A 922,746-nucleotide genomic window follows, 5' to 3' on the forward strand; every position below is an offset into this window, starting at 1 on the left:
AGACTCCATACTCTCTCTCATTTGAGAGAGAGTATGGCAAAGAAGGCTTGATGCTTCGAACTATAGAGTTTAAAGATTCAATTAATTGTCTAATTTCAAATAAAATCGTCTGATTAAATAATCAATTGATAATTTTCCTGGGCCGGTACATAAAAGCATTAAAATCATGATTCCCCATTGCATGTGATCGATAAGGCCAACTGCACCTTCTGGTGTCCATAAAAATTGATAAGAGAAAACGGCAAATAAGTTAAATAGAAAAAGTCCAAATAAAACAAGTCTGGATCCAATCCCTAATGTAATCAATACAGGGAAGCCCAGTTCACAAGCTGTTCCCAGATAAGCGGCAAGAGTAGGCGACATGACAGGGACCATGTATTCGTTTTGGAATAAAGAAAGAGTGGCTTGCCAATTACTGATTTTGGTTAAGCCAGATAAAAAGAAGACTTGTGCCAGATAAAGGCGGGTTATAAGGATAAAAATTGGGGCAAGGAAATCAAAAATTTTATCAGCCAATAGATAGGTTTTTGCTATAAGTGTTTTCATATAGCCTCCAGTGAAAAATGATTAATCCATTGATAACGAAGAGCCTTAGTTAGAATGTCACCAATTTTTTCTTCGTTAATCCATTTACTTAATTCTGTTACCACTTTTTGCCATGGTCTCTGGTTTCCAGAGGATAAATGTTCCAGAAAAAGATATTCCTCCTCACTAATTAGCATAATACAAGGTAAATCATTATGCTGATAAATAACAACTTTTTCAGGGGAACCTGATATTTGTATTTGCTTATCCTGCTGAAAATAGTTCATAGCCCAAATTTGGTAAATAGGGTATTGAGAATCAAGTATTTTTAAATTGGGAGTCAGATGAAAACATAAAGCTTGAAAACTAATCTCGTCTAGGCAAGCAAAAGATTCAAAATCAAAAGATTTGGCCGGTGAGGCAAGTTTTAATGTGTGCCAGTGCCATTCAATAAAGCATAATTCTTGTAAATAAGGCAGTTCTTTAGCTGGTTCAAAATTCGCAATAAATTGAGTAAGGCTATCACCGTATTGATTGATGTCGTATTGAGTAGATTCGTAATGATTGATATAGCGATGCAATAAAGCATACCAGAATGCATCTCCTACCAAACGCATACAGAGAGGAAAAGTTGATTTTAAATGATTGAATAAAGTAGCATGGTGGCTTTCCATGTAGACACTAATGCCATCAAAATTAGAAAGAACGAGCCTGTTGTTTAAGGAGTTTGATAGTGGCTCCTCTCTGAATTGTGCTATCCATTCCTTTTGAATTGTTTCAAGCAGAGTATTACGCATAATGATTGATACTCCTCTCTGCCACACGTTTTATTATCGTTTTTGCTTTACACATTTCCTCATACAGGAGTGAAAAATCCGGTAAGTCATTATCCCACTCGATAACTGTTGGTGTGTTTATAAAGAGATTTTGAGCCTTTTCATAAAGTTGCCAAACGTCTTGGTATACTTTATCACTATGGCTATCCAGCAAATATCCCTCTTGTTTTGAAAATCCCCCCAGATGCATCTGCCAAACGTTTTTGGTATTCATCGAATGAAGATACTTATCCGGGTCATCACCATGGTTATACCAATTCACGTACAAATTATTAACATCCAATAAGATGCCACAACCTGTAGCAGCGCTTAACTCATTGAGAAACTCGGCTTCAGTTAATGTGTTTTGCCGATAAGTAACGTACCTTGATACGTTTTCATACATTATTGGCTGGTTTAGATAGCCCTGAACGCGGTTTGTTTTTTCAATAATGAATGAGAGCGTTTCTTCAGTATAGGGAAATGGTATCAATTCATGGGTAAAAAATTGATTGGCATGGGTCCAGCATAAATGGTCTGATATTAGTTTGGAGTTTAAACAATGAGCCAAATCTTTTATTTGTTGCAAATATCGATAATCAGGTTCAGCGGATGTGGCGATAGATAAACCAACACTGTGTAAACTCAATGGATAAAATTCTGCAATCTTGAGCAATTGTTTAAAGTGGGTTCCCGATTGTTTCATATAATTATCAGCCAGGACTTCAAAATAATCGACTGAGGGATGCTCCTTTAAAATATCGTCGATATGCTCAAGCCGCAATCCAATGCCTGAACATCCAGAAAAAGGCGCGGCTTGATCGATAGAATGCTTTGGATACATTCTAATTAGCTTTTAACTGTGCCGTTAACAAGCTTTTCACAAGTGCCTTTGGGTAGATAAATCCAGTCAGTTGCCGAACCATCTGTTTTGGATTGGCCAGCACAGGCATGTTGAGCTGTACCACAATCATTTTTTCCAGCTTTGGCTACACCTTGGCATTTTTCCATATCATTTGGAGTATCTGCATTAGCAGGTATGGTAGCCATTGAAAGTCCAGCAGCCATCACGGCAGCCATTGTTATTTTAGAAATATTATTCATGATACCTATCCTTTGTTATGTGTGATTAATCCATATGTTATTAAATAAACCTCTTGCCTAACCTGGCTCTTTCATTGCATTGCTGCATTGCAAACATTTTTGCGAAGCTCATTAACTGCGCGCAAATTTAGCCTCTTAAAACGTTTTTTTCTTGCCCTAAAAAACAAGCAGGTTAGGCAAGAGGTCTAATAAAATAACGTAGTTAGTATAGTACCATTTTTGGATTTGTGACAGGACATCAATTCATTTATCAAAGATAGAAAAACTTTTAACATGGTTTTTTTATTCCAAATAGGATAGAAAACATTTCTTGCATCTTTGCCTTATACTTAAATAAATTACAGAAAAGGGAAGAGGAGTATTTTATTATGGCAAAGGATACCAAAATGATTAATCTTGCTTTACAAGGAGGTGGTGCTCACGGTGCTCTTGCCTGGGGTATTATTGACAGACTTCTTGAAGATGGTCGTATTAATTTTGATGCCATTTCTGCAACGAGTGCTGGTGCTATGAACGCTGCCGTACTTGCCTATGGATTTGCAACGGGTGGAAAGGAGGGGGCTCGAGAAGCTCTGTATCAATTTTGGAAAATGGTGAGCGATGCCGGGCAGATATACAACCCGCTTAAAAAAACTCCTTTGGAAGAACTATTGGGCATAGGGATTGAAAATTCAATGTCCTTTTTTATGTTTGATTTAATGACCAAAATTCTCTCTCCCTATCAATTTAATCCCTTAAATTTTAACCCACTTAAGGAAATATTAGAGAAAATTGTGGATTTTGAAAAAATTAAATCCTGTAAAAGCATTAAAATATTCATCTCAGCTACTAATGTTCGCACAGGTAAAATTAATGTATTTGATAATAAAAAAATTTCTGCCGATGCGGTTATGGCATCTGCTTGCCTGCCTTTCATGTTTCAGGCAGTAAATATTGGTGAGGATTATTTTTGGGATGGTGGTTATATGGGAAATCCAGCTATTTTCCCTCTGATTTATAATTCCGAGTGCAGAGATATTTTAATTCTTCATATTAATCCTATTTATCGAGAGCATGTCCCTGACACGGCAGCTGAAATTCTAAACCGAGTGAATGAGATCAGTTTTAATTCTTCATTAATGCGCGAAATGCGGGCAATTGCTTTCGTCACTAAATTGATAGACAGCGGTTGGATTAAAGAAGAGTATAAAAATAATCTTAAAAAACTTTATATGCATGCCATTCGCGCGGATGTATCAATGGAGTCTGCCTCTGTAGCGAGTAAACTTAATCCTGAGTGGTCGTTCATTAGCCATCTTTATGAGGAAGGACGCCAAAAGGGAGACGAATGGCTGAAGAGTAATTTTAAACATCTTGGGAAAATGACCAGTATTGATTTGGATGAATATTTATAAGTTTATTATAAGAATGATAGTTCATAACATAATTTGTAATTTGCAGCTATAATTAAATCCAAAGTTATTAGAAATACAAAGATATTTTAAAAACTTTCTTGAAAGGGATTTTGATATGCAGCAAGAAGATCAGGCACCGATACATCAAAACAATCGTTCGTTTTCAAGAAACACGGCGAGGTGTTTAGACACCTTTATGGACGCCATTGACTTTCTTGCCCGGATTGGATGGCCTGTCATTGATTTGGCATTTCGCATATGGATAGCCCAGCAATTGTTAGTTTCTGCAATACTTCTAACTAATCACTGGGATACCGCTGTCTATTTAGCTAAAAATGAATATCCGGTTCCATGGCTATCTCCTGAATGGGAAGCTTTGTTAGGTATATTGGCCCAGTTTGTTGGGGGGATTTCCCTTCTTTTGGGTTTGTTTACTCGATGCGGGGCAGCAGTTATCGTTGGATTCGCAGTCATGACGCAAATCTATTACCAGCCTATCGATCTTAATTTGCTTTGGATTGCATTAATGTTGGGTTATGTGTTGCGAGGCCCAGGCCCACTTTCTCTTGATAATTTGTTTGAGCATGGGTTTAGTCGCAGTCCTTTGCCGTTTGCCATGTTGATTGTGACATTTGTAGATAAAACGAGAGAGTTTTTTTCAAGCTTGTATTTATTTTCTTTACGCATATGGTTAATGATTTCACTTTTACTCATTAATCAAAGCATACAACTCATTTCTTCTGATAAGGTACCGCTATTGATCTCATGGTTGCCGTTAAATTCAGCTTCGATCGTTTTTAACCATGTTTCACTATTCCTGGCCATCTTTTTGGGGCTTGGCTTAGCAACTCGAGTTGTTGCAATTTTTGGATTAATTGTTGTTCTATTTAGTTTTACGCCTGGAGTAACCGGTTTTTATTTATACTGGATGATGGTGATGGCTATTTTATTTGTTTCAGGCCCTGGAATCTTGTCATTGGATCATTTGATTTTTAATGCTTTGAAGAAACGTTATCCCCAGCTTTCTGGAAAACCGGCATTTAGTCTGGATGGTTTACCTCGAGTGGTCATTATAGGTGCAGGTTTTGGAGGGATTGCTTGTGCTAAGGCACTACGCCATCTGCCAGTAAAGATCACCTTGATTGATAGACATAACTATCATCTTTTCCAACCTTTTTTATACCAGATAGCCACGGGAAGTTTATCGCCAGCTGATATCGCTATTTCGATTCGCTCTATATTTTTAGAGCAATTTAATGCGGAAATATTATTGGGTAATGTGACAGATATTAATAAAGAGGAGCGTTTTGTCATAGCTGATAATTTTACAATTCCATACGATTATCTGGTGATAGCGACAGGAGCAACGCACAGTTATTTTGGGAAAGATAATTGGGCTCCTTATGCTCCAGGATTAAAAACAATTAATGATGGAACTTCTGTTCGTAGCCGTATAATAAAGTCGTTTGAACTGGCTGAGATCGCTCAAAGTGATGAAGAACGTAAGCAATTTTTAAATTTTGTCATTGTCGGTGCGGGACCTACTGGAGTTGAACTGGCAGGCGCCATAGCCGAACTTGCCCGATTTGGGATAGTAAAAGAGTTCCGCCATTTTGATCCGGCGTCAGCTAATATTATCCTGGTTCAGGCAGCACCGCGGATTTTACCTGCTTTTTCAGAACAGATATCACAAAAAGCACAACGCTATTTGGAAAGTATGGGGGTCAAAGTTTTAGTGAATAGCATGGTTGAGCAAATTGATAGTGATGGCGTGATTATCAATAAGGAAAGAATTTACTCAAAATCAGTTTTTTGGGCGGCCGGGGTTGCTGCTTCTCCTGCATCCAAATGGCTTCAAGTCGAAGCTGATCCTGCGGGTCGTGTGAAAGTAAATGATGATCTCACAGTAGCTGGTTACTCCAATATTTTTGTCATTGGAGATACAGCTGCTTCGAATGCCTGGAATGGTAAGCCGGTGCCTGGTATTGCCCCTGCTGCAAAACAAGGTGGTGCTTATGTAGCTAAAGTCATATCGAAAAGAGTTTATAATAACAATTCAAGATATAAACCGTTTAAATACATTCATTACGGTAGTTTGGCTACAGTGGGTCGTAAAGCGGCTGTTGCAGAATTTGATCGTTTTAAAATCAGTGGGGAATTGGCGTGGTGGTTTTGGGGAGGTGTCCATGTCTTTTTCCTAGTTGGTTCTCGAAATCGTTTAAGTGTGATTTTAAATTGGCTTTGGTCTTATTACACTTTTCGCGCCAATAATTTGCTGATTACCGATGATTCATTGAATAAAAAAAACAAATCCGGGACGAGCGAGGTTTAGGGCTAATTGAATATAATAAGGAAATACAAAGGGAGTGATTAATGGACAAGTATCTTTCAGCAAATTCTCTAGAAGGTGTTATCGATAATGAATTTAATATGCCAGCTCCACGATGGTTAAATACTTACCCGGCTGGTCCATATCGATTTATTAATCGTGAATTTTTTATTATTGCCTATGAAACTGATCCAGACCTTTTGCAAGCTATACTGCCTCCTGATATGGAGTTATTAGAGCCGGTAGTCAAATTTGAATTTATACGTATGCCTGATTCAACAGGGTTTGGTGATTACACCGAGTCAGGGCAGGTGGTTCCTGTGAGATATAAAGGAGAAGAGGGTGGATTTACCATTTCAATGTTTCTTGATTGCCACGCCCCAATTGCTGGTGGTCGGGAAATATGGGGTTTTCCAAAGAAGCTGGCCAAACCCAAATTGTTTGTTGAAGAAGATACGCTGATTGGTATTCTTAGGTATGGAAGTATTGATATTGCTATAGCAACTATGGGATATAAACATCGTCCGCTGGATGCAGAAAAGGTATTGGAGGCCGTTAAAAAGCCTGTATTTTTGCTTAAAAACATTCCTAATGTAGATGGGACTCCTTTAGTGAATCAGTTGACCAAAACTTATTTGACTGATGTTACAGTGAAAGGAGCATGGACCGGACCAGGCAGCTTGGAGCTTCATCCTCATGCGCTGGCCCCTATCTCTAATCTTTATATTAAAAAAATTGTATCCGTTTCACATTTTATTACTGATTTGACTTTACCGTATGGAGAAGTTGTTGCAGATTATTTGGCCTAAAATAAAAAGGGACTCCTAAAAATGGCGGGAAAATCATATGAACAAACGCCCGATACAAAACACGGCTGTCATTGCAGCTGCTTTGGGAGCTGCTCTTGCCTCTATATACGTCTATACTGATTGGCTTTCATTAGATGAAATCACAGTAAAAAGAGAGCGTTGTTATAATGTGGCAAGAGCGGGGAAAAATGATTGTGCTACCTCCCAACATTCTTGCGCCGCACAATCAACCGCAGATCGTGATCCCGAAGCATTTATCATGTTGCCTAAAGGGTTATGTGAACGCATAGTGGGGGGAAGGAGTGGATAGTTACTCTAAGCTACCTCTTCGCATCAGGAAAGAGATAGAAGCCCAACAATACACTGGCGAATTATTGGTTGCCGGTGTGCAGTTGGGTGTCATTGTATTATTAAGCATTATTAATTTTTTTTCTTCGGCTGGCTATTCGCCTGGCGCCCCGGTGCAATCTTCATCCCTGGGTTTGTGGCTATTTGCTATTTTGGTATTGTTAAGACTGTGGTTTGTCTATACTAATCAATTAAAGCCAATATTCTTGGGATTTTTTATAGTTGTCGAAATGGCTTTGTTATTATTTATTATTTGGACTTATTATTTGCAGTTTGAAACCACACCTACCATTAATCTTAAAAATCCGCATATTAACTATGTTTATATTTTAATTGCTTTGCGTGCGCTTCGATTTGAGCCAGTATGGGTAATTCTCTCTGGCCTCACTGCAGCTCTTGGCTGGGGAATTATTGCCTGGCAAACTTTATCCAGTTCAGGTATGAATGTTATTACATGGGATTATGTGACATTTGCGTCAACTCGAAGTGTCTATTTGGGAGCTGTATTTGATGTCATATTGTCCGTTTTACTGGTTACTACCATCATTGCCTTGGTATTGACGCGTGCAAAGCATACTCTTTTTCAAGCGGTAGAACAGACCAGTGCTGCAAAAGATCTATCACGTTTTTTTGACACAAGTGTGGTCGAAAAGATAACAACATCAGAAAAGTCATTGCAAGCTGGATATGGTGAGCTTCGTCAGGCTGCAATTATGTTCATTGATATGCGAGGATTTACCAAAGCGTCAGTGAAACTGTCTCCCAGTGAACTAATTGGATTGTTAGCGGAATACCAACGTTTACTGGTTCCGATTATTCAAAAGAATAATGGCAGTATTGATAAGTTCATGGGAGATGGTATTTTGGCAAGTTTTGGCGCTGTGACCCCTTCCAATACTTATGCGGCAGATGCATTAAAGACTGTGGATGAGATTGTAGGAGCAGTAGACGTATGGAGTGAAAATCGCCGTAAAAAAAAACAAATAGTGGTTGGTGTAGGAATCGGTCTTGCCTCAGGTGAACTAGTAGTTGGTGTCATTGGTTATGAAAATCGTTTGGAATACACTGTAATTGGAGAAGCTGCCAATTTGGCTGCGAAGCTTGAAAAACATAATAAAGAAGAAAAAACCCAGGCTTTGACTACCCGGGATACATTTTTAGAAGCGGTGAAGCAAGGTTATGAGAACAAGATACCTAAAAAGGAATTGGATGCAAGGAATGTAGGTGGTGTGGGAGAACCATTGGATTTAGTGGTTTTGGCAAAATAACCTGTATTGATCTTCACCCTCATTCAGGGCAATTGTTAGTGTGAGTCAAATGATAATTAGAATTAATAAAAGAATCTTCCAATAATTCATTTCTTAGTAAAAATTGTAATGCAGTGAGCAAATCAAAATCGGGATTATTTTCCAGAGTATTTTCGTAGGCAAGCCCAAGTGAGGCCCCTGCTTTTATATGGCATAAGAAATGAAATAGGTCTTGAGTAATCCAATGAGTCATTGTTTGATTTTTTTGACGGGATATCACAGCATAGCTTGGTATTTGTTGAAAATCGATGGAATCTGTTTCCAGGGGATTTTCTATCAGCGTAAAAATATTTTTTAAGTAATAAGGGGATGAATATAAAAATACAGAAGGATTAAATATCAACGTTAATTTTTCTACTCGATCATTTAGGTGGTTTTGCAGTTTTTGAGGATTAATAGCAAGATAATCCCGTGAGCAATAGCTTAAATGCTTCAACCATTCTATTTCTGCGATATTTTTCAAATAAAGAAGATGACTAACGGTTGGGTTACTTTTTAAAAACAGAGGAAATTTTGCACCCCAATCATCCAAACAATTGGTTGTAGGCAAATTATTTCTATCCTGGATAAAGCGTAATGCCAAACCATCCGCACATTCTTTTCCAACCAATTTCCAAATGGCTGGGAAAGTAATTTCCAGGGAATGGCGTAGATTTTGCAAAATGGTATTACGATAAATGTCAAAACGGAATGTATTAGTAATCTCATTATGGGAAAAGTACTCAAAAATGGCAGTATCTTGTTGATTTAATACTGCATTCAGAAAAAATTCCTGTATTTGTTTAATTGTAGGCATAACAGGTAGATTTCCTGGCTTCATTTAATAAAATATCTAACGTGGGGATTTCTGTATCCCATTCTAACAAAGTGGGAACAATACCTGTGTAATTTATTGTATATCGGTATAAATCCCACACTTCGGGACACACATAATTATTGTGTGTGTCTATCCGCAAGAAATTCATATTATCCTGATAGGCAATAGAATGGCCTGCTAGATGAATCTCTTGTACCGCCTCATGTGGAATTTTTTGGATATATTGATAAGGATCCCGATTGTGATTTGAACAGGAAACATAGATATTATTTATATCCAATAAGAGCTTAGCATCAGTCCGCTTGATTATTTCTGCTAAAAAATCAGGCTCTGAATACGATGAAGTCTGATATTCCAAATAAGAAGCGGGATTTTCAATTAATAAGGTTCTCTTTAAACAATTTTGTACTTTATCGATGTTATTGCTAATAATGGTCAAACTTTCCTCATTATAGGGAATAGGTAATAAATCGGGTAAATAAGTATTTGCTATGGTACTCCAGGACAAATGATCGGAAAGTAAAACAGGTTGAAAGCGGTCGATGAGAGTTTTAATTCGATTTAAATGTGTTGTACAGACTCCCTCCGCAGACCCTAAAGATAATCCGACTCCATGAAAGCTAAGTGGATAATGTTGACTTATAGAAAATAGAATCTCTAATAAGTCCCCACCCTCGAGCAGGAAGTTTTCCGTGTGTACTTCCAGCCAATCAATATCAGGCTTTTCTTCTAATATCTGGGCATAATGTGGCGCTCTGAGGCCAATGCCTATCATAGCGCCATTTATGATTTTATGCATGATGTTTCTTCATCTTAAATTGGTATGATCTTGCTCTATAACGCATTAATGTACTCTTGAGAAGTTTTGAACGCAATGGTCTTGGCAAAAGCTATTTTTAATAGGTATTTTAAATCACAAATGTTTTTTAATTCAGTGTAAAAATTAACCGCAATATTGAGTATTTAGTCACTTTATGAGATAATATTTTTTTATTTCGCAACTTGCAATTTTAAAAATTGCCTCCATGTTGTAGAAGTAATAACAGTCTTGCTCATGTTTTTAGGGAGTGTCTTATGAGTCAAAATTGGCCTACCAGAGATAAAGATTTGCAAACGGCGCGAGTCATAATGGAAGAGTATGCTAATGAACGTGATAGTGATTCATTAGGTCTTTTCGAGATTGTCGTTGATCAAAATGAAAAACGCATGAATTTCCGTTTATCTGGTTGGGTAGTTATTTTGGCAAAACATTTTACTTCTTTATATGGGGTTAGTCAGGGTGATTACGTTACCAGGCAAGTGATTAGCCGCTGCATTACTCAGGGTCAGACTCTGCATTAAAAGTTAGAGATCAGACCCCTACCTCGAACGGCTGTATTTGGTTCAGGTTCGATGATACTTAAACATAAGGGTACTAACCTATTACGCATTAAAATGTTCATTCAGCTATTGATGAATGATTAAGAGCAATTTTTTCGGTAATTGCCAAACATTTAACTCTTAAAAGTTCATCATGTATTTATTGTAATTTTCCTTGTATTTATCAGAACGCTGGTATTCTATCAATGCGTCATTTAGCGATTTGAGTAATTCAGCGTTTTCCCGATTGACTGCAATGCCCAAACCATAACCAACCAGCATGGGACTACCAGTCACCAGAAGCCTCCCGGACGAATTGGCAGACCAGTATAAAGCAGCAGGATTATCCATCAGAACAAAATCAATTTCATTTGTACTCAAGGCTTCCAGCATTTCTTCAGTTCTGTCAAATTCTACTATCACAGGGTCTATTATCCCCATTCTTCTAATTTCCTGGCTAAAGACAGTATTTTCTTCTACACCGATTCGTTTACCTTTTAAGAGCATTAAATTAAACGGTTCATGAGTATTGTGTATCTTATTTGTAAGAAACCTGGAGTAACTCAATAAATAGGGCATACTGAAATTAACCAGGCTAGCACGTTCTGAAGTAATAGACATGGCGCTGATTGCTACATCAATTTGTTTGTTAATCAGAGCAGGAATTAATTGTCTGAATCTCATGACTCGAAAATTACACTGGCGTTTCATTATCTTACACAGCTCTGTCATGGTCGCGATATCATAACCAAAGAGCTCATTATTGGTTCCTTGCATGACAAAGGGGGGGTAAAAGCCTCCTACACCTACTATTAAAGGTAAAGGCTCATCTTGGGCATGGAGAGGTGAAACCAGAAAAAAGAAAGAAAGCAATAATCCCTGAATAAATTTCATTGGCATCTTCACTAAAATATTATTAGAGTCCTTTATAAGAGTATAACGCTAAATAGGAGTTTTAAAGTATTAAATGTAAAATTAATTGATTAATCCTATGATATGGTTAGGTTTTTATATTAAGAATAGTATATTTTATGTCTCCACAAAGTGATATTGAAACATTGATTTCTACAAAATCCTGGATAATTGAAAAATACGTTACTCCTTTGCAACATCCATTGAGAGAAAGTGCGGAAAAATTGATACTGGTAAGTGACTATGCTTGCAGACAAATTAAATTATTGGCTTCTCTTTTGGAATGCGATTCCTGTCGTTCCTTATGGCCGCGAGAAAACTATTTTTATGCAATTCAGCAAATAAGTCTGGAATTATCCCAAGCCCAGTATATGCAGGAATTGCGACGGTTTCGTCATACCCATTTTTTGCGCTTGTTATTACTTGAAATAGCTGGTTTGGCTTCTACTGAAGAGGTTATGCAATCTTGGTCTGATCTGGCAGATTCTATAATCTTACGTACTTTAAAATATATTGGATTTTCCTTGTTGAGTCGTTACGGGGTACCCAGAAACAGTGAGGGTAGAGAGATGCAATTGTATGCTCTCGCCATGGGAAAACTTGGGGGAAGAGAACTTAATTATTCGTCTGATATTGATTTGATTTTTGCTTACAATGAAGTGGGTAGCACTGATGGTGAGGAGCAGATTGCTAATCAGCATTATTTTAGCAAGATGGTGCAAACATTTGTTCATTTATTACAGAGTGTAACGTCTGATGGTTTTGTATTTAGAGTGGATTTAAGATTACGACCTAATGGAGATAGTGGTCCTTTGGTTTCCAGTTTCGCAGCCATGGAAACCTATTACCAGGAACAGGGACGTGATTGGGAACGTTATGCTATGGTTAAAGCACGAGTTGTTGCTGAATCTTTGAATGAATCATTTCCATGGTTTGATCGTTTAATCATCCCATTTGTTTACAGGAGGTATGTGGACTTTGGTGTGATAGAGTCCTTGCGAGGGATGAAGGCAATGATCGAGCGCGAGGTGCAGCTTAACCCCCTATTGAATGATATTAAACGGGGACGGGGCGGTATTAGGGAGATAGAGTTTATTATTCAGAATATACAATTAATTCGCGGAGGCAGATTACCTCAGTTGCAAGTTCAAAATGCCATGTTAGCGTTGGCCGTGATAAAAAAGGAAAAATTACTACCTAGGTGCGATGCTTTAAAACAAGCGTATCTTTTTTTGAGAAAATTGGAAAATATTCTACAGAGCCTGAATGATCAACAAACTCATTCTATACCTGAAGATAAGTTAAAAAAAATACAGATAGTTTATGCCATGGGATTTACTGATTGGGAGCAATTTTTCAATAAATTACAACAATATCAACGCATTGTTAGCAATTTCTTTCATTCCATTCTTGGTAAGGTCGATGATTATGAGGACGAAAAGAGACTATTGAGTAATCAATTATTTAGCCTTTGGCAGGGTCATGTTGAAAGTAATATGGCAGTGAATTTATTGATTAGTCTAGGCTATGAAAATGCACAACATTGTTACCAAATGCTCCATGCTTTTCGACATGGACCACGTTGCAGAAGATTACCACAGGGAGCTCGAATTCGCCTGGATCGTTTTATGGTTTTATTACTTACAGAATTGACTTATTGCCCTAAAACGGATGAGGTTTTATTACAAGTAATTCATTTGCTTGAAAATATTGTGGGGCGCAGCGCTTACCTTGCTTTACTCACTGAAAACCCTTATGCGCTAAGAGAATTATTATTTTGGTTTGTGAATAGTCCTTTTATTTCTTCACTGTTTGTTAGCCAACCTTTTTTGTTGGAAATCCTGTTGGATCAGGAAAAAGATTGGCATCCTGATTCATTGTCTCAACTGGAACAAACAATAATTGAAAAATTAGAGCATACTAATGATGTAGAATTGCATGAGGAAATCCTGCGCCAGTTTAAATTGACGAATTGGATGGTGGCTGCCAGAGCGGAATTATATGGATTATGTGACGCTGTGCGCATAGGGAAATTTCTGTCTGATGTGGCACAAGTCATTGTCAATCAAGTTTTAATTATTGCAAGCAAACAGCTAAGTGGCCGTCATCCTGAAATGGTTCAAATTCAATCACTGTTTGCCATTATTGCTTATGGAAAACTGGGCAGTCGAGAAATGAGTTATTCTTCTGATCTCGATTTGGTTTTTTTACATTCTGCCAAACCATCTGAAGAAGCATTAGTTACCCGATTAACGCAAAAAATATTGCATATGCTGACTACTCGTACTCAAATGGGAGTTTTGTACCATGTTGATACGCGTTTAAGACCTTCTGGAGCAGCTGGCTTGTTAGTCAGTCATGTTGATGCTTTTGTTGAGTATCAAAAAACACAGGCTTGGACATGGGAGCATCAAGCTTTGTTAAAGGCAAGGATATTATCGGGAAATTCGAAAATAAAAAATAAGTTTTCCCAACTAAAAAAGTCAGTCTTGTTGCTAGAGAGAGATAGTAAATTATTGCAGCAGGATGTATTAACCATGCGAGCTAAAATCGATCAATTTCAAGAGTCAGATGAAGTAAAACTTGCTCGGGGTGGATTATTGGATCTGGAGTTTTTGGTTCAATTTCTTATATTGAATCTCGGGGATCCCAAGTTTTCAAGTTATACCAATACCTTAAGTCAACTTAAACATTTGTTTTTATCGAATGTATTAACGAAATCTCAATTCATAACTTTAAAGAAAGCGTATCAGTATTTTCATTATTTGATGCATCAGAAAATTGTACAACCCGATGTTATTAATGATGACGAAATGCAAAACTCAGTGTCTTCAGTTTGCAAAGATCTTTATCAGTATTAGATTGTTTTTTGACAACTCAACCCTGAAAATGAATCCTAATATCATTTAAGATCATTCATAGGCTTATGGGTGATATGCTTTGGCACATGGTAATCCATTTTACTTTCAGTTACTCTGTAATTTTTAGGGAATTTTTTTACTATTATGCAAGCTAATTATTATGATACGTATCAAAAAACAGGAGTTTTCAGTGATGAATTTTTCGGACAGTTTTTAAGAACTCTTGGTAAATGTTATGTGCAGTGTGCTGATGTTGGTGAATGTTATACAACCTTGTCCAAAATAACTGATAAAGACGGTGAAAGTTGGTATAAGGCATGGCATGAAATGGCTAATATACTTAAGACCAAAGCCAATATCAGTTGGGAGGCTAATCACTTTTTAACGGCAGCATACACTTACCTGCGTGCTGCGGAATATTACCGTGCAAGCGAGTTTTTTTTACGAGCCAATCCTGATGATCCGCGCGTGATTCCTTGTTTTGATCAATTGCAATTTTGTTTTGAACGAGCAATGTCTCGCTTGCATCCTGCATCTCAAAAAGTATCGATACCTTATGATGATCAAATATTGGGTGGTTATTTATTTTTCAGCGATCTATCTCCTAAAGCAACTTTGATAGTACCAGGAGGATACGATAGTACTTTTGAAGAAAATTATGCTCTCGTTCCTGCTTCACTTTTACATGGATATCATATTTTGATTTTTGATGGTCCGGGACAAGGACATGCTTTGCGTCGGCAAAAGCTGTATATGAGAGCAGATTTCGAACATGTTGTCTCCCAGGTTTTAGACTGGCTAGATGAGCAAAATGGACTAGAGACATCCAATTATGTACTCATTGGCAGGAGTTTTGGCGGTTATCTTGCACCAAGGGCGGCCTGTAGTGAAAAACGATTGGCCGCATTAATTTGTGATCCAGGGCAAATGGATATTGCAGGCTCATTGAATAGAATGTTACCTCCAAACCTCATGATGTTATTAAAAGAAGGAAGAGCTGAAGAACTTAATGCCTGCTTTTATCAATTGTTCTTGGAAAATCCAATGAAAGAATTTTATTTCAAATCAAGAATGTATACACACGGTTTGACTTCTTCTTTTGATTATTTGCAGGCATTATCCGCCTACACTTTTGTCGATAGGGTGCAAGAGATCACCTGTCCCACACTGGTCTGCGATAATCCCAGCGACAGGATATCCAACCGTGGGAATACACTATATGAAGCTTTGCGTTGTGAAAAAACCTATGTGATGTTTGAAGCCAAATTGGGGGCAGGTATGCATTGTGAAGCAGATGCCAATGGCCAGTTTCAACAAGTTATTTTTGATTGGCTGGATGAGAGATTTACCAATTAGCGGATATCCCAATCGTTATTGTTTTGCTGATAGGATGACTAATACTGATGACAAAAGGATAAGAGGTATGAGAATAGGGATTGCAATCCTGGTTGTATTAGTTTGTTGCACATTGCAGAGTTGTAAAAAAGAAAAATCACCGTATCAAACGACAAGCTATGTTGAGTCTCAGTTATTTATTGTATCAAGCCCGGATGGTGGATATATAAAAGAATGGTATGCTAATGAAGGTCAATTACTGCATAAAGAGGATAAAATTGTAACCCTTGATGGGATAAATTCAATCAAAGCGCCCGCAGATGCTGTTGTGACCGAGCGTTATTACTTAAAGGATGAATACGTACCTCCTAATTTCCCCATTGCAAGTCTCTCCTTGCCCTCTCAAATGAAAATCCTGTTTTATGTTCCCGAAAGCCATTTGGATAAAATTAAATTAGGTAAAAAAGTTCAAATTTTGCTTAATGAAAAAAAATATTCGGGCAAAATTAGCTTTATATCCAATCAGGCTGAATATACTCCGGATGCTGTTTTTAGTGACAAAAATCGTTATAAATTAGTATACAAAGTCAAGGCGGATCTATCTCATGGATTAAGGGATTTATTAAAAATAGGTCAGCCTGTGGAAGTCAATTATGAGTAGATGGAACTCAAAGCAAATCATTATCGATGTGTTCGGATTAGCTAAATCATTTAATGGCATCAACGCAGTAGTGAACTTGAATTTACAAATCCAGGAAGGAACAATTTTTGGTTTTTTAGGGCCCAACGGCAGTGGCAAAACGACCAGTTTACGATTATTAAGTGGATTAGTGGTTCCTGATAAAGGCCAAGGTAAATGTCTTAATCTGGATTTAAAGACTCAAACCAAGTTGATCCAGGCTCAAATTGGTTATATGCCACAGAATTTTTGCCTTTATCAAAATCTGACTGTTTATGAAAATCTGGACTTTATCGCAAGAATATATCAATTAAAAAACAGGAAAGAGAGACTGAAGGAAATCATTGAATTGCTGGCGTTAAGTGACAACCAAAAGCGGATTACTGCTACTTTATCAGGAGGTTGGAAGCAACGGGTCGCTTTGGCCGCTGCTTTGTTGCATAAGCCCCGTATACTTTTGTTAGATGAGCCAACTTCAGGCATTGATCCCCAATCACGTTTGTTAATTTGGGAGCATATACAAAGTATAGTGTCCAAAGGAGTGACGGTTTTACTCAGTACACAACATATGGATGAGGCAGAAAGATGCCATCAATTGGTTTATATGTCTGCGGGAGAAATCATAGCCCGTGGATCGGTTATTGAAATTATTCAATCGACAGGCATACACTCCTGGAGTGTTAAAGGTGAGAATTTCTCCAGAATAAAGGACATGTTAGTAAATAACCCCGCAATTCAAATGATTGAAAAGGGTAATGAAATGCGTATCAGTTCAATAGTTGATGATATACATCAACTATTGGATCCTTTCGTGTTGAAACATTATGAAATCAAAAAAACAGAGACTACTTTAGAAGACGCTTTCATTTATAAAATCATGAAAGAAGGGAATCCAAAGTGAAGAATCATTTTTCAATGCAGCGTCTGTGGGCTATTATCCGCAAAGAATTCATATTAATGAAACGTGATCCTGCTACTATCGTGATTATGGCTATCTTGCCTTTGATTTTAGTCTGTATTGCCGGATATGCCATAAATACCTATCCCCAAAAAGTTCCTACAGTGCTAATCAATTTTGATAATACTGATGTAACGCGTGAACTGATTCGAGAGATACAAAATACAGGGTATTTTTCATTTGTGGCTTCAACGAACGATTCAGAGTCAGCCCATCATTTCTTGAAGACAGGAAAGGCGATCTTAGTATTGACTATTCCTGCGAATTTTACTAAAGCACTTCGCCGAAACCAAAAACCGGCTCTTTTATTGGAGGACGGCAGTATTGATGCTCTTGCTTCAGGTAGGGCTATCATTGCCTTAGCGGGATTGAAATCATCGTTTTTAGAGAAAATTGGTCAAAAGGGTATCAATATTCCTCTGCAGAGGCCTGATTTTCAAATCATAAACCACCGATTATACGATCCGGATCGTGTGACTCAATTTTATGTGGTTCCCGGGATGATAGGTTTAGTGCTCATGTTAACGATGTTGCTGATAACTGTAGTTGTAGCATTTAGAGACGTTCAGGGCGGTACGATTGAATATTTATTAGCCTCACCGACTCGCCCATCAGAAATTTTATTAGGAGAAATTCTTTCCTATATTATCATCGGTTATTTACAATTAAGTTTTGGTCTTATCCTGTCTTACTATTTATTCCACGTTCCATTCGTTGGTACCCCTCTTCTTTTATATTTATGCACCTTACCTTATATTATGGCGGAATTATCGTTGGGTTTAACTATAGCCACTTTTTGTACATCCCAGTTTGAAGCGGCGCAAGTGATCAATGTTTTCATTGCTTTCTCTATTTTGTTAACCGGATTTACTTTTCCGATATTTGGAATGCCTGAATGGGCACAATATTTAGGATTATTTTTGCCATTGACGCATTTTTTTAAAATTATGTTTGGCATTATGTTAAAAGGAAACAGTTTTGGTGAAATTTGGGCTAATTTATGGCCACTACTAGCGTATTGCTTTGCAATGATTGTTTTGGCAACATGGCGATTTAAGAGGCATTTTGTGCGATAGAAGATACATCGAGAATCATATTGGCAAATGCTTGATTCATAATCCAAGCCGCGACCGTGAGGAAGCGGACTTTTCAGACATAAAAAATTTTAATTTAATGCAATTTCCTCAGATTAAAGAGGCATATAAATCATAATCGTCGCTGTCAGTGATAACAACCTCAGCGAAAGATCCTACAGTAATCCCGGATGTTTTAGGCAAATAAACCAGACCATCGATTTCAGGAGCATCGCTTTTACTGCGGGCTATGATTTGATCGTCGTTTATCTCATCAATTAAAACGGTTTGAGTACTGCCAATTTTATTTTTTAATTTATTACGGCTGATTTCTGCTTGTACTTGCATAAAACGATGATAACGTTCTTCTTTAATGTCTTCAGAAACAGGATTATCCAAATCATTTGCTTTGGCTCCTTCAACAGGGGAGTATTTGAAACAGCCGACTCTGTCTAATTGTGCTTCCTTAAGAAAGGCTAACAACTCGGAAAACTCCTCTTCGGTTTCACCAGGAAAACCTACAATGAATGTGGAGCGTAAGGTAATATCAGGGCAAATTTCTCTCCATGAAGCAATCCGCAATAAGGTATTTTCACTACTGGCAGGTCTTTTCATAGCTTTTAATATGCGTGAATTGGCATGTTGCAATGGTATATCCAGGTAAGGCAAAATCAGGCCATCGCGCATTAGAGGGACAATATCATCAACATGGGGGTAGGGATAGACATAATGGAGTCTCACCCAAATTCCTAATTCCCCTAATTGTTCGCATAGATCGTAAAAACGAGTATTGACTGTTTTTCCCTGCCATTCGACCTGCTGATAACGTGTATCTACGCCATAAGCACTGGTATCTTGCGAGATAACCAGTAATTCTTTCACTCCAGCTTGTTTTAATTTTTTAGCTTCAGTAAGAATTTGAGTCATTGGATAACTTTGCAATTTTCCTCTCATCGTAGGGATAATACAAAAGGTGCATTTTTGGTTGCATCCTTCTGATATTTTTAAATAAGCATAATGCCGAGGTGTCAGTTTTATTCCCTGTGGGGGAATCAATTGTGTAAATGGGTCTGCAGGAGGAGGAAGGTGTTGGTGTACCGCATTGACTACTTCTTCGTAGGCATGAGCGCCACTGATGTGCAGGACATCAGGACAGGCATTTTTAATTACATCCGCTTTTGCTCCCAAACATCCTGTAACGATCACTCGCCCATTTTCAGCCATAGCCTCTTGAATGGTGTCCAGGGATTCCTGAACAGCACTGTCAATGAAGCCGCAAGTATTAATTACGACGACTCCGGCATCCTGATAAGTAGATACCAGCTCATAGCCTTGTGCTTTCAGCTGAGTAATAATTCGTTCTGAATCCACTAATGCTTTGGGGCATCCTAAACTCACAAATCCTACTTTATGACTCATAAATCTCTATCTGTAAAAAAAATGAACTAATTATACTGCTTAATCGTTTGAGTGTCGACTGGTTTTACACAAAAGTATTAATGATTCCTCTAGTCCACACCTACGTGATTTATTGTTTGCATGAATTCATCGGCATTAAGCTCGCCGACTTTTTTCAATTTATCGAGTTGTATGCCCTGAGCATTAAAAAAGATAAAAGTAGGGGGAGCTACTACACGGAAATGCTGCATTAATGCTCTGTCGTTTTGATTATTGGCAGTTACATCCACTTTTATAACGATAAAATGGCTTAATGCTCTTTGTACACGAGGATCTTTGAACGTCGTGTTTTCCATCACTTTACATGAGGCACACCAGTCAGCATAAAAATCAAGCATCACTGGTTTTCCAAACGCTTGTTTTATAGCCAGTTCAACACTTTTGACAGATTGGGCTTTGGCTGATTCAAAAGCGTTGGTTACAGTAGGAGCTGCTTGCAAGTTGGCTAAAGGCTGTAAAGGGTTGGAAGATCCCATGCTAGCCCCAATGAGAATTAGCAATCCATAGGTTAATAGAATGATACCGATACCTTGACAGAGCTTTTCCTGGTTTGTATTCGATTTGGTTAAGGCACCTGAGTAAATACCAGAAAAAATCAGGAGACAAGCCCATAGTCCCATGACCAGGCCTGCTGGTAAAATGCGTGCCATCAGATAGATAGCAACAGCAAGAAGCAATATGCCAAAAAAAGCTTTAACGGCATTCATCCAGCTTCCTGTTTCGGGCAGCCATTTACCGGCAGAAGTCCCTATCAGCAGCAATGGAGTACCCATGCCTAGGCTTAAGGTAAATAGAGTGACACTGCCGAGTAATACATTTCCGGTTTGTGCTATGTAAGTTAATACTCCAATTAATGGGGCTGTGACGCATGGTGACAGAATGAGTGTGGACAAGCATCCCATGATGGCTGCTCCAAGATAGTGTCCGCCACGTTGTTCACGACTTGAGCCTACAATTTTACTTTGCCATGCATCAGGTAGTCTGAATTCATAAAAGCCAAACATGGACAACGCCAGCAAAACGAATATCAGACTGAAGAGACTGATAGCCCATGGCGATTGCATACTGATTTGTAAATTGGCTCCAAGGAGGGCAACGACAGCACCCACAACGGCATAAGTGACAGACATGCTGAGCACGTAGCTTAATGACAGGAAAAACGCTTTTTTCGTGGTTGCAGTCTTTCCATGGCCAACAATAATGCCTGAAAGGACAGGAACCATTGGAAGTATACAAGGCGTGAAGGACAGGAGCAGGCCAAACCCGTAAAATATAAGCAAAATCATTATCCAATTATGATTCGCAAAAATAGCAGCAATATCTTGTTCCGATTTTTCAGGCTTTTCAGGGGTGGCTTCCGCTGGTGCCTTCAATGTTTCCAAATCGACTTGGGAAAGGGCCAGTTTGTCATCAATTGCCAGTTTGATTTGCCTTGCCTCCGGGGGATAACAAAAACCATCGTCAGCACATCCTTGAAAACGCAAATTGACTATTGTTTCTCCAGGGGTAATGCCAAGGACTCCCACAGGAAGAGTTAGTTGATTGCGGTAAACCTTAAAGGTTCGTCCTTGTTTATCCGTTTTGGTTAAGGGGGTAGGGAAGCGAAGGGTTCCAAGCTGTGCAATGTCATCATTATCGGAATTTAATTGAATACGGTCGCTATATAAAAAATACTTGGGCAAGATATCCCATTGTATGGCAAAGGTATTAGGATCTATTTTTTTTACATTAACCTTAAATACTTCAGAAGCTGGCAAGGGCTCAGCATGAACAAAAAGGGAAGTTAAAAATAATACGGATAATAAGAGCCATTTTTTCATTCGATATCTTTTACTGTTACTAATAAACATTATTGTAGACGCTGTAATCCCAAATCCAAAATTTTTTTTGATTTTACCCTTGAAAGTTTGTTTCTTGTCCCCATATGGCTTTCATCGGTATTGTTTGACCTAAGGAAAGCAATACTTAAATGATTTAAAGTTTAATTTAATCAGGAGAGAAAAGTATGAAAATTCGTCCTTTACACGATCGCGTTGTTGTTCGTCGTATGGAAGAAGAGCGTACCACTGCTGGTGGTATTGTTATTCCAGATAGTGCTACCGAGAAGCCTATGCGCGGCGAGATCATTGCTGTTGGCGCTGGCAAAGTATTAGAAAACGGTGATGTCCGAGCTTTAGCAGTTAAAGTAGGTGATGTGGTATTGTTTGGCAAGTACTCTGGTACTGAAGTTAAAGTTGATGGAAAAGAATTAGTTGTGATGCGCGAAGACGACATCATGGGTGTAATCGAGAAGTAATCTAATTGTTTAAAGGAGACAATGATAATGGCTAAAGAATTACGTTTTGGTGATGACGCTCGCCTACAAATGCTTGCTGGCGTTAATGCATTAGCAGATGCAGTTCAAGTTACTATGGGTCCACGTGGCCGTAATGTTGTATTGGAAAAATCTTATGGCGCTCCTACTGTAACCAAAGATGGTGTGTCTGTTGCCAAAGAAATTGAATTTGAACATCGCTTCATGAACATGGGCGCCCAAATGGTTAAAGAAGTGGCTTCTAAAACTTCTGATACTGCTGGTGATGGTACTACTACTGCGACGGTATTGGCTCGTTCTATCCTTGTTGAAGGTCACAAAGCAGTTGCTGCTGGTATGAATCCAATGGATCTCAAACGCGGTATTGATAAAGCAGTATTGGCAGTTACCAAAAAATTACAAGCAATGTCTAAGCCATGCAAAGACAGCAAGGCTATTGCTCAAGTTGGAACTATTTCTGCTAATTCGGATGAAGCGATTGGTGCTATCATTGCTGAAGCAATGGAAAAAGTTGGTAAAGAAGGTGTTATTACCGTTGAAGATGGTAATGGATTGGAAAATGAGCTTTCTGTTGTTGAAGGTATGCAATTTGATCGTGGTTACATTTCTCCATACTTCATCAACAACCAACAAAACATGAGCTGCGAACTCGAGCATCCATTCATTTTATTGGTTGACAAGAAAGTTTCCAGTATTCGTGAAATGTTGTCAGTATTGGAAGGCGTTGCTAAATCTGGCCGTCCTTTATTGATCATTGCAGAAGATGTTGAAGGCGAAGCGTTAGCTACCCTGGTAGTCAACAACATGCGCGGTATTGTAAAAGTATGTGCTGTCAAAGCGCCTGGTTTTGGTGATCGTCGCAAAGCGATGCTGCAAGACATTGCTATTTTGACTAAGGGTCAAGTTATTTCTGAAGAAATTGGCAAGAGCCTGGAAGGTGCTACTCTGGAAGATCTTGGTAGTGCTAAGCGAATCGTTGTTACCAAAGAAAACACTACTATCATTGATGGTGAAGGTAAAGCAACTGAAATTAATGCTCGTATTGCTCAAATTCGTGCACAAATGGAAGAAACCACTTCTGATTACGATAGAGAAAAATTACAAGAGCGTGTTGCTAAATTAGCTGGTGGTGTTGCTGTCATCAAAGTTGGCGCTGCTACAGAAGTTGAAATGAAAGAGAAGAAAGCTCGTGTTGAAGATGCTCTTCATGCTACTCGCGCTGCAGTAGAAGAAGGTATTGTTGCCGGTGGTGGTGTTGCCCTGATTCGTGCTCAGAAAGCTCTTGATTCATTGAAAGGCGATAATGACGATCAAAATATGGGTATCAATATTTTACGTCGCGCTATTGAGTCTCCAATGCGTCAGATTGTTACTAACGCAGGATACGAAGCTTCTGTTGTAGTGAACAAGGTAGCGGAACACAAAGACAACTACGGTTTCAACGCTGCAACTGGTGAATACGGTGATATGGTTGAGATGGGTATTCTTGATCCAACCAAAGTAACCCGTATGGCTCTGCAAAATGCGGCTTCCGTAGCCAGCCTGATGTTGACTACTGAGTGTATGGTCGCTGATCTGCCTAAGAAAGACGAAGGTGTTGGTGCCGGAGATATGGGCGGCATGGGCGGAATGGGTGGCATGGGCGGAATGATGTAATTTTCTCCCGGTTATCCAATAAAAAACCCGCTGTAAAGGCGGGTTTTTTATTGATGTCTATTTTGTTCTTTAACTATTTTGAACTATCCTTAATAACGTGAATAAATAACAAGGAAAGAATAATGAGTAAAGTAATTAAAAAGCTGGAAGTTGCTCTTGCTGATACTTATGCGTTGTACCTGAAAACACAAAATTACCATTGGCACGTTACCGGACCTCAATTTAAAAGTTTGCATGAATTATTTGAGATGCAATATAAAGAACTGGCGGAAGCAGTGGATCAAATTGCAGAACGAATTCGAATCATGGGTCATAAGACTCCTGCTACCTTTACTGAGTTTAATCAATTGAAAACGATTAAAGATGGTGATTCCGGATTGAGTGCTAATGAGATGGTCAGTGAGTTAGCAAAAGATAATATGATGATAGTAAAAGATTTGAATCAGGCAATTAAAATTGCTCAGGAAAATGAAGACGAAGGTACGGTGACTATTCTAAGTGATCGAGTTGCTGCTCATGAAAAAGCTCATTGGATGTTATCAGCCTCAAAGGAAAAGAAATAAAGTACTCATTTTATGTATCAGCTGATATGGAATCAGTGTCTGTCTTCAAATAATGGGATGTTTACAAAAATTTTCAAAGGCCATAAATGGATTTTGTCATCCGTTGATATGGAATAATGTGTATTTGTAAACACCCCTGTTAATGATGCTTTTAAATTGTAGTGCAGAGTAATAATTCATCCTTGTATGAATGAGAGTGTAGTCGTAAAATGATCGATTCATTGATTTGGCAGCACCATTGGCTAAGGATTGCTTTGTGTTTCGATTTTTATTTCCCGTCAGTCTTTTTATAAGTTCCATTCTCCTGTTCAGCATTCAACCCATGGTTGCAAAAGCAATACTCCCAATTTATGGGGGGACACCGGGTGTGTGGACTGTTTGCGTGCTTTTTTTTCAGTTTATTCTGCTCATTGCATATGGCTATGTATGGCTTTTAAGTCAGATTAAGAAACCTGCAGTTTGGCGTTTAATCCATATGGTTTTGGTTGTCTTAAGTTTTACAACTTTTCCATTGTTGTTTCATCCTGCAGTGAGGGATGGACAACCTGAGTGGGTGATTCTACATAATTTGTTGATGCAACTGGGTTTGCCTTTGTTAGTGATTGGCGCTTCTGCTCCTCTATTACAATTTGCCTATAGCCAGACAAAAAGCAAAGGGGCCTCAGATCCTTATTATTTGTACATATCCAGTAATCTTGGAAGCTTGAGTGCCTTGCTTTTTTATCCATGGGTTATCGAGCGATTTATTGGTTTGACTCATCAATTTTATTTCTGGAACCTTGGATTTGCCATTTATTTGCTACTTTTGGTAACGGTCTTATTTTTTACAAAATACCAACCCTTAATGTTAACTGAAAAAAAAGAGGTAGATTTTTTGTCGTGGCGAGAGATAACCTATTGGATTTTTTTGAGTTTTGTCCCTTGCAGCTTGATGTTAGGAGTTACTTTATATATAACAACTGATGTTGCCGCAACGCCATTGTTCTGGGTTTTGCCTTTAGCACTTTACCTTTTGTCATTTGTATTTACCTTCACGGCTAACCCCCTTATTTCACAAAAATGGATTTCTCGTAATTGCCTGTTTTTTCTGGTTTTTACAATTCTTGGGTTCATTTTTGGGGTTAGCCAAATCAGAGTGTGGCAATTGGTGTTATTTAATCTATTAAGCTTTTTTATTTTGGCTTTACTGTGTCATGGCCAGTTATTTGCACGAAGGCCTAAGCCACATAAACTCACGTTGTTTTATTTTTGCTTGTCCATCGGAGGAGTTTCAGCAGGGATTTTTAATGGAATTTTAGCGCCTAATTGGTTTAATTATGTTTATGAGTACCCTTTAGCCATTTTATTAAGTTTATTCGCTCTTCCTCTGCCAAAAACTAACCGGGGATGGTGGGTGCCATTAGTTGTTTTGGTTTTGCTGTTGCTGCATTATTTCATTCCTACTGTTCCTTGGTTTAAAAGTATTACAACTTTTCACATCCTTGCTATTTTGGCGCTTGGAGTTATTGTGATTTGGCATCGCAATAAAATGAATCTTGTACTATCCATGTTTATTTTATTTGTTTTCCTTTATTTTCCTCCGTTGCAAGACAAACAGATTTTGCTCAAGGAAAGAAATTTTTACGGTGTCAAGCAAGTCTTCAAAAAGGATGATGTGCATGCATTAATAAGCCAATCAACCCTTCATGGGATGCAAGTAATGAATGGGGAAAGATCAAGTTATGGAACAAGTTCCTATTATGGGGCCATAGCTCCGATAGTCGATATTCTGAAGAAAGAGTTTCATCCGCTTTCTGTGACGATTATGGGATTGGGAGCAGGAACGCTGTTGTGCCAATTTCGGGCAACTGATTCCGTAAAGGTTATTGAGATTGATCAACAAGTAATTGATTTAGCTAAAAATAATAAATTATTCACATACATACGTGACTGTTCTCCATCAGCCGAGATTATTAAACAGGATGGTCGATTGGCCTTGGTTAATATGCCAGATGCTTCGCAGAATTTGCTAATTTTGGATGCATTTAATTCAGATGCTATTCCTGTCCATCTGATGACACTTGAAGCATTCACATTATATAAGAGGAAAATTGTCGAAAATGGAGTTATTTTGGTTAATCTAAGTAACAGACATCTGCAAATGCTCCCGGTCATTAATGCAATTGGACGTTCTTTGGATATGATAACTTTATTTTTAGCGCATAAGGGGGATAAGAAATTAGGGCAATTTAACTCAGAATGGGCTTTGCTTACCTCAAATCAATCCTTGGCGTTTCAAGTGATGAAAGGAACAAACTGGAAATTTGTAGCAGATGATGATCAGTTTTTATGGACTGATGATTATTCTAATATTATTCCATTGCTGAAATGGTAGGGTAAAAAGATAAGCTATCAAATTCATTTGTAGTCTTGTTCTATCGTGATGCGGGCTGTATATTGCCAATTGTCAATACACCCTGACTTATATTTCAGCAAGGTTTCCTTTTGTTTCTAGCCAGATCTTTCTATCGGCTGCTCGTTTTTTGTTGAGCATCATATCCATAATGGCTTCCGTTTGCTCTTCATCATCAAGAGTAAGTTGCACCAGACGTCTTGTATTGGGATCCATTGTGGTTTCTCTAAGTTGAATGGGATTCATTTCACCTAATCCTTTGAATCGTTGCACATTCACTTTTGATTTTGTGGTTTGAGTGAGATGTTGAACGATTCTATTTTTTTCTTCATCATCCAGGGCATAATGAATCAGCTTCCCTGCATCGATTCGATAGAGTGGGGGCATAGCTACAAAAACATGACCTGCTTTAACCAGAGGTTTGAAGTGTCTTAAAAACAAGGCACATATCAATGTTGCAATATGAGCTCCATCAGAGTCTGCATCAGCAAGAATACAGATTTTTCCATAGCGAAGACCCTCAAGATCACTGGAGCCAGGATCGACGCCTATAGCAACAGATATATCATGAATTTCCTGGGAAGCCAGAACTTGTGAAGAATCTACTTCCCATGAATTAAGTATTTTTCCACGTAAGGGTAAAATGGCCTGATAATCTTTATTGCGGGCTTGTTTGGCTGACCCCCCAGCCGAATCTCCTTCAACCAGGAACAGTTCCGCTTGACTTAAATCCGTTTGCAAGCAATCGGCTAATTTTCCAGGTAAAGCTGGCCCCTGGCTGACGCGTTTGCGTGCCACTTGCTTGGCTTGTTTTAGTCTTTTCTGTGCGCGTTCTATTGCGAGGGCTGCTAAGGCTTCGCCTTGGTTGCGATGCTGATTCAACCAAATTGCAAAAGCATCTTTTATAACATTACTAACTAATCCTGAGGTTTGGCGTGAGCTCAATCGCTCTTTGGTTTGTCCTGCAAATTGAGGCTCTTTCATTTTGACTGACAAAACGTATTGGCATGATTCCCATAGATCATCTGCAGTCAATTTTACTCCGCGAGGAAGAAGGTTTCTCAGCTCACAAAATTCAGACATGGCTTCAAATAATCCTGAACGTAATCCATTGACGTGAGTACCGCCTTGTATTGTCGGGATTAAATTCACATAACTTTCATTTAAATTGCCATTAGCAGAGTCTGACCATGCCAAAGCCCAATCAACGGTTGCTTCATCACTTTTGAATGCGCCGGCAAAAGGTTCTTCAGGCAAATAATCTTCAGGCAAGGTTTGCCTCAAATAATCAGTTAAACCTTGTTCATAACACCAGTTCATTTCTTCATTGGTGATTTTATTGATAAAGGTCATGGACAAGCCACTACACAATACCGCTTTTGCTCTCAATACGTGAGTCAGGTGTTTTACAGAAATTTTTGTGGTATCAAAATATTTGCCATTAGGCCAAAAACGTATAACAGTACCAGTCTCTCTTTTTTTTGTAACCCCGGTTTCATTTAATTCACATAATTTGTCACCATTAGCAAAGGTCATTTGATAAATGATCCCATTGCGCTTTATGGTGACGTCAAGTCGTTCTGACAAGGCATTTACCACGGACACCCCAACGCCATGCAAGCCACCAGAAAAGCTGTAGTTTTTATCTGAAAACTTACCTCCGGCATGAAGTCGAGTCATAATAACCTCGACACCACTTAAGCCCAGTTGAGGATGCAAATCGACTGGCATACCTCGGCCATCATCCTCGACTTCAATAGAACCATCTTCATGTAACGTAACAATAATACGGCTAGCAAATCCAGCAAGTACTTCATCTACGCTATTATCAATCACTTCCTGAGCCAAATGGTTGGGGCGTGTCGTGTCGGTATACATACCGGGACGTCGTTGAACAGGCTCAAGACCACTTAAGACTTCAATCGCTTCCGCAGTGTAGTTTTCTGACATGGGTATTCACTCAAATATTAATTGTAATTATTCTATCACAAACATTCTTTTGCTCAGAGTGGTATGGTATTTTTATTGCTACTATCACCTCTCTCTTGTTAGAGTGTAGTTATCATTATTTGTGGCAAATTCCATGCAAAACACCGCTGAAATTAATCAACTATCAGTTGCTTTTAAAAGCCCTGATAATACAGTTCTGGCTTTGGATAAATTAAGTTTTAGTCTAAATCCAGGGGAGACTTTGGTTTTACTTGGGGAGTCAGGATGTGGTAAATCGTTAACCTCATTGGCCATGATGAGGTTGCTGCCCAGAGCAGGAGTCTATGGGATTGACAGCCAAATCAATATTCACGATGAAGACATCTTAAATTTACCTGAGAAAATGATGAGGGAGTTAAGGGGGCGCAGGCTTGCGATGATTTTTCAAGAGCCGATGACTGCCTTAAATCCTGTACTAACAATCGGAGAGCAGATCGCTGAGGTTTTAAAAAGGCATCGGTCTTTGACAAAAGAGCAACTAAAAGAAAGAGTAATATTGTTATTGAATGAGGTAGAAATGCCTCAACCGCACATGAGAATTTATCAATACCCACATCAATTGTCTGGTGGTCAAAAGCAGAGAGTGGTTATTGCTATGGCCTTGGCGTGTGAACCAGATATCCTTATTGCTGATGAACCTACTACGGCTTTGGATGTGACTATCCAGGCTCAAATACTGGCGTTACTAAAAAAAATACAAAAGAAACATCATATGAGTTTGTTATTAATTACTCATGATCTGGGTGTGGCTAAAACCATGGCTGATAGAGTTTGTGTGATGTACGCAGGACAAGTAGTGGAACAAGCATCAGTGCAAGATTTTTTTTCAAAAGTGAGTCATCCCTATGTACAGCAACTTTTGGCATCCTTACCTTCATTTGCAAAAAGAAATGAGAGACTATCTATTATTAGCGGTATGGTGCCTTCTTTAGAGTCTATGCCTTCAGGGTGTCGCTTCCACACACGCTGTATTTATGCTTTTGAACGATGTCATCATGAGGAGCCTCAATTACAAGAAGTTGAACAGCGTCTATTGAGATGTCATTTGTATCCTGATATCAAAGAATTGCCATTACTGGATAAAAATAAAATCAGCTGGGTTCCTTCGGTTGAAAAACAAGAGATCGTGTTCACAGTAAATGATTTATCAGTTCATTTTATACATAAGAAGGGATTTTTGAGCCGTAAAAATACCATTTTCAAAGCCGTTGATGGTTTATCATTCACTCTTTCCAGAGGTAAAACCTTGGCTTTGGTTGGTGAATCGGGCTGCGGGAAAACAACAGCAAGCCGTGCTTTGCTGAGGTTATTGCCAGTTGCCGGGGGGAAAATCAGATATAAGGATAGAGATGTATTGTCTATGACAGGAGGTGTGTTAAGAAGATACAGAAAAAAAGTACAGATTATTTTTCAAGATCCTTTTTCTTCTATGAATCCACGCATGACTGTTGGAGAGATCATAGCAGAAGGGATGCATGCACAAGGGATGAAGTCTTCTTACATCAGAAAACAACAAAAATCCCTAATTGAGCAAGTTAACTTACCAAGTGCCAGTCTGCATCGATACCCCCATCAGTTTTCCGGTGGACAAAGACAACGGATCTGCATTGCGAGAGCTCTGGCAACAGAACCCGATATTTTAATCTGCGATGAGCCAACCAGTGCTCTTGATGTATCGGTTCAGGCACAAATTCTTAATTTGTTAAAGGAATTGCAACAACAAAGAGGTATTTCTTATTTGTTTATAACCCATAACATGGGGGTTGTCTCTTATATCGCTGATGATGTATTAGTCATGAAAGACGGCTTGGCTGTCGAATATGGATCATGCGAAAAAGTACTTCGGCAACCCGAACATCCTTATACCAGGCAGCTGTTAAATGCTGTCTTGGATATTGAGTAATATTTCAAATTTTCTTTCACATTTATCTGCTACATTTTATGCAGCTTATATATAATGAGGGCATTCTATTTTTCAGGGAATTCAAGGCATGAAAATCACTCGAAATCAATTAAATTTCAAAGGTATAAAGGAATTTACGGGTTGTTTGGCAAGAAATGATGAACAAATTGAATTCATTAATAATGAGATCAAACTCTTGAAGGAATTAATCGAATTCAATATTCTGAAGGGAATCGATGAAAACAAATCACAATCCTTATTTGATGCAGTGATTGAGGCAGTAGAAAAAGCTGGTTTGGATGTCGAGAATGATTTGCTTATACAATTTATTCGAGCCACATCAGCGATTATCGACTCCAAATCGACAGACCTTCCTGAGTTGGTTTCCTTATTAACGGTACTCATCAAATCAAGTAATAATTGCGACAAATCAGAATTGATGAGATATTGCCGTCTTATCAATAAGCTTGAAAAAACGGATGACAAAACCTTAGAACAATGGATAAAAATACTGACCATACTTGGAAGAAATGTTGAGTCTGTAAAGGCTGATTTATTATTCAATGTTCAGTCTTGGCTTGAGATCCATAGTGTCTTATTAGACGATATTTCTTCTTTATTTGACTACCCTCCTTATCCCACATTAGATGTTTTTTCTGAGAAATTACGCGAATACTCAAGAGAGTTAAAATTATATATTGATTCATTTGATAGAGATCCAACAGGAGCCAGAGCTTCCAAAGTGAATCAAGAGGGCATTTTGCTTAAAACAAGAGAGCAAATTCTTAATGAGCAATTTGATGCAAGTCAAATTCAAGAGGTTGTTGCCAGGATTCAAAGTGTTGATAATGGGGCGGGTTTATCGTGTAAAGAACAATATGAATTGGCTCAACAAGTTGTATTTATCAATGCGATAGGCAGGGATTTTCCTCTAAAAATAGCGAATGCAACCTATACTGATTTAACTCAATTAGGCAGAGATAAGTTGCAGGAGTTGTCTGATTTTTTAATTATAGAGATGAGAAGACTGGATATTCGCAAAGAGGATAAATTGCGAACTCAATTGAAGTTAGTCGCAGTAATGCGAGAGCAGTATTTTCGTAGTACCGGCTTACTCTTTGATACTACACAAATGATTTCTCTTTTATTGTCTTTACATCATCAAGAACAAAATGTGTTGCTGGAAGTCAGTTCTAATGAAAACTCGAGTGCTCCACCTGCAGCAGTCCTTGCGGCTATGCAATGGGTGCTTGCGGCGGGTGGTACAGTCGACGTGTGTTTTGCAAATCACAGATTAATAGCTCAGGGTTATCTTGAAAAAGGTGATAGAGATTTCTTTACCTGTTTGGGTATACCTTCCTCTGTGGTAGAGGCGAATTCTGAGTTTGGTACTTACCGGGTTGGGGGTATTAATTACTCGACACTTTCTGATTTGACCTCCTATCGCTCTCACGCAGCGGTAGAGGATGAAGAACTGTCTATAGATAGATACGGCCATCCTGTTTCCAGCCATCTCATTCTTAATGACATTGATTTTTCTAATGTAGACGATAGAATTTTATCTCATTTTTTTTCACTGTTTGATGATTATAAAGGAAAAGGACGTGTCCTCAGGATCACCGAAACAGAGGGAACTGCTGGTGAAATGGTTGGGCAAACCAGACGATTCGATATGGATGTGGGTTATCGGATTTTTCCAGCCAGGAAGAATTTGCGAGAAGAATTAAATACGCAAAATTCAGCTGATGCACGAAGAGAAGAAGCAGTTAAACAGTATATCATTCAATCTGTTTCTAATATTCAACAGGTGGTGTTAAATCAATTGGAAGAATGGCAAGCATTTTTGCATTTGATTTACCCCAAGTCAGAATGGAGACAGCTGGATAATGAATTATTTGCGCAAAGAAACGATTTGATTGATTCGCTAAAGAAGCAATGGACAAAGTGTTTGGAAGATTCTGATCCTAAAAAAATGTATCCAAACCCCTATGTCCGCAGGGATGTTTTTCAGCGCTTACAAACCAGGGAATTGGAAAAGGCAATTCAAGTCTATGAGAAATCCGTTTCCAGCATTTGGAGTCTAAACCGAAATCAGTTGAAAGCAAAAACAGAAAATAAATTCTCCAATGACTCTGTCAATGCATTACGTTGTAAATATTTGGAAGAGGTCAATTTAAGTGAGCAAATACAGTGGAGTAAATTATCAGCTCGTTTAAAGAAAAAGGAAGTAGCTCAAGAGAAAAAGCGCAGTCATCGTCACCTTGAATCAGCAGTAGAAGTAACTGGCGCTATGTTAAGCTACCATGATGGTGATTCAGAGCCCTATCGATTAGCTTTTGTGAACAGCCAACTGAAATTGTGGATCAGGGATATTAGCAAAGAAATCAATAACTCCTCGTTACCGGCCAGTGTTAAACAAGGTCTAATAGAGAGGGCTAATAATGCAGATAACTTTCTTGCTCTCGAGTTGTTATTAATTGATTATGAAAGCAGATGGTTAGACAAGGAGAAATTGAGCGAAAAATTCCGCATGCAGCCAATCATCAGTGACATGCTGAGAGTCTATCAGCTAGCGGGTTTTGAAGAGCATAAAGAACTTCAGATTTTAAAAGAAACCTATCTGGATAATACTGCAGAGCAAATCATTCATCATCTTGACAAGACATTGGCTTGGGCTAAGCCTGAAAACAGAGGTCCGTGGTATTGGATTGAGCGGTCAGCGGTAAAAACAGCAGCGAATGAAATATTGGCTTTGGTTAATGAAGTAAAACAAGCGAGAGATTCTTCATCCAAACAGGTAGCCATCAAAAAATTATATAAAACTTTATGCAAACATCAAGCTCAATTGGACGATGTTTGGATCTTTTCATTTGGCCACAAAAATACACGTGATTTGATTCATCAAACATTAAATACCATGGATGGTTTAGCTGTTCTGGGTAGAGACGAAGGGGTGCTGGATATTAATTTTATTCAGGAATGTAAAGAAGAAGCGCAATACTATTTGTTACAAGAGAAATTCAGTTCTATTTTAGAAGAATTTGAAAAGAATAACAGTCAGATCTTAAATGCCAATTCTGAATGGCAAGAGGTTAAAAGGCAACTTCAGCAAAGGCAAAATGAGAATTGCAAGGTTTATACATTGAATGAAATGTATTATGTTCTTTGCAAAAAAATCAATGAATTATCCATTTCATATTCCTTATTGCGTGAGCCTTTGGTGCAATTACGAGGGATGATTCGCACTCTTTGGAATAGTTTTCAGGAAAAACACCAGGATATCATTGATGAGTCAAAATATTTTGATTTTAAAGCGCAAAAAATTAAAGAAGAGCTAGAGGGGATAGAAGGATATTCTGTTCTTAACGTGAAAGTAAAAAAAGGATATACAGGATTTAATGAGTATGTAGAGTTAATTATTGAAGGAGAAGGGACATCCCCATTATTCGAAGGATTTATGCAATATAAATCCCGGTTAACTGAATTAACAGAGGCGTACCGTCAGCTCGAATTTTCTATTAAACAAAATAAATTAGAGCTTCACAACTTGAATAGAATCCATGCCAAGCAGTTACCTTTTTTGAAAGACCGCATCAAGGGCAATACCGAAGTAGAGTTGTTTCCAGAGCAATGTCGAAGCAAAGTGAAGGAGATTCTAACATTAAAGGAGTGGCTTAATGGACAAATACCTGAAGACCTCAGCCAGTTTCCTGAAAACATGCAAAATCATTTTCTTGACAGAAATACGTTAAAAAACATCGATAGAAATACGATGACTTTGGAGCAAATCGCTCAGATAAAAGATGGGCAGTTAAAAGCGGATCTTGCCGAATTATATAATAAAATGCATAAGCTCAATGAAGAACAGCCCAAATCATGGTTTTCTGCGATGACTCACAGGATTGTTCATTTGATTCCCGATATTTTCGGTCAGGAAGAGACCGAGGATGATTGGAGATATCAATTTAATGAATTGCATGGACGCCCAGATAGCATTTTACAATCATCGCTAACTAAAAAAATAATGACAAAATATGAGACATTGGTTAATGAATTGGTTTTGATTCAACACAATTTGGTACAACAGCTGGACTCTAATAACAAAAAAATTCAATTTTTAAGAGATAAGATTCTTGAAGAAGAAAGGAAAACCAATACCATTATCAAGCGTTTTGATGACCTCAATGATTTTTATGATTTTGAGACTAAACTAAAACGTTTTAAAGCTGTACCTCCAATAAATCCAGTAAATGAGGCTCCGATAGAGTCTAAAAAAAGGATACTTTCTTATGATGAAGAGGAATTTTTCAATCCTGAAGCAGAGTTGCAGACGGATACTTTAATGCAACCTCAAATGGTTTTTAATATTTAAGGTGAGTGATGGATAAGTATCGTCTCGAAATCTTGACACGAAACATGAAATCCCATACGGAGCTTCGAGACGGCATACATGCCTCCTCAGCTCGAACAGTTCGAGATAACGACCTATCTTATCCATAACTTACGTTATTTAATGAATACCAAAAGAGATATGGTGAACCTGGGCAAAGAACTTTATTTGTGATTCTTTAAATACAAGTCCTGTATTATTGGCTTTTCTTTAATGCTGTTCGGGTTATTTTTAATCCGAACAGCATTGCTGGAATGCAGATAACGCAGCGTCAATAGGGTAGAAAATATTATTTATTAATTAATTCAATAATAAAATTCATCACATTATCCAAATTGATCAGTTGTGTTTCGCTTGAAATTCGAGCTTTGTACTCAACACAACCTTGCTCCAGGTTTCTCTCACTGACCACTAATCTATGAGGAATTCCTATTAAGTCATTATCAGCAAATAATACACCTGCTCTTTCATTACGATCATCGAGTAATACATCAATGCCATGAGATTTGAGTTGCTGATAAAGTGACTCCGCCTGTTCTTTAACCGCTTGTGATCTCGCACCATTAAGAGGAATGATATTGACTTGGAAAGGTGCTAAAGCTTGAGGCCAGATGATTCCGTGCTCGTCATGGTTTTGCTCAATCGCGGCAGCGACTACACGAGTGATCCCTAATCCATAGCAGCCCATGATCATGGTTTGTAATTGCCCTTGCTCATTGATAACAGATGCATTCATGGCTTTGGCATATTTATCACCCAATTGGAAAACGTGCCCTACCTCTATTCCACGACAGCAGTGAAGCATTCCTTTTCCATCAGGGCTTGGATCACCTTCCTTAACATTGCGTAAATCATAGGCATCATTGTATTTTGCATCGCGCTCCCATGCAGCGTTCATAAAGTGTTTATCTGCCTGATTGGCACCACAGACAAATGAAGACATGGCTAATGCATGATGATCAACAATGACAGGAATGTTTAATTTGATTGGTCCTATGGAACCCAAGGGAGTTTTTAGCGTTTTTAAAATCAGTTCCTCATCAATAAAAGACAAAGGAGAGTGGACTAAGGGATGTTTTGTCGCTTTGACCTCATTGAGTTCATCGTCTCCTCTTAAGACCAGAGCCACCATAGGATGTTCCTTGCCTTTGACAATCAAGGTTTTGATGGTTTGATTACTGGCGATACCAAGAAAGTTTGCCACTTCATCAATTGTTTTTTGATTTGGGGTATCGACCAATGCAATTGTTTCATCACATGGCTTATTCGTTTTGGGTGGTTTTAAGCTGGTCGCTTGTTCAATATTCGCAGCATAGTCACTGGAGTCACTATAAAAAATCAGATCTTCGCCCGATTCAGCCAGTACCTGAAATTCATGGGAAGCAGAACCACCAATTGCTCCTGTATCGGCTTCAACCGCTCGATATTTGAGTCCCATTCTATCAAAAATCCTGCAATAGGCCTGATACATATCTTTGTAAGTCTCTTGCAGACTTTCTAGGCTGAGGTGGAAGGAATAAGCATCTTTCATAATAAACTCACGGGCTCGCATTACCCCGAACCGTGGCCTTATTTCATCGCGAAATTTGGTTTGAATTTGATAAAAATTGACTGGCAATTGTTTATAGGATTGCAATTCATTACGCATGATATCGGTAATGACTTCTTCATGAGTTGGCCCAAAGCAGTACTCTCTTTGATTGCTGTCTTTCATGGTTAATAATTGACCACCAAAGGATTCCCAACGTCCTGTTTCTTGCCATAACTCAGCAGGCTGTACCGCTGGCATAAGCAGTTCCATAGCATGAGTTTTGTTCATCTCTTCCCGAACTATGTTTTCAACTTTACGAAGTACTCTAAGGCCAAGTGGCATCCAGGTATAAAGTCCTGAGCCAAGCTTACGAATCATACCTGATCTTAACATTAATTGATGGGATGCTATTTCTGCATCGTTGGGAGTTTCTTTTTGAGTGACTAAAAACCATTGAGATGCGCGCATGTCTATTCCTGGATTTCTATAAATAATCAAGGTGGATATTATATACTTATCACCATTCAATTTGCGATATGTTTAGTTTAAGTCCTTGGCTTCTCGACTCCCCTTAAAAACTCTCCCCCTAAAAGACCATGTTTAGTCCATACTGTCCTATAATTATTAATAATCAGTACTTTTAATTGGTAAAAATCATGCCAAATCTGCCTGGCTTATATTTTCTTCAAGCCTATCCACGCGAAGAAATATGGAGATTATTTGTTGATGGACGTTTCTGGTCAAAAGAAAATGGATGGAGGGGCTATGAATCGCGAGAACCAGGATGCCTTAATGCTGCTCTGGAGAGTTTATGCTCAATTGCGTTGCAAGTTGAGAAATCAGGTGAGACATTTGAATTAAACGTTGATTTAATAAAGAAGATACACAAGAAGTGTGGAAAAAAAGTAGAGGAATTACAGGAAAAAAATCCAGGTGAAATCAGAACAAATGAGCCTGTTTCATTTGGTATTCCAGCTGGCCGGGCCTCAATTAAGGGCATTGAAGAATTCCTGAGCTTTGCCTTTCTTACAGAAGGAGAAGCTGAATTTGGCCCGGGCAAAGCCGGCCCATTTGGCCCAAGCTTTAATAAGAACTATTTTAAAAATCTGAATCCTGAACAAATACACGAGCTTGCCAAACAAATCTATGTCGATATGTGCAAATATGGGCATAGTAATACCAATCATTTCTATCTTGCAGTAATGAAAAATGTGGATGTCTACCTGGAAAAAATTACCCAATCTTACAATCAGGAAATAAAAACCGCTGAAACGCTTGATGAAAAACTTAAAATTATCGTTAAGCACATTCGAATGTACGAAGTATTGCATCCCTTTAGAGACGCTAATGGCCGAACTTTTGTCAATAATTTATTAAATATTCTTTTAATGCAACAAGGTTTACCGCCAGCAACGTTTTATGAGCCTAATGTTTTTGATTTATATAGCGCGGATGAGTTGGTAGTTGTTGTAAAGGAAGCCATTTTTAATACGGTAGAAATTATTGAAAAAAGTAAAAAAAAGGATCCTATTTTTTTATATGGATATCATTCAAGCTTGGAAGATCAAACCAAATTTCGGGACATGCTGGATAGTCCATCTTACGAAAAAATCACACACATGGATTTTTCAGATTTAAATCCGAAGAAGCTGCAATCGAACGTTCAAAAATGTTTATCGTCATTAAATGAGCAATATCCATTACACAGAGGCGCAATCTATCTTAGTGAGCCTGATGATGTAAAATTATTAATGTCAAATTGCAATGAGTCCGACATTAATCAACGGATAGAGCAAGGAGCTCCACCTCTTTATGTAGGTAAAACTCCCGCTCATTTGGCTGTGCTATCAGGGAATATGGCAATGATTGATGAGCTTATTGCAAAAAAAGCGGATTTGTCACTTCAGGATTACGATGGCAAAACAGCTCTTCACTATGCTGCAGAGTATGGAAATATGCAAATCATGGGCAAAATACTAAAAATTGTATTAAGCCAGGAGAATGCAATCAAGATTTTAAATATAAAGGATAATCATGGCAAAACAGCATTCCATTATGCTGCTGAATATGGAACTCCGGAGTTAGTATCAGCTTTGACAACAACAGCAGTTATTCAGATCAATGAACCCGATAACAGCGGTTCTTCAGCAATAACCTTGGCATATAAAAATCATAAATTGAAAATTTTTGATGAACTATTAAACTCAGGAGCTGATATTAGTGATGAACTTTTGGACGCAATATGGGCCCGGAAGGATAAAGAGACATTAGGTAAAATTATTGCTAAAAATGAGAAAATTCTTTTGAATAAAGAAGCCCTGAGAATTGCTATTTCTATGGGAAGCATCAGTCTGGTTAAAAAATTCTTACATGCCGGTATTGAGATTGATACGCCGCTAACTAAAGAAAAAGCGACGCTTTTAATGTTATCTACAAATTCCGGTAATCCAAAATTGGTCAGTTACTTATTGAAAAAAGGGGCTAATACGCGTTTAACCGATACCAGTGGCAATACGGTTCTACATTATGTTTTTTATACAAAGCCCGAAAACAGGCAGGCCTTGATTAATATTATCATAGAAAAAGATAAGGAATTAATTAATCAGCCCAATACCAATGGAAATCCACCTCTTTATAATGCCGTGGTAGTCAATGATTTGAAAATGGCAAAAATCTTATTGGAAAAGGGGGCAAGGGTTGATTTCGAAGACAGGCTTGGGAATAATATTTTGCATAGTGCCATGAGACGATGTGATTTGCCGATCATATTGGATATTGTCAAGAAAGACCGTAGCTTACTTCATAAAAGAAACTCTGAAGGAAGAAATCCCTTTCACCAGGCATTGCATGAGATGCCTACATTTCCATCCTCAAAAGAAACAGAAGAAATCCATTTTATGAATTTAAGTGATTTTCTTTTAAAAGAAGGAGTAGATTTAAATAAAAAAGATATTCAGGGAAAAACAATATTAGATATTGTGTTATCCAAGCAGTATTTTCACTTAGGTGTCAAACTGATGAAGGCAGGTGCTCATACCAATATCTCTTCCTCATCCAAATTTCTTAAAAATTCTGATGCCAATTCTATTTTGGAACGTCCTTTTAAATTTAAGAACGATTTAAAGAAAGAACTCGATGAAAATCCGCTAATTGCTATGGCACAAATTAATGATTTGTACGTCCAAATCAAAAATAACAGGATTAGGACTCCCACAGGTTATGTCCTGAAAGAAGGAGTATCCTTTTTTAAAGGAAAATCAAACGATGCCAAAGCACATGATGAGGTTTTATCGGTTTTAAAGGAACTCTACGATAGTAAACTTACAGAGATACTCGGTAATCTTCCTGGCGAAGGAGTGGAGCAAATCAAAAGAAGTCAGAAACTTTTTGACACCGAACTAAAATTATTAATTAAAAATCAGGACATTTCGAGGAAAGTCGATAAAAAATCCATTCAGGAAGCAGTTGGTACATCCTTGAAAATAAAATGGTAAGAACTGCTATTTGAATTCCTTTTTATTATCTATTTCGCCCTCCAATAATTGCAAATCGATGTTTTTGTGAAATGCCTTGTATAGCTTATTTTGGTTTTCCCCAAACAATGTTTGGAAAACTCCGGTTTTTGGTTTTATTTCACTATCCAGCATAGACAATAGCAATTTAATATCATTTTTTTCCAGAGAGGATTCCTTGAATAAATAAGAGCTCAGATCATTTAAGCGTTCCTGATAACTCTTTTTACTATCTAAACCAGTGGAAATACGAAAATAGTGAGTTAAGACAGCCTGAGTTTTATCAAGGGTTTCTTTTTTAAAAGCTCGCTCAAAATGAGCTTCAGAAATTGGGCACTCGATTTCAGGTTGTATCATTTCAAGTGATAGACGATGAAATGCTTCTTCTAAATCAGCCTCAGATTTTATCGTTGCTTTAAATAGTGGGGCCAGGATTTGATGTTTCTCGGGGTAATTGATAAAACCTCGTATGAGCTCATCTAAATGATAGGGAATGCGCGTTACATTGATGGTTGAACAATCCCCGACGGTACGACTTTTTAAATCTTGCATGACCATCTCCAGCGGGATTTCAATGTTTTCAAAATAAGTTATTCCATCGCTCAAACCGTCTTCAAAGAGAATTGCTTTTAATGTCTGTGCTGTTTCCGTATTACCGGTCTTAATAAAATGTTTCAGGACTTCATTAATGGTTTTGACAGATTTTTCCTGGAAGTGTTGTTGTTCTATTTCATGAATTAATTTTGTTAATGTTTTTCTGCGCTCTAAACTGCGAGACATAGCACGATGGGTAATGATACGAGCGATATCATATGAAGAGGGGTAGGGGGCATCTGTCAATTCGTCAAATAGCGTTTTGAAATATTCTTTATCCACTCCTATATCCCGACGGTCATTGGTTTGAGCAAACAAACTGGTTTTCAACTCCCCCCAAATCCCATCTGTCATGGATATTATAATATCGCCTTCTGCAAGTTGAAGTGTTTTCCTGACAAGCAGTGCGTCTTTATTCGCAGTTATTGCCAGGGCTTGCAGGGATGGTGGAGTCCAGGTACCAAATCCTCGATATATGTGGCATGCGGGTAACATATGTTTTATCTTAAAACGTTTATCCAGGATAATAATTAATCCATCACCAATATTTGCAAATTCACCGATGAATCCTTTTCCCTGATTATGTTTATAGATAAAAGCAGCCATCGAAGCTTCTGAAAGTTGCGATTTTTTTGGTGCTGTTTGTTTTTTCTCAGAGGCTTTTGGTTGGGTAATCAAGCTTAGAGTTGCATCAATATTTTGGTCGCAATTCAAAAAAATCTCACAACTGGAATGAGATACTCTGTATATCTCGTCGTCTTCTTCCTGATCGCCATTTCCACCACCCAGACCGTCAGTAATTGCGACTCTTGCCCCGTTAATAATACCATTTGTATCAGTAGTCACTAACACGCCGGAGGAATCGAGTATGGTATCATGTTCGATATCCTTCTCTTGGTGAGAAAGGCTGGAACCAATAATAATGGCATGATTATGACTTTGATTTACAGAATAAAACCGTTCTGATAAAAAGCTTGATAAACCTTTTGTTTGGTCTTTTGCAACGGATTGTGAAAAAATAATTTTTTTCCCGGTGATAATTTTATCTCTCATATTGCAACTCGTAAGAACAAGCTTATTCTCATTAATAATATAGCGTAACTTCATATGCCAAGCTTAATGGCTTGTAGAAAATCTTATGCCTGGCTTGAGAAATTGATTTCTTTCCAGTGTTTTTACAATTTCAAAAAAATTTAACTTGCTTTGGCTTCCAAAAGAATGGTTTCAAATTTTTGAGCCAGGAGCTTATTTTCGTCTCCATCCAAAGTGGATAACTCCTCGGTATATGTTTTACAGCTCACTTTTCCGCTGCTTACATCATAAATAGCACCAACCATCCCTATCTCATTACTGTCTATCATAGTCCGTAAAATATCACTTTTTTTATAAATGTTCTGTAAGGTATTTGCAACATTTAATTCAGTGACATGATTTACAAAAGTTTGATTTTTTCCGTTACGTTCTGTTGTAGTTTCTTTTTCTGCGTTAACTGCAGGCTTAATTTTAGAGAGCAATTGGGTGATATGACCCTTTTCAATACCATCACAGGCAGATTGAATGGCGCCGCATCGGGTATGTCCCAGAACCATGATAAGCTTTGCACCAACTACGTTACAGGCGTATTCTATGCTGGCCAAAATATCGTCATTAATCACATTGCCTGCTATGCGGACACAAAAAAGATCACCGAAACTCATATCAAAGATGGTTTCTACAGGAACCCTTGAATCGATACAGGCCAAAACCACAGCAATTGGATGTTGTGTTTTTGCAGTGTATTTTATATCGATTTGGTTTGATCGATGAATCCGGTTATCGCTTAAAAAGCGCTGATTTCCCTCAAGCAGTATGTTTAATACTTGTGCGGGCGTCAGGTTAGTTTGAACATCATAGGTTGTAACCGTAATGAAATCGATGTAGTTATGAATTTTATAGTGTTCCTGAAATCCGGTGAAATTTAAAGAAATTTGTTTACTGCCTGCTAACTCTTCTTTCAATTCATTAAATAAGTCAAGGATCTCTTTATCAATGTATTGAGAATAACGTGCATCGATAATCAGTTGAGAACGTCTGGGTAATGTATCCAATTCAGCGACCAATGCAGCTTTGTTAAGAAAAGTCATTTGTTGAGGAAGCATCAAACGGTATGTTGAACCATTTGGATAAATTTCCTTGATGATATCAATACGAGCCTGACTATTGGATTTTAATATATAAAAGAGGCTGATAGCCAGACCTATCAATATACCTGCCAAGAGGTTGAAGGTAATAATACTGATCACAGTCACTATAAACGGAATAAATCGATCACTGCCTTGGGAAAAGATATTAATATAGATTGCCGGTTTATTTAATTTATAACCAGTGTAAATTAAAATTGCAGCGAGAGAAGATAAAGGGATTTTATTCAATGCGCCTGGTATCAACATGACAGCAAATAAAATGAAAAAACCATGGAGTACGGCTGAAAATTTGGTTTTTGAGCCGGCATGGATATTAATGGAAGTTCTGACAATGACTGATGTAACAGGTATACCTCCAACCAGGCCCGCTGTTATATTGCCTAAGCCTTGAGCAACCAATTCCTGGTTAGTTGGACTGTGCCTTCTTTTTTTATCCAATCGTTCTGACGCTTTGAGATTAAGCAACGTTTCCAAAGAAGCAACGATACATATGACTAGTGCATAGAGATAGACTTTAGGATTAGTCCAGGCAGACCAGTCAGGGTATTCAAGATGGCTAAAAAATTGGAAAAAACCATTGGTATCTGGGATATTAACCAGTTGAGGCGAGTTTTGTGCCAGGCTGGAGTTTGTCCAGATAAAAAGCTCATTTAACAGTATTCCTGCCAGAACTACAAGGATAGGGGCTGGGATTTCCTTCAGAATTTTATTCTTGGTTATATCAAAATAGATTAAAATAGCCAATGAAAGAGTAGTAATTATGAGTGCGCCTTCATTAATATGCTGCGACAAAGCCAATAAAGGGCTTACTGTAAACCCTTCTGTTGTTTCCAATAAATGCGTTTTAAGTTCATCAAAGTCTGATGAAAGTGTGAATGCGAGTGGTAATTGCTTAATGATTAGCAAGATCCCGATTGAACACAGTAAGCCTTGAACTACGTTCGAAGGAACATAATCTGCAACGAATCCTGCTCTTAATGCACCTATTATCATTTGTAAAAGGCCTGCAATCGTAAGAGCCAATAAGAAGGTATTAAAATCACCAAGTTGAGAGATTGCCGCCAATACAACGGCTGCCATACCCGCAGCAGGTCCGCTGACACTAACCTGTGAGCCGCTAAATATACCCACAACAATACCGCCAATGATTCCACTTAAGATACCAGAAAAAAGAGGTGCGCCAGAAGCCAGGGCAATACCTAAGCATAAAGGAATCGCCACGAGGAAAACGACAATTGCAGCAACAAAATCAAATTTTAAATAACGTTTAGAGTAGATACGAAATAGACGCAGGTTAACTATATTTCTGTTAATCATAATCTAAAAGTTCCTTTATTTTGAGTTCAACATCAGGTTAATAAAAAAAGCCATGGGTGGGCTGATAATTTGAGAGCCTATTTTTGTATATTTCACGCCATTTGTCAAAATAATAATCTTATTTTGCATGCAATTATTTCACTATATTGCAAAAATGCAAAGAAATATTAGATAATAATTTTCAGAAGTCAAATTGTTTCATCCTCGAATTCAAATTCCTGTGCATTAAAAACTTCTTCACATTGAATTGACAGCGCGGTTTCAAGACCATCTTCCAAATTTTTAAAATTCCAAAGACTTTGATCCATTAATTGACTTGGCTTCAAACTTTGCAGCGCATGAAGCATGTTGCTTGGGACTTTCGGGTTCTCAATTGCCAGTTGATCAATGAGTGAGGCCACTTTTTTGCGCATTAGATTTTCTTGGGAGCCACAAAGATTACATGGGATAATTGGAAATGCTTGTTCTGTTGCAAACGTAATAATATCTTTTTCCTGTACATAACACAGTGGCCGTATGACTATGTGCTTTTTATTATCGCTTAATAATTTGGGTGGCATGGAACGTATATCGCCATTATATAGAATTGACATCATCAAGGTACGAATAAGATCATCACGATGGTGCCCTAATGCTATTTTATTAAAACCGTTCTCTTCAGCATACCTATAGATGATCCCCCGTCTTAAACGAGAACACAAAGAACAGTAGGTTTTGCCTTCAGGAATTTTTTCCTTCACTATACTGTATGTGTCTCGGGTTAATATTTCATGAGGAATGGATTTTCCAGCTAACCATTGACGTAAACAGCTGTCATTCCATCCTGGTTGGGCTTGATCCAGAGTAAAAGCAAAAATTTCAAATTTATTTCCTGATTTGATTCTGAGCTGGTTAAGAATTGTTAATAGTGTGAATGAATCTTTTCCACCGGAAAGGCATACCATGACCCTGTCACCACGCTGGATCATATTAAAATCAGCTATGGCTTTACCTGTATAATGGAGTAATTTTTTTTCAACTAAAGAAGGATTGGAAGACATAAAAAAACCTAAATTTGTTATTTGGAGGTTTTGTTATCTACTGGTGAAAATCCATTGACACGTGTAGTTGCTAACCATGAGTTAATCTGTTCGAGATCATTAACGTTTAATGTCCCTGCAAGGTATTTCAGTGTAAGTATGGAGTTAATCAAGTCGTATTGATCCCGTGCTAATTGTTCCTGTGCTTCAAACAGTCTTTGTTGAGCATTGACCACATCCACCATGGTTCGAGTTCCCACTTCAAATTGAGCTTCAGTACTTTGCAAAGAATTTTGCACAGAGATGACCGTTTGTCTGTCCGCCTTTACCTTACTTATCCCATCAGTGATGGTATTGAAAGCGATGCGGCTGTTTACAACGACGTCTCGATATGTTTGTTCCAGTTTTTCACTCGTAGACTGAAAATTATATTGAGCTTGTCGAGTCTGAGCCTGGACTAGACCTCCTTGAAAAACAGGAAAATTCATCGCGATTGCAATATTAGCCTGGGTTTGCTTTGATGGAATAAAAACAGTATTGCCGGATGCATTATTATGTACCTGGCTGGCGTTGCTCTGTAGTGAAAAAACTGGCCAGTTACCCGCAGAGATTGCCTTTACATTGTCTTTTGCCACCTCAAGATTATATTTTGCAGCATACAATTTGTAGTTTTGCTTAAGTCCGGTATCTATCCATTGATTCACGTCATTCGGCTCTGGTTTAACAAGAGGAATTTTACTGTCTTTGAGTGGCGCGAGTGTTTCGTATACGTGATTAGTAAGTTTTCGCAAATTTTCACTCTGATTAATCTGATTATTGCGGGCGGCGATAACTGTCGCTATCGACTGATCATACGCTGCTTTCGCTTCATAGACAGAAGTGATGGCATCCAGGCCGACTTGAAAACGTTGAGTTGCTTGATCATACTGTCTTTTGTTTGCCCTTTTTTTTGCTTCGGCAAAATCTAAAGTATCTTTGGCAAACAGGACATCAAAATAAGCTTTGGCTGTTCTTAGAATTAAATTCTGCGCTGCGTCATTGAAAGAGGCTTGTGCTGCTTTAACAGAAGCTTTAGCTTGGGCAACTTTGGCCCATGCCTGGTAGTTAAACAGTGCTTGAGATGCATTGACTTGCCACAAATAGCTTCCATAGTATTGATTGGCACTGAAAGCTCCAGCAACAGCATCCTGATAATTGCGGCCGGCTTGTGAACCGAGACCTACTTGAGGGTAAAGAGCAGCACGAGCTTGAGGAATGGCTTCGGTACTGGACATATAGGTATCATATGCCTCTTTAAAAATGGTATCGTTCTCCAGAGCTTGTTGATAGATATCCATTAGGTCTGTTGCAAACACATGGCTTGAAACACCTAAAGTTAAAATCCAACAAAACAGAGATTTTCTCATTCGAGTTTTCCCTAGAAAACAAATTCTTTCGGCTTCAACTGATCTACCAGAGGAGGTATATCCGTTTCAAAAAGCATGGATTCTGACCAGATTGCATTGTGATCCAACTGAAAAAGATAAGCTTTCATTACAGGGGATTTACCAAGGATCGCGAACAACTTGCCACCAGGTAAAATTTGTAGTTTATGGGTATCTGTCAGTTTTTCCATGGCACCAGTGAATACCATAACATCGTATGGTGCACTTTCCAACCATCCGCGACATGCGTCTCCGGTAATTAATTCAACATTATTACAATTATGCTCTTCGAGTTTGCGCTTTGCATTGGCAGTAAAGTCAGAATAATAGTCAATACTGATTACTTTTTTACATAATTTACTGAGTAAAGCAGTCATAAAACCGGTTCCTGTTCCTACTTCCAACACGGTTTCGTGGCCTTTAAGATCAAGGGCTTGTATAATTGTTCCTTCTTCCAATGGAGTTAACATCCTTTGGCCATGTGCCAAAGGAATTTGCATGTCTGAATAAGCAAAATTAGAGAAAAGCTCAGGAACAAACTCATGTCGTAAAATCTCATCATATAAGTCGAGGATGGATTCATTTAATACATCACCAGTTCGTAACTGTTGTTTGATCATATTTATGCGTGCACTGTGATTCATTTGTTCTACCGTCTTAATAATCATTGGATAGGTTAAAACTTTGGAGCAATTTTAGCAAGAATTCAGCTTATGTCTAAGCATTAATGTTTGAAAGTGAATTTTTCTTGATAATATCTCATGGTGAGAATGTTTAAAATTTGGTATTATTTATGAATTTATCCAGAAATACAGGAGATTATAGTGCTTGAGCGATTCATTAATTATTTGCAAAATGAACTTGAAACACTCAAGGCAGACGGATTGTACAAATCAGAGCGCGTTATTTCCAGCCAGCAGCAAGCTGACGTGAAAGTTAATGAAAGAGAAGTCATTAATCTTTGTGCAAATAACTACCTGGGTTTGGCCAATGATCCTGAATTAATAACTGAGGGACAGGCTGCTTTAGCCAAGTACGGATATGGCATGGCTTCTGTTCGTTTTATTTGTGGAACACAAACCCCGCATAAGCAACTGGAACAAAAAATCAGTCATTTTTTAAGTAAAGAAGACACTATATTGTATTCTTCCTGTTTTGATGCCAATACGGGGTTATTTGAGACATTATTGACGGAAGAAGATGCGATTATCAGTGATGCCCTGAATCATGCAAGTATTATTGATGGAGTCAGGCTGTGTAAGGCAGCACGATATCGCTATGCCAATAATGATATGAAGGCTCTGGAAGAACAGTTAATTGCAGCAAAAAACGCGAGATTTCGTTTGATTGCAACGGATGGCGTTTTTTCAATGGACGGTATATTGGCTAACTTACCTGCCATTTGTGAACTGGCTGACAAGTATGACGCCATGGTGATGGTTGATGATTCTCATGCTGTTGGTTTCATGGGCAAGACAGGCAGGGGAACACCAGAACATTTTGGAGTGAGTGATAGAGTTGATATTGTAACGGGTACTCTTGGCAAAGCCTTGGGAGGCGCGTCGGGAGGATATACTTCGTCAAATCAAGTCGTTATTGATTGGTTGCGTCAACGATCCAGGCCTTATCTGTTTTCCAATACATTGGCGCCCGTTATTGCACATACTTCTTGTGTGGTACTCGATAAATTGTCTGCAAATAATTCCCTTGCTGAAAAATTAAAGCGCAATAGCCATTATTTCCGTGAAGGGATGACGCAGTTAGGCTTTGAGTTAATCCCGGGAGAACACCCTATTATTCCAGTCATGTTAGGGGACGCCAGTTTGGCTGGGCGAATCGCTAATCGCTTGCTGGAACTGGGTGTTTATGTTGTAGGATTTTCCTACCCAGTGGTACCCAAAGGCTTGGCCCGGATTCGTACCCAAATGTCTGCAGCCCTCGAATTGCATCATTTGGATAAAGCCTTGAAAGCGTTTGAAAAGGTGGGTAAGGAATTTTCTGTAATCTAAAACTACATTACTCTACATTTCACAACCTGATATTTTAGGATGAATTGCGAAATGGTGGTATTACCTATTAATTTGAGGTATGACAATGAAATCATTGGTTAAAGCAAAAAAAGAGCCTGGAATTTGGATGCATGATATCCCAGTTCCTGAATATGGAGTAAACGATGTTTTAATAAAAATTAAAAAAACTGCAATTTGTGGTACAGATATCCATATTTATTCCTGGGATGAATGGGCGCAAGCGACAATTCCTGTTCCTATGACAGTAGGACATGAATTTTATGGTGAAATAGTAGAGGTTGGAAAAGAAGTTCAAGGTTTGAAAGTTGGGCAAAGAGTTTCCGGTGAAGGTCATATCACCTGTGGTTTTTGCAGAAATTGCCGTGCTGGTAAGCGCCATTTATGCCGCAACACGCTGGGAGTTGGAGTAAATAGACCAGGATGTTTTGCAGAGTATCTCGCGCTTCCTGCGACCAATGTGATTGCTCTCCCTGACAACATTACAGAAGAGCAAGCGGCTATTCTCGATCCGTTTGGAAATGCTGCTCATTGTGCGTTGGCATTTGATGTTGTCGGCGAAGACGTTTTGATTACTGGCGCAGGTCCCATAGGCATCATGGCTGCAGCCATCGTAAGGCATATTGGTGCACGACATGTTGTTATCACCGATGTTAATGATCATCGATTGGAACTGGCGAGACAAATGGGTGTCAGCCGAGCGGTCAATGTCAAATACCAAAAATTAAGTGATGTGGCTAATGAGTTGGGAATGCTCGAAGGGTTTGATGTTGGTCTGGAAATGTCAGGGAATCCTATGGCATTAAACGACATGATGAAAGCGATGAATCATGGTGGCCATGTGGCTTTATTAGGTATTCCACCACAAGAAACCCCGATAGATTGGAACCAGGTTATTTTCAAGGGATTGGTTATTAAGGGTATTTATGGGCGAGAAATGTTTGAAACCTGGTATAAGATGATTGCTATGCTACAAAGTGGTTTAAATATTTCCCCTGTTATTACTCATAATTTCCCAGTAGATGAATATCAGTACGCATTTCAAATTATGGCATCGGGTCAGTCAGGAAAAGTCATACTGAACTGGTAGTATTGTTTGATAAAAGGCTGATTATAGAGAGTTGGAGCGATTATGGCGCAGTATATATTCACTATGAATAGAGTGAGCAAGATTGTTGAGAACCAAAGATTTATTTTAAAGGATATTTCATTAAGTTTTTTTCCTGGAGCAAAAATTGGTGTATTAGGACTAAATGGTTCTGGAAAATCTACTCTATTGCGGATTATGGCAGGTGTTGATACACAATATGAAGGCGAAGCAAGACCTCAACCAGGAATTAAAATCGGGTATCTTGCTCAAGAACCTGAGCTTGACTTGAATAAAACTGTGCGTGAAATCGTCGAGGAAGGCGTCGCTGAAATTAAAGAAAAACTGTCTCGTTTCGATGCCATTAGTATGCGTTTTGCAGAACCAATGAGCGATGATGAGATGAATGCCTTGTTAACAGAGCAAGGTGAGTTACAAAATGAGATAGAAGCTTGTGGCGGTTGGGACCTGGAGAGAAAGCTTGATGTGGCTGCTGATGCATTAAGATTACCTGAGTGGGATGCCATAATAGAAAAACTGTCTGGTGGTGAACGCAGGCGTGTTGCTCTTTGCCGATTATTGCTATCAAGTCCTGATATGTTGCTTCTTGATGAACCTACCAACCATTTGGATGCAGAAAGTGTTGCCTGGTTAGAGCATTACCTTGAAGAGTTTACTGGCACTGTAGTTGCAATTACCCATGACAGGTATTTCCTGGATAATGCGGCGGAATGGATTTTGGAATTGGATCGAGGTGAAGGTATCCCTTATAAGGGGAACTACAGTTCCTGGCTCGAACAAAAAGAAGCACGGTTGAGTATGGAGAAAAAGCAGGAGGATGCTTTGCAACGTGCCATTAAAGCAGAATTGGAATGGGTTAGAACCTCACCCAAAGGTCGTCATGCAAAAAATAAAGCCCGCTTGGCCCGATTTGAAGAAATGAATTCCAAGGAATTCCAAAAGCGTAATGAAACCAATGAAATATATATCCCGCCCGGTGAACGGTTAGGTGATTTGGTTCTGGAAGGTGAAAAAATATGCAAATCTTACGGCGACAGGATATTAATAGATAATTTTGATTTCAAACTTCCCAAAGGCGGTATTTTAGGAATTATTGGTCCTAATGGAGCAGGTAAGTCTACTTTTTTAAAAATGTTAACCGGGCAGGAAGAGCCAGACAAAGGTGTCATTCGTATTGGAGAAACAGTGAAGTTGGCTTATGTTGATCAGATGCGGGACAATCTAAACCCCAACAATTCGGTGTGGCAGGAAATTTCAGATGGTCATGACATTATGCAGATAGGTAATTTCCAAATGCCTTCGCGAGCCTATGTTGGGCGTTTTAATTTTAAAGGGACGGATCAACAAAAGAAAATTTCTCAATTGTCTGGTGGAGAGCGTAACCGGGTTCATTTGGCAAAATTGTTGAAAAGTGGCGGGAATGTTTTGCTCCTCGATGAGCCCAGTAATGATTTGGATGTTGAGACATTGAGAGCATTGGAAGAGGCCATTCTTAATTTTCCAGGTTGTGCTATAGTGATTTCTCACGATAGATGGTTTTTAGATAGAATTTGTACCCATTTGATGGCTTTTGAAGGCGATTCACAAATAACCTTTTTCGAAGGTAATTACACTGAATACGAAGCAGACAGAAAGCGTCGGTTGGGTGATGAGGCTAACAGACCATCACGAATTAAGTATCGAAAGTTAAGTGATTAATTAAGGCCACCGGGTTTTACTATTGTGGAGATAAAATCTAAATGAAAAAAATTTATTGGGCAGTCATTTTAATGTGCCTTGGGTTAACTTCGTGTGTTGAGTTTGATGAATCAACCTTAATTACCGACGATGCGGGTTATGTACATAGGACCGTTCATTATTTAAGGGATAAAAGAGGACGCAATTATTTCCCAATGCAAATTAAAGCGCCAGGAGAAAGATTATTTGTTTTTGATCCTAAAGCGTCTGCCTGGGCGGCCTACGATGAAGAGGGTCATCGTGTAATGACAGGGGCCGGTTCTGGTGGAATAGATGTTTGTGAAGAAAATCCAAATCAATCTTGCAGGACGATAACCGGAACATTCAGGATTTATAACAAGCGAGGTATTGACTGTCGTTCGGGTGAATACCCAGTCGATACGAAAGGCGGGGCTAAAATGCCTTACTGCATGTATTTTTACAGAGGATTCACTATTCACGCAGCTTATGAAGTTCCAGAGCACCCATCAAGCCATGGTTGTGTCAGGGTTTTCCCCAGCGCGGCCAAATGGTTGAATGAAGAGTTCTTGCGAGTTGGAACGAAAGTCATCGTATTAGCCTACCCTGATCAAAACGGGGTGAAAACCATGTCCTCATTGGAAAAAGTGAATTAAAATTTGGACTGTTGTTTTAAAACATTAATGTAATTTGAGAGACACTTTAATTTTTAAAGTGTCTCAATTCAGTAGTTTTTGATTGTCAATAAAACGGAAATTTAAGTAATGGATTATATAACTCCTTTTACTCCCTATCTAAGTGCCGTTGGTGGATTACTGATTGGCTTAAGTGCCGTACTTTTTTTATGGTTAGACGGCCGTATAGCAGGTATCAGCGGAATGATACACGGACTCTGTCCACCTGAAAAACCATTCACAGTATGGCGTATTGCTTTTTTATTTGGTTTGGCTGCTGCCGGATTATTCTATTTCGTGAGCCCTGTTGTTCAGTTTCCTTTAAGGACACATTATCCGGTTTTACTATTATTAATTGGTGGGTTTTTGGTGGGTTTTGGAACCCGAATGGGTCAAGGCTGCACTTCTGGGCATGGGGTATGTGGATTGGCCAGATTTTCCAAACGTTCATTCATAGCGACATTGCTTTTTATCTTATCTGCAGTGATTACTGTGTATCTGATAAGACATGAAGGAGGATTGTATTAATGTACAATATCATGTCATTTCTATGTGGTTTGTTATTTGGACTTGGGTTAACTCTTTCAAACATGATTAATCCTAACAAGGTATTAAATTTTCTTGATATTACTGGATTTTGGGATCCAAGTTTACTGATTGTAATGGCTGTTGCGGTCATTGTGACTTTTCTGGGATATCAATTGGTAAAGAAATTTGATAAACCAATATTTTGCAATCAATTTTATTTACCCGAGAAGAAAAAGATAGAGAAAAAATTAATATTGGGCAGTATCATTTTTGGAATCGGTTGGGGGGTTGCTGGATACTGCCCGGGTCCATCCATTACTGCCTTGGCTACCTTGAATTCAGATCCGGTTTATTTTCTGATTGGGCTGATAGCAGGCTCATGGTCTTATTACTGGCTATTTAAAAAGAGAAATATTCAAAAATAAAACTCTCAGAGGAAGTGCCAGGTGGCCACACCTGAGGCTCACCCCTCGATTTTGACTTTAAGATCCAGAATATTGGCATTAATTGTCACCCGGCCTGTAGTAAAGGGGACTGGTACATTGTTTACCTTGGCTTTGTTTTGAATGCTGGGGTTAGAGTACACATGTCCCAATATAAGCTCCATGGAGGCGTTTTCCGTAAAGCGGTAGTCACCAATCAAGCCAAGAAAGTATTGAGTATCAGAAGGGAAAACAATAGTTCGAAGGCCATCTTCTTCAGGACCATCATCTATCATGCCTGCCAGCGCAATGCCTAATTTATCTGAAACTTGCTTACGTATTGCAGCAAGATAAGCATAAGAGGCATCAAAATGCATATCAAAAATAAAGTTGGTAAATGGCGGTGGTGCTGCTGTGTTATAAAGTCTCACTTTTTGATTAGCGTTCCATTCGCTTTGAAACACTTGCAAATTGATGAGCCATTTGGGATTAAAAATATGGACATAACTTACAACTGTTGTTGCTGGCATATAAAAACCAAATTGGAAATCAGGGTTGGCGGTTAACCCCAGATAACTGGTTCCTGAAGTATTTTGGCGAATTCTTGAATAATAAGTGATACCAAGGAAATTGGTATCATTCACAGCATAGTTGGCTCCTAAATTATAACCAACACCAAAACTGGAGGATCGATTAATTAAATTCGCATAAGTGGACTGGCCTGTAGGAAAAGCCCAATTGACTTCATTCTTTAGTAGTACATTAAAGTTTATACCGCCACCAATGTGCAGTTTCTTGCTAATCGCGTAGGAGATTTTGGGGCTTAAATCCACATCGGTCAGGTAATTTTGGGTCGCAGCATATCTTGTAAATGCATCGTTGCCCCAATCAAGATTGGAATTAAAAGGTTCAGTAAGATCAACTGCGACTACAGTCTTATCATTGAGGCGCTTGGCAACCCGTCCATATGGCCAAACAATATAAGTACGCGAGTGATTAACTCCCGAATCGTATTGAAACGTATTAAAATTTAAGGCGCTTCCCTTAAATTGCAAATCAGCATAAGAGCCGGTTCCTCCAACAAGCAAAACGCCATTTTTTACTTTGAATAAATCAGCCGGGTTGTTATAGCTAATTCCTGCAAAATACTGTATCACATTCGCCTGGGTATTGAGAGTCAACAGGCATAATACTCCTGTAAATATTAATCGCATGATTTTTCCGTGATTTTGGCAGCATTCTTAATGGAATGCCGCACTAATTGTTGAATTTAATTCTGGATATTTGTTGTAGAGCCGCTCGGAGGTGAGCTGGTTGATGTCCCAGTCTGTGTTTGTGTATTAGTTTGAGTAGCATCATTTGTTGTGTCGCCAGGTGTTTGAGCCTGAGGAGTTGTAGTATTTGTAGTTGATGGGGTTGCATTAGACGGTGAATTGGTTTGTGGCATACTGGTTGCTGTGCGTGGCATGGCAATCATTTGGTTGATGCCTAAATCACCAGTAATTTTTCGTCCTACAGTTACATTGACATTAAGTAATTGGGTTACCTTTTCTTTGTCATTTTGATAAACAACTTGTAATGGTATGGTAATTTTCCATTGATTTTCTATGGCTTCGGTGACTTGTGGCTGACCATCAATTTGGCTGCTAACATGCAGTTTTTGCGACTTAATGGCATCAAGATTGCCTGATTTTTGCAAAGCTGAATTGAAGCTTAGCCATCCTTGATCTGTGAAACAGGCTTGTAATTTTTGTAATTGAGCATCTACAGTGGCTGGATCAAAATCAAATGACTGGATTATTGCTTTCTCCGCCCAGGTTAAAACCAAGGATTGATCTATTGCCTTTGTTTCGGCGGGAATTTTGTAATCACAATTAACAACTGGCGCTGTTTGTTGTGAGGGTACTTGTTGTTGAGCAGGCTGCTGTGTGGTTTGTTGCTGTGCTGGTTGATTCTGCTGATTATTCTGGATGTTTGGGTTAGATTGTTGTTCACCTGACTGGGTCGGTTGATTTTGTTGATTGTTTTGAGTCGGTTGTTGCCCACTTGTCTGTACAGGCTGGTTCGCCTGATTTTGTTGAGTGTTTTGATTTGTAGCAGGTGCCTGATTCGTTGACTCAGAAACTACATTAGTGCCAGTAGAAGCAGAATTTTGAGTGGATATCGCTTGTTGAGTTGCATCAGAGTTCGCTTGAGTAGTGATTAGAGTAAATAAAGCACCCCACAGCACAGTTTTCTTCATGAAATATACTCCTCAATTAGTATCTAACAATTCTGCGATAATAAGTGCCGCTAGTCTAGCAGTTTTTTGTTCTGAATCTAGTGGCGGCGAAAGTTCTGCTATGTCTAAACTTACTACTTTGCCACTTTGTATGAGGTATTTCAACAGGGGCATTATTTTCCATGGAGAAAGGCCCAGTGCTTGTGGAGCACTTACACCCGGAGCATAGGATTCAGCAAAAACGTCAAGGCATATCGTCAGGTAAATATAATCCAGATTAAGGATAAAATCATCAAGAAATGCAATTTGCCAAGCCTGGCTTTGTTCATAAAGGTCTTCTGCCGACAAATAGCTCATATTTAATTCTTTTGCTTTTTCAAAAAGGGAAGGGGTATTGCCAAATTTTTGCACCCCAATACAACAATAATGAAAAGGCATTTTTTTTTCTTCGCAATAGGTAGCAATTTGAGAGAATGGGGTTCCTGAGTTGCCCAATTCTCCCTTTTTATAAGGGCGTAAATCAAAATGAGCATCGAAGTTGATAATCCCTAATTTCGGATAGAGTGGGGATAATCCTTGATAGTGCGCCCAGGCTATTTCATGCCCACCTCCGAAGGCACAGATCTGATGACCATTTTCATGGCAGAAATGAACTATTTGAGCAAATTGAGATTGGGCTAATTCCAATTCATCGTTTTCACATACTACATTTCCAAGATCAACATAACGTTTGTTATTATGACATGGTAATTTGGCAAGTTGGGTTTTAATTTGATCAGGACCTAATTTCGCCCCTGTTCTGCCTAAATTACGTTTAATTCCTGCATCACTGGCAAATCCAAGAAATATCGTTTTTTTGTCTTTAGCCATTAATTCATTTTGATTGTCAATAAAAGTGATTTTTTGAAAAAAACGTTCCTGATTGGCTGTGTCCTTCCTGCCTTGCCAAAGAGCAGGATTGGCCGGGCGATAGTTACTTAAATCGTCAAACATCAAGTTCTCCTTTTAATAGACCTCTTGCATAATTTGTTTCTTTAGTTTTATTGCCGCGTTGCAAACGTTTCTGTGGTGCTCATTTACTCCATGTAAACTTCGCTCCTCAAAACGTTTGCGCCTTGTCCTAAAACAAAATAGTCAGGTTATGCAAGAGCTCTAATGATATGGCTAGTTTCCAAGAGAAATGCTAAATACTCAAGATCTTCATTTATTTTTAATAAAATTAGCCAGTTCAGTCGATTTTTTCTTGCTCTAAAATAAAACGTGCAGGTTATGCAAGAAGTCTAATGTCTGGTATTATTTCACCTATTATTTTCTATATTGATGAGGAAATTGTGTATCTCATTACTGGCGGTGGTAGTGGCATAGGAAAAGCTTTGGCATTTGCTTTGGCAAAGCGCAATAAGCAGGTGCTCATAGTAGGGCGCAGGGAAAATTTATTGCAAGAAACTGCTTCTTTGTCTTCAAATATTAATTATTTATGTGCCGATGTTTCTACTCCTCAAGGCAGAGAGTTAATCAAATCCAGTTTAAGTACCATTCCTCAAATTAATGGCTTGATAAACAATGCGGGAACGCTGGAGCCTACACTTCTTTTAAAGGATGTTTCTTTTGCTGAGTGGCATCAGGCATTAAATACCAATATAGACGCGGCACTTTTCTTGCCGCAACTCCTGTATGATAAATTGTCAGGAGGCCGAGTGTTAAATGTTGGATCAGCTGCTGCTTATTTTCCTATCAAAGGATGGGGAACCTATTGTGTATCGAAAGCGGCCTTGTCTATGTTAACACGATGCTGGCAGCTTGAATCCGATTCACCTGTCTTTACTAGTGTGATGCCTGGAATTATCGATACTCATATGCAGGCAATAGCTAGAAACGGGCTTAATCTTGACCCGGAACAGGTCAATTTTTACAGGCGCTTAAAAGAACATAATCGTTTGATATCACCCGAGACAGTAGCAGAATTTTTTATTTGGCTGCTGTTGGATATTGATAAAAAAACGTATGTATCCAAAGAGTGGGATATATATGACACAACTCACCACTCTGCCTGGTTGAAACCGCCTCACCAGGTACTTCATTGGGAATTTTAATGTTTGCCTGTGATGAATTATTGCTCAATGCCAGCACAATCGATACCAAAGGGTTACAACTTTCTAATCAGGCGATTGCTATAAGAAAAGGCAGGATAGAGTGGTGTGGCTCTGAGGATCAATTACCTGTCCATTTTCAGGAAAGTGCCAAATCAAAAAAGGATTGTTACGGCCAATTAATTACACCAGGATTAATTGATTGTCATACTCATTTGGTTTATGCAGGCCACAGGGCGGCAGAGTTTCGATTAAAATTGCAAGGCGTTAGTTACGCTGATATTGCCAAATCAGGTGGGGGCATATTATCAACAGTACAAATGACGCGAGATGCTTCTGAAGAAGAATTAATTAGTCAATCATTGCCAAGACTTCTTGCGTTAAAAAATGAAGGGGTTACTACTGTTGAAATTAAGTCGGGCTACGGCCTTGATTTGCAAAATGAATTGAAAATGCTCAGAGTGGCCAGGCAGTTAGGGGAAATGGCTGGAGTACGGGTAAAAACCACGTTTCTGGGGGCACATGCTGTAGGTCCTGAGTTTAAAGGAAATAGCCAGGCTTATGTCGATTTTCTTTGTAATGAAATGTTGCCTGCAGCTAAAAATATGGATTTGGTGGATGCGGTGGATGTTTTTTGTGAGTCTATCGCTTTTTCCATACGGCAGACCGAGCAAATTTTTCAAGCTGCTAAAGATTTAAATTTACCGATAAAATGTCATGCTGAACAATTGTCTAACATGGGGGCCAGCACTTTGGCTGCACGTTACGGCGCATTATCCTGTGATCATCTGGAGTTTTTGGATGAAAATGGCGCATTAAGTATGATAAAAGCCAATACGGTTGCAGTTTTACTTCCTGGCGCCTTTTATTTTCTTAGAGAAAAGCGAAAACCACCTGTTGATTTATTGCGTCAGGTTGGTGTTGGTATGGCCATTGCCACGGATTCTAACCCGGGTTCCTCTCCAACGACTTCTTTGTTATTGATGATGAGTATGGCTTGCCAATTTTTCGCTATGTCTATACCTGAAGTTTTATCTGCAGTAACGTATCAGGCTTCCAGAGCTTTAGGAATGGAAAAGGATATTGGGAGCATTGAAGCAGGCAAGATTGCTGATTTGGTTTTATGGTCTATAAAAGATAGCGCTGCGCTATGTTATTATTTCGCTTATCCGTTACCTCATCAAACGATGGTGGCTGGTGAATGGGTATCCTGAGAGGATTACTTGATTGGAGATAAACAATGCCGATACAAATGAATTTAATCAATAAAATTGGCCTGATGTTTGGGCTATTATTTTATTCGTTTCTTGCTTCTGCGATTACAACAGAAGTTATTAAAAAAGAAACAGCGGAGTATTTGCTGGATATAAAATACCCTCAGGGATTTCAAAGTAACGGAGTCAATCAGGCGGTAAAGGAATTTATCACTAATCAGCAAAAGAGTTTTATGAATGAATTATCTGAAGATGCTGATACTCCTGCAGATGCTCCAGGTAAAACCGGTTTAAATATTACATATGCTATTCCTTACCAATCAACTAATGCCCTAAGTGTTCGATTTAATATTTCCATCTATCATCGAGGAGCTGCTCATCCCTCAAATGCAGTAAAGGTACTTAACTTTATCAAGAATCAGCCTGTACAATTGTCTGATTTATTTGTTCCAGGTTCCGATTATTTGCAGCCAATCGCTGATCTGGCTAAAAAAGAAATCACAGCCAAGAAGATTTCAGATGAAAACTGGATTAAAGAAGGAACGAAACCGACACAGGAAAATTATAGTATTTGGCATTTTACCAAAAAAGGGATTGCTATTGTTTTTAATACATACCAGGTGGCAGCTTATGTTTATGGAGAGCAAACAGTGGATATCCCATTATCACTAATTTCTGCTATGGTAAAACCAGAAATTTCCAAAGCAGTGTGGGGTAATTGATGTCTGATACTCCATTTATTGCAGCGAATAAAAAAGTAGCTGAACTCACTTTTAGAGTGATTATTCTGGCGATAATTTTGACCGTTCTACTGGCGATGTCTAATGCTTATCTGGCGCTTAAACTCGGTATATTAACTTCCGCTTCAATTCCCGCCGCTATTATTTCCATGGGGATTTTGCGGTTTTTTAAAAATTCAACCATTCTTGAAAACAATGCCGTACAGACAGCAGCATCTGCTGGTGAGGCTGTTGCAGGCGGTATCGTTTACACTATTCCTGCGCTCATTATCATCGGGTTTTGGAACCACTTTGATTACGTCACTAATTTTTTTATTGCTGTTTGTGGAGGAGTACTGGGAGTTTTGTTTTCTATTCCTTTGCGTCGCATTCTTGTTAATGATCAAAGCCTCAAATTTCCTGAAGGAAGAGCAATTGCAGAAGTTTTGAAATCTTCAGCAGACAAGGTGGGTATTAAAGACATTTTTCTTGGCGGGCTTGTAGGTGGGCTTCTCGAGTTATTACAAATTGGTTTCAAAGTAATCGCCAGCAGCTGGAATTATTGGTTTGCTGTAAAACGTTCTCTATTTGGTTTGGGCGCTGGCTTCTCTGCAACCATGATAGGCGCAGGCTATCTCGTTGGTCACGATATGGCAATAAGCATTTTTCTTGGGGCAGTCATTTCATGGTTGATTGCTTTGCCAATAGCCAGTCAATTTTATCCTGATTTTTTAAACCAGTACCCCGCAGAACAAGCAGCCACTTTGTTATGGAATAGTGAAATGCGCTATTTAGGGATAGGAGCCATGCTGTTTGCCGGTATTTGGACCTTTATAAAATTAGTGAAACCACTCACCAGAAGTGTCAAGACATCATTCAGAACTTATATTTCCAAGAGCAAGTTCAGAGAACAATATCCTCGCACTGAAAAAGATATTCCCATGCCATTTATATTGATGGGCGTTGGTCTGATGGCTGGAATACTGTTTTTGTTCTTTCAAATCATTTTTCCATTAGGGCAGGTGGGACTGGATAATGATTTTTCACCAACCATTGTATTTATTGGTGTTATTTATGTTCTAGTCGTCGGTTTTTTATTCTCAGTGATTACAGCTTATTTTTCCGGAATGGTAGGAGTCACTGCAAGTCCCGGGAGTTCAGTGGTTATCTCGGGTATGCTTTTTGCTGCATGGCTATTGGTTTCAGCAGTTAATCATCTATTGCCCCTTCCATTAAGTCCACAACAAATTCAAGCTGCGGAAGCTATTACTATTATTATCGGTGCGGTAGTCACAGGCATAGCTGCTATCGCTAATGACAATACCCAAGACTTAAAAGTAGGTCAATTAGTTGGGGCTACCCCATGGAAACAGGAGGTGATGTTGCTACTTGGTGTTGTTATATCTGCTTTGGTTATTCCTCCTGTGATGCAGATTTTATTTAATGTCTATGGTATAGCCGGAGTAATGCCACGTGCTGGAATGGATGTAACGCAATCGTTGCCTGCCCCGACTGCCGCATTAATGGCAGCCATCACTGAAGCAGTATTTAGAAACTCATTGCCCTGGAATATGATGTTGGCTGGTTCATGTATTATTTTATTGGCTATTTTTCTCAATCGAATTTTAAATATCAAACGCTTTCTTAATTTATCTATTTTAGGTATTGCCATTGGCATGTATTTACCTCTTTCTTCTTCGGTCCCTTTATTTATTGGAGGAATGATTGCTTTATTTGTTCAAAATCGTTTAGTGCGGGTGAAAATTAACTCGGAAGAATCTACCAATAGAAAGCAAAAAGGCACTCTTATTGCCTGTGGCCTGGTTGCTGGATCAGCGATTATGGATGTGCTACTGGCTATACCGTTTTCTATTTTTCATAGCCCTGATGCTTTACAGCTGGTAGGAGCATCATGGAAACAATGTGGAGTGTATTTAGGAGTATTTTCTACTTTGCTTTTAGCATGGTGGATAAGTCATCGTGTCTGTAGAAGCAAAATTTGAGCTCAATGATGAGGTCATTTTGATCGTTTTACATCTTTTGTCATAGGTTGTGCTGCACTCGTGAGCAGCCTACCTTAAAGGTGTTTCTTTGGATATTTATTGAATCCCAAACCATCCCCCAGTATCGCCGCCTGCCCAACAACTGTTATTTTGACAGGCAGGAATCTTTTCAGCACAAAGCTGTTTAAATTGATAGGCAGCACTGATGTCTTGATTTTTATATCCATCAGGTTGGCAAATTCGGGCATCATATTGTCCTTTGACTCGAATTTGTCCCATGACAGAAATGGTTGGGGAAATGGCGTAGACACCTGTATTATGGGAATAACAAGCAATATAGCATCCTGGATAATCTGCATAGCTGTTGTCGGTTGGTAAGAGTACCTTTTTTGCTCCCGGGTAAGGATGATTGACAACTCCAGATCCCTCAATGACGTAAACAGGAAATGGTGAAGGGAGCAGATTTTTATTTGAGTCGGGAATATTCTCAGATAGATCAATAGCGAAAGAGCTCGTAATTAATAAAACACCTGGAATAATATACAGCATTTTTTTCATTACTATTCTCTCCAAAGGCAATGGCTTAATATTGCGTATTCAGGATTATAAAAGTTTAATATGTGATTTTTGTATTAAACATATCTTAGATTATAGGTTATTTTCATGTGAGGATATGAGAAACCAATTTTTACCTTCGACCAGACGTGCAATCATCATGCCGCAAGCACTGTTGCTTGTTACGTTGACCATTGTCGCTATGGGATCAATGATTATACTAATGGCAGCAACGGCAATTAAGACAGAAGGTGGAAAACCATACACTGACAAAATTAACAATTCTCCCAGCATCCCTCCGCTAGGAATAGCTCCCATCACTGTTCCCACCAGCAAAGAAACCCCCAATGCCATCAAAAGAACGGGCAAGCTGGTAAAAGGCAAATGAAATATCCCAAATAAAAAGGCAATTTTAAAAATACCACCCATGACTGATCCATCTTTATGAATTATGGAGCCTAAGGGGATTGATGTTTCATAGATTTCAGCCGGAATACGCATGGATTTGGTTGCTATTAAATTGGCAGGAATACTGGCAGCACTACTACAAGTTGCTATGGAGGTTGCTGCAGGCAGGAAAATGTTTTTCCAGAATAGTTGGACACCCTGGAATTTTCCCGCCAAATAAGCATAGGCAGTTAACGCAAAGAAAAAGTAGAGCACTGAAGCGGTATAGTAGAGTATGGCAATGCGTAAATAATTTCCCATTAATTGGGGGCCAATTTCACTTACTATCACTGCAAAGTAGGCAAAAAAACCGATAGGAGCGTAATACATAACCAGCCGAAATACTGACATGAATACCTCTTCTCCTGCTTTTAAGAAGGAATTAAAAATGCTTCCTTTGTCTTTGGAATGGGCTACTGCTAGTCCTACCAAGATTGAGAACAGGATTAATGCCAGAATATGCTCATGAGAGAATAATTTTGAAAATTCAGGTACAGTAAAAATTTCTATCAATCGATCCGGGAGATTTGTCGGAGAGAGTTGCTTTGAACTTTCCAAGAGAACAGGCATGTTTTGTTCCGGAGGGAAAAGTAAAACTACGAAAAGGGCATAAACTGCAGCGATTATGCCTGTAAATAAGAATACTACTGTCATTGAGTAGAATATTTTACCTAACTTGCCAATGGAACCAGTTCTTGCGATGGCTGAAGATACACTGAAAAAAATAAGAGGGACGATGGTAGTAAAAATCAAATTAAGAAAAATATCGCCAAAGGGTTTTAACCAGGCAACGTTTTGATTAAAGGCGTATCCTGTTAAACCCCCAAATAAAATAGATAACAGCAAAATGATAGGGAAAATATAGGATTTAAGCGTATTGAATTGAGTTGCCACGAGAAGACGTCCTTTCTTTAAAATAATCTGGTTTGTGCCATTTGTTCCTTACAGTCACGTATAGAATGATGATTTAAGTTGAGCCATGACTGTAAGGAGGATGTTACCAAGGATCATTGAGTTATAATGACTCAATCCTGACTTTATGTTGCAAAAGTTTATCTTTAGCGAGTCGAGCCTGAGCTAATTTTTCTTTTTCTTTGGCAATGATTTCTTCAGGTGCTTTATCAGTGAATTTAGGGTTATTTAATTTACCCTGAGCCAGATCGATGTCTTTATTCAATTTGGCAAGTTCTTTATTCAGTCTTGATAACTCTGCTTCCTTATCAATCAAATCTGCCATTGGAATCAACAGCTCAATTTCACCCAATACCGCAGTTGCTGAAACAGGAACCTTCTCATCAGGAGCAAGATAATTAATGTTGTCTATCTTGCTTAGCGTCTTGAGTATTTTTTCATATTTTGCGATACGCTCCTTTAATTCAGGAGTGATATTGCGTATATATAAAGGTATTAACTTGGCGGGTGAGATAGACATTTCACTGCGGATGGTTCGTAGTGATTGAATGGCTGACTTTAACCAATCCAACTCTTCCTCTATAGCGGGATTTATGAATTCCTCGTTGACTTTGGGATAAGCGCTCAGCATGATACTGATCCCATTTTCACTGGTAAATTTGGTGGTTTTTTGCCAAATTTCTTCTGTAATAAATGGCATCAGAGGATGAAGAAGCTTTAATATTTGATCCAGAACATGAATTAAAGTTCTTCGCGTACCTCTTTTCATGGCGCTTAAAGCCTGTTCATCTTGTAATATAGGCTTGGATAATTCTAAATACCAGTCGCAGTACTCGTGCCAGACAAATTCGTATAGCGTATTAGCCAGAAGATCAAACCGGTAGGTTTCAAAATAATGATGCACCTTACTCACTGTATTTTGCAGACGGGATAGTATCCATTGATCAGCTGGGCTGTACTGAAATGCTCCATCCCCAAAATCAATTTGCTCTTCGTCTGTATTTAATAAGACATAGCGGGCTGCGTTCCATAATTTATTGCAAAAATTTCTATATCCTTCAACTCGCCCTAAATCAAAACGCACATTACGCCCTGTTGAGGCAAGAGAGCAGTAAGTGAATCGCAGTGCGTCTGTTCCATAAGCACTGATTCCTTCAGGAAATTCTTTACGAGTGGCTTTTGTGATTCTGTCACGAACCGAGTTTAACATCAGGTTAGAAGTTCGTTTGGCTATTAAAGAATCCAGATCAATTCCATCTACAATATCTAGTGGATCCAGGACATTTCCTTTGGATTTGGACATCTTATGCCCTTCACTGTCGCGAATCAAACCAGTTATAAAGACTTCTTTAAAAGGAATTTTTCCGGTGAACTTTAGTCCCATCATGATCATACGGGCAACCCAGAAAAATATAATGTCAAATCCGGTGACCAGTACAGAAGTAGGATAAAATTGATCTAATTCCGGAGTACGTTCAGGCCAGCCTAATGTTGAAAAAGGCCATAGAGCCGATGAAAACCAAGTGTCCAGAACATCTTCATCTTGCTTCAGGGGAGTAGATTGATCAATTTTATATTTGAAACGAACGTCATTTTCACTGTAACCTACATAAATATTACCATGATTATCATACCACGCAGGAATTCTATGTCCCCACCATAATTGGCGGCTGATACACCAGTCTTCGATATTATCCATCCATTGAAAATAGGTTTTATCCCAAGTCTCGGGAATAAAGCGGATATCTCCCTTTTTTACAGCGGCGATAGCGGGTTCTGCCAACGGTTTGGTTTTGACATACCATTGATCAGTTAATAAAGGTTCGATGATCACATTCGATTTTTCACCTCGAGGCACTTTTAATTTGTGAGGTTCTGTTTTCGCCAGTAGGCCTTCGTTTTCCAAATCTTTAATGATTTGTTCTCGGGCAACAAATCTATCCATCCCTTGATATTTTAAGGGAGCGTTTTTATTGATTGTCCCTTTCTTTGTTAAAATATTGATTTGTGGTAATTGATGACGTTTGCCTACTTCATGATCGTTAAAATCATGTGCAGGGGTAATTTTTACACACCCACTGCCAAATTCCTTGTCAACGTATTCATCCGCAATCACGGGTATTGTTCTACCACATAAGGGCAGATGAACCTGTTTTCCAATAAGATGTCTGAAACGTGGATCATCGGGATGAACGGCAACAGCGCAATCACCGAGTAAAGTTTCGGGGCGTGTGGTGGCAACTATTAGAAACTCTTTGGAATCAACAACAGGATAACGAATGTGCCAAAGAAAACCATCTTCTTCTTCAGAGAGAACTTCAAGATCTGAAACAGCGGTGCCCAGTTTGGGATCCCAATTCACCAGGCGGGTTCCTCGGTAAATAAGACCTTCTTCATAAAGCTGTACAAATACCTTTTGTACGGCAGCAGACAATCCTTCATCCATGGTGAAACGTTCTCGACTCCAATCTACGGAAGCGCCTAAACGTCTCATTTGTTGGGTGATGGTGTTACCGGACTCTTCTTTCCATTGCCACACCTTATCCAGAAATTGTTCACGAGTGAGATCTTTTCTGGATATGCCTTGGGCTTCCAGTTGACGCTCTACAACAAGTTGAGTTGAGATGCCAGCATGATCGGTTCCTGGTTGCCATAATGTTTTATCACCAAGCATGCGATGATATCTGGTTAATGCATCCATTATGGTGTGTTGAAAACCGTGTCCCATATGAAGGCTTCCTGTTACATTAGGAGGCGGAAGCATAATACAAAATCGTTTACCCTCACCACGTGGTTGAAAGTAATGATGACTTTCCCATTTTTTATAAATGGCTTGTTCTATTGCTTCCGGAGAGTAAGTTTTGTCCATTATCGTATAGCCTGTACTGGTAAAAACTCACAATTTTATCATAGAGTATGGGAATTTAGCCATTTTAAAAAAACAGGAACTCAGGAAAAAAAATCGTTATAGTCCCTTCAGTTTTAAATGGCCGATTTTCTATTGACTGCTGCTTGTCAGTTGCATCTGCAAAGTCTTCGGACGAGCCGAGTCATGCAGCCGTTTGACGAGTTATTTAAAGATTAATAAGACTTACGAAAAAATCCAAGGTCTAATACTGTATCTCCGCAGGTTCGTTTGGCTTATGTCGATGATCTTCGGCTAAATAGGTATATAGAGTAGGTACTACGAACAGGGTGAAACAGGTACCTATTAATAAACCTGTAGAGATAACGAGTCCTATATCGAATCGACTTGCTGCCCCAGCACCGCTGGCAATAAGAAGAGGTATTACTCCAAACACCATGGCAGCTGTTGTCATTAATATAGGTCGTAATCTAATTCCAGCAGCTTCTTCAACAGCAGCACGTTTATCAAGATTTTTTTCACGTTGCAAATGATTAGCAAAATCTACTATCAATATTCCATGTTTACTGATGAGTCCAATTAAAGTAATCAAACCAACTTGAGTGTAGATATTAATAGTCGCTACTCCAAGGTTAAGCGGGATAAGCGCGCCACAGATAGACATTGGTACGCTGATTAGAACGATTAATGGATCACGAAAACTCTCATACTGCGCTGCCAGCACTAAAAAAATGACAACAATAGCAAAAAGGAATGCAAAGATGAGAGCACTCCCTTCTTGCATAAATTGCCTGGATTCTCCTCCATAATCATAAGTAAATCCCTTGGGCAAAACTTCCTGGGCTGCTTTTTGTAAAAATTCCAAACCCTGGCCTAATGTTTTACCTGGCATCATGACAGCCTGAATTGTTGCAGAATTGAGTTGTTGGAAATGGGTAGCTGCATTAGGTTGAGTTTTTTCGGTTGGGGTTATCACAGTGGATAATGGAACCATAGTGCCGTTTAGTGTTTTTACATAAATTTGGCCTAATTGTTCTATAGTAAGACGGAATTTGCGTGCCAGTTGTGGGATGACCTGGTAGCTGCGACCTTCCAGATTGAAGTAATTGATGTAGTTGCCGGACAAAGCACTTGTCAGGCTACTTCCAAGCGCTCTCATATCCAAGCCCATTTCGGAAGCTTTTGCTCGATTGATGCTAAACTCCACTTGTGGTTGGTTAAATTTAAGGGAATTGTCTATGTATATGAATAACCCACTACTCCTGGCTTTTTCAGTTAACTTGTTCGACACATCCATTAAACTCTGGAAATCATTCGTTGTCTTAACCACAAATTGTACGGCAGGACCACCACCGCCGCCAGGCAGGGGAGGTGGGACAATGGCGAAAGCATTAAGTCCTGCAATTTTAGATAACTTTTTTTGTAAAGGTTCTTTTAGAGCAAACTGACTTTTTTTCCTTTGATCCCATGGTTTTAAAACCATTCCTGAAATAGGTTGGCTCATGTTCACTGTAAAATAGTTTTCTGTTTCAGGAAAACTTTTATAAATGGCATCAAAGGGCTTTGTATAGGCTTCTATGTAGTCTAAGGTTGCATATTGTGGAGCAGTAGCCATTACAAAAAAGAAGCCTTGATCTTCATCAGGCGCAGTTTCAGCAGCCGTGTTAGAATACAAGTAGGGCAACATTAAAATCACTACCCCTGCTAACAGCAACATCATTTCTCGGGTATCTAATAAGCTATGAAGTGCATTCTGGTAAATGCGTTTCAGTTTGTTAAAAAACTCATCCAGAAAAATAGCAAATTTTCCACTAGTGGCTTCTTCGGATAGAATTTTTGAACACATCATGGGGGACAGCGTTAAGGCAATAACCCCTGAAATAATAACCGCACTTGCCAATGTAAAAGCAAATTCCTTGAACAAAGCGCCAGTCAGTCCACTCATAAACCCTATTGGTGCATAAACAGCTGCTAGGGTGATTGTCATCGCAATAACCGGGGTGGCAATTTCTCTGGCACCTATAATTGCGGCTTCAAAGGGGGTTTTTCCTTCTTCCAAATGGCGATGTACATTCTCTACCACTACAATGGCATCATCCACTACCAATCCTATTGCTAACACAAAGGCAAGAAGGGTAAGCAAGTTGATGCTGTAACCCAGTATGAGCATCAAAGTACAGACACCAACCAATGACAGCGGGATGGTGACAACAGGAATAAGAACTGAACGAATAGAGCCTAAAAATAAAAAGATAACGATGATTACGATGACTGCGGCTTCAATGATAGTTTCCATTACCTCATGGATGGATGCTCGAATAAATGCTGTGGCATCGTATACAATTGTACCAGTTAATGATGGCGGGAATTCTCTGACTATAGAAGGAAACAGTTTTCTAGCATCATTGATTACAGTCAGTGGGTTAGCAGTTGGTGTTGGAGTGATCGATATAAAGACGGCCTTTTTACTGTTGAAAGTCACCGAGCTATCATAATTCTGTGAACCCAGTTCCACTTTAGCGATATCCCTGAGTCTAATTATTGATCCCTTATCGCTTTTTACGATCAGTCTTTCGAATTCCTCAACATTATTCAAATCAGTTTTAGCCGTGACATTGATGGCAACATATTCACTTTTAGTACTCCCCGCTGCAGTTAGGAAGTTGTTACTGGCTAAAACAGCTGACACATCAGCCGGAGTGACGTTAAGCGCAGCCATTTTAATTGGATCCATGAATATTCGCATGGAATAAGTTTGACCACCTAAAATATCAGCCTTGGCTACTCCATCCACTGTTTGCAACTGGGGTTGAACGACTCGGGTAGCGTAGTCAGTAATTTGCTGAGGAGTCATATCCTTACTGTCCAGACTAATGTACATCAGTGCGGTTGATGAGTCTGATTTTTTCAAGATAACTGGTTGTTGTGATTCTTTAGGTAACTGATTGAGCGTTTGCTGCACTTTACTCATGACATCAGTAAAAGCAATTTGAGGGTCGAAATTCAGCTTGATGTTTAGGGTAATTGTGCTAAGGCCTTGCTGACTTGATGAGGTCATATAATCTATTCCCTCAGCACTGGCAACAGCACTTTCAAGAGGAGTAGTGATAAATCCGGCTATGAGTTCAGCATCAGCGCCGGGATAACCGGTCATTATGGTTATGACTGTATTCTCCATTTTAGGGTATTGGCGAATTTGCATTTTATAGATGGAGTTTATCCCGAATAGAAAAATCAACATACTGACCACTATGGAGAGAACCGGGCGCTTGATGAATAGATCTGTGAATTTCATAAGTTATCCTGCAAAAAACTGACCATGATCCTAGTCGGTAGTAAAGAACAATAAGCCATATTATTAGAGCATGCTAATGTTATAAAATGATTTAAATACCGAGTTGTCAACACGATCTATTGTCCCAGTTGGTTGGGATTACTGTCTGTGTCGAGTTTGACACTGTTGTTAATAACAACAGGGGTACCATTTTGTAATTTCAAGTCACCAGTACTTACGACCAATTGACCTGCTTTAATGCCTTTCTTGATAACTGTGTAATTTCCTTGTTGCTCTCCGGTAGTGACGAATACCCGGTTTACAATCAACTGGTCAGTACCATCCTTATTTTTCTTACCTTCTTTGCTTTTTTCAATTATATAGACAGCATTTCCATAGAGACTGTAAGAAATTGCTGTGGAAGGAACGATAATAGTATTAGGCTCTGCAGGTTGATCCACTTCAATGGAAGCAAACATACCTGGGATAAATACAAAATTTCGTATTTTATTTTGTTTGTTTAATTCTGTACTGCAGGCCACAATCATTTTATCCCCTCTGACTTGTTTACGTGTTTTGATAAGAGAAGATTTGGTCGGATCTTGAATTGCATCAGCAGGGCAGTTCGGTAATAGGGCTTGTACCTGAACATTATGAGTAGTTAGATCTACTTTAGAGTTTACTGCATGAATGACTCCCTCAAAGAGAATATTAGGAAATTCCTCTACGCGAAAGGTCACAGGTTGGTTAAGATGAATTCTTTTGTAATATTGCTCTGGTAAGTAAAATTCCAGATAAAGAGGATCCAGTGATTGTAAAGAAACTATGGAGGTTTGCCCTGGAGTGACGTATTGCCCCAGGTTTACCTGGCGGATACCAAGGCGACCAGAAAAAGGGGCTCCTATGTGTTTTTGTTTAATTTGTGCTTGAATCTGCTCTACTTTTGCTTGAGCCTGTTGTAAGTTGGCTTTGGCTTCATCAACACTGGAGCTTGGTGTGGCGCCACGCTTGAAGAGATCAGTTTGTCGTTTATAGCTGAGTTCTTTAAGCGTTAATTCCGACTGGTTAAATTTGAGCAAGGCTTGATCGATGCTGTCGTCAATGGTGATCAATGGTTCATCTTTTTCTACGTATTGCCCTGATTCAAAATGAATTTGAACTACATTCCCAGAGGCTTCTGAGTTGACATCAACTCCGTTGATTGCAACGAAATTACCTACAGCGTCAATGGTTGGCTTCCAATCCACTGCTTGAGCAACGGCGGAAGAAACGGTAACAGCAGGAGGCGCATAACTGGCGAAGAATTGTTTAATCATGTAAGCCTTAATTAGATTAAAAGCTATGATTCCACCGAAAACTACCAACAAGATTATTCCCATGATAGTCAATCGTTTATTCATTATCTTCCCCTGTTAATGCTTGAAAAAATTTTAATTTAGCAAATATAACATAAACATTTACTTTATCATCTTATTGTTTGAGATGACTTATTATTTTTAATATTTTCATGATTGATTCTGCTTCCTCTCTAACAAAATTGAATTGTAATGAACTTTGATTTTATGGGTACAAAAAAATCCTATTGACTAAATTGAAGACTTTGATACTATGCAGCTTCCATCTTACTAAGGGGAAGCTCATGAAGTTAAAATCATTGTTATTTGTTGTATGTTTCAGTTTGTTTTCTAACGTTTTTGCTGCAAATCTTCACTTACATCCCAAGGCTGATAATGCAGACAAGAAATCAATACAAAAAAGCGTAACTTATCCTGGTTACTGCCAAATTGAAATCATTAACCAAAGCTTCACAGATGTCCGTGTATTCGGTACATTTGATGATGGCACAACTATAGATTTCAATATCTATCGTTATGAGTCACCTCATTATATAAGCCTGTTCTATAATTTCTATTGCCATAGTGGTATGTACATTACTATTACATCACCTTATTATACTATTTATTCCGGTTGGACAAACGTTAATAGTACCATCCGTGTTGTTCCTTACTTGAAAGAAGCTAAGGCTGAGTTATCAACCAGATAATTCATTAAAATTCGGGAAAGCTTTCAATGATTCGAGAGCTTTCTCTTCCTTTGAGGAGTTGTATATGAAATACCTCATTCCCTGCGTTTTATTGTTTCCTTTACTTTCTTCCTGCACAGTTATCCAAGAAGACTTTTATCAACCAGAATATTTGGGGCCTGCTCCTCGCGTAGAGGTTACCCCCTTCTATCCTCAAGGGCATTATCATCGTCATTACAATCAGAGATATCATGGTAATAATCGATACTACAGTGCGCCAAGGGGGCAGGTTCATTATGAGCATGCGAAAACTCAAGGTCATGCTGCTGTAGTTACTCCGCCACCATCACAAGCCAGAGTTGAAGTTCAGAAAAATGTTCACGGACACAATGCAAATAATGGTCAGGTGCATGGACATGCTCATGATAATGGCAATGTGCACAGCCATCCTGATTCTTCTAATGTACATGGACATGATACTTCCAGTTCTGAGGAACAGAAAAAAATTCATGGTCATAGTTAATAATTTAACTTGTTTCTCAAAGAACTAAAATTGTACTATTATCCTCTTCGTATCTGGGTAGTTTTTATGATACTCTAATAACGTTTTTATCTTTAAGGAGCCTCTATGCGCGACTCACTTAAGATGTTATTAGTGGGATCCATATCCATGATAATTATTGCGTGTGCTGCTTCTCCTCTGTCGGAAAGTACAGGGGAATATCTTGATAGTTCAACGACTACTGCCAAAGTGAAGGCCAGTTTGGTTGACCAATTGGGGACTACTGGATTTGCTGTAAAAGTAAAAACATATAAAGATCAAGTGCAGTTGAGCGGTTTTGTCGATTCTCAAAGAATAAAACAAAGAGCCGGAATCATCGCGGCTGGCGTAGATGGTGTAAAGAGCGTTCGTAATGACCTTATTATAAAAACAAGGTGAATATAACCTTCCAACCAAGGAACATTCATGTTTGACGAAAGTTATACTATAAAAAATTTTGATGATGTTCTTTTTAAAGCAATTTCTGATGAAAAACGACGTCAAGAAGAGCACATTGAATTAATAGCATCAGAAAATTATGTCAGTCCAAGAGTATTGGAGGCTCAGGGTTCTGTGTTGACTAACAAATATGCTGAAGGATATCCGGGCAAGCGATATTATGGTGGTTGCGAGTTTGTTGATGTCGCTGAAGATTTAGCTATTTCAAGGGCAAAATTACTTTTTGGCGCTCATTATGTCAATGTACAACCCCATTCAGGATCACAAGCAAACGCAGCGGTCATGATGGCATTATTGTCCCCAGGTGATACTTTTATGGGTATGGCTTTACCTCATGGTGGACACTTGACTCATGGGTCAAAGGTTAATTTTTCAGGTAAATTGTACCATTCTGTCGAATACGGAGTTGATAGCAATACGGGTTTAATAGATTATGATGCTCTGGAGAAACTTGCTCTTCAACACAAACCAAAATTAATAATTGCTGGTTTTTCAGCTTATTCCAGGATTCTGGATTGGGCTCGATTCAGAGAAATTGCCGATAAGGTAGGCGCTTATTTAATGGCGGATATCGCTCATGTGGCTGGCCTGGTTGCTGTAGGATTATATCCTTCTCCTGTCCCATATGCTGATGTGGTGACGACGACAACGCATAAAACGTTAAGGGGACCTCGTGGTGGTTTAATTCTTTGTAAGGAAAATGAAGAAATTGAGAAAAAATTAAATTCTTCTGTATTTCCTGGCATGCAAGGTGGGCCATTAATGCACGTTATTGCAGCCAAAGCAGTCGCTTTTGCAGAAGCTCTGTTACCCGAATTTAAAACCTATCAGCAACAGGTTTTAGTCAATGCCAGAACGATGTGCAGCGTATTACAAAGCAGAGGCTATGATATTGTCTCTGGTGGAACTGATAATCATCTTTTACTAGTGGATTTGATTAATAAAGGAATTACAGGTAAAGACGCTGATGCTGCTTTAGGCAGAGCCAATATAACAGTCAATAAAAATTCGGTTCCCAATGACCCTCGCTCACCTTTTGTAACGAGTGGTCTACGCTTGGGTACGCCTGCTGCAACCACAAGAGGCTTTAAAGAAAGAGAGATGACTTTATTATCTAACTGGGTAGCGGATGTCCTTGATAATGTTCATGATGAAACCAATATTTCAAGAGTGAAAACCCAAGTATTGCTTCTCTGTCGTGAATTTCCGGTTTATGCCTAATTATGTATTGTCCATTTTGTCATGCGGAAGAAACAAAAGTAGTGGATTCACGTCTGGTTGCGGATGGCGCTCAAGTTCGCAGAAGACGTGAATGCTTGGAATGTCATGAGCGGTTTACTACTTTTGAAACCGCCGAATTGATTATGCCATTGATTATAAAACGCGATGGCAGGAGAGAGCCATTTCATATTGATAATTTACGTTCTGGCATGTTGAGAGCTTTGGAGAAACGGCCTGTCAGTGTTGATGATTTGGAAAAGGCTATTATTTCTATTACCGAGGAAATTCGAAGAAGAGGTGAACGAGAGATCGACTCCCAAGTGGTTGGCGAGTTGGTAATGAAGGAGTTATTCAGGCTTGATCATGTGGCCTATGTGCGTTTTGCATCAGTATATAAACGCTTTAAAGATGTGAGTGATTTTAGACAGACAATTGATCAAATGAAAAATGAAGATAAGGAAAAATCTTAGATAAAAAAATGTGAAGGGCTCACTTTTCTTGTTGTTATTAGAATAATATGAGGTAATTGTGGAAAAACAATCAATTCGTGGTAAAAGACGAGCTCGAAAATTTGCATTGCAAGCCCTTTATCAATGGCTAATGTCTGGTACAGATCTTCATGAAATTGAGGCTCAATTCAGAACAATTAATAATATGGATAAAGTAGATGGAGAATATTTCTGCCGCTTGTTATATGGCATTCCAACCCATGTAGAAGCTTTGGAGGCAAGTTTACTACCTTATTTAGACAGAGAAATCAATGCATTGAATCCTATAGAGCTTACTGTATTGAGAATTGGGGCTTTTGAGTTGTTTCATTGCCCTGAGATACCTTATAAGGTCATTCTTGATGAATCAGTATCTTTGACTAAAGAGTTTGGTTCGCAAGAGGGATATCGTTACGTTAATGGGGTATTGAATAACTTGGCAAAACAGGTCCGCTCTGTTGAAGTCAGTCTTGATAATGAATGAATTTACCCTGATTGATCATTATTTTAAATCCATCCCATGCACGAGAAATGATGTGCTTTTGGGGATAGGAGATGATGCCGCTTGCTTGCAGATTCCAGAGAGAATGCATTTATTAGTCAGCACCGATACTTTGGTTTCAGGCATTCATTTTTTGCCGCAATGGGATCCCTATGATATCGCCTGCAAAGCGGTAATGGTCAATATTAGTGATATGGCTGCCATGGGCGCACAGCCTTGTTGGGTTACTCTTGCATTGACCTTGCCCGAATTGAATCAGAGTTGGCTTGATTCCTTTGCTAGAGGGATAAAAAATTCTCTTGCTTTATATAATGTGGATTTGATTGGTGGAGACACGACCAAAGGCCCGTTATCAATCACTTTGACCATCATGGGGCTTACACCTCAGGGGCAATCAATCAGACGTTGTGGGGCAAAAGCAGGTGATGTGATTATGGTTTCAGGTCAATTGGGGGCTGCGGGCCTGGCTGTAAAATTGCTGGATGAACATAAAAAAGTGAATGCAAAAGATAAAATAGAATTAATGAATAAACTATTGCATCCTAAGCCACGTGTGGACTTATGCCATTTGCTTAGAAAATATGCTACTTCAGCGATTGATATCTCGGATGGACTAAGCTCTGATTTAAATCATATTTGTGTCGCGAGTGGCGTTGGGGCCAGCTTGTTTGAAGAAGCAATACCCATGCATCCATTATTAAATAAATATTGTCCTGAACAAGCCCTTGACTTAGCTCTTTCAGGAGGTGATGATTACGAATTATGCTTTACCGTTTCAACACAACAGCTGGATTCTTTTAATCGGGATCTTCTAAAAGAAAATCTGATTTGTTTTCCCATCGGTATGATAGAGGAGAAACCAGGATTAAGAATACAATCGGCTGGTAGTCCAAGTAAAGAATTGCAACCCAGAGGCTATTCACATTTTTAAATCCCGCCTCTATAGTATGATAATAAAAATTAAAGACAAAATTCGATTCTAAAGTGATGTGATAGCGATATTTAGGTTGAGGAGCAAACATGAACCAGGTCAATTTGGCAAATCGAGTATGGCAAGATCCCATTTACTTTATCGCTTTTGGTTTTGGCAGTGGATTGATGTCAATTGCTCCAGGCACGTGGGGGACATTAGCTGCTATTCCACTTTATTTGCTGATGATAGATGCTCACTGGGGCATTTATTTATTATGGACTGTCCTGGCATTTGCCTTGGGGGTTTGGGTCAGTGATAAAGTGACAGAAGAGCTTGGGGTACATGATTACAAAGGGATTGTCTGGGATGAAGTGGTTGGCTATTTATTCACTATGTTTTTAGCCCCCAAAGGAATTTCGTGGATGTTAACCGGTTTTATTTTATTCCGAATTTTTGATATTTGGAAACCACAACCAATACGTATGATCGATCAAAGAGTTCAGGGTGGGTTAGGAATTATGCTGGACGATGTTTTAGCAGCAGTTCCTGCCTGGTGTATTATGCAAATCCTCGTTTGGAGCTTTGCTTAATGAATGAAAATCATAAAGAACTGATTAGCATAGGGTTAACAGTCAGTATCGTTCTTTTCTCGCTTTATATCGTTCATAAGTTCATTCCTTCCATGATATGGGCTGCTATTATTGTTATAGCTACTTATCCCTTATACACCAGATGGCGTAAATTATTTGGTAACAAACACAACACATCAGCGTTCTTATTTACAACACTGATGGGCCTGCTTTTCCTTATTCCCTTGAGTTGGCTTATAGGGATCCTTATCAAAGAGTCGCAATTATTTATTAATTTTTTGCAGCATATTAATAAGGAGGGTGGATCCGCTCCTGAGTTTTTTAAAAATATCCCATTAGTTGGGGATGATTTAATTCAATATTGGGATGTAAATATTGGTAAGCCGGGAAGTATCAAGGAGTTTTTATCTAATTTGCATTTGACTTTAACCCCGACCAGTTATTACATCAAGCAGATTGGGGTCAATTTGGCGCATCGCAGTTTTCAAGTAGGGTTCACCCTTTTAACGCTCTTTTTCTTCTATCGCGATGGGGATAAATTACTATTACAAATTCAGCATATAGGAGAATATTGTTTAGGTGACAGATGGTTCCGTTATTCTGACAGGCTTCCCAGCGCGTTGCGGGGTACAGTGAATGGAACTATTGTTGTAGGCATGGGGGTAGGTATATTAATGGGCATTTGTTATGCATTGGTTGGATTCCCAGCACCCACATTGACTGGATTTATTACCGCATTGGCCGCTATGATACCTTTTGTTGTTCCCATTGTTTTTATCATAGTCGCTTTGATTTTACTCTCCGTTGGCAGTTTGATTGGAGGCATCATTGTTCTCGTTTGGGGAACTTTGGTTATGTTTGTTGCCGATCATTTTGTAAAGCCAGTTCTCATCGGTGGGGCGATACAATTACCTTTCCTGGCTGTTTTGTTCGGTATTTTGGGAGGAGTGGAAACTTTGGGTTTGCTCGGCCTGTTTCTAGGACCTATGGTGATGGTTTTATTTGTGACCTTGTGGCAGGAACCCCAAGGTCACAAGAAGTCATCAGGTTGACTTGTCAAAGGTAAAGTTGACACCCACATTGAATGTGCTGAGTGTATATCGGCTGTTGTTAAAGTCAGACAGACTGCTGGTCGTGAGAAAGCGGAAGTCCATAGCAAACCAGGCAAAATCATCCATCAGATACCCTACGCCTACAATGCCTTGTCCAGCTCCTGAGACCATGGTAGTGCTAAATCCAGCAGAAGCCGGCAGATTGCGGGGTGTTGTTTTTACAAAATTATTTCTGTTTTGAATACGTACCTGTCCTGCGCCTATTCCAATATAGGGGACATAAGTACTTTCGTGTACAGAACTGAAAAAATCATAGTAAAGATTGAGCAAGCCATAGAGAGCTGCACTACTGCCATCATAACCTAGTCGGTTAACTTCAAAAGCAGAAGGACAAACACCTGTTGGAGTTAGAACATTAGGACTTTGTAAAGTACAGGAACTTATTGTGAAAGGACCAGTTGAAATCCGGTTATAGAGTAGCTCCCCCTCAATGCGGTAGTGATTTATTTTATAACCTAAAACGGCGCCTCCACCTCCAGAAACAGGACTATATTCTACATTGGCAGTAATAGTTCGATTGGGCTCGATAAATATGAGATCTTCACCGGAAGGGCCATGGCTGATTTCACCAAATATCCCCACGTAGAAGCCTTGAGGCTGGTTAAAAGCAAAAATTGAACCGCTTAATAACAAACCGGATAATACCGAGAGTTGAATTAACTTCTTCATTGCGTATCCTTACTTATAATTTCCTTGATCAAAACGGTAGATTGCTCCCACGCTGGCCAAATGAGCCTGGTACGTTTTTCCAAAATTACTCGAATTATCGGTTGCGATATAGCGGTAAGCCAAATTTGCCGCATAATTCTCGGAGAAATTATAAGTTATTCCCACAGTTCCCTGGTAGGCAAAGGCGCTGTCGCTAGTGGTAAAGTAAGACGGTCTAAAAGGACCTATGCTGTCAAGCTCTGCTCTAAGAGAGGCATAACCAATTCCCAATCCAATAAATGGCGCTATGGCTGGTAACATATCAGGGCAATCATAGTAAATATTGGCCATGATAGTGTTAGCGGAGGTAAAACCGGTAACACCGAGTTGTGTAATAAAGTTAAGATTAAACTTTCTGGCTTCACCTCTGAGATAGGTGTATTCTACTTCATAGCGGATTGGGTTACTTTGGTAGCCGACCCGTCCACCGGCGTTATAGCCGTTGTTGTACCCCACTTCATCACGGAATACCCCATATGCGAAATTGTATATGTTTGGGGGGATATAGGTATAACCTCCAAATGCGCTGGCATACCACCCGTCTACAGGCACTGCGGCAGAAGCAATACCAGTAGCTAATATAGCTGTTGTAAGTAATGTGATTCTCATGACATCCCTTTTTATTATTATTATTTTTTAACTGAATCATGTTAGCGGTTTGTCTTAAATTTGCAAGTTTTCTATTGTGCTTTATTGAGCAATTTAAATTTTAAATTTCAGTTAGCTCAATGATTTTGTTGCTTGTATAAAATTCTGATTAAGGTAAGATGAAATTTGGACAAGGAACAAGGAGCGTATATGCCACCAAAGGATGGAAAAGAATTATTGGATATAATCGACAATTTAAACGAATTTGCTGAAAAATTATTAAGTCGCATTGCTGATGAATCCGATGAAGGATGTAAGCAATTAGTTCATGTCTTAGAATCTGCCCGGGCACGATATAACAAACCCATTGAATCATGGCTTAAAGGTTGGTTTTACCAGTTTACCAGAAAACGCGGACAAGAAATTGATATGGCAATTAAAGGCATGGAAGCTTTCCCTGATGCCTACACTCGCTTGCAGGAGTTTAAGTTATTGGTTGGGAAAGGAGAGTGGGAACATGGTTCGTTTAATTATTATTTATTTGATGAGCTTATCAAGTCAGTTCCTGGCTATAAACCATTAGAAAGTGAGTTAATCCATCCAATTATTTTGAAGCTCAGACAAAAAATAAATAAAAGAATTGACGAGTTTATGTTGCAATATCTGGCTACGCAAAAATTAATAGAAGCTCGAAAACAGGAATTGTTACAGACACATCAGAGTGCTCAGAAATTTATCGATAATGTTTCAATTACCAATGACCTGGAAGCAGCTAAAAAATCAGCCAAAGAAAATAAGAGTGTTATACAATTTTGTTTGATTTTTGAAAGTGATATTTGGAAGCTTTCCTGGATAGATGCAACAGGAAAAGCGTATGCTTTGGAACCCGGAGAAGAGTTAATCCAAATCCTGATAGACGGAAAGATTAAGGATATCGTTAAGGATATTGATAATCTAAGTGCCTTGCATTTGAAGCAGCTTAAACAGGAATGTGTAAAAGCCAGAGAAATGCTTTTAGGACGAGTTCAACTGCTCATCAATCCGAAAGATCTGAGAACTCAAGTTGAGTTGACTAATAATGTATTAAAAGAAAATGGTATTTCTGCTACTTTTGTTTTGCGCGGTAAACCTAATGAGTATTCGCTCTGGTGGATAAACACATTAGGTCTCGCACATGAAATTTCATTAGAGTTCTATTCATCAATGAAAACATGGTTAAATGAGCAAAGTTATCCGTTAAAGGAAGAACACATTTCTCAACTTAAAACTTATTTATTGAGTGTAAATACTATCAAGTCCATTGATGTCAAGGAAGACATGAAGGAATTTAAGGCTCAATTGCAAGAATGTTTAGCTGCCGGACCAAAATCTAAAATACCTCCTGTCAGTAGCACAAGCAAAACGACAAATGCCAAAAAACTGGATTTGCGTTTATTTGGAGACGTTGAACGGTGTTTGAAGAATCAGTTAAGTGAAAGGCAAGAAGAAAAGGTTGCTACACCAGAACCTGGTAAAATTAATTTAGATAAATATGAGAATATTGCTACCTTGTTTGGTAACAGAGCTAAAAACATGGAGCAACACGAAGGACAATCATCAAAACCAAATGATAGTCTCGCTATAAGATCTATTTAATGAATAAATGCAGTAACTGCCTTGAATTTTATTTCAAGGCAGTTCAAATTTATTGATTAAAACCATTGGTAATAGGATATCTCCAGTCTTTACCAAAGGCCAGATTGCTTATCTTTATTCCTGGTGCAGCCTGACGTCTCTTGTATTCGTTACGTTTAATCAATTGAATGATTTTATTGACCACTTGTGGTTTAAAACCTTTGGCAATGATTTCAGAAGGGCTTAAATTCTGTTCCATGTAAGCCATGATAATGGCATCCAGTTCACTGTATTCGGGTAAACTATCCTGATCAGTCTGGTTTGGTTTTAATTCAGCAGAAGGAGGTCTGGTAATGACCCGCTCGGGAATAATTACTGAAATCTTGTTTCTATACTTCACTAATTCATACACTTGGGTTTTCAGCACATCCTTTAATACGGCAAATCCGCCTGCCATATCGCCATATAAAGTGGCATAACCTACGGCCGTTTCACTCTTATTGCTGGTTGTAAGCACCATTTTCCCGGTCTTATTTGACAAAGCCATGAGCAGCATGCCGCGTATTCTTGCCTGAATATTTTCTTCTGTGGTATCGGGTGGCAACCCTTTAAAAACAGGATGAAGCGATTCAATCATGGATTGAAACATAGGTTCAATCGGTATAATGGAATGTGCAACTTTAAGGTTACTCAATTGTTCCAGCGCATCTTCATTGCTAATTGATGCGGTATATTGTGAGGGCATCAGCACCGCATGAACTTGTTCTGCGCCGAGCGCATCGGCAGCTATCGCTAAAGTTAAGGCAGAATCAATGCCTCCAGAGAGCCCAAGCAATACACCGGGGAAATTGTTTTTTCTGACATAATCTCTAGTGCCACAAACCAGTGCCTTATATATGAGCGCTTCTTTATCCAGATAAGGGGTGATTGATCCGTTTACTTTGTTACCGTCTATATAGACAGTGCATAAGCTTTCTTCAAAGGCGGGAGCCAGGGCACGGATGGTGCCTTGATTGTCCATAGCCAAGGATTGTCCATCAAAAAGCAAATCGTCCTGACCACCAATTTGATTGACATAAATAATGGAAATACCCTGTTGAGCATAAGATTTTAAAAGCTCTTCTCTCTGCTGGTATTTACGATAATCAAAGGGAGAGGCGTTTAAACTGATTAAGATGGAAATACCACTGTTAAGTAAATCGTCTACAGGGCCTTTTTGCCATAAATCTTCACATATGCAAAACCCTAATTTATGATTTTTAATTGATAAAACGCAAGGATCTTTTCTACCAGGTTTAAAATATCTTGCTTCATCAAAAACTCCATAATTTGGCAATTTTTGCTTGTGATATTCTCTAATTTTTTGTCCTTGATAAAAAATGCTAAGGCTATTGTAGCAATTGCCTGTGTGCATCATTGGATGTCCGACAATGACATAACAATTTCTGACTATATCCTGAATATTCTTGAGGTTGAGCATTATTTTATCATGATATTCTTTACGAAAGAGCAAATCTTCTGCCGGGTAACCGGACAGAACTAGTTCAGGAAAAATAATCACATCATGGTTTTCCTGATGGTCTTGGATGGCATCAATAATTTTTTTTGCATTTGCGTCAATAGCTCCAACTGTCGGATTAATTTGAGCCATCAGTACTGTCAAAGGTGCGTTCATGAAAATCTGTCAATTAATTTGCATACTGGAATTGTAGCTTAGGGGGCATTGATATGGCTACAGATGGAGATCATGGTATTCATTTTAATTGAAGAATTGTTTTTTCCGCTCCCTTATGGTCGCGGCTCGGATTATGGCTCACTCTGAGTCAGATAGGATCATGGTTAAAACCGAGCCGCAACCGTAAGGGAGCGGATAGAACAACCCATTCTATTGTCAAAAAGCGTAAAAAATGACTACAATATACGATTTTTCCTGGACAAACCCGCAGCATGTTAAATGAAGCAATATCAAAAATGCCAGAGGCTTTTGAAGCTAAAATATTGCTTCGGGGTGAAGAGTACTTTCAAAAAGGCCAGGTACTGAATATTCGCTTAAGTGACGGCTTGTTGAAAGGGAGAGTGAAGGGTAGTTCGAGTCAAATTTATGATGTCCATATGGATTTAAAATCATGGCCCGCGAAACCTTCTCGATGTTCATGTGCTTATCAATACAATTGTAAACACGCTGCAGCTTGTCTTTTTGCATTACGAGACAGAGAAAAAGTAAATCTGGATTCACTGCCTTCTAATAAGCTGGACAGGAAATTGGATGTTTGGCTAAAAAATTTACGAGCACAAGAAGCATCCGAAATAAAAAGGGAAGAAGCGACACACCATCTGACTTATTTGATTGATCTCAAACTTCGGGGTCATGAGCACAAGGTGAGCATTAAGTTAGCTTTGGCCAAGTTATTAAAGCGAGGCGGTTACGGGAAAAAAATAATCTTTAATACTCTGGCTAATTCAAAAAAACAACATTTTATGGGCGATGATAATGACATTGTGGCTCAATTGTTATTTAAATGTAATGTATCCGGCTGGTTTGATAATCTTTTAATTCGGAACACCGAGCTTCTTGATAAGATCATTGCAACCGGAAGGGCATTTTTTATTGAAAATGAAGATAGCCCTATACAAAAGGGAGAGACTTTAACTGGCGAATGCCAGTGGATTTTATCCTGGAATGGCAATCAGATTTTAAAGTTAAGACATGATAATCAGAATATTGAGCCATTATTACTGGATGAAAGTTGGTATTTTGATATTAAAAATGCAGTAATGGGCCACTTAAATTCTCCATATCCTATCAGGCAACTCCGCCATTTGTTGGAAGCACCACCTATTCCTCTTGATCAAGCGGAGTTATTGGCCAAAAAAATGTCTAAAAATTGCCCTGAATTCCCCATGCCCAATGTGTACAATCAAAAGGAAACGAAACAATTAAAACCAATTCCTGTGTTAATGCTCGATGCGGTCACCGAACAGGAAGAAGACAGATGGATTGATGATGGAGAGCAAAGTAATTCTCTTTATATAGCAAAGATCTTTTTTGATTACGAAGGATTACTTGTCCCTTTTGCGGAAGAGTGTGAAAAAGTTGTGTCTTTAAAAGGAGATATATTAGTTGAATACCAACGTGATCAGGAATTTGAAGATTTAAAAATTGAAGAGTTGAAAAGTTCTATTGATTTGAGACCATTTCATCAATGGGAAAAATATCATTGGAGTTTACCCGACCACTCTTTTTTTATTTTAAAAGATGTGCAAATTGTTTCAGACTTGGAAATTCTTTACCAACAATCGCTACCTTATTTAAAAGGTCATGGATGGCGTGTAGAGTTTGCCAGCCCGTTTTATCAAGAGATTGTTTCTGCTGATGAAGTGGAGTGGTATTCCGATATACAGGAAAGTACAACCGATTTTTTTTCCTATCAATTGGGCATTTTGGTTGAAGGCAAACCAGTGAGTATTGTGCCTCTGGTTGCAGATTTGATTCAACGTTACAAAGGGAATGATTTAGATAATTTGCCTGATGAACAGCTGGTCAAACTTCCATTGTTGGATGGTCGTTTATTGCAATTACCTATGGGGCGAATTAAGCCTTTAGTGCGTTTGTTATTACAGTTTGGCTTGCGTCAAATTGATCAAAATCAGCAATTACAGATTAATAAATATCAATTGGTATTAATGCAGGAAGTGGAATTGGCTATTGCTGCAACCAAATCACGTTGGCAAGGTGCTGAATTATTAAGAGAAGAACTAAGGAAGCTGGTCAGATTAAATGATCTGCCAGAGATAAAAGTTCCATCTGGTCTTCAAGCTCATTTGAGGGATTATCAACACTATGGGTTAAACTGGTTACAATTTTTGCGGGTCAGTCGTTTTAATGGCGTATTAGCCGATGATATGGGGCTTGGCAAAACAGTGCAAACCCTCGCCCATTTACAATATGAGAAAGAGCAATCAAGATTAACTAGAGCCAGTTTAATCATAGCGCCTACCAGCCTTGTTGGTAACTGGTTTGCTGAAGCCAAGCGATTTACGCCAGAGATCAGGGTATTGGTTTATCATGGAAGTGACAGACATCAGGATAATTTCGATGACTATGATTTAATTATTTCTACCTATGGATTAATTCACAGGGACAAAGAAAAATTTGTTGGTTATCCCTTTTATTATCTTATTTTGGACGAAGCGCAATTCATAAAAAATGCACGAACAAAAACGACACAAATCATTCAACAATTAGAGGCCGCACACCGTTTATGTCTTACTGGAACTCCGCTGGAAAATAATTTAGGCGAACTCTGGTCTTTGTTTCATTTTTTAATGCCGGGCTTATTGGGTGATGCCAAGCAATTCAGGCTTTGGTTCAGAACGCCTATAGAAAAATATGCTGATATGGGAAGAAGGGATTTGTTAGCGAAAAGAGTACAACCTTTTTTACTACGTCGGACCAAAAATCAGGTGGCCAATGAACTGCCACCCAAAACGGAGATAACCCGTACTATAGAGTTGGTTGGTGCTCAGCGAGATCTTTATGAGGCTATCCGCATGAGCATGGAGAAAAAGGTAAGAGATGCTATAGCAAGGCAGGGATTGGGGAAAAGCCATATATTATTACTTGATGCCTTATTGAAATTACGACAAGTGTGTTGTGATCCAAGATTGTTATCCATGTCTGAAGCGGAGATTGCTCACGGTACTTCATGCAAGCTCGATGCATTGATGGAGTTGCTTGATAATTTAGTTGAGGAAGGAAGGCGAGTACTGGTATTTTCACAATTTACATCGATGCTCAAGTTGATTGAGGAATTATTAATAGTCAAGCAATATGATTATTTGAAATTGACGGGACAGACCCAAAACAGACAAGCCTTGGTCGAGCAATTTCAGCAAGGTGATACGCCAATATTTTTAATTAGTTTGAAAGCAGGAGGCACAGGGCTTAATCTGACTCGTGCTGATACAGTAATTCATTATGATCCCTGGTGGAATCCTTCTGTTGAGGATCAGGCTACTGACAGAACTCATCGAATAGGCCAGGAAAGCCCTGTTTTTGTTTATAAGTTGATTACATCAGGTACTGTAGAAGAGGCAATTCTTGGTATGCAAGAGAAGAAAAGACAATTAGTGGAGGGAATTTTGTCTGCGGATGCTTCCAGGTCAATGATTTTGAGTGAAGACGATTTAAATCAATTTTTTATGCCTTTATGAAAAAATAACGGTTGATTATCCGCTCCCTGACGGTCGCGGCTCGGATTATGGATCAAACCAATCCTCAACCATCAAACCGAGCCGCGACCGTCAGGGAGCGGATAATCAAACCACAAATATTTATTTAAAGATTTCTGTAGCAAAGTTACCTGTCATGGCTTATGCTTTATTACAAGCTCTTGTATAACTTGAACTTTGTAACCCAACAGAACGCACAGTTTATACAAGAGGTATACTGATTCAATTATGGAGATTAATTATGAAATTATGGAAAGTGTTATGTAGTTTTGTAATTGCTGTATGTTATTTACCATTAGCCTTTGCAGCATCACAGTCTCCTGCAGGTACCTGGACAACCATTGATGATAAAACCGGAGCTAAAAGAGCTGTAGTTAACCTTAAGGTAACAAATGGTACTTTAAGTGGTACTATCGTTAAAGTATATCCACAACCAGGTGATACCGGAATTTGCTCTAAGTGCCCAGGTGCATTTAAGGACAAAAAAATTCAAGGTTTGACTTTTGTTTGGGGATTAAAAGATGAAGGCAATGGTGTTTGGAGTGGCGGTTCTATCCTCGATCCCAAAACAGGAAAAATTTATAAAGCCAAGATGACCATGCAGGGCAATAAATTGTATGTCAGAGGGTATTTTGGAGTATCTGCTCTGGGACGTACTCAAACCTGGATTCGATAAGTAGTTTTTAAGAATGTTTTTATATATAATGCGGGGCGGTGCTTTCTCCCACCTTTATGGCGGTTCGCACTATCCTGCATTTTATTTTTAGTGTTATTATCATTTGAAATTAGATTAAGAATGTCTTTAAATAGATTGTCTTCCCTATAAATAATTTCTCGAATAAATTGTTATTACCATGCTTGATTTGCAAACATCTAAAAAAACAGTCGACCCGCTAAAGCGTCCTCCACATTCTGTAGAGGCTGAGCAATCCATCATTGGTGGTTTGATGCTCGATAATCAAGTTTGGGATAAGGTAAGCAATAAATTATGTGAAACCGATTTTTATCGCACCGAGCATCGTATTCTTTTTAGAGCCATTTCTGCTCTAGCCAAAAAAGATCAACCCTTTGATGTGGTGACCCTTCTTGATGCTTTGAAAACACACAACGAGTTAGATGATGCTGGTGGAGAAGCCTATTTATTTGAGTTGGCAAATAATACACCAAGTGTCGCGAATGTGACCGCTTATGCGGATATTGTGCGAGAAAAATCAGTCCAGAGGCAACTGATAGCGGTAGCAACAGAAATTGCTGATTCTGCTTATAATCCTGCTGGAAGAGAAGTACCTGAGCTATTGGATATGGCAGAAACCAAAGTATTTGCCATAGGTGAACAAACCGCGAGTGACGGTGGGCCAGAAAATATCAAATCCATTTTGGTTCGTGCAGTAGAGAAAATAGATGCCCTCTATCATAATGGTGATGCGATTACAGGTCTTGCTACAGGTTTATCTGATTTGGATGAAATGACATCGGGTTTGCAGCCTTCTGACCTGATTATCGTTGCTGGTCGCCCATCGATGGGAAAAACAACTTTGGTGATGAACATGGCAGAGCATGCGGCAATCAAAGCCGGTAAGCCAGTATTGGTTTTCTCTATGGAAATGCCTGCTGATTCCCTGGCAATGAGAATGATGTCTTCCTTGGGGCGAATTGATCAGCATCGGATTCGTACTGGTAAATTAGATGATAATGATTGGCCGCGAGTGACTTCTGCTGTGCACATGCTTTCTGAGGCTCCTTTGTTTATAGACGATACTCCTGCTTTAAGCCCCGGAGAAATGAGGGCACGTGCCAGGCGTTTAGCAAAGGAACATGGCTCTTTGGGGCTTATCGTTGTCGATTATTTACAATTAATGAAAGTCCCTGGGTTTAATGCTGACAATAGAACAGCAGAAATCTCCGAAATTTCTCGCAGTCTTAAATCATTGGCAAAAGAGTTACAAGTTCCGGTAATTGCTTTATCTCAGTTGAATAGAAGCTTAGAGCAGCGAGCAGATAAGAGGCCTGTGATGTCAGATTTGCGAGAATCAGGAGCAATCGAGCAAGATGCTGACTTAATCTGTTTTATTTATAGAGATGAAGTATATAATGAGGACAGTCCTGATAAAGGTACTGCTGAAATCATTGTTGCCAAGCAAAGAAATGGGCCCATAGGCAAAGTCAGGGTAGCCTTCTTGGGTAAATACACACGATTTGAAGATTTGGCATTTAATGGTTATCAAGGGGTAGAATAGGGTGTCAAGACCTACACGTTTAGTGATAGAGCCCAGTGCTTTATTGCACAATTTATCTCAAATAAAGCATTTGGCTCCAGGCAAGAAAGTTATCGCTATGGTAAAAGCCAATGCCTATGGATGTGGAGTCAGAGAAGTTGCACCTGTTCTTGATGGGCGTATCGAGGCTTTTGGAGTAGCTTGTCTTGAGGAAGCGATGGCTATTCGAGCTTTAGGCGTTGAGACCCCCTGCGTACTCTTTCAGGGCGTCTTTAGTTCTGATGAATTGTTAGTAGCTGTTGAGAACGATTTCGCCTGTGTTCTTCATCACCCACAGCAGTTAGGATGGCTAATCAATACTCCACTACCTTATCCAATAAAAGTATGGGTTAAGGTAAACACAGGCATGCACAGACTTGGATTTAAGATCCATGAATTGCAAAAAGTGATGGAGGCATTGCAAACCTGTACCTGGGTTGATAAAAATATAGGGTTAATGACTCATTTGGCTTGCGCGGATGAACCCCTCCGCCCCGAGAATCAACAACAAATCTCTTTGTTTCAAGAGATATCCATACCTGGATTTTACCAACGCAGTATCGCTAATTCAGCAGCAATTATTTCATTCCCTGATTCCCAGGCTGATGTGGTGAGACCAGGGATTATGTTATATGGCGTTTCCCCATTTGCTAATCAAAATGCTCAGGATTTAGGTTTAATCCCTGTGATGCGTTTTATGTCAGCCATCAGCGCGATTCATGATAATCCATCTTTTGCTCAGGTAGGCTATGGTGGAACCTGGAAAAGCGATAAACCTTCGCGAATTGGTATTGTTGCAGCAGGTTATGGTGATGGGTACCCACGACATATTTCCGAGAAAACGCCGGTTTGGGTTAGAGGGAGGGAAGTGTCTATTGTTGGCAGGGTTTCTATGGATATGCTGACTGTCGATTTGACAGAGCACCTTGATGTTCAGATAGGCGACGCAGTTGAGCTTTGGGGAACACATGTTTTAGTAGAGCGCATTGCCAAATCAGCAGGTACAGTAGGATACGAATTATTATGTCAAATTTCAGAGAGAGTGCGTTACAAATAAGTTATGGATAATAACTGTTCGTGATGGTAGAATGACAACCGATTTTGTAACTCTTTAAACAGGTGAACTGTAATGAAAAAATTAATTGTTGCATCATTATCCCTATCATTTATGCTAGGTGGCTGTGCCTCAATGAACAAAGAAGGTGTAGGTACAATTACCGGTGGTGTGGTAGGTGGATTACTTGGTAGCCAATTTGGTGGTGGTTCAGGTAAAGTTGCAGCTGCAGGAGCAGGAGCATTATTAGGAGCTTACCTGGGTGGTCAAATTGGAAAAACGATGGATAAGGTAGACCGACTTGAAATGCAAAGGGCCCTAGAAACAGCTCCAACGGGTAAAGCAGTTGCATGGTCAAATCCGGACACTGGCTACCGTTATACTGTCCAACCTACGAGAACTTATTATAATGCTCAACAACCTTGCCGTGAGTACATTACCAAAGCCATGATTGGTGGCAAAACCCAACAAATTTATGGTAAGGCCTGTCGCCAAGCTGATGGTTCCTGGCGTGTTGTGAATTAATTTAATTGATTAAGATTGTTGGGGGAAAACCCAACAATCTCATTCTAAAAATCCCAATCTCTTTGTTAAAAAAAGTTTTTAACTCGATCATTTACTTTATCTAAACTCCCTTATTAAAATCAATTTTTGCCTCGACCTTGGGGTTTTTCGTAAGTCCCGCGGTGATCTTTTATAAAATATTTCCTGACTAGTTGCCTCATTTATTGAGCTTAACCCCTCCTTTTTGTGCTATATTTATACAGCAAGTTACTAATTTAGTATTAATCAGGGAGAGTGAAATGGCTCACTTAATTCATAGCGTACTGCCGGTTCCACCAAGGAAAATCGCTTATATTCATCCTGATGATAGTGTCAAAGAATGTATTAAACAGATGGTTGAAAAAGATATAGGTGCTTTAGTCGTTTTCGATAATGATACCAACCTGATTGGTATTGTGAGTGAAAGAGACATACTTCGTTGTTATTTTCATAAGAATCTAAGTTTGGAAACTGCAAAAGTATCTGATGTTGTTTATACCAATGTCACGATATTAAGCCCCCATGATTCGGTAGAAAAGGCCATGCAAGTGATAACTGAAACGAAAAGACGACATGTATTAATTAAAGAAGAAGGTGAGTTGTTAGCTATATTGTCAATAGGGGACTTGTTGTACCACGTCTTGGAAGATAAATTGCGAGTAATAGAGCATCTGGAAAATTATATTCATTCCTGATGTTTAACTTCTCATTTCAGGTTTACATTTTATTACTTTAAATGAGGTAGTCTTGTTTGAGCTATTTCATACAATCGATCCTAAGTGCTATAGTATTCATTTAAAAGAATTATAATGAAAACCATGAAGCAAATGATTCGCTTGACAATGTTACTTCTAATGCTCAGTTTTAATTTATGGGCGATAAATTCTTCATCTCCCTGGTATACAGAAGAAAAAGGGAAAGGGCTTATAATTAACGTGGAATTGTATCTTTCTTCTACTTGCCCTCATTGTCATAAGGCCGATGAATTTTTCAAAGAAATTGAATCACATTATCCCTGGTTGCATGTACAGCGTTATATTATCGATAAAGACAAAAACGCTTTGAAACGTTTTGGTGATTTATTAACAGAGCTTAACCGATATGATTTTGCGGTTCCATCCATATTTTTTTGTAATTCTCGTTGGGTAGGATTTGCCTCTGCACAGACAACCGGAAAGGATCTGCTCAATGGCATAAATTATTGTAAAGAAGCAATCATTAAAAATGGAAGATTGACTCCTGCGACCGAGAGTGTTTTAAACAGATGGGGAAATGCTAACTTGTTTGATGCGAATATCACAGGAAGCCCTTCCTCAAATGCATTTATTTTTGTTGTAGCCTTAATCGATGCAATCAGTCCATGTGCTTTATTTACTATCGCTGCATTTTTTGGCCTTTTATTCATGATGGAAAAACGAAAGCTGCAATTTATTTGCGTTTCTCTATTTATTTTAACCGTTGGTGGTGTTCATTATTTTCAACAGGTTTATCCTACTCTGTTTTTTGAGTCGCTTTCATGGTTCCGTGTTCCGGCCGCATTGGTAGGCCTTTTTGCTTTTTACTTCGCTGGTCAGTATTATAAAAAGCGTTCTATCCAACCATTATTTATTGTTTTAGCTTTTTTATTGGCATTAACAGTGCCGATGTTTCAACAAACCTGTTTGATGAATTGGTCTTATGTTTTTGAACAATGGTTACATAACCAAAATGTATCAGGAGTTCAGATGGGGCTATATCAATTTGCGTATCAGCTTATCTATATCTTTCCTTTAATTATCTTGATGTTTCTCTATTGGGTTCTGATGAAAATTCATTTTTTCAAAAAATTTAAGGAAAAATTATCCACTGTAGGTTTCTTATATATTTTAGCTATCGCACTCTTATTAATCATTTATCCCTATGCCTTGTCTAATTTGGCTTTATCATTATTTTTGATTATCTCATTGGGTATCTCCGGCCTGCTACTGAATTGGTTTAATGCTTCTAAAATGACATGAGGATTCTATCGACATAAAATAAATTATAAATTCTGAATATCTTTCACTTTATGACATACAATTAAAGTTAAGCCAGGCTTTGAAGTTAATCGCTTATGGAGAAATTCTCATCATGGATGATAATAATTCAGAATTTAAGCATTTATTTCCAATAGGTGTGGAGGTAACAGAGGGATATACTTACAAATGGTGTGGTTGTGGCAAAAGCAATACCCAGCCTTTCTGTGATAAAGAGAATTGTGGAGATAAAGCAGTCTCTTTCATAGCAGATTTGACTGAAGAAGTTTATTTTTGCAATTGCAAACAAACCAAAAGCCCTCCTTTTTGTGATGGATCGCATGCAAAGGTTTTGCTTGAAGTGCTTAAAAACAGGCAAAATAAATGAACAGGAAAGGAAGTCTTAAATGATAGATCAAGAATTAAAGAAAAAAATTGTTAACACAATTAGCCAATATGAGCATAAGTGTGACAAGATGCAAAATCAAATTAATACACTCAGAAGTGTAATTAATCAATTGATCATTAATCCTATTGGAATCAATTATGAATTGGATGATCGCCTTTCACAATTAAGAAATTATTTAGATACGGAGTTTGAACCGGCTGTCATAGAAAAAAAAGTGAAACGTTTGGCAGAAATGCTTTCCAAAATGCAAAAGAAAAAAGCGGAAAATTCTCGTTTAGTCAATGGGCTAATCAAACAGGGGGTGGAGTCCATTGGCCGTATTGCCAATAAATCTCAGGATAAGAGGGCAGTTACAAAATTACAAAAAATGCTGGATACCGAGATGGAAAGCCATGCCATTTTGGTTCATTTTAATCAAGTTTTAACTCAATGCATTTCTTCCGTGATTAAGGAATTGGAGGAGTTGCCGCAAATTACTAAAGTCGATAGCCCCAAAAAGAGTTTTCAATATGAGATTAGTTTAAAAGTAAATGACAGTTTACAACAATTACTTAACCATTTATCCATCCCTCAGGATTTGGATTCCAAGAGAGGAAGCATCAAAACCAATTTGGAACATGCGCTCAATGATGAAGAGCTTAGCTCTATCATTGACAGTTTGACGGAATTGGTCGTTGAGGCATTTAATGTTGAGCAGAATCGATTCAAAGGGTTTCTTCAACAATTAACCAATCAGCTCAATGATTTTGAACTCTACTTAAGAGCAGCGGGGAATACTCGCAGAAAAGCTTCTGAAGACAGTCGTCAATTAGAGTCCGGAATTCAGGATAACCTGGATCAAATCAAAAACCATCTTGATACTTCTAAAACAATTGAAGAATTATCCTCAAAGGTAAGTCAGAATATAAAAATGATTGGCGATCGGTTAAAAGAGTATCGACATAATGAAGAAATTCGAGAGAAAGAGTATGCAAAACAAGTATTGGAATTGCAGGCAAGATTACAGGAATCCGAGCAAAATGCTGAAGAAATAAAAAATTTGCTTTCATTTCAGAAATACAGAATTAACCACGACAGTTTAACAGGCTTGCCGAACCGGGAATCTTATGATGAGCATATCCTGGATTCATTCCATCGCTGGAAACGAAGTTCAAGCGTATTATCTCTTGCTGTATGTGATATCGATCATTTTAAACGTATTAATGATAATTTTGGTCATCTTGCAGGAGATAAAGTTCTTAAAAAGGTAGCTATGATTTTTAAATCGTCAATCAGGACGGTTGATTTTATTGCTCGAATTGGTGGTGAGGAATTTGTGTTTATTTTTGAACAAACCAACAGTAAAGAAGCCCTGGGAATTTTGGAAAAATTACGTAAATTAGTTGAAGATTGTTTGTTTTATTATCATGACAAAAAGGTCGATGTTACGGTTTCATTTGGGCTTACTACTGTGACTGAAGGCGATGATATTGAATCTTTATTTATGCGGGCAGACAATGCCATGTATAAAGCTAAAAATGCAGGAAGAAACAGGATTGAAGTATTGTAGTGGAATATATTTCCAACATTTTTTTAATGACACTGCTTTCAGGGTAAGTCTGAATTAAAAGATGATTTTCCTCTGATACTGTTTTTAAATGAACTTGATCTTGTCCTTATGATTTGGGATCATCATAGTTCTTTGTATTTCGGATGGTGTCATGAGCAAATTGATCGATATTCCAATCGTTGTGGAAAGTGGACAAAAATATAAAACATCTCACGGTGTGACAGCTATTAAAGATGGAATAAAATCTTCGGGTCAAAATCATGAAAGACTCCCAAAACCGAAGTGGCTGCGCATAGTCAATCATACAACTCCAGCTTATAGCCAGGTTAAAGAGCAAGTGCAAAAACATCGCCTGGCAACAGTTTGTGAAGAAGCGAAATGCCCTAATATCTCGGAATGTTGGTCTCATGGGACTGCGACTATTATGTTAATGGGGGCAGTATGTACCCGGGCTTGCCGATTTTGTTCTGTGGATACAGGAAATCCTCATGGCTGGCTCGATGCACAAGAACCGGAAAATACCGCGGAAACGGTTGCTTTAATGAACCTGGATTATGTGGTCTTAACTTCAGTTAACCGGGATGATTTACCTGATGGAGGGGCTAATCATTATGCCAAAACCATTAGAGCAATCAAAAAACGTTCTCCAAGAACCAAAGTCGAGGCGCTAACTCCCGATTTTCAAGGAAGTGAAAGAGATGTTGCTGTCTTGCTGGATAGCGGTGTTGATGTCTTTGCCCAAAATGTAGAAACCGTTGAGCGCTTGACTCACCCGGTAAGAGACAATCGAGCGGGTTATCAGCAAACCTTGAACGTTCTGGCTTTTGCCAAGAAATATCGACCTGATGTTCTGACCAAAACCAGTTTGATGCTGGGATTAGGTGAAACGGATGAGGAAATTATACAGACTATGGATGATCTGCGTGCTCATCACGTGGATATTTTGACTCTGGGGCAATATTTACAACCTACTAAAAACCATTTGCCTATAGCACGTTATGTAACTCCAGAAATTTTTTCAGAATTAAGGCAAATTGGATTGAAAAAGGGCTTTTTTGAAGTGGCTTCAGGCCCACTGGTTCGATCAAGTTATAGGGCTGACCGAGTGTTCAAACGGGATAATTTGGGGCTGGATGTTTGAGATTAGTGCGCCGTTAGTATTTTTCTAATTCTATTAATCCGTACATGCTTAGGAGGTGCGAAGCACCGTCTCGAAGCATCATCCAATGTAACATTGCCCACCTTAACTTTTACGTTTTGAATAGTCTGATAATGCTTGCCAATCTCCCTTTATTAAAGCCTCTTTCTTTTTCCGACTCCACCCTTTGATTTGTCTTTCGGCAATCAAGGCTTCCTCACGAGACATAAATTCTTGGCTGTATTTTAATTGAATTGGTAATCTTGTGCTTGTATAACAACCAGGAATCATTTTATCCTGATGTTGCATCAGGCGTTTTTCCAAATTATCCGTTTGTCCTGTATAATAGCTCTTATCACTGCATCGAAGAATATAAACCCAAAACATTTAGTTAATCCCTTATGCTATGTTTTTAAGCATGCTTCGAGACGGTGCTTCACACCTCCTCAGCATGAACGGATTAATATAATAACTAATTTATCCAATTAACAAGAAAAATTTATGGATAATCGGAAGATGGTTTGCATAACACCCCAAGGCTGATTATAAAAATCGGATTTTCCCATCAGGTTGTTCATGCTTCGAGACGGTGCTTCACACCTCCTCAGCATGAACGGATTAATATAATAACTAATTTATCCAATTAACAAGAAAAATTTATGGATAATCGGAAGATGGTTTGCATAACACTCCAAGGCTGATTATAAAAATCGGATTTTCCCATCAGGTTGTTCATGCTTCGAGACGGTGCTTCACACCTCCTCAGCATGAACGGATTAATATAATAACTAATTTATCCAATTAACAAGAAAAATTTATGGATAATCGGAAGATGGTTTGCATAACACTCCAAGGCTGATTATAAAAATCGGATTTTCCCATCAGGTTGTTCATGCTTCGAGACGGTGCTTCACACCTCCTCAGCATGAACGGATTAATATAATAACTAATTTATCCAATTAACAAGAAAAATTTATGGATAATCGGAAGATGGTTTGCATAACACTCCAAGGCTGATTATAAAAATCGGATTTTTCCATCAGGTTGTTCATGCTTCGAGACGGTGCTTCACACCTCCTCAGCATGAACGGATTAATATAATAACTAATTTATCCAATTAACAAGAAAAATTTATGGATAATCGGAAGATGGTTTGCATAACACTCCAAGGCTGATTATAAAAATCGGATTTTTCCATCAATCCGTTCATGCTGAGGAGGTGTGAAGCACCGTCTCGAAGCATACTCGAATGCAACAATGTCCATTGAAATTATGCTAACTCAATACCTCGTCGTTTCATGATCTTGTGTAAATAATAAGCTAGGAAATACATCAGAATACCAAGCCCCAAAGCACTAATGCCCATAATCAAATAATAGTTTTTATAATAGGGCAAGCTTTCAAGAGCAGAATTAATATTCTCTGGTATGGCGACCCAACCTGCAATTCGTCCTGAAATGGCATTGGACATGGAACTGGCCAAGTACCATACGCCCATAGCAAAGGCAATCGCACGCCCATCACAATACAAGCCAATCATGCTAAGGCCAATAGCGCTGACCCATAATTCAGCAATTGAGATTAAAATGTAGGTCAAGGCAATGTAGTTACCATTCACTAACCCGTTGATTGCATTTTGGGCAGCAAAGGCCATGATCAGTAGGGCAATACCAGAGAGAATCGTGCCGGCTGCAAACTGATAGGGAATTGTGAAACGTGAAAAAAATCTGTAGAAACGAGGGAGTTGACTTCCAATCAGTAAAATGAGCAAAGGATTTAGCATTTGGTATTGAGCAGGAGAAATTTTAAACCAAAGAAAACTTAGATCAGAATTGTTTTCTGCAAATAATACCAAAGTACTGTTCATTTGATTGTATATAATAAAAAATACGACGGCTTCTATTATCAGCAATACAGCGATCATTTGTTTACTGCGAGTTTCGCCTTTAAGCATAATGGTTTTAACCAGAAACCAGAAAATTCCTAGAGCACATCCTGCGCCTATTAGTGTGCTGGCGATATAAACATGAGTATAAGCATATAAAGTAAGGGAATAGATAGCCGCTATATAAGCGACAAGGCGTAATAGACCTTGATTGGAGAATTTGGATTTATCCATTCCCCAAATGACATTACTATAAATGGAGTAACGCTTAGCAAAATTCAAGGCAGCTATGGATTTGCCGATAAAAGTCAAAGTGAGTACTGAAAGTGGGCCATAGCGACTTTCCAGGAGAACTGGCGCGATCATAGTTGCCAGCAGTGCTCCCACATTAATGGCCATATAATAATAAGTCATAGCGGATTTGGCCTTAATGGCATCATCGGAATAAATGTGAGAAACCATACTTGATGCTGTTCCCATTAATAGGGAGTTGGTTGCTGGAATAAAGGCAAAAGCAATGATAAATAATTGATCCCCAAGAGAACTGATGGTGTACCCACTTAACATGACCAGTAAATAAGCACATGCTAGCATGATGCTGCCCAAAAGAATGGATCTTCTGACACCAATAATATTATCGGCCATATACCCACCCAAAATAGGCATCAGGTAGCCTGTAGCTTGAGTTACACCTATGAAAGCGTAGGCTTTGGCTTGACTGTAACCCAAACCCTGAGCAATTAAGGGTCGAGTTAAAAATAAAACCAGAACTGTATTCAGAGCATAGACAGAAAACTGGCTCCAAAAAGTAATAAAAATAATGTTATTGGTTTGTTTCTGGCGAAGACTTAGTTCTGGAAGATAATTTTTAACTGCTTGAGAAATCAATTTCACACCTCATTCCGTTTTTTCTAACCTACGGTTCAAGATTATCACTTCCTGGCGAGAACTACATCAATAATATGAGTATCATGGTAAGGAAAAGTAAAAATCTTGCTGAAAAGCCGTTTAAGACGCTGAATTAAAAAGTACTTTGGCAGCATACGTATTGATAGAGTATTAAGAAACCAGGTGCCTTCTATTCCAAACAGTGCCAATTCATCAATGTTATTAAGGGTAATGGGTATTTCAATACGTTGATGATCCAATATATTAAATTGGTGTTGTTTAAATGCCAGCATGAGTTCGTCGAGATTTGCAGCAACGGTCGTATTTTTGACTATGGATTTATAGTAGTGGCCAACAACTCGGCTTAAAATAGTATCCTGAGCAATAAAGTTGGCCAGTTGTTGTTGTGCTACAGGAAAAGAATCGTAGGTTGTTGTGATTAAAGAAAAGTGCCCATTGGCGCGCGTCAAGTATTTGGCTTCATCAAAGAGAACATTGATAGGGATGTAAGCATTAATAAAATGAGCCAGAACCAAGTCCTGGCTATGTGCGGGCAAAAATTTATTAGCTTCTGCAGCACTACCTTCAATGGTTGTTAAAGGAAGGGCTTCACTAGCTCGTTTTAACATTTCTGATGAAACATCAATGCCTGTGAAATTGGCCTTGGGCATTAAGTGATGTAATTTTTGCAGAAAAGATCCATTGCCAACGCCCAGATCAAGGATTTTATAATGAGGCTTCAGCCCCAAATGAAATTTCCTCATCTGTTCTATGGCAACGTGATGGCTTTCGCTAATTGAACCAAAACGATTAGCTGTCGCGTAATTTTCAGCGATTTGGTTATACATGGCCTTCAAGGACATGCAAAATTCCTATTTAATACGATTTATCAAGTATATCCTTAAATGGGGGCAATTGGCGACTGTTGATTTTGAGAAATCTTTTGTTGTTGTATGACTTACTCAGTAAAAATATGATTTGTTTAATACCTGTGATTTTTATTGTATACTCCCGTATTTATAGAAATATACAAAGTCGCGATAGGAATTGATATGAGCAAAATTTATGCACCAAAGTCCATTGATTTATCAAGTTTTCAGCTTCCAGATGAAAAGCTTCAAACAAAGTATGGTCTACCACATAAGGTGGAATTTTGCAAAAGCTGTGTTATTTCAAATCAAAGGCCTAATTCTGCTGTAGAGTATGAACACAAGAAAGAATCAAAAAAAGATACTATTCATTTTGACGAGCACGGTATTTGTGATGCCTGTCGAGTTGCTGAGCGTAAAAAATCAACTATCAACTGGGAAGAGAGAGACAGGCAATTGAGAGAGCTTTGCGATCGGTTTAGAAGCAAAGACGGTTCCTATGATTGCGTTGTTCCCGGTTCTGGAGGAAAAGACAGTTTTTATGCTGCCCACATTTTAAAATATAAATACGGAATGAATCCCTTGACTGTAACTTGGGCTCCTCATATGTATACACCATGGGGTTGGAGAAATTTTCAATCCTGGATACATGCCGGATTTGATAATTATTTGTTTACTCCCAATGGCAGAGTTCATAGATTGTTGACACGACTTGCTGTTGAAAATCTGTTTCATCCATTTCAACCCTTTATGATTGGTCAAAAAGCTTATGCTCCTAAAATGGCTTTGTTGCATAAAATTAAACTGGTGGTTTATGGAGAAAATGAAGCGGAATACGGTAATCCCATAGGGGATACCGAATCTGCCAAAAGAGACTGGAAATATTTTACCGCAGAAGATAAAAGCAAAATCTTTTTAGGTGGTACATCTGTTCAAGAGTTAAAAAGCGATTTCGGTTTAAATGACAATGATTTGGATGCTTATCTACCTGCTGATCCACAGCAAATTGAGAAACAACAGGTCGAGGTTCATTATCTGGGATATTATCTGAAGTGGCATCCACAAAGTTGTTATTATTATGCTGTGGAACACGGCGGTTTTGAGGCTTCCCCTGAACGGACCCCAGGAACTTACAGCAAATACAATAGTATTGATGACAAAATTGATGATTTTCATTACTACACCACATTAACCAAATTTGGCATAGGAAGAGCAACATACGATGCCTCTCAGGAAATACGTTCTGGCGATATTACTCGTGAAGAGGGTGTTGCCTTGGTGAAACGTTTTGATCAAGAGTTTCCTGAGCGTTTTGCTGAAGAAATTTTTAAATACTTGAGTATTAATCCCAAAGAATTTCCAATTGCTTCGCAAATGTTTGAGCAGCCAATTATGGACAGGGCTTATTTTATGGCTTTAGCGGATACCTTCAGATCTCCTCATTTATGGAAAAAGGAAGGCGAACAATGGATGTTGAGACATCAAGTAACTAATCGCGAAAAACAAACTAGAGATTATCTGGAGACGGTTTAATGGGTAATATCCGTTTGATTGCACGACTAGATATTAAAGGCCCTAATCTAATTAAAGGAGTGCATTTAGAGGGTCTAAGGGTTGTCGGAAATCCCAATGAATATGCTATGGCATATTATGCGCAAGGCGCTGATGAATTGATCTACATGGATACAGTTGCTTCCTTGTATGGACGTAATAATTTATCAGAAATTGTAAAAAATACGGCTGAAAATGTGTTTATACCTATCACTGTTGGAGGAGGTATTCGCAGTGTCGATGATGTAAAACAATTGTTGCGTTGTGGTGCCGACAAAGTTGCTGTTAATACCGCCGCAACCAAAAATCCTGTTCTCATATCTGATATTGCCAGAAGATTTGGTTCCCAATGTATGGTCTTATCAATCGAGGCTAAGCGAGATACAAATGGACGATGGGAAGTCATGACCGATAATGGTCGTGAACACACAGGAATGGATGTTGTCGATTGGGCTCGTAATGGACAGGAGTTTGGGGCAGGTGAGATTCTTCTGACTTCTATTGATCAGGAAGGCACTCGTAAAGGCTTTGATCTGGAATTAGTGAAACAGGTTTCTCAAGCAGTTTCAATTCCAGTGATTGCAAGTGGTGGAATGGGATGCTTGGACGATTTGGTTGATGTTGTTTGTAGTGCTAACGCTGATGCAGTTGCCATGGCTGATGTATTACATTATAAGCGACTCAGTTTGTCAGAGATACGAAATCATGCGTTAGCTAAAGGTATTCATGTGAGAACAATATGAGTTCAGTTTCAATTGTAGATTATGGCATTGGTAATTTATTAAGCGTAGCAAGAGCGTTTTATTATTTTGATGCTCAAGTAAGTTTTGTTAATACTCCAGAAGAAATTATACGCGCTGATCGTCTAGTTTTACCAGGAGTAGGTGCTTTTCAAGATGGGATGAAGGGATTAACTGAACTGGATTTTATAGAACCCATAAAGCAATTCGCACATAGTGGTAAACCTTTTCTTGGAATATGTCTTGGAATGCAGATGATGTTGACTAAAAGCATGGAGTTTGGTGAACATGATGGACTTGATTTAATAGCAGGGGAAGTAGTGAGTATTCCAGTGCATGGAACTGATGGCCAACGACATAAAATCCCTCATATCGGATGGAATAAATTGATTCCAACTCCTTCTTGTGAAGATTGGTCTGGCACGATATTAAAAAATGTCCCTGTCAATTCATCGGTATATTTTGTGCATTCTTATATGGCTGTACCAAGTGACCCTACCAAGCGATTAGCTGATACTGTATATGATGGCCAGGCGATCAGTGCTGTGATAAAGGATGAAAATATTTACGGTTGCCAGTTCCACCCTGAAAAAAGCGGGGAAGTAGGGTTGGAAATTATCAAGCAGTTTTTACAAATTTAGGATGCAAGAATTGAGAATTTTAGCAATAATACCGGCAAGAGCAGGCTCAAAACGACTCCCCGGAAAAAATATTAAATTGCTTGCAGGAAAGCCGCTGATTGCTCACACCATCGACGCTGCTTTACAATCCAATTGTTGTGAGCAAGTTGTTGTTTCTACGGATAGTCAGGAAATAGCAGATATCGCAATTCAACATGGTGCTTCAGTTCCTTGGTTAAGACCAGCAAATCTGTCAGATGACTCCTCTAATGTAGAGGATGCAGTGATTGATTTGTTAAATAATTATAAAAAAATTAATGTGTATTTTGACAGTGTCCTTTTATTACAGCCTACTTCTCCTTTTAGAAAACCGGAAACTATTAGAGAGGCTGTTTTAATGCATAAAGATATTGGTCATAGTGTTGTATCTATCAATAAAGTATATTTTAAACCTTCCTGGTACAGAACAGTTGATGCTCAAGGTAATTTGTGTTCTCCCAGTGTTTTTAAAACGATTGATATTTCTGAAAGTGAACCAATTTATAAATTGAATGGTGCGATTTATATAGCTACTACCAAACAATTAATTACTAACAAATCATTTTACAGTGATCCAACAAAAGCTCTGCTTATGGATAGTCCAATTGAATCGATCGACATTGATACGCCAATCGATTGGGCTTTAACAGAAAAATTAATGGAATTAAACCAAGAGGCTCTAGTATGACTTGTTTTATTATTGCTGAAGCAGGAGTAAACCATAATGGTGATCTTCAACTGGCCAAAGAATTAATTTATGCGGCCAAAGAGTCAGGAGCTGATGCAGTAAAGTTTCAGACTTTCAAAGCAGACACTCTGGTGAATAAAACAGTTGAAAAAGCGGAATACCAAAAAAATAATGCACCAGAATCGACCACCCAGTATGAGATGCTCAAGGCACTGGAACTTTCAGAAGAGGATCATCATGTATTAAGTGAATTAGCCAATTCACTCGGCATTGAATTTATGTCAACTGGTTTTGATGAACACAGCATCGATTTTCTTATTTCCTTAGGGGTAAAACGATTAAAAATTCCATCTGGCGAAATTACTAATGTTCCTTATTTACAGCATTGCGCCAGTAAGAAATTACCCTTAATCATTTCAACAGGAATGTGTGATTTGCAAGAAGTAAGAGTGGCCATAGACACAGTAAAACCATATTATGGAAACTCTTTATCAGATTATCTTGTTTTATTGCATTGTACCTCTAATTATCCCGCAGCTTATCAGGACGTGAACTTGAAAGCCATGCAGACATTAGCTAACGAATTTCAATTGCCTGTAGGCTATTCCGATCATACTTTGGGTATTTTGGTGCCAACAATAGCAGTTGGTATGGGTGCTTGTGTGATCGAAAAACACTTTACAATGGATAAATCTCTCCCAGGACCAGATCATCTTGCTTCCATGAACCCAGAGGAAATGAAGAATTTAGTCCAATCCATCAGAGATACTGAAACTGTTTTGGGAAATGGTGAAAAAAAACCATCGGATAATGAGCTACCGATAAGAGCTTTGGTGAGAAGAAGTGTCACTTTAAAGCGTGATTTGACTAAAGGTTCTCAAATCAGCAACGAAGACTTGATCCTGCTAAGACCTGGAACTGGAATAGCACCGTCGGAAATATCAAAAATTGTAGGCGCTCGATTAAGTATGAATTTGTCTGCGGGTACTACTTTATTATGGGAACATATTGAAGCGTAATGGCCAGAAAAATAATTTATGTTACAGGTACTCGTGCTGATTATGGACTGATGCGAGAAGTATTAAAAAAATTGCACCAATCAGAAGACATTGATTTATCCATTTGTGTCACTGGCATGCATCTTGATGCTTTGTATGGAAATACAATTAACGAAATTAAGGCAGATCAGTTCTCAATATGCGGCATTATTCCAGTCGATCTTGCCAATACCCAACATGGTTCTATGGCAAAAGCTATTGGTCATGAGCTTTTGGGATTCACGGAGGTATTTGAACGTGAAAATCCTGATGTCGTTTTATTGCTGGGAGATAGGGGTGAAATGTTAGCTGCAGCCATAGCTGCGGTGCATTTAAATATCCATGTTGTGCATCTGCATGGAGGAGAGCGCTCTGGAACCGTTGATGAAATGGTAAGGCATGCCATTTCGAAATTATCACATTATCATTTTGTTGCGACAGAGGCATCTAGACAACGCTTGATTAGAATGGGTGAGAAAGAGGAAACCATTTTTCAAGTTGGTGCTCCGGGTTTGGATGAAATCATGCAGTATAAAACATCTGCACGTGATGTGTTTAATCAGCGTTATGAGCTTTCTCCTGATAAAAAAACCTGCTTATTAATCTATCACCCAGTTGTTCAAGAAGTTGGCTCGATTAAAATCCAATTTCAAAGTGTGGTTCAGGCAGCACTTGCGGCTAATTTACAGATTATTTGCCTTGAGCCGAATTCCGATACAGGTGGCCATTTCATTAGAGAAGTGATTCAGGAATATATTCATCATTCTGATGTTAGAATTATCAAACACTTACATCGCCCGGAATTTATTGATTGTCTTGCAAATTGTGATGTGATGCTGGGAAATTCCAGTAGTGGGATAATAGAGGCAGCTTCATTTAACCTGATCGTAGTTAATGTTGGAAGCAGGCAAAATTTAAGAGAGCGAAGCGATAATGTCATTGATGTTGGTATCACTTATGATGCTATTTTGGCCGGCCTAAGAGAGGCACTAAGCAAACCCAAAATGAAATACTCGAATTGTTATGGGGATGGAAAAACAAGTGAAAGATGTTATCAATTGTTAAAAGCTATCCCTTTGCATTCACAAATATTGAATAAATGCAATGCATACTAAATTGAAAATAATAGGATGTGGTGGGCATTGTAAAGTGGTGATTGATGCCTTATCACTGACTCAGCACTCTTTGCAAGTTTCACTTTGCGATAGTAATAAGAGTTTGCTGGGTCAAGAAGTGTGTGGAATATTGGTTGATTCGACGATGGATGATTTAGCTGACTATGTTGGCTATGCGCACGTCAGCATTGGAAATAATCAGGTCAGAAAGAATGTTATAGATTTGATGAATTCCAAAGCAAACTTGTTTACAATTACTCACCCGGCTGCCATTATTGCAAAATCAGCGAGCGTAGGTGTTGGCTCTTTTATCGCAGCACAGGCAATACTGGGACCTGATTGTGAGGTGGGGGAAGGATGTATCATCAATCACAGCGCTGTTGTGGATCATGAAGTGAGAGTTGGTTCGTATTCGCATATTGCGCCTAATAGCACCTTAGGTGGGCGAGTCAGGATTGGTGAGCGAGTTCTGATTGGAGCAGGAGCTGTTGTTTTGCCTGGTGTGGCTATTGGCGATGGGGCAACAATTGGGGCTGGCTCAGTCGTTGTGAAGGATGTAAAAGAAAATGCTGTTGTGAAAGGTGTACCTGCAGTCTAAAAGGAATAAAATGATTACTATCAAAGAGCTATATATACAAAAACAAGAAAATCTGAAAACTGCCTTGAGTAAGCTGGATGCTACAGCTCAAGGTGTGTTATTTCTGGTAGATAGTGATGAACGTTTAATAAGGACGGTTACTGATGGCGACATTCGAAGATTGTTATTGAAAGGATTCGCATTAGATTCCACTTTAGAGGAGTTATCAGAGCATTCATCAAAAGCTTTACCTGTATCTGCTACTGTTCAGGATGCCTACCATTTAATGCAGGAATATGAATTAGATCATATTCCGGTTATCGATGAGAGTAATCGCCCAATACGTTTGATCCACCGGAGAGAACTTTCTTCCAATATCCTGCTGTCCTCACCTCATATTGGTGAGCATGAGCAGCAATATGTGCAAGAAGCTTTCGCGACTAACTGGGTAGCTCCTTTAGGCCCCAATGTGGATTCTTTTGAAAAAGAAGTAGCCGAATACATTAATACAAAATCAGCTGTGGCTTTAAGCTCAGGAACAGCGGCTATTCATCTGGCACTCGTATTACTCGATGTGAAACCAGGGGATATTGTCTTCGCATCCAGTTTTACTTTTGTAGCGACAGTGAATCCTATTTTGTACCAAGGTGCGACCCCGGTATTTATTGATTCTGATTTGGACACCTGGAATATGTCCCCAGTTGCTCTTGAGCGGGCATTAAGAGAAAGTAAAGCAAAAAATCAAATGCCGAAAGCAGTGATCATTGTTAATTTATATGGACAAAGTGCCAATTATGATGCTTTATGCCAATTATGTAATGAATACAATGTGCCAATTATAGAAGATGCGGCGGAGTCTTTGGGGGCTACTTATAACAACAAGTACAGTGGGACTTTCGGCAAGTTAGGTGTGTTTTCATTTAATGGCAATAAAATCATTACCACTTCTGGTGGTGGCATGTTGGTGTCTGAAGACGAGAATCTGATACAAAGAGCAAGATTTTTATCAACTCAGGCTCGTGAGCCAGTGCCTCATTATGAGCATACTGTGGTTGGGTATAATTATAGAATGAGTAATGTGCTTGCTGGCATAGGCAGAGGGCAGCTGAAAGTATTGGAAAAACGGGTTAAGGCAAGGCGAGCTATTTTTGATCGATATAAGCAAGCCTTGGAATCTTACTCATTTGTTGACATGATGCCAGAGATAAACAATGGATACAGTACTCGTTGGTTATCGACATTAGTTATTAAACCAACGCCATACATGATAAGACCGGAAGAAGTCATAGAGCAATTAAAGCCGTTTAAAATCGAAGCAAGAAGAACCTGGAAACCAATGCATAAACAGCCTTTATTTGCAGGCTGTAAATACTACCCTCATGATGAGCAATTCAGCGTTTCAGATTACTTGTTTGATCATGGCATTTGTCTTCCTTCCGGGTCAAATTTAACTCCCAGAGATATTGATAGAGTCATTCATTGTTTGAATGATATTTTCAAATCTAAACAAAATGTTATAGAGGTTGTATAACTATCATGAATGAAAATAAGGTATTAAAGGAAACGGTTATTAAAGCAGGGGATATCCAACCTCTGAAAACTTATTTGAAAGATTTATGGCAATACAGGATGTTACTATGGGTTTTCACAGCAAGAGATATTAAAGTCAGATACTCTCAAACACTTTTAGGTTTTGGTTGGATAATTTTATCACCATTAATCACCGTTGGTGTGTTTACGTTTGTATTCGGATTTATGATAAAAATTCCCACGGATGGGTTACCCTACCTCTTATTTTATTTAGTAGCTATTATTCCCTGGTATGCCTTTATGGCAATGATCAATTTAACTATGGGGTCGGTAGAGGGTAATTCCGGATTAGTGTGCAAAATTTATTTTCCGAGGCTGTTATTGGGAGGAACCTATACTTTGTCTGCGGGGGTTGATTATCTTGTTGGATTTGGTTTAATAATAATTTGTGCCATGATTTATAACCAACTTAATTATCACTTATTCATACTATTCCCACTTCTATTTGTTATCCAAGCGATGTTTGCAATGGGTTTAGGCTTGATGTTGGCTCCTTTCAGTACTCGATATCGTGATTTGAAATTGTTTGTACCTTTAGCCCTTCAGTTTTATTATTTTGCGAATCCAATATTATATCCAATATCAGCGAGCCCATCCTGGTTACGTCTTTGGTATGAATTTAATCCTATGAGTATGGTTATTTGTGCTTATAGAGATGCCTTGAAAGGGGGGTGGCCAAACCCTGAGCAATTTGTATTTGGTTTCTCAGCTGCGATTATAGTATTTATACTTGGGTTTAACACTTTTCGTAAACATGAACAATCATTAGTAGACGCATTATGAGTTGGATTTTAAGAGTAGATAATTTAAGTAAAGTTTATAGACTGGGTGCTGGCGCTTCGCAACATGGAACTATATATGAGCAAGTCTCAAAAAAGATTAAAAAGGCTCTGGCGGGAAAAAAAGGTAAATCGAGTATTGATGAAGAAACGGAACAACAGTCATCTGCCAAAGCAGTTATTTCGGATGAACAAACAATAGGTTTACCCTCAGGACATTTTTGGGCTTTGAAGGATATCAATTTTCAAATTTCTCCTGGTGAGCGTATAGGATTGATAGGTCAGAATGGCTCTGGTAAGAGTACTTTGTTAAAAATTCTATCAAGAATTACTACGCCTACTTATGGTGAGTTTAGATATAAAGGCCATTTGATTAGTTTGCTTGAAGTGGGAACCGGATTTCATCCAGAATTGACTGGACGTGAAAACATCTACTTAAATGCGGCCATTAATGGCATGACCAGGCAGCAAATTAATCTTCGTTTTAAGGATATAGTTGAATTTTCAGAATTAGGTAGCCAGATAGAGACCCCGGTAAAACGTTATTCTTCAGGAATGTATATGCGGCTTGCATTCTCTGTGGCCGCTTTCCTTGAGTCTGAGATATTGCTGATTGATGAAGTCCTGGCTGTAGGTGACCAGGATTTTCAGAAAAAATGCAAGGAAAAAATGCTGGAAGTGGCTAATGATGGACGGACAGTTATCTTTGTAAGTCATGATATGAATGCTGTAGAGTCTATTTGTAAAAAAATTATAAAATTGTCACATGGATCAATTGTTGAATTTAAAGACATCGAAATTAATCAAACTGATAATTCAAGTTTAGATAAAAGCAAAAATTTGTCCATTGCAAATGAGCAGAAACAATCCACTCCAATCGCATTAGATTTGTCACCTAATCCAAATGAATCGTTGTGTGCAGAGAGAAATTGGAATAATAATTTAGCTAATGCACCTCAGATAAAAGATACAATCCAAATTTATTCCCTGAAACTGTTGAATCATGATGGGCAAATTTGCGATAAATTTACAGTCAATGAAGATATCACTATTCAAATTCAATATGAGATTAAACGAAATAATTCCAGGGTAAATATTAGATTAGATATATCTTCGTTGAGTGGTGTTAATTTATTTTCGACAATGAATAATTCATTAAATCCTCAACATAAATGCAGGAAAGAAGGATTTTATTCTGAGACGCTTGTTATCCCAAAAGAATTCTTAAATGAAGGTCAATTTTTAATTTCACTTGTTATAACAGATTTGGAAAATAATAGACCAGCAATCGTTCGCTCAAATTGTTTATCAATGAAAGTCATTGACGATAAACTACCTATTGGTGTAAGAGGAGATTGGTTAGGTTGTTGGCCAGATAGCTTACTAAGACCAAAATTGACTTGGAGCATTAAATCAGAGGAATCTTCTTCTGAATTAATTAATCAGGAGTTATTAACAGAAGAATAGTAGTTATTTGAATAGTAGATATCGTTTAAATTTTCAGGATGTAATATACATTGAATGAATAAAATTAGTATCCCCAAAAATACCTTATTATTTGTCCATATCTCTACTCATTTTAAAGAAATGATGCGTGTTGCTCGACTAATGAAGCAAAATGGAAATTTTCAACCTTACTTATTTTTTTATGCGGGATATGAAGGAGTTAAACGAGATATCAAGCAATGTCAATCAGAGGGAATTCAGTATATTACTTATTTTGATTCTCATGTATTTCAATCTAAAAATAGTATTAAACAAAGAATAATACGACGGTCGTTTAAACTGATATTTAAAATTTTAGAAATTATCATTTATTTATTAAAACCTATTTTTTGGATTTTTAATGGTATTTCCCACTTACACAGAAAATTGGTTAGCATCTCAAACAATAAGATTTATTTAAAAAATAACAAATGGCTCATAATATTATTGTCCCCTTTCTACTATTTATTTAAGTCTATTGCTTTGGTTTTTAATGGTATTTTTCAACCCTATAGAAAATATATTAAGACTAAAAAAAATAAATTATTTTTTAAAAATGAGAATTGGCTTGCCTCTTTATTAATTTCTGTATACAAATTGGTATGGGACAAAGTACCGTTTTTTTTACCAACAATTTCACGCTCTGCATACAAGTACAGTAAGTATATTGATGAAATTTTAATGCAGTATGAAGTTAAATTATTAGTGTACCCTGAGCATAATTTATTTTATTTTACTCAACTGACTTCACACATTGGGAAAAAATACAATATTCCCTCTATTATTGTGCCATTCACAATTGCAAATACTAAGGAATGGGCAGAGGCTTTTTATAATGAACCAGCATGTTCTCTGTCTAAGTTTTATAATAAAATTATGTCCATCGCATTTCCTCATTGGGTATTTTCCTATAAAAACAAGCAAATTATTCTGCATGCTGACTTAATATTGCTTCATGAAATGTTTGGAGCTACACCTAAAAATCCTTGGTTGTTGAATAGTGGTATGATTGATTTTCTTGCCATAGAGAGCAATGCTATGAAGGAGTATTATATTGCTGCAGGATTGGAGGAAAACTTCTTAAGATCTACTGGTGCCTTATATAATGATGAATTGTACTTAAAATTACAAAATGTTGACTTATATAGATCGAAATTATATCAATCGCTTGATGCGCAGCCCAATAAACCAATGATTCTGTGTGCGCTACCTCCGAACCAATGTGAGAGCAGACTGGATGTCATTGAATTTACAGCTTATTCAGATCTGGTAAGATATGTACTAGGGGAATTGGAACAATATGCCAATGAATATAATATAGTCATTAATTTACATCCAAGGATTAATCCCTCTACTGTAGAGTTTATAAGCGATTATCCAGTCAAAGTATTTTATGGCGATGTAGCTGAAATAATTCCTTTAAGTTCTGTTTATGTAGCAACTTGTTCTGCAACTATTAGAATGGCTATTACCTGTGGGATTCCAGTTATTAATTATGATTTATATCAATATCGATACGATGATTATGACGATTTGAAAGGGGTTATTACCGTATTTAGTCGAATAGAGTTTGCAAGCACACTGAAAAAACTAATCAAAGAAGCAAATTATTATGAAGAGATAAGAGCAGCTCAGTTAAAAGATAGTACTAAATGGGGTTTGTTAGATGGAAAATCAGGCGAAAACTTATTGAGCGAAATTAACTTGCTCTTCACATAGCAGTGATATAAAGAATGTATTGGCGAATGTATGAATGTCATAGATACTAAAATAAGCGAAATTAAAATTATTGAACCAAAGATTTATGGTGATGAAAGGGGTTTTTTTTACGAATCTTTTCAAGCCAAGCGATATGAGAAGTTATTAGGAATAACCGATCATTTTGTCCAGGATAATTTTTCAAGATCACAAAAAGGAGTGCTAAGAGGTTTGCATTATCAAAGTCAACAAACTCAGGGAAAACTGGTTTCAGTTTTAGCTGGTGAAGTTTTTGATGTTGCCGTGGATATTAGGTTAGACTCACCTACTTTTGGGCAATGGGTTGGAGTGATTCTTTCCGGAGAAAACAAAAGGCAATTTTGGATTCCTAAAGGGTTTGCCCATGGATTTTATGTTTTGAGTGATGTGGCTGACTTTGCTTATAAATGCACGGATTATTACCATCCTGAAAGTGAATTTTCCATTCATTATCTTGACCCGCAACTAGCAATTGATTGGCCATTAGGAAATCAGGTTCAATTGTCTCCAAAAGACGCTGCAGGCAAGCCTTTAAGTGTAATAGATACTCAACTTTTACCGAGATATCAAACCTAAATGAAAATAATGGTTACAGGTGCTAATGGGCAAGTTGGTACCGAGATTGTCAAATTTTTTTCTTCTGAGTATGAAGTATATGCATGTACCAGAGATATTCTTGATTGTTCCAAACCCGAACGGGTTCATGATGTGTTATCAGAAATCCAACCGGATCTTGTCATTAATGCAGCAGCTTACACGGCTGTAGATAAGGCAGAAGATGAACCTGATTTGGTTCATATCGTGAACACCCAGTTTGTCTGTCGCTTGGTGAATTATTGTAGCCTGAAAAATATCCCCTTGATCCATTTATCAACTGATTATGTATTTGATGGAGAAAAGGAGGGTTCCTATCATGAAAATGATATTCCTCATCCATTAAGCACCTATGGACGTAGCAAATGGGAGGGGGAACAGGCTATTTTATCTCAACTTAAAAAGTATATTATTTTACGAGTTAGCTGGGTATTTGGTGAACAAGGGAAAAATTTTGTAAAAACGATTTTAAATTTGGCTTGCAGCAGAAAGGAATTGAATATCGTTTCTGACCAATGGGGAAGACCTACTTCAGCTCGAGATATAGCAAGGGTACTATTTGAAATAGTGCAGAAAATCAGCCGCTCTTCCTTTGAATCTTGGGGCCTATATCATTATGCAGGGCAGGGTGTCACTAATTGGTACGAATTTGCCAGCACATTTCTTAAGATAGCAAAAGAGAAACAGCTTTCTTTGACTTTAAACAATCTAAATCCGATTAAGTCAGAAGAATATCCTACAAAGGCAATAAGGCCAAAAAATTCGGTACTTGATACAACAAAGATAGAAACAATATTGGGTATAAAAAGCTGCAGCTGGAAAAATGATTTGCCAGATGTCATCGACAATTTTACTAAAAAATAAGAATCACACTATGAAAAATCAAATGAACAATCTTTTGGTAACTGGGGCTGCAGGCTTTATAGGAAGTAATTTTGTTAAATTTATGATCGATAAATACCAGGAAATCAAGATAGTTAGTCTGGATAAATTGACCTATGCAGGAAATAAAGCCAATTTGAGCGAAATAGAAAAATATCAAAATCATCTTTTTGTGCAAGGAGACATATTGGACAAAAATCTGGTGTTATCCTTACTAAGGGAACATGAGATAGATACTCTTGTCCATTTTGCAGCCGAATCCCATGTGGATAATTCCATTGATAACCCGCAAATATTTCTTGAAACCAATGTGATTGGAACTTTTACTCTGTTAGAGGCAGCAAGGATTTATTGGTTGAATGAAAGGCAATGGGATAAATCATTGTGTCGGTTTCATCATGTATCCACCGATGAAGTGTATGGTTCATTAGAAAAAGAAGAGGCTGCGTTCACTGAAAAAAATTCATATCAACCTAATTCCCCCTATTCAGCGTCCAAAGCAAGTTCTGATCATATAGTCAGAGCTTATTATCATACTTATGGATTACCTGTTACCACTTCCAATTGTTCGAATAATTACGGGCCTAATCAACATAAAGAGAAGTTGATTCCTAAAGTAGTGTATGCTTGCGTCAATCAGCTGCCTATTACTGTCTACGGTAATGGATCAAATGTTCGCGATTGGTTGTTTGTCATGGATCATTGCGAAGCAATTGATACGGTTATTCAAAAGGGAATGGTTGGAGAGGTTTATAATATAGGTGGTAATAAAGAACTGGATAATTTAAGTTTGATAAAAATGATTTGTCAGATGATGGATGATTTAAAGCCTATGGAAAAACCATATGACTCATTGATTACCTTTGTTGAAGACAGGAAGGGTCATGACAAGCGATATGCCATAGACAATAGTAAAATTCAAAAGGAATTGGGTTGGGTTCCACAAGGTGATTTTTCCCATAAACTATCAAACACTATTGAGCATTATTTAAAGAAATATTTATAGGGCATATCAATACGATTGACTTAAGCAGGGAGAGGTATGTTTGGAATCTACTTATGTAGGTTGTGTTTTTTTTGTTTAGTGCCGCTGACCGTAACCTCTGTATTATACGCAAGTCAGAGTTGTATTCCTATCAACAAAATCCCGGTTGTTATTAACAAATCAGGTTATTATTGTTTGGGAAAAAACCATTATTATTCGGGTAATCAAAATCCAATCACAATAAAGACTTCTTGCGTAACATTGGATTTCAAAAATCACAAAATTGTGTTAATTCCACGTAATTCTGCTAATCAGGTATATGGAGTTTACTCCTTGAACTCTCATCATATTAGTGTGATGAATGGACAGATTAAGGGGTTCATGATGGCCATATACCTTGCCGATAGTAGAGGCTCAAAGACGAGTGAAGGAAGTCATTCTGGCCATTATCTTATTGAAAAGATGACCTTAAAAAATAATTTTTTTCGAGGGATCAGACTAGAAGGGGTCAATCAGAAAATTAGCAATTGCCGAATACTTAACACAGGTGGCAGCACAGTCTATGAAAATGCATTTGGCATGGGTATTGAAGTTATTGGCCCAGGTTCAGTAGTTGAAAATAATTTTATTCAGGATACTAAAGCCTTAGGGGAAGGAGAAAATATTGGCATTTCATTTTCAAATAACAATGCTAACTCTGTTGCAACAGGCAATCATATTTTCAATCATTATGGTTTTTTAGAAAAAAGAGCTCATTTCAGAGGAGATTCTGGACATAGTTTTGGGATTTGGGTTGGTGGAAATGAAAAATACAGATCAAATGTTTTAGTTCATGATAATTGGATAAAAAACACGTACTATGGCATTGTGTTTTCGTCCGTTACAAAAGGGAAAGTGAAAAACAACAGAATAGTGAATGCGGATAAAGCATTATTAATCCACAGTTCCCAAATTATAAATTAAGGATGAATTTTCATTATGGGAAAAATTTTTTATAAGAGTGCCAGTATTCGAGTATTTAGAATTTTTTTAGATGGATTAGGTTTACAACTTTCTTAATTATGGTAATTTATTACTCATTTTAATCATTAGAAACAGCATGAAGCGTCAGACAGAATTATTATCATGGAATTTGCTTCAAATGGAAGCAAATAGAATTCGTTCAAATTCAGGTTCACAACCATACTTCGTTGTGGATTCCAACAATTATGAATCCAGAAAACAGCTCAATGGTATTGAGTACGACTATTCCAGACAGCGAGTCAACGGAGCTATCATTGATTTGCTTATCAATTTAGCGGATGAAGTTAAATTATCAGAAAAAATTGATAACTTGATCAAGGGTAAAAAGGTTAATACCAGTGAAAACAGGGCGGCTCTGCATACTGCACTGAGAGATTTGGGTAATAAATCAATACTGATTGACGGACTGGATATCATGTCCGAAGTGATCAATACGCGTGAAAAAATTAAAGTCGTGTCTAATCAGATTAGGGAAAAGAAGTGGCTGGGTTATTCAGGATTACCAATAACTGATATTGTAAATATAGGCATTGGCGGCTCAGATTTAGGTCCTCGTGTGTGTATCCATGCCCTATCTAATTATATTTCCAAAGAGTTTAATTACCATTTTATCTCAGATGTTGACCCGGCCAGTTTCAACGATGTGATTGCAAAAATTAATCCTCAAACCACCTTATTTATTGTTTCTTCCAAATCATTTACTACAAAAGAAACTCTATTAAATGCCAGAAAAGCTTTTGCATTGTATGAGGATATGACTTCTATCGATCAACATTTTATAGCTGTAACCGCTCATCCGGAAAGAGCTTATCAAATGGGTATTAAAACTGCGTTATCGATTTGGGATTGGGTTGGTGGTCGATTTTCTTTTTGTTCCGCAGTGAATTTAATTACTGCCATTGCAATTGGTTATGAACAATTTGCTGAATTGCTGGCGGGTGCCCATGATGTCGATACTCATGTTCAGTTTACTGATTTTAAAAATAATATACCTGTGCTTATGGCTTTAATCGGTGTATGGAATAACAATTTTTTGAATATTCATAATTTACTTATTCTTACCTATTCCAAAAAACTGGAGTACTTTGTTCCTTATGTACAACAGCTGGATATGGAGAGCAATGGAAAATCTATTGATGTGAATGGAAGAATGGTAGATTATGCCACTGGACCTATCGTTTGGGGTGGATTAGGTAATCAGGCACAACATAGCTATTTTCAATTATTGTGTCAAGGTACACATCGATGCGTTGGCGATTTCATTACTTTGAAAACTAATGATGATCATGAGATTAATTCCATGTGCCATTATAAAATGAAAGTGTTAAGTGAAGGAATTCAAACAAATGAAAATCCTTATGGATACATTCCTGGCAATATGCCAATGAATCATCTTATTTTGTCAGATTGTTCTCCTTATACATTAGGGGCACTGGTAGCACTCTATGAACATAAAATTTTTGTACAAAGTGTGATATGGAATATTAACCCATTCGATCAGCCTGGTATTGAAAGCGCCAAGAGTGCTCACAGAGAAATCACATTATCAAGCGAATCATAAAGGGTCGCTAAATGCTATAAGATAGTTTAATAATTAAACTAAATTTTATATTTTATTGACATTATCAACGTATTTTAATGTATTACTGCAATAAACTTGATAATATTTAAGGCTATTATTTGTTCGAAGAAAAATAGAGAGTAGGCTCAATATAATGAAAGGTATTATCCTGGCAGGTGGTTTTGGCACAAGACTGTATCCTCTGACAAAATCCATTAGTAAGCATATGATTCCGGTTTATGATAAACCAATGATTTATTACGCCATCTCTACATTAATGTTGGCTAATATCAGGGAAATACTGATTATTTCAACGGAAGAGCATCTTCCTTTATATAAAAATTTATTAAATGATGGCTCCCAGTGGGGGGTTTCATTTAACTACATTGTGCAAAATGAACCAAGAGGGATTGCGGAAGCATTCATTTTAGGCGAAAAGTTTATTGGTAGTGATTCTGTTTGCCTGGTTTTGGGAGATAATATCCACCAGGGCAGAGGCTTTTCTGAATTATTACAAAACGCAAAGTCAAAATTAAATGGCGCAACAGTTTTTGCCTATTATGTCGATAAACCCCAAGCCTATGGTGTGGTGGAGTTCAATGAGAAACAACAAGTCCTATCTATAGTGGAAAAACCAGCGCAGCCCAAATCCAACTATGCGGTAACCGGATTATATTTTTATGATAATCAAGTCATAGAAATTGCCAAGAGTTTAAAACCCTCTGGCAGAGGGGAACTTGAAATAACCGATATCAATCAGTTTTATTTATATGAAAACAAACTGGATGTCCAGATTTTGGGAAGAGGTTTTGTCTGGCTGGATATGGGTACACCAGAAACCCTGTTATCAGCAAGTAACTATATCTGTACTATCGAACAGCGGCAAGGTTTAAAAATTGGATGCCCTGAAGAAATAGCGTGGCGTATGAATTTTATTAGTGATGATGAGTTACTGTGCAGGGCTAGAGAGCTTAATAAAAGTAGTTACGGTCAATATCTTGCAGAGCTACTCAATCATAAACGGTTTTAAAAGCCATAGGTAATATAGTGACAAAAGTATTAGTGACAGGCGCAACAGGTTTTATTGGCAGTAGCTTGGTTCCGGCTCTTATTGCTGCAGGGTATGATGTTCGTTGTGCTGTGTGGCAAAAAAATCAATACATGTCTGTTGAGCAAGTCGAAATTGATAAGCTGGAGCAAGTAACGGATTGGTCAGAAGCTTTGAATGGAATTGATATTGTCATACATCTGGCTGCGCGAGTCCATGTTATGAAAGAGAATACCTCCTCCTCTCTGGAAGAGTATTGTAAAATAAACAGCATCGCCACAAAGAATTTTGCTGAACAAGCTGCAAAACACAAAGTAAAGCGATTTGTATTTTTAAGTACTATTAAGGTGAATGGAGAAGTAAGCTTGCCTCAGAGCCCATTTTCTGAGAAAAATTCTGCTCAACCAAAAGATTCTTATGCTCAAAGCAAGTTGAAAGCAGAGCTCTATTTACAAGAGGTTAGTGAACATAGTGAAATGGAAGTGGTTATCTTGAGGCCTCCTCTAGTTTATGGACCAGGGGTAAAAGCTAATTTTTTAAAATTATTAGGTATGGTGGAAAAAGGATGGCCATTGCCTTTTGCCAGTATAAAGAATAAGAGAAGTTTTATTTTTATTGATAATTTGATTTCGGCTATTCTAATGGTAATGACACATCCTAAAGCAGCAAATCAACTTTATCTTGTGGCAGATAATGAATCTTGGTCTTTAGCAGATTTGTTATCCTTGCTAGCCCAAAATATGAAAATCAATTTAAGATTATATCACTTCCCTGCTACTTTTTTAGCCTGCCTGTTCAAGATCACAGGAATGGGCAGTTTAAATACTCGTTTGCTGAGCTCTCTGGAAATTGATAATTCAAAGATTATTTCAGACTTAGGCTGGACTCCACCGGTTGATTCATGTGAGGGCTTAAAAAAAACAGCAGTTTGGTATCAATATGAATATAATGCTTAGTGTTTTTTTTATACTGTTATCTTTTGTTTGTACCAAACTATTTTGTGTTATTGCACAAAATTCAAAGTTAATCGATAAACCCAATGACAGAACTCTGCATTTGAAACCAACGGTTAGAGGGGGAGGCATTGTATTTATTGGTTTGTCTTTATTAATTTTACCTTTTATTTGGTACTTTACAGGTACGCTCTATAAAGAATCGGTGTTTTTATTGCTGTGCATTCTTTTAATAACCGGGGTCAGTTTTTTTGATGATATATACGATCTCCCTATCAAGATTAGGCTGGGAGTACAATGTATTGTCGCTTTCATTTTGGCTGTATCCATGAGACCAGAAAAACTGGATTTTATACTTTTTTCGTTGAATCATAGCTATATCATAATTCCGTTCATTTTTTTCATAGTCATCTGGGCCATAAATCATTTTAATTTTATGGATGGTTTGGATGGCTTTTGTGCGTTACAGGCTATTTATTTACTTGCCTCCTATTTCATTTTATTTAATATGCATCATGCTTTGGTTTACCAGGATTTTTGTTGGATTTTAATATGCAGTTTGATTGGATTTTTAATTTTTAATTTTCCTCCAGCAAGATTATTCATGGGGGATGTAGGTAGTGCTTCATTAGGACTAATCATTTTCTCAATGGCCTTGATTGCCCAACAAAAATACCAAATTCCTATCGTTTATTGGTTTATGCTAAACAGCCTTTTTCTTTTTGATTCTACAGTCACTTTATTGAGACGAATCATGAATAAAGAGCGGTGGTTTGCTCCACACAAAAAACATGCTTATCAGAGATTAAAACAATTTGGAATGGATACCCGTTTCATATTGCTTGCTCAATTACTAATGAATGGATTCATTGGATGTTTGGTGTTCTTGAGTTGGACACAGAAATTGACGATATTATGTGCATTATTCATGTTAACACTGATTTTATTTAGTTATTATTTTATTGTTGAAAGAATATATCCGATGCATTTTCAAGCGCCTTAACACAACTATATCCGCTTCCTTACGGACGCGGCTCGGTTTCGTGTCATTGTAATCCGAGCCGCGACCGTAAGGAAGCGGATGTGGAACCCGGCATGAGAGTAAATCAAACGCAACTCTGGTATTTCACTATGAGTACATATTATCAAGACATCAGTCTTAATTGTCTAACCCCCTAGAAAACAAAATAAATAAAGGGTTTTGTTGGTGAGAACATGAATATCATCAGCATCAACATGCCGAAGATATAACCGCATTTTTTAATCCAAAGTGGCTGAAGTGAGGAAAGAGTTTGAGTTTCAAATTTTTTTAACTGTGGTCCAATAAAGCATAATGCAGATAATGCAAGTAAACCTAATACCGAATCAGTGTAACCAGTTGAAGAACGATTGATAGCAATTTCTTTTGCAATTCCTATTGGATTAAACATTTTTGTAATTAGCGTGTAAGCTTGGTCAAAAGAATTGGCTCTAAAGATAACCCATCCAACAACGACACATAAAAATGTAAAAGCAATAGATGCTATTCGATAATAGCTATTTGCCGGGGCAATATTTTTGTTTTTAAATTTATTACGATAGATGTGGTATATAGACAACAACATCCCGTGATAAGCTCCCCAGATGGCGTAATTCCAGGAGGCTCCGTGCCATAATCCGGCAATGAACATTGTGACTATTAAGTTATTAACTGTTTTAATTAAAGTTCCTCGACTACCTCCAAAAGGAATGTATAAATAATCTCTAATCCAGAGTGAGAGACTGATATGCCATCGTTGCCAAAAATCACTGATATTAACTGCATTGTAAGGATGATTGAAATTAAGTGGCAGCTTTATATTGAAAAATAAGGAAACCCCTCTTGCAATATGGGTATAACCCAGAAAATCAAAATAAATTTGTACGGTAAACGCAATGGCAGCAAGCCATGATTCAAGATGAGTCGCGTTTTGATAATTGTTAAATACGGAATCTACAATAGAGGCGACTCCGTCTGCTATGACTAATTTAAAAATAAAACCGTATAAAACCAGTCTTAATCCTTCATTAATTCGGGAGAACTCTGGTAGCTCAATAGTGCTTTCATATTGTTGATAAATTTCTTTATAACGGACAATAGGCCCTGAAATCAGGTGGGGGAAATACATAATATAAAAATTATAATTTAACCAGTTGCTTGCTGGTTTTTCTCCTCTGTAGATATCTACAATGTAACTGATCGCTTCGAAAGTATAAAATGAAACGCCTAAGGGCAGGATGATATGAACCGCTTTGGGTATTGGTAAATCGATACCAATAAGAGCGCCTAGCGTATTCGCGTTGTCCAAAAAAAAGTTGGCATATTTGAAATAGATCAAAATCGAGCAATTAATAAAAATAGATAGAGTAAGAAACAGCTTTTTTAATTGCTTAGACGTCGTATTATGAATTCTGTTCCCTAAATAATAATCTACAGAGGTAGAAAAAAGTATGATACTAATCAGCGGAACACTCCATGTGCCATAAAACACATAACTGCAAATCAATATAAAATATTTTCGATAATAAGCACTTATCAAGAAGAAGACAGTCAATGAGAGGCCTAAAAATATAATAAATTGAAAGGTTGCAAAGTTCATGATTTATCCTCATGAGATTTTTTCATGTAATCATATATTTCTGCATCCAGATAACCCTCCGGATAGATATAATCCTTGTTTAGGATTTTATTTGCCAGAAGTTTGGTTACTTTTGATGCACCGAGAACATTCATATGAACCGGATCTTGAAAATTCTCCGGGTCTTGTAATTCTTCGAATAAATTGACGAAAGCAATTTTTTTCTTCTCCGCAAACCGTTTAATTTTGTCAACGATCAACTGATTTTGGGGCACATTGAGCTTGTCATGAACTTTACGCATTAATGGTTGGTATAAGGGCATTAGAACAAGAACTACTTTAGTTTGATGGTTATTGAATTCATCTATGAAACTCTCTAGCCTGTCTGTACCTAACTGATAATGAATGTAATCTCTTTCATAAGTTTTCACCATGGCATTGTATAAATAATCAGAGTTAGCAGACTCAGAAGTCATGACATTAAAAATAGGTGAAAAACCTACTACAGACACAGGTTGATGATTATAAATTAAATTGGTTAATCGTGATTTTGATGTATGCAATAATGTCTTATCGCTGTTATTAATTTGCTGATGGTAAAAATTCAGTAATCGTAAAAAGTAGAACTTGCTTGCCAATTTACAATATATTTTTGTAGAAATCGCATGTGTATCCTTTATTTCACAGCGAGTATAGTAATCAGAAACATTATCATCCCATAACTTTAAAGGTGTTTTGCCTGCAGAAGTGGGCATAGAAAAGTTATCAACATTAAGTATATGCACAGGTACATCGATAATAACCAGTTTTGGATTTACCTTTCTTTTTAGGAGATATTTATAGAGCGCTAATTGCTCTTCCAGATTTCCTCCTTCAAGCCCTAAATTATAAGTAGGGTATGCTATAGAAAGCTTCTCAGCCAGGGATGAGGAAAAAAGTTCTGGATAAAAATTTCTGGCAATAATTGAATCACCTATTCCAACAATACCACCATAGATTGTGTCCGCTATTAGAAATTTTTGATCGCGATTAAACCAGCTTCCAAATGGGGCAATAGATGTGACTGCTACCCATCTGGAAAATAATTCAATTGGGACAAATACGAGGACAAATAAAAATGAAGTCAACATTAATCTTTTTAACAGGTAATTACGATAAATTTTTGATTTATTCATGTTATAGAAGTAAGCTATTATTAGTCATTATACTCAAATCATTGCAATTGTATTCTAATAAAAATGTTCAATTTATTCGCTTTGAATGTTTTTTAAATATTAGTTGCCGATGAATTTTATCAGATATTAAATATTTAGCTACAAAGTCACAGTTTGTTTCGAATATAGTTAGATATTCCAAGATTGATCTAGTACTCGAATCAATTTTTTTGCCAAACTGTATCCTTGAATAGGAATATGAGCGTCGAGATGGAATTATTCAGAGTTAATTTATTTTGTATAGGGCAATCAACAAACTTCCATTTTTTACAGTGTAATCTTGAGAATAACACTATCGTATATCCTTATTGAGATATTGCTCGCAAAACTGCAAGTGATCATTTTGATATTCGGATTTCCCTGAACCAGACGCTTTACAAGCTTTAAGAAATATGAAAGTATGCCTAGTTATTTTAAAGCTAACAATCGATATGAATATTTCTCATGATCAACCCTCTAAAATATTACTCGTAGTTCAACGATTGTCTGATTTTGTTGAGATGAAGAGGGCAGCTACCGGCTTGAAACAATTTGGTTATAAATGCTTTATTCTTTTTTGTGGAGTTGAGTCACCACACCATGATTCAATCGTATTGAAAGAAATTGAAAAAAGCATTGTTATTGGGGAAGTAGACGGAGTAGAAATATTTGAAAACAAATCGTTAGTCACTGCTAAAAAATCAAGAAATAATACTCAGGAGTCAAATCCACAAAATATCAGAACAAAATGGAATGCTATTAAGAGTATGAGTCCCAAATTGGGTGTTTTAGGGGGGGGGGAGCATAAAGAGAAAGGATATAAAAACTCTAGAGGTAAACTAGCAAGATTAAAAATTAAAACACTTAAAGCTCTGATCATAAAAGCACATATTTTGTTATTAAAGATTAAGAAATTTAAAGTTTTATTGTTTCCTTTATTTCTGATAGTTAAATGTATTAATTTTTTTAAACGCAATCATTATAAACTATATTCCAGAATTCATGGGTATTTTAATTGGGGTTTGAATTTAATTAACTCACCTATGGTCTATGTGCCCAGAATCTATAGATATAATTATTGCCAATTCCAAAATATACTAAAAGCAGGCCAGTATAATTTAATTATTTTACCTGAAGATATTGTAGGTAATATCACCCCGCTAATAATAAAATCTGGCCATTCATTAAAAATTCCCAGTTTAATTCTTCCTTATACCATTGCAAATCAAAGTGAAGCATTTCAAGCACTAAAAGATCGGGATGAATTTCAAGTAAAGTATCATACTTTTAATAAGATAATTGGGCTTTTTTGTCGTTCTTGGGTAATGAAAGATGATACTCGAAAAGTTTTAAGATTACCTGCGGAGCATGTACTCGGCCATCTGATAACCAGAGCTTCACCTCCCGACCCATGGATGATGAACAGCGGATATGCTAATATAATCGCCATCGAAAACGAGAAAATGTTTGAGTACTATCGTAACAGTGGAATACCTGCCTCAAAAATGAAAATTACCGGCGCTTGTTATGATGATAACTTAGCTTATTATTACTTGAATAAAAAAGATGAAAGAAAAAAACTATACAGGGAGTTGGGTATAGAAAATAATAAACCTTTTTTCTTGCTGGGTGGTTTTCCAAACCAAATTACGGCAAATCCCCCTCGATTTGATTTTAAAGATGCGGAAGATGCAGTAAATTTTATTGTGGATTGTATTGAAGTATTTAAACAGGACTATGAAATTATTTTTCGACCACATCCAAATTATTTAGAATTGTCTGATCTTTTTGCGAAAAAAAATATCTTGGTAACCCAGATAGATACCGCTCGATTGGTGGCTTTATCTGATATCTATTTGGCTTTTGCTTCAGCAACGATTCGTTGGGCCATAGCATGTGGTATTCCAACTATTAATTACGATATGTTTTATTATGATTTTTCAGATTATAAAAACGTTAATGGTGTGCTGAATGCATGCACTAAAGAAGAGTTCAAGCTAGCTGTGAATACTATGAAACAGCTGGAACACTTTATGGTTATTAAGAAACAACTAGACACAGAAAAGAGAAAATGGGGTAATTTGGATGGAAAGTCCACCCACAGAATTAATGATTTGGTTAAGGAATTAATTCATCTTAAAAAAGTACATCGAAAAGCGTCTTAACTTTTTAGCAAGGGTGATTATGAAGAATTTAAATGTTGCAATAATTGGTGCCGGTCGAATGGGGCGTGAGCATATTAAAGCGTTTCAAGCTGTCCCTGGAGTTCAAGTAACTGGTTTATTAAGTAGAACATACGAAAAGGCTGCTGCTTTAGCGAATGAATTTGATATTCCTTATGTTGCAAATTCCATTGAAGAACTAAATAAACATACTAAAGCTGATTTGGTAGTGGTTGCAGTTCCTGAGCTTGAAGCCAATCAAGTGGCTAAAAAATGTTTTCAATATCATTGGGCTGTGCTGTTGGAAAAACCAGCCGGATATGATTTGATGGATGCTCATGATATTGCTGAAGCAGCATTAACAGCAAACGGCCCAATCTATGTGGGCTTGAATAGAAGATTTTATTGCAGTTCAATACAAATTCGTAAAGATCTTGATTCAAAGAGTGTTGATAAGAGATTTATCCATATTCAGGATCAACAGAGTTTTGAAGAAGCAAGAGCTTGCCTGCACCCAGAAAAAGTTGTTCAAAAATTTATGTATGCTAATTCAATCCATACCATCGATTTAATTCGATTTTTTGCAAGAGGTGAAGTAACCAAAGTAGTTCCGGTTGCGCCCTGGAAAAAGGAGCAAACAGAAATCGTAATCAGTTATGTTGAGTTTGATAGTGGAGATCGTGCATTATATGAATGCATTTGGAAAGGGCCAGGTCCTTGGGCATGTAGTGTAAGTACACCAAGTATCCGTTGGACAATGCAGCCACTTGAAAAGGCTCGCTATCAAAATGCCAATGAAAGAATCGTCCATGATTTAACATTGGATGATATCGATCAACAATTTAAAGCAGGATTTTATAAACAGGCTGAAGAGGTTTGCAAAGGGGTGCGTGGTCAAGAGAGTCATGCGATATCATTGGCAGACAGTTTAAAAACGATGGATTTGATTCATCAAATTTATGGTGAATAACTACAAAACTGTTAAGAATTGCCTTACAAATTTTAAGTGTTATCCCCGGCTTTGAGCTGGGGGGAAACAATCTTACCCAAAGATCTTGAAAGTAGTATGCGTAAAGAGTTGCATGAAGATTTTTGAAATCTCACTAGAATTATTAATACATACCAAATCTAATGAAAATAGTTTGATTAATATCGATGATTTTATGAGATTATGCATTGATTTTGTGCCCAGCCCAAATTACTTTACTAACAATTTAATACATGCAAATCCGCGTTTTGTTAGGATAAAATTAGTAAATTGTATTAGCACAAATTATTAATGAATATTATTGGAGATTCCCTTTAATGATTACTTATCCAGGAGAGGTTAACCTTGCTAAATACAAACTTGATAGTAAACCGGAAGAGGTATTTTATGGTTTACCGAGTGATGTTATGTTTTGCAGTAAATGCACATACAGCAACCAAAAGCCTAATTCTGAAAAAGAATACAAACACACGATTGACGCGAAGAAGCCGACTATCAATTTTGATGAAGAAGGAGTTTGTTCAGCATGCCGAGTAGCGGAGAAGAAAAAGGCGGTGGATTGGGATCAAAGAAAGAGGGAATTAAAAGAGTTATGTGATAAATATCGGAGCAAGACGGGTCATTACGATTGCCTTATTCCTGGTTCAGGCGGGAAGGACAGTTTTTACACGGCGTATATGTTGAAATATGAATATGGAATGAATCCCTTGACAGTGACTTGGGCTCCCCATATTTATACGTCCTGGGGGTGGAATAATTTCCAGGCATGGATACATGCCGGATTTGACAATTATCTGTTTACTCCCAATGGTCAAGTGCATAGATTGCTTACCAGATTAGCACTGGAAAAGTTATATCACCCGTTTCAACCATTTATTCTTGGTCAAATGTACTATCCGCCAAAAATTGCAATGGATTTGAATATACCATTGGTGTTTTATGGAGAGAATCCATCAGAATATGGTAATAATGCCAAGGAAAATGAAAAAGCGACGAAGGACATCAGTTATTTCACGGCGAATGATATTTCCAATATTTATCTTTCTGGGATATCAGCGCTTGAGTTGAAGGAAGAGTTTGGTTTAACTGAAGTAGAGCTACAGCCATATATACCACCTAATCCCAACAGACTTGTTGAGAAAAAGATAGAGGTACAATATCTGGGATATTATTTACCATGGCATCCGCAAGAATGTTATTACTTTGCTGTAAATCATGGTGGATTTACGCCTTCTCCTGAGCGGACAGCGGGTACCTATAGTAAATACAGTGGCATAGACGATAAGATTGATGATTTGCACTACTACACCACCTTTATCAAATTTGGAATTGGTCGAGCCACTTACGACAGTTCTCAGGAAATTCGTAATGGGGAGTTAGTCCGTGAGGAGGGAGTTGCTTTAGTAAGGCGTTTTGATGGTGAATACCCGGAGCGTTTTGAAAAGGAAAATTTTGAATATTTAAGCATTGATTCAAAAAAATTACCCATAGCGGCTAAGCAATTTGAGCAACCTAAAATGGATAGGGAATATTTTGAGAGATTGACTAATCATTTTAGATCACCGCATCTTTGGGCTTTTGATAATGGACAGTGGGTGTTGAGACATAGAGTTTCTTAATGGGAAAAATATGAAAAATTGTTGAATTACAAAAGATGATTACAATATATGCAAATTGAAATTACTATTAATCAACTTATGTCTCTAGTAATAAAGCAATTAGAGACCTTGTTTTTTCTTGAGGATGAAGAAAAAAAGATTGTTTCTGATGTGATTGGATATGCACTTAAACGTTGTGAGTTTTGTTTTTCAAATACAGAGAATAAGTATTACAAAAAAAACGATAAAACATACTTTAATCCATACCACTCTGGCCAGTATACTATTTTCTTATATTATTTATCTAATTCATTATTTGAATATTTCCCTAATCTTACCTCGCTTGCTGATCGGATTTACTATTTAAATAAAGCCCTCAATGGATTGGATTTGTTTTATGAAGTTAAAATGCCAGCAATTTTTATGTTGGATCATCCTGTTGGTAGCGTTTTAGGACGAGCAAGGTACGGTGATTATTTTGAGTTTAGTCAAAATTGCACTGTTGGAAATAATAAAGGTGTTTATCCAATAATCGGTAATCATGTGCGTATGCAGTCGGGGGCCAAAATTGTGGGTGATTGTAACATAGGTAATAATGTGGTGCTGGCGGCAAACACATATGTTAAAGATACAAACATCGAAGATAATTCTGTGGTTTTTGGAAGTTCACCTAATCTGATTGTTAAGCCCATATCCACAATAAATCAATTCTAAATTTTAACATCATGATATTCTTTTGTTTACTTTTAGTTAAGGTTTAATCGTGCTAATCTCTAGTCTTTATCCGTAAGTTATCTAAAATGCAAGAAAGAATAGCGGTGATAGCAGCGCATCCAGATGATGAGGCATTGGGATGTGGTGGTTCCTTATTAAAATACAAACACTTTGGTCATGAAATTCATTTATTATTCATGACGGATGGTATTTCTTCACGTTCAAACTCAACAGATTCGGAATTTTTAAAAAGAAAACATGGCTATCAAAAAGCATTAGATTTCTTAAAACCAACATCTTATGAAAATCTCTCATTTCCAGATAATCAATTAGATCTTGTTTCTATATTAGAAATTACCAAACAGGTGGAAAAATTTATTGCAAGAACTCAACCTACTCTTATATTGACGCATTTTTGGAACGATTTAAATATAGATCATTGTATGACACATCGAGCAGCCTTGACCGCTTGCCGGCCAGGAGCAAATAATTGGGTAAAAAAGATTTTGTGTTTTCAGATCCCATCAAGTACTGAATGGGCTATTGGAGAGCAAAAATTCAATCCTAATTATTATATTAATATTACTGACTGGATAAGTCATAAGTTAGAATATTTAAAGTGTTATGATGATGAAATGCGTGAATTTCCTCATGCACGTTCCTACAAAAATATTATCAGCATGCACGAATATCATGGAGCTTGTGTGAATGTAAAAAGTGCAGAAGCGTTCTATCTGCTTAGAAGCCTGGATTCTTATTAGTTACTATGAAAATATCCTTTCGAGTCGATGCTTCAGATAATATTGGTATTGGACATTTAAAACGTTGCCAAGTATTGGCAAAACAATTTATTAAAAAGGGCAGTGAAGTTACATTTTTTAGTACTAGAGAAACACAGCAATTCTTACCAGCCAATTCAAATGATATCCAATATCAATTTATAGAAGATTTTTGCTCCACATCTTTTTTGCAACAAGCACTAAACTCCGATTTATTTATTATTGATCACTATGCATTAGGTATTGAATTTGAACAGGAAGTTTCTCAAAAATTAAATACTAACATTTTAGTAATTGATGATTTTAATCATAGGCCTCATTACTGTAATTATTTATTAAATCAAAACTATGGTTTTTCTCCCGAGAGCTACAAAGGTCTAATACCTGAGTTTTGTAAACTATTTCTTGGCCCCACTTATGCTTTATTAGATGAAATATACAGTCAATGTCGTCGGGATAAATTTTTTCCAGGAAATAAGATAGAAAATATATTAATTAATTTTGGAGGTACTGATCCTTATTATTTATGCACTTTTGCATTTGAAGCAATTAAGGATCTCGGTTACAAGAGCCGGATAGATATTGTTTTGGGACATTCTTCAGAGCAAAAAAAAGTACTTGAAAGACTTATTCAAAACACAACTCATCAAGTAGTAATACATGATTATATACCATTGGCACCGTTAATTAGCAAATCAGATTTAATTATAGGGGCAGGTGGAAGTTCTTGTTGGGAGAGATGCTGCCTTGGAAAACCATCGGTTATTATTAGTACAAGTCCAGATCAGGTGTTAGTAGCAGAGAGCTTAGATAATGAGAGCGCTTTAATTTATTTAGGGCATTATGATATGATTAGCAAGCAAAAGCTTGCCAATGCTATTTCTGAAATATCTAATAATCATATACTAAGGAACCTTATTGCTGCTAATGCTCACAAATTATGTGATGGGCTAGGGACTCAAAGATTAGTTGAGGAAATTTATGCAGAGTATTAAGATAGGTAATCGTTATATAGGTTCAAAAAATCCATGTTATCTGGTAGCTGAAATTGGAATAAATCACAACGGAGATATGGAACTTGCCAAGCACACAATTCTTGCCGCTAAAGAGGCAGGAGCTGATTCTGTTAAGTTTCAAAATTATAAGGCCGAAGATTTCGTAATTAATAAAGAAATAGAGTATGAATATATATCTCAGGGTAAAGTGATTCGGGAATCACAGTATGAGATGTTTAAACGCTATGAACTCGATGCTACCCAGTTAATTGAACTTAAAGAATTTTGTGATAAAGTTCATATTGATTTTCATTCAACGCCAACGAATAGAGAAGGTATCGAACTTCTTAAATCAATAGGTACAAAAGTTTTAAAAAACGGTTCTGATTATTTAACTAATCTGGAGCTAATCAGAGATATGGGATTTTCAGGATTACCTACTGTACTTTCTACCGGAATGGCTTATGCCAGTGAAATTGATGAGGCGGTAAGAGCTTTTAAAAATACAGGTAATACTCAGCTTATTCTTTTGCACTGTACTTCTCAGTACCCAACACCTGCTCAGGATGTAAATCTTTACAAAATTCAATCTTTAAAAAGTGCATTTGATTGCGTGGTTGGATTTAGTGATCATACCGAAGGTTCTTGTGCAGCGATTGCCTCTATTCCCATGGGGACAAGCTGGATTGAAAAGCATTTTACTTTAGATAAATCTTTACCAGGACCCGACCATCGTTTTTCAAGTTCACCTGCTGAATTTAAACAACTTGTTGACGGTATACGCTATGTAGAACAAGCTTTGGGGACTACTCAACTTGGCCCTACATATTCTGAACATCAATCGAGAGATAATTTTCGTTTGTCTTGTGTAGCAATAAGGAATTTATCTAAAGGTGATTCTATTAAAAAAGAAGATATTCAGTTCCAACGTCCTGGCAATGGTATTCCACCTAAAAATATCGACATTATTCTTAATAAAATATTAAAAAAAGAAATATTAAAAGGACAATTAATTTCTTATGAGGACTTTGCATGAAGTATACCATACGGGAATTTAATCAGAATGATGCTGAGCTGTTATTTTCTTGGCGGAATGATCCCGTAATTTATTTGAAATCTTCTGGAAAAAAACCAGTCACATTAGACGAACACACCAAGTGGTTCAATGAAATGCTTAACTCTGATAAATCACAGATTTTTATTATGGAATGTGATAGAAAGCCTATCGGTCAAATCAGATATAATCGTAATGAAGACGACAGTTTAAAGTTATCAATATTTCTTATTCCAGAATTTCAACATCAAGGTATTGGGTCAGAACTTCTGTTGGATTCTTTTACTTTATTGAAGCAACACGATAAGCCTATAAAAATTGTAGCAGAGGTCTTGGTTGAAAATACCCCGTCACATCTTTTTTTTCAAAAACATAGTTTCACTTTAGATACTACTTTCATTAATAAGAGTATTATTCGTTATGTCAAAATTATTTAAGGTTTTTATGTTATGCATGTTGTAGTCATTATCCAGGCAAGAATGACCTCCACAAGATTACCTAGCAAAATTATGCTTCCTTTAGGTGATAAAACTGTACTAGGACAAGTACTTACACGTTGTAAAAAAATTAAAGGAGTCGATGAAATTTGTTGTGCTATTCCAATTGGTAAAGAGCATGATATTTTGATAGATGAAATTAAAAAATACCAATGTACTGTTTTTAGGGGTTCAGAAAGTAATGTGCTGGAAAGGTACTACCAGGCAGCGAAAGTTACAAAAGCAGATATTATTATGAGGATTACCAGTGATTGTCCTCTTATTAATCCAGAAGTTTGTTCACAAGTATTAAAAAGGCATATTGAAAATAACTCACAATACACCTGTAATAATATGGTGCCTTCCTGGCCCCATGGTTATGACTGCGAAGTATTTGGTATAGAACAATTAGAAGATGCAATGAAATATTCCGCTCTAACAGAAGATTATGAACACGTGACTGAATGGATGCGCCGTAGCCTCAAAGTAGATAATTTTATAAATCCTGCTGGTAATCAATATCATCATCGACTGACTTTGGATACGATGGAGGATTATATTAGGCTACAAAAGATTTTTGCGGAATCATGGAGTGCCGAGGAAATAATAGAATTATCATAATTTGTTTTTGTCTTGTTAACTGATGGATTTATTTGAGTAGGTTTTATATGAACACGATGATCTGGGATAATAAATATGCTGCGGGAGAATCACTTAACAAATATCCATGGGATAAAGTAGTTAGTTTTATTTTTCGATATTACCCGCGCCATAAAAAAAGAAATGAAATAAAAGTATTAGAAGTTGGATCAGGATCAGGTTGTAATCTTTGGTTTTGCGCTCGTGAAGGTTTTGAGTGTTATGGTGTGGATACCTCTATAGTCGCTGTTGAACATGCCAAAAACTGGTTTTCAAGAGATGGGCTTAAGGGAGAGTTTATGCAAGGTAATTTTTATCCATTAGAATATCAAGATAATTTTTTTGATTTAGTTATTGATAGAGGTTCGTTAACTTGTGTTTCTAAATCAGACTGTGAAATTGCGCTTAAAGAAATTTATAGAGTATTAGAATCAGGAGGGTATTTTTGTTTTAACCCTTACTCTGATTTACATACATCCTTTAAGGAAGGCATTACTTTGGAAGATGAACTGACTGAAATTTCTTCCGGAACACTTACAAATGTTGGAAAACTGAAATTTTATAACGAACAAGAAATATATGATTTAGTGCAATCAATTGGTTTCCAGATTGAATCGATAAAACACATAAATGAAGATTATTTTGAGTCAAAATCCATAAAACATGTTCATGCTGAATGGTTTTTGATTTTAAGGAAATAATAATGTTTAAAAACTATCATGAACGAAATCGTTTAGTCTATCTTGAAAGCCTAAGAGTTCATCGTGAGGGTCACCGGGCTGTTAATTGGGGAAGCGAAACTTCACAACAAAAACGATTTGATGTGTTAACCAAAATTGCAGATGATGTATTTGAATCCAGTATTTTAGATGTAGGATGTGGAATTGGTCATTTGGTTGATTTTATTCTTGCTCGAGGTTTTAGTGGAACATATTTGGGGATCGATCTGCTTGAAGAAATGATAGTGAAAGCCCAATCCAGGCATCCAAAGATGAGTTTTGAAAATAATAGTATTCAGGATTACAAAGAGAAATCTTTTGATTATGTATTTATGAGTGGTATTTTTACAGTCGCAAACGAAGAGGCACTAAAATTTCTTATCATGGAAGCTTTTAGAATAGGCAAGAAAGGAGTTGCATTTAATACGTTGAGTGCGTGGGCAAATGAAAAGGATCCTGATGAATATTATGCTGAGCCTGGGAAAATCCTGAAATTTTGTTCTACACTCACCAGTAAAATAGTGCTAAGACATGATTATCTTCCACATGATTTCACAGTTTATTTATATAAAAGTTAGATCATGAAAGGAATGATTAGCCAACCCAGGTATTTGCCTACATTCAATTATCTGCAAAGAATTTACCAATCTGAAATATTTGTGATACTTGATGATGTTCAGCATCAGCGTCGTTGTGTAGAGCACCGAAATAAAATAATTAATAATGCAAAGGAGTTTTGGCTTTCAATCCCTATTGAGCGCAAAAAGACAAGTAGGCCTTTAATTCAAGATATGATTATTCAATCAGACTTCATTGACGAACATCATTTAATAATAAAACAAGCCTATTCTAAATGCAGATATTATGAAGATGATTTGTTTAAAAAAATTTATAACTTGCAGCAATTGAATTTTGTTGCTTTTTTTCAAGACAGTATAAAGAATATTTTTGATTTATTTAATTTGGCAATGCCTGAAATTATTTTAAGTTCTACTTTGAATACAGAATCTAGCGGTTCAAAAAAATTGGCTGATATATGCAAAAAAACAGGTATTGATTTATATATCTCAGGGCCGAATGGTAGGAGCTATCTTAATGATTCTGATTTTCAAAATACTCAGGTATTATTTCATGATTTTTTATTTCCAACCTACTCACAAACATCAAAAATTTTTATTCCTTGGATGTGCTGGTTAGACGGATATTTTAATGAGGGAAGAGAGTTTGTTTATAAGCAAATTACGAAGCCACTGCGTCTCGTTAACTAATTAGTTACCAATATTGATTTGATTCACTAGACGACTAGGATTATCATTTGCTTTTTTAAGGGAAGTGTCATGAAAATTAATTGCATTATATTTGGACTAACCGGTAAAGATACATCTCCCATAGTAAGATCTATGAAGAGTCATCCTGATTTTAATAATGTTATTTGGTATGGGGTATTTGAAGGCAACGACATTAATATTAATGAAGCTTATAAGTATGATACTGACTATGATTATTCCCTTTCACTTCCAGAGGCTTATCTCAACACCATGCAAGAAGCCTTGGGAGACTTTTTAATTAGTTCCTCAAGAAGATCAGAAGCTCAATTTAATTCGAGAGAATATATTTTAAGTTTTAATTCAAATTATGAATATTTTCATCAATTTGCCCGTTATTGCTATCTTATCTATAAGCTAATTACAGAAAATCATATTAATCTTATCATTATAGATACTTTTCCTCATACTAGCATCGATATTTTACTTACCCAAGCGGCCAATTACTTTAATATAAAAACGCTTTTTCTATATCAGGCGAATATACCTAATCGCTTTTTCTATTTTTCTGAATTGAAAAGTAAGAGACCTGATTTTTCTCTCTATTATTGCGATGAAGCAAGGCCTGTGAAAAATGAGGAAAGTAAATATAAAATCAATGAACCTAAGCAGCCTTTTTATATGGTTGATTACTCGCATTTGTTCTATGATGAAAAGAAATTTTATGACGATATAAAATCCGTATACAGATTAGAAAAAACTAAAGGTATTTTTTTCAGGATTAAAGCCCAGCTTAAACCCCAGCTTAAACCCCTTATGCAGAAGGTTAATTTCTTATTAAATCGCTTTATGCCTCGTTTATTTTCAAAGCTGTATACAAAATTATTAGAAAATCTCATCAGAAATCTTTCAAAAGATCAAACAATTAAAAACCCAGTTCATTCAGTGAAGTTGTTTGCAAAATATTTAACAAAAAATTTTTATGATTTACCTAAGGCGGAAGCAGCGACTTCTGCCTTGCTCAAAAGTATTAAATACAGAACTTTTATTGAAACCTTGAATGCAATTTCTCATAAGGAAGTTGATATGCAAGTGCCATATGTTTATTTTCCTTTGAATTTTCAACCTGAATTAACTACAGAATGTTTAGGTGGCTTTTACAAGGATATCATTTCGGCTATAGAGAAAATACGTGTTTTAATACCAAAGGATTGGTCAATTTATGTGAAAGAACATTGGCCACAGTTTGAATTTGCAAGAGATCCAGTTTTTTTCAAGCGCCTGCAATCAATACCTAATTTAGTTATGATAGATCGTTATTTTTCATCTCTTGATTTGATTAAAAGTTCTCAATTTGTTGCGACAGTTAACGGAACAGCTGGTTGGGAAGCCTTACATTTAGGGAAAAATGCAGTAATTTTTGGAACCATATATTATCAAGGATTACCAGGAGCTTTTCTGTATTCGCCTGATTTAAAATTGAAAGATATTCTGCAGTTTAAAATAGATAAAGCAACACTTGAACATTCCATTAATAAACTTATTAACAGAATGGAATATGGTGTCGTTAGCTCTGATTTGTCGGCATTTGTAGAAAATTTTGATGCTTTAGAAAATGCAAAATTAGTTCGAGATTTTATTCGTAACTTTTTCTATAAGTCGGTCAAGGAAATTCATCATCATCAAGAGAATTTAATATATGAAGCTTAAAAAAATAGATTTTTTAGAGTCTGCTGCTTATTCTGCTTGGCCTAAACGATTATTAGGTTTAGATAATTGGCAAAAAAAGGAAAGAAATAATAATCAAATCTTAGATGAATATGAAAACTACTGGTATAAAAAGGCATTGTTGCTGTGGGGTAAATATAGCGAATCAAGTAAAAATCTTTCATTAGGACGGTTTTTTAGGTTTCTTGATGAAGAAATAAAAAATCAAATAATTCAAAATAGCGAAATTTATGGTGTATCAAAAGATGAACATTTAATCAGTATTAATCAAGAACTTTATATTACAAACTGGTCGACTTTAAATTCACTTTATGAAAACTTGCTTATTGATACTATAGCTAGCTACATCAATCAGTACCCATCATATAGTCTCGTGGAATTAGGATGTGGTACTGGAAAAAATCTTTTTGGTCTTTATCAAAAACTTCCTATAAACCAAATTATTGGCGGGGATATTTGTGAAAATGCATTAAAATTAGCGAATGCAGTTGCGAATCATTTTAATATCTCGGGCTGTTTTAAATTTTTTGATTATTACCAACAGGATTCATTATTTAAATTAGTCGATGATGTGAATGATAAGTATATTCTTTTTACTTCTCATTCAATTGAACAAATACAATTAAGTAAAACAAATTTGGTTGAGCAAATTAGAGAGTTGAAATACAAACCTGAAATCATTATTCATTTTGAACCTATTCTTAATCCAGAGGATTCATCATTGTTTCATCAATTACAGCATAAATATAATAACCACAATTTATATAATTCTGATTTATTGGATACTATGCTAAGACACCAAAACAATGGTGATATTAGAATTATTGATTATAAGAAAGATGTATTGGGAACTAGTGCCTTTAATTCAACAAGTATTCTTGTTTGGCAATGCGTCTAGAATTTAACTATTTGAGAGCTTGTTATGATAAAAAATTTTTTTTCGCATGTTCCTGATTTAAATCAAAAAACTATATTAATCACTGGTGGAACAGGATCCTTTGGTGTTGTTTTCTTAAAAAGAATTATTGAACGTTTTTCTCCAAAAAAATTAATTATTTTTTCGCGGGATGAATTAAAGCAATATGAGTTGGCTATTCAATTTCCAGAGAAAAAATACCCTTTCATTCGTTATTTTATAGGAGATGTGCGTGATTATAATCGTCTCGAAATGGCTTTCCGAGACGTGGATATTGTAGTCCATGCAGCAGCCTTAAAACATGTTTCTATCGCGGAATATAATCCCTATGAGTGTATTCATACGAATGTAATAGGTGCAGAAAATATTGTAAGAGCAGCTCTGAGAAATCAGGTAAAAAAAGTAATTGCATTATCAACTGATAAGGCGGTAAACCCCATTAATTTATATGGTGCCAGCAAATTGGCCGCAGAGAAGATCTTTGTTGCAGCAAACAATATTCGAGGAAGTGATCCTACCATTTTCTCAGTTGTGCGTTATGGAAACGTCATAGGATCTCGTGGGAGTGTGTTACCACTTTTCAGAAAATTAATTCAGGAGGGGATAAAATCCTTACCTATAACAGATCCTCGCATGACACGTTTTTGGATTACTCTTCCGCAGAGTGTAGATTTTGTATTGTCTTCAATAGCGATGATGCAAGGGGGAGAAATTTTTATTCCTAAAATCCCAAGTATGAAAATTATTGATATTGCACAATGGTTTTCAAATGATATTGATACACACACTATTGGAATTCGTCCTGGCGAAAAATTGCATGAATGGCTTTTGACAGGTGATGAATCGAGTCAGACTGTTGAGTTGCCCGATCGATATATCATTGAACCATTTTGTGAGGGTCCATACAAGTCTAATGAACAGAATCCAAGGGTAACAAAAGGATATATTTATTCAAGTGAAACCAATTCAGAATGGATTGAGCAAAGTCAATTCCAGGAGTGGTTAAATGAATGATTGGATTCCTTATGGTCGTCATGCAATTGATGAAACTGATATAAAAGCCGTTATAAATGTTTTAAAAAGTGATTGGCTTACATGTGGCCCGGCAGTTGAGCAATTTGAAAATAAAATATGTGAAGTGACACAAGCTGATTATGCTGTTGCATGTTCTAATGGGACTACTGCATTGCATCTTGCTCTTCTAGCGCTTGATATTAAAAAAGGGGATCAGGTTATTGTTCCAGCTATTACTTTTCTTGCAACAGCAAATGCTGTGCGTTATGTTGATGCGGAAGTCATTTTTGCTGATGTGGACCCGGAAACTGGTTTGATGACAGCGGAAACGTTGGAAACAGCTATTCGAAATTCAGAGTCCAGAGATGATATAAAAGCATTAATCAATGTGCATTTTGCAGGTCAATGTGAAAATTTAGAAGAAATTGCGGCAGTTGCCAAAAAATATAACCTAAAAATAGTGGATGACTCTGCACATGCCATAGGGACAAATTATGTTAACAATGAAGGAGTGATTAGTCCAATTGGGTCGGGTCTGTATTGTGATCTGGCTACTTTCTCATTTCATCCGGTTAAAACAATAGCTCTTGGAGAAGGAGGAGCTATCACAACAAAAAATTCGATTTTGGCTGAAAAAGTAAGAATGTTAAGAAGTCATGGCATGATTAGAAATGAAAAGAATTGGGAGAATAAAATCCAGGCATATGATGAATATGGTAATGTTAATCCTTGGTACTATGAGATGCAGGAAATTGGATACAACTATCGTGTAACTGATATTAGTTGTGCTCTAGGCTGCAGTCAGTTACAAAAAATAGACAATTTCAAGGATGCACGTCAAAAAATTGTTAACTATTATGATGAGCATTTTAAGAATAGTTATTTTCAGGGGCTCAAAAAGAATATTTTTTCTCAAACGGCTTGGCATTTATATGTACTACGTATTAATTTTAAACTTCTAAATAGAAGTAGAGCTCAGGTGATGAAGTATTTAGCCGAGCATCAAATTGGCACACAAGTTCATTACATCCCTGTTTATCGACAACCTTATTATGAAGCAAGGTATGGAAAACAAAGTTTGCCGGGAGCGGAAGCCTATTATGAAACGTGCTTGAGTATTCCTTTATTCGTTAACCTCAGGAATGATCAACAAGAATTTATTGTTCAGAAAATAAAATCACTTACTAAGTAACATTATATTACTGGTATAAATAATGCCGCTATTACAGTGGGGAAAAGTAAATAGTTGTAATTTTATTAAAACAATTTTAATTAAAATTTAGTTTAGTTATTTATAATAAAGCAGGATTTTATAAACAGCTTATTGAAGTTTGTAAGAGCGATAGGGCAAAGTTAATATGGCTATAACCCTTGAAGCATAGCTTAAAAACTATGGATTTAATACATAGGGTTTATGGCAAATAATCAAGGCAAGTGAATATTTTAGGAGAATCTATTTAATGATTACATATCCAGGAGAAATTAACTTTTCCCAATATAAGCTTGGTAGTAAACCAGAAGAAGCATTTTATGGTTTGCCGAATGAGGTGATGTTTTGCAAAAAATGCACCTATAGTAATCAAAAGCCTAATTCTGAAAAAGAATACAAACACACGATTGACGCGAAGAAGCCGACTATCAATTTTGATGAAGAAGGTGTTTGTTCAGCATGCCGAGTAGCGGAGAAGAAAAAGGCGGTGGATTGGGATCAAAGAAAGAGGGAATTAAAAGAGTTATGTGATAAATATCGGAGCAAGACGGGGCATTACGATTGCCTTATTCCTGGTTCAGGCGGGAAGGACAGTTTTTACACGGCGTACATGTTGAAATATGAATATGGAATGAATCCCTTGACAGTGACTTGGGCTCCCCATATTTATACGTCCTGGGGGTGGAATAATTTCCAGGCATGGATACATGCCGGATTTGACAATTATCTGTTTACTCCCAATGGTCAAGTGCATAGATTGCTTACCAGATTAGCACTGGAAAAGTTATATCACCCGTTTCAACCATTTATTCTTGGTCAAATGTACTATCCGCCAAAAATTGCAATGGATTTGAATATACCATTGGTGTTTTATGGAGAGAATCCATCAGAATATGGTAATAATGCCAAGGAAAATGAAAAAGCGACGAAGGACATCAGTTATTTCACGGCGAATGATATTTCCAATATTTATCTTTCTGGGATATCAGCGCTTGAGTTGAAGGAAGAGTTTGGTTTAACTGAAGTAGAGCTACAGCCATATATACCACCTAATCCCAACAGACTTGTTGAGAAAAAGATAGAGGTACAATATCTGGGATATTATTTACCTTGGCATCCGCAAGAGTGTTATTACTTTGCTGTAAATCATGGTGGATTTACCCCTTCTCCTGAGCGGACAGCGGGTACCTATAGTAAATACAGTGGCATAGACGATAAGATTGATGATTTGCACTACTACACCACCTTTATCAAATTTGGAATTGGTCGAGCCACTTACGACAGTTCTCAGGAAATTCGTAATGGGGAGTTAGTCCGTGAGGAGGGAGTTGCTTTAGTAAGGCGTTTTGATGGTGAATACCCGCAGCGTTTTGAAAAGGAAAATTTTGAATATTTAAGCATTGATTCAAAAAAATTACCTATAGCGGCTAAGCAATTTGAGCAACCTAAAATGGATAGGGAATATTTTGAGAGATTGACTAATCATTTTAGATCACCGCATCTTTGGGCTTTTGATAATGGACAGTGGGTATTAAGGCATCAGGTTTTTTAGTGCCTTAAGATTAAGAAGATGCTCTTTAGTCTCGACATTCTGCGGCTTATCTGCAGGATGTAGGGATAATAAAAAATTTATGGATTCCTCGAACAAACCGTGGAATGCAGGCAAAGAAAGAGTAAAAACATAGTTTACTTCTCCAATGCCTTTGTTACAAAATATCAAGGACAAGAGTTGATTAATCATTTCAATAAGCCAAGCATTTTGGCAATTATTCCAGCACGAGGGGGATCGAAGAGATTGCCCCGTAAAAATACATTGAATTTAAGAGGTAAACCTTTGCTGGTGCATACTATACTTGCTGCCAGTCATTGTGATTTAATTACTGATGTTGTGGTATCAACTGAAGATGATTTAATTTGTGAGATAGCTCTTGATGCGGGGGTAAGCGTTATCAATAGACCATTGGAATTAGCTGGTGACAAAGTGTCCAATGAGTTTGTTGTAAAACATGTAATAGAAACATTCAGTGAAACTGATTATTTCCCTGATTATATTGTCTTGTTACAACCCACTTCTCCTCTAAGAACCGATTTACATTTACAACAATGCCTGGCGCAATTTTTAGCCTCTGAGATGAAGAGCGTTATGAGTGTTTGCAAGGTTGAACACCATCCCGGGAAGTGCGTTCGAATCAAAGATAATGAGGTTTTACCCTTCACTTGTATAGAAGATGTCGAAAGAAGAATTCAGGACCTGGAAGAAGTATATAGGCAAAATGGAGCAATTTACGCTTTAAAAACAATGGATTTTCTTGAGCAATTAAAATTTTATCAGACTCCTTGCCTACCCTATGTGATGAGTATGGAAGACAGTATTGATGTTGATAACAAGCTTGATTTGCAATTTTGTGAATTTTTGCTTTCGGAAAAAGAAAAACACGATAAGGTTAATAATCATGTCTGCTAACTATCAAAATTTTCAACATTACATCACGGAGGGATGGTCAAAAAATCCCAAGGAAATTTTTAAATTCCTTGATTTCTTTATTTCCCAAGAAAAAAGGAATGCATCCATTTCTTTGCTCGATGTAGGTTGTGCTACTGGTGAATTAATCTATTTTCTTTCTGATCGCTATCCCCAATTCCGCTATACAGGAATTGATGTTTTTGATGATTTGATAGCACAGTGCAAAAGATTACAACCGGATAAAGAATTTTTGAAGGCTTCAATTCTGGAGTTACCTGATAGTTTACACCATCAATTTGATATTATTACTGTAGTTGGGGTTATGTCTATTTTTGATGAATCGGAATTACAAATATTTTTCTCCAATTTATTTAAGGCTTGCCGACCCGGCGCAACAATTTATATATTGTCACCCTTCAACGAATTTGGCGTCGATTGTGAAATAACTCATAGAAAAAGAAAGAAAGGTGTCAAAGGAGAGTGGGAAAAAGGGTGGAATGTATTTAGCAAGGAAACCATTGGAGAATTGATACAAAACCAATGCAATCAATGGAGCTTTCATCCTTTCAGAATTCATTTTGATTTAAAACCCAAAGAAGATCCAGTTCGGACCTGGACTATGAGAACTGAAACAAATGAAAGACAACTTACTAATGGTTTAAAGCTATTAATTGATCACTATTTATTAAAAATATCACTCTAAATTTATGAGGATACTATTGTGGAAAGAGAATTTAAACTTGGGAATTTTAATGTCAGTACTCAATGCCCACCAATTTTTTTAGCTGAAGTTGGCAGTTATTTCAATGGTGATTATCAACTTGCCAAAAACATGGTTGAATCGATTATAAAAGCAAGCGCGATGGTTCCAAAACAACCTGTTGTCCTAAAAACAGAAATTTTAAATGATCCTGAAATTTGTCTTCCCAGTGATCTTTTGGAAACTTATACTTCCAAAGATGGTCAAGTTAAAAAAGAGAATTATAGAGAGCTGATTGAGCGTAAGGCGATGCCTTTGGAAAAATATGAACAATTATTCTCTATTGTTAGAAAGGCATCCATGCCGTTTATAGTGTCTGTATATGATTTTACTGCAGTAGATTTTGCAACTCAGCACGGTGCCTGTGCGTTAAAAATTGCATCTGCTAACATAGTACATATCCCTTTAATTCGTTACGCAGCACAAAAAGGCTTGCCTTTACTTATTGATACGGGCAGATCAACTATTGCTGAAGTATTTAATGCGGTCAATACGGCACGAGTTGCTAGTTGTGAAGATATTATTATTCAACACAGCCCTGATGGGCATCCTGCGTTACCTGAAGCACATAATCTCAGGCTTTTACAAACTTATTCGCGGGCATTTAATCTCCCTGTTGGTTTGTCTGATCACCATAATGGTCTGGAAATGTTGTATGTCTCTGTTGCATTAGGCGCTTCAATTTTGGAAAAAGGGGTTCATGTATATCCTGAGGAGCTTGATCAAGATATTTCTCATTCGATGAGTCTGGATGACTTACCTGATGTTTTGCAAAAAGTATACGATGTTTGGGAATCTTTGGGTAGCACTGAGCGTAATCCAAGACAGCAAATCAAAGGGGTGATTGGTAGCTCACAACGCCAATGTGTTGTAGCAAAAAGAGATATCCAGCCTGGTGAAACACTTTCATTAGATAATGTAAGATTTGCTTTTCCATGTCTAGGTATACCTGTACAACACTGGGATTTAGTTAATGGAAGTTGTTTTACTTCATCAGTAAAAGCAGATAAACCCATTCAATGGTCTGATATTAAAAGAAATGATTCTTAAAAACCCGACTTGGCAGACCCTAATTCCTGGCCTGCCTGATTATGTGCCTCTCGATTCTAATCAGGCAGAGAGCCTATTAGGAAAAGTGCAGTTGAGTGGCGTTGTCTATCAGGCATGTTTTGAAGATCAGTTATCTAACTTTTATTTGATTAAAGAATGGCAAAGCGGAAAAATGTATTTTGTTAAGTGCTTTCAAGAGGAACATTTTGAGCATTATCAACAAGCCGAACATTTAGCTCGATGGTTACAGATACAAGGGGTAAATACAAACTCTGCTTTGTCATCAGATTTGAAGAGTTATTACCTCTATCCATTTCTTGATGGGGATCGATTAAATTCGTCAATTGTTGTTCTCAAAAAACTGGGCGGTTCTCTCGCTAAAATGCATATGGCACTCAGAAATTATCCATTGCAAGAGAGTATTATCGCTAAAACAAATAACCGAATATGGAAATTAAATGAAATACGTGAACAAATTGCGAAAGGGACAATTAAAATTGGTCCATTTCCTGATTATGTAAGAAATTTGGCTTTAAATAGTGATTTGAATTTTAACCAAGGTGCCTATTTTCAAGCTATACATGGGGATTTACATCCCGGGAATATGTTGATGGTTGATGGGGATGTCTATTTTTTTGATTTTGAGGATGCTCTCCACAGTTATTTGCCATTAATTTATGAATTAGCATTGATATTAGAGCGCATGGTGTTTATAAGATATGAATCGATTGATTATATTCTGGAATTAGGAAAACATTTTATGCTTGCCTATCTTGAAAACGGTGGTGCTTATTCCTATCAGGAAACAGACAGGTTTGCGTTATCAACAATTGCTCTTCGCTCATTATGTGTTCTGACATTATGTGAAATGGAGGGTAATATCATATATGAACAGGAGTGGCGCAAGTTTTATACGCTATCTGAACTAGCTAAAAAGTTGCAAACTACTTTTAACAAAATTCTACAGGTGTAAATTTATGTCCAGAAAGCGAATTCTGGTATCATCCAGGGATGTCGGGGCTGCTATTAATATTATCGAAATTGTAAAATTAGCCAAGTCTAATCCTGACTGCGACTTTTTTTTATATATTCAACCTCCTGCAGCTCAATATTTTAGTAATCACAATTTAGAATATGAGTTAGTACCGAATTATATTGCAAAGCAGCAAGACAGCGAGGAAGCGAAACTTATTTTGAATTATGCTGGCGAAATATTGGAAAAAATAAAGCCTGATGTTATTTTATGTGGTTTATCTACACCAGGTGACGCAGGTATTGATGAAGCATTGATTACAGTTGCCAAGAATAAAATTCCAACAGTAGTAATGCAAGATTTCTGGGGGGAAGTTAATGATTTTTTCGGTGCTTGTGCAGATTATTATTTTTGCTTGGATCAGGAGGCAAAAGCATTAACAGAGCAGCGATATGATAGTAAAGGCCTAGTCATAGGCTCACCACGACATTCTTGGTATAAATCATTAGAACTTATTCATCTTAGAAAAGAATTAAGGAAAAAAGCTGATTTATCAACGGAAGATATAGTCATTGGTTTGTTTGGTCAGTCATTGCACCATATTCCAGGATATAAAGAAACATTGTTGGATTTTTTATCTCTGGTACCTCAAGCCTGTCCGGAAGCTACTATTGTATACAGGCAGCACCCGAGGGAAAGCAATGAACAAGCGCTGAATACTATTCGGTTACTGGACAATGCAAAAATCTCATTTCGATTGATGAAAGATGAAAAAGTTGAACACACATTGATATTATGTGATGCGGTTTGCAGTATTTTGTCTAATTGCCTTTATGATGCAAGTTATCTAAATTTCTTTTCACCGACTCCTTTTATTAGTCCAATTGCATTATGTTACAAAGAAGACATATTAAAGCATTTGAATAACTATAATATGTTAAATGCATCTCCATATAGAGTTAAAAATATTGCATATATGTTTGATAATAAGAAACCTGGCAAGGATGATTTAAAATTCTTGTTTTCAGAAAATGGAAAAAAAGAATTTTGGTTGGGGAGCCAAAAATTAGAGAATCCTGAATACGCCGCCCAAAAAGCTTTTATAAGTTTATTAAATATTTCTGATTTAACAATAGACTATTTAGAACAAACTGTCGTGTAGCGAAGACCTATATGGTAAATCAACATTGCGTTGTACCTTAAAATAACTAGATGTAAAGTATTACGTAATCGTTCACGCCCCTTGTCATATAACCATAAAAAATTTAATAATTTTTGTGACGAGGTGTTTTTATTTTCGCAGAAAATTGCTATAAGGAGTTTAAAAGGTAACACATTGATTTTATGAATGATTTAACGAAAATCAATTTAACTCCTAAGAATTTGGAAGAAGCTTTAGAGACGATGGCTCATTTAGCGAAAATAATTATTGAGCTAAAGGAAGAAAATACTCAACTTAAAGAAGAAAATGCTCGCCTTAAAGAACAGTTAAATATTAATTCGAAGAACTCTTCATTGTCTCCATCACGAGACCTTAAAAAGAAATAGCGGAGTAAACCAAAGGGTGGTCGCTCACGAGGAGGCCAATCAGGACATAAAGGACATCAACGCGCCTTAGTACCTATAGACCATGTTAATTCAGTGATTGTTTGCTCCCCTCAAAGCCATTGTGATTGTGGTAAGGCATTAAAAATTTTAGAGCATTTTGAACGAAACCAAGTTTTTGAAGTACCCGTTCCAAGGTATGAGGTGATTGAATACCAACTTCAAACAGGATGTTGTAGTGCATGCCGACGGCGTTATCAAGGTAACTTGCCAATGGGGTTAGTCGTAAAGGATTTGGGCCAAGAGCCCAGGCACTGGTGAGCTTATTAACGAGTAAATACCGGTTGAGTAAACGCTTAGTTCATGCTTGGTTTTCTGATTTTTATCAAATGCCTATTTGCTTGACCATATATGGACCCCGCCCGGTTTTGCAACAGATAAATTCAGATTTTTTAACAATTCAGGATTAGATGCAGTCATATATTCGGTCTCTAGCTGAGTGATATACGTTCACTCGGACCCTGATAGTTTCTGCGCTCTTTTTCCTCATCACGTCAACGGTCTCATATGCGACCCTGGTCAAGTATAGGTTTTAAAAGAGCTGGTCTTACCTGTTTTGCTATCAATCGTGATTTACCTTAAGCAATCTTTAAAGCGTGTCTTCTTTTCTTTGCTTTTTTCATGTCATCTGATTATGGTGAATGTGTTTTTTACATTCATCATAATCAGATGAAACCAATAATTTTTCCCGTTAATATTATTTTCATGCTGCTATACTTTCTTGAATGTCCGAGGCGCGATAACATTCACCATGTGCCATTAACGCCCAAATAGTGCGAGCATTTTTATTGGCTAACGCTACGGCTGCTGTGTTAAATCCGCAGCGCTGCTTTACATCAGCCATCCATTTGCTTTTTTTGTCCTCTTTGTCTTCGCAGCGAGTGAGAGCCGATCGTGCACCATGAATCAGCAATGTTCTTAAGTAACGATCGCCTCGTTTACTAATACCCCCAAATCGTACATTATTCCCGCTGGAATGTTGTTTGGGTACTAATCCAAGCCAGGCAGATACTTCTCTACCATTATTAAACACACTGGCATCACCAATTGAGGCCACTATTGCTGATGCTATCAGAGGGCCAATACCTTCTATTTTTTGAACTTCTATGCACATTGGATCTGTGTCTGCTTGGTATTGAATTTCTTTATCGTAAATCTTCACCTGCTCATCATAAACTTTAAACTGTTCATATAAACGAATAAAAATAGCTTCTGATTTTACCGTTAATTTCAATTTGTTATTTTCTAAAATTTCTGTCATTTCTCGTATATGACTAATTCCTAATGCAATAACAATCCCATATTCAGCTAACAAACCACGTATTTGGTTTGCTTGAGCTGTTCGTTGTTTTATGACGAGTTCTCGTGCCCGATGAGATAACAATACATCTTGTTGCTCAATTTTCTTTACTGGAACGAATTTCATGTTAGGCCGTGTGACCGCCTCACAAATACCTTCAGCATCGTTAGCGTCATTTTTATTCGATTTCACATATGGCTTTACAAACTGAGGTGCCATCATTTTTACGGTATGCCCCATTCCTATAAACATACGAGTCCAATAGTGTGCGCCGCCACACGCCTCCATTCCAACCAAGCAAGGAGGCAGCTGTGCCATAAACTCAATTAGCTTTTCCCTGGTTAATCTTTTTTTAAGAACGCATTTACTTTTTGCATTTATTCCATGTAATTGGAAAACATTCTTTGCCAGATCGATGCCTAATACTTTAATATCTTTCATTATGGATCCCTCACCTTGATTGAATGACTGTTAACATATTCATTCTGGCTCAAATAGAAGTCTTTCGATGGGTGGCTGGGTCCATACTATTACGTCAACCTTCTTCTATATACGATAGGACTCTTTCTCTTATTTCTGTTGTATGACTCATTTTAAAAAGTCAGTATACTAACACAATTTATAAGTCAATTTAAAATCAAAATACTATACCTCCAACGAATAACCATGCTGAACGTCAGCTAAGGCCGCTGGTTATTTCTAAAAAACTCACTTTTGGAACTCAATCAGAACGAGGCAGTCGTTTTATTGAGCGAATTTTTTCTGTGGTTGCGACTTGTAAACAACAACAAAAAGATGTCTTGGTATTTATTATGGATGCTCTTCAAAGGTGGGGTGTAACTCATCAAAACTTAAACGTCCCTTTACAAGGGGCGTGAACGTTTACCAGGCGATAGAGGAGGTACTAAGTTGCTTAGATATTAGTAGAATTAATCACTCCTGGCTTTCTTTTGTTAAAAGCTCAGGTACTTTTGACTCTATTAGTTTGGAATTAATAGGTTTAGGCTTTACTTTTGATGCCCTGATGCAATTTGCACATAGTGTACCATCCATTTTGTTGCTAAGGTGTTTCTCTCTTAAACCCTGGAATTTTTCTCCATTCCAAGCTTCTAACATACTCATTTTATTAAGATCTTCAATAGCCAGTAAGTTTTCATAATCATTACAACATGCCTTAAGATAGCCCTCTCTGCTGATATGTAATTTGTTAAAAGGTAAATGGCAATCTCGGTATGGAGGGAGTGGAAGATGATTCATTTGCCCTGACTGATTACTAGCTTCATAATAGATTATTTCATCTACGTAGTCTCTAACAAGTTCCTGTAATTCAGAGTAGCTATTTTTACTCATTTCCATGCCAACAAAAGAAACACCTATGTATACCTTATGCGGAACCTTCTTTCTATAATCACTTACAAAACGAATATTGCTAATTACACGATCAAAATGGTCATTCCCATGTACTTTTTTATAAATTTCTCGATTACCACCATTTACAGAAAATTTTATCGAATTGAGTCCTGCATCAATAATTTGTTTAAAACGATCTTGATTTGGTATTGAGCCATTTGTAGAAATATACATATACTCATAACCTATTGTTTTGCAATAGTGTACATATTCGTCTAGCCATTTGCATGTAAGGGGCTCAGCGCCAGCAAATAATCCTATTTCTCTGGCGCCGTTATCATATGCTTCTTTCACTAGTCTCTTAAATAGTTCCGGCTTCATTTGACCTTTTGTTCTTTCCATTAATGTATAAGCACAAAATGAACAACCATGATTACAAATATTTGTAGTTTCAACTTGTATTTGTTTAGGAAATGGTGGTTTAAGAGTACGCTGCGTACTTTTGATTGTGTTAACTAACCGAGTGCCAACATGACTGCCTTGAGTGTTATGTTCTGTAAAGATATCAGTAAGATTCGCGTAAATTATTGACTTTGTTTTATCCTGATGCATTGTAAACTTAACTCCTATTTCTACTGTTCTACATGCTACTTAAGCTAATGTGAATTTATTTTTTTCTGAATAACATTAAAGATAGATAAAGTAGCTTCTCCATTAATTTTACCCATTTTATCAGATTCAATTTTTGATCTTAACAAGATATCCTTATACCAGGTTTGTTTTTGATTAACCTTGTGTATTAATGCTTTTAATTGCGTCATTTCATTAATTTGAATATATGAAGGCACGTGTGGGAAATCGTTTACACCAAAATGATATATATCAAAATTAACTACTAGTTTTCTAGCTGCTAAAGCCCATCGAGCTAAACTTGAGCCACAGGAAATCATAATGTCACAACGAGGAATAGCATATAGTGGGAAACCTGGGTAATCTATAACGCCCAAAGCTATTATTTCTTGTCGATCGGTTTCCTTCATTCTGGGATGAAATGAATAAGTTACATTCAAGTGACTAAATTCATTAAATAATTTTAACAATGAGGAAATAAAATCTGCTACTGAGCTATATTCACATTTATGACCCCATCCCTCATGATCACTTGGTGGTATACATACCAAAACATGTAGTTGTTTTTCATCCAGTCTCTGAAAATTATTAAAGGCAAATTGCAATGACATGTCTTCTTGAATTACATCATACATAACATCACAATACACTGATCCAGATAGTTGCATTTTTCTTTTACTTATTCCTTCATCTGTATAACGTTGATACATAGCATCACTTTCAAGTAATAAAATATCTGCTTGACCACCTTGAAAACACCAAGGGTTTGGAATCTGTATTTTTAGAGCCTCTAATGCCAATATATATTCAGGTGGAAAATAAATAACGTTACCATACACGGTTTTTTTGATCCATTTTGGATACAAGTCCTTGATTAGTGCAACTGCAGGATCCGCTGTAGTTAATAGCTCGCCGTTATGATGGCGCTCTTCTATGCCTTTATAAATCAGAGACGAAGAGTCTGCAATACCATAAGGTAATACGGCAACTGGAATGCCTAACTTTTTTGCTGTTGAGATCATCCAAAAATCAGAAGCGATTCCATCTTCTCCAATGATAATAACATCGGGTTGAAAATCTTGGAGAATTTTTTTTGCGGATAATAGTCTTGAAAAATGAATATTCCTAAATAAATCAAATTTTACCTTTGAAATATGAGCCTCAAATCTTTTGGCATTTTTAGACTTGGGGAACACTTTATATTTATAAAATTTATCAATCACTGATCTGAGAAGACTAGGAGTGTAAACTATAGAGTCCCCTGTTTCCATGTGATGATAAAAATTCATATGATATTTTGCTGCTACATCAGAAATTGCTTGGGCAACACCAGGATCATCACGATCACAGCAAAAACCTAATTGGCAACCAAAGGTTTTTAAACGACGAGCTACTTCTTCGTAATAGCGTAATTGCCCTAACTCGCCTGTAACGATAAGACCCTTAAACATTTTAACTTGGACCTCTTATGCTCTCTTATTTTTCTTATAATTCTTCCATTCTAAGAAACCATCTCTGGAAAAGCGTTTGTATTGTTTATTGTGTAATTCCCATTGTTCGCCACGCAGCCATTGCCTTAAGTACTTTCTTATTTTATCTCCACTACCAGGAAGTTGATAACCAGGGTAGGTATGTCCTCTTATAATTTTTCTCTCTCTTCCTTCTTTTAGATAACTTCCTCGATGAAATACATCTGTACTAAATATGATCATACTTCCTGCAGGAGCAAAGATTTCTATGCATTCGCCTAATTCGTCTGGAATTTCTTCATTGCCCATCCCGTAAAACTCAGGTGTTCCTATTTCTATTGAATTGTTAGAACAATTTTTTTGGAACCAATTTTTGAATTTTCTTCGAGCCAAATATTGACTTCCTGGATGAACTGCAAATGCGCCATATCCTGGTCCCAGAATATCATGCAGGTAAATCATACATTTTATATTCCAGGTTTTATCAAAGTGTGAAGATGCTATTTCTTCTCCTTTACCTAAATCATAAGTAGCATAAATTTCTTCATTTAATAGGTTTGGCCGGCCAACTATACGATTTACCAATTCAATAATTTTAGGATGATTAAAAATTTGATTTACGGCTTGAAATTGTTCTGCATTAGGTTTACTACGATATAACGCTGCATAGTCTGCTACATTCCCACCTACTCTATGAACACAAAGACAATCCTCATTATAACGTTGATTACGAATTGCATGCCAATCATCGGATAATTTTTTTAAATCTTCTTTTGTAAGCCAATTTGGAATAAGGACAACACCATATTTTCTTAAAATTAAAACAACTTCGGTTACTTGAAAATTGGGAGAGGCTGTAAAATCCTTCAGCTGTATTGGCATAGATTTAGTCCAATTTATCTCGAATAGCCTGAAGAATAAAAATATTTTATCGAAAAATCAAGTTAAATATGGTCGGAAAAAATTAATCCGTGCTTATTGGTTCGTATATTGGCAGATAGGTATTGGGTTTGGATTTTGATTTTAAAAAACAATCAGTACATAGCGGATTTACTCCACAGATAATGGTAGCCTAGCAAATCATGTTAATCCTTAATCATTATTTTTCTTATTGCTAAAATGTTAAAGTCTTTGTGTTGTTCTCGTTCTGAGGCTTCATCCCATGGGCGATAATTTTTTATGAAAGCACTTCTATTGATTTTTTGAAATAATAGAATTCCTCAATTTATTTATTTCAGTGAAATATTTGAGCTTAGAGCAATTTATAGACTTTTGCTTTGAAATTTAATATTATCCCCTTATATTTTTTTAATAAATTTGACATCTCTCGAGACAAAATCACTATACTAAGTTGAGATTTTTATGGAAGAAACAACCCTTGAGTTAGCTGGATCCCGTATTGCTGATGATGATATTTATCTTAATGAAGATAGAAGAAACCAACCAAAAGATTGTTTTAAGCAATCCTTAAATCTTATTGATGTAGAAAAATGGCCAGCTAATTCAACATGGTTGGATGTTGGTTGTGCTACGGGAGACTATATAGATTTTCTTAAAAAACGTTTTGGGCATTTTAATTTTATCGGCTTGGATATTTCCGAGCAAATGCTCAAAGAGGCTAGAAAACGAGATCCAGCCAGTCATTATATAAGTGGAGATGTGCGCGATTTTAATCTTCTACCTAAGGCCAGCGTCGATATCATTACAATTTTTGGTGTGATTGATTGTTTTGATGAAATTAAATCTACATTTACTAGCCTGATGCATTGGATTAAACCAGGGGGGCTAGTTCTTGTTTTGGATATTGTAAATCCTTTTCCTATAGATACAATAATGCGTTATCGTCGTACAGTTGAGTTAAATGCGCCTTGGGAAATGGGATGGAATACATATTCACGTCAGACCCTTGAACGTCAGATAACACAATTTCAGCAAGTGGAGTCTTTTGATTTTATACCCTTTGAGATTTCTATAGATTTATTACCGAGAACAGAAGATCCTATGAGGACTTGGACGATAAAAACAGCGGCAAAACCACGTCAGTTGATTAATGGTTGTGGTCAAATGGTAAATCTATATTTTATTCCTATTAAAATTAAGCATCGCAAATGATCGTAATTAGTATCAATTCATTATCCCAGTTAAAATTGTTTGAATGTTTATGTAAACGTATTAAAGATCGCTATGCTGATATTATATTTGTTGCCTTTGGATGTAATGATGCTCAGATAGAGTCTATCAAAACATCGGCTCAAAAATTAGGTATTAATTTTGCTATTCAACAAACTGGGACGTTATCATCAGAAAATGTAAAAACAGAACAAAATTTTCCTCCGATGACTTGGTTTGAGAAAGTACTCTATCGTTTTAAACCAGAAGAATATATGCATTTGACTAATGAATTATTTTTAAGAAAACAGATATATTTAGATGAAATCACTGCAAATTTAAATGCTGCACAAAAAATTATTGAAAGATACAAACCTGATCTTGTGTTGGTTGCGGAAGATGGTATTTCAGGAAATGTATATTTAATTCAAGAGGCTCGAAAGCAAAAGATTACTATCATTGATATACCTTATGAGGCTAGTGGTAAAGAAGATTTTGTTAATTTAATTAATGAAAAAATTGAAGAGAAAAATATTATTAAATGTGATGCCAATGCTTCTCATTTTCATCATTACATTCATAAAAAACTTAAAAAATGGATAATTACTTCTAGTGAGGGCGATTTATTGCTGTTCCCGCCTGAATTAATTATAGCTAGGTTGGAAATGAAACTTGACCTACCTGATCCTTGGACAACTCATGGAGGTAATGCTTCAATATTAGCTGTGGAAAGTAAAGCTATGCTTAATCATTATAAAAAAGAGCGAATTGATCCTACTAAGTTAAATTTAGTAGGTAGTGTTTACTGCGATGCTCTATACGATAGTTTATACAGTGCTCAATCTTATCAGGACGCTTATGAGAGAAAAACAAAGATAAATGCTGGGCAAACTTCAATTCTGGTCTCTTTACCACCTAGTTATCATCATTCTAGAAGAGAAAAAAATGAATTCCCTAGCTACAAGGAAATGATTGAGCAGTTAATGTCAATTTTAGTATCTAAAGGCTTAGTTATCTCAGTTTCATTGCATCCCGCTATTCCCCCAGAAGAGGTCGCACTGATTAAATCTTTTAATGTTAATATTGTTGATGATTGGGTTATTAATTTAATTCCTAAACATGATATTTTTTTCGTGACCAGCTTTTCATCAACCATCCGTTGGGCATTAGCCTGTGGTAAACCTACCATTAATTATGATGCTTATAATCACAATTTAAAAATCTATGATGGCGCATCAGGTTTATATAATAGTCAGCAATTGCATGATATTGATCGTCATTTAAATCATTTACTTGACGACAAACAATATCAGGCATTAGCTGTGCAATTGGCAAAAGAACGTGACGAATGGGGCATCATTGACGGAAAAAATACAGTGCGATTGTGTCAAATATTTGATAAATATATATCCAATTGCTGAGCTGTTAGCATTTGACGTAATAGTATGGACCCCGCCACCTATCGAAAGGCTTCTATTTGAGCCAGAATGAATATGTTAACAGTCATTCAATCAAGGTGAGGGATCCATAATGAAAGATATTAAAGTATTAGGCATCGATCTGGCAAAGAATGCTTTCCAATTACATGGAATAAATGCAAAAAGTAAATGCGTTCTTAAAAAAAGATTAACCAGGGAAAAGCTAATTGAGTTTATGGCACAGCTGCCTCCTTGCTTGGTTGGAATGGAGGCGTGTGGCGGCGCACACTATTGGGCTCGTATGTTTATAGGAATGGGGCATACCGTAAAAATGATGGCACCTCATCCATATCTGGTCAAGCAAATTTGTACACCCCAGTTAAGCCACTTTTTTCATTAACCCCCAGTACCGATTTTCAAATTGATTCGGACTTAGATAATCCAAAGACGAATGCAATCTTTGATTGTTATAAAACATAGTCATGTAATCTAGAATATCTTGTTTTGCCTCCCGTCTGGTTTGATAATTACGCCAATGAACTAATTCATCCTTCAAGCGGCTGAAAAAACTCTCAGCAACGCTATTGTCCCAGCAGTCACTTTTTTGCTCATGCTGCCCACAAGGCCATGTTGATTGAGAAGGCTGCGATATTGTTTACTGGCATATTGTGAGCCCCTGTCGGAATGCACAATAAGGCCTGCTTTTAGCTTTCTCTGCCAAATGGCCATTGTTAATGCATTGCAAACTGTATCAGCTTTCATTCTCGAACTCATGTTCCAACCAACCACTTTTCGGGAAAACAAATCAATTACCACCGTCAGGTATAACCAGCCCTCATGGGTTGGGATATAGGTCATATCGGACACATAGGCACGATTGGGTTCATTGACCTGAAATTTCCTGTTTAAAACATTATCAAAAATAGGTTGCTTGTGATTGCTGTTTGTTGTCACTTTGTATTTCTTTTTATAGCGAACAAAAATACCCGCTTCACGCATTAAACTACGGGTTTTTCTGCGGCCAACCGGATAACCAAGAGCATTCAGTGCTTTCCTTATCCTGCGATTTCCATACGAAAACTTGCTGGATTCTGAGATTTTTTTAACCCACTCCAATAGCTCTTCATGTTCTGGTTCATTGTTCGGTTTTGTGCTCTTCCGTTTTTGATAGCTATAGTATCCAGAAGAAGTAACGCCCATGAGATGGCACATCATGCCAACCGGCCAGGTCTTCTTATGTTGGGCGATAAACGAATATTTTATTTCGCTTCTTTCGCAAAGAAGACCGTCGCTTTTTTTAGTATTTCTTTCTCCATTGTCAGCCTTCTGACTTCTTCTCGTAACTGACGAATTTCAAGTTGCTCTTCCGTCAATTTTCCATTTCCACGAAAAGCATTTTCATTATTCTCCGCTGCCACTCGAATCCAGCGACTCAAAATATTCGAATTAATTCCCAAGCTCCTTGCTGCTTCTGGACATGTGTATCCTTGCTCAGTTACTAAACTAATCGCATCCAGTTTAAATTCCTTTGTATATTTTCTTCTTGTAGACATTGTGACCTCCAATTAAACAAATTATCTCTTAACTGGTGTGTCTAAATCAATTGAACCACATCAAACTAGTGGGAGTCAGTAGTTCTAAGAAGATTCTGCTTAAGCTCAACGATTTCATTGACATGAGCCTTTTCCCATTCGACTAGTGTTACTCTATCTCGCTCTAATTTTTCCTGAATATTAGCTTTTGTCAGTAAAGTCGAAAAATGACTAATCCCAGATTCATCTTTTAGCCTCAATACCATTGATAATATTAGATTTCCCAATTCATTTTTGAAGTGTTGGGGGTCCCAAAACCAATGCATTTTGGTTATGACATCATCTTTATCTGGAAGTTGTTCGGTTGTAATGGAGTTAATATTATTAAAACCCCATAAAGCAAATTTTAAATTGGGGTATTTTTGATTATGAGCTGCTATTATTTTCATTAACTCCTTTTGCCATTGTTCATAAGTATCCCATAAATCTAACAATTTATAAGTTTCCAAAAGCCTGACATGTTCCGGTGCAAGTATAAGAATTAATTCCGTATGGTTGTTTTCGCAAATCGTTATGATTTTTTGTAAATAGGCAATGGTATCAATTCCTTTTTCAGGATTAGTAAAATCATATTGATTATGTGGTGAGGGCAATAAGGAGGCTTTACTATAACTTTCTGTATACAAAAAATTATTCTTATAACCTTTTAACTGTTGTATTTGCTCTTCTCTATAATCATGGACGAGTTGCCCGTTGCTTAAAAATGCGTTTCTTTTGTGCTGGTTTTTTATGGTTTCTAGACTGGCTTTTAAAGCATCAAAAGAAAGCAAAGTAGAAAAAAAAGTATTTACAGTACGCGGGTTTTTATTTCCATTCATATCGACATTAAGCATTGACTCATTAAAATCATCTCTGTTCTCGACATAAGCATTAAACATAAAGAAATTCACTACTAAAATGACCTTTTTTACAGGTTTAATTGCTTCAGCATGTTGTAGATAGCGCATTACTTCGTAAATATTTGCACCGCTCAAACCAAGGTTATAAACGTGAGAATTATCCCATGCAGCAAAGTCCGGGTTGAGGCCTGTTTCAGCAGTAGATGAACCCATTATTAAATATTCTGGTTTTTTCCACTCTGTTGCTATTGCCTTGGTAAGGCGCAGGTGTGATGTTACTTGAGGTTTTTTACTAAGTTTCTGAATAGGTATTGATTTGTAAATATCGTACGGATTAACTAGCCAGTTAAATAATATAATAATGAAACCAAAAAATAGAATAAATGTCAGATAATTAATGGAAAATTTTTTAAAGCGATTCAATTAAATTCACCTTAGAATTTATAATATAAAAACTCACTGATATGCCCCAATGAGAGTAGTGAAATCAAGGTTAAAATAGCACAAACTGCTGCGGTGAACACTGTGGGTAACCAATACAGTTTCTTAATTGGATAGGGCTCAATTTCCCCAGGGTAAGTTTCAAGTGCAGGATTATATTTATAAAGTAATTGTTGAGTATTAGGCCCTAAAAATACGATTAATCCTGTTATGAGTAAAAGTACAAACAAATGCTGTAATTGTTCAAAATGAAACAAGGTACTGGATAACGAAACATTCTGAAATAAGGCAATAATAATATGATTACTGGTTGTAAAATCTTCAGCTCGGAAAAATATCCAGGCTATCATAACAGCCAGAAAGGTAATGATTTGAGCAAAAGAATTACCTATACATTTCTTTATAGAGAAGAATTGAAAATAATGAGTTTTTAACAGCAGCCATAAATGATTTATCACTAAATAAAAACCATGTAATAAACCCCATATGACAAAAGTCCATCCGGCCCCATGCCAAATGCCGCCTATAATCATAGTTATCATCAGATTAATGTATCGATTAATATGGCCTTTGCGGTTTCCACCTAAAGGGATATAGATATAGTCCCGCAAAAAACGAGATAAAGTCATATGCCAGCGACGCCAGAAAATAATAATATTAGGTGCTTTGTAAGGTGAGTTGAAATTCAGAGGGAAAATGATGCCAAAGAGGCGTGCTAAACCTATTGCCATATCAGAATAGCCCGAGAAGTCAAAATACAATTGAAAAGTATAGGAGAGACTTCCGCACCATGCTTCTATAAATGTAATGGATTCTTTTGATGCCGCGCTAAAGACGGTATTTGCGTAGGGTGCCAAAGAATCAGCAATAATAGTTTTTTTAAAAAGACCAATAGAAAAAATAGTCATGCCAACTGCACAATTTTCCCAGCTGAGCAATTTTTTTCTTCTATTTTCAAACTGAGGCATTATTTCCTGATGATGAAGTATTGGTCCTGCCATTAAATGAGGAAAAAATGTGACGAATAAACCGTAGTTTGTAAAGTGAGGCACCTTAATTTGTTTTCTATAGCAATCTGTGAGATAAGCAATTTGAGTAAAGGTAAAAAAAGAAATGCCTAATGGCAAGTCTCCATTAATTAACTCAAGAGGTTGATTAAGCAATAGGTATATATTAGCCACTAAAAACTGGCTGTATTTAAAGTAAATAAGTAAAGATAAATTGCCAATAAGTCCTGCATAGAAGAACTTTCTATTGATGCGCTCAATCAATAAGCTAATGAGAAAATTAAATAATATTGAGATTAATAAAAGTGGCAAATAGTAGAAATTCCAATATCCGTAAAAAATAATAGATGCAAGAAATAGAAATGTGATTGTTTTTGAACGGATTTGACTAAGCTGAAAAAAGGAAAATAGAGTAAAACTAACAGGCAAAAAGAAGAAGAGAAAAGAATATGAATTAAAAAGCATTATTTAATTTTGTATAAAAATAAAGACATCATTATACAATATAATAAACTTGGAATTAAATTATCGATGCAAATTGATCATTTGCTTTTGGATTTTAAAATATTTTTGCTCCTATCATCCTTTAAGCTAACATTATATTCGGTTTTTTAGGATAACTATAACAAGCAATTTGGTGCTTGCTTCCGTGCAAATATTAAAAGAATACCCGCAATAATGAATGGAAAATGTTGATTAAAAACCAGAGTTATTATTTACCAACAGGTAAATCCTCCGTCTACTATGATGTTTTGTCCTGTCACATAAGATGAAGCATCTGAAGCAAGGAAAACCAATGCACCTAGTAACTCGTGAAACTTTCCCATTCTTCCTAAAGGTACTTTACTTGAATAATTTTTAATAAAAACATCATTTTGCCCACTTTCAATACCGCCGGGAGTTAGGGTATTAACACGAATGTTGTATTTAGCCAAATAAGTTGCCAGATATTTAGTCAGGCTTAGAACTGCTCCTTTTGATACAGAATAAACAGCTGGAGTGTTGATTTCTACCCCCAAGTATTCTGAGCCCTTATAGATACCTTGATCTGGTGCAACAACACCATAAATAGAGCTTGTCTGAATGATACTCCCACCGGTGTTCTGAGAGATCATTTCTCGACTCACTGCTTGAGCTACAAGAAACATTCCGTCCAAATTGACTTCCATTACTTTTCGCCAGGTCTCTAAACTATATTCTTCAAAAGGGGCAAAGAATTGATATAAATCATTTGTCTTACTGGCTGCATTATTTAAAAGTATATCAATAGAATTGAATTGAGTCTTTACCGTTTCAACCATATGAGCAATATTCGCTTTATCAGTGACATCACATCTCAAAGGTATAACCCTGGCATCTGGGTATTCATTTAGAATTGATAGGCATACTTGCTCAGCCTTTTCATAGCAAACATCAGTTACCGCGACTTTAGCACCATTTTTTGCGAGCTCTCGACTAAAACCTTTACCAAGAATTCCAGCTCCACCCGTGATAATTGCAGTTTTATTTGTAAGATCAAACACTCGCTTTCCTTAATTATTTATTATTAAAAGTAATTTGCTCCATAGGTTTTAATGAAGACAATTGCGTTATTAAATGCATGGTATTTATTGTTTCATGCGGTGGTATAACAGGTCTTTTTTTCTCAACCATTAGTTGCATATTTTTAATGGTGCGTTTAAATGCTGTAAAATTATCATGCAGATTATAATGACAGTGACCATTGGTGCCATAAAATGATAAATGAAAAGTTTTTCCGACAGCCCCCAAGCACGACAAGTTAAATACAATGTTATTTTCCAGTGTGAGATTATATGATTCGAATAATGTAGGTAGACGCATTGCAGAAATTACTTTTCCCAGTCCTAAACCATTAATTGCATCAATAAGATGAATTCCATATTTTTCCAAATGATTTAAAACAACACCTTCTATTAATTTTAAATCTCCAAGATCCAAATCGTTATTTCTTAACAGGTCTAACTCTTGAGCATATCGCATTCCAGAAGTGCTCATGAGCAAGCCATTATTTAAATATTTTTCAAAATAATTTAATTCATCAGTATTTAAGGTCAGTGGCTTGTCAATAAAAACAGGTATACCATGTTCGAGGAAGGGCTTGGCCATTTTGTAGTGAGTTTGATAATCATCTCTGGCTATGAAGACCAGATCTATTTTGCCTATCATCTCTTCATAATCATCAAGTGCATATGTAATTTTACTTGCTGCACATAATTGTCGGGTTAAGTTTTTGTCTTGGGTCCATGCACAAGTAACTTGCAGATCATGAAAATCAAAAGCATCTCTAGGCTGTTTTTCCAGATAATTTAGAATAACAGGCCAGCCCGCTGCAATAAAGGCATCAGGATCATATCCATTAATAATAGCGGAGAAAGAAAAAGGGTGACCGTTTCCTTCACTGTATCCTAAAATACCCGCTTTCATCACCATACACCCCAGCCACCATCAACGCATATGTTTTGACCTGTTATATAAGATCCTGCCTCTGAACATAATAATATTGCGGCACCTTTTAATTCATGAGGTTGCCCAATCCTATTAAGTGGGTTTTTGCTGTTTAGACGTTGAATAAAATCAGGATTTTCTTTTTGAGTACTTTCAAATGGAAATGGGCCGGGGCTTATGGCATTGACCCTGATTTTGTGGGGTGATAAAAAGCTTGCCAAATATTTGGTGAGTTGAATTAAACCTGCTTTAGCGGCTCCGTAGCTTGGGGGATTAGCAAATCGCTCACTATCGTATAACCTATAATCAGGCGCAACATGTCCATACATAGATGCTATGTTAAGAATATTCCCCTTTTTCTTCTTTAAAAGAGGATAAGCTCGTTTGATAGTCCTGAATACTCCATTTAGACATATTTCTATATCCAGATTCCAGTCCTCATCAGAAATGGATTCAAAAGTATTTTTTCGACCTGACCAGCCACAATTAACTAGAATATCCAGTCCATCAGGAAATAACTCATTAACTGTATGCATGAATAGATCTATAGATTCAGGATTAGAAATATCTACGGATAGGGGGGTGAAAATGCTATTTTTAAAATTTTCAGTTAGATAATTAGTATAATTTTGACATTTTTCCAAACTACGACTAGCGATGATAACATTAGCTCCCTGTTCAGCAAAGGCATGAGTTATTTCACTGCCTAATAACCCTGCTCCTCCTATCACTAAAGCGGTTTTACCATGTAGTGAAAAAAGGTCAGTTAATCTCGGTGCTGTTTCTGGTTTCGAATAAGACATTTGCAATCACCAAATCTTTTTTTGTATCAATATCAATTACAGAATTTCCATCTAGAATTTCTGCACCCATTTTTCCAAAAAGGACATTCGGTCCTTCATTAGGAAAGGTCTTTAGGCTAAACGCATAAACAACTCCATTTAACTGATAAGCCTTTGGTAAATTTTGTCTTGAAATCCATGGTATAGCACCTTTAATAAAAGGCTCGGGTTGGCCATTTTCAACAGACCAAATCCTATGCGGATTTATTTCAGATTCATTAAAAGTAGCAATGGAATCCAGTTCTTCATGAACTAAGCGGTAAAGGCATTTTTGTATGATTTCTTTAGTCCGAAAAGGGGATGTTGCTTCTAGCAATATCATGTAATCAGGTAGATTGTTTTCAGAAGACAGAACTGTCCGACAATATCGAATTGCATCAGCGACTAATGCTGTGTCTGTAGCTAGATAATCCGGTCTGTGCTGGATAGTAACATTATAGGATTTAGCAGTATTTGCAATATTTTGATCATCCGTTGATACTATAATTTCATCGATTTCAGGAACTTCTGAAGCTACTTCAATAGGCCAGGCAACTAAAGGTTTTCCACCAAGTAGGGCGAGGTTTTTATTGATAATGGATTTACTTCCTCCTCGCACTGGTATAAAGGCAACAATCCTTTTGTTATTTATCATTATAAAATCATTTGTTATTTTTTTATTGGTCGAATTATAATCTCGCAGAAATTTTAAAGCAATAATGGGCTTTTCATATTTTTATTTTATTCTTTTGCATAGAGTTTTATAGATTTGTTAATGATTACCCATAATTTTTTTGATAAACATATATTGCTTAAAACAAACAGGCGACTGAGTATTCCAACTCTTACCAACAAGGTGCTAAAAAAAGAAGAGTCATTTTTAAAAAACTTATTATGATATCTCCACATTCCTTTTGCTTTATACCCTAGGACTCTAATAGGAATTTGTTGAGTGCTATAGCTTTTTATATGGGTAACTTTTGTTTGAGGGGTAAAAATAATTTTCCATCCTCCTTGAATCACTCTATAAAACCAATCGTAATCTTCGCAATAAAGAAAGTATTTTGCGTCAAGAAGACCTATATCATCTATAGTTTTTTTTCTAACAAACATACAGGAGCCCGAAATCAATTCTACCTCTACGGGATGATCTGGCAAGGGCTTATCAGAGAGCAAGTAGCCTGAAAACTTGGGATTGTCTGGAAATATTTTTCCTAATTTGCACATTTGATTAAATACTCGGGCGGGGCTTGGTGTAAGTCCTCTGCATCCTGCTTGTTCTGTTCCATCCGGATTGGTTACGAGACAACCTGCCATTCCTGCGTCCGGGTAATTATTCATCACTTGAAGCAGATGCTCAATGGTGTTCTCGTCAATAAAACAATCTGGATTTAAATAGAGTATGAAGGGTGTTTCTATCATAGGATATACAGCATTATTGGCTGCTGAAAAACCAAGATTGGCATGGTTTTTATGAATATGAATATTTGGATTATCCCGGTATGCGACAGTTAACAGGTGCAAGCTATCATCAGATGAGGCGTTATCGGAAACAATTATTTTTACTGGGACGGTACTAGCCAATACTTGTTGTATACATTTCAGCAACATTTCGCCTGAATTGTAATTAACTATAACGACTGTGACTAAATTTTTTACCATGGTAAACCTTTATTCAGGATTTTGAGCAGATGGATGGTATTTATTTTTCGCGATTTTTGGATTATTTTGCGTTGTCTTAAAACCCTTTGCAAACCTTTCATTGCGTCAATTTTTGATTTTAAAATCGTTGATGTCTGTCCTCTGAAAATAAATAACAGAATGGTAACGATATTTAATAAGAGATGTAGCGGGAAACTTAGAACTAATAGGAAAATAGGCATATTTTTAAAGTAAGTCCAAACCAGGTTGCGATGCCCATGATAGGTATAAAAATCGCTATGCCTTTTTGTTGTTGCAGAACCGGTATGTTCAACAATGGCTTTAGGAACATAAGCGCCTTTATAACCAGAAAGCCATAAGCGAAAAGCAAGGTCGATGTCTTCATAATAGCAAAAATAATGCTCATCAAATCCCTTTACGTCATGGTATGCATCCCGTCTGTATAGGGCTGCTGCAGCACAGGGAGAAAATATCTCTGAAATACTGCCGGGATCCTGATGAAGTGGCTTCCTGTGATTTCTACGCCAGGCTTTTCCGCTGATATGATAGCAATCTCCGGTGCCATCCAATAAATGGGGTTCTTGCTCACAAATTAATTTTGAGCCCAGGAAAGCAAATTGTGGATATTCACGAATGGTATTTACCATTTCCTCAAGCCATTCTTTATGGGGATAGGCATCAGGATTAAGTAATGCAATCCAATTGATTTCGGGGGATAAATATTCCATCGCGCGGTTATTACCAGACGCAAACCCAAGATTTTTGTCATGTTTAATGATTGTTAAGGATAAATTCAGACTAACAATCTCTTGGGGGATGTCTTCATGGCTTGCGTTGTCAAAAATGATAACCTGAGAAGGTTTATAGGTTTGATCAGCTAGTGCTTGCACTGCTTTTAACAGATATTTCCCAGAGTTATAGTTAATAATGATGACTCCAATATTAATAGAGTGATCCATATTATTGTTAAATAAGTAACTCACGATCCTGTTTCCAATTTGGGAGAGCATTGATCATACTGATGTATAAATTATTGCTTTCTATAAACCAACTCATTTTTTGAATTAAAAAATATTTATTCACAAGCTCTTGTGTCAGCACATGATTTACCTGTTTATCATAGAGGTATGGAAGAGAAATAGAGGAATACGATACGGATAACACTTCACAACCTTGTACTAAACTTTCGGCTAATTCAATAGGTAGATGATAATATTCCTGGTCTATTACCTTTATATTGTAATTTTCTTTTAGAGTATTAATGATTAATGAAAATAAATCCGGGTCATGTGCGGGATGGGGTTTTAAAATAACAGTACTGCCTACAGTAGCGTATTTTGATAGAATGTCTTTATAAAGTGCTATTTCATTATCTATCGTGGTTAATTTGGACTCTGTAAAATTGCTGAGCATAAGCAGATAGCATGGATTTGGGCTATTTTTAATTAAGTCTTGCATATGGGTCTTAAAGTCAGGGATACAATTAGCAAGATCAGCAACACATTTTTTTAAATCACCTTTGGGAATAATAGAGAAATCGCATTGGGTTAAAAAATCTTTCCCAGGATCACAAGGTATAGCCAATATAGCCTGTTGAGCCTGCAATTGATATTTTTTTCTCGGGTAGATTAATTTTCTTTTTAATCTCGCAAGTATATTGTGCAGTATAATTCCATTTTTATTAATAATTTGGTACATAAATCGAGAGAAATAGGTTTGAGTATAGACTAATCCCAAGGCATCACCATAACATATACATTTCGCATGGGGAAAAGCATGCATCAATGCCTGGTTCCAAAAATCACTACTGATGTCATGGGAAAAGAAAAGCTCATCAAATTCATATTTTTTTAGTTTACGGCGTAATAGTTTTGCTCGTAATCTTACTGGTAAGTAAGTGATGAATTTGGGGTGTTTGAATAGAGAGTAACCCGATAAAACAATTGAGTTAGGTTCATTACTGATTAATGCTTGAATATGTGAGATTTTAAGGGAATTAAATGGAATATGTGGTTTGGTAAGAATTATCAACGGCTTTAACGTGGACTTGTTTATTATTTTATTATGTCGATATGCAGCAATAGCAGGTATTAATTGATTAATATGATCAATACTGATTAAGGTTGGTTTATTCATATTATGATTAATTCATTCATTAATATCATACAAGTTTTTGTCAGCATTATCTGCTCCCTTACGGTCGCGGCTCGGTTATGATCGTGGTTCTTTTTTAACAGCAATCCGAGCCGCAACCGTAAGGGAGCGGATAGAATCACACTCCATAGACCATAGGCAAGGAACTAGGTAAATGGATAATCCATCTCGCTATTTAATTTGTTTTCTAATAAAAATTCCTTTAAGGGGCCTAATAGTTGCAAATGATGCTGCATGGAAATTTCATAACTTGTCAGGTTGCAACTGCCAGTTTCTAGCAGGGTAGTGACTAGCTCAGCAGTAAGCATGCTTTGGTAAGGTATAGGTGCATTGACCTCTTCCCATTTCCAGTCCTTTTCCAGGCTGGTCTGCCATGCTTTTTGTTCCCACTCTCTGGAAATTACTCGTAGTTTATGGTTGTAAATTTCAATTTGAATAGGCGCCATGCCGCACTTGTCACAATGTAAAAAGGCAGTACTCCCATTTTCAAATCGAGCGACTAAAGCTCCGGTTAACTCAAAATAGCCATTTCTTTTACTCGGTATAATTTGCTTATCAAGATATCGGGTATCAATCTCGAATTGGTCGCTTCCGGTGATATAGGCTAAATGATCAAGATAATGGATTGCATTCGTGACCAGACCATATTGACTTCCATTGACATGGTATTGGACTACTTCATTTTTAAATGCAGTATTTAAATGCTGATAATACGGCATCATTCTCATAGTGCAGTTAACCCAGACTTTCGTATCTTTTGAAGATAATTGTTTAGCAATATTGTAATAATCTTGCTCTTGGGTAAATAATAACTTTTCAAGAACCAGATGTCTCACTTCTGTTTTATTTAATAAATTTTCTATGATAGTTCTGCGGCTGTTTGCCGTGCTGGCAATAATCGCTATGTCTATTGTTTGATGATTGGTTAAGCTTTGTGAATAATTAATTTTATGTTTTACATTTTGGATAGTGGCATCAAAGCGGTTTTTTGCTGTTTCAAGTGACTCAAGACTGGAATCAATAACGTCTATTTCTATTTCTTGATTAAGTAAATTAAGTGATTGTAAATGTCTGCTGCCAAGTTGACCTGCACCAATGATTACTATTTTTTTCATGATAGAGTATTTTAATTAGTTATAAATAGGTTAGCATTTTAGCTGACTTGTTTGTTTAATTCCACAGTTGTTATTTGTTGATTCTGCGTTTTAGATATTTGCTCTGATAACCATTTGGCTAATACACGGTGTCCTTGCTCGTTAAAATGTGAGAGGTTCATAAAGTTATTTTTTGAATAGTTAAAACTGGGTGTCAGGCAATGAATTTTGGGAAATTTCTTACATATTTGAAAAATATCATCCAGTTCATTCTGAATATCAGATACTTTAAATTGAGTTTGTTTTATACCATTTTTATAGATTGGGGAAACAAAAAAATAGACATGGTCAGCAACAGATGAAGCAGATGAAAATAAAGAATTGAGGAAAGCTGTGTAATTAGGCAATTTTCTTTTAAAGTTGGTGTATTTCTCTGAAAAACTATCAGGAAAAGGTAGAAATGAATATTGATATTCCATCTTTTTATCAGGGGCATATATTCTGTTCAATTCTAGGTTGATAAGTAGATTAATTCCACGCGGATGAAGCAAATAAAAACGACTATACGAGGTATTAATAAAATCAAACCAGGGCTTGTTTGTATCTTGAGCAGTGTAATATGAGGAAGTTGAGGTAAAATTAAATAGATTGATTTCTATTATCAAGGAATCTATATGTAACTTGTGATCTTTTAAATAATTGATATGAGTCAGGGTGTCTTGACCGCTTTCTCCAATTCGTGAAGCATTGAGAACAGTATAATTTGGAAAATAATTGGTCATGAAGTAAGTATAAGTTTCTTTAGCAAGTAGGTTATATCCATAAGAAAATGATGAGCCAAGCACTAGCATGATGGGTTTGCCGGACGACTTTAATTTTTGATTCAAATAAGCTTGAATAAGGAAAAATTGTTCTTTAGGTTCAAAGTTTCTAACATTGATTAAATTTTTATTATAAAAATAGGAAGTCAATCCCCCAAGAAAATAACTCCAAAATAAGTGGGTAAAAACTAATCCAACAACAATTGTGATAATGTATTTGTAATAAATTCTTTGAATCATTTTGTTATAATCACTATGAGAGATTTCCCTTGAAATGTATGTCGGCCTCACACCAATTATTAGAATTTTTTCATGTGAAAGTATATTAATTATAAATTGGTGAGTCTTTTAGGTTAATTGCTTATTTGATTCTCCCATTTTTAATTGTTGTTTATGAGTTTTAGCTATTTGGTTTGATAACCATTTGGCTAATACACGGTGTCCTTGCTCGTTAAAATGTGAGAGGTTCATAAAGTTATTTTTTGAATAGTTAAAACTGGGTGTCAGGCAATGAATTTTGGGAAATTTCTTACATATTTGAAAAATATCATCCAGTTCATTCTGAATATCAGATACTTTAAATTGAGTTTGTTTTATACCATTTTTATAGATTGGGGAAACAAAAAAATAGACATGGTCAGCAACAGATGAAGCAGATGAAAATAAAGAATTGAGGAAAGTCTCGTACATAGGCAATTTTTTTTTAAAATCGCTGTATTTTTCAGAGAAACTATCTGGAAAGGGACTAAAAGAATATAAGTTTTCAATTTTTTTACCGGGGTTAAATATTCTATTCAATTCTAAATTGGTCAGTAGGTTGATTCCGTGTGGGTGTAGTAAATAAAACTGGCTATATGAATTATTTATATAATCAAACCAGCGTTTTGGGCTTGTGTCTGCTGCTACTATACTTTTTGAAGAAGTAAAATTAAATAAATTTATTTCTATTATCAAGGTATCTAAATGTATATTTGTAGCTTTTAAATAATTAATATTAGTTAAGATGTCTTCACCACTTGACCCAATTTGGGAAGCATTTAGAATAGTATGGTTTGGAAAGTATTTAGCCATATAATGAGTGTAAGCTTTATTAGCTAGCAAATCATATCCATAAGAAAATGATGAGCCAAACACCAGAATGACAGGTTTTTTGGGTGATTTTAATTTTTGGTTCAAATATGCATTGATAAGAGGATATCGCTCCGTATCAATAAAATTTCTAACATTAATTAAATTTCCACTATAAAAATAGGAAGTCAATCCTCCAAGAAAATAGCTCCAAAGTAAGTGAGTAAAAACTAATCCAATAACTATTGTGATAATATATTTGTAATAAATTTTTTGAATCATTTCGTTCTATCACTAAGTTAAAAATTGAAATATAGGAAAGTACTAGGTGTTTGAGAAATAGTGGTTATTGCGAAATAAGTTAATGCTCCTAAACCAAAACCGTACCAGATACTAGGAACCCACAAAAGTTTATCTGTAAGTGAGCTTATAGCTGGACCAGAAGTATTTTTAGCTGGATTATCTAGTATAGCATTGGTCTTTTTCATAATTTCAATAGTATTTGGCAGGATAGAGCAAATTGCCAGGCCTGCTAATAGAAATAACCCAAAGAAGATATAATTTAATAAAGTAAGCAATCCAGCTGTACTGTAGAAATAATGATTGATATGAAACATACCTTTATAAAAATTTTCGACGGTAGCGAAATTGTCGGCACGAAATAACACCCATCCAAGGACTACAAGAAAGAATGTGAAGGCAATAGAAAGGTATCGCAATATTTGTAAAGTTACTTTTGAGTTTATTTTAAAATGGAAGCTTTCTGAAAGCTTGTTTTTGCATGCATGCCACCCATGATTCAAAATAAGTAAGCTACCATGATAAGTTCCCCATAAAATGAACGTCCACCCTGCACCATGCCAAAACCCAACGATAACCATTACAATGAATAAATTCAGGTATTTACGAAAGGCCCCTCGTCTTCCTCCACCAAGAGGTATATACAAATAATCTCTGAAAAAACGGGATAAACTCATATGCCATCTTCGCCAAAAATCAATGATATTGATTGCTTTATAAGGAGAGTTAAAATTTACTGGTAATTTAATCCCTAGCATATAGCTGAGGCCTATTGCCATCTCGGAATAACCTGAAAAATCAAAGTAGAGTTGCAAGGTATAGCCAATGGCACCAATCCAGGCGTCTACAAAAGAAAGATCATAACCTTTCCCTGGCAAATCAAAAATATAATTGACTTTGGGGGCAATGGTATCTGCCAAACAAACTTTCTTAAATAAACCGATTATAAATATAGATAATCCTATTATAAAGTAGCGTATGAAGGGGAACTGTTTTATCGCTACAATTTTTTTAAATTGAGGCATGACATCGGAATGATGAATGATTGGGCCTGCTATTAAATGTGGAAAATAGGTAACAAATAATGAATAGTTAATAAAATTAAATTCCTTTACTTTTCCCTGATAAGTGTCAACCAAATAGGCTATCTGTGTAAACGTGAAAAAGGAGATGCCCAGAGGTAAAATAATGTTTAAGTAATTAAAGTTAGTATGGGCAACTGTATTGAAATTCTGTATAAAAAAATTCATGTACTTGAAATAAAAAAGTGCTCCAAGGTTACAGGCTATTCCAAGAATTAAAAAAGTTTTTTTGTGGAATACTTGTTCATTTTTAATAATTAACTTACTGATTAAATAATTAAAACTTATCGAGGCGACCAACAAAATAAGATAGTTCGGGTTCCACCAACCATAAAAAATTAAAGAAAAGATTAATAACCATGGAGTGACGCCTGATTTAAAGTAATGAATGAGAAAATAGCTTCCAATTAGGGCAATAGGTAAATAAACAAATAAAAACAAATACGAATTGAATAACATGATCCCTGTTTTAATGGAATTAAAAGGCAAATCATAATTTAAGTTTCCATAAATTGCCACATAAAGTATACTGATTTAATCATATTGCTCCTGATTATTTTCATCAGTTTTTTCAAGTAATTGTTTTTTTATGGTTAGTGTGGAGATTCAATGATTTTTCATCAGTTATTTGATCAGGATTCTTGTACTTATACCTACCTCATAGGTTCTCCTGATAGCAAGCACGCAATAATCATTGATCCAGTAAAATCCCATGTTCCAGGTTATATTAACTTGATTAACGAGTTGGGATTAAATTTGGTTGCCGCTATAGATACCCACCTGCATGCTGATCATATTACCGGGTCTGGTCCATTAGCTCATTTAACTGATTGTCAATCCATGATGGGCATTGAGACAGAGGCTAAATTTGTGCAACTTAAATTCTGTGATAATGAAATTCTCAATTTTGGGAATATTAAAATAAGAGCGATGCATACTCCAGGTCATACTCCAGACTCCTATTCTTTCATACTGGAGGACAAAGTATTTACTGGCGATACTTTATTAATTAACGCCACAGGCCGCACCGATTTTCAAAATGGCAGTGCTGGCGAACAGTACGATAGTCTGTTTAATAAGCTTCTAAAATTGCCTGATTTTATGAAGGTTTATCCGGGGCATGATTATAACCAGAAACATTACAGTACTATTGGGCAGGAAAAAAAATATAATCCCAGATTGCAAGTAAAATCCAGGCAAGAGTATGTTGAAATGATGGGTAATCTGAATTTGTCTTTTCCTAAAAACATGCATTTTGCAGTCCCTGCCAATTTGAATAACGGACTAACTGAGCAAGAAATTAATGCTTTCGTTTAAACGGTAGTATGTTTTATTTATTCATTGGTAGCTCAATAGCCCTTGTTGCTGTGTAAATAGCGAATGATTTTAAAAATGGAATTTTATTAGCTGGCTCATTATTTGAATTAATAAACTGGAAGTTTTCCGAATTTCACTGTAAATTCATTCTTTTAATATCGTATCTATTTGATTTTAAATACGTATTTTTATATTGTTTGAGTTTATTGCAGGAAAATAAACTTGTTTTTCTTTTTGAGCCCGGTTTATTTATAATTGAGAGTTTTTGATATTAGGGGATGTTGAACGGTTTTATGATGAATTTATGACAAGGAATTTATTAATTTTTCAATTCATTTTTGCAAAAATTAAACGCAAATTTATTTGTTACTTAATATTCCGTTAATAATCAGAGTGTACAATGTGATCCAAGCAATAAATTTTGCTTAAAATTTGTTCATATTGTAGTTGCCAAGAACACCATGGAAGCGTTCTATGGAGAAGTAGGTAGCTGCTATGTTAGGGAGATTTTAGTCATGTTGATTTTGACTCGGCGTATAGGTGAAACATTAATCATAGGTGATGATGTCAATATTACTGTTTTAGGTGTAAAAGGCAATCAAGTTCGCTTGGGGATTAATGCTCCAAAAGATGTTTCTGTTCATCGTGAAGAAATTTATTTGCGCATACAACAAGAAAAAGAATCTGATGATTCGGAACAAGCAGTATAAATCGATTTCCACGCAGCTCATCCAGTTCCGAGTACTTAAAAATACTCGGGACGAACCTTAAATCCTTTCTTATACCATATTTTCAATGTAGCTTATTGGCTCTTACCAGTTTGCAGTGAAGTATCGCCTGATGAAAGATAATGACAGATTCCTTTGTCATCTTTTAACATCAATTGTCCTGAAGGATTCACGCCACAAGCAATTCCTGATAGGAGGCCTGAAGATTGTGAAACGGTAATGTATTTTCCTGCCAGATAATCAACGGCATTCCATTCACTCATAAAAATATCAAGATCAGCGTTCATAAACTTATTTAAATATTGTTCCAGGTGAACAATAAGGCTGGCAATTAAAAAATTACGATTGTATTGTTGTTTATAGATTTCATACAAAGAACACCATGGTTTATCTGGTAAAGGATGATGTTCTGTATCTGTATTGACATTTAGGCCTATTCCAATGATGACTTGTGCACTACTATTGGATTCTGCTATGATTTCAATAAGACTCCCGCACAATTTTTTGTTACCCCAGAGTATGTCATTGGGCCATTTGATTTTGATATCTTTTGAATTGCTTAAGGTATTTAAAAAGGCTATCAAGGCCAAACTTGAAACAAGACTTAAACCAGAGAGTCGAGAAAGATCACAATTAAAACTCCATCTGGTAGAGCAGTAAATATTCTCTCCAAAAGGAGAGTGCCAGTGTCGTCCAAAGCGCCCCCTTCCTTGAGTTTGCATTTCGGTACAGCAAATTTCGACTGCTGAGCTTGAGGGGAGGTCTTTCAGGTATCGGTTGGTTGAGTCAATTGATGTAAATAAATGCAGTTTAAAAGGTTGGCGGAATCCTGTGCTGTGTAATTTTTTGCTGATTTGATCGGAGTCCAACAGGATTAAAGGCTTTGCCAATTGGTATCCTTGATGTGCTAGGCGGATAATAGGTATGCCTAAATCATTAAGCTGATTGATTTGTTTCCATACGGCTGAGCGACTGATTTTTAATGCGTTTCCTAATTCGCTCCCACTATGGCATGTCCCATCACCCAGTATTTGCATTAAAGTATGTTGAGATGGATTAAATTGGAACATGATTTAAAATTTTAAACTAATATTTTGTTGAAGCTGGACGATCCCATGACGAATTTCTCTAACAGAAGGGTGGTAGCATAAAGCCCCACTGCAGCATACTTCAGGCATGAATGAGCGTAATTGCCAGGTCATATTATGCAAGGGATCGTCAACCAATTGTTTTGTAGGGAAATTGGTGGGAACATGAAATTCTTTGGTTGGATAGGAGAGACCTAAACCACTGGCTTTGATGAATGCTTCCTTTTGCGCCCATATATGAAAAAATAAGGCCGGTTTGAGTGATTGAGGTGCTTTTTTCAGTTCCTGGTATTCTTGCTCTGAAAACAAATTTTTACCTATCCCTTCATAAGGCCGGGCTGAATATCTTTCAATATCCACCCCGATCGGATAGGTTTTACCTACTGCCAACATAGCCATTTCACCTGTATGACTGATGTTAAATTGCAATTTTTGCGAGTTAATCACATTGGGCTTGCCATGATTATTGTAAGTAAATTCCAATCGTTCAGGGGGCGAATTAAGGTATCGAGCCAGGATAATTCTTAAAGTCGCTCTGGCGTTGGTAAAGCGTCTTTTGTGGCGATTAAAATAAAAGCGATCCGCACGGGAACGTTCATCAGTATTCAATAACTGATAGGCGCTATGCAATTCATAGTCTAATGAGAACTGCCAAAGATCAATACGTGACTCATTTAAAATGCAGTTTTGTGTGTTTAATGGAGTAAATCCTGTAATTATCATCTGTTGTATCTGAAATCTGGCATCAATTAACGGTTAAGAGTATCATATACCAAAGATGTTTAATTCACCAAAGAGTAATCAATGACCCGACAATTTTTGGACTTTGAACAACCGATTGAAGAGTTGAATCAAAAAATTGAAGCACTGCGTATGGTTGGCAGTGATAATGAAGTTAATTTAAGTGAAGAAATAGCTCGACTTGAAGCTAAATGCTCCGAGTTAACAGAGAATATATTCTCCAGGCTCGAACCATGGCAAATCGCTCAGATGGCCAGACATCCTTTAAGGCCACAGACTACTGACTATATTGAGCGAATTTTTACTGATTTTCAGGAGTTGCATGGTGATCGCAGTTATTCTTCAGCCCCTGCCATTATCGGAGGCATGGCGCGATTAAACGGGGAGCCTGTCATGGTGCTTGGTCATCAAAAAGGTAAACGTACCAAGGAAAAAGTATACAGAAATTTTGGTATGGCAAGACCTGAAGAATACAGAAAAGCGCTGCGTTTGATGAGAATGGCTGAAAAATTCAAAATGCCTGTCGTCACATTTATTGATACAGCTGGAGCTTATCCTGGCATAGGTGCTGAAGAACGTAACCAATCAGAAGCCATTGCACGGAATCTTTTTGCTATGTCTCGCATTAAAACACCAATTGTCTGTATTGTTACAGGAGAAGCCGGTTCAGGTGGTGCCTTGGCGATTGGGGTCGGTGATAAGATTATTATGCTGCAATTCAGCATTTATTCAGTCATTTCTCCTGAGGGGTGCGCCTCAATCCTTTGGAAAGACGCTTCCAAAGCGAGTGAAGCCGCGCGAGCTATGGGGATTACTGCAGACAGAATATTCGAAAATGAATTGGTTGATATGGTAGTTCCTGAGCCTTTGGGGGGCGCACACCGAGACGTTGATGAGATGGCAAGTCGCTTGAAGAGATTATTAACGAGTGAACTCCAGGCTTTGAAAAAGGTGCCTCTGGATCAATTAATTGAGTTAAGGTATCAAAAATTTATGGCAATGGGTGCTTGTGACTAGGCCTTTACTAAGTCCCGAATGGGTAGCTCGCCTTAAAAAATTCAAGAAGTTGCTAGTAGGGTTCAGTGGTGGCTTGGACTCTACAGTACTCCTACATGTTCTTGCCTCATCTCCTTCCTTATGTGAACAACTTTTGGCTGTGCATATTAACCATGGAATTAGTAGAAATTCTCTAAATTGGCAAAGGCATTGCGAGCAATTGTGCCTGGATTTAGGTATTGCTTTTATTGCCAAAGCGATTGAATTTGATCGTACTGCAAATGTTGAAGAAGCAGCACGTAATGCGAGGTATGATTTTTTTTCCTCTTTATTAGAGGATAATGATTGCCTGGTTTTGGGTCATCATCTGGATGACCAGGCTGAAACAGTTCTTTTGCAACTGTTTCGTGGGGCAGGAATTGATGGGTTGGCAGCCATGCAGGAATGCAGTAACTTGGGTACAGGACAATTAGCAAGACCGTTTTTGACCTGGCCGAGGGGGGAATTAGAGCATTATGCCCGTATTCATGGATTAAAATGGATAGAAGACGAAAGCAATCATGATATAAAATATTCTCGCAATTATCTGCGTCACCGGGTAATGCCATTATTAGTTGAAAAGTGGCCAGGAGTAGTAGGTAATATTTCTCGAGCCGCAACTCATTGTCAGCAGGCAAAAGCAAATCTTGATGCATTGGCTATAAAGGATTGTCCTGATTTGCTAAACGCTACTGATCATCTACTCATTGAACCGTTAAAAGGACTTGAGTTTGAGCGTATTACCAATGTTTTAAAGTTTTGGCTAAAAAAAAATCGAATTCAATTGCCATCGTCGAAGACGTTTCATCGTATCATTTATGAAATAATTTTTGCAAAGCTCGATGCCATGCCAACAGTGAGTTGGGGGCAAATACAAATACGTCGTTTTAAACAACATCTTTATCTGCTTAAAGCAGACAAGGGCAATTTACCAAAAGTTATTGAATGGCGACACTTTCCAGTTTCTTTAATGTATCCAGATGCCAATATTGATTTGTCTGCAGTAAAGGCAAAAGAGGGATTCAGGGTCCCAAAAGATGCGCAAATAGAAATTCGATTCAGGAAGGGGGGCGAAGAGTTTTATTGGCATGGACAAACCAAAAATCTAAAAAAATTATTTCAGGAATGGCAAGTCCCTCCGTGGGTAAGGGATCGAGTTCCATTGATTTACATTAATGGACAATTGGTTTGTGTAGTAGGTTATGCACTGAGCGATTTGTTTTTTACTACTAATCCGCTGGAAGCTTGGTCTATAGTTAATAATTCTTAATATAACAATCTCCGCTCCCTCACGGTCGCGGCTCGGTTTTAGCCATAATTTCATTTAATCCGCTCCCTCACGGTCGTGGCTCGGTTTTAGCCATAATTTCATTTAATCCGCTCCCTCACGGTCGTGGCTCGGTTTTGACAATAATTCAATTTAATCCACTCCCTTACGGTCGTGGCTCGGTTTTGACAATAATTCAATTTAATCCGCTTCCTTACGGTCGCGGCTCGGTTTTGACAATAATTCAATTTAATCCGCTTCCTTATGGTCGTGGCTCGGCTTTAATCATAATTCAATTTAATAATCTGATTAATCATCCGAGCTGCGACCGTGAGGGAGCGGAAAAATTTGGATGTTTTACCAATTTTCCATAACAAAATTTATTTCAAAAATAATTAGTTAGTGTGGTATTCTTTTATTCCATAAACAAGTCCTAAACCAAATGGAAATGGTTGAATAATGATATCTGAATCAGTGATCCCACTCGCCTATTTTATTACCTTTACATGTTATGGAACATGGTTACATGGAGGCAAATCAACTTCAGTTGATCACTACAATAATATACCAGGAACTGAATTTATCCCTTATGATCCAATGCGGGTATATCAGGTAAAAAAACTCATGCTGGAAACACCTTATTCTCTCGATGAATTAAAACGTAACATTGTTTTGCAAGCGATTTGTGAAGTGTGTAGATATTGTCAATGGGTGTTACTGGCTGCTCATGTCAGATCTAATCATGTACATCTTGTTATTCATGCCCAACGATCTCCTGAACAAGTGATGAATACAGTAAAAGCATACGCATCGCGTGATTTAAATAAAGCAAGACTGGATGGTGATAGAAAGAACAGATGGACTCGTCATGGAAGTACACGTTATCTTTGGAGCAAAGAAGAAATCGAAGCGACGATTCAATATGTTGTCTATGAACAAGGTTCACCGATGGCTGTATTTGAAAATAAAAATAGAGTATTGAGTGTTGAAATTTGAGCTATCCGCTCTCTTATGGTCGCGGCTCGGTTTTGGCTATAATTCAATTTAATCATCTGAGCCGCGACCGTGAGGGAGCGGATTACGTTTAAACCAAACTAAATTATCCCTTCCGTTTTTTTATAGCTTTTATTACTATACATCAGGATTGAATAGGTTTATTCTGCGCAAATTCAAATATTGTGCAATTACGTTCTATTATTTATGTCTGATACCCATTGCGAAAAAAGCTACAGAACAAAACTTCTAAAACAGGGTTTGCTTGGTATATTCATCTTATGCCTGGTTTTTCTGTTTCTCGAATCTTTTTCAAGATGGATAGCATCTACAAGTACAGCACCTTTTGGTGAGAACATTAGAAACGATCAGAAAATGATTGTGAGTGACTCCATCAGACAAGGCATCGTTGCTATTGGTGATTCCATTATTGCCAGAAGTTTTTATCCCGAACTTTTTTCTTCTCTGTTAACGAAAAATTTTTCCAAATCTTATGAAGTGTATAATATAGGAGTAGAAGGTTCAGGAATTCTCCATCATCGGGCACACTTAAGATATTTATTGAAAAGGAATGTCAAACCAGATTTTGTGATTATGAATGTTTCTGTTCACAATCTTAATTTGAATAATCTTGCCCATGATAGTAATGACCACATTATAGAGCCAGCATATCAAGATAATAACTCGTTAGATTATTATACTCGTTGTTTTGTAGTGGACAAACCAACAATAGCCTCAAAAATGTATTGTAAAATTGCGGAATATTCTTATTTTTTTCGTTTAATCCGTTATTATCATCAACAACTAAATAATAGTTTACAAGCCCTATTGCACACTCAGCGCTTACGTGTTGATAATTTATTCATTAAATATCCTGCAGTTTCAAAACAGGGTTTTTCACCTAATTTTGGGAGTCTTACTGAACAAACAGTGAATACACCCAGAATGCTTGAATTTTTAAGATATGAATACAGACATGTGTTTGCCAATTTTAATTTGGGTACCGATGGATTAGACAGTATCATTGATGATCTGAATAACAATTCAATTAAAGTGATTTTAGTTTTGGCGCCAGTTTATCATCCAGTAACTCGTAAGGTATATGATGAATTCAACTTGCCATCTAATAGCACTATAGCCAGTGCGCTTGAACATTATGCTCTAAGGAAAAATATCGCTTTTATTAATTTATTTGAGGAATGTCAGGATCCTGTTTATTTCCAGGATCCAGTACATCCTAATATCTATGGTGCTGTAAAGATAACCACATTGCTAGCGCAAAAAATTATCAAGAAACAATTTGTAGGACCTGATGGGTATTTGGATCAGGAATTGTTTCAATACCTAAAAAACAATAATGAGAACAAAGCATGAATTTTGTCACTTTTCAGTTCGTTGTTTTTTTAGTTATTACGGTCATTGTCTTTATGATGATGTCTCCCTATTATCGGAAATATTTTATTTTGCTTTGCAGCTATTTTTTTTACGGTACCTGGAGTATGCCCTTAATCAGCGTCATCTTGTTTTCAACCTCAGTTGATTACTATCTGGGGAAAAAAATCTATAAAAGCCATTCCAAAACTCATAAAAAGCTCTATTTGACTTTATCTATTTTGGTTAATTGCTCCATTCTGATTTATTTCAAATACATGAATTTTTTTATTTCCAGCATTGATGCTATTGGCTTTAGTTTAGGGGCTACCCATCTTTTGTTAAATCCTATGCATATTATTTTGCCTCTCGGTGTTTCTTTTTATACTTTTGAGGCGATCAGTTACATTGTAGATATCTATAGAGGGGAAAAACCGGCAAGTAGCTGGTTGAACTACAATTTTTATATTATGTATTTCCCGCATCTGATTTCAGGACCGATTGTTCGTTATAAAGAACTGCACGCTCAATATGAGAAGAAAATGGAATTACCTGAAACTTCGCGTTTAAAAGAGGGATTTCAGTTATTACTTTATGGTTTTATTTTCAAACTGATCATAGCCGATTCAATGGCTTCTATCTCAGATCCTTTGTTTGATAAGTATCAGACAATCAGTCATTTGGAATCCTGGTTAGCCAGTATTGCCTTCACTATACAGATTTATTTTGATTTTCTTGGATACACCCACATTGCACGGGGCGTATCATTATTTTTTAATATCAAATTACCTGTTAATTTTAATCATCCTTATAATGCGCGCAACATCAGTGAATTCTGGCAGCGTTGGCATATCACTTTGTCCTTATGGATTCGGGATTACTTATATATTCCTTTAGGGGGCAATAGAGGTCGTTTGTATCAAACGGTGAATAATTTACTAATTACTATGTTTATTGCTGGTTTATGGCATGGCGCTTCCTGGAATTATGCGATTTGGGGCATATATCATGGTTCTCTATTAGCTATTTATCATGTTTTCCGGTTTTATTGCATTAAAAGAAATTTACAAACTGAAAATCAATTGATGAAGATTGGTTCAATTATAATGACTTATTCATTCGTCGTGATAGGTTGGGTGATATTTAGATCCACTTCATTTGAACAAGCATTCACTATTCTCATCAAGATGTATGATATTCCCGGATTTGTGCGGGAATTTGTAATGAATCAACGTGCTTCGGCTTATACCGATTCATTGTTTTATCTCGTGGGAATGTTCGTCCTATGCTTTATAGGGCCGACTTTTAAATCAATTGAAACGAAAATCTTGTCAGCTCTCCAGCCATTCTGGATTAAAAAATGGCTCTATTCGCTTTCAATTTTTACCGTTTTAATTTTTATGTTTTCGCCTGTGAAACCATTTATTTATTTTGTTTTTTAATTAGATAATTTGTTATCCGCCTCACGGTCGCGGCTCAGTTTTAATTACCATTTGATTTAATCATCCGAGCTGCGACCGTGAGGGAGCGGAGATAGGTTATAGATAACTAACACTCAGGCAAGTTAACAGCCAATCCACCCATGGATGTTTCCTTATAGATGCTTTGCATATCCATGCCGGTTTGTTTCATCGTTTTGATGACCTTATCCAGAGAGATTTGATGTTGGCCGTCACCTATAAGAGCCATTCGGGTTGCATTAACAGCTTTCACGGCACCCATGGCATTTCTTTCGATGCAGGGGATTTGTACCAGACCCAAGACTGGATCACAAGTCATTCCCAGATGGTGTTCCATGGCAATTTCCGCAGCATTTTCAACTTGCTCGATAGTACCGCCAAGAACTGCTGTTAAACCTGCAGCTGCCATAGAAGAGGCAACTCCAACTTCACCTTGGCATCCTACTTCAGCGCCAGAAATTGAAGCGCCTTTTTTATAAAGGATCCCAATAGCGGCAGCAGTCAGAAAATAAGTGTAGATGTCTTCATTACTCATCCTGTCGTGAGCTTGTTGACAATATTTAAGAACAGCAGGAATAATTCCGGCTGCACCATTTGTCGGGGCTGTAACAATTCGTCCTCCTGCTGCGTTTTCCTCATTGACAGCCATGGCATAAAGATTCAGGTGATTCATAATATCTGATTGTTCAAAAATACTTTTGACGCCTTTTTGTTCTATTAATTTTCTATACAAATCAGGTGCCCGTCGTTTTAAGTTAAGGCCACCAGGTAGAGTTCCATCATGTTTGCAACCGTTGTTAATACAATCATCCATTACTTTGGCAATATCAAGAATTCCTTTATGAATTTCTGCTGTACTTCTCCATGTTTTTTCATTGACCAACATCAATTCAGCAATCGTCAAATGGTGTTTTTTACATAATTTCAATAATTCGGTCGCTGTTGCAAAAGGGTAAGGTGGTGGATTGGTATCGGCTGTGGATTTATCAAAGTCTTCTTCAGTCGTAATAAAACCGCCGCCAATAGAGTAATAGACTTGTTCAATCAGTAGATTAGCGTTTCCATCAAAAGCAGAAAAGCGCATCCCATTACTGTGTTTGGGTAATAATTCTTTTTGTAAAAATAAAAAATCAGTTGCTTCATGAAAAGAAATCTCTTTCTTGCCGGCCAAATTGAGTACATGAGAATTAAGGATTTCATGCATTCTTGGGATCATAGAGGCCGGATCAACTGTCTCTGGCGCTTTGTTTTCAAGGCCATTTAAAATGGCTTTATCAGTACCATGCCCCTTGCCAGTCAGCGCCAGAGAACCATAAAGTTCTACTTTTACTCTTTGAGTTTTATCAAACAGATTTTTTTGTTCCAGCAATTGCAAAAAAGCATTGGCAGCTAACATAGGGCCTACTGTGTGTGAGCTTGAAGGTCCAATTCCTATAGAAAATAAATCAAAAACACTAATGTTCATCGCCATTTAAATCTCTTGTTCAATATTAGGGGCAAGTGTAGAAGGATATTACCTTTTTGTCCATTATATAATTAAATGATAGCTTATGACTGGTAATTTTACGCAAATTTAGGCAGAATTAGTGGGCGATTTGTTTTTGTTTTATTTTGCTCAATTTATTGTGCAGTATGAAAACTTAAGTGTAAGACTAAAAGGGGATTGTTTATGAAGATGAAATTGGTGACTGCAGCTGTTATGGGGCTTGCAATGTCAACAGCAATGGCTGCAACCGATGCCACATCATTAGCTACAGACAAGGATAAGTTGTCTTATAGCATTGGTGCCGATTTGGGAAAGAACTTTAAGAATCAAGGCATTGATGTTAGTCCGGAAGCAATGGCTAAAGGCATGCAAGACGCTATGAGTGGCGCTCAATTGGCTTTAACCGAACAGCAAATGAAAGACGTTCTTAACAAGTTTCAGAAAGATTTGATGGCAAAACGTACTGCTGAATTCAATAAAAAGGCGGATGAAAATAAAGTAAAAGGGGAAGCCTTTTTAACTGAAAACAAAAACAAGCCAGGTGTTGTTGTATTACCAAGCGGTTTGCAATACAAAGTAATCAATGCTGGAAATGGTGTTAAACCCGGTAAATCGGATACAGTTACTGTCGAATATACTGGTCGTCTGATTGATGGTACCGTTTTTGACAGTACCGAAAAAACTGGTAAGCCAGCCACTTTTCAGGTTTCACAAGTGATTCCAGGATGGACAGAGGCTTTACAATTGATGCCAGCAGGATCAACCTGGGAAATTTATGTTCCTTCAGGTCTCGCATATGGTCCACGCAGCGTTGGCGGACCCATTGGCCCAAATGAAACTTTAATATTCAAAATTCACTTAATTTCAGTGAAAAAATCATCTTAAGCTTTTGTGAGTTAAAGTCATATACAATGCATCCTTCTCATTGAGAGAGGGGTGCTGTTTTATAATGAATATTGAGCTTCATAACAGGTGTCAGCCTAACGTCGCCGCTGAGGAAATTAGAATATGTCTGCTTTTAAAGGCCGTGACTCATACTGAGTGAACAAAGGAATGAACAAGCGCCTGTTTATTGTTTTCATTTTAGGTTTTTCTTCCGGGTTACCTATGGCATTAATCAGCAGTACCTTGCAAGCATGGTACGCTAATAATGGCATGTCAGTACTTGCGACTGGAGCTCTAAGTTTAGTCAGCCTGCCTTATGCTTATCGCATTTTCTGGGGTCCCATTCTGGATCGCTATTCTTTATTTCATTTAGGTAAAAGGCGAAGCTGGATTCTCACTATGCAGGTGCTGCTGCTTTTGGGTTTTAATCTCATGGCTTGGTTTATTCCATCTCAATATCCTAAGTTGATGGCATTTTTAGCTTTAGTTTTAGCTTGTTTTTCAGCCACACAAGATGTGGCAATTGATGCTCATAGAGCAGAATATCTTCCCCCTCAGGAATATGCATTGGGCGCGTCTTTGGCTGTGTTTGGGTATCGATTGGCTCTTTTATTATCTGGTGGATTGGCGCTGGTAATGGCAGAAAAACTGGGTTGGGCATTTACTTATCGCTTTATGGGATTCGCAATGGCGATAGGCATGTTGGCAATATTTACCAGCAAGGAACCCTCTACTGAAACAAAAAAAAAAAGTAATTTTCTTATTTCATTTATTGCGCCAGTTAAAGATCTTTTAAGCCGTCCCGGGATTATTTATCTTTTATTATTTATATTTTGCTATAAATTGGGAGAAGCATTCACTACAACAACGAGCGGGATAGTGATGCCGTTTTTGATTCAAGGCTTGGGTTTCTCCCTCGATACTATTGGCTATATCAATAAGATGCTTGGAATAGTTTCTATCTTGTTAGGTGGTTTAACGGCGGGTTTTTTATTAATGCGATATTCCTTGTATCGCGCATTATTTTTCTTTGGCTTACTACAAGCATTGACCAATGTCCTTTTTGTCATACTGGCAATGTCAGGAAAAAATATTGTGCTATTAGCAATCGCAGTGTTTTCAGATAATTTCGTCGCAGGGATGGGTTCCACTGCATTGGTTGCTTTGTTTATGCGTTTGGTGAATAAACAATTTACTGGAACACAATTTTCAATGCTAGTCGCATTATCGACTTTACCCAGAATCATTTCAGGTCCAGTAGCCGCAACGATTCAAATGCATATCGGCTGGGTCGGTTTATATCAGTTATCTATCATTTTCGCTTTGTTTTTTATCCCTTTTTTAGTGTTGATAAAGGAGCAAACAAAAGAGAGGTTACAAAGCGAGACGGCCGCCACCCCAATTGGCGCAGCTTAATTCCTGTTTTAATTAAATCAAATCTGATATTTTAAGACCGAGCTTCTACACTGACTGTAGTTAAAGAGCCTTGAGCGTATAGTAACTGTTGTATTGTAATTGTTTGATAATTTATTGATTGGTACCGAGGGTGGGACTCGAACCCACACGGTGTCACCACCACCGGATTTTGAATCCGGCGCGTCTACCAATTCCGCCACCCCGGCACGCGCGGTCATTATAGCAAAGAAATAAATTCAAACAATGGTTTAGTGAGTTTATTATTTAAAAATTACATGGGTGATTGCGTTTTTGACTATTAATTTGACAATTGCTTGGGCTTTATTAAATAATGAGATCATATCAACAATGAATTGGGATTATCGGGATTAGAATGGATGGAGTATTTATGAAAAAATATTATTCTGCAGTGTTAGTTTTGGCTTTAGCTCATACCAGCTTGAGCGCTTATGCCCATACATGCCCTGATCCTCAAACCACGTCATTGCAATGGGGAGTTCCTCCCTCGCCATGGGTAGAAAATCCTTTTTCTCCCAATAGTCCTCAGGGGGAAGAAAATACTCGTTTCCTGCGGGCTAATATTTTAGTCGCTGGTTATGGTCAGGGCGTGACTTGTACTTACAGAAACTCTGTGGGTGATTATTCTATCTTATGGCAGGTGCGAACCAAAATACCCGCTCGAGCTGATTATAGCTGGATAGAAACTATGGGAGGGTATGTCTGTACACGGGGTTTGAATGAATGTCAGTTTTATGTTGCTGATCCTTCAGTTTAATATGGTTTGGGCTAGGTATTAAGCCATAATAGAATAAATTTTAGAGCTATGATTTAGAGGTAAGTTTAATATACCCGCTTCCTTACGGTCGCGGCTCGGATTTGATAAGCACTGTTGATGCAAATCCGAGCCGCGACCGTAAGGAAGCGGACAATACAATAGCTAACACGTATTAAACCCTGTCTTCTGTGATATTAATCATCATTTCCAGGGCTTTTTTGGCATTATTTATAACCCATTGTTGATCGTTGACTGGCAGTCTGTTTCTGGTTCCTGTGAATTCATTGACCACATCACCTGCTTTTACTTCATTGTAAGGCATAGATTTGCCCTGGCGAAGTAAATCGAGGAGAGCGACCAGATGTGGCGGATCATTGCGAGACATGGTAGCACAACCACATCCGATTCCTTTTTCAGTGTCTTTTTGAGGGGCTTCAGCAAGATTTACAACACGAATTCCAAGGCTTTTACAATATTGCTTTAAGTTTTCTACCATGTGGTTTTCAGTTCCAATGGCATAATTTTTTGTGCCTGCTTTGTCATGGACTACCAGATCCCATATGAATGCAGTAGAACCTGAGTAATCAGCTACTTTGATGACATCATTACGACATTCTGGATGTACAATGGTAGTGTATCCCTGGCTTTTCCAATAATCACACATTTCAGGTTGATAATGGGTATGAACCGCGCATTGGCTTGCGAATAAAATCAACTCTGCTTTGTCAAATTGCTTGAGTGTTTTTTTGTCTTGCTCTGGTAGTGAATAATTAGCGCCGGCAGTTCCTCCAGGCCAATAAGCGAGATTTTTAATTCCCAACCAGTAAGCGACATTTTCTCCCATGTGTTGATCAGGAATAAACAGGATTTTTTTGTTTTGCTTTTGAGCCCATTGAAAAATTTTTTTGACATTGGAACTTGTACAAACCGCTCCTCCCTGGGCACCGGTCATGGCTTTCACACGGCCAGAGGTATTCATGTAGCAAACGGGTAAAATATTTTCAGCACCATAGCGCTCATTTAAATCAAGGAAAGCAGGCTCGACCATAAAGTCTTTGGCAAGCATTTCCATCGTGCATCCTGACTTGGGGTTGGTGATGTAGACGTGTTGATTTTCATTAGCCAAAATGCTTATAGACTCTGCCATAAAATGTACTGCTGATTCTATTATGACTGATTTTTCAGGGTTATTCGCAGCCATCAAAGCCAATTGGTAGGAGTCACCAATTTTACCTCCGAATTGCTCGATTAATCGAACAATTTCTCCACCCATGTAATAATGAGCAAGAAGTAACAGCTTGTTACCGAAATGATTTTGGGCTTTAGTAAGATAAGGTTTCATCCAATTTAAAACAGTCGTCAGCTTTCTATCAGGTAAAGCCTGATATTCCTGGGCATAAGGAATAAAATCTTCTTGATACCAATCTAATGGATAATCGCTTTGGCAGATAGCCATATCATTACGAATGGCCATCAGGGTCGCTTCGGGTTGGTAAATAGTTGAATTTTTAAACATTAAATCTACCTCTAGTCATTAGGGATCTGTGGGAAGGTTTTCTATCATTATCGTTAATCGGACAGCTTTTACCTGGCTATCCTAATGAACTGTCTGCCTGGCCCAGTTTTGCTATACTTTCCTGGGCTTTGAAATTTTTATTGGGGAAATCTTCACGAAAATGTCCGCCACGTGATTCCCTTCTGGAAAGTGCTGCTCTAACAATCAATTCTGCATTAAGGATGATGTTCCTTAATTCAATAAAATCTCTGGTAATGCAATGTTTCCAGTAGTATTCTTCAATAATTTTCTTACGTTTCAATATTAATTGTAGTAGATCTTCAAGGCCTGCCTCAGTACGCACAATACCCGCATAGGAAGTCATTTCCCCTCTTAATCCTCTCCATTGAGCATTGATTTGACTGGCTCTTCTTGCATTCACTTCGCCCGGAGAGCTCCAACTGGGAACATGATCGATAAGTTTCAACGGGGTAGCAATGTCTTTGAGTGTACAGCGTGCCGCATTGGATCCCATGACCAATGCTTCAAGCAAGGAATTACTTGCCAGTCTGTTCGCACCATGCAATCCAGTAAAAGCCACTTCTCCTATAGCGTATAATCGCGCCAGATCAGTACGGCCGTCCACATCAGTAAGAACTCCACCGCATTGATAATGAGCAGCCGGAACGACAGGAATTAAATCCTGGCTCATATCGATTCCAATGGATAACAATGTGGAATAAATTTGTGGGAAACGTTTTTTCAGAAAAGATTTGCTTTGGTGCGAAATATCCAGATGCACATATCCAGCCTGACCTTGTTCAATTTCACTAAAAATAGCTCTTGCGACGACATCTCTGGTTGCTAATTCAAGTTGATCAGGTGCATATCGCTTCATAAAACGTTCGCCTGTTTCAGGGTTTTTAAGTAAAGCGCCTTCGCCTCGAACTGCTTCAGAAATTAGAAAATTGTTGATCGAATGATGGTGTAAAAGAGTAGGGTGAAATTGATAAAACTCCATATTGCCTACACGAGCTCCAGCCCTGTAAGCCATAGCAACACCATCGCCTGTTGCAACCATAGGGTTAGTAGTATACCTGTAGGTTTTTCCGGCACCACCGGTGGCTAAAATAACGCATTTGGCAAGAAATGTGTGAATGCGATTACGTTGGCAGTCGAGTATATAGGCTCCTAATACTTCACCCTGGTTATCTGTCCGGTGAGGATGATATTGGGTAATCAGATTAACAGCCACGTGATGTTCAAAAAAATGAATTTGTTGATATTCCCTTGCCAAATGATTGAGGGTTTGCGTTAGCGTCAAGCCCGTTTGATCGCCACAATTAAAAATGCGGCGGTGTGAATGGCCACCTTCTTTGGCAAGATGAAAGCGACCGTCACTTTCTCGTTTAAATTGAATTTTATACTGATCAAGTTGTTTTATAATATCTGGCCCCTGGCGGATAATAAATTCCACCGCAGGTAAGTAGCACAGCCCATCTCCAGCCAATAAAGTATCTGAAATATGAGACTCTAGGGAATCTTCTGGCAAAATGGCAGCAGCAATCCCTCCTTGGGCATAGCGACTGTTACACTCAATGGACTCTGCTTTGCTGATTAACGCAATGTTTAGTCTGGGTTGGATAGCTAAAAGCTGCAGACAATAATGTAACCCTGCTAACCCTGTCCCAATGACAAGAACATCGAATTCGAATGAATGGCCTTGTTGTGAGAGCTGATCATCAGTCTTCTTTCCAAACTCTACTGCGATGGGAAATTGCTTCGTCGATACGGTGCTCGAATCCTCATGTACTGATGTGTACACTCCGGTTCTGTGCTCCGTTTCTCCTTGCACTTCCCTCATCGCAGCGAGTTTAGAAAGAAGCCTATTCATGAAAAAGCCTTGACCAGTTGGGTTGCAAGACCTGTGTAAGTCTCTGGAGTTAATTTCATTAACTCTGCTTTTGCTTCCTCGGGAATGGATAGGGCTTTAATAAATTGTTTAAGGTTTTCAGCATCTATCATTTGTCCTCGCGTAAGCTCTTTTAATTGTTCGTAAGCATTGGGCTCATTGTAGCGGCGCATGACAGTTTGTATGGCCTCTGCCAAAACTTCCCAGTTTTCGGATAAATCTTTTTGTAGAGCTGATTTATTGATTTGTAATTTGTCATTGCCTTTGGCTACTGAATAATAGGCAATCAAACTGTAAGAGAAGGCAACACCCAAATTGCGTAAGACAGTCGAATCGGACAGGTCTCTTTGCATGCGCGATTGAGTTAATTTATTGGCAAAATGAATAAATAAAGCATTGGATAGACCTAAATTGCCTTCGGCATTTTCAAAGTCTATAGGATTTACCTTGTGCGGCATGGTTGATGAGCCTACTTCTTCGGCAATTGTTTTTTGTTTAAAATAGCCAAGGGAAATGTAGCTCCATATGTCTTGGGTATAATCCAGAAGAATATTATTAATTCTCACCATAATCTGGGAGACCTCTGCTATGCCATCATGTGGTTCAATTTGAGTAGTATAGGCGTTAAAGGATAAACCCAACGATGTAACAAAATTAGCACAATGCTTACGCCAGTCCACTTCAGGATAGGCTGCTACATGAGCATTGTAATTGCCAACAGCGCCATTAAATTTGGCGGGGATTAATACTTCCGCCAATTGTTGCTGGGGTCGTTTAAGGCGAGCCACAAAATTGACCAATTCTTTGCCCATGGTAGTTGGCGTTGCTGGTTGACCATGCGTTCTTGAGAGCATCGCAACGTCAGCATGTTGTTTTCCAAGAAGCGTAATGCTTCCCATGATCTCAGCTATGGTAGGTTGTATCACTTGAGCTATCGCTTGTTTGATCATTAAAGCGTAAGCCAGGTTATTGATGTCCTCTGAAGTGCAGGCAAAGTGTATGAAAGCAACGTAAGATTTGAGTTGTTCATTTTCCTGAAATTTATCTTTCAGGTAATACTCTACAGCTTTAACGTCATGATTGGTTTGTTTTTCAAATTCTTTTATTTTTTCAGCTTCGGATTCATTAAAATTGGAAATAAGGTCAGATAAAAACTTACGAGCCTTGTTATCTAAAGCGGGGACCTCTGGAATGGTATCGTTAGCTGCCAATGATTCAAACCACTTGATTTCGACCATTAAGCGATAATACGTTAATGCAAATTCACTAAAATAGGGACTTAATGCCCTGGTTTTATTGACATAACGGCCATCTATGGGTGAAATCGCGTTTAATGCAGTAAGTGTCATGATAGGTAGCTTATTCCGATATTAAAGCGTATATAATATTAGATGCAGAACAAGATGTGAATTAAAGCAATAAATATTATAGAAAATTAGCGTAAATTTGTTCAAGGTGTGTATAATAAAGACCAAGTTTTTGATGGGTCAGGTTATTATTTATGAACACGATCATAGAATCGTATCGAGCCGGTTTATTTCAAAAAAAATATTGGCTACAAAATATTATTTCCGGGTTAATTGTTGGTGTGGTTGCCCTGCCTTTGGCAATGGCTTTTGCAATAGCCTCTGGGGCTAAACCAGAGCAAGGATTATATACCGCTATCGTTGCCGGATTAATAGTCTCAATTATGGGCGGCAGCAGAGTTCAAATCGCCGGTCCTACTGGTGCTTTCATTGTCGTTCTTTCCGGGATAACAGCCCAATATGGTATTTCAGGGTTACAAATAGCGACTTTAATGGCTGGCTTTATCCTGGTTCTGTTTGGCTTTGCCCGTTTGGGATCGATTATTAAGTTCATTCCCAGTCCAGTAATCATTGGATTTACTTCAGGGATTGCTGTCGTTATTTGGGTGGGGCAATGGCAATATTTTTTTGGTTTACCCGCAGCTGGAAATGGGCATTTTCATGAAAAATTTTGGTATTTACTTCAGTCTTTTCCTCACCTGAATATCGCGACTACTTTTTTAGGTATTTGTGCTTTAGTTATTGTGCTGTATTCCAGCAAATTACCAGGACTAAAACGTATTCCCGGCCCTTTGGTAGCTTTGGTACTGGTTACAATCGTACAGTCAGTTTTGCACTTTGAGGGAGTGGCTACTATAGGCAGCCTGTTTGGAGGAATACCACAAGGCTTGCCGGCTTTCACCTGGCCTGAAATCACAATGGGTGGGCTGATTAAGTTGACTGGGCCAGCCTTTGCAATTGCAATGTTAGGAGCAATAGAGTCTTTATTGTCTGCTGTGGTTGCTGATGGGATGAGTGGAACCAGACATAATTCGAATAGAGAATTAGTCGGTCAAGGGATAGCTAATATTGTAGCGCCTTTGTTTGGTGGTTTTGCAGCCACCGGAGCGATTGCCCGCACGGCCACGAACATTCGCAATGGGGGTAATAGTCCTCTGGCAGGGATTATACACAGTATTACTTTAATTTTAGTCCTATTGTTCCTGGCTCCTTTGGCAGTGGATGTGCCTCTGGCGGCACTGGCTGCTATCTTGTTTGTGGTTTCGTGGAATATGAGTGAGGCCCGTCATTTTATTAAATTAATTCGAGTAGCTCCTCGTGCTGACGTAGTCATCTTATTGGTTACTTTTTGTCTGACAGTGTTCGTTGATTTGGTTGTTGCTGTCAATGTAGGGGTTATCATTGCCGTCTTGCATTTCCTGCGCCGAATGGTTAATAGCATTCAAATTCAGCGTATGTCAGAAGGGCAATTATCTCAAGAGTTGGTACAAGAAAAGAATTATGATTTGCCCGAAGGGGTCATGGTGTATGTTATCGAGGGTCCGTTTTTCTTTGGTGCTGTCGAAACATTTCAGAGTGCGTTGGCTAATACCCATACTGATCCCAAAGTTTTGATCATCAGAATGCGTTGGGTTCCGTTTATAGATGTCACTGGTTTGCAGGCTATGGAAGAAATTATTTTGAATTTGCAGCAGCGTGGAGTCAGAGTTTTGCTCAGTGAGGCTAACCCGCTGGTTGATGCGAAACTCCGTAAAATGGGAATTGTTCAATTGATTGGAGAGCAAAATTATTATAAGGAATTTTCTCAGGCTCTTGATGTTTGCCGAATTAATGCTTCTGACAGAAAGAGTCAGCCTCCCTATGAAGTTGCAAAGCCTCTGGCTTCAGTTGCTCAGTGAGCGAAGCTGGTTATCCGTTCGAGCTGAGGAAGCGCTTCTTCAGCTCGAACGGGTAGAATTAAAGCGATAATCGAAAAACTTCAAAGATTGCCAAGCCTGTTTTTATATATAATTCAATTTTTTAAACTTAAAATCTATTTTCTTTGTTTGACACTTCGAATAATTTTTACCTGGCCTGCTGGTTAATGCATTTACAGAGTGAGCTATCCAATTATTTTATTTAGTATTTTCATATAGTCGTCGTGTTTGAATAAACAACTTGCTATATGTTCATGAATAAATAAAGTTAATCCCGCTTGTTTCGCTTCTGGTGACTGACCTTGTTGTATCTCTATAGCCAAACATAAAGCGGCAAGCAAAGAGGCCATATGTTCGATGATTGTTTTTATAAGTAGATTTTGCTCCTCATGATTGACTGATTTCATGGCTTTTATTGTTGTATCTAACTCATTTATCTTTTCGAAAAACAATGCCTTATGAGGATTGATATCCTGAATTTGTTCCAAAAGTTGTCGCAAATGGGTAATGAATAATTCATCAATTGCAAATTTATGCATATCTCTGAGTGTTTGCATCCATAGTGTAAAGTGCGTCCCTTCCCAATTTTCACAAACGATACAGTCTCGTAATAGTCTTGGTAGGGAAGAAAAGTTCTCTATGGTGCCGTTTCCAGCCAATAAATCGAGACAATGATGTATATTTTCCACTGAACGTTTGGCTGTATAGTACTTGTTGATATTCGCCAGAGTACGTAACAAGAGTTGTTGTGATTTGGTTTGTTGAGGCTCCGGAATTGTATCCAATTCATCCTGACAACGAACCATATGAAACACACTGGCTAACATAGCCAGGTTTTCTGATTTTATTTTAGCCAAACTTTCCTTTACCAGAGGATATTCAATAACAGGATGGTTAAATGCTCGGCGGTTTTTAGCATAATAGTAAGCAATCTGACAGGCGCGGCGAGACATACCTAAGACTGAGAAGGAATTGAATATCCTTGATAAATGCAACACATTTTCCATAACCAAATGTATTCCTTCCTCCACACCACCCATAGGGTAGGCTAGCGCCCCTTCAAAATCTATTTCTGCAGTTGCCATGGAGCGGGTACCAATTTTTTGTTTTAATCGACGAAGATAATAGTGATTAGGGCAGCTATCGTCCAGGCGGCTGGGTACTAAAAACAAACCCAATCCTTTGGTTCCGCGAGTTTCCTCATCGAAACGGGCGGTCATTAAAATTAAATCAGCATTAGCGTTGGAGCAAAACCATTTTTCACCCGAAATGCGCCATTGATTTTGCTCATCCAGATAGGCTCGGGTGGCATTGGCGCCAACGTCAGAACCACCTTGAATTTCAGTTAAAAATTGGGCGCCAGTAAAATTGTTACTGAAAGAAGGATGAGTGAGTTTATCGAGATAATATGGCGTTTTCTCCAACTGTGAATAATGACTTAAAACACGTATTACTCCCGCAGAGCAGGCAATAGGGCAGTTGTGTCCCGCTTCTCCAGCATGGGATGAGAGCAGAAACAAGCTCAACGTCTTTTTCATTTGCCCTGGCTTTAGCAAATATTGCATGAGATTGGAACCATAAATAATATCCCCACATCGAATATAGGCAGGATGGTGGATTACCTGATCATCACGTTGTCCAATTGCATTGTATTGTTCGATTTTAGGCAAGTTGGCATCCAGGTTATTTTCCATAACGCTTGGTTCTAATTCTTCGGCTACTGTTTTGGAAAATTGACTCAATTGATGAATAAAATCCGGTTCATCGGGAAAATAAGCTTTGTACGTGTGCATTAAGCAAGACTGATCGAGCAGTATATTGTCTTTGAGTTGTTTGCCCCATAACCTGAAATGGTTTCTTGCTGTTTCATACTCATTTTTTATGTTCATTCCCTGTTCTACCTGTTCTACTTAAATGTTTCTTAACAAATTGTAAAAGAAGTTATTAATCAAGCATTTCCCGGGTTTCGCTTGCGCTCAACCCAGGCGGTTTTACCAGATGAATACCAATTTACCCTATCATGGGTTGAAATTTATCCGTGACGTCCCCGGACAAATGTTGATAAACATTCAGGGCGATTGGTTGATAAAGATAATCAAAATCAATACCATCCATTGAAATCACTCTTAATGCAGCCTCATTAATGCTGCGGAAATAAATGGTTTTGGTAGGGATATCAAAAACCATACTCAGCTGGGTTGGAGAAGAAGTACCAGGTGCTTGTGTAACAACATTGAGACCGTTGAAGGCATAAGCAATATGTTCTTCTTTAGCAATAAAGCTGGGAAGTTTTTTTAGATAATGTGCTGCTCTTACAAAACGGGAATTTGAATCATATCCACCTGGCAAAGTCTTGGAGCCACCATGATCCTGGTATTCTTCAAGAAGAGCCAAAGACGATTTATAGTCCGTATTAGTTAGTACTGGTGTAGTCAAGTTGTCCTGAGTATGAATCACCAGTTTACCATCCAGGTACTCAAAAACAGCAGATTTTCCTTCAGTATCGCTCACCATCAAGTGAACGTTCATGGTTATTCCCCGGTAGGTGTCTGCAACTAATTGATAATTTGGGCTGTCATCTATGACTTCTTGTACCGTTTGAAAATTATCTAAAATATACTGAACCCATTCAGTAGTTTTTAAAGCGGGAAGCTCAGAATGACTGGGATAACTTGAGGAGTCAAGCATCAATATCGAAGCGGTAAGCCCTTTTTCATTCATCCCATCTGCAGATGGTCCTGCTTTAAATCGATCTCCGCCGTGAAATATGACACTCCCGTATTGGCTTTTCCAGATTAATGGATGCATGCTGTGATAATCTACACTGGAAACCATCATGGCATTACGAGGATGAATCACAAAGGCTCCCTCCCGGTATTTCCAGTCCAAATTGACTGCGACAGTTGCGGGCTTGCTTTTATTGAACACTAAGGCAGAACAGGCTTCGCTGGTGAAGGAGATAGTATTTAAAGATAAGGCAATCAATATTAGTCCTATGCGTTTAAACATTTCAAATCCTTTTGCTGATTATACTTTTGGAACAGGTGAGCTTACCCGTTCAACCCTAAAACATCGACAGCAAGATATCTTACCGCATAGTACATATACTTGTCATTTTTTGTGAAAATGTTGATATTTTGACCTCTATAAAAATGAAATACAGCACAAGTTCTCATTCCAATAAAGTAACAATTTAAGTAGAATGTTGACTATTTTATGAATTTGGGGCGGTTATGACTGTTAAAAGACATACTATAGATTTGGCACATCTTGGCATGCGCGATTTGGATCAGGTCGGTGGTAAAAACTCTTCTCTTGGTGAAATGATTAGTCATTTGTCATCAGCAGGCGTTTCTGTGCCGGGAGGGTTTGCTACAACTGCTGATTCTTTCAGAGAATTTTTGTCCCAAAACGGTCTTGATAAGAAAATTTACGACAAGTTGACTGCTCTCGATACAGATGACGTATGCCAACTGGCAATGGTAGGGAAGCAAATCAGGGAAATGATTATTGATACGCCATTCACTCCAGAGTTTGAACAATCAGTTCGCTCATCCTATCAGAAACTTGCTCAAGCGATTGGCCATGATAATTTTAGTGTTGCAGTAAGATCTTCTGCTACTGCTGAAGATTTGCCCGATGCCTCTTTTGCCGGTCAACAGGAAACCTTTTTAAATGTGAAGGGAGAAGAGGCGGTATTGGCTGCAATTAAGCAGGTATTCGCCTCTTTATTTAATGACAGGGCAATAGCTTATCGTGTGCATCATGATTTTGCTCATAACGAAGTGGCTTTATCTGCTGGTATTCAACAAATGATTCGTAGTGATTTGGCAGTCAGTGGTGTCATGTTTACTATGGATACTGAATCTGGTTTTGATCAAGTAGTATTTATCACGTCATCTTATGGCTTAGGTGAAATGGTTGTTCAAGGCGCTGTAAATCCAGATGAATTTTATGTCCATAAACCATGCCTTGAAGCTGGTAAACCAGCAATCATTCGTCGAAATCTGGGCAGCAAGGCGTTAAAGATGGTTTATTGCGATGATCCTTCTCTTGAAAGGCGTGTTAAAACAGTCGATGTAGACCCCGCTGAACGATTATTGTTTTCCTTATCCAAAGAAGAAGTCGAGCAACTGGCGAATCAGGCGCTTATTATTGAAAAGCATTATGGCCGTCCCATGGATATTGAATGGGCGAAAGATGGGGTCAATGGTAAATTGTACATCCTGCAAGCTCGTCCAGAGACTGTAAAAAGCAGGGATAACAAACAAGTGCTCGAACGGTATACTTTGCAAAAAAGAGGTGACATATTGGCTGAAGGCCGCAGTATAGGTCAAAGAATAGGTCAGGGTAAGGCAAAGGTTATTAAAGATATTAATGAAATGCACAGGGTTCAACCCGGCGATGTTTTGATATCCGATATGACTGATCCTGATTGGGAGCCTGTTATGAAGCGTGCTTCTGCAATCGTTACCAATCGTGGAGGCAGAACTTGTCACGCAGCCATTATTGCTCGTGAATTGGGGATTCCTGCAGTTGTTGGATGTGGTGATGCAACAAAAACAATTAAAGATGGTGATGAAGTGACTGTAAGCTGTGCAGAAGGCGATACAGGGTTTGTCTATTCCGGTCTGTTGCCCTACGAGCAAGAACGTCTTGATGTAGAAACGATGCCTGAATTACCCATGAAAGTGATGTTGAATGTTGGAAACCCTGAAAGAGCTTTTGCATTTCAATCAATACCTAATTCCGGAGTGGGTTTGGCCCGTCTTGAGTTTTTGATTTCCAACACGATAGGTATTCATCCTAAAGCACTTCTCGAATTTGATAATTTAAAGGATGAGGAACTTAAGCGATACATTAAAGAAAAGACAGTAGCGTATGATTCACCCGTTGAATATTACATTGAAAGGTTAAAAGAGGGTATAGCGACTATTGCAGCCGCTTTTTATCCCAAACCTGTCATAGTCAGGCTTTCAGATTTTAAATCGAATGAATACGCCAATCTTGTTGGTGGCTCATTGTATGAACCTCATGAAGAAAATCCTATGCTTGGTTTTCGTGGTGCCTCTCGTTATGTTTCTTCAAGTTTTTCTGAGTGTTTTGCTCTTGAATGCAAAGCAGTAAGACGAGTCCGGGAGGAAATGGGCTTAGATAATGTTGAGGTGATGATTCCTTTTGTCCGAACAGTTTCTGAAGCCAGTAATGTCATCGAAGTATTAAAAAAACATGGTCTGGAAAGAGGAAAATGCGGGTTAAGAGTGGTTATGATGTGCGAGTTACCTTCCAATGCTTTGCTGGCCAGTGAATTTTTGCAGTATTTTGATGGTTTCTCCATAGGATCGAATGATTTAACTCAGTTGACATTAGGCTTGGACAGGGATTCAGGTTTGGTCGCTTCACAGTTTGATGAACGCAACGATGCGGTCAAAGCGTTATTGCATATGGCTATTTCAGCTTGTAAAAAGGAAGGCAAATATATAGGGATTTGTGGTCAAGGCCCTTCAGATCATCAAGATTTTGCTCAATGGCTGATGAAAGAAGGGATAGAGAGTATTTCTTTAAATCCGGATTCTGTTTTACAAACGTGCCTGTTTTTAGCTAAACAATCGATGAATTGATGAATTAGAGTGTGCGAGCAATTCGGTTTTGAAATAGTTAAGCTGATGATTTGGGAACTATCTGAGGTATTCCTATGTTTTGGGGAGGTAGCAGATAGTCCTCGATAATAGAGTTTTTTGAACAATAAGATTATTTTAAGATTATTTTGGCTGTTAGTAATGGAACTACTTGTGATGGTAAAGTGTTGCAACTCAAAATTCCCTCGCATTTGGGAGAAGGCAACCTATTAAGCTTATAGGATAAAGCAGTATGAGTAATTCAAAATGGTGGTTTCTTTTAGTCAGTTTCATTCCTGCTATTACTTTTGCGTCTGAGGGGGGAGAACATTCAGATCCAGTCACTTCTGTTCTTCTGGGTGTTACTACTATTTTATTTTTAGCTATTATTGGTCGGTATTTAGCCAGACTTCTTAATCAACCTGGCGTTCTTGGCGAATTGCTGATAGGGATGATAGTTGGGAACCTCTCTTACTTTTTCGGAAGTGAATTGGTGGTGATCCTTCGCGAAGGTTCTGCTATTTATGATGTTGTGAAAGAAATGTTAGCAGGAGTTTCTCTAAATCAGGCGGTAACTCATGTTATCCATAATTCCTATTACGCTAACCAGGTAATACATGCCTTGAGTGGAGCAGAGGGAACGGAATATCTTAAGATTGCCTATGTTGTTGATATTTTCTCACGTTATGGCGTCATATTTCTTCTGTTTATGGTTGGTCTTGAGACGTCGCTTTCTGATTTAAAAAAAACTGGCAAAGAATCCATTCTCGTTGCTGTGATCGGTATCGTTGCACCAATGATTTTAGGATTTGCAGTGGCTTGTTTTATTATACCCAGTTCAAATTACAAGATTAATTTGTTTATCGGGGCTACCTTGAGTGCTACCAGCATTGGTATTACAGCAAGTGTACTTAAAGAGATGAATAAACTCAGTACTCGGGAAGCAAGGACAATTCTTGGTGCGGCCACTTTGGATGATATTTTAGGCCTGATTATTTTGGCGGTTGTCAGCAGTATCATTATTAGCGGTGCTGTAAGCATTATGGTGGTAATGAAAATTATCATTTTAGCGCTGCTATTTTTTATTGGTACCTTGTTTATGGGGCCTTTTATACTTCGTAAGGCAGTCGATTTATTTCGCTTTTTGGAGCCTTGGGAATCCAAGTTGTTTATCTCATTCCTCTTTATTATGGCATTAGCCTGGTTGGCTTCATTTATTCAGTTAGCAGCTATAATTGGTGCTTTTGCTGCCGGAGTAATTTTGCATGACGATTATTTTGGAGAGCAAAAAGCTCACCATAAAGATCATCGCAGCATTCATCATTTGGTCTCTCCATTGGAAACCATATTGGCTCCTATGTTTTTTACTCTGATTGGGATACAGGTTAAATTAGAAACTTTTTATGATTGGAATGTCATTGTTTTAGCGGGAGGGTTATCGGTGGCAGCCATTCTTGGCAAGCTGCTTAGTGGTTTGGGCGCTAATCGACGGGATGACAGATTGCTCATTGGTATAGGAATGTTACCTCGCGGGGAGGTGGGATTGGTTTTTGCTTCTATTGGCAGAACTTTAGGAGTAATAAGTGATAATTTGTTTACCGCAATTGTATTGATGATCATGGTTACAACCTTTATTGCACCACCTTTATTAAAGATGCGATATGCCAAACCAAAAGAGGATAAGAATGCATGAATAATGTTTTATCGCAGGTTATATTCGATGTAAAACATGCTTTGCAGGAGGATGTAGGCAATGGTGATGTGACTGCAGCTTTGTTGCCTCAGCAGCTGATTGTAGAAGCAGAAATTATATCAAGAGAACCTATGGTTGTTTGTGGGCAGCCATGGGTTAATGAGGTTTTTAAGCAAGTTGATAATACAGTTGAAATGGAGTGGCGGGTTTCTGAAGGGGATTTTTTAAGTACGCCAGCTACTTTATGTATCATTCATGGTATTGCCAGCAGTATTTTAACCGCAGAACGTACTGCATTAAATTTTTTGCAAACCCTTTCAGCTACTGCAACACAAACTTATCAATATGTCCAGAAATTAAAAGGTACCAAGGCAAAGCTGTTAGACACACGCAAAACAATCCCAGGACTTCGAGTAGCGCAAAAGTATGCTGTTCATTGTGGTGGTGGGTTAAATCATCGCATGGGACTTTATGATGCATTTTTAATCAAAGAAAATCATATTAAAGCCTGTGGTTCAGTCGCTCATGCTATCAATTTGGCAAGGAAAGCAGATAAACATTTACTGGTTGAGATTGAAGTGGAAACCCTCGAGGAGTTGCAAGAGGCTTTGGATGCTCATCCTGACAGGATATTATTGGATAATTTCACTCAAGATATGCTTGAACAAGCAGTCAAAATGAATCATCCCAAGTACTGTGAATTGGAAGCTTCTGGCGGCATTAATATCAATAATATCGCAGAAATTGCCCAAACCGGAGTAGATTTTATTTCAGTCGGATCCATTACCAAATCAATTAAAGCAATTGATTTGAGTTTATTGATTAGGGAAACATTATGAGCCCAAGTATTGTTTTTACCGGGGGAGGCACTGCAGGACATGTGACTCCTAATATCGCGTTGATTAGGGAGTTTCGAAAAGAAGGCTGGAATGTAGAGTATGTCGGCTCTGTTTCCGGAATTGAAAAGGAAATGATTGAGCCGCTGGACATTCCTTTTCATGGAGTCAGTAGCGGTAAGTTGCGCAGGTATTTCAGTTTGAAGAATCTGCTTGACCCTTTCAAAATTATTCTGGGCATTATCCAATCTTTTTTTCTATTTTATAAAATCAAACCGGATGTGGTTTTTTCAAAAGGTGGCTTTGTAGCCTTTCCTGTGGTTGTAGGTGCCTGGTTAAATCGAATTCCTATCGTAGCTCATGAGTCCGATATGAGTCCAGGACTTGCGAATCGCCTATCCTTTCCTTTCGTAAATAAAGTATGCCTTACTTTTGATGCCGGCAAAAAGTACTTTAAACGCCAGGAGAAAATAGAAGTGACGGGTACTCCAATTCGTGAACAGCTATTAACTGGAAATCGAATGAAGGGATTGGAGTTGTGCGGATTTAATTCTTCCAAACCTTGCCTGCTTGTAGTGGGAGGAAGTTTAGGGGCTGGTTCAATTAACAGTTGTATTCGAAGCGCATTGAAGCAATTGACATCAGAATTCCAAGTCATTCATCTTTGTGGCAAAGGAAAACTTGATTCTTCATTGGTTGGCGTGGAGGGATATTGCCAATTTGAATACGCTAATGAAGAGTTGGCTGATCTGTTCGCGGCTTCTTCAGTAGTGATCTCTCGAGCAGGAGCCAATTCTTTGTATGAAATATTAGCATTAGGAAAACCACATATTTTAATTCCAATCTCTTCACAAGTAAGCAGAGGAGATCAAATTCAAAATGCAAGGTATTTCCAGGGGTTAGGAATAAGTGTTGTGATTCAGGACGAGTTATTGAAAGCGGATGTTCTATTACAGGCAGTACAGGAAGTAATGCGAAAAAAAGATGAAATAGATAATAAAATCAAAGCGTTAAAAATTGAGTCTGCCACTGATAAAATTGTGGCAATTATCAAGGAGCAAGCACATGTTCAAACCCCAAGGATTGTATGATTACATATGCCAACAATGGCAAGAAGAGATATTGCCAAGTTTATGTGACTACATAAAAATCCCTAATAAATCTCCTCACTTTGATGCAAAATGGGAAGAACATGGTTATATGGAACAGGCAGTTAATCACATTGCCAATTGGTGTAAGGAGCATGCACCCCAAGGAATGACACTGGAAGTTGTTCGTCTGAAAAATAGAACCCCATTGCTATTTATGGAAATACCAGGCCAAATTGATGACACTGTGCTACTTTATGGCCACTTGGATAAACAACCTGAGATGTCAGGCTGGAGTGACGATTTACATCCATGGAAACCTGTATTGAAAAATGGATTGTTATATGGGAGAGGAGGAGCAGATGATGGATATTCTGCTTATGCCTCACTCACGGCTATTCGCGCCTTGGAACAACAAGGTTTGCCGTATCCTCGTTGTGTATTAATCATTGAAGCGTGTGAGGAAAGTGGCAGTTACGATTTGCCTTTTTATATTGAGTTGCTAAAGGAGCGTATTGGTAAACCGTCATTGGTTATTTGCCTTGATTCCGGAGCAGGTAATTATGAGCAGTTATGGATGACTACTTCATTACGTGGTAATTTGGTGGGTAAATTAACGGTTGAATTGATTAGTGAAGGCGTTCATTCGGGGAGTGCCAGTGGTATAGTAGCAGACAGTTTCAGAGTAGCTCGGCAATTGATCAGCAGAATAGAAGACGAAAGCACAGGAGAGATTAAATTGCCTCAGTTGTATTGTGATATTCCTGATGAGAGAATAAAACAAGCGAAACAATGTGCGGAAATTCTAGGTGAGCAAGTTTATAGTGAATTTCCATGGAAAGACTCTGTCAAACCCGTTATTCAAGACAAACAGCAATTAATATTAAACAGAACATGGCGACCCGCCTTAACGGTGACTGGTGCGGATGGTTTTCCAGCTATAGCCGATGCAGGGAACGTGATGCGCCCTGTTACGTCTTTTAAATTATCCATGCGCCTTCCACCCCTGGTTGACCCGGCAGTAGCTTCAGTTGCCATGGAGGAAGCCTTGACCCAAAACCCTCCCTACAATGCAAAGGTTGATTTTAAAATACAAAATGGAGGCTCCAAGGGATGGAATGCTCCCTTGCTTTCTGATTGGTTAGCGAAAGCGGCATCTGAAGCATCAATGACTTATTATGATAAACCTGCTGCCTACATGGGAGAAGGGGGCACCATTCCATTTATGAGTATGTTAGGTGAGCAATTTCCCAAAGCACAATTTATGATAACCGGTGTTTTAGGCCCTCATTCCAATGCTCATGGCCCGAATGAGTTCCTGCATTTGGATATGGTTAAGAAACTGACTTCTTGCGTATCGTATGTCCTTTATAGCTTTTCACAGAAAAAATAATTTGAAATTGGCTAGACTCTTGTTTGAAAAATTGAGATACTCGCTTGCGGCTCTGGAACGAGCCGTTTAGTCCAACAATTAGGAGAAATTTATGAAAGCAAGACTCATTGCTATTTTGTTGTCATTTATAGTTATCCCTTTCTCTTCTCAAGCTGAGAACGAGCCTCAAAAAACTCCAGCTAAACAAGTCCTTGTTAAGGGCAAGATTAATCTTAATTCAGCGGATGTGCATTCTTTAACAGGCTCTTTTAAGGGGATAGGAAAAAAACGGGCTGAAGCTATTATTACTTATAGAGAAAATCATCAAGGTTTTAAATCTCTGGAAGAACTTGCAGAAGTCAAAGGTATTGGCCAGCGTTTTGTAGATAAAAATAGAGAAAAATTGAAAGAAATTTTCGTTATTAATTAATTCAAGTGCAATATAAAACGTAAATCATGTTTTATAAAGTAAATGAGATTGATCCCATATGAAAGCATGGCTTTTACTATGGGATCCGGTTAAAAACAGTTGTAAGGTGTATAAAATTCTTATGCGGCAACTGTCGATTTTTATCCAAATATAGGATAAAGTAGCAATCAAAAAAACAACGGGGTAGTACTGCGTATGTTCAGGAAATTAAGAGGCGTGTTTTCTAGCGATTTGTCAATCGATTTAGGAACGGCTAATACATTGATTTACGTAAGAGATAAGGGGATTGTTCTCAATGAACCTTCTGTAGTGGCATTGCGTAATGAATCAGGCCAGAAGCGTGTCGCTGCTGTAGGTCTTGAAGCCAAACGCATGCTGGGAAGAACCCCTGGTAATATTAATGCGATAAGACCCATGAAAGATGGAGTTATTGCTGATTTTTTTGTCACCGAGAAAATGTTGCAGCACTTTATACACAAAGTGCATGAAAATAAATTTTTGCGCCCCAGTCCGCGAGTTTTGGTATGTGTTCCTTGTGGTTCTACGCAGGTGGAACGCAGAGCAATTCGTGAATCTGCAATGGGTGCTGGTGCTCGAGAAGTGTTCCTTATTGAAGAGCCTATGGCTGCGGCATTAGGTTCCGGAATGCCTGTTGAAGAAGCTAGTGGCTCTATGGTGGTTGATATAGGCGGTGGTACTACAGAAGTCGCGATTATTTCTCTAAGCGGAATCGTTTATCATCAATCAGTGCGTATTGGTGGCGATAAATTTGATGACGCAATCGTATCCTACGTACGCCGTAATTATGGTACTCTCATCGGAGAAACAACTGCTGAACGCATTAAGCATGAAATTGGTTCAGCTTTCCCAAGTCGGGATTTATTTGAGATCGAAGTACGAGGTAGAAATCTTGCGGAAGGTGTACCACGTAGCTTTACTTTAACAAGCGCTGAAATTTTGGAAGCACTACAGGAGCCTTTATCGGGGATAGTTGGTGCGGTTAGAGCTGCTTTGGAACTTGCTCCACCCGAATTAGCTGCAGATATTGCTGAAAGAGGTATGGTTTTAACAGGCGGAGGCGCTCTGTTGAAAAATATAGACACCTTGTTGATGGAAGAAACCGGATTACCTGTATTAATAGCTGAAGATCCATTAACCTGCGTTGCGCGTGGTGGTGGTAAAGCTCTAGAAACCATGGATTTGCGCGGCGGTGATTTCCTCTCAACAGAATAATAAACATAATAGATTATTTGCCAAGGGCGGACACAGTTCTCTAGGATTTGTGTTTGCCCTTACTTTTTCTATTCTTCTGATGTTTTCTGATTATCATTATCGATACCTGGATTTTGTCCGTAGCGGTTTTTCACTAATAGTTTCCCCCTTGCAATACGCAGTAGATTATCCTGTTCGAGTCATAGGCTGGGTTCAGTCATTGGTTAGCGCCAAAAAGGCACTGATAGACGAAAATATGCGTTTAAAATACAAGCAGACAATGCTGGAAGCTGAATTGCAAAAATTAATCGTTATCCAAAGGGAAAATTCGCAATTAAAAGAATTATTATTGACTTCATCCAAGGCTGATATGAGAGTCATGGCTGCCCAGATACTTGCTGTTGATACAAGCCAGGCAAGGCAGGTTGTTGTCTTAAACAAGGGCACACGTGATGGTGTCTACGTGGGACAACCAGTACTGGATGCCAAGGGAGTGATGGGGCAGGTTATTGATGTAGGACCAATGACAAGTACTTTATTGTTGATTTCAGATTCAAAGAGTGCTGTGCCAGTAAGAAATAATCGAACCGGAGAGCGCGCAATTCTTGTAGGCACTAATGATATTGAGGAACTGTCTTTGATTAATTTACCGAAAACGTCTTCTATTCATCCAGGTGATGTGCTGGTAACGTCCGGTTTAGGCAGAAGATATCCTGAGGGTTACCCTGTAGGCCGCGTTGAGGAAGTTAAGAGTATTCCCGGTGAAGATTTTGTCAAAGTCACAGTGAGTCCTGTCGCATTGCTCAATCGCAACAGGTTGGTGTTATTGATTTGGACGGATAGTGAACAAGAGGAGTTAACTACTCAAATTAATGAGCGCTTGAATGCTGAGGAGACTACAGCATGAGTGCGATTCATATTCGTTTAGGGTTGGGGTTTCTGGCCGCGCTTGCTTTATCAATACTACCGATGCCGGAGTTAATCTCAATTTTTCGCCCTCCTTGGGTATTATTGTTAGTTTTGTATATTGAATATTATTTACCAGGTAAATTTAAACTAACTGCTCTGTTGATAGTTGGCTTATTACTGGATGTGCTCTTATCAACTGTGATCGGTGAACATTCATTCGCATTGCTATTGGTAACCTGGATAGCGTCAACCAAATCCAGGCGAGTTCAATTTTTCTCACTAATCCAGCAAGTTTGCCTGGTTGGGTTCTTTTGTTTTCTATATCAATCGATTATTTTATTTATTGATGCTCTGTTAGGTTTTAATTATAACCTGATAATGCCTGTGACAAGTGCCATTCTGGGTATGATTATTTGGCCCTGGATCCGGGTCTTGGGCGACTCTTCCCTGTTGATTCGTTCCGTTTATCGTTAATCAGGTTGATTAGCTTATATTCCCCAGGCTGGAGTTCATCTAACTGCCAATCACCAATCCGGTGTCTGATTAAACGTAGAGTAGGGAAGCCGATGGCAGCGGTCATTTTTCTTATTTGATGATTTTTTCCTTCTCTTAATATAATTTCCAACCAGCTAGTTGGTATGTTTTTCCTTTCTCTAATGGGTGGAGTTCGTGGCCAGATGTTTGGCCCTGAAATCAACTTGGCTTCGGCAGGTAAAAAAGTAATGTCCTTGATTACCAGGCCTTTTCTTAACGGTTGTAAATCGTTGTTAGTAGGAACTCCCTCTACTTGAACCCAGTAATGCTTCTTTTTCTCAAATTTAGGATGGGTTAACCGATGTTGCAGTTTTCCATCGTCAGTTAAGATAAGTAAGCCTTCACTTTGTTTATCCAGACGACCAGCCGCATAAAAGCCCGGAAATTTAATAAATGCCGAGAGAGTTTGTTCGGGGAGTTCGCCAGTAAATTGAGTCAGGACTCCATAAGGTTTATTAAAAAGTATTAATTGCGGCATTTTGTGATTGCGTTGATTGTGGAAATTAATGATAAATTTTTTGGTTATTGACAGCAACTATTTCAGGGCTAGCTCATACCCTAAAGTACAATAAACAGCGCAAATAATTGTTCATATTTTGATATTCCCGCCTGCTCTGGAATGGCATATGCGGGCATTATTTAATAAAAATATGATTTTGCCTTGATTGTAACGAAAGCCAAGATTGATTTTTTATGGCTAATCACTATACAATTACACCATTTTATTCGTTGCGGTGACTCTTATTCATGAAATGGGTATTGGTTGTTATGGCAATTATCGCTCAAACAAGTTGTGCAGTGAATCATAGAGTTATGGTTGGGGATGAACCTGTAATAATTCAACAAACCAAAGGCCAAGGTAAGACATTTGTACATGTTCATCACAATGAGCAAACAGCATTAAAAGCTGCAAAAGCTGTGATCAGAAAAGAGGGTGGAAGTCTGATTACACTTATTCATTCCGGTGGTCGAAATATAGTATTTCATTTACATAACCAACGCTATGAATTTGATCCCAACCGTATTTTTACCGATAAAGGGATCAAAAAAACTTTGACGCAATACAGTTATTATACTCCTGAAGCGCATCAAGAAGTGAAGAAACTTGCAGACAAAATTAAGGCATTACTACCGGAGGGTAAAGTAATCGCTGTTCATAATAACTCATCCTATTCCTTAAAAGATTATTTGCCAGGGCATGAACTTGCCAAGGATGCAAAAGCTTTATATATGAATCCTGACAATTATTTTAGAAACTTTTATCTGGTCACTAAATTAAGCGATTATCTACGTTTAAAAATGCAAGGTTTTAATGGGGTTTTGCAAAAACCTTCGGCTACAGATGATGGATCTTTATCAGTATATCTCGCTAAGCGTGATTATATTAATGTCGAAGCTGGCTACGATCAGTTGACAGAACAAATTAAGATGTTGCTTCATGCCTAGTTCCAATCTGAGCTAATTTAGCTAAAAATAATTAATAGTCGTAATTGATATTTGGGAAACCTGATTATCACATGCTATCATTAATTTCTCTAAATTTATGGAGTCGTCAATGACATACGATAAAATCAAAGTGCCTGCCCAAGGCGAAGCTATTACTGTTGCTGCTGACCATTCACTTCATGTTCCTGATAATCCAATTATTCCTTTTATTGAAGGTGATGGTATCGGTGTTGATGTAACACCTCCAATGATACGTGTTGTTGATGCTGCAGTTCAAAAAGCATATGGCAACAAGAGAAAAATTTCCTGGATGGAAGTTTATGCCGGGGAAAAGGCTACTAAGGTATATGGTAGCGATCAATGGCTTCCCAAAGAGACTCTGGATGCCATGAAAAAATATGTGGTTTCAATAAAAGGTCCCTTAACTACTCCTGTTGGTGGTGGTATACGTTCATTGAATGTTGCGATTCGTCAAGACATGGATCTTTATGTTTGTTTACGCCCAATTCGATATTTTAATGGTGTTCCAAGTCCAGTTCGGGAGCCATGGAAAACCGATATGGTTATTTTCAGGGAAAATTCTGAAGATATTTATGCCGGTATAGAATGGCAGGCAGATACTCCGGAAGCTAAAAAAGTGATTCAATTTTTAACTCAGGAAATGGGTGTTAAAAAAATTCGTTTTCCTGAGCATTGTGGCATAGGCGTAAAGCCTGTTTCCAAAGAAGGTACCACCCGACTTGTCAAAGCGGCAATTCAGTATGCGATAGATAATGACCGCAGTACAGTGACTCTGGTACATAAAGGCAATATCATGAAGTTTACTGAAGGGGCTTTTAAAGATTGGGGATACCAGGTTGCGCGTGATTCTTTTGGTGCAAAAGAATATCAAGGTGGACCATGGATGGAGTTTAAAAATCCTAAAACCGGTAAGCAGATTATCATTAATGATGTGATTGCCGATGCCTTTTTGCAACAAATCCTGTTAAGACCTGAGGACTATAGTGTCATTGCTACATTAAATTTGAATGGTGATTATATTTCTGATGCTTTGGCTGCTCAGGTTGGTGGAATAGGCATAGCTCCTGGAGCGAACATTAGTGATCAAATGGCTGTGTTTGAAGCAACTCATGGAACAGCGCCTAAATACGCTGGCCAGAATAAAGTGAACCCCGGTTCTATTATACTTTCGGCTGAAATGATGTTACGCCATATGGGGTGGTATGAAGCGGCAGATTTGATTATCAGAGGTATGGAAGGCGCGATAGAAGCCAAAACCGTAACTTATGATTTTGAGCGTGGTATGCAAGGAGCAAGGTTAGTCAGCAGCTCTGGTTTTGCAGATGCTATGATTAAGCATATGTAAGCTAAGGAATTATCACATGTTCTTCCTGAACAACGCGTATTGACTATTCAGTGTCTATAGCTTTACTGAGTGTCAATACCTTGTTCATGAAAGACTGAGATCATCCTTTCAAGATTATTGGTAGTATCTTTACTGTCAGGTTTATAAATCTTACGAACTCATAAGAATTGAGTAGGAACTTTATCCATGGTAATTATGATGCTACGCTACTGATTAGAGGCGGCTTAATCTCTTGAGTAAAACCTGATGGTAAATAACAAATAGTATACATTTGAGTGAATCATATCTAATCACTATGCTATTGATTATTTCAATGACTAAATTTTTCATTAAAATTAGCTAAATTTACTGGCCAAATGCGTGCAGGGAGTCTATAAAAATAGTAAGAGGTTGTTAGTTATGAGCAGGCAAAATTTAGAGGAAATAATACAAACAGGGATAGCTGATACAGAGCTTAGCACAGAAATTAGCACAGCTATTAAACGACCAAGAAAGTATAAGGTTTTATTGCTCAATGATGACTATACGCCAATGGATTTTGTGGTAGAGGTACTGAAGCACTTTTTTCATTTAAATGAGGAGATTGCGATTCAGGTGATGTTACAGGTTCATTTTCAAGGGAAGGGGGTTTGTGGAGTGTTTACAAGAGACATAGCAGAAACAAAAGTCGCCCTGGTAAATGAATACGCCAGAATGAATCAACATCCATTATTATCTAGTATGGAACCGGAGTAAACTGGTGGTGGGTTGGTAAGGAGCAATGACAATGTTAAATAAAGAACTAGAATTCACCTTGAATCTAGCTTTCAAGGAAGCAAAAGAAAAGCGTCATGAATTCATGACTGTTGAACATTTGCTGTTGTCTTTGCTTGATAATCCAGCAGCAGGAAATGTATTGCAGGCTTGTGATGCTAACATCGAGGCATTACGTCGTGATTTAATCGAATTTATTGATGAAACAACTCCAAGAATACCTGAAGATGAACTGGACAGGGAAACTCAACCAACATTAGGTTTTCAAAGGGTTTTACAGCGTGCAGTATTTCATGTGCAATCAGCAGGTAAAACTGAAGTTACTGGAGCTAATGTATTAGCCGCGATTTTTAGTGAGCAAGAAAGTCAGGCTGTGTATTTTTTACGACGTGAAAATATTACTCGTCTTGATGTTATTAATTATATTTCTCACGGAGTGTCAAAATATCAAAACAATGATATGCATGAAAACATGAATTCATCTATGGATGAAGACATGATGACCCCTGAGGGTAATGAATCTCCACTCGATAGTTATTGTACCAATCTGAATAGACGTGCAAAACAGGGCAAGATAGATCCGTTGATAGGGCGCCATGAAGAGATACAAAGAACTATTCAAGTGCTTTGCAGACGACGTAAAAATAATCCTTTATTAGTTGGCGAGGCAGGTGTAGGTAAAACGGCTATCGCAGAAGGTTTGGCTAGACGCATAGTGGATGGTGAAATTCCAGACTCCATAAGAGGTTGCGTAGTCTACTCCCTTGATTTGGGCGCGTTATTGGCAGGAACGAAATACAGAGGGGATTTTGAAAAACGATTGAAGGCTGTTCTGAAACAGTTAGGTCAGCAAGAGGGAGCTATTTTATTCATAGATGAAATTCATACCATTATTGGTGCAGGTGCTGCATCTGGTGGAGTAATGGATGCTTCCAACCTGATTAAACCATTATTGGCAAATGGTGAATTGAAATGTATTGGCTCAACTACTTATCAGGAATATCGTGGAATATTTGAAAAAGACAGAGCCTTGGCAAGACGATTCCAAAAAATTGATATTTCAGAACCAACAATAGATGAAACTTTTGAAATATTAAAAGGATTAAAAGGCAAATTGGAAGCTCACCATGGAGTAAAATTTTCAATTCCTTCATTAAAAGCAGCAGCAGAATTGTCTGCAAAATACATCAATGATCGGTTTTTGCCTGACAAAGCGATTGATGTGGTGGATGAAGCAGGCGCATATCAGAATTTATTGACGGCAAATAAACGTAAAAAAATTATTAGTGTGACTGAAATAGAGAGCGTTGTCGCAAAAATTGCTCGTATCCCAATTAAAAAGGTATCTGCACGCGATAAAGATACACTGCGTAACTTGGAACGTGATTTAAAATTATTAGTATATGGGCAAGACCAGGCAATTACTGCACTGGCTTCAGCAATCAAATTAGGTAGATCCGGACTTAGAGAACCTCAGAAGCCAGTAGGTTGTTTCTTGTTTGCCGGACCAACTGGTGTAGGAAAGACAGAGGTAACAAGGCAGCTGGCTAATGTGTTAGGTATAGAATTGTTGCGTTTTGATATGTCAGAGTACATGGAAAAACACACTGTTTCACGTTTGATTGGAGCACCTCCTGGCTATGTAGGGTACGATCAAGGTGGTTTATTGACCGAAGCCGTGACTAAGAACCCGCATGCCGTTCTGTTACTTGATGAAATAGAAAAAGCACATCCCGATGTTTTTAATTTGTTGTTGCAGATAATGGATCATGGCACTTTAACGGATACTAACGGTCGTCAAGCTGATTTCAGGCATATCATACTTGTAATGACCAGTAATGCAGGAGCAAGTGAAATTGTTCGTAACTCCATAGGCTTTTCAACGCAAGACAATACCAATGACGGGTTGGAAGCAATTAAAAAGCAATTTAGCCCCGAGTTTAGAAACCGTTTGGATGCTATTATCAATTTTGCTCCGTTGGATACACAGACTATAGGATTAGTCGTTGATAAATTCATTATGGAGTTAGATGAACAATTAAGTCACAAAGGTGTTACTTTTACAGTTGATAAATCAGCCAGGGAATGGTTGATGGAGCATGGTTATGATAAAGCCATGGGAGCAAGGCCTATGGCAAGATTGATTCAGGAAAACATCAAAAAGCCTCTTGCTGATGAACTGTTGTTTGGTAAATTAATGCATGGTGGTCATGTCACTTTGCGAGTGAAAGACGGTAAACTACATTTTGACAGTCATGATCATAGAGAAGGTGTTTGTTAAACGAGAACCATCTTCCGTTCTGTACATGACAAATTTTTGTTATGTACAGACAAAAATCTCAATAATCGTGAGATAAAAATTGTCATTAACAAGTTAATTGCATAACAGGTAATCGTCATCACGGTTTCTTTTTGTTACCACTAAACGAATATTATTCCATTTTATCTTGTTACAATCTCGCTTAATTATCGATATAATATTTATTTTGAATTGATATAGAGCCATGCTATCCGTAATCATTATCACTAAAAATGAAGAAGCCAACATAAGGCGGTGCTTGGAGTCCGTTCATTTTGCAGATGAAATCATTGTATTGGACTCTGGCAGCACAGATAATACATTAGCTATAGCCAGGGAGTATACGGATAAAGTATTTTCAACGGATTGGCAAGGCTATGGTATCCAAAAGGACAGGGCTTTACGGAAGGCTAAAGGAGATTGGGTCTTAAATCTTGATGCTGATGAATCAGTCAGTCCAGAATTGCGTCAGGAAATATTACAAGCCATTTCATTGGATACAGCAGATGCATTTCGTATTCCTATACAAATGATTTTTTATAACCAAGTTTTAAAATATTCTGGAAGTCCTAAAAGGCATATACGATTATTTAAAAGAGAGAATGCTTCTTACAGTAAAGACATCGTTCATGAAAAAGTATTGATTCCTGCCAATGCGAGGGTAGGAAAACTAAAAAAACCGATATGGCATCATTCTTTTAGCGATGTACATCACGTACTTTACAAACTTAACAAATATTCTTCTTATAGTGCGAAAATCCGTATAGAATCCAATGAAAAAGTTGGATTAGTAAAAACTTTTTTTAGTGCCTTATGGATGTTTGTCAGATGCCTTTTTTTACAGAAGGGATTTTTAGACGGTAGGGCAGGTTTTTTGTTTGCGGTGTTTGGGGCGCAAGGCGCTTTTTATCGCGGAGTCAAACAAATATATAAAGACAAGGATATCAATAAATTACCCAGTGTAAATCACATAAAAGAGGAATAATCGTGCGATTAAACATAATGGAGACCAAGGGTATTTTATTAGCTCCTTTTTTCTTTATTTTATTTATGTTTTTTATTCCTATCAGTCCTACGATAAAGTCTATTTGTTTTATTTGCAGCTTAATTGCAGTACTGATTACTCCACAATACAGAAAACATATTTTTTATGCCTATAATACGTTTTGGGGACGCGCTGCTTTTTGTTTGTTTCTTTTTGTCGTTATTGCAAGCTTATGGAGCCCTGCTCCTTATTCAATGCAATGGATGGTCATTGGCAAATATTGTAAATTAATTTATCTCCCTATTTTAGCTACAGGTTTTATTAATCCTAAAGTAAGGACTTGGAGTATCAATAGCTATTTGGCTGCTATTTTTATTACTTGTGTTATTTCCATCTTAAAGGCTAAAAATATTATTGCATCAGAAGATCCTGGCGAGGTTTTCTATAATCATATCATTACCGGTTTTATGGTGGCATTGGCAGCCTATTTAACAGGATTGCTGGCTTTTCAAAATTCGGGCTGGTTACGAGCTATTTATATTTTCATGATGCTGCTAACCAGTTATCAAGTGCTTTTTATAAATACTGGAAGAACTGGTTACTTAGTTTACTTTATTTTGATGTTATTGCTTTTGATACAAAAATTAAACTTCAAACAGGCTTTGGCAGGGATTATTCTCTTCAGTGGCATTATTGCCTTGGCGTATCACCATAGCCCTGTGATGCAAACCAGAATTTATGATTTAATTCAGGATATCAAATTATTAAAGCAACATAATAAAAATACATCGATAGGCTATAGAATGCAGTTTCATCATTATGCCAAGCAATTGATGATGCAACATCCTTTTATTGGAATAGGTACAGGTGGATTTAAATACAGTTATTCACAAGACGTGCCTGTCCCCAGTTGGGGGAAAGAGCTGACGGACCCACACAGTCAGTACTGGATGACGCTAGCTGAACAGGGTTTAGTTGGCTTGGCGCTTTTAGTAATATTTTTAGCGAGTTTGTTTATTACATCGTTTCAATTGACTAGCTCCCGACCTATTCTTTTAGGCGTTTTATTTTCTTTTTGTATCGGTTCCATTTCCGATACTATTTTATGCTATTCAACAGCAGGTTATTTGTTGATAGTGATGAGTGCCTTATGTTTTGGAGAGTTAATTGAGAAGCGCAGAGTCAACGAGGTAGAAGAAGACCATCATGTTCCTTCATCAGCCCATACTACAACAGCTGTAACCCAGAGCTAATCAATAAACAGAAATTTGCTCTACAGGTTTTTGTAATGAGCATTCTTCCGAAACATACCCATCATTACAAACCACAAGACCTGATGAATTTAATTGTGGGTAGACTCCGCCATGCCATAAACAACATCCCATAAGAAATTGTAAATCCATTACAGCATGACGAGTGCAATAACAAGTTGAATAGAAACCATTATTGCAAACAAGACGGCCAGCAGAGGAGTCACAATAATTTATTCCTCCCATTTTACTGCAACAACCATCAACAGCAAATGCAGGAGATGCTGATAAAGCAAACACACTGGCTAGTAAAAATGCTTTTGGTTTCAATATCTTCATCGTGGTTCTCTGATTCGTTTTTATTTTTAAGAATAGCATAGAGTTGAATGGATTATTAGTGGAATATAACTAAATGATTAACAATAATCGGGGATAGATTTCTAATAAATAACTGGTGAGAAAACCTGATAATAGCCCAAACAAGTGACCTTGCCAGGATACGCCTTTTTCACCTGGAAAAATTCCCAGAAAAATACCCGCAAAATAATACAGGCTAAGCAAACCAAGAATAATAGTAGTCAAGGTACCGGTTTGGTAAATGTTATATACCAAAAATCCCCAATAGCCTGTAATTAAACCACTGGCGCCTATGTGTATACCGCGTTTAGCAAAACACCAAATCATTGTCCCGCTAAAAAAAGTTATCATTATTGTGACAATCAAATAATAGCGAACTCCATTAATGAGAATAAAATTACTTAGAACCAGCAAGGGGATGGAGTTAAAAAATAAATGATTAAAATTAGCGTGAAGTAAAGGTGCCAATAGAATTCCCGGGAGACCCAAAATATGTCTTGGGATAATGCCAAGAAGCAAAATTTTATTACTTATAAAATGACTAATAAAAAATATTGACCAGGGAATTAGTAGTATTACTCCCAAAACTTTCAGATTATTTTGTGTCTGAGTGACAATGACATTCAAACTGGTCGTTAATTCGTTAATCATGATTTTGCCGTTGCATCTTGTGTGGATTTGTTTGATTTTTTATCTGGTGTAATCGGAGTAACTGTGATTTTACGAAACGGCACAAAAAGTAAAGGCTCAACCAGAGTTTGGTTAACTACCATAGTCCAGTGAAGATGGGGGCCTGTTACTCTTCCTGTCATACCAACTAATCCAAGTTCTTGGCCTTGTTTGACGGATTCTCCTGTTTTAACGAGGATTTTGCTGAGATGAGCATAAACCGAGAATACCCCCATGCCATGATTAAGGATAACCGTATTGCCTGTGAAAAAATAATCACCAGTGTCTGCTACAACTCCTTGATTTACCGCATACACAGGTTTCCCCTGGTCAGCAGCTATGTCCAGTCCAGAATGTGGATCTCTTGGCTGTTTATTATAAACTCTTTTTAAACCAAACAAGCTGGTTATAGGTCCTCTCAGTGGCGCTGTGAATTGTTTCTCAAATGGATTGGCATTTGAATAATTAGCAAAAATTTGGGTTAACTTTTGGGTTTCTTTTTCAATCCGGATTAAATCTTCAGGCTGAGGATCAACTTTACTTATGTCTTTTATGTTTAAAAATTGGGTATTGTAAAATTTTTCACTAACATGGAAGGGGATAGACGCTTTGATGGGTTTTGTCACGTTGATGTATTGAACAGAGTTGGTATTTTTAAGAGGGATTGCAACAATTAATAACCATTGATGAGGTTGGGTACTAGGAAGAACCGGGATACGTTTCCCTTCGAAATAAGCTTCCGGCTTCTGATTTATATCGATAGGAATAATAGTGAGTCCGCCATTCACAGAATGGTTTTCTGGCAGAACCAGGGCATAGGATAGCTTGACTGAATTCACCAATATAAATAGACAGGCTAATGAATATAATAGTTTCTTCATGATTTTAATCAATCCTTAATTTGGGTGACCTCACAAGCAAGACTACCTTGTGCTAAACGGATATCAATCGTATCCCCAACTTGTGCTTGTTGGGTAGTAAAGAGTATTTTTTGGTTTTTGCTGACAATCGCATACCCTCTATCTAGTGTAGCCAAGGGGCTTACAGCATGCAAAGTGGAGAGATTAGTGGACAGTTGATTTTTTAATTGATTTATTTTTATCCGGATCTCTTGGATTAATTGCATTATTAATTGCCGTAGTTGGGTTTTAGTGCGTTCAATTTGTGTTTTTGGATTGTTAGCTTGCAATTGTGTTAAAAAAAGGTTTAATTTGTTAGTTTTTAAGTTAATAAATTGATTCATAGCAGAGATTAACTGTCTCTCCAGATAATCCAATGTTTGCCAGTAAGTTGAGATGGTATGTCTGGGTGAGGCAATTTTATCCATCAAATGATGAAGTTTTAATTGCAATTCTTTGAGTAGTCTGATGATGGCATCATGCAATCGAGAAATAGCCGTATCAAGAATATTGAATAATTCGATGCGGTTTGGAGTAACAGCTGTAGCGGCAGCGGTAGGCGTTTCCGCACGATAATCCGCTACAAAATCAGCAATTGTGAAATCTGTTTCATGACCAATCCCAGAAACAACGGGAATTGTGCTGATTGCGATTTGTCGAGCAAGGGATTCATCGTTAAATGCCCACAAGTCTTCAATGCTGCCACCACCACGTGCCAGGATGAGAACTTGGCATCGTTTATGGGTATTAGCCAGTTTTAAGGCCTTGATAAGTTGTTGAGAGGCTGTTTGCCCCTGAACTTCACTTGGATAAATAATAATTTTGGCTATTGGAAATCGACGAGTCAGAGTCGAGAGAATATCCTGGATAGCCGCTCCAGTGGGTGACGTAATGACTCCAATTGTCTCAGGTATTCTGGGCAGTGGTTTTTTTCTTTCAGGATTGAATAAGCCTTCGCTTGCCAGTTTGATTTTTAACTCTTCAAATCGTTGGTAGAGTACTCCTATTCCTGCCTCAACTATTTCTTCAACAATCAGCTGATATTCTCCTCGGGCTTCATAAAGACTTAATTTACCGCTGGCAACAATTTGTTGACCATCATTAAAATTTCTAAGCACAGAACCGGAATGTCGATTTTTAAAAAAGGCACAACGAATTTGCGCTGTACTGTCTTTCAAGGTGAAATAGCAGTGTCCTGAAGAGGGTTTGCTTAAGTTAGAAATTTCACCTTCGACATGCACAAGACCTATTTCATTCTCGAGAAAACCTTTCACTTGTCTATTCAGTTGACTCACTGTCAGTATTGGCAATTGACTACTCATGGTGACAAAAATCCCATCAAATAAAAAAGCTTATTAACATCAATAACTTATTAAAAGAAACAAAATTATATTGTAGTAAGATGTTATTTCATTTAAGGTTATACGTTACTATATAGATAATTAACAAAATAACAACAATAAGGAATGAGGAATGAGAAAGGCGCTGTTTGTAGCTGCATTGCTAACTTCTTCCTACGCTGCTGCGGATACCCTTTATGAAGCAGTGCAATATGGCATGATTGCTAACCCAGATATATTACTGAATACGGCAAAAGGTTTGTCAGCAAAACAGGCAATTGATAAAGCAAAAGGTGGTTTATATCCTTCGATTGATGTAACGGGGGGATTTGGACGACAAAGAAGTGTAAACCCAACCACTGCAGCGATCGATGATACTCCCAGCGCTACCCTCAATATAGTTGAATCATCTGTGGAATTAAGGCAGCGCTTGTTTGCTGGCGGTGGGATAATTAATGAGGTTAAGCGTAACCAATACCTTACTCAAGCGCAGAAATGGAAGACACAGGGTATTGCTGAAGATTTGGCATTGGAAATTACCAAGAATTATTTCGCTGTATTACTGCATGAACGTTTGTATGCTTACTCCATCGAAAATCTTAAAGCACATAAAGCGGTTTTTAAGATGATAAAAGAACGGGCAACTGCTGGAATTACCCGAGCGGCAGAAGTCGATCAGGCTAATGCGAGGTTGGCTCTCGCTGAGGCTAATAAAATAAGTGCATTGGCTGATTTGCAAGAGGTGAAGATTAATTATGCAAAAACAGTAGGTAAATGGCCAGAGAATCTTCAAATGCCTCGTGTTCCAGCAAGAAAAAGTTTACCTAATAATTTAGCCAGGATTATAGAAAAAGGACTGGACAATCACCCAACAGTGAAATCAAGTTACGCTGATATTAAGGAAGCAAAAGCTCAGTATGATGTCGCCAGAGCAGCTTATTACCCAGAGGTTAATTTGGTTTTGAATAGCTCAAAAAACAAGAACTTAGGTGGCCTGGTAGGTCCCAATGACTCCGACACAGTGGCTTTAAGAATGAATTATAATGCATTTCGTGGAGGAGCTGATGCTGCTCATATAAGAGAAACCGCGTACCAGGTACAGGAAGCTTATGAAACTAAAAATAGAACCTTACTGGAATTGAAAGAGACTATCAGATTAGCCTGGAATGCTTATGTTGCTTCGGCCTTGCGCATACAACCTTTGAAGCAACACGTTATGGCATCAAGAAAAACACGTACTGCCTATCAAGATGAATTTAAGGTAGGGAAAAGAACACTCCTTGATTTACTCGACTCTCAAAATGAATATTATCAATCACAAATTGAACTGGCTCGGGCAGAAAATGATGAGATACTTTCCCGCTATCGAATCTTGAATGGTATGGGTTGTTTATTAAAATATTTGAATTTGAGATTGCCAGTCAATGTGGTTAACAATGACGTGTTCTCGTCAGCTCAGACCAATATTTTATTGAATAGAAAAATGGATGAGATCCCTTACCCTAATAATACGGATAATCCTATGGTTCTCACTCATCCTGTGAAAAACATGGAGAAAACACATTTAACCAAGGCTATGGTAGATAAAAACACTACTTATCCTCAGCAAATAACGCCCAAGTTATGGTATATATCAGCAGGCTCCTTCAGAGATAGAAATAATGCTGTTGCTTTGGTTAAACGGTTAAATGGATTAGGCTTTACTGCCTTCATGAGCCCTTATAAAGATCTTCTATCCGTTTTCGTTGGTCCTTATGAATATAGAGGTCATGCTGGTAATGGAATGGAAAGACTAAAGGAATTGGCTCATGTTCAAGGAGTCTTGGTTACTTTCAAAGAGGCCCCCAAAAAAGCTTAGTGCTATAGCTGGGAGATTTCAGAGTGTTATTTTGGAATCTCTTCGCTACTGGTCAGTTTTATCCATCTGGGTTGGTTTGATACTTTTGTATGTAACAAGTTTTTCCATTCAAGCCGCGCCTTTAATCAGTGTGGAAAAAATTCAGAAATTGGCGCAATCCTATCAGGGAGATACCCGGAAACGGTTTAACGCATGGGCTAATTTAATTGAATCGCTTAAAAAAAAGCCAGTAAAAATACAACTGGAAAAAGTAAACTCTTTCTTTAATCAATTTACCTATGAAACTGACCCGATAACTGGTGCAAGTGATGATTATTGGAAATCACCAGTAGAATTTATTGTAGATGGGGGAGGTGATTGTGAAGATTTCGCCATCATAAAATATTTTACATTAGTTGCTGTTGGTGTTCATTCTGACCAGTTAAGAATTACTTATGCCGCTTCTCTTACTCTAAACCAGGCCCATATGGTGCTGTCTTTTTACCCAACTCCTGAATCCGAACCACTAATCCTTGACAGTTTGGAAAGTAAAATTCTGAAAGCTTCTGCAAGGCCTGATTTGAAACCAGTTTATAGCTTTAATGCAGAAGGTTTATGGCTTGCGAAAACAAGAGGAGAGAGTTCATTGATGGGGGATTCAAAAAGTTTGGGCAAGTGGGATGCTCTGATGAAACGTATGGAATAAAAAAGGTGATAGACCATGACATTAACTAAGAAAATGGCTGTAAGTGTGTTGATTATGTTGTTATTCGTTTTTATCGGAACTTATTTGATCACTATGAATAACGCGCGTAATTTTTTTATCCAACAACTTGAAAGCAATGCTCAAGATACTGCGACATCATTGGGTCTGTCTTTATCCCAATCTTTAATTAATCATGATGTACCTACCATGGACTCTATGGTTAAAGCTGTTTTTGACAGAGGATATTTTTCATCAATTAAGGTAAAAGACATAAAAGGGAAAGTGATCATTTTAAAGAAACAATTGCCACAAGAAAGCGATATACCACAATGGTTTGTGAACTTGATAAAATGGCCATCAACTGAGAAGTCATCCTTAATTATGGATGGATGGATGCAAGCAGGAGTTGTTTTAGTAACCAGTGATCCGAGCTATGTTTACACCTCTTTGTGGCGTAATGCTGTAGAAATGGTAAATGCTTATCTGATTTTTGCGGTAGTCGCTTTGGTTTTATGCTATTGCTTTATAAAATATTTATTACAACCTTTAAAACGGGTAACTGCCCAAGCGTTAGCCATTTCAGAACATGAGTTTCCTGTAGAAACAAAGATTCCCAAAACCCCTGAATTGAGGCAAGTTACCCTGGCTATGAATCAAATGGTTACTAAGATCAAATCGTTATTTCAGGATCAGTTGAAACAAACAGAATCCCTTAGAACACAGGTTTATCAAGATGCACTAACAGGAATGAGCAATCGACGTTATTTTTTACAGCACTTGGCTCTGATTCTGGATAATGAAGATGAATTTATTCCTGGTTATGTTGTGATGCTGGTCATAGATGGCTTGGATGAGCTAAATCAGAAGCAAGGGTATCAGCAAGGGGATCAATTGGTACTAACTGTAGCTAAAACATGTAAAAACTATTGGAAACAATCGTCTGTTAGCGCGCTGGCAAGAATTAACGGCACGACCTTTGCCTTGATTAGCCATGAAAGGGATCCTTTGGTTTTTGAAAAGGAGTGCAGGGAATTTGAGCAAATTTTGAATCAAACTATTACTGATATCAAAATTTGCAAAACACACATGGGGGCTGCAAGTTATTTTCTCCATCAACCTGTCTCCAATCTATTGTCTATGGTAGATCAAGCGGTTAAAAAAGCTCGCGAAACAGGCGTATTTTATTGTCAGAAAGAGCATGATACCTATAAATATCCTCAGTTAATCAGTGGAGATGAGATTAGAAATTCTTTAGAACAGAAAAAAATAAGTTTGTATGCGCAGGCAGTCACTGATGGTAAGAATTGTTTGCATAAGGAAGTGTTTGTTCGAATTCGCAATCAGGAAGGGGAGGAGTTAGGCGCTGGTTATTTTATACCAGTTGCTGAGAAGTTAGGATTGGCCTATCTTATTGATCAGTATGTGCTCAATGAACTAGCCGCCCTCGATGTTGCGACGCATACCCATTTTGCTCTTAATATTTCAGAAGATACTTTGATAAATAAAGTCAATAGCACTGGCTATTTGCGGCAACTGGAAGATATTCCTCAAGCGGTCTTGAAAAATCTCTCACTTGAAATCAATGAGGCTCACGTTTTGTCACATTTTTCAAACTCTAAGTCCTTTATCAAACAAGCCAAAAAATTGGGGGTGACAGTTGGAATAGATCGTGTGGGTATTAAATTTTCTCCGTTGCATTATCTGAGTGATTTAAACATAGACTATTTAAAATTGCATGGAAGTCTAGTGACAGATATTGATGAAAATGAAAGCAAGCAGTTTTTCATACATTACTTTAATGAAATGGCTAAAACGATGGATATTGCGGTTGTAGCAACTCAAGTGGAAAGCCAGGCTCAATGGCAAGCATTACAAATAGTCCACGTACCTTGGGGGCAGGGACGCTTTTTGTCTTCAGTAGAATTAATTAAATAACGAGATGAAAAACAGATTATTGTCAGTGCATTGAAATGACTTCGTGAATGGACTTAAACCCGCCAGGTGCCTCTGTAAAATGGTATAAGAATAAGGTATGATAAAAATTCAAATAATTACAATAATAATATTAATATGAACTATTTTGGCAATCTGCAAATACGTTTTTTCAAATCATTTTTATTGTTGTTGATTGTTAGTAGTTTAACAGCTTGTGTGGATTTGACGGGCTCACGAAATACTTATATCAAGAAAGAAGAGCAACCTGCAATTTCTAATGTCCCTGACAAGAAGTCCAAAGCACAAAATATGTCATTAAAAAAAGGCGAAGTCCATACTATGCTTGGCGGTTTGGGAATTTTCAGTAAGGGGATGTACACACTTCGTGATAAAGTGTCTGAAAAGTACCATATCACAGCTCATAGCACGATGTGGTATAACGCTGGAGCAGTAAGCCGATATATTATTGACCATTACTATAAAGAGAAAGACCACAAACCAATTATTTTAGTAGGACATTCTTTAGGCGCAAATGAACAAATCAAAGTGGCGCGAAATTTGAATACCGCCGGTGTACCTGTTGCTTTGTTAGTGACAGTCGATGCGGTATCACAAACTATTGTGCCTCCCAATGTTAAGCAAGCCTTGAATGTATATAAACCTGGTTTTGTACCGATGTTTAGCGGGTTAAAACTCAGGGCAGTTGATCCTCAATTGACCAAGATTGACAATGTCAATGTTGATTCGATAAAAGGAATAAAAGTAAATCACTTCACAATTGATAAAGACGAAATTTTACAAGCGATGATAATGGATAAAGTTGATAAGGTGTTAGTTGATGGAAATAAAAAGGGTGCTTAAAGACCGTTTGTCTGCTCGTGTCTGCGTTATTGGTGCCGGTCCTAGCGGCATTGCCGCCATTAAAAATTTGCAAGAACAGGGTATTACCAATGTTACTGTTTTTGAAAAAAACAATCAAATAGGCGGCAATTGGGTTTATGATGAGCAAAATGAGCATTCCAGTGTTTATGAAACGACGCATATCATCAGTTCAAAACGCTGGTCTGAGTTTGAAGATTTCCCTATGCCTGCTGATTACCCGGACTATCCTTCACACGCCCAGCTTTTAAAATATTTTCAAAACTATGTGGATCATTTTCAATTAGCTCAATACATTCGTTTTAACACAGCAGTACAAAAGGTACATCGATTGGATGATAATACATGGCATGTTATCTATGAGGATGGCGAAGGAATTCATGAAGCCTGTTATGATTATTTGTTGGTAGCAAATGGCCATCATTGGGATCCCTTTATGCCGGTATATCCTGGAGTGTTTGACGGAGAGACACTTCATTCTCACCAATATAAAAAAGCTTCAATTTTTAAAGACAAGCGGGTATTGGTTGTTGGTGGTGGCAATTCAGCTTGTGATGTAGCAGTTGAAATATCGCGAGTTGCACCTGGAACTTGCATTAGCATGCGTAGGGGATATCATATTTTCCCCAAATTTATTTTTGGTAAACCAACGGATGTGGCAGTAGCTAAAATACAATGGATGCCATCCTGGTTAAGGCAGAAGTTTATAAGCCTGGTTATTAGAGGATTGCAAGGCCGATATGCCAAGTATAAATTAATGAAACCTGATTGTGGTCCGTTGGAAATTCATCCTACTATTAATTCCGAGCTCTTGTATTTTATTCGCCATGGCAAAATACACCCTCGTCCCGGTATATTGAGATTTGAGGGCAACACAGTTCATTTCACTGATGGAAGCCAGGGGGAGTTTGATACGGTTATTTTCGCTACGGGCTATCAAATCAGTTTTCCATTTTTTGATAAAAGTTGTATTGATTTTAGTAACTCTACCACCATTCCTTTATATCGAAAAATGATGCACCCCGAGTTTGAAAATTTGTATTTCATTGGCCTATGCCAACCTCAAGGTTGCATTTGGCCTTTGGCTGATTATCAATCAAAAATAGTGGCTCGTATTATTGCGGGAATTTTAAAACGACCTGATCAATTACATCGAAAAATAGCCAAAGAGATCAATAAACCCCATCATCGATTTAAATCTCATATGCGCCATGCTTTAGAGGTGGATTATCATATTTTCAGAAGAGAATTGTTAGAAATGCTAGGCCAAAAACATAGGAGACTGAAGTTCTATCCCTAGCTTCTGAATGATTATATGAATGTTAAAGCGCGGATGATCACATCAGTTATAAGCCAGCATACACTTATTCTGTTTTGAAAATCGGATATAATTTACAGATTAACTTCTTATGATTGTCGCTTTAATAAAGAACACATTAACTGTTCGACACTGTTACGATGAGGATTTTCCTGTAACACTATGGCTTTGGTTCTGTCTTCACAATATCCTTTCACTTCTTTATCGGGCAAAATGTAAAATCTCTTTTGTTCCACTTCCCTTACTATATGTTCTGCAACTTCAATGGCTGGTCGAGAATGCGCTAGCAAGTTGTTTAATTGGCTGTGGATTGGAGAATGGTTTAATTTTCCATTACTCGCTAATAATGAAGTATCTGTAAAAGAAGGAAATACCACGGAAACATCTACAGGTTTTTTAAGGCGATTGAGATCAAAATATAATGACTCCGATAAGGCTAGCACAGCATGTTTTGACATGGAATAGGCAGCCATTTGTGAGCCTGTACATAAGGCATATAGGCTGGCTATATTGATAATATGAGAACGGAAATTCTGTTTGAATAAATAAGGCATGAATGAGCGAATCATATTCAGCATCCCGTGCAAATTCACTTCCATTACCTGATTAATATCACTTGCTTGTAATTCCCAGGCTGGAAGTAAATTGCCGATGATTCCTGCATTATTAAATATCCAGTCTACCTGGCCTAGTTGTTTACAGGAATATTCCGCGAGTCGTTCTACTTCTGATGGTTTGGTTACATCGCAGGCAAAGCAAATAACATGTTCAGGAGAAAATTTTGTCATGAGTGATTGGGCTTCTGTATGTAATTTGTCCTGATTCTTATCAACCATGACTATAGTTTTTCCATTGCTAAGACAAACTTGACTTAAGGCATGTCCAATGCCACTTGCTGCACCAGTGATAATTACTACATTCATATAAAATACCTTACAAAAGTTTAATGCCCTCTTCTTAAGGACTTACGAAAAACCCCAATCTCTTCGTTAAAAACTTTTTTTGCCTTGACCTTGGGGTTTTTCGTAAGTCCTGTTCCTGTGGCGCTAGGGAGGCATTGAGGTTTCTAATGTGGATTTTATGAAAAAGTGTATCATGGGCAAGAGTATTTACCAAAATGATTGCTAAAATTGATTTTGCTATACTTTGAATAGAACTATCAGAAGGAGGCGATACTTTGAATACAACTGAAACACCAGAACAACCAATTGAGTATCCAGAGGAGCCATCAGAGTACCCTGAACAACCTTTAGAGTACCCTGATAATCCAGAGCCTCTGGAGCCGGGTTATCCCGAGCTGCCTGAGCCTGAGCCGAGTCAAACTCCGGAGCCAGGTTTTGAGTAGTTTATTTAGTCAGTCATTAGTTTCTGTAATGCTTTCCCGATGTTATCGGCTCTCATTAAACTCTCTCCAATCAAAAAGGCATTAATACCATGGGATTGCATTAATTTTATGTCTTCACGGGTATTAATTCCGCTTTCAGTAATAATAATTTTATCTTTAGGGACCAATTGTTTTAATTGGATACTCAATTGAATGTCTGTTTTAAAGGTGTGAAGGCTGCGGTTGTTAATACCTATAAGAGGGGTAGGTAAGCGTAAGGCTCTTTCTAATTCATCTTGCGTGTGGCTTTCAACCAAAACAGACATTTTAAGTTCTTGAGCCAGTTGGCAAAAATCCATTAATTGAACATCATCTAATAATGCGACAATCAGTAAAATGCAATCAGCGCCCAAGACAAGGCTTTCATAGATTTGATAAGAATCAATAATAAAGTCTTTACGCAATAAGGGCAAAGTGGTTTTTGATTTTGCCAAAGCCAAATAATCAGGATGACCTTGAAAAAACTTAATATCCGTTAAAACAGATAAGCATCTTGCGCCATTTTGGGTATAAATCTTGGTAATTTCTGCAACGTTAAAATCTTTTCGAATTAAACCTTTGCTTGGAGAAGCCTTTTTTATCTCAGCGATGATTGCAGGTGAGGTATTGGATTTTAAAGCAGTTATGAAGTCACGTATTTCACCCGGTTGTTGTTTTGATAGAACATGTAAAGGCTTATTTTTTTTTGCAACTGCAACTTCTTCCAGTTTATGTTTGGCTATGCGTTCCAGGATACTATTCATGATTTGATTCTTTATTTAAAGTTTGAGTCAATAATCGGAGTTTGTTAAAACAATGATTTGCCTTACCACTATCAATCGCAATTCTTGCTTCCTCTATGGATGCATCAAACGATATGTCATCTTTGGCACAATAAATGGCTGCAGCAGAATTGAGAAGGACTATATCTCGAGCTGGGCCAGAATCCCCTGAAAGTACGGATTGAATTAAATGTAGACTTTGTTCTGGTGAATCCACTATGATTGCATCTAAAGAAGAATGCTTTAGGCCATAATCTTCGGGATAAATGAACCATTGCTTAAAATTTCCATCACGGTATTCAACTACTTCACTTTTCGCAGCAATACTAATCTCATCCAGTCCATCTTGAGAGCTTATTACTAATGCTCTTTCACTACCTAAGTTGGCCAGAACAGTGGCTATTGTTTTGAGCCAACTCGTTGAAAATACGCCAACCACTTGTCTTTTTACCTGAGCTGGGTTAATCAGTGGACCAAGTAAATTAAATAAAGTTCTTATTCCTAATTGTTGTCTCGCTGCTCTCGCATGTTGCATGGCAGGATGATAATGTGGCGCAAACAAGAAAGCCAATTGACATTCGTTGATGCAGTTTTGTATCTGCATGTCAGAAAGGTTGAGTATAAATCCGGCTTGTTCTAATAGATCAGCGCTGCCACTTCGGCTTGAAACGGAACGGTTACCATGTTTTGCAACCTTTATTCCTGCTGCGGCCACAACAAAACTACAGGCTGTTGATACATTAAAAGTATTTCTTCCATCTCCGCCAGTGCCAACTATATCAATCAGGTTATTTCCTAAGTCTATTTTGTGGGCTAATTGTCTCATGACTTTGGCCGCTGCAGTAAGTTCATTGACTGTTTCACCTTTCATGCGCATTAACACCAGAAAGGTTGCAATTTGCACATCACTAAACTCGCCTGTCATACAAGCATGGATGACTTCTTGCATCTGGTCTGCGCTTAAATCCTGTCGGGATAGAAGTTGTTCAAATAGAAGTTTGGGTTTCATAACGTAAAAAATTCTCGAGTATTTGTAAGCCAAATTGACTTAATATGGCTTCAGGATGAAATTGTAGACCAAAAAGAGGAAATTGACGATGTGATATTGCCATTATTGTATCGTCTGCCCATGCATCTATCGAAAAGCAATTGGGCAAGCTCATGATATCCACGGCTAAAGAATGATATCTCGTCGCTTGAAAGTGATTTGGTATTCCTGTAAATAAGCCCTGGTAATGATGGGTGATTTCTGAGGTTTTACCATGCATGATTTCTGGGGCTGGGATGATTTTGCCTCCAAATGCCTGAGCTATGCACTGATGGCCAAGGCAAATACCCAATATCGGAATATGCTTGTGAAACTCTTTAATGACTTCTATAGAGATTCCTGATTCATCAGGAGAGTTGGGTCCCGGTGAAATGACCAGGTATTGCGGAGCTGATTGCCTGATAGTATCAATTTGAATTTCGTCATTTTTAAAAACTTCAACTTTTTGATTTAAGCTCTGGAAATACTGTACCAGGTTGTATGTAAATGAATCGTAGTTATCAATAATTAGCAACATAATTATAATTAAAATGTATTCTTTCAAATGAGGCTACAAAGCAAATTCTTCACCCAAATAAACCTGTCTTACTTGCTGATTGGCAAGTATGTCTTTGGGTGTTCCTTCGCAAAGAATTTTTCCCTGACTGACAATATAAGCGCGTTCACAAATGTCTAAAGTCTCTCTCACGTTATGATCTGTAATTAAAACCCCTATACCTTTATCACACAAATGCAGGATAATTTTTTTGATATCGATTACAGAAATTGGATCAACCCCCGCAAAAGGCTCATCAAGCAAGATAAAGGATGGTTCTATTGCCAGGGCTCTTGCAATCTCAACGCGTCTTCTTTCGCCGCCAGATAATGCCATGCCCAAGCTGTTTTCTATGTGAGAAATATGAAACTCTTGTAATAGAAGATCGAGCTTTTCTTCGCGCGTTTGATCATCTAAATCTTTTCTTAGTTCCAGAATTGCCATGATATTTTCGGCAACAGTAAGTTTTCTAAAAACAGAGGCTTCTTGCGGAAGGTAACTAATACCATGCCTTGCTCTCAGGTGCATGGCATCTTGAGTTATGTCTTTTCCGTTAAGAATAATGTGACCTTCATCACAGGGTTGCAGACCTACAATCATATAAAAACAAGTGGTTTTGCCCGCTCCGTTAGGACCCAACAAACCGACACACTCACCTTGCTTAATGTGAATGCTAACACCATTCACAACTGTTCGGCCCTTAAATGATTTTTTTAATTGCTTGGCCTCTAGTAAACTCATGATTTTTTTTCAGGATAAATAATTATTGTCGTTCTTGTTTTTTCGTCACTATGTGATAAAACATGTTGTTGCTGAGTATCATAACTAATTTTGGCTGCTGAAAGAGAGTTGGGTCCCTGTTCTATGCGAGCATTCCCTATTAATTCGATTAAATGTTTTAGCGGGTAATATTTTATAGTATCAGCATAGGCATGGAATGGGGGTTTATCGGGGGCTGTTATAGTCCAATAATGAGCCTGTTTATCTTTAGAGCCTTCAGCGATGGCTAAAGTGAGCTGATTTTTGGCATCTCCTTGCGTAATGGCTTTTGCTGCACGTAAATTGGTTGATCCTTGAACGAACTCAACATTTCCTATATAGACTCCCTGATGATTTTTCTGATTTAAATCGGCTGAATCAGAAACTACTTGCACCATTTTTTCCTTATCAAACGGAAGAGCATTTCCTGAAATGGAGCACAACATCAACAATAATAGTATAATGTATTTAACCTTTAGCTGGGTCATAACTACCTCTGGCTTTATGGAGTAATTCTACTCTTTTTTCATCCAAATAGGCATTCATTCCAGTAGACTGTATGATATTGCCTGGTTGTTCAAAGGTTACAAAAAGACTTGTTGTTGCTTTTTTTTCCTTGGGATAATAAGTAATCTCTTCAGTTTTTAAAGTGCTTTCCCTGGTGCTTTCTCCCGGATTTTGATGAACTACTACTTGCTCTATAAAAGTAATTTGCTTACCACCATCAAACGATTTTGCCCGTAATGAATTGATTTCCCACGCGGGTTGATTGTCTTGCTTAATAATAATATGAGGTTTTTTAAGCAAATGAAGATTATTGTTAGGAATATATTCTACCTGTGGAGTAGTTAATAAGTTAATTAACACACCTTCTGAATTAAATTGTTTGACGGTAAGCTGTGAAATTGTTGTGTCAACTTCATTTGAGAGCATTTTCTTATTGATAATAGATTGATTAAAATGAGCATAATACCAACCGGAGCCTGCTAAAATAAGCAAGGTCAAGAATAGCCAAATTGCTTGCTTGGTAGTATTCATTGTTTTAAATAGCCTGTGATTGCTAATTCTGCTTTATTTTGTGCGTTAAGAATTAAGTCACACAATTCCCGAACCGCACCTCGACCACCAGTTCGCTCTGTTCTCCAATCAGCAAATTCCAGAACTTGTGGTACAGCATTACTGACTGCAACCCCTAATCCCACTTGTTGTATTAAGGGTAAGTCAGGCAAATCATCGCCAATATAGGCGAACTCTTCATCATTAAGTCCCAATATTTTTTTTAGATGTTGGTAAGCGTTACGTTTATCAACCTGACCTTTATAATAATGAGTTATACCTAATTGCTCCATTCGATGGTCAACTACAGCGTTTTGAGCAGTAGTAATGATTGCAACTTGTATCCCGGCGGCCATTAGTAATTTTAATCCCATTCCATCTTGTACATGGAATGATTTCAGTTCATTACCATGATTATCAATGTGAAGAAGACCATCACTGAGCACTCCATCAACATCACAAATAAGACATTTAATTTTTTTCGCTTTTTCCAATAAGTCGTTCATTTTTTTCTCTATATTAAAAAACACCTGCTTTTAGCAAGTCATGTAAATGGAGTACCGCATAAGGTCTATTATCATTTTCAACCACCACCAGGGATGTGATGCTATATTTTTGCATAATTGCTAAAGCTTCGGCGGCCAACATGCCTTTAGGGATAGTTCTGCAGTTTTTAGTCATGACGTCCTTGATTAGAGTAGTGTTGATATTAAATTGACGTGTCAATGTCCGGCGGATATCGCCATCAGTATAAACACCTACTAAGTAGCCATGTTTGTCTACAACACAAGTCATTCCCAGTTTCTTATTCGTGACTTCAATTAAAGCCTCACTCACTGTTGCGTTTTCATTCGCTAATGGAAGTTGCTCTCCTGTATGGCATAAATCATCTATTCTTAGCAGGAGCTTCTTGCCAAGTGTTCCTCCGGGATGGGAAAGGGCGAAATCCTCTGCGCTAAATCCCCGTGCTTGTAAAAGAGATATAGCCAATGCATCTCCCATAACCAGCGATACCGTAGTACTGGTTGTTGGAGCAAGACCCAGCGGGCAGGCCTCTTGTTTAATACTGACATCCAAATTGACATCGGCAGATTTAGCCAGAGTTGATTGTTTATTGCCGGTCAATGTAATTAAGGGGACTTCAAGCCTTTTTAATAATGGAAGCAAAGTAACTATTTCATGGGTATTGCCCGAATTGGAAATGGCAACAACTATATCCTGGCGGGTTATCATACCCAAGTCTCCATGACTTGCTTCTCCAGGATGCATAAAAAAAGCGGGGCTTCCAGTACTGGAAAAAGTAGAGGCCAGTTTATTAGCTATATGACCAGATTTTCCCATGCCTGTGACAACAATACGCCCTTTGCATGATAAGAGTAATTCACAAGCTTTTTCAAAATGTTCATCAATTCGTTGAGTTAGCTCAAATACAGCTTGTGCTTCAGTTTCAATAACTGCTAGTCCAAGTGTGCAAAAGTTCATAGGTCGTTGAGTCGTAATTTTGTTTGGTTTTCATTCTAACATAATGCATTTAAATGATGTACCCTATATTTGAGTAACTGAAACATATGGATAGCTTATAACATTATTATTTATCCAAAAAACATACATATTGAGCTTTAATTTTTAAAAAAGATTTTTATTTGCATTTTATGAGTGATTATTGAGAAATTGGTGTTGTAAAAAAACTTTAAAAAAGTTTTTTTTTAATGGAAACGCAATTATTAAACACATTTTTATTTATCCAGTATATACTTCTTAATTAAAGATATAATAAAGCATTACCTGTCTTTGATGGATATCAAACTGGACATCATTACCCGTTAAAATAATAATTGGATAATAAAACATGCCTGATAATTGGGTTGAAATAAAAAATCTATTCTTTAGCCTTGATGATCACTGCATTTTTGATGGCATTGATATGGTAGTTAAGCAAGGCAAGATTACCGCTATTATGGGACCCAGTGGTTCTGGAAAGACTACTTTACTGCGGTTAATAGGTGCGCAATTAAGGCCTGACAGTGGTGAAATTTATGTTAATGGACAGAATATTCATCAATTATCCCGCAAATCACTTTATGAAACCAGGCGAAACATGGGATTACTTTTTCAAAGTAGTGCCTTATTTACACATCTTTCAGTATTTGAAAATGTTGCTTTTCCATTAAGAGAACATACTGAATTAAATGCATCCATGATAAGAAACATTGTATTAATGAAACTCGAAGCAGTTGGTTTGCGTGGAGCCGCCCATCTAATGCCCGCTCAATTATCAGGTGGAATGTGCAGGAGAGTTGCATTAGCCAGAACTATTGCCCTTGACCCTGTATTAATGATGTATGATGAGCCTTTTACGGGGCAAGATCCAATTTCTATGGGGGTATTGGTCAGATTAATACAACGATTGAATCAATTATTGCATACCACTACTATTATCGTATCTCATGATGTTGAAGAAACTTGTTCAATAGCAGATTATATCTACTTAATATCAGGGGGTAAAATTATAGGTCAAGGTACTCCGGATGAATTAAAGCGATCTATTGAGCCTCAGATAAGACAGTTTATGCATGGAGAAGCGGATGGGGTGGTGCCTTTCCATTATCCGGCAAAGCCGTATACAGAGGAGTTATTAAATGCTTGACACAATCGCGCGTCTGGGGAATCGAGGTGTACAAGCCTTACAAGGTATTGGCAGTTCAGGACTGTTTTTATTTTCTATGTTGTTCAGGAAGCCTAATCTTTTAAGGTTATGGCCATTATTACGTTATCAGCTTTATTTTATCGGGGTATTGTCTTGTTTAATTATTGTGGTATCAGCCTTGTTTATTGGTATGGTTGTCGGACTTCAGGGCTATAATACGTTACAAAAATTTGGTGCTTCAAGTCAATTAGGTCAATTATTGGCTTTAAGTGTCGCCAGAGAATTAGGACCTGTGATTAGCGCTCTGTTGTTTGCAGGGCGTGCTGGGTCTGCTCTTACAGCTGAAATTGGTTTAATGAAAGCAACAGAACAGTTATCCAGTATGGATATGATGGGAGTAGATCCTTTAGGAAGAGTGGTTTATCCGCGTTTTGTGGCAGGATTTATTGCGTTACCGATACTTGCTTTGATTTTTTCTGCAGTAGCTATATATGGCGGTTATTTTATTGGTGTTTACTGGTTAGGTGTGGATGCAGGGAGTTTTTGGTCTAATATGCAAGCTGCAGTAAATTTTCGTATAGATATCTTAAGCGGGATTATAAAAAGCTTGGTTTTCGCATTTGTGGTCACCTGGATTTCTGTATACCAAGGTTTTGAGTGTGTGCCAACAGCTGAAGGCATCAGTCATGCTACAACTAAAACTGTAGTATACTCGTCGCTTGCTGTATTAGGTCTTGATTTCTTGTTGACTGCAATGATGATTGGAGATTGGTAAATGAAAAAGCAACGTTATGTAGACATTAGTGTAGGAATATTTATGTTGCTTGGGCTGCTTGCATTATTAGTAATGGCGATGAAAGTGAGTAACATTACTGATTTTATGTCTGATAAAACTTACCGTGTCACAGCAGACTTTACTGATATCGGTGGTTTAAAGGTGCGAGCTCCAGTAACCGTTGCAGGTGTTCGTATTGGTGAGGTCAGTCGAATTGAGTTGCAGCCAGGTGAGCTCAATGCAAGAGTCACTATGACTTTGAATAGTGATAAAAAGATTCCTTATGAGGATGCTTCTGCACGAATTTTGACCGAAGGCTTGCTTGGTTCGAATTATATTAGTATCGTTCCCGGTTTTGACGAGGACGGTGACACAGATCATCCCTATTTACGTGATGGAGATACCATTGCGAAGACTCAGGAAGCAATTATCCTTGAAAATCTTATAGGCCAATTATTATTTAATATAAAAAAATAGGTGAACCATGAGAGTTTTTAAAACAATTTTATTAGTTGTGTTGATGACATTATCTCAATCAATGGTTGCTCAAACCTCTCCTATCCCTATGTTGGAACGCGCTGCTAATCAAATTATTTCTATTCTCAAAGAAAATAAAGCGCGTTTAAAAAGTAATCCTGAGATTATTTACAAAGCGGTTGAGGAGAATCTTTTACCTAACGTTGACGTTGCTGGTATGTCTCGTTCAGTCCTGGGAAGGCAAGCCTGGAGTAAAGCCACTGAAGCAGAAAGAGTTCAGTTCTCAAAAGCATTTACTCGCTTGGTAATTCGTACATATTCCAGCCCATTGGCCCAATATTCCGATGAAACAGTGCAATTTTTACCTTTACGCGGTTCTTTAAATAGTCGGTTTATTCGTGTAAATAGTGTGATTGTGCGTTCTGCGGGACAAAATATACCATTAAGTTATAGTCTTGTGTCCAAGAATGGGAAATGGAAAATTTATGATATAAGTGTTGAAGGTGTTAGTTTGTTGCAAAGTTTTAGATCGCAATTTGCTCAGGCACTGCAACATTCCAGTATCAGTCAAGTGATTAAGGAAATGCAACAAAAACAAATTAAAAAGGCTTCCTGATTGTGGAAATTAATAACTTTAAACCTGGCGCTGAGCTTACATTCAAATCAGTGGTATCGGTTCGTGACAAGCTGTATAAAGCTTTAATGGAAGATACCAAAGAGAAATTTTGTCTTGACTTAAGCGAGGTGACCCATTGCGATAGTGCTGGACTTGCTTTAATTATTGAAGCTAGAAAATTATGTAAACAAAATAATAAGGTTTTTGATGTAATAGGAATATCTCCTGAAACTCAATCCCTGGCTGAATTCTGTGGAGTGAAGACTATTTTACAAACATCTTGAAATAATTCAGAGCTAGAGCTATTTACTATTCCATAGAACTTATCCCTTTAGAGCGCTAGGATCTATCGACATTACTACTATCTTGGCTTTAAAACGCGGGTTTTCTGTGCTCCGTTGCTTAAAAATCAAGGTCTTGGGTTTCAAGTTAACAGACTCTAGTTGTCCTCCTGAATTGATAAATTCCCATGAATTTTGAAGTAATGTTATGGCTGGTTAAACAATCTAAATTATAGAGAATGAGGGCGTAGACACGGAATTTTTGATAATCATTTAGTCATATCCATTAATTTTTATCAATAAAAGTATAAAAAATTTGTATTTATTTTAATTAGTGAGCTAAGTTTATGTTAAGTAATGAAGAAATTGAACAAAGACTTAATGAAATTGACGATGTATTTTATGTCAAGGTAGAAGGGGATGGTTATCAATATCAGGTAACTGTAGTGACCGATATCTTTCTTAATAAGTCTAAAGTAGCAAGACAGCAATGGGTTTATGCCCAGCTTAAAGACTTTATTACCACCGGAAGGCTTCATGCTATCAGTATGAAGACATGGACAAAAGAAGAATGGGGGAAGCAACATGGATAAATTATTGATTAATGGTGGTAAAGCATTACATGGTGAAGTGGTTATTTCGGGAGCAAAAAACGCTGCCCTTCCAATCATGGCTGCCAGTCTATTAGCTAGTGATCATGTCACAATATCTAATGTACCTCATCTTAAAGACATCACTACCATGATGGAACTGTTAGGACAATTAGGTGCTCATTTAATCGTTGATGAAAAGATGAATGTTCAGGTTGATTCCAGTCAAGTCAATGAGTTTGTTGCTCCTTACGATCTGGTCAAAACAATGCGCGCTTCCATTCTGGTATTAGGTCCAATGCTGACTCGCTTCGGTAAGGCAGATGTTTCCTTGCCCGGTGGATGTGCCATTGGAACAAGACCAGTTGATCTGCATTTAAAAGCATTAAGAGCCATGGGGGCAGACATTACTGTTAAAAATGGCTATATTAATGCCCGTTGCAAAAAGGGACGTCTGCAAGGTAAACGCTTGATGTTTGACACAGTTACTGTCACAGGAACTGAAAATGTATTAATGGCTGCTGTGTTGGCAGAAGGCATTACCACGATTAAAAATGCTGCGCGTGAACCTGAAGTGGTCGATTTGGCTAACTTTCTGATTCAAATGGGGGCGAAAATACGAGGAGCAGGTACTTCAACTATTGAAATAGAAGGTGTGGAGTCATTAAGCGGAGGGACTTATTCAGTCATGTCCGATAGAATAGAAGCGGGCACTTATTTGGCAGCCGGAGCACTTACTCGTGGTCAAGTTACTGTTAAGAAAGTACGTCCTGATACTTTATTGTCCCAATTATGTAAATTCGAGGAGGCGGGCGCGGAATTAACTATTGGTGAGGATTGGGTCAGTTTAAATATGCATAACAAACGCCCTCAGGGAGTTAATATTTCTACCGCCCCTTATCCCGCATTTGCGACAGATATGCAAGCTCAATTTATGGCAATGAATTCTGTAGCAGAAGGTTCATCAACTATTATAGAAACTATTTTTGAAAACCGATTTATGCATGTCCAAGAGTTACAGAGAATGGGAGCTAATATTCAACTCAATGGAAATACAGCTATCGTTCATGGTGTTGAAAAATTAACTGGTGCACCGGTAATGGCTACTGATTTAAGGGCATCAGCCAGTTTGATTCTCGCAGGCTTGGTTGCTGAAGGGGAAACAATAGTCGAGCGAATTTATCATGTTGATAGAGGTTATGAGCGAATAGAAGAAAAGTTATCTCTATTGGGAGCGGACATTAAGAGAGTTTCTGACAGGTGATTACAAGAGATGAATTAAACCTTTTTTTACTGGATTTCTTGAATTGCTCTCAATATCAGGATTATGCACCTAATGGAATTCAAGTTGAAGGTAAAGACAATATCAAACGTATCTGTACGGCAGTCAGTGCATCAGAGGATGTGATTTCCCAGGCTATTGAACGGCAAGCTGATGCACTGTTAGTTCACCATGGCTATTTCTGGAGAGGTGAAAATCCTGTTATTTCCGGAATGAAAAGGCGAAGGCTTGCTAAGCTACTAGGCCATAACATGAATTTATTTGCTTATCATTTGCCTTTGGATTGTCATCCTGAGTTAGGAAATAATGCCAGCTTGGCGAATTTGTTGTTAATAGAATCCCCTGAGATGAATAAGATCAACAATACGGCCAATCTGCTTTGGTCTGGAAAATTATCAAAGGCAATGAATAGCGACCAGTTTTCCATTTTCTTAGAACATAAACTTGGTCGGTATCCTGTACACATTGCGGGAAATGAAAAAATGATCCACTCCATAGCCTGGTGTACAGGAGCAGCACAGGACTTTATAGAGGAAGCTTATCAACTTGGCGTTGATGCTTATTTAAGCGGTGAAGTTTCTGAACGAACGTTTTATCAGGCTATGGAATTGGGTATACAATATTTTTCTTGTGGTCATCACGCCACGGAGCGTTTTGGCATTCAATCCCTTGGGGCTTATCTTGCAAACTATTTTGACTTGCAACATTGGTTTATAGATAGTCCTAATCCGATTTAAAAAAACAGGACTTACGATAAACCCCAATCTCTTTGTTAAAAAATGTTTTTAATTCGGTCATTTAGTTTATCTAAACTCCCTCATTAAAAACATTTTTTTCCTCGACCTTGGGGTTTTTCGTTCGTCTTGAAGAATAGATCATGATGAAATTGATGGAGTAAGTATTGACTGGAAGGAAGTCAAGAAAACTATACTTGCATTTTACCATCTACAATGTGAATTACTCTGTCCGCTGTCGCAGCAAAATTAATATCATGGGTTACAATGATCACTGCTCTTTTGTATTCATGAGCAAGTTCTTTTAGTATATTTTGCACATTGGTACTTGAAGCGGTATCAAGATTTCCAGTTGGCTCGTCTGCCAAGAGCAATATAGGATCATTGGCCAGAGCTCGTGCAATAGCTACTCGCTGGCTTTGGCCTCCTGAGAGTTGTTGAGGTAATTTTGATAATTGATCCTCTAAGCCTAAGCTGGTTAAAAGTTTGGTAGCTCGGTTTTTCATTTCCACCAGACTTAGTTTGCCTAAACGTTGCATAGGCAACATCACATTCTCCAGTGCTGTAAATTCAGGTAATAGAAAATGGAATTGAAAGACATAGCCAATTTGAGTTAAGCGCAACCTGGTCAGTTTTTCTTCCTCATAAGTTGAAACATCTTCATCATTCAGCCAAATGATTCCTTGAGAAGGTCTGTCAAGCAAGCCTAGCAAATAAAGCAATGACGATTTGCCAGAACCTGAGGGTCCAGAGATTACTAAAAACTCACCTTCTCTGACCTCGAGATTGATATCTTTGACTAAAGTGACGGGAACCTCACCTGACAGTTGGCGCGAAAGCTCTTTTGTTTTTATGACAATCTTGCTCACATTCCCCCTCCACGTAGGATATCAACAGGATGAACAAGCGCTGCTTTATGAGCAGGAAGAACTGAAGCTATGATTGAGGCGAACATTGCAAAAGCTGTTGCAATGGCAAATTGTAAGTAACTCCAATCGAGTGGCATATTAATCAATTCAGAACTTCCAGGTGGTTTGAATTGGACTTGCATAAGACTGTACATCAGTCCACTTCCCAAAGGCAGTCCTAACAAACATCCAACAAGTCCGAGAAGAAAACCTTCTATGATAAAAATAAATTGAATATCATGTTTTTGAAAACCGATTGATTTAAGTATGGCAATGTCTCTGTGTTTTTCCATTACTACAGTCGAAATAACATTATATATTCCAAATGCTGCGACAATTAAAACAGCACTAACCACGCTATACATAATGATATTTCGAATGACCAGTGTATTGAGCAAATCTTCCGATTTTTCCTGCCAGGAAATAGTTTTATAACCTATCTGTTTTTCAATTTGAGCGGCAATTTCATAGGCCTGATAGGGATTGGGAAGTTTTATAATTACGTTATTGGCGCGGTTAGGTCGGTTTAATAATGCTTGAGCGCGTTTGATACTAATGAACGCCTGATTGGTATCAAAATCTGAACGGCCAGTGCGAAATACACCAAGAATTTTGAAAGTACGTATTTGACCATTAGGTGTTGTCACAGTGATGTTATCATCTTTTGTCAGGGATAATTTACGCAAGAGCTCGCTTCCCAAGACAATACCATCGGGATTCACTATGAGATCATCAATCGAACCTGAAGTCATATAATTTTCAATAGTAGAAACTTTTTTTATCTCTTCAGGAATCATACCATTCAGAGTGACCGAATAATCTTTCCCTGCATAACTAATTAAGCTTTGCCCAATTAGAACAGGAGAAATAACAATCCCCGGGATGGTAAGCGATAAATTATTTATTGTTTGTTCATAGCCGCGAATCCCGCGAGGTTCTGTTAATGGTTTAACACTGCGAATTTCAATAGCACCCTGTTTGTATAGCTGTTGAATAGGCTGTATACGAGGGTTGCGATATTCATCGATAATCGTAATATGAGGTGAATTATCCACTAAGCGTCTAATAAAATCTTTTTCAGATCCCTGCATCAGTGAAGAAATTGTTAAAAAGAAGGCTACTCCCAATACAATGCCCATCAAAGAAACCAGGCTTTGTCGTTTGCGTGCCAGTAAATGTTTTAAAGCGATCTTTAAAAATAGCTTCATTATTCTTCCTGTTTCACAAGAATGAAACGTACTTTTTGCCCTTTTTTTAGCTTATTATCAGGTTGTAATACAACCAGATCATGAATACTTACACCTTTTAAAATCTCGATTTGATTCAATCCTTTTGCACCAATAGTCACTGTATTTTGAGAGAGTTTCCCATCATCCTGTACAAGCCAAACTTTGTTTTCAGAAATACTACTCACAGGCAGCAATAAGGCATTTTTCTTTTCATGGATAATAATATTGGTTTCAGCTGTCATGCCAATTAATAAAGGGTTGTTTTCTGTAAAACTAATACGAACTCTATAACTTCTGGCTATTGGATCGCCTTTTGGGGTGATGCTTTTGACGTGGCCATAAAAAACTTGATTTGGAAAAGCATCTGATCTTATCAACACTTTTTGCCCGACTTGGACTAATATAATGTCTTCTTCATCGACTTCAGCTGAAATTCTTAGCGGAGCGCAGCATGAAAGCCAAAATACAGGTTGATTTGCTGGGATTAGTTGTCCAACTTCACCGTCACGTTTAATGATACGACCATCGGCAGGGGCTACTAGTTGTAAGTAACTGATTTGAGCTTCAATTCTGTGCACTGCGGCACTGGCAGCTTGCCATTCAGACAAGGTGCGATCATATTCATCTTTGGAAATGACCCCTTTTTTAACTAATTGAGCATTCCGTTCATATCTTATTTTTGCTAATTTTTCATGTTCTTTCAGCTCTTTTAGGTTATGTTGCAGGTGTTCATCTTCCAGGCTGGCTAATATCTGTCCCTTTACGACTTCAGAACCCTCATCTGCATTCAACTTGATAAGGCGGGCTGTGTTTTGTGAGGCAATTGGCATCATGATGGTTGGTTCGACTGTTCCTGTGGCATAAACAGCTTGAACTGCAGTTCCATAAACAGGATGTACAACTTTGACAGTTCCAATTATCCATAAGTAGCGAATAAACCATATTATTGCAATGAAGGCTAAGCCTGAAACTACAAAAGTTAAGTATTTTTTCATAAACGACTAGCCTATGATATGGGCTTTTAAAGTGCTGGTTGATAATCTCATTTTATTTCCTATTTATAACATTGTTTATAACCTTTGAAAAATTATCTTGGTATAGTGGTTTTGCCTTTGGTCATCTTTAAATCATAGGCAGATATAAAAAACTCAGTAAGACAATCGTTCATTGCAGTACTGTTAAAAGAAGAATAAATCTCTCTTGTGCCTTCCAGTCATCCTAAGCTAACATTGTGCTAATACTTGGTAATGGATTGTTATAATGAGCAATTTTAGAAATTTCCTGGTTTTTATACTTTTATTTTTTTCTTTTTGCGGTCAGTTAACAGCTTCAAGTAAGCAGAATTTGGCATTTAGGAATTTTTGGCATCCTACTTATTTGGGACAACGTCTTGATTACTGTACTTTAGATGGGAAGGAGTGTGGAAAGGATGTAGCCAATCGTTATTGCCAAATGTTGGGTTATGATTACTCTACTCAAAATGTCATTGCCTATAACGTAGGTTTAACCAATTATTTGGGTAGCAGGGCTCAGTGTAAAGGATGGCGTTGTAATGGTTTTATGACGATAGTTTGTGCTATTGGTTTATCACATACTCCTCCCCAACCTTATCATTATCGAGAGAAGAAATTTGCCGTACCCCGTTACAATGATTACCGGGTCGATTGGTGTTTGGAACGTAATAAAGGTTGTGGTAAACAGGCAGCCAATTCTTTCTGTAATCGTATGGGATATATGCAAGCCAAGGATTTCGTTAAGCAGACTCAAGTGAGTGCTACGAAAACCATAGGAAGTCAGGAATTATGTTTTGGCAATCAGTGTAATGCGTTTAAGATGATTATTTGTTATAGATAAATCAAATGATTAGGTGGGCGATGGCTATGAGTTTTTAATTAGCATCAGGATAGATTGGTAATTTTTTAATTACAGCGATATGGCCTAATTTGATAGATTTTATGACGGTTAAAATAAATTGTGACAATTATTTGACAGTTATTCATTATGTGTCCGATACTTTAAATTAAATGACTCAAACTTAAGGATAGGTTTATGAGGAGCAATGACAGGATTTATATTATCGATGATAATAAAGAACGTTGTGACAAGCTTCGGACTATTTTTGATTTTATAGGTCAATCCTCTGAGGTCACTCAATATGACAATTGGCAGTTGAGTGTTAACCCTAATCCAAGTGTGATAGTGCTTGGAGCATGTGCCTCTTTTGAAAAAATGATGGATGAATTGGATGCATTAGTTAAACGGTTTCCAAAAACTCCTGTATTGGTTATTGACGCCGTGCTTTCTACATCTGAATGCGCGGATCGAAATGTGGTTGATTGTTTATCATTTCCGTTCAGCTATGCAAAAATGCTTAAGTCGCTTCACAGGTGTCAAATAGCTAAAGAAGCAGTTAAATTTATCACTGCAGGTACCCACAGAACCCCCTTGTTTAGAAGTTTGGTTGGGAATAGTGAAGGCATTCGTCAAGTACGCAAATTAATCGAGCAAGTAGCAGATACCGAGGCCAGTGTGTTGATTTTGGGTGAGTCAGGTACGGGTAAAGAAGTTGTTGCTCGCAATATACATTCCCTTTCATCCCGAGCAAATAAACCATTTGTCCCCATAAATTGTGGAGCAATCCCGGGGGAATTATTGGAGAGTGAATTGTTTGGTCATGAAAAAGGGGCATTTACAGGAGCGATTACATCAAGGCAAGGGCGTTTTGAGTTGGCTAATGGAGGAACTCTATTCCTGGATGAAATAGGCGATATGCCATTAGCTATGCAGGTTAAGTTATTAAGAGTATTACAAGAACGTTGTTTTGAAAGAGTAGGTTCCAATAAAAGCATCGAGGTAAATGTTCGTATTATTGCTGCTACACATAGAAATTTAGAAATTGCTATTCAAGAAGGGAAATTTAGAGAAGATTTATTTTACAGATTGAATGTATTTCCCATTGAAATGCCCCCACTTCGTAATAGAAGTAGTGATTTATCACTTCTTTTTAATGAACTGGTTTCTCGAATAGAAGGAGAGGGCAGACCTACCGTTCGATTAATGCCTGATGCTATGGATGCTTTATGCGAATACAGTTGGCCAGGTAATGTGAGAGAGTTAGCTAATCTAGTGGAGAGACTATCCATTCTTTACCCTAATGGTATTATTGGCAAGAATGATTTGCCTCATCGATTTCAAGGTGAATACAAGCCATCCTCTATAGAGGCTTCTGGGTCGGAGCGTGAAACTCTGTTGCAAATAATAAAACAGGAGTCAGTAGCTAATGCAGAAGGCATTGATTTAAAAGAACATTTAGTCAAGACTGAACTTGCCTTGATTAGCCAGGCCTTAGATGAGTCAGATTGGGTTGTTGCTCATGCAGCTAGTTATCTCAACATGAGAAGGACAACTTTAGTTGAAAAAATGCGCAAATATGGCTTAACTCGACCAGAAAGAATGGAACGATAGAGATTCAGCTTACTTCATATCACTTATTGGCTAGCACAGGATTATTTCTCTTTTTCCTGTGTTTCTTCTATTTTTGATTCAGGTTTGCTTTCTGTTTTTGGTTCGGGCTTACTTTCAGCTGCTTTACCTTCTGTGGGTTTCTCTTCAGTACTAACTGGCTGCGCTCTTTTTTGCTTGTAATCCTGAATTATTTCGCTGACACTGTTTTTAATTCCTTTGAATAATTTCGCAGTCATTGATGTTAACTCATTAAGATCTGGTAACTTCGATTTGAAATCACTCATGTCTTACTCCTCAGAAAAAATTGTTATTCTTTAATTATATACCGAGATTCAACTTTTGGTTAATGGCAGATTTTGAAAATTTTTTCTAAATAATTCATTAAGTTCCTTGGCTATCATCTATCTTTAAGCTCATGATAAATTGCTCTCGTTTCCTATTGCATCAGCCTAATTTAATGGTATTGAATTTCAATAGCGCTCTTAGACTGTTTCAGTACTAATTTTTAAATCCATGGATGGATCAGTCTCATTGCCGGTTTTAGTAACTTGCTGATAATTGGCAATTTGGCATGGACGGTTAATTTAAATGCATTAAACTCAGCCATTTTTTCTATTAAATACTCATCACTAGTAGCTAACTTATCGACGAGCCGGAGATCAAAAGCGTCTTTTGCTATCCAATGTTCACCAGTTGCAACCTTATCTATATCCAGTTGACTTCTATTTTTAAGAACATACTCTCTAAATGCGGTATGAATTTTTTCCAAATCTTCCTGAAACTTTTTTCTACCTTTTTCGGTATTTTCTGCAAAAAGTGTTAAGGTGCGTTTGTATTCTCCTGCAGTTAATAACTCAACATCAATGTTATTTTTCTTTAACCAGCGATGAAAGTTAGGAATTTGAGCAACTACGCCTATAGAGCCAATTATTGCAAATGGGGCAGCAATTATTTTATTTGCTACGCAGGCCATTAAATACCCACCGCTGGCTGCCATTTTGTCTATACTGACAGTCAAAGGAATTTTTTTATCACGGATTCGCTGTAATTGTGACGCAGCAAGTCCATAGCCATTGACGGCCCCTCCAGGGCTTTCTAATCTCACTAAAACTTCATCTTCAGGCTTTGCTATACTTAATATCGATGTGACTTCATCTCTTAGTTGTTCAACTTGAGTTGCTTTAATATCACCACTAAAATCAATGACATAAAGAACCGGGCGCTTGGTTTTATCTTTCTTCTTTTTTCCAGGTTTTTTTCCTAAAATCTCTTTATTCATTAAGGCATTCAGGTGCTCATACTCTTCATTAAGAGAGGTAATTTCCAGTTTGGGTTTGGTTTTGCGACCCATAGAAAATATGCCTGCCAGAAGAATGAGTAATGCGATGACGAGAGTGATGCATTTTAAGAGAAACATGCCATATTCACTAAGGAATTCCATCATATACCTTTGCAAAAAATAAAGCAGATTATGGCGATCATCCACTCACTTCGCAAGTAAAAATTAAATAACTTTTAATGAAGGCATTGGGGATTTTTCTTATGTCCTGTTATAGTTAGCTGAGTGTATCTAATAATAAAGTGTTTTATGCTTGATGTGATTGAACTTGATTTTGACTACCATGATCAGCTGTTGTTGCAACAAATTTCTTTTCATCTTCCTGCTGGGGGCTTATTGCATTTAAAAGGATCCAATGGAGCGGGAAAAACGACTTTACTTAAATTAATCGCAGGTTTGCTTAATCCTGAAAACGGAGAAATTCTCTTCGAAAGACAACCTATAAAAAAGGATCTGTGCACCTATCAAAAGCAATTATGTTTTGTGGGGCATAGATCAGGGATCAATCCCTATCTTACTCTAAGAGAAAATTGTTTATTTGATATACACTTTTCTCCTGGTGTATTGAATATTACAGAATTATGCAGGTTATTCAGTTTAGAACATCTTATTGATTATCCATGCGGATTACTATCCTCAGGACAAAAAAGACAAGTTGCTTTATTAAGATTATGGATGTCAAAAGCAAAATTATGGTTGCTTGATGAGCCTCTGGTTGCTCTTGATGAGTCATCATTGGTTACGATTATCACAAAAATTCAGGAGCATAGGGCAAAAGGTGGCGCTGTATTATTGACTTCTCATCAGGACTTGCCTTTAAACAAGGCAGATTATGAGGAGTATCATCTATGAATTTCACACTTCAATTATTCGGAAAACAGTTCAGGCGTGAACTATTAATCCAGGTGCGGCAAATCAGATATTTAGTTAATTCGTGTTTATTTTTTTTAATGTTGTTGTTTATTTTTCCTCTTACCCTAAGACCAGAATTAATGTTGATGCGTATGTTTGCCCCCGGATTGGTGTGGATGGCCATTTTATTATCTATGCTTCTTTCATTAGAGCGTTTGTTTCAACAAGATTATGAACAAGGGGTCCTTGAGCAGTGGCTGGTTTCAGGACAAGCATTAAATCTCCTTGTGACGGCTAAAGTTTTGGCACACTGGTTGGTATCCGTAACCCCTTTATTGATCTTATCTCCTGTGATTGCGATATTATTTTCATTCAATGTTTGGGAAACTTGTATATTATTATTGAGCCTTATTTGTGGGACGCCTGCCATATTATTTTTATGTGCGCTGGCGGCAGCTTTTAGTGTAGGGATAAATCAGCGCGGTGCTTTGATGGCATTGATTCTATTGCCATTAACTTTGCCTTTACTGATATTTGGTAGTGGTACTTTGAGTGTTGCCATGCAAGGTTTGCCGGTTAGCGGTTATCTGGCTTTATTATTGGCAATGTCTCTATTGGCAATTGGTTTTCTACCTTATGCGATTGCTGCGGTGATTCGTATTAGTCATATCGACTAAGCCTGGAACTAAATTTTGTGATTGTTTTGATGCGTGGTAGAATCCTTCTTTTTGATTTTATTGTTTCCTATGTGGAAGATATTGTATCAGTTGGCATCGCCAAAAAATTTTTATAACTACGCAGGACGTATCATTCCATGGTTGGCAGTCAGTGCTTTGACTACCATGGCTATTGGTATGGTTTGGGGATTGGTATTTGCCCCACCGGATTATCAGCAGGGGGACGCATATCGAATTATTTATGTTCATGTACCCAGCGCTTTTTTGTCAATGGCATTGTATGCCTGGATGGGGTTTCTAGCCATTTTATTGTTGGTGTGGCGTATCAAAATGGCAGGACTTTTGATTCATAAAGTCTCGCAATTAGGAGCCTGCATGGCATTTCTTGCTTTAATTACAGGGAGCATTTGGGGCAAACCCATGTGGGGTGCCTGGTGGGTATGGGATGCTCGCCTGACCTCGGAATTAGTGCTTTTGTTACTCTATCTGGCAATTTTGGCTACTTACCAAGCAGTAAAAAATAAAGAAGATGGAGATAAAATAATAGCAATTTTAGCCTTGGTCGGTTTAATTGATTTGCCAATAATTCATTATTCAGTTTATTGGTGGAACACTTTACATCAAGGCGCGACTTTATCTGTGTTTACCAAGCCCAAAATTGCCCTCAGTATGTTGTATCCTTTGTTACTCACTTTGCTGGGTTTTTTCTTGTATTCCTTATGGATTATTTTGGAAAAAGCACGTAATGAAGTCTTATTCAGGGAGAGAAAGCAATCATGGGTTAAGATTCAATTTGAGGAAGAATCTGATGAATCAGTTTTTTGAATGGTTGGCAATGGGCGGTTATTCTCTCTATGTTTGGCCTGCTTATGGTTTGGTTTGCGTGGTTTTAGGCATGAACATTTTAGGAATAAAGTGGCAAAGAACCCGTACGCGCAAAAAATTACAACGTTGGTTTAAGAGATAGGTTAAATGACCCCTGTACGGCGACGCAAATTATTTATCTTACTGTTTGCCCTGTCTGTTTTATCTGCAGCGGCTGCGCTGGTTCTATATGCCTTAAGACAAAATATCAGTTTATTTTACACTCCCACACAGATTGTTGCAGGAGAAGCACCAGCAAAACACCACATTCGAGTTGGGGGCATGGTAGAAGCAAACAGCATAGTACGTGCCAAAAAAGGTTTGGATGTCCAGTTTAAAATTACGGATTTTGAGAACACGATTGTTGTTACCTATTCAGGGATACTTCCTGATCTATTTCGGGAAGGGCAAGGAATAGTTGCAGAAGGAGAAGTCACTGATAATCATCATTTTCGTGCTGTACAAGTTTTGGCAAAACACGATGCCAATTATATGCCACCTCAAGTAAAGTCTGCTTTAGCTGATAAGGTGAAAAAATGATAGCGGAATTAGGGCTGTTTTTTTTGATTTTGGCTTTAGTGGCTTCTTTGATGTTGGCTTTGATTCCATTAGCTGGTTTGAAGTTCAATCGGGAAGACTGGATTGAATCTTCCAGGAACTATGTCGTGTTGCAATTTATATTTGTGACGTGTGCTTACTTATGTCTCACAGCCTGCTTTTTAACGGACGATTTTTCAGTAATCTATGTGCTGAATAATTCCAGTTTGCTGCTCCCATGGTTTTATAAGTTTTGTGCTGTGTGGGGTGGCCATGAGGGTTCCATGCTGTTATGGGTCGCCATCCTTAGTTTTTGGATGATCCTAGTTTGTTTTTTTAGCTCAAGCCTCGATACGGAAATGCGTGCTCGGGTATTAGTTATTTTAGGTTGGCTAAGCATTGGTTTTATTCTTTTCTTGCTAATCACTTCCAATCCTTTCTTACGCCAATTTCAAGTATTGAATACACAGGGTCGTGATCTGAATCCATTGCTGCAAGATCCTGGCTTTTTATTTCATCCTCCTATGTTGTACATGGGGTATGTAGGGTTTTGTGTCGCTTTTGCTTTTGCTATTGCCGCCTTATGGGCAGGAAAAGTGGAAACAAGTTGGTCTAAATGGACCAGACCTTGGACTCTGGCTGCCTGGTGTTGTTTAACAGCGGGAATTACTTTAGGAAGTTGGTGGGCTTATAGAGAGTTAGGTTGGGGTGGTTGGTGGTTTTGGGATCCTGTAGAAAACGCCTCTTTTATGCCTTGGCTGGTAGGTACGGCACTATTGCATTCTTTGGCAGTTACGGAGCAACGCCAGCAATTTAAAGCGTGGACCATGTTGCTTGCAATCGCTGCTTTTTCTTTAAGTTTAATTGGCACTTTTCTTGTTCGCTCTGGAGTTTTAACTTCAGTTCATGCCTTTGCGGTTGATCCACAGCGGGGATTATATATTCTGGGATTTTTGTTATTCGTGATTGGGGGTTCTTTAACGTTGTTTCTTTTTAGAGCTCAAACCTTACAAGTTAATAAACATCCTGGCTTATTATCCCGAGAAAGTGCGTTGTTATTAAATAATGTGTTTTTAGTAGTTATTATGCTGACGGTATTAATGGGTACAGTTTATCCATTGCTGGTGGAAGGGTTAGGGTTAGGCAAATTATCCGTTGGAGCACCCTATTTTAATGCAGTATTTGTTCCATTGATGATTCCTTTATTGTTGTTAATGGGCTTAGGTGTCCATTTGAAATGGCAGAATGACTTTTGGAAGAATGTTTTCAGAAAGCTTAATCGTATTTTTTTACTCAGTCTGACATTGCCTGTCATTTTATTATTCTGTACTTCAAGTGAAATACACCTCACAGCCCTTTTGGGATTGATTTTGGCATTCTGGGTTTTGCTGAGTACTGCCAATGCGGCTTATCACAAAATCAGGGATAGAGGTGTGGCAGGAGTTGGGCAGGCTTATTGGGGGATGGTATTAGCTCATTGTGGTGTCGCGGCAACAGTGATTGGTATTGCTGTTTCTACAGCTTATGGTGTACAAGATGATGTACGTATGTCTCCTGGCAAGCAAGTGAATCTGCTGGATTATCACATTGGATTCATTAATCAGACTCCGTTGAACGGCCCAAATTACAAAGGGACAAGGGCTGAGTTTTCAATACAATATCGGAATAAAACCAGGCAAATTTTTCCTGAAAAAAGAGTGTATACCATTGGGCAAATGCCAATGACTGAGTCTGCGATTGATGTAACTCCTTTTCGTGACATTTATGTTGCTTTGGGGGAACCACTGTCTGAGGATGCCTGGTCGGTACGTATTTATTATAAACCGTTGGTCCGCTGGATTTGGGCTGGCGGATTTATGATTTTAGCCGGGGGTGTTTTGGCGTTAACAGACAGAAGGTATTACAAAAAAAGGCAAGTATCGGCAATGGCAGGTGAGGAGATCAAGATATGAAAAAAATAGGATGGCGTGTTATTCCTGTCACTGTTTTTTGTCTTTTATGTTTTTTCCTCTGGCGAGGACTATCTTTGGATCCTCATCATTTACCTTCAGCTCGAATTGGCAAGCCATTACCAGACTTTACCTTGCCAGAGTTGCAAAATCCCAATTCTACTTTTAGCGCAATGAACTTTCATAATCAGGTCGTTTTGCTTAATGTTTGGGCAAGTTGGTGTGAGGCTTGCGTTGAAGAGCAAGTGTTTATGTTGCAACTCGCAAGAGACGGTGTACCTATCTATGGTTTAAATTATAAAGACAAACCAGAGCACGCAAGGGCATGGCTTACACAATGGGGGAACCCTTATCGACTCATAGGCCAGGATTCAGAAGGTAAAGTCGCTATTGACTTGGGGGTGTATGGAGCACCTGAGACTTTTGTCATAGATAAGAAAGGAATAATTCGATACAGGCATGTTGGGGTAATGAATCAGAAAACCTGGCTAAATGATATTTTACCTTTAATGAGGAATTTGGAGAAATCATAATGAGAGTATTCCACTTCTGTTTTAAGGTGATTTTATTACTGTTTTTCATTTCTGTTGCGTTTGCAAATAGTATGTATCCATTGGACTCAGCAAGAAAAGAAGCGCAATTTAACCATCTTTTAAAAGATTTGCGTTGTCTGGTATGCCAAAATCAGGATTTAGCGGATTCAAATGCTGAATTAGCGAAGGATTTACGTTTCCAGGTTTATGAATTAGTGAAAGAGGGCAAAAGCGATAGTGAAATAATGGATTATCTAACCGTGCGTTATGGGGATTTTATACTATTTAAACCACCTGTTAAGAGCGTGACTCTTTTATTGTGGTTTGGCCCATTTCTGTTTTTATTAGTTGGTTTTTTTATTTTTTGGCGGACATGTTTTAAGCGAAATTCTCATGAATGAATGGTGGTTAATTATTTTATTGGTTGTTTTAGCTGTTTTTGCATGTGCTCTTATTATTTATCCTTTGCGACGTAATCGTTTGGCGAGTTTGCTGCTAGCTCCTGTTATTTTTATCATGGTTTTTACCGGGTATTATTTTTGGGGAGATTTTGCTCAGTGGCAAGAATATCTCCATCGAAATGAGGCTCAGGAGTTAGCTCAATCCATGCTAAAATCGATTAAAAGCCCTCAGGAATTAATTGACAAGCTAAAGGCCAAGTTGGATGCTTACCCTGAAAGTGCCAAGGGTTGGTATTTGTTAGGCAGATTATACAGCAGTCAAAAGGATGACCAAAATGCTTCCCTCGCTTTTGCAAAAGCCTACCAGCTTAAACCCGAAGACGAACAATTTGCGGTCAACTATGCACACAGTTTATGGCAATTGAGCAATCAGCAGTTCAACCCTGATATTTTAGATATTTTTCATACTTTGTTAAAAAATAATCCCAAACAACCGGATGCTTTAGCCATGCTTGCGATGCATGCTTACTTAAGTCATGATTATGAGGCTGCGATTGATTATTGGCAACGGCTACTCCAGTTGGCACCAGAGCAGTCTGAAGAAGCATTGGCCATTCGCAAGGCAATAGCAAAAGCTGAGAAACAAATTAATAGAGGGAGAAAGAACAGTGACAGATAAAGTTTACCAAATCGTGGAATTAATTGGGACTTCGCAAGAAGGAATTGAAAAAGCGATTGATAATGCAATAAAGCAAGTGGCTAAAACGCATGGAAAATTGGATTGGTTTGAAGTAGTAGAAACAAGAGGTTTCATTGATGATAATAAAGTGAAATATTATCAAGTGCATTTAAAAGTGGGCTGTAATGTTTAATCAAACAGGAGTTGTTAACATTTCATTGTTTTGTTGATAACAAAAAGGTGTAAATATGAAAAAACTACTATCGGCGTCTGTTATTACATTGATGATCACCGGATGCGCAGCTATTCCAGCAGATCCTCAAGCTGAACGTGTCATTGCAAGCCCGAATCCTGCACCGAAAGGGTGTAAGTATGTGGGCCAAGTCGTAGGTAATCAGGGTAATTTCTTTACTGGTGGCTTTACTTCCAATCGCAATTTGGAAGAAGGAGCAATGAATGATCTTAAGAATAAAGCAAGCAAAAAAGGGGCAAACTATATTCAATTGGTGACAAACCGAGCGGGTGTGACTGGTTCCATGAGTGGTTCATTTGATCGTCACGGTGGTTTTATGAGTGGAGGTTCAGAACAAACTAATGTGACTAATCTGGGTAATGCCTATATCTGTCCGCCCAAGGCAATTGGCTTAGAGTAGAATGATTCCAGGAGATTTTATTTTTATACCCCGGACTAGGCACAAAGCCTGGATCCGGGAATTGACAAGATGTGAATGCAATCGTTCTGATTAAGTTTTCGAAATATAAGGATTATCTTTAATATAAAATCTTAATAATTCATTAGCCCATTCTTTTGCGTAATGCACACCAATCCTCGGTTTTTCTATGATGGTAAAATCAGTTGTTGTGTTTGGTTCAGCAATATAAAAATCATTGCTTAATAAATCACGATGATTCAGTTTAGAGTCAATGCGCATGGCTTTGGATAATAGCCCTGGTCCTTGAGTTCTGTCTTGAATGTTTTTAACAGGCTCCAGGGCACGTATTAATACTGCAGAACCTATGCCTTCCTTTTCTGTGACTACGTTCATGCAATAATGCATGCCATAAATTAGATAAACATACGCATATCCTGCCGGACCAAACATGACTTTAGTCCTTTTGGTCAAGCCTTTTGATGAATGGCAAGCCAAATCATGTTGCCCAAGGTAGGCTTCGACTTCTACAATGCGTCCAATCTTCTCTTCCAATCCATCATGATGAACCAGATATTTACCTAAAAGTTCTTTTGCAACCAGAATAGTATCACGCTCATAAAAAAATCTTGGTAATTTACGCATAACGGGATCTCACTCGACTTCTGAAAATTCGTTTAAGGCTTCGAGAAAATAATGGCCATAACGAGCTAATTTATGTTGTCCAACTCCAGATATATTCAATAGCTGTCTATCGTTTTTGGGTTTTAATTGGGCCATTTCATGTAATGTAGCATCACTGAATATCATAAATGGTGGTTTGTTTTCTTCATCTGCCAACTGACGTCTTAACGCGCGAAGTTTTTCAAATAATGGGTTACTTTCGGGTTTAAAGGAAGCATTCTGTTTTCCCTTTCTTTTACCGCTATTCAGATCATTGTTAGGAATGGTTAATGAAATGCGCTCTTCGCCTTTTAGAAGAGGGATTGCTTTTGGGGTCAAGCGTAACACATTGAAATGACTCATATCCTGTAAGCAAAAATCTTTATGAATTAATTGCCAGGCAAGATGTTTCCAATAATTGGCAGATTTCTCTTTGCCAATTCCAAAGGTACTTAAGTGCTCATGTCGAGACTGCTTGATTTTTTCAGTTAAACTGCCTCTCAGTACATCGATAGTATGAGTTAAACCATAGCTTTGTTTTAATCGATAAATACACGATAAAAATTTTTGCGCATCTTCTGTCACATCGGCTGTTTGCGGTGGGTTATCGCAGACATCACAGTATTTGCATTCTGTATCACAGGGTTCGTCAAAATAGCGTAATAAAATTTGACGACGACAATGTGACGCTTCAGCAAAAGCAAGCATATGATTTAATTTATTGGTTTCTATCTGTCTTTGTTCATCAAGAGGAATATTCATGATCCAGGATCTCAGCCGAGCGCTATCCGAAGCATCATAAAGAAGGAGTGCTTTAGCTGGTAATCCGTCACGTCCTGCACGACCTGTTTCCTGGTAGTAGCTTTCGATGCTTTTGGGTAAATCATGGTGAACAACAAAGCGAACATTAGGCTTGTCAATACCCATTCCAAAAGCAATAGTTGCTACCACAATATCAATACGATCATATCTGAAAAGGTTTTGCACCTCACGCCGCTCTGTATGAGACAGCCCAGCATGATAAGCACGTGCTTTAAATCCAAGTTCTTGTAATTTCTCCGTAAGATGTTCGACGGTGTAACGGGTCCCACAATAAATAATTCCAGAGTGTTGGATATTCGATTGTAAAAACTGGTTTAGTTGTTTTACTGCATTTATTTTAGAAATTACTTTGTAATGGATATTAGGTCGATTGAATGAAACAACGTATTTTTTGGGTTGATAATTCAACTTGGTAACAATATCTTCACGTGTTTGATTATCTGCAGTCGCTGTCAAAGCAATCATTGGAATATCAGGAAAATTGGTTTTCAGTAAACCTAAACAAGCGTATTCGGGTCGAAAATCATGCCCCCATTGCGAGATGCAGTGCGCTTCATCAATGGCAAATAATGAGATAGTACATTCAGACAGCCTATCTAAAAAAGAGGTGCTAATCAGGCGTTCTGGAGCAATATAGAGTAAATCCAATTCATTATGATGTAGTTGATTTAGTACATTTCTTGCTTCTTCGGCAGTTAAGGATGAATTGTAGTAAGCGGCGCGAACACCTTGCAGTTTCAGTGCGGCGACTTGATCTTCCATTAACGCGATTAAGGGTGACACTACAATGCCAACACCGGGGCGGACGATAGCGGGAATTTGATAGCAAAGAGACTTCCCGCCGCCAGTGGGCATCAAAACCAGTACATCTTCGCCAGAAATGACATCCTCAATTATTTTTTCCTGCGGAGGTCTGAAGGAATCAAATCCAAAATATTGTTTTAAAACAGCCAATGCTCTTGGATTTATAATTGATGGTTGCGCTGAAGTTTCCATGTAATTATTCTTATTGTCTTTCCCAGGCGCTAAAAATTCGCAATAATATCATTTTTTAAGAAAGCGTCATAAATAAATCCAATGACTAAAATTAATAAATCTAAGGATGGTCTATGCATTTTAATTTCACTGATGAACATTTGGCATTTCGAGAAATGGCCTCCGAGTTTGCTCGTAACAAACTGGCTCCAATGGCAGATTTCTGGGATGAACAAGGTTACTTTCCAATCGAAATTTTAAGAGAAGCAGCTCAATTAGGTATGGCGGGAATGATAGCCCGGGAAGATATAGGAGGTGCTCAACTCTCTCGTCTGGATGCAGCGCTCATATTTGAACAATTAGCTACTGGTTGTATTCCAACAAGTGCTTATCTTTCCATTCATAATATGGTTACTTCATTGGTCGACCGCTATGGCAGTCAAGAGATTCGCAAGAAATGGGGGCCAAAATTAACCGGTATGGAAGTGATAGCCAGTTATTGTCTTACAGAACCCGAATCTGGGTCTGACGCTGCCTCTTTAAAAACCCGTGCGGTAAAAGAGGGTGACTATTATGTTCTTAATGGTGCGAAAGCATTCATATCGGGTGGAAGTGTTAGTGATTTGTATTTATGCATGGTACGGACAGGTGATGAGTCCCACCATGGCATCAGCTGTTTGTTAATTGAAAAGAATACCCCTGGCCTGACATTTGGAAAATTGGAAAAGAAATTAGGTTGGCGAAATCAGCCAACTTGTATGATATATTTTGAAAATTGTCGTGTGCCAATTGCCAATCGCGTTGGTGAAGAAGGCATGGGTTTTAAAATTGCGCTGAATGCCTTAAATGGAGGGCGAGTTAATATTGCTTCCTGCTCATTAGGAGGGGCTCTTGCTTGCCTGCGAATGAGCCAAGCTTATATGCATGAGCGTAAACAATTTGGTAAACCTTTAACTCAAATGCAAGCTCTTCGTTTTTATTTTGCGGATATGTTAACAGATTATGAAGCAGCAAGGTTGATGGTTTATAGGGCTGCAACAGCAATGGATAATGATGACCCCAATGCGCCAATGTATTGTGCGATGGGCAAGAGGTTGGCTACCGATGTCGCATTTCGTATTAGCGATAAAGCCATGCAATTGCATGGAGGTTATGGCTACCTGCGAGATTATCAAATTGAAAGAATATTTAGAGATTTAAGAGTTCATCAAATTCTTGAAGGGACTAATGAAATCATGCGTGAAATTATAGCGAAAGCAAGTTTGGATGAAGAGTATTTTATAGAGTAATCACAGGGGATTATTGATGAATTTAATTGAACAGGACATAGATAGTAACGGGATCTTAACTTTAACTTTGAACAGACCAGAGAAACTTAATGCTTTAAGCACTGATGTTCTGAGTGCATTAAATGAATTATTCTTTCAAGCGAAATCCAATCCAAAAGTGAAAGCATTATTGTTAACAGGGAATGGTAAAGCATTTTGCGCTGGGGCTGACATTAATCGACTGGCTGAATGTAATGCGCAAACTGGTTATGAATTTGCTTGTCAGGGACAAGAAGTTTTTCGACTTTTGGAGACGATGGGAAAACCTTCACTTGCGGCAGTGAATGGTTTTGCTTTTGGTGGCGGATGTGAGTTAGCGATATCTGCAACCCTAAGAATTGCTTCAAATAAGGCGATGTTTGGCCAGCCTGAGGTAAAACTCGGCGTTATCCCCGGGTATGGTGGTACACAGCGATTGGCTCGACTAATTGGCAAAGGGCGAGCGATGGATTTATGTTTGACTGGGCGCTTTATAGATGCTGGCACTGCCTTAAACTGGGGTTTGGTGAGTGAAGTAGTCGAACCAGAGAATTTATTAACCCAAGGAAAAAATATTCTAAACGGAATATTAAGTATGGCTCCTTTAGCAGTTGCCAGCGTTATGGAAGTGATAGATCATGGTTATGATTTATCACTCACAGAGGCACTGCATTTGGAAGCAATACATTTTGCAAAAGTGTGCTCTACAGAAGATAAGAAGGAAGGAGTAGCTGCGTTTCTTGACAAGAGAGCTGCAGATTTTAAAGGAGTTTAATTATGACGGAAGAGGTGCTGTTTTCTCAGGAAGGTCAATTGGGATTCATTACTTTAAATCGACCCAAAGCTTTAAATGCTCTAACTTTAACAATGATCATGGCACTTCAAAAGCAATTGTCAATTTGGAAAGAAGACCATTCTATTAAAGCAGTTGTCGTACAAGCCGTTCCGGGTAATGCTTTTTGCGCAGGTGGCGATATTCGTTGGCTATATAATGCGGGTCGGAGTAAAGATTCTGAGCAGATGCAGTTTTTTTGGCATGAATACAGGTTAAACCATTTTATTCATCATTTTGGTAAACCTTATATTTCTTTGCTGGATGGGATTACTATGGGAGGAGGAGTTGGTATTTCCTTGCATGGTAGCCATCCTGTTGCCAGTGAGCGTTTTGTATTTGCAATGCCTGAAACAGGGATTGGTTTTTTTCCTGATATTGGTGCCAGCTATTTATTAAACAAATGCCCAGGGTTTTTAGGAATCTATTTGGGGTTAACCGGAAATAAATTGGGTCCTCATGATGCCAGGAAAGCAGGATTAGTGAAACAGGTTGTCTTTGCAGAGCAAATGCAATCAATGATTGATGCATTAAAGCAAGAAGATTTATCAGAAGATGCTTTCAATCGTGTCGATCAATGTATTTCTTCTTTTGCCAGTAATGCTATGCCCACCGAGGCTAGTCAAATCAAACCCTTAATTGATGTTTGTTTCTCCAGGCCTACTGTCGAGCTAATAAGAGAATCCTTACAAAGCACAGAAGGTGTGTGGGCTCTTGGAGTGGACAATACCTTGCTGCAAAAATCGCCTCTGAGCCTTAAGATCACTCTTGCGCAAATCCAAAAAGCCAAAGGTTTATCTTTAGCAGAATGTTTAAAAATGGATTTCGATCTGGCCAGTCACTTCATGAAAGGCAGTGATTTTTATGAAGGAGTTCGCTCTTTATTGATTAATAAAGATAAGAGTCCTCAATGGAAACCATCCAGTTTGGAGCTGGTTACTGACGCCATGGTAGTGAGTTATTTTGAAAGCTCATCTTGCGGGTTGGAATTAATGGTACTTTAGTATGTATTGATTATCTCCTTTAGGGTTGTATCATAGTTTAAAGGATAATCTATGATGCAGCCTAAAGGAGCAGTTAAAAATAATCATGCAAATACGTTATCTCCAAAATATCCCCTGCTTCCAAAGAATTTCAAGCTTCCGGTTGTAAGCAACGGTGATTACTGTACCTATTACAATTATGAGTGAAATAATATTTTAGATTAGACACAAATATCTGCTCACCATTTTCCATAAGGAAAATTCGCTCAGGTTGCAGTTCGACGAAATTCGAATCCATTAATATGGCTTCATAAACGCTTGAGGCATTAACGAATATCCACTTGTCCAGGAAAGGTAGAATTTTATTGGGATCATTGGTAAAGAAATTTTGATAGACATCAGTAAACAATTTATTTCTCATTTCATAATTGCTTTTGAAGTAGAAATTGCTGCGATCTTGCTTATATTCTACGAAGGGCGGTTTATTAGGATTTTTTTTCATTCCTGCCGAGATGGTTAAGGCAACAACAAGAGCTTTTGCGGGTTCAAAAGTCAATGGTGTGCCTAACAGAGTGGAACCATTATTTTTTGCCAGGTAAGTTTCTAATAATTCAACGGCATCATCCGTTAGTGGATCTAAATAACTGTTGATGAGGAAGCCAGTAGCCATATTGGTATCCGGATTATAAGTGCAGCTAATATAAGTATTGTAGGTAAATTTATCAGGAGCAAAAGGAGCTACGATTTTTTCAAGGATTTCTTCGTGTACTTGATCGCAGTCTAATTGTTGTGATTCCAGCGAACCGGAGATACGAATAATTTGAGTCGGGTAGTCAATGCTTCTGACATTAGGTTGAAGTAAATTCAAGTAAGTCGATTCACTGGAATAGGATTTAACAAGAGCATTTTTACTTGGTGGAATATTCGTTAGAAAGACATCTCCTTTGTCATTTTCAGGTTGGCTGAATGCACAAACGGGGAGTAAAACCAGTGGAGCAATAAAATGATTGAATCTCATAGCAAACTCCTTTTTAAATTAAATCCTTTAATTTAAAGAACCAGTTTAGCAGGGAACAGAATGGATCAAATTTTAATCATAAGTGCTCGCATGAAAACAGGCCCTAATTTTGAGTATACAGCAATGATTCCAATTGGCTATATCATGGATAAGGAAAGTTTTTTGCAATGACTAAGGTAGCGTTCTCCTGGTAATAATAGAGCGCTACTAACTGATTGCTAGAGTGTCCTGGATCAGTTCATTTAGGATGACTAAGTTCCAGTAGGATGCAATAATCGTCCTGCTTGAAATTCTTCCTGTTTTGTATTTGGCATTGTTTGTTTTGGTTTTTTATCAAAAAGGAAACTATAATTTTCAGTATTGATAACTTCTTGTTGAGGTTCAACCGTCAGATCTTTTTGAGAGTAGGTTTTTGCAATTTTTCTAATATACTCCATGTCTTCGTCGAGATATAAATCAGATTCAACCTCATCATGCTCAAATTCCAAACGGTAACGGTCATCCAGTTGTGTATTGCGATTGATATGCATATAGATACCGCCAACGGTTAACGCAGCACACGTAACAGAAGAAAAGGCGGCGGGAATCGCTATTGCTATAACTGGCGATACAAAAAGTACAGGAGGCAGAAACATGCTAATACCGCTTAAAACAATTAATCCAACCAATGCTCCCAGACCAATAAGCGGTACCTTAGTAAAACCAAATAAATTTCTATCAGAGTTCGCATATCATGCTGCTCGCTATTCATTAGTCGGGCACATGTAGTTTAAACCCGTTCTTTGATAGTCATTAGACCCTATCCAATAAAAATCTTCCTCAGCATCTATATAGTCGTGTGCTTTTTTACGAGCATAAAACTCCGCACCAACTGCAATTAATGGCATTGCAATCATCATTGCTGGTAATAAGAAGGTCGCCATTGGTACAAAAAAAGCCGTAATCGTAGCCGCAACAGTAAATAGCAAGGTTGCTAGTACCACTGGGCCGAAAGTTGCAGCTACACCCCATGCTATTCCTTGAGCTACTTTATCGTTTGTTCTTAACAAACTGGTTTGTTGGGGTTGGTGGCCTAATAGAAAATAGGGCAAGTTGGCATGCGTTGCAAAAATATCGTTCACCACACCATAAAGAATTCCACTTAAATAGGCAGAAGCACCCACAAATAAACCAGTTGTGATGGCTGTTAACCAAAAGGGAGCGGTAAAAAAAGCTGTGTAGATAAATAATAGAATCATTACAGCAGAAATACCAACACCAATAAATCCATAGCGCAGTAATTTCTGCAACACATCGTCCTGTGCTAATTCTTGACCTATAATAACCTGGGATGACGGTACAGTATTCTGTAAAAACCATGTTGTTTTAAATAGTTGACTGTAGAACTCTCTGTATCTTTTGATTCTAATTCAATAATAAATTTATTAACGAGTTGAATGGCTTGACTTAAATTACTTTCATTACTTAGTTTTAATTGGTAATTTTCTATTAATTGATAGATTTCATGTTCTCTGGAAAGCTGTTTTTTGGCATCCTCAAGTAACAAATTCAAAATCTTTATTTGTTGTGATTCATTGAATGTCTGTTTTCCATATTGTTGCATCGATTTTCTTAATTCTGATTCTGACGTTGACATGTACGGCTTCACAAAAAAACGGTAATTTTATCAATAAAAATCAAATTGATCAATAATTGATTTTTAAGTTTAAAATTTGAGTGACACGCCTGAACACTATAATGAAATGGATAAACACCAGCGAGACTTTAATTTATAACGAAAAAATTGTTAGTTTTGTACTTTTCCTTTACAATTCACAGCAATTAATTACTTACTTAGAGATTCACATGTCTGATTTTTATCAAGACTTTAATAAAAGGCGAACTTTTGCAATTATTTCTCACCCTGATGCAGGAAAGACCACTGTAACTGAAAAATTATTGCTTTTCGGAGGAGCTATTCAGCTGGCAGGTACGGTTAAAGGCCGTAAAGCAGACAGGCATGCCACTTCTGATTGGATGGAAATGGAAAAAGAAAGAGGGATTTCGATTACTACTTCAGTAATGCAGTTTGTACATAATCAACATGTCATCAATTTGCTTGATACACCCGGCCATGAAGACTTTTCTGAAGATACGTATCGTACTCTGACAGCTGTAGATTCTGCTTTAATGGTCATTGATGTGGCCAAAGGGGTAGAAGAGCGGACTGTAAAATTGATGGAAGTTTGCCGTTTACGTGATACACCTATCATGACTTTTATCAATAAGTTGGACAGGGAAGGGCGAGAGCCTATTGATTTGCTCGATGAAGTAGAGTCTGTTTTGGGCATTCAATGTGCCCCAATTACCTGGCCAGTTGGAATGGGAAAACGCTTCAAAGGAATTTATCACCGCTATCAGGATATTATTTATTTATATCAGCAAGGAAGTAATGCAAAAAAAATAGATGCTACGCAGATTAAAGGTTTGGATAATCCTCAATTAGATGAATTGATCGGTGACAGTGCAAACGAACTCAGAGAAGAAATTGAATTAGTCAGGGGGGCATCCCACGAGTTTAATTTGCAAGATTATCTCGCAGGCAAAATGACTCCCGTGTATTTCGGTTCAGCAATTAATAATTTTGGCATTAAAGAATTATTGGATGATTTTGTTGAGTATGCGCCGGGTCCTCAACCGCGAGCTACACAGGAGAGGACTGTTTATCCGAATGAAGAAACCTTTTCCGGCTTTGTTTTTAAAATTCAAGCCAATATGGACCCCAAACACAGAGACCGAATTGCTTTTGTGAGAGTTTGTTCGGGTTCTTATAAGAAGGGAATGAAATTAAGCCACTTGCGTATAGGAAAAGAAGTGCAGATTTCCAATGCATTAACTTTTATGGCAGGCGATCGATCACACACAGAGCTTGCTTTGGCTGGTGATATTATTGGTTTGCATAATCATGGCACCATTCGTATTGGTGATACTTTTACACAGGGTGAGCAATTGAAATTTACTGGAATTCCTAATTTTGCTCCCGAATTGTTTAGGCTTGTCAGGCTGAGAGACCCACTAAAGAGTAAAGCCTTACTCAAAGGATTAATTGAATTATCTGAAGAAGGCGCAACCCAGGTATTTAGGCCATTGAACAGCAATCAGTTAATATTAGGGGCTGTTGGGATATTACAATTTGATGTGGTAGCGCATAGACTCAAACATGAATATAAAGTCGATTGTATTTATGAATCAGTCAATGTGACTTGCGCTCGGTGGGTTTATTCTGAGGATGAGAAAGCAATGAGCGAGTTTCGTACCAAAGCGTATGATTATTTGGCTTTGGACGGAGGAGATATGCTTATGTACTTGGCGCCTACTAAAGTGAATTTGACAATGGCAGAGGAACGCTATCCCAAGATTAAGTTCTGCGCTACTCGAGAACATTGATGAACAGGATTTGAATTTTCGCACCCCATTACTGTTCAGTGTTGGGGTGCGGTTAGCTCAATTCTTTATGCAGTACAAGTTGCTTTGAGAGTATGCGGTCCAAAATTAGTAATTTGAACTTTTGCTCCAGATTCTGCGCTTAGTTTTAAAATGTCGCCGGAATGGACAGTCACTTTCATGGTGTTTCCTTTAGAGAGCGTAACACCATTAATTTTACCTGCTTTTGCGAGCGCCTCTGCAAAAAGTTCATTCGATGGATCTTCACTGGTAATTTTACAATCGGCTGCTACTTCCCAATACAAATAATTAACAAAGACTAGAGGTTCGTTAGGTGGAAACTCGTATTCAAGAGTTACTCCAGCCTGGAGCGCGTGAGTCACACTGGAATAAGTGTTTGAACTAAATGTTGCCACTGCGCATAACAACGTAAAGCCGATTTTTCGTAGCATAGATATATCTCCATTATGAAAAATTAACAGGCTAAGATACATTTATTTTGCTTCATTGGCAAATTAAAAGGCATTTGCGTGGATTGAACCGGGTACCCACCCCGTCAGAAATTATTGTTTTTATTTTGAAAGGGTTATATTTCTCCCAGAGCCTTAGCTATTGATTCAGTCATTACTTTGGCATCACCAAAAAGCATATAGGTATTGTCATGAAAAAATAAATCGTTTTCCACCCCTGCATAACCAGGAGATAAACTGCGTTTGACGAATAAGACCGTTTTGGCTTTTTCAACCTCCAGGACAGGCATTCCATAGATTGGGGAGGCGGGATCGGTTTTGGCCGCAGGGTTGGTGATATCATTTGCTCCAATCACGTAAGCGACATCACAGGCAGTAAAGTCTCTGTTAATTTCACTCTGCTCAAAGACTCTGTCATAGGGGATATTGGCTTCAGCAAGCAATACGTTCATATGGCCAGGCATGCGCCCAGCAACTGGGTGTATTGCAAAACGAACACGAATAGAACGAGATTCCAGAGCATCAACAAGCTCTTTGACGGCATGTTGGGCATGTGCCACTGCCATTCCATATCCAGGAACAATGATGACATCCTTGGCATTACTTAAAAGGAATGCAGCATCTTCGCCGTTGGCTTGTCTTACATTGCGTAGCTCATTGCCGGAATGAGCTTGTTTCGTGTTCCCAGAACTGCTTATTCCACCAAAAATGACATTAAAGATAGAGCGATTCATGCCAACACACATGATATAGCTTAAAATTGCCCCGCTGGCGCCTACGAGAGCGCCTGTGATAACTAACAGATGATTGCTCAGAGTGAAACCTATTCCTGCTGCAGCCCAACCTGAGTAGGAGTTCAGCATGGAAATAACGACAGGCATATCAGCTCCGCCAATAGGAATAATGAGTAAAACACCAATAAGAAAAGCCAATCCCGCCAACAGGTTAAAGAGAAGCAGGTTTTGATTGACTACAAATAAAATGAGTAAAACCAGGATTGTTAGTCCTATTAGTAAGTTGACATAGTTTTGAGCATAAAATCGAATTGGAATACCTGATATGATTCCTTGTAATTTTAAAAAGGCAATGACTGAACCAGAAAAAGTAATGGCTCCGATGATTAACCCCAAGCTCATTTCAATAAGACTTGCAGTAGCAATCGCACCAGGTGTGCCGATTTGAAAAGACGCGGGGGATAAAAAGGCGCAGTAGGCTACCAGAACGGCCGCCATACCTACTAAAGAATGAAAAGCGGCAACCAGTTGTGGTATGGCCGTCATGTTAATCTTCAAAGCAATGATAGTTCCTATTATTCCGCCGCCTGCTATTAATGCGATTAATAGAATATGATGGTAGGTGGTGGGCATCATCAGGGTGGATCCCACTGCCAGGATCATACCCAGAATACCGAGAAGGTTCCCTCTTCTTGAAGTAGAGGGACTGGCTAGTCCTTTTAAAGCCAATATAAAGCAAATGGCTGCCAATAAATAAAAGAGTGGAACTATTGAATTCATTACGGATTCCGTCCTTTAAATCATTATTTTTTATACATGCGAAGCATGCGTTGAGTTACTACAAAGCCACCAAAAATATTGATTGAAGTAATAAATATGGCTATACCGCCTAGCCAGGTGATGCTTCCAATCAATTCACTTCCCGCTGCAATTAAAGCACCAAGTATAATGATACTGGAGATGGCATTGGTGACTGACATTAGGGGGGTATGCAAAGCTGGTGTTACTTTCCAAACCACATAGTAACCTACAAAACAGGCCAGTATAAAAATGGTTAATATTGTAATATAAGGATTACCAAGTGTATGAATCTCAGGCATTTTGCTTCTCCTTTACTCCCTGAAAGGGTAGATAAGTTCCTTTATGGCAAAGAACGGCTTGCTGGATAATCTCATCATCAGGATTTAAGTTTAACTCAGCCGGATTTTTTGCTAAAAGGTTTATAAGATGAACCAGATTATTAGAATAAAGGTCACTTGCCGTAGCAGGGACAAGGCCAGCCATATTACTCAACCCCACTATAGTAATTTCACCATGCTTGATGATTTTATCGGCGACACTGAGTTCACAATTTCCACCTCGGGAAGTTGCAAGATCAACAATGACAGAACCTGGTTTCATTTGCTCGACAGTTTTTTTATAAAGTAAAACCGGGGCTTGACGCCCGGGTATCAATGCTGTGGAAATAACGATGTCAGCAGTTTTTGCATATTGATCAATCAGCTCAGCCTGAAGTTTTTTATATTCTTCACTTGTTTCTGAGGCATATCCCCCGGCTGTTTCACTATCTTGCTCCTGCATTACCTCTATGAATTCAGCGCCTAAACTTTCAACCTGTTCCTTGGCAGCCTTTCTTACGTCAAAGGCATAAACTACTGCACCTAAACGTTTCGCAGTTGCTATGGCTTGTAAGCCCGCAACTCCAGCACCAAGAATGAGTACTTTTGCCGGTTGAATCATTCCTGCTGCTGTCATCATCATGGGTATAGCTCTATGAAATGTTGCCGCAGCTTCCAAAACCGCCCTGTATCCAGCCAGATTAGCCTGAGAAGATAGGCTGTCCATGCTCTGAGCACGACTTATCCTGGGAATAAGATTCATTGAAAATAATGTCATTTCCTGATCCAGACACCACTTAACAAGCGGGCTAAGTGGATTATTGTCTATGTGACCGATTATTAGAGAATCAGAGGGTAAGCCTTTCAGGTTCTTGGGATCAGGTTCGTTAACACATAAAAGAATTTGAGCTTTTTCGAGTAATGTACTTTTACCGTCGAATATTGTTGCGCCAGCTTTTTCAAATTCTTCATTGGCAAAATCTGAGCCAAGCCCCGCGTTTTTTTCAATCCCTACGTCATAGCCTAGTTTTATGTATTGTTTGGCCGAGTTGGGAGTAATAGCTATTCGCGATTCCTGAGCTGATTCCATTAAGGTTGCAATCATCATGGGAAAATCCTTATTACCGTTATTATTCTATCCTATTGTAATTTAGAATAATTTTCTACAGCATAAAATACCAATTTTAGATCTTCGAATTTGGAAAAGCGAGGAATGAACATATGAAAAGGGCGTATTGAATACGCCCCTGGTGTTAGTATGTTATAGACAGCAAGATTGAGTGCAGTCCTGTTCAAAAATGTGGATTCCTCCGGAGTGCTTTTGGCTTCTCAGTCTAAGCTGAGCGTGCTCACCACACTCTCAATCTGGCCTCCAAAATTGTACTGTTGGCTGAACAATGATTGCCGTCTATGTTTCAATATTAGGCTAACGTTGTAATTAATTCCACTCAATTGCACTTATAAATTGCAAAAATTTTGTTAAAAACACTATTTTAATTTTTATGCTTTCTTACTGAAGAGAGCACCACTAAAAATTGATGAAAAGGGTTTTCTGGAAGCATAGTTACTATTTCCGGTTTTTAAGAATATTTGAGTAAAATATATTTTTCCTTTTTCATCTCGAGCTATGCCTATTCCGGTAAGGTCATAGTTACCAACAATATTTCTTTTGTGTCCTGGGCTACGTAACCAATTTTTGACGACGTCCTGGGCATTTTTATAGTTGTAAGCCACATTTTCAGCCCCGGCATTTGAGTTTTTAATCTGTGTGTGTAGTTTATCAATACGCTTATTAAAATATTTGTGGCCAAAAGGTATTGTGTGTTTTGCCATATCCATGGAATGAATTTTCGCTTCTTTTACTATGCGGTTATCCATTTTGAGAGGAGATAGGCCATGTTGTTGTCTGTAATTGTTGATATAAACTAAAATTTCATTTTGAATGGCAGTGTCATTCACTGTATTTTTGGAGTGTGGGGCAGCATAAGCTGATGAGATTAAACTGTATACAAGCGCAATAAAGAAGGTTATTGATTTAGTTTTTATCAGATTCATAGGAAATCCTCATAAATTTATTATTAAGAATAAAGGAATTATTTTGATCTGAATGGTTACTAAAAAACGCACTTTTGTCCAGTGATTGATAGAACTAAAAATTTACTAAAAGTATTTCATTGGATTTTTTTGGTCTTAATTTATATATTATGGTGTGTTTTTATATTTGATTTCATATAATATGTTTTCAATCCATGTTTTTGAAATATATCTCTACACAATGAAATGTGATGTTTCTTTAGGCACTTTTAGACTTATATTTTTTTACTTAGTTTTTCAATAGCCTCATCAATTTCTTCAACTTCACCAGAATAATGGTAATAAATACGATTTTTGGCGCAATCGATAATCCCCAGTTGCTCTTTAGGCTGGTTATCAAATTGTTTAAAGATCCAGAAAATGGCTTGGGAATCATCGCTTTTTATTTCTTTTAACAGATCAATCATCCTGTTTTCTTCAATTTCAGAATGTGTACAAACCAGGCCTGTTGAAGAAAGAGTAATTTTATAGGCAAAATGTTTTTCTTTCATGATGATACTCCATTTAATTCATCATCAGTACTTACGAAAAAAACAATCTCTTAGTTAAAAACATTTTTTTCATTCATCTTGGGGGTTTTTGTCCTTGATCTTAGTAAAACCATTTTAAAAGCAAACTAAAAGACCTGATTGATCAAATTATAGTCTCTAATAGATAAGAAGGATAAAAAATTTTGAATAGGCTAATTTCAAAATTTCAAAAAGAATCGAACAGTGATGAACACCAAAACAAAAGTATAGCAGGAGGTGAAATAAGGCAGATAAAAGAAACTGTATGTTTTAAGAATGCCAATGTTCTATAATTTAATAGAGTGGATATTAATTAATGGACATTGGATAAAATGACTTCATCCAAGCATTACAAGGAAAGTATGACCTTGCTGTTTGAGGGATCTCTAAGAGCGATTCCGTTCAATATTATATTGGCTACATTGCTTGCTCTTGACCTGGTTTATAATGATATGCCTGCATTAATAATAGGGGCATGGTTTTTCGGTATTATCTTTATAAGCTTGGTAAGAAGTTTTTTCTGTTGGAAAATAATTAAACGAGGAGTAGAAAAAAATAGCATACAAGCCACTTTGCTCAAGTTTTTCTTTCTTACATTTGTCACGGGTAGTATATGGGGCGCATGTTACTTCATTACTCTACCTTATTTAAATGATCTTCACGAATTTATTATTATTTTGGTGTTTGGAGGAATGTGTGCAGGTGCAATTGCTTCTCTCTCTATTTATTTACCAGCCTATTATGCCTATGTTTTTCCAATGCTTTTTCCAGTCATTGTTTATAATTATGCGTTGTTAGATGTCGATAGAACGATTTTAGCAACCATGTTTTTAATTTTTATTGCCATGCTTATTATTTCTGCAAAGATTAACAATAGATTACTCAATGAAAATTTTCGATTGTTCAATGAAAAAGAACTATTGATTAATGAATTGAAAGTGATGTCAATAACTGATTCTTTGTCAGGGTTATATAACAGGCGATATTTTGACAACATATTCCCGCAAGAGTTTAATCGAGCAAGACGTAATCAATATTTTTTAAGCCTGCTTTCAATTGATGTAGATAATTTTAAATTAATCAATGATAATTTGGGCCATCCTTTTGGTGATAAAGTTCTTATTAGCATCGCTGATTTATTAAAAAAAATATTTAGACGTTCAAACGATATACTGTTTCGGCTTGGTGGAGATGAATTTGCAATAATCATCGCTAATCAGCCGATTAAAGACACAATATCTATTTGCCAAGCAATTAAAAATCCTTTTAAAACAGGAATATTGAATCAAAATTGTGATTCAAACGAACAATTACTCATGAGTCATGTCACTTTAAGCATCGGGATTGTTTATATTCATTTTGAAAGTTCAGCCAGTGTAGAACACGCAATTACTGTAGCGGACAAGGCATTATATCAAGCTAAAAAAAATGGAAAGAACCAAATTGTAGTAAAAAAACTTCTTTAAAATGATGATATTTTATCTTTAATTTCCAATTTAATTGGATGACATCCTGAACGCTGGGTAGTGCGTTAATGGATTATAAATTGACAGTAAATCCTAATAAAATTCCATGTAAAACCGGGATATTTGAAACACTGCCAGTTTTTGAGTTCACATTTAATTTGACATTAGGATCGTTACCAAAAACTCCCTGATACAGCAAACTCAAACTGGCTAAAGCAGTGATAGGATAACCAAAACCTGCTTGAATTTCTCCGGCTAATTGTGAAATTTCATTGATGGGGTAGAGATCAACTTGCCATGATCTGTATGCTACACCACCTTTTAATTGTGCAAAAAAAGAACTTCCAAATAAGGGGTCACTCTTGGCGGTGACTAGTAAGTCCAGCATGGGGCTGAGGTTGGTTTCTACTGGTAGCCAGCCAAGTACTGATAAGGTTTCTCGGGGAATATTCAAGCGCATTTTATTGCCATTTTGAACCCCAAGCTCTAATCCCAGAGCTATATCTCCACTAAGCATTAGTTCATTAGCCAGAGCCAATCGACCTAAAGCGGTTTTGCCATCTTTTGAGTACATATGCTGGTATCTGCCACTTCCAAAGCTGGCAATAATTGTCCATGGTTGGTCTTGAGAGGTGGGCTCAGGATAGTAACCATCAGCAAATACGTTGATTGATAATAAAATTCCTATTGCAATTAGTTGTAATTTCATTTTCATCTTTCATATCCCTGATTGAATTGGTTAGTTCTGAAAGCAGTTTTACCAAAAGAATCTTACTATGAGCCAGCTGTAGTCTTTACACAATGGATATAATTTACTGCTTTATGCTACTCAATGAAAGCGACAATTATAACCTTATACCCTGTGAAGGATAACCAGGAATTGTAATTTGGCGGAGAGAGAGGGATTCGAACCCTCGATACGTTGCCGTATACACACTTTCCAGGCGTGCGCCTTCGACCGCTCGGCCATCTCTCCAACCGGGCAAGCTTATACTTGTCGGCAAATAAAAGCAAGACTGTGATAACTATTAAAGAGGTTTTCCATCACACAGATAATATATTCTATTTTTTTATGGTAATAAATTGGATTGTTTTATTTGAGTTTTAATCCGGTTTATTCGATACTTGAGTGTTCAAATAGTGTTGATTATGTTCAAAATTAAATGTATTATCATCCCTTTTTTTAGGAGTAAGATTTATGACATTGCAACATTCCGTACAAAAAGGGGTATCTGATTTTAGTTTTATTATTGGCACAGGTCTAAAGTATGGTGGTGCTGGCGGTCTTTTAGTGATGGCTGTTGTAGGAACTGTTGCTATTGATCTTGTCTTGCTTGCTGCTGCAGAAAAAAACCATAACAGTTTTTTGACAGGATTTGTGTTAGGCTCCATGTTTTCCAGAGGTAATTTGGATCCCGTTCCACTTTTGATCGCATCTCCTATCACATCAGCTGTTGCTGTTGTGTTATCTGTTGCCTTGGGTGTTCCTGGCGTTGGTCTTGCAATACTGGCTGGATGGACTTTGGCTGGCACTTTATTGGCTGCTGGTATGGGGTTGGAGGCGCTTGCCAAATCCATTGATCCTGAACCGTCATCAGAGTCAGATTATAGTTCTGGTTTGTGCTTTAACTAATAGAACCAAGAGGGGAGTTCAGATTATTTCCCCTCTCAAGACAGTTTATCGGAAAATTATTTTTATAAATATTGTATATACTATATAGTAATAATGGTTCATTAAATCTTAGGATTGAATCATGTACTTACGTTTATTCGCACTATCTGTATTGTATTTAGTGACTTGTCCAACTTGGTCTTTTACTTGTATCTATACCTTGGTTAAAGACAGTTGTTGGACCGATTATGATGTTACTGTCGATGTCATTGAAGATTCTACGTCAAAAACTTTGCTGACAGTTACCGCTCCCAAAGGAAAATCATGGGCTAGAGGTACTTTCAATTGTGAGGCCGCTGAGGGATTGAGATATGTTGCTCAATTTTCACCTGTCTTTTGGCAAAATGATGTCGGCAAAACCTACCCGGCATTAAGGAATTGGTATTTACCAGCAAAAGTTAATCCTGGGGATTTGGCTTGGACTATACCTGTTTGTTTTCCAGCAGATTTTGCTCAAGTTCCCTTTCCGCCTAATGTAGCAGGAAACTGTAAATGTGACTTCAAGAGCATTCCTGATCCCAAGCTTTAATTTTATGAGAATCATTTTTTATTTGAACACATTTTTATACTGTTTATATTTAATGCATAATGGAGCATAGCCAGAAAGTATATCTTTGTGTATGATTTTATGCTTATTTTGTAATGGAGCAAGTGATTGATTACAATAAGAAACAAAATTGGACAAATGCTGATTATGGGATTTCATGGTTCCGATCTGCATGATAATAGCCCAGTTGCTCAATGGTTATCTACTGATGGTCTCGGGGGAGTCTTATTATTCGACAAAGATCTCTCCACAGGGATTTATGGCAAGAATCTAAAGAATCAGGCCCAGATAAAGCAATTAATTCGACAGCTTAATCGTTATGCATCAATGATTTCAGGAGGCAATGACAATCTGCCTTTATTTACTGCGATTGATTATGAAGGTGGAATGGTTGACAGATTAAGCAAAATAGAAGGTTGTGCCCCTACCATGAAAGCCAGGGAGCTTGCAAAATTATCTAGTGATGATTTTGATGAAGAAGTAACCCAAATGGCTATGACGTTGAAGTCATTAGGTTTTAATTTAAATTTTGCCCCGGTTGTTGATTTAAATTTAAATACTTGTGCAGGAATTATTGGAAACTTGGGAAGAAGCTTTTCTACTAACCCAGAGGTCATTATTCGTTTGGCCAGACAGTTCGTTGATGTTTTCAGTCGTTATGGTATTGCTTGTGCCTATAAACATTTCCCTGGCCATGGCAGTGCCAACGGAGATACGCATGAGGGTTTTGTAGATGTTACAGAAACCTTTCAAACAGATGAACTAACGCCTTATCGTAGCTTATTAAAAGACCAGTCTAATCCTGTCATGGTAATGACGGCGCATGTCATTAATAAGCATTTGGATAGTAAGGGATTACCAGCTACTCTGTCCTACGATATTTTAACATTATTGTTACGTCAAAGCATAGGTTATGACGGGGTCATTATCAGCGATGATTTGCAAATGCATGCCATTTCAAATCACTACTCATTAGAGGAGGCTCTTTGTCTTACCATTAATGCCGGGGCTGATATGGTCATATTTGCCAATCAGCTTGGAACTATTACTGCACCGGAAGTTATAGCTGTGATTGAGAAACTGGTAATTGACAAACAAATTCCTGCTCAACGTATTGATGAGGCGTATAGAAGAATAGTACGCTTAAAACAACAGATTATATGCAGTGAATTAATCAATACGTAATGCCTAGTCAGGTGGTAACTGACAGATTGATGAAACATCCAGTTGCCACAAAAATCTCACCTATTTGGAGAGGCGCGGTCTTCTTTTCAGCATCAACAGACACAGTTGTTTGAGATGGAGTGTGAGGAATTTAAACGGCATCTGTATGGTGTGTTCTGCGAAGGATATAATTGACTCAATTTATTTATCCTATTGACTAGAAGAAAAATCGTGTTACAATATGTACTCTAAATGAACAGTTTTAGCTATGGGTGATGACTTTTATGTCAATTCAATCATTATATCATTACAATTCCTCATTATTTCACTCCATATATCAAGTCATCTGTTGTTGCTGCTAATCATACTTTGCTTAAATAAATAATTAATTAATGTTTTAAGGATTCAGCTATGTGTGCAGCACATCACCAAAAGAATAAATATATTTTTAGTACTCCGCTAATTTATGCATTGATGATTGGACTTGGGATACTAAGTGGATTATCCGATTTACCTTTTTTAAAGGAAACAGGGCTTTTAATTTCTGATTTATTTATTAAATTGTTTAAGTGCATTAGTTTACCAATTATTTCCTTGTCGATTATTGTAACGCTGGCAAATTATCAAACGGATAGTTTGATGAAAAGTGTATGGCAAAGAACAATTAAATATACTTTTGCAACCACTCTGGTTGCAGCATTAATCAGCTGTTTTTTATATATTTTGATTCATCCAAGCACTGTTCAAGTCAATTTAGATGCTGCCAACCCAAAATCTACCAGCAGTTTGGGATATCTTGGGTATTTGAGTAACATGATACCGACTAATTTATTATCTCCATTCCTGGAGCAACAGGTTATGGGTGTATTGTTGCTTAGTATTGTTATAGGTTTTGCTGTTCGTCAAATACCGGAGACAGAGCCTCGAGAAACTATTATTCGATTTTTCCGTGGTGCTCATGGTATGTTTTTAGTGATGACCCGATGGATAATTAAATTAATACCTTTAGGATTATTCGGTTTTATTACTTCTACTGTAATTCAGTTACGATCAGGTATGGATATTAAAGGGATAGGCCAATACTTGATGATTATCGTTTTAGCTAATTTGATACAAGGATTAGTCATTCTGCCTTTATGGCTGAAATCGAATGGGATTAAACCATTCTCTTCGATGCGGGCAATGTTACCTGCGTTATCTGTCGCTTTTTTTTCCAAGTCATCTGTTGGAACTTTGCCTGTTACAATGAATACGGTAGAGGCTAATTTAAGGGTTAATCCTCAAGTGAGTCGTTTTGTTTTACCATTGTGCACAAGTATTAATATGAATGGATGTGCAGCATTTATTTTTGCCACGGTTATTTATCTTATGCAAAGTCATGGCATCCAAGTATCTTATGCTACTATGGGGATATGGGTCTTAGTATCAACCATAGCGGCAATAGGGAATGCCGGTGTTCCAATGGGATGCTTTTTCCTGAGTGTGAGTTTACTCTCCAGTATGAATGTGCCTATCACTCTAATGGGAGTTATTCTTCCCTTCTATGGTTTGATTGATATGTTGGAAACTGCCTTAAACGTATGGTCCGATGCTTGTGTTACAAAGGTTGTTAATGATAAAGCCGAAGGTGGTTTTGAAGTAGTGGGTCTTAAATCAAAGGATCGCTCACTATTAAATGCAGAGTTAGGTTAAAGCCAGTAAATCTTCAAGTGCAAATGACTATTGCTCACATATAAGTCTCCAGAAAATTTATTGGAGACTTATATCTATAATAATCCTTCAAAATGTTCACATAGCCATCAATACTGTGCTTTTTCAGGATTATTTTAGTCCAATATGAACTAAAATACGATCGTTAGAACATATTTAAACATGAGGACGCCGATCTTACTGTAATTTTAACTGTTGGTGAGAATCCTCTTTACAGTATTGGCTTGATTAATCGATTAACAATTTCTCACAGATTGAAAAATACATGTTTTCAAGCATATTCAAATCCTTTAGAAAAGTGCATTCGTTAACCTGATGAATGGTAGCATTTACCAGTCCCAGTTCTATGACTTCAACCCCATAAGGTGCTATAAAACGTCCATCTGAAGTCCCACCACTTGTTGAAAGCTCAGGGAGAGTCCCAGTCTGTTCAAGCACTGCTTGTTTGCAGCTTTCCAGCAATATGCCTTTATTCGTTAAGAATGGTTCGCCATTTAATCGCCATTCTATAGCGGGGTTAAGATTTTGGCGTTCAAAGGCATTAAGTACTTTCGTTTTTAATGACTCGTCTGTTTGTTCGGTCGAATATCTAAAGTTCAAATGCAGATTTAATTCGCCTGGGATAATATTACCCGCATGTCCTCCACAATGGATATAAGTTATTTGCATTGATGTGGGAGGGAAATAGGCATTGCCATTATCCCATTGTATTGAAGTTAGCTCAGCTAATACTGGGCTAATTCTATGAATTGGATTGTCAGCCAAATGCGGATAGGCAACATGCCCTTGCTTTCCACTCAGATGTATTTTGGCACTTAATGATCCACGTCTTCCAATCTTGATGACATCACCTACTTTCAAGCTGCTTGAAGGTTCACCTACTATGCAATAATCAATAACAATCCCTTGCTGATCCAGTTTTTGCATCACAAATGGGGTACCCAAATTAAACTCATCGCCTTCTTCACCACTGGTTATCAGAAATCCTAGTCTGCCTGGAAAGGAAGGATAAGTTTTAATGAATCTCCTAGCCATATGCAACATACAGGCCAGGCTCCCTTTCATATCAGCAACTCCACGACCATAAAGTAGGCCATTTTTTTCTTCGAGCGAGAAAGGGTTGGTATCCCATTTTGATAATTCACCAACAGGAACGACATCGGTATGGCCTGCGAATACCAATAAAGGTCCAATTTTGCCATAGCAGGCAAAGAAATTGGATACGGGTCCATTATCCAGTTGTTGACAAGTAAATCCCAATTGTTCCAGAAATTGAATCATGTATTTTTGGCAGCCAGCATCTTCTGGTGTAATAGAAGGAAAACCAATGAGTTCAGTCAGAATTTCTTTAATATCAGTCATCTTAATTGGCTCTTAGTAAATCATTAATGCTTACTTTCGCACGAGTTTTTTCATCAACTTGTTTCACAATGACAGCACAATATAAACTGTGACTTCCATCATGACTTGGCAAATTGCCTGCAACAACTACTGAGCCAGCGGGAATTCTGCCATAGCTTATTTCGCCGGTGATTCGATTGTAGATTTTAGTACTTTGACCTAAAAATACTCCCATCGATATGACGGAGTTTTTTTCTACGATAACTCCTTCCACTATTTCGGAACGAGCACCAATAAAACAATTGTCTTCAATGATGGTTGGGTTGGCTTGCAATGGTTCTAAAACACCCCCTATACCTGCGCCACCAGATAAATGGACATTCCTGCCTATTTGGGCACAAGAACCAACCGTTGCCCAGGTATCAACCATTACTCCTTCATCAATATAGGCGCCTATATTGACATAAGAAGGCATTAAAACAGTATTTTTGGCAACATATGCTCCACGCCGTACCATGGCGTGAGGCACGACTCTTACTCCTGATTGTTGAAACAACTCATTACTACAATCAGTATACTTTAGCGGTATTTTATCGTAAAACTGGCAAAACCCCGCATCTATGATCTGATTAGGAAAAAGTTTAAAGGATAAAAGAACTGCCTTTTTAAGCCATTGATGAACCATCCATTCGCCATTTATTTTTTCAGCGACTCTGAATTGACCATTATCAAGACCATTTAAAACTTCATTAATGGCATTGAGCAGATCTTGGGAGGCTGTGTTGGGCGATAAATTTTGACGGTTTTCAAAGGCTTGTTCAATTAGAGCTTGCAGTGAGTTCATGTTTTATTCCTGTAAAGAGGCTATTAAATTATCTTTTACTGCCCATTGTTCATTTAACCATTCTTTGAATGCATTTTGTGCCTGGAAATCATTAACGAGATTTACCGATGTAAATTGCGCAGGGATAGGGAGTTGACGAATAATGATTTTAACCTTTTTCACACGTTTGCAAAGAAAATCCCAAAGAGAATGGTTTTTTTCTGCATAAACGATAGTGACGTCAATCAGGCTTTTTATTTGTTGTCCCATCGAATTAATGATAAAACTGATGCCGCCTGCTTTGGGTTTCAATAAATAATTATAAGGAGATTGTTGCTGTTCCTTTTTTACTTTAGTAAAACGAGTACCCTCTACAAAATTCATAATAGAAGCAGGGGTTCTTTTAAAAGTTTCTATCGCTTTTCTAGTAGAAATTAAATCTTTTCCTTGTTTATGAGGTTTTTTAGCCAAATACTCCTTACTATAGCGCTTCATGAATGGGCAACCCATAGCCCACCAGGAAAAACCAAGTAGAGGAATCCACTTTAACTGATCTTTGATAAAAAATTTTAAAACGGGTATTTTTCTGTTAAACAAACGTTGAAGAATAACAATATCTAACCAGCTTTGATGATTGGCAACAACTAAATACCAATCTTTAGGCGTTAAATTATTTAACCCAGAGATTTCCCAATGTATTTTTTGTGCCTTATCCACATAAAGGTTATTTATTCCACACCAAAAGGTAGCAATCTTATCAACACAACGAGTGCAAAGGGATTGCCAGTTTTTATTAGGAAATAATTTTAATAATCCAACAAATAATATGGGGATAAAACAAAGAGTAGTGGACACGATCAGGGCGAAAATAGCGACAATCGCATGGAGTTGCCCGCCATTTTGTTTATTTTTTTGCATGAAATACTTCTCCTATACACATCTGCCTTGGTTCTTTGTAACAGTCAGAACCAAGATTTACATCTTTTAACTTAAAGCATGCTCCAGATCGGCACGCAGATCATCAATGTGTTCAATACCTACAGATAATCTTATGAAGCCATCTTCTATGCCTAAAGCTTTGCGTTGTTCGACTGGAATAGAGGCATGGGTCATAATTGCGGGGTGTTCAATTAAGCTTTCCACACCTCCCAGGCTTTCAGCCAAAGTAAATAATTCGCAGCGAGCTAAAAATCGTTTGGCATCTTCAAGATTACCCTTAAGTACGATGGATATCATACCACCGAAATCGTTCATTTGTTCCTTGGCCAGAGAATATTGCGGATGACTTTTTAATCCGGGATAAATGACTTTTTCAATCTTGGGGTGGGTGCTAAGCCAGTTAGCCAGTTGGTTAGCGTTTTCACAGTGTCTTTGCATACGAAGAGATAATGTTTTTAAGCTTCTCAGAACCAGGAAACTGTCGAAAGGACCAGCTATAGCTCCGCATGAATTTTGTAAAAAGGCAATTTTATCAGACAACGCTGGATTGTCACCGACTACAACGACACCACTGACCACATCAGAATGTCCGTTGAGATATTTAGTTGCTGAATGAAGAACAATGTCAAACCCGAGCTCAATGGGTCGTTGAATCCAGGGCGTTGCAAAAGTGTTATCAGCAACTGTAATCAAATTATACTTTTTTGCAATAGCAGCGATTTTTCGTAAATTGGCTAGTTTTAGCATGGGATTAGAAGGGGTTTCCAACCATAGTAATTTGGTTTTCGGAGTTATTGCGGCTTCAACATTTTCTGGTTCTGACATATCAATAAAAGAAAAGGATAAATTGGAAGTTCGTGTTTTTACTTTATCAAAGAGCCGGAAAGTTCCGCCATAAAGATCATCCATGGCAAGAACATGATCTCCGGAATCTAACAAATCAATAACCGTATTGATGGCAGCCATACCCGAAGCAAAAGCAAATCCTTTTTGGCCTGATTCAAGACTTGCTATGCAATCCTCATAGGCCTTTCTGGTGGGGTTTTGGGTACGTGAATATTCATAGCCAAGATGTTCCCCAGGAGCAATTTGCTTATAGGTAGAGGTAGCATAAATAGGGGTCATCACTGCCCCTGTACTTTGACATGGTTCTTGTCCAGCATGAATTGCACGTGTATCGAAATGAGTCTTATTCATTTTTTATTCCCATAAAAATATTTAAATTCAAAGAAATACCAATAGGCAACCAAGGAATTGGTTAAAAATTATACTTTTGGATCTTTTTTTGCTAAAGTTCATAGTATAAATGCCGATATTTTTATAGAGCCATTCTAGAGAGGGATGCATGCGTAGGCAAGAAATCAATTATGAAAAAGTTGCCAAGGCCGCAGAAAAAATAAAAAAAAGAGGCATAGAGCCGTCTGTAAATGAGATTCGTGAGGAACTTGGGTTAGTTGGGAACCATCCGCAATTGTCAATTTTGTTGGAGGAGTGGTATCACAATCAACCAGAATTTAAACGAATAAGTAACACGCCTTTGACTAATAATATTAATTTAAATACCGATGAAATTCGTGAAAAGAATATAGAACTCGAAAAATCAATTTCTCTGTTACGGGCAACACTCGAATCCACCGCGGATGGAATTATGATGGTTAATGGACATGGGGCTGTTGTGGATTGGAATCAAAAGTTTGTAGAAATGTGGCGAATTCCTTCTTATATGATGGAGTCAGGAAAAGAAAGTATCAGTTTTGAATACATACTTGAGCAACTTATTGATCCACAATCTTTAATTGCTGATGTGCAATATCTTTATCAAAATCCTGAGTGGCAAGGTGAATTACCTGAGCTTCATTTCAAAGACGGTCGGATTTATGAGCGTTTTACTCAGCCACAGCGTGTGGGCTCACAAATTGTGGGGCGAGTATATAGTTTCCGTGATGTTACTCAAAAAAGGATGGCTCTGGATGAATTGAGAATACGAGAACGTGCTATTGAAGCCAGTACACATGGAGTGGTGATTATTGATGTAACAAAAAATGAGAACAAAGTCATTTATGTCAATCGAGCTTTCGAAAGAATCACAGGGTATATGGAGCAACATGCTTTAGGGAAAGGTTTGCTTACCTTGCTAGGTTCAAATTTAGAGGAGGTAAACCATAAACGCATTGAACTGGCGATTAGGGAAAGTAAAGAAGAAACAATTGAAATGGAAAGCATAAAACGAAATGGAGAACTCTATTGGTGTGAAATCAGCGTTGCTCCTGTTAAAGATTCTTTTGGCTATGTGAAACATTATATTTGTATTTTAAATGATGTGACTCAAAGGCGTGATATGGAAGATCAATTGCTGTTGCAAGCAACTTACGATTCCCTGACTAATTTACCGAACCGTGTTCTACTGATGGATAGAGTTGAGCAAGCCATTCTACAGGCAAGAAAGAACAAGACAATTTTGGCGTTTTTATTTTTGGATTTAGATCGGTTTAAACTGACTAATGATACTTTAGGACACAGCATGGGGGATAAATTATTACAAGCCATTGCCAATCGATTACTCATTGTTACAGAGGATTTTGATACTGTTGCCAGGTTGGGGGGAGATGAGTTTGTGATATTACTCACAGACATAGATAATATGCTGGAAGCTGAAACAATTGCACAAAATATTTTAAAAGCTATAGAAAAACCTATTCAAATAGAACAACATAGTTTGAAAATTACAGGTAGTTTGGGAATCAGCTTTTATCCCAGAGATGGCGATGATTACGAATCTTTGATGAAAAGTGCTGATTTGTCTATGTATCATGCAAAAGATACTGGAAGAAACAACTATCGTGTCTATGAACCTGAAATGAATAGGCGAGTCATTAATCATATGCAATTAGACAATGCGTTAAGGGATGCTTTAAAAAATGATGAATTATTTCTTGTTTATCAACCATTGATAGATTTAAAGCAATCCAGAGTAGTCGGATTTGAAGCTTTAATGAGATGGCACAGCAAGATACTGGGACTTGTTAGCCCGGCAGATTTTATACCCATGGCAGAAGAAAATGGCATGATTTTGGAAATGGGTGAATGGGCAATGAAGCAAGCCTGTATTCAAGTAAAAGAATGGCATAAGGCTGGCTTTAAAAATTTAAGCATAGCAGTGAATCTTTCTGGAAGGCAGTTTCGACAAAAAAACTTGCCGGAAGTTGTCTCGCGAGTATTAAAAAGCACTGGCTTGCAATCGAGATTTTTGGAACTTGAATTAACTGAAAGTTTGTTGATAGAAGACATTGATCATGTTGTAGATACCATGTATGCATTGAAAGACATGGGGACTAAATTAGTCATTGATGACTTTGGCACAGGATACTCAAGTTTGTCTTATTTAAAGCAATTTCCCGTAGATAAACTGAAAATTGATCGTTCGTTTATTACGGAAATGGCAAGTAATCAGAACGATGCGGCTATTGCCAAAGCGATTATTAACCTGGGCCACAGTTTAAATCTTCAGGTTCTCGCGGAGGGAGTTGAAAATGAATTTCAAAGAGACTTTATAACATCTCATGGATGTGATTATGCCCAAGGATATTTTTATAAGGCTCCTGATACTCCCGAAAATATATTAGAATTTTTAAAAAGTTTATCTGAATCGAAAATAAAATAATGACTAATTCTTTAAGTGAAGAATTCTTGGTGTCTCTCAAAACTCAAATCCCATCATAAATCTTTCCAAATCGGTATGTTTTTTGCAAGAAAGTGTTACGTTAATCGAGTAGTTTCTATCGACTTTGTTTATTTTATCTTTCATGCTGTTTATATGAAGGGCAAATATATTGAACGACTTAAAACACAGGTTGAGCCTGAGAATTACTTTTATTTGAGCAATATTTTGATTGAATTTGTGTATTTTTTAAGGAGATTCGGAACAGATGTAGTGAAGATATAAAATGGGTTGGGAGGATAAATGAAGCACATTACCATAATTGGGGCCGGGTTAGCGGGAACTTTGTGTGGTTTATATCTTGCTAGAAGAGGCTATCAAGTAGAGTTGTTTGAATCAAGATCAGACATTCGTAATAGTCCGACTGATTATGGACGCTCCATTAATCTTGCTTTGTCGTGCAGAGGAATTACCGCTTTAAAAGCAATGAACCTGTTGGATGAAGTAAATAAAATCATGGTTCCAATGCGGGCAAGAGCTATTCACGAAGCCAATGGTGAAGTTCATTATCAACCATTTGGACGCCACATTGATGAATATATCAATGCTATTTCTCGTTCTGATCTCAATGCTTTGCTTTTAAATAAAGCGGAATTATACCCTAACATTAAATTACACTTTAATATGAAATTGCACTCTTTTGATATTCATAATAAAAAAATTAGATTTGAAAACAAAAATGGTGATTTTGTTGAAGCTTCATATCATAGACTAATTGGCGCGGATGGTGCGCCATCTCATGTAAGAGATGTGCTGAAAAATGAGGGGATAGTTAGCGCAAGCAGAGATTTTTTATCTCATGGATACAAGGAACTTTCAATTAGCAAAAAACATACAACAGGGATGGCCAGAGAGCATTTGCATTTATGGCCACGTGATTCGTTTATGCTATTAGGTAATCCCAATCCCGACGATTCAATTACAGGTTCTTTGTTTTTAGCTAATGAAGGTAAAGACAGTTTTGCTGAACTGAATAATGAAGAAAAATTACATTTATTTTTTAAAACGCAGTTCTCTGATGCTTATGCAGCTATGCCAAATTTGGTTCAAGAATTTTTTGGTAATCCTACTGGACATTTGAGTACTATCCAATGCTCACCCTGGTACTATAAAGATGAATGCTTATTAATAGGTGATGCGGCACATGGGATAATTCCATTTTTTGGACAAGGAATGAATAGCGCATTTGAAGATTGTCGCATTCTTGATGAATTACTGGATGAATATCAGGATGACTGGTCGCAAGTAATCCCTGTTTTTTATGAACAAAGAAAAGTGAATACTGATGCAATAGCAAAAATGTCTATGGGTAATTATCATGAGATTCATTCTGACATTAGAAATCCAAAATTTATTTTACAAAAGCAGATTGAACGGGAGCTCATGTTGCGATACCCGGAACATTATGTTTCTATGCATGTTCTGGTTATGTTTACCAATACCCCGTACGCCAAGGCAATGGCAATAGGCGAGTTGCAATCCGGTCTTTTAGAGCAAATTTGTTTTCCAATAACTGATATTAAGGAGATAAATTGGCAAGAAGTAGAAAAACTCCTTAGCGCATATGACAAAAATTTGGCGAAAATTATTTGATTTAATTTAGATCATTCATTTTAAATGAAATTTATAGTCAAAGTTTTGTCAGTAAAGATGGATTCAGGGACATTTTTCTGTCGCTACCTGAGGGTTATTAGCGCAAAGAATAAAAAAACAGCTCCATTTTTGTTTAATTAATGTACTATTTGTCAAAAAAGATGGCACGCCTTCTGCAGTATAAACTTGTCAAAACAAAGTTTATATGGAGTCTGTTATGAAAACTGTTCAAGCCTATATTGATTCAAAACAACATGAGTTTATGAATCATCCTTTCTTCAATATTTTAGAAGAATTAAATAGTATAGAAGAAATCAGTTATTTTGTCCCGGAATTAACATTTTGGGCAATGACTTTTCAAGATATACTTCGAATTAATGAAGAAAGAGTAACTGATCCTTATTTAAAGAAAGTAGCTCGACATCACAGATTAGAAGATGCAGGACACGAAAAATGGTTTTTAAGTGATAAAAAATACATGGGTGAAATATGTAATAACAAGGCCTGTGATCGCGATGATGTTGCCTGGCTATACAGTAAGGATTCCCAATTAGTACGCGATGCCGCTTATTCTATTATGTCTGAAATTTATAAAATAGAAGATGAAAATCTGAATATTGTCTTGCTGTTGACCTTGGAGTCATCAGGACATGTATTTTTTGAAAAAGTTGTCAAACAAGTTAAAAAGACGGGTGAAGATAAAAATCTGAAGTATTTTTCAAGTTCTCATCTGGAAGTAGAATTAGCGCATGCTTTGTTTGAGGAGGAAATGGAAAGAAAAGTCTATTCCAGAAGATTGCCCATTAGCACTCGTAGAGAAGCACTAAGGATGGTAGATCGTTGCTATGATGCATTCAGCAAGATGTTTGATGGATTGATTCTTGCTTGCAATAAGCGATTGGAACTGGCGAAAGAAAGGAATCAACATGTCACAAAATCAGTGGAGCTTAGAGAAAATCAAGCAGTATAAGGAAGATACCGGACAAGCGTTGCTCAGTGATGAGCAATCGCTTGTTTTATTTGGGCAGGATTTTGGCAAGCTCATTCAATCAAAGCCGGTAGCCGTATCCGTTCCTCAAAGTATCGAGTCATTGCAGTCGTTAATTCTATTCGCCAATCAATATCGTTTACCTGTGACTATTCGCGGTAATGGTTTAAGTCAAGGTGGCCAATCATTACCGGTTCCTGGTGGATTAACAATTTCTATGCAGTCTTTCAACAAACCACTTGATTTGAGTGAAGATCTCATTTGGGTTGAAGCCAATACCAGTTGGAAGAATCTGCTTGAAAAATCATTACTGAAAAATAAAGCTCCCTATGTACTGCCTTATAACTGTAATTTGTCGGTTGGGGGTGTTTTATCTGCAGGAGGAATAGGGGCTTCTTCTTTCAAATACGGTGTTATTAATGCTTATGTTTCAGCATTGGAAGTGATTGATGGCTTGGGGAGAAAGCAAATCGTTGAAAAAAACTCACCACTATTTCAAGCCTGCCTTTCAGGGCAAGGTCGATTTGGTGTCATTACCAAAGCATGTATTCAGTTACGATCGGTTCGGCCTCGTGTCAAAACTTTCTTTCTGGTTTATGCTGATCAGAATCAATGGTTTGAAGATATTTATAAAATACAGGGGAAAGTAGATTATATGGAGTTATTTTGCACTCCTTCAATTCAGGGAGCTCGATTGAAAGAAGGCAAACGTGTTCCCATGGCTTATTGGTTGTATGGTTTGCATCTTTCTATTGAATATGATCAGCATGCAGAAGATATTTTAGGGCAGCTTAAGCCATGGAATGTTCTAAACATACAGGAAGAGAGCATTTTATCTTATTTTTTAAGACATAACTCTCGTTTTGACATGATGAAGTTGACAGGACAATGGGATTTGTTACATCCTTGGTATGAATGTTTTATTCCTACCTCATTTTTAACAGGAGTACTTCCTCAACTGTTAGAGGAATTACCACTTCATTATGCCAGTTTGGTCCATGTTGTTCCAATTGCCAAGCGAAAGGCCGGGTTTATGATGTTACCAGATAGCGACTCAATTTGTGAGTTTATGATTTTAAACCCAGGAGTACCTTATTCTTTAGAGGATAGTTGTCTGAAGGCAATTGAGACTCTCGATAAGTACTTGCTGAAAAATAATGGTAAACGCTATTTATCAGGATTCTTAGGTACAGAATTACCAGACAATTATTGGTTAAAGCATTTTGGAGAAAAATACGATTCGTGGGTAGGTTTGAAAAAACAGTATGATCCAGCAGGGATTTTTTCATCGATATTACATCAAGTATAAAGAGTATTGTGCAAACCCATCCTTTGTAACAGATACCGATGTGAGGTGGCCGATCTGATGTATAAAGGTATGAATTCAACCTGGATAAAGATATATTATCTACAGGGCTTACGAACCCCTTAATCTCTTTGTTAAAAATGTTTTTAATTCGGTCATTTAGTTTATCTAAACTCCTTCATTAAAAATATTTTTTACCTTGACCTTGGGATTTTTTGTAAGTCCTGATCTAGTGATCTTGAAGTGAGGATGATAAAGATCTATTTTGTGGTAGGATGCTATATATCGATATTATTTAAAGAGAAGGATGAATTTGTTTTGATAGGTTTAACTGGGATTGGAAACGTATGAAATTTGACATTCAATTTTTGTTTTCAGCCAATTATGCTAAATGGATAATCATTAGTTTAATCTCCCTGTTTGGTATTTTGATTATTTTTGAATGGATTACCTTTTTTTATCCATTGACTTCTGTTAAGGCTATCCCAGTTTCAAATACAAAATCTATTGCTGGAATGAAAGAAGAGAATCTAAATTATATTTTCAATACGTCATTATTTGGAGTTTATGTACCTGCAGACTTGAATGAGGATAATGTAAAACAATCGATGTTGAATGTTACTTTGGTCGGTATTCTTTTTGCAGACAAGATAGAAGAGTCTCAAGTGATTATACGTTCTGCCAGTGGGGAAGAAAAAACCTATAATGTAGGAGATAAGATTCCAGGTGGCGCAACAATTAAACGTATTATGCCAGGAGGAGTGCTTGTTGAAAGAGATGGCACTTTAGAAAGTTTAAGTCTTCCGAAAAATGATTTAACCTTTGAACCTGTCGCTAAGCCTTTAAAAGAGGAATAAATGGCATGCAACGCATCATTAAGTTATTCATTCTAATAATTTTTATTCCTATGATGGCTGCCTGTATTAATGGTACCTTAAATTTACGAGAAGGGATCCAATGCTTTAAAGCACAGGATTACAGGAAAGCATTCATTCGCTTAAAACCGGAGGCTGAAAAGGGAAATCCGGATGCTCAGTATGCTGTAGGTTACATGTATTATTATGGTAAAGGTGTAGTAGAAGATAGAAAAAAAGCCCGTTTCTGGATAACCTGTGCTGCAAGAGCGGGCCAACCAGATGCCATAGTTGCTCTTGGAATTCTTGATCGTCAAGCTAGCCGGGATAGAAAACTATTTCAAGATAATAATTTGCAACATTTTCCCGTTGATAATGGTTTGTAAATTTTTTCTTACTTTAAGCTAATTTCTTTTCTTCGAGTGCTTTCTTAAAAAACATGGGTAAAACCCGGGAGAGGTTAGTTTTCGCTAACTGTACGCGTTAATAATCAAAGAAGCCATGTAACAAAAATACACAAGTAAAAGTACCCCCCCAGGCCAGGAGGATGTCTTTTTTTGATAATAGTAATTTAAAAACAATAAAAGTAAGGTAATGGAAAGCATCACTGGCATGTCACGCCATAATACCACGCTGCTAATTTTAGTTGGGTTTAGTAATCCCGGGATGGCTAAAATTAACATGAGGTTATAAATATTTGAGCCAATTATCGTACCAATCGCTATAGAATCTTCTCCTTTGATAGCGGCAACAAGGGCTGTTGTGAGTTCTGGCAGGGAGGTACCTATAGCAATAATGGTCAAGCCAATGGTGAGTTCACTTATACCAATCCATTTCGCAATTTCAGATGCATTATAAACTATGTATTTTGAACAAATAGGCAGAATCAATAAACCTATTGCGATACTCAATAAATTAGAGGCTGTTGAACGATAGGAAAGTATAGCAGGTCTAAATTCATTAACTGATAAATTTTTTTTATGTGAGTGATTAGCCAAATAAATGAAATAACAGAGTACTGCTATACATCCGATCAAAAAAAGGCAACCATCTATAGTCCCCAAGTAACCATCAAGTATTAAACTGTATGCAAACAGCATGGCAATTATCAATATTGGGTATGCTTTTTTTAGTTTATTGTAATCGAAAGAGGTTGGTTTGATAAGGATTATAATCCCTAAAATCAAGCCAATATTCGCAATGTTTGAGCCAATGGCATTTCCAATTGCCATATCATCTTTGTCTTTTAAAGAAGAGATGATAGAGATAAATAATTCGGGGGCACTTGTACCCAAAGCAACAATGGTCAAGCCAATGATAAGTGGCGATAATTGAAAACGAATAGCCAGCCCTGAGGCACCAACAACCAGATGATTGGCAGCCCAAAGAAGGGCAATAAAGCTGATAATCAAATTCAGAATAGGATTCATTTTTGTACTCGATATTTTTTAGTGATAATAATACGAGAATGGTTTATAGGATATACTTATAAGTATTAAGTTTAATTTTATATTTAGGTTCTGTCAGGACGCAAAACCTTTATTTTTGTGCTCCTTAGCATCTTTCACTACGGTACTGGATCTTTAGTGCTTACGGTCCCCAAGGCCAAGGCAAAAAATGTTTTTAATGAGGGAGTTTTGATAAACTAAACGACGGAATTAAAAACATTTTTTAACAAAGAGATTGGAGAGGGGCGTAAGTCCTGGAATAATCATCGTGATGTTAAACAGGCAAGACTAACACTTGAAAACTCTACCAGGAGCTAGCGTAATCACCGTGCTAATAAAAAAAGTGCTCGGTTTTCATGAAAAGGGCAAATGCGATAATCAAAACAAATAATTAAGGAATTTATAGAATGTATTGACAATTCCCCAAGCAACGTGGCGTAAACTATTCGCGCTACGTAGCTTGAGGGAACAAGTTGCCAACAGGTCTTAATGAATAGCTAAGGAAGGCGGTTGAATTTCTTCAGTTGGCAGATGTTCTATCTCTAGAGTTTTCTGTTCGGGTAATTTGCTTTGAGATACAAGCATCAGCATACCCATGGTTGCAAGAATCAGTCCCAGGATTTGTACGGCACTCTCAAGCCTGAATGATATGTTATTGTCACTGGACTCAGGGTCTACTTTGAGAGTGTTGCCGATTAAACCATTAATACCCTTTATTACATCTTCCGGCTGTATACTTTTGATCTTTTCACATACGGCTTCATTTGCAGCCTTTGAAACATCCTGGGTAAAACGCTCAACAGCACCATTAAAATGTTTGGACAATACTTCTATACTTTGTTCAGAATTGAGGCCAATATTACCCAACAATTTCTGCATTATACCTGTACTGCCAGCCAACGAGGTACTTGCCTCTGTTTTTTTCTTTGAGTTTAGAGTAGGGCTAGATACCTCTTCAATGTCAGGGTTATTTGTGGATAAATCATTACCACCATCTTTGATGGTGTCATCGGAAGGAGACAAAGCATTCAGCATTCCTTGTTTCAAACGATTAACAGCAGCTTTTATGACTACCTCGCCAATAAACTCTTCTGTTGATTTCTTCAAATTACTTCCTACTTCAACAACTCTATTTTTAATTTCAGTTGAAAAATTATTAATGACACGCGAAACAGTGGATAATATAGACATAATGTTTACCTCTCTTGTTAAGTGCAAATAAATAATAAGGAGAGAACATTAAGTGAGCATTAAGGAAATGTTAAGTTTGTAACATTTCTTTACAAAAAAATGTAAATTAAAAGTAATTGTTCATTATTTATTAAATAATGAATAAATAAACTCTTTGTAAATTTTTTGTTAGATTGTATTGGTTTATCCGGATTTAACAGCTAATACACCACTTGGTGTTTTTTAAATACTTCTTCATTAGGCACCACCCAACATTAATTTGGATAGTATCAAGGTGGTTGGTTTGGCAAGACCCAGTGTTGGCAATGTTTCTTTTGTAAACCATTGTCCGCTGGATTCAGAGATAAAATTACTCGTAGACTGTATTCTTATACTCAACGCAGTTATTTCCAAATGAAAATGGCTGAAGCTGTGTTTAAACCGGGTAATTAGCTTCGGGTTTTCTCCCTGCGACCTGTAGAAGAGTTGGATATGCTGAATCGGGCAAGTTTGGTTATTTATACTGGGTAAACACCATAAGCCTCCCCATAACCCTGTGGGGGGCCTTTTTTCCAGATAAACCTGATTTTGTTGATTATGCAACACCAGGAACTGTTGTGATAACGTTGGCCGTTGTTTCTTTATTTTTTTTGTTGGATAAAGATGTTGTTTTTTATTTTGAAAGGCTTGGCAATGATTTTTAACAGGGCAACGCAAGCATTGAGGATTTTTACTTGTGCAGCATGTTGCTCCTAAGTCCATAATTGCCTGGGTATAATCTGCACATCGTTCATTGGGCATACAGGAAGATGCAAGCTCCCATAGTTTTTTTTTAACCAGGGCTTGTTCTGGCCAACCTTCGATTAAAAAAAATCGAGATAAAACTCGTTTCACATTCCCATCTAAAATAGCAGCTGGTTTATTAAAAGCTTGTGAGAGTATCGCTGCTGCTGTCGACGGTCCTATTCCTGGCAGTTGAACTAAAATGCTCAGATCTTCAGGAAATATACCGTTATACTCGTCGCTAATTATTTTTGCTGTGTTGTGAAGATTTCTGGCGCGACTGTAATAGCCTAACCCTGACCATAGAGAGAGCACCTCATCTTCCACTGCATTAGCAAGTAAAAAAATATCAGGGAAATGTTCTATAAAACGATTAAAATAAGGAATAACAGTTTGAACTTGAGTTTGTTGTAACATGATTTCCGACACCCAAACTCTGTAGGGAGAACGGGGTAATTGCCATGGTAAATCCTTGCGTCCATGCTGGTCATACCAATCAAGCAGTAATTGACTGAAAAGTTGATTTAAAGAGTTTGTACTCAATGGATTAACTCTTTAAGTGGTTTTTGTATTATTTTTAAAGGTTTTGTCAGAGCCGATTTGATCGCTAATGAACTTAATACAGGACTAATTGTTTTAAAATCTGGCAAAACTATGGGATGTTCAACTGTGCCAGATACTACGAGTGGGAAATAGCCGCCCAGTGCTTGTTGAATTTTTTGTAAAGTATTGTCAGTACTATTGTCGTTTAATGTGGCCTTAATATTGGAATTTATTTCCTGATTTAGCAGATTAATTCGACCTTCTCCATTCACCTGGAGTTTGTCAGTCTGCAGCAAAAATGAATCGCTGCTAATCGTTCCGGATTGTAGCTGAAATTTAAAATTTGCTAATTTAAATTTGGTATTACCTTGTGTGTTTTTATTTTGATCCCAATCCGCTGATTGAGTCAGTTTTTTTATGTTATCTGGAGTTTCAGTGATAAGTGAATTAAGTTTTATTTTTAGATTGTTAAGTAATTGATCAAGATTAATATTATAGACCTCTCCATCTTTGAGCGTAATGGTTCCCTTACTAATAAGGTTCTCAACATTGAGTGTTTTCAAGGGTATTGCGGCATGAATTGAGTAATCTAAATTACCACTAATTGCAGGATGTTTTAATAAAGAAGTGATTAATTCTTTTCCATCTAAATTGGTTGCCGTTTGATTAAGTAATAATTGTTGGTTAGCGATTACATACTTCATGTCTCCTATCGACTCACCATCATAGAGTGATAAAGTCAGAGGGTTAAATTGGATGTCTCTTTTATGAGTTTTAATGGTGGTATTGATTTTTTTGATGGCGAATTGATTCAATAAAATATTTTGTATTTGTAGTTGTCCTTCTAGGGAAGAGTTATTTATTCCTGAATTGAGTTCATCAATAATTGAGGGAGATAGGCTAACTCGACCTTTAAAATTAATATTAGCTTTGGCTATCTGTAAAAAAGCAGCATCAGTCAACTTAGCTTTAACTTGTAATGAAAAGGGCGAGTTTCTTAAATTAAATTGTTCCGCCCCGATTTGAATATTTTTTAAGACAGTAGAATGTCCTTTATTGTTAAGGGTAATTTGTCCATGGCTTAATAATAATTTTTGAATGGCAAATTGCTCATTGGAGTACGTTACTGTGTTGTATTGATTAGCATTTTTTTCAGAAGAGTAGCGTTTTTCATTATTTTCTTGATTGATAAATAATTTTAGTCCATCAATGTTAATTTCACTAAATACAAAATCTCCTCTCAACAAAGGAGTAATTTTTAAATTTAATAGCAAGGTATCAATCTGAAGAGAATAATGGTCATTTAAATTTTCATTACCTATATGTATCTTACTGAATTTGAGTCCAGGTCTTGGGAACAATTGCCAGGAAATACTCCCATCAATTTGACTTTGCTTATGAGTGATTGCTGTGATTTTATTGCTAACCAACTGTTTAATGGTTTCGGGTTTAATATTTTTTGCTAAAATCCATAAAGTAATCGATACGAAGATCATTAAAGCAGTAAAGGCAAGTAGAATTTTTCCTAGCAATTTCATGGGATAGAACCAGAGTTTAAAAACCAAAGCATATAGATAAAGGAGTTTCTGTCAAGAAAGATTTAAGACTATATTTGTCCATTCTAACAAATTGAGAAAATATTCTCAAAAAAATTCTGTTTAACTATTGAAACTATCATATAGGCAAATTAGACTGAATAAGAGAGGTTTTTTTTTGGACTTTTGAGTTAATGAATTACCAGTTCATTTGTTCATGTACTAGTCCTGGTTCTAAATTTAACAATATCAGAGACTTTTTAAGTCTTTGAAGGTCAAATATGACTTCATGCGTGTTTGTGAAGAAAACTCTGTATCAGTCAAAATAATGACTAAGATTCTAAATTGAGATGAGACGTTGATTTTAATAGTTGAGATGTAATCAGGAGGAGTTAATTAAATCAAGGAGAGCCTCATGCATCAAAGACAATCCGAGATAGTAGTGTTGAAGCCTACTAATTTATTTTTATCTTTTCTAGCGTCACAATTACCGGAAGCTAATTTACCCAGTTTAAAGTTATTGCATACTGATAATACGGCTTATGTTATTCCCAAGCATGATTCTGACGATGATACTCTTAACGAGATCGAAAAGCATTTTACTACAATGTTCAGACATGAAATTTGTCGTTGGTTAGGTCGTTCTGCACATAATGAAATTGAAACAAGTTTTCTTGATTTTTTGTGTTGTTTTAAATTTGAGTTGCATTCCCATATTATTTTAATGGAACCCTCTTTAAAAGAGGGACACCAGATGTTAAATATCAAGCCTCGTTCAGCGCTTTTAGAATGGATGAAATGTGCTGTTGAAGATCAAGAGGAGCTTTCTGATGTTATGAGTCGGGTAAACTTGGCTCAGATAGCAGAAAATTCAACGGTTATTGTTAAAAACTTTACAACTATAAAAGATGTAAAGCCATTTATAAAACATTATTTTAAGCCAATATTTGAAACGACTATGAGCCGGATAAGCGGTCAATCAATACAATGGCCACAAGTCAATTCATTTCAATCGTTCAGTCGGTATTTTGCTGTTGAAATACACACCCAATTGATACATTTGCACTATTAAGGAGTTGACTATGGAACCAGTGACTATAGCCCTCATCTGTGCTGCGTCGTTTGGAGCAGTTGTAGCATTATCCGCATTTATCAGACAGCTATTATTAAGTAGAGATAAAAATTTAAATGACGAAGCTCAGAGAAAAGCAATAAATCAGGAAGCCGGCGAACTGGAGAAAATGAGAGAACAAATGCAAAGCAATAAACGATTTGATTCTCATTATAAAGTTCTTGGTGCGAATAAAGATGCGATTATCTATCTGGATAATAAAATTGAGGATATTTTACGTAAAAAAGCTCAATTAGTGGAACGGTATGCACAAGTATCTCTCAAGGAATCAGGAGCCATAGTTGAGGGGGGAATCTCGACAGAACGAAAGGACGCCTGTGACAGGTTAAAGAAGGAGATAGATGAAGAAATAAAATTCTATGACGGTGAATTGCTCCATCTGCAACAAAGGCGAACTTCATTGTGGGATACTCATACGGATTTACAAGAATATTTGTTGGGTCAGGAAAAGTCACGTAATGAGAGTCTGGATCATCTTTACAAGCAACATACAGCACTTTTAGAAAAAATATATATTCGGCATACTGATGACAGTGAAAATATTGCTAAACAAAGTATCGATGCTGGAACTGCCTCATTTAAGACAATTATTTTGGCACCTATACAATTCTTGCTGCAATATTTTAATATTTCATCAGGTATTAATTTTGACCAATCCAAATTGGAGAATGCTGCGCGAGATGATGTTGATAAAACGGAAAGTGATATCAATGATTCTGAAAATAACGACGATGAGATTTATAGTGATACCGATGTCAATTCTGACGATGAGTCTAATCGTTCAGATAATGAAGATTCTCGAGATGAATCAGATTCTGAAAATGACTCGAGGCTAATATTTGCATAAAAATTACTCTTTTGAGTTAATTGATGACATCTATGAAAGGATATATTACAATACCATGTTTGTACTTAATGATATTTCTTGAATAATTCATGAAAGTCTTTTGTTTAGGTTTGGGCTTACAATTAATATAGAAGACTTGAGTTTAGAGATAGCAGACATAAGGTTTATGTGTCTGTTTTTTCTAAATTTAAGTATTAGCTAAAAAAAGGATGAAAAGTGGTCTACATAAAACGAGATAAGGATGGTCGGATTTGTGCCGTATATAGCCAGAAGACCTCAGATGTAACGGAGCAAATTGACATTAATGATGCAGAATTTGTTGATTTTTTGTTGCGTTGTGAAAGCGATAAAAAATTAAAATTTCTACAATCCGATTTGCAAATGATTCGTGTACTTGAAGATTTGATTGATGTTTTAATAGATAAAAATATCATTACTATTACAGATTTTCCACAATCAGTAATTGATAAATTATTAGCGCGACAGGCATTTCGCAAGAGATTTGCAAGCCGTGCAGGTATGGAGTTAAATGGAGATGATGAGACAACAACGTAACTTATTACTTATCCCTTTTGTTTTATGTTTTATCCTGGCAAGACCCGTTTTTAGTTTAAATCTGGATGCGCTTCTTCCAGATGAACGAAATACAGTTGAAGTATTTCAAAAAGCCTCATCCAAAGTTGTTTATGTTCATCGATTGGCAAATGCTACTGTTCAGCGTCGTTACGCGTTACAGAAAACGCATATTCCTGATGGTGCTGGCTCCGGTATTATTTGGGATAGCAAGGGCCATGTTGTAACCAATTTTCATGTCATTAATGGTGCAGATGACATAGCAATCACCTTGGGAAATATGACTGTCCCTGCGAAAGTGATTGGTTCAGAGCCCCGCAAGGACATTGCTGTCCTTGAAATTAAATCACTCAAGGCTTTGAATTATTTGAAATCATTTCAACCCTTTGAAATAGTCTCTCTTAATGATCTGATCGTTGGTCAAAAAGCAATTGCAATTGGGAATCCTTTTGGGTTGGATCATAGTTTATCAAAGGGCGTGATTTCTGCCTTAGGTAGAAAAGTACCTGGTATAGGTGGTGTAACAATTTATGATATGATCCAGACGGATACCCCCATCAATCCCGGTAATTCCGGAGGTCCTCTATTAAATAGCGCAGGCCAATTAATTGGTATGAACACCATGATTTATTCACGATCGGGTTCTTCTGCAGGTATTGGTTTCGCTGTTCCCGCGGAAGATATTCAGAAAATTGCATCTCAAATTATTAATCATGGTCGAGTGGTATTATCTGGTATTGGTATTCAACGAGTTGAGCCACATCTTGCTCAAAGGTTGGGTGTTAAAAAAGGTATTTTGATCGCTGATGTGGTGCCTGGAACTCCCGCAGACAAATTGAAGTTAAGAGGCACTCATAGAGATCAATGGGGACGCATTGTTTTAGGAGATGTTATTGTGGGGGTGAATGCCCATCCTGTTCCAAACTACGACGCCCTATATAATTTGCTAACAGAAATCAAGGTGGGAGAGCAAATTACTGTTTCAATAATAAGAAATGGTAAGAAAATGGATGTCAAAATGAAAACTATTGATATTGCAGCGCTTTAACTCTCTTCATTTTTTCCTGTTTATGATTCCCCCGGAATGGATAATACTTCAAACCGGGGTTCACTCATTTTTCTTAATGCTATATGATATAGATCAATAAATAGAATGAGGCTGTCAGGATGTTACTAAATAGAGCGGATTCTCTCTTGGTCTTGATTGATGTACAGGAAAAATTAACTCCGGCAATATTAAATGTCGAGCCTTTTTTAGCACGATGTGAATGGTTAATAAAATTAGCCAGAAAACTGGATGTGCCTGTTCTTGCTAGTGAACAATATCCTAAAGGTTTAGGTCGAACCGTATCTCCTTTAAGCTCTTACATTAATCAAGAAGAATGCATTGAAAAAGTTCATTTCTCATGTATGCAAGAACCGCAATATATTAATCTCCTGAAAGGATATAATAAAAACCAGCTTATTCTTATCGGAATTGAGGCCCATGTATGTGTGCTTCAAACTGCGTTAGAAATGAAGGGCCATGAATTGGATGTCTTCGTTGTTGTCGATGGTGTGAGCAGCCGTTCTGAGTTTGATTTAAGATACGGTTTAAAAAGGATGAAACAGAATGGGATCCATTTGATAACTGCTGAAATGGTACTGTTTGAGTGGTTAAGAAAAGCGGGTACGCCAGAATTTAAAGCGATTAGTAAAGAGTTTTTGCAAGAGGCCTAATAAAATAATGCTTTTAAGCGGAATAATAAAATTGGAATTTAAAGCGGTAGAACTTTGGAGAGAAAATGAATTTCGATAATCAGATTGCTCTGGTAACTGGTGGTGCCTCAGGTATGGGTAAGGCTTGCGTACAATATTTACAACAGCATGGCATGAAAGTTGTGGTCTGGGATAAACAGGAAAGTTCCTCAAATGAAGCGCAACTTTATGTTAGTTGTGATGTAACCAGTGATGAATCTGTTGAAAAGGCAATGCGACAAACCATCTCTCAAGTAGGAGTACCAAGGGTTTGTATCAATTGTGCAGGAATTGCTCCAGCAAAACGCATAGTAGGAAAAGAAGGGCCAATGCCTTTGGAATCATTTAAGCAAGTAATAGATGTCAATTTAATAGGTACATTCAATGTTATGCGAATAGCTGCACATGCTATGTCAGGATTGGAGTTGGAAAACAACTCTCGGGAGCGAGGTGTCATAATCAATACAGCTTCCATTGCTGCTTTTGAAGGACAAATAGGGCAGTCAGCTTATAGTGCGTCAAAGGGTGGAATAGTATCAATGACCTTGCCAGCAGCACGTGAATTAGCTCAATTTGCAATAAGAGTAAATACCATTGCGCCGGGGTTAATAGCAACTCCTTTACTTTTAAATATGCCTCAAGAAATTCAAGACAATTTGGTTGCAACAGTGACTTTTCCCAAACGTCTGGGTAGACCAGAGGAATTTGCTTCCTTAGTGGGGCATATTATTGAAAACGAGATGATTAATGGAGAGGTAATTCGTTTGGATGCAGCTCTCCGTATGCGTTGAGTAGTTATGCTCGACGCATCATAATAGAGAGCTATTTTAAAAAATACTAAGGCTTATATTTCTTATGCTTCTTCATGGTGGCTGCTTTCAGAAGGACTTTCTAAATTCCCGTTAGAAGTGTAAACACTGACAGCATCAGATTTATTTCCTGACAAGGCATTGACAATTTGTTGACGGGTATACATGTTATTCGCTATGACTTGTCCATTAATGGTATTTAATTCACGACATAGATTTAATTTTTCTGCAAGAGTGTTATTTAAATGATTAATTTGAATGCCATCTGCTGTAGTACAATTTTTGAGAAAATCAGATAACAGGTGTCCATGAGGTTTGTCGCCGGGATTTGATTCTTTTATCAGATCTATGCGTTGTTTTGCACTTGCTTCTAATTTATTTGATAATTCTTGTTTTTTCTCGGCTAATGTCTCAAGCTGATTGAATTGGCGGGTAGAAAGTATCTCTTTTTCTTCAGATAATAAAGTATTAAGTTCTTCTACCCAGTTTATTTCCTGTTCTAATTGGGTTATTAATGTTTTAGCTTTGTTGTTATTATTCATCAAGTCGTCCTGCAGTTTAAACCATCTCTACATTATTTAACATGCTATGAGCAATCTTGCTACTATCAATTTCGTACTGCCCAGATTCAATTTCAGCTTTGAAATATAATACACGTGCCTCATTGATTTCAGGTAAATCTTTAAGAGATGCTTTTAAAGCTTCCAGTTGTTTCGATGTACTACTTAAATTGACGCTATCAGCGGAATTATTTTCCAGAATAGGACTTTTGGCTTCCTTTTGTTTTGCATTGATACGATTGTCCATATCGATATGCCTTAAATTGGCTGAGTCATTAATTTGGTTAACCATATGAATATCCTCAATCGTATTTATCATGTTTATCGGCTCCTTTTGCAATTTCTTTAGTGAATTAAGGTTGATTTTTAATCTTTTTTTTAAAGTTTTTCTTAAAAATTAAAGTATTAGTTAAAAAGTAACTTTCACAGTTTTATTTCCCGTGACTTGAGCTTCAATAATGCGTTTTGAGGAAAGATTTTTTACTTTTACAGAGTCGCCTAGGGCTCCCTCATTCATTGCAATTCCATCCATGCTCACTGTTAAGTTGTCATTAGAGGCTATTATGGATACCTGTTCTCCTTTATGAACCAGTTTGGCTAATTCAATATTGTAAGGATTAAGGGGGCTGTTAGGTGTGATGTCATGTTTGCAAACCAATCCAATAAGCTCTTTACTGTCAGTAAAATATCCTTGTTTCAGTTTTTGAACATCAAGCTCAGTTTGATATATATCTGAATGACTGATTTTCGTGCCTTTTAGTAAAGCTCGTTTTGCCACAAGTACAGATTTAAATATGGTTACTTTGACAGGTATGTATAAGGTCCAGTGGTTGTTTTCCTCCAAACATTTGATGCCCATTGTATTGGTATTGAGCATGGGTGTTTGATAAGGATTGAATACCTCAAGTTTATTATCATCACAAACTTTTAAGTTTAGGCGAGGATCAATATTATCCGCTGTAACCTGAATTTTGCCTTCAGTATAATTTGATAATTCATTGAGGACGTATTGTTCTATTTTATTTTTTAATAATTCGAGAGACTGACTTGATTCTGGAAATAAACTGGTGCTTGCAAAAAATAAGAAAAAGCTTAGTATGCACTTTTTCACGACATAAACTCCCTTAGTCTATTGAATTTTTATATTGAACCGTACTGTGTCCAAAGCAAGTATTGCGCCAATTTTTAGGAGTATATCATGAGACCTTGTTATTTTGTTTGTATATTGATTTTATTTATGATTGCGATGCCAGGGTACTCTGAAAGCCACCATCCTCGAGAGTTTCTAAAGTCTATTGCCGGTGCAAAAGATGAAGGAAAAAAAATTTTTAATCATTTTTGTATTAATTGCCATGGAAGGAAGCCATTGATTTCTTTAGGCGCCCCTGAAATTGGAAATGAAAAGGCATGGGAGTCAAGATTGAAACAAGGGATGGATGTGCTTTTTAAACATACCGATGAAGGGTTTAATGCCATGCCTCCCAGAGGAGGATGCTTTGAATGTACTGATAAACAGCTGATTTTAGCTATCATTGCGATGGTTCCCAAACAGGCTCAAAAGAAGCCATTAAATAACCTATTAGATCATAAAGAATACAAGTAGTAAAAATTTTTTATAAAAAAGCCTAAACTTATTCAAATTGCTCCCGATATAGTTAAAAAGATAAAGAGGGAGATAGAAAGTGAAAAAACAAATACTGTTAGTTCCAGTTTGTGTCTTGGCTGCCTCTTGTGCATCCATGGATAGATCAACGGCCATAGTCGATGATGCTGGCTATACACATTACACTATGAGTATGGAATCCGATAGAAAGGGTTCTAGTTATTTTCCTGAGAAAAGACAAGCTACAGGTAAAAAGGTATTTATTTTTGATCCTAAAGCTACTGCCTGGGCAGCTTACGATGCCCAGGGTAATCGAGTTAAAACTGGTAGCGCTTCAGGAGGAAAAGATTTTTGTGAGGATGTTGGCAGACCTTGTCGGACTGTAACAGGCAGCTTTAAAGTTTATTCCAAGAAAGGGGAGGAGTGTACCTCGAGTATTTATCCAATAGAAACTGGAGGTGGAGCAAAAATGCCTTATTGCATGCATTTTCATGGCGGTTATTCAATACATGCTGCCTATGAAGTTCCAAACTATAACGCAAGTCATGGCTGCATTCGGGTTTTACCAAGCGCTGCAAAATGGTTAAATCAAAACTTTATTGATGTTGGAACTTCGGTAATCGTTAAACCTTATTAATAAGTAAAGATTCTCCACTACTCCCCCGCTTATTGCGGGGTTTTTTTATTGGATGATTTTATTATCTTGTTCAGACAAAAAGACAATGGTTTTGTGTAAGAAGTCCAGCTAAATTTGGGGTTGGGAGCAAAGCTGATTCAACAATAATTTGAAGCAATAATTATAGAATGCCCTTAATATAAGGCTATTTCTTTCCGGGATTGCTGAAATAGTGTCTAAGACCTATAATCACAAATCACTTAATTATGCCATTTAAAAAGTAGATCTGAATAATGATTCTGTGTATTGATGTAGGAAACTCGCATATATATGGTGGAGTATTTGATGGAGACGAGATTAAACTCCGGTTTCGTCACACTTCCAAGGTAAGTACTTCGGATGAATTGGGCATCTTTCTTAAAAGTGTTTTACGTGAAAATAATTGCTCTCCTGAGACAATTAGAAAAATTGCTATTTGTTCAGTAGTACCCCAAGTGGATTATTCATTGCGGTCAGCCTGTGTGAAGTATTTTTCAATTGACCCGTTTTTATTACAGGCAGGAGTTAAGACTGGATTGAATATCAAATATAGAAATCCGGTTGAGGTTGGAGCAGACCGAATTGCAAATGCTATTGCTGCCACTCATAGTTTTCCTAATCAAAATATTATTGTTATTGATTTTGGTACAGCAACTACTTTTTGCGCTATTTCTCATAAAAAAGCATATTTAGGTGGAGCTATTTTGCCAGGTCTTAGGTTATCTGCTGACGCTTTGTCAAAAAACACTGCAAAATTACCTTCCGTTGAAATTATCAAGACTGACAGTGTGGTAGGGCGTTCTACTATAGAAAGCATTCAGTCTGGAGTCTACTACGGTGTCCTTGGTGCATGTAAAGAATTAATTCAAAGAATTCATCATGAAGCGTTCAATGGTGATAAAATACTAATTTTGGCAACAGGAGGATTTGCGTCTTTATTTGATAAGCAGGGGCTTTATGACCATCTTGTGCCAGATTTGGTTCTCCAGGGGATAAGATTAGCGGCTATGATGAATACTGCCTGAGCAATAAAAGGTTTTGGTTTATATCAGATATACTTCTGTCTATTCTCAAGGAATTTATGGAATGTTTCGTATTCTGATAAGTTAATCAAAAAAGAGGACTGCAAGTCTTATAAGTCCGGAAACCTTTTTGTTTTTGTCTGGATTTCCATTTTTAGTTTTTGCCTTTCGCTTTCTATTAGAAAAACTCTGGACTCTTTCTGCTGTTTTGTTAATTAATTCAAGTTCAAGGCATGAGCCAAACAATTCTAAATCGCTCACTTGCATAATCCGCCTCTTTCATTTTATTACCGCTTTGCAAATGTTTCTGCAGTGCTCATTTGCTCTAAGTAAATAACATCTACAATTTACCTTGAAACAAAATAATCAGTTTATGTAAGAGCTCTAATGACAGTGGCAGGACTTACGATAATCCCTCAATCTCTTTGTTAAAAAATGTTTTTAATTCGGTCATTTAGTTTATCTAAACTCCCTCATTAAAAACATTTTTTACCTCGACCTTGGGATTTATTGTAAGTCCTGAGTGAGCACATATTTGTTCATAAATTATTCTTCTGGATCAAATTAATTGCAAATTTTGGGTTTGCTTCTTTAGTTCATAAAAAAAATTACTCCAAAAGTGGTATTTCAGCTTGACGTGTGTAGAAATGTGTTCCTATAGTGTAGAAAAGTGGGTTAAAATAATAAAAAAGTGGAGAATTGTGGGAGAGTAATTCTCCTTCACTTGGGAAAAAATATGTTTCGTGGAATTAATGCCATCACTATAGACACTAAAGGACGCCTGGCTATTCCTACGCGTTACAGAAGTGCCTTGGGTGCTGAGGATAAAATACCTCTTGTGGTGACTATTGATACCGAAGAAACCTGCTTACTCCTTTATACAGCAGCGCAATGGCAAATTATCGAAGACAATTTGCAGAAGCTACCAAGTTTTAATGCCGCAGCAAGACGAATTCAACGTCTGTTAATCGGACATGCCACTGACGTGGAGGTTGATGCGAATGGACGAGTACTTTTACCCACAGTTTTAAGAAATTATGCGAAGTTAGAAAAAGATGTCGTGATGATAGGCCAGGGAAATAAATTTGAAGTTTGGAATAAAGAATTATGGGAATCCAAACGTGAGCAATGGCTGGCAGAAGAAGCTTCCATGACGGATGGGTTACCCGAGGAAATGAAAACGTTTTCTTTATAACGGAAAGAGAAATGGCAAAGCATCAATCTGTTTTATTACATGAATCAATCAAAGGTTTGGCTATAAAAGCTGATGGTATCTATTTTGATGGAACTTTTGGCCGAGGAGGCCACAGCCGCGAGATTTTAAATCATTTAAGCGATAAAGGTAGACTGTTTGCAATAGATAAGGACCTCGATGCGGTTCAATATGCCAAGGATTATTTTGGTTTGGATAAACGATTTCAAATTTTTCACGGTTCATTTGCGCATATCAAGGAATTTGCATCACAAGCAGGAGTACTTGGAGCCGTCGATGGTATTTTACTTGATCTGGGTGTGTCTTCGCCTCAGTTGGATAATCCAGAAAGAGGCTTTAGTTTTATGCTGCAAGGTCCTCTTGATATGCGCATGGATTTAACTCAATCGATTAATGCTGCGAATTTTGTCAACGAAGCAGAAGTCCACGAGCTGGCTCATGTATTCAGGGCTTACGGTGAGGAAAGATTTGCAGGAAGGATTGCAAAAGCTATTGTTGATGCAAGAAAACTAAAACCAATAACAACCACTTTGCAATTAGCAGAAATTGTTAAAGAAGCAAATCCCAAATGGGAAAAACACAAACATCCTGCAACCCGTGTATTTCAAGCGATTCGAATACATGTCAATCAGGAATTAACAGATTTGAGTAATTGTTTAGAACAATGTCTGGAGGTCTTGGGCCCAGGAGGACGCCTTGCAGTTATCAGTTTCCACTCTTTGGAAGACCGAATAGTCAAACAATTTATGAGAGATAAAGAGCAAGGCAACAGGCCGCCTGTTGAAGTTCCAATCAAATATGAAGCACTAAAGACCAATTTTAAAAAAGTAGGTAAAGCAGTGAAACCACAGAGTGGCGAAATAAAGGAAAATGTTAGATCTCGAAGTGCAGTACTTAGGATAGGGGAGAAATTAGCATGAACGCTGCAGCGAAAGTCATTAATCAAGGTAATTTATTTAATGGTCAATTGGCAGATATGCAAATGTCAAAATCACTCTATATGTTGATAGTATTGTTAGCTGCCGTGTTAGTCAGTGCTTTTGCAGTTATATATAGCACTAATTCCTACAGATTAACTCTCAGTCAAGTACAACAAGAGGAACAGCAAACCCATTTTTTACAATTGCAATGGGGGCAATTATTATTGGAACAGGCCAGTTTGGCAACTCCAGCTCGAGTTGAGGAATTAGCCAGAGAAAAATTGGGAATGACTTTACCAACTTCAGCAAATACTTACTTACTGCATCCTCAATAAGTGAGTCATTTTGGAGGGGTTAAAGTGTTTCCAGATTTTGCATTATATAATCAAAGCTTGATTTTGCCCTGTATTGCGGAGGAAATCACCTCGAAAAAATTGAAAGCTTCATGTACACTTACACGTCATTAATCTTCTTTCCAGGGTGTCATGGAAGACTAAGTGTAAAATAGCCTGATAAATACCAGGCAGGTATATGTGCCTTATGTTTAAGCCTAAGGTAATTTTGAGGAAGAGGCTTCAAGTATATTTTCACTAATTTATTGTTGCGTGCATAGTTAATACTATTTATGAGTAGTCATATATGAAAAAAACACACCATTTTGCCAGGCTGGTTACTGTCGCTGTTTTTTTCTCTTTGATTTTGGCTGTTTTGATATGGAGAATGGTTGATCTCACTGTTCTGCATAGACAATTTTTGCAGGGCCAGGGTGATGCGCGCAGCATCCGAGTTATAGATATTCCTGCCTATCGAGGTATGATTACCGATAGAAATGGTACTCCGCTTGCTGTGAGCACACCTGTTGAATCGGTTTGGGTCAATCCAAAGGAATTTTCTCCGGATGAAGAACAATTTATGCAGTTAGCTAAATACCTGAATTTGGCACCTAAAGAATTAAGTAGAAAAATTGTCCGAGCTGAAAATCGGGAGTTTGTTTATTTACAAAGACAGTTACCTCCACCCCTTTCGAAAAAGATCGAAGCTTTAAAAATCCCAGGTGTTAATTTTCAAAAAGAATTCAAACGTTATTATCCAGATTCAGATAGTATTTCCCCATTAATTGGATTTACCAATGTCGATGATCAAGGATTGGAGGGGATTGAGCTGGCTTATCAAGATTGGCTTATGGGAGTCGTTGGTAAAAAAAGAGTAATCAAAGATCGATTAGGACGAGTTGTCGAAGATCTGGGGGTTTTGAAGGAACCACGCCCGGGACATGAGTTAACTTTGAGTATAGATAGACGACTACAATATTTAGCTTATAGCGAATTAGGTAAAACAGTCGAAGAGTTTTCTGCCAAATCCGGGTCTGTAGTTGTAATAGATGCTGAAAATGGTGAGATCCTGGCTGTGGCTAATGTTCCATCTTATAATCCTAACGCACGTGGGCATTATGATAAGGAAACCTACCGCAACAGAGCCTTCACCGATACTTTCGAGCCTGGGTCTGTCATTAAATCATTCAGTATCGCCAGTGCATTGGAAACAGGCTTATTTACTCCGGATACCATTATTGATACTAATCCAGGATGGATGACTGTCCATGGCAGAACAGTAAGAGATATCCATAATTATGGTGTTTTAGATGTTACCGGAATATTACAACATTCCAGTAATGTGGGTGTTACAAAAATGGTATTATCCACTCCAGCTGAGCAATTAATCGGGTTTTTGCAAAAATGTGGTTTTGGGCAACGCTCTGAGTTGGCATACCCGGGTGAAAGTGAAGGAGGCATAGTAAAAGCCAAGGATGCAAACCCATTCGTTTTAGCCACATTAGGTTTCGGTTATGGCTTGTCTGTTACTGCACTGCAATTGGCTAAAGCCAATTTAATTTTTGCAAATAAAGGACGATTAATACCTGTGACTTTGATTCACAATGATACCCCCAGTAATGGCATTCAAGTGATGCAGCCTAAAACCGCTGAAAATGTACTATTAATGATGGAAGCGGTAATGAATAAGGGTACAGGTAAGGGAGCAAGGGTTCCTGGTTATAGGGTAGCTGGAAAAACTGGAACAGCACGAGTTGCCGGAAAGAATGGATATAAAGACAGGAAATACACAGCCAGTTTTATTGGGATAGCACCAGTTTCCAAACCAAAATTTGTAGTCGCTGTCATTATTCATGAACCTTCACGAAAGGGTTATTATGCTGCCTCTGTGGCAGGACCCTTATTTGCGAAAGTCATGTCAGGTGCTTTACGCTTATTCAATATTCCTACTGATGAGCCAGTTAGTTAAAGAGAATAGGAGCCAATTTTGTGAAACTAACCCAATTATTAGAACCGTGGATTAAAAGGGACATTATTGATGGCACTGTTAGTGACATAAAAAATGACAGTCGTTTGGTGAAAGAAGGGGATTTATTTGCAGCCTATCCAGGGGCAGCTTCCGATGGTCGATTATATATAGAAAAAGCTGTGGCATTAGGTGCTGTCGCTGTGGTTTATGAGCCCAATAATTTACCGCAGGGAATTACTTTGCCAACAGCAATTCCCTGCATAGCCATTCCCCAATTAGCTGAAAAATTAGGAGAAATAGCGAAACGGTTTTTTAATAACCCATCCCAATTTCTTGGTTTAACTGGGGTAACTGGCACAAATGGCAAGACGACTATTGCTTATCAGTTGGCACAGGCACATGATTTACTCGGGCAGCACTCGGCTTACATTGGGACTATAGGGCAAGGCAGGGTGGATTCCTTAAAACCTTTGGAAAATACTACGCCAGATGCTCTTTGTTTGCAGAGGTTGATGCATCAATATAAAGAAGGGGGAATTAAACAGGTTTGTATGGAGGTATCCTCTCATGCGTTGAGCCAGCATAGAGTCGACTCTCTCGAATTTAGTCAGGCTATATTTACCAATTTAACGCTCGATCATTTAGATTATCACCAGACAATGCAAGCTTATGGGGCTGCAAAGTCGAGGTTGTTTGAACGAGCAGAGTTGCAATGGGCTATTATTAATCAGGATGACGACTTTCAAGATCTCATGAGCAATGTGCTAAAGACTCATGTAAAAAAAGTGACTTACGGTATGCATCAAAATTGCGATGTGAAAGCGCTCCAATGGAATATGGATATCACCGGAACAGAAATTGAAGTCAAATCTCCTTGGGGGCACCACCTTCTAAAGATTAAAGCACTGGGTAAGTTTAATATTTATAATAGCCTGGCTGTTTATGGCAGTTTGCTTGCCAGCGGGTATAATCCAGAAAAAGTAGTGCAAATTATGGCTGAATTAAAAGCGGCTCCTGGCCGAATGGAAATTGTCGCTCAATCCCCATATGTTCTTGTTGATTATGCTCATACTCCTGATGCATTGGAAAATGTTCTTATCACCTTAAAACAAATAAAAAAAGGGAGATTGTGGGTTGTATTTGGTTGTGGCGGCGACAGGGATAAAACTAAGCGGCCTATTATGGGAAAGGCAGCCAGCATGTACGCCGATAATATTGTCATTACCAGTGATAATCCAAGAAGTGAAGATCCGGAAATTATTTTAAATGAAATTGCTTGTGGCATTCCTGCCTCTGCACCGGTTTCTAAACTGGTGAATAGAGAAGAGGCAATTGCTTATGCTCTAAGGAAGGCTGAACATAACGATATCATATTAATTGCAGGAAAAGGACATGAATCGTACCAGCAGATAGGGAATACAAAACATGCTTTTTCTGATCAAGAGGTAGTAAGACGTTTGATGAATAATTAAAATTCCAGGATAGGGGGTTAATTATTAGAAACAGACATCTACTCCTTGACCTAATAATGGATATTTTTTTATTGAATCAGAACCAAAATAAGTTGCAAAATCATGACGATAATGATGATTCTTGCGAAGAGTCAAGAACGCGGAGGATAGATTTTCAGCTTGTTTTAACAGTAATGTTTCATGAATTGGGTTATATATTGATAAAGCCAACTCTCTCCAGTCGCTGTTTTCATTTAGTCTATAAGGTTTTTCAGGGCTTGCAAATTCGGGGTATGGAAGACCAAGCATTTGATGTAATTTACGACTTACGATTGTGACGGCAGCAAATTTAGCTTCGAGGCTGTGTCCTGCAATATGTGGTGTGCAAAGTGTTGCTTTGGAGACAATCCGCTTATCTATATGAGGTTCGTTATTGTAGACGTCAGTGCAATACAATATGGTGGAGCCAAGACGCAACAGGGCTTCTTCATTAACGATACCTCCTCGAGAAGCATTGATAATAATGCAGCCAGGTTTTAATTTCTTGAGAAAATCCTGATTCATTAAATTAAGGCTGGGATAGAGAGAATCGTTATTTAATTCAGCATGGACACATAAGAGGTCACATTCGAAAAGATCTTCAAGAGAGCAGCTTTGAAAAGAAGTATCTCTGGTCATTTTGGGTGGATCATAAAGGCATAACTGAAATTCGGCGGCATTTAATCGTTCATAAACTTTAGTACCTACTTGCCCTAAACCTATAATTCCTGCTGTTTTACCTTGAATAAATTGCTGTTTATCTAAATAGGCAAGGCAAGCAACAACATAGTCAGCAACTGATATGGCATTACATCCTTTGGCATCAATAATAGATATGTTTTGCGATTCTAGAAAAGAAAAATCAATATGATCGGTTCCACTGGTTGCGGTTGCGACAACTCTTATTTGATGGTTTTTTAGTAAAACACTATTGATTTTTAGTGTTGAACGACAAAGAAGAATGTCCTTATGATGAAGTAACTCTGGAACTTCATCAGCATTATGATACAAGGTCAGGTTAAATGGCGGTGGAAAAGCACTATCCAATCCTGGCAATAAAGCATCTGCTAAAATGTTCATAAATTAAAAATCGCGCTTAAAATATATAATGAACCGTAGATGAGGGGAGTGAGTATATATCCCAATACATTAGTAAAAATTAATACAATCAATATTAGAAAACCAAATGGTTCTAATTTGGCATAGGCGATAGCTTGTCTTGCTGGCAATAGATTTATTAAGACTTTGCTGCCATCAAGGGGAGGAATAGGGATTAAGTTTAAAAAGGCAAGAATTAAATTGATCATCATTCCCGCTCGAGCTGTAACAAGCAAGAATAAAGCAGCCATTGAACTTTGAGGATTTAAGAAAGTTGCAATTTTAAAACATCCAGCCCATAGGAATGCCATTATCAGATTAGTCAATGGCCCCGCAAGCGTTACCAATATCATATCTCGTCGTGGTTTTCTCAGTTGACTTTGGTTAACTGGAACCGGTTTTGCATAGCCAATTACGAAATTGAAGTTTGTTATCACGCCAATTAAAAGGGGCAATAGAACGGTACCGATTGGATCAATGTGTTTGATAGGGTTTAATGTCAAACGACCAAACATTTTAGCTGTGTTATCACCGCAGCGGTAGGCAACGTAACCATGAGCTAACTCATGAAAAGTAATAGCTAATAATACTGGTAAAGCCCAAATACATATTTGTTGAATTAACGTGAATTCTGGCATTAATATTCTGATGTATTTAATAAAGATCCTGATTTTAACGAATTCTACTCCTTAATAACAAGAGTTGATGAAAAATTGTATGATTCATAATTTCTAATTAATGACAAGGGGATCTTGGCTAAATCGAAAGCATCTTATATGATTCCATTTGATATGAGGATTTATAAGGCTTGGTTTTGATGACGCAATTCGAGAAAACTTTTAATTTCATGACAAAAATCTGGGTAATAATAATCTATATTACCCTTGTTGTTCTCTCTTATTATTTTTTGGATAGAACATTGGCCATTTATTTCCACAACCTGGATCTTCGAGTAAATGTTCATGCATTAACATACTTGACAGCTTTGGGAAAATGGAAGATTTATGTGGCATTGTTTTTAATCACCGCATTATACTTTCGGTACATTCAGCAAAATAAGCAATATGAAATCAGGTCCTGGTATTTATTGGGCTGTGTTTTGCTACCTAATTTATTGACTTTTGTATTAAAAATTAGCCTTAGCCGCGCTCGACCAGATCTCTTGTTTGATAATAACCTCTACGGGTTCTATTGGTTTCAACGCAATGACAATTATTGGTCATTTCCGTCAGGCCATTCTATTACTATAACTGCTTTGGCTGCGGGACTCGGATTTCTCTTTCCAAGGTATTTTTTCCTCTTTATCGGAGTAGCCTTGCTTGTCGTTGCTACCAGGGTTATTTTATATCATCATTATTTAAGTGATGTTATGGCTGGATTTTATATCAGCATGTTGCTTGTTGGTTTATTTACGCGCTATTTGCAAAGGAATCACTATCTCAATAAAGTAAATTAGACTCTATAAATCGTAGTCAAGTTTATTAAGGGAGTAATTATGACTATAGAAAGGGAATTAAAAAATTTTGTAAGATTGTATGCGGAATGGGACACAACTAATAATTGTTATAAGTCCCAATTAGATAAGGATACCTTATTGAGATTGGAAAGAGATTTCGCAAGATTTATTAACCAGCAATTATTGATAGATGGACCAGAAAAAGAAAAAATTGTTAAAAATTATAAAAGACTAACTCTCTGCTTTCACCCCGATCATTCTTCAGGATTTTCGCCAGAAATGGTTTGGCTGGAGAATAATTTATCTCAGAGCAACAGTAATGGAGCGTGTTTTAAGATACTTGGCTTGTGTTACGAAAAATTAATTTCACCTGAAAAATTCAAAGATAGTAGTTTAGGAGATATCAAAAGCAAGGATGATTTTAAACAATGGCTGGAAAGTTTAAGAGCCAAGACAACGACCTATTCTGGCCAGAGCTTTTGTAACAGTTTAATTGATTTATTAGATCAATCCAGTGGTTTTTTTGATGACACTGGCAAAATAAAACCTAGGGGACTTAGAGTTTTACTTCGATTTATTCCAGTAGTATTTGCCAGTTATGGTACTTTTCTTTTTGCAGAAGAGTTGTTTGCTATCTATGCGCTCTATTTTATTTTATTGAAAGGAGGGCAGTACCTGGAGAGCACTGAATCCAGTCAATTAAAAAAAATAGGCTGCACTTTGCAAGAAATCAGTATTATTACTGCAACTGCATCGACCACTCTATTGGTTCGCTTGCTTGAAATGACTTTTTGGGCTTCGCGCCAATTTCTTGATGTGAGTTTGCAAATTGGTTCTGCGCTTTTAAAACCCATGTTACCCTCGCCTGAGACTAAGGAAAAATCAGAGTTTGATACAGCTGCCAATTTATGTAGAGATTTAATATTGGCTAGCCATAATACCAGTGAGGGAATGCGATTCAAGACACCGGAATTAAAAGTCATTACTGCTCCTTTGGAATCTTATCTTGGTTTAAATGCGCAGCAATTTTTTGGTGACTTGAGAATAGGTCGAGAGAAACGTTTAAAGGTGGAGGCGTTTTTATTCAAGATGAGAGTGTTGGATTCTCTGCCTGGGCCTTTGGAAGAGAAATTGATAGAAGCTCAAAAAGAACTGGATAAGATAAAGAAGGACACCAAGGTGTTCACAAGTAATACAGCAAAAGCAGTAAAAGAAGCAGAACAAGTTATCTCTATGTTACAAGACCCAGATTCTATGCAATTGGTGGTTTATAAGGGAACTTAACAGCTGTTTATAAGCAAATATCTCATGTTTATTTTTATATGAGTTGAGTTTTGTACCAACCAGCGCCCAATGATTAGGTAGATAAAAATCGAGAAGGGTTTCATTTAGCAGGACTTAATTAGGATAAATTAGCTTTTGTTCTAATTAAAAACAACCTCTTGAATTTATACCCCTATCTCTGGCAAGATGCAGACTGATTTGATATTCCAGTGAGGAACCATGAAAATACTCGTGGCTGTAAAACGTGTGATTGACCCTTATGTCAAGATTCGAGTGAAATCGGATAATTCAGGAGTTGAAACTCAAAACATCAAGATGGCAATGAACCCATTTGATGAAATAGCCATTGAAGAGGCATTGCGCTTACGAGAAAAAAATTGGGCAACGGAAGTGATTGCTGTCAGCATTGGCTCTGATAGCTCTCAGGAAACTTTAAGGCACGCTTTAGCTTTGGGTGCGGATAAAGCTATTTTAGTGCGAACAGAAAAATCCTTCGAAAGTCTTAATATAGCCAAGATATTAAACAGTATCATAGCTAATGAAAAACCTGATTTGGTTTTGATGGGTAAACAATCGATAGATGGTGATAATAATCAAACTCCTCAAATGCTGGCTGCATTATTGAATTGGCCGCAGGCTACCTATGCGTCGAAGCTTATTCCCGATAATAATAATCTTGAAGTGGTGAGAGAAATTGATGGTGGTTTGGAAACGCTTAAGGTGCAGCTGCCTGCAGTAATCAGTACTGATCTTCGCTTAAATGAACCCAGATATGCCAGTTTGCCAAATATTATGAAGGCCAAACGTAAGCCTCTTGATATCATTGAGCTGGATTCACTTGGCTTATCTCTTAAACAACACGTTGAAATATTAAAGGTTAATGCCCCGGCAACGAGAAGTGGTGGTGTCATACTTGATTCTGTGGCTGCATTGTTGGATAAACTACAACATGAAGCCAAAGTGCTTTAATTAAGGAGATGAGATGAGCACTTTAGTTTTAGTTGAACATAATAATCAGCAGTTACATCCAGCAACCCGAAATACACTGTCTGCTGCTTTAGAGCTCGGTAATAAAATTACATTGTTGGTGGCTGGTTATCAATGCCGTCCAGTAGCAGAGGAGGCGGCTAGACTGGAAGGAGTGCATGCTGTTTTGCATGTAGATAATCCATGTTACGAACATCAACTGGCTGAATCAATTAGCGATTTGGTTGTGTCTTTTGCGAATTCATTCAGTGCTATTTTAGCTCCTTCCAGTACTTTTGGGAAAAATATATTGCCCAGAGTTGCTGCGCAACTTGATGTGGCCCAGATTTCTGATGTGAGCAAGATAATTAATTCAGACACATTTGAGCATCCTGTTTATGCTGGTAATGCTATAGAGACCGTACGTGTTTTAGATTCATTAAAAGTAATGACTATTAGAACTACAGCTTTTGACCCCATCACATCAAGCCAGGAAGCATGTTGTATAGAAAGTATTGATAAGGAATTTCAAGACAAAGGAAGTCAATTTGTTCGCCATGAATTAAGTAAATCCGAGAGACCGGATTTAGGTAGTGCAAAAATAGTTGTTTCTGGCGGTAGAGGGTTACAAAGTGCAGAAAAATTCAAATTAATCGAAGAGTTAGCTGACACTTTGGGTGCAGCAGTAGGGGCATCCAGAGCCGCAGTCGATGCCGGTTTTGTTCCTAATGATTATCAGGTTGGTCAAACCGGGAAGGTAGTGGCTCCTATGCTTTATATTGCCATAGGTATTTCTGGAGCAGTTCAACATTTGGCAGGTATGAAGGATTCCAAGGTGATTGTTGCAATTAATAAAGACGCAGATGCACCTATTTTCCAAATTGCGACTTATGGGTTAGTAGGTGATCTGTTTGAATTAGTTCCACAATTAATAGAACAATTAAAGAATCGATAAGAGGTAACAATATGTTAGTAGGTGTTCCAAAAGAAATCAAATCGCACGAAAACAGAGTAGGACTTGTTCCCTCCAGCGTTAGGGAAATTATCAGAGCAGGAAGTGAGGTATTGGTAGAGAAGGGAGCTGGGCTTGGTATCGGCATATCGGATGATGATTACAGAAATGCCGGAGCCGAAGTGGTTGATACTGCTGATGACGTATTTGCCAATGCGGAATTAATAGTCAAAGTAAAAGAACCTCAGCCTATCGAATGTAAACGGTTACGTGAAGGGCAAACATTATTTACTTATTTACATTTAGCCCCTGACCCTCATCAAGCGCGTTTATTAAAAGAATCTGGGGTTACAGCGATAGCTTATGAAACTGTAACACAGGACGATGGAGGATTACCTTTACTTACTCCCATGTCTCAAGTGGCTGGTCGTATGGCAATCCAAGCCGGTGCACATTGTTTGGAGATGGCCCAAGGTGGTAGCGGCATATTGTTAGGCGGTGTACCGGGTGTTGCTGCAGCCAATGTCGTGGTTATTGGTGGTGGGGTTGTTGGAACAAATGCTGTTCGCATGGCGATGGGTATGGAAGCTCGTGTTATTGTGCTAGATCGTTCACTGCAACGTTTGAATGAATTGGATTTTCAGTTTGGCTCTAAACTTAATACAGTCTATTCAACTGCAGATTCCATAGAAAAATATGTATCCAGTGCTGATTTAGTGATTGGTGCTGTATTGGTACCAGGTGCTGCAGCCCCGAAATTAGTGACTCGCTCTATGTTGAGCTCAATGCGTCCTGGATCTGTTTTAGTCGATGTTGCTATTGATCAAGGGGGGTGTTTTGAGACAAGTCGTGCAACAACCCATCAAGAACCTACTTATGTAGTCGATAATGTAGTGCATTATTGTGTGGCCAATATGCCTGGTGCTGTACCAAGAACATCTACATTTGCTTTAAATAATGCCACATTACCTTTCATTTTAAGTATTGTCACCAAAGGGGTTAAGTTGGCTTTATTAAGTGACCCGCATTTACTCAATGGCTTGAATGTTCACCAAGGTAAAATCACTTATGAGGCTGTTGCTCGTGATTTGGGATATGAATACACGCCAGCTTCAGCTGCTTTATCAGGACGATAATTAGTATAAAACCCGTATTATACAAATTGAATACGGGTTTTTGTCCTCATCAGAATATAAATTCTCAAATTAAAACAGACTTTCTTCTACTGGAGCTAGTTCTTCTTCCGGTTGATCATTATGTGCATTATAGACCGGGCCTTGATCCTCTTCAGATGGAACCTCATTTTGTCGAAAATACTCAATGATTCCATTTGCCTGGTTAGGTTTAGCCAGCAAACCACTTACTGGATCTATTCGAACAGCTATAACATTTTCAGGTTGCTTTAATTCAGCTTCAGGTTTGTCTTTTAATGCTACTTTCATAAAATCAATCCATAGCGGAAGAGCAAGATTTGCAGCATATTCATGCAATGATTTGGGATTATCAAAACCAATCCAGGTTGTTACTACCAAATTAGGGTTAAAGCCGGCAAACCATGCATCTACTTGATCATTAGTAGTTCCGGTTTTACCAGCGATATCTTGACGGTTTAATACTCGTGCTGCACGTCCAGTGCCATGCTGTATTACATCGCGTAATGCCGTATTCATTAAAAAGGCGATGTCTTCAGAAATAACGCGCGGTGCCAAGGTAGAGGCATCAACTTTGTCTTTATCACAAGGGTCACATACAATACTTGGTTTGGCTTGTAACAGAATTTTACCATCAGCATCTGTAATATGATCAATGAGGTAGGGCTCTACTTTATAACCACCATTAGCAAAGACTGCATACGCCGTGGTTAAATCCATAGGGCTAATGGACAAACTTCCTAAAGCAAGTGATAAGGCTCTAGGCAATAATTTTTTATTAAAGCCAAAACGAGTTAAGAAATCTATCGTATAATCAATACCTATATCATCAAGAATTCTTATGGATACCAAATTTTTAGATTGAACTAGTGCCTGTTTCAGGCGTGTAGGCCCATTGAATTTTAGATTCACATTGTGTGGTCGCCATAAATTCGGTTGGCTGGGATCGTCCACTACGATGGGGGCATCATTAATTAAAGTAGCAAGATTATAACCATTGTTCAAAGCCGCAGCGTAAACAAATGGTTTGAAACTGGAGCCTGGTTGTCTGCTGGATTGAGTGGCTCGGTTGAATTTACTTTTTGAGAAGTTAAATCCTCCAACCAAAACTTCAATGGCCCCATTTTTAGGATTCATAGCAACCATTGCGGATTCTGCTTCAGGAATTTGGGCGAGTTGCCAGGATTTTTCCGTGGAGTGTACATAAATTATATCGCCTGCTGCCACCACTTGTTGTGCTTTGGTTGGTGATTTCCCAACCCAGCCTCCTCTTTTCAGTGCCGGCCTGGCCCAGGACATACCCTCCCAGGGAATAATAATTATTTGACCGTTTTGCAATGCCGCAGTCGCTTCTTTTTCTCTTACTTCAGTAACAACTGCTGGAATCAGGCTATTCAGCTCTGGATATTGCCGCAAGTATTTTTGCCTAATTTGGGGAGATTGGCTGTCTTTTTCACCTATATTAGCAATTGGACCTCTGTAACCATGTCGATGATCATAAGCAACCAGATTTTTTTCTACCACTTCATTAGCGGTATTTTGTAGTTTGCCGTCAATGGTTGTATATACCTTATAGCCTTTAGTGTATGCATCGGGGCCAAAATTATCGTATAAAGATTGACGAATCATTTCAGCAACGTAAGGTGCTTTTACCTCGATATTAGTTCCATGGTATTTTGCAGTAATGGGTTGATTGACTGCATTTTGATATTGTTCTTCATTGATATAATGCTCTTCCAGTAATCGCTCCAATACATGGTCACGGCGTTTTTTTGCAGCAAGCGGGTTAGCAATGGGGTTTTGAGTTGAGGGGGCCTGAGGGAGTCCTGCTATCATAGCCAGTTCAGCCAGATTAAGATCTTTAAGGGATTTTCCAAAATAAACCATGGCTGCAGCTCCAACACCGTAAGCCCGATTTCCCAGATAAACCCTGTTTAAGTAGAGTTCCAAAATCTTTTCTTTACTTAATTCTCTGTCAATTTTGATAGCAAGCATAATTTCATTGAATTTCCGTAAAAATGTTTTTTTACGGCTTAAGAAAAAATTACGAGCTACTTGCATGGTGATTGTACTACCACCTTGAGATTTGGTTCCAGTTTTGAGCATGCTTACTGCAGCTCGACCCAATCCCATAACGTCCACACCAGGGTGTTCAAAAAATCGTTGATCTTCTGTGGCAATTAATGCGTGGATCAGGGTAGGGGGAATTTCATCATAAGTTACGGGGATGCGTTTTTTTTCACCGTATTCCTGAATTAATAAACCTTCTTTGCTGAAAATCTGTAATGGTACTTGTAACTGTACAGTTTTTAATGAATCAACATTAGGCAATTGACTTTCGAGATAAAGGTATATAAGACTGGCAGCCACTATCAGGAGAAAAAACAGGCTCATCAGCGCCCAAAGACCTTTACGCCAGAAGTATGCCATTTTTTTCATAGAATTTCGTTTTCGTTAAATGTGAATAGTGCAATATTATACAGCGAATCTATATAATATTGCGAGGTTTGCAAGGGAAAAAACCGGATTTAAATGCTATTTTGCGCCTCACAACTATGGAGATAATCATTGATGAAGCGCCAATAGACATTAATCTCCATGGCCATTACCCATAGAAAAAGATTGATTAGGCTGGGTATCCGTTGTTTCAGAGGATTTTACCATTGGTAAATCGGTCACATCGATCGTTGTTTGTTGTTTAGCTTGAGTGCCCAGCCTGGTATTGAAAAACAGAGAGCTGTATCCCAGAGGCAGAACAGGATTGAAAACTGGGCGAGGCATGCTGCGAGTTAGCTCACTGATTCTCTCTTGCAGTTTTTCTATTTCTTTGTCTTTCTCCAGAATTGTAGCTTGTTGTTCTATGATTACTTTTTTATCTGTTTCGATTTGTTGTGTTTTTGTTAAGAGTTCTTTTTCTTGCTCTTTGCTACTTTCACTCAATATTTGGGCTTTCTCCAATAGTTCAGGCACCAAGAGGGCATTTTGATGTTCTAAGCATAAAGATTCTGCAAGGGCTTTAATTTCTTCATCTGAAGAGCATTCTGCTGTATTTTTAGAATTAATGTGAATGTTCAGTGCTTCTAAAACTTCTTCCTTGATCAAATTACCTGAATTACAAAATTCTCCACCGACGTATCCATCATTTTTCACTCCTGAAAGAGAAATGCTGGTTTCAGAGTTCTCAGTAGCAGAAGTATATTTTACTTCATAAGTTTTACTTTTAGGGGTGATCATTAATTGTTTGAGATCAATTAAAAGCTGAGCGATCTGTTTTTTATATTCTTCCAGTTTAGCTGGCTCAAATGAGCTTTTCCTATCCAGCATGGATTTTAAAAAGAGAACTTCATTTAAAATAAAATACAAGAATGGTTTTCTGTCAGGATAACCCTTGGTGCAATTTTGTATTAACTCATCAAGGCGCCCCTTACATTCAACGTCTTTATCCTGGATAATTTCTTTAGCCAACGCCAGTGCTTTTCTTCTTAAGAGAATGGGATTGCTTTCAACTATTAATTTATTTAATACCTTAGGCTGGCTGTCATGATACCGAATGATTACAGAAGTCAGTGTATAGAGTAACTCTTCTAACCTAGTCATATGTAAAGCTCCTTTTTATAAAGCTAAAAATCTAAATGTGGAAATCCCCTACAACTTGGTATTTCACTATATTGAATGTTTTGCATAAGTGCAAGTGCCTATTAACTGGTACATTATTTGGAAAAATCATACAAGTAGAGGGGTTGTTTTACAGTTTTATTGAAAGAATACAAAACCTGGTTTGATTGTAAGATCATGATTGATATCATGAAATTTGATTGGGGATTGATTGAAGACAGAAATAGAAATCCGCAGATCAATTTTTAGATGGATGGTATGGGGTTAACTCCATGCAACAAGTAAAGTGATTCCAATTTATAGTGGCTTACGTTAACATTAATTATTTAACAGTTAGGATAAGCTCTAAATAATTGGAGTGCTTTTGGGCTGCAAGGAAATATACAGGGAGATTATATAAGTGCTCAAATTGCTTAAACCTAAGCATCGTTCAATTCTTGGCATTGATATCAGCTCTTCAGCAGTGAAAATTTTGGAAATATCAGGTTCTGGAGAACACCTTTCTGTGGAGGGATATGGTCGTGAAGAAATCCCTGCCTCTGCTCTTGAAGGAAATATGATCAAAGATGTTGATGTAGTAGCGAATTGTATCAAAAAATTGGTAGACAGGTTGAAGTTTACATCTAAAAATGCGGCACTAGCTGTACCTGATTCCGCTGTTATCAGTAAAGTAGTACAAATTAATGAGGGTTTGACTGACCTTGAAATGGAAGAGCTTGTCGTTATTGAAGCAGATAAATACATTCCTTACCCAATAGATGAAATAAATCTGGATTTTGAAGTATTAGGCCATTCAGCCAAGAGTTCATCACTGCTTGATGTTTTAATCGTGGCTTCAAGAGCAGAAAACGTTAATACCCGTGTTGAAGCAGCGCATAGAGCGGGACTGGAACCCAAAATTGTTGACGTTGAATCTTATGCGGTAGAGCGTTCGGTACAACAAATTGCACAAGAATTGCCAGCAAGTGGACAAGACAAAATTGTAGCAATAGTAGATATTGGAGCCAATTATACCCACTTATTTGTTTTACATGGTATGCGATTAATCTTTTCAAGAGAAGAAAAGTTTGGTGGTATGCAACTTGTTGAAGCTATTGCAGAACACTATCATATGAATTTGGAGCAAGCTATTGCCCTAAAAAATCAGGGTAAATTACCGGAAGACTATGAATCTGCTGTATTAGAGCCTTTTAAGGACATGATTCTTTTGCAGATCAAACGTACTTTGCAGTTTTTTTATTCTACCAGTCAACATGGATTTGTAGACCATATTTTATTAGCAGGTGGAATGGCAAGGCAACCAGGGTTGGCAGCACTTATTCAAGAGCAGTTAGGAGTGACTACTACCGTAGCAAATCCACTATCCTATATGTCTTTTGGTAGAAAAGTGAATTTGGACGCCATTAACAATGATGCACCTACACTGATGGTGGCTTGTGGGTTAGCTCTAAGGCATGTCGAGTAAAAAATGACTGAAATTAATTTATTGCCATGGCGTGAACAAAAACGTGAGCAGGAAAAGAAATTTTTTACAAGCATGCTATTGATAGGGATTATCGTTGCTGCGGCAGTTGTTTTTTTAATGAATTCTTATGTTTCTCATTTAATAAGTAATCAAACGAGCAGAAACCAGATTTTACAGAAAGAAATCACCGCTTTAGATCAGCAGATTAAGGAGATCAAGGCATTAAAACAAATCAGGGAAGGTTTGATTTCGAGAATGTCTATTGTGCAGAATCTGCAATCAACAAGAACTTTGATGGTTCATTTATTTGATGAGTTAATAAAAATTACTCCTCCAGGAATTTACATAACCAAGATGCAAAGAGAACACGATGTGATAACACTCTGGGGGTATTCCGAATCAAATACAAGTATTTCTATTTTGATGAGAAATATAGAGGCTAATGTGTGGATACAGAATCCAGTACTGACTGAAATTAAAAAAAATGATGAAATGAAACAATCTCCAAACAATGAATTTAAATTAAGTTTTGTGCTTAAACCCAAATATTAGGCTGATAAAAATCATGGACACAGTCAATTTAAGTGAATTAACTCTGGAGAATGTCGGGCAGTGGCCAATGCCGGTTAAAATCGGAGTCATTTTAGGCATCAGTATACTGATCATTGGATTAGGATATTGGCTTATTGTTAAGCCCAATTTTGAGCAATTGGACACCCTTGAAGCCCAGGAAACCGCATTGAAAACAGAGTTTGAAAAAAAGCAACATCAGGCAGCAAACCTACAAGCCTATCGTAATCAGTTACAGTTAATGAATGAACGCTTTGGGACTATGCTAAAACAACTCCCGGCAAAAAATGAAATGCCTGGGCTTTTGGAAGAAATATCTAAAACGGGGATAGCATCGGGTTTGAAATTTGAATTGTTTGCACCACAACCGGAAGTAGTGCATGATTTTTATGTGGAGTTACCTATAAAAATTACGATTGTCGGATCCTATATGCAATTAGCAAGATTTTTAAGTCGTGTAGCTGAAATGAACAGAATAGTGACTTTGCATGAGTTTAGCGTTGAGGGGGTATCCTCCAGGGATGGTAAAACGGTCTCTCAGGATGAATTGATGATGGGCATCACTGCGAAAATATACAGATATCGGACACAATGACAATTAAAAATAAGCAGACTCTTATATTAGACTTTTTCGGAAATTCTCTGCGGTGTATAAAGTGCGCAGAAAATTTCCGAAAAAGTCTATTGATGGGGTTATTGGTTCTATTACTTAGTGCCTGCTCCGGTGATAACAGTGATCTTGTTAAGTACATCAACGAAGTGAAATCAAGGCCAGGAAGACCTATCGAGCCTATTCCTAAATTTGCCCCTTTGCCAATTTTTAGATTCCCAGAAAACGACAATAGGCGAAATCCATTCAAGCCTATTGATCAAAAAAAGAGAAATGATATTTATGCTCCGGATAAGAAAAGGCCTAAGCAGCCTTTGGAATCTTTTCCTCTGGATGCTTTAAAATTTGTAGGTACTTTAAAAAAAGACAACGAAATTTGGGCTCTGATTAAGCAACCTGATGGACAGATTAGCCGTGTGAGGGTTGGAGATTATATGGGACAAAATTATGGACGTATTGTTTCGATTAAAAATGATCTCATCAAATTAGAAGAAACTGTAAAAAAATCAGGGACTTGGGAAAAACAGTCCACCACAATTAATTTGGATACTGGCAAGCAGGAGTGAGGCGTGAGAAAAATTATCGCGATTTTGATATTAATTAGTGCCAGTTTGAGCATGGCTTATTCTAAAGATAATTCACTCATTTCAGTAAAAGTATTGCCATTGCCTGAAAACAGAGTTCGTATTGATTTTCAATTTTCCAAACCTTTAAAACAGCTACCCGCAAGCTTTATTACTCAAAAACCCCCACGTTTAGTGTTAGATTTTATCAGCACTGATATGCAAATTCCTTCAGATCAGAAAACTAAAACCATTCAATTAGGATCATTACATAGTTATAACATTGTTGCTGTTGGGGATAGAGTAAGAGCCATATTGGAATTGGATCGTTCAGTGTCTTATTCTGGCAGTACGGCGGGTTCCGTTTATAGCCTTGTTCTGAATGGCAAAAGCAATGATTTATTTGAAAATAGTAAGGAGGTATTCATAACGAATCAGGTTGTGAATGCAAAGCATGAAATTAAAAGAATTGATTTTCGTGGTATAGAAAAGCAGGGTGGTAGAGTTTTAATTGATGTTTCTGATACTGGTATTCCAATTGATGTGACTCAAGTTGGAAAAGAAATAGTCGTTAATTTCCTGAATACCAGGATCCCTTTGAATTTAATGAAGCGTTATGACGTTTCTGATTTTCACAGCCCTGTGCAGATTATCACGATGCAACAGGAAGGAAAAAAAGTTCGTATGACCATACTCAGTAAAGGGGATTATGGACATTTTGTTTATCAGGTCAATAAACAATTTATGGTCGATGTATTTCCTTTGACTGCGGAAGAAATTCGCCAGGCTAAATTGAAGAAACAGGTATTTACTGGCAAACGGATTTCTTTGAATTTCCAGAATATTAGCATTAGAGCTGTACTTCAACTGCTCGCAGATTTTACCGGAATCAATATGGTTGTTAGTGACAAAGTGCAAGGAGATATTACGCTTAGATTAAATGATATTCCCTGGGATCAGGCTCTGGATATCATTTTAACAACACAAGGGTTAGATAAGCGTAGAAAGGGCAATGTCATGTTGATAGATACCAAAGCTTCCATGGATAAAATGGAGGAAGAACAACTTAAAAGTCAACAGACAATTGAAAAACTTGAGCCTATCCGTTCTGATTTAATACAGATTAATTACGCAAAGGCAGCAGATATTGCTGTTTTGATCAAGGATAAGCAAAATTCCCTATTGTCAGACAGAGGAAAAATAAGTGTTGATGCCAGAACGAATACAATCTGGATTCAGGATACTGGCACTAAAATTGAGGAGGTAAGAGAACTTATAAAGCAATTGGATATCCCTGTTAAGCAAGTACTTATTGAGGCAAGGATTGTTGAAGTAACTAAAGATTTTAGCCAAGATATTGGGATACGCTGGGGGGTATCAAGACCAACGCACTTAAGTGGTACACTGGAAGGTGCTAACGAGTTGGCGAGAGGCACGGCACCAGCTAATGTTGTTCCCTTGGAAAGGCGGTTAAACCTTGATCTGGCCGCTGCCCCTTTAACTGGAGCTACGCCGGCCTCGGTTGGTATCGCGTTAGCCAAACTTAATGATAACATTCTACTTGATCTGGAATTGTCTGCTTTGGAAAGTGAAGGACGTGCTGAATTAATATCCAGTCCTCGCCTGATTACTACGAATCAACAGGCGGCAGTCATCGAGTCTGGTGAGGAGATTCCTTACCAGGAAGCGACATCGAGTGGAGCGACTGCCGTAGCATTTAAAAAAGCGGTGTTGAGTTTGAAAGTTACCCCGCAAATTACGCCTGATGGTAAAATTTTGATGGATTTACAGATAAATCAGGATACTCCTTCCCCACAAACATTCCTTGGTGTACCCGCAATTATAACTAAGGAGATTCAGACGAATGTTCTGGTTAATAATGGACAAACGATAGTACTTGGGGGGATTTATAAGCAAGATAAGAACAAGGTAATCAATAGAATTCCTTTCTTTGGTGAGCTGCCTGTTGTTGGTATTTTATTTAGTAATAGACAAATCACCTTGAAAAATGAAGAATTACTTATTTTTATTACACCAAGAATAATAACGAATGCTTTATCGATTACAACGATAGAAGGACGTGAAAAAGATGTTTATAAATAATTAAAATTGGATTAACTTTATCTCATTAATAAAGATAAAAAACATTAATTTAATAAAAGTGCCTCTACACGGTGAACATGTTATAATTAAAATATAACCCATTCAGATGTAATAGCATTTTGAAAAATATTTGCTCATCAGCGATGGGTTAGGTAGAGTTGAAGTATCAACTTCTGTGATGGCAGAAAAGTGCAATAAATAATTATTTTATATGGGTAATTAATGGTTATCCGTTGTAGAATATCAGAAGTATTTTAGATAGTAATTGGATGTATTCCTAATTTGTGTTATTTACTTTAAATTCTTCAAATTTAAGGTCTTGTGTTATTCTATTGAGGCTGGTGGAGAAGTAAATATCATGAAATCAACTAAGACGTGTATCTAATTTGTTGTTATAATAGCACGGCTAATTATGACAATTCAGTAGAAGAGGTAAGTAAAAAAAAATGAGCATAGTTAAAGTACGAAATATTTTTCTTATTGGTCCGATGGGTGCTGGTAAAAGTACTATAGGACGTGCTTTGGCAAAGGAGCTCAAACTAGAATTCTATGATTCAGATGAAGTAATTGAAGAGCGTGCGGGGGCAGATATATCATGGATCTTTGATATAGAAGGTGAGGAGGGATTTAGGCGCCGAGAGCAAAAGGTCATTGACGAATTGACTCAAAAAACCAATATAGTATTGGCAACAGGTGGCGGAGTCGTCATTACACCTGAAAACAGGAATGCCCTGGCAGGTCGTGGTACAGTGATTTATCTCAAAACCTCTTTGCAACAGCAATTTGAAAGAACAAAGCGTGATACCAAGCGCCCTTTATTACAAACAGAAGATCTTGAAGGGCGGCTTGAGTTGCTCAGAGATGAGCGAGAGCCTTTTTATGACGAATTGGCAGATGTCAGTTTTGAAACAGATAAATTGACTGTAAAAGCTGTTGCAAACAATATAATAAAATACTTATATGGCGAAGTTTGAACTTTATGCCGAAGTTGATGTTTCGATTTCAGGGCATCAATATCCAATAATTATTTGCCGCAATGGATTAATTGATCCTGATTTCATTAATCGTTTTATCACTTCAAAACAGGTGCTTATTGTTACTAATCGAACAGTGGCACCTTTGTATCTAGGCCGTTTACAATCTGTTTTACAATCAAAACAATGCGATATTGTTATTCTGGAAGACGGTGAAGAGTATAAAAATCAGCGCAGTTTATTTACCATTTATGACTCTTTGATTCAAAACAAGCATCATAGAGATACCTCAATCATTGCTTTGGGAGGGGGGGTAATTGGTGATATGGCTGGTTTTGCAGCTTCTACTTACCAACGAGGTGTGCAATTTATTCAGTTGCCTACTACGTTACTAGCTCAGATTGATGCTTCAGTTGGTGGTAAAACTGCGATTAATCATCCTGCCGGGAAAAATATGATTGGTAGTTTTTACCAACCTCAAGCAGTCGTAATTGATTTAAATACCTTAAAAACATTACCTGAACGTGAGTTTCGTGCGGGTATTGCAGAGATGATAAAATACGCCTTGTTGGTTGGTGGTTCTTTTTTTGAACGAATCCAAGAGGTTTTGCAACAAGGATTAACGATAGGTAGTCCCGAGTTACCACTGCTGATAGCAGAATGTTGTCAAATTAAAGCGAAAATTGTAGAGCAAGATGAAAGGGAATCCGGATTGCGTGCTTTGCTTAATCTGGGGCATACTTTTGCTCATGCGTTGGAAACGTATACCGATTATAAAAAGTGGCTACATGGAGAAGCCGTTGCCATAGGTTTATATTGTGCGGCTGTATTATCAGAGAAGAAGGGCGTACTGAATAAACCAATTGTTGACCAGGTGGAAAAAATGCTCATACATGCTGGTTTGCCTCATAAAATTCCAAACTCTATAGATTTAATTCAATTAAGAGAGTTGATGAGTTTAGATAAGAAAATTAAAAATAATTGTTTACGTTTCGTAATGATTAAAAAACCAGGTGCTTGTTATATTGATGATTCAGTTACTGAAGATTGTTTGCACAATACACTGATTAATGTGCTAGAAGGAGAATAAAAATGATAGATGGAAAGGAGCCTCTTGATGATGGAGTTGCCAATCAACCCAGAACCCTGTTTAAACCAGGAGCGTGGCTTGCAAAAATTGATTTCATTAATCATTTAATTCTCTTTAATAATGTACTAATAACCATTTTGTCAGAGAAAGAAGGTGGAAAAACTTGTTTTAATTCTTTGTTGAAAAGCAATTTGAATCAGCAAATTAAATCAGTATCATTTAAGGCAAAACCACCATTTGACAGTCAAGATATTATCAATGAGTTTGCAAGGCAGTTGCATCTTAATAACAAGGATAACAATATTGGTTCTCTTGCAGCACAAATTAATGAAAGAAAAGCACATGTTTTGCTGATTATTGATGACGCACATCACTTGCCTGAAAATTTTATCAAGGAAGTGATGATTATTATAAAAAATCAGGAAGATTTTGGATTTTTTCATGTTTGTTTAATTTCTGATTATTCTATCGTTGCCACATTGAATAATCTTGCTGTTGAGCCATTTAATAATTTAATACATACAATAGAACTGGGAACATTAAGCGAGACTGAAACCAGAACTTATGTATTACAACGAGCGATGGCGTCTCGTTTAATTAACAGGCCACTCACAGATGCGCAATTTAAGCAGTTCTATCACTTAACCAAAGGGAATTTATCAAAAATCAATGCGAGTTTGGAATCATTTTTATCCAGGTGCTCTAATGAAAAACGAAATAATAAAGCAGCGATTTTAAAAAAGGTAAGTTTGGTCGCAAGTTTCGCTATAGTTGCAGGATTGTCCTATTTTTATTTTGATAATTTATATAAAGTGCCTGATAATGCTCCTAAGTTACCGGATTTGGCTTTGGTAACAACACTTCCCCCTATAAAAGAGCTTATAAAAAACACTCCCGTGCAACAATCCGCAAGCTATATCGCTTCATGGGAAGACTCTTCCACGAGACAATTAGTCCATTATGGCTTACCCAAAAAACAAACATTAGATGATTTTATGGATGAAGAGGATAATCTTAATACAGTTGCTGTTGTAGATAAGGTTGTTGTCATTCCAAAACTGAAAGCTAAAAGTATTTCAGAGCAGGTCGGACAAGCGGTAGTTAGTCAGTCAAAATTACCTCCTGTTTCCCATTCATTACAAACAAAATTAGCCAGTGAGCAACCAAGTATCAAGAAAATTAATAGTAAGCTGTTTACTATACAATTGGCCGCCAGTCATAAAGTAGAAGATATCAACAGGTTTAAGAACCAAAACAAATGGTTATCTCAGGCAAAAATAAGACATTTTACCAATGCGAAAGGTAGTTGGTACATATTAACTGTCGGTGAATATGAGAATAGGAATCAAGCTCTGCTGAATATAAAAAAACTACCAGGTGAATTAGCCAAATTAAATCCGTGGATACGATCTGTGGAGGGACTTTCAAACATTGGTTAGACTAAGATAATCAGCTTGGCTATAGTCGATATTTATTGATTCTGGGAAAATAGGCTTAAATCTGCTAATCTTAACTTAGCTATAAGAATTTTAAGGAGAAAATGATGTATAAAAGGGTATTGTTTGCTACTGACTTTGATGAGGTTGGGGTGCGAGCAGCTGAGAAAGCCAAAAAAATTGCTGACGAGAATGGTGCTGATTTAATTTTAGTTCATGTTGTTGAGCCTATTCCAGCTTATGCTTACCCAGGTTTTGCCGGATTTGCAGAAGTAGAAATGTCTATTCGTGAGCAAGCTGAAAAAGAGTTGAATGAATTGGCAGAAAAACTTGGTGTAGATGAAAAGCATCGTTTTATAGAGTTTGGTTCAACTAAAAATGAAATCCTAAGGGTAGCAAAAGAACATAAAATTGATTTAATTGTGACAGGAAGCCATGGGAAACATGGTCTTTCTTTATTATTAGGTTCAACCGCTAATGCAATCTTGCACGGTGCCGAATGTGACGTCTTGATTGTAAGACCCAAAATAAACCACTAAGAGCCCCATAATTCAACAAGTTCCGTACTACCTGTTAGTACGGACAATGCTTTATAGATTTCTCAATATCTCAGAAAACCAGTATACTATGTGTTTTTTATTCTTTTGATTAAAACGATTCATGAAATTGTTACGTGGTTCTACTGATTTTGCCATATTTGATAAGGGTGCAGTTGCCACTATTGGTAATTTTGATGGCGTGCATTTAGGCCATCAGCATTTGATTAAGATGCTAAGAGCAAAGGCTGATGAGATGAACTTACCTTTAGTTATTTTATTGTTTGAACCTCAGCCTAAAGAGTATTTTCATAGAGAGAATGCACCTGCGCGACTTTCTACCTTGAGAGAAAAAATAGATGTCTTAAACTTGTGTCAGGTGGATTACATCTATTGTATCAAGTTTGATGCAAGATTGGCTCAAACTAACGCTTTGAATTTCGCTCAATTTTATTTATTTGAAGCATTGAAAATACGCTACCTTTTGGTTGGCCAGGATTTTCGTTTTGGTAAAAACAGAGAAGGTGATGTTAATTTACTCAAAACAATAGGTGCCCATTATTCCTGTGAAGTGACAATGCAATCGGATTTTCTTATAGAAAATGAAAAGATTAGCTCAACGAGAATTAGAGAAGCGTTGCAAGAGGGGAATTTGCAGTTCGCAGCCAAGTTGTTGGGAAGGCCATACAGCATGTGTGGACGGGTCATAAAAGGTGATGGTCGTGGCCGTCAATGGGGGATACCGACAGCAAACCTTGGCATGCATCGTTTATCGATTCCTTTGCAAGGTGTTTATGTGGTGCAAGTTCATATCAATTCGAAGGCCTATTCTGGCGTTGCAAATATTGGGAAGAGGCCAACAGTCGCTGGAACCAAAAATATTTTGGAAGTCCACTTGTTTGATTTTCATGGGTCTCTGTATGGTCAGTTATTACAAGTAATTTTCTTGCACAAACTTCGAGATGAAGTTAAATTCTCAAGTGTGGAGTCGTTAATCACGCAGATCAATAGTGACATCATATTGGCGAAGACCTATTTAAAACAGAATTGGCTTGATAGTGAGATTGACTCATCGAATGATGTTGTGAATGGAGTCAGTGATACAGTGTAATTTACCTATAATCGGGGTATTTTTTTGTAAGCTCCCTTTTGGCTGTGTAGATGAAACAGAATAAGGGCATTTAAAATTATCAAAAACTTAATGATTTGGCAGAGTAGGCACCTATGGCAGAATATAAAGATACTTTAAACCTTCCAAACACTGCATTTCCGATGAAAGCAAGTTTGTCAGTGCGAGAACCTGAAATGTTGGCAGATTGGCAAGCAAGGGGAATTTATCAGAAAATTCGTAAAGCTCGTGTTGGAAGTAAGCGCTTTATTTTACATGATGGTCCGCCCTATGCCAACGGGCATCTTCATTGTGGGCATGCGCTCAATAAAATTCTTAAAGATATTATTATTAAATCAAAAACCTTTAGTGGTTTTGATGCGCCCTTTGTCCCTGGTTGGGATTGCCATGGATTACCTATAGAGTTGAATGTAGAAAAAAAAGTAGGTAAAGCAGGGGGCAAGATTACACCCAGAGAGTTTCGTGCTAAATGTCGAGAATATGCCGCAAGTCAAATTGATATACAAAGAGAAGAGTTTCAACGTTTGGGAGTCTTGGGAGACTGGTATAATCCTTATGTGACTATGGATTATCACTATGAGGCCAATATAGTACGAGCTTTAGGTTTAATGATTAAAAATGGTCATTTACAGCAAGGTTTTAAACCTGTTCATTGGTGTATCGATTGCGGATCTGCCTTGGCTGAAGCTGAGGTAGATTATGAGGATAAAACTTCTCCGTCCATTGATGTGGCATTCGCAGCAGCAAATCCATCCGAGTTCCTTAATTGCTTTGGAACTCAGCCAGCGGTGAAACCATTAATTCTGCCGATTTGGACCACGACTCCATGGACATTACCAGCCAACGAAGCGGTTTGTTTGCATCCTGAAATTGATTATTCATTGATTGATACTGGTGATTCTTATTATATCGTGGCTACTGATTTAGTTGAATCGGCTATGGCACGTTATGTGATTAGCCATTACAAAACATTGGGTTTCGCCAAGGGGCGTGTCTTTGAGCATTTTAAACTGCAGCACCCATTTTATAAGCGCCAGGTTCCCGTAGTTCTTGCTGAGCATGTGACAACAGAATCTGGTACAGGTTGTGTGCATACTGCACCTGCTCACGGGCCAGATGATTATTTGGTAGGTCAATCATATCAGCTGCCATTAATAAATCCTGTCATGGCTAATGGATGTTTTGCTGAGGATGTAGAGTTATTTGCTGGTATTTCTGTATTGAAAGCGAATGAAGCTATTCTGACAGTTTTATCGGAGCGTAATGTTTTGTTAGCTAATCAATCTATCAGACACAGTTATCCGCATTGTTGGCGACATAAATCGCCAATGATATTTCTGGCTACGCCCCAGTGGTTTATCTCAATGGATAAATCCAATTTGCGGCAAGCAATAATTAACGAGATAGATAAGGTTAACTGGGTTCCTGACTGGGGTAAGGCTCGCATTAGTAATATGGTTGAAAACAGGCCGGACTGGTGCATATCAAGACAGAGATCTTGGGGAACGCCTATGCCATTGTTTGTACATAAAACCACCAGAGAATTACATCCTGACACTCTTGAGTTAATAGAGAAAGTGGCTGTAATGATTGAAAAGTCAGGCATAGATGCCTGGTTTGATCTGGATAGTTCCGAGTTGCTTGGCGATGATTCCAAACACTATGATAAAATTACAGACACCATGGACGTTTGGCTAGATTCCGGAATATCACACTATAGTGTTTTAAAACATAATCAAGATTTGGATTTTCCGGCTGATGTCTATTTTGAAGGATCCGACCAGCATAGAGGTTGGTTTAATTCCTCATTAACAACCGCAGTCGCTATGTATGGAGTTGCTCCCTACAAAACCGTATTGACTCATGGGTATACTGTTGATGCCGAGGGGAAAAAACTATCAAAGTCTAAAGGAAATTATGTTGCTTTAGATAAATTAGTGAATCAGCATGGTGCCGATATTTTAAGATTATGGGTAGCGTCAACTGATTATCGTCATGAGGTCAGTATTTCTGAGGAAATCATTAAACGTAATGCGGATGCTTATCGAAGAATTCGTAATACAGCACGATTTTTATTGGCTAATTTATTTGACTTTAATCCAGCCAGTGATTGTATTGATGACAGGGAGTTATTAGAACTGGACAGGTGGGTTCTAAAGCGTTGCCAACTTTTACAAGAAGAAATAATTGCTGCCTATGAAAATTACCACTTCCATTTGATTTACCAGAAAATCCATAATTTCTGCGCAGTGGATATGGGTAGTTTTTATTTGGATTTGATAAAGGACAGGCAATATACCACAGCAAAAGACAGTATAGCGAGACGCTCTTGCCAAACAGCAATGTACCATGTGGTCAAAGCCTTCACTATTTGGTTAGCACCTATTCTATCCTTTACAGCTGAGGAAATATGGCAAACAATACCTGGTAACAATAGCGAATCTATTTTTATTGAGCATTGGTATGATGCCTGGCCAACTATTGACGCAGTGAACATGGATGATTGGGAACAACTGCATATCATTCGTGATGAAGTGAACAAGGCTTTAGAGGAAACCAGACAAAGAGGTGAAATTGGTTCTGCTTTGGCAGCAGAGGTAACTGTTTATGCCGATGCTAAGGTATTACCAAAATTAACGCGTTTAGGTGAGGAGTTACGTTTTTTATTGATTACCTCAGGAGCGAAAGCTTGCCCAATCAGTCAATCTCCCAAAGGATTATCTATTACCGATTGTGGGGTATCAATACAGGTTACAGCCAGCGTTCACGAAAAATGTGCTAGATGTTGGCATAGACGGGAAGATGTTGGCCAAAATCAAGAGCATCCTGAACTATGCTTGCGCTGTGTAGGAAATATCAGCGGATATCATGAAGAGAGGCATTACATATGAAAAAATGGCCTTGGCTTGCACTTGGTATTTTAGTAATTATCTGCGATCAGGCAAGCAAGTATTGGATTGGAGTTTGGCTAACTCCGTATAAACCCATGCCAGTTATGCCTATGTTGAATTTTACTTTAGCTTTTAATACAGGCGCTGCTTTTAGTTTTTTAAGCGGTGCTGGAGATTGGCATAGGTGGTTTTTTGCAGGGTTTAGCTTTTTAATGAGTATTATTTTGCTGATCTGGTTGTTGCGGACTCCAGAACAGGCACGATTCCAATCTGTTGGGATAAGTCTTATTCTGGGAGGCGCTGTAGGCAACTTGATTGACAGAGGGCTTCATGGTTATGTGGTTGATTTTATTGATGTTTATTATAAACATCACCATTTCGCTACGTTCAACTTGGCAGATAGCGCAATATGTATAGGGGCTGCAATTTTAATTCTGGATTTATTGATTCATAGAGAATAGATTGAAAGACCTGGTTAGGAAGTAATAGTGTTGCGAGGCTTAATTTCTTAAATCTGTTTTAAGTCAAGATAATATACAGTAGCTTGTCGTGCATTAATGGAAAACAATGCTTTCAAATTAGGCTCAATTTACTTTCAGATAATTGATTGTGTTAACCTGGCCAATCCTTTCAGTTGCTTTTGGTCAGGGTTATGAATAATTACTGCTGCTACAGCTGGCAAATTTAGGAAAAGCTCGGCTTCATTCCAGTCAATGTCAGCAGGTAATAAATTTAATCCTGGCAAATATTTACTTAGAGAATTACAGAATGCCAGATTGGCAGGGTAGGGTCGTACTTGTTTAAATCCAATATTCGTCGCTGCCATGGCTTCAGAAATAGTGGCTACACTTGGAAAATAGCACATCGAATAAACACTTGCAGTTTGAGCTATAGAGCTTAAAAAGCCGGGGCTGGACGCAAAACATACACCCGCTTGGTAACATTGTTCTAATTGTTGAGTATCAATTATGCCGCCGGCTCCAATTTTTAGGGATGGATATCGGGTTTTAATATTTACCAATAGATTGGTATCTGCCGAATTGATCTCTACCAAATCTAGATCGGAATTTGCAATTTGATCGAGCCTGTCAAATAAAAAATTATTGATATCCAGTGATATGATCACAGATTGATTACCTAACATTTTTTCAATAATCATGTTTTATTCCGAAGAGTCTGCAATAATCTTTCAATGTTAGAAGACTTGTTGATTGTTGGCAAGTGTATTGATAAGAATAACAACAATTTGTTTGATGATGAATAGGGGAGTTAGAGTACCCTGAATTATGATTTTCATACAATCCAGGGTAAGTGATGAAAGATAATTTTAACTTATGAGGTCTTGAATGGAGACAAAGACGGAGTAGGGTTAAATCGTTGCTCAACGACCTCATCTGTTTTACTTCTTATAGAAGTAACACTGGGTTTTGTAGTGTCTACTCCATATTGCTCCAATGTTTGCAGCATACGTTGCATGGTTTGAAACGGTATTGATCCGGAGCGTGGTACTTCCTTAAGTAACTCACCAGTAAAATAAGTACGTGCTTTTGGATCGGCAATTTTAATACTAAGGGCCAGAAGATCATTAAAGGTCACTTTAACGTCTTCATTTTTTCTCATTTCATCTATCTTCGTTTTGAAAAATGTAGTCACTGACGCCAGGCTTTTGGTTGGTTTCGGTGAAACAGTTGTACTTCCTCCAGAAGGCGTTAAGACAGGCGATTCTGTGTCTAAAGTTGGTTGGTTTAGTTGATTTAAAGCTGCGCCAACGGTAGATTGAAGTCTACTTAAGTCATTAGCTATTTCCGTTTTTTCTTTTGCGTGGTCTTCCAATTGCTGTTTTGTCTCTTCAATTCGTTCTTTATGAACGGTTGATTCTAAACCTTTATTATGATGTACTAATTTTTTCACTGTCATTGGTGTTTCATACTGAAGTCTATGAAAATCATGTTCAGCCTTTTTTTGTTTTTCTGGGCTGTCTTTGATAGATTCCCAGTCTTCACCTTGTTTTAAAAGATAAAACTTGCCGTCTTTTTCAAGTATTTTTTGTTCTTTATGGATAGGATAGAATTTACCATTTAAATTAAACAGTTGTTGATCTTTTCCTATCACGTAATGTGCATCATTTAATGAGGTCACTTCCTCTCCTTTCTCATTGAAAAAGGATTTTTCTTTTCTGTGCACTGAAAGCATATCGTGCAGATTTGCCAATTTTAAATTTAAGCCATTATGTTTATGCAGTAATTTGGTGGCTTCCTCATTGTCTTTTGGATCTGGGCTTATCACAAGATCGTTTATTTTTTCCAGTTGTTTTTCCATTTCCAGACTAAGTTTATGAATTAACGCTTCCATCTTGATGGCTGCCAGATCATGTTTGGATTGGTTATAATCCTTTTGTGCTTTGTCTAATGCAGCGGGATCATTTTTAATGGCATCCCATTGACCTTTTTGTAAGAGATAGAATTGTCCTTCATGTTCTACTACTTCCTGGTTTTTATTAATGGCCAGGTGGGCGTCTTTTAATGAATTAACCGGTTTACCTTTTTCATTAACATACGATTTTTCACCTGTATGAGCATCATGCAATACTTGCAGGTTAGCCATCTTTGCTTTTACATCTTGGTGTTCGCGCATTAAAGATTGAACGGTTTTCTCATCGCCTTTATGTTTTTCCATCAGTTGTGTGAGTTTTTCACTGTCTTTGTTGAATGCTTCCATTTTTTCTTTAATTTCGGATAGTGATAACTCTTCAGAATCAGTGAGAAGTTTTTCAAATCCTTCCAGGTTTTCTTCATAGGTATTGTACTTGTCTTCAAGATCCTTGCCTTGACGTTCCAGCTTATCCAGTTTTCTTTCTAATTCTTCGCCTTTCTTAACATGTTCTTGAGCACGTTTAATGGCCTGTTCATATTCATCCAGCATTTTCTGAAATTCTTTATCGGCTTGCGAAGTGGATGAAGTGGACTGCTGGGTTGGCTTGCTTGCTTTTTCAGCATTTTTTATGGCTTTTTCATTGTATTCGCGAATAGTTTCTTTAACTTTTTCCGCTGCATGAGATTTTTTAGATAAATACCACAGGAATAAAGCGGCCATTAATCGGCGTTTAAAGAGTTCATGCTCCATTCTGTCCTGTTGATTTTGTAGATTGATATTTCTTTGCAGAGCCATTTGGGCACCTAACTCAGCCATTACGTCTTTACCTGCTGGAGATAAAAGAAATTTTTTGACTTGGGATGCATTTTTTAAACCTTCTCGACCCAGATTAATGGTGGAACCACTGTCTTCCTTAGCCTGTGGATCGAGCAAACTGGATTCTATCCATTTCTCAAAAGAAGTTTTAAAAGGCTTAACTGGTTCATTGAGTTTAGATTCTTTTTTGCTGGTGGGCATTTTGTCTTCTTTCTTACTATCCTCAACGCGCATTTTTTCTACAACAGGTTCCTTTTCCTTGGTTTTTACGGATTCAACATTCCCTTCTGATGTTTTAACTTGATGTGATTTGTTATCTTTTGCCATAAATAGGATCCTTAATCAATCGCCCCCAGTTATCTTATATTATACACAATGTTGACCAATAAAGCATCAGTTTATTCATGTTTTAGCAAGATAATGCCACTGACAATCTTTGCTATCTTTAGTCTAAAACTCGCTCCTGATGGGAGCTGTTTTTTGCTGAATATCAGTATTTCATCTTAGAAGTAAGTATCATAATTTGCAAACAAAAAACCATAACATCAATACGATGAGAGTTAAAAGTACTGAGTTAAATTGTCAGTGAATGTTCTTGAGGTATTGTATCCAATGTTTGTGTGACATCACTAAACAGACCTGGAAAATGCAGTTGTTGGGATTCTGGATTGTCTTTGGCTTTATTGATGGAATGTCTTTCATCCAATAATAAATTGTGCAACAGGCAGTGACTGTCTGAATGGGGAATTAATTCGCAACGTCTGGGATCATTGAAATAGTATTGGTTATCATGCACAGTTTTGTGTGCCAGTATATCTTCATCATGGAATGCCCATTGGTATACTTTTCCTCGATTTATTTCTATTAAGGAAAGCAAATATTGTTTTAATTCACCTGCTTTGATATCTATGTAGTTGCATAATGTAGTCAATCCATAAGCGCTTGCCGAGAACAAAATTCCTGCTGAATGATCCCAAATCTGTCCGAATTGATAAAGCATAGTACCCGTAGAATAAGCAGTTAGTCGGGAAATTGGATTAATAACAGATAAACTTATTCTTATTGTTAGTGAAAGGGTATCTATTAGAGGGAGAAGCAAAATATTTTTAATCAACTGAAGCGCGGGTAAAAAAATCAACCTTATGCCGTTAATGCCTATGTTTGTGATTGGATTATCAGAGAAATGGCCAAAAGGTGAAGTAAATCCATAAAGAGGGGAAAGTGTAAATTCAGATATGAAGTTATTTGTGGACGGACGTTCTGCTATATCGATGAGTAATTTTCCAATAGCACTGAAGTTACCTAATACCGACAGTAATTTGCGGAAAAAATTGGTAATTCCTCTAAAAGGGACGTGAATTAAAAGCGAACTGGCTTCAAGCAAGGGGATAGTTAAAATAGCTAAAACAAGATCAACACTTGCAGCTAATGTTTGTTTACCCAATTGTTTTATCAACTGCCCACTTTTTTTCCATCCACTAATAAATCCATCAAAAAAACCATAGTAAAAACCTTCAAAAAAAGGTGCAACCAACAATTTTCCAATATTAATAATATTCTTGCAAAACCACTTGCAGGTTCCAAGGAACCAGTCATCTCCCGGGTGCATAATAGTATCATAAATAGCAGCTCCTCCTTTACCCCCAAGAGCAGCATAGTTGGTATATGGAAAATCACCCATTTCATGTTGCAGTGAAGGAATCGCCTTTGTTAAACCATAGCCAAGACTAAGCGCTAAAGAAACAATAATAGCAATTTCTGCAGGATCTTCTTTCAGGACAGAAACAGCATCAACAAAAAATTTATCCAAATTACCGCTCACTACCATACCTTGCCAGAGGGTTGCAGAGGCAGAAATAGCTTCTGAAGTCTTGCCATGATTCATTAAGCGAGCTAACTTTTGAACGGGCTCAATTCCATAAATCAAGCCACTTAAGTGTAGTTTTTTTAAGACATCAGCGAGCACATTGGGTGCAAGTACAGCGCCTGCGCCATAGACATAAGCTGCCATAGCAAGAGTTCCTATCATGGGGTTACGCTCGCTTGTATCTATAAAAAATCCTGCTAAATGGCGTAATACATCCAAAGCTCTGTGCAAAGGATTTTCATAAGTATGCAGGGCAGGGGGATGATTCGCTCTTGCAATGACATAGGGGCTGTTGTTGATCTGGTCATTAATGAATTCTTCTAGAGTTTGGCCATTCGCGAGAAGTCCGTGATTCTGGAGCGCTTCATGCAAAGAGGTTCTTTTAATTTTTTTGGATTTTGGATGTTGATCCATTTCTGAAAGATGTTTTTTCGGGGCATGAGTTGCGTGCACATGATTAAAAAATTCTTCATGCAGGTCATGTATGATGAATTGGCTCATGCTGTTGTAAAAACCTTTGAAAAAATCAGGTATACGGGAAATAAAAGCCTTGAATCGTAGGCTGATTCTTTCAGGCAGGTAAAGATGTCTTTTGCTGATTTGACTTAAAGCATATAAATCCTCTCCATCCGGCAAAGGATAAAAGAGTTGATCATGAATAAAATATTTGAGATGAACCAGTTTATTTTCGAGTCTTAACAGGACAGTATTTTTCTTTGGCACAATAACCCAATTACCATTAGGTAAGTGGCTTAGCAATCTTTTCGCCTCTTTTATACCGTTTACCTCTGCCTGTTGGGCGGAATTCTCCACTAGATGATTTACCATTGCAGTCAGACTGTTATAACCTCGTTGAGGAAGTCCTTTGAGTTTGTAGTATGGCGTTATTTTGGTAATGGATACTCCATCAGAGCGTTTTTGTACTTCAGTTTTATGACCAGGTTTTGTTGTGATTGCCAGATAATTAATCCAGTCGCGACCGTCATGCCAAAGTTTACTTATGAATCGTTCCAGTTTTGCAAAGCGATTGGCCGGGATGTTGTTTAATGCTGGTGCAGGGCAGAGTTGGTATTGCTGACAAATTACCCTGAGTGCATCGTCAAGATCACTGCTACTGTGCCCAATATGGATTTCACTATCCCAAACAAAACAAGGAGTAATTGGTTTTCCAAGTTGAGTTTTAGTAATTTTGGTAAAGTCCATTTGATCCTGGCGAGAAACAGCAAAAACCCGGTTAAACCGATAATGCTGTGCTGTTTTGTGCGCATCATATAATATATAACCAAAACTTCCTTCTGAAACGACAGGATTATTGGCTATCATTCGATTGCCGTTCTGGCAATGTTCAATAATGGAAATGACTTGTCTTCTTAACTCTTCCTGCCCAGCATGATCATGGGGTTTTAATTGTCTTTCCTTTTTCAAGAGATGGCTTAAGGAACGTATGCAAGCATTAGCCAGATTAATTTTTTCTTGTTGCTCCGGGCTTATGGGTTTTTTATAGCTTTCAGCTTGAATTTTATAGCGATTAACGTGATTTATAACATCCGCAACTAGCGAGGATGACCTGTCTCCCGGAAGAGTTTTTAACAGTTCGGGGTTATGGGTGAATAGCATCAGCTGAACTGTTTTCTTATTGTGGTTGGCTATTAAGCGTAGTCTGTCTCCTCCAGGAAGGAGATATTCCATATTATAATTACCATAAAATACTGTTCCCGCTTCGTGGCTGAAAATACTTCCGGTGATAGTTGGCATCTCTTTGTGTGTGTACGGAGTAACTCTTAGCGGAATAATAACTTGAGTTTGGCCATCAGTAGTTTCAAAATCAGGCATAAAGATTTATTTGGTTTAATATAAGATAAAAGGATACTGTCATTAATTTAGTGATTTTTTATCGCTTAAGTTGGTGTTGAAGAAAAGTAAAGCCTATTTAAGCTAAAATAATACAAAATCGTTTAATTTAATGCCATTATTGCACAGGGTACTCGAATTGGAACAGAAATAGCAAGTCTATTTAATGAAAAATTTGGTATCTCTGGAAGTTTTATGGTATGGCTGTTAGAATGTTTTAAAAATAAACAGGAATCAATATTAATGAGTAGTTATTGTGGTTATATTGCTTTAGTTGGCAGACCAAATGTTGGCAAATCAACCTTATTAAATCGTATTTTACAGCAAAAATTAAGTATTACCTCCAGAAAGCCACAAACCACGCGCCATAGTATTTTAGGAATTCGCACAGAGGGTGAATTTCAGTTTGTTTATGTAGATACCCCGGGTATTCATCAGGGTAATGCGAAAGCAATTAATCGCATGATGAATAAAACAGCGATTAGCGTATTACGTGACGTGGATGTGATTGCATTTCTAGTTGATGGAACGCATTGGAAAGATGAAGATGAGTATGTATTGAATTTAATCAAACAAGCTAATGTCCCTTGCATTCTGGTAGTTAATAAGGTGGACAAGATAACTGATAAAACACAACTTTTGCCCTGGATAGAGCAAATAAGTCAGCGATATCAATTTGCAGCTATTATTCCTTTGTCGGCGAAAACTGGTTTGCAGGTGGATGAACTGGAGGGCAAATTAAAGGCCTATCTGCCAGAAGGACCTCATTTGTTTCCTGATGATCAATTCACCGATCGGTCTACAAAATTTTTATGTGCCGAATTGCTCCGTGAAAAAATTTTCCGCTTTTGTGGACAAGAATTGCCTTATTCTGTAACAGTAGATATTGAATCATTTAAGGATGAGGGAAATTTAATTCGTATTCATGCCTTGATTTTAGTAGATAAGGATAATCACAAGCGCATGATCATTGGTGATAAGGGTCAAAAATTAAAAGAAATGGCAACCAATGCCCGCTTGGACATGGAAAAAATGTTAGACAAAAAGGTTTTTTTACAGTGTTGGTGTAAAGTAAAGTCAGGTTGGTCTGATGATGAGCGAATACTGAAGCAATTGGGATATGACCACTAAATCGCTGAATGCCTGGGTGATTCATAAGCAATGGTCTGGAGATACCAGTGCCAGACTAAAGCTTTTTACTAAAGAACTGGGATTAATTAGTTGCCTTTGCAAGGGCGGGCGAACTCCTAAGAAACAGTCGTTACTTCAGGCTTTTATCCCTCTCTGGGTTAGTATCGAAGAGCGTTATGATCAATATTACACACGAAGTATTGAAAGTACTTCTTCCAGACTTAACCTTGAGGGGCATTCTTTGTTTTCAGGCCTGTACATCAATGAGTTAATCTACTATACGCTGAGCCCGGATTTCCCTGACCCGGATTTATTTGATGCATATTTGTTCACCTTAAATGGCATAGCGCTAGCTAGAGAAAGAGAGGCGATAGAAGCTTTGCTGCGTCGCTTTGAATGGGCTTTGCTTAAGGCTTGTGGATACACCTTTTCATTTCTTCATGAGGCACGAACGGGAGAGTTAATTGTCCCCGGTTCTCATTACCAGTTTGTAGCTGGGGAGGGCTTTATTTTAGGTGGCGATAAAAAAATACCCGGTGAGCATTTGCTTGCTATAGCAACAGATAATTTAAGTGAAGCAGCCTATCTAAAATCAGCAAAATTTATTATGCGTCAGGCAATAGATCATCTTTTGGGGGGACGGGAAATCAAGGCTAGGTCCTTGTATGGACCGGCTTGAGATAGTGGGATGACTGCCAAGTACTTCTTTGCTATCAAATCTCTCCAGGCATTATTATGTGATGTTGGGCCTGGACAGATTCTCGATTTCTTCCACAGGATTTTGCTCCTGAATTTTAATAAAGCCAATTTGCTCTTTTAAAGTACCTTTAGGATTGAGTTTACTTCCCAATGAAGTGGCAAGATTATCTAATCTATCAACCAAAGCTCGTGAGGTAGTGAAATTACCAGCGTCAATCTCCTTGACTATGTCATCAACTACCTTGACATGGTGTCTATTCCAATGAAAGGTGAAAATTCGTTTGAATTTGGCCCACCAGGTGTCGCCCCCTTTAGTATAATCATCAAGAACAGCTCTAATAGCATGTATCTTTTTGTATTCCACATCATCTCTATGGAGCTGATGGCGAGGGTCATTCATAATTTCTTGAAAAGCATTTCGCCATAATTCATGATAAGCAGCATAATTTCTGGGGATCGTCGTAGAAAAAGTTCTTCTTCGAGCAGGAGGCTGGTTTTCTGCACGTACTTCTTGTCTGTCAGTTCGTGCAGGTGCAGTATAGGGAGTTAGCTGGCCTGTTCGGGTTGAAGTAAGACTCTCGTCAAGAGCTGACTGATAATTCACTGTGGCGGGAAAAAGACTGCGGTTATAAGCAAATTGCTCTTTGGGAACCGCCAAGGCTTGTTCAGGGGGGTGCCCCATGCCAACGGCCCAAGGATCAACGATTAGCGTACCAGTTGGAAAAGTGTCAGCTGTTAATTGTTGTGGAGGTTGAGGGAGTCTGCTTCCTTTAGGAACGAGCAAGGTAATGTTATGTAGATACCGGCCATTACTGTGCATACTTCCTATAACGGCAACATCATATTGAGTTCTTATTTGTAGATCATCTAACAATACTCCTGCAGAGTGGTAAGCAAAATTGCTGCATTCAGAGACACGAACAGCCTCACCATCAATTTTAAAACTTGATTTTTTATTTCTTTGCTGAGCGAATTTAATATATTCCTGAGCTGATTTAGGGGTTAAAAGCTGGGGAACTCCCCATTGACTAAAAGGTGGTGTTCTGGATAAGGGGTTTATGCTGTATTTTTGGTATCTTTGCCCGCTAGCTATGCCTTCGGGAGTCCGAGCAAGGCAGTGTGGAAAATTCCCAATATCAGCAACAACAAATTTTTGATATTGTTCTTGCTTCAGTCTCTCTTGTATCTGTTGGGGGGCAATAGCCATAAATTACTCCGATAACTGATTTGAGTTTGTTGTGGTGGTTATTTCTTAACTATGGTTTCTTTAAATTAAATATAGCAACCTTCTTATAGAAATGGTTAAAATTTAATATTTTTGGTTTATTTTTACTTTTTCTGAATCATTATAATCATGCTTTCATGATTAATTCGGTGCTTTATTTAAGTCTTTATCGCTTTCTGGGGTCTCTTGACAATTTGACATACAACTGAGAAAAGTAAATTTTTGCAAAAACTTAAATACACTATGGGGACTTGTGAATTTCTTAGAATGATTTAGTTTATCTGTTTCTTGCACTTCAATTGGATTGCCGATTAAATCGAGGTCCGTTATCCTGGTATTGGTTTCAAGTATTTTTTTACCTTTTGCTGTAATTTGATTACCGCCAAGATGAAGAATACTCAGAGAAGTATTGTTAGCAAAATGAGGTGTTGCATTATCGCTTATCGTGTTTTTTCCCAAAATAAGTAAGGTCAGTTGATTTTTTTTGGCTAACTCAATAGCTCCAGCATCAGAGATAGCGCAAGCGCTTGCAATCAGTTCTTTTATATTTACGTTGGTTGCTAATGCTATCGCTCCCTCGTCTTCCAGACTATTGAAGCAGAGATCGATTTTTTTAAGATTGGATTGAGCAAGATAGCCTGCCCCTAATTTGGTTATCTTATTATAAAGTGCATAGAGGGTTATCAGCCTAGCGTTGGTGGCTAAAGCCTTAATTCCATCGTCACCAATGCTGTTAAAACTGACATCTAAAGTAGTAATGTGATTGTCTTCTGATAGCGATTGAGCACCCTCAGGGCCAATATTATTATGACTAATATTAAGGGAGGAAATCGATGTTTTATTAACAAAAAGCTTTACACCGCTGGCTGTAATATCATTATGCGATAGGTCAAGACTGGTTATGGCAGGGTGATTTTGAAGAAATTCGCATAGCAGTGGGACGTCATTATCTGTAAGATTTAAAAAGGATAGTGTGAGTTGATTATGATTTTTATCATAGCTTTTTTCTAACTCCGATAATGTTAACATCCTACACCATGTTCAATTATAATTAAATTTGTTTAATATCTTACATAGGCAAGAGAATGATATCAAGATTTTTATTCACCTTATGATGATTTAGGGAAATGTGATCTGTGCCTATTATTCATGTATCAGTTTGAATTCAATATTGTAATTTCTTTAAAGTGTTAGTGAATAAAGAATAGTATGGAAAGTATGTTTAAATGCTTTACGTGGTATCGTTTAAACTGATTGAAACAAGGTAGCGTGAATGGCAGTTTGTCAAGAACTGCATTATACTCTTCATTTTATATTTTTTGGTGCAAAATGAATAAAGAGTTATTGTTAGGTGTTAATATTGATCATATAGCAACCCTACGGCAAGCACGAGGAACTCGTTATCCTGATCCTGTGCAGGCAGCAATGGATGCTGAAGAAGCAGGGGCAGATGGAATCACTTTGCATATGAGAGAGGACTTACGGCATATTCAGGCCCGTGATGTTCGATTGATTAAACAGGTTCTGCAAACACGTATGAATCTTGAGTTGGCGGTTACTGAAGCCATGCTGGATTTTGCGGAGGAAATCTCTCCTGAGCATGCTTGTTTAGTGCCCGAAAAACGGGAAGAATTAACTACAGAAGGTGGGTTGGATATTTTGACTCACCGCAAAGTGGTGGAAAGGGCGGTACGTCGCTTACAATTAATAGGAAGTGAGGTTTCTTTATTTATTGACCCGGATAAAGAGCAAATAAAAGCAGCTGTTGATGTTGGCGCACCGGTTATCGAATTGCACACGGGTTGCTATGCTGATGCTGCTTCAGAGGAAAAGCGGCATTATGAATTACAACGAATTAAAGAGGCGGCTGAATTTGCTGCCAGTTTGAATTTGGTAGTGAATGCCGGTCATGGGTTGCATTATCATAATGTTAAACCGATTGCAGCAATTAGAGAATTAAATGAACTTAACATAGGACATGCTATTATTGCCAGAGCTTTATTCTGTGGATTAAAAGAGGCAGTAAGACACATGCGCCAATTAATGCAGGAAGCGAGACTTTATGTCAACGACTGATGTCATTGTTATCCGTATCACAGGCGATTCTGGTGACGGAGTACAATTGGTAGGCGAACAATTAACCATTAGTGCGGCACTGACAGGACGTGATGTGCGTACTATGCCTGATTTCCCAGCGGAAATCCGAGCTCCTGCTGGAACAGTTGCGGGTGTCTCAGGATTTCAATTGGCGATGGCGGAAAGAGCTATTTTTACTGCCGGAGAGTCATTGGATGTGTTAGTGGCTTTAAATCCTGCTGCATTAAAAAACTCGCTTCAACATTTGAATCAGGGCGGTTTGTTGATCATTAATGAAGACAGTTTTCAGGAAAGAGATTGGCAAAAAGCAGGTATCGATAAGAGTTTCCTGGATAGTTGTCGAGAGCATTATCACATTGTTGCTTTTCCATTAATTACTCAAACTATTCAGGCAGTTGAATCCATTAACCTTACAAAACCTCAGGCTGTCAAAACTAAGAATTTTTATATTTTGGGATTGGTTTTGTGGTTATTTGATTTGCCTACAGACACTTGCCAGGCTTTTATCGCCAAAAAGTTCAAAACAAATCAGGCCATAGCAAAAGCCAATGAATTGGCTTTGTTAGCAGGATATAATTATGCCATGACTCTGGAGCTTTCCCGTCGGGATTATATGTTGGGGGAGGTTAACAGGCATTCAGGTGAGTACAGGCAAATCACTGGAGTTGAAGCAGTAGGATTGGCTCTGGCTACTTTGGCTACTCAAACACAAGTTCCTGTGTTAGTGTCAGGTTATCCAATTACACCCGCTTCCGCTATTTTGCATGAATGTGCTCGATTATCGGATTACGGCGTACAGTTAATACAAGCTGAGGATGAAATTGCCGCTATTTGTTCATGTATAGGCGCTGCTTATGGCGGTCGTTTGGCTCTGACTTGTACTTCAGGACCCGGCCTTGATTTAAAATGTGAAAGTCTTGGTCTGGCTGTTGTGACGGAGCTACCCCTGGTGTTGGTGGATGTGCAAAGAGCGGGGGCTTCAACAGGTTTGCCCACAAAAACCAGCCAGAGTGATTTAAAGCAAGCTTTGTATGGTCGCCATGGTGAAGCCCCTTTACCAGTGATTGCAGCTCAATCTCCTGCTGATTGTTTCAATACAATTATTGAAGCGTTCAGGATAGCTATCAAGTACATGACTCCAGTTATTGTATTACTTGATGCTTATTTGGCGAACGCGGCAGAGCCCTGGGAAATTCCTGCTTTGGATTCACTTAACATACCAAAACTGGAATTTAATCGCTTTACCAAACCCTATCATCGAGATGAATTTTTAAGTCGAAGCTGGAATGTTCCAGGTACTTCTGGTTTTATTCATCAAATTGGAGGCTTGGAAAAACAAGGCGATGAAGGACGAGTTAGTTATGATGCTGAGAATCATCAAAAAATGGTGATTACACGTGCCGAGAAAATAAAGGGTATTGCGAGAGATTATCCTGCTTTGGTTGTTGAGGGTGATATGGCTGCTTCCACGCTTGTTATAGGTTGGGGTAGTACTTTTGGCAGTTTAAAGTCTGCTGTGCAACAATGTCTTGAACAGGGATTACCTGTTGCCTATCTGCATCTGCGTCATCTTAACCCTTTACCTGATAATTTGGGTTCTTTATTGAAAAAATATGACAAGGTATTGGTTGCTGAATTGAATTCTGGCCAATTATGTCAACTCATCAGAGCGGTTTATCTGGTCGATGCGCAATCAATTAGCCAGTGCAATGGTCAACCTTTTAGTGTTAATCATTTGGTAAGTGCCATTAAAGCGGAAGCCAACTATGAACAGCAATTATAAGCGTGAAGATTTTGCGAATGAAACAGAAGTTCGCTGGTGTCCTGGTTGTGGTGATTATGCCATTTTGGCTGCTTTGCAAAGAGTACTTCCTGAATTAGGCTTGCCTCCTGAGCAGCATGTTTTTGTCTCAGGCATCGGGTGTGCTGGGCGGCTTCCCTATTATATGAATACTTATGGATTTCATACTATCCATGGCAGGGCTACAGCAGTAGCAACTGGTTTAAAGGCCATGCGAGAGGATTTATGTGTCTGGGTTATCACCGGAGATGGGGATGCTCTAAGTATAGGCGGCAATCATTTGCTGCATATTTTAAGGCGTAATGTCAATGTCAATATCCTTCTGTTTAATAATCAGGTTTATGGGTTAACCAAGGGGCAATTTTCTCCAACGTCTCAGAAAGGGCAGGTAACTAAAACATCGCCCAAAGGAGTGACAAGTGAGCCAATTAATCCAATCATGATCGCGTTGGCTTCGGGAGCCAGTTTTGTGGCCAGAGCGGTTGATAAAGATCCTGTCCATTTGGCTTCTGTGCTTAAAAATGCTTATGAACATAAGGGATGCTCTTTTGTTGAAATATATCAAGATTGCAATATTTTTAACCATGGCGCTTTTGATGATTTTGCAGTTAAAAGTAACCGGGCTGAAAACACCATAATATTGGAAGATGGCCAGCCACTCATGTTTGGTGCTCAAAAAGAAAAAGCGCTGCAGTTGGACAATGAGCAATTTGTCCAAGTTTCAGTTGAGGAAAAAGCGCTTTATAAGCATGATGCGAAAAATGTAATTAGCGCTATGCGTCTAGCGCGATTGACGTTCCCTGATTACCCAGTACCTCTGGGCGTCTATTATCAAAAGGAACGCGAGCTTTTTACTCTGAACCAGGAAGTAAAGAAAAAACCGGAAGATTTGCCAGAACTTTTTAAAGCCAAGGCAAGTTGGAAACAAAGCTAATTTCACATCGATTAATAATTTCTCTGGATTTTACAATGTAATTATTAATCATTGTCCAGGGTATAAGAATTTTTCTTTTTATAAGCCTATTTATTTGAGTTGTATTTTCTGCGAAGGCGGGAATATAACTAAAAATCAACCCGTATGTTAACTTTATGGATAGATTCCCGCTTCGCGGGGAAGAAAGAGGATTTAATATTCCTTAATTACATAGCTGTGAACGGTTGACAATTAAAAGGCTCAGGTCGTCTCAGTATAGATAAATTGCCTTGTACCAGACCAGTGCCTCCATGTTGAAATATTCTCTTACATTTCCTTTAAACAATTGATCGATAAAAAAATCCCGGCATACAGCCGGGACTCAGGTAGAGGAGACGATATTCAGTTAGTCGCGACCTGAAAATGCGCTTAACAGGTTCAGCAGGCTAACAAATAAGTTATAAATGGAAACAAACAAACCAATCGTAGCCATGATGTAATTGGTTTCCCCTTCATGAATTATGGCGCTGGTTTGTAACAGAATTAAGCCAGAGGAAATCAATACAAAAGCAGCAGAAATCACTAATTGCAGGGCTGGTATTTGTATAAATATCCCAGCTATCATCGCCAATAAGGCAACCATAATGCCAACAAACAGAAATCCACCCAGATAGCTAAAATCTTTTTTCGTTGTAAGAGCGTATCCTGATAGGGCAAAAAATATCATTCCAGTACCACCTAAAGCAGTAGCTACTATTTGTGGGCCATTTGAAAAACCTGTAATGTAATAATTCAGTAATGGGCCAATGGTATATCCTAAAAACCCTGTAAAAGCAAAGACGCTTACCAATCCCCAAACGCTATTTCTTAAGGCTTGAGTTAGAAACATCAAACCATAAACGCCAACTATCATTAATAGTGGATTCATTGGGCGAGCTCCACTAATAAAAGCTACGTAGGCAGTTAATGCGCTAAATATGAAGGTTAAACTTAGCAGTAAATACGTGTTTCGCAGTACTTTATTGGTTGCGAGCACAGATTCTCTTTGTTGACTAAGTATTGTGATATCATTTCGGTTCATTGTTCAGAACTCCAGTTATTTATTATCAGTGTAGCATATCTATGGTCAAATTTCCTATTTTTCAAGTCGCATCACTTGAAAATTTTGTAATAAAATTTACATATAGACCTATAGACAATTTATTATTAAGGCGAAAAGGTTTTCGTGTCAATTTTGTTTTGGGCTTATGTGTAACGATATAGTAAGATGAAAAACATGAATGTCATATAGGAAAAAGGATGAATCGAGTAGCGCTTGTACAAATGGTATCATCAGCCAAAATAGCAGATAATTTGCAACTCATTGAACGATATTTAATTGAAGCCAGGGAACAGGAGGCCAGTTTGGTTGTATTACCTGAGAATTTTGCTTTCATGGGGATGAATGAACGAGAGAAGTTGCACATTGCTGAACATTATGGTCAAGGGCCTATACAACAAAAAATCAGTGAGTTAGCGAGAGATTTACGGATATGGATAATAGCAGGAACAATCCCGTTGAAAAGTATGGGTTCAAAGGTACGGGCAAGTTGTATAGTTTATGATGATAAAGGCTCAAATGTTGCTCGCTATGATAAAATTCATTTATTTGATGTCAGAGTTTCCGATCAGGAAAAACATCAGGAGTCGTTAACAATAGAAGCAGGAAAAGATATCGCGCTTGTGGATACACCCGTGGGGAAAATTGGGTTAACGGTCTGTTATGACTTGCGTTTCCCGGAATTGTACCAGTATTTAACGCAAAGAGGCGCACAATTATTTTCAGTTCCCTCTGCTTTTACCGCGATAACTGGAGCTGCGCACTGGGAGGTTTTACTAAGAGCAAGAGCAATCGAAAACTTATGTTATGTATTAGCTCCCAATCAGGGTGGAATTCATGAAAACGGGCGTCATACCTATGGGCATAGTATGTTGGTGGAACCATGGGGTAAGGTGTTGGCTCAAAAAGAAGAAGGGCAGGGAGTAATTCTGGCGGATATTGATTTAGAGAGATTGTTACAGTTGAGAAGACAATTTCCGTGTGTTGAACATCATGTTTTAATGTAAAAGGTATATAAATGACAAAATCTCTTGCGATAGCAAAAAATATTTTATTGACACCAGCATCCCTGGATGAAGTCGGCATAGAAAAATTATTCAAGACCATGTTTAATCGTAACGTCGACGATGCTGATCTTTATTTCCAAAGTTGTAGTTATGAATCCTGGTATTTGGAAGATTCAGAAGTTAAAAGCGGTAATTTTTCTCTGGATAAGGGGGTAGGGATAAGGGCTGTAAGCGGTGATAAAACCGGCTTTGCCTATTGTGATGATATCATGCTGCCTTCCATGCTTCGTGCTGCAGATGCGGCGCGTTCCATAGCCCTTTCTGGTTCAAAAACAATACCGGCTGTCAAGATATTAAAGGCTCCTGTCAATCGATATGACAATTTAAATCCTTTGGAGGGAATGAGTAAACAGGAAAAAATCGCTTTATTGGAAGCCATTGACAAAGAAGCTCGTAGTCTTGATCCTCGAGTGATACAGGTTAATGCCTCCTTAACCGGTTGCTATGAAGTAGTGATGGTCGCCAATATGGACGGGCAGATGATGGCTGATGTGAGGCCATTGGTTAGCATTAATGTCAGTGTCATTGTTGAAGACAGTCATGGCAGAAGAGAATCGGCGCGTTCCGGCGGTGGTGGACGAGTAGCTTATTCCTATTTTACCGAGAAAGAAAACGCCTTGAGTTACGCGCGTGAAGCGGTACGGGAAGCATTAACCAATTTGCAGGCTGAACCAGCTCCTGCCGGAACCATGTCAGTTGTTTTGGGCCCAGGATGGCCAGGGGTACTTCTACATGAAGCCGTTGGGCATGGTTTGGAGGGTGATTTTAATCGCAAGGGATTATCTGCTTTTTCAGGTCGATTGGGTCAGCAGGTTGCTGCTGCGGGCGTTACAGTAGTGGATGATGGTACTTTAGAGAATCGACGTGGTTCTCTGACTATAGACGATGAAGGGACACCATCACAATGCACGACTTTAATCGATAATGGAATTTTAGTGAATTACATGCAGGACAAGTTGAATGCCAAACTCATGGGAATGCAATCAACAGGTAATTGTCGTCGTGAGTCCTATGCCCATGTCCCTATGCCGAGAATGACCAATACTTATATGCTGGCAGGGCAGTATGACCCTCAAGAAATTATTCGCACGGTAAAAAAAGGATTGTATGCGGTGAATTTTGGAGGTGGACAAGTTGATATTACCTCTGGCCAGTTTGTATTTTCTGCAAGTGAGGCTTACTTAATAGAGAATGGCAAGATTACAAAACCTGTGAAAGGAGCCACTTTGATTGGTAATGGCCCTGATGTGATGAAAAAAATAAGCATGATTGGTAATGATTTGGCATTGGATAGAGGGATTGGTGTATGTGGAAAAGAAGGACAATCTGTTCCTGTTGGCGTAGGACAACCGACCTTGAAAATCGATGCTTTGACGGTTGGCGGGACCAAGTAGAAAAATGTCAGTTTAGCATTGTGCTTCATTTGGTTTTTGGATTTAGTGACATCCCATGTTAAAGAACATGAAATTGATTCATTTAACGAGAATGTAACCAACTATTTCCAGGAGTTATTCTTGACAAATCAATATCCTAAAATCGGTTTGGCTTTAGGTAGTGGATCAGCGAGGGGCTGGGCCCATATCGGGGTAATTCAAACGCTCAAACGATTGGGTGTAAGGATTGATTGTGTCGCTGGATGTTCTATAGGCGCATTGGTTGGCGCCATTTATGCCTGTGGCACCTTGGATCTGTTTGAACAATGGGTGTTAAAGCTTAATAAAAGAGAAATGGCTAAACTCATTGATGTGAATTTTTTAGGTGGCGGAGTTATCTCTGGCAGTAAGTTGATGACTTTTTTCAAGGATTTCGGCCTTGAAAAAAATATTGAGGAGCTCTCTTTACCTTTTAGTTCAGTTGCTACTGATTTGAGCACAGGACGTGAGATATGGCTAAGTAAAGGTTCTCTTGAGGTTGCTATTCGCTCATCCATGTCTTTGCCGGGGTTATTTACCCCTCAGCGTTATAAGGATTGTTGGTTAGTCGATGGTGGTTTAGTTAATCCGGTGCCCATTACATTGTGTCGTGCTATGGGGGCAGATGTTGTGATTGCCGTCAATTTAAATCATGACTTGTTAAGAGTACCTCCAAGCACAACAGAACACCCGGGTTTTTTTTCAGTTCTCTCTGGTCAGTTTGATAAAATGATAAAAAGAATAATGGGAATCAGTGATGGGCCTGGATATTATGATGTCTTGACCAGAAGCATCAAAATAATGCAAGACCGCATAACCCGAGCAAGAGCGGCAGGTGATCCTGCTGATTTGACTTTGGTTCCTCAATTAGGAAACATCATGCTTTACGATTTTCATAAAGCAAAAGAGGCAATTCATGAGGGTGAAAATTGTGTTTTGCGAGAAAAAAGTAATATTTTACAACTAGTTGGTCTAGAATAGTAATTAAACAAGCTTAAGGAAGAGCCATGCAAAAAGAATCCAATTCCAATTCATTATTTGACTTGCTGTTGAAAAATGAAAAAAATTCGGCAGATCGAGTGTATTTAAGACAACCAAAAAATGGAGTTTGGCATGAGTACACCTGGTCGGCAGTGATGCTGCAGGCCCGAAAAGTAGCTGGTTTTTTACACCATCTGGGGTTAAAAAAAGGCGACCATATTTCGATTATCTCAAAGAATTGTGCGGAATGGTTTATCACAGATTTTGGAATTCATATTGCTGGCATGGTCAATGTTCCATTATTTGCCAATCAAAATGAGGAAAGCGCGCATTATGTTTTAGAGCATGGGGATGTGAAACTGGTTTTCGTGGGAAAACTGGATGATCATCAACGAGTCAGACAATTTATCCCTAAGAATTATCGCACAATTGGTTTTGATTACCATAAAGATTTGCAAGTTGATTACGAATGGTCTGATGTTCTGAAAAGTGACCCTATGATTAACCTGGTAGAACCAGAGCCGGATGCATTATATACCATCATTTATTCATCCGGGACTTCAGGGGCGCCTAAAGGAGCTATGTATACCAATCGGTCAATAGCCAATTATTTGGCAGTTTTCCCGAAAGACTTGCTCAGAATACGAGAATTGGAACATTATAAATTAATATCCTATCTTCCCTTGGCTCATGTCTATGAACGCTCTGCAATCCAATTAGGCAGTGTTACTATTAATGCAACGGTATCTTTTGTGGAAAGTCTGGAGAAATTCGCAGAGAACTTAAGGGAAGTGAGCCCGACCTTTTTCACTGCGGTTCCACGTATTTGGGGGGTATTTAAGCAAAAAATTGAACAAAAATTACCACCAGCCAAATTGAATTTTTTATTAAAAATTCCTCTTATATCCAGTTTGATAAAAAGAAAGATCATTCACAGTTTAGGATTAAGTGAGTGTACTAATTGTTTTAGCGGAGCATCTCATCTGCCAATATCCATTATTGATTTTTTTGAAAAACTGGGAATTTATATTCAGGAAGGATATGGTCAATCTGAGAACTTGGCTTATGCCACCTTATCGATGTTAAATGAGAGAAAACGTGGATACGTGGGTACCCCGAGGTTGGAAGTTGAGATAAAAGTAGGCGAAGAGAATGAGTTGCTTATGAAATGCCCTTGCTTAATGACAGGTTATTATAAAAATGAACAAGCGACTAAAAATGCTTTTACCGAAGAGGGTTGGTTGCGAACTGGTGATGTCGTTGATGTTGATAATGAAGACAGAGTTAAAATATTAGGAAGACTTTCTGAGAATTTTAAAAATCAGACAGGAGAGTTCATTGCTCCTTCGCCAATAGAAAAACTGTTTTCAGTGAATCCTATGTTAGAACAACTGTGCCTGGTAGGTAGAGAGCTACCTAGTAACGTTTTGTTGGTCACCTTGAATGAAGGAGTGCGCTTGGCTATGCCAAAAGAGGAAATTACTCACTCATTGCAGGAAACATTAAAGCAAGTCAATTCCAAGCTGGTTAAATACGAAAAAGTCAGTCATATCCTTGTGCTAAAAGATGCATGGACTACTGAAAATGATAAATTAACTCCTACACTGAAAGTAAAGAGAAGGGTAGTTGAAAAGGATTATGCCGCTTTAATCCAAAAGGCACTACAGCAATCTCAGTCAATCGTTTGGGAGTGAGGAGACAGTTTATTTAATAAAGAACTGATTTCAAATATTCGTTCCTCTGCTGACGTGCTGTCTAAAGTAAAACGCAGACGTTGCGGTCCTTCCATTTGATAGCGTTTGGCATGTACTTGTATTAAGCTAATCAGTGTTCCAGGGTCAATCGATGGTTTTTCACTAAAATCCAATTTACCTTGTTGAGCACTGGAACTGATTTTTTGAATGCCGAGCTGTTCTGCTTTTAATTTTAATTCAGTAATCAAAAACAGATGTTTGACTGGTTGGGGGAGTAAACCAAACCGGTCTATCAGTTCTATTTGTAGTTCTCTAAGTTGTTGGGTGGTTTTTGCATTAGCAATTCTTTTATACATGATGAGTCTATTGTGTATATCACCTATGTAATCTTCAGGAATAATCGCACTAATTCTCAAGTCAATTTCTGGTCCTTGATGCATGGGTGCTGATAACTCTGGAGTTTTGCCGGCCTTTAAATCATTAACAGCGCGGTCGAGCATTTCCATAAATAAAGTAAATCCTATGGCATGCATATTACCACTTTGTTCTTCACCAAGGAGTTCTCCTGCTCCACGAATTTCCAGGTCGTGAGTTGCCAGGGTGAACCCTGCTCCCAAATCTTCTAAAGACACAATGGCTTCGAGGCGTTTCACCGCGTCTGGTGTTAATAGTTTTTCATTTGGAGTTAACAAGTAAGCGTAGGCTTGATGATGAGAGCGTCCAACACGACCACGTAATTGATGCAGCTGGGCTAATCCAAATTTATCGGCACGATCGATAATAATGGTATTGGCGGTTGGAATATCGATCCCTGTTTCAATGATGGTTGTGCAAACCAGGACATTAAATCGGTGATGATAAAAATCAGACATGATGCGTTCTAATTGCCTTTCTCGCATTTGCCCATGTGCGCTTTGAATTTTTGCTTCGGGCACTAAAGCTTCCAGATCCTGGCAAACTCCTTCTATAGTTTGTACATTGTTGTGCAGGTAAAATACTTGCCCTCCCCTTAATATTTCACGCAATATCGCTTCTCGTATGGTGAGATCATTTTTTTCTTGCCAAAATGTTTTAATTGCCAAACGCTTGGCAGGCGGTGTTGCAATAAGTGAAATATCTCTGATTCCCGCCATTGCCATGTTCAATGTTCTGGGAATTGGAGTAGCAGTCATGGATAAAATATCAACATGAGTACGAAGCGATTTAATATGTTCCTTTTGTTTCACTCCAAATCGATGTTCTTCATCAATAATCAGTAATCCCAGGTTTTTGAAAGAAATATTATTTTGGAATAATTTATGGGTTCCAATCACAATATCTACTTTGCCTGATTGTAATGCGGCAAGGACTGCTTCGGACTCTTTATTACTGCGAAAGCGGGATAATAATTCAATATTAATGGGAAACTCTGCAAATCTATCGCGAAATGACTCAAAATGTTGTCCTGCAAGCAGTGTGGTTGGGGCAAGGATACAAACTTGTTTTCCATTTTGTACTGCCACGAATGCAGCACGCATGGCGACTTCGGTTTTACCAAATCCTACATCACCGCAGATTAGGCGATCCATGGGTCTTGGTGATTGCATGTCCTTAATAATTTGTTCAATGGCCTGAAGTTGATCTGGTGTTTCTGTGAAGGGGAAGCCACTGGCAAATTTTATATATTCGGATTGATTGAAATCGTATTGGTGCCCTGGCTGGGCTTCTCTTTTAGCATAGAGGTCCAATAATTCAATAGCTACATCATGAATTTTCTCGGCTGCTTTCTTTTTTTCCTTTTGCCATTGATCAGAACCCAGTTTGTGCAAAGGGGCGTGTTCACTGTCGACGCCAGTATACCGGCTTATCATATGCAGAGAAGTGACTGGTACGTAGATTTTGTCATCCCCTGCATAAGCAAGAACCAGGAACTCACTGGGGGTGCCATTGGAGTCGATGTATTGCAAACCTTGATAGCGACCCACACCAAATTGAAGATGTACCACTGGAGCGCCTAATCGGAGTTCGGCCATATCTCGTATGATTAAATCAGGGTCAACTGATTTTTGGGTGCTTCGACGTTGAGGTGTACTTTGTTCACCAAATAATTGCGATTCGACAATGATGACAATTTGTTTGTCGGTTAATTCACAGCCATAAATCAGTGGGCCAGTAGTTATGTTGATGGAGGACTCATCCTGAATGAAGTCTAGCCAGGAGTTTTGTATTTTTGGAATGATATGGCTTGATTTGAGCAGATCCAGTAATACTTCACGACGCCCTGCGCTTTCAACGACAATAAGATAGCGCTTAGTTGGATCAGAACAATATTCACTTAATTGGCGAAGTGGTTCAGTATTTTTTCTGTCAATGGGTAGTTGCGGAGCTTTGGCGATATTGAAATTTAAGGCTCCTTTTTTTTCTGAAGGTTTATGATACAGGCGTACTTGTTCATAATGGTTTGCTTTGGTTAATAACTCGGTGGGATTAATAAAGCAATGATCTGGGGGTAAAATAGGGCGGCTGACATCATGGCGCCGTTGTTCATGGCGTTCGTTTAATTCTCGCCAGAATTTCTCAGCATTCTCCTGGATTTCTTCAATTAAGCAAATTTTGGCATTGGCTGGCAGATAATCAAAAAAGGTAACTGTTTTATCAAAAAATAAGGGCAGATAATATTCTATGCCGGCTGGAAATTGACTGTTACTAATTGCTTCGTATATTGGGCAATTACTCGGATTTCCAGGAAAAGACTCTCTGAAAGCTCGTCGGAAGTGTAATTGACTTTGTTCATTTAATGGGAATTCACGAGCGGGCAATAAATGGATTTGATTGATTTTTTCAATCGTGCGTTGTGTTTCCGGATCAAATTCTCTGAGACTTTCAATTTCATCATCAAATAGCTCAATACGAAAGGGTAAACCACTACCCATAGGATACACGTCAATAATGGAGCCGCGCAGCGTGTATTCACCATGTTCGAGTACTTTATTAACACAATGGTATCCAGCTTGTTGCAACTGATTCCTGAACGAGTTCAGATCGAGTTTTTGTCCTTCTTTAAGCATTAAAGCGTATTGATTTAAAAACTCTGGTGGAGAAAGCCTGTGCATTAAAGTGCTGGCTGAAGAAATGATGATTCCATTGGTAATTTGTTGAACTCTGCTTAAGGTGTAGAGTCTTTCTGAAATAATATCTTGATGAGGAGAGAACTGATCATAAGGCAAGGTTTCCCAGTCGGGAAAAAATAATAATTCTTGGGTATTTTGGTTTGGATTTAGAAAAAAGTGCAGTTCATCCTGCAATTGACTGGCACATAGGTTGTCTTGCGTAATAAGTAATTTGATCCCGGGTGTTTGTTGGCAATATTCAGCTAAAGCCAGTGCCAGACTGCTACCATAGAGTTGTCCCCATATTTGTTTGTTTTTTGTGGGTTGGTAAAGTAGCGTTTTTGTATTCATTGGAATTTAATGACTAAAACTGAAAACCGCTTAGTATACCGCTAAATTAGGTATTCTGCACTATAAAGAATTTATTTTAGATTGATTCGGGCTCGACCAATTCTAAGTGAGTGACCTCCTGTTCGTCTAATTCGATATCGACCGATTCAATTTTTTGGAATCTGGAAGTTATCTTTTTGGCTGAGGTATTGACTTCATTGACGTCCTGATGTGCCAAGTCAATGTGTTTGGATAATTTATCCATTCTCTTTTCAAAGCGTTGAAAATCATTGGCCAAGGCTTGAAGATGTTTTTGAATGATATGAACTTGTTTGCGAGTGGCATCATCTTTAAGTACTGCCCTTGCTGTAGTCAGTACGGCCATTAATGTGCTTGGCGATACCAGCCAGACTTTTAGCTTTTGAGACATGGCAATTAAATCAGGATAGTTTGCATGAATTTCAGCAAATATGGATTCTGCAGGAATAAACATCATAGCACCATCTGTTGTTTCATTAGGCACGATATACTTTTCAGCGATGTCCTTGATATGTTTTTGAATGTCTTGGCGAAATTGTTGTTGTAATGACTTTCGATCAGTTGATAAGGCATCACTGTTGATCAATCGTTGATAGGTTTCCAGAGGGAATTTGGCGTCTATGACAATATTTCCAGTGGGCTCAGGCAAGAACAAAATGCAGTCAGCCCGTTTTTGATTACTGAGTGTATATTGCATTTGGTAACTTGCGTTGGGAAGCATATTGCTAATGAGTGTTGACAATTGAACTTCACCAAAGGCACCGCGAGCTTTTTTATCAACTAATACGTCCTGAAGGCTGACCACATGATTGGAGAGCTCGGTGATTTTCTTTTGTGCCTCATCAATAATGGTTAATCGTTTGACTACGTCAATAAAAGTAGACGAAGTTTTTTCAAAACCTTCGGTCAATTTGTGATTAACCTGCTGAGTTAGTGTGTTTAAATGATTACGAATCTCCTCGGTAAGTAATTGTAAGTGAGAAGTAAGGGAGCTCGCATGATGTTTGAAGCTGTGTGTCATTTGTTCTCTGACGTCAGTCATTTGTTTTTGTATAGCATCACTAATGAGTTGTTGTGTAACAAGTTGTCCTTGAGCTATCTTTTCATTAATAAATTGCTGGCTTGTTTGATAAGATTGGCTCAAATCAATATGTAACTGGTGAAGCTGAGTGATTAGCGTTTGCTGCGTTCTTTCGCCAAGTTGCTCAGTCAGTTTTTTTTGTTGTGTTTGTTTTACTAAAACCCAGAGAAGCAATAAGAATTGAAGGGCAATAGCCAGCGCTATGCCCTCAAACAAAGTGACAGAAGAAAATAATGCCATTCATTAATCCACTAACTGGCTAAGCTTGACAGGTTGGTTGTATTGATAAACAGTTTTTAACTGCCCATAGTCTATCAAGCGTAAATAACCCAAATAGAGGTTATCGTCCGATAATTGATTGTGATTGTCAAAGGTAAATTGCAAAACATGCTTGCCAGGTTCAAGCCATTGTGCTCTTTGCGAGGTCTGAATAGGTCTGGCTTCACCTTTGCCATTTTTTTGGAACAACACACTTTGTAAAGCATATCGGCTTGCAGTTGCAACATCGACAGTGACAACAAAAGTCAAAGGTTTAGAGGACACTTTTTTTACATTCATAAGGCTGGCTGAGGGAATGGAGTATGAAAAGGCTGTGTGGCCAGATCGTCTGATGATTTCTTGCCCGTATTCTGTTTGAACATCGGTTTCTAAATACCAGTTTTCACCGCGATCATTTAACTCAGAATCCAACGTAGCGATTCCTTCAAATACATTGGATTTTAACTTGGTCAAATTGAGCGCAATAACTTGACCTTTAGGGCCTACAAGTCGAGCATCAACGTCATTGACGTCATACTCAGTGATATCATTGTGAAGCGATATAGTCGCTTTTAGCTTATCTCCATACTGATAATGGAGAGAATCGGTTTCAACCTCCAGATATGTGATAGAAAACTTATCAAGGACACTGATCATATAGGCATCAGCATTTTTGTCATTAATGTCCTTACTTTTTAGTATGAATTTTCCATACCCCAGTTCAGGTTTTATTTGTAACATAGTCTGGTGTTTTGTAATGGCTAAAAGATTATTTCCAACTTCATCGTCTTGATTATAGAGAGAAGAGGCTTCTTTCAGGGGCAAGAGTTGGTTTTTGGGTGTTTTAATAAGTAATTCCGGAATGGATTTATTCTGCAAAGGGGTAATGCGAACGACAGCTCCAGGAGCCAAAGTTGATATAATAACTCCTCGTTGTAATTGCTCCAGAGAAATACGTTCTTTGTAACCATAACTTCTACGAACATTACTGATTTTTTTGTTTAATGGTTCATTGGTAATTTCCCATTTATCGTGAAGATTTTCATGCGATAATTGACTGCAATTCTCACATTCATAAGATTTGGTTGGTTGTCTTGGTAATGTAAACGCATGAGCTTGAGCAATACAAAATGCGGATATCCATATAAGGTGAGCAGTTTTCATTTCACAACTCCTTGATTAACTAGGGCACTGATAAGTATTTGATCCAAACCAAAACAAGAATGTCGACTTTGATTATGGCTTAAAGGCAAATTGTAATCAGTTTTGTCTATATCATAGAACCATACTTCTCCTGCTTGAGCTTGTGACTCACAATCCAGAAAGCCATCAGCACACTGATTAAGATAGAGTTTGGCGATTTTTAGCCCACTATTGAGCATGTATCCATTGCAATAGCTTGATGTTGAAAATGGTGAAGCATAGACATCAGTACCCACTATGACTTTAAACGGAATCGATAGAGAGGGTCGACCTTTGCTTCCCAAGAGCAATTCTTCATTATAGATCAACATGTCGCCTACACGTTGTTGTTTCACTGCATCTGAAAGATAACCAAGTAACCAGGCCAAACTCGTTTCAAATATGCCTCCATTTAATACTTCATCAGCAAGAGGCGTCCCTCCACTGGAAGGTGCAATGGCAATAACTTGATTGATTTTGCGTTTGAGAGTCATATATCGACCATCATAAGTTGGATTTGAAAGAATCCAACGCATGATGTTGGCACCATCAGAATGGGTGTAGACAGTGAGAGAACTCACATTTTTGTCATTGATAAATTCCAGAAGTTGATTGGCAACACAATTGGCTGCATCTTCATGCCACATATATTGGCTAAAGTCACAATGAACTACGTAGTGATTTTCAGGTTTTGCCAGAGTTTGGGAGATACTTTGTATGAAATCAATTTTCCAATACCCTCCATAGGCATCTTCTCTGTGATCTCGAGTACCATGTACAAAAGCAATGCCTTGATTAGAATTGGTATCAGAATGAGAATGGATAAGGGTTGAAAACAATAAAACAATAAGAGTGGATAAAATGCGTAGAAGTTCCATTTTCAAAATATCTCCTTCAATACAGAGACGTATCTATATCATGGTTCTGGCAAAAGATTCAAGAGAGGGGATTGATCCGCTTTGAGGTATCCCAAAAAGGATTTTGTCTTCAATGATTAAACTACTCATATTTTAAAGGGATAAAAAAATGATAAACTGTTGTTTTTATTTTGGGATTCTTCATTAATGAGTGATCAAGCGATTAAGGAAACGATAGAAGCGCTTAAAGAGCAAATAAGAAAATACGATTATCACTATTATGTTTTAGATGAGCCTTTGGTTCCTGACGCGGAATATGATCGATGCTTCAAGGCATTACAACAGTTTGAAGAGCAATATCCACAATTTTTATCACCAGATTCTCCTACACAGAGAGTGAGCGGTACTCCTTCGGATGCTTTTATGCCGGTAGCCCACAAGCAACCCATGTTGTCTTTGTCTAACGTATTTACTACTGATGAATTAAAAGCATTCATTAAGCGAGCAATTGAGAAATTGGATGAACCAAATCAACAACTGGTGTTCGCTTGTGAACCGAAGCTTGATGGGTTAGCAGTTAACATGACTTATGAGAGTGGAATCTTGACTCATGCTGCAACTCGTGGAGATGGTGCTGTAGGAGAAAACATCACAGCAAATATTAAGACTATTGCTTCAGTTCCATTAAGACTAAGGGTTAATAATCCTCCAAAATTGATTGAAGTGCGGGGTGAAGTCTATATCCCCAAAGCCGATTTTGAAGCATACAACGCAAGAGCCAGAGAACTGGGTGAGAAAACTTTTGCCAATCCGAGAAATGCTGCTGCAGGTAGTTTAAGACAATTAAATCCTGAGATTTCTGCCAACCGCCCACTGGCTATTTATTGTTATGGTATAGGGGCTTGTGAGGGTTATAAGTTACCTGACAGTCATTTGGAACAATTGAATTTATTAAAGGAATTTGGATTCAGAGTATCTCCAGAAACGCGAAAAGAGTTTGGAATAGAAGGTTGTTTAAATTATTATCAGTATATGTTAGCGAAACGGAATCAATTGCCTTTTGAAATCGATGGGGTTGTTTATAAGATTGATAGTATCCCCTTGCAACAGCAATTAGGCTATGTTTCTCGTGCACCAAGATTTGCGTGTGCCCATAAGTTTCCTGCCACAGAAGAAATGACTCGTCTGATAGCTGTGGATTTCCAGGTAGGCAGAACAGGTGCTGTGACGCCCGTTGCGCGTTTGGAGCCAGTGAGTGTTGGTGGTGTTACAGTGAGTAATGCGACTTTGCATAATTTTGATGAAATTACCCGGAAAGACATTCGTATTGGTGACACGGTTATTATTCGTCGTGCTGGTGATGTGATCCCTGAAGTGGTTTCTGTCGTTTTGGAAAAGCGTCCCGATAATGCCAGGAAGATTGAGCTTCCTAAAAATTGCCCAGTTTGTGGTTCTGAAGTCGTAAGGGAAGAGGATGAGGCAATTGCCCGTTGTGTTGGAGGTTTATATTGTAAAGCCCAATTAAAAAGGATGATGTGGCATTTTGCTTCTCGAAAAGCAATGTACATTGAGGGGCTTGGTAGTGTTTTGATTGATCAGTTAGTGGATGAGGGCATTGTCCATCATTTGGCGGATCTTTATGAACTCGATTTGCAAATTTTAGCTAATCTGCCCAGGATGGGAGAGAAATCAGCAAAAAACTTGTTATCCGCTTTGGAAAAAAGTAAAAAAACGACTTTCAATCGCTTTCTATATGCTTTGGGAATCAGAGAAATAGGTGAGGCCGGAGCAAGGGTTTTAGCGGAGCATTACTTCGATGTGGAGAGCTTGAAAGCGGCAACGATTGAGGATTTAATGACTCTGAATGACATAGGTCCAGTAGCGGCTTCTCATATAGTCCATTTTTTTGCCCAACCGCACAATCTTGAAGTGATTAACCGCCTTCTTGAGTTGGGTATTCATTGGCCTAAGCCTGAAAAAATACAGGTTAATCCACAAAATCCATTTTATGGTAAAACAGTAGTATTAACTGGAACTCTAAGTACTATGGGGCGGGAAGAGGCAAAGGCAAAATTATTAGCCTTGGGCGCAAAAATAAGTGGAAGTGTATCTTCCAAAACGGATTATGTGATAGCAGGGAGTGAAGCCGGTTCAAAGCTAATTAAAGCGACAGAACTGGGAGTAGCGATTATAGAGGAAGAGGAGTTTTTAAAACGGGTTAATTCATGAGTAGCTAGATCTTTGCTATTTGGTTTATGATGGGTATCAATGAATCGGGTGAAGTAGGTATTTTAAACCTGTAATAATGACTGATTGGCACGAGGGAACTAAGTGCGGCGATATTTGTTAATTCAATTCATGTTGTTTTTAATGCCTTGCTGTGTCAATTTGGCTTATGGCAGTTCCTGGGTATTCAATAATCCTTACCCCGAGAGCGAGGCCAATGAAAATATTTATTATTCTTCTTTTAATGAACAGCCCAAAACCCTGGATCCGGCGCGTTCCTATTCTTCCAATGAATATCTCTTCATAGCCCAAATCTATGAGCCACTTCTGGAATATGATTACTATAAAAGACCCTATGAATTAATTCCTTTAACGGCTACCTGGTTACCCAAGATTCGATATTTGGATGCTCAGGGAAATCCTGTCCCAGCAGGAGATAACACGAAACCAGCTTACAGTGTCTATACCATTCAGATAAAAAAAGGAATTTTATATCAACCTCACCCTGCTCTTGCCCGGAAGAAGGATGGTTCTTATCGATATCACCACTTATCAGAAGATTATTTGGAAGATCATGATATTAGCAAGTTGTCAGATTTCAAATACACTGGTACAAGGGAACTGATCATTGATGATTACATTTATCAAATTAAAAGATTGGCTAATCCGGCTGTGAGTTCTCCTATATATGGGTTGATGAGTTATTATATTCTAGGCTTCAAGGAGTATGGAGGTAGTCTTCCTAAAGGTGCAACCAATAAAAATTCTTTTATAGATTTACGTCAGTATCCTTTGCAGGGGATTAAAAAATTAGATGATTACACTTTTGAAATTACATTAAAGGGGCAATATACACAATTTTTGTTTTGGTTGGCCATGCCTTTTTTTGCCCCAGTTCCTTGGGAAGCGGATTTATTTTATTCGCAAAAGGATATGGATGATAAAAACTTATCTTTTGGTTGGTATCCTATAGGCACAGGGCCTTTTATGCTGACTGAAAATAATCCTAATAGAAGCATGATATTGGAGAAAAATCCTAATTTCAGAGAAGTGTATTTTCCTGTTAATGGTTCAGACGCTGATAGACGGGCTGGTTATTTAACCAATCAGGGAAGGCGCTTGCCATTAATTGACAAAGCTGTTTATACCCTTGAAAAAGAATCTATTCCTCGATGGAATAAGTTCTTGCAAGGCTACTATGATATGTCAGGAATAAGTGCTGACAGTTTCGATCAGGCTATTCATATCAATCGCTTTGGAGAGCCTATTCTTAGCCAGGAGATGAAAGATAAAAAAATATATTTAAGACAAAACCTGGAGCCCTCTATCTATTACGTAGGCTTTAATATGCTTGACAGCGTTGTTGGAGGCAATAGTAAAAGAGCGCGAAAATTACGTCAGGCGATTTCTATCGCGGTGAATTTTGATGAAAATATTGCCATATTTTTTAATGGTCGAGGTATTCCGGCACAAGGCCCTATTCCACCGGGTATCTTTGGGTACAAGGAAGGAAAAGAAGGTATTAATCCCTATGTTTATCAATGGGTGAATAATGCCAGGAAACGAAAATCATTGAGAGATGCGCAAAAATTAATGATTGAGGCAGGGTATCCTGGGGGGATAGATCCGAAAACTGGTAAACATTTAATTCTTCATTATGATGTCATGACGACAGGAGGGCCTGATGATAAGGCAAGGCTTGACTGGATGCGCAAGCAATTTGCAAGTATAGGGATAGACTTGAATATTAGGGCAACGCTTTACAATCGTTTCCAGGAAAAGATGCGGATAGGTCATGCTCAAATATTTAGCTGGGGCTGGAATGCTGATTATCCTGATCCGGAAAATTTTTTATTTTTGCTTTATGGGAAAAATGGAAAAGTGAAGTATGGTGGTGAAAATGCATCAAATTATGAAAATCCTGAATTTGATAGATTATTTAATTTGATGAAGAATCGTCCTAACGACCAACAAAGACAAAAACTAATTGATAAGATGTTAGCGATTGTCCGGTATGATGCTCCATGGGTATGGGGTATGCATTCTGAAGACTTTATTTTATCGCAAGATTGGGTGTCTAATGTAAAATCCAATACGATTTCCCTCAACACTCTAAAATATGTTTCTGTTAATGTACCTGAACGTAACCAATTGCGAAGAGCCTGGAATCAACCGGTATTTTGGCCTTTAGGCGTGTTGTTTGGGCTATTGATTGCTTTGATAATCCCTTTATTCATTACTTATTTAAAAAAAGAAAAACAGGCAGCACAAAGAGTAAAATTAAAATGATTAAATACATACTCCGCAGATTTTTATATGCGATTCCAATTTTGTTTGGTATTAATCTGATTACTTTTGCATTGTTCTTCATGGTTAATTCTCCGGATGATATGGCACGTATGCACTTGGGTAATAAACATGTAGAGCAAAAAGCCATTGAAGACTGGAAAGCAGTTCATGGCTATGATTTACCATTATTTTATAATGAAAAACAGACTGGATTTAATCAATTCAGACAGACTTTGTTTTATCAAAAATCGCTGATGCTGTTTACCTTTAATTTTGGTGTCTCGGATGCTGGAAGAGATATTAGCCACGATATATCCTACAGAATGTGGCCAAGCCTTGCCATTGCCTTGCCAACTTTATTATTTGCTGTTTTGATGAATATTATTTTTGCTATGGCTATGGCATTTTTCCGTTCGACTTATCTTGATTTATCTGGGGTAGTTATTTGTATTATCCTGATGTCGATATCCAGTTTATTTTACATCATTGGCGGACAATATCTTTTTGGGAAAATACTAAAATGGTTTCCTATTTCCGGCTATGATGATGGTCTGGATGCTTTGAAATTTACTATTTTACCAGTCTTGGTGGCTGTTTTGGGACAATTAGGTGCGGGAGCGCGTTGGTATCGAACTTTGGTTTTGGAAGAAATTAATAAAGATTATGTAAAAACCGCAAGAGCAAAGGGACTCTCTGAGCAAAGGATTTTATTTAAACATGTATTAAAAAATGCCATGTTACCCATTTTGACCGGAATTGTAGTCATCATTCCTACTTTGTTTATGGGAAGTTTGGTTTTAGAGTCTTTTTTTGGTGTGCCAGGCTTGGGTAGCTATATTATTGATGCGATACAACAGCAAGATTTCGCTATTGTAAGGGCTATGGTTTTTCTGGGGTCGGTTCTTTATATCATAGGATTGGTTCTGACTGATTTTTCTTACATTCTCGTTGATCCCCGAGTACGATTATCCTGATAACCAAGGAGTATGCGGCAAAAATGACATTTGAATTGCTTTGGACTGACAAATGTTTTCTTACTTTACTGGCGGTGGTTTTATTTACCGTTTTGCTGAGTCTTAGAAAACAACACATCAAATTGTCATTTGCAATCATTTTACAAAGGCCATTGGCAATTAGTGCTGGTATTGTGTTGTTGTTGTTTTTAACCATCGGGGTATTGGACTCCATTCATATCAAATTCATCAATGATAAAACAGAAAAAACTCAGTCTTTATTGGATAGAGTCCTTGCACCTATAGGAAATATCTATGAGAAAACTTATTCGGCTCCCTTGGCTTTAAATCAATTTATGAGCGAAACGAAGTTGATTAATGGGGTCACAACTCAGGTTTACCCTCGCTTGAAATATCCACCAGCCTCTATTAAGAATGAAAAAGACAAAGCCCTCATTATCAAGTCTGTGCTAATGAAAGCTATAACATATAGTGCTTTGGTCATTTTCGGTGGGTGGTTATTACTTGTTTTAATAAAATTTAGTTTTGGATATAACCATATTTTTATTTTAAGCCCTACTCAAATTACCGTTATAGCGACAGTGGCTGTACTTACTTTTGCAGTCGTCATTGGTTATGGATTATCAAGATCCTTTCATGTATTGGGCACAGGGCAAATTGGACAAGATATTTTCTATTTCAGTTTGAAAAGTGTGCGAACTGGTCTAATTATTGGATTTTTAACAACCCTGTTCATGTTGCCACTGGCTTTATTTTTGGGGGTTGCAGCAGGGTATTTTGGTGGGCTCGTCGATGATATTATCCAGTATGTTTATACTACTTTAAGCTCCATTCCAGGTGTTTTACTCATCACGGCTTCTGTATTGTCCTTACAAACTTATATCGCAAACCATCCGGAGAAATTTACTACTTTAGCCAAGAGTGCTGATGCGCGCTTATTGGCTCTTTGCTTGATTCTTGGTGTGACCAGTTGGACAAGTCTGTGCCGTCTTTTGAGAGCAGAAACTTTGAAATTGCGAGAAATAGATTATGTCCTGGCTGCCCGCGCCTTAGGCAGTAGTTGGTTTACCATCGTGCGCAAACATTTGGTGCCCAATGTCATGCATATTGTTATCATTACCTTGGTATTGGATTTCAGTTTTTTAGTCTTGGCAGAAGCTGTATTGACTTATGTGGGGGTCGGGGTTTCACCCATGACCATTAGTTGGGGAAATATGATTAATGGAGCACGGCTTGAATTGGCGCGTGACCCTGTTGTATGGTGGCCTATGTTTGCAGCCTTTCTATTAATGTTTTTATTGGTTTTGGCAATGAATTTGTTTGCAGATGCAGTACGGGATGCTTTTGATCCACATCAATCTCATTTATAGGCAATATCTGTTAGTTTCCTATTTCCGGGATTTAGGTTAAAGTTTCCCAATTATCGTGAATGGGTTAATTCTCTATGCGACAACGTTTTGTTCATTTAAGAGTACATACGGAGTTTTCATTAGTCGATGGTTTAGTACAGATTAAATCTTTGATGAAGGCTTTACCTGCAAGGGGTATGAGTTCAGTTGCTGTAACAGATTTTTGTAATTTATTTGCTGCTGTCAAAGTATTTAAAAGTGCGATAGAAGCGGGAATTAAACCTATCATTGGTAGTGATTTGCCGTGTCACGATTTGGAAACCCCGGATAGCATTTTTTCTTTGGTTTTGTTATGTCAAGACACAACAGGCTATAAAAATTTAACTTGTCTGGTTTCCAAAGCATATCAGGAAGGGCAATATCATGGCCAACCCAGAATACAACTACAATGGATTCCGGAATTTTCACAGGGATTAATTGCTCTGTCTGGGGGAAAGTTTGGTGATATTGGCCAAGCATTACTGGCAAATGATGATGCTTTGGCAAGAAAGCGTGCTTTGCATTGGATGAGTTTGTTTCCGAATCGTTTTTATCTCGAAATTCAGAGAACCGGAAGGGCTGATGAGCTGCATTATAATGAGAAGTTGATCGCGTTAGCGGACGAATTGCAATTACCCCTTGTTGCAACCAACGACGTACGGTTCATCAATGAGGATGATTTTGATGCTCATGAAGCTCGGGTCTGTATTCACCAAGGGTACACGCTGGCTGATCCCAGGAGGATTCAACAATACAGCTCCCAGCAGTATCTGCGTTCAGCAGATGAAATGGAGCTTTTATTTTCGGATCTTCCCAGCGCATTACATAATACAGTCGAAATTAGTAAACGCTGTAATGTGAAACTTGACCTGGGCCACAATTATCTACCTAATTTCCCTATTCCGGATGGCTCAACAGTAGAGGCGTATTTATCACATCTTTCTGAAATTGGCCTGGAAGAGCGTTTAAAGCAATTATTCAGAGGCAAGTCTGAAGAGGAATTGCTTGCCGTCAGAGGAGAGTACGACAGACGTCTTAAAATTGAACTGGATGTTATTAACAACATGGGGTTTGCTGGTTACTTCCTGATTGTTGCCGATTTTATTCAATGGGCTAAACAAAATGGGGTTCCAGTAGGACCAGGTCGCGGTTCCGGTGCTGGTTCTCTGGTTGCTTATGCCCTTAAGATTACAGACTTGGATCCTCTGGAGTACGAGCTGCTTTTTGAACGATTTTTAAATCCAGAACGAGTTTCCATGCCTGACTTTGATATTGATTTTTGCATGGAAGGCCGTGATCGGGTTATTGAATATGTAGCAGAAAAATACGGCAGGCAGAGCGTTTCCCAAATTATCACTTTTGGTACTATGGCTGCAAAGGCTGTAGTGAGGGATGTTGGGCGTGTTTTAGGTCATCCTTATGGTTTTGTTGATAAGCTGGCGAAATTAATTCCGTTTGAGTTAGGAATTACTTTAAGTAAAGCGATGGAGCAGGAGGAGGAGCTTCGCAGGCGATATGAAGAAGAGGAAGAAGTAAAGGAGCTATTTGATCTTGCCCTGAAACTGGAGGGAATTACTCGTAATGCAGGCAAGCATGCTGGGGGAGTAGTTATTGCACCATCTCAGCTGACTGATTTCACGGCAATATACTGTGAAGAAGGATCAACACAAATAGTTAGCCAATTTGATAAAGACGATGTTGAGGCGGTTGGATTAGTTAAGTTTGATTTTTTAGGATTAAGAACACTAACCATTATCGATTGGGCTCTGGCTACAGTGAATAAGCAATGTGAAAATGCCGGGCTGTCACCAATTGATATTAGCCAAATACCAACGGATGATGATGCTACTTTTGAGTTATTAAAAGCATGTAAGACCACTGCTGTGTTTCAGCTGGAATCTCGGGGTATGAAGGAGCTGATAAGCCGGCTTCAACCGGATTGCTTTGAAGACATTATTGCGTTGGTTGCTTTATTCAGACCAGGTCCTCTTCAGTCAGGGATGGTGGATGATTTTATCGACAGGAAGCATGGCAGGGCTCGAGTTGATTATCCACACCCAGACTTGGAACCAATTCTTAAGCCTACTTATGGGGTTATCCTCTATCAAGAACAAGTAATGCAAATCGCCCAGGTCTTGGCCAATTACACGCTTGGCTCTGCTGATTTGTTAAGACGAGCCATGGGGAAGAAAAAACCAGAAGAAATGGCAAAGCAAAGGGAAATTTTTACCCAGGGTGCGGTTGCGAGAGGAGTGGATGAACAGGTAGCAACCCATATTTTTGATTTAATGGAGAAGTTCGCCGGATATGGATTTAATAAATCACATTCTGCCGCGTATGCTTTGGTAGCTTATCAAACTGCTTGGTTAAAAGCACATTACCCTGCGGCTTTTATGGCTGCAGTGATGTCCTCTGATATGGATAACACGGATAAAGTTGTGACTTTTATTGATGAATGCGCGCACATGAAATTACAAGTGCTGCCTCCTTCCATTAATAATTCCATGTATCATTTTACCGTGTCCGATGAAAGGACGATTATTTATGGTCTCGGAGCAATAAAGGGAGTTGGCGAGTCTGCGATTGAGTGTATTATTCAGGAGAGGAACCAGAATGGGCCATTTTTGGATTTGTTTGGTTTTTGTCAAAGATTGGATTTACGCAAAGTCAACAGAAGAGTGATTGAAGCTTTAATCAAGAGTGGTGCTTTTGATGTTTGGAAAGTGGAAAGGGCTGTATTAACAGCGTCCTTGGAAAAAGCACTGAAAGTTGCCGAAAAAGAACATCAAAACCAATCGAGCGGGCAATTTGATTTATTCTCACTTTTAGAGGACAAAGCGGATGAACAAAATTATGTGGAAAGTAAATCCTGGTCTGAAGCTCAAAGATTAGAAGGCGAAAGAGAGGTATTAGGTTTTTACCTCACTGGCCATCCTGCTGACCAATACAGACGTGAGTTGGGAGATTTTATTGTCCCTGTTAGCCAATTAAATCCGTCCTTACATAAAAAAGCGATTATTTGCGCCCAGGTTGTAGCGATTAGAAAAATAATAACCAAACGTGGTAAGAAATTAGTGATTATCGGAATGGATGATGCGACTGCCAGGATTGATGCTGTAGTTTTTGGTGAGATTTTTGAACAGTTTTCTGAACCATTAATGACGGGCGACATGCTGGTGATTGAGGGGGAAGTTGCAATTGATGATTACAATGGTGGTGTTAAAATGACTGCCAATCAGCTTTTAAGTATTGCTTCAGCTCGAACAAAATTCGCTCGTTGCATGGAGTTGCGTTTAAATCAAAACAATGTTGCCATACTGCCTTCCATCCAATCCTTACTAAAGACTTATTCAGGGAGGTGTGCAGTGCAACTGGCTTATTCCAATAATGTTGCCAAAGCTAATTTAAATCTTGGCCAACAATGGTGTGTGACCCCTAGCGATGAATTAATAGGGCTATTGAGTAATCTTTTAGGGGAAGAGCAAGTGGTAATGCGTTATTAGAAGTGCTGTTAATGTCAGTATCTGTGGAGTTGAGCATATAGCACTGCTCAACTCGCAATGGCACAATGACTGTTACTCTATTTACATTAAATAGTTGTTAGCAATGTGGACGTGGAAGAGTCTTCTTCACTAACTTTTTTCTCCTGCAGCTTCAATTGAGCTTTTAATTCATTAATTAGCTCAAGAGGAAGTTGAACTCCGCCGTCAGGAATCGTGACTTCTTTTCCATTGATAAGAAGTTTTCCTTCTTCAGTAATTTCAACTGTTTGTTGCCCTTCTTCAGTTTTTAAGTCAGAGCTTGGTGTGTATTCAATCACTATTCCATTAATTATGGATTTACCATCAGCAATACGAATACCTGTCATCTGAGAGGTATTAGGGTAGTTGCTGTAGTAATTTATGATAGTGGCGCTGGCTTTCCATAACAGTCTATAGGCATAGTCCAAAGGTAAACCGATGCCCATTCCTACGCCCTGTCCGAGAATACCCATAGTCGTTCCTAAAACATGAGCCAAACTGATACTGAAAAAAGCAGTAACTAGTTTGCTTGCTATGACCTGAGAGAACAATGCGACACCCATAGGCCCTGTTGTGCCGAGCATCAAAAGGGTACTTCCTACCATGGTCGTAATTTGTAGTTTGGTTGACATTGCTTTTGACGATTGACTAATGACATCCCCCCCAAGATAACCAATTGTTGCTCCCGTGTATGAAAAAGCGGCCCCAAACATCGGTTGGGTAATGGATGTAATGGGATAGTCTTTGTAGGGGTTGGTAGATACTTTTTTTATACTCACACTGGCAACATATTTGGAAAATTCACTCCATTCCTGTTCAGTAAATGGGGGTAAATCTTTCACATTCGCTTTACGTATAGCAGCATTGGCATCACTGAATGCGGACAAAGAGGAATTAATTACTCGATTAGCGGCTAAAAAGCATATTTCCTTGTCTTCATCATCTAAATAGTTAGTATCCGTAATGCCTAAATCTTTATTAATTAAATTGTATAATTTTGAGTTGCTTTTCGGGGATGAAATTTGCGATTGAATATATAAACAAGCTGCGATCACTACTCTTGAGGCAGTTAAATTCGCTTCCCATTGCTCGGGAGAAGTGATCTCTTCCTCTTTCGCCAGATTTGCTCTAAGAACGAGAATCATTTTTTTTATAAATTTGGTTTGCTTATCTCTGGATACGACATCAGTGCCTCCAAAAAAAGTGGGTACTCCGATTAAAGAGGGGGGTTGATCCAAATCTACCTGTTTTTCTGTTTTATAGTCCTGGCGTAAAAAGTTAAGGCTGGTAAGAGCTCCTGCTGGCAGTATATAGCGCATAATAACCTCATATCCATTGAAAATTTATTTGTATGTTTTTTATCTTACCGATTCACTGGTTAAATGCAATCTGATTTGATTAATTTTTACTAAATTGTTGCAATCGGGTAAGGCAGCAGATTTTATTTATAATTTAATTCTTTAAAATGATGGTTTTTTTGCGATTATAATATTTTTAGCCTTGAGTTAGATATGTTAATCTTAATAGGGTTTAAATTAATTTAAAATTAAAACAAATCCATGTCCTGTAGCCTGATTGAGGCGGTCATTAATACTTTGATTAGAAATGACAGAACTGTTTTAGCTGTTTTTGAGAGAAGGGTAGATTTGTATGATGGAATTAACAAATAAAATCATCAGGATAAGTTACATGGATAAGTTATACCAATATCTTTTACTTCTTCGTTTATCGCACTGGAGTAAAGCAATTTTTGTTATGCTCGGTTTTATTTATACTCCTGTTCCGGGGTATTTGTACCCGGCATTACTGGCTTCATTATCTTTTTGTCTTATTGCAAGTGCCGTTTATATTTATAATGATATTCAGGATAGAACGGAAGACAGTTTACATCCTTTTAAATGTAACAGGCCTATTGCCAGTGAGCAGGTTACTTTGTTTGACGCGATCATTGTAATGCTTTTATTGATGATTATTGGGCTTGCCCTGGGTTGGCTTATTTCAAAAACATTGGTGGTCATTTTAATTGTTTATTTGATAATCAATCTTGCATATAACCATGTCTTAAAATTGATTCCAGTTTTTGATGTTGCGTGTATTGCTCTGGGATTTATGCTCAGAGTTTTGGCTGGGACAATAGGAATTGATTTGGCTATATCGGGCTGGTTAACTGTTGCAGCGACTTTGCTGAGTTTATTTATTGCACTCAATAAAAGACAACTGGAAATGCAGTTGGGATTGAAAAATTCAACTCGCAAGGTTCTGCGTCGATATAATCCGGTTTTTCTGCAAAGACTTATCGTTATTACTGGAATAGCTTGCTTTATTACGTATCTGTTTTACACTGTTTATGCCAGAGCAGAATCGTTCTTTTTCATTTTAACCTTACCTTTTGCAGCTATTGCATTATGGCGTTTTGCCTGGCTTGCCACTCAGGATGTAGAGAATGATGATCCGGTCAATGTTTTTTTAAGTGATCGATTATCTCGAATAAATCTTTGGTGCTTTGCTATCTTGACTTTCAAGGCATTGAATTGATGAGTATGAACTGGCGCTGGTATGACAGCCTGTTTATCCTTTTGTTTGTTTATTTGCTGATTTTACAAATCCAGGCCATATGGCCGTTCACTATTGATGACATGTATATTTCTTTGCGGTATGCCAAAAACTGGGCTGCAGGAAATGGTTTGTTATGGAATTTAAACGCTGAACCAGTCGAGGGTTATTCCAATTTCAGCTTTGTTGTTTTGGGGGCAATATCAATTGCTCTGCACATTAATCCGGTTCTTAGCCTAAAAATCGCTGGGTTTGCTGGATTACTTGTGACCTGCCTTTTTCTTTTTCTTATCAGCCGATTTTGGTTTGCTAAACGCGAATCCCTTATCCCCTGCATATGGCTTTTATTATATAAGGGACAAATTATTTGGTCAGTGAGCGGCTTTGAAATGACTGTTTATCAGGCGCTGATTAGTGGTTCAGTCTATTTTATCTTTCGTGGGTTGGGATACCATTTTTACCCTGTGCCTCGAGGTGAGTTTAAGACAAGTGGTTTTATCATAGGAGGATTATTCCTTTCATTTGCAGGAATGACGAGGCCTGAAACACCAGCCCTAATGCTTCTCTTTTTTCTTTTAATCAGTTGGGATCAAAATAAATTATCAGGTAAGAGACCATGGAGAGGGGCAGCATTTTTTGCGGCTACTATCTTATTGGTCTTTGCGCCTTATTTTCTTTGGCGTTGGCACTATTACGGGTTACTGTTCCCAAACTCAGTGTATTGTAAAGGCTTTAATGGGATATCCTATTCACTGGATTTAAACTATCTCAAATTAATTTGGCCATTTGCTATTCTGGCTTTCCCTGCCTGTTTTTATGATCAGGACAGAAAACATTACTTTTTATGGTCCCCCAGTATTATTTATTTATTCATGCTTGTGAATGCTGATCCGATTGTAGCTTTTGACAATCGATTGTTCTTGCCAGCGTTTGCTCTTATGTTACCTCTGGCCTTGAATGGTATCAGTTATCTTTTATTAAGATATTTCAAAAAAAGAGACAATTACTTTAAAGCGGCATTGTATGTGAGTGCTTTTTTTCTGGCGTTGCTGTTTATACCTAAAATGTCCCTTGGTGATTATCGCTATTTTAGCCAAAATCCGGTATATGGAGGGCAATTACGAATAAGTGTTGTTCAATGGTTAAATACTCATGCCAGGAGGCAGGATAAAGTAGTATTGGCAGATTCTGGTTTGATTCCATTTTTAAGTGAATTGACTTTTATTGATTCCTACTGTTTGAATAATAAAAAAATGGCTCAATTTCCTGTTGTGAATAGATATGAATTATTTTGTCAGCAGATTTTAGAGGAAAAACCACAGATAATTATTTTGACCTCACTTATTGATAAAGGAGAAATTATTTATACTCCTGGTGATGCTTGTTTAAAGCCATTGCTTGATGACAATAAAAAATACAAATTGAGAGGAGCTTTTTCTTTTGGTAGTACTGATTCACAATACCGATATGAATTGTTTGCTAATTTTTGATGCGGGAAACTGTAACATAGTGTACCATCTTTCCTTTATAAAGGATTACAGACTGCGGTTTTTATAATGCAAAAAATAATCATATTGACGAAAAAAATCATTGCAAAACTACCAGTAATTTTGTTTGATGTGGCTGCTATACCAGTTGCCTGGTATGCTGCTTACTGGTTGCGCTATAATATGCAGCCATATCCTAGCAGCCTGACATCCGCACATTCTTTTATTGCTTTGGCTTTATTATCAATTGTTCAGATCAGTTGTTACTATTATTTTAAAATTTACAGAGGATTATGGCGTTTCTCTTCTCTAAATGATGTCATCAGGATACTGAAGGCTACTATCACAGCGATGGTTTTAGTAATACCTGTGTTTTACTTAACTTCAATTCTTCAGCACCTGCCCAGATCAGTATTTCCTTTGTATTGCATTATCCTGGCAACCATCCTTTGCGGGGGAAGATTGGTGATCCGTCTGCATTGGGATAAACCTGGCAGAGGAAACAGAGAATTGGAAACGAAAAGAGTTTTGGTGGTTGGCGCCGGACAGGCTGGGGAGGGCCTGGTGCGTGATTTGAAAAGAAGCAGTTATTACCAGCCAATAGGTTTTGTAGATGATAATAAAAGCAAGAGGGGATTAGAGGTTCATGGAGTACGGGTGCTAGGGACGACTAACCAAATTACCGAGTTAGTCAATCAATACGATGTGGATTTGATCTTCATTGCCATACCTTCTGCTAAATCGGCAACCATGCGAAGAATTGTAACGCTTTGTGAACAAAGCCATGTGCCTTTTAGTACTTTACCCAGTATTTCAGCTTTGGCTTCAGGCCGAGTTGAAGTGAATGCGCTGAGGCCTGTGAACATTGAGGATTTGTTAGGAAGGGATCAAGTGACGCTCGAATGGGAAAAAATTGCCCGTTCAATTGCAGGAAGACGTGTATTGATTACAGGTGGTGGTGGTTCAATCGGTTCGGAATTGTGTCGTCAGGTTATGGCTTTAGAGCCTGCAACTATAGCAATCGTTGAGAATAGTGAATTTAATCTTTATCGCATTGAACAAGAGTTGTTAAAGAACTTTCCAGGCATCCCTGTTGAGTTAAGCTTGATCAGTGTAACAGACGAAATTGCGATCAATCACTTATTTCGTCGTTTTCAGCCTGAAATCGTATTCCATGCGGCTGCATACAAACATGTTCCCATGCTTCAGCATCAAGTGAGGGTTGCTGTGTTTAATAATGTCATAGGTACTCAGGTGGTTGCCAAAGCCAGTGTGACATTCGGAGCTGAGAAATTCATTTTAATATCCACTGATAAAGCAGTGAACCCAACGAATATCATGGGAACTACCAAGAGAGTCGCTGAAATTTATTGTCAGAATTTAAATACGCGAGTTAAAACCCAGTTTATTACGGTTCGTTTTGGAAATGTCTTGGGTTCGGCTGGTAGTGTGGTGCCTTTGTTCCAAAAACAGTTGCAGGAGGGCGGCCCACTGACTGTGACTCATCCCGATATGCAAAGGTATTTTATGACTATACCCGAAGCTTGTCAGTTGATTTTGCAAGCTATGGTGAATGGGGAGGGTGGAGAAATTTTTGTCCTTGATATGGGGGAGCCTGTTAAAATCAGCTATCTTGCAGAGCAAATGATTCGCTTGGCAGGTAAAGAGCCAGGAAGGGACATCATGATCGAATACACAGGGTTACGTCCTGGTGAAAAAATGTATGAAGAGTTGTTTCATGAGACTGAGCAGTTAACCTCAACAAAACATGAAAAATTATTCAAAGCAAGATTTCGTGAACTGGATTGGAATGATTTGACGCAAACCATACGAATGTTACAGGCGGCCTGTATTGAGCACCAGGATGAAGAATTGCTTGTTCTGTTAAAAAGTTTAGTACCTGAGTTTCAATTGGAACCTATGGTTGAAGCTTAAGCAATAGACCTAATGTAGTCAATCAAGATCGAGTGTTATCACAATTACTTAGGATGATTTTGAAACTGCATTTTCTCATAATTTGATGGTAAAATGAAAACAGCAAGATAATTTCTTAGCTTCTTGAATCTTCCTGTGTCCTTGTTCTAGAACCTGGGGCCGTGATTTGGCTCTTCCGGTTCTTCCAATTTCTCTGCATGTATTAAATTTGTGGCTGCATCACGAAATGCCAGCTTAGCCTGATTAAAAGCTTGTATGCAACGCTCAGACTCAGGCAGACACTTAGCCACTTCTATAGTTTTATATTCTGCTCCCTCGTGGATTGTGTGTTGAAAATCTTCCCATGCCGAACCAGATGGTCCAGAGGTAAGAGAACCAAGTTCTTTATTTGCAGCAGCTATAATACTCTGTCTTGCGGGCTCCAATTTTTTTTCCAATACATCAAGCGCAAAATCAACGTAGCCATCTATCGTTAAACCCATTTCGTCTTCGAAGCGCTCATCGAATTCATCTTGTGTTTCGTTAGGCCGGATCTTTACCCCGCTTGAGTTTATTATAGCTTGCTTCATACTCCCATCTACTGGAGTTTCGCTCAGTAATGCCCTTGCTTTGTCATGTACGTCCATCATTGCCATACAATACTCTCTCCTTGCTTGAAGGTAATGTTCCTCCAGTTGTTCGCTATTTGACCTTGTCATGATATCTATCCCACTCATATACCTATATCTAAAAGGTAGCATTAGAATTAAAATTATTCAAAAAGTAATTAAATTAACCAATAGTGTATATTATATTTACCAGTCAACGTCCCTGAAGTTTTATTAAACATTTAATCTTGAACTGAGCACAGATTTTTAATTTCACCTCGAGATGCTCTCTCCAGATCTAGAGGCTTTGGTAGTATGATGATGCTTTTCGCAGGAGATTGTTGGATAGAGGGAGTAGAAAAATCTGAGCTAATCCCGCCTGACCTATTACATATATGATGTATAATCTAATCATAAAGAGCGTCCCGGATTAGAAGAAAGTTGTAATCCGGGGGAGCCTATTTGATAACGGCTATATTCCATGTCAAATATTTTTTTAATTCCGCTTTAATCTTTTATTAAAGATTAAAGGCTTAGGCTTTCTTCCTGTACTTTTTGCAAGCTTCGCAAAGTATCTTCAAGCTTGACTTTAATTTTAGTGATTTCATCGGATACCTGATCCACACAGGTTCTGGTTGGAGCTAAAAACTGTGGCGGCGTGTTGAAACCTATTAAACTAATCGCCCAACGGGCAATGGCTGTCAAAATATCGGCTATTTTTGTCAATACTGGACGATTGTCAGCCAGCTTTTCAGCTGCTTCTGCACCGTATTGACTACAGTGATTAAAAAATTTCTCTACATCTTGTGGAGCAATGTCTTCAATCAGTTTATTGCTTAACAATTGGTTTTTTGCATTTTTTATATTCGTGTAAAACTCCTGAGCTATAGCCAGAGTTTCATTATCCTGAGATTGGGAGAGATCGGTCATAAGTGTCTCAATTCCCTTGAAGGTTGGAATTTCAAAGCCCATAAAAGTTAATAGCTCAACTCGTTCAGGAATTTTGTCCAGGATTGATTTGGTTTTGATTTGAATGTATTCCTTGATTTGTTCCAGACTCATCCTGGCAAAAAGATGGATCTGTTTATCCATGGTTCTTCCAAGGAGCTGATACAATTCTATCGCGGCTTGTAGCTGAATTTTCTGATTGGGATCAACTTGTTTAAAAACTTCTGTCTTGATGATTTGATAAATAAGTTCTTTGCCATGAATGATTTCAGCAATAGCATTGGCTTCTTTATTCGATATGGATTGAATAATATGCTGTTCAGAATCAGGAAAAGCCATGCATAACAATCGCACATCACATCTTTGAGCAGTATATTGCAAAGCATTTTGTGGTGATATTTCCAGTGCTTGAGAATAAATCTCTTCAATTTCCCTGGTATCAAGTCTAAACTCACCTAATTTGACTGCGCTCAAAGCATTTAATTTTGCGTTTTCTTCAATAATCCTGTCGATGCTGTCAAGTAATGTTTTTGTTAATAAACCAGGATTGGATAGTGCGGATAATTTATCTTGCAGGGCTTTGTTTGAAAGCTTTGGCAGGCAAATCTCTATTATAGTTTTTACTAAATTTTTCTGACCTTCAGGGGGTAAAATGCCTTCAAAAGGTGATTCTTCAGGCTGTTCTTTTACATACCTTTTAAACAAGAGATATTGCTCATCTATCTTTTCGTTACCCATGGCGAGCAAATGCAATGCCTGTTTAAACAATAGGTTGATGCAGTCATTATCTTGTGTAATTCCATATTGGGCTATCTGCATTTGCAAAACGGAGGTCATTGCTCTTAGAAAATGATTTTTAGGGGTAGACTCTGCATTTTTGATGTAGTCTGTTAATCGAGTGAGCTCATTGAGTTTGCTATAATAGTCACTTTTCCATAAATTCGCATGGCTTTTCATCTTTTCATATTCAGACTCAATCAGGTCTATTTTCATTTTGAAAGGACTGGTTAATGAAACAAGCCGCTTTAATTCTTGTAATACCAGAGATCTTCGGCTTAATGCATCCAGATCATTAGGGCACTTTCCTGATTTACTGGCTTCCAAGATTTCCTCAAAACGATAATTTTTTTCTGTCCATATCAATATATCCTGGTAATCATCCCTTATTTTTTTCAAATTATTCTCAGGATCAATGTCTTGCATGCATCTGGCGATATATCCAATTTTGCCAACTACTTGACTGTAATATTGTTCGCTAGTTAATCCACCCATGTTTATACCTACCTTGATAATGCCAAAAGATAATAAATTGCCCAAATAGTATCAATAATGAGTAAAAAACTCAAGGTCTAGTCATTAAAAAGTTTCTATTTAGTAAATAATGTGTGAATTATGTTAAGAGCACAGATTTGCAATTGATTAGAGCGGTCTATGTGGGTAATAAAATTAACTTCATGAATAAAGATTTTATTAATTCAAAAATTTATTTCCATTGAGTAAATGGAAGTGCCATACACACTCTAAATTTACCTTTAAGAGAAAAGTATATTCAAACAATTCACAAAAAATCTTGACTGAATAATTTTAATACCAAATAATGAATTGATTGAAACATATTTTGATCAGTTTGCTATCTTTGATTTCTTTATGATTGCAGGGATTTCTTACAATAAGGAGGGGTATTATGGTAAGTCTGGAGCATATACAAAAACTTATTTCGGAATGTAGGAAGTTGGGTGAAGGTGGTCTTGATAATGGTACTAATGGGTTGATTCCTGAGTTAGAAATCGATGTTGTCCCTCCCAGCGAGTTTTTAGGAGTAGGTAATAATCCGGCAATTTTTGTGAATTCTAAAACATACAAGTTAATGCGTACGACTCATGAAAAATGGGTTGAAAATAGAACAATAGTTTTTAAAAGTTATTTACTGTTCCAGCCGGTAATCAAAATTATTGGAGCGATTGTTCATGAAACTGGTCATGCTTTTAATGTCGCTGCCAAAATTCCCAATACTGAAGCCAATGCCTGTATTTTTGAAATCGAAGTCCTAATGAGATTATTTGAAGTTAAAAGCCCCTTGTTATTAGGATGTACGGAACTGGATATGCAATCTTATTTTAAATCGCGATTAGCTGATTACGGTAAATGTTTGAAAGACTGCCAATGTCTAACTGATATGGTCAAATTGATTACTCATCAATTTAAGCTGGACGAGGTATCCAGCTCAGAGAAAGAAAATCTACAACCACTTCTGCCCATTTCAAATAAATGGCCCGGTTTATTCGCAAAGAAACAGACTGTTGCCAACAAGGATAAATTATTAACTTCTCCTGAGACTATCACACCAGAGGTTAAAATCCTGTTTTATCAATTAATCAAAGAGGGTTTTCATTCTCCTGATACAGCGATAAAGCTTAGTATGTAACAATGATTTTGATTGATGCTGGTTGCTGCTATTGTAGGAATGGGGCATGCAAAATGAATTTTGGCATGCCCTGAAATACTTCAAAAGTAATGTTTAATTTACTGTGGCGGAAATAAATCCTGGAATTTGACACGGCTTTTCACATGCAAAGCTTTTTTCCTGATTTTTGATAAATCAAATACCTTATAGATAATGACAGGTATAATGAAGCTGACCACACCAATAATAAATGATAATTTATAGATGGGATCTTTATTTAGCAGTAAGAAAAACAAGGATCCAACCATCAAAATAACAGCAAGAATTCCGGTATAAGGTGAGTAAGGTGTTACATAACGGAGATCTTTAATGGAGTAACCGGCTTTATACAAACGATTTCTAAAGCTGATTTGAGCAACACACAAAGAAAGCCATGCCAGAGTACCAGTAAAGCCAGACACCAGTAATAAAGCGATATAGAGTTTCGTTTGGCCAAAAAAGTAACCCACACCTAAAAGAATCCAAACTCCAATAAGTGTAGCAATCACGGCATTTTGAGGGACCGAGTTTTGATTAAACTTGGCAAGGACATGTGGAGCCATACCATCACGCGCCAAAGCATTTAAAGATCGCACGGCACCATAGAATCCTGAGTTAGCGCAGGATAAGGTTGCAGATAGAGTAACAAAACTCGTTACTGCTCCTGCCCATTTCAATCCGTAGAAATTAAGTGCATCAGCGAAGACTGAGTTGGATAAACCCGCCTTTTGCCACGGAAAAATTAAAACCAGGCAAAATACCGGAATGATGTAGAGAAACAGGATTCTGAAAGTAACATTGCGGATGGCGTGAGGGATCATACGGGCGGGGTTTTCTGATTCTCCCGCTGCAAGTCCTATGATTTCAGATCCTTGATAATTGACCAGCAAAAGAACCATGGCTGTCAATAATGACATTGCCCCATTAGGTAACAAACCTCCATCACCTAGCAGGTACTTAAATCCTATCATACCGGGTGGTTCTGAGCCATGAATGAGGCCAAAGAAAATGAGTATTGCCAGGAAAACAAAGGCTAGCAATGAGATAATTTTGATTAAAGCGAGCCAGAATTCAATTTCACCAAACGTATCGACTTTGGCAAGATTAATATAGGTAATGATTAATCCAAAGCATACTACCCAGATGTAACCACTCACCCCTGTAAACAATTCCATAATGATTCCGCCCGCAACACATTCTGCGGGGATATAGGCAACCCAGGTAATCCAATATGACCACCCGACGCCACAAGCCACAGTTGGGGATATAAAATCAGAAGTGTAAGTAACAAAAGAGCCGGAAATTGGTATAGCGACCGCTAATTCACCCATACATAACATGGTTAGGTAAATAATTAACCCACCAAGTAAATAGGCAATAAAAACAGAGGGGCCAACCAGATTAATTACTTCACCGGTTCCTAAAAAATATCCTGAGCCGATAATTCCACCTAGTGCAATCAGTTGGACATGGCGATCTTTTAAACCGCGTCTGTAACCACTGTCTTTAATGGGTTTTGATAGGGTTGGAATATTAGTCTTCACGGGCTGTTTTTTCTCACTATGTTAGTAAAAAATAATAGAGCTAATGTTATATTTATCCATATAAATTTAAAACTGCTCCGGATTAAAAAATATTTTTCATCTAATTGATAACTATCATTTTTGCTATATGGAAGTAGCTGATAATGACGCCCTAAAATGAAAAATTTCGCGTTTATAGCATAAATTTTGAACTTTTAAAAGAAACAATTTCATTAATTTTTAATTTTTTATCTCTCTCCATTTTGATGAAAAAATGAGGTTCACATTGATACGGATTTCCAGGTGTTTCACTTATATTTGCAAATTCAGTTCCTGTTTTGACCAAAAAAGCCAATTAATGTAGGATAAATGCGTTATTTGATGTGAATTAAGGAAAGACTATGTTTCGATGGATCGTGTTAATTTGTATCTCTTTGTTTCTGCCTTTATCTGTTTATGCAGACAAATCCGAATGTATTAATCATCATTGCATTGCAGTAATTGATGCTGGAAGTTCCAGTTCACGATTGCGTATTTACGCTTATGATTTGGATGAAACAAATACGCCAATTGCAATTAGAGAGATTTGGAACCGAAAAGCTGTTCCTGGATTATCTACAATTGAGCATGAAAACAAATCGGTGTCGGCTTATATGGAGAAATTGTTTTCAGATGCCCCAGCTGTTTTGATGCCAGTTTATTTTTATTCCACCGCGGGTATGAGATTGTTACCTAAAACTCACCACAGAAACGTCAATCAATTGGTAGCTGATTGGTTTGACAGACAATATTATTGGCGACTTGTGACAGCAAGAACTATTTCTGGTACAGAGGAAGGTATTTTTGCCTGGCTTGCAACCAATTATCAACTAAACCTGTTTCAACAAGAGTCGCAACCTTTAGCTGGCGTGATGGATATTGGTGGAGCTTCTGTTCAGATTGTTATTCCTGTTTTAAATCCCTCTTTGGTGGATCATGAGCATACAACCACAATTCGCCTCTACGGCAGAGAGTATACGGTTTTCTCGCATAGTTTTCTCGGTCTTGGTCAGAATGAAATGGGTCACCAGTTTTTTGATTTAAAATTCTGTTTTCCAGAGGAATACGAATTACCAAGTGGGCGGCAAGCTCGAGGCGATGCCTATGCTTGCAAAGATGAAATTGCCATTTTGGTCAATAGTGTTCATTCTGTAAGCCGAAAGATTAAATCGGTACTGGCTGCTAACCCTATTGAAAAATGGTATATTTTGGGTGGCATTACCTTTATGCTGAACGACAAACTATTTTCTCTGGACAACCAATATTTTACCAATCGTGATCTTATTTCCTTTGCTGATCAAAGCATTTGCCATCAAAAATGGTCAACTCTTGAAGACCTTTATCCAGATAACCTCATGGTTTTCAACTATTGCATGCTGCCTTCCTACCTCTATGCTTTATTAGTTCACGGTTATGGACTTAAGAGTTACCAGAAAGTTAATTTCATGCCCAATAGCAAGAATATTGATTGGACCTTAGGTGTAGTATTGCAACATAAGCAATCTTAAGTATACTTTTCTTTATGCCGTTGTAGCTCAGTTGGTAGAGCAATTGATTCGTAATCAAGAGGTCGGAGGTTCGACTCCTCTCAGCGGCATTGTAAAATCAATATGTTACGTAACCTTAAAATTTTATTTTGGTTACGTGTCGAATATGTGTCGAAGTTTCATTTACTAGAAGTAGCAATATTTTGTTCTTTTGGAAGGTGTCTCAATACACATATAAGCCGTAAGTGACAAAACATGACAAATGAATTAAAAAGACCATGTTGGTATAACGAGGACTTTTACAACAAAATCAGAGAGCCAGAAGAGTGGTTATATGAACTTTGGAAGAGATATCAATTTAGTCAAGATGAAATTGGCTTACCCAATTCAATTTATACTTATCCAATAGAACAACAAGAAAAATATTTTAATGAATTTATTTTCGCTCAACAAATTGAAAAATTTCTAGATACTTTCTTAGACGCTGCCCCACCTCAGCCAATTAGAGACCCTTCTGTCAGTGATATATTTTTAATGTATCACCAGATTATCAATTCAGACTGGTATAAAAGCGTTCCCAATCGTGAAGCATTTGAAAGTGCCATCTCTTCTGTTACTAATGAAAGGAACTTGTCTAGGGAACAAAAAATCGCTTTTGATGAAATGTATAAGATACCGTGGTACGTATACAATGAAAATCACCATGATGATTGGTGTCCAAAAAATGAAATGGAATATTTGAGTGGCATACCCCTATCACTTGATCCAGGATATGCAAGAGAGGACGTCGGTAAAATTTTAAATGAGAAACTGAATTTATGGGTTGGTAAGCTTCAAGGTATCCACAAGCAATTTGATCGTTGGCATGCTAGAAAAATATTAGCAGTTTTTGATCTAACACTATGGTTTCAGATACAAAAAATCGAAATTAAGAAAATAGATATTCATAGACTTATATGGCCTAACGGTCGAGTTTCGAATTCTACTGGTGAGGGCGTTAATCCATATGATGATATTGATCACAGCTTTGATTTAGTAAATAAAGTAATTGATAAAAGTCCTATATACTCGCTTTTAACTTTCTGTAATGCCAGAAAATTTAAAAAAGAAACAGCAACTGTCTGATTAGACATTATTCTTTCGGAATGAAATCTTCCGGATTTGATTCCGATACAAATTTATTATTTTTTCTCAAAATTGCCATATTTATCATCTTAAAGGAAATATCATGGCGATTATCGATTTAGAGGACTTCAATCAGTTAGAGAAATCTTTAACAAAAAGATCTCTGCAATATGGGTGGGGAGCTAAATATTATTTCCCTTGTTGCCCTTATGAAATTGCAATAGCTCCTCTTGATGATTATACCAAGAGGCTTAAAGTTGGATTTGTGTTTGCTTATAACGAGAACTCTCCAAAATTAATAATACTTGAGGTTAAAAGATATAATTCTTCAATTTTGGTAATGTGCGAGAGAGAGGGACTTATGTGTGAGCGAGAGGGCTATCCACCATTTTTAATCTCTGACATTACATTTGAGAATGCTGTTTTTGTTCATTCTAAAATAGGATCTTATTTTGAAAGGGACGATGCAGACAAAGAACTTGGTATTAAGTGAGGATAGGCAAGTGTAGCTAGTTTGCTTGAAAACAAGATTTTACTTCCATCAAGCAATTTGCATTCTAATGGGCTTGCATCTCATATAATGAGAAATAGAGCTAGCAAGCATAGGATGGGTTGAAAAGCCCAGTGTTCGCTTTAGTAAATAGCATTGGGAGATAAAGTAAAAGAAAGTTACTATTTTGTTATCTTTGGTTGTTATAGTTTCTCAAGGTTCGATTCATTGCGTTTTAAAAATTACGGTAAATCGTAAGATAAGGATGCTTTTTAGATTAATTGTATTTATGGTGATAAATGAAGCCGTAGTTTTTAGTCTAATATTGTAAGGATATGTATAAAAGCAATTTTTATTATGAGGGAATGATGGAAACTAAATCTATATCTTTATCAGCATTGTTCTTGTTGTCGATTTTTATTACAAATAATGCTATAGCTGATGATTTTTGTGAAGGATTTGAGCAGGGGTATAAAACTGGTTATAAAGAAGCAAATGATTCAACGATTGATCCTTTGGTTCCGTTGTGCCCTTTAGAGCCATTAAAAAAATTGAGTGATCCAGTTTCTGACTATGAATTTGGTTATACAATTGGATATAAGAAAGGTTTGAGTGAAAGATAGTCTATACATCTTGTTTCTATGAATATTATTTACGTTTAATTAGTAAAGGTAACGCGGATTATTTGGAGCTGTTATATAGGACTTAACACCAAATTTAATAAAAACTAATTTCTTGCGACTTTTAGTTGGGGGTTGAATATGTGGTGAAGTTTGAATTTATAATCCAATATTTTTAATTTTTTTAACGGGGATATTTTTGAGAAATATAACACCTGAGGATTTAAAAACTTTTGAAAAGTATCGAAGTATAGAGGATGCATGGAGAGCAGCACGTGATCTTTGGCTTGATCAAGTGAAAAGAGTGCACTCTGGTGAAATAGATTATCAAGATACAAGACCTATGTACGATGAATATATGAGGCTATGTAAAGAATGGGAAGAGTTTAGACATAAACATGCTGATATCCTTCTAGTCAAGGTATTATGAATAAAATCCCAATAATTCTTGTAAGTTGCTTTAACAAAATGTGGAAGGAAGGAGTCAAGTCATGGAGAGGCAAGAGTCTTTGGATCAAAAGCTACATGAACACGAAGTTAAATCGAATAAAGATTTTGAAAGTAAATTAAAACTCTTTATGACCGCATTAATTTTCGCCATATTGTCTTTTGCTATTCAGTACCCAATTAAATCCAGTAGTGGAATTTGTTTGAAATTAATGGAAATTTTCTCATGGGTGATTTTATTGCTTTCCGGATATTTTTCTTTAGTGGTTTGTAGTAAATTTCCAATAGGCGTTATTAGTAAACTGGCTGATAAAATTAACGTTTTTTGGTCTAAAAACTGGACTGATGAAATATTGATGTGGAGGTTGTTTTATTTCTCCTTATTTTTGCTATTGCTTGTTAAAGCAATAGAAAGATTCTGACTGGTTAAAAATAATATCTGAAAAGCAATATGTAGAATGTTCAGCGGTACAACTGGGACAAGTAGGATCCCCTTATGACTACTGGGATAGAGGCGCTCCACTACCAAAATTGGCGGTGGAACAGGTGGGTCAACTAATACTCGTCAGACCAGACTTTTTCGGTGAACACATAGCTAGCGTAGCCCGTATTAGACGAAGTCGTAATACGGGAAACCATCTTCATAAAAGCCGATACAAACTTAGCTTTTTTTCCTAGACATCAAAAATAAGTGGAACTACTGGGACAAGTGGATCATCCCTGTAGTTACTGGACTTTAGATGTTCCACTATCAAAATCGATAGTGGAACGAGTGGGGCAATTAATAGTCGTCAGACCAAACTTTCTCAGTGAAAATATAACATCTAGGAATACCAACCCCTTTAATTCTTCGTTTTTGAGAGGCTTTGCCATCATTCCCAGGGACAATCCAGCCAGCATTAATAAGCACTTTATTCACCATTTTAGGCTCAAACCCTTGGCAAATCTCTTTCCTGTAAACTTCAGATAAAACCATAAAGATACGATAACCCTGGTTATCTGTTTGAAAAAATCCTGCTCGGTTATAAAGGCGTTCACTATTGGGATGATTTTCGCTCTCAAACCGGCTTGCTCCTTCTTTTTCAAAGAAAGCTCGAACTTGCGACAATATGGCTCGGTCTTCTCGGTTGCCATGCTCGCCAAAATCCTCCAACCAAGCGTTAAAGCATTTTTCTGTTGCATTACATGCTGTACCACGTTTCCATCCCGTTAGTTCATAATGAGTCGCTATTTCTCCAGCCATGGCAACCAAAGCAAAACGTCGGGCTACTCGTTGAATTTGCCCAGAGTGTTCTGGTTTAGTGACTTTAGCAACAAATTGCTGAATTTTATTAGTGAGTAGGGGGATTAATTCGGCGCGATGCTTCACTATTTTATGAAGCCAAGCTAAGCCAACGGCACCATGATATTGACTAGCTGCTTCTTTTAACGAGAGTGCCATAGACGCTGGGTTTATATGATCATGTAACTGTTCAAATAACCCCGTCTGTGCACCAGCATCCGCTTCTATATCTGCTAATCGAATTTCTTGCCCTGCATTACATCGCTGCCCAGCCTTTGCCATTAATGAAGTTAATGATTCCTCACCAGCAGATAAAAAGAGCAATGACCAACGCGTGGATTGTCTTGCGGTGCCACATCGAGAGGCTCTTGTTTTACCTTGACCATTAGCAAGTAGATAAGCACATTCGCCAGCTTCTTTAGGATCCATCTGGCTTAGCTCATCTAGGATTAATAATCCATCATTATGAAGTGCTGCTAACCCTTCTAACCCATTCGCTGTACTTCGCCACAAACGGATATAACTATCTGGTTTACCCCAAACAGAAGCCGCTACTTTTAACGCGGTTGTTTTGCCAGAAGATGAGGCACCTCTGAAATGAAAGCCACCAGAATCTTCACCAACAAGATTGGCAAGGCTTGGTGCAAAGGCTGCGGAAATAGCGAATACCAAGCGAGAATTACCATCAGCCAACCTTGAGATGGAGTTTCGCCAATCCTCAACACTTCCTGCTATAGAAAGGGCAGGTTCGAGGCTATTTGCATTTTGAAAAACGATTTGGTCACTGGATTGCCCTATGGCTTCATTAGCAGTAACAAAGACGTCTTTATACCAACCCAGTTTATCAACACAACGAGCACGCTCCTCGACTGGAAAGACTTGGATATAGGAAGCTAATAAATCACGAGCAGTTTTACTGGGTGAAATGGTCAAGCCTAATCGTGCTAGCTCTCGCCGTACATCGCTAGAATCGCCTTGCAATAAAGCCAAAGGCATAGCCCATTGATGTTTGATGCCATCATCATCAACCCACTCAAGCAATCGACCCCATTCACCACTATTGGCATCACGAGTTTTAGCTACCACGTACAAAGAAGAGGAAATCCATCGAGGAGGCAGCTCATTGTTGTCTTTATCCTTACCAACAAAAATCACGCCATCTGAGGTTAACTGGAATAGTCCACCTGCATACTGAAATGATTTAATGCGTTTAGACTGTTTAAAATCAACATGATATATTTGTTCTGAATTCATTTTCATTTTCTCCAACAACTGTCGCAGGAAGGTGAGGCACCACCTTCCACGTATTCAATAAGCTCAAAAAAGAAAGACTAAACCGCTTCTTGAAGTGTGTTATGAACACATTGGTGTTGAAGATAATTAAGAATATCCAATTTGCGATAACGAACGGTACGACCAATTTTTAAGTAGGGTACACCCTGACCAGCCCAACGATTACGTTCAAGCAATTGAACGGAGCAATCTAAAACTGCAGCTAAGGTATTTTGATTAAATAGAGTGGATTCGGGAGCAGATTCGAATTCATTGATAAGTTGCAAGCGTGATACGTTATTTTTAGACATATTAATACCTCGTCATTAAAAGAATTTTCAATCGGCAATAAAAATGCCGATAATGTGGCTTTTTCCGTAAATCCATCATTTGAAAATCCCAGTAACACTGGTACTTTCTATCCAAAAATCCATGTAGCTTTATAGCCATTTTCATAAAGCTATTTCAAAACAACGAGTAGATTATTACGTGCTTTGAAAATTAAAGTCAACAATTGAAAACAAATTCAAAGAAATTGTAACTGGAGTGAACAAATACGGGTTATTTGTCCCACGTGTGCCATCAGAAAATTTGATGGTGGAACGCTTAAAGCTCAGTAAAATCAAGATGTCCCATTGGTTCCACTTGTACCACTCAAAATTATTAAGAGTATTTCAGTATACATTATACTATCCTTAAAATATCATCAGGTGATATTTTTTGTGGGGCATAAAAAATGAAAACATTACAAATTGGCATTATGTCACGAGAAAAATTTCAAAAACGGGTTACTGATATTGCTGCGGGTCGTAATATCCCTGAGAAAAATGAACCAAAAATCTGGTTTAGCTCTATTAAATCACTTTCCGAAGTATTAAATGAAAACAACATGAAACTATTAAAAATAATTGATGAGCAAAAGCCTGAATCAATTAAAGAGCTTGCTGCTTTAAGTAAACGCCAACCAGGTAATTTGAGCCGTACATTAAATACAATGGCTCGTTACGGAATTATAGAAATGAAGAAGATTGGCAAGAGTTCTAAGCCAATTGTTATGGCTTTAGAATTTAATATTCAATATAGTATTTCTCGTTAGAGTTATATTTTTACTCAGTGTTTTGTCATTTATTTAAGTTGTCAGTTTCTTTTCTCATGAATTTGGCACTCACTGAGTGCCAAATTCACATGCTCTAAATAAAAAGTGAAAATAAACTTTCCGGAAATTCCGGATTGTTCATTTTGTTTTAAGTCGGTTTAGAGAAAATGTAATATAATTACAGGTATGAAAACATTATCAGAAACAAATCCTTATCTTCAGGATAAAGAACAGGCTAAGCGCTTAAATGCCCGCTCTACGAGAACTTCTTGTGGGGTAGAAGGTATTGTTAAACATAATTTACCTCCAATGGAAATAGATCATTCCAGATCTGATAAAGTACTTAAAGAAATGAAACAAAGACTCCAAGACTCTTCTGAAAAATCAAAAAACTCTTAATCGTCTCATCATCCATAAGCTAATCGATGTAGGATATTTGCGCAAATATTTGCAATTGTAGTGAAATTTAACTACAATTTAAGTAAATCTAATTACAGAGTTAACATATGTCTACAAAAACCGTACAGGCTAGAGTGGATAGCCATTTGAAAGAAGTAGGGGATGGCATTCTAAAAATGCTAGGTGTCACGCCTTCCCAAGCCATTAATGCCTTTTATGCACAAATCGTTTTATGTAAGGGATTACCCTTTGAAGTAAAACTTCCTAATAATCTAACCCTTGAAGCAATTGAGGAATTAGAAAGTGGTGGAGGAAAGAAATTTTCATCTTTTAAATCAATGATTGATGATTTAGAAGAGGATGAGAATGCTTGAGATTGTTCGCTCAACCCAGTTTAAAAAAGATCTTAAGAAAATTATTAAACAAGGAAAAGATTTAGATTTATTAGAAGAGATTGTTAATAAGTTACAAAATTCTGAAAAATTACCTCCTAAAAACTGCGATCATCTTCTTTCAGGAGATTGGAAGGGATTTCGGGAGTGTCACATTTCCCCTGATTGGTTACTGATTTATAAAAGTGAAGATGAACTAAAACTATTAAGGTTAGTTCGAACAGGCTCCCATTCTGAGTTGTTTCGGTGAGGAAACGTTATTTATGTGTCCAAATGATCGAGAAAACTATTTAACCCTTCAAATGGCAGCTAATATTCTTAACTTGTCAGCTTCTTATTTTCTTAAGTTACTTAAAGATGGGGTAATACCCTCTACTCAAATTAATAATGAAGATTTTGTTTTAATGAGTGATTTAATGGCTTTTAAGAAATTAAAGGCAGATGAAAGTAAGCTGCTTCTTCAAAAGTTAGTTGATGAGGCACAAGAACTTGATATGGGATATTAATCAATTAATTTGGATCGCACTGCGTTCCAAATTGAGCTAGTCACGTTTTAGTTTCAAAAATTTAATTTATAAAAATTCATATTTTATAAATGCATTCACTGGTCAAGGATTACTTGAAAACTGAGCTCTCTCTTAAATTTATTGTTTCAAATCAAAATTTATTAATTGATACTTTTTTCATATTCAGTTTATTGTCCTCCCGAAGAAAAGAATTTTCCAAGGGCGCAATATACATTGCTTTGCAATGATGAAATTAAGAACAAAAATAGCCAATATTCTTTTCATTAAACCGATTTATTTGCTTCGGTATGTATGTATTGAAATTCACATTTATAACCTATCATTTCCAATGTAAGTTCAACCGCATCTTTAAAACTGACTTTACTGAAAAAAGGTATATTCTCTGTTTGATTCTGTTCAAGAATTATGGCGAATATAATTTTATAATCAGAGGGGTTATAAGTATTAGGAATTACCTCTTGCTTACAGCCACACTCAGCTAAATAGCCTTTGAACAAATTAAACTGATCAATATCTGCTTTCAAAGCTCGTCCGCTAAACACGCCTTGCCGAAAAAGATGACTAATGTCGGCTGATGCTTTACCACACTTAATATGAAAGAAGCTGTTTGTAGATGAGTCGAATATATCGCATATCTCATTCCGGTCTTTGCCTATTGATCTATGTTTAGAATCTGAATGACCCAAATCAAAAAGGTGCAAGTTAGTATCTTTGGCACAGGTCATATAATTATATTTTGATTCTCTTAATTTTTCAGCAGGCATTAAGGGAAGTCGTGTATTTGGTTTTACATGTTCATTGAAAAAGATATTTATTGAATTATAAAATTGTTCATCAACTTTATACCATGTTCCTTCTGATAGGATATATTTGGTAATGCCCTTATTAGTTTCCCAAACTAGACATCTATTGAGTGGCCAACCAAATTTGGCTTCTCCTTCATTGTCTTTTAACCAGACCTTGCATGTTTTAGATAGGGCATCCTGGTTAAGAGAATTAATAAAATCTTGGTCCAAATCATTAACAAGGTCAGCTACAGAGGGAAAGGGATAAACAGTTTTACTACTTTTTCTTTTTCGAGTACCGGTAAATATGAATCCTTCGTATTGATATAAATCTTCGACAAATTGAGGAGTTGAAATAAACATGTGATCAAAAGAGCCTTTTTTTATTGCAGCAATTAGTTCTTCATATAATTCGCTCACAAGCAATGGGTCAGAAATAATCGCCATGTTATCGATCCATGGATAGTCATTCCTATAATTAACCTCAAGAGAGTAGTCTAATAACTTTTCACATAATTGAATTAGCTCTGCTAAATTTCGGACTTTTAGATGGGTATGTATTGAATCTTTTCCCTCAATACGGGTGCCAAGGGGATGACCTTCCGGCAATTTGCCAGCTATGCCACGTAGGATATCTTTTTGTTTATTTATAGCAAAATCATCAGTGGTTGAACCTTTTATAGCTTGTTTTTTAGTTTTTTGTGAGTTCGTTTCAGGTGTTGTCAAATCAATCTGTATAAGCTCATTTTTAGGAATACAGTTAAGTGATATCTTTAGACCAAAATTATAATCAATCTTAGATAAATTTATGAGATGACTTCCCATACCAAACGGAACAGCAAAAAATCGTCCCTTTACTTTAAGAATAATTACGGCATATGAGGAGGCATTAAAGATTTTGGTTGCATCTATTTGAAAAGCCGAAGAAATAAATGGTAACCATTTGGGATCATGTGTAGTACTATCTTTATAATAAAGCCAAATTTCTTCGCTTATTTTCTTGCTTAATGAATTTGCTTCTTTAAAAATTTGATCAGTGCAAGTAATTGTGTTTTTAATCAAATAAACAGTGGGTTTGATATCCATAATTCAATGTTTCATCCTAGATTCAGCAAATGTTAGGCTAACTCTAAAAAGAGCGAGTTTTATATCAATTATAGTTTACGATCAGCTCTAGCCATTCCCATACACTTTAAAAAATAATCAGTAATCAATTGCATAGGTTTTCTAAGACGTTCTACATCAGTAATAATATACCCTGCAGTGACATCATTAGACATTTTATGGTTCATTAACCTCTTAAGTGAATAAGAAGAGATATCTAAACTTTCGGCAATAGTTATAAAGGTTCGTCTCAAATCATGTACTGTAAAATGAACACCAGAAGCCTTGGTCACATGAGCCATTTGCTTACGCGGTTCAATAATATGGCCGGCAGCACCGGTACCCGGAAATATATAATCATTAACTTTTTTCTCATAACGAGCAATCAATAACTCATAGAGAAAATCAGAGAGGGGCAGAGTATGTGGTTCATTATTCTTTGTTTTAAGGATAGTAAAAGTTTTCGCTGCTAAATCGACATTTTCCCATTTTAGAGTAGCTGCCTCTTCTCTTCGCAGACCAGTTAGTAAAATCAATAGTAAATAATCTCTAAGAGTACTATTTTCTATTTTGTTAAGCCCTGCATACCAAGCCTCTAATTCATGGGGTTTAATATATGTTTGGCGACGTTCTACCCGATACCATGCACGAGTTTGTGAAAGGCGCCTTACAGGGTTTTCCATAATGAGTGATTTGCCTTGTGCATCTTCATATTGACCAGCAGCAAAATTGAAGAGGGCGCGTAAAACACGCATTGCAAGATTGGCATAGGCCTCACCATGCTCCGTTCCTAGCTTTTCATGATGCTTGCTAATGCGATCTTTGGTGATTGACAAAATAGGTTTATTTTTCCAAGTAGGGAATGCTTTATCAATCATATGAGTGTAATTATTAATGGTTTTAGGTTTTAAGGTTTTCCGGGTTTGTAGGTATTCTTGAAAAACTTCGTTTAAAGTAATTTCACGCATGGATTGCGCTCTTTTCTCAGCAACAGGATCTTTACCCATAGCTATTTGGCCAAGCAGCTCTGTCGCTTTCTTTCGTGCCATATCAGGACTAATTTCGGGGTAACGACCAATAGTTATCCGATTAAGTTTTCTATTGATGAGCTTTTCGACAAAGAAGGCTTTAGTCCCACCCGAGGTGACGCGAACTCCAAATCCTTTGAGGTTGTCATCGTAATATTTCTTTTGAGCACTTTGTCCGGTTTTAATCGGTTGGGGGATAGCCAAGTTCTCAATATTTGTTTTGTTGATTCGCATATAGTTCTCACTATTTAAATTGAGCGTGTCGTAGCGTGTCGAATATGTGTCGAAGAATCAGGTCAAATTCATTAAAAGAACTTATAACCTAATATGGCTGTAATATCAAATAAATAAAAGGAATTTAAAAGAAAATCATATCGTGTCGAACCAGATAAAAACCGCTGTTTTCTAATTCGTAATCAATAGGTCCGCGGTTCGATTCCGCGCAACGGCATTGTGAAATCAAGAGGTTAGTTTATACTAACTTGATTAAAGTGCCCCTTTGTTGGGGTAGAGCCTGGTTTTCTTAAGATTTTTGCTATGTATCTTTGTAGTTTTCATAGAGAAATTTATTTAGATATTATCAATGACATTTTTAATGTTAAGCAATTAATCGGTATTTTTGGAGTTACAACTGTAGAAATTATAGATGAGCACTCTTGGCCTTCATATGCTCAAGGTTATGCTGCAGTTCTAATGCTTGCCGGAGATCCTGAATTTAGCAAAAGACCAGACATCGAGTTTTGGAAAGAAAAAATTGGTCAGCTATTTTATAGGCCTAATGTCCTTCAGGATAAAAGGTTAAATTACTTAAAAAGGTATATTTATAAATTTTTGTATTTAATTTAAAAGTTTCTTTTATAATCGCCCGTTTGCTTGCAAACGGGATTCAACTGACCTTATTTATATTGAAAAAATATAAGGTTTTAAAAGCTCAACCAATCGATGTCTATCAGCAACCCCTGAAGCTGATTGTTCAATAATATCTGGTAATTCACTATTTTCCTCCAAGGCATAACCATTCACGTCAAGAAAATAAGTAGCGCTCAGGAAGGCAGTTCGTTTATTACCATCGGGAAATGCATGTGCTTTAGCTATGCCAATGATATAGATAGCTGTTAACTCAATAATATCATTGATGTGTTCATAATGATGATACTGTTCAGCACGTTTAAGCGCTGATTCAAGTTTTCATATATCAGTAACAGAAGCATTAGATAATATTTCACTTTGAATAAAAACCACATCTTCTACAGTTAAAAAAGTTAATTCCATTATTTATCCGCTAAAACTTTAATAGTCGTAGCATGTCTCTCTTTCAGTTTGGCAATGGTCTGAGCGCGTTTGTTATGTTTTGCTTCTTCAAGTTGAGCCTCAGTAGGGGTACCCACTTTAGCGATAATAAAAGGTTCTTGTCCTTTGCGAGTAAAGCAGATTTGCTCGCCATTGGCGATTTTTTCCATGATTTCACATAAGTGTTCGCGCATATGAGTATAAGACACTGTTTGCATGGTTTTCTCCATATTTCCTGTACATGTACAGTATAGTTGATTTTATATACTTGTTTCAAGTTAACTTGGCTAAACAGAGTGCAACCTGACAAAACCTACTAAATCAGCGGATCTGAGTTTTATCAAATTTGAGTACCATATTTTGCTGTAAATAGTTGTATTAGTGTCTTAGATGTTATGGTGTTCACTCATGCTTATTTGTTCATTTTTAATAAACGTTCAGGGGCAGGTCTTGCTTTTTGCCAACTTCTAGTCAGAGGCCAAAAATCAGGACTTGCTACCAGATATGCTCTCAATTCAGAATCTGATAATGCTAGGTTGTTCACCCTGTTTAAAAACAAGCATTGATTAGTAAATCCATACTTTATTAATCATTAATATGCCATATTTTGATTAATAGAAAGTGAGGTTATTCATCATGACATGGAATTGGGAGCTTGAGAATTGGCCTAATTTTACTTGGGATTCTGATAAATTAGTTGTGTTTGAACAGTCTTTTACTGAGGGTGACGGTATTATTATTGGTTCTTCGCAACATATTTCTCAAGAAGGCAAGCAAAATTTGTTTATCGATTTAATGTGTACTGATGCTGTGGATAGCTCTGAAATAGAAGGAGAACATTTAAATAGAGACAGTGTTCAATCTTCTATTAATAAAGAGTTAGGCTTGTCTGCAGAAGCTCCTGGAGCCAGCTTGGCGGAGCGTGGGATCGCTAAAATGATGGTTAATTTATACCAAACGATTTCTAGTCCCCTAACACATCAGGTTTTATTTGAATGGCATCAATTTTTAATGGGTAAGAGCCATCATTTGGAAAATATTGGTCAATATCGTAGCCATGAAGAAGCAATGCAAATTGTTTCTGGATCTGATTATGATCGAAAAGTCCATTTTGAAGTGCCTCCTTCAAAATGTATTCCTGCTGAAATGGATCAATTGATTAATTGGTTTGAAAGGAGTTCTCCAGCTGGCTCAGCACCTTTACCTACATTAACCCGAACAGGGTGCAACGATCGCTACAACAACCAGAGATCTAAATGACTTGGTTAAAAAATATATTCTCAAAAGAACTGGTGAGCTTAAAGCGACTCGTTATTTTTTAAATCTCGAAAAGTTTTAAATAGGATTTTTGAGCTTTGTGCGCAGTAAGTTCCAAAATGGAACTTACTAAAACTTACAATTTGTCAGGTATTGTAACATGTTTAGGTGATCTCCTTATTTTTAAATAAGTCAAAAAATTAAGTGAGATAAATTAAGAAACTCTATTTTTCTCTAAAGAAATTAACTCCCTTAATAGTGATTTAAGGTCAGCTCCTGATGAACTACGATGAAATCCCGGTCTTTTGAATCACTTATGCTGTACATTTGGCGGGTTATGTATTTAAATATACGCCATCCAGGTCGCCAATGTTGCAATTTATGTTTTTTGATGACACTTATTTGAATTATAAAGCAAGAGTTAGTTACTCTTTGTTTTGCGCTAAAGATTTTAATGAAACCGCTGCTTTTATCAAGGCTAATCGAATTTTAATGACTAGCACCGAGTTAGCCGCTTATATGCTAAAACCAGAGAATTACAAATATGCCATTATTGCTAGAATAAAGAATAATATTGTGGGCATTGTCTTATTCACGGATTTTGAATCGGAAGTATTCATTAATCATCTCTATGTAAGTCCTATACATCGTTTTAAAGGTATCGGCTCAAATTTATTGAAAGAATTAAAAGCTTTTATGGGACAAAGAACAGTCTCTTATATAGATACAAGTAACAACTATATGCCTTGGATGGAAGTTTTGGATGTTTCCAAGAAAGCTGCGGTTATTAATCAATTAGGCTCATTTTACAAATGTAGTAGATGACAGCCAAAGTAATTCCTTATAAAAACATATTCGATTTTACCATCAAGAGATTTAATTGTTTGTAAATTCATTTGCATAATGTTTTGGATGGCTATTCCAATTTCAAACTAAATGTCTTGCCTCGATTGAAGTTTTCTTTTGTAAGTTTTCTATGCTTTTCTTAACTCATGTAAGAATCATTGCGTGTATTGAAGGGCAGCGGCTGATTCACAAAATTTTGGCGCACATGAATCAACAGCAAAAATCGCAAGCATCAATTAAAGCATCATTAGTTATTCGTGCATCACCAACCAAGGTAGTTAGCCAAATGACACTATAAGCAAAGAGTAAAAGGCCATGAAATCATTATGAGGCTTGTTGTCGACCCGGATTTATAAATGGGCACAAATAGTACATAAAAATGAAGTAGTGCTGGGAAAGTATGAGAAATTGTTCATGAAAATGGTCTGGGTGTTAATAAAAAATAATAGTTTCTTGTTACTATTTTAAGTTCTTTACTTTTGAAAAATAGGAAATAGGTGGTTTAAAAATTCCTATACCACTTTTGATTAAGCAGACAAATACAAGCAATTTTAAGAATAGTTGTCTAAAATAAAATGAAATATCCCTTTTATCAAGCGTCCAGCGTGAAAGTAATTTCTCTTGGGTAATTGACAATATATATGTTTAACAATGTCAATTTACTGAGGCAATACATGATAGATACGATAATCTTTGATTTTGACGGTGTAATACTTAACAGTGAACCCATGCATTTTGAAGCGTTAGTCCAGGTACTGAATCAATCGGGGATTAGTCTTGATTATGAAGAATATACGACCCATTACCTGGGATTAAGCGACATCAGTGTGTTTCCCAAAATACTCAATGATAAGGGTCTTGCCTTCTCTTCAACTGAAATACATCAACTTATAGAACGCAAGGTCACAGTTTATAATGAGTTAATCGAGAACAGTGAGCAATTGCCTATGACACTGGATCTGGATTGGTTTTTAGTTCGAGTAGCTAGACAATATGGAAAAATCGGTATCTGCAGCGGATCCAATCGCTATTCCATAATAAAAATTCTTGAAAAAATTCATTGCGGTCGCTTGGCTTGCTATTTTAAAACCATTGTAAGTTGTGAAGATGTAAGCTTGGGTAAACCTTCTCCAGAAGGTTATTTGCTGGCAGCGCATCGTTTGCAATCCAATCCTGAAAACTGTTTGGTTATAGAGGATTCGGAACACGGTGTAGCAGCTGCGAAAGCGGGAGGAATGCGGGTTGCGGGTTTACTGACAACCCTGAGCAGGGATCAGCTGGCCAATGCAGATATGATTGTGCATGATTTTAAAGAACTGGCTCATTTGTTGATCCCCCACTAAAAAGAGACAGGTTACACTGATTTGAATTAGGGTCAAATCCTGATCAATCCCGTCAAATTTTAAAAAAAAGATATATAAAACGGTAGATTGTAAAATATGAAGAATAGACATGCATGGTAGTTCGTGATCTAATTCATTAGAAGCATTTAACTTTAGAAGCATTTAACTTTTTATAAAGTGAGTAAAAAACTACTGATACAAACTTTTTCTTATATCAGTAATTATGCCTTAGATTGGGGAAATTATAATTGTGTAAAATTATGACGGTATCGTTCAGGCTCTGACCCGAACTCATATTCATGATCCTGATGTATACAAGCTTGCAGTATATAAATTAATGGAGTGAATAACGGCAATTAATAATTATGAGTAATTATGTACGTATTTGGTGTAGAGCCAAAAACTGGCGATACTTCAGAGTTTGACACTGTTGATTATTTAAAACATGCCATTGTTATTGGCTGCTTCATCAGGAATAGGTTGTATGACATCCCAGTGTTCATAAATTTTGCCATTTTCCAAGCGGAAAATATCAATAATGGCCCGTCCTTTAGTATTCGGCTCCAATACAGAATGAACATGTATCACAACATAATCTCCATCAGCAATGATGCGTTTTATCTCGCCATGAGATTGAGGGTAGGTATTTTTTAAATAATTAAGATAATTTTTAAATCCATCCAAACCATCTTGAGCCATCGGATTATGTTGAATATACCAGGATCCCAGATAATTTTGTGCTTCATCAAAATTTTTGTCATTCAATGCTTTTTGATAAAACTGCGTTACGATTTGTTTATTCGTTTCCTGAACGGAACCTGCGACTCCCAAAGCGGCATGACTCATTAAATAACTGGCCAAGGTCAACATGACTCGTCGTTTCATTGGTACTCCTTGTTGTTAAAATCATTTAAAAAGTACCCTAGATCACTTCAATTAACAATTAGTTACTAATTGGTAACTAGAAATCAATCGAGCCTGACCCCATTGATTGTTGTGTCCGAAGCTTTTAATTTTAATTTACAGTCAGGAAGGGAACGATCACCTGAGAAGGCAGAGGCGTTTTTGGAAGTATGGCATGACAGCTAGCGTAGCCCGTTTGCTTGCAAATGGGATTTTACTTTAATCATTGGATTCTCGTTTCATCATTTTAAGCATAGATACACCCATCTCATAATCAATTTGAGGCTGAGTGACTGAAATTGCCAGCTTATCCATTAATACCTTGTTCTTAAAGAATTCTTTAAGACGATTTTGAGTTTCTAAAGGCAACTCTTTAAAGTCGCGCCCTAAAAGACGGCAACCGCTTAATACATAATCTAAATGCTCATTTAAAATAATGATCTAAGTATTATTTTGTCAGATTAAGGAGGCTAAATGCTCAATGGACTCATGCGTTTTTAATATGGATATATTATGCTAGCCCCAAAAGCTACCAGGAAAGCTCCAACCCACTGGTATTGAGATATCTTTTCACCAATAAAGTAAGCAAATATTTGCGCAAAGACTACTGAGGTGTTTCTGAGAGTAAGGGCAAGTCCCGCTTCCGAATGACGCAACCCGATTAAAAATAGTAAGAAGGATAATGCGCTTATAATTCCTCCTAGAGAAGTTATTTTCCAATTTGATTTGACTTGTTCTTTGAATACTTGCCTTTGTTTTTTCTTCATCAAAAGAAAAACACAAGGTAAACCTATCCATAAAGCTGCAGAAAAAAGTGCGGCTGGGTTTGCGCCATATGCTAAAGAACGACCATAGCATAAATGATAGCCCGCAATACATATACCACATAGAATGGGGAATAATAATTGCCTTGATTCATCACTGTTAAAGGTTTGACTTGTAAGAATCAATCCAAAAAGGACAGAGGATACGCCCAGGATATTAAATAAATTTATATTTTCACCAAGGAAACATGCCGAGATAAACCAGACAATTATCATGGCACTCCCTCGCATAATAATGTAGGCTTTTCCAAGTGAAGACTGACTAAGACTGATAGCTAATGTGATTATATAACCTCCTTCAAATAAACCAGAGGTTAGCGCCCATAACAAGGAATCAGATGTTTCAAACAAAGGGCCAGAGAAAAAAGGAATAAATAGAAGTGAAAATATGGTTGCAAAACTCATAATTCCCAATACTTCGTAGTAGGGTGTTGAGTTACGTTTGGCAAAGGTATTCCATGCGGCATGGAGTATTGCCGATAAAATTATAAATACACCAGAACTCATTTCAGTTCATTTTGAGTTAAATAATCAATTATTGTAACATTCAATCAATAGGCTATAGCATAATTTATTTAAAGCTAATAGAAGTTTAACGTAGTAAAAAAGCATCAAAAAGGGGCTTAATAGCTTGAAAAGACTATACTTAATGTCATTAGAAAAATAATGAACTAAAAAATTCTGAGGATAAGAAGAGTAAGATAATTTTTTGTAAAACACTTATAAATTTTATCAAAATGCAATAGGAGTTTTACGATGCTTGATGATGGAGGATTGAAGAAAGTTAATGCTTTGATGTTATCAGTGGGTGCAATATTTTTTTTGCTGCTTGTACTTTATCATCAAGTGCGGATAATGTTTTACAGGCTAATGGGCAATCGGCTGCACATGAACACGAAAAGCATAAAGGGCATGGCGGATATTAATTTTCAAAAATTTGCTTAAATTATATCCTGTTATATTATGGATGCTGATATTCTAAAATTTAAAAAAGAATAATTTTAGTTAATTGGTCACTTTATGGAAGGAACCTATGGAGAATAGTTGGTATGATAACAATAGCAAATTATCTTTAATGGGGATAATTTGTTTGATTATTTTTTTAGTTCTCTTTTTCTTTAGTGTGTTTATAATGCCTTTTTTAATCTGGGAATTGCATTATAATGTTCCCGATTTTGTTAGCAGCATGATAGCATACCTGGAAGATACATATTATTATTCTTCACCTGTAAGTAAAATTCTTGTCTGGTTGACTTTTTTTATACCTTGCTTAATTACAGGATATTTTTCCTATTACATTTCTCGCTCTATTGATAAGAAAAATTTGCTTAAAGACGAAAACATTGATGAAAAACAATCAAAAGAAACTTCCTCAGAAACTAATGAGCAAATTAAGGAATCAGCGAGTTTAGGATTTAAAATTCTTATTCTAATGGCGGCTATTATTTTAATCATTTTCTTATTACAAGAATTCGTTAAGTTCACATCATAACTTGAAGTACTCCTGCGTTTTCTGCAGAGCAGAGTTAGAGAAAATGTGCGCTTCAAAAATTCTTAAGGTAAAAAATTTCCCCAAACAGTCGATAAATTAACGTTATGTATTTTGACCTGGATTTTTTATGAAAAAAAGCATTAAGCGCTCTTCTGATACCCTTTTAGAAATCGCAAGTCATCAGGAGTTAAAGGGGGACGTCACTTATCAAAGCATTTTACAAGTGCTTGGAGAGCGTGCCTTTGGAATTGTGCTGTTATTTTTTGCATTGCCCAGCGCGCTGCCTTTCTCATTTATTCCTGGCATCTCCCTGGTTTTTAGTGTTCCAATATTGCTATTTGCATTTCAAATGATTTTTGCCAGAAAAACAATGTGGCTACCAAAAATGATTGCGGAACGAACCATTCACCAGGAAACAATGGCCAGGTTTATACATAAAACCGTTCCTTACTTAATTAAAGTTGAATATTTTTTAAAACCCAGATGGCTGTTTATGACTTCCCGCTTTATGGAAATAATCCATGGAATTGTTATTTTCTTCCTTTCTCTATTATTGATGTTGCCAATTCCATTTAGTAATTTTATTTTTGCCACTTTGTTAATTATTTTTAGCTTGGGATTGATAGAAAAAGATGGATTATTTCTCATTATAGGGTATCTTGGGGTTATGATTTATGCAAACTTTGTCTATCTGTTTGTCTTGACAGCGGTGAAGCATTTGTTTGGTTGATTGATAGAAAGCTTGTGTTACTAACCATTAGGTTTCATCTTTTTTTCATTGATAGTTTAATTAACTATATGTGAATAAATACAAAAATCCATTTAATTCACCAGTATAGCGTTGATGCACTAACACATTCTCGGGGTCAGCATATTCTCAGAACTTGATTTCAGATACAGATATGTACTCAAACTTACCTGAGAGTCATTTCATAATGGTGGATAAAATAAATTGCCATACATTTTAATTTAATAACCTCATGATGTTCTTCCTTTTAATTTGGTACCGCTGATTAATTTCATATTTAGCTGAACGCAAGCGCACGAGCAATCATTAACCTATTGAAAAACAATAGATATTATTAGAAACAATATGACTTATGAAAACAATTAATTGTACATTAAATGTTCATGGTGGTTAAATGTATGCATAGGGTGGTTTTACGAGGAAATAATCATGACTAAATCAGTGTCTTTTGGTGAAACTTCAAAAAGAAATGAAGGTATGGTAAAGAACATCGTTTATCTGGATTTCGATGGAACAATAACTGGTGTACATGGCAGAGAAGTGATTAGTTCCCCCCTATGTGAAGCTTTGAGTAATAAAGAGACTTTTGATGAAAGGATGCATTATAAAAATGAGTATGATGCATCCGACAATAAGGTTAAAATAACAGAAAATGCCAAGAAATTTCTACAAGATGTCAATAAATTACATCCACAGGTAAAAATTGTAATAATCAGCCGTAATCATGAAAATTATATTAAAGCTCTTTTAGAATTCGAAAATATTGATCATCGAAATATTACTATTTATCCTCGTGGCGTAGGAAATAAAATAGGACCAGGGGAAGATAAGTACAATGCAGTGGTATCACACGAAAAAAAACCTGAATGTTTACCAGGATTTCGTTTGATTTGTGATGATGATGAGATAGATGGAAAGGAGATGTATAATGGGCTTAAAGATACTGGACGTTCCCAACTTGTAAAATATCATTCTGAAAAACCAGGTCAATTTAAATGGAGTGAATATTTTAAAGAAATATTAACTAATTGCGATATTGCTGTGAAAGAATACCTGAACGGGAAAATAGGATCACGCTTCCATCTTTTTACAGCAAAGGTAGATGAAAAAATAGGTGACCAATCTTTTAAAGATAGATACAGTCAAGTAAAAGGAGATATATTAAAACGCGCAATAATTAATAATTTAAAAAATGATATAGAAAAAATTGATAATTTAGATGATTTAAAAGACTTTATAAAGAAATTTAAAGAAAGCTCCGAATATATGACCCTTAGCAAAGCTCAAGGATTATTTAGTAAAGTAACCGGGATAAAAACTGATTCGCAACGGGCAGTAGAAGATATTTTTAGTAAGGCACTCAAAGATTTACAATCACCTAAGCTTGCAATGAAGTAGTTCAAATTTGATCGGACAGTTGCTATTTAGGAGGTGACTGCCAGATCAAACTCAATTTAAACTTTTGAATTTGACGCGGACTGTAGCAGTACAGGTTGTTTTCATAGCCATGACCCTTTTCTACCAGTAATGTTTAATAACTGTGTTATGTTTGTCTTGATGGCGGTGGCATTTTCTTGGTTGATTTATTGAAAGCTTATGTTATTAACCATTAAGTTTCATTTCTTTAGCAAGATTTCTAATTGTTTGGCTCCAAGTGGTTAAGCTCATCAGTACATCGGCTTATATAGGCTCTTTTTTCGGTTTTATTGAAAATGGGTTTGGAGTAGTGTAAGTATTTTCTTGCGGAGTTATTCCTCCTTCAGTGAAGTCTTTTTCTTTTTTGGGTAACGCTAAATTAGGTTTCATAAAAATTTCACTTTCAATTCTTCTCAAACCAGTTTTCATCCGCTCATTTTCAGGATCCTTTTTTAGGTCAAGCGCTAACTGCATACGGATTTCTGATAATGAACCTTTATAAAAACGCCCATTACCACAAGATAGACAAGCATCTTCTTTTGAGTTGGGCGGGATAAAAAACGGTTTACCGCTCTTAGCTATCTTTTCTAAGTCTTCATAAGCAATAAAAGTATTATTACCGATGGCTGCAAGATTCATAAGTCTTTTGCTTTCTTTCTCTTCTTCCTCTTCAGAGCGAGGTGCTTCTTTGTATCTATCTAATATCTTTAACCGACGTAAATTTTCTTCAGAAATTTCGGAGTCAGATATTGGTTTTTCTGTTTGTTCATTCGTCATTTTATGGTTCTGTGCGGGATCAATTTGGTACTGTGTACACCTTTGTCGCATTTGATCGATAGCAGCCCATTCAGCCGGGGTTCGTAGTATGGGTAAGTCTCCATGTCCTTCTTGTTGAGCTTTCTGAAGGTCATCAAGGAATTCGCGAAGAGTCTTTGCGTCTTTTTCGGCTGAGAGTGCTGTGCTGTCGGCAGGCTTTCTTCGTACTCGTTGTTCACAAGCATGTAACATATTACTGAATTCTCGGATATAATCATCTACAGTACTTCTGATAAATTTATCTTCCTGTACTTTATCTTCTTCTAATTTTTTCTTAGCTTGCTCTTCTTCTCTGGACATTGTGATTACCATAAATTCCTTGAAAATCAATTCACTGTGGAATTGAAAATAAATTTATCTTATAAAATTAATGATAGTATATTTCTCTGGAGAGTTGTCGAAAATTTAACATAAAACAGGCTTGTTATAAGAGTTCTGGCCGCACCTTATAGTGAGTTTTAGCGATATGATCAGATGCCTGTATCAGGACTGCTCTTTCTGGATCTTGTTATGCCTTAGTCAATCGATATCAATTTTGTCATCAATTCTTTCAAGGGAATGCTTGGTCTTCCATGTCTTTGAAATGATGATGTAAAGCTTGCTTTATCACAAGCTCTCATCAATCGGTAACAGCACAATGATCCATAAATAAAAAATAATAGGCGTGCTATCGAAAACGCCTCTAATAAGTGTTTTTTAGATTCAAAATTCATATAATTTTTAAAACAAAAATTCTTGAGCTTTAGATAGGCATGATCTTTGTCTGCTAGTGCGTGATGTTTTTTTATTTGTTGTAACCAATTTAGCAAGGAAAAAAATGGATGCGAAATCACTATTTCACCCAAATCAATGATTGTGATATCTTGCGATACATCATCTATGAGCGTGTTGTTGTCATTAAAATCAGGTTGGACAATCGTTTGTTTGATGGAATAGCCAGATAATTTTTTACATAAATTAAAAACCTTCGGGCACAATGCTTCCAAGTTGCCAATTTCTATTTCTGATAGTCCATCTGCTATTAATACGTCTTTTTGAGACAGCAATTGCATATATAAATCTGGTAATTTATCCAGGCGCCAGTCAGGAACACCAATATCAAGAAAAACATCCACATGATCTGCAACAGCCAACTGAATTAATGTAAATTGATTAACAGCTTTGTGAAGCAATACCATATCGAATTTCTTTTTTAGAATTTCTCTCAAAGATTGGCCTGCATCCTTCATTAAAAAACAATTTAATTCAGCATTGTGTGCGATAACCTTTGGAACAGAAGCATGAAATTGATTTCGTAACGTTTGGATAATGGCTGCTTCCAGTGCAAGCCGTTCTGGCGTATGTTTCAAATAAATGTAACCATCAGATGTTGCAAAACGAGCAACATAAGACCAAGGTGTATCTTGCACAGTTTCTGGCAGATTGCTTTTTAGTTTATAACCATGCGATGAAAGGAATTGGCAACCCCATTGGATAATTTCTTTATTCAGATGAATTGCCATAAATAACCTTTTATCTGATTCTAACTTTCTATGTTCTCTAGCAGAACATTTATTTTTACCAATAATCGAAATATTCTTCTGTTGATTTCCAACAGGAAAGATCTGTTTTATTTAAAGAATCTGGAATAATTGCCAGCCATACATAATTAGAAAATTGTATCATTAGCAGTAAAGCAAGTAACCGCTTCATTTGATTCTCCTTATTAAACATGTAATTATCTGCATCTTTTTTAACGATGGTTATGAAACAATGCGTGTATTGAAAGGGATTCTTTTTACATTTTGTGGGATTATATTTTGCTTTAACTCTCATGCTGCTCTGGAGCATGAGAAGCTGGTTAATTATATTTCTCTAGGTGAATTCCCCAGGGAAACAGCAGAAATTGCTTTAAAGAAAATGCCGCCTTTAGACACGCTTTCAGTACATTATGATCTGCAATTATATAAAATTAATTATAAAACCCAGGCACCAGATGGAAGCTTGACTATTGCCTCAGGATTAGTTGCAATGCCAACTCATCCTGTGGGGCAAGTGGGAATTGTTAGCTATCAACACGGCACCCGATTCGAACGCAATGATGTACCTTCCAGAAATAATGAAAAAAACTATATATACCTTGCTGCCTATGGCAATAGTGCAGGTTACATGACGGTGATGCCTGATTATCTTGGTTTGGGCGATAATGAATTAACACTTCATCCTTATGTTCAGGCAGAAACTCTTGCCAGCAGTAGCATTGATATGTTGCTTGCCGCTAAGGAGTTAGCCAACAGGCTACATTACCCAATCAGTGATAAGTTGTATCTGGCAGGCTATTCAGAAGGCGGATTCTCAACGATTGTTATGTTTGAAATGCTTGCAAAAGAGTATCCTGATTTACCTGTCACTGCGGTTGCCCCAGGTTCAGCTCCTTATGGTTGGGAAGAAACCATGCATTTTGTGATGTTGGAACCAGGACCTAGAGCTACAGCCTATCTGGCTTATTTTTTTTATGCACTGCAAACTTATAAGAATTATTGGTCTAATTTTGATGAAATTTTTGTTCCACCATACAATACGCTTATTCCAGAATTGATGGACGGATATCATACTGTTGCCGAAATTCTTCAAGCCTTGCCACAAAATCCCCTACTTATTTTTCAACCTGATTTCTCTAATGGAATTATTAGTAAGACAGATCGAAATACCGAGGTTTTAAAAATTAATTTCAACCACTACGACTTTATACCCACAGCCCCTTTGTTATTGGTAGGTACTAAAGGCGATCGTGATGTACCTTATGCTGGAGCTGAAATGGCTTATCATTCTTTTAGAAAATATAGTGATTTTGTGTGGATTAAATCCGTCAGTGACACATTGGATCATGTCCAGGCTCATCCTTTTGTACTTAAAGAACAGGTGGATTTTTTTAAACAATTTGAGTATCAAGAAGCGGTGAGTCAATAAGATCACTTAGCGAAACTCAGCAAACATAGCCTTGATGTAGCAGTCAAGCTAAATGAAAATGGTTTAAGAATGATCTTAGGCAGCCAGCTATGGAGCCAGGATGCTCCTGTTGTACGGTTAGTGATTGATCCATAGTTGCGTCATAAATTCGCTTATAACTTAATGCCGCAAAAACTCCATTGAGTTGGTTGGCAATTTTTAGCGCATCTATTAAATCAGTTTCGTCATGCAGATCTAACCAACGAGTAATACATTGCCGTTGCAATGTTTCATATATTTTATCGGTTTGTTTTATTTGATAAAAGTAAGTCATGTTCCACAAGCAACTATTCAGAGAAAAAAACGGATGGCTGATAACGGTTTCTCCCCAGTCAATGATGCTTATGGTTCCTGTCTTTTGATTAAGAACCATGTTATTTTCATGAAAATCGCAATGATTAATCGTTTCTGGAATTTGGTATTTGGAGAGTGACTCACATAAATTAAAGCAAATTTCATATGCTCTGTTTAGGAGGATAATTTCATTTTTTGATAGACCATCACTTAATAAAAGTTCTTCTTGTTCTAACAGCTGGTAATATAATGATGAAAATTTTTCAAGCCGCCAATCAGGGATACCCAATTTTATGAGTTGTGGGAGTTTATTCTCTACTATTCGTTGAATTTTCGTATAATTAAGGATACCTGCCTTAAGCATTTCCAAATCAATTTTTTCTTTAAACAGATTCCGTAAAGTGTCATCGCCACAAGACAGCATCAAAAAGCAATGTAAATGCTTGTTTTTCGCAATTATTGTTGGGATATGGCGGCATCGTTGTTCATAAAGACAGGTTATTGTTTGGGGTTCCAGATACAACATTTCCGGTGTTTGCTTCAGATAATAAACATTGCTTTCGGAAGAGGTGATTCTATGTACTGTTGAATAAGCGGTTTCAATAATTTTCTGTTGATCAATGATTTTAAATTCATCGTTTAATGCCAGATGCTCAAGAGCCCATTTTAAGGCGAGCTGATTTTTTATTTGCTTTTGATTCACAGTTGGCTCGTAACTAACAGTCTTTAATATGAATTTAATGGATATAATAGTTTAAGTCCAAGCACCCTGCCTGTCTTGTTTTTTGGGTATGAATATTAATTCTGGTGCAAACACAGATTTCTTACTCTCTTCGCTAATATCGGGTGCTCTTGCTACACTATAAGTAAGCATCATCAATGTGGGCATGGGCGGTGCATGTGGAGTTAGGACATGACGAGATTAATCAGCATTTTATTTTATCTATTTATAATTCCAAACGTGATGGCCTATACCCCTCAATTTAACAAATCAGAGCAGCTTAAGAAACTGACTCCATTGCAATATCAGGTAACCCAAAATGGGGCAACGGAAAAATCATTTGATAATGCTTACTGGAACAATAAAGAGGAAGGTATTTATGTTGATATAGTATCAGGAGAACCTTTGTTTAGTTCTAATGATAAATACGATTCAGGAACGGGTTGGCCCAGTTTTACAAAGCCAATCGATACATCCTATTTGGTTTTCCATACTGACAGAAGCTATTTTTTTATTGTGCGTACTGAAGTTCGCTCTAAATACGCTAACTCTCATTTAGGCCATGTCTTTAAAGACGGCCCAGAACCAACCGGGTTGCGATATTGCATGAATTCAGCTGCCTTGAAATTTATTCCAAAAAATGAAATGGAAAAAGCCGGGTACGGAGAGTATCTTTATCTGTTCAATAAAAAATAAGCTGCCCTTGTTTTTTCAGCAAGTTAGCCTATGGAACTCATTGAGCTCAAATCAATGTTAGAGCTTAAATGGGCTGAACTTGCCGTATGTTCCTCAAATTATAGCTTGGCTGAAGGGAACGTGCTTAATGATCCAAGTTTAGTATCAATTAAATCAATGAGATCATGTGTTAATTGGTTGGCTCTTTGATTTTTATTGAGTAAAGTCCATTTCTTCTCGGCCAAATGTCTGGATTCAGTGCGGTAATAATCTGAGAACAAACCATTACCTACGTTCTCTTGCCGAATGCGTAAAAGAGCATATTTTTGAATCAACGGATGATCAATTTTCGCTTCATTCTGACAAAAATCACGAAATGAAATAAACATCTTATCCTGATAATTTTCTATGTAGTCTTTCTGTATCATGTCAAAGAGAGAAGAATGTCCAGTATCAAGTTTCGAATCTTCCTGAAGGGAACGTAATACTCTTGTCAGCATCTCGTTGTATTGTGCCGGACTTGCTTTTTGCAGAGAATTTTTTCCTTCAACTAAATCCGTTTCATTCAACTCAACAGAATTCATCAAGAATTGAATGCATTCCATCGCTTCTTCGTAATAAATGGTGGTGCCATAACTGGAGCATGCCAGTCGGAATGCTTGTACAGTCGGTTGAGCTCCCATCCTGTATAAGCGTAAAGCCAAATCTTCATGTCCTAGCCGCAATAAAAATTCAGCCGGTCGCATCGCTTCGAATTCAAAATTGTCTTGATTGTTGATAATCAATAATTCTTCATCGTGAGGGGTTTTATTTTCAATATAACTAATGAAGTCATGCAGTAAGTGGATAATTTCAGGATCACCTAAACTGGCTGCTATCAAACTTTTGAGAGGGTTATTGCCAGATTTGGGGTGTATTAAATTGAGGTAAGGAGATTGATCTATGGCGGTAAAATCGACTCCCTTAATCATTAACTCTCTAAACAAGGCAACCATTTGAGGAGAAGAAAAATTTAATTCATTGGTAGCAATGATATTTGCCAGGGTTGTCGTCAATTCAATGTCTTTATTTCCAGGATTTAGGTAACCATATTCTCGTTTGGTTGTGACAGTTGTCCAATGGGGAGGAGTACGTTCATCGCCTTCAATTATCGTGTGGCTTTTCACCTTGATTCTTTGATTTAAATAGTCGCGGCTGTGACTGCGAATGCAGGATATGAGCAGGTGATATTTCTCATCCCTGTCCACTGGGACATTTAACAGGTCCAACAATTCGCTATCTTTAATGATTAATGGAGCGTCTACCAATATTTGAGGTGAGTTGGCTTTATTATCATGATGAAAAAAACTTGGAATCTTTTCTCCCATTTTATTATTTCGCATAGTTAGGAACCTATTTAAAAAAGTTTAAAAGCGATAGCTAATGCAACAAAAGCTTCGAACCCATGTTTTGTTTGTAATAATCAATAGATCCTTTTTACTCCTATTTTAGCCATGATGATTTCATCTTGATTAGATTGTTTATATAAGTCAAGAAGATTTTCATGCTATCTGATTAAAAATTGGGGTCTTCCAATCCCCTAAATTGATTCGTCAACCCCTTGAAATACTTGGCAAGCAAGAGTTTCTTATTCCGTTGAAAATAAAACTAAGGCAATCAGTGCGAAAACCATCCCCAATCCTTGTTTTAAACTTAATTCTTGTTTGAGAAAAATCATGCAGAATATTAAAGTAATCATGGGATACATAGAGGTGACCAAAACTACCGGCATGGTGGGACCATTGCGTAATGCCAAAATAAAAAAAATACAAGCAATCCCGTTAGCCAAGCCATTTAGCAAACCATAAGTGCTCCCTTTAACAGAAAGCTCAGGTTTAAAACCCAATAAAATCAAAGCAATAATCCCAGAAATTAAAACCCCTATACTTGAATAAAAAGTGATGGAAAGGGGATTAATAAAATTAGCAGCTCTTGTCCCCCAATATCCCCAGGCACCATAAAGAAATAATGCAGCCAAAGAAGGAAAGTACCAAGTACTAAAATTCATAATTTTATCTTATCAAGCAATTTGTTTGAGGTTTGTTCAGGATAACTGTTCATTAGTGAAAATAATACTGTTTATTACTAAATTTTACTTATTATCATAATGAGCTGTGGTTTACAAAAACGCTAATTACCAAAGTAGTTTATTTTTCTGAATAAATAATAACCAAAAAATCCATGACTGGACATTTATGGATTGAAAGAGGAGTCTTGTTCAGATTTTACAGAAAAATAGTCTTCAATTAGTCTGAGTTCCCCTAATTTAGAAATTTTTATTTCTTCTTCTGCATGAGTTTCACTGTGATCAATACAATCGTGGAGCAAACCGGCAATATGTGATACCAAACGATGGGAGGACATGATGGAAAGGTGGCCGTGGCGATCTAAAATGTGTAGTGATTCAGGGTATTTATCGACGTATTCTTTAATATATCCTGATTCTCCTGGTACGATCGCATCTTCCTTTGCAATAAAAAAATGGTAGGCGCTAATGGAGTGTTCTACTATCTCTTGTTTAAGTTGTGCAAGAAATTCACTATCAATTTCCATTTCTCTAACGGAATCAGAAAACCATGATAATGGTTGTACAGCAAGGTAAGAGCCATTAAATGGAGTCCCCACTGTAATTATCAGCGGGACTTCAATGCAGGCTTCTTTAGCTAAAAACTCTGCAAAATAAGAAGCAACCAGCCCACCTCTGGAGTGTGCTATTAAAATGATTCGTTGATGATGATTGGCCTTTATTTTGTTTTTGAGTTGTTCAGCAAAAAATTTGATACTTTTTCCCTGGTAACGTTGATCAAAGCCCAGTAAATTCAGAGAGCAAATTTCATCAGGAAGTCCAGTCGTAATCAAGCGTTCAGCAACACGCTTAAATGCCGCAGGCTGATCGGCTGTACCATGGATAAAATAGAGCGCTGTCCCTGTATTATTATCTGGTTCATTTTTGTAATTAGGATTTTGATAGGATTGATCACCAGCAGGAGAAGTTAACCAATAATAAGTATGAGCAAATATCCCCGTGGTGGAGATGGGTTGTTTGGCTTTTGCAGTATTGAGAGCGCGCTTCAACATGGTTTAATTCCTTTTTTATTGTGGAGCGTTGGATTCCGAAAGTCGGATACTGTCAATAATTTCTCATCAATATAGCGTAACATGGGACAATTTTAAACCATGTTTTAAAGAGTTATCAGAGTCACTTATTCAATGAATTGGGATTCAGTTAAAAATTCATTCCTATTCTCTATTGATTTGTTTTCATCGTTGTATTCCCAGTAAGGAGCAAAGATTTTAATAAAAAAGCAGGCGTATCTTTTAAAGACCAAAAGATGTTTTATAAGAATTTTCAAATGGTTCCGCCAGGAGATGAGAAATGGCATGTCTATTTAGACTTCTGTCTCTTCTGTATTTTAAACTAACTTCGGGTTTTTCCAGGGATTGACTGAGGGATTTTTTTAAATCATTGTTAAATTTCTCAAACAGGGATTTATCACTTGCCAATAAACCTTTTATTTGGAGTTCTAAAGCTAAGGCAAACCATGGAGTAGTGTGGGGAATGATTGCCTCTATAATTTTTTTCAGTCTTTCTTTGTCAGCGCTGTTGTCTTTTTTAATTTGAGAAATGATTACTGCAAAATCGGAATGCCTTTCGAGTGTGGCATTAGAAATGATTATTTCAAATTGCCTGGGGGATAATATTTTGGCAGCCATTTTACAATAAGGCTCTTGGGTGTTTCTAAAAATATCCCAAAACTTGTTGTCTTCTATGGAATTTTTTAATTGAGATTCTGATAAATTTTCTAGAACAATTTTTAGGCGGTTTTTTCTGTTCTCTATGAAAGATTTATGATTTATTGTCTTGGACTCGATCATCCAAAGGTGCTTCAGTATATCCTTATAATCGGGTGAAGAGGCTTTTTCTACAATCATTTTAATTCTGTGATCTGGTAAACTGTTTAAATCATTAATTATTTTTTTCTCATGGATGATGTACGTTGTTGCATTCAGTTCACGCAGGAATGCATCAAACGCTTCATCAGTCCAATCTTCTTTTCCTACAGGTATGTTAGTATATATTGGTTTGGAGATAGCGGTTACAGAAGACCATTTTGAAAGGGGCGGTTTACTGTGGGTTGTATTGGATGGGAGGGCAGGTAGGGACTGGTAACGTTTTATATGTGTTTGAGTATTCATAACAATATAGTGTTCAGCTAATTTCGCAAGTTCAATCTTAAAAGAAGCGGAATGAGGTAAATGAGCAATCTGAGCGATTAGGGCTATTTTAATTTTTGTAGTGGCATAAGGCATAACAGAAACAAGTTTACCTAACAAATAAGCGCTTGGTTTCAGTTTTTTTATCATTAAATTCAGAATGTCATGTCTTTTGCTATTTGAAGCAAACAATGCCAATTGTTTCCGATGTAGTGTGTTAGCTGCGGCTTCAATATAAGAATCTTTATTTAAAAGGTTCAAAAAATCAGGTGAATCAAAAGATGCTTTTAACTGTTCTTCTGAAAGGGCTTCTAGCATAAATGCAAATTTATTTTTTCTATTTTCCCTTTTTGAAGGTTCAAATTCAAAACCATTAAAATAACGCCATAAATAATCCAGATCGCTTGAGCCAAACTTCTCTTTTTCTTTAATTGGACTGAGTCTAGTGACAAATAATTTAATGTCTTTATAAGTCATCTGGTCCAGTCTATTCCAAAATTCATGTTTTAATAATTCTGAGTTTTTCATTATCTCAATTAATTTTTCAATATATTTTTCCTCTACTGTAGATAAGTTCTTATCCTCCTTTTTCGGGATAGCTATTGCCTCGTCTTGTGCTATGAGTTCATTGATTTTTGCCATAAAAGCCATAAGTTCTTCAGAATTGTTGAAATCATGGGCTTCAACTGCTTTAAATGGTTTTGTTTCTGATTTCTCTTCAGATTTTGTGAAAAAAACATTCTGCGTATGCGTAGTATTGGGTTTGATAGTTGGCTTCGTGTGGGTCGAAATAGACGGTTCTTCAGACATTTTTTCTAATAATGATTTTTTGGGAGTTATTTCTTGTATCTTCTGAGCCGCTTTTGTTAATCTTCTTCTGACTGTAATGATGTCAATTGGACCTGTAAGGCCAGTTTTCGTTCTATTAAATACAAAATCAAAAAGGTTTTTTCGGGAAATCGGACTAGTGAGCAAACCAGCAATCGCTCTAAAACAAAATAATGAAAAGGTGAAGATAAACCTTACGCTGCCAACAAAGTCAATAGTAATAGTGCCAAATTGAGGCTGACGAACTCTTAAACGGCTATCGTCAAATTGAGCGGTCTGGGTTCTTTTTTTTTGATTTGAGGAGTGCTGGCTAGACAGTTTTAAAAAATGTTTCATTATATTAACTAATATCCGTATGGTTAAATGTAATGTAAAAGTAATGGCTTATTCTATTAACTAAACCATCCTGAGAATTCGTTAATAGAATTGACCTCGTACACAACATGTATATTGATAGATTAATACTAAAACATCAAGCAAACCTCTCAATGGCCTATTTTAAAGGGCTATTTTAAAGGTAATATGGTCTTTTTTTGTCTAAAAAGCAATCTCAAGCCAATTACTTAATGGTGATTATTTTTTAGGTTTTTTTTGTGATTTTGGCTTGCTATGTTCACCAATGGTTGTTCCAGGATGTTTTTTTGCGAACTCTTTGGTGACGTATCGGCCGGTTCCTGCGCTTCTATATTTTGTCATTTTAAACTCCATTTTTATATATGCCGATTGAAGTATAGCAAATACAGTTAGCAAGAGTAGTTTTGGTGAAAAGAGACTGTTCTACTTGCTCATCCCATACTTGTATGTAAACTAAAATCCTTATTGGATATAAGGGATTAGACATGGTCAGATTTTTCAAAGGCAGGGAAATTAAATTCAAAGACTTACCAGAGGAATATTACAAAAAACTGTGTAATGCTCTAAAAGCCACTATGTCAGTTTGTATCGCCAGCACTTCTGCATTAGTTATTAATGAACTAAGCGCAAAAATTCATAAAGATAGAATGACTCAATATGAGGAAAATAGCTCTGTTGCTATTCATGGTATCGGTGAGATAAGAGTTTTCCTGCTCAGGATATTTAAGCATCTTGAGAATAACAAGATTGATTTTCTGGATGGGAGGGCGGCAATAAAAAATACAATGTCAAAGGGGATGGCAGGAAATTGTGAACACCAGGCTTTTTATCTTGCTGCATTACTGAGACAACAAAATATCCCTGCGCTTATTTATGATATTGAAGACATTAATCATACTGTAGTTATCACTGAAAATTATCTCCTTGATCCATGGATAGGTGAGATTTTTGTGCTTGCCGATACGGATCTCAAGCAGTTTTACGGATCGCCACTGAATATGAAAGCCTCATGGCTAAATCGATTATTAAGTAATAAAAAATTCAGTTATCCTGATGAACTCACTCTTCAAACATTAAAAGAATATTTTGTACAACAAGAAGACCAATACAAAATCGGACTTAACATTTTAGATAATAAAATGGATATGGAGCATCAAATGTCTTGCGAACTACCTTATTAAAAAAGCATTGCCGCCTGAGCACACCTGTCAAAATAGAAATGTCGGGCGTTGTGCCCGACTTAATCTTGTTGGAAATGCAAGTTGGGTTTGATGTCAGTGCCCATTAGAAGGAGCATGCTCGCCTTCATTTTCCTGCTCAGGTTCATGGCCTTGATCCTGTGGTACCAGGAGTATGTTAAAAAATAATAATGTCATTTGTTGTTGGTTATTATTATTCATAGGTGGTATCAAGGAAAACATCAGGAGTGGGAGAGGAATTGGCATTGCATTATCCTGTTGTTGACCAGGATTATTTCCATGTTGTGCAAAGAACAGCGGTTGATAAAAAAAGAGATGGGGGTTTTGCCCTGCGTGAGCAAATTCATCCTGTAGTACCTCTCGTGCCCAGTTTTCAGTTAACTCTCTCTTAACAGAATCACTAAATTGCTTGGGTTCAGTTTTATCAGGATCAATTGCAAAAAACTCTATTACCTGTTCTTTGGTTATGGGCTGATTGGTTAACTTATCCTCTTCAAAAAGGGACTTGTTACTCGAATGATCAATTAATGATTTGGCAGGGATTGGCCAGTATTTCTCCGCGTGGGTAGTTGGATCGCTGGGGAGATGTTCCAATCCTGATGAAATTGCTTTAACGCTGAATTTATTATCACCAATCCGAACCAGGTAAACGATCGTGTTTTCATCCAGCACAGTATCTTCTTGCATAATAGGATCAAAATAAGTTGGCATAATAATAGTCCTTTAGCTGTTATTTAATCTCAATAGTAACTTATAGGATCAAATTGACTTTTGCAATACTTTTAATCCATTATTTGATCACATGCGAATAACAAGTGCTTTAAACCAGGAGAAAAAATTATGTGTAAAACGAATATTTTTGAAAGATTATTTATTATTTTCTGAGTATCGAAAATATGGATTAATCGAGTTTCCTGGAAACCTGTTGATTCAGGTAAGAGCTGACAGTTCACCTATGTCAATTGCATTCAGCACATTTGAGTGACAAATATTAATCTTTTAGCAATTCTATTGACATCAATTGCCCCTCAGACAAAGGTTTTCCCTGTGTTCCAGCACAAGAATCTATGGTTAAATTTTTTCCTGCTGTTGCAATACAATAATACATGTATCCTGTTTTATCTACCATCAGTATGGGTACTTTTTCTTTAGAGTTTTTTTCAGGGTTTTTAAATTTTATGCGTATTTGCAAATTTTGTAAGCTGTGTATTTTCTCTGCCTCTGTTTCAACACATGGGACATAGTTTCTAAGATCCGTGGTTTTGTCATAACATTCCTCCAATACCTTAATAGCAGTATTCATAACTTGATTAGCCATTAAAAATTTATGGGGGAAAATAATCAAATAAAAAGTAAAGATTAATCTTAATATCATTATAATTAACTTCCAAGAGACCCATATAAGTTAATTATAATGCAATATTTATAAAATGTTTGTCATTTTACCTTGGCTTGCTAATTATAGGTTTTATAGATGTTTAAAATTACCATGAATACGTTCATTAATGGTATTTATTAGTCATTCAAAAATAGTACAAGATTGGGCGGGTTTATTTTTCATCATAATGGATTTTTATTGGGTATTTTGTGGCTGACCAAGATTATGCCATCAGCTCCAAAGTAGAAGATCGATTGGCAACGTGTACTGATCTTATGACCTATGAAATTAACCAATTATCAGCTGAATTTATTTCAGGAAATCATGGCTGGCTTTTTGATAGGTATTCAAAAAATTATCCTGGACAACGACGGCTTTGTTATTGACAGCTTGAATTGTTTCTGGCTTGTTAAGCAGACCCGTTTTAAATTTCCAACCTTTGGGAAGTTGAAGTTTATTACCTAGTTGCGTGAGGGCATCCATTGTTTGCGGATATTTTTGAACACTATAGGATTGCATTACAAAAACTTGCCCAGTGGGGTCAATCAATTCAAAGACAGGTTTTCCCTCTTGATAGATCCATGTTGTTTTACGGTCTACTTCGTGGGATTGATATGGTTTGTTTTTAAATAAATCTATTAAACTAAGACGCAAGATACCTGCTTCCCTCATGGGAATTCCACTGATTGTTTTGATGGCAGGATTTATCAAAGAAGTGTTTTTAAATCCATCAATTACCCAGTATCGAGGACCATTAAGATGAACAAAAGAAGATCCAGTTTCCTTTTTTACTGCAGAAATAGAAACTTTACTCCATAATTGCTCCGGGCAATCATTTAATCCCCAAGTATTATAAACAGCATAACTAGAGATGGTTTTTGATAGGATGATTTCACAATATCGTTTGCCACGCATATTGGATGTCTCAGCGCCATAGGATAGCAAGGGAACAAAAAATAAAATGAATAAAAATAAAGAAATCCCCATAAAAAAGGGATGAGAAAATTTTAGATTACGCACGACTATCTCCTTGTCATTATTTATATCTATTTACACTTTAATTTATAACTCATTGAAAGAAAAAATATTTTTGATTGAAATTCATTCTTCAATATTTTAAATGGTAATTGAATTAAAAAATTAAATTCATTAACTCTTTCAAGAATTTATCTCTTAAGCTATCAAGCTTTGCAAGTTGTTTTGCCGCTTGTTCTTTTTGCCCTGTCTGAATTAACTGAATTATTATATTTCCCAACTTATGTTCCTTGTGATGCAAATCACACACTATTTTAAATCGTTTTTTTTCTTTGATTGTTTGTTGATTTTCAAAAAGCCATTGTTCTATTAGACATACTTCAAGTGATAATTCAGGTTTCGGAGATTGATTATTCTCTAAATAAAGTCTGATTGATTGAAAGGTAAGATAGTGTTTTATGGAGATTTCGACTAATTTATTTAATACGGTTTGCGAAAACGGGCTTTCCCCCCATTCTGGACCAAGTTTCCAATTTTTTATCCATGGAATTAATTTCTTGGGAGGCATGGGTTTGGCAATAGCGTGTCCCTGGATTAGATTGCAACCAAACAAGCTTAATAATTTCCCATGAGCTACTGTTTCGACCCCTTCTGCAACCAAGACACGCCCAATGACCCTGCAAAACTCAATCATTATTTTCAGGATTGCCAAATCTTTAGGATTATCAAAAATATTGATGATAAAACTTTGATCAATTTTAACTTCAACGGTACTGAATTCTTTAAGAAAGGTTAAAGAGGCATAACCTGTCCCAAAATCATCCAGAGAAAAATTAATTCCTTTAGTTTTGCACTCGGCTATTATCCGGGAAACTAGCGCCAAATCTTCAATAGCTTCTGTTTCGAGAATTTCAAGCATGATTAGATGATGCGGAACACTTGGGTATTGTGCCAATGTATCAAGCAGTTTTTTGACAAAAATGGGGTTCTGCAATTGGTAAGCACTCACATTAATATTGATGGGTATTTTTATGTTGTATGCCATTAATTTTTCAATTTGCTGCAATACCTGATGCAGAACCCAATCACCAAGCTGTAGAGAAATAGGGTGATTATTAAGATCAGATAAAAATTGTTTGGGAAGTAAGAGGCCCTTTTCTGGATGCTGCCAGCGCAGCAATGCTTCCAAACCTGCTACTTTAGCTGTCTTTAATTCCACGATAGGCTGGTAATAAATTTTCAGTTCATCTAATTGCATCGCTTTAGAGACAGATTCAATGCGTTTATTAAATTCTATAATTCGCTCTTCAACATGTGGATCAAAAAACTCAAAAATATTAACACCATTGATTTGAGCTTTATGGCGGGCAATTTCTGATTGTTGTAGCAAGTCCTCGGCACTGAATGCGCTATTTTTATAATATGCGGTTAATCCAATGATCGTTTGCAAAATAATAGTTTGGTGATCAATGTAATAAGGACAAGCGAGTTTTTCTATCATTCTTTGTGCAATGGAAGCCATCACTTCAATTCTGCTTTTGATAAAGTAAACAACAATAAACTCACCTAAACCAATGCGTGAGTAAAACATTTTTTTAGGTGAGGTTCGATCAATACGGTTAACTACTTCCAATATGATTTTATCGCGAATATTGGGAGGAAAATCCAGCAGAGAGTTTTTGCTATTTGAGTCAAATACTCTAATATTAAAAACGATGAGTTCTTTGTTTTCTTCAGACAATCCGCTGATAAGCATCTGAAGTCTTTGGGTGAGTAAAAATTTATTTGGTAAACCTGTTAAATAGTCATAATATTTGAAATTCTCAATTTGTTGTTCTTGTTTTTTTATTAGTGTTAAATCATGGTAATAACCAATGTAGTTTATTACATCCCCGACAGAATTTTTGACAGCTGAGATGGCTAAAAAGACAGGAAATAACCTTTTGTTTTTCTTTTTAGCCCAAAGCTCACCACTCCACTGTCCTTTTTCAGCCAATATCTTCCAAAGTTCCTTGTAAAATTTCTCATTTTGCTTTCTTGAATGCAAAATGGCAGGTTTTTGGCCTATGACTTCCTGTTCTGTATATCCGGACATTTTCATAAAAGCGTTATTCGCTTCAAGAATGGCGCCTTCCGGATCGGTGATAATAATGCCTTCAAAAGCTGAACTGATACCCTTACTTGAAATAGTTAAAAGTTTTTCCTTTAATTTGAGTTCTGTAACATCAAAGAGAGAAATAATCCATACCAGACGATTTTCCCAGACACTTTTCCTGACATTCATATGTGCTGTTAAAACTTCATTATTGGATTTTAAAATTTCAACTTCCTGTGTTTCATCTGCAGCCATAGGATATAAGAAATTAGAACCAATGAGTTCTGTACGGATGACGCCAAATAATTGAATTACATAATCATTCGCATAAAGAATCTGACCTTCATTATTAATCACCAACACTCCTATAGCCATTTTTTCAACTAATTGATACCAGAAGTTTTGAGTGTTTACAGGGTGGTTTGAAATCACGATATCACCTAATCCATTTCCAGAGCAGCGATAACTTTTTGTGTATCGGATAAATCACCGATGATTCGACGTTCAGGCAAAGGCTCTTTTTTAATTAATATCGGAGTTGCGAGAATTTTTTCTTCTTCTGCTATCCCCTTGTTTTTACATAGATCCACCACATCAACATCGCACAAATCAGCAAGCTTGGGGTGTGAGCATATTGATTGCAAATTAATAATGGCACGTTTTGATATGGCACTATTGCCAATCACAAACAGTTTTAGCTTAATTCGAGTCATTCAATTACTCTCTTAGCAATTTATTCGATTCCATTCGTGTAATAATCTCTTGCTCTTGGGCAAGCAATTTATTTTTTTTAGACATTAATGCATTCCGTTTAGCCAGATAACCTATTTCCTGAATTTTTTGCTGGGCAAGCAGTTCCTCTTCAAGAACTTGTATTTCACGTTCAATGCGTTTAATTTCCTGTTTTCTCAGATGGTGTTCTTGTTTTTCTCTCAATATACAGGCTGATTTTTGCGAGCCAAATACCATTTGGTTATCACCAATATAAGGTTCTTCAATGCGAATTCCCTTATCAGTTACATAAAATTCCTTGATTTGATTGGATGTTTTTATGCCACGTGCTTTGGCGATGTGGATTAATCGATTGAACTCCCCATTGCTTTGCATGTTCGTTAAGCGAATCCAGATTTCTGTTAAGCTGGATAAACCAAGCTCACTTTTTTCTTCAAAATAATCAGGTATTAATTCAGTAAAAAGTAGGGTTTTATTGTGAGATTTCATATAAGAGACGAAACGTATGAACAATCTCTTAACTTCTATTTGACTCCCTAAATCCAAAAGCGAAGAAAGAGGGTCCAATATGAGGACATCAAATTGCTTTTGTTCTGTTAAATTAATGATTGATATAATATGATCTTCCAGCCCCATTTCTACAGAGCGTCTGGAGTTGATTTGTAACTTTTTTTGAGTGATGCATTTCATTAAATCAATGTTAATGGATTTGGCATGGTGAATTAAATCACCAGGGGTTTCTTCAAATGAAATGAACAATACTTTCTTTCCTTGTCGAACGGCTGATTGGGCGAAACTTGCTGCAAAAAGGGTTTTTGCGGTTCCAGAACGTCCAGTGATTATTCCCTGAGCTCCAATCGGATATCCCTTGTCACCCAACATTTTATCCAAGGATTTTATGCCGGTACTTAGATATTCACCCGAAGCTATTGTATCTAATTTTGTATTGGTTATAGGAAGTAATGAAATGCCATTATGAGTAATAGAAAAGGGATATTCATTAGTGCCATGAGATGAACCACGGTTTTTAATGATTCGCAAATAGCGCGTCATCAGGTCGTTCTTAACTTTTTGTTTCAGTTCAATAGCACAATCGACAACATATTCGTCATAGAGGTCTGTTTGTAAAATCGTTTGGGTTTCAGCAATTGTTGTGAGAACGGTAAGTTTTTTTTGCCGCGCCCACTGAAACAATCTTAAAAGCTCATAGTTGGGATCATAGTTTTTAATACCTAAAAGAATGGACTGAAGTGAATCGATAATTAAGGTATCGGCTTTGATTTTCTGTTGCGCCTGTTCTATACGAAGTAAAAGGGCATTGATATCGAATTCTCCAGCCACTTCATCTATCAATATAGGTGTAAAATCAAGAATTAACAGCTTACCCTCTTGCAAAAATTTCTTACTTTCAATGTTGAATCCATCCATGTGAGAAATAATTTGCTCTGGCGACTCTTCGCAGGTGACATAAATGACGCTGTTGTTTGACTTGAGTTGTTCGTAGGTAAAAAAAAGGGTGAAAATTGTTTTTCCTGTGCCAGGACTACCTTTGAGGAGAGTTGGTTTGTTCTTCAAATAGCCGCCATTTAAAATATCGTTTAATCCCTTAATTCCTGTGTTTACTTTATTAATATTCACATTTTTGTCCTCAAAGGAATTCGTATCTTCCAATAGGCCATTTAAGTCGCGATTGAGATACTGACTATTAAATTATAGTACAACTTGTTATCTAAACTGAGCTCTCTTACTTAATATTAAATCGAGTCTTTACATGATTGATTTGGCATCTCTTTGCTATCTAAGAACATCTCATTTGTGGATAGCTTTGGTCTTCCCTTGCATTACCATCTTCAAGAATCAATTGTTTTGATGTGATTTAAGGATGAAAAACCAATTGTAAAAAATTGACAATTTTTATATAACTTATCGTTAAATAAGAAAATTGGAGAATTGGCCAGCAACGGTTAATGGTCGTCCTACAGGATTCCAAACTTAAGACCTTCCCAGGTTGTCATTGGTTATCCCTCGCCAAATGCTAATGCTCACCGGTTACTCCGACAACTACAATCAAACGGGCCATTCAATGCCTTAACACGGCGATTGCAAGCAATACCAGTTGCGGTGCTTACACTCCGCCAAGAGCTTATGGGAATATCGGTGGTGTATTTAACTGGGAAGTGACTTATGATAAAAACACAGGACTTATGAAAAACTCCAAGGTCGAGGCAAAAAATGTTTTTAATGAGGGAGTTTAGATAAACTAAATGACCGAATTAAAAACATTTTTTAACGATGAGATTGGGGTTTTTCGTAAGTCCTGAAACAATCAATTCAAATTTGCGAGATAATTGAAAAATTGTGTTATTGATGGTGTTTGTAAGTAATCCAATTGGCCAAGTCAGGCTTGAGAGCCTGACACTTAATTAGAGAGTTTGGTGCAGATTCTTTCCATATCTCGATCACGCAAGTGTTTATCTTGAGGAAATTTGTAATTGGTAACCAGACTTTCTTTAGAAATTTCAAATACTTTTCCATCAGCTAAATTAGTATTTAAAGCTTCTCCACCAAACAGGGTAATGCGTTTTCCATCAAAACGAGAATTAAAGTATTTTTTCCAAAACACATCTGAGCCTGGTTGAATCATCATATGAATGCCTTTGTCCATTTTAAGGGCATATTTAATGGCTCTTGAGGCAAGTTCACTTCCTAATCCATGTCCTCTGGCATTATTGTCAACATAAAGCTGGTCTATTTCTAACAAATTTCTGCTTTCTAACCTGTCCGATGAGGCGAGTTGAACATAGCCATGAATCTCTCCTGTTGATTTATGCCTTGCTGATATCTGTATATTACCGTTTTGCATGGTCGAGATTTCAAATTTATAAATGGCCATATTTTGCCCCCATAAAAGGTCATATAATCTCCATTTAGTATAACATATAATCTACTTTGCGGATTTCTATTAGTTGAGTACGGACAAGTAGTTATTCAGAATTGTCAATCGCACTGAGAGTCTGAGATGCTATGTCTTCTATGATATCACTGTCAAAATAGTTTGTTAAAATGACAACAGTCAATTGCCGATCTGGAAAATAATAGTACTGGCCTTGATATCCTGAACTTGCTCCATTATGGGACCAGGCTATCTCCCCATCAGTTTCTTCACGTCCTATTCCAAAACCATAATCATCTGGAAAGGTAAGCATCATTTTTAAATAACTTGGAGACAAAAGTATTTTATCTTTTAACAATGCCCGAATAAAGAGATTAATATCTTCAGCTGTACTAATTATTCCGCCATCAGCTAGGCCGAAACCATCATCATAGTCTGTTACGTCAACCACTTTACCATCTTCCAGGGTATAGCCATGTGTTGACAAATAATGATGGTCATCATCAAATTCTTGTTTTTCTATATAAGTATTTTTGAGATGAAGAGGTTTCAGGATGTATTCCTTAATTGATTCAGCATAGGATTCTCCTGTCAAGTTTTCAATAATTAATTGCAGTAGCAAATAATTAGTATTACTGTACTCATAATCTGTTCCCGGCTTAAAGTTAGGTTTTTGATCGTAGACTAATTTAATGCATTCCTCGGGTGTCCATTCCTTGTCTACCATAGTATCAATGAGATCACTGTATGAAGCATAATCCGTATAATTAGGAATGCCGCTACGCATTTGCAGTAATTGTTGAACTGTTACCTCATCTCCATTCGGTGTGCGTTCAATATCTATACTATCTGGTAATAAATCCGCAATATTATCATCAAGATTTAACTGTTTATCTGCAACCAGTTTTAAGACAGTTACAGCCAAAAAGGTTTTACTCATGCTTGCAAGACGAAAACTGTCCATAATATTCATTGGAGTTTTATTGTCCTTATCGGCAAACCCTGCCGCGACAGAAATTGTGCCTATGTCTGGACTTGATATCAGTAATACAGCTCCGGGAGTTAATGAGTCTGCGAGATTGTTTTTTAATATGGTGTGTAATTGCTTGGTTAGGGAAGGGCTTGTAAAAGCAAATGGACAATTATTAAAGACAATAAAAATGAAAAAAACATAAATCAATTTCCAATTGCACGCATAACAGCTCATTGCTACTCCAATATGGCAAGGGATTTCTCACCCAACAATTGAGCGATATCTTAATTCTAGCTGATTTCAGGACAATTTCTTTACTTCCTGTGTAACACATAGAGTGTTCTTCCAAGTTCAAGATGAATCGAGGCATACAAAAGGCTATGTCTTGATTTTTATTTGTGTCTTCGTCATAGTGCGAAACCCAAGTTAACCAATGGCCGCAAGATATAACAAGAATTTTTTACATAACCTCTCGTTTACTTTATCTCAAGGAGTATGAATACATGGTCAACAAGATTTGCCTGAGTTTCGCACTATTAATTAGCGTACCTTCGATTTTATTGGCAGAAGACAAGCTGATTTTTGCTGTGGATATTATTCGTCATGGTGACAGAACGCCGATTGTTGCTTTGCCTACTGTAAATTACCAATGGCAAGAGGGGCTTGGCCAGCTTACGGCAGAAGGTATGCAACAAGAATACAAAATGGGTGTGGCATTTCGCAAAAAATATATTGAAGAGTCACCTTTGTTACCTGAGCACTATGAATACGGAACCATCTATGTCCGCTCTACGGATTATGCACGTACTTTGATGAGCGCCCAGTCATTGTTAATGGGGCTATATCCACCTGGAACTGGACCGACAAATCCTGCAGGGACTTCCGCTTTACCTCATGCTTTTCAGCCTATTCCCGTATTTAGCGCACCGTCCAAATACGACGAGGTTATCATTCAGCAGGTAGATCGTAAGGAACGTGAAAAGCTAATGGAGCAATATGTTTTTTCTACCAGTGAGTGGCAACAAAAAAATAATGAATTGAAAGCGAAATACCCATTATGGAGCCGTCTGACTGGTATTAATATTGATAATCTGGAGGATCTGGAAACAGTTGGTCATACCTTATATATTCATCAAATCCATAATGCTCCTATGCCGGAAGGATTAACTCCTGGCGATATTGAAACGATTATCAATTCCGCTGAGTGGGCTTTTATGGCGCAGGAGAAACCTCAACAAATAGCGAGTGTCTATAGTTCAAAGCTGATGGATAACATAGCAAATTATCTTAATTCCGGAAGCTTGCAAAAATCTAAACTGAAATATGTTTTACTTTCTGCCCATGATACTACAATAGCCAGTGTATTGAGCTTTTTAGGCGCTCCTTTGGAGAAATCCCCACCTTATGCTTCAAATGTTAATTTTTCTCTCTATGATAATGGAGCAAATTATTACACAGTAAAAATTACCTATAATGGTAATCCGGTACTTATTCCTGCTTGTGGTGGCTCAGTATGTGAGTTACAACAGCTTATAAATTTGGTACATGATTCTAAAAATTCAGTGTAATTACTCATCTTAGCGGTATCTGGCCGGAGTGAGTCTAACGGCCTTAAACTATTTGTTGTTACAAGGGGGCTACAGCAACTGGTTTGAGGCAATTCGCGATATAGCCCATTTTTCTTAAGTTAAGATTATCTTAATGTTTTTGTTTTATAATTAATCACTGTTTGAAAAAAATATCACTAAATTGGGAATAGTTATGTCTAAATTAAGAGCACTGGAAAAAGAAGCGAATGAATTGGCTCTCATTCTTGATCAGGCCCTGTTGAGTCAGTCAACAGAAGTTAAAAGGAGAGCATTATCTCAATTTGAAAATTCAGAATTAATGCAAAACAAAGATCAATTGCGGGTTTTTATTGACCCAGAGCACCCTATTGTGAGCTTAATTATACTTGCTACAAAGACCTTACCTGAAAAAATAGAAAATCTGCAAAAAAAGGTGCGTTTGCTCGAGATCCAATTGACTGCTGAAAATGAGGAAACCCTTGATGAATCCATTTCTGATTCTGAAAGTGTTGATTACGATAAAGATATCGAAGAAGAGAATGTTGTTCCTGTTACTGTGACTCATCAAGAGCATGTTAGTGAGCCTGACACAAGATCTGTGGCTATTGCACGATTGAGAGAAGCGTTGAAACCTTATATCAATTCTACTCAAGAAAGAACATATGAACATTATTATGGAATGGCTGGAACTTTGTTCAGTTTTTTTGGAGCGGCAGGTTACAGTAAGACGGACAAACTAAACACCATCACCAAATTATTTCAAAATCTTGAAACGGAAGGCGCTGAGCCACTCAATGATACGGATAGAGATATACTAACTACCGGAGTCCTTGGTGCTACCCTGAAGCCGTGGTTGGAGGATGAGCATATTGGTGGTGAATTGAAAGATTTGCTATCAATAAAAACCGATAAAGTAAATACAATTTAAAAACTCATATTTGATCAGGAGCTTTCCTGTTCATTCGATGTCGGATCAACGATCCGACATCTTAGGCAAAATTCCTGACATATAAAAATCTCTTAACGAGATTTGATTTTAAAGTGTATCTTTTTATCTGGGCTTTTAAATTATTGATTTTAGATCAAATAGTTAAGCCTATTTAAGGGTAAGAACAGACTGCTCAAGGCTATGTTCTTGATTGTCCTCGGAAAATGCTTTGGAGTTTGCATTTCGTGCAAAATGTAATGCTAAATATCCACCTACTAAAGGTATCAAGTAGCTCAAAAGTCCTATGGAATTATATACCATAGTGTATAAACCAGTTTCAACTTCACATGCGTCAACTGTACCGCCCCATCGAGGAGGCTCTCCCCAATAGTATTTATAGCAATCTGTCCTAAACGCATCTGGGTTCTTATCTAAACCTACTTCTCTGGGAAACCATTCAAAAAAAGTGCCCATAATTTCCAATCTCCTGAATATATTAATACTTATTATTGCTTGATGCTTCATACACACAACCAGCCATCCCATTTCCATATGAAAATAAGCACTCACCGCGCTGATAAAAATCAGTCTGTCATAAATAGTTGCTGGAGGAGCCATCAGCATATACCGAAACAAATGTTAGAGCAATATTAATAAAAACGTTAAATAGACAGGGTGTTAAATTTTCTCTATAGAGCAGATGATCACCGTTTCATTTCGTTGCATAATGGGGATATATGAAATAGCTATAACAACTGTTAGGTCGTGTTTAAATAAAACATTTATAGATTCTCTAATTAATTTTATACTAAACAGGCACAACATAATTAAACAAAATTGGCCTAATCTGACATAATAAACCAATTGATGTCTTATTTTACCCAATAAAAAATTAGATAATAAATACAATTTGTGATAACTAATTAGTCATGTTTGATGTGATGGCTGAACTACCAATACCCAATTATATCGCTGGATAAAGACGAAAATCTGTATTTATTATATTTGCAATATCATGGTTTTATGTTTCGAAGTGCTTTATACAAGATACTAAGAGGAGTATATTTTATAAGACCCTCTCAGGGCTAGTTCAGGCGAATAGAAATAATGCATTATAAATGGACTCCAGATAAGCTTTGTAGAGCAGGAATCGTAATTTGATTAAGACATTCATCGATAAAAAAATCCAGATACTAGTCAGTTGCCTTATTTTTTTTATCTTCAGTACTCATGCTAAAGCATTTGAAACACGTGATGTCTGGGATGTTTTACGTAGTGAATTTAAGATGAATCATGAAATCCATCGCCCAGAGGTTCAAGAGCAAATACGCTGGTTACTGGATCATCCGGGCTTTGTAACTAAGGCCTGTAAACAGGCTGAGCCTTATCTCTATCATGTAACACGAGAAATACAAAGAAGAAATTTACCCGGTGAGTTGGCATTCCTCCCAATGATAGAAAGTGCTTACGACCCTTTTGCTTATTCAAAAGTTGGTGCTGCAGGTTTATGGCAAATCATGCCATTAACGGGAAATCAATTAGGTTTAATACAGGATTGGTGGTTTGATGGAAGACGAAGCATTAATCATTCAACTGACGCAGCTCTGACTCACCTGATGCATTTAAATAAAGTGTTTAATGGAAACTGGATACTCTCCATCGCAGCTTACGATGCTGGTGAAGGAGCCATAGGCAGAGCTGTAAAAGCAAATAACCCTAATGGAGGTAATGTCAGTTTTTGGAATCTGGATGTACCTAAGGAAACACAAGTTTATGTCCCTCGGTTTTTAGCTCTGGCGGAAATCATGGGCAATCCTCGGACTTATAAAATAAACCTGCCCGCGATGCCATTTCGACCTTATTTTGAAGAGGTGAATATTGGCAGTCAAATTGACTTAAATCATGCGGCCAGATTAGCAGGTATATCAGTTAATGAATTAACTAAATTAAATCCGGGTTATAATAGATGGGCTACAGCGCCGTATAAACCCTTCACTTTGCTTATTCCTATAGCAAAAGTGACTCAATTTTATTTCAATTTATCCCGTTCACCTGTAGATAAACGAGTGAGTTGGAGAAAACATCTTGTCCTTCCGAGAGATAGTTTGCAAAGTATTGCCAGACAATACCATACGACTGTTTCATTAATAAAAAAATTAAATCGTCTGTCAGATCAATACATAAGACCCAATCAGGTTTTGCTAATTCCGAGTGCCAAGAATACTCCTGTATTACCTTTCCACGAAATTTCAAAGTCAAAATTCTTAAGTCAGACGTCGATAAAAGGTAAAGTGTACAGAGTCATACATATTGTCCAACCCAATGAAACGTATGGTACACTTGAAAGGCTTTATAAAGTTACAACACAAAATATTATGAAATGGAATCATATTAGCTCGGGAGCAGCACTAGTAAAAGGGCAGCAGTTAATTATTTGGAAAAAATCAAGCAATCTTAAAGAGAGGGAGACTTTCAAAAAAACGTGATTTTTCTATTTTACTCGAAAATCTAAATACGCCTCATATATAGCCATTTTCACAATAACTAACTAATGATGCAGATTATATGTGGGGTTTGTACCAAAATATTCGTTGTAGATTTGAAGGTAGGAACCATCTTTTTCCATCTCCAACAAAATGTGATTGATTTTATCAAGCAACGCCGATTGGTTTTTAAGGGCTATGATCCCATAGCCGCTTCCTATTGGTATTTTATCGCCAATCAATTTTAACTGATCGTTTTCAGTGGGGTTGAGATTATTAACAATGAATCGTGACGCTTGATAGTTGATTAAAATAGCATCAATCTTTTTTGCTGTTAATGCATTAACTAATTCTGCAGGATCGTTGAACTCTATAAGGGTATTGGTAGTTTGGTATTTTTTTAAAAGAGGGGATTGCTGAAAATTAATTTTAAAGAAACCAATTTTTTTAAAATTGATATCGTTCAAGGTATCAATCGAGTTGTTTTTTAATGTCAGAAACTGACCATCACTGGGTAAATAGGGCAAGCTGTACCGATAATTGTCAGGTAATGATGTCGTGATAGGGGTTGAACTAAAAACAATATCATAAACACCTTGATCCAAGCCTTTTAGCTCTCCTTCTTTAGTAATAGGTATGTATTCGCATTTTTCCTGCAAACGATTGCATATTATATTCATGAGGGCGACAACAAAACCATAATAATGATTCGCTTTGTCTGATTTTGATGAAAAAGGAGGGGCAAATTGTAAAATACCTACCTTGAGTGATTCACTATGAACAAGAAAATTGCTTATAAACAAAAGTATAAATACTATCCGTTTCATAAATTGGGTCTCTTGTTAATTAGTCCATTTTGCTGAGAGGTGTATTCTTTTTTAAATTATAGGGCATTAGTTTTAGTTTTGGATCTATTTTGCAGAGCAATTCGAGTGGAATAAAATTTAAAATATTGTTAGTCACGCAATCAAGAGCCTTTCCAAGGCAGGATTTGAAAGGCATGGGGCAGTATCAAGTATAGAGATATGGTCAAAAATCCAGTGTTACTGCCCTTAACTGTGTTCCACAATCTATGAATTACAATAAGAAAAACCTTCTTCGTCTTTGTGATCTAATAAAAATGGTTGTATTACAATGTCACTAATTGTTTTTATATCATTCCACATGGTGCTTTCTGCACAGAAATTAATGGTGTAACCGATTAAAACCTTTGAATCCTTTTTGCTAAGCTTAGGATGATCCCCTTTTGAAATATCAGATATTAGAGTTGAAAATTTATGGCTTCCCCTGATCCTTCTTAAATTGTTTTTCGCTACCGGCTGCTCTTCTTTAAGTTGCTCCTGGTAGTAGCCTAAAATGACTTGGAGATATTCTTTTAAAAAACACAGATCGCCGAATAATAAAGGGTAAGGCTCATGATTTTCTACTGCCTGATTGAGGCGATTATAACGAGCATTGAGATCCTGAAGGAATTCTTGATTGTTACTTACCCTTGAGTTGAATTTGTGATGAGAAAGAAGGGTACTTCTTTCAACATTAAACAATTGTTGAAAATTAAATATTATCTTTGAAATTTTTTCAAGATAATCTGTTGTACATAATATTTGATAGGCTTCCTGGCTGGTTAATGGAATTGTTTTAGAAAACAGTTTCATACGCATGATGTGATCTCTGGTTGATTTAGATTTAATTTAAATCTAAATGATTAAAATTCAGCATTATATAACATTGAGTTAGACAAATAAATAAACACAATGATTTTTTTATGTTCTTTTTGGCTTTTGTAATTTTAGCTGCTAGTTGCATAACCAATCCTAGCCATTTTGCTCTAATGAGCATGGAGAAATTATTCATTTAAATCAATGGCATATCAAATATTTGGCTGAATTTTTTTCTGTTTACTCTATACTAAATAAATCGATTCCAACAAGAGTTTATATCTATGATTCTAAAGCCGGGAAAGTTATTGGTGGCTACTGCTTATCCGGATCCACCGTTTGATATTGAACAAGATGATGGTTTTGATGGTGATTTAATAAAAGAAATTTGTCGAATTTTAAATTTGCAGCTAGTCCAGATCAAATATGAGGGAGAAAATTTTAATGATATTTTTTCAGGCTTGGCTAATAAAGAATACGATGTTGTAATTTCAGGAACGACCATCACACCAAACCGCTCAAAGCAAGTGCTCTTTTCGAACCCTTATCTAGAGTTTAATCAGGGTATCGCAGTTAATACTGCATTAAAGCCAAATGTTTCTTCTTTTGAGGATTTGAAAGGTTTGGTTGCTGGCATACAGAAAGGGAATACCTCAGACGAAGTAGCTAAGGATTTATTACGTAAGAACATACTCAGCGATATTAAATATTATGCATACAATGAAATAGAATTAGCCATACAAGATCTGGCTGCTGGTAAAATTGGTTTAGTCATTAAATTATATCCTGTTATTTCCTGTTTAATTCAAAACCATCCAAACCTGGCTGTCCCTTTGCAGGCTGAAACACACGAAAAACTTGGTATCGCGTTTGCTAAAGATAATTTTAAACTCCGGGATAAAGTCAATATTATCCTTGCCGATCTTGTGCAAAATGGTACTTTAAGTCGCTTACAACATAAGTGGATACGTACCACCTAGGGTAAATGAGGCCAATGTCAGTTACAACTCATGAGATAAGCTTATTTAAAGAATCTTATTTTTCTTGAATCGTGCTGCAAATATTTTTTTCAAATCCTCTTGCACTTTTACAGAGATAAGTTAATTATCAGGTTGAGCTCTAAAGATCCAATAGAGTGTTATTGGTGCACAAAAGGATTTATAACATGAAGATATTGAAAACCACCGAAAAAAAATCGCGAAAACCTACTCCTAAAGGGAACAGAGCTTTACCATTTCAACTGGTACAAAATACTGAGCCGGATCGAACCTATTATCTGAGAAGTACTGTAGAAGGAATAGGGAATTTTCTTTCTACCCGCATCAGGGAACTTTATAACACCTTAGCAATGACTTTTTCTTTAGACTCTATGGATTGGAGCAGTTTTAAAAAATATATTTGGCCAACTATATCTTCTGGGGCAGCATTGCTTCTTGGTGATTATCTAACCCGATCCATGAGCGAATATCAAACGGGAAGTCCGGAATATGATTTTATTTTTAAATTTCTTTTTGGTACAGCGATATTAGGTTATTGTGCTTTAAACCGGATAACAGACAGGAAATTTACTTCCCAGATTGAATTGTCTGCTGCTGTGGCTAGTGAGGTAATGGCAATAACTTACATGTACAGTTCCGTTTTTAAAGGGACTACCTATTTATTGAATGATAGTATTTCTGATGAATATTCATTAATTGCCGGGCTGGGAACCAGTGCCTTGCTTGTTCCCAGCGGGATTTCTTATCTAACACAAAAAATACAAGAGATTTTGGTGCGAATCCAATACAATCGAGGAGCACAGCGTTCAGATACAGCAGTGATTTCAAGCGGGCTTACACCGATATCCAATCTGTATTTTCAAATCAACCACTTTATCGCCAGTGAGCTTATGATAAGTTCGCGGGCATTTCAATTGGGTCTCATTTCTCACAATATTCGTTATGCGGATAGAATAATGCAGAAATTTCGTAACTTACCTGCATTGTTAGCAGATTTGGCGCCATCAACTATAAAAAAAATGCGCATCCAGCAACAAAAACTTGAGCATGATTACGAATACAATCATAAGTTACATCAGGTTTTACGATTTACCGCAGACGGTCCAATGTTTATAAGTATCCCAAGGTATCGATTACGCACAGGGGATTTGGTTTATTGTGATAGCAGTATCGATTTGGCTTGTGTACCGCTCTCTGGAGAGTTGGTTGCCCTAAAGCGAAATTTAAAAGGGGAGTTTACGCAAGCGCTCGAACAAAAAAAATTCAGCGTTAATCTTAAAGCACAAAATGGAGAAGATGTTTGGATAGAGCATGAAACCAAGCCGGATTTTACTTCACATTATAACAAAGTGGATTTGCATGCAGTCAGAGATGGCAAACAGGCGGGAGTATTGGTAGGTGATAAGTTAAACTTGTATGGTAATGACAATATTTTTATTCAAATTAAACCTGAAAAAGAACTTTTATTAAGCAGTAACTATGAGAAAAAAGCGGTCATTAATGAAATTATTGCCGAACGAAAACAAAGAAGTGTTTTATATTCTATTTTAGGCTCTATCATTATGGCTGCCTTTTTACAAAGGGATATTACTGCAATGCCTGCAGAGACATTAAGGCTTATGTTCACACTCTTTCAGACTATGATTCCCTTTTCTGAAGCTTTTTTACGGGAAACTGTGAATAGCCGTTTGATGAAAAAATTGAATAGTAACCTGAGGGAACAACCTTTTGGGACCATAGACGCCCTTCGTGTGGTTGATTTATGTAATGCTCTTGGTGGTTATTATCGTGATAGATTTCCCCATGGTGTTGTCATAATTTCAGATAAAACCGGAACTCTTACAACGACAAGAATGGATGTATTGGGGTTGTGGACTACTGATATGCTTCCTCAGGTACAGAAGACATTAAAGGAAAAAGAAGGCTTGCTCCTGCCAGAAGAAACACAATGGCTGCAATCGTTTGAAGTGTTTTGTAATGCTTTTACAAACAATAAAAAGGAATTGGAACCTGAAGAGCATGCCATTTTGGAATTATTCAAATCCTTATTAAATAATCAGCAATGTTTGGAAGTTGCTATTCATGGCAATAATCATTTTAAAAAAGTGATTACCATTAGAGAAACCCGGAAAGAAATTGAGACTTTTCATCTGGGGTTATACCGTACTTTTGGTGGACGCTTGACTCTGGTTCAGGATGGTTCAAATTATTATCTGGTCTTTTGTGGGGTTCCTAAACAAGAAGCATTTAAAGAAACTCCTTTATTAAAAGCCTATACCACTATGCAAAGTCGCACAGGTGTATTATCTCGTGATTGGTGTTTGGCTCGAGGTAAGCTCAGTGAACATGAGTTTGCTGATCTAAAAGAATTATTTGACAAGGATGATAAAAAAGAGATTGAGCATTTTATTTTGGAAAAGAGAACCTTACTCGAAAGTTTGGGGTATTACGGTACTTTTATTATTGATAATCCTGTAAAAAAAGGGGCAGAAAAATTTATTGCCCAATGTCGGGAAATATCCGTTCCAGTTTTTGTAGCAACAGGAGATACGACTAAAGCAGCAGAAAATATTGCGAAAGTATTGTGCCCGGCTAATGCAGGAAAAATTCTTACTCTGCGTGCTGATCAGGTTGATGAAAAAGGTATGGAACTTTTAAATGAAGAACATTATCCATCTGATTCCACGGTCATATTTTCAGGTATTAATGAAGCGATATTGACTAGATTCCAAAAACTGATGGAGAGAGAGGGAACAAAACGTCCTGTCATTATTTTTGCTGAAATGAGCACTGAGGGAAAAGGTATTTTAGCTCGTTATCTTAAGGATCATCATTATTTTGTTGTTGCCAATGGAGATGGTACCAATGATGTCATGATGATGAAAAACTCGAATGTGGTGATAGCTCATCATTCAGATGATGGAACTTTTGCTCCAGGTGTGGATGGTTTATCCAATATTAGTGAGGAGCAGCTAAGGCGCTTGTTTGGTTCCCAGAAAACTTTTTATGAACTGTTTGACATTAATCTACCCAAAAGTCTGTTTGTTCAAAAATTTGCTCCTCTAGCCAACTCGCAGGAAAAGCCAACCATGGCTCTGGCGCTCAAAAGTGGAAAAATGACGTTTGATTTGGCTAAAACAGTTGGAGCAGATGTCACAGAAATGAATCAGCAGCATTGGTATAGTGTCGTTTTTGACTTATTGTGGTTGTGGATTGCTTTTTATGAGATAAATGAAAGTTCTGATTTGCCAATGGATAATCGGAACATTAATGCTTCAAGACTGATTTCCAATACCATGGGGATTGCTTTGATCATTGCTGTTTTTCAATCCCTGGCCAATTATGCTCTGTTTAACGAATCTACGAACTTAAGCAGCATGCTGATTATGTTAACTTTTTTGCCTTTCATTCTTAAAAGTGTTTTTTCAGGTTTTAGAATGGTTCAGGACAGTTTGTACCCAAAGGTGGAAATAGCAGAAGTTGAAGACGAGGTTGAGACAAGTTCTAATAGATCCATTTTGAGTTATTTTGGAACTTTTTTTTCACGCAAGCCTGCAAAGCAATTGGAGGGTTTAAACTGTGCTCCCGCATTAAAATAGCTCCCTTGCATAACAGAGCTGTTTCATTTTGTCGCTCGGTCGTAAATAGTTCTGTGATGCTTATTGACCTCGTGCAAACTGTGCTTTTTTTAATTTTAAAGATAATCATACAGTTTCTTATGATTAATTTTTCCACTATTGGTCAAGGGCATCTCATCAATAAAGTATATTTTTGCAGGTATTTTATATTGAGCAATTTGCTCAACTAAAAAAGAATATAATTCTTCTCTGGCCAATTGTTTACTCTTTTTCATGACTACAAAAGCAATTGGTACTTCTCCTTCTTCCTCGTCAGGTACACCAATCACAGCCGCTGCGCTAATAGATGGATGTTTATAAATTGCTGCTTCCACTTCTCCAGGCATAATATTGGACGTATTGCGAATAATAATGTTTTTAATCCGACCCTTATAATAAAAATTACCTTGCTCATCCTGAGTTCCGCAATCCCCTGTTTTAAACCAACCTTTTAAGAATGCTTCGCGGGTTTCTTCAGGATTATTCCAATAGCTATGCATGACCATATCGCCTTTTACCTGAATTTCTCCTGTTTCACCACAACGCACTTCCTCTCCAGCCGTGTTGGCAAGGCGTAATGTTACCCCTTCAACCGGTTTGCCAATACAGGATTTTTGAGTCACATCAGGGGTTCTGCAGACAGTTAACCAAATGGCTTCAGTCATTCCATAGCCCACTTGAATCGGTTTACCAGCGCAAGCCAGAAATTTGTCCTGAACTGCTACGGGTAGTGTATCTCCACCTGTATAAATTCCGCGATATGATTTAAAAGTTTCTGTATTACAGCACCCAGAGTCTAATAATTTTATATAGGTATCAATGTGGTGTACGGCGAGTGTTGGCTTTTCATGCCGTACGGTTGCAAGATACCAATCCATATCAAAACCATCATTAACTAAAGCTGTGCCTCCTCGTGATAATGCAGAGAATGTTTCAATAAATCCACTCACATGGCATTGTGGCTCACAAATTATCATTTTGTCTTCAGCTGTAATGTTTTCCAGAGCTAATGAGGTTGAGTCGAGCATTGCATCAATCGAAGAAAGTGTGTGCACAACTCCCTTAGGTTCTCCGGTTGAACCAGAGGTATAAAAAATCACAGCAGGCGCTTTATAATTTATGCGATGTTTTGGGCAATTCGCTGGTGCATTTAATAATTCATTAAAGGATAAATAGGGATGATTATGATTTTCACCTGGCACAAAAATTTTTTTAATTCCTGTCGCCGACCAATTGACTTTCTCTAGCAAAAATAATTTATTTGCTTCGATGATTAAATAAATTGGTTGGGCATCTTGCAATACCTGTTCAAACTCAGGTGGTGCATAGCGACGATTAACTGGCATGGCTATACATCCCGATTGGAAGCAGGCCAGGTAAATGGCTATGATTTCAAGACTATTGGGTAACATAAAAGCGATGCGCTTTCCTGAGAGTGTTTCATTTTCAAAGTGAGTTGCGATGCGATTTACAGTATCAAACAATTTTTCATAGGATATAGGTTTACCTGAGATAGCCATAGAACATTTTTTCATATCGTATTCAACCTCTGAAAAAATAAGCCGCTCTATTCCTCTTTTAGTCATGATGCTTGCCTGCTTGATTTGTTACTTTTTATATTATGGGTAATAATTAATAATTATGGGCTAAAAATGGGAAAAAATGGATTTTATAAAGCGCACTATCGAGCTGGCTCGAGAGAATGTGGAAAATGGTGGTAGGCCATTTGCTTGCCTTATAGTTCAGAATGGGAAAGTTCTTGCTGAGGCTGCCAATACGGTGGCGCAAACCCATGATCCTACAGCTCATGCCGAAGTGAATGCAATACGCCTTGCTACAGCGAAATTAGGCTGTGAGCATTTATACGATTGCGATTTTTATATACTTGCCCATCCTTGCCCGATGTGTCTGGCCGCAATGTATTATTGTAGTCCAAGGAAAGTGATCTTTATCACGACGAGAGATGAGTATAAAACCTATTATGTTGATGATCGAAAGTATTTCACTCTTGAGAATTTTTATCAGGAGATTAATAAGCCATGGAGAGAGCGTAAGATGCCTATGGAGCATAGACCAGACAAAGAGGCGATAGATGTGTATAAAATGCACCAGAAGAAAAACTCTTCGTCCAAATAACAGTTTAATATTTAAAAAATTTTTATTTTTCAAAGCATTAGGCAATGTCTCCTAAATTTTTTTTACACACACTTAATCTTAGATCAAGCCCAGAACTGAAGGCATACTCCGAACTGCCTCCTCTCCCGCGCAAGGAATTTGAATAGTATGATGATGCTCTGCGCGGGAGAGGGTTGGGGAGCGGGAAATGGATAAATCTATTTTGAGGCAGCGTGCTAAAAATTTACGAAGACAAAGCACCGATACTGAGAGGCATCTTTGGTATAACCTTCATGCAAATCGACTTGAATTTAAATTCAAGCTACAAGTCCCGATAGGAACATACATCGTTGATTTTGTATGCTTGGAAAAGCACTTAATTGTTGAACTAGATGGTGGTCAGCATCTGGATAATCAAAAATACGATATGAAACCTACGGTTTGGTTAAAAGAACGTGGTTTTAAAGTGTCACGCTTTTGGAATAATGATGTATTGCAACAAACCGCATCGCTTATCGAAATAATCATGCAAGCCTTAGGTGAGACATAGATTGGACACAAAAGGGATTATTCTACTTTAATTCCAATAATTAATCCTAAAGTGTATAAACTTTTACTTTATGAATTCTTCCTTTAATAGCAATTTCTCCTAACTCTATAAATTGAAATGCCGTATGGTCTGTCGCAATATAAGTATATTCACTGATTAAGATATCTGTGTTGAGTTTTTTGGTGGCATTTTCTATTCGTGACGCCAAATTAACAGTATCGCCAATGGCTGTATATTCCATATGTATATCAGTGCCAATATTCCCAACAATGGCACTACCTGTATTGATACCAATACCAATTTGTATTTCAGTGCCTAATATTTTTGCCCAATCGGCATTGAGTGATTTTATCGCTTCTCGCATTTTTAATGCTGCATGAATAGCATGGTCTTCTTGATAGGCGTCATCATCAGGTGAACCAAAGATCGCCAAAAAACCATCCCCAAGATATTTATCCAATATTCCATGTTGCGAGGTAATGGCTTCTATCATTTTCTCAAAAAAATGATTTAAAAAATCGACTACCAATTCAGGTTTTATACGCTCCGAAATGGTTGTGAAATCGCGTATATCACAGACCATAATAGTGACTTTACGTCTCTCGCTAAATACTTGCGGTAACTCACCGGATTTCACAATTTTTTCTGCTAAAGCATGAGAAATAAAACGTGTTAAGCTCACTTGCAACATGTTACGCTGTCTCAATCCTTCAGTCATTTCATTGATTACTTGACCCACTTCCGCGAATTCATCTTTTGTCCTAATGTCGAGATGTTGTTCAAGGTCACCCTGAGCGATATTTTTGAGCGCGGTTGTAATTTTTAATAAGGGTTTATTGAACCACTGAAAAAGTAACCAGCCTAAAAACATGGCAAATAAAAATGTTGAGATAAAGACGGCAATACCTGAGTAAAGCAAGAAATGAAATCTTTGGTTAACCGAATCAGCGTCTACGTCCACTCGGATATTTCCAAGATATTTCCCTTGTGCGTCTTTTATTGGGTATAAAGCGGTCAGCCATGTACCCCAGATGTCTTCAACAAATTCAGGCAGAACGATAGGGGATTCATAATTTACATTAATTGTTTCCCCTGATTCAGTCTTAAGTTTCATGACAGTTCCCAATTCAGTTTTATCTATAATGTTTTCTTCGGGATCTACAGCAAAGCGAAGTACCTTAGGATTATTAGAGTCGGGAAATAAACTATATATGAAATTCACATACACATCTTTGCGACGATTTGCGTTACGTACTTCAAGAAGTTTTTTTTCAAGATCTTTGTAAAGAGGTGAGTTTGCAGACGTATCCAGATTAAATTTCTGAATATCCTCCGGATTCATCAGGACAGCTGTTGCCGCAGCTATGGATAGAGCTGATGAGCCTACTTCTTTGTATACTGTTTCTTTACCATATTGATAAGATAAAAACAGAAATATGCCGTTAGTAATGATTACAATGAGAAGCAGGCCAAGAAATAACTTAGTTCGAAATTTCATTATTTATCCACCATGAGCAGATTAATTATAAGTATTGGATAAAGGCAGTGAGAAGTAAAGACAACGTCATTCTGGAGATTTTTACCAACCTCCAGAATGACGTGGTATTGGATGAAATAATACTTCCCCAAAATATAATTTATTATAAGACAGGATACTGATTATTTCGGGCCATTGGAGCCAGGAACAAGCCAATCATATATCTCAGCAGCACCTGTGACTGTATTATTAAAAGCATTTTCAATTTCAGCATTACTGGCTCCACGCTGCTGAAAGAAACCAAGTCGCGTCACTGAATTTTCAACTGGCCGTTTACTTTCCCCTACTTCGTGAGAAGCATAAAGTACTGCGGAAGTAGCGAATATGGATGCAAACAATCCCCATCTCGAATCGGCATAATAAAATGGCCATAAAAGCAAGTTTGTTATTCCTACCACTATACCTGCTTTTTTAAGCTCTTCTCCACTTGGTTCATTTTTTTTTGGCATATTAATTCCTTTTTAGACAAAATTTCAGTTCAAACTATATTCCAGATAATAAAAATTGCAAGCAAAATTAACGGAATAGATGAATCATCTTGCCAATTTCATGGAATGGAAAACCAGGTTTGCTGGTGAGGGTATTACGATGCAGAATAAATCGTTTAAACCACTTATCTAGGTGCAGAGTATCCTCCTTGAACTCCCTTCTTGGAAAACACAATCTGCCATAATTGTAACATTCTGGCATCAAAAGCGCCAGCACAAGAGAGTAAATAATAATTCCACATACGAAAGAATTTTTCATTGTAGTGTGATTTAATTTGCTCCCATCCCTGGTTAAAATTCTCATGCCATGCCATTAAGGTTTTATAATAATCAGCTCCAAAATTATGCCAATCCTCCATAACGAATAATTTTTCGGAAGCTTCGCCTATTTGCATGATGGATGGAGTCATTCCATTGGGGAAAATGTATTTTGAAATCCAGGGCGTGGCTTTTGTAACACTTTCATTTGATCCTATAGTGTGTAATAAGAACAAACCATCATCCTTTAAACATTGATGGACAATCTCCATGTATTTTCGGTAATTCTTGTAACCAACATGTTCGAACATCCCTAAGGAAACTATACGGTCAAATTTTTCATTTAAATCCCTATAATCCTGAAATCGGATTTCAATTGGCAAATGGGCACAGCGTGTTTTAGCTAACTCGTATTGTTGCTGTGATATGGTTATGCCGACTACGGATACTCCATAGTTTTCAGCAGCATATTTTGCCAGTCCTCCCCAACCGCACCCGATATCCAACAATTTCATATCGGGCTTAAGGCAGAGCTTTCTGCAGGTTAGATCGAGTTTATCGAGTTGGGCTTGCTCCAAATTTTCAGCCTTTTTCCAATAACCGCAAGTGTAGTTCATATTGCTATCCAGCATAATTTGAAACAGATCATTGCCTCTATCGTAATGATGTCTGCCAACTTGCAGGGAGCGTTTTGGGGTTTGCAGATTCAATATTTTGGATAAAAAGACTTTAAATGCCAGTTTAAAATTGACTTTAATTTTCGATTCAAGATTTGCATTAATCAGTTTTGAAATAAATAAATCAATTCGTTGACAATCCCACCAACCATCCATATAACTTTCACCTAGACCCAAATCGGCATCACGTAATATTCTGGAATAGAACTCATCATTATAAATTTGTATATCCCATGGTGTCTGGCCATTGATATTGATATTGGCTAGCTGAAGCATGTAATTGACAAACGTTTTTGCTTTGTTTTTTTTAATATCCATATCAAATTCCCTTTTTCTAAAGGATGTTTAAACATTCACAGAACGTAACATAATCAGCCACTCAAAGCGTCTATAATAGCTGTAACAAGATAATAAATAATAATCAGAAAAAACAACACAATCGAAATCAAGGGCAAAACAATCGTAAAGGTACGAATCAAAACTGCTGAAATTTTATTTGAACAAAGATTGGCTGATCCCCAAAAGGCTTTAATTAACCAGATGTATAAGACTATGCCATAGGAGAAGAGAGCCAAAGCTAATATATTATGCAGGGATAATGGTTTAGTTGTCATTAGCAAAATGGCAAATAAAATATAGAATCCAATATACGCCAGGCCGCCTTCAAGCAAAAAATAATCACCACCTGAACCAAACAGAACTTCAGAAAATTTAAGTTCTCCATGCCATCCCTGCTTAAAGTAACGAAACATAAGGATCCTGTTATGCTGTTTATAATTTTTATTATAAGCCAAGCCTGGAAAATAGATTAAAGAATTTTTGTAATCATTAACTTCTCTTTTACTTCATTTCTGTCTCAATAATTAAACTATTTATTAAGTTACTTGCCGACATAGATCGACATAAATGAGCCGATTGTCCAGCCCATAACGACATAAAATCAATATTATCTTTTTCCCTGGCTTTTTGTCTCATTACCTGGGTTAATGCATTTTGAATGGGGTAGTCGAGGATATTTATTTTCCGATTATCCATGCAAGTAATGAATTTATTTCGAATTCCACGAGCAAGCTTTCCCGAAAAAGCACGTGTTAGTACAGTATTGTCTTGTTGCTGTGATAACAGGGTTTGTTTGTATTTATAAGTGATGCCAGCTTCAAAACAACTTAAAAAAGCGGTTCCCATTTGCACACCAGAGGCACCTGCATTTATGGCAGAAACTATGCCTTTACCATTCATGATTCCACCGGCAGCTATCACTGGTATTTGTATTGTTTCTACTAATTGGGGTACCAGTTCAGATAGTTTAATCAAAGCATCCTCTGCATTGCCGATAAAAGTACCTCGATGCCCTCCGGCTTCACTTCCTTGTGCAACAATGGCATCAATACCACTTGCTTCAAGTATTCTTGCTTCGTGTATAGTGGTTGCTGTTCCTATTAGAAAGGTTCCACTTTTCTTCAATTGTTTTATCCACATTGGTTCTAATGTACCGAATGCATAGCTAAAAACAGGGATTTTTTCTTCAATCAGGATTTGCATTTGGTCAATAAAAGATTGGGAATAGGGCGTACTCACGGGACTGATTTCAATATTTAGCTCAGTACAGCACAGATTGATATCATCACAAGCTTTTTGAATTTGTTCTGGTGTTGCATGATGCGCTTCGGGTATAAAAAGATTAACTGCAAAAGGTTTACTTGTTAATTGGCGAATTTTTATAATAGCTTGTCTGATCTCATCAGGTTTCATATACCCTGCGCCCAGAGAGCCCAAACCACCAGTGTTAGAAACTGCTGCAACCAACTCTGGCGTAGTGGCTCCTCCTGCCATAGGTGCTTGAATGATAGGAAATTGAATACCAAGTTTTTCAGCTAATTTTGGATGGTGCATAGTAAGTAAAACCCCAAAAATTGGATAAGTTTTTTGCCATATTTAATTTGTGTTCCAAAAAAAGGCGGGTTGCGAGATGTTCTTTAGAGTTATCTAATAACCAATAACTAAAGGTGGCCAGATAAATGATGGTTAATCCGGTTTCTTGTATGGCACGTTGAATAAAGGTCTCTCTAAGACCAGCTGCTTCACGCCACCATTGAACAGTTTGGCTGATGCGTTTGATTGCAGGCAATTGAAGATGAAGATGACCAGGCTCTAGCTTATGAAATATCATTTGCCGGATTACTTTTTGTTGTCCTTCGAAAGTACTTAGCCAAGTCATTAATAAATCATGCAGTTTTTCTTTGGCAGTGAGTAAATCAAATTTCGGTTTGGAGGGCGCATTGAGCATGGCTTCATCAGCACGATCAAAACAGGCATCAATAATTTGATCTTTTTCAGCAAAGAAATATCGTATTGTGTTTAAATCAATATTTAATGCTTTAGCGATATCAATCAATCTCACTTTTTCCCAAGAGCTATCCTGGGCAATATCTATTGCTGTATTGATGATCTCATTTTTTAGTATTGGTGCTACTTTTTTCATGGAACACCTCCTTGTCTCCTATTAGTTTATTACTAATTTTATGATCAAGATTAATTTTTCATAGTTTTGGTAGTTAAATTAACTATAATTTCAATATACAAGTCCTGTTGGTTATTTCAATTAGTCTATGCCACACTTATTTTTATAATGTCGGAGTATTGAATTAAAAATGAAGAAAATCATTTTATACTTGTTTGTCGCTATTGGAGTTTACTCTGTCGTTTTATTTGCGTACAACATGCTAATCAATCGAGCCGGGCAAACATTATATGGAGGGGCTCCAGTAGTGGGGAGTGCCTATCCAACTGTTGAAAAAGTACATTCAGTACAAGATAGCTTTGGAGCTACCAACAACAATCCCTCTGCTTCAGCTCAAGTCATGAGAGGAATGATAATCCGTAATGCGAATATCACTCTGGAGGTCAATGATCCGGCAAAAGTTATCGATGAAATTATGCAGATGGCTGAGCGAGAAGAAGGATATGTGGTTAACTCCAACTTAAGACAGGATAGTTTCTATATTGGTGGAAATATAGCTCAAATCAGTATCAGAGTACCAAGTAATCGTTTAAACAATGTGTTGCAAAATTTAAAATCTTTAGCTGTTAAAGTCATTGAGGAATCAATTACGAGTGAAGACATCACCCAGCGATATGTTGATCTTGAAAGTGAACTGAAAAATTACAGGGTTGCTAAAGATCAATTAAATAAAATTATGCAGGGTGCTAAAAACACTTCGGATGTACTTTCTGTTTATCAACAACTGAGTGAAACGCAGAGAAAAATTGATGTTATAGAAGGGCAGATAAAGTACTATAAAGAATCTGTTGCTTATTCACTCATTACAATTTACCTGCAAATCAATCCAGCAATAAAAAATGCACAAAACTCAACATGGGAAATATCAGAAATTGTAAGGAAATCTTACCGGGCTTTAATCGATAACTTACGACAGTTTACTTATGGTTTCATTGAATTTGTTATCTTGTTTGTCCCAATGATTTTATTGTGGGGGATTATTGCTTTATTAGTATTTTGGATAGGTAGGGCTTTTTATTCTCGTTTTAAACAATAGAATTGACAGTGTATCTCAGATTTAGAATATAGGAGAAAACCAAATGCTCCCAACAGGATAGTTGGGAGCAGAAATAACCTTTTAGTTTAAATTTTGGGACGCATATAACTCTCATTAGCCAATTCAAGGTTTATTGGTTTGGAAGTATTTTTATCAAATAGTCCATAATTTCTAGTTACTCTGTCATAGAGGTAAAAGCCACCCAAGACTAACCCTGTTGTTGCTGTTACTCGCGCACTATCAAGTGCCGCTGTCTTGGTTGCTCCGCCTAAGGTCTTTAACATACATTTTCCAAAAAATGATAACATATTTTCCGTCCTGATTAGTTAATTAATAATCCTGTTAATTATTCATCATTCATTCTAAATGAATTTCGGCCTAATGCAATACATTTCCCTATTTATTTGCTTAAAATTAAATCAATTGTATATTTTTTAATGTAGTGTTGATTAAATAAGTACAATTTATACTGTAAAAGGTATTGTTGGTTGTTAAGGCACAATGATGAAAAATAACATCCTTGTTACTCTGAATTATTTCTTGGTGGGGGATGATGGAGAGGTGCTTTCTGAATCAACCTCTTGAATTCGTCCAGGCCAAATCTTTTTCAAAGGATCAGGACCCAAATATTCATCCATACCAAAAATGAGGGCAAATGTGATGGCTGCTTGAGGAGCTCTTACCGCTACTTGTTGCAAATAACTCACTTTAAAAAAAGTCATGAACGCATCTTTAATACCAACCGCTTTTACATTTGATTTCATTTGACCAAACATGGTATAGGGTGACACGGTAATTAAACGGTTATTTTCAGCCACTTTAGTTTGCAACAATTTATTATCAGCATAGGCGTTAGGGACGGTTGTAAATAATGTCGCAATGACACCAGAAGTAGCGCCTCCTAATATTTTGTTATACAAGTCTTTATCAAACTTATAAAATGAACTGACATAATCCCCTGCAAATCCAATCAATGCGAAATTGACCCCACCTGCAAAAGAGCGAGAGCCCCAGTTGACTGTAGTTAATTTCCAAAAATTGGAGAAGGACCATTTAAAGTTTTCAGCATTAATCACGCCTACATTTTGCAATCTTGCCTTGCCGCTTAAACCATTACTAACCAACAGATCAGCCTGAGAAAAGAATATTGTTCCCAACCAACGTTGACGGAATGGGGCTTCGAATTCTTCTTCTTCTGTTGCTTTGTTAGTTTGTTTATGGGTTACAGCCACAGCACCGCGTTTTTGACCTGCAATAGCATAAGGAAGGAACCCACGGTACATTCCTCGGAAAAGTCCTCCACTCAATCCAGATGGAGTTCCAGCTTGTGAAAATTGCAATTTGTTTAGCAAGTATTGAAATGGTTGAGTTCCTGCAGAAACAGTGAAAGAAATAGCTCCTGTTTTAAAAACTAAATTGGCCATTTCATAGGGAGTCAACAGATATGGAGAGTTATTACCCTTTTTCTCTCTACGTTCTTGCATTGTAAATCCTCTCTGAATCACTTAAATCAATGTGTCGTAATGATAACAATTTATTATTAAGCAAATATTAACTTGCATGAAAAAAAAATATTAAGTATGAAAATAATATGCAAAAAGTGCGATAAATAAAGACATTAAATAGATTTAATTTATACAAATTAGGCATAATTATTTTCTTTTCGAGCATTAAATACGCAAATGGCTTTGCTGTCTGAATTTTAATTCGTTCAGTTAGTGAAGTACTTCATCTGAATATTTGGCACTACTTCACAATAGAAAACTAAAAAGCAAGTTTTAACTGTTCCCAATATTGATTATAAAGAGCCAGTGTTTCTTCGCCGATGTCGCGTTGAAAATAACCCTTCTTTAGTATTTTGTCTGGCGGATAAACCACTGGGTTATTTTTTATAGCTAATGGCAATAAGGACCTTCCTGCGGCATTGGTAATCGCATGTCCTTCCTTTAGTGCAATTTGAGCGCTTGTCTCTGGTTTCAGAATAAAATCAATAAATTGAAGGGCTTCTTTCAGGTGAGGTGGATTTTTAGGGATAGCCAAACAATCTACCCAAATCACAAAGCCATCCTGAGGATAAATAAACTCAATGGCTTTATTTTCTGTATGTGCTTTGAAAGCATCGCCATTCCATGCTGATCCAATAAAAGCATCCTCATCTATCATGATGGCTTGAATGCTATCACTGGCAAATAACTTAATATTAGGTACCAATTGCAATAGATGTTCATAGGCTGCTTTTATGTGGCTTGGATTTGTGTCATTGGGATCATACCCCAAACTCATCAGAGCTATGGCAAATATTTCGCGTGAATCATCAAGTAACATTAGCTGATTACGCCACTTTTTATCCCATAAGCCTTGCCAGGTTTCTGGTGGGTTTGCTACAGAATTATGATTAAAGAAAATCCCGGTTGCTCCCCAGATGATGGGTATACTATAACGGTTGCCCGGATCATAATCATTTTTAACAAATTGTTCATCCAGATTATGAAGATTCGGGAGTTGTTTGTGATCGAGTAATTGCAACATACCTTGTTTTTGCATGCGCTCTACAAAATAGGCGGAGGGGAGGATGACATCGTAAATAGTTTTTTGACTGGCTCTTAACTTGGCGTACATGGTTTCATTGCTATCATAAGTCGAAAAATTAACTTTAATTCCTGACTCCTGTTCAAATTGTTGAATGACTTTTTTAGGGATTTCACCTCCCCAGGCATAGACATTGACGACTGGATTGGAGAATGCCTTAAATGTAAGAAGAGCAAACAACAAAGAAATAATTTTCATATCAATTTACCTGACAGGCGATGAGAGATAATAACGAGAATCATTGATAAACCAAATGTAATAGAGCACAGTGCATTGAGCTCAGGAGTGACTCCAGCACGGACTAAAGAGTAGATGGTCAAAGGCAAGATAGTAAAATCAGGACCTGCCACAAAATAACTGATAATGACGTCATCAAATGACAAAGTGAAACTTAATAGAAAAGCGCTTAAAACAGCAGGCCACAATAAAGGGAGTAAGACTCTCGTTAAAGCAAAATAACGGCTGGCGCCGAGATCGAGGGCGCCAAAATAAATGTTAGGATTTAAAGTGTTTATTCGCGAATTAATGGTTAGGATAACAAAAGGAATTGAGAAAGTAATATGGGCGGCTAAAAGACTTAAGAAGCCAAGCGGCACTTGGGTAATATTAAAGAAAATCAATAGGGCAACACCCAGGACTATGTCGGGAATAATGATAAGCAATAGTAATAAGGTGTACAGGATCTGGCGGTGTTTTGTACGAAATAAAAATAAGTTGATTGAAGCCAGTAACCCCATTGTTGTGGCGATTAAGGAGGAGGTAAGACCCAGGATGATGGAATTGAAAACGGCAGACCACAAGCCGCGGTCATGAAATAGTTCTCTGTACCATCGCAAAGAAAAACCATGCCATTGTAATGAAAATTTAGCATCGTTCACTGAATAGAGCACTAGTATTGCTATGGGAATATAAAGAAAAGCATAAACTAAAAAAAGAAACAGACGTTGTGTCATTGTTTTCATCGAATGACCTCATTGTTCTGTCGCCGAAAAATGAACATTAAAATAAGCAGGGCGGAAGTTAATAGCACACTGGTAGCGGCTCCCTGCGGCCAATCGCTTAGGACAAGAAATTGATTTTGAATTAAATTACCTAATAAAATGGAACGAGCACCGCCTAATACATTAGGTATGTAAAATAAAGTCATTGCTGGCAATAGGACTAGCAAGCAGCCTGACAAGATTCCTGGAGCGGTGTTAGGCAAAAATACTCGAGTAAATATCGACCATTTGTTTGCCCCTAAATCTTTGGCTGCCTCGATTAACCTGAAATCGAACCGTTCCATGTTAGTAAAAATGGGTAGAACCATGAAAGGAAAAAGATTGTAAACCAAGCCAATAACGACCGCAAAATTGGTATAGAGTAGTGACAAGGGAACATCAATCAAGTGCAATTTCAGCAATAGGGCATTTATCACTCCTTTATATTTCAGAATTGCAATCAGTGCATAAGTTCTTATTAATGAGCTTGTCCAGAAAGGTATGATAATTAACAGTAATAAAACAGATTGATGCTTTGATTTAATCATTAAATAACTAAAAGGATAAGCTATGATCAGGCAAAGCAGGGTAGTGATAGAAGCCATCAGCAAGGAGCGGAAAAGGATTTTTGCAAAAACAGGGGTGAATAAGTCAAAATAATTTTCCAATGTCAATGGCAAGGTAACGAGATGAATGCTGTCTTTTGATAAAAAGCTGGCAACCAGAACCATCAACAAGGGAATGAAGCCAAAAATAATTAACCAAAAATACAATAAATACAGGGCGAATGATTTAGCCTTCATAAGGTAATAAAACCTCCCAGCCAGGCAACCATTGTACCCAAACGGTTTCATGGAGTGTGTATTCCAGCTTATCATCGTCTTCGTCAAAAAACTCCGAAGCATTGATGATTTTGCCTGATGACAACTCCACTTTGAGATCAACCGTAGAGCCTTTATAAATGATATCAACAATACGACCAGGTAACATTCCTTCTGTCTTTTCGACCTCAGATAAGCTCCAAACTCGAATGTCCTCTGGGCGCACGATCAAATGAAGTCGGTCGTTAACTTGATAATTGCCAGTGTTTTTACAGAATAGTTGTATTCCTTCAATGCTCGTTATGATGTCTTGCTCTTTTACTGACTGAACCTGAATATCGAATATATTTGCTTCGCCAATAAACATGGCAACATGCAGGTTGGCAGGTGTTTCATAGACTGCTTTAGGTGTTCCGATTTGTTCAATGTGGCCGTGATTAAAGACGACAATACGGTCAGACATTGATAAGGCTTCCTCCTGATCATGTGTTACAAAAATAAACGTCATATTCAAGGTTTTTTGTAATTGCTTCAATTCGGATTGCATCGCCTTTCTAAGCCGATAGTCAAGGGAACTTAAAGGCTCATCCAATAACAGTACTTGAGGTCTGTTGATGATAGCTCGGGCAATGGCAACACGTTGCTGTTGGCCTCCACTTAATTGTTTCACATTGCGTTCTGCTAACAATTCAAGTTGCACAAGTTTTAATGCATCAAGGACGCGCTCTTTGATTTCCTGGTTAGGAGTTTTTTTGCAGCGCAAGGCAAACGCGACATTTTCGAAAACGGACAAATGAGGGAAAAGAGCGTAACTTTGAAAGACAGTGTGCACATCCCTTTTTTGTGGTGGTAACTGATTAACACATTGACCATTAATAAAAATGTCACCTTGTGTTGGTTGCTCAAAACCGGATATAAGGCGAAGAAGGGTTGTTTTTCCACAACCTGAAGGGCCAAGCAAGGTTAAAAATTCACCGTCATTGACGTTTAACGATACATTATTCAAAATTGGCATATTGCCATATGATTTATAAATCTGACGGATTTCAATGAGGGGTGTTGTCATCTGCTTTATTAAATAAAAAACTGCAATTATGTGCGCTGCGACTTATCTTGTCCAGTCAATCACAAACTTTGTTCCCAATATTAAAAAATTAGTCAATTATTATCTATTTTTGTGCTTTGTACATGAGCAAAAAAATCGATCATGCCCGCACAAGCTTATATGGCCGGTTTTTTTGTTATGTACAGAGATTTTGCTGTAGATATCATGACTTTATCTAGTAGTTCATTTATTGAATTTTCCAATCATCAGGATTGTCATGGGGTAAATTTTTGAAGTGCTCCAGAAGTTCGTTCATTCCCTCATGCCCTGTTGTATCTCTTTTATTTTTTGCAACAAATTGCCTTCCAAAAAGATTGCTTTGATAACATAAATCCGGATTCTCCATATCAATGACTTCAGCAAATACCTTGGCCACTTCGGCCGCAGTTTGAAAAACAGTATTCTGATGGAACCATTGATAAGCTTGTTCAGTAAAGGTTTTATAGTATTTCTCAACAATATCGGGGCGAGAGCCTTCAAATCGAGTCAATTCTGTTGCAATTGGCCCAGGTTGGAAATTAATTACTTTGATATTCCATGGAGCCAGTTCAATTGCCAAGGATTCTTGTAATCGTTCAAATGCTGCAAGTGCTGAAAAATAGATTGCGACTCCTGGAATATTAACGGGAACAGAGGTGAAAATCGTTGAGGTTGTTGTTAATAAGCCCTTTTTTCTTTCTCTCATTACAGGGATGAATCCCCTGATTAAAGACAATGGGCCAAATACTTTGGTTTGATAAGTTGTTAATATATCTTGAGTGGTTGCGCATTCAACAGGGCCAATAACCGCATTCGCTGCATTGTTAACTAATACGTCAATATATTGATATTGAGATAAAACTTCTTTAATAAAGCGGTCAATTGAATGTTCATCGCAAAGATCCAATGTTTTTATATCTAAATGGCTGGAGTTTGTAATGTTTACTTTGTCAATTTGGCTCGTTTCAAGATTTCTCACTGTTGCAATGACTTGATATCCACGATTTAGCATTTCACATACAAGATTATATCCTACACCGGATGTTTTTGAGCAACCTGTGACCACCGCTATTTTTTTACCCATCTTCGTCATATCCCTATACTGATGTTTTTCTTCAGCGATAACCTGATTATAGCCCTTTTATTTATTATCGATTTTCCAAATTCTTAACTGATTTATTGAAAAACAGAAAAATATTGGTTGAGAAAATAGGGGATAATCAATTGACATATGGTTTACTGACAAGATTAATTGTTCTCGTTTGATTATTTGGACATTTACTCTGGCAAGAATTAACAATAATGAGAGGCTGGGGGTTTAAAAATAATGAGAGGCTGGGGGTTTAAAAAAAGCCCGTATTTACTTAAAGTAAATACGGGATGTCCCTTCAAAAGAGGGCGAGCATATTACATTGTAAAACGGCTTGACTCTTCTTTTTCTTCTTCTTCTGTTTCTTCATGACTATGTTGATCTTCGTCTACTTTTTCTTCGCTCTCAGATTCAGAAGATGAAAATTCTGATTCTTCTGATTTTTCTGATTTTTCTGATTTTTCTGCTTCCTTCGCATCTGTTTCTGCCGCCAATTCATTGTCAATATTGATGTTCAGGCTTTGCATCATGAATTGCAGTGCCAATAGACCCATTATTTCTGGGCTGCCATTCAATGTAGCAAATACTAATGTATCATCTGCTTGAGTATCCATAACATGGAAGTGGTTGTGGCCATGTGGGCATGGCATGACCATGGCATTAGGAGTAAAACCAAAAAGAGTCAATATACTACTTCTTGGCAGTTGATTTCCCTGCTGGTTTCCCTGTTGATTTGTTTGTTGATTATCTTCTTCAGAACGTTTTTCAGTTTTTGGTGAAGCTGGGGGGGTTAAAGGCATAATCATTACTCCTAAACTAAAATTAAATCCAAAAAATACTGCCCAAAAAAGATAATCTAATTAAGAATCTATCTTTTCGGCGACAAGTTTACAATTAATTTACAGAGTTTGGTAGAGTAATTAAACAATTTTTTCGTATTGAATAAAAAAACAAAATTATTTTTGCAATATGTATGAAAATTATAAAAAACGCATTTAATAATTTTTTATGATTATATAAATAACAAAGAAACCTCTGGTTAGTCATTTTTTGATTATACTTAAAAATAACAATCAAGAGGAGATAAGATTTTGGCTGATTCCAGATCATCAATTCAAAGTATTTTGGAAGTCGATAAACGATTTGATGAAAAATATTATAATTATTTGGTTGGTGATAATTATTTAATTCCAGCAGAGGCTGCTGTTATAGCCAATGGCTTATCAATATTCAAAAAAGAGTTTGAGAGTAGAAACTTATTCACACAGAGAAAAGACAATCATGATTCTTTCACTCCTGAACAAATCCTTCAGTATTATTTGGAATTGGCTCTTACTTGCGGACGTCTTGATATTATTCAATACATTATCGATGAACTTCATGTTTCTTTATCTCAGGAAAAATTATTGCATTTTCTATTTTTGCACAGTCCTTATGAAGGAAATAAATATTCTCAAAATATCGTAGAAATTTATAATTATTTGAAAAGTAAGCAGGAAATTAGAGACAATAATCAGCTGTTAGAAGAGATTTTTTTAAGGGAAGCTAAAAAAGGCCATTTCAACGCAGTAAAAGCGATTATAGAACTTGATATTATACCTGATATCAATATTACCGACTCCGATGGGCATACGGCATTTTTTTACTGTATTTTAGAAAGCAAGAAAAAGCGATTTTCCTTTAATCTTAAAGAATTAGGAGATGTGGATATTGTTTTATCAGTTCACGATGAGGAAATTCTTGAACTGATGGATCTGGTTGATGCAGCCATTTTGGCGATGGAAGGTCGAGATGAAGAAAAACTGATGAAAATCAGGAAAGCGCTTGCCGAATCTATAAATAAAATTCCTGAGACATTGATAGAGGATTGTTTGTCGCGAGCAATTGAGTTGAGCGATGTCAAGATGATTCAACTTCTGTTACCTGTTTGTAATCCTGAGCTAAAGTTCTTGATGTTAGATAAGGCCAACTCCGTTGAAGCTGGTATGCTGCTGATTGAGTATTTTTTAAGAACTGGATTTATTGTACCCGAAGCAAGACGCTTAGAAGGTTATGCACACAGGTTGGGGTTAAATGAATACAGTGCTGGTGCCGAACAGGCAAACAGGTTTTTGCTGCATGCAGTAAGCAAATATGCCAGTCAGACAGATACTAGTGAAGATTTCAAACCTATTTTAAGGGCACTACAAAAGACAGTGCTATTAAACGCCATATCGAATGTGGAAGTAGCGCGAAAAATTTTATATCAAAGCTATATGGAAGGAGAACCTCTATTGCTCACCGTGGGGTGGACTCAACATGGCGTTGGTTTATCCATATTATGGGATAAAGAATCAGATAAAACGTATCTTGTATTTTCTAACCGAGGGCAAGGAGGAATTGCCTCATGTCTTACTGAACACGATTTAATTGAGAAGAAAGCTCCAAAAGCTGGTTCCGTTATCTATGAGATAGAGGGTAAGTTGGACGAAGACTTTTTCTCTCATTTTGAAATAGGTGAAAATAAATTGGGTCTTTTTCGATATGGGCAGAAATCATTTGAAAAAGACATCGGAAAATGTCTTAAAGAGGCACGGGTTTTACAACCCTTTATTTTGGCTTCGGCACAGAATTACGCCACCTGTGGCTATGTTAATACGAAACAATCCATACGCGGCTTATTATGCATCTACAGTATGATAAAAGGTGAACCTTTATCTGAAGAGTTGGTTGATTTAATTAGCCGTCAATATAAGGATTTCACCGATCATGATAGAAATGTAGCTTGTTCGGAGTTAATTGAAGATTTTCAGATGAAAATCAAGTTTGATTCCAAGCATATTCAGAAGGAATATCAAGATTTCATTGTCAAATTGATTTTATCGCATTGTACATCGGATAAACCAGAAGATATTGAGCGAACCAGGCGGTTATTTGCAGTGTTACCAGAAGAGATACAGGAAAAGCTGGCTTATCTGATACCTTACCATATCATAACACAGAAAGTCGATAAGTCATCAACGCTGCAAAATCTCAGCCTGTTTAGACATCATGAAGAACCCTCCTCCCAAAATGACTGTTTTTTATATAGCCCGGTTACAGTAATTGCTGATTCCGTGGATAACTTACTGGATAAATATCGTGAGATGAATACACTGCTTAAATTTTTAGAGTCTCAGGGCTATACAGAAAAAGATATTCCAAAAATTGTTTTGGAAAATAATTCAGTCCGTATTCATACAAAACCGGATAGAGATTTTAAATATGAAGTAAAAGAGCTTTTTCCCAAAGATATCCAGGTTGTTAATGTCCAGGGAAGATATGAATTTGTTCTCAAGGATTTAAAAGAAGTAAATTGTGTGTTAAACAACTTAAAAAGCAAGGCTTCAGATAACCAAAGAGATTTAGATCTTGGAATATAGGACTTGAGAGAATATTTGGTTTAACTGTTTTATTCTTTATATGAATCTTTGATAAAGTTCTTAAGTACCACCAGGAAGCAATATTTTAAAGAATTACCTAAGGACCTCTCATGAACCCCTACCAACAATTAGAACAACATTTTAAAAAATATTACGATTTTGAAAATTTAGCAGCCATTGCTTCCTGGGATGAAGCAACGATGATGCCAATCGGTGGTGGTCAGGCTCGTGCTGAGGCTCTGGCCACTTTAAGTGCTATACAACATGAGTGGTTAACCAATAAAAAAGTAGGTGATTGGATAAAACAGGCAAAAGATTTACCGGGTTTATCATTATGGCAGCAAAAAAATATTTATTGGATTGATAAGCAATATCAGCAGGCAACCTGTATTCCAGCGCAACTGGTAGAAGAGTTTACGAATGAATCTTTGATATGTGTTCAGGCATGGCGAGAATTACGGGCTAAAAATGATTGGCGTTCATTTAAACCGTATTTAAAAAGGTTATTTGAAAAATTAAAAATGATTGCTGATATTAAATCACAACGATTTAATAAGCCATGTCTGGATGTTTTAATTGATGAATATTCTCCTGATTTAGATTGTGAGACCATAGCTCCTGTTTTTAATGTTTTAAAACAAGAAATACCTGCCTTTATTCCCAGGATTATCGAAAAGCAAAAAATACGGGAAATTAAAGCAATTTCAGGTGGTTTTTCCGCTGAAAAACAAAAGCAACTTGGAATTGAAATCATGTCCCGACTGGGGTTTGACTTTAATCGTGGCCGATTAGATGTTAGCCACCATCCGTTTTGTGGGGGTATTTCAGATGATGTTCGAATGACTACCCGTTATAACGAACAGGACTTTTTATCTTCCTTAATGGCAATTACCCATGAAACAGGTCATGCTCTGTATGAACAAGGCTTGTTAACAGAATGGAGTCGGCAACCTGTTGGCCATTCATTAGGAATGTCTGTGCACGAGAGCCAATCGTTGCTTATTGAAATGCAAATTTGTCGAAGTTTGGACTTTATAAGCTTTTTGGTTCCTATTGCAAAAAAATATTTTAAAGAAGCTCAAAATATAACCGAAGAAAATCTTTATTTTCATTGTACGAAAGTACAGCCTGATTTAATTCGAGTTGAGGCAGACGAAGTCACTTATCCGCTTCATGTAATACTGCGTTACGAAATCGAACAACTATTGTTTTCTTCGGAGATTACCATTGATGATTTGCCAGAGGTTTGGGATAACTTCATGAGAAAATATTTGGGCTTATCAACGAGAGGGAACGACAAAAATGGCGTGATGCAAGATGTGCATTGGCCGTCTGGAAATTTTGGCTATTTTCCCGCTTATACGTTTGGTGCGTTAATTGCCGCTCAATTGTTTTCGGCGGCCAAAAAGGCAATCCCAGATATCAATGATCAAATCAAATCAGGTGACTTTCAATCGTTGTTAATTTGGCTTAGGGAAAATGTTCATCAAAAAGCAAAGTTATTTTCTTATCAAGAGTTATTACGTCAAGCAACAGGCGAGGAGTTAAATCCGCAATATTATTTGGCTCATATCAGACAGAGGTATTTATAAAACAGGGTGGTTTTAGATAAAATTTGCAGGTTGTATGATTTTAATCAAGAGGGTTATCAGATGTTACTTTTTAGTTTAGCAATGTCCAAACACAAACTTACTTTTACTAAACTGTCTGAGTGTATGGAATATTTAGATCTTGTTGCAAAATGGGCAGAAGACGAATGGGGATATATTCGTAATAAAGGGGTAGAGTTTCGTAAAAAAATCCTGTCTGATTTGAAAGAGCATACTTATATAGGAACTTTTAATGGACAACCCATTGCCATGTTCGTTTTATTCGATAAAGAGATGAGTCCGGAATTTAACCATGGAAGATTTAAACCTCCGGTAGTGAATGAGTTGATGTATGTCTATATTGATGAACCTTATAGAGGACTGGGTTTTGGAAAGCAAATTATTGATGAGGTGAAACAATTAGCAAGCCATTCAAAATCGGAATACATTATGCTGGATACCTTAAAACCTGGCTTGAATCGATTTTATGAAAAGAGCGGGGCAAAAGTGATTGCAGAAAATCAATTGTTTTCGCATCCAACTGATGTATTGACAATAAAGATATAAGCCATGATCTCTATCATGGGTAAGTAATGCTCTTTTTTATATGGACATGAGCGTATTATCGTGTTTAAGTAATCATATATTCAATGGGTACAATAATTAATCATAAGAGTAAATTTCTTTTCGATTAATTATTTCTTATTTCATTAGACCTCTTGCCCTAAAACATAAGAGACAAGTTGGGCAAGAGGTTTATTTTAGAATCAAAAGCGTTGTCGAACCGCTTCAGATGGAGCATACATTATTAAAGAGGAGGGAAGAGGAGACTTCATTTTTTCTTAATTGTTTTATATAGCATCTGTATAGGGATTTTGGGAGCGATAATATGGCATTAAGTAAAGAAATTCAGAATAAAAGTTTAAGATCATTAATCCAAAAATACGCCAGACATCTTAATGAAACAGGCAGGAAGCTCATAGAACTTATCAATAATCTCGCTGCAGCAGATGATATTCCTTTGTATGTCCAAAACCAAAATGTTATCGATTTGTTAATTAAAACCATTAAAGACAGCCAGTCCGAACACAATCCGGATTTGGAGGGAACTTCTTATTTCATTTATGGATTGATAACTGAAAAAATGGAGGCTCAATCTGAAATAAACCGCCAAAGACATCTTATGCAGGGACGTTTTGATGAAACAGCACTTCATTTAAGAACAGAGCGTGATCAGATGCAAGATCATGACATGACTCTTCTCATGCCAAAATCTCAAGGTCATATCGTCGTGATGGCAGTTCTCAATCGTCATGATCCTCATTCCGCTAATGCGATTATAGACACTTTGGCAAGTGATGTATTCAATCCCGAAATTCATCACATTATGATACCTCTTGGCCCCGGGCATTGGCGAGGAGTCTATTTAAGCAAATCGCAAGGGAGAATTAGCGATAAAATTTATGATCTTGAATTATTTGATCCTTATGGGCCTGCAGGCGCTGCTGTACTTGATGATTATGTACTTGATTTATTCAACCAGTGTGGAGTTCCCAAAGAGCTCGTGAACATCCGTCATACGGGTCCGAAACACCCACAAGGCGACGCTTACTCTTGTGGGGATTTTACTTGTGCCTATAGCCATAAGAAAATGAAAGAATTTGGAGCTCCAGAGGGTAGCTATAATCCAATTCTTATCGATACACTGGACAATTTAGGCAATGTAGATAATGTGCTTCGTATGGCAACACGTGAAGAAACGCGAGCTCTTGTTGAAAAAGACAGAGGAAGACAACACATTCATCCTGTCCTTCAGTCTACGCAGGCTGCAGATAAAAAAGAGCCAATATCGTCCACTGGCAAACCTAAAGCAGGAGCACAAGGGATATCCTCCGAAATTGAAAATGCTAATAAATCAAAAAAAACAACTATTCAGCAAACTGTTAAAGATAAAGAAAGTCAATTATCACCAACTATGCGAACAGGTCTTTTTATAGGTGGGGGTACATTTACCTCAGGAGGAGTAGGGGCGATTATTGGCGGCCTCATAGGCTTTTTCTTTTTACCAGGATTGGGTGTATTGATGGGAGCTATAGCTGGGGTTTTTATCGGTGCAGGAGCAGGTTTGTTGATATCAGGTATTATAGCCAGTGCATTTTGGAATAGTACTCCATTAAATATTATAAAAAACCATGAGAGTAACACTGAGACGCAAGGAATCGATTTAAAATCCGACTCTGTAGGTAAACCTGATAAACAATATTCGGAAAAGGATGAGGAACCTATCCACAGTCCTCCTTTGTTTTCCACTCCCGCTACGCAAGAGAGAGCGGCAAATGACATTACCGATGAATTGAATTCAATCGGCCCTAAAACTTAGTAAAACCAGTCAAACATTTATTTTATGGATACCGCTGACAAGCAACGGTAGGTAGTGAGGGTGAATTATTAGCATACCCTATAAAAGTTTCAATTCAGCATTTGTGAGCATTCTTTTAACTATGAGATTAACGTGCTAATATAAATCATTTAATATAAATAGTGTCCGACAATTCATGACTCTGCAAAAATACTTCCCCTGGTTTAATGAGGCATGGCAATCTTACTCGCTTTGCCGATCATCCCTATGGTGGCCTTTAAGCTATCTTATATTAACACCGCTTGCTGTCTTTATTGTTTTTGGATTAATTATTCCATTAGGGTTAAATCAGTTGGGTTGGATTGGTTTTGACCATGCGTTGATTAATTATCCTTATCTTTTGCTAATAGCAGGACTGCTTTATTTCGCTCTTGTCCCTTTTCTTGACGCATTATATCAGATGATTAAGGCTCATCTGGATGGCAAACCCATCAAAATGAATACGGATGATATCGATTTTATTAACCCCAATACTTCCAAAGTAATGGGCATGTCTATGGGTCCCATTCTATTGACCATTATTATCATGGAGCTTGCTGGTTCTTTTTTTAAGCCATTTCGATTATTGGTGCTGTTAGCCTATGTATTGGCTATTTTTACGCCTATTTTGAGTGTAAACACTCCGGAATCACCTTTGAAAAAGGGTTTAGAATCCTTGCAATTCGCTCTTAATAATAAAAAATTGGTTAGCAAGGTTTGGGGGTTACGACTTTTGATTCTTCTGTCTTTGCTCTTTCCCTGGGTTATTATAGGGATTACTGGTGAGCATGCTATTTTAAAGATTATTACCCTAATGGCAGGATTGCCTTTCTTTGTTTATTCTTTAGTTAAATTATTGCCTTTTTATTTCTTTTATCCAGCCTATGTTTATCATCAGACAAAACATCAAAACAGGTATGGGAATGTTTCTCATGGATAACAGGCTCCTTTTCTAATTTTAAAAATTCTCTGTCTGATTTTCGGCTTCACCATTTTAAAGAAGATTTATAATAATTAGTAAGAAAGTTTATCAGGAATGGTGATGTTTGAAATTAACGATCAAAGAAAAAAGGAATATTATACTGCTTTGCTGAGTAAAAATACCTGCTATGAAGGGATTTTTTATGTTGGAGTGAAAACAACAGGTGTTTTTTGCCGACCAACTTGCCCTGCAAGAAAACCAAAATTGGAAAATTGTGAATTTTTTCATACCGCGCAAGAGGCTCTATTAGCCTCTTACAGACCCTGTAGACGTTGCCAACCTCTGTCACATCCAAATCAAGTATCTGATTTGGTCAAATATTTAGTTGATGCAGTTGAGGCTAATCCTGAAAAAAGATGGAAAGACAGTGATTTTGCGGCCTTATCAGTTGATGTTGCAACAGCAAGGCGCCAATTTAAGAAAAGATTTGGAATGACATTTGTAGCATACGCTCGTGCCAGAAGAATGGGTATGGCAATGAAACAAATCAGAGAAGGTGATTTAGTGATTAATGCGCAAATTGATGCTGGATATCACTCAGGCAGCGGGTTTAGAGATGCTTTTACGAAGATTATGGGAGTTGCACCTTCTCATTTTAATGAACAGCACAAAGTACTTAAGGCTTCCTGGTTCGATACACCTTTAGGTCCTATGCTTGCTGTTGCAGATGAAAACGCTTTATATTTACTTGAATTCGTCGATAGAAGAGGATTGGAAAGAGAGGTTGAAAGGCTGAGAAATAAAACCAAAGCGGTAATTATCCCGGGAGATTCCCCAGCCTTAAAGGCCATACAAAAAGAGTTGGGTCTTTATTTTTCAGGAGAACTAAGACAGTTTAGTACGCCTATACATTTTATTGGCAGCCCTTTTCAAAAAAGGGCATGGCTCGCGTTAATCAATATTCCTTATGGCGAAACAAGAAGCTACCAGCAACAGGCACAAGTAATAGGTAATCCTTCGGCTTACAGGGCGGTGGCTAATGCCAATGGCGCTAATCAACTAGCTATAGTGGTTCCTTGTCATCGGATTATCAACGCTAATGGCGAACTGGGAGGATATGGGGGTGGTGTAAATCGTAAACAGTGGTTGCTTGAACATGAGAGACGACATAGTTGAGATGAATAGATTGATAAGTTAATCCTGTGCTTGAGAGTTTTGTTTATGAACTCTGAAATTTTTTCCGATTATTTTGTCCCAAGCACGTGAAGCAGTGGGTTCTTTTTAGCAGGAATCCCATAGTAATTCATAAAATTTTTGCGGTGAATTATCACGAGATTGTTTTTTGTAATATGTTCTCTTGTTCCAGTTCCTCTTTTTCAGGTTTTGAAGAAAAAAATCTGTTACGCACAAATTGATAGGATGATTGTGTTATTTTGCTGGTTAATACACTGACTCCAATAGAGCTTGCCATTACAAGGGAGGTATTGAGTAAATTAAAAGGAGAGCCTAATATCCCCCAAGCTATGACTGAGCCTGTTGTGAGATAACTGACATTCTGTTTATCAAATCCCAAATGCTCGGTCAGTAACACTGTGCTTATCGGTAATCCCAAAGCGATTCCAGGTGCAGTACCAATAGTGATTAAAGTTAAAGCTCGAATGCCTTGAGAAATCCAGTATATCTGTTGCTGTGAATAATGATGATTTTTTAGATAGTCATTTATTATTTCATCAGTGAGCGTGAGCAGGAACGAGATAAGAATGCCTTGTTTTGCGGCCTCAAGCATCATTTGATATAACTCATCTGGAATAAGTCCACTCCAATCATTAGAACTATTTTCTTCTTTTTCTGGGTGCCCAGGTTCCCTATTTGTAAACTGTGTTTCGGTTTTAATAGTTTCTTCTGAAACTTTAAATACTTGTCCATAAATCTCAGAGTTTGTAGGAGTTGTTTTGAAATGCAATGAATCAGGTCTTGTATAGCCTTTAGCTGGAGCATAGGGATTATTTAAAGAGCATTGATCTGCCGTACAAAAGTAGCTTTGAGTTTCAGGAAGAGCCAAACTGTTTGTTTGAGGGACAAATACGGTATTTGGGTTCTCTTCTTGTTCTTCGTCTTTATTAATTAGCAAATGATTACTTCTTTTGGCGTACATGACTTTCTCCAAAATCAAAATGGGTTTATGAATTGACAGCTTTATCTTTTTCTCTATTTTTTCCAGGGTGTTTGATGCTGGCCAGTACTTCTTCTGCTGCGCGTATGCCGGATAGATAAGCACCATGTACTGTACTGGGATCTGTGGTTGAGGTGGCTTCTCCAGCAAAATAGAGCCGGTTAGCTACAGGTTGAGCAAGGGTGCGAATGACACTTTTATCAACTTTTACTGGTAAGTATGAATAACTGCCACGTGTGAATGGATCACTGCCCCAATGAGTTTTTTTATTTTTAATTGGTTTAGGGATATTACTTCCATAAATTCGTCTTAAATGCTGCATCACCCACTCTGTTAAATGTTCTTTTTCCATATCACGTGCCAGTTTGCCACTGGTAAATACGATGAGTACCGGTTTTTTTGTGTATTTGTAATAATTAAAGATATTGAATGCTTCTTGTTTATCTTGGGGCAGCATGCCAATCCATTCACTGTCTTTATCCCAAAAAACCTTGTCAAATAATAAATACAATTTCTCATAACTTCCCATCCCTAACTTGGATATCGCGGTGCGCTTATCCATAGGTAAGTCGGGATGAAATTTGATTGTATTGGCTTTGAGTACGCCTAATGGTACGGTAATAATGACTTGATTGGCATGGTATTTCTCATGTTGAGTTATGATGTTGACACCATCAGGCCCGTAATTAATTTGGCTAACTATTTGGTTTAAATGAATGGGAACATGCTGTGTGAATTGGCGGAAGAGTTGGAAATAGCCTTCAGGTACAAGGGCATTTTTTCCAGAAGCGATGGATGCCTCGGATACTGAATGGACGTTGCGTGATAATTTAGTCAAATTATCAGCAAATTCATAAGTATAGATGTTTTCCAATGCATAATTTAATAAGGCAAGTTGTTCTACAGTAAGTTTTTTTTGTTTTGCAAAGGTGGTGAGGTTTTGCGCAAACGAGATCATTTCACTGCGAGTTTGGCAATATCTTAAGAACTCTCTGGTTAAACTTGAAAACAAACGCCGTGTCTGTTTTGATACTGGTTTCCCTTCACTGTCATATAAAGCATAATTGGTTAGCATAGCTACTGGATCAGAGTTGCTATAACTATTGATAATAATCGACTGTTTGCCAATCAACGGCATTAATGGGTTATTTTCAATGGCATGAATCCAGGATGCCCCCAAATCAGTGGCGAAACCCCAATCATAGCTGGTATATACTCTGCCTCCAAGGCGGTTTTTTGCCTCAATAATCAGCACTTTTTGCTGTGCCTTATGTAAATGATGTGCTGCGGTTAATCCGGATACCCCAGCACCTATAATTATTGTGTCATAATGATGAGTTGCCCAGGACAATTTTATAATTAAGAGTAATACAATGGAGCAGATAATTTGTTTCTTTGCTAAAGGCAAACTGGCAAATTTTATTTTTGATTCATAGGGAGTTTTTTGTTTGCACAATTTTTTGATGCAAATAAACTGTAATAATTCGGTTTGCATGTCTTTTATTCCTACATCACTATTTTATTTATGTGCTGGACTGGACAAATTAATTTGTCCAATCCGGCTACGCATTTAGCCTGGACTAGCTAAAATTTTGTATTTGCTTGATTGCATGCGAGTGCACAAGATTGAATTATGATGATCAAGTCGAGAAAAAACGTCTGGTATGACACGGTAAATCCTTGTTGTTGAATTGGTGAATATTAAAAAAAGTATCAATATTTGTAAATAATAATCAGCGTAGCAACTAAATTGTCTTCATGAAGCGTCCAGTTATTTGGTTTTTATCTAAAAAATGATGTCTGGGCAGGATGAATTAATTTTGTTGATATACAATTAATGTAATTCTCGGATTTTTTTAATTTTAGAGCATAGCAGCCAAGAGTATAGCGTTCATGAAAAATAATAAATCCTCATGGTTAAAGTGGGTGTCAGAAATTCAGGCTATTGCACAAAATGGTTTAACTTACTGTGGAAATGAATTTGACAGGGAAAGATATATAAGGCTCAGAGAAATCGCTGCTGAAATTGCTGCTTTGAATTCGCAGGGCTCTTTTCAGCAAATTAATGAAACCTTCTCAATAGAAAGAGGTTATGCGACTCCCAAGTTAGATGTTCGAGCATTTATTCTCAAAGAGAATAAACTATTATTGGTCCAGGAAAGAGCGGATTCTCTATGGACGCTTCCTGGAGGGTGGGTGGATATCAATGAATCACCCTCTGAGTCTGTTATAAGAGAAACAAAGGAAGAAACCGGGTTTGATGTATCAGTGATCAGGTTATTGGCTCTCTGGGATAAACAAAAACATGATCATCCCCCGCAATGGCCACATGCATATAAATTCTTTTTTCACTGTGAAATCATATCAGGGGAAGCAAAAGAAAACTTGGAAATTTCTAAAATTGATTTTTTCGAGGTCAGCAAGTTACCCCAATTATCAACTCATCTTGTTACAAAGAACCAACTTGAGAAATTATATGAAATAATCTTTTCTTCGGAAAAAACTTTGTTTGATTAATTAATCAAGGAGTTTTCTTGTGCTGGTGATAGGATTCTGTATGAATAAATGTGAGAGAAAAAATGCGCATAGCTGTGTCAGGAACACATTCAGTAGGTAAAAGTACTTTTGTTTGGGATTTTATAAAAGCGTACCCTGATTATATCAGAGAGGAAGAACCTTATCGGGCATTGCGTGCTAATTACAATATTAAATTTGGTAAGGATTCAACTCGATTTTGTAACGGGATTCAGCTTTACCAAAACATCAGCAGGGTCAAACAGTATCCTAATTCCTCCAGTAAAGTCATATTTGATCGCTCGCCAGTTGATTATATTGCTTATTCCTTATATACCGAAAATTACCATAAAACGGACTTGGATATGGCATTTGTGGAAAGTTTAATTGAACCTGTAAAAGAATCATTGGAATTTATTGATCTTTTAATATTTGTTTCCATCAATGAAAAGCACCTTGTAGAAATTGAAGATGATGGTATTCGTCCACTTGATGAATCATATCGTTCTGAAGTAGATGCTTTTTTTAAACAAATCTATTTTGAAAATAGATATCAAATCATGCCAATAAAGAATACTCCCAAGCTTGTTGAGTTGTGGGGATCACGAGAAGAGCGAGTAGAAAAGATTTCTCAACTATTAAAATAGCTATAAAGTGGAAAATATTATAGCTATTCTTCAGATTGTGTTCCTTGTCTCTCAGTTATTCATTATAAATTTATTTTAATGTTTGCTTTTTAAAAGATTATTATGTACTGTAAAAAGACAGTATATGTTCTGACTTAGGCAGGGAGTTGGTTTTGAATATCTTCTGGATTGTAAGCTCCCGCTAAGTAAGTTTAAGTGTCTTTATGGAAAAACAGACTCTTGACGCTTTGAGCAAGTACTGCGGTGACATAATGGCTATTAAGGGAGAAGACCATGATGAGAATGTTTAGTACTCGTAGAAACCCTTCCGCAATAATGCGCAAAGATCTTTCATTAACTTCCCGCCCCTCACTACAGGCACCTCTGCTTAAGAGTACCGTTAACCCTCAAAGCACTCTGAAAAGCAAAGAGTTATCGGAACGTAAATATACTGAAACTTTACCGGATTCAAGGTTTTTTTCAAAATTAAAATTGGCAGAACAGGATCAATTCAGTCACAGAAAACGTAAGCGATTTAATTATCAAAAAAATTTTAGTGCGGCACTCTCTTTGCCTTACTCAAGAAAAGAGTTAGATGTAAATCAGGATGAAGAAAATACACTGTTGTCAATGGTGAAACAGTATGTGATTGAACATGCTAATCGTCGTGTTGACTTATTTTTTTATACATTGATAGCTTATTATAATACAGAAATTATTCCAACAAATGGTTATACCGACCTTCAGCATGGTAGGGGACGTAATACCAACAGGGGTATAAGTATCACTGAGGCCTGTCACAGCAGTCTTATCCCATCACTACTTGATAGTACTATTTATCAAAATAAAGGAAGATTAAAACATAAAAGTCTTCTTTCCGGAACTCACTTCATGGACAGTTTAAATGCTACGGTAGAATTACCTCCCTTTGTGAATGATTTTGATGATATCCTGGAAAAGACTTGCAGGAAAAAATGCCTGAAAATCCTGCATGAAGTATCGCTTGGAAGAATCAATCCAATGGAAGGTTTAACTCTTTTCCTAAAAATGATGCAGGATATTTTAAAAAAATTTAAACAGGAAGCAGAAAGTGAAAGTCAATCCGTACTATTGCAGAATTCATTGATAAGAAAAAAACTCATTAGCCCAAACCTGATTGATTTGGTTATTGATGGCACGTTATTAACTACTTTTTCGGATAGTACACAGAGTGTTTCTGATGATTACATTCAACTGTTACTTAGAATGACATCAGAAGAAAAAACGCTTTGCGAAAAAGATGAAAAGGGTAAAGTCAAATTGTATTTGGCAAAAATAATGGAAATACAAAATGAGATTTTGACATCGAAAAATGGTGAGTTTGTCCCTCGATATTAAGATGGAATATTAAATTGTCATTTGAAATTTGATGCCAGGTGAACTCTTGTTTTAACAGATATTCACCTGCCAACTAGTGATTTCTGGCTGTGCTATAATTAAAAAACTTCTTATTTAATAAGGGATTAACATGTGCTCAATTGGAGAGTATTTGGCAAAGCGGCTGGAGGAATTAAATATTTCTGAATATTTTGCTATACCGGGTGATTACAATCTTATTTTACTCGATGAAGTCCTGAAAAACGAAAAATTAAAAATGATTAATTGCTGTAATGAGTTGAATGCAGGATATGCTGCTGATGGCTATGCCAGGGTAAAAGGCGTCTCCGCTTTATTCGTTACTTATAGTGTTGGTGGACTTAGTGTTGTTAATGCAGTTGCAGGAGCGTATGCCGAAAATCTCCCCATTTTGGTTATATCGGGTGGCCCAAATACTAATTCCATACAGGATGCTGAAATTCTCCATCATACGCTGGCGACTGAAGATAATTTGTATGTAAGAGACATTTTTTCTCGAATTACTGCCCATGTCGTTTGTATTCGAAAGCCAGAGCAGGCTGCCATGCAGATAGACGAGGCTATAGCAATCGCAATCGCTAAAAAAAAGCCGGTCTATATTGAAATAGCGTGTAATATTGCTAACTATCCTATCTCCAAGCCTACTCAACGCGCATTCAACACCTATAAAATTAGCGACAGTTCGTCTCTGGCTGCAGCAGTAGAGCATGCTGCTGAAAAATTAAACTCCGCTCTAAAGCCCAGCTTGATTGTAGGTAGTAAGGTTAGGCATTGTAATGCAATCAATTCTGTCAGCGAGTTGGCAAAGTGTACTGGATATGCTATGGCGGCTATGCCTGATGCGAAAGGATTTATCTCAGAACAGCATCCGAACTTTATAGGTATCTATTGGGGACCAGTGAGCTCTTCTGGATGCGCCGAAATTATCGATTCCAGTGATGCCTATCTGCTTATTGGGCCTAATGAGAATGACTATACTACAGTTGGGTATGTATGGGGAATCAACCCCCACAAATCAATAAAGACCACCAAGGGAGGGGTTATTATTGGTGAAACAGTTTATACCAATATCTTCATGAATGATTTTCTCAGAGAATTAAGTAAAAAATTAAAATTTAATGATGCTTCATACAAAGCTTATAAACGAATTGCTGAAGAAACTGTCGTTTATCCAGAGTTAGATCAACCAGACGCTCCATTAAGCAGCCGTTATTTGTTTGGTCAAATTCAGAAAATGCTTTCTGACAAAAAAGCTTTGTTGGCTGAAACAGGGGACTCCTGGTTTAATTGTATGCGCCTGTCTTTGCCTGAAGGTTGTCCTTTCGAAATTCAAATGCAGTATGGTTCTATTGGTTGGTCAGTAGGTGCTTTGCTAGGCATGCAGGCTGCTTTGCATAATCAAAAAAGAGTGATTGCCTGCATAGGAGATGGCTCATTTCAAATGACTGCCCAGGAAGTATCAACCATGATACGTTACGGGTATAAACCAATTATTTTTTTAATGAATAATGCTTGTTACACTATTGAAGTACAAATTCATGATGGTCCTTATAATGTCATTAATAATTGGCGTTACGCTGAACTGGTTAATGTATTCCGCGGGGAACAGAGTAATGCAAAATCTTTTATAGTTAAAACCAACAAGGAACTACTCACTGCAATTAAACAGGCAGAAAAAACAGAAGCGCTTTGTTTTATTGAAGTGTTCCTGGACAAGGATGATTGCAATAAAAACTTGTTGGAATGGGGCTCAAGAGTGGCAAATTATAATAGCCGTCCTCCTCGTAGATAGATCTTGGGTAGGAATTATAAGAATTGCCTACCCTGATATTAATGATTTGACGAGTTTTTATTTGGATCCCAGCTCTATTGAGAAGGCAATGGCCAGCTTTGAAAAGTTAGCTATATGTTCCAGATTCAAAAAGTCCATTGTATCTGAAGAGCTGCCGATATAGGGGTTAAGGTTTTTAAAGTCAGATTCAACTGCATAGGTTACGGGTATATTTTCTTGACTCCAGGAAATATGATCACCGCATTCGTAATTACACTGCGAAAAATTAACTGGTGTATGGATGTAATTTTTTATTAATTTTGCAATATATTGGTTCAGATCATTGTTTGTATTGTCGGTAAACACCCACATGGTTGAATCATCTGAGTTAGCGCGAAACCCTGTCTTGTTGAGTTGCAGTACGGCTTTAACAGGAATAGATTTTTCTTGAAAATATTGGACTACATATTGAGACCCTGCCAAATTTCTATCGCTGGCAGCGTACCAGATAATATAAATCGGATGCTTGAATTTCAGCTTCGAGGCTAACAAAATACGAGTGCTTTCCATAATGGCAGCAGCACCGCTACCTTCATCAGCGCCAGGCATGCTCCCATCTAAAGTATCCATTGGCGCACCAATGACTATGGCGGGTGTTTTCAGTTCTTTACCAATGACTGTCACCAGGGAGGGTTGTTTATACCAACCTGCTTTCACAAGGAATGCGGCAGTATCTCTGCGATTGTACTCCATTGCCATTGTTTCGAATTCAGACTTTAACCAATTCGCTGCAGCAACTCCTGTGTCTTTGGTTGCTGAACGATTACTATAGGAGGTCAAGTGATTTAATGTTTGCCAAATGTTGTCTGCAACTACCTCTTTTATTGCAGCATTGACTTCTTTTTGGTGTTTAATCTCATAGATGGTTTTGTTTTCTTGAGATTTTTTAAGGGCTTTTAACGCGCTGTTTTGCAGAATGTTTTCCGCTGATTTTCTTTTGGCGGTCAACAGGGTATCCGAGAACTTATCCGTTACGTCGATAAAATCACCACAATTCACTTGTTCTGCTAAAAGAGTCATATTTTCCATATCGTTGCCAGGCAGATCAATGATTTTGAATTGCTCATTTTCAGCCAAGACATCATGTGCAATAGTCATTTTTGTAGCAAGGCATTGAGGTACTTGTAATTGAGCATGAGCTGGATGCGGTGTTCCGAAAATGGAATTACTCACTAACACAATATTTGCAGTAATCCATGTCAAATATTCAAGCATTTACACTCCTAAACAGCTGTAGAATCCATATCGATTCATGGGTAAAACACATTATTTTAAGTATTAAAAAATAATTTTGGAGAGTTCGTTATTTTTTCCCATTGTAAATGACTAATTTACTTGTCATATGTTTTATCTCCAAAATACTGTGGGCAAATATACTACAAAATTGGCAAAATTAACACCTTTATTCTTGAAAAATTTCTCAGTTTTCAGTTGGGGAATATGGGGTTTATTTTATCTCATGAGGTAATGATGAGCTTGTTTGTTGGTTTTATTTTCATCCTGAATAAGTTTACACTAAAATCAATGTAATAATTGAATTGATATTCTTGATTAATAATCATTTTAAGTTTATCTATAGAAAGAATAACTTTAATCAAATCAATAATAGAGATAATAGTGGGTCATTCCATTATCAATAAAAATCGAAGTATAAAAATAATTCTGATGATATTTTTTGGAATAGTTACCTTTGCCAAGGTTTATGCCTATTCCCCAGATACCAGCAATCCAATACAGATAAATCGTTCTTCAGGTGAAATGAACTCCAGGCATCGTGGAGAGGTCATTGTACTAATTCATGGTTTAATGCGTACCTATGTGAGTATGAAGCCATTAAAAGCCTATCTGGAGGCTCAGGGATATCAGGTCTATTTGTACAAATACCCTTCCGCCAGATACAATATTCAAGAGCATGGAGTGTATTTAAATCAATTTATTGCATCAATACTTGAGAATAATCCGGCAATAAAAATTCATTTTGTTACTCACAGTCTTGGTGGCATTATTGTAAGGGAAGCGTTATCTAAATTGTCTCAGAAACAATTAAAACACGTAGGTTATCTCATTATGTTGGCTCCTCCTAATCAAGGCTCTAAGCTAGCAAAGTTATCCATTAAATTATTTCCGATGATTACCTACTTCATAAAACCTTTGGCTGAATTAAGTTCCGAGCAAACATCCTATGTGCACCGTGTTCCTGTACCTGATATCAAAATGGGGATAATCGCTGGACGGTTTGATGCCAAAGTTCCACCAGATTACGCTCGTTTGCGGGGACAAACAAAGCAAGTCATTATTAACAACACCCATACTTTTATTATGTATGATTCAAAAGTAAAAAAACTTGTCCTGAGCTTCTTAGAAAAAGGGAAGTTTGAATAGTTTTTTTGGTTTTAGTCAGGGGCTAATATTAGCTTATAAAGTATGCTATCTAGCTTTTGTGATCCAGTCATAAATCTTGACATCATAATTAATTATTACTAAATTGTACATATATAATACAATATGGTTGGTAATTAACATGAAAGAATTAATAGCTTTTATCCATGACTTGTATAAGGATCGTACTGAGAAATCTGTAAAATTTGAATCCAAGGGGAGGGTTATTGTATCTCCTTTGATGAGTAAAGATGATGCCCAGGAATTATTTAAATCGTTAAAACAAATACTCCCTAAAGAGGCGCGATTAAAGGTACGTGAGTCAAAGCAAGAACCAGATCAGTTTCGTGTCGTTCTCTTTAATCCTGAAAAGGTTTTTTCGTTTTATGCCGAGCATGCTGCAGAACTGTTAAATCGATTTAAACCATTACCGACATCTTCTTCAGGAGAGGAATATTGTAAATGGAAATATAATCCTCTATCACATCTAATAGAATACACTGTTCCGTTTTCAATTCTAGATTATGATACAAAAGCGAAAGTTACAGATACTCATGAAGAGGCTATACAATCAAAAGTGAATCAATATAACGAGAAGTTACGGTCGATTTACCCTGATCTCAAAATTATCGGAACTAATTCAGTTGAAGACTCTAGTCCTGATAAATTTTTCTTAGCATCTTTTAATTATAATGATTATAAAATCATTAAGAATCTTAATAATCCTGTAAGTTTGCGTCAATTAGCAATTGGGTTTTTTAAAGAACATCCTGAACATTATACGACAGAAATTGCTAAAAAAATCCCAGGAGATATGACTGATGAGTTTACTGATATTGAACCATCTTCCACTAAACCATCGTCAACCGGCAGCTAATTTTTTATTGAGTATATAGGGTCAGTGGTAGAAAGAGAGACGGATCTTTGTCTTAAGCTTGTTATGAAATATACATGGATTTAAACCATGTCATTTTATCTCCTTCTTGGTTATGACAATTGAGTGGGCTGAAATATAGCTTTGCCATTTCTTTTTGCTAAATCCTATGAAATATTTGCTTTGCTTTGTATAGTATACTGAGATTTTAGTATCTAACTAAGTTGATAAAAACTGATACTTAAATTAAAGAGGAATCAAAGGAAGAGAAAATGATTTCACCCAGATATAAGGGAATATTGTATTTGTCTTTAAGTGCTATCATATTGAGTGCGGCCAATCCAATTATAGCAAAACTGATCATACTTGGTAATGAGCATTTGGTGAATGGCCATAATCCAATATCCTTTTGTAACGTGCTTTTTGCAGGAAACCTTGTTGCCTTACTCACTTTAATTGTCATTCATTTTAGAGATCTCAAGAATTTTAAACCAGAACATTTAACAGGAAAAAATTGGTATTTGCTCTCCATTGCAGCTTTATTGGCTGGGTTTTTAACTCCTACTTTATTTTTCTTTGGATTGATGTATGCCAGTGTGATCAATGTTATTCTTATTTCAAATTTGCAGATCCCCATGACTTTATTGTCTGGCTGGCTCTTTTTTGGTGAGGTGCCTAATACTCGAGTTACTGTAGGGGCTTTTTTGGCCACTTTAGGTGTATTCGCAATAGTTTTTCTGCAATATTGGTTAGCTGCTTCAGTAAATCATGCTCCACCCCATGGAGTTAAAACAGATACTCTTTACGCCTTATTTAGCTCTATTCCTCATGCAGGTGAAATTTGCATCTTTTTGGCGGTAGTTTCCAGTACTGCTTCAACTGTTATTGGTTTTCATGCACTTAGAAGATTACCGGGGTATGTATTTGGCATTCTTCGAATGTTGTTAGGTGTTACTTTTTTCTTTTTTATAGCGATTAGTTTGTTTGGCTGGAATCATTTTTCTGATCTGTTCTCACCATTTTTATGGAAGTGGATGTTGTTCTATGGAAGTATTATTGTTGCTCTGCGATATCATTTTGATATGCTAGGGACGAAGTATGGAAATGTTGCCGAAGCCGCAATCAGTTCATCATTAGTTCCCTTAATATCTATAATTTTTACCTATTTGATTCTGGGAGAAATTCCGGGTATTTCTCAAATCATTGGAGGAAGTTTGATTTTGTTTGGTATATATGTTGCTTTACGAGGAAAATTACAATCCCTCGAACAAAGCAAAGTATTGGAAAAACCTTCAGGTTTTTCTGGTGTTTAGAATATCTATTTTACTGTAATTAAAGCCTTACTTCTGCTATTACACCAAGTAATAAAGGCAATAAGTAAGGCTTATGCTTAACCGCTTCAAATTAGTATCTATAGCAACGCAATTGTCCCCACATATTACGCCAGCATCCTGGATGCGCTGGTGCAGGAGTTGCAAAAGGGCCTGGATAGTTTAGAACACAAGTGCCATTATGAATGGCCCTATGATAACCTTCCCCGCATCCCTGAGCTGCATTTGCCGCTGATGTAAAAGACACAGCCATAAACAGAAGGCTTGTCACAACAGCATAACGTAACATCCTCGAAAAACACATGGTATGCACATTCATTGTACTCTCCTTATGTTGCTTCAATTATTTTTTAGCATACAGCATAAGTATAGAGTCAATTTTTAAATTATGCCTAAAATGTGATCATATTTTTTGGTTAGTAATATTTCGACTCTATAGATTAATCCATTCTTTATATTCCTTGATGCGCCATTTTGAGGTACACGGCTATTCACTGTATTTGAAGTCGATTCTAATGACGAAATAGTGTACAGGTAGTTATTCATCTAAAATTCAGAGAAGATTAATAATACGCTCTTGCTGACAACAAGATAATTTTCAGATCTGGACTACAATAAAAGTAGCAGGACAGAGAATTGAGTAGAGAAATGGAACGCTTTCAAGATCGTTATCAGGCTGGACAATTATTAGGAAGAAAGCTTAAATCTTATGCGAACCGAAATGATGTCATAGTGCTTGCACTACCTCGTGGGGGAGTGCCTGTAGCAGCAATGATTTCCGAGGTAATAAATGCTCCATTAGATTTAATGATTGTACGCAAACTGGGTGTTCCTGGGCATGAAGAGTTAGCTTTTGGTGCTTTGGCCAGTAATAAAATAAAAGTTTATAATGAAGAGCTGTTGCAATATTTGCAACTTTCTCAAAAAGACATTAATCAGGTCATTTCTCAAGAAGAAAACGAATTAGCAAGACGGAATAGAGCTTATCGTGGTGACAAACCTTTTCCTGATTTAAAAAATAAAATTATAATTCTGGTTGATGACGGTATTGCCACAGGAGCCAGTATGCGTGCAGCTGTTCTTGCTCTACGCAAGGAGTCACCTAAAAAAATTATTGTAGCGGTTCCTGTAGCGCCTGAGGATATGAATGACATGATGAAAAATGTTGCGGATGAATATGTTTGTCTGATATCCCCCCTGTCTTTTAACGCGGTAGGTCTTTGGTATGAAGATTTCTCCCAGACAGAGGATGAAGAGGTATTATATTTGCTTAGTAAATCATACGGTAGATCATTATAAAAATAACAAGTTCTGCTGTTTCAAAAATAGAACAGGACTTACGCAAAACGCCAATCTCTTTGTTAAAAAATGTTTTTAATTCGGTCATTTAGTGTATCTAAACTTTCTCATTAACAACATTTTTTGCCTTGACCTTGAGGTTTTTCGTAAGTCCTGTAGAAATTACTTCCCATGCATATTTTAATGATCATGAGAGTTACTTTACTGTGTTCATTCATATGCTTTGTTTGTTGATGAGTGAATTACGAGCATATTGTGAGGTCAAGGTGTTTTATCAAAATTCAAAAGTCTTAAGACTTTATGTCCATTTGCAAACACCTGACTTCATAAAAAGGTTACAGATTTAAATAATATAGAATTAAGCAGTATATTGAACCCCAAACAAAATAGCATTCATCATGGGGTTTTCATCGTCAATGCTCAAACTGGATCTTAGTGTGTTAGGATTGAAAACTGCAGTTGTTCCTGGATTTGCGCCAAGCGCGAACAAATAAGAGCCAGTAATAGCCCAGTTAGAATCAAAGTTATAGGCAACTCCCAACTTTGCTGCTGGCAAGACAGCAGTCCTGTTCGTTTTCATATCAAAATTATCCACTATAGGAAATATTTGAGGAGTGAAAAAGGCGCTAGTGTCTACTTGCATATTTTGAATAAGCGCACCTGCCTTGGCAGACCAGCTAAAATAGTTTTGAAAATAGGTAACGCCGAGCAGAGCATCAAATCCGCTCAAGGTATGCTTGATCGTCAAGGCAGCTGGAACCTGTCCTAAAGCTCCTGCAACACTTGGATTAATAGTAGTTCTACCATAGTAACCCCAGCCTACTTCGCCTGTGAATCCATATTGATCATCTATCATACTCAGCACACCGACAGCCAGGCGACCACTATAGCCTTGTTTATCTTCTGTCGAGGTGAGCGTATTGTTGGTACCGACTATAGTGAAATTGTATCCATCAATAGAACTCCAGGTGTATCCACCCTCAAGTGACACAAAAGTAGAGCAACAAGAATTGGAATCACCCATACCACCAGCATGGACAAAAGTACTGGACAGGGCAGAAATTAAGGGGAACAGGATAAATTTTTTCATGATTTAGTAACTCATTCCATGTTTATTATTATAAAAGTGAATAATTTAAATCAGTTAGAAAGGAATTACCAGTAAAATTAATATTGATGTTGGCTTCTTATAAATCATGGCAATTTTTTTTGTATTCTACTAGTATGTGTTTTTCTCTAAATTTACTCTTGTAAGGAAACATGAATACATCGAATACCTCCTTTAAAACTCTGGGAGCAATATGTATTGGCAATGCTATGGAATGGTATGATTTCATGATCTATAACTTCATGCTGCTTTTTATTGCCCAAGCTTTTTTTCCAAGTCATAATCGTGTGATTTCCCTATTAGCTACAATGGCAAGTTCTGGAGTAGCTCTGGTAATAAGGCCTCTGGGTGGTGTTTTTTTAGCAGTTTGGGCAGACAAACATGGGCATCATAAAGCCTTAATGCTGGTTTTTTATTTAATGGCTGCCGCAACCATGCTGATTACTTTTACACCAACCTATACCACAATAGGTTTGGCAGCTACTTGTGTCATTGTCTTTGCACGATTGTTGCAAGGCCTTGCAACTGGCGGGGAATTTGGAATCTCCAGCTCTCTATTGGTTAGCTTATCCCCAAGCGATAAAAAAGGGTTTTACACTTCCTTACAAATGGTAGGCCAGCTCTTGGCAATATTAATGGGTTCTTCAGCGTGTCTTATTTTAACTCTCTATTGTTCCAATGAAACCTTATATCAATTTGCCTGGAGAATACCTTTTGCTTTAGGGCTTTTGATTCTACCTTTAGGATGGATTTTAAGGCGTCGATTGCAACGAGAGTTTGTATGGAAGAAAGAGCAAAAGGGCACAAGACAATTCTTTACTTTAGCAAAGCAACAAAAACGTTCCTTATTGATCGCTTTTAGCCTCGTAGCAGGTTGCACAGGCTCGATTTATACTTTATTCAGTTATATGCCTACCTATTGTAAATTGTATTTGAATTTATCGTTGACAGAGGCGTATTTAGGTGCTGCAGTTGGAATTTTAGTCAGTATTCTTACTATTCCTTTTTTTGGAGCGCTGTCGGATAGAATAGGCAAAAAAATAATTATGTTATGTGCTTTGGCTTGTTATTTTGGATTAATTTATCCTTTGCTTTTCTTGCTGAACCAACATCCTGGTGTAAGTATTCTCATTTTGGTTGAAAGCATTTTAGGTTTGTGTATTGGTGCCTATTTTGGGGTGTTGACCATTACGGTGAGCTCTTTATTTCCACCATCAATACGATCTACCTGTTTAGCTGTCAGCTATAATTCAGCTGTCATGTTGTTTGGTGGTTTTGCTCCATTTATTATCACCGCATTGATTGAATATACTAAAAACCCTATGGTTTTTACTTATTATCAAATGACAACAGTTTCTATCAGTTTGCTGGCAGTTCTTTCTTATCAGGAAGAGAGGGAGACATCTGAGCATCATCGAGAACATCTCGTTGCAATTTAAAAGGTATGAATATGACGACTTTAGATTGGTTAAAACATCTCATTTCTTTTGATACTACTTCGCGGAACTCTAATCTATCACTGATTGAGTATTTAGCGAACGGGTTAAATGATTTTAAAATTAATCCTGTCTTAATTCACGATAGTAAAGAGCAAAAAGCTAATCTATTAGCCACGTTACCAGGAAAACAGAGGCATTTGGAGGGAGGAATCATTCTCTCTGGTCATACTGATGTTGTTCCTGTTGATGGTCAAATATGGGATAGCGATCCTTTTCAAGCCACTCTCAAAGATAACAAAGTGTATGGTCGTGGCGCGTGTGATATGAAAGGATTTATTGCGGTCGTGATGGCGTTAGTCCCTCAGTTGAAAGAAATGAATCTGGATTTTCCAGTTCATTTTGCATTTTCTTATGATGAGGAAATTGGTTGTCTTGGTGTACCTTCGTTGATCGATAAAATATTGGAACTCAATTATCAACCTCGTGCTTGTATTGTAGGTGAACCAACTTTAATGAAGCCTGTTGTGGGTCATAAAGGCAAATATTCTTATCGCTGTCAAATACACGGTGTTGCTGCTCACTCTTCATTAACGAATCAAGGATGTAACGCGATCGAGCATGCCGCGGCTTTTATTAGCTACCTTCGAGAGATGGCTAATGGATTTAAAAAATATGGAAATCGAGATTTTTCTTATGATGTTCCATATACAACGCTTACCACCAATCTTATCAAAGGAGGTAATGCTTATAATACTATTCCAAATTTATGTGAGTTTGTTTTTGAATTTAGAAATCTGTCTTCTGATAGTTCTGAGGAATTAAATCAGAAAATTATGTCCTATGTTAAGGAACAGCTTGTTCCTAACATGCATCATGATCATCCTGACTCTATTGTTAATCTTGATATCATTGCAAAAGCTCCTGGTTTGGATACGCCGATTATAGATCCTGTTGTCAGAGCAGCTCAAACAGTTTGCCAGAGTGATAAATTGATGAAAGTAGCTTACGCTACAGAAGCCGGACTATTTCAACAGGCAGAAATTCCCACTATTGTGTGTGGTCCAGGTAATATCGAACAAGCCCATAGAGCGAATGAATATGTTGAGGTAGAGCAATTACGTTTGTGTGAAGAATTTATAATCAATATGCTGCGATCTCATTTTTGAGCCTTATCAGATTGGTAAGTAAAGAATCATCGGTATTTGATACTGATTTTACTAGCACTTTTACAAGGTATTCACAAAGATATACACAGTTTTTGTGGATAACATGATTAGATGAAATTTGATTGGTTTTAAAGAAAAATACTTTTTTATCAATTGGTTATTACAATAAATGTTTTTTATGCCAGCATTTACCGTAATCATTTTATCTATAATCTTTAAAATAGTTTGCTTTGTAAGCTTTGGAGTACTGGACTTGGCTCGAGAGCTTATCAAGGTACAGATTGATTGGTTCTCTTGTAATTTGTTCCTCAGTTATTATAATGCCTTTTTTGACCGCAAGAGAAAATTACGTGTCCAAATTTATTTTTGTCATTGGAGGAACTGGGACCGGAAAAACGACTGTTTCAGAAGAAATTAAATCAATAGCAGAAGCGCAACATTTAACGGCTGCGATATTGAATCTGGATCATTATTACTTGCCCAAAAGTATGATAGATCCGAACAAGCCAAAGAATTTTGATGTGCCTGAAGCTCTGGAACAAACATTAATTCAACAGCATTTGCAGGATTTAGAAGCTGGTAAAACCATATTTAGACCGACCTATGATATGGCAAGTAGTGACAGGGTATTGAATGGGGAAATGAAGATTATTCCTGCTGATATCATTATTGTCGAAGGAATATTTGCTGGTGAGTATTTATCCTTTTTAAGGAATCAAACAGAAAAAATGAAAATTTATTTACAATCCAACCAAATAAATGACAATTACACCAGAAAGGAAGACAGGGATATGGTTGAAAGAAAAAGATCATCGACTCATGTTAATGTTGTGAAAAAGAATCAAATGGCAGGATTTTTTAGATATGTCGCTACCCATATGATTTCTTCAAATATGGTCATTGATAATCCTTGGCTTCCTCAACAAAATATGACCAGTAACGAAAAAATTCCTTTGATTGCAGGCGGTAACTTAATAAAATTAAATGAATTTTTATCTTCAACAGAGAATCATTTTTTATATAAAACATATAGTTAAGATATAGTTTATTGCCCCTTGGTGTAGACAGAGGGGCAATATAATATTTAAAATAGAGTTAATATTTCAGTGATTCTTTGTTAGAGTCACAATGCTCTTCATAGAGATCTTCTAATTCATGATAAGTATCTTGTAATGCTTCTACATCATAATGGTTTGATTTTGCTTTTTTTATTAATTCCTCATAATCTTGCACAATGAAATAATAGTCATCTGAGAGATCAATACCTTCCGCATGCTCGAAGCCTTTAATTTCGGCTAATAGATCTTCAAATTTTTCTTTTATCTTATTGAACTCTTCTTCTGTGCCAGACACTGGTGCTTGAGCTTCTTTTTTATTCATCCATTTAATAACCAAATATAAGGCTATGACGCCGATAGGTATAAGGGCAATTAATCCTAAATAACCCAAAGAATTTTGTGTGGGTGAGTTAAGGGTTGTTGTGCATTGATTATTATCAGGTGTACAAGGAGTTGTTGTATTGCCAGGCAGGGAAGTAAACAGTGGTTTATATGCATTGAGTGAAGGCGGAGGAGAAGAGAACATATCAACTGTTGGTATAGGGGTTGGCATTATCTTGAGTGGTTCAGGTGGCTGGGGAAGTGGAAGCCCTTTCAATTCATGTTGGATTTTCATCCAATCATGCATTGACAACATCAATTTATTAAGTGCCTGAGTTTGTCCGGCTATTGCTTCGAAAGACGTTTCTTTTAATTTAGGTTGATTTAAATGGCTAACGACTTCATTGACCCGGCTTTTTAAAGCCTTATTCGTTTTTTTGAGATCAGAAGAGCTGGATGGAAATTGAGAGAGTGTGTCCTGATTTTTAATGAAAATTTTTAGTTTCTCTTTTTCATTAGTCAGCCAATTTTTCCAGAAGGATAAATTTTGTTCCTCTTGTATTGCTTTATGATAAGCTTGTGTGTTCGCATCAATTATTTCATCAATATGTTCTGACGATGTGTCAATAAAGCTGTCAATTTGTGTCAGCAGGGATTGCATTTGATGTTTGAATTGATGGACAGTATAGACTTCGCCAGCTTGCCCCAGAAGATCCATGATTTCCTGGATGACCTTCTGAAATCGTTCCAATTCGTTAAGATCAGAGACTGCTTTGGCATAATGATCAAGGATCTCATCTTTCATAGTGATTAATTTGAAGTGAGGACAATCGCTTAATTGTTCTTTAGTCAAATGAAGTATAGGCAGGGGATCTGCGACTAATTCATTTGATTTTTGTGCACAATGTTTAGCTGCTTGGGTTGGATAGGAAGCGGAGTCACTGATTTTATCCAGCTCAAATTCATAAGAGTGGGGATTGACCGGATTGGCATTCAGAGCATAATGCAAGATTCTATTTCGTTCACTGGATAATTTTCTGATGTCTTTTGATAGCTCTCCCAGTTTGTCTCTTAGAAGTTGAGTTTCCAGCATGTGGTCCAGATGTGGGTGAATTTTATTATCCACTGTTTTGCGAAAATTGGCTAAAAATAACCGGTCCGATCCAACCAGGGGCGAAATATTTTTTTCAATAGTACGCAGGTAGCGAGTGACTGACTCAAGTTGATCTTTTACTTGTTGTATGTTGTTGTTCTGACTTAGCCCTTTTAAGATATTGTTCACATCAAGAAGGACAAAATTCATGGGTTGGTTTAAATGTTCAGGAGGTAACTCCTTATTTCTTAATAAAAGATAGTCACCCACTTTTTGCATTAAGTCATAAAGTTGTGGCCATTGGAGGCGCTGATTATCAATGGGTTGTACATGGAAATCATCGAAGCTTAACACATGTCTTGGCTTGTAGGCATTTGAATAGAACCAGGCATGTTCATAAAGATTAACCAAAGCTTGATCGTCGCTGGCAAACCAGGAGCTGGGATTATTAAGATAATCAGGATGAATCCCTGAGTTCGAACGAATTTTTAAAATCCACTCTCTGAAGTTTAATTCTTCTTCCGTGTAGCAACTTTCAGAATGGATCCAAAAGCGTCCTTTTTTAGGTAACGGTATATATGAAGCTTCCAGCTCTCTCTTTTCCTTTCCCATACTTCTCACTCCTTGAGAAAGCAAAAAAAAACTTAAGGTAATTCCAGATCAATACTAGATTAGCAATAGCTTTTTTTGCTGCCGATTAATAATATCCATAACCAACTGGGTAATTTTTCTTCCAATTTATTTGATAACACTCTTTGCGGAATTAAGCAATAGTTAGTCAATTGATTTGTTTTGAAACAAATTTAATTCTTGCACCAAGGAAAATGGAGGTGCTATTTCTTTCACCTGCTCCTGTTTTTTGATAAATTACAATTTTAATTTTAACGGATTGGTTATGCCTTCTTTTGATATTGTTTCTAAAATGAATGAAGTGGATTTGCGCAATGCAGTAGATAATGCAGTTCGGGAAGTGAGTACTCGATTTGATTTTCGAGGGGTTGAGGCTACTATTGAGCTTAAAGACCTGACCGTTACTTTGCGTTCTGAATCTGATTTTCAAGTGAGGCAACTTGAGGATTTATTCCGAAATCATTGCTCAAAACGTAACCTCAGCACATCAGGAGTGGATATAGAAGATGAACCTGTGCATAGTGGAAAATTCTATACTCTTACCATGACTTTTAAGCAAGGCATTGACCAACCTACTGCTAAAGAGATAGTGAAGTACATAAAAGACACTAAAGCCAAGGTCCAAACTTCTATTCAGGGGGATAAAGTGAGAGTGACTGGGAAAAAGCGAGATGATCTTCAAGAAACCATTGCTTTGCTAAAAAAATCAAATATTGAATTGCCTTTGCAGTATGAAAATTTTCGTGATTAATAAATATGAATTCGATATAAAAGGCGATGAATTGCCTTTTATATCTCTAAATGAAAGATATCAAGTAAAATAAATGCATATTTTATATGAAATTCACTTTCAAAGAGCCAGTATATGGTTCCAATTAAAGTCTGTTATTGTTAATTAATGAAATTACTTTTGCGTTAGATTTGGTTTTTCCGAACTTGGTATAAGCCATTGAAGTGAATTCATCTGCAGTCAAGGGTTTGCTCAGGAGGAAACCTTGTCCAAAATGACATTTTCTTGACACAAGATATTTTAATTGAGGTATGGTTTCAATACCCTCGGCAACAATACTCATTCCCAACTCATTAGCTAATTTAATAATGATGTCTATGATGACTACTTTTTCATGTTCGTTATGTATATCAGAGATAAAGGTTTTATCAATTTTTAAGCTGTCAATGGGGAGAGTTTTTAGTCTGTTAAGAGAGGAGTATTCTTTGCCAAAATCATCCAATGACAGCTTTATTCCCAAGCCAGAAATTATATGAAGCATTTTGGAGATTTCATCTTGATCTCCCATTAAAGCATTTTCAGTAATTTCAAGTTCAAGATATTCTGCAGGATATTGATATTCCAGTAATATTCTTTCAAGAATTTTAGGAAATTGTGGATTTGTTAATTGCACAGGAGAAATATTAATGGAAAAAGAAAGCATCTTGTTGTATTGATTAGCCCAATTCATTATTTGTGTGCTGGATTTTTGTAATACCCATTGACTCAGTTCTGTTATTAATCCCGTGTTTTCTGCTACTGGTATAAACTCATTAGGAGACACATTTCCCAGGGCTTCATTATTCCAGCGTAAAAGAATTTCTGCGCCAATAATCTCCATATTAATCAGGTTAAACTTGGGTTGGTAATACAGTTCAAATTCATCATTTTGCAATGCTTTTCGAAGATGAGATTCCAACTCGGATTCCCTATGCTGTGAATAACCTAGCTGTTCGGTATAAAATTGATAGGTATTTTTCCCGGAATTTTTTGCTTTATACATAGCCAAGTCCGCTTTTCTTAACAGATCTTCTGTAGTGTTTCCATCATCAGGAAAAATAGAGATGCCTATACTGACGGTTACTGTGATTAATTTGCCATTGATGGTATAGGGATTGTTTAATTCATTTAAAATTCGTTCTGCCAGATGACGTGCGCTGGAGGCGGACTCTATATTTAGAGAGATTAATGTAAATTCATCTCCACCTACTCTGGATAACAAATCACCTTTTCTAACTAAAAAAACCAGGCGATTGGCAAATTGTTTTAAAAGTTCATCGCCATGAAAATGACCAAAAGTGTCATTTATTGCCTTGAAATTATCTAAATCAATAAGCAGTAAAGCCAGAGAGGAGTTATTTCTTTGGGCATTAGCAATGGATTTATCAAGCAGATCTTCAAATTCCCTACGATTAAACAGATTTGTCAGAGGATCATGAGAGGCCATATATTTTAATTCTTCCTGTTTTATTTTTAAGTTTTTTTGCCCTTCCAGTACTGCTGAGTACGAAAAAACGTAATTAATTACAAAACAGGTGCATGGGATGAAGTAAACAACCACTTTAAGAAAATAAGCGATATTAAAGGCACTGTCATACGGAGTGGTAGATAATAACATGATGTATATAGCCAAGACGACTTGGGTGAGTGACATATAGAATACAGAATCAGATAAAATAGTTGGGTAAGATGCATAGGTTTTTGGGTAAACAATAATCATCAACATAAGATAGATAAAGACAGATATAAGTTCAAAAGGTCTTGAAACATAAGAATCATAAAACCACATATCAGGAATTTGTATTATTACAGCGGCATAATAAATGACTGCGATAGCAGCCAATACCAAAAAAGTAGTCAGTAGAATAAAAGTCACCAATCTTACTGGTTTATTAGAGCTTGCATGTACAAGTAAAGAAAGTCCGATAATCAGAATTAAGCCACTAACACTGTTTGAAAAAACCCAAATTAAAGCATCCAGATTATTTTTTTCAGGAGCTTGCAAAGCCAGACCATCAATGACCAGGGTATGAAGCGCTTCAATGGAGCCAGAGAATAGAATGGCAAGACCAATAATTAAAGCAACTTTATCATTACTCAATCGATATTGAGTAAATGCTAATAATACTGTTACTGCAGCGAGAGAAAATCCTGACCATTGTAAGAGAGTTTGTCGGAAGTAACCTCTAATTTGAGATTCAATGAGTTGAGAACCGACTATATTCCCATTATTTATTGTAATTGCCAAATTACTAAAATCTAAACCCCAGTTTAAACCTATGTAAGGCAGACCCAACAGCAAAATAATAATTAATACTAAAAAATGGGGTACACGTTTTAGAGTGGTTTCATTGAATACAAATGAATTATCCATTTTTTGTATCTCAAAATTCTTATATTTTAAAATTAGCATAAAATATGCCTGATATCTGGTTATTGGCAAAATTGCTAATTTTATCTCCTGTCCATGTTAGGCAACCTGAGGCTTTTTAAAATATTTTGAATCAGGGTATATTTTGGGCTGGATTTCTACTTGAGCATTATTAATGAGTTTTTCAATTTATTTGATTATTTCTGTGGCGTAGCGAAGTGCCCTCATTTCTGAAGACCAGAAATTTTCTGAAAGCCCCATTTTTAATTTTAAATGATTAATAAATTCATCTTTTGTTTTAACAGATTCCCAGACAGAAGGTAAAAAAGTAGCTTGATAAGGACCACAAATTAACACTAAACCATCGAGACCAATTTGCAGTTGTGATTTGAGATCTTCTTCACTGTTAAAGTGTAAAGGAGATAATGGTTTAATTAACGAAATAGTTAGTGACAGCTCTTTTAGTTCACATGGCTTTATTTGGGGGAAACGTGGGTCAGCACTTGCTGCCCGAATGGAATTGTAAATGACGTTATCTGCTAATCGCTCTTTAGCTATCAGGCTTCCCATGCAACCTCTTAGCATGCCATTCTTTTTTAGAGTAATAAAAGTAGGAACTCGTATCTGTAATAATTGACTATAATCATTGTAATTAATGGTTAATGCTTTATTTTCTTCTGTTTGTAATCGTATTGTTTCTTTTGCAATGTACTTCAATTCGTCTGCGCAATGTTCTGAAAATTTAAGTTTTTGGTAGAAGTGATAAGCGGCATAGCCTACTACTCTTTCCTTATCTCCAGCCGTATCGCCTGAGTTGCGTAAATCGAGCAGACGGCTGTAAACATGATTTTGGCGAGCAAAATACAGGAAACCACGCAGTGGAAAATAACCACAAGCGGCATCGTGAAGTATTTCTTCACCATTTAAAGTGTCTATGGAAAGGCAAGTCTTTTTATCTTCTCTTTGGGCTATATGATAGGGAAGATAATGGCTTAAATCAGAGCTGATAATCAGGAGGGTATCATCACCACCCCATATTCGGGCTATTAGACGGGCTACGTCTTGAGGATTTGTTTCTCCAACAACCAGGGGGAGTATTTTAAATTTGGAGAATATCATTTGGCAGAAAGGTAATTGTACTTCCAGACAATGTTCGTTTTGGTGAGCTTCAGGAAGTGAATAGACATAGGGTAAATCTATAATTCGAGTTAGTAACTCTTTATCTTGATCAACTTCTCCCAACGGTGTGGCAAATTTATCAACAGGATCATAGGCAATGCCTTTGAAATACAATCTATGCGCAGGGCCTAATATTATGATTTTATTGATGATATCTTTTTTATCGCGTAAAGAGGCATAAGCAGAAGCGGCTACAGGTCCTGAATAGACATAACCAGCATGTGGAACTAGTATTGCTTTTGGAGCAGGCTTATGAATTGGCGCTTTGTCCAGAAAATTCAATACGCTTTGTTTTAAAGTCAAGGGATCGTCGGGATAAAAATACCCAGCTACGGCTGGTTGACGGACGCTCACAACAACACTCCGGAACAACTGCAGATACTATACTTATAAATATAGACCAAGAGTTGATTGAGAGCTATTTGATGTTTGATACTATTCCAACCAAATACTGGCATAAGCTGGAAGATGGGCGTATACAATGTGATGTGTGTCCTCGTAATTGTAAATTGCGTGAAGGGCAAAGAGGGTTATGTTTTGTCCGCGCTAACCTGGATAATCAAATAAAATTAACTACCTATGGCCGATCCAGCGGTTATTGCATAGATCCCATTGAAAAAAAACCACTGAATCACTTTTTGCCGGGTAGCCCTGTATTATCTTTCGGAACTGCAGGATGTAATCTGGCTTGTAAGTTTTGCCAGAATTGGGACATTAGCAAATCCAGAGATATTGATACATTGGCGGATGCTGCGATGCCAGAAGATATTGCAAAGGCAGCGCAAAATTTACACTGCCTAAGTGTGGCATATACATACAATGATCCGGTGATTTTTATGGAATATGCCATTGATGTTGCAAAGGAATGTCATAAGCTTGGCATTCATTCAGTGGCAGTTTCTGCAGGTTATATTAATCCTGAGCCGTGTAAAGAGCTTTATTCATACATGGACGCTGCCAATATCGATTTAAAATCCTTTAGTGAAGATTTCTATTACAAAATTACTGGCTCTCATTTACAACCTGTTTTGGATACGCTCATTTATTTAAAGAAGGAAACCAGTGTATGGTTTGAAATTACTAATTTGGTGATTCCAGAAGAAAATGATTCTGATGCTGAGTTTGAGAGCATGTCGGAATGGATTATGACTCACTTGGGGCCTGATATTCCTTTGCACTTCACTGCGTTTCATCCAGATTGGAAAATGATGGATAAGCCGCCGACCCCATTTTCAACTTTACAAAGAGCCAGAGAAATCGCTATTAAGACAGGCTTGCATTATGTTTATACAGGAAATGTTCACGATACAACAGGCAGCAGCACCTATTGTCCTCATTGTAAATTACCTGTGATCGTAAGGGATTGGTATCGAATATTGGATTATCGTTTGGATGATGCCGGATATTGTTTAAATTGTCATACGCAAATTGCAGGAGTATTTAAAGGAGCAGTTGGTCATTGGGGTCCAAGAAGAGTAATGGTTAAATTAGGTTGTTCTTAATCTTCACATAATAAATTTTTAGTATTATATGTCATGTTTTTATACATGGTGGATTAATATGAGATTTCAAGATTCTGACTTTGAAGAACGTTATAATACAATGTGGAACAAAATTGCAGTCTCTGCTGATGTTCAAATAAGGCAATTATTTGGCGCCAAAGGATTCTTTAGTGAACAGCAGCCAAATTACTATCAACTCCTTGTAAACTATGCTCAAGCGGCCAAAAATATTGTCGATAATTTAAATCGTCAATCTCCAATGTTTGATGACAAAGAATATGTTGAAGGCTATATGATTGCTACTCTCCAATCGGTATATAAAGATTTTTCTCAATATAAACCGAGAATTGCAGGGCGTTATGGAGAGCGATCAAGCTGTGTTGAACTGATTAACAAGACCTTGGATTGGGTACAATCCTTTGACTTAAAATTAGAAAATCTCTCTGAATCTGATGATGAGATGAAAATTACTTTCTAATTCGTATCCTATCCTGTATTACGAGAATTCTGTAATGCGGGATAGCAGCATTTCCCTATTATATCTTACTCCTAATAGATGCCTCTGTTTATATGGAACCAGGGCATCAACGTTTATTCATCATTAGTTGTGCTATAATTGAACAATGATTACAGGGAGGTATGATGAAACAATTGGTTGTTCTAGGATTTTCCATATTACTTCTAACTTCCCCTTTATCAGCGCTGGATGTTGATACCTATCGTAGTTCACAAAAACAATTAAATACAGAGGATAAGGCGGAACAGGGTGATGCTCAAGCACAATTTGAATTAGGGCTCCAATATGAAAAGGGTGATGGTGTAAAAAAAGATTTAAAAAAAGCGATTTATTGGTATCAGAAAGCTGCAGATCAAGGACAAGCTGAGGCACAAAATAATCTTGGTGTATTGTATCTTAAAGGAGAAGGTGTGCCACAAAACAATCAGCAAGCTATGTATTGGTTTAAGAAGGCTTCGGAACAGGGTTTGGCAATTGGTCAAAATAATATAGGAATTCTATATGAAAATGGTCTGGGGGTTAAAAAAGATCTAAGCCAGGCTTTTCTCTGGTATCAAAAGGCTGCTGAAGGCGGAAATTCAGACGGCCAATATAACCTCGCCGTTATGTACATGTATGGCAATGGTATACCAAAAGATATCAAGAAGGCGATTCACTGGTATATCAAAGCAGCGGAGCAAGGAGATCTTGATGCTCAAAATAATCTTGGTGTTCTTTATGAGCGAGGCGAAGAGGTTCCAAGAGATTTAAAAGCTGCTATTAGTTGGTATACCAGAGCAGCAAATGAAGGTTCATTGATTGCTCAAACTAATCTTGGTGTGTTGTATATGACTGGTGATTCTTCCATTCAAGATGGCAAGAAAGCAATATATTGGTATGAAAAAGCAGCGGCACAAGGTGGGGAAAAAGCACAAAATAACCTTGGATATATTTATGAACAAGGAATTGGTACAGAAAAGGATATGAAAAAGGCTATTTATTGGTACGAAAAAGCCGCAGAGAATGGATTTACTCTGGCTCAAAATAATTTGGGTGTTCTCTATTCAAATGATGGCGAGCTGCAAGATTACAAAAAGGCTTATTTATGGTTCAAAAAAGCGGCAGATCAGGGATTTGCCGAAGCCCAAAATAACTTGGGTTTAATGTATATGAAAGGTCGTGGATTGCCAGTTAATTTTCACCAAGCAGTCTCGTGGTATAAGAAAGCAGCGGAACAAGGATTGCCTTTAGCACAACATAATCTGGCGATTATGTATATGAAGGGGTTGGGTATAAAGAAAGATAATAAACAAGCCAGCAAATGGTACCAAAAAGCTGCTGAAAAAGGGTTGGATTTGGCGCAAAACAATTTGGCGGTTATGTATATACGAGGCGAAGGGGTGAAAAGAGATTTTAAGAAGGCGATGTATTGGTATCAAAAGGCAGCTGAACAAGGTTTGGATTTGGCGCAAATTAATCTGGGTATTATGTATCTTGACGGCATGGGTGTTAATAAAGATTTAGCTAAAGCAAAATACTGGATTGGAAAAGCCAAGGACAGTGGATCTCAAGATGCACTGACCATATGGAATGAAAATAAACTGTGGAAATATTAGTGATCATTGGTGTGGATCTTGGTTGATGTATTGTGCAAAATGATCAAGTCTGGTTATATTATTAAAATAAGCTGAATAACCTAATGGATTAGAAAAGGATGTCTGCTGCTCGCCAAATCAACAATCCGAAAATGAGACAATGGCGAATATTGTTGGTTTACAACATTTACAGAATAGTAAGTATTTTTCTATTTTTAGGCATTTATTACTTCAGTTATATCAAAAAATATTATCCCTTATTATTTCTCTGCATCGCTTTTTCTTATTTAATATTTGCTTTGATTTTTCTTTATTTTTGGCATAGAAAAATTTTAAGTTTTGATAAGCAGGTGTTTTTATCGGGTACGATTGATGTCATAGCCATTTCCAGCATGCTAGGTATCATTGGTAATTTGGAATCCGGTTATGGCATATTATTAAATGTGACTATTGCTGCTTTAAGCATTTTAGTTCCTGGGCGGTTGGCCATCTATTTTGCATCACTGGCCAGTTGTTTATTGCTATGTGGGAATGTGTTGCAATTTTTTATTTATAATCAAAAGGACTTAAGCACTTTTTTTTATAGTGGAATCTATGGGGCTGGTTTTTTTGCAACGGCTATCACTGCCTGGTATTTATCCAATTGGGTCAGAATGTCTGAGAGCCTGGCCAGACATCGTAGTTACGAATTAGCAGGGATGCAAAGACTCAATGAATATATTGTTGAACGATTGCATTCAGGCATTATTTATGTTGCAGAGGGGAAGCGAATCCGGTTGATGAATACTGCTGCTCGCGAATTCTTTAATGTGAGTAAACATCATGCAATTCAAAAATTGGATCAGCTATCTGATTCACTTGTATCCAAATTTGATGATTTTCTATTAAAAACAACGAATAATGAACGTACGGCTCAAACTATTATTGAAGAGCCTTATCTTAGAGTACATTTTTTTTCTACTTCTGTTGGGCATAAGTTTGAAGTACTCATTATTCTGGAAGACATGACTTATATTGCACAACAAGCACAACAACTCAAATTAGCAGCTTTAGGGCGTTTTTCGGCAAGTATTGCTCATGAATTACGTAATCCCTTGGGTGCGATTGCTCATGCTATCCAATTGTTTGGAGATAATGAGGATTTAGATGAAGAGAATACTCGTTTAAAACAATTAATCATGAACAATTGTGAGCGAATGAACAGGGTGATTAAAAATGTATTGCAACTTTCAAGACGTCAGAAATCTCAACCACAGGTTAATGAACTTTCAACATTTTTAGAACATTTTAAACAGGATTTTACTCACAATAATCCCTGTAATCTTACGATAAAATTACCTGTCAATAAGCCTTTATCGGTTGTTTTTGATAAAAGTCAATTGGAGCAGATTTTGGTCATATTGTGTGAGAATGCCATTCAACATGGACGGGATCATGAAGGTTATGTGGATATAATCATTGCTGCCAAATCTTCTTCGAATAAAATAACTTTGACGGTATGTGATTCTGGACCGGGTGTACCTCCTGAACACAGAGATAATATCTTTGAACCATTTTTTACCACCTTGCGAGGCGGCACTGGGATGGGGTTATTTATTGCCAGAGATTTGTGTGAAATTAATCAAGCCAGGCTAAATTTGTTAAAATCAAATAAGGGATGTTGTTTTGCGATCACTGTTAATCCATCGGATGAACTTTTAATATGACTAAAAGCAAAGTGCTTGTTATAGATGACGAACCAGACATAAGAGAGTTATTAACTCTTACTTTATCGCGCATGGGCTTGGCTTGCGATGCGGTGTCTGATTTTAAGCAGGGCGTAGAACATATAAAACAAAATTATTATTCTTTGGTTTTAACCGACATGCGTTTGCCTGACGGAGATGGTATAGAAATTGTTAAATTCATTCAGAAATACAAACCACAGTTGCCAGTCGCTGTTATTACTGCTTATGGAAATGTCGAGGGTGCGGTCAATACTTTAAAGGCTGGCGCATTTGATTATGTATCCAAACCTGTCGACTTGAAAATGCTGAGAGATCTCGTCAAGACGGCACTATCCATGCAAAATCCGTCTACCGAGAGTTCTGATGAAGGTCTGTTGGTTGGTGAGAGCCTTGTAATGCAACAACTTCGTGAGAGCATTCATAAATTAGCTCGCAGTCAGGCACCGGTTTTCATTCAAGGTGATTCAGGTGTTGGGAAAGAACTTGTTGCTCAGTTGATTCATACTAATGGTCCCAGAAAAGATAAGCCATTTATTCCTGTCAATTGTGGTGCCATACCTGGTGAGTTGATGGAGTCAGAGTTTTTTGGTCATAAAAAAGGCAGTTTTACAGGAGCGATTTCTGATAAAACAGGATTATTTGTTGCAGCTCATGGTGGTACTTTGTTTCTTGATGAAATTGCCGAACTTCCTCTTGCCATGCAGGTTAAATTACTACGCGCTATTCAGGAGAAGGCAATTAAACCAATAGGTGAGTTATATGAAATTCCGGTGGATGTTCGCATTCTAAGCGCGAGCCATAAAAATTTGATTGAAGAAATCAAGGCAGGGAGGTTTCGTCAAGATTTGTATTATCGAATTAATGTGATTGAGCTGCGTGTTCCAACTTTAATGGAAAGACTTTCTGATATCCCTTTCCTGACAGAGGCAATATTAAAAAAATTATCTAAAAATCAAAACAGAAGCTTGGTTAAAATCAATCCAGATTGTTTTGAAATATTGAGCTTTTATCATTTTCCAGGAAATGTCAGGGAGTTGGAAAATATCCTCGAGCGTGCCATGGCTATGTGTGAAGGAGAGGTCATAGAACCAAGCGATTTACATTTGCCCAGAACAACGATAACCCCAGCTATTGCAGCATCCTCCGTATCAACTAACTTAAATGGCTATCTTCAGGATCAGGAAAAGGAATTAATTCTTGATGCCCTTGAGAAAACAAAATGGAACAGGACAGCTGCTGCGCAACTATTAGGTATCAGCTTTCGCACTCTCCGCTATCGATTAAAAAAACTGGGTCTTGATTAGATGTTGTGCTATGAAGATTTTCAGGAGTTAAAATATCAGAAAATTGTTTTTCATCTGTGTTTGAAATCTGATAATTCATAGTCTAAGTTTATAGAACGCAATGAACTGTTGTTCAAAGCGAAAAAATATAATTGATTAAAATTAAGGAAGAAACAATGAACTCATGGAATAGTGTTGTTTTTTTAAAAACTAAAAATGCCTGGTCAGATTCTGCTGCAATAGCAAAGATGAACGGTGTTCAAAGTCTTTGGTCTACCTCTGGGGATTGGGACTGGTGTATAAAACTTGACTCCAAACACTCAAGCCCTGAGGAAACTGCTTTGTTTGTTAAAAATTTAAGAAATGCTGATTGGGTTGCAGATACCAAAACCAGTTGGTGGAAAGAAGTTGCTGTAAAGTAATTTAATAAGATGGACCGTTTGGGAAGTTACAATGATATTTATTGTAATTTCCCATCTGGTTATCAATAATTCCATGATAGAACCCACTGCCACTTCGTTTTCCTGGAGTTTTTCAACAACAAACCTGTTTAGGCATGTTTTATTATAAATTCCTGGAATTTTTGTTGTGCCTCACGTGCGAAGAAAAATCCAAAATGAGTGCCATATTCAATCCAGAAACGTTCTTTTTCTTTCGATGCCAATCGCTCATAAGCGAATACGCCATTATAAAATTTTACATCAGCATCATGTGTCCCATGGATTATTAATGCAGGGCAGCTAATTTTAGCAAAATCATACCAGCTGGTTTTTACACCTTCTGCCATATCATTCATGGTTCCTATTTTACGAGCCTTATAGTCTGCTATGCTATACATCAGCTCAGCAATGATTTCCAGGTGCTCCCGACAATTTAATATCTCTTTCACTCTGTTATCTACACGAGCCGGATCGAGGTAACCTTCCAGTTTAATTAAATTCTTAATAAACGTTTTTGGAAAATAAATCATGCTTTTTTTTGTCAACCATAAACCAAAAGCAGTCATAAATAGGGTTTGAGCCAATTTGCCGGATTGTTCAGGCATTAAATATTCCCCAGCTATAGCATCTATTGCAATGATTGCTTTAGTTTTTTTCGGGTGACGAATGGCAAAAGGATACAGAAAAAGTCCGCCAGCTGATATGGCTACAATAACTGCGCTGGGAATATTCAAATAATCCAGTAATCCGGCCAAGGCATCTGCCTGCTCTTCCGCTGTTTGTCCAGTGTCAATCGGTGTTCCCAAATAACCAGGACGAGAAGGACAAATCATTTGGTAACCTTCAGGAATATAGCGCTTGAATAAAAGTACAGCTTGATCATAACCACCACCTCCACCATGAATAATCAGTACAGGTTTTCCATCTCCATAAGTAACATACTCCATATTACCCATGGGTAGCCTTACCAATTGAGGTTGTGAAATATCTAACCCTGAATTCAGTTTTTGACGCAAAAATACTTGAATTTCATTCATGGTTACTCCCTATCCAACTTGAAAGCAAAGTAATACCAGGTTGTTTAGATAATCCAATCTACTAGACTAATTTTCAACCATAAATTTTATTTCATCAATTTTTGCCGAAATTCTTGCGGATAAATAAGCATCTTTTTTGGCCAGTTTCTGCGCCACTTTTAATTGAGCAATAGCTCCTCTTTTTTGTCCCTCAAGTAGTAAGCATTGTGCTTGAGTAAAATAGGCATAACTTTTCTGATGAGATTCCGCTTGAGCTCTTGCAAGCTCCCGGCAAAGGGGTAAGTCTTCCTTGTATTGTCTACTGCCCTTAAGAAGGACGGCTGTAGCTTTTTCAGGTTGATTTGCGGTTAACAATCCTTGGGCATAAGCCATTAGAGCTGCATAATTGTCAGGAAAATTATTTTGTAATTCTGCAAGACGAGCGAGTGCTGATTGATATTGTGATAAACCTAACTCAGCCTGAGCCATAGCAATTTGAAAATTGAGATTACCATTATCCTGTAACAGTAAAGGGTTTAATTTTTCAGCTGCTTTCTGAAAATTGTTATTATTTAACAAGGCGAGTACGTACCCATACTGGCAAGCAGTGGCAGGATTTTTTTTATGACAATGATGTTCATAATAATCTAGAATTTGTTTATTGTTAGATGCGACAGAAACTCTGATTAATTCTTTAAATAAGGCATAGTCCAAAGAATCGGTATAATGTTTTTTAGGCAAACGGCTGGTTCTATTTTCAGCCTCAGCTATCCTGTCAGCATCCAAGGGGTGAGTCCGCAGTATGGCTGGAATATTGGCAGTGTAATAATAACGGGAATTTTCTTGCATTTTATTAAAAAATGCGGCCATACCTTGAGGATTGAAGCCTGCCTTAATAAGCATATCTATACCAATTCTGTCGGCTTCTTTTTCTTTTGAGCGTGTAAAATTAATGTTGTCCTGGGAAAATCCGGAAACGGATGCCATCATGGCGCCCATTCCAACAGTCGGATTCAAGACTCCTAATGCTGCAGACGCCAGAATAGAGGCTAATAATGGAACACGCATCTGCTTTTGATGTTCTATAATGCTGTAAAGATGATGTAAGCGAACATGTGCGATTTCATGAGCCATTACAGCGGCGAGTTCACTTTCATTGCTGCTCGTTAAAATGAGTTGGGTATTAATGCCTATGTACCCTCCTGGGCCAGCAAACGCATTGATTTCTTTGGATTTAACAATAAAAAAATAAGGTGTTTTGATACGACCATAATGTGCCAGTTTTTTACCTATGGAGTTGATGTACTGACTGGCCAAAGGATTGCGCTCTACGCTGTCCGATTGATTAATGAGTTGAATAAATTCTCTTTCCAATTGTTCCAGTTCTTTGGTTGTATAGGGTGAAAGACTTCCAGCATTAGTTATAGGTGCTAAAAAAAAGAATGCAATCCCCAATCCCCAGTAAAATAGTTTAGGTAACATGTTTTTCGTGATTAACTTATAATTTAAGTTCAATTTAATCATTAGGCTACTCAATAATTGAATAATTTGTTATCATTCGACCACATTAAGAAGGTGGTTAATATATGCACGAACAGTTTCTGCTTGCAGCACTTGAACAAGCCAAACTGGGGAGAGGCTTTTGTGCCCCCAATCCCAGTGTTGGGGCGGTTGCTGTGCAAAATGGTAATATTATAGCACAGGCATGGCATAGAGGTGCAGGTACACCGCATGCAGAACAATTATTGTTATCACAAATTCCACCCAAAACACCAGGGGTTACACTCTATGTTACGCTGGAACCTTGCAATCACTGGGGCAAAACTCCCCCTTGCGTTGACGCTATTATCAATCATGGTATAGAGGAAGTTATTTTTTCCTATTTTGACCCAAACCCCATTGTTGCCAAAAGTAATTCTTCAGAAAAATTACGTGAATATGGAATACAAGTCAGGCATATTCCTATAACGGCAATTGATGCGTTCTATAAAAGCTATGCTTATTGGACTATGACCCATAAACCAAGAGTCACTGTTAAAATAGCACAAACTTTTGATGGTAAAATTGGAAAACCTGAGGGAGATCGAGTGGTTTTGTCCAATGCTTTATGCGAACAATTCACTCACCAAATGCGTGCTGCCAGTGATGTTATATTAACCAGTGCCAAGACAGTTCAAATGGATAATCCAAGGATGAACGCCAGATTAGATAGTAGGGTGGTAGCAAAACCAGTTGCCATTGTTGACCGCAATTTAAGTTTGTCTGATGACACAATCATTTTTTCGACAGCAAAACATTGCCATATTTATCATCAACCACAAGCAAATCAGGCCAAGACTTATCCCAACAGCACTCATCATGTGATGCCTTTGCAAAATGGATTGATGGACTTGGGCGCAATAATAACTCACCTTGGTCAACTGGGATACCATGACGTATGGGTTGAAGCCGGTGGAGCTATTTTTTCTGCGTTACATAGTAAAGGATTGGTGCATAGAACCTATTTGTATTTGGTTCCCGGCAGTTTAGGGCATCAAGCGATATCAGCTTATCAACAACAGGGGATTTTTGAAAAAGCTCATACGGTAAGTTGGCAAGCTATGGGTGACAATATGATAGCATGTTTGGATTGGCAGGAGGATGAGTGTTTACCGGATTGATAGAAAATACAGGCAAAGTATTAGTGAACAGGCAAGGGCGAAATTCTAGTCGTTTAGTCATTTCCTCAAATTATCAGGATTTGAAACCTGGTGAGAGTATCGCTGTAAATGGGGTTTGTTTAACCTTGTTACCATCCGACTTGCCTGATCTGTGTTTTGATGTTTCACCTGAAACCCTGCTGGTTACGACATTGTCCAATTTATCATCTGGCGACATGGTTAATCTTGAAAGAGCTATGCTGGCATCTACCCGCTTTGGTGGTCATTATGTATCAGGCCATGTAGACACCAAGGCTAAAGTGAAATCCATTCGGGCTGTTAATGAATTTATCGCGATGGATTTGGAGGGTTTTACTTCGGAACACAAGCATTACCTAATACCCAAAGGCAGCATCACAGTAAATGGCGTCAGCTTGACTATTAATACTGTGTCAGAACAAACTATCGGACTCATGCTGGTACCACATACACTTTTAATGACCAATCTTGGTTCGTTAACAGTGAGTCAGCAAGTCAATATTGAATTTGATTATCTTACCCGTATTGTGGCTCATCAGCTTCAAATCATCGGGAAATTGAACCATGAGGTAGTGTCATGAAACATTCATTAGCAACAATAGAAGAGGCAGTGGCGACACTTAAAGCCGGTAAAATGATTATTCTAATGGATGATGAAGATAGAGAGAATGAAGGTGATTTGGTGATTGCTGCTGAGCACGCTACTCCTGAAGCCATTAATTTCATGTCGCGTCTTGGTTGTGGTTTAATTTGTTTGCCTATGGCAGAGGAATTGATAGACAAGCTCCAATTGCCCATGATGGCACGACATAACAAATCGCCGTATGGAACGGCATTTACTGTTTCGATTGAAGCAGCTAACGGTGTCTCCACAGGTATCTCAGCAAGAGACAGAGCTCGAACAATTCAAGTGGCTATTGATCCACAAAGTGGACCATCTGATATCATTTCGCCTGGGCATGTATTTCCTTTACGGGCTAGGAAAAGAGGAGTTTTAGAAAGACCGGGTCAAACAGAAGGCAGTGTTGATTTGGTAAAACTTGCCGGATTGACCCCGGCCGCAGTGATTTGTGAAATCATTAATGAAGATGGAACAATGAGCAGACGTGATGAATTAGCCCTTTTTTCAAAAAAACATCAAATACCTTTGGTCACCATTAAAGATTTAATTCATTACCGAATACGGCATGAAAACCTTATTCATCCCGTTGCAACCACTCAGATTCCTCTGGAGGAGAACGGTGTTTTTACTATGACAGTTTTTGAGAATCAGATTGATTCTGGTGAACATTTTGCCTTGGTTAAACCTCCTTTGTATGGTAATCAAGTGCCCTTGGTTCGCATTCATTCCGAGTGCATTACTGGTGATGTTTTTGGTTCCAGAAAATGTGATTGTGGAAAGCAACTGGAGTTGTCTTTATCTCAGATCGGAGCTGAGGGTGGCATATTAATTTATTTGCGTCAGGAAGGACGTGGAATAGGTTTGGCAAACAAATTAAAGGCGTATGCTTTGCAAGAGCAGGGGCTGGATACAGTCGATGCTAATCTGGAATTAGGATTACCTGCTGACGATAGAGATTATGCTGTAGCATACCAAATACTGAAACATTTGGGGGTTGACGCATTAAGGTTGCTAACCAATAATCCTTTAAAAATTGCTTCTCTTGAGCGTTATGGAATGAAGATTACTCAACGTATTCCTTTGGAAATTGAGCCCTCCAGGGAAAATCATAGTTATTTAAAAACCAAAAAAATAAAGCTGGGGCATTTATTAGCCATTGATTAGGATAAACATGAGAGAGATAAAAACAATTGTTAATGATGGTGTCACGTTTCCAATAGCGATAGTTGTAAGTACCTTTAATGAATTGATAACCTCTGCATTAAAAAAAGGGGCGCTAGATAGATTGACTGAACTGGGTTTTAAATCAGATGACATTACTTTAGTTGAAGTTCCTGGCGCAGTAGAGATTCCGTTTGTTGCACAGTTATTAGCGAAAAAACAAAAAGTAGAAGTCATAGTGGCACTTGGAGCAGTTATCCGAGGTGAAACCTCTCACTATGATTACGTTTGCGATCAAGTCAGCCAGGGGTGCCAAAGGGTTATGTTAGATTATAATATCCCTGTTGTCTTTGGGGTGTTGACTACTGAAAATGATGAACAAGCTTTGGACAGAGCAGGAGGAGCTCACGGCCATAAGGGGAGAGATGCAATAGATTGTGCAGTTTCCATGCGTTCTATTAAGCAACAATTGCAATAATTCTATTAATTTTGCTCAAATTTCTGTTATTTATATTTTCATTTTGATAGAATTGAATCCCGTTTACATGCAAATTAAATTGAACACCAAATTGGTGGATTCGGCATTTTGAGCGGGGTCAAAAAAATGACAAAATATATTTTTATTACTGGTGGTGTTGTGTCTTCTTTAGGAAAAGGCATAGCAGCCGCATCTCTTGCAGCTATTCTTGAAGCTCGTGGTCTTCGCGTTACATTGATAAAGCTTGATCCCTACATTAACGTTGATCCTGGTACTATGAGTCCCTTTCAACATGGTGAGGTTTTTGTAACTAATGATGGGGCAGAGACCGATTTGGATTTGGGACATTATGAGCGTTTTGTTAAAACAACAATGACCAAGCGTAATAATTTCACATCGGGAAAAATTTACGAAAATGTAATTAAGAAAGAAAGACGGGGAGATTATTTAGGGGGAACAGTTCAGGTTATTCCTCATATTACTAATGAAATCAAACGCTGTATCAAATTGGGTGCGGATGCATTCGATGTAGCTATGGTTGAAATAGGAGGAACTGTTGGTGATATTGAATCACTACCGTTTCTTGAAGCAATCAGGCAGATGCGTATTGAGTTAGGTTCACAACGCGCAATATTTATTCATCTTACTTTGGTTCCTTATATTGCTACTTCTGGGGAAACAAAAACTAAACCAACTCAACATTCGGTAAAGGAGTTGCGCTCTATTGGTATTCAGCCAGATGTATTAATTTGTCGTTCAGAAAAACCATTATCTATGGCGGACAGGGCTAAAATCGCATTGTTCACTAATGTTGAAAAAGAAGCTGTGATTTCTCTTGAGGATGCGAATAGTATTTATCAAATACCCATGATTTTACATGCGCAGCATCTAGATGAAATTGTCGTTAAGAAACTAGGCCTGGAGGCTAAGCAAGCTGATTTGAGCGAGTGGCAAAGAGTAGTTGATATGCAAGCCGTTCAAACGATGACAGTGAAAATCGCTATGGTAGGTAAATATACAGAGTTGAATGATGCCTACAAATCGATTAATGAAGCTTTATTGCATGCAGGAATTCATACTGAAACAAAAGTAGAAATTATCTATTTTGATGCTGAGTTGATAGAGAAACATGGTGCTTTATTGCTTGAATCCATTGATGCTATTTTGGTGCCTGGTGGTTTTGGTGAGAGAGGAGTCGAAGGTAAAATCAAGGCTATTCAATACGCTCGGGAACATAAAATTCCTTTTTTAGGGATATGTCTGGGGATGCAAACAGCCGTTATTGAATTTGCCAGAAATGTAGTCGGTTTGACAGGAGCTAATTCGACTGAGTTTAATAAAGAAACATTATATCCAGTACTTGGTTTAATTAGTGAGTGGATGGATGCTGATGGCAGCAAGCAGATCAGGGATGAAAATACTGATTTGGGTGGAACCATGCGTTTGGGTGGACAATACTGCCATCTTGCTGCAGGCACTCTGGCAAGAAAGGTTTATGGCAAACCACAAATTGTAGAGCGTCATAGACATCGATATGAAGTCAATAACAAGTATGTGGATAGTTTAGTAAAACATGGCTTAATTATTTCAGGACGATCAGCAGATAATTCACTGGTTGAGATGATAGAATTAGCGGATCACCCATGGTTTTTAGCCTGTCAATTTCATCCTGAATTCACATCAAATCCAAGAGATAGTCATCCTTTGTTTAAGGAATTTGTACTTGCAGCTCGTATTCATCATCAAGAGAAGGACAAAAAATGAGATTATGTGGTTTTGAAGCAGGCTTGGATAAGCCATTGTTTTTGATTGCTGGCCCTTGTGTTATTGAAAGTGAAGAACTGGCTTTAGAGACCGCAGGATATTTAAAGGAAATGTGCAGCCAATTGAATATCCCTTTCATCTATAAGTCTTCTTTTGATAAAGCAAACCGTTCGTCTATTTCCAGTTACAGAGGGCCAGGTTTTGAAAAAGGGTTGTCAATTCTTGAAAAGGTCAAATCGCAAATTGGTGTTCCTGTTTTGACTGATGTTCATGAAGACACACCTTTATTTGAAGTATCCAGTGTCGTTGATGTGTTACAAACACCAGCCTTTCTATGCAGACAAACCAATTTTATCCAAAAAGTTGCTGCCATGAATAAACCGGTTAATATTAAAAAAGGACAATTTCTTGCTCCCTGGGAAATGAAACATGTTATTGCGAAAGCAAAGGCGCAAGGCAATGAGCAAATTATGGCTTGTGAGCGAGGAGTGAGCTTCGGCTACAATAATTTGGTGTCTGATATGCGTTCCCTGGTTATCATGCGCGAAACAGGTTGCCCAGTGGTTTATGATGCAACCCATTCAGTTCAATTACCTGGGGGTAATAATGGTGTATCCGGAGGGCAGAGAGAGTTTATTCCGGCTCTTGCAAGAGCAGCCGTTGCTGTTGGTATTTCCGGGTTATTTATGGAAACTCACCCTGATCCGGACAAAGCATTAAGTGATGGCCCCAATAGTTGGCCTTTAGACAAAATGAAACAGCTTTTGGAATCATTGAAGGCAACGGATGAAGTCTACAAAAAATATAGAGATGACTTTTAAATTGAATAAAATCCCGTGCAAAAATAAATACAGCACGGGAGTACTCCTCGTTTGAGCTCCTGAGTTTATTTAATTAAGTAATACTGGTTTTAATTTGATTTAAAAGAAATATGATTGGTTTAAATAAAATCATGTTGATCTTAATGTTTTCTTGATGGATAAAATGTTATAATATCCACATTATGAAAATATTGGAGCCAGTTGTTATGCCCGGTATTAAAAAATTCAATTTAACTTATCAACAAGTACCTAAAGTATTTTCATTGCCTGAAAGTGTCTTTTTATCCAAAGATGCCGAATTAATTCCTGAAGAAGTATTGAAACAAACCAAAATACAAAAAAATGCTGTTACTAAAACAATTGAGCAAATCGATAAAGATCTTGACAGAACCTGTTACGTGGATTTTGATGGATTTACTGTTGCGCAATTAAAATCGGATTGGTTAACTATCAATTTTCAAGGTAAGTTAGTACTATCAGAAGGTGTTTATCCATCTTTTTCTCAGGGAGACAATACCGGTGCGGTAATAGGAGAAATTCTTCAAACCAAACACTTTTCCTTACCTTTGTCAGAAGAAGATCCTGAAGCATTCATGGACGTAACAAGAGACACATCAAGAATTTGTTTTTCTTATAAAAACTCTGCTGGACAACCCTCAGGATTTTCCCTGGTTGCTGCTCCAAATGGTGGTAGTGAAGGAAAACATAAAGGCTGGATTATTTCAGTGATTCAAAATACCGTTGGGAATTACAAGGACAGGAAAGTAGCAGTTCTTGCTTCTCCAAACTATGTTAGGTCTGAAGCTCAAACTTTAGTTGACATGGATAATCCTGATGCTATTGAAAAAGAATTAAAGACAATTATTAATAATGATAAAGTCGCCAGTTTAATAAAAGGCATTTTTAATGAAGATGGAACACTTAATGCTGACTATATTCGACAGTTGGCTTCACGAATCAAAGCGAATCGAAATATAGACAATCGTGATCGAAAGTCTGCACAATTCAATATCCTCATCGAATTGGCAGAACAATTGGATGATGAAAAATTAAGGCACTATATCAATTCAATAAAAGTTAATATGGCTGCAGATATTGAATTTTTCAAAGACGGAATCTATGAGCAGCATCTAAGCGAGTTATCGAACAAGATTGCCTTATCGTTCAGTAAAATGCCTTCTGTAAATAAAAACACTACTGATGTAAGCAGAATATTAAATAATATTTCCGAGCGTTACGCACAGATTAAAATGATCGAGGATGCAGAGAGAAAGAATCCCGAATTAGCGCATATTTTTAAAGCAATGGCTCAAAAAATACAATCTGATTTGCATGGTATAAAATTTGATGGAACACGTCGGGATAATCGAAATATTTTGCTCTTAAGTCAATTTGAAGTCGCAAGTGTTGAACAGAAGATTAGAAACTATTATCAAACCAATCCTTTGATAAAACAGTATATTATAGATAGAGATAAAGCGAATCACGATTTAGTCATTGAATTAAGCAAGTTATCTCCTCCCGGAAATGAGGGTTTTTTCACTAGAAATAGAGACTCATTTGGATTTGGTGTCTTTATGGGTCTAATAGTTGGAGTCAGTGCGGCATTGTTTTTGACTGGCGTTCTTGCCCCGATTGGAGTAGCTCTCATTGCTGTTGGGGCAGCCCTGTTTACTACAGGATTGGTAGGGGGGATCGACATTTATATCAATGAAAAAGAGCGTGCTAAAGAAATATCGCGTTATTTTGATGAAGTAAAATGCTTAAGAACTGCTCATACAGAGCATTTGGTTCGTTTAGAAAACAGTTTACATGAGCAAATCAATTTTTCTGATTTCCTAACTCCTGATAAACCAGAGTTTTTATCAGGCATCAAAGTCAATAAGAAAAAACCGCTGACTCCAGAGAGAGTAGCCCACGCTTTATGGCTACAGGATAAAAGCGCTCGAGATACTTCAGTAGCAAAAAGTCGATTTTCAATATGGGCTGCCAAGCAGGGAAACCTGAATTTTGGTATAGAAGAAGTGGAAAGTGTAATCAAACAAAGATATGTAATGAAATCATAAAAAATATTGAGAACGCAACGAAGCAAAAATTTATGATTCTTCTGCAAAACATAGCAAACGACTCAGCTGATTGGATAATAGGGTAAGAAAATATGTTGACTGATGCTCAAATGCAACAAGCTATTAATAATCTTAATGTTTTCATTGCAAACTATAACACACCACTATCCTGCTTTTCTTTGGAAAATGAACGAGTAACAAGGAACTGGTTTTTCAAATCAGATGCAATGCATACTGTTGCTCTGAGTACTTATTTAAAGAAAATTATCGATGAAGTTTCGAGCGATGAAGTAGATAAGACTAATCATTTGTATGCCAGCTTGTTTATTACCTTACAGAATTTTCTTCATTTACAACCGAACCGGATAATTGAAGATTTAAATTTGAATTTGGAGAATAAAAAATATCTCAAACGCAAAAACTTGATTATCAGCCGATTGGGTCATTTGCACGCTGAGAATCAATTCAAAGATGATCTGAGACAGCATCTTCTTCCTGAGATTCAATACGATATGAGAACAGGGCATTATACCTCGCCAGACGATAAGAAAGCACACCAACATGGCTCAGAAGCCCAGAGAATTTTCTTCTCTACTCAATGGGAAAGAGTTAAGGCTTTGTGCAATTGGTTTTTGGCTAAAATGGGTATTCATGTTTTTGAAACTGCTCGTTATAAAGAACATGATTATTTGGATAGCGAGGTCTATGCCAATGATCCAGCGATTGAACCAGGGGTAACTCAACAACAAACAGCCACTCATTACTGGATTGGTCATGCGTCAAATCTAATGACCATACCTGCTAATGATTCGCCATTGCATGTAGTCACTGATCCTGTTGAAGGTGATTTGGCTCCATTCTTATATCCCCGTATGACAGAGGAAGGTTGTTTAATTGATGGCACGGGCAGTAAAAAATTACCAAAAATTGATATCGTAGTGATTTCGCATAATCACCATGATCATGTCAGTCAGTCCACATTAAAGCGTCTTGTAAAACAGCAACCGAAGATGATAGTTCCGGAAGGTGATGAATCATTCTTTATAGGTATGGGATTTACCGATGTTGTAGGGCTGAAATGGTGGGAACAAGCAAAGATTGCAGATTTCCAAGGGAACGAATTATTAAGGATAACTGCAGTCCCTGCCAGGCATTGGTCGGGTCGATCACTGACCGACGCCCATCGCTCAGCATTTAATGGCTATGTGTTGCATGCAAATCAATTAGAAGGAGATATTTATTTCGCTGGTGATACAGCCTTAATGGATGACATGGTATCACAACCCATTTTTGAAAAGTTCAATATCGTTACTTCTATTCAACCTGGTGGCCCTGATGAGCGGCGTGAAGATATGGAGTCTACTCATCAATCTTCTGCTGATGCAATCCTGATGCATTTTAAAATATTGGCCGCACAATATCAAAAAATGAAAGAGAGGAATGACAATTTATCTCTTGATGAGTTTTTAATGAAAAACCAGTATCTTAAAACTCTGTATAACCATACGGCTACCTTCAAATTAGGAAATTTACGTCTGAAAGATACTTATTTCAGTTATCAGAGAATGGTTGCTGCTTTCAGGGAAGACGCTCAATGGCGGGCTGTTCATTTACCGAAACATGAGCAAAAGGTCTATGATTATATTCAACTTTTGATGAACAGGATGAGTTTTAAAAATAATCAACGGCTTAATAATCAGCAAATTGCAGATTTGATTCTAAGTAGGGTTGTGATTCCCAAAATTGGTCAAAGACAACCACTTTACTTTAACGAAAAACCAACAAAGGCAAGAGCATTTCAATACCGTGATCTGATTACCAATCGTCGTGCTTTACTTGAGTTTGACATGCTGCTGCAAGAATCGATAGATCAATCGAATAAACTCTTTAATGTCAAGCAACTTATTTTAAATCTATTGAAGGCATATCAAAATCCCTGGCATGCCTTTTTTTCCAGAACGCATCTTGGAGTAAGGAACTACGAGCAGGATATCCGCAATTGCCAGAGTAATAGTGATTTGCTCGATGTGTTAAACCATATGGAAATAAACATGGGTAAAAGAAATCATCATGGCCATATGCAGAGCCTAATTTATTATGCTAAATGGGTAATCGATTTTTCCAATCAACATCAAAATCACACTTTAATGAAATTTAAAGAGTATTTTGCTTGCCAACAGGTAAGAAAATTGGCTGATCAAGAAATTCATCATGCTGGCGCTTTCGTGGGTTTTGGAGATCGTGCAGCGAAGCAAGAGCAGTTTAAAATACTTTCAAATGAATTGGCTAATTTGCCTGAGAATGTTACAGAATATAGAAAAGCTATCGATAATTGGCTTGTCACACGAGTTAATGATGGACAATCTACCCAACAATTGCTTAGTGAAAATCGCTCATCTATTTTTGCAAAAAAAGTAACCCGTGCAGCAAACACCATGCTCCACATCAAAACAACTCTTGATATGGCACTATTAAGTTAATAGATACACTATATCCCTAGTCTTTTGTATTCAAGGTCTGGATGTTATGCACTTATTTTTTTACTGAAAATAACAGAAGAAATTTCAAGGCAAAATAGTTTTTTTGGGGGATATATCGGGGTAGGGTTGTTTGGCGGAGAGACAGGGATTCGAACCCTGGGAAGGTTGCCCTTCAACGGTTTTCAAGACCGCCGCAATCGACCGCTCTGCCATCTCTCCGGTCGAGAATACTATATGAACATCTATCATTTTGCAAATCTTTTTTTATAGATAAATAAAAGAATGATAGGTTGTTCGCAAATTAACTGGTCCTAGGTATAATGTCCCAAATTTTCCAGTTGCTGTTCTTGTAAATGCAGCAGATATAATTGATAGGTGTGCTTTATGAAACGAATTCATGTGTTATTTCTTATTGGGTTGGTTGTTGGAATATCGTCCTGTGCGAAATGGGGAAAAGATGATGAAGATAATAACCCATATAAAGGTATGACGGCTAAACAGCTCTATACTGCGGCACAAACCTCCTTAAAAAAAGAGGAGTATGCTACCGCTGCCAAACAGCTGGAAGCTATGGAGTCTATGTATCCTTTTAGTGATTATACTGAAAGCTCTCAGATGCAACTTATCTATGCTTATTATAAAGACGAAGACTATCCTTCTGCTGCAGCAACAGCTGAGCGTTTCATTCATCTGTATCCACGAGCAAAAAACGTCGATTATGCCTATTATATGAGAGGCTTGGCTAACTTCCAGCAAACACGAGGTGTATTTGCCAAAATGCTTCCTATGGACGAATCCTGGAGAGATCCTGGGACACAGACTCAAGCCCTCGTTGATTTTGCTACTCTAATCCAGAAATTCCCTGACAGCAAATATAAGGCTAATGCCTTGCAACGCATGATTTATTTACGAAATATGTTTGCTCAGCACGAACTCAATGTTTCTCTTTACTACTTCAAGCGCAAAATGTACGTGGCGGCCACTGAACGTGCGAGTTATCTAGTGAAAAACTATCCTCAAGCTCCCAGCGCTCAAAAAGCTTTAGTTGTAATGTACGAAGCCAATAAGGCTTTAGGGCTTAATAAGGCAGCAGAGGATGCTATGGCTGTTTACAAGGCTACTTACCATACCTCCAATATGGTAAGAATTAATTCTTGATGAGTATAAAAATTTATAGAGTTTATTCTGCAAGCCGGGTTCAACATGTGATATGTAATTCAATCGTTTTCTCTTGAGTAAAGATTAGAGGGAACTCTGTTAACAAACGAGTTCCCTCAATATGTTCCGGGTTAAAATGACACTACTTTATACAGTCTAATCTTCGGCAGCTTTTTCAATTTGAGATGGCTTCATTTCAGCAGCATTAACAGTATTAACAAAGATCTTCATTAATCCGTTTATAAGTTCTCTCAATTCTCCACTTAATAAGGTCAACGCAGCATCTTGTCTTTGGTATTCTTCTTCAAGTTGCCTGATTTCATTAAAATCGTCGATCAGATAATCAAGGCTTTTCAATTTTTTGAAGGTGAAATCATGCGTCAAGGTGAACTGAATGCGCTCTTTCCAAATTAATGAGATTTCTGCAGTCCCCATGCCTTGAGCTAGTAGAGTCAGGATTTCTTCGGCGGGTAATTCGTAGCCTTTGCAATGGACTCGTTTTTTCTCATCCTCAAGAGAAAAGAGCAAACAATCGGAGGCTAATTGAAAATCATCAGGAAGAGTTGCTGGAGAATGGAGCCATTCTGCGAATCGCAAAGCAAGGTTTTCAGTAAGATTTAATGGTTCTATCAGAATACCGGGGATTGATTTACGTAAAAATGAGGTCAATTGAGACGCCTGATTGTTGCTTGAAGTGTTAATAATTAATCTCTGACTGACACTATCAAGAATCGCTAAAAGTTTTTTTTGCACACAAAAAGATTTAGGCAATAGTTCAAATTCAAGATCTTCAGCCATTTGAGCTCTTTCTGCCCGTTTTACCGGTCGACCTTGAGTTGTTTCTATTTGCTGAATTTTTTCCTTGAGCATTTTATTAATGACTCCTCGTGGAAGGATTCGTTCTTCTTTACCAAGGCAAATCAGCGTGCTACCAGCTGCTTCATGAACCATTTCCTGTTCAAACGCAGGGACCCAACCATAGGTGAAGCGAGCATGAGGTGGGCAGGGTTTAAGTGCTTCTTCAGTCAAGAAGCGGTTTAAATCACACTCATCGTCTAGTTTGTATTGAAATATCAGTGCATTATTGAACCACATAATCAGTCCTTAAAATAAATTTGGGATGTTATCACGTATATAATTTTACTGCGATGATCAGAGTCTGTTGACATTTCGACGCAAGAGAGCAAAATGTCAACGAACCCTGGCCTAATCTTATAAAATGCAATAAGTACCTATTGCTATAGTTCTATTGTAAGGTAATTTATAGAATTCAATATTTAAATTCGCTGAGTAATTGCGCATCAAGAAAGCAAACAGTTTTTCTTGCCAATAAAAACTTAGAGATCTTTTTTCTTTTGAAGCCATAATATTGGGGATTTCAACCATGAACGTTGCTGTATCAACGTTAAACTTGAAAGGAAGTAAATTTTTATTACAAGCTTTCTCCAGGCTTCTGGGGATATTAATTGTTTCCATAAAGCCATAATGTATAACTAATTTACAAACTTTTTCGTCAAGACAAACAATTTCATAGCGCTGGGTGTAATGAACATAAGGAATGTTATCAACTATATAATTTACAATTAAGACATTTTCTGGCATTGAACGGTTTAGTTTAAGAAAATGGAGAAAACTACCACCACTTTTATCATAAACATCAGTAATAAAAATCGCCGAGACGCCAGGCAGTTGATTTAAGCTTTTATATTGTAATTGTTTTAAAATTTTAGAGATATCTTCTTTGTTCATATAAAAATTATCTCTTAAATACTCTAAACCATAGCGCCAACTGTACATAATAAAGGCTATAAAGAAAGCTAAAACAATTGGAACCCAGCCACCTGTAATGAATTTATGAGTATTTGCTCCTAGAAAAGCTAAATCAATCAAAAGGAATAGGCCAAAGAGGAACATCACGCTGAATGTTGACCATCTCCATATTGAAACAGCGGCATAAGCAACCATGGCATCAACCAAAAGCATTTCAAGATTTACAGCAATTCCATAAGCATGAGCCAGGTTATCCGAGGTTTTGAAAGCCAGACAAAATGCCATGGTACCGATAAATAAAATAAAATTGATTTGCGGGACATAGATTTGTCCTGAATGCAGCATGGATGTCTGGACAATTGGAATTTTGGGGCATAAACCTAACAACACGGCTTGTTTGGTTAATGAAAAAGTTGCTGAAATTACGGCTTGAGATGCGATCACTGTAGCAACAGTTGCAATAATGATTAAAGGCAGATAAAACCATGGTGGCGCAATCATGAAAAATGGATTACTTATTTCTTCTGGGCGTACTATCAGGTTAGCGCCTTGGCCAAAATAATTTAATAAAAGGCAGGGAAGGGCCACAAAAAACCAGCTGAATCGTATTGGATTTTTACCAAAATGACCTATGTCTGCAAATAAAGCTTCCCCTCCTGTTACTACAAGGAAAATACCCCCCAGCAAAAAGTATCCGCGCAAGCCTTCATCAACCAAAAATGCAATGGCGTAGTAGGGATTGATCGCTTTCAAAACTGTTGGATGTTCGACAATTTGCAGTATTCCTAATATGGCTATGGTTATAAACCAAACAAGTATAAGCGGGCCAAAAAGGTAGCCTATTCTTGCTGTGCCTTTGGCTTGTAAAGAGAAAAGCAAAACGAGGATTAAAGAAGCTATGGGAAGAACATAAGGGTAGAGCTTGTCTGAAAGAGTTCCAAGACCTTCTACCGCACTAACAACGGAAATGGCAGGCGTTAGCATACCATCACCCAATAACAAACCGGCACCAAATATGGCGACTATGTAAAATAGAGGTTGATATTTGGTGCTCTTATGCTTCATCAAGGCAAGAAGTGCTAGAATTCCTCCTTCCCCATCGTTATCCGCTCGAAAAATAATCATTAAATACTTAAAAGAAACAACAATGATTAACGACCAAAAAATGAGCGATAATACGCCTAATATATTGAATTGATTGATAGGAATACCTGATAAGGTAACTTTTAAAGCATACAGCGGGCTAGTACCAATATCACCAAACACAACCCCCAGAGCTCCAAGGGCAAGGCCATAAGTGAATTTATTTTTTTTCATTTCATAGGATGAGTAACGCATTGACTATCACCAAAAGGCATTAATCGCCAGTACATAGGTCATATAATGTGAAGTATTGATTCCACTTACAGGGAACCAAACCCCACCAATTACTCCAATGTTTTCATTGAAGTTGTATTCTATTGCCGGAGCTAGTGCTTCTTCTCTAAATGAGCCGTTGCCAATGACTACGGGGGCAGCATCCAAATCACTGACATTGACTGGAGGGCTTCCAATGCTGTTAAAGTTTAAAATACCGTTAAACCGAGTGGCTTTACCAGTTGCAATATAACCTTCCATTACGGCAACCCAGTGTTGAGTAAGAGTAAATTCAAAGGCTAAGTCTAAGTTATTTTCGATGCCGGGTTTAACCGTCCCATGAGTATTTATTGAACCACCATAACTGCTTAGCCCATCAACATGAACATTGCTGGAAAAAAGACGTGATGCAATAAATCGTGTTCTTAGATAATGGGTTTTAAAAACTTGTAATAAATATTGAAAGTCTAAGCCCACTAAAGTTTGGTAGCTTCCAAGACCAGTGGCATCAGTGCCAAGTAAAGCCGGATTCAATTGGTCATAACGTCCAGTCGGTATTGTTTCCTGTAAAAGGACACGAAAATCGATTCTTTTAGGAGAGCCTTTTTGTTCCAACACTTGTATTCCCAATGCAGTTGAAACATCAGCCAAATGGTTCTCATGGACTCCGCGTGTCGAGTTGAATAAATAAGGTACAGTCAACTGCACATCCAGCCAGTCAGTAAAACCATGGGTGAGTATTGGGTTAGCTGCAAAGGTTTTAAACTTGGGTGTGGATATCCGTTGTCCAGATGCGTTGTATTGGCCATTAGTAAAGACATCAATCCCATAGACTTCTAGGTTGGTATGACCCTTGGCAACGGTATGGCCAGCGGGTGCCAATAAAGGTCCGGTGAACCAGGGGTCGGCATAAGAAAGGTTTACCAAAGATGAAAATAGAAAAATGGCTAGGTATTTTGTAAATTGCCGCATATTTGTCCTTCTTTCCATTGCAAGTATAATTCTTGATAGTGTAGATTAACTGACTTTTAGGTTTTGGGAAATAGAGAATGAAAGCGAAAGTTATTTTAGTAAGTGGGAAGCAAAACACTGTATTAAGAGGTCATCCATGGATTTTCCCCAAAGCCATAGCCCAATATTCGGGAAAACTGATTACAGGTGAATTGATTGAGATAATAAGCTCTGAAGGAGAGAATTTGGGTGTTGGAGCTTATAATGAGCACTCTTTATATAGAGTAAGAGTTCTTGCTCTCTCCAATGAACAGATAAATCGCTCGGATTACAAATCTTTAATTACTCATAGAATCAAACAAGCCAGTCTGGTTAGACGATGTCTTGATTTGCCAAATGAACAGACTAATGCTTATCGACTGTTCAACAGTGAAGCGGATGGACTTTCTGGTTTAACGATTGACTGCTTCAATGAATATTGTGTTATAGCGAGTTCTGCTTATTGGGTAGAATTGAATAAATCGATTATTGTTCAGGTGTTGCAAGAGCTATTCCCGCATAACCATATCATTTGGCTTCCTCAAAACAAACCGTTATCTCAAGATGGTTGGAAAGAAATCCATATGGAGAAAAGTCAGGATAGCACGCAGGTTATGGAAGAAGGTGTTCTGTATCATGTTGAATTTGCGCATACCCAGAAAACTGGATTGTTTCTTGACCAAAGAGAAAATCACAAGAGGATAGCAAAACTATCCAGGGGAAAAAAAGTCCTGGATCTTTATACTTTTACCGGAGGGTTTGCTTTGCACGCAGCGAAAGCGGGCGCTCTTCATGTTACTGCTGTAGATAGCTCCGCACAGGCAATAGAGCAGGCTAAAAATAATGCTGTTTTAAATCACTTAAATAATATTGAATTTATTAAAGCAGATGCCAGAGAATATCTGAAAATGGCCGGTGAATATGATGTGGTGATTCTTGACCCACCAAAACTGGTTCCTTCACAGAAACATTTACAGCAAGCTAAAAATTATTACCGATTTTTACACAGAGAAGCATTTAAATATATGAAAACAGGATCTTTAATGATGACCTGCAATTGTTCTTCAGCACTTTCATCTCAGGATTTTTGTTCTCTGGTAAGCGCTCAGGCTGTTGCGATGGGAAAGCAGGCGCGTATTTTAGGCGTATACGGGCCAGCAAGCTGTCATCCCACTTTGGCAGCCTTCCCAGAAGGAAATTATTTAACAGCAATTTTATTTGCATTGGTGTAAAAGGACCTTGATTTTTAAATCATGAATGTTATTGGGTTGATTTTTATTGTATAATATTTGATTGGTTTGGTCTTAATATGTATAATCAGTGTTTGTTGCAACAGAATAAATTAATCATCATTTAATGGGTATAGCATTGAAAATCAAGTCAATTATTTTATCTTTTTTTCTTATTTTGGTGACTAATGTAGCTTGCGCTGCTGAAGTGAGTTTAAGAGATAAAATTGGACAGATGATAATATTAGGATTCCAAGGCAAAGTGGTTGACGAGAAATCACCTATTGCCCAGGCCATTGAGAAAGACAATATTGGTGGTGTTATTCTTTTCGATTTTAATCAGCAGTCACAAACTTTTGATAAAAATATAGAAAGTCCAGAACAAGTCAACCAGTTAAATAATCAGTTACAAGTACTAACACAAAAAGCCAATCATAAGTATCATAGAGATAATTTACCATTGTTGGTTTCAGTTGATTACGAGGGAGGAAATGTAAATCGATTACATCCACGTTATGGATTCCCCGAAATGCCTTCGGCAAAAGACGTTGGTTCCATGTCGCTGGAGAGAGCTAATGCGTCAGCAAAATTGATGGCAAATACTTTAAAATCAACAGGATTTAATTTGAATTTCTTCCCTGAATTAGATGTGAATATAAATCCTGATAATCCTATCATAGGTAAAAAAGACAGGAGCTTCTCTTCGATACCGGAAGTTGTCACTCAATACGCACAACTTTATACAGAGCAGTTTATAGAACATCAAATACATTGTTCTTATAAACATTTTCCGGGACATGGCAGTTCATTATCTGATTCACATTTAGGTTTTGTAGATATAAGTGATACCTGGAGCGAGCAGGAGCTAATCCCTTTTTTACAACTATTGTCTCAACCCAAGCATTGCGATATGGTGATGATAGCTCATATTGTCAATAGAAAACTGGATATGACAGGACTTCCTGCCAGCCTTTCTTACCAGATCATTAACGGATTATTGCGTCGTGATTTAAAATTTGATGGGGTTGTGATCACTGATGATATGCAAATGAAAGCAATAACAAATTATTATGGATTAGAGGCTGCTGTTACACTTTCAATTAATGCAGGAGCAGATATGCTAATATTTGGTAATCAATTAGTAGAAAAATTTCAAGGCTCGAAAGAAATTATTGACATGATAGAGCAAAAAGTTCGCTCTGGGGAAATTTCTGAACAAAGGATTAATGAAGCTTATCAGCGAATTGTAAAAATGAAGAGGTCTTTTAGTTATTAGAGGTTCTCTGGTGAGAGTGTCTTGATTATCTGGGTACTACGGACAAGCTGAGGCTGGTAAGCGATGTGGGTTAATGATCAAAAAACAGATATTAAAAATAGGATTTTTCAAATTAAGGTGGCATTCAATGAAAAAAGTGCTGAAAAAGGAAGATGCAGCGAATAAAAAATTGGGAGTTTTGATTTATGAAAACGTCCAGCCCATGGATGTGATTGGACCGTGGGAAGTGTTTGCAACCTGGAAAACTATTCTTGATGCCCCTATTGACATGTTTCTGGTGGCAGAAACCAGTAATGAAGTTTGTTGCGCAAATCAAATAAGTCTGAAACCTCATTGTGAATTTAATAATGCCCCACAATTTAATTATTTACTGGTTCCAGGTGGGGTTGGTAGAAGAGAGCAAATATATAATTCAAACTTACTTCTTTTTTTGAAAAAACAGGCTGAAAACAGTGAGTATTTGCTTTCTGTTTGTACTGGAGCATTTTTATTGCATGCGGCGGGGCTATTGACTAATCATCAAGCAACAACTTATTGGCGTGCCATTCCTGAATTAAAATCTTTTGATGATGTCCAATTGGTTGAAAAACGCATCGTTAAGTCAGATAAAATTTGGACTACTGGTGGAATTTCCAGTGGTATTGATATGGCATTTGAGTTTATTTCAACCATTGCTGGCAATGATGTTGCAGGAAAAGTACAGTTGCTTTTTGAATATTTCCCTCATAATAAGCTGTATTGTCAGCCTGCTATGGTGAGTGAGTTGCCTTCTTACTATGCAACTAAAAAAGAGGGGGCGGTGTTGGCAATGAATTTGCCTGATTACATTAAAGAGTATTTCAAGAAAAGTTAATTTCTTAATAGTAGTTTAAAAAATTAACTAGTCATGATTGATAATTACTGGAGATCCTGGTTAGAGAGATCTCCCATGGAATAGACAGTTAAGTATGTACACTTCTGTCCCTTGCCTGTAGACACAATAAAACATCATAAAAACTTAATTCACAAGCTTTTAAAAGCACTAATAAATGATAAATGAAATCAGCTGTTTCGTTGATAAGTTCTTCTTTATTGTTACTAACAGCAGCTATCACTGTTTCTACCGCCTCTTCTCCTAATTTTTGAGCACATCTGTCCACCCCAGAATCCAAGAGTTGGGCTGTATAACTGTTTGGATTTTTTTCCTCAGCACGCTCGTTAATTAATTCAATCAAACCATCAAGAAAACCAAGGGTATAATTATTATGTGGTTGATAGCAGGTTGAGTAACCTAAATGACAAGCTGGTCCTTTAGGAATAACCTGGATCAAAAGACTGTCATTGTCGCAATCGGCACTAATATGTTGCAGAGCCATACTATTGCCGGAAGACTCTCCTTTACGCCATAGTCTTTTTCGACTTCTGCTGTATAAGGTCAGTTGTCCTGTAGTTAATGTGGCAATCAGTGCCTCCTGGTTCATGTAACCCAGCATCAATACTTTACCATTTTCTGCGTTTTGGATTATTGCCGGCAATAGTCCATTCATTTTTTGCCAATCAAGAGAGTTAATGTCCAAGTCACTCATAGTCTTACCTCAATATTTTCTGTTTGTAATGCCAGTTTTATGTTATTGATTGCCAGTATTTTGTCATGAAAAACGCTTGCTGCCAAAGCCCCGCTGACATGAGATTTCTTAAATAATTCAACAAAATCATCAAGTTTTCCAGCACCGCCTGATGCGATGAGGGGAACTTGGCACAGGTTTATCATTTCTGATAGCTGTGCAATATCATATCCCATTCGAACGCCATCTGATTGCATGCAATTAAGGACTATCTCACCAGCGCCGCGGTCTTGAATTTCATGTATCCATTCTCGAGTTTTACGTTTTGAATTGATACTTTTATTTTCATTGCCTGTATACTGATAGACATAATAATCATCAACTATCCACTGACTATCAATCCCTATAACCACACATTGTTTTCCAAACTCTTTGCTCAATTCGTTAATCAATGAAGGGTTTTCCAATGCAGGGCTGTTGATTGAGATTTTGTCTGCACCGGCATTTAATATTGATCTTGCTTGGTGCAAGGTTCGGATGCCTCCAGCCACTGTGAATGGAATATTGATAGTAGCCGCCACTTTATTGACCCAGCCAGGACAAACAGATCGGTCATCGCTACTTGCTGTAATATCATAAAATACCAATTCGTCTGCACCCGATGCTGAGTAGTGAGCAGCCAAGGGGAGTATGTCTCCAATTATTCTATGATTGCGAAATTTTACTCCCTTGACAACCTGATTATCTCGAACGTCAAGACAGGGAATGATTCGCTTGGTTAACATAATAATTCCTCGAAATTTACATTATCTTGATAAAGCATTAAACCAAGGATTACGGCGGATATTCCTAATGAATCGAGCGTTGTAATATCCTGCAAATGACGAATTCCCCCTGAGGCTTGCCAGGCAATCTGAGGAAAATATTTAACTGCTTGTTGATACAAATCGAAATTAGGTCCACTCATCATGCCATCGCATGCGATATCTGTACAAAGTATTTGCTTTATCCCAAAGTTTTCGTAATAGGACACTACTTCCCAAAGATTGTTTGTACTACTATTTTGCCAGCCATTAATTGCAAGAAGCGGAACTTTTGCATCAACACGAACGTCCAGAGCAAGAATAATATTTTCGGGTTTAATCCTTTCAATGATTTGTATTGTCAAATCACGATTTGTAATAGCTAGGCTGCCAATGACCAATTGTGAAATTCCCGCGTTAGTACATTCCAAAGCTTGTTCTACACTCCTGATTCCACCTCCGGCCTGAATCGGTATCCCTGTATTTTGCATGGAACAAATGAGCTCCAATTGTTGCATTTTCCCACTACGTGCACCATCCAAGTCTACGACGTGAAGACGTTTTGCCCCTAATTTGGCAAAGTACAAGGCTCTTTCTGTGGGAAAAATGCTAAATTGCGTTACTTGATCAAATCGTCCTTGTTTTAAGCGAACACATCGCCCTGATTGCAAATCAATAGCTGGAATAACTAACATGCAGACTCCAAAGATAAAAAATTATTTAGTAATACCATGCCAACATCAGCTGATTTTTCTGGATGAAATTGCATGCCATAAAAATTGTCTTTTTTTACAACCGCAGTGAACTCTTCGTGATATCGACATCGGGCCAAGGCATAAGCATCTGCTTTTAGAGCATAGCTATGAACAAAATAAACATAATCATTTTCATTTAATCCCTGTTGTAATGATGATGTTTTTTGCCAATGAAGATTGTTCCATCCCATATGAGGAACAGGATGATTTTTTTCTGTTTTTAATAACTCTGCAACCCCAGGAATCAAACCCAGACAAGGTACGTCGTCTTCTTCACTGTATTCAAACAATAATTGCATTCCAAGGCAGATTCCAAGAAGCGGTTGGGTTAATGTTCTTAAAATGTCTATTAGTCCATTTTGCTGCAAAGCCTTCATACCAGAACGCGCTGTTCCAACCCCAGGCAAAATGACATGGCTTGCTTTTTGTATTTCTTGAGCATCATGGGTCAGCGCAAAATGACCTCCTAATCGAATCAAGGCATTCGTTAGAGAAGTTAAATTATTCCCACTGACATCAATCACAGCAATCATAATACACCTTTGGTTGAAGGTAGATAATCATTTGTTCTTGAGCATGCCTGTCGTAAGGCTCTGCCTAAAACTTTGAAGCAAGCTTCAATCATGTGGTGATGGTTGGTACCTGTTACCTGGATGTGGATAGTTGCCCCCAACGCACTGGATAGCGATTGGAAAAAGTGAGGAACCATTTCTGTTGCCATACCGCCAACAAATTCACGTGTAAACTGACCTTTGAAATCACAAAAATTTCTGCCACTGATATCGATTGCAATGGTAGCTAATGATTCATCCATAGGAAGGGTATAACCATAACGATTAATCCCCCATTTGTCACCAAGCGCTGTTCTAATTGCTTCCCCCAACGCAAAGGCTGTATCCTCAACCAAGTGATGCTCATCGACCTCCAAATCCCCAGAAGCTTGCAATCGCAAATCAAAGCCCCCGTGTTTTGCTACTTGTTCCAACATGTGAGTGAAGAAGGGGATAGGAGTGTCTATGATACTGATTTGATCGCTATCCAGTTGAACTGACAAATCTATTGCAGTTTCTTTTGTTTTTCTCTGCACAGAAGCTTTGCGAGAATTGTTGATGATCGCAGCAGCCACCATTTCCCAAGTATTTGTTTTTGAAATAGGCAAGAAATTAACACCCAGATTATCAGCAAATTCTTTATCAGTATCTCGATCGCCAATTACCCATGAATAATGTTTAGCAAATGCAGCCTCTTTTAAGTAACGCTCGAGCAGGCCAGTTTTAGGTTTTCTACAAATACAGTTGTCCTCAGGGGTATGTGGGCATATCAAAATCTCATCAAAAATAATGCCTTGAGAGGAAAACAGATCCAGGATGAATTCATGGCAAACTGCAAAATCTTCTTCTGGAAATGCCGCAGTTCCTATGCCATTTTGATTGGATACCATAATGAAGGTAAAGCCGGCTTTTTGTAATTGCAACAGCGCTGGTATTACACCAGATGTTAATTTAATTTTATCCAGAGAATCGACTTGAAAATCAAAAGGTTCTTCAACTAAAGTGCCATCGCGGTCAATAAATAAAATCTTTTTCATAAGTTAATCCTGCTTCATCAGCGTTAAATGAGGATAAGGCATTAATCAATAATTGATTTTGTTCATCATGACCCACGGTAATGCGAAGGTGATCATGCAATAAAGAGGTCGAAGGAAAATCTCTTACTGCTATGCCATGATGGGCAAGCCAAGTGGTCAATTGTTTTGAGTATCGTGTTTGAATAAGAATAAAATTGGTTTCCGTAGGATAAATTTTTTCAATGATTGGATTCTCGGCGAATTTTTTTATAACCCAGGCACGAGATGATTTGATCTGCTCAATATTTTGTGTGAACCAATTGCTATTATTCAAAGCTTTTTTAGCTAGTTCCATGCCAGGAGTGGCAATAGCATAGGGAGCAATGATTTTATTAAAGGCTTGAATAATATGGCTCTGAGCTATAATGCAGCCTAAACGTAATCCCGCCAGCCCATAGGCTTTTGACAGAGTTCTTAAGACAATCAGATTTTCAAACTCTCCAATTAAGGACGCAGCGCTTGGCGCATTTGCAAACTCTATATACGCTTCGTCCACAACTATAATAGATTGATTCGCATACAGTTCGCATGTTTTGGCAATTAGACTTAAATCCACTAAATTACCAGTCGGGTTATTAGGACTACAAAACATGATAACTTTGCAGTTCGGCTTCCAGTTATTTTTAATTTGATCCAAGGTGAGGCGAAAATTAGTCTTTATATCCAGAGGGCATTCGATCAATTCTGCTTGTTGTAGCCGAACATAAAAAACGTACATCGGGAAAGTAGGGGGAAATTGCATGAAAGCGTCTTTTCCTGCAGTTAGAAAAAGTCTGGTTGTCAAATCAATCCCATCATCACTCCCTCTTGTAAGTACTATTTGATCGGAATTGATGTGGTAACCTTTTGCCAATTGCTTTTGCAGATCCATTTGTAAACCGATGTTTGGATAATAATTTAAATTATGTCCATCCATAGTAACTGGTGACCAAGGCAGTTCATTGGCATGTGAACGGTAGCGAGCACTCTCTCCACCGGGGATATAATTTTGGCTATTTAATAAATCTGGGCGAACTAGATTAAGTATGGGCATTTAAACCTCCAGAGCATTAAGTCTTACCTGAACCGCATTGGCATGAGCATCCAAACCCTCTATTTCTGCTAAAGTCATTGCTGATGGACCTAAATTACGGATACCCTCCTGATTTATGGCTTGCACGGTAAATCGTGTCATAAAATCAAAGGTAGAGAGCCCACTATGGTTTCTGGCAAAACCACAGGTGGGTAACACGTGATTACTTCCGGTCACATAGTCTCCCATTGTTTCTGCTGCCCAAGGACCAAGAAATACTGTTCCGGCCGCTACGATTTTCTCAACCCAGGGTTCGGGTTTTTTTCTGTTAATGATCAGGTGTTCCGGAGCGTAGGAGTTAATAATATCCAGTTGTTCCGATGGATTAGTACATATAATAATCATGCTATTGACGAGTGATTGTTTAATAAATTTTGTTCTTGACAAATAACTCATCTGAATTTCCAGCTGTTGATTAACGTGGTTTGCCAATTCACAATCATCGCAAATTAAAATAACCTGCGAATCCGGACCATGTTCAGCTTGGGCTAATAAATCTGCAGCAATAAATTCAGAGTTTGCTTGATTGTCTGCAAGAATCATCACTTCAGATGGCCCAGCGGGCATGTCAACCGCAGCTCCGTCGGCGTCAATTGCAACTAAAGTTTTTGCCTGAGTGACATAGCTATTACCCGGTCCGAATATTTTATCCACTTTGATGACACTTTCAGTGCCATAAGCCATAGCTGCTATGGCTTGAGCTCCACCTATAGCGTAAATCGTGTCGATACCACATAATCTTGCAGCTACGAGTATATGTTCGTTAATTTCCCCTTCCACATCAGGGGGAGTACAAAGCACTTTTATTGGGCAACCCGCTACCTTTGCCGGTATTGCCTGCATGAGAAGTGAAGAAACTAAAGGTGTTTTATTTCCTCCAGGCACATACAAGCCGACTTTTTGGATTGGTCTGTAGACATTGCGGATTGTAATTCCTGATGCAGTCGAAATCTCGGTATTTTCAGGTAACAAAGACTGGTGATATGACGAGATTGTTCCAATGGCTTGTTTTATAGCAGTGAGGGCATTTTGCGGTATGTTTGCCTGTTCAATTTTTTCCTGAGGAACCTGTAAATATTGTAAATTGACTCTATCAAACCGTTTGGTTAAATCATAAAGTGCTTTATCTCCTGATAATTGAACCTGATTTATAATTTCCAGCACATTTTCTTTTATTGCAGAACTCTGTCGCGGTCTTGAAAGGCATAGCTTTTTATCGTTTTCAGACAGTAATTGCCAGTTTTTAATTGTTAACATATGAATTACTCCAGCATTTTTTCAATGGGTAATACCAGGATGGAGCTGGCACCTAAATATTGAATTGTCTCTAACGTATTCCAAAACACACCTTCACTGGAGACGACATGCACTGCAACCTTCTCATTGTTGCCTGGTAATGGAAGAATGGTTGGGGATTCAGCGCCTGGTAATTTTTGAGCAATTCGCTCAAGGGCGGATTTGGGCGCGTGAAAAACAATGTATTTTCTTTCCTGAGCTTGCTGGACAGCCTGTATTCTTCTGGCAAGCATGGCAAACAACTCTTGAATATCAGGATCCAATTGCCTCTGAGTTTGAATAAAGACGGCCTGACTATTGAGAACAGTATCGACTTCTTTGAGTTTATTATCTTCGAGTGTTTGGCCAGTGGATACCAAATCGCATATGACATCAGCCATTCCCATTCGTGGTGCTACCTCAACTGAGCCAGATAATGTCAGAATTTCCGCACTAATTTTTCGTTCAGCAAGATAATTGTTGAGTAAATTTGGATAGCTCGTGGCAATTCGCTTCCCATCCAAACTACCGGCTCCTTGATAGTCGAATGCTTCTGGTACTGCTATCGATAAACGACAAGTACAACTGCCTAATGCCAATATTTTTCTATAGACTTTGTCTGGTCTGTTAAAAGAAGCTTCCAGCAGCACATTTTCTCCCACGATGCCACCATCACATAAACTGTCGAATACGAGAGTAGGGATGTCATCATCGCGAACAAATAGTAAATCGATTGGAAAATTATCAACATGAGTTAATAATGCGTTTGGTTTAATACGAAACTTTAAACCACAGCGTTGCAGGAGATTTAAAGATTCATCTGATAATCGGCCTTTTTTTTGTAAGGCCAGACGTAAACGATTTTTCACAACTTCTCCAATCTTTCAGCTATTAAACGATAACCGCCTGTACCAAAGCTTAAACAACGAGCAACTCGCGTGATGGTTGTTACACTGACCCCTGTTTCTTCATGAATCGTTCTGTATGGGATGCCCTGGCGTAGCAAAGGAACTACTTGCCATCGATCAGCCATAGACTCTAGCTCGGCAGGAGTACATAAATCTGTAAAAAACTGCATGGCCTCGTCTTCGTTTTTAAGCAAACTGATGGCTTGCATTAAGTTCGGGAGTGCAGAATTCTTAAAAGAGCCATGTATTTTCATATTAATGTATTAATGTGATGTAACATTTTATTGATGATAATGATTATCTTTAGCATTGTCAATAATTTAGTGAAAAAAAATTCTGGATAGGGTAGAGTATACAGGTCTATTTCCGGGAAACTGGATTGACCGAAAATCAAAAGGCAGAAGTAAATATTTTTATCAGAGACTGTCAATATGATAAATCCTGAGGACATGTCATGAAACCACTTACCAGAGATATTGTATTTACCCTTTCATTTAAAATGATATTGCTCGTTTTATTATGGTATTTCTGTGTCAGAGGAATGCATCCTGAGCTGTCTAGTAATAAAGAATGGTTGTTAGGAAAAGAAGAACAAACAGTACTTACCCCAAATAACAAGAGGTAGTTTTATGATTCCAGCTGCTGAAGTTGTTGATTTATCAAGGTTACAATTTGCATTAACTGCACTATATCATTTTCTATTTGTACCCCTTACGTTGGGGTTATCGGTTATGTTAGCTATCATGGAGACAGTTTATGTAATGACTGGCCGTGATCTCTGGAAGAAAATGGTCAAATACTGGGGTATTTTGTTTGGGATTAATTTTGTTTTGGGAGTTGCAACCGGTCTGACTATGGAATTCCAGTTTGGCACTAACTGGGCTTACTATTCACATTATGTTGGAGATGTATTTGGTGCTCCATTGGCGATCGAAGGACTAATGGCTTTTTTTCTGGAAGCTACCTTTGTGGGTTTATTTTTCTTTGGCTGGAACAGATTGTCAAAATTGCAGCATCTGACCTCAACATGGTTATTGGCTTTAGGCACTAATCTTTCAGCATTATGGATTTTAATCGCTAATGGTTGGATGCAACACCCTGTAGGTGCCTATTTTGATTACCAAACGATGAGAATGGAGGTCAGCAGTTTCTACGAAATGATGTTTAATCCTGTAGCTCAGGCCAAGTTTGTGCATACCATCAGTGCAGGATATGTAACAGGAGCTATGTTTGTCTTATCCATAAGTGCCTATTTTCTTTTGCGGGGACGAAATAAAGCGTTTGCTAAACGTTCAATGACAGTTGCTGTTTCTTTTGGTCTAGCTTCGGCCTTGTCTGTTGTTGTTCTGGGAGATGAGAGCGGTTATGTTGCCAATGAAAACCAAAAAATGAAGCTGGCTGCGATGGAAGCGATGTGGCATACCGAAAAAGCTCCCGCCAATTTGACTGTTTTCGGGATACCAGATGAGAAAACTTTCACAACAAAATATGCAATAGATATTCCTTATGCCCTGGGTATCATTGCTACTCGTTCGTTTAATACCCCTTTACAAGGCATTATTGAATTAATTGAGGAAGGAAAATTAAAAATCAAAGATGGAATGATCGCATACGATGCATTGAAGGTTTTACAGAAAGATCCAAAGAATGAACAAGCCAAGGCTGTTTTTACAAAACATAGTGAAAATCTTGGTTATGCTTTATTGCTCAAGAAGTACACTGAGAATGTGACGGATGCCACTGAGGAGCAAATAAATCAAGCTGCCAACGATCTCAAGCCTAAAGTCATGCCTATGTTCTTTTCTTTCAGAATTATGGTCGCGTGTGGAATATATTTTATACTTCTTTTCGCAACCGGATTTTATTTATCGGTAAGGCATAAGCTGGAAAAAACAACCTGGTATCACAGGGTTGCATTTTATTCTTTGCCTTTACCATGGGTAGCGGCTGAATTAGGTTGGATAGTAGCGGAATATGGTCGTCAACCTTGGGTTGTTGAGGGTATCCTACCTACTTTTATGGGAGCCTCCTCTTTAACATCAGGGCAAGTAATGACATCAATCGCGGGCTTTGCATTGTTTTATACTGTTCTTGCAATTGTTGAGATTTACTTGATGGTCAAATACATACGTCTTGGCCCAGATGGTATGAATCATCATTGATGAAAGGAGAATTAAATGCCTTTGGATTATGAAACACTTAGAATAATTTGGTGGTTGTTAATAGGTATTTTGCTTATTGGTTTCGCCATTATGGATGGATTTGACCTTGGTGTGGCTATGTGGCTTCCCTGGTTAGGCAGAACAGATATTGAGAGACGGATTTTAATTAACAGCATTGGCCCAACATGGGAAGGTAACCAGGTTTGGTTTATATTAGGTGGAGGTGCTATTTTTGCAGCTTGGCCTACTCTCTATGCCTTATCTTTCTCGGGCTTTTATATGGCGATGCTGGTTGTTCTTTTAGCCTTGATTTTAAGACCCGTTGGTTTTAAATACAGGTCAAAGTTGGATAATCCTACATGGAGAGCATTTTGGGATTGGGCTTTATTTGTCGGGGGATTTGTTCCGGCTTTAATCTTTGGGGTAGCGGTTGGAAATGTCATACAAGGTGTTCCATTTTATTTTGATGAGAGTTTAAGAGTATTCTATACGGGAAGTTTTTTTGAATTACTCAATCCGTTTGCTTTAGGTTGTGGATTATTATCTGTGCTCATGCTTGCCATGCATGGCGCTTTTTTTATTCAAGTAAAAACGGTTGGGGCTTTGCAAAATAAAGCAAAAGATAGAGCTCGATGGAGTGCTATTTTAGTTATTCTGCTATTTATTGGATTAGGGATTTGGGCTTATTATGGTATTGATGGTTATGTTTTAAAAGGAATGGTTCCTCATGATGGGCCATCAAATCCTTCCTATAAGGATGTTAGTATTCAAGCTGGGGCATGGTTTAACAATTATAAAGAGTATCCTGTGTCACTGTTAGTACCTGTTTTATGTGTAGTATCTGCTTTTTTAGCGATCATCTTTGCAAATAAAAGTGTGTTTGCTTTTGTGCTGAGTGGATTGAGTGTTGGAACTTTGATTGCAACGGTAGGGGTTAGTATGTTTCCTTTCATATTGCCTTCTTCCTCAAATCCTAAATACAGTTTAATCGTTTGGGATAGCTCCTCCAGTCAGGTTACTTTGTTTATTATGTTGGTAGCAACGGTATTGTTATTGCCTGTTGTGCTTGCATACACGGCTTGGGTTTATCGAGTGTTACGAGGTAAGGTAACGGAAAGTTCTATTAAAGCAGAGCAAGATTCTGCGTATTAGGAGGTTTTGCTATGTGGTATTTCTCCTGGATTTTAGGCACAGGGCTGGCTTGTGTATTCGCGGTGCTTAATGCAGTATGGTTGGAACTTAGAGAAGAAGATGTGAAGCAGTAGACGAAGACAATCTAAGTGTAAGTCGCTGAGTTTCATGGATAGCTCAGCAACTTAAAACACAATGAGTATGGCTTTTTTTACTATTTTTTGAGGAAAATCTGTAATCCTAATATGCGCCATAACGCTCGTGATAGGACTCCAGTTTTTGTACCTGTTCGCATTGATTGTCATTTTTCAGGAATTCTATTAGATCAAACAAATTGATAATTGAATAGACTTCAATTCCTTGCGCCCTGATTTCGGACAGTGTTGATTTCTCGGTTAATCCTCGTTCACATCTGTCCAGAGCAATAATGACACCATGAAGAATCCCTCCATTTTCTTTAATCAGGGTTTGTGATTCTCTGAATGCTGTGCCGGCTGTAATCACATCGTCAATGATCACTGTTCTTCCAGTTAGCGGTGAACCAATTAATTGCCCACCCTCTCCATGAGTTTTTATTTCTTTACGATTAAAAGTCACCGTGATGTCCTTGCCCAACTCAGCCAAGGCCACTGCAGTTGAGGTAGCTAGTGGTATACCTTTGTATGCTGGTCCAAACAAGTGTTCAAAAGAAACTTCTTGTTCTAAAAGTGTTTTTGCATAAAATTGACCTAACTGACGTAAGGAATTACCATGATAAAATAAACCAGCGTTAAAGAAATAGGGACTTATTCTTCCTGATTTTAAAGTAAATTCACCAAATTTAAGTACTTGACACTCCAGAGCTAATTTTATAAAAGATGATTTGGTATGATTCATTCTGGTTTCCTAATACAAAATTTTATTGAAAACAATCACATATTTTAAAAAAATCCTTAACAATCAACAAAAAACTGATATGCTAATCATAGTGCAGGATTTATCCTTGCATGGAAAAGGGTTTATTATAGCGTAAATAGTTAATTAGGGAGTGATTTATTTTTTCACTTTAAGTTGCGCTAAAGTGAACTTTTATTTATTTAAATAACAATTTTGATGTATCTGTGTAAGTCAAAGGGGAAATGCGAATGTCGCAAAGAGAAACAGGCCATGTTAAATGGTTTAATGAAAAAAAAGGATTTGGTTTTATTGTTAATCAAAAAGGCGAAGATATTTTCGTGCACTACAAAGACATTCAGGGAGTTGGTTTTAAAACGCTGCATGAAAATGATCCAGTTACCTTTGAACTTGATCGAGGACCTAAGGGCTTGAAAGCACAAAATGTAGTAGTGGCCAGCGAATCAGTACACACAGAAGAATAAGCTGGATGATTTTATCTGGTGGAGGCTGATCTTTATTTTTTTAAGCCTCGTTAAAGTACTTAAGAGCATGTTTATAGTAAACCTGAGAGTTTGACATAAAACCTGGTAATTTTATAGTCTACTACCGAGTCAAAAAGTACAGCTGCTCCAAATCTAAAAATAAATAAGGGAGGTGGCTGACTTGAGGACGAGTGTAAGTTAAAGAGAATGGTCTGGAGCAATCTTGCTTTGGAATGCAGCGTCGAACTCTTAGGCTTATCAACTTATACAACCACTACCAAAAAAGTATCAGTAACCTGTTGTTATATGCTCATTAAGCTTCAGACGTTTTGTCAACTCAATTCATTTTTCATACCATTTTTAGTCCCAGTTTTAATAATTTTATTTTTGTTGTTAATTCAAGTGCTTATCATTTTTCTATTGAAAGCAACATTTTTTTTGTCTATAGATAAGTAAATAAGATCTAAAATTATTCATAATCAAAACATAAGGGAGGTTAAAAATGTTACTTCCTATTCAGGTGACATTCCGAAATATGGATCCATCAAAAGCTGTTGAAAGCAGGGCTATAAAACTCGCTAAAAAGCTTGATTGCCTTTATGACAAGATAATGGGTTGTCGGGTAGTTATTGAGTCTCCTCATCGCCATCATAACAAAGGAAAGCTTTATCATGTCCGCATTGATCTTACGGTTCCTGATGCTGAGTTAGTTGTGAGTCGTGAATCATCAGACAAGCATGCGCATGAAGATGTTTATGTCTCTCTGAGAGATGCTTTTAATGCAATTGAGCGTCAGCTTAAAAATTATGCAAATCAACGGCGAGGCCATGTCAAGCGTCATGAGGATTCCATTCGTGGGGGGAGAGTTCTTGAAGTATGCCCAATAGCTGATTATGGTTACATAGAAACAATAGATGGGCGCTTGATACGATTTACAGGTCAAAGTGTCGTTGATTATGACATTAATAAATTAGAAGTTGGTGACCGAGTCCGATTTGTTGAAACGGTTAAAAATACACAAGAAGCTGCTGCAAGTACGGTTTACGTTGAGGGTAAACGTCATATTATGTGAATTAGCAGGGGGTATCAATGCTCTATTGGTAATTTTCAGTTTACTGCGGGGTAATTCTTTAAGTGAAGTGACTGCTTGCAGACAAATGATTCAAAATTTTAAATAAACGTGATTGAGAGGGGGGCATTTTGTGAATGATTTAGTGTCGAAAAGGAGTTTGTCATGCCAGTTACAAAGCTTAAACAATTTCTAGACAGTCATAAAATAAAATATTTGTCTATCGCTCATTCTCCAGCATATACTGCACAAGAAATCGCCGCTTCTGCTCATGTTTCAGGAAAACAATTAGCAAAGACAGTTATTATAAAAATGGATGGATGTTTAGCCATGGTAGTATTGCCTGCAAGTGACCATATTACCTTTATGAAACTTAAAGAAGTTATTGGCGCTTCGGCTCTTGAGCTTGCTACTGAATCAGAGTTTGAAGGGAAATTTGCGGAATGTGATGTTGGCGCTATGCCCCCATTCGGTAATTTGTATGATTTACCAGTATTGGTATCTACTAAACTCAGTGAACAGGACAACATCTTATTCAATGCTGGTTCTCATTCTGAATTGCTGCAGCTCTCTTTTAGTGATTTTGAAAAATTAGTAAAGCCCACATTGGTGAAGCTATAGCATGAAGCGGTTTGAAGTATAATTGCAAATTATTCAGTGGGACTTCTTAAATTATTAAGAACGCGATGAGTTAGTTCTTGTAATTTTGTTTTTTCATCTTCTGAAAAACCAGCCAGAATCTCGTGGTTAAGTATTCTGGAACATTCATCTAGTTTTTTTTGCAAAAGCCTGGCTTTTTCTGTAAGAAAAATATGAACGACTCTTCTATCCATCGAACTTGGTTTTCGAGTAATAAACCCATCTCTTTCCATTCGATCCAAAGTTCTTACAAGGGTAGGTTGTTCCACTTCAATCAATTGAACTAATTCAGATTGCGTCAACCCATTTTCATTATACAGTTCCATCAATATATATGTGTAGGCATGATTCAGAGCATAGGGTTTAATTAATTCATTGGCTCGCTTGATTAACAAACGATTTGTTTTTTTTAGCAGAGAAGAAAGATACATAAATTTCCCGCAATTAAATAGCTTGCTATATAATAACAAGCTATGTTATTATTCGCAAGTTGTTTTAGGAGACATCTATGAAAAGCTTACCAATCTACCAAGTGGATGCATTTGCCTCAAATTTATTCAAAGGTAATCCCGCTGCTGTTTGCCCGTTAGATAAATGGTTAAGTGATGAGACTATGCAAGCCATTGCGGCTGAAAATAATTTATCTGAAACAGCCTTTTTTGTTCAAGAAGATGAGGGATACAGGCTCAGATGGTTTACCCCCAATGAAGAAGTGGCATTGTGTGGGCATGCTACTCTTGCCAGCTCTTATGTACTTTTTAATCAATTGGGATTTTCTGGGAAAGAAATTTTATTTAATAGCTTGAGCGGTAAACTATGGGTTAAAAATACAGAGCAAGGCTTGGTTATGGATTTTCCGGCTCTACCTTATGAAGAAATCGATTTTAGAAGGGAACTGCAGCATTTGAATTTAAAAAAACCATTTAAGGTACTGCAAAGTCAATTTGATTTGATGTTTGTTTATCAAAATGCAGAAGATGTGAGTGAGGCCAAGCCTGATTTGAATGCTGTGGCTCATCTTGACTATAGGGGGTTGATTTTAACTGCTCCAGGAACATCAACAGATGTTTATTCTCGTTGTTTTTATCCTGGTTGTAATGTACCAGAAGACCCGGTAACAGGATCTGCTCATTGTGTTATTGCTCCTTATTGGTGTGAACAGTTAAGGAAGAATCATATAACTGCTTTACAAGGAGGCCTCAGACAAGGTGATCTTTATTGTGAAGTGAAGGAAAATAGAGTATTGCTTTATGGAAATTGCCATCTTTATTTGGAAGGAAGAATATATTTGCCATGAAATATTTAACAACCCCAAGGCTTTTGCTAAGAGCGTGGGATGAAGAAGATACTATCCCCTTCTATAGAATGAGTCAGGATCCTCGGGTCATGAAGTATTTCCCCGGGTTGTGGTCTATGGATATGGTCAAAGATTTCATTATCAGAATGAATGAACAATTATCTCAAAAAAACTTTACTTTGTGGGCGGCTGAAGTAAAGGACTGTAAGAGGTTTATTGGTTTTATAGGATTAAATGCTCCAGCCTGGGATGCTCACTTCACTCCTTGCGTAGAGATAGGATGGCGTTTGGCAACTGAGTTTTGGGGGCAAGGCTATGCTACAGAAGGGGCAAAAGCAGCTCTTGAATATGCTTTTCTGGAGATGCATATTCCCGAGATAGTTTCTTTTACTGTGCCTGATAATTCCCGCTCAAGAAGTGTTATGGATAAACTTGGGATGATCAGAGATATTGCGGGAGACTTTTTACATCCCAAATTAGCCTCTGATCATAGGTTAGCAAAGCATGTTTTATATCGTATACAAAATTCCTTAATAAAAGTTTGATGGATTTTGTATATGCTTCTATCCGGGCATTAGACCAATTGGCTTAACAATAATTTTAATGCCAATGCAATTAAAATGACACCTGTAATACGCTCAATCCAATAGCTAATTCTTTGAAATTTCTCACGCGTATTTTTTCCAGAAAGACTGAATGCAACAAAAGAAAACCATAACAATGTTTGCAAAAAGAGGACAATTGCAAGAAATAATTTGGTGGAGATTGAGATTTCTCTGGGCATAAGCACTGAAAATAAACTGATAAAAAAGAGCATGGCTTTGGGATTCAATAAATTCGTTATAAACCCATTGAAAAAAGCTTCACTTGGTTTTAAATCGTTGTACGTTGTATAACTTCCTATTTTGTCAGCATTTGGCCTGGCAACTAGATTTTTTAGGCCGATATAAAAGAGGTATCCAGCGCCTAGATATTGGATGATATGCAGTATTATAGGCGTTTTGGTAATAAACAAGCCTAATCCCAGAAGAGTGTAACTGATATGAACCAAACTGCCCAAAGCTATTCCTAACGCAGTTAATAAACCACTCCTTCTGGAATAAGCCAAGCTGTTTTTGACTGTGATAGCAAAATCTGGCCCAGGACTGATTAATGAAATAAAAACTAAAATAATTAAAGGAAATAGTAGAGTAAATTGATGCCATTGTTCCATAGAGACTCCAAGTTTTTTACTAAGTTTTTCAACCAATATCATAGCTAATTTTTAAGTGCTCTTTTTGGGTTTTACATTTAGTTAATACGACATTATTTATATTACTTAAACTCTCTAAATGTATCCCACCACAAGGTTGGAAGAGGTGGTTTCTTATCCGCATAAAACAGATTTACTCACTTTCTAACCAAGTAATTTAATAAAAATATATAAAATATAGAATTATTTTAATGTTAATTTATAATGTGTGCAATTATTAATATGCTTTTTATAGTGAGAGAGGCAATATGATTGATGATCAAATTGATTTGCTCAGGCAATATTCAAGAAAATTGGTACGAGAACTAGGTATATTGCAATTAAATAAGTTAGTTGCAAAGGAGCAGCCGTCTTATTGGCATACTTTAATTGAAATAAATAAAGAACCCAATATGACTATTTCCAAATTAAGTCAATCGCTATTAGTTTCATTACCTACTTTGTCGCGAATAGTGACTTCTTTAATCAATGATGAATTGGTAACGGTAAACGAAGGGCTGGATAAGCGAGAGCGCTTTTTAAGCATTACTGATAAAGGTAAGGAAAAGATAAATTATATTGATGAATATTCTAATACTAAAATTAAAAGAGCATTCCATTTTTTAACTGATGAAGAGAAGGAACAAATAATTACTGCGATAGGAAAATATGCTCAAGCTTTAGAACAAAGTCGTTTAATTCGTGATCAGGTTAGGATTTTACGCTTGTCAACCTCCAGAACTTTACGTAAGCAAATTGTTAATATGATTGAAAATATTCAAGTGAATGAGTTTCACTTCTCGGTTACTCCTGAAATCAATGCATCAATTTTAAAGGCCGAAGAACAGTATTGTTATTATAACAGTTGTAATTTTTGGTATGCGGTTGATGAACAGGGAGGGATTATCGGTTCTATCGGCCTAAGGAAGTTAAATAATACTGAGGGGGAAGTAAAAAAATTTTTTATTGCGTCAAAGTATCGAGGGTTAGGGTTAGCTCAAAAATTAATGCTGATTTTAGTTAGAAATGCCACGAAACATGGATTTAAAAAGTTATTTTTGGGGACAGTAGCCCAGTTAAACGCAGCAAGACGCTTTTATGAAAAGAATGGATTTGTTCTTGTTAACAAAGAGTCTTTACCAAAAGAGTTCGAGTTGTGTCCTTTGGATACTCATTTTTATTATTGCGAAACAGATAAGCTGGATAAAAGCTTAAGAGAATTGATATGAATACACTAAAAGATTTGTAATTTAATATGTGAGCAATTTCTAAGGTATGACATGCTATGGTAGTGGATTCAATGCTATGCACTAATTTTTTTATACTTACAGGAGGACCTGGTTCTGGCAAAACTGCCGTATTAAATGAGTTAAATACTCGAGGCCATTTAACAGTTTCTGAAGTAGCGCGTTCTATTATTCAAAAACAACAGGCTGATGGTGGTGATGCCATACATACAGGAAATAGAAAAGCATTTCAAGACTTGATGCTTGAGCAATCGATTGCTGATTATTGCAGGATGCAATCAGAGGGAAAAATTGTATTTTTCGACCGGGGAATCCCTGATGTGTATGGTTACTCCAAAGCATTTTGTGGGGAGGCGAGTAAGGCGGTAAATGATGCTGTTTTACGATTTCGCTATAATAAAACAGTCTTTATTTTTCCTCCCTGGCCTGAAATTTATGAAAATGACGTTGAACGTCAACAGGATTTTCACGAAGCATTGCAAACTTATTATGCTTTAAAAGAGGGATATGTTGATTGTGGGTATACGTTAATAGAGGTACCCAAATGCCCTATTAAAGATCGGATTAATTTTATTCTTCAAATAATAAGTAAAAATTGATGAGCCTGTCGAGGTACTGGCTAATGCAAATCCCCTGTATGTTCTTATGTCATTCCAATGCCTAGAATCAATTCGGCCAAAATTAATATCGTAAAATAATAATCACTATGTGCTGTATTTGCAAATTAAACTGCAGGAATTGTATCCTATAAGCGTTTCTCTGGTGTTTATCATTTACTTTCACTCAATACATCAATATTCTTGTTTACTTTAATTTTAAAGCACAAATGGAACTTTAATGGCAGCAGATTTTATTGGTCTTCTCAAGCAAAGAAAATTTTTTCCCCTTTTCCTGACCCAATTTTTTGGTGCTTTTAACGATAATGCTTATAAGTTAGCGATGTTGACTATGATTAGCTATCATTTAAGCCATACACAAGAGCAATCTGAATATTATCAGGCTATTGCAGGCGCTTTATTCATAATGCCCTTCTTTATCTTTTCCGCTACCTCTGGACAATTGGCAGATAAATATGACAAGGCTCTGTTGACCCGTCTGGTTAAGGTGCTCGAAGTATTATTAATGATTATTGGAGGTATTGGGTTATACAGTGGAAGTATTTTCTTGATGATGTGTACTTTGACCGGTATGGGGGCACATTCTGCCTTCTTTGGACCTATCAAATATGCAATTTTACCAGACCACTTACCCAGGAAAAATTTATTGGCTGCTACGGGGTTGATAGAGGCCAGTACTTTTATGGCTATTTTATTAGGCACTACATTGGGTACTTTAACTGTTGGAGGGAAGGGGGCTACTCCTTATATCGCGATTATTATGACCTTAAGTGCCGCTTTTTCTGGCTTGGTTTCCAGTTTATTTATACCTCCAGCCCCATCAGCACTTCCTGAGTTAAAAGTGGATTTTAATTTATGGCGCGCTACAGTGAAGATGCTAAAGGAAGCGAAAAAAGAATATGGAATTTTTCTATCCATATTAACGATTTCCTGGTTTTGGTTGATTGGCGCTGTCATGCTAACCAAATTACCTGATTATACCCATTACGTTTTGGGAGCCAGTGCTCATGTTTTTGCTCTATTTCTTGCCTTATTTTCAATAGGTATTGCTCTGGGGTCGATTACAATAAATTGGTTATTGAAAGGACAAGTTAATCTTTCTGCAGTCCCAATGGCCATGCTCGCTTTTACTCTTTTTGCTTTTGATTTGTATTGGTCATCTCCTGCTGATCATGATTTAAAGACCCCATTATTCAACTTACTTAATTTTTTTACTTCTTTTACTCATTGGCGAATTGCTTTTGATTTATTTATGTTAGCATTTTGTGCAGGATTATTTGTAGTTCCCTTGTATACTTATTTACAAATTATAAGTCCAGTTGAGAACAGGGCTAGAACGATTGCGGCGAACAATATTTACAATGCCTTGTTTATGGTGATGGGAACTTTGTTAGTAATGCTGTTGTTGTTTTTTAATTTTTCAATCCCCCAGGTTTTTTTGGTACTTTGTCTTTTAAATTTGGTTGCCGCTTTGTTCTTGTTTCTTGGGTTAAGAACCTTGAGAAGAAACTCAGAGGAGATGGCTTAGCAATAGCTAGCTTTCTTGCACAACCTGTCTCTTTCACTATATTGCTGCGTTGCAAATATTTCCGTGGCGCATATATACTGCGCCCCTCGAAACATTCCAAGTAAAGGGAGAAGGGCAATATTTATTTTTGAGTTTGATGTTTTATTCCTGTTTTAACCAATCTTTTGCAGGTAAAAAATCCGTGTATAATTTTTCTTCATCACTGCCTTTTTCAGGATGCCAATTGTATTCCCAATGGACAATGGGAGGGAGGGACATCAATATGGACTCCGTCCTTCCGCCAGATTGCAGGCCAAATAAAGTGCCTCGATCATAGACCAAATTGAATTCTGCATAACGACCTCTTCGGTAATTCTGAAACGCTTTTTCTCTATTACCAAAAGGGATATCTTTACGACGATCCACTATGGGTTCATAGGCAAGAATAAAATGATCACCTATGCTACGCATGAGATCAAAGCTGTGATCAAAGCTGATTTCATTGTAATCATCAAAAAATAAGCCGCCAATACCGCGTGCTTCATTCCTATGTTTAATAAAAAAGTAATCATCGCACCAATGCTTGAATTTTGGGTAAATAGTTTCTCCAAAGGGCAAACAGGCATTTAATGCCGTTTGATGCCAATGCATACAGTCTTCAACAAACCCATAATAGGGTGTTAAATCAAAACCTCCACCAAACCACCAGACTGGTTCTGAGCCTTCCTTTTCAGCAACAAAAAATCGAACATTGGCATGTGTTGTTGGCACATAAGGATTATCTGGATGGATGACCAGAGATACTCCTAATGCGCTGAAATATCTTCCTGCCAATTCCGGTCTTTGTGCGCTGGCTGATGCTGGTAATTGCTCCCCTGAGACATGCGAAAAGTTGACACCGGCTTTTTCAAATACATTCCCATGAGCCATAACTCTGGTTTTTCCTCCACCTCCAGCAACTCGCTGCCAGGAATCCTCATGAAATCTGGCTTTGCCATCCAGTGACTCCAGAGAAACACAAATTGTATTTTGGAGCTGAAGCAGATAAGATTTAATTTGTTCTATCGCATGAGAAGGAAGTGTCTTCGGGATTGACATGATGAGACTCCACATTGGGGATTACCGCTTGGATGCCTCATTTTCTCATTTTTTAGATATTGGCACAATGTTTGCTTTGTTTAAACAAGATGTTTTTATCATTTTTATGTTTCTGTGAAGTTTGGAAACAAGCATGAAGCCATATATGGCTTTGGAAAATTGGCATAATGTCAAATGATGATTAAGACTTAAATAACAATAAGACAGGAGTAAATATGGCCATTAATCTTGATTCTTATTTTGGGATTCATGCCAAGGCTTTGATTGCAAGAGATCAGAGGGCATCCGTTCTTGCTAATAACATAGCCAATGTTAATACACCGAATTTTAAAGCCAGGGATGTTGATTTTAATGAAGTACTGACTGCGACTATGGCCGGTAACAGCCAGCAGTTAAGGGTAACTTCGGATCAGCATATTAATACGAATGCCGATTTTATGACTCATTTGAAATACCGAATGACACATCATGCTTCTTTAGATGGTAATACTGTTGATAAAGATATGGAGACTACCGAGTTTGCTCGAAATGCATTGAACTATCAGGCCAGTTTGAGTTTCTTAAATGGCAAAATAAAGTCCATGTTAACTGCTTTGAAAGGGGAATAATCATGTCATTAAATGCAATTTTTGACATTGCAGCTTCTGCAATGACCGCAGAAACAGTGCGTTTGACTACCAGTGCTGGTAATATGGGCAATGCGAATGTTGAAGCAAGCAGCCCAGAGGAAGTCTATCAAGCCAAATATCCTGTTTTCAAGTCAGTCCAGGAGAACGCAAATCAATGGATGGGGGAGCAAATTAAGGCTGGGGTGAAACTGGATGGTATTTATGAGAGTGACGCAGAACCGCACAGAAGATACGATCCAAATAGTCCAATAGCTGATAAAGATGGGTTTGTCTATACATCAAATATCAATTACGTTGAAGAAATGGCAAATATTATTTCAGCCTCTCGTTCTTATCAAATGAATATTGAATTACTTAATACAACCAAACAGCTTATGCAAAGGACGCTGCAATTAGGCGAATAAGGGGAAGGGAATGACTACTAATTCAGTAAATGGTTCCAATTCGGCAGGTGGTTTAGGTTTGAATCAAATTGATTCAGGTAAAAGACAAAACTTGGGGCAACAGGATTTTTTGCGTTTGATGGTGGCACAAGTTCAAAATCAAGATCCTCTACAACCACAGGCAAATGGGGAGTTTTTATCACAACTGGCTCAATTTAGCACCAATGATGGAATCACAAAAATGCAAGAGTCATTGCAACAGCTGGCTTCTTCTCTACAATCCAATCAAGCGCTTCAAGCATCCGCTTTGGTCGGCCGCAAGGTGTTAGTCAACAGCAACACGCTGAGCCTGGGTCCAGAAGGAGATGTAAAGGCTGCTATAGATATGGCGCCTGGTGTTTCTAATCTTCGTGCCGCAATCTACACGGAATCTGGCGAGTTGATAAAAACTATTCCCTTGGGGCAACCAGAACCAGGATTTTTCCAATTCAGTTGGGATGGTACTGATCAAAGCAATCAGCGCCTGGCATCAGGACGATATACTATAAAGGTCAGCGGTACTTATGGCGGACAAGAAGTGGCATTGAAAACTATGACGTCAGCTAATGTCGATAGTGTCAGCCTTGGTCAAAATGGGGAGGATCTAAAGCTCAATGTTGCTGGTGTAGGTTCAGTCTATTTAAGTCAGGTTAGGCAAATATCAGTATAAAGTAAGGATTTCGGTCACCGTGGCCTTATCAAAACGAAGACTTAAGTCATTAACGCATTGCTTATAAAGCAGTCAAGGGCAAATGCTAAAAAATTATAAAGCAGGAGGCTATTATGGTTTTTAACACAGCATTAAGTGGAATCCAGGCATCAACCAGAGATTTGGAGGTTATAGGTAATAATATTGCGAACTCAGCCACAGTAGGATTTAAAGGCTCAAGAGCTGAGTTTGCAGACATTTATTCATCCAGCGCTTATGGCTCTGGCGGCAACGCAGTGGGTGGAGGCGTTAAACTGTCGCGTGTACACCAATCATTTGCTACAGGAACATTGAGTACTTCAAACAATACTCTTGATCTGGCTGTTAATGGTTCAGGTTTTTTTATATTAAGTGATCAAGGAGCCAAGATATATACTCGAGCCGGGCAATTTAAGTTGAATAATGAGAACTATATAGTCAATGCAAATAATCAACGGTTGACTGGTTTACTAACTGATTCTAACGGTGCCATTACAGGGGCTTCAGGTGATTTACGAATAAACACCGCGAATATTACTCCCAGAGCCAGTTCAAATGTCTCTGTAGGTGTTAATTTGTATTCTCAAAGCAAAGCACCTAATGTGGATTGGGTAGGAGGTGCTACTCCGGCAAGTGATACATATAATAATGTCAGTTCGTCAACAATCTATGATAGTTTAGGAAATTCACATGTATTGAGCATGTATTTTATTCATGCGGATTCTACAGCTTTAGCTGGCACACCTAATGCCGCATCACCTGCTGGAACAGAAAATCAATGGTATGTGGCATTCCAGATAGACAATCAAAACGTTCCTCCTAATGTGGGACCTCAAAATACAAATAATTTATTCCGAGCAAACTTTAACTCCGATGGCTCTTTTGCGGGAGTATTCGATACTTCAAATGCTGCGTTACCCAATAATTTAATTCCTTTGTCATTCAATTTAAACAATGGTTCCAGTCCTTTAAATTTAAATATCGATTTATCGGACAGTACTCAATTTGGCAGTCCTTTTGCCGTTCAATCGACTTATAATAATGGCTATACTACCGGAAGTCTAGCAGGGCTGGATATTGATGACTCAGGAATGATCTACGGCCGTTATACTAATGGCCAATCTTTGGCAATGGGCCAGATTCAGTTGGCTAATTTTGCAGATCCAGAAAGTTTACAAAATATAGGCAATACCAGCTGGGCTGAAACCACTTCTTCAGGACAACCATTAGTTAGTGCTCCTGGGAGTGGTGGTTTGGGATTAATTAACTCAGGAAGACTTGAAGAATCGAATGTGGATTTGACTGGTGAATTGGTTAAGTTAATTAGTGCTCAGCGCAATTTTCAGGCGAATGCGCAAACCATTCGTACTGGCGATGCAATTACTCAAACGATCATCAATATTCGCTAGGAGATAATTCATGGAACCGATCCTGTATAATGCTATTTCTGGTGGTCGCTCAGATTTTAAAAGACAGGAAATAATCGCCAATAATTTGGCGAATATTAATACCCCAGGATTTAAGGCGGATTTATATCAGGCACAGACGATGTATATGAATAATGCTAATGGAAATAATCAATTCAATGTGCATTCATTTGTAACTCAAAATGCTAATGGAGTGGATACTTCTCCTGGAGAGATTATTACGACAGGCAGAGATTTGGATGTGGCTATTGATGGAGAGGGGTGGATGGCTGTTCAGGATAGCCAAGGCCGTGAAGCTTATACCAGAGGGGGCAGTTTGCGTTTGAATCCTAATGGACAGTTAATTACTGCCTCGGGTAAGGTGGTTTTAGGTGATGGAGGCCCAATTTCTATTCCTCCTGCTCAATCCATCGAGATAGGTTCGGATGGAACCATATCGATTGTGCCTTTAGAAGGTGATGCCAAATCCCTGGCTATATTAGACAGGATTAAATTGGTTACGCTGGATAGAAATAATATCTATAAAAATGATGAGGGTTTAATCCAGCTGAAATCAGGTGCTGCTGTTGCTAATAGTAACATTAAATTGCAAAGTGGTGCCTTAGAGGGAAGTAATGTCAAAGCAATTGATCAAATGGTAGCAATGATCAGTGCTGGTCGGGAATTTGATGCCCAAATGAAACTATTATCAACAGTTGATGATAATGGACAAAAATTGGCACAACTATTGCAGGAATAAACGTAATTAATTTAGTTATTGTTTCAGTCAAGGTAAGCTGCTCTCCAGTTGTTAGAAGCCATAGATGCTTGTAAAGCGGAAGATGTTTTTATGCACTTGCGAATCTGAAATGATAATTAGGGCCGAAATAATAATAAGAAGAATAATAGCAGGAGGCCGTTATGGAACCAGCATTATGGGTCAGTAAATCAGGTTTGGAAGCCCAGGATAAGAATATTGCTACTATTGCGAATAATCTTGCTAACGTCAACACAACTGCTTTTAAAAAGGGTAGAGCCTTATTTGAGGATTTAATTTATCAAAATCTTCGCCAGGCTGGCGCACAATCCTCACAAAATTCGCAAATTCCTACCGGTATAAATATGGGGACTGGAGTGCATCTGGTTGCTACAGAAAAAATATTCAGTCAGGGCAGTCTTCAGAATACGCAAAATGCTTTGGATGTCGCTATCGAAGGACGTGGCTTTTTTACAGTTTTAATGCCAGATGGCACACAAGCTTATACACGTGATGGAAGCTTTAAAACTGATAGTACAGGCCAGATCGTTAATAGTAATGGGTATCCTCTGCAACCCAACATTACGATACCGCCGCAAACGACAAAAATTACTATTGGAACAGATGGCACAGTTAGTGCTTTAGTCGCGGGAAATAATGCACCATCCGTTATAGGCAATATCCAATTAACTGATTTTATAAACCCTGCCGGATTGCAACCGATTGGACAGAATTTGTATACGGAAACCGTAGCGAGTGGTACACCAATTACAGATAACCCGGGTAATTCGGGATTGGGTACTTTATTGCAAGGTTCATTAGAAGCTTCTAATGTGAATGTGGTTGAAGAATTGGTTAATATGATTCAGGCTCAAAGAAGCTATGAAATAACAGCAAAAAGCATTCAGACCGTTGACAGTATGTTGCAATATTTAACCCAAACTCTGTAAGTGAGATAGGTTATGAATCGATTTAATATAGCTACCACTTGCTTGGCTACAGCCTTGTTGTTTGGGTGTGAAGCCTTACATCCACCAGCACCAGGCGATAATCCTGATTATGCTCCAACCTATCCTGTAACACCGGATCCCAAGGAGTTAAGAAAGGTAAGTGGTGCTATTTATAGTAGTGAAACGGCTCTCCCTTTATTTGAAACGCCCAGGGCAAGGCATCCAGGTGATATATTAACAGTATATTTGATAGAAAAAACAGATGCCCAGAAAAATGCGACTACCACTCAGAGAAAAAATGATACGGAAAAAATCACAAATAAACTCTTTTTAGGTAGGCCAATTTCTTTGGGAAGTGGTTACAGCATGGATTTTGATTTGGATAACCAAAGGCAGTTTAACGGGGAAGGCAGATCAATACAAAACAATAAATTAGCTGGCAGTATTTCAGTAACGGTAGCTAAAGTGTTGGCGAATGGCAATATGGTTGTTCAAGGCGAGAAGTGGGTCAGAATTAATCAGGGCAATGAATTCGTTCGTCTTTCAGGGATAGTTCGTCCCCAGGATATAAAAGCAGATAATACTATTACCTCTGATAGAATTGCCAATGCAAGAATTTCTTATGGTGGAACTGGCCAAATTAATAATACGAATGCTCAAGGATGGTTATCAAGAATTTTATGGGGGCCTTTATTCCCGACGTAATTGGTAATTATCGAGATTACAAAGGACAAGGAATTAAGATGCGGCGAATGCTGGTTATTGGATGGTTGTTGGCATTTCATTTGATTGCAACTCAAGTTTTTGCTGAGCGAATCAAAGATATCGCTACTTTGGCTGGTGTTCGTATTAACCAACTGGTTGGTTATGGATTGGTGGTTGGGTTAAGCGGTACAGGAGATAAAACTGGCACGAAATTTACTGAAGACAGTTTCGCTAATATGTTGACTCAATTAGGAATTAACGTTCCTCCAGGAGTTAGACTCAATTCCAAAAACATTGCAGCAGTGATGGTCACTGCTAATTTGTCCAGCTTTATGAAAAAAGGACAAACTATGGATGTCAACATTTCATCCATAGGCGATTCTAAAAGCTTATTAGGTGGAACTTTATTGCTTACTCCTTTAAAAGGCGCGGATGGACGTGTCTATGCCATGTCACAAGGAAACGTCGTAGTATCTGGCATTAGTGCTTCCGGGAGCGATGGTTCAAGCGTCACTGTTAACGTACCCAGCGGGGGAAGAATTCCTAATGGCGCTACGATTGAGGCTGATATTCCTAATCCATTTTATTACTCAAATTCATTAACTTACAACCTGCATACCCCAGACTTTACTACAGCAAAACGAATGAGCGATGCTATCAATGAGCTAATGGGGCCTGGCACAGCAAAAGCTATCGATGCTGGATCTGTGGTAGTAACAGCTCCTAAAAAATTATCCCAACGCGTAGACTATGTTTCAGTGCTTGAAAATATTGAATTTAAACCAGGCGAAGCCATGGCAAAAATTATTATCAATGCCAGGACTGGAACAGTGGTTATCTCAAGCAATGTGATTGTTAAATCTGCTGCTGTCTCTCATGGTAATTTGGTCGTTAGCATTACAGAGACTCCCGTTATCAGTCAACCGAATGCCTTTGCTTCTGGGCGCACAGTGGCTACGCAGCAATCACAAGTTAATATTCAACAAAAAAATAACCGTGCCTTTATCTTGCCCAAAGGCACCACTTTGAAAGATATAGTAAGAGGAATCAATGCTGTTGGTGCAACACCTGCCGATGTAATCTCTATTCTGGAAGCCTTACAACAGGCAGGTGCGTTGAGTGCTACATTAATAGTCATATAAAGGTGATGGATATGACCATACAAAGTATTGTTACGAGCGATTTTCAAGGGTTAAATGAATTAAAAACTCAGGCAAAAAACAATGCAAAAGAAGCGTTGCCTGAAGTAGCTAAGCAGTTTGAAGGGATATTTTTGCAATCCATGTTAAAAAGCATGAGGATGGGACAGCATTTCCTTGATGAATCCAGTCCTTTTAGTGGTAAGAATGAAGCGACTTTCCAAGAGATGCTGGATGCACAATATGCCAGTACTATTGCCGAGTCTAAAGGGATAGGCTTGGCATCTCTGCTGGCAAAGCAACTGGAAAATTCAGTTGGGCACAAAGCAAATAACCCGGTTAATTCCTCTGCTGAGGTTAACAATACTAAAGGTATTAATTCAGAAAAGTCGCTATCCGTTGTTGATGATTTCGTAAAATCAATATGGTCCACGGCAAAACAAGCTGCGTCTTTAATTGGATTAGATCCCAAACTGTTAGTAGCACAGGCAGCATTAGAAACTGGCTGGGGTCAATTTGTTACAAGAGATGCGGATGGCTCGAGCAGCAATAATTTGTTTAATATAAAGACTGGGTCGAATAGCAAGGCAGACTCAATTCAGGTTAAAACAACAGAATACATTGCCGATACACCAATTAAGATAAATGCTTCCTTTAGAAAATATCCATCTATAGAGCATAGTTTTCATGATTATATTTCGTTAATTAAAGGAAGTGAGCGTTACCAGACTGCTTTGGCCAATGCAGCAAATCCTGAACTTTATGTCAGTGAGTTAAATAAAGCAGGGTATGCTACTGACCCGAATTATAGCAGTAAAATTTTGTCTATATATCATGGTGATGAATTGAATCAGGCAATACAACGATGTGAGTTTTCCGAAAAAATTTGATAATTATGCCCGAGCAAAGAATAAATTAGTTCAGGGAGTGAACAAAATATGTCAATACTTAATATTGCCTATTCAGGACTGAATGCCTTTCAGCGTGCCTTGGACGTTACTGGCAATAATATTGCTAATTTTAAAACGAGGGGTTATAGCAGACAATCTATCCAATTTACACCTATTGCCTCGAATCGCTATGCCGGTTCATACATAGGAGCAGGGGTATCTGTTTCGTCGATTTACCGAAATGTTGATCAGTTTGCCAATGCTCAGGTTCGAAGCACCTTGAGTTATAGAACTCAGTATGATGCGTTTTATAATCAGGCAATTCAGATAGATAAACTGCTTTCACAAGATGGATCTAGTATTTCAGTTCCTTTGCAAACTTTTTTTGATTCAATAGGACAATTGAATAGTATACCTGATAGTATAGCGACAAGAGGTGTTGTATTAAAACAGAGTCAGTTATTGGCTCAGCAATTTAATTCGCTACAAATAAAACTTGAAGAGTATCAGCGTAATTCTACATTACAAGTAACAGAATCAGTAAAACTAATTAATCGAATAACAAAAGAGTTGGCGGAGGTCAATGGAAAATTATTAGGCAATAACAATATACCTGAATTACTTGACCATAGAGATGAGTTACTAAAACAATTATCTGGTTATACCGATCTGAGTATTTTTGATCAGGGTGATGGCACGATTAGTGTTGGAATTGCCAGTGGAGATATGCTAGTGGCAGGAACTCAGCAACGCGATTTGGTGGTGGGTACAGGTAATGATTCTATTTTTGGAACAAAGATATTCCTAAGTAATGGCGGAAATAATCAAGTCGATATTACAGACAGGCTGACCACCGGTATGTTAGGCGGTCTTATAGATTATGAGAAAAATGTTCTGGGACAGGCCAGTCAATTAATAGGTCAAATGGCTATTGGTTTGGCTCAGACCTTTAATGCCCAACATAAGTTGGGAATGGATATGAATAGCCAAATTGGTAAGGATTTTTTCACTGATTTTAATTCCCCTGCGCAAATGCTGAAACGCTCTACAGCTTCAGCTGGTAATAGTGGAACCGCTGTTTTATCCGTCAATATCTCAGATATATCCCAAGTGAAATTAAGTGATTACGATCTGATAATTAGCGATACCGGGGCTAATGAGTTACGATTGATACGGAAATCAGACGGTACTTCTACAACCTTAACCTGGTCAAGCACGCCACCAGCCCCACCAGCAGGGCAAGTGGTTATAGATGGAATGACAATTACGGTAAACGATTTATCGCAACTGGCAAATAATGATCATTATACCCTGACCCCTACCAGAGGGGCTGCGAGAGATTTTGCCTTACAAATAAAAGATGCCAATGAAATTGCGCTGGCCTCTCCGGTAAAAACGGCGGCGTCATTAAATAATACCGGACAAGGTCAAATTATTTTAGGCTCTGTATTGGATACGTCTGCTGTTAATAAACAATTCAGAATAGATTTCATTTCGGATACTCAATACAACCTGGTTAATGTAACGGACAGTACAACAACCGGTCCGTTTGCTTTTGTACCAAATACAAACAATGTCATTCAAATTCCCGATGGGATAACTCCTTCTTATTCAGTTGTTTTATCTGGAATTCCTAAATCTGGAGACCAATTTACTGCTGATTACAATATTGGTGGATTTGGTGATAATCGCAATGGTTTGATCCTTGGAAACATACAACAAAACAAGATTTTTTCCAATGGCAGCGAAACCTTATTTGACAGATATGGTAATTTGCTTGCTGAAGTGGGAGGCAGAACTAATCAAGCTAAAACCAGCTTTGAATCTGCCGATATACTTCATAAGCAGGCATTGGATTTTCAGGATAGCAAAAGTGGAGTCAATCTGGATGAGGAGGGAGCCAATTTGCTTATCTTTCAACAGGCCTACCAGGCAGCGGGAAAGTTGATGGAAATATCCAATCAAATTATGAACTTGTTGTTCGATATCATGAGGTGATGAATGCGCATTTCAACCAATCAGATATATCAGCGGGGTTTGGATAATTTGTTGACTCAACAAGAGAGATTGGCAAGGCTTCAGGATCAACAAGCCAGCGGTATAAGAGTTCGGATTCCATCTGATGATCCAGTCGCATCAGCACAAATTGAGTTGGTTAAACAGCGTATCAGCAATATAGAGTTATTACAAACTAATCGTCAAGCGGCGGACAGTGCATTACGTTTAGAGGAAGGAATATTATCCAATGCTGTTAACTCACTTCATCGTTTACGTGAAATACAAATTCAATCTGGAAACCCCAGTCTTTCTGAAGAGGACAGAAAAACCCTCGCTGTTGAAGCTCAAGCCTTGTTAAATCAATTACTTGATTATGCTAACACAAAGGATAGTAATGGAAGCTATATGTTCAGTGGTAGTAAGTCCTTAACACAGCCAGTATCATTGAGTTTGTCAGGACAATATGTTTATAACGGTGATAATACGCAGCGTTTTCAAGCGGTTACAACGAGTTTACTGGTAGCAGTGAATGACACAGGCGACAATGTGTTTATGCGTATCCCAAATGGAAATGGGCGTTTTACTATAAGAGAAACGCTAACCCCTAATACAGGAACAGCTTCAGTCAGTTCTGGTTCCGTGACTAATGAAGCAGCTTTTGTACCTGATGATTACACAATGACTTTTGCTTTAAATTCTCAGGGTAACTTGGTTGTCATGGTGAGTGGCACACTCAGTGGTAATGTGATACCACCAAGCGGTTTACCGGATGATGCCCCATTATATCAGGAGGGTAGTGCCATTAGTTTTAATGGTATGGAAATGGTGGTATCTGGCTTGCCCAAAGCAGGAGATTCATTTTCAATTAGTCCCGCAAAAAATGAATCTATTTTTTCTACTGTGCAACGTATGATAAATAACTTGAATAAACCCTATACTACCGCTGTAGAAAAAGCAGCTACTCAAACTGAAAATAATCAATTATTAGCTCAGATTGACAGTGCTTTAGTTCATATTTTGAGCGTACAATCTGATTTGGGAGCAAGGCTCAATCAATTGGAAACTGCTGAAAAAGCGAATAATGATTATCTGGACATCAGTACCGCGGCATTAAAAAAACTTAGAGAAATTGATCCTGTCGCTGTTGCAACGGAATTGAATTTACAACTAGTCAATCTGCAGGCAGCTCAGTTAAGTTTTACAAGAATTCAAGGATTATCCTTATTTAATTTTTTGTAAAAGTACATCAAAAATAGAGTTTCTCATCTTGTATACTGAGTCGTGTTGAATAATCTCATGTAGACTTAGCCATTGCTGTAAATCAACCAATATAACTATAAGTTATAACCTATAGAAAGAACTCATAAGCATGTCACATCCTGTTCATATTCACTTGTTATTATGTATTTAAACCCAAATGAGCAGGTGAAATTATGAAAACGTCAAATAGTCAAAATGGTACATCAAATAAGCCGTCTGTAAACCTGGGAAAATTGAGTACTGCAAAAAATCTCGTATTTCGTGGAGGTGGCTCCAAAGGGGTGGCTTATGTTGGAGCGCTGCAATCCTTGTCTGAACAAGGAGTATTGGAAAACATTGAAAATGTTGCAGGAAGCTCTGCGGGTGCAATGACCGCAGCGATAGTCGCTTGCGGTGGATCAGCCGAGTTAATGGAATATTTTTGTAGTGCGAATAGTTTAGCGGATTTTGTTGATAACCGATTGACTAAAAAATTGCTTCCTAAAAGCGATAAAAGTCCACAAGCTGACTCTTCTGCCGATTATTCTTCAATAAGTCATGAGCAAACGAGTGAACAGCGAAATACTGAATCCAGTCTTGCAGAAGCAAAACTGGTCACGAAACCCTCCAAGTTAACTGGTCTCATTGCTTCTAAAGGAACCAAGTTAGTTGAAGCGATGGAACATGTGATGAGGATGGCTATTTTCACGCATTTTCCTGAATCTCTGGATAATGAATTGAAAAGTCTTGATGAGAAACTGAATGCAATTGAGGATAAAGAGAGCGCTGAATACAGCAATCTTGCAAACAGAAAACAGATTGTAGAAGACACTCAAAAAATTATAAACGGATTGCATGATCCGAATTTTGATTTAACTTTTGGTTATTTACACACGCTACATCAATACGATCCTCAGCAATTCAAGGAATTGTACATTACCGGAACAGATGAAAATGGAGAGTTACGGATTTTTTCTCATGAGAAAGACGCTGATATGCCTGTTTCCATAGCAGTTCGTATCTCTGCATCATTACCTGGAGTGTTTGATCCGGTAATCTACCAAGGAAGAAAATACATTGATGGTGGTGCTGCCAATAATTTACCTGTCAATATCTTCTTTAAAAAGGAAGAAGCTTATACTCCAGGTGTTGTAACTACAATTGGAGTTTCTTGTGAGAATAAATTGGACATTACAGAAAAGGAATTTAAAAATCCATCCTTTATGGAAAGGATTATGGGGTATTTAGGAGATTTTGTTAAAAAAATATTATGTAAACTTGATGTTGAGGGTGCTGTAAAAGAACAGAAAAGAGAAATGCTGAAATACATAGATAATGGAAATCTCTTTGTTATGGTCGCACCTCCCATTTCCATAACGACTGCTCAAATGCATATTGAGAAGGAAGAAAAAGAGGGCGTTATCAAGGTAGGTAAAGCATTTTGTGACATGCAACTGAAAAGTATGATTGATGCAGATTATAAACCACAGCCATTTGATGAAAAAACAGCAAGAGTATTGGCAAACAGTGGTGAGCAACAAGAGCAATCAATACAAAAAACCATTGATTTTAAATCAAGATTGCAAAATTTTAAACATCCAGACAGACCTTGGTCTCAGCACGTAGAAAAAACTATTGATAGACTAATGTTGGTCAAAGGAGCGGCTACTCAAGATCAAATAGATCTGTGTTTGCAATGGCAGGAAATCAAATCAGTGCATACTAACTCTGCAGATAGATTGAGAGAATTTGCCTATGCTTTCCTTGCTTCGCCATTGGCAGAGCCAACCAGTAATCAACAGGAGATTAATTTCAGTAAAGAAACAAGAAAAGAAATCAATCTATTAAAAAGTCTGCCAGGATTATATGACACCACTCCTGATTTTACAGAAGAGTTTAATAATCAGAGAACGTCATCCCTACAAAGAGCATAAAAACACTAATTCAATTAATTTGAGTTCGTTTCATTTTTTAGAAAGTGTCCAACAACTTGTTATGGTGGCAGATGAAACAATTTCTATTGCTCAATGTACAAAAGCCTTTATGATTGATGCTGCTTCGATGTATGGATTCGACAAACAAATAGATATTATTGTAGTTGGCAAAAAAGCAAACTTTGTCTTTCTACCTGAATGATCCATTAAATATGGAAAATAATACTGATAATTTACAAAATATTGGTGTGTTGGCAAATGGTGTATCGTAGCCAATATCATGCTAACCCTCATTCATTGAAAGTGCTTATATGGCCAAAAATAGAGAGAAAGTACTTACTATAATTGGCTCTAGCCAACAAACTTAATTTTCTCTACATAACTTGTTTATTCGAAATAAAAATGATCAAATTGAGATATGTATCGATTTAGTACTTGAAGGATCTACAGCATGGTCGAAAGCTATTTTTCGTTCAGTTAGTTTAGGGGTTAACTTACCACAAATATAATGGCTATTATTTGGACAATTATGTCGAATCCTCATTAATCAGCACGATTATAGCATTCAAGGACTTTGCCTATTTGAATTCAAGTTTTTTAGTTATTTCTTCTTTATCACTAACAGATAGTACAAGGTTCGTTTCTTTACCTGTTGGTTTTTGTATTCGAAACAGGGTGTTCGGATTTTTAACAGTAACCACGGTTTTATGCGGCTTACTCTCAAGGTAACCAAATTCATTATTTTGGGTGTGTTTTTTAATATGTGCATCCGCATCAGTTTCGTTTGTAAATAATGTCACCCTTTTTTCAAACGATTTGTTAATTTTTTTCGAGCCAGGTTCTTTCGGTTTACCGTAGAAATCAGAAATTCCGTGTTTTCTATGCATGACATTTTCACCTACAGCAATCAAATCCTGCAACCCTAAGTTTACTAACCCAGTTTTTTTTGCTACCTCGAGATCGCTTAAAAAATAATGAATTTTTTCTAGATGGTCTTTTGAAAGGGTTCGAACGTTAAGCACTGATTTTGAATCCAAATAGCTTACTATGATTTGCAAAACTTCAGGAGGTAAACTTGATAAGTCTCCATTGTTTTCAATTTTTGTAACATCATCAGATCCTTTAAATATATTAAACAGGTTTTTCAGTTTCATTTTTACTCACAATGGCTAGATGTAGATAGTTATTTTAACATGCTTACATTAAGTTAATATTAATTGATAAAATTTCAATCAATTTATGAATTGCCTCAAATTACCTGTTGCCGAAAGGAGGAAAGCCAAAATGGGGGAAGTGCGCATGGATTTATATTTGAAAACACAGCGTTGACTTTACCACCGAGGTAATCGAGAGGTGAAGAAACGCATATTAGATGAGTTTTGCGAAACGCATGGCTATTATTGTAAGGGGTGGCAGCAAGGTTGACCTAAGCGTATTATTGAAACCGCTGTGGTCAATTGAGTGCCGCAACATTTTTGGCTGGTTTAAAAAATTGTTGGATTTTCTCGCCGTTTTGCCATTAAGGAAACGTGGATTTAATTTTATTTCATTAGTCGATGCTATAGATTATGTATTGAGAGGATCAATTATATCAGTGCTGACGTTAATATAGATAATGCACCACAAGATGCGGGGAGTTCAACTTTTTAAATATAGATTTTTTACCTGTTTCTTTATAAATAGTAAGCTACCTATAATTGTGAGTTAGCAAGACAAATCACTAAAAAATCCCCGCCAAAAGCGGGGATTTCAACACTTAACCTAACAAAGTCCAGGCTTGCGACCAGGCAAGACCTACACCGGGCTCATAGTAGGCTGGGGATTGCGAGCACCAACCAGAAAAAGGCCAGGGTTTGCATTGATAGCGTTTGTGGTCCAAGCGACCGAGGACAATCGTACCAGCTTTATAATTATTAATCCCATCAGGATAAACCAAATCCGCAGTATTGGAAGGCTCGGTGAAATCAATCATCACATGGTAATTGCTAATATCAGTATCGCTTAGGTAGATTTTATTGGCCTGATTGGCTGCCAGAATCACTTGGCCACTTTCCGGATCAAGTTGACCAATACGCACTAGTGAGGAGGACATGTTAACCTTAGTCCCTAAAGCCAAAGGCCATTGCTCAGCCATTCGGTTGCTGTTGTTGACCGTAATGCTGTTGTTTTCCACTTCCACTTCGTGCTTGAAAACTCGCAAAGTGACTTTGGTATCGGCGGCGATATCGCCCGTGCCATAAAGATCCTGGAGTTCATACCAGGTTGGTGCTTGTGCCACGCCGTCAATAAATACATCGCTGCATCCATAGAAAGCTTCAGGACTGTCTTCGCGTTGCCAGATCATGTAAAAAATATGTTTACCTGTCATATTTGCAGGCATTGGGCAATCCATCTGATAACGCCCATTGGCTAAGGTAACACTGGTAATGGTACAAAATGGGCTTGCGTCCAGATCAGACCATTTTAAAGGGTTATTGAAATCATAGCTGTCTTTGGTGGCATAAAATTTGAAATATTTGGTTTTATGAGGCGCGGTAGCATGGAAAATAAATTGAAAATGACCATTAGCATCGGGATGTATAATCGTTGTTGTCCAATCTGTTCGAGCTAAGTTAAATCCTTTAAAAAAGTCTCTGCCGCCAGAACACAATTGACCATCGGCTATTAATTCACGATGCTTATCGTTGGCCGCACCCTGGTTCACTTCATGCCAGTTGTACAAGGGTTGTGTGCCTCCTACCTGCACTGCCGCCTTACACGCGGCGGATTTTGGGTTTTCTGGCCCTTCTTTGTAGCATTGATACGTTCTGGAAATAGGAATTTCCAAAGCTCCATGGGCGAACAGAGAGAAACTGGCCATTGCAAGACCAATACTTCCTATTAATTTTTTCATTATTCATCCTGTTATGATATTAAAAAAAGAACAATGCGCCTCGGACGAGGCGCATACTTACATCAACTACATACACCGTTGATAACACAGTTTCTGAGGTCAGTAGCAAACCTGAAGTTGTTACTCTGATCAAAGGTAACTTCCCAGTTAAATACCCCCCCAATGTTTCCATAGGCGCGAGGAGGAACATACGATCCGCAACTGTTACTACTAACCGTTGCTGTTTTCAGGCACTGGATGGCACGTTTAATGGTGCTTGTTGGAATTACAGGCGAGCCGTCACCGTTGCCACTGGCATTAGCTGCGAGATACCCGATGACTACCTGGGATGGGTTTAAGTGGCTGATATAGGGTTGGAAGCCTGTATTACTGCCATTGGGTAATTGAGCTGGCCAGTTTTCCAGCAGATCAGTGGCCATGGCGACACTGAAATCAGGATTGCTGGTTGGCGTTGGGCCGTAACACACCATATCAATGCCGAACATGCAGCCTGTATTGTAAAGTTGTATACCGACCCAGGCCAAGGCATCATGAGTTTGCATAATCAAAGAAGCATAGTTACCCCAGACCCCGTCAAAACCATTGGTTGCTGCCACATTAGCTGTCTGTGGTGCCATGGTAATCAGCAAATTAGTATTCTGGCTGTACATCGTGTTGATAATATTGGCTAAAACCGCGATGTCGCCTTGTGGGTTGACAAAGGTACCGCTGCCATTCAAACCATGCTCAATGTCGATGTCAAACCCATCAAACTCGTATTCATCCATTAAACTACGTAAGGAATTTATAAAGGTTTGCTTAAAGGCATCGGGTGATGTGGCAGCTGTCAATGCCTGATGAAAATCAACCGTGGTGTTCGGTAAGCTGGTTAATGCACCGCCTAATGATAAGATGACCTTAATGCCTTTCTGATGCAAGGACTGAATGTAGGGCTTGGTTATAGTATCAAACGCCGGTGTGATCTGTCCTGGTTTGCTGGTGCTAAATACGCCGAAAGCAACCATCATGTGGGTATAACCCGCATCAGCCAGTGCTTGTGGAGTCGGTGGTATTTTCCAGCCAGGCAGGTAACCAATGATGCGACCATTACTGGCTGGATTAGCTGATAAAGTCACTGTTTCAATGGCATTAGCCGTTGCAGTCAGCGGTTGGGGTGAAAAATTTAAGGTGTAACCTGAAACAGCTTGGCCTGACACCGTGTAAATAACTCCATCAATCAAAGAAATAATCGCAGAGCCACTTCCATTCGCTAAATCGACAGTTTGCATAATCGGTGCTGTGTTATCATTAGGAGTGAAGGTAATATTAATTGTTGCTAATGAAGCAGGTGCCCCTTGCACTTTTACAGTGACTGAATCCTGGACGACCTGAACGCATTGGTAAGTGAGATTAGTGGTTGGCACATTGGTTTTATTGGCAATAACTGTAGTTGGTGTAAACAAAGGTTTGCACTGGTAGTTATTGAAATGGATAGGTGATGTTGAAAACTGATAAGACGCACCGTCTTTTAATTGGGTCACTGTGGTCGAATTGCCCCAGCTCACAGTTTGCAATTGGGAGGCGCCAGTTTGAGGAAGAGTTAACAATACCGAGGGGTTATCAGTATAGCCAGTTAATTCACTAGGCAGTGCTTGCAGATTGATACTAATCTTTCCAGTTTGGGGAGCTGATGCATAGTTAATGGTCGCATTGATTGTCTGGTTAGCATTCACAGTGACGGTACTAGGAACTGCGCTACCCTGATAAGTATTGCCGTCGGTGCTTGTAACCGTTTCGGCAGCAAGCCCATAAGTTCCTGCAGCAAGGCCGGTTATTAGTTGTGTACTATTCCAAGGCAATTGGACATCACTGACAGCTTGGCCATTTAATGTGATATGAACCAAAGCATAATTCTGAAGCACATTGGTGGGTTTTACTGTATTATTAGTCAGCTGGATGTTTCCGATATTAACGGGTGTTCCTAAATAAATATTAACTGTATTTTCAATATAGCTGTCAGTAAAATCACCGTATTTAAGAGTAATTGAACTTCCAGCTGGTAATTTGCTGTTGGCACCTGGGAAGGTAGGGAAATGCAAGGTCAATGTGGCCAGGTAATTTCCACCCGGTTGTGGTTGGGAACTAATGTTTAATGTATTATCAGGATAAGACAAAGGCCAGAAATCACCCCAAAACGACGTATTAAGCGACGCTTTTGTCTGAAAAGTCACGGTCGAATTCTGAAAATCAACTGCTTGGCCACAACTGTTGGTTAATTTTAGATTGATGGATCTCCAATGTTGATTGCCGGTGGAAGTGAATTGAGAGGTAATGCAGGATACTGGCTGTATAATTCCCAAGGGAGGAGAGGAATAAACTGTTGTCGAAATGGTGGTAAGCGCTCCCAAACCTAATAATAAGTATTTCATTCTCAACTCCCTGTAATAATAAGATTTTTAATCTAACATGAATTTTCCCTATTTAACAAATAGTTAGATTTAAAAATATTTTCATAGAAATAGTTAGCTCTTGATTATTGCAGAAGTTCTGGTTTAGTGGATATCTTTTGAATAATCGCACTAAGTATCAAAGCGTTAGCCCAATGATGGGGCTCTACCCCAACAAAGCACATCATTACCCATAAGTATTAATTACGGTTATTCAAATTAGAAAGGGTAAATAGCAGGATGATTAAAAATTAGCCTATACCCTGATTATCCTTATTGAGACATAGGTAACAGCTGGCGTCCCGGGCAGGATTCGAACCTGCGACCTGCCCCTTAGGAGGGGGCTGCGCTATCCATCTGTGCCACCGGGACTTTGACTTTATTTATCAAACGCAAGTCTACCTTTATAGCCGGAAAATGACAACGGGAAAGCAAACTTCTTATATGAAAATGTAAAGATTATTGATAGGGCTGGTTGGATTGGAATGTGTTCAACTATCCTGTCATTTCTCAATTCTGGATATTGATAAGTCAATTTTTATTAAACTTACTGAATGTTTTTTGGTTGGCCGTAAAGATGCTATAAGCTGATAGCAGCATGTTATGAAAGAATATCTATTGACCAAATATTAGTAATTAAGCTAACTTGCGCTAGTTGATATTGGATTGCAAAATTTGAGTCATTAAAGGAGATGTTACACTATGAGAATTTTTAAAGGATTAATGAAAAGTACTGGTCTTAAGAAGTATCCAAATGATCAAATAATAAATAATCCATCTCTTCAATCATCCTCCGCTTCTTTATCTAGAGATGTCAGACAAGCTCGGTTTGATTTTTTTCCGATAAACAATACAGGTGAATCTATATTAAAAGACTCCTCGAGCAATCGTGTGAATTCAGAATTTCAGCCAATGATGCTCAAGAGAGATATAAACTCTGTTCTGATTAGATTACCGATTAAGCATAGTGTTTATCGAAATCATGGCAATAGTAATTTGTCGAGTGACTCAGCATTAATAATGGACTCGTCTAATCTACAAGATCATATTTCCTATTTACAGCTTTGCTTTACTCATAAAGAAGGGAAGTGGTATTTGTTTTTAAAATGTTTTACTGCTTTGGATGTTTTTAATTATGATTTTGCACCATTATTGAAAATATTGAATAAACCAGACGTAAGAACTTATCCCATGAGTTTTGGTTACCCAGGTGTTATTGATAGGACAGAGCTCATTGACATGGATAGAAAAACTTATGCCAGACAGTTTATTATACATGGCCCTGATGATGAGGCTAAAATCTTGCAAGATGTTCATGATTTCAATTTGAATTGTTTGAGGCGGTTTGAAGAGTTAACCTACGGTAGAGATAATAGTGCTTATAGAAACTCTCAAGCGTTAGGAAGAATTTTGCATAAAATTGTCACTGCTTATCAAGAAGTAACTGTAAATGAATATGATATAGCATTGAACAGGCTTAAGATTGTGTTTCAAGATCAAGTATTTCAAAATGATCCACAAATTTGTTTGTCTTTGACTCACATAGTCAATGCATTAATTGTTTTAAGTCAAAAAAAGGAACTTACTAACAAGGGAATGGAAATTGATGAATACCAATTACACCTCATTTTAAAAGAACTGGCAAAACATGAAGGTAAAAAATTTAAAAATAATCTATGGTTTCCTATAGGGACTGTTGAGGCAATTAGCCAAGAGGTAGAAGAACTGTTTGCTTTAAAGCAAACAACAGCTGCAGCATCTATAATGAGTTAATAGTGGTTTAAACACTACCATTTATAATTTAATTAAGGACGATAAAAATGAAACAAATTAAGGGAAGGCTATTATCAATAATATCTTTATTATTCTTGCCGTTTCTGCTGTTTGCTTCTGATGCAGCGATTAGTCTGGTTGGCGTTCAAGGTTATGATTTGGTTTCTTATCATCAGAAAAATGGTCCTGTCCGTGGTAGCGGTAACCACACTGCCTATCATAATGGAGTAGCTTACCTATTTGCTACTGATGAAAACAAGAAAGCTTTTCAGGCTAATCCTGAAAAGTATTTGCCAGCTTATGGTGGTTATTGTGCTTTTGCAGTTTCGGTTGGGCGGAAAGTAGTGAGTGACCCATTGGCGTGGAAAATTGTTGATGGCATTTTATATCTCAATCTTAATAAACAGGTACAAGAATTTTGGTCAAAAGACATTCCCGGTAACATAAAAAAAGGCAATATCCAATGGGAAAAAATTAAGGATATTGACCCTCAAAAAATTTAATGTGTTTGGAATACAGAGTTTCTAGCTATTCAAGTATCGCTAGCCCGTACCATTTTGTTTTGTTTGTTATGGTACAGGCTTCTCCAAATTCGTTTCTATTTATATAAAGGCCACATCCATAAAATTGTTGGAATAGAAACTGCTATAACAATAAGTTCTAATGGTAATCCCAAACGAAAATAATCAGAAAATCGGTATCTTCCTGGCCCCATAACCATGGTGTTGTTTTGGTGGGCAATTGGGGTAAGAAATGAACACGAGGCACCAATAGCAACTGCCATTAAGAAAGAATCCACATTAACATGCGATGACTGAGCAATCTTGATTGCAATGGGAGCCATAATTAATGCCGTTGCTGCATTGTTTAATAGATCAGACAAGGTCATAGTTATAACCAGAATCGCAAGCAAGGCAAAGATAGGTGAATATTGGCCAGCAATTTTCATAAATCCATTTGCAATCAAATCTGCTGCACCAGTCGTTTGCAAGGCTTCTCCAACAGGGATAAGAGCTGCTAGTAACAACAGTACTGACCAGTCAATAGTACGATAGAGATTGTGTGTTGGTATCGCTTTGAATAGAATGAGTACAAGCACTGCTAACATGAAAGAAAAATCAAGTGGCAGTATTTGCAGGGATGCCAAAATGATGGATAGTGCAAAACAAATGATTGGTAGAAATTTTTTTTGTGTCAAATGGAGATTAATATCTCTTTCTGCAAGCGGCAATAATCCCAAGTCGACAATTGTTTCGCGAAGTGTTGCAGCATTTCCCTGAAGTAATACCACATCTCCTGCTGCAAAACGAATATCAATTAATTTTTTTCTGAAAGATAATTCTTCTCTTGAAATAGCCAACAAATTAATCTTATAACGCGAACGAAATCTCATCATGGAAGCGGATTGCCCTTCAATACTTGTATCAGGCAAGACAACGGCTTCCATGGTAATGATATCACTGTCATAGAGCTCTTTTGAGGTTAATGGCTTGTTGCCAGCAAGGATTAGGCCATTTGAATCCAAAATGTTTTTCAAATCTTCTGGAGATGCTTCAATAATCAAAATATCGTTACAATGAATGATGGTATCTTCAGTGTATGCAAATTTCTTTTTACCATCATGGACTACAGCAATCAGTTCAAAATTAGCTTTAGTCATCTCAAGAAACTCTTTAACAGTTTTTTCACACAGAGAAGAGGTTTCCGGAACTTTTACTTCCGTCATGTAATCAGAAATCTGGAATGAATCTCCAGATTTACTATATTTGGCCCGTACTGGAATTAATTTCCATCCAATCAATGAAATAAAGAGAACCCCCATTACTGCTACTGGAAGACCTACAGGGGTGAAATCGAACATATTGTATGGTGCACCCAGGACTTGATTGCGGAAGTTGGAAATTAACAAATTGGGGGGGGTGCCTATAGCCGTAATTACTCCTCCCAGTACTGAGCAAAAGGCAATAGGCATCAAGATAATAGATGGTGATTTTTTAAGTTCTGTAAAAGAATGAATGGCTATAGGCATCATTATCCCTAACGCGCCTACATTATTCATAAAAGCGGACAGGAATGCACTGATCCCGCTATAAAGACCTACTTGAAGTGATGTTTTTTTTGAAAATTTTTTTAATTTTACAAAGGGATTATTTAATATACCTGATTGGGTGATGGCATAAGTTAACATCATGACACAGCCGACTGTGATTACTGCTGGGTTACTGAATCCTGAAAATGCCTTGTTAAATGGAACAAGGCCGGTCAGAACTGATAGGGCTAGTGCAAACAGGGCAACGAAATCGTATCTCCAATAATTCCAAATAAATAAAACGAGAGAAAGAATTAAAATGCCAAATAAAAGATAAGGCTGGTACATGCAATAATCCTTATTTTCATGTTCAAGATATCAACATCCCTGCTAATAACTACAGGACTCTATCCAAAAATATTATTTAAGTTTGATTGATTACATTCCTGAGTAATTTGGTCCACCCCCACCTTCTGGTGCTTGCCAAACTATATTTTGACGAGGATCTTTAATATCGCACGTTTTACAATGAATACAATTTTGGGCATTAATTTGTAATCGAGGTCCTTTTTCAACGTCCTCAATGATTTCATAAACAGCAGCCGGGCAGTATCGACTTTCTGGAGAAGCGTATTGGTTGAAATTAACTTCAATGGCCAGCTTGGGTTGTTTTAATTTAAGATGACAGGGTTGATTTTCCTCATGAAATGTATTTGATAAAAATACAGATGAAAGTTTATCAAACGTGAGCACGCCATCTGGTTTGGGGTAGTTAATTTTTTTAGCTTTTTCTGCTGGAATTAAAGACTTATGGTCAGCATGATTTTTTAAGGTCCATGGAGAATATCCTCGAGTGACATAAGTTTCAAAGGCAGCATTAATTAGACCTGGAAATAAACCGTATTTGAATCCTGGTCGAATATTTCGCACTGCATAGAGCTCTTGCTTTAGCCAGGATTGATTGATTTTCTCAGGGTACGCACTTAGTTCAAATTGACCACTCTTTTCCTCGCTGAACCTTTCAAAGCAAGCTTGTGCAGCAAGCATTCCAGATTGCATTGCTGTGTGAATTCCTTTGATTTTAGGCACATTTAGAAAACCGGCAGCATCTCCAATCAAGGCGCCGCCAGGAAAGGTAAGTTTAGGGAGAGATTGCCATCCTCCTTCATTAAGTGCTCTGGCTCCATAAGCAATGCGCTCTCCACCTGTCAGAACAGATTTAATAAGAGGATGCGTTTTAAATCTCTGAAATTCGCCAAAAGGATTGAGCCATGGGTTCTTGTAGTCAAGTCCAACAACAAAACCTATTGCAACTCGTTGTTCTGAGAGATGATACAAAAAGGAACCTCCATAGGTGGCATGATCAAGAGGCCAACCGACAGTATGTATGACTTTGCCTGGTTCATGGCGTGATGCATCAACTTGCCAGATTTCTTTAATCCCTATACCATAAGTTTGTGGTTGCGAATGATCTCTTAAATGATAGCGACTCATTAATATTTGACTTAATTGCCCACGGCATCCCTCAGCAAATAAAGTTTGCCTGGCTAATAAATGCATGCCAGGTTGATAATTATCGGTTTTTTTCCCTTGTCTATCAATTCCTACATCTCCAGTAGCAACACCTATGACTTGATTTTTATCATTATAGAGAATTTCTGCTGCGGCAAATCCAGGGTATATTTCACAGCCTAAAGCTTCAGCTTGTTCTGCAAGAAACTTACATAGTTCTCCTAAACTGATAATAAAATTTCCTTCATTATGCATAGGTTTTGGAGTAGGGAGTTTAAATGATTTATTTTGAGTCAAAAAATAGAACAGATCTTTGTTAACGGGGGTATCCAGTGGTGCTTGTTGCCAATTATCTGGTAGTAATTCTTTTAAGCTTCTAGGCTCTAAAACTGCGCCAGAAAGAATGTGAGCGCCAACCTGAGCTCCTTTTTCCAGTATACAAATAGTAATTTCTTTTTGTGAAGCTAAAGCCAGTTGCTTTAATTTAATTGCAGCGGATAATCCAGAAGGCCCTGCACCGACTATGATAACATCAAATTCCATCGTTTCGTGTTCCACACGTACTCCTCTAACTTACAAATTAAAAAATGATCGCTTTTATAAGACTTAAGATCAAGATTAAATTTTATATTTTCAATTTTTGAAGGGCTAATTTTATTTTATGGCAATGCAAATCTGAAAGAATAGCTAAATTGATAGGACATATAATTGTTTTTTAACCATAAATTCTCCAATTGACAAATATTAGGTTAGAATAATCAAACCTTGTCAAAATTCATTGAAGGTATGATTTATGAATAGCGATAATAAAAAATCTGAAGAGTTGCCAAAGACACTGGGTCGATTTTTCTGGCATTTTATAAAGAAACAGCCCTTGGCTTTCACTGTGTTTTTTGTAGCACCGATTGCTATGGTGCTTGAAAATAATGCTATTCCCTATTCTTTGAAAATGATCATTGATGCTCTTGGGATGCACTCAAGGGAAGATAATATTTTTTCAGTGGTTGCTCCGGCTTTATGGTTAGGTGGAGGTGCCTGGTTCGCTTTAATTGTGATTTTACGTCTGCAAAATTGGTGGCAAGGTTATGTGATACCAAGATTTCAGGCCGACGTCAGAATGTCTGTCATGGAGCATTTGAGTCGCCAGTCTTATCATTATTTTTCCAATCAAATGGCGGGTGGTTTAGCTAACAAAGTCAATGACTTACCCCGTGCTCTGGATTCCATATTCAACATCATAACCTGGTATGCAATCGCTGCATTCGCTTCTATCATTGTGGCATTAATTTTGATGTGCACCATTAACTATTGGTTTGCGGTCATTTTGTTGAGCTGGATTATTTTTCAGCTTTATACCAGTTATAGATTGTCTAAAAAAGTTGATCAATATGCAAAAGAAAACGCGGAGGATAAAAGTCAGTTAAGCGGTAAAATAGTTGACAGTTTGAGTAATGCCAGTGTGGTGAAGCTTTTCGCTCGTTCTCGCGATGAGCTGGCTTATATTTCCTCAAGTCAGAATATGGAGGTACAAAGCAATAAAAAGCTGACGATTTATATGAACATATTTCGTTTGTACCTCGATATTCCAGTCACAGTGATGTTAGTGGCTATGGTGTATTTCTTGTTGACTTTTTGGAATAAAAAACTCATTACAACAGGAGATTTGGTCTTTATATTCAATGTATCGTTTTCAATCATGACTCAAATTTGGTATTTGTGCCATGCTATTGCCGAGTTCTTTCGAGAGATAGGCATAGCAAGACAAGCTATTGCTTTGCTTAGTGCACCGATAGAGGTAGACGATGCTCCTGATGCCAAGCCATTGATTGTTAAAGAAGGAAAAATAGAGTTTGATAGCGTAACTTTTCATTATAACCAGGGTAAGAAAGTATTTGAAAATAAATCAGTGATCATTAAACCTAGACAACGTGTTGGTTTGGTTGGTTTTTCGGGAAGTGGTAAAACGACCTTTATTCATTTAATTTTACGCCTATTCAATGTGGAATCTGGAAAAATTTTGATTGATGGTCAGGACATCAGCCAAGTGTCTCAAGATTCCTTGCGTTCAGCTATCAGCCTTATCCCTCAAGATACTACATTGTTTCATAGGACTCTGATGGAAAACATCCGTTATGGTAATCCTGATGCGAGTGATGATGAGGTTGTGATGGCATCAAAACAGGCATGCTGTGACGATTTTATTTCACTTTTACCCGATGGCTATAATACTTTGGTGGGTGAAAGGGGGATTAAACTATCAGGGGGGCAAAGACAACGCGTTGCAATTGCTCGTGCTATTTTAAAAAATACGAAGATTTTGATATTAGATGAGGCTACTTCACAGCTGGATTCCCTAACCGAAGAAGCCATACAAAATTCATTGTGGCAACTCATGGAATCAAAGACTACAATTGTTATTGCACATCGGTTATCAACACTATTGCATATGGATAGAATTTTAGTTTTTGAAGCAGGAAAAATAATTGAAGATGGAACTCATGAAGAGTTGTTAGCGAAGGACGGTTTATATAAATCCATGTGGGATGCTCAAGTCGGTGGATTCTTGCCCGAATCTGATCGAGACAGAGATAATTGGGATGAATAATCAGATACCAAGTGCTATGCTATAAAAATAGGCTTTCTGAAAAGTTTATTGAAAGGAGCATTGGGTTCTCAAGGGGTAGGGAATGATCATCCGGAATTATGTATTGGTTATTATCTTTTTAATGATTGTATATCCCAATGCCTATGCAATGCGGTGTGGAGATAAATTGGTCTATGAAGGGGATAGTAAATACACTGTTTTGTCTAAATGTGGGGAACCACTTGATAAATTGGTCTATGAGGAGAACGTGCCATTATATAACGCGGCTGGCTATCAGATAGGTTATGGTACTAATACAGTAGAAACCTGGATTTATCAAAAATCTCCTGTTGATTTTCAATACGAATTAATTTTTGATTATGGGAAATTAAAACAGATCAACGTAAATCGTAACCCATAATGGTAATAGTGTAAGAAGCTTTGTGAGGAAAAAAATATGAAAAAATTATTAAGCGGATTACTTATGGGTTTCTCTGCTCTGGCTTATGCAAATAACGATGTTGTCATCAATGTCAGCCCCAAAAACCCCAGTTTCGTTGTTAGCCTCGCAGCTAACCCAACTACGGGTTATCAATGGTCTGTAGTAAAATTTGACAAAGATTTGCTTACCTTAAGCAATAGCATTTATGAAAAGCCCAAGACTAATTTGATAGGTGCGGGTGGTAAAATGCTATTTGTTTTTAACTTGAATAAAGGTAAAACCTATCCCGCACAAACCAAAATGGTCTTTAAATACGCTCGATCCTGGGAGCCAGAGAGCGGAACTATAAAAAATGTAACGATTAATTTTGCCAACCCTTCAGACTAAGAGTTAAGAAAATTTATTTTTCAATAATATAGTCATAGTGCTTTATTCTATTCACTACATGCCTTTTTTTCTAAAAGGCAGATATCTAGGTTCCCAAAAGAGTCCATCAATTAATCGAGGTAGATCCTTGTCTTGATTTTTTTGAGCATAACCTGAGTCTATTGCACACTGAGCTACTGCAATAGCTATTTCTTTAGCTACAATTTGTGCATTGTCTAATGAGGGTAAGAGGGGCAAAAAGCTGTCTTTTTTACTTGGCGCAAATTTACTTAATGTCTGAGCGGCAGCTAATATCATATCTTTGGTTAAACGAGAGGCACTTACCGCCAAAACACCTAATCCAATTCCCGGGAATACCAAGGCATTGTTGCATTGAGCTATCTGTACCATTCGGTTCTGATATTCAATGGGGGCAAAAGCAGTTCCAGTAGCAATTAATGCCCGTCCTTTACTCCATGCCAATATATCTGAAGGCTGTGCTTCACATTTTTCATCAGGATTTGATAAAGGAAAAATGATTGGTCGCTCACAGGCTGTCGACATAGTTTCCACAATATCTTGTGAGAATGCGCCCGTTTGAGCTGAACAGCCAATTAAAATGGTAGGTTTGACATGCCTGATAGTGTCAGTAAAAGAAGGATGTTGTTTATTATTGATTTCCCAGGATTGTATATCTACAGAATTACGTGCATAGGGTTTTTGAGCATCAGTCAGCTCCTGGTCAGTTGCAAGTAATAAACCTTGTTTGTCTATTAACCAGAATCTGTCATAAGCATCAGTATAGCTCAATCCATTTTTTACCATCGCATCAACAATTTGATCGCTAATACCAGTACCTGCTGAGCCAGCTCCAAATACAACGATTCTGTGTTCATGTAAAGGCAATCCGGTCACATCACATGCTGCCAAAATTGCCGCCAGAGTTACTGCACCAGTTCCCTGAATATCATCATTAAAAGTACACAATTCATCTTGAAATTGATCCAGGATTCGTCGAGCATTGCCTCGGCCAAAATCTTCCCAATGTAAAAAAGCATTTGGAAATTGCTTATGAATTTCATTGACAAAAGTTTTGATAAAATCGTCATATTCAGAGCTTTTAATTCTCGTGTGACGGCAACCAAGATACATAGGGTCATTTAATAATTCCTGGTTGTTGGTTCCTACATCAAGAAATATAGGTAATGTGCGTGTCGGATCAATTCCACCACATAAACTGTAAACCATCAGTTTGGCAACAGGTATATCCATTCCTCCTATCCCTTGATCTCCAATGCCTAATACTCCTTCGCCATCAGTCACTACGACAAGGTCTATTTCTGGATTTGAGCGGTTATTAATTATTTCCTCAAGCTGGTTTTTATCTGAATGAGCGATATATAATCCTCGTGGCTGTCTGTATTCATGGCTAAAACGCTTGGCAGCAGCACCAACGATTGGTGTATAGATGATGGGAAGCATTTCCCCTAAATGACGACTTAACAGTTTGTAAAATACTATTTGGTTTTTATCATGTAAATTATTTAAATAAATATGTTGCTGCAAACGCGTCGTATAACTTGAATATTGAAGATAGGCGCGCTTTACTTGTTCATCAAGAGTTTCTACGCGGTGTGGTAACTTGCCTAAAAGACCGAAATCTTTTCTTTCTTCCTGAGTGAATGCTGTTCCTTTGTTTAATTGTGGTGTAGTAAGTAAAGGCTTCCCACATAATGTGGTTTCTATGTATAACTCGCCCGTTTGGGGATCACGATTCAAACTAAAATCAAGCATATGGTATTCTCATAAGATAGCGTTACTTGCTGACTGGTGATAATATCGACTTTTTGTAGTTTACATCAAGAGGGTGAGTATGAATAAGTACTTAGTGATAATATTAATAACTTTGGGATTGGTTTCATGTCAGTTTAAAAAAGATGAATCCTATTATCGTTCCCACCCTGCTGAACTGCAAAATGCTTTAAAATTGTGCCCTAATACAAAACCCGATGGATTAAGCTGTCAGCAACTTGAGGTAATTGGCAGGAGGATGAATAGTCTTGCTTATCAATTACAATACAATCCACAAGAGTTTGGCAACAAAATTTTGGCTTTGCAGCAAGTTATTGCCAATCAACAAAGGGAAATACAGAGTAAAAAGGATAACGCTGAATTACAAGATTCATTGAAAAGAAATCAAGATGATCTTGCTTACTATTTAGCAGTCGTAAAATGGTTAGAATCCCCTGAGAGTTAAATATGAAAATATTAGTAAGCAATGATGACGGAGTTTTGGCGCCCGGGATCAAAATTTTAGCTAATGAGCTGGCCACTTTAGGAGAAGTTAAAGTGGTTGCACCTGATAGAAATAGAAGTGGCGCCAGCAATTCTTTGACTTTAACACAACCTTTACGAGTTAAACAACTGGACAATGGTTACTATAGTGTGGATGGAACACCCACTGACTGCGTCCATCTGGCGTTAACCGGATTTTTAGAGCCTATAGCAGACATAGTCGTATCAGGCATTAATGAGGGGGCTAATTTAGGGGACGATGTACTTTACTCGGGTACGGTGGCAGCAGCTATGGAAGGTCGTTACTTGGGGTTGCCTGCTATTGCAGTCTCAATGGTAGGAGATAACATACAACATTATGAAACAGCCGCGATTATCGCCAAAGAATTGGTTATGAAATTAAGTCTTAACAAATTACCTTCTCAAACCATATTAAATGTAAATGTCCCTGATTTACCTTTGAATCAAATAAAGGGGTTGCAGGTCACCCGATTAGGAACTCGCCATAGCGCTGAGCCTATTATTAAAGAATATGATCCCAGAGGAAGGCCAATTTATTGGGTTGGGCCACCGGGCATAGAAGCAGATGCTGGAGCTGGCACGGATTTCTTTGCAATTAAAACAGGTCATGTTTCCATAACACCGCTTCATTTAGACATGACTCATTATAAACTATTTGATCATTTATCTAACTTGCTTAACGAAATTTGCATGGAAAATTAATAAATTATAAATGAGATAATGATGCGCCTATTTCGCAAACAATTAATTTGTATTTTTTTTATCTTAAGTGTTGCTGGTTGTGGGACAAGAAGTGATTTGGCTCCTGTGACTGAGTTAAAGTGGCAGCCTTATTCAAAATATCAGAAACTCCATACGGTGCGATCAGGTGAGACTCTTTATGCTATAGCATTTCGCTATGATACTGATTATAGGAGGCTTGCGATCATCAATCACTTAAAACCACCTTATTCCTTGCGAGTAGGACAAGTTTTAAGTTTAAAAGGCATTGTGCCAAAATCAAATCACTTTCATTCAGCCCCCAGGCCTAACTTACATATTCTCTATAAGCCAAAACAAAAAATTATTTATTCTCCAGCTTATAATGTACGTTCTTCTTCTGGTTGGTTATGGCCAGTTACTGGTCGTGTTGTTACAACATTTATCCCTTCTCAGGGGAAAAAAGGCATAAATATTGCATGTAACAGAGGAGATAAAGTAAGAGCTTCAGCGAGTGGAGTTGTGGCTTATGCTGGCAGCGGTTTGGCTGGGTATGGTAATTTAATTATTATTAAACACAGTAATGAATATTTAACTGCATACGGCAACAATGCCAGAAACCTAGTGACAGAAGGACAGCGCGTTAATGCAGGGCAGGTAATAGCAGAAGCTGGTTTAATAGATAGATCATACTGGGGTGTGCATTTTGAAATTAGAAGAGCAGGAGTGCCAGTTAATCCATTGAATTATCTACAAAAAGGTTGACATATAACTTATAGTTATAGCAACAATAAGCTTGTTAAGAAGTAAAAAACTATTTCAAGGCATAGCTCAACATATAGGTGATACAATGCAAGATGAAGAAGAGCCAATTAAGGACAAGGAATTTAAAGAAGAGGAATGGTCTGAGCCAGACGATGATTCTCTGCTGTCAGAAGAGGATGTTGAACCAGATATCGAGAAAATGGAAGAAGAGCTTGATGAATTTCCAGAGTTTATTGATGAGGAAGCTTTTCCTTCATTCCAACGCGGGAAAAATATTGCCAAGGCTTTAGATGCGACTCAACTTTACCTGGGTGAAATTGGTTTTTCTCCTTTGTTAACTGCTGAAGAAGAAATCCATTATGCGACTCTTGCCTTGAAAGGTGATATGGAAGCACGCAAGAAAATGATTGAGTCGAATTTGCGCCTGGTGGTTAAAATAGCCAGACGTTATCTTAATAGAGGATTACCCCTTCTGGATTTAATCGAAGAGGGTAACTTGGGTTTAATGAAGTCCGTTGAGAAATTTGATCCCAAGCGAGGGTTCCGTTTTTCAACTTATGCGACCTGGTGGATTAGGCAAACCATAGAACGCGCGATTATGAATCAAACGAGAACTATCCGCTTGCCTATTCATGTGGTGAAAGAACTTAATGTTTATCTCAGAGCGGCAAGACAATTGACGCAAAAACTGGATCATGAACCATCCCCTGAAGAAATAGCAGAAATGGTTGATAAGCCTTTGGAGGATGTTCAAAAATTATTAGGATTGAATGATAAAGTTGCTTCAGTTGATACCCCAATTGGATTTGATGAAACCAAATCTTTATTGGATACGATTGCTGATGAAAACAGTTTAAATCCAGCAGAACTGTTAACCAATGAGAATTTAAGACAACATATAGAATCTCTTTTGGATAAATTAACTGAGAACCAACAGCAGGTTATCGCAAGACGCTTTGGGTTAAGAGGTTTTGAAAAAGCGACGCTAGAAGATGTTGGTAAGGAAATTGATTTGACCCGTGAACGCGTTCGCCAAATTCAGGTTGAAGCTTTGAAGACACTAAGGACTTTGTTAGAGCGGGTTGGGCTAACACAAGAGGATTTGTTTTGATTTATTATCAGGTTGATTAATCATTTTTCAGTTAGGTCAAATTTGACCTAACTGAAATTAAATTAATTATCGACAATTTTTCATCTTAAAAAGCAGTCAATTTATTGGCTAAACTCTGTTTTAAAGCCTTGCCAACAATTAAGATAATCCATTTGCCTACTGGGATGCCGATAGGCTTGCTCAGTAACTTGCCAGTAGTCTTTGGTTTCAAACATAAAGGCCAAGGAGTTGATGTAATTTGGTTTTAACTCCTGTGATGCAGCAATTTCGTAGGATTCATAATCGGGGCCATGTGGAGTCATGCAGTTATGGATGCTGATACCACCCGGTGTGAATCCTTCCTTCTTGGCGTCATATTCACCATAGACAAGCCCCATCAGTTCGTTCATGTAATTTCTGTGAAAATAAGGTGGTCTAAATGTATGTTCGGCAACCATCCAGCGAGGTGGGAAAATGACAAAGTCCAAGTTAGAAACGCCGGATATTTCGCTTTCTGAAGTTAATACGGTAAATATGGAAGGATCGGGGTGATCGAAACTTACCGTGTTAATTGTATTGAACAAACCAAGATCATAACAATATGGTGCATAATTGCCATGCCAGGCTACGACATTTAAAGGAGAGTGGTTGCAAACTGCAAACCATAATTTTTTCTGGTTTTTACAGATTATAGTATGCTCGCCTTTTGATTCTTCAAATGCGGCTATGGGGTATTGAAAATGTCGGGGGTTTGCCAAACCATTGGCTCCAATGGGGCCTAATTGTGGTAAGGTTAGGGGATTTCCACTATTTTCACAAAGATAACCTTTCGCTTCCTTACTGATCACTTCCACTTTAAATTTAACGCCGCGCGGTATCACCGCGATCGACCCGGGAGAGAGCATTAACTTGCCAAATTCAGTATGCAACTGGATCTCACCTGTGTATGGAACAAATAACAACTCGCCATCATTGTTGGCAAAATATTTATCGCTCATGGAATGGTTGCAATAATAAGTATAGGCATTAACTAACTGGCTACCGGCAATATGAAACAGTCCTTCAACAAAATCACATTTGATTTGAGAACTATTATAAAGAGGTGACCAACGCATGGCATTGGGTGACAACTCCTCAACAAAAGGTTGCGTTATATTAATCTCATAAGGGTAATAGATTCCCTGAGTAACAGTAGGAAGTATTCTATATAGCCAGCTCCGAAGATTATTATGTCGGGGACGGGTGAATGAGGTTCCACTTAATTGTTCTGCATAAAGTCCCAAGTTGCAGCGTTGGGGTGAATTTTGATTTGGAGGTAATGCTCCTTTAACAGCTTCGCTGTGGTGATAATTACCAAATCCTTGCAAATACACTGTTCAATCTCCTTCAAGATTTTTTTGATGGTGCTAGGATAGTCCAAAAAAGTTCAGATTGTCGAGAGCATCGATGACTTTAGTCATTCTTTTTGGTGTTAGAGCATTGTATAATCTCCAAATAAAAATTCATTTAGAGGTGATGTAATGGCAGGTCATAGTAAATGGGCTAATATCAAATTCCGTAAAGGTGTTCAGGATGCCAAAAGAGGAAAAATATTTACTAAATTAATTCGTGAAATTACTGTAGCTGCGCGTATGGGTGGGGGAGATGAGTCAAGTAATCCGCGCTTGAGAGATGCTGTTAAAAAAGCCCTGAACGCCAATATGAAGCGTGATACCATCGATAATGCTGTCAAGCGAGGGGTGGGAGGAGTTGATGGTGATGCTATGATCGCCATGCGTTATGAGGGTTACGGACCAGGAGGTGTTGCTATACTGGTAGATTGTTTGTCTGACAATAAAAATCGAACAGTTTCGGAGGTTCGACATGCTTTTTCAAAACATGGAGGTAATTTAGGTACCGATGGTTCAGTATCCTACCTTTTCACTAACCAAGGTGAAATTCTGATGGCTTCCAATCAGCCGGAAGATAAGGTGATGGAGATTGCAATTGATGCTGGTGCTTCTGATGTTGCTGCAGAGGATGGTCAGATAGAGATCATCACCCCAGTGGAATCTTACCATACTGTCTTAAATGCTTTGCAAGATGCTGGTTTAGAGGTTGAGCAGTCTCATTTAACTATGCGCGCACAAACTTTGGTCCCAATCAGTGATGAAACGGCTGAAAGTTTAATTAAACTGATTGATATGCTTGAAGACCTGGATGACGTGCAAGAAGTTTACAGCAACGCTGAATTCTCTGAAAAAATACTAGAATCAATGAATTAATGACGATTATATTAGGGATAGATCCAGGCTCACGAGTTACAGGATATGGGTTAATTAAAGAATCTGGCCGTAAAATCGAGTACATCGATAGTGGCTGTATTCGCACATCAAATGATGCAGAATTAAGCCATAAATTATTGCAAATATATGATGGAATATGCGAACTAATGGATCATTATTCGCCAACTGAAGTTGCTATTGAGCAGATATTTATGCATAACAATCCTAATTCAGCTTTAAAGTTAGGACATGCGCGTGGGGTTGCTATGGTAGCAGCAGCCTCGCATCGTGCGAAAATTTGTGAGTATTCAGCGAGAGAAATAAAGCAAAGTGTAGTTGGTTATGGGGCCGCTGAAAAAGATCAAGTGAGTCATATGGTTGTAGAGCTTCTTCAGCTCAATCGAGCTCCTCAAAAAGATGCTGCCGATGCTTTGGCAATAGCAATATGTCATAGCCATATGAGAAATGGTTTGTCAAAATTAATCGGTTCAAGAGGAACAAAACGAAGGAGAATGAGACTATGATAGGTTGGCTCCATGGTCAAATTGTAGATAAGCATCAGCCAGGAAAATTGGTTCTTGATGTCAATGGAGTGGGGTATGATGTAGAAACCTCTTTGAATACTTTTTTTCAGATAGAAAATGATAATCATCCTGTTGGATTACATATTCATACCATAGTTCGAGAAGATGCCTTGTTATTGTATGGCTTCCTGGATAAAGAGGAGCGTTCCTTATTCAGAGCTTTAATTAAAGTGAATGGGGTAGGCCCAAAACTGGCTATGGCTATTTTATCCAGTATTTCTCCTAAGGAATTTATTCAGTGTATTCATCAGGAGAATGCTGCTTTGTTAACCAAGTTACCTGGCATAGGTAAGAAAACTGCAGAACGCTTAGTAGTTGAAATGAGAGACAGTATAAAGCAATTTGATGGTTCGGTTTCTGATACTTTCCAAAAACAGGAAGGTAGTACTCATAGTCAACAAGAGGCGATCAGCGCGTTGGAGGCATTGGGCTATAAGCCACAAGAGGCTTGGAAAGTTGTGAATAAAATTGATAATGGTAATAAGAGTTGTGAGCAGTTGATTCGTGAGGCTTTGCAAATTCTTTCTTCGCGATGATATTGTAACTGCGAGCGATAAAAAGATATCAAATTCTCGATAATCAACAGGAGCATTTATGAAAAAAATGATCGGTTTTGTGGTAAGTGCGATACTAAGCTTTGTTGTCAATGCGGCTGATTCTCAAGACAATACTTATAAATATCCAACTGATAAAGGTAAAGTGACTCCGAGTAGGCCAATTCAGAGAAATGCAGAACAGTCTAAGGCTATTACAGCTGATGCAGCCTCTTCAAGTACCACAGAAAAGGTAACTTCTCAACAGATGAAAGAGAATAAAAACAGTGTAAAGGAAGCGAAATATCATGCTCAAAAGAAGGAAGAAGAAGCAAAGACCTCTACCGACACCCAGAAGCATGAAGCAGACTCTCCAAGCTAAAGGCGGTATTAATTGAATTAGTTGAATTAGTCAGATTAAGTTGAAACTAATTCAGATGAACACTCTATAAGTGTTTTTTAAATAGGAAATCTTCTGCCATCTTTGCTTTGCTCTTCCTCAATTTTCTCATTTTTTTCAGTTTTCTCACTAATTTGTGTCTTTATTTGAGGAGGATTTTTTTCTATTTCTGATGACAAACTTTGTGCTCTTTGTCTCTGAGGAGTAGGTTGTGGTGCTTTTTCACAGAGTTCATCCAAGATATGGGTGTAGGAACATGGATAACACTTGGTTTCATAAGCAATGCTCTTAAGTTTCTCTTTTACATGTCTATCATTTAAGTAATAGGTTAAAAACTCTTTAAAACTCTTGTCGTCTTTAAACTGCATCCAACCTGCATTAGCATCAAAATAGTCGATGAGGAAACCTTGAGGTGTCGGTTTAGTTCGTTTGTGGATAGCAACAACATGTCCGGAATTACTATTAGTATAACTAACAAAGGTAACAGATTTACCATACTTGTTTAATTCAGACATTATTCGATCAATGAATTCTTCAAACTGTTTTTCTGGTTCAGACTCCACTGTATCCTCATAATTCAGAGAGATATGTTCTTTTTGAGACTGTTGAGTTTCATAGATTTTAGGATTAAGACGGACAAAATCATTAAAACTTGGTATTGCCTGTAGTATTTTATCCGTTGCTTTGGTTGGCTGAATAGATACCTCTTGATTACCTCGAAAGCCCATAAATCTGTCTTTCTTTATCACGTCTTTTGCCCAATGCCTGGATAAGCCGTAACACATCCCACTTTTTAAACCCATGCCTGGAAGCATTGCCTGACTACAATGGAGAACAATCCGACCACCTAGTTCACGACATTTATCTTGATGCCGATAGGCCTGCAAATTTGTACCATGCTGAACTATGATTTTCTGTAACTCCTTCGTTTTCGCAGCCGTTGTAGTGCATCCAATCGATAAATATTTTAACGCGTGAGCTAAGGGCTCTTGTCCATCAATAATGGCTATCATTCGTTGCTTTTCAATTTCTCCTTCCAATTGAAGCAAGGATACGTCTTGTGACAAGTTTGGAGTAACCACTGGATTTGAAATATGTTCGACTTTTAATTTCATCAACAAAATCAATTGACTAAGTTTTTGATAATATTTATCTTTACAATACGAGTATTCCAATTCATATTCAATTAGATACAGGATTGATGGATTATCTTGTTCTAAAAGACTGTGAATTTTTTTAAGAAAGGAGTCTTCGCTACTAGCCTCGTCTAAAAATTGTAAAAAACCCTTCTTTAGATTTTGATAATTCTTTTCAAAATCCCCGTTTATACAACTCTCTATGAGTTTTAAATCACTCTCAATTTTTTGAATCATTTCATGCCGACGTTTATCTTTGTCTGGTGCCATCTCTGAATTTATTTTTTTCAATGAAGCAGATAATTGTTCGAGTTGCTCTTTCATGGTTTTTACCGCTAACTCAAATGTGCGTGGTTGATGAGCTTTATATTGAACATTTAAGAGTTTTTCAGAGTATTTATCAATAATCTTTTTCTGCTCTGGATTTAGCTTTACCAAGTCAGCTTCAATGACAGCCGCTATTGCATTTGGGATTTGAGGCATTTTGATTAAAAATTAGACTGCATATTTATATTATGGACTATATGTATTAATTTGTATAGATAAAGGCTTACAGCAAGTTACCTCAAAAGAAATATTACCGAAAATAGGAAATTTTAGATTCATTGCCTCATAATTAGTATTACCGAAAAAGAAAAATAAGAAGGGACAATTTTTATGGGGAAGTTATCAATCTGAGTTATAGTAAAAATTGTGTATGTTATTAATTGAAAAAAAGAAAGGGCGGTGTAGTTATTATTAACTGATGAGGGTTATATTTAATTATTGAGTTTATTTTGGTTTTGATTTGATGGGTAAGTAAACTCTTACAATCAGGCCTGTGCCAATTTTAGGTGAATCAAGCACGACTCTTCCGCCGTGAAGTGCGCAAATTTGCTGTACGATAGCCAAACCCAGACCACTGCCCGGGCTTTTGTTTCCTAATACCCTAAAGAATCTTTCAAAAACTCGTTTTTGTAATTCAGGCGGGATCCCGGGGCCATTGTCACATACTTCGAGTATGATTTCGTTATTATGTTTTAATAATCGAACAATGACTCTTCCATTTTCCATCGAGTATCGAATGGAATTGTCAACCAGATTGCGTATTAATATTCCTAAGGCGGTTGGATTTCCATAAATTTTAGGCATTTTCTCATCGGTTTCAAATTCCAGTTCAATTTGTTTTTCAACTGCAGACGGAGCCAACATGGCTAATATTTCACGAGTTAATTTACTTAGATTGACTTCATCTTGCTCATGTAGTTCTGTAGCCTCTGGTACAAGTTTACTCATGGTTAGTAACTGCTGCACTATATGTGTGCTTCGATTAACGCTGGCAATTAATTTTTGTAAAGCCTGATTTTTCTCTTCTATATCATTGGAGTTCAAAGCTACTTGAGCTTGGGCTTTAAGTGCTGCAAGAGGAGTTCTCAACTCATGTGCCGCATCGGCAGCAAATCGTTTTTCACGCTCAAACCCTTCCTTGAGCCGAAAAAATAATTTATTTAATTCATCAATTACAGGTTTAATTTCTTCAGGAACTTCTTGTAAATCAACGGGTTCCAGGTGACTTGGCGCACGGTTAGCAACCTCTTCTGCTACTCTATCCAGACTGTCTAGTCCTCTTCCAATAATGATCCATATCAATAGTCCTGATAATGGAAAAGTAAGCAACATAATATAGAGATCATCTTGGGCAATTCTGTGACCCAGCTCATTTCTGGTATCGTAACGTTCTGCCAGTACAGTACGAATTCCTGCTTTGTCATTATAGGTTGTGAATACTCGCCAATCTTGGTTAGAGATTCTTTTATCGCTAAAGCCGTCTGTCTCTGCTGTTAATGGTATTTTAGGGGCTGTAGGTGAATGTAATAGTAATTTACCTCCATTGGTCCAGACTTGAAAGTTAAATTTATCCAAATAATTTTCTTGGGGTTCGTCATTTAAATATCTTTTTTGATAATAAGTATTAATTTTTTGGGGAATAGATTCTAGGGCATTTTGAATTTTTGCAAGAGGTCTTTGATGAAGATCATCCCCTAACAAGGCTTGATAGGATAGTGCAGAGATAGCCATCAGTGTATCGAGGTGGTCTTGAATATCTTTTTGATCAAGATAATAGTTACCAATAGCAGTCAATGTTGTAGTAATAGTAATTGCAAGGAGCAGATTAATTAATAAAAATTTTCGAATGGATGATTTCACGATAGAAGTACACTGTCATTTTTTTCAGCCATATATCCCACACCACGTATCGTGCGGATAAAGTTTGCATTAAGTTTTTTACGTAAATTATGGATATGAACTTCGAGAGCATTACTGTCCACGTCTTCTTCCCAGCCATAAATACTCTGCATTAATTGCTCTCGAGATAAGACCTGACCACTGTTTTCAAGTAATTTCTGCAATAGAGCAAATTCTCTTCTTGGAACATTCACGAGTACATCATCGACAAATACAGAATGAGCGGCTGGATCAAGAGTAATATTTTTATATTGCAACACTGAATCAGCTCTACCCTGAGATCGCCTTACCAAGGCTCTAATTCTTGCACTTAATTCATTTAAATCAAAAGGTTTAATAAGATAATCGTCAGCGCCACTATCTAAGCCTTTTACCCGATCTTCTATTGATTCTCGAGCTGTCAAAATAATGACAGGTGTGGCATTTCCATCATGTCTGATGTTTTGCAATAATGATAAACCGGTTAATTTAGGTAATCCCAAATCAAGAATAATTAATTCAAAAGACTCTGATTTGAGAGCTGCCCGTGCAGCTTCGCCATCTTTTAGCCAGTCAACAACATACCCAAATTGTGTTAGTCCGGCTTTTACTGCGTCACCAAGCAGCTCATCGTCTTCAACAAGTAATAATCTCATCGGTGCTCCTACTTTTTCTCTTATTACATGCCATATTTTCTGCAGATACAGAGATGTCACTATTGTTTTTCAAAGCTTTTTTCATCGGTGTGTTTTGTTAAATAAAAAGCTTGAATCAAAACAAAAAGTAAAGTAAACCCAACACCACCAAATAATTTAAAATTAACCCATACATCCGTATCATAATGATAGGCAACATATAAATTTAATGCCCCCATCACTATAAAAAATAATGTCCACGCCAAATTAAGTCGATACCATATTTTTGTTGTTAAATTGATGTTTGTTTCCATCATTTTTTGGATTAGTGGCTTAGATCCTATATAACCTGAACCATAAAATACAAGTGCAGATAACCAGTAGATTCCTGTTGGCTTCCATTTGATAAACCAAGGGTTTTGAAAGAATAACGTTGCTCCTCCCAAGACCATAATGATAGCCAAACTAAACAAATGCATTTTTTCATAATGCTGAAATTTTAATCTGTAGAGCGCGACTTGAGTTAATGAGGCTACCATAGCAACAGCAGTAGCGGTATAAATGCCAAAAAATTTATAGACTATAAAAAATAAAACGATAGGAAAAAAATCAAATAGTAATTTCATATATTGTTTAATTTATCAATTAATTATTATCATTATAACACAAGTTTTAGAACTCACCTGCAAGCTTCATACCGTATTAACAAAATAATTTGCACAATTTACATACTTATCACAGATCTCTTATTAAATAATCTTTAAGCGTTTAGCAACATACCGGTAGCTCGGATATTTCCTCAAAAACACGTTTGTGTTTTAAACAGATACATTAGTAAATCCAGTATACATTGTGATAATGTACAGAATCTAGCCAATTAATATCTTTTGTCCCAAGCGAAGGAGCATTGATTTTTTAAGCCCTGGATTTAAGCTGATAATAGTATTAACTTTTGTTTGGTGTTTTTTGGCAATAACGCTCAAGCTATCTCCTGATTTTACTATATATTCAATAGGTTGTTTGACTCTTTTCCATATGACCAGCCGCTGGCCTTTACGTAATGGCGTGTTCATTGCCAATTTATTCCAGTTTTGTATATCTTTAGCTGCAACCCCATAAGTTTTTTGAATTTTCTGATAGCTATCATTATTTCGTACGATGTGAATAATGCGGATATTTTTCATTGGTACTGGTTGTTTGACAGCAGGTTTTTTTTCTTGTGGAGGCATTTTAGCTACGACTGGGGAATTTTTGCTGCTAGGAATAAGTAAAGATTGATTAGGTTTCACTTGATTGCTGGTTAGTTGATTGAGTTGTTTTATCAGGTTCGCTGTTGTGTGATATCTCTTTGCAATAGCATCCAAACTATCACCTCTTTTTACTTGGTGTTTAGTCCAGCTTACGCGCTTATCTTCAGGTATATTTGATAAATTCAAGTTAAATCTTTCGACTTTTTCAGCAGGTATTAATAATTTGAATGGCTTATAAGGTGCAGTTGTCCATCGGTTATAACCGGGATTTAATTTAATCAACTCCTTATAACTGATGCCAGCAAGTTTAGCGGCATGATTTAAGTCAATTTGACTGCCAATATTAACTTCTTCGAAATAGGGAAGATAGGGAATATTTGGAAGTGTTATTTTATACCGTTTTGGATTGTTGATAATTTCTGCCAAGGCTAATAAACGCGGTACGTAGACTTTAGTTTCTCTGGGAACCGGCAGATTCCAGAATTGAACATAACGTCCGTTACGTGCAGTTGATTTGATCGCTCGTGAAATCGTTCCTTCCCCTGAGTCATAAGCAGCGATGGCTAAAATCCAGTTGCCGCTAAAATATTTATTTAGGTAGACGAGGTAATTCAAAGCTGCATCGGTTGAAGGGCCAATGCTACGTCTTCCATCAAACCACCAGTCTTGCTTTAATCCCAGATCGCTTCCAGTCCGAGGCATGAGTTGCCATATACCAGCAGCTCCTGCTCCTGAATAGGCGAAGGGATCGTACGCGCTTTCTATCATAGGGAGTAGTGCCAACTCTCCAGGCAGTTTTCTTTTCTTTATTTCACCTAACACGTGGTAAATGTAAGGTTCGGATTGACTGCTTACTTTGTTAATATAGCTAGGGTGAGCAATTAGCCATCTGATTTGCTCTTGTACCTCTGGGCGGGTTACCTCATGGCTTAAGGTAAATTCACTACGTAATACATCCCATACATCTGGGGTTGTGCCAGAAATTGCACTGCTGGAAATACCAATAAAAATAAGGATGAAGAATGAAAATTTCTTTATAATCAATAAATTACAATTCAATGGTCTTACCTGTTATTATAATTGGCTAATCAGTTTACTAAAAATTAAAGAAGGATTAAACCCTTTTTGATTTAATTTAATCCATATGGTAATTAATTTAATCTTTTTGGTTTATTATTTGAATAAATTTTTTTGATTTCTCAGTACTTTAAAAACATCCAGAGAGTCTGAAGAACGCGCACCATGTGAGAGGGCATACTGTTTCACTTGCTCTTCATCAGTGCGTAAAAAAGGATTAATTGATAATTCCAAGCCTATAGTAGACGGTAGAGTACAAGGCGATGGTTGTTTCATAATTTGTTGCATGTAATTGATGACTAATGAATTGCAGGGCTCAACAGTATGAGCAAATTTTAAATTTTGTAAGGTGTATTCATGAGCACAAAAAACTTTAGTATTTCGCGGGAGTTTTTTAAATAAGAGCAGGGATTCATGCAATTCCTCTATAGTTCCATCAAACACTCTACCGCAACCAGCAGAAAATAAAGTATCTCCACAAAATAACCATCCTTGTTGTGGTTCATAATAGCTTATATGGGTAGATGTATGCCCTGGATTAAATAAAATATGGAAGTGAAGAGAGCCCACTTGAACGGATTGTCCTTGTTTAACTGGGTTGGTTACATTATTGATTCGTTCATCTATGGGGCCATAGACCTTAGATGATGGCCATTGTTTAACTAGCGAATCAACGCCACCTATATGATCATAGTGGTGGTGAGTTAATAATATCGTTCGTAGAGTCAGTTGTTTGGATTGGGCAAAACGTATTATTTGTGCCGCTTCTCCCGGATCGACACAATCGAATGCACCAGCTATTTTATCAATAAAAACCCAAATATAATTGTCTGAAAAAGCTGAAATTGGCAAGACCGTCATGATTTATAACTCGTGGCATAGTTTTGAACCTAATTCAATGATATAGGAAGATGAGCCAGGGTTAAAATAGGTTTTTAAAGTCTCTAAAACGGCTTTGATTTCTGACGGGAAAGTATAGGGAGGATTAATTATCCAAAGACCACAACCAGTCATCCCTTCCTTTATGAGTGGATTTAAGTGAAACTCAATCCTTACTGAATTAGTGCTAATCTCTTTCATTTTTCTTAGGAATTGTTCAGTCCATGTTGTTTTTACAACGGGATACCAAACGCAATATACACCGGTAGAAAATTTTGAGTAAGCGTTTTTTATAGCGGTTGGAATTTCTTTGTATTCTTCTTTTCTTTCATATGAGGGATCAACAAAAATTACCCCGCGCTTTTCTGGTGGCGGTAAAAGAGCTTTCAACATTGAAACGCCATCTGTGTGGCTAACATGAGCTTTCTTATTAAGATGAGGGAGCTTTAATAAGGCGTTGTGTTCTGTTGGGTGTAATTCACATAAGTATAATCGGTCTTGGGAGCGCAATTGACTGATTGCAAAATAGGGCGAACCCGGATAATAACGCAATGTCGCACTAAGATTTATTTGCTTGATTACACTAATATATTCGAGAAATAGGGAGGGTAGATTCTCTCTATTGAGCCACACTGGATTAATTCCTTCCTTATATTCCTCTGTTTTTAAAGACTGTTTGTCTTTTAAATCATATATCCCTCGTCCGGAGTGGGTTTCAAGATAGAATAAGGGCTTATCCTTGTGAGTCAGATAAACCAAAAGTCGAGTCAGGGTGATGTGCTTGATTACATCAGCAAAATTTCCGGCATGATAGCCATGTTGATAACTGAGCATGAAATAAGGCTTCGAAAGGTATTTTCCAAATTATATCAAAATAATAGTTTATACTGTAGTTGCGCATTAGACCTCTTGTATAACCTGTCTCTTTTATTTTACTGCTGAGTTGCAAATGCTTCTGCGGTGCTCATTTAATGCATCTAAACTCCGCTCCTCAAAACGTTTACGCCTTGCCCGGAAACAAAATAAGCAGGTTATACAAGAGGTCTATTTTGCCTTTAGTTACTTTATTCCTTAATTTATGCACTATACTTTTTTTGAGGGGAGTAAATTGGGAGACTGAGATGGGTTTACATGAAGAATTTGAGGATCAATCATTTTCGGATTACAACTATGATGAAGAAATTGATGATCATATCGATGATTTAAGTCAAAAAAAGAAAATCAGGCGTATGCTTGAAGATAGGCTTGAACGCAAGCGTCTAAAAGAAGAATTCAAAGACGATTTTGATGAGTTAAGCGGCGAATTTGACTGGGACGAACTGGATAAATAATTTTCATTCTCTTAATCTTGCTGCTGACATCATAGTATTTTCAAGCAAAGTGACAATAGTCATTGGGCCAACTCCCCCTGGAACTGGTGTGATCCAGGCCACTTTTTCGACTGCCTTCTTAAAATCAACATCACCTCTGATGCTGCCATCGGGCAAGCGATGCATTCCTACATCAATCACCACCTGATGCTCTTTGAGCCAGTCAGTGGCTATGACGTCCATTTTTCCAGTGGCTACTATTAGAAAATCAGCAAGCTCAACAAATTTCTGTAATTGTTGGGTAAACTTGTGGCATATTGTTACAGTAGCGCCAGCTAATAATAACTCCAAGCTCATGGGTCTTCCAACAATATTGGATGCCCCAATCACTACGGCATGTTTTCTTTTTACATTGAGCTCATAGTGATGTAATAAATTCATAATCCCCAAGGGGGTACATGGTCTTAAAAAAGGGTTTCGTTGAGCAAGTCGGCCTAGATTATAAGGATGAAATCCATCCACGTCTTTCTCAGGCTTTATGTGTTCGATTATGGTTCTTTCGTTAATATGTTTGGGCAAAGGTAATTGAATTAAAATACCATCAATTCTATCCGATTGATTTAGCTCGTTGATCAGCTGAATTAATTCTTCCTGAGTTGTTTCAGCAGGTAAATCGTAAGAATGAGAGGTGATCCCTACTTCTTCACAAGCTTTTCGTTTATTACTGACATAAATTACTGAAGCAGGGTCATTGCCAATTAAAACAACAGCAAGTCCTGGCGCCCTTCGCCCTTGCTCCACATGGTATTGTACTCTTTGTTTTAGTTCATTTCTGCGAAGGGCAGAGATTTCTCTTCCATCGATTAGTGATGCAGGCATTTTCTTCTCACAATTTTTATGGGGTACATTATGAATTACAGGCTGTTCTAATGCAATATGGTTCATATGCAACAAGGAAAATACACTTATTCTTCCAGTTTTCTTAAATAATTTTGAGCCAGTTGATAAGCTTGTGATAAATTATGATGCACCTCAGGATGCATGTTCTGATCTTGAGCTTCCATTTCATTCTTACAATCCAGAAGAAAATCCTGTAACAATTTGCATTTTTCCTTTTTGCTGATATCCATTAGAAATATTTCGATAACTTCATTTTCTCTGTTCATCGCTATTCCAAATTTAATTTTGCTAATCCTCAATAATAATTATAGTTGAAGGCCTATTGGAATTATGAATTTTGTCTGATTTGACCTTAAAAAGGTCACAATTGATTTGGCTTGTTAAATTAGATGAAATATGTGATGCAATTTTACATATTATCTTATGATTTTTAGGGAATAATTTCGTGTTTTCTTGAATAGACTAACGGATAATGATACTTTTTACTTAGGCAATTAAATCATCAACATCTTATATCACAGGTGCATGGAGCTCTGATTGAAAAAAACTGTTCTGCATGCGGCTATATTCTCATTGACTATGCCAATATCTCTTTATGCACTTGGCTTAGGGGAAATGAAGGTACAGTCCTCATTGGATCAGCCTTTTTCAGCCGAAATTGAATTAATAGATGTAGGAGCAGATCCTCTTGCTAGTATCAAAGTAAGTTTAGCTGATCCGGAGCAATTTGAACAAATTGGACTTGAACGAGCAGCAGTCTTGTCTTTGCTACGGTTTCAGATTGAGAGAAATCAAAAAGGTATTCCTGTCGTAAAAGTATCGTCTACAGAAAGAATGACTGAACCTTATATGGAAATTGTAGTCGATCTAACCTGGCCAAAAGGTCAATTATACAAGGCCTATACAGTATTATTAGATCCTCCTGGATATCAATTGGGAATTACCACCGCTCAAAGCAGGCCAGTTTATTATAAGAAGAAATCTGCAAGTTACAGTAATGAGCCTGGCGTTATTGAAAAGACTGTGATTACTACAGTAGAGCATAGCCCTGTATCGAGAAATGATAGCAAAAAGAAAACGACTTATGGCCCAACTGTAACCCATGAAAACGTATGGCAAATTGCTCAAAGATATAAAACCTCAAAATTGATTTTGCCTCAGGTTGTATTAGCTATAGTTGGTGCGAATCCTGAAGCATTTAAAGATGGAAATCTAAATGGTTTAAAAGTCGGTGTTCGGTTAGTTATTCCATCAACTCAAGAAATTGCAAAAGTGCCTTCTGATTTGGCTATTGAAGAGGTGATGGCTCACGATAAAGCCTGGAATGAACATGCATCTATTAACCATGTATTAGCCCCACCATACATCAATAGTCCAATAGTGGATATGACTCCAAAACAGACTAAAGCTTCTTCAATCCCGGTAATTCCAAAGTTTACTATTGGAGTAAACTCTAACATTCCGACACTTCAACAATTAATTCCCGATAGCACTTCAGTTTCGATAGATACATCTACCCAACAGCAACCTGTGCAAAACAACAATACAGTACAGACATCGGAGCAAAATGAAAAAATTAAGGCAGAAATTTCAATTACAACAGCAGCAGTTGAATCAGTTCGAGAATCAAATGCATTATTGATGGAACAATTACGAATTCTACAAGAGCAAAATAAAAAATTGCAGGAAAAGCTGGATAAACGTGAGAAAGAAATAGAGCTAATGCGTAAGCAGGTTCAAACTATGTTGAAGGAGCGCCAAGCTGTTGCGTCCCAGGCCAGTTCACTTCCCACGAATGAACAAGGAGTGAGCATTTGGCCGTATATCATTTTATTGATATTTGCTGCAGGAGGGGCTGGGTTTGCTTATTGGTACCTCAGGCAACGTCAACATAGAGAAGGCATTTCTCCTTACAAAACAGATTCTGATTCAAGCCTCAAGCCATTTATGCCTTTAGTTGAACCCGTGAAATATGGACTAAATACCCAGACAGATGATAAGGAAACTTCCATATCCTCAACTCAAGAAAAGGTATTTGATAATGAAAAAGAAACTGGAACTCCCTTTGCTAAAGCGGATTTGGGTGAGTTTCAACCTAAAGAAAGGGATAAAATACAAAAAATTGATGCGGTAGAGTCTGAATCAGTTGAGGATGTGACTTATCTTGGAGATATAGAACAGTTAAGAGTAAAAGAAGATATAGAATTAGAACCAGAAGTTCAGGTTAAACCAGAGGTTCAGGTTAAACCAGAGGCCCAAGCTGGAGAAAATCAAATTATGTTTGAGCCTGTTATGGAACCTGAGCAATTCGATGTTAATAGAGATGATGAGGGTGATAATTCTCAGTTAAGTGAGGATGAAACTCAGCAAACTGAAGACCATCAAAGTTCTGAGGTAATAGAGTTTGAGTCTGGTTTACATGAATTAATCAAAGATAAGCCCAAAGCTAAAATAAAAGAACCAACAGATGAAGGAGATGATAGTGATAATGGAATAGACTTCATTCCTTTGACTATCAGTGATGTTGACAAAACGTTAAAGAATGAACAAAAAATTGAGAAATCAGATAAAAATGAAGATAAAAAATCAGAAGAATTTTCTACAAAGGAAAATAAGTTTAATTTGGATAATTCAGATCTTGATATGGAAGATCTGGAATCCGAACCTGAAATAAGACAGGAGGAAAAGGAAGGCTATATTATAGAAATAACAGAATTTGGCCAGAAGTCTACTCAGGAAGAAAAAACAGAAAAAGGTATTTCTACATCTCAATCGGTTGATGAGGCCGCATTCACCAAGTCATCCAGTGAAAGCAATGAAACCTCCAATCCATTGAAGAGTAAGAAGGCATTAGATACTTTGTTAGATTTGGCAAAAACCTATATTAGTATGGGCGATATAGAAACAGCAAGAAGTTCTCTTGAGGAAGTGATTGAGCATGGAAGTGCCAGCCAAAAAGAGCAAGCCTGGCAGTTACTGGATCAATTAAAGCAATAAATAACACAGGACTTACGACTACCCAATCTCTTTTTTAATTCCGTCATTTCATTTATCTAAACTCCCCATTAAAAACATTTTTTGCCCTTGACCTTAGGGTATTTCCTAAGCCCTGTAATATTTATCTTCGTTATTTAAAAGGCGGGCTTATTAGTCATCAAATAAAATACTCCAATAAGACTTAAGAATGCTGGCCAACCCAGAATAAACCAATATAGGAAATATTGGTGATATTTCTTTGGTAAGGTCGTATTATTTTTTACGGCCTCTATGGATAAATCCCTCATTTTGATTTGCAGGTAGACGACAGGAAACCAACAACATGCCGCAACGACATACCCAAGAATTGACCCCAGTATCCAGAAAGAAGTCCAGGAAAATCCCGCAAGATAAATCATGGCAAATCCTGTAAGTGGTTGCAGTATTCCAGATGTACCAGTGAATATCCAATCAGCAAAAACCACATATTTTGAAATGGCAGCAATAACAATCGGATTTTTTGTTCTATGGCCATAAATCATCACAGTCGCTGTTCCTATACCTGTACCAAAAAGTATTGTTGAACTCAGCACATGGATAAATTTTAAATAGAAATAGAGCATTATTTATCAGACTCCAAACCCAGACCTATTAAAATAGCTATTAACAAAGGAATATTCTTGGCTATGGGAGCAAATGGATCCAACCAAAGGTAAGGCAGTTTGATGGTAATAATAACCATGTATATCGAAATCGTAATCAGTTGCATTATACTGGTCAATTTAAATCGATAATTAAACAACATGGTTATGCCCAAAAGGCCATCCCATAAAGCGGAAGTATAAAATAAGAATAACTGCCACAAGGATGAAAAACCTATTTGAGCAAACAAAGATAGCGAATCACTTTTAGGATAAAAAAACAAACAACATAAGGCTGTCCAAATCCAGACAAAGGATATTCCGAGTCTTAAGGGGAGTTTAAGAAAATATAATCGCGCATGCCAATGGTCTTGTACCGAACTCGGTTGACTATAGAGACCTTCTTCATAGTCTCTTGGGGTAAAGTTAACATAATCAGCGAATCGCTGTGTTTCTTCCTGAGTAGTAATATTGTCGCTGGCAAGCATTTTATACGAAACAGTGTTAATAGTTGAATAAGGGAGTAAATCACCAAATCGGGTCAATAGGCGAATAAATGCCAAGGGAATATATATTATTCTGTTTTTGCTCAACCCAAGCCAGGAACGCAGTTTTATTATTATTTCTTTTAATGTGATTATTTTTTTGCTTACCGCATGCAAAATAATAGTTTCGGTTACAGGTGCACTCACCAATCGTACTATTGCTTGGGATAAGTCATTTAGAGAGATAGGTTGAAATTTTTGTGTTCCCTCCCCAGGTATGGTGGTAAAAAAAGGTGTTCCAGCAATTCCTCTAAATAAAGAGGACCCTCCATAAGAGCCTTTTCCATACACATATGAGGGTCTTACTATAACTGATGGGATAGGGAGAGTCAGTAAATAATCATCTATCGCTTTTTTGCTCGCAGCATAACTCACATCAACTTTATCAATTCCCAAAGCGGATATTTGAATAATTTTTTTTACACCAGAGCTTATACACGCATCAAAAAGTGCTTTTGGAGTTTCATAATGAATATTCCATATGATTCTCTCATCAGGGTGGTATAAAATCCCTACACAATTGATAACTACATCAATTCCCTGCAATCTTTCTGACCAGAGTTCAGGTTTGGTATCATTAATAAAATCACAAAAGATAACTTTTGCTCTAGGGAAAATCCTTTGTGTGTATTTGATATTCCGTACACAACAAATGATTTCATGTCCATCAATAATTAGATCGGTAACAAACTGTGAAGCGATAAAACCAGATGCGCCTGTTACCAAAATTTTCATAAGGATCTCTTATTTTTGATTATAACTAGAATAGAAGTACTATAACGAATTTAACTCCTACTATTCAAATTTCCTCACCAGGATTAATTTTAATCAACTCCAGTTTGGCATATTTAGGTTGAATAAAATAGTTTGAGTCCATAAAAAATGATGAAACCCATACAGGCAAGGAGTTAATACTCTAAAAATTATAGACAAAACAAAGAGGGTGTTATAAATTGACCCTTTTATCAGGAAAATTGAATGCGTATTGCCTTAGTGGTTGAATACGATGGTAGCCAATATCATGGCTGGCAAGCTCAAACGGGTTTGCATACTATTCAACAAGCTGTTGAATTTGCATTATCTAAAGTTGCAGACAGTTCTATTTCTGTTGTCTGCGCAGGTAGAACAGATACTGGGGTCCATGCGACCAATCAGGTGATTCATTTTGATTGTCAGAAAGAGCGTAGCATACGAGCCTGGATACATGGCGCTAATACCTTTTTACCTAAAGACATCTGCGTCAAATGGGGTAAGGAAATGCCAGAAAATTTTCATGCCCGTTATTCTGCTATTAGTCGACGGTATCGCTATGTCATTTATAATGGAGCTATACGGCCAGGTTTGTTACGCAGCAATGTAACATGGCAATATCGGCAACTGGATCATCGTTTGATGCACCAGGGGGGGCAATGTCTTCTGGGGGAAAACGATTTTACTTCATTCCGTTCCGTCGAATGTCAATCTAATACACCAATGCGTAATATTCATCAATTGCAAGTTACAAGACATGGTGATTTGATTGTTCTTGATATTACAGCGAATGCTTTTTTACATCATATGGTAAGAAATATAGCTGGTGTATTGATTGCTGTTGGATCGGGAAAACACCCTGTTGGTTGGGTTAAAGACGTTTTAAATGCAAAGGACAGAAAATTAGGCGCTGAAACCGCACCGTCGTATGGTCTATATTTGGTTCAGGTTACTTATCCCAAGGAATTTGGATTGTTGCTAAATAGTCCTGGCCCTTTGTTTCTTTGGGAGAAATAATTGAATCCATCTCGTATAAGAATCAAAATGTGCGGAATGACGCGTTCAGAAGATATTCAATATGCCATTGATTTAGGGATTGACGCCATTGGCTTAATATTTTATCCCAAAAGTTTGCGTAATGTCTCACTGGAAAAAGCCAAGATAATAGTCAATAATATACCTCCATTTGTTGATATTGTTGCAGTTTTGGTAAATCCAGAACAATCTTTTGTTCAACAGATAATTAATGAAATTCCTGTGCAGTTATTGCAATTTCATGGCGAGGAATCTTCAGAATTTTGCAGGCAATTTAATAAGCCTTTTATCAAAGCTATTCATCCTAAGACAACAATGCAAATCCAAAGTGCTGTTGATGAGTTTTTTGATGCAAGCGCTCTATTATTGGATACGCCATCAGACAAGGAGCGAGGAGGAACGGGATTAACTTTTGACTGGAATATAATTCCTGAGAATTTATCCAAGCCTTACATATTGGCAGGTGGTTTGAATGAATCTAACATTTTAGAGGCAACAACCACATGTCATCCTTATGCAGTGGATGTATGCAGTGGTATAGAAGCTTCACCTGGAGTAAAAGATCATTTGAAAATGAGCCGATTTATAAAGGCAATATGGGGATAGTATGAGTAAAAAAGAGCTTCCAGATGAGTTTGGCCATTTTGGCCCCTATGGCGGTATGTTTGTAGCCGATACCTTAGTTCATGCTTTAAAGCAATTAGAGCATGCTTATACCAAATATCGCAACGATCCGCATTTTCTGGCTGAACTACAGACAGAATTAAAAGATTATGTGGGGCGACCTAATCCTCTGTATCACGCGGTACACTTAAGCAAAAAAATAGGTGGTGCACAAATTTATCTCAAGCGCGAAGATTTAAATCATACGGGTGCTCATAAAATCAATAATACTATTGGACAAGCTTTACTCGCCAAACGCATGGGGAAAACTCGAGTGATCGCAGAAACGGGTGCAGGTCAACATGGTGTTGCCACTGCTACAGTTGCCGCTAAATTTGGGTTTCAATGCGTTGTGTACATGGGGTCTGAAGATATCAAGCGTCAATCCAGTAATGTTTATAGGATGAAATTGTTAGGTGCTGAAGTAGTGCCTGTCACCTCAGGATCAAAGACCTTGAAAGATGCTTTAAATGAAGCATTGAGAGATTGGGTGAGTCATGTCGATGACACATTCTATATCATTGGTACGGTTGCAGGTCCCCATCCTTATCCTCAAATGGTAAGAGACTTTCAAGCGATTATTGGTGTCGAAGCTCGTGCTCAACATATGGAAAAAACAGGACGTTTGCCAGACGCTCTGGTAGCTTGTGTCGGAGGTGGATCCAATGCAATAGGTTTGTTTTATCCCTTTTTGAATGATCAATCTGTCATGATTTATGGTATTGAAGCTGGGGGTAAGGGTATAGAAACCGGGGAGCATTCTGCCTCTCTCATCGCTGGAAAGCCTGGTGTGTTGCACGGCAATAGAACCTATTTACTGTGCGATGAGTATGGACAGGTGAAAGACACCCATTCCGTATCAGCTGGGCTGGATTATCCTGGGGTTGGGCCTGAGCATGCTTATTTAAAAGATACTGGACGAGTCATTTATAAAGCAATAAACGACTCCGAAGCCTTAGATGCGTTTCGCCTGTTAACTCATACGGAAGGGATTATTCCAGCATTAGAATCTAGCCATGCGGTAGCCTATGCCATACAATTGGCTAAAACCATGTCAAAAGAACAGAGTATCATAGTCAATCTATCTGGTCGTGGTGATAAAGATATGCATACAGTAGCTGCTATTGACGGTATAACAATTTAATTTTGATAAATTATTCAGGTACAACATGAACCGAATTGATAAGACTCTGGAAAATTTAAAAGCCAATAGAAAAAAAATGTTAAGTCCTTATATTACTGCAGGTGATCCGCACCCTGAGATAACAGTAAGTTTAATGCATCAATTGGTTAAATCGGGAGCGGATGTATTGGAGCTGGGAATACCATTTTCTGACCCTATGGCCGAAGGTCCTGTGATACAAAGAGCAATGGAACGAGCTTTAGCGCATTCAATTCATTGCGATGATGTATTGAATATGGTTAGGCAATTTCGTAAAACGGATACCGAAACGCCTGTGATTCTTATGGGATATTTGAATCCTATAGAACAATATGGCTATGATCTTTTTGCCCAGCAGGCAGTAGAAGCCGGCGTTGATGGAACAATATTGGTTGATTTGCCTCCTGAGGAAGCTGATGGAGTATCGCGAGTTTGGCAAAAACACGGTTTGTACAGTATTTATTTATGTTCACCAACCACCTCAGCTGAAAGAATGAATTATATCAATCAGCATGCCAATGGCTATCTGTATTATGTTTCATTAAAGGGAGTTACTGGTTCTGATGCGCTTAAGTTGCCCGAATTAAAAGCCCAATATCTGCAACGAAAGGCACAATCAAAGTTACCTCTAATGGTTGGGTTTGGAATAAAAACGCCGGAAATGGCTGCACAAGTTGCTGAATTTGCTGATGGGGTCATTGTTGGGGCGGCACTAATAAATGAAATCATTGAAGCCTATGAGGCCAAGAAAGATCCGCTGCAAGCAAGCGGGGCTCTATTGAGTTCTATGAGGCAAGCAATCGATAATATTGGAAGTATGGTATGACAGAACAAACTGAAAAAAGAGCTCACTTTATTAGACAACTTATTATAGATGATTTGGCAAATGGAAAACATCAAGGAGTCGTAACTCGTTTCCCTCCTGAACCCAATGGATATCTCCATGTTGGACATGCCAAGTCTATTTGTCTTAATTTTGGCTTGGCAGAAGAGTTTAAGGGAAAATGTTTTTTACGTTTTGATGATACCAATCCAATTAAAGAAGAGGAAGAATATGTAAACGCGATCATTGATGATGTTCGTTGGCTGGGATTTGAATGGTGTGCCATGACACATTCATCCGACTACTATCATGAGCTGTATGAGTTAGCCATTTATCTTATTAAGAAAGATATGGCTTATGTCGATAGCTTGAGTATGGAAGAAATTCGTGCTTTTCGCGGTACTTTACAAGAACCAGGGCGTGAAAGTCCTTATAGAAACAGAACAGTCGAAGAGAATCTGGATTTGTTCGCTCGGATGAAAGCGGGTGAGTTTCCTGATGGAACTCATGTTTTGAGAGCAAAAATAGATATGAAATCAGGTAATTTGAATATGCGTGATCCGGTTTTATATCGTATACGCCATGCGTCGCATCAGCGCACAGGAGATGAATGGTGTATTTATCCTATGTATGATTATGCTCATCCTATTTCTGATGCTTTGGAAAAAATAACACATTCTTTATGTACGTTGGAGTTTCAGGATCATAGACCTTTATATGATTGGCTGGTTGATAATTTACCTTTACCTGCCAAACCAGTACAAACCGAATTTGCCAGATTAAATTTATCCCATACCGTCACGAGTAAGAGAAAGTTACGTGAATTGGTTGAAAAAAAGATAGTTACAGGATGGGATGACCCACGATTGCCCACATTACGAGGTATGCGCAAAAGGGGGTATCCACCTGCTGCAATTCGACAATTCTGTGAAATAATTGGCATATCAAGAAGTGATTCCGTCATTGATATGACTTTACTTGAGGAATGTGTTCGCGCTGAATTTAATAAAACTGCGAAACGGGCTCTTTGTGTTATGGAACCCTTAAAGGTTGTTATTGTAAATTACCCGGAAAATAAAGTAGAACAACTTCAAGCAGCTTTCTACCCTCAAAATCCTGAATCAGAGAGCAGGAATTTACCCTTTTCCCGTGAAATTTATATTGAAAAGTCTGATTTTATGGAAAATCCGCCTAATAAATATTTCCGATTATCTCCTGGAGCTGAAGTACGTCTGCGTCATGCCTATGTTATAAAGTGCCAGGAAGTTATCCGTAATGACCAAGGTGAAGTAACAGAATTGCATTGTACTTATGATGAAAATACTCTCGGTAAAAATCCGGAAGATCGTAAGGTGAAGGGCGTTATTCATTGGGTGTCTTCTTCACATGCTTATCCTGTCACTATTTATCAATATGACCGGTTATTTACAGACCCCAATCCTGCACGGGAAGAAGATTATTTTCAGTTTCTGAATCATAACTCTTTACAAACCCTCCAGGGATTCTGTGAACCGGCAATGGTGCAGCAGGCAGAAGGTGATGTTTTTCAATTTGAGCGTTTAGGCTATTATTGCGTCAATTCGGTGGCTGAGGGCTGTGTTCAAGCCTTTCATCGGGTAGTGGATTTAAAGGACACTTGGGGTAAAGTGAGTTGAGGGGCAGACATGTTACATTTATATAATTCTTTGACCAGAAAAAAAGAACCATTTGTTTCCTTGAGGCCCGGAAAGATAGGGATGTATGTTTGCGGAATTACTGTATATGACCACTGCCATTTAGGGCATGCACGTTCAATGGTTGCTTTTGATGTAATAGTTCGCTACCTGCGCTCACAAGGTTTTGATGTAACTTATGTCAGAAATATTACGGATATAGATGATAAAATCATTGCCAGGGCCTCAGAGAGAGGTGTATCCATCAATGAGTTGACTGCACAATATATTGAGGCAATGAATAATGATACTCATGCATTAAATATTTTGCCTCCTGATCATGAGCCAAGGGCAACCGGACACATTGAAACTATCATTCGCTTGATTCAACGCTTACTTGATAATGGCAACGCGTATATCAGTGAGAATGATGATGTGTGCTATGAAGTAGATACTTTTCCCGAATATGGGAAATTATCGCATAAGGATATTGAAGGTTTGGTTTCGGGTTCTCGCGTAGAGATTGTAAAAGAAAAACGCTCACCACTTGATTTTGTGTTATGGAAAAAAGCAAAGCCAGGTGAACCCAGTTGGCCTTCACCTTGGGGGGAAGGGCGGCCTGGATGGCATATTGAGTGTTCAGCTATGGCTATGCATGAATTAGGTGAGCAATTTGATATTCATGGAGGTGGATTGGATTTGCAATTTCCACATCATGAAAATGAAATTGCTCAAAGTGAAGCGGCTACGGGTAAACCTTTTGCTAATTATTGGCTACATGTTGGCATGTTGCAGGTCAATGGCGAAAAAATGGCAAAATCAATAGGGAATTTTTACACTATTGCCGATGTTTTAAAAGAACATCACCCGGAAGTCATCCGCTATTTTCTATTAAGCAGTCATTATCGCAGTCCTTTGAATTATTCAGAAGATAATTTATTAAATGCCAAGAAAGCTCTTATCAGACTTTATCAGGCAGTTAAAGATGTTCCGCCACAAACTGCAGATAGTAAACTGGATGATTATTGGCAAGAACAATTTAATCAGGCAATGAATGATGATTTCAATACCCCTATTGCTTTATCTGTTCTTTTCCAATTAGCTCATGAGGTAAATAAAAGTAATTCACCCATATTGGCTAATACTCTGAAGAATCTAGCTGGTATTCTTGGAGTTTTACAAAAAGATCCCGAATCATTCCTGCAATCTGGTTTGCCAGAGGAAGAAAAATTGGCTATAGAGCAACTGATTGCAGAGCGTCTTCAGGCGCGAGCTGAACGCAACTGGACAAAGGCAGATCAGATTAGGGCTGATTTATTGAGCAAAGGCATAGAGCTGGAAGATGGTGCAACAGGAACAACATGGCGGAGGATTGCTGAATAATTGTTCCTTCTATGCGGTTTTATTGAATCAGAATGGACATCTACCAAATGCTTAATTTAATATAGGATGCAATTACCTTTCAAAAATTTTAAAACAAGTATATTGAATAAATTAACTGCTATTTATTGACTAGATTGTTCATTAAGATAAATTCGAAATTAAATTTGAATTCGCAATGAATATAAAAAAATATCTAAAAAAAAATGATTTAATCTTGCGATTTGCTGGATGGTTCTTTTTAATAAACTCATTCATATTTTGGCTTGTTGGCTTGGGGTATTTAAAGTCCATTTTATTAAATGCCTCTTTATTTAAAAATTATATCGCCGATTATTCAAGTTTATCAGGAAAAATTCTCATTCTGGTTTTCTCAGTTTTAAATTATCTTTCTTACATGATGTTTTTAGCTTTTGTCCCTGCAATACCAATAATAATAATGGCATTTTTTTTACCCTATAAACGAATGATTTGGATTATCAGTGTTATTGCGGCTACCACAAGTCTTATTTTTTTATTTGTTGATAGTCAAGTTTTTTCAATGTTTAAGTTTCATCTTAACAAAACAATTTTATCGTTTGTTTTTAATTCGGAATGGAGTGTCATTTTTACCTTTTCCAGATATGAGCTGATTCTGTCTTTTTGTATGATAGTCTTTATATTCTTTCTGGAATCTATTATTGCCTGGTTGGTATGGAAAAAAATAGTTTTAAAAGAATGTTTAAAAATTGGTAAAACTATTTCATTATTTTGGCTTGGTGGCGCTTTAATAAGTTATTTTATATTGCTCTTATCGATAGCACAAAATAATAATTTGTTTGCTCAGCAAATACCTAATTTGCCACTTTATAATCAACTCATTGCTTATACTATCCCTGATAAAAACGCTGATGATATATTACGCCGCTACAGTGAGCATTATTTTACACAGCCTCTTTTCCCCAATTATCCATTACGTTATCCCTTACATCCCTTACAGTGTAAGAGGCGTGAAAAACCTGATAACATTATCCTCATCATGGTAGACTCACTTCGGTTTGATTCCCTAAAAGAAAAATATATGCCGAATACGGCACAATTTGCAAAAAAAAGTTGGCGATTTTTTCAGCATATGAGTGCTGGAAATGCTACGCATCCAGGATTATTTTCATTATTTTATTCGATTCCCAGTAATTACTCGACGTCAGTCTTCGAGCAAAAAAAATCACCAGTTTTAATCGATTTATTATTACAACATGATTATCAGACAAAAATTATTTGGTCTGGCTCTATGGCTCCACTTCCATTACATCAGACTATTTATAAAAAAATTGCCAATCTCAATGTCAATGGAGCACCAATAGATGATACCGGAGAAAAGGACAGATATTCCACGAGAGAAGCTATCCAGTTTTTAAGAGATCGTAAAGCAAATAACCCTTTTTTTCTTCATATTTTTTACAACGCGCCTCATGACTATTGTAGATATCAAAGTTTTCCGCAGTTGTATAAACCCGCAATAGAAGAATGTGCACGAATCGGAATGACAAATCATGTCGATCCATTACCTTACTACAATCGCTATTTGAATACAGTTACATTTATTGACCACGAAATTTCGAAAGTATTAGAGGTAATCGAAAAAAAAGGGTATTTAAAAAACAGTATCATTATAATTACCTCTGATCATGGTCAAGAATTTAATGATAATCGTCAAAATTATTGGGGACATACCAGTAATTTTACTCCGATTCAACTTCAGGTTCCTTTGATTATTCATTGGCCTGGGGAGTTAGCTCGTCGTTTTGACTATCTCACTAGTAGTTATGATATTATTCCTACAATATTACAGCGTTTATTTGCTTGTAAAAATCCTGTTTCTGATTACAGTATCGGATATAATTTGCTGATTGAGGGCAAGCGAGCCTCATTTCTACTGGTAGGCAGTTATATTAACATGGGAATTCTTGAAGCAGATCGCACTACAACATTAGAAACCTCCGGAAGAATTACAATTACGGGTGTGAAGGCAGAACCGCTTAATGATGCGGTCCCCAGAATGAATGTTGTAACACAGGCATTGGATTTGATGCGCAGGTATTATGGCAAATAAAAGATTGTCTTTAAAAATAAATTGGCAATTAACCTTTTTATTCTCAATTTACGTCATACAGCGGATATCTCTAAATTTGTAGGCAAAATATAGCTATAATTATATATAATTTGCTTAGGAATTAAGTCATGGTAAACCAAACACGTGAAAATTTAATTAATAAAGTCAAGGATGGTTCCGATTCTATCGCTTTAATCTATTCTCCAATCGAACTTCATGAATATATTGTTGAAATTATTTCTAAAGATTCTGATCAATTTATCTATAAAGGAAAGGAAATATGTCATTTTAATTCGATTGATGAAGCAGTGTCTCGTGCTACAGAATTAGGAGCAAAAGAGTTTTTTCTTTGTGCAGATAATACATATGATGAATGTGGTTCTTTAAATTCTGTGCAACACTTTGATTATATGCCTATTTATTCTAAATTTAAGCGCACTTGAGTTTGGCGTATCAATCTTGGTTGCGAGCTTTTTGCATTTCTTTTTTGGTTCAAATTCTATAAGCCGATGAATAACACTGGCTTTGCCTACTTTAAATCTTGTACCCACCTCTTGGATAGTTAAATTTTTTTTGCTCTTACTTTTTAATACTTGTTTGCAAAAATCTAAGTAATCCATCATTAGTTATTATTAATAATCAATTACTTATATGCTGGTCATAGAAGGTTAGGCAAACGCTCAATGAACCTCAAATACGATGCTATCTCTCAATACATAAAAACATGCTTTGGCTACATTGTTTTAATCTGAAATTCCTTTATACCTCGATTCAAATGGCGAGTGTCTCAGCGTACATGTAGAGCAAGCGCTACTAGTAGCTTGTATCAAAAAGGCTACTTTTCATAGTCTTTTGTCGCATTTACGGCGGTTTTCATCATTTTACTTTAATCATTCGTTCATAAAATAAAAACTAACTGATTGCAAAATGATCAATTAAGTTAAGAATTGACATTGGAATTTTTTGAGGTTGTTTTGATTATGAAATCTATTGAATATTTTAGAAATGAATTAAATGAATTATTTAAGAGCAAAAAAAATGTTTATAAATTTAAACAAGAAGCAAAATCTCCGGAAAAAAATACAGAATCTGATGAATATGTATTATCTTTTGACACGGTTCCTGATGAAGGGATAGATAGAGATAATAACACTTTTTATTATACGCTCTCTGTTGATGAAATATGTTATGAAATTAAAACATCCTCGGGATGTTTGAGTACGGGAAGCTTTCACGCCAATAATCACAACAATCTTGAGGAGCGGATTTTTCTTAATGCAGCTGAAAAAGGGTTTGTCGAAAATTTAGAAGTTTTAAAAAATCTAGCAACGATAGAAAGACTTATAAAAGAATTAGAAAAAAAAGGGACCGAAGACGAAATTAAGAAATATAGCTCTGAGTTAAATCATGAAATTAGTTTATATAATGATAACTTACGAAAAATAAGCAACATATTCCCTGATATTGATAAGAAAATTCTAAAAAAATTAGAAATAAACAATAGCATTCTTCCTTTGCCTTGTCCATTTGATACACGGGCAGTACAAGTTGCTAGTCATGTTCCAAATCAAGAAGGCACTTATCGTCGTTCTCAGAGCTCTAACGAGTATCATCATACTAATAAGAGAGGTAATGTAATAACTTATAAAGATTTAAATGAGTTGAAAAATAATGACCCCAATTTAGGAGAGATTTTTTTAGCGACTGATAATAATTCATTATATGTGAAGTGTAAATTTAAAAAGTCAGAACCTGCTAAATTATTACCTATCAGTTTATATTCAGAGACAAAGAATAATATTATTAACAAATTGAATAGTAAAAGAAAATTAACCAACAACGAATTATTAGCAATTATTTCTGCCATTCAAAGTAAAGATACTTTAATTTTAAAAAATCAATTAAACAAATTTGGCTGTAATGTTGAAGGTGTAATTGCAGGGAATGGAGAAGCTTATAACTTAGGGGGAAATGCTACACGAGTAGATAAGATTATTGAATATCAGAGTAATGGTATTTCTTATAAAAGAGGAAATCAATTAACCCTTAAATTAAAAGATAGGATATTGGAACATAAAACAAATGTGGTAGAAACCCTGGTTCACCATTTAAAAGACGAAAATTTTAAGTGTCTAAAGGTTGATAGTAACCAACTTAAAGCCAAATATCCTTGTTTAATTGTTACCTTTAAATATGATGAGTATAGGAATAAACCCGAAAATATCCCTGAAGGATACTCTGAGTTTGTTACCCATATGATGATTGCTCAGATTAATTTAAAATTAAAAGAAAAAAATCTGTCCCCATTGATAGATAGACGACAAAGTTTTGGGTTCCTCACCCCTACATTAACCGATGTTCATACGGGTGTTAGATTATCACTTGGCCTTACGCCAAATAAACAGTGGATAGAGTGTGTTGAAGAAGGAATAAAACAGACAGATAAGTCCTTAGCAAAATTTACGCTGAAAGACAAAGATGATTTACTCAATCTATTTAGAGCTGGAGAGTTTTGTGGGGATGGACACAAATACCTTTATGACTTATATAAAACAGGAGAAAAAACACAAGAAGAAGTGAAGAAGTTTCTACAAGAATCAAAGGTGAAATCAGAATGTAAGGAAATTTATTTTTCAACAAAAGACATAACGCGTATTGATAAAGATAAATTAAAAAAAGGCGTATTGAAAAGATTTTATTACTTTGATAGTAAAAATGGAGCAATTACTCTTTATGATAAACAGCACCAACATGGATCTTCTTTAAAAGTTAATGCAGAGTTTATTCATTATTTTCTTTTAAAAAATTTTTCCTCTAAAGATTTGATAAAATTGACTGAAGTACAGGAGTGTTGGTTAAAGGAAGCAATTGATGATGCACAGAGGAATAATCCGTTTCAATATATCGACCGAAAATATCTATCTCTATATAGAAAGATTACTCGTCTTTACGCGCAAATACTTGGTGTTGAACAGAATCGTGGAGAAGAAAAGGATCTAGCTAAGTTAACGAGGGACTTGATTAATCTTCAAAATGAGGTTGTCACTTCATTATTGAAAACAATGCCCTTGATTACGGATGATACCAGTGATGATGAGCATGCCAATAAATATGCACAAAAAAATTTTTACTCACCAGCAGGTATGAGCGCTCTATTTGCGCCGCTTTATGCAGCAGCAAAAGTGTTTAGTTATCATAATGAGATGCCAATTTCTTATGGCAGTGATCCTTATGCATACTTTGAGTTATTATTATCTTGGAATAAAACCTTAGACGAGTCACAATTTGTGCGTTCTGAAGTTGTTAAAGAAAAACTTGAAAATCGCGCTTTTAAGATGCTGTTAGAGAATTTTGCAAATGAGTCAAATAAAACTGGCTTGGTCAAAATGGGAAGATCTGAAGTAACGATCTGTTTTAAAAATATTTATACTGAAATTTATAGCAATCAAATTAAAAGAAAAAAACTTGATGCAGATTCAATTATTAATTCAAATTTGACAGCAATTAAAAATGCTTTGGAAATAAATACTGAAAACGATAGAGGGGCAATCCAATTTAATGAGGAAAAGCTTAGGTCAATATTAAAACAAGGAATAAATATTATCCAACAATCTTTTCCAAAGTATATGGAGCATGTAAATAGCCTGGAAAACAATCCTACAGTGTATTTTGCTGATAACAATCCTTGTGTTAACAAAGATCATCTGGAGGTAAGAACTGCCATAGAAGTTTTAAAAGATCTTTGCACCAAAGATCTTTGCCCAAAAGTGTTCGTCCTGGACACAACTTCTGCAACTGAAGCCCAAATAGAAGATTTTTTAAATGTGTTTAATCAACAAGATAAAATTCCAATTCTTGTGACTGCTTCAAGTATGGTTAAACACAGTGAATTTGGATTAGATTTATGGCAGGGAGGAATCAACAAAGCCTATTTATCAGAAAAAGCGGAGAAAAATGAAAATTCGCAAAATGAGTTTGCACGCTTTACAACTGAATTTAAAAATGTTACCAAAGGAACCGAACCAGGCTTTACACGATTTGCAAGACGACATGTTCGAGAAGCAATGAATAATATAAATGTGGCGATAAAAGATTCACAAGATAATAGTGAACCTCAAGATGCAACATGTAAAGATGATGTGCAAAACATACCTACTAACCCTATTTCTGAAGAAAGCAATAGGACAGAGGAAGGACAGATGATTAATAGAGAGCTTGATGAATATGTGCCCCTACTTACAAAGAAAGGATTCTTTGCTGTACAAATTGAAAAGGTGCCAGAAAACAATGTTAATCAAAATAATAAACAAAAGTCTCCTGAGGAAGGCGAGCCGCCTTGCTGCACAATAATTTAACTTCCGAGATTTTGTTTTTATTTGTAGTCGTTCAAAGAAGTAAAGCAAAACGTTATTATGCCTACTAATAGTCGAATAGCGGGATTTAGAGTAGGTACTGTAGCTTCATATCCTATCAAGGTATTTTTCACTGATTTGAATGATAACTTGTATACCTTTGTCGTCAATACGAAGTTTGCCCCATGTTCCGCAGAAATGGATCCATCTCAATGTCCAACGAATAAGGCAGAAATTATCAATACAAAATCTTGTATTGTTACCAAGAGTAATGGAGAAAAGCATCCCAAGTCGAATGATTGGTGTCAAAATGCTAATCCAAACCAACAAAGAGAAAAGCAATTGACTAAGAATTTCATCAGTTTCCCACAGCCGTTAGATTATATGGAGTAAGTGCTGAAGTATAATGCTACTTTAGAACTTCTTCTTAGGCTAATTACTTTATTTAAGTAAGCTGATAAGTTAAATGATTAATATCTTGAAGACGTGGTGTGACCGTTTAAAATTGCAGAGTAGGTAGTTTAGTTTTGTGAGGTTACTCTTAAAATTTCTGCAAGTGACGTATCGCCACTTAATACTCTTTTAAAACCATCTTCACGTATGCTAGGCGTGGTGGGTCGTAAATAATTTTCTATCGTTTGAATATTTTCATTACGATGAATCATTCCTCTCAGGGTTTCATCTACGATAATTAATTCATAAATTCCGGTTCGGCCTTTATAACCCAAGTGATTGCAATAGTCGCATCCCTTGGGTTCAAAGACCTGGGAGAGATCAGCATCAGGTTTAAGACCCATTAACTCCTTTTCTTCCTCTCTTAATTGATGGGGTGTTTTACAATGAGAACATAATTTTCTTACCAAACGTTGCGCGATGAGGCCGACTATACTGGACGACAATAAAAAAGACTCAACTCCCATATCATGCAGGCGAGTTAATGCCCCCAATGCAGTATTGGTATGAAGGGTGGATAATACCAAATGACCGGTTAAGCTCGCTTGAACAGCAATTTCAGCCGTTTCCAAATCACGGATTTCTCCTATCATGACAACGTCCGGATCTTGACGTAATATAGCCCTTAATCCTTTGGCAAAAGTCATTTGAACTTTAGTATTAACTTGCGTTTGTCCGACACCAGGCAAGTCATATTCAATGGGATCTTCAATGGTTAAAATATTACGAGTCACCTGATTTAATTCAGTGAGCATAGCGTAGAGAGAGGTTGTTTTACCCGAACCTGTGGGGCCGGTGACTAAAATAATGCCATGAGGTTCTGCAATCATTTGTCGTACTGTTTTTAGTGTATGTTCAGGCATGCCCAAAAGATTTAAATCCAGTTGAGCAGCTTGTTTATCCAATATCCTTAAAACCACTCGCTCCCCATGGTTTGAGGGTAAAGTTGAGACTCTGACATCAATATTGTGTCCTCCTATACGCAATGAAATTCGACCATCTTGAGGAATTCTTTTCTCGGCGATATCTAATTTGGCCATCACCTTAACTCTGGAAATGACCAAAGGAGCGATAGCTCGTTGAATTTCAAGGACTTCTTGTAGAACACCATCAATTCGGTTGCGCACCAATACTCTGTCTTCATACGTTTCGATGTGTATATCAGATGCTTTTTGTTTAATGGCTTGAGTGAACAGAGCATTCAGTAAACGGATAATTGGAGCATCGTCTTGATTTTCCAATAAGTCTTCGCTGACAGGAAGTTGACTGGCCAACATAGATAAATCCATATCTTCTTCCATGCCTTCAGCGGCATCCAGTATAGAAGATTTAGATTGGTAAATATTGGCTAAATGTTGCTGAAAAGTAGATTCATCGACTTGTTTTAGATCAAGTTCGCATTGCAATAATCGCTTTATCTCAGCGAACGCTTGCAGAGTTGTGCTAGGTAAATGATAGACAATAGCCAGATTTTCTTTTATTTCTCCCACAACAATTCCATTGCTTTTGGCAAAACTGTAAGGAATTTTAAGTGACTTTTCTTCATTTTCCATGATTTATTTGGTCATTTTTGATGAGTACTGGGGAGGATTACTAAAAGGTACTGGTAGATTACCTTGAGTTAATGGGGGCAATACTGTTTCATCATCTGTTTGTTCAAAAGCTTCTTGAGATCGAATCCAATCCAGCTGATATTGGCGGACATAATTGTATTTTTCACCAGTGACATGTAAGTTATCTCTTTCGTTGCGTAATATGATAGGTTTAATAAATACCATGAGCACTCGCTTGTCTCTGTTACGAATGTTGCGTTGGAACAATCTGCCTATTCCAGGTATATCTCCTAAAATGGGTAATTTATTATTGTCATTTCCAATACTGTCCTGAATTAATCCTCCAAGTACTACAACATCACCACTTTCTACATGAACTGATGTCACAATACTGCTGATATTAAAAGTGGGGGTTGTTGTGTTTTCTGTTGTAGCAGTTGCGGGATCCAAAGTATCATTCCCCTGATCAATTTGTAATTGAATTCCTTGTCCGCGAGTAATCTGTGGTCTCACATAGAGATGCAAAGCAACGTTAACCCTGTCAAATGTTGTAAAAGGACTTGCAGTAGTAGTGCCCCCTGCATTATTGGGGTAACTGGTTGTTGCTACTGAAACCTGCTTACCTATGAGTATTTTTGCTTGACGATTATCAAGGACTACTACGGAGGGTGTTGATAAAATATTTGCTTTTTGCTCCCTTGCCAAGGCATAAATTTGAGCCTGGAAGTCATCTATCCTGGTTTTGCTGTTTATAATGGCAAAGCCTGGTCTAAAATCCTTGGGATTACCCGTCTGTTGATTGGAGCCCCACTCAATTCCCAGATTGTTAACGTCCTTTTCATCCACTTCAGCAACGAGTGCCTCAATTAATAGTTGGGCTGGTTTTATATCTAGTTGAGAAATGACTGTTTTTAGAATGCGTATAATTGAAGCAGGGGCATTAAGAATAATAGAGTTAGTATTTGGTTCTCCTATTATCTGTACAGTAGGCTTGGTAGATCCTTCATTTTGAGTACTTGCTGACGTTGTATTTGCTGTCGCTCCCGAGGCACTCAAAGGGGCAGAGCTGGTCGAAGATAAGTTCGATGTCGAGCTTTGTCCATCAGCAGATGTATTTGCAAGACTGGAAGCAGGATTTGTGCTGTCTAATGCCGGTCTTGTAATGGTTCCAATGGTTGTTCCTACATTGCCACTGAAATTGGCTTGGGCTATCCCTGCCAGTATGGGGACTAAATCTTCAGCTCTTAAGTAATTCAGGTAAACAACTTGTGTATTTGAATTGACTCCAGCTGAGCTTTCTTTATCTAGTTTCAATATGAGCATTCGCAAACGAATTCTATCTGTCTTGCTTCCACTGACTAAAATTGAGTTGGAACGGTCATCTGCGGCAATGGTAATTTGTGTTCTGCTGCCAATACCTGGCTGAGTTTTAACCAAATCTTTTAAAGTATTTGCAACATCCATAGCCAAAGCATGATGTAAACGAACCATGTCTATGCCGTTTGCACTGGAGCTATCCACTTGTTTGATAATTTCCGCAAGGCTTTTAATATTATTTGCTCGACCAGACAGGATCAACATGTTAGAAGGAGCATAAGCAGATACGCTGCTCCATTGAGGCATTAGTGGCCTTAGAACCGGTACCAGTTGTTCAGAAGGAACATAATGAACAGGTACTACAGCGACCATCATATCGTCACCTCGTGGAGGACTCTTCATTCCGCTTAGTAAATCAGGTGACTGAGTTTTTGCATCAATATTGGGAATAATTTTGATAATTTCTCCATTAGGTATCGCGGCATAACCTGATACCTGTAGTACTGAGAGAAAGACTTGATATAGTTCGCGGTTGGATAATGGCGTTGATGAAACAATTGACACTTTTCCTTGCACTCTGGGATCTATAACAAAATTTTTACCTGTAATTCGAGAGACTTCTGCGATTACAGCTCTAATATCAGCATTACGTAAGTTCCATAATTTACTGCCCGGAGGAGATGTTTGCGATTGTTCCATATTTTTAGGAAATTGGCTTACCTCAAGCGAAGAAGTTTGATTTTTGTTAATTTGATTAAACTGTTTTTCTGTTTTTTGAGATAATTTTTCTTTGAGTGCTCTTGCAGTTTGGTAATCATCAATTGGTCCAATTTGCACAAGGTAAAGATGCTTATCGTCCAGGTTTTTAATTTCAACTTTTTGATCTACTAATTTGGCAAGTTCATTTTGGCGTATTTTGGCGTCTTTTTCGAGATTATAGGCACCTGCTTGAAGATAAAAAAAAGTATTGCCATCCTTGGTTACGGTTGAAATATTGACATCATTAGCATGTACTAATGAACAAAAAACGAAGGCTAAAAGTATAATTACTATCGAGCGCATTTAAAAACCGTAAAATAATGGATAATGACATAATAACCAAATTTGACTGCTTACCATAGCTTTTTTAATAACTTAGAGCAGGAAATTTAAGTGGTTTTTACTAGTGTGGATTTACTCGAATCATTTATGCGTTTTAATATACAGTAAACAATTTTCTAGCTGGAAGGAATATATGGATAATGTGCCAATAAAATGGGGAATTTTAGGAACAAGTTTTATCTCTGAAGTGATGGCTAATGCAATTCAGGAATCAAATACCAGTGAGCTAGTTGCTATTGGGAGTCGAACACTCGAGATAGCCAAACGATTTTCTGAAAAATTCGCTATTCCAAAATTTTATGACAATTATCAATCATTAATTCTAGATGATGATATAGATACTGTTTATATAGGATTGCCCAATCATCTGCATAAAGAATGGATTATTCGTTGTGCGCGGGCAGGAAAAAATATTTTGTGTGAAAAACCTTTTGTTATTGGTGTAGAAGAAATCCATGAGGTTACGTCAGTAATTGAGAAAACAAATGTTTTTTGTATGGAAGCTCTGATGTACCGGTATCATCCCTTTATAAAAAAACTACAAGAGGTCATTAAAAGCAACATAATAGGTAGGATAAGGTTATATAATGCGGCATACACAGCAAATATTGCAGAAATAGCCAATCCTGTTGCAGGTGGAAGTATACGTAATCTCGGATGTTACCCAATATCCTTGGTGAGATTGCTTGCTAACGCAGAACCTATCGAAATCCATGGTATAGGAAGAATGAACTCCAGGAATAACACCGATAGTCAAGCTAGTGTTCTTTTAAAATTTGAAGACGATTCAATTGCCACAGTTTCTACTGCCGATGATATTGAAATGCATTGGCAATTCGAGGTTTATGGAACAAAAGGCCACTTAAAAGTAGAAACGAATCCTTGGCTGCCTGACTATGAGGCTAACAAAATTTGTATCTACCTTAATAATGAATCAATCCCCAAAGAGATCAGTGTGAATGCAGAAAAGTCACTTTATACTTATCAAATTGACTTTATCAATGAGCAAATATTGAATGGGGATTCGAAACAATTTAACAGGTCGTCCTTATTAGAGAGCATGGGAAATGCAATCGTTCTGGAAACCTGGCTAGAACAAATAATTCCTTTGAACCTGCGCTTTGAATTATCCAGATTAAAAGATAGGGTGCCTAATCCATAAGCAAAACGGTTTTGGTGATACTAGTCAAATTTTCCCAGAAGCGAGTAGTCTGTTTTTCCTTCGCGCCAGATTCCATCCCAATTGGCAGGCGGATTAACTGCTAATACCGTGCAGCGTTGGATGTAAATGGAAGCTAATTGATCACCAGCGTAGGCTGGAGTAAGTTTTGCAAAAGCTCTTATACTTTCTTTCCAGGAACCTTTTTGATAGAGAGAAAATGCCTTGAGAAATTCCTTTTTATGTTGATCAAGATTTTCAAGATTTTGGGCTGTAATCAATTCATATATCTCAATGCTTTCACGCTTACCACGTACAGCCACTTCATCTAACAAACGGAAAGGGAATTTTTCAGATACTTGGGTGAAAGTGGCGTGACTGACAATGATTTGAGTATGATAATTTTTATTAATTGACTCCAGGCGACTTGCCAGATTGACTGAGTCGCCCAAGGCTGTGTAACTTAGTCTGTCTTCTGAGCCAACATTACCCACAACAGCATCTCCGGTGTGAATGCCAATTCTGATTTTAAATTCGGGAAATCCAAAATGTTTATTCTTTTGATTTAACAGGCTAAGACGCTCAATCATGACTTTGGCAGTCAGGCATGCATGCAATGCATGATTGGCATCCTTTGAAGGCGCATTCCATAACGCCATGATAGCATCACCAATGTATTTATCCAAAGTTCCTTCATGCTGTATTACAATTTCAGTCATAGACTGGAAATAATCGGATAAATAGGTCATTAATTTTTGTGGTGAGGTGGATTCTGAAATACTTGTAAAATCTTTTATATCTGAAAATAAAATAGTAATTGTTTGGCTTTGCCCCCCAACTTGAGCAATTTTTCCACTATGCATTAATTTTTTCACTAGAGAGTCGGGAACATAACGTTGAAATGAGGCTAAACTTGAGCGCAGTGTTGATAGTGTTTTATCCATATAGCTGACCTCTTTAATCCTGGTCTTCAGAAGTGGCCTGGGTTTGAGGTTAAGCATGGTAATTTCTTTAGCTTCTTCAGTCAGTTGAATAATAGGATTTGATATTCTTTGTGAAACGATACGAACTAACAATGTCCCAATCAGCAAGACCAATATAGTCAATAAAATATAGCGCATGCTTAAATCTTTCAGGGGTTCAGTCACATCCGTTTCAGGAACAATAATAATAATATGCCACAATGCTTTTTGATTCGCGCTGGATATAGGTTGGTATGCTAAAAAATATTTTTGATTATCATGAGTATAAGATTTGATAATGGGTTTAAAACCGTTAAAATCCAGTTTTTTAAGTGGAATATTTAGCTTTTTTATCCATTCCGGGGTTAATTTTTTCCCACGGATGTCTTCTTTATTTTGGGGGGTTCTGAAAGCAATGATATTAGCCTCATTGTTGATCACATAAACCATCGTATTTTCAGTTAATTCCAGTTCACGGATAAAATGTTGCAAGCCATCAATTGTCAGGTCAAGCGCAATCACCCCTTTTATTTGCTTATTTTTATTATAGATTGGTGCGGCTCCAGTAATACCGGGAGTAAGAAAGTCACTTTTATCAAATACATAAAATGTATAGACGTTTGTCCATATCGGTTCCCCTGCTTTTATTGCTTGTTGATACCATGGGCGAACCCTGGGATCATAATGGCGAGTCAGTAATTTTTTTTGGATTATTTCTCCTTGTTTGTTCAATTGATAACGAACATTGACAGGTGGTGATTCTGAATTAATCACATGGGTTAATCCTATTATTCCTTTTTGTTCTCTGTCTACTCCTATGAAATCTCCCTCTGTTGAACCATAGTAAACCATAAATATTTCAGGATTGTATCGTATGGATTCAAAAAGGAATTTATCAAATTGTTTTGAGTCACCCGGTTTAATAATGCCATTATTTATAGCGTTTTTCATTTTAATTAAATCTTGATTTAAAGGATTTAAATAGATCTCAAACCTTTCCTTTACGAGCAATGAGGTTTGTTGAATTGAGTCTTTAGCGCTACTGTTCAAAACACTATTGAAAGCAATATAGTTAATACCAATAATAGTGAACCCTACGACGCTTAACAAAAGCACAAATAAGGTAATGATGCTGACACGGATACTGATTTTAAAATTACTATCCATATTTTTTCCTTCTAATTGAAGGAAGTACACAGGTTCTAAGCGAAATACGATTAAGAACTTATTTTAAATAAGCATAGCCCTCTTTAGGCAGAAATACACGCAAACTTTATATTTTCTTACCAAGATCAAAGATCATGGTTTTTTCAGCAGGATTCCATTCGTTGAAGTTTGAGAAGAGCAAAAAAACTCAAAATACTTACCAAACTTAATAAAAACATAAAAGTTTCTACTTGCTGAATCCCTATCGCACTGGTAATAAAACTAAAGAAAGCGGAGCAGTTAAATTGACAAAATAAAGTGATAGCTAATGCAAGAGCCATTTGCTGAGGAAAAGGGCGAACAGCTGATGCTGTTGCTGATGCAACAATAAAACCTGTACCAAAATAATAAATCACCATAGGCACTATAAAAGTCAAATATACATTTTCAGCAGAAAAGACAAATAACCACATCAAGAATGCTGCGAAAATAAAGAAACGTACTCCTAATTTTGTTAATTGGATACTATGATAATATTTTGCTATTAAGCCACAACAAGCGGTACCTAATAAATGCATAATTGCCATAGTGGTCTTGATTGTACCATACTGAGCGCTAGTAAAATTTTCTCCTTTAATAAGAATAAAAGAGGCGCTGGTATTAAACGCTGATTCTCCAGCCATCATCAAGGCAGAAATAAGGAGGTAAGAAACAAAAAGGGGATGGTTGAAGACCACCATAATACTATGACCTAGCTGAGGGAATTTTACATAATGGGGTTTGGTTTCTTTTAAACTTCGACATAAAGGTAATAAAAGCAGGCCATAGGCAGCAATGATAAGAGAGGCGATTTGCCAATTCCAATAACTGTTTATCAAACCTCCAAAAAATGGAAGAAAGCAAATAAACAGCCCAGCCAGAGTAAATAACCACGCAAAGTATTTTGTGGCATTTTGTTCATTATGGGTATCGTTAATCATTGCTCTACCCATTAGAAGGGTAGCGCCTACGCTAATTCCCTGGAGAAATCGGCATACTAAAAAGAGAAGGATGGAGTGGTTTAGAGCAATCAGAAAATTGCTCAGAATAAATAACAACAGTCCTCCAATGAAGATTGGTTTTCTCCCATAACGTTCGGAAAGAAGACCCCATAAAATCATACTGAGGGCTTTCCCCAAAAGAAAAAGACTGATAGTTAGTTGAGCTGTATTGGGAGTTACCGAGAAGTAATCAACTAATGATGGCAAGGCTGGAGTAAGGAAATGTATATCCATGTTTCCAAGAAACCAGGTTAATAACACCATAAGAAGAGCATTTTTTTTCATGATTTCACGTTAAAATAAGAATTAGAAAAATCTGTCATCTGTCTGACATTTAGCCGATCATACCCGTAAACAAAAATCGCAAATAAACTATAAATTCCGGTAATTATCATAAAAATTGCAGGATATGGTAGATAAAACGCAAAAAGGCCACCCAATAACAATCCAATTAGATTTCCTAGTTTTGCAAATGAATTGGCTAATCCCAAGGCATAACCTGGTAACAAATTACGATCACTGCACAAAGCAAATAACGCAGGCAATAAGGCCGCAAGTACGATCCCCCACAAAATACGTATAAGAGCAAACAGATAGAAATTATCGACATTGGCTTGAATGATCATGAGGATGGCTCCGAATACGCTATAGCGTATTAAATATTGGTTAACCAAAGAAGGTTGACTTCGACAGTAGTCAAACTGTTTGCCACACCATACTGAACTACATAGCATCCCCATTGCCGGTAAAGAATAAAGAAATCCAATTAGTACCAGATTATTTGAACAATACTTATTTAGATACAGGGTAAACCCTGGATCAGGTAAAAACTTGGCAATTTGGGTTAGCATGATTAATACGCAAAGAAAGAAGAAAACACTTTTTGATGTGTAAGAATGATTTAATGTTTGTGATTTTTTCTTTATCTGGTGCTTTGGTGTCGAGGGTAATTTGTAGTGCATCGCTACAGTAGTGCCCAGGCATATCAATGTTGCCAAACCAAATAATCCTTGATAGTTAGTGAAGCTTAAAGCTAATCCTCCGAGAAACCCGGCTGTAGAAGTGGCAATTGCCTTGGAGGATTGCAAGCGAGATAACTGTGTGCTTTTGTTTTGCCATTCAGTAATGCTTAGGGCATAGGTTTGCATTGCAACAAGAAAACCTGCAAAAGCTCCTTGCAGTAATCGGATGATTAAAATCCAGAATACAGAATTTACAACAATCATACTGGCCTGGGTCAACACCAAGGCCCAGGATGCTCTCATTAACATGGGTTTGTAGCCATATCGATCAGCTGCCAAGCCCCAGATTGGGGTTAATAGAATGTTAGCCAGCATCGGTAGAATTAGACTCAGCGTGTTATAAATTACTACCGATGGTACTGCTGTGTTGCTTTGGTGCGCGATCAATAGTGGTAGAAAGGGATTCGTCATTTCTAAGGCCAATATCATCAAAAACTGACCTGAGAGCATCATTTTTTGAACTGGTTTATTCATTATCTTGGCTCAATGGGTTGTCAAGACTAAAAAATACCAGGTTATCCTGATTTTGATTGAGTCTCATGCTTAGCAAACTTTTATGTTGCCAGGGAAGAGAGAATAAATGTTGTTGGAATTTTTGGTATATCAATGGATTAATTTCCTTTTTGAAATTTTGTAATAATTGATTTGCAATTTGTTTTAGCAGGATCCAAAGGTTTTTTTTAGTCAAGTTATAGTTATCATGTAAACAATTAATGCAAAAAGTTAAGTTACTCAGTAAATTTCCATAAATGAAGGTATTAAAGAGATCACTCAATTCGTGGCATGAAATGGTAGAGTCTGGATGAAGATTAGGTTTGGGTGTTGTCTCATATAGCGAATTAAAACAGACCCTGATGCCGCCAAGATCTCGAATAACTAATCCAACAGGCCGATGAGACTGAAAAATGACTAAAGTGTTTTGTTGTTGGGCTTCCAACGCAACGCCATAGCTTAATAATAAATGAAGCTGGCATTCGAGAATACATCGGCTGTATTCAATAAAATATAATTCAGGCTCCATGCCACTTGCTTCAATAATTTCAATGAATAAAGCACGTTGACTGACTGGAGAAAGAGCATAGAGTGCAGCTACAGGTACTAATGTTTGTGACGCATCGATCAATTCCAGTGGATTTTCACGTACTATCATAGCCAAATGCTTTTTATTTTGTGGGGAAATGGATGGGTGTGTGGTGTTAATCCCCGCTAAATCCCTGGCTAAAAATAGTGGTTTTTCAAAACTTTGATACTGAGCCAGTAATTGCTTAAGCCAATTGGAAAGAGGAGATGAATTGCTTACCGATGCTGGAGATACAGTACGTAAAGCAGAAGTGGTATGGATTGCCGTGGCTAATTTTAAGTGTGGACCTTTGTTATCTAAAGGCATCATCGTTCGAAATGACATGGACGGTTTGGTTTTTTGAAGAGTCTCTGTTATTAATAATTGCTTTGAAGTGATTAAAGAGGAGGCAAGAGTTTGTAATTTGTTATTCCATTGCCATGGATGAACTGGAAGAGGCAAATACTGTTCGGGATCTAATTGTTGTTTTTGGACGGAATAATTCCACAATTGATATTCTTTAGCAAAATGTTGGGCAAACAATAAAGAATAGCTAGTCGCATCAATTGATGTAAATGCCACGGAACAATGAATTGCCAGCCAGGTAATATCGACCTCAGCATTAAATTCAGGGGAATATCGAATCACTTCTTCAGGAATAAACCCCATTTTTGCGCGGAAGTTAGGATGATAAGGATGCCCTATACAACCCCATTGCTCTAAAAAAGTTAGAATTTGTTGTTTATTATGTTGCTCTGATAACCATGACCATAAGCTGGAATAGTTTCTCGCTTGTTGTTTTAGTGATTGTTGCCAAAAATGATAATAAGCAAGTGCTAAGGCCTGATTGTTAATACTTTCATCAAGTTCTTCTTTTAGAAGCGGCCATCGATCAAATGTTTTTTCCGGGTTTTGCTTTTTCTGTTGATGATAAAGTAAGTCAAGATAATCATGTATGTGAAGGCTATTTATTTCCTTGTCTATTAATCCTTCACTAAGTGCTGCATGTCGCAATCGATCTAAACATTGCTGATGTGCAATGGATATGAAATGCTCCATTTCTGATTGTGAAACAAGAAGCTCTTTTTCAAGTAATAAACTATGTAATGGATTCTTTATTTTATAAGAATTATTTAAAACTGCTGCCATGACTATTTCCGTAAATAAGTAAGAAACGACAACACTATAAATGATAATGATTATCATTTGCAATAATATATTGTGATTTATTTGCTTAAATAATGGGGTGTGTTGACAATTGGTCGCCAACCCCCTAGAGATATAGTTTTTTATTTTTGATTGAGCGCCTGAATTTAAAAATTCAGTATGGTTTGTAATGCCAAATTATTCATTTTTGTATTACGGCCATTTACAAAATGATTGATACCCGATGCTATGGTACTATTTCCATAACTATAGTCTCTGGAATACTGAAATTGAATACCAAGATAAGGAAAAGGGGTTGCGGACAATCCAAGTCCCAGTCTTTGTTTCGGTATTCCGAGTGCCAGAGCTTGAAAAGCGTAGTCATAAAAACCAATGATTTTAAAAGAAAATTTTTTAATATTAACATCATAACTATTTTGTATACTCAATGCCTTTGGCGAAGCTCTTCGATTGTTATAACTCATGTCTTCTAATGCAAAGGGGGTGATTGCAGTAACATAGGTAAGATAAGTGCTTGTTTTTTTATATTTTAAATTAAAATAGGTTGCAAATCCTGGAACCCTTGTTTTTAATGATTGTGATAAAAGCCCGCCAAAACCTTTGTTGTATTGAAATAATTGACTTTCTGCCAGAGAGTATAAATAACTGACTCCCGCATCCATTGATTGATTATGTACTCCTGTATTCAGATTGTAATAAAGCGGAAGTGATGATGTACTTATGCGAGAATAGGGTTTAAAAAAAGAAGCGTTAGCATAATACAAGGAATCATATCCAATAATAGCGGTCACTTCGTTGGTTTGTCCCAAGGCTTTTGTAAGTGGTTTATAAATTAAATCACTTTTATAATTTCCAAATGTGAGCCATTTTTTTCCAAATGCAAGGAAAATATTCGAAGACTCTATTTGGAGTTCGTCATAAAACTGCTCAAAGTAAAATTGAGGAGCAACTGTGGTAGGTAAGGTGTTATAAATTAGCAAGCCTTTCATTTTGTTCCAATCAGTCACCTGTAATTCAGACCCCATTTTGATATTGGGCAGCTGCTGATTCAGTAAATATTTTTCACCTTGTATTGTTGAGTTGGCGGCATTAAAAAACAGATGTCCATCGTAGGTCAATTTTTCATTTTTAAATAAAGAGTCTCCAGCGTCTGCAAAAGCTAACCCGGTAACATTCAACATTAATATTCCTAAAATAATTCTTGTCCTAATGTAATTTCTTATATACAGCATTTGGTTTTATTTTAAATAAAAATGATAATCATTATCATTTAAAATAAAATAATATGGAACTGTTTTTTTAATAAAGATTTGCTGGGAATATTGTGTTATTCATATTGTTATTTGATTTTTAAATCTCTTGCAAAATAGTCTACATTCTTCGACTTGTTCAAGGTATGCTGAGTATGCTTTATAGGTACTATTGTAAATCAGTAGCAAACAGACAATCGGTCATTTAAAATTCAAGTAACTAAAGTATGAATAAAAATACAATTTATTATTTGTTTATAGCTAAATAGTAGATTATATCCAATCATGGCATAACTCATTATTCTAAAAATAAATCCAGTTGTTGTGTGCAATCGGTGAATTCAAATCATGTGAATTAGGGAAGATAAATTATGGTGATTTATGAAGTAAACCTAACGATTGATCCGGAGATATTTGTACAATTTCAAGCATGGCTCAAAAAGCATGTTGCGGAAATAATCCAATTTCCGGGTTTTATGCAAGCCTGCATTCTAAAGCAGGAAAAAGAAACAAAATCAGGTAAGGAAAAATTGACTGTTCAATATCAGCTGGACAATAGAGATAACTTGTCAAGGTACTTGTCTGAGTTGGCGCCTAAGATGCGTGAGGAAGGCTTTCATTTGTTTCAAGGTAAATTTTCTGCTGACAGACGAATCTTTGACGTGCAAGATATTATATTAAAGTAATTATTGTTAAAGTGTACTAGTGTTAACGCTTCGATCCTGTAACTACAAAGTACGAAGCGTTAACGCCAGCCATTTATTTTATCCGCGTCCCTCATTGACTCCTGCAGGAAGACCTGTGATGCCTCCTGGGCAGAACCTGATAGTATAGCTTGTAGAGTTAGCTTGCCCTGAAAGGTTATTAGTACAAGTAAATCCACTGGTTTTGTCGTCAAAAGGATAAATATAAGCAGAAGGGCAAGCTTGTTTCATCCATTGTATCATTGGTTGAACAAATGAATTCCACTGGGCATTGGTTTGTGGTTGCAACGCACCAGGCTGAGTACAACTTTCTGTATTTGGGTTAGCTTGAATCACTATATTGTTGGTTTGAGCAGGATTCCACCAGTCTGCGCACCCACAACATTGGGCAATGTCTGTAGCGGAAGAAGATGGATAAGCATTATAACAGGTATTGTATCTTGGGCCAGTAAATCCTGTAGGAACAGAGCAAAGCATCAAATTCGATAAGACAGCGCCAGAAGGATAAAAAGGCGTTGTAGTAGTTGGAAGAGGTTGATTGCATTTAAAATAACTTTGTACTGCAGCGGGGACATTACTTGAACCGCAAACTTGATCGGCTGACCAATATCCTAAAAAATTGCCACAAACTTGATTAAAATTGTTGTCTAGTCCGCATAATGTCATCGCAGGGCAACCTGGATTTGCAGAGGTGATGGAACAGCTTTGACCGCCACCAGTTACCCAGTAAAATCCATTGCCTGGTACTTGATCAATGACTGGCACTGTGGCTGTATTCCAATTACAAGCGCCAAAGCCATTGCCAGCCGTATCCTTACCTGGCTCTCCGCAGTTGTAATTATTCGGGGTAGCAGGAATAGTCGTGACTCCTGATTGATAATAAATCGGTTGCATGGAAATTGGGATATGAAACCCATTGATGACTTCCACATCATAACTGTCGGAGGTGGTTAAATTCATCGTAATTTCAGCCTGGGTAGCTGGCTGTGTGAAACCAATACCTGGCGCGCAAGAGGTAGTACCGCCATTATTACCGCAAGCCGCTTGTTGGCAGGTTACACCATTGCACAGAGTACTTGCTGAAATATTGCCACTCCATTGAATACTTGGATCAGCAGTGGTAACAGGAATAGTTACACTATTAGTATTAGCGCCAGGAGGGGCTGCTAATAAATATATACCATTAATTGGCGTTGGATTGGTCCAAAAGCATTTGTTCGTACTGGTGTTACAGCTTGTGCCATTTGGGCATGGTGTGCTTGGGCAGTTGGGTGAGCTACCTAATTGGCTTCCATTCAACGAAAACCACACATCAAAATCGCACTCATTGATTAAAGTCACAGTTCTTTCTGTCGGTAATGCAGCAAGTACTGTCCCGGAAGTGATGGCAGTTGCATCAGGCTGGGGATTTCCTCCAAAAGAGTAGGGAACTGTTGCGGTCAGAACATAAGTTCGTGGGGGATTGTTAGCACCAGGTGCTGTGAAAGTGACGGTCATTTGGCAGGCTGCATTGGTCAATGTTTGCGGGGTGCAGCTGGAATTAAAAGAGCTTAAGCTTGCCGAACAATCATTACCTCCCTGGTCACAGGCTATTGTGCCAGGAGCTGTAATATCCACAGATCCACTGGCTGTAAATAAAAACTGGGCTGTATACTGGTTGCCAGTAATCATCAATGGAGGCAGATAATTTGGCGGTACTAAAGTGCCTACAAGCGGAGCTGCTGGATCGACTACTTGCGTGAATGTCTGTGCTGTTACCGGGCTTCCTGATGGGCCTGAATAGGATAGACTTGCTATAACTTGTTGAACTGATGGACTTCCAGAGGTTACCGTGTATGTGCCATCGACTTCACAAACCCCTCCGTTGGGAGTCAATGTGTTAGTGCACGTCGTAGTAAAATTCGGTGTCCCTAATGATTGCGAGACATTAACTGATAAATTGGTAGCTGAAATAGCTCCGTTATTGGTAAACGTAAATTTATAACTGGAAACTGAGCCTGTCGCTAATTGAGAGGGAAAGCCATCCATGACAAAGCTAACGATTGGACTCAAGGACTGCCCTGTACTCAAGGTGCTTGTTTGAGGTAAAGGAACTCTGTCCTTGCTATATCCTGCAATAGTCAATTGAAGTGTTTTAAGACCAATTACAAGGGGGTTTAACGCCACAACGACTTCACAGGATTCTCCGGAATTTAATAACCGACCGGAACATTGATCATTAAAATTGAATTCCGTGTTGGGGCTTGTCGATCGTTCTATAATCAAGGCCTTGGCCAATCGAAAAGGCAATTGATTGGTAAAAGTATAAGTCACAGTATAAGTCTGACCAACGCTGCTCTGAGCAGGAAACACCCCGCTGACTCGCCAGCTTATGGGATCTTTTCCTGCGTAAGCCAACAAGGCAGATAACATAAGAATTGTGGTGATTATGATGCGAGTTGAGTATTTCATGATGGTCCTTTCACCCATTATTTTTATGAAGATTAAATCAGTCATCTTGGATAAATTACCGCTGGAAAGCCAAAGGTAATTTCTGGTTTCTCAATATTTGGAGTTTTAGCTTGTGCCTCACATTTGATTAACCATGAAACAAATAGGTAAAGCCTAATGTTCCTGCATTGCTTGTCAAATTTTTCGAGGACAATGTCTCTCTACTCCAGCTATCAGTACCATAACCAGAACGTACTTTTCCTAAATCGGAATATTCGTATCCCAAGGAAAGCAGCCATTGAGGCTTTATTTCCCAATCCAGACCAGCTCCCAGTTGGTAAGCAATCACAGTAGTCGTATGATTGGTAAAATTGGGGCTGATGCGCGGTGTGACATCGGGCAAGGCGCTTTCATAATATTGACTTCCTTTATTGGAGCTCACTCCAACGCCTCCTTGCACAAACGGCATTATGTTTTTCCAACTAATGACATTGGCTTTTGCGGAAGCTAAAACCAAATCAGATTTTACTTTCCATTGATAATTATAATTGGTGAATTCGGGTAAACTGTACTGAATTACCTGTCCATTAATGTCTATATTAAAGAAATGGGAATAGTATATTCCAACCGAAATCGCAGGGAGAATCATATTTGTAAATCGATAACCTCCGCCAATACCTAAGACTAAGGAGGAATCGGAACTGTTGGTATAAATATCTTTATCAAAAGGGCTGGCAAAACCACTGTCATTATTTACGGTAAACTGATCATCCGGCGTTGTTTCTTGTCCTCCAATTTTAGCAGCTACATACCAACTTCCTTTCTTATCCACCATTTCTTTAGCTACTGAATGAGTTGAAAGAGGGCGAGAAGTTTCCTTAACAAGGATTTGCGGTTTTGACTTAATATTAAGTGCCTGCTTTGGTGATGAGTGATGGTTTATCAGAGCAAGATTTGAATTTTGTGAAAGTTTTATGCTGAGTTGATGCAGTTCTTGCGTATTGACAGGCCCCACACGAACCGAGAAAGCATTGCCTGAATGACTAATTATTACAGGGTATTGTGTTCTCGCTTGAACTTTTCTTGCCAATTGCTGAGCATTGTTTTTTTGGCTAAAAGCGCCTAACTGAAGAAAATAAATTCTTTTCAGACTTTTTCCAGTAACTCGTGCAGCATTTTGTGTTCCATAAATTACCTGAGATGAAAATGCAACGCTAATACAATCTAAATTCAATGTAATAATAAACAGAAGTGCCACATATCGTATTAAGTTAATCCTGAACAAAATAAAATCCGTATTATGAAATGTGATGAGCAACGATGCTACTATAATTTCTTTTCGTGATGCAAGATGATCTCAAATATTATTTCGGGGAAGGGACTGATTTGGGCTCTACCCCAACAAAGGGGGCATTTTAATCAAGTTAGTATAGACTAACTCTTTGATTTGACGGTCAAAAGGAAGATTAAAATGCCCAAGAAAGATTGTATCCTAAATTTACCGGGATATTCTATTAAAAAGGTGAGTGGGGAGAACCCGGTTTTTATCGAAGTCACTTATCGTTGTGTTGTTCGCTGTGTTCATTGTGGAAATAAGAAGTTACGTAAAAAAGACAGTTTCATAAGGCGAATACGCCATGAGTCGATTGGATTGCGTCGCAGTTACTTGTGTATTAAGGCTCATAAGTATTATTGTTCTGCTTGTGGTCGCTATTTTAATCAACGTTTTCCTGGGATAGGTAAATATCAAAGAGCCAGCGAGAGTTTGCGTAAACAGGTGTTTCACTATCATAGCAAAGGAGTCAGTCAAAAAGATTTGGCGCGCGACTTAAAGCTGGGTAAATCGACGGTAGAGCGCTGGTATCATTACGGTTATGAGCTTCGTTCCAAGAAGATAGCTACACGTTCTTGTCCTAGAATACTAGGCCTGGATGAGCATTCCTTTAATAGGAAAGTGGGTTATGCCACAACCTTTTGTGACTTGGCCAAACATAAAATATTTGATGTAGTTGAGGGGCGCTCAGAAAAGGACTTAGAGAGCTATCTTAATACCTTGGAAGGAAAAGAGAAAGTACAGGTAGTCTGTATTGACTTAAGCTCGAGTTACCGCAAGTTGATCAGGCGTTACTTTCCCAATGCCATGATTGTTGCCGATCGCTTTCATGTGATTCGTTTATTGAATCAATTCTGTTTGCAGACTTATCAGCAGATTGATCCCGAAATGAAGTATCAGCGAGGCCTCTTGGCCGCATTGAGAACTAATCCTAATAATCTCACGGTAAAGCGACTCAATAGACGAGAACGTTATTTGCAACAGCAGCCTGTCATTGCTGCAATATATTACTTTAAACAGCGATTACATCGGCTTCTCATGCGAAAACATCGCACCGCAAAGCAGTGTACGCGTTTAATACCTCTCTTTCTTAAACTGGTTGCCAGTCTGAAGGAAAGCCCTTTTGAATCACTCAAAACGTTAGGTAAAACATTATATCAATGGCGGGAAGAAGTGGTTAGAATGTGGCGGTTTACTAAAAACAACGGCATTACTGAGGGGTTTCATCGTAAGATGAAACTGATTCAACGGCGTGCTTATGGGTTTAGAAATTTTGAAAATTACAGGTTAAGGGTTAAAGTTTTGTGTTCTTGATTATTGCCCCCGGATTTGGGGAAGAGCCCTGATTTGATTACAGTGGATATTCTATTGCTTGAAGTGATAAAAGAAAGACAAAATCAGAACTAGGGTTTGATTGCTCACTTCAAGTGTTCTCAATCAGGGAATATGTGAAATGGTGGCTATGGGTGGACTCGAACCACCGACCTCAGCATTATGAGTGCCGCGCTCTAACCGGCTGAGCTACATAGCCACAAGAGGTCGTGATTTTGTCTTTTTCATGTGTTCATGTCAAGACTGTTTCCTGAGTTTTTTATAATTAATTTATATTAAATTGAATTTTCATTATTTTTTCAAAGTAGAGCAAGGTGTTTGGTGTGCAGTTGATTGCGATATCAAGAAATTGGTGCTCCCGAGCAAAGGGTTGTTTTGGAGAATAGTTGATAATCCGCGCTAGCAAAACAGATTTATTTACCAGAGTTTAAGCCCATCTCTCAGAGATGGGCTTAAAGAAAGAAGATTGGTTACTTTATTATTTGGATAAAAAATTTAAATGATCAGCAGATAGAGCGCTCCAGCTCCTCTCAATACCTGGACTAATAACTGTTTCTTTTTCTCGTGTGCAACAGTTTGTAACGATTTAATGTCTTTAACCGGTGTTTTATTAGCAGAAATGATAATATCCCCTGGTCTTAAGCCGGCTCGCCAGCCTGCACTGGTTTCCGAAGCACCTACGACTTGCACTCCAACAACGTTACCATGAGGTGGTGATTCTTGTTCAAAATTACGTAAGGCTAATCCGTAGAGAAAGGGATTATTGGATTGTAATTTTTGTTCATGCTTTTTGATATCAGTGACTTCTACATCTAATGTAAGCGGTTTATTATCCCGCAAGATTTTAATTTTAGCAGTAGAGCCGGCTCGCAGCAGGCTAATAGTTGTTTTTACCTGCGTTGCCTGAGTTATTTTGGTATCATTAATTTGTACAATGATGTCACCTGATTTTAGACCAGCCAATTGAGCAGGTGAGTTTTCATTGACTTGTGATACTAAAGCCCCTTGAAAATCTTCGGCATATCCCATTGATTGAGCAAGTTCTGGTGTTAAATGCTGAACAAATATACCCATTAAACCACGATGAATGGAACCAAATTTAATGATTTGTTGCGCTACATCTTTCACCATATTAATTGGGATGGCAAAACCAATACCCACATTACCACCATAGGGTGAAATAATGGCTGTATTAATGCCAATTAACTCGCCTTTTGCATTGACCAAGGCACCACCTGAATTACCAGGATTGATTGCTGCGTCAGTTTGGATAAAATTTTCAACGCCTTCAATATTCAAATCGCTGCGTTTTAAGGCGCTGACTATTCCAAACGTAGCAGATTGGCTATTTCCAAAGCTGTTTAATCCAAAGGGGTTTCCAATAGCAACAACATAATCACCGACTTCCAGTTTATCAGAATCACCAATTACCAAGGATTTCAAATTTTTAGCATCAATTTTTAAAACAGCCAAGTCTGTTTCGCTATCACCTCCAATCAGGCGAGCTTTTAATCTCCTGCCATCTTGAAGGGTTATAGTAATTAAATTGGCGTTACGGATAACATGGTCATTCGTTATAATAATGCCATTTTTAGGATCAATAATAACGCCTGACCCAATGCTTTCAAATTTTCTGCCTTTTTCAGGTATTCTGGAAGGTTGCTTGTTGTTTTGTCCTTCATCATCTTCTGAGTTTCCAGAAGAGGACAGATCATTAGGCAAGTACCCTTGAACAGCCACGTTAACAATAGCGGGCATAGCATTTTTTAGAACAGGAGCTAGGCTGGGCATATTGGCAGCATCTTGCGCTGCATCAGCTATAGGGATGAAAAATACAAGCAGACTTGCTATGAATAATCTTATACGTGTAATCATATTATTAATCCTGATTTTACTCATTAATCCAGATGAAAGTACCTATTCTACCTGTTTGTGATTCTCTACGATAGGAATAGAACTCATTTTTTAACTCAAAAGTGCACAAATTTGACTGAAACACCGATTTTACGCCTTCCAAGTTAAGAACTATTTCAGCAATTTGAGGTAAATTAGCTAACCATTTGCTATGAACTGGTTCAAACGCTTTCCTGGTTAAGGGGTGTTTAGTGGTAAAAGACTGATAAACCTCCTGACCAACTTCATAGCATTTTTGACAGATAGCTGGGCCTATCCATGCCATTATATCTGTCATGTTGCTGTTTAGCTTCTTTAGCGTATTTTCAATAATACCATTATACAGTCCTTTCCATCCAGCATGAATGGCTGCAATTTCAGTTCCTTGTCGATTGCATAGCAATATCGGTAGACAATCCGCTGTCATAATGACTAAAGGGAGTTTAGGTAAACGAGTAATTGCAGCATCAGCATCTCTGGTTTTTTCAATCTCTGCCGTGATGCATTTTGTGCTATGTGTTTGTTCCAGCCAGACAGGTTCTGAAGGCAGATTGATAAGCTCAATGAGTTGTTCTCTGTTTTTGAGTACATGCTGTTCATTATCACCAACATGCAGCCCAAGGTTATTGCTTGTATAGGGTCCATCGCTGAAACCATACAAACGTGTAGTAGTCAAAGCGGTAATATTTTTAGGAGCAGACCAATTGGCAAATCTATTTTTCATCATGTTGATCCAGAGTATTTAACAAGAGTTTGAAATCATCGGGTAATAATGCATTCAGTGTTATCTCTGTATTTTTTACAGGATGACAAAATGAAATGGAACAGGCATGAAGCGCTTGCCTTTTAAATTGTTTTAATACGGAGAGCAAAGTCTCATCTGCATTAGGAGGAAATTTCATTCTTCCTCCATACAGTTGATCTCCTACAACCGGGTGGTTAATGTGGTTCATATGCACTCTTATCTGATGAGTGCGCCCTGTCATTAAGTTAACATTCAGTAAAGTAAAGTCATTGTAGCGCTTATTGATATTGTAATGGGTAATTGCTTGACGCCCAAAATCAGTTACAGCCATCTTTAATCTATTTTTGGGATGCCTGCCAAAACCTGTATCTATTGTTCCACCGGAAATGACATAACCATGAACTAATGTCAGATAATGGCGTTTAATTTCGCGATTTTGCATTTGTCTGATGAGAGAAGTATGGCTAATCAGGTTTTTAGCTACAATCAGCAGGCCAGTAGTATCTTTATCCAATCTATGAATAATTCCCGCACGAGGAAGCAGTTGCAGTTCGGAACAATGATGAAGCAGCGCATTAACCAGTGTGTGTTCCTTATTTCCCGCACCGGGGTGTACTACTAGTCCAGCTGGCTTGTTAACAACAATAACTTCATTGTCTTCATAGATTATCTGAATTGGGATGTTCTCAGGTTTACAAAAGTTAAAATCTGTGTTAACCATGGAATGGTCAACATTAATCGTAATTAAATCACCGCCCAGCGCTTTATCTTTGGGTTTGCAAGGCATATTGTTAAGGGTAACAGCACCTGTTTTAATCCAGTTACTGATAAGAGAGCGCGAATACTCGGGAAGCAGCCTGGCAATCACGCTATCTACTCGTTGCTTATGTAATTCGCGAGGTACAGATAATTGTTGTTGGATATGCTCAATCATTAGGCTGGCTGCATCTCCTTTTCCAGCAGCCTTCCTCGCAATGAATTAGGTAACGCATCACTAATTTGGACATCTATAAATTGCCCAATGAAATGAGATGGGCCGTCAAAATTAACCACACGGTTACATTCAGTACGGCCGGATAATTGCTGTGAGCTTTTCTTGGAAAATCCTGTAACCAGAATTTTTTGTTTGCTACCTATCATTGATTCACTATAACGAGCGGCATTCATTAATAATCTGTTTTGCAAAATCTGTAAACGTTGCTTTTTTACCTCCATAGGCGTGTCATCAGGTAAATTTGCTGCAGGAGTTCCTGGTCTTGGGCTGTATATAAAACTGAAAGAGGTATCAAATCCTATTTCGTGCACAAGATCCATGGTGTCCTGGAAATCTTTGTCTGTCTCTCCGGGGAAGCCTACAATAATGTCAGTAGATAAGCGAATGTCTGGTCGAATTTTCCTTAGTTTGCGAATTTTAGATTTAAATTCCAGGGCAGTATAACCACGCTTCATTAAAGATAAAATGCGATCGGAGCCACTTTGCACCGGAAGGTGTAGATGATTGGCAAGCTCAGGAACCTCGGCATAGGCATTGATGAGATTTTCTGAAAATGCCAAAGGATGTGATGTTGTAAAACGTATTCTGCCTATTCCATCGATAGCAGCAATATAATGAATTAACAAGGCAAGATCGGCCATGTCCCCATTATCCATAGTGCCTCTATAATCGTTCACATTTTGGCCTAGTAAATTAATCTCTCTGACGCCTTGAGTAGCCAATTGATAGCATTCTGCCAATACATCATCAAATGGTCTGCTGATTTCTTCGCCGCGCGTGTAAGGCACGACACAGAAGCTGCAATATTTACTACAGCCTTCCATTATAGATACAAAAGCTGTAGGGCCTTCCGCTCTTGGTGCGGGTAAATGATCAAATTTCTCTATTTCAGGAAAGCTGATATCAACAACGGACTTATTTTTTTCAAGTCTTTCATTGAGTAGGGCAGGGAGCCTGTGCAATGTTTGTGGCCCAAATACGATATCAACAAACGGTGCTCTTTTTATGATATCTGAACCTTCCTGACTTGCTACACATCCTCCCACGCCAATGAGTACATGAGGATTTTTAGCTTTATATTCCCGCCATTGACCCAGTTGAGAAAAAACTTTTTCTTGAGCTTTTTCTCGAATTGAGCATGTGTTTAATAAAATAACATCGGCATCTTCGACTTGATCAGTTTTGACCAAACCGTGGGAAGCATAAAGTACTTCTGCCATTTTAGAAGAATCGTATTCATTCATTTGGCAGCCATTTGTTTTAATGTATAATTTCTTAACCATTTTCGTTCTACAAGTTGAAATTGCGTTATTATTTCATTAATTGACACTTTGGCAATAGGTTTCTTTGATTTTTGGCAATATCAGCAGCGCAACTAACATGCCTATTGGAAGAATTGACAAAGCAGTGTAGTAAGCTTCCAATGGATAAACTCTCACAGTCCCCATCATTTGGCCTTGCCACATTTTATCCAGAATGTAACCAATCAGGGGTTGTGCCAATGCTATTCCAACCATATTCATCATATTCATGAAACTAAGTCCTGTGGCGACATATTTTTTATTACATAATTCTTTGGCTACTGAGAAGGCTGGCAAAAAGCCCGCAGAAAAGATACCAAAGGCAAACAGCAGAAGCTCCATAGTAATTGAAGAAGTAATGGGAGCAAAAATAAAGAGCAAAGAACAAATCATTGCCCCTACACATCCAATATACATAGGTGGCTTACGTAATCCAATACGGTTTGAAAACAGTCCCCATAAAGGACTGGCGATTGCCCAACCCACAAATACTAATGAGATAAAATTAGCGGCGGTAGATTTCGCAATTAGCATTTTATTCATCAGGAAAGGCACTCCCCAAAGCCCGCAAAATACGGGTGTTGCCATGTACATTAGCCCACCATAGGTAGCAACCAGCCAAAGTTGTTTATTCTTTATCAGTGTGAGTAGACTGGGGATTAAGCGTTCTTCTTCGACAGGATGTTGATGGATAGCGGGAGAAAAATTCTTGGGAGTATCTCTGGCAATCAAGATGAGCAAAGTCGCTAAAAGAAGCCCTACACTGCCCATGATAATCATGCTTTCCCGCCAGCCAAAATTATCAATTAGAAGAGCCAAAGGCGTTTCTCCGCCTATTGCACCCATCATCCCTATGGTGACCATTAAACCTGTCAATAATGCGAATTTTTGGGCTGGAAACCAGTTGGCTGCCAATTTCATGGTGCCAACCGCAGCAAATGCAGAACCAAATCCAATCATCAATCTTGCGACACAGGCCATAAAGAAATTATCTGTCATGCCAAAGGCAATAGTACTCACAGCACAAACTACCGTGGCAAGAGTTAATAAACGTTGTGGGCCAAAATAATCCATTAGAACACCACCAGGAAGCTGCATGGCAGCATAAGAGTAGAAATAAATGCCCGACAGAATACCTAAAGTATGACTGGTTACCGAGAAATCTCTCATGAGTTCATTACTCATTACGCTTGGGGATACCTGCAATAAACATTCATAAAAATAGAATAAGCAACCCAAGCCCCACACCATCCAGGGCATAATTAAGCTGACACTTGCTTTATTGAGTGATTCGGATTGTACATTGTAATGAGCCATTATTTAAAAGTTCTCCAAATTTATCCAATCATTAGATTCTATGAAAGTTATTAGTCAAAAAAGAGGATATAGATGGTATTTCCATATATTCTAATCTTTGATTAAAAATGTACTTATTTTATTCACAAAGTGAATTTATACGTTAACACACCTCATGGCAAAATTCACTAAATAAAATAATATAAAATATTATCAGGTTGGCCACTATTTGTCTATCAGGATGGGGTTTTTTGATTGTGTTTTCAATATATTATTGCAGATTATCTGGATTCTCTTGAGCATCTGGCGCATCAAGGATTACTCGTGTTCCTCTCATTCCTCCCCCAGGAAGGTCGATAAATTCCTCATTTAACCAGCGCGCATCTTCAATAAACAGGCGAACACAACCGTGGCTTGCTCTGTACCCTGGAACTTCATAACTTCCATGTAGGGCATAGCCTCTGAAAAAATGCATACAATAAGGCATTAGAGCCCCACCATGTTCGCCATTTGATCTTCTTGGGAAAACAGTAGAAACACAATCAATATCCTGCTTGCGAATAATACGAAATGATCCTGTTGGTGTAGAGCAGCCACCTATAACTTTACATTTACCTACACCTGATGATATTGGCCCCCACCAAAGCAATTCACCGTCTTCATCATAAGCACCCCACGCCAATTTTTTTTGACTGACATAAATTGTTTTTTCACCACTTGGTTCAATATATCTTGGAAAGGGTGAGACGTCGTAGATGGTTAAGCGCTCTATATTTTTGGGAACAGCAATAATCATCCCGGGTTTGAGCCGGATGTTCATACGATTAATTCGTCTCACAATATCTTGCTCTTCGATGTTAGGAAAAAGTCTATCCCAAGTGTCACCATTTTTTATTTTCATGCAAAAATATTCAGGCAAATTGCAAAGAGTCTCTCCATATCGTTTTTGTGCCTGTACTGATTGCATGCTAAGTAAGAGACAAATTATAAATGCTAGTGATGATTTAAATGTATTCATAATGAAATCAATTTATTCATCTTAACTGGTTTGGCGGCATTTAATGGAAAAACTTTATATTCCAACTCGATAAATCTTTACAAAGTTGCCAAAATTATAATCCTATTCTTGGTCTAAAAATGTACCAAAATTTCGATAACTACAGGATTTCTAGATTATTACCCATATCTTATTGATATTTAGAAGTTTCAAACTATTTGGATTGGGGGGGGGGGATAAAAATAGATGTCTTGGAGTTAATAAGTTTCTTATTATCAACCAAGTCTGGAAAACTCTTATTTTGGTTGCTATAAAGCCGTAAGAAGCGAATGCTGAATTATGGGGGTTCATTTCAAATATTAAAGTTCATTATCAGTATTGGAATTAATTGCTTGCCAGGCTTGATGCACTTCAGCTAATAAGATATTGGACTGAGCTAATAAATCTTCATCATTTTTTAAATTGGCTTTAAGTAGTATTTGTTGAATGTAATCATACAATTGGAGTAAATTTTCGGCAATTTCACCACCTTTATCATGATTGAGACTCATTTTTAAACCTTCAATGATGCTAATGGCTTTGCCAATGTGTTCTCCTTTTTCCTTAATTTGGTTACGCTGTATATTACCCTGAGCAGTAGCAATGTGAGATCTGGCTCCTTGAAGCAATAAATCTATAAGCTCATGAGGGGAGGCTGTTTCTATTCGAGTTTGTAGCTCTATGGCCTTGTATTGGCTAGAAATTTGTGAATATAGGTTTTTCATTCTCATTACCTCCTATTATTTCAATTTTAATTGGGGTAAATTAGCTAATTGTTGGGATAGAAAAACACTAGTGCTTTGTAATTGACTGAGTAGAGTATCCAGAGCAGTGAATTGTTTTAAATAACGGGTTTCAATCGATTTACGTCTGATATCAATTTCGTTTTGTATTTTGGTCAATTGCTTGACTTGATTGTTGAGTTGGTCTTTTCTCTGGTCCAAGTCGCCTTTACTTTCAATATAAGTATCTAGCAATGCGCTCAACTGGACTGCAATACCATCTGTAACAGTTATTTGTCCACGGGCTCCAGCAGATCCTGAAAATACATTAATTGACAGACCACTTAAACCACCGCTTCCTGTCAATGTAATACCATCAGATGATGTAGCCGGTAAACCTCCTATTGTTCCAGACATACTGACTCCGGGAGTAAACTCAGTCAATACAATATCATAATTACCTGATTTTACAGTTGAATTGATGGATTTGATGTTTATGCCTGTATTATTAACCTTCGCGGTTTTTGCGAATAATGCTCCTATTTCTTTATAGTGATTATCGAGTACAGATTTAAACTTGTCTTGTTTGATTTCCAGTAAACCTTGTTTATTGGTGATTATTCCCAAATCGGCCAATGAGCGGATTGGTCCTTCTTGGTTAGCTAAAGGGGTAGTTGCCCACTTGTTTAAATTGAGTTTTAAATTGCGAAATTGCGGGTCGCCCTGAAATACTCCTCCCTGTTTTGTTTCACTGTTATAACCAGTTAAGTTAGTTAAAAACGTCATGGTATCATTGTATTGCTTTATGAATTCGTTGATTAAGCCTGTGAGTTGATCTTTGTTATCATCAATAGTTAAGGTAACAACTTTCCCAATCTCTGCTTTTTTTAAATCAATGGTGACGCCAGTTATTGCCTCATTCAATTGATTGGAACTTTGAACCAAAGTTAATCCATTAATTTTAACAGTACTGTTTTGTGCCGCTACTGTTTCAGTTAATGAATTTACTCCCATGGTAGGATCATAATTTAATGAGGCAACTCCACCACTAATTTTCATCGCATAATTTTCGCCAGTTTTTGAAGACGTGATAGTTAGTCTGGAGCCAAGGCTATCTTGAACTATGCTGGCTGTTATTCCTGAGTTAGAATTATTAATGGCATCTCGTACCGCAACAAGACTATCATTTCCAGGCGCAATGGTTATATTGACTGAAGTAGCTGAAGGATTCGGAGTAAAAGTGGTTTTGTCGCTGTTATAGGTTCCAAAATCTATTGTTATTGTTCCGCTTCCAGTATTAGTCATGTAAGCGCTTGCCAGGCTGTGTTGTTGCGCCAGTTTTTGTGTTTCAATTTGATAAGTACTTTTAGTCGCGCCAGCCCCCAGAGTAACGGAAAAGTAATTCGGATCACTAATGGTTGATTTCATAGTGTAGAATTGACCAAGACTGGAGAGCTTAGCTAACGAAGTTTGCAAGTTAGTTAAATAGCTTTTTAATTGGCCAAGTGCCGACAACTCAGTATTGACACTATTTAACTGTTTATCATGGCGCACTTGCGATGGAGTTATTTCTGCAGTGACTATCGCATCGACCAGGTTTTTTACATCAAGTCCTGATCCTACGCCTGGAGAAGAGAGTTCCATAGAGTATCCCTTTTCTATGTTGTTATTATTCTAGTGAAATTTTAATAAATATTTCAAATTATTAAACGTGCTTGTCTATAGAACCACTAATAATATCATCCAGCAAGCTTAGTAATTCCAAATACTCATCAGAAGGCATTTTACGTAATACTTTATCTGATATTTTCTCTGTTATTATAGTTTGAAGCAAACCTGTTGCTTTATCCAGTGCCTGTTTTGTTTCGGCATCCAAAGCAGAATCATAAGTTATATTTTTGATTTCTGGTCTGGAGGTTTCCTCAACTAATTTCACCTGATCTGTCTGAGCTGCCTTATTAACTGATGGTACAGGTTCAATACTCATTTTCATACTCCTTCTTATACCCATCAACCAGGGTATAAAGAAATCGAAGTGCAGTTATTGCTGCACTTCGATTGCGACATCCTATCGACCTAACAATGATAATACAGATTGTGGTAAGCTATTAGCTTGTGCCAACATTGCTGTGCCTGCTTGTTGCAGGATTTGGTTTTTGGTTAAACTAGCCATTTCAGCAGCGTAATCAGCATCTTGAATACGGCTTCTTGCAGCTGATAAGTTGTCCGAAACGTTTTGCAGGTTGGCTATAGTAGATTCAAAACGGTTTTGCAAAGCTCCCATATTAGCCCGATTAGAGTTTACGCTATTGAGTGCTGCGTCAATTCTCTTAATCGCTGTTTGAGCGCCAGCCACTGTACTTACATCCAGTGAATCCACACCTACTGTATCTTTAGAGATATTGGCATTTAAGCCAACGTTAGCAACAGTACCACCGATCGCGATAGTATCAACGGCACTGATTGATAATGTACCGCGCAGCGCGCCATCAAATGCGCCACCAGTTACGGTTAAACCGTCAGTACCAGCGGTAAAACCTGTACCGCTTTCTGTGACCGTAATGTTTCTACCGTCAGCAGCAGTGAGTGTCATATTACCACCGTTAAGTGACGCAATGACACCAGTTTGGTTACTGACGCCATTGATAGCATCTCGAAGATCGGAGTTAGTCAATGCTGTTGCTACGTTAAGGTTAGTGTATATAGCAACACCGTTAATGGTTAAGTTATAAGTATCACCCGCAGTTCCGCCGATTGCGCCAACTGCTTGTGTGCCACTGGTAGATGCCGTAACGGATAGTCCTCCTATTCCAGCATCGTTGATAGCGGCAGCTTTGGCATAGGCAGATGTAGCATCTTGCCCGTTTAGCGCTCCGGTAAAATTGGCAGAAGAGTTAATACTAGTGGCTGCACCTCCTCCAATTGCAATAGTAATATCTGTTGCTGCAGCACCAGCAACTTCTGTTCCTGTAGCTGTGGCAATCCCTCCAATAGACGAAGCTTTTATGCTGCCTATACTGAAGTTGATTGTTTGGTTTGAATTTGCGCCAACCTGGAAGCTTGCGCCAGAGAAAGAACCGTCAAGAATTCTTTGGCCATTAAATTCAGTATTTTGGGCAATACGCTCTAACTCGCTTTTTAATTGTGAAATTTCGCTTTGGATTGAAGCGCGGTCAGATGAGTTATTGGTTGAGTTAGCAGCTTGAACTGAAAGTTCACGCATACGTTGTAAAATATTGGTTGTTTCCTGCATCGCACCTTCAGCAACCTGAGCCAGAGAGATACCATCGTTGGCATTTCTAACTGCTTGATTCATCCCGCGAATTTGTGCAGTCATTCGTTGAGAAATAGCGAGTCCTGCAGCATCATCTTTGGCACTGTTAATTCTTAATCCTGATGATAAACGCTGGATTGATGTTTGCATCATGTTGCCCGAAACACCCAAATTACGTTGGGCTGTAAGCGAAGCCACATTAGTGTTGATTACTTGAGCCATAGTTTTAGTCTCCTCAGACCTGAATCCCTGGTATGGGACATTTGTAATTCAGTAAATTCGATTTATTATTGTGAATTTACTGTACCCGCTTTAGTTATCGGAAATAGTGAAAAAAACTTTAGTTCCAAATGCGTTTTTTTGAAGAATTGCAAAAAATTATTGAATAAAATTAGAGTGTTAAATAAATATAAAAATAGATTAAAAAATAAACATATCCTCTGAAATCATTCAGATGAACTTGAATATTTTAGAGTAATTAGGGTTTCCAGTGAGATTACGTTCAGATTGTCAAGTCGATTTAGTAAAATTTCTTATTTCTTATATGGAATTCACCTCAAATATAGGCATGTCAGATTGTTTTTTTCTGTGTATAATAATCCGATTTGATAATATCTAGGTTCTAATTTATGAGCTGGCTTAAAAAACTGTTACCATCAAGAATAAGGACAGAGACCTCTCAAAAAAAGGGGGTTCCGGAAGGTTTATGGGTTAAATGTTCTGGTTGTAATGAGGTACTTTACAGTACGGAACTGGCAAAAAACTTTATGGTTTGCCCATCTTGTAATTTTCATCATCGCATTTCCGCGCGCTTGAGAATTGCCCAATTTCTAGATGAGTCAGGGCAGGAAGAAGTAGCTGCTGGGCTGGAGCCACAGGACAGGTTAAAATTCAGGGATTCCAAAAAATACAAGGATAGAATTTCTCAAGCGCAAAAAGCGACAGGAGAGAAAGAAGCATTAATTGTCGTTAAAGGGTTATTAATGCAACAACCAGTGGTTGTCAGTGCCTTTGAATTTAACTTTATGGGTGGCTCCATGGGAGCGACAGTTGGAGAAAAATTTGTAAGGGCAGTAAATGTTGCTGCAACAGAAAAGCGACCATACATTTGTTTTACGGCCAGCGGCGGTGCTCGTATGCAGGAGGGATTATTTTCTTTAATGCAAATGGCTAAAACATCCGCAGCATTAGCAAAATTTGCTGAAACTGGTTTGCCTTTTATTGTTGTGCTAACCGATCCAACGATGGGTGGTGTATCAGCGAGTTTTGGCAGTCTTGGTGATATAATCATTGCTGAACCCAATGCATTAATTGGTTTTGCTGGGCCAAGAGTGATTGAGCAAACGGTTAGACAAACCTTGCCAGAAGGTTTTCAACGAAGTGAGTTTTTACTGGAGCATGGGCATATTGATATGATAGTTGAACGTAAACATCTTAGAGCAACTATATCCGAATTGGTTTCCAAATTGACTCATAAAGGCGCGGAGAGTTTTTTTGCACGCGCCATGGAGTGAATGGGATTTAAATCACTGGTTGACCCATTTAGAAACCAGAAATACCCAGGAAATACAGCTTGGTTTGGCCAGGGTTTTGACTGTAGCACAGAAATTAAATTTGCAGCGACCAAATTGCAAGGTAGTAACAGTTGCAGGAACAAACGGTAAAGGTTCTACAGTCACTGCACTTGAAACCATTTATCACCAATCAGGTTTCAAAGTTGGTGCCTACACGTCTCCCCATCTTCTTGTGTTTAATGAACGAATCCGAATTAATTTAACACCAATTCAAGATAAGGATTTATGTAAGGCTTTTTCTGTTATTGAAGAAGCGCGTTATCCTACCAATTTAACCTATTTTGAAATGGCAACACTCGCCGCATTATGGTATTTCAAACAGCATGATCTGGATCTGATAATTCTTGAGGTTGGCTTAGGAGGACGATTGGATGCTACAAACATTGTTGATACTGATTTAGCAATTATTACTACTATCGATTTTGATCATCAGAGCTTTCTAGGTGAAACACTTGAGTTGATAGGGTATGAGAAAGCCGGAATACTACGGAAAAATAAACCTTTTATCTACGCCGATCTCTCTCCACCAAAAAGTGTCGTTGAGGTTGCGACTCAACTTCGAGCATCATCTTATTTGTATGGTAAAGACTATTTTTATCAAGAGGCAGATGACCATTGGGAAGTTACTTGTATGGGCAAGCAATTCGATCAACTGACTAAGCCAAAAATTCAACTTCAGTCTGCAGCGGCAGCTATAATGGCTTGTCATTTGTTGCAAGAGCATTTTCCTGTATCTTATGATAACCTAAAGAAGGCAATGGCACTTGTATATATCCCAGGGCGATTGCAATTACAAAAAGGAAAGACTAATATTTTGTACGATGTATCCCATAATCCGCAGTCAGTTCGATTACTTGCAGATACGGTAAAAAAAATCAATACAAAAGGGCGAGTTCATGCGGTTTTCTCTGCTTTAAAGGATAAAGATATTTGTGGATTGATTATGCCTTTAAAGGATTGTGTTAGTCGATGGTATCCTGCACAATTACATAATAAGCGTGCTGTAAGTCAAGAGAAATTGCTTTCTATATTCCGGGAAGCAGAAATTTTTGCAGAAGTTTGTTATAATGACCCACTTACTGCGTTTGAAATGGCATTAAAGCAGGCGTCAGATGGAGATTTAATTATTGTTTATGGTTCATTTTTTACGGTTAGTCATGTAATGGCTGCCCAGCATAATCTTTTGGAGCAGAAGGAGAATCAATGAAACTGATAATGGATGAGAAAGTTAAACATCGCTTGGTAGGCTTGGCCGTTATTATTTCATTGGGGGCAATTTTTGCTCCTGCATTAATAAAAAAATCCAGTCAAAGTCCTGAAAGTAATTTTAGTGTCAATGTGAAATTACCACCAAAGCCATTACCTCCTGATGTAGTGATTACTGATGAAAAAGAGGTATTTAAAACTATAAAAGTGGCCAAAGCAGAAATACCCCCTATACCCGTTGAAAAACAATCAATCAATATGGTAAAAGCAGAATCCATCAGTACAGAAGAAAACAATCTCAGCGGTGCGTCTAAAATCGCAACACTTGAAGCAGAGAGAGCGAATTCAATTAAAGCAGAGCCAATTAAATTGGCAGTTAATAAAGCGGCGAATGCGACAGCAAAGAAAGTGATGACCTTAGCTGCAGCAAAACCGCCGGTGAAAACATCTCCAGTTGTTACGGCAAAGGTTAGTAATAACAAGAGGGGCAACCAGGTTGTTGCTGCCAGAAAACCAGTGCTTAAACAAGATATTTATGCAGTTCAGTTGGCTTCATTTACACAAATAGCTAATGCTCAAGCTTTAGTAAATCGATTACGCAGTAAAGGCTATAAGGCTAATTATCTTAAGTCCAATAGCAGGAATGGAGTAGTTTATAAAGTAGTTGTTGGTCATTCACCTATTAAAAAAGATGTAATTAAATTAAAAACTCAATTAGCTAGTGCCATGCAATTAAATGGTTTTGTTGTGAATACCGGAGTTAGTTAGTTATGCAACTACAATGGGTTGATATAGCAATTGTCGCAATTATCGCTTTATCAGTATTGACTGGCTTATTTCGTGGTTTTGTAAAGGAACTTGTTGCATTATGCGTATGGGTATTAGCTATTTGGTTAGGTTTTAATTATTCACAAAGCCTCGATCCTTGGTTAAGTTCTTATATACAGGAACAATCAGTACGAACAGTCATTGGATTTATTATTATTCTTTTTGCTACCCTCTTTGTCGGGGGAGTGGTGAATGCAATACTTAGCTTTATCTTAAAACGAGCTGGGTTAAGTGGAACTGATCGAACTTTAGGAATGGGTTTTGGCTTTTTACGTGGAGTTTTTATCGTTGCCTTGATTATGGTTGCAGTCAAAATGACTTCTTTGCCTTATCAGGAGTACTCACAAAAATCTAAACTTTACGCACGATTTGATCCTGTTGTAGCTTTATTATATAGTCATTTGCCTGAATTTATAAAGCAGGTTAAATCTGTTGATAAAACGGAAAACATCATTGATACAGTTCCTGCTTCTTAATGTAATTGTACACCGATTCTGGTAAGTCATTCTTCACATCTTTATGCTGCTTTAATTGTTCTCTGATTCTGGTTGAAGCTATATCATAGCGCCCTGCATTATATAAGCAAATAACACCGGCATGATGATTTAGCAGTATATTTTTATCATCATTTCTATATTGGTTAAGAAGAGTTTGCACTGATTTTGGTACTGGCTGTTGTGAGAATTCTTCTCTATTAATAACCAGTAAATTGGCTAAGGATATTATTTTTTCCCATTGGTACCATTGTGGTAGATTTAATAATGCATCGTATCCAATAATCAGAGTTAATGATGAGTCGGTATATTCTTGTCTGAAACTTTGCAAAGTGTATACCATATAGGATGGAGTATCTCGATCCAGCTCTCGAGTATCTATTTTAAAATCAGGGTAAGGTTTGAGCGCTAACTTTAGCATTTCTATTCTTTGTTTACTGCTGGCACAGGATGGAGGTTTGATTGCGGGGCTTTTACAAGGTAAAAAATGATAGGAATTAAAGCCAAAATGAGCTTGAATTGCCAGGCTGGTCTTGATATGGCCATTATGCACTGGGTCAAATGTTCCACCAAATATTGCTATGCTATGCATGCATCACCTAATAGTTGCCCTAAACATAAAGAAAGAGAAATGTTCTCTAAAGCATTCCATACTTGATTATGTGAGTTGGATTTGATTTTATCATCAATAGATTGGCAATAGTGATGTAGTTGTTGTAAAAGCAAGGTATTTAATCGTTTAATGGCAGATTGATAAAGATTAATTCTTTGAGTCCAAATTTTTAATTGATTGGATGCCGTTTTGATATCCATCTTTTGTTGTGTTAGAAACAACAATTGTAATAATATTCTTATTTCTTGGGTAAGCATCCATAATACTAATGTGACTTCCGTTTTATTATTGGCTGCTTGTCTTAAAATATGAATTGCTCTATCACTATGACCAAGCAGGCATGAATCAATCAGTTCAAAAAGAGAAAAATCACATTGATCTGATAAATGCTCCAAGGCCATGTAAGGAGTAATTAGAGTGCCGGGTGTGTTGCTCAAATTAATTTTTTCAATTACCTGAGCGGTAGCTAACATATTTCCTTTCGTATACTGATAAATTAATTCGGGAACATATGGATCAAAAGAGGTAGTATTTAATTTTAGTTGTTCATTAATCCATCTCTTCATTGCTTCTGAGCTTAATGGTTGTGCGATGATAATCAGCGCTTGTTCATCATGTGTTAACCATTGAAGTTGCTTGGCAGTAAGGTTAGGAGCTCTGATTATAATATAATTATGAGGGTTTGCTGATTTGAGATATTCACCAAGAATTTTTTTCCCTGTTGTATCTATCGTTTTTTTATCATAGAAAATGGTTAAAATAACTGTTTGATAAAATAGGGAGTAATTATTTGCTTCTTCCAGAACGACATGCCATTCTTCAGGGGACTGAATAGAGAGGATTTTTTCATCACATTCAAATGATTTTTTAAGCATTGATTTTATGTTATTGAGTGCTTCATCAATAAGATAATGATCTTGTCCAATTAGTATATTCAGAGGATATATTTTTTTTTGTAAAAGCTGAGTAAGTGCTTGTTGATTGATTTGCATATTATGGTCGGTTTAAACGATTAATGATTTGAATAGCAGCATCACGCCTCATTTCGCTGACTAAAAGAGCCTGTTCTTCATTTGAGCCTAATATTCTGTCATTATTCACGGTGAGTTGACGACTCACATTAACTTTTCTAGGGGTTTTAATAATTTGCCCTTTGGGAGTCTGCAACATAAATTCAATGGTTAAGATTAATTGATATTGTCTTGGATTGGTACTTGCACCAATGCTGACAATTTGCTGTTGTAAACTAGAGCTGTTAATAATTAACCAGTATTTTGCGAGAGATGGATCAGAATTAACATGAACTTTATAGCCTTCTAGCTGGGATTTGAGTATAGAAACTAGTTCCTTATTTCCATCCTTGGAAATAATAGAAACATTGTCAAGCCATTCAGGGATATCAATTGCTCCACGCAAATGAAAACCACAACCAGTTAGCAGCCAAATCAGTATAAGAGATGTTAAATATTTGTGGATCTGAGTCATTCTTCTTTTAACCTCTCTTACTTGCACTTACAGGTATGACCACCTATGGCCTGAGAAATTTTGTAAAATATTTAGAGATTGCTGGAACGTCGTGCCACACATTTTTAACCAATGACCAAGTTGATTAATTGCCTATGTGGGACAACAATTGCTTTTTTAATAGTATGGTGTACCACAAAGTTATGGGCATGCTCCTTAGCCGCAGCAATTAACTCATCTTCAGTCGCATCAGTGCTTGCAGTAAACTGGGCTCTGAGTTTTCCATTAACTTGTACAACATAATCTACTTCATCGGTTTTTAGAGCACTTTTATCTACCTTTGGCCAAGGCGCATCAATTATTGCTTTATCAAACCCTAATTGCTGCCAAAGGCAATGGCAAATATGTGGAGTAATTGGCGCCAGTAGCCTCAGCAATATACTGATGCCTGAGTGAACAAAATACTTGTCATTTTCAGTTTCAATGGAATAATCAGATAGTTCATTAAATAGTTTCATGCAGCCAGAAACAACTGTGTTAAATTGATTCCGGTCATAGTCATGAGTAGCTTGAGCAAGTATTTGATGCACAATATGGCGGGATTTTTTTAAGCGAGGCTCCGCTTCCTTCCAGTCGACATGACCATTTCCACTTAAAATACTATCGTTAATGTCAATGAGCATGTCTCTATGCTGATGAGAAAAAGCCCAAACTCGTTTTAGAAAACGATGTGCACCTTCGACGCCAGAATCTGACCATTCCAGCGATTGCTCGGGAGGTGATGCAAACATCACAAATAGGCGAGCGGTATCAGCTCCGTAGGTATCGATAAGATGGTTTGGATCAACCACGTTACCTAATGATTTTGACATTTTATGTCCGTCTTTTAAAACCATACCTTGAGTTAATAAAGCATTAAAAGGTTCATCTGAATTGACTAATCCTTCATCACGCATCAATTTATGAAAAAAACGGGCATAAAGCAGATGCATTACAGCATGTTCAATTCCACCAATGTATTGGTCTACAGGTGTCCAATATTTAGCTCGGTCATCAAGCATAGCATTTTCCTGGCCTTTGCAAGCAAAGCGAGCATAGTACCAGGAGGATTCAACGAAGGTGTCAAACGTATCTGTTTCTCGGGCTGCATCCTGGCTGCATTTTGGACATGTTACATTAACAAACTCTTTGCATTGTGCAAGGGGTGAACCGGTGCCAGTAAAATCAACATTCTCTGGTAAAACAACAGGTAATTCTTCATCTGGGACTGGAACTATGCCACATTGTTCACAGATTATCATTGGGATAGGAGTTCCCCAGTATCTTTGTCTGGAAACTCCCCAGTCTCTTAGGCGATAATTAATAGTGGCTTTGCCAGCATCATTTTCTTCCAGAAAATTTGTGATAATTTGAACAGCTTTATTAGAGGGTAGATCATCAAACTGATTCGAGTTAATCAAAATTCCTTCTTCAGTATAGGCTGATTGACTAAAGTCATGTTCAGTGTTTATAGGTTTGATTACTTGTCGGATAGGTAATTGGTATTTTTGTGCAAACTCCCAATCGCGTTGGTCATGCGCAGGCACTGCCATAACAGCACCAGAACCATATTGCATTAAAACAAAGTTAGCCACCCATATAGGCAATTCTTTACCTGTTATAGGATGGATTGCAGTCATTCCAGTGTCAATCCCTCTTTTTTCCATAGTTGCCAGCTCTGCTTCAGCCATCTTAATTCCCTGACAGCTATCGAGGAATTCTTGAACTTTTTTATTGTTGGAAGCTGCTTCTTTGGCTAATGGATGATCTGTTGCTACAGCAAGATAGGTTGCCCCCATCAAGGTATCTGGGCGTGTGGTGTAAATTTTCAATCGTTTAGGGTAATTGTTTACATTAAAATAAATTTCTGTCCCTATGGATTTTCCAATCCAGTTGCGCTGCATTTGTTTGACTTGCGCAGGCCATTCATCCAAGCTATCTAAAGAGCTTAAAAGCTCATCAGCATAGGCGGTAATTTTAATAAACCATTGAGAAATTTCCTTTCGTTCAACCAATGCGCCTGAACGCCACCCACGACCATCAACGACCTGTTCATTCGCTAATACTGTTTGATCAACCGGATCCCAGTTTACAACGGCATTTTTCTTATATACTAACCCTTTTTCAAATAAACGAATAAAAAACCATTGTTCCCAGCGATAATACTCGGGATCACAAGTAGTAATTTCTCTTTTCCAGTCATAAGCATTTCCCAAGCGTAAAAATTGCTCTTTCATGGCCGCAATATTTTTCTTAGTCCATTCTGCAGGAGGAATTTTATTCTTGATGGCGGCATTTTCGGCAGGTAATCCAAAAGCATCCCACCCTATAGGTTGCAGGACATTTTTTCCCAATGCTCGTTGATACCGGGCTATGACATCACCTAGGGTATAATTTCTCACATGTCCCATATGTAATGTGCCACTGGGATAGGGAAACATAGATAAACAATAAAACTTCTCTTTGTTTAAATCTTCAGTAACATTAAACGATTGCTTCTTATGCCAATATTGTTGTGCTTGTTCTTCAACTTCTTGGGGGTTATAGGTATTATCCATAGGCCAATAAATTTAATAACACGGAACTGCTAAGGATAACCCCTCTTGCCTTTACCAGCAATAGATTATTTTTCTGTAAATCGTTTAATATTAAAAAATAAAACAAAAAGAACAAATATGAAGCAAAAAACAAAAGCAGGATAGTCACTCCAAATTATCCAGGGAGTGATACCATTTGCAGGAAAAATATCCGCTTGCAGTATTCCTGAATTAAAAGCTGGAAGCCCTTCAACTATAGTTCCTTGATCGTTAATTACTGAGGAGAGCCCATCATTATTCACGAGGATTTGATATCGTCCTGTAAGTAAAGACAGCATTTGAGCCATTTGTAACTGCTGGTAGCTTGCCAGGGAATGGCCAAACCAGCCATTATCACTGATAGAGACTATCCATTGAGCGGCAGGCATTTGTGACCTCAAAATATTGGGGTAAGCAATTTCATAGCAGATTAGACTGGCAATGGGACGATTGGCAATATTAATTAATGGCTGATTCGATCTGCCGGGAATAACATTAGGTTCTGGAAGATTTAACCAACGATTGATGGGGATAAAGGGTTTCGGTATATATTCTCCAAACGGCACCAATTGACGTTTCACATAGGCACCAGTTGCTTCTCCTAGACTAATGATGGAATTGTAAAAATTGGTTTCATCATTATTCGTAGGTTGCAAAATTCCCAAAATTAAACTGCTTTTAGCGTTTAATGCTTTTTCATGCAGTTTCTGCAGGTAATCTTCAACATAACTTGCTGGTAGGGGTATAGCTGATTCAGGTAAAACAATTAAATTTTTTCCCAGCAGCTTATCTGTTTTACTTTCATAGTATTTTAATAAATTCCAAAATAGAGTTTCGTCCCACTTGTCTCTCATTGAGAGATTAGGCTGGATTGCACCAACAGAAATAGGTTCTTTTTTTATTTCTGTCCAATGCAAGCCTTTTCCCAGGGATGGTATAATAAGAATCAAGATAAAGACGCTAAGGTAGTAATATCGCTTAATCGTATTATCTTTAATTATCAGAACCAACAGGGTACCCAAGAAAGAGCATAGTAATCCAAGCCCATAAATACCAATTACTGGTGCGATATATCTCAATGGTGTATCAATTTGGGTTACACCAGTTAATAACCAGGGAAATCCTGTAAAAAGCTTGGAGCGGATGAACTCACTCAGGCACCAAAGAGTACTAAACAAAAGCATGCATGCTAAGAAATTGCACTTGGGTGAAAGTAATTTAAAGAAATAACCAACTATTCCAGGAAATAGAGAAAGATACATGATAAACAATAATGTGATGGCGCCAGCAAGAAAATAATCAAGCTGTCCATAGTCGTGGATACTAATAATTACCCATGATACTCCAAAGCCAAAATATCCTAGTCCGTAGATGAAACCAAGAGTAAACCCTCTCTTAACAGTGCATTGAAGAAATTCGGAAAATAAAATAGCCAGACTCAAAATGGTTAATCCTGGCAGATGGAAAGGTGCAAATCCAAAAGGGGCTAATAAACCTGCTAAAAATACAACAACGAACTTCGAGTATTGGCTTAGTGTTGATGCGTGTATTGTTATGGCATGTGTTAAAGCAGCTTGCTTCATGTCGCAACTAAACTGATTAAAGTGGTCAAGATAAATGAGTAAGGCTAATAGGTCAAGTGATATCAAGAATTGCTGCATTGATCATGCCATGGGTCTATCTAATCGTTGATAATTTGTGTAGGATTATCAAGTTTTACAAAGGAGAAGGATTGTATGTACAACGTAATGATTACTGGTGCTGGAAAAATAGGCAGTCTAATTGCTTGTCTACTGGCCGATAGCGGGTCTTATCAGGTTCATTTGGCCGATCTGGAATTTAATGGCTCTGATGTGACAAGATTATTAACTGCGCTGCCTGAGATTAAAACGGTTGCATTGGATGTTAAAGATGAACAATCTACTCAAGCCTATTTGCAAAAGCACAATATTATCGCAGTGATTTCGAGTCTTCCTTATTTTTTAAATACTCATGTTGCCAAAGCCGCCAAAGCCGCCAAAGCTCATTATTTTGATTTGACGGAAGATACCTCCGTAACAGAGGCAGTAAAAGCTATTGCTCAAAATGCCGAGACAGCTTTTGTTCCTCAATGTGGATTAGCCCCTGGCTTTATCAGTATTGCGGCCAATAGTTTGATGCAGGAATTTGAGAAGTGTCATCATGCCAGATTAAGAGTTGGAGCATTGCCTCAGCGTGCTAATAACGCGCTTCATTATTCATTAACCTGGTCCACTGATGGGGTTATTAATGAATATGGTAACCCTTGCTATGGCATTGAGGGTGGCAAAGATGTGGTTATGGCTCCATTGGAAGGATTGGAATCAATTCAAATTGATGGCTGTGAATATGAAGCGTTCAACACTTCTGGTGGTTTAGGAAGTCTGGCTGAACTTTATGCTGGAAAAGTGCAATCCATGAATTACAAAACCATGCGTTATCCAGGGCATTGTAAAAAAATGCGCTTTTTAATGAATGACTTACGATTAAATGAAGATCGAGGGACGTTAAAAAGAATACTGGAAAATGCAATTCCAAAAACATATCAGGATATCGTGATAGTTTATGTTACTGTTGAGGGTATTAAGCAAGGCGAATTAACCGAAAAAAGTTATGTTAAGAAAATTTACCCTGAAGTAATTCGAGGTTTGGAGTGGTCAGCTATTCAGGTCAGTACAGCCTCAGGTGTGTGCGCTGTTGTTGATTTGGTATTGGGACAGGGAAATGAATACAAAGGGCTTATTTTGCAAGAAAAATTTAAATTGTCTCATGTGCTGGAAAATCGCTTCGGCAAATATTATGCCTAGGAGAATATTATGGATTTATTGCAACGTTTAAATATTAAATCAGTAAACCCTGGAGCTTTTAGTGGACATGGTTGGCACAGTGACAACCATGCCCATACTCTGGAATCCTTCAATCCCAGTACTGGAAATAAACTGGCTGAAATAGCAACTTGCACTATGGATGATTATGAACAGGTTATGCAGCGAGCGCAGCAAGCAGCACAAGCGTGGAAAAAAGTGCCAGCTCCAAAGCGAGGTGAGATCATCAGACAAATAGGGCAAGCACTAAGAGAAAAAAAAGACAGTCTGGGAAGTCTTGTATCATTGGAAATGGGTAAATCTAAACAGGAAGGTGATGGCGAAGTTCAGGAAATGATTGATATAGCAGATTTCGCTGTAGGGCAATCACGTATGTTGTATGGTAATTCCATGCATTCAGAACGTCCAAATCACCGAATGTATGAACAATGGCATCCATATGGAATTGTAGGAGTGATTTCAGCATTTAATTTTCCTGTTGCTGTATGGTCTTGGAATGCCTTTTTATCTGCTATCTGTGGCAACGTTACTATATGGAAGCCATCAGCAAAAACACCTCTCTGTGCTGTGGCTGTACAACATATTTGTAATCAGGTATTGAAAGAAAATAATTGTCCTGAAATATTTGGCTTGGTAATCCCCAAAACTCATGATGTGGTTGAAGCTATGGTAGATGATAAGCGAATACAGCTCATATCCTTTACAGGCTCCACCGCGGTTGGAAAGCAAGTAGCAGCAAAAGTCGCTGCTAGACTAGGTAAAAGTATTCTGGAGTTGGGAGGTAATAACGGTATCATCCTCGATGAGTCTGCTGATTTGAGCTTGGCCATTCCTGCCATAGTATTCGGTGCTGTCGGTACTGCGGGCCAACGTTGTACTACTACGAGACGCCTGTTTGTCCATGAATCAAAATACCAGGATGTTATCAAAAGGTTAAGGCATGCTTATGAACAGATAACTATTGGAGACCCACTTGATACACGAAATTTAATGGGTCCTTTGATTGATCAGCAAGCTGTTGAACAGTTTAAAAAAGCAATAAGTAGAATTAAAGAGGCGGGAGGTCAAATTGTTTATGGTGGAGAAGTATTAAAACAAGCCGGCTCTTTTGTTCAGCCTACTTTAGTTTGTGATGTAAAAAACGATTGGGATATTGTGCAGGAAGAGACTTTTGCTCCTATTCTATATGTTATGTCCTATCGGACACTGGATGAGGCTATTGCTTTACATAATGGTGTTCCCCAGGGGCTTTCGTCCGCCTTATTCACCCAAAATTTAAAAAATGCAGAGCTCTTTCTCAGTGCTTGTGGAAGTGATTGCGGTATTGCCAATATTAATATTGGTACTTCAGGAGCTGAAATAGGAGGTGCTTTCGGAGGCGAAAAAGAAACTGGTGGTGGACGTGAATCAGGTTCAGATAGCTGGAAAGCTTATATGAGGCGACAAACCAATACAATTAATTGGGGAGATGAATTGCCTTTGGCTCAGGGTATTCGTTTTAATTTAAGTTAAGATGTAGAAAGGAGCAAACGCATTGGGTTATTGCTCCTTTTAGCCAATGGTAAGCGCCGTTACCTATACATCTCACTCATAGAGGCATCAATCGATTATTAACAAGAGGATAATAACAATGCAGGAGCCTTTTTTCATTAAAAAAGTTGCGGTTTTAGGGGCTGGTGTCATGGGTGCTCAAATTGCGGCACACTGCGTTAATGCCGGAATAGAGACTTTACTGTTTGATTTAGCTGGCAAAGAAGGGCCTAAAAATAGTTTGGTCGACAAAGCCATTGCCAACTTAGGTAAACTAAAACCAACTCCTCTTGCAACTCTGCAAACCAGTGAGTTATTACAAGCAAAAAATTATGCAGAAAATCTGGAAGAGTTATCTTCTTGTGATTTAATCATAGAAGCGATAGCGGAACGTATAGATTGGAAAGAGGACTTATACAAGCGAATTTCGCCTTATTTATCTGATAAAACAATTTTAGTTAGTAATACATCGGGTCTAAGTATCAATAAGTTATGTGATGTATTACCCGCGCAGCATAGATCCAATTTTTGTGGAGTCCATTTTTTTAATCCACCGCGTTACATGCATTTGGCAGAATTAATTCCTGCTAATAGCACATCATCTAACTTGCTCGATTATTTGGAAACATGGTTAACCGAGTATTTAGGCAAAGGTGTTGTAAGAGCTAAAGATACTCCCAATTTTATCGCAAATCGTATAGGGGTCTTTTCATTATTAACCACCTTGCATCACACTTTAGCCATGAATATGGGGATTGATGAAGTGGATGTCTTGACTGGACCTTTATTAGGAAGACCGAAATCCGCAACTTTTCGTACTATGGATGTGGTTGGTTTGGATACTATGCAACACGTTATCAACACCATGCAGTCTCAATTAACTGACGATCCATGGCATAAAATGTTTAGTCTTCCAGACTGGTTGAGTGGTTTAATTAAAGAAGGTCATTTAGGACAAAAATCCGGCCAAGGAATTTATCGAAAAATTGGTAAAGTAATAGAAGTTTATGATATTCAAACAGGTCAATATAGACCTTCTCGAGCACACGTGAGTGATGAACTGCAAGCTATAATGCGTATTATGGATCCTGAAGCTCGAATGAAGAGTTTAATGGCATCAAGTAATAAGCAAGCCCAATTTTTGGCAGCCTGCTTTAGAGATTTATTCCATTATTGTGCGTATCATTTGGAAGAAATTGCTGACAATGCAAGAGATGTTGATCTGGCAATTCGCTGGGGATTTGGATGGTCGCAAGGACCATTTGAAACCTGGCAGCTTTCTGATTTACACAGTGTAACTCGACAAATTGATGAATCAATACAGGATAATACGGCATTATCAAGCGCAAAACTACCTGAGTGGTTATATGAAATAAAGGAATTTTACACACGAGAAGGTGCCTATTCGCCTGGTAAAAACAATTATCAAGCCAGAAGTCAACTGCCGGTTTACCATAAACAGTTTTTTCATGACAGGGTATTAAAGGAGTCACATCATCCAGTTCATGTTATATATGAAAACGAGGGTGTTTGTTTATGGCACTTAAAAGACGATGTGGCTGTGGTTAGTTTTAAAAGCAAAGCCAATACCATTGGTCAATCAGTTCTCGATGGTATAGAGGCTGCTTTGGATATCGCAGAAAGGGATTATCAGGGATTAATTATTTATCAACAAGATGCGTCCAATTTTAGTTCAGGAGCTGATTTACGCGGAGTTTCCAAATTATTAACTGATGGAACAATTCAAACTCTTGAGCATATGGTAGAGCAATTTCAACGGGTAGCAATGCGCTTGAAATATTGCTCAATTCCAACAGTAGCTGCTTTAAGAGGTCGTGCATTAGGAGGTGGTTGTGAATTAATGATGCATTGTGATGCTGTTGTCGCTGCTTTTGAATCTTATCCTGGTTTAGTTGAGGCTGGAGTAGGAGTTATACCTGCTGGTGGTGGTTGTAAAGAGCTGGCTATGCGTTCAGCGCAACAAGCCCAACAAGCTGATTTATTGACTTTTATATTGCCAGTTTTTCAACAAATAGCAACTGCAAAAGTAGCTGCAAGTGCGGTGGATGCCAGGAATATGGGGTATCTGCGTGCGTCTGATTCTATCGTAATGCATGCTGATGAGGTTTTATATGCTTCTTTAGAAAAAATCAAAGCCCTAAGAGCAGCTAACTATCTTCCTCCTATGAAAATACAACGATTTAAAGTGGCGGGTATTGAGGGGCGTGCCCGATTGCAATCCGGTTTAGTGAATTGGTTGGAAGGTGGATTTATATCACAACATGATTATTTTCTAGCTAATGAGTTGGTGAAAGTGTTGTGTGGTGGGGATGTCAATCATGGAACTTTGGTTGATGAACAGTGGATACTAAAGCTGGAAAGAGAGGCATTCATAAAGCTCGCTAATACACCATTAACTCAAGCCAGAATCAGTCATCTGTTAGAGACTGGTAAACCACTGCGCAATTAAGCAAGGAGAATTAGGATGACTGATGTATATATAGTTGACGTATTACGTACACCAGTAGGCAAAGCGCCAAGAGGTGTTTTTAAAAACACATTACCTGATGATTTATTGGCTCATACTATAAAATGTCTAATACATAGACATCAAACTCTCGATTGGCAAGAGATAGCCGATGTAGTAATAGGTTGCGCAATGCCAGAAGCAGAACAAGGTATGAATGTAGCAAGAATTGCTTCTTTATTGGCTGATCTTCCAAAGTCTGTTCCAGCAATGACTATTAATCGTTTTTGCTCGTCTGGTGTGCAGAGTATAGTTACTGCAGCAGATACTATCCGTAATCAAGAGGCTCATTTAGCATTAGGTGGCGGTGTTGAAAGTATGTCTATGGTACCTATGGGTGGAAATAAGTACACCGCAAATCCATCCATTTTTAATGATGAGCACGTTGCTATAGCTTATGGTATGGGTATTACAGCAGAAAACGTTGCCAAACGTTGGGAAATTACTCGAGAGCAACAGGATGAATTCGCAATAGAAAGTCACAAAAAAGCAATTGCAGCGCAGGAGAGGCTGGATTTCAACGCTGAAATAAGTCCTATCGAAATATCAGTTAGATGTCCTGATCTGAAAACTTCAAAGATTGAAATAAAGAAAAAATTGATCAACAAGGACGAAGGCCCTAGAGCAGATACTTCTTATGAAGCTATTTCTAAATTAAAACCCGTATTTTCTTTAAAAGGGACTGTGACCGCAGGAAATAGCTCGCAGATGAGTGACGGAGCAGGAATTGCATTATTAGCCAGTGAGAAAGCTTTAAAACAGTATAATTTAAAACCTTTGGGACGTTTAATGAGCTATGCTGTTGCGGGAGTGCCGCCTGAAATTATGGGAATTGGACCTGTGATGGCAATTCCTATCGCATTAAAGCGCGCTGGTATTACTTTGGATCAATTGGATTGGATTGAATTGAATGAAGCTTTTGCTGCTCAAGCTTTGGCTGTTATTAAAGACCTTGATTTGCCCAGAGACAAAGTTAATCCGCTAGGTGGAGCTATTGCCCTGGGACATCCTTTGGGGGCAACGGGGACCATAAGAACAGCTACTTTACTACATGGATTGAGAAGAACAAAAGGACGATATGGTATGGTAACTATGTGTATTGGAACCGGAATGGGGGCTGCTGCGATATTTGAAGCGTTATAGAAGATATAATCCAGATTTAAATTCTATACACTATTGTAGTTTAAAGAATTGTAATGCTTCCCGTGTTTATTTTATAAATACGGGAAGAAAATTGTTAATCAAGGGGATCAGTTGGTTCTCTTGGGATTTTTAAATGTAAATCACTCTGGGGTTTATTTCCCTTTCCAAAAAACTTTAACAAATTATGGATATTGTTATCTTTGACTATGCCTAAAGAAAAAACTGTTAACTAATCGAATTATTTTTTCTTCAGGATTGAGATTTTTTTAAATTTTTCCACGCGTTAACCGAACAATTACTTGCTTTGTTGTTTCTTTATTCTACGCTTAAATTAAAAGGAAATAAAATGGAGCAAGTATGCGAGGTTTTTTGTTAGCTCTATTATTATCGATTAACACTGCTGTTTTGGCCGATGAGTTAGTTGGTTTTGCAGCATTTGAAAATGGCGACTACACCACAGCCTACCCACATTTAATGCAGGCTGCCAAAGAAGGTAATGAGGAAGCTATGTATTTATTGGGGCGCATGTATCAATACGGATATGGTGTGACAACTAACTACGAAGAAGCCAGAAATTGGTATCAAAAGGCAGCTGATAAAAATAATGCATTGGCTCAATTAAGTTTGGGATTTATGTACGATACAGGTAAGGGGGTATCTCAGGATTTTGCTGAGGCCTTCAAATGGTATATGAAGGCAGCAGAGCAAGGAAATCCGATAGCACAAAGAAATATCGGATTAATGTATGCCACAGGAGATGGTGTAGCTGCCAGCGATGACAAAGCATTCACCTGGTTTAAAAAGGCGGCAGAACAAGGCTATAGCAAGGCACAAGTGAATTTGGGCTATCAGTATATGATGGGTAAAGGGACTCCGAAAGATGTAAAAAAAGCATTTGAATGGTATCAAAAAGCAGCTGAGCAAGGAGATGAAAAGGGTGAATACAGTCTGGGCCTATTGTATACAGGACAGGAGGGTGGAATTAGCGCAGATGATAAAGCCGCCTTTTACTGGTTTTCGCAAGCGGCTAATCATGGGCATGTCAATGCGCAAACTTATTTGGCTTACTACTACCTTAAAGGGTATGGCGTAGATGCTGATCCGGTTAAAGCAGCTTATTGGTATCAATCTGCAGCAGAAAAGGGGCAACCTGAAGCACAGGCACAATTAGGACAATTGTTATTGACAGGTACAGGTGTTGATAAAGATTACCAACAGGCAGCTTACTGGTTTGGAAAGTCAGCACATCAGGGAAATCCTGTGGGTCAAGCCAAGCTGGGGTATATGTATTTAGCAGGATTAGGAGTCAACAAGAGTTTGGTTAAAGCTTATGCCTGGCTAAAAATTGCTGCTGAAAATAAAAATGAGGAAGCTGCAAAGCAACTTAAATCTTTGGAAGCTAAGTTGACCGAACAAGAAAAATTGGAAGCAGAGAAAATGATCAAGGATTTGGGTCCATTGGAAAGCAAAGAACAATATGAGGATTAGATCCAAGAATTTACAGATTATATTTTGTGTCTATTTAAGAGCCTGGTGTACATGGAACTAACTTAATTGATGTGTAGTATGAAGCATTTCTATTTAATTTAATAAAATAAATAACAATTTTATGTTTTATTAATAAATTTTGAGTGGTGGATTTTAGTTTTCTGCATTAATTTGACAAATTTATCAGCTTTAACAGGCAAGCCATAAAGGAAACCTTGCACTTCGTCACAACCATGTTGATGCATAAAAAATGCTTTATCAATCGTGTCAACTCCTTCTGCCAATACTTTGAGTTCCAGGCTATGAGCCATGGCAATAATTGCTTCAACTATGGACGCATCATTTGGGTTAGTGGTGCAGTTTTGAATAAATGAACGATCAATTTTAAGTTTATTGAAGGGAAAAGTCTTTAAATAACTTAAGTTAGAGTAACCTGTGCCAAAATCATCAATTGCCATTTTAATACCTAATTGTGAAATTTTTACTAAAGTCGAATCAACGGGTGTTGATTTTTGTATCATAGTGCTTTCAGTAAATTCAATTTCCAAATACTGAGGCTCTAATCTGGATTCTTTTAATACAGATTCTGCAATCTCGATAAAATTGCTATTTTTTAGCTGCCTCCATGAGACATTAACAGAAATACTAATATGCGGTAACCCCATAAGCTGCCAGGTTTTATTTTGAATACAGGCATTTCTTAACACCCATTCCCCAACCTGGTTAATCAACCCGGTTTCTTCAGCAATAGGAATAAATTCATCAGGAGAGAGGAGTCCTATTGCAGGATGTCCCCAACGTATCAGTGCTTCGGCACCTACTAATTCACCGCTACGTAAATTATAAATGGGCTGATAAAGAATAAAAAATTCATTATTTTTAATTGCATTGTGTATCTGTGTTTGTATCTCCAGGCGTTTGAGCGATTGTTGATTGATCGAATTATTATAAAATTGAAAATTATTGCGTCCTTCCTTTTTAGCTAAGTACATTGCAGTATCGGAATTTTTGAGTAGGGTGTTCGCATCAATGCCATCTTTAGGGAAAAGGCTAACTCCTATACTTGTTGTAACTATGACTTCTTGGGTAGGCAATTTGATAGGTTGCGCTACAGCCTTTAAAATGTTTTGCGCTACCAAAATAACATCTTTAGGTTCGGTGGTCATCAATAACAAGACAAACTCATCACCACCAAATCGCGCTACTGTATCGCTATGACGAATACATCCTTTAAGGCGCCTGGAAAATTCATACAATAATATATCACCGGCATCATGACCTAGGCTGTCATTAATTAACTTAAAATTATCAATATCCAGAAATAATACCGATAATGAGGTATTTAATCGTTTACAGTAATTAATCGCTTGCTCCAGGCGATCGTATAGGGCTGTACGATTGGGTAAACCAGTTAGAGAATCATGATTGGCTTGATAGGCTAATCTGGTTCTTAAGGTTACATCTCTAAAACTCCAAACACGTCCTACAATTTTATTGTCTAACCAATGTGGTTGTGAGTATCGTTCAAAAATTTTACCGTCTTTGAAATGCAGCTCATCAAAGCTTTCTTGGTGTAGTTTATTGTATAGTTCTTTAATTTGTTTTAAAAATTCTTCTGGATTTTTAAGTTGATTTAATACATATTGAATTGCTTCTGCATCATTATGGCTATCAATAAAGTCTGGTGAAATCCCCCACATCTTGAGAAATTGCTGATTGCAAAATTCAATATTACCTTTGAGATCAACAACCAAAATGCCATCAGCTGTTGACTCTAAAGTTGATTTGGTTAAAGCCAGGATCTTTTCTAATTCTTTGGTTCTATCTGTTACTTTTTTTTCTAAAATATCTTTAGTTGAATTTAAGTTAGAGATTTTAAAGCGCATTTTTAAGGTATTAATCAAAATCCTGTTTGAGTAATATGAAATAAACAACATAATTCCCATATAAATAATAGCGCAAAAACCCAGTAATAAATAAACTCGACCTTGCGCAAACAACCATAAAGTGAAAGGAGCAAAAGAGGTAACCAGAAATAAGAAATAGGATAATCGCACTGGTGAATAAAGTGAGTTGGCTGCTGCTGTAAATCCTGTAATAAGAAAAACAACAAAAATTTGATGTAATGTACTTGAGGTGGGAATCATTATTGAACTGGCAAACCCCCAAGCCAAGCCAGAACTTACAACACCTAAATTAAAAAGGAATAACCATTTTTTGGTTGAAAACAATGTTGGTTGTTTATTGTAATAGAAGAGAAGCATACCTTTATAAAGATCTGAAAAAACATAAGTAAAAATCATCCAAATAATAAGTAATCCATGATTTGTAACAGACCATAATGCAATAGGCAGAATAGTTACTGCTAAAGCTTCACCTGATATAGCCATACTAACTTGCTCAAAAAGCAGTTTGACCTGCTCCTTCTCAATTTCTGATTTTAACTCACTGGAAGAAGTATGGTTTTTCTTGTTTCTGTTTTGAATAATATTAATCATAACAAGTAGTTAGTAAAATATTGCCATAATGGTATGTTAAAAAGTGAAACGTCCATCGATGTTGTTTCTTTTCCACCTGGACAGATAGAAAATAAAATTAAGTTCATTGTGAAAACCTAATGAATTTGATGATATCTATTAGTATAGTAAATGATTCGATTGTATTAAAATGTATCTACTTATGAAGGGTGAAATCTTATCAAGAGTTACATTTCCTAGAAACTAAAGGCGCATATTCCTGATAAAAATCAAAATTTGGTGCCAATCTATTAGGGATTCCAATGTATTCATTTAGTTTGGAGTATTTGAGCTAAAGTCAAAAATTATTAATACTCTCTCTGATGACGCTTGTTAATAACTTACCTTTTCGGTCTCGACTGCGTTTTAACAAAGAATACACAACCAAACTAAACTCATCATTCTTTGCATAGGCAACGCTGAGATAATATTGACTTTCAATGGTTATTTGATCGCTGGGAATATTAAATTTTTTTAACAGCTCATTAATTTCTTTCAGATCAGTGATACCATTTTCACCCCGGGCAGTTATTAATTCATTGGCTTGAGCTTCACTTAATCCATCGCCTAAGGACATTAATATTTGTTTTGGGGCGGTATTAATGTTAATGCTCGTTGATTCGGGCAAGGCTGTAATAAAAGGCTCAAGGGCGAGATAAGCGGACGCGCTTACATCTTTTATCAATCGAAATTCAGATTTACTTTTTATAAGCTGATGGCTGGGATAATAGGGAGGTTTCTGAGAGAGATAATAAGAGGTATAAATATCTTCTCCACGGCCCAGATCATAAGCAAGCAACCAATGCTTTACTCCCAGGGCCATATTAGCACGGTCCCGGCTTGTTGCTTTTGAGTAGATGTGACCTATCAGATGCATTAATGTGGGAATAGATTTTTTCTCAATGAGGTTATTGAGGTTGAATCGCCCCTGCAAATCAAAAATTCCACCACTTAATTGCACTTGATTGTATATGGACTCCATATTTTTAGGGTATTGGGCTACCATCCCTAACTGATTTGTTTTTGTAAAGCGGTTGTTTTTATCAAGTAATTCATTGAGAGCCCAGAAAGTGACTGCCTGAGAAGCAAGATATAGTTTATCCTGAGTAATCACTAGTCTTGTTCTATAAATATCCTGTTGTAATCGCGTACTCATGGCAGTAGCGACTATAGCAACCAATGTCATAATAAATAGAGCTGTTAAGAGAGCGCTTCCTCGTATTTTTGAACTGGCGACAGATTTTGGAAGTGAGCTACTCATAAACATAGAGTGCTCCTGGTATGACAAAAAGCATGTTCATATCTCCCCAGTCTTTTAAGGCGAGATTCATTTGGATTGCTTTAGGAAGAGGTTCTCTTTGCTGATTTTGATTGACTGCCTGTTCTCGCCACTCAGAGAGAAGTTGTAAATTTTGATTTAAATAGTTGAAATGGCATTCAGACAAATTATCCAGAAGTACTTTATCTTGATAAATATTTCTGTCTATAGGATCTAAAGTATTCCATGTGCGACGCAGTAATTTGCTATCTTGGCAAACAAGTGCGATTCGTTCCAAGGTACTGCGTTTCTCAGCACTGTTAGGGTTTACTACTCCATCCCTAGTTAGTTCAAGGTATTGGGGTTGACCAACAAATATTGGAAACAGGCGCATTTCATTACCTCTTATAGCACGTTCCACTGTTTGGGAAGTATCTTGCTGAATGATACTTATTGCTAGCTGAAGTGTATTTAAGCGTTCGGCCTGTGCGTTAACTCGAGTTCGAGTATTGAATGCATAGTATAGGGTTGAAGAGGTAATAGTTGCCAATATAGCAAAAACAGTAAGAGCAATTAATATCTCAATCAGTGTAAACCCTTTATTTTTATTCATGGTAAGTACCTGAATGCAATGAGTTCTTCTCGAAAGGGACCTACTTGTTTGGAACTGACTGAAATAGTTATCTGTTGCATTCGTTTTATAGGAGTCGCGCTAATTTTTGCTCTCCAGTACCACTTTTGACCCAGCATAGTGGTTGCTTGCGTTGATTCCTGGCTTTGAGAAGTGCGTAGCAGATTTAATTGGATCATCGCTACACCTTGCATTGCTATCCAATGGCTAATTGTTTTTTCTTTGATTCTATGAGTGTTATCTGTATTTTGAGCAGTTGCTTTTAAAAGCGCTGTTAAAGCAATTGCAATAACAGTAAGAGCCAATAAGACTTCTATCAGAGTAAATCCGGAGATTAATTTATTTTTTGGCATCATTGAGATTTTGCCATGGTAAAATCCAACTCACCATTATGGCTGCCTGTAAGTTTGGCTATCCATTTTTCCTTCTCTGTACCAAATTCTATAGTAAAAGGGGTCATGTCACCAGATGGTGCTATAATGATTGCGGGATTCCCCCGGGTATGTTTTTGATTTGTTTTAAGGCTAATCACAACGTTTTTGGGAAAATAATAGAGTTTAAAAATTCCCTTGTTCGATATAGGATTCCATCCTGCCTGGTCCTGAAACTTCAGGATTTGGTAACTGTTATTATCTATTTGTAACCCCAGGGTACTGGTTTCTAAAATGGCTTGTTGTTGAGCTAGACTTATAGTATTTGCTAATTGTTCGGCTGAAAATTGTATACGTCTGCTTTCCCCGAAATCACCAAAAGCGATTAAGGCAAACCCCAAGGTTATACCTATAATCACTATGACAATAAGAATTTCTATCAGGGTAAAACCCTTATGAGTGGTCATCCCAGTTACCAATCTCCGCATTAATCCCTGTTCCACCAGGTTGTCCTGCTGCTCCATAAGTAAAGACATCAACATCAGTATGTTGTCCTGGGTTTAAATAAAGATACTCTCTGCCCCATGGATCTTTTGGCAATGATTTCAGATATTGTTTCCAATTAGTTGGAACAGGATTGCTCGTTGGTTTTTCTACCAGAGCCATTAAACCTTGATCGGTTGTAGGGTATGAACCATTATCAAGTTTGTATAAATCGAGTGCATTTTGAATGGCTAAAACATCTTGTTTCGCTTTGACCTTACGGGCTTCATCAGGTCGTCCCATGATTTTGGGGACAACTATAGATGCCAATATGCCTAAAATCACGACAACAACCATAATTTCGATCAAAGAAAAGCCTTTTTGTCGATTCATTTGTGTACCTCTTAAAACTAAATGTTAAATTATAACACAAATATTGATGCCTATGTATAGACTTAAACTTTAAAATTGCGCAGATAACCCTTCACCTGCTTAGTCAAGCAACTAATTGTTCCATTGAAAAAATAGGCAATAAAGTCGCAAGTACAATAAATAAAACAACAGCACCCATTAAAAGAATAACCATGGGTTCTAATAAAGTTAAGGATGTTTCAATCAACCGGTTTACTTCATTATCTAAATGAGACGCAGAGCGCTCCATCATGTCTGAAAGTTGACCACTCTTTTCACCGCTGGCTATCAGATGTATAGCCATAGGGCTAATGAATTTTGTTTCCTTGAGTGCTTCACTGATTCCACCTCCTTCACGTACTCTTAGAGTAGCTAAATCGAAAGCTTGTCTCATAACAACGTTGGTTACCAGACTTGAAGAAACACGCATAGTTTCAAGTACACTGACCCCTGCTGCAAAGAGAATTCCAAAGGTGTGAATATATCGAGCAACATTAATTGTTTTCACCAGATAAGAAACAATAGGAAGCTTAAGCATGAGTTTATGCCATGCTGTTTTAATTTTTATATTACTGAGGCTTTTTTTAAATCCAATCAAAGCCAGAATTATGGCCACCAGGGTATATAAACCATAAGATTTGATAAATTGGCTTAAGTTAATAAGCAATTGGGTCATAGGTGGTAGTGTTTGGCCGCTTTCAGTAAACACATCAATAATTTTAGGAACGACAAAAGTAAGTAAAAAACTGATAATGGCAGTAGAAACAATGATCATGAGCAATGGGTAAATCAAGGCTTGCTGCACTTTTTGCCGAGTTTGCTGTTGTTTTTCAGTGTAATCGGCTAATTTTTCTAAAACGACATCAAGACGCCCTGTCTGCTCGCCTGAACCTACTGTTGCACGATATAGTTCTGGAAAGGCATTAGGATATTGAGCCATTGCCTGAGCAAGACCATATCCTTCCAATACTTTAGAGCGAACTCCAATGATAAGCTCTCTGACTTTGTCTTTTTCTGTTTGTTCACTGACTCCACGCAATGATTCTTCAACAGGGATACCTGCAGCCAGAAGTGTTGCCAGTTGTCTGGTAAGCAGTGCCAAATCAGCTGCAGAAATTTTGCTTTTGCTGCTGGCAGCACGTTGCTGAGTTAAGGTTTGGACTTGAGTAGGAATTAGTCCTTGTTCTCGCAATAATTGACGTGCATGACGTTCTGAGTCAGCTTCTATCACACCTTTACTGACATTGCCATTGACTTTTAGCGCTTGATATTGATAGGCGCCCATATTATTTTTGTTAAAATTAAAACTATAGAGTGTAATCTATTGGGATTAATAAGTCACTTAAGGTAAACTATACGCGGACTATCCTGGAGACAAAAGATGACAAAAAATGTAGTGCTTGATGCAATCAAAGAACATGACGCCAAATTTGTGGATTTAAGATTTACAGATATCCGTGGAAAAGAGCAACACATTACCATACCTGTTTCAGCAGTTGATGATGATTTCCTTGAGAATGGAAAAATGATCGATGGCTCATCTTTTAAAGGTTGGCAGAAAATTCATCAATCAGATTTGGCTTTAATGCCAGATTTATCTTCAATTAAGCCGGATCCATTTTTTCAAGATAATACTTTGTTTATACGATGTAATGTAGTTGACCCACAGACTATGATGGGTTACGACAGATGTCCGCGCTCAATTGCTCAACGTGCAGAAAATTATTTACAATCTACAGGGATTGCAGATGGTGTAAATTTTGGCCCGGAGCCTGAGTTTTTTCTCTTTGATAACGTGCAATGGGAAACTACTATCAGTGGTTCCTTTTATAAAATAGATTCAGATGAGGCACATTGGAACTCCGGTAAGGAAATGGAAGGCGGAAATATTGGACATAGACCTCCGTTGAAAGGCGGTTATTTCCCTGTTCCTCCGGTTGATTCATCTCATGATATTCGTTCAGCAATTTGTATTACCTTGGAATCTTTAGGGATGGTCGTAGAAGCACATCATCATGAAGTGGCTACAGCCAACCAGTGTGAGGTAGCTACCCGGTTTAATACGCTCACTAAAAAGGCAGATGAACTGCAAATTCTAAAATACGTGATACATAATGTTGCCCATAACTATGGAAAAACTGCTACCTTTATGCCAAAACCTTTGGTAGGAGATAATGGAAGCGGGATGCACTGTCATCAATCACTTTATAAAGATGGGTATAATTTGTTTTCTGGTGATCAGTATTCGGGGCTTTCTGAAACAGCTTTATACTACATAGGTGGGATAATCAAGCATGCCAGGGCTTTGAACGCTTTTACCAATCCGTCGACCAATAGCTATAAGAGATTAGTTCCTGGGTTTGAAGCACCTGTATTGCTGGCTTACTCTGCAAGAAATCGTTCTGCAGCAATTCGCATTCCACATGTTAGTAATCCCAAGGCACGCCGAATCGAAGTGCGTTTCCCAGATCCAACGGCTAACCCTTATCTTGCTTTCTCTGCAATGATGATGGCAGGTATAGATGGTATTCAGAAGAAAATCTATCCTGGTCAACCAATGGATAAAGATCTTTACGATTTACCACCTGAAGAGCTTGTTGATGTGCCCACTGTGTGTTCTTCATTAGAGATGGCGATGGATCATTTGCGGGCAGATCATGAATTTTTGCTGCAGGGAGATGTGTTCAGCAGAGACTTTATTAATAATTATATTCAAATGAAAGAAGAGGAAATTACTAAAATCCGTAGTTTGACTCATCCTTATGAATTTGAGTTATATTATAGTCTCTAAGGGCCTATATTCATGAATAAACTGGTACTGTTCGTCTTTTTGATAATGACAGTTTGCCTTTCCAGTGCGCAAATTTACAAATGGACGGATAGCCGGGGTGTTGTCCATTTTAGCGACAAACCTCATGAAGGTGCTGAAAAAATAAAAATTCCCGAAGCTCAAACCTATACATCACCTGCAAATGAAGCAGGTGGTTCTTCTGAGCAAGAACAAGAAAATGTGAAACAGGAAGATCAGGAAAAATATACCAGGTTAGAAATTATTCAGCCACAAAATGAAGCAACAATTCGTAATAATCAGGGTTATGTTGTTGTCGCAGTCCAAATAGAACCTGACTTGTCTCCAGGGGATAATTTGCAGCTTGTTTTTGATGGCGCGCCTTTAGGGGATCCACAGCCCAACTTGGTTTTTCAGTTGAATGGTATTAATCGAGGATCTCATACTATTGCTGTTCAAGTTCTTAACGAAAAAGGGGATGTGCTTAAAGTCAGCGACAGTATTACAATCTTCATGCACAATCCTCGTGTCGGTATGGGCAAGGGTAGAAAGAAAAATATCAATTCTAATCAATAGAGCAGGTTATGTATGCTAACTTTATTATCGCCAGCCAAGAAATTATTATCCATATCAAAACCTTACCCAAAAGAAACGAGTAATCCTTTATTGCTCGATAAAGCGCTGCAACTGGTTAAAGTAATGAAGTCAAAATCTGTAGAACAAATTGCAGATTTAATGGATTTATCAAGACAACTCGCAGAACTGAACTATGAGAGATATCAAAATTTTGATCTTAAAAATAACCCAATGAATCACTCCTATCCTGCTTTGTTTTTATTTCAGGGTGATGTGTATCAAGGACTGAATGCTAATTCATGGAAAGCCGAAGAGATAGAATACGCTCAATCCCATTTAGGAATTTTGTCAGGGCTGTATGGATTTTTGAGGCCTTTAGACAGAGTTCAACCATACAGACTGGAGATGGGGGTTAATTTAGAAAATCCTGCAGGTAAGAATCTCTATGCTTTTTGGAGCGAAATTGTTACTAATACTTTAAATCAAATACTGGCAGAACAGAATAATCCTGCCCTTATTAACCTGGCCTCGACTGAGTATTTTAAAGTGATAGATGAGAAAAAATTGAGTTATCCCATTGTGACCATCAATTTTTATGAACAAAAAAATAGTGAATTAAAAATGATTGGTATCCTTGCTAAAAAAGCAAGAGGAATGATGGCAAAGTATATAATGCAGAATAGAATAGACTCCCTGGAACAAATTAAAGAGTTTTCTGAGTCGGGTTATTTATTTGATAAAGAAACTTCCAATCCAAATTGTTTGAATTTTATTCGAATCCATTAAATTATTAAAAAGGTATTTGATGTGGAATTTGTCCAGTAGGGTGCATACTCTTAATCATTTTCCCAAGCAAGGCGTAGAGTGCTATGTTAAGAGGGATGATGAATTTGGTTGCGGCATAAGTGGAACAAAGATAAGAAAATACAGCAGCTTAATCCCGTTTCTAAAAATCAAGGGAATTCGACATCTCATTATTATTGCCGGTGCTCAATCCAATAATTTACTAGCTGCCCTTCAGGTGGCAAGAGAATGTCAATTGAAAGTGACGGCCTTTCTAATAAAACCCAAACATTTAAAAATCCAAGGTAATTTTAAATTAAGCCTTCTTTTTCTTCATGAGAATGAAATTATCTGGGTAAATCGGGAAGAATGGCATCGAGTCAATGAATTCGCTGAGCAGTATCTTAAGGGGCTCGGGGAAATGGGTTATATTTTATATGAAGGTGCCAGTGTTCCTGAGTCCATGAAGGGAGCAATGTCTCTGGCCAGTGACATCAAGGAAAATGAAAGTGCTTTGGGATTTGCTTTTGATCATATCTTTATTGATGCAGGCACAGGTTTTTCAGCAATCGCTCTCATTAAAGGGTTTAATGAATTACAGCATAAAGGGATCATTCATGTATTATTATTGGCCGACAATCAGACAGTTTTTAAGAAAAAACTAATACATTGGTCAGGGGTAAATCCCGATAACTACACTTGTTTTTACCCAACCACAGCGAAATCCTTTGGATCTGTAAATAAAACGATTAAAGAGGAAATCAAACGATTGGCTTATGAAGAAGGAATTTTGGCCGATCCGATTTATTCGGCAAAATTATTTTACGAAGCCAGAAGATACATAGAAAAATACCAACTAAAAGGAAGGGTATTGATTGTACATTCTGGTGGAGTATTAACTATTCCTGGTTTTGACTTATAGAATAGCCCCATCTTTTGGAAATGATACAATTTGTGAGTGGTCACTTTTCCAGACTGAAAAATGAAGTAAGTTAAAAATTTTCAGAATATTTAGTGACAGAGTGTTTATAAATATTCCTGTCTCAATTATCTACTATACTTATTCAATACTAAGATACAAATCATTATTTTTAAGAACGGTTAACTTGTATTGGAGACGGGCATTATGAAAGCAAGAAGGAGTAATGAACTTTCCAAATTACGAATGAGATTTTTTTCAGCGCTCAATCATACATCTGAGATTGATTTGCATACACTCTTTGATAACCTCAAATCAAATCTTACACTTGAAAACATAGATCATCTTCAAGAAGGTTCTGTTACGCATGCGATCATTCAAGAGCTCTTGAAAGAGGATGATGCTCAAAAAAAGATTCAGTCCTTTTTAAAAGAGGCAATCAAGAATGTCATTCACCCGGGTGTTATCAAAAGACTTACATCGGATGAAATCAACTGGAATGTTGCCAAAGCATTCCCGAAATATTATGAGCATGAGGAATTTCCTGATGTGACTTTTGGTGGCTTTAAAGTACGTGATAGTAATGAATTTAAGTTTAAGACAAACGTACAAACCTCAATATGGTTCAGCATCAAACCTGATCTTTTTATGCCTTCTAAACAACAGGAAGCTTTAAAAAGAAGGAGGGAACAATATCCTGGTTGCGAAATTAGATTAATTTATTCCAGTTCATTGCTAAATTCAGAGGCAAATCGCCAGATGAAGGCATTTGCCAAGAAACAAAATATTTTATTAATTGATATCGATACTGTTGAAACCGATTCACCACTCTATCCATTACTAAAGGCTGAACTCGCACACCTTGGAAAGGGAGGAAATCCTGCTGCTGCCTCCGATCTGTGTCGCTGGATCCCCGAGTTATTCAATGAAGGATTTTATGTGGATATTGACCTCCCGGTTGATAGTTCAAAAATAGTAGAAGGACATCAAATTACAGGAGGAGTTCCAATCATGCTCAATATGGGCTCAATTATCAGTGAACCCATAGCTCCGCATCATAGAAGGCAAGAAGCTGTTTGTATGAATACAGACATTATTGCTTATTCTAATGATAAAAGAACTCAAAAAATGATGGATGCGGTTGCCCTCCATTTGAAAAATATATACGATGATCCATATACTGCATTAAAAGATACACCTCTCGCGCAAACAGCTTTTTTTAATCAGTGCAAAGTGGAAGGGAAAAATATATTTGAATTAAGAAAAGGATTACAGGATGCATTCCGTTCCGATTCATTATTGCAATTATATGTTTTTTTAGGAGCAGAAAAATTTAAGGAAGTATTTAAATTAAATGAAGATCAAAGCAAATACATTAAGGAGCATATTGATGAATTTAACGAGAAAGATCTGCTGTTAAATTTGATTTCTGATAAACCTTCTGAGATCAGTGAACATACACTTGATCTTGTCAAGGAGACAGTGAAGTACATGGATATAGCTAAAGAGCACTATTCTGCATTCTATAAACCATTGGTTGAGGAGATTTCAGGTCCAGGCGCCATTTATAATGCTTTAGGTGGAGCGAGCAGTTTTACAACCACTTATAGACGGCAAACAGGCCCTATGTTGCCAACAACCCCGCCACGTGTTTTACAAGTATTTTGTGATGCGCATGACAAGGGTCCTTTTGTTTCAGATAATATCGCACGTTGGCAAACCAATGTTCGAGATCTGGGGGTATTAAATCGAGAGGGTTTGAGTTGGTTACCTTCAGTAGGGTAGCTTGGTATATCAATATGAGGACTTATGCACACCTAATCTCTTTGTTAAAAATATTTTTTGTCTCGATCTTGGGGGTAGTGTAAGCCCTGATTTTTTTCACAAGCATTATCAATATGAATAATCCCCAATAGATAAAAGAATTTATTGGGGATTAAAGTTTTTTATAGGTTTTCTCCTTTTTTAGCACTATCCCCTTGAAATTCAATAGATCAACCCTATATGAGAAGTTAATTATTCGAACAGAACTATTAACGGGGAGATTGTTTAATGGTTAGCAAGCAGCAAACTATGGGATTTCAAACAGAAGTAAAGCAAATGCTTCATTTGGTTGTGCATTCTCTATATAGCAACAAAGAGATTTTTCTTAGAGAGTTAATTTCTAATGCTTCGGATGCCTTGGACAAGTTACGATTTTTAGCTTTATCAAACGGTTCATTGTTTGAAAATGATTCTGATTTGAAAATTAGCATTCAAATTAATGAAAAGCTTCAAACCATTACAATCAGCGACAATGGGATTGGCTTAAGTTGGGAAGAGGCCGTAGAAAATTTGGGAACAATTGCAAAATCTGGCACAAAGGAATTTATTAGTCAATTAACAGGAGAACAGGCGAAAGATTCCCAACTTATAGGACAATTTGGAGTAGGTTTTTATTCCGCGTTTATCGTTGCTGATAAGGTAACAGTTAAAAGTCGCCGCGCTGGATTACAACCCGAAGATGGAATTGTATGGGAGTCTAATGGTGATGGTGAATTTACTATAGGATATGAAAAAAAATCAACTCGTGGTACAGAAATTACTTTGCACTTAAAACCAGAAAATGATGAGTTTTTAAGTGATTGGCGTATTCGCGGTATTATTAGTAAATACTCTGATCATATCTGTTGGCCTATTGTGATGAAAAAACCTTCAGAGGAAGGCAAGGAATCCAAAGAGTTTGAAACAGTAAATAAAGCGACAGCACTTTGGACACTACAGAAATCTGAAATTAGCGAAGAAGATTATAAGCAATTATATAAACATATTTCTCATGATTACATGGATCCCTTAACCTGGTCTCACAACCATGTTGAAGGAAAGCATGAGTATATTACTTTGCTTTACATACCAGCCCATGCTCCGTTTGATTTATGGCAGCATGAAGTCAAACATGGACTTAAGCTTTATGTAAAGCGTGTATTTATTATGGATGAAGCGACACAATTTTTACCCCGATATTTACGATTTGTAAAAGGGATTGTGGATGCCAGCGACTTGCCACTTAATATTTCTCGCGAAATTTTACAGGATAACAAGCAAGTCGAATCTATCCGTGCGGCATGCACCAAGCGCGTTTTATCCATGCTTGAAAAAATGGCTTCCAATGATAAAGAAACCTACCAGAAGTTTTGGAATGAATTCGGACTTGTGTTGAAAGAGGGACCTATTGAGGATTTCGCTAATAAGGATGCGATTGCCAAGTTGCTTCGTTTTTCTACTACAGCAAGCGGTAGTGAGAAACAAGAAGTATCGCTTGAGGAATATCTTAGTCGTATGAAAGAAGGGCAGGATAAAATTTATTATATTACCGCATCGAGCTACAATGCTGCCAAAAATAGCCCTCATTTGGAAATATTCAGGAAAAAAGGAATAGAGGTATTATTGCTCAGTGATAAAGTCGATGAATGGCTTGTTGGTTATATGAATGAATTCGCAGCCAAAAAACTGCAATCTATTTCAAAAGGCAAAATTGAATTAGGGGATGAAACTTCCGAGCAAATTAAAGAACAGGAAAAGACACTAGAGCCATTGATTAAGCACATTAAATCGGTTCTCAATGATCGGGTTAAAGATGTATTGCTGACTAATCGTCTTACTGATTCTCCTGCTTGTGTAGTTGCTGATGAGCAAGACATGGGATTGGAAATGCAAAGAATTTTGCAAGCTGCCGGTCAACAGATACCAGTGAGTAAACCTATTTTTGAAATTAATCCAGATCATCCCTTGATTAAGCGTTTACATGATATTCAGGATGATAACCAATTTGAGTTATGGGTCACTATGTTGTTTGAACAAGCTGTGTTGGCAGAAGGGGGACAATTGGATAATCCCGCAGATTTTGTGAATCGGGTTAATAGACTCCTGGTTTCTTCCTAGAATTCTATTGGTTTGATAATCAATCCCGGATTAGATGAAATCATTATCCGGGATGAGTTGAACATAAAATAAAAAGGCTCAAAAATGAGCCTTTTTATTTTTAAATTTCCCTTACTCTTCAGTTAAGCGAAAATATTTGGTACCGAAATATCTTTGTAATTTCTTTCTGATTGTACCGCGACTAATACCCAACATCTTGGCTGCTTGTAATTGATTTCCACGACGTTTTTCCATTACAGCTTGTAATAGAGGTGGCTCAACTTCTGAAAGGATCATATCATAGAGATCATTAATTGATTTGGATTTATTTTCAGCAAGAAAGCGGGTAACCAAACTGTAAACTAAATCCTGTAAACCTTGTTCTTGTTTAGTGGATTGAGTTGTAGCTTGTGTATCAATGACATTCATCTTAACTTCCTTATTATTTAATTAAATCATACAGTCCAATTGCTTACACATGTAAATGAAAGCAAAATTAATTGTACATGAAGGCTAAATGATAATCTAGATTTTCATATCAAAACTATGCATTTTTTTCGGGCAATTCCGCCACTACAAGATCAAAGAGAGAGCAGTCAGACTGGCTGGAAGACAGAGATTCCTTTAACTTTGCCAGTTGATTAATCATCGACTGAGGTTGGTTAGGATCATTATGAAAGTTGGAAATATATCTTGATAATTCAATTGCATTGCAATCGTATTGCAAAAATTCAGGTACCATCATTTTATTGACTAATAAATTGCATAAGCCCAAAAATTTAACTTTAATAAAATGCATAGCTGCAACATAAGTAAGAAAGGACGATTTGTAAATAATACACATGGGTTTTTTCAATAAGGCACACTCTAATGAAGCAGTACCTGAAGCCACAATGACAAAGTCAGCAGCAGACATGCATTCTATTGCCTGTCCTTGTATAAAAGTAACAGTAAAATTCTGATTGCTAAAATAAGTCTTTACTTTGTCAGGATTGATAGTTCCAGCGATAGGGACTACAAATCGAAGCTTGGGGTTGTCTAGAGCCAGCAATTTTGCTGTATTGACTAATACGGGTATATGGCGTTCAATTTCAGAATTGCGACTCCCAGGCAGCAACGCAATAATCGGCTCGTTTAAAGGTAATCCCAGGGTAGTTCTGCTCGAGTGTTTATCCTTGGCGGAATCTATCTTTTTTACTAAAGGATGCCCTACAAAACTGACAGGAACACCTGCATTTTCATAGATAGTCTTTTCAAATGGGAAGATGACAGCCATTCTGTCGATGCAATCTTTAATAAGATGGATACGTTTGCCTTTCCATGCCCATATTTGAGGGCTGATATAATAGAGAATTTTGAGTCCCAGTTTTTTCTTTGCATACTTAGCCAATCTCAAATTGAAAGCAGGGTAATCTACCAAAATCAGCAAATCAGGTTTTTGTTCGTTTAGATGCTGTTTGATATCCTGAAAAGCTTTTCGGAATATTTTCAGAAAAGGAATTATTTCGGTCAAACCAGTTACAGCATAACGCGTTAAATCTGAAATTAAATGAACCCCGGAGGCCTTTAAGTGTTTACCGCCAATGCCACTAATTTCCAGATTTGGATAAACTGCCTTTAATTGCTTTACCAGTTCGGCAGCATGGTGGTCGCCGGATTCTTCACCTGCTACTATGACAACACGACTAGCATTCGGCATAGCGTTCTACAAGGTTATTATTAATTAAAGCAGTGATTTGTTCGGCCGTTTTAAGGGCATCTCTTCCTTCCTCACCTGTAACAAGAGGCACGCTATCATTTTCAATGCAATTCAAGAACGCTTTGATTTCCTCCAGCAAGGCATCTCCTTTTTCAAATTCCCTTTGATCTCTAGTGATATCAGGTATTCCTGGAAACATTTCTCCTGTGCCTTTTTTAAATACAGCAAGTTGTTTGTTTTGATAATCAATGGAAATATAAGAATTCTCTTGAAAGATTCTTGTTTTTCGTTCCGTTTTAAAACTGATTCTACTGGCTGTCACATTCGCTACGCAATGATTAGCAAAGGTTATGCGTGCATTAGCTATATCAATTGCTTTTGTTAATACTGGTGCTCCTTGAGCCATGATGGATTTAATAGGGCTCTGAACTATATTTTGAATGATGTCTATATCGTGAATCATTAGATCCAGTATCACGTTTACATCAGTTCCACGGGGGTTAAAAGGTGCGAGTCTCTGCGATTCTATAAATAATGGTAATTCCAGATATTCATCCAGGGCAAGGCGAGCAGAATTAAAGCGTTCTAAATGGCCTACTTGTAACTTCACCTGATGTTGTTTTGCAAGTCGAATCAATTCCTCAGCCTGGGACACTGTTTCAGTAATCGGTTTTTCAATCAGGACATGTACCCCATGTTGTAAATAGAATTTTGCAATCTCGAAATGCTTGTTGGTAGTCGCTGCAATACTGACAGCATCTACTTTGCCAAGCAAGTCATGGTAATTGATGTATGCCGGAACATTTAACTCATGAGAAACTGCGTCACAAACTGTAGAATTTACATCACAAACCCCAACTAACTCTGCATTAGGAATTAGTTGATATTTTTGGGCATGAAATCTGCCAAGATAACCAACACCAATAACTGCACAACGAATTTTCTTCATCTGATCATCAATTGATAATAATTTGTACTTATGATCGCATTTCCTTAGCGATAAATCAATTGTATTTCCTATAGCTATGATGCCAGGCAGCTGGTAATTGAGACCCTAATCAAACTCCTCAGATTAGTTTAAATCCAAGAAGTCGATTCTTGTCTTGCACTCGCATCCAATAGATATTATCTTACCCCTAATTTTTCGCAGGGAGCAGTTGATGAATTCTGAGCTAAAAATATTGATGGCTGGGGTTGATGAGGTGGGGAGAGGACCACTTGCGGGTGCCGTTGTAACCGCAGCCGTTATTTTAAAAAAACCAATAGATGGGCTTACCGACTCAAAAAAATTAAGTCCAAAACAAAGAAATTTATTAGCAATTAGAATAAAGGAAGAAGCGTTAGCTTTTGCCTATGGGCGAGCAGAAGTTGAGGAAATAGATCAATTAAATATTCATCATGCTACTCTATTAGCTATGCGAAGGGCAGTTGAAGCTTTACCCATTCAGCCAGATAATGTCGTTGTCGATGGAGCTTTTACTCCTCAATTGAACATACCATGCAAGGCTATTGTCCAAGGAGATAGCTTGATACCTGAAATTAGTGCGGCATCCATCCTCGCCAAGGTATTGCGTGATGAAGAAATGGTAGCTCTTGATAAAATATATCCAGGATATGGTTTTGCAGAACATAAAGGTTATGCAACCCCTGTTCATAAAGAAGCGCTAATGCGTTTGGGTCCTTGTAAAATACATAGAAGAAGTTACTCGCCTGTTGCGGATTTGATTTCAAAGTGAAATTCTGGGCGGTATTAATTTGTAAAAATACCGCTCAAATAAATAGTCTTATAAACAGAAAAATTTGCATACCCTGCGAACAGTTATAATATCATTTGTGCAAGTCAGGGCATAAAAAAATTAAATCAATTCAAGCTATTAAATAATATTCTGTGTGAGCTTATCGACATTAAAATTCCAAAACTTGCCAGGAAAGTTACCATAGCTGTTCCACCGTAACTAACGAGAGGAAGAGGTATACCTACAACGGGAATAATGCCCATCACCATACCAATATTGACAAATGCAGACAGAAAAAAGGTCATGGCAAGACTGGCTGAAAGAAGGCGAGTGTAAGTGGTTTGTGCATTATTGGCGATATTTAAACTGCGTAAGGAAATTAAGACTATCAGTGCAATAATAGCAAAGCTGCCTGCAAATCCAAATTCTTCCCCACTTACTGCAAAAATGAAATCAGTAGCATGTTCTGGTAAGAAATTAAGGTGTGATTGACTACCCTTTAACCACCCTTTGCCCATTAGTCCTCCCGAGCCAATGGCAATTTTAGATTGAATAATATGATAGCCGGCTCCTAGTGGATCCTGTTCAGGATCAATTAAGGTATATACCCTTTGTTTTTGGTAGTCATGCATCAAATTCCAGACCACAGGAATTGCTGAGCACATCAGTAATGCAATTAATAATATGATTTTAAAACGTATTCCTGCCAAAAATACGACACACAAACCAGCAACAGTAACCATAATTGCAGTACCTAGATCTGGCTGTTTTGCAATAAGAAGGGCCGGAATAAAAATAATCAGGGAAGCAATGCCAATTGAGCGTATGCTGCTTGGATGAGATTGCCGGTCAAAAAACCAGGCGGCCATCATAGGTACAGCCAGTTTCATAATCTCGGAAGGTTGAAAACGAAATAATCCCAGCTCTAACCAACGCTGAGCCCCTTTACCAATTTTACCCATTAGCATGACTGCGATTAACAAGCTTAAGCCAACCCCGTAAATCCATGGGGTCCAGATTTTATATTTATGTGGCGGGATAAATCCCAGTACAAACATGATTAGAAAAGCGAAGAGCAGCCTCATGGATTGGCGCATGATCATGCCCATATTGGCATTTGAAGCGCTATAAAGTATCAAGAGTCCGAAGGCAACAAGAGTAAGTATTAATCCAAGTAATGGAAAATCCAGATGAAGGGACTTTGCTGTAAAACGATATACGGGCTTAGTCGTTTGTCTACTCATGGTGTTTTCTTAATAGGATAAAGTTGATAATAAGTGTCAAGTACCTTACGTGCTACAGTGGAAGCAATAGTGTCATTTTCAACTACCACCGCAATGGCAATTTCCGGTTTTTCTACTGGAGTAAATGCAATAAATAAAGAATTATCTCTCAAATGCTCAGGTATGTCTTCATACTTTGCTTTTTCATATTGTCTTCCACTGTATACTTGTGCTGTACCTGTTTTTCCTGCTACCGGGTAGGGAGGATTTCTGCCAAAACGATATCCTGTTCCTTCATTGCTGGTAAGTACGCTATGCATCGCATCAATAACAACATCCCAGTTCGCTTCATCCCTCAGGGAAACTGGATATTCTTCAAATGGTTTGTATTCTTCTGTCTCATTTGTGTCACTGTTAACTGTTTTTATCAGCAGGTGAGGCCTAAATCGTTGTCCATGCTGACTTAAGGAAGCTGTGGCATTAGCCATTTGCAAAGGCGTTGCCAGCATAAATCCTTGTCCTATTGCAGAAATGAGAGTATCTCCTGGATACCAGGATACACCTTTAGCTTGTCTTTTCCAGCGAGCGCTAGGTATGACGCCATTGGCTTCTTCATGAAGGTCAACATGTGTTAGTTGCCCTAAGCCAAATTTTACAAGCATGTCTTCAATGTTGGAAATTCCCATTTTATTACCTAACTGGTAAAAGAAAGTGTCACAAGAGACGGTAATAGCTCGTTTAAAATTAATGACTCCGTGACCTGTTTTTTTCCAGTCCCGGTAAATATGACTGGAAGTAGGGAGCTTATATTTGCCAGGGTCATATATTTCAGTGGTCGTGGTAATAAAACCTTTATCCAAACCAGCCAGTCCAACAAACGGTTTGATTGTTGATGCAGGGGGGTAAACACCTCGAACTGCTCGATTAAAAAGAGGGCGCTGGAGAGCATTGGATAACACTTTATAATCTGTTTTACTGACGCCGCTGACAAAAATATTGGGATCAAAACTTGGAGAACTCACCATCGTGAGTATTTCACCATTCCGGGAGTTTATGACTACTACTGCACCGCGTTTATCTTTCAATGCATTATAAGCTGCCTCTTGAAGTCTGGCGTCAATGCTTAAATACAGTTTTGCTCCTGAATGAGGATTAACTTTATTTATTATTCTTAAAGTGCGGCCACTAACATCAGTTTCTACCATTTGATAACCCACTTTACCATGGAGAATATCTTCATAGTATTTTTCAACACCAGCCTTGCCAATAAAATTGGTAGCGCGATAATTAGTGGGGTTCACCTGCTTTAGTTCCTGAATATTAATGCGACCAACATACCCCAAAGCATGGGCAGTCATCTCTCCAAGAGGGTAATGACGCATCAATCTCGCTTTAATGCTCACTCCTGGGAAATGATACTGATTGCTGGCAAAGGTTGCTACTTCTTCCTGGCTTAATTTTAATTTCATAGGTATGGGAACAAAAGAACGATTTTGTAATCTGGTCTTATTGAAATTATCGATATCTTCATCTGTGATTGAAGGAATCAACTCTCGAAGTTTAGCTAAAGTTTGTTTCATGTCTTTAACACGTTCTGGAGTGATTTCAAGTACATACACAGGTATGTTTTCAGCGAGTAATACTCCATTTCTATCCAAAATAACTCCTCTTGGAGGAGCAATGGGTATCACACTCATTTGATTTTTTAAAGACAAGGTCTGATATCGTTTAAACTCCGATATTTGGAGGAAGGCCAATCTTAAAATCAGTATTAAAGATAAAATAATCAGAATGGCAATTAATAGATTCAGTCTAAATCGTTGATGTTGGGATTCAGCACGATAGTTTTTAAATGATTGATTCCGATACATCGCAGAAAATGTTGTCTGACAAAACAAAAGTAGAGATAGTAACTGAAATTACAGATTTTTACCAATTATAAAATGCTTATTAAACATGTCATTTGGACGATATCTTGAATTAATGTACCATTGTCTCGCCCACTCGCCATGTAATTTGCTCTATATTGTCTCAAATAGTTCTTGATATGATCAATCGGTTGTAGTACAATTTATTATCAATTTGATTTAAATTAATGTAAAAAGATGCCATGTAATCAAGATAAATTTGAGACGTTTGACCAATTAACCAAAGATCTCCAAATCGAAATAGCACAAAATTTATTAAATTGTGGTTTATTAAACTTGGCTCAGACATCTAAATATCATTTAGCTTTGTTTAAACCTGTGGTTGATGTTCGTAAGCTACTGTACTGTGTAGTGCGCGGTGAACATACTAAAGTGCAATCAATGTTACAGACAGACTGGAGTTTAATTTTCAAAAGAGGCAAAGTCACGGATTGCTCTGGACGAGAATTTGACAACATTAGTGCTTTTGAATATGCACTCTGGGCACTGGATAAACACATGTGGTCGGCAATGATTGCGTGTATTCCCCAAAGTGAAGAAAGCCGGAAGTTATTCGTACAATTGCTTGCTCAATATAATAAAATCAACACAGAAGGAGTTATTTATAAACTTAATGAGAACACCATAACTGAACAGCATTTTGATTTCGAAAATACCATCATTAAAGAGCTTACAACTCAAGTGAAAGAGATGAAAACGCAAATGGATTCGATAAACGCCCCCAATCTGACTGGGGATAACATTGATAATTGGGATGCCATTGATAATCAGTGGCGAGAAGGTGTTGGTGGTTCGCAAAAACTCCTACCTATGCATATTGTTGATGAATACTGCTCTAATGAACCTTTTTATCCTGTGCCTCAATTTACCTCACAGCCAAAATCATCAAAACAATTCTACAATTGGACTACTAAAAAGTATGAAGATTGGTTTAACCTGAATTCTAAGGTAGGAACTGATTTAGCTATATATAAAGGTCGCGGTAGTCGTAGCCTTGGGTGCGGGCATGCAGGCATTGCGGCGTCGCGTGATGATTTGGGAGCTATAACAGCATTATGTCAAGTAAGATCAATGGACTTTATTAATCTCAAATCGCTACTTGAAGAACGCGCTACCTTGGATAATCATCACCAAGTTGTTCCAATGTGATCGAGTTGATCGCATGTTGGCGGTGTAAGCTGACACACTTTATATCTTTGGATTAGTAAACAAAGTCTTATCAGGCTGTTGTTGCTTTTCATTTTTAAAGAAATTACTTATTCCGCCAATGATCGTATTACTGACAGAAACGAGTTTATCAAGAAAATTAACATCTAATTCCATTTGATGACAACTTATGTCGTTGATGTCTTTAAAATCATTAAAAATCATTTGAGAAAAACATAAGAGCATGTAATTTAACACGGCTTCATCTTGTTCTTTTTGGCTCATTTTTTTAAACTCAGTATCATTTTGTAGTGTTTTCCATTCATAAAAATTGATGCTACGCCCATGATTCGGATCGTAGAAATAAGCGGTTTTTTTCTTTGGATCATATCGAAAATAGACGGCATGGCCCCACATTGAACTTTTTGAGTCTAGAGTTCCATCTTTTTTCATTACATTATGTCCAATCGATATTTTAACCATGCCACCATGTTTTAATTTAGATTTTTGTTGTTGTTGGACCGCCTCAGTAAATACTTTATAGATCGAATCTGAATTAAACGCAGTCTCATCGGCAAAACGCAAATCCTCATTCAGTGTTTGAATTTTCTTAATCTGAAGACGCTTTAATACGGCTTGAGATAGGCCATCATTAACTGTTCCCTTTTCCACCGCTTTATATACACCTACTTTATATAAAGCGTGATTGTATCGATCTTGTGATGATATTTTTACTTCGTCTTTCCATTGTGAATCAGAAATTACTTGATTTCTACTTAAGCTAGTCATTTCTCGCGTAATTAATCGATAAGTGTTTGCTTGACAAACTCCTGTTCCTAATACTTCCCCATCACCACCAACAAATCCTTGAATATTTTCATACTGAATTGGATTTCCCCATTTATTAAAAAAATCAATTTCATCATGAGCATCATGTAACATTTTTGCTCGCATTTGATCAGGAGGCAAACCATCCAGGGGGTTAAGCATAGCTCTTATTTTTTCATCGGTTAAATTTAACAGGTATTCTTTGTTATCCTTAATTTTTTTATTCAAAGAAATACGAATAGAGCGTAATAATTTGCTTTTTGCTGCTTCTAGAGCGCTCTCTATGTGCTGTGCAATATTTTCTTGAGATTGAGTCAATTCTTTTTTACATTTATTATATTCTTCTTCTATCAGGTTAGTTGCTGTTGAGAGGATTTCTTGTCTTACTTTAGTTATGTTGTGAATCAAAGGTGCTAAAGAAGGATCACCATCAGCAGTAATAATTTTTTCTTTTAAAGCCATAAGTTCAATCTGATATTGCAGCTCTTTTAATGTAGGGAATTGATCTTCTGATTGACCATTAAGAACAGCATTTTGTATCACATGTTTGATTTTTTGCTGAACGAGTTCTTTATTTACTTTAATTTTGCTAGGATCCATACCAAATGCACTGAAAACGGCTGCCTCATGAGGGTTTTGGAGGAATTTTTCAGGATGAGTAAGTTGCTGATGCACAAAGGCACGCTTTAACACGAGGGAAAAATCCTTTAAATATTCTTTAGGCAACCGTGTTAAGGCCAGTTTCAGTCTAGGAAACATTTTAACTACAACTTCTTCTTGAGCAATGACCTCTCCTCGCTCAAGCTTTACTCGTAGCTTTGACATTTCATCTTCATACTGTTGTTTTGTCATATTCCCTTGAGCGTAAGCAATAATTCGGAGTTTATCCGACTCTGACATCATACGTTCACTATCGCGAATATCCGTTCCAATCACATCCCAATCACCGATGATTTTTTCTGCTATTTGTTTATTTGTACTATGTTCTAAACGATCATATAGATCGATAAGCGCTGCACGATTGCAAGCTGAACGAATACTTACCACAAACTGGTCAAGAGCCTGAAGATTTTTAGCGTGGTCATCTGATTTAGGTTTATCTTCCATACGTTCGATAACATGCTGAATATCACGAACAATTACCGGAGCTAATTTGGCTGCATTATCAATCCGCTCGTCACGAAGCACCTTTGTAACTAACTGAATTACGTTTGTATTAGCCATTGAGAGTGAATCTATAACGTTGTTTTCAGATTCAATCTTTTGCAACTGATCAGACAGCAGTTGTATGAATTGTTCATCACTTACATTCTTGGCTCCTAATAGAGACTGAGTTCTCTCAACTGCGACATCAAAGCTTGTTGGTGAACCCTTCCATTTTTTCTTTTTATCTTCAATAATTCGGTTTCGTTGTTCCACTTCGGATACAATTTTTTCCATAAACATATTAATTTCAGATATTGAGCGTATGGGAGGAGTATTGTCATCAATGCTTTTGGAAGTAGGCCAGTACATTTTATACAGTTGTTCAAATGGTATATTAGGGTAATGTTCTGCACATTTTATTTTCAGTTCTTCAAGAATAGAGTGATTCATTATTACTATTAATTCATGAGCTAATCCTCGATGTATTTGCTGCCAAAAGATAAAACTGTCAGGATAAATACGAAATAGAATATTATCCGGAAATAAGCCTCTTTTCTCAACCATCTTTTTAACAGTAGAACTATTAAAAATATGGAATTTGTCGGTTTGATTTGAGTTAAAGCTATCCCAAAGGCTAACAAGGTATATATCAAGGTTTGATTTCATCAAATTAATAGCATCTAAAGCTAAAACTTCTTGTTTTAATTTGTCAAGATTAGTATGTAATTGTTTCTTATATTCATTCGGACTCGGAAGCACTTCTGGGTTTTTATCATAAAAATCTCGAGAAGTTTTCTGAAAAAGCCAAGTTCTAATAACTTCGATATTAAACGCTCTTAATTCCTCCTCATTTAAATCTTTGGGCCATTTATCATCCTTTTTCCAAAAATCACTGGTATTAAAATAGTCACATAATTGTAGTAAAGAAATCACATCTTCTAATGACTCAAGTGTGGAAGGCAATGCACTCATCAACCAAGCCATTTTATCGTCACATTGTACTTTAATTTTTTTTTGATATTCTGAGAACCTATTGAATTCAATAGTATAACTGTCATCTTCTGAAGTAACTATAGGAAATTTATTTTCAGGTGGATGGAAATCGATATTAGCTTCTGATGGGAAATCATAATGAAAAAGTAACGAACCTCCGGTGATATAAGGCATAATCCGCTCGTCAATAAATATACACTAAGTTAATTATATGTGCTAAGCAAGGATCGCACAAGGACGATCTCTATTCTCGTGTTGCCTCATAACTAATGTTATCGAAAGAAACAAATGATAAGAGACTATCCGAAAAATGTGTGGCATAGCTCGATCCATCGAGAGACTGGATTATATTTGAGCACTCATGTCGTTTGCACAAGACTTAAAATTACCAGATTTAGAATATTTCATGAAAAAATGAAGACAAATTCCGTAGCGAGACATACCTATCCATTGGATGGCTGAATTTTCTCCACTAATCTCTCTTTATTTCTAACAGGACTTACGCAAAACTCTAAGAATTGAGAAATAGAACAAATAATAATAAGAGAAAGATCAAAGTTGTTTTGAGTATGATGTGATAAGGTTTTGTCAATTTGTTCGATATGTTATAGTTATGCCTCGCCCGAAAACAATAAAAGTGACGCGTTTGGATTATTGCCAATACTTAATTTAGGAGTCAGATAAATTACACGTTAACAAATTTTGCTGACCATGTAGCTGATTTGTCCCATGATATGATCAAATAGGTACTTACGAGACGAGCATCTGACTCCTGGGAGCATACAAAGCCTATTATACATCAAAGTGAGAATGGCTTTCTTGTTTTTGATGACAGTATTTTAGATAAAAATCACTCCAGAAAAATTGAATCGGTACGATGGCAATACAGCGGCAATGCACATGGTATTGTTCGTGGAATAGGTTTGGTAAGTTGTATCTATATTAATCCAGAGAGCGAACAGTTTTGGTTGATTGATTATCGAGTTTTTTATCCTGAACGAGATGGAAAAGTAAAGTGGACCATGCACAGGATATGTTAAAGAATGCTTTATATTCAAAGTAATTAAATTTTAAAACTGTATTGGTTGATACCTGGTATGCTAGTAATAAATTCATGTTATAGGTAAGTATTTTTATTGCCCAATCAAGCGAAATCGCCTTGTAAGGTATGCAGGTACTTCAGAACATTACCAACCAGTGACAGAACTACCTTGGAGCGAAGAAGAGCTCAAATGGGGAAAACAGATTCGTCTTAAAGGGGTGCCAAGTGATTTTTATATGAAATTGTTTCGCGTGTCTGTTTCTATATACAGAACCGATTATGTGGCCACTAATGACCCATCTCATCATTGTTGTAATGATACATAATAAGTGTGTGCCTTTCGATGGTTTATTGAGCAGTTTCATCATGAAATAAAGCAACTCACTGGAAGTGATAAGTGTGAGTGTCGTAAACAACGTATTCAGAGAAATCATATCACTTGTGCTTTATTAGTCTGGGTAAAATCAAGGATTTAGTCTTTAATTCTCAACAGACTGTATATCAGCTTAAGAAAAATCTATTGAAAAATTATTTGACACAAGAGCTTAAAAATCCATCAACTACTATGGCTTTTGCGTAAGTCCTCGTTGTCTTTTGCGATGCGGGGATGGAAGTAAATATGGACACATTTCTTTAAACCAGCAAACCAGCTCTTGCAAAAATCATCAATATCACAGAATATTTCAACTATCGATGTTAACATCTTGTTTCCTTCTACAATTCAGGCGTGAATTTTAAAGAAACAAAATCTATATGGCACCGATATTTTTTTGAATAATTCAATGAAATAACCTTATTCTTATATCGAGATGAGGTTTATTTATGATAGGGATGGTTGTTAATGATAGACCATGCTCTATAGAGAGCTTCCAGTAAAATAATGCGAACAAGGGGATGAGGAAGGGTTAGTTTGGATATTGACCAGCGTTCATCGCAAAGAGTCAGTATTTCATTGGATAATCCTTCCGGACCACCTATTATAAAGCAAAGATGACTTGAAATTTGTTGTAATTGCGTCAACTTAAGTGCCAACTCCTCGCTACTAAAGGATTTTCCCTGCATGTCCATGGCGATAAGGCGAGCATTGGCAGGAAGCGCGTCTTTAATTAAAGCACTTTCCTTTTCTAGTATTCTTGCTAAATCTGAGGATTTATTTCGACGCAGCAAAGGGATTTCAGTAAGCCGTATCTGAATGCTGTCATGAAACCTCTTTGCGTATTCATTAACTCCTGAGTTAACCCAGTCAGGCATTTTATTGCCAAGAGCAATAATGGTAATTTTTAGCATAATTAATATCAGGAATTACTTGGGTGTTCTTCCCATAATCCTTCAAGGTTATAAAAATGTCTGCATTCAGGTTGCATGACGTGCAATATGATGTCTCCAAAATCAATTAAAGCCCAATCACCATGTTCTATTCCAGTAGAACTCAAGCAAGGCAGACCAGCAACTTTCATATCCTCCAAAACTTTTTGAGCTATCGATTTGACATGTCTGGATGAACGGCCTGAGCTGATGACCATAAAATCAGTGATTGTTGTTTGTTTATGCACATCAATGATTTTAATGTCTATCGCCTGAATGTCTTCAAGAGATTTTAACAGTTTTTCTAGCGTAGGATTTTTTTCAAGCATAACTAAGATATATTCCGTCAAAAGGGTTGAATAATATCAACAATTGATTTGTATAAAAAGAGTTTTAGTTTTGCAAAACTGGAAAACTAAAACGTAAAAATCTAATCATTGTTTTTCGCATATCTGAATATGAGTTAGTAAAAATTTAATCACAGCAAACAATACCAGGCAGCCTAATGTGGCAATAAACAATATACCGAGTTGTTGAGTAAATGCTGTAGCATAGAGTGTTTTTAAAACGATTATATTTGTTTCTCCAGTAGGAATAGCAGTCAGATCGGCTAATTTTCCTGAAAGAAATCCTCCTATTCCTAATGAAACGAAAAAGATGCCCATCATCGTGCTTACCTTGTTTTTGTCAGCAAGTACAGTTATTGCTGACAACCCTACTGGGGAAAGCAGTAACTCAGCCAAAGAGATCATAAGGTAGGCGGGTATGATAAGAAGAGGTGAAATCAAAATGGATTTATCAACTACACTGCTTACAAATGCAATAATTGAGTAGGCCAAGGTCATGAATACCATAGCGAGTACAAATTTTTTCCCGGTACTTAAGCCTCTTTCAATCATTGTAAGATTATGGTGCTTTTTAGCAAGAAAATAACCAATGATCAACATACCAATACTTTGAACTGTAATGTAATAAGGTGGTGGGAAATCAATACCTAAAAAGCTTGGCTCGACTACTCGTGCAATAAATAATGTTAAAGACATGAACATCTGAAAATAAAATGCCCAGAAAATAACGGAGATGATGCACAATAAGCCGATAACTAATGTTTGTCTGGATTGATTTGCGCTTTCACGATTTACTGAATATAAAATGTAGATGGCTGAAAAAAGGACCACAAGTCCAAACATAATATTCGCCAACTGAGGCGAACTTAAGATATAAAATGATAAAGCCCATAGCAGAACTAATAACGCAAAAGCCGAAATGATTTTAGTTGGTTGGAAAATAAATGGGTTATAATCCTTAATTTTGTACTGATGTATTCCAAATAAAAATACTGCAAACGCGATGATTAGTCCGACTGATGCACTGGTGAAGGAAGCAGACCAGCCGAAATATTCATTAAACTTGCTTGGTAGAGTTGTCCCAAGGATTATTCCTGTCGTAATGCCCATATAAAAAATAGTAAAGCCACTCTCTCTTCTTGTAGACCCTACTGGATATTCATTGCCTAGTAATGAAGAAATGTTAGGTTTTAATAAACCCGTTCCTACAGCTATTCCTGCAAGTGAAGATGTTAAAGCTAGAGAATTATCAATCAACGACAACATGCAATAACTTAAAAATAGGACAATAGCACCCAGTAATATAGCGCGTTTTTGACCTATTAACTTATCAGCAATCCAGCCACCTACTAAGGGTGAGAGATAAGTGAGTGCTGTGAACGATCCTACTAATGAATAGATTTCTTTGTCAGGCCATTTAAAATGTAAGGCCAAATAAAGTGCTAATAAGGATTGAACTGCGTAAAAACCATAACGTTCCCACATTTCAGTTGTAAAGTAGATGCGGAGAGATTTTGGATGTTTTTCCATATTATTTAAGTGACTACGATTAAATTAAGTTAAATAAAAATTATATCATATAAAAAACACTATGAATATTGATTGGTCATTTTATCGGGTTTTTCTTAACTCATTAGATTATCTCATTCCCGCAGTTAGTTGACTGGTGTATGATGCTAAAAATTTTTAATCCCTATTTGAAGAGAAATAATAACTGAGGTTTTCATAGCAATAAGGAGTATTCTTGATGAATAAGGACAAGAATAAACGTGTTATTTCTGCCCCTAGAGGTACCGAAATTCAAGCTAAAAGTTGGTTGACTGAGGCGGCGTTAAGGATGATTTGCAATAATTTGGATCCCAATGTTGCAGAGGATCCCGATTCTTTGATTGTTTATGGTGGTTTGGGCAAGGCTGCCAGAAACTGGGAATGTTTTGATGAAATTGTTCATGTATTGAAATTACTAAATAATAATCAGACTTTGCTTATCCAGTCCGGAAAACCTGTTGGTGTATTTACTACCCATGAAGATGCTCCCAGAATAATCATTGCTAATTCTAATTTGGTACCACGCTGGGCTACTTGGGAGCATTTTAATGAATTGGATAAGAAAGGCCTTATGATGTATGGTCAGATGACCGCTGGCAGCTGGATTTACATCGGTTCCCAAGGTATTGTACAAGGGACTTATGAGACATTCGTTGCAGCAGCTAAAAAACATTATCAGGGTGATTTGTCCGGGCGTTGGATTTTAACAGCTGGTTTAGGGGGAATGGGCGGAGCTCAACCCTTGGCTGGAACTATGGCTGGTGCCAGTGTTCTGGCAGTAGAATGCGACATGCAACGGATTGATAAACGTTTACAGACAAAGTATCTGGACCGATACACTGATAATTTAAGTGAAGCATTAGACTGGATTAATGAATCCTGTCGCCATAAAAAGCCAGTTTCAGTAGCTGTTTTGGGAAATGCTGCTGAAATATTTCCTCAACTGGTTAAGTTGCGAGTTCAGCCTTCTCTGGTTACCGATCAAACCAGCGCCCATGATCCGCTCAATGGCTATTTGCCATTAGGATGGACATTGGAACAAGCTATTGAAATGAGAAAAAAATCACCAGAAGAGGTTGTTGATGCAGCCAAGAAATCGATGGCTGTTCAGGTGCATGCAATGCTTGAATTTCATAATAGAGGTATTCCTGTCTTTGATTATGGCAATAACATTAGACAAATGGCATTTGAAGCAGGAGAAAAAGAGGCTTTTTCCTTTGAGGGATTTGTACCTGCTTATATCAGGCCATTATTTTGCGAAGGGATTGGACCATTTCGATGGGTTGCATTGTCAGGTGATCCAGAAGATATTTATGCAACAGATGAGAGAGTAAAGCAGTTAATTCCTGATAATCCTCATTTGCATCATTGGCTGGATATGGCTAAGGAAAAAATTTCATTTCAAGGATTACCAGCAAGAATATGTTGGGTGGGGTTAAAAGACAGAGCACGGCTTGCCCTGGCTTTCAATGAGATGGTTAAAAATAAACAAGTTAAAGCACCTATTGTGATTGGCCGTGACCATTTGGATTCTGGTTCTGTGGCCAGTCCCAATCGCGAAACAGAAGGTATGCTGGATGGCAGTGATGCTGTTTCCGATTGGCCTTTGCTTAATGCACTGTTAAATTGTGCCAGTGGAGCTACCTGGGTCAGCATTCATCATGGAGGAGGGGTAGGTATGGGCTTTTCACAACATGCCGGCGTTGTGATTGTTGCTGATGGGACAGAAAAGGCGGCTATAAGATTGGCTCGTGTGCTACACAATGATCCTGCGACAGGGGTAATGAGGCATGCGGATGCAGGTTATCAACTTGCCAAGCAATGTGCCAAAGAGAATTCGCTTTGGTTACCCATGGAATCTTAAAAGGAGCTTGTTTATGTCAGAACATTTTATATTGCAGCCTGGGCAATTATCGCTACTTTCTATTAAGCAAATTTTAGATGAGGGTCAATCTTGCGTTCTCTCTGAGAATGCTTTTGAATTAATAAATGCTTCTCATCAAACTGTTAAAAAAGTAATTGATGAAAAGAAAACAGTATATGGAATCAATACAGGTTTTGGTTCTCTGGCGAATCAGACCATTTCTGCAGATTGTTTGAGGGAGTTGCAGCGTAATATTGTACTTTCTCATGCTTGCGGAACAGGTAAATTGTTGCCGGATGAAGTGGTTGCTTTGATTTTGCTTTTGAAAATTAATAACTTGGCTCAAGGGTATTCCGGGGTTAGGTTGGAATTAATCAATGCCTTGATAGCTTTGTTTAATCATAAAGTATATCCGTGCATCCCTTCTAAGGGTTCGGTAGGCGCGTCTGGAGATTTAGTTCCGCTTGCACATTTGTCTTTACCTTTGTTAGGGGAGGGTGAAGTAAGGCATCAAGGACAAGTGATCAGTGCTGAGGAAGGATTAAAACGGGCTGGATTGAAGCCGCTTGAATTGGAAGCAAAAGAAGGATTAGCACTTCTTAATGGGTTGCAGGTATCCACCGCTTTAGCATTGTCCGCTCTGTTTATTAGTGAGACATTGTTTGAAACAGCTATTATTTCCGGTAGCTTATCAGTAGATGCTGCTAGTGGAAGTGATGTGCCCTTTGATGACAGAATACATCAAATTCGTGGACATCAAGCTCAAATTTCTACTGCTGGTATGTACAGAAATTTATTAGCTGGCAGTCAAATTAGAGAGTCACACAGGTATTGTCATCGTGTTCAGGATCCTTATTCTTTAAGATGTCAGCCCCAAATTATGGGTGCAGTTCTTCATCAGATGCAGTTTGTTGGACAAACTCTTCAAGTAGAGGCCAATGCAATTTCTGATAATCCTCTCGTTTTTGCGGAGCAGGGGGATATTTTATCTGGAGGAAATTTTCATGGTGAAATCATTGCCATGGCTGCTGACAATTTGGCATTGGCATTATCCGAGATAGGTGGTAGCGCAGAACGCCGAATTGCTTTATTAATTGATAAAAATTTTAGTGGATTACCCGCTTTCCTGGTTAGAGAAAGCGGTTTGAATTCCGGCTTTATGATTGCCCATGTAACTGCTGCTTCTTGTGCTAGCGATAACAAAGCGCTTGCTCATCCACACTCTGTTGATAGTTTGCCTACCTCGGCAAATCAGGAAGATCATGTCTCTATGGCAACTAGCGCCGCACGTCGATTACATGAGATGATTGATAATACTTCAACAATTCTTGCTATTGAATTATTAGCAGCTTGTCAAGGATTAGAGTTTCACAAACCTTTAAAGACATCGCCGCAATTGGATAAAATTTATCAAAGTGTAAGAAGTGTGGTTAAAGAATATGATAAAGATCGCTATTTTGCGCCGGATATAGAAAAAATTAAAAAGAAGATTTTAGATAAAGAATTCTCGTTACTCACTCTCACGAACGAATAGCAGGGAAAATACAATGGAATTGATGGCAGAATTTCTATCTTTGCATCAACAATACAAAAACAATTCTTATCCTTCTTTGTCTGAAAGAAAAAAATTGCTGATCGCAATAAAAAAAATCTTGCAGACAGAAGCTTACACTTTAGCTGAGGCAATCAATAAGGATTTTACTCATCGTCCTGTTGAGGAAACCTTATTTTTGGAAATTTTCCCAACGATAAAAGCCATTAATTTTTGTTTAAAAAAAATGAAGAAATGGATGAGGAAGAGACGAAGAAATGTGTCTTGGTTGTTTATTCCCGCAAAAGCCTATGTTATTCCGCAACCCCTTGGGGTGGTCGGTATTCTGGTTCCCTGGAATTATCCGGTTTATCTGGCTTTAGTTCCTGCTATTTATGCCTTGGCAGCTGGAAACAGGGTAATGATAAAAATGTCTGAGTTATCTCCACATATTGGCGATACTTTACAAAAATTGATTCATGCAATTGGATTAAACCATTCTATCAGTGTTATTAACGGTGATACTGAGCTATCAAAGCAGTTTGCTGCTCTTCCTTTTGGCCACCTTATGTTCACCGGCTCATCTAATGTAGGAAAACTGGTGATGAAGGCTGCCAGTGATAACCTGACTCCAGTGACACTGGAGTTAGGTGGCAAATCTCCAGCAATATTATCTCCCACCATGAACCCAGCTTATTTTAAGCGCTTGTTTATGGGGAAATTATTGAATGCTGCTCAAACTTGTATCGCGCCTGATTATTTATTGATTCCTAAAGGATGGGAAGACAGAGTCGAAAGAGAATTTAGGAAGTTTATTAATACCTTTTACCCGGATTTAATGAGTAATGAGCAGTATTCCAGTATTATTTCAGAAAGACATAAAAAACGATTACTCGATCTGGTCGAAGATGCACGAAGCAAAGGGGCTCGTATAGTTGAGTTTGGCCATTCAATTCCGAATAGCTCAAAGTTACCCGTATTTCTATTATTTGATATAACAAATGATATGCTTGTGATGAGGGAAGAAATTTTTGGTCCTATACTGCCTGTATTGACTTATAACTCAATAAATGATGCAGTCGATTACATTAATTCATCTCCCAACCCACTTGCCTTGTATTATTTTGGAGAAGACAAGAGTGAAATAAAAATCATACAAACCAAGACATTATCGGGTGCTTTGACTATCAATGAAACCTTAATGCATATTGCAATTGATGATTTACCATTTGGTGGTGTTGGTCATAGTGGCATGGGACATTATCATGGAAAAGAAGGATTTGATACCTTTTCAAAATTAAAACCGGTGTTAGTGCAACGATTCATATCTACAGTTAGCTGGCTATATCCACCCTATGGTGCTTTAATGCGTATGTTTTTAGCTTGGGTTGGTGGTATCAGGTTGAAGGAGAAATCATGAGTAAAGTCATTTTTATTACAGGTGGCAGTAGAGGAATCGGTAGAGAAATTGCTTTAAAATTTGCTGCAAAAGACAAAGCAAATATCGTTATTGCAGCCAAAACAGCAGAGCCTCATCCTAAACTGGAAGGAACTATTTATTCTGTTGCAAACGAAATTGAAGAACTGGGAGGAAAGGCCTTGCCTTTAATGGTTGATGTCAGAGATGAACAACAGATCCAAAATGCGATAACTAAAACCATAGAAACCTTTGGACGATTAGATGTATTAGTCAATAACGCGAGTGCAATCAATTTGACTAATACATTAAATACTCCAATGAAGCGCTATGACCTGATGCAGAGTGTTAATGCCAGAGCAACATTTGCATGTTCTCAAGCAGCTATTCCCTATCTTTTAAAAAGCGAGAACCCGCATATTCTGACTTTATCTCCACCATTAAATATGGATAAAACCTGGTTTGCGCCTCATCTGGCCTATACCATCAGTAAATACGGTATGAGTATGTGTACATTAGGCCTTGCTGAAGAATTCAAAGAAGCAGGAATTGCGGTAAATTCTTTATGGCCGAAAACCACCATAGCCACTGATGCCATAAAAGTTCACTTTCCCAGTGCAATGTATATGGCAAGTCGAAAGCCACAAATTATGGCTGATGCTGCTTATTGGATTATCAACCAACCATCAAGATCAACTACTGGAAATTTTTTTATTGATGAAGACGTATTAAAAAATAGTGGTGTCACTGATTTTTCTTGTTATGCTATGAATCCTAAAGCCCAACTTTGTCCTGATTTATTTTTATGAAGGTAGAAATCTATACTGACGGCGCATGTAAAGGAAACCCCGGACCTGGAGGCTGGGGGGTGTTACTTCGATATAATGGTAGAGAAAAAACTCTTCATGGTGGAGAAGCACAAACTACTAATAACCGCATGGAGTTAATGGCAGCAATTAAGGGTCTGGAGGCATTAAAACGTCCCTGCGAGGTGGATTTGTATACCGACTCCCAATATTTACAGCAAGGAATGAAAGAATGGATCAAGACATGGAAAAAGAATGGCTGGCGTAATTCCAAGAAAGAGCTGGTTAAAAATGCGGAATTATGGAAATCACTGGATAATCTTGCTTCTATTCATAATATTCATTGGCATTGGGTTAAAGGACACTCAGGTCATTTAGAAAATGATTTGGTTGATGCTTTGGCAAATTTAGGTATTGAGGAATTATCATAGAGCTATGAGGCAAATTATATTAGATACCGAAACGACTGGTATAGGGCCTGAACAGGGTCATAGAGTAATTGAAATAGGTTGTATTGAGCTTATCGATAGAAAATTAACCGGCAAGCACTTCCACATATACCTTAATCCACAGCGTGAAGTGGATGAAGGGGCATTTAGAGTTCACGGTATAAGTACTGAATTTTTGCAAGATAAACCTTTATTCCAGGATATTGTGACTGAATTTATACAATTTGTGGAAGGTTCAGAATTAATTATTCACAATGCTCCATTTGATGTTGGATTTCTGAATTCTGAATTAAAACATGTGAAATGGAATAAGACATTAGAAGATTATTGCCGGATTCTTGATACTTTGATTTTAGCCAGAGAAAAACATCCTGGACAGCGTAATAGTTTGGATGCTTTGTGTAAACGTTATGAAATAGATCATTTTAATCGCGAACTGCATGGCGCCCTGCTAGATGCCGAAATATTGGCCTATGTGTATTTGGCAATGACAGGTGGCCAAAGCAGTTTATTTACCGAGGTTGAATCGAGTTTGAGCCATTCAAAAATAAAAACTCAAGAAATTAAGTCATTAAGTTTAAAAAATCCTGTAATAATGAAGGCTAATGAAGAGGAATTAATTCAACATCAAAGTTTCATTGAATTTATATCTAAAAAATCCGGCATCAATCATTGGGAAGAGGTATAGCTCTCATGATTATATAAATTATAAATAATTATTCTGTTACGCTTATTATTCGGTTTCGCGTCTGCCAATACTAAACCTTATACAATAACAAAATTCTTCAGGCATCTTATTCCTGGTCGCTATCCTCAAAACAAGCAACCCAAGTGTTTGGTTATAGGCAGAGGCGAAGCCTAATGATTATCTTAATCAAGCAATTTTTTTATTATCTATTTGGGAATTAGATGTTTTTCAGCAAAATCTTTTCCAATACACTCTCCTAATGATCTTCCCCATGTACCAGCAGTTTCACTATTAATTTTGTCTGGCATGCTGGCATAGAGTTCATCCTGGCATTTTTTGGTGCTTTCAGGAATTAAAGTCACACATTGTTCGTAAGTCATTTTAATTTCATCAAATCGTTTTTTGAGATCCGGATCTTGAATAAATCCTTTGCAGATAAGATCTGGTAATAAGGGAGTCATAGAGTTTAACCAGGCATCTTTAGTCATCTCATTAGGATTTGCTGTGTCCTCAGCGTTGGATATTAATGGAAATAATGAAGTGCTTAGCACGAGCGTGGTAGCAATAAGTAATTTCCTTGACATGATTTATTGTCCTTATTTTTAGAGTCTCATTTATATAGTAGGACAAAAAATACAATTTTTCCTTTATTTAGTAATTTATAGTTATTTGAATCTCAAATGACCAATTTCTGCTTACTTCTGTTGTCATCACATCTGTGTTGACCACCTAATTTGTCTGATAATTGACTGACAGTGATTAATATTTGAATTGTTCAAAAATTAAACTAAAATAATAAGGTGACGGAAAAAAAATAGGTCAAATCATGGAAAAGTCCAATTTTCGCTTAAATTTTTTGTCTCAAATTATATTTTTCACTTTAGGAGCATTTTTATTCTGTAATGGATATGCGGCCGGTAATACCTTTATTTTTAATCCCAATACATTAACCTGGAAAGCTATCAGTGCTAATGGAAAGGTGATACGTACAGGGCGCGGATCAGGTGGAAAACACTACTGTTCTGATGTTCGCAGATCATGTAAAACACCGTCTGGCGTTTTTAGAGTGATTAGCAAAGGTGGTCCAGGATGTCGGTCCAGTCGTTATCCAGTGGGTAAAGGTGGAGCACCAATGCCATATTGTATGTTTTTTAGTAAATTGTATGCAATTCATGGTTCTCCGGATGTGCCAAATTATAACGCAAGTCATGGTTGTGTCAGAGTGAAACCTCATGATGCAAGATGGTTAAGTCAAAATTTTATCAAAATTGGAACGAAGGTAATTATTAAATCTTATTGATAACCGAATCCAATGTATTATTGTTGGTAAATATGTAGTATAATTATATTTGTTGAAAAATATTTTAGCAAAATCAATTTGTATTTTATTATTTTATAAGAAGTATCATTATGATTGAAGTAAACATCTGGTTATCAACAGCATCTTTGTTTAAACAGCGTGTAAAACACAAATTTTTTGGACCGCTTTTAGCATCTCATGAAAAAGGAGAAAATGTTGGACATGTCAATTTTAATATAGAAATTGATGAGCGTGTTAAAGATAGTTTTGATTTTATTGAGCAGCATGCTTCAGAGCTTAAAGTTAAAAAAACATTGCGCGCTGTTCCAATTCAAGCGACAGGGACTTCCCGAACAGACATAGAATCGTCTCATTTGAAACCAACTATGGTCAAGAGTGATGTGGTTTCTCACAGTTTTTGGCCAGAAAATAGGCCAACTAAATCAGAAACTATTATAGGCAAAAGAGTAAAGCCCGAATTTAATACACATGAAGATGATATGATTGCTGAAGACTCACTTGCTCCAATGTCCATTACACATCGCAAATCTGCTTTAGAGGAGATTGATAAGGAAAAAAAGATAAATCTTGACTTACTTGTTGAAATTTCAGATTTGGAAGTCAATATGGAGCAAAGATTACAATTTATGGATGATATTAATAAACTGCATTTGGAAAAAGAGGAGTTGAGCAAGCAACAGAAGCAATTAACCAGTTCTCTCCAAACCCAATTAAAAGATTTAAAGGGACAATTAGCCAAGATGGGGCTTGATTTAAATAAAAAAAACGCACAAATTACAGCTACAGAGAGAACTTTAGCCTATTTGAACAAATTGGAAAATCCAGATCCTAAATCCAAAGCACAATCGATTGAGCTTAATGAAAATTTAATTAAATTAAAAAAAGAGCGCGAGATTATATTAAATTCTCAAAATGAGATAAGCACATTGATGTCAAAATCTGAGCATGATTATCATGAGGGAATGCAAAAAATTGAAAAAAATCTTCAACAGGTTGGGCTTGCAATTAAGCACCGTGAAGAAAATCTAAGGCAATTGGATATTAAAATCAATGGCAGGGATGAAAATGATTTAAAAGAATTGCAAGAAGAGGCATATCGCCGCAAAGAATTTACTTCTCGCAAAGAACAATTTATCAAAAGCCGTGATTTTACTAAAGGTAGGCATCCTGATTACAGTGTCACTTTGCCCACTGTGGAAAGTGGTTTAGCTTACTATGTTGACGAAGTCAAAATACTCAAAGCTATGCAAGAAGAGCGTATGCAAAACTATTCGATTGTTTTTTATAACTGTGCTAGCAGTGCCAAACGTTGTTTATTAGCAGGAATAGATGAAAATTTGCGGGCCAAATTAAAAGAAACTGGTTTAGATAGTAAGTTTTTTGAAATAAGTAAAATTGAAACATGCCAATCATTACGGAACTGGGCAAGAAAACTCGAAAGTAAACTTGCAGAACTTAATTACCTATCAGCTGGTCATACCCCAGTTGCTTAAAAAATAATAAGCAGTTCGTCCGTAAAAAAACTAAGATCACTGCCTGAGATTTAGGCAGTGTTTTTTTATAAATCATCTTCATCACCAATACTAAACGAAGAGCCGCAACCACAAGTCGTTTTTGCATTAGGATTGCGTATGACAAATTGCTCTCCTTGAATTCCTTTAATGTAATCAATTTCCGCATCATGCAGATATTGGTAACTCATTGAATCAATTAGCAATTTGACGGAAGACTTTCCATCAGAACATTGTTGTATGATAACCGTGTCGTCATCATTGATTTGTTCATCAAAGCTAAATCCATATTGAAATCCAGAACAACCACCACCTGTAATTGAGACGCGTAAATTCAAATCGGAATTATCTTCTTCTTTAATTAATTCTGCTACTTTATCAGCTGCGCTGACAGAAAAATGGATATCTGAAGTGTTTTGGGATACGTCAACACTGGCCATACTTAGCTCCAAAATAATTACTACCATTATTATACATTATATCAATAATGTGAGTTGTTTCGTAGTCTCAATCCATAAATTGGTATGGGGACCAGAGAAAACAAACAGTACCAGTACAAAATTTGCTTCCCTGTTTAGCGAATAATATGCTCTATAGTAGCTCCACCCAAGCATTGATTTTTTTCATAAAAGACGATGAATTGTCCCGGAGTAATCGCACGTTGAGGACTTGAAAACATCACATAGTGTTGATTATTATCCGGAGGAGAAATCATGCAGGCTTGATCGGTTTGCCTATATCTTGTTTTGGCAAAGCAGGTTAGTGGTAAATGATTCTCATAGTTTGCCAGCCAATGAATGGGACCACATATCAAACCTTGAGAATAGAGCATTGGATGTTGACTGCCCTGTGCCACATAAAGGGTGTTACTGACTGTGTCTTTATCCACGACATACCATGGCTCATCTGTCGAGTTTTGTAATCCTCCAATTCCCAAACCCTGGCGTTGTCCTAATGTGTAAAACATTAAACCATCATGTTGACCAAGTGTTTTTCCTCCAGTACTTTTTATTTCTCCCGGTTTGGCAAGTATGAATTCATTAAGGAAAGTTTTGAATCTTTTTTCACCTATAAAGCAAATTCCTGTAGAATCTTTTTTGGCATGAGTGACAAGGCCAAGTTGTCTAGCGAATTCTCTAATTTGTGGCTTGGTAAAATCACCTATTGGAAAAATGGTTTTGGACAATGCCTCTGGTTCAACAGCGTGGAGGAAATACGTTTGATCCTTTTCCCTATCTTTTGCCTTAAATAAATAGCCAATAGATCCTTCTATTGTATTTTTGGCATAGTGGCCAGTAGCTATATAATCTGCACCAAGGGTTAAAGCATGATTCAAAAAGGCATTAAATTTGATTTCTTTATTACATAACACGTCAGGGTTTGGTGTTCTTCCCTTTTCATATTCACTCAGAAAATAAGCAAATACTCTATCCCAGTATTCTTTTGAAAAATTTACAGTAAGCAGTGGTATGCGCAATTGATTACAGACGGCCTGGGCATCTGCCAAATCTTTTGCTGCAGGGCAATAATCATTGTGATCGTCCTGCTCCCAGTTTTTCATGAATAGTCCTTCCACCTGGTATCCTTGTTCTTTCAATAGCCAGGCTGCTACAGAAGAGTCTACTCCTCCTGACATACCAACAATAACTTTAGCTTTCATAAATGGTTTGTATCGCTCTTTTTTGAATCATAATCATATTGGAATGTGCGATTTTAACAAATTAACTACACTCTAGGAAATTGTAATTTAGCCCTGTATTTATTACCCAATAAGTTGATATTTTTTACATATAATCGGATAATACCATGTTTTTAGGGATTCGTTATCATTTTAACTTGATTATGTTAGTAAGTCATAAACCGTCTATAAGTGCTTATATAAACTTGCAAGACTCAAAGAGCAAACTCATTCTATATTTCGGATAATTATCTATGATGCATTTACAAGAGTTGGCAAAACATGGCCAGCAAGAAAAGGAAGTGATTTTAAACGAGCGTCTACCCTCGTTTGTTAGTCCCGGATGCCATTTGCATGCGTCTTATCATATAGAGGCAAAAGATGATTTTTATCTTATTCATCTTAGAGTGCAGGGCAATTTAAACAGCATATGTCAGCGATGTATGGAAAACTTCACTGTATGTTATAATAACTCGACTGTTATTGCTGTTTGCCGAAATGATGAGAGAGCTGAGCAACTTTTGAGTCAATATGAATGCTTGGTTTCTTCAAACTGGCAGGTTGATTTAAATGAATTAATAATTGATGAGCTGCATTTGTATGCACCACAAGTTCATCCTGATGTTAATGAATGTGCTAACGAAATCAATGAAATTTTAACAGGGAAAAAAGAAACTTCTTGATATTTTGATAATTAATACTTGGATTGAAGTCAAAATATCGGTAATATTCCCGCTTTATGAATGCAATTTGTTTAGGAGTAATACAATGGCCGTACAACAAAATAAAAAATCACGCTCACGTCGTGATATGAGGCGTTCTCATGATGCACTAACCAAGCCTACTCTATCAGTAGATCCAACAACTGGTGAAACTCATCTTCGTCATCACATGACTCCGGATGGATATTACAGAGGCAAAAAAATTATTGACGCTGAAACCGCTTACGAACAAGAGTAACTTTCTTGAAGAATATCACCATTGCAATTGACGCGATGGGTGGGGATCACGGCTTGGATATTGTGATTCCTGCCTGTATTCGCGCTATTAAAAATAACCCTGATTTGAAACTATTGCTTGTGGGAGTCCAAGACAAGATCAGTGCATCTTTGAAAAAACATGGTATGTTGTCCTGCCAGCAATTTACTATTGTCCATGCATCAGAAGTCGTTACGATGGATGAATTGCCATCGCATGCATTACGAAATAAAAAAGATTCCTCCATGCGAATAGCAATTAACCTGGTTAAGGAAGGTAGAGCGCAGGCCTGCGTTAGTGCAGGCAATACAGGTGCTTTAATGGCTACCGCTCGATATGTCTTAAAGACTTTACCGGGGATCGATCGTCCAGCAATAGTGTCCGAGCTTCCTACTATGGGTGGAAAAACAAGAGTCATTGATTTGGGAGCCAATGTTGATTCTTGTGCAGAGCATTTATTTCAGTTTGCTGTGATGGGGTCTGCATTAATACAGGCAATAGAAAATAAACCCAAACCTAAAATTGGTTTACTTAATATTGGCGTTGAGGAAATCAAGGGTAATGATCAGGTTAAGCGTACTGCACATATGCTGGCTGAGTGTTCTGTTATGAATTATGTGGGATACGTTGAGGGTGATCACTTTTACAGTGGTGATGTTGATTTAGTGGTCTGTGATGGATTTGTTGGAAATGTGGCATTAAAAGCAAGTGAAGGTTTGGCAAAGCTTTTATTAACTGTCCTTAAAGAATCATTTAGCAGAAATTGGTTAACAAAAATTGCTGGTTTGATTGCTTTACCAGCCTTAAAACATTTAAAAAATCGTTTGGATCCATCGCGATACAATGGTGCCAGTCTACTCGGGTTGAATGGTATCGTTGTTAAAAGTCATGGTGGAGCCAATGAAGTGGGTTTTCAACATGCTATTGAACAGGCTGTTCTTGAAGTAAAAAATAATGTTGTCGATTTAGTGCGTGATCAAATAAATGATTTTATAAATCAAGGATTGTTGTTATGAAAAATGCTGTGATTAATGGCACTGGAAGTTACTCTCCAGAGAGACAAATGTCTAATGCTGAACTGGAAACCATGCTTGATACAAGCGATGAGTGGATAGTTACCAGGACTGGTATTAGTAGTCGTAGTGTTGCTCAAGAACATGAAACAACATCTTATATGGCCTCCAGAGCTGCAGAACAAGCTCTAGAGGCCTCAGGCCTTGATGCGGAAGAAATTGATTTGATATTAGTAGCAACATGTACTCCAGATTATTTTTTCCCTAGTGTTGCCTGTCATGTGCAACATGCTTTAGGAATCAAAAGACCTATTCCTGCTTTTGACATTGGAGCTGCGTGTAGCGGTTTTGTGTATGCGATGGATGTGGCAAAACAATACATTGCTACAGGGGCTGCCAAACATGTTCTTGTCGTTGGCAGCGAGAGCATGTCAAGAGCGGTAGATTGGACTGATCGTTCTATTTGTGTCTTATTCGGAGATGGTGCAGGCGCTGTTGTTTTAAGCGCAAGTGATCGCCAAGGGATTATGGGGAGTGTTTTACATTCCGCCTATGACTCTGATAAATTATTAGTTCTTCGTAATTCAACTTTTGAACAAGATCGTGCAACGATTGGAATGCGAGGTAACGAGGTATTTAAAATTGCTGTTAATATTATGGGCAATATTGTTGATGAAGTGTTAGAAGCAAGTCATTTAAAAAAATCTGATATTGACTGGCTGATACCTCATCAAGCCAATATACGCATCATACAAGCCATAGCTAAAAAACTATCTCTTCCTATGTCACATGTTATTGTTACAATTGGTAACCAAGGTAACACGTCGGCAGCTTCTATTCCTTTAGCCCTTGATTATTCTATTAAAAATAATCAAATAAAAAGGGATGAAATATTATTAATTGAATCCTTTGGTGGTGGAATGACCTGGGGCGCTATGGTTATTCGTTACTAAATTAATTAATAAGGATTAATTCTATTATGGTAAAAACAGCATTTGTATTCCCTGGACAGGGATCACAGTCTATAGGTATGTTGTCTGACTTTATACCACAGTATACTGTCATCACCGATGTGTTTGATGAGGCTTCAGATGCCTTAGGTTATGATTTGTGGGATTTGGTTCAAAATGGGCCTGAAACAAAACTAAACCAGACTGAATATACCCAAGCAGCCATGTTAACTGCTGATGTTGCAATTTATCGTTTGTTAATGCAATTAGGTGTACCCCAGCCTCAAATAATGGCTGGTCATAGTTTGGGAGAATACGCTGCTTTGGTTTGCGCTAATTCTTTATCTTTAAAGGATGCTGTTCGGTTAGTTGCTTGCAGAGGGCAGGTGATGCAAGATGCCATTCCTTTAGGGGAGGGCGCTATGGCTGCCATAGTAGGTTTATCTGATGAACAGGTTCGTTCGTTGTGTGAGCAGGCCAGCGCAGCCACTCATCTTGTTACCCCAGCAAATTATAATGCTCTGGGCCAAATTGTTGTTGCTGGACATCGAGCAGCTGTTGATAAACTAATCCAATTGGCTGAAGAGGCGGGTGCCAGATTAGCAATGGTAATTCCTGTCAGTGTACCTTGTCATTGCCCTCTATTAAAAGATGCTGCAGAATTATTCGCTGAAAATTTGGCTCAAATAGAATTTCAAGTTCCATCAGTCGATGTAGTAAGCAATGTTGATTTAAGTATTTACCACTCCACCCAACATATAAGAGATAAACTCAAAGAGCAGTTATATAGCCCTGTGCGTTGGGTTGAAACGGTTCAGTTAATTCAACAGCGTGGAATTGAACTGGTTGTGGAGTGTGGGCCAGGAAAGGTTCTCAATGGTTTGATAAAAAGAATTGAAAGAAATTTAACTACGATTAGCGTTTATGACACCATCAGTCTTGATCAAGTCATAGAGCGTTTACATATTCCAGTTTGAGAGGAAACTAAATGATCAATTTAGAAGGTAAAATTGCATTAGTTACTGGTGCCAGCCGTGGTATCGGTCGTGCTGTTGCCGAGAAATTGGCAAGAAATGGTGCCTTTGTTTTTGGAACAGCAACCACTGAACAAGGTGCTGCTTCTATTAATTCTTTTTTTGAAAAAGAAAAATTGGCTGGTAAAGGAATCGTTTTAGATGTAACCAGCACTGAGCAAGTAGAAAATTTGATGTCTACCTTGTCTGATAATGATCAGTGTCCTTCCATTCTTGTTAATAATGCCGGTATTACTGCGGATAACCTGTTATTGCGTATGGATGATGAGGAATGGTACAAAGTAATAGAAACAAATTTAAATTCTATTTATAGAATGACTAAAGCTTGCTTAAAACCTATGTTCAGAGCACGTTGGGGAAGAATAATTTCTATAGGTTCTGTTGTAGGCGCTAGTGGCAATTCTGGGCAGGTAAACTATACTGCAGCCAAGGCTGGAGTTATTGGTTTTTCCAAATCTTTGGCACAGGAAATTGGCAGTAGAGGAATAACTGTAAACGTGGTAGCCCCCGGCTTTATCGACACAGATATGACTACCGCATTGCCTGATATGGTGAAAGAAGAAATGTTAAAAAGAATTCCCATGCGTAAGCTGGGCCAGCCAGAAGATGTTGCTGATGCTGTAGCTTTTTTAGCATCAGACAGCGCAAAATATATCACAGGTGAAACAATTCATGTCAATGGCGGTATGTATATGAGTTAAATGCACTTGCGTTATCTGTATAATTGAATAAACTAGCCGTCAGTATTTAATAATTTCTATCAACCGAAAGAGGAAAATTACGTTATGAGTACAGTTGAAGAGCGTGTTCGCAAAATTGTTGTTGAACAATTGGGTGTTAAAGAAGAAGAATTAAAAAATGATGCATCCTTTGTTGATGATTTAGGTGCTGATTCACTGGATACAGTAGAATTGGTTATGGCTCTTGAAGAAGAATTTGAAACAGAAATTCCTGATGAAAAAGCTGAGAAAATTACTACAATTCAAGAAGCAATTGATTATATTGAATCTAACTTAAATAAAGAAGAAGCTTAATTTTTTTAAGGAGCTCTCATTGAATAGTCGGCGTGTGGTTATTACCGGCATGGGTATGCTTACTCCTGTCGGACTTAATGTAGAAGAAACTTGGCGAAATATTCTAGCTGGGGTTAGCGGGGTAGGTCTGGTAGAGGATTTTGATACTACTGAATACCCAACTAAAATTTGGGCTAAAGTCAAGAATTTTAATGTTGAGAATCACATGCCAATTAAAGACGCCCGTAAAATGGATGTCTTTACACAATACGGAATGGCTGCTGCTGATGAAGCGATGCTTGATTCGGGTTTAAAAATTGATGAAGTCTTATCTCGTCGAATCGGTGTCGCAGTGGGGGCAGGTATTGGTGGTATTCAAACAATTACAAATAACCAGGATAAACTGGTTGCAGGTGGACCGCGTAAGGTTTCGCCATTTTTTATTCCGGCAGGTATTATTAACATGGTTGCTGGACAGATTTCTATTAAGCATAATTTAAAAGGACCTAATATTTCGGTTGTGACTGCATGTACTACCGGAACACATAATATCGGGCTAGCCGGGCGTATCATTGCTTATGGCGATGCCGATGTCATGATTTGTGGTGGAGCGGAAATGACTACAACACCACTTTGTCTTGCCGGGTTTTCAGCAGTAAGATCTTTATCCAAGCGGAATGATGAGCCTGAAAAAGCCTCAAGGCCTTGGGATAAGGATAGAGACGGCTTTGTTATGGGTGAAGGTGCTGGTATTTTGGTGTTAGAAGAATATGAACATGCTAAAGCCCGTGGAGCCAAAATTTATGCTGAACTGGTAGGTTTTGGTATGTCAGGAGATGCTTATCATATTACAGCACCCGATGAAGATGCCGATGGAGCTTCACGAGCCATGGAAGCAGCTATCCAGGATGCTGGTATTGATCCTAGACAGGTTGATTATATTAATGCTCATGGTACATCGACTTATTTAAACGATTTAAATGAAACAAAAGCTATTAAGCGTGTTTTCCAGAATCATGCTTATGATTTGGCAGTCAGCTCAACCAAATCCATGACCGGCCATTTGCTTGGAGCTGCAGGCGCAGTAGAGGCAATTATCAGTATTTTAGCTATAAGAGATCAGGTTGCTCCACCTACAATTAATTTGGATAATCCTGATGAAGGCTGTGATTTGAATTATGTAGCACATGTACCACAAAGCAGAACAATTAATTATGTTCTAAGTAATTCACTTGGTTTTGGTGGGACAAACGGTAGCTTACTATTCAAGCGAATCTAAATGCAATTCTCTAGACATAAAAAACTGGTTATTCTTGTTTTATCTTTGTTTTTTATGTCTTTCTTATTTTTATTTTGGAATGTATATCGCTTACTGTATATACCAATAATTCCGAAAAATGCTGCTCCAATGATTATCTCCTTGGATAAAGCCACATCCGCTTATCAATTTGCCTATATCTTGCAAGATAAAAAATTGATAAATTCTGCAAAATTTTTTCTATTGATTATTCGTTTTGAAAGATTATCGCATCAGTTAAAGGCCGGTGTGTATCAAATCACTCCTGGCGAAACCGCAATGAAATTACTCCAACGAGTAGTTGCTGGTGATGTAATTACACAAAATTTTACGATCATCGAAGGATCTACACAGCAGAAAGTTGATTATGACCTAAGGCAAGCTAATTATTTGAAATACAATCCAGATGATTGGGAAATAGTAAAAAAAAATTATCCGAGTGCAGAAGGACTACTACTTGCGGATACTTATCAATATCAAGGCGGAAGTAGTAGTAAGGCATTATTAGAGCAAGCCCATCGTAATTTATTAAATTATCTTAATATCAGTTGGACAAACAGAGCAGCAAATTTGCCTTATAAAACTCCCTATGAGTTATTGATTGCTGCGTCAATTATTGAAAAAGAAACTGCGATTGCGCAAGAAAGAAAGTTGATCTCTGGTGTGATGGTGAACAGATTAAAGAAAAAAATGCCATTACAAATGGATCCTACGGTTATCTATGGGCTTGGAAATCAATATACAGGAAAATTAACACATAATGATTTGCTAATTGAATCACCATATAATTCTTATTTGAACAGAGGATTGCCTCCCACCCCAATAGCCATGGTTGGCAAAGAGGCAATAGATGCTGCTGCACATCCGCAATTATCCAATTATTTATACTTTGTTGCCAAAGGGGATGGTACTCATCAATTCTCCGAAACCTATGAGCAACAAAAACAAGCAATTAACCAATACAGACGCAAGGATTATTAATGTCATCGTTAACCGGGAAGTTGATAGTTATTGAAGGTTTGGAGGGAGCAGGAAAATCTACAGCTGTCAGTTTAGTTGTTGAACTGTTATCCCAAAAAAAAATCAGTACTATAACAACGAGAGAGCCCGGAGGAACAACAATAGGTGAAATTTTAAGAAATATTATCAAAAATCCAGAGTACAATAATGTTCTGGATGATAGAAGCGAATTACTTCTCCTGTACGCTGCAAGAATACAATTGATTGAGCAAGTGATTAAACCGGCTTTAAGTCAGGGTCAGTGGGTCATAGCTGATCGATTTGAGCTTTCCACTCTAGCTTATCAGGGAGGTGGTCGCAAAATGGATATGCGGATTATTAATGAGCTATCGAATTTCTGTTTAAAAGGATTCAAACCTGATCTCACTTTATACTTAGACATTAATCCTGAGCTAGGTATGGAAAGAGCCAAATCAAGGGGAAAATTTGACAGGATTGAGCAGGAATCAATTGAATTTTTTCATAGAATATATAATACATATCATATTCTTGCTAAACAAAATCCGGAAATTATTGTGATTGATGCTACCAGGTCTTTGGAGGAGGTTCAATTTTCCATTCAATCAGCAATCGAGGAGTTTATAGAGCATAACCTATGATGACTTATCAAGAACAATGGCAGAAAATGCAAATGGCATTAGCGATAGGGCGAATTCCTCAAGCCATGCTATTTTGGGGTTCTTTGCATTGTGGTCTTATAGAGTTTACAACTCAAGTGATCAAATTACTCTTGTGTAAAATAAAACTTAAAGAACCTTGTTTGACTTGCATGGATTGCCAAATGATAGAGCGTTTTGAGCATCCGGATGTAGAATGGATTAAGCCTGAGAGAAGCGGTGGAATTATTAAAATTGATCAAATCAGAGAATTGCAGAGCGCGGCGTTTCTAACACCACAGAGGGCGAATCATAAATTTATAATTATCGAATCAGCTGAATCGATGAATATTGCCGCATCAAATGCCTTATTGAAAATTCTGGAAGAGCCAGCGAAACATACTATTTTTATTTTGTTAGCTCAGCAAATTGGCAATATACCACCTACTATATTGAGCCGATGCCAAATGACGCAATTTGCTGTTTTTGATGAATTGTCTTGCAACAATTTATTTGCTTTAGGAGAGTGCTATACCCGGGAATCGAATAGAACAATGGTTCTCAAGCATTCAGAATCCATTTTAGAAGGCTTAATTGCAATTATTGAGCTAAGAGAACATCCATGTACTTTGGCTGCTCGATGGATTCAATATGAATTAAGTGCTTTTTTGTGGTTTTTATCTTTGGTTTATTCTCAACTACAGTATATGTATTTGTTTCAAGTGGCTTATTCTGGTACGTTAACAAAACAATTAAATAAGCTATCCTCATTACTCAATCCGGTTATGATTTTTGCTCAAATAGATAAAACCAACGCTTTGTTAAGAAAATTAAGCCATAATATGAATATAAATCATACATTGGTCTTGGAAGATTTATTATTTTCTTTGGTTGCTGATTATTAATTGAGTTTAAAGGAATTAAACTATTGCTTGTAAACTGAGTTTTTTAAAGTAGGCTGAAGTGAGCAAGATGATTAGTTAAAATAGGACTATTCATGGAGCATGCCTGTTGATTAAACGGAGGGTTTATGACCGAAAAACCACAGCTTATAAATTGCTCATTTCCCAATGAAGCATCTTTATATATGGCGTATATGCCTTTTGTGAAAGGTGGCGGTCTTTTTATAAGAACTCAACACGTTTATTCTTTAGGGCAGTCACTTGAATTATCGGTTAAATTACTCAATGAAAATGAACCTTATTTAGTCGCTGGTAAAATAGTCTGGATTACTCCTAAAGGTGCGCAAGGTAATAAGCCGCCGGGAATTGGTATTCAATTTACTGGTGAAAATAGCCGTTATCTATGTAACAAGATAGAAACTTATTTGGCAGGAATGCTAAAATCATGTCAGGTTACAGATACTATTTAGAATTATAATTTATTAATGAACAATATATTCATTGATATTTTTTTGGGGTATAAAGGTGCTAGTAGACTCTCATTGTCATTTAAATTTTATCGATTTAACCCACTTTAATAATGATTTTTCTCAGGTAATTAATCAGGCTCGCAAGAATGGGGTGGAGCATTTCCTGTCTGTATGTGTTGAGTTGAGCGATTATCCTCAATTAGAGTGTTTAGCTAAAGATTATACTGATATTAGCATTTCTGTTGGAGTGCATCCGAACAGTGAAATGAATTATCCTGTTACTGCACAAATGTTATGTGAATTGGCTCGAAATCCTGCTTGTATTGCCATAGGAGAAACAGGGCTTGATTATTATCGTAATCCTACGGAAGAGGCGCAATCTTTACAACGAGATCGCTTCAGAGAACATATCAAGGCGGCACTTATAACTTCCAAGCCGTTAATTATTCATACCAGGCAGGCGGCTGACGATACGTTGCTCATGATAGCTGAGGAAGGGGCTAGTCAGATAGGTGGAGTCATGCATTGTTTTGCTGAAGACTTAGGTATTGCGCAAAGAGCAATTGATTTGAATTTTTATATATCATTTTCTGGAATAGTTACTTTTAAAAATGCTGTTTCCTTGCAAGAAGTGGCCAGTCAGATACCTTTAGAGAGGATATTGATAGAGACAGATTCACCTTATTTGGCTCCAGTCCCACACAGGGGCAAGCAAAATCATCCCGCTTTGGTGAAACATGTTGCAGAAACTATCGCACAACTCAGAGGGATGGACTTCCAAGAGATAGCAGAAATCACTACAAACAATTTTTATAATTGTTTTAATATCAAACGACAAGCATAAATAGCTGGCAAAGGGTGGTTCTCAGCTTAACTTATCATTTTTTAAACTAGAAATAGAGAACGTTCCTAAAGTTTATTTGCAGTTTTCTTAGCCTTAATTAATACACAAATTTTTCAGTTTACTTCGATCTGCCCCTCTCCCGCACTAGGAATTTGAATAGTATCGGGGGACTAAGGTTGGGGAGAGGGAATGACAATGATGGTCATTGACGAAGAAGTGTGGTGTTGTTTATAAAAATTGCTTCTGAAACCAATGGGGTGTTACGGGATGAGTGATCGGCTGTTTATGGAGGCAAAAAATGCAAGCTTGTCTAAATCGCTACCTAAAGCCATTCGAACACAAAGCAATCATCTGTTTGCATCTGTGATTGCATACTGCAAACTTGAATTGTTTACAGTAAAAACCTCAATGAATCACTTTGGTATTAAACAAGAATTACTGCTGAAGGCTAATCAAATCATGTTCAATGAACTGCGGTTTCTTAAAGCTGCTGCATAAGGTAAATTTTTATTCAAAAAGGTATGATCTGCGCTGTCCGTTACTAGTAGTTTTCATTAGCTCGTTACTAAAGTTATTGGTTAAATAATAAATAAATTATATTATTTTAATTTATTTTGTATTATAATTGATACAATTTTATTTTTATAGGTTAGCATAGACTATGCCAAAATTTAAACCGACTATTAAAGAATTAAGACTGATTGATTTGGCTTCCAGAGGGCTTGTCCAAACTATAAATAAGGAATTCATAAAATCAGCATCAGCGAGCAATGATATTCGACTTGAAGCAATTAACGAAGCTATAAAGATAGCAATTAGCTCAGCATCTGATGTGTCAAATGAAGGGGCTGATAAGCGATTGAAAATTGTTGTGATGTTATGCAACTTAAAATGGGAAGATCATCATCGAAATCAACATATTGTAAACAATGCATTTAAGCAAGCAGTAGAAACTAATAACAGGGAGCTTGTTATAGCTCTTTGCAACTTGGTTGCTCCAGTAAGTCAACCAAGTCAAAAAATGGTAAACGAGGCCTTATTACGAGAAGCAGAAAAAGCCATTAAAACCAATAATTGGAAATTTGTTATAGCTCTTTGCAACTTAACTGCTCCAGCACGTCAACCAAGTCAAAAAATAATTAATGCAATCCTAGACGCAGCATTATCAAATGCGGAGAGCTATGAAAATAAAGGTGCCATACAATCATCTTCTAAAGCATGGGAGGCTGTAAAAGCCATTGCGAGCTTACAACCGCCTGCTATTGTACCTGATAAAAATCTATCAGATAATGCATTAAGGCAATTAGCAAAAGTTCCACAGATACGAGCTGATAAGAAGTTAATTAACTTCGCCAAAAATGGGGAGTGGGTAAAGGTATTAAATTATTTTATTCAACAACAAGGGGATAAACCTTCTCATACCGCAATGAATACTGTATTAACATCGGCAGTATCAGATCCCGATAATCAATGGGAGGTTTTTAAGGCACTTTGTTCTCTGCACCAACCTGACTCAAAGACAGCTGGTAATTTGCTACAAATTGTAGCAGGAAAAGGGAGACTTGAGGTTGTCCAAATGCTTTGTAATTTAGATGACAAAAATGTACCTAATATATATTACGTTAAAAATGCGTTACAAGTTGCAAAAAATGCAGGATACCCAGAAATAACCAGATATCTTTCTTTTGAAATGATTCGTCAATCTCTCGCAACAAAAGATAATTTAGCTCTTACACAGGCCATATTTCAAGACTATGTTAATCATGCTTTCGTTGGAAGTAGTTTGTTTAGTAGCCAAGTTAGATCGGTAAAAACTCTTCTTTCACAGTTAAAACGTACTGCAGCACAAGAAAATGGAGAAGATGCTAGAAATCAAGTGGTTATTGAAACCATAGAAAGGTTAAAAGCCATTATGGGGGACAATCAGGACTTGAGCAGTCGTGTTGATTACATTGAAAGCCATTGCAGCAAGAAGGCCCACGGTCTTGATTCATCACTTGTGGCTAAACTTTGATAACATACAAATAAACTTTAGGAACGTTGCCTAGTAATTTTTTGCTTGTGAATAAAGGTTTTAGTAGTATTTATCAATTCTATTTTAAATTTAGAGTAATTAATGAGTTTATATATAGGTTTGATGTCAGGTACCAGTATGGATGGCATTGATGCTGCTTTGCTGGAGCTTCCTTCCAATCAATTGATTCACGGGATTACCAAACAATACAGTGATGACGTCAGGAGAAACCTTGATGATTTAATTATGGGTAAGCATTTAACCCTAACTTCGATTTGCCAACTGAACACTCTAATTGGCAGGGAGTTTGCTGAAGCAGCTCGCCAACTCTTGATTGAAATAAATGTACATACAAAGGAAATTCAGGCTATTGGCAGTCATGGTCAAACAGTCTGCCATGACACAAGTGGAAAAATTCCATATACTTTGCAGCTTGGTTGTGGTCATACGATTTCCTCCCTAACTGGCATTACTGTTGTAGCCGATTTTAGAACAAGAGATTTGGTTAATGGCGGTCAAGGTGCGCCTTTTGCTCCTCTTTACCATCAACAGATATTTTCTAAAGTGAATGAGCCTGTTGCTGTTGTTAACATTGGTGGTATTGCTAATGTTACTTTGATTGCAAAGAACCAATTAACTACAGGTTGGGATATAGGACCAGGCAATTGCCTCATGGATGCCTGGATTTATAAGAACAAAAGAGCTCTCTTTGATAAAAGTGGTGCTTGGGCAAGCGAAGGTGAAGTGATTCATCCTCTACTTGAACATTTGTTACAAGATCCATTTTTCCATTTGGATTCGCCTAAAAGTATAGGAAAAGAATATTTTTCTTTATCCTGGCTACAAAAACATTTAAAACCGGATTATACACCAGCAAATATTCAGGCTACCTTGTTGGCGCTTACAGCCCATACTATAGCTGAAACGATATTGAATACATCAAATGAAGTCAAACAATTATATCTCTGCGGAGGAGGGGCTCATAATACGCATTTGAAAGAGACTTTAGCCAGTCTATTGCCTGGGATGACAGTAAAAAGTATAGCAGACTTAGGGATTAGTCCCGATTATCTTGAAGCAATGATGTTTGCATGGTTAGCAGCACAGACTATCAACCAAATCCCTGTCGACTTAACCTCAATAACAGGAGCTAAAGGTATTGCAATTTTGGGCGCAGTGTACCCTATAATAAAATCATATTGACAAACTAAAGAAGCATAAGGTTTAATTTGATAAAAATTAACAGAGTGATTTTAAATTGACCGCACATTACAACATCGCTTCAAACAGTGGAGCAAGAAATACACTTGCAACGTCTTATTTTATTTTTTTTCTGGCCGCTTCATTCTATTTGTATGAATTCATATTACAAGTCGCGCCAAGCGTTATGGCCGAGTCGATGATGAAAACTTTTGGGGTGACTGGCCAAGGCTTTGGTGTCATTTCAGCTTTTTATTTTTATGCTTATGCCCCTACGCAATTGCCAGCAGGAGTTTTATACGATAGATATGGCCCACGCAAGTTAATGACTTTTGCCATCGTTTTGTGTGCATTTGGTTCTGCCTTTTTTGCTTCCACAGACAGTGTGTTTACGGCTTGTATAGGCAGGTTTTTGATAGGAATAGGCTCTGCATTTTCTTTTATTGGCGTTTTGGTACTTATTTCACGATGGTTCCCCCCTTATTATTTTGCAATTCTCGCAGGAGTAGCGCAGTTGATGAGTTCAGTAGGCGCTATGTTCGGGGAAATGCCTTTGGCAGCTTTGATTGATTTGGTTGGATGGAGAAGTGCAAGTTTTATTTTAGCAGGTGTTGGATTTCTCTTGGCTATTTTATTTTGGGTATTTATTCGTGATTATCCTCATCAGCAAAATCAGACAATACCCGATCATTATTTAAGAGATGAATGGAAGCGCTTAGTTGCTGTATGTAAACATGCTTATACCTGGATCATTGGCGGTTACGCTTTTGCAATTTGGACTCCTATTGCTGTATTTGCTGCACTTTGGGGGGTTCCTTTTTTGCAGGAAAAATTTCAAGTAAGCGTAGTGGCTGCCTCAGGCTTATGCAGTATGATTTGGCTAGGCATTGGTGTTGGCAGTCCATTATTAGGTTGGCTGAGTGATAAATTGGAGAGTCGTCGTATTGCATTGATTATCAGTGCGGTTTTGGGGTTGATTGCAACTCTGATTATCCTTTATTGGTCTGAATTATCTTATAATTGGGCTTATATTGTCTTGTTCGTTTTAGGATTAGGTGCTGGAGGACAGACGGTAAGTTTTGCAGTAGTTAAAGAAAATAATACACCTGAATTAGTTGGCACAGCATCTGGATTTAATAATTTGTCTGTACTAATTGGTGGTGCTATTTTCCAGCCTCTTGTTGGTTATATTTTGCAACAGACTGGATCATGGCGAATTGTCAATGGCGCTCATGTATACAGCATATCGAGTTATCAGACTGCATTGTTAGTTATGCCTGTATGTTTCCTTGCCAGTTTACTTATTGCCATTTTTTTGCTTAAGGAATCGCATCCTGCGCGCAGAATTTAATAGTAGTATTATCAATACCTTACTCACGTTATCTTTTGCTAAGGATTTAATAATATAACGTGAGTTATGAATAAGATCATTCGTTATCTCAAGCCGAACGGGCTAAGGAGTCATTTATGCCGTCACGAAACCCTGTATGGTATTTCAATTTTATTGCCAAGGTTTCGAGACGATGCTTACCCATCTCCTCAGCCCCAACGGATCCTGGATATCGACGGGTTTCTATATAATCTTTCTCTAATACAAATGAAGTCGATATCTTAGCGATCAGATAAAGTGAGTTGAGAAAATATCTAACTAAAACTTACTGTGATTTGTTGGTAATTCAGAGACGTAAATTCTTATATTAGATTTTTTGCAAGAGCTGCCTCTTTAGTTCTGGTGTAGTATTGTAAATGTTTTAGTATTGTTCAATTTAATGCACATTAACTCTATCCCCTTGGCAATGTTTGCGTCATTTCCCTAAAACAAAGTAATCGGGCTATTCAAATGGGCGCCGCTCTTAAGAGTTAGACATATTACTACTCGCGTCATCATGAATCACAGACTTCTTGGGAGTTCCTGTAAAAAAGGTTAAACTTATAAAGATTAAAAATAATAATCCAACGGCATTACAATAGAGGGCGAAATACAGATTATTGTGATTTTGATAAAACAGGTTAGCTATTTCTATTCCAATAGCCCCAATGATCATAATGCTTAGGCTGATTAATGCAGATGCTGTTCCCTTGCTTACAGAAGTCACAAATAAACAATACCTGTTCAACGGGGCATTAATCACACTCAATGAGAAGAAGTAAACTATGATTCCAGGGATCAAATACAAATAATTATTGCCATAAAAATAAGGGAGGAGAGCAGTTAGAGCAAGTCCTACAACCATTATAATGCAACCAATAAAAATAATTCTCTCGATTTTATATTTATAAGTGAAATGATGTAAGCACCAGTTTCCCAAAATTGTTGCCCCAAAGATGGGTAGTTGCCAAAGACCATATTGGATTACAGTCAATTTTGCTTCAGCAATTAATATGATTGGCGCCAGAGCAATCCAGGCGATACAGGGGATCCCTACAAGGCCTTCTGCTATTGCACTAAAACAAAAGGCAGGATTAGATAATAATGCTTTATAATTTTGAGTTATGGAGTTCAGTGAGAACGGTGTTTTCGGTATAACCTGACCGTCTTTTTTTATTTCTCCTATCGGTTCTGGCATAAATCGCCATAATCCCCAATAGGCCAAAAGTGCCCCCAAAGCGATAATAACAAAAATTAAACGCCAGGATGCATAATGAATGATTATGGCTCCCAATAGTGGCCCTAACAATGGAGCTAATATTGCAGCATTAGCCATGATTGCAATTAATCGAATAGCGTCCATTTCCTCAAATATTTCTTGAATGGTTGCATAACCTATTACACCGATGAAGCACAATCCCATTCCTTGGAAAAATCGGGCGATTAAAAATTGATTCATGGAGTGTGAGCTTGCAATTAAAAGAGTGAACAGAAAAAACAAGCATGATCCTATTAACATCATAGGTCTTCTGCCATAAGCATCTGATAGCGGGCCAAGTATGAGCTGCAAACTGGCTCCTCCCAGTACATAGACAGTCAGCGAGGTGGCAACAACGCTTTCATGTGCGTTGAATGATTTAACAACATTGATCATACCTGGCATGATCATGTCATTGGCTATATAAGTCAAAAATTCATATAAAACTAAGAAGCAAGCAAAGATAATGGCCTGTCTGTGTGAAATTTTAATTAGTGGTTCAGACATAGCATTAACCCAGAATCAATTGTTTCTAAAAGGCGGTCTAACAGTATATATGTTTATTTCATAATTTGGTAGAAAATCTGATAATTGTTTTGGTAAGTAATATAGAACCTGCCAAATATAGAGAATAAATCTTTACAATAGTAACTGCCACTTAAAGTTTGTTTACGGCAAGTCCACCATTTGATAAGATTTGCTTACTTCTATAATCTGCTTCTTATGATCTGATCAGTATGCCCAACAAAGAAAAAGTCGTTATTATTATCCCTACCCACAATGAAGAAGATAATATTTCTAATACGATTGATTTGATTCTTAAGGAGACTTGTTCATTAGCAGATTATCAGGTTGATATTCTTGTATTTGATAGTCACTCCACAGATTCAACAGCCCATATAGTTCAAGAGCTAGCCTATACTTCTCAACGTGTGCATTTTGTACAAGAGCCACAGAAAACTGGACTTGGTTCCGCTTACCTGCAAGCCATGCGAATTGCAATAGACAAGTTAAATGCAGATGTTGTATTTGAGTTTGATGCAGACGGTTCTCATCAACCTTGTTATATTGCTCCGATGTTAGAGTTACTTAAACAACATGATGTAGTAGTGGGGAGCCGATATATTTCAGGAGGAAATATTCCTTCAAACTGGGCATTCCATCGTAAATTATTATCTGTAGGAGGTAATTGGATTGCTCGTATGTTATTAACTGGAAAATATAAAGATCTTACTTCTGGTTTAAGGGCAACGCGTACTAATCTGTTAAAGAAACTATTGCCTTCAAACTTTCTATCCAATAACTACGCGTATAAACTTGAGTTATACTGGCTTTTACATAAGGCAAAAGCCAGGATCATTGAGTTTCCTATTCAATTTATTGATAGAGAAAAAGGGAAAAGCAAATTACCTAAGAACAGTATGATTGATACCTTGCGAGTTCTTTTTACCCTTCGCTTGAGAGAGTTGCGCCAGTACCTTACCATGTGCTGTGTGGGATCCCTTGGAGCATTGATTCAATTTAGCCTATACAATTGGTTGCGGAGTTCGAACCATTCCGCTCTGGTGTCCAGTCAAGTAGCTATCAGTGCTGCTATTGTATCTAATTTTATATTTCACCATTCCATTACTTTCAGACAAAAAACAGATTTCCGTATAGCTAAAACAACGATTCTTAGCCGTTTTACACAATTTATTATTTATTCCACCTTTATGGTTTATTTTCAAAGCCTATGGGTTCATATTTTTGTCCATTACTTTGGGCAAGGTGTTTTGAAAGAAAATATCATTGTAGCCTCGGGCTTGGGCATTGGATCTATTATCAATTACCTGTTTTATTCAAATATTATTTGGTCATCAAAAGGCACTCACACTCTCAATTCAAACTCGTCTAAAGAAACTCAAATTTGAAAGAAAAAGTGTAAAAAATTTGAATACCCTAAAGACTAATTTCACAGGACGTAATCCGTCCGGTGAGTTAATTATGGAGATGTGTTAATATTAGATGTGCTGGGCTCACTGTCTTCGATATATTGAATGCTGCATTTACCTATCTGTTCGAACGGTATTGCTTCCGTAGTATATCCAATTGTGTCTTTATCTAGCTTCGCAAATAATACATCTTCTAGTAAATCCACTTTAGCTAAATAGGGTTTAGAATAAACTTTCTGATTTTCACCAAAAAAAGTTTGGCTTTTGATTTTTTCTTTTGCAGCTTTTTCAGATTTGAATAGGGTTACTTTTGATGAGAATGAATTACTTATATGAAGAGGAGTGATATTAATATCTTGAAAGCCATCATTAAAGATAGCATCCCATATGCTATCGGATATAACCCTATGCGCCACACTTTCGCCAATCGCATAAAATTTACTGCCTTTAGATAAAGCGATTAATCCAATTCTTTTTGCATAGACTTCGTTTTTTAAGAATAAATTAACTAAATCATATAGTTCTTTAGATGCAGATCGTAACTTCATCAGCGCTTTTAAATCAAGAAATGGCAATAATTCATGAACAAGAATATCTTTTGGAATTACGCATAAAGAACCATTTTCATCGCAACGAGTAATAATCTTTTTACTACCACTGATTTGATTTTTAATCATACTAAACATTTTTTTCAGCATAACAGTTCCTATTTTTAAATGGCTTCATAAGTTTTCAGCGCGAGTTTGGGGTTGTAAATTCTGCCAAAAATGAAAATCAACTATTTTCACCCATTACAAATGAATTAATTTTAAACTATTTGAATTTTATTTGTCAATATTGGGCGTTTGTACATGGATATCCCTTTTAAATTTAATCGAAGCATTATGAACAAGCACATCCCGAATAACGTAAGCTCGACAATTAAAATTAAATTAAGTAATTGAAAAAAAGTTTTTTATAAAACTTATCTTAATGTATCAAATTTATTCATAAGTGATTTAAAAAGATTATGAAGGATAATTTAGTGGAGTTATTTTGTGTTCTCGATAATTTTGTCAAAAAATTTTTTTCCTGAGTGTGAAAAGGTTTAACTTAAATTTAGCTCAAAGGGCCAGCGAGAGAACTATGCTTTAGAAACAAAACAACGTTACCTAAATCGCTCACTATGCCATTAATAGAGAATTAAAATAATGTCGAAATCAGGCTAATTTGCGAATAGGGAATTAAGCGTCAGTCAATGCATAGAATATAGCACTTACGTTGAAGCAACTTGTTGGTTCAAATAGTATTAGCCTGCCTTATCCATTCAATAAATCATATGTGTCCCACTGAGTAATAATAAATACAGTCCGAAATTAATTCCATTGTGGTTCAAACTCATGAAGCTAGAAAACAAAATTTAAGAGTCAGGTTTTTGGTGCAATAAAAATAAAAACCATCCGGCAACCTTCCTCAATTGCTGTTTATAATACCCAACAGGATCAGTATCGGGACTGATAGTGAACTGAATATCGCACTTCTTCAAACAGCATTTTGCGTTGCAGAGTACTTCGCTTGCAATACTTATAATTGTCAGGATAAACAAGTTTCAAATGATTATATTTAACCTCAGCTCAACATAGGCAGGCCTAAATTTTCATTAAGGAATAGATTTTGAGGGAAGGTTTTCTCGGTTTAAGCATATAAGCAGCTAAACCGGATAAAAGGTTAATGACAAAATTATCTGGTTTGCGATGTCTGGTATGTTCAATTTGGCAAATTGATTTTAATTGCTCAATAACTATTTCAACGATACTGCGTTGTCTGAGGAAATTTTTTTAAAAGGTGAGAGTATTTTGGCCTTCATGTTTCTGCGTACCTTTGTGATAAGCTTATTTTTTTCTGGAAAAGGCTTTCCTCTTTTTTCTTTGAAAGATACTCCTTATCAGCTGCTGCAAGCCCATTGAGATTTTTGAAAAGCTGCTCTAGTGGTTTACGGTCATCCACATTGCCTTTTGTTACGCAAAATGCAATTAATTCACCAAGATGATTAATCACAAGATGGAGCTTAAAGCCAAAAAACCATCCCATTGAGGGCTATCCAGCAAATGTTGTATGGCGATGAATGCGCTTGTTATGACATACTTTCAGGGTGGTTGAATCAACATAATACAGCCCTGTCTTCTTCCCCATATGCGACAGCAAGTAGGCTGATAAAGGTGTCACTAAGGATGACATGATTTCTATGAACCGATTATAGCTGACAAGTTTCGGAAAATACGATTTCATATCCATCTCCACGCATTCACGATAATAGTCTTTAAATGTTCGATAATGGCTGAGGTGAAATAAAATCATGGCCGTTATGATTTCAATGGCTGACAGCCTGCAAGGACCTTGTCTTTTGCGATTCAGTGATGGAAGTCAATAAAGCGGCATTTCTTTAAACCATGCCTTGCAAAAATCATCAATATCACAGAATATTTCTACTATCGGTGCTAACATCTTGTTTCCTTACATAATTCAGGCGTGAATTTTAAAGAAACAAAATGTATATAGCACCGATATTTTTTTCAATAATTCAATAGCATAACCTTATTCTTATATCGAGCTGAGGTTATATTTAGATAAAATAAATTACCAAATTAAAGGCATTTTTAACGAAGAGATTGGTATTTTTCATAAATCCTGTTTCATTTAAGTATCTAGCTTATTACTGCACCAATAGGCGTAAATGATTGGCTTCCTTTTTTCATCAAAAGTTGCTGCTAAATTCAATGATTGACACCTGGTAAAGTATTTTTTAATGCATGATAATCTATCAAATGTATCAATATATAGTACTTCGCCAAGGGTATTCAAATTAGGTGACCAATACTTGTATTGATTTTGCATTGAACCGCAGTCGAAGGTAAAAATTGTCGGTTTATTTTTAAGAAAGAACAGCATGCGTGCCTCGAACCATCCTGGGGTTATGACTATGCTCGGGAGCTTATCGTTAGACTGATTAATTTGTTGTATCGATTGATAATAAGCCAGTTTTTTTGAATACCCAAAACTGAAAAGAGTGGTATTGTTCAGCAAAATGACCCCACTGGTAAGAACGTAGAATACAATTAATAAATAAGTGGAATTACGATAAGCCCACTCTTGATAGCAATAACCAGCTAATAAGCTGGCAGTAATTAGGTATTGACTCAACCAATATCCTCTTATCGTGGCTTTGCCGGCGACAAATAAATAGAAAAGACCAAATGTTACGCAAATAATGAGGCACAAATAAAATATAGGGGATTTTCTAGGGGTACCTTTGGACAGATATAACGCTGGTGGAATGAATAAAAAGTTAATTGCAGGGAGGAACGTATTAAAAAAGGCATGCAAGACACTCCCCATCGCATGATGAGTATTTTGCGTTTGGTGAGTACTTAACTGGTAGCGAATGGATACCCAATCATGCTGCGTATTCCATAGAATAACCGGGCTGAAGACAATGATTGCCAGGGTTAATGCCAAATAAAAATGCCTGGATTTAAAAAGCCGTCTATAGGGTGTTGCAACCAAAAAAATAAGTAAGGCCAGCACGAGAACAATACCTGAGTATTTGGATAAAAGCATAAGGCCTATACTCAAACCTACGTAATACAAATCCTGATTACGATTAAACTGGATGTACCTTATTGTAAAGTAAAGAGTTAATGCCCAAAAAAGGGTTAAAGGTGTGTCATAGGTAGTTTGATTGATCAAATCTAAAGTGACTAATGGTGAAAATAACCAAATCAAAACCGTAACATAACTGGCTTCTTTATTAAGGCAAAGTCTTGCTGTTTTATAAATTATAAAACTGGTCAAGGCAGTAGAAACTATAGTAACCAGGTTTAAAGCAAAGAGAGTATCTCCAAATAAAAGTGTGGCTATTCGGATAAAGTAGGCAATCATGGGAGAACCATCATAGTAGGATAGAGCCAGATGCCTGCTCCAATCCCAGTAATAATAACTATCTAATCCCAGGAGATGAATTGGTGCAATTAATAGAATGATTAGAAAATAGAGGCTAATGTAGCGATGCATGTGCAAAAACATTCAGTATTCCCAGGAAAGTAATGATGAATTATATGTTATTTTATTATCAGTTTTTATATAATGCATTCAGTTTTATCATTAATTAATAAATGACGTTTATGAAATTATATTTTTTTGGCGATGATAATAATAAACCCAAATTAAGCGAACATTTAATCATTTACATACTCAGTTTGCTAGATCCCAAGTCTCAGTCTGTTGCTTCTTTAGTGAATAAAGACTGGTCTAGGCTGGTTCAATTGACACAGCAATACCTATCTATGCTACCAGTGATTCATCGAATACCTCTATTTGTGAATCTGGGTCTTGACGTTTTGAAATTAAAATTAATGACAGGTGGTATGACGAATTCCACATTTAGGCTAAGAATTAAAAATGCCCCTGAGAAATGGGTTATGCGGATTCCTGGAAAAGGTTCTTCAACATTTATAACCAGAAGAGATGAAGCTCATAATGCTAAACAAGCCGAAAAACTTGGACTGAATGTTCCGATAGCTTTCTTTGATCCAGAAGATGGGTTGCAGGTAACTCGCTTTATAGAAGGAGTGCATTCACTGGATGATAAAGCCTTGGCCCGGAAGGAAATTCTGCATGAGGTAGCCACTATGATGAGAAAACTGCATAAGTCTACTTCTTTTGATAATGACACTCATTTTTTTGAACGAAATGAAGAGCTGTTGGATTTATTAAAACGAAAGCCCTTTAATTTCCCTGGAGAAATAGATTTTATTGAACAACGGATGAAGAAGCTACAGGAGATTTTTTCTTCTTATCATATTCAGCAATTTCCTTGTCATAATGATACAACGCCACTTAATTTTATCTTATCAGAAAATCCAGAAATCAAGGGTTCAGAAAAGATTCATCAGATTGATTGGGAATATTCCAGTAATAATGATTTTATTTGGGATTTAGTTTATTTTATGGTTGAAGCTAAGTTAAACCGAGAACAACAGCTTATTCTGTTGAAAGCTTACTTTAATACAGAGGAACTGAGTGACTCTCTTTTGGCATGGATAGAGGTTTATAAACCCATCATTGAATGGTGGATAACGATTTGGTCATGGACTCAATTGGCAAATGGAGCCAATGCAGTTGATTTGAGCTCTTACGAGCAGCTAGGGCTTGAACGGTATCATAGCACCTTAAGTCACTTGAAAAGTGATGACTTCGTCAAAGCCTTGGAAGTTATTGAAGCAGATAGTCATAGCCTGGCTTTTACGGGGAAGAGACCTTTTTAGAGGCAGGTAGTGTGAGGATAAGGCAGTTAGTTTACAGAGATGATTTAGATATTCAGGTCATTTTTTTGAGAAATTCCTGTAGATGCATCTTATCTTGCTCAGTATTTAAATAGTTTTTGAGTTGTTTCATGCTTCTGTCATAACCTTCCTGGCTAATTGTGCCGCGCATCAGCTCAAATCTTAAATACACACAATAGGTGTTGAGTACGTCTGTTTCACAATAATCTCGTATTTCTTTTAATTGGCCTGCCTGGTATTGTTCCCAAACTTTTGAGCCACTCATTCCCATTTTTCCAGGGAAACCTAACATGGTTGAAATATCATCAAGGGGGGCAAATGCTTTGTTCTGATATCCTGCAAGAACATCCATTAGATCAATGTGTCGATAGTGAAAGCGACTTAGATAATTGTTCCATTTAAAGGTTTGTTGATTTTCCCCTGTCTCCCAATAAGTGGGGGCGCTAATACTATAGTATAACGATCGGTAATGCAGTACGGGAAGATCAAATCCACTACCATTCCAGCTCACCAAGGTGGGCGTGTGTTTGTCAATTCCAGCAAAAAAACGGGTTATTAATTCTTTTTCATCAGAATTTTCATCGCCAAGAGACCATACTTTTATTTGAGTTCCATGACTGATTACCACAGATATAGCGCAGATCTTTTGTAAGTAATGAGGCAAAAAATCATTGCCAGTTTTCTCGCGCCTTAAGGCAAACATAGCGCATGCCGTATCTTCATCGGATAAGCCATCAAGTGCAAAAAGCCTTCGCCCTGACTCAATATCTGGAATTGTTTCAATATCAAAAACAAGTATTGTCATAATTTATTAATCCAGTTCGGCCTTAATTCTTATTTTCCAAATTTGTTTGAAACTATCGACAAATCTCTAGATTTATAAAATATTCCAGAGCTGTCAATCTCATAATTTAGATACTGGATTGATTCTATCATGTGAGAGAATAGAAGTAACTGTAAATGACATAGATTGTATGCAGTATATTTGATACAATATTTTTTAAATTGATACCTTATATCGTAGCATTGATATTCAATACTGCAGGATGGATTTTTTTATCATTAAATCATGAAGATTAGATTTACTTTACTTTGTTTTAGCGTTTTTCTTACGGGCTGTGTCAGCAAACCTCCAGCAGACATTAATAATATTTGTAATATATTTAAACAATACCCGAAGTGGTATGTGGATTCGAAAGATGTTGAGCGGCGTTGGAAGGTTCCAGTTCCAGTCCAAATGGCTATTATTCATCAAGAATCAAAATTTAATGCCAGAGCCAGGCCACCAAGAACCAAACTGTTATGGATAATCCCATGGACAAGACCATCGACTGCTTACGGATATACTCAAGCGTTGCGTTCGACTTGGGACAATTATAAACGCACTAATGGATGGTTTTGGTCATCACGCGACGATTTTGGAGATGGTGTTGATTTTATAGGTTGGTATGCTAACCAGGCGAATGTTAAAGCAGGTATTCCTCGAACAGATGCTTACTCACTTTATTTGGCTTATCATGAAGGGATAGGCGGTTATCAAAGGAAAACCTATTTGAAAAAACCATGGTTGATTTCTGTAGCACGCAAAGTGAAGGCTAAGTCACAACTTTACGCAATGCAGCTCAATTCTTGTCAAGGCTCGCTGAAGTCACGTTCCTGGTGGTAATTAACATGACCTGAGGTCAATTTTAAGTAAGGTATACGTTTCTATTTTTAAATAGAAAATCAGGTAATATCCTGTTTATTGTTAACAGAATAAACCTTGAAAAGATAAGGTGAGTGATGGTCAGCTTAGGGTGTGCTAACTCGATACATATAATCATAAAAGAGTTTTCTTGAACGGCTCGTATAGTTTTTTAATACTATGCATGCCCCAAATTATTTGTCAATATGCACTAAATAATTATAAAATTTTATAGTGCTAATATGTTACTATATTCGAAAGTATATAATGATTACGAATTATTTAAGGAGTTTTGGATGCGATTAATGCTTTTAGGTGGACCGGGAGCCGGTAAAGGAACCCAAGCTTCACTTTTAATTAACCGTTATAAAATTCCTCAAATCTCTACCGGTGATATGTTGCGTGCTGCTATAGCAAAAGGTACGCCTTTAGGATTAAGTGCCAAAAAAATTATGGAATCAGGCGGGTTGGTGTCTGATGATATTATTATCGGATTAGTGAAAGAAAGGCTAAAAAACTCTGATTGTGATAGAGGATTCCTGTTTGATGGTTTTCCAAGAACCTTAGTTCAGGCTGAAGCTTTAAAAGATGCAGGAATCCATTTGGATCATGTGATAGAAATAGCTGTCGATGACGAAGAAATAATTGAGCGTATCAGTGGACGTCGTATTCACCAGCCTTCTGGAAGAGTTTATCATGTTGTGAATCAACCGCCGAAAAATCCGGGTGTAGATGACATCACAGGCGAACCTCTGATTCAACGTGATGATGATAAAGAAGAGACAATACGCAAGCGCTTACAGGTTTACCATAACCAAACAGCGCCATTGGTGCAATATTATAAGGAATTGGCCGAATCTGGTTCTAAAGAAGCTCCAAAATTTCACACTATTAGTGGTACAGGTACAGTAGAGCAAATATTTGATAACATCGTAACGATACTCGAAACTTAGGAGCTAACATGCCGACCCAGACTATAAACAGCGCTGAATTTGAATCATTAATTAATGACAATGAGATAGTTTTTATTGATTTCTGGGCTGAGTGGTGTGCTCCCTGTAAGCAATTTTCAAAAGTATATGAGCAAGTTTCGGATCAGTTTCCAACTATTAAATTTGTCAAAGTGAACATTGAGGAACAACAAGAGTTAGCAGATTTTTTCGAGATCCGATCCATTCCTCATCTTATGGTCTTCAAAGACAGTATTGTTATTTATTCTGATGCTGGAAGCATACCCGAATCCACTTTAAAAGAATTGGCGCAACAAGCACTAGATGCTGACGTTAGTGAAATACGAGCTCAGCTTGAGCAGAAGGATAAGTAGAAATACTGGCCAGATAATCCGCAAGTTCTTTTTTACTGGCATTATCCATAGTAAGGCCGAGTTTAGTACGGCGGTTTAGTATGTCATCACAATAATTAGCCCACTCTTCTAAAATAAGGTAATCTACTTCCACTTGATAGAGTGATGGGCCATATTTTTTTCCCATTGCTTCCATATTGTTACATTGCGAAAGAAAAATTTCTGTATAACAACCATACGTATTGAGGTAGCGATTTAATAGCGCATCATCCAGCCAATGATATTTTGTCCTGGCGTAATTAACATATTGTGCAAAACTCATATCCGCTAAAGTAGCTCCCGGTAAAGGAGTATGCTTTGTTTTCGATGGCTTCATTTGTGGGAATATAGAGGTCAGTTGATTTATGACTTCTTCGGCCAACTGCCTGTATGTTGTTATTTTCCCACCAAAAATTGTAATAATGGGAGCAGGGGAGCTGTTAAACTCATAGGAATAGTCACGACTTAATGATTTTACTTCCTTGCTATCATCAGCTAATAGAGGCCTTATACCACTCCAGGAATGGACTATATCTTCTTTTGTTATTTTAAACTTGAAGTAGTCATTTACCAATTCAATTAAGTAATCAATTTCTTCTTCACTAATCTCTATCTGGTTAAGATCTCCAGTATAGTGGATATCGGTGGTTCCAATCATGCTAAAGCCATGATAGGGGATGATAAATATAACCCGCTCGTCATTATGCTGTAAGAAATAAGCATGATTACCCTCAAAAAGTTTGGGAACGATAATATGGCTACCTTTAACCAGAGTAATATCTTTCTGGATAGGTGTTTGAGTTAATTGAGCAATTGATTGAACCCATGGTCCTGCAGCATTAATGATGCATTTAGAATAAGCTTTATAGCACTGCCCTTTCGTAGGCTGGATAGTTAAATGCCATATGTTATTGATTACCTCAGCGCAGATTACTTTGGCATGCGGCTTTATGCTTGCGCCATGATTTTTGGCTTGTATGGCATTGAGAATGGTTAAGCGAGCATCATCTGTGGTGGCATCATAGAAAAGAAAACCGCGATTTAACTCCTCTTTTAGTGGAGTAAAATAATTATTCTTATTATTTCTGCGGATCGATTTGGATTTAGGTAAATGATTTTTTCGGCTGAGATGGTCATAAAAAAATAAACCTAATCTCAGTAACCATGAGGGGCGCATATGTTTTAAGTAGGGCAAAACAAAAGATTGGGAGTGGACTAAATGGGGGGCCAAATTGAGAAGCGTTTGACGCTCCTGGAGTGCTTTTTTGACTAAACCAAATTCATAATGCTCTAAATACCTTAAACCGCCGTGAATTAATTTTGTGCTACTTGATGAGGTTTTGGATGCCAGATCGTCCTGCTCGAAGAGTATCACAGAAAGTCCTCTTAATGCTGCATCTGCAGCGCAGCCACAGCCATTGATGCCTCCACCAATAATAGCAACATCAAAAACCTGATCCATGTTTTTATCTCCGAAAAAAGATTACACTCAATATAATATAAATATAGAGGGACTTTATAATAATGAACTATATACTAGCCATTGACCAGGGAACAAGTAGTACTCGCGCTATGATCTACACCCTTCAGGGTGATTTAATCGCAAATAGCCAGTATCCTCTTACTCAATATTACCCCAATTTGGGTTGGGTAGAACACGATCCTGAGGAAATATGGCAAAAAACTCTGAATGCGATGCGGGATGTTGTATCTCAAGTTCAGGGAAAAGCAATTTTATGCTGTGGTCTTACCAACCAACGAGAAACGACTCTGATTTGGAATAAAAATACAGGGGAATGCCTCGCACCAGCTATTGTATGGCAGGATAGACGTACTGAAGAGTTTTGTTTTTCCTTGTCTGAATGCTCGTCAATGATACAAGAAAAAACCGGACTACTTCCTGACCCCTATTTTTCAGCAAGCAAATTAAACTGGTTACTAAAGAATAATTCTCAAGCTCAATCACTAATTAACCAGGGGGATTTGGCATTTGGGACAATAGACAGTTTTTTAATATGGCGAATGACTAAAGGGGCCAGGCATGCTACCGATATGACCAATGCATCCAGGACTATGCTATTTAATATTCATCATGAAAAATGGGATAAGCAGTTACTCGAACTGTTTTCCATTCCTGAATCAACATTGCCAGAGGTTCACTCCAGTGATAGTCATTTTGGAGTGATAGATAAAGAATGGTTGGGAGTAGAAATTCCAATTACCGGCGTTGCAGGTGATCAACAAGCTGCTTTAATTGGGCAGGGCTGTTTCGATAGAGGAATGGTTAAGGCTACTTTTGGTACTGGAGGATTTTTATTGCTCAACACAGGGGATAAACCTGTATTCTCAAAGCACAAATTATTAACTACTATTGCTTATAAAATTAAAGAAAAAACAATTTATGGTTTGGAGGGCAGTATTTATCATGCCGGAACAACTGTTAAATGGTTACGGGATGAAATGAAATTGATATCCCATTCTGGTGAAACCGAAACATTGGCACAAAGTCTTGATAGCAATAACGGCGTATATCTTGTTTCATCTTTTACTGGTCTTGGAGCACCTCACTGGTTATCAATAACAGGAACAGCTATTATAGGTGTATCCCGTTCAACGAACAGAGCACATTTTGCAAGAGCTGCCCTGGAAGGTGTTTGTTATCAAACACGTGATGTATTAACCTGTATGAGAGATGATAGTCAATTGGATTTGACTTTATTAAGAGCGGATGGAGGTATGGCAGTAAACCAATGGTTTCTACAATTTATGGCTGATCAGTGCCAGTTGACAATTCAAAAACCCAAGGACATTGAAACGACTGCCAAAGGAGCAGCAGTATTAGCCGCAATTGGCTCTGGACAATTTGATTCAATTTCTTCAGTAAATAAGATATGGGACGTTGAGAACGAGTTTCAGCCTTCTAGAGAAAGAGCGGTGGTTGAAAAAGATTTTCGTGGTTGGTTAGAAGCGTTGGCAATGGTTAAAGCAAGACAAACATAGGCCATCTTATTCTTATATGGTTTTGGCTAACGGTAGGTGTTATGATTTACTTGGTCAGATTAAATTAGATTGAAGTAGCCCATATTATAGTCTAATACAAGCTACTGATGAATTGGTTGTATTTTTTATTTTACGTCACGGATTTTTTCACCGGTATATAATTGGCGAGGTCTGCCAATACGTGATTTGGTAGCTACCATTTCCATCCAGTGACTCATCCATCCAACAGTGCGAGCCAGAGCAAATATCACTGTGAACATATTGGTTGGTATCCCAATAGCGCTTAAAGTCAGTCCCGAGTAAAAGTCTACATTTGGGTAGAGTTTTTTCTCAATGAAATATTCATCTTCAAGAGCAATGCGTTCAAGTTCCATCGCTAATTTGAATAAAGGCGCGTCTTTTGCTCCCACAGCTTCTAACACATCATAACAGGTCTTACGCATTACTTTTGCTCTTGGATCATAGCTTTTATAGACCCTGTGCCCAAACCCCATCAAACGGAATGGATCATTTTTATCTTTAGCTCGTTTAATGTAATGTTCGATACGACTCACATCGCCTATTTCTTTTAACATATTTAGGCAGGCTTCATTCGCTCCACCATGAGCAGGACCCCATAAAGCACCTATACCGGCTGAAATACACGCAAATGGGTTAGCTCCAGTAGAGCCTGCCAGACGTACTGTCGATGTAGAGGCATTCTGTTCATGGTCAGCATGGAGAATAAAAATAGTATCCATAGCCCTTACCAATACAGGATCTGGCGTCGTATCTTCAGATGGAACACCAAACATCATATGAAGAAAGTTTTCTGCATAAGACATTTTGTTTTTAGGATACATATAAGGCATGCCAATCGAGTATTTATAGCTCATTGCGGCTAGAGTAGGCATTTTAGCAACCAGCCTGATTGCGGAAATAAAGCGGTCTTGTGCGTTATTCAAATCCATAGATTCATGATAGAAAGCAGACAAGGCACCCACAATTCCAACCATAATAGCCATTGGGTGAGCGTCACGTCTGAATCCATTCAAAAACTGGTACATTTGCTGATGAACCATAGTATGATTGTTGATGAGACTGACAAAAGCTTTCTTTTCTTCTTTGTTAGGTAGTTCCCCATTGAGTAATAAGTAACTTACATCAAGGAAGTCCTTTTTTTCTGCCAATTGTTCTATAGGATAACCCCTATACAACAAAATGCCTTTATCCCCATCAATATAGGTAATTTTTGATTCACAGGAGGCAGTTGATAAAAAACCTTGATCAAAGGTAAAGACGCCATGTGAACCAAGCTGGGTAATATCAATCACATCATTACCTAGGGTGGGAGTATAGATTGGTAAATCAATCGTCTCTTGCCCATCGATGCTGAGTTTCGCTGTCTTTTGAGTCATTGCTTCTCCTGATTATTTACATGCTTTAAGCATTCATACTTTCGTTAGTGCGCGGAACTATATAAAAATGACAACATACAGTCAAATTAAACATAATTTTGGTCATTAAAAATGCTAGTCCCATATCCAATATTAATTAAACATTCAAATAATTTAGATCATTTGCAACCGTATACATTGATTATATATTATGGTTTACAAATTTGAGGAATAATAGAAAAAAAAATGATAACTCCAGCCGAATTACCTATTAATCATCGTGGTGCGGTATATCATCTTGATTTAAGAACCGAAGAAATAGCTGATCTCATTATTACAGTCGGAGACCCTGGGCGAGTGAGCCAGGTCAGTCAGCATTTTGATAAAATTGAAGTACAACGGTCCCATCGAGAGTTTGTTACCCATACTGGTTATCTTGGAAGCAATAGAATTACTGTTCTCTCCACTGGTATTGGTATGCCAAATATAGATATCGTGATGAATGAACTGGATGCTTTGGCAAACATCGATTTATCTACACGAACTGTGAATACTAACAAAAAGAGTTTAACAATAATTCGATTAGGCACAACAGGGGGAGTGATTGCGAATTGTTTACCTGGCGATATAGTGATTAGTCGATATGCAATTGGTTTTGATAGTTTGATTGATTATTATCAGTATAAGCCGAAGGGAGTTCTTGAAAGAATTAAGGAAGAGTTATCTCAGTATCTAAAGGGAGATAGTGGTCCATTTTATATTTCTGAATCTTGTCCTCAATTAGCCGAACATTTCAGTTCTTTAGGACATACAGGAATTACCGCTACTTGTGGTGGTTTTTATGGGCCGCAAGGCCGCCAGTTAAGGTTACCTCTTCATTACCCCAATCTTATTAGTCAGTTAGGAAAATTTTGTACTCAGAGTTATTCAGTAATTAATCTTGAGATGGAAACCGCTGCTATCTATGCTCTTGGCAGTATGCTTGGGCATAAATGCTTATCCTTAAGTGTGGTGATTAATAACAGGATACATGGAAGTTTTGTAGCTGATGTCAAATCTTGTCTGGATTCCCTAATTGCAAAATCACTTGCAAATATTAAAAATATCCCTGGGCTATCTGAAGCTTAAGGTCATTTAATTAAGACGCCCAGTGTGGTATCCTTTTGCTTTAAATTAATCTTAATTTATTGTCTAAAGGATACATCCAAATCATGGTATACCTAGCCAAAGAAGTCTTACCAGTCAACATAGAAGACGAATTGAAGCAATCCTATTTGGATTATGCGATGAGTGTTATTGTAGGTCGAGCATTGCCTGATGTACGTGATGGTTTAAAGCCAGTGCATAGGCGAGTTCTTTTTGCGATGAGCGAGTTAGGTAATGATTGGAATAAACCGTATAAAAAATCTGCTCGTGTAGTAGGGGATGTCATCGGTAAATACCATCCTCATGGGGATACAGCTGTTTATGACACAATCGTTCGTATGGCTCAACCCTTTTCCATGCGTTATCTGTTAATCGATGGGCAGGGTAATTTCGGTTCTGTAGATGGAGATGCCCCAGCTGCCATGCGTTATACCGAAGTAAGAATGTCCAAAGTGGCACATGCTTTGCTTGCTGATTTGGATAAGGAAACAGTTGATTTTAGTCCTAACTATGATGAAACAGAATTTGCTCCAGTAGTATTGCCATCACGAATTCCCAACTTATTAGTTAATGGTTCTTCCGGTATCGCAGTAGGAATGGCTACTAATATACCACCACATAATCTTACCGAAGTGATCAATGCTTGCATTGCTTTGGTGGATGAGCCTGACACGAGTCTTGAAGATTTAATGGAAATTATTCCTGGACCTGATTTTCCCACAGCAGCAATTATTAATGGCCGTGCTGGAATTATTGAAGGTTATCGTACTGGGAAAGGGCGGGTTGTTATCAGGGCGCGCACAGAAATTGAAACGGATGAAAGTTCAGGACGTCAATCAATTATTATTCAGGAATTACCTTATCAGGTGAATAAAGCGCGTTTGATTGAACGTATTGCTGAATTGGTAAGGGATAAAAAAATCGAGGGAATTTCTGGTCTGAGGGATGAGTCAGACAAACAGGGAATGAGAGTGGTCATTGAATTAAAACGCAATGAAGTAGCAGATGTAGTATTGAATAACCTGTTCGCTCATACTCAAATGCAAAATGTATTCGGGATTAATATGGTTGCCCTGGTAGATGGCCAGCCACGTACTTTGAATTTGAAGCAAATACTGGAATATTTTATAAAACATCGAAGAGAAGTTGTAACCAGACGAACAATATTTGAATTGAAAAAAGCCAGAAGTCGAGCCCATTTATTGGAAGGCTTGGGAATCGCCTTGGCTAATATTGATGAAATGATTGCGTTAATTAAGCAATCGCCTACTCCTCAAGATGCAAAAAATGCTTTATTAGGAAAAATATGGCAACCAGGTTTGGTAAAGGCTATGTTGGAAAAAGCTGGTTCAAATGCGTCAAGGCCGGATGATTTAACCGAAGAATATGGTTTACATGAGCATGGATATAAATTATCCGAAGCTCAGGCACAGGCTATACTTGAATTAAGATTACATAGGCTAACTGCTCTTGAACAAGATAAAATAATTAATGAATTTGAAGAGCTGCTGAATTTAATTAAGGAATTACTTGATATATTGGCTTCTCCTGAAAGGCTTATGCAAGTGATTCGTGATGAATTGATAGAGATTAAATCCCAATTTGGTGATGAGAGGCGAACGGAAATAACAGCCTCACAAGAAGATTTGACTATTGAAGATTTAATTACCGAAGAAGACGTTGTGGTCACTTTATCTCATCAAGGTTATGTAAAATATCAGCCCATTACAGCCTATCAGGCTCAGCGTCGAGGTGGCAAAGGCAAATCGGCAACTCATGTCAAAGATGAGGATTTCGTTGAGCGTTTGGTGATTGCGAGTACTCATGACACCTTATTATGTTTCTCCAATCATGGCAAATTATATTGGTTAAAAGCATATCAATTGCCTCAAGCAAGCCGCACTTCCAGAGGAAGGCCGATAATTAATATTCTTCCTTTGGCAGAAGGTGAAGAGATTAATGCGATGCTCCCTGTTCGTGAGTATAAAGATGGTAGTTATGTGTTTATGGCTACGAAGAAGGGAACAGTTAAAAAAGTACCTTTAAATGCGTTTAGCAGGCCACGATCCAATGGGATTATTGCTGTGGATCTGGAAGAGGATGACAGTCTCGTAGGGGTTGATATTACTGATGGTACTCGCGATATTATGTTATTTACTGATGCAGGCAAAGTAATCCGTTTTGATGAAAATAAAGTGCGACCTATGGGGCGCACGGCTCGAGGAGTTCGTGGAATTCGAGTAGAAAAAGATCAAGCGGTTAAATCTCTTGTGGTAGTCGACCCGAATGGAGGTACTATTTTGACGGCAACTGAAAACGGCTATGGCAAGAGAACCCATATCGATGAGTATCGAGTTTCAGGAAGAGGCGGACAAGGTGTTATTTCTATTCAGGTTACTGAACGAAATGGTAAAGTTGTCCGCTCCTTGCAGGTTACCGATAATGACGAAGCCATGTTAATTACGGATAAAGGAACTTTGGTTCGCTTTAAAGTCAATGAATTATCTGTGATAGGCCGAAATACACAAGGAGTTCGTCTGATTAATGTCAGTTCTGGTGAGACAGTTGTTGGAATGCAAAAAATTGTAGATTTAGGAGAAGAATTAGAAGAGGCAGAAGATTCATCTCTTAATGCTGAAGACAGTAGTGATGAATGACAGGGTTTTCAATTTTGGAGCTGGCCCTGCCATGTTGCCTGAGGAGATATTAAAAGAGATTCAAGAGGAATTTCTTAATTGGCGTAATACCGGGATGTCCATACTTGAAATAGGCCATAGAACACCGGAGATCATTAATCTTTTAAGTACCGCAGAGCAATCGTTAAGAGAGCTGTTAAATATCCCAAAAAATTATCATGTATTGTTTTTGGGAGGAGCAGCTCGGACACAATTTGCCATGATTCCTATGAATTTATTACGGCCAGGAGATGATGCGGCTTATTTTATTACGGGAATCTGGTCTAAGATGGCTTATCATGAAGCGAATCTTCTAAAAAAAGCATATTACCTTAGCAATGAAGAGAAAGAAGGATTTGTATCAATTCCTGACTATCAAAAGTGGGAGCTAAAAAGTAATACAGCTTATGTCTATTATACCCCAAATGAAACAATTAATGGAGTCAGATTTCCTTATGTTCCTAAAACAGGAGGGGTTCCTCTAGTTGCGGATATGACTTCTTGCTTGCTGAGCGAGCCGATAAATATTAGGCAATATGGTTTGATTTTTGCTGGTGCGCAGAAGAACATTGCCAATGCAGGTTTAACTGTAGTTATCATTCATGAGGAATTACTACAAAATCAACCTGAGCTAGTGATTCCTAGCATGTTGAATTATAAAAATCATGCTGATCATCGCTCCTTATATGCTACACCACCAGTATTTAATTGTTATTTGGCAAGTAAAATGTTTGAATGGATAAAAAACCAAGGGGGTATAGAAGGATTATTTCAGAGGAATTGTTTGAAAGCTGCGAAGCTGTATCAATATCTCGATTCAACTGATTTTTATTTAACTCCAGTATCTAAAGACGCCCGCTCTATAATGAATGTTTGCTTTTCCCTGTACTATCCGGATTTGGAACAAAAATTTCTTGATATGGCTAATGAGCGTGGGTTAAAGGCCTTAAAAGGTCATCGTATCACTGGAGGATTGCGTGCCAGTTTATATAATGCCATGCCTATGGCTGGAGTCGATGCGCTCATTGAATTTATGTCTGAATTTGAAAAAGAAAATGGTTAATTAAGCATGTTGAATTTTATAAGTAAACCAGTTGACTACCTTAAGGGTGAAATCACAGTACCTGGAGATAAATCCATTTCTCATCGTTCTATTATTTTTGGTGCGATTGCCATTGGAACTTCAGTAATTGATGGCTTTTTGGATGGTGAAGATTGCATAGCTACCCTTAAAGCATTTCAAGCGATGGGAGTTAAGATAGAGGGACCTGAGAAGCAACGTGTCATCATTCATGGGGTTGGAAAATATGGTTTAAAACAACCAAAAAATATTATTGACTGTGGCAACTCAGGCACCAGTATGCGCTTGTTGGCTGGATTGCTTGCAGCACAACAATTTGATAGCCAGTTAACGGGAGACGAAAGTTTGCTGAAGCGCCCCATGCTAAGAATCAGCAGGCCTTTAAGTCAAATGGGGGCAGATGTTACTACTCAGGATGGGAAGCCACCTATTGTAATCAAAGGTGGAAAAAAATTAAATGGAATACATTATGTTATGCCAGAAGCCAGTGCTCAGGTGAAGTCGTGCTTGTTATTAGCGGGTATGTACGCTGAAGGACAAACAAAAATAACTGAAAATGCAGTCAGTCGGGATCATACCGAAAGAATGTTAAAAACATTTTCTTATCCAGTTCAGATACAAGATGGTTCTATCGTTATTGATAGTTACGGTGAGTGTCATGGAACTCGTCTGAATATCCCAGGAGACATTTCGTCTGCTGCATTTTTTATTGTTGCGGCTTCTATTACTCCTGGCTCTGATGTTTTAATTCGCAATGTAGGTATTAACCCTACAAGGACTGGCATTATTCATATTTTAACTGAAATGGGAGCTGATATTACCGTTTTGAATCAACGTGCCTATGGAGAGGAGCCAGTTGCTGATTTACATATTAGATATTCCCAATTAAAAGGAATCGATATTCCTGCTTCTATGGTGCCTTTGGCGATTGATGAATTTCCGGCTATTTTTATTGCAGCCGCTTGTGCGCAAGGGAAAACAACTCTTCATGGTGCTAAAGAGCTGCGTTTGAAGGAAAGTGATCGTATTGGTGCTATGGTGGATGGCTTAAATCAATTGGGAGTTCATGCTGAGGGTTTTGATGATGGAATATTGATAGAGGGTGGAAGTATACACGGTGGTGAGGTGAATAGTCGAGGAGATCACCGAATTGCCATGTCATTTGCCATTGCTGGTGCCGTAGCTGATGCTCCTGTAACGATTAAAAACTGTGCCAATGTTGCAACTTCATTTCCATCTTTTGTTACTACCGCTAACATGCTTCGTTTTCAGATAGAGGAATATAGCTGATGGTTTTTAATAATGAGGTTCCTGTTATTACGTTGGATGGTCCAAGTGGAACAGGAAAAGGGACAATTTGTCATTTGCTAGCAAAGAGGCTGCATTGGAATATGCTTGATAGTGGTGCTATTTATCGTGTTCTAGCTTATGCTGCTCGGAAAAATAGTATCGAAACGAATGAAATCAAAAAATTGACTGATTTGGCCCGTTCCTTGAATTTACGTTTTGAGTCGTCTGCAGATAATGAAACAAAAGTAATACTTGATGATGAAAATGTCAGTCAGCAAATCCGTAGTGAACAATGTGGTCAGGATGCCTCACAAATTGCCGTGATTCCTGAAGTAAGAGCAGCACTGCTTGAACGCCAGAGAAACTTTGCTCAATTTCCTGGATTAGTGACTGATGGGCGAGATATGGGTACGGTGGTCTTCCCAAATGCTGTTTTGAAAGTTTATTTATATGCAAGTGCAGAAGAAAGAGCAAATAGACGATATTTACAGTTGCAAGATAATGGAATTAATGTTAGCCTCGCCCAGGTTGTTGAAGAACTGGCTAAACGGGATGCAAGGGATACAGCTCGTACACATGCGCCATTGAAACCAGCTGAAGATGCTGTCTTGATCGATACAACCGGACTAACAATTGTACAAGTGTTCAATATTGTATTAAAATTAATTGATGAACGTTTGAATAATTTGTATTTTTGAATTGGGGGGAAGGTGAGTGGAACTCATTCTTCCATTTTTTTACTAAAGAGTTTATTAACATGTCTGAAAGTTTCAAAGAATTATTTGAGCAAAGTATTGCCGGAGCTCAATTTTATCCTGGTGCCATTATTACTGCTAAAGTCATTGATATTGATGATGATTTTGTTACCTTAAATGCGGGACTAAAGTCAGAAGGTATTGTTGCTGTAGAAGAATTCTACGATAAAAATGGCGAACTGGAAGTTAAAGTAGGCGATACTGTCGAAGTGGCCCTGGATTCAGTAGAAGATGGTCACGGCGAAACGCTCCTTTCAAGAGAAAAAGCAAAACGCCAGGAAGCATGGCGCAAGTTATCGAAATGTCACGAAAATAATGAAACAGTCACTGGTTTGATTTCTGGAAAAGTCAAAGGCGGTTTTACTGTGGAAATTGGCTCAATCAGAGCATTTTTACCTGGCTCTCTTGTTGATGTGAGACCGGTAAGAGATCCATCTTACCTCGAAGGCAAAGAACTTGAATTTAAAGTCATCAAGATGGATTTGAAACGCAACAATATTGTTGTTTCTCGCCGAGCTGTAGTTGAAGAAGAAAGCAGTGCCGACAGGCAAGCACTATTGGAATCTTTACATGATGGCCAAGAGCTTCATGGTATCGTTAAAAACCTTACCGACTATGGTGCTTTCATTGATCTTGGCGGCATAGATGGTTTGTTACATATTACTGACATTTCCTGGAAGCGAGTCAAGCATCCAAGCGAAGTGTTATCAGTAGGGCAGGATGTTAAAGTTAAAGTACTTAGCTTCGACAGTGAAAGAAACCGAGTTTCCTTGGGTATGAAGCAGTTAGGAAATGATCCTTGGGTTGATTTGGTTGAGCGTTACCCAATAGGCAAGAGATTACAAGGTAAAGTAACCAACATCACTGATTATGGTTGCTTTGTTGAAATTGAAGAGGGTGTAGAAGGCTTGGTTCACATGTCAGAAATGGATTGGACTAATAAAAATGTTCACCCAAGCAAAGTAGTGTCTTTAGGAGATGTAGTCGACGTTATGGTTCTTGAAATTGATGAAGAACGACGACGTATTTCTTTAGGTATGAAACAGTGTGTGGGTAATCCATGGCAGCAATTCGCATCTACTCATAATAAAGGTGAAAAAGTAAAAGGCAAGATTCGCTCTATTACTGACTTTGGAATCTTTATAGGTCTTGATGGTGATATTGATGGACTGGTTCATTTATCTGATATTTCCTGGACTGTTCCTGGCGAAGAAGCAGTAAAACAATTTAAAAAAGGCCAAGAGTTAGAAGCTGTTATTTTAGCAATCGATCCCGAGAGAGAGCGTATTTCTTTAGGATTGAAACAATTGGAAGGTGACAGTTTTGCCAGCTTTGCTGAAACTTACACAAAAGGCTCTATTGTTAAAGGTACAGTTACAGCGGTAGAACCTAAAACTGTAACCGTTGCATTAGCAGAAGATGTTTCTGGTACAATTCGTGTCAGTGAATTATCCGATGAACGTGTTGATGATGCTACCACTATTGTAAAAGTTGGTGATGAAGTTGAAGCAAAAATCACTAATATTGATAGAAAAAATCGCACCATTTCACTTTCTGTCAAGGCAAAAGATGCCCAGGATGAAGCAGATGCAATTAAGAAATACTCCAGAACAGAAGCAGCATCAACTACTCTGGGTGATTTATTGAAAGAAAAAATGGCTAGCAAAGAAGGTGAATAACCTTTTTAAGTCAAAACAAAAAAAGCGTAGATAGTTCTACGCTTTTTTTTATTTTGAGAAAAAGATTATGGTATGATGGACGTTTTAGCTTAAGGATTAAAGGAAATATTCAATGCGCATATTAATGCTGGTAACTTATCTGCTGCTTATTATTATTGGTGTTAGTTTTGCGGCTCTAAATGCCTCGTCGGTTCAAGTTAATTTTTATTTTAAAACAGTGTCTATGCCTATCTCTGTTCTTATGACTATCATGCTCGGAGTAGGCGTTTTTATAGGTTTTATTCTCTTTATTACACGATATTGGCGTTTAAAAATTGAATGTCGTAAAATGAAAAACCAATTAAAACTAACTGAAAAGGAAATAAAGAATTTGCGTTCAATACCCCTACAAGATCAGCATTAATTTTATTATTAGTGCAAACTCGATATGCAGAGAGGAAAATTAATAGATGATTAATTTATGGCCACTGTTATTACCTGCTGCCGCATGGTCTGGCTGGTGGCTGGCTAACCGCAGTAATTCCAATAAAGATGCTCATGTCCATAATCGCTTATCGCGAGAGTATGTCGTTGGACTTAATTATTTATTAAATGAACAATCTGATAAAGCAGTTGACGTATTTATCAAGCTTCTAGAAGTTGATAGCGATACAGTAGAAACACATCTTGCACTGGGTAGCTTGTTTAGGCGTAGAGGAGAAGTAGACAGGGCTATTCGTATCCATCAAAATTTGATTGCCAGGCCTCAATTAAGTATTCAACAACGTAAGGAAGCCCTAATGGCTTTAGGGCAAGATTATATGAGTGCTGGAGTGTTTGACCGAGCCGAACGCATATTCCTTGAAGTTGTCGAATTGGGAGGAAGTAGAGATACGAGCAGTCTTCAAGGATTATTAGCAATTTATCAACAAGAAAAAGCTTGGGAAAAAGCTTTAGATATTATTAAGAAACTGGAAATTTCTACCGGAGCCAGTTTTCATAATCAAGCAGCTCATTATTATTGTGAAATGGCTAGTCAAGCACTTAAAATCAATGCAATGGATAGAGCAATTTATTGTATAAAACAAGCAATGAATGTTGATCCGGAATCGGTAAGAGCCAGTCTGATGAATGCCACAATTGAAATGAAAGAAGGTCGTTATAAACAGGCGATTCGATCTTTAAAAAGAGTGCCACAACAGGATGCGGAATTTTTAACTGAAATTATTGAACCATTGGTTCTTTGTCATAAAGAGCTGGACTCCATGCCAGATTGTATTCACTATCTTGAGCAAACTTTGGAAAAACATCCCCGAGCTTCGGTGATTTTTGTTATTGCTGATTATTTGCGACAAAATAAGGGTATGGATATTGCAATTGATTTTGTAGCTGATAATTTAAGTAAACATCCATCGATAAGAGGTTTGAATCGTTTGATTTATTGGCACTTGGAGTCTGCTCATGGGAAAGTTCGTGAAAAACTGCAAATGCTTTATGATATTACTAGTAAGTTTTTAGATAATAAGCCCATATATCGCTGTGGGCATTGTGGTTTTGGTGGTAAACATTTACATTGGCATTGCCCAAGTTGTAAACAGTGGGGTAGAATGAAGCCTATTCATGGTTTGGAAGGGGATTAACTTGAGATACATACTCTCAGAAAGTTAATGAAGAGTTGCATATTAGCTTGGTATCGTACAAATTTATTATTGCGAATTACGTAAAACAATTCGAATGGGGAATTTAATTTGATTTGTCTTAGCATTTGCCAAGGCAGTTTGCGTTCAAATCAGTTTATTGCAACTTTATATTTTTATTAAGACTACCTTAACTTCAGGGTATTGATCTTAGGTATAGCTAAACAATTTATATACTAATTATGAGATTATAATGCAATTTATCGACTTAAAAACACAATATTCTTTAATTGAGAATGATATTTTAAACAGCATTAAAAGGGTATTAAATCACGGCCAATATATTATGGGGCCTGAAATTGCAGAACTTGAAAAACAGCTAGCCACTTTTGTTGGAGTGAAGCATGCGATTGTGAATTCAAGTGGGACAGATGCTTTATTAATGGCATTGATGGCTCTGGATATTCAGCCTGGGGATGAAGTGATTACAAGCCCATTCAGTTTCTTCGCAACAGCTGAAGTGATTAGCCTTTGTCATGCAACGCCAGTCTTTGTTGATATAGATCCTTTAACTTATAATTTGGATCCTGAGCAGTTAGAACGAGCAATCACCAAGAAAACCAAGGCTATTATGCCCGTTGATTTATATGGGCAATGCGCAGATTACAATGCTATTAATGCTATTGCAATTAAATACGGTATTCCTGTTATTGAAGACGCGGCTCAGAGTTTTGGTGCTACTTATAGAGGCAAATACTCTTGTTCTTTGGCTACTATTGGCTGTACCAGTTTTTTCCCATCAAAACCTTTAGGTGGTTATGGTGATTCTGGAGCTTGTTTTACTAATGATGATGTTTTAGCCAAGAAATTAATTGAAATTAGAATTCATGGACAAAATGCTCGCTATTGCCATCATCGGGTAGGGATTAATGGTCGAATGGATACTATCCAGGCAGCGATACTACTTGAGAAACTTAAAATATTTTCTAATGAAATTTTATTGCGACAAAAAGTAGCAAAACGTTATGATCAAATGCTTTCTGAGTTAGTCAAAACTCCTTATGTGCATCAATACAATGCAAGTGTATACGCTCAGTATACTATTGAGGTTGAGAATAGAGATGCATTTGCAAAGTCAATGCAAGCTTCAGGAATACCTACAGCTGTTCATTACCCAATAGCTATGCATCAACAGCAGGCACTTGGTTATTTAAATTACAGACTTGGAGATTTTCCAAACTCTGAAAAAGCTAGTCAACGTGTAATTAGTCTGCCTATGCACCCTTATTTACAAGAAGATGAGCAATTTAAAATAGTTGCAGCAGTTAGAAATGCTTTACTTATGATGAATGAAGAGGCAATGGTATAAATGACACCTAAATTAATCGTTGCGCTGGATTTTGATAATCAGGATAACGCTTTACAGTTGGTTGACAAACTTGATCCGAGTCATTGTGCACTTAAGGTTGGGAGTGAGCTTTTTACTTTGCTAGGGCCTCAGTTTGTAAAAGAATTAGTAAGAAGAGAGTTTAAAGTATTTTTAGATTTGAAATTTCACGATATCCCTAATACAGTTGCTAAAGCATGCCACTCAGCTGCAGAATTAGGGGTATGGATGATAAATGTTCATGCCATCGGTGGCTTAAAAATGCTGCAAGCCGCTAAGGAATCTTTAAAAATGTATGGTCAAGACAAGCCTTTATTGATTGCAGTGACTGTGCTAACCAGTTTTGAAGAAGGTGAATTGGCTAGTGTTGGTATTAGTAATTCATTGCCTGAGCAAGCAACCCATCTGGCAATGCTTGCAAGAGAAGCTGGGCTTGATGGTGTAGTGAGCTCTGCACATGAGGTCAAAATTATAAAACAGAAATGTGGCGAGAATTTTATTACCGTCACGCCTGGTATAAGACTGCCAAATAATCTAAAAGATGATCAATCGCGAGTAATGACTCCACAGCAAGCCATTAGAGAAGGAAGTGATTTTCTGGTTATTGGAAGACCAATTACGCAAGCGATCAACCCTTATGAGGTTGTTTCAGCCCTATTGCGTGATCTTTGACGGTACATACTTTAAAAAAATTATACATATGGTATAATTTTGTTCATTTTGAGTTAGTTGTACCACTCCTATTTTATTCTATAGAAATTTATGATAATTGTAATAAAGATGATTAATAAATATTTAATAATAATTCATATTATTTCAGATATTTATTCTATGGACTACCCAGACGTAAGGATTTACTGATGACCCCACAGCACGTCATAAGTCAACTGCTGGAATCTGATACCAAATACCCTCAGAATTTGGATTTATTAAAAAAAATAATCATATCAGCTTACTTGGGTCGTCTCAGAATTAATGGATTACCTCCGGATAACAAGATCGCACTTGGAAATTATTTATTTGATGATGAACGTATGATTTTTGATTTCACTCGATTGAGTGAATCAAAAAGAGCTTTATTTATTGAATGGTTGCTTGAACCTCATCAAAAAGACAAAGAGCATGGTTTTTTAAGTGGCGTTTATGTGAATGAATATCGAGGTTTCACTGCGGAGGTTGCTTTAAGCTGGTGGGGTATCTTAAAAAACTGGTTATTTAATAATAAATCTGAGCATTGGAAAATAACAGATTTGGGGCTTTCTGTCAATTATCAGCTGACTGGTATTGAAATGTGTCATGGAAAGCAGGGTATCTTAATTGGATTTAACCAATTTTTGGTACCACCTTCAGGTACAAAATACAGAGATCCGAATGATAGCCAAAGTGAGCCATTAGGTAATGTTAAAAGAGTATTCATTACTGATAAACTGGTTGATGAACTTGTTGGACTCAATTATAAAAATCTTAATTATGAGTCTGTCTGTAAAAGCCCTCATCCTCAATCTATTGATGTAACGGATCCAGAGACCCGTCATAAAGACATGTATGACTACAGAAAAATGCAACGTTTCAATGGTGTGAGGCCTTGGTATATCAGACTTTGGAGATGGATATCTAAACTATTTTTTGGCGATACATACGACGCTAAAAAAACAAGCACTTCAGACGACAATTTGGAATTACTTTATAAAACTAAAACTGTCAAAATTTATCAGCGCTCCAAATCAAAAGAGATCTTGGTCACAGAGAAGCGACCTGATATTACTAATTTGGTTTTTTGCGGAGGCGGAGCAAAAATTTTTGCTCATGTGGGAGTTTGGAAGGCTCTCAATGAAGCTGGGATGAGGCCAACCAAATTCGCTGGAAGCTCTGCTGGCGCAATCATGTCTTTGATGTGCTATCTAGGTTACACTGCTGATGAAATTACTGAACTTTTTAAACATTTCAAACAAGAACATTTAGTTCAATTTGATATAGACAGAAATGGATTATCTGACACACATTCTTTAAAAACTGCTTTGGATTATGCTATCGCAAATAAAGTAAGGCAAATAGTAAACAAATATAAAATTCCATATCCTAAGGGAAAAATTACCTTTAGCACTTTAGCATCACTTAGAGAGCAATTTCCTGATTGTGGAATAGGTAAAGAGTTGATTGTTACCGCAACAAACAAACGATCAGGAAAGACTATTTATTTGTCAGCAAATCGTTATCCATTATTGGAAGTCAGTGAAGCAGTTAAAATTTCAGCAAGCTTTCCAGTTTTGTATAGAGATACCCTACTGGATGGTGAAGAGCATAATGATGGAGGCATATTAAGTAATTTTCCAACTGAAGTTTTTTTTGATGATCATTCAACGTTGCTCGAATCTGAATTCGGTAATAATTTAAAAGTATTGGCAGTCCAATTTGATAATGGAATTGAAAGAAATGTGATTGATAGAATAATGGACAAGGTTTATCGAGAGAATTTTATCTTAAACTGGATTTATAGCTTACTGACTGGGGTCAGTGACCCTGCAAGTGGCTGGGAGAGGGATCGTCTTAAATTAAGACAATATGCTCTTCAAACTATAATTCCTGAAACCGGTAAAGTATCCACTACAGGATTTAATGTAGAAAGGCAGAGTCAGGAGGAGTTGATCCAAAATGGTTATCGATCAACTCTGGATCATCTTAATATAAGATATACTAAAAAAAATAATACCTATGTTAATCAGGAAATGATGTACTCTACTTTTAATTCCTTGGGAGATTTGCTTGCTTACTGTTGTTACAGAGGAGATGAGCAATGGTTTAATATTGTAAATAATCTAATCGTGCAATCTACCTTGCCTAACCGTACTGCTTTAATGAAACAATCCCTAGAGCTTAGAAAACTTTATTTTAATTCGTCACTACCCTCTAATCCTGAAAAGAATAAAACAGTTTCCAATGAAAGCAATACATTAACTTTTTTTGGTAATGCAGTCTGCCAGCATCATAACCATACCCTGGAAGTTGAAAATGGAAACCATGATGTCTTATTGGCGGTCTATCCAATTTTTTTAAAACTATCTGCTGATTTATTAATAAGTAAAATTGATAAGAATCTATTAGATCGAGCACGTCATTCACTAAATATACACTCTCCCTTTGATTGTCTTGAGCACTTTAACAAAATTTCAGGAGATGCTCATATCATTATTCATATTATCGTTAAATTAATACAAGAGCTCAAAGAGAATCCATGCCAACAAATTTATGATCTATTAAAAGAGGTTAGGCATTTATTGTATAGTGACATTAATCTTTTAAAAGCAAACTATTTTGGCAAATGGGACTTAAGTCTTCCTCAATGTATACAGATCTTGAGTTTGTTAAAGCAGGAAAAGCATGACGAGGTATCTAGGTTACTCAATATCCTACGTAACAATATGGAGCCTGTGCAAACAGTAAAAGGAGGAGTTCATCATGATGACCTTAGTAACGGGGGCCACGAGAGGTATAGGCTTGGCTTTGGCGCATGAGTTTGCATCACATGGCCATGATTTAATACTTGTTGGTAGAGACTCTGAACAGCTGAAACAAATTTCAAAGCAATTAAATTCACAATATCAAGTTAAAGCTGAATATAAAGTACATGACTTAAGTAAACCAGGAAGCGCACTTAAGTTGTATACTGATTTAAAGGAGCAGGGTGTAGAAGTCAATTGTCTGGTTAATAATGCAGGCATAGGCTATATGGGCTCATTTGTTGAGATGGGTATGAACAAGCTCGATGATTTAATGCTCATAAATATGGTTTCCTTAAGTGAATTAACACTATGCTTTCTACATGATTTTGTAGCTCGAAACGAAGGCAGTATTTTACAGGTATCTTCAACAGCAGCATTTCAACCGGGTCCTTTTATGGCAGTCTACTATGCAAGTAAAGCTTATGTGGCAACGTTTTCCCATGCTATTGCTTATGAGCTTAAAGATACTAAGGTATCAGTGTCTATTCTTTGTCCTGGAGCAACAAAAACCAATTTTTTTCATGCCTCTGGGATGGAAAGCTCTATGTTGGAGAGGGGATATATTGGAATGATGACCCCGGAAAAGGTGGCTAAAATTGCCTATAAAGGATTAAAAAAAGGAAAATTGTATATTATTCCAGGGCTGAGAAATAAAATTTTAGCTTATGCTGCAGCCATAGCACCTAAGGCGATTGCTATCAGGATTGCATCTTATCTTCATCATAAAATTTCGTAGATGGTATGCGACTTCAATTGATGAAAATAAGAGGATTTACTCTACTTGAAACGATGCTTGCATTAGCTTTGCTTGTAGGATTATTACTTTTAGGTTCGTGGCCATTTTTTTCTCTAATACAAAAAAATGAGAGAGAAATGTTAATCAATGATATAAAAACTGCTGTTCAATACTCTAAAATACAGGCTATTCATTTGGGGAATCCGGTTTATCTTGTTCCTTTTGGTTCTAATGAAAATTGGTCCGGCGGGATGGTTCTTGCTCGATTCGATCAAAAATCCAATAAAACTGAGCTGATTCACCAATGGCAATGGAGTGTTAATTCCTGGAATATTAATTGGAAAGGAGTAGATTCCACCAATAGAATTACTATATCCAATATTCCGAATCGTGCGATGAGTAATGGTAAATTTATTTTGGATAATAGGCTAACCAATGAAAAAGTTGTGGTTACTTTAAATAGGCTTGGAAGAGTTAGGGTGGGGGATTTAATTAATACAAAATCAAAATAAAATGATCTTGTTTTCATCTTAAATGATAAGCAATGGTTGTTCATAAAGAGGTAATTTTGTAATATCTTATGAAATTTTTTTCCAAATTATTTATGTATGCCTATTAATTACCAATCCCTGCTGATTGCCGATGCCAAAGAGCCAGAATTACTCAAAGATTGGTTGGAATACCAAGATTCTTTAACAGATAAACTAAAAGCAATGACTGGGAATGCGGAGTTAGAACGTTTATCTCAGAACTGGTCTATCCCAAATTGGTGGGATAAGTATGTTCTATGTATACAGGATAATAGTATTCTTCAACGCGAAATTGTTATGAAAAATCAAGGGATTGTATATTGGTACGCACGATCTGTTATCCCACAATCGTGTTATGCTCTTAAGCCAGAATTTTTCAACCGTTTGGAAAATGAGTCAATACGAAATTTAATTTTTGATGAAAGCAGTGTTAGACGGTTACCAATACTTTGTTATCCTGTAGATCAATTAAATCTTGAGTTTCATTGGGTTAAAAAATACATTAGTTCTGAATACTCTCAGATGTGGGTCAGGTTTACAGAGCTAGTATTTCAGGAAAAGTGTTCATTTTATTTGGTTGAAATTTTGTTACCGGAGTTGGAAAATTTATTATGATTCCCTGGAATGCCTATGTCAGATTATTACGCTTAAATAAACCAATAGGAATTTTATTACTTTGGTATCCCACCGCATGGGCACTTTGGATGGCAAATCAGGGCTTTCCTTCTATTGATGTATTTATGATTTTTTTATTAGGCACAGTTTTCATGCGTTCCGCTGGTTGTGTTATTAATGACATTGCTGACAGGCATATTGATAAGCATGTAGCTCGAACCCAATTTCGCCCTTTGACTTCTGGAGAGATCAGTTTGTCTGAGGCGTTTATTTTATTGTTTATATTGCTTTGTGTATCATTGCTTTTATTATTGAAACTTCCAATCAATTGTTTTTATTTTGCTGTTATTTCTGTACTAATTACCTTTTTATATCCCTTTTGCAAACGATTTTTGAATGCTCCGCAAATGATCTTGGGTTTAGCGTTCTCCATGGGCATACCTATGGCATTTATTGCTTCAGGAAAAAATTTAAATAGCGATTTTATTGTATTGTTTTTAATTAATTTCTCCTGGATTATCGCTTACGACACGATGTATGCGATGACGGACAAAGAGGATGATTTGAAAATAGGAGTCAAATCGACTGCAATATATTTTGCAAGTTATGATAGATTAATTATTGCTTTGTTACTGTTTTTTCTGCATTCTTTATGGTTGGTATGGGCAATAAATAAGAACGTAGAATGGTTTTTTTATTTGTTATGGTGTATAGCTGCTGGAATATTGACTTATCAACAAAAGTTAATTTATGCAAGAATACCTCAGAAGTGTTTTAAAGCATTTTTAATGAGTGGCTATTATGGATTAGTGATGTGGTTTGCCGTTGTATTAGCATTGATTTAAATAATATTACCCTCAACTTTTATATAAAATTTGCTGTGCTAAGAGTTGGGGGTGTAGGGAAATTTCTTCGTAAGCTAGGCTTTAGAAGAGAGGACCCAACACCAACTTATGTTTTGAAGCAAACAGGTTAATTAATATATATCACTTCCATTATCAGCGACAACTCGAGTGTGTCTTCCATAAATTACCAGAATTTTTTGCTTGTTTTTTAATTTTAAATCTTCTGCTTGTACCACTGAAATAATAGTGCCAGAATTTAACTTGATGACGTATTCGACACCATGTGTTCTATTGTAACCACCATCTATCAAATTGGAATCAGCGCCGCCTTTTACATGCAGATTGGCATCAGCATTTTGACGATGTAAATTAACTGGACGTTTGGAAATAATCACACCCGGAATAACCTTTTTAATTTTGCCTATTTCATTTGCATCATATTCACCGGGAGGAAGCTCATTGCTACAACTAACGAGTAGCAAACCCAATAGTAATGATGAAATGGATTTAAATATAATTTTAGTCTTCATGATAATTTAAACTCCAATGCTAATTAATACACTATGACTCGTTATTCTAACTGAGATTCTTAAAATTATTAATTAATTTTTATTCACTTCCAACACAATGGTGGCAATTAAACAGGTTTTCAGGATCATAATGGTGTTTAATTTGTAATAATTTCTCATAATTGATCCCCCATAAAGCCCTTTGCCAATTTTTTAAATTGTAATCGGCCTCATTTCCATAAGTGCCAGAATCGGGATTTAGATCAGATATTAATTTCATTGCTTTCTTTGCCTGCTTAGCTGAAATCAGTGCTTTGTCTAAATTAGGTTTGTATCCAGGCAATTTGGGAAAGGCATATTGTTGTCCACCAATTATTGTTATTAAGGCTGCAGCATCTAATACGGAAGGATTCATTGATGTTTTTCTTTGTCTCTCGATTGCTTGCTGAGAGGCTCCGGACAAGCCTTTGTTAAAATGCAAAGACAGTTTAGTCAGGCGAGATGCTCCAAACAATGCGTTAGAGAGTTTATGCGAAATTGTTTTTTGAAAGAGAGTATAGGGTAAATAACCTGATTGGTAGTGACTTAAATAGATAGAAACTTCTGACTGATTACCGGTCCACCAAAACTCTGGGTAAGGTATATTTTTTCGCTTATCAATTACAATATGCTCGGGTAGATTTTTGCTAAGATAATCGTAATCCCAGAATTTTCTTGCAGGTAGAACCAGACTGTCTATTGTAAATTGATAATGTTCGGGTTTTTGAGATAACCAAGTTTTAAATGGTTGCCATAATCTATCAACCTGAGTTTTGCTCATCCCTTGAAAAACCAAAGCCAGTTCCATTTTATTATTGGGGGCCAATATGACTTGCTCCCCCCAATGCTCATTATGAAGCCTTTCCCTGTAAAAAATAATGAAATAATCTATGAGATTTTTAAAATCCCGATCTGTTTTTGCTGTAATAGTTCCTGTTAATGCTCCAAATGTTGCGGGCAATTCATGCGTTTCCAAAGTGATTTTACTCACGATACCATAAGTTCCGCCGCCGCCACCTTTCAATGCCCAGTACAAATCCTGGTTTTGGCATTCATTCGCTATCAATATTGAGCCATCGGCAGTAATAACTTCTGCTTCTAAAATTCCTCCTGCACCGGTTCCATATTTTTTGGAGAAGCTCCCAAAACCACCTCCTTGAATAAATCCACCTGCAACCCCTACAGAAGTACAGCCTCCGCCCTGAACATAGCGTCCATGATTTACAGTAACCTCTTTATAAGCCTCTATCCACCTTGTACCTGCTTCCGCAGTTACTGCAGCAATACTTTCGTGATTCGCAGGACAACCGCGTGGGATGAAATGATTCTGGAACTGTACTTTTCTCATATGATGTGTCCAAATCAATAAAGAATCAGGGGCATTGGACCTTCCAAGATAGTCATGCCCAGTGCCTTTGACAACGATTTTGATATGATGTTTTCGGGCAAAGTTTACAGCATGCGCTATTTCCTGAGCCGTTTTTACTGCGACTACGTATGGGCTTATTTCTGAAGTCCAGGCATCAAACCAGCCGGTGGACTGGGTTGCGGTAGGTTCGGCTTCCAAATAAAAGGGATTTTTTATTTCTTCCAAGGTATTTTTACAACTATCACTTTTGGGATCTTCAATGCAAGGTGATAGATAGTTTCTAGCTTTTATTAAATGGCCATTAACTTGCTTGTTTAGCTGCTCCCATTCTTTTGGGGTTGGCCAACATGGTTGATTAAGGAGACAATAAGATGATTTATGGTTATTTACCGCCGTTTTTGCATGAGAGAATGTTATTAATAAGGTAACAATACAGCAGTTAAATAGCATTATCCATAATTTCATTACAAGACCTCTCCCTGTTTGCATACTGAGATATTAAGACACGCATTTTGCGTTCATGGCAGTAACTTTTCAAGCAGGGTACTGGCTCCGATGCGAAACCAATCCTTATGAATTGCTTTGTCCATGAGTAATTGAACCAGTTGAGCATATTGTTGAGCCTGAAGAGGCGTCCTAATACCTCCGGAAACCTTGATGCCACAAGAAGGGGCATAAGATGAGTCCTTAACAGCGCTGGTTATAGCAAATACTGCAGCCAGAGTGGCGCCCTGATGGATTTTTCCAGTTGAAGTTTTGAGAAACCGCCCACCCAGAGCAATGATTTCTGAGCTAAGCTGATAAATGCTTTCCATATCAGGAAAAGCGCCAGTTTCTAAAATTATTTTTAAGGTTATTTGGTTTTTTTTGCACGTTTGAATAATGACATCACAGTGATTGAACGCTTTTTGTTTATTTCCTCTTAAGTAATGCTGATAGGGTAGTACATAATCTATTTCATTAGCACCTAGTTGGATAGCGTTATCTATCTCTGCCAGGGAAACCAGCAAATCATCATTCCCAAGAGGAAAATTGATCACAGTTGCTAATTTAATTTTAGAGTTAGTCTTCAATGTATGAAGATGTTTGGGTAGTACACAAATAGCGGCAACATCATTTTGACAGGCTTGGCTCTGTAATTGATGCAACGCTTCAACAGACGTATCTGCCTCTAATAGTGTCAAATCAATGCAATGCATCAACTGCTCGTTCGAGACAGGTCTAATATCCTTGTTTGACAGGAGCTTGTCCAAGACATCATTAAAATGTTTATCCAAACTCACGATAATTCCATAATGTATTGTTTAATCAATGTATTAAGTTTTTCAGCCGCACTAGAAGCCATTTTAACAACGGATTCATGGCTATGGCTGGTTTTTGCGAGGCCAGTTGCATAATTTGTTATGGTAGCAATGACAGCGACACGCAAACCACAATGGTTAGCGACTAAAACCTCAGGCACAGTAGACATCCCCACTGCATCGGCTCCCAGCAATTTAAAGGCACGAATTTCAGCAGCTGTTTCATAGTTTGGTCCCAAGACAGAAATGTAAACTCCTTGGTGTAGTTCAATTGAGTTTTTTTTAGCAATATCCAGTAATGCACTACGCATGGTAATGTCGTAAGCATTATCTAAAGGATAAAATCTAGGGCCAAACTCATCATCATTTGGTCCAACCAGAGGATTTCCTGGTTGAAAATTGATGTGATCGGTAATCAGCATTAATTCACCTGGCCCGACTTCTTCTCTAAGGGAGCCAGAAGCATTTGTTGCAATAAAATACTGACAACCTAATAGTTTTAAAGTTCTTACATAGGTTTTTACAGTCTCATGATTTTCCATGCTTTCGTAAGTATGGGCTCTGCCTTGTAAGCAAATAACCGCAGTAGATCCATAATATCCTAAAATTAATTTGCCTCCATGTCCCTGTACTGTAGTTCTGGGAAATCCGGGAAGTTTTTCATATTCAATAGCAACAGCATCCTCTAACTCTTCGGCGAATTGACCTAAGCCTGAGCCTAATACTACACCCACTTTTGGCTTAAATGATGGACATAATTTTTGAATATATTCTGTTGCTAAATGTGGGTAACTGATAGTCGATATTGAATTCGTCATAAAATCATCCAATTAAGGGTTAAAATCAAAAGCCAAGGGTAGTAATTCATTAATTGTAATACTATGAAATATTGTTTCTTTATTACAGAGATGTACCATGGTATCAGAGGATGAAAACTCATGAATTCTTTGTCGGCATGCACCACAAGGTGAGCATAGCAAATTGTTTGCAGCTAATACCACAATGCTTTTAATTTTTCGCTCACCTGCGGTAACCATATTACAAATCGCTGAAACTTCAGCGCAAGTTGTTAACCCATAAGAAATATTTTCTACATTCACCCCTGTATAAAAGTTATTTTTATCAGTGCATATACAGGCCGCTACTGAAAATTTGGAATAGGGGGAATAAGCGTTGACAAGTACCTTACGCGCTTCGCTAATCATTTTTGCAGTTAATTTATCCATTATCACCCTCATCTTTGGCGTGCAGAATATACTAAATTAGTGCTGTAATTTACAAGCATGAGAGGATAAATCTATTTCAAGGTCTGGAGATGGTCCTTGTATTTTTACATTATGTTGCCTAGAGTGAAGTGGCTTGGTTCCATGATAGGGTTCTGGAATAGGGTTGGGCTTCAAATTAATTTTTTTCCCCAAAGTATTGCTTATTTGTTTGTAGCTTTCATCAATAGTGATATCAGGTTGAGAGTCGCCAAATTTCGATTCGAGCCAATATTCAAAGGCTAATGCTCCTACCCCAATGCATAAAATAGTTGTAATTATAAGTAAGGGTATAGTCATTACTGGAATGAAAAAAGCGACAGTGGTTGAGGTCGCCGTAATGAATCCTATTAAACTCATTGATAAAGCGTAAGACACATAGGCATTTTGACTGTCTTTGGAAAAGTTATCTTCATAACTGGGTGGGTTATTTAATTTATTGTATTCACCAATGGTCCAAATAATATTACTACCAAAGAACAGCCATCCTGAAAGTACAATCATTATCGGAGAAAAAACTGCCATCATACTGATAATCGTTGCGACGAGACCTAGAGCTGCGGCGTAAAGATATTGTTCTTTAAATTGAGCAAACTCATACCACTCTTGCTTCCTTTTATCGTGGCCGGGATAAAAATGACTTGCAATAAACCACAAACTATAGCCAACCAGATAAAACAAAAGTGAAATTAGATTCAGAGCGGAAGAAACCACGGCAATGGGAAGGTATTTGATTTTTGAAATTACAAATCCAGATATAAAGAAATAACTACTCACGTTACTTAATTTTGTATCATTGCTCACAAAATGGCATTCCAATTATTTTTTTCGTTAATATTACTTAAAAATATAGGTTTTATCCAGTAAACTGGGATTATGAACAAAGTGTATAATTATCTGTATGTAAACGGGATTAGATAATATAAAATGCAAGTCTAAATTCTATTGATAGTTCATAAGCAGGAGATCTATGTATGGAAATCCTATTTAATATTAGCAGGTAAAATGATACGAACAAGCAAACCACCTTGTTCTCTATTTTTAGCAATAATTTCTCCTTGGTGTAAAGCCACAGCTCTGGCTGCAATTGCAAGCCCTAGCCCATAGCCACCTGTTTTTTTTGTTCTGGAGGTATCCACGCGGTAGAAAGGATTAAATATTTTTTCAAGTTGATCTTCAGGAACTCCAGGTCCTTTATCACTAATATCAATATAAAATTGATTTTTGTTTTCATTATAGCTTGATGAAATAAGGACCTTTTCATCTGGAGGAGAATAGTGTGATGCATTACGAACAATATTTTCAATAGCTCTGTGTATCAGGCGTTGGTCAATATTTAATTCACAAGGTGTAATTATTCCAGCTTGTATTCTTATAGAGTTATGGCTGAACTCATAATTGGCATCACTTATAACCTGCGCAAGCAAATCAGCGATATTTGTTTGAGATAAGTGAAGCTCTGTTGTTGATTTCTCTAAACGAGCAAAATCGAGAATTTCGCCTATTAAATCATTAAGTCTGGATGTTTCCATTTCCATTCGGGAAAATTCATTATCAGCCAAATGTTTGGTTTTCTTTTTCCCTAATTCTATGGCGATTTTAAGTCGGGCTAATGGAGAACGTAATTCATGAGAAATATCCTGTATTAATCGTTCTTTGGAATGAACAAGCGCTTCTAATTGTTCAGCCATTCGATCGAATTCATTGCTTAACTCAGCAATCTCATCTTTTCTATGACCTCTGAAGCGACCAACACGCGTATTTAAATTTCCTTTAGCGATAGATTTTGCAGCCATGCCTAATGAGCGTAAAGGTTGAGTTAAATAACGTGAAAGTAAATAGCAGATAAGCCCACTGATAAATATGGCCAGAGTTAAACGAATAGTCAGTCCAGCCCATGGAATTTGTACAAAATAAGAGATAGGTTTTTCACTGACAGCCGCTAGCCGATAATATTTTCCAGAAGTTGATATGATCTCATGGCTAACAACTAATTTTCCTGTCTTAAATATGCCATCGCTCGGGAGTTCATCATTTATTAAATTTTCTGAAATTTTTTTTACATTTTCAGGTGGTTTCTGTGCTCCAATGATTTCGCCAGTGCTGGTTAGTAAATAAAGTGTCATATGACGAGAAAGACCTATTTTATCAAGCCATTTCAAAAGTGCTGATTGTTGGCCTGATTCATAAGTTGCAACAGCTGCGTTCGCATAGCTGTCCATGAACATTTCTTCTCGAGCTGGTTGTGATGATTTTTGTGCGATTTGGCTGGTAACCCATGCCGTTGTAAAGATAATTAAAATGGTAGCCAGCCAGAAAGAAACAAATATTTTCCAGTACAAACTACGCATTAAACATGTATCCAAATCCCCGGACAGTTTTCACTAAAGGTTCTCCCTGAGGATTATCACCTAATTTATTTCGTAAATTGCTGATGTGAACATCAATACTGCGGTCATAAGCGGTGTATTTTCTTCCCAAAGCATATTCAGTGAGTTCCTCTTTGGAAAATGCTTGTCCTGGTGATTTGATTAACATCTCCAAAATATTAAACTCTGCATTGGTTAATTCAAGAAATTTTCCTCCCATAGTCACGTGACGTTTGGAGCAATCTACGATGATATTGTGTTGCTCAATAATTGGTTTGGGAGTTGGGATTTTTTGAGTGCGTCTTAAAATAGCTCGCAGACGTGCGACTAACTCGCGTGGATTACAGGGTTTGGGCAAATAATCATCTGCACCAATTTCCAGCCCAACAATGCGATCGATATCGTCGCCACGCGCGGTTAACATCAATACAGGTGTTTCCAAATGCTCTCTTATTGCTTTTAATACTTCAAAGCCATTAAGTTTAGGCAACATGACGTCGAGTATAATGGCATCAAATACCTGATTTAAAGCTTTTTTAACACCATTTTCTCCATCATGCACGCATACTACATTGAAGCCTTCTGGTTCTAAATATTGGGCTAATAAGTCTGTTAGTTCTGTATCATCATCAATAATGAGAATAGAGCTGCTCATGAATTACTTATCCTTCAACAGTAGAATTTGGTTTTTCGGAAATTCTTTTATCGAGACATTCTAATAACTTTATTCTTCTCGAATCGGCATTCAGAACTTTAAATTCAAAATCATCTATGGTTATTACTTCACCTCGTTGAGGTAAGTAACCGAATTTGTTTAAAACTATGCCACCAATTGTATCATAGGTTTCGTCACTAAAATCAGTTTTGAGCTGTTCGTTAAACTCTTCTATTGGAGTATGGGCTTTGATGATATAGCAGTGGCCTTCATGTGCTTTGATGTAGGCGTCTTCATCGATATCAAATTCATCTTCTATGTCGCCAATTATTTGTTCAATGATATCTTCAATGGTAACGAAGCCTGACACCTCTCCATATTCATCAACAACAATAGCCATATGGTTTCTATTACTTCGAAACTCACTAAGCAGACTATCAAGACGTCTACTTTCAGGGACAAACGTTACCTGGCGGCAGATATCTAATAAATCAAATGATCCCATATTTTCTGGTTGATATCTTAACAAATCCTTCGCATGCAAAATGCCAACAACTTCATCAGGATTTTCACCCGTTACGGGAAAGCGTGAATGTCCGGTTTGAGTTACAATGGATATAATATGCTTAAAATCATCATCCTTATTAATACAAACCATTTGATTTTTAGGTAGCATGATATCTCGAACACGCATTTTTGAGAAAAGGATAGCCCCCTCAATCATTGCGAGGGTCTCTGAATTAATCAAGGAGCGTATTTGTGCGTCTCTTAATAAACTGACTAGTTCTTCCTGATTTTGTGGCTCTCCTTGTAAGAATTGTTTTAAACGAGAAAACCACGACCCACCATCTTCCAATTTATTCAAGTTCATTTTCCTCGACTTCATATGGATTAGCATAACCTAATTCAGCTAGTAATTTGGCTTCGAGCATTTGCATAATAGAGGCTTCTTCATCTTTTATATGATCATACCCTAATAAATGCAATACTCCATGAATCAGGATTAAAGACCAATGTTCATGCAGCGACTTATTGAATTGAGTACTTTCTGCAAGTAACACTTCAGGGCAAATAACGACGTCACCCAAAAGAGGACATTCCAACTCAATGTTCGCGGGTAGTGAGCAAGGAAACGCAAGAACATTGGTTGGTTTGTTCTTCTTTCTATAAGTGTGGTTAAGATAAGTCATTTCTTCAATATCAACCAGACGAACTGTTAGCTCGGCATCCTGCTTATGATCTCTTAGAGCAAGTGATGCCAGCTTGGTGATTTCATCTTCACTCAAAGGCAATAATTTCCCTGTAGCATTTTGTATGTCAATGTGATGGGTCATTTTTTATTCCTTTCTATCTCATTATCATAGCAATCTACGATTTTTGAAACCAAAGGATGTCTGACGACTTCACGACTGGTAAATGTATGAATGCTGATATCAGGAAAATGTCTGAATAATTGAATGGCATGCGCAAGGCCCGAGTCAATGCCTTTAGGTAAATCTACTTGAGTGATGTCACCTGTAATGACTGTTTTAGAGCCAAAACCCATGCGTGTCAGAAACATTTTCATTTGCATGATGGTGGTATTTTGAGCCTCATCCAAAATAATAAAAGATTCATTTAAAGTCCTTCCCCTCATGAAGGCTAATGGGAGAATTTCAATAATATCTGTTTGAATCAGCTTTTGAGTTTCTTTAAAGCCTATCATTTCATACAGTGCGTCATAGATAGGTCTTAAGTAAGGTAAGACTTTTTCTACCAGATCACCTGGAAGAAAACCGAGTTTTTCGCCCGCCTCTACAGCAGGCCTTACAAAAATAAGTCTTTGTACCTCGCCTTTTTCAAAACATTCTATTGCTTTGGAAACAGCCAAATAGGTTTTTCCAGTTCCGGCTGGCCCTACGGCAAAAGTAATATCATGTTTATTAATAGAGTCGAGATATGCTGCTTGCTTACTATTACGTGCAGAAATTGATTTTCGGGATAATCTGATATGGTGAGTCATTGCTGTTTGATAATCCTCATTGATTAAGACTCGTAGTGTTTTAACATCTATAGGTTCGGCAGTTAAAGGATACAATAATTTTAATACTTTTTTTATCTCTTCAAAATGGTCACTTGATTGGCCACATATTATCATATTATGATTTTTGAGTTTTATTGAAACCTTGAAGTGCTGTTCTAAAATTTTTAAGTTACTATGCAAAACTCCACACAGGTTTGCGAGTTCCCTGGTATTAAGAGGTGGTAATTTGATTATTTCACTATTTAATGTACTACTCAAAGTTTTTATAAAGATTAATGACCATACTTAAAGAATAGTGCAAAAGTACTATGTTGTGCAAGTTGTTCAAAGAAAAGGATAGTTTAGTCTTTACAACATCATATTTTTACCCCATTTTGATAATAATTAACGCGCGTTTAGCGACATAAAAGTCATAAAAGCCTTTTATGTCGAACTCACGTTAATTATGCTATACTTTGTTTTTTTTAAATTAGCTGCAATTTATGATCGATCTTCATTGTCATAGTTCTTTTTCAGACGGCGCACTAACTCCAGAAGAACTAATAAATAGAGCAAATACTTTACAAGTTCAATGCTTATCTCTTACTGATCATGATACTGTTGCAGGATATGACGCTTTATATGGTGCTGCAATCCATACAAATATTGAAATAGTTAAAGGGATAGAACTCAGTACTCGTTGGAAGAAATATGACATTCATATACTTGGTTACCAAATTAACCTCACAGCAGAATTACAAGAGTTAATTGCGCATCAAAATAAAAGTCGAATGGAGCGTGCCGAGAAAATTGGAGAGTCCTTGCATTTGGTTGGTATTGACAATGCTTATGAAAAAGCTTGTCATTTGGCTGGCCACAAACGGGTGGGACGACCTCATTTTGCCCAAGTACTGATTAATGAAGGAAAGGCAAAAGATATGAAGTCGGCTTTTAAAAATTACCTCGGGCGAGGCAAGTGTGCCTATATACCTACCTTATGGATTAGCATGCATGATGCCGTCAAATGTATATCACATTCTGGTGGACAGGCTGTAATTGCTCATCCACTTAAATATGGTTTGACGCGTTCAAAATTGCGTGAGTTAATCATGGAATTTAAAGCAGCTGGAGGTGTTGGTATGGAAGTCGTTTCTGGAGAAATGACCGCTGTACAAATTCAAGAAATAGCCGGGATGTGTGAGCGATTTCATTTGCTCGCCTCATCAGGCTCAGATTACCATAGCGACGCTCAATCTTGTATAAACCTGGGGCATCAGCGACAATTACCAATAATATGCACGCCTATTTGGCAAGAATGGAACATTAAACAGGGGACTTTATGAGTCAGTTTTTTGCTTTACATCCGGATAATCCTCAAGCACGCTTGTTGAGAAAAGCAGTTTCAATTATTGAAGAAGGGGGGCTTATCGTTTACCCGACGGATTCAGGCTATGCATTGGGCTGTAGTTTGGGCAATAAATCGGCCTTGGAGCGTATTCGCCGCTTACGTCAATTAGACAAGCATCACAATATGACTCTGGTTTGTCGTGACTTATCTCAGTTAGGCACTTATGCTAAAGTTTCTAATCCAATTTTTAGATTATTGAAGGCTTTTACTCCAGGCTCTTATACCTTTATTCTTAATGCTACACATGAAGTGCCTCGCTTGATGCTTCATCCAAAACGAAGAACCTTGGGTCTAAGAGTACCTGATAACACGATTACTTTGTCTTTATTGGAGTGTCTGGAAGCTCCTTTAATGAGTACTACCTTGATTTTGCCGGGGGCGGAAGCGCCATTAAGTGAGCCTGAAGCAATTAAAGATTTATTAGGTAACCAAATTGACTTAATTATTGATGGTGGAAATTGTGGTCATGAACCTACTACAGTAGTCGATTTAACTGGAGATTATCCGGTAATTATAAGGGAAGGAAAAGGAGACCCTGAGCCCTTTAGGTAATGGAATATAGCCAAGGTTTTGTTAGTATTTTGTGAAAGAGAATTTTATAGTACCCCTGCCAGGCTAGAGTTGACACAGTTGAATGTCATTTTGTCCGGTTAAATCTTGATTATTAATCTCATGTCTCTAATCTTGATAAAATTTAGATAAATTGTGTTTCACACAAGCATGCGATTAGATAGTCAAGAGATAAAGAGATTTTTGTATTTGAAATGGTTGATTAATTTATAACAAGAAGAGGAAATTGATGTCAGCATTGTTTACTTCCAATAAGCGAGTCGTTTCTGGAATGCGGGTCAGTGGAAGATTGCATTTAGGTCATTATCATGGTGTTTTAAAAAATTGGATAAAATTACAACATCAATACGATTGTTTCTTTTTTGCAGCGGATTGGCATGGTTTGACAACACAATATGAAGAACCTAATTTTATTGAAAAACAACTTTGGGATATGATTATTGATTGGTTAGCTTGTGGAGTTAATCCTGGCTTATGTAAGATATTTATTCAATCTTGGGTTCCAGAGCATGCTGAATTACATTTACTTTTGTCCATGATTACTCCTTTAGGATGGCTGGAACGAGTTCCTACTTATAAAGATCAGCAGGAGAAATTAAAAGAAAAAGATTTATCAACCTATGGTTTTTTGGGATATCCTTTACTACAAAGTGCTGATGTACTTTTATATCATGCGGATTATGTTCCAGTGGGCGAAGACCAAGTAGCTCATATTGAGTTAACACGAGAAATAGCCCGCCGATTTAACTATCTTTATGGCAGAGAACCTAATTTTGAGGAGCTGGCCGCTGCTGCAATCAAAAAGATGGGTAAAAAAAATGGGAAAATTTATACCGAATTACGCAGACAATTTCAGGAGCATGGCATCCACGAATCCATTCAGACAGCACAGGCGCTTTTAGAGGATCAAACTAATTTATCGATTGGAGATAAAGAGCGGTTATTGGGATATTTGGAAGGGAGTGGCAAAATTATATTAAGTGAACCACAGCCTTTGCTCACAGAGACCGCAAAAATGCCTGGCCTTGATGGACAAAAAATGTCCAAATCTTACCATAATACGATCATGCTAAGAGATGAGCCAGCTTTAGTAGAAAAGAAAATTCTGACTATGCCTACGGATCCGGCGCGTGTTAAACGTACAGATCCAGGAGAGCCTGAAAAATGTCCCGTTTGGCAATTCCATAAAGTGTATTCTAATGAGGAAGTAAAAGATTGGGTGCAAAAAGGTTGTCGAACTGCAGGGATTGGTTGTGTCGACTGTAAGAGACCTGTGATAGATGCTATTCAGCAAGAACTTAAACCAATACAGGAAGCAATTAAAGAGTATGAAGCAGATTTAGGTTCAGTAAAACGTATTGTAGCAGAAGGAAGTGAAGCAGCTAGAGAAGAAGGAAACAAGACTTTAAATACGGTCAGAGAAGTGATGGGGCTTGATTATTAATGAATATCGATTTGCAGCCTGCGCCTATAGTCAAAGCGGTGGTAGATGGTAAGGAAATTACTCAGTTTCCAGATGATTTGTATATTCCTCCTGACGCATTGGAGGTATTGCTGGATTCTTTTACGGGGCCACTAGATTTACTGCTGTATTTAATCCGCAAGCAAAATGTTGATATTCTTGATATCCCCATGACAAGTATAACCAACCAGTATTTGCAATATATCCAACTTATGGAAAATCGAAGAATGGAGCTGGCTGCTGAGTACTTATTAATGGCAGCCATGTTAGCTGAAATTAAGTCACGTTTATTATTGCCGGTTACACCAGATGTAGAAGAGGAAGAAGAAGATCCGCGCATGACTCTGGTAAGACAATTGCAAGCTTATGAGCAAATAAAACAAGCGGCTGAATTATTGGATGGATTACCAAGACAAGACAGAGATCATTTTACAATTCAGGTTAATCCAGATGAGGTTGAAGCAATTAAAGTTTATCCTGAAGTTGAGCTATCTGAGTTAGTCGAGGCTATGAAAGTTTTGCTGAAACGTGAAGAGCATTATTCTAAACATCAAGTTTCCCGGGAGTTAATGTCTGTTCGCGAACGAATGAGTCGCATTCTCTTTCAATTACAACATCAAAAAATTTTGGAATTTAGTCAATTATATACTCTTGAAGAGGGAAGGATGGGTTTGGTTGTGAGTTTTTTAGCTGTCCTTGAACTGGCTAAGCAGTCCTTATTGGTCATTACGCAAACTCAGCCATTTTCACCTATACATTTGCAGGCTGCGTAAAATAATGATTGACAATGAATTAAAAAATATTGTTGAAGCTTTGGTATTATCCAGTAATGAACCTGTTGCTTTAGAAAAAATTCAAGAGACTTTTGATGAGTGGCAAAGACCAACATTAGAAGATTTGCAGGCTATAATAGAGAGCTTAAAAGCGGATTATTCTTCTCGTGCTTTTGAGCTTATCCAGGTTGCAAGTGGTTTTAAGGTACAGACGAAATCGAAATACGCTACCTGGGTTGCTCGTCTCCAAATCGAGAAGCCAGCAAAATATTCGCGTGCATTGCTTGAAACTTTGGCAATAATTGCTTATAAGCAACCTGTTACGCGTGCTGATATTGAAGAAATTAGAGGAGTTGCCGTTAACAGTCAGATTATAAAAACGTTAATGGAGAGGGAATGGATTCGCATAGCAGGCTATAAGGATGTAGCAGGAAAACCAGCTGTTTATACGACGACAAAAGAATTTTTAAATTACTTTAACTTAAATTACTTAAGCGAACTTCCTCCCTTACCTGAAATAATGGATACATTAACCTTGCATGAGGCAACCCAACCTATAAAAGAGTGTTTACAAAATGAGCAGTGAAAGATTACAGAAAATATTAAGTCAAGCCGGACTTGGATCTCGTCGTGAAATGGAGCGGTGGATTGATAATGGTTGGGTGCAGGTTAATGGCAAACCGGCTAAGCTGGGAGACTCCGCTAGCCCTCATGATAAAATCAGCGTCAAAGGAAAGTTGATTCCTAATCCTTTAAAAGTCAAACAAAATATCCGAGTTCTTCTTTACCATAAACCCGTAGGTGAAGTTTCTAGCCGGCATGATCCAAAATTTGAAAAAACAGTATTTGATAATCTACCGCACCTTAGACAGGGGCGTTGGGTGCAAGTGGGGCGCCTGGATTTAAATACTTCCGGCTTACTCATTTTTACTAATAATGGCGAATTGGCTAATCAACTCATGCATCCCAAATACGGTTTGGAAAGGGAGTATGCTGTACGAGTTCATGGTCAAGTCAGCCAGGAATCATTAAATAACTTATTAAAAGGGGTTATGTTGGATGATGGTTTGGCAAAATTTACCAAAATTCAATTTCGGGGAGGAGAAGGAACAAATTCCTGGTATCATGTAACCCTTAATGAAGGAAGAAATAGAGAAGTGCGTCGGCTATGGGAGTCTCAAGGTGTTGAGGTTAGTCGATTAATAAGAATCCGTTATGGTAAGCTTGCTATGCCAAGATTTTTATCCAGAGGGCAGTTTTATGAACTTACCCCAAAAGAAGTTACCGAATTTCTTGATTCTTTACCCCAAGAATTGTCTTAAATGATTTAAAATCATTGGCTCAATAGCAATCTGATGCTGTATTTACTGTTTTGAAAGGAATTAGGATTTTCTGGACAGTTGTTTTTGATTAATTCTATTTTTTTTGAGATAAGATCGCAAACGATTGCTAATTTTTGTTTCCAAGACTCATTTGTTCGGTAATTTCAGTGTCGACCATATCATTCACTTCCTTTTCTGAAAAGAAAGGGCGAATTCCGGTAAAATGAACAACTTGCTTAAAAATATCTTTGGGGAGCATACTTAAATAACTTGCTCTATCTGAATAGGCACTGACAAAGCCTTTTAACATGGGAGTCATTTCTTTGTTTAGAGGAGGATATTTTGCAACCAATTCCCGCAGAGAAATCAGGTGGCTGGTATCCTGGCTTATAATTTCTTTTAACATTTTTTTTGTGTGCGGAGTAATCGAATCGGAGGCAAGAATTTTTCTGTAATCGTTGTCGATAACTCTGATTTCTCTGAACGATTCGAGTCTTGAGTTTTGAGTCCCTCCCGTTAATAAGTAAATGAGTAAACATCCTGTTAAGAATGATGAATTATTATCAAATTGGTTTGATTCATTACAATCATCAACAAGACCAATACAACCTAATTCAGGATATATTTGTATTCGAGCCAGTGGGGCTTGAGCAGAGTATAAAGAACTTCGAGAAAACTTTACCTCAAATGTTTGGGGGTTAATGTAAAGATCGCTAATATCAAACAGTGGGGCTTGTCTATTATCTTTTTCATTAAGGCTTTCATTTTGGCTCAAATCTAACAAGCATGTAATGATCTTTTGCAAAATACATAGAGCATCTTTCTCTGACATGAGAAGTTCTTGTTTTTCCTTTTCAGAAAATTTTATAGCCAAATCTTCTACATATTTTTTTAAAGAAATGAAAGTTGGTAGATATTCTTCTACAACAACCAGACATTCATTACCATTTGATTGAAAGATTTCATGTATTTTAACAGTTGCATCTGAACTATCATTGAACTGAGCTTTAAGATCCTCTATGAATTGGTGGGCATTATTAACATCATGTAAATCAATAATTTTAAGCACCACTTTTGTATTATTGTCATCTGAAAGAAAGTATATGATTCCATTGTAATTTTCATCAGCATTTAATCTTCTGGTAATTCTATAGCTGTTAAATATTATTGGGTACAATGGACTGTATTTTTTAAACCAGTCATAAAATTCTGTGGCAGAATGAAACACGTAATTCTCTCGGTTATTTTTATGGTGCTATTGTACTTAATTTAATCCAGTCAGAAAATAATTACTACATTACATGTAAATTTAAAACTTTGCATAAAGAAATCTTTTCTTTCATGTTAAAATTCGTAATCTTACAGATTTATTTGCTACCTTGTGTTTATTATGAGGCCAATAATTTGAAGAAGCAGGGTGTGCATTGAACTTTATTTGCCCTAAAAACTGCACCAAAATTTGGTTTAAATCATTCAATATTAGAAAATCTGCTCCAGATTATTTGCCCCATGAGTTTGAAGAGAGCTCTAATGCCTAATTCATCAGATGCTTTAAGGCGTGTCGAAAATCACCTTGCCTTGACTACGTGTGAAGATATAAAAAACATCATGCAACCTTTGCTTACAAAACACGGTATGACAGTCTTTAATTATTATCGAATCTATTTTGATAGTTCTGTCATCAGACTTTCTACAGATCAAAAATGGACTGAACATTATTTTAAAATGAACTACCTGGAAACGCTGACTATTCCAGAATCCTATTTAAAAAAACCGCTGAATTATTATTTATGGCTACTAGATGACTGTCCTTTGATGCTCCAGGATGCCGCAATAAATTTCGACATGGCCAATGGTATATCTATTGCTAAAATAAACCATGATTCTATAGAGTATTTTTGTTTTGCAAGCAGACGTGATAATACAAGTATTGTCAATAACTTTTATCTCAATAACTTAGATGTACTGAAACAATATAGTCTTTACTTTAAAGATCAATTTAATTCAATAATAAGTCAATTCGAAAAAAATAAAATAATACTCCCCTATAATGCCAGTTGTTGTCACCGCAACAAAATCAATAAAGAGCTAAAAAAATCCCTTCTTTCTCCTCGGCAAAAGGATTGTGCAAAACTCTTGTTGCAAGGAATGAGTTATAAAGAAATTGGGAAAATACTCCAATTATCAGCAAGAACTGTTGAAACCCATGTTAATCAATTAAAAACAAAATTGGAATGTGATAATAAAGCTGAGTTGATTATTCAATTGAACGGCATCATTACAAGATAAATAACCATTTTATCCGTGATTTTACGGATATTCTCTGAATGTTGCTTTAAGTATTCTTTATGTTTTTAAACAAGAGAGTATTTAAATGCTGAATAAGGCCGAACTCCAAATTCTTTTCCCAGATTGGATAGCACAATCGCTTCTAGTCTCAACGTAAAGCATTACGAACAAGTAGGGAATAATCCCCAAATAAAAATAGCTTAATCACATTTGTCTATAAATGCGGTTTGAGGGATATCCGAATACAACAAGGCCTGATTTTTTTGCTATGAGCATAATTTATAAAATTTTAGAGTATTAGTTTCAAATTGAACAAAATATGCAAGAACAATCAAGGGTGAAATGAAATTACGATAATGCATTAAAAAAGAGAATGTTGTAAATGAAAGAAAAAATGATATTAGATAAGTCAAATATTGCAAATGCTATTTTTAGAAATCTTTCGGCAAATGAAATCAGGAGAGTCAAAGGTGTATCGCATATTTTTTATGAGCACGCCACTGAGTATTTGATAGGTAATCTTAAGAATGAAAGTTTTCACCTTAGTCGAGTTGTTCCACCTTCTGATGTGATACAAAGAGAGCAAAAAATTGAATTTTGTGCCAAATCCTTGCAAGCACTTATTTGTAGTATATCTAAAGGAGAAGAGGGAAAATCTGAGAATTTGCATAAATTTAATAATATGATGGAAAAAATACGCAGTGCTGTACAATCTAACCTGGGTCTAAGTCGTGTTCAAAGAGAAACATATGAAACTTTCCATCCCATTTATGTCAAACTCGGAGCGCCTGTTTTCCCAATTAATGAGGAGGGGCAACTTGATCCAGGCAGCATTGTTTATCGAACTGCGCCTGTTAAAGGCAGCGATGAACGAAAATCATCATGGGTTATATTATTAAAAGATGACTCAAAAGAAGATGGGCTTTCCATTTGTTTTGATACGAAGTTTCGCAAATATCTTCTGCACATAGATGGATCAGGCCACGTTACTTCTCAATTAACACTTAGATGGACTGCTATTTATGACGATTTATTGCCGGATAAGGCCGCACAGCAACCACTTAGAGCCTTTACTCCTTGGCAGAGGCATGCTGAGGCAAATTTTTTTAATGGACGCTCGACCAATAAAATATTGGGATTATTAACAAAAAATTATCCCGAAATATTCAACTATGATCCTACCTCTTACTTTAAAGAAGAACCTGTCTTTAGTGTTGAATTAAATAGAAATGCTCCACAGAAGCTGTCAACAGATAAAAAAAATATTTATTTAACTTTAGATGAATCTTTTTTTAAAAAGCCAGATGGTTTTGAAGCTGGTTTAAACAGGCAGCCAATATTGGCTGTGATAAAAACAAGTTCCCCATTGAGAGGAGATTGTTTTTCTGTGGTGCCAGCCATTTACGAAAAACAGCAGCTTCATATTTTAATTAAGGGACATCAACAACACACCCAAGTTGTTGATGTTTTTCATGCAAATTTTAAAACGGCAGAACTTCAATCTTGGGAGTTGCTTGACGATGTTTCGATTTTCAGAAAATCCTCAAGAGAATACAAACCTGAATTAATTGATTTAAATCTTTTATCCAATCAACAATCGGAGTTAATGTCTCATGTTTCAACAGCGCCGATGGTAAGAGGAAGCGGGCCTGGCGCCCGTCAATATTGGTTGAATGGGTTTTTCAAAAGCACAGTTTATAGTGAAATGATTGTAATAGCTGAAATTTTCAATAGACGGTTTATGAGCACACCGCTAGCGTCCTTGGAGCAAACACTTAATCATTCAGACGCAACAAAAAGCTTTTATCGATTGCAATTTAGTCGTCAGGAATTAGAAAAGGCTAAAGAGTTTGTTTTTCAGTTGGCTATCCCCAATGAATTTTCCAAGCAAGAAGATTTTGACTTTTTTTATGGTGAGCACGGCAATAAATTAGAAGAAATAACAAAGCTTGCTATTCTCATGTTAAAAAGAATGGTGCCCAAAGAGTTTCATCATAAAATTCGTATTGGTATTAATATGTGTTGTCCTGCTGCATCAGTGGAAAATATTGGTTCAGGATTTGGTTTACGCAATAAGCCTGATTTTATAGAGCGCATTGTTAAAGCGATAAAGGATACTGATTCAAACCTGAAAGTTGAATTTAAAACTTTAATGTTATCGCATGAAGATAGCTATGGTGATGGTAATCAAACATCTGGTAGCACAAAAAATATCTCGGAAGTTCAAAATGAACGTCTCACACGAATAGTTTCCAAAACGAAAGCGGATAGATTAGTGTATCAAGGAAAGCCACGCAATATTGAAGCTTATAACGGTGATGCTGTGTCAAGCATTATTAGAGAGGCTAAGACACCAAAGGAATTCCAGTTTGGGTATAGCGGGATGGTGGCTACTATTACAAATCATGATATACACCAATTAGGTTATAAGGTTGTCGGTGAGCCACATTACAGTGTACAAAGTATTCTTGAAAAAATAAAAAAACAATTAGGGGAAGTTCCAATTGAATTTGAAGTGATGCTGGGTCGAGTTTTGCTGGGTTCAGCATGGGTATTACAAGGACGATATGCCAGTGACGCAGAAATCCTTTTGCATACTTTGCTTCAGGCAGCGATTGAGCAAGAATGGGCTGAAGGAATGGGACGATATGGTGTGGATATATATCAAATTCAAATTCTCTATAATATTAGGCATATAACTAATGATAATTATAGGAATTATCTAATTAATAAAATAATTAATGCTCAATCTACGGAGGAAATAATTGATAAGGTATTTGAACAATACCTAAGCATTAAGAAACGAGGGGAATGCAATATTTTACAGCTCCATAGACTTGAGCAAGCTGTGTTTGCTGCAATACCTGATAACAAGGTTCTGCAACAATACAAATTAATTACAGAGCCTAAATCAAAATTGAGGACGGGTTTTCAATTTTTCTCAAATCAAGATGACAAGCAAACATTTGAGGAAAAATCTGTCTTTGTTCCTTAAGACAGTATTGTGCATTAATAGCTACTCATACTTTAAAAATTAAATATAAACTTATAGTTCTTTATAGGAAATAACGAGAAAGATGAAAAATAATAAGCCTGTAATCACTGTTGATTTAAATGATCCGGTTAAGTGCTTGGAAAATCTTGAAAAGGCTTTCCAGACTGGTACTTTTATTCTAAAAAACTCGCCGGTGAATTTCAGAAGATTAGAGAGGGTTTTATCTAATCTGGATACATTTTACAATTTGGATTTTAAAACCAAAATAGATATTTCCGGACAAATTTCAGGTGGTGGTGCAACCAGAGGCTATTTTCCCCTGGGTGTAGAAAGTGGTCTTGTTGATGTATTTGAAAAAAAAGAATCTTATTCGTTTGGTTGGCCTGATAATGAAATCCCGGATTCAGATGCCTCAAATTTATCATTAGTCGCTCCCAATATCTATCCTGATCATGGTTATATCAACCCAGATGATATTAATGGATTGATAAAAGATTTTGCCAATACAGCAAAAAAATTATCCAGGTTAATTGAAATCATCCTCTTCAATGGAAAAACTGTTTTACCTATCGATGAATCTTCAGATTTTCAATCGTTGTTACGAAGCTTCAGGTATTACAAAAAGACAGAATTTGATCCTCCTAATACAGGAGCAAATTCGCTTCACACAGATTGGAACCTGATTACTTTGGTATATGCAGATGCGGATGGGTATCAATATAGAGATAATGAGGGCAACTTTCAAAACATAATCCCTGAAACGGATGATTGCCTTATAGTTAATTTTGGAGATTTTTTATCAGCTTGGACTGGTGGAAAAATTATTAGTCCTTGGCATCAGGTAGTTGAGGCAAAGAAAAAAGATGTAAGAAATTCTCTGGTCTTCTTCTATTATCCAGCAGCCTCTAGCTCAGCCGTTAAAAATCCTATATATAATCAAGGTGAACCTCTAAGTTTGTTTGTTGATCAGTCTGATCCTTTAAACAGGTTATGGGACTTTTCTAAAATAAGAACTATGAATGAAATGTATGCAGAAAAATGGAAACAAGTGAGTAGAAGATAGGGTTCTGTTTAAGACATTAAGCAATGATTTTCATAACAAAAAATAAAAAATACTCTTGGCTGGGATATTTTTTGTTCCCAAAAAAATAGGGTTATGCTGTACATTAGGAATCATTGCTCTTCTTCTAATCTCAAGAGGGATTAGATTTTAGTATATTTACAAATGAGCTCACTTGTCTCAAGAATATGGCCTTGCATAGCATATTCAACGTCTTTCTTTGTTGCTTTTTCATCCAGAGATAAAAAGGTATCCAAAGCATATAACCTAAAATAATATCGATGTGTTCCGCTTGGTGGGCATGGTCCGCCGTAACCTGTTTTGCCCCAACTATTCTTAACGCTTATCGCTGAGTCGGGTACATCTATCGCTGCATCCAGTTCGTTATAACTTGCCGGTATGTTGAATAAAACCCAGTGAACCCATAATCCTCCTAACGCATCCGGATCATCCATAATTAATACATAGGATTGGGTATTTGGCGGGGCGTTTCCCCACTCGAGCGGTGGAGGGCGATCCAATCCATGGCAAGTAAATTCATCAGGAATAAAATCGTTATGTTCAAATGCCGGGCTTGTTAATAATAAACTCAAAATACTCTCCTTGTCTCTCGGATACAGCATTGTGAATCTTAATCTTTTATTATTTTTCCTTATTACACTTAAATTATATTAGCATGGTAATTTTGGATCTGCCATTCATCAAAGTCATCAAGAAATTGAAAATATTATTCTCTTCATTGACTCTTGCTCCTACTACTCATTAGTATATAAATCTCTTAAATATTTGCCCCATCTGGAGAGTTTTAATGAAGGATTTATTAGTTTATTGTTTATTTTTTATTTTTTCTTCATTAATTAATGTAGTTTGGGCTGATACTAATTTATGCATTGCTATAAATAATTTTGGTACAGTGCCAATCAATGTTTCTGGTGCTAATTCATTAGAAGAGCACATAGTCAAACCTAGAGAAACATTAATTTTGCCTGAAAAAGAAGTTTCTGCTGCCTGTTTTCCTGATTGGGGCTGTGATGTCTTTATTATTCCAATCGAGCAAAATGCTAAAGGATTATACCTTAAGCAGCTTCCTAAAGGATCTCGTATTATTTATAGTCAGACTGATCTATATTATGTGAATCGAACTGCTAATGTTCCATGCATACCAGACCTCTGATTCTTTGATATTGTCCTATGTAAATAAGAAGGTATCTATCTTGACATCTTACGAAGAAAAAAAGATTAAAATTCCAGGTTTTACTATTGCTCTTAAAATTTGGAATTCAGAAAACCCCAATCCAGTATTGTGTTTGCATGGTAAAATGGATAATGCGGCAAGTTTTGATTTGCTAGCGCCATTGTTACCTGACAGACAATTAGTTGCGGTGGATTATCCTGGAACAGGACTGTCAAGCCACTATCCTGAGGGTGTTGTTCCTCATTGGAAAAATGATGCTTTTCTCATGTGCCATCTTATCAAGGCATTGGGATGGCAGAGTTTTGATATTATTGCTCACTCATTAGGTTCTTTTTTAGCAACTGTTCTAGCCATTGCTCAACCTAAACAAGTCAATAAACTGGTATTTTTAGATATTTTAGGACCAACGGTTCATTTTATCGAGAACAGTATGGCTTATTTACCCCTAAATATCGAGGGCTATTTAATATCTGGGAAACAACCAAGAACTGTATTTGCAAGTCGGGATGCTGCGATAAAAGACCGTATGAATATTGGTAATATAAGCTATCAAGCAGCTCAAGCTTTAGTTCAAAGAGGCACAAAACAAGATAAAGAAGGTTGGGTTTGGACATTTGATCCCCGATTACGTTGTATTAGCTCGACTATTCCCCATGAAGATGAAGTTCGAGCTATGTTTCGTGCTATTGACGTGCCAGTTTGTCTTATTCTCGCCAACCAAGGTGTATCTTATCCCGACTCTGTTTTTAAAGGGCGTTCCCAAGCAATAAAAAATTTAACTGTCCATAGAGTAAAGGGAGGACATCATGTGCACATGGATGATCCTGCCGCTGTCGCAGAAATTATTTCTCAATATTTAAGTTCTAAATAAAATGGGTTTATTAAAAAATAACTCGTATAAATGAGCACTTGTTCTTAATTTGATGTGGAAATGATTGATAATGAATGATTTTATGCTGTATAATTGTTCAATCTATTTAATTGTGGAGCATTAATATGCCTAGATGGTTTAGAAGAATAGTAGATGAGGGAGAAAGGCTGTTTGTTGAAGTAACTGATGAATTGCGAGATGAAAGTGAAGTGCATAAAGCAGTAAGTCAGTTACACTTACGTGTTGGACAAATTTTAAATGCCAATCGATCAAGACTTGAAAAACCGGTTATTGAAGCAGCTGAAGGTTTTCTTCATGATCTAGGGGTCATCCTGGAAGAAGATTCCAGGTTGAGATTTCCTCATGCACCAATAAACCAATATCTACTCGCTGATAAGTGCACCGATATTATATACAGCTATAAACCTTCTTTGGAGTCAGCTCCAGGAATTTGGAATCAGATCAAGGCTCATATCAATAACTTTATTGAAATAATCTTTGGTTTAGAGAATGTTTTACCAACGGCTCAGACTATGTTTGCAAAAGATGTGAATTTCACCATGTGCAAAAGAAATCTTTCCAGGTTAAAGGAGTCACTTGAAAGTGATGCACCTAGTTTGTTGTCTGTGCTGGTTAGTTGTTAAATCGTCTTTGGATTTAATTAATTTCCATACACATTAAACTTTCTTGAATGACCAGATACTGTATCGATATGCATTGTCTTGGTCATCCTGGTGTCTGGTTAACAGTGATAAAACCTAGGTAGGTGACTCAATTAGTTCCTTTCCATCCTCTTTCTTTAAGCTGGTAAATACCAATCCTGAAAAAATTGTAAGTATCCCTAAAGCAAAAAAGGTTAGATGAAAAATCTTAACTGTTAAAACAAAATGCTGCGAAATCTGGACAGTGAATAAACTCACCAGCAGGGCAGAAATTGCTACCCCAAAACTTTGGGATAACTGTTGGACTGTACTCATAATACTTGTTGCATAGCTCATATCATTATCGTCAATATTCGCATACGCAAGAGAGTTCATCCCTGTGTATTGTAACGCAATGAAAAATCCATAAAGAAATGTTAAAAAACCAATGTAGATGACAGAAGTACTTTGATTGATGGTGGCAAAGGACCATAAAGAAAAACAAACTAAAGCTGTATTTAAAATGAGTAATTTTTTATAGCCTAATTTTCGTAAGATAGAGAATGATAATGGCTTAACCAGGAACACACCCAATGCTACTGGCGTTAGTAACAATCCTGACAACTGGGGGGAGTATTCTAAAATAATTTGAAAGAGTAATGGCAATAAAAAGGGGATTCCCCCGAAACTTAAACGAGTTAATAAATTTCCAAATACCGCAATACGAAATGTTCTTATATTTAATAAAGTAACTTTTATTATAGGATTACTCTTGTTACGAGAATGTCTGGTATATCCAATTAACAGTAAGGCAGATAAAAGGATAATTAAAACAGAGTAGCTGATATCTGCTTTAGTCTCACTAAACAGAGATAAACCTAAAGTTAAGAAGGCCAGGCCGGCTCCAAACAATACAAATCCTGATTTATCCAAAGGCGGGACTGATCTGGGCAGGATAGTTGGAAGCAGTTTATGAGATAAAAACATAGCGATTATGCCAACAGGGATATTAACCCAAAATATCCAGCGCCATGAAAAATAATCAGTAATAATACCGCCCAGCAAGGGACCAAGTAGCATGCCTAGAGATGCAATCATGACGACTATACTCATCTTTGTGATTAATTCGTGACGCTTACAAGTTCTGAGAATAATTAAACGTCCAACAGGCACGGTTAGTGAGCCGCCCAAACCTTGTATAATTCTAGCTAATACCAATTCCCAAAGGCTTTGAGTGAATCCACACCATAAGGAACTTAAGGTAAAGACACCGATAGCAGCTATAAATACCTTTTTTACACCATATTTATCAGCAATCCATCCACTTATAGGAATAAAGATTGCCAAACTTAAAAGATAGCTAATGAGCGCAAGTTTGAGATCAATGGGATTGACCTCTAAACTATGAGCAATCACAGGGATTGCTGTGTTGAGAATAGTTGTATCAATCGCCTCCATAAACATGGCGCATGATACAATAAACATAATAATATTTTTCTTCATAATGCCTGTTTTATAGAAGTTAGAACGTTTAATTTTTATTAACCTGAAACTCTATTAGAGTTACAAGCCCGCTCCAGTATTTTGTCCAATGATGATCATAGTGGTCTTTGTTGTTAACACGCTTCAGCAAAATACCATTTTCAACTTTGAATAATGGAGCTGTATCATTTATTTGTTCAATTTTAGAGTAGTCGGGAAACACATCCATCTCTGGGTAGTGTTCAGGAGTTACTCCATTCATAAAAGTACTATGGATGCTATCTGCGGAACGTTGCATGGCATCCAGAATGACCATTCTTTGTAATTCAGCTTCAGGTTTGTATAAATAGCCATCTCCATAGGCAAGCCAACTTATTCCTTCATAATTCACTACATTTAACCCATGTTGATTGTCTTCATTATGCATCAAATTGGCAATAAGAAGATTTAAAACAGAAGGCAGTAAAATATCATGTCCTATGGCTCGTCTTGGAGTGCGCATATGCCCTGCAGAAAAAGAATCAGTTAAGTAATGATTAGCAAAAGCGTTTTGAGCATAAGCTAATTCAAGGAGTTTGTTAGCCTCATCGATAAGTCCCTGCTGCTTTTTCTCATAAGCTTTTAAAGCTGTTTTCAAAGCAAATCTATGACCTGTTTTATAAGCTACAATTGAATCAGGAACAAAGTGATCATAGTTGACTTCGGCTAATTTAATATAATTGCCAAAGGGTATAAAACCACTGATTATACTGCCGCCACAGGTCAGTTTGTTTAATTCCTTGCTAATAGCTGTGTCGTGCTGATTATAATAATCCCAATCGTTTGTTCCGTTTTGTTTTGATTTTTCGAGTTCGCTAGCCAGACTGGCAAAGAATTGATTAAGATGAGTTATTTGATTAAGAGGATTAGAGCAACGTTTGTCTTGTTTATTACCTAAAGTCCCAAGGGTGTCAAACTGGGCTTGGAAACATGCTAACCTGTTTTTCTCAGAGCAATTTGATATGGGTTTCGCTGGATTTCCAAACATATCACCACCGTACATCACGATATCGCCATAACTTAATTTACTCCCGTTGGGTAATGTCAGTTTTACAATACCAGTCTTGCTGTCATGGTTAGGCAAATGCAGTTGAACCCTATCCCCCAGATTTTTATGTTCCAGATTGGCAAAGCCTGCACCAAATTTTTCTAAAAATTGAATGGTCGTTGGTTGAGATATTGTTTTGACAGAAGACGCTGCATTGGCGCAGATGTTATGGGTTATTAACAATGACAAAGACAAAGCTCGTGTGATATTCTTTAACATTATGCATTCCCTTGATTATTTAGCCCTTTAGTTGGGCATTTTTTGTTTTTTGTATCCATACAACATTCTAAAAATGTAGCATGAGATTTTTATAATTGATAATTATTTGAGAATCATTTCATGAGAAAAGTTAAGCCAAAATTAAATCTTACTCCAGAAACCGCACAGATTGTCAATTTAAGCCATGATGGGAAGGGGATAGCACGAATTAATGGCAAGGCGACTTTTATTCAGGGAGCGTTACCCGGTGAAGTGGTTGAATTTCAGTATACACGGGTAAAAAAGGATTTTGATGAAGGTAAATTATTATCGATTGTTGAACCTTCAACTCTAAGAGTTGAACCAAAATGCCCTCATTATCAGATGTGCGGAGGTTGTTCTTTGCAACATATGAGTGCCGAGGAACAAATTCGTTTTAAACAATCCCATCTTTTGGACTTACTATCACGGTATGGCCACACTGAACCTCAAACAGTACTGTCGCCTTTAACAAGCCATCATTGGAATTATAGAAATAAAGCTCGTTTAAGTACCCGCTTTGTAGAAAAAAAACAAACCGCCCTGATTGGATTTAGAGAGAGGAATAACCCAAGGTTTATCACGGAGATAAATCAATGCCCCATTCTTAATTCAAAAATAGATGCTGATATTGTTCATTTGAGAAAATTAATCGATACAATGGAGGATAAGCATTGTATCGCACAAATTGAAGTGGCTGCAGGTGACAATGAAGTAGCACTGATTTTCCGAAATCTATCTCCATTAACAGAACAAGATGAGTTAAACATTCGGGAGTTTGCGCAACAATTCCAATACAAGGTATTCCTGCAGCCAGGTGGGGCTGATTCAGTTTTTTGTTTTTATCCTTCAAATACGCATGATTATTTGACTTATGAGCTGCCAGATTATCAAATTACCTTTCAATTTCATCCTAACGATTTTACTCAGGTAAATGCCGAGTTAAACAGAAAGATGGTAACGCAGGCAATCCAGTTAATGGAATTAAAAAATTCTGATATCGTGCTAGACTTATTTTGTGGACTGGGTAATTTTTCGCTTCCCATGGCTAAACATTGCTCTCAAGTTATCGGTGTCGAAGGCAATAAGAACATGGTTGAAAGAGCCTATATGAATGCCAAGTCTAATCATATTACCAATGTGGATTTTTATGTCGCTAATCTTGATGATGTGATGGAAGTTAGGAATCTGGTTAATACGTCTTTTAGCAAGGTTTTAATCGATCCCCCCCGGTCTGGTGCGCTTGAAATTGCAAAACAAATTGATGCAATTGATCCCGAGCGCATAGTATATGTATCCTGTAACCCGATAACATTAGCTCGAGATACAGATATATTGGTTAATCAAAAAGGTTACGTTTTGATAACAGCTGGGGTAATGGATATGTTTCCTCATACAGCGCATGTCGAGTCTATAGCCTTGTTTCAAAAAGGATAATAAGTATGGTAAGAGTAAAAGATACGACTCCGTTGACGCCGGATGGTAGTATTGACGTAGAGATGTGGTTACATCATCTCGGTTCAAAAGGATATTTGGATAATCTCGAGCTCGTAAGAAATGCCTGTACTTTAAGTCAATTGGCCGGTCAGGATCATGCTACTGAAACAGGACAAACCTGTTTACAACAAGGGTTATCAATGGCTGATTTGCTTGCTGACCTGGAAGTAGATCAGGAAACTCTGGCCGCAGCTATTATTTTTGAAAATGTTCATTATGCGGATTTATCCATTGACGATGTTGAGGAGCAATTGGGGCACAACATTGCCAAATTGGTCAAAGGCATAGAAAAAATGAGTGCCATGAACAATTTCCAGGCTTTAAACAAATACCCGCAAAACAAAAATCAAATTGATAATATTCGTAAAATGCTCCTTGCGATGGTTGATGATGTGCGAGTTGTTTTAATCAAACTGGCGGAGTGCTTATGTATTTTAAGAACGGCAGGGCATCTATCTGAAACGGTACGTAAGCAATTGGCAACCGAAGCCATGGAAATTTACGCACCTCTAGCTAACCGCTTGGGAATAGGGGCAATCAAATGGGAAATGGAAGACTTGGCTTTCCGGTATTTGCACCCAGAAGAATATAAGGCGATTGCCAAGGGATTGAAAGCTAAACGATTGGAAAGAGACAGCTTTGTCAATCGTATTGTCGAACAGCTTGAGCATCAGATTCGAGCAACAGGAGCTCGTCACTTTGCCGTTTATGGCCGTTCAAAACATATCCATAGTATTTATAAAAAGATGAAGCGCAAAAATGTATCATTAGACGAGATATATGATGCAACAGCTGTTCGTATTCTGTTAGATACCGAGGCACAATGTTATGAAGTGTTAGGCATGGTTCATACTTTGTGGAAGCAAATTCCAGCAGAGTTTGATGATTACATCATCAATCCAAAATCCAATGGTTATCAGTCTCTTCATACCGCAGTAGAGGGTCCAGAAGGAAGAGTTTTTGAAGTACAAATCAGAACTTTCCATATGCATGATTTGGCCGAGATGGGGGTGGCAGCCCATTGGAAATACAAAGAAGGTGCTGTATCACAAAAAGAAAGCCATGAGCGTAAAATAGAGTGGTTAAGAGACGTTTTGGCATGGCATCAGGAAATGGCAGCTAATAAGGGCATTGCAGAAAATGTCACAACTGAATTTCTTGAAGACAGAGTGTATGTCTTTACTCCCGATGGAGACGTATTGGATTTACCCCATGGAGTGACTCCTTTGGATTTCGCCTATCATGTTCATAGTAATTTGGGACATCGTTGCCGGGGTGCCAAAGTTAATGGCCATATTGTGCCTTTGACTTATCAATTAAAAACGGGAGACCGGGTTGAAGTATTGACTGGAAAAGAAATCAAACCATCAAGGGATTGGATTAATCCTCATCTGAATTATTTAAAGACTGCAAGAGCCAAGGCTAAAGTGTTGCATTGGTTTAAAATGCAAGATTATGAAGATAATCTGAGAGATGGTCGTGAGCTACTGGAGAAGGAATTAAAATCTTTAGGTATTAAATCGGATAAACTGAATGAAGTTCTTACGGCATTGAATTATAAAAAAGCGGATGATCTTTATGCCAGTTTAGGGCGCGGTGATATTAAAATAGGACAGATTATTAATCGATTGGCACCGCCAGATACTTCAGAGCAGAATTTACAGAAATTTGTAAGACAACAGCAAAAACCAGAAGTTACAGGCAGTGATCTTCGCATTGAAGGAGTTGGGAATTTATTAACATTTATGGCCAGATGCTGCCAACCTGTCCCTGGTGATGAAATAGTGGGATATATCACCATTGGAAGAGGGGTATCGGTTCATCGTAAAGATTGTCCTAATATTATTCATGCCAGTGAGAAACAAAAGCGTCGATTTATCCAGGTGAATTGGGGTACAGCAACACGAGAAAATTATGTCGTTAATGTTTTGATTAAAGCCTTTGATCGTTCGGAGTTGTTGAAGGATGTTACTTCTCTGCTTTCAAATGAAAAAGCGCATGTTTATGCTTTACAGACTCATAGCAATAAACATGAAAATATGGCTTATATCACTTTAACAGTTGAGATCGATGGCTTGAACAGTTTGTCGCGCTTATTAACTAAATTGGAGCAAATTCCTAATGTGCTGGAAGCAAGAAGGCAGTTATAGCTTTGGTATGTTCAAGGCGATAGGGCTCATGCGATAAGTAATGCTATGAGATTGATATTAGAAGATAAATCCTGCAACAACTGCTCGGTGTTCGCTCAATAAGACGTTATAAGTTCTACAAGCGGCACCTATGGACATGCATTCGATACCAATTCTTTTTTGTGATAATTGACTGATTAAAGTGACAGGTAATATGTTGCCTGTTTGCAGATGGCCAATAATAATTAATTCAGGATTGCTTCCCAATAATAAATCAATGTATGAATCATTTATATCCTGGATATCTTTAATTACAAAATCAGTAATGATTTCTTTCTTGGAAACAATTAAACTACTTTCATAAATTATGGAATTAATCTGAATCTTTTTATCGCTGTAAGCTTGTACTGCATGTTGCTCTGCAGTTTCTAGATTGATATTCATGATTTTAAAAAGTTCATTAGTTTATAATGGCTAACAGTATATCACAGAGGTCAATATTATGAGTCAATTTCCACGCATTAAACGCTTACCCCCTTATGTATTCAATACAATAAACCAGCTTAAGATGGAAGCACGGGCGCGAGGAGAGGATATTATAGACTTTGGTATGGGAAATCCTGATCAGCCAACTCCGCCTCATATTGTTAATAAGCTTATAGAGGTTGCTCAAAGACCTGATACGCATCGATATTCAATGTCGAAAGGAATCCCGAGATTACGTCGAGCGATGGCAACGTGGTACCTGCGCCATTATGATGTTCATCTGGACAGTGAAAAACAAATATTAGCTACAATAGGGTCTAAAGAGGGACTTGCTCATTTGGCTTTGGCAATTTCGGGCCCTGGTGATACGGTGCTTGTTCCTGACCCCGCTTATCCTATCCATACCTATGGGTTTATCATTGCTGGCGCTAATGTAAAGCAAATACCTTTAATCGATGAGATTCAATTTTTGGCTGCTGTTGAAGATGCTATTAACAGAACCTGGCCAAAACCCAAAGCCTTGGTTTTAAATTTTCCGGCAAATCCAAGTACTCACTGTGTTGAATATGAATTTTTTGAAAAGGTGGTTGATCTTGCCAAGCGTAATAATATTTGGATTATTCATGATTTGGCATATGCGGATATAGTTTTTGATGGGTATAAAGCCCCTTCAATTTTACAAGTTCCTGGTGCTATAGACATTGCAATAGAAACTTACTCAATGTCCAAATCTTATAATATGCCTGGCTGGCGTGTTGGGTTTGCTTGTGGTAATGAAGAGTTAGTGGCTGCCTTAACACGTATAAAATCCTACTTGGATTATGGTACTTTTACTCCAATCCAGGTTGCTGCTATTACAGCACTGGAAGGTCCTGATGACTGTGTGTTGGAAATAAGAAATCTTTATGAAAAACGGCGTAATCTTTTGTGTGATGGATTAAATGACATTGGCTGGGAAGTGAGCAAACCTAAAGGTACCATGTTTGTTTGGGCACCTATTCCTCTCAATTACCGTGCTATGGGGTCACTTGAATTCAGTAAATATTTATTGAAGGAAGCTCAAGTCGCTGTTTCACCCGGCATAGGTTTTGGACAGCAGGGCGACGGTTATGTCCGATTCGGCTTAATTGAAAATAAAGACAGAATAAGACAGGCCTTAAGAAATTTAAAAGCCTTGTTTAAAAGAGATGGTTTGCTAAAGGCTATTTAAACAATGAATGTCATTATAAACACAGAAGGCAGTTGTGATAGCAAAGAGGGCAGATTGTTGAAATCGCAAGGCTTGGCAGTGCTTAATTTGTTAGCATGTGGCGGTTATGACCTTGCAAATCCACCAGCAGGTAAGCTATTGAAATCCAGCCGTAATCTTGAGGGGGATTGGGTAATTTTAACTCCCATGCATTGGCAGGCATCGCATAATGATGCTGTCATTGTCGCTATTGATAACGATTTACGAGTAACAGATGAAGAGGTGAAATATTGGTTTGATTTATATTCTGTCTATTTAGCGGAAGAAAGGATGAGCCTGTATTTTTATGATAAATATACTTGGCTATTGCGAGTTGATGATAAGCCACCTCTTAATGCCAAGCCAATTTACCAGGTGTTAGACAAGTCTTTGATGCCGGAATTATCGCACCTGGATGAGACTATGTATTGGCAAAAATTTTTTACTGAAAGCCAAATGTTTTTCTCCTCTAACCCTCGGAAATCGTTAATTAATGGCATCTGGGCATGGGGTAGTGGCCAACTTAAAGATAAAAACACAATCTCAATTTGCACAGACAAGCATTTTTTGGATATAGCTCAAGTTTACTCTTCGAGTGTGACTTTATATGACCCATCAGTGAATCTGAGTAAATTCGAAGTTGTTTTATTACATAGCATTGATTCTCTAAGCGAATCACATCAAATTGAAATAAAAAAAATACCTGCACATTGGTACTGGAACAATTGTATTTTAATTAAAGCGAAATCTCATTGGTTTACTCGATTATGGAGAAGTCTGACGCATGCTGATTAAACAACGACAACAACCTGAGCATACAGTAAACTTACCTAATGTACCGGATGTATTAAAACGTATTTATATAACACGGGGCATTAGTGATGAATCTCAACTTGATAAGCAATTGCAAACACTGCTGCCTTTCCATTCTTTAAAAGGTATTAATCAGGCTTGCCTAAGACTAGAGAGCGCTTTGCGTTCTGAGCAACGTATTCTTATTATTGGTGATTTTGATGCCGATGGAGCTACTTCTACGGCATTAGCCATTACTGCCTTGCGTGCTATGGGTGCCAAGTTTGTTGAGTATTTGGTACCTAATCGATTTGAGTTTGGTTATGGCCTTACTCCTGCCATTGTCGAAGTGGCAAGCAAATGGCAACCTCATTTAATTATTACTGTTGATAATGGTATAGCCAGTTTTGAAGGAGTCGATGCGGCTAATAAAATGGGAATGGATGTATTAATTACTGATCATCATTTACCAGCAGAATCACTGCCCGATGCTTGCGCTATTGTTAATCCTAATCAGCCTGGTTGTTTGTTTCCAAGTAAGTCAATTGCAGGAGTCGGTGTTATTTTTTACGTTATGCTCGCATTGCGCAGACATCTTTCCAATTGCAACTGGTTTAGTGAAATGAATCTGCCTGAGCCTAATATGGCGAATTTCCTGGATTTGGTTGCATTAGGGACTGTAGCAGATGTTGTGGGGCTTGATCAGAATAACAGGATCATGGTTAATCAAGGCATGATGCGTATTCGTCAAGGGCAGTGCAGAGAGGGGATAAAAGCCTTGATTGAAATTGCTGGTAGGGATTGTTCAAGGCTAAGAGAGTCTGATCTTGGTTTTGCCATAGCACCAAGATTAAATGCCGCAGGCCGTCTGGATGATATGTCGCTTGGTATTGAATGTTTAATTACGACGGATCCAAAAATGGCAAGAAATTTCTGTCAACAGCTGGATGAGTTGAATCTGGAAAGAAGGCAAATAGAATCTGAAATGAAAGAGCAAGCCATGCTTGCTTTGGAGAAATTGTCAATTAAAGATGAAGAGAATAAACACTTACCGGTTGCCTTATGCCTTCATGATAAAACCTGGCATCAAGGCGTGATAGGAATTTTAGCAGGAAGGATGAAGGAGAAATATCATCGACCTGTTATTGCATTTGCTTCTGTCAGTGAGCAGGAGTTAAAAGGTTCAGCACGTTCTGTCCCCGATTTAAACATTAGAGATGTACTGGCTGCTGTTGATAAGGATAATCCAGGACTAATTCTTAAATTCGGAGGACATGCTATGGCTGCCGGTTTAAGTATTAGTCCCGAATTATTGAATGACTTTCGATCAGCTTTTGTGTCAGAGGTTCTGAAGCACCTTGACTTATCGCAGTGCGAAGGAGAAATACTGACGGACGGGCCATTGCAACCCCATGAACTGAATTTAGAAACAGCACAATTAATACAACAAGCTGGTCCTTGGGGGCAAGCGTTTGCAGAACCTGTATTTGATAATGTATTTGAAATTCTGGATCAACGAATTGTCGGAAAAAATCATTTAAAAATGACATTAATTTCCTCACAAGGAGGGGAACCACTGGATGCAATTGCTTTTAACGTGGATTTAAAATCCTGGCCTAATCACCGGATTAAATACATTCATGCCGCCTATAAACTGGATATTAATTTTTATCAGGGAAGAACAAGGCTTCAGTTGCTGATCCAGGCAATGAATATTATTCAGCAAACATAAATTCTTAAATTGATACTATTTTTGTGTATTTCTCAAACAACAATGTATAATACTTCATTTGCTTTAAATTGATTTTAAACGTGGTTAATAGTATTTTTTCCAAATTATCTATAGCGCCAATGATTGATTGGACCAACAGTCCTTTTCGTACTTTGATGAGATTATTGGCTCCTAATGCTCTTTTATATACTGAAATGCAGACAACAGGGGCTGTACAAAATAACCCTGATAGAGCTTTGTATTTTAATTCTATTGAACATCCTATCGCTATTCAATTAGGCGGTGCTGATAAGTCTGCATTGGCAAAATGCGCTATTATTGCTGAACAGAAAGGTTTTAATGAAATTAATCTGAATTTGGGATGTCCTAGTGACAAAGTACAGGCAGGACGATTTGGAGCTTGCTTGATGAAGGAGCCGGAACACGTTGCTGATTGTATTCGTGCAATAAAACAAGTAGTAGGAATACCAGTCACAGCGAAAACGAGGATCGGTATTGATACACAAGACAGCTATGAGTTTTTCAGATCTTTTTCGCTTCATTTGGTTGAAGCAGGCTGTGACAAGCTTATTATTCATGCTCGAAAGGCCTGGTTAAATGGATTAAATCCAAAGCAAAATAGAACGATTCCTCCTGTAAATTATGATTATGTATATGAGTTAAAAAAAGAAATTCCCCATATTTTCATTATAATCAATGGTAATATATTAACTATTGAAGAAATAAACGGCCATTTAAACCATGTCGATGGAGTAATGTTAGGACGACTTGCATGCGATAATCCCTATCAAATTGCTGAAATTCATCAAGCCTTATATCCAGAGTTCATCAAAATTAAACGAAGCCAGTTGTTAATGAATTATCTTGATTATTGGCTTGATCAATCCCGTGGTAATCCCTCGTTGAGTATTCTGGTTAAACCACTTTTTAATTTAGCTTTTGGATTGCCGGGAGCTAAGCATTGGAAAAAGAAATTGATGAATATTATTCAGGAGAAAAATACTTCCGGTTTTAGTGAGTTAATCCAGTATTTATTAAATTTGGAAGCAATAAATCATGTCGAGCGCGTATAAGAAATAATAGAGCAGATGTCAACATTTCGTGGAATTTTATCAAGATTTCTAGTACATTAACGAGTTTATTAATTGGAACATCCTGAGGGTTATTGAGGCCATGCTGAGTACGTTAATTAAGAAAATGTTTGGAAGCCGAAATGAACGGACATTACGGCGAATGGAAAAGTCGGTAATGGCAATTAATGCGTTTGAGCCGAAAATGCAGGCTTTGTCAAATGAAGAACTGGCTGGAAAAACTCAACAATTTAAAGAACGTTTCAATAATGGTGAAAGCCTTGATGAATTACTTGCGGAAGCTTTCGCTACGGTTAGAGAAGTATCATTGCGAACTCTCGGCCTTAGACACTTTGACGTACAATTAATAGGCGGGATGGTATTGCATGAAGGAAATATTGCTGAAATGCGTACTGGGGAAGGTAAAACACTGGTTGCAACCTTGCCCGCCTATCTTAATGCCATTAGCGGACGTGGTGTACATATAGTTACTGTTAATGATTATCTTGCGAAAAGGGATAGTCAATGGATGAAGCCCATATATGAGTTTTTAGGGCTTACAGTGGGCGTTATCTACCCTGATATGTCGCATAAGGAAAAACAAGAGGCTTACAAAGCGGATATTGTTTACGGAACTAATAACGAATATGGTTTTGACTATTTGCGTGACAATATGGCTTTTAGCCTGACTGATAAGGTACAAAGAGAGCTTAATTTTGCCATTGTTGACGAAGTAGATTCCATTTTGATCGATGAAGCGAGAACTCCATTGATCATATCTGGTGCGGCAGAAGATAGTTCAGAGCTGTATATTAAAATTAATTCCTTGATCCCACAGTTAAAAAAACAGGAAGAAGAGGGGGGCGAAGGAGATTATACTGTAGATGAGAAGCAAAAACAGGCTCATCTGACTGATGCAGGCCATCTGCATATAGAAGAACTGCTGACCAAAGCCAAATTATTAGATCCCGGCGAGAGTCTTTATCATGCCAGTAATATCATGTTGATGCATCATGTGAATGCGGCTCTCAAGGCTCATGCGATGTTTCACAGAGATATTGATTATATCGTCAAAGACAATCAAGTAGTGATAGTGGATGAGCATACTGGGCGCACTATGCCCGGAAGGCGTTGGTCAGAAGGCTTACACCAGGCAGTCGAAGCCAAGGAAGGAGTCTCAATTCAAAATGAAAATCAGACTCTGGCTTCTATAACCTTCCAGAATTTTTTCCGTATGTACAATAAATTATCCGGAATGACCGGTACTGCTGACACTGAAGCCTATGAATTTCAGCAAATATATAATCTTGAAGTGGTTGTGATACCTACAAATAAACCGATGGTTAGAAAAGATGAGGCTGATTTGGTTTATCTAACACAGGCAGATAAATTCCAGGCAATAATCAAGGATATAAGAGAATGTGGTGTGCGTAGACAACCTGTCCTGGTTGGAACGGTTTCAATCGAAGCTTCTGAGTTTTTAAGTCAACTCTTAAAAAAGGAGAACATCAAGCATCAAGTATTGAATGCAAAATTTCATGAAAAAGAGGCGCAAATTATTGCTGAAGCAGGGCGTCCTGGTGCTGTAACCATTGCGACTAACATGGCGGGACGAGGAACAGATATTGTTTTAGGTGGAAGTTTAGCAGCTGATCTGGCCAATTTACCAGCTGATGCGAGTGAGCAAGAAAAAGAAGCAGTTAAAAAAGAATGGCAAAAACGTCACGATGAAGTGATTGCAGCAGGTGGACTTCGAATTATTGGTTCTGAGCGTCATGAATCAAGGCGTATCGATAATCAATTAAGAGGGCGAGCCGGTCGTCAAGGTGATCCCGGTAGTAGCCGTTTTTATTTGTCACTTGAAGACAATTTAATGAGAATATTTGCTTCTGAGCGCGTGGCTTCTATGATGCGTCGTTTAGGAATGCAGCCAGGTGAGCCAATTGAACATAGTTTGGTTACCAGAGCAATTGAAAATGCTCAACGCAAGCTGGAAGGACATCATTTTGACGTAAGAAAGCAATTATTGGATTATGATAACGTAGCGAATGATCAACGCCAGGTCATTTATACTCAGCGTTCCTCTATTATGGAAATGACGGATACACAGGAAGTTGTTGAAATGATGAGGGAAGAGGTAATGGATAGTCTGGTTGATACTTATATCCCTCCTCAAAGTCTGGAGGATCAGTGGGATCCACAGGCCTTGTCTGATGTTTTGTCAGATGAATTTAAAATCAAAGCTCCTGTGCCTGACTGGATTAATAAAGATCATAGTATACAGCCTGAGCAAATTAAAGAAAAAATTCTTGCTTTAGCTATAGAGCATTATGATGAAAAAGTAAGGAAAGTTGGAAGACCTGTTATTTCACAATTTGAAAAATCAATTATTTTACAAACTTTAGATAATCATTGGCGTGAACACTTGGCTGCAATGGATCAATTACGCCAGGGAATCCATTTAAGAGGTTATGCTCAGAAGGACCCAAAGCAGGAATACAAAAAAGAAGCTTTTAGTTTGTTTACAATGATGCTGGAAAATCTTAAGTATGAGGTGATCAGAATACTATCGTCTGTTGAAATTCAAACGGAGGAGGATGCTCACGTTGTTGAAGAGCAACGAAGAGCAGAGCAGATTAGAAAAATGAATCTCATGCATGAAAGTTTATCTGAGAATAATGAGGCAAGTGAAACGCAAACTTTTAGACGACAAGAAAAGAAAATTGGCCGTAATGATCCCTGTCCCTGCGGCTCAGGTAAAAAATATAAAGCTTGTCATGGAAGCTTGGTGTGAAAGTAGCAGTTGCTGTCATTATTGATGAAAAACAACGTATACTAATTACCCAACGCCCTTATCATGTCGCACATGGAGGATTTTGGGAGTTCCCTGGAGGAAAACTGGAGCCTCAAGAATCTGGAGAGGATGCTTTGGTCCGAGAGATTAGGGAGGAGTTAGGTATAGTTGTGAATGAATATCGGTTTCTGGGGCATGTAGATTATGACTATCCAGATAGGCACATACAATTAATTATTTTTATGGTGACTCGTTTTACAGGCAACCCGTTATGTCTGGAAGGACAGCTCAATATGAAGTGGGTAAAAAAAGAGGAATTAAATATCAATGATTTCCCTAAAGCAAATCATGCTGTTTTCGATTTAATTAATACCCCGGAATTTCAATATCAAGCATAATGAATGTGAGAATAATCAAAGGTATTGACGCTATTACACAATATCCAATTGCTGAGTATAAAATAACCCCCTGTTTAGATGAGGTTATAACAAGTTAGTTGATCAGGGAAAGTTAATCAGGATGGCCTTTGCAGGGTATGTGCATATACCAAACATTGCATAAATAACAGTCTTTTGTAAATGATTAAGTGTTGTATTACAGTTAATTGTTAATTAATTGGACAGGAAAATGACTACTAAGCAAAATGGAATTTATACTCTAGCTGTTTCTTTATTAATATCTTCATTTCAAATCAAAGCTGCTACTGATTATCAAACATATGAAGCGGTTTGTGGTGGATCAACGGATATGCTTTCTTTTCTTGAGAGAGGAGGTATTGCAACTAATCCTTGTGTAGTTCCTCCCAGGAGCGTACTAATTAGTTCTGGATATCAGTATCAGCAATTAATTGGTGAAGGTATACAGCATAACTTTCCTGCTGCTGCTATACAACTAGGGCTGCCAGGTCATTTTGAGATAGATTTATTATTACCCAATTATATTAATCAAACTGTTGATCCTCGTATAGGTTTTAGCCAAACTCAAATGATTGTCAATCATGTGCTATGGTTTAATGATAAGTGGGTGGTTACTGCTAGTGGGACATTTATTTTCCCGTCAGGAAGCGCTTCCTTTGGTAGCCCAAGTCCAGGAGGTGGTGTTATAGGAATTGTAAGTTATAACTTTAATTCCCAATTAAATCTTACAGGTAATTTGGGAATCACTACTCAATCAGAACCGATTTATGATGGTGGGCAAAGTTATACGAGTGTTAACCCAGATCTTATTTTGTCATGGACAAAAAATAAAATATCATTGTTTGCTGAGATTTATGGAGTAAGTAAAACAGCGCCAGATGAAGGCAGCGGTTATAGTACTGATGCAGGAATTCTTTACCAGATTAAAAAGAATATTGTAATTGATTTGGAGGTTGATCAACGTATCAGCGGCCTTCTGAATGATGTTGAGCGTTATTATGGAGGAGGAATTACCATACAATTTAATTAATGCAGACTTATTGAGGTAAAGCTGTTTTGGCTCATAGTGCGTCTATATTTGGCAAAATGCAATCTCAAGGTCTATAGTTTTATCTCTAATTTCTTGACCAGTGACAAGGTCATAAAGCCTGATAGTTAAACTATGATGTCCTAACTGGATTTTGGGTATCATTTTGAATGTTTTATCCATTCTTAATAAGATCAGATGGTTAAGTGATTTAGGTGCAAGGCTATGCTGATAAAATCCATTATTAGCTCTAATGGGAGTATACTGAGTAACACCTCGTAACAAGGACAAATAAACTTTTACAGTATCTTCCAGATCCTTCAGGCAGGATACCCATTGACTAATTGTTTTTTGCCTTAATAGTGGATCTGAATCAAACCATAATACCAAATGGGGGGAATTAAATTCGCATTCTTTAGTATTGGGGTGGTGTATTTGTCTTAAAGTTTTTAAAAACTCATCATCATGGATTTTGTTACTAAATCGACCCGGCACATGATTTAATACATGTATTTGCGTTTCCAGATCATCAAATAATTCCCTATGACTCAATAAATTAGGTTTTTTAAGTACATGCTCAATTCTAATTAACTCTTTGATAAATCTGCTTTTTAATTCCGGTTTTTCAATTATTTCAACAATTTCAATTATATTTTTTAATGCAAATCGATGTATAACCTCATGAGACTCACTACAAGCTTCATTTATGGTTTTAAAAAGGTACTCCAGGCGTAAGGCAATTCTTGATAAAAAATGAGTTGCCAGTTGAAAAGTTATCATATGGTCATGCATAGATTAAGGCCATCCTTAGCTTTATCCTATAATAATGGCAATTTAAATTTTTATAGATGCACATTGAATAAAAATGGGCTCCCATGTTTATTTTAAAAAACGATATTGTTTTTTTATAAACGAATCTAAAAAATCAAGCTATTAAGGTTTAATTTTGCGTTAAGACTAACATAAAAGTCGTTGAAAATAAAAAAATCTTTAAAAGCCATACATTAACTAGTATTTTTCTGGAAATTTATTGTTTCTGTTTGATTTTTGCCTCTTTACGGTATTTTTTATGTAGCTTATTTACTTTTTCTTTCAATTCATTTAATCCCGATTCATTAACCAGGACATCATCTGCAGTTTCCAGGCGTTGTTCCAAATTAGGTTGTGTGGCCAAAATGGCTAATGCTTGCTCTTTCGTGCATTGATCTCTTTTAACAATTCTGTCTAATTGACATTCTAATGGGGCAATAACCAATAAAACTTTTTGAAGATAAGGGTAGTGATGTTTATTATACAATAAAGGAATTTCAATAAGGCAATAGGGAGATGAGCAGACAGTAAGTTGTTCTTCAATTTTTTTACGAATAGCTGGATGTAGTAAATTTTCAAGCCATAAACGCTCATTTGAATTGGAAAATATAATATCTCTTATCCGTTTCCGATCAAGATCACCATTTTTAAGAACCACTGAAGAACCAAAATGTGAAATAATATCCTGGTAGCAGGGGGTATTTTTAGAAGTTAATTCTTTGGCAATTTTATCTGCATAAATAACATCTATACCCAGTTCGGAAAAAAATTCTGCGACCGTACTTTTGCCGCTGGCAATATTACCAGTGAGTCCCACCGAATAAACCATCTGAGTGGGCTCCTTCATTTTTGTTCGCACAAGTTACCATATTAATATAACAAGTAGCAGGTAATGTACTGTTTTCTTTACAAAAGGCTTGGGCAGCCAAAGCGGCATCATCCCGATTTGAATAAAAATTACTTTCCCAAGGTTGGGCAGTTATATCTAAGGCTATACAACGCCACATTGGTCTAGTACTTACTCCATCTATAAATCCTTCGCAATTTGATAAGGATGTTTTACAACTTGCAGGAAATTGACTTTCTTTTTTGCAGGCAGCAAATGCCACATTAATTGCTACTTTTCTGTATGAGCTTTGTGCAGCCCACGCTTTGTTGGCTTTATCATAAGTTACGCATTTCCAAAAGTTGCCTTTTTTCACCATTGGTGCAGTAAATCCCTCATTGGATAAACCAATTAATAGTAGTAACCCATAAAAAATATAATTCCTCATATTTTTTCTCCTTTAAGCAAGGCAGTTAATTCAGTAATAGATAATCCTTTGGAATAATACCAGCCTTGTTGTAAACGGACACCATTATTTGCCAGGTAATTAGCTTGGTCTTTTGTTTCCACTCCTTCTGCTATAGTAACTAAGTTTAATCCTTTTGCCATCTGGATAATGGCGTCATTTAAGGATTCAATAATATCATTAGAGCCAATTGCTTGAACAAATAATTTATCAATTTTTAAATAATTGAATGGAAAATGTTGCAAATAACTAATGCTGGCGTGACCAGTTCCATAATCATCAACAGCAAGTGAAAAGCCTGTTTGCCTTAGTTCTTGCATTTTACTGATAAAGATGGTGTCATTTTTATCGAGAAGTTCTCTTTCGGTAATTTCAAAGATTATTTGATGCGGTGAAATATTATATTTTTCTATTAGCTTGTGGAAATGATTAAAAAATACTGAGTCAGTGAAATGTAGCGCAGAAATGTTAAATGCAAGGTGAAAGTAGGATCGTTCCTCTAATAAGGATTTAAATTCCTTGAAGGCAATTTCTATGATTTGAAGTGTAATTGGCACAATTAATCCGGTTGCTTCTGCTTCAACAATAAAAAAATCGGGCATAATGATTTGACTGTCTTCATTTTCCCATCGCAATAACACTTCGGCTCCTGAGAATTGTTCTTTATCACAATCAAATAAAGGTTGATATACAGGATAAAATTCCTCATTTTTAATAGCCAGTTTTATTGCGCCCTGCAATGAATAACGTTTAGTCATCATATTTTGTATAAGGACATATAAAATAAAAGAACAAATTAAAATGGTAAGAATAGTTATTATTTGACTATACCAAAAGTTATGAAGGATGGTTTTACTGTTTTCAGAAACAACGACAGAAATACCATTAATGCTTTGCAGTTTTTCTATAGCAAATAGGCCTAATGGGGTATTTTGTATTTTAGTTTCTTGAGTATTGCTTAATATCCAGTTTTTATTTTGCTCGGTATATTGAATACGAAGGATATTTTTTTTCTCATATTCATTATATAAAGCTATGGAGGTAGATTGTTTTTTCTCTGTTTGCAATTCACTTTTTAAGACGGAAGCAATCACTAGAATACCTATAAGGTAATTGCCCATTTTTTGTTGGATCAGATAAACGGGCTGGTCAAATAATGCTAACTTATAGGGGCCTGAAATAGAACGTGCACGAATCGATGTTACAATAAGATCTTTATTATTAGGTAAGGTTGAACAAAATAGTTTGTGTTGGTTGTCACTAATCATAACACCCGAGATTTTAGGATTATTCAGAGTGATATGTTCTAAGAATTGATATAAATCTGATTTACAATCGACAATTTTTTTCCCATATACAGGCAAAGCATAGATTTCCTGAAATAGATCTTCGATAAAACCATCTATGTTGTTACTGATATTGACTGCAACTTCCTTTAAATCTTTATAAGCTCTTTTTTGGTTAAGATTCCAATTAATGTAAAAAGCAGAAATCAGGATACCAATAGTTAATAGAATCCATATGATTTTAAATCTTTTATAAAGAAATAAAGATAATTTGTGAATAACCTTACTCATATCCTTGAGCTTTGTTATAGGCTTCTTCTATAGAGTTTAATGTGATTTCTGCTAATTTCCCAATGATTTTTTTATCTGTGTTAAGAGGTGGCAGCCAATAAAGCGTATTGCCAATCGGGCGAAGCAGTGCGCCTTGCTTTATTGCTTCCTGATAAATTTTAAATCCAATTCTTGTTTGATTGCTCTCTATCTCTATAAGATCTGCTGCAACAACAGCCCCAACTCCACGAACATTTACAAGTTTCCTACTGTCTTTGGCTATATCCTGCAGATAGGAAAACATGATTTCACCAAGCTCCTGGCTATGCATGAGCAGATTATCTTGATCTATTGTTTTAATGGTTGCCAAAGCAGCACTTATAGCAAGTGGATTCCCACTATAGGTATGTGAGTGCAAAAAAGATTTCCCTGCATGGTAATCATCATAAAAAAGATCAAACAAGGAACTATCAATCATGACGCAGCTAAATGGTATTGAACCTGAAGTTAATCCTTTAGACAGGCAAATTAAGTCAGGTTTTATATGTGCGTGATCACAGGCTAGCCATTTTCCAGTTCTTCCTATACCAGTCATAATCTCATCCGCAATTAAATAAATGCCTTTTTCTTTCGCCCATAAAGAGATTTTTGCAAGGAAATCCGCACTGTAACACAGCATTCCTCCGGCACCCTGAATGATAGGCTCCAAAAGTACGGCACAAACTCTCTCGCAAATTTTATTTAATTGTTGTACTACCTTATTCCAATAAGTATCACAGTTCTTCCATAATGGATCTTTAGTACCTGAGACATAGGGAATATCATCAATAAAGTGGCATTGTACACCAAATGAGGCGTAAGGAGCTTTATAGAGTCCCAAGTCACTGACACTCATGGTTCCAATAGTTTCACCATGGTATCCATTTTTTAAGGCAATAAATTGATTTTTATTTTTATTCCCCTTTATTTGTGAAGCATGAATGGCTAATTTCATGGCAATTTCGACAGCGCTAGAACCATCACTGGCAAAAAATACATGCTGTTTCCCAGTAATTTCACTTAATTTTTCAGCTAATTCCACTGCAGCTGGATGAGTTGTATTGGCACTAATCACATGCTCAAAATAATCCAGTTGGTTCTTGATAGCAGCTATCACAGCCGGATGACCATGCCCTAAAGATTTGCACCACCAACTGGAAATAGCATCGATCAAGGGACCTTTATTGGTATAGAGATAGCTACCTTGTGCTTTATTGACAATGATAGGTGGGCACGTTTCGAAATCTTTCATCTGTGAACAAGGATGCCAAATGTGTTTTAAGTCTTTTGCAATAAGTTGATCTATGTTTACCATTTTAAAAATTTTGGTTGACAAGTGTAGGCGCGACTTTATCATGTTCACTATTCTGAATTAAAGGGGGTAGTCGTGTCTGAAGAAAAGAAAAAATGGTCAATTTCTGATATTGAAGCCATTTACCAACAACCATTTAATGATTTACTTTATCAAGCACATAGCATTCATAGGACATTTCATGATCCTAATTCCTTACAATTTGCGACTTTGTTAAGCATTAAAACAGGTGCATGCCCAGAAGATTGTGGCTATTGCTCTCAAAGTGGTCACTATAAGACGCATGTAGAAAAAGAAAAATTGATGTCAGTTAAAGAGGTATTGCAATGTGCGAAAGAGGCAAAAGAGGGTGGTGCCAAACGTTTTTGTATGGGGGCTGCGTGGCGTTGCCCACCTGATAAGGCAATGTCGCAACTAAAAGAAATGATTGAAGGGGTAAAGTCTTTAGGGCTTGAGACTTGTATGACTTTAGGGATGCTTACCAAGGATCAGGCCTCTCATTTGAAGGATGCTGGATTGGATTATTATAACCATAATATTGATACTTCCCCATCCTATTACGATAAGGTAGTAACTACTCGAAAATTCAGTGATCGATTGGATACTTTAAATAACGTTCGTTCAGCAGGAATTAATGTATGTTGTGGTGGTATTTTAGGCTTGGGGGAAACCAGGGAAGATCGAATCGAATTTTTACTGACATTAGCCAATATGGAAACCCCTCCGGAAAGTGTGCCAATTAATCGCTTAATTCCAGTGGAAGGAACACCTTTAGCTCAAGCTGAGCGAGTAGAAGGGATTGAATTGGTAAGAACTATTGCTACAGCAAGAATTTTAATGCCTAAAAGTGCTATCAGACTGACAGCTGGTCGGACAGAAATGAGTGATGAATTACAAGCCCTTTGCTATTTTGCTGGAGCCAATTCAGTGTTTATTGGAGATAAATTATTGACCGAAGATAATCCTCAGCGCGCCAAAGACAAAGTTCTTTTTAACAAACTGGGTTTGACTGAGATGGCATAAATGGCTCTTAATATAAAAATTAAAGAGTATACAGCGCAGCTGCAAGAACAAGGATTATTGCGTACAAGACAAATTTTAGAAACGAACAAGACAGATTATATTCGGTTCGATTCGAATGATTATTTGTCGCTAATGGAGGATAGGCGTATTGCAAAAGCCTATCAAAAAGGGTATGAATTGTATCCTTGCGGAAGTGGTGCTTCTATGGTTTTAAGCGGATACCATAACGGTCACCAAGCTCTTGAGAGGACCTTTGCCGAAATACTGGGAGTTGATGATTGTCTTTTATTCTCCTCTGGTTATTGTGCAAATTTGGCCATTACGGCTTTACTTGGACGTTTGAGAGCACATTGTTTTATAGATAAAAGTGTTCATGCCTCTATTTATGATGGATTAGCTTTGTCCCGAGTAACTTACTCACGATACATACATAATGATATGAAGGCTTTGTCTACCTTGTTGAAATCTCATTTGGATGACTCAGTTTTGATCACCGAAGGTATTTTTAGTATGAGTGGTCAGATAGCCCCTCTATCAACAATTAGCTCTTTATGTAAAGAGCATGATACCGCGCTCTTTGTAGATGAAGCGCATGCTTTTGGTGTGATTGGCCCACAAGGAATGGGTTCTGTACCAGGCCATGGATTGACTCAGAATGAAGTTCCATTACGAGTTATTCCTTTTGGCAAGGCATTTGCTTCCCAGGGAGCTGTGGTTGGTGGGCGGAAGGATTGGATAAATGCATTGTTGCAAACGGCGCGTTCTTTCATTTATTCAACTGCTATTAGTCCTGCTTTATGTTATGGTTTGCTCAAAACATTGGAGGTAATAGTAGCGGCAGATTCCAGAAGAATAAAACTGACACACTTAGTTGCTCAGTTTAAAGAATTAATCAAATCTTCTCCCTTAAATTGGCTAGATTCAGATACTCCAATTCAACAATTAAGGTTAGGATGCCCTCATAAGGCCTTGCATTATGCCAGTGAACTGAAAAAAGAAGGGATCTATTGCTCTGCTATCAGATCCCCAACGGTAAATAGTAGCTCTTCCGGTTTGCGGATTATTATTAATTATAAGCATACTGCTGAGCAGATCATTGAGTTATTTAATAAATTGCATTTAATACATGAATATTCATCTTGATAAATATGGGCAAGGTACGCCTTTAGTTCTATTTCATGGATGGGGATTTGATGGCCAAATCTGGCTACCGATAATTCCTTACCTTGAGCCTAAATATCAGATCATTTTAGTCGATTTGCCTGGTTTTGGATTGACCCCAATGATGGAATGGAAGAGTTTTAAAAAGAATTTGCTTGATCAATTACCCGAGAAATTTGCATTGGCAGGATGGTCAATGGGCGGACTTTACGCGACACGTTTAGCAATTGAAGATCCTTCCAGAGTACAGTATTTGATAAATATAACTTCTTCACCACGTTTTATCTCCGATGTTGATTGGCCGGGAGTGGCTGAGGAGGTATTTGTCAATTTTTATAACAATTTATCGAAAGATATTAATAAGACATTAAAAGAATTCATATCCTTGCAACTCAATAAGATGAAATTTGATTTTAAAATGGGTAATCCCCCATCTCCTGAAGGTTTGGCGTTTGGTCTTGAAATTTTGGGTACCTGGGATTTTAGACAACAGTTGAAACAAATATCTATACCTACTGTTTACTTATTTGGTCGACTTGATCCGATTACTCCTGTTAAAACAATGACAATTATGGAGAAAAATTACCCGAATTTTAAGTACATCCTCTTCAATAGAGCAGCTCACATGCCTTTTCTGTCCCATACCGATTTATTTATTAAAATGATGGATGAATTTATAAAATGAAACGATATTTTATTACTGGTACTGACACTGATTGTGGTAAGACATTTGTAACCAATCAATTGGTTAATCATTTTCCTGGTTCTGCAGCGATAAAACCTATAGCAAGCGGATGTGAGTATAGCGAAAATCAATTAGTAAACTCTGATGCGCTTATACATCAGCAACAGAATCATTTGCCTTTGGATATTATTAATCCCTGGCGATTTAGATTGCCAGTTTCTCCGCATTTATCAGCAAGGGAAGATGGCGCAAGTATCGATGTCCTTAAAGTGGCTGATTATTGTCTTAATTTGCAACTGAATGACATTAAGAGATTATTTATTGAGGGAGCTGGTGGATTAATGGTTCCTCTGAATGAGCAGGACACTTGGCTTGATTTTTTAAAATTAACCAAAATTCCTGTTATTTTAGTTGTGGGCATGAAGTTGGGTTGTATCAATCACACATTGCTTACCCAGGAAGTGCTCGAAATGAATAAAATTAAATGTCAAGGATGGATTGCTAATTGTAAAGATCGGGACATGCTAATGCTTGAAGACAATATAAGTACCCTTGAAGTCAAATTAAAATATCCTTTATTAGCCAGGACAAGCTATGGCGGCAAGATTTCTGATATATGCTTAAGCTCATTGTTATTACAGTGAGATTTTATATCAAAACAGCATTATATACCTGATGTTATTACTTCTTCTGCTTGCGCTATACCCATGGCAGCAATTATAATGAAAAGTTAAATTACAGATACTTCGAGTTTATGGAGTGATGCTAGATGCCAATTTATGAATATCAGTGCACAAACTGTCATCATCAATTTGATTTGATGCAAAAAGTTACAGATGCGCCTGTAAAACAATGTCCAAAGTGTTATGAAAATACTGTAACAAAACTTATTTCGCCTGCAGGATTTCAGTTGAAGGGAACTGGTTGGTATGCCACAGATTTTAAAAACAAAGGCAACGGACCTAAGGACTCAACTGAGAGTAAATCAGGAGATTCTGGCATCAATAAAGAAAATTCTTCTAAAGAACCCCCCGCATCAAGCTCTGCTGATAGTGCAAAATCGACAAAAGGTGATAGCGAGTGAAATTAATCTCTCTCAGAGCCTATTTAATTACCGGATTAATAGTATGGTTACCAATATTTGTAACCATTGTTGTCCTGAGATTTATTATCGATATGCTTGATAGCACGTTGGCTTTATTTCCAAAAGCATATCAACCTGAGCAGTTGTTCGGTTTCTATATACCAGGCTTTGGTGTTTTATTTTCATTGGTTTTATTACTCGTCACAGGAGTTATTGCAACCAATTTTTTTGGACAGAGACTCGTCAGTCGGGGTGAGTCCTTATTGGCTAAAATACCTCTGGTGCGTTCAATTTATAATGCAGTAAAGCAAGTCATTCATGCTGTACTATCAACTAATAGCCAAGCTTTTCGCAAAGTTGTTTTAGTTGAATATCCTCGTAAAGGACTTTGGACCATTGCATTTCAGACTGGCTCCGTTAATCCTGAAATTAAAGAGAAATCCAAGGAAGACATGATGTCTGTATTTGTTCCAACTACACCTAACCCTACTTCGGGTTTTATGTTGATGATACCCAGGCAAGATGCTATCGAGTTGAATATGAGCATTGATGAAGCATTAAAATTAGTAATATCGTTAGGTGTAATGCAGTCTGATCCTGCATTGGCACAAGTTAAAACTCAATAAACTTTAATAGGTGGTTTTATGCGTACACACTACTGTTCGGCCGTGAATGAATTAAGCTTGGATAAGCAAATCACAGTTTGTGGGTGGGTGCATAATAGACGAGATCATGGCGGAGTTATTTTTTTAGATATTCGTGATCGTTCCGGATTATTGCAAGTTGTGTATGAGCCTGAAAATAAAGAAATTTTTGCAATTGCTGAAAAACTAAGATCGGAGTTTGTTGTTCGTGTTACTGGCATTGTACGTAAAAGACCAGAGGGAATGATCAATGATAAAATGGAGACTGGTAAGGTTGAGGTAATTGGTACACAACTTGAAATTCTTAACCAATCTCCAACTCCACCGTTTTTGCCAGATGATCATCAAATTATCAATGAAGATTTACGTTATAAATACCGCTATATTGATTTGCGGCGTGCTGTTATGCAAAAGAAACTGACTTTAAGACACAAGTTAAACAGTTGTATACGTAATTACTTGAATGAGCAGAACTTTTTAGATATAGAAACGCCTATGTTGACTAAGGCAACTCCCGAGGGCGCACGTGATTATCTTGTGCCTTCAAGGGTGCATCCAGGACAATTCTATGCGTTACCTCAATCACCGCAATTATTTAAGCAATTGCTGATGATGTCAGGATTTGATAAATATTATCAAATTGTACGTTGTTTCAGAGATGAAGATTTACGAGCTGACAGACAGCCTGAGTTTACTCAGCTTGATATAGAAATGGCCTTTATTAATGAAGAAGACATATTGCAACTCATTGAGGGATTGCTCAAGGTTGTATTTAAGGAAATCCTTAACATTACCTTACCTGATAAATTGCTAAGAATGTCATATCAAGAGGCCATGACACGCTATGGAAGTGATAAACCCGATCTGCGTAATCCATTGGAGTTGATTGATATTGCAGATTTAGTTAAGGATTGTGATTTTAATGTGTTTGCTTCTGCTGCGAATGATAATTCAGGAAGAGTGGTCGCCTTAAAATTACCTAATGGATGTGATCTTAGTCGAAAAGATCTGGATAATTATGGACAATTTGTAACGATCTATGGCGCTAAAGGACTTGCATATATAAAAGTCAACGATTTAAGTGCTGGTATGGCGGGCTTGCAGTCACCCATTCTAAAGTTTTTGTCTGAAACGGCTGTGCAATCTATTCTTAATCGGGTTGAGGCGCAGACTGGCGACGTCATTTTTTTCGGAGCTGACAAAGCTCATGTAGTCAATGAATCTATGGGAGCCTTAAGGAATAAACTGGGTCATGATAGAAATCTGATTAATTCTGGATGGCAATTATTGTGGGTAGTTGATTGGCCAATGTTTGAACTGGATCCTCAAAGTAATAAGTTACAGCCTATGCATCATCCCTTTACATCCCCGCAGGAACTATCTGCCGAGGCACTTCGCTCCAAGCCAACGCAAACATTAGCCAAGGCATATGATATAGTTATTAATGGTTATGAAATTGGCGGTGGCTCTATTCGTATCCATCAACCTGAACTACAAAAAACTGTATTTGATTTGATCGGAATTGATGAGCAAGAGGCACATGAGAAATTTGGATTTTTACTCGATGCCTTACAATATGGTGCTCCACCCCATGGTGGAATTGCGTTGGGAATTGATAGATTAGCTATGCTGCTGACAGACTCAACTTCCATAAGGGATGTGATTGCGTTTCCCAAAACTCAAACAGCATCCTGTCCTTTAACAAGTGCGCCATCGCCTGCGGGCAATGCACAATTAACTGAACTGGGTATAAGACTTGCGCCAACTATTACGACAAAGTAATTTAAATTTAAGCACCACAAGTTTAAAATACTTGTGGTGCTTTTTCCTGCCTCTGTTTTTATTATTTTTTAGTTTTTCACTCTTTTCAGCATCGATTAAAGAAAACAATGCCACGCTAGTAGAATATTTGGCACATGAAAAAACTCATTTGACCATTGCTATCAATGAAATTAAACAAAAGAGTGCGCCTAAGGATGAGCAGGAATACAGTGAGAAATTAAGACAAATTAAAACTATTCTTTCAATGAATAAAGCAAAAATTGAGAGTTTGAATAGTTTTAGTGAAAATCAAAAGAAAGAAGAGGTCAATTTGAATGACCAACTAAAGCGTTTGCAACAAATGCCACTTGCCAATGCTGAAGTAACTATCCAAGAGAAAGTAGGTAAAATCGAGACCTTGCTTACTGTTAATAAAAAAACTACTGAGTTAATTGCAGAAACTTTGGATTTAGCTAAACAATATCAATTACTTTTAAATGATGCTTTGAATGAATTAAAACTTTGGAAAGCCAATTTCGATTTGGAAGAAAAGCTTAAGTCAATTAAAGCCATTAGAGATAAATTGAATAAAGAGCTGAATATCCTTTATCAGAATGCAGTATCCAGTCAAGATCAAAAGCAACCTGAACTGACGATTGGCGAACAGATTCAATATGAAGCTAATTTGTACATCAATAATCAAAGAATTGCAGTTATTCATCAAAAATTAAATGCATTGGAGTTACAGAAAAAGATAATTAAAACGAATATCCTGTTATTAAATAACTTGGATACCAAAGCCTTGCAATCTGCAATCGATAATTACAGAGAGGTTATTAATCAATATTCGGGTATAGAGAATTCTTTGCAAACAATTCTAAATTCTCTTACAAATCAGGCTAATCTTTTTGTTGAACCAGGGTTACGAAAATCCGTTATCTTATTGCAGAATGATGTTAAAGCAGAATTAAAAGAGACCTCTAATCAAAAACTTATCTTATCCAAAAATTTAGAGGATTATCAAAATCAATTAAAAAAACAGATCTCAACAAGACAAAGCTTAAGTGAATACAATATTGACAGTTGGGCAGTAATTCTCAAGAAGCTAATTGATATCCCCAATTTGTTCTATAAATACATCAAAACACTAACCATAAAGGTTTATGATAGCTATACTTGGTTAGATACTTTTCCTGCTGTTTTTTTATGGACAGTTTTGATTTTTATCCTGAGCCTGTTTTATATTTTAAATCATGTTTTGAAGACTTTAGCGAGAGATAAAGAACGCTCAAGATTTACTGGCTATCTTTATGGTGGAATACTTGTTTTACTGCAAAGAAACATACCTTACCTTTGTTTTTTCGCTATGTTATCCTTCATTTTATACTTCACCAGTATTTCCTATGCTAACTCTCAATTATTAATTAAACTCATTATCGTGTGGTTTACCTTTAGAGTTTTAATCTTAATAGCTCGTTTGATTTTGTTAGAAAGTATCTCGGACTCATCAGGTAAGGACGTTAAATTATATTATCGATTAAAATGGTTGTTGCTTTTTGGCGGATGGACAACCGCGTTGATGACATTTAGCCACTTGTTACCTTTATCAATTTTGCTACAAGATATATTCAATCGACTATTCATGCTTTTTATGTTAACGGTTTCCCTGGTAGCATGGAAAAGTAAAGATGTAATTCCTTATCTCATCAGACCATTACTGAAATCAAAGAAAAGGTATTTTAAAAATGCAATTTCCTTGCTGGTCATTTTAGTTCCTATTACCTTATTTACAACCGCAATCATTGGTTTAATTGGCTTTGTGAATCTGGCATGGACTATGAGTCGTTATCAAGCTTATATTCTATTAGTTTTAGTAGGATATATTCTCGTAAGAGGTTTGATATTTGACGCATTAGAACTTTTCTCTGAGTGGATGATATCTTCATTGAAAAATGGTTGGTTATGGATAGAGGTTTTCCTCAAGCCAATCGATAAAATCTTGCGTATTGTCTTGTTTTTAACAAGTGCATTAATTTTATTTCAGTTGTTTGGTTGGTACTCTGATTCACTGGTTATGACTAGCCTTGAAAAAGTGGTTCAATACAGTATTCTTAATATTACAGGCATACATATTACAGTTGCCAGTATCATTGAATTTCTTATTCTGCTCGCTGTTTTAGTATGGGCAGCAAAGTGGACAAGAGAATTTTGCTTTCGATGGTTATATAAGAATACCAAAGATGTGGGTATACGCCATAGTTTATCCGTATTTACACAGTATGCGGTCATATTACTGGGTACTTTCATAACTCTTCATGTTCTGGGACTGGATTTTAGCGGTATGTCGATGATACTTGGAGGGCTTGCGGTCGGTATGGGTTTCGGTTTAAGAGATTTTGCTTCAAATATTGTTGGAGGCATTATGCTTTTAATTGAAAGACCAGTAAGAGAAGGTGACTTAATTACCATAGGTGAATATGAGGGGCAAGTAGCTCATATAGGCATTCGCTCCATGCGTGTATCCTCATGGGATAATACTCAGGTTTTGATTCCTAATGCTGAAACATTTAATAAACCTTTTACAAACTGGACTCATCAAGATGGTATTATTCGTACGGTCATACCGATAAAGGTAAGTAGAGCTGATGATCCAGTGATGATTCAACAGTTAATACTTGATGTATTAGCAATTATTCCGGAAATTGTTCCAGATCCACCTGCCCAGGTTTTTTTAAAGAAAATCGATACAGCTTTAATAGAATTTGAAGCGCGGTATTTTATTAATATCCAGAATCATAACCGTGTTGAAGTAAGGTCAAAAGTCTTGTTTGCGATAACCGCACAATTCAAAGCGGCAGGAATACAGCCGCCAATTGAGCCTATTACTGTTGAACTAAAAGAGAGCACCAGTGATTTTAGCCTTAAAAAGCAAACCACCGAGGAATGAAAAAGAACTGTTGGAGCAATGCCAGCGAATTGAGGGGTTTAGTTTCGCTCAGTTAGCTCTTGAATTGGGTCTATTTACCCCTTTAAATCCTGTTCATCGAAAAGGATGGGTAGGGCAAGCTCTTGAGTTAGCCTTAGGTACTGATGCAAAAAATGAGTCGCTACCTGATTTCAAGCAATTGGGTATTGAATTAAAAACGATACCTATTAATAAATTAGGGAAACCGGCTGAATCCACATTTATTGTTTCTATTCCACTACTGACCATACATCAGCAAAGTTGGGAGTCCTCACAATGTTACGCTAAATTAAAAAGGGTATTATGGATTCCTGTAGAGGGAGATACAGATATTCCGTTTCCTCATAGAAGAATTGGACGTGGATTTTTATGGTCTCCGAATAAAGATCAGGAATCTGTTCTTGCAGAAGATTGGAATTATTTAACAAATCAAATCGTTATGGGACAATTAGAAACATTAAATTCTTCTTCGGGAGAATATCTTCAAGTAAGACCTAAGGCAGCCAATGGAAAATCTTTATGCTATGGTTATGACGCAGAGGGTAATCGTATAAAAACGCTACCAAGAGGATTTTATTTACGCTCCTGTTTTACATCCGTAATTTTTAGCCAATCTTAATTTTAAAGATTAATTAAGCATTATGTGTCTACCGGCATTATGATAAATTTTACAGGTATTCTTAGGGAAAACTCATTAAAGCTTTTGTCGATTAGTATGAATGGATGATATTTGTTCAGATATTGCTAGAGGAGTAACTATCGATTCTCTTGCTGCATATAACTTTCTATTAAACAATGACCATTTGAGATCATGGTAGGGTAAGGGCTCTTCTGGTTTGTTCTCACTAGAATACATTTTATCCTTGTGAATATTATGAGAGTAAGATTCTCCTGATATTCTGTTCTCCGGATGTTTTATTGTATTGTCATGTATGGCAGTGGAAAAATAAAGAGAGGCTATACCAAGTATTAGCGTCGTACCTGCTAATAGTGCAATCATTATTCCTAGCGATACAGGATTAGAAATAACAGCCAAACCAGCTGCTGAGCTTGTAGAAAATACAAAGAGACTTACACCTATTGCTAAAATAGCGGTGGTTGCAGCAATACAAACAAGAATGGTATTACGAGTGAAATTGGTTAGTGATACTTGTGCTTCACTTGCTTTGGGTAACCAGAGCGCAAAGACTTGATCATTAAGCTTAATAGACAATTTATTTAATTGGAAGAGCTGAGTATTTTTATTCGGAAGAAACTGTAAATCTTTAAAGACGCGATTTTTATTTGCTTTAATCGAGTTTGCAATGACTGCTGTTGTTGGCAATGGGCCTAAATGGGCATGGGCTTGAATTTCCTTTTGCCATGCTTTATCAATTTCCATTGCATTCTCTTGATATTCTTTATGTAACTGCATTAATAAACTGCTAGTGATATAAAAATGAATACTATCAAGAATAAATCGATCTAAAACGCTAATTTGGTTATCACGTGGATCAAAATTATCAAAATTACCGAAAAAATACCGAATTCTATTTTGATTATGTGTTCCTATGAAATCGTAAATTTTTTTATGATTATTAGTCAACAGTTTAAAAAATATTTCGTCAGGAAGCTCTTTTATATCATACCTTGCTTTAATACATTCTTTTAATTTGCTGATGTCAGATATCTGCTCTAGAAACATTTTTTTGTATTGATTGTAAAGCAATTCCTTGTTTGCAAAAATAGTTTTCATCTTGAGAAACCTTTGTGGAGTAAATCAATGACATTATTTGCTGTTAATCATCCTCATATTGGCCTTAATGATGATTATGCCTCCTTTCTTTAATGCTAATGCCAACCTTTAATAAGGCTTAAGGTCGGCAAGAAAAACATCAGCTCTTTACCTAATACGACCGTTAGGTAATATTTAAGCATGAGGGATCTATTACCATTATTTTGAATTAGATCCTGCCAACATTCCTGGTATGGTTGTTTGCAACAAATTTTTAAATGAGTTGACAGGTTGAGTTAGCTTGGCTTTCAATAGATCTCTAAAATCAGAGTTCGTAGCAAAATACTTGACTGCCTGCTCAAAACCAGCAAAAACACCTAAGTCAAGACCCCTTGTTTCTACCTGCACTTTTAGGTTTTTAATTCGTTGCACTTGATCCTGACTCGGTTTACTGGCTGTTGAGAACAGTGAAAATGGCGCTGATACTATAGAATAGCCTATGGACAATGTGTTGGATAGGATTCCACTTTGAGTTTCTGCGGTTTTTACTTCTTTAGGCCAGGCAATCATAAAGTCAGTAGAGCATAAAGGGGCGATTAATTTAATCATGCGCTGGATATCAGGATACAAAAGGTTATTGGTATTATCGATATCGGTACTATAGTTTTCTTTGTTATTTTTTAGACACCAATTATAGAGTACTTTCATCCCTTTCAATTGTTCATAAAAATCGGTCATGCTAAATGATTCAAGAATGTAACCAGAAACGCCTAAATAGAGACAGGCTGCAAGAAGGTGATTCGCAAATTCAGGAATAGGCAAAAACCTTCCAACTATCCACGAGCCTCCCCAAGCTGTTAATGCAGTACTCATTGTTTGATAGAGGTACATTTGATTGACACTTAACTCAAATTGTTTGATGTACTTTTCCAATGCCTGAGTGTGTTCCTTATTATCCAGGTTGAAGGGAGATGAGGTCAGAACTCTTAGGGCTTCTTTCCTTTTGGCTCTTTCAACTCCGACTTCAGCCATTCCAACTGCGTTTACCTTACCCACAATTCTCTCCTTGAAATCAAAATTTCATTTTATACTATAAATTTAAAAAATAATGAATTAGATTTTAGCTAAGAGTTCAATTAATTTAACTTAATAAAAAAGACGAGGTATAATAAAAGCGATTAATCAAATTGAAGTCAATATCATGCCTCGTACAATGTTTTTTTCCGTTGATGCAGCTAATCTCCAAAATTTACAAATTACAAATCAAAAAGCTTTTGCAGCGTTGGAGAGTTATCTGAATGATAATGATTCACCAGGTGCCTGGAATAATAATCAAGGATACAAATATACTCATAAGGATGTTACTTATTGCTTCTCATTTAATCAATCCTTAGTAAGACGCCCAAGAAAATCGGATCAAAAAAAACATACATTTGAAATTTTTGACCCTAATAAGAACCCTTTAGGCAAGGGAGCGTACGGTATTGTGTATCCCATTTTAGGTACAATTCAGTTTGAATTTGGAAATGCAATTAAAAGACCACCAAAGAATAAATTAGTTAAAATACAAAACCATAGTGAACGCGATCAAAGTTATTCTGTACTACGTGAATATCAAGGGCTTCTTCAATCAGGGCATATAGCGGTTAAACCGCCAATATTTGTAGAAAACAAAGAGAGTAAATTCAGTTACTTGATTATGGAAAAAGCGGAGGGTATCGTTTTAGAGAAGTTTCTAAATCCCATTAAGCGGCTTGATTTGTCTGAAGAGGTACCTGAGCTTAATCTTATTAATCGGATTGAGATTACTTTTGCCATTTTAAAAGCAATTAAAGAACAGGTGACTGATAAGCATTTGATTCACCGAGATATAAAACCAGGAAATATTATAATCGATTTTAGCAAATCTCCTCCGATAGCTAAGGTAATCGATTTTGGTTTTGTACTTAGAGCGTCAGAGCAGGATTATCGTCGTTGTGGAACCCGAGCATACAGAGCACCGGAATCTTTCAATCCCCAGGCACTCTACACAGCAAAAGCTGATGTTTGGTCAACAGGCAGGATATTAAGTTATTTGTGGGGAGATAAGTATACTAATTATTATATTTCTCGTGATAAGGGTTTGGACTATGTGCTTGAGAAGTCAAGAAATGAGTTACTCTTCTCTGATCCGGAGTTGGAGCTCTATTTAACCAGTGAAGATAAAAATAAAATCAAAGATTGCCTAAGTGCAATGCTTATAGTCGCCCCTGAGAAAAGAGGATCAATAGATAAGGCCATCAAACAGTTTTCCCAAATTGACTTTGAAAAATATAAAAGATTAAGGCGCTCGACAAATTCTGAACTTGATTTAACAGATAATGATATTAAATTAAGAAAACAGCTCAATTCAATTCATCTGCATTTGATTACCCTACAGAGGAAAGAAAAAGATTTGCGTTATAGGGAATATTTTGATGCAGCGAGTGCGATGAGTCGATTGGTTCATAAGCTCACCATCTACACCAATTATCTTGAAAAAAATCCAGATCCCTTTTTAATAAAACGTTATAAAGAGAGCTGTATCACAGAAATAGATTTAGCTAATTTGACTTTGCAAAATCACCGAGATGCCTTATGGCTGGTGGCTGAGTTATCAACTGCTATCCTTTTGCTTGGTGTAGGGTATTTATTTGCTTTGGGGGTAAATTATTACTACACAGGTCGCCTGGGTTTATTTTCTCAAACCAGGTCTGAGAAAATGGTGGAGGAAACGAAAAGCTCGATTTTGGATATTGTGGTTGGAAATTAAAAATCTGTATTTCCCGGATTATAACAAAATTGTCTAACCCGGGTGGTTGGCACTTAGATTCTTAGCACTTGAGACTGAGCTGCATTCAGGTTCTCTAGTTTTTGCAAGGAGTCCGTTTCAAAATGAAAGAAAAAGTGACGACCTTCCGTTTTATAGTAGTTAATAGAAGCTGCAATCAAATAGAGAACACCAAGCCCTACGATAGCTGCCCCTACATTAACTAATAAAGGTTTCCATCCTCTATGTTGTTCCAGTACAGGTCTAGCCCTATCAATTTCTCTTTGGCATGTTTGTTTGAAATTTTCGTATGCCTCGGGTGTTTTATGATAAAAATATAATTGGGAGGCTATTAATAATTCTTGATGCAGTCTATTAGCTGCCTTTGATGCGGATTCATAATGATAAGGATCAGACTCTGCTTTTTTGCTTAATTCTTCCGCTTTTTTTCTGATGTTTTCCAATTCGATATTAAATTGAGTAGTGAATGACGTTTTAGTGTGCTCAAGCTCATTCAAAAATAGTTCTTTTTCATCTTGAGAGATTAATTCAGAATTAACAAAAGAAAGTAAGGTATTTTTGAGCCTGGCATCGGTTATTTGTTGAGAGTACTTAATATTAATTTGAATTTGATCCATGTCATCATAGGTGATGTTAGGGATACCTCCTATAAAATAAAGAATGTACAGATTATTGAAAAGGGTAGTAATTCTTTGCAGTGCCTCTTTATTTTTAGGACAAATGGTTAGAACATTATGAGCTAGACTGATATCAATTTTTTCACAAGAAAGTTTAAACGATGACATACTAAACCTCATATAATTCAGAGATTTCCCTATGCAACAATTCATTTCCATTGAAGGCAGGTGCAGTATAAGTAGAGAAGCTTAAGATTTTATTAAGAAAAGCTTTAAATTTAACAATTTTTCAAAAAATCTTTACGATTTTTTGAAATGAAAAAAATACCATTAAATACTATGGATTTTTTTATAAAAAACCACACCCTTCATCCAATTGATGGTTACCTTGCTGAAAGCAGAGTTACCTATGAAAACAGGTAAAATCAATGGGAAAAGAGGTAAAATCCATGGGTTATTAGCAGAATTCCAATAATTAATACCACTATTGAAATCACATAATAACCTGTCCCTGTATAGGCTTTTTGACTGCATTTCACCATAAACTCGGGAAATCCAAGCCATAATATTGATTTAATCAAAATAAGCCAGGCTACCAGGGTGACTAATACTTCTGATTCAGGAACCCAAATGTTATGGACCAGTACAAGGCAAATACCAATAATTAATCCCAAGCTTCCAGCCGTTACGATCGTGGCACTGCCTTCTTTGAGATGAGTCAACAATTGACGATAATATGAAGCTCTTGAAAGCATTATAATTCCCACAATAAGAAGATAGAGACCTATTGCTTGTGCCAAAAATAAAGAGTGAATTGATTCTTGCATGGTTGGCTCCTTGTGATTCCGCTCCTAAATTAATTATAGTACATGCAGGGTTGGGTTTGTTAATTAGTTGGACATTTGCAATGGTTACTACTCATCTAAAACAACTTGTGTATTATATTTGGTTCTATTAAGACAAAAGCTGCTTCTGAATTTTCTAATATTGGGTTCATTTGCGAATACTCTTCTGGCAAATTCATTGTAGTGATTCATATCTTTGACATGAATAATAAGCAGGTAATCTGTGTCTCCGGAGACAAAATAGCACTGCATAACCTCAGGTTCCTCGGACATTTTCCTTTCAAAATGAGTTAAAAGATCTTCTCTTTGTTTTTCAAGAGTAATATTGACGAACACAATTAATGGCCTACCTACTTTAAATGGATCAACCAAAGCAACATCACTAACGATAATCTTTTCCTCTCTCAGGCGTTTGACTCTTCGAAAACAGGGTGGGGCAGAGATTCCAACTATATCTGCCAATGCCTGGTTAGTAATTTGATTATTTTTCTGAAGAATATTTAGAATTTTTCTATCAATTTTATCAAGTATTTCAATTGGATATTCTGTATTTTTTTCATTTGGATAATTTTTTGTTGTCTTGTTTTTCATATATTACCTTTTGTTGCAAAAATACATTATAAAAAGTAATTTTTATAAATAAAATAAGAAATTTATTTATATTTGTTTTGTGTTAGCTTACCTCCACACAGACTTGCAGGAGGTTACCAATGATTACAATCAGATTAGCTGAAATGAACGAGATTCAATTTTTAAATCAATTAATTTCTTGTTCAGCAAGAGAGCTTAGCCAGGAAGATTATACAAAGGAAGAAATTGAAGGAGCTATTCAATATGTATTTGGTGTAGATTTAGAGTTAATTTTAGACAAAACTTATTTTGTTATAGAAAAGGATGGGCAAATTGCTGGTTGCGGAGGATGGAGTCGAAGAAAAACATTATTCGGTGGCAGTCAATATAAAGGCAGGGAGCAAGGAGTATATCTGGATCCTCAACAAGATTTTGCAAAAATAAGAGCTTTTTTTATTCATCCCAAATTCGCAAGACAAGGATTGGGAAGTACTCTGTTAAAACATTGTGAACATGAGGCTCTTTTACAAAAATTTACTCGGTTTGAGATGATGGCCACTTTACCGGGAGTTAAGCTCTATAGCGCTTTTGGTTATCACTCTACCTCAAATGAAGTGATTACTCTCCCCAATAATGTTACGTTAAGATTTGTTCGGATGACGAAAGGTTAAGAGTAATTCATTTTATACTGTCTGGAGTCATTATTGACTCATGGTTATTGAAACTTAATTTATCATCATAATGTTAGGAACGGTTATCTTAATGAACATAATCCGATTAGATTAATAACGTAATTTAAGTTTTACTTAAGTTATTTGTGATATATTCATGACCACTTTGTAAATATTTAGTTTATTTTTGGTGTTTTCTCCAGTTGAGACAACAGTAAAAATTTAGATTATAACCAGGTGGGATAAATATATGAAAGAGCAACAAAAGGCAATTTTTATTGAGAATATCAAATCAATATGCGTTATTGACGAGCAAATGGCTAAAGAATTGGCTGATTCATTACTTGAAATTCACCAGTTAAATACTGGTATTAATGAACAAACACTGGTTAGTAAGGTGTTTTTAACTAAATTTGCTCTCTACCTTAAAATTGGGAAAGAAATTGCTTTAGATTGGGTTCGAAAAAATAAGGACCTGGATACTCCGTTTCCTTCTAATGCTGTCGAAAGTCAGCCTGTTCAGGATGCGAAAAAGCCCGTTGAGAACAATGTTCAAGTATATGGGCCTATGACAATTGGTAAATCTCCTGTTAAAACGACTTTAAATCAATTGACTGGCACGTTATTGAGCGAGCTGGTTGAGGTCGGAAAAAAAGAGAAAGCTCAAAAATTACGAGCTTACATATTCGACCAATTGGCAAGGCGATTAGAAGCAGAACTTAGTCAAGAGCAGATTAACGACTTATATAACAGGATCAGGGGTAATGGTGACTATGCCAAGAGCGTATCATTTTCTGAAGAACAACTTAAAATTTTAAATGAAAAAGTTATTCCAGAATTAAAGAGAGAGCTCAGTGACCTCCGTAACGGGAGTGTTAATATCCTGGGGTTGGACGTTAGCCTTGAAGATAAATACGCATTTGATACATCGGATATATTTTCTGTCTGGTTTAGCAATAATCCGGCAGTTTGCATGCCAAAACATGTTAAGGCAGAAGTAGAAAAAACTGCAAAACTTAATCAGCCAGGCAAAACCCGAATTGTTTTTAGCTCATTATGCTTAAATGAGACAGCCAGACTTGAATTTCAACAATGGGCAAAGGAAAATAACATTGAATTAGTTGATATTGATTCAATAGATTTAGAATCAGTCAGTGAAACTGATGCTCAATTGCTAAATCTGGCCAAATATGAACTTGCAGCAATGAGAAAGGGTAAGGGAGGAAATCCTGCGGCAGCATCCGATCTGGTGCGTTGGGTTGATGTAATCATTGGAGAAAGTAGCACTTATATTGATATTGATTTGCCAATGAATGATAAAAAAATTGCGGTTGAGGTCCATTCTGGCTTCCCGGTTCTACTTAATATGGGATCGGCGCTCACAAAGGATGGTTCACAACCGCCTTTGGAAAACCCTGCTTTCAATACTGATATGATTGCTTATAGCAAAGATAAAGAGGCACGTCGTCAAATAATCGAGGGGGTTGCCAAAAAGATCATTGCGCGTTATGAAAACTGCGCGAAATATATTGATGAAAGCAAAAACGAAGAGTTAGTAAGTTTAAAAAATTCGCCAGGCTATCAATTACTTGTTGAAAAAACAAATGGCAAATTTGATTTATGTACTTTAAGGGCGGCGGTTTCAGGGGCTCACCAGGATGCTTTGTCGTTTGCAACTTTTTTTGGTGCCGAATATTTCGCTAAAATTTTTGCTACACAAGAACTTGTACCTGTAATTAAAGAAGCAATTCAGCATCAAAATCAAGACGTGCTTACATCTATTATTGAAAATCATATAGAAAAACAAAAGATCAATGATTATCCTAAGACTCGCGATGGTATCCAAAAACTGTTGAAATCATTTCAAGGGATTGTATATAAACCATTGGTTATGGAGTTCTCAGGCCCAAGTGCCGTGTCATCGTCTTGGGTGGAAGCTCTATCCGGCAGATCCATACCTAGGAATTTTGAATATTTAGCTGAACCTATGTCTCAACCATTAAGAGTTTTACAGCATCACGCTTGTATATCTGGAAAAGCTAATTTTTCTTCTGATAATATTCCTAAATGGTGTGAACTTCAGTCTGACGTAGAAAAACGACAACAACAAAGAGAGGATGGACTTTCTTGGCTTCCTGATGCTCAAGAGAAGCTTAAGAAGGAAGGACAACAAATCAAGCTTGAGGAAGAGCAACGAATCAAGCTTGAGGAAGAGCAACGAATCAAGCTTGAGGAAGAGCAACGAATCAAGCTTGAGGAAGAACAACGAATCAAGCTTGAGGAAGAACAACGAATCAAGCTTGAGGAAGAACAACGAATCAAGCTTGAGGAAGAACAACGAATCAAGCTTGAGGAAGAACAACGAATCAAGCTTGAGGAAGAACAACGAATCAAGCTTGAGGAAGAACAACGAATCAAGCTTGAGGAAGAACATAAAAGCAAAAAATACTTTGCTGAGTCCGATGCTATTGATCTCATTTTGAATAATTTTGAAAATGAAATTAACTCTATTGGTGATTATCATGCTCCTGCGAAGCAAAGAGCTATAGAATTGTTAGATACTTTGAGAAAATATAAAGAGGAAGCATTTAATGAACCAAGCAGAGAAAAATTAATCACTTTTGCGCAAAATGCAAAAAGAGCGATTCAAGACGCTACACCAATACTGCAAAAAGATTTAGGTTGGGGAGATTATTTAACCAATTTAGCGAAACAATTGGTTAATGCAGTGACCTTTGCTGTAGCTTATACTGTAACTTTTGGGACTACCAAACATCAAGGCTTTTTTGCTTTGAAATCTTCTATGGCGGTTAGTCAATCCCAAAATCTTGAAGAGTCGATCAATAGTGAATTGGGTCAAAAAAACTGTTAGGGAATAGACTGGACATAGAATGCTAATGGGTAAGAAATTATTTTTCCTGCCCAAGCATTCTTTTTGGATCTAATGTATTTCGATTCAGTAATTTTGGTTTAGAAATGAAAGATTGCAATTTATTTCATTTTACCGATAATGTGCAAAATAGATTGTGTAAGATCAAGATAAGTACACATTGTATATCGTAACGATGTTAGGAGAGTTAGATGCGTAGAAATAAAGCAATGCAAATACCTAAAAAAAGAACACAAATTTCAACTATTTCAGAATCAAGTAAAGAAGATTTGGATGTTGTACCCGAGCATTCTGAGGAACTGGATGTATCTCCCAGCAAAGAACACAAGAAATCTAACAGTAAAAAACTGGAGAGTACTGCCCGTAAAGAACAAATTAGGAAATTAGAAGGAGAGCTTCACAGTCACATTCAAGATGCTATGGATTTAGAAGAGGAATCTTTTGCAGAATTTAGTATTAACACTGAAAGACCAAGCAATTATTTATTTCGCTTTGTCAGTGAAAAAGAATATTTGGCAATTCTTGAAAATTTAAATCAAGGAAAGAGAATATTTGGTAACAAAACAAAAGTATGTGAAGAGGAAGACGATAAGATATCGACTAAAGCAAAAGGGGAAACTTTTTTTGCTTTTGATCTTAAATATGCTCAAAAATATTTCAATAAAGGTACACGACGTGCTGGAGTGATGCTTGCTATAGAGTTGCAGGAAGATGCTGATACCAAGTTGTTATCTAATAGCGAAATTATTAGAAGAATCGGAGATGATCCTGGAATGGCCGGGGGCCGATGGGCGAAGTGTAAGAAAGTAAAACCTGGCGAAAGAGGGGTAGTGGTAGTTAAGTGCGAAGGTGTTGGCTCATGCAAATATCCATATACCTTAGGTTTTAGAGAAGGGGAAGAAGGTGTCAGTCCTTTCGACGTACTATTTGAGTTAACGCGTTCTGTAAAGGTACTGGGCAAGAATGGCTCTTGCAAAACTATTTATCATTATTCGGCTGCGCCAAAGGAAACAGAGCTTACAAGCATTGTGAAAGATGCTGAAAGTGGCATAGACGAGATTCTTAGTGATGAATTTTTATCAGTTGTTTCAAGTTCTCCTTCATCACGCTTTGGTTTCTTTACAAAAAATGAGTCTGAAGGCATTTCAGGATTGGTTCATCTGACACCTGAAGATAAAATCCTACCCTCTCAAGATAATACACCCTCACATCATTAATTAGGTTAAATTTTTAAGACTTTGGACGGGTAATTAAATACTATTTATTTACCCGTTTCTGTGTATATCCTTAATGGCAATGGATAGGCACATACAACTAATTTATCAATTTTGCTTCCATTGCTGAATACAACTTACTTATTCGTTGGTTTAAGCCAATTAATATGACTGCATTGTACTATAATCTTAATAACCACTATGATTCTCATTTTATTTATTCACTTGAGAAAAGTGACATTCGTGATAACAATCCTGAGAAAATTATGAAGAAACCTTTGGATACTACTGAGCAGAATCGCATTGCGGCATTATACGAATTAAAAATTCTGGATACACCAGCAGATGAAAGATTTGATCGAATTATCCGACTCACTTCGGGTTACTTATCGGTTCCTATTGCTTTTATCTCTTTTATTGATTCTAATCACCAATGGTTTAAATCCAGCTGTGGTATAGGTCTTGACAAAATATCCCGGAATGATTCATTTTGCCACTACACTATTCAACAAAATAAACCAATGATTATTCCAGACGCATTGTTGGATGAGCGATTTTGTAATAATCCCTATGTGACTAATTCACCAAATATTCGTTTTTACGCAGGATTTCCCTTATCTACAGTTGATGGTTTTAATGTGGGAACACTATGTGCAATAGATAAAAAACCACGTAATTTAGATGAGACTGAAATTCAAATTTTAAAAGATTTGGCAACTTTGGCAGAAGATCAACTCAACCTGCTGGATATTTCGCTTCTTGAGAAGGCTGTACGAGAAAAAAATATCTCTCTGACAAAAGCAAAGAAAGAGCTTGAAATGCGTAATAATTTTATTCGCAAAGTATTTGGTAGTTTTATGTCTGATGAGATTGTTGCAGCGCTTCTTGAGTCCAAGTCAGAGTTAAAATTAGGCGGAGAGGAGCGCAAAATTACAATTCTGTTTAGTGACTTAAGAAATTTTACGACTCTGTCGGAGCATTTCCCTGCGGATAAAATTGTTGCTGCACTTAACAATCATTACGGAAAAATGGTTGATGTTATTGAAAAATACAATGGTACTGTCGATTCTTTTATTGGTGACGCTATTATGGTGGTATTTGGAGCACCACATTCTGGAGGAGATGATGCATACAGAGCGATAGCTTGTGCATTAGAGATGCAAGCGACCATGCAAGAGGTGAACACAATGAATCGCAATTGCAGTTTACCCGAATTAGCAATGGGCATAGGAATTAATACAGGTTATGCTATTGTAGGCAATATTGGTTCTCAGAAGCGTATGCAATATAGTGCAATTGGCTCCCCTGTTAATCTGGCATCACGCATTCAGGATCTGACTTTGGGAGGGCAGATTTTAATTTCTGAGGCAACTTACCAGGAAGTTAATCATTCGCTTGAATTAAATGGGCATCTGAGGGTAAAAGTTAAGGGAATTGCTTCTCCTATCACTATTTATGATGTAATCGGTCTGGATAAAAAATCAGATTTATAAAAAATAGTGCCATTGCATTAAAAGAATCGATAATAAAACCATGAGGACAAGCAATCGCTTACATTCATGATCTCAATGATATGGTGATTGAAATATGAAGTCCCATAGGATAGATATGACTAAAAATAAATTTAAAGTAATTAATCCGCTTTTAAGTCTTATGAATGTAGGAGAGGCAACCTATAAAGACTTGCAATTGCTTGAGGTTAATTCAATTCAACAACTTGCTAATGCATGTGCTGATGAACTGTACTTGCGTTTGCAACAAATTACTGGCCAATCTCATGATCCATGTGTTTGGGATGTCTTTGCTGCTGCTATAAACGAAGCATGTACAGGACAAAAACAACCTTGGTGGGAATGGACAAAAGTACGAAAAAAAAGGCAAATGGAAGGAGCATTTTGTATTTAAAGTATTCAACATCACCATCATAATATATAATAAACATTTTATTCTTTACCCATAATTCTAATATGAATATCTTTATTAAATTAATTGCCATGCTAGTTGGGGTATTTTTTTTACCATCAGTTGTCATGGCTTCAGGCACCGCAACAACTGATATTGGTGCAAGTAAGTATATTTCATCGCTAGTATTTCAAGTTATTCAAAATCAGATGGTCTTGGACAGCTCAACAGTAGAATCGGCAACAATAGTATTACCTGAAATTTCAACTGACAGTTATGGTGTCCATATTAAATTAAAAACTATTGCAGCCACCACATTTGGACAAATGACTGAAAACGGTATAGGAAAACAAGGAAGCTTCATCTTAAATGGTATAGTGATATCAAATCCAATAATTCGAAGCAGGATAGGGGATGAGTTCATTGTAACAGGGTTTACCAAGAAACAGGCGAACCAATTTATTGAAAGCATGACGTCAAAAATAATTAAAATTAATCCGGCGAAGTCATGCTTATCTAATTCACATTAGATCTGAAGAGAAAGCTATTTCAACAACATCATTTGGATCAAACATCGATTTAAAATGTTTAAAACTTTCAAGTCTGGACTCTTCGTTTTGATCACGTGAAAGTAAGTCTTGTCCATATACGGCTATGTCTTCGACAATTCGTTCATGTCTGTAATAAGACAAAATTATTTTATCAACGTTTGTTTTACCATAACCTTCATAAAAATAATCGATTTCATGGGGTTTATTCCATACATTGCCAATGCCACCGCCAATGAACATCAAATCACGCTCTTTTGGCGCTAACATGGGCTCATCCCAATCAATAATGTAAATAGATTCCTCATTAACGACCAACATATTACCCGCATGTATATCAGAATGACACAGTACATATTTATCTAAATCAGGTTGAATTTTTTTAGATAGTTCTTCTGAAGAATCGACTAATCGATGAATTGAATCGATATTTTGATTAAAAAAAGATTTGAAGTCAGTAGTAATTTGATCATACGAATCATCAAATCCAATTTTGCTATAAAAGGATCTTACCATTTCACGCCATTTAGGCGAGTACGTTTCTTTTCTTAATCGTTTTTGAATAGCGGAGGGAAGAGAGGTTTCATGAATTTGCCTTAATACTTTTCCAAGCTGTTTCCACTGTTTTTCTGTTAAATTTTGGGTGAAACCATTGGGCGCATCAATAAATGGATACACTATTATTTTAAAATGATCTATTTGCTGAAATAATTTCGCATCACGCGTGTAGATAGGAAAAATAATTTCTTTTATTCCAGAATCATGCAAGAGGCGAATGATTGATAAATTAATTTCATCATGATGGCCGTATTTCAGCTTTACGAAATAAGAATTGGATTCTGAGTCCGCTTTATATCCAAAGGCATTCATATCAGCACCACCGGCCATCAGTTGTACTGAATGAATATCAATTCCATAATAGACTTTCAAAAGCTCAATGAGTTGTTGATCTGGAATATTATTTCTTAGCATAAGAGTCAATTATTGTTTGGAAATTAGTATAATGGTAAAGCAAACAATATAATTGGAATACTATTATTACTTGGATTCAAGGCATAAAAAGTGTTTGCAACTGGAGTTTAACATGGTGGAAAAGAATAAAGATAAAGTTTATCAAGTATATGACGAGATCCTTGACTGGTTTGATGATAACCGCACTAAAGATTTGACTATGGAGAAATTTTATTTAAATTTCATTCAAACATGTCTCAAACCTAAAAGCAAAATATTAGATGTAGGTTGTGGCACTGGAGAGCCTATAGCTCAATTTTTAATCAATGAAGGTTATGATGTAACCGGAATAGATGCCAGTAGAAAAATGATTAGTTTGTGTAAACAACGATTTCCAAAAAACAAATGGATTTTAGCAGATATGCGTACTTTAGATTTGAATGAAAAATTCCATGCAGTTATTGCCTGGCATAGCTTTTTTCATTTACCTCATGATGATCAAAGGATGACTTTAAAGTTACTAGCCTCCTATGTTGATCAAAATGGTTTATTAATCTTTACATCAGGACCTGAATACAATGAAGTTTGGAGTAATAATGGAGGATATGATTTATACCATGCATCTCTTTCTACCGAAGAATATGAACAGATACTTATAGATAATAATTTTAAGGTACTGGCGCATAAAATTAGAGATCCAGATTGTGGCGATGCGACAGTTTGGGTTGCCCAAAAAAGCTAGTCGCCCATATATATACTATATTCATATAGCTTTATCGATAAAATCCTTCACTCAATTAAAATACCTCAATGAAGAATGCGAATATACGCTTAATCTCTAACATTGAATACTATAATCACATTAAGTCTGATTATCAAAATAATCAGACTTAATGTGAGTGTGTAGGGTGATCACCGTTAGATAATACGGCAGTATTGGTAAGCAGTTAATGAACCCTACTCGTTCTGGGCATAATATCGATTGCTTTACATTTAATTTACTCTCTAACCGATTGTGCTGATAAACAAAACTTCGCTAGCTGATACCTTCTTTCTGTTGCGTGAACTCGGTTGCTTTCCAAGCGTTTGAAAGTTCTTTCCAGAAGCCTGGTTTGTGTGCGTATGATTATGCCGTCAATTAAATACTCCTGCGTTATCCAATCCAAGTATCTGAAATTAGCTTTTGTTTTTAAAGATATGGTTAATTAACGGATTGCGCTTTATATAAACCAATTTAAATAAAAAATGATCATGCTCTACCTTTACAATTAAGAATACATTAAGAGTTTAGAAATCATGACCAATACCAACAGATCAAATACTGAAGATTTAGAGCAACAGTACCTTAGCGCACGAGATACTATTGTGAGGCCATGATGGCCGTGCACAAGAGAGCAGCGGAATTGCTAAGTGAAATGCCATTAAATAATAGTAATCCATCCATATGTTAAGGTTTAAAATCTTTTAATTCATTATCCAGATCCCTTCCCAGTTCAAAGGCTTGCTTTGCTGCATGTGATGACTTAACAGCAAAAAAACCGCTCTGATTTGAGGAACCCAAGTTTGATATACTTTTTATAAATATATTGATACTGTTTAGAAGTTGATTTGAGAGATTCTGTAAATAACCTTCCGATTCTAAATCTTTCTGTAAAAATGGAATGGTACTTTCTATCGTTCGTTTCGCTGTATCGGCAAAGTCATAGATTGACTCTAGAGAAGGATTTGAAAATGCTTCATTTTTATTTTTCCTCAGCGACTCCAGTAATTCATTGGCTTTAATTTTTGCATCAGGATAATGAAGACCTATATCTTTTATTTTTTCTCCAAATTCATTTAAAATTTTATCAATATTGGTACTAAGATTATAGAATTTTTTTGTAAAAATTATTTCATCTCTCCAGGCATTATAATCCTTTTGTGTCTTGAAAAACTCCCCTCTTACACCTGCTTTTGCAAGTCGTCGCTCAATTGATATACCACTACTATGTATCAAGGTTTCTGGAGATTTAAAATAGTAATCAAACTCATCATTTTTCATTTTCAAAAATTGTTCTTTAAGCTTTCCAAGTTCTATGGCTGGGTCTAGTATTTTTTTATCTTGAGATGCTGGAGTATTGGGTAATATAACGGTATTTTTTTTTGTTGTATCATTTACTTTACGTTGTTGTTGTTCTTCTTCTTTAAGTTTTGCTAATTCTGCTTTTGTTCTAGAAAATCTTTCATCTCTCAAGGGAGCATCATCAGATTCAAGAGTACTTGGAGATAAATCAGTATTTTTTCTTGCAGAAATTACTTCTTCTATCCAGGAAAAACAATCTTCTTCTGTCTCAAAAAACTCCAAATTGAGGCCTATCCCGGAGAGGCGAGCCAATATCAAAGAGACACTACGGGGTGAAGTATCTCCTTTGTTAAAGAAAAAATTAAAATCTTTATTTTTCATCCTCACACATGTTTCTGTAAACTTTGCTAGTTCATCCGAAGGTTTCATAATTTAGTCTCCATATAGGGCGTGCCATATTTGATTATTTAAGTGCGCTTTGTTTAATAATTGTATTATAAGTTTATAAAACAATCAATGTGACTTGCTGTCAACAAGTTGGCTTATAAGGTTTAATTCTTCAAGAGTTATATAAACAACGGCTTCTCTAATTAAAGTTTTATTTGACTTTTATTTAAGGAAGGACTTTAATTTGCTGGTCATAACGCTTCTCATCAGCATTCTGTAATAATTTTTCGTTGTCCATAATATACCTTAGAAATTTTTTAAACCATCTGACTTCCTCAGGTTTGGGAGGCTTGGTTTCTAATGTCTCTTGTACTCCAGTAATAAAACTTTCAATAGCTTTATCATAAAAATGAAACTGCCCATTTGAGTCTCTATAATCCGTTCTATACTAATATCTATTGATAGCTAGCCTTTTGTTTGGTTATTCCCATAGAGGTCTTGAGTATTTATATAAACCCATGCATTAACCCCTGAGTTCAATTTCACATTCACACGCTTGTACTCAGAGACTTCATACTCATCCGTTTGTGCCAACTCTTCTTTGCTGATAGTAAATACAGTACCTTGAATTGTATCTGAAGGATTGCCAGTATATGAAATAATGGGATGGCAATTATCGCCACTTGTCGCAACAACGTCTGTGTTTTTAATTTCAACCATAGATAATTTGAATCCTTGTAATGTATCTTCTTGACCTTCCAGTTTTCTACCGAAATTGGCAATTTGTACTTTTTCATAACGTAAGGTACCGTAGGAAAATAACTTTTCTGTCTGCGCTTGGCTCATAAAATCAATCTCTTTAAAATAAAAAGTAGTGAATTTTAATCGTTTTCCTATTATTATCAAAGTGAGATTTATAAAACCAATGGGAGCAAATGATGTCAAAATTTTTTAATTTAAAGACAGGTACCTTACATTGTGTAGAATCCTATGCTGGTGCAGTCAAATTTCCCAAACAGCTAAATCAGGAATCAAGAAAAATAAACGAAGAGATTCTCGATAATAATGGTTATCCTTTGATGGCGCCTAAGTTAAGACGTCAAAATGCTAATCAGTTAAAAATGTTTTTTTCCGGTGAAAATAATACTCTTTTAAATGGATCATATGATCTCAGGGATCATTCAAACAAAGATCTGACGGAAGTCACAAATATAATCACTTATCGTTAATTACAATTAGGTATTTGCCAAAATAATAATTAAGCAAGTACCTAACAAGCGAGTTTTTCACTCAGCCCTGCCTTCAAGTACAGTACAACCGCATTTAATTTTGTGGCTTATATATGGCCGATCAAATTGGTTGTCTTGTTTATATACTCCAATATCAAATTGAGATTGCTTATCCAGAACCGATGCAGTGGTTAATACTAAAAAATAGGCAAAGTTGTTAAATCCTTTAACCTGATTTTATGCCTTAATTAAGTACTCCATAACTAATTATTAATTATTTTGTACTATAATTCCACAAAAACACCTAAGTATAGAAGAGGTAGATTATGGTAACGAAAATAATTTGGGTTTCTAATAATGGTAAACCTAATTTAAAAATGGAGTTTGTAAGTCAAGAAGAAAAAAGTAAATTTTTCAAGGAAGTAAAGACAAAAGCAAGCGAATTAGGACTAAATTTTCCATTAGTGCAAGGCCCTGGCAATTCTCTGCTGATAGAGGCTTCAAATTACCCAGCTGATCCTTGCGGTTGTTATATATCTCCAGGGGGAAAGTTAGCTATTAATTTTGGAAAAGTGGAATTGAGTCATTTTATATTACCTAAAGTAGGTGTGAAAACGGAGCATGCTGAGATTTTCAAAGACCATAATACTATTTTTTTCCATAAAAATAAGCTTCCAAGTGTGAATTCAGAATTAACGTTTGTACCAATTGGTACACCTGTTATTGTTCCCGTGCCAAAACCGGGGGCTACTTCTCCAACATTTTTTAATCCTTCAAAGTCGGGGGATTCTTCGATTTCTATTACTGCGACGGGAAACGTTGATAGTCCGATGATAAGAATTACTTTTCAAAATCAAACAGAGAGAGAGTTTTTTTTAAATAAAATAACAGATAAAGCAAAAAGTTTAGGGGTTAATATTTCAACTCACCCTTTTGAAATCAAAGACCCTAATATGATACTTATTAAACCTTCGAAATACCCCGATAATAAATTAGGCTGTTATATTTCCAAGAATAAGGAGATTGCAATTAATTTTGGGAGGACAGAATTTAGAGACTTTGTGTTGTCTAATCTCGGAGTAGGCTCTCATTTAGGAACCTGCCCAACAAAAAATGAAACAGGTAACGATACTTTCTATTTTAATCAGGAAAATCTTTCTCTAAATGGCCCCTCCTTATTGCTAAATAACAAAATAACCAAAGAAATAGAGAAAAATGATTATCTACTCTCTGCTAATGGATCCAAGGCCATTGACTATGTTTGGAGTAATTTTTTAAAACATCCTTATAATCCTAAACTGAAACAACCAGATGCTAATGTAAAGGCAGCATGGGAAAAACATACTGAATGGGAGCACTGGTCTAATATGGGTCAGGATTGGTCATTAAATACTCCCTCGGGTTTGGTTCCCAGGCCAAATCATGGAATCGCTCATACATTACGAGTTGCACAGCTTGTACCAGTCATTGCTGAGTTTTTGAAAGCATATTCAGGTGATCCAAAATTCCAAAAGTTAACGCAAAAAGAAATACAAAAAGCACAATACATGATGTTATTTTCAGTAATTGGGCGTGAAAACGATATGAGCTGGACAGATGCCAATCATTATCAGCAGGCATTTAAGGAAGCATACAATGGACAGCACTCTAAGCACATCTATGCTACTTTCAAAGAAAATGCTCAAAAAGGATTTTTAAACCATGTGGTTACTAATAAATCGTCATTAATTCCTTCGCTATTTTCCGATGAAAATGAGCTTCAATATTGGGCTGAAGCTTTAGATACAGGCAAGCCCGGAATTTCTTCTGCATCTGGCATACTTATGGCTTTAGCTCATGATCTGGATCTCATGAGATGTTATGACAAAGGAAAATTCAATAGTCTTAAAATGAAAGATTTGGTAGTCAGACTTGGAGGAAATGAAGAGGCAGCAAAGAAACTGGCCGATTATGCTCATGATCTGATTGTAGCGACTGGAGATCGATGCATGGGGTATGGGGTAACTCAGGATTATAATTACTCTCTTTTTGGCAAATGTAGTCTTGATCCAAATGAGTGTCTAAAACAGCTTCAAAGTATTCCTAAGCCAGAGACAACTTTGGCAAATCAATATGGTATTTGAGATTAAATCTTTTATACTATGGCTGTAGCCAGTTTAAATCGTACAGTTATTTAATTAGCATCCTTTTGAATGCAAAGGGTGCTGTCTATTGTCCTAACAAATAAAACACTAGCCCGATTGAAATTATTGTCTTGATCTTATATTGTGACTTCACTGAACTGAAAGCGGATAACATGGTTTTTGATCAGTTGAAATAAGGAATATTAATTTTTAGTTTTTTTGGTAAAACAGGGAGTATTTATGAAAACAGATCAATCCAAGGTAAAAAAGTTAAGTGATTATAAGAGCCTTGATTATTTTGTAATTCACGTTGATTTGCAAATCGATCTCAGCAAAAAACCAGTTGAATCCAAAGCCCGTCTTACAGTAGTTCCCAACCCGAGTATTGATTCACATTCAAACGATTTGGTATTGGATGGTGAGAATATGACATTAGTATCGTTACAAATGAACGATAACTTATTGAAAGAAAATGAATATGAGCTAACTAAAGATTCTTTAATAATCAAAAACATACCTCAAAATACTCCCTTTACTATAGAAACGACCTCTTTGCTAGGTGAAAATACCGATTTGTTTGGATTGTATGAAACAGAGGGCGTGGCCTTAGTCAAGGCAGAGTCTGAAGGATTACGCCGAGTATTTTATTTGCCGGACAGACCTGATAATCTCGCGACTTATAAAACCACTATCATCGCAAATCAGGAAGATTATCCTGTTTTACTTTCAAATGGTGTGCTAATTGAGAAAAAAGAACTTCCTTTGGGTCTGCATTCTGTAACCTGGCTGGATGATGTCCCAAAGCCAAGTTATTTATTCGCTCTGGTGGCAGGCAATTTACAGCGCTCAGTAACCTATTATCAAACAAAATCTGGCCGTCAATTACCGATCGAATTCTATGTACCACCATCAGCTACAGCAAAATGTGATTTTGCGAAGGAAGTATTGAAAGAAGCGATGGCATGGGATGAACGTACTTTTAATTTGGAATGTGCCTTGAGGCAACATATGGTAGCCGGAGTGGATAAATACGCCTCAGGTGCTTCTGAGCCAACTGGTTTGAATTTATTTAATACAGAAAATCTATTTGCAACTCCTGAAACTAAAACAGATATAGGTATTTTACGAGTGTTGGAAGTGGTTGCCCATGAGTTTTTTCATTATTGGTCGGGAGATAGGGTTACCATAAGAGATTGGTTTAATTTACCATTAAAAGAAGGCCTTACCACTTTTAGAGCAGCGATGTTCAGAGAGGAGCTATTTGGTACTGATTTGATAAGATTGCTGGATGGCAAGAATTTGGATGAAAGAGCGCCTCGACAAAGTGCCTACACAGCAGTTAGAAGCCTATATACTGCTGCAGCCTATGAAAAAAGTGCTGATATTTTTCGTATGATGATGTTATTAGTAGGTAAGAAACTCTTTTTTCAGGGAGTAGCGAAATTTTTTAAGGATAATGATGGAGGTGCAGTTACTCTGGAGGATTTTATTGATTCACTTAGTAACTCAACTGGTAAAGATCTTCATTTCTTTTTGTCCTGGTTTACTGAATCTGGAATTCCTGAATTGATAGTAACTGATGAATTTAATCCAGATACAAAAAGATATCTTTTAAAAATTAAAACAGTCAACGGGAAAAATCGCCCTGTTCCTTTCCTGATGGGTTTGCTCGATAGTATGGGAAAAGAAATTGTAGCTGATAAATTATTAATCGTTGATCAAGAGGAAATGGAGTTTCAATTTGAAAATATCCAGACCCGCCCTATTCCATCGTTATTACGTAGTTTTTCTGCCCCTGTACACATGAAATATGAATGTTCTTATCAAGATTTATTATTATTGATGCAATTCGACACTAATTTGTATAATCGTTGTGAGGCAGCAAAGCAACTTATTTCAGCTTTACTTAACGATTTTTGTAAAGGGGAAAAAATAGAATTATCTCCTCCGTTCTTCGCTGTTTACAAGACATTACTTTCTGATCATTCTTTAAGTGAATGGATGCTGGCTGAATTAATTACCTTACCCTCTTTAGAGGAGTTGATTGAGAATCAGGAAAAGCCTGATTTTGAAAAATTAAATGAGGGGCGTCAATTGATACAAAATGCCCTTGCAAAAGAATTGAAAACGGATTTTTATAATCTCCTTTTTAGATTACAAATAGCTGGAGATGATCATAAACGAAAATTAGAGGGTTTTGATTTGAAACAGGCGGGATTAAGGCGTTTAAAATCAGTATGTTTTTCTTATCTACTCAATGTTGATTTTGAAAAAACAAAGGAAAAACTGATTCTTCAATTTGAAGATGCTTTAGGCAAAAATATGACTGAGACTGTTTTGGCATTAAATATGTTGTGCGAAATAAATGGTGAGGAAGCTGATGTTGCATTAGAGGATTATTATAATTATTGGAAAAACGATCCGGGTGCTGTAAATAACTGGTTTAGTATTCAAGCATCGGCGCACTCCACTGATGTGATAGAGCGGGTAAAAAAATTAATGCGTCATAGTGATTTTGATTTATCTAATCCGAATAAGGTATACGCCCTACTGGGATCATTTATTAAAAACCCATTTGGATTTCATGCTGCTACAGGTGAAGGTTACCAACTGGTTGCTGATGCCATTCTTGGCTTAGATAAAATTAATCCAACCATGGCTGCCAATTTGACTGAAAAATTTACTTATTGGGATAAATATGATTTAAATAGGCAAGCTATGATGATTAGCAGTTTAAAATTAATCTATTCTAATGCCACTTCATCCGATGTGAGAACTATGGCAAAAAAGGGATTGGATAAGGTAAAAGAAGATCTCCCATTACCAATCCATTTGACTTTTCATGGGGGATCAATCAACCAGAATAAAATCACTCAATTAATCGCTGATGGAGATAAGGAAAATACCTATCTCTTGCATTGATTTTTATTTTATTATCTGACATGAAACAGCCGAGATGTTGTCTAAAAAAGCAGGGAGTGCATACTCCCCTTCTTTATTTTTATAAACTCTTCTCTGCGCCTGGTTTTAAACCAAATACTGCAAGGCCTTGAGTTTTAAACCAAATACTGTCTTCTGTAATGGCATAAGGTTTTAACTCAGGAATGGCCTGTATATTAGAATAACCTGTCGTACAAAAGTAACTTTGCCCAACCAGGTGGAATTCTTTAGTGCTTCTTGCAGGGGTTACTAAAATATGGCCAGAGGGTACAAGCTGTATTAATTGTTTAATAAAACTAACAATATCTTTCTCTTTCTCTATTCCATTTTGTACGCCTAAAAGATAAGGAACAAATACTGTATGAAATGTTTTTAATGGATGATTTTTTATCAGATGCTTCAATTCACCCGCATAAAACTCTATATGATGATCTAATTCAAATTCATTTTGAATTCTTAATTGCACAGCTTGTTGAGTGAGTCTCAGCATATAATAAATATATGATTTTCTTAATAGTTTAGGGTTAATTACCCAAAATACAGAGTTTTTAATTACTCCAGAGGGTAGTTTAAGTAGAGGGGGATACCATTTGGTGAGAGCTGCCAGAAGTTCGCCAATTGAAGGATATGGTTTTCCATTATTATTGTATTCTCTGTAATGGTAATATTTTTTAAATGCTTTTACCCATGCTATAGTCACAGGGTCTTTGTCATAAACAAGAATGGATTTAGCCCCTGCTTGAGCAAATAAAAAAGCGCTATTACCATATCCTGGGATAATTAGGACATTTTTTTCTTTGATTTCATTGTGCAAATTATATCGGTCTTCTTCATGACCAGATAAAACAGATGATAAATAACGTTCTGCTCCCATTGGATAAATTAAAACTTCTTTATTATCAGTAAATCTTGTAATACGCCTCTCTAAAATCCAGTTTATTTCTTGCTTATTGAGTACAGTGTTATAGGTGTTTTTACTTGACATGAATAGGCCTTTCATAAAGCATTATAACTGGCTGGCGCTAAATATGATTCTTTATTTAGTCGACATTTAATTATATTACACTATGCTATTGATTTAAATTTTCCGAACAAATTGTGTTAATATCATTAATGGCTTCATTGTATTCTTTGTTTGATATTTTTTCTATTTGCTCTATAAAACTTAATAATTTTGTTTTGACACAAACGCAATAAGCTTGGATTGTTTTTTTATCATCATCACTTTGGTTTGGATAAATAAGGCTCCATCTGTTAAGACAATATTCTTCAATCGTTTTTGTTGTTACTTCTGATAAAGTCACCTCTTCCTCCAGTTCATCCATGGCATCATGTAATATTGTTTGCGGCAGACAATTTCTAATCGCTTTTTGAACTCCTGTATTATTATCGAGGTTTTTAGTTGAAATGCAGCGACAATATTTGTCTCCAAATTGTTTATATGTTTCTTTGTCAATTGATGGATCCATTTTTTTCATCCAGGTCTCAAAGCAATGTGATTGAAGTGTTTCCTGAGACTGAATATTGGACTCTGAATAAGACAGGGTTGGAGTTATACCTATAAGACCTGCAATCCATATTGATTTTATAAAATTGAAACTCACTTTTGTCACTCCTTTGATGCTTTATTTTATAGTTTCAGAATAACTTAAATTTAATTAGCTACCAATCCCTTGGTTTTCCGTTAAACCAAAAATAGCCACTTTTCTTTTTCATACTAATCAGGTCATAAATTTCTAGTGCTGCTTCACCAGGAAGTTTTTTTGCATTTTGTGTTCCCATATCTGTTTTAACCCAGCCCGGATCAAAACTGGATACAGTTATTTGGGGGAGTCTTTCTGCAAGCAATTTAGTATACAGATTCAAACTGGCTTTTGACATTTTATAATGTGGTTGAAATGGAGAATTATTGGAACTGAATGTCCCCCATCCTGAAGAGATATTAATGATTTGTGCATCATGGTTAAGTTTGGGAATACATTTTTCAGTTAACTCAACTGTACCAAATAGGTTAATTGCAAAGGTTTTTTTCAACAGGGACATATTAATTTTTTCTTCATGCCAATCTTCAAGCAACACGGCGGCATTATTAATTAGTACATCAATTTTAGGTAAATTTTTTGCAAATGCAGCGATTTGCTTCGAAATGGTTAGGTCTAGCCTGTATGTGAGCAGGTTTTTATGTTTTATAGGAGAGTATCCGCTGGTGGAAGTGCCAATAACTATCCAATCTTTGTTAAGGAAAGTTTTAGCAATTTCCAGTCCTATACCTCTACTGATTCCTGTTATGACGAGAGTTTTCAAATTTAAATCCTCTATCAGGGCTTTTGAAATCAAAATAATCGATCTTTTAACTTTTTGCAAAAACAGGGCATATAATAGCCCATACTCTTCGTTAACAAATGCTTTTAATTCAGTCATTTATCAGTCTTAAATGACTGATTCTCTGCTTACCGCCTCTTGTTATCGGTATCTACAAAGCAGTGCTGGATGCCAGGCAAGCCAAGGCACATAGGCTATGTTTAACGAGTCATTTAAAAATCAAATAATTATAGTTCATCTAAGCCTACACGTTCATTATTTTAAAATTCCTGGTTAATACTAGGACAACTTCCCTTATACCCTTGATTCAAGGAATTCACAGTACTATGCACAAGTTTATCCACAGATTTTGTGGATAAATATTTTTATGATAAAAAATAAATTACATACGATAACCCATATGAAATAAGAGAAGATTGATCATCAAACAAGAAGCCAGGAAAATAAAATGAATGGATACAATAAATGTTATCCACAGGTGGATAAGTCACATAGAAATTTTGAGAACAGCTCTATATTAACAAAGAATAAAAGAAAAAACAGTCTTGACTTAAAGTTTTTCCATAAAATTTTTAATGGTAAGAACATTATTTTAGTGATGAAGTATTTTTTTTAAGAGGATTGCGTCTTCTACATTATTTTTATCTTTATAATAGTCTTTTTTGATTTCTACTTTTTCAAATCCCATTGTTTCATAAAGATGCAGTGCGACACTGTTACTTGGCCTTACTTCTAAAATGACTGACTCAGTCTTAGTATATTTTGATAAAGAATAAAGGACTGTTTGTAATAGTTTTCTTCCTAAGCCCTTTGATTGTAATGGTTTGGCTATGCACAAATTTAATATATGGCAACTATTATTGCTTATTCTGGATATGATATATCCAGCAAGAATCGGGCTATCTCCATTATTGATTTCCAGAACTCTGCAATCATACCCAACAAGCACACAATCCCTTAGTATGTCTTTACTCCACGGGGCAATATGAACGTTTGTTTCGATAGAATAAACATTTTCAATATCACTATCTTTCATTCTACGAATGTTTAATATCATTCATTACTCCTGGGAATAATCATACTTAATTTATGATGAATTAAATATTAGCAAATGTGTTATCAAATATTACTAATCAAAATATTGTGTTTAATAATTGTTTCGCCTTTTATTAGACTTCTTGCATGATTATCCTTTTATTTTTTGCCGTGTTATAAACATTTCTTTGGGATGTATAGCAAATTCTGGCTCACAAAACTTTTGTATCTTGCCTAAAATAAACTCTCATGCAATAGGCTTATTATATAATTATATACATATATCAAGCATCCCTTTGCTTGCATGAGCAAAGGAAATGCAATGAGGTATAATTATTAGCTAACTGTAATTATTATTTTTTCTTCTTTTTGGGCAAATACAGATCCGTTATAGTGCCCTCAAATGCTTCTGCTGACTGAGCTATTGTTTCTGAGAGAGTTGGATGAGGGTGAATAGTAAGAGCGATGTCTTCAACATCACAACACATTTCAATAGCTAAGGCAGTTTCTGCGATTAAATCTCCGGCATTAACCCCAACGATACCAGCTCCCAGGATACGGTTAGTTTCAGGGCAGAATAGTAATTTGGTCACTCCCTCTTCTCGCCCCATGCTCAGTGCGCGACCACTAGCGGCCCATGGAAAGGAGGCTTTCTCATAGCTTATTCCTTTTTCTTTTGCTTCTTTTTCTGTTAGACCAGTCCAGGCTAATTCTGGATCTGTATAAGCAACACTAGGTATACATTTTGGCTCAAAATAATGCTTTTTCCCTGCAATTACCTCTGCAGCAATTTTTCCTTCCGGGATGGCTTTATGCGCAAGCATTGGTTGTCCATTCACATCGCCAATAGCAAAAATATGAGGAATATTCGTTCTTAATTGATTATCAACTGGAATAAAGCCACGTTCATCTACTTTGACCCCTGCTTTTTCAGCGTTGATTGCTCCACCGTTAGGTTTTCTGCCTACTGCAACAAGTACTTGCTGGAAGCAAAGTGGTTTATCAGTTGCGTGTTCTCCTTCCATTGAAACATAAATACCATCTTTTTTGGCTTCGACAGCAGTTACTTTTGTTTTTAATAGAAACTTGACACCTTTTTTTGTCATTCGTTTTTGCAAAACATTGACCAGGTCAGTATCAGCATTTGGAATTAATTGATCCATAAATTCAACAACTGTTACATTGACTCCCAGGGATGAGTAGACAGTTGCCATTTCCAAGCCAATAATACCACCGCCTAATACAAGTAGATCACCTTTGATATCTGTGAGCTCTAATGCTCCCGTAGAGCTAAATATTCGTTTATCCTCTGGTATAAATGGTAATTTAATGGATTCTGAGCCTACTGCAATAATGGCATTATCAAATTCAACTTCTACAGTCCCTTCTTTCGTTTCAACAAGAATTTGATGGGTACCTGAAAATTTACCTACCCCGGTAATTACTTCTACTTTTCTTTGTTTGGCAAGAGCTTTTAGTCCCCCAGTTAACTTTGCAACTACAGAGTTTTTCCATGCAACCAATTTTTTACTATCGAATTTAGGTTTGCCAAATGCCACACCTTGTTCGGACATTTCATGGGCTTCATCCACTACTTTAGCGATATGTAATAATGCTTTTGAGGGAATGCAACCGACATTTAAACAAACCCCACCTAGTGAGTCAAAACGCTCGACCAAAACAACTTTTTTATCCAAGTCGGCAGCCCTGAAAGCCGCGGTGTACCCACCTGGTCCACTACCTAATACCACTACATCTGTCTTAATTTTATTAGCCATACGAAGCCTCATTAAAAAATATGTTTTCTTGGGTTATTGGCATTTCATTCGGAGCCAGGAAATACCAATAGCTCTATTCCTCTATATGTCAGAGTAAAACTCTTCTGATATCACCTAAACAATCACAAATAAAGCGACTAAACCTGGCTGCCTCAGCACCGTCGATTACCCTATGATCGTAAGAAAGTGAAATAGGTAACATCAATCTGGGCTTAAACTCTTTATTATCGTATATGGGTTTTATTACTGATCTTGATAAACCCAAAATTGCAACTTCCGGGCTATTTACAATAGGAGTAAATGCCGTTCCGCCTATACCACCAAGGCTAGAAATTGTAAAACAACCGCCTGACATATCAATAGGTGTTAATCCTTTTTCTCTAGCTTTCGTACTGAGTCTGGACATTTCTTTTGCAATATCAATCACGCTTAATTTATCGACATTCTTTATTACGGGAACGACCAGACCATTAGGTGTATCTACTGCAATACCTATATTATAATATTTTTTATAAATTAAATTTTCACCACTGGCATCCAGTGATGCATTAAATTGCGGGTAAGCGTGGAGTGCCTTGCAAACTACGCTACAAACAAATGCTAACAGGGTTAATTTGTAATCTTGATTTTTAGTGCTCTCCGATTCTGATTTTCTAAACGCTTCCAAGTCTGTAATGTCTGCTTCATCAAATTGAGTGACATGTGGAATGCTTATCCAGGAGCGATGTACGTTTGTTCCTGTAAGCTTTTTAATTTTGTTTAAAGGCTTTGTTTCAATTAAACCAAATTTACTGAAATCTATGGCTGGATTTGATGGTAAGCTGAAGCTTCCAGACGTGGTTTTTTCACTTAAACGTACTTTGATATAATTTTGGAGATCTTCTTTCGTAATACGAGATTTTCTTCCACTTCCCTGAACCAGAGATAAATCGACTCCAAATTCTCTTGCCAATCTTCTTACGGCTGGGCCTGCAGATATTAAAATATTTTTTGATTCAGTTATATCCAGGTTATTAATTGATATTGGTTTAGATTTTAACTCTTCACCTGGTTTCTCTATTTCCTTGATAGATTGTTCTGATATATTTTTGATCTGATTTTTTTCGATTTCAGGTGTCTCAGGTCTTGCTGAGGCCTTTAGAGTTAGAATAGGAGAGCCTTGGGATACTTTATCACCTAATTTAATTTTCATTTCGATGACTTTACCTGCATAGGGCGAAGGGATATCCATCGTTGCTTTATCACCCTCCAATGTAATCAATGCCTGGTCTTTTTCTATTTCCATCCCTGGTTTGACTAAAATATCAATGACATCAACGTCACTTGCGCCACCAATATCCGGAATGGATATTTCGATATCTTTAGAATCAGGTGTAGATACGTTTGTTTTTGTATCAACGGGTTTTTTTTCTGGTTTGGCTTGCTCTGATTCAGCTTTTTTCTCCTGAGGGCTAGAACCATTTGTTGTTGAATCTGACTTGGCTTTGATGATGAGATCGCCTTCGGATACCTTGTCACCAACTTTAACGAGAATTTGCGTTACCGTTCCAGATATTGGAGAAGGGATGTCCATGCTTGCCTTCTCAGATTCAAGCGTAATCAATGGTGTATCTACTTCGATCTGATCACCTTCCTTAACTAAAATCTCAATGACATCAACTTGATTGGCGCCACCGATATCAGGAATTTTAATTTCACTTTCTTTTGTCATATTTTCCTCAGCATTCAGTTAAACCGGAACTATCTTCTGTTCTGATTATTTGTTTAACTAATGGGTCATTGGATCCAATTTATCCGGATTAATATTGTAACGTTTCATGGCATCGACAACTTTTGCTTTGTCTAGCTCACCTTCAGCTACAAGTGCATTTAATGCCGCCAAGACTATAAATTTTGCATCAACTTCAAAGAAATGACGCAGTTGGGATCGGGTATCACTTCTGCCGTAACCATCTGTGCCTAAGGTAACATAGCGATTAGAAATAAAAGGCCTGATTTGATCTGCGTAAATACGCATATAGTCAGTTGAGGCAATAATAGGTCCACGACGTCCCTTTAGTTGTGATGTAACATAACTTTCTTGAGGTTTATTCTTGGGGTGCATGTCATTGTATCTCTCAACAGCCAAACCTTCTTTACGTAACTCATTGAAGCTGGTTACACTCCAGATATCCGATGTAATTGAAAAATCTTCTTCCAACATCTCTGCTGCTTTGATAACTTCACGTAAAATAGTACCGCATCCCATTAGCTGGACATGGCTTTTTGATTTTTTCTTATTTTCTTTTAAGAGATACATTCCTTTAATAATACCCTCCTCTACTCCTGCAGGCATATCGGGATGAGAGTAGTTTTCATTCATAATAGTAATGTAATAAAACACGTTTTCCTGTTTTTCATACATACGGTGCAAGCCATTTTGGATGATAACTGCTAATTCATAAGCGTATGTGGGATCATAAGAAATACAATTGGGTATTGTTGATGCTAAAACATGGCTATGCCCGTCTTGATGTTGTAATCCTTCTCCAGCCAACGTTGTTCGTCCAGCAGTTCCACCGAGCAAAAATCCTCTCGCTTGCATATCTCCTGCCGCCCATGCCAAATCACCAATACGCTGGAAACCAAACATAGAGTAATAAATATAAAACGGAATCATTGCCAGTTTGTTTGAACTGTAAGACGTAGCAGCAGCAATCCACGAGCAAAATGCCCCAGCTTCATTAATGCCTTCTTCAAGAATCTGCCCGTCAACTGCTTCCCGGTAATACATCACTTGTTCATGATCTACAGGGGTATAAAGTTGGCCTACAGGAGAATAAATTCCTATTTGTCTGAATAATCCCTCCATACCAAATGTTCTGCATTCATCTGGTACTATGGGAACTATTCTGGAGCTGATGTCTTTGTTTTTGAGTAGAGCTGAAAGAATTCTCACAAAAGCCATTGTAGTGGAGATTTCTCTATCTCCTAATCCTTTGGTAATACCGGAAAATTCTCCCAAATCAGGTATTTTTAACGGTTCTACTTCAGTTGACCGATGAGGTAAATAACCACCCAAAGCTTCCCTTTGTTTTTTAATATATTTGATTTCAGGACTGTCATCATCAGGTTTATAGAAAGGAATATCAGCAATTTTGTCATCGCTGATTGGAATATTAAATCGATCTCTAAATGCTTTTAGTTGATCTATGGTCATTTTCTTTTGTTGATGAGTAATGTTTTGACCCTCACCAGCTGCTCCCATTCCGTATCCCTTTATGGTTTTTGCAAGGATTACGGTTGGAGTTCCCTTGTGCTCAACTGCTTTGGCATAAGCAGCATAGACTTTTTGAGGATCATGGCCACCACGATTTAAACGCCAAATTTCCTCATCAGTCATATTATCAACCATTTTCTTTAGCTCTGGGTATTGATTAAAGAAATGCTGTCTTACATAGGACCCATCGTTCGCCTTGTAAGATTGATAATCTCCATCCAGACATTCTTCCATTCTTTTCTGTAGCCAGCCCTGATTATCGCGGGCAAATAATGGATCCCATCGACCTCCCCATATGACTTTGATAACGTTCCATCCAGCTCCACGAAATAGACCTTCAAGTTCTTGAATGATTTTACCGTTACCACGTACAGGCCCATCAAGTCTTTGTAAATTGCAGTTCACCACAAAAATGAGATTGTCCAGCTTTTCTCGTGCTGCAATACTGAGTGCTCCAACTGATTCAGGCTCATCCATCTCGCCATCACCCAAAAATGCCCACACTTTCCGACCCTCAGCTTTGATCAGTCCTCGGTTTTCAAGATATTTTAGAAAGCGGGCTTGATATATTGCTTGTAGAGGGCCTAAACCCATGGATACGGTGGGAAATTGCCAAAAATCGTTCATTAGCCAGGGGTGAGGGTAGGAAGATAGACCATCTGCTTCTACTTCTTGTCGGAATTTTTCAAGTTGTTTCTCTGTTAATCGACCTTCAAGAAATGCTCTGGCATAAATACCCGGAGCCGAGTGGCCTTGGATATAAAGCAAGTCCCCGCCGTTTTCTCCTTTTTGTCCCTTAAAAAAATAGTTAAATCCAGTTTCATATAACGTTGATGCGGAAGCATAAGAAGCGATATGACCACCAAGCTCTGGTGCATATTTACCTGCTCTAAGCACCATAGCAACAGCATTCCATCTAATTAATGCATTGATGCGCTTTCCAATTCCTTCATCGGGAGGCATTTGTTTTTCTTCGTGAGGTTTTATGGTGTTTCTGTAGGGAGTATTAATTGAACTGGTTAGTTTAACCCCCTCAGCATTTGCTTTATTAAGAAGCTGTTGTAGAAGAAATGCAGTACGCTCAGGGCCATCATTAAAGAGTACAGCTTGTAGGGCATCCAGCCATTCACGCGTTTCTATTGGATCCAGATCTAAATTTGTTTCATTGGTCATGAAATAGTTCCCCAGCAATCAATAATTTTATGAACAGTATGGTACGGGTTGTAATTTTTTCTGAATTACACCAGAACAACCTTGATTACATGCATTAAAATCTGCAGAGCAATTACAAGTTACTTTGCGGCATTGTAGTGGATCACGGTAAGATTGCAACCCGCGAGTAATATATCCGCCTTGGACTTTAACTTCGTGAAGGTATTCCAGATAATTTTGTTTGGCAAAATTGTTTGTTTTTGCAGAACAATCTCGGCAATTGTTTGTGCAATTTTGCTTGCAGTAATCAAGTTGTTGAAGACAAGTTTGTCGGCATTGGCTTAAGGTTTTATGACGGGCAATTTTATTGTTTAGTGTGGCACAAGCTGAAAGCACCAATATAATAAGACAAAAAAGTAAACGGAATGCAGTGTTCATGATTCAAGTCCCACATTAATTTATTGTTAAACAGAACATTATAGCCAAGCTACTAATGTAAATAATGCAATAAAAACCAATAACACTATTGTGGCATGTTCTACAAGATTTTCAGCAACGGCCATTGGCACTTCTTCAGTATCATTGATACGAACTGCTTGCAAACCACACTCGCTCAGTATTTTATGATTTGAATCAGGAGAAGTTAGAACATGTTGAACGAATAGATGAAAACCTCGTTGAAAATTTCCAACTAATAAAAACAGTAATGCAGTGATTCTGGCTGGTATCCATTCAAGAATGTTAGCAATCTGACTTGCCTGAATGCTTATAAAATTAATTTCTTTACATAAAGCAATTAATCTGTAGGTTAATGCTGCAATTGGCCCTGCGATGATGTACCAGAATACAACAGCAAATAATTGGCTGTTTACCTCTGTTAAATATTCTCCAATTGAATCGGTTTCAGTTTGATTGGTACGCTTTTCCACAATTGGGTAAAAAGCATTTTGTGGCCCCAGACAGTAGTAAAAAATAAACAGGCTAAGAATTAGGCCAAATAATCCAAACAGAATACTTTGTAGTGAAAAATAGATAAGGGAGGTGAGAAGAATAATAGGTAATATGATAGCTATCAAGGCAGCCCAAGGATTAGAAAAATATTCATTTTTATCAATGAATTTTTTTAGAAATAGACAGTAGTTACTAAACCAGGAAAATCGCTGATAGGAAATTGAATGGATTAAAAACCGTTCACTGAGCAAGCATAATACTATTACCAGTAATTTCATTTGATTAATCCTTACGCATTTTTTCAGATAAAGCTATAGGTGTTGGATATTTCAATACAACAAGATACGATGAAACGATAAAAGTTAAAATAGTTGTTGCCTGGATTAAATTGGAGGCAACTTCTGAAATCAGATTTGTACTCAGGGCGATGCTCGCAACTAACAAAGAAAACTCACTCCCCTGCCCCAGGCGAATTCCCACTTCTTTTGCTACTTGTTTTTTCTCACCGGAGCGGGCAAGCAATATATAAAATAGCAACGGCTTAATAATCAGTATCAATGTTGCTAATATCACTGCCGGGATAACTACCTGGGCTCCAAACCCAAAATTAAAAGTGGCTCCTATCGAAAAAAAGAACATGACAAGGAAAAAATCTCTTAATGGTTTTAAACTTTCAGCAATAAATAGTGAAATTGGGCTGGATGCCAAAGCGACTCCTGCTATAAAAGCGCCTATATCTTCTGATAACCCTATTTTCTGTGCTAAAACTGATATTCCCAAACACCATCCTATTGAGAGTAAAAAAACGTATTCCTGAGTTCTATCAAAACGTGCCAGCAATTTTATCAGGATATATCTTTCAAACAAAAAGGAGAACAGACACAAGGCAGGTAGTGCGATAATAACAAGGATGAAATCATTGATTGATAGGTTTCCATCCTGATGGGCACCATTAATTAATATCAAGAGAACGATAGCTATAACGTCCTGCATTAGAAGCACACTAATCATCACTTCACCAGTATGTTGGTGATGTAAAATGGTTGTCGGTAATAATTTTAAGCCTATAATTGTACTTGAAAACATCATGGCCCCGCCCAATATCAACGACTCAGTTACTGTGAGGCCGAACCATCTCCCAATTCCATAGGCAAGCGCAGCAAATAGAATTGAACTTACAATTGCAATCCATGTAACTTTTTTTAGCATATGAATCAAATTCTGAGGCTGTAAATGCAATCCTAGTAAAAAAAGCAGGAATACTATTCCGATGTCACCCACCTGTTTAACAACTGTGACATCAGAGACAAGCTTTAATCCCCAAGGACCAAAGATCGCTCCGAGTATTATATAAGCGACCAATAATGACTGTTTGGTATACAATACCAGGGTAGAAAAAAAAGCAGCTCCAGCAAATATCAGAAATATAGTGTAAAATACAGAGCCATCATGCATTGATTGAATACCTCTTAAGAAAAGGTAGTTAAAATTGAATTATAAAATCAATTTTATCCATTAATCTATTAATTAGCTATTATTATTGTTTATTAAAAATAAATTGTTGTCTTTAGATAGAACCAAGATGATATCCATTGATGAGAGTGTCATCGATAGAGTCATAATGTGCTAGTAAAATTAACATAAGTTACGCGCACATTCAGAATCAGTTTGAGTAAAATGTTAGACGTAAAACAATTACTTTTCCAAACCATTCTGATTGAGTTTTCTTATTTTTTTAAAGGTATGAATTAACCAGTTTTTTCTACGAAACAAATTAAATTAAAACAGAAAAGGATCCTGTTATTCCGTTATTTGATAATTTTGTTTTAAGGTTGTCAGCCATTAATTTGTTACCAAAAGGTCCTACTCGAACAATATAGTGCTGTTTATAGTGTTCAATAAACACCGGCGACGGCGTAATATGAATTAGTTTCTCTTTCAAACGTTTCGCCAGCGCTTCTGAGGAAAAAGCTCCTGCCTGTAAATAATAATGACCTTGCCCAGCAGGTCCCATTAGCGTTTCAATTTCAACATGAGCTGTTCCTTTGGGAAAAACCCCCAGTTTTAATGCGGCGGCATAAGAGAGATCTATGACACGATTTGCGTGAAATGGTCCTCTGTCATTAACCTTAACTATTGCAACTTTGCCATTTTCCAAGTTTCTTACCTTGACATAAGTTGGCAAAGGTAATGTTTTGTGGGCAGCAGTCATGACATACATGTTATAAGGTTCACCACTGGAGGTGCGCTGTTTATGAAATTTTGTTCCATACCATGAGGCAATGCCACGAGTTTTATACCCTGTTGAGTTTTTCATGACTTCATAAGTACGACCGTCAACATAGTATTCAGAAGGATTGCCATATCTGCTTAATGGTTCTTTGACAGGTACTGGTTCTTTAAAGCTTACTTGTTTATCTTGTTTGGGAGCAGCATCCTGCTGAATTGTATAACGATTGGTTTTGTATTTATATCGATCGTAGACAGAGTTTTTAGTGTGAGTAGTCTGGTGTTTATTATTTGTCAGGTTGGGTTTGTCATGAGTTGTTTGGCAACTTGCTAAAAAAATTGAAAAAATAATAGATAGTTTGCGCATATTCTTTGATATTTCTTATTGTTATGACTTATTGCTAATATTACCAAAAAATAATAATTTTCGAAGTGCGATTAAATTAATTCGCAACTTATTTAGCTTTATAAAAAAATATTAATATTTTTAATATGCCATTTGGTTGCCTGCAAAAGGCTGTGATAAGATACATTCATTTTGCAACTATATCAGGTAATATCATGACCAGAGCAACGTCTTTTCTATTGACGCTATTATTTTTTATTACTTTATTTGTACAATCTACCAATTCAATGGCTGATGAAGTGCTACCCTCCTCTGATTTACAGAAGCCTTCTCCCACAGTCACCACGAAGCCATTTACAACTCCAGCTGCTCCATTACTTAATGGCAAAGCTTATATATTAATTGATGTGAATAGTGGAAAAGTGATTGCAGAAAAGAATAGTGATGAAAAATTACCACCTGCCAGTTTGACCAAAATGATGACATTGTATGTCATTTCTAATGCATTGAAGAGTGGACAAATTCATCTTACTGATATGGTAAGAGTGAGCCGTGATGCATGGCAGACAGGTGGCTCTCGTATGTTTATAAAAGAGGGTGATCAAGTCTCTGTTGAAGACCTTTTAAAAGGCATTATAGTAGATTCTGGTAACGACGCTTGTGTAGCAATGGCAGAGCACCTTGGTGGTTCGGAAAATGCTTTTACTGATATTATGAATCAGCAAGCTCAAAACTTGGGTATGAAAAACAGTCATTTTACAGACAGTACAGGATTACCTGATCCTAATCTATATACAACTGCTAAAGATTTGGCAATTTTAGGCCGAGCCTTAATACTCGATTTCCCAGAATATTATGATTGGTATAAACAAAAATGGTTTACATATAACGGTATACGCCAACCTAATCGAAATCGTTTATTGTGGCGAGATAGCCAAGTTGATGGTATAAAAACAGGCCACACGAATGACGCCGGATATTGTTTAGTATCTTCCGCAAAGCGTAATAATATGCGTTTATTAGCTGTGGTTTTAGGCGAACCCAGTGATTCTGTGCGTGCTGATGACAGTGAAAAATTACTAAATTACGGATTTAGATTTTTTGAAACACATCAATTATATAAAGCCGGACAATCAATTGCTGAATTACCTCTTTATAAAGGAACTTCTGATAAAATCACTGTGGGTTTGACAGAAGATCAGTTTATTACGATACCTGCTGGTCAATATGAAAGGTTAAATATTTCAACTAAAATTTCTAATGATTTACAAGCTCCTATAAAGAAAGGCGATAAAGTTGGTGATATTATTGTGCAATTTAATAACAATATCGTGTCAAGCAAACCGCTTTATGCTTTGCAAACAGTGGAGTCAGGTGGATTCTATACCAGAACAAAAGATTCGATACGGTTAGCATTTAAGCGATGGTTCGGTTCCTAGGATATTTTCATAATGAATATCGCATTTGTTAACGGAAAGTATTGTTCTCAATCTGAAGCAAAGATTTCAATATTTGATCGAGGCTTTCTTTTTGGTGATTCGGTTTATGAAGTGCTTCCTGTTTACCATGGGCGACCTTATTTTGTAGACAAACATCTTGACCGATTATTCTCAAATATGAAAAAAATTAAAATGACCATACCAAGTTATGACTGGCATGGTTTAATTCATAGACTAATATCAGAAAATAATGGCGGTAATTTACAAGTTTATATTCAAGTCACACGAGGAAACCAAGGGGTACGCAAACATGATATCCCTACTTCCATCACACCTTCTGTTATCGCATTCACCATGCATAATTCCTTTCCTACCAAGGAAGATAAGGAAAAAGGGATGTCAGCAAAACTGATTGAAGATTTTCGGTGGATGAGATGCGATATAAAAACTACTTCTTTAATTGCCAATATATTATTGAATGATGAGGCTGTATCTGCAGGATTCCATACTTCAATTCTTGCCCGGAATGGTCTAATTACAGAAGGAAGTAGTACTAACGTATTCATTGTCTCCCAGGATGGTGTTATTAAGACTCCACCCATGAATAATCTTTGTTTACCAGGAATTACGCGCCAAGTTGTTATTGAAATAATTAAAAAATTAGATTTAAAGTTCAGGGAAATAGAAATTAGCATTTCAGAGATTTTTTCTGCCCAGGAAGTTTGGGTAACAAGTACGACAAAAGAAGTATTCCCTATTACAAGGATTAATGATTCTTTAATTAATGGCGGAAAAGTTGGCGAATATTGGCGGATAATTAATGATTCTTACCAACAACTACTAGTAAACTAAATTATGACAAAAACGACATTAATAGAATTCCCTTGCTATTTTCCTATAAAAATTATCGGTATTAACTCAGAATTATTGCTCAATGAAATCAAGCAAATTGTTATTAATCACTTCCCTACTTTTGAAAATGAACATTTAACTCATAAAACAAGCGAGCAAAACAAGTACCTTGCTATTACTGTGACAGTATATGCGGAAAATCAAATTTCGCTGGATGGATTATATCAGGATTTAAGTCAACATCCGGCTGTGAAAATGGTTTTATAATGATAATTCGTAATTTAGGCATAAAAGATTATACTGAAATATGGGGGCAGATGAAGAAGTTCACTGAAATCCGTGACAGTAATTCTTACGATGAGCTTTGGTTATTAGAGCATTATCCAGTATATACTCAGGGGCAGGCAGGGAAACCAGAGCATGTACTTAACCCCAACTCTATAAAAATTGTGCAATCAGATCGTGGTGGACAAGTTACATATCATGGTCCAGGTCAATTAGTAGCTTATGTTTTAATGGATATTCGTCGCAGAAACTTGGGCATAAGAACTTTAGTAGCAAAACTGGAAGAAATATTAATTTCAGTTTTGGAACATTATAAAATTCCAGCAAACATTCGCAGTGGGGCACCTGGGGTTTACATAGGTGAAAAAAAAATTGCATCGATAGGACTTAGGGTTAAAAATGGATGTACCTATCATGGTATAGCATTAAATGTGAATATGGATTTGAGCCCATTTTCAGGTATAAACCCGTGTGGTTTTGCTAAAATGGAAATGACACAGATGAGTCATTTCGATCCTGCTATTCAGTTAGAGGAAGTAAGCCAACATTTTGTACAGTATTTTTTGAACCAATTTAAATAATAGGAAATTATGAATTTGTTAGCAGATTATGTGCAACCAATGACTTACTGGCTACAAGCAAACCCACATTGGTCTCTGTTTATCACATTCTTAATCGCTTTAAGCGAATCTTTAGCTGTCATCGGGAGTATTATACCTGGCTCCGTCACCATGACTGCAATAGGGATATTAGCAGGTTCTGGAATCATGCGTATTGATTTGACATTGCTTGCCGCTACTCTGGGGGCTGTTTGTGGAGATAGTCTTAGTTACTTTTTGGGATACTTTTATAGTGATCGTTTAATTGAGATTTGGCCCTTTAGAAAATATCCGGGCTTATTGAAATATGGTAAAGACTTTTTTGCAAGCCATGGTGGTAAAAGTGTATTAATTGGTCGTTTTATTGGTCCATTACGTTCGATCATCCCGGTAATTGCTGGAATAATGCATATGAAACAATGGAGATTCCTGATTGCAAATATAGTTTCTGCTATCGGATGGTCGATTTTATATGTTATGCCAGGGGTATTGATTGGTGCAGCAGGACATGAGTTATCAGCAGAAGGAGCTACAAGATTTTTTATCCTGATATTGGTGATTCTTGCTGTTATTTGGTTGACTAGTCTTGTTCTCAAATGGTTATTTATTAAGTTAAATTCATTTTTGAAAAGTAACTTGCATCGTTTTTGGTTAGAAATTAAGACAACCCCCAGACTATCTAAAGTATATAATGCTATCACTCCTGTTCAAGAGGAAAATCATTACAATACAGTTGGTTTATTACTTATTGCTCTAGTGATTTTTCTTCTCTTTTTGATTTTAGTTATTTTTACCATTGAAGGTCAACTGCTAGACTATATCAATGTGCCTGTGCATTTTTTTATGCAAAGCTTTCACAGTTCCTTACTGGAAGCAGTTTTTATTGTATGTGCTCAATTAACAAGTAAATCAACGTTAACTGGGCTATTCATCACCTCTTGTATATGGTTTGTTTATCATAAAAATTATCGAGCTACAGTTTATTTAAGCAGCATAACCCTATTGAGCTGTGTTATTGCTTTATTTTTAACTAAAATAATTGATAGCCCCAGACCGCAAGGACTCTTGGTTACTTTGCCTGGTTCTTCTTTTCCATCTGTTAGTATCTCGATTGCAACAGCACTGTATGGTTTTATTTTATTTTATATAAATAGCAAGTATTCCTTAATTACCAGCAGTTTTAAAACAATTATATTAATTGTTCTCGGATTAAGTGGGTTTGCTAATATCTATTTAGGCGACTTTTGGCTTTCTGACGTTTTAGCTGCTTATTTGTTGGGAGCTGAAGTTTGTTTGATTCATTGTTTGGTGTATAGAAGGTTTAGTACTTCTGTTATAAAGAATGAACATCCATTAATTATGCTCATATCACTATTTATGGTTATTGTATTTGCAACAGCAATTTCAACCGTTGTGAATTTTAAAGAGTTAGTTCATAACCATATGCCCTACCATAAGGAATTTACTCTAACAGAAAAACAATGGTGGGATCAGCAAAAGCCTCTTTTACCTTTGTACCGGCTAAGTAGAATTGGAAAACGAATAAGCCTTTTAAACATTCAATATGTAGGTGATTTGGATGCTTTTCAAAATAAGCTTGAACAATTTGGTTGGGAACCACAGAGTGATAAAACTTTTTTTACCAGATTACTGATGCGAATGAATAATGCACCATCAAATGTTAAATTGCCTTTACTCACTCAGTTATATGAAAATAAAAAGCCAGGCTTGATGATGACGTATCAAGATAAAAAATCCAAGTTGATTTTTGATTTAACTATTTGGCAATCGAACTATTATTTATCTGAACCTAAAAGAATTGTGTGGATAGGCTCCATTCATCAAAATATTTTTAATTTAAAGCAAAAAAAATCCAAACATAATTTATTGCCAGTATTAAATCCATTGTCTTATATAATCCCCGCTCTTGATGATTTTACACTTAGAAGGATTGTGCTGTCTGACAATTTGGTAAAAACATCGGTTTTTCCTACTGCTCCCATAGTTCTTTTGATAAAAAGCAAATAATAGAATGTAGTTGATTGCAGGAAACATGCTCTGATTTATTTATATTAGACCTGGCTAGTAACCCATGTAAATTACTGATATAACTATATATGTTCTTATAATTTATATAATAAGGGATGGAATCAATGCATATCTTGGCTAAAGTTATTCACTGTCTCTTTCCATTAATTGCACTAACTCTTTTAATTATTGGAATCAAACGAAATGCGATTTATTATATTATTTCTTCGTTATGGATAAGCCTTATTTCATTAGTCATTCATTATCAAACTTCTGGCGGAGAGATTTTAGGTACTTATTTTAATTATCTTAACGCAACAATATATACCATCAATTTATTCGTTTTGTGTTTATCTCTAGTTTATGTTTTATGGCATTTAAGCAATGATAATGTAGCGTTTAAAATAGTTAGCAGCTTGTTTCAATCATTTATAGTCATTGGAGCTTTATTGGTTGTAATCAATCTTTGGATAAATGCCTATTTTATCGAAAACAGGTTGAATGGAACTCCTGTGATGCAGGTAGCCCTTTTAGAGAAGCCTGATTATTGTAATTACAGATATATATTTTATAAGGTGGCGCTGGATGGCACCGTTTATTATCTTTGCCCTAATCATTACGGTTTAATCCCATCTATTGGTCGATTGTCAATAAGCCCAGATTTTATAGCATCACAGTTATCAATACCAAGCAAAAAGCAAATGCTCTTATTGCAACAAAAAAGGAGTTAAATTAGCAATTTTCTATATTTTAACAAATTGTTCTGATATTTATTATTTGATAGTATGTGTGTAACTTACCAGTATAGTGCGTCTATGAAGCGATTTTTTCCGATATTGTTTATTCTTTACTGCTGTAATTTATTTGCAATGGCACCTAAGCTTAACTGGGATAAAGCGATTGACAAAGCAATAAAACGTTATGGACTAAGAGTAGAACCGCAATTAATCTCTTATTTTTCTAAAGCCGGGGTTAGCTACCCTCCTAAAGAAATTGCCTTGCTTGCCTTCAAGTCAGAGCGTAAAGTTGAGTTATGGGCAAAAAATCCAGACCAAGCATGGACGCATATTCATGATTACCCATTAACTGGTTTTAGCGGGCGTTTAGGACCCAAATTACGCGAGAATGATAAGCAGATCCCCGAAGGGATCTATAAGTTAGTAAATTTTAACCCTTTTAGCAGCATGCACCTATCCATGATGATTAACTACCCAAATAGTTTCGATCGGCAAAAAGGTTATATGGACGGTAGAAAAGAGTTAGGGAATAATATTTTTATTCATGGAAAAAATTTATCTGTCGGATGTTTGGCTGTCGGTGACCTTGCTATTGATCAACTGTTTATCTTGGCAAGAAGAGTCGGTCTCAAAAACATTCAGGTTATTATTGCCCCTAATGATTTACGATATCAAAAGCCATCAACCGCTACATTTGCCCAACCCAGATGGTTGCCCGAGCTTTATAAGCAAATAGCAGAATCTCTCAAACCCTTTAAAAAGACTAAATTTACTGCTTAATATAAAGATTAATTTTTTTATTTTATTTTATTTAAGTAATTTGAGTATATACTTAAATAAAATAATTAATATAAAGAATAATCATAAAAATCATATGAATACTCCGAGAAGGCAATCATGGTCTCATATTGATTTGGGCGAAATAGCCAAGAATGATTCTTTGCTAGCCTGCCTGGTATTATTAACTCGATATTATCAAAATCCGTTTTCGCCTCCATCACTTATAGCTCGTTTGCCATTGGTCAATAGTAAATTGAGTGTAGATATGTTTTCGCGTGCTGCTGCCAGAGCTTCTTTGGATTCTGAAGTGAAAACTTTAAAATTAGAACAAATCAGTGATTCAGATATACCATTAGTATTAATTAAAAAAAATGGTGAGGCTGTGCTTCTAATACTGGAAGATGATGGCAAAAGAGTAATACTTGATCCCAAGCAACCTGATACCCGGATTGATTTGAATCAAATTGCCGATGAGTTAAGCGGAGAAGTCATTTTTGTTGAACAACAATACAAATCTAGTGCAAGAGCCCATGAAACTCTTTCCAAAGAACAAAAAAACTGGTTTTGGAAAGTTGTTATTAAATCTTGGCCATTGTATTCGGAAGTTCTTGTGGCATCGCTGCTAGTGAATGTATTTGCACTGGTCGTTCCATTATTTAGCATGAATGTGTATGACCGCGTGGTTCCAAACCATGCTATTGAAACCATGTGGGTGCTCGCCAGTGGCGTTGCATTAGTATTTATTTTTGATATGTTGCTTAAGAGTTTGCGTTCCTATTTTATTGATGTAGCAAATAAACACAGTGATAAAGAGTTGTCTGCTTTAATATTTCAACAGGTTCTTGGTTTAAGTATGGCAAACAGGCCGCGATCAGTTGGTTCTTTAGCCAATACGGTACAGTCATTTGAAGTATTCAGAGATTTTATTACGTCAACTACAATGACAGTTCTTGTTGATCTCCCTTTTGTATTTATTTTTCTTTTTGTTATTTATTTGATAGGCGGGGTTTTATTTTGGATACCTTTTTTAGTACTCCCCACTATTTTTATAATAGGTTTATTGCTGCAATGGCCTTTAATTCGACTTACGAGAAAATCCTACCAATATGGCGCTGAAAAGCAAGCTACGTTGTTTGAATCTTTAGCTACCATAGAAACTGTAAAGACAACTGGAGCAGAGTCAGTCTTGCAATCACGATGGGAAAAGATAATAAATGAATCCTCTAAAAACTCTATGCAATTGCGTTTTGTAGCTAATACAAGCATCAGCATTACTAATCTGGCTCAACAAATTGCTACTATCGCTATTATCATTGCAGGTGTTTATATGATTTCTAAAGGTGAGTTAACCACAGGGGGATTGATTGCCTGCACCATATTAACCGGAAGAGCATTGGCCCCCATGGCGCAGGTATCTACTTTATTTACACGTTACTTCCAATCAGTTAATGCGTTGGATTCATTAAACAAGATTATGCAACTTGAGACAGATACAACAGAAGAAACTCGTTATCTACACAGACCTACTCTGAAAGGTGCAGTTGAGTTTAAACAGGTGTCTTTCCAATATAAGGATGATGAGACTAAGGTACTGCAAAATCTTAATTTTAAAATTAATCCAGGTGAACGTGTAGCCATTATAGGACGAGTTGGTTCAGGTAAATCGACTTTGGGAAAATTAATATTAAAACTGTATGTTCCTAGCGAAGGAACCATTCTGCTGGATGGTACCGATTACAAACAAATTAATCCCGACGACTTGCGTCAGCAAATAGGTTATATTCCTCAGGATGTCGTTTTATTTTATGGAAGTATAAGAGATAACATTTGTGTAGGAGCACCCTTTATAAATGATTCTTCTCTTTTAAAAGCAGCTGAAATAGCTGGAGTAACGAGTTTCACCAATAATCATCCTAAGGGCTTTGATAGACAAGCAGGAGAAAAAGGGGCAGAATTATCGGGAGGGCAAAGACAAGCTGTGGCACTTGCCCGTGCTTTGATTATGAGCCCTAATATCCTATTACTGGATGAGCCGACTTCGGCGATGGATGATAATAACGAAAAACAAATTAAAAAAAATCTTAATGAATATTTATCCGATAATCGTACTTTGATTTTAATAACTCATAAGATTTCCATGCTGGAGCTGGTCAATCGCATTATCGTTTTGGAAAATGGCAAAATTATTGCTGATGGTAATAAAGACGCCGTTCTAAGTGCCCTTAGGACTGGAGTAACGGTGAGGAAATAGTCAATGAAAAAAACTCACAGTTCAAAAACCTTTACCCATATTATTTTATGGACTTCCTTGCTTTTTTTTATTGTAGCGATTATTTGGGCCAATTATGCCATTCTTGATGAAGTAACTACAGGACAAGGAAAAGTCATTCCTTCCAGCGAGGTGCAGGTTATACAGAATCTTGAAGGCGGGATTATTCAGAATATTTTTGTCAAAGAGGGACAAATAGTTAAAAAAGATCAAATTTTAATGCAAATTGATAATACTCGATTTATGGCCAGCTATGCCGAAGCAGAGAAAAAAATTGATGCACTGGAAATAGAAATTATACGGCTTAATGCTGAAATCAGTAATACGAAACCTGTGTTTCCAGAAAAATTTACCAAAACCTATCCCCATCTTGTGCAGGATCAGTTGTCTCTATATGAATCGCGTATGAGAGAGTTGAATCAATTGGAAAAGTCCCTGGAGTTGGCACAAAAGGAGCTGAATTTAACACGCCCATTATTAAAAGGAGGTTCCGTATCAGAAGTCGAGGTTATTAGACTGGAAAGAACGGTAAGTGAAATTAAAGGAAATATTGAGAAATTCAAATCAGAAGAGTTGGATAGATTAAATAAAGCCAGAACTGAGTTATTTGCGCTGGTTGAGGCTAATAAAGCGGATAAAGATCGTTTAACCAGGACTACAGTTCGTTCTCCAGTTTATGGCATTGTAAAACAAATTAAGACGAAAACGATTGGTGGTGTGGTTCAGCCGGGTAGTGATTTGCTTGAGATAGTACCACTTGATGATACTTTATTAATTGAAGCAAAAATACGCCCTTCTGATATTGGTTTTATACACCCCGGCCAAAAAGCCATGGTTAAAATTACTGCTTATGACTTTTCTATTTATGGTGGATTGGAGGGAGTTGTAGAGCATATTAGTGCCGATACTATTATTGATGAGCAAACAGATAAAAAAGAAGAAAGCTATTATATAGTTAAAGTGCGAACAGAGAAAAATTATCTGGGAACTGAAAAAAAACCATTACCTATCATTCCTGGCATGCAAGCTACAGTTGATATACTTACAGGTCAAAAATCTGTTCTTCAATACCTCTTGAAACCAATCATTAAAGCTAAGCAATCTGCACTAAGAGAACGTTGATTATTAGAAGTCATTAGCTTGTCATATTATGCGATAATTAGTTAATTGGTCTATCATAATATTAATATTATTTTCTGTAAGGCTATCCGTACAAAGGATATAATATTATGCAATCGATGGTACTCCATAAATCATCCAATTCTTACTACAATGCATATTATCTAACTGTAGCTTTCGCCACTCTAACATTTATCTTTGGGCTGTCTGTTTTAATTGGTTGGCATTTTAATATTGAGTTTTTAATTCAATACCAACCAAATAAGGTAGCAATCGTTTACAATACAGCTTTATCCTTTATCATTTTATCCTTTTCTATTTTTTTATTCCTAAATTGCTATTACAAGTCAGCCATTACCTTAAATACTATTGTTTTCATTTTATCTGGGTTAGCGCTTGCACAGCATATTTTTAGTATTAACCTTGGGATCGACGAAGTATTCTTTCATCACTATCAATCTATTGAAAATGCTTATCCTGGCAGAATGGCTGCGAATACAGCATTTTGCTTTTTATTAATTACTACAGCACTTATTTTGATGAATATAAGATGTTATCAATCCTTTAATAATTCTCTGGCAGGTGCACTTGGTTTATTAGTATTTTGTTTGGCTTTATTGTTCATAAGTGGTTATTTTTCAGACATTCAACAAGCTTACAAATGGGGTGACAAAACACCCATGTCAATCAATACAGGAATTGGTTTTTTGTTGCTTTCTTTAGCAGTGATGGGTTTATATTGGCATAATAATACCCTTTATCAATTAAACTCTGGTATTGCAATGCCTTATTTGAGTGCATTTTGCATTATGTTTACTTTTGCCTTGTTATCATTTGAAATTTTTAAAAAGGAAAAAGAACTAAATTTAAGCACCAATTTATCACTCAGTACGCTTGCTTTAGGAGTTTTTTTTTCCATTCTGTTTGGATTAATCATTAGATTATGGCAATTGGCAAAAATATCAGCTGTAACTGCCAAATATGCATTATCAGAAATCAAGGCAACTCTGGAATCTACCGCAGATGGTATTTTGGTAGTGGATAGAACAGGCAATGTGATGAATTACAATAAACGCTTTTTAAATATGTGGTATCAAGAAGAGAGACCTCTGAAAACGATAAATTATCATGATATAAAATTGATAATTAATAAACAATTAATCAATCGAAAGGAAACACTTCAAAGAATCAATAAGATCTTGAAAACTCCAAATTATCAACACTCATTCGAGTTAAAATTTAAAGGTGAGATATATTATGATTGCTATACTCAACCACTAAAACTGGATGATGAAATCATTGGGCGTGTTTGGAGCTTTAGAGATATTACTATTCCTAAAAGGCTTGAAATGGAGCTATCTCACCAATCTACACATGACATGCTTACTAATTTACCTAATAAAGTATTGGCTATTAACATGCTAGGATATGCAATGAAAACAGCAGTTAGTAGTAAAAAAATAGTCGGAGTATATCTATTAGATTTGGATCGATTTACACAAATCAATGATGTCTTTGGGCACAGCAAGGGAGATGAAATAATAAAAGCTATTTCAAGACGTTTAATTGATTGTGTGCCGATGAACCATGTACTTGGACGACTTAGTGGTGATCAGTTTATTGTAATTGCCAGTATTAACAATAACAAGGAGGTTGTTACTGGAGTCACACGTTTACTGAGTGCGTTTCAAGAGCCTGTTAAAATGAACGGTCATTGTATTAAAATGAGTTGCAGTGTAGGGATTTCATTTTACCCTAAAGATGGAGATACAGTTGACACCTTATTATCTAAGGCTGATATTGCCCTGTCTCGAACAAAAGTTGAAGGTCGCAATAGTTTTCAATTTTATACACAAGAAATGCATAGCTATACATTAGAACACATTTTACTGGAAAGTGAGTTAAAGAATGCAGTGGCGAAAAATGAGTTTGTTTTGTTTTACCAACCTATTCTAAAATTGAGTTCTTTGAATGTGATTGGTTTTGAGGCTCTAATCCGCTGGAATCACCCTCGGAATGGGTTAATTCTCCCGGACAAATTTATTCCTCTTGCAGAAGAAATAGGAATAATTGGTGAAATTGGTGATTGGGTGTTCGTCACCGCATGCAAACAGATACAAGCATGGCAACTCCAAGGGTTTAAAAATATAAAAATTTCAATTAACATTTCACCAAAGCAGTTTAAATTTCAATATATTCCCAAGAGGATTAATGAATTATTATCTGAATTTCAAGTAAAATCAGAATCTATTGAATTAGAATTAACTGAAAATATATTAATAGACAAGTCGACTGATATTATCGATACTTTAAATGAATTAAAGGAAATGGGTATCCAAATTTCAATTGATGACTTTGGTACCGGTTATTCTTGCTTAAGCTACTTAAAAGACTTACCAATTGATATTTTAAAAATTGATCAAAGCTTTGTTAAGGATCTAAAAAATAATCAATCCAATCAAACTCTAATAAAAGCTATCATTGCGATGGCAAAAAAATTTAATTTGAGTTTGATTGCAGAAGGAATCGAAAACCAATATCAACTCGAATTTTTAAAAAAACTTGGTTGTCATTACGGGCAAGGATATTATTTTTCTCATCCAAAGCCAACCGAAAATTGCATGCAATTTTTGCAATAATTTATTTATTTGCCTCATGATCTGGATGAACGATAAAAATTCCTGGCGCATTACGTAAATATTCGTGGTAATCCATGCCATAACCAAAAATATAATGATCCTCTACTTGCAAACCGACGAAATCTGCTTTTTGCAAACCATTGGGAACACGTTTGCGATATTTATCAACTAATACAGCACTGTAAACTTCTGCAGCCCCTATTGCTTTGATTTCATTGATTATGGCAGCCAGAGTTATACCCCCGTCAAGAATATCATCTACGACCAAGACTGTGCGTCCTGCAAGATTGCTTGATGGTCTCACTTTCCAATGAATGTCTCCCCCCGTTAAATCACCTCGATAACGAGTAGCATGAACATAATCCACCTCTAAAGGAAAATCCAAACGATGCAATAAATTACCTAATGGAACGAGACCTCCTACCATCACACAAATAATTACAGGATTTTTATCCTGTAGTTTTTCATGAATTTTTATTGCCATCCTATCCAGTGCTGCTTCTACTTCATTAGATGTGTATAAACAGGTTGATTTTTCATATACCGCTTTAATTTTATCAGGAATAGTCATTTATTTATTTCCTTAGAAGTTGTTTATACAGTCTAAAATGAAGTTAATCTTTTATCTTCCCGGCTCCAGGGAATGGCCTTACTTTATTGCTATGGCCCAAGTTATCTTTGACTTTTGATGTCCCTTGTTTTGAAACTTCATCAATTCGAAAGATGGAGTGTACAGGGATAAAAATGCGCTTAACATCACAAAATTCCATTTTAAGTTTTTCTTCAGATGGATCAACTACCAGTGCTGTTTGCTCTCCAAAAACAAGCTCTTCAACCTCCAGAAAACCAAACATATCGCTTTCTTTTATTGAACGAGCATAGATTTCATAAATTTCGTCCTGATTAGCAAAACTGATTTTGAATAGCGATTTTTTTGTCATGTATTTAACCTTATCTAAAAGCAGAATCAAGTATACAAAAAGTAAGGGTTAATCTTCAAATATTTAGAGTCGTTTAGTCGTATAGAGCGCATTGTTAGATCCAAATTTGTTCATTTAGACCTAATGGTGACAATAATTCAATCTCTTTAGTATGTAGATTATTAACGAACTATAAATGCTTTCTAATTTGTTGCTGGTTGTAAGGGTGAGTCATACTCTTTTTTTGCCGATTCTATGACAGGTTCAATTGCTAGTGATGGACTGATGTACTCATATTTTTGAGTAATATAACAATAAAAGCCAGAAGGAAAAGGCCATATCATTTTTCCAATCTCATCAAAAAAAGTTAATTTTTTAATTAAAGATTGGCTATTTACTGGTGGTATATAGCAAAAATTAGTTAAGGAGCACTGCTTATAGCCTCTTTGAAGAAAAATTCTGTTAAGATTGAAAGCTGAACGCATTTTTACTGTTCGATTGCCATAACAATTAAGTAATCCCCATTTCATGGCACCTCCCCATAAACTCCATGGGTTAATGCATAAGAATATGAGAAATCCCATAGGTTTCAATATGCGGTCGATTTCATCAATTAAACTAAAATTGTTTCCAAATGGCTCTAATGTTAAGGGTACGATAACACAATCCAAGGTGTCTCTATTCAGTGGCAACTGATTTAGTGAGCACTCAAGATGGATTTTATTGATAGAAGAAAATGGTGATGCTATCCATTTATGTTTAAAATCAAGCAGGTTTAACCAGGGATTTGTACCACAATCTCCAAGTTGTAGTAGTGTCTCTCCTTTTAAGAACTTCTTTACTGGTTCCAATTGATCTGTAAATTCTTTAGCAACAAATACACCTAATGGTGATTGGAACCATTCGTATAAAATGCGATAATGTTTTATTTGATGTTCAATCAACAAAATGTGACCTTTAATTTATAATCTTTTATTAACTACAATACAACGACTTTTATATGCAAACAATTCATTTTTAATTTTAAATCTTTCAAATTGTTTCTTATTTCCAAGAGTTGCCTTATAGCCTGTGTTTGTAAAAAATTGATATGGTGGAGTAATCAGAAATAGTATTTAGGGACACGTCTAATTAAAATAATTTATAAAACAATGAACTACTTAATATCATGACTTAAATACGATATTGTGTTCAAAAAACAATGAAATTATATAAATTTTTAACTATATTTAAAACTAAGACACAATTTGAATAAATAAAATGGCTCTAGCTACAGAAGAATATAGATTACAGGGTATTGGCCAGCTTCTCGTGCTGGAAAAGTTGCTAGATAAAACAAAAGCAATTGAATTACACAAATTGGCTGCAGCAGAAAAGTTGTCTTTACTGCAATACATTGTAAAAAATAAAATATTGTCGGCTGAACAAATTGCACTGACGGCTGCTCAAAATTTTGGCGTACCGATGTTGGATATTAATTGCATCGATGTGAGCTCTATTCCTGCCAGTCTGGTTAATGAGAAATTAATTAAACGTCATGCCATGGTACCCCTTTTTAGTCGAGGTACCAATTTATACCTTGCAACAGATGATCCCAGTAAACAGGCTTCCTTAAAGGAGATTCAGTTTCATACCGGATTGAACACTCATGCGATAGTTGTAGAAACAGATAAACTTAGCTCTTTGATTGATAACTTATTAACAGCAAAGGAAAGTCAGGGCTTATCAGACTATGTCGATGACTCTGGAGATCTGGAAGGTTTAGAAATAAGTACTGAGGATGAAGATCAAGATATTGATACAGCAACCTCAGTAACTGATGATGCGCCCATCGTAAAATTCGTCAATAAAATTTTATTGGATGCGATAAGGCAAGGCGCTTCTGATATACACTTTGAGCCTTATGAACGAGAATACCGAATCAGATACAGGCAAGATGGTATTTTACATGAGGTAGCTACTCCCCCGGCAAGCTTGTCATCCCGCATTACAGCACGCATAAAGGTCATGTCTAATTTGGATATATCAGAGCGGCGTATCCCCCAGGATGGTGGTTTCAAAATGAAAATTTCCAAATCACGAGCAATTGATTTCAGAGTGAGTACATGTCCGACTTCAGCAGGGGAAAAAGTGGTTATGCGGGTTCTTGATTCTGGTGCTGCCAAATTAGGTATTGAAGCATTAGGATTTAATCCTGTTCAGAGAAAAAATTTCCTTAAAGCAATCCAGCGTCCTCAAGGGATGATTTTAGTCACTGGCCCTACTGGTAGTGGTAAAACAGTCACCTTATATACGGCATTAAATATATTAAATACAATTGAGGTTAATATCTCAACAGCCGAGGATCCAGTTGAGATCAAAGTACCTGGTATCAATCAGGTTAATATTAATCCTAAAGCTGGTTTAACCTTTTCCGGTGCATTGCGTTCGTTTCTAAGGCAAGACCCTGATATTATCATGGTTGGTGAGATACGAGACCTTGAAACAGCGGAAATTGCTGTAAAAGCTGCGCAGACAGGACATTTGGTTCTTTCCACACTGCATACCAACAGTGCTGCTGAAACATTAAATCGTTTAGTGAACATGGGAATACCTACTTTTAACATTGCGAGCTCGGTTACCTTAATTATCGCGCAAAGACTGGCAAGAAAATTATGTAATCAATGTAAAGCAGTGCGAGATGACTTTACCAATCAAGGTTTGATTGAATTAGGTTTTAAGGAAACTGATCTGGTTAATCTTACATTATACAAAGCAGTTGGTTGTGATCAATGTACAAGTGGTTATCGCGGGCGCGTTGGGTTGTTTGAGGTTTTACCGATGACGAAAGAGCTAGGCCAATTGATTATGTCAGGTGGTAACTCGCTGGATATATTAAAGTTAGCTCAATCAGAAGGTATGCTGACCATCTTTCAATCAGGAATAGAAAAAGTTAAGGAAGGAATCACGACCATAGAGGAGGTCAATCGGGTAACCGTTGATTAATTTGGATGGATAAAAATAGCCCACCCTTATTAACCTTTCATTATCAAGGCATCAATAAAGCCGGTCAAAAAATGGAGGGTGATATTCAAGCCAGAAGCTTGGCGATAGCTAAAGCCGATTTGCGTAAGCAAGGAATAGTCACTAATAAAGTAGTTAAAAAAAGAAAACCTTTGTTGGATAGAAAAAATAAAAAAATTACACAAGCCGATATTACAGTCTTTAGCCGCCAATTAGCGACAATGATAGAGTCAGGTATACCATTAGTGCAAGCGTTTGATATTGTTGCCAAAGGACAAAGCAATAAAAGACTTAAAGACTTAATAGAAACAATCAAGCACGATATCGAAACGGGTCTAACGCTAGCAGAATCCTTAATTAAACATCCACTCTATTTCAATGAATTATTTTGTAATCTTGTCGATGCAGGTGAAAAATCAGGTTCATTGGATATCATGCTGGACAAGGTTGCAACGTATAAAGAAAAAATTGAAATCATAAAAAAGAAAATAAAGAAAGCTTTAACTTACCCAATCGCTGTTATGGTTGTCGCACTTTTGGTTACTGCGGGATTATTAATCTATGTGGTTCCTCAATTTGAATCGCTGTTCAAAGGATTTGGAGCTGATTTGCCAGCAATGACTAGAGCTGTAATTACTATGTCTGAATTTATGCAGGCTTATTGGTATATTATTTTTGGAGCATTGGGTGGGATTATCTATAGCTTTTTTTACGCTAAAAATCATTCTTTGGAGTTCGCACAAACTATTGACAGAGTAATGCTAAAATTTCCTGTGATTGGTCCTATCCTAGAGAAAGCAGCAATTGCCAGATTTGCGAGGACATTATCTATTACTTTTGCTGCTGGATTACCTCTGGTTGAAGCTTTGAAGTCTGTAGCTGGGGCGACTGGGAATATTATTTATGCCAAGGCGACTGATAAAATCAGAGAAGAAGTTGCCACAGGACAGCAAATGTTTGTTGCTATGGAAAACACCCATTTATTCCCAAATATGGTAATTCAAATGGTAGCAATTGGTGAGGAGTCAGGTGCCCTTGAAAAAATGTTAAGCAAAGTTGCTGATTTTTATGAGGAAGAAGTAAATAATGCTGTCGATGCTCTGAGTAGTTTATTGGAGCCGATAATTATGTCAATATTGGGTATACTGGTTGGGGGATTGGTGGTGGCTATGTATTTACCTATCTTCAAACTGGGCTCCGCTGTTTAAATAGATCTTATTTAATTTAACCCTACAATATAGGCAAATGAGTCAATGATAAATGCGCTAATAATCAATTATCCATGGTTCATGTATTTAGTCGTTGGACTCTTTTCTTTAGCCATTGGAAGTTTACTTAACGTAATAATCTATCGCATACCGATCATTTTGCAGGAAGAGTGGAAAGAGCAATGCTGCGAACTATTTCATCTCGAACAGCAGAAAGAAAAAATAAAACTTAATCTATTTTTACCACGTTCTTTTTGTCCTCATTGTAAAGCAATGGTTAAATGGTGGCAAAATATTCCCCTGTTAAGCTATATCTTGTTAAGAGGACGCTGTTATCAATGTGATAGTCGAATTTCAATTCGCTATCCTTTTGTTGAGCTGTTGACCACGGTTTTATCGCTATACGCCAGTTGGCATTTTGGGTTTACAACACAATTATTATTTGCTTTATTAGCCATCTGGATATTGATACCACTTGCTTTTATTGATCTTGATCATCAATTACTCCCTGATAGTCTCACTTTAGGGCTCTTATGGCTTGGCCTTATTGCTAATACCCAGAATGTATTTGTTAGTCTCAATGTTGCTGTATTAAGCTGTGTTGGAGCCTATTTAAGCTTATGGATATTTATTAATCTGTTTTATCTGATGACAGGTAAAGTAGGTATGGGACATGGTGATTTCAAGTTATTTGCAGCATTTGGCGCATGGTTTGGGTGGATGTATTTACCATTAATTCTTCTAATATCTTCAATAACTGGGGCTATCATTGGTTTGTTTTATTTAAAGACAAATGGTAAATCAAGAGATACTACTATACCCTTTGGCCCTTTTCTTTGTATTTCTGGATTAATAACTATGTTTTGGGGAGATTTAATTATCAATTGGTATATAGGTTATTGGATGTAAAATCTTGATGAGCTTAGCGTAATCCAACAATAAACAGAGACCACACGCCTAATATAACATGAGAAATGGATACCCCCAAAAGAGATTTCTGCCTGTGAAATAGCCATCCCCAAAAAAGTCCAGCGATAAAAGTTAATGAGGCAAAGGTTAGTCCCAGGTGAGTATGCATAGTTGCAAAGATTAGATTGGACAGAAAAATTGCATTCCATTGACGAAATATTTTTTCTCCAGGTAAAAAATGAAAAAAAGTGGATTGTAGAGCACTTCTGGCCATTAGCTCTTGAATGGGGGCAAAAAGGCTATATAAAAAAATCATAGCGAAGTAATGTACCCAGTCCACTTCATTATTGACCAAAAAGCGCTTTGTTCCAGAAAATAAAAGGTTATTATCCAGATGTTCGATACCTATTATAAAAAACACCTTTATTATTAGTACAAAAAGCATAACAGGAATTGTAAAAGCCAATGCTTCCAGAATGGTTTTTCCCCAATCTTTCGCAGTGATGCCAAATCTGGAATATGGTAGACCAGTAAAATGCATTGCAATGAGAATTGCTACTGCAAAGATTGAAATTAAGCAGATTGACAGTACGGTAGTGACAGTTACCTGATGTATTATGGTAACCAGGAAGTGTAGAGATAAAGTATAGAGGCAAATAATCCATAGTAGAGCTATGATAAATACACCCAATGCATTACGCCCTGCTGCTTCTTTGAGAGCTTGCTGCATATTTTTCACAGTTACTTCATTAGTGAAACGAAGTCTTCTGGAAAGTATTTGAGCCATGTTTTTAATTAATATCAAATTTAGTTTTGGTTTAGCCTTTACCTTTTCCAGCGGGTATTCTATGACAGTGAGGTCAGTTTTCGCTTTAACCGACGCGGAACGTCTATTATTTTCAACGAGTGCCATCTCACCAACAATTTCATCTTTAGTTAATGTAGCAATCACATGAATATTATGTTCTTCAAATTCATCAATGGTTTTTTTAAATATCTCAGCTACTCCTTCAACTATAATGAAGAAGGAGTCTGCTAAGTCACCTTCATTATAAATGATACTTCCAGCTGGATATTCGCGAGGTTTGCCAATTTTTGAAAAACTGACAAGATCATCTTTTGAGAAACCAATTGTTATCGATTGATAACTTCCTATTAATTCGTTATCCAATTGATTGCAGTTTTTAGAAGTATCATTTTGATTCATTCTCATTCCAATCCTAAATATGGAAGCCTAGATTTACTCTATTGATACAACTACGCTTTATAGCTTGTGAATAATTTATTATTTGATTAATAAACTATTAATAAACTGAATTTAAGGCATACCTTTTCTTCTTTGCATAATAGCTGAGAAAAATTCTGGTTTATTTAATCCCATTGATGCGAATATTTGAGGTATTTTATCCCAGCTCCCCTCTTGTTCAATACTGTCTACAACCAACTCAAATCCAGCATTCTTATCGCTTTCTACACCCCAGCCATTGATAATGCATAAACCTCTTAATCTCTTGGCACCTACATGCCCCAACTTTTCAGCTGCAATTAAATGCGCATGGGCCTCATCAAATAATTGTTGCGCTCTTTTTAAGTTGGCTTGACTATTAAATATACCCTCATGGTCCAGTTTTTGTCGGTATTTTGCTTCGTCGAGAAAAATTTGACCTAGCTGAAAATTAGCTGCTGAGTCATCGAGATTAGCAGCTGCTCTATAGCACTCAATCATCATGATTTCTGCATAGGGGAGTTTTTTATGATTCTTCAATTTTTTAAAAATTGTAGCTAATTCAAAATAATAGAGTATTTCCTTCTTCAGAATTTCATCCCCAGGCTGATTACTTACTCTATTGGCTTGCATAGCCTTTATTTTTTTTGTAATTCTTCTTATTTTCCATCGTTTAAAGATAAACATGCCCTACTCCCTTACCTAAGCTGTTAGGTCAAATAATATTTGTAGTAAAAAAATTATCGCAATAATTAAAACCATCAAGAGAATGATTTTGAATCCTAATATAGTGGAATCTCTCCCACGACTGGCAGGCTTGGAAGGTGATTTTTCTTGCATGCTTTCTAAAGGCTTTTCCTGAGGTTCTAAATAGTTTTTATCAATATAGTTAGAGATGTAATAAGAAAGATAGCCCATAATTAAGCTCGGTGTAAAAAAGATAAGCCAAACCAGTGTTTTGCTAGCAGTAGGGCTGAAATAATATTCATCTTCACCATATGCTATCATGGTACTAACAAAATCAGGGATATCGTAATCCAACTGCCAAATTAAGAAAGGAACAATATAAAAGCTAAAGAAGAATAGACCTAATGAAATTACCAGGCAAATAATTCCTAGAATATGTAGTTTACTATTCTCGTATATATTATGCTGCATAGTATTCCCATGATTCGATTAGTTTAAAGTAGTATAATATTATTATTTTTAAGATAGCAGATGGCTATTAATAAGTACAATCGCAATTTAAATATTATTTGTTTATTAATCAATGAATTAAAAAGGCTGCTTATGAAACGTTATGTTTTTATGCTTTCTGATGGTACAGGAATTACTGCTGAGACATTAGGTAATAGTCTGATTACACAATTTGAGAATATACAATTTGAAAAAATAACAATACCCTATATAGATTCAACTCACAGAGCAGAAAGCGTTGTGCTAAGAATTAATCAATGTTTTTCAGAGCAAGGAACCAAGCCTTTAGTATTTATGACTTTAGTTGATCCTGAAATTAGACAGGCTATTAAAAAAGCGCATGCCTGTGTTTTTGATTTGTTTAGTATTTTTATTGGACCATTGGAAAATGAGCTAGAGGAGAAATCATCTTATACTGTAGGTAGAACTCATGGGGTAGCGAATGTGAAGTCCTATTCGCATCGCATTGAAGCAATTGATTTTGCCCTTTCACATGACGATGGAATAAAAACACGCGGTTACGATAAGGCGGATATTATTCTTATAGGGGTCTCACGTTGTGGTAAAACTCCCAGTTGCTTATATATGGCGCTTCAATATGGCATTTTAGCAGCCAATTATCCTTTTACAGAAGAAGATTTGGTGGGTTTTCGCTTACCAGAGGTATTAAGACCTTATAAGCAAAAATTATTTGGATTAACAATTGATCCACAACGCTTGCAACAAATTCGCTCTGAGCGTAGACCAAATAGTAAATATGCCTCTGCAGAGCAGTGCAGATTGGAAGTAACAGAAGTAGAAGCCATGTACCAACGAGAAAATATTCCTTATATCAATTCAACAAAATATTCCATAGAAGAGATATCGACAAAAGTTCTTGCTATTGCTGGTTTACAAAGGAAAATATAAAGCTTATTTTTGAAAGCTATGATTTCAGTAAAGGGGGTTATGCTATATGCTTAGCCCCCTTCTGGTCTGTTCTAAAATCTGTAAAGATAATAGATTGGGCTTGAATATATTAATCTTTTTAATTTACCATCCACATAGCCATAAAATCACTTACTTTCATAGATGATAGTGTGTTAGTGTCGCTCATGGTATGAATAATTCTTTCAACCATGTCAGTAGAAAACCTTGTACTCAGATTACGTTTGAATTTAGACATTAAAACAGGAATTCCCTCTTCTCGTCTACGTTTATGACCAATTGGATATTCTATAGTTATTAGTTCGCTTTCTGAGCCATCTTTAAAGATAATTCTCATGCTGTTAGCTATTGAGCGCTTTTCAGGATCATGATAATCGCGTGAAAATTGTTCATTTTCTGTTACGTGCATTTTAGCTCGTAAAGCATCTATTCTGGGATCTGAGGCAACATCGTCTTCATAATGTTCCGCTTTTAAATCGCCAAAGAGAAGTCCTACTGCAACCATATATTGCAAACAGTGATCTCTGTCAGCAGGATTATATAAAGCGCCTTGTTTACTTATTATTCTTATTGCCGATTCATGAGTAATTAATTCAATTCGAGAGATATCATCTAATCTATTTTTTACTATAGGATGTAATTTTACTGCGCATTCGACAGCGGTTTGTGCATGAAATTCAGCAGGATATGATAGCTTGAATAATACATTTTCCATCACATAACTGCCATAAGGGCGTTGAAATTTGAAGTATTTTTTACCAAATAACACGTCATAAAATCCCCATGTTTGCGCAGTCAAGGCACTTGGGTATCCCATTTCCCCCGCTTTAGCAATTAAAGCCAAACGAACTGCGCGGGAAGTCGCATCTCCTGCTGCCCATGATTTCCTTGAACCTGCATTGGGAGCATGTCTATAAGTTCTCAAGCTTTGCCCATCCACAAAAACTTGTGAGAGAGTTCTTAGCATCATATCACGATCTGCTCCAAACAAATGAGCAGCAACAGCGGCACTTGCTACTTTTACTAATATGACATGATCAAGGCCGACGCGATTGAAGCTATTTTCCAGTGCCAGGCAGCCTTGAATTTCATGTGCTTTAATCATTGCCGTAAGCACATCTTGCATCAGAATAGGGGGACGTCCATGATTACAATTTTCTCGACACAAATAATCAGCAACGGCCAAAATAGCACCTAAATTATCAGAAGGATGCCCCCATTCTGCAGCAAGCCAAGTATCATTAAAGTCTAGCCAACGTATCATCGTACCAATGTTAAAGGCAGCTTGAACTGGATCCAATTCATAATTAGTGCCTGGTACTCTCGCGCCTCCAGGAAGAGTTGCTCCAGGTACTATAGGCCCCATCAATTTGGTACATTCTTGAAAGTTAAGGGCCAATATGCCACATCCAAGTGTATCCATTAAACATAATCGTGCAGTCTCATAGGCCTGGACACTATCAATTTTTTTGTTTAATACATAATCAGCTATATCGGTTATAACCTGATCATAATCTGGCTTAACATTATCCTCTACATAATTGTGCATATTAACCTCGTGTCTCAATAGCAGGAAATGGCCTGGAATCTGGGCCTATATATTCTGAAGTAGGTCTTATTAGCTTATTATTTGCTCTTTGCTCAAATACATGCGCAGACCATCCTGTGATGCGTGACATCACAAAAATGGGGGTAAATAAATGTGTTGGTATGTCGCAGTAATGATAAGCAGATGCGCTATAAAAATCCAGATTGGGAAATAATTTTTTCTCTTGCCGCATGATTTCTTCAATACGTTCTGAAATGTGATATAAAAGGAGGTTTCCTTTTTCTTCACCCAATCTAAATGACCATTTCTTAATAATATCTGAACGGGGATCACAAGTGGTATACACCCTATGCCCAAATCCCATAATCAGTTCTTTGCTGGCAAGCATTTGCTTTATGCCTATTGCTGCTTCATCAGGGGTTTTAAAGCGCTCAATTAACTCCATAGCTGCTTCATTAGCACCACCATGCAAAGGACCACGCAATGTTCCTATAGCACTTGTGATTGCTGAATAAAAATCTGCCAGTGTTGCAGCTGTAACTCTTGCAGCAAAGGTAGAAGCATTAAATTCATGTTCAGCATACAAAATTAATGAGACATTCATCATATCGGTTTCTATTTTGCTGGGCTTGCGTCCGTGTAATAAAGCGAGAAAGTGTCCGCCTGTTGTGTTTTCTTCACTTAAGCCAGAGATTTCTTTATTTTTGAAATGATATGCATACCAATAACACATTATTCCTGGGAAAAGAGCTAGCAAACGATCTGCTATTTCATATTGTTGCTTAAAATTATCTTCAGGTTCGATAGTACCCAAAAAAGAACACGCTGTTCGCAGTACATCCATTGGATGAGTATTTTTAGGTATAAGCTTCAAAACCGTTTTAAGCACATCAGGTATATTTCTTAGATTAACCAGTTTTTTTATATATACATCAAGTTCTTTTTGGGTGGGAAGTTCACCATAATGAAGCAGATAAGCAACTTCCTCAAAACTTGCATATTCAGCCAGATCATTTATTGAATAGCCTCTGTAATTTAATCCCTTGCCTGCCAGTCCAACTGTGGCAATTGCTGATTGACCAGCAACTACACCGGCTAAACCTCCACTTTTGCTACTCATTTTCTTCCTCCATCAGTTGGTCTAGTTTTTATTTCTAGTGCAGTCAAAATTGCTGCGTATTTTTTTATTATTACTGAACTCTGAAGCGGTTGATTATTTTACCTTATTCTCTTAGAGAGAATTCTTTTTGGAATGGATATTGTTATCATGCTCCATTAGTTCCTAAATGGGTTTTATATTATGCTTCAATGATGAATGCATCTCAATCGATTTTATTAAATTACTAAATGTCCACGTAGATACCATCGACAATGGCCAGATATTAATACTCTATTCCTCTGGAGCTCACAATATAACTCCCCTTTTCTGTGTAATCCCTGGACAGCATATAGGTTAGTTTTATTGAGTTTTTCTGCCCAAAAAGGAGCTAATATGCAATGTGCTGAGCCGGTAACAGGATCTTCTGAAATGCTGTGTTTGGGATAAAAACATCGAGAACAGAAATCGGCTTCTGTTGTTGTCGATGTCACAATGATTCCTCTTCTGGGGAGTTTTGCTAAAGAAAGCAAATCGATTTGCAAATTTCGAATCTGTGATTCATGTTCAAGTAAAACCAGGTAATCAAGATCTGTTTCAAATACCTCTATGGCCGGTTGATCCAATAGTGATAGAATTGCGTCTGGTGAAGGAGTTTTTTTATAATCTATTCTTGGAAAATTCAGAACAAACTTTTCTTTTTTCTTTTCTACTGTAATTTGCCCGCTGGAGTGATGAAAAACAATAGAATCACCATGTCCTTTATCTGACTCAAGTAATGCAAATCCTGCTGCTAAAGTCGCATGTCCTGACAGACTAATTTCCCCATTAGAAGTAAACCAACGAATATGAAAATCTTGGTCATCTTTTATAATAAAAGCGGTTTCTGCCAAAGTATTTTGCGCAGCAATAGCCTTTAATAGCTCATCATTTAGCCAATCATCAAGAATACAAACCGCAGCCGGATTACCATGGAAGACTTTATCCGTAAAAGCATCTATTTGATAAAACTCAATATTATGCACAATCAGCTCACATAAAAATTAAAATTATAACTGATAAAGAAAGTTGAAGTTAAGTCGAATTATCAATATATCTTCAATATACCTATGATCCCTGTATAATTTTTTTTCTTAAGAATCGTGCGGGCGATATAGCTTGCATCAGTTTTCTGGGTAGTATTGAAATTTCCTTATTAATTAAACCAGCTAACCATTCAGTTGCGAGAGGTATTGTTGTTAATCCTCGTGACCCAAAAGCTGCGCACGCATATAGATTTGGATAACAAGGAGCTGCTTTAGCTATCCATCGTTTGGAATTAGATTGTAATTCTGAATAAATTTTTTTAAATTCAAATGCATTGGGGAGAGGTCCCACTATAGGCAAGTAATCTGGTGATGCGGCGCGTATACCGGCCCAGTGGTCTAATATATTTGGGGACCACATTATTTCAGGTGCTATCCGTTTTAATCGATCAAGGTTTAACTGATTATCCAGAGCATTAAGTTCGGGTTCAGATGTCCCAATATCATAAGTTGCGCCAACTCTATGACTATTATTTAATGCCGGTAAAACATGTCCTTCACCACATAAAGGAATCTTCAACTTTAAACTCTCTTGCGTTGATTGAATCGTAGTCATTTGTCCTCTAATCGCTTTTACAGGCAAATGATTGGTTTCTTGAAAATAATTTACTTGTTGTCCATTTGCCAAAATTAGTACAGAGGCTTCGATGTTATTAACCACCCAGTTTTTTTGATTATAATCAATAGATTGAACTCTATTGCCAGTGATTAGAGAAATCTTTTTATTGTTAATCAGTATGTTGCATAGTTTAGGGGAGTTAATCCAGCCGGAAGATGGAATAAATAAGCCACCACATGGCAAGGATAGTCCTGATAATTCAACAGATTGTTTTTCGTCCACTAATTGCCCTAGTTCAGGGTATACTTCTAGCCAATTAATAAGACTTTGCTGGTTTGCTTTTTCCTTCTCATTATGTGCTAACAACAAAGAGCCTTTTAATTCACCAATGTCATAATGTTTCAATAGTTCCTTGTAAACGTAATTAGCATAAAGAAACGAATAAAGCATAAATTGAGTAAAGGGTGATTTATAGGTGGACAATTTAGGGAATAATACAGCCTGTTGATTTGCTGATCCAGCGCACCCTACCTTCTCTTTTTCTTCTAATATGGTCACTTCCCAGCCACGTTTAGCGAGACTATTTGCAATAAAACAACCTGCAAGCCCTCCTCCAACAACTAGTGCTGATCTTTCATTCTTTGTAACAGGATAGCTTATGTGCCATGGGGTATGACGATTTTTTTTTGAACTTGCATGGGCTTTTTCATAACAAGCGCATATCATGTGTCGTTTGGGTCCAAACCCTTTTCTTTTTTCAATAACAAACCCTGCATTGGTTAAAGCAGTTTTTACAATACTGGAAGCGGAATAGGTAGCCACTGTAGTGCCTTCTTTAGATAACATGGCAATGACAGTGAGCAGATTATCAGACCACATGGATTGGTTTTTTGATGGTGCAAAGCCATCCAGGTACCAGGCATTAACATAGGATTCTCTCAATTGTTGTTCAAGATTATTGTCTCCACAGAACAGTAATTGCTCATAGCACTCCAGCACATCTCCTAGCATTAATGTTAAAGTAATCTGGTTGTTACTAAATGTTAGATGATGATAACCAGGTGTTAAAACAGGATAGTGTTCTATTAATTTTTCAGCCTGTACACTCAGTTCTGGCCATTTTTGTAAGCATTTGATTAGGTCATTTTTTTTTAATGGATGTTTTTCACAAGAAATATAATGTAAGCGAGCGTTTTGAGGTGCAAATTTTTTCCATAGTTTCCAGGTTAATAAGAAATTCATACCTGTACCGAAACCAGTTTCCGCGATTGTAAATATGTTTGATTCATCAGCTGGTAATTGTTGCCAACGATTAATCAAATTATTACCTTCGAGAAAAACATAAAGACTTTGATTAATTCCGCTTTCAGCAGAATAATAAATATCATCAAATTGTAAGGAATACGGCAGATCATCACGCCAATCAATATCTGCCGTTATAATTGGGACAAAGGGGCTACTCACATAAAGCTACTCTTTCAGTTACCTCTATGCCAGACTGTTTAAAGTTATTCAAATTTTTTTCTTTGATCAACTTTCTTAGTTTAGGCACTAAAATGAAAAGTATAACGGATGATCCTATTGCAAACAAACCAAGCATCAAAAAGACATGACTGTAACCCTCATTGGTCAATAAAGGAGAAGTACTTTCTTGACCGATAATCATTAAATTTGAGCTATAACTTGATAGAGTAGCACCAACCCCGGTATTAAGCATCCACATTCCCATCATAACTCCCTGGAGAGAAGTTGGGGCTAATGCTCCTATCATGGCATAACCAATTGGTGATATTAGAAGTTCGCCAATACTTTGTAATATAAAGCTTGCTACTACCCAACCCGGATTAACCATACCATACTGATTCGCGTAATTAATACCTATTGGTAAGATAGCAAAAGCAACCCCTATAAAAAATAATGCGAAAGCGAATTGAGTAGGAATATTTATCTGAGATCCATTTTGGCGCATTCTGTTTAATATAAACCCTAATAGCGGGCCTCCGAATACTATGACTACAGTATTAATATTTTGAAACCACTGTGGTGGAATAATCCAATTACCATATTGTCGTTGCACATTGTGGTCAATGAATACAGTTAACCCCATTGGACCAATTTGGTATAACATCCAAAATACAGTACCAACCAACATTAATACCGCAAATCCATAGATCTTATCCCTCGCTTCTTTTGTGGATTGTTGTTGAGCTAATATCAAGATTAATATGAGCATAACAATCCCAGTGATAATGACCAATTTATTGGCCCAATCCGCATACTGCAATAATTGTCTTAAAATAAAGGGAAGTACAAAAATTAGTCCAATCCCAAATGCAGTTGCTTTTCTTTGTGCAGGTTTGTCTTTTCTTGAATAAGCAGTGTTTTTATCATGCAATTGCTGCCAGAAATAGAGACATATAAGCAAAGCGACAAGATTACCTAAACTGCTTAAAAGAAAAAGCCTTTGATAGTTTTGAGAAATCTGGAATACCCCACTGAGGCTAAATCCAATAAAAAAACCAATATTCATTCCCGCGTAATTCCATAGAAATGCGGTTTCTCTTCGAGAGTCTTCAGGTGCAAATTGCTGTGTCAGCATACAATTTACACATGTTACATTTAACCCTGAACCTGTTAAGAAAGCAGCTAAACCATAATATAAAAAGGCTGTATTTCCTACAGAGAGCAAAACACAACCAGCAATTTGTGCTATCATCCCAACGCAAAATAACGAGCGGTTAGAGAGTAGTCTGCCACCCCAAAAACCACCTAATAGATGCAGAGCAAAATTGTAGGCTATAAATACCCCCATTATGCTATTTGCTGTGGCTATTGGTAAACCAAGTTTACCTTTCATGTACAATACAAGAGTTGAATAAAGAACACTAAAGCTTAAAGTAGAAACCACTTGTATAAAAAATAATGCAAACGTACCTTGGGGCATGGAACTCCATAGTCCTCTTTTTTTACTCAAAATCAACATTATATGCTTTCCCTTGCTAGTTGAGCTCTTCTTGAATATTAACACTAACCCTTGTGGACAAATCAGAGAAAAACCGCATTTAGTCAGATTAGTGAAAAAGTATCTAAAAATGAATTAAATATATTTTTAATCAAACTGCAGTTGTCATATTAGGCCCAATTAGAAACTTTTTACTTATTCTGCACAAATCTGATTTTTCACCAAGATTCCATACTTGCGTTCTAGAGAATGGAATATGACATAGGGAAAAACTGCTGTCTAGTGTTTTGTTAATTATTTAAAATTGCAGTTAACCAGCCTAATAGCTGTTCTACAATCTCATCTATATGATTTAAATTAACACCATTACCCAAGTACTGGTTTTAGTGGTTGTGCTTACTGTAACTCAAGGCAATACTGTACAATTCTGCCATCAGGAATATTTTAATTGATTAAGTACTAATTCAGCAGCATCATATGTTTTTTGTATTTCCAGATCACCATGCGCACTGGAGACAAATCCAGCTTCATACATGGATGGCGCAAAATATACCCCTTGAGCAAGCATAGCATGAAAAAATTTCTTAAATAAAACCTCATCCGAAGAAGCAACATCCAAATAATTTTCAACACTATTCTTATCTGTAAAACAAAACCCAAACATTCCACCCAATGATGCAGTAAAAAAAGGAATGTTTGCGTTTTTAGCAGCAGCTGCTAATGCCTTAGTTAATTTATTAGTCGTATTGCTTAAATCTTCAAAAAAATTAATTTTTTCAATCTCTTTTAATGTAGCCAAACCGGCAGCCATAGCCAATGGATTTCCTGAAAGAGTACCAGCCTGATAAACAGGGCCTTCTGGTGCCAGAAAGGACATAATTTCACGTTTACCGCCTAAGGCGCCAACAGGCATACCTCCACCTATGATTTTCCCAAGTGTGGTGATATCAGGTTTAATCCCAAATAAGCCTTGTGCTCCATGTAAACCAACTCTAAATCCAGTCATGACTTCATCAAAAATTAACACAGCATTATATTGATCACAAAGCTCACGTAATCCTTTTAAAAACTCTATCTTAGGTAAAATAAATCCCATATTGCCAGGAACAGGTTCTAGAATTACAGTGGCGATGTCGTTTGGATATTTTTCAAAGAGCTGAGCAACTTGTTCCAGATTATTGAAATCAGCTGTTAAAGTATGTTCAGTGATACTTTGTGGAATGCCCGGGGTTGAAGGAATTCCGAGAGTAAGCAAGCCAGATCCGGCTTTAACTAAGAGGCTATCGCTATGCCCATGATAACAGCCATTAAATTTAATAAATTTATTTTTATTGGTGAATCCTCTCGCCAGGCGAATCGCAGTCATAGTTGCTTCAGTTCCTGAATTAACCATGCGAATTTTTTCTATTGATGGCATTAGAGAAGCAATTTTTTCAGCTAATTGTATTTCCAGTTCGGTTGGGGCACCGAAACTCATACCACTATGTAATACATTATCCACTGCTTGTATCACATTGGGATGGCAATGTCCGAGGATGAGTGGACCCCATGATCCAACATAATCAATATATTGTTTATCATCTACATCCACCAGGTAGGGACCTTTACCTGATTTGAAAAAAATTGGTTCGCCTCCAACACTTTTGAAAGCTCGAACAGGTGAGTTAACACCTCCGGGAATGATTGTTTGCGCTTTATGAAATAAATCTGAAGAACGGCTCATAGAAAATCCCAAAAATGATAAACTTTAGACAAGCATCAGTTATTATTTCTAATGTTCAAGATATTTCAGAAATTCACCTGTATATTTCTTCTGTACACTCTTCCTGATTGACGAAATAATGATTTTACTAAAAACTCTATAATAAAAAAATTAGACTGATAAACCTGTGGCTAGGAAATATTACAAGTATTTCATGAATATTGCCAGTGCATGGGGGGGTAAAAACAATCTCAGATTGAAATTGGATATGAAGTTTAATTTTAGCAAGCCTGTGTCAATTTTCGATGAGGTTATAACGTTCATTATATGGTTTAATTTAAAATTTGTTGTGATATTAAAGCAGGTTTAACTTTACATAATCATCAACAGTAGATAAATTAGCACTTTTTTATTGAGTTTAGACTATGCAAGAGTACAAAAGATACATTTGTGTTATTTGTGGTTTTATTTATGATGAGGCTGAGGGTTGGCCAGAAGATGGCATTGAACCAGGCACACGATGGGAAGATGTTCCTGAAAACTGGTTTTGTCCTGATTGTGGCGCTGGAAAAGAAGATTTCGAAATGGTTGAAATGGATTAAAATGGCTTTACAACCACCAACAAAACAATGCCTACCAGCAGCAATGTAGGCATTTCATTAAAAAAACGATAAAAACGAGAGCTTTTTGTATTATTTCCAAGGGCAAAAGCTTTAAGGTAGTGACCACAAATTAAGTGATATATCCATAAGAGCAAAACCAGTGCAAGCTTCATATGCATCCACCCTGCTTTAAGATAATAAGATAAATTGTAAGTTAATAACCACAACCCAAGAAGTGAGGTTGCAAGGGCTGCAGGCCATGTAATCCCATAATATAATCTTCTTTCCATTATTTTAAACCGATCCACACTAATTTTATCTTGTGATTCAGCGTGATATACATAGAGCCGTGGTAAATAAAACAAGCCTGCGAACCAGGCTACCAGGGCGATAATATGAAAGGCTTTAATAAATAACATACTTATTCTCTTTTTAATTTTTTACGCTTTACACGCTCATTTTTAATCAAGTTGAGAGATTCAACTGCTAATGAAAAACCCATAGCAAAATACAAGTATCCTCTGGGCACGTGGAATTCAAAACCATCAGCTACTAAAACTGTCCCTATTAAAATTAAATAACTAAGCGCCAGCATTTTAATGGTAGGATGTTCGCTAATAAATTTACTTACAGGCTCACTCGCCCAAATCATAATGATAATTGCGATGGTAATTGCCACTGCCATGACTGTAAAATGAGATGTTAGTCCTACGGCTGTGAGAACACTATCCAAAGAAAATATAATGTCAAGCAATGCGATTTGAATAACAACCCCTCTGAATGTTGCGGATGAAGAAACATTTTTTGAAACAGGTTCCATTAATGGTTCATTCATAACGTCCTGATGAATTTCATCTGTTGATTTCCAAATTAAAAACACACCTCCTAATATCAGGAACAGGTCACGCGCAGAAAAAACCAGACTGCCTATTGTCAGGATTGGTTTTACCAATTTAACTAAAAATACTGCTGAGCCTAATAAAAGAAGTCGTGTCATCCAGGCAAATGTTAAGCCCCATCTTCTCGCTTTTTTTCTCTTTTCAAGTGGTAATTTTTCTGTAAGGATTGATAGAATAACCAGATTATCTATTCCAAGAACAACTTCAAGAATAATCAAAGCAGTTAAACTAAGGCCTATATCAATAAAATCCATTTATTATCCTAATAAAATGCAAGATATATTATTTTCTCTAAAATATTTGTAAAGGTAAATGATTCACTTTGATCATTTGCTTCGTTATAATTGCCTGGTGTTAGCAATTTAGATTTCATAGCCATCTGAAAAGTTACGTGTTAACTTTATAGAATTGAATGTTTATGTTAAGTAAATCGTAAACTTGCAGGATAATTGAAAACACAACCGAATTACTGTTTAATCAATTAAGAGAGAAACAACAATCATCAAGTTTATTAAAAAACTGTTAAGAAGAAACAGGTCGCATGGGCATGCAATTGACTTGGCTTATATCATCCCGAGAAATAAACATAACATATCAAAAGCAGATATAAGTAATAATGCGCTGAAGGTTCTTAATCGTTTAATCAGCAATGGTTTTCAGGCCTATATCGTTGGAGGCAGTGTCAGAGATTTATTACTCCATAAAGCGCCTAAAGATTTTGATATCGCGACAAATGCTACTCCTAATGAAGTAAAAAATCTTTTCAAAAATGCTCGTATCATTGGTCGTCGATTTAAACTGGTGCATATTTTATTTCATCGTGAAATTATTGAGGTAGCAACTTTTCGTGGCCATGATTCAAGTGATGCAAGCCATCAATTTAATGAACGTGGTATGCTTGTAAGAGATAATGTTTATGGCTCTCTAGACGAAGATGCATGGCGACGTGATTTCACAATAAACTCTCTTTATTATAATATTTCTGATTCTTCAATCATTGATTTTACTGGTGGTGTAGAAGATGTTAAGCAAAAGTTAATTCGAATAATTGGTGATCCCGTTACGCGTTATCAAGAGGATCCTGTCCGTATGTTACGTGCTGTCAGGTTTAGTGCCAAGCTGCAATTTAATTTATCTCCGGAAACTAAAGCCCCTTTCCCTAAAATAAGTTATCTTATAACCCATGTTTCCAGTTCGCGATTATTTGATGAAATAACGAAACTTTATCAATGCGGAGAAGCCGAATCGGTTCAAAAATTATTGGTCGAGTATGGTTTGTTTAATTATTTATTTCCTCAAACAGCTGCTCTATTTGATAGTAATTACCCAGTTAATCCGCTCTTGGGTATAGCTCTTGAAAATACTGATACAAGAATACGTGATGGAAAGCCTGTCACTCCGGCATTTCTTATTGCTATTTTGTTATGGTTTCCAATGATAGAGTGTTCCAGAAAACTACAAGAATCTGGACTTCCGCCTTTACCCTCGATTGAAAAAGCCATGTCCATAGTGCTTAGTGAACAGAATACAATTATTTCGATACCTAAAAGGTATAGTCAGGTTATAAGAGAAATTTGGCTTTTGCAATATCGCTTCGAAAAACGATTTGGTGGCAGAGCATTTAATTTACTTCTTCATCCTCGATTTAGAGCAGCGTATGACTTTATGGCTCTTAGAGCATTATCTGGTGATGAGTCAATGGAACTAGCGCAGTGGTGGGCCACATTTCAAGAAGTGGATGATGTTGAAAAAAATAACATGGTAGCCCAATTGACTGCATCAATGCCTGGGAGGCCTAAAAAACGTCGTAAACGGAAAGTAACAAAATGAATGTTTGCTATCTGAGTTTGGGATCAAATCAAAAAAATCCTGAGCGTCAAATAAGACAAGCCATTAAAGAAATAAAACAAATTCCATCAACATGTCTTATCAAGGTATCCCGCTTATATTGGAATAAAGCCTGGGGCTTTGAAAATCAACAAGAATTTTGTAATGTTGTTATAGAGATACGAACTACTTTGTTGCCTCATAAGCTTCTTAAGTGGTGCCAGAGAATAGAAAACAAGCACATGCGAGTCAGGAGAAAATTTTGGGGGCCAAGAACATTAGATATTGATATCATTTTATATGGTTATAGAGTAATTCGTACAAAAAATTTAATTGTTCCGCATCCTTGTTTTCATTTACGAGATTTTGTACTTGTGCCTCTAATGGAGGTAAACCCTAATTTAAAAGTACCAAATTACACATAGACATCATAATCTACTACACTTTAACTTAATGATTCTATTTAAAATGAGGTTAACATGTATACAAATATTTTATTTGCAACAGATTTGTTAAATGAGCATAGCCATCTTACAGAAAAGGCTGCTAATATTGCGAAACAGTTTAATGCAAAATTATATCTATTACATGTGATTGAATTGCCAACTAGTATATTAATAGCTCAAGGATTGGGCTTTACGGAACTAGCCAACCCATCAAAAGAAGATGCCCAAACTGTATTATCATTAATTGGAGAAAATTTACAAATACCTCAGGAACAACAATTTGTAGAAATCGGGTCAGTAAAGGAACATATATTAAACAAAGCCAAAGATCTCAATTGTCAATTAATTATACTAGGCTCACATTCTGCTACAGGATTGCCGTCCATTCTAGGAAGTACTGCGCATGCTGTAGTAAATCATTCAGTTTGTGACGTGTTAACACTCAAAGCAGATTAATGTGAAGAAATTAGCACTTATTTGATATGTTCGCTTGTCCATTAGAGTAATTAAACCAGGCTGAGATTAATCAGAGTGCTATTTCTTACTTTTTGCCCATCGCATTAATCGTTTCTTCTTGTTCACTTGCCTTTGTGATAATTTATTTTTTTTATTGGCAAATGGATTTTGTCCTCCTTTAAACTCAATTTTTAAAGGGGTACCTACTAATCCTAAATGTTTAATAAACTCATTGTTTAAATAGCGTTTATAACTTTCTGGCAAGGCATCGAGTTGATTTCCATGAATAACAATGACTGGAGGATTGTGTCCGCCAAGGTGAGCATAGCGTAATTTTATTCGTCGACCATTGATGCATGGTGGTGTATGTTTTGTACTGATATCTTGTAATAATCTGGTTAGTTTAGGAGTAGAAAAGGATTGTATTGCTGAATGATAGGCTTCATTAATATCTTTAAATAATCCACCTACCCCGCTCCCATGTAATGCTGAAATAAATCTGATTTTTGCAAAATTGGCAAAATGTAATCTTCTTGACAGTTCTGACTTTATTTTTTCTTTATGATCTTCTTCCAGACCGTCCCATTTATTCACAGCAATGACTAGCGCTTTACCAGATTCAATAATAAAACCTAGCAAATTCATATCTTGATCAGTAATGCCTTCATTTGCATCAAGCAGTAATAAACAAACATGGGCTTCTTTTATAGCTTGTAGAGTTTTGATGACAGAAAATTTTTCTATTTTTTCATCAATGCGAGACTTACGTCGTACCCCTGCAGTGTCAATAAGGACATATTGCTTATCTTCTCTTGTAAAGGGTATTGAAATACTATCTCGAGTTGTGCCGGGCATGTCATAAACAACTACCCTTTCTTCACCCAATATCCTATTTATTAAAGTTGATTTTCCAACATTAGGGCGTCCCGCAAAAGCAATCTTGATCGCTTTCTCATCAGTTACTTCATGCGTTTCTGTTGTAAAAGGTTCCAGAATTTCTTCGAGTAATGAACCGATGCCTCCGCCATGAGAGGCAGATATGGCATGGACATCAGTAATGCCTAATGATTGAAAATCAGCACAAGCAATATCTTCATTTATCCCATCTGTCTTATTGACAACAAGATGCACTTTTTTATTAAGTTTTCTTAATGCTTGTGCAATTTGCTGATCAATACCCGTTAGTCCTGAACGGCCATCGACCAGGAAAAGAATCACATTTGCTTCATTTAAAGCAACTTGAGATTGTTTTGACATCAAAGTATCTACTTCAATGTCATCGACTCCGATACCTCCGGTATCAACAATAATAAAGAACTTGTCCTCATGTTGAGCATGTCCATATTGTCTATCCCTTGTCAAGCCAGGAAAATCAGCGACAAGAGCATCCTGCGTTTTAGTAATTCTATTAAACAAAGTAGACTTCCCAACATTGGGACGCCCAACTAAAGCAATGACAGGAATCATTTTATTAGCTCACTGAAAGTTGATTGAGCATTCCATTATTGGTTAATATGTACATATTTTTACCATAAACGCTCGGTGAAACTGTTACCCCACCAGAAAGCTGAGACCGCCCTAGTAACTCACCTGTTTGAGTTGATAAGATATGTAAATATCCAGTTTTATCACCAACAGCTAAATTTCCTTCTACCAATGCCGGTTCAGTAAGCCCTCTTGCCTTTAAGGAGGTTTGCTTCCAGTTCACCTGCCCTGTGCTACTGTTCAAAGACCATATAACATCGTTGCTGTCCGTAAAATATAGATTATTATGACTTAAAAGCATATTTTTATAAACAGATGCTGGTTTTCTCCATATGAATTGGCCATTAGATAGAGATAGTGCTCCCACATAGCCTTGATAAGTTGCCAAATAGGCAACGTTATTGCTTATTATAGGGTCAGAGTCAATATCGACTAAACGTTCAACATCACTTGCCCCCATCCCATAAGCAATACTTCTTTGCCAGATCAACCGTCCAGTCTGTAATTCAAAAGCATCTAGCTTGCCATCAGAAAACCCGACAAGAACCAGATCATCGACAATGATAGGAGAAGAGCTGGCTTTTAACACCAGACTTGGAGCGCCATGATCTGCAATCCATAGTTGCTTCCCGTTTACCGCATCAATTGCGTACACTTTACCATCAATGGTTTTTGCAATGACTTTCTGCCGCGATATAGCAGGTGGAGCTAATACTTCAGCAGATACTTTATTCTGCCATATCTCTTTTCCGTCAGATTGATTAAGTAGTACTAATGTAGAGGCATTAGTACCTATAGCAACGTAACCAGAAGCTACAGTTGGTCCACTAACTATATTATTTTTTAATGCAGTAGACCATTTTATCTGACCGTCTTTCTTGCTAACTGCCCGAACCAATCCACTCGCATCTGCAGTATAAATTATATCACCACGAATAGCTGGTTTGATATTTAAATACTCATTTGTTTTATGAGCTTTCCCAACTGGAGCAGTCCAGTTTTGTGTCATTTTAACTTTGGGTTGAATTTCTTTTAGCTCTTTGGGTTGAGGGGTATTATCTTTGCCGAGCATATAATCATCTACATATGTACATCCTTGAATTAACGCACATAGTATTAAAACTAATATTCTAATATTCATAAAAAACAAACCTTTATAATAAAATTAAGCTGCTTTTACCTTTTTATCATCAGTAATCATAGATTGAGTCTTAATTGCTAACTCATTTGTTTTCATTTCTAAAAATAAATTACCCATTCCATTTGTTCTTACTTCATCTATGGCAAGTCTGTAGGCATTCATTGCATCCTGATATTGGCCTTTGGCACTATAAATATCTCCTTTCAGTTCGTTAATCACTGGCAAGTAGGCTTCGTCTTCAACGACACTTAATTCATTTAATGCGTTAGTATAAGATTTATCTGCCGCCAGTAAACGTGCTATGCGAATTTTGGCAATTTGTCTTAACGGTGTCATTTGGCTTTCCAATGCAACAGTTTTTAATTCATTTCTTGCTTGCTCAAGTTTATTTTTACTTACATAGATTTTTGCGAGTGTCATATGAGCTATATCTGCATAAACAGTATGGTTATAATTTTTAATTAGTTCATTGGCATAAGAGCGAACTGATTTTATATTTTGATTGGAAAATGCAATCATCATATTTTCATAGGCAATAGATGCTTGTTGTTTGATCTTGTCATTGTGCCAATTCATATATCTATACCCTGCGATAATCAGGAGCACTACTGATAAAAAAATAGTTATCATATTGCCATATCGTTTCCACCATTTTTTTATAATCTCTAATTGTTCTTCTTCCGTCATGTAAACAGACATAATATTCTCCTGCCCTCAAGCTAGATAATCTTGCAAAAATTCATTTATTTTGGTGATTGGTATTGATACTTGTTCTATTTCAGTTCTCAAATCTTTAATGCTTACATATCCCCTGGCTATTTCGTCTTCCCCAAGAATTAAAGCCAGGCGAGCCCCACTTTTATCGGCCTTTTTAAATTGGCTTTTAAAACCACCTCCTGCCGTATTGGTAATAACATCAAAAGATGGGTTAGCATTTCGAATTGACTCTGCCATGGCAAGCGCTTTCAATATGGCCTCTTCACTAGTAGCAATGATAAATATGGATTGTTTATTGTCACTTACATTCAACAAATTTAAAGTTTCCATTAAAAGAAATATTCTTTCCAATCCTAAAGCAAATCCAATGGCTGGTGTGGGTGCTCCGCCCAGGAACTCGATCAACATATCGTACCTGCCCCCTGCACATATTGTCGCTTGACTTCCTAATTGGTCTGTTACCCATTCAAACACCGTATGACCATAATAATCCAATCCTCTTACCAATACAGGGTTAATGGAATAAGGGATACCAAGTGTTTCCAATCCGTTACAGAACGATTGAAAATGTTCTCTGCTATGATCACCAAGAACATCAATTAACTTAGGAGCATTTTGAATGAGTTGTTGAAGATCAGGGTTTTTACTATCAAGAACTCTCAGAGGGTTTTTATCCAATCGTCTCTTACTGTCTTCATCAAGTAGATTAAAATGATCGCGTAGATATTCTACCAGGATAGAGCGATATTTTTGACGTTCATCTAGTTCACCTAATGAATTAATTTGTAATTGAACTGACTGAGCAAAACCCAGGTCAATCCATAATCTGCGGCAAATTGATATCAGCTCAAGTTCGATAGCAGTACCAGCAATTCCTATTGCCTCAACCCCAAATTGGTTAAATTGACGGTATCTACCCTTCTGAGGACGTTCATGACGAAACATAGGGCCTAAGTACCATAATTTTTGTTGTTGATTATGTAATAAACCATGTTCTATACAGGCACGAACACAACCAGCTGTTCCTTCTGGCCTGAGGGTTATGCTATCACCGTTCAAATCATTGAAGGTATACATTTCTTTTTCAACAATATCTGTTATTTCGCCAATTGTACGTTTAAATAACTGTGTATTTTCAACAATTGGAAAACGAATTTCCTTATATCCATAGCGTATGAGGCAGTTTATAAAAGTTTGTTCTATAAAGCGCCATATCGAGCTCCTATCAGGCAGTACATCATTCATTCCTCGGATAGCTTGAATTTTATCAACCACCATTTTTCTCCAAAGGCGTCATTTGTGTATTATTGGGTGTTAACAATGATTCCATTTTTGATAAGTCAGTCAATTTAATTTCCGAACTGGTTTCACTGATTGATAATCCAGATGAACTCTCTTTAGGTGTATCTATAGTCTGGCTATCTTTGTTTTTTTGCCACCATATCCCAACTGCAACTAAAACGCCAATTGCAAATAAAATGGTGAACCATTTTATAAAATGCTCTGCTTTATGTGATTCCTTTTTGCTTTGCCATAAAGCTGCTCTTTCAGGTTTTTTTTCAAAGCAATATTGCGCATTAAAAACAGTTAAAAATGGTTCAGGTGATACCCCTAATAATTTTGAATAGGCTCTCAAATATCCTTTTACAAAAACTGGCTGAGGTAATAAATCAAAATCTCCTGCTTCAATGAGCTCTATAATACGAGCTCGTAAATGAAGTTTGCTCGCAACATACTCGATTGAATAACCCTTTTGCTGGCGAAGAGCTGCCAGCTCGTATCCAGGGTTAGTAATTTCATTATTTCTTGTCTCATCCATTGCTGCTATTGTATTCATCATTTACTCCACTAATATTATTAGTTGGCTCCATTTTATTGAAGCTATTTTCATATTCTGCTGCAAGAGTATATTGGCCTGTTCTATTTGCTATGTCTTTCGCTAATGCAAGCATTATCTTATCGTTTAATACTAAATCAGCATGTTTTTGAAGCAGATCGAGGGCTTCTTTATCATGTCCTATTTTACTTTGTAATTTTACTAATTCATATAGTGATTCTTTTCTCGATGGGTCCTGATTTAAAGCCTTGGTAAAATATAAAATGGCTTTATCATGATCAGGGATAGCCATAGCACATAATCCAGCATTTTCATAAGCACCTGAGGTATGCACATAGTTTTGATCTTTAACGGCCTTCAGGAAGTAAATTTCAGCATTTTTATAGTCACCCTGCCGACACAGAAAAGCACCGTAGTTATTCAATTGTGCACCACCGTTTTGCGATAAAGTTATTGCTTTATGATAGAATTTTTTAGCTTGCTCCAATTCTTTAGTTTGTTCAAAATAATAGGCTAATGCGGCATTCACATCTGCAGAATCTGGCTGTTGTTCCAATGCGGTTAGCAACTTCTTTTTTGCTCGAGGCCTGTCGCCTTGCTTCAAATATCCCAACCCTAATTGCACATTAAAAGAAGCCGCTTTGCTAAGGTTTACTTTTCTTATGGTATTGGGTTCTTCGTTATCTTGTGCATGCTCACAAGCTTCAACAAATAAACATATTATTATAATTAATAAGTACCTTATGCTTTTTAGCACGATTAACCACTTTACGTTAGAAATGATTTCGCATTATAACCACTTAAGTCTAAATTAAAAATGATTTGTCGCTATTTAATATGAGTCTGTAGGTGAAAATACCTTTATTAGACATAATCTCCAGTCAGCAATATTGGTGAAAGTTCTAAATTAGCTCTCAGTTATTATACAAGACTGTCTTATGCCATTTCTTCAGAAGAAATGGTCAATTCACTTGGTTTGTCTTTTTTGCTCATGAAATGAAGTTTTTGCCATCGTTGTGATCTGCTGGTTTTATCTTTTACCTCGCCAGCAAGTTGGCCACATGCTGCATCAATATCATCTCCACGAGTTTTGCGAGTAATGGTATTAATACCATGTTTCATTAATTTATCTCGAAATGCATCGATTGTTTCCTGGGATGATCTCTGATATTGAGTCAGAGGAAATGGGTTAAACGGAATTAAATTAACTTTTGCAGGCACATTATGCAATAGTTTAATTAACTGGCTAGCATGTTCAGATTGATCATTAACCCCTTTTAGCATGACGTATTCAAAAGTAACTTTTCTTCTTGGTTCGTCTTTAAAATAGCGTTTACATAAGGATATTAATTGAGAGAGAGGATATTTTTTATTAATTGGCACCAATTCATTCCGTAATTCATCTGTTGGTGCATGCAAGGATACTGCCAATGCAACAGGACTGACTTCCCTCAGTCGTTCCATTTCTGGTAAAACGCCCGAAGTACTTAATGTAACCCGTCTTTTGGATAGTCCATAAGCCAAATCATCCATCATGATGTTCATAGCAGAAACAACATTATCGAAATTAAGTAATGGTTCACCCATTCCCATCATCACTACGTTAGTTATTTTCTTATCGTGAGTACCATTATTATCTGATAGTTCACGAGCTGCCAGCCATACTTGACCAATAATTTCTGCTGTTGACAAATTTCTGTTAAATCCTTGTTTTGCTGTAGAGCAAAAAGAACAATTTAAAGCACAGCCTACTTGTGATGAAACACAAAGTGTTCCCCGATTTGACTCTGGAATAAATACTGTTTCAATACAATTTCCACAGTCCAGCTTTAATAGCCACTTATGTGTGCCATCAGCTGACTTCTGACAAGCAACAATTTCAGGTAAATTCACACACGCTAATTGGGAAAGTTTATTTCTTAAAACTTTCCCTAAATTAGTCATCTGAGCGAAGTCATGTATTCCAACTTGATGAATCCATTGAAATAGCTGTTGAGCTCTGAAAGGTTTTTCATCCCACGCTATCAATAATTCTCGTAATTGCGAGTAATTATAATTTAATAGATTCACTTTTTGTTGGTCCATTACCACTCCCAAGCTTGTCTTTATCTATCGCACAACTCATGTGGTTCAAAGAAAAATGCTATTTCACGAGCAGCATTCTCAAGACTGTCAGAGCCATGCACAGCGTTTGCATCGATGCTATCAGCAAAATCGGCACGTATAGTTCCAGGTGCTGCTTCCTTGGGATTGGTCGCGCCCATAATTTCTCTGTTTTTAGCTACAGCATTTTCACCTTTTAATACTTGGATCATTACAGGACCAGAAATCATAAAATCCACCAGATCCTTAAAAAATGGTCGTGCGCGATGAATATCATAAAAATTTTCAGCTTGTTCGCGTGAAAGTTGAGTCATTTTAGCGGCAACAATATCTAGGCCTGCTTTTTCAAAGCGGGTGTATATTTCACCTATCACAGATTTTGCTACAGCATCAGGTTTAATAATAGATAATGTTAATTCTTTTGCCATCATGCACTCCAATGAGATTAAATTAAAGTGCGTTATTATACATGAATTCATAGTGGTCTGGCTAATAAAAATTCATGTATTCATACATTAAGTTAATAGTTATGTCAGTATTTTAGAGAAAAACAGGGCTTTATTTTAATTTAAAGGTGTTAGTATTCTCCAATCGTTCTATCAAAATATAATGGTTCTCGATTAATAGCATCTTGTTCCGGGTCAATTTTATATTCAGGTAATAATTTAATTAACTCAATGATACGAAGTATTACCTCATAGAATTGGGTTCTGAATAATTTAGCCTGTTGGCTTATATGAGTAGTCCGATCGGTAAATTCGTCGAGTTTTATATTTAAAGCATCCAGGATTTGAAAGAGTTCACTCAAGTTGCTCAGGATAGTTTCTTTTAATTCAGCACCTAAAGAAATAGCTAACGTTTGATTCAATTTATCTACTAGCTGATACTTGTTATTTGATGATTGGTCCTTGACAAGATCACAATGAATAAATGCCTTAATTAAAGCTTTTCTAATTGCATTTTTTTTAATTTTAGAATTTGTATTTTTGTATAAGCTGTTTAATTTGGAAAGAGTTGTTTCCAGTTTTGCATTCCAATCAATGCATATTTTCATTAAGCTGGCTTGGCTTGATGCTATGAGATTATCCTGGTCTAATTCCAATTTATGAAACTCATCACCTAATTGAACAAGTCGCTGTCTTTCGTCTTCCAGGGATTCGCGAGTTCCAGCTCCTTGTGAATCAGGCTCTTTGCTGCTTTCACCAGATAACAAATAATCAATTAACAGTTTTTGTGCATAGACATGGTAATCACTTGCTTGTTGAATTACAATTCCATTAAGTACGTTTTTTAAGGGAATCTGTAACAAATGTCTATAGAAACTAGATGGGATGTTAATAGCTTCTAACAATTCATCTTGTGGCAGTGATATGTTATATCTACCTAATATTCGTTCAGCGGTTATTGTTCCATAAGTAGAAAGCCATTGGCTCAATTCATCATCTTTTTTTATTTCGTCCATTTTTTATCCAATTTAAATTCTTTAAAGTATGTGATATAAGGGCTATTTATTTGAAATTATAGTGTATTTTATCATGTTAAAACGACTAGATAGTGATTTACAAACGTTAAATGATTTTTTAAAAGTTAAAACTCCGGAAGCCTGGTTGTATCATGCTGCTGCTAATATACCTCTTTTATTGCTCGATCACGCTCATTGTGAACGTAAAGCAGCTGGGACAGCAATTAATTTCATAAGTAAATATCCAGAAAAAATAGAGTTAGTAGCAATTATGGCCCCATTGGCAAGAGAAGAATTGTTACACTTTGAAAAAATCATTGATATCATGAAGCAAAAAGGAATTTTTTATGCTCCTTTGCAGCCATCAGACTACGCATCCAACTTGCATAAACATGTCACAAATAAAGATGGAATTGAAAGATTATGCGATCAGTTAATTATAGGTGCTATCATCGAGGCTCGATCCTGCGAACGTTTTAATTCCATAATTCCATATATTCAAGATCAGGCCTTGGCCAGGTTTTATAAAACATTGGTTAAATCAGAATGCAGACATTTTGAAGAATATTTACATTTGGCCAAGTTCTATGGAGGCTCTATTGATGAACGTATTTCTGAGTTTTTAACTATAGAAAATGCATTTATTTTATCAGAGGATGTGGTATTTCGCTTTCATAGCGGGTTGCCTCCGTCTTGATGCCTTAGAGCAGAGTCAACAGACTTTTTTAACACTAGCCCATAAGGATTATGTAGGCTAGTGTTACTCAATATTCCTCTTGCCTAATTAAGGTCTGCTTGGTCTGTATTGTATATCCGGATCATGTTCTGTTAAGAAATGATTAAGCCCATGCTGATCATCTTTTTTTAATTTATCAAAGGTTGTTTTGTCTAATGTTTCACCGTGTGAATTAACAAATTGACCGGGATTGTTGGGATCGGGAGTATAATCATTGTTTTTTAGCCACATGTGGACCATACCCTCAAATATTTGATCAAGTTTCCCCTTTCCCTCACCTTTATCCGAGCGAGTTAGAGGTTCAATTTTTAACTTATTATCATCGGTATAACTCACTTCATGTTGTAAAATTGGTAAATCAATTTCAGGATCTCCTGTGAGCTTTTTCCCAATATAATCTTTAATCGGGAAGATACCCCAATCCATAATTGTGTTACCAATTCCTGCGCGCAATTCTTTCATAGTCTGAGCGTTTGCTTTAACCATTTCGTAGTACATTTTTAATAAACTCATGATTGCAGCTCGAGCATCCATATAAGAATTTAAATCAGCATTCAGGACCTCTTCTGCTTTTTGCACTGCACTTTCCCAAAGGGTTATTGTTTGGCCTGTACGAGGATCTTTGATATATCTGCCTTTTTTTAAGTCGTCTGATGCTTCAGCTCGCTCTCTGTTTCTTTGAGCAAGTAATTTTTCACGCTCAGTAACCATAGCATTTTCTATTTCAGTTTTTCGAATTTGTTCGAGTTCCTCTTTCATTTTGTTTGGTGTTTTAGACATTGGGTAACTCCTCAATTTATATCATATTGGGTGAAATAGAATCCTTTTGTATTATCATAACACAATAGTTTGGGTATGTCATCCCAATCACTTAGAACATACCTTGTAAGTGTTTTTTCTTTATAAGAATAATTTGTTATGCCTGGTTTATGTGTATGTCCATGAATCAGTATTTCTGTGTTATTTTCAGACATATGCCGAATTGCAGCCTCTTTAACAACATCCATCTGTTCGATTGATTTATGGTGGTTATTTAGACTGATCTTGCGTACGCCTTTAACCAATCGTTTACGAAATGATAAAGGAAGTCTTAAAAAGAGAAATGAGAACCACCTGTTTCTTGTTAATAGCCGAAATCGTTGATGAGCTCTGTCATTAGTACAATAACGATCGCCATGTGCCAGCAAAATTCTGTTATTTCCAAGTGTAATAACGCTTGGCTCTGTTAATATTTTCCAACCGGTTCGTTTGGCAAATAATGGACCCAGTAAAAAATCACGATTCCCAGTCATAAAATAAATTTCAAGACCACTTTGAGTCAATGATTCTATTTGCTCTGCAATAGCATTACTCCAGTCATTAATCGAATCATCACCTGACCATGCATGAAAAAAATCACCCAGGATATAAATTTTCTTTACAGATTGTCGGGCCCAATTTATAAAATGATGAAATCTGGTTTGGATCTCATTATCCTCTGGATGCAGATGTAAATCAGATATAAAAACAGAGTCAATCATAATGGTTCAACAACGATATGTTCATTTGATAAGTAGATCTGACAGGGACCATTAACAGGTTCAATAGCATCACTTATCCGATAGAAACCAGCTATGGATACTAATTCCGCATCCAAAGATTGACAAAAAATTCTTGCCTCGGTATCTCCAGATATCCCTGCTAATGCTCTGCCGCGTAATGTTCCATACACATGAATATTACCATCAGCTAATAATTCTGCTCCATGGCTAACTGAAGAGGTCACTATTAAATCAGCTCCCTTGGCAACAACTTGTTGGCCTGAACGTACAGGTGTCGTTAGTAATTTTGTTTTGAAATTCTCTACACTTTGATATTCGGAGGATTCTTCAATTATTGGTTTATCATGTGCTGTTGAAGCATTGAGTATACCTAAACCTTGGCATTGAGCCAAAGTGTCATGCAAAGGACTACCCCCTTGTATTGCTAGGGGTATCATACCATGATTACGTGCAATTTGACATAATTCCTGTAAATCAAATTCTAGATGATTGACAGAAGATAAATCAAAAACAACAGGGGTTCTTTCAAATAATTTAGGTGCTTTAATAACAATTTCAGCAAATTGTTGAGAAAAAGCATCTTTGTCAGTGTTCAAAACTTGCAAAACGGTTAAAGTATACAACCTTCCCTTAAGCTTAAATGCTTGTGTATTAGTTATATTTTCACCCATTAGCATGATATCCATTAGAGAGTTTTTTGTTTATACTATCATGAGGAAAACAATAACAGAAGGATATCAAAGTGGATAAACGATGGTTTGAACAATACCAAAATGGAGTACCACATGAAATTGACACAAGTCAATATTTATCCCTCATATCTTTATTTAATGAATCGTGTAACTCTTATGCGAGCAGAGTTGCTTATTCCAATTTAGGCACTGAAATTACTTATGCTGATTTGGATAGTTTAAGCAGAAATTTTGCTGCTTATCTGCAACAATTGAATTTGGAAAAAGGAGCAAGAGTAGCAATAATGCTGCCTAACGTTTTACAATATCCTGTAGCCATCTTCGGTGCTTTGCGAGCTGGTTATGTCGTTGTGAATACTAATCCTTTATATACAGCTGATGAAGTAATACACCAAATGAATGACTCTGGAGCAGAGGTCATTATCGTGCTGGCTAATTTTGCAAAAACAATTGAAAAAGCATTGCCGTCAATGCCTTCCGTTAAACATGTTATTGTTACTCAACTAGGCGATTTATTTCCTTCATTCAAAAAATTTATTGTTAACTTTGTAGTAAATCATATAAAAAAATTAGTTCCTGCTTTTACAATTCCTCATGCGGTAGCTTTTAACTATGCGTTGTCTGAAGGGAAACAGTCAACTCTCCATCGCGTTGAGCTAAATCATGATGATATTGCGTTTCTACAATATACTGGCGGCACAACAGGTGTTGCAAAAGGTGCTGTATTGACTCATGGCAATCTTATAGCCAATGTGATGCAAGCATACACCTGGATATCTCCTCTAGGAGTCAGTGATCAAGATATTATAGTAACCGCACTTCCCCTTTACCATATTTTTTCCTTGACAGCGAATTGCCTCACTTTTATGAAAATTGGCGCGAAAAATATTCTAATCACCAATCCACGTGATATGGGACATTTTATAGATCAAATCAAAAATTCGGGTTTTACAGCAATAACGGGAGTAAATACGCTGTTCAATGCACTTCTGAACCATCCTAAATTTAAAGAAATAGATTTCAGCAAGTTAAAACTAGCATTATCTGGTGGTATGGCATTGCAAAAGAGTGTGTCTTTAAAATGGTCTGAAATGACCAAAACGCGTGTTTTGGAAGCTTATGGATTAACCGAAACCAGTCCTGCAGTGACTATAAACCCGATGTATCTTGAAGGCTATAATGGCAGTATTGGGTTACCTCTTCCCTCAACAGATGTGTCTATTCGTGATGAATCTGGAAAAGAAGTGCCTATTGGTACAAGTGGTGAGTTGTGCATTAAAGGGCCGCAAGTGATGCCAGGTTATTGGAAAAGGCCTGATGAAACTGCCTTGGTATTTACTAAAGACGGTTTCTTAAAAACTGGCGATATTGCCCGTATGGATGAAGAAGGTTTTATCTATCTCGTCGATAGAAAAAAAGACATGATTGTTGTTTCAGGATTCAACGTTTATCCTAATGAGGTAGAGCAAATAATAGGAATGCATCCTGGTGTATTAGAAGTAGGTGTTGTAGGTATTGTTGATGAAGAATCTGGTGAGCGAGTGAAAGCCTGCATTGTAAGAAAAGATGTTACATTGACAGCTGAACAAATTATCAATCATTGCAAGGAGCATTTGACTGCTTATAAAATTCCTAAGGTTGTTGAATTTTTTGATGAACTTCCTAAAACAAATGTGGGTAAGATTTTGCGTCGTGCCCTAAAAGATAAAGAAATGGAACAAAAATGCTCGGTCAATAAAAAAACAATGGAGCCTGTTTAGGCATAATGGGAGTATTTTGGGCACTATTTATCCTTAATACTCCTCTTCTAAAAGTATTCTGAATAGAGTCTCAGGTAAGTTCCATCAGCTTCCATTTCAAGAAGAATTTTATTTATTTTTTTAATTAATACAAATTGATCAGGGTTTGCCATAATGGCATATCCTTCTCCAGTAGAAATTTTGTCGCCAATTAATTTATAAGCATAGGGTTCAGATGCTATCCAATATTTTGCTGCTTTACAATCCATTAAACTGGCATCAACTTCATTATTGCTTAAGCCAAGAAGCATATCTTGTATGAGCTCATAGAAAATTACCTGATTGTTGCGGTTTTCTGACAAAACTTGCCTTGCATAAGGGGTTCCTTTTCTTACTCCAATTTTTTTGCCGTGCAGATCATCTAATGTGCTGATTTTAGAGTGAATGGTAGTTATATATTGTGAGTTACTTTCCATATAGGGAAGACTAAAAATAAAGTGTTTCTTTCTTTCATCTGTAATAATCATTGAGGCGATAACCAGATCGACCTTGCGGTTTTTTAAAACGGGGAATAAATCATCGAATATGTAAGCTTCAAAAGTACAAGTCGCATGTAATCTTCTACATATTTCCTGCATAAGATCTATATCAAATCCATACAATGAACTTTTGTTACCAGACCAAACTTCAAAAGGTGGATTAAACTTTGAAGTACCAATGGTTAAATTTAATGAATAAGAATTAGAGGAGATAATAATAAATAAGAGAAGTTGTAGTAACTTCATAAACTATATCCTTTAATTTAGGAAGTTCGTTTAATCATAATCATGGTACAAAAAAATACATTTGTACAATTTATATAATATGATTTCTTTAATTTGGTTTAAAAATCAGGTGAAGGTATTTTAAGAAAGCCTTTTATAATAAGATAAATTTATTAAGAAGCTAATTGCCTCATAATTCTTGCCGTAGCACCCCATATTAATTCTTTATCAGCAATAAATTGACAAGTGCTGAAATACCTTCCTTCTTTTTCAATCCTAACTTCTTTATAATTTGCCTGATTTTTTACTAAAGGCATGGGCACAAGAATTAATTCACTAACCTCTTGTGGATTCATAGTGTAAGGAAATATGGAATCAATACTGGCGTACCAAGGATGAATGACTAAACCCAACAAAGTTTTTTCAATTTTTAATTTTCTGATCAGGGTTATTCTGTCTGATGTAATACCTAACTCTTCATTAAGTTCTCTCAATGCAGTGCTATATAGATTTTGATCTTTTGTTTCTTGAAATCCACCTGGAAAGCATACTTCTCCAGGGTGTTTTTTAAGCATCAGACTTCGCTTGGTGAGAATTAACGAGTCTTTGGAAAGATCATATAAAACGATAACTGATGAATGTGCTTTGATTGTCTGTTGAATATTATTTGGTTCCATTGATAATTGCTGTAATTTTTGTGAAACATTCACGATATTCATCTTCCCAATTAGAGTCAACAACTATTCCCCCTCCTGCTGACAAATACAAAACACTGTCTTTGGCTGTCACTGTACGTATCGCGATATTGGCATCGAAACGGCCATGTTTTGAAAAATAGGCGATACAGCCACAATAGAGTCCTCTTTTATAGGTTTCTTGTTCACTGATAATTTTCATCGTTTCTAATTTAGGTGCCCCAGTAATTGAACCACCTGGAAAACAGGAAAAAAATGCTTCAATTGGATGAATATCCTCTTTGCAAACAGCTCGTATGTCGGAAACCAAATGATGTACTGCATTGAAGCTCTGGATGTTACAAAGATTCATGACCTTCACACTGCCAGCTTTGGCAAGTTTACCCAAATCGTTTCTTAGCAAGTCAACAATCATGACATTTTCAGCCCTGTTTTTAGGACAATTTAATAACTGCTCTTTTAATTTTTTATCTACGGCAGGATCTTTCGAACGGTGGATAGTACCCTTTATGGGTGAAGTTAACGTGTCACCGTTATCATAAAGTAAAAATCGCTCGGGAGAAAAGCTTAATATATCAGCTTCATCTGTCCTGATAAAAGCGGCATATGGAACTGGATTATTTTTATTAACCCTTTGGTACATATCCCAGAGATCTCCCGTGAATATTGTCTGAAACGGTTGAGTGAAATTAACCTGATAGGAACGTCCTGCTCTCAGGGCTTGTTGAATAGCATTGAATGAGTTTCTGTAATTCTCTTTTGATATTAAAGGCAAAAATTCCGCTTGAACTGAAAACTGTACCAGCGTTTTTGGTTGGCTGTTTAATATATTTTTTATTTCATTTAAAATATTTTTTGTTGAAGAATGACTGTTTCTTGCAAATAAAGTGGCTTTTTTTAAATGATGATCTACGATGATAGCCCAATCATAAAACCCTAAATTTAAAAATGGTATGTTCGTCAGTTCTTTTTGGGGATATTGTTCAAGATTATGCAATAGTGCACCAAAATCGTAAGAAATATAGCCTATAGCCCCGCCCTGAAAAGGGAGATCAAGTTCTGACTGCTCTATTTTTAGTTTATTTTTTAATTCGGCTAATACTAAATCTTTATCATGTGTATGGCTCTTAATAACCATCCTCTCATATGGATAGGCACTTAAAATATCATAACGACCCATTGATTTGTGCGTACTCTGTAGCAGAACAAATCCAGGTAAATGACAGAGTTTTTCATAGGATTCAGATGTAAAATCATGGTAATCAAGCGTAATAAGAGTACTATCATTCAAATTATCACCTCAAGATTAAGGATGTGGTGTAAAAAAATGCACTGTTTTTGATTTGGTCATTTTAACCTAACTTATCAATAAAAAGCGTATATTTTTATCTTGGGTTCATATTAATTTACTGGTTTTTAAATTAATTTGTGAGTATCCTATGCCAACGCGTTGTTGACAAGGAGCCATGTAATGACAACTGTTGCTCAATTTGAAATAACATACACACAATACCTGAATGAACAAGGTAAGTTGGTCGCCGAATTACCTCCATTTGCAGATAATCAATCCATACTTAAAGAATTGTATAAAATCATGGTACTAACCCGTACTTTTGATAAAAAAGCAATTGCATTGCAAAGAACAGGAAAAATGGGAACGTACGCGCCAATTAATGGCCAGGAAGCTATTTCGACTGCAATCGGCCATGCTCTTAAACCTGAAGATGTACTTGTTCCTTATTACAGAGATTATGCTGCTCAATTTCAGAGAGGCGTTAAAATGTCAGAAATACTCGCCTTCTGGGGGGGAGATGAACGAGGAAGCCATTATTCTAATAATGCTGAAGATTTGCCTATCTGTGTTCCGATTGCATCTCAATGTTTACACGCTGCAGGAGTTGCCTTTGCTTTCAAATACAGAAATCAACCAAGAGTAGCATTGGTTTGTATAGGAGAAGGAGGCACTTCAGAGGGTGATTTTTACGAAGCCATGAATGTGGCTGGGGCGTGGAAATTACCAGTAGTCTTTGTGGTAAACAACAACAAATGGGCGATTTCTGTGCCTATAGATAAACAAACTGGCTCACAAACAATAGCCCAAAAAGCGATTGCTGCTGGTTTTTCTGGTGTTCAAATAGATGGCAATGATATTTTTGCTGCAAGACAGGTTATTGGGGATGCTATTGAAAAAGCTCGCCAAGGTGGTGGCCCCACTCTAATCGAAGCTTTAACTTATCGCTTGTGCGACCACACAACAGCTGATGATGCAACACGCTATCAGCCTTCTGAGGAAGTAGAGGAGGCAAAAGCCAAAGAACCTATAGTGCGTTTTAAACAATATTTAATGCAAGAAAATATTTGGACATCTCAGGATGAAGAAATGCTGGTGATAGAGTGCAGTGAAAAGGTAGAAAAAGCAGTAGAGGAATATTTGAATACCAAGCCTCAGCCTGTTAGCAGCATTTTTGATTATCATTATGCAGAATTACCAGAATATTTAGTTGAACAACGTGCAATAGCCATGGAGGAGTATTCTCATGCCTGATATTACTTTAGTTGAAGCTGTTACTCAGGCTCTGGCGTATGAGTTAGCTCATGATGAAAATGTAGTAGTCTTTGGCGAGGATGTTGGTAAAAATGGTGGAGTATTTCGAGCTACTGTAGGTTTACAAGACAGATTCGGAGAAAATAGAGTTTTTGATACTCCTTTAGCAGAATCAATGATAGCAGGACTTGCTATTGGAATGTCTATTCAAGGCTTAAAACCTGTTGCTGAGTTTCAATTCATGGGTTTTATTTATCCAGCCATGAATCAGATCATATCTCATGCAGCACGTATGCGTAATAGAACCAGAGGCCGGTTACATTGCCCTTTAGTTTATCGTGCTCCTTTTGGTGGTGGAATCAGAGCACCAGAGCATCATTCTGAAAGTACAGAGGCATTATTTGCTCATATTCCGGGTTTGCAAGTGGTTATCCCCTCTTCTCCAAAACGTGCTTATGGACTGTTGTTGGCAGCTATACGCAACCCTGATCCAGTTATCTTTCTTGAACCAAAACGAATTTATCGCCTGGTGAAACAGCCTGTTCCTGATGATGGGCAAGCTTTACCGTTAGGTAAATGTTTTACTTTGCAACAAGGAGATGATCTGACATTAATTAGCTGGGGAGCCAGTATGCATGAAACCTTACAGGCGGCCAAACAATTAGCTGATGAGGGTATTTCCTGTGAAGTTATTGATATAGCGACAATCAAGCCTCTGGACATAGAAACTATTTTAAGTTCTGTAGAAAAAACAGGACGTTGCGTCATAGTGCATGAAGGAGCAAAAACTTGTGGTGTGGGTGCTGAAATATCAGCTCAAATTATGGAACATTGTATGGCAGATTTGCTGGCTCCTGTGCAAAGAGTTACGGGATATGATACGGTTATGCCTTATTTCCAACTTGAAAAACAGTACATACCTAGCGTTGCACGTATTAAAAACACTGTTATGAGCATAATGGAGTAATAATGAATATTTTTAATCTACCCGATTTAGGTGAAGGTTTACCTGATGCTGAAATTCATGAATGGTTCGTTAAGGAAGGCGATACAGTTAAGGCAGATCAGCCTTTAGTTTCTATGGAAACCGCAAAAGCAGTTGTTGACGTACCCTGCCCTCAATCAGGTACTATCGCAAAACTTTATGGCAAACCTGGTGACGTTATCAAAACTGGAGAGCCCCTCGTAGCATTCGTTTCAACTACAGATAAACCTGCAGATAAAGGTACAGTTGTTGGTAATCTGGAGGAAAGTACTGATGTGGTAGAAGATAATTTTATTATTGGAAGTCAGCGTTCTTCCCACCGCGTTAAGACAACACCTGCTGTAAGAATGCTAGCAAAAAAATTAGGGGTTGATTTAAGCTCTTTAAAAGGTAGTGGTGATAATGGCGTTATTACTCGAGAGGATGTTCAAAATCAAGCCAACATCAATTCGCAACCACCCACCGGGTTTGAGCCTTTGCGTGGTGTTAGACGAGCCATGCTTAATAGCATGGTACAATCTCATGCAGAAATAGTTCCGGTTAGTATTTTTGATGAAGCAGATATCCATAATTGGAAACCCAACACAGATATTACTGTTCGTTTAATACGAGCTATTATTCATGCATCCAAAAAGGAACCGGCCCTTAATGCCTGGTTTGATACCAAACATGCTGCACGTAGATGTTTTAATGAAGTGCATCTTGGTATTGCCATGGACAATGAAGAAGGTTTATTTGTTCCTGTTATCCATGATGCAGAAAAATACTCCGACAGTGAGTTAAGAAAAATAATTGATGAATTCAAAGAATCAGTACGTAATAGAGCAGTCAGTGCGGACAAGCTAAAAGGGGCAACAATTACGTTATCTAATTTTGGTAAATTTTCAGGGCGTTTTGCCAGTCCAATAATTGTTCCTCCAATGGTAGCTATTTTAGCGGTTGGAAGACTTTATAAAGCCGCTGTAATTAATGATGAGGATAAAATTGAAGCACACAAAATGCTTCCTTTATCTTTGAGTTTTGATCATAGGGCTATTACCGGAGGCGAAGCTACTCGATTTTTAGGTGCCGTTATTGACTCTTTACAACAAGCATGATTTTAGTCTATGTTGGGCTTCGTAGATAGCGAGGCCTAACAACAAATATTGTACTACAACTATCTACCTATTCTATATAAAATTAAACGCAAAAAATTCCATCCAAGGGTTATTTTAAATTTCCTTCTTGAGATTCAATCGATAAGCAAGTAGAGTTAATAATTTCTTAATTGGCAAGGAAGAGAATAGCCATGAGAATTTATGTCATGATTTTGCTTTTCTTTTTTAGCATTTCCCCGACCTTGGGAGATACTACTTTGCCTGCAATTTTTGATGTAAAAAATGCAAACAAGCAATTTGATCACATCAATCTTCAGTTGTCAGTACAAAATCTTAATTTAAATAACCTGAATAAGGCGGTAGAAACTCTAAGTGAACTCTCTGCACAATCCGATGAATGTATTGCTGATTTACAGAAAAAAATAAATGGTGTGGATGTATTAATCAAACAAGCTGCCTCTACAGGGAATGATAAGGGAGCAGATTTAGTCTATCTGAACAATCAAAAGCATCAGTTATCTGAGTTACAATCTCAGTGTCGATTGTTTTCAATTCGAGCTCAAGAAGCAATAGAAGCGTATAAAAGTGCTATTTTACAATTAAGGCAAGAAAAGACTTTAGCTCGTACCTCGCCATTATGGCAATTAGTAAATAAAATTATTAATTCTCCTGATAATACAAAATGGATAAATCACGCTAAAGAGAAATTTTTGCTTCAAGACTTACCAGTTTATCTATGGATTTGCATTGTTATTGTGAGTTTTTTTATCTCTATTCTGGTCTTGTCAAAATTACGCCAATCCAATGTTGTACGCCGATATGTGAAATTTAAAAAAATTCGCTGGGCTCATATAACGCTTTTAGCTATGTTCATGATGGCGGGCTCATTTTATGGCTACATTTCCCTATTCAATGGTGAAGAACAGCCCATCAACTCTCAATTTCTCTTAATAAAAGAGCTCTTTTGGTTTCTTACCGGAACATTATTAATTATTTGTTTCTTCAAAGTAAAAAAAATCAAGGCTTTTTTTGACTGGTATGCGATGGATAGCGAATTTTTTGAAATACTAAGCATTGTGATTGTTGCATTTTATTTCCTTGCATTATCAGAGCAGAGATTATTTGATATCTGGGAAGTCAATAAGGTTATTGTGGAGTTAACTCGATCCATCTTTCTTATTTTATTACTTACTACTACGGCTTATTTTACTCACTATTTCTGCCGTTCTCATCTTCATATTTCTTTTGTAAAAAGACATTATAATTTTATTCGGTATTTTATTTTTGCACTGCTTTTAGGATGCGCAATTCTTAACATCAGCGGCTTTTATACTTTAGCCATGCAGCTTACTTTATCTGGCATTTTTACCTTTTTTATCCTGTATATAACTATCTTAATAGGACAGAGTATTAATAAATTTTATGCTTCATTAAGCTACTCACAAGGCAAATTGAATGTTATACGATTATTTGGATACAAAAAGGATCAGATGCTCACCGAGTTTTATATTCTTAAAATTATCTTAAAACTCGTTATTGTTCTCTTAAGCATTTATCTAATAGGGAAATCCTGGGGCTTTGCTACAGATTTTATTGATATAATTTATAAGAAATTATTGTATGGCTTTACACTGGCAAATATTACAGTTTATCCAACACGAATCCTTTTTGGTATCATAATTTTTTGTTTTTTATATCTGGTATCACGGGCAATTTCAACTTCAATCAGTCGTCACCAACAGTTCGAAAACGAAGAAGAGACTCAGGTCGCCATTGCCTCTATTTTGACTTATGTTGGATTCAGTATTGCTGTTATTTCAGGCTTACTTGTCGCGGGTTTTAATTTTACTGGTCTTGCCATTATCGCAGGAGCACTTTCTGTGGGAATAGGCCTTGGACTCCAAAGCATAGTGAATAATTTTGTATCAGGTATTATTTTGCTTATTGAGAAGCCGATAAGGCCTGGGGATCGAATTAACATCGATGGTGTTGAAGGATTTGTGAAAAAAATCAGAGTTAGATCAACACAAATTATCACTCCAGTAAATGAAGATATTATTATTCCAAACTCTGATTTAATTACCCGCCGTGTTGTCAACTATATGCTGACCGATAATTATTGGCGAGTGAATTGTGAAGTTAGCGTAGCTTTCGGGACTAACTTGAATCTTGTTAAAGACATCCTTTTGGAGATCGCTAATAAGCATGATGATGTTGTAAAAAGTGGTAGAAACAAACCTGTGGTGTTATTTACCAGTTTTGCCGACAGTGCATTAACTTTTCAACTCTGGTGCATGATTAAAGATGTTAATAAGAAATCGACAGTCAAAAGTGAATTAAATTTTTCCATTGAGGAGGCTTTTCGTAAACATGACATTTCAATAACATAGCCTTAATTTGATTTTCATAAGAGTTGAAGATTGAGTGCTTCCATAACTTGTAAAATAATCCTTGGAATTATTATGCCTTATCGATAATGAAGGTATGATATCAAAGTCAATTACCGTTAGGATCCGTATATAATATATCGTCTTATCGGGTTAAAGGAATAACGTGAATGATTAAAAAAATACATCGTTGGTTGCCTTTGCTTGTGTTAATCGTGCTATTGGTACTTTTCTTCAGCCTACACCTTGATAAATACTTAAGTTTTAATGTGTTAAAAGAAAATCATGCTTTACTCATTGAGTGGACTCATACTCATTATTTTATTGCGCCGCTGATTTTTATTGTTTTTTATACAACTGCTGTGGCCATCTCTATTCCAGGGGCAGTTCTTCTTACTTTAACCGGCGGATTTTTATTTGGAGTATTCTGGGGCGTGCTATTTGTAGTCATCAGCGCGACACTTGGTGCAACTATACTTTTTTTTGCAGTCCGCACTGCTTTGGGCGACTGGTTAGGGAAGAAGGCATCTGGATGGCTAGAGCGCATGCGTCAGGGATTTCAGCATAATGCTTTTTCTTATTTAGTTACACTACGATTAATTCCAGTATTTCCCTTTTGGGTAGTCAACATTGTACCTGCCCTTTTAAATATTCGAGCAAAAACATTCATTACAGCGACTTTTATTGGGATTATTCCAGGAACAACAATCTATGTTATGGTTGGTAACAGCCTAAGCCAAATATTTACTGCCAATCAGACGCCCAATCTTGGGATCATATTTGAACTACAAATATTAGGTCCTCTTCTAGCATTGGCTGTTCTGTCTCTAATGCCAGTTCTTTATCAATTCTCAACTCGCAAGCATCAAAATCGTCAAAGTTTTTCAGATATTAGCCAGGTAATACGTTGCGATCTAGCCATTATAGGTGGTGGAGCCGGAGGTTTGAGTTTGGCTTCTGGTTGCTCACAATTAGGGCTTAAAGTCGTCTTGGTTGAGTCAGGGAAAATGGGGGGAGATTGTTTAAATTACGGTTGTATACCATCCAAATCATTACTTGCGGCAGCCAAGACGTTTTATTATGCAAAACATGCAACACATTTTGGAGTACATACTGAGGCGATAAAAGTTGATTTTCAACAAGTAATGCAACATGTGCATCAAGTCATAGACAATATTTCTGAACACGATTCTGTCCAACGCTTTGAGTCCTTAGGTGTGCAGGTTATTAAACAGTTTGGGAGATTTTTAAATTCTAATACCATACAAGCGGGTGATAGTATTATTAAAGCGAAACGTTTCGTGATTGCGACAGGTTCATCACCCTTTATCCCACCAATTCCTGGATTAGATACGATTCCTTACTTCACCAATGAAACGATTTTTGATTTGAAAGAACAGCCTAAGCACTTGATTGTCATTGGTGGTGGCCCTATTGGTTGTGAACTTTCTCAAGCATTCGCTATGCTGGGTTCTAAAGTTACTCTGCTGGAGGGCTTGAATCTTCTTCCCAAGGATGATCCTGATTGTGTTACTGTCCTCCGTACACAGATGAAATCGATGAATATTCTCATTTATGAACAAATCAAGATTACACAAATATGCTCTCATCCTGATACGGGTATCTCTGTATGTTTTGAATTTCAGAACACGCAATTCACAATTACAGCCAGTCACCTGCTCATTGCAACCGGACGTCGGGCTAATGTGAATCTCCTTGATTTGGAAAAAGCTGGTGTTAAATTCACTAGCAAAGGTGTTGAAGTAAATAAATATTTACAAACCAGTAATAAAAAAATCTATGCTCTTGGTGATGTAACAGGGTTGTATCAGTTTACTCATATGGCTAGTTATCAGGCTGGTATCGCGCTTCGTAATATTGTTTTTAAATTACCGGCGAAAATGGATTATAAGGCGATTCCATGGGTGACTTATACTGATCCTGAATTAGCGCATGTTGGACTAAGAGCCAGTGATGCCTTAAAGCATCCTGATATCCAAATAATTGAGTGGCCATTTGTTGATAATGATCGAGCGCAAACCGAGCATACTTTAAATGGAAAAATAAAAATCATCACAGATAAGAAAGCAAGGATCCTGGGGGTAACCATAGTTGGTCCACATGCCGGGGAACTCATTTTACCCTGGATTATGGCGATTCGTGAGAAAAAAACGCTTCGGAGTTTTACGGATGCAATTATTCCTTACCCTACTCTTAGTGAAATCAGCAAACGTGTTGCCGGTAATTTTTATGCCCCTAAATTATTTTCAAATAAAACGCGAACATTGGTTCGCTGGTTGCAAAAAATTGGGTGAAGCGGCAAGCTATTTAATTCGATTTTAAATAGTGTTTGATTTCCTTTTCATCAGATAAAATTTCAATAACTCGAGCAATCCATTTTTCATTATCTGCCCTAACAAGCAGATTTGTTCGGCCATATAATTTTTTATTTGGTTTACAATGGATTAGTGAAGCTAACATTTTGTTGCAAGCAAGCGAGAAATAGGTGCGGTCTTTACTGAAAACCTTTAGATGATGTTGAGTTAATAATTTTCCAAAAGGGATATTCGTATAAATTATATCGGTAATTAGTTTCTCAGGCAGTTCATCAAAATTAATTTTAATAGCTGCTAATTCAACAGGAATGACTTCATTTTTCTTTTGGGCAAGATCTACATTATTTCTCTTTTTATTTCGGTCTACATACATAATGATAATTCGATAATAGGTATTATTATCCGGGTTTGTAAAGGCAGCAATTACTTTAATTCTGGAAGTGCGCTTATAGTATCTTTCCAAAGTGGTAGTCATTAATGGTTGTGTAAGTAAGTAATTATAGGGAGACATTAGACTATCTTTACTTAATATAGTACTCATTTTAACAATATTGAACAGACTATCTGTCTGATTTGTATTTATTGATGTAGCTGCATGAGATAGCCCCTCTAATACTGATAAAAAAAGAAACAACATGATATTGCGATTGATTGCTCGGATGGAGAGTTTTAAACTCATGCAATTGATTAATATATGAATCATTTTTAATATTGCCTTATTTTTAAGTCAGAAAATAATGTAAAAACAGTCCAATGCCATAAGATAAAGAGGCCGTAACAGCACCAATGACCAGTGTCTCAAAACCAGAATATAACCAGGATTTGGTTGACCAGTGGCTTTTGATCGAACCGATGACAAAAAATGTAATTGCAGTGAAAAAGCAAGACCAGATAAACGTATTGTTCATGACCAGCACGTAAGGAATTAATGGAATAATTCCAAAAAGCAGAAACGCGATAAAAGTATAAAGCGCGGATTTAAACGGGAATCGAAGCACAACAGGTAATCCATATTCTTCTTGTAGCATGGTTTTTATCCATAAGGCTCTGTTGGCTGTAATTTCCTTAACAACCTGATCCAATGTTTGACCATGCAAGCCTTTATTTTGAAAAATTTGTTTTATTTCGTTTTTTTCGCCTTCAGGAATAAACTCTATATGTTTTTCTTCAATCATTTTATAACGCTTATATTGATCAACCTCAGATTTAGTACCCAGGTAATTACTAGCAGCCATTGAAAAACCATCAGCAAGCAAGTTGGCAAAGCCTAAAATTAGAATAACTAAAGAAGACAATTGTCCGCCTACAACCCCGGAAACAATGGCAAAAGTAGTTACTACGCCATCAATTCCCCCATATATCCAATCACGCAAATAATTTTGTAACGGAGTCTGCGTTAATCGCTCTCTGATTTCTTTTTGTGAATGTCCATGCTCTAAATTTTCCATGGCGAATCCTTTTTCTACGTTTATTATTTAGTAACTATCAATACTGACAATAATATCGCTAGTTTGACAAAGCATATAATAAAATTTAGTATATTTGAGTTTGTTAGATGGCGCGGGGTGTCGGAAAATCCGGCTGAGAGTTACCCGTTGAACTTGATCTGAATCATATCAGCGTAAGGACGCCTTCAAAAAAACCATGGCCTTTTTCTGGCATGGTTCCCTTTTGCCATCTCCATACTATTTAAAAATAACAACATAAGGAGTAATGGCGATGTCATCACTAAAATCCAGGGTTACCCTACTACTTAATTGGTACACTAACCCTTATCATACCCCCATACTTGTGGCACAACAATTGGGATTTTATTCAGAAGAAGATATCAAACTCGCCATTCTGGAGCCTGCAGATCCCAGTGATGTGACCGAAATCGTTGGCTTGGGAACAGTAGATTTTGGTGTTAAAGCAATGATTCATACCGTTGCAGCCAAAGCGAAAGGTTATCCAGTTACTTCCATAGGAACGCTGCTTGATGAACCTCCTACAGGACTCATTGCTTTAAAGTCTAGCGGCATAAATTCTTTCCAGGATATTGTTGGGAAACGAGTGGGTTATATTGGCGAATTTGGCAAAAAAATTATTGATGATTTGGCCAGCCTCGCAGGTATTGATCCAACTAGCTACAAAACAGTACGCATTGGTATGAATGTCACAGATGCCATTTATCGGGATGTTATCGACACTGGTATTGGTTTTATTAACTTTCAAAAAGTTGAATTGGAGCATCTTTGCGGAGAAACCGTATTTTTACGAATCGATCAATTAGCTGGTTTAGGCTGTTGTTGTTTCTGCTCAATACAATTTATTGTTCCTGAAACAACATTGCAACAACCTGAATTAGTCAAAGGATTTCTTAGAGCAACACAGCGCGGTGCAGCCTACACGACAGAAAAGCCTGAAGAAGCCTATGAGTTATTATGTCAGGCTAAGCCACAGTTGCGTACTCCCTTATACCAAAAGATTTTTACAAGAACATTACCATTTTTTTCACGTACATTAATTAATGTTGACAGAGATTGGGATAAAGTTGGACGCTATACCAAACATCTAAAAATTATTGATGAACATTTTGATATCTCGCAATGCTATACTAATCATTTTTTGCCAGATACACCTTATTCTGATTTGAAACCAATCGCTTGTTGTCTTGAAAATTAATTATGCGAGCAGGTATTGCAGGTTCAGGGATCATGGGGCGACTGCTGGCTTTTGCATTACATAATGCGGGCTGGCAGGTATCCCTTTTTGACCACTCTAATGAAAGCACGAATTGCAGCACAGCTGCTGCAGGTCTGTTAACACCATTTTCTGAATTGGATAAATCAATTCTATTGATTTCCAGCCTGGGGCAAGAATCAATTAAGAACTATTGGCCACGTATTCTTGAGGGTTTACCTGAAGTTGTTTATTTTCAACAATTGGGCAGTCTGGTGCTATATCATCCTTGCGATCACGCGGAATGGATTCACTTTAGCCGTCGTATCCTGAATCAACTTAACCAGAATGATTCTGTTTTTCAAAAATTATCTCACGAAGATCTCATTGCGCTTGAGCCCGAGCTGACAAAGTTTGAAACCGCTTATTATTTTCCAAATGAAGCGCATATCGATTGCCAAACGCTAATGTTGTCTTTAAAAAAATATCTAGACTCTGTTTGCATACGTCACATTTGCAATACTCCTGTCTTATCGCTTAAACCAGGAGAGATCAATACAAAAGAACAAAGATATTATTTTGATGTCGTTTTTGATTGTCGCGGTTTAGGCGCTCGAAATGTATTTTCTGATTTGCGAGGCATTAGAGGTGAACTCATTTGGCTTCATGCGCCAGGAGTACAATTACGTCGCCCTATTCGTTTTCTGCATCCAAGGTATAGTCTATATCTTGTACCCAGACCTGGAAATCTTTACCTCATAGGCGCTAGCGAAATTGAAGCAGAAGATTTCAGTCCTGTTTCCGTACGTACAACTTTGGAGTTATTAACTGCTGTGTATTATTTACATGGAGGCTTTGCCGAAGCACGCATCATAAAAAATGTAACTCATTGCCGCCCAACTTTAGCAAATCATTTGCCACGCATTAAATTTGCCGATGGACTAATAGCAGTTAACGGTCTTTATCGTCATGGTTATTTAATAGCCCCAGCCTTGGCAGCAGAAATTTTACGAGGTGTAGTATCCAATTTTCGTCATCTGAATTATCCAGAACTTTGGGAGAGTTATTGTGATTAATGTCTATTTAAACGATAAAATTTATAACATTCAATCCTCATTATCATTAAGCGAATTTTTAAAGCAGCTTAATTATACTCAACTGCATTTTGCTGTCGCTATAAATAATCATCATATACCACATAAAGCTTATGAAACTACAATTTTGCAAGCCAATGACTGTGTCGATATCCTCTTTCCTATGCAAGGAGGTTAATGATGTGGAGTTTAGCAGGAAAAGAATTAAATAGCCGCTTGCTATTAGGTACTGCATGTTATCCTTCATTAGAGCATATGCAGCAAGCAATTCATAATTCAGGTACAGAAGTTATTACGATATCAATAAAGCGCCAGACTTCTGCAGGAGTGGATGGAGAATCTTTTTGGCAATCGGTAAAGAAATTAAATTGTCATCTTTTGCCCAACACGGCTGGTTGCCGTAATGCCGAGGCAGCGATTAATACAGCTGAAATTGCGAGGGAGTTATTTGATACTCCCTGGATAAAACTGGAGGTCATAGGTGATGATTATAATTTACAACCCGAACCTTTTGAGTTAATCAAGGCAGCCAGAATTTTGATTGACAGAGGATTTGAAGTTTTTCCTTATTGCACAGATGATCTGGTTTTATGTCAAAAACTGGTTGATGCTGGTTGTAAAATTTTAATGCCCTGGGGGGCTCCTATAGGCTCAGGTAAGGGTTTAATTAACCCATATGCCTTGGAAACTTTGCGTTATCGATTTCCTGATATCACATTAATCATTGATGCCGGGATTGGTAAGCCATCTCATGCTGTTCAGGTGATGGAATTAGGTTTTGATGGTGTACTTTTAAATACCGCTGTAGCTCTTGCCAATCATCCTGCGCTCATGGCAACTGCATTTCGCCATGCCGTTATTGCAGGTTATCAGGCATATACAGGAGGAATGATGCCTGCGAGAAATGTAGCACACCCAAGTACTCCATTAATTGATACTCCATTTTGGCATCAGGTAAGTGGCTTATGAAAAAACCGATTGTTTGGACAATTGCCGGTGTTGATTCATCCGGCTTAGCTGGTGTCCATGCTGACATGGAAACTTTTAGTCACCTAAATGTCAGGGCTTGCTCGGTCATCACCGCAGTAACTGCACAAAATGCTCACTCAGTTATAGCAGTAGAAGCGATATCCAGTGATCAGGTTGCTGCTCAGTGCAGTGCTTTAGAATTAAGCTTTAAGCCGGATGCCATTAAAATTGGCATGTTATGTTCTACACCAATCTGTGAAGAAATAGCTTATTTTTTAAAGGATTACGAAGGATTTGCCGTTCTTGATCCGATAATTTCCTCCTCCTCCGGAACTAACCTGTTTTTTTCAGATTTACAACAGCATAAAAAAAATCTAATTCAATTGTTTCCATACGTTACCATTATTACCCCTAATCGGATAGAAGCAGAAATTATTTTAAATAGGAGTATTTCCTCTTATCAGGATACAATCAATGCTGCTTCAGATCTATTATCACTGGGAGCAAAGCAGGTATTACTGAAAGGAGGACATGCAAAAGATAACTCATTCAGTCAAGATTACTGGACTGATGGAAAAGAGTCGTTTTGGATTGCAAATCGTCGTTTTCCTGAAACAAATTACCGTGGGACAGGCTGTGTTCTATCTTCAGCACTTACAGCTTGTCTTGCACTTGGCTATTCAATGAAAGACGCTATCGTCATTGCTAAAATGTATGTTAATCGCGGCATACGTCAATCGATAGAGATTGATAAGGATACCTCGCAACTATTTCATGATGGCTGGCCAGAAGATGAAGCCGATCTCCCCTATTTATCGCCAACACCTTTCATTAGACCAATTCCTTCATTTAACAAATGTTACATGGGTTTTTATCCCATTGTGGATAGTAGTTATTGGTTAGAAATGCTATTGCCATTGGGAATTAAGTGCATACAGTTACGAGTAAAGGAGGCTCCTCAAGAGCGGTTGGAAGAAGAGATAAAACGGAGTGTACTTTTGGCAAATCAGTATAATGCTACATTATTTATTAACGATTACTGGGAACTTGCTATTAGTTATGGTGCTCAAGGAGTTCATCTTGGTCAAGAGGATCTAGACAATGCAGATGTCGATAGAATTAATCGAACAGGATTATTCTTGGGTATAAGCACACATTGCTATTACGAAGTTGCTCGAGCTCATGCTCTTAATCCTTCCTATATCGCTTGCGGACCCATCTATGAAACAACCAGCAAAATAATGCCTTTTCAAGCACAAGGAATCGCACGACTTGAATATTGGAGAAAAACACTTCGTTATCCATTGGTTGCTATTGGCGGCATAACTTTGAAGAATCTTTCAGATGTCTTAAAAACAAAAGTTGATGGTGTGTCAGTAATATCTGCCATTACAAAAGCATCAGCCCCGTTAGCCGCAGCCAAACAATTTTTAACTCAAATGAATGAATCCCATAATGAATAAATCAAATTTAGTAATGAGCGAATTAATCCGTTATTCTCAACAAATCAAGATGGAAGAAATTGGATTAGACGGACAGGAAAAACTTAAAAATTCTCGAGTATTATGCATTGGACTTGGCGGTTTAGGTTCTCCTCTCTTACTTTACCTTGCTGCAGCAGGTGTCGGAGTGTTAGGAATTGTCGATGATGACATCATTGAATTAAGTAATTTGCACAGGCAGATTCTTTATAATCATACCCATATTAATAAAAAAAAGGCTGTTGCCGCAAAAAAGCAACTTCTGGTTATTAATCCCCTGATTCAAGTTAAATCTTACTCCAGAAGATTAACAGAAGATAATGCGGCTGAGTTAATTAGCCAGTATGACATTATTGCAGATGGAACCGATAATTTTTATACGCGCTATTTGATTCATAGTATTTGCTTTGAGTTGGAAAAACCTTATGTTTATGCTAGTGCCTCACATTTTCACGGTTATTGCTCTATATTCCACAATAAACAAGATCCCTGCCTTCATTGCGTATTCCCGGTTTCCGTACACGATACCAATATGCCCAATTGTGAGGGAAGTGGTGTAATTGGTACTTTACCTGGGATGCTAGGTCTTATTCAGGCAACAGAAACAATCAAATGGATACTACAAATAGGGAATCCATTAAAAAAACGGTTACTTGCTATTAACATGCTAACCATGACCTTTAAGGACATCATTATCTCAAAAAATCCTGAGTGTGAATTTTGTATGCAAAATCAGTCAATTAAGCAACTAATTAATCCCATCAATTGTCCAACTCAAAATGATCCAAGCCGTCATAGAATAACTCTTGATGAATTTTATAAATTATTTACGGGCAGGAACAATATTCAGCTCATTGATGTTCGCAGTACAAAGGAACATCAAATACATAATATAGGAGGCTTGGTGCTTCCTTTGGATGAAGTGCCTCAGCGCTTACATGAACTGAACCCTAATCAGCCTGTTATTCTGTACTGCCAGTCAGGAAGACGAAGCAAGATGGCATTAGATATACTTCTCAAGTCTGGCTTTGCTTCTGTAAAATATTTAGAAAATGGTTTAAAGGGAATAACTACAGATTGATAATAATAAAGATGAAATTTAGACTAGCTTGTTTTTACCTTCAGTAATATTATTTAGCAGATAAGCAAGCCGACACCCAGCCAGAAGTATCTGTTTTTCCGTAATATTTTGAGTATTTAACTGATATTGCTTGCCGGGTACTTGATAAGCTGAAACCTTATAAACTTTAGTCAATGCCAATTGGTGTGAGGCATTAATCCATTGTTGCGGATTTTTTTCCTTACTGGCTGATTGGCAAGACCATTTCTTCTCCAATTGCTTCGCCTTATTTTTAATCTGAAAAAACTTGTCTTGACCAATCAGAATACCGCCACCATTATCCCAATATTGATGCAAATTTTTCCCAATAGGATTTTTACCTAGCCGAAATAAATTTCCACCCAAATCACCATTAGGTAATTTTTTACTTATCTTTGTAACGGTATGCAAAGGCTGATGAATATCTCCAACCAGATGTACCAATATACGCAAGCTCAATTTTTTATCAGTAATACTCGCTTTATTGGAAGACAACACAGCAACTGCCTGATTAATTCCCCAGAGTGCATTGATCTCTGGCAGGGCTGGTAATGCTGTTTCATCCCTGGAAAAAGGAATATCGATGTAATGTAACGCATCAAACCAATGAACATCATGTGCTCTTATGGAGTCCAGCCAAGAAGCTGATTTTACAAAATTGACATTAGCCGATGTCTTCGATTTTGAATGGGAATATAAATCACACATTTGCTTGGCTTGAGGTGTCAAATTATCGTATGCAATCTGGGCCACCAGTTGGTGCCCTATCGCGTTCCATGAATAACCTGCATGAGCTATAAATAAAAAAAACAATACCAGTAAGTTTCTTATCATTTTTAACTCAGGTAAGGGGACCAAGCCGGCTCTTGAACATCTCCTTCACGAGCAGGAAGTCTCATTCTAATTCTTCCGTCAATCGACACAATGCCTAAAACCCCTCTGTCCTGATAACGAGTAGCATACAGCACTAAACGACTATTTGGAGAGACTGATGGCGATTCATCAAGGCCAGAAAAGGTTAAATTGGAAATCGGACCGCCACCTGTATTTTGTACACCAATATTAAATTGTCTGTCTTCTCTGTGCAGCATGACGATATGCTTCATATCTGGAGTGTATGAGGCACGGGCATTATAATTCCCTTCGAAAGTGACCCGACTTATTTGGCCATCAGCCAATGATAAGCGGTACACTTGCGGTGAGCCCCCCCTCCCTGAAGTGAATAACAAACTGCGACCATCAGGAGAATAACGTGGTTCTGTATCGATAGAGTTACCAAAAGTCAGCTGTTTCATAGTACCACTGCTCAAATCAACATCGTAAATTTTGGGTGTGCCGCTTTTCGATAGTACAACTGCCAGATGACGACCGTCAGGTGACCACGCGGGAGCCCCATTAATTCCTGGGAAACTCGTAATTAAGCGACGCTGCCCTGTTTCAACTGAGACGGTAAAAATTTCAGCTTTTTTCTTTTCAAAAGAAACATAGGATATCGATTTTCCATTGGGTGACCAGGAAGGTGACATAATAGGTTCTGAAGAAACAAGTAAGCTTTGGGGATTATGTCCATCCGCATCTGCAACCTCCAGGGAGTAGCGAGACCTTCCACCACTTCTTTGCACTGAAATATAAGCTATCCTGGTGGAGAATATCCCCCTTTCCCCAGTCAGTTTTTGGTATACCTCATCACTAATATGATGAGCTAAAGCTCTTACTTGATTGGCATTGATCTGAAAGGTTTTTGTCAACAAAATATTGCCATTGGCTACGGCATCAGCCAAAGTAAAACTCACTTCAATCCGATTCCCAACTTGATTAACTCGGCCAGTGACTACACTGTCAGCGCCAAGTTGGCGTAATGTGCCCACGGAAGATTGAGAGTTCGCACCTTGTGGTCCAGAGATAATTTTAAATTGTCCTGATATAGTCAAATCATTCTCTATGACATTCCCTATTTCTTTAGCCGCCGCGTCTGAGCCAAAAGAATTGATGGCTATTGGCAGGGCTGAATTAATTCCTTGAGTTAGTTCCAAATCAAGAGCAATCACTTGACCAGTAAATAACAGCAAGAAAAGTGAAATAATTCGATTGAACACGAGCTTTACCCCCTAACTTGTTCTGGACGAACGGTTAAACTGATATCGCGAAACAAATTAAATGTTTCAACGTCTTTAGGCACGGGAAGTGGTGAAGCCTTGTATATTGCTGTTTGTGCTGACCTATCTAACAAAGGATCACCACTGCTTCGGGTTAAAGACACCTCCAGTACCGTCCCATCTGGAGCAAGGCGTATCCTGAATTGGCTCGACAGAGAACTGTCAACATTTTCAGGTAAAATCCAGTTGCGTCCGATCGCATTGACAATAAGTGCCTTGTATTTATCAACTTCACCAGCTATTCGTGCTTGTCTTTCAGCATTTTGAGCTGCCTGTTGGGCAGCTGCCGCTTCTGCTTGTCTTTTTCTTTCCATCTCTGCTTTTTCTTGTTCAGCACGAGCTTTCTCTGCTTTCAGCTTTTCAGCCTTTGCTTGTTCTGCTTTAAGTTTCTCAGCTTTCTCTTTTTCTTCTTGTTTTTTCTTATTGAGCTCAGCAAGTTTTTTAGCTTCCAACTCCTGTTGTTTAGCCAATTTTTCATTTTGTTTTTTTAACTCTTCAATGCGTTTAGCTTCCAACGCTTTTTGCTCAGCCAATTCTTTTAACCGTTTTTTTTCTTCTTCAACTTGTTTTTTTCTGGCAATTGCAATTTTATTAGCTTCTTCTTTCAATCTTGCAATTTCTCGTTGCTCTTTGATTCTCTGCTGTTTTGCCGCCTCAGCTTGTCTTAATAATTCCTTTTGTCGGTTGAGCTCCGCTTTCTTTTGTTGTTCACGCTCTTGCTTCAAACGATTGACAGTTTTCATTATTTCTTTATTGTCGACACTGACCGCTTTTACTACTTCCTGCTGAGAAACACTGGGTTGCATCATACCAGGAGAATTTTTGGATTCCATGGTTAACACAGGCCTTTTGCTGCTATTATCCGTAAAAAGCAATACAAGTAAAAAAACATGAAGCATGACAGCAAAAAGGAATGCTTTTCTGTAGGTCAGATCAGTAATCATGCTTGCCCCTCTTCACCAGACTGGGAGTCAGTAAGCAATCCGACTTGCTCCGCGCCCGCCTGCTTTAAGAGCGCCATGGCTTGAACAACTTTCCCATAAGCAACCCCTTGATCTCCCTTAACAAGCACATTAAGTTTTTGGCCAGACTGTTTGGCTAACTCCAGTTCTGCCGCAACTCGTACTAACAAAGCTTGAGCTTCAATAGGTTCTGCTGGTGTACTGCTAATATTCAAAAAATAGCTGCCTAATTGATTCACTGATACAATAATTGGCTCCCTGTCAGCAGCCTGTAAAGTTTGACTGGCTGCTTTGGGCAGATCTACTGTAACACCTTGGGTCAGCATAGGAGCAGTAATCATAAAAATAACCAGTAAAACCAACATAACATCAATGTATGGCACTACATTAATTTCTGAGATTGGACGTTCACGATTGGCTTTAGATCGATTCATTTTAAGTCTTATCCTTTAGGTGAACCAGAAGTTTGTTGTTCAATTAAAGAAATTAATTCTTCCTGAAATAAATCATATTTATTCAGCAAAGTATTGGCGCGTGTGGTATATCTGTTGTAGGCAATAACCGCTGGAATCGCGGTAAATAGCCCTAAAGCTGTAGCAACCAAAGCCTCTGAAATCCCAGGTGCCACCATTGCAATAGTCGCTTGCTGAGCATGTCCCAAAGCCTGAAATGATGTCATTATACCCCAAACTGTGCCAAATAAACCCACATAGGGAGAAATAGATCCGACAGATGCAAAAAATGGTAAATGTTGCTCCAGTTTTTCTGCTTCTTTGGCATGGCTTATCTGCATGACTCTTTGTATAGGCTCAATAGCCACTGTGCCTTGCTTTCTACAACGGACAAATTCTTTAAAACCAGCGTGAAAAATAGCAGCAACTCCCTGTCTTTCATCGCTCTTGCTGTCTACATCAGCATATAGTTTGCTTAAGTCTCCGCAATCCCAAAATCTTCTGGTAAAAGCATCTGTCATTTGTTTTCTACGATTAAAGAACCATGCTCTTTGAAAGATTAATGTCCATGAAATTACCGAAGCAATTAATAATATCAGCATAACGGACTTTACTACCAAACCCGCTTGCATAAAATACATGAGTACATTTGCTTGATTAGCCACCATTAATCTCCATACTGAAAGGTTTAGTTATTCATTTCTCATAATATTAGGTAGTCGCTTGGGTTTTAAATTTCTACCAACGCAAACTACTTGAACACTAGCCCTACAAATTAATTGTTTATGTTGATTAGATATCTCTTGATTAAATAGAAAACTACACGCTCTAAATTCTTTAATTTCTGTTTTAATTGTTAATTGATCATCTAACTTGGCCGGAAATATATAATTAATTGTAAGTTCATGAATAGCAAATAAAATATCTGATTTTTCGAATTCACTTAGAATTAAATTGTTTTGCCTTAATAATTCAGTTCGAGCTCTTTCCAAATAACAAAGGTAGTTAGCATGATAAACAATTCCCATATAATCAACATCTTCTGCATAGACTCTAATGTTATGCTGATGATTTGATATAAGATTCATGTGTCATTCCTGTTCGATCGCACTAAAACCAAAATGTTGATAAGCTTTCGAAGTAGCTATTCTACCGCGAGGAGTGCGCATTAGAAAGCCTTGTTGTATTAAAAATGGCTCTAAAACATCCTCTATAGTTCCTTTTTCTTCACCAATAGCAGCCGCAATGCTATCTATGCCTACTGGACCGCCATTGAAGTGTTCTATCACTGCTAACAATAATTTTCTATCCATTAAATCGAATCCATGCTGATCTACTTCAAGCATTTCCAATGCTTGTTGGGCCATATCAACAGTAATAATGCCATTTCCTTTCACTTCAGAATAATCCCTTACTCTTCTTAACAGGCGATTAGCTATGCGCGGTGTTCCTCTAGAACGTAATGCAATTTCTTTGGCTCCTTCGGGTTTTGTAGGGACACCAAGCAAATGCGCAGAGCGTGCTACAATCCGGGTAAGCGAATCAACAGAGTAATATTCCAAACGTTGCACTATACCAAATCTATCCCTTAATGGCGAGGTAAGTAATCCTGCTCTTGTTGTAGCTCCAATTAATGTAAAAGGAGGTAACTCCAATTTAATAGATCGAGCTGCGGGCCCCTCTCCTATCATGATATCCAACTTATAATCTTCCATAGCCGGATAAAGAATTTCTTCTATAACAGGACTTAGTCTATGAATTTCGTCAATAAATAGTACATCATTTTGTTGTAAATTCGTCAATATAGCAGCAATATCACCTGCACGTTCGATCACCGGCCCAGAAGTTTGTCTGATATTAACTCCCATTTCGTGAGCTATGATATTTGCCAGGGTAGTTTTGCCAAGACCAGGTGGGCCAAAAATAAGAACATGGTCCAAAGGATCATTTCTCCTTTTTGCCGCATTGATAAATATCTGCATCTGTGAACTTACAGAATCTTGTCCTACGTATTCACTCAAACTAAGCGGCCTGATAGCTCTATCCATTGCTTCTTCTGAGACAATACTTTGACTACTGATTAGGCGATCACTTTCGAGCATAAGAGGTTTTGTTGGGTTCATTCGAATGAAAGCATTTTAACATATGTTTATCTAATAGCAGATCTTTGTAAGCTTATTTATTTAATAATTAAATGGAATTGATTTCACGATTAAGGTTGATGATGCTATAGGATATTAAAATGATATTATACAGTGTGATTCTCACTCACAATATCCATCAGCTGTTTCCGAGCTCTAAATATACGTGAGCGTACAGTTCCTATGGGACAATGCATTTCTTTTGCAATATCCTGATAAGTTTGTCCATCAAATATATGCAGACCATAACATAGTCGTAACTCTTCAGATAAACATGACATTGCTGCTTCTATTTGTTTTTCAAACTCTAATCCCATTATGTCTGACTCTGGGGAATTATATGGTGTAGAAAATTGTTCATCCACATACTGCATTTCTGAATCAACATGAAAATTATTGGCGCGAAAAAAATTTTTAATAGTATTTTGAGTAATTTTATATAACCAGGTTGAAAACTGACTGCGCTCATTAAAATAAGGCAAATGCCTAAATACTTTGATAAGAACTTCCTGAGTCAAATCATTAACACTTGTCCAGTCATGCGTATAAAAATAAATCATTTGTCGAATTTTGCCCTGATAACGCTCAAACAGTTTATCATAGGCTAGTCCATTTCCTTTTTGAGCCAATTCAATTAGTGATTCATCGCTTAAAGAAGTCTCAATATTCATAACTTCCTCATTATTCCTTTGCTTGTTATTACGTTCGAATATGATAAAGTCTAATCAATGTCGTGGTGGATTTATTTTAATCATTATGTATTATTATATACTATTTTTATTGCTGTTTAAGTGTAATAACCGTAATTGATCGGTAGGTATTTGATCATTAAATAGAATTAGCATCTGATTTTTTTTATCTGAGGATAGTTGGATAACTTGAAATATCATATTATGAACAAGGATTTTTAGTTCATCATAATGATGGGTAGTACCATCTATTGTTTCCAGTGACCACGTATGGTTTTGCAAATATTTGATTTCTTTAACTCTTTGGCAAGCAGTTTGGTTAGTTACGTCATTTATAAATTGAATAATGATAAGAAAAATTAAGCTCCCCTCTATCAACCCTGGTAAGGAAGAATATAAAATCAATGCAATGGTGCACAAATAAAGAATTGCAATTAATCGAAGATATACCTTGGATTTCCCTGGTTTAATCACAGTTTCTGATGAATGATACAATTTCAAGCAACTCTTTTTCGGGTTCCTCATGTCCCATTAACCAGGCATATAAATTAGGGTCATTATGAGTTAATAGATTATCAAATGCTTTTAATTGATTTTCTGTAAGTCGATCAATCTCATTGGCTATGAATTTCTGTAAAACGAGATCAAGCTCTAGCATTCCTCGCCTGCATTTCCATAATAACCGTGATTTTTCTCTGTTGTCCACAATGGATTTCCTCTGTTAATTCACGATAAATACAAGATAATCCTAATTATTTAATAATGATATCTGCTTTTGAGCAGGGCAAATGATACACTACTCTGCATTATAAACAACATTACTAATCTTGATATGAAAACTATTTTAGAATATTTAGTGAATAATAGGTCTTTAACAACATTCCGCACTATAGAGTCTGAATTATCACTAAATAGGCAGAAAAACTATCTTTTCGATTTATCTTACCTGGGAGTCATCGATTTGTTTGGAGACAAATCAACAGATTTTCTGCAAGGACAATTAACTTGTGATTTACGATTGGTAACGAATACTTCAATAATTCAAGGGGCCCAATGTAATCTTAAAGGGAGAATTCTTTCTTTGTTGGATATTATCAATTGGCACGGTGTAAAATTAGTTCTACCCCAAGATTTGATTGAAGTAACTCAACATTCATTAAACAAAGCGGCACTGCTTTCGCGTGTTAAAATCACTGCAAATAATAGCTATAAAGTTTTAGGTTTTTATTTACAGCATGATAATGATCAAATACCACAGTTATTACCTTTACCCAACGAATTATATGCTCTATCTTATTCGAGTCGTAGTTGTGTTTATCACTTAGGTAAAGGATTCTATATCTATTTAATTCATTCAGACTATTATGACAGTTTTTGCAAACCTTTTAATGAAAACAATCAATTACTTGGTTCATTAACCTGGCATACCCTTAGATTGTTTGATAATCAAATTGATATATATCCAAACTCGAGAGGACTCTTTTTACCACATCGAATTGGCCTGCATCGAACCTCATATATTAGTCTTGATAAAGGATGTTATAAGGGCCAGGAAATCATCGCAAGAACTCACTATAGAGCTACTCTTAAGCATGAATTAAAGAAATTTGTTATTCAGACAGATAGCCAATTATATTCTGGACAAAAATTATTTAAATCGGATGAAAACACAGAGATTGGTGAATTAGTTGATTATTCTATGCTTGGTCAAAATAGATATTTGGTTGCTGCAAGTATACTAAAAGAGAATTTTTCATATGCTTGTTTGGAAGGTGATCAATTTCCAATCCAATTGGAAGAAAAAATTGAGTTTGAATCTTGAAATTCAAGCTCAATTTTTCCAAATTAGAAAGCTATTTGTTTTTCCCGGGTAGCATACTCCTGAGTATATTGTCTTTATCAATAAAATGATGCTTAAGAGCACCCAAAACATGCAATGTGATAAAGGCAATTAAAATCCATGCAATAATTTCATGGGATTCGGCCATTAATTCTGCTAGAGATTTATTAGGTTCAATCCATGGAAGTGGAGCTTTAAACAAGCCGAAATAATTTGGGATTCTGTCTGCTGCAACCGACATGATCCATCCACTCAATGGCATTATAATCAAGAGTACATAAAAACCATATTGCACAAGTCTTGATAAAACTTTTTCCCAAGGCTTAACCGACTCTGGTAATGCAGGTTTTCCCTTGGCATGAATCCAAATAAACCTCAAAATCATCAAAAAAAGAATAGTAATTCCTGTTGATTTATGAAGCATATAAGCAATTCCTTGGAATTGCTCAGGTATTTCATCAAGAAAAAAACCTGCTATTAGCATAATTATAACTGCTAATGCTATGACCCAGTGAAATAATTTACTCAGCGGTGAATATTCTGAAGCAGTATTAGCCTCCATTTCATTTAACTCCTTTCATGTAATATATCAAAAAGATTCTTCCATTTTTAAATTGGATTGTAATGTCGTTTGGGTTAAATCCAGCAGCTCTCGGGTAGCAACTAAAAACATGGTATAGTTCAAAGCCGTACTTGATTTCAATGCTGTCAGAATATAGTTCCACCGATCAATTAAAGAAACGTGTGTCTCTCCCCATCTTGTTAATCGTTCTTGCAAATCCTTATTATTAGGTTCAAAACCCATTATGGCAGCTGTTAACTGTCGTTGTTGCCAATCCAAATCATCACGTAATGCTTCTCGAGATAAAGACTCCCAATGATTTTCAGTTGTGTGAACAATAATTTGCGTTCTAAGCCAGGCTATATCAAGAAACTCGCCAATACTAAAATATATTTCAGCTACTTTTGGGATTTTTATATTTTCCTCATAGGCAATTTCTATAATGTCTGTTGCGGCAAACAATCCTCGAGTCACTGTTAACTCATGGGCAAGTTGAGGCGGAATTCCTTCTTTTATCCGTTCTTGATAATGTTCCTCATATTGAATCCGACCTGTTTCACCAAAAACTGCAGGCATGGATTTTTTCAGTTCATCAACCCCTTTTGCATATAACTCTATTGCTTGAGTAATACTCATCGCCCTTCTATGTGTTCTTAAAAACCATCGTGTAACCCTTCTGGATAGTCTGACATACAACATCATCATATCAACTTGAGCTTGCGCACTGATTCTAGTACCAAGTTCCTCAATTTGTTTCCATATCGCTTCCAGGTTTAAGACACTTCTGGCAATCATATAAGCTCTGACAATCGCCGAAACAGAAGCTCCAGTTTCATCTTGTAATCTGTAAACGTAGGTAAAGCCCATTTCATTGACAATAATGTTGCTTAAGCGGGTAGCAATTATCTCTCTTCTTAATGGATGATCTTGCATTTGTTTACTGAAACGCTCTTGCAGAGGTTTGGGAAATGAACCAATAAGTATTTGATTCATATAATCTTCTTCAGGGACTTCAGAAGCAAGAACTTGCTCTTTTAATATGGTTTTGCTGTAACACATTAAAACAGCAATTCCAGGTTGAGTTAATCCTTTCCCCATTAGCTTATGTTCCATTAGAACTTTTTCATCAGGTAAAAACTCTAAAGTTCTATCAATTTTTCCTGTTTTTTCTAATTCGTTAATATACCTTCCATGCAATTCAATTGCTCTTAGGGCTTGAGAAGCAGTTAAGCTAATAGCTCGGGTTTGTAGGAAATTATCTCTGAGCACTAATTTAGCTACTTCATCAGTCATATTACTTAAAAGTTCATTTCTTTGTTTTGGAGTAAGATCTCCGGCTGCGACAACATTATTCAATAAAATCTTAATATTAACTTCTTTATCTGAGCAATTAACCCCTCCAGAATTATCTATGAAATCTGTATAGACTTTACCACCGTGTAAACTATACTCCACTCGTGCTAACTGAGTTAATCCCAAATTCCCACCTTCACCTATCACTTTGCATCTCAATTGATTGGCATTAACACGCGTTGCATCGTTTGTTCGATCACCTACGCTGATATTACTTTCAGTGCTTGATTTAACATAGGTTCCAATTCCAGCACTCCACAGTAAATCCACATCGGCTTTTAATATTGCTTTAATCAGATCATTAGGTTCAATCGAAGTTTGTTTTATTCCAAATACTTTCTGCATTTCCGGGCTAACCGGGATTGATTTTGCACTACGAGAAAAAACACCTCCTCCTTTGGAAATGAGTTTTTTATCATAGTCTGTCCAGTTAGATCTGGGAAGATTGAATAACCGCTCTCGCTCTTTAAAACTAATTTCAGCGTCAGGATTAGGATCTACAAATATATGAATATGATTAAAAGCACCTACAAGTTTAATATGCCTGGACAACAACATTCCATTTCCAAAGACATCCCCGGCCATATCTCCTATACCAACCACAGTGAAATCATTATTTTGGATATCTCTGTTCAATTCATAGAAATGACGTTTAACAGACTCCCATGCCCCTTTAGCCGTAATCCCCATTTTTTTATGATCATAACCAACAGAGCCTCCTGAGGCGAAAGCATCTCCAAGCCAAAAACCATATTCCTGGGAAATTGAATTGGCAATGTCTGAAAATGTTGCAGTACCTTTGTCTGCAGCAACTACAAGATAAGGATCATCTTCATCATAAAAAACAACGTTTTGGGGTTTTACAATTAGTCCTTCTTTGTAATTGTCTGTTATATCCAGCAAACCTCTTATAAAGAGTTTGTAACAACTGATTCCCTCTTCCATAATTTCTTCACGAGTAGCGTTAACAGGTATCTGCTTGGGTACAAAACCACCCTTCGCCCCACTAGGAACAATCACGGAGTTCTTAACCTGTTGTGCTTTCATCAAGCCAAGGATTTCAGTCCGGAAATCTTCACGTCTGTCTGACCAACGTAAACCTCCTCGAGCTACTTTGCCACAACGTAAATGCACCCCTTCAAATCGTGGCGAGTAAACAAAAATTTCAAACATAGGGTATGGCTTTGGAACACCAGGAATAAGTTTACTGGACAATTTTATAGAAATATAATTCTTAGGGTTACCCTGAGCATCTACTTGATAAAAATTGGTACGAAGAGTAGCGCCAATTGCATGCACGTATTGTCTTATAATTCTGTCTTCATCAAGATTGGCTACATTATCAAGATCAGATAAGATTTCAGCCACAAGTGCAACGTATCTATCCTCTCTCCTTTTGGAGTCATGAGGGTTGCACCGAATTTCGAATAACCTAACTAATTTATTGGCAATGCTTACATTATTATTTAGTGCTGTTTCCATATAATCCTGGCTAAAGGTAAATCCTATTTGCCTGAAATATTTTGCATAGGTTCTTAAAACAGCAACTTCCCTCCAATTTAATCCGGCGGCTAAAACTAATAAGTTAAAACCGTCATTTTCTGCATCACCAAACCATACTCTGGCAAATGCATTTTGAAATAACTCTTTTATTTCATCGATCTTAAATTCACTTTCTTTGTTGTATTGCATAGCAAAATCATTAATCCATGCTACTTTGCCATCTTCAAATTTTAAAACATAAGGACGCTCACTAATTGCCCTTAAACCGAGTTTTTCCAGGATCGGTAATACATCAGACAAGGGAATAGTAGTGTCATGCTGATAAACCTTTAGCCTAAAGCTTTTTTCAGATTCATCCAATGGCTTATAGAAATTAATACCGAGTGGATTTTCAGGACTTAGCATTTCAATATGCTTAATATCATAGACAGCCGTTCTTGGTGAAAAGGTATCCGAATAAGAAATTGGAAACGCATTTTTATACCGAGAGTAAAGTGCATTCGCTTGTTCTTCGCCATAGACTTCATGTAAATGATGTTGCAAATCATCAATCCACGATCGCCCCACTTCAATCAATTTTTGCTCTATTTCTTTCAAATTAAAATCGGGTAAATTCTTGGGATTGACCCTTACTATAAAATGAATTCTTGCCAATACCGATTCGGAAAATTGAGTAGAAAAAGTAATCTCTTCAGCATTAAAACTGTCTGCCAAAATTTTTTGCATGGCATATCTTAATTCAGTATTAAACCTATCCTTGGGCACATATACCAAACATGAAATAAATCGCTTATATACATCGACCCTGGCAAACAGGCGGATACGTTTTCTATCTTGCATATAGAAAATACCCATAGCTATTTCAAGTAACTCATCCTCAGTGCCTTGAATTAAATCATCTCTTGGAAGCGTTTCAAGTATATTTAATAATACTTTACCTGCATGGCTATAAGGATTTAAGTTAGAGTTTTTCATAATTAATGCAACTTTATGTCGCAAAAATGGAATATGCTTGGGATTTGTATGATAAGCTGCAGAAGTATACAGTCCTATAATGCGCCTTTCACCAATCACTTCGCCTTTTTTATTGAAGCGCTTAACGCCAATATAATCAGTATAAGCATCTCTATGAACTGAGGCTAAAGTATTTGTTTTGGACATTACAAGAATGCGGGGTGATGAAATTAATCCCTGTGCCTCTGGTCCCATGGCTGTAATGCTTCTTGCATTTGATTTGCTCAGACTCTGACGTAAAACGCCTAATCCTGTTTCAGGAATAGGTTGTAAAATGGTTTCTTTTCCTTTTTTAACCAAATCATAATCTCGCAATCCTAAAAAAGTAAAATGGTGATCTTCCATCCAATTTAAAAAGGCCTTGGTCTCTTCAATTTCACTGATATCAATTGTCTTTGGTACGGTATCAAGCTCCTTAATAATTTCTCGTACTTTAGTACGCATTTTATCCCAATCTTCAAATACCGCTCGATTGTCCTCAAGAGCACGTTCAAAATTTTTGTGCAACTCTGATAAAGTAGCGGGATCCGTTTGTCGATCAATTTCTATAAAAATTGGCGCTTCGTGTAAAACATCATCTCCTACAGAACCACCATTTCTTGGAAGAATTTCGGTAACCTTGTTATGGCTATCTCTTTTAACCTTAATTCCCCCCATATGAATAGTTAGATGTGATGTTAATCCCATTCTGTTAATTACTATTCTCAGAGTATCTACAATAAACGGCATGTCTTCACAGATAACCTCTACAACAGTATGTGTAGTTTGCCAACCATGACGTTCATAGTCAGGATTGTAAATTCTGATTTTTGTCTCATTAGGAGCGCGCTCACAAATTAAGGACCAAAAATTGACTGCTGCACCATAAAGATCGTCAATTTCCCACTCTCGAAGATCTTCAAGAGCGACGGTCCCATAAAATTGTTTGGCGAATTCTGCACAAAACTCTGTTTGTTCGCCAATCATTGTTTGTTTAATTTTTTCAACAACGCTATTTACTATTACGTCTTTACCTTCTTCAAATTTATAGGACATTCATTTACCCCTTCAGGTTCACTTATGCTCCGAAGCATTAATTGTTATTAATCATTGTATGTATACTAAAGTATTCTTTGTTGCCCAAGCTGCCAGCTTAATAATTGCATCATTATTCAGGCGAATGCATCCATGTGAGCCAGGTATACCTAGTTGAGTTGTATCTGGTGTGCCGTGAATATAAATGTAACGCTGTAAAGTATCTACATCTTCACCCTTATTTCGACCAGGCTCTAATCCATCCAATTGTAAAATTCGGGTTAATATCCAATCCCTTTCTGGAAATTGGGTTGCCAATGATTCTGAATAAATCTCACCAGTCCATTCTCTGGCAACCATAACACTATTAATTGGCAGATCAAGTCCAAGTATAGAATGGATTTTGTGCCAACCTCTCGGGGTGCATCCACTATTCATTTTTTCACCCACGCCATTTTTCCCGGATGAAATGACATAGTTTGCAATTAAATGATCCTTTTCAAAACAACTCATCTCCTGTTTTTTTATTGAAATAAAAATGAATTTACTATTTTTTACCATGTTTTGGATCACTAATCGCAATTGTTTTGGTATTTACAAACTCTAATATACCTTCTCTTGATAACTCTCTACCATATCCTGATCGCTTTATTCCCCCAAAAGGGAGTCTTGGATCAGAGGCTACAAAAGCATTAACAAAACAGGTTCCTGCTTCAATTTCGTAAGTAGCAATGTGCTCTCCCTTATTAAGATCTTTTGTGAATACAGCAGCACCTAAACCATACTGACTCATATTGGCGAGTGAAATTGCCTCACTCTCATTTTTAGCAGTAACAATAACAATAACAGGTCCAAATAGTTCCTCATCAAAAGCCGTCATTCCAGGTTTAACATCAGTTAATAATGTTGGCGGGTAGAAGTACCCTTTACCTTCTGGAATTATACCACCAAGCAATAATTTAGCACCTTGTTTAACAGATTTTTCTACTTGTGAATGCAAATTTTCTCGTAAATCTTTTCTCGCCATGGGTCCCAAATTAATATTGGGGTCTAATGGATCTCCCATTTTGTATTTGCTAATGAGTTCTCTGATTTTAGAAATTAATTCTTTTTCAATCGATTGAAGTGCTATAACTCGCTTGGCCGCAATGCAAACCTGTCCGGTATTATTTAATCGTGAAGCCACAATGCATTGAGCAGCAAGATCTAAATCCGCATCTTCCAGGATCAAATAGGGATCGGAACCACCTAACTCCAGAACCGATTTTTTCAAATTTTTACCTGCATTCGCTGCAACGCTTTGACCAGCATGTTCACTCCCAGTTAAAGTAACTGCGGTGACAAATTGATTTTCAATGATATGAGATGCCCCATCATTATCTACAATTAAATGTTGAAATAATGATGAAGGAAACCCAGCATCTCTAAATAATTCTTCAATTTTATTTCCTGTTCCACTCGATATTGGAGCATGTTTTAAAATAGCCCCATTACCCGCCATGATAGTTGGAGCTGAAAATCTAAAAACCTGCCAAAATGGAAAATTCCAAGGCATTATGGCAAATACAATTCCTAGTGGCCTGTAACAAACCTTTGCTGTTTTCATTTCAGTCTGAACAGTTCTTGGCATCAAATATTGTTCTGCATTTTCAGCATAATGTTCACAGACCCAAGCACACTTCTCAATTTCAGCACGACCTGCTGTAATGGGTTTACCCATTTCTAAAGCCATTAAATGCGCTAAATTTTGCTTTTTATCTTTTAATATCTGAGCAAGATTTAGCATTAAAGAGCGCCTTATGTCGAATTTAGAATTTTTCCAATTTAAATAGGCTTCATACCCACATGCTATTTTTTTGTCTATTGAGTCAAAATCCAGGCATGTATAGTTGTTTAGAACTTCTTCAGTTGCGGGGTTGACAGTTTGAATATTCATTTAATTACTCGATATGATTAACGTTGCCTATAGTTTAGTCTAAATTAAGGCTTTTTTTATTTTAAATAATTAACCTAACTTGCACTTTGCTTTTGAATATTGATACTATTTTTATTTTAAACGACATTGTCTTAAAGAACAGTAATAAAAATCAACCTGTTAAGTTAAATGGGCTTTAACTGTTTTAGTAAAAGCCAAAATATATCGTCTTTATGAACGAAGCAATCCAGATTTAATCTTTGCACTGGATATTTTTAAAGATAATTTGTTTTTTGTTTTTATAAAAAAGACTGAAGTCTAATTAGTAGTAGAATGACATTGATTAACTCTAGGATAAGTAATGAATCCAATAAAGCCTCCCTTTACTCTTAATCAATATTTTGCCGCCTGGTTTGTCCACATATTTACTGCCAGCGCTGCCTGTATTGGCGTCTTTAGCCTATATAAAATTTACCAGCATGATTATGTATTTGCTTTATGGCTAATGGCAATTACTGTATTTATTGATGCAGTAGATGGTAGCCTTGCTCGATTGGTTCATGTAAAAAGCGTATTGCCTAAAATTGATGGGGCGTTATTAGACAATATTGTTGACTATTTAAACTATGTCATTACCCCATGTTTTTTCTTGCTAGTAAAACCTGATATGCTTCCAGCAGATTATGTCGTACCAATTATAGCTGCAATTACAATTACGTCGGCCTATCAATTCTGCCAGGATGACGCAAAAACCCCTGATCACTTTTTTAAAGGTTTCCCCTGCTACTGGAATATTACTGTCTTCTATATGTATATTTTTAACACTTCTATGATTGTGAACACCGTTCTCTTGTCTCTTTTTTGTGTACTGATTTTTATTCCAGTAAAATATGTTTATCCATCAAGATTAGATTACTTGACTGAGTCCAGGACTTTGAAAATATTAATGCATTGTTGCTCTGCTCTTTATGGAATCAGTTCATTTTGCCTGCTAGTTAATTACCCTGAAACAAATAAATTGTGGGTAAGCTTATCATTGGGTTATGTGGGCATGTATTTATTTTTAAGTTTCTACAGAACCTATTATCCGATGTTCAAAGCTAAGATTGCGGCAAATAATAAAGATTGAGTTTATATGTAATTTATGTTTTCCATGCAGATATTACATCCCTGGTTACACGGTTTAATCTGGCTCTTTTAGGAAATTTTTTCTTTTCTTATTGCCTTAAACAGTATCTGCTTGCTGAAAAATAGTGGGTTAATGCGAACCGCGCCTCCATATGAAATTAAATTATGCCAATAACTTATGAATACCTAATAGCAAAGATATAATAAAGACGAATTAATATCTTCTATGCGTTTGATTTTTTTATTACATGATAGACTTTGTCTATTTAATGATTAAAATAGCATCTTAATTTTGTTTTTTGAGGAAATTATGTCATTAATTAATTATTTTACTAAAACGATGTTAATCACAGCTTTTGTGACCAATTCAGTCCAGGCTGCATCGATTTTTCCCCGTGGCTGTGAAGTCACTGGTTTTGGTTATAGTGAAAATTATTTAATTTTAAATGAAACGGGTAATCAAACCTATTATCTCATTCAAAACCGTTCAGATTCGAAAATTGAGCTGGAGCGTTTTGATAACTCCGATGCGTTTATGATTCCTCCCTTGCAAGCATCGCTAGATCCAATGAATTGGGCGGCATTTGCCTCGGATGTAAAAAATTTAAACTTCAAGTGTTATAAGCATGTTGACGACAATACTTCTTTAGTTGATTGTCGCGAAGTTCTCGAGGTTTGCCAATATCCTCGTGTTAAATTCGCACTCAGTAATATGGGAAACTATTGGATTTCTACTAATAAGTCACAAAATGAAGTCATTCAGGAATCTGTTGCTAAAGGAATTTACCTAAAATGGTGATCAGTGAATAAAACAGAGCATGACACGATATACCTGGTACTAGGTATTGTTGGCGCTTTGATACTTATTTATGGGCGGAGCCAGAATACTCCCCAAGTCTATTACATGACTGGCTCACTTGCTCTTATGGTTACAGCAATTCACTATAAATTGATTTATTTTATTGCTCTGGAATTAATTTTGGGAGCAGGCCATACCTCCCTGCTCCTTGGTATGGGGAAATATATTGGTTCAGCTTTACCTTCTTTGTTGTGTTTACAGCTACTGGTTTTTTATTTAATGTTTGGTAAGGAAAATAGTATTTTTTTATTAACTGGTATTATAGGAATAGCGCTGCTTTCGATGGGGCTTGCCTATAATAATCAAATGATATTTTTTTCTGGAAGTTCAGGTGTGGCTGTATATTCTTACTATTGTGCTTATAGAGGTCAATACATCTGTTACATATGGGGTATTCTTAATACAATATTTGCGTCATATGCTCTTTATCAATTGATATTTTAAGATTTTTTTGAGGGATTTAATAAAATGGCTAGAACTCTATCAAACATGCTTCCATTAGGCACAGTAGCACCTCATTTTGAATTAATGGATGTGGTTAGTGGAAGTAAAGTTAAATTTAGAGAAACCCCGCGTTATGTGGCTACTGTGATTATGTTTATATGTAACCATTGTCCTTTTGTGAAACATATTAATACCGAATTAACACAACTTGCTAATGACTATATTCCAAAAGGAATTCGTTTTTTGGCAATTAATTCCAATGATGTAGCAAGTTATCCTGATGACTCACCTGAAAATATGATGATAACTGCTGAAACACATCAATATCCGTTTCCATATCTTTTTGATGAAACCCAAGAAGTAGCTAAAGCATATAATGCAGCGTGTACACCGGATTTCTTTGTTTTTGACTCTGATTTGTCCTTAGTTTATCGAGGGCAATTAGATGATTCAAGACCTGGGAATGGTATTCCTGTAACTGGCAGCTCAATTCGCCAGGCTTTGGATTACTTATTAAATAATAGACCTTTAGATTTTGAACAAAAGCCGAGTATTGGATGCAACATCAAGTGGAAAATATAGGCTGTAACTGTTTTTAATACAAAAAAGCAACATCGATTTCCATTATTCATTAAATATGTATAACAAAAATCGTATGTTGCTCACAAAGCAGACTAGTTAACCTTCAGTGATGCATTAATTTCATTGAGTTCCAAAGCACTCTCTGCTTCATCCACTGCCAAGGCAGATTTCGCACGTGTCGTAGCAAAAAAGCCTTGACTTACGCCAAAAGTTACACAAAAAGCAATAGTATTAACTATCATTTTTAACAAATTCTTGAGATATTCTCCCCAGCCTAAATCCTTTTCTAGGATGGGCTTAGCATCTTGAATCACTAACTTGCAAGCTTCTTTAAATTTAAGCCCCGCCTCGTTGAAATTAATTTGAGGATTTGTTAAATCAAAGACATATTGATCGCGCGCTTCTTTAAGTTGTCTTAAAAGAATTTTCGCTGCTTCATAAGCTTTGTCATATTTATGCTGATTGATATCCCCTATTTTACCTTTCAACTCTTCTAACGCTTGATCAACCGTTTCCAAGGTAACCTGGATTTTCTTATCTAGCATCTCATCATCTTTTCTTTTGATAACTGGTTGCTCAGTATCTGACAAGGTAACTGTTGGTTCCTTCACCAAATCAGGAAGAAATCTTACACGCTTAGGTTGGGTCCCTTTGTCCTCAACGATGGCAGGAGTTTTACCTGCGCCCAATAAAGCTTCCTCAGTTTGTTCCTTCAAATGAACTGGAGCATTTATCCAATTAATTAAAATATTTCGAGTTTCAAATATTACTGCAATTATTTGAAATAACTTCATTACTTCAGCTGGTTCTATACCATTTTGCTCTTTTGAACGATTGAGTTCTCTAATTATTTCTGAAGTTTTCTCGTCAATTACAACATCATGTCCCACTATGCGAGCCAACGCTCTTGAGTCACCCGCATTTTCTAATAGTAGCTCAGTTAACTCCTGTAAATTGCCGCCTTTAGCTAATGTTTTCATATTTTCACCATTAGCTAACATCAATGAGGCTGCTTGTTCTGGACTAGCAAAAGCCATTACAACCCGACTGTTTTGGTCTACACCTCGTTTGTACATTTCATGTATAAGTTTGGAAATTGCTTGTTGCTGATTCTGTAACAATTCATGAATATTAAAATAAAACCCTCCAACTTCACCCTCTTTTGTTTCATAAAGCAGAGCAAAGTGAGTTTTTTTGCCACTTATTAAATCTTTCGCATTTTCTTGAACAGCCTGCAGGTATTTCGCCAGCGGACCAGCCTGAGCGCGATTGAGAGCTAATTCTTTGAACATTGTAGAAATTAGAGCAGACTGTTTTTCTAATGGTTGTTCTCTTACGACAATTTTATCTAAATTTACCCCATGTTCAGAGACTGTTGCTTCCTGTAAGGAAAGTATTCCAGCTTTTTGAGCAATTTTTAATATATCTGCGTCTTTCAATTTGGGCAGCATGAGTCGAACCATTTGCAGCAATGACATGCTGTTTACATTCTTATGAGCTTGATTCACTGCGGCTTCAATGACCTTCCTGGCTCGATTAATTTCTTCGTATAATTTGCTTTCATGTATATTAACAAGTCGAGATAACTCAGCCATCTCTTGATTTTTTTGCTTTCGTTCCTGAGCAGGAAGATTGCTTACCTGGATACTTAAATCGCTTCTTAACTCTTTATATTTTTTTAATAGCTCATCCATGCTTGCTATTCCAGAATTTATAAATTTTTTAGCTACCTCTTGTAGTTGTGGCCATAAAACTTTAACAGCTTCTCTTGCCTTAACCTGTTGATTTTCTATTCTCGTATATTCTTCTTTTATTCTCCTTTCTCTATTTTTTATTCCATTTTCGATACTTGTAACACTTTTTCTGATTTCTCTTCTCTCTTCTCGAGAAATAATTAGTCTAATTTGGTTTAACTCACCTGTCTGTTTTCCATTTAAGGTATTTTGGTTTTGATCAAGGAAGGATGCTAATTCTTGATATCTGTTTAATAAAGCCTGAACTTTTTTATAGTTACTTTCAGTAACAATAAGACCCTCGTTATTTAAAAGTGTTGCAACTTGCCTAAATTCACTTAAATTCTTGGCAATAGCATTTTGTTCTCTTTTGGAATGAGACATGACATGATTCCTTGATGATTAGTGTGCTCGCATTATAATCAGAAAATGCTATTTTGTCACATTTAATTGAGCAAATCTTCACGAAATTACAATATCTTAATGCATATTGAATAATTAATGATAAGTTGTGCGATATGACGCACAACTTGAAGTAAGAACATATGTAAGCATTATTGACTTGAATATTCTTGGGTCGACATCAAACAAATTATTTAGCAGGGATAATTTCAACTTGAAGGTTAGCTACTACATCGCTATGTACATGCACTTCAACAACATAGTTACCTATAGAGTGTAGAGGGCCTTCAGGCATAACAATTTCACGCTTGCTAATTTCAATTTGTTTTTCTATCAATGCGTCTTTAATTTCATTAACGCCAACAGAACCATACAATTTACCTTCGTCACTAGCCATAGCACTAATAACAATCGTTGTATCATTCAATTTAGCAGCACGTTGCTCTGCATTAGCTAAAGCTTGTTGAGCTTTTTTCTCTAATTCAGCACGACGTTTTTCAAATAATTCAATATTTTGTTCTGTTGCAAAGACGGCTTTATTTTGTGGTATTAAATAATTACGTCCATAGCCTGATTTAACGTGTACTTTATCACCTAGATTTCCCAGATTACGTACTTTTTCTAATAAGATTACTTCCATCTTAATAACCCCTTACGTTGATTCTCTCACCCTTGCAGGGAGATATAATCGAAAATTAAATAAACTATCTAGCGAGCCAAATACAATATAGGCAAATAAGACAAAGAATGGTTTTAGTAAAATCAATAGAAATAACAAAATCACCACTCTAACTTGCCACTTTCTGGCTAAAATATAATAGGCCAAAGAAAAACCCGATAAAAAGAAATAAGCAAGAAGTAATGGTAAAGTGCTAATAGCCACTGGTACCTCAAAATAAGAGGCAATTGACACAATAATTAGCATCAAAAATGAGAATCTGCCACTACGAAATTCCAATATTTCCTGTTTAAAACCACCGGGCATGAAGAGTTTAGCTTGTATAGTTCGGGCAAACATTAGCGAGATTAAGGCTGAAGCAATCACACTTAATATCTGGATACCGAAAAATAACTGAGCCAAATTTAAGTTATTCAATCCATCTGCACTACTTTCTACCAACTGTTTGTAATCCTGAAATTGAGACAACAGCACTTTAAAATGATTAAATTGGCCACTTACAAACTCAGGGATCAATATTTCAATCGACAGAAATACAAGGAATGCTTGAATTAGAAAAGCTCCAAATACACTTGACCAACTGGCTGTTTTGCGTAAAGTCAAAGCAGCGATATAGCAAGGCAAATAAGCAACCAGTGTATTAATTAATGCCCCTTCCAGAGGTAGAAACATCATTAAAGGCACAGAATGAACAATCATCGCAGGTAACATGACTTCAAATCCAGGTTTTTCACCTTTCCTCAAAGTAATTAAACTCATTAAAGCCACCGATAGCCAAGAGGCAAATGGGACTATTGAAAGAACAACAGCGCAAACAATAGCATATTGTTTACTTTCAAGAGCTGCTCTACATTGTTTAAGTATAAAATTACCCGCGATATTCATTTTATCTATGGCTGTCGCAATAAGGCAATAAACCAATAAATCTGGCATGTTTGATTGCCTTGGCTAATTGTCTTTGGAAACGAGTTTGCGTACCAGTAATACGGCTTGGTACAATTTTACCAGTTTCAGTAATGTAATTTTTTAATAGGTTGATGTCTTTATAATCTATTTCATTACCACCTTCAGCACTAAAGCGGCACATTTTTTTTCTACGAAAATAAGCTGACATAGATGTTCTCCTCTTAAGCGACTTTAGTTTCTTTTTCTTTCTTCATTAAGACAGATTCTGTAGTAATCGCTTGTTTTTGAACAGTGATTAAATGTCTTAAAATGGCATCATTAAACTTGAAGGCATTCTTGATTTCATTGAGTGCATCTAGATTACATTCTACGTTCATTAAAATATAATGTGCTTTATGAACCTTGTTAATGGAATATGCCAACTGGCGTCTACCTAAATCTTCTTTACGATGTATTTTGCCATTATGCTTGGTAATAATTCCTTCATAGCGCTCAACCATACCAGGTACTTGCTCGCTTTGATCTGGGTGTACTAGAAACATAATTTCATAATGTCTCATGAATTCTCCTTATGGATAAAGCCTTCCAGCATTGAGTACTGGTAAGGCAAGGGTTTTAAAAAGCTGCCAATTATAGCTTTTTTATTTAGTCCTTACAATCTCATTGTGGTTTAAAACTTAGATATTTATTGAACTGCACCCCTGGGTTTTGCCCATTTTATAGGCAATAAACTCAGATTGTTGCTCTAAATAACTTTTTTTATAATTTTTACAGCAATTTATAGTGACAACCGTCACCAAAGTAAGGTACCGTTCAGCAATGCATGACTCTCGTCATCGATTGGCCTTAGGAATAATTTATGAAAAAAGAGGTTTTTTTTAAATGGATATAATAAATCTTCAATTTGAAGAACCACTTATCATTCGTATCTCGAATGCTGTTGTTAAAATTTTGGCTTTTAAAACCCAGGAAAATGGAAATATAAAATTTGGAGTGGAAGCACCGCGGTCGATCAATATTCACAGAGAAGAGGTTTTCCATGCAATTAAACAAAAAGAAACTCTTAGTACAGCTGACTAACAACAAATAAATGCAAGTTATACCTTTCAGATACTTTATTTTATTGGCAGGGATTACAGTATCTCTATCAATAGTAGCTTTAGTTATCAATCATTTTATCTATAAATTTCCTGGAAATAATTACTTTCCACCCAATACCCCAGTCATGGCTTGCATTATCTTGTTAAATTATATTGGGTTGATTTTAGTTTTTGGTAAACAGAATAGAGTGACTCGCTCTGGATTAGAATTGATTAATTTTTTTATTGTAATGTCAATCATCGCTTTAGCGACAAATGCTGTTCAATTAACTCCTTATCCTCCTATAGACAAACAAATTATTAATCTGGAAGCTCAACTGGGCATTAGTATGATATCTATTCTGGAGTGGACGAATAAGTATCAATATTTTAAATACTTATTGGCGATTATCTATGATACCCTACCATATCAGATGAGTATCTTGCCCCTATGCGTAATTGCATCAGGGCGATTATATATCCTTAAAGATTATTATTTCTTATTACTCTCCACAACATTATTGGGATTTTCTTATTACTATTTTTTCCCAACAACCGCCCCTGCAAGTGAATTACAGAGCAGTTTATTTGTTCCTGAACAAATTGCCACGGGACTTAAATTTCATCAAATTCATAATCATATACAACCCACAACCATTGAAGGTGGTTTAATAGCTCTACCCTCATTTCATACAATTTGGGCAATTTTATGTGTTTACTTAATCAAAGATTGGTTTATACCCTGCCTATTATTGTCAATCATTAATGTTCTATTAATTCTTTCATGTGTACTATTGGGATGGCATTATCCAATTGACATTTTGGCAGCCATCATTCTTGTTGGATTATCTTATTATCTGTTAACTTTAGTTAAAGTTAAATCTAGATAATTGGGTTTATAGCTTGTAAATTGAAACTCCCTATATGAAAAGGATTATTGATTAAGATCAGCTGGTCTTTGTAGAGCATCATTTATAATTCTTACAGGCGTCCCTACAGATACTAAACTATAGAGTTGCTCAATATCCTCAGGAAGCATACGAATACATCCTGCGCTTACTTTAGCCCCAACCCCATCAACTCGATTAGAACCATGAATTAAGATAGCTGGCCACCCTAAACGTAATACATGTTGTCCTAAAGGATTATGAGGGCCAGGGGGAAACTCGCTGGGAATAGGAGCACCAATGCTTTCAGCTGCCTTTTGTAATTTTAGTGTAGGCCGCCAGGTAGGATTAATTTCTTTGGAGGTGATTTTGCTTAATCCCAAAGGAGTTTCCCACCCTTTTTTACCAATCCCAACAGGATAAGTAATGACCACATTGTCATCTGGAGGAAAATAATATAATCGATACTCTGCTAAATTAATCACTATACCTTTTCTAGGTATGTTGGGTAGAACAAAACGAGATGGAATAATTAACTTTGTGTTAGCAGTTAGTGGAGATCTGGCATTGACACCTGGATTAGCGCGTACCATTTCATAATAGCCGATATTAAAACGCCGACCGACTTCATCTATAGTTTCTCCAAACTCTGAAAATGCTACCTGAATTTCACCGACAGTATTTCCAGATTCAGGCAATACATAAACATTAGCAAAAGAATATTGACTAAGTAAAAGAATTAAATACCAAACCCTTATTATAGATTTTGATTTTTGCTCCATAAGATGCTTGTCTCTCTAAAAAGCAAGGCAAAACCATTATGGTTCTACCTTACAGAGAAATTATAAGCTGGTATCTACCTTAAAACGTTCGCCGTATTTGGATTCAAATGTTTTAAATAAAGTTTCCAGCTTATCTTTACCAAAATCCTTTGCATAATTCATAGGTCCTCCTCGGAATGGAGCAAAACCTGTAGCAAAGATCATTCCAGCATCTAACAAGTCAGAATCTTCAACAACTTTCTCACGTATACAAGCTGCAGATTCATTCACCATACGTAAAATTAATCTATCCGCAATGGTCTTATCAACATGTGCTGGGGCTTTTTTCTTAATTGCTTTACCATTTTTATATTTATAAAAACCTTCTCCGGTTTTACGGCCCAGTTTACCTTCTTTTACTAAATCACGTAATTTTTGTGGTATGGTACCACCAAAATGACTGGTCAGATTTTCAGCCACAGCAAGACAAACATCCATTCCTACAGTATCAGCAAGTTCTACAGGTCCCATAAACATACCAAACTGCAATGCAGCTTCATCTATTGTCTCTGCACTATATCCTTCATCCAATAACTGTACACATTCCATCAGATAAGGCATGAGTACCCTGTTTATTAAAAAACCAGGACTTGATTTGACGGGCAAGGGTAATTTGCCAATTTGATTGACAAACGCACAAGAATTCTGTTGAATTTTTTTTGCAGTAGATGAGCTGCTCACTATTTCTACCAAATCCATTTTAGCTACAGGATTAAAGAAATGAATGCCTACTAAACGTTCTGGTTTACTCATTACACTACTAATTTCATCAAGCGGGATACTAGAGGTGTTTGTTGCAATAATCGCATCTTTTTTAGCATTTTTTTCCACAGTTTTTATTATTTCCTGTTTAACAGCCAAATTCTCAAAAACTGCTTCAATAATGACATCTGCTCGTTTTACACCATGCCCTTCAGGATCCGCGATTAATCTATCCATTGCGGCCTGAATCAATCGCGGCTTACGCAGTTTTTTACTATAAAGCTTATGCGCTCTGCCTATCGCAGGGGCAATTTGTTCATAAGATTTATCCTGTAATGTGACCTGAAGACCTCGCAAAGCACACCAGGCAGCGATATCCCCTCCCATAACCCCTGCTCCAATCACATGAACATGAGCAGCTTTGAAGAGACTGTCTTTGGCAAACCCTTTTAATCGCTCACGCAATAAAAAAGCTCTGATAAGATTCTTGGCAGTATCGCTTTGGGATACAAGTTTTTCTATGGAATCAGCTTCTTTAAGATAAGCTCTCTCACCTACTCCTCCCTCTTTTTCCCACAGATCAATCACAGCATATGGTGCAGGATAATGTTCTTTTCGAACTCGCTTGGCTACATTATAACGCAATAGGTAAGCGATAGGTTTTCTAAGCAGGGAACTATTAGTTAAATTTTCAATAAAAGATGGTCTGTGTCGTGGTGGTTTATGTTTTATAAAATAAACAGCCGCTCTTCTTAGCTGACGAACAGGAACTACCTCATCAATCATGCCTAGACTTTTAGCTTTTACTGAAGGTATTGCACTGCCAGTCAATATGACTTGTGATAGTGCTTTGAAACCACCAATTAGCTGTGGCAAACGCACGGTACCACCCCATCCTGGATGAATGCCCAACATCACTTCAGGCAAACCAATACGGGTGTCTTTGTCATCTGTTGCAATTCGATAGGTACAGGCTAAAGCTAACTCATAACCACCTCCCATGCAAAAACCATCGATCATCGCAACACTTGGAATTGATAAGGCTTGCAAACGAGCAAATACAGTTTGTCCCTTTTGTAAAAAATCAACTGCTTGCGAAGAGCTCTCAAATTGTGAAAAAGCATTAACATCAGCACCAGCAATAAACCCTTTTTCCTTGAGTGAATAAATAATTAATCCCATCGCTTTTTTATCATGTGATATTTCATGTAACAAGCTGTTTAGTTCATCCAATACTTCTTCGTTAATGCTATTAACCGCAGCATCCCTTCTGTTTAATCCAAGCCAAAGAATGGCATCTTTATCTCGCTGCAAATCCCAATGTTTATAATTATTCATGTCCTTTCACCTCGGTTACTCGTTCAAGATACATAGCTCCTCCCTGACCACCTCCGATACAAATTGCTGCCATACCTCGTGACTCATTTCTTTGCTCTAAAGATTTAAGAACATGCAAGACAATACGAGCCCCACTGGCACCAATAGGATGACCTAAAGCAATTGCTCCACCATCTCGATTGAGTCGCTCCAGTGAGGGTGCGCCAATTGCCCCCTTAAGACCAAGCTGTGTTTTGCAATATTCTTCATCATCCCATGCAGCTAAACACCCTAAAACTTGAGCTGCAAAAGCTTCATTGATTTCCCAACAATCCAAATCCTGTGGCTTTAAATTATGTCTTTCTAATATAGGGGTTGCCGCATGAACAGGGCCTAAACCCATTTGAGAAGGATCCAGTGCAGCCCATTGTGAATCGACTATTCGGCCCAATACTGGCAAAGCATATTTTTTTACCGCTTCAGCGCTAGCTAATAGCAATAAACAGGCTCCATCAGTTATTTGTGAGCTGTTACCTGGTGTGACCATTCCATATTTTTTGTCAAAAAATGGTTTTAGCTTTGACAACTTGTCAACAGTAGAATCTGCCCTAATCCCATCATCTTGAGGATATACACCTCCTTTATAATCTATGATTGGGGCTACTTCTGACATTCTATTTTCAGCATAAGCTTTAGCTATTCGTAAATGGCTTTGAGTGGCGAACTCATCCATTTGCTCTCTTGTGATATTAAATCGATAAGCTACTTTCTCAGCTGTTTGCCCCATATTTAATCCAACTATCGGGTCAGTTAGACCTCTGAGCAAAGCAATGACTGGTGCAAGATATGAAGGTTTAAACTGTGTGATTAAAGCCAGCTTTTGCCCCATACTTTTAGCTGCGAACCAGTTGGCTAACCAGGAAGCCATTTTTTCATTAAATAACAAAGGTGCATGACTCATAGCATCTGTTCCACCAGCGAGAACCAAATTGCTACGCCCTGTAGCAATTTGAATTGCGGCATTATCCAATGCTTGCATGCCTGAAGCACAATTTCGCATTACGGTAAATGCGGGTACCTTATCACCACAACCCAAACGAAGAGCAACCACTCGGGCTATATTGGCCTCATCTGGTCCAGGCATAGCGCTACCAATAATCACCTCATCAAGTTCGTCCGGAGAAAATGGTTGGCGATTTAACAGAGTTGATCCTGCCGCCACTGCCAAATCTGAACCAGAAAATGGACCTACTCCTTTTGCTTTAAGAAACGGCGTTCGACTTCCATCGACGACATAAACGTTACGACCACTTAAATTCGACTGGTGTTTCATTAGTCCTCCTTGTTAGGGCCTCTGCATAAGAATCTATACTAAAATCAACAGACTCAAAGATTAGCAGTATTCTTGATGTTTTGGAAATCTTAAGATGATTTTTGATGAAATTTAATTACTTAAATCATTCCTGGAAACATGTACTCTTTGAACTTTATCCTATTAAAGTATTCTTATACAGACCCGTTCATTTTGTAACTCTTTTATAAGTAAAATCAACTCATCTTTGCGATTCTCTATATTAATTTTAGCTAATTCATGAAGAATTGCTTCTATTGTTAAAAGGTCTCCCTTCAATATTTTTTGTACTATCTCATTTACTTCTTTGGTATGGTTACAATAATTTTTTGCTGAAAAAAATGAACCCTTCTTATTGGACCCTTTGAAGACATAGTTTTCCAATTTTTTACAAATATTCTCTATTTCTGAATTGTATCTGGGTAGATGATCAAATTTTAAATCTGGAATAAGAACGAGGTTTATCTTTGATGTGCTCGAAAGTTGCGTTTTTGTTAACTTTTTTAATCCTTTTTGGAGTGCAAGTATCAAGGCATCGAACAAATCATCCTTGCCTTTATAAGGTAAAAGATATTGATACAGTTCAGAAACTATAACTTTCTGATTTTTCATATGATTTAATAAATCGTTCAACATACTAACTATTTTTTCTGTCTGAATTTTTACAGAGAAATTCAGACAGGCTAATGTATGGCTTTCAAATTGTTTCAGCAGATCAATCTTTGCTAATTCGCCTATCCTGCTGTAAATTTTAAAAGGATTTTCTACATCCTTTTGATCGATAAATGGTGTGATATCCGGGTTTATTCTTTTTTTCTCTAAATAATCTTTCCTAATATTGGCCAATTCCTCTTTAATTTTTAATTCTTGTACAATTGTCTTATCCGATAAAATATATATAAAATCAGAACAGTAAACGGACAGATCTTCTGATATTTTGGAAAATACCATAATTAGTCCTATACAGTATTTACCAAATTCATCTAAGGTTACGTTTTGATTTTCATGGGTTATTGAATAGTTATAAAGAGAGACCATCACACCAAAAATAAATTCTGGCTCAAAATTTTCTCCAAAATCAGGGTCCTCTTTTAATAACTTGAATAACTGACTTATAAATAACTTGGCTTTTTCTTTATTTGATGAGCAAATCCTTTCCCCCAAATATTCTAATAGAGTGTCATACCACATAATAATCCTTTAAATCCCTTTTATAGATAGTGTCATAACATAAATACATTTTAAAAAAAACTGCTGATATTTTTATATCCATTGATGCTATTTATTATGCTCAATTTTGAATTTCATCACTTTATGCAATAAGAATTATTGACGCATGTTAAATACCTGATATACTCCGCTACCATTGATTGGAGAGATGGCCGAGTGGTCGAAGGCGCTCCCCTGCTAAGGGAGTATGGGAGAAATCCCATCGAGGGTTCGAATCCCTCTCTCTCCGCCAATCAACGCGCCCGTAGCTCAGTTGGATAGAGTATCTGGCTACGAACCAGGGGGTCGGAGGTTCGAATCCTTCCGGGCGCGCCATTTAAATCGATCAATTCTAAAGTTACGAAAACGGGCTCTTTCCCAATTACGGGGGCACTCATCATTTAACAGCACAACACCCTAACACGAGTTCTATAATTATCAAAGTTACGAAAGCCATAAGCCCTTCTTTGAATTCGTTTCATATTTTTGTGAAATCTAATATCATCAAGTTACTCAACGATACCCTGTTGTAGAGCCAATAAATCAAGGAGCGTCATGATTGTTATCTTCGTCCATGGTTGGAGTGTCACACATACTAATACTTATGGGGAGCTTCCTCAATGGCTCGAAAGCCAGGGTAAAGATGAAAGGATAGATATCCAAGTCGGCAATATTTATCTTGGGCGCTACATCAGCTTTGACGATACAGTAACGGTTGATGATATAGCGCGTGCGTTGGATCAAGCAGTACACGATGAAATTGCTGATAAGCTTCGGGATGGGGAGCGTTTTGCTTGTATTACTCACTCTACTGGTGGGCCCATTGTTCGAAAATGGATGGATTTATACTTTAAGAATAATCTTGCAAAATGTCCATTGAGCCATCTTATCATGCTGGCTCCTGCTAACCACGGTTCTGCTCTTGCTCAACTTGGTAAATCCCGGCTAGGCCGTATAAAGAGTTTTTTTGAGGGCGTTGAACCGGGCAAATGCGTACTTGATTGGCTTGAGCTCGGAAGCGATATGAGTTGGCAACTTAATGAAAGCTGGCTTGATTACGATTGTACTGCTAATGGCATCTATTCCTTTGTACTTACTGGTCAGAAAATTGATCGCCAACTTTATGATGCACTTAACTCCTACACCGGAGAGACAGGATCCGATGGGGTGGTACGTGTAGCTGCAACAAACATGAATTATAGCTTATTGAAATTACATCAGGAAGGGGATAACGGTGAAAGTCTTGTTGTAGCCAAAATGACACGAACACAGCCAATGGCATTTGGGGTTCTACCTGGACTTTCACATTCAGGTAAAAATATCGGTATCATCCGTAGTATTACTATGGCCAATGCAGCCACTCATCCTACGGCAATATGGGTCTTGCGATGTCTGCAAGTAAAAAGCCGTGATGCCTATAATACATTAGCAAAAGAGCTGGATAAGATTACTCAAGAAACCCAGAAAAATGAGCATACGGAATTTGTGAAAACACTTGTCTTTAAGCGCGAGTATATAACCAATCGTTACTCTATGATTATTTTCCGGCTTATTGATGACCGAGGCAATCACCTTATCGATTATGATCTTTACCTAACTGCCGGACCTCAATATAGCGAGCAGGCGCTTCCTGCAGGTTTTTTTGTAGATCGTCAGCGAAATCTCAATAATCGAGGTAAACTGACTTATTTTCTTGACTACGACATCATGGAAGGTGGAATTAATACCCCCAAAATGCAGGGTAATCTTGGGTTCCGCATTAAAGCATATCCTGAATCAAGTGACCAAGCCCTTGCCTATTACAGGCTACTTGATTTTCATTCATCGCTTGCTGACATTCACAAAATCCTTCATCCGAATGAAACAGTAATGGTTGAAATCATGCTTCAGCGACGAGTAGATAGAACGGTCTTCCGTATTACTAACAACCTTGCTCCAGCAAAAATCAGTGTGAAAACAACTGGGAAAAAAGTAGATTGACCTCACTTCTGTTTGATGTATTTATGCATAAAAAGAGAAAGACAGAAAGTGAAAAAATAAATAAGAAAATCTATTGATAATAGAATTACCTTCTTAATAGCCTATATTTTAAACATTTGCAATTTTACTCTCCTTATAAACATCTGAAATTTTTTCACCATCCCAAATATATCTTAAATGACATCCCTGTCTTGGTAGGGTAAGTGCTGGGGGCCTTAATACAGCCATACATAAGCCGTTTAAATTTCTTACACTTGGGTACAGTAACCCCCATTCTTTTTTCTCATGAACTTTTTTTCCAAACTCCTGGCTTTTACCATAATAATCTGGATCAGGATTAAATAACTCTTTATACCTTTTATCTCTAATATCTATTAAAGGTTTTTTTATAGTAGCCACATATTCTCTCATTGAGATCGAGCAAGGTTTTTCATTCGACGCACTATAAAACCTTGCTCGATGAAAACAAGTTTCCTTTATTGCTGTTTCAAGTGATGAAGCCGCATAATAAACACCAAAACTGCCATCACTAAATCTTGACTCAAATCCAGTATGTGTAAAAGCAGCCATAATCGGAGTAGATCCGGGACCACCGATCCAATCCTCTTTATCTATCAAATTTATTTTACCGAGCTCTGCAAGTATTCTTTCATTGGTTAGACCTTCAAGCAGAGCTATTTGTTCGAGCTCTTCCTCAGAATCTGCCCAATCGAATAAAGTTACAGGAGGAAATTTAGAGGGTATTAATCTATGCACTTTTTCACTAAAATCTATATAGGAGTACATCCTAATAACCTCTCCAGAAATCCAGAAATTTCCTCACATCTGCAAGACGAACTATCCCTCCTTCCAGCATATATTCTTTTGGTGTTAAACCGTTAAATGGAGGTAAGTTATTTTTACGATTAATCCAGGTTCTGGCTTGCTCTCCGTCTTCAAACAATATGCGTAAAGACTTATAAATCCCCAGAAGATAAGAAACTCGCTCTTTTTGATCCCTGTTTAATTTTGCTTTATGGGAAGTGTATGTGGAGCGAGGCATATCTCCCATTAAAATACGGGCTTCGCTTTCTTTTAGATCAAAACGCTCTACAAGATTAGTTAAAGATTTCCATACCACGTCATCTGGTATGTTTTGTAAAGAGCTTGTATTCGTTTGCATAGTAAAACTCCAGGGTACTTTCAACTATATTATAGTCTCTAAAAAGACAATTGTCCATAAAAGTACATGTTGACAAGTATATGAATAAGATATGTAAATGAAATATATTTGAAAAATTAATTAAAAGTGCAACATACAAAGGAATAAGGTATTTTAAGGCGATAATTAAGAGAAAATAATTTCAAAATGATTGATACCGTGCAGAACGAACCAAATATCCATTTTACATACAATTACAAACAACCTGACGAATATCATTTCAGTCTTGATTCAATTCACCTTGCGATATTTGTCGCCAAACAATTAAAACCCTATAGAGATCTTGGCTCATTAAGAGTATTAGATCTCTGCGCAGGCTGTGGAGTTATTGGAATTGAACTATCATGGCATCTTCAAGCAATCCGGCAGATTGATTTTATCGAGATCCAGGATATTTATACTGAATATTTTTATCAAAACATAGCTAACGTCAATCGACCTGAATTGCAACTTCGCTGGCACCTTTTAAATTATGATGAACTACATGAAAAAAAATGGGAAGGCAAATTTGATTTGATTATCAGTAATCCACCCTATTTCCAACCAGGCCATGGAATGCTTTCCCCTTCCAAATTTAAAAATCGTTGCAGATTTTATTTAGATAGCTCCTTTCAAAATTATATTCGAGCTCTGGAAAATTCACTTGCCAATAAAGGTAGGGCTTATTTCTTATTACGACCGCTAAAACATCATGGTCTTGATTTATTTTCTGATATACAAAAAATCGTGCAGGAAACATCAGTAACAGCAAAAAAAATATCACATATCCGTGGTTCGGATATTATTTTATTAGAAAAGCGGTAGTATTTTTCATAGAACATTGATTATGGGCTTGCTTAATAAATAAAAGTATTTTCCAGCATAAATTAAGTATATTACAATCGCAGATGAATGTATTCTTTAATAGTTGCGCCAGAATCCGTTGAGAACTAACTTAAGAAGTACACAAAGAGGTGTCTACTGCAATAACGAAAAGACGGCACTCTTCCACAGAATAAACCTTTCAAATAAATTGGAGTTTTGGATGAAACAAGATGTTTCGCATTTGCCAAGAGAGCTCAGCCGCATGGTTTTCTGGTCTCTTACCCGCTTAAAGAAAGCCATTGCAGAAGTCTATGGAAAAGAAACATACGAAAGAATTGAGCAAATTCGATTATCCATGCAAGACACAATCGGGAGTGAGTCGTTTGCACTTGGAAAAGTTCTTCATAACCTTCAAATGGAGCTTTCCAAGCTTGATAAAAAGCAGCTTTATCAAATAGCTCATGGTTTTTCTCTCATGATGGAGCTGATTAATACCTGTGAAAATGCCTATCGCATTTTTCGTATCAACCAAAGAAAAGAACAAATTTATTCTGACTTTCCTCAAGGCATTCATTATGTGTTGACAGCGCATCCAACAGAAGCTCGTACCAATGAATTTTTAAAGCTTTTTAAAGAAATTCGTGACTATCTTGTCGAAGTTCTTAAATCCCCCTATCTGATGAATGAATCTCATCTTGATCAAATGCTTAAAATCTCGCTTCAAATTAATATTTCCTACCATGAAAAACCAAGCGTAGAAGACGAGGCTCAATACATCTATCAATACGCGCTCCATCCACTCAACATCAAACTGTATCATTCCTTTTTAGAAAAAGGTGTTCCTATTCAATTACGCACCTGGGTAGGAGGAGATAAGGATGGGCACTCAGGTGTTAATGAAAAAATCATGCTTAAAAGTCTCGAACTTTCCCGTTCTTTTTTTATTGCCTATATTCAGGAATGCTTGAAAGAAGTACTGGGAATCATCAAGCTTTCAACCGCATTAAATAAAAACAAATTCTTGGCAGATCAGATTGGCCAGCTTGTTAAAAAAGCGAATAATCTTAAAAAAATACGACCAAAAGATCATGAAAAGGTATCAGCATTCAAAAAGGAATTAACTGCTATACGGTCAAATACAGTAAAATTTTTAAATTTTGAATCCGAGCAATTTTCCATCATCTCTAGTATTTTTCATCTGTATCCTGCCCTAGTCATGCCTATAGAACTTAGAGAAGACTCAACTGTTGTAAAAGAGAGTTTAACAAGCATAAAAAAAACAACAATAATTAAAATGCTTGAACAGGTCCATTCTATAACCTATGGGACTGATCCTAAAAACTATATACGCGGTTTTATCCTCAGTATGGTTGAGTCAGCTGAGGATATAAAAAATGGAATTAATCTGGTTAAACAAGTTTTTAAAAGCTATGCCCTGCCGGTTGTGCCCTTGTTTGAAAATCAACTTGCCCTCGATAACGCAGATACAATATTGAATAATTCAATCACTGAGGATATCAGACAAAAACATCTTAGACAGTGGGATGGAAACTATGAAGTCATGCTGGGTTATTCCGATTCGTCTAAAGAAAACGGTGTACTGCCCTCTCGACTCATGATTGCGAAAAGCTTAAGAAGCATTCAGGCGACACTTGAAAATAAAAACCTTCGACCCATCTTTTTTCATGGTTCAGGTGGCAGTATTGAGCGAGGTGGTGGTGATATCAAAGAGCAAACTGCTTCCTGGTCGAAGGAAATGATGTCTAATTATAAGGCAACTGTACAGGGCGAAATGGTTGCAAGACTCTTTGGTTCGAGTTCTATACTCAAAAGTCAGATTGATAAATTCCTTGATATCTATTTGCAAAAAGATAAAAACACTGATAATGGTTACCCTGAGGAGCTGTCGTTATTCTCTGCAAAGGTCAGTCAGAAATATAAAGCACTTCTGCAAAGCGACTGGTTTTGGCCTATGATTGAACAAGCCTCGCCCTATCATTTTTTGACCGAACTTAAGATTGGCTCTCGTCCAACCAAACGAAAATCAGGTCCTGATCAACGAAAGCTTCGTGCCATTCCATGGATCCTGTGTTGGACTCAAACACGACTTCTTTTCCCTACCTGGTGGGGTATAGGTTCTTCTTGGTCAGAGCTCAATGGCATTGAAAAAGACAAACTCAAGGTGCTCTATAAAGAAAAT

At 37.2% G+C, this 922,746-nt stretch carries 825 protein-coding genes, 8 tRNA genes, 8 pseudogenes and 1 riboswitch (1 of these 842 cut by a window edge); of the genes and pseudogenes, 480 read left to right on the top strand and 361 right to left on the bottom strand.

Features of this window, described 5'->3' with window-relative positions; all coding sequences use genetic code 11:
- Nucleotides 1-81: 81 nt before the first annotated feature.
- Genes OQJ02_RS03360 through OQJ02_RS03375 form a run of 4 tightly spaced genes read right to left on the bottom strand, consistent with a single transcriptional unit; the run spans nucleotide 82 to nucleotide 2,444 of the window.
- A complete protein-coding gene (locus OQJ02_RS03360) occupies nucleotides 82-546 on the bottom strand; it encodes a DoxX family protein (protein WP_265717863.1) in 465 nt (154 codons plus the stop codon).
- Nucleotides 543-1,322: a putative DNA-binding domain-containing protein gene (locus OQJ02_RS03365; RefSeq protein WP_265717864.1), complete on the bottom strand. Its 780-nt coding sequence runs from the start codon at nucleotides 1,320-1,322 to the stop codon at nucleotides 543-545. The genes OQJ02_RS03360 and OQJ02_RS03365 overlap by 4 nt, the downstream gene beginning before the upstream one ends.
- Nucleotides 1,315-2,184: a DUF692 domain-containing protein gene (locus tag OQJ02_RS03370; protein WP_265717865.1), complete on the bottom strand. Its 870-nt coding sequence runs from the start codon at nucleotides 2,182-2,184 to the stop codon at nucleotides 1,315-1,317. The genes OQJ02_RS03365 and OQJ02_RS03370 overlap by 8 nt, the downstream gene beginning before the upstream one ends.
- Before the next feature lie 5 nt (nucleotides 2,185-2,189).
- Complete coding sequence (locus tag OQJ02_RS03375) at nucleotides 2,190-2,444, bottom strand: DUF2282 domain-containing protein (protein WP_265717866.1); 255 nt, start codon at nucleotides 2,442-2,444, stop codon at nucleotides 2,190-2,192.
- A 368-nt stretch (nucleotides 2,445-2,812) separates the two neighbouring features.
- Here OQJ02_RS03375 and OQJ02_RS03380 point away from each other — a divergent pair, with 368 nt between their 5' ends.
- The 5 genes from OQJ02_RS03380 (at nucleotide 2,813) to OQJ02_RS03400 (ending at nucleotide 8,592) form a co-directional block, all read left to right on the top strand.
- Nucleotides 2,813-3,838 (top strand): patatin-like phospholipase family protein, encoded by a 1,026-nt coding sequence (locus tag OQJ02_RS03380; RefSeq protein WP_265717867.1) that lies wholly within the window; start codon nucleotides 2,813-2,815, stop codon nucleotides 3,836-3,838.
- A gap of 115 nt (nucleotides 3,839-3,953) precedes the next feature.
- The gene (locus OQJ02_RS03385; RefSeq protein WP_265717868.1) at nucleotides 3,954-6,170 is read left to right on the top strand and encodes an FAD-dependent oxidoreductase; all 2,217 of its coding nucleotides are present in this window, start codon (nucleotides 3,954-3,956) and stop codon (nucleotides 6,168-6,170) included.
- Between the two features lie 41 nt (nucleotides 6,171-6,211).
- Nucleotides 6,212-6,976, top strand: coding sequence for an acetoacetate decarboxylase (locus OQJ02_RS03390; RefSeq protein WP_265717869.1), 765 nt, complete (start codon nucleotides 6,212-6,214; stop codon nucleotides 6,974-6,976).
- A gap of 37 nt (nucleotides 6,977-7,013) precedes the next feature.
- Complete coding sequence (locus tag OQJ02_RS03395; protein ID WP_265717870.1) at nucleotides 7,014-7,286, top strand: DUF2282 domain-containing protein; 273 nt, start codon at nucleotides 7,014-7,016, stop codon at nucleotides 7,284-7,286.
- Entirely contained in the window at nucleotides 7,279-8,592 is a 1,314-nt protein-coding gene (locus tag OQJ02_RS03400; RefSeq protein ID WP_265717871.1) for an adenylate/guanylate cyclase domain-containing protein, read from the top strand. The genes OQJ02_RS03395 and OQJ02_RS03400 overlap by 8 nt, the downstream gene beginning before the upstream one ends.
- Before the next feature lie 19 nt (nucleotides 8,593-8,611).
- Here OQJ02_RS03400 and OQJ02_RS03405 read toward each other — a convergent pair whose 3' ends face one another.
- Nucleotides 8,612-9,427 (bottom strand): DNA-binding domain-containing protein, encoded by an 816-nt coding sequence (locus OQJ02_RS03405; protein WP_265717872.1) that lies wholly within the window; start codon nucleotides 9,425-9,427, stop codon nucleotides 8,612-8,614.
- On the bottom strand, nucleotides 9,414-10,247 hold the full coding sequence (locus tag OQJ02_RS03410) for a DUF692 domain-containing protein (protein WP_265717873.1): 834 nt from the start codon (nucleotides 10,245-10,247) through the stop codon (nucleotides 9,414-9,416). The genes OQJ02_RS03405 and OQJ02_RS03410 overlap by 14 nt, the downstream gene beginning before the upstream one ends.
- Before the next feature lie 275 nt (nucleotides 10,248-10,522).
- Between OQJ02_RS03410 and OQJ02_RS03415 the strand changes: the two genes are divergently transcribed.
- Nucleotides 10,523-10,789, top strand: coding sequence for a hypothetical protein (locus OQJ02_RS03415; protein ID WP_010946414.1), 267 nt, complete (start codon nucleotides 10,523-10,525; stop codon nucleotides 10,787-10,789).
- Nucleotides 10,790-10,948: 159 nt separating this feature from the next.
- Here the strand turns inward: OQJ02_RS03415 and OQJ02_RS03420 are convergent, their stop codons facing one another.
- A complete protein-coding gene (locus OQJ02_RS03420) occupies nucleotides 10,949-11,701 on the bottom strand; it encodes a transporter substrate-binding domain-containing protein (RefSeq protein ID WP_265717874.1) in 753 nt (250 codons plus the stop codon).
- A gap of 137 nt (nucleotides 11,702-11,838) precedes the next feature.
- On the opposite strand from OQJ02_RS03420, the gene glnE reads away from it, so the two are divergent.
- From glnE to OQJ02_RS03445, 5 genes are all read left to right on the top strand, one after another.
- Nucleotides 11,839-14,580: a bifunctional [glutamate--ammonia ligase]-adenylyl-L-tyrosine phosphorylase/[glutamate--ammonia-ligase] adenylyltransferase gene (glnE, locus tag OQJ02_RS03425; protein ID WP_265717875.1), complete on the top strand. Its 2,742-nt coding sequence runs from the start codon at nucleotides 11,839-11,841 to the stop codon at nucleotides 14,578-14,580.
- A 144-nt stretch (nucleotides 14,581-14,724) separates the two neighbouring features.
- Nucleotides 14,725-15,936 carry an alpha/beta hydrolase family protein gene (locus OQJ02_RS03430; RefSeq protein WP_265717876.1) on the top strand — a complete coding sequence of 404 codons (1,212 nt, stop codon included), beginning with the start codon at nucleotides 14,725-14,727 and terminating at the stop codon, nucleotides 15,934-15,936.
- Complete coding sequence (locus tag OQJ02_RS03435; protein ID WP_265717877.1) at nucleotides 15,881-16,576, top strand: HlyD family secretion protein; 696 nt, start codon at nucleotides 15,881-15,883, stop codon at nucleotides 16,574-16,576. Before OQJ02_RS03430 ends, OQJ02_RS03435 begins: the two co-directional genes overlap by 56 nt.
- Nucleotides 16,569-17,495 (top strand): ABC transporter ATP-binding protein, encoded by a 927-nt coding sequence (locus OQJ02_RS03440; protein ID WP_265717878.1) that lies wholly within the window; start codon nucleotides 16,569-16,571, stop codon nucleotides 17,493-17,495. Before OQJ02_RS03435 ends, OQJ02_RS03440 begins: the two co-directional genes overlap by 8 nt.
- Complete coding sequence (locus OQJ02_RS03445; protein WP_265717879.1) at nucleotides 17,492-18,628, top strand: ABC transporter permease; 1,137 nt, start codon at nucleotides 17,492-17,494, stop codon at nucleotides 18,626-18,628. Before OQJ02_RS03440 ends, OQJ02_RS03445 begins: the two co-directional genes overlap by 4 nt.
- A gap of 108 nt (nucleotides 18,629-18,736) precedes the next feature.
- Here OQJ02_RS03445 and rimO read toward each other — a convergent pair whose 3' ends face one another.
- Together rimO and dsbD are read right to left on the bottom strand one after the other, a co-directional pair.
- Nucleotides 18,737-20,044, bottom strand: coding sequence for a 30S ribosomal protein S12 methylthiotransferase RimO (gene rimO / locus OQJ02_RS03450; RefSeq protein ID WP_265717880.1), 1,308 nt, complete (start codon nucleotides 20,042-20,044; stop codon nucleotides 18,737-18,739).
- Between the two features lie 89 nt (nucleotides 20,045-20,133).
- A complete protein-coding gene (gene dsbD, locus OQJ02_RS03455; protein WP_265717881.1) occupies nucleotides 20,134-21,903 on the bottom strand; it encodes a protein-disulfide reductase DsbD in 1,770 nt (589 codons plus the stop codon).
- 185 nt (nucleotides 21,904-22,088) lie between these two features.
- Here dsbD and groES point away from each other — a divergent pair, with 185 nt between their 5' ends.
- The 4 genes from groES (at nucleotide 22,089) to OQJ02_RS03475 (ending at nucleotide 26,990) form a co-directional block, all read left to right on the top strand.
- On the top strand, nucleotides 22,089-22,379 hold the full coding sequence (groES, locus tag OQJ02_RS03460) for a co-chaperone GroES (RefSeq protein ID WP_010946424.1): 291 nt from the start codon (nucleotides 22,089-22,091) through the stop codon (nucleotides 22,377-22,379).
- 27 nt (nucleotides 22,380-22,406) lie between these two features.
- A complete protein-coding gene (gene groL / locus OQJ02_RS03465) occupies nucleotides 22,407-24,053 on the top strand; it encodes a chaperonin GroEL (protein WP_062727207.1) in 1,647 nt (548 codons plus the stop codon).
- 122 nt (nucleotides 24,054-24,175) lie between these two features.
- Nucleotides 24,176-24,616: a Dps family protein gene (locus OQJ02_RS03470; RefSeq protein WP_265717882.1), complete on the top strand. Its 441-nt coding sequence runs from the start codon at nucleotides 24,176-24,178 to the stop codon at nucleotides 24,614-24,616.
- Nucleotides 24,617-24,872: 256 nt separating this feature from the next.
- On the top strand, nucleotides 24,873-26,990 hold the full coding sequence (locus tag OQJ02_RS03475) for a spermidine synthase (protein WP_265717883.1): 2,118 nt from the start codon (nucleotides 24,873-24,875) through the stop codon (nucleotides 26,988-26,990).
- 87 nt (nucleotides 26,991-27,077) lie between these two features.
- On the opposite strand, the gene parE is transcribed toward OQJ02_RS03475, so the two are convergent.
- Nucleotides 27,078-28,958 carry a DNA topoisomerase IV subunit B gene (gene parE / locus OQJ02_RS03480; RefSeq protein WP_265717884.1) on the bottom strand — a complete coding sequence of 627 codons (1,881 nt, stop codon included), beginning with the start codon at nucleotides 28,956-28,958 and terminating at the stop codon, nucleotides 27,078-27,080.
- Between the two features lie 133 nt (nucleotides 28,959-29,091).
- On the opposite strand from parE, the gene OQJ02_RS03485 reads away from it, so the two are divergent.
- Together OQJ02_RS03485 and OQJ02_RS03490 are read left to right on the top strand one after the other, a co-directional pair.
- On the top strand, nucleotides 29,092-30,900 hold the full coding sequence (locus OQJ02_RS03485; protein WP_265717885.1) for a dipeptide ABC transporter ATP-binding protein: 1,809 nt from the start codon (nucleotides 29,092-29,094) through the stop codon (nucleotides 30,898-30,900).
- A gap of 88 nt (nucleotides 30,901-30,988) precedes the next feature.
- Nucleotides 30,989-35,272, top strand: coding sequence for a hypothetical protein (locus OQJ02_RS03490; protein ID WP_265717886.1), 4,284 nt, complete (start codon nucleotides 30,989-30,991; stop codon nucleotides 35,270-35,272).
- A gap of 307 nt (nucleotides 35,273-35,579) precedes the next feature.
- On the opposite strand, the gene OQJ02_RS03495 is transcribed toward OQJ02_RS03490, so the two are convergent.
- Nucleotides 35,580-37,289, bottom strand: a complete 1,710-nt coding sequence (locus OQJ02_RS03495) for a proline--tRNA ligase (RefSeq protein ID WP_265717887.1) — start codon at nucleotides 37,287-37,289, stop codon at nucleotides 35,580-35,582.
- A 176-nt stretch (nucleotides 37,290-37,465) separates the two neighbouring features.
- Here OQJ02_RS03495 and ankX point away from each other — a divergent pair, with 176 nt between their 5' ends.
- On the top strand, nucleotides 37,466-40,315 hold the full coding sequence (gene ankX / locus OQJ02_RS03500) for a Dot/Icm T4SS effector AnkN/AnkX/LegA8 (RefSeq protein ID WP_265717888.1): 2,850 nt from the start codon (nucleotides 37,466-37,468) through the stop codon (nucleotides 40,313-40,315).
- 6 nt (nucleotides 40,316-40,321) lie between these two features.
- Here ankX and OQJ02_RS03505 read toward each other — a convergent pair whose 3' ends face one another.
- The 5 genes from OQJ02_RS03505 to OQJ02_RS03525 form a co-directional block, all read right to left on the bottom strand.
- The gene (locus OQJ02_RS03505) at nucleotides 40,322-42,034 is read right to left on the bottom strand and encodes a phosphocholine hydrolase Lem3 (protein WP_265717889.1); all 1,713 of its coding nucleotides are present in this window, start codon (nucleotides 42,032-42,034) and stop codon (nucleotides 40,322-40,324) included.
- A gap of 86 nt (nucleotides 42,035-42,120) precedes the next feature.
- Nucleotides 42,121-44,427 (bottom strand): bifunctional SulP family inorganic anion transporter/carbonic anhydrase, encoded by a 2,307-nt coding sequence (locus OQJ02_RS03510; protein WP_265717890.1) that lies wholly within the window; start codon nucleotides 44,425-44,427, stop codon nucleotides 42,121-42,123.
- Between the two features lie 188 nt (nucleotides 44,428-44,615).
- The gene (ttcA, locus tag OQJ02_RS03515) at nucleotides 44,616-45,467 is read right to left on the bottom strand and encodes a tRNA 2-thiocytidine(32) synthetase TtcA (protein WP_265717891.1); all 852 of its coding nucleotides are present in this window, start codon (nucleotides 45,465-45,467) and stop codon (nucleotides 44,616-44,618) included.
- 17 nt (nucleotides 45,468-45,484) lie between these two features.
- Nucleotides 45,485-46,852: a TolC family outer membrane protein gene (locus OQJ02_RS03520; protein WP_265717892.1), complete on the bottom strand. Its 1,368-nt coding sequence runs from the start codon at nucleotides 46,850-46,852 to the stop codon at nucleotides 45,485-45,487.
- A gap of 11 nt (nucleotides 46,853-46,863) precedes the next feature.
- Nucleotides 46,864-47,514 carry a protein-L-isoaspartate O-methyltransferase family protein gene (locus OQJ02_RS03525; protein ID WP_265717893.1) on the bottom strand — a complete coding sequence of 217 codons (651 nt, stop codon included), beginning with the start codon at nucleotides 47,512-47,514 and terminating at the stop codon, nucleotides 46,864-46,866.
- 180 nt (nucleotides 47,515-47,694) lie between these two features.
- Between OQJ02_RS03525 and OQJ02_RS03530 the strand changes: the two genes are divergently transcribed.
- The 6 genes from OQJ02_RS03530 to OQJ02_RS03555 all read left to right on the top strand — a co-directional run bounded on the left by OQJ02_RS03530 (nucleotide 47,695) and on the right by OQJ02_RS03555 (nucleotide 53,327).
- A complete protein-coding gene (locus OQJ02_RS03530) occupies nucleotides 47,695-48,879 on the top strand; it encodes a glycine C-acetyltransferase (RefSeq protein WP_265717894.1) in 1,185 nt (394 codons plus the stop codon).
- Nucleotides 48,880-48,964: 85 nt separating this feature from the next.
- Nucleotides 48,965-49,987, top strand: coding sequence for an L-threonine 3-dehydrogenase (gene tdh / locus OQJ02_RS03535; RefSeq protein WP_265717895.1), 1,023 nt, complete (start codon nucleotides 48,965-48,967; stop codon nucleotides 49,985-49,987).
- A gap of 42 nt (nucleotides 49,988-50,029) precedes the next feature.
- Entirely contained in the window at nucleotides 50,030-51,703 is a 1,674-nt protein-coding gene (ettA, locus tag OQJ02_RS03540) for an energy-dependent translational throttle protein EttA (RefSeq protein WP_265717896.1), read from the top strand.
- A 41-nt stretch (nucleotides 51,704-51,744) separates the two neighbouring features.
- Nucleotides 51,745-52,356 (top strand): L,D-transpeptidase, encoded by a 612-nt coding sequence (locus OQJ02_RS03545; protein ID WP_010946441.1) that lies wholly within the window; start codon nucleotides 51,745-51,747, stop codon nucleotides 52,354-52,356.
- A gap of 108 nt (nucleotides 52,357-52,464) precedes the next feature.
- Nucleotides 52,465-52,902: a YeeE/YedE family protein gene (locus OQJ02_RS03550; RefSeq protein ID WP_265717897.1), complete on the top strand. Its 438-nt coding sequence runs from the start codon at nucleotides 52,465-52,467 to the stop codon at nucleotides 52,900-52,902.
- The gene (locus OQJ02_RS03555) at nucleotides 52,902-53,327 is read left to right on the top strand and encodes a DUF6691 family protein (RefSeq protein WP_265717898.1); all 426 of its coding nucleotides are present in this window, start codon (nucleotides 52,902-52,904) and stop codon (nucleotides 53,325-53,327) included. The genes OQJ02_RS03550 and OQJ02_RS03555 overlap by 1 nt, the downstream gene beginning before the upstream one ends.
- Nucleotides 53,328-53,365: 38 nt before the next feature.
- Here OQJ02_RS03555 and OQJ02_RS03560 read toward each other — a convergent pair whose 3' ends face one another.
- The 3 genes from OQJ02_RS03560 to hutG are packed head-to-tail and all read right to left on the bottom strand — an operon-like array spanning nucleotide 53,366 to nucleotide 56,538.
- On the bottom strand, nucleotides 53,366-54,538 hold the full coding sequence (locus OQJ02_RS03560; RefSeq protein WP_265717899.1) for an OmpP1/FadL family transporter: 1,173 nt from the start codon (nucleotides 54,536-54,538) through the stop codon (nucleotides 53,366-53,368).
- Between the two features lie 56 nt (nucleotides 54,539-54,594).
- The gene (locus OQJ02_RS03565; protein WP_265717900.1) at nucleotides 54,595-55,566 is read right to left on the bottom strand and encodes a DotI/IcmL family type IV secretion protein; all 972 of its coding nucleotides are present in this window, start codon (nucleotides 55,564-55,566) and stop codon (nucleotides 54,595-54,597) included.
- A gap of 12 nt (nucleotides 55,567-55,578) precedes the next feature.
- Complete coding sequence (gene hutG, locus OQJ02_RS03570; RefSeq protein ID WP_265717901.1) at nucleotides 55,579-56,538, bottom strand: formimidoylglutamase; 960 nt, start codon at nucleotides 56,536-56,538, stop codon at nucleotides 55,579-55,581.
- Between the two features lie 290 nt (nucleotides 56,539-56,828).
- Between hutG and OQJ02_RS03575 the strand changes: the two genes are divergently transcribed.
- The 4 genes from OQJ02_RS03575 to OQJ02_RS03590 are packed head-to-tail and all read left to right on the top strand — an operon-like array spanning nucleotide 56,829 to nucleotide 61,571.
- Nucleotides 56,829-57,638 (top strand): SDR family NAD(P)-dependent oxidoreductase, encoded by an 810-nt coding sequence (locus OQJ02_RS03575; RefSeq protein WP_265717902.1) that lies wholly within the window; start codon nucleotides 56,829-56,831, stop codon nucleotides 57,636-57,638.
- The gene (hutI, locus tag OQJ02_RS03580; RefSeq protein ID WP_265717903.1) at nucleotides 57,638-58,849 is read left to right on the top strand and encodes an imidazolonepropionase; all 1,212 of its coding nucleotides are present in this window, start codon (nucleotides 57,638-57,640) and stop codon (nucleotides 58,847-58,849) included. Before OQJ02_RS03575 ends, hutI begins: the two co-directional genes overlap by 1 nt.
- Nucleotides 58,850-58,875: 26 nt before the next feature.
- Nucleotides 58,876-59,571 (top strand): DUF3298 and DUF4163 domain-containing protein, encoded by a 696-nt coding sequence (locus OQJ02_RS03585; RefSeq protein WP_011945860.1) that lies wholly within the window; start codon nucleotides 58,876-58,878, stop codon nucleotides 59,569-59,571.
- The gene (locus OQJ02_RS03590) at nucleotides 59,571-61,571 is read left to right on the top strand and encodes an OPT family oligopeptide transporter (protein ID WP_265717904.1); all 2,001 of its coding nucleotides are present in this window, start codon (nucleotides 59,571-59,573) and stop codon (nucleotides 61,569-61,571) included. The genes OQJ02_RS03585 and OQJ02_RS03590 overlap by 1 nt, the downstream gene beginning before the upstream one ends.
- Before the next feature lie 96 nt (nucleotides 61,572-61,667).
- Here the strand turns inward: OQJ02_RS03590 and OQJ02_RS03595 are convergent, their stop codons facing one another.
- The 5 genes from OQJ02_RS03595 to OQJ02_RS03615 all read right to left on the bottom strand — a co-directional run bounded on the left by OQJ02_RS03595 (nucleotide 61,668) and on the right by OQJ02_RS03615 (nucleotide 71,025).
- Complete coding sequence (locus OQJ02_RS03595) at nucleotides 61,668-62,129, bottom strand: hypothetical protein (protein ID WP_265717905.1); 462 nt, start codon at nucleotides 62,127-62,129, stop codon at nucleotides 61,668-61,670.
- 90 nt (nucleotides 62,130-62,219) lie between these two features.
- Nucleotides 62,220-63,467, bottom strand: a complete 1,248-nt coding sequence (locus OQJ02_RS03600; RefSeq protein WP_265717906.1) for a dicarboxylate/amino acid:cation symporter — start codon at nucleotides 63,465-63,467, stop codon at nucleotides 62,220-62,222.
- A 121-nt stretch (nucleotides 63,468-63,588) separates the two neighbouring features.
- Nucleotides 63,589-66,354, bottom strand: coding sequence for a valine--tRNA ligase (locus OQJ02_RS03605; RefSeq protein WP_265717907.1), 2,766 nt, complete (start codon nucleotides 66,352-66,354; stop codon nucleotides 63,589-63,591).
- Nucleotides 66,355-66,595: 241 nt separating this feature from the next.
- A complete protein-coding gene (locus OQJ02_RS03610) occupies nucleotides 66,596-69,646 on the bottom strand; it encodes an efflux RND transporter permease subunit (RefSeq protein WP_265717908.1) in 3,051 nt (1,016 codons plus the stop codon).
- Nucleotides 69,647-69,762: 116 nt separating this feature from the next.
- Nucleotides 69,763-71,025, bottom strand: a complete 1,263-nt coding sequence (locus OQJ02_RS03615) for an efflux RND transporter periplasmic adaptor subunit (protein ID WP_265717909.1) — start codon at nucleotides 71,023-71,025, stop codon at nucleotides 69,763-69,765.
- Between the two features lie 239 nt (nucleotides 71,026-71,264).
- Here OQJ02_RS03615 and OQJ02_RS03620 point away from each other — a divergent pair, with 239 nt between their 5' ends.
- The 9 genes from OQJ02_RS03620 (at nucleotide 71,265) to OQJ02_RS03660 (ending at nucleotide 77,414) form a co-directional block, all read left to right on the top strand.
- Nucleotides 71,265-71,669: a hypothetical protein gene (locus OQJ02_RS03620; protein WP_010946459.1), complete on the top strand. Its 405-nt coding sequence runs from the start codon at nucleotides 71,265-71,267 to the stop codon at nucleotides 71,667-71,669.
- Between the two features lie 64 nt (nucleotides 71,670-71,733).
- Nucleotides 71,734-72,171 (top strand): hypothetical protein, encoded by a 438-nt coding sequence (locus tag OQJ02_RS03625; RefSeq protein WP_265717910.1) that lies wholly within the window; start codon nucleotides 71,734-71,736, stop codon nucleotides 72,169-72,171.
- Between the two features lie 105 nt (nucleotides 72,172-72,276).
- Nucleotides 72,277-72,588, top strand: coding sequence for a BON domain-containing protein (locus tag OQJ02_RS03630; protein WP_265717911.1), 312 nt, complete (start codon nucleotides 72,277-72,279; stop codon nucleotides 72,586-72,588).
- Between the two features lie 27 nt (nucleotides 72,589-72,615).
- Nucleotides 72,616-73,869: a serine hydroxymethyltransferase gene (glyA, locus tag OQJ02_RS03635; protein WP_265717912.1), complete on the top strand. Its 1,254-nt coding sequence runs from the start codon at nucleotides 72,616-72,618 to the stop codon at nucleotides 73,867-73,869.
- A 2-nt stretch (nucleotides 73,870-73,871) separates the two neighbouring features.
- Nucleotides 73,872-74,339 carry a transcriptional regulator NrdR gene (nrdR, locus tag OQJ02_RS03640; protein WP_010946463.1) on the top strand — a complete coding sequence of 156 codons (468 nt, stop codon included), beginning with the start codon at nucleotides 73,872-73,874 and terminating at the stop codon, nucleotides 74,337-74,339.
- 58 nt (nucleotides 74,340-74,397) lie between these two features.
- The gene (gene nusB / locus OQJ02_RS03645) at nucleotides 74,398-74,841 is read left to right on the top strand and encodes a transcription antitermination factor NusB (RefSeq protein ID WP_265717913.1); all 444 of its coding nucleotides are present in this window, start codon (nucleotides 74,398-74,400) and stop codon (nucleotides 74,839-74,841) included.
- Nucleotides 74,834-75,790: a thiamine-phosphate kinase gene (thiL, locus tag OQJ02_RS03650; protein WP_265717914.1), complete on the top strand. Its 957-nt coding sequence runs from the start codon at nucleotides 74,834-74,836 to the stop codon at nucleotides 75,788-75,790. The genes nusB and thiL overlap by 8 nt, the downstream gene beginning before the upstream one ends.
- A gap of 89 nt (nucleotides 75,791-75,879) precedes the next feature.
- Nucleotides 75,880-76,362, top strand: a complete 483-nt coding sequence (locus tag OQJ02_RS03655; protein ID WP_265717915.1) for a phosphatidylglycerophosphatase A — start codon at nucleotides 75,880-75,882, stop codon at nucleotides 76,360-76,362.
- Complete coding sequence (locus OQJ02_RS03660) at nucleotides 76,362-77,414, top strand: AI-2E family transporter (RefSeq protein WP_265717916.1); 1,053 nt, start codon at nucleotides 76,362-76,364, stop codon at nucleotides 77,412-77,414. Before OQJ02_RS03655 ends, OQJ02_RS03660 begins: the two co-directional genes overlap by 1 nt.
- Here OQJ02_RS03660 and OQJ02_RS03665 read toward each other — a convergent pair.
- Together OQJ02_RS03665 and OQJ02_RS03670 are read right to left on the bottom strand one after the other, a co-directional pair.
- Nucleotides 77,406-78,143, bottom strand: a complete 738-nt coding sequence (locus OQJ02_RS03665) for an outer membrane beta-barrel protein (RefSeq protein ID WP_265717917.1) — start codon at nucleotides 78,141-78,143, stop codon at nucleotides 77,406-77,408. The genes OQJ02_RS03660 and OQJ02_RS03665 overlap by 9 nt on opposite strands.
- Nucleotides 78,144-78,152: 9 nt before the next feature.
- Nucleotides 78,153-78,791: an outer membrane protein gene (locus OQJ02_RS03670; protein WP_265717918.1), complete on the bottom strand. Its 639-nt coding sequence runs from the start codon at nucleotides 78,789-78,791 to the stop codon at nucleotides 78,153-78,155.
- A 165-nt stretch (nucleotides 78,792-78,956) separates the two neighbouring features.
- Here OQJ02_RS03670 and OQJ02_RS03675 point away from each other — a divergent pair, with 165 nt between their 5' ends.
- Complete coding sequence (locus tag OQJ02_RS03675; RefSeq protein ID WP_265717919.1) at nucleotides 78,957-80,405, top strand: hypothetical protein; 1,449 nt, start codon at nucleotides 78,957-78,959, stop codon at nucleotides 80,403-80,405.
- Between the two features lie 49 nt (nucleotides 80,406-80,454).
- On the opposite strand, the gene OQJ02_RS03680 is transcribed toward OQJ02_RS03675, so the two are convergent.
- Nucleotides 80,455-82,059, bottom strand: coding sequence for an NAD+ synthase (locus tag OQJ02_RS03680; RefSeq protein ID WP_265717920.1), 1,605 nt, complete (start codon nucleotides 82,057-82,059; stop codon nucleotides 80,455-80,457).
- Nucleotides 82,060-82,331: 272 nt separating this feature from the next.
- Here OQJ02_RS03680 and OQJ02_RS03685 point away from each other — a divergent pair, with 272 nt between their 5' ends.
- The 10 genes from OQJ02_RS03685 (at nucleotide 82,332) to lipA (ending at nucleotide 94,561) form a co-directional block, all read left to right on the top strand.
- Nucleotides 82,332-85,598, top strand: a complete 3,267-nt coding sequence (locus OQJ02_RS03685) for a DEAD/DEAH box helicase (RefSeq protein ID WP_265717921.1) — start codon at nucleotides 82,332-82,334, stop codon at nucleotides 85,596-85,598.
- A 259-nt stretch (nucleotides 85,599-85,857) separates the two neighbouring features.
- Nucleotides 85,858-86,292, top strand: coding sequence for a DUF2147 domain-containing protein (locus OQJ02_RS03690; RefSeq protein WP_265717922.1), 435 nt, complete (start codon nucleotides 85,858-85,860; stop codon nucleotides 86,290-86,292).
- A gap of 178 nt (nucleotides 86,293-86,470) precedes the next feature.
- On the top strand, nucleotides 86,471-87,853 hold the full coding sequence (gene dnaB, locus OQJ02_RS03695; RefSeq protein ID WP_265717923.1) for a replicative DNA helicase: 1,383 nt from the start codon (nucleotides 86,471-86,473) through the stop codon (nucleotides 87,851-87,853).
- Between the two features lies 1 nt (nucleotide 87,854).
- Nucleotides 87,855-88,928: an alanine racemase gene (gene alr / locus OQJ02_RS03700; protein ID WP_265717924.1), complete on the top strand. Its 1,074-nt coding sequence runs from the start codon at nucleotides 87,855-87,857 to the stop codon at nucleotides 88,926-88,928.
- Between the two features lie 72 nt (nucleotides 88,929-89,000).
- A complete protein-coding gene (locus tag OQJ02_RS03705) occupies nucleotides 89,001-89,450 on the top strand; it encodes an RT0821/Lpp0805 family surface protein (protein ID WP_027223780.1) in 450 nt (149 codons plus the stop codon).
- Between the two features lie 278 nt (nucleotides 89,451-89,728).
- On the top strand, nucleotides 89,729-90,163 hold the full coding sequence (locus OQJ02_RS03710; protein ID WP_265717925.1) for a CBS domain-containing protein: 435 nt from the start codon (nucleotides 89,729-89,731) through the stop codon (nucleotides 90,161-90,163).
- A gap of 114 nt (nucleotides 90,164-90,277) precedes the next feature.
- Nucleotides 90,278-91,465: a hypothetical protein gene (locus OQJ02_RS03715; RefSeq protein WP_265717926.1), complete on the top strand. Its 1,188-nt coding sequence runs from the start codon at nucleotides 90,278-90,280 to the stop codon at nucleotides 91,463-91,465.
- Between the two features lie 112 nt (nucleotides 91,466-91,577).
- On the top strand, nucleotides 91,578-91,850 hold the full coding sequence (locus tag OQJ02_RS03720) for a CDGSH iron-sulfur domain-containing protein (RefSeq protein ID WP_265717927.1): 273 nt from the start codon (nucleotides 91,578-91,580) through the stop codon (nucleotides 91,848-91,850).
- Between the two features lie 19 nt (nucleotides 91,851-91,869).
- Complete coding sequence (locus tag OQJ02_RS03725) at nucleotides 91,870-93,420, top strand: GGDEF domain-containing protein (RefSeq protein WP_265717928.1); 1,551 nt, start codon at nucleotides 91,870-91,872, stop codon at nucleotides 93,418-93,420.
- Between the two features lie 151 nt (nucleotides 93,421-93,571).
- The gene (gene lipA / locus OQJ02_RS03730) at nucleotides 93,572-94,561 is read left to right on the top strand and encodes a lipoyl synthase (protein ID WP_265717929.1); all 990 of its coding nucleotides are present in this window, start codon (nucleotides 93,572-93,574) and stop codon (nucleotides 94,559-94,561) included.
- Nucleotides 94,562-94,663: 102 nt separating this feature from the next.
- Here lipA and OQJ02_RS03735 read toward each other — a convergent pair whose 3' ends face one another.
- The 3 genes from OQJ02_RS03735 to OQJ02_RS03745 form a co-directional block, all read right to left on the bottom strand.
- Nucleotides 94,664-94,945 (bottom strand): GIY-YIG nuclease family protein, encoded by a 282-nt coding sequence (locus OQJ02_RS03735; protein ID WP_265717930.1) that lies wholly within the window; start codon nucleotides 94,943-94,945, stop codon nucleotides 94,664-94,666.
- 883 nt (nucleotides 94,946-95,828) lie between these two features.
- Complete coding sequence (locus tag OQJ02_RS03740) at nucleotides 95,829-97,337, bottom strand: peptide MFS transporter (protein ID WP_265717931.1); 1,509 nt, start codon at nucleotides 97,335-97,337, stop codon at nucleotides 95,829-95,831.
- Between the two features lie 38 nt (nucleotides 97,338-97,375).
- Nucleotides 97,376-98,194 (bottom strand): class I SAM-dependent methyltransferase, encoded by an 819-nt coding sequence (locus OQJ02_RS03745; RefSeq protein WP_265717932.1) that lies wholly within the window; start codon nucleotides 98,192-98,194, stop codon nucleotides 97,376-97,378.
- A 189-nt stretch (nucleotides 98,195-98,383) separates the two neighbouring features.
- On the opposite strand from OQJ02_RS03745, the gene OQJ02_RS03750 reads away from it, so the two are divergent.
- The 19 genes from OQJ02_RS03750 (at nucleotide 98,384) to OQJ02_RS03845 (ending at nucleotide 118,207) form a co-directional block, all read left to right on the top strand.
- Nucleotides 98,384-99,733, top strand: a complete 1,350-nt coding sequence (locus tag OQJ02_RS03750) for an N-acetyl sugar amidotransferase (protein ID WP_265717933.1) — start codon at nucleotides 98,384-98,386, stop codon at nucleotides 99,731-99,733.
- The gene (gene wbuZ / locus OQJ02_RS03755) at nucleotides 99,733-100,494 is read left to right on the top strand and encodes a glycosyl amidation-associated protein WbuZ (RefSeq protein WP_265717934.1); all 762 of its coding nucleotides are present in this window, start codon (nucleotides 99,733-99,735) and stop codon (nucleotides 100,492-100,494) included. The genes OQJ02_RS03750 and wbuZ overlap by 1 nt, the downstream gene beginning before the upstream one ends.
- Nucleotides 100,491-101,132: an imidazole glycerol phosphate synthase subunit HisH gene (hisH, locus tag OQJ02_RS03760; RefSeq protein WP_265717935.1), complete on the top strand. Its 642-nt coding sequence runs from the start codon at nucleotides 100,491-100,493 to the stop codon at nucleotides 101,130-101,132. The genes wbuZ and hisH (OQJ02_RS03760) overlap by 4 nt, the downstream gene beginning before the upstream one ends.
- A 1-nt stretch (nucleotide 101,133) precedes the next feature.
- Complete coding sequence (locus tag OQJ02_RS03765; RefSeq protein ID WP_322783369.1) at nucleotides 101,134-101,838, top strand: acylneuraminate cytidylyltransferase family protein; 705 nt, start codon at nucleotides 101,134-101,136, stop codon at nucleotides 101,836-101,838.
- Complete coding sequence (gene legI / locus OQJ02_RS03770; RefSeq protein ID WP_265717937.1) at nucleotides 101,835-102,857, top strand: N,N'-diacetyllegionaminate synthase; 1,023 nt, start codon at nucleotides 101,835-101,837, stop codon at nucleotides 102,855-102,857. Before OQJ02_RS03765 ends, legI begins: the two co-directional genes overlap by 4 nt.
- On the top strand, nucleotides 102,857-103,990 hold the full coding sequence (gene neuC / locus OQJ02_RS03775) for a UDP-N-acetylglucosamine 2-epimerase (protein WP_265717938.1): 1,134 nt from the start codon (nucleotides 102,857-102,859) through the stop codon (nucleotides 103,988-103,990). Before legI ends, neuC begins: the two co-directional genes overlap by 1 nt.
- A complete protein-coding gene (locus tag OQJ02_RS03780; RefSeq protein ID WP_265717939.1) occupies nucleotides 103,980-104,588 on the top strand; it encodes an acetyltransferase in 609 nt (202 codons plus the stop codon). Before neuC ends, OQJ02_RS03780 begins: the two co-directional genes overlap by 11 nt.
- Before the next feature lie 10 nt (nucleotides 104,589-104,598).
- On the top strand, nucleotides 104,599-106,098 hold the full coding sequence (locus OQJ02_RS03790) for an aminotransferase class I/II-fold pyridoxal phosphate-dependent enzyme (RefSeq protein ID WP_322783370.1): 1,500 nt from the start codon (nucleotides 104,599-104,601) through the stop codon (nucleotides 106,096-106,098).
- A 5-nt stretch (nucleotides 106,099-106,103) separates the two neighbouring features.
- The gene (locus OQJ02_RS03795; protein WP_061504461.1) at nucleotides 106,104-106,940 is read left to right on the top strand and encodes an ABC transporter permease; all 837 of its coding nucleotides are present in this window, start codon (nucleotides 106,104-106,106) and stop codon (nucleotides 106,938-106,940) included.
- Nucleotides 106,937-108,403, top strand: coding sequence for an ABC transporter ATP-binding protein (locus OQJ02_RS03800; protein ID WP_265717940.1), 1,467 nt, complete (start codon nucleotides 106,937-106,939; stop codon nucleotides 108,401-108,403). Before OQJ02_RS03795 ends, OQJ02_RS03800 begins: the two co-directional genes overlap by 4 nt.
- A 54-nt stretch (nucleotides 108,404-108,457) precedes the next feature.
- Nucleotides 108,458-110,140 (top strand): hypothetical protein, encoded by a 1,683-nt coding sequence (locus tag OQJ02_RS03805; protein WP_265717941.1) that lies wholly within the window; start codon nucleotides 108,458-108,460, stop codon nucleotides 110,138-110,140.
- A gap of 30 nt (nucleotides 110,141-110,170) precedes the next feature.
- A complete protein-coding gene (rfbC, locus tag OQJ02_RS03810) occupies nucleotides 110,171-110,734 on the top strand; it encodes a dTDP-4-dehydrorhamnose 3,5-epimerase (RefSeq protein WP_265717942.1) in 564 nt (187 codons plus the stop codon).
- Complete coding sequence (gene rfbD / locus OQJ02_RS03815) at nucleotides 110,735-111,616, top strand: dTDP-4-dehydrorhamnose reductase (RefSeq protein WP_265717943.1); 882 nt, start codon at nucleotides 110,735-110,737, stop codon at nucleotides 111,614-111,616.
- On the top strand, nucleotides 111,576-112,640 hold the full coding sequence (rfbB, locus tag OQJ02_RS03820) for a dTDP-glucose 4,6-dehydratase (RefSeq protein WP_265717944.1): 1,065 nt from the start codon (nucleotides 111,576-111,578) through the stop codon (nucleotides 112,638-112,640). Before rfbD ends, rfbB begins: the two co-directional genes overlap by 41 nt.
- 363 nt (nucleotides 112,641-113,003) lie before the next feature.
- Nucleotides 113,004-113,582 carry a hypothetical protein gene (locus tag OQJ02_RS03825; RefSeq protein WP_265717945.1) on the top strand — a complete coding sequence of 193 codons (579 nt, stop codon included), beginning with the start codon at nucleotides 113,004-113,006 and terminating at the stop codon, nucleotides 113,580-113,582.
- 136 nt (nucleotides 113,583-113,718) lie between these two features.
- Nucleotides 113,719-115,203: a glucose-6-phosphate isomerase gene (gene pgi, locus OQJ02_RS03830; protein WP_265717946.1), complete on the top strand. Its 1,485-nt coding sequence runs from the start codon at nucleotides 113,719-113,721 to the stop codon at nucleotides 115,201-115,203.
- A 154-nt stretch (nucleotides 115,204-115,357) separates the two neighbouring features.
- Nucleotides 115,358-116,233, top strand: a complete 876-nt coding sequence (gene rfbA / locus OQJ02_RS03835; RefSeq protein WP_265717947.1) for a glucose-1-phosphate thymidylyltransferase RfbA — start codon at nucleotides 115,358-115,360, stop codon at nucleotides 116,231-116,233.
- Nucleotides 116,234-116,250: 17 nt separating this feature from the next.
- Entirely contained in the window at nucleotides 116,251-117,207 is a 957-nt protein-coding gene (locus OQJ02_RS03840) for an NAD-dependent epimerase/dehydratase family protein (protein ID WP_265717948.1), read from the top strand.
- Complete coding sequence (locus OQJ02_RS03845; RefSeq protein WP_265717949.1) at nucleotides 117,191-118,207, top strand: MraY family glycosyltransferase; 1,017 nt, start codon at nucleotides 117,191-117,193, stop codon at nucleotides 118,205-118,207. Before OQJ02_RS03840 ends, OQJ02_RS03845 begins: the two co-directional genes overlap by 17 nt.
- Nucleotides 118,208-118,379: 172 nt before the next feature.
- Here OQJ02_RS03845 and OQJ02_RS03850 read toward each other — a convergent pair whose 3' ends face one another.
- Complete coding sequence (locus tag OQJ02_RS03850; RefSeq protein ID WP_265717950.1) at nucleotides 118,380-119,822, bottom strand: MBOAT family O-acyltransferase; 1,443 nt, start codon at nucleotides 119,820-119,822, stop codon at nucleotides 118,380-118,382.
- Nucleotides 119,819-120,976 (bottom strand): D-alanyl-lipoteichoic acid biosynthesis protein DltD, encoded by a 1,158-nt coding sequence (locus OQJ02_RS03855; protein WP_265717951.1) that lies wholly within the window; start codon nucleotides 120,974-120,976, stop codon nucleotides 119,819-119,821. The genes OQJ02_RS03850 and OQJ02_RS03855 overlap by 4 nt, the downstream gene beginning before the upstream one ends.
- Nucleotides 120,977-121,446: 470 nt before the next feature.
- On the opposite strand from OQJ02_RS03855, the gene OQJ02_RS03860 reads away from it, so the two are divergent.
- The 24 genes from OQJ02_RS03860 to OQJ02_RS03975 all read left to right on the top strand — a co-directional run bounded on the left by OQJ02_RS03860 (nucleotide 121,447) and on the right by OQJ02_RS03975 (nucleotide 144,364).
- Nucleotides 121,447-123,159 (top strand): hypothetical protein, encoded by a 1,713-nt coding sequence (locus tag OQJ02_RS03860; protein WP_265717952.1) that lies wholly within the window; start codon nucleotides 121,447-121,449, stop codon nucleotides 123,157-123,159.
- A 19-nt stretch (nucleotides 123,160-123,178) separates the two neighbouring features.
- Entirely contained in the window at nucleotides 123,179-124,126 is a 948-nt protein-coding gene (locus tag OQJ02_RS03865; protein WP_061504448.1) for a Gfo/Idh/MocA family protein, read from the top strand.
- Nucleotides 124,127-124,461: 335 nt separating this feature from the next.
- Nucleotides 124,462-125,763 (top strand): N-acetyl sugar amidotransferase, encoded by a 1,302-nt coding sequence (locus OQJ02_RS03870; protein ID WP_265717953.1) that lies wholly within the window; start codon nucleotides 124,462-124,464, stop codon nucleotides 125,761-125,763.
- A gap of 48 nt (nucleotides 125,764-125,811) precedes the next feature.
- On the top strand, nucleotides 125,812-126,456 hold the full coding sequence (locus OQJ02_RS03875; RefSeq protein WP_265717954.1) for a hypothetical protein: 645 nt from the start codon (nucleotides 125,812-125,814) through the stop codon (nucleotides 126,454-126,456).
- Nucleotides 126,457-126,542: 86 nt separating this feature from the next.
- Nucleotides 126,543-127,217: a PIG-L deacetylase family protein gene (locus tag OQJ02_RS03880; RefSeq protein WP_265717955.1), complete on the top strand. Its 675-nt coding sequence runs from the start codon at nucleotides 126,543-126,545 to the stop codon at nucleotides 127,215-127,217.
- Nucleotides 127,218-127,222: 5 nt separating this feature from the next.
- Nucleotides 127,223-128,230 carry a UDP-2,4-diacetamido-2,4,6-trideoxy-beta-L-altropyranose hydrolase gene (gene pseG / locus OQJ02_RS03885; RefSeq protein WP_265717956.1) on the top strand — a complete coding sequence of 336 codons (1,008 nt, stop codon included), beginning with the start codon at nucleotides 127,223-127,225 and terminating at the stop codon, nucleotides 128,228-128,230.
- Nucleotides 128,217-129,266 carry an N-acetylneuraminate synthase family protein gene (locus tag OQJ02_RS03890; RefSeq protein WP_265717957.1) on the top strand — a complete coding sequence of 350 codons (1,050 nt, stop codon included), beginning with the start codon at nucleotides 128,217-128,219 and terminating at the stop codon, nucleotides 129,264-129,266. Before pseG ends, OQJ02_RS03890 begins: the two co-directional genes overlap by 14 nt.
- Complete coding sequence (locus OQJ02_RS03895; protein WP_265717958.1) at nucleotides 129,263-129,721, top strand: GNAT family N-acetyltransferase; 459 nt, start codon at nucleotides 129,263-129,265, stop codon at nucleotides 129,719-129,721. The genes OQJ02_RS03890 and OQJ02_RS03895 overlap by 4 nt, the downstream gene beginning before the upstream one ends.
- Before the next feature lie 12 nt (nucleotides 129,722-129,733).
- Nucleotides 129,734-130,381 carry a glycosyltransferase family protein gene (locus tag OQJ02_RS03900; RefSeq protein ID WP_265717959.1) on the top strand — a complete coding sequence of 216 codons (648 nt, stop codon included), beginning with the start codon at nucleotides 129,734-129,736 and terminating at the stop codon, nucleotides 130,379-130,381.
- A gap of 47 nt (nucleotides 130,382-130,428) precedes the next feature.
- Nucleotides 130,429-131,100, top strand: a complete 672-nt coding sequence (locus OQJ02_RS03905) for a class I SAM-dependent methyltransferase (RefSeq protein WP_080446612.1) — start codon at nucleotides 130,429-130,431, stop codon at nucleotides 131,098-131,100.
- A 2-nt stretch (nucleotides 131,101-131,102) separates the two neighbouring features.
- A complete protein-coding gene (locus OQJ02_RS03910; RefSeq protein WP_061504525.1) occupies nucleotides 131,103-131,696 on the top strand; it encodes a class I SAM-dependent methyltransferase in 594 nt (197 codons plus the stop codon).
- 12 nt (nucleotides 131,697-131,708) lie between these two features.
- Nucleotides 131,709-132,386, top strand: a complete 678-nt coding sequence (locus OQJ02_RS03915) for a WbqC family protein (RefSeq protein WP_265719793.1) — start codon at nucleotides 131,709-131,711, stop codon at nucleotides 132,384-132,386.
- 69 nt (nucleotides 132,387-132,455) lie between these two features.
- Nucleotides 132,456-134,093: a capsule biosynthesis protein gene (locus OQJ02_RS03920; RefSeq protein WP_265717960.1), complete on the top strand. Its 1,638-nt coding sequence runs from the start codon at nucleotides 132,456-132,458 to the stop codon at nucleotides 134,091-134,093.
- On the top strand, nucleotides 134,083-135,009 hold the full coding sequence (locus tag OQJ02_RS03925) for a class I SAM-dependent methyltransferase (RefSeq protein WP_265717961.1): 927 nt from the start codon (nucleotides 134,083-134,085) through the stop codon (nucleotides 135,007-135,009). Before OQJ02_RS03920 ends, OQJ02_RS03925 begins: the two co-directional genes overlap by 11 nt.
- A 24-nt stretch (nucleotides 135,010-135,033) precedes the next feature.
- Entirely contained in the window at nucleotides 135,034-136,041 is a 1,008-nt protein-coding gene (gene pseB / locus OQJ02_RS03930) for a UDP-N-acetylglucosamine 4,6-dehydratase (inverting) (protein ID WP_265717962.1), read from the top strand.
- The gene (gene pseC / locus OQJ02_RS03935; RefSeq protein WP_265717963.1) at nucleotides 136,034-137,233 is read left to right on the top strand and encodes a UDP-4-amino-4,6-dideoxy-N-acetyl-beta-L-altrosamine transaminase; all 1,200 of its coding nucleotides are present in this window, start codon (nucleotides 136,034-136,036) and stop codon (nucleotides 137,231-137,233) included. Before pseB ends, pseC begins: the two co-directional genes overlap by 8 nt.
- A 268-nt stretch (nucleotides 137,234-137,501) precedes the next feature.
- On the top strand, nucleotides 137,502-138,803 hold the full coding sequence (locus OQJ02_RS03940) for an N-acetyl sugar amidotransferase (RefSeq protein WP_265717964.1): 1,302 nt from the start codon (nucleotides 137,502-137,504) through the stop codon (nucleotides 138,801-138,803).
- A 99-nt stretch (nucleotides 138,804-138,902) separates the two neighbouring features.
- Nucleotides 138,903-139,715 carry a cytidylyltransferase domain-containing protein gene (locus tag OQJ02_RS03945; protein WP_265717965.1) on the top strand — a complete coding sequence of 271 codons (813 nt, stop codon included), beginning with the start codon at nucleotides 138,903-138,905 and terminating at the stop codon, nucleotides 139,713-139,715.
- Complete coding sequence (locus tag OQJ02_RS03950; RefSeq protein ID WP_265717966.1) at nucleotides 139,705-140,418, top strand: class I SAM-dependent methyltransferase; 714 nt, start codon at nucleotides 139,705-139,707, stop codon at nucleotides 140,416-140,418. The genes OQJ02_RS03945 and OQJ02_RS03950 overlap by 11 nt, the downstream gene beginning before the upstream one ends.
- Before the next feature lie 18 nt (nucleotides 140,419-140,436).
- Complete coding sequence (locus tag OQJ02_RS03955) at nucleotides 140,437-141,525, top strand: N-acetylneuraminate synthase family protein (RefSeq protein WP_265717967.1); 1,089 nt, start codon at nucleotides 140,437-140,439, stop codon at nucleotides 141,523-141,525.
- Nucleotides 141,515-142,498 carry a phosphotransferase gene (locus OQJ02_RS03960; protein ID WP_265717968.1) on the top strand — a complete coding sequence of 328 codons (984 nt, stop codon included), beginning with the start codon at nucleotides 141,515-141,517 and terminating at the stop codon, nucleotides 142,496-142,498. Before OQJ02_RS03955 ends, OQJ02_RS03960 begins: the two co-directional genes overlap by 11 nt.
- A gap of 4 nt (nucleotides 142,499-142,502) precedes the next feature.
- Complete coding sequence (locus OQJ02_RS03965) at nucleotides 142,503-143,660, top strand: hypothetical protein (protein ID WP_265717969.1); 1,158 nt, start codon at nucleotides 142,503-142,505, stop codon at nucleotides 143,658-143,660.
- A 182-nt stretch (nucleotides 143,661-143,842) separates the two neighbouring features.
- Nucleotides 143,843-144,046, top strand: coding sequence for a DUF6444 domain-containing protein (locus tag OQJ02_RS03970; RefSeq protein WP_265717970.1), 204 nt, complete (start codon nucleotides 143,843-143,845; stop codon nucleotides 144,044-144,046).
- 93 nt (nucleotides 144,047-144,139) lie between these two features.
- Complete coding sequence (locus OQJ02_RS03975; protein ID WP_265717971.1) at nucleotides 144,140-144,364, top strand: hypothetical protein; 225 nt, start codon at nucleotides 144,140-144,142, stop codon at nucleotides 144,362-144,364.
- Between the two features lie 442 nt (nucleotides 144,365-144,806).
- Here the strand turns inward: OQJ02_RS03975 and OQJ02_RS03980 are convergent, their stop codons facing one another.
- On the bottom strand, nucleotides 144,807-145,844 hold the full coding sequence (locus tag OQJ02_RS03980) for an IS110 family transposase (RefSeq protein WP_265717972.1): 1,038 nt from the start codon (nucleotides 145,842-145,844) through the stop codon (nucleotides 144,807-144,809).
- Nucleotides 145,845-146,050: 206 nt separating this feature from the next.
- Here OQJ02_RS03980 and OQJ02_RS15455 point away from each other — a divergent pair, with 206 nt between their 5' ends.
- A complete protein-coding gene (locus OQJ02_RS15455; protein ID WP_416209895.1) occupies nucleotides 146,051-146,281 on the top strand; it encodes a hypothetical protein in 231 nt (76 codons plus the stop codon).
- Between the two features lie 55 nt (nucleotides 146,282-146,336).
- Here the strand turns inward: OQJ02_RS15455 and OQJ02_RS03985 are convergent, their stop codons facing one another.
- From OQJ02_RS03985 to OQJ02_RS03995, 3 genes are read right to left on the bottom strand one after another with little or no spacing between them, the layout of a single operon-like run.
- Nucleotides 146,337-147,365, bottom strand: a complete 1,029-nt coding sequence (locus tag OQJ02_RS03985; RefSeq protein ID WP_061504418.1) for a radical SAM/SPASM domain-containing protein — start codon at nucleotides 147,363-147,365, stop codon at nucleotides 146,337-146,339.
- Between the two features lie 44 nt (nucleotides 147,366-147,409).
- Nucleotides 147,410-148,834, bottom strand: coding sequence for a hypothetical protein (locus tag OQJ02_RS03990; RefSeq protein WP_061504417.1), 1,425 nt, complete (start codon nucleotides 148,832-148,834; stop codon nucleotides 147,410-147,412).
- A 15-nt stretch (nucleotides 148,835-148,849) separates the two neighbouring features.
- A complete protein-coding gene (locus OQJ02_RS03995; protein WP_061504416.1) occupies nucleotides 148,850-149,734 on the bottom strand; it encodes a hypothetical protein in 885 nt (294 codons plus the stop codon).
- A gap of 480 nt (nucleotides 149,735-150,214) precedes the next feature.
- On the opposite strand from OQJ02_RS03995, the gene OQJ02_RS04000 reads away from it, so the two are divergent.
- The 3 genes and pseudogenes from OQJ02_RS04000 to OQJ02_RS04010 form a co-directional block, all read left to right on the top strand.
- Complete coding sequence (locus tag OQJ02_RS04000; RefSeq protein WP_061504415.1) at nucleotides 150,215-150,964, top strand: class I SAM-dependent methyltransferase; 750 nt, start codon at nucleotides 150,215-150,217, stop codon at nucleotides 150,962-150,964.
- A complete protein-coding gene (locus OQJ02_RS04005; protein ID WP_265717973.1) occupies nucleotides 150,961-152,382 on the top strand; it encodes a hypothetical protein in 1,422 nt (473 codons plus the stop codon). The genes OQJ02_RS04000 and OQJ02_RS04005 overlap by 4 nt, the downstream gene beginning before the upstream one ends.
- A 109-nt stretch (nucleotides 152,383-152,491) precedes the next feature.
- Nucleotides 152,492-152,722: pseudogene (locus OQJ02_RS04010) on the top strand (IS110 family transposase); the annotation flags it as partial.
- Between the two features lie 36 nt (nucleotides 152,723-152,758).
- Here OQJ02_RS04010 and OQJ02_RS04015 read toward each other — a convergent pair.
- The 14 genes and pseudogenes from OQJ02_RS04015 to OQJ02_RS04080 all read right to left on the bottom strand — a co-directional run bounded on the left by OQJ02_RS04015 (nucleotide 152,759) and on the right by OQJ02_RS04080 (nucleotide 168,185).
- Nucleotides 152,759-153,932, bottom strand: a pseudogene (locus OQJ02_RS04015) (IS3 family transposase).
- Between the two features lie 65 nt (nucleotides 153,933-153,997).
- The gene (locus OQJ02_RS04020) at nucleotides 153,998-155,233 is read right to left on the bottom strand and encodes a hypothetical protein (protein ID WP_265717974.1); all 1,236 of its coding nucleotides are present in this window, start codon (nucleotides 155,231-155,233) and stop codon (nucleotides 153,998-154,000) included.
- 11 nt (nucleotides 155,234-155,244) lie between these two features.
- Nucleotides 155,245-156,432: an MBOAT family O-acyltransferase gene (locus OQJ02_RS04025; RefSeq protein WP_265717975.1), complete on the bottom strand. Its 1,188-nt coding sequence runs from the start codon at nucleotides 156,430-156,432 to the stop codon at nucleotides 155,245-155,247.
- A gap of 542 nt (nucleotides 156,433-156,974) precedes the next feature.
- Nucleotides 156,975-157,781: an SDR family oxidoreductase gene (locus tag OQJ02_RS04030; RefSeq protein ID WP_265717976.1), complete on the bottom strand. Its 807-nt coding sequence runs from the start codon at nucleotides 157,779-157,781 to the stop codon at nucleotides 156,975-156,977.
- A gap of 13 nt (nucleotides 157,782-157,794) precedes the next feature.
- Entirely contained in the window at nucleotides 157,795-158,703 is a 909-nt protein-coding gene (locus OQJ02_RS04035) for a Gfo/Idh/MocA family oxidoreductase (protein ID WP_265717977.1), read from the bottom strand.
- The gene (locus OQJ02_RS04040) at nucleotides 158,703-159,527 is read right to left on the bottom strand and encodes an SDR family NAD(P)-dependent oxidoreductase (protein ID WP_265717978.1); all 825 of its coding nucleotides are present in this window, start codon (nucleotides 159,525-159,527) and stop codon (nucleotides 158,703-158,705) included. Before OQJ02_RS04040 ends, OQJ02_RS04035 begins: the two co-directional genes overlap by 1 nt.
- Nucleotides 159,487-160,200, bottom strand: a complete 714-nt coding sequence (locus tag OQJ02_RS04045; protein ID WP_265717979.1) for a cytidylyltransferase domain-containing protein — start codon at nucleotides 160,198-160,200, stop codon at nucleotides 159,487-159,489. The genes OQJ02_RS04040 and OQJ02_RS04045 overlap by 41 nt, the downstream gene beginning before the upstream one ends.
- A gap of 86 nt (nucleotides 160,201-160,286) precedes the next feature.
- On the bottom strand, nucleotides 160,287-161,207 hold the full coding sequence (locus OQJ02_RS04050; RefSeq protein ID WP_265717980.1) for a glycosyltransferase family 2 protein: 921 nt from the start codon (nucleotides 161,205-161,207) through the stop codon (nucleotides 160,287-160,289).
- Nucleotides 161,201-162,190 carry a glycosyltransferase family 2 protein gene (locus OQJ02_RS04055; RefSeq protein WP_265717981.1) on the bottom strand — a complete coding sequence of 330 codons (990 nt, stop codon included), beginning with the start codon at nucleotides 162,188-162,190 and terminating at the stop codon, nucleotides 161,201-161,203. The genes OQJ02_RS04050 and OQJ02_RS04055 overlap by 7 nt, the downstream gene beginning before the upstream one ends.
- Nucleotides 162,174-163,343, bottom strand: a complete 1,170-nt coding sequence (locus tag OQJ02_RS04060) for a polysialyltransferase family glycosyltransferase (protein WP_265717982.1) — start codon at nucleotides 163,341-163,343, stop codon at nucleotides 162,174-162,176. Before OQJ02_RS04060 ends, OQJ02_RS04055 begins: the two co-directional genes overlap by 17 nt.
- A gap of 164 nt (nucleotides 163,344-163,507) precedes the next feature.
- Complete coding sequence (locus OQJ02_RS04065; protein WP_265717983.1) at nucleotides 163,508-164,476, bottom strand: Gfo/Idh/MocA family oxidoreductase; 969 nt, start codon at nucleotides 164,474-164,476, stop codon at nucleotides 163,508-163,510.
- A 38-nt stretch (nucleotides 164,477-164,514) separates the two neighbouring features.
- Complete coding sequence (locus tag OQJ02_RS04070; RefSeq protein ID WP_265717984.1) at nucleotides 164,515-165,516, bottom strand: hypothetical protein; 1,002 nt, start codon at nucleotides 165,514-165,516, stop codon at nucleotides 164,515-164,517.
- Between the two features lie 108 nt (nucleotides 165,517-165,624).
- On the bottom strand, nucleotides 165,625-166,626 hold the full coding sequence (locus OQJ02_RS04075; protein ID WP_265717985.1) for a hypothetical protein: 1,002 nt from the start codon (nucleotides 166,624-166,626) through the stop codon (nucleotides 165,625-165,627).
- Nucleotides 166,627-166,643: 17 nt separating this feature from the next.
- Complete coding sequence (locus tag OQJ02_RS04080; RefSeq protein ID WP_265717986.1) at nucleotides 166,644-168,185, bottom strand: MBOAT family O-acyltransferase; 1,542 nt, start codon at nucleotides 168,183-168,185, stop codon at nucleotides 166,644-166,646.
- 150 nt (nucleotides 168,186-168,335) lie between these two features.
- On the opposite strand from OQJ02_RS04080, the gene OQJ02_RS04085 reads away from it, so the two are divergent.
- Nucleotides 168,336-169,043: an MBL fold metallo-hydrolase gene (locus tag OQJ02_RS04085; RefSeq protein WP_265717987.1), complete on the top strand. Its 708-nt coding sequence runs from the start codon at nucleotides 168,336-168,338 to the stop codon at nucleotides 169,041-169,043.
- Between the two features lie 515 nt (nucleotides 169,044-169,558).
- Nucleotides 169,559-169,753, top strand: coding sequence for a carbon storage regulator CsrA (gene csrA, locus OQJ02_RS04090; RefSeq protein ID WP_011213314.1), 195 nt, complete (start codon nucleotides 169,559-169,561; stop codon nucleotides 169,751-169,753).
- 92 nt (nucleotides 169,754-169,845) lie between these two features.
- On the opposite strand, the gene OQJ02_RS04095 is transcribed toward csrA, so the two are convergent.
- Nucleotides 169,846-170,841 carry a biotin--[acetyl-CoA-carboxylase] ligase gene (locus OQJ02_RS04095; protein ID WP_265717988.1) on the bottom strand — a complete coding sequence of 332 codons (996 nt, stop codon included), beginning with the start codon at nucleotides 170,839-170,841 and terminating at the stop codon, nucleotides 169,846-169,848.
- Between the two features lie 3 nt (nucleotides 170,842-170,844).
- Nucleotides 170,845-171,582: a 4'-phosphopantetheinyl transferase family protein gene (locus OQJ02_RS04100; RefSeq protein WP_265717989.1), complete on the bottom strand. Its 738-nt coding sequence runs from the start codon at nucleotides 171,580-171,582 to the stop codon at nucleotides 170,845-170,847.
- Nucleotides 171,583-171,663: 81 nt separating this feature from the next.
- On the opposite strand from OQJ02_RS04100, the gene OQJ02_RS04105 reads away from it, so the two are divergent.
- The 5 genes from OQJ02_RS04105 to OQJ02_RS04125 all read left to right on the top strand — a co-directional run bounded on the left by OQJ02_RS04105 (nucleotide 171,664) and on the right by OQJ02_RS04125 (nucleotide 177,708).
- A complete protein-coding gene (locus tag OQJ02_RS04105) occupies nucleotides 171,664-172,617 on the top strand; it encodes an acetyl-CoA carboxylase carboxyltransferase subunit alpha (RefSeq protein ID WP_265717990.1) in 954 nt (317 codons plus the stop codon).
- Nucleotides 172,610-173,905 carry a tRNA lysidine(34) synthetase TilS gene (gene tilS, locus OQJ02_RS04110; protein ID WP_265717991.1) on the top strand — a complete coding sequence of 432 codons (1,296 nt, stop codon included), beginning with the start codon at nucleotides 172,610-172,612 and terminating at the stop codon, nucleotides 173,903-173,905. The genes OQJ02_RS04105 and tilS overlap by 8 nt, the downstream gene beginning before the upstream one ends.
- Before the next feature lie 456 nt (nucleotides 173,906-174,361).
- On the top strand, nucleotides 174,362-174,898 hold the full coding sequence (locus OQJ02_RS04115; protein ID WP_265717992.1) for a transposase: 537 nt from the start codon (nucleotides 174,362-174,364) through the stop codon (nucleotides 174,896-174,898).
- Between the two features lie 204 nt (nucleotides 174,899-175,102).
- Entirely contained in the window at nucleotides 175,103-176,269 is a 1,167-nt protein-coding gene (locus tag OQJ02_RS04120; RefSeq protein WP_265717993.1) for a DUF1574 family protein, read from the top strand.
- Nucleotides 176,266-177,708 (top strand): MBOAT family O-acyltransferase, encoded by a 1,443-nt coding sequence (locus OQJ02_RS04125; protein ID WP_265717994.1) that lies wholly within the window; start codon nucleotides 176,266-176,268, stop codon nucleotides 177,706-177,708. Before OQJ02_RS04120 ends, OQJ02_RS04125 begins: the two co-directional genes overlap by 4 nt.
- Before the next feature lie 106 nt (nucleotides 177,709-177,814).
- Here the strand turns inward: OQJ02_RS04125 and OQJ02_RS04130 are convergent, their stop codons facing one another.
- Nucleotides 177,815-179,191 (bottom strand): L-serine ammonia-lyase, encoded by a 1,377-nt coding sequence (locus OQJ02_RS04130; RefSeq protein ID WP_265719794.1) that lies wholly within the window; start codon nucleotides 179,189-179,191, stop codon nucleotides 177,815-177,817.
- Between the two features lie 204 nt (nucleotides 179,192-179,395).
- Here OQJ02_RS04130 and mip point away from each other — a divergent pair, with 204 nt between their 5' ends.
- A complete protein-coding gene (gene mip / locus OQJ02_RS04135) occupies nucleotides 179,396-180,097 on the top strand; it encodes a macrophage infectivity potentiator Mip (protein ID WP_061504390.1) in 702 nt (233 codons plus the stop codon).
- Nucleotides 180,098-180,265: 168 nt separating this feature from the next.
- Nucleotides 180,266-181,513, top strand: coding sequence for an AmpG family muropeptide MFS transporter (locus tag OQJ02_RS04140; RefSeq protein ID WP_265717995.1), 1,248 nt, complete (start codon nucleotides 180,266-180,268; stop codon nucleotides 181,511-181,513).
- 119 nt (nucleotides 181,514-181,632) lie between these two features.
- On the opposite strand, the gene OQJ02_RS04145 is transcribed toward OQJ02_RS04140, so the two are convergent.
- A tRNA-Leu gene (locus OQJ02_RS04145) sits at nucleotides 181,633-181,719 on the bottom strand.
- A 182-nt stretch (nucleotides 181,720-181,901) separates the two neighbouring features.
- On the opposite strand from OQJ02_RS04145, the gene OQJ02_RS04150 reads away from it, so the two are divergent.
- Entirely contained in the window at nucleotides 181,902-182,288 is a 387-nt protein-coding gene (locus tag OQJ02_RS04150) for a DUF3757 domain-containing protein (RefSeq protein WP_265717996.1), read from the top strand.
- Nucleotides 182,289-182,460: 172 nt separating this feature from the next.
- On the opposite strand, the gene nadA is transcribed toward OQJ02_RS04150, so the two are convergent.
- The 3 genes from nadA to purB all read right to left on the bottom strand — a co-directional run bounded on the left by nadA (nucleotide 182,461) and on the right by purB (nucleotide 187,044).
- Entirely contained in the window at nucleotides 182,461-183,804 is a 1,344-nt protein-coding gene (gene nadA / locus OQJ02_RS04155) for a quinolinate synthase NadA (protein WP_265717997.1), read from the bottom strand.
- 76 nt (nucleotides 183,805-183,880) lie between these two features.
- A complete protein-coding gene (nadB, locus tag OQJ02_RS04160) occupies nucleotides 183,881-185,677 on the bottom strand; it encodes an L-aspartate oxidase (protein ID WP_265717998.1) in 1,797 nt (598 codons plus the stop codon).
- Nucleotides 185,674-187,044, bottom strand: a complete 1,371-nt coding sequence (gene purB, locus OQJ02_RS04165; RefSeq protein WP_265717999.1) for an adenylosuccinate lyase — start codon at nucleotides 187,042-187,044, stop codon at nucleotides 185,674-185,676. The genes nadB and purB overlap by 4 nt, the downstream gene beginning before the upstream one ends.
- 152 nt (nucleotides 187,045-187,196) lie before the next feature.
- Between purB and OQJ02_RS04170 the strand changes: the two genes are divergently transcribed.
- Nucleotides 187,197-188,900, top strand: a complete 1,704-nt coding sequence (locus tag OQJ02_RS04170; protein WP_265718000.1) for a SulP family inorganic anion transporter — start codon at nucleotides 187,197-187,199, stop codon at nucleotides 188,898-188,900.
- A 203-nt stretch (nucleotides 188,901-189,103) separates the two neighbouring features.
- Here OQJ02_RS04170 and OQJ02_RS04175 read toward each other — a convergent pair whose 3' ends face one another.
- Together OQJ02_RS04175 and OQJ02_RS04180 are read right to left on the bottom strand one after the other, a co-directional pair.
- Nucleotides 189,104-190,807, bottom strand: coding sequence for an acyl-CoA dehydrogenase family protein (locus OQJ02_RS04175; RefSeq protein ID WP_265718001.1), 1,704 nt, complete (start codon nucleotides 190,805-190,807; stop codon nucleotides 189,104-189,106).
- Nucleotides 190,808-190,928: 121 nt separating this feature from the next.
- Complete coding sequence (locus OQJ02_RS04180) at nucleotides 190,929-191,927, bottom strand: linear amide C-N hydrolase (RefSeq protein WP_265718002.1); 999 nt, start codon at nucleotides 191,925-191,927, stop codon at nucleotides 190,929-190,931.
- Between the two features lie 224 nt (nucleotides 191,928-192,151).
- Between OQJ02_RS04180 and ppsA the strand changes: the two genes are divergently transcribed.
- The 9 genes from ppsA to mreD all read left to right on the top strand — a co-directional run bounded on the left by ppsA (nucleotide 192,152) and on the right by mreD (nucleotide 202,550).
- Entirely contained in the window at nucleotides 192,152-194,539 is a 2,388-nt protein-coding gene (gene ppsA, locus OQJ02_RS04185; RefSeq protein ID WP_265718003.1) for a phosphoenolpyruvate synthase, read from the top strand.
- Between the two features lie 250 nt (nucleotides 194,540-194,789).
- Nucleotides 194,790-196,229: a cation:proton antiporter gene (locus tag OQJ02_RS04190; protein WP_265718004.1), complete on the top strand. Its 1,440-nt coding sequence runs from the start codon at nucleotides 194,790-194,792 to the stop codon at nucleotides 196,227-196,229.
- Nucleotides 196,226-197,068: a carboxylating nicotinate-nucleotide diphosphorylase gene (gene nadC / locus OQJ02_RS04195; RefSeq protein WP_265718005.1), complete on the top strand. Its 843-nt coding sequence runs from the start codon at nucleotides 196,226-196,228 to the stop codon at nucleotides 197,066-197,068. Before OQJ02_RS04190 ends, nadC begins: the two co-directional genes overlap by 4 nt.
- Nucleotides 197,065-198,156, top strand: coding sequence for an undecaprenyldiphospho-muramoylpentapeptide beta-N-acetylglucosaminyltransferase (locus tag OQJ02_RS04200; protein ID WP_265718006.1), 1,092 nt, complete (start codon nucleotides 197,065-197,067; stop codon nucleotides 198,154-198,156). The genes nadC and OQJ02_RS04200 overlap by 4 nt, the downstream gene beginning before the upstream one ends.
- Nucleotides 198,131-199,546, top strand: coding sequence for a M20 family metallopeptidase (locus OQJ02_RS04205; RefSeq protein WP_265718007.1), 1,416 nt, complete (start codon nucleotides 198,131-198,133; stop codon nucleotides 199,544-199,546). The genes OQJ02_RS04200 and OQJ02_RS04205 overlap by 26 nt, the downstream gene beginning before the upstream one ends.
- A 91-nt stretch (nucleotides 199,547-199,637) precedes the next feature.
- Nucleotides 199,638-199,955 (top strand): ComEA family DNA-binding protein, encoded by a 318-nt coding sequence (locus tag OQJ02_RS04210; RefSeq protein ID WP_265718008.1) that lies wholly within the window; start codon nucleotides 199,638-199,640, stop codon nucleotides 199,953-199,955.
- A gap of 195 nt (nucleotides 199,956-200,150) precedes the next feature.
- A complete protein-coding gene (locus tag OQJ02_RS04215; protein ID WP_011213320.1) occupies nucleotides 200,151-201,188 on the top strand; it encodes a rod shape-determining protein in 1,038 nt (345 codons plus the stop codon).
- A complete protein-coding gene (gene mreC, locus OQJ02_RS04220) occupies nucleotides 201,166-202,074 on the top strand; it encodes a rod shape-determining protein MreC (RefSeq protein ID WP_265718009.1) in 909 nt (302 codons plus the stop codon). Before OQJ02_RS04215 ends, mreC begins: the two co-directional genes overlap by 23 nt.
- A complete protein-coding gene (mreD, locus tag OQJ02_RS04225) occupies nucleotides 202,071-202,550 on the top strand; it encodes a rod shape-determining protein MreD (protein ID WP_265718010.1) in 480 nt (159 codons plus the stop codon). The genes mreC and mreD overlap by 4 nt, the downstream gene beginning before the upstream one ends.
- On the opposite strand, the gene OQJ02_RS04230 is transcribed toward mreD, so the two are convergent.
- On the bottom strand, nucleotides 202,486-203,088 hold the full coding sequence (locus OQJ02_RS04230; RefSeq protein ID WP_265718011.1) for a pseudouridine synthase: 603 nt from the start codon (nucleotides 203,086-203,088) through the stop codon (nucleotides 202,486-202,488). The genes mreD and OQJ02_RS04230 overlap by 65 nt on opposite strands.
- Nucleotides 203,089-203,357: 269 nt before the next feature.
- On the opposite strand from OQJ02_RS04230, the gene OQJ02_RS04235 reads away from it, so the two are divergent.
- From OQJ02_RS04235 to OQJ02_RS04260, 6 genes are all read left to right on the top strand, one after another.
- Nucleotides 203,358-204,056, top strand: a complete 699-nt coding sequence (locus OQJ02_RS04235; RefSeq protein ID WP_265718012.1) for a protein tyrosine phosphatase — start codon at nucleotides 203,358-203,360, stop codon at nucleotides 204,054-204,056.
- A 109-nt stretch (nucleotides 204,057-204,165) separates the two neighbouring features.
- Nucleotides 204,166-205,422 (top strand): NADP-dependent isocitrate dehydrogenase, encoded by a 1,257-nt coding sequence (gene icd / locus OQJ02_RS04240; RefSeq protein WP_416209882.1) that lies wholly within the window; start codon nucleotides 204,166-204,168, stop codon nucleotides 205,420-205,422.
- A gap of 399 nt (nucleotides 205,423-205,821) precedes the next feature.
- On the top strand, nucleotides 205,822-206,157 hold the full coding sequence (gene clpS / locus OQJ02_RS04245; RefSeq protein WP_027221175.1) for an ATP-dependent Clp protease adapter ClpS: 336 nt from the start codon (nucleotides 205,822-205,824) through the stop codon (nucleotides 206,155-206,157).
- Between the two features lie 31 nt (nucleotides 206,158-206,188).
- Nucleotides 206,189-208,456: an ATP-dependent Clp protease ATP-binding subunit ClpA gene (clpA, locus tag OQJ02_RS04250; RefSeq protein ID WP_027221176.1), complete on the top strand. Its 2,268-nt coding sequence runs from the start codon at nucleotides 206,189-206,191 to the stop codon at nucleotides 208,454-208,456.
- Between the two features lie 223 nt (nucleotides 208,457-208,679).
- Nucleotides 208,680-209,459, top strand: a complete 780-nt coding sequence (locus tag OQJ02_RS04255; RefSeq protein WP_265718014.1) for a glycosyltransferase family 2 protein — start codon at nucleotides 208,680-208,682, stop codon at nucleotides 209,457-209,459.
- Between the two features lie 2 nt (nucleotides 209,460-209,461).
- Nucleotides 209,462-210,712, top strand: a complete 1,251-nt coding sequence (locus tag OQJ02_RS04260) for an O-antigen ligase family protein (protein ID WP_265718015.1) — start codon at nucleotides 209,462-209,464, stop codon at nucleotides 210,710-210,712.
- On the opposite strand, the gene OQJ02_RS04265 is transcribed toward OQJ02_RS04260, so the two are convergent.
- The 4 genes from OQJ02_RS04265 to xseA all read right to left on the bottom strand — a co-directional run bounded on the left by OQJ02_RS04265 (nucleotide 210,713) and on the right by xseA (nucleotide 213,956).
- Nucleotides 210,713-211,048, bottom strand: a complete 336-nt coding sequence (locus OQJ02_RS04265) for a hypothetical protein (protein ID WP_042238075.1) — start codon at nucleotides 211,046-211,048, stop codon at nucleotides 210,713-210,715.
- Between the two features lie 69 nt (nucleotides 211,049-211,117).
- Complete coding sequence (locus OQJ02_RS04270) at nucleotides 211,118-211,717, bottom strand: rhomboid family intramembrane serine protease (protein ID WP_265718016.1); 600 nt, start codon at nucleotides 211,715-211,717, stop codon at nucleotides 211,118-211,120.
- Complete coding sequence (locus OQJ02_RS04275) at nucleotides 211,714-212,616, bottom strand: M23 family metallopeptidase (RefSeq protein WP_265718017.1); 903 nt, start codon at nucleotides 212,614-212,616, stop codon at nucleotides 211,714-211,716. Before OQJ02_RS04275 ends, OQJ02_RS04270 begins: the two co-directional genes overlap by 4 nt.
- 8 nt (nucleotides 212,617-212,624) lie before the next feature.
- Nucleotides 212,625-213,956 carry an exodeoxyribonuclease VII large subunit gene (gene xseA, locus OQJ02_RS04280; protein WP_265718018.1) on the bottom strand — a complete coding sequence of 444 codons (1,332 nt, stop codon included), beginning with the start codon at nucleotides 213,954-213,956 and terminating at the stop codon, nucleotides 212,625-212,627.
- A 151-nt stretch (nucleotides 213,957-214,107) separates the two neighbouring features.
- Between xseA and OQJ02_RS04285 the strand changes: the two genes are divergently transcribed.
- From OQJ02_RS04285 to OQJ02_RS04305, 5 genes are all read left to right on the top strand, one after another.
- The gene (locus tag OQJ02_RS04285; RefSeq protein WP_265718019.1) at nucleotides 214,108-215,832 is read left to right on the top strand and encodes a TolC family outer membrane protein; all 1,725 of its coding nucleotides are present in this window, start codon (nucleotides 214,108-214,110) and stop codon (nucleotides 215,830-215,832) included.
- Nucleotides 215,783-216,517: a transglutaminase-like cysteine peptidase gene (locus tag OQJ02_RS04290; protein WP_265718020.1), complete on the top strand. Its 735-nt coding sequence runs from the start codon at nucleotides 215,783-215,785 to the stop codon at nucleotides 216,515-216,517. Before OQJ02_RS04285 ends, OQJ02_RS04290 begins: the two co-directional genes overlap by 50 nt.
- A gap of 15 nt (nucleotides 216,518-216,532) precedes the next feature.
- A complete protein-coding gene (locus tag OQJ02_RS04295; RefSeq protein WP_265718021.1) occupies nucleotides 216,533-218,452 on the top strand; it encodes a LapD/MoxY N-terminal periplasmic domain-containing protein in 1,920 nt (639 codons plus the stop codon).
- A gap of 135 nt (nucleotides 218,453-218,587) precedes the next feature.
- Nucleotides 218,588-219,313 carry a hypothetical protein gene (locus OQJ02_RS04300; RefSeq protein WP_265718022.1) on the top strand — a complete coding sequence of 242 codons (726 nt, stop codon included), beginning with the start codon at nucleotides 218,588-218,590 and terminating at the stop codon, nucleotides 219,311-219,313.
- The gene (locus tag OQJ02_RS04305) at nucleotides 219,291-220,631 is read left to right on the top strand and encodes a flavin-containing monooxygenase (RefSeq protein ID WP_265718023.1); all 1,341 of its coding nucleotides are present in this window, start codon (nucleotides 219,291-219,293) and stop codon (nucleotides 220,629-220,631) included. Before OQJ02_RS04300 ends, OQJ02_RS04305 begins: the two co-directional genes overlap by 23 nt.
- Before the next feature lie 107 nt (nucleotides 220,632-220,738).
- Here the strand turns inward: OQJ02_RS04305 and OQJ02_RS04310 are convergent, their stop codons facing one another.
- Nucleotides 220,739-221,572, bottom strand: a complete 834-nt coding sequence (locus OQJ02_RS04310) for an SDR family NAD(P)-dependent oxidoreductase (protein WP_265718024.1) — start codon at nucleotides 221,570-221,572, stop codon at nucleotides 220,739-220,741.
- A gap of 254 nt (nucleotides 221,573-221,826) precedes the next feature.
- Between OQJ02_RS04310 and OQJ02_RS04315 the strand changes: the two genes are divergently transcribed.
- Nucleotides 221,827-221,994 carry a hypothetical protein gene (locus OQJ02_RS04315; protein ID WP_154219853.1) on the top strand — a complete coding sequence of 56 codons (168 nt, stop codon included), beginning with the start codon at nucleotides 221,827-221,829 and terminating at the stop codon, nucleotides 221,992-221,994.
- A 5-nt stretch (nucleotides 221,995-221,999) separates the two neighbouring features.
- Here the strand turns inward: OQJ02_RS04315 and trpC are convergent, their stop codons facing one another.
- From trpC to OQJ02_RS04355, 8 genes are read right to left on the bottom strand one after another with little or no spacing between them, the layout of a single operon-like run.
- Complete coding sequence (trpC, locus tag OQJ02_RS04320) at nucleotides 222,000-222,776, bottom strand: indole-3-glycerol phosphate synthase TrpC (protein ID WP_265718025.1); 777 nt, start codon at nucleotides 222,774-222,776, stop codon at nucleotides 222,000-222,002.
- Nucleotides 222,769-223,803 (bottom strand): anthranilate phosphoribosyltransferase, encoded by a 1,035-nt coding sequence (trpD, locus tag OQJ02_RS04325; protein WP_265718026.1) that lies wholly within the window; start codon nucleotides 223,801-223,803, stop codon nucleotides 222,769-222,771. Before trpD ends, trpC begins: the two co-directional genes overlap by 8 nt.
- Complete coding sequence (locus OQJ02_RS04330; protein WP_010946571.1) at nucleotides 223,781-224,359, bottom strand: anthranilate synthase component II; 579 nt, start codon at nucleotides 224,357-224,359, stop codon at nucleotides 223,781-223,783. Before OQJ02_RS04330 ends, trpD begins: the two co-directional genes overlap by 23 nt.
- A gap of 33 nt (nucleotides 224,360-224,392) precedes the next feature.
- Entirely contained in the window at nucleotides 224,393-225,118 is a 726-nt protein-coding gene (gene lptB / locus OQJ02_RS04335) for an LPS export ABC transporter ATP-binding protein (protein WP_265718027.1), read from the bottom strand.
- Nucleotides 225,115-225,624: a lipopolysaccharide transport periplasmic protein LptA gene (gene lptA / locus OQJ02_RS04340; RefSeq protein ID WP_265718028.1), complete on the bottom strand. Its 510-nt coding sequence runs from the start codon at nucleotides 225,622-225,624 to the stop codon at nucleotides 225,115-225,117. Before lptA ends, lptB begins: the two co-directional genes overlap by 4 nt.
- Complete coding sequence (lptC, locus tag OQJ02_RS04345; RefSeq protein ID WP_265718029.1) at nucleotides 225,605-226,174, bottom strand: LPS export ABC transporter periplasmic protein LptC; 570 nt, start codon at nucleotides 226,172-226,174, stop codon at nucleotides 225,605-225,607. The genes lptA and lptC overlap by 20 nt, the downstream gene beginning before the upstream one ends.
- Nucleotides 226,171-226,698: a 3-deoxy-manno-octulosonate-8-phosphatase KdsC gene (kdsC, locus tag OQJ02_RS04350; protein WP_265718030.1), complete on the bottom strand. Its 528-nt coding sequence runs from the start codon at nucleotides 226,696-226,698 to the stop codon at nucleotides 226,171-226,173. The genes lptC and kdsC overlap by 4 nt, the downstream gene beginning before the upstream one ends.
- Before the next feature lie 13 nt (nucleotides 226,699-226,711).
- The gene (locus OQJ02_RS04355; protein WP_265718031.1) at nucleotides 226,712-227,674 is read right to left on the bottom strand and encodes a KpsF/GutQ family sugar-phosphate isomerase; all 963 of its coding nucleotides are present in this window, start codon (nucleotides 227,672-227,674) and stop codon (nucleotides 226,712-226,714) included.
- Between the two features lie 367 nt (nucleotides 227,675-228,041).
- On the opposite strand from OQJ02_RS04355, the gene OQJ02_RS04360 reads away from it, so the two are divergent.
- The 8 genes from OQJ02_RS04360 to OQJ02_RS04395 all read left to right on the top strand — a co-directional run bounded on the left by OQJ02_RS04360 (nucleotide 228,042) and on the right by OQJ02_RS04395 (nucleotide 233,597).
- Nucleotides 228,042-228,839, top strand: a complete 798-nt coding sequence (locus tag OQJ02_RS04360) for an ABC transporter ATP-binding protein (RefSeq protein ID WP_265718032.1) — start codon at nucleotides 228,042-228,044, stop codon at nucleotides 228,837-228,839.
- Nucleotides 228,832-229,614, top strand: coding sequence for a lipid asymmetry maintenance ABC transporter permease subunit MlaE (gene mlaE / locus OQJ02_RS04365; protein WP_265718033.1), 783 nt, complete (start codon nucleotides 228,832-228,834; stop codon nucleotides 229,612-229,614). The genes OQJ02_RS04360 and mlaE overlap by 8 nt, the downstream gene beginning before the upstream one ends.
- Nucleotides 229,615-230,091: an outer membrane lipid asymmetry maintenance protein MlaD gene (mlaD, locus tag OQJ02_RS04370; protein ID WP_027268076.1), complete on the top strand. Its 477-nt coding sequence runs from the start codon at nucleotides 229,615-229,617 to the stop codon at nucleotides 230,089-230,091.
- Nucleotides 230,092-230,098: 7 nt separating this feature from the next.
- Nucleotides 230,099-230,707: an MlaC/ttg2D family ABC transporter substrate-binding protein gene (locus OQJ02_RS04375; protein ID WP_265718034.1), complete on the top strand. Its 609-nt coding sequence runs from the start codon at nucleotides 230,099-230,101 to the stop codon at nucleotides 230,705-230,707.
- Nucleotides 230,708-230,709: 2 nt separating this feature from the next.
- Nucleotides 230,710-230,991, top strand: a complete 282-nt coding sequence (locus tag OQJ02_RS04380; RefSeq protein ID WP_265718035.1) for an STAS domain-containing protein — start codon at nucleotides 230,710-230,712, stop codon at nucleotides 230,989-230,991.
- Between the two features lie 344 nt (nucleotides 230,992-231,335).
- Nucleotides 231,336-231,581, top strand: a complete 246-nt coding sequence (locus OQJ02_RS04385) for a BolA family protein (RefSeq protein ID WP_027221209.1) — start codon at nucleotides 231,336-231,338, stop codon at nucleotides 231,579-231,581.
- Nucleotides 231,574-232,842 carry a UDP-N-acetylglucosamine 1-carboxyvinyltransferase gene (murA, locus tag OQJ02_RS04390; RefSeq protein WP_265718036.1) on the top strand — a complete coding sequence of 423 codons (1,269 nt, stop codon included), beginning with the start codon at nucleotides 231,574-231,576 and terminating at the stop codon, nucleotides 232,840-232,842. Before OQJ02_RS04385 ends, murA begins: the two co-directional genes overlap by 8 nt.
- Nucleotides 232,839-233,597: a Nif3-like dinuclear metal center hexameric protein gene (locus OQJ02_RS04395; RefSeq protein ID WP_265718037.1), complete on the top strand. Its 759-nt coding sequence runs from the start codon at nucleotides 232,839-232,841 to the stop codon at nucleotides 233,595-233,597. Before murA ends, OQJ02_RS04395 begins: the two co-directional genes overlap by 4 nt.
- Nucleotides 233,598-233,785: 188 nt before the next feature.
- Here the strand turns inward: OQJ02_RS04395 and OQJ02_RS04400 are convergent, their stop codons facing one another.
- Genes OQJ02_RS04400 through OQJ02_RS04410 form a run of 3 tightly spaced genes read right to left on the bottom strand, consistent with a single transcriptional unit; the run spans nucleotide 233,786 to nucleotide 236,726 of the window.
- Nucleotides 233,786-234,463 carry an ABC transporter ATP-binding protein gene (locus OQJ02_RS04400; protein WP_265718038.1) on the bottom strand — a complete coding sequence of 226 codons (678 nt, stop codon included), beginning with the start codon at nucleotides 234,461-234,463 and terminating at the stop codon, nucleotides 233,786-233,788.
- Complete coding sequence (locus OQJ02_RS04405) at nucleotides 234,460-235,710, bottom strand: ABC transporter permease (RefSeq protein WP_265718039.1); 1,251 nt, start codon at nucleotides 235,708-235,710, stop codon at nucleotides 234,460-234,462. The genes OQJ02_RS04400 and OQJ02_RS04405 overlap by 4 nt, the downstream gene beginning before the upstream one ends.
- Nucleotides 235,710-236,726 carry an efflux RND transporter periplasmic adaptor subunit gene (locus OQJ02_RS04410; protein WP_265718040.1) on the bottom strand — a complete coding sequence of 339 codons (1,017 nt, stop codon included), beginning with the start codon at nucleotides 236,724-236,726 and terminating at the stop codon, nucleotides 235,710-235,712. Before OQJ02_RS04410 ends, OQJ02_RS04405 begins: the two co-directional genes overlap by 1 nt.
- Before the next feature lie 265 nt (nucleotides 236,727-236,991).
- Here OQJ02_RS04410 and OQJ02_RS04415 point away from each other — a divergent pair, with 265 nt between their 5' ends.
- Both OQJ02_RS04415 and OQJ02_RS04420 read left to right on the top strand, forming a co-directional pair.
- Nucleotides 236,992-237,585, top strand: a complete 594-nt coding sequence (locus tag OQJ02_RS04415; protein ID WP_265718041.1) for a hypothetical protein — start codon at nucleotides 236,992-236,994, stop codon at nucleotides 237,583-237,585.
- A gap of 195 nt (nucleotides 237,586-237,780) precedes the next feature.
- Nucleotides 237,781-239,196, top strand: coding sequence for a sigma-54 dependent transcriptional regulator (locus OQJ02_RS04420; protein ID WP_265718042.1), 1,416 nt, complete (start codon nucleotides 237,781-237,783; stop codon nucleotides 239,194-239,196).
- Between the two features lie 41 nt (nucleotides 239,197-239,237).
- Here OQJ02_RS04420 and OQJ02_RS04425 read toward each other — a convergent pair whose 3' ends face one another.
- Complete coding sequence (locus tag OQJ02_RS04425) at nucleotides 239,238-239,480, bottom strand: hypothetical protein (RefSeq protein ID WP_265718043.1); 243 nt, start codon at nucleotides 239,478-239,480, stop codon at nucleotides 239,238-239,240.
- A gap of 221 nt (nucleotides 239,481-239,701) precedes the next feature.
- The gene (gene sohB / locus OQJ02_RS04430) at nucleotides 239,702-240,637 is read right to left on the bottom strand and encodes a protease SohB (RefSeq protein WP_265718044.1); all 936 of its coding nucleotides are present in this window, start codon (nucleotides 240,635-240,637) and stop codon (nucleotides 239,702-239,704) included.
- A gap of 147 nt (nucleotides 240,638-240,784) precedes the next feature.
- On the opposite strand from sohB, the gene ccmA reads away from it, so the two are divergent.
- The 11 genes from ccmA (at nucleotide 240,785) to OQJ02_RS04485 (ending at nucleotide 247,680) form a co-directional block, all read left to right on the top strand.
- Nucleotides 240,785-241,387 (top strand): heme ABC exporter ATP-binding protein CcmA, encoded by a 603-nt coding sequence (gene ccmA, locus OQJ02_RS04435; protein WP_265718045.1) that lies wholly within the window; start codon nucleotides 240,785-240,787, stop codon nucleotides 241,385-241,387.
- On the top strand, nucleotides 241,384-242,064 hold the full coding sequence (gene ccmB, locus OQJ02_RS04440; RefSeq protein ID WP_265718046.1) for a heme exporter protein CcmB: 681 nt from the start codon (nucleotides 241,384-241,386) through the stop codon (nucleotides 242,062-242,064). Before ccmA ends, ccmB begins: the two co-directional genes overlap by 4 nt.
- A gap of 69 nt (nucleotides 242,065-242,133) precedes the next feature.
- A complete protein-coding gene (ccmC, locus tag OQJ02_RS04445) occupies nucleotides 242,134-242,889 on the top strand; it encodes a heme ABC transporter permease CcmC (protein WP_416209883.1) in 756 nt (251 codons plus the stop codon).
- Nucleotides 242,873-243,031 (top strand): heme exporter protein CcmD, encoded by a 159-nt coding sequence (gene ccmD / locus OQJ02_RS04450; protein WP_011945969.1) that lies wholly within the window; start codon nucleotides 242,873-242,875, stop codon nucleotides 243,029-243,031. Before ccmC ends, ccmD begins: the two co-directional genes overlap by 17 nt.
- A gap of 5 nt (nucleotides 243,032-243,036) precedes the next feature.
- Entirely contained in the window at nucleotides 243,037-243,468 is a 432-nt protein-coding gene (ccmE, locus tag OQJ02_RS04455) for a cytochrome c maturation protein CcmE (RefSeq protein ID WP_106183516.1), read from the top strand.
- The gene (locus OQJ02_RS04460; protein WP_265718048.1) at nucleotides 243,465-245,417 is read left to right on the top strand and encodes a heme lyase CcmF/NrfE family subunit; all 1,953 of its coding nucleotides are present in this window, start codon (nucleotides 243,465-243,467) and stop codon (nucleotides 245,415-245,417) included. The genes ccmE and OQJ02_RS04460 overlap by 4 nt, the downstream gene beginning before the upstream one ends.
- Nucleotides 245,414-245,947, top strand: a complete 534-nt coding sequence (locus OQJ02_RS04465) for a DsbE family thiol:disulfide interchange protein (protein WP_265718049.1) — start codon at nucleotides 245,414-245,416, stop codon at nucleotides 245,945-245,947. Before OQJ02_RS04460 ends, OQJ02_RS04465 begins: the two co-directional genes overlap by 4 nt.
- Nucleotides 245,947-246,348, top strand: a complete 402-nt coding sequence (locus OQJ02_RS04470; RefSeq protein ID WP_265718050.1) for a cytochrome c-type biogenesis protein CcmH — start codon at nucleotides 245,947-245,949, stop codon at nucleotides 246,346-246,348. The genes OQJ02_RS04465 and OQJ02_RS04470 overlap by 1 nt, the downstream gene beginning before the upstream one ends.
- Entirely contained in the window at nucleotides 246,341-247,027 is a 687-nt protein-coding gene (locus tag OQJ02_RS04475; protein WP_265718051.1) for a tetratricopeptide repeat protein, read from the top strand. Before OQJ02_RS04470 ends, OQJ02_RS04475 begins: the two co-directional genes overlap by 8 nt.
- Entirely contained in the window at nucleotides 247,017-247,220 is a 204-nt protein-coding gene (locus OQJ02_RS04480) for a dodecin (RefSeq protein ID WP_011213332.1), read from the top strand. Before OQJ02_RS04475 ends, OQJ02_RS04480 begins: the two co-directional genes overlap by 11 nt.
- Before the next feature lie 55 nt (nucleotides 247,221-247,275).
- On the top strand, nucleotides 247,276-247,680 hold the full coding sequence (locus OQJ02_RS04485; protein ID WP_010946601.1) for a DUF4156 domain-containing protein: 405 nt from the start codon (nucleotides 247,276-247,278) through the stop codon (nucleotides 247,678-247,680).
- A 90-nt stretch (nucleotides 247,681-247,770) separates the two neighbouring features.
- Here the strand turns inward: OQJ02_RS04485 and OQJ02_RS04490 are convergent, their stop codons facing one another.
- A complete protein-coding gene (locus OQJ02_RS04490; protein ID WP_265718052.1) occupies nucleotides 247,771-248,322 on the bottom strand; it encodes a DNA-3-methyladenine glycosylase in 552 nt (183 codons plus the stop codon).
- 9 nt (nucleotides 248,323-248,331) lie between these two features.
- Complete coding sequence (gene recQ, locus OQJ02_RS04495) at nucleotides 248,332-250,158, bottom strand: DNA helicase RecQ (RefSeq protein ID WP_265718053.1); 1,827 nt, start codon at nucleotides 250,156-250,158, stop codon at nucleotides 248,332-248,334.
- A 113-nt stretch (nucleotides 250,159-250,271) separates the two neighbouring features.
- Here recQ and OQJ02_RS04500 point away from each other — a divergent pair, with 113 nt between their 5' ends.
- From OQJ02_RS04500 to OQJ02_RS04510, 3 genes are read left to right on the top strand one after another with little or no spacing between them, the layout of a single operon-like run.
- Nucleotides 250,272-251,426 (top strand): acyl-CoA dehydrogenase family protein, encoded by a 1,155-nt coding sequence (locus OQJ02_RS04500; protein WP_265718054.1) that lies wholly within the window; start codon nucleotides 250,272-250,274, stop codon nucleotides 251,424-251,426.
- A gap of 16 nt (nucleotides 251,427-251,442) precedes the next feature.
- Nucleotides 251,443-252,219 (top strand): enoyl-CoA hydratase/isomerase family protein, encoded by a 777-nt coding sequence (locus OQJ02_RS04505; protein WP_265718055.1) that lies wholly within the window; start codon nucleotides 251,443-251,445, stop codon nucleotides 252,217-252,219.
- Nucleotides 252,220-252,221: 2 nt separating this feature from the next.
- Entirely contained in the window at nucleotides 252,222-253,280 is a 1,059-nt protein-coding gene (locus OQJ02_RS04510; protein ID WP_265718056.1) for an enoyl-CoA hydratase/isomerase family protein, read from the top strand.
- Nucleotides 253,281-253,410: 130 nt separating this feature from the next.
- Here the strand turns inward: OQJ02_RS04510 and OQJ02_RS04515 are convergent, their stop codons facing one another.
- The 4 genes from OQJ02_RS04515 to OQJ02_RS04530 all read right to left on the bottom strand — a co-directional run bounded on the left by OQJ02_RS04515 (nucleotide 253,411) and on the right by OQJ02_RS04530 (nucleotide 255,913).
- Entirely contained in the window at nucleotides 253,411-254,277 is an 867-nt protein-coding gene (locus OQJ02_RS04515) for an Lpg0189 family type II secretion system effector (protein ID WP_265718057.1), read from the bottom strand.
- Nucleotides 254,278-254,528: 251 nt separating this feature from the next.
- Nucleotides 254,529-254,912, bottom strand: a complete 384-nt coding sequence (locus OQJ02_RS04520) for a hypothetical protein (RefSeq protein WP_265718058.1) — start codon at nucleotides 254,910-254,912, stop codon at nucleotides 254,529-254,531.
- Between the two features lie 108 nt (nucleotides 254,913-255,020).
- Nucleotides 255,021-255,566: a hypothetical protein gene (locus tag OQJ02_RS04525; protein WP_265718059.1), complete on the bottom strand. Its 546-nt coding sequence runs from the start codon at nucleotides 255,564-255,566 to the stop codon at nucleotides 255,021-255,023.
- A gap of 26 nt (nucleotides 255,567-255,592) precedes the next feature.
- On the bottom strand, nucleotides 255,593-255,913 hold the full coding sequence (locus OQJ02_RS04530; RefSeq protein WP_265718060.1) for a hypothetical protein: 321 nt from the start codon (nucleotides 255,911-255,913) through the stop codon (nucleotides 255,593-255,595).
- Between the two features lie 209 nt (nucleotides 255,914-256,122).
- On the opposite strand from OQJ02_RS04530, the gene OQJ02_RS04535 reads away from it, so the two are divergent.
- Nucleotides 256,123-257,703, top strand: coding sequence for a peptide chain release factor 3 (locus tag OQJ02_RS04535; protein ID WP_265718061.1), 1,581 nt, complete (start codon nucleotides 256,123-256,125; stop codon nucleotides 257,701-257,703).
- A gap of 65 nt (nucleotides 257,704-257,768) precedes the next feature.
- Here the strand turns inward: OQJ02_RS04535 and OQJ02_RS04540 are convergent, their stop codons facing one another.
- The 6 genes from OQJ02_RS04540 to OQJ02_RS04565 all read right to left on the bottom strand — a co-directional run bounded on the left by OQJ02_RS04540 (nucleotide 257,769) and on the right by OQJ02_RS04565 (nucleotide 262,607).
- On the bottom strand, nucleotides 257,769-258,152 hold the full coding sequence (locus tag OQJ02_RS04540; protein WP_265718062.1) for a hypothetical protein: 384 nt from the start codon (nucleotides 258,150-258,152) through the stop codon (nucleotides 257,769-257,771).
- 134 nt (nucleotides 258,153-258,286) lie between these two features.
- A complete protein-coding gene (locus OQJ02_RS04545) occupies nucleotides 258,287-259,684 on the bottom strand; it encodes an NAD(P)(+) transhydrogenase (Re/Si-specific) subunit beta (protein WP_265718063.1) in 1,398 nt (465 codons plus the stop codon).
- 23 nt (nucleotides 259,685-259,707) lie between these two features.
- Nucleotides 259,708-260,004, bottom strand: a complete 297-nt coding sequence (locus OQJ02_RS04550; protein WP_265718064.1) for a proton-translocating transhydrogenase family protein — start codon at nucleotides 260,002-260,004, stop codon at nucleotides 259,708-259,710.
- A complete protein-coding gene (locus OQJ02_RS04555) occupies nucleotides 259,997-261,130 on the bottom strand; it encodes a Re/Si-specific NAD(P)(+) transhydrogenase subunit alpha (protein ID WP_265718065.1) in 1,134 nt (377 codons plus the stop codon). The genes OQJ02_RS04550 and OQJ02_RS04555 overlap by 8 nt, the downstream gene beginning before the upstream one ends.
- A 392-nt stretch (nucleotides 261,131-261,522) precedes the next feature.
- A complete protein-coding gene (locus tag OQJ02_RS04560) occupies nucleotides 261,523-262,077 on the bottom strand; it encodes a CAP domain-containing protein (RefSeq protein ID WP_265718066.1) in 555 nt (184 codons plus the stop codon).
- Between the two features lie 254 nt (nucleotides 262,078-262,331).
- Entirely contained in the window at nucleotides 262,332-262,607 is a 276-nt protein-coding gene (locus OQJ02_RS04565) for a hypothetical protein (protein WP_265718067.1), read from the bottom strand.
- 350 nt (nucleotides 262,608-262,957) lie between these two features.
- On the opposite strand from OQJ02_RS04565, the gene OQJ02_RS04570 reads away from it, so the two are divergent.
- Nucleotides 262,958-264,091 (top strand): GGDEF domain-containing protein, encoded by a 1,134-nt coding sequence (locus OQJ02_RS04570; protein WP_265718068.1) that lies wholly within the window; start codon nucleotides 262,958-262,960, stop codon nucleotides 264,089-264,091.
- 73 nt (nucleotides 264,092-264,164) lie between these two features.
- Here the strand turns inward: OQJ02_RS04570 and OQJ02_RS04575 are convergent, their stop codons facing one another.
- Both OQJ02_RS04575 and OQJ02_RS04580 read right to left on the bottom strand, forming a co-directional pair.
- Nucleotides 264,165-264,806, bottom strand: coding sequence for a hypothetical protein (locus OQJ02_RS04575; protein WP_027227590.1), 642 nt, complete (start codon nucleotides 264,804-264,806; stop codon nucleotides 264,165-264,167).
- Nucleotides 264,807-264,979: 173 nt separating this feature from the next.
- Nucleotides 264,980-265,067: transfer RNA gene (locus OQJ02_RS04580), tRNA-Ser, on the bottom strand.
- 222 nt (nucleotides 265,068-265,289) lie between these two features.
- Here OQJ02_RS04580 and OQJ02_RS04585 point away from each other — a divergent pair.
- The 4 genes from OQJ02_RS04585 to OQJ02_RS04600 all read left to right on the top strand — a co-directional run bounded on the left by OQJ02_RS04585 (nucleotide 265,290) and on the right by OQJ02_RS04600 (nucleotide 269,166).
- Nucleotides 265,290-265,724 (top strand): hypothetical protein, encoded by a 435-nt coding sequence (locus OQJ02_RS04585; protein ID WP_265718069.1) that lies wholly within the window; start codon nucleotides 265,290-265,292, stop codon nucleotides 265,722-265,724.
- Nucleotides 265,725-265,845: 121 nt separating this feature from the next.
- On the top strand, nucleotides 265,846-266,292 hold the full coding sequence (locus tag OQJ02_RS04590) for a hypothetical protein (protein WP_265718070.1): 447 nt from the start codon (nucleotides 265,846-265,848) through the stop codon (nucleotides 266,290-266,292).
- A gap of 126 nt (nucleotides 266,293-266,418) precedes the next feature.
- Complete coding sequence (locus OQJ02_RS04595; protein ID WP_265718071.1) at nucleotides 266,419-267,495, top strand: glycoside hydrolase family 3 N-terminal domain-containing protein; 1,077 nt, start codon at nucleotides 266,419-266,421, stop codon at nucleotides 267,493-267,495.
- Between the two features lie 390 nt (nucleotides 267,496-267,885).
- Nucleotides 267,886-269,166, top strand: coding sequence for a dicarboxylate/amino acid:cation symporter (locus OQJ02_RS04600; RefSeq protein ID WP_265718072.1), 1,281 nt, complete (start codon nucleotides 267,886-267,888; stop codon nucleotides 269,164-269,166).
- A gap of 246 nt (nucleotides 269,167-269,412) precedes the next feature.
- Here the strand turns inward: OQJ02_RS04600 and dapE are convergent, their stop codons facing one another.
- The 4 genes from dapE to OQJ02_RS04620 all read right to left on the bottom strand — a co-directional run bounded on the left by dapE (nucleotide 269,413) and on the right by OQJ02_RS04620 (nucleotide 273,484).
- Complete coding sequence (gene dapE / locus OQJ02_RS04605; protein WP_265718073.1) at nucleotides 269,413-270,546, bottom strand: succinyl-diaminopimelate desuccinylase; 1,134 nt, start codon at nucleotides 270,544-270,546, stop codon at nucleotides 269,413-269,415.
- Between the two features lies 1 nt (nucleotide 270,547).
- Nucleotides 270,548-271,369, bottom strand: coding sequence for a 2,3,4,5-tetrahydropyridine-2,6-dicarboxylate N-succinyltransferase (gene dapD, locus OQJ02_RS04610; protein WP_265718074.1), 822 nt, complete (start codon nucleotides 271,367-271,369; stop codon nucleotides 270,548-270,550).
- A gap of 3 nt (nucleotides 271,370-271,372) precedes the next feature.
- A complete protein-coding gene (locus OQJ02_RS04615; protein ID WP_265718075.1) occupies nucleotides 271,373-272,266 on the bottom strand; it encodes an acyltransferase in 894 nt (297 codons plus the stop codon).
- A 66-nt stretch (nucleotides 272,267-272,332) separates the two neighbouring features.
- Nucleotides 272,333-273,484 carry a trans-sulfuration enzyme family protein gene (locus OQJ02_RS04620; protein WP_265718076.1) on the bottom strand — a complete coding sequence of 384 codons (1,152 nt, stop codon included), beginning with the start codon at nucleotides 273,482-273,484 and terminating at the stop codon, nucleotides 272,333-272,335.
- A gap of 148 nt (nucleotides 273,485-273,632) precedes the next feature.
- Here OQJ02_RS04620 and OQJ02_RS04625 point away from each other — a divergent pair, with 148 nt between their 5' ends.
- From OQJ02_RS04625 to OQJ02_RS04650, 6 genes are all read left to right on the top strand, one after another.
- Nucleotides 273,633-275,948 (top strand): EAL domain-containing protein, encoded by a 2,316-nt coding sequence (locus tag OQJ02_RS04625; protein WP_265718077.1) that lies wholly within the window; start codon nucleotides 273,633-273,635, stop codon nucleotides 275,946-275,948.
- A gap of 300 nt (nucleotides 275,949-276,248) precedes the next feature.
- Nucleotides 276,249-277,598, top strand: a complete 1,350-nt coding sequence (locus OQJ02_RS04630; RefSeq protein WP_265718078.1) for an FAD-dependent oxidoreductase — start codon at nucleotides 276,249-276,251, stop codon at nucleotides 277,596-277,598.
- Between the two features lie 217 nt (nucleotides 277,599-277,815).
- The gene (locus OQJ02_RS04635; protein WP_265718079.1) at nucleotides 277,816-278,568 is read left to right on the top strand and encodes a hypothetical protein; all 753 of its coding nucleotides are present in this window, start codon (nucleotides 277,816-277,818) and stop codon (nucleotides 278,566-278,568) included.
- Entirely contained in the window at nucleotides 278,525-279,895 is a 1,371-nt protein-coding gene (locus tag OQJ02_RS04640; protein WP_265718080.1) for an FAD-binding protein, read from the top strand. Before OQJ02_RS04635 ends, OQJ02_RS04640 begins: the two co-directional genes overlap by 44 nt.
- Nucleotides 279,896-280,239: 344 nt before the next feature.
- Nucleotides 280,240-280,749, top strand: coding sequence for a type II secretory system protein LspC (lspC, locus tag OQJ02_RS04645; protein ID WP_265718081.1), 510 nt, complete (start codon nucleotides 280,240-280,242; stop codon nucleotides 280,747-280,749).
- Nucleotides 280,750-280,754: 5 nt separating this feature from the next.
- Entirely contained in the window at nucleotides 280,755-281,132 is a 378-nt protein-coding gene (locus tag OQJ02_RS04650) for a tetratricopeptide repeat protein (RefSeq protein WP_265718082.1), read from the top strand.
- An 84-nt stretch (nucleotides 281,133-281,216) separates the two neighbouring features.
- Here the strand turns inward: OQJ02_RS04650 and OQJ02_RS04655 are convergent, their stop codons facing one another.
- The 4 genes from OQJ02_RS04655 to OQJ02_RS04670 form a co-directional block, all read right to left on the bottom strand.
- Nucleotides 281,217-282,176: a calcium/sodium antiporter gene (locus OQJ02_RS04655; RefSeq protein ID WP_265718083.1), complete on the bottom strand. Its 960-nt coding sequence runs from the start codon at nucleotides 282,174-282,176 to the stop codon at nucleotides 281,217-281,219.
- 504 nt (nucleotides 282,177-282,680) lie between these two features.
- Entirely contained in the window at nucleotides 282,681-283,412 is a 732-nt protein-coding gene (locus tag OQJ02_RS04660) for a type IV secretion protein Dot (RefSeq protein WP_265718084.1), read from the bottom strand.
- 210 nt (nucleotides 283,413-283,622) lie between these two features.
- Nucleotides 283,623-284,690 (bottom strand): A/G-specific adenine glycosylase, encoded by a 1,068-nt coding sequence (gene mutY, locus OQJ02_RS04665; RefSeq protein ID WP_265718085.1) that lies wholly within the window; start codon nucleotides 284,688-284,690, stop codon nucleotides 283,623-283,625.
- Nucleotides 284,687-286,228, bottom strand: a complete 1,542-nt coding sequence (locus tag OQJ02_RS04670) for an AsmA family protein (protein ID WP_265718086.1) — start codon at nucleotides 286,226-286,228, stop codon at nucleotides 284,687-284,689. Before OQJ02_RS04670 ends, mutY begins: the two co-directional genes overlap by 4 nt.
- 412 nt (nucleotides 286,229-286,640) lie before the next feature.
- On the opposite strand from OQJ02_RS04670, the gene OQJ02_RS04675 reads away from it, so the two are divergent.
- From OQJ02_RS04675 to OQJ02_RS04700, 6 genes are all read left to right on the top strand, one after another.
- Nucleotides 286,641-287,297 (top strand): hypothetical protein, encoded by a 657-nt coding sequence (locus tag OQJ02_RS04675; protein ID WP_265718087.1) that lies wholly within the window; start codon nucleotides 286,641-286,643, stop codon nucleotides 287,295-287,297.
- 10 nt (nucleotides 287,298-287,307) lie between these two features.
- Nucleotides 287,308-288,204 carry a hypothetical protein gene (locus tag OQJ02_RS04680; RefSeq protein WP_265718088.1) on the top strand — a complete coding sequence of 299 codons (897 nt, stop codon included), beginning with the start codon at nucleotides 287,308-287,310 and terminating at the stop codon, nucleotides 288,202-288,204.
- A gap of 216 nt (nucleotides 288,205-288,420) precedes the next feature.
- Complete coding sequence (locus OQJ02_RS04685) at nucleotides 288,421-288,759, top strand: hypothetical protein (protein ID WP_265718089.1); 339 nt, start codon at nucleotides 288,421-288,423, stop codon at nucleotides 288,757-288,759.
- Nucleotides 288,734-289,825: a S1C family serine protease gene (locus tag OQJ02_RS04690; protein ID WP_265718090.1), complete on the top strand. Its 1,092-nt coding sequence runs from the start codon at nucleotides 288,734-288,736 to the stop codon at nucleotides 289,823-289,825. Before OQJ02_RS04685 ends, OQJ02_RS04690 begins: the two co-directional genes overlap by 26 nt.
- 119 nt (nucleotides 289,826-289,944) lie before the next feature.
- Nucleotides 289,945-290,496 carry a hydrolase gene (locus OQJ02_RS04695; RefSeq protein ID WP_265718091.1) on the top strand — a complete coding sequence of 184 codons (552 nt, stop codon included), beginning with the start codon at nucleotides 289,945-289,947 and terminating at the stop codon, nucleotides 290,494-290,496.
- Nucleotides 290,497-290,561: 65 nt separating this feature from the next.
- Entirely contained in the window at nucleotides 290,562-291,305 is a 744-nt protein-coding gene (locus tag OQJ02_RS04700; RefSeq protein WP_265718092.1) for an SDR family NAD(P)-dependent oxidoreductase, read from the top strand.
- A 62-nt stretch (nucleotides 291,306-291,367) separates the two neighbouring features.
- Here the strand turns inward: OQJ02_RS04700 and OQJ02_RS04705 are convergent, their stop codons facing one another.
- The 3 genes from OQJ02_RS04705 to flgA form a co-directional block, all read right to left on the bottom strand.
- On the bottom strand, nucleotides 291,368-291,865 hold the full coding sequence (locus OQJ02_RS04705) for a flagella synthesis protein FlgN (RefSeq protein ID WP_265718093.1): 498 nt from the start codon (nucleotides 291,863-291,865) through the stop codon (nucleotides 291,368-291,370).
- A 16-nt stretch (nucleotides 291,866-291,881) separates the two neighbouring features.
- Nucleotides 291,882-292,202 (bottom strand): flagellar biosynthesis anti-sigma factor FlgM, encoded by a 321-nt coding sequence (gene flgM, locus OQJ02_RS04710; RefSeq protein WP_265718094.1) that lies wholly within the window; start codon nucleotides 292,200-292,202, stop codon nucleotides 291,882-291,884.
- A 90-nt stretch (nucleotides 292,203-292,292) separates the two neighbouring features.
- On the bottom strand, nucleotides 292,293-292,994 hold the full coding sequence (gene flgA, locus OQJ02_RS04715; RefSeq protein WP_265718095.1) for a flagellar basal body P-ring formation chaperone FlgA: 702 nt from the start codon (nucleotides 292,992-292,994) through the stop codon (nucleotides 292,293-292,295).
- An 87-nt stretch (nucleotides 292,995-293,081) separates the two neighbouring features.
- Here flgA and OQJ02_RS04720 point away from each other — a divergent pair, with 87 nt between their 5' ends.
- From OQJ02_RS04720 to OQJ02_RS04730, 3 genes are all read left to right on the top strand, one after another.
- Nucleotides 293,082-293,486 carry a c-type cytochrome gene (locus tag OQJ02_RS04720; RefSeq protein ID WP_265718096.1) on the top strand — a complete coding sequence of 135 codons (405 nt, stop codon included), beginning with the start codon at nucleotides 293,082-293,084 and terminating at the stop codon, nucleotides 293,484-293,486.
- Between the two features lie 79 nt (nucleotides 293,487-293,565).
- On the top strand, nucleotides 293,566-294,123 hold the full coding sequence (locus OQJ02_RS04725) for a L,D-transpeptidase (RefSeq protein ID WP_265718097.1): 558 nt from the start codon (nucleotides 293,566-293,568) through the stop codon (nucleotides 294,121-294,123).
- Nucleotides 294,124-294,395: 272 nt separating this feature from the next.
- Nucleotides 294,396-295,166, top strand: coding sequence for a type III pantothenate kinase (locus OQJ02_RS04730; protein WP_265718098.1), 771 nt, complete (start codon nucleotides 294,396-294,398; stop codon nucleotides 295,164-295,166).
- 81 nt (nucleotides 295,167-295,247) lie between these two features.
- Here the strand turns inward: OQJ02_RS04730 and OQJ02_RS04735 are convergent, their stop codons facing one another.
- Entirely contained in the window at nucleotides 295,248-295,424 is a 177-nt protein-coding gene (locus tag OQJ02_RS04735) for a hypothetical protein (RefSeq protein ID WP_265718099.1), read from the bottom strand.
- A 475-nt stretch (nucleotides 295,425-295,899) separates the two neighbouring features.
- On the opposite strand from OQJ02_RS04735, the gene mraZ reads away from it, so the two are divergent.
- The 5 genes from mraZ (at nucleotide 295,900) to OQJ02_RS04760 (ending at nucleotide 301,069) form a co-directional block, all read left to right on the top strand.
- Entirely contained in the window at nucleotides 295,900-296,358 is a 459-nt protein-coding gene (mraZ, locus tag OQJ02_RS04740; RefSeq protein ID WP_011213343.1) for a division/cell wall cluster transcriptional repressor MraZ, read from the top strand.
- Nucleotides 296,359-296,369: 11 nt separating this feature from the next.
- The gene (gene rsmH, locus OQJ02_RS04745; protein ID WP_265718100.1) at nucleotides 296,370-297,296 is read left to right on the top strand and encodes a 16S rRNA (cytosine(1402)-N(4))-methyltransferase RsmH; all 927 of its coding nucleotides are present in this window, start codon (nucleotides 296,370-296,372) and stop codon (nucleotides 297,294-297,296) included.
- Entirely contained in the window at nucleotides 297,293-297,631 is a 339-nt protein-coding gene (ftsL, locus tag OQJ02_RS04750) for a cell division protein FtsL (RefSeq protein WP_011213345.1), read from the top strand. Before rsmH ends, ftsL begins: the two co-directional genes overlap by 4 nt.
- 304 nt (nucleotides 297,632-297,935) lie before the next feature.
- Entirely contained in the window at nucleotides 297,936-299,597 is a 1,662-nt protein-coding gene (locus OQJ02_RS04755) for a peptidoglycan D,D-transpeptidase FtsI family protein (RefSeq protein ID WP_011946011.1), read from the top strand.
- A gap of 20 nt (nucleotides 299,598-299,617) precedes the next feature.
- A complete protein-coding gene (locus tag OQJ02_RS04760; RefSeq protein ID WP_265718101.1) occupies nucleotides 299,618-301,069 on the top strand; it encodes a UDP-N-acetylmuramoyl-L-alanyl-D-glutamate--2,6-diaminopimelate ligase in 1,452 nt (483 codons plus the stop codon).
- Between the two features lie 24 nt (nucleotides 301,070-301,093).
- On the opposite strand, the gene OQJ02_RS04765 is transcribed toward OQJ02_RS04760, so the two are convergent.
- Together OQJ02_RS04765 and OQJ02_RS04770 are read right to left on the bottom strand one after the other, a co-directional pair.
- Nucleotides 301,094-302,167 carry a 4-phosphoerythronate dehydrogenase gene (locus OQJ02_RS04765; protein WP_265718102.1) on the bottom strand — a complete coding sequence of 358 codons (1,074 nt, stop codon included), beginning with the start codon at nucleotides 302,165-302,167 and terminating at the stop codon, nucleotides 301,094-301,096.
- A complete protein-coding gene (locus OQJ02_RS04770) occupies nucleotides 302,164-302,823 on the bottom strand; it encodes a site-2 protease family protein (protein WP_265718103.1) in 660 nt (219 codons plus the stop codon). The genes OQJ02_RS04765 and OQJ02_RS04770 overlap by 4 nt, the downstream gene beginning before the upstream one ends.
- Before the next feature lie 179 nt (nucleotides 302,824-303,002).
- Here OQJ02_RS04770 and OQJ02_RS04775 point away from each other — a divergent pair, with 179 nt between their 5' ends.
- From OQJ02_RS04775 to ald, 5 genes are all read left to right on the top strand, one after another.
- Nucleotides 303,003-303,641 (top strand): phosphatase PAP2 family protein, encoded by a 639-nt coding sequence (locus tag OQJ02_RS04775; RefSeq protein ID WP_265718104.1) that lies wholly within the window; start codon nucleotides 303,003-303,005, stop codon nucleotides 303,639-303,641.
- A 39-nt stretch (nucleotides 303,642-303,680) separates the two neighbouring features.
- A complete protein-coding gene (locus tag OQJ02_RS04780) occupies nucleotides 303,681-304,925 on the top strand; it encodes a J domain-containing protein (RefSeq protein ID WP_265718105.1) in 1,245 nt (414 codons plus the stop codon).
- Between the two features lie 219 nt (nucleotides 304,926-305,144).
- A complete protein-coding gene (locus tag OQJ02_RS04785; protein ID WP_265718106.1) occupies nucleotides 305,145-305,894 on the top strand; it encodes an electron transfer flavoprotein subunit beta/FixA family protein in 750 nt (249 codons plus the stop codon).
- A 13-nt stretch (nucleotides 305,895-305,907) separates the two neighbouring features.
- Nucleotides 305,908-306,846 (top strand): electron transfer flavoprotein subunit alpha/FixB family protein, encoded by a 939-nt coding sequence (locus OQJ02_RS04790; RefSeq protein WP_265718107.1) that lies wholly within the window; start codon nucleotides 305,908-305,910, stop codon nucleotides 306,844-306,846.
- 11 nt (nucleotides 306,847-306,857) lie between these two features.
- Nucleotides 306,858-307,979 carry an alanine dehydrogenase gene (gene ald, locus OQJ02_RS04795; protein WP_265718108.1) on the top strand — a complete coding sequence of 374 codons (1,122 nt, stop codon included), beginning with the start codon at nucleotides 306,858-306,860 and terminating at the stop codon, nucleotides 307,977-307,979.
- Nucleotides 307,980-308,048: 69 nt separating this feature from the next.
- Here ald and OQJ02_RS04800 read toward each other — a convergent pair whose 3' ends face one another.
- Together OQJ02_RS04800 and ravI are read right to left on the bottom strand one after the other, a co-directional pair.
- The gene (locus OQJ02_RS04800) at nucleotides 308,049-310,433 is read right to left on the bottom strand and encodes a penicillin-binding protein 1A (protein WP_265718109.1); all 2,385 of its coding nucleotides are present in this window, start codon (nucleotides 310,431-310,433) and stop codon (nucleotides 308,049-308,051) included.
- Nucleotides 310,434-310,583: 150 nt separating this feature from the next.
- The gene (gene ravI / locus OQJ02_RS04805) at nucleotides 310,584-311,591 is read right to left on the bottom strand and encodes a Dot/Icm T4SS effector RavI (RefSeq protein WP_265718110.1); all 1,008 of its coding nucleotides are present in this window, start codon (nucleotides 311,589-311,591) and stop codon (nucleotides 310,584-310,586) included.
- A 418-nt stretch (nucleotides 311,592-312,009) separates the two neighbouring features.
- Here ravI and pilM point away from each other — a divergent pair, with 418 nt between their 5' ends.
- From pilM to lspA, 12 genes are all read left to right on the top strand, one after another.
- Complete coding sequence (pilM, locus tag OQJ02_RS04810; protein ID WP_265718111.1) at nucleotides 312,010-313,074, top strand: type IV pilus assembly protein PilM; 1,065 nt, start codon at nucleotides 312,010-312,012, stop codon at nucleotides 313,072-313,074.
- A 3-nt stretch (nucleotides 313,075-313,077) separates the two neighbouring features.
- Entirely contained in the window at nucleotides 313,078-313,626 is a 549-nt protein-coding gene (locus OQJ02_RS04815) for a PilN domain-containing protein (RefSeq protein WP_265718112.1), read from the top strand.
- Nucleotides 313,627-313,639: 13 nt separating this feature from the next.
- On the top strand, nucleotides 313,640-314,239 hold the full coding sequence (locus tag OQJ02_RS04820) for a type 4a pilus biogenesis protein PilO (RefSeq protein WP_265718113.1): 600 nt from the start codon (nucleotides 313,640-313,642) through the stop codon (nucleotides 314,237-314,239).
- Complete coding sequence (locus tag OQJ02_RS04825) at nucleotides 314,236-314,820, top strand: pilus assembly protein PilP (RefSeq protein WP_265718114.1); 585 nt, start codon at nucleotides 314,236-314,238, stop codon at nucleotides 314,818-314,820. Before OQJ02_RS04820 ends, OQJ02_RS04825 begins: the two co-directional genes overlap by 4 nt.
- A gap of 3 nt (nucleotides 314,821-314,823) precedes the next feature.
- The gene (gene pilQ, locus OQJ02_RS04830; protein WP_061483600.1) at nucleotides 314,824-316,920 is read left to right on the top strand and encodes a type IV pilus secretin PilQ; all 2,097 of its coding nucleotides are present in this window, start codon (nucleotides 314,824-314,826) and stop codon (nucleotides 316,918-316,920) included.
- 446 nt (nucleotides 316,921-317,366) lie between these two features.
- Nucleotides 317,367-317,894, top strand: a complete 528-nt coding sequence (aroK, locus tag OQJ02_RS04835) for a shikimate kinase AroK (RefSeq protein WP_032828804.1) — start codon at nucleotides 317,367-317,369, stop codon at nucleotides 317,892-317,894.
- Nucleotides 317,881-318,984, top strand: a complete 1,104-nt coding sequence (aroB, locus tag OQJ02_RS04840) for a 3-dehydroquinate synthase (RefSeq protein ID WP_265718115.1) — start codon at nucleotides 317,881-317,883, stop codon at nucleotides 318,982-318,984. Before aroK ends, aroB begins: the two co-directional genes overlap by 14 nt.
- 2 nt (nucleotides 318,985-318,986) lie before the next feature.
- Nucleotides 318,987-320,423, top strand: coding sequence for an SPOR domain-containing protein (locus tag OQJ02_RS04845; RefSeq protein ID WP_265718116.1), 1,437 nt, complete (start codon nucleotides 318,987-318,989; stop codon nucleotides 320,421-320,423).
- A 104-nt stretch (nucleotides 320,424-320,527) separates the two neighbouring features.
- Complete coding sequence (locus OQJ02_RS04850) at nucleotides 320,528-320,959, top strand: universal stress protein (protein ID WP_265718117.1); 432 nt, start codon at nucleotides 320,528-320,530, stop codon at nucleotides 320,957-320,959.
- Between the two features lie 121 nt (nucleotides 320,960-321,080).
- Nucleotides 321,081-322,067, top strand: a complete 987-nt coding sequence (ribF, locus tag OQJ02_RS04855; RefSeq protein ID WP_265718118.1) for a bifunctional riboflavin kinase/FAD synthetase — start codon at nucleotides 321,081-321,083, stop codon at nucleotides 322,065-322,067.
- 113 nt (nucleotides 322,068-322,180) lie between these two features.
- Complete coding sequence (gene ileS, locus OQJ02_RS04860) at nucleotides 322,181-324,976, top strand: isoleucine--tRNA ligase (RefSeq protein WP_265718119.1); 2,796 nt, start codon at nucleotides 322,181-322,183, stop codon at nucleotides 324,974-324,976.
- Nucleotides 324,973-325,437 carry a signal peptidase II gene (gene lspA / locus OQJ02_RS04865; RefSeq protein WP_265718120.1) on the top strand — a complete coding sequence of 155 codons (465 nt, stop codon included), beginning with the start codon at nucleotides 324,973-324,975 and terminating at the stop codon, nucleotides 325,435-325,437. Before ileS ends, lspA begins: the two co-directional genes overlap by 4 nt.
- Nucleotides 325,438-325,571: 134 nt before the next feature.
- Here the strand turns inward: lspA and OQJ02_RS04870 are convergent, their stop codons facing one another.
- The 3 genes from OQJ02_RS04870 to OQJ02_RS04880 form a co-directional block, all read right to left on the bottom strand.
- Complete coding sequence (locus OQJ02_RS04870; protein WP_265718121.1) at nucleotides 325,572-326,135, bottom strand: multidrug DMT transporter permease; 564 nt, start codon at nucleotides 326,133-326,135, stop codon at nucleotides 325,572-325,574.
- 173 nt (nucleotides 326,136-326,308) lie between these two features.
- Nucleotides 326,309-328,492, bottom strand: coding sequence for a LidA (locus tag OQJ02_RS04875; RefSeq protein ID WP_265718122.1), 2,184 nt, complete (start codon nucleotides 328,490-328,492; stop codon nucleotides 326,309-326,311).
- A gap of 247 nt (nucleotides 328,493-328,739) precedes the next feature.
- The gene (locus OQJ02_RS04880) at nucleotides 328,740-331,865 is read right to left on the bottom strand and encodes a hypothetical protein (protein ID WP_265718123.1); all 3,126 of its coding nucleotides are present in this window, start codon (nucleotides 331,863-331,865) and stop codon (nucleotides 328,740-328,742) included.
- Between the two features lie 213 nt (nucleotides 331,866-332,078).
- On the opposite strand from OQJ02_RS04880, the gene era reads away from it, so the two are divergent.
- The gene (gene era / locus OQJ02_RS04885; protein WP_416209884.1) at nucleotides 332,079-333,014 is read left to right on the top strand and encodes a GTPase Era; all 936 of its coding nucleotides are present in this window, start codon (nucleotides 332,079-332,081) and stop codon (nucleotides 333,012-333,014) included.
- Entirely contained in the window at nucleotides 333,004-333,693 is a 690-nt protein-coding gene (gene recO / locus OQJ02_RS04890) for a DNA repair protein RecO (RefSeq protein WP_265718124.1), read from the top strand. The genes era and recO overlap by 11 nt, the downstream gene beginning before the upstream one ends.
- A 54-nt stretch (nucleotides 333,694-333,747) precedes the next feature.
- Here recO and OQJ02_RS04895 read toward each other — a convergent pair whose 3' ends face one another.
- Nucleotides 333,748-334,920 carry a DUF5617 domain-containing protein gene (locus OQJ02_RS04895; protein ID WP_265718125.1) on the bottom strand — a complete coding sequence of 391 codons (1,173 nt, stop codon included), beginning with the start codon at nucleotides 334,918-334,920 and terminating at the stop codon, nucleotides 333,748-333,750.
- 159 nt (nucleotides 334,921-335,079) lie between these two features.
- Nucleotides 335,080-335,967: a GALA protein gene (locus tag OQJ02_RS04900; protein WP_265718126.1), complete on the bottom strand. Its 888-nt coding sequence runs from the start codon at nucleotides 335,965-335,967 to the stop codon at nucleotides 335,080-335,082.
- Nucleotides 335,968-336,267: 300 nt separating this feature from the next.
- Here OQJ02_RS04900 and pdxJ point away from each other — a divergent pair, with 300 nt between their 5' ends.
- Genes pdxJ through OQJ02_RS04915 form a run of 3 tightly spaced genes read left to right on the top strand, consistent with a single transcriptional unit; the run spans nucleotide 336,268 to nucleotide 339,770 of the window.
- Nucleotides 336,268-337,014 (top strand): pyridoxine 5'-phosphate synthase, encoded by a 747-nt coding sequence (pdxJ, locus tag OQJ02_RS04905; protein WP_265718127.1) that lies wholly within the window; start codon nucleotides 336,268-336,270, stop codon nucleotides 337,012-337,014.
- Nucleotides 337,001-338,818 (top strand): 2-oxoacid:acceptor oxidoreductase subunit alpha, encoded by a 1,818-nt coding sequence (locus tag OQJ02_RS04910; protein ID WP_265718128.1) that lies wholly within the window; start codon nucleotides 337,001-337,003, stop codon nucleotides 338,816-338,818. The genes pdxJ and OQJ02_RS04910 overlap by 14 nt, the downstream gene beginning before the upstream one ends.
- A complete protein-coding gene (locus tag OQJ02_RS04915) occupies nucleotides 338,802-339,770 on the top strand; it encodes a 2-oxoacid:ferredoxin oxidoreductase subunit beta (protein WP_265718129.1) in 969 nt (322 codons plus the stop codon). Before OQJ02_RS04910 ends, OQJ02_RS04915 begins: the two co-directional genes overlap by 17 nt.
- Before the next feature lie 385 nt (nucleotides 339,771-340,155).
- On the opposite strand, the gene OQJ02_RS04920 is transcribed toward OQJ02_RS04915, so the two are convergent.
- On the bottom strand, nucleotides 340,156-340,830 hold the full coding sequence (locus OQJ02_RS04920; RefSeq protein WP_265718130.1) for a Bax inhibitor-1/YccA family protein: 675 nt from the start codon (nucleotides 340,828-340,830) through the stop codon (nucleotides 340,156-340,158).
- A 218-nt stretch (nucleotides 340,831-341,048) separates the two neighbouring features.
- Between OQJ02_RS04920 and OQJ02_RS04925 the strand changes: the two genes are divergently transcribed.
- The 4 genes from OQJ02_RS04925 to OQJ02_RS04940 all read left to right on the top strand — a co-directional run bounded on the left by OQJ02_RS04925 (nucleotide 341,049) and on the right by OQJ02_RS04940 (nucleotide 346,002).
- The gene (locus OQJ02_RS04925) at nucleotides 341,049-341,855 is read left to right on the top strand and encodes a carbon-nitrogen hydrolase family protein (protein WP_265718131.1); all 807 of its coding nucleotides are present in this window, start codon (nucleotides 341,049-341,051) and stop codon (nucleotides 341,853-341,855) included.
- A gap of 11 nt (nucleotides 341,856-341,866) precedes the next feature.
- A complete protein-coding gene (gene tldD / locus OQJ02_RS04930) occupies nucleotides 341,867-343,309 on the top strand; it encodes a metalloprotease TldD (RefSeq protein WP_265718132.1) in 1,443 nt (480 codons plus the stop codon).
- Nucleotides 343,310-343,429: 120 nt separating this feature from the next.
- Nucleotides 343,430-344,308 carry a patatin-like phospholipase RssA gene (gene rssA / locus OQJ02_RS04935; protein WP_265718133.1) on the top strand — a complete coding sequence of 293 codons (879 nt, stop codon included), beginning with the start codon at nucleotides 343,430-343,432 and terminating at the stop codon, nucleotides 344,306-344,308.
- Between the two features lie 26 nt (nucleotides 344,309-344,334).
- Nucleotides 344,335-346,002, top strand: a complete 1,668-nt coding sequence (locus OQJ02_RS04940) for an AMP-binding protein (protein ID WP_265718134.1) — start codon at nucleotides 344,335-344,337, stop codon at nucleotides 346,000-346,002.
- Here the strand turns inward: OQJ02_RS04940 and mfd are convergent.
- The 4 genes from mfd to OQJ02_RS04960 all read right to left on the bottom strand — a co-directional run bounded on the left by mfd (nucleotide 345,981) and on the right by OQJ02_RS04960 (nucleotide 352,859).
- Nucleotides 345,981-349,442 carry a transcription-repair coupling factor gene (mfd, locus tag OQJ02_RS04945; protein WP_265718135.1) on the bottom strand — a complete coding sequence of 1,154 codons (3,462 nt, stop codon included), beginning with the start codon at nucleotides 349,440-349,442 and terminating at the stop codon, nucleotides 345,981-345,983. The genes OQJ02_RS04940 and mfd overlap by 22 nt on opposite strands.
- 76 nt (nucleotides 349,443-349,518) lie before the next feature.
- Complete coding sequence (locus OQJ02_RS04950) at nucleotides 349,519-350,781, bottom strand: DNA recombination protein RmuC (RefSeq protein ID WP_265718136.1); 1,263 nt, start codon at nucleotides 350,779-350,781, stop codon at nucleotides 349,519-349,521.
- Between the two features lie 3 nt (nucleotides 350,782-350,784).
- Nucleotides 350,785-351,963: a DUF4785 domain-containing protein gene (locus OQJ02_RS04955; protein WP_265718137.1), complete on the bottom strand. Its 1,179-nt coding sequence runs from the start codon at nucleotides 351,961-351,963 to the stop codon at nucleotides 350,785-350,787.
- Nucleotides 351,960-352,859 (bottom strand): hypothetical protein, encoded by a 900-nt coding sequence (locus tag OQJ02_RS04960; RefSeq protein ID WP_265718138.1) that lies wholly within the window; start codon nucleotides 352,857-352,859, stop codon nucleotides 351,960-351,962. The genes OQJ02_RS04955 and OQJ02_RS04960 overlap by 4 nt, the downstream gene beginning before the upstream one ends.
- Before the next feature lie 186 nt (nucleotides 352,860-353,045).
- On the opposite strand from OQJ02_RS04960, the gene ligA reads away from it, so the two are divergent.
- The 5 genes from ligA to dnaE all read left to right on the top strand — a co-directional run bounded on the left by ligA (nucleotide 353,046) and on the right by dnaE (nucleotide 363,218).
- Nucleotides 353,046-355,067 (top strand): NAD-dependent DNA ligase LigA, encoded by a 2,022-nt coding sequence (gene ligA / locus OQJ02_RS04965; RefSeq protein WP_265718139.1) that lies wholly within the window; start codon nucleotides 353,046-353,048, stop codon nucleotides 355,065-355,067.
- A 129-nt stretch (nucleotides 355,068-355,196) separates the two neighbouring features.
- Nucleotides 355,197-357,353: an ABC transporter substrate-binding protein gene (locus OQJ02_RS04970; protein WP_265719796.1), complete on the top strand. Its 2,157-nt coding sequence runs from the start codon at nucleotides 355,197-355,199 to the stop codon at nucleotides 357,351-357,353.
- Entirely contained in the window at nucleotides 357,350-358,327 is a 978-nt protein-coding gene (locus OQJ02_RS04975; RefSeq protein WP_265718140.1) for an ABC transporter permease, read from the top strand. Before OQJ02_RS04970 ends, OQJ02_RS04975 begins: the two co-directional genes overlap by 4 nt.
- 23 nt (nucleotides 358,328-358,350) lie before the next feature.
- Nucleotides 358,351-359,697: an ABC transporter permease gene (locus OQJ02_RS04980; protein ID WP_265718141.1), complete on the top strand. Its 1,347-nt coding sequence runs from the start codon at nucleotides 358,351-358,353 to the stop codon at nucleotides 359,695-359,697.
- A 74-nt stretch (nucleotides 359,698-359,771) separates the two neighbouring features.
- Nucleotides 359,772-363,218 (top strand): DNA polymerase III subunit alpha, encoded by a 3,447-nt coding sequence (gene dnaE, locus OQJ02_RS04985; protein WP_265718142.1) that lies wholly within the window; start codon nucleotides 359,772-359,774, stop codon nucleotides 363,216-363,218.
- Between the two features lie 86 nt (nucleotides 363,219-363,304).
- On the opposite strand, the gene OQJ02_RS04990 is transcribed toward dnaE, so the two are convergent.
- On the bottom strand, nucleotides 363,305-364,555 hold the full coding sequence (locus OQJ02_RS04990) for a type IV secretion protein Dot (RefSeq protein WP_265718143.1): 1,251 nt from the start codon (nucleotides 364,553-364,555) through the stop codon (nucleotides 363,305-363,307).
- A 331-nt stretch (nucleotides 364,556-364,886) separates the two neighbouring features.
- On the opposite strand from OQJ02_RS04990, the gene OQJ02_RS04995 reads away from it, so the two are divergent.
- The 3 genes from OQJ02_RS04995 to OQJ02_RS05005 all read left to right on the top strand — a co-directional run bounded on the left by OQJ02_RS04995 (nucleotide 364,887) and on the right by OQJ02_RS05005 (nucleotide 369,211).
- On the top strand, nucleotides 364,887-365,771 hold the full coding sequence (locus OQJ02_RS04995; protein ID WP_265718144.1) for a decaprenyl-phosphate phosphoribosyltransferase: 885 nt from the start codon (nucleotides 364,887-364,889) through the stop codon (nucleotides 365,769-365,771).
- Complete coding sequence (locus OQJ02_RS05000; protein WP_265718145.1) at nucleotides 365,771-367,279, top strand: protein LphB; 1,509 nt, start codon at nucleotides 365,771-365,773, stop codon at nucleotides 367,277-367,279. Before OQJ02_RS04995 ends, OQJ02_RS05000 begins: the two co-directional genes overlap by 1 nt.
- Before the next feature lie 66 nt (nucleotides 367,280-367,345).
- Nucleotides 367,346-369,211, top strand: a complete 1,866-nt coding sequence (locus OQJ02_RS05005; protein ID WP_265718146.1) for a polysaccharide biosynthesis protein — start codon at nucleotides 367,346-367,348, stop codon at nucleotides 369,209-369,211.
- Between the two features lie 146 nt (nucleotides 369,212-369,357).
- On the opposite strand, the gene OQJ02_RS05010 is transcribed toward OQJ02_RS05005, so the two are convergent.
- Together OQJ02_RS05010 and OQJ02_RS05015 are read right to left on the bottom strand one after the other, a co-directional pair.
- On the bottom strand, nucleotides 369,358-369,951 hold the full coding sequence (locus OQJ02_RS05010) for a lpg0967 family Dot/Icm T4SS effector (RefSeq protein ID WP_265718147.1): 594 nt from the start codon (nucleotides 369,949-369,951) through the stop codon (nucleotides 369,358-369,360).
- 372 nt (nucleotides 369,952-370,323) lie between these two features.
- Nucleotides 370,324-372,018 (bottom strand): hypothetical protein, encoded by a 1,695-nt coding sequence (locus tag OQJ02_RS05015; RefSeq protein WP_265718148.1) that lies wholly within the window; start codon nucleotides 372,016-372,018, stop codon nucleotides 370,324-370,326.
- Between the two features lie 412 nt (nucleotides 372,019-372,430).
- Here OQJ02_RS05015 and OQJ02_RS05020 point away from each other — a divergent pair, with 412 nt between their 5' ends.
- A complete protein-coding gene (locus OQJ02_RS05020) occupies nucleotides 372,431-373,171 on the top strand; it encodes a hypothetical protein (RefSeq protein WP_265718149.1) in 741 nt (246 codons plus the stop codon).
- 98 nt (nucleotides 373,172-373,269) lie between these two features.
- On the opposite strand, the gene OQJ02_RS05025 is transcribed toward OQJ02_RS05020, so the two are convergent.
- Nucleotides 373,270-374,733 (bottom strand): amino acid permease, encoded by a 1,464-nt coding sequence (locus OQJ02_RS05025; protein ID WP_265718150.1) that lies wholly within the window; start codon nucleotides 374,731-374,733, stop codon nucleotides 373,270-373,272.
- A 380-nt stretch (nucleotides 374,734-375,113) separates the two neighbouring features.
- Here OQJ02_RS05025 and OQJ02_RS05030 point away from each other — a divergent pair, with 380 nt between their 5' ends.
- The 7 genes from OQJ02_RS05030 (at nucleotide 375,114) to OQJ02_RS05060 (ending at nucleotide 379,342) form a co-directional block, all read left to right on the top strand.
- Complete coding sequence (locus OQJ02_RS05030; protein ID WP_265718151.1) at nucleotides 375,114-376,259, top strand: multidrug DMT transporter permease; 1,146 nt, start codon at nucleotides 375,114-375,116, stop codon at nucleotides 376,257-376,259.
- A 16-nt stretch (nucleotides 376,260-376,275) separates the two neighbouring features.
- Nucleotides 376,276-376,348, top strand: a tRNA-Thr gene (locus OQJ02_RS05035).
- A 145-nt stretch (nucleotides 376,349-376,493) separates the two neighbouring features.
- The gene (locus OQJ02_RS05040) at nucleotides 376,494-377,363 is read left to right on the top strand and encodes a hypothetical protein (protein ID WP_265718152.1); all 870 of its coding nucleotides are present in this window, start codon (nucleotides 376,494-376,496) and stop codon (nucleotides 377,361-377,363) included.
- A gap of 103 nt (nucleotides 377,364-377,466) precedes the next feature.
- A complete protein-coding gene (locus tag OQJ02_RS05045) occupies nucleotides 377,467-377,856 on the top strand; it encodes a hypothetical protein (RefSeq protein WP_265718153.1) in 390 nt (129 codons plus the stop codon).
- A gap of 365 nt (nucleotides 377,857-378,221) precedes the next feature.
- Nucleotides 378,222-378,476, top strand: coding sequence for a hypothetical protein (locus OQJ02_RS05050; protein ID WP_265718154.1), 255 nt, complete (start codon nucleotides 378,222-378,224; stop codon nucleotides 378,474-378,476).
- Nucleotides 378,477-378,672: 196 nt separating this feature from the next.
- Complete coding sequence (locus OQJ02_RS05055; protein WP_265718155.1) at nucleotides 378,673-378,903, top strand: hypothetical protein; 231 nt, start codon at nucleotides 378,673-378,675, stop codon at nucleotides 378,901-378,903.
- A 61-nt stretch (nucleotides 378,904-378,964) separates the two neighbouring features.
- Complete coding sequence (locus OQJ02_RS05060) at nucleotides 378,965-379,342, top strand: hypothetical protein (protein WP_265718156.1); 378 nt, start codon at nucleotides 378,965-378,967, stop codon at nucleotides 379,340-379,342.
- Between the two features lie 359 nt (nucleotides 379,343-379,701).
- Here OQJ02_RS05060 and OQJ02_RS05065 read toward each other — a convergent pair whose 3' ends face one another.
- Nucleotides 379,702-381,456, bottom strand: a complete 1,755-nt coding sequence (locus tag OQJ02_RS05065) for a DUF927 domain-containing protein (RefSeq protein ID WP_265718157.1) — start codon at nucleotides 381,454-381,456, stop codon at nucleotides 379,702-379,704.
- Nucleotides 381,457-381,533: 77 nt separating this feature from the next.
- Nucleotides 381,534-381,785, bottom strand: a complete 252-nt coding sequence (locus tag OQJ02_RS05070; RefSeq protein ID WP_061692146.1) for a hypothetical protein — start codon at nucleotides 381,783-381,785, stop codon at nucleotides 381,534-381,536.
- Nucleotides 381,786-382,210: 425 nt separating this feature from the next.
- Here OQJ02_RS05070 and OQJ02_RS05075 point away from each other — a divergent pair, with 425 nt between their 5' ends.
- The 5 genes from OQJ02_RS05075 to OQJ02_RS05095 all read left to right on the top strand — a co-directional run bounded on the left by OQJ02_RS05075 (nucleotide 382,211) and on the right by OQJ02_RS05095 (nucleotide 383,867).
- Nucleotides 382,211-382,570, top strand: coding sequence for a MarR family transcriptional regulator (locus OQJ02_RS05075; RefSeq protein WP_265718158.1), 360 nt, complete (start codon nucleotides 382,211-382,213; stop codon nucleotides 382,568-382,570).
- 186 nt (nucleotides 382,571-382,756) lie between these two features.
- Nucleotides 382,757-382,969 carry a hypothetical protein gene (locus OQJ02_RS05080; protein WP_265718159.1) on the top strand — a complete coding sequence of 71 codons (213 nt, stop codon included), beginning with the start codon at nucleotides 382,757-382,759 and terminating at the stop codon, nucleotides 382,967-382,969.
- 107 nt (nucleotides 382,970-383,076) lie between these two features.
- Nucleotides 383,077-383,343: a type II toxin-antitoxin system RelB/DinJ family antitoxin gene (locus OQJ02_RS05085; RefSeq protein ID WP_061639679.1), complete on the top strand. Its 267-nt coding sequence runs from the start codon at nucleotides 383,077-383,079 to the stop codon at nucleotides 383,341-383,343.
- Nucleotides 383,336-383,611 carry a type II toxin-antitoxin system YafQ family toxin gene (locus OQJ02_RS05090; protein ID WP_265718160.1) on the top strand — a complete coding sequence of 92 codons (276 nt, stop codon included), beginning with the start codon at nucleotides 383,336-383,338 and terminating at the stop codon, nucleotides 383,609-383,611. Before OQJ02_RS05085 ends, OQJ02_RS05090 begins: the two co-directional genes overlap by 8 nt.
- 13 nt (nucleotides 383,612-383,624) lie before the next feature.
- A complete protein-coding gene (locus OQJ02_RS05095; protein WP_265718161.1) occupies nucleotides 383,625-383,867 on the top strand; it encodes a hypothetical protein in 243 nt (80 codons plus the stop codon).
- 284 nt (nucleotides 383,868-384,151) lie between these two features.
- Here OQJ02_RS05095 and OQJ02_RS05100 read toward each other — a convergent pair whose 3' ends face one another.
- Nucleotides 384,152-385,759 (bottom strand): DUF6119 family protein, encoded by a 1,608-nt coding sequence (locus OQJ02_RS05100; RefSeq protein WP_265718162.1) that lies wholly within the window; start codon nucleotides 385,757-385,759, stop codon nucleotides 384,152-384,154.
- A gap of 68 nt (nucleotides 385,760-385,827) precedes the next feature.
- Nucleotides 385,828-387,039: a tyrosine-type recombinase/integrase gene (locus OQJ02_RS05105; protein WP_265718163.1), complete on the bottom strand. Its 1,212-nt coding sequence runs from the start codon at nucleotides 387,037-387,039 to the stop codon at nucleotides 385,828-385,830.
- Nucleotides 387,040-387,342: 303 nt separating this feature from the next.
- Here OQJ02_RS05105 and OQJ02_RS05110 point away from each other — a divergent pair, with 303 nt between their 5' ends.
- Nucleotides 387,343-387,651, top strand: a complete 309-nt coding sequence (locus OQJ02_RS05110) for a hypothetical protein (protein WP_265718164.1) — start codon at nucleotides 387,343-387,345, stop codon at nucleotides 387,649-387,651.
- A gap of 54 nt (nucleotides 387,652-387,705) precedes the next feature.
- Here OQJ02_RS05110 and OQJ02_RS15410 read toward each other — a convergent pair.
- A pseudogene (locus OQJ02_RS15410) lies at nucleotides 387,706-387,978 on the bottom strand (type II toxin-antitoxin system death-on-curing family toxin); the annotation flags it as partial.
- A 98-nt stretch (nucleotides 387,979-388,076) separates the two neighbouring features.
- Nucleotides 388,077-388,313 (bottom strand): type II toxin-antitoxin system Phd/YefM family antitoxin, encoded by a 237-nt coding sequence (locus tag OQJ02_RS05115; protein ID WP_265718165.1) that lies wholly within the window; start codon nucleotides 388,311-388,313, stop codon nucleotides 388,077-388,079.
- Between the two features lie 418 nt (nucleotides 388,314-388,731).
- Here OQJ02_RS05115 and OQJ02_RS05120 point away from each other — a divergent pair, with 418 nt between their 5' ends.
- From OQJ02_RS05120 to OQJ02_RS05130, 3 genes are all read left to right on the top strand, one after another.
- On the top strand, nucleotides 388,732-389,355 hold the full coding sequence (locus OQJ02_RS05120) for a DUF4172 domain-containing protein (RefSeq protein ID WP_265718166.1): 624 nt from the start codon (nucleotides 388,732-388,734) through the stop codon (nucleotides 389,353-389,355).
- 366 nt (nucleotides 389,356-389,721) lie between these two features.
- A complete protein-coding gene (locus OQJ02_RS05125; RefSeq protein ID WP_265718167.1) occupies nucleotides 389,722-390,177 on the top strand; it encodes a GNAT family N-acetyltransferase in 456 nt (151 codons plus the stop codon).
- Nucleotides 390,178-390,872: 695 nt separating this feature from the next.
- Nucleotides 390,873-391,541 carry an HAD family hydrolase gene (locus tag OQJ02_RS05130; protein ID WP_265718168.1) on the top strand — a complete coding sequence of 223 codons (669 nt, stop codon included), beginning with the start codon at nucleotides 390,873-390,875 and terminating at the stop codon, nucleotides 391,539-391,541.
- 438 nt (nucleotides 391,542-391,979) lie between these two features.
- On the opposite strand, the gene OQJ02_RS05135 is transcribed toward OQJ02_RS05130, so the two are convergent.
- Nucleotides 391,980-392,426: an ester cyclase gene (locus tag OQJ02_RS05135; RefSeq protein WP_265718169.1), complete on the bottom strand. Its 447-nt coding sequence runs from the start codon at nucleotides 392,424-392,426 to the stop codon at nucleotides 391,980-391,982.
- Between the two features lie 515 nt (nucleotides 392,427-392,941).
- Nucleotides 392,942-393,775, bottom strand: coding sequence for a DMT family transporter (locus OQJ02_RS05140; protein ID WP_265718170.1), 834 nt, complete (start codon nucleotides 393,773-393,775; stop codon nucleotides 392,942-392,944).
- A gap of 249 nt (nucleotides 393,776-394,024) precedes the next feature.
- On the opposite strand from OQJ02_RS05140, the gene OQJ02_RS05145 reads away from it, so the two are divergent.
- The 4 genes from OQJ02_RS05145 to OQJ02_RS05160 all read left to right on the top strand — a co-directional run bounded on the left by OQJ02_RS05145 (nucleotide 394,025) and on the right by OQJ02_RS05160 (nucleotide 396,906).
- Nucleotides 394,025-394,213 (top strand): hypothetical protein, encoded by a 189-nt coding sequence (locus tag OQJ02_RS05145; RefSeq protein ID WP_265718171.1) that lies wholly within the window; start codon nucleotides 394,025-394,027, stop codon nucleotides 394,211-394,213.
- Between the two features lie 88 nt (nucleotides 394,214-394,301).
- Nucleotides 394,302-394,760: a hypothetical protein gene (locus tag OQJ02_RS05150; protein ID WP_322783374.1), complete on the top strand. Its 459-nt coding sequence runs from the start codon at nucleotides 394,302-394,304 to the stop codon at nucleotides 394,758-394,760.
- Nucleotides 394,761-394,887: 127 nt separating this feature from the next.
- Entirely contained in the window at nucleotides 394,888-395,490 is a 603-nt protein-coding gene (locus OQJ02_RS05155; protein WP_265718173.1) for an exopolysaccharide biosynthesis protein, read from the top strand.
- Nucleotides 395,491-395,937: 447 nt separating this feature from the next.
- Nucleotides 395,938-396,906: a hypothetical protein gene (locus tag OQJ02_RS05160; protein ID WP_265718174.1), complete on the top strand. Its 969-nt coding sequence runs from the start codon at nucleotides 395,938-395,940 to the stop codon at nucleotides 396,904-396,906.
- 282 nt (nucleotides 396,907-397,188) lie between these two features.
- On the opposite strand, the gene OQJ02_RS05165 is transcribed toward OQJ02_RS05160, so the two are convergent.
- The 3 genes from OQJ02_RS05165 to OQJ02_RS05175 all read right to left on the bottom strand — a co-directional run bounded on the left by OQJ02_RS05165 (nucleotide 397,189) and on the right by OQJ02_RS05175 (nucleotide 399,432).
- Complete coding sequence (locus OQJ02_RS05165; protein WP_265718175.1) at nucleotides 397,189-398,040, bottom strand: hypothetical protein; 852 nt, start codon at nucleotides 398,038-398,040, stop codon at nucleotides 397,189-397,191.
- 215 nt (nucleotides 398,041-398,255) lie between these two features.
- Nucleotides 398,256-399,242, bottom strand: coding sequence for an aminoglycoside phosphotransferase family protein (locus tag OQJ02_RS05170; RefSeq protein WP_265718176.1), 987 nt, complete (start codon nucleotides 399,240-399,242; stop codon nucleotides 398,256-398,258).
- 55 nt (nucleotides 399,243-399,297) lie between these two features.
- A complete protein-coding gene (locus OQJ02_RS05175; RefSeq protein ID WP_265718177.1) occupies nucleotides 399,298-399,432 on the bottom strand; it encodes a hypothetical protein in 135 nt (44 codons plus the stop codon).
- A 60-nt stretch (nucleotides 399,433-399,492) separates the two neighbouring features.
- On the opposite strand from OQJ02_RS05175, the gene OQJ02_RS05180 reads away from it, so the two are divergent.
- Nucleotides 399,493-400,689, top strand: a complete 1,197-nt coding sequence (locus tag OQJ02_RS05180) for an alpha/beta hydrolase family protein (RefSeq protein WP_265718178.1) — start codon at nucleotides 399,493-399,495, stop codon at nucleotides 400,687-400,689.
- A 43-nt stretch (nucleotides 400,690-400,732) separates the two neighbouring features.
- Here OQJ02_RS05180 and OQJ02_RS05185 read toward each other — a convergent pair whose 3' ends face one another.
- On the bottom strand, nucleotides 400,733-401,725 hold the full coding sequence (locus OQJ02_RS05185) for a phosphotransferase (protein ID WP_265718179.1): 993 nt from the start codon (nucleotides 401,723-401,725) through the stop codon (nucleotides 400,733-400,735).
- 261 nt (nucleotides 401,726-401,986) lie between these two features.
- Between OQJ02_RS05185 and msrB the strand changes: the two genes are divergently transcribed.
- Nucleotides 401,987-402,439, top strand: a complete 453-nt coding sequence (gene msrB / locus OQJ02_RS05190; protein WP_272927836.1) for a peptide-methionine (R)-S-oxide reductase MsrB — start codon at nucleotides 401,987-401,989, stop codon at nucleotides 402,437-402,439.
- A 98-nt stretch (nucleotides 402,440-402,537) separates the two neighbouring features.
- On the opposite strand, the gene OQJ02_RS05195 is transcribed toward msrB, so the two are convergent.
- The 5 genes from OQJ02_RS05195 to OQJ02_RS05215 all read right to left on the bottom strand — a co-directional run bounded on the left by OQJ02_RS05195 (nucleotide 402,538) and on the right by OQJ02_RS05215 (nucleotide 408,196).
- A complete protein-coding gene (locus tag OQJ02_RS05195; protein ID WP_265718181.1) occupies nucleotides 402,538-403,800 on the bottom strand; it encodes a hypothetical protein in 1,263 nt (420 codons plus the stop codon).
- Nucleotides 403,801-404,045: 245 nt separating this feature from the next.
- On the bottom strand, nucleotides 404,046-404,465 hold the full coding sequence (locus tag OQJ02_RS05200; RefSeq protein WP_265718182.1) for an EamA family transporter: 420 nt from the start codon (nucleotides 404,463-404,465) through the stop codon (nucleotides 404,046-404,048).
- A gap of 185 nt (nucleotides 404,466-404,650) precedes the next feature.
- Nucleotides 404,651-405,535, bottom strand: coding sequence for an alpha/beta hydrolase (locus OQJ02_RS05205; RefSeq protein WP_265718183.1), 885 nt, complete (start codon nucleotides 405,533-405,535; stop codon nucleotides 404,651-404,653).
- 240 nt (nucleotides 405,536-405,775) lie between these two features.
- The gene (locus OQJ02_RS05210; RefSeq protein ID WP_265718184.1) at nucleotides 405,776-407,836 is read right to left on the bottom strand and encodes a hypothetical protein; all 2,061 of its coding nucleotides are present in this window, start codon (nucleotides 407,834-407,836) and stop codon (nucleotides 405,776-405,778) included.
- Nucleotides 407,837-408,073: 237 nt separating this feature from the next.
- Nucleotides 408,074-408,196, bottom strand: coding sequence for a multidrug transporter (locus OQJ02_RS05215; protein ID WP_265718185.1), 123 nt, complete (start codon nucleotides 408,194-408,196; stop codon nucleotides 408,074-408,076).
- A 143-nt stretch (nucleotides 408,197-408,339) separates the two neighbouring features.
- Here OQJ02_RS05215 and OQJ02_RS05220 point away from each other — a divergent pair, with 143 nt between their 5' ends.
- On the top strand, nucleotides 408,340-409,035 hold the full coding sequence (locus OQJ02_RS05220; protein WP_265718186.1) for a hypothetical protein: 696 nt from the start codon (nucleotides 408,340-408,342) through the stop codon (nucleotides 409,033-409,035).
- A gap of 93 nt (nucleotides 409,036-409,128) precedes the next feature.
- On the opposite strand, the gene OQJ02_RS05225 is transcribed toward OQJ02_RS05220, so the two are convergent.
- The 6 genes from OQJ02_RS05225 to kaiC all read right to left on the bottom strand — a co-directional run bounded on the left by OQJ02_RS05225 (nucleotide 409,129) and on the right by kaiC (nucleotide 415,871).
- Nucleotides 409,129-409,764, bottom strand: coding sequence for a hypothetical protein (locus OQJ02_RS05225; RefSeq protein ID WP_265718187.1), 636 nt, complete (start codon nucleotides 409,762-409,764; stop codon nucleotides 409,129-409,131).
- A 280-nt stretch (nucleotides 409,765-410,044) separates the two neighbouring features.
- The gene (locus OQJ02_RS05230) at nucleotides 410,045-410,356 is read right to left on the bottom strand and encodes a hypothetical protein (protein ID WP_265718188.1); all 312 of its coding nucleotides are present in this window, start codon (nucleotides 410,354-410,356) and stop codon (nucleotides 410,045-410,047) included.
- Nucleotides 410,357-410,740: 384 nt separating this feature from the next.
- On the bottom strand, nucleotides 410,741-411,451 hold the full coding sequence (locus OQJ02_RS05235; protein ID WP_265718189.1) for a hypothetical protein: 711 nt from the start codon (nucleotides 411,449-411,451) through the stop codon (nucleotides 410,741-410,743).
- Nucleotides 411,452-411,563: 112 nt separating this feature from the next.
- Nucleotides 411,564-413,933 carry a putative bifunctional diguanylate cyclase/phosphodiesterase gene (locus OQJ02_RS05240; protein WP_265718190.1) on the bottom strand — a complete coding sequence of 790 codons (2,370 nt, stop codon included), beginning with the start codon at nucleotides 413,931-413,933 and terminating at the stop codon, nucleotides 411,564-411,566.
- An 8-nt stretch (nucleotides 413,934-413,941) separates the two neighbouring features.
- On the bottom strand, nucleotides 413,942-414,214 hold the full coding sequence (locus OQJ02_RS05245) for a circadian clock KaiB family protein (protein ID WP_027227697.1): 273 nt from the start codon (nucleotides 414,212-414,214) through the stop codon (nucleotides 413,942-413,944).
- A gap of 4 nt (nucleotides 414,215-414,218) precedes the next feature.
- Complete coding sequence (kaiC, locus tag OQJ02_RS05250) at nucleotides 414,219-415,871, bottom strand: circadian clock protein KaiC (RefSeq protein ID WP_265718191.1); 1,653 nt, start codon at nucleotides 415,869-415,871, stop codon at nucleotides 414,219-414,221.
- 304 nt (nucleotides 415,872-416,175) lie between these two features.
- On the opposite strand from kaiC, the pseudogene OQJ02_RS15415 reads away from it, so the two are divergent.
- Nucleotides 416,176-416,488, top strand: a pseudogene (locus OQJ02_RS15415) (hypothetical protein); the annotation flags it as partial.
- A gap of 164 nt (nucleotides 416,489-416,652) precedes the next feature.
- On the opposite strand, the gene OQJ02_RS05255 reads toward OQJ02_RS15415, so the two are convergent.
- Both OQJ02_RS05255 and OQJ02_RS05260 read right to left on the bottom strand, forming a co-directional pair.
- The gene (locus OQJ02_RS05255) at nucleotides 416,653-417,126 is read right to left on the bottom strand and encodes a GNAT family N-acetyltransferase (RefSeq protein ID WP_028378687.1); all 474 of its coding nucleotides are present in this window, start codon (nucleotides 417,124-417,126) and stop codon (nucleotides 416,653-416,655) included.
- Nucleotides 417,127-417,217: 91 nt separating this feature from the next.
- Entirely contained in the window at nucleotides 417,218-418,333 is a 1,116-nt protein-coding gene (locus OQJ02_RS05260) for a serine hydrolase domain-containing protein (RefSeq protein WP_265718192.1), read from the bottom strand.
- Between the two features lie 269 nt (nucleotides 418,334-418,602).
- Between OQJ02_RS05260 and OQJ02_RS05265 the strand changes: the two genes are divergently transcribed.
- Together OQJ02_RS05265 and ceg19 are read left to right on the top strand one after the other, a co-directional pair.
- Entirely contained in the window at nucleotides 418,603-419,667 is a 1,065-nt protein-coding gene (locus OQJ02_RS05265; protein ID WP_265718193.1) for a histidine phosphatase family protein, read from the top strand.
- A 157-nt stretch (nucleotides 419,668-419,824) separates the two neighbouring features.
- On the top strand, nucleotides 419,825-420,595 hold the full coding sequence (ceg19, locus tag OQJ02_RS05270; protein ID WP_265719797.1) for a Dot/Icm T4SS effector Ceg19: 771 nt from the start codon (nucleotides 419,825-419,827) through the stop codon (nucleotides 420,593-420,595).
- Nucleotides 420,596-420,763: 168 nt separating this feature from the next.
- Here ceg19 and OQJ02_RS05275 read toward each other — a convergent pair whose 3' ends face one another.
- On the bottom strand, nucleotides 420,764-421,213 hold the full coding sequence (locus OQJ02_RS05275) for a hypothetical protein (RefSeq protein WP_265718194.1): 450 nt from the start codon (nucleotides 421,211-421,213) through the stop codon (nucleotides 420,764-420,766).
- A 539-nt stretch (nucleotides 421,214-421,752) separates the two neighbouring features.
- Between OQJ02_RS05275 and OQJ02_RS05280 the strand changes: the two genes are divergently transcribed.
- Nucleotides 421,753-423,081 carry a LysM peptidoglycan-binding domain-containing protein gene (locus OQJ02_RS05280; RefSeq protein WP_265718195.1) on the top strand — a complete coding sequence of 443 codons (1,329 nt, stop codon included), beginning with the start codon at nucleotides 421,753-421,755 and terminating at the stop codon, nucleotides 423,079-423,081.
- A 62-nt stretch (nucleotides 423,082-423,143) separates the two neighbouring features.
- On the opposite strand, the gene OQJ02_RS05285 is transcribed toward OQJ02_RS05280, so the two are convergent.
- Together OQJ02_RS05285 and OQJ02_RS05290 are read right to left on the bottom strand one after the other, a co-directional pair.
- Nucleotides 423,144-423,905 (bottom strand): transporter substrate-binding domain-containing protein, encoded by a 762-nt coding sequence (locus OQJ02_RS05285; protein WP_265718196.1) that lies wholly within the window; start codon nucleotides 423,903-423,905, stop codon nucleotides 423,144-423,146.
- Nucleotides 423,906-424,148: 243 nt separating this feature from the next.
- Nucleotides 424,149-424,739 carry a hypothetical protein gene (locus OQJ02_RS05290; protein ID WP_265718197.1) on the bottom strand — a complete coding sequence of 197 codons (591 nt, stop codon included), beginning with the start codon at nucleotides 424,737-424,739 and terminating at the stop codon, nucleotides 424,149-424,151.
- A 281-nt stretch (nucleotides 424,740-425,020) separates the two neighbouring features.
- Here OQJ02_RS05290 and OQJ02_RS05295 point away from each other — a divergent pair, with 281 nt between their 5' ends.
- The gene (locus tag OQJ02_RS05295; protein WP_265718198.1) at nucleotides 425,021-425,716 is read left to right on the top strand and encodes an ABC transporter substrate-binding protein; all 696 of its coding nucleotides are present in this window, start codon (nucleotides 425,021-425,023) and stop codon (nucleotides 425,714-425,716) included.
- Between the two features lie 185 nt (nucleotides 425,717-425,901).
- Nucleotides 425,902-429,333: a cation-transporting P-type ATPase gene (locus tag OQJ02_RS05300; RefSeq protein ID WP_265718199.1), complete on the top strand. Its 3,432-nt coding sequence runs from the start codon at nucleotides 425,902-425,904 to the stop codon at nucleotides 429,331-429,333.
- 95 nt (nucleotides 429,334-429,428) lie between these two features.
- Here the strand turns inward: OQJ02_RS05300 and OQJ02_RS05305 are convergent, their stop codons facing one another.
- The gene (locus OQJ02_RS05305; RefSeq protein WP_265718200.1) at nucleotides 429,429-430,937 is read right to left on the bottom strand and encodes a class I adenylate-forming enzyme family protein; all 1,509 of its coding nucleotides are present in this window, start codon (nucleotides 430,935-430,937) and stop codon (nucleotides 429,429-429,431) included.
- 76 nt (nucleotides 430,938-431,013) lie between these two features.
- Here OQJ02_RS05305 and OQJ02_RS05310 point away from each other — a divergent pair, with 76 nt between their 5' ends.
- Together OQJ02_RS05310 and OQJ02_RS05315 are read left to right on the top strand one after the other, a co-directional pair.
- Nucleotides 431,014-431,487 (top strand): nucleoside deaminase, encoded by a 474-nt coding sequence (locus OQJ02_RS05310; RefSeq protein ID WP_265718201.1) that lies wholly within the window; start codon nucleotides 431,014-431,016, stop codon nucleotides 431,485-431,487.
- A 187-nt stretch (nucleotides 431,488-431,674) separates the two neighbouring features.
- Nucleotides 431,675-432,016 (top strand): endonuclease domain-containing protein, encoded by a 342-nt coding sequence (locus OQJ02_RS05315; RefSeq protein ID WP_265718202.1) that lies wholly within the window; start codon nucleotides 431,675-431,677, stop codon nucleotides 432,014-432,016.
- 46 nt (nucleotides 432,017-432,062) lie between these two features.
- Here OQJ02_RS05315 and OQJ02_RS05320 read toward each other — a convergent pair whose 3' ends face one another.
- The 6 genes from OQJ02_RS05320 to OQJ02_RS05345 form a co-directional block, all read right to left on the bottom strand.
- Nucleotides 432,063-433,514: an adenylate/guanylate cyclase domain-containing protein gene (locus OQJ02_RS05320; RefSeq protein WP_265718203.1), complete on the bottom strand. Its 1,452-nt coding sequence runs from the start codon at nucleotides 433,512-433,514 to the stop codon at nucleotides 432,063-432,065.
- A gap of 161 nt (nucleotides 433,515-433,675) precedes the next feature.
- Entirely contained in the window at nucleotides 433,676-434,002 is a 327-nt protein-coding gene (locus tag OQJ02_RS05325) for a hypothetical protein (protein ID WP_265718204.1), read from the bottom strand.
- A 164-nt stretch (nucleotides 434,003-434,166) separates the two neighbouring features.
- Nucleotides 434,167-435,294, bottom strand: a complete 1,128-nt coding sequence (gene cfa / locus OQJ02_RS05330) for a cyclopropane fatty acyl phospholipid synthase (RefSeq protein ID WP_265718205.1) — start codon at nucleotides 435,292-435,294, stop codon at nucleotides 434,167-434,169.
- Nucleotides 435,295-435,347: 53 nt separating this feature from the next.
- A complete protein-coding gene (locus OQJ02_RS05335; protein ID WP_265718206.1) occupies nucleotides 435,348-435,728 on the bottom strand; it encodes a hypothetical protein in 381 nt (126 codons plus the stop codon).
- 88 nt (nucleotides 435,729-435,816) lie between these two features.
- Entirely contained in the window at nucleotides 435,817-436,869 is a 1,053-nt protein-coding gene (locus tag OQJ02_RS05340) for an NAD(P)H-dependent flavin oxidoreductase (RefSeq protein WP_265718207.1), read from the bottom strand.
- Nucleotides 436,847-437,458: a TetR/AcrR family transcriptional regulator gene (locus OQJ02_RS05345; protein WP_265718208.1), complete on the bottom strand. Its 612-nt coding sequence runs from the start codon at nucleotides 437,456-437,458 to the stop codon at nucleotides 436,847-436,849. Before OQJ02_RS05345 ends, OQJ02_RS05340 begins: the two co-directional genes overlap by 23 nt.
- Nucleotides 437,459-437,627: 169 nt before the next feature.
- Here OQJ02_RS05345 and OQJ02_RS05350 point away from each other — a divergent pair, with 169 nt between their 5' ends.
- A complete protein-coding gene (locus OQJ02_RS05350) occupies nucleotides 437,628-438,533 on the top strand; it encodes a DUF4349 domain-containing protein (RefSeq protein ID WP_265718209.1) in 906 nt (301 codons plus the stop codon).
- Nucleotides 438,534-438,619: 86 nt separating this feature from the next.
- Here OQJ02_RS05350 and OQJ02_RS05355 read toward each other — a convergent pair whose 3' ends face one another.
- The 8 genes from OQJ02_RS05355 to OQJ02_RS05390 form a co-directional block, all read right to left on the bottom strand.
- Entirely contained in the window at nucleotides 438,620-438,817 is a 198-nt protein-coding gene (locus tag OQJ02_RS05355; RefSeq protein WP_265718210.1) for a hypothetical protein, read from the bottom strand.
- A gap of 249 nt (nucleotides 438,818-439,066) precedes the next feature.
- Complete coding sequence (locus tag OQJ02_RS05360) at nucleotides 439,067-440,038, bottom strand: hypothetical protein (protein ID WP_265718211.1); 972 nt, start codon at nucleotides 440,036-440,038, stop codon at nucleotides 439,067-439,069.
- Nucleotides 440,039-440,297: 259 nt separating this feature from the next.
- Nucleotides 440,298-441,320, bottom strand: a complete 1,023-nt coding sequence (locus OQJ02_RS05365; RefSeq protein ID WP_265718212.1) for an ABC transporter substrate-binding protein — start codon at nucleotides 441,318-441,320, stop codon at nucleotides 440,298-440,300.
- Nucleotides 441,317-442,084, bottom strand: coding sequence for an ABC transporter permease subunit (locus tag OQJ02_RS05370; RefSeq protein ID WP_265718213.1), 768 nt, complete (start codon nucleotides 442,082-442,084; stop codon nucleotides 441,317-441,319). The genes OQJ02_RS05365 and OQJ02_RS05370 overlap by 4 nt, the downstream gene beginning before the upstream one ends.
- The gene (locus OQJ02_RS05375; RefSeq protein WP_265718214.1) at nucleotides 442,081-442,905 is read right to left on the bottom strand and encodes an ABC transporter permease; all 825 of its coding nucleotides are present in this window, start codon (nucleotides 442,903-442,905) and stop codon (nucleotides 442,081-442,083) included. The genes OQJ02_RS05370 and OQJ02_RS05375 overlap by 4 nt, the downstream gene beginning before the upstream one ends.
- The gene (gene potA, locus OQJ02_RS05380; RefSeq protein ID WP_265718215.1) at nucleotides 442,895-443,989 is read right to left on the bottom strand and encodes a spermidine/putrescine ABC transporter ATP-binding protein PotA; all 1,095 of its coding nucleotides are present in this window, start codon (nucleotides 443,987-443,989) and stop codon (nucleotides 442,895-442,897) included. The genes OQJ02_RS05375 and potA overlap by 11 nt, the downstream gene beginning before the upstream one ends.
- A gap of 226 nt (nucleotides 443,990-444,215) precedes the next feature.
- Nucleotides 444,216-445,091 (bottom strand): SDR family oxidoreductase, encoded by an 876-nt coding sequence (locus tag OQJ02_RS05385; protein ID WP_265718216.1) that lies wholly within the window; start codon nucleotides 445,089-445,091, stop codon nucleotides 444,216-444,218.
- Between the two features lie 323 nt (nucleotides 445,092-445,414).
- A complete protein-coding gene (locus tag OQJ02_RS05390) occupies nucleotides 445,415-445,897 on the bottom strand; it encodes a type IV secretion protein Dot (RefSeq protein ID WP_265718217.1) in 483 nt (160 codons plus the stop codon).
- A gap of 291 nt (nucleotides 445,898-446,188) precedes the next feature.
- Between OQJ02_RS05390 and OQJ02_RS05395 the strand changes: the two genes are divergently transcribed.
- From OQJ02_RS05395 to OQJ02_RS05420, 6 genes are all read left to right on the top strand, one after another.
- Nucleotides 446,189-448,498, top strand: a complete 2,310-nt coding sequence (locus tag OQJ02_RS05395) for a hypothetical protein (protein ID WP_265718218.1) — start codon at nucleotides 446,189-446,191, stop codon at nucleotides 448,496-448,498.
- Nucleotides 448,499-448,608: 110 nt separating this feature from the next.
- Nucleotides 448,609-450,090, top strand: a complete 1,482-nt coding sequence (locus OQJ02_RS05400; protein WP_265718219.1) for a carboxypeptidase M32 — start codon at nucleotides 448,609-448,611, stop codon at nucleotides 450,088-450,090.
- A 60-nt stretch (nucleotides 450,091-450,150) separates the two neighbouring features.
- Nucleotides 450,151-450,654 carry a GNAT family N-acetyltransferase gene (locus OQJ02_RS05405; protein WP_265718220.1) on the top strand — a complete coding sequence of 168 codons (504 nt, stop codon included), beginning with the start codon at nucleotides 450,151-450,153 and terminating at the stop codon, nucleotides 450,652-450,654.
- A 295-nt stretch (nucleotides 450,655-450,949) separates the two neighbouring features.
- Nucleotides 450,950-452,467, top strand: coding sequence for a DUF456 domain-containing protein (locus OQJ02_RS05410; protein WP_265719798.1), 1,518 nt, complete (start codon nucleotides 450,950-450,952; stop codon nucleotides 452,465-452,467).
- Nucleotides 452,468-452,642: 175 nt separating this feature from the next.
- Nucleotides 452,643-453,425, top strand: a complete 783-nt coding sequence (locus tag OQJ02_RS05415; RefSeq protein ID WP_265718221.1) for a hypothetical protein — start codon at nucleotides 452,643-452,645, stop codon at nucleotides 453,423-453,425.
- Nucleotides 453,426-453,527: 102 nt separating this feature from the next.
- Complete coding sequence (locus OQJ02_RS05420) at nucleotides 453,528-454,583, top strand: bifunctional transcriptional activator/DNA repair enzyme AdaA (protein WP_265718222.1); 1,056 nt, start codon at nucleotides 453,528-453,530, stop codon at nucleotides 454,581-454,583.
- A 151-nt stretch (nucleotides 454,584-454,734) separates the two neighbouring features.
- Here OQJ02_RS05420 and OQJ02_RS05425 read toward each other — a convergent pair whose 3' ends face one another.
- Together OQJ02_RS05425 and OQJ02_RS05430 are read right to left on the bottom strand one after the other, a co-directional pair.
- Nucleotides 454,735-455,688, bottom strand: coding sequence for a hypothetical protein (locus OQJ02_RS05425; RefSeq protein WP_265718223.1), 954 nt, complete (start codon nucleotides 455,686-455,688; stop codon nucleotides 454,735-454,737).
- Nucleotides 455,588-457,075 (bottom strand): FAD-dependent oxidoreductase, encoded by a 1,488-nt coding sequence (locus OQJ02_RS05430; RefSeq protein ID WP_265718224.1) that lies wholly within the window; start codon nucleotides 457,073-457,075, stop codon nucleotides 455,588-455,590. Before OQJ02_RS05430 ends, OQJ02_RS05425 begins: the two co-directional genes overlap by 101 nt.
- 398 nt (nucleotides 457,076-457,473) lie before the next feature.
- Between OQJ02_RS05430 and OQJ02_RS05435 the strand changes: the two genes are divergently transcribed.
- The 4 genes from OQJ02_RS05435 to OQJ02_RS05450 all read left to right on the top strand — a co-directional run bounded on the left by OQJ02_RS05435 (nucleotide 457,474) and on the right by OQJ02_RS05450 (nucleotide 461,907).
- Nucleotides 457,474-458,097, top strand: coding sequence for an NUDIX hydrolase (locus OQJ02_RS05435; protein WP_265718225.1), 624 nt, complete (start codon nucleotides 457,474-457,476; stop codon nucleotides 458,095-458,097).
- A gap of 62 nt (nucleotides 458,098-458,159) precedes the next feature.
- Complete coding sequence (locus tag OQJ02_RS05440) at nucleotides 458,160-458,741, top strand: AAA family ATPase (RefSeq protein WP_265718226.1); 582 nt, start codon at nucleotides 458,160-458,162, stop codon at nucleotides 458,739-458,741.
- A gap of 273 nt (nucleotides 458,742-459,014) precedes the next feature.
- Nucleotides 459,015-460,097, top strand: a complete 1,083-nt coding sequence (locus OQJ02_RS05445; protein WP_265718227.1) for a hypothetical protein — start codon at nucleotides 459,015-459,017, stop codon at nucleotides 460,095-460,097.
- Between the two features lie 130 nt (nucleotides 460,098-460,227).
- Entirely contained in the window at nucleotides 460,228-461,907 is a 1,680-nt protein-coding gene (locus tag OQJ02_RS05450) for a thiamine pyrophosphate-binding protein (RefSeq protein ID WP_027265760.1), read from the top strand.
- A 57-nt stretch (nucleotides 461,908-461,964) separates the two neighbouring features.
- On the opposite strand, the gene lapA is transcribed toward OQJ02_RS05450, so the two are convergent.
- Entirely contained in the window at nucleotides 461,965-463,161 is a 1,197-nt protein-coding gene (gene lapA, locus OQJ02_RS05455; RefSeq protein WP_265718228.1) for an aminopeptidase LapA, read from the bottom strand.
- Between the two features lie 402 nt (nucleotides 463,162-463,563).
- Between lapA and OQJ02_RS05460 the strand changes: the two genes are divergently transcribed.
- The 3 genes from OQJ02_RS05460 to OQJ02_RS05470 all read left to right on the top strand — a co-directional run bounded on the left by OQJ02_RS05460 (nucleotide 463,564) and on the right by OQJ02_RS05470 (nucleotide 466,512).
- Nucleotides 463,564-464,328, top strand: a complete 765-nt coding sequence (locus tag OQJ02_RS05460) for a lipase family alpha/beta hydrolase (RefSeq protein WP_265718229.1) — start codon at nucleotides 463,564-463,566, stop codon at nucleotides 464,326-464,328.
- A gap of 103 nt (nucleotides 464,329-464,431) precedes the next feature.
- Nucleotides 464,432-465,202, top strand: coding sequence for a type IV secretion protein Dot (locus tag OQJ02_RS05465; RefSeq protein ID WP_265718230.1), 771 nt, complete (start codon nucleotides 464,432-464,434; stop codon nucleotides 465,200-465,202).
- 269 nt (nucleotides 465,203-465,471) lie between these two features.
- Nucleotides 465,472-466,512, top strand: a complete 1,041-nt coding sequence (locus OQJ02_RS05470) for a DMT family transporter (RefSeq protein WP_265718231.1) — start codon at nucleotides 465,472-465,474, stop codon at nucleotides 466,510-466,512.
- Nucleotides 466,513-466,603: 91 nt separating this feature from the next.
- Here OQJ02_RS05470 and OQJ02_RS05475 read toward each other — a convergent pair whose 3' ends face one another.
- Entirely contained in the window at nucleotides 466,604-466,849 is a 246-nt protein-coding gene (locus tag OQJ02_RS05475; RefSeq protein WP_265718232.1) for a hypothetical protein, read from the bottom strand.
- Nucleotides 466,850-467,178: 329 nt separating this feature from the next.
- Here OQJ02_RS05475 and OQJ02_RS05480 point away from each other — a divergent pair, with 329 nt between their 5' ends.
- Entirely contained in the window at nucleotides 467,179-467,829 is a 651-nt protein-coding gene (locus tag OQJ02_RS05480) for a phosphoribosyltransferase (protein WP_265718233.1), read from the top strand.
- Nucleotides 467,830-468,187: 358 nt separating this feature from the next.
- On the opposite strand, the gene OQJ02_RS05485 is transcribed toward OQJ02_RS05480, so the two are convergent.
- Nucleotides 468,188-468,919 carry a hypothetical protein gene (locus OQJ02_RS05485; protein ID WP_265718234.1) on the bottom strand — a complete coding sequence of 244 codons (732 nt, stop codon included), beginning with the start codon at nucleotides 468,917-468,919 and terminating at the stop codon, nucleotides 468,188-468,190.
- A gap of 170 nt (nucleotides 468,920-469,089) precedes the next feature.
- Between OQJ02_RS05485 and OQJ02_RS05490 the strand changes: the two genes are divergently transcribed.
- From OQJ02_RS05490 to OQJ02_RS05500, 3 genes are all read left to right on the top strand, one after another.
- Entirely contained in the window at nucleotides 469,090-470,376 is a 1,287-nt protein-coding gene (locus OQJ02_RS05490; protein ID WP_265718235.1) for an MFS transporter, read from the top strand.
- An 11-nt stretch (nucleotides 470,377-470,387) separates the two neighbouring features.
- Nucleotides 470,388-471,542, top strand: a complete 1,155-nt coding sequence (gene argE / locus OQJ02_RS05495; protein WP_265718236.1) for an acetylornithine deacetylase — start codon at nucleotides 470,388-470,390, stop codon at nucleotides 471,540-471,542.
- Nucleotides 471,543-471,892: 350 nt separating this feature from the next.
- Nucleotides 471,893-472,579 (top strand): uridine kinase, encoded by a 687-nt coding sequence (locus OQJ02_RS05500; RefSeq protein WP_265718237.1) that lies wholly within the window; start codon nucleotides 471,893-471,895, stop codon nucleotides 472,577-472,579.
- Nucleotides 472,580-472,637: 58 nt separating this feature from the next.
- On the opposite strand, the gene ravR is transcribed toward OQJ02_RS05500, so the two are convergent.
- Nucleotides 472,638-474,650, bottom strand: coding sequence for a Dot/Icm T4SS effector RavR (gene ravR / locus OQJ02_RS05505; RefSeq protein ID WP_265718238.1), 2,013 nt, complete (start codon nucleotides 474,648-474,650; stop codon nucleotides 472,638-472,640).
- 259 nt (nucleotides 474,651-474,909) lie between these two features.
- Here ravR and OQJ02_RS05510 point away from each other — a divergent pair, with 259 nt between their 5' ends.
- A complete protein-coding gene (locus tag OQJ02_RS05510) occupies nucleotides 474,910-475,395 on the top strand; it encodes a YajQ family cyclic di-GMP-binding protein (protein WP_265718239.1) in 486 nt (161 codons plus the stop codon).
- 124 nt (nucleotides 475,396-475,519) lie between these two features.
- On the opposite strand, the gene OQJ02_RS05515 is transcribed toward OQJ02_RS05510, so the two are convergent.
- Nucleotides 475,520-477,826 (bottom strand): putative bifunctional diguanylate cyclase/phosphodiesterase, encoded by a 2,307-nt coding sequence (locus OQJ02_RS05515; protein WP_265718240.1) that lies wholly within the window; start codon nucleotides 477,824-477,826, stop codon nucleotides 475,520-475,522.
- Nucleotides 477,827-477,973: 147 nt separating this feature from the next.
- The gene (gene amrB, locus OQJ02_RS05520) at nucleotides 477,974-479,317 is read right to left on the bottom strand and encodes an AmmeMemoRadiSam system protein B (protein ID WP_265718241.1); all 1,344 of its coding nucleotides are present in this window, start codon (nucleotides 479,315-479,317) and stop codon (nucleotides 477,974-477,976) included.
- 71 nt (nucleotides 479,318-479,388) lie between these two features.
- On the opposite strand from amrB, the gene amrS reads away from it, so the two are divergent.
- From amrS to OQJ02_RS05550, 6 genes are all read left to right on the top strand, one after another.
- Entirely contained in the window at nucleotides 479,389-480,465 is a 1,077-nt protein-coding gene (amrS, locus tag OQJ02_RS05525; RefSeq protein WP_265718242.1) for an AmmeMemoRadiSam system radical SAM enzyme, read from the top strand.
- Between the two features lie 58 nt (nucleotides 480,466-480,523).
- Nucleotides 480,524-480,943, top strand: coding sequence for a lpg1171 family Dot/Icm T4SS effector (locus tag OQJ02_RS05530; protein ID WP_265718243.1), 420 nt, complete (start codon nucleotides 480,524-480,526; stop codon nucleotides 480,941-480,943).
- 164 nt (nucleotides 480,944-481,107) lie between these two features.
- Entirely contained in the window at nucleotides 481,108-482,577 is a 1,470-nt protein-coding gene (lidL, locus tag OQJ02_RS05535; protein WP_265718244.1) for a Dot/Icm type IV secretion system effector LidL, read from the top strand.
- A gap of 98 nt (nucleotides 482,578-482,675) precedes the next feature.
- Nucleotides 482,676-484,262 (top strand): sensor histidine kinase, encoded by a 1,587-nt coding sequence (locus OQJ02_RS05540; RefSeq protein WP_265718245.1) that lies wholly within the window; start codon nucleotides 482,676-482,678, stop codon nucleotides 484,260-484,262.
- Nucleotides 484,259-485,587 carry a sigma-54-dependent transcriptional regulator gene (locus OQJ02_RS05545; protein WP_265718246.1) on the top strand — a complete coding sequence of 443 codons (1,329 nt, stop codon included), beginning with the start codon at nucleotides 484,259-484,261 and terminating at the stop codon, nucleotides 485,585-485,587. The genes OQJ02_RS05540 and OQJ02_RS05545 overlap by 4 nt, the downstream gene beginning before the upstream one ends.
- 155 nt (nucleotides 485,588-485,742) lie before the next feature.
- Entirely contained in the window at nucleotides 485,743-485,988 is a 246-nt protein-coding gene (locus OQJ02_RS05550) for a hypothetical protein (RefSeq protein WP_265718247.1), read from the top strand.
- Nucleotides 485,989-486,116: 128 nt separating this feature from the next.
- Here the strand turns inward: OQJ02_RS05550 and OQJ02_RS05555 are convergent, their stop codons facing one another.
- Together OQJ02_RS05555 and OQJ02_RS05560 are read right to left on the bottom strand one after the other, a co-directional pair.
- Nucleotides 486,117-487,043, bottom strand: coding sequence for an alpha/beta fold hydrolase (locus OQJ02_RS05555; RefSeq protein WP_265718248.1), 927 nt, complete (start codon nucleotides 487,041-487,043; stop codon nucleotides 486,117-486,119).
- Nucleotides 487,044-487,109: 66 nt separating this feature from the next.
- Complete coding sequence (locus OQJ02_RS05560) at nucleotides 487,110-488,546, bottom strand: M48 family metalloprotease (RefSeq protein WP_265718249.1); 1,437 nt, start codon at nucleotides 488,544-488,546, stop codon at nucleotides 487,110-487,112.
- Between the two features lie 62 nt (nucleotides 488,547-488,608).
- On the opposite strand from OQJ02_RS05560, the gene ribD reads away from it, so the two are divergent.
- The 8 genes from ribD (at nucleotide 488,609) to OQJ02_RS05600 (ending at nucleotide 499,092) form a co-directional block, all read left to right on the top strand.
- Nucleotides 488,609-489,682 carry a bifunctional diaminohydroxyphosphoribosylaminopyrimidine deaminase/5-amino-6-(5-phosphoribosylamino)uracil reductase RibD gene (gene ribD, locus OQJ02_RS05565; RefSeq protein WP_265718250.1) on the top strand — a complete coding sequence of 358 codons (1,074 nt, stop codon included), beginning with the start codon at nucleotides 488,609-488,611 and terminating at the stop codon, nucleotides 489,680-489,682.
- The gene (locus OQJ02_RS05570; RefSeq protein ID WP_265718251.1) at nucleotides 489,667-490,281 is read left to right on the top strand and encodes a riboflavin synthase; all 615 of its coding nucleotides are present in this window, start codon (nucleotides 489,667-489,669) and stop codon (nucleotides 490,279-490,281) included. The genes ribD and OQJ02_RS05570 overlap by 16 nt, the downstream gene beginning before the upstream one ends.
- On the top strand, nucleotides 490,278-491,486 hold the full coding sequence (gene ribB / locus OQJ02_RS05575; RefSeq protein WP_265718252.1) for a 3,4-dihydroxy-2-butanone-4-phosphate synthase: 1,209 nt from the start codon (nucleotides 490,278-490,280) through the stop codon (nucleotides 491,484-491,486). The genes OQJ02_RS05570 and ribB overlap by 4 nt, the downstream gene beginning before the upstream one ends.
- A 7-nt stretch (nucleotides 491,487-491,493) precedes the next feature.
- Nucleotides 491,494-491,961, top strand: coding sequence for a 6,7-dimethyl-8-ribityllumazine synthase (ribH, locus tag OQJ02_RS05580; protein ID WP_265718253.1), 468 nt, complete (start codon nucleotides 491,494-491,496; stop codon nucleotides 491,959-491,961).
- A gap of 126 nt (nucleotides 491,962-492,087) precedes the next feature.
- On the top strand, nucleotides 492,088-493,725 hold the full coding sequence (locus OQJ02_RS05585) for a CTP synthase (protein ID WP_265718254.1): 1,638 nt from the start codon (nucleotides 492,088-492,090) through the stop codon (nucleotides 493,723-493,725).
- A complete protein-coding gene (gene kdsA, locus OQJ02_RS05590; RefSeq protein ID WP_265718255.1) occupies nucleotides 493,722-494,546 on the top strand; it encodes a 3-deoxy-8-phosphooctulonate synthase in 825 nt (274 codons plus the stop codon). The genes OQJ02_RS05585 and kdsA overlap by 4 nt, the downstream gene beginning before the upstream one ends.
- Nucleotides 494,547-494,719: 173 nt before the next feature.
- The gene (locus OQJ02_RS05595; RefSeq protein WP_265719799.1) at nucleotides 494,720-496,612 is read left to right on the top strand and encodes a hypothetical protein; all 1,893 of its coding nucleotides are present in this window, start codon (nucleotides 494,720-494,722) and stop codon (nucleotides 496,610-496,612) included.
- Between the two features lie 92 nt (nucleotides 496,613-496,704).
- Nucleotides 496,705-499,092: an MBL fold metallo-hydrolase gene (locus tag OQJ02_RS05600; RefSeq protein ID WP_265718256.1), complete on the top strand. Its 2,388-nt coding sequence runs from the start codon at nucleotides 496,705-496,707 to the stop codon at nucleotides 499,090-499,092.
- Between the two features lie 131 nt (nucleotides 499,093-499,223).
- Here OQJ02_RS05600 and OQJ02_RS05605 read toward each other — a convergent pair.
- A tRNA-Ser gene (locus OQJ02_RS05605) sits at nucleotides 499,224-499,311 on the bottom strand.
- A gap of 165 nt (nucleotides 499,312-499,476) precedes the next feature.
- On the opposite strand from OQJ02_RS05605, the gene OQJ02_RS05610 reads away from it, so the two are divergent.
- Entirely contained in the window at nucleotides 499,477-500,250 is a 774-nt protein-coding gene (locus tag OQJ02_RS05610) for an outer membrane protein assembly factor BamD (RefSeq protein ID WP_265718257.1), read from the top strand.
- A 156-nt stretch (nucleotides 500,251-500,406) separates the two neighbouring features.
- On the opposite strand, the gene OQJ02_RS05615 is transcribed toward OQJ02_RS05610, so the two are convergent.
- The 3 genes from OQJ02_RS05615 to OQJ02_RS05625 form a co-directional block, all read right to left on the bottom strand.
- Nucleotides 500,407-501,345, bottom strand: coding sequence for a recombination-associated protein RdgC (locus tag OQJ02_RS05615; protein WP_265718258.1), 939 nt, complete (start codon nucleotides 501,343-501,345; stop codon nucleotides 500,407-500,409).
- Between the two features lie 117 nt (nucleotides 501,346-501,462).
- On the bottom strand, nucleotides 501,463-503,337 hold the full coding sequence (locus OQJ02_RS05620; RefSeq protein ID WP_265719800.1) for a potassium transporter Kup: 1,875 nt from the start codon (nucleotides 503,335-503,337) through the stop codon (nucleotides 501,463-501,465).
- Nucleotides 503,338-503,364: 27 nt separating this feature from the next.
- On the bottom strand, nucleotides 503,365-504,348 hold the full coding sequence (locus tag OQJ02_RS05625; protein ID WP_265718259.1) for a hypothetical protein: 984 nt from the start codon (nucleotides 504,346-504,348) through the stop codon (nucleotides 503,365-503,367).
- Nucleotides 504,349-504,425: 77 nt separating this feature from the next.
- Between OQJ02_RS05625 and OQJ02_RS05630 the strand changes: the two genes are divergently transcribed.
- The 3 genes from OQJ02_RS05630 to OQJ02_RS05640 all read left to right on the top strand — a co-directional run bounded on the left by OQJ02_RS05630 (nucleotide 504,426) and on the right by OQJ02_RS05640 (nucleotide 507,724).
- A complete protein-coding gene (locus OQJ02_RS05630) occupies nucleotides 504,426-505,598 on the top strand; it encodes a class I SAM-dependent rRNA methyltransferase (RefSeq protein WP_265718260.1) in 1,173 nt (390 codons plus the stop codon).
- A 124-nt stretch (nucleotides 505,599-505,722) separates the two neighbouring features.
- Nucleotides 505,723-506,871, top strand: a complete 1,149-nt coding sequence (locus OQJ02_RS05635; protein ID WP_265718261.1) for a glycoside hydrolase family 3 protein — start codon at nucleotides 505,723-505,725, stop codon at nucleotides 506,869-506,871.
- A 127-nt stretch (nucleotides 506,872-506,998) separates the two neighbouring features.
- Nucleotides 506,999-507,724, top strand: coding sequence for a DJ-1/PfpI family protein (locus OQJ02_RS05640; protein ID WP_265718262.1), 726 nt, complete (start codon nucleotides 506,999-507,001; stop codon nucleotides 507,722-507,724).
- Nucleotides 507,725-507,812: 88 nt separating this feature from the next.
- Here the strand turns inward: OQJ02_RS05640 and hisIE are convergent, their stop codons facing one another.
- From hisIE to OQJ02_RS05685, 9 genes are read right to left on the bottom strand one after another with little or no spacing between them, the layout of a single operon-like run.
- Nucleotides 507,813-508,436: a bifunctional phosphoribosyl-AMP cyclohydrolase/phosphoribosyl-ATP diphosphatase HisIE gene (gene hisIE, locus OQJ02_RS05645; RefSeq protein ID WP_265718263.1), complete on the bottom strand. Its 624-nt coding sequence runs from the start codon at nucleotides 508,434-508,436 to the stop codon at nucleotides 507,813-507,815.
- On the bottom strand, nucleotides 508,433-509,200 hold the full coding sequence (gene hisF / locus OQJ02_RS05650; protein ID WP_265718264.1) for an imidazole glycerol phosphate synthase subunit HisF: 768 nt from the start codon (nucleotides 509,198-509,200) through the stop codon (nucleotides 508,433-508,435). The genes hisIE and hisF overlap by 4 nt, the downstream gene beginning before the upstream one ends.
- Complete coding sequence (locus OQJ02_RS05655; protein WP_265718265.1) at nucleotides 509,194-509,913, bottom strand: 1-(5-phosphoribosyl)-5-[(5-phosphoribosylamino)methylideneamino] imidazole-4-carboxamide isomerase; 720 nt, start codon at nucleotides 509,911-509,913, stop codon at nucleotides 509,194-509,196. Before OQJ02_RS05655 ends, hisF begins: the two co-directional genes overlap by 7 nt.
- A complete protein-coding gene (gene hisH, locus OQJ02_RS05660) occupies nucleotides 509,907-510,506 on the bottom strand; it encodes an imidazole glycerol phosphate synthase subunit HisH (RefSeq protein ID WP_265718266.1) in 600 nt (199 codons plus the stop codon). Before hisH (OQJ02_RS05660) ends, OQJ02_RS05655 begins: the two co-directional genes overlap by 7 nt.
- Complete coding sequence (gene hisB / locus OQJ02_RS05665; RefSeq protein WP_265718267.1) at nucleotides 510,503-511,561, bottom strand: bifunctional histidinol-phosphatase/imidazoleglycerol-phosphate dehydratase HisB; 1,059 nt, start codon at nucleotides 511,559-511,561, stop codon at nucleotides 510,503-510,505. Before hisB ends, hisH (OQJ02_RS05660) begins: the two co-directional genes overlap by 4 nt.
- Entirely contained in the window at nucleotides 511,539-512,633 is a 1,095-nt protein-coding gene (gene hisC, locus OQJ02_RS05670) for a histidinol-phosphate transaminase (RefSeq protein ID WP_265718268.1), read from the bottom strand. The genes hisB and hisC overlap by 23 nt, the downstream gene beginning before the upstream one ends.
- Nucleotides 512,634-513,929 (bottom strand): histidinol dehydrogenase, encoded by a 1,296-nt coding sequence (gene hisD / locus OQJ02_RS05675; protein ID WP_265718269.1) that lies wholly within the window; start codon nucleotides 513,927-513,929, stop codon nucleotides 512,634-512,636.
- A 5-nt stretch (nucleotides 513,930-513,934) separates the two neighbouring features.
- A complete protein-coding gene (gene hisG, locus OQJ02_RS05680; protein WP_265718270.1) occupies nucleotides 513,935-514,816 on the bottom strand; it encodes an ATP phosphoribosyltransferase in 882 nt (293 codons plus the stop codon).
- Entirely contained in the window at nucleotides 514,813-515,109 is a 297-nt protein-coding gene (locus tag OQJ02_RS05685; protein ID WP_062727593.1) for a YerC/YecD family TrpR-related protein, read from the bottom strand. The genes hisG and OQJ02_RS05685 overlap by 4 nt, the downstream gene beginning before the upstream one ends.
- Before the next feature lie 200 nt (nucleotides 515,110-515,309).
- On the opposite strand from OQJ02_RS05685, the gene cydP reads away from it, so the two are divergent.
- Genes cydP through cydX form a run of 4 tightly spaced genes read left to right on the top strand, consistent with a single transcriptional unit; the run spans nucleotide 515,310 to nucleotide 518,282 of the window.
- Nucleotides 515,310-515,480 (top strand): cytochrome oxidase putative small subunit CydP, encoded by a 171-nt coding sequence (gene cydP, locus OQJ02_RS05690; protein ID WP_015444582.1) that lies wholly within the window; start codon nucleotides 515,310-515,312, stop codon nucleotides 515,478-515,480.
- A 4-nt stretch (nucleotides 515,481-515,484) separates the two neighbouring features.
- On the top strand, nucleotides 515,485-517,017 hold the full coding sequence (locus OQJ02_RS05695; RefSeq protein WP_265718271.1) for a cytochrome ubiquinol oxidase subunit I: 1,533 nt from the start codon (nucleotides 515,485-515,487) through the stop codon (nucleotides 517,015-517,017).
- A gap of 15 nt (nucleotides 517,018-517,032) precedes the next feature.
- A complete protein-coding gene (cydB, locus tag OQJ02_RS05700) occupies nucleotides 517,033-518,169 on the top strand; it encodes a cytochrome d ubiquinol oxidase subunit II (protein WP_265718272.1) in 1,137 nt (378 codons plus the stop codon).
- 11 nt (nucleotides 518,170-518,180) lie between these two features.
- Nucleotides 518,181-518,282, top strand: coding sequence for a cytochrome bd-I oxidase subunit CydX (cydX, locus tag OQJ02_RS05705; RefSeq protein WP_016356871.1), 102 nt, complete (start codon nucleotides 518,181-518,183; stop codon nucleotides 518,280-518,282).
- Between the two features lie 106 nt (nucleotides 518,283-518,388).
- On the opposite strand, the gene pyrE is transcribed toward cydX, so the two are convergent.
- Nucleotides 518,389-519,024, bottom strand: a complete 636-nt coding sequence (gene pyrE / locus OQJ02_RS05710; RefSeq protein WP_265718273.1) for an orotate phosphoribosyltransferase — start codon at nucleotides 519,022-519,024, stop codon at nucleotides 518,389-518,391.
- 248 nt (nucleotides 519,025-519,272) lie between these two features.
- Between pyrE and OQJ02_RS05715 the strand changes: the two genes are divergently transcribed.
- From OQJ02_RS05715 to OQJ02_RS05725, 3 genes are all read left to right on the top strand, one after another.
- A complete protein-coding gene (locus OQJ02_RS05715; protein WP_011213557.1) occupies nucleotides 519,273-519,506 on the top strand; it encodes a cold-shock protein in 234 nt (77 codons plus the stop codon).
- A gap of 502 nt (nucleotides 519,507-520,008) precedes the next feature.
- A complete protein-coding gene (locus OQJ02_RS05720; protein WP_265718274.1) occupies nucleotides 520,009-520,578 on the top strand; it encodes an HPF/RaiA family ribosome-associated protein in 570 nt (189 codons plus the stop codon).
- A 162-nt stretch (nucleotides 520,579-520,740) separates the two neighbouring features.
- Nucleotides 520,741-521,196: an aminoacyl-tRNA deacylase gene (locus OQJ02_RS05725; protein ID WP_265718275.1), complete on the top strand. Its 456-nt coding sequence runs from the start codon at nucleotides 520,741-520,743 to the stop codon at nucleotides 521,194-521,196.
- 29 nt (nucleotides 521,197-521,225) lie between these two features.
- Here OQJ02_RS05725 and OQJ02_RS05730 read toward each other — a convergent pair whose 3' ends face one another.
- Nucleotides 521,226-521,645, bottom strand: coding sequence for a MarR family winged helix-turn-helix transcriptional regulator (locus tag OQJ02_RS05730; RefSeq protein WP_265718276.1), 420 nt, complete (start codon nucleotides 521,643-521,645; stop codon nucleotides 521,226-521,228).
- 77 nt (nucleotides 521,646-521,722) lie between these two features.
- Between OQJ02_RS05730 and OQJ02_RS05735 the strand changes: the two genes are divergently transcribed.
- Together OQJ02_RS05735 and OQJ02_RS05740 are read left to right on the top strand one after the other, a co-directional pair.
- Nucleotides 521,723-522,511 (top strand): PhzF family phenazine biosynthesis protein, encoded by a 789-nt coding sequence (locus OQJ02_RS05735; protein WP_265718277.1) that lies wholly within the window; start codon nucleotides 521,723-521,725, stop codon nucleotides 522,509-522,511.
- The gene (locus tag OQJ02_RS05740) at nucleotides 522,508-523,056 is read left to right on the top strand and encodes a GNAT family N-acetyltransferase (RefSeq protein WP_265718278.1); all 549 of its coding nucleotides are present in this window, start codon (nucleotides 522,508-522,510) and stop codon (nucleotides 523,054-523,056) included. Before OQJ02_RS05735 ends, OQJ02_RS05740 begins: the two co-directional genes overlap by 4 nt.
- Nucleotides 523,057-523,085: 29 nt before the next feature.
- Here OQJ02_RS05740 and OQJ02_RS05745 read toward each other — a convergent pair whose 3' ends face one another.
- Nucleotides 523,086-523,724, bottom strand: coding sequence for a LysE family translocator (locus OQJ02_RS05745; RefSeq protein ID WP_265718279.1), 639 nt, complete (start codon nucleotides 523,722-523,724; stop codon nucleotides 523,086-523,088).
- 287 nt (nucleotides 523,725-524,011) lie between these two features.
- Here OQJ02_RS05745 and OQJ02_RS05750 point away from each other — a divergent pair, with 287 nt between their 5' ends.
- The 3 genes from OQJ02_RS05750 (at nucleotide 524,012) to OQJ02_RS05760 (ending at nucleotide 527,134) form a co-directional block, all read left to right on the top strand.
- Nucleotides 524,012-524,971 carry a bifunctional helix-turn-helix transcriptional regulator/GNAT family N-acetyltransferase gene (locus OQJ02_RS05750; protein ID WP_265718280.1) on the top strand — a complete coding sequence of 320 codons (960 nt, stop codon included), beginning with the start codon at nucleotides 524,012-524,014 and terminating at the stop codon, nucleotides 524,969-524,971.
- A 56-nt stretch (nucleotides 524,972-525,027) separates the two neighbouring features.
- On the top strand, nucleotides 525,028-525,588 hold the full coding sequence (locus tag OQJ02_RS05755; protein ID WP_265718281.1) for an ATP-binding protein: 561 nt from the start codon (nucleotides 525,028-525,030) through the stop codon (nucleotides 525,586-525,588).
- Between the two features lie 238 nt (nucleotides 525,589-525,826).
- Nucleotides 525,827-527,134, top strand: a complete 1,308-nt coding sequence (locus OQJ02_RS05760; protein ID WP_265718282.1) for an MFS transporter — start codon at nucleotides 525,827-525,829, stop codon at nucleotides 527,132-527,134.
- A 141-nt stretch (nucleotides 527,135-527,275) separates the two neighbouring features.
- Here OQJ02_RS05760 and hemF read toward each other — a convergent pair whose 3' ends face one another.
- Nucleotides 527,276-528,211 (bottom strand): oxygen-dependent coproporphyrinogen oxidase, encoded by a 936-nt coding sequence (hemF, locus tag OQJ02_RS05765; RefSeq protein WP_265718283.1) that lies wholly within the window; start codon nucleotides 528,209-528,211, stop codon nucleotides 527,276-527,278.
- 215 nt (nucleotides 528,212-528,426) lie between these two features.
- On the opposite strand from hemF, the gene flgB reads away from it, so the two are divergent.
- The 12 genes from flgB (at nucleotide 528,427) to OQJ02_RS05825 (ending at nucleotide 540,968) form a co-directional block, all read left to right on the top strand.
- Nucleotides 528,427-528,819 carry a flagellar basal body rod protein FlgB gene (flgB, locus tag OQJ02_RS05770; RefSeq protein ID WP_010946948.1) on the top strand — a complete coding sequence of 131 codons (393 nt, stop codon included), beginning with the start codon at nucleotides 528,427-528,429 and terminating at the stop codon, nucleotides 528,817-528,819.
- Between the two features lie 2 nt (nucleotides 528,820-528,821).
- A complete protein-coding gene (gene flgC / locus OQJ02_RS05775; protein WP_265718284.1) occupies nucleotides 528,822-529,244 on the top strand; it encodes a flagellar basal body rod protein FlgC in 423 nt (140 codons plus the stop codon).
- Nucleotides 529,245-529,254: 10 nt separating this feature from the next.
- Nucleotides 529,255-529,932: a flagellar hook assembly protein FlgD gene (flgD, locus tag OQJ02_RS05780; protein ID WP_265718285.1), complete on the top strand. Its 678-nt coding sequence runs from the start codon at nucleotides 529,255-529,257 to the stop codon at nucleotides 529,930-529,932.
- A gap of 113 nt (nucleotides 529,933-530,045) precedes the next feature.
- Nucleotides 530,046-531,359 (top strand): flagellar hook protein FlgE, encoded by a 1,314-nt coding sequence (gene flgE / locus OQJ02_RS05785; protein ID WP_265718286.1) that lies wholly within the window; start codon nucleotides 530,046-530,048, stop codon nucleotides 531,357-531,359.
- A gap of 10 nt (nucleotides 531,360-531,369) precedes the next feature.
- Nucleotides 531,370-532,116, top strand: a complete 747-nt coding sequence (flgF, locus tag OQJ02_RS05790) for a flagellar basal-body rod protein FlgF (RefSeq protein WP_265718287.1) — start codon at nucleotides 531,370-531,372, stop codon at nucleotides 532,114-532,116.
- A gap of 161 nt (nucleotides 532,117-532,277) precedes the next feature.
- Complete coding sequence (gene flgG, locus OQJ02_RS05795) at nucleotides 532,278-533,063, top strand: flagellar basal-body rod protein FlgG (RefSeq protein WP_011213579.1); 786 nt, start codon at nucleotides 532,278-532,280, stop codon at nucleotides 533,061-533,063.
- Between the two features lie 12 nt (nucleotides 533,064-533,075).
- The gene (locus tag OQJ02_RS05800; protein ID WP_062726780.1) at nucleotides 533,076-533,768 is read left to right on the top strand and encodes a flagellar basal body L-ring protein FlgH; all 693 of its coding nucleotides are present in this window, start codon (nucleotides 533,076-533,078) and stop codon (nucleotides 533,766-533,768) included.
- Nucleotides 533,769-533,806: 38 nt separating this feature from the next.
- Nucleotides 533,807-534,910: a flagellar basal body P-ring protein FlgI gene (locus OQJ02_RS05805; protein WP_265718288.1), complete on the top strand. Its 1,104-nt coding sequence runs from the start codon at nucleotides 533,807-533,809 to the stop codon at nucleotides 534,908-534,910.
- Nucleotides 534,911-534,921: 11 nt separating this feature from the next.
- A complete protein-coding gene (locus tag OQJ02_RS05810; protein WP_265718289.1) occupies nucleotides 534,922-535,797 on the top strand; it encodes a glucosaminidase domain-containing protein in 876 nt (291 codons plus the stop codon).
- Between the two features lie 48 nt (nucleotides 535,798-535,845).
- Complete coding sequence (gene flgK / locus OQJ02_RS05815; RefSeq protein WP_265718290.1) at nucleotides 535,846-537,795, top strand: flagellar hook-associated protein FlgK; 1,950 nt, start codon at nucleotides 535,846-535,848, stop codon at nucleotides 537,793-537,795.
- 3 nt (nucleotides 537,796-537,798) lie between these two features.
- Nucleotides 537,799-539,034: a flagellar hook-associated protein FlgL gene (gene flgL, locus OQJ02_RS05820; protein ID WP_265718291.1), complete on the top strand. Its 1,236-nt coding sequence runs from the start codon at nucleotides 537,799-537,801 to the stop codon at nucleotides 539,032-539,034.
- A 194-nt stretch (nucleotides 539,035-539,228) separates the two neighbouring features.
- Nucleotides 539,229-540,968: a patatin-like phospholipase family protein gene (locus OQJ02_RS05825; RefSeq protein WP_265718292.1), complete on the top strand. Its 1,740-nt coding sequence runs from the start codon at nucleotides 539,229-539,231 to the stop codon at nucleotides 540,966-540,968.
- A 578-nt stretch (nucleotides 540,969-541,546) separates the two neighbouring features.
- On the opposite strand, the gene OQJ02_RS05830 is transcribed toward OQJ02_RS05825, so the two are convergent.
- The 4 genes from OQJ02_RS05830 to OQJ02_RS05845 all read right to left on the bottom strand — a co-directional run bounded on the left by OQJ02_RS05830 (nucleotide 541,547) and on the right by OQJ02_RS05845 (nucleotide 546,659).
- The gene (locus OQJ02_RS05830; protein ID WP_265718293.1) at nucleotides 541,547-542,122 is read right to left on the bottom strand and encodes an F-box protein; all 576 of its coding nucleotides are present in this window, start codon (nucleotides 542,120-542,122) and stop codon (nucleotides 541,547-541,549) included.
- A 602-nt stretch (nucleotides 542,123-542,724) separates the two neighbouring features.
- Nucleotides 542,725-543,861 (bottom strand): lytic polysaccharide monooxygenase, encoded by a 1,137-nt coding sequence (locus tag OQJ02_RS05835; protein ID WP_265718294.1) that lies wholly within the window; start codon nucleotides 543,859-543,861, stop codon nucleotides 542,725-542,727.
- Nucleotides 543,862-543,923: 62 nt separating this feature from the next.
- A complete protein-coding gene (locus tag OQJ02_RS05840) occupies nucleotides 543,924-546,269 on the bottom strand; it encodes a glycosyl hydrolase family 18 protein (protein WP_265718295.1) in 2,346 nt (781 codons plus the stop codon).
- Nucleotides 546,270-546,582: 313 nt separating this feature from the next.
- Nucleotides 546,583-546,659 (bottom strand) — tRNA-Arg (locus OQJ02_RS05845).
- A gap of 330 nt (nucleotides 546,660-546,989) precedes the next feature.
- Between OQJ02_RS05845 and OQJ02_RS05850 the strand changes: the two genes are divergently transcribed.
- Together OQJ02_RS05850 and OQJ02_RS05855 are read left to right on the top strand one after the other, a co-directional pair.
- The gene (locus tag OQJ02_RS05850) at nucleotides 546,990-548,060 is read left to right on the top strand and encodes a type IV secretion protein Dot (RefSeq protein ID WP_265718296.1); all 1,071 of its coding nucleotides are present in this window, start codon (nucleotides 546,990-546,992) and stop codon (nucleotides 548,058-548,060) included.
- Between the two features lie 47 nt (nucleotides 548,061-548,107).
- The gene (locus OQJ02_RS05855) at nucleotides 548,108-548,563 is read left to right on the top strand and encodes a YHS domain-containing (seleno)protein (protein WP_265718297.1); all 456 of its coding nucleotides are present in this window, start codon (nucleotides 548,108-548,110) and stop codon (nucleotides 548,561-548,563) included.
- A gap of 95 nt (nucleotides 548,564-548,658) precedes the next feature.
- On the opposite strand, the gene OQJ02_RS05860 is transcribed toward OQJ02_RS05855, so the two are convergent.
- A complete protein-coding gene (locus tag OQJ02_RS05860) occupies nucleotides 548,659-550,437 on the bottom strand; it encodes an SLC13 family permease (RefSeq protein WP_265718298.1) in 1,779 nt (592 codons plus the stop codon).
- 90 nt (nucleotides 550,438-550,527) lie between these two features.
- On the bottom strand, nucleotides 550,528-552,159 hold the full coding sequence (locus OQJ02_RS05865; RefSeq protein ID WP_416209885.1) for an electron transfer flavoprotein-ubiquinone oxidoreductase: 1,632 nt from the start codon (nucleotides 552,157-552,159) through the stop codon (nucleotides 550,528-550,530).
- Nucleotides 552,160-552,394: 235 nt separating this feature from the next.
- On the opposite strand from OQJ02_RS05865, the gene OQJ02_RS05870 reads away from it, so the two are divergent.
- The 3 genes from OQJ02_RS05870 to OQJ02_RS05880 all read left to right on the top strand — a co-directional run bounded on the left by OQJ02_RS05870 (nucleotide 552,395) and on the right by OQJ02_RS05880 (nucleotide 555,014).
- Complete coding sequence (locus tag OQJ02_RS05870; RefSeq protein ID WP_265718299.1) at nucleotides 552,395-554,206, top strand: ABC transporter ATP-binding protein; 1,812 nt, start codon at nucleotides 552,395-552,397, stop codon at nucleotides 554,204-554,206.
- Nucleotides 554,207-554,288: 82 nt separating this feature from the next.
- The gene (locus OQJ02_RS05875) at nucleotides 554,289-554,606 is read left to right on the top strand and encodes a DUF2845 domain-containing protein (RefSeq protein WP_265718300.1); all 318 of its coding nucleotides are present in this window, start codon (nucleotides 554,289-554,291) and stop codon (nucleotides 554,604-554,606) included.
- A gap of 36 nt (nucleotides 554,607-554,642) precedes the next feature.
- On the top strand, nucleotides 554,643-555,014 hold the full coding sequence (locus OQJ02_RS05880) for a protease inhibitor I42 family protein (RefSeq protein WP_265718301.1): 372 nt from the start codon (nucleotides 554,643-554,645) through the stop codon (nucleotides 555,012-555,014).
- A 54-nt stretch (nucleotides 555,015-555,068) separates the two neighbouring features.
- Here OQJ02_RS05880 and OQJ02_RS05885 read toward each other — a convergent pair whose 3' ends face one another.
- Entirely contained in the window at nucleotides 555,069-556,787 is a 1,719-nt protein-coding gene (locus OQJ02_RS05885; protein WP_265718302.1) for an NAD-dependent malic enzyme, read from the bottom strand.
- A gap of 79 nt (nucleotides 556,788-556,866) precedes the next feature.
- Here OQJ02_RS05885 and OQJ02_RS05890 point away from each other — a divergent pair, with 79 nt between their 5' ends.
- From OQJ02_RS05890 to rpoS, 4 genes are all read left to right on the top strand, one after another.
- Nucleotides 556,867-557,250, top strand: coding sequence for a hypothetical protein (locus tag OQJ02_RS05890; RefSeq protein ID WP_265718303.1), 384 nt, complete (start codon nucleotides 556,867-556,869; stop codon nucleotides 557,248-557,250).
- A gap of 2 nt (nucleotides 557,251-557,252) precedes the next feature.
- On the top strand, nucleotides 557,253-558,011 hold the full coding sequence (gene surE / locus OQJ02_RS05895) for a 5'/3'-nucleotidase SurE (RefSeq protein WP_265718304.1): 759 nt from the start codon (nucleotides 557,253-557,255) through the stop codon (nucleotides 558,009-558,011).
- 18 nt (nucleotides 558,012-558,029) lie between these two features.
- Nucleotides 558,030-558,773, top strand: coding sequence for a peptidoglycan DD-metalloendopeptidase family protein (locus OQJ02_RS05900; RefSeq protein ID WP_265718305.1), 744 nt, complete (start codon nucleotides 558,030-558,032; stop codon nucleotides 558,771-558,773).
- 85 nt (nucleotides 558,774-558,858) lie between these two features.
- On the top strand, nucleotides 558,859-559,884 hold the full coding sequence (gene rpoS, locus OQJ02_RS05905) for an RNA polymerase sigma factor RpoS (protein ID WP_027226811.1): 1,026 nt from the start codon (nucleotides 558,859-558,861) through the stop codon (nucleotides 559,882-559,884).
- A 101-nt stretch (nucleotides 559,885-559,985) separates the two neighbouring features.
- On the opposite strand, the gene hmgA is transcribed toward rpoS, so the two are convergent.
- Nucleotides 559,986-561,236 carry a homogentisate 1,2-dioxygenase gene (hmgA, locus tag OQJ02_RS05910; protein WP_265718306.1) on the bottom strand — a complete coding sequence of 417 codons (1,251 nt, stop codon included), beginning with the start codon at nucleotides 561,234-561,236 and terminating at the stop codon, nucleotides 559,986-559,988.
- A gap of 147 nt (nucleotides 561,237-561,383) precedes the next feature.
- Between hmgA and OQJ02_RS05915 the strand changes: the two genes are divergently transcribed.
- From OQJ02_RS05915 to OQJ02_RS05930, 4 genes are read left to right on the top strand one after another with little or no spacing between them, the layout of a single operon-like run.
- Complete coding sequence (locus OQJ02_RS05915; protein ID WP_265718307.1) at nucleotides 561,384-562,127, top strand: YebC/PmpR family DNA-binding transcriptional regulator; 744 nt, start codon at nucleotides 561,384-561,386, stop codon at nucleotides 562,125-562,127.
- The gene (gene ruvC, locus OQJ02_RS05920) at nucleotides 562,127-562,651 is read left to right on the top strand and encodes a crossover junction endodeoxyribonuclease RuvC (RefSeq protein WP_265718308.1); all 525 of its coding nucleotides are present in this window, start codon (nucleotides 562,127-562,129) and stop codon (nucleotides 562,649-562,651) included. The genes OQJ02_RS05915 and ruvC overlap by 1 nt, the downstream gene beginning before the upstream one ends.
- Nucleotides 562,648-563,247, top strand: coding sequence for a Holliday junction branch migration protein RuvA (gene ruvA, locus OQJ02_RS05925; RefSeq protein WP_265718309.1), 600 nt, complete (start codon nucleotides 562,648-562,650; stop codon nucleotides 563,245-563,247). Before ruvC ends, ruvA begins: the two co-directional genes overlap by 4 nt.
- 58 nt (nucleotides 563,248-563,305) lie before the next feature.
- Nucleotides 563,306-563,626, top strand: a complete 321-nt coding sequence (locus OQJ02_RS05930; RefSeq protein ID WP_265718310.1) for a hypothetical protein — start codon at nucleotides 563,306-563,308, stop codon at nucleotides 563,624-563,626.
- A gap of 77 nt (nucleotides 563,627-563,703) precedes the next feature.
- Here the strand turns inward: OQJ02_RS05930 and lem8 are convergent, their stop codons facing one another.
- The 7 genes from lem8 to OQJ02_RS05965 form a co-directional block, all read right to left on the bottom strand.
- A complete protein-coding gene (lem8, locus tag OQJ02_RS05935; protein WP_265718311.1) occupies nucleotides 563,704-565,263 on the bottom strand; it encodes a Dot/Icm T4SS effector Lem8 in 1,560 nt (519 codons plus the stop codon).
- A gap of 288 nt (nucleotides 565,264-565,551) precedes the next feature.
- Nucleotides 565,552-566,967, bottom strand: a complete 1,416-nt coding sequence (locus OQJ02_RS05940) for an ATP-binding protein (RefSeq protein WP_265718312.1) — start codon at nucleotides 566,965-566,967, stop codon at nucleotides 565,552-565,554.
- Complete coding sequence (locus tag OQJ02_RS05945) at nucleotides 566,964-567,641, bottom strand: response regulator (RefSeq protein ID WP_265718313.1); 678 nt, start codon at nucleotides 567,639-567,641, stop codon at nucleotides 566,964-566,966. The genes OQJ02_RS05940 and OQJ02_RS05945 overlap by 4 nt, the downstream gene beginning before the upstream one ends.
- Before the next feature lie 59 nt (nucleotides 567,642-567,700).
- Nucleotides 567,701-568,246, bottom strand: a complete 546-nt coding sequence (locus OQJ02_RS05950) for a septation protein A (RefSeq protein ID WP_265718314.1) — start codon at nucleotides 568,244-568,246, stop codon at nucleotides 567,701-567,703.
- 243 nt (nucleotides 568,247-568,489) lie between these two features.
- Nucleotides 568,490-569,929, bottom strand: a complete 1,440-nt coding sequence (locus OQJ02_RS05955; RefSeq protein ID WP_265718315.1) for a lytic transglycosylase — start codon at nucleotides 569,927-569,929, stop codon at nucleotides 568,490-568,492.
- A gap of 114 nt (nucleotides 569,930-570,043) precedes the next feature.
- Nucleotides 570,044-570,808 carry a hydroxyacylglutathione hydrolase gene (gene gloB, locus OQJ02_RS05960; protein ID WP_265718316.1) on the bottom strand — a complete coding sequence of 255 codons (765 nt, stop codon included), beginning with the start codon at nucleotides 570,806-570,808 and terminating at the stop codon, nucleotides 570,044-570,046.
- A gap of 3 nt (nucleotides 570,809-570,811) precedes the next feature.
- Nucleotides 570,812-571,660: a 23S rRNA (adenine(2030)-N(6))-methyltransferase RlmJ gene (locus OQJ02_RS05965; RefSeq protein ID WP_265718317.1), complete on the bottom strand. Its 849-nt coding sequence runs from the start codon at nucleotides 571,658-571,660 to the stop codon at nucleotides 570,812-570,814.
- Nucleotides 571,661-571,947: 287 nt separating this feature from the next.
- Between OQJ02_RS05965 and OQJ02_RS05970 the strand changes: the two genes are divergently transcribed.
- On the top strand, nucleotides 571,948-572,157 hold the full coding sequence (locus tag OQJ02_RS05970) for a PA3496 family putative envelope integrity protein (RefSeq protein ID WP_265718318.1): 210 nt from the start codon (nucleotides 571,948-571,950) through the stop codon (nucleotides 572,155-572,157).
- 3 nt (nucleotides 572,158-572,160) lie between these two features.
- On the opposite strand, the gene folD is transcribed toward OQJ02_RS05970, so the two are convergent.
- Nucleotides 572,161-573,015, bottom strand: coding sequence for a bifunctional methylenetetrahydrofolate dehydrogenase/methenyltetrahydrofolate cyclohydrolase FolD (folD, locus tag OQJ02_RS05975; protein WP_265718319.1), 855 nt, complete (start codon nucleotides 573,013-573,015; stop codon nucleotides 572,161-572,163).
- An 86-nt stretch (nucleotides 573,016-573,101) separates the two neighbouring features.
- Nucleotides 573,102-573,302 carry a hypothetical protein gene (locus OQJ02_RS05980; RefSeq protein ID WP_027221494.1) on the bottom strand — a complete coding sequence of 67 codons (201 nt, stop codon included), beginning with the start codon at nucleotides 573,300-573,302 and terminating at the stop codon, nucleotides 573,102-573,104.
- A gap of 271 nt (nucleotides 573,303-573,573) precedes the next feature.
- On the opposite strand from OQJ02_RS05980, the gene OQJ02_RS05985 reads away from it, so the two are divergent.
- Nucleotides 573,574-576,033: a FimV/HubP family polar landmark protein gene (locus tag OQJ02_RS05985; protein ID WP_265718320.1), complete on the top strand. Its 2,460-nt coding sequence runs from the start codon at nucleotides 573,574-573,576 to the stop codon at nucleotides 576,031-576,033.
- Nucleotides 576,034-576,167: 134 nt separating this feature from the next.
- On the opposite strand, the gene OQJ02_RS05990 is transcribed toward OQJ02_RS05985, so the two are convergent.
- Both OQJ02_RS05990 and OQJ02_RS05995 read right to left on the bottom strand, forming a co-directional pair.
- Nucleotides 576,168-576,635 carry a DUF2269 family protein gene (locus OQJ02_RS05990; protein WP_265718321.1) on the bottom strand — a complete coding sequence of 156 codons (468 nt, stop codon included), beginning with the start codon at nucleotides 576,633-576,635 and terminating at the stop codon, nucleotides 576,168-576,170.
- Nucleotides 576,635-577,933: an NAD(P)H-binding protein gene (locus tag OQJ02_RS05995; RefSeq protein WP_265718322.1), complete on the bottom strand. Its 1,299-nt coding sequence runs from the start codon at nucleotides 577,931-577,933 to the stop codon at nucleotides 576,635-576,637. The genes OQJ02_RS05990 and OQJ02_RS05995 overlap by 1 nt, the downstream gene beginning before the upstream one ends.
- Nucleotides 577,934-578,176: 243 nt before the next feature.
- On the opposite strand from OQJ02_RS05995, the gene truA reads away from it, so the two are divergent.
- From truA to OQJ02_RS06045, 10 genes are all read left to right on the top strand, one after another.
- Entirely contained in the window at nucleotides 578,177-578,965 is a 789-nt protein-coding gene (gene truA, locus OQJ02_RS06000; RefSeq protein WP_265718323.1) for a tRNA pseudouridine(38-40) synthase TruA, read from the top strand.
- Nucleotides 578,966-579,589, top strand: a complete 624-nt coding sequence (locus OQJ02_RS06005) for a phosphoribosylanthranilate isomerase (RefSeq protein ID WP_265718324.1) — start codon at nucleotides 578,966-578,968, stop codon at nucleotides 579,587-579,589.
- Nucleotide 579,590: 1 nt separating this feature from the next.
- Entirely contained in the window at nucleotides 579,591-580,790 is a 1,200-nt protein-coding gene (gene trpB, locus OQJ02_RS06010; RefSeq protein ID WP_265718325.1) for a tryptophan synthase subunit beta, read from the top strand.
- Nucleotides 580,791-580,815: 25 nt separating this feature from the next.
- Entirely contained in the window at nucleotides 580,816-581,634 is an 819-nt protein-coding gene (gene trpA, locus OQJ02_RS06015; RefSeq protein ID WP_265718326.1) for a tryptophan synthase subunit alpha, read from the top strand.
- The gene (locus OQJ02_RS06020) at nucleotides 581,631-583,286 is read left to right on the top strand and encodes a glutamine--tRNA ligase/YqeY domain fusion protein (RefSeq protein ID WP_265718327.1); all 1,656 of its coding nucleotides are present in this window, start codon (nucleotides 581,631-581,633) and stop codon (nucleotides 583,284-583,286) included. The genes trpA and OQJ02_RS06020 overlap by 4 nt, the downstream gene beginning before the upstream one ends.
- Nucleotides 583,287-583,295: 9 nt before the next feature.
- Entirely contained in the window at nucleotides 583,296-584,666 is a 1,371-nt protein-coding gene (gene cysS, locus OQJ02_RS06025; protein ID WP_265718328.1) for a cysteine--tRNA ligase, read from the top strand.
- Nucleotides 584,667-584,841: 175 nt separating this feature from the next.
- On the top strand, nucleotides 584,842-586,755 hold the full coding sequence (locus tag OQJ02_RS06030; RefSeq protein WP_265718329.1) for a DUF3413 domain-containing protein: 1,914 nt from the start codon (nucleotides 584,842-584,844) through the stop codon (nucleotides 586,753-586,755).
- 128 nt (nucleotides 586,756-586,883) lie between these two features.
- Nucleotides 586,884-587,198, top strand: coding sequence for a DUF6482 family protein (locus tag OQJ02_RS06035; protein ID WP_265718330.1), 315 nt, complete (start codon nucleotides 586,884-586,886; stop codon nucleotides 587,196-587,198).
- Nucleotides 587,199-587,702: 504 nt separating this feature from the next.
- Nucleotides 587,703-591,110, top strand: a complete 3,408-nt coding sequence (legC1, locus tag OQJ02_RS06040; protein ID WP_265718331.1) for a Dot/Icm T4SS effector LegC1 — start codon at nucleotides 587,703-587,705, stop codon at nucleotides 591,108-591,110.
- A gap of 57 nt (nucleotides 591,111-591,167) precedes the next feature.
- Nucleotides 591,168-591,500, top strand: coding sequence for a hypothetical protein (locus OQJ02_RS06045; protein ID WP_265718332.1), 333 nt, complete (start codon nucleotides 591,168-591,170; stop codon nucleotides 591,498-591,500).
- A 128-nt stretch (nucleotides 591,501-591,628) separates the two neighbouring features.
- On the opposite strand, the gene lspE is transcribed toward OQJ02_RS06045, so the two are convergent.
- Nucleotides 591,629-593,113, bottom strand: a complete 1,485-nt coding sequence (gene lspE / locus OQJ02_RS06050) for a GspE family T2SS ATPase variant LspE (protein WP_265718333.1) — start codon at nucleotides 593,111-593,113, stop codon at nucleotides 591,629-591,631.
- 3 nt (nucleotides 593,114-593,116) lie between these two features.
- Nucleotides 593,117-595,492 (bottom strand): GspD family T2SS secretin variant LspD, encoded by a 2,376-nt coding sequence (lspD, locus tag OQJ02_RS06055; RefSeq protein WP_265718334.1) that lies wholly within the window; start codon nucleotides 595,490-595,492, stop codon nucleotides 593,117-593,119.
- Nucleotides 595,493-595,664: 172 nt separating this feature from the next.
- On the opposite strand from lspD, the gene OQJ02_RS06060 reads away from it, so the two are divergent.
- Complete coding sequence (locus OQJ02_RS06060; protein WP_265718335.1) at nucleotides 595,665-596,693, top strand: Gfo/Idh/MocA family protein; 1,029 nt, start codon at nucleotides 595,665-595,667, stop codon at nucleotides 596,691-596,693.
- 20 nt (nucleotides 596,694-596,713) lie between these two features.
- On the opposite strand, the gene OQJ02_RS06065 is transcribed toward OQJ02_RS06060, so the two are convergent.
- The 5 genes from OQJ02_RS06065 to lbtU all read right to left on the bottom strand — a co-directional run bounded on the left by OQJ02_RS06065 (nucleotide 596,714) and on the right by lbtU (nucleotide 604,319).
- Nucleotides 596,714-598,819, bottom strand: coding sequence for an adenylate/guanylate cyclase domain-containing protein (locus OQJ02_RS06065; RefSeq protein ID WP_265718336.1), 2,106 nt, complete (start codon nucleotides 598,817-598,819; stop codon nucleotides 596,714-596,716).
- A gap of 143 nt (nucleotides 598,820-598,962) precedes the next feature.
- Complete coding sequence (gene lbtC, locus OQJ02_RS06070; RefSeq protein ID WP_265718337.1) at nucleotides 598,963-600,123, bottom strand: legiobactin import MFS transporter LbtC; 1,161 nt, start codon at nucleotides 600,121-600,123, stop codon at nucleotides 598,963-598,965.
- Nucleotides 600,120-601,334: a legiobactin export MFS transporter LbtB gene (gene lbtB / locus OQJ02_RS06075; protein WP_265718338.1), complete on the bottom strand. Its 1,215-nt coding sequence runs from the start codon at nucleotides 601,332-601,334 to the stop codon at nucleotides 600,120-600,122. The genes lbtC and lbtB overlap by 4 nt, the downstream gene beginning before the upstream one ends.
- The gene (gene lbtA, locus OQJ02_RS06080; protein ID WP_265718339.1) at nucleotides 601,327-603,069 is read right to left on the bottom strand and encodes a siderophore legiobactin biosynthesis protein LbtA; all 1,743 of its coding nucleotides are present in this window, start codon (nucleotides 603,067-603,069) and stop codon (nucleotides 601,327-601,329) included. The genes lbtB and lbtA overlap by 8 nt, the downstream gene beginning before the upstream one ends.
- Before the next feature lie 164 nt (nucleotides 603,070-603,233).
- Nucleotides 603,234-604,319 (bottom strand): siderophore legiobactin import outer membrane protein LbtU, encoded by a 1,086-nt coding sequence (gene lbtU, locus OQJ02_RS06085; RefSeq protein ID WP_265718340.1) that lies wholly within the window; start codon nucleotides 604,317-604,319, stop codon nucleotides 603,234-603,236.
- A 389-nt stretch (nucleotides 604,320-604,708) separates the two neighbouring features.
- Here lbtU and OQJ02_RS06090 point away from each other — a divergent pair, with 389 nt between their 5' ends.
- Nucleotides 604,709-605,023, top strand: a complete 315-nt coding sequence (locus OQJ02_RS06090; protein WP_265718341.1) for a DUF4286 family protein — start codon at nucleotides 604,709-604,711, stop codon at nucleotides 605,021-605,023.
- 78 nt (nucleotides 605,024-605,101) lie between these two features.
- Here OQJ02_RS06090 and legT read toward each other — a convergent pair whose 3' ends face one another.
- The gene (gene legT, locus OQJ02_RS06095) at nucleotides 605,102-607,537 is read right to left on the bottom strand and encodes a Dot/Icm T4SS effector LegT (RefSeq protein ID WP_265718342.1); all 2,436 of its coding nucleotides are present in this window, start codon (nucleotides 607,535-607,537) and stop codon (nucleotides 605,102-605,104) included.
- An 82-nt stretch (nucleotides 607,538-607,619) separates the two neighbouring features.
- Entirely contained in the window at nucleotides 607,620-608,756 is a 1,137-nt protein-coding gene (locus tag OQJ02_RS06100) for an SPOR domain-containing protein (protein ID WP_265718343.1), read from the bottom strand.
- A 186-nt stretch (nucleotides 608,757-608,942) separates the two neighbouring features.
- Here OQJ02_RS06100 and OQJ02_RS06105 point away from each other — a divergent pair, with 186 nt between their 5' ends.
- Nucleotides 608,943-610,118 carry an ISL3 family transposase gene (locus tag OQJ02_RS06105; RefSeq protein ID WP_265718344.1) on the top strand — a complete coding sequence of 392 codons (1,176 nt, stop codon included), beginning with the start codon at nucleotides 608,943-608,945 and terminating at the stop codon, nucleotides 610,116-610,118.
- 140 nt (nucleotides 610,119-610,258) lie between these two features.
- Here OQJ02_RS06105 and OQJ02_RS06110 read toward each other — a convergent pair.
- From OQJ02_RS06110 to OQJ02_RS06160, 11 genes are all read right to left on the bottom strand, one after another.
- A tRNA-Met gene (locus OQJ02_RS06110) sits at nucleotides 610,259-610,335 on the bottom strand.
- Nucleotides 610,336-610,631: 296 nt separating this feature from the next.
- Complete coding sequence (locus tag OQJ02_RS06115; protein ID WP_265718345.1) at nucleotides 610,632-612,011, bottom strand: Do family serine endopeptidase; 1,380 nt, start codon at nucleotides 612,009-612,011, stop codon at nucleotides 610,632-610,634.
- A gap of 16 nt (nucleotides 612,012-612,027) precedes the next feature.
- Nucleotides 612,028-612,753: a peptidoglycan editing factor PgeF gene (gene pgeF / locus OQJ02_RS06120; protein WP_265719802.1), complete on the bottom strand. Its 726-nt coding sequence runs from the start codon at nucleotides 612,751-612,753 to the stop codon at nucleotides 612,028-612,030.
- Nucleotides 612,743-613,708: a 23S rRNA pseudouridine(1911/1915/1917) synthase RluD gene (gene rluD, locus OQJ02_RS06125; protein ID WP_265718346.1), complete on the bottom strand. Its 966-nt coding sequence runs from the start codon at nucleotides 613,706-613,708 to the stop codon at nucleotides 612,743-612,745. Before rluD ends, pgeF begins: the two co-directional genes overlap by 11 nt.
- Nucleotides 613,708-615,051 carry a tRNA (N6-isopentenyl adenosine(37)-C2)-methylthiotransferase MiaB gene (miaB, locus tag OQJ02_RS06130; protein ID WP_265718347.1) on the bottom strand — a complete coding sequence of 448 codons (1,344 nt, stop codon included), beginning with the start codon at nucleotides 615,049-615,051 and terminating at the stop codon, nucleotides 613,708-613,710. Before miaB ends, rluD begins: the two co-directional genes overlap by 1 nt.
- A gap of 36 nt (nucleotides 615,052-615,087) precedes the next feature.
- Entirely contained in the window at nucleotides 615,088-616,386 is a 1,299-nt protein-coding gene (locus OQJ02_RS06135; RefSeq protein ID WP_027226848.1) for an MFS transporter, read from the bottom strand.
- 250 nt (nucleotides 616,387-616,636) lie between these two features.
- Nucleotides 616,637-617,383, bottom strand: a complete 747-nt coding sequence (locus tag OQJ02_RS06140; protein WP_322783375.1) for a L,D-transpeptidase — start codon at nucleotides 617,381-617,383, stop codon at nucleotides 616,637-616,639.
- Nucleotides 617,384-617,721: 338 nt separating this feature from the next.
- Complete coding sequence (gene fliS / locus OQJ02_RS06145) at nucleotides 617,722-618,132, bottom strand: flagellar export chaperone FliS (protein ID WP_265718349.1); 411 nt, start codon at nucleotides 618,130-618,132, stop codon at nucleotides 617,722-617,724.
- Nucleotides 618,133-618,141: 9 nt separating this feature from the next.
- Complete coding sequence (gene fliD, locus OQJ02_RS06150) at nucleotides 618,142-619,767, bottom strand: flagellar filament capping protein FliD (RefSeq protein ID WP_265718350.1); 1,626 nt, start codon at nucleotides 619,765-619,767, stop codon at nucleotides 618,142-618,144.
- Nucleotides 619,768-619,828: 61 nt separating this feature from the next.
- Nucleotides 619,829-620,110, bottom strand: a complete 282-nt coding sequence (locus tag OQJ02_RS06155; RefSeq protein ID WP_265718351.1) for a hypothetical protein — start codon at nucleotides 620,108-620,110, stop codon at nucleotides 619,829-619,831.
- Nucleotides 620,111-620,191: 81 nt separating this feature from the next.
- Nucleotides 620,192-621,619 carry a flagellin gene (locus OQJ02_RS06160; protein WP_265718352.1) on the bottom strand — a complete coding sequence of 476 codons (1,428 nt, stop codon included), beginning with the start codon at nucleotides 621,617-621,619 and terminating at the stop codon, nucleotides 620,192-620,194.
- A 407-nt stretch (nucleotides 621,620-622,026) separates the two neighbouring features.
- On the opposite strand from OQJ02_RS06160, the gene accD reads away from it, so the two are divergent.
- The 4 genes from accD to OQJ02_RS06180 are packed head-to-tail and all read left to right on the top strand — an operon-like array spanning nucleotide 622,027 to nucleotide 625,481.
- Nucleotides 622,027-622,911, top strand: a complete 885-nt coding sequence (gene accD / locus OQJ02_RS06165) for an acetyl-CoA carboxylase, carboxyltransferase subunit beta (protein ID WP_265718353.1) — start codon at nucleotides 622,027-622,029, stop codon at nucleotides 622,909-622,911.
- Nucleotides 622,892-624,178 (top strand): bifunctional tetrahydrofolate synthase/dihydrofolate synthase, encoded by a 1,287-nt coding sequence (gene folC / locus OQJ02_RS06170; protein ID WP_265718354.1) that lies wholly within the window; start codon nucleotides 622,892-622,894, stop codon nucleotides 624,176-624,178. Before accD ends, folC begins: the two co-directional genes overlap by 20 nt.
- Nucleotides 624,175-624,945 (top strand): SPOR domain-containing protein, encoded by a 771-nt coding sequence (locus OQJ02_RS06175; RefSeq protein ID WP_265718355.1) that lies wholly within the window; start codon nucleotides 624,175-624,177, stop codon nucleotides 624,943-624,945. The genes folC and OQJ02_RS06175 overlap by 4 nt, the downstream gene beginning before the upstream one ends.
- A 2-nt stretch (nucleotides 624,946-624,947) precedes the next feature.
- Nucleotides 624,948-625,481 carry a CvpA family protein gene (locus OQJ02_RS06180; protein WP_027221530.1) on the top strand — a complete coding sequence of 178 codons (534 nt, stop codon included), beginning with the start codon at nucleotides 624,948-624,950 and terminating at the stop codon, nucleotides 625,479-625,481.
- Here OQJ02_RS06180 and nadD read toward each other — a convergent pair.
- The 5 genes from nadD to lnt form a co-directional block, all read right to left on the bottom strand.
- On the bottom strand, nucleotides 625,456-626,091 hold the full coding sequence (gene nadD / locus OQJ02_RS06185) for a nicotinate-nucleotide adenylyltransferase (RefSeq protein ID WP_265718356.1): 636 nt from the start codon (nucleotides 626,089-626,091) through the stop codon (nucleotides 625,456-625,458). The two genes, OQJ02_RS06180 and nadD, sit on opposite strands and share 26 nt — an antisense overlap.
- On the bottom strand, nucleotides 626,079-627,104 hold the full coding sequence (holA, locus tag OQJ02_RS06190; RefSeq protein WP_265718357.1) for a DNA polymerase III subunit delta: 1,026 nt from the start codon (nucleotides 627,102-627,104) through the stop codon (nucleotides 626,079-626,081). Before holA ends, nadD begins: the two co-directional genes overlap by 13 nt.
- A gap of 1 nt (nucleotide 627,105) precedes the next feature.
- Nucleotides 627,106-627,597: an LPS assembly lipoprotein LptE gene (gene lptE / locus OQJ02_RS06195; RefSeq protein ID WP_265718358.1), complete on the bottom strand. Its 492-nt coding sequence runs from the start codon at nucleotides 627,595-627,597 to the stop codon at nucleotides 627,106-627,108.
- A gap of 104 nt (nucleotides 627,598-627,701) precedes the next feature.
- Nucleotides 627,702-630,173 carry a leucine--tRNA ligase gene (leuS, locus tag OQJ02_RS06200; RefSeq protein ID WP_265718359.1) on the bottom strand — a complete coding sequence of 824 codons (2,472 nt, stop codon included), beginning with the start codon at nucleotides 630,171-630,173 and terminating at the stop codon, nucleotides 627,702-627,704.
- A gap of 65 nt (nucleotides 630,174-630,238) precedes the next feature.
- Complete coding sequence (gene lnt / locus OQJ02_RS06205) at nucleotides 630,239-631,774, bottom strand: apolipoprotein N-acyltransferase (RefSeq protein ID WP_322783403.1); 1,536 nt, start codon at nucleotides 631,772-631,774, stop codon at nucleotides 630,239-630,241.
- A gap of 153 nt (nucleotides 631,775-631,927) precedes the next feature.
- Here lnt and OQJ02_RS06210 point away from each other — a divergent pair, with 153 nt between their 5' ends.
- The 5 genes from OQJ02_RS06210 (at nucleotide 631,928) to OQJ02_RS06230 (ending at nucleotide 639,722) form a co-directional block, all read left to right on the top strand.
- Nucleotides 631,928-633,016: a saccharopine dehydrogenase family protein gene (locus OQJ02_RS06210; RefSeq protein WP_265718361.1), complete on the top strand. Its 1,089-nt coding sequence runs from the start codon at nucleotides 631,928-631,930 to the stop codon at nucleotides 633,014-633,016.
- Between the two features lie 9 nt (nucleotides 633,017-633,025).
- The gene (locus OQJ02_RS06215; RefSeq protein WP_265718362.1) at nucleotides 633,026-634,546 is read left to right on the top strand and encodes an aldehyde dehydrogenase family protein; all 1,521 of its coding nucleotides are present in this window, start codon (nucleotides 633,026-633,028) and stop codon (nucleotides 634,544-634,546) included.
- Nucleotides 634,547-634,664: 118 nt separating this feature from the next.
- Nucleotides 634,665-637,034 (top strand): 3-hydroxyacyl-CoA dehydrogenase/enoyl-CoA hydratase family protein, encoded by a 2,370-nt coding sequence (locus OQJ02_RS06220; RefSeq protein WP_265718363.1) that lies wholly within the window; start codon nucleotides 634,665-634,667, stop codon nucleotides 637,032-637,034.
- A 15-nt stretch (nucleotides 637,035-637,049) separates the two neighbouring features.
- Nucleotides 637,050-638,234 (top strand): acetyl-CoA C-acyltransferase, encoded by a 1,185-nt coding sequence (locus OQJ02_RS06225; protein WP_265718364.1) that lies wholly within the window; start codon nucleotides 637,050-637,052, stop codon nucleotides 638,232-638,234.
- A gap of 357 nt (nucleotides 638,235-638,591) precedes the next feature.
- Nucleotides 638,592-639,722, top strand: coding sequence for a tetratricopeptide repeat protein (locus OQJ02_RS06230; RefSeq protein ID WP_265718365.1), 1,131 nt, complete (start codon nucleotides 638,592-638,594; stop codon nucleotides 639,720-639,722).
- Nucleotides 639,723-639,841: 119 nt separating this feature from the next.
- On the opposite strand, the gene OQJ02_RS06235 is transcribed toward OQJ02_RS06230, so the two are convergent.
- The 7 genes from OQJ02_RS06235 to lspF form a co-directional block, all read right to left on the bottom strand.
- On the bottom strand, nucleotides 639,842-642,220 hold the full coding sequence (locus tag OQJ02_RS06235; protein WP_265718366.1) for a bifunctional diguanylate cyclase/phosphodiesterase: 2,379 nt from the start codon (nucleotides 642,218-642,220) through the stop codon (nucleotides 639,842-639,844).
- 316 nt (nucleotides 642,221-642,536) lie between these two features.
- The gene (gene lspK / locus OQJ02_RS06240; protein ID WP_265718367.1) at nucleotides 642,537-643,505 is read right to left on the bottom strand and encodes a GspK family T2SS minor pseudopilin variant LspK; all 969 of its coding nucleotides are present in this window, start codon (nucleotides 643,503-643,505) and stop codon (nucleotides 642,537-642,539) included.
- The gene (gene lspJ / locus OQJ02_RS06245) at nucleotides 643,492-644,109 is read right to left on the bottom strand and encodes a GspJ family T2SS minor pseudopilin variant LspJ (RefSeq protein WP_265718368.1); all 618 of its coding nucleotides are present in this window, start codon (nucleotides 644,107-644,109) and stop codon (nucleotides 643,492-643,494) included. Before lspJ ends, lspK begins: the two co-directional genes overlap by 14 nt.
- Nucleotides 644,106-644,483: a GspI family T2SS minor pseudopilin variant LspI gene (lspI, locus tag OQJ02_RS06250; RefSeq protein ID WP_265718369.1), complete on the bottom strand. Its 378-nt coding sequence runs from the start codon at nucleotides 644,481-644,483 to the stop codon at nucleotides 644,106-644,108. Before lspI ends, lspJ begins: the two co-directional genes overlap by 4 nt.
- The gene (lspH, locus tag OQJ02_RS06255) at nucleotides 644,480-644,965 is read right to left on the bottom strand and encodes a GspH family T2SS minor pseudopilin variant LspH (protein ID WP_265718370.1); all 486 of its coding nucleotides are present in this window, start codon (nucleotides 644,963-644,965) and stop codon (nucleotides 644,480-644,482) included. Before lspH ends, lspI begins: the two co-directional genes overlap by 4 nt.
- Nucleotides 644,952-645,374 (bottom strand): GspG family T2SS major pseudopilin variant LspG, encoded by a 423-nt coding sequence (lspG, locus tag OQJ02_RS06260; protein ID WP_010947092.1) that lies wholly within the window; start codon nucleotides 645,372-645,374, stop codon nucleotides 644,952-644,954. Before lspG ends, lspH begins: the two co-directional genes overlap by 14 nt.
- A gap of 103 nt (nucleotides 645,375-645,477) precedes the next feature.
- Nucleotides 645,478-646,677: a GspF family T2SS innner membrane protein variant LspF gene (gene lspF, locus OQJ02_RS06265; RefSeq protein WP_265718371.1), complete on the bottom strand. Its 1,200-nt coding sequence runs from the start codon at nucleotides 646,675-646,677 to the stop codon at nucleotides 645,478-645,480.
- A 96-nt stretch (nucleotides 646,678-646,773) separates the two neighbouring features.
- On the opposite strand from lspF, the gene glnA reads away from it, so the two are divergent.
- The 6 genes from glnA (at nucleotide 646,774) to htpG (ending at nucleotide 654,379) form a co-directional block, all read left to right on the top strand.
- Nucleotides 646,774-648,183, top strand: a complete 1,410-nt coding sequence (glnA, locus tag OQJ02_RS06270; protein WP_265718372.1) for a type I glutamate--ammonia ligase — start codon at nucleotides 646,774-646,776, stop codon at nucleotides 648,181-648,183.
- 12 nt (nucleotides 648,184-648,195) lie between these two features.
- Nucleotides 648,196-648,756, top strand: coding sequence for a DUF4124 domain-containing protein (locus OQJ02_RS06275; protein ID WP_265718373.1), 561 nt, complete (start codon nucleotides 648,196-648,198; stop codon nucleotides 648,754-648,756).
- 12 nt (nucleotides 648,757-648,768) lie between these two features.
- A complete protein-coding gene (gene yaaA / locus OQJ02_RS06280; protein ID WP_265718374.1) occupies nucleotides 648,769-649,542 on the top strand; it encodes a peroxide stress protein YaaA in 774 nt (257 codons plus the stop codon).
- Between the two features lie 19 nt (nucleotides 649,543-649,561).
- Nucleotides 649,562-650,461 (top strand): pyridoxal-phosphate dependent enzyme, encoded by a 900-nt coding sequence (locus OQJ02_RS06285; protein ID WP_265718375.1) that lies wholly within the window; start codon nucleotides 649,562-649,564, stop codon nucleotides 650,459-650,461.
- Nucleotides 650,462-650,665: 204 nt separating this feature from the next.
- Nucleotides 650,666-652,243 (top strand): glycosyltransferase family 88 protein, encoded by a 1,578-nt coding sequence (locus tag OQJ02_RS06290; RefSeq protein WP_265718376.1) that lies wholly within the window; start codon nucleotides 650,666-650,668, stop codon nucleotides 652,241-652,243.
- Nucleotides 652,244-652,510: 267 nt separating this feature from the next.
- Entirely contained in the window at nucleotides 652,511-654,379 is a 1,869-nt protein-coding gene (gene htpG, locus OQJ02_RS06295) for a molecular chaperone HtpG (RefSeq protein WP_265718377.1), read from the top strand.
- A 111-nt stretch (nucleotides 654,380-654,490) separates the two neighbouring features.
- On the opposite strand, the gene OQJ02_RS06300 is transcribed toward htpG, so the two are convergent.
- From OQJ02_RS06300 to OQJ02_RS06310, 3 genes are all read right to left on the bottom strand, one after another.
- Entirely contained in the window at nucleotides 654,491-654,787 is a 297-nt protein-coding gene (locus tag OQJ02_RS06300) for a helix-turn-helix domain-containing protein (protein WP_010947100.1), read from the bottom strand.
- Between the two features lie 115 nt (nucleotides 654,788-654,902).
- Nucleotides 654,903-656,057 carry a lipid-A-disaccharide synthase gene (gene lpxB / locus OQJ02_RS06305; protein WP_265718378.1) on the bottom strand — a complete coding sequence of 385 codons (1,155 nt, stop codon included), beginning with the start codon at nucleotides 656,055-656,057 and terminating at the stop codon, nucleotides 654,903-654,905.
- Nucleotides 656,044-657,006, bottom strand: a complete 963-nt coding sequence (locus tag OQJ02_RS06310) for a Gfo/Idh/MocA family protein (RefSeq protein WP_265718379.1) — start codon at nucleotides 657,004-657,006, stop codon at nucleotides 656,044-656,046. Before OQJ02_RS06310 ends, lpxB begins: the two co-directional genes overlap by 14 nt.
- Before the next feature lie 211 nt (nucleotides 657,007-657,217).
- Between OQJ02_RS06310 and rnhB the strand changes: the two genes are divergently transcribed.
- Nucleotides 657,218-657,793, top strand: a complete 576-nt coding sequence (gene rnhB, locus OQJ02_RS06315) for a ribonuclease HII (RefSeq protein ID WP_265718380.1) — start codon at nucleotides 657,218-657,220, stop codon at nucleotides 657,791-657,793.
- 125 nt (nucleotides 657,794-657,918) lie between these two features.
- On the opposite strand, the gene rodA is transcribed toward rnhB, so the two are convergent.
- Complete coding sequence (gene rodA, locus OQJ02_RS06320) at nucleotides 657,919-659,037, bottom strand: rod shape-determining protein RodA (RefSeq protein ID WP_265718381.1); 1,119 nt, start codon at nucleotides 659,035-659,037, stop codon at nucleotides 657,919-657,921.
- Nucleotides 659,034-660,887, bottom strand: coding sequence for a penicillin-binding protein 2 (gene mrdA, locus OQJ02_RS06325; protein WP_265718382.1), 1,854 nt, complete (start codon nucleotides 660,885-660,887; stop codon nucleotides 659,034-659,036). Before mrdA ends, rodA begins: the two co-directional genes overlap by 4 nt.
- Before the next feature lie 234 nt (nucleotides 660,888-661,121).
- Here mrdA and OQJ02_RS06330 point away from each other — a divergent pair, with 234 nt between their 5' ends.
- Nucleotides 661,122-662,093: an F-box protein gene (locus OQJ02_RS06330; protein WP_265718383.1), complete on the top strand. Its 972-nt coding sequence runs from the start codon at nucleotides 661,122-661,124 to the stop codon at nucleotides 662,091-662,093.
- A gap of 39 nt (nucleotides 662,094-662,132) precedes the next feature.
- On the opposite strand, the gene OQJ02_RS06335 is transcribed toward OQJ02_RS06330, so the two are convergent.
- Nucleotides 662,133-665,231: a hypothetical protein gene (locus OQJ02_RS06335; RefSeq protein WP_265718384.1), complete on the bottom strand. Its 3,099-nt coding sequence runs from the start codon at nucleotides 665,229-665,231 to the stop codon at nucleotides 662,133-662,135.
- A 439-nt stretch (nucleotides 665,232-665,670) separates the two neighbouring features.
- Here OQJ02_RS06335 and OQJ02_RS06340 point away from each other — a divergent pair.
- Nucleotides 665,671-666,679, top strand: a pseudogene (locus OQJ02_RS06340) (IS701 family transposase).
- On the opposite strand, the gene OQJ02_RS06345 reads toward OQJ02_RS06340, so the two are convergent.
- The 4 genes from OQJ02_RS06345 to OQJ02_RS06360 all read right to left on the bottom strand — a co-directional run bounded on the left by OQJ02_RS06345 (nucleotide 666,656) and on the right by OQJ02_RS06360 (nucleotide 669,281).
- Entirely contained in the window at nucleotides 666,656-666,802 is a 147-nt protein-coding gene (locus tag OQJ02_RS06345; protein ID WP_265719852.1) for a hypothetical protein, read from the bottom strand. The pseudogene OQJ02_RS06340 and the gene OQJ02_RS06345 overlap by 24 nt on opposite strands.
- A gap of 113 nt (nucleotides 666,803-666,915) precedes the next feature.
- Nucleotides 666,916-667,386: a 23S rRNA (pseudouridine(1915)-N(3))-methyltransferase RlmH gene (gene rlmH, locus OQJ02_RS06350; RefSeq protein ID WP_265718385.1), complete on the bottom strand. Its 471-nt coding sequence runs from the start codon at nucleotides 667,384-667,386 to the stop codon at nucleotides 666,916-666,918.
- Nucleotides 667,387-667,394: 8 nt separating this feature from the next.
- Complete coding sequence (gene rsfS, locus OQJ02_RS06355; RefSeq protein ID WP_265718386.1) at nucleotides 667,395-667,733, bottom strand: ribosome silencing factor; 339 nt, start codon at nucleotides 667,731-667,733, stop codon at nucleotides 667,395-667,397.
- A 105-nt stretch (nucleotides 667,734-667,838) separates the two neighbouring features.
- The gene (locus OQJ02_RS06360) at nucleotides 667,839-669,281 is read right to left on the bottom strand and encodes a peptide MFS transporter (RefSeq protein ID WP_265718387.1); all 1,443 of its coding nucleotides are present in this window, start codon (nucleotides 669,279-669,281) and stop codon (nucleotides 667,839-667,841) included.
- Between the two features lie 217 nt (nucleotides 669,282-669,498).
- Here OQJ02_RS06360 and hutU point away from each other — a divergent pair, with 217 nt between their 5' ends.
- The 6 genes from hutU to dnaQ are packed head-to-tail and all read left to right on the top strand — an operon-like array spanning nucleotide 669,499 to nucleotide 676,054.
- The gene (gene hutU, locus OQJ02_RS06365) at nucleotides 669,499-671,163 is read left to right on the top strand and encodes a urocanate hydratase (RefSeq protein ID WP_265718388.1); all 1,665 of its coding nucleotides are present in this window, start codon (nucleotides 669,499-669,501) and stop codon (nucleotides 671,161-671,163) included.
- 13 nt (nucleotides 671,164-671,176) lie between these two features.
- Entirely contained in the window at nucleotides 671,177-672,697 is a 1,521-nt protein-coding gene (gene hutH, locus OQJ02_RS06370; RefSeq protein ID WP_265718389.1) for a histidine ammonia-lyase, read from the top strand.
- Nucleotides 672,698-672,710: 13 nt separating this feature from the next.
- On the top strand, nucleotides 672,711-674,114 hold the full coding sequence (locus tag OQJ02_RS06375) for a coniferyl aldehyde dehydrogenase (protein ID WP_265718390.1): 1,404 nt from the start codon (nucleotides 672,711-672,713) through the stop codon (nucleotides 674,112-674,114).
- Complete coding sequence (locus OQJ02_RS06380) at nucleotides 674,111-674,920, top strand: SDR family oxidoreductase (RefSeq protein ID WP_265718391.1); 810 nt, start codon at nucleotides 674,111-674,113, stop codon at nucleotides 674,918-674,920. Before OQJ02_RS06375 ends, OQJ02_RS06380 begins: the two co-directional genes overlap by 4 nt.
- Entirely contained in the window at nucleotides 674,917-675,348 is a 432-nt protein-coding gene (rnhA, locus tag OQJ02_RS06385; protein ID WP_265718392.1) for a ribonuclease HI, read from the top strand. The genes OQJ02_RS06380 and rnhA overlap by 4 nt, the downstream gene beginning before the upstream one ends.
- A 4-nt stretch (nucleotides 675,349-675,352) precedes the next feature.
- Nucleotides 675,353-676,054 (top strand): DNA polymerase III subunit epsilon, encoded by a 702-nt coding sequence (gene dnaQ / locus OQJ02_RS06390; protein WP_265718393.1) that lies wholly within the window; start codon nucleotides 675,353-675,355, stop codon nucleotides 676,052-676,054.
- Nucleotides 676,055-676,260: 206 nt separating this feature from the next.
- Here the strand turns inward: dnaQ and OQJ02_RS06395 are convergent, their stop codons facing one another.
- Nucleotides 676,261-676,638, bottom strand: coding sequence for a hypothetical protein (locus tag OQJ02_RS06395; RefSeq protein ID WP_010947115.1), 378 nt, complete (start codon nucleotides 676,636-676,638; stop codon nucleotides 676,261-676,263).
- A 242-nt stretch (nucleotides 676,639-676,880) separates the two neighbouring features.
- Here OQJ02_RS06395 and OQJ02_RS06400 point away from each other — a divergent pair, with 242 nt between their 5' ends.
- Complete coding sequence (locus tag OQJ02_RS06400; RefSeq protein ID WP_265718394.1) at nucleotides 676,881-677,354, top strand: L,D-transpeptidase; 474 nt, start codon at nucleotides 676,881-676,883, stop codon at nucleotides 677,352-677,354.
- A 110-nt stretch (nucleotides 677,355-677,464) separates the two neighbouring features.
- Nucleotides 677,465-678,868 carry a hypothetical protein gene (locus tag OQJ02_RS06405; protein ID WP_265718395.1) on the top strand — a complete coding sequence of 468 codons (1,404 nt, stop codon included), beginning with the start codon at nucleotides 677,465-677,467 and terminating at the stop codon, nucleotides 678,866-678,868.
- Nucleotides 678,869-678,933: 65 nt separating this feature from the next.
- Here the strand turns inward: OQJ02_RS06405 and erpA are convergent, their stop codons facing one another.
- Together erpA and mnmA are read right to left on the bottom strand one after the other, a co-directional pair.
- A complete protein-coding gene (gene erpA / locus OQJ02_RS06410; RefSeq protein ID WP_027266551.1) occupies nucleotides 678,934-679,326 on the bottom strand; it encodes an iron-sulfur cluster insertion protein ErpA in 393 nt (130 codons plus the stop codon).
- 134 nt (nucleotides 679,327-679,460) lie between these two features.
- On the bottom strand, nucleotides 679,461-680,546 hold the full coding sequence (gene mnmA, locus OQJ02_RS06415; RefSeq protein ID WP_265718396.1) for a tRNA 2-thiouridine(34) synthase MnmA: 1,086 nt from the start codon (nucleotides 680,544-680,546) through the stop codon (nucleotides 679,461-679,463).
- A gap of 272 nt (nucleotides 680,547-680,818) precedes the next feature.
- Between mnmA and OQJ02_RS06420 the strand changes: the two genes are divergently transcribed.
- The 17 genes from OQJ02_RS06420 (at nucleotide 680,819) to OQJ02_RS06500 (ending at nucleotide 695,246) form a co-directional block, all read left to right on the top strand.
- Nucleotides 680,819-681,247, top strand: a complete 429-nt coding sequence (locus tag OQJ02_RS06420) for a YceD family protein (protein ID WP_265718397.1) — start codon at nucleotides 680,819-680,821, stop codon at nucleotides 681,245-681,247.
- 85 nt (nucleotides 681,248-681,332) lie between these two features.
- On the top strand, nucleotides 681,333-681,524 hold the full coding sequence (rpmF, locus tag OQJ02_RS06425; protein ID WP_010947121.1) for a 50S ribosomal protein L32: 192 nt from the start codon (nucleotides 681,333-681,335) through the stop codon (nucleotides 681,522-681,524).
- Between the two features lie 5 nt (nucleotides 681,525-681,529).
- A complete protein-coding gene (plsX, locus tag OQJ02_RS06430; protein WP_265718398.1) occupies nucleotides 681,530-682,558 on the top strand; it encodes a phosphate acyltransferase PlsX in 1,029 nt (342 codons plus the stop codon).
- Nucleotides 682,555-683,508 carry a beta-ketoacyl-ACP synthase III gene (locus tag OQJ02_RS06435; protein ID WP_265718399.1) on the top strand — a complete coding sequence of 318 codons (954 nt, stop codon included), beginning with the start codon at nucleotides 682,555-682,557 and terminating at the stop codon, nucleotides 683,506-683,508. The genes plsX and OQJ02_RS06435 overlap by 4 nt, the downstream gene beginning before the upstream one ends.
- 26 nt (nucleotides 683,509-683,534) lie before the next feature.
- On the top strand, nucleotides 683,535-684,482 hold the full coding sequence (gene fabD / locus OQJ02_RS06440; protein WP_265718400.1) for an ACP S-malonyltransferase: 948 nt from the start codon (nucleotides 683,535-683,537) through the stop codon (nucleotides 684,480-684,482).
- Nucleotides 684,483-684,493: 11 nt separating this feature from the next.
- Nucleotides 684,494-685,240, top strand: a complete 747-nt coding sequence (fabG, locus tag OQJ02_RS06445) for a 3-oxoacyl-ACP reductase FabG (RefSeq protein WP_011213688.1) — start codon at nucleotides 684,494-684,496, stop codon at nucleotides 685,238-685,240.
- Nucleotides 685,241-685,324: 84 nt separating this feature from the next.
- Entirely contained in the window at nucleotides 685,325-685,573 is a 249-nt protein-coding gene (acpP, locus tag OQJ02_RS06450) for an acyl carrier protein (RefSeq protein ID WP_003631752.1), read from the top strand.
- A gap of 19 nt (nucleotides 685,574-685,592) precedes the next feature.
- Nucleotides 685,593-686,831, top strand: a complete 1,239-nt coding sequence (gene fabF / locus OQJ02_RS06455) for a beta-ketoacyl-ACP synthase II (RefSeq protein ID WP_265718401.1) — start codon at nucleotides 685,593-685,595, stop codon at nucleotides 686,829-686,831.
- Nucleotides 686,832-687,830, top strand: coding sequence for an endolytic transglycosylase MltG (mltG, locus tag OQJ02_RS06460; RefSeq protein WP_265718402.1), 999 nt, complete (start codon nucleotides 686,832-686,834; stop codon nucleotides 687,828-687,830).
- On the top strand, nucleotides 687,830-688,468 hold the full coding sequence (gene tmk, locus OQJ02_RS06465) for a dTMP kinase (RefSeq protein ID WP_265718403.1): 639 nt from the start codon (nucleotides 687,830-687,832) through the stop codon (nucleotides 688,466-688,468). The genes mltG and tmk overlap by 1 nt, the downstream gene beginning before the upstream one ends.
- A complete protein-coding gene (locus OQJ02_RS06470; RefSeq protein WP_265718404.1) occupies nucleotides 688,465-689,370 on the top strand; it encodes a DNA polymerase III subunit delta' in 906 nt (301 codons plus the stop codon). The genes tmk and OQJ02_RS06470 overlap by 4 nt, the downstream gene beginning before the upstream one ends.
- Nucleotides 689,371-689,495: 125 nt before the next feature.
- Complete coding sequence (locus OQJ02_RS06475; protein ID WP_265718405.1) at nucleotides 689,496-689,837, top strand: PilZ domain-containing protein; 342 nt, start codon at nucleotides 689,496-689,498, stop codon at nucleotides 689,835-689,837.
- 55 nt (nucleotides 689,838-689,892) lie between these two features.
- The gene (locus tag OQJ02_RS06480; RefSeq protein ID WP_265718406.1) at nucleotides 689,893-690,681 is read left to right on the top strand and encodes a TatD family hydrolase; all 789 of its coding nucleotides are present in this window, start codon (nucleotides 689,893-689,895) and stop codon (nucleotides 690,679-690,681) included.
- Between the two features lie 267 nt (nucleotides 690,682-690,948).
- Complete coding sequence (locus OQJ02_RS06485) at nucleotides 690,949-691,179, top strand: hypothetical protein (protein WP_265718407.1); 231 nt, start codon at nucleotides 690,949-690,951, stop codon at nucleotides 691,177-691,179.
- Nucleotides 691,180-691,342: 163 nt separating this feature from the next.
- A complete protein-coding gene (locus tag OQJ02_RS06490; protein ID WP_265718408.1) occupies nucleotides 691,343-692,695 on the top strand; it encodes a hypothetical protein in 1,353 nt (450 codons plus the stop codon).
- A gap of 102 nt (nucleotides 692,696-692,797) precedes the next feature.
- Nucleotides 692,798-693,898, top strand: coding sequence for an anhydro-N-acetylmuramic acid kinase (locus tag OQJ02_RS06495; protein ID WP_265718409.1), 1,101 nt, complete (start codon nucleotides 692,798-692,800; stop codon nucleotides 693,896-693,898).
- Nucleotides 693,899-693,953: 55 nt separating this feature from the next.
- Nucleotides 693,954-695,246 carry an MFS transporter gene (locus tag OQJ02_RS06500; protein WP_265718410.1) on the top strand — a complete coding sequence of 431 codons (1,293 nt, stop codon included), beginning with the start codon at nucleotides 693,954-693,956 and terminating at the stop codon, nucleotides 695,244-695,246.
- 502 nt (nucleotides 695,247-695,748) lie between these two features.
- On the opposite strand, the gene OQJ02_RS06505 is transcribed toward OQJ02_RS06500, so the two are convergent.
- Nucleotides 695,749-697,029, bottom strand: coding sequence for an MFS transporter (locus OQJ02_RS06505; protein ID WP_265718411.1), 1,281 nt, complete (start codon nucleotides 697,027-697,029; stop codon nucleotides 695,749-695,751).
- A gap of 230 nt (nucleotides 697,030-697,259) precedes the next feature.
- Here OQJ02_RS06505 and OQJ02_RS06510 point away from each other — a divergent pair, with 230 nt between their 5' ends.
- Nucleotides 697,260-698,432, top strand: a complete 1,173-nt coding sequence (locus tag OQJ02_RS06510; protein WP_265718412.1) for a glycosyltransferase family 2 protein — start codon at nucleotides 697,260-697,262, stop codon at nucleotides 698,430-698,432.
- Nucleotides 698,433-698,503: 71 nt separating this feature from the next.
- Here OQJ02_RS06510 and OQJ02_RS06515 read toward each other — a convergent pair whose 3' ends face one another.
- From OQJ02_RS06515 to OQJ02_RS06525, 4 genes and pseudogenes are all read right to left on the bottom strand, one after another.
- Complete coding sequence (locus OQJ02_RS06515; RefSeq protein ID WP_027226916.1) at nucleotides 698,504-699,151, bottom strand: hypothetical protein; 648 nt, start codon at nucleotides 699,149-699,151, stop codon at nucleotides 698,504-698,506.
- Nucleotides 699,152-700,081: 930 nt separating this feature from the next.
- Nucleotides 700,082-700,258 (bottom strand): annotated as a pseudogene (locus OQJ02_RS15460) (transposase); the annotation flags it as partial.
- A 37-nt stretch (nucleotides 700,259-700,295) separates the two neighbouring features.
- A pseudogene (locus OQJ02_RS06520) lies at nucleotides 700,296-700,790 on the bottom strand (IS982 family transposase).
- Between the two features lie 339 nt (nucleotides 700,791-701,129).
- A complete protein-coding gene (locus OQJ02_RS06525; protein ID WP_265718413.1) occupies nucleotides 701,130-702,515 on the bottom strand; it encodes a glycosyltransferase family 39 protein in 1,386 nt (461 codons plus the stop codon).
- Nucleotides 702,516-702,613: 98 nt separating this feature from the next.
- Between OQJ02_RS06525 and OQJ02_RS06530 the strand changes: the two genes are divergently transcribed.
- Complete coding sequence (locus tag OQJ02_RS06530; RefSeq protein ID WP_265718414.1) at nucleotides 702,614-703,756, top strand: phosphotransferase family protein; 1,143 nt, start codon at nucleotides 702,614-702,616, stop codon at nucleotides 703,754-703,756.
- A 52-nt stretch (nucleotides 703,757-703,808) separates the two neighbouring features.
- On the opposite strand, the gene OQJ02_RS06535 is transcribed toward OQJ02_RS06530, so the two are convergent.
- Entirely contained in the window at nucleotides 703,809-704,579 is a 771-nt protein-coding gene (locus tag OQJ02_RS06535) for a 3'-5' exonuclease (RefSeq protein ID WP_265718415.1), read from the bottom strand.
- A gap of 264 nt (nucleotides 704,580-704,843) precedes the next feature.
- On the opposite strand from OQJ02_RS06535, the gene OQJ02_RS06540 reads away from it, so the two are divergent.
- The 3 genes from OQJ02_RS06540 to OQJ02_RS06550 all read left to right on the top strand — a co-directional run bounded on the left by OQJ02_RS06540 (nucleotide 704,844) and on the right by OQJ02_RS06550 (nucleotide 706,782).
- On the top strand, nucleotides 704,844-705,440 hold the full coding sequence (locus OQJ02_RS06540) for a hypothetical protein (protein ID WP_265718416.1): 597 nt from the start codon (nucleotides 704,844-704,846) through the stop codon (nucleotides 705,438-705,440).
- Nucleotides 705,441-705,754: 314 nt separating this feature from the next.
- Complete coding sequence (adk, locus tag OQJ02_RS06545) at nucleotides 705,755-706,411, top strand: adenylate kinase (protein WP_265718417.1); 657 nt, start codon at nucleotides 705,755-705,757, stop codon at nucleotides 706,409-706,411.
- An 8-nt stretch (nucleotides 706,412-706,419) separates the two neighbouring features.
- Nucleotides 706,420-706,782 carry a thioredoxin family protein gene (locus OQJ02_RS06550; protein WP_265718418.1) on the top strand — a complete coding sequence of 121 codons (363 nt, stop codon included), beginning with the start codon at nucleotides 706,420-706,422 and terminating at the stop codon, nucleotides 706,780-706,782.
- On the opposite strand, the gene glpD is transcribed toward OQJ02_RS06550, so the two are convergent.
- A complete protein-coding gene (gene glpD, locus OQJ02_RS06555; protein WP_265718419.1) occupies nucleotides 706,742-708,262 on the bottom strand; it encodes a glycerol-3-phosphate dehydrogenase in 1,521 nt (506 codons plus the stop codon). The two genes, OQJ02_RS06550 and glpD, sit on opposite strands and share 41 nt — an antisense overlap.
- 62 nt (nucleotides 708,263-708,324) lie before the next feature.
- Between glpD and glpK the strand changes: the two genes are divergently transcribed.
- Nucleotides 708,325-709,800 carry a glycerol kinase GlpK gene (gene glpK, locus OQJ02_RS06560; RefSeq protein WP_265718420.1) on the top strand — a complete coding sequence of 492 codons (1,476 nt, stop codon included), beginning with the start codon at nucleotides 708,325-708,327 and terminating at the stop codon, nucleotides 709,798-709,800.
- A gap of 125 nt (nucleotides 709,801-709,925) precedes the next feature.
- Here the strand turns inward: glpK and gltA are convergent, their stop codons facing one another.
- Complete coding sequence (gene gltA, locus OQJ02_RS06565; protein ID WP_265718421.1) at nucleotides 709,926-711,197, bottom strand: citrate synthase; 1,272 nt, start codon at nucleotides 711,195-711,197, stop codon at nucleotides 709,926-709,928.
- Between the two features lie 225 nt (nucleotides 711,198-711,422).
- Between gltA and OQJ02_RS06570 the strand changes: the two genes are divergently transcribed.
- From OQJ02_RS06570 to ubiA, 15 genes are all read left to right on the top strand, one after another.
- Nucleotides 711,423-712,304, top strand: a complete 882-nt coding sequence (locus OQJ02_RS06570; protein WP_265718422.1) for a nucleoside phosphorylase — start codon at nucleotides 711,423-711,425, stop codon at nucleotides 712,302-712,304.
- An 83-nt stretch (nucleotides 712,305-712,387) separates the two neighbouring features.
- Entirely contained in the window at nucleotides 712,388-714,979 is a 2,592-nt protein-coding gene (gene gyrA / locus OQJ02_RS06575) for a DNA gyrase subunit A (RefSeq protein ID WP_265718423.1), read from the top strand.
- Nucleotides 714,972-716,060 (top strand): 3-phosphoserine/phosphohydroxythreonine transaminase, encoded by a 1,089-nt coding sequence (gene serC, locus OQJ02_RS06580; RefSeq protein ID WP_265719803.1) that lies wholly within the window; start codon nucleotides 714,972-714,974, stop codon nucleotides 716,058-716,060. The genes gyrA and serC overlap by 8 nt, the downstream gene beginning before the upstream one ends.
- Nucleotides 716,061-716,066: 6 nt before the next feature.
- The gene (gene aroA / locus OQJ02_RS06585; protein ID WP_265718424.1) at nucleotides 716,067-717,368 is read left to right on the top strand and encodes a 3-phosphoshikimate 1-carboxyvinyltransferase; all 1,302 of its coding nucleotides are present in this window, start codon (nucleotides 716,067-716,069) and stop codon (nucleotides 717,366-717,368) included.
- Nucleotides 717,368-718,066: a (d)CMP kinase gene (gene cmk / locus OQJ02_RS06590; RefSeq protein WP_265718425.1), complete on the top strand. Its 699-nt coding sequence runs from the start codon at nucleotides 717,368-717,370 to the stop codon at nucleotides 718,064-718,066. The genes aroA and cmk overlap by 1 nt, the downstream gene beginning before the upstream one ends.
- Nucleotides 718,067-718,125: 59 nt before the next feature.
- On the top strand, nucleotides 718,126-719,802 hold the full coding sequence (gene rpsA / locus OQJ02_RS06595; protein ID WP_010947150.1) for a 30S ribosomal protein S1: 1,677 nt from the start codon (nucleotides 718,126-718,128) through the stop codon (nucleotides 719,800-719,802).
- A gap of 112 nt (nucleotides 719,803-719,914) precedes the next feature.
- On the top strand, nucleotides 719,915-720,205 hold the full coding sequence (locus OQJ02_RS06600; RefSeq protein ID WP_027221602.1) for a LapA family protein: 291 nt from the start codon (nucleotides 719,915-719,917) through the stop codon (nucleotides 720,203-720,205).
- Between the two features lie 46 nt (nucleotides 720,206-720,251).
- On the top strand, nucleotides 720,252-721,421 hold the full coding sequence (gene lapB / locus OQJ02_RS06605) for a lipopolysaccharide assembly protein LapB (RefSeq protein WP_265718426.1): 1,170 nt from the start codon (nucleotides 720,252-720,254) through the stop codon (nucleotides 721,419-721,421).
- Between the two features lie 250 nt (nucleotides 721,422-721,671).
- The gene (locus OQJ02_RS06610) at nucleotides 721,672-722,787 is read left to right on the top strand and encodes a DegT/DnrJ/EryC1/StrS family aminotransferase (RefSeq protein ID WP_265718427.1); all 1,116 of its coding nucleotides are present in this window, start codon (nucleotides 721,672-721,674) and stop codon (nucleotides 722,785-722,787) included.
- Nucleotides 722,788-723,477 (top strand): orotidine-5'-phosphate decarboxylase, encoded by a 690-nt coding sequence (pyrF, locus tag OQJ02_RS06615; RefSeq protein WP_265718428.1) that lies wholly within the window; start codon nucleotides 722,788-722,790, stop codon nucleotides 723,475-723,477.
- A gap of 185 nt (nucleotides 723,478-723,662) precedes the next feature.
- Nucleotides 723,663-726,317, top strand: coding sequence for a Dot/Icm T4SS effector VpdC (gene vpdC / locus OQJ02_RS06620; protein WP_265719804.1), 2,655 nt, complete (start codon nucleotides 723,663-723,665; stop codon nucleotides 726,315-726,317).
- Nucleotides 726,262-727,041: an SDR family NAD(P)-dependent oxidoreductase gene (locus OQJ02_RS06625; RefSeq protein WP_265718429.1), complete on the top strand. Its 780-nt coding sequence runs from the start codon at nucleotides 726,262-726,264 to the stop codon at nucleotides 727,039-727,041. The genes vpdC and OQJ02_RS06625 overlap by 56 nt, the downstream gene beginning before the upstream one ends.
- Before the next feature lie 5 nt (nucleotides 727,042-727,046).
- On the top strand, nucleotides 727,047-727,553 hold the full coding sequence (locus tag OQJ02_RS06630; protein ID WP_265718430.1) for a GspH/FimT family pseudopilin: 507 nt from the start codon (nucleotides 727,047-727,049) through the stop codon (nucleotides 727,551-727,553).
- A 96-nt stretch (nucleotides 727,554-727,649) separates the two neighbouring features.
- Entirely contained in the window at nucleotides 727,650-728,186 is a 537-nt protein-coding gene (locus tag OQJ02_RS06635) for a chorismate--pyruvate lyase family protein (RefSeq protein WP_265718431.1), read from the top strand.
- The gene (gene ubiA / locus OQJ02_RS06640) at nucleotides 728,183-729,031 is read left to right on the top strand and encodes a 4-hydroxybenzoate octaprenyltransferase (protein WP_265718432.1); all 849 of its coding nucleotides are present in this window, start codon (nucleotides 728,183-728,185) and stop codon (nucleotides 729,029-729,031) included. The genes OQJ02_RS06635 and ubiA overlap by 4 nt, the downstream gene beginning before the upstream one ends.
- A gap of 131 nt (nucleotides 729,032-729,162) precedes the next feature.
- Here ubiA and OQJ02_RS06645 read toward each other — a convergent pair whose 3' ends face one another.
- From OQJ02_RS06645 to OQJ02_RS06695, 11 genes are all read right to left on the bottom strand, one after another.
- A complete protein-coding gene (locus tag OQJ02_RS06645; protein ID WP_265718433.1) occupies nucleotides 729,163-729,561 on the bottom strand; it encodes a hypothetical protein in 399 nt (132 codons plus the stop codon).
- 79 nt (nucleotides 729,562-729,640) lie between these two features.
- Nucleotides 729,641-731,413 (bottom strand): FAD-dependent oxidoreductase, encoded by a 1,773-nt coding sequence (locus tag OQJ02_RS06650; RefSeq protein ID WP_265718434.1) that lies wholly within the window; start codon nucleotides 731,411-731,413, stop codon nucleotides 729,641-729,643.
- Between the two features lie 53 nt (nucleotides 731,414-731,466).
- On the bottom strand, nucleotides 731,467-732,231 hold the full coding sequence (gene deoC, locus OQJ02_RS06655) for a deoxyribose-phosphate aldolase (protein ID WP_265718435.1): 765 nt from the start codon (nucleotides 732,229-732,231) through the stop codon (nucleotides 731,467-731,469).
- Complete coding sequence (locus OQJ02_RS06660; protein ID WP_265718436.1) at nucleotides 732,228-733,067, bottom strand: purine-nucleoside phosphorylase; 840 nt, start codon at nucleotides 733,065-733,067, stop codon at nucleotides 732,228-732,230. Before OQJ02_RS06660 ends, deoC begins: the two co-directional genes overlap by 4 nt.
- 12 nt (nucleotides 733,068-733,079) lie before the next feature.
- The gene (gene cdd, locus OQJ02_RS06665) at nucleotides 733,080-733,475 is read right to left on the bottom strand and encodes a cytidine deaminase (protein WP_265718437.1); all 396 of its coding nucleotides are present in this window, start codon (nucleotides 733,473-733,475) and stop codon (nucleotides 733,080-733,082) included.
- Nucleotides 733,476-733,511: 36 nt separating this feature from the next.
- Nucleotides 733,512-734,315 carry a hypothetical protein gene (locus tag OQJ02_RS06670; protein ID WP_265718438.1) on the bottom strand — a complete coding sequence of 268 codons (804 nt, stop codon included), beginning with the start codon at nucleotides 734,313-734,315 and terminating at the stop codon, nucleotides 733,512-733,514.
- A 179-nt stretch (nucleotides 734,316-734,494) separates the two neighbouring features.
- Nucleotides 734,495-735,862 carry a two-component system sensor histidine kinase CpxA gene (cpxA, locus tag OQJ02_RS06675; RefSeq protein ID WP_265718439.1) on the bottom strand — a complete coding sequence of 456 codons (1,368 nt, stop codon included), beginning with the start codon at nucleotides 735,860-735,862 and terminating at the stop codon, nucleotides 734,495-734,497.
- Complete coding sequence (cpxR, locus tag OQJ02_RS06680; RefSeq protein WP_265718440.1) at nucleotides 735,855-736,535, bottom strand: two-component system response regulator CpxR; 681 nt, start codon at nucleotides 736,533-736,535, stop codon at nucleotides 735,855-735,857. Before cpxR ends, cpxA begins: the two co-directional genes overlap by 8 nt.
- Nucleotides 736,536-736,542: 7 nt before the next feature.
- Nucleotides 736,543-737,433 carry an HlyC/CorC family transporter gene (locus OQJ02_RS06685; RefSeq protein WP_265718441.1) on the bottom strand — a complete coding sequence of 297 codons (891 nt, stop codon included), beginning with the start codon at nucleotides 737,431-737,433 and terminating at the stop codon, nucleotides 736,543-736,545.
- Entirely contained in the window at nucleotides 737,393-737,869 is a 477-nt protein-coding gene (gene ybeY, locus OQJ02_RS06690; protein WP_265718442.1) for an rRNA maturation RNase YbeY, read from the bottom strand. The genes OQJ02_RS06685 and ybeY overlap by 41 nt, the downstream gene beginning before the upstream one ends.
- Nucleotides 737,866-738,672: a PhoH family protein gene (locus OQJ02_RS06695; RefSeq protein ID WP_265718443.1), complete on the bottom strand. Its 807-nt coding sequence runs from the start codon at nucleotides 738,670-738,672 to the stop codon at nucleotides 737,866-737,868. Before OQJ02_RS06695 ends, ybeY begins: the two co-directional genes overlap by 4 nt.
- A 368-nt stretch (nucleotides 738,673-739,040) precedes the next feature.
- Between OQJ02_RS06695 and OQJ02_RS06700 the strand changes: the two genes are divergently transcribed.
- The 6 genes from OQJ02_RS06700 to rluB all read left to right on the top strand — a co-directional run bounded on the left by OQJ02_RS06700 (nucleotide 739,041) and on the right by rluB (nucleotide 744,072).
- Nucleotides 739,041-739,880, top strand: a complete 840-nt coding sequence (locus OQJ02_RS06700; protein ID WP_265718444.1) for a PHP domain-containing protein — start codon at nucleotides 739,041-739,043, stop codon at nucleotides 739,878-739,880.
- Nucleotides 739,877-740,497 (top strand): L-threonylcarbamoyladenylate synthase, encoded by a 621-nt coding sequence (locus tag OQJ02_RS06705; protein ID WP_011946451.1) that lies wholly within the window; start codon nucleotides 739,877-739,879, stop codon nucleotides 740,495-740,497. The genes OQJ02_RS06700 and OQJ02_RS06705 overlap by 4 nt, the downstream gene beginning before the upstream one ends.
- Before the next feature lie 247 nt (nucleotides 740,498-740,744).
- Complete coding sequence (locus tag OQJ02_RS06710) at nucleotides 740,745-741,959, top strand: tryptophan--tRNA ligase (protein WP_265718445.1); 1,215 nt, start codon at nucleotides 740,745-740,747, stop codon at nucleotides 741,957-741,959.
- Nucleotides 741,959-742,750, top strand: coding sequence for a segregation and condensation protein A (locus tag OQJ02_RS06715; RefSeq protein WP_265718446.1), 792 nt, complete (start codon nucleotides 741,959-741,961; stop codon nucleotides 742,748-742,750). The genes OQJ02_RS06710 and OQJ02_RS06715 overlap by 1 nt, the downstream gene beginning before the upstream one ends.
- A gap of 4 nt (nucleotides 742,751-742,754) precedes the next feature.
- Nucleotides 742,755-743,336, top strand: coding sequence for an SMC-Scp complex subunit ScpB (gene scpB / locus OQJ02_RS06720; RefSeq protein WP_265718447.1), 582 nt, complete (start codon nucleotides 742,755-742,757; stop codon nucleotides 743,334-743,336).
- Nucleotides 743,326-744,072: a 23S rRNA pseudouridine(2605) synthase RluB gene (gene rluB, locus OQJ02_RS06725; RefSeq protein WP_265718448.1), complete on the top strand. Its 747-nt coding sequence runs from the start codon at nucleotides 743,326-743,328 to the stop codon at nucleotides 744,070-744,072. The genes scpB and rluB overlap by 11 nt, the downstream gene beginning before the upstream one ends.
- Nucleotides 744,073-744,199: 127 nt before the next feature.
- Here the strand turns inward: rluB and OQJ02_RS06730 are convergent, their stop codons facing one another.
- Nucleotides 744,200-745,300: a hypothetical protein gene (locus OQJ02_RS06730; protein ID WP_265718449.1), complete on the bottom strand. Its 1,101-nt coding sequence runs from the start codon at nucleotides 745,298-745,300 to the stop codon at nucleotides 744,200-744,202.
- A 302-nt stretch (nucleotides 745,301-745,602) separates the two neighbouring features.
- Here OQJ02_RS06730 and OQJ02_RS06735 point away from each other — a divergent pair, with 302 nt between their 5' ends.
- From OQJ02_RS06735 to OQJ02_RS06745, 3 genes are all read left to right on the top strand, one after another.
- Nucleotides 745,603-746,361, top strand: coding sequence for a response regulator transcription factor (locus tag OQJ02_RS06735; protein WP_265718450.1), 759 nt, complete (start codon nucleotides 745,603-745,605; stop codon nucleotides 746,359-746,361).
- 382 nt (nucleotides 746,362-746,743) lie between these two features.
- The gene (locus tag OQJ02_RS06740) at nucleotides 746,744-749,356 is read left to right on the top strand and encodes a lpg1449 family Dot/Icm T4SS effector (protein ID WP_265718451.1); all 2,613 of its coding nucleotides are present in this window, start codon (nucleotides 746,744-746,746) and stop codon (nucleotides 749,354-749,356) included.
- Between the two features lie 82 nt (nucleotides 749,357-749,438).
- A complete protein-coding gene (locus OQJ02_RS06745; protein WP_265718452.1) occupies nucleotides 749,439-750,419 on the top strand; it encodes a 2OG-Fe(II) oxygenase family protein in 981 nt (326 codons plus the stop codon).
- Between the two features lie 140 nt (nucleotides 750,420-750,559).
- Here the strand turns inward: OQJ02_RS06745 and OQJ02_RS06750 are convergent, their stop codons facing one another.
- The gene (locus tag OQJ02_RS06750; RefSeq protein ID WP_265718453.1) at nucleotides 750,560-751,009 is read right to left on the bottom strand and encodes a YbhB/YbcL family Raf kinase inhibitor-like protein; all 450 of its coding nucleotides are present in this window, start codon (nucleotides 751,007-751,009) and stop codon (nucleotides 750,560-750,562) included.
- A 215-nt stretch (nucleotides 751,010-751,224) separates the two neighbouring features.
- On the opposite strand from OQJ02_RS06750, the gene OQJ02_RS06755 reads away from it, so the two are divergent.
- From OQJ02_RS06755 to OQJ02_RS06765, 3 genes are all read left to right on the top strand, one after another.
- Nucleotides 751,225-751,590, top strand: a complete 366-nt coding sequence (locus tag OQJ02_RS06755; RefSeq protein ID WP_265718454.1) for a hypothetical protein — start codon at nucleotides 751,225-751,227, stop codon at nucleotides 751,588-751,590.
- Nucleotides 751,591-751,630: 40 nt separating this feature from the next.
- Nucleotides 751,631-752,482, top strand: a complete 852-nt coding sequence (locus OQJ02_RS06760) for an alpha/beta fold hydrolase (protein WP_265718455.1) — start codon at nucleotides 751,631-751,633, stop codon at nucleotides 752,480-752,482.
- 125 nt (nucleotides 752,483-752,607) lie between these two features.
- A complete protein-coding gene (locus OQJ02_RS06765) occupies nucleotides 752,608-753,126 on the top strand; it encodes a hypothetical protein (RefSeq protein WP_106183743.1) in 519 nt (172 codons plus the stop codon).
- 114 nt (nucleotides 753,127-753,240) lie between these two features.
- Here the strand turns inward: OQJ02_RS06765 and OQJ02_RS06770 are convergent, their stop codons facing one another.
- Both OQJ02_RS06770 and OQJ02_RS06775 read right to left on the bottom strand, forming a co-directional pair.
- Nucleotides 753,241-754,626 carry an MFS transporter gene (locus OQJ02_RS06770; protein WP_265718456.1) on the bottom strand — a complete coding sequence of 462 codons (1,386 nt, stop codon included), beginning with the start codon at nucleotides 754,624-754,626 and terminating at the stop codon, nucleotides 753,241-753,243.
- Nucleotides 754,627-754,654: 28 nt separating this feature from the next.
- The gene (locus tag OQJ02_RS06775) at nucleotides 754,655-755,911 is read right to left on the bottom strand and encodes a phospholipase (RefSeq protein WP_265718457.1); all 1,257 of its coding nucleotides are present in this window, start codon (nucleotides 755,909-755,911) and stop codon (nucleotides 754,655-754,657) included.
- A 120-nt stretch (nucleotides 755,912-756,031) separates the two neighbouring features.
- Between OQJ02_RS06775 and rlmD the strand changes: the two genes are divergently transcribed.
- A complete protein-coding gene (gene rlmD / locus OQJ02_RS06780) occupies nucleotides 756,032-757,366 on the top strand; it encodes a 23S rRNA (uracil(1939)-C(5))-methyltransferase RlmD (RefSeq protein ID WP_265718458.1) in 1,335 nt (444 codons plus the stop codon).
- Between the two features lie 5 nt (nucleotides 757,367-757,371).
- Complete coding sequence (relA, locus tag OQJ02_RS06785) at nucleotides 757,372-759,576, top strand: GTP diphosphokinase (protein WP_265718459.1); 2,205 nt, start codon at nucleotides 757,372-757,374, stop codon at nucleotides 759,574-759,576.
- Between the two features lie 57 nt (nucleotides 759,577-759,633).
- On the opposite strand, the gene OQJ02_RS06790 is transcribed toward relA, so the two are convergent.
- Entirely contained in the window at nucleotides 759,634-759,999 is a 366-nt protein-coding gene (locus OQJ02_RS06790) for an Mth938-like domain-containing protein (RefSeq protein WP_265718460.1), read from the bottom strand.
- Nucleotides 760,000-760,057: 58 nt separating this feature from the next.
- On the opposite strand from OQJ02_RS06790, the gene alaC reads away from it, so the two are divergent.
- The 7 genes from alaC (at nucleotide 760,058) to OQJ02_RS06825 (ending at nucleotide 769,103) form a co-directional block, all read left to right on the top strand.
- Nucleotides 760,058-761,251 carry an alanine transaminase gene (gene alaC / locus OQJ02_RS06795; RefSeq protein ID WP_265718461.1) on the top strand — a complete coding sequence of 398 codons (1,194 nt, stop codon included), beginning with the start codon at nucleotides 760,058-760,060 and terminating at the stop codon, nucleotides 761,249-761,251.
- A gap of 3 nt (nucleotides 761,252-761,254) precedes the next feature.
- Nucleotides 761,255-762,064, top strand: a complete 810-nt coding sequence (locus OQJ02_RS06800; protein ID WP_265718462.1) for a hypothetical protein — start codon at nucleotides 761,255-761,257, stop codon at nucleotides 762,062-762,064.
- Nucleotides 762,054-763,793, top strand: a complete 1,740-nt coding sequence (gene recJ, locus OQJ02_RS06805) for a single-stranded-DNA-specific exonuclease RecJ (protein ID WP_265718463.1) — start codon at nucleotides 762,054-762,056, stop codon at nucleotides 763,791-763,793. Before OQJ02_RS06800 ends, recJ begins: the two co-directional genes overlap by 11 nt.
- Before the next feature lie 80 nt (nucleotides 763,794-763,873).
- Nucleotides 763,874-764,866 (top strand): tRNA dihydrouridine(20/20a) synthase DusA, encoded by a 993-nt coding sequence (dusA, locus tag OQJ02_RS06810; RefSeq protein WP_265718464.1) that lies wholly within the window; start codon nucleotides 763,874-763,876, stop codon nucleotides 764,864-764,866.
- 100 nt (nucleotides 764,867-764,966) lie between these two features.
- Nucleotides 764,967-767,657: a preprotein translocase subunit SecA gene (gene secA, locus OQJ02_RS06815; protein WP_265718465.1), complete on the top strand. Its 2,691-nt coding sequence runs from the start codon at nucleotides 764,967-764,969 to the stop codon at nucleotides 767,655-767,657.
- The gene (mutT, locus tag OQJ02_RS06820; protein ID WP_265718466.1) at nucleotides 767,654-768,055 is read left to right on the top strand and encodes an 8-oxo-dGTP diphosphatase MutT; all 402 of its coding nucleotides are present in this window, start codon (nucleotides 767,654-767,656) and stop codon (nucleotides 768,053-768,055) included. Before secA ends, mutT begins: the two co-directional genes overlap by 4 nt.
- A 229-nt stretch (nucleotides 768,056-768,284) precedes the next feature.
- Nucleotides 768,285-769,103 (top strand): transporter, encoded by an 819-nt coding sequence (locus OQJ02_RS06825; RefSeq protein ID WP_265718467.1) that lies wholly within the window; start codon nucleotides 768,285-768,287, stop codon nucleotides 769,101-769,103.
- A gap of 42 nt (nucleotides 769,104-769,145) precedes the next feature.
- Here OQJ02_RS06825 and zapD read toward each other — a convergent pair whose 3' ends face one another.
- The 5 genes from zapD to bioA form a co-directional block, all read right to left on the bottom strand.
- Entirely contained in the window at nucleotides 769,146-769,892 is a 747-nt protein-coding gene (gene zapD, locus OQJ02_RS06830; protein WP_265718468.1) for a cell division protein ZapD, read from the bottom strand.
- 235 nt (nucleotides 769,893-770,127) lie between these two features.
- Entirely contained in the window at nucleotides 770,128-770,739 is a 612-nt protein-coding gene (gene coaE / locus OQJ02_RS06835; protein ID WP_265718469.1) for a dephospho-CoA kinase, read from the bottom strand.
- A complete protein-coding gene (locus tag OQJ02_RS06840) occupies nucleotides 770,711-771,184 on the bottom strand; it encodes a hypothetical protein (RefSeq protein ID WP_265718470.1) in 474 nt (157 codons plus the stop codon). The genes coaE and OQJ02_RS06840 overlap by 29 nt, the downstream gene beginning before the upstream one ends.
- A complete protein-coding gene (locus OQJ02_RS06845) occupies nucleotides 771,181-772,779 on the bottom strand; it encodes an EAL domain-containing protein (RefSeq protein ID WP_265718471.1) in 1,599 nt (532 codons plus the stop codon). The genes OQJ02_RS06840 and OQJ02_RS06845 overlap by 4 nt, the downstream gene beginning before the upstream one ends.
- Entirely contained in the window at nucleotides 772,772-774,112 is a 1,341-nt protein-coding gene (gene bioA / locus OQJ02_RS06850) for an adenosylmethionine--8-amino-7-oxononanoate transaminase (RefSeq protein WP_265718472.1), read from the bottom strand. The genes OQJ02_RS06845 and bioA overlap by 8 nt, the downstream gene beginning before the upstream one ends.
- A 72-nt stretch (nucleotides 774,113-774,184) precedes the next feature.
- On the opposite strand from bioA, the gene bioB reads away from it, so the two are divergent.
- From bioB to mutH, 9 genes are all read left to right on the top strand, one after another.
- Complete coding sequence (gene bioB / locus OQJ02_RS06855; RefSeq protein ID WP_265718473.1) at nucleotides 774,185-775,132, top strand: biotin synthase BioB; 948 nt, start codon at nucleotides 774,185-774,187, stop codon at nucleotides 775,130-775,132.
- Entirely contained in the window at nucleotides 775,133-776,275 is a 1,143-nt protein-coding gene (locus OQJ02_RS06860; RefSeq protein WP_265718474.1) for an aminotransferase class I/II-fold pyridoxal phosphate-dependent enzyme, read from the top strand.
- Nucleotides 776,259-776,978 carry an alpha/beta fold hydrolase gene (locus OQJ02_RS06865; RefSeq protein WP_265718475.1) on the top strand — a complete coding sequence of 240 codons (720 nt, stop codon included), beginning with the start codon at nucleotides 776,259-776,261 and terminating at the stop codon, nucleotides 776,976-776,978. The genes OQJ02_RS06860 and OQJ02_RS06865 overlap by 17 nt, the downstream gene beginning before the upstream one ends.
- Nucleotides 776,975-777,622, top strand: coding sequence for a dethiobiotin synthase (gene bioD, locus OQJ02_RS06870; RefSeq protein ID WP_265718476.1), 648 nt, complete (start codon nucleotides 776,975-776,977; stop codon nucleotides 777,620-777,622). Before OQJ02_RS06865 ends, bioD begins: the two co-directional genes overlap by 4 nt.
- A 125-nt stretch (nucleotides 777,623-777,747) precedes the next feature.
- Nucleotides 777,748-778,062 (top strand): FmdB family zinc ribbon protein, encoded by a 315-nt coding sequence (locus OQJ02_RS06875; RefSeq protein ID WP_265718477.1) that lies wholly within the window; start codon nucleotides 777,748-777,750, stop codon nucleotides 778,060-778,062.
- Nucleotides 778,059-778,688, top strand: coding sequence for a DUF502 domain-containing protein (locus tag OQJ02_RS06880; protein WP_265718478.1), 630 nt, complete (start codon nucleotides 778,059-778,061; stop codon nucleotides 778,686-778,688). The genes OQJ02_RS06875 and OQJ02_RS06880 overlap by 4 nt, the downstream gene beginning before the upstream one ends.
- An 18-nt stretch (nucleotides 778,689-778,706) precedes the next feature.
- A complete protein-coding gene (gene aspS / locus OQJ02_RS06885; RefSeq protein ID WP_265718479.1) occupies nucleotides 778,707-780,488 on the top strand; it encodes an aspartate--tRNA ligase in 1,782 nt (593 codons plus the stop codon).
- Complete coding sequence (locus OQJ02_RS06890; protein WP_265718480.1) at nucleotides 780,463-783,414, top strand: mechanosensitive ion channel domain-containing protein; 2,952 nt, start codon at nucleotides 780,463-780,465, stop codon at nucleotides 783,412-783,414. The genes aspS and OQJ02_RS06890 overlap by 26 nt, the downstream gene beginning before the upstream one ends.
- Complete coding sequence (gene mutH / locus OQJ02_RS06895; RefSeq protein ID WP_265718481.1) at nucleotides 783,377-784,051, top strand: DNA mismatch repair endonuclease MutH; 675 nt, start codon at nucleotides 783,377-783,379, stop codon at nucleotides 784,049-784,051. Before OQJ02_RS06890 ends, mutH begins: the two co-directional genes overlap by 38 nt.
- A gap of 75 nt (nucleotides 784,052-784,126) precedes the next feature.
- On the opposite strand, the gene OQJ02_RS06900 is transcribed toward mutH, so the two are convergent.
- Both OQJ02_RS06900 and OQJ02_RS06905 read right to left on the bottom strand, forming a co-directional pair.
- On the bottom strand, nucleotides 784,127-785,167 hold the full coding sequence (locus OQJ02_RS06900; RefSeq protein WP_265718482.1) for a hypothetical protein: 1,041 nt from the start codon (nucleotides 785,165-785,167) through the stop codon (nucleotides 784,127-784,129).
- A 198-nt stretch (nucleotides 785,168-785,365) separates the two neighbouring features.
- Nucleotides 785,366-786,202, bottom strand: a complete 837-nt coding sequence (locus OQJ02_RS06905; RefSeq protein ID WP_265718483.1) for a hypothetical protein — start codon at nucleotides 786,200-786,202, stop codon at nucleotides 785,366-785,368.
- A 145-nt stretch (nucleotides 786,203-786,347) separates the two neighbouring features.
- On the opposite strand from OQJ02_RS06905, the gene legK1 reads away from it, so the two are divergent.
- Complete coding sequence (gene legK1 / locus OQJ02_RS06910) at nucleotides 786,348-787,937, top strand: Dot/Icm type IV secretion system effector kinase LegK1 (protein WP_265718484.1); 1,590 nt, start codon at nucleotides 786,348-786,350, stop codon at nucleotides 787,935-787,937.
- A 53-nt stretch (nucleotides 787,938-787,990) separates the two neighbouring features.
- Here the strand turns inward: legK1 and OQJ02_RS06915 are convergent, their stop codons facing one another.
- The 3 genes from OQJ02_RS06915 to OQJ02_RS06925 form a co-directional block, all read right to left on the bottom strand.
- On the bottom strand, nucleotides 787,991-788,800 hold the full coding sequence (locus OQJ02_RS06915) for a lpg1484 family Dot/Icm T4SS effector (RefSeq protein WP_265719805.1): 810 nt from the start codon (nucleotides 788,798-788,800) through the stop codon (nucleotides 787,991-787,993).
- A 197-nt stretch (nucleotides 788,801-788,997) separates the two neighbouring features.
- Nucleotides 788,998-789,399 carry a hypothetical protein gene (locus tag OQJ02_RS06920; protein WP_265718485.1) on the bottom strand — a complete coding sequence of 134 codons (402 nt, stop codon included), beginning with the start codon at nucleotides 789,397-789,399 and terminating at the stop codon, nucleotides 788,998-789,000.
- Nucleotides 789,400-789,486: 87 nt separating this feature from the next.
- On the bottom strand, nucleotides 789,487-790,008 hold the full coding sequence (locus tag OQJ02_RS06925; RefSeq protein WP_265718486.1) for an Lrp/AsnC family transcriptional regulator: 522 nt from the start codon (nucleotides 790,006-790,008) through the stop codon (nucleotides 789,487-789,489).
- A 119-nt stretch (nucleotides 790,009-790,127) separates the two neighbouring features.
- On the opposite strand from OQJ02_RS06925, the gene OQJ02_RS06930 reads away from it, so the two are divergent.
- From OQJ02_RS06930 to OQJ02_RS06955, 6 genes are all read left to right on the top strand, one after another.
- Nucleotides 790,128-790,658, top strand: coding sequence for a GNAT family N-acetyltransferase (locus tag OQJ02_RS06930; RefSeq protein ID WP_265718487.1), 531 nt, complete (start codon nucleotides 790,128-790,130; stop codon nucleotides 790,656-790,658).
- A gap of 250 nt (nucleotides 790,659-790,908) precedes the next feature.
- The gene (locus tag OQJ02_RS06935; RefSeq protein ID WP_265718488.1) at nucleotides 790,909-793,530 is read left to right on the top strand and encodes a glycosyltransferase family 88 protein; all 2,622 of its coding nucleotides are present in this window, start codon (nucleotides 790,909-790,911) and stop codon (nucleotides 793,528-793,530) included.
- Nucleotides 793,531-793,739: 209 nt separating this feature from the next.
- Complete coding sequence (locus tag OQJ02_RS06940; protein ID WP_265718489.1) at nucleotides 793,740-794,765, top strand: hypothetical protein; 1,026 nt, start codon at nucleotides 793,740-793,742, stop codon at nucleotides 794,763-794,765.
- A 164-nt stretch (nucleotides 794,766-794,929) separates the two neighbouring features.
- Nucleotides 794,930-796,255, top strand: a complete 1,326-nt coding sequence (locus tag OQJ02_RS06945) for an adenylate/guanylate cyclase domain-containing protein (protein WP_265718490.1) — start codon at nucleotides 794,930-794,932, stop codon at nucleotides 796,253-796,255.
- A gap of 115 nt (nucleotides 796,256-796,370) precedes the next feature.
- Entirely contained in the window at nucleotides 796,371-796,667 is a 297-nt protein-coding gene (locus OQJ02_RS06950) for a helix-hairpin-helix domain-containing protein (RefSeq protein WP_265718491.1), read from the top strand.
- A 62-nt stretch (nucleotides 796,668-796,729) separates the two neighbouring features.
- Nucleotides 796,730-797,194 (top strand): SecDF P1 head subdomain-containing protein, encoded by a 465-nt coding sequence (locus tag OQJ02_RS06955; RefSeq protein ID WP_265718492.1) that lies wholly within the window; start codon nucleotides 796,730-796,732, stop codon nucleotides 797,192-797,194.
- Here OQJ02_RS06955 and aph(9)-Ia read toward each other — a convergent pair.
- Nucleotides 797,186-798,184 (bottom strand): aminoglycoside O-phosphotransferase APH(9)-Ia, encoded by a 999-nt coding sequence (gene aph(9)-Ia / locus OQJ02_RS06960; protein WP_265718493.1) that lies wholly within the window; start codon nucleotides 798,182-798,184, stop codon nucleotides 797,186-797,188. The genes OQJ02_RS06955 and aph(9)-Ia overlap by 9 nt on opposite strands.
- 112 nt (nucleotides 798,185-798,296) lie before the next feature.
- Between aph(9)-Ia and OQJ02_RS06965 the strand changes: the two genes are divergently transcribed.
- Nucleotides 798,297-798,905 (top strand): class I SAM-dependent DNA methyltransferase, encoded by a 609-nt coding sequence (locus OQJ02_RS06965; RefSeq protein ID WP_265718494.1) that lies wholly within the window; start codon nucleotides 798,297-798,299, stop codon nucleotides 798,903-798,905.
- Nucleotides 798,906-799,610: 705 nt separating this feature from the next.
- Here OQJ02_RS06965 and OQJ02_RS06970 read toward each other — a convergent pair.
- Both OQJ02_RS06970 and OQJ02_RS06975 read right to left on the bottom strand, forming a co-directional pair.
- The gene (locus tag OQJ02_RS06970; protein WP_265718495.1) at nucleotides 799,611-800,606 is read right to left on the bottom strand and encodes a hypothetical protein; all 996 of its coding nucleotides are present in this window, start codon (nucleotides 800,604-800,606) and stop codon (nucleotides 799,611-799,613) included.
- A gap of 471 nt (nucleotides 800,607-801,077) precedes the next feature.
- Nucleotides 801,078-801,458 carry a gamma-glutamylcyclotransferase family protein gene (locus OQJ02_RS06975; protein ID WP_265718496.1) on the bottom strand — a complete coding sequence of 127 codons (381 nt, stop codon included), beginning with the start codon at nucleotides 801,456-801,458 and terminating at the stop codon, nucleotides 801,078-801,080.
- A gap of 89 nt (nucleotides 801,459-801,547) precedes the next feature.
- Here OQJ02_RS06975 and OQJ02_RS06980 point away from each other — a divergent pair, with 89 nt between their 5' ends.
- The 3 genes from OQJ02_RS06980 (at nucleotide 801,548) to pepN (ending at nucleotide 806,886) form a co-directional block, all read left to right on the top strand.
- Nucleotides 801,548-801,841: a peptidase gene (locus tag OQJ02_RS06980; RefSeq protein WP_322783376.1), complete on the top strand. Its 294-nt coding sequence runs from the start codon at nucleotides 801,548-801,550 to the stop codon at nucleotides 801,839-801,841.
- A gap of 326 nt (nucleotides 801,842-802,167) precedes the next feature.
- Nucleotides 802,168-803,964, top strand: a complete 1,797-nt coding sequence (lem10, locus tag OQJ02_RS06985) for a Dot/Icm T4SS effector Lem10 (protein ID WP_265718498.1) — start codon at nucleotides 802,168-802,170, stop codon at nucleotides 803,962-803,964.
- Between the two features lie 240 nt (nucleotides 803,965-804,204).
- Nucleotides 804,205-806,886, top strand: a complete 2,682-nt coding sequence (pepN, locus tag OQJ02_RS06990; RefSeq protein ID WP_265718499.1) for an aminopeptidase N — start codon at nucleotides 804,205-804,207, stop codon at nucleotides 806,884-806,886.
- A gap of 79 nt (nucleotides 806,887-806,965) precedes the next feature.
- Here pepN and OQJ02_RS06995 read toward each other — a convergent pair whose 3' ends face one another.
- The 11 genes from OQJ02_RS06995 to OQJ02_RS07045 form a co-directional block, all read right to left on the bottom strand.
- Entirely contained in the window at nucleotides 806,966-807,889 is a 924-nt protein-coding gene (locus tag OQJ02_RS06995) for an ABC transporter permease (RefSeq protein ID WP_265718500.1), read from the bottom strand.
- A gap of 85 nt (nucleotides 807,890-807,974) precedes the next feature.
- On the bottom strand, nucleotides 807,975-808,508 hold the full coding sequence (locus tag OQJ02_RS07000; RefSeq protein ID WP_265718501.1) for a hypothetical protein: 534 nt from the start codon (nucleotides 808,506-808,508) through the stop codon (nucleotides 807,975-807,977).
- A 58-nt stretch (nucleotides 808,509-808,566) separates the two neighbouring features.
- On the bottom strand, nucleotides 808,567-809,208 hold the full coding sequence (locus OQJ02_RS07005) for an SDR family NAD(P)-dependent oxidoreductase (RefSeq protein ID WP_322783404.1): 642 nt from the start codon (nucleotides 809,206-809,208) through the stop codon (nucleotides 808,567-808,569).
- A gap of 610 nt (nucleotides 809,209-809,818) precedes the next feature.
- A complete protein-coding gene (rimI, locus tag OQJ02_RS07010; protein WP_265718503.1) occupies nucleotides 809,819-810,283 on the bottom strand; it encodes a ribosomal protein S18-alanine N-acetyltransferase in 465 nt (154 codons plus the stop codon).
- Nucleotides 810,284-810,614: 331 nt separating this feature from the next.
- A complete protein-coding gene (gene lpdA, locus OQJ02_RS07015) occupies nucleotides 810,615-812,039 on the bottom strand; it encodes a dihydrolipoyl dehydrogenase (RefSeq protein WP_265718504.1) in 1,425 nt (474 codons plus the stop codon).
- 88 nt (nucleotides 812,040-812,127) lie between these two features.
- Nucleotides 812,128-813,750 carry a dihydrolipoyllysine-residue acetyltransferase gene (locus OQJ02_RS07020; RefSeq protein ID WP_265718505.1) on the bottom strand — a complete coding sequence of 541 codons (1,623 nt, stop codon included), beginning with the start codon at nucleotides 813,748-813,750 and terminating at the stop codon, nucleotides 812,128-812,130.
- Nucleotides 813,751-813,807: 57 nt separating this feature from the next.
- Nucleotides 813,808-816,471 carry a pyruvate dehydrogenase (acetyl-transferring), homodimeric type gene (aceE, locus tag OQJ02_RS07025; RefSeq protein ID WP_265718506.1) on the bottom strand — a complete coding sequence of 888 codons (2,664 nt, stop codon included), beginning with the start codon at nucleotides 816,469-816,471 and terminating at the stop codon, nucleotides 813,808-813,810.
- A gap of 27 nt (nucleotides 816,472-816,498) precedes the next feature.
- Entirely contained in the window at nucleotides 816,499-816,888 is a 390-nt protein-coding gene (locus OQJ02_RS07030; protein ID WP_265718507.1) for an acyltransferase, read from the bottom strand.
- A 38-nt stretch (nucleotides 816,889-816,926) separates the two neighbouring features.
- The gene (locus OQJ02_RS07035) at nucleotides 816,927-817,679 is read right to left on the bottom strand and encodes a hypothetical protein (RefSeq protein ID WP_265718508.1); all 753 of its coding nucleotides are present in this window, start codon (nucleotides 817,677-817,679) and stop codon (nucleotides 816,927-816,929) included.
- Between the two features lie 4 nt (nucleotides 817,680-817,683).
- Nucleotides 817,684-818,856 carry a cation:proton antiporter gene (locus tag OQJ02_RS07040; protein WP_265718509.1) on the bottom strand — a complete coding sequence of 391 codons (1,173 nt, stop codon included), beginning with the start codon at nucleotides 818,854-818,856 and terminating at the stop codon, nucleotides 817,684-817,686.
- A gap of 319 nt (nucleotides 818,857-819,175) precedes the next feature.
- On the bottom strand, nucleotides 819,176-819,997 hold the full coding sequence (locus OQJ02_RS07045; protein WP_265718510.1) for a septal ring lytic transglycosylase RlpA family protein: 822 nt from the start codon (nucleotides 819,995-819,997) through the stop codon (nucleotides 819,176-819,178).
- 194 nt (nucleotides 819,998-820,191) lie between these two features.
- On the opposite strand from OQJ02_RS07045, the gene OQJ02_RS07050 reads away from it, so the two are divergent.
- The 10 genes from OQJ02_RS07050 (at nucleotide 820,192) to OQJ02_RS07095 (ending at nucleotide 832,723) form a co-directional block, all read left to right on the top strand.
- On the top strand, nucleotides 820,192-821,415 hold the full coding sequence (locus OQJ02_RS07050; RefSeq protein WP_265718511.1) for a D-alanyl-D-alanine carboxypeptidase family protein: 1,224 nt from the start codon (nucleotides 820,192-820,194) through the stop codon (nucleotides 821,413-821,415).
- 12 nt (nucleotides 821,416-821,427) lie between these two features.
- Nucleotides 821,428-822,267, top strand: a complete 840-nt coding sequence (locus OQJ02_RS07055; RefSeq protein ID WP_265718512.1) for a D-amino acid aminotransferase — start codon at nucleotides 821,428-821,430, stop codon at nucleotides 822,265-822,267.
- A 3-nt stretch (nucleotides 822,268-822,270) separates the two neighbouring features.
- Nucleotides 822,271-822,534 (top strand): YbeD family protein, encoded by a 264-nt coding sequence (locus OQJ02_RS07060; RefSeq protein WP_265718513.1) that lies wholly within the window; start codon nucleotides 822,271-822,273, stop codon nucleotides 822,532-822,534.
- Entirely contained in the window at nucleotides 822,534-823,133 is a 600-nt protein-coding gene (lipB, locus tag OQJ02_RS07065; RefSeq protein ID WP_265718514.1) for a lipoyl(octanoyl) transferase LipB, read from the top strand. The genes OQJ02_RS07060 and lipB overlap by 1 nt, the downstream gene beginning before the upstream one ends.
- Before the next feature lie 9 nt (nucleotides 823,134-823,142).
- Nucleotides 823,143-825,179 carry a bifunctional DedA family/phosphatase PAP2 family protein gene (locus OQJ02_RS07070; RefSeq protein WP_265718515.1) on the top strand — a complete coding sequence of 679 codons (2,037 nt, stop codon included), beginning with the start codon at nucleotides 823,143-823,145 and terminating at the stop codon, nucleotides 825,177-825,179.
- Between the two features lie 125 nt (nucleotides 825,180-825,304).
- Nucleotides 825,305-825,910, top strand: coding sequence for a type I secretion system protein LssZ (locus OQJ02_RS07075; RefSeq protein ID WP_015444496.1), 606 nt, complete (start codon nucleotides 825,305-825,307; stop codon nucleotides 825,908-825,910).
- Between the two features lie 84 nt (nucleotides 825,911-825,994).
- Nucleotides 825,995-826,696, top strand: a complete 702-nt coding sequence (locus OQJ02_RS07080; RefSeq protein ID WP_265718516.1) for a L,D-transpeptidase family protein — start codon at nucleotides 825,995-825,997, stop codon at nucleotides 826,694-826,696.
- A gap of 94 nt (nucleotides 826,697-826,790) precedes the next feature.
- A complete protein-coding gene (locus tag OQJ02_RS07085) occupies nucleotides 826,791-828,947 on the top strand; it encodes a type I secretion system permease/ATPase (protein WP_265718517.1) in 2,157 nt (718 codons plus the stop codon).
- 3 nt (nucleotides 828,948-828,950) lie between these two features.
- Nucleotides 828,951-830,087 carry an HlyD family type I secretion periplasmic adaptor subunit gene (locus OQJ02_RS07090; protein WP_265718518.1) on the top strand — a complete coding sequence of 379 codons (1,137 nt, stop codon included), beginning with the start codon at nucleotides 828,951-828,953 and terminating at the stop codon, nucleotides 830,085-830,087.
- Nucleotides 830,088-830,194: 107 nt separating this feature from the next.
- Entirely contained in the window at nucleotides 830,195-832,723 is a 2,529-nt protein-coding gene (locus tag OQJ02_RS07095) for a GGDEF domain-containing phosphodiesterase (RefSeq protein WP_265718519.1), read from the top strand.
- Nucleotide 832,724: 1 nt separating this feature from the next.
- Here OQJ02_RS07095 and OQJ02_RS07100 read toward each other — a convergent pair whose 3' ends face one another.
- The 3 genes from OQJ02_RS07100 to OQJ02_RS07110 form a co-directional block, all read right to left on the bottom strand.
- A complete protein-coding gene (locus OQJ02_RS07100; RefSeq protein ID WP_265718520.1) occupies nucleotides 832,725-833,294 on the bottom strand; it encodes a hypoxanthine-guanine phosphoribosyltransferase in 570 nt (189 codons plus the stop codon).
- 43 nt (nucleotides 833,295-833,337) lie between these two features.
- On the bottom strand, nucleotides 833,338-833,664 hold the full coding sequence (locus OQJ02_RS07105) for a DUF1820 family protein (RefSeq protein ID WP_265718521.1): 327 nt from the start codon (nucleotides 833,662-833,664) through the stop codon (nucleotides 833,338-833,340).
- 182 nt (nucleotides 833,665-833,846) lie between these two features.
- Entirely contained in the window at nucleotides 833,847-834,590 is a 744-nt protein-coding gene (locus OQJ02_RS07110; protein WP_265718522.1) for a methyltransferase domain-containing protein, read from the bottom strand.
- 313 nt (nucleotides 834,591-834,903) lie between these two features.
- On the opposite strand from OQJ02_RS07110, the gene pilB reads away from it, so the two are divergent.
- From pilB to OQJ02_RS07125, 3 genes are read left to right on the top strand one after another with little or no spacing between them, the layout of a single operon-like run.
- Complete coding sequence (gene pilB, locus OQJ02_RS07115) at nucleotides 834,904-836,628, top strand: type IV-A pilus assembly ATPase PilB (RefSeq protein WP_265718523.1); 1,725 nt, start codon at nucleotides 834,904-834,906, stop codon at nucleotides 836,626-836,628.
- Between the two features lie 5 nt (nucleotides 836,629-836,633).
- Entirely contained in the window at nucleotides 836,634-837,854 is a 1,221-nt protein-coding gene (locus OQJ02_RS07120) for a type II secretion system F family protein (RefSeq protein ID WP_265718524.1), read from the top strand.
- 45 nt (nucleotides 837,855-837,899) lie between these two features.
- On the top strand, nucleotides 837,900-838,763 hold the full coding sequence (locus OQJ02_RS07125) for a prepilin peptidase (RefSeq protein WP_265718525.1): 864 nt from the start codon (nucleotides 837,900-837,902) through the stop codon (nucleotides 838,761-838,763).
- 13 nt (nucleotides 838,764-838,776) lie between these two features.
- Here the strand turns inward: OQJ02_RS07125 and OQJ02_RS07130 are convergent, their stop codons facing one another.
- From OQJ02_RS07130 to OQJ02_RS07140, 3 genes are all read right to left on the bottom strand, one after another.
- Nucleotides 838,777-839,970, bottom strand: coding sequence for a cyclic nucleotide-binding domain-containing protein (locus tag OQJ02_RS07130; protein WP_265718526.1), 1,194 nt, complete (start codon nucleotides 839,968-839,970; stop codon nucleotides 838,777-838,779).
- A gap of 111 nt (nucleotides 839,971-840,081) precedes the next feature.
- On the bottom strand, nucleotides 840,082-840,675 hold the full coding sequence (locus tag OQJ02_RS07135) for a hypothetical protein (RefSeq protein WP_265718527.1): 594 nt from the start codon (nucleotides 840,673-840,675) through the stop codon (nucleotides 840,082-840,084).
- A 15-nt stretch (nucleotides 840,676-840,690) separates the two neighbouring features.
- On the bottom strand, nucleotides 840,691-841,146 hold the full coding sequence (locus tag OQJ02_RS07140; protein ID WP_265718528.1) for a hypothetical protein: 456 nt from the start codon (nucleotides 841,144-841,146) through the stop codon (nucleotides 840,691-840,693).
- Between the two features lie 132 nt (nucleotides 841,147-841,278).
- Between OQJ02_RS07140 and OQJ02_RS07145 the strand changes: the two genes are divergently transcribed.
- Nucleotides 841,279-842,094: a pyruvate, water dikinase regulatory protein gene (locus tag OQJ02_RS07145; protein WP_265719806.1), complete on the top strand. Its 816-nt coding sequence runs from the start codon at nucleotides 841,279-841,281 to the stop codon at nucleotides 842,092-842,094.
- Nucleotides 842,095-842,212: 118 nt separating this feature from the next.
- Here the strand turns inward: OQJ02_RS07145 and OQJ02_RS07150 are convergent, their stop codons facing one another.
- From OQJ02_RS07150 to hemL, 6 genes are all read right to left on the bottom strand, one after another.
- Nucleotides 842,213-843,661, bottom strand: a complete 1,449-nt coding sequence (locus tag OQJ02_RS07150; RefSeq protein WP_265718529.1) for a bifunctional 2-methylcitrate dehydratase/aconitate hydratase — start codon at nucleotides 843,659-843,661, stop codon at nucleotides 842,213-842,215.
- Between the two features lies 1 nt (nucleotide 843,662).
- Nucleotides 843,663-844,781 (bottom strand): 2-methylcitrate synthase, encoded by a 1,119-nt coding sequence (gene prpC / locus OQJ02_RS07155; RefSeq protein ID WP_265718530.1) that lies wholly within the window; start codon nucleotides 844,779-844,781, stop codon nucleotides 843,663-843,665.
- A gap of 215 nt (nucleotides 844,782-844,996) precedes the next feature.
- Complete coding sequence (locus OQJ02_RS07160; protein WP_265718531.1) at nucleotides 844,997-845,782, bottom strand: PhzF family phenazine biosynthesis protein; 786 nt, start codon at nucleotides 845,780-845,782, stop codon at nucleotides 844,997-844,999.
- A gap of 82 nt (nucleotides 845,783-845,864) precedes the next feature.
- Nucleotides 845,865-847,865, bottom strand: a complete 2,001-nt coding sequence (gene mnmC, locus OQJ02_RS07165; protein ID WP_265718532.1) for a bifunctional tRNA (5-methylaminomethyl-2-thiouridine)(34)-methyltransferase MnmD/FAD-dependent 5-carboxymethylaminomethyl-2-thiouridine(34) oxidoreductase MnmC — start codon at nucleotides 847,863-847,865, stop codon at nucleotides 845,865-845,867.
- Nucleotides 847,858-849,384 carry a peptide MFS transporter gene (locus OQJ02_RS07170; protein WP_265718533.1) on the bottom strand — a complete coding sequence of 509 codons (1,527 nt, stop codon included), beginning with the start codon at nucleotides 849,382-849,384 and terminating at the stop codon, nucleotides 847,858-847,860. Before OQJ02_RS07170 ends, mnmC begins: the two co-directional genes overlap by 8 nt.
- 412 nt (nucleotides 849,385-849,796) lie before the next feature.
- Complete coding sequence (hemL, locus tag OQJ02_RS07175; protein WP_265718534.1) at nucleotides 849,797-851,086, bottom strand: glutamate-1-semialdehyde 2,1-aminomutase; 1,290 nt, start codon at nucleotides 851,084-851,086, stop codon at nucleotides 849,797-849,799.
- Nucleotides 851,087-851,490: 404 nt separating this feature from the next.
- Here hemL and OQJ02_RS07180 point away from each other — a divergent pair, with 404 nt between their 5' ends.
- Nucleotides 851,491-851,667: a rubredoxin gene (locus tag OQJ02_RS07180; protein WP_010947264.1), complete on the top strand. Its 177-nt coding sequence runs from the start codon at nucleotides 851,491-851,493 to the stop codon at nucleotides 851,665-851,667.
- Here the strand turns inward: OQJ02_RS07180 and hemJ are convergent.
- Nucleotides 851,664-852,086 carry a protoporphyrinogen oxidase HemJ gene (gene hemJ, locus OQJ02_RS07185; RefSeq protein WP_265718535.1) on the bottom strand — a complete coding sequence of 141 codons (423 nt, stop codon included), beginning with the start codon at nucleotides 852,084-852,086 and terminating at the stop codon, nucleotides 851,664-851,666. The genes OQJ02_RS07180 and hemJ overlap by 4 nt on opposite strands.
- A 2-nt stretch (nucleotides 852,087-852,088) precedes the next feature.
- Nucleotides 852,089-852,820, bottom strand: coding sequence for a TerC family protein (locus OQJ02_RS07190; protein ID WP_265718536.1), 732 nt, complete (start codon nucleotides 852,818-852,820; stop codon nucleotides 852,089-852,091).
- A 304-nt stretch (nucleotides 852,821-853,124) separates the two neighbouring features.
- Here OQJ02_RS07190 and pcnB point away from each other — a divergent pair, with 304 nt between their 5' ends.
- Genes pcnB through OQJ02_RS07205 form a run of 3 tightly spaced genes read left to right on the top strand, consistent with a single transcriptional unit; the run spans nucleotide 853,125 to nucleotide 855,295 of the window.
- Entirely contained in the window at nucleotides 853,125-854,396 is a 1,272-nt protein-coding gene (gene pcnB / locus OQJ02_RS07195; protein WP_265718537.1) for a polynucleotide adenylyltransferase PcnB, read from the top strand.
- On the top strand, nucleotides 854,393-854,818 hold the full coding sequence (gene folK / locus OQJ02_RS07200; protein WP_265718538.1) for a 2-amino-4-hydroxy-6-hydroxymethyldihydropteridine diphosphokinase: 426 nt from the start codon (nucleotides 854,393-854,395) through the stop codon (nucleotides 854,816-854,818). The genes pcnB and folK overlap by 4 nt, the downstream gene beginning before the upstream one ends.
- Nucleotides 854,819-854,872: 54 nt before the next feature.
- Nucleotides 854,873-855,295, top strand: a complete 423-nt coding sequence (locus OQJ02_RS07205; RefSeq protein ID WP_265718539.1) for a universal stress protein — start codon at nucleotides 854,873-854,875, stop codon at nucleotides 855,293-855,295.
- Nucleotides 855,296-855,373: 78 nt separating this feature from the next.
- Here the strand turns inward: OQJ02_RS07205 and der are convergent, their stop codons facing one another.
- The 9 genes from der to dotZ form a co-directional block, all read right to left on the bottom strand.
- Nucleotides 855,374-856,762 carry a ribosome biogenesis GTPase Der gene (gene der, locus OQJ02_RS07210; protein WP_265718540.1) on the bottom strand — a complete coding sequence of 463 codons (1,389 nt, stop codon included), beginning with the start codon at nucleotides 856,760-856,762 and terminating at the stop codon, nucleotides 855,374-855,376.
- Between the two features lie 4 nt (nucleotides 856,763-856,766).
- Nucleotides 856,767-857,921 carry an outer membrane protein assembly factor BamB gene (bamB, locus tag OQJ02_RS07215; RefSeq protein WP_265718541.1) on the bottom strand — a complete coding sequence of 385 codons (1,155 nt, stop codon included), beginning with the start codon at nucleotides 857,919-857,921 and terminating at the stop codon, nucleotides 856,767-856,769.
- A gap of 24 nt (nucleotides 857,922-857,945) precedes the next feature.
- Nucleotides 857,946-858,620, bottom strand: coding sequence for a YfgM family protein (locus OQJ02_RS07220; protein WP_265718542.1), 675 nt, complete (start codon nucleotides 858,618-858,620; stop codon nucleotides 857,946-857,948).
- Between the two features lie 15 nt (nucleotides 858,621-858,635).
- Nucleotides 858,636-859,916, bottom strand: coding sequence for a histidine--tRNA ligase (gene hisS / locus OQJ02_RS07225; RefSeq protein WP_265718543.1), 1,281 nt, complete (start codon nucleotides 859,914-859,916; stop codon nucleotides 858,636-858,638).
- On the bottom strand, nucleotides 859,906-860,475 hold the full coding sequence (locus OQJ02_RS07230; protein WP_265718544.1) for a helix-turn-helix domain-containing protein: 570 nt from the start codon (nucleotides 860,473-860,475) through the stop codon (nucleotides 859,906-859,908). The genes hisS and OQJ02_RS07230 overlap by 11 nt, the downstream gene beginning before the upstream one ends.
- Nucleotides 860,450-861,232, bottom strand: a complete 783-nt coding sequence (pilW, locus tag OQJ02_RS07235) for a type IV pilus biogenesis/stability protein PilW (protein WP_265718545.1) — start codon at nucleotides 861,230-861,232, stop codon at nucleotides 860,450-860,452. Before pilW ends, OQJ02_RS07230 begins: the two co-directional genes overlap by 26 nt.
- 179 nt (nucleotides 861,233-861,411) lie before the next feature.
- On the bottom strand, nucleotides 861,412-862,560 hold the full coding sequence (gene rlmN / locus OQJ02_RS07240; protein ID WP_265718546.1) for a 23S rRNA (adenine(2503)-C(2))-methyltransferase RlmN: 1,149 nt from the start codon (nucleotides 862,558-862,560) through the stop codon (nucleotides 861,412-861,414).
- Nucleotides 862,561-862,580: 20 nt separating this feature from the next.
- Nucleotides 862,581-863,006: a nucleoside-diphosphate kinase gene (gene ndk, locus OQJ02_RS07245; protein WP_265718547.1), complete on the bottom strand. Its 426-nt coding sequence runs from the start codon at nucleotides 863,004-863,006 to the stop codon at nucleotides 862,581-862,583.
- 149 nt (nucleotides 863,007-863,155) lie between these two features.
- Entirely contained in the window at nucleotides 863,156-864,040 is an 885-nt protein-coding gene (dotZ, locus tag OQJ02_RS07250; RefSeq protein WP_265718548.1) for a type 4 secretion system coupling complex assembly protein DotZ, read from the bottom strand.
- A gap of 73 nt (nucleotides 864,041-864,113) precedes the next feature.
- On the opposite strand from dotZ, the gene OQJ02_RS07255 reads away from it, so the two are divergent.
- The gene (locus OQJ02_RS07255) at nucleotides 864,114-864,737 is read left to right on the top strand and encodes a tRNA-(ms[2]io[6]A)-hydroxylase (protein ID WP_265718549.1); all 624 of its coding nucleotides are present in this window, start codon (nucleotides 864,114-864,116) and stop codon (nucleotides 864,735-864,737) included.
- 87 nt (nucleotides 864,738-864,824) lie between these two features.
- Here OQJ02_RS07255 and OQJ02_RS07260 read toward each other — a convergent pair whose 3' ends face one another.
- From OQJ02_RS07260 to minC, 3 genes are read right to left on the bottom strand one after another with little or no spacing between them, the layout of a single operon-like run.
- Nucleotides 864,825-865,571 carry a hydrolase gene (locus tag OQJ02_RS07260; protein ID WP_265718550.1) on the bottom strand — a complete coding sequence of 249 codons (747 nt, stop codon included), beginning with the start codon at nucleotides 865,569-865,571 and terminating at the stop codon, nucleotides 864,825-864,827.
- On the bottom strand, nucleotides 865,568-866,296 hold the full coding sequence (locus OQJ02_RS07265) for a UDP-2,3-diacylglucosamine diphosphatase (protein WP_265718551.1): 729 nt from the start codon (nucleotides 866,294-866,296) through the stop codon (nucleotides 865,568-865,570). The genes OQJ02_RS07260 and OQJ02_RS07265 overlap by 4 nt, the downstream gene beginning before the upstream one ends.
- A complete protein-coding gene (gene minC / locus OQJ02_RS07270; RefSeq protein ID WP_265718552.1) occupies nucleotides 866,293-866,988 on the bottom strand; it encodes a septum site-determining protein MinC in 696 nt (231 codons plus the stop codon). Before minC ends, OQJ02_RS07265 begins: the two co-directional genes overlap by 4 nt.
- Nucleotides 866,989-867,059: 71 nt before the next feature.
- Here minC and OQJ02_RS07275 point away from each other — a divergent pair, with 71 nt between their 5' ends.
- On the top strand, nucleotides 867,060-868,769 hold the full coding sequence (locus tag OQJ02_RS07275; RefSeq protein WP_265718553.1) for an AMP-binding protein: 1,710 nt from the start codon (nucleotides 867,060-867,062) through the stop codon (nucleotides 868,767-868,769).
- Nucleotides 868,770-868,816: 47 nt separating this feature from the next.
- Here the strand turns inward: OQJ02_RS07275 and OQJ02_RS07280 are convergent, their stop codons facing one another.
- The 3 genes from OQJ02_RS07280 to pabB all read right to left on the bottom strand — a co-directional run bounded on the left by OQJ02_RS07280 (nucleotide 868,817) and on the right by pabB (nucleotide 871,498).
- Nucleotides 868,817-869,533 (bottom strand): transporter substrate-binding domain-containing protein, encoded by a 717-nt coding sequence (locus tag OQJ02_RS07280; RefSeq protein WP_265718554.1) that lies wholly within the window; start codon nucleotides 869,531-869,533, stop codon nucleotides 868,817-868,819.
- A 152-nt stretch (nucleotides 869,534-869,685) separates the two neighbouring features.
- Complete coding sequence (locus OQJ02_RS07285; RefSeq protein WP_265718555.1) at nucleotides 869,686-870,189, bottom strand: NUDIX hydrolase; 504 nt, start codon at nucleotides 870,187-870,189, stop codon at nucleotides 869,686-869,688.
- A complete protein-coding gene (pabB, locus tag OQJ02_RS07290; RefSeq protein WP_265718556.1) occupies nucleotides 870,176-871,498 on the bottom strand; it encodes an aminodeoxychorismate synthase component I in 1,323 nt (440 codons plus the stop codon). Before pabB ends, OQJ02_RS07285 begins: the two co-directional genes overlap by 14 nt.
- A gap of 180 nt (nucleotides 871,499-871,678) precedes the next feature.
- On the opposite strand from pabB, the gene pdhA reads away from it, so the two are divergent.
- The 5 genes from pdhA (at nucleotide 871,679) to OQJ02_RS07315 (ending at nucleotide 879,536) form a co-directional block, all read left to right on the top strand.
- A complete protein-coding gene (pdhA, locus tag OQJ02_RS07295) occupies nucleotides 871,679-872,752 on the top strand; it encodes a pyruvate dehydrogenase (acetyl-transferring) E1 component subunit alpha (RefSeq protein ID WP_265718557.1) in 1,074 nt (357 codons plus the stop codon).
- Complete coding sequence (locus OQJ02_RS07300; RefSeq protein WP_265718558.1) at nucleotides 872,745-873,719, top strand: alpha-ketoacid dehydrogenase subunit beta; 975 nt, start codon at nucleotides 872,745-872,747, stop codon at nucleotides 873,717-873,719. The genes pdhA and OQJ02_RS07300 overlap by 8 nt, the downstream gene beginning before the upstream one ends.
- Nucleotides 873,720-873,721: 2 nt before the next feature.
- A complete protein-coding gene (locus OQJ02_RS07305; RefSeq protein WP_265718559.1) occupies nucleotides 873,722-874,834 on the top strand; it encodes a dihydrolipoamide acetyltransferase family protein in 1,113 nt (370 codons plus the stop codon).
- Nucleotides 874,835-875,025: 191 nt separating this feature from the next.
- Nucleotides 875,026-877,224 carry a mechanosensitive ion channel family protein gene (locus OQJ02_RS07310; protein WP_265718560.1) on the top strand — a complete coding sequence of 733 codons (2,199 nt, stop codon included), beginning with the start codon at nucleotides 875,026-875,028 and terminating at the stop codon, nucleotides 877,222-877,224.
- A 167-nt stretch (nucleotides 877,225-877,391) separates the two neighbouring features.
- Nucleotides 877,392-879,536: an FAD-dependent oxidoreductase gene (locus tag OQJ02_RS07315; protein WP_265718561.1), complete on the top strand. Its 2,145-nt coding sequence runs from the start codon at nucleotides 877,392-877,394 to the stop codon at nucleotides 879,534-879,536.
- Nucleotides 879,537-879,549: 13 nt separating this feature from the next.
- Here OQJ02_RS07315 and OQJ02_RS07320 read toward each other — a convergent pair whose 3' ends face one another.
- Together OQJ02_RS07320 and OQJ02_RS07325 are read right to left on the bottom strand one after the other, a co-directional pair.
- Nucleotides 879,550-880,260 (bottom strand): hypothetical protein, encoded by a 711-nt coding sequence (locus tag OQJ02_RS07320; RefSeq protein WP_265718562.1) that lies wholly within the window; start codon nucleotides 880,258-880,260, stop codon nucleotides 879,550-879,552.
- Nucleotides 880,261-880,279: 19 nt separating this feature from the next.
- Entirely contained in the window at nucleotides 880,280-881,005 is a 726-nt protein-coding gene (locus OQJ02_RS07325) for a VIT1/CCC1 transporter family protein (RefSeq protein WP_265718563.1), read from the bottom strand.
- Between the two features lie 103 nt (nucleotides 881,006-881,108).
- Nucleotides 881,109-881,202: riboswitch (TPP riboswitch) on the top strand.
- A 74-nt stretch (nucleotides 881,203-881,276) separates the two neighbouring features.
- On the opposite strand from OQJ02_RS07325, the gene OQJ02_RS07330 reads away from it, so the two are divergent.
- Genes OQJ02_RS07330 through OQJ02_RS07355 form a run of 6 tightly spaced genes read left to right on the top strand, consistent with a single transcriptional unit; the run spans nucleotide 881,277 to nucleotide 886,843 of the window.
- Nucleotides 881,277-882,221: an ABC transporter substrate-binding protein gene (locus tag OQJ02_RS07330; protein WP_265718564.1), complete on the top strand. Its 945-nt coding sequence runs from the start codon at nucleotides 881,277-881,279 to the stop codon at nucleotides 882,219-882,221.
- A gap of 2 nt (nucleotides 882,222-882,223) precedes the next feature.
- The gene (locus tag OQJ02_RS07335) at nucleotides 882,224-883,294 is read left to right on the top strand and encodes an FAD-dependent oxidoreductase (protein WP_265718565.1); all 1,071 of its coding nucleotides are present in this window, start codon (nucleotides 882,224-882,226) and stop codon (nucleotides 883,292-883,294) included.
- Complete coding sequence (thiS, locus tag OQJ02_RS07340) at nucleotides 883,287-883,490, top strand: sulfur carrier protein ThiS (RefSeq protein ID WP_265718566.1); 204 nt, start codon at nucleotides 883,287-883,289, stop codon at nucleotides 883,488-883,490. The genes OQJ02_RS07335 and thiS overlap by 8 nt, the downstream gene beginning before the upstream one ends.
- Before the next feature lie 2 nt (nucleotides 883,491-883,492).
- Entirely contained in the window at nucleotides 883,493-884,281 is a 789-nt protein-coding gene (locus tag OQJ02_RS07345) for a thiazole synthase (RefSeq protein ID WP_265718567.1), read from the top strand.
- A complete protein-coding gene (gene thiD / locus OQJ02_RS07350; RefSeq protein ID WP_265718568.1) occupies nucleotides 884,278-885,744 on the top strand; it encodes a bifunctional hydroxymethylpyrimidine kinase/phosphomethylpyrimidine kinase in 1,467 nt (488 codons plus the stop codon). The genes OQJ02_RS07345 and thiD overlap by 4 nt, the downstream gene beginning before the upstream one ends.
- Nucleotides 885,737-886,843: a ThiF family adenylyltransferase gene (locus tag OQJ02_RS07355; RefSeq protein ID WP_265718569.1), complete on the top strand. Its 1,107-nt coding sequence runs from the start codon at nucleotides 885,737-885,739 to the stop codon at nucleotides 886,841-886,843. The genes thiD and OQJ02_RS07355 overlap by 8 nt, the downstream gene beginning before the upstream one ends.
- An 18-nt stretch (nucleotides 886,844-886,861) precedes the next feature.
- Here the strand turns inward: OQJ02_RS07355 and OQJ02_RS07360 are convergent, their stop codons facing one another.
- The 10 genes from OQJ02_RS07360 to OQJ02_RS07405 form a co-directional block, all read right to left on the bottom strand.
- Nucleotides 886,862-887,695: a S1/P1 nuclease gene (locus OQJ02_RS07360; protein ID WP_265718570.1), complete on the bottom strand. Its 834-nt coding sequence runs from the start codon at nucleotides 887,693-887,695 to the stop codon at nucleotides 886,862-886,864.
- 2 nt (nucleotides 887,696-887,697) lie between these two features.
- Nucleotides 887,698-888,957 carry a Tol-Pal system beta propeller repeat protein TolB gene (gene tolB / locus OQJ02_RS07365; RefSeq protein ID WP_265718571.1) on the bottom strand — a complete coding sequence of 420 codons (1,260 nt, stop codon included), beginning with the start codon at nucleotides 888,955-888,957 and terminating at the stop codon, nucleotides 887,698-887,700.
- 5 nt (nucleotides 888,958-888,962) lie between these two features.
- Nucleotides 888,963-889,961, bottom strand: a complete 999-nt coding sequence (gene tolA, locus OQJ02_RS07370) for a cell envelope integrity protein TolA (RefSeq protein WP_265718572.1) — start codon at nucleotides 889,959-889,961, stop codon at nucleotides 888,963-888,965.
- Nucleotides 889,958-890,413 (bottom strand): protein TolR, encoded by a 456-nt coding sequence (gene tolR, locus OQJ02_RS07375; protein ID WP_027227072.1) that lies wholly within the window; start codon nucleotides 890,411-890,413, stop codon nucleotides 889,958-889,960. Before tolR ends, tolA begins: the two co-directional genes overlap by 4 nt.
- A gap of 8 nt (nucleotides 890,414-890,421) precedes the next feature.
- On the bottom strand, nucleotides 890,422-891,099 hold the full coding sequence (gene tolQ / locus OQJ02_RS07380) for a protein TolQ (protein ID WP_265718573.1): 678 nt from the start codon (nucleotides 891,097-891,099) through the stop codon (nucleotides 890,422-890,424).
- A gap of 24 nt (nucleotides 891,100-891,123) precedes the next feature.
- Entirely contained in the window at nucleotides 891,124-891,519 is a 396-nt protein-coding gene (gene ybgC, locus OQJ02_RS07385) for a tol-pal system-associated acyl-CoA thioesterase (RefSeq protein WP_062727784.1), read from the bottom strand.
- Nucleotides 891,520-891,522: 3 nt separating this feature from the next.
- Nucleotides 891,523-892,533 carry a Holliday junction branch migration DNA helicase RuvB gene (gene ruvB / locus OQJ02_RS07390; RefSeq protein ID WP_265719807.1) on the bottom strand — a complete coding sequence of 337 codons (1,011 nt, stop codon included), beginning with the start codon at nucleotides 892,531-892,533 and terminating at the stop codon, nucleotides 891,523-891,525.
- Between the two features lie 146 nt (nucleotides 892,534-892,679).
- Nucleotides 892,680-893,243 (bottom strand): sigma-70 family RNA polymerase sigma factor, encoded by a 564-nt coding sequence (locus OQJ02_RS07395; protein WP_265718574.1) that lies wholly within the window; start codon nucleotides 893,241-893,243, stop codon nucleotides 892,680-892,682.
- A 93-nt stretch (nucleotides 893,244-893,336) separates the two neighbouring features.
- Nucleotides 893,337-893,786 (bottom strand): hypothetical protein, encoded by a 450-nt coding sequence (locus tag OQJ02_RS07400; protein WP_265718575.1) that lies wholly within the window; start codon nucleotides 893,784-893,786, stop codon nucleotides 893,337-893,339.
- On the bottom strand, nucleotides 893,728-893,967 hold the full coding sequence (locus OQJ02_RS07405) for a succinate dehydrogenase assembly factor 2 (protein WP_011215498.1): 240 nt from the start codon (nucleotides 893,965-893,967) through the stop codon (nucleotides 893,728-893,730). The genes OQJ02_RS07400 and OQJ02_RS07405 overlap by 59 nt, the downstream gene beginning before the upstream one ends.
- A 126-nt stretch (nucleotides 893,968-894,093) precedes the next feature.
- On the opposite strand from OQJ02_RS07405, the gene OQJ02_RS07410 reads away from it, so the two are divergent.
- The gene (locus OQJ02_RS07410) at nucleotides 894,094-895,083 is read left to right on the top strand and encodes a YgfZ/GcvT domain-containing protein (RefSeq protein ID WP_265718576.1); all 990 of its coding nucleotides are present in this window, start codon (nucleotides 894,094-894,096) and stop codon (nucleotides 895,081-895,083) included.
- A gap of 31 nt (nucleotides 895,084-895,114) precedes the next feature.
- Here OQJ02_RS07410 and OQJ02_RS07415 read toward each other — a convergent pair whose 3' ends face one another.
- From OQJ02_RS07415 to OQJ02_RS07430, 4 genes are read right to left on the bottom strand one after another with little or no spacing between them, the layout of a single operon-like run.
- On the bottom strand, nucleotides 895,115-895,663 hold the full coding sequence (locus tag OQJ02_RS07415; protein WP_265718577.1) for a cytochrome b: 549 nt from the start codon (nucleotides 895,661-895,663) through the stop codon (nucleotides 895,115-895,117).
- Between the two features lie 27 nt (nucleotides 895,664-895,690).
- Nucleotides 895,691-900,568, bottom strand: coding sequence for an NAD-glutamate dehydrogenase (locus OQJ02_RS07420; protein WP_265718578.1), 4,878 nt, complete (start codon nucleotides 900,566-900,568; stop codon nucleotides 895,691-895,693).
- Nucleotides 900,569-900,619: 51 nt separating this feature from the next.
- A complete protein-coding gene (locus tag OQJ02_RS07425) occupies nucleotides 900,620-901,108 on the bottom strand; it encodes a L,D-transpeptidase (protein WP_265718579.1) in 489 nt (162 codons plus the stop codon).
- On the bottom strand, nucleotides 901,095-902,483 hold the full coding sequence (locus OQJ02_RS07430; RefSeq protein ID WP_265718580.1) for an NAD-dependent succinate-semialdehyde dehydrogenase: 1,389 nt from the start codon (nucleotides 902,481-902,483) through the stop codon (nucleotides 901,095-901,097). Before OQJ02_RS07430 ends, OQJ02_RS07425 begins: the two co-directional genes overlap by 14 nt.
- A 340-nt stretch (nucleotides 902,484-902,823) precedes the next feature.
- On the opposite strand from OQJ02_RS07430, the gene pcsA reads away from it, so the two are divergent.
- The 4 genes from pcsA (at nucleotide 902,824) to OQJ02_RS07450 (ending at nucleotide 905,475) form a co-directional block, all read left to right on the top strand.
- A complete protein-coding gene (gene pcsA, locus OQJ02_RS07435; protein ID WP_265718581.1) occupies nucleotides 902,824-903,591 on the top strand; it encodes a phosphatidylcholine synthase in 768 nt (255 codons plus the stop codon).
- Nucleotides 903,592-903,900: 309 nt separating this feature from the next.
- Nucleotides 903,901-904,389, top strand: coding sequence for an enhanced entry protein EnhB (locus OQJ02_RS07440; protein ID WP_265718582.1), 489 nt, complete (start codon nucleotides 903,901-903,903; stop codon nucleotides 904,387-904,389).
- Nucleotides 904,390-904,392: 3 nt separating this feature from the next.
- Nucleotides 904,393-904,893: a hypothetical protein gene (locus OQJ02_RS07445; RefSeq protein ID WP_265718583.1), complete on the top strand. Its 501-nt coding sequence runs from the start codon at nucleotides 904,393-904,395 to the stop codon at nucleotides 904,891-904,893.
- 24 nt (nucleotides 904,894-904,917) lie between these two features.
- Nucleotides 904,918-905,475, top strand: coding sequence for a thioredoxin family protein (locus tag OQJ02_RS07450; protein ID WP_265718584.1), 558 nt, complete (start codon nucleotides 904,918-904,920; stop codon nucleotides 905,473-905,475).
- Between the two features lie 92 nt (nucleotides 905,476-905,567).
- Here OQJ02_RS07450 and OQJ02_RS07455 read toward each other — a convergent pair whose 3' ends face one another.
- From OQJ02_RS07455 to rpsF, 5 genes are all read right to left on the bottom strand, one after another.
- Nucleotides 905,568-907,592, bottom strand: a complete 2,025-nt coding sequence (locus OQJ02_RS07455; protein ID WP_265718585.1) for a Dot/Icm secretion system substrate — start codon at nucleotides 907,590-907,592, stop codon at nucleotides 905,568-905,570.
- A gap of 208 nt (nucleotides 907,593-907,800) precedes the next feature.
- Nucleotides 907,801-908,250, bottom strand: coding sequence for a 50S ribosomal protein L9 (rplI, locus tag OQJ02_RS07460; protein WP_010947318.1), 450 nt, complete (start codon nucleotides 908,248-908,250; stop codon nucleotides 907,801-907,803).
- Between the two features lie 12 nt (nucleotides 908,251-908,262).
- Nucleotides 908,263-909,222, bottom strand: coding sequence for a hypothetical protein (locus OQJ02_RS07465; RefSeq protein ID WP_265718586.1), 960 nt, complete (start codon nucleotides 909,220-909,222; stop codon nucleotides 908,263-908,265).
- A complete protein-coding gene (rpsR, locus tag OQJ02_RS07470; RefSeq protein ID WP_010947320.1) occupies nucleotides 909,176-909,403 on the bottom strand; it encodes a 30S ribosomal protein S18 in 228 nt (75 codons plus the stop codon). The genes OQJ02_RS07465 and rpsR overlap by 47 nt, the downstream gene beginning before the upstream one ends.
- 13 nt (nucleotides 909,404-909,416) lie before the next feature.
- Nucleotides 909,417-909,755 (bottom strand): 30S ribosomal protein S6, encoded by a 339-nt coding sequence (gene rpsF, locus OQJ02_RS07475; RefSeq protein ID WP_010947321.1) that lies wholly within the window; start codon nucleotides 909,753-909,755, stop codon nucleotides 909,417-909,419.
- Between the two features lie 322 nt (nucleotides 909,756-910,077).
- On the opposite strand from rpsF, the gene OQJ02_RS07480 reads away from it, so the two are divergent.
- Both OQJ02_RS07480 and OQJ02_RS07485 read left to right on the top strand, forming a co-directional pair.
- Complete coding sequence (locus OQJ02_RS07480; RefSeq protein ID WP_265718587.1) at nucleotides 910,078-910,275, top strand: carbon storage regulator; 198 nt, start codon at nucleotides 910,078-910,080, stop codon at nucleotides 910,273-910,275.
- A 10-nt stretch (nucleotides 910,276-910,285) separates the two neighbouring features.
- Entirely contained in the window at nucleotides 910,286-911,164 is an 879-nt protein-coding gene (locus tag OQJ02_RS07485; RefSeq protein WP_265718588.1) for a phosphatase PAP2 family protein, read from the top strand.
- A gap of 44 nt (nucleotides 911,165-911,208) precedes the next feature.
- Here OQJ02_RS07485 and OQJ02_RS07490 read toward each other — a convergent pair whose 3' ends face one another.
- The 4 genes from OQJ02_RS07490 to OQJ02_RS07505 form a co-directional block, all read right to left on the bottom strand.
- A complete protein-coding gene (locus tag OQJ02_RS07490; RefSeq protein ID WP_265718589.1) occupies nucleotides 911,209-911,943 on the bottom strand; it encodes a L,D-transpeptidase family protein in 735 nt (244 codons plus the stop codon).
- A 60-nt stretch (nucleotides 911,944-912,003) separates the two neighbouring features.
- A complete protein-coding gene (locus tag OQJ02_RS07495; RefSeq protein ID WP_265718590.1) occupies nucleotides 912,004-914,022 on the bottom strand; it encodes a 3-hydroxyacyl-CoA dehydrogenase NAD-binding domain-containing protein in 2,019 nt (672 codons plus the stop codon).
- Entirely contained in the window at nucleotides 914,015-915,334 is a 1,320-nt protein-coding gene (locus OQJ02_RS07500) for an acetyl-CoA C-acetyltransferase (RefSeq protein WP_265718591.1), read from the bottom strand. Before OQJ02_RS07500 ends, OQJ02_RS07495 begins: the two co-directional genes overlap by 8 nt.
- Nucleotides 915,335-915,496: 162 nt before the next feature.
- Complete coding sequence (locus OQJ02_RS07505) at nucleotides 915,497-916,543, bottom strand: hypothetical protein (protein WP_265718592.1); 1,047 nt, start codon at nucleotides 916,541-916,543, stop codon at nucleotides 915,497-915,499.
- 181 nt (nucleotides 916,544-916,724) lie between these two features.
- Between OQJ02_RS07505 and OQJ02_RS07510 the strand changes: the two genes are divergently transcribed.
- Nucleotides 916,725-916,814, top strand: a tRNA-Ser gene (locus OQJ02_RS07510).
- 6 nt (nucleotides 916,815-916,820) lie between these two features.
- Nucleotides 916,821-916,897: transfer RNA gene (locus tag OQJ02_RS07515), tRNA-Arg, on the top strand.
- A gap of 65 nt (nucleotides 916,898-916,962) precedes the next feature.
- Here the strand turns inward: OQJ02_RS07515 and OQJ02_RS15465 are convergent.
- A pseudogene (locus OQJ02_RS15465) lies at nucleotides 916,963-917,055 on the bottom strand (transposase); the annotation flags it as partial.
- Between the two features lie 61 nt (nucleotides 917,056-917,116).
- On the opposite strand from OQJ02_RS15465, the gene plaB reads away from it, so the two are divergent.
- Nucleotides 917,117-918,541 (top strand): phospholipase PlaB, encoded by a 1,425-nt coding sequence (gene plaB / locus OQJ02_RS07520; protein WP_265718593.1) that lies wholly within the window; start codon nucleotides 917,117-917,119, stop codon nucleotides 918,539-918,541.
- Between the two features lie 108 nt (nucleotides 918,542-918,649).
- On the opposite strand, the gene OQJ02_RS07525 is transcribed toward plaB, so the two are convergent.
- Both OQJ02_RS07525 and OQJ02_RS07530 read right to left on the bottom strand, forming a co-directional pair.
- Nucleotides 918,650-919,327 carry an RES family NAD+ phosphorylase gene (locus tag OQJ02_RS07525; RefSeq protein ID WP_265718594.1) on the bottom strand — a complete coding sequence of 226 codons (678 nt, stop codon included), beginning with the start codon at nucleotides 919,325-919,327 and terminating at the stop codon, nucleotides 918,650-918,652.
- Nucleotide 919,328: 1 nt separating this feature from the next.
- Nucleotides 919,329-919,703 (bottom strand): antitoxin Xre-like helix-turn-helix domain-containing protein, encoded by a 375-nt coding sequence (locus OQJ02_RS07530; protein WP_027221790.1) that lies wholly within the window; start codon nucleotides 919,701-919,703, stop codon nucleotides 919,329-919,331.
- Nucleotides 919,704-919,889: 186 nt separating this feature from the next.
- On the opposite strand from OQJ02_RS07530, the gene OQJ02_RS07535 reads away from it, so the two are divergent.
- Nucleotides 919,890-920,546: a methyltransferase gene (locus OQJ02_RS07535; RefSeq protein WP_265718595.1), complete on the top strand. Its 657-nt coding sequence runs from the start codon at nucleotides 919,890-919,892 to the stop codon at nucleotides 920,544-920,546.
- Nucleotides 920,547-920,766: 220 nt separating this feature from the next.
- A protein-coding gene (locus tag OQJ02_RS07540) for a phosphoenolpyruvate carboxylase (protein WP_265718596.1) crosses the window boundary here: on the top strand, nucleotides 920,767-922,746 show its 5' portion. The gene runs 336 nt beyond the window's last position; 1,980 of the gene's 2,316 nt are visible here — the first part of the coding sequence; its start codon is at nucleotides 920,767-920,769; the stop codon falls past the right edge of the window.

It is taken from the genome of Legionella sp. PATHC032 (assembly GCF_026191185.1).
Lineage (GTDB): Bacteria > Pseudomonadota > Gammaproteobacteria > Legionellales > Legionellaceae > Legionella.

What these genes read in the sequence shown, in the direction of transcription:
- OQJ02_RS03360 (WP_265717863.1), bottom strand. Translation starts at nt 546, where the DNA reads ATGAAAACACTTATAGCAAAAACCTATCTATTGGCTGATAAAATTTTT.
- OQJ02_RS03365 (WP_265717864.1), bottom strand. Translation starts at nt 1,322, where the DNA reads ATGCGTAATACTCTGCTTGAAACAATTCAAAAGGAATGGATAGCACAA.
- OQJ02_RS03370 (WP_265717865.1), bottom strand. Translation starts at nt 2,184, where the DNA reads ATGTATCCAAAGCATTCTATCGATCAAGCCGCGCCTTTTTCTGGATGT.
- OQJ02_RS03375 (WP_265717866.1), bottom strand. Translation starts at nt 2,444, where the DNA reads ATGAATAATATTTCTAAAATAACAATGGCTGCCGTGATGGCTGCTGGA.
- OQJ02_RS03380 (WP_265717867.1), top strand. Translation starts at nt 2,813, where the DNA reads ATGGCAAAGGATACCAAAATGATTAATCTTGCTTTACAAGGAGGTGGT.
- OQJ02_RS03385 (WP_265717868.1), top strand. Translation starts at nt 3,954, where the DNA reads ATGCAGCAAGAAGATCAGGCACCGATACATCAAAACAATCGTTCGTTT.
- OQJ02_RS03390 (WP_265717869.1), top strand. Translation starts at nt 6,212, where the DNA reads ATGGACAAGTATCTTTCAGCAAATTCTCTAGAAGGTGTTATCGATAAT.
- OQJ02_RS03395 (WP_265717870.1), top strand. Translation starts at nt 7,014, where the DNA reads ATGAACAAACGCCCGATACAAAACACGGCTGTCATTGCAGCTGCTTTG.
- OQJ02_RS03405 (WP_265717872.1), bottom strand. Translation starts at nt 9,427, where the DNA reads ATGCCTACAATTAAACAAATACAGGAATTTTTTCTGAATGCAGTATTA.
- OQJ02_RS03410 (WP_265717873.1), bottom strand. Translation starts at nt 10,247, where the DNA reads ATGCATAAAATCATAAATGGCGCTATGATAGGCATTGGCCTCAGAGCG.
- OQJ02_RS03415 (WP_010946414.1), top strand. Translation starts at nt 10,523, where the DNA reads ATGAGTCAAAATTGGCCTACCAGAGATAAAGATTTGCAAACGGCGCGA.
- OQJ02_RS03420 (WP_265717874.1), bottom strand. Translation starts at nt 11,701, where the DNA reads ATGAAATTTATTCAGGGATTATTGCTTTCTTTCTTTTTTCTGGTTTCA.
- glnE (WP_265717875.1), top strand. Translation starts at nt 11,839, where the DNA reads ATGTCTCCACAAAGTGATATTGAAACATTGATTTCTACAAAATCCTGG.
- OQJ02_RS03430 (WP_265717876.1), top strand. Translation starts at nt 14,725, where the DNA reads ATGCAAGCTAATTATTATGATACGTATCAAAAAACAGGAGTTTTCAGT.
- OQJ02_RS03435 (WP_265717877.1), top strand. Translation starts at nt 15,881, where the DNA reads ATGGCCAGTTTCAACAAGTTATTTTTGATTGGCTGGATGAGAGATTTA.
- OQJ02_RS03440 (WP_265717878.1), top strand. Translation starts at nt 16,569, where the DNA reads ATGAGTAGATGGAACTCAAAGCAAATCATTATCGATGTGTTCGGATTA.
- rimO (WP_265717880.1), bottom strand. Translation starts at nt 20,044, where the DNA reads ATGAGTCATAAAGTAGGATTTGTGAGTTTAGGATGCCCCAAAGCATTA.
- dsbD (WP_265717881.1), bottom strand. Translation starts at nt 21,903, where the DNA reads ATGAAAAAATGGCTCTTATTATCCGTATTATTTTTAACTTCCCTTTTT.
- groES (WP_010946424.1), top strand. Translation starts at nt 22,089, where the DNA reads ATGAAAATTCGTCCTTTACACGATCGCGTTGTTGTTCGTCGTATGGAA.
- groL (WP_062727207.1), top strand. Translation starts at nt 22,407, where the DNA reads ATGGCTAAAGAATTACGTTTTGGTGATGACGCTCGCCTACAAATGCTT.
- OQJ02_RS03470 (WP_265717882.1), top strand. Translation starts at nt 24,176, where the DNA reads ATGAGTAAAGTAATTAAAAAGCTGGAAGTTGCTCTTGCTGATACTTAT.
- parE (WP_265717884.1), bottom strand. Translation starts at nt 28,958, where the DNA reads ATGTCAGAAAACTACACTGCGGAAGCGATTGAAGTCTTAAGTGGTCTT.
- OQJ02_RS03485 (WP_265717885.1), top strand. Translation starts at nt 29,092, where the DNA reads ATGCAAAACACCGCTGAAATTAATCAACTATCAGTTGCTTTTAAAAGC.
- OQJ02_RS03490 (WP_265717886.1), top strand. Translation starts at nt 30,989, where the DNA reads ATGAAAATCACTCGAAATCAATTAAATTTCAAAGGTATAAAGGAATTT.
- OQJ02_RS03495 (WP_265717887.1), bottom strand. Translation starts at nt 37,289, where the DNA reads ATGCGCGCATCTCAATGGTTTTTAGTCACTCAAAAAGAAACTCCCAAC.
- OQJ02_RS03505 (WP_265717889.1), bottom strand. Translation starts at nt 42,034, where the DNA reads ATGAAGTTACGCTATATTATTAATGAGAATAAGCTTGTTCTTACGAGT.
- OQJ02_RS03510 (WP_265717890.1), bottom strand. Translation starts at nt 44,427, where the DNA reads ATGATTAACAGAAATATAGTTAACCTGCGTCTATTTCGTATCTACTCT.
- ttcA (WP_265717891.1), bottom strand. Translation starts at nt 45,467, where the DNA reads ATGTCTTCCAATCCTTCTTTAGTTGAAAAAAAATTACTCCATTATACA.
- OQJ02_RS03520 (WP_265717892.1), bottom strand. Translation starts at nt 46,852, where the DNA reads ATGAGAAAATCTCTGTTTTGTTGGATTTTAACTTTAGGTGTTTCAAGC.
- OQJ02_RS03525 (WP_265717893.1), bottom strand. Translation starts at nt 47,514, where the DNA reads ATGAATCACAGTGCACGCATAAATATGATCAAACAACAGTTACGAACT.
- tdh (WP_265717895.1), top strand. Translation starts at nt 48,965, where the DNA reads ATGAAATCATTGGTTAAAGCAAAAAAAGAGCCTGGAATTTGGATGCAT.
- ettA (WP_265717896.1), top strand. Translation starts at nt 50,030, where the DNA reads ATGGCGCAGTATATATTCACTATGAATAGAGTGAGCAAGATTGTTGAG.
- OQJ02_RS03545 (WP_010946441.1), top strand. Translation starts at nt 51,745, where the DNA reads ATGAAAAAAATTTATTGGGCAGTCATTTTAATGTGCCTTGGGTTAACT.
- OQJ02_RS03550 (WP_265717897.1), top strand. Translation starts at nt 52,465, where the DNA reads ATGGATTATATAACTCCTTTTACTCCCTATCTAAGTGCCGTTGGTGGA.
- OQJ02_RS03555 (WP_265717898.1), top strand. Translation starts at nt 52,902, where the DNA reads ATGTACAATATCATGTCATTTCTATGTGGTTTGTTATTTGGACTTGGG.
- OQJ02_RS03560 (WP_265717899.1), bottom strand. Translation starts at nt 54,538, where the DNA reads ATGCGATTAATATTTACAGGAGTATTATGCCTGTTGACTCTCAATACC.
- OQJ02_RS03565 (WP_265717900.1), bottom strand. Translation starts at nt 55,566, where the DNA reads ATGAAGAAAACTGTGCTGTGGGGTGCTTTATTTACTCTAATCACTACT.
- hutG (WP_265717901.1), bottom strand. Translation starts at nt 56,538, where the DNA reads ATGTTTGACGATTTAAGTAACTATCGCCCGGCCAATCCTGCTCTTTGG.
- OQJ02_RS03575 (WP_265717902.1), top strand. Translation starts at nt 56,829, where the DNA reads ATGTCTGGTATTATTTCACCTATTATTTTCTATATTGATGAGGAAATT.
- hutI (WP_265717903.1), top strand. Translation starts at nt 57,638, where the DNA reads ATGTTTGCCTGTGATGAATTATTGCTCAATGCCAGCACAATCGATACC.
- OQJ02_RS03585 (WP_011945860.1), top strand. Translation starts at nt 58,876, where the DNA reads ATGCCGATACAAATGAATTTAATCAATAAAATTGGCCTGATGTTTGGG.
- OQJ02_RS03590 (WP_265717904.1), top strand. Translation starts at nt 59,571, where the DNA reads ATGTCTGATACTCCATTTATTGCAGCGAATAAAAAAGTAGCTGAACTC.
- OQJ02_RS03595 (WP_265717905.1), bottom strand. Translation starts at nt 62,129, where the DNA reads ATGAAAAAAATGCTGTATATTATTCCAGGTGTTTTATTAATTACGAGC.
- OQJ02_RS03605 (WP_265717907.1), bottom strand. Translation starts at nt 66,354, where the DNA reads ATGGACAAAACTTACTCTCCGGAAGCAATAGAACAAGCCATTTATAAA.
- OQJ02_RS03610 (WP_265717908.1), bottom strand. Translation starts at nt 69,646, where the DNA reads ATGAAATTCACAGATCTATTCATCAAGCGCCCGGTTCTCTCCATAGTG.
- OQJ02_RS03615 (WP_265717909.1), bottom strand. Translation starts at nt 71,025, where the DNA reads ATGAATAAACGATTGACTATCATGGGAATAATCTTGTTGGTAGTTTTC.
- OQJ02_RS03620 (WP_010946459.1), top strand. Translation starts at nt 71,265, where the DNA reads ATGAAGTTAAAATCATTGTTATTTGTTGTATGTTTCAGTTTGTTTTCT.
- OQJ02_RS03625 (WP_265717910.1), top strand. Translation starts at nt 71,734, where the DNA reads ATGAAATACCTCATTCCCTGCGTTTTATTGTTTCCTTTACTTTCTTCC.
- OQJ02_RS03630 (WP_265717911.1), top strand. Translation starts at nt 72,277, where the DNA reads ATGCGCGACTCACTTAAGATGTTATTAGTGGGATCCATATCCATGATA.
- glyA (WP_265717912.1), top strand. Translation starts at nt 72,616, where the DNA reads ATGTTTGACGAAAGTTATACTATAAAAAATTTTGATGATGTTCTTTTT.
- nrdR (WP_010946463.1), top strand. Translation starts at nt 73,872, where the DNA reads ATGTATTGTCCATTTTGTCATGCGGAAGAAACAAAAGTAGTGGATTCA.
- thiL (WP_265717914.1), top strand. Translation starts at nt 74,834, where the DNA reads ATGAATGAATTTACCCTGATTGATCATTATTTTAAATCCATCCCATGC.
- OQJ02_RS03655 (WP_265717915.1), top strand. Translation starts at nt 75,880, where the DNA reads ATGAACCAGGTCAATTTGGCAAATCGAGTATGGCAAGATCCCATTTAC.
- OQJ02_RS03660 (WP_265717916.1), top strand. Translation starts at nt 76,362, where the DNA reads ATGAATGAAAATCATAAAGAACTGATTAGCATAGGGTTAACAGTCAGT.
- OQJ02_RS03665 (WP_265717917.1), bottom strand. Translation starts at nt 78,143, where the DNA reads ATGAAGAAGTTAATTCAACTCTCGGTATTATCCGGTTTGTTATTAAGC.
- OQJ02_RS03670 (WP_265717918.1), bottom strand. Translation starts at nt 78,791, where the DNA reads ATGAGAATCACATTACTTACAACAGCTATATTAGCTACTGGTATTGCT.
- OQJ02_RS03680 (WP_265717920.1), bottom strand. Translation starts at nt 82,059, where the DNA reads ATGAACGCACCTTTGACAGTACTGATGGCTCAAATTAATCCGACAGTT.
- OQJ02_RS03685 (WP_265717921.1), top strand. Translation starts at nt 82,332, where the DNA reads ATGTTAAATGAAGCAATATCAAAAATGCCAGAGGCTTTTGAAGCTAAA.
- OQJ02_RS03690 (WP_265717922.1), top strand. Translation starts at nt 85,858, where the DNA reads ATGAAATTATGGAAAGTGTTATGTAGTTTTGTAATTGCTGTATGTTAT.
- dnaB (WP_265717923.1), top strand. Translation starts at nt 86,471, where the DNA reads ATGCTTGATTTGCAAACATCTAAAAAAACAGTCGACCCGCTAAAGCGT.
- OQJ02_RS03705 (WP_027223780.1), top strand. Translation starts at nt 89,001, where the DNA reads ATGAAAAAATTAATTGTTGCATCATTATCCCTATCATTTATGCTAGGT.
- OQJ02_RS03710 (WP_265717925.1), top strand. Translation starts at nt 89,729, where the DNA reads ATGGCTCACTTAATTCATAGCGTACTGCCGGTTCCACCAAGGAAAATC.
- OQJ02_RS03715 (WP_265717926.1), top strand. Translation starts at nt 90,278, where the DNA reads ATGAAAACCATGAAGCAAATGATTCGCTTGACAATGTTACTTCTAATG.
- OQJ02_RS03720 (WP_265717927.1), top strand. Translation starts at nt 91,578, where the DNA reads ATGGATGATAATAATTCAGAATTTAAGCATTTATTTCCAATAGGTGTG.
- OQJ02_RS03725 (WP_265717928.1), top strand. Translation starts at nt 91,870, where the DNA reads ATGATAGATCAAGAATTAAAGAAAAAAATTGTTAACACAATTAGCCAA.
- lipA (WP_265717929.1), top strand. Translation starts at nt 93,572, where the DNA reads ATGAGCAAATTGATCGATATTCCAATCGTTGTGGAAAGTGGACAAAAA.
- OQJ02_RS03735 (WP_265717930.1), bottom strand. Translation starts at nt 94,945, where the DNA reads ATGTTTTGGGTTTATATTCTTCGATGCAGTGATAAGAGCTATTATACA.
- OQJ02_RS03745 (WP_265717932.1), bottom strand. Translation starts at nt 98,194, where the DNA reads ATGTCCTTGAAGGCCATGTATAACCAAATCGCTGAAAATTACGCGACA.
- OQJ02_RS03750 (WP_265717933.1), top strand. Translation starts at nt 98,384, where the DNA reads ATGAGCAAAATTTATGCACCAAAGTCCATTGATTTATCAAGTTTTCAG.
- wbuZ (WP_265717934.1), top strand. Translation starts at nt 99,733, where the DNA reads ATGGGTAATATCCGTTTGATTGCACGACTAGATATTAAAGGCCCTAAT.
- hisH (WP_265717935.1), top strand. Translation starts at nt 100,491, where the DNA reads ATGAGTTCAGTTTCAATTGTAGATTATGGCATTGGTAATTTATTAAGC.
- OQJ02_RS03765 (WP_322783369.1), top strand. Translation starts at nt 101,134, where the DNA reads ATGCAAGAATTGAGAATTTTAGCAATAATACCGGCAAGAGCAGGCTCA.
- legI (WP_265717937.1), top strand. Translation starts at nt 101,835, where the DNA reads ATGACTTGTTTTATTATTGCTGAAGCAGGAGTAAACCATAATGGTGAT.
- neuC (WP_265717938.1), top strand. Translation starts at nt 102,857, where the DNA reads ATGGCCAGAAAAATAATTTATGTTACAGGTACTCGTGCTGATTATGGA.
- OQJ02_RS03780 (WP_265717939.1), top strand. Translation starts at nt 103,980, where the DNA reads ATGCATACTAAATTGAAAATAATAGGATGTGGTGGGCATTGTAAAGTG.
- OQJ02_RS03790 (WP_322783370.1), top strand. Translation starts at nt 104,599, where the DNA reads ATGATTACTATCAAAGAGCTATATATACAAAAACAAGAAAATCTGAAA.
- OQJ02_RS03795 (WP_061504461.1), top strand. Translation starts at nt 106,104, where the DNA reads ATGAATGAAAATAAGGTATTAAAGGAAACGGTTATTAAAGCAGGGGAT.
- OQJ02_RS03800 (WP_265717940.1), top strand. Translation starts at nt 106,937, where the DNA reads ATGAGTTGGATTTTAAGAGTAGATAATTTAAGTAAAGTTTATAGACTG.
- OQJ02_RS03805 (WP_265717941.1), top strand. Translation starts at nt 108,458, where the DNA reads ATGAATAAAATTAGTATCCCCAAAAATACCTTATTATTTGTCCATATC.
- rfbC (WP_265717942.1), top strand. Translation starts at nt 110,171, where the DNA reads ATGAATGTCATAGATACTAAAATAAGCGAAATTAAAATTATTGAACCA.
- rfbD (WP_265717943.1), top strand. Translation starts at nt 110,735, where the DNA reads ATGAAAATAATGGTTACAGGTGCTAATGGGCAAGTTGGTACCGAGATT.
- rfbB (WP_265717944.1), top strand. Translation starts at nt 111,576, where the DNA reads ATGATTTGCCAGATGTCATCGACAATTTTACTAAAAAATAAGAATCAC.
- OQJ02_RS03825 (WP_265717945.1), top strand. Translation starts at nt 113,004, where the DNA reads ATGGCCATATACCTTGCCGATAGTAGAGGCTCAAAGACGAGTGAAGGA.
- pgi (WP_265717946.1), top strand. Translation starts at nt 113,719, where the DNA reads ATGAAGCGTCAGACAGAATTATTATCATGGAATTTGCTTCAAATGGAA.
- rfbA (WP_265717947.1), top strand. Translation starts at nt 115,358, where the DNA reads ATGAAAGGTATTATCCTGGCAGGTGGTTTTGGCACAAGACTGTATCCT.
- OQJ02_RS03845 (WP_265717949.1), top strand. Translation starts at nt 117,191, where the DNA reads ATGAATATAATGCTTAGTGTTTTTTTTATACTGTTATCTTTTGTTTGT.
- OQJ02_RS03850 (WP_265717950.1), bottom strand. Translation starts at nt 119,822, where the DNA reads ATGAACTTTGCAACCTTTCAATTTATTATATTTTTAGGCCTCTCATTG.
- OQJ02_RS03855 (WP_265717951.1), bottom strand. Translation starts at nt 120,976, where the DNA reads ATGAATAAATCAAAAATTTATCGTAATTACCTGTTAAAAAGATTAATG.
- OQJ02_RS03860 (WP_265717952.1), top strand. Translation starts at nt 121,447, where the DNA reads ATGAATATTTCTCATGATCAACCCTCTAAAATATTACTCGTAGTTCAA.
- OQJ02_RS03865 (WP_061504448.1), top strand. Translation starts at nt 123,179, where the DNA reads ATGAAGAATTTAAATGTTGCAATAATTGGTGCCGGTCGAATGGGGCGT.
- OQJ02_RS03870 (WP_265717953.1), top strand. Translation starts at nt 124,462, where the DNA reads ATGATTACTTATCCAGGAGAGGTTAACCTTGCTAAATACAAACTTGAT.
- OQJ02_RS03875 (WP_265717954.1), top strand. Translation starts at nt 125,812, where the DNA reads ATGCAAATTGAAATTACTATTAATCAACTTATGTCTCTAGTAATAAAG.
- OQJ02_RS03880 (WP_265717955.1), top strand. Translation starts at nt 126,543, where the DNA reads ATGCAAGAAAGAATAGCGGTGATAGCAGCGCATCCAGATGATGAGGCA.
- pseG (WP_265717956.1), top strand. Translation starts at nt 127,223, where the DNA reads ATGAAAATATCCTTTCGAGTCGATGCTTCAGATAATATTGGTATTGGA.
- OQJ02_RS03890 (WP_265717957.1), top strand. Translation starts at nt 128,217, where the DNA reads ATGCAGAGTATTAAGATAGGTAATCGTTATATAGGTTCAAAAAATCCA.
- OQJ02_RS03895 (WP_265717958.1), top strand. Translation starts at nt 129,263, where the DNA reads ATGAAGTATACCATACGGGAATTTAATCAGAATGATGCTGAGCTGTTA.
- OQJ02_RS03900 (WP_265717959.1), top strand. Translation starts at nt 129,734, where the DNA reads ATGCATGTTGTAGTCATTATCCAGGCAAGAATGACCTCCACAAGATTA.
- OQJ02_RS03905 (WP_080446612.1), top strand. Translation starts at nt 130,429, where the DNA reads ATGAACACGATGATCTGGGATAATAAATATGCTGCGGGAGAATCACTT.
- OQJ02_RS03910 (WP_061504525.1), top strand. Translation starts at nt 131,103, where the DNA reads ATGTTTAAAAACTATCATGAACGAAATCGTTTAGTCTATCTTGAAAGC.
- OQJ02_RS03915 (WP_265719793.1), top strand. Translation starts at nt 131,709, where the DNA reads ATGATTAGCCAACCCAGGTATTTGCCTACATTCAATTATCTGCAAAGA.
- OQJ02_RS03920 (WP_265717960.1), top strand. Translation starts at nt 132,456, where the DNA reads ATGAAAATTAATTGCATTATATTTGGACTAACCGGTAAAGATACATCT.
- OQJ02_RS03925 (WP_265717961.1), top strand. Translation starts at nt 134,083, where the DNA reads ATGAAGCTTAAAAAAATAGATTTTTTAGAGTCTGCTGCTTATTCTGCT.
- pseB (WP_265717962.1), top strand. Translation starts at nt 135,034, where the DNA reads ATGATAAAAAATTTTTTTTCGCATGTTCCTGATTTAAATCAAAAAACT.
- pseC (WP_265717963.1), top strand. Translation starts at nt 136,034, where the DNA reads ATGAATGATTGGATTCCTTATGGTCGTCATGCAATTGATGAAACTGAT.
- OQJ02_RS03940 (WP_265717964.1), top strand. Translation starts at nt 137,502, where the DNA reads ATGATTACATATCCAGGAGAAATTAACTTTTCCCAATATAAGCTTGGT.
- OQJ02_RS03950 (WP_265717966.1), top strand. Translation starts at nt 139,705, where the DNA reads ATGTCTGCTAACTATCAAAATTTTCAACATTACATCACGGAGGGATGG.
- OQJ02_RS03960 (WP_265717968.1), top strand. Translation starts at nt 141,515, where the DNA reads ATGATTCTTAAAAACCCGACTTGGCAGACCCTAATTCCTGGCCTGCCT.
- OQJ02_RS03965 (WP_265717969.1), top strand. Translation starts at nt 142,503, where the DNA reads ATGTCCAGAAAGCGAATTCTGGTATCATCCAGGGATGTCGGGGCTGCT.
- OQJ02_RS03970 (WP_265717970.1), top strand. Translation starts at nt 143,843, where the DNA reads ATGAATGATTTAACGAAAATCAATTTAACTCCTAAGAATTTGGAAGAA.
- OQJ02_RS03980 (WP_265717972.1), bottom strand. Translation starts at nt 145,844, where the DNA reads ATGAAAGATATTAAAGTATTAGGCATCGATCTGGCAAAGAATGTTTTC.
- OQJ02_RS03985 (WP_061504418.1), bottom strand. Translation starts at nt 147,365, where the DNA reads ATGCATCAGGATAAAACAAAGTCAATAATTTACGCGAATCTTACTGAT.
- OQJ02_RS03990 (WP_061504417.1), bottom strand. Translation starts at nt 148,834, where the DNA reads ATGTTTAAGGGTCTTATCGTTACAGGCGAGTTAGGGCAATTACGCTAT.
- OQJ02_RS03995 (WP_061504416.1), bottom strand. Translation starts at nt 149,734, where the DNA reads ATGCCAATACAGCTGAAGGATTTTACAGCCTCTCCCAATTTTCAAGTA.
- OQJ02_RS04000 (WP_061504415.1), top strand. Translation starts at nt 150,215, where the DNA reads ATGGAAGAAACAACCCTTGAGTTAGCTGGATCCCGTATTGCTGATGAT.
- OQJ02_RS04005 (WP_265717973.1), top strand. Translation starts at nt 150,961, where the DNA reads ATGATCGTAATTAGTATCAATTCATTATCCCAGTTAAAATTGTTTGAA.
- OQJ02_RS04035 (WP_265717977.1), bottom strand. Translation starts at nt 158,703, where the DNA reads ATGAAAGCGGGTATTTTAGGATACAGTGAAGGAAACGGTCACCCTTTT.
- OQJ02_RS04040 (WP_265717978.1), bottom strand. Translation starts at nt 159,527, where the DNA reads ATGTCTTATTCGAAACCAGAAACAGCACCGAGATTAACTGACCTTTTT.
- OQJ02_RS04045 (WP_265717979.1), bottom strand. Translation starts at nt 160,200, where the DNA reads ATGATAAATAACAAAAGGATTGTTGCCTTTATACCAGTGCGAGGAGGA.
- OQJ02_RS04050 (WP_265717980.1), bottom strand. Translation starts at nt 161,207, where the DNA reads ATGGTAAAAAATTTAGTCACAGTCGTTATAGTTAATTACAATTCAGGC.
- OQJ02_RS04060 (WP_265717982.1), bottom strand. Translation starts at nt 163,343, where the DNA reads ATGAATAAACCAACCTTAATCAGTATTGATCATATTAATCAATTAATA.
- OQJ02_RS04065 (WP_265717983.1), bottom strand. Translation starts at nt 164,476, where the DNA reads ATGAAAAAAATAGTAATCATTGGTGCAGGTCAACTTGGCAGCAGACAT.
- OQJ02_RS04070 (WP_265717984.1), bottom strand. Translation starts at nt 165,516, where the DNA reads ATGATTCAAAGAATTTATTACAAATACATTATCACAATTGTTGTTGGA.
- OQJ02_RS04075 (WP_265717985.1), bottom strand. Translation starts at nt 166,626, where the DNA reads ATGATTCAAAAAATTTATTACAAATATATTATCACAATAGTTATTGGA.
- OQJ02_RS04080 (WP_265717986.1), bottom strand. Translation starts at nt 168,185, where the DNA reads ATGTTATTCAATTCGTATTTGTTTTTATTTGTTTATTTACCTATTGCC.
- OQJ02_RS04085 (WP_265717987.1), top strand. Translation starts at nt 168,336, where the DNA reads ATGATTTTTCATCAGTTATTTGATCAGGATTCTTGTACTTATACCTAC.
- csrA (WP_011213314.1), top strand. Translation starts at nt 169,559, where the DNA reads ATGTTGATTTTGACTCGGCGTATAGGTGAAACATTAATCATAGGTGAT.
- OQJ02_RS04095 (WP_265717988.1), bottom strand. Translation starts at nt 170,841, where the DNA reads ATGTTCCAATTTAATCCATCTCAACATACTTTAATGCAAATACTGGGT.
- OQJ02_RS04100 (WP_265717989.1), bottom strand. Translation starts at nt 171,582, where the DNA reads ATGATAATTACAGGATTTACTCCATTAAACACACAAAACTGCATTTTA.
- OQJ02_RS04105 (WP_265717990.1), top strand. Translation starts at nt 171,664, where the DNA reads ATGACCCGACAATTTTTGGACTTTGAACAACCGATTGAAGAGTTGAAT.
- OQJ02_RS04115 (WP_265717992.1), top strand. Translation starts at nt 174,362, where the DNA reads ATGATATCTGAATCAGTGATCCCACTCGCCTATTTTATTACCTTTACA.
- OQJ02_RS04120 (WP_265717993.1), top strand. Translation starts at nt 175,103, where the DNA reads ATGTCTGATACCCATTGCGAAAAAAGCTACAGAACAAAACTTCTAAAA.
- OQJ02_RS04125 (WP_265717994.1), top strand. Translation starts at nt 176,266, where the DNA reads ATGAATTTTGTCACTTTTCAGTTCGTTGTTTTTTTAGTTATTACGGTC.
- OQJ02_RS04130 (WP_265719794.1), bottom strand. Translation starts at nt 179,191, where the DNA reads ATGAACATTAGTGTTTTTGATTTATTTTCTATAGGAATTGGACCTTCA.
- mip (WP_061504390.1), top strand. Translation starts at nt 179,396, where the DNA reads ATGAAGATGAAATTGGTGACTGCAGCTGTTATGGGGCTTGCAATGTCA.
- OQJ02_RS04140 (WP_265717995.1), top strand. Translation starts at nt 180,266, where the DNA reads ATGAACAAGCGCCTGTTTATTGTTTTCATTTTAGGTTTTTCTTCCGGG.
- OQJ02_RS04150 (WP_265717996.1), top strand. Translation starts at nt 181,902, where the DNA reads ATGAAAAAATATTATTCTGCAGTGTTAGTTTTGGCTTTAGCTCATACC.
- nadA (WP_265717997.1), bottom strand. Translation starts at nt 183,804, where the DNA reads ATGTTTAAAAATTCAACTATTTACCAACCCGAAGCGACCCTGATGGCC.
- nadB (WP_265717998.1), bottom strand. Translation starts at nt 185,677, where the DNA reads ATGAATAGGCTTCTTTCTAAACTCGCTGCGATGAGGGAAGTGCAAGGA.
- purB (WP_265717999.1), bottom strand. Translation starts at nt 187,044, where the DNA reads ATGACACTTACTGCATTAAACGCGATTTCACCCATAGATGGCCGTTAT.
- OQJ02_RS04170 (WP_265718000.1), top strand. Translation starts at nt 187,197, where the DNA reads ATGAACACGATCATAGAATCGTATCGAGCCGGTTTATTTCAAAAAAAA.
- OQJ02_RS04175 (WP_265718001.1), bottom strand. Translation starts at nt 190,807, where the DNA reads ATGAACATAAAAAATGAGTATGAAACAGCAAGAAACCATTTCAGGTTA.
- OQJ02_RS04180 (WP_265718002.1), bottom strand. Translation starts at nt 191,927, where the DNA reads ATGTTTAAACGCATAGGACTAATATTGATTGCCTTATCTTTAAATACT.
- ppsA (WP_265718003.1), top strand. Translation starts at nt 192,152, where the DNA reads ATGACTGTTAAAAGACATACTATAGATTTGGCACATCTTGGCATGCGC.
- OQJ02_RS04190 (WP_265718004.1), top strand. Translation starts at nt 194,790, where the DNA reads ATGAGTAATTCAAAATGGTGGTTTCTTTTAGTCAGTTTCATTCCTGCT.
- nadC (WP_265718005.1), top strand. Translation starts at nt 196,226, where the DNA reads ATGAATAATGTTTTATCGCAGGTTATATTCGATGTAAAACATGCTTTG.
- OQJ02_RS04200 (WP_265718006.1), top strand. Translation starts at nt 197,065, where the DNA reads ATGAGCCCAAGTATTGTTTTTACCGGGGGAGGCACTGCAGGACATGTG.
- OQJ02_RS04205 (WP_265718007.1), top strand. Translation starts at nt 198,131, where the DNA reads ATGTTCAAACCCCAAGGATTGTATGATTACATATGCCAACAATGGCAA.
- OQJ02_RS04210 (WP_265718008.1), top strand. Translation starts at nt 199,638, where the DNA reads ATGAAAGCAAGACTCATTGCTATTTTGTTGTCATTTATAGTTATCCCT.
- OQJ02_RS04215 (WP_011213320.1), top strand. Translation starts at nt 200,151, where the DNA reads ATGTTCAGGAAATTAAGAGGCGTGTTTTCTAGCGATTTGTCAATCGAT.
- mreD (WP_265718010.1), top strand. Translation starts at nt 202,071, where the DNA reads ATGAGTGCGATTCATATTCGTTTAGGGTTGGGGTTTCTGGCCGCGCTT.
- OQJ02_RS04230 (WP_265718011.1), bottom strand. Translation starts at nt 203,088, where the DNA reads ATGCCGCAATTAATACTTTTTAATAAACCTTATGGAGTCCTGACTCAA.
- OQJ02_RS04235 (WP_265718012.1), top strand. Translation starts at nt 203,358, where the DNA reads ATGAAATGGGTATTGGTTGTTATGGCAATTATCGCTCAAACAAGTTGT.
- icd (WP_416209882.1), top strand. Translation starts at nt 204,166, where the DNA reads ATGACATACGATAAAATCAAAGTGCCTGCCCAAGGCGAAGCTATTACT.
- clpS (WP_027221175.1), top strand. Translation starts at nt 205,822, where the DNA reads ATGAGCAGGCAAAATTTAGAGGAAATAATACAAACAGGGATAGCTGAT.
- clpA (WP_027221176.1), top strand. Translation starts at nt 206,189, where the DNA reads ATGTTAAATAAAGAACTAGAATTCACCTTGAATCTAGCTTTCAAGGAA.
- OQJ02_RS04255 (WP_265718014.1), top strand. Translation starts at nt 208,680, where the DNA reads ATGCTATCCGTAATCATTATCACTAAAAATGAAGAAGCCAACATAAGG.
- OQJ02_RS04265 (WP_042238075.1), bottom strand. Translation starts at nt 211,048, where the DNA reads ATGAAGATATTGAAACCAAAAGCATTTTTACTAGCCAGTGTGTTTGCT.
- OQJ02_RS04270 (WP_265718016.1), bottom strand. Translation starts at nt 211,717, where the DNA reads ATGATTAACGAATTAACGACCAGTTTGAATGTCATTGTCACTCAGACA.
- OQJ02_RS04275 (WP_265718017.1), bottom strand. Translation starts at nt 212,616, where the DNA reads ATGAAGAAACTATTATATTCATTAGCCTGTCTATTTATATTGGTGAAT.
- xseA (WP_265718018.1), bottom strand. Translation starts at nt 213,956, where the DNA reads ATGAGTAGTCAATTGCCAATACTGACAGTGAGTCAACTGAATAGACAA.
- OQJ02_RS04285 (WP_265718019.1), top strand. Translation starts at nt 214,108, where the DNA reads ATGAGAAAGGCGCTGTTTGTAGCTGCATTGCTAACTTCTTCCTACGCT.
- OQJ02_RS04290 (WP_265718020.1), top strand. Translation starts at nt 215,783, where the DNA reads ATGTTCAAGGAGTCTTGGTTACTTTCAAAGAGGCCCCCAAAAAAGCTT.
- OQJ02_RS04295 (WP_265718021.1), top strand. Translation starts at nt 216,533, where the DNA reads ATGACATTAACTAAGAAAATGGCTGTAAGTGTGTTGATTATGTTGTTA.
- OQJ02_RS04300 (WP_265718022.1), top strand. Translation starts at nt 218,588, where the DNA reads ATGAACTATTTTGGCAATCTGCAAATACGTTTTTTCAAATCATTTTTA.
- OQJ02_RS04305 (WP_265718023.1), top strand. Translation starts at nt 219,291, where the DNA reads ATGGAAATAAAAAGGGTGCTTAAAGACCGTTTGTCTGCTCGTGTCTGC.
- OQJ02_RS04310 (WP_265718024.1), bottom strand. Translation starts at nt 221,572, where the DNA reads ATGAATGTAGTAATTATCACTGGTGCAGCAAGTGGCATTGGACATGCC.
- trpC (WP_265718025.1), bottom strand. Translation starts at nt 222,776, where the DNA reads ATGAATAGTATCCTGGAACGCATAGCCAAACATAAACTGGAAGAAGTT.
- trpD (WP_265718026.1), bottom strand. Translation starts at nt 223,803, where the DNA reads ATGAAACCCAAACTTCTATTTGAACAACTTCTATCCCGACAGGATTTA.
- OQJ02_RS04330 (WP_010946571.1), bottom strand. Translation starts at nt 224,359, where the DNA reads ATGTTGCTAATTATTGATAACTACGATTCATTTACATACAACCTGGTA.
- lptB (WP_265718027.1), bottom strand. Translation starts at nt 225,118, where the DNA reads ATGAGTTTACTAGAGGCCAAGCAATTAAAAAAATCATTTAAGGGCCGA.
- lptA (WP_265718028.1), bottom strand. Translation starts at nt 225,624, where the DNA reads ATGACCCAGCTAAAGGTTAAATACATTATACTATTATTGTTGATGTTG.
- lptC (WP_265718029.1), bottom strand. Translation starts at nt 226,174, where the DNA reads ATGAATACTACCAAGCAAGCAATTTGGCTATTCTTGACCTTGCTTATT.
- kdsC (WP_265718030.1), bottom strand. Translation starts at nt 226,698, where the DNA reads ATGAACGACTTATTGGAAAAAGCGAAAAAAATTAAATGTCTTATTTGT.
- OQJ02_RS04355 (WP_265718031.1), bottom strand. Translation starts at nt 227,674, where the DNA reads ATGAACTTTTGCACACTTGGACTAGCAGTTATTGAAACTGAAGCACAA.
- OQJ02_RS04360 (WP_265718032.1), top strand. Translation starts at nt 228,042, where the DNA reads ATGCCTGATAATTGGGTTGAAATAAAAAATCTATTCTTTAGCCTTGAT.
- mlaE (WP_265718033.1), top strand. Translation starts at nt 228,832, where the DNA reads ATGCTTGACACAATCGCGCGTCTGGGGAATCGAGGTGTACAAGCCTTA.
- mlaD (WP_027268076.1), top strand. Translation starts at nt 229,615, where the DNA reads ATGAAAAAGCAACGTTATGTAGACATTAGTGTAGGAATATTTATGTTG.
- OQJ02_RS04375 (WP_265718034.1), top strand. Translation starts at nt 230,099, where the DNA reads ATGAGAGTTTTTAAAACAATTTTATTAGTTGTGTTGATGACATTATCT.
- OQJ02_RS04385 (WP_027221209.1), top strand. Translation starts at nt 231,336, where the DNA reads ATGTTAAGTAATGAAGAAATTGAACAAAGACTTAATGAAATTGACGAT.
- murA (WP_265718036.1), top strand. Translation starts at nt 231,574, where the DNA reads ATGGATAAATTATTGATTAATGGTGGTAAAGCATTACATGGTGAAGTG.
- OQJ02_RS04405 (WP_265718039.1), bottom strand. Translation starts at nt 235,710, where the DNA reads ATGAAGCTATTTTTAAAGATCGCTTTAAAACATTTACTGGCACGCAAA.
- OQJ02_RS04410 (WP_265718040.1), bottom strand. Translation starts at nt 236,726, where the DNA reads ATGAAAAAATACTTAACTTTTGTAGTTTCAGGCTTAGCCTTCATTGCA.
- OQJ02_RS04415 (WP_265718041.1), top strand. Translation starts at nt 236,992, where the DNA reads ATGAGCAATTTTAGAAATTTCCTGGTTTTTATACTTTTATTTTTTTCT.
- OQJ02_RS04420 (WP_265718042.1), top strand. Translation starts at nt 237,781, where the DNA reads ATGAGGAGCAATGACAGGATTTATATTATCGATGATAATAAAGAACGT.
- OQJ02_RS04425 (WP_265718043.1), bottom strand. Translation starts at nt 239,480, where the DNA reads ATGAGTGATTTCAAATCGAAGTTACCAGATCTTAATGAGTTAACATCA.
- sohB (WP_265718044.1), bottom strand. Translation starts at nt 240,637, where the DNA reads ATGGAATTCCTTAGTGAATATGGCATGTTTCTCTTAAAATGCATCACT.
- ccmA (WP_265718045.1), top strand. Translation starts at nt 240,785, where the DNA reads ATGCTTGATGTGATTGAACTTGATTTTGACTACCATGATCAGCTGTTG.
- ccmB (WP_265718046.1), top strand. Translation starts at nt 241,384, where the DNA reads ATGAATTTCACACTTCAATTATTCGGAAAACAGTTCAGGCGTGAACTA.
- ccmC (WP_416209883.1), top strand. Translation starts at nt 242,134, where the DNA reads ATGTGGAAGATATTGTATCAGTTGGCATCGCCAAAAAATTTTTATAAC.
- ccmD (WP_011945969.1), top strand. Translation starts at nt 242,873, where the DNA reads ATGAATCAGTTTTTTGAATGGTTGGCAATGGGCGGTTATTCTCTCTAT.
- ccmE (WP_106183516.1), top strand. Translation starts at nt 243,037, where the DNA reads ATGACCCCTGTACGGCGACGCAAATTATTTATCTTACTGTTTGCCCTG.
- OQJ02_RS04460 (WP_265718048.1), top strand. Translation starts at nt 243,465, where the DNA reads ATGATAGCGGAATTAGGGCTGTTTTTTTTGATTTTGGCTTTAGTGGCT.
- OQJ02_RS04465 (WP_265718049.1), top strand. Translation starts at nt 245,414, where the DNA reads ATGAAAAAAATAGGATGGCGTGTTATTCCTGTCACTGTTTTTTGTCTT.
- OQJ02_RS04470 (WP_265718050.1), top strand. Translation starts at nt 245,947, where the DNA reads ATGAGAGTATTCCACTTCTGTTTTAAGGTGATTTTATTACTGTTTTTC.
- OQJ02_RS04475 (WP_265718051.1), top strand. Translation starts at nt 246,341, where the DNA reads ATGAATGAATGGTGGTTAATTATTTTATTGGTTGTTTTAGCTGTTTTT.
- OQJ02_RS04485 (WP_010946601.1), top strand. Translation starts at nt 247,276, where the DNA reads ATGAAAAAACTACTATCGGCGTCTGTTATTACATTGATGATCACCGGA.
- OQJ02_RS04490 (WP_265718052.1), bottom strand. Translation starts at nt 248,322, where the DNA reads ATGCGTAAATTACCAAGATTTTTTTATGAGCGTGATACTATTCTGGTT.
- recQ (WP_265718053.1), bottom strand. Translation starts at nt 250,158, where the DNA reads ATGGAAACTTCAGCGCAACCATCAATTATAAATCCAAGAGCATTGGCT.
- OQJ02_RS04500 (WP_265718054.1), top strand. Translation starts at nt 250,272, where the DNA reads ATGCATTTTAATTTCACTGATGAACATTTGGCATTTCGAGAAATGGCC.
- OQJ02_RS04505 (WP_265718055.1), top strand. Translation starts at nt 251,443, where the DNA reads ATGAATTTAATTGAACAGGACATAGATAGTAACGGGATCTTAACTTTA.
- OQJ02_RS04510 (WP_265718056.1), top strand. Translation starts at nt 252,222, where the DNA reads ATGACGGAAGAGGTGCTGTTTTCTCAGGAAGGTCAATTGGGATTCATT.
- OQJ02_RS04515 (WP_265718057.1), bottom strand. Translation starts at nt 254,277, where the DNA reads ATGAGATTCAATCATTTTATTGCTCCACTGGTTTTACTCCCCGTTTGT.
- OQJ02_RS04520 (WP_265718058.1), bottom strand. Translation starts at nt 254,912, where the DNA reads ATGTTTCTGCCTCCTGTACTTTTTGTATCGCCAGTTATAGCAATAGCG.
- OQJ02_RS04530 (WP_265718060.1), bottom strand. Translation starts at nt 255,913, where the DNA reads ATGTCAACGTCAGAATCAGAATTAAGAAAATCGATGCAACAATATGGA.
- OQJ02_RS04535 (WP_265718061.1), top strand. Translation starts at nt 256,123, where the DNA reads ATGTCTGATTTTTATCAAGACTTTAATAAAAGGCGAACTTTTGCAATT.
- OQJ02_RS04540 (WP_265718062.1), bottom strand. Translation starts at nt 258,152, where the DNA reads ATGCTACGAAAAATCGGCTTTACGTTGTTATGCGCAGTGGCAACATTT.
- OQJ02_RS04545 (WP_265718063.1), bottom strand. Translation starts at nt 259,684, where the DNA reads ATGAATTCAATAGTTCCACTCTTTTATTTATTGGCAGCCATTTGCTTT.
- OQJ02_RS04550 (WP_265718064.1), bottom strand. Translation starts at nt 260,004, where the DNA reads ATGCCTGAGATTCATACACTTGGTAATCCTTATATTACAATATTAACC.
- OQJ02_RS04555 (WP_265718065.1), bottom strand. Translation starts at nt 261,130, where the DNA reads ATGATGATTGCAACCTTAATGGAATCAGCTCAGGAATCGCGAATAGCT.
- OQJ02_RS04560 (WP_265718066.1), bottom strand. Translation starts at nt 262,077, where the DNA reads ATGAATCTGATAAAAACTAAATCAATAACCTTCTTTATTGCGCTTGTA.
- OQJ02_RS04565 (WP_265718067.1), bottom strand. Translation starts at nt 262,607, where the DNA reads ATGAAAGAAAAACATTTTGCCTATAAAATTACTCTTTCTTCAACAGGC.
- OQJ02_RS04570 (WP_265718068.1), top strand. Translation starts at nt 262,958, where the DNA reads ATGACTTCATCCAAGCATTACAAGGAAAGTATGACCTTGCTGTTTGAG.
- OQJ02_RS04575 (WP_027227590.1), bottom strand. Translation starts at nt 264,806, where the DNA reads ATGAAAATGAAATTACAACTAATTGCAATAGGAATTTTATTATCAATC.
- OQJ02_RS04585 (WP_265718069.1), top strand. Translation starts at nt 265,290, where the DNA reads ATGACATTGCAACATTCCGTACAAAAAGGGGTATCTGATTTTAGTTTT.
- OQJ02_RS04590 (WP_265718070.1), top strand. Translation starts at nt 265,846, where the DNA reads ATGTACTTACGTTTATTCGCACTATCTGTATTGTATTTAGTGACTTGT.
- OQJ02_RS04600 (WP_265718072.1), top strand. Translation starts at nt 267,886, where the DNA reads ATGTGTGCAGCACATCACCAAAAGAATAAATATATTTTTAGTACTCCG.
- dapE (WP_265718073.1), bottom strand. Translation starts at nt 270,546, where the DNA reads ATGACTGATATTAAAGAAATTCTGACTGAACTCATTGGTTTTCCTTCT.
- dapD (WP_265718074.1), bottom strand. Translation starts at nt 271,369, where the DNA reads ATGAACTCACTGCAAGCTCTAATTGAACAAGCCTTTGAAAACCGTCAA.
- OQJ02_RS04615 (WP_265718075.1), bottom strand. Translation starts at nt 272,266, where the DNA reads ATGCAAAAAAATAAACAAAATGGCGGGCAACTCCATGCGATTGTCGCT.
- OQJ02_RS04620 (WP_265718076.1), bottom strand. Translation starts at nt 273,484, where the DNA reads ATGAATAAGACTCATTTCGATACACGTGCAATTCATGCTGGACAAGAA.
- OQJ02_RS04625 (WP_265718077.1), top strand. Translation starts at nt 273,633, where the DNA reads ATGCGTAGGCAAGAAATCAATTATGAAAAAGTTGCCAAGGCCGCAGAA.
- OQJ02_RS04630 (WP_265718078.1), top strand. Translation starts at nt 276,249, where the DNA reads ATGAAGCACATTACCATAATTGGGGCCGGGTTAGCGGGAACTTTGTGT.
- OQJ02_RS04635 (WP_265718079.1), top strand. Translation starts at nt 277,816, where the DNA reads ATGAAAACTGTTCAAGCCTATATTGATTCAAAACAACATGAGTTTATG.
- OQJ02_RS04640 (WP_265718080.1), top strand. Translation starts at nt 278,525, where the DNA reads ATGTCACAAAATCAGTGGAGCTTAGAGAAAATCAAGCAGTATAAGGAA.
- lspC (WP_265718081.1), top strand. Translation starts at nt 280,240, where the DNA reads ATGAAATTTGACATTCAATTTTTGTTTTCAGCCAATTATGCTAAATGG.
- OQJ02_RS04650 (WP_265718082.1), top strand. Translation starts at nt 280,755, where the DNA reads ATGCAACGCATCATTAAGTTATTCATTCTAATAATTTTTATTCCTATG.
- OQJ02_RS04655 (WP_265718083.1), bottom strand. Translation starts at nt 282,176, where the DNA reads ATGAATCCTATTCTGAATTTGATTATCAGCTTTATTGCCCTTCTTTGG.
- OQJ02_RS04670 (WP_265718086.1), bottom strand. Translation starts at nt 286,228, where the DNA reads ATGAAATTGCTAGGAAAAATTCTACTTGCCTTTACTGCTTTAATGATC.
- OQJ02_RS04675 (WP_265718087.1), top strand. Translation starts at nt 286,641, where the DNA reads ATGCATCAAAGACAATCCGAGATAGTAGTGTTGAAGCCTACTAATTTA.
- OQJ02_RS04680 (WP_265718088.1), top strand. Translation starts at nt 287,308, where the DNA reads ATGGAACCAGTGACTATAGCCCTCATCTGTGCTGCGTCGTTTGGAGCA.
- OQJ02_RS04690 (WP_265718090.1), top strand. Translation starts at nt 288,734, where the DNA reads ATGGAGATGATGAGACAACAACGTAACTTATTACTTATCCCTTTTGTT.
- OQJ02_RS04695 (WP_265718091.1), top strand. Translation starts at nt 289,945, where the DNA reads ATGTTACTAAATAGAGCGGATTCTCTCTTGGTCTTGATTGATGTACAG.
- OQJ02_RS04700 (WP_265718092.1), top strand. Translation starts at nt 290,562, where the DNA reads ATGAATTTCGATAATCAGATTGCTCTGGTAACTGGTGGTGCCTCAGGT.
- OQJ02_RS04705 (WP_265718093.1), bottom strand. Translation starts at nt 291,865, where the DNA reads ATGAATAATAACAACAAAGCTAAAACATTAATAACCCAATTAGAACAG.
- flgM (WP_265718094.1), bottom strand. Translation starts at nt 292,202, where the DNA reads ATGATAAATACGATTGAGGATATTCATATGGTTAACCAAATTAATGAC.
- OQJ02_RS04720 (WP_265718096.1), top strand. Translation starts at nt 293,082, where the DNA reads ATGAGACCTTGTTATTTTGTTTGTATATTGATTTTATTTATGATTGCG.
- OQJ02_RS04730 (WP_265718098.1), top strand. Translation starts at nt 294,396, where the DNA reads ATGATTCTGTGTATTGATGTAGGAAACTCGCATATATATGGTGGAGTA.
- mraZ (WP_011213343.1), top strand. Translation starts at nt 295,900, where the DNA reads ATGTTTCGTGGAATTAATGCCATCACTATAGACACTAAAGGACGCCTG.
- rsmH (WP_265718100.1), top strand. Translation starts at nt 296,370, where the DNA reads ATGGCAAAGCATCAATCTGTTTTATTACATGAATCAATCAAAGGTTTG.
- ftsL (WP_011213345.1), top strand. Translation starts at nt 297,293, where the DNA reads ATGAACGCTGCAGCGAAAGTCATTAATCAAGGTAATTTATTTAATGGT.
- OQJ02_RS04755 (WP_011946011.1), top strand. Translation starts at nt 297,936, where the DNA reads ATGAAAAAAACACACCATTTTGCCAGGCTGGTTACTGTCGCTGTTTTT.
- OQJ02_RS04765 (WP_265718102.1), bottom strand. Translation starts at nt 302,167, where the DNA reads ATGAACATTTTAGCAGATGCTTTATTGCCAGGATTGGATAGTGCTTTT.
- OQJ02_RS04770 (WP_265718103.1), bottom strand. Translation starts at nt 302,823, where the DNA reads ATGCCAGAATTCACGTTAATTCAACAAATATGTATTTGGGCTTTACCA.
- OQJ02_RS04775 (WP_265718104.1), top strand. Translation starts at nt 303,003, where the DNA reads ATGACGCAATTCGAGAAAACTTTTAATTTCATGACAAAAATCTGGGTA.
- OQJ02_RS04780 (WP_265718105.1), top strand. Translation starts at nt 303,681, where the DNA reads ATGACTATAGAAAGGGAATTAAAAAATTTTGTAAGATTGTATGCGGAA.
- OQJ02_RS04785 (WP_265718106.1), top strand. Translation starts at nt 305,145, where the DNA reads ATGAAAATACTCGTGGCTGTAAAACGTGTGATTGACCCTTATGTCAAG.
- OQJ02_RS04790 (WP_265718107.1), top strand. Translation starts at nt 305,908, where the DNA reads ATGAGCACTTTAGTTTTAGTTGAACATAATAATCAGCAGTTACATCCA.
- ald (WP_265718108.1), top strand. Translation starts at nt 306,858, where the DNA reads ATGTTAGTAGGTGTTCCAAAAGAAATCAAATCGCACGAAAACAGAGTA.
- OQJ02_RS04800 (WP_265718109.1), bottom strand. Translation starts at nt 310,433, where the DNA reads ATGAAAAAAATGGCATACTTCTGGCGTAAAGGTCTTTGGGCGCTGATG.
- ravI (WP_265718110.1), bottom strand. Translation starts at nt 311,591, where the DNA reads ATGACTAGGTTAGAAGAGTTACTCTATACACTGACTTCTGTAATCATT.
- OQJ02_RS04815 (WP_265718112.1), top strand. Translation starts at nt 313,078, where the DNA reads ATGACTGAAATTAATTTATTGCCATGGCGTGAACAAAAACGTGAGCAG.
- OQJ02_RS04820 (WP_265718113.1), top strand. Translation starts at nt 313,640, where the DNA reads ATGGACACAGTCAATTTAAGTGAATTAACTCTGGAGAATGTCGGGCAG.
- OQJ02_RS04825 (WP_265718114.1), top strand. Translation starts at nt 314,236, where the DNA reads ATGACAATTAAAAATAAGCAGACTCTTATATTAGACTTTTTCGGAAAT.
- aroK (WP_032828804.1), top strand. Translation starts at nt 317,367, where the DNA reads ATGAGCATAGTTAAAGTACGAAATATTTTTCTTATTGGTCCGATGGGT.
- aroB (WP_265718115.1), top strand. Translation starts at nt 317,881, where the DNA reads ATGGCGAAGTTTGAACTTTATGCCGAAGTTGATGTTTCGATTTCAGGG.
- OQJ02_RS04845 (WP_265718116.1), top strand. Translation starts at nt 318,987, where the DNA reads ATGATAGATGGAAAGGAGCCTCTTGATGATGGAGTTGCCAATCAACCC.
- OQJ02_RS04850 (WP_265718117.1), top strand. Translation starts at nt 320,528, where the DNA reads ATGTATAAAAGGGTATTGTTTGCTACTGACTTTGATGAGGTTGGGGTG.
- ribF (WP_265718118.1), top strand. Translation starts at nt 321,081, where the DNA reads ATGAAATTGTTACGTGGTTCTACTGATTTTGCCATATTTGATAAGGGT.
- ileS (WP_265718119.1), top strand. Translation starts at nt 322,181, where the DNA reads ATGGCAGAATATAAAGATACTTTAAACCTTCCAAACACTGCATTTCCG.
- lspA (WP_265718120.1), top strand. Translation starts at nt 324,973, where the DNA reads ATGAAAAAATGGCCTTGGCTTGCACTTGGTATTTTAGTAATTATCTGC.
- OQJ02_RS04870 (WP_265718121.1), bottom strand. Translation starts at nt 326,135, where the DNA reads ATGATTATTGAAAAAATGTTAGGTAATCAATCTGTGATCATATCACTG.
- OQJ02_RS04875 (WP_265718122.1), bottom strand. Translation starts at nt 328,492, where the DNA reads ATGGCAAAAGATAACAAATCACATCAAGTTAAAACATCAGAAGGGAAT.
- OQJ02_RS04880 (WP_265718123.1), bottom strand. Translation starts at nt 331,865, where the DNA reads ATGCCTGATTTTGAAACTACTGATGGCCAAACTCAAGTTATTATTCCG.
- era (WP_416209884.1), top strand. Translation starts at nt 332,079, where the DNA reads ATGGTATGGCTGTTAGAATGTTTTAAAAATAAACAGGAATCAATATTA.
- recO (WP_265718124.1), top strand. Translation starts at nt 333,004, where the DNA reads ATGACCACTAAATCGCTGAATGCCTGGGTGATTCATAAGCAATGGTCT.
- OQJ02_RS04895 (WP_265718125.1), bottom strand. Translation starts at nt 334,920, where the DNA reads ATGGCTATTGCCCCCCAACAGATACAAGAGAGACTGAAGCAAGAACAA.
- OQJ02_RS04900 (WP_265718126.1), bottom strand. Translation starts at nt 335,967, where the DNA reads ATGTTAACATTATCGGAGTTAGAAAAAAGCTATGATAAAAATCATAAT.
- pdxJ (WP_265718127.1), top strand. Translation starts at nt 336,268, where the DNA reads ATGAATAAAGAGTTATTGTTAGGTGTTAATATTGATCATATAGCAACC.
- OQJ02_RS04910 (WP_265718128.1), top strand. Translation starts at nt 337,001, where the DNA reads ATGTCAACGACTGATGTCATTGTTATCCGTATCACAGGCGATTCTGGT.
- OQJ02_RS04915 (WP_265718129.1), top strand. Translation starts at nt 338,802, where the DNA reads ATGAACAGCAATTATAAGCGTGAAGATTTTGCGAATGAAACAGAAGTT.
- OQJ02_RS04920 (WP_265718130.1), bottom strand. Translation starts at nt 340,830, where the DNA reads ATGAACCGAAATGATATCACAATACTTAGTCAACAAAGAGAATCTGTG.
- OQJ02_RS04925 (WP_265718131.1), top strand. Translation starts at nt 341,049, where the DNA reads ATGAATCGAGTAGCGCTTGTACAAATGGTATCATCAGCCAAAATAGCA.
- tldD (WP_265718132.1), top strand. Translation starts at nt 341,867, where the DNA reads ATGACAAAATCTCTTGCGATAGCAAAAAATATTTTATTGACACCAGCA.
- OQJ02_RS04940 (WP_265718134.1), top strand. Translation starts at nt 344,335, where the DNA reads ATGCAAAAAGAATCCAATTCCAATTCATTATTTGACTTGCTGTTGAAA.
- mfd (WP_265718135.1), bottom strand. Translation starts at nt 349,442, where the DNA reads ATGAATACAAAAACGCTACTTTACCAACCCACAAAAAACAAACAAATA.
- OQJ02_RS04950 (WP_265718136.1), bottom strand. Translation starts at nt 350,781, where the DNA reads ATGGCATTATTTTCTTCTGTCACTTTGTTTGAGGGCATAGCGCTGGCT.
- OQJ02_RS04955 (WP_265718137.1), bottom strand. Translation starts at nt 351,963, where the DNA reads ATGAAAACTGCTCACCTTATATGGATATCCGCATTTTGTATTGCTCAA.
- OQJ02_RS04960 (WP_265718138.1), bottom strand. Translation starts at nt 352,859, where the DNA reads ATGGAACTTCTACGCATTTTATCCACTCTTATTGTTTTATTGTTTTCA.
- ligA (WP_265718139.1), top strand. Translation starts at nt 353,046, where the DNA reads ATGAGTGATCAAGCGATTAAGGAAACGATAGAAGCGCTTAAAGAGCAA.
- OQJ02_RS04970 (WP_265719796.1), top strand. Translation starts at nt 355,197, where the DNA reads ATGTTGTTTTTAATGCCTTGCTGTGTCAATTTGGCTTATGGCAGTTCC.
- OQJ02_RS04975 (WP_265718140.1), top strand. Translation starts at nt 357,350, where the DNA reads ATGATTAAATACATACTCCGCAGATTTTTATATGCGATTCCAATTTTG.
- OQJ02_RS04980 (WP_265718141.1), top strand. Translation starts at nt 358,351, where the DNA reads ATGACATTTGAATTGCTTTGGACTGACAAATGTTTTCTTACTTTACTG.
- dnaE (WP_265718142.1), top strand. Translation starts at nt 359,772, where the DNA reads ATGCGACAACGTTTTGTTCATTTAAGAGTACATACGGAGTTTTCATTA.
- OQJ02_RS04990 (WP_265718143.1), bottom strand. Translation starts at nt 364,555, where the DNA reads ATGCGCTATATACTGCCAGCAGGAGCTCTTACCAGCCTTAACTTTTTA.
- OQJ02_RS04995 (WP_265718144.1), top strand. Translation starts at nt 364,887, where the DNA reads ATGATGGAATTAACAAATAAAATCATCAGGATAAGTTACATGGATAAG.
- OQJ02_RS05000 (WP_265718145.1), top strand. Translation starts at nt 365,771, where the DNA reads ATGAGTATGAACTGGCGCTGGTATGACAGCCTGTTTATCCTTTTGTTT.
- OQJ02_RS05005 (WP_265718146.1), top strand. Translation starts at nt 367,346, where the DNA reads ATGCAAAAAATAATCATATTGACGAAAAAAATCATTGCAAAACTACCA.
- OQJ02_RS05010 (WP_265718147.1), bottom strand. Translation starts at nt 369,951, where the DNA reads ATGCTACCTTTTAGATATAGGTATATGAGTGGGATAGATATCATGACA.
- OQJ02_RS05015 (WP_265718148.1), bottom strand. Translation starts at nt 372,018, where the DNA reads ATGGGTGGATTAACTAGCGAACAATATTACAGTCAAGTAGTTGGCAAA.
- OQJ02_RS05020 (WP_265718149.1), top strand. Translation starts at nt 372,431, where the DNA reads ATGGTAAGTCTGGAGCATATACAAAAACTTATTTCGGAATGTAGGAAG.
- OQJ02_RS05030 (WP_265718151.1), top strand. Translation starts at nt 375,114, where the DNA reads ATGTTTCGATGGATCGTGTTAATTTGTATCTCTTTGTTTCTGCCTTTA.
- OQJ02_RS05040 (WP_265718152.1), top strand. Translation starts at nt 376,494, where the DNA reads ATGACAAATGAATTAAAAAGACCATGTTGGTATAACGAGGACTTTTAC.
- OQJ02_RS05045 (WP_265718153.1), top strand. Translation starts at nt 377,467, where the DNA reads ATGGCGATTATCGATTTAGAGGACTTCAATCAGTTAGAGAAATCTTTA.
- OQJ02_RS05050 (WP_265718154.1), top strand. Translation starts at nt 378,222, where the DNA reads ATGGAAACTAAATCTATATCTTTATCAGCATTGTTCTTGTTGTCGATT.
- OQJ02_RS05060 (WP_265718156.1), top strand. Translation starts at nt 378,965, where the DNA reads ATGGAGAGGCAAGAGTCTTTGGATCAAAAGCTACATGAACACGAAGTT.
- OQJ02_RS05065 (WP_265718157.1), bottom strand. Translation starts at nt 381,456, where the DNA reads ATGAATTCAGAACAAATATATCATGTTGATTTTAAACAGTCTAAACGC.
- OQJ02_RS05070 (WP_061692146.1), bottom strand. Translation starts at nt 381,785, where the DNA reads ATGTCTAAAAATAACGTATCACGCTTGCAACTTATCAATGAATTCGAA.
- OQJ02_RS05075 (WP_265718158.1), top strand. Translation starts at nt 382,211, where the DNA reads ATGAAAACATTACAAATTGGCATTATGTCACGAGAAAAATTTCAAAAA.
- OQJ02_RS05080 (WP_265718159.1), top strand. Translation starts at nt 382,757, where the DNA reads ATGAAAACATTATCAGAAACAAATCCTTATCTTCAGGATAAAGAACAG.
- OQJ02_RS05085 (WP_061639679.1), top strand. Translation starts at nt 383,077, where the DNA reads ATGTCTACAAAAACCGTACAGGCTAGAGTGGATAGCCATTTGAAAGAA.
- OQJ02_RS05090 (WP_265718160.1), top strand. Translation starts at nt 383,336, where the DNA reads ATGCTTGAGATTGTTCGCTCAACCCAGTTTAAAAAAGATCTTAAGAAA.
- OQJ02_RS05095 (WP_265718161.1), top strand. Translation starts at nt 383,625, where the DNA reads ATGTGTCCAAATGATCGAGAAAACTATTTAACCCTTCAAATGGCAGCT.
- OQJ02_RS05100 (WP_265718162.1), bottom strand. Translation starts at nt 385,759, where the DNA reads ATGGATATCAAACCCACTGTTTATTTGATTAAAAACACAATTACTTGC.
- OQJ02_RS05105 (WP_265718163.1), bottom strand. Translation starts at nt 387,039, where the DNA reads ATGCGAATCAACAAAACAAATATTGAGAACTTGGCTATCCCCCAACCG.
- OQJ02_RS05110 (WP_265718164.1), top strand. Translation starts at nt 387,343, where the DNA reads ATGTATCTTTGTAGTTTTCATAGAGAAATTTATTTAGATATTATCAAT.
- OQJ02_RS05115 (WP_265718165.1), bottom strand. Translation starts at nt 388,313, where the DNA reads ATGCAAACAGTGTCTTATACTCATATGCGCGAACACTTATGTGAAATC.
- OQJ02_RS05120 (WP_265718166.1), top strand. Translation starts at nt 388,732, where the DNA reads ATGACATGGAATTGGGAGCTTGAGAATTGGCCTAATTTTACTTGGGAT.
- OQJ02_RS05125 (WP_265718167.1), top strand. Translation starts at nt 389,722, where the DNA reads ATGTTGCAATTTATGTTTTTTGATGACACTTATTTGAATTATAAAGCA.
- OQJ02_RS05130 (WP_265718168.1), top strand. Translation starts at nt 390,873, where the DNA reads ATGATAGATACGATAATCTTTGATTTTGACGGTGTAATACTTAACAGT.
- OQJ02_RS05135 (WP_265718169.1), bottom strand. Translation starts at nt 392,426, where the DNA reads ATGAAACGACGAGTCATGTTGACCTTGGCCAGTTATTTAATGAGTCAT.
- OQJ02_RS05140 (WP_265718170.1), bottom strand. Translation starts at nt 393,775, where the DNA reads ATGAGTTCTGGTGTATTTATAATTTTATCGGCAATACTCCATGCCGCA.
- OQJ02_RS05145 (WP_265718171.1), top strand. Translation starts at nt 394,025, where the DNA reads ATGCTTGATGATGGAGGATTGAAGAAAGTTAATGCTTTGATGTTATCA.
- OQJ02_RS05150 (WP_322783374.1), top strand. Translation starts at nt 394,302, where the DNA reads ATGGAGAATAGTTGGTATGATAACAATAGCAAATTATCTTTAATGGGG.
- OQJ02_RS05155 (WP_265718173.1), top strand. Translation starts at nt 394,888, where the DNA reads ATGAAAAAAAGCATTAAGCGCTCTTCTGATACCCTTTTAGAAATCGCA.
- OQJ02_RS05160 (WP_265718174.1), top strand. Translation starts at nt 395,938, where the DNA reads ATGACTAAATCAGTGTCTTTTGGTGAAACTTCAAAAAGAAATGAAGGT.
- OQJ02_RS05165 (WP_265718175.1), bottom strand. Translation starts at nt 398,040, where the DNA reads ATGTCCAGAGAAGAAGAGCAAGCTAAGAAAAAATTAGAAGAAGATAAA.
- OQJ02_RS05170 (WP_265718176.1), bottom strand. Translation starts at nt 399,242, where the DNA reads ATGGCAATTCATCTGAATAAAGAAATTATCCAATGGGGTTGCCAATTC.
- OQJ02_RS05175 (WP_265718177.1), bottom strand. Translation starts at nt 399,432, where the DNA reads ATGAAGCGGTTACTTGCTTTACTGCTAATGATACAATTTTCTAATTAT.
- OQJ02_RS05180 (WP_265718178.1), top strand. Translation starts at nt 399,493, where the DNA reads ATGCGTGTATTGAAAGGGATTCTTTTTACATTTTGTGGGATTATATTT.
- msrB (WP_272927836.1), top strand. Translation starts at nt 401,987, where the DNA reads ATGGCCTATACCCCTCAATTTAACAAATCAGAGCAGCTTAAGAAACTG.
- OQJ02_RS05195 (WP_265718181.1), bottom strand. Translation starts at nt 403,800, where the DNA reads ATGCGAAATAATAAAATGGGAGAAAAGATTCCAAGTTTTTTTCATCAT.
- OQJ02_RS05200 (WP_265718182.1), bottom strand. Translation starts at nt 404,465, where the DNA reads ATGAATTTTAGTACTTGGTACTTTCCTTCTTTGGCTGCATTATTTCTT.
- OQJ02_RS05205 (WP_265718183.1), bottom strand. Translation starts at nt 405,535, where the DNA reads ATGTTGAAGCGCGCTCTCAATACTGCAAAAGCCAAACAACCCATCTCC.
- OQJ02_RS05210 (WP_265718184.1), bottom strand. Translation starts at nt 407,836, where the DNA reads ATGAAACATTTTTTAAAACTGTCTAGCCAGCACTCCTCAAATCAAAAA.
- OQJ02_RS05215 (WP_265718185.1), bottom strand. Translation starts at nt 408,196, where the DNA reads ATGACAAAATATAGAAGCGCAGGAACCGGCCGATACGTCACCAAAGAG.
- OQJ02_RS05220 (WP_265718186.1), top strand. Translation starts at nt 408,340, where the DNA reads ATGGTCAGATTTTTCAAAGGCAGGGAAATTAAATTCAAAGACTTACCA.
- OQJ02_RS05225 (WP_265718187.1), bottom strand. Translation starts at nt 409,764, where the DNA reads ATGCCAACTTATTTTGATCCTATTATGCAAGAAGATACTGTGCTGGAT.
- OQJ02_RS05230 (WP_265718188.1), bottom strand. Translation starts at nt 410,356, where the DNA reads ATGAATACTGCTATTAAGGTATTGGAGGAATGTTATGACAAAACCACG.
- OQJ02_RS05245 (WP_027227697.1), bottom strand. Translation starts at nt 414,214, where the DNA reads ATGACTCGAATTAAGCTAAAACTGTTTGTGATTGGCAATAGTGCCATA.
- OQJ02_RS05255 (WP_028378687.1), bottom strand. Translation starts at nt 417,126, where the DNA reads ATGGCCATTTATAAATTTGAAATCTCGACCATGCAAAACGGTAATATA.
- OQJ02_RS05260 (WP_265718192.1), bottom strand. Translation starts at nt 418,333, where the DNA reads ATGAGCTGTTATGCGTGCAATTGGAAATTGATTTATGTTTTTTTCATT.
- OQJ02_RS05265 (WP_265718193.1), top strand. Translation starts at nt 418,603, where the DNA reads ATGGTCAACAAGATTTGCCTGAGTTTCGCACTATTAATTAGCGTACCT.
- OQJ02_RS05275 (WP_265718194.1), bottom strand. Translation starts at nt 421,213, where the DNA reads ATGGCTCCTCCAGCAACTATTTATGACAGACTGATTTTTATCAGCGCG.
- OQJ02_RS05285 (WP_265718196.1), bottom strand. Translation starts at nt 423,905, where the DNA reads ATGAAACGGATAGTATTTATACTTTTGTTTATAAGCAATTTTCTTGTT.
- OQJ02_RS05290 (WP_265718197.1), bottom strand. Translation starts at nt 424,739, where the DNA reads ATGCGTATGAAACTGTTTTCTAAAACAATTCCATTAACCAGCCAGGAA.
- OQJ02_RS05295 (WP_265718198.1), top strand. Translation starts at nt 425,021, where the DNA reads ATGATTCTAAAGCCGGGAAAGTTATTGGTGGCTACTGCTTATCCGGAT.
- OQJ02_RS05300 (WP_265718199.1), top strand. Translation starts at nt 425,902, where the DNA reads ATGAAGATATTGAAAACCACCGAAAAAAAATCGCGAAAACCTACTCCT.
- OQJ02_RS05305 (WP_265718200.1), bottom strand. Translation starts at nt 430,937, where the DNA reads ATGACTAAAAGAGGAATAGAGCGGCTTATTTTTTCAGAGGTTGAATAC.
- OQJ02_RS05310 (WP_265718201.1), top strand. Translation starts at nt 431,014, where the DNA reads ATGGATTTTATAAAGCGCACTATCGAGCTGGCTCGAGAGAATGTGGAA.
- OQJ02_RS05315 (WP_265718202.1), top strand. Translation starts at nt 431,675, where the DNA reads ATGGATAAATCTATTTTGAGGCAGCGTGCTAAAAATTTACGAAGACAA.
- OQJ02_RS05320 (WP_265718203.1), bottom strand. Translation starts at nt 433,514, where the DNA reads ATGAAATTTCGAACTAAGTTATTTCTTGGCCTGCTTCTCATTGTAATC.
- OQJ02_RS05325 (WP_265718204.1), bottom strand. Translation starts at nt 434,002, where the DNA reads ATGCCAAAAAAAAATGAACCAAGTGGAGAAGAGCTTAAAAAAGCAGGT.
- cfa (WP_265718205.1), bottom strand. Translation starts at nt 435,294, where the DNA reads ATGGATATTAAAAAAAACAAAGCAAAAACGTTTGTCAATTACATGCTT.
- OQJ02_RS05335 (WP_265718206.1), bottom strand. Translation starts at nt 435,728, where the DNA reads ATGTTTCGTTACTTTAAGCAGGGATGGCATGGAGAACTTAAATTTTCT.
- OQJ02_RS05340 (WP_265718207.1), bottom strand. Translation starts at nt 436,869, where the DNA reads ATGCACCATCCAAAATTAGCTGAAAAACTTGGTATTCAATTTCCTATC.
- OQJ02_RS05345 (WP_265718208.1), bottom strand. Translation starts at nt 437,458, where the DNA reads ATGAAAAAAGTAGCACCAATACTAAAAAATGAGATCATCAATACAGCA.
- OQJ02_RS05350 (WP_265718209.1), top strand. Translation starts at nt 437,628, where the DNA reads ATGAAGAAAATCATTTTATACTTGTTTGTCGCTATTGGAGTTTACTCT.
- OQJ02_RS05355 (WP_265718210.1), bottom strand. Translation starts at nt 438,817, where the DNA reads ATGTTAAAGACCTTAGGCGGAGCAACCAAGACAGCGGCACTTGATAGT.
- OQJ02_RS05365 (WP_265718212.1), bottom strand. Translation starts at nt 441,320, where the DNA reads ATGAAAATTATTTCTTTGTTGTTTGCTCTTCTTACATTTAAGGCATTC.
- OQJ02_RS05370 (WP_265718213.1), bottom strand. Translation starts at nt 442,084, where the DNA reads ATGAAAACAATGACACAACGTCTGTTTCTTTTTTTAGTTTATGCTTTT.
- OQJ02_RS05375 (WP_265718214.1), bottom strand. Translation starts at nt 442,905, where the DNA reads ATGAAGGCTAAATCATTCGCCCTGTATTTATTGTATTTTTGGTTAATT.
- potA (WP_265718215.1), bottom strand. Translation starts at nt 443,989, where the DNA reads ATGACAACACCCCTCATTGAAATCCGTCAGATTTATAAATCATATGGC.
- OQJ02_RS05385 (WP_265718216.1), bottom strand. Translation starts at nt 445,091, where the DNA reads ATGGGTAAAAAAATAGCGGTGGTCACAGGTTGCTCAAAAACATCCGGT.
- OQJ02_RS05390 (WP_265718217.1), bottom strand. Translation starts at nt 445,897, where the DNA reads ATGCCTTTAACCCCCCCAGCTTCACCAAAAACTGAAAAACGTTCTGAA.
- OQJ02_RS05400 (WP_265718219.1), top strand. Translation starts at nt 448,609, where the DNA reads ATGAACCCCTACCAACAATTAGAACAACATTTTAAAAAATATTACGAT.
- OQJ02_RS05405 (WP_265718220.1), top strand. Translation starts at nt 450,151, where the DNA reads ATGTTACTTTTTAGTTTAGCAATGTCCAAACACAAACTTACTTTTACT.
- OQJ02_RS05415 (WP_265718221.1), top strand. Translation starts at nt 452,643, where the DNA reads ATGACTCTGCAAAAATACTTCCCCTGGTTTAATGAGGCATGGCAATCT.
- OQJ02_RS05420 (WP_265718222.1), top strand. Translation starts at nt 453,528, where the DNA reads ATGTTTGAAATTAACGATCAAAGAAAAAAGGAATATTATACTGCTTTG.
- OQJ02_RS05425 (WP_265718223.1), bottom strand. Translation starts at nt 455,688, where the DNA reads ATGGTGCTTATCTATCCGGCATACGCGCAGCAGAAGAAGTACTGGCCA.
- OQJ02_RS05430 (WP_265718224.1), bottom strand. Translation starts at nt 457,075, where the DNA reads ATGCAAACCGAATTATTACAGTTTATTTGCATCAAAAAATTGTGCAAA.
- OQJ02_RS05435 (WP_265718225.1), top strand. Translation starts at nt 457,474, where the DNA reads ATGAAAAATAATAAATCCTCATGGTTAAAGTGGGTGTCAGAAATTCAG.
- OQJ02_RS05440 (WP_265718226.1), top strand. Translation starts at nt 458,160, where the DNA reads ATGCGCATAGCTGTGTCAGGAACACATTCAGTAGGTAAAAGTACTTTT.
- OQJ02_RS05445 (WP_265718227.1), top strand. Translation starts at nt 459,015, where the DNA reads ATGATGAGAATGTTTAGTACTCGTAGAAACCCTTCCGCAATAATGCGC.
- OQJ02_RS05450 (WP_027265760.1), top strand. Translation starts at nt 460,228, where the DNA reads ATGTGCTCAATTGGAGAGTATTTGGCAAAGCGGCTGGAGGAATTAAAT.
- lapA (WP_265718228.1), bottom strand. Translation starts at nt 463,161, where the DNA reads ATGCTTGAATATTTGACATGGATTACTGCAAATATTGTGTTAGTGAGT.
- OQJ02_RS05470 (WP_265718231.1), top strand. Translation starts at nt 465,472, where the DNA reads ATGATTTCACCCAGATATAAGGGAATATTGTATTTGTCTTTAAGTGCT.
- OQJ02_RS05475 (WP_265718232.1), bottom strand. Translation starts at nt 466,849, where the DNA reads ATGAATGTGCATACCATGTGTTTTTCGAGGATGTTACGTTATGCTGTT.
- OQJ02_RS05480 (WP_265718233.1), top strand. Translation starts at nt 467,179, where the DNA reads ATGGAACGCTTTCAAGATCGTTATCAGGCTGGACAATTATTAGGAAGA.
- OQJ02_RS05485 (WP_265718234.1), bottom strand. Translation starts at nt 468,919, where the DNA reads ATGAAAAAATTTATCCTGTTCCCCTTAATTTCTGCCCTGTCCAGTACT.
- OQJ02_RS05490 (WP_265718235.1), top strand. Translation starts at nt 469,090, where the DNA reads ATGAATACATCGAATACCTCCTTTAAAACTCTGGGAGCAATATGTATT.
- argE (WP_265718236.1), top strand. Translation starts at nt 470,388, where the DNA reads ATGACGACTTTAGATTGGTTAAAACATCTCATTTCTTTTGATACTACT.
- OQJ02_RS05510 (WP_265718239.1), top strand. Translation starts at nt 474,910, where the DNA reads ATGCCTTCTTTTGATATTGTTTCTAAAATGAATGAAGTGGATTTGCGC.
- OQJ02_RS05515 (WP_265718240.1), bottom strand. Translation starts at nt 477,826, where the DNA reads ATGCTAATTTTAAAATATAAGAATTTTGAGATACAAAAAATGGATAAT.
- amrS (WP_265718242.1), top strand. Translation starts at nt 479,389, where the DNA reads ATGTTTGATACTATTCCAACCAAATACTGGCATAAGCTGGAAGATGGG.
- OQJ02_RS05530 (WP_265718243.1), top strand. Translation starts at nt 480,524, where the DNA reads ATGAGATTTCAAGATTCTGACTTTGAAGAACGTTATAATACAATGTGG.
- lidL (WP_265718244.1), top strand. Translation starts at nt 481,108, where the DNA reads ATGAAACAATTGGTTGTTCTAGGATTTTCCATATTACTTCTAACTTCC.
- OQJ02_RS05540 (WP_265718245.1), top strand. Translation starts at nt 482,676, where the DNA reads ATGTCTGCTGCTCGCCAAATCAACAATCCGAAAATGAGACAATGGCGA.
- OQJ02_RS05545 (WP_265718246.1), top strand. Translation starts at nt 484,259, where the DNA reads ATGACTAAAAGCAAAGTGCTTGTTATAGATGACGAACCAGACATAAGA.
- OQJ02_RS05550 (WP_265718247.1), top strand. Translation starts at nt 485,743, where the DNA reads ATGAACTCATGGAATAGTGTTGTTTTTTTAAAAACTAAAAATGCCTGG.
- OQJ02_RS05555 (WP_265718248.1), bottom strand. Translation starts at nt 487,043, where the DNA reads ATGAATGAAATTCAAGTATTTTTGCGTCAAAAACTGAATTCAGGGTTA.
- OQJ02_RS05560 (WP_265718249.1), bottom strand. Translation starts at nt 488,546, where the DNA reads ATGATTAAATTGAACTTAAATTATAAGTTAATCACGAAAAACATGTTA.
- ribD (WP_265718250.1), top strand. Translation starts at nt 488,609, where the DNA reads ATGCACGAACAGTTTCTGCTTGCAGCACTTGAACAAGCCAAACTGGGG.
- ribB (WP_265718252.1), top strand. Translation starts at nt 490,278, where the DNA reads ATGAAACATTCATTAGCAACAATAGAAGAGGCAGTGGCGACACTTAAA.
- ribH (WP_265718253.1), top strand. Translation starts at nt 491,494, where the DNA reads ATGAGAGAGATAAAAACAATTGTTAATGATGGTGTCACGTTTCCAATA.
- OQJ02_RS05585 (WP_265718254.1), top strand. Translation starts at nt 492,088, where the DNA reads ATGACAAAATATATTTTTATTACTGGTGGTGTTGTGTCTTCTTTAGGA.
- kdsA (WP_265718255.1), top strand. Translation starts at nt 493,722, where the DNA reads ATGAGATTATGTGGTTTTGAAGCAGGCTTGGATAAGCCATTGTTTTTG.
- OQJ02_RS05600 (WP_265718256.1), top strand. Translation starts at nt 496,705, where the DNA reads ATGTTGACTGATGCTCAAATGCAACAAGCTATTAATAATCTTAATGTT.
- OQJ02_RS05610 (WP_265718257.1), top strand. Translation starts at nt 499,477, where the DNA reads ATGAAACGAATTCATGTGTTATTTCTTATTGGGTTGGTTGTTGGAATA.
- OQJ02_RS05615 (WP_265718258.1), bottom strand. Translation starts at nt 501,345, where the DNA reads ATGTGGTTCAATAATGCACTGATATTTCAATACAAACTAGACGATGAG.
- OQJ02_RS05620 (WP_265719800.1), bottom strand. Translation starts at nt 503,337, where the DNA reads ATGAAAAAAAATAAATTCACTTATGGCCTTGCCCTTGGAGCTCTGGGG.
- OQJ02_RS05625 (WP_265718259.1), bottom strand. Translation starts at nt 504,348, where the DNA reads ATGCGGCAATTTACAAAATACCTAGCCATTTTTCTATTTTCATCTTTG.
- OQJ02_RS05630 (WP_265718260.1), top strand. Translation starts at nt 504,426, where the DNA reads ATGAAAGCGAAAGTTATTTTAGTAAGTGGGAAGCAAAACACTGTATTA.
- OQJ02_RS05635 (WP_265718261.1), top strand. Translation starts at nt 505,723, where the DNA reads ATGGGTATAGCATTGAAAATCAAGTCAATTATTTTATCTTTTTTTCTT.
- OQJ02_RS05640 (WP_265718262.1), top strand. Translation starts at nt 506,999, where the DNA reads ATGAAAAAAGTGCTGAAAAAGGAAGATGCAGCGAATAAAAAATTGGGA.
- hisIE (WP_265718263.1), bottom strand. Translation starts at nt 508,436, where the DNA reads ATGAGTGACTTGGACATTAACTCTCTTGATTGGCAAAAAATGAATGGA.
- hisF (WP_265718264.1), bottom strand. Translation starts at nt 509,200, where the DNA reads ATGTTAACCAAGCGAATCATTCCCTGTCTTGACGTTCGAGATAATCAG.
- OQJ02_RS05655 (WP_265718265.1), bottom strand. Translation starts at nt 509,913, where the DNA reads ATGTTAGTTATTCCAGCTATTGATTTGCAATCAGGGCGATGTGTTCGC.
- hisH (WP_265718266.1), bottom strand. Translation starts at nt 510,506, where the DNA reads ATGATTGCTGTGATTGATGTCAGTGGGAATAATTTAACTTCTCTAACG.
- hisB (WP_265718267.1), bottom strand. Translation starts at nt 511,561, where the DNA reads ATGAAAAAGATTTTATTTATTGACCGCGATGGCACTTTAGTTGAAGAA.
- hisC (WP_265718268.1), bottom strand. Translation starts at nt 512,633, where the DNA reads ATGCCCATACTTAATCTAGTTCGCCCAGATTTATTAAATAGCCAAAAT.
- hisD (WP_265718269.1), bottom strand. Translation starts at nt 513,929, where the DNA reads ATGTTAACAATTAAAAACTGGCAATTACTGTCTGAAAACGATAAAAAG.
- OQJ02_RS05685 (WP_062727593.1), bottom strand. Translation starts at nt 515,109, where the DNA reads ATGAAAATACATGGCTCTTTTAAGAATTCTGCACTCCCGAACTTAATG.
- cydP (WP_015444582.1), top strand. Translation starts at nt 515,310, where the DNA reads ATGAAACCACTTACCAGAGATATTGTATTTACCCTTTCATTTAAAATG.
- OQJ02_RS05695 (WP_265718271.1), top strand. Translation starts at nt 515,485, where the DNA reads ATGATTCCAGCTGCTGAAGTTGTTGATTTATCAAGGTTACAATTTGCA.
- cydB (WP_265718272.1), top strand. Translation starts at nt 517,033, where the DNA reads ATGCCTTTGGATTATGAAACACTTAGAATAATTTGGTGGTTGTTAATA.
- cydX (WP_016356871.1), top strand. Translation starts at nt 518,181, where the DNA reads ATGTGGTATTTCTCCTGGATTTTAGGCACAGGGCTGGCTTGTGTATTC.
- pyrE (WP_265718273.1), bottom strand. Translation starts at nt 519,024, where the DNA reads ATGAATCATACCAAATCATCTTTTATAAAATTAGCTCTGGAGTGTCAA.
- OQJ02_RS05715 (WP_011213557.1), top strand. Translation starts at nt 519,273, where the DNA reads ATGTCGCAAAGAGAAACAGGCCATGTTAAATGGTTTAATGAAAAAAAA.
- OQJ02_RS05720 (WP_265718274.1), top strand. Translation starts at nt 520,009, where the DNA reads ATGTTACTTCCTATTCAGGTGACATTCCGAAATATGGATCCATCAAAA.
- OQJ02_RS05725 (WP_265718275.1), top strand. Translation starts at nt 520,741, where the DNA reads ATGCCAGTTACAAAGCTTAAACAATTTCTAGACAGTCATAAAATAAAA.
- OQJ02_RS05730 (WP_265718276.1), bottom strand. Translation starts at nt 521,645, where the DNA reads ATGTATCTTTCTTCTCTGCTAAAAAAAACAAATCGTTTGTTAATCAAG.
- OQJ02_RS05735 (WP_265718277.1), top strand. Translation starts at nt 521,723, where the DNA reads ATGAAAAGCTTACCAATCTACCAAGTGGATGCATTTGCCTCAAATTTA.
- OQJ02_RS05740 (WP_265718278.1), top strand. Translation starts at nt 522,508, where the DNA reads ATGAAATATTTAACAACCCCAAGGCTTTTGCTAAGAGCGTGGGATGAA.
- OQJ02_RS05745 (WP_265718279.1), bottom strand. Translation starts at nt 523,724, where the DNA reads ATGGAACAATGGCATCAATTTACTCTACTATTTCCTTTAATTATTTTA.
- OQJ02_RS05750 (WP_265718280.1), top strand. Translation starts at nt 524,012, where the DNA reads ATGATTGATGATCAAATTGATTTGCTCAGGCAATATTCAAGAAAATTG.
- OQJ02_RS05755 (WP_265718281.1), top strand. Translation starts at nt 525,028, where the DNA reads ATGGTAGTGGATTCAATGCTATGCACTAATTTTTTTATACTTACAGGA.
- OQJ02_RS05760 (WP_265718282.1), top strand. Translation starts at nt 525,827, where the DNA reads ATGGCAGCAGATTTTATTGGTCTTCTCAAGCAAAGAAAATTTTTTCCC.
- hemF (WP_265718283.1), bottom strand. Translation starts at nt 528,211, where the DNA reads ATGTCAATCCCGAAGACACTTCCTTCTCATGCGATAGAACAAATTAAA.
- flgB (WP_010946948.1), top strand. Translation starts at nt 528,427, where the DNA reads ATGGCCATTAATCTTGATTCTTATTTTGGGATTCATGCCAAGGCTTTG.
- flgC (WP_265718284.1), top strand. Translation starts at nt 528,822, where the DNA reads ATGTCATTAAATGCAATTTTTGACATTGCAGCTTCTGCAATGACCGCA.
- flgD (WP_265718285.1), top strand. Translation starts at nt 529,255, where the DNA reads ATGACTACTAATTCAGTAAATGGTTCCAATTCGGCAGGTGGTTTAGGT.
- flgE (WP_265718286.1), top strand. Translation starts at nt 530,046, where the DNA reads ATGGTTTTTAACACAGCATTAAGTGGAATCCAGGCATCAACCAGAGAT.
- flgF (WP_265718287.1), top strand. Translation starts at nt 531,370, where the DNA reads ATGGAACCGATCCTGTATAATGCTATTTCTGGTGGTCGCTCAGATTTT.
- flgG (WP_011213579.1), top strand. Translation starts at nt 532,278, where the DNA reads ATGGAACCAGCATTATGGGTCAGTAAATCAGGTTTGGAAGCCCAGGAT.
- OQJ02_RS05800 (WP_062726780.1), top strand. Translation starts at nt 533,076, where the DNA reads ATGAATCGATTTAATATAGCTACCACTTGCTTGGCTACAGCCTTGTTG.
- OQJ02_RS05805 (WP_265718288.1), top strand. Translation starts at nt 533,807, where the DNA reads ATGCGGCGAATGCTGGTTATTGGATGGTTGTTGGCATTTCATTTGATT.
- OQJ02_RS05810 (WP_265718289.1), top strand. Translation starts at nt 534,922, where the DNA reads ATGACCATACAAAGTATTGTTACGAGCGATTTTCAAGGGTTAAATGAA.
- flgK (WP_265718290.1), top strand. Translation starts at nt 535,846, where the DNA reads ATGTCAATACTTAATATTGCCTATTCAGGACTGAATGCCTTTCAGCGT.
- flgL (WP_265718291.1), top strand. Translation starts at nt 537,799, where the DNA reads ATGCGCATTTCAACCAATCAGATATATCAGCGGGGTTTGGATAATTTG.
- OQJ02_RS05825 (WP_265718292.1), top strand. Translation starts at nt 539,229, where the DNA reads ATGAAAACGTCAAATAGTCAAAATGGTACATCAAATAAGCCGTCTGTA.
- OQJ02_RS05830 (WP_265718293.1), bottom strand. Translation starts at nt 542,122, where the DNA reads ATGAAACTGAAAAACCTGTTTAATATATTTAAAGGATCTGATGATGTT.
- OQJ02_RS05835 (WP_265718294.1), bottom strand. Translation starts at nt 543,861, where the DNA reads ATGAAAAAATTAATAGGAAGTATTGGTCTTGCAATGGCCAGTTTCTCT.
- OQJ02_RS05840 (WP_265718295.1), bottom strand. Translation starts at nt 546,269, where the DNA reads ATGAAATACTTATTATTAGGTTTGGGAGCGCTTACCACCATTTCGACA.
- OQJ02_RS05850 (WP_265718296.1), top strand. Translation starts at nt 546,990, where the DNA reads ATGAGAATTTTTAAAGGATTAATGAAAAGTACTGGTCTTAAGAAGTAT.
- OQJ02_RS05855 (WP_265718297.1), top strand. Translation starts at nt 548,108, where the DNA reads ATGAAACAAATTAAGGGAAGGCTATTATCAATAATATCTTTATTATTC.
- OQJ02_RS05860 (WP_265718298.1), bottom strand. Translation starts at nt 550,437, where the DNA reads ATGTACCAGCCTTATCTTTTATTTGGCATTTTAATTCTTTCTCTCGTT.
- OQJ02_RS05870 (WP_265718299.1), top strand. Translation starts at nt 552,395, where the DNA reads ATGAATAGCGATAATAAAAAATCTGAAGAGTTGCCAAAGACACTGGGT.
- OQJ02_RS05875 (WP_265718300.1), top strand. Translation starts at nt 554,289, where the DNA reads ATGATCATCCGGAATTATGTATTGGTTATTATCTTTTTAATGATTGTA.
- OQJ02_RS05880 (WP_265718301.1), top strand. Translation starts at nt 554,643, where the DNA reads ATGAAAAAATTATTAAGCGGATTACTTATGGGTTTCTCTGCTCTGGCT.
- OQJ02_RS05885 (WP_265718302.1), bottom strand. Translation starts at nt 556,787, where the DNA reads ATGCTTGATTTTAGTTTGAATCGTGATCCCCAAACGGGCGAGTTATAC.
- OQJ02_RS05890 (WP_265718303.1), top strand. Translation starts at nt 556,867, where the DNA reads ATGAATAAGTACTTAGTGATAATATTAATAACTTTGGGATTGGTTTCA.
- surE (WP_265718304.1), top strand. Translation starts at nt 557,253, where the DNA reads ATGAAAATATTAGTAAGCAATGATGACGGAGTTTTGGCGCCCGGGATC.
- OQJ02_RS05900 (WP_265718305.1), top strand. Translation starts at nt 558,030, where the DNA reads ATGATGCGCCTATTTCGCAAACAATTAATTTGTATTTTTTTTATCTTA.
- rpoS (WP_027226811.1), top strand. Translation starts at nt 558,859, where the DNA reads ATGCAAGATGAAGAAGAGCCAATTAAGGACAAGGAATTTAAAGAAGAG.
- OQJ02_RS05915 (WP_265718307.1), top strand. Translation starts at nt 561,384, where the DNA reads ATGGCAGGTCATAGTAAATGGGCTAATATCAAATTCCGTAAAGGTGTT.
- ruvC (WP_265718308.1), top strand. Translation starts at nt 562,127, where the DNA reads ATGACGATTATATTAGGGATAGATCCAGGCTCACGAGTTACAGGATAT.
- ruvA (WP_265718309.1), top strand. Translation starts at nt 562,648, where the DNA reads ATGATAGGTTGGCTCCATGGTCAAATTGTAGATAAGCATCAGCCAGGA.
- OQJ02_RS05930 (WP_265718310.1), top strand. Translation starts at nt 563,306, where the DNA reads ATGAAAAAAATGATCGGTTTTGTGGTAAGTGCGATACTAAGCTTTGTT.
- lem8 (WP_265718311.1), bottom strand. Translation starts at nt 565,263, where the DNA reads ATGCCTCAAATCCCAAATGCAATAGCGGCTGTCATTGAAGCTGACTTG.
- OQJ02_RS05945 (WP_265718313.1), bottom strand. Translation starts at nt 567,641, where the DNA reads ATGAGATTATTACTTGTTGAAGACGATGAGCTGCTTGGTGACGCAGTA.
- OQJ02_RS05950 (WP_265718314.1), bottom strand. Translation starts at nt 568,246, where the DNA reads ATGAAATTACTATTTGATTTTTTTCCTATCGTTTTATTTTTTATAGTC.
- gloB (WP_265718316.1), bottom strand. Translation starts at nt 570,808, where the DNA reads ATGACGGTCTTGCCAATTTCAGCTTTTTCAGACAATTATATTTGGGTT.
- OQJ02_RS05965 (WP_265718317.1), bottom strand. Translation starts at nt 571,660, where the DNA reads ATGCTCAGTTATCAACATGGCTATCATGCCGGAAATTTTGCTGATGTA.
- OQJ02_RS05970 (WP_265718318.1), top strand. Translation starts at nt 571,948, where the DNA reads ATGGGTTTACATGAAGAATTTGAGGATCAATCATTTTCGGATTACAAC.
- folD (WP_265718319.1), bottom strand. Translation starts at nt 573,015, where the DNA reads ATGCCTGCATCACTAATCGATGGAAGAGAAATCTCTGCCCTTCGCAGA.
- OQJ02_RS05980 (WP_027221494.1), bottom strand. Translation starts at nt 573,302, where the DNA reads ATGAACAGAGAAAATGAAGTTATCGAAATATTTCTAATGGATATCAGC.
- OQJ02_RS05990 (WP_265718321.1), bottom strand. Translation starts at nt 576,635, where the DNA reads ATGCTCTATTTCTATTTAAAATTTATCCATGTGCTGAGTTCAACAATA.
- OQJ02_RS05995 (WP_265718322.1), bottom strand. Translation starts at nt 577,933, where the DNA reads ATGAAAATTTTGGTAACAGGCGCATCTGGTTTTATCGCTTCACAGTTT.
- truA (WP_265718323.1), top strand. Translation starts at nt 578,177, where the DNA reads ATGCGTATTGCCTTAGTGGTTGAATACGATGGTAGCCAATATCATGGC.
- trpB (WP_265718325.1), top strand. Translation starts at nt 579,591, where the DNA reads ATGAGTAAAAAAGAGCTTCCAGATGAGTTTGGCCATTTTGGCCCCTAT.
- trpA (WP_265718326.1), top strand. Translation starts at nt 580,816, where the DNA reads ATGAACCGAATTGATAAGACTCTGGAAAATTTAAAAGCCAATAGAAAA.
- OQJ02_RS06020 (WP_265718327.1), top strand. Translation starts at nt 581,631, where the DNA reads ATGACAGAACAAACTGAAAAAAGAGCTCACTTTATTAGACAACTTATT.
- cysS (WP_265718328.1), top strand. Translation starts at nt 583,296, where the DNA reads ATGTTACATTTATATAATTCTTTGACCAGAAAAAAAGAACCATTTGTT.
- OQJ02_RS06030 (WP_265718329.1), top strand. Translation starts at nt 584,842, where the DNA reads ATGAATATAAAAAAATATCTAAAAAAAAATGATTTAATCTTGCGATTT.
- OQJ02_RS06035 (WP_265718330.1), top strand. Translation starts at nt 586,884, where the DNA reads ATGGTAAACCAAACACGTGAAAATTTAATTAATAAAGTCAAGGATGGT.
- OQJ02_RS06045 (WP_265718332.1), top strand. Translation starts at nt 591,168, where the DNA reads ATGCCTACTAATAGTCGAATAGCGGGATTTAGAGTAGGTACTGTAGCT.
- lspE (WP_265718333.1), bottom strand. Translation starts at nt 593,113, where the DNA reads ATGGAAAATGAAGAAAAGTCACTTAAAATTCCTTACAGTTTTGCCAAA.
- lspD (WP_265718334.1), bottom strand. Translation starts at nt 595,492, where the DNA reads ATGCGCTCGATAGTAATTATACTTTTAGCCTTCGTTTTTTGTTCATTA.
- OQJ02_RS06060 (WP_265718335.1), top strand. Translation starts at nt 595,665, where the DNA reads ATGGATAATGTGCCAATAAAATGGGGAATTTTAGGAACAAGTTTTATC.
- OQJ02_RS06065 (WP_265718336.1), bottom strand. Translation starts at nt 598,819, where the DNA reads ATGGATAGTAATTTTAAAATCAGTATCCGTGTCAGCATCATTACCTTA.
- lbtC (WP_265718337.1), bottom strand. Translation starts at nt 600,123, where the DNA reads ATGAAAAAAAATGCTCTTCTTATGGTGTTATTAACCTGGTTTCTTGGA.
- lbtB (WP_265718338.1), bottom strand. Translation starts at nt 601,334, where the DNA reads ATGAATAAACCAGTTCAAAAAATGATGCTCTCAGGTCAGTTTTTGATG.
- lbtA (WP_265718339.1), bottom strand. Translation starts at nt 603,069, where the DNA reads ATGGCAGCAGTTTTAAATAATTCTTATAAAATAAAGAATCCATTACAT.
- lbtU (WP_265718340.1), bottom strand. Translation starts at nt 604,319, where the DNA reads ATGCTGTATATAAGAAATTACATTAGGACAAGAATTATTTTAGGAATA.
- OQJ02_RS06090 (WP_265718341.1), top strand. Translation starts at nt 604,709, where the DNA reads ATGGTGATTTATGAAGTAAACCTAACGATTGATCCGGAGATATTTGTA.
- legT (WP_265718342.1), bottom strand. Translation starts at nt 607,537, where the DNA reads ATGACTGATTTAATCTTCATAAAAATAATGGGTGAAAGGACCATCATG.
- OQJ02_RS06105 (WP_265718344.1), top strand. Translation starts at nt 608,943, where the DNA reads ATGCCCAAGAAAGATTGTATCCTAAATTTACCGGGATATTCTATTAAA.
- OQJ02_RS06115 (WP_265718345.1), bottom strand. Translation starts at nt 612,011, where the DNA reads ATGATTACACGTATAAGATTATTCATAGCAAGTCTGCTTGTATTTTTC.
- pgeF (WP_265719802.1), bottom strand. Translation starts at nt 612,753, where the DNA reads ATGAAAAATAGATTTGCCAATTGGTCTGCTCCTAAAAATATTACCGCT.
- rluD (WP_265718346.1), bottom strand. Translation starts at nt 613,708, where the DNA reads ATGATTGAGCATATCCAACAACAATTATCTGTACCTCGCGAATTACAT.
- miaB (WP_265718347.1), bottom strand. Translation starts at nt 615,051, where the DNA reads ATGGTTAAGAAATTATACATTAAAACAAATGGCTGCCAAATGAATGAA.
- OQJ02_RS06135 (WP_027226848.1), bottom strand. Translation starts at nt 616,386, where the DNA reads ATGGCTCATTACAATGTACAATCCGAATCACTCAATAAAGCAAGTGTC.
- OQJ02_RS06140 (WP_322783375.1), bottom strand. Translation starts at nt 617,383, where the DNA reads ATGAATACATTTAAATCATCACTAGCATTTATAATTTGTCTCTTACTT.
- fliS (WP_265718349.1), bottom strand. Translation starts at nt 618,132, where the DNA reads ATGAGAATGAAAAACCTATATTCACAAATTTCTAGCCAATACAAGGCC.
- fliD (WP_265718350.1), bottom strand. Translation starts at nt 619,767, where the DNA reads ATGGAACTCTCTTCTCCAGGCGTAGGATCAGGACTTGATGTAAAAAAC.
- OQJ02_RS06155 (WP_265718351.1), bottom strand. Translation starts at nt 620,110, where the DNA reads ATGAGTATTGAACCTGTACCATCAGTTAATAAGGCAGCTCAGACAGAT.
- OQJ02_RS06160 (WP_265718352.1), bottom strand. Translation starts at nt 621,619, where the DNA reads ATGGCTCAAGTAATCAACACTAATGTGGCTTCGCTTACAGCCCAACGT.
- accD (WP_265718353.1), top strand. Translation starts at nt 622,027, where the DNA reads ATGAGCTGGCTTAAAAAACTGTTACCATCAAGAATAAGGACAGAGACC.
- OQJ02_RS06175 (WP_265718355.1), top strand. Translation starts at nt 624,175, where the DNA reads ATGAAACTGATAATGGATGAGAAAGTTAAACATCGCTTGGTAGGCTTG.
- OQJ02_RS06180 (WP_027221530.1), top strand. Translation starts at nt 624,948, where the DNA reads ATGCAACTACAATGGGTTGATATAGCAATTGTCGCAATTATCGCTTTA.
- nadD (WP_265718356.1), bottom strand. Translation starts at nt 626,091, where the DNA reads ATGCATAGCATAGCAATATTTGGTGGAACATTTGACCCAGTGCATAAT.
- holA (WP_265718357.1), bottom strand. Translation starts at nt 627,104, where the DNA reads ATGCAAATCAATCAACAAGCACTTACTCAGCTTTTACAAAAAAAAATA.
- lptE (WP_265718358.1), bottom strand. Translation starts at nt 627,597, where the DNA reads ATGACTCAGATCCACAAATATTTAACATCTCTTATACTGATTTGGCTG.
- leuS (WP_265718359.1), bottom strand. Translation starts at nt 630,173, where the DNA reads ATGGATAATACCTATAACCCCCAAGAAGTTGAAGAACAAGCACAACAA.
- lnt (WP_322783403.1), bottom strand. Translation starts at nt 631,774, where the DNA reads ATGAAGCAAGCTGCTTTAACACATGCCATAACAATACACGCATCAACA.
- OQJ02_RS06210 (WP_265718361.1), top strand. Translation starts at nt 631,928, where the DNA reads ATGTACAACGTAATGATTACTGGTGCTGGAAAAATAGGCAGTCTAATT.
- OQJ02_RS06215 (WP_265718362.1), top strand. Translation starts at nt 633,026, where the DNA reads ATGGATTTATTGCAACGTTTAAATATTAAATCAGTAAACCCTGGAGCT.
- OQJ02_RS06220 (WP_265718363.1), top strand. Translation starts at nt 634,665, where the DNA reads ATGCAGGAGCCTTTTTTCATTAAAAAAGTTGCGGTTTTAGGGGCTGGT.
- OQJ02_RS06225 (WP_265718364.1), top strand. Translation starts at nt 637,050, where the DNA reads ATGACTGATGTATATATAGTTGACGTATTACGTACACCAGTAGGCAAA.
- OQJ02_RS06230 (WP_265718365.1), top strand. Translation starts at nt 638,592, where the DNA reads ATGCGAGGTTTTTTGTTAGCTCTATTATTATCGATTAACACTGCTGTT.
- OQJ02_RS06235 (WP_265718366.1), bottom strand. Translation starts at nt 642,220, where the DNA reads ATGATTAATATTATTCAAAACAGAAACAAGAAAAACCATACTTCTTCC.
- lspK (WP_265718367.1), bottom strand. Translation starts at nt 643,505, where the DNA reads ATGTTTATGAGTAGCTCACTTCCAAAATCTGTCGCCAGTTCAAAAATA.
- lspJ (WP_265718368.1), bottom strand. Translation starts at nt 644,109, where the DNA reads ATGAATAAAAATAAAGGGTTTACACTGATTGAGATATTAATTGCTCTT.
- lspI (WP_265718369.1), bottom strand. Translation starts at nt 644,483, where the DNA reads ATGATGCCAAAAAATAAATTAATCTCCGGATTTACTCTGATAGAAGTC.
- lspH (WP_265718370.1), bottom strand. Translation starts at nt 644,965, where the DNA reads ATGACCACTCATAAGGGTTTTACCCTGATAGAAATTCTTATTGTCATA.
- lspG (WP_010947092.1), bottom strand. Translation starts at nt 645,374, where the DNA reads ATGAATCGACAAAAAGGCTTTTCTTTGATCGAAATTATGGTTGTTGTC.
- lspF (WP_265718371.1), bottom strand. Translation starts at nt 646,677, where the DNA reads ATGGGCGCCTATCAATATCAAGCGCTAAAAGTCAATGGCAATGTCAGT.
- glnA (WP_265718372.1), top strand. Translation starts at nt 646,774, where the DNA reads ATGACAAAAAATGTAGTGCTTGATGCAATCAAAGAACATGACGCCAAA.
- OQJ02_RS06275 (WP_265718373.1), top strand. Translation starts at nt 648,196, where the DNA reads ATGAATAAACTGGTACTGTTCGTCTTTTTGATAATGACAGTTTGCCTT.
- yaaA (WP_265718374.1), top strand. Translation starts at nt 648,769, where the DNA reads ATGCTAACTTTATTATCGCCAGCCAAGAAATTATTATCCATATCAAAA.
- OQJ02_RS06285 (WP_265718375.1), top strand. Translation starts at nt 649,562, where the DNA reads ATGTGGAATTTGTCCAGTAGGGTGCATACTCTTAATCATTTTCCCAAG.
- OQJ02_RS06290 (WP_265718376.1), top strand. Translation starts at nt 650,666, where the DNA reads ATGAAAGCAAGAAGGAGTAATGAACTTTCCAAATTACGAATGAGATTT.
- htpG (WP_265718377.1), top strand. Translation starts at nt 652,511, where the DNA reads ATGGTTAGCAAGCAGCAAACTATGGGATTTCAAACAGAAGTAAAGCAA.
- OQJ02_RS06300 (WP_010947100.1), bottom strand. Translation starts at nt 654,787, where the DNA reads ATGAATGTCATTGATACACAAGCTACAACTCAATCCACTAAACAAGAA.
- lpxB (WP_265718378.1), bottom strand. Translation starts at nt 656,057, where the DNA reads ATGCCGAATGCTAGTCGTGTTGTCATAGTAGCAGGTGAAGAATCCGGC.
- OQJ02_RS06310 (WP_265718379.1), bottom strand. Translation starts at nt 657,006, where the DNA reads ATGAAGAAAATTCGTTGTGCAGTTATTGGTGTTGGTTATCTTGGCAGA.
- rnhB (WP_265718380.1), top strand. Translation starts at nt 657,218, where the DNA reads ATGAATTCTGAGCTAAAAATATTGATGGCTGGGGTTGATGAGGTGGGG.
- rodA (WP_265718381.1), bottom strand. Translation starts at nt 659,037, where the DNA reads ATGAGTAGACAAACGACTAAGCCCGTATATCGTTTTACAGCAAAGTCC.
- mrdA (WP_265718382.1), bottom strand. Translation starts at nt 660,887, where the DNA reads ATGTATCGGAATCAATCATTTAAAAACTATCGTGCTGAATCCCAACAT.
- OQJ02_RS06330 (WP_265718383.1), top strand. Translation starts at nt 661,122, where the DNA reads ATGCCATGTAATCAAGATAAATTTGAGACGTTTGACCAATTAACCAAA.
- OQJ02_RS06335 (WP_265718384.1), bottom strand. Translation starts at nt 665,231, where the DNA reads ATGCCTTATATCACCGGAGGTTCGTTACTTTTTCATTATGATTTCCCA.
- OQJ02_RS06345 (WP_265719852.1), bottom strand. Translation starts at nt 666,802, where the DNA reads ATGTTAACATCGATAGTTGAAATATTCTGTGATATTGATGATTTTTGC.
- rlmH (WP_265718385.1), bottom strand. Translation starts at nt 667,386, where the DNA reads ATGCTAAAAATTACCATTATTGCTCTTGGCAATAAAATGCCTGACTGG.
- rsfS (WP_265718386.1), bottom strand. Translation starts at nt 667,733, where the DNA reads ATGCTTGAAAAAAATCCTACGCTAGAAAAACTGTTAAAATCTCTTGAA.
- OQJ02_RS06360 (WP_265718387.1), bottom strand. Translation starts at nt 669,281, where the DNA reads ATGGAAAAACATCCAAAATCTCTCCGCATCTACTTTACAACTGAAATG.
- hutU (WP_265718388.1), top strand. Translation starts at nt 669,499, where the DNA reads ATGAATAAGGACAAGAATAAACGTGTTATTTCTGCCCCTAGAGGTACC.
- hutH (WP_265718389.1), top strand. Translation starts at nt 671,177, where the DNA reads ATGTCAGAACATTTTATATTGCAGCCTGGGCAATTATCGCTACTTTCT.
- OQJ02_RS06375 (WP_265718390.1), top strand. Translation starts at nt 672,711, where the DNA reads ATGGAATTGATGGCAGAATTTCTATCTTTGCATCAACAATACAAAAAC.
- OQJ02_RS06380 (WP_265718391.1), top strand. Translation starts at nt 674,111, where the DNA reads ATGAGTAAAGTCATTTTTATTACAGGTGGCAGTAGAGGAATCGGTAGA.
- rnhA (WP_265718392.1), top strand. Translation starts at nt 674,917, where the DNA reads ATGAAGGTAGAAATCTATACTGACGGCGCATGTAAAGGAAACCCCGGA.
- dnaQ (WP_265718393.1), top strand. Translation starts at nt 675,353, where the DNA reads ATGAGGCAAATTATATTAGATACCGAAACGACTGGTATAGGGCCTGAA.
- OQJ02_RS06395 (WP_010947115.1), bottom strand. Translation starts at nt 676,638, where the DNA reads ATGTCAAGGAAATTACTTATTGCTACCACGCTCGTGCTAAGCACTTCA.
- OQJ02_RS06400 (WP_265718394.1), top strand. Translation starts at nt 676,881, where the DNA reads ATGGAAAAGTCCAATTTTCGCTTAAATTTTTTGTCTCAAATTATATTT.
- OQJ02_RS06405 (WP_265718395.1), top strand. Translation starts at nt 677,465, where the DNA reads ATGATTGAAGTAAACATCTGGTTATCAACAGCATCTTTGTTTAAACAG.
- erpA (WP_027266551.1), bottom strand. Translation starts at nt 679,326, where the DNA reads ATGGCCAGTGTTGACGTATCCCAAAACACTTCAGATATCCATTTTTCT.
- mnmA (WP_265718396.1), bottom strand. Translation starts at nt 680,546, where the DNA reads ATGAAAGCTAAAGTTATTGTTGGTATGTCAGGAGGAGTAGACTCTTCT.
- OQJ02_RS06420 (WP_265718397.1), top strand. Translation starts at nt 680,819, where the DNA reads ATGATGCATTTACAAGAGTTGGCAAAACATGGCCAGCAAGAAAAGGAA.
- rpmF (WP_010947121.1), top strand. Translation starts at nt 681,333, where the DNA reads ATGGCCGTACAACAAAATAAAAAATCACGCTCACGTCGTGATATGAGG.
- OQJ02_RS06435 (WP_265718399.1), top strand. Translation starts at nt 682,555, where the DNA reads ATGAAAAATGCTGTGATTAATGGCACTGGAAGTTACTCTCCAGAGAGA.
- fabD (WP_265718400.1), top strand. Translation starts at nt 683,535, where the DNA reads ATGGTAAAAACAGCATTTGTATTCCCTGGACAGGGATCACAGTCTATA.
- fabG (WP_011213688.1), top strand. Translation starts at nt 684,494, where the DNA reads ATGATCAATTTAGAAGGTAAAATTGCATTAGTTACTGGTGCCAGCCGT.
- acpP (WP_003631752.1), top strand. Translation starts at nt 685,325, where the DNA reads ATGAGTACAGTTGAAGAGCGTGTTCGCAAAATTGTTGTTGAACAATTG.
- mltG (WP_265718402.1), top strand. Translation starts at nt 686,832, where the DNA reads ATGCAATTCTCTAGACATAAAAAACTGGTTATTCTTGTTTTATCTTTG.
- tmk (WP_265718403.1), top strand. Translation starts at nt 687,830, where the DNA reads ATGTCATCGTTAACCGGGAAGTTGATAGTTATTGAAGGTTTGGAGGGA.
- OQJ02_RS06470 (WP_265718404.1), top strand. Translation starts at nt 688,465, where the DNA reads ATGATGACTTATCAAGAACAATGGCAGAAAATGCAAATGGCATTAGCG.
- OQJ02_RS06475 (WP_265718405.1), top strand. Translation starts at nt 689,496, where the DNA reads ATGACCGAAAAACCACAGCTTATAAATTGCTCATTTCCCAATGAAGCA.
- OQJ02_RS06485 (WP_265718407.1), top strand. Translation starts at nt 690,949, where the DNA reads ATGAGTGATCGGCTGTTTATGGAGGCAAAAAATGCAAGCTTGTCTAAA.
- OQJ02_RS06490 (WP_265718408.1), top strand. Translation starts at nt 691,343, where the DNA reads ATGCCAAAATTTAAACCGACTATTAAAGAATTAAGACTGATTGATTTG.
- OQJ02_RS06495 (WP_265718409.1), top strand. Translation starts at nt 692,798, where the DNA reads ATGAGTTTATATATAGGTTTGATGTCAGGTACCAGTATGGATGGCATT.
- OQJ02_RS06505 (WP_265718411.1), bottom strand. Translation starts at nt 697,029, where the DNA reads ATGTCTGAACCACTAATTAAAATTTCACACAGACAGGCCATTATCTTT.
- OQJ02_RS06510 (WP_265718412.1), top strand. Translation starts at nt 697,260, where the DNA reads ATGCCCAACAAAGAAAAAGTCGTTATTATTATCCCTACCCACAATGAA.
- OQJ02_RS06515 (WP_027226916.1), bottom strand. Translation starts at nt 699,151, where the DNA reads ATGCTGAAAAAAATGTTTAGTATGATTAAAAATCAAATCAGTGGTAGT.
- OQJ02_RS06525 (WP_265718413.1), bottom strand. Translation starts at nt 702,515, where the DNA reads ATGTTTTTGCACATGCATCGCTACATTAGCCTCTATTTTCTAATCATT.
- OQJ02_RS06530 (WP_265718414.1), top strand. Translation starts at nt 702,614, where the DNA reads ATGAAATTATATTTTTTTGGCGATGATAATAATAAACCCAAATTAAGC.
- OQJ02_RS06535 (WP_265718415.1), bottom strand. Translation starts at nt 704,579, where the DNA reads ATGACAATACTTGTTTTTGATATTGAAACAATTCCAGATATTGAGTCA.
- OQJ02_RS06540 (WP_265718416.1), top strand. Translation starts at nt 704,844, where the DNA reads ATGAAGATTAGATTTACTTTACTTTGTTTTAGCGTTTTTCTTACGGGC.
- adk (WP_265718417.1), top strand. Translation starts at nt 705,755, where the DNA reads ATGCGATTAATGCTTTTAGGTGGACCGGGAGCCGGTAAAGGAACCCAA.
- OQJ02_RS06550 (WP_265718418.1), top strand. Translation starts at nt 706,420, where the DNA reads ATGCCGACCCAGACTATAAACAGCGCTGAATTTGAATCATTAATTAAT.
- glpD (WP_265718419.1), bottom strand. Translation starts at nt 708,262, where the DNA reads ATGGATCAGGTTTTTGATGTTGCTATTATTGGTGGAGGCATCAATGGC.
- glpK (WP_265718420.1), top strand. Translation starts at nt 708,325, where the DNA reads ATGAACTATATACTAGCCATTGACCAGGGAACAAGTAGTACTCGCGCT.
- gltA (WP_265718421.1), bottom strand. Translation starts at nt 711,197, where the DNA reads ATGACTCAAAAGACAGCGAAACTCAGCATCGATGGGCAAGAGACGATT.
- OQJ02_RS06570 (WP_265718422.1), top strand. Translation starts at nt 711,423, where the DNA reads ATGATAACTCCAGCCGAATTACCTATTAATCATCGTGGTGCGGTATAT.
- gyrA (WP_265718423.1), top strand. Translation starts at nt 712,388, where the DNA reads ATGGTATACCTAGCCAAAGAAGTCTTACCAGTCAACATAGAAGACGAA.
- serC (WP_265719803.1), top strand. Translation starts at nt 714,972, where the DNA reads ATGAATGACAGGGTTTTCAATTTTGGAGCTGGCCCTGCCATGTTGCCT.
- aroA (WP_265718424.1), top strand. Translation starts at nt 716,067, where the DNA reads ATGTTGAATTTTATAAGTAAACCAGTTGACTACCTTAAGGGTGAAATC.
- cmk (WP_265718425.1), top strand. Translation starts at nt 717,368, where the DNA reads ATGGTTTTTAATAATGAGGTTCCTGTTATTACGTTGGATGGTCCAAGT.
- rpsA (WP_010947150.1), top strand. Translation starts at nt 718,126, where the DNA reads ATGTCTGAAAGTTTCAAAGAATTATTTGAGCAAAGTATTGCCGGAGCT.
- OQJ02_RS06600 (WP_027221602.1), top strand. Translation starts at nt 719,915, where the DNA reads ATGCGCATATTAATGCTGGTAACTTATCTGCTGCTTATTATTATTGGT.
- lapB (WP_265718426.1), top strand. Translation starts at nt 720,252, where the DNA reads ATGATTAATTTATGGCCACTGTTATTACCTGCTGCCGCATGGTCTGGC.
- OQJ02_RS06610 (WP_265718427.1), top strand. Translation starts at nt 721,672, where the DNA reads ATGCAATTTATCGACTTAAAAACACAATATTCTTTAATTGAGAATGAT.
- pyrF (WP_265718428.1), top strand. Translation starts at nt 722,788, where the DNA reads ATGACACCTAAATTAATCGTTGCGCTGGATTTTGATAATCAGGATAAC.
- OQJ02_RS06625 (WP_265718429.1), top strand. Translation starts at nt 726,262, where the DNA reads ATGATGACCTTAGTAACGGGGGCCACGAGAGGTATAGGCTTGGCTTTG.
- OQJ02_RS06630 (WP_265718430.1), top strand. Translation starts at nt 727,047, where the DNA reads ATGCGACTTCAATTGATGAAAATAAGAGGATTTACTCTACTTGAAACG.
- OQJ02_RS06635 (WP_265718431.1), top strand. Translation starts at nt 727,650, where the DNA reads ATGCCTATTAATTACCAATCCCTGCTGATTGCCGATGCCAAAGAGCCA.
- ubiA (WP_265718432.1), top strand. Translation starts at nt 728,183, where the DNA reads ATGATTCCCTGGAATGCCTATGTCAGATTATTACGCTTAAATAAACCA.
- OQJ02_RS06645 (WP_265718433.1), bottom strand. Translation starts at nt 729,561, where the DNA reads ATGAAGACTAAAATTATATTTAAATCCATTTCATCATTACTATTGGGT.
- OQJ02_RS06650 (WP_265718434.1), bottom strand. Translation starts at nt 731,413, where the DNA reads ATGAAATTATGGATAATGCTATTTAACTGCTGTATTGTTACCTTATTA.
- OQJ02_RS06660 (WP_265718436.1), bottom strand. Translation starts at nt 733,067, where the DNA reads ATGACGAATTCAATATCGACTATCAGTTACCCACATTTAGCAACAGAA.
- cdd (WP_265718437.1), bottom strand. Translation starts at nt 733,475, where the DNA reads ATGGATAAATTAACTGCAAAAATGATTAGCGAAGCGCGTAAGGTACTT.
- cpxA (WP_265718439.1), bottom strand. Translation starts at nt 735,862, where the DNA reads ATGCGTAGTTTGTACTGGAAAATATTTGTTTCTTTCTGGCTGGCTACC.
- cpxR (WP_265718440.1), bottom strand. Translation starts at nt 736,535, where the DNA reads ATGAGCAGCTCTATTCTCATTATTGATGATGATACAGAACTAACAGAC.
- OQJ02_RS06685 (WP_265718441.1), bottom strand. Translation starts at nt 737,433, where the DNA reads ATGCTAATCCATATGAAGTCGAGGAAAATGAACTTGAATAAATTGGAA.
- ybeY (WP_265718442.1), bottom strand. Translation starts at nt 737,869, where the DNA reads ATGACCCATCACATTGACATACAAAATGCTACAGGGAAATTATTGCCT.
- OQJ02_RS06695 (WP_265718443.1), bottom strand. Translation starts at nt 738,672, where the DNA reads ATGATAATATGTGGCCAATCAAGTGACCATTTTGAAGAGATAAAAAAA.
- OQJ02_RS06700 (WP_265718444.1), top strand. Translation starts at nt 739,041, where the DNA reads ATGATCGATCTTCATTGTCATAGTTCTTTTTCAGACGGCGCACTAACT.
- OQJ02_RS06705 (WP_011946451.1), top strand. Translation starts at nt 739,877, where the DNA reads ATGAGTCAGTTTTTTGCTTTACATCCGGATAATCCTCAAGCACGCTTG.
- OQJ02_RS06710 (WP_265718445.1), top strand. Translation starts at nt 740,745, where the DNA reads ATGTCAGCATTGTTTACTTCCAATAAGCGAGTCGTTTCTGGAATGCGG.
- OQJ02_RS06715 (WP_265718446.1), top strand. Translation starts at nt 741,959, where the DNA reads ATGAATATCGATTTGCAGCCTGCGCCTATAGTCAAAGCGGTGGTAGAT.
- scpB (WP_265718447.1), top strand. Translation starts at nt 742,755, where the DNA reads ATGATTGACAATGAATTAAAAAATATTGTTGAAGCTTTGGTATTATCC.
- rluB (WP_265718448.1), top strand. Translation starts at nt 743,326, where the DNA reads ATGAGCAGTGAAAGATTACAGAAAATATTAAGTCAAGCCGGACTTGGA.
- OQJ02_RS06735 (WP_265718450.1), top strand. Translation starts at nt 745,603, where the DNA reads ATGCCTAATTCATCAGATGCTTTAAGGCGTGTCGAAAATCACCTTGCC.
- OQJ02_RS06740 (WP_265718451.1), top strand. Translation starts at nt 746,744, where the DNA reads ATGAAAGAAAAAATGATATTAGATAAGTCAAATATTGCAAATGCTATT.
- OQJ02_RS06745 (WP_265718452.1), top strand. Translation starts at nt 749,439, where the DNA reads ATGAAAAATAATAAGCCTGTAATCACTGTTGATTTAAATGATCCGGTT.
- OQJ02_RS06755 (WP_265718454.1), top strand. Translation starts at nt 751,225, where the DNA reads ATGAAGGATTTATTAGTTTATTGTTTATTTTTTATTTTTTCTTCATTA.
- OQJ02_RS06765 (WP_106183743.1), top strand. Translation starts at nt 752,608, where the DNA reads ATGCCTAGATGGTTTAGAAGAATAGTAGATGAGGGAGAAAGGCTGTTT.
- OQJ02_RS06770 (WP_265718456.1), bottom strand. Translation starts at nt 754,626, where the DNA reads ATGAAGAAAAATATTATTATGTTTATTGTATCATGCGCCATGTTTATG.
- OQJ02_RS06775 (WP_265718457.1), bottom strand. Translation starts at nt 755,911, where the DNA reads ATGTTAAAGAATATCACACGAGCTTTGTCTTTGTCATTGTTAATAACC.
- rlmD (WP_265718458.1), top strand. Translation starts at nt 756,032, where the DNA reads ATGAGAAAAGTTAAGCCAAAATTAAATCTTACTCCAGAAACCGCACAG.
- relA (WP_265718459.1), top strand. Translation starts at nt 757,372, where the DNA reads ATGGTAAGAGTAAAAGATACGACTCCGTTGACGCCGGATGGTAGTATT.
- OQJ02_RS06790 (WP_265718460.1), bottom strand. Translation starts at nt 759,999, where the DNA reads ATGAATATCAATCTAGAAACTGCAGAGCAACATGCAGTACAAGCTTAC.
- alaC (WP_265718461.1), top strand. Translation starts at nt 760,058, where the DNA reads ATGAGTCAATTTCCACGCATTAAACGCTTACCCCCTTATGTATTCAAT.
- OQJ02_RS06800 (WP_265718462.1), top strand. Translation starts at nt 761,255, where the DNA reads ATGAATGTCATTATAAACACAGAAGGCAGTTGTGATAGCAAAGAGGGC.
- recJ (WP_265718463.1), top strand. Translation starts at nt 762,054, where the DNA reads ATGCTGATTAAACAACGACAACAACCTGAGCATACAGTAAACTTACCT.
- secA (WP_265718465.1), top strand. Translation starts at nt 764,967, where the DNA reads ATGCTGAGTACGTTAATTAAGAAAATGTTTGGAAGCCGAAATGAACGG.
- OQJ02_RS06825 (WP_265718467.1), top strand. Translation starts at nt 768,285, where the DNA reads ATGACTACTAAGCAAAATGGAATTTATACTCTAGCTGTTTCTTTATTA.
- zapD (WP_265718468.1), bottom strand. Translation starts at nt 769,892, where the DNA reads ATGCATGACCATATGATAACTTTTCAACTGGCAACTCATTTTTTATCA.
- coaE (WP_265718469.1), bottom strand. Translation starts at nt 770,739, where the DNA reads ATGGTTTATTCGGTGGGACTCACTGGTAATATTGCCAGCGGCAAAAGT.
- OQJ02_RS06840 (WP_265718470.1), bottom strand. Translation starts at nt 771,184, where the DNA reads ATGAGGAATTATATTTTTTATGGGTTACTACTATTAATTGGTTTATCC.
- OQJ02_RS06845 (WP_265718471.1), bottom strand. Translation starts at nt 772,779, where the DNA reads ATGAGTAAGGTTATTCACAAATTATCTTTATTTCTTTATAAAAGATTT.
- bioA (WP_265718472.1), bottom strand. Translation starts at nt 774,112, where the DNA reads ATGGTAAACATAGATCAACTTATTGCAAAAGACTTAAAACACATTTGG.
- OQJ02_RS06860 (WP_265718474.1), top strand. Translation starts at nt 775,133, where the DNA reads ATGGCTCTTAATATAAAAATTAAAGAGTATACAGCGCAGCTGCAAGAA.
- OQJ02_RS06865 (WP_265718475.1), top strand. Translation starts at nt 776,259, where the DNA reads ATGAATATTCATCTTGATAAATATGGGCAAGGTACGCCTTTAGTTCTA.
- bioD (WP_265718476.1), top strand. Translation starts at nt 776,975, where the DNA reads ATGAAACGATATTTTATTACTGGTACTGACACTGATTGTGGTAAGACA.
- OQJ02_RS06875 (WP_265718477.1), top strand. Translation starts at nt 777,748, where the DNA reads ATGCCAATTTATGAATATCAGTGCACAAACTGTCATCATCAATTTGAT.
- aspS (WP_265718479.1), top strand. Translation starts at nt 778,707, where the DNA reads ATGCGTACACACTACTGTTCGGCCGTGAATGAATTAAGCTTGGATAAG.
- OQJ02_RS06900 (WP_265718482.1), bottom strand. Translation starts at nt 785,167, where the DNA reads ATGAAAACTATTTTTGCAAACAAGGAATTGCTTTACAATCAATACAAA.
- legK1 (WP_265718484.1), top strand. Translation starts at nt 786,348, where the DNA reads ATGCCTCGTACAATGTTTTTTTCCGTTGATGCAGCTAATCTCCAAAAT.
- OQJ02_RS06920 (WP_265718485.1), bottom strand. Translation starts at nt 789,399, where the DNA reads ATGCAAGAATCAATTCACTCTTTATTTTTGGCACAAGCAATAGGTCTC.
- OQJ02_RS06925 (WP_265718486.1), bottom strand. Translation starts at nt 790,008, where the DNA reads ATGAAAAACAAGACAACAAAAAATTATCCAAATGAAAAAAATACAGAA.
- OQJ02_RS06930 (WP_265718487.1), top strand. Translation starts at nt 790,128, where the DNA reads ATGATTACAATCAGATTAGCTGAAATGAACGAGATTCAATTTTTAAAT.
- OQJ02_RS06935 (WP_265718488.1), top strand. Translation starts at nt 790,909, where the DNA reads ATGAAAGAGCAACAAAAGGCAATTTTTATTGAGAATATCAAATCAATA.
- OQJ02_RS06940 (WP_265718489.1), top strand. Translation starts at nt 793,740, where the DNA reads ATGCGTAGAAATAAAGCAATGCAAATACCTAAAAAAAGAACACAAATT.
- OQJ02_RS06945 (WP_265718490.1), top strand. Translation starts at nt 794,930, where the DNA reads ATGACTGCATTGTACTATAATCTTAATAACCACTATGATTCTCATTTT.
- OQJ02_RS06950 (WP_265718491.1), top strand. Translation starts at nt 796,371, where the DNA reads ATGACTAAAAATAAATTTAAAGTAATTAATCCGCTTTTAAGTCTTATG.
- OQJ02_RS06955 (WP_265718492.1), top strand. Translation starts at nt 796,730, where the DNA reads ATGAATATCTTTATTAAATTAATTGCCATGCTAGTTGGGGTATTTTTT.
- OQJ02_RS06965 (WP_265718494.1), top strand. Translation starts at nt 798,297, where the DNA reads ATGGTGGAAAAGAATAAAGATAAAGTTTATCAAGTATATGACGAGATC.
- OQJ02_RS06970 (WP_265718495.1), bottom strand. Translation starts at nt 800,606, where the DNA reads ATGAAAAATAAAGATTTTAATTTTTTCTTTAACAAAGGAGATACTTCA.
- OQJ02_RS06975 (WP_265718496.1), bottom strand. Translation starts at nt 801,458, where the DNA reads ATGAGCCAAGCGCAGACAGAAAAGTTATTTTCCTACGGTACCTTACGT.
- OQJ02_RS06980 (WP_322783376.1), top strand. Translation starts at nt 801,548, where the DNA reads ATGATGTCAAAATTTTTTAATTTAAAGACAGGTACCTTACATTGTGTA.
- lem10 (WP_265718498.1), top strand. Translation starts at nt 802,168, where the DNA reads ATGGTAACGAAAATAATTTGGGTTTCTAATAATGGTAAACCTAATTTA.
- pepN (WP_265718499.1), top strand. Translation starts at nt 804,205, where the DNA reads ATGAAAACAGATCAATCCAAGGTAAAAAAGTTAAGTGATTATAAGAGC.
- OQJ02_RS06995 (WP_265718500.1), bottom strand. Translation starts at nt 807,889, where the DNA reads ATGTCAAGTAAAAACACCTATAACACTGTACTCAATAAGCAAGAAATA.
- rimI (WP_265718503.1), bottom strand. Translation starts at nt 810,283, where the DNA reads ATGATATTAAACATTCGTAGAATGAAAGATAGTGATATTGAAAATGTT.
- lpdA (WP_265718504.1), bottom strand. Translation starts at nt 812,039, where the DNA reads ATGGCTAATAAAATTAAGACAGATGTAGTGGTATTAGGTAGTGGACCA.
- OQJ02_RS07020 (WP_265718505.1), bottom strand. Translation starts at nt 813,750, where the DNA reads ATGACAAAAGAAAGTGAAATTAAAATTCCTGATATCGGTGGCGCCAAT.
- aceE (WP_265718506.1), bottom strand. Translation starts at nt 816,471, where the DNA reads ATGACCAATGAAACAAATTTAGATCTGGATCCAATAGAAACGCGTGAA.
- OQJ02_RS07030 (WP_265718507.1), bottom strand. Translation starts at nt 816,888, where the DNA reads ATGAACACTGCATTCCGTTTACTTTTTTGTCTTATTATATTGGTGCTT.
- OQJ02_RS07035 (WP_265718508.1), bottom strand. Translation starts at nt 817,679, where the DNA reads ATGAAATTACTGGTAATAGTATTATGCTTGCTCAGTGAACGGTTTTTA.
- OQJ02_RS07040 (WP_265718509.1), bottom strand. Translation starts at nt 818,856, where the DNA reads ATGCATGATGGCTCTGTATTTTACACTATATTTCTGATATTTGCTGGA.
- OQJ02_RS07045 (WP_265718510.1), bottom strand. Translation starts at nt 819,997, where the DNA reads ATGCGCAAACTATCTATTATTTTTTCAATTTTTTTAGCAAGTTGCCAA.
- OQJ02_RS07050 (WP_265718511.1), top strand. Translation starts at nt 820,192, where the DNA reads ATGACCAGAGCAACGTCTTTTCTATTGACGCTATTATTTTTTATTACT.
- OQJ02_RS07055 (WP_265718512.1), top strand. Translation starts at nt 821,428, where the DNA reads ATGAATATCGCATTTGTTAACGGAAAGTATTGTTCTCAATCTGAAGCA.
- OQJ02_RS07060 (WP_265718513.1), top strand. Translation starts at nt 822,271, where the DNA reads ATGACAAAAACGACATTAATAGAATTCCCTTGCTATTTTCCTATAAAA.
- lipB (WP_265718514.1), top strand. Translation starts at nt 822,534, where the DNA reads ATGATAATTCGTAATTTAGGCATAAAAGATTATACTGAAATATGGGGG.
- OQJ02_RS07070 (WP_265718515.1), top strand. Translation starts at nt 823,143, where the DNA reads ATGAATTTGTTAGCAGATTATGTGCAACCAATGACTTACTGGCTACAA.
- OQJ02_RS07075 (WP_015444496.1), top strand. Translation starts at nt 825,305, where the DNA reads ATGCATATCTTGGCTAAAGTTATTCACTGTCTCTTTCCATTAATTGCA.
- OQJ02_RS07080 (WP_265718516.1), top strand. Translation starts at nt 825,995, where the DNA reads ATGAAGCGATTTTTTCCGATATTGTTTATTCTTTACTGCTGTAATTTA.
- OQJ02_RS07085 (WP_265718517.1), top strand. Translation starts at nt 826,791, where the DNA reads ATGAATACTCCGAGAAGGCAATCATGGTCTCATATTGATTTGGGCGAA.
- OQJ02_RS07090 (WP_265718518.1), top strand. Translation starts at nt 828,951, where the DNA reads ATGAAAAAAACTCACAGTTCAAAAACCTTTACCCATATTATTTTATGG.
- OQJ02_RS07095 (WP_265718519.1), top strand. Translation starts at nt 830,195, where the DNA reads ATGCAATCGATGGTACTCCATAAATCATCCAATTCTTACTACAATGCA.
- OQJ02_RS07100 (WP_265718520.1), bottom strand. Translation starts at nt 833,294, where the DNA reads ATGACTATTCCTGATAAAATTAAAGCGGTATATGAAAAATCAACCTGT.
- OQJ02_RS07105 (WP_265718521.1), bottom strand. Translation starts at nt 833,664, where the DNA reads ATGACAAAAAAATCGCTATTCAAAATCAGTTTTGCTAATCAGGACGAA.
- pilB (WP_265718523.1), top strand. Translation starts at nt 834,904, where the DNA reads ATGGCTCTAGCTACAGAAGAATATAGATTACAGGGTATTGGCCAGCTT.
- OQJ02_RS07120 (WP_265718524.1), top strand. Translation starts at nt 836,634, where the DNA reads ATGGATAAAAATAGCCCACCCTTATTAACCTTTCATTATCAAGGCATC.
- OQJ02_RS07125 (WP_265718525.1), top strand. Translation starts at nt 837,900, where the DNA reads ATGATAAATGCGCTAATAATCAATTATCCATGGTTCATGTATTTAGTC.
- OQJ02_RS07130 (WP_265718526.1), bottom strand. Translation starts at nt 839,970, where the DNA reads ATGAATCAAAATGATACTTCTAAAAACTGCAATCAATTGGATAACGAA.
- OQJ02_RS07135 (WP_265718527.1), bottom strand. Translation starts at nt 840,675, where the DNA reads ATGTTTATCTTTAAACGATGGAAAATAAGAAGAATTACAAAAAAAATA.
- OQJ02_RS07140 (WP_265718528.1), bottom strand. Translation starts at nt 841,146, where the DNA reads ATGCAGCATAATATATACGAGAATAGTAAACTACATATTCTAGGAATT.
- OQJ02_RS07145 (WP_265719806.1), top strand. Translation starts at nt 841,279, where the DNA reads ATGAAACGTTATGTTTTTATGCTTTCTGATGGTACAGGAATTACTGCT.
- OQJ02_RS07150 (WP_265718529.1), bottom strand. Translation starts at nt 843,661, where the DNA reads ATGCACAATTATGTAGAGGATAATGTTAAGCCAGATTATGATCAGGTT.
- prpC (WP_265718530.1), bottom strand. Translation starts at nt 844,781, where the DNA reads ATGAGTAGCAAAAGTGGAGGTTTAGCCGGTGTAGTTGCTGGTCAATCA.
- OQJ02_RS07170 (WP_265718533.1), bottom strand. Translation starts at nt 849,384, where the DNA reads ATGTTGATTTTGAGTAAAAAAAGAGGACTATGGAGTTCCATGCCCCAA.
- hemL (WP_265718534.1), bottom strand. Translation starts at nt 851,086, where the DNA reads ATGAGCCGTTCTTCAGATTTATTTCATAAAGCGCAAACAATCATTCCC.
- OQJ02_RS07180 (WP_010947264.1), top strand. Translation starts at nt 851,491, where the DNA reads ATGCAAGAGTACAAAAGATACATTTGTGTTATTTGTGGTTTTATTTAT.
- hemJ (WP_265718535.1), bottom strand. Translation starts at nt 852,086, where the DNA reads ATGTTATTTATTAAAGCCTTTCATATTATCGCCCTGGTAGCCTGGTTC.
- OQJ02_RS07190 (WP_265718536.1), bottom strand. Translation starts at nt 852,820, where the DNA reads ATGGATTTTATTGATATAGGCCTTAGTTTAACTGCTTTGATTATTCTT.
- folK (WP_265718538.1), top strand. Translation starts at nt 854,393, where the DNA reads ATGAATGTTTGCTATCTGAGTTTGGGATCAAATCAAAAAAATCCTGAG.
- OQJ02_RS07205 (WP_265718539.1), top strand. Translation starts at nt 854,873, where the DNA reads ATGTATACAAATATTTTATTTGCAACAGATTTGTTAAATGAGCATAGC.
- der (WP_265718540.1), bottom strand. Translation starts at nt 856,762, where the DNA reads ATGATTCCTGTCATTGCTTTAGTTGGGCGTCCCAATGTTGGGAAGTCT.
- bamB (WP_265718541.1), bottom strand. Translation starts at nt 857,921, where the DNA reads ATGAATATTAGAATATTAGTTTTAATACTATGTGCGTTAATTCAAGGA.
- OQJ02_RS07220 (WP_265718542.1), bottom strand. Translation starts at nt 858,620, where the DNA reads ATGTCTGTTTACATGACGGAAGAAGAACAATTAGAGATTATAAAAAAA.
- hisS (WP_265718543.1), bottom strand. Translation starts at nt 859,916, where the DNA reads ATGGTGGTTGATAAAATTCAAGCTATCCGAGGAATGAATGATGTACTG.
- OQJ02_RS07230 (WP_265718544.1), bottom strand. Translation starts at nt 860,475, where the DNA reads ATGAATACAATAGCAGCAATGGATGAGACAAGAAATAATGAAATTACT.
- rlmN (WP_265718546.1), bottom strand. Translation starts at nt 862,560, where the DNA reads ATGGACCAACAAAAAGTGAATCTATTAAATTATAATTACTCGCAATTA.
- ndk (WP_265718547.1), bottom strand. Translation starts at nt 863,006, where the DNA reads ATGGCAAAAGAATTAACATTATCTATTATTAAACCTGATGCTGTAGCA.
- dotZ (WP_265718548.1), bottom strand. Translation starts at nt 864,040, where the DNA reads ATGGACGAAATAAAAAAAGATGATGAATTGAGCCAATGGCTTTCTACT.
- OQJ02_RS07255 (WP_265718549.1), top strand. Translation starts at nt 864,114, where the DNA reads ATGTTAAAACGACTAGATAGTGATTTACAAACGTTAAATGATTTTTTA.
- OQJ02_RS07265 (WP_265718551.1), bottom strand. Translation starts at nt 866,296, where the DNA reads ATGATTGACTCTGTTTTTATATCTGATTTACATCTGCATCCAGAGGAT.
- minC (WP_265718552.1), bottom strand. Translation starts at nt 866,988, where the DNA reads ATGGGTGAAAATATAACTAATACACAAGCATTTAAGCTTAAGGGAAGG.
- OQJ02_RS07280 (WP_265718554.1), bottom strand. Translation starts at nt 869,533, where the DNA reads ATGAAGTTACTACAACTTCTCTTATTTATTATTATCTCCTCTAATTCT.
- OQJ02_RS07285 (WP_265718555.1), bottom strand. Translation starts at nt 870,189, where the DNA reads ATGGAACCAAATAATATTCAACAGACAATCAAAGCACATTCATCAGTT.
- pdhA (WP_265718557.1), top strand. Translation starts at nt 871,679, where the DNA reads ATGACAACTGTTGCTCAATTTGAAATAACATACACACAATACCTGAAT.
- OQJ02_RS07300 (WP_265718558.1), top strand. Translation starts at nt 872,745, where the DNA reads ATGCCTGATATTACTTTAGTTGAAGCTGTTACTCAGGCTCTGGCGTAT.
- OQJ02_RS07305 (WP_265718559.1), top strand. Translation starts at nt 873,722, where the DNA reads ATGAATATTTTTAATCTACCCGATTTAGGTGAAGGTTTACCTGATGCT.
- OQJ02_RS07310 (WP_265718560.1), top strand. Translation starts at nt 875,026, where the DNA reads ATGAGAATTTATGTCATGATTTTGCTTTTCTTTTTTAGCATTTCCCCG.
- OQJ02_RS07315 (WP_265718561.1), top strand. Translation starts at nt 877,392, where the DNA reads ATGATTAAAAAAATACATCGTTGGTTGCCTTTGCTTGTGTTAATCGTG.
- OQJ02_RS07320 (WP_265718562.1), bottom strand. Translation starts at nt 880,260, where the DNA reads ATGATTCATATATTAATCAATTGCATGAGTTTAAAACTCTCCATCCGA.
- OQJ02_RS07325 (WP_265718563.1), bottom strand. Translation starts at nt 881,005, where the DNA reads ATGGAAAATTTAGAGCATGGACATTCACAAAAAGAAATCAGAGAGCGA.
- OQJ02_RS07330 (WP_265718564.1), top strand. Translation starts at nt 881,277, where the DNA reads ATGTCATCACTAAAATCCAGGGTTACCCTACTACTTAATTGGTACACT.
- OQJ02_RS07335 (WP_265718565.1), top strand. Translation starts at nt 882,224, where the DNA reads ATGCGAGCAGGTATTGCAGGTTCAGGGATCATGGGGCGACTGCTGGCT.
- OQJ02_RS07345 (WP_265718567.1), top strand. Translation starts at nt 883,493, where the DNA reads ATGTGGAGTTTAGCAGGAAAAGAATTAAATAGCCGCTTGCTATTAGGT.
- thiD (WP_265718568.1), top strand. Translation starts at nt 884,278, where the DNA reads ATGAAAAAACCGATTGTTTGGACAATTGCCGGTGTTGATTCATCCGGC.
- OQJ02_RS07355 (WP_265718569.1), top strand. Translation starts at nt 885,737, where the DNA reads ATGAATAAATCAAATTTAGTAATGAGCGAATTAATCCGTTATTCTCAA.
- OQJ02_RS07360 (WP_265718570.1), bottom strand. Translation starts at nt 887,695, where the DNA reads ATGATAAGAAACTTACTGGTATTGTTTTTTTTATTTATAGCTCATGCA.
- tolA (WP_265718572.1), bottom strand. Translation starts at nt 889,961, where the DNA reads ATGATTACTGATCTGACCTACAGAAAAGCATTCCTTTTTGCTGTCATG.
- tolR (WP_027227072.1), bottom strand. Translation starts at nt 890,413, where the DNA reads ATGAATCGATCTAAAGCCAATCGTGAACGTCCAATCTCAGAAATTAAT.
- tolQ (WP_265718573.1), bottom strand. Translation starts at nt 891,099, where the DNA reads ATGGTGGCTAATCAAGCAAATGTACTCATGTATTTTATGCAAGCGGGT.
- ybgC (WP_062727784.1), bottom strand. Translation starts at nt 891,519, where the DNA reads ATGAATCTTATATCAAATCATCAGCATAACATTAGAGTCTATGCAGAA.
- ruvB (WP_265719807.1), bottom strand. Translation starts at nt 892,533, where the DNA reads ATGCTCGAAAGTGATCGCCTAATCAGTAGTCAAAGTATTGTCTCAGAA.
- OQJ02_RS07395 (WP_265718574.1), bottom strand. Translation starts at nt 893,243, where the DNA reads ATGAATATTGAGACTTCTTTAAGCGATGAATCACTAATTGAATTGGCT.
- OQJ02_RS07400 (WP_265718575.1), bottom strand. Translation starts at nt 893,786, where the DNA reads ATGAGGAACCCGAAAAAGAGTTGCTTGAAATTGTATCATTCATCAGAA.
- OQJ02_RS07410 (WP_265718576.1), top strand. Translation starts at nt 894,094, where the DNA reads ATGAAAACTATTTTAGAATATTTAGTGAATAATAGGTCTTTAACAACA.
- OQJ02_RS07415 (WP_265718577.1), bottom strand. Translation starts at nt 895,663, where the DNA reads ATGGAGGCTAATACTGCTTCAGAATATTCACCGCTGAGTAAATTATTT.
- OQJ02_RS07420 (WP_265718578.1), bottom strand. Translation starts at nt 900,568, where the DNA reads ATGTCCTATAAATTTGAAGAAGGTAAAGACGTAATAGTAAATAGCGTT.
- OQJ02_RS07425 (WP_265718579.1), bottom strand. Translation starts at nt 901,108, where the DNA reads ATGGTAAAAAATAGTAAATTCATTTTTATTTCAATAAAAAAACAGGAG.
- OQJ02_RS07430 (WP_265718580.1), bottom strand. Translation starts at nt 902,483, where the DNA reads ATGAATATTCAAACTGTCAACCCCGCAACTGAAGAAGTTCTAAACAAC.
- pcsA (WP_265718581.1), top strand. Translation starts at nt 902,824, where the DNA reads ATGAATCCAATAAAGCCTCCCTTTACTCTTAATCAATATTTTGCCGCC.
- OQJ02_RS07440 (WP_265718582.1), top strand. Translation starts at nt 903,901, where the DNA reads ATGTCATTAATTAATTATTTTACTAAAACGATGTTAATCACAGCTTTT.
- OQJ02_RS07450 (WP_265718584.1), top strand. Translation starts at nt 904,918, where the DNA reads ATGGCTAGAACTCTATCAAACATGCTTCCATTAGGCACAGTAGCACCT.
- OQJ02_RS07455 (WP_265718585.1), bottom strand. Translation starts at nt 907,592, where the DNA reads ATGTCTCATTCCAAAAGAGAACAAAATGCTATTGCCAAGAATTTAAGT.
- rplI (WP_010947318.1), bottom strand. Translation starts at nt 908,250, where the DNA reads ATGGAAGTAATCTTATTAGAAAAAGTACGTAATCTGGGAAATCTAGGT.
- OQJ02_RS07465 (WP_265718586.1), bottom strand. Translation starts at nt 909,222, where the DNA reads ATGCCAGATTTATTGGTTTATTGCCTTATTGCGACAGCCATAGATAAA.
- rpsR (WP_010947320.1), bottom strand. Translation starts at nt 909,403, where the DNA reads ATGTCAGCTTATTTTCGTAGAAAAAAAATGTGCCGCTTTAGTGCTGAA.
- rpsF (WP_010947321.1), bottom strand. Translation starts at nt 909,755, where the DNA reads ATGAGACATTATGAAATTATGTTTCTAGTACACCCAGATCAAAGCGAG.
- OQJ02_RS07480 (WP_265718587.1), top strand. Translation starts at nt 910,078, where the DNA reads ATGGATATAATAAATCTTCAATTTGAAGAACCACTTATCATTCGTATC.
- OQJ02_RS07485 (WP_265718588.1), top strand. Translation starts at nt 910,286, where the DNA reads ATGCAAGTTATACCTTTCAGATACTTTATTTTATTGGCAGGGATTACA.
- OQJ02_RS07490 (WP_265718589.1), bottom strand. Translation starts at nt 911,943, where the DNA reads ATGGAGCAAAAATCAAAATCTATAATAAGGGTTTGGTATTTAATTCTT.
- OQJ02_RS07495 (WP_265718590.1), bottom strand. Translation starts at nt 914,022, where the DNA reads ATGAATAATTATAAACATTGGGATTTGCAGCGAGATAAAGATGCCATT.
- OQJ02_RS07500 (WP_265718591.1), bottom strand. Translation starts at nt 915,334, where the DNA reads ATGAAACACCAGTCGAATTTAAGTGGTCGTAACGTTTATGTCGTCGAT.
- OQJ02_RS07505 (WP_265718592.1), bottom strand. Translation starts at nt 916,543, where the DNA reads ATGTGGTATGACACTCTATTAGAATATTTGGGGGAAAGGATTTGCTCA.
- plaB (WP_265718593.1), top strand. Translation starts at nt 917,117, where the DNA reads ATGATTGTTATCTTCGTCCATGGTTGGAGTGTCACACATACTAATACT.
- OQJ02_RS07525 (WP_265718594.1), bottom strand. Translation starts at nt 919,327, where the DNA reads ATGTACTCCTATATAGATTTTAGTGAAAAAGTGCATAGATTAATACCC.
- OQJ02_RS07530 (WP_027221790.1), bottom strand. Translation starts at nt 919,703, where the DNA reads ATGCAAACGAATACAAGCTCTTTACAAAACATACCAGATGACGTGGTA.
- OQJ02_RS07535 (WP_265718595.1), top strand. Translation starts at nt 919,890, where the DNA reads ATGATTGATACCGTGCAGAACGAACCAAATATCCATTTTACATACAAT.